Origin of the sequence: Chryseobacterium gambrini, from assembly GCF_027920505.1 — a bacterium.
GTDB classification, from domain to species: Bacteria; Bacteroidota; Bacteroidia; order Flavobacteriales; family Weeksellaceae; genus Chryseobacterium; species Chryseobacterium gambrini.
Map to the genome: position 1 here is coordinate 1672471 of NZ_CP115857.1, position 922746 is coordinate 2595216.

Genomic DNA, 922746 nt, shown 5'->3' on the forward strand with positions numbered 1-922746 from the left:
GATGGTATTTTTTCTGCACCGGACAAAACAACAGGAAGAGAACAGGTGGATATTACCGGATTAATCGGACAATATGCACAGGGAAATGAACCGAGCCACCACATCGCTTATCTTTATAATTATGTAGGAAAGCCTGAGAAAACAGATGCAAAAATTAAATTCATCCTTGATAATTATTACAAAAACACACCGGACGGACTGATTGGAAATGAAGACTGCGGACAGATGAGCGCATGGTATATTCTGAGCGCGATGGGAATTTACTCTGTAACTCCCGGATTACCGGAATGGCAGACGACGAAGCCTTATTTTGATGAGGTTAAAATTCATCTGGAGGATGGAACAACGAGAATTATTACTCCCAATACAAACAGAGAAGAGCTTAAAAAACTTGGTTTTGAAAATGCAAAATCATTTAAAGATTTTAAATATGATGAATTAACGGCATCTCCTGTTATTTCTGCTGCAAGAATTTTTGATTTAAATACAAAGGTTGAGATTACTGCGCTAAATCCTGATGACAAAATTTACTATATGACGCTGGATGAGGGTGATGCAAACGTAAGAAAAATGTTTACCGCTTATAAAGGTCCTTTCAACATTACTAAAACCACTCAGGTTGCGGCTTATGCGGAAAGAAACGGCGAAAAGAGCTCAATTGTAAGAGCCAATTTCAACAGAAGACCGAATAACTGGGATATTACGGTAAATTCCACTCCTACTCCACAATATACAGCAAGCGGAAAATTATCATTAATCGACGGAATCAACGGTGACGCCAACTGGAGAAAGGGAGAATGGCTTGGTTATCAGGGACAGACTTTTGAAGCGATTATCGACATGAAATCACCTCAACAGTTCACTCAGTTATCTTCAACCTATCTTCAGGACAGCCGTGCATGGATTTTAATGCCTAAAAAAGTGGAATATTACGTTTCCAACAACGGAAAAGATTTTATTTTGCTGAAAACAGTTGAAAATATTTTAGATCCGAAAGATGAAACGGTTCAGGTAAAAGATTTTTCGACAGAAGTTCTTCCTACACAGGCACGATACGTAAAGATAAAAGCTTATCATTTCGGGAAACTTCCGGAGTGGCATCAGGGAGCCGGCGGAGATGCTTATATTTTTGTGGATGAGATTTCTGTGAAATAAAAAATTACAATGATGAAAAAATTATTCTTACTATTATTTTTTGCAATTGGTTTGATAAAAGTATCTGCTTGTAAGTGCGTTACTAAAACTTTAGCCGAAAATTATTTAGCTGCCGATGTTGTGGGTGTTATAAAAATCATAAAAGTCTATGATGAAAACCATGAGCAAAGAACTCACAAAGCTGATATTGAATTTGAAAAAATCTATAAAGGCGAAATATTTAAAACTTTAAATATAAGAGGTCTTATAGGAAATCCTTCATCAGGAGCCTGTGAAACAAATGTTAAAGTTGGAGAAGAATACCTGATACTATTAAATAAATACAAAAACAGTTATGGTATTTCTTCATGTTCACCCAAATACCATATTGATACAAAAAAAGAAAAGAAAAATCTAAAAGCATTGGGAAAAACCTTTGCTTATATAGATAAAAATAAGTTCAGATTCATAGGATTAGAATTTACAACGGGCTACGACAAATTGCAAACAGGAGATAAATCGGCGTTTTCCAATATTAAAAATTTTTCTCCAAAACAACCCTTTGCTATTTATAAAATCACGATTAATGATGAGCAAAAAGTGGAAAAAATTTCACCAATAACCATTTTCGGAAATAAAGATGAAGAAATTGAGAAAATAATGAAGAACAATATGGAGATCGATGTTCCATTATTTACAAAAAGCTCAACAAACGAATATCTCGTATTACTTCTATATCTTAAAGATAATATGAATACGAAATACGGAGAAGTAATTAATAGTGAATGGTAAAAATCAAATCCCCTTTGAAATGTTTCGGAGGGGATTGTTTTTATATTTTAATAAACTTTATGCTAAATTGGCTTCATTCTTTCCGACCAGTTCAGTTCTGCGGGCAATTCCATATCAGAAAATTCAATGTGGATCACTCTTCTTTTTTTGCCGTTCGTAGTCCGGTTGGAACCGTGAAGAAGTAAAGGTTTCATGATCATAACTCCGCCTTTTTCTACATTGCAGATAGTTTCAGTTTCTAGGTTCCAGTCGATGGTTTCCGGTCTGTAAATTCCTTTGGCGTGGGATTTTGGAACAATTTTTAAGGCTCCATTGTTTTCATCCGTATCATCCAGATGAATTCTTATGGTGAAAATATTTTCAAGAATATCTAAAGGAGGCTGAACCGCAAACTGATTCTGTTTCGTTGTCCATGGTCCGAAATTTTCCAATTCCAGCTTTTTATCCACTGAAATCGTTAAATCCTGATGATACGCAACATACCAGTTTGATTTTTCAGGCTTATCGAAATAAATACTCTTCACCACAAAGTATTTTTCGCCGAAAATTTTTTTGATGATTGTTTTTAAATTTTCATTAAAGATCAAATCTTTTACTTCCGGAATTTCCTTTAAAAAATGTCGGATGGCAAAAAGATCTTCCGACTTTCTGAAAGTTTCTTTAGAAGTATCTATATTTTGAATAACCTCAATGATCTTTTCAATTTCTTCATCGGAAAAAATATTGTTGATGACGGTAAAACCGTTTTCTGTAATTAAGTTTTTATGACGTTGTAAATTCATTTTAGTTAAATTTTATTGAATAGGATCTGTCATTCTGATCGAAGTGCAGCGGAGTGAAGAATCTATTTCTTAAAACAAAGATCGCAAAGATTGTATTTAAATTAATTGAAAATATTTTTAGTGCGCTAAGGCGTTTCACTCAGCAAATGATAGCAAAATAAATGATCACTTCTTCTTCAATTAAATTTCTATAATCCTATATATTCATTTTAGTTAAATTTCATTGAATAGGATCTGTCATTCTGATCGAAGCGCAGCGGAGTCAAGAATCTATTTCTTAAAACAAAGATCGCAAAGATTGTATTTAAATTAATTGAAAATATTTTTAGTGCGCCATGGCATTTCACTCAGCAAATGATAGCAAAATAAATGATCACTTCTTCTTTAATTAAATTTCTATAATGCGGCATATTCATTTTACATAAATTTCATTAAATAGAATCTGTCATTCTGATCGAAGCGCAGCGGAGTCAAGAATCTATTTCTTAAAACAAAGATCGCAAAGATTTTATTTAAATTAATTGAAAATATTTTTAGTGCGCCATGGCATTTCACTCAGCAAATGATAGCAAAATAAATGATCTCTTCTTCTTTAATTAAATTTCTATAATGCAGTATACTCATTTTACTTAAATTTCATTAAATAGAATCTGTCATTCCGATCGAAGCACAGCGGAGTGAAGAATCTATTTCTTAAAACAAAGATCGCAAAGATTGTATTTAAATTAATTGAAAATATTTTTCGTTCGCTAAGGCGTTTCACTCAGCAAATGATAGCAAGATAACGAATCCTTTTCTGCTTACAAATATCTCAATTTCCTAAAAAATAAATGGTCAATAATGAAAATTAAGAATTCACTATTGACCACTCACAGCCTAAGCTTGATTTTTTATAAGATATGAATTGTCAATGGTGCATTCGCTTTGGTTATGAATATTCACTAATAATGAATAATTCATATTTCACAAACGAAGTGAAATTGACTTTTCACTTATTAATTACATATTCCCGCCATGATTTTCCAACTGTCCTTCCCACTTAGAAACCGCTGAGGTTGCCAAAGCATTTCCGAGAACGTTGGTCATACTTCTTCCCATATCGCAGAAATGGTCGATTGGCAGAATTAAAGCAATTCCTTCCGGCGGAATTCCGAACATGGAACAGGTTGCCACAATAATTACCAAAGAAGCTCTCGGAACGCCCGCAATTCCTTTTGAAGTTAACATCAATACCAGAAGCATCGTAATCTGTTGTCCTACAGTCATTTCAATTCCATAAATCTGAGCAATAAAAATAGAAGCAAACGTCATGTACATCATACTTCCGTCCAGATTGAAAGAGTATCCTAAAGGTAAAATAAACGACACTACTCTGTTATTACAGCCAAATCTTTCCAGTTCTTCCACCAGTTTCGGGAAAACTGCTTCCGAGCTTGTCGTAGAAAAAGCAATCAGCAAAGGTTCTTTTATTCTTCTTAACAATTCGAAAAGACGGTTGCCTAAAATTAAATATCCAACCAGTAAAAGTACGAGCCAGAGTATTCCTAAAGCAAAGAAAAAATCTCTTAAATAAATGGCGTAGACTTTAAAAATCTCAAAACCATTGGTCGCGACTACTGCAGCAATGGCTCCCAAAACTCCAAGCGGCGCAAACCACATGATGTAACCTACCATTTTCAGGATTCCGTGTGCTATAATGTCGAATAATTTAATAACAGGCTGAGAATATTCTTCGCCTAAATTCGCAAGAGCAATTCCGAACATGATGGAAAATACCACGATCTGCAATACTTCATTGGTCGCAAACGCTTCGAAAATACTTTTAGGAATAATATGTTTTACAAAGTCTTCCATGGAAAATCCTTTGCTTGTTTTCAATAATTCTTCTGCGGAAGCTGCATCCTGAATCGGAAGCTTGGTAACGTGTCCCGGTTCAAGCCAATTTACCAGCATAAGTCCAATGAATAATGAAATTAATGACGCAGAAATAAACCACAACATGGCTTTCGTTCCTACTCTTCCGATCATTTTAATATCGCTCATTTTGGCAATTCCCACCACCAGAGTTGTGAAAACCAACGGAGCAATAATCATCTGAACAAGACGGATGAAAACCGTTCCCAGCAGTTTTATATTTTTAGAAAAAGATTCTGCACTTTCCGGAGCCTGTGTATGCACAACTCCGCCGATTCCCACACCGATAACCAGTGCGATAATAATTGCTATAAAAAGTTTATTCTGTCCTTTCATATATATGTTTCAAGATTCGCAAATATAATATTTTTACAATTGGCGGAAAGATTTCATTTTCCCAAGAGATAATATTATGTTAAATTAAACATGATTTAAAATTAATTATCTGATTAATAAAATATTGTATAAAAATTTACAAAAATTTATTTGAATTTTATCCTTTTGGTACAAATTTTATTATTACATTTACTTGTATTAACAACATTAAAAAATATACAACTATGAAAAAAACGATCGCAATGGCTGCATTAGCTATAGCTGTATCTTTCGGAGCTGTTTCTTGTAAAAAGAAAGTTTCTGATGCCGATCTTCAAACGCAGGCTACTACGGTAGTAACAGCAAATCCAGGTGCTTCTGTAGAAGTGAAGGACGGCGTTGCACACCTGAGCGGAACTTTCGAAACTCAGGAGGCAAAAGATGCAATGATTAAGCAACTGAAAGCCATTACCGGTGTTAAAGAAGTAATGGATATGGCGAAAGTAGAGCCTGCAGTAACTGCTGTAGCTCCTGTAGAAACCAAGAGTGCAGTAGATCCTATGGTTCAGCAAAAAGTACAGGATGCTGTAAAAGATATCCCGGGAGTAAAAGTTGAGGTAGTAAACGGAGAACTTACTCTTACAGGAAGCGTATCTTCTGCTGATGCAAGAAAAGTAAAAGAATCTATCGATGCTTTGAAAATTGGTAAGTACAATAATAAACTAACAGTAAAGTAATTAAAGATGAGCACATTACAAGATAAATATTCAAGTGTGGTTTCTGCTGCTCAGTCTGCTGGAATTTCTAACCTTCAGGTTCAGGAACAGGACGGAATTCTTTACGTTTCAGGAAGTGCTTCCAACACAGCAGCAAAAGATGCGGTTTGGAATGCTTTAGGAGCAATTGATTCTACGTATTCTGCTTCAGACATCAATATCGATGTACAGGTTTCAGGTTTGGCGGCAGGTGCGGCTCTTACGGTTGCGACTGAGGAATCTAACCTTAATATCAGACAGGAGCCTTCTACGGATGCAGCTGTTGTAGGTAAAGCGGCAAAAGGTTCTTCCGTAACTTTGGTTGAGCAGACATCAGACGACTGGTGGAAAGTAAAAACTGAAGACGGACAGGAAGGTTATGCTTACTCAAGATATTTGAGAGCTTAATTTTAAAGATTTAACATTATTTAAAATAGGAACATCCCTTTTCGGGGATGTTTTTTTTATATTTTAGCGCGTTTAAAAACATTCAATGAAGAAAATCTTATGGTTGCTGTTCTTTTTGTTGAGCTTTCTTATGCTGAACGGACAAAAATGCGTCATTAAAGGAAAAATTACAGATTTTGAAAAAAAACCTGTGGAAAATGCAACCATTTACCTTTTAAAACAGAAAGATTCTTCGTTAGTCGATTATACAACGTCTAACAGGGAAGGTCAGTTTTCAATAAAAACCAAAGAACTTGATGAACCTACAATTCTACAGATTGATGCTGAAAAATTAATTTCTTACTCCACAAAATTCGATACCATTGAAAAATCTATTGATCTGGGAGACATCCAGTTAGAAAAAAATCAGATTTCGGATATTGAAGAGGTAAAAATTACCGTTTCGCCGATAAAAATAAAAAAAGACACGATTGAATATAAAGCAAATGCCATCAAAGTACGTCCCAACAGCAATATCGAAGAGTTATTAAAAAATATTGACGGTGTGGAGATCGACAACGACGGAAAAATTACCGTCAACGGAAAAGAAGTCGACCAGATCATGGTGAACGGAAAGCCTTTTTTCGATAAAGACGGAAAAATTGCATTAAAAAATCTTCCAGCCGATATCATTAAAAACATCCAGTTTACCACCACCAAAACCAAAGAAGAGGAACTTACGGGAAAAACGCCTAAATCGCAGAACAAAACCATTAATTTTAATATTGATGAGAAGAAAAATAAAGGATGGGTTTCGAGAATTTCGGCTGGTTACGGCTCAGATAAACGGTATGACGAAAAAGGACTGATTAATTATTTTAAAGATAAGACCAAAATAAGTTTGCTGGGTTATGCCAATAATATCAATTCGCAGGGTGTTTCTATGGATGATGACAATGGCAAAAATTCAAAGCTGGGAATTCAGAAGTCTTTGATGATCGGAGTGAATTATAGTGATAAATTGGGCAAAGAAGTCGAAATTGAGGAACTCGGAATCAAACGAAACACAACCAATCTTGAAACGGCTTCAAAAGTTTCCAAAACCACTTTTCTTCCGGATTCTAATTTAAAAACGGACTCTGAAAACCGCGCCGAAAACGAAAGAGAGCAATACACGCTGAATTCTACGCTGAGAATAAAGCCGGATACAATCAGTACCATTTCTTTTTCGCCGTCGTTTTCTTTTACAAAATCAAATAATTTCAGAACGGGAAATTCAGCTACTTTTAAAAATGATGAACTGCTCAATAAAAGTCAGTCTTCTACTGTAACGGATTCCGAAAACAACAGTTTCTCGCCCAATCTTCATTACGCAAGAAAATTCAGAAAGAAAAACAGAAGTTTTTATGCCAGTGTAAATACTTCGATTCAGCAGAATAGAAATAATAACCTCATCAATTCCGGTACTTTATTTTTTGAAAACGGAGTAGAAAATGCTGCCAAAAGAGATGTAAGAAATCAGCTCAGTCAGAGTAAAAATCAGAATAACAATTATTCATTTAATGCAAAATATACGGAACCTGTTTCGGATTCTGCAAGTGTGACGATGAGTCTGGATTATAATTCGAGAAATGCGGTGAATGAAAGAACCGTAAATGATTTTGATGCCACAACAGGAAAATATACGGTGTACAATCTGGCTTTATCCAACCGTTCGGATGAAAAAAACAATCAGCTTTCGCCTGAAATCAGTTTTAATTTAGATAAAAAAATGCTGAAAATGTGGACATCTTTAAGTTTGAATCTTACAGATCTGAACTATCATTCCACTTTCAACGGACAAAATTATGAGCTGCAGAGAAATTTTGCGCTTCCGAGATATAATTTCGGACTGCTTTACAATTTCAGTCAGACTTCTAATGTAAGCATCAATAATTCATCCTATTTCAGTCTTCCCTCTTCCGCCAATCTGATTCCGTATGTGGATGAATCCAATCCTCTGGTAACGTACAAAGGAAATCCGGATCTTAAAAATTCATGGACGAACACCACGAATGTTTATTTCAACAGTTATAATATTCAGAAAAATTTAAACTATTATTTTAATTTTAGTTTCGTTTATAATAACAATAACACAACCAATTATTCGTATTACGATGATTCCGGAAAGCAGTTTGTGACTTACGCGAACATCAGCGGAAATAAAAACGTCAATTTCATCGCAGGTTTAGGAAAAACGTATAAATGGAACGACCATAAACTGAATGTAAGACCAAGATCAGGATTTAGTTACAGTTTTAACAGAGGTTTTATCAACGGACAGCAATTCACAGGTAATTCTTACAATTTCAGTCCGGGAATCAATGTTATGTACGAAAAGAAGGATAAAATTACCATTAAACCATCTTACAGCATCAATTATAATTTTTCAGAATATAAAAATTACAGCATTGAAAGTATCAAAAATACGTCTCAGAATTTCAGGCTGGAACTTACCAATTATTTCTTCCAGACTAATCTTGTTTTCGAAAATGATTTTGAATATAATACGAGTTCGAATATCGCACCCGGTTTCAAGAGAGATTTTTACTTTTTAAATTCAAGTGTGGGATATACTTTTTTCAAAAAACAGCTTACTGCGCGTATAAAAGTGTATGATGTTCTCAACCAAAACCAAAGTGTCACCAGAACAATTTCCGCTTCCGGCGTGGAAGACAGAGAAGATTTGATATTAAAAAGATATGTGATGTTTTCTCTGGTGATGAAACTGAATAAATTTGGAGGGAAGAGCAAATAGTTTTATTTGAATTTCTTTTGCTAAAATTTTTGATTAAGTATTAAACTTAAAAAACTAAAGTGGTTAAATCTTTTGTAGTAAAAAGTTTAAAATAAAAGATCCATAAAATAATATTTAATTTAGATTCTTCCTTCGTCAGAATGACAACCTGTTGTTAAAACTTTGTGCTAAAAACCATTTTATGATTAAATTAGCTGCAAATTTTAAACAATGAAGATTCACTTTTCGATTTTGTTTGTTTTTCTGTTTGTTTTTGGAAATTCTCAGACTAAACAGCAACCCGATACTTTTGTAAAGGATAATTTTATTAAAAAGGAAATGTATATCCCGATGCGTGATGGCGTAAAACTGTTTACTTCGGTGTACATTCCAAAGGATATTTCCAACAAAAACAAATATCCGTTTCTGATGCAGAGAACCTGCTACAGCGTTGCTCCTTATGGTGAAAACGAATATAAAACCAAACTGGGACCGAACCAATATTTAATGAAGGACAAATATATTTTTGTGTTTCAGGACGTTCGCGGAAGATACATGAGTGAAGGAACTTTCACCAATATGACGCCGCAGGTTGAAAGAAAAACAAAGAAAGATGTTGATGAAAGTACAGATACGTACGACACGATCGAGTGGTTATTGAAAAATATCAAAGACAACAACGGAAAAGTAGGACAATACGGAACTTCTTATCCCGGATTTTATACCGCAGTCGGAATTCTGGCACAACATCCTGCTTTGGTAGCTTCTTCTCCACAGGCGCCGATTTCAGATTTCTGGAATGACGATTTTCTTCACAACGGAAGATTTATGATGGGCTATTTCAGAACTTTCCCTGTTTTCGGCGTTCAGAAAACAAAGCCGGAAAATAAAGCGTGGTATTCTGATTCTATGATTAAAGCGACTTCTGAAGACGGTCTGAAATTTTACAGAGACATGGGAACCTTAAAAGACGGTTATGAAAAGTACTACAAGGATAATTTCTTCATGACGGAAATAATGAATCATACGAATTACGATGAATTCTGGCAGAAAAGAAGTCTTCTGCCTCATCTTAAAAATGTAAATCATGCGGTAATGACTGTTGGAGGATGGTTTGATGCGGAAGATCTTTCAGGACCTTTAAATATTTATAAAACCATTGAAAAAACAAGTCCGAAAGCGAAAAACACAATTGTAATGGGACCTTTCTCTCACGGAGCCTGGGCGTATGAACAGGGAAAACATTTCCACAACCAGATTTATTTCGGAGACAGCATTGCAACGTATTACCAGAAGAATGTGGAAACAAAATTCTTCAATCATTATCTGAAAGGAAATACAAAACAGGATGCAGGTTTACCGGAAGCATTAATGTACGACACCGGTGCAAAACAATGGAGAGAGTTTGCAACCTATCCGCCAAAAGAAGCACAGAAAGTGAATTTCTATTTATCGAAAGGAACTTTGAAAAACGCAGCAGGACAAGGTTCTTCAGAATATTACAGTGATCCTAATAATCCGGTTTTAAGCTCTGATAATTTAAGAGATTTCAACGGCTTCACCCCGAAAAATTATATGTCGGAAGACCAGAGATTTGCAGAAGGAAGACCTGATGTTTTAACGTTTACAACGGATGTTCTGACGGATGACATTACGTTTGCGGGAGAAATTATGGCTAAATTAAACATTGCATCCACTTCTACGGATGCAGATTTTGCGGTAAAATTAATTGATGTTTATCCTGAAGATTTTAAACCTGCTGAGAAAAAAGACGGGGTGATCTATGGAAATTATCATCAGATGGTACGAAGCGAAATTATGCTTACAAGATTCAGAAATTCAAGAGAAAAAGCGGAAGCCATGGTTCCGAACCAGAAAACAGCCGTGAATTTCAGATTGCAGGATGTGGTGCATACTTTTAAAAAGGGACATAAAATCCAGATTCAGATTTCTTCGACGTGGTTTCCGCTTTTTGCGATCAACCCACAGAAATTTATGGAAAATCCGAATTTTGCAACGAAGGAAGACTACACGAAAGCGTTTATCAAAGTTTTTGATGACAGTGCGATTGAAGTTGAGGTTTTGAAATAAATTTAAAAGCTGTTCGGTTGGAACAGCTTTTTTTTATTTTTTGGTTCTCGCAGATTATACAGATTGTGCGGATTTTTTCCCCTTAATCATCTGCTAAATTTGCGGGAGATAATTAACCATACAATTTGTCATCCTGAAAGGATCTCAACAATACATTAAAAACTTTGTTTAGATGCTTTCAGGATGACAAACGTACTGTAAATCACCATTCAATTGTTCTGAAAGTTATTTTTATTTTTTGTTTCTCGCTGATTTAGCAGATTGTGCGGATTTTTTCCCACTCAATTATCTGCTCAATCTGCAAAATCTGCGGGATATAATTAACCATCCAATTGTCATCCTGAAAGGATCTAAACGATACATTGAAAACTTTTTTCAGATGCTTTCAGCATGACAAACGTACTGTAAATCACCATTCAATTGTTCTGAAAGTTAAGTTTGAATAGCTTTTATTTTTTGGTTTCTCGCGGATTTAGCAGATTGTGCAGATTTTTTTTAACTTAATCATCTGCTAAATTTGCTTAATCTGCGGGAGATGATAATCATATACAGCTTGTCATTATAAAAGGATCTCAACGATACATTGAAAACTTTGTTTAGATGCTTTCAGCATGACAAACGTAGTGGAAATAAATCATCATTCAATCGTTCTGAAAGTTTTATTTTCTCGCGGATTGTGCAGATTGTGCGGATTTTTCCACTCAATCATCTGCTAAATTTGCAAAATCTGCGGGAGATAATTATCCATCCAATTTGTCATCCTGAAAGGATCTCAACGATACATTGAAAACTTTGTCTAGATGCTTTCAGCATGACAAAAACACCATAAATGAATGTAAATAAATCACTCTGCAATGGTACGGAACGTAAGATTCACTCGCGGTGTTTTTACTTTTGTTGTTGGAGGAAGCCGGTGCAGCCAATTGTCCTGCGTGGTTCCTTTCATCACCAATAAACTTCCGCTTTCCAGAAATATTTCGGCTTTATCTTTTGTTGTTTTATGTTTAAATAAGAACTTTCTTTCCGCTCCGAAAGTCAGGGAAGCAATGGCTCCGTGTTTTTTTAAATCTTTTTCGGCATCACTGTGATACGCCATTCCTTCGCTTCCGTCGTGGTATAAATTCAGAAGGCAGGAATTGTAGGTTTCGCCAGTAATTTCTTCACATTTTTTCTTTAATTCCAATAATTCGGGAGTCCAGAATTTTGCATATTTTGTCCGTTTGGAATAGGTATATTCAAATGGTTTTTCACCGAACCATGCTACTTTTCTTTTGGTTACAATCAGTTTTCCGAAAATAACGGCTTCATCATTTTCCCACGGAATTTCGTTAAGCAGATAATCGAAATAAAAATCAGCCTTTTCTTTGGAGAACACTTTTCCGTAGTAATGAACGGTTCCGTCTTTGGGAAGGATATTTAAAGGATAATCTGATACGTCTTCGAATAAACTCATCATAAAGTTTAATGTTTTGTGATTAATGTTTCAAGTTCTTTGTCATTCCGTAGGAATCTAAGCTAAGTATTTTTAAATTTTAACCTCTAATAAATGATCCCAGATTCCTACAGAATGACAATATTTCGTTGATTTTTTCATTAAAATAAGTTTTAGGCTAAAGCCAATTTGGTCAATTGATTATTTTAAACGGGCTAAAGCCCGTTTCTATTGATGGAATAGTTTTATTTTTAAAATTTCAATCAGAATTATTAGCTATTCGTAAAAAATTAGTGCAATTTGTGTTTGAAATCAAGAGTATATTTTTGAACTTTCCCAGCCGATAATCAGTTGTTTTCTTTCGCTTCCCCACATATAACCGCCGATTTTTCCGGTTGACTGAATTACTCTGTGACACGGAATTAAAAACGCAACAGGATTGCAGCCAATCGCGGTTCCGACGGCTCTTGAAGCATTTGGATTTCCAATTTTATCCGCCAGATTTCCATAGGTTGATAATTTCCCCATGGGAATTGTGAGCAGACTTTCCCAGACTTTCAACTGAAAATCTGTTCCTTTCAGATGGAGTTTTATGGTGTTAAGTTCCGACCAGTCTTTACTGAAAATAGATAACGCATTGCTCTGGAAATCATCTTTTCTTTCAAAAAAAGAAGCATTGGGAAATTTAGCCTGTAAATCTCCCAATGCTTTATGTTGATCGGTTTCAAAAGCCATGTAGCAGATTCCTTTTTCTGTGGAAGCTGCAATTATTTTTCCAAAAGGACTTTCGGAAAAACTGTAATTGATGTTGAGACTTTTTCCTCCGTTTTTATATTCTGCCGGAGACATTCCTTCTATTTTCACAAACAGATCGTGCAGTCTGCTTGTACTCGATAATCCTGTCTCGTAAGCCGTATCAAATAAACTCGCTTTTTCTTCTTTCAACAAACTTTTGGCATGTTCCAAACTGATGAACTGCAAAAATTTCTTCGGACTTGTTCCCGCCCAGTCAGAAAACATCTTCTGAAAATGAGCCGGACTCAAATGAATTTTCTCTGCCACTTCCTCCAAACTTGGCTGAAGCTTAAAATTGCTCCTGATATAGTCTATCGCTTTGGCAATTCTTTCGTAATCTATCTGATTCTGTGTAGACATAACATTGAATTTACCTCACAAATTTCCAAAGAATCTACGGCAGAAAAAATCCGTTTCCTGCGGAATTTAGTTGTTGTTATAGATATGATAGTAAGCAAGCATTTTGTAATATAACTTCGCCGCCAAGAATGCGCTTGGTTTTGCCATCGGAGAATCCATTAATTCTACAATATCAAAAGCGACAACGTTACATTTTTCGAATACTTTTCTTAATAATTCCAAAGTCGGATACCACTGTAAGCCTCCCGGTTCCGGAGTTCCTGTTGACGGACAAAGCGATGGATCGAAAGCATCAAGATCAATCGTGATGTACACATTTCCTGAAACTTTTTCCAAAACGTCGTTTACCCAGTTTTCGTTGTTGGCAATTTCGTGAGCGAAAAATACTCTTCCTTCCGGTAAATATTCCACTTCTTCCACATCCATAGAACGGATTCCCACCTGTACCAGATTATGTTTCTGATTGGCTTCAAAAACCGCACATGCGTGGTTGGAAGTAGAGCCGTGGAATTCCGGACGAAGATCTGTGTGGGCGTCCAACTGAAGAACGGTTAAATTCTCAAACTTCTCTCCTACCGCACGAATCGACCCGATAGAAACAGAGTGTTCTCCCCCGAAAAGGGTGAATAGTTTTCCGTCATTATTCAAAAGCTCTTTTGTTTTCTGGTAAACGGCTTCTGTCATGGCTTCCGGTGAAGAATTTTCAGAAACTTCTCCTGCTAAATATACTCCTTCTAAAAATGGTTCTGTCTGGGTTTCGATGTCATACAGTTCCATGTTTTCGGAAGCATCAAGGAATAATTCAGGACCTTTATCGGCTCCTTTTCCCCATGTTGAAGTTCCGTCGTAAGGAACAGTCACCAACATTACTTTCGAGTTTTCTAACGATGCATTTTCCTCAGGAATTCCTGCGTATGTTTTCATGTTTTATGTAAAAATTAAATGATTTCGGCAAAGATACAAAGAAGTTTGGAGAAGTTGGTGAATGGAGAAAGATTGGAGAATTTATCTTTTGATTTATTTATAAGAATAATTCTCTATTTATGGAAAACCGTAATTATTGATGGATTAGTTTTTTATATATTTGGTATCATAATTTGTATTGGCGTAATGTGTTAATATTTGATTTAGCAGAAATTATAAATCGAATATATCCAAAAAAAATTTAATATGACAGAAAAAGAAAATTTTCTACGCATTGTAAAAAATATTTATGATAATATAAGCCCTATAAATTATTTAGATGATTTTACAAAATTGGAGAAATTAAATGAGCTTAGTCGTTGGATAAAAGATTTTAAAAAACAAACAGATAATGTTGAAACAATGTTAAACACTTTTATTAGTTTAGGAATTTTAAATGAAAGCGACAGAGCCGAATTAATTGAAAAAATTAAAGAAATTAACGAACAATATCTAAAAATTTAAATTATAAAAATGGAAAAAGAAGTGAATGAATATTACATTAGTGACTATATAAAAGGATTAGGAATTCCGACAATAGTATTAAATGGAATTGAGTACCCAGATGAATACAGGTGTCAAACATTTATAATAATTGAAAATCCTAAGACAGGTACTTTTAATACAAATTTTTCAAATATCGTAATACTTAAAAAGGATTTTCTAGAAGAAAGTTATGATTTAAATCAATTTTTGCTCGATTTTGGTTTGGAAAAAACTAAAAATGATTTATATTACAAAGCTCTTGAACTGAACGATTATGAAGATATTTCAGATTTTCAAATTTCAAAACATTCAGAAACTTCTACCTTAATGTTTCTAAAACGTAGATCAAGTCAAATGTTAGATTATATATTTCAAAATACAATTTCAAATAAATTAAGAACTTTAATCATTTTTTACAAGAATTTAAATTTTGAAACTAGAGAGATATAATTTCTGTTAACATAACATTGAATATACGAGTTGAATGAGTAATAGAAAAATTTAGTTTATTTTATAAATATTATCTTCTACTACATTTTTTAAAAAAATTTATACCATTTACTAATGAAAGATATCTTTTTATCCGTTTTTAAAACATCAGAAGAAAGATTAAAAAATCCTTTTATTGGAACCTTCATTCTTTCTTTTATTGCTTTTAATTGGAAAGCAATTTTTGTATTATTTGTTTCAGAAAAAAAAATTGAAGAGAGGATTAATTTAATTAATGATAAATATTCAAGTATTGAAAATATCCTTTTCTATCCTCTACTCATTTCAATATTTTATATTATTGTTTTGCCATATTTAATGTGGCTATTTGAAAATATTACTTTTAAATCCTATAAAGAAAGAAATCAAAATTTATATAAAAATAGACTTATTGATTTAGATGGAAAAAAAAGAATAGCTTTAAGTGAAATAGAATTAGAAAATATCAAAGCTGATTATAAAGAAAAATCAGATTTGAATAACCAAATTATTTCTCTAAAAAAACAAATTGATGATCAATATAATATAATAAAAAGTTCAGAAGAAAGAGTTGAAAATATTATCCAGGAAAATAATGAATTAAAAAATGAATTAATTAAAAAAGATACAACTATTGATGATCTGCATCACTCCATAAATGACAATAAATTAAAATTTAAAAGTTATTATGATGAGTATAAAAATAGTCCGAAAAATACCATCCGTGATTTTGTAAATTTTTGTAACAAGCTAAATTTATCAGATAAAAACGATAAATCGCAATATTTAATGGATAGATTTATTTCGCTTGGACTTATAAAAGTATCTACTGAAAATTTATTAAAACAAGAGCGCTATATAATTACAGAAAAAGGACTTTACTTTATTAAGAGAGCAAATGAAGAAGAAATAATTTAAAACGTTTCATACGTATAAAAATTGTATTTATCAAATTACTATTGCCTATTATAACTAATTTAACTAACCCATTTTATTTTTTGCCGTTTCCATATCATTGGAAAATAATTCGATTTTTCTGCCTGTTTAGACTTTTACATAAATCAATTTTATATTATTCGTTCTTCCAAAATTAAATCAATTTAAAAAATTTTATATCCGTCACTTAAGATTTTTTCAAAAAACAAATTTTCCTGCAAAATTTCTACAAGTATTTTCATCCTTAAAAAATCACAAATCTTCAGTCTAAAATCTATTATAAAACAAAAAACATTTTAATTTTATTAAAATAATTTTTAACTTTATTAAAATAATTTTTATTTTTACAAAAAGTTAAGAACATGAAACTCCCTATAGTTTGCCCAAGCTGTGAATCTGCATTACAGGTAAGCCAGATGAAATGCAACAACTGCGAAACCACCGTCAGTGGAAATTACGAACTACCTTTATACTTACAGCTTACGCGCGAAGAACAGGAATTTATCCTCAGCTTTTTTCTGTCCAGCGGAAGCATTAAAGAAATGGCGAAACAGGCAGGACTTTCCTACCCGACCATGAGAAATAAACTCGACGATCTGATCGGAAAAATTGAAACCCTGAAAAAATAAACCATGAACTGGAAATTGATTTTTAACCCTTTTGGGATTTACAGCGAGAAACAGCTTTTTGTAACCGGAATTCTATTAACGCTGACTGGTGCTTTACTCGGTTCCTTTTTAGATGTTACTTACGACGGTGTTCTGGATATTCATCAGAGTGAAACAGATTTTCTGACCAGTCTAAAAGAAAACGGCATCAATGTCGCCTGTATTTTTGTAACTCTTCTGATCGCCGGAAAAATTATTAACAGGAAAACCCGTGCAATTGATATTTTTAATACTGCCACTATTTCCAGATTCCCGATGTATATTGGTGCGGTTATTACTTCAAGCCCTATTCTTACCAGAATCGGAGATCAGATTTTAAATCAGCGGAATGATATTCAGCATCTTCAGCTGAAACCATTAGATCTGGCTTTGCTCCTTGTCATCAGCTGTGTCCTTTTAATGATTACGGTGTATTACATCACTTTACTGGTTAACGGTTTTAAAACGTCCGTGAATGCTAAAAAATGGCAGCATTTTGCAGGTTTTGCCGTTGCTCTTCTTATCGCAGAAATTATTTCAAAAATTCTTATCAATATTTAATCCCATGAAATTAACAACATTATTTGCCGTATTCTCTTTATTTTTCATCCAACTAATTAACGCACAGAATATTGTCGGATCGTGGAAAGGAGATATTGATGTTCAGGGAATGAAATTGCCTTTTATCCTGAATATCAAAAAAGACGGAAACAGCTACTCTTCCACCGTAGACAGCCCTAAACAGGGAGCAAAAGATATTCCGGTCGACAAAACAGATTTCACAGACGGTGAACTGAGTTTTGAACAACAGGCACTTGTTGCAAGTTATAAAGGAAAATTCAGCAACGGAAAGATTGAAGGAACTTTCAGACAGGGAAATTTCAGTGTCCCTCTTACTTTTGTACCCAATACTGAAAACTTCGTCATCAACCGTCCTCAAACACCAAAACCGCCTTTCAATTATGATACGGAAGACATCAGCTTTCAGAATCCGAAAGACAAAAATACGTTAGCCGGAACGATTTCACAGCCTAAAAATTTTGATAAAAACCAGCCTGTTGTCATTCTGATCACCGGTTCCGGAAGTCAAAACCGTGATGAAGAAATTTTTGAACATAAACCTTTCGCCGTTATTGCAGATTATTTTGCAAAACAGGGCATTGCCACATTAAGAATTGACGACAGAGGAATCGGAGGTTCTTCCCAAGGTTCAGGAAATGATACTACCTATAATTTTTCGACAGATATAAATTCGGCAGTGGATTATTTAATGTCTAAAGGTTATGAAAACATCGGTTTACTGGGACATTCTGAGGGTGGAATGATCGCTCCGATGGTTGCAGCGGGCAATAAAAACGTAAAGTTTACGGTTCTGATGGCGGCTCCGGGAACTTCCATAGACCAGCTTCTGGTACAGCAGAATTATCTTGCCGGAAAATCAATGGGGCAAAGTGAAGCACAGCTTGAAGCCAATAAAAAAATAAATTCCGGCATTTACGGTTTTATTAAAAATTATTCCGGAAACCGTTATGAAAAGGATCTTCATGAGTTTTTAATTAAAAATTTTAAAGATCAGATGAATGAGGAAGCCATCGGAAATATGGAGCAGCAGATTTCTAAAAGCTGGTTTACGTATTTCGTGAAGTTTAATCCGGATGAATATCTTTCAAAATTAAAAATTCCTGTTCTGGCATTGAACGGAAGTCTAGATTTTCAGGTTCCGGCGAAAGAAAATCTGGAAGCCATTAAAAAATCGCTGACGAAAGCAGGAAACAAAAATTTCAGAACGGAGGAAATTCCCGGATTGAATCATTTGTTTCAGGAAGCTACAACCGGAGCATTTTCAGAATATTCGGAAATTGAACAGACAATTTCCCCGAAAGTTTTGGCCGAAATGGCAGACTGGATCGCGAAATTTAAAAAGTAATCGAAAAATATTTGCTTCAATTCTGAAACGTTTATTATTTTAGTAAAAAAATTCAGATATGCCTTTAAAAGCTGTGCTGTTCGATATGGATGGCGTGATTGTGGATACGGAACCTCTGCACAGAAAAGCCTATTTTAAAACTTTTAATGATCTTGGAATCGACGTTTCGGAAGAGTTATACGCTTCCTTTACCGGAGCTTCTACCAAAAGAGTCTGTGATACTTTAATTCAGGAATTTAATCTAAAACAGACGTACGAAGACATTGCAAAAACCAAGAGAGATTATTTTAAGGAATACTTTTATAATGATGAAGAATTTGACCTGATTTCAGGCGTAAGAGAACTGATCCAGCATTATTACGACAACGGGATCAAATTGATTCTCGCTTCTTCCGCAACGATGGCAACCATCAACATGGTTTTTGAAAAATTTGAACTTGAACGCTATTTTGGCGGAAAAATAAGCGGAGCCGACCTGAAGGAATCCAAACCTCATCCTGAAGTTTTTCTTCTTGCCGCAGAAATGGCCAATGAACCTGTAGAAAACTGTATGGTGATTGAAGATTCCACGAACGGGATTTTAGCCTCACATCGGGCAAATATTTTCTGTGCCGCGTACAGAAGTCCGCATTCTAAAAATCAGGATTATACCTTGGCAAATATTGTGGTTTCGGATTATGCCGAACTGGAACTGGATAAGATTTCAAAATATTTTTAAACAGAAAAAGCTCTCAACATCTGAGAGCTTTTGTTTTTATTAAGCACTAATTGCACGAATAGTTTTCACAAACTTCACAATTATTACTTGTGTTTTTAGTGCAAAAATTTGTGCTGTTTGTGTTTAAATATTTATTTGTAACCCAAAAGTTTCAGTACATCTTCCGGCTCCTGTTTTTCACGGAAAATTTCATACTGCAACTCACCGTTTTCGTCTTTCTGAATCAAAACGTGTCTCGGCTGTGGCATTAAGCAGTGATGAACTCCCCCATATCCTCCAATGGTTTCCTGATACGCTCCTGTATGGAAAAATCCGATGTACAGAGGTTTCGTATCACTGAAAACAGGCAGGTAAATCGCGTTGGTATGCTGTTCAGAATTATAATAATCATCCGAATCACAAGTTAATCCACCCAAGAAAACTCTTTCATACGTATCTTCCCATCTGTTCAGCGGAAGCATGATAAAGTGTCTGGAAATCGCCCATGTATCGGGAAGCGTCGTCATGAAAGAAGAATCGATCATATTCCACTTTTCTCTGTCGTTCTGGCGTTTCTGGGAAATGATTTTATAAATATTGGCGCCGCTTTCACCAACGGTAAAACTTCCGAACTCGGTGTAAATATTGGGTTCTTCCACTCCTTCCTCTTCACAGAATTTCTTGATCTGAGAAACGATTTCTTCCACCATGTACTGATAATCGTAATCGAACTGCAAAGATGTTTTGATCGGGAAACCTCCTCCGATATTCAGAGAGTTGACTTCGGGAGCAATTTTCTTCAGACGCGCGTACACACGAAGACATTTATACAATTCGTTCCAGTAATAGGCTGTGTCTTTGATTCCGGTATTGATGAAGAAATGAAGCATTTTCAGTCTTGCATTCGGATGCTCTGCAATTTTCTGGCTGTAGTAAGGAATGATATCTTTATATCCGATTCCTAATCTTGAGGTATAAAATTCGAACTTCGGCTCTTCCTCAGAAGCGATTCTGATCCCGATATCGAAAGTGGTATCAATGCTTTCTGTAAGTTTATCCAATTCGCGGTAATTATCCAGAATCGGCGTAATATTTTCAAAACCACTGTTAATCATCTCCGAAATTTTCGCCAGATAATCGTCTGTTTTGAAGCCGTTGCAGATTACTTCTATATCTTTCGTTACTTTTCCTTCTTTGTAAAGAGATTTTACGATATCCATGTCATAGGCTGAAGAAGTTTCTATGGAAATGTCGTTCTTCAAAGCTTCTTCCAGTACGAATTTAAAATGACTGGATTTTGTACAGTAGCAATATCTATAATTCTTTTTATAATCGGTTTTCTCAAAGGCTTCCCTGAACCAGCTTTTGGCCTTCTGGATATTTTGAGAAATTCTCGGCAGGTAGCTAATCTTTAGCGGAGTGCCAAATTTTTCAACAACATCCATTAAAGGAATGTCGTGAAACAACAAATTGTTCTCAGAAACATTGAATTCCTCGGTAGGGAAATACAACGTCTGATCAATAAGTTCCGAGTACTTTATTTTCATTTCTAAACAAGTGAATTAAGAATGCAAAATTGCTAAAAAAGTTTGGTTTTTTAGCGTTAAAATTATTATAAATTTTAATGGATTTTATTGAAGAAAATAAAGCTAAATTATCAATATGTAAACTTAAGAATATATTCCTGCCTTTTATTTTCAGAAATTTTTAAAACCTCTTGAATATATCGGTCTGTAGAACCGTATTTATTGTTAATTTCATTAAAAGCGGCATCCAGATAAGCGGTTTCTATCCAGCTTAATTTCTCGAGAACTGTAATGTCCATTTTCGGGTAGAGAAAATGCAGGTTATCGGCGAGATGAAGTCTTTTATCAATTAATTTTTTCCTGTAATTATTGGATAAAAGATAATCGTTGTAAATGGTTTCTTTATCGAATTTTAAAATCGTAAGAATGAGAGCGGTTGTAATTCCGGTTCTGTCTTTCCCTGCGGTGCAGTGATATAAAACCGGCTGATCCGATTCTAAAATTTCTGTGATAATTTTTCTTATAATTTCTGGGTTTTCCGTGACGTAGTCTTTATAAAAGTTAAGCATTCTTTTGTCTGCATCTGCACCGTTGACTTTTCCTTTTAAGACCAATTTCTTTGCCTGATCCAACTGATCGCCTTTGTCTTCAAACGCTGAATAATTTTTGTAAACAATTCCTTCCGGAAGATGATCGGGCTTTTGTGCAATTTCCTTTGAATTCCGAAGATCGATAATTTCTCTGATGCCTAAATTTTCAATTTGTTTAAAAGAAGTATTTTTCAGTTTATATAAATTTCCGCTTCTGTACAGTTTTCCTTCTTTCAGGGTTCTTCCTTCAATATTTCTGATGTTTCCAACCGTTCTGAAATTGTTGACTTTTTTAATCTGAATATCTTTTCCTGCTTCTCTTTTTCCAAATTCGGGTGTGGAAAATTGTTGTGTTTTGCAGGATAAAACACAGAGTAATGTGATAGTAAGGAATGATATTTTGATGAGGTTTTTCATTTTTATTTTCTCACATATTTCACGAATCTACACCGATTTTCGTGTTTGATTTTTTATGTTTTGGCTAAAGCCAGTTGATGTTTTTTTATTTGAAAACGGGCTAAAGCCCGTTCCTATTGATGCGGATAACTTTATTATTTATTTTTATTAAAACCAAGCTCGTGCAATTTGTGAAAATACTGGCAATTAGAAAACTGAGCAAAGTCCTTTCCTATTGATTCTATTAGTTCATTATTTATTCTTAATTACAAAAATAAATTTGTGCAATTTGTGAAAATAATTCGTGCAATTAGTGTTTAAACTACAAATAGTTTTTCCCAACAAACAAAAGCAAATCTCCTTTTTCATATTGAATGGAAACTTCATCCTCTACAGCAAAATTTCTCGTTCCGATTCTGGAAGTAATATCTAAATTTCCGTTTGTCAAAGCCCAGTTTAATCCTTTGGTCGTAATATTTTCAACTGCCGGAAACGGATACAAAGAAATCATTTTGTCTTTCACTCCTGTTACAGCAAATTGTTTCGGAATAAAATAATATTCTGAAAATTCATCATAGAATTTGATATCGAGTAGATCTTTAAATCCAAAAGCCACGGTAAGATTTCCGAGAAAATGATCCTGCTCTCCTCCACTTCCACCGAAAACATCTACTTTTTTAAGATCTTTTTCTGCAATAATTTCCAAAGCTTTCTGAAAATCCGTTTTATCCTGATCGGGCGTGTAAATGAATTTGTCTTCGTACATATTTTCATCCGAGCCGGAATGCGAGTCGAAATCACCGGAAATAAAATCCAGCTTATCTAAAGGGAAATTCAGGTTCTTAAGATAATGAAAAGCACCGTCTGTACAGGCAATGAGACTGTATTCTTCAGTGTCGGGAAAAGATTTGGGAGGATCTCCGTTGATGAAAAGCAGTACTTTATCTTTCATTCGGGTTCCAGTATTCTTCCGGTTCGTTGTTGATTTTTGAAATGTATCTTGCCAAAACAAAAAGATAGTCGGAAAGTCTGTTGAGATATTTAATGAGTTCCGGACGCACTTCTTCCGACTCGTTTAAGAAAACCAAAGAACGTTCTGCTCTTCTGCAGATGGTACGTGCTGCATGTAAAAATGTTGCTGCTTTTCCGCCTCCTGGAAGGATAAAATACTGAAGCGGTTCGCATTTTTCGTCAAAAGCATCCATCCAGTTTTCGAGTTCTTCGATTTCGGCATCTGAAATGATTAAAGGAAGTCGCGATTTTCCGTTTGCCAACATGAGTTTATCCACCGGAGTTGCCGCTTCGGAACCTACAGTAAATAAATCGAACTGGATTTTTTTCAGTTGTCTTAACACTTCTTCATCTTCAATATGGCTTTTGGCGATTCCGATGAAGGAATTCAGCTCGTCTATATTTCCGTAACTGTCGACTCTCGCACTTGCTTTTGAAACTCTTGTTCCGCCGTACAAAGCGGTCTGACCTTTATCTCCTGTTTTCGTATAAATTTTCATAGGACTAAATTAGTTTTTTAAAATTAGGTTTACAAATTTTGAGTTTAAGGAACTTTACATTTGTGATTCCGGCTGCGACCTAGCCCAGATTGCAGCATTTGTCTGAGCTCATTTACTAAGTTTCGGCTGCGGCGGCTTTGCCGCCGCAGCCGAAACTTAGTAAATAGCGAGTGCGGAAAGCTGGAAACAGCTTCTAAAAAAATTAAAGATCCTTCGACTGCTTCGCGCTCAGGATGACATCGCTAATGCTAACTGTTCTAATATGTTTTTTAATAAAAAATGACCGATTAAAAACCGGTCACCCTCAAATTATTTATCTACCTAACATTGCTTTAAGTATGATTATCTAACGGAGAAACATTAAAAATTATTTTAAAAAGAAAAAAAATTTTATCCTGAAAATCCTACTGACAAACTGTTGTCATTACCCCGGTTTATCTTTGTATCAACAATAACAAACAACATTAAAACTATGACAACTACAGCAACCATCACAAAACAGTTTATGACTTCGGAACAATTATTAGAACATTGGCAGGGTCACAGAAATTTAACGCGAAGAGTGATCGAGGCGTTTCCTGAAAAGGATTTATTTGAATTTTCGATTGCGGGAATGAGACCGTTCGCAAAGTTAGCGATTGAGTTAATCAGCATTGGCGGACCTGCTTTGAAGGGAATTGTCGACAAGAATATGGAAGCTTACAATGAGGAAGGTTTTGTGCCGAAAACGAAGGAGGAGCTTCTGAAAAAGTGGGACGAAGAAACGGAAACGATCAATCATTATTTTGCGCAGATTTCGGAGGAGCGTTTTCAGGAGACTTTTAATTTATTCGGACAGTATGAATTTCCTGTGTATCAGAATATTCTGTATTTCGTTGATAATGAAATCCATCACCGTGGACAAGGGTATGTTTATTTAAGGGCTTTGGGAATTGAACCGCCTTTTTTTTGGGAGAGATTTTCGGTTCGTTAATGCCTTTGTTCAAGCTGAAATCATTGATTCTCTCACGAAACCGCAGTAAGGAAAAAGAGCGGAGATGCGTCTCATAGATTAAATTTTAACAAACTTTTATGATCTGCAGATCCGCTCTTCTTTAAACATGAAGTTTGTTTAAGCTAATTTTAAATTTAACCGCAAAAGAAGCAAAAGACTTTATAGAATTTATTAAGATATTTCAAAAGGTTTGCAAAAGGAATCTTTGATTTTTGTTAACTTCTGTGTTCTTTTTATATTAATCATTAAACTTAAAATAACTAAAGTGTTAATCTTTTGCTTCTTTTGCGGTAAAAAATAAAAGTTTAAACATTATCATTTTATATTGAATTATTCAGAAACCTCAACAGCAATTGTTGGGGTTTTTATTGATGTTTGTCTGCAATCTTTGACAACAAATTATTGAGTTGTACTTTGAGGGTTTCGGGTTCTAAAATCGTTGCAAAGTCTGCAAAAGTAATCAGCCAGCGCGGAAATCCGTCTTTAATGGATTCTGTTTCGAAGGTGAGTTCTACCATTCCGTTTTCTGCCTCAATTTCTTGGGTTAAACCATAATATTTTTTGGAATTGACCAGAAAAGTCATGATTTTTTTCTCCACCAAAAGTCTTACGCGTGTTTTATTGCCGTTGCTGCTTTTTCTGTAATCATTAATTTGCCCGTATTCTCCTAAAAACGGATTATGGGTTTTCGAAATCTTTAAAATCCGGTCAATACGAAATTGCCGGAAGTCGTTTCTCAAGGTACAGTAAGCCATGATGTACCAATAATTGAATTCAAAGAAAACGCCGACTGCTTCAATGGTTCTTGTAGAAATTTCCTCATCAACGGTTTTATATTCCATGATTAACTGCCGTTTTTCGGCTATACTTTCCAGAATCGTAGGAAGAACGTCTTTAATGGTATCTTCGGTTTCGGCATGATACTGAAAAATATCAATCTGATTTTCAATATTCTGGATTAGATTTCTGTCGGAAAATTTTAAAACGGAACGCACTTTTTCCATCGCGGTCTGATAATGATTTCCCAAACTCTGATGCGAAAATTTCTGCATCAGTTTCTCGGCGGTGATAAAGCTCAGAACTTCTTCTTTGGTAAACATGACAGGTGGCAATTTGTAGCCATCCATCAGAGAATAACCGCTTCCTGCTTCACCGATGATCGGAATTCCGGCATTTTCCAGTGTTTTTACATCGCGGTAAATGGTTCTTACACTCACATCAAATTTTGCAGCAAGATCCTGCGCTCTTACAAGCGGTTTCGACTGTAATTGAGTGAGAATTGCCGTGACGCGGTCGAGTTTTTTGAGGTAATGGTCGTTCATTGGGTATGAAGGTCGGAGTGTTTTAGTGTTTTAGTGTTTTAGTGTTTTAGTGTTTTAGTGTTTTAGCAAAGTTATCTTTTATCTTTTATCTTTTATCATTATAAGTATTAACCAATTTATCCAGATTCAAACTTCTCGCAGAGGCATCAAAAATTTCTCTGTAGGTTCCGTCGATCTGTACCAGTTCATCGTGAGTGCCGCTTTCCACAACCCTGCCTTTTTTCATCACATAAATTTTATCTGAATCTAAAATCTGCGATAAAGAATGGGAAATGATAATCACGGTTCTGCCTTCTTTTATCGCATCCAGAGAATTTTTGATCTGTTCTGTTGCAATGGCATCAAGGCTCGCCGTTGGTTCATCAAGGAAAATAATCGGAGGATTTTTTAAGAATAATCTGGCGATGGCAATTCTCTGCTGTTGTCCTCCCGAAAGTTGCGTAGCATCATGGTTATATTTTTCGGGTAAATCTAAAATTTGTTCATGGAGATAGGCTTTTTTAGCCGCTTCTTCAATTTCTTCGAATGTCGCATTCATATTTCCGTATCGGATGTTGTCTTCGATACTTCCCTGAAAAATGTGGTTTTTCTGAAGTACCAATCCCAGATCATTTCTCAGAAAAGTATTGTCGAAATGATTGAGATCTACCCCATCCAAAAGAATTTCTCCGGAATCGGGAAGGTAAAATTTACATAAAAGATTAATGACTGTTGATTTTCCGGCTCCGCTTAATCCGACCAAAGCTGTTGTTTTTCCGTTTTCAAATTTCATGGAAACATCGTGAAGCGCTTTAGTTCCGTTCGGATACGTAAAATTGATGTTTTTTAATTCAAAATTTCCTTTGATTTCTTTTTCTACAAAATTACCGTTCGGTTCTTTTTCGTCGTCTGCATTTAAAATATCAAAATACCCTTCTGCATAGATCATCGCGTCATTCATGTCATCATAAATTCTGTGCAGTTGTCGAATGGGAGCCGAAACATTATTGAAAAGCATGATGTGAAGCATAATCGCTCCGATGGTCATCTGCTGATCCAGAACTAGGTAAACCGTCAGAAGGATTATCAAAACCACTCCGAACTGTTCGATAAACGTTTTTAAACCATCATAAATAAAATTTGTTTTTCTTGTAAACATCTGACTTTCCATCAACTGCATCTGCAAGTCGTACTGTTTTTTTCCTTCAAATTTTTCACGGACAAAACTTTTAATCACCATAATGGAATTGATTAGATTTAAAAGTCCTGAAGTTTTCTGTTCACGCTGGTTTCTCAAAGTTCTTCGTACTCCGCTTAACTTCTTCGCCTGTAATGAGCTTACATAAAAATAGATGGGAACAATGATGGTGGAAACAATTCCGACGTAGACATTTTGCAGATACATGATGATTAAAGCGATAATTGCATTGGAAAACAAAGGCAGCATATCGATAAAAAAGTTCTGCACCAGTCGTGTTAGACTTTCAATTCCTCTGTCTATTCTGATCTGTAATTTTCCGGATTCGTGGTTTTCATCATTAAAATAGGCAACTCTGTACGTTAAAATTTTATCGATGGCAGATTGTGCGAGAATAGAACTTACATTAATCCTGATCTTTTCGCCATAGAATTTCTGTCCGAAATTGATGAAGATGTTCAGCAGTTCTTTTCCCAATAATATAACGGAGATGATAACGAGAATATGAATTCCTTCCGACATCGGATGCGGAAGATGCGTAAGTTTGGTTACCTCATCCACTGTGTATTTTAAAACCAATGGATTGACCTGCGCCGCCAAAGCTCCTAAAAAGGTAAGAAACAGGGTTCCGTAGATCATTAACCGATACGGTCTGATGAAGGGAACAAGCTGTTTATAGATTCCGAATAAGGTGACAGTTCTGTTGAATGGTTTTGCCATACAATGATTTTAAATAAAAAACGTACCGTTTTACAGAGAAAAAGGTACGTTTTATTCTATTTTTCAGCAAATATTTGCCTTAATTTAATTTTCGAATACGTAAGTCGTGAGATAATGCAGTTCAGGTTTTCCCGCTGCTTTTGAATCTGCTTCTGCCTGTTCCAGAGAATAATTGGAATTGATTTCTTTCTTCTGAAACACAAACGAATTATTGGCATTTTTATCGACCACCTCATTAAAAATATGCTGAATTTCGGAATTTCCCAATGAGGCAAAACTGATGTCTTCAAAGCCATGCATTAATCTGAGATCATCAAACTGAGCAAAATTTTCATCCACAAAATTCTGAAACTGGGTTTTAGAATCGAAATTTCCAGCCCAGATATTGTAAGCATAACTTTTCTTGTTCGGCTTATCAAAAATACTCTGGTAAACGAAGTTTTCTCCTAAATAAGCTTCTCTTACCTGCGGATCGTTTGCCAGTTCTTCCGGAAGTCCTTCTTTCAGTATTCTTCCTTCAAACATGATGTATGTTTTGTTGGTAATTGCCAGAGTCTGCTGTACGTTGTGGTCGGTAATGAGGATTCCGATGTTTTTATCGGTCAGACTTCTTACGATTTTCTGGATATCTTCTACCGCAATCGGGTCTACTCCCGCGAAAGGTTCATCCAGAAGAATAAAACTCGGATCGGTGGCAAGACATCTTGCGATCTCTGTTCTACGTCTTTCCCCACCGGACAAAAGATCTCCACGGTTTTTACGGACGTGCTGTAAGGAAAATTCTTCAATCAGCTCATCACATTTCATCTGCTGTTCGCGTTTTGAAAGCTTGGTCAACTGTAAAACGCCCATGATATTGTCTTCCACGGAAAGTTTACGGAAAACAGACGCTTCCTGAGCCAAATAACCAATACCTTTCTGAGCTCTGCGATACATGGCATCGGTTGTGATTTCCTGTTTGTCGAGGAAAATTTTTCCGGAAGTAGGCTTAACCAAACCGACAATCATATAAAACGAAGTGGTTTTTCCTGCTCCGTTCGGACCAAGCAAACCCACAATTTCTCCCTGCTGAACCTGTACAGAAACGCCTTTTACCACTTTTTTAGGACCGTATTCTTTGATTAAGTTTTCTCCGCGTAAAATCATAAGGGCAAAGATAAAGTTTTTTTGAATTCAAATTTTAGATAAAAAAATGGACTTGAAAGTTTTATGAAATTTTAATACGCAGTTTAAAGATCCTTCGAATAATATTTAACTCAAAATTTTTAAAAAACTTTATTTTATTTCCATAATTTTAAGCTTTCATCAACACTTATTATTACTATGGAAAATAACCAACAGCTTACCGAGCTTTTAGCTTTAGATCTTGGCGTAAACATCATCAACCGAAGACCTTATGCCAAAGAAGTTTTCAAATGGCAGGATATGGATCTGCTTCCGCATTCTTCCACAGATACTTTGCTTTGCGAAATCTACGAATGGAACGGAAGAAACTGGAGAACCACTAATAATAATCTCATAGGCTATTTATTTGGCAGTGATCAGTTAAGTACGGTTAAAAATCAACTGATGAATGTTCAGAAATTTCCGGCTCTGATTCCTGATTTTGAATTTACGAAAGACAGCATGATTGAATTCGGGCTTGCTCTCCCCTCTCTTTTCAATATCGGAATTAAAGGCGACATTAAAAGTGCCAAAGATTTTTCTGTAAAAGTAAACGGCGTTACAAAATCCAGAATCACCAATATTGATTCTCCGGGAATAGAAATCCTCAGAAAATATTCTGAATTTACCCAAAACGAATCCAGATCATACAGGAAGAACATCAAATTTAATTATCTGAGTACTTCTTTATTTTATGCAGAAAGTGTGGAAATTAATCTTGAAAAAGACGCAGGCGTGAATCTTGATGTGAGTTTCCAGACTCAGGATGTTGAAGTGAAAGCCAATGTTGATACAGATACAAAAAAGAATTTCGTTCTGAAATATACAGGAAACCAAGCTCCTTTTGCTGCGAAATTTACAAAAGGGAAAGATTTTAATATTTCCTGATGCTTTTAGGAATGGGTTTTTAGCCAAAGCTTACAATCATCAATCATTTTCTTTGGTTTCAAAATAAGTTTTGGCTAAAGCCTAATTTAGAGTTCATCAATAAAAAACGGGCTAAAGCCCGTTTCTATTGATAAAAACATTTCGGATCGAAATGTTTTTTATTTAAAATATAATGTGAAAAAATTATCTGTTCAAAATCATCGCAGCTTCTTTCGCGAAATAGGTGAAAATCATATCAGCTCCGGCTCTTTTGAAGCAGGTTAAGCTTTCAATAATAGTTTTGTCATTATCCAGCCATCCGTTTTGTGCAGCCGCTTTTACCATTGCATATTCTCCACTCACGTTGTAAACCGCAATCGGAAGATCAATCGCTTCACGTACTTTAGAAACAATATCCAGATACGGAAGTCCCGGTTTAATCATGATAATGTCGGCTCCTTCTTCAATATCCTTAAAAACTTCGTTTAACGCTTCTCTGGAATTGTGAAAATCCATCTGATATGTTTTTTTATCCTTAGGAATTTCCATATTATCTTTCGGTGCGCTGTCTAATGCACTTCTGAAAGGTCCGTAGAACGAACTTGCATATTTTGCAGCATAGCTTAAAATACCCACATCGGTAAATCCGCTGTCTTCCAAAGCTTCGCGAATGACCTGAACTCTGCCATCCATCATATCACTTGGTGCCACAATGTCTGCTCCGGCTTCTGCGTGTGACACCGACATTCTTGCCAAAGCATCGTTTGTAGCATCATTTACAATTTTTCCGTTTTCGATAATTCCGTCGTGACCGTAAATAGAATACGGATCTAAAGCAACATCGGGCATTACCACCATTTCGGGAAGCGCATCTTTTATCGCTCTGATCGTGTTCTGCATCAGTCCGTTTTTATTCCATGCTTCTTTTCCGGTATTGTCTTTCAGGTCTTCTGAAACCTTCATGTAAAGGTTAACCGCTTTTACACCTAAAGAAAATAATTCCTTACATTCTTTCACCGTCAGATCAATACTCCTTCTGAAAATTCCCGGCATCGACGGGATCGGTTCTTCTTTATTTTCGCCCTCCATTACGAAGATCGGCATTACAAAATCGTTGGTTGTAAGAGAACATTCTCTTACCAGACTTCTTACAGATTCGTTTACTCTCAGCCTTCTATTTCTTGAATGTATCATTTTGGAATACTTTTTGAATGAAATTTAATGCAAATTTACTACAACTTATATAAAAAACTATTGCGTAGAATTGCAGAATTAATTATTTTTGTTAAAATATCCCTTAGAAATTATAATTTGATGAGAAAACTTTTACTTTTGTTTATCTTTTTAGGCGCATTTGTTGGATTTTCCAACAATATGAAAGCGCAGATTAAAGAGCCGGCTTCCTTCTCTCAGAAGTCTGATGACGGAGTGCTTGTTGCTTATCCTAATCCGGCAAAGGATTTCCTTATCGTAAAGGCTAAAGATCCTAACCTGAAAATCCGAAGTGTGATTTTCTACTCTATTTTAGGTACTCAGATCGCAAGTTACTCGGTTAACATGAATTCCGGAGAGATTAATATTGAAAAATTAAAGCCGGGTAAATATTTAATCCGATATATTCTGAGTGACAACACAATGAAAGTCACGCAGATTATGAAACAATAATTTAAATCCTGATAATCATCAGGATTTTTTCTTTTAGCTTAATTATTCCGTAACTTTCGGAACATTTTTATCCTAATTATAAAAACAAATTAATGCTAAAAGCTGAACATATTAGAAAGACCTATAACGCAGGTAAAAAGGTAGCTTTGGATGATTTCAGCATCCATGTTCCGAAAGGAAGTGTTTATGGGCTTTTAGGTCCGAACGGAGCCGGAAAAACTTCTTTTATCCGGATCATTAATCAAATTACACAGGCGGATTCCGGAGAAATACAGATCAACGGACAAAAGCTTAATCCGGATCATATTAAAGATATCGGTTATATGCCTGAAGAACGCGGGCTGTATAAAAACATGACGGTTGGAGATCAGCTTCTCTACTTCGGAGAGCTGAAAGGCATGAAAAAGAATGATGCTTTACAGGAAGCCAAAAAGTGGTTTGATAAACTTCACATCGACCAATGGTGGAAGAAAAAGCTGTCTGAACTGTCAAAAGGAATGGCACAGAAAATACAGTTTGTGGTTACCGTTCTTCACCGTCCACATTTATTGATTCTTGATGAACCTTTTTCGGGTTTTGATCCTGTGAATGCCAATTTAATTAAAGACCAGATCATTGATCTTAAAAACAACGGCACCACCATTATCCTTTCTACTCACCGAATGGAAAGTGTTGAGGAAATGTGCGATTATGTGGCTCTGATTAATAACTCAAAAAAAATTATCGACGGAAGGGTTTTCGATGTACGCGAGAAATTCAAGAAAAATATTTTTGGGATCACGGTTTCTGATGTCAATGATTCTCAACTGGAGGCTTTCAGAAATAAATATGAAATTTTCAATATTAGTAATGAAAACAATTTACTTTCTTTTGATCTGAAAAATGAAGCCGACCAGAATCATATTCTTCTGGATCTGATAAAAGTAGGAAAAGTAAGGTCATTCGATGAAAAAATTCCGAGTATGAACGAGGTGTTTATTAATGCGGTAAGCAATAATTCTTAATTATGAATAACATTTTTTTAATTACAAAAAGAGAATTTCTTACGCAGGTTAAGAAAAAATCTTTCATCATATTAACGCTTTTAGCTCCGATTCTTTTACTGGGTTTTGGTGCTGTTATCGGTTTGATGTTTAAGGCAAATGAATCTCACAGCATTATTGAAGTAGTTGACAAAAACGGTCTGTTTAAAAATCAACTGAAATCGAATGATAAACTGAACTATGTTTTTGTTTCTGCGGCAGATGAAAAGTCAAAAATCAATAATCTTAAGAACAATGAATCTTTAGACGGGATTTTGGTTCTGCCTGAACTGAAAGATCAGAATTTTGATGAACTGGAAAAGAATACGAGACTTATCATCAACAATAAAATCGGGTTCGATACGAAGCAGAAGATTGTTTCGGACATTAACGAAGTCATCAAAAAAGAAAAAATAAAGAAACTGGGCATTGCTGAGCTACAGCTTGATAATCTGGATAAAAGTTTCAATTTAAAAACAATTAACGTCTCGGAAAATAACAAAGAAGATTCTGATCTTGCTTTCGGCGTGAAAAGTGTTCTGAGTATGCTTTTAATGTACGTTACTTTTATGTTTATCATTATTTACGGAGTTAGGGTGATGAGAAGCGTACTGGAAGAGAAAAACAACCGTGTTGTGGAAATTATTATTTCTTCGGTAAAACCTTTTGAACTGATGATGGGTAAAATTCTGGGGGTAACAATGGTTGCACTTACTCAATTTATCGTTTGGATCACCATGTCGGTTATCGGAGCTTTGGTGCTGAATACCGGATTTTCTGCTATTCCTAAAAATATTCCCGGAAATGAAGGTGTTGCTGAAAAATTTGATATTTTACAGATGGGAACCCAGATTTCACACAGTTTACTGGAACTGAATTTCCCATTAATTATTTTCGTTTTTATAACATTTTTCCTTTTGGGATATATCTTTTACAGTTCAATTTATGCCGCAATCGGTTCTGCTGTAGATAACGAAACAGAGACACAGCAGTTCACCTTGTTTGCTGTACTGCCTTTAATGCTTGGAATGTATGGAAGTTTTACGTTAATGAATAATCCGGATGGCCCTTTAGGTTTCTGGCTTTCTATTATTCCGTTTACGTCTCCTGTGGCAATGATCGCAAGAATTCCTTACGGAGTTCCGGCGTGGCAGATTGCGCTTTCTATTGGCTTGCTTTTAGGAACGACTCTTTTCATGATATTTTTAGCCGGGAAAATTTACCGTGTAGGAATTCTGATGTACGGAAATAAAGCTACTCTGAAGGAAATCCTGAAATGGATTAAAGGATAATAACTTAAACGAAAAGATTTACCTATCATAAAAAAATCCCGAAACTGAGTGTTTCGGGATTTTTTATGTTTTGATTAGAATCAATTTTTATTTGAAGATGTAGCTTAAGCTTACACTAAGAACCTGCTCAGATTTTCCTTTATCAGTTCCTTTCGGCTCCTGATCAAGACCGGGATATGTATTCGTAATTCCGAAATCATATCTTGCAGTAAGTTCCAGCTGTCTTTTATAGCTATATCCTACTCCTAATCCCACTCCAAAGTTAAATGAACTCGCTTTACCGTTTACATTAGGATAATTCGGATCAATCTGATCTTTCGTGTAGTAGATCTTAGGTGCATTTTTCACATTCTGACTTAATAAGAAATTAAATCTAGGTCCTATCAATCCGAAAAATTCAGATTCAGCTTCGGAAAAATATCCTTTAAAAGAAATAGGTACACTCAGATAGTTATTAGCATATACCGCATCATAACCGGGATAGTTTTTAGCATCCTTATCCTTTCCTGTTTCTCCTGCTCCAAAGTAAACTACTTCAGGCTGTATGAAGAACTGGTTTTCTGAACCTATCGGTATTAAAGCCAATACTCCTGCCTGAACGGTATATCTGGGTCCGGACGGATTGTGAGCATTCTTCACTCGGGAATAGTTTCCTCCGACAGTGACACCAAATCTTGTGCTACTAAAATCGATCTGTGCGAAAGACATCGTAGAAAGTGCCAATGCAGAGGCTAATAAAAATTTTTTCATATCGTTATGTTTTATGTTATCCTAGAATTTTTGCAACAGTAGCACCAATATCAGCAGGAGAGTCTACCACGTTGATCCCGTTTTCTCTCATGATTTCCATCTTAGCCTGAGCTGTATCTTCTGCTCCGCCTACGATTGCACCAGCGTGTCCCATTGTTCTTCCTTTAGGAGCAGTCTGTCCTGCGATGAAACCTACAACCGGCTTTGTAGAACCACTTGCTTTGTACCATCTTGCTGCTTCAGCTTCAAGACCTCCACCGATTTCTCCGATCATTACCACCGCTTCAGTTTCAGGATCGTTGATGAATAATTCCAAAGCTTCTCTTGTAGTTGTTCCGATGATCGGGTCTCCACCGATACCAATTGCTGTAGAAATACCGTAACCCGCTCTTACTACCTGATCTGCAGCTTCGTAAGTAAGAGTACCAGATTTAGAAACGATACCTACTTTACCTTTTTTGAAAACGAAACCTGGCATAATCCCAATTTTAGCTTCTTCAGAAGTAATGATTCCCGGGCAGTTCGGACCGATTAATCTGCAGTCTCTGTCAGCAATGTAAGATTTTACTTTCACCATATCTGCTACAGGAATACCTTCAGTAATACATACAATTACTTTGATTCCTGCTTCAGCAGCTTCCATAATAGCGTCAGCAGCAAATGCAGGCGGTACGAAAATGATACTTACGTTAGCTCCGGCTTTTTCTACAGCATCTGCTACCGTATTGAATACAGGCTTCCCTAAGTGCTCGCTTCCTCCTTTTCCCGGAGTAACACCACCTACTACGTTGGTTCCGTATTCGATCATCTGGCTTGCGTGGAAAGTACCTTCGTTCCCTGTAAATCCTTGTACAATTACTTTAGAATCTTTGTTTACTAAAATTGACATTTTATTATTTATTTAATTTATTTATTACTTTTTAAATGCACACAAATTTAATTAAATTTCTTTGATTAAAGATAAATCTAACCAATTTGTTTATTTGAGATTTCTCAGTTTGACTTCTTTTTTCAGATAGGTTTTGAAATCTTCTGCAAACATCCCGATATAGGTACCTTTTTCGAGGTCTCTGTTTACTCCGGTTTTCCCTAATATGACAGCTCCGCTCTCTATTTTATTTCCTGAAGCAATGCCGACCTGTCCCCATAAAGTAACTTCATCACCAATTACACAGCATCCTGCAATACCGACCTGAGAAGCGATAAGACATTTTTTTCCGATCACGGTGTCGTGCCCGATCTGGATCTGATTATCCAGAACAGATCCTTCTCCTATGATGGTAGAATCTGTAACCCCTCTGTCGATGGTACAACCGTTTCCGATTTCTACATTGTTCTCGATCACTACATTTCCTACCGAAATCAGGCGGTCGAAATTTCCGTTCAGTTTTCTGTAATAAAAAGCGTCGCCTCCTAAAACAGTATTGGACTGAATCACTACATTGTCGCCAATTACGGTTCTGTCGCCAATGACAACATTAGGAAAAATCAGGGTGTTTTTTCCTATTTTCACATTATTTCCGATGACCGCAGAAGCATGAATTTTTGTACCTTCTCCGATTTCAGCATCATGAAGTTCTTCTGTGAAGTTATAAATTCTTGTAAAATGGGTATTGATTTTATTGAAATCTCTGAAAGGATCTTCTGAAACCAACAGTGCTTTTCCTTCCGGACATTCTACTTCTTTATCGATCAAAATAATCGTCGCAGCAGAATTTAATGCTTTATCGTAATATTTCGGATGGTTAACGAAAACGATTTCAGCGGCTTTTACCATGTGAATTTCGTTCGTCCCCAACACTTCGAAGTCTTCTGAACCTACAAATTTTGCCCCGATAAGTTCGGCAATAGTTTTCAGTTTTTGTGGCTGATGAAACGTCATATTTTTTTAAATGATGTTTTAAATTTTCAACGGTGTCTTGAAATCCTGACACGGCTTTGTTTTTCCAACTTTAATCGCAGCCCGACCTGAGTGGAGCTCTCTTTGTTTCGTTTGAAAAAACGAGACAAAAAAGCGGGAACGGAGGGCGGAAATAGCTGCCATAAAAAATGAAAGCTGAAAGTTGTGATACTTCCAGCCTCATATTATTTGTGAATAATTATTCTTTTACTCTTTCAAGGTAAGAACCGTCTTCTGTGCTTACTTTGATCTTGTCTCCCGGTTCAATGAACAGAGGAACCATTACTCTTGCTCCTGTTTCTACGATTGCGTTTTTAAGAGCGTTGGTTGCCGTGTTTCCTTTTACACCCGGATCTGCTTCCACAACTTCCAGATAAACGGACTGCGGTAATTCTGCCGAAAGCGGAGTTTCGTCCACTTCTTTCAAAATGATGGTTACTTCTTCACCCGCTTTCATCAGGTTGGAGTTTTCGATCATTTCTTTGTTAAGGTATAACTGAGAGAAATCATCGTTATTCATGAAGTGGAAGCCATTTTCATCATCATAAAGATACTGGTATTTTCTTGTGATTACTTTTACCTCATCAATTTTGTGACCTGCAGAGAAAGTATTGTCGATTACTTTACCGTTGGTTACAGATTTTAATTTTGTTCTAACGAAAGCAGGACCTTTTCCCGGTTTTACGTGAAGGAATTCGATAACTTTATAAATATCGTTGCTGTATTCGATGCAAAGTCCTTTTCTGATATCGTTACTTGTTGCCATTAATTATTATATATTTTTTTATTTTCTTTTGTTAAATTGTATTCCTTCTCCCTGAGTTGGCAGTCTGTTGAAAACATTATTGTTGAATGAATTCACATTATTATTCAGTCTGTTTACATTGGTCTGGATCTCGGAATGATAGGGATTTGCTGTTCCAAAAATTGAACTGCTGCCGGAATTATTCTGTTTCAGAATATCATTCAGATTATGTTTAGCAATGCTGTCATTGGATTTTGAAGGCAGCCTTCTTTCCAAAATAGAAGTCTTTGCTGTTTTTTCCGTTTTTAATCCTTCTGTCTGTTGTCCGGACAAAAAAGATATGGTAAAAAACATTAAAACAAAAATCAGACTTTTCATTGATAACAGTGCTAAATTTTTCTTTATTATTCTCTTTCCTTCCCTGTTCCGTATCCTTTTACGATCCCTCTCGGAGAGTTCTGGATAAACTGAAGGATTTCATCTCTTTCAGCCGTCGGAAGCATTTCTTTTTCGATGTAAAGCAACGCTTGGGAAACATTCATCTTCATCTGGAAAATAGCTCTGTAAATTTTCTGAATTTCAAAGATTTTTTCGTTGGTAAATCCTCTCCTTCTTAAACCTACGGAATTAATTCCTGCATAAGACATCGGCTCTCTCGCTACTTTTACATAAGGCGGAATATCTTTTCTTACCAGAGTACCACCTGAAATCATTACGTGTTTTCCGATTTTTCCGAACTGATGAACAGCAGATAAACCACCCATTACGGTATAATCTCCGATTTCTACGTGGCCTGCAATACCGCACCCGTTTACGATGATCACATGATCTCCGATAACACAGTCATGAGCAATGTGGGAAGTTGCCATAATAAGGCAGTTTTTCCCTATTTTGGTAAAACCTAAGGCTTTTGTCCCTCTGTTTACCGTTACACATTCTCTGATCGTTGTTTCATCGCCGATAATTACCTGCGTATCTTCACCATCAAATTTCAAATCCTGAGGAATCGCAGAAATTACCGTTCCCGGAAAAATTCTGCAATTTTTACCGATTCTTGCACCATCCATGATGGTAACGTTGGGACCAATCCATGTTCCTTCGCCAATTTCCACGTCCCCTGCAATAGTAGTAAAGGGTTCTACGATTACATTTTTGCTGATTTTCGCACGTTTATCTACGGCTGCTAATTGATGAATCATTTAATCAACTTTATTTTTTGCAACTTGGGCCATAAGTTCTGCTTCTACCGCTACTGTATCTCCTACGTAACCATAGCCCTGCATATGAACAATTCCTCTTCTGATAGGCTCTATTAATTCAATTTTGAAAATAAGCGTATCTCCGGGAATTACTTTTCTCTTGAATTTTACTTTATCTATTTTAATAAAATACGTAGAGTAATTTTCGGGATCCGGAACACTTGCCAAAACAAGAATTCCCCCTGTCTGAGCTAAAGCTTCTACCTGTAAAACTCCCGGCATTACGGGTTCTTTTGGAAAATGTCCAACGAAGAAAGGTTCGTTCATTGTAACATTTTTAAGGCCTACAACGTGAGAATCTGAAAGCTCAAGAATTTTATCAATCAATAAGAACGGCGGTCTGTGAGGCATCAGTCTCATGATTCCGTTGATATCGAAAACCGGTTCTTTTGTTAAATCAAAATCAGGAACATTTTTCTTCTTCTGCAATTTCCACTGACGGTTCAGTTTTTTTGCAAATTGTGTGTTTACGTAATGTCCCGGTTTGTTGGCAATTACCTTACCTTTTATTTTCACTCCTGCCAAAGCCAGATCACCGATCACATCGAGTAATTTGTGTCTTGCGGCTTCGTTGGGATAGTTTAAGTTCAGGTTATCAAGAATTCCGTTTGGTCTTATCGATACATTATCTTTACCAAAGGCTTTCTTTAATTTTTCTGTAGTTTCCGGTGTAAGATCTTTATCTACATAAACAATCGCATTGGAAATATCTCCCCCTTTGATCAATCCATGATCCAAAAGCATTTCCAGCTCGTGTAAGAAGCTGAATGTTCTTGCCGATGAAATTTCTTCTTTAAACTCAGAAATATTTTTAAGCGTAGCATTTTGAGTTCCCAAAACTTTGGTTCCAAAGTCTACCATCGTTGTTACTTCGTAGGTATCTGAAGGAATAATGGTGATCTCAGATCCTGTAGCCGGATCGCTGTAAGTAAGCACTTCTTTTACGACAAGATATTCTCTTGCAATATTTTGGTCTACCACTCCTACGCTTTCGATTGCTTCTACAAAGAATTTTGAAGAACCGTCTAAAATCGGCGGCTCAGAAGCATCCATTTCTAAAATAGCGTTGTCGATATCACATCCTACCAAAGCAGCCAGAAGATGCTCACAGGTTGTGATTTTCACGCCCAGTTTTTCTAATGTTGTTCCTCTTTCTGTAGCCACAACGTAGTTAACGTCTGCTTCGACCTGAGGATGCCCTTCCAAATCTGTTCTTACGAATACAAAACCTGTATTTTCTTTTGCAGGTTTCATGGTTAATTTTACTTCTTTACCAGTATGAAGTCCGATTCCGGAAAGTGTCACTTCCTGCTGAAGTGTTTTTTGCATATCACTCATTAGTTTAATCTTTTGAGTTATTCTCGAGATTATTTATTCTTTTAACCACTTCAGGTAAGTTTCTGAAATGTACATAACTTCTAAGATAGTCGTTGTAGCTGATCGCCGGAGAACCGTAAATGGTTTCTCTGTCGTTTACGCTGGAATTTACACCACTCTGAGCCTGTATTTTTACCTGATTTCCTATTTTGATGTGTCCTACAACGCCCACCTGACCTCCGATCTGGTTCCAGTCTCCGATGGTTGTAGATCCTGCAATTCCGGCTTGCGCGGCAATTACGTTATTTTTTCCGATTTTTACGTTGTGTGCAATCTGGATTAGGTTATCAATCTTTGTTCCTTTTCCGATTACGGTAGAACCGATGGTTGCTCTGTCTATACTGCAGTTGGAACCAATTTCCACATCATCTTCAATGATCACATTTCCTAACTGCGGAATTTTTTTGAATCCATCCGGAGTCGGCTGAAATCCGAAACCGTCTCCTCCGATCACTGTGTTGGAATGAATAACACAATTGTCTCCGATGATGCAGTAATCATAAATTCTCGCACCACTGTCGATTTTACAGTTTTTCCCGATTTTTACACCTTTTCCGATGTAAACCTGCGGATAGATCTGGCTTCCTTCTCCTACTTTTGCTTTTTCAGAAACGTAGGTAAAAGCTCCGATATACACATTCTCGCCGATTACAGCGGTTTCATGGATGGAAGAACCGTTTTCGATTCCTGTTCTTCTGCCTTGCATTTCCTGATAAAGATTCATGAGAATCTGGAATGAGAGATAAGCATCCTTTACTGTAATAACGGTAGGATTATAAGAATCTTTTGAGATAAGCTTTTCCGAAACAATGATAACGGAACATTTTGAAGTCTCTAAATAATGCGAAAATCTATCCTGCGCGATGAAAGAAAGATGTCCTGTTTCCCCACTTTCTATGGGCGAAACTCCAGTAATAAGTGCGTTCTCGTCACCTATTATTTTTCCGTCGATAAAACTTGCAATTTGCGAAGCTGTAAATTCCATATTCTGCAAAGATAAGAAATTCTGTAATTCGCAAACATTTTTTAGTTTTCGGAACGTAAATTTTAATATTCTTTAAGAAATAATGTGTGAAATATTCCTTGGAAAAGTAAGAATATACCGGGTGGTTTTGTTTACCATCAAGCCCGATAAAAGCTGGTCTTCCGATTCGTCAAGACGGATTTTTTTACCGTTTTTCTGCAACAGATAAATCGGCTGTTTTTCAGTATCGTACGGAAGCAGTTTTCTCTTGATCTCATGGACGAGTTCTTTACCATTATGAATTCCGAAAAATTCATTCACATTTTTTATTTTTTCTTCAATAAAACTTTGCTCAAAAGGATGTGAAGAAATTATGGTTTTCGGAAGGTTTCTCTGGATCACACATTTACACCAGTAAGACAAAATAATGTCGTCTGCGTGCTGCCAGTTTTTCATTGCCTGAATAATATCATTATCGTCCAACTGCGTGAATCTTTCAATATCTTCATCTGTAGCAGTACTTTTCCCGCGATGAAGAAAATATTTCAGATTTTCCGCTGCCGGTAAATCGATTCCCTGCGACACCAAAAGTTTGGCTCTTTCTAAAATTTTAACGAGAAGAAATTCTGCCAGAGCAGACGTTTTATGGTAGTATACCTGCCAATACATAAACATTCTTGCGGTAAGGAAATTCTCAATAGAATAGACTCCTTTTGCATCAATCACCAATTCGCCTTCATCGCAAACGTTCATCATAGAGATGATTCTCTGTGTATTGATGCTTCCTTCGGAAACTCCCGTAAAAAAGCTATCCCGTTTCAGATAATCGAGTCTGTCCACATCCAGTTGTGAGGAAATAAGCTGGTTAAAAAACTTTCGGTGGTATTTTCCCTGAAACATTTCGATGGCGCAGGATAATTCTCCGTTAAATTCATCATTCAGGCGATTCATGAGTAATAAAGATAATTTTTCGTGATGCCAATCGTCCATCAGCATACTTTCCAATGCGTGAGAAAACGGTCCATGACCAATATCATGCATTAAAATCGCCAACATCGCACCTTTTTCTTCCTCTTCTGAAATTTTCACGCCTTTCTGCTTCAAAGTTTCCAATGCGGTAAACATGAGATGCATGGCTCCTAAAGCATGATGAAATCTTGTATGTGTAGCGCCCGGAAAAATGAGGTTCAAAAGTCCCGTCTGTCCTATCCTTCTTAATCTCTGGAAGTAAGAATGCTCTATGATGTCGAATAAAATTTCATGGGGAATTTTGATGAATCCGTGAACGGGATCGTTGATGATTTTTAGCTTGTTCTGCATTGAAAACGTCTGTATTTGCAAACAAATTTAGGAATTTTATATTTTAGAGGTAATTAATTTTTCATTAAACTGTTTGTTGTTTTAAAAGTAACTTTCTTTGTTGAATTTGTTTTTAACACAAAGTCCGCAAAGATTTTGTTTACAGTTGTGCTGCATATTTTCGTTCGCAAAGGCTGGATAAAATCTTCTTTGAATAAATAGTTGTGCTGTTTGTGTTTAAAAGCTATCTTTGATTGAATAACCTTTTCATGAGAAAATTCTCCCTTTTCATTATCTTATTTTTAAACTTACATTTTTCGGCGCAGACTTTATCGGAAAACCAAAAGCTTGAATCGTTATGCAAAGTATGGGGATTTTTAAAGTATTATCATCCGAATGTATCGAAAGGACAGTTCAACTGGGATCAGCAATTATTTCAGAAAATTGATGAACTTGAAAATATTAACAATAAAGATCAATTGAATGAATTGTATTCTAACTGGATTGAAAGTCTCGGAAAAATTGAAGATTGTAAAAATTGTGTAAATGATAACGATAAAGTTTATTTCTTAAAAAATTTTGATCTCGGATGGATGGATGATCAGCGTATTTTTTCTGAAAATGTACGTGAAAAGCTGAAATTTATTGAGAACAACAGGAATACCGGTGAAAATTATTATTTCGGATTAAACGGAAGAAAGGTTTATTTCAGGAATGAAAATTCTTACGGCTCGAAATTTACTTCAAAACAAATTACTCTTTTAGAATTCTTCAGATACTGGAATTATGCAGAATATTTTTTTGCATACAAATACAAAACCGATCAGAACTGGAATGATGTTTTAAGGGAAATGATTCCAAAATTTCTTGCTGTTGATAATGATGAAAGCTATCATTTAACTTTAGCGGAACTTGTGACCAAAACGGATGATTCGCACGCTTTTTTATTTTCAAGACTGACTAGTTTAAACCAATACGGAAGAAAAAATGTTCCGGTACAGTATTCTTATGCTGAAGGAAAGCTGGTTGTAACGAAAACATATCCGACTATTTTTAATGAAGAAAATCCGCTCAAAATTGGTGATGTGATCTACGATGTTGAAGGATTAACGATTCCGCAGAAGATTAATTCGTTTGGGAAATATCTTCCGGCTTCGAATTCATGGGGAAAGATCAACAAGTCAAAATATCTTTTTCTGTACACCAATAAAGATTCTCTCGGGCTTAAAATTGAAAGGGACGGAATTAATTTAGCCATAAAAGTAAAAACATATTTGCAGAAAGAAATTATTCGCGAAAATCCTACGGTTCCTGAAAAATGGAAGTTTCTCGATGATGAAAAAAAGATAGGTTATGTGAACATGGGATTAATCAAAAGATCGGATCTGAATGATATGTTCGAAAATCTGAAAAATACAGAATCGATTATTTTCGATTCCCGAAATTATCCGAATATGACGATTTTGCCGTTGAGCAGACTGTTGCTTCCTGAAAATAAAATTTATTATGAATTTATTTTTCCAGAAACCAATTATTTAAGCAAATTTTACCGCCGTAAAAACAACATCGGAAGAAATAATCCGGATTATTATAAAGGAAATGTGGTCATTCTGGTGAATGAGGTGACGCAAAGTCAGGCTGAAACCACCGTAATGATGCTTAAGCAGCATCCGAAAGCAAAAGTAATCGGTGGATACACTTCGGGAGCAAACGGTGATGTCATTTCATTTAATATTGCTTATCTTAAAACATGTTTTACAGGTTTGGGAGCGTATTATCCGGACGGAAGAGAAACGCAGAGAATCGGCATTATTCCGGATATTATCGTACGTCCTACAGTGAAAGGAATACAGCAGGGAAAAGACGAAATCATGGAAAGGGCTCTTGAATATTTAAAAAGTGGGCAATAGACAAAACAAAAACACAATTATTACGTTATTTCATTTAACTTATATTTAACTTTACATCTGCGGATTTTGGCAGATTTTAGAATTAATTGGTCAGCAATTTGATACAATAACCATGTAAAAAAATAATTATGTCGGAAAAGATATTATGGATAGATGATGAAATAGATTTACTAAAACCACACATCGTTTTTCTTGAAAAAAAGGGATATCAGGTAACTCCCGTAAACAACGTTAATGAGGCACTTGAACTCATGGACTCGGAAAAGTTTGCACTGACCCTGATTGATGAAAATATGCCCGGAATTTCGGGACTGGAAGCCATTCCGATGATTAAGGATAAAGATAATTCTCTTAAAATAGTAATGGTGACGAAAAGTGAGGAGGAACACATCATGGAAGAAGCAATCGGATCTCAGATTGCGGATTATATCCTGAAACCGGTGAATCCGAACCAGATTTTACTGTCGTTAAAGAAGAATCTTCAGCAGGATAATCTTGTGGAGCAGAAAACGATTTTGCAGTATCAGCAGGAATTCAGAAATCTTTCTATGGAACTTTCTTATCTGAGAACGTATCAGGATTGGGCTGAATATTATAAGAAGATCCTGAACTGGGAAATTAAATTTGATAAAGTAGCAGATAATGAGTTTGCAGATCTTCTTCAGTCGCAAAAAGAGGAGGCCAATATCCAGTTCGCAAAATTTATTGAAAATAATTATGAAGACTGGCTTCATGGTTCAGACAAACCTATTATGAGCCACACGCTTTTTAAAGATAAGATAAAACCTGAGGTAGAAAAGGATAAAGTTTTATTACTGATGGTGGATAATCTCCGTTATGACCAATGGAAAATGATTGAACCTTTGTTCACAAAATTCTATAATAAGGTTTCTGAAGATTATTATTACAGTATTCTTCCTACTGCAACTCAGTATGCGAGAAATTCTTTTTTTGCGGGTTTAATGCCTTCTGAAATTGAAAAGCGTTTTCCTGATAAATGGTTCAACGATAACGAGGAAGGAAATAAAAATGAATTTGAGCGCGATTTTCTGGAAGATCAGATGAAAAGAATCGGTTTAAGCTCCAAATCCATGAAGTATCTGAAAGTGCTGAATGCTGATTTTGAGAGAAAGATTTATGACGATTTTAATCAGCATAAAAACAATGACCTGTTGGTAATTGTTTATAATTTTATTGATATTCTTTCTCATGCAAAAACGGATAATCATATTGTAGATCAGCTGATTCGTGATGATAAAACGTTCAGATCTTTAACATTAAACTGGTTTGAAAATTCTTCTTTACTGAAAATTATTAAAGTAGCCGCTGAAAGTGGTTTCAAATTAGTAATTACCACGGATCATGGAACGGTTTATGTGAAAAAGCCGAGCAAAGTTGTAGGAGACAGAGAAACTTCTACGAATATCCGTTATAAAACCGGAAAAAGTTTAACGTATGACGACAGCGATGTTTGGGCAATTACGAATCCTGAAAAGCTGTTTTTACCGAAAGGAAATTTAAGCTCTAAATATATTTTTGCGAAGAATAATATTTTCCTTGCTTATCCAAAGAATTACAATCACTTTGTGAATTACTATAAAGAAACGTATCAACATGGAGGAATCTCTCTGGAAGAGTGTATCATTCCATTCAGTATTTTAGAACCCAAGTAGTTTTCATAGTTTGACTTCGGGTGACGAGAGGGGCGGAAAAAATCAAAGATTTTTTCCGCTTCTTTTTTATTAATATTTTTGAATCATGAAATTAATCACTTATAACGTCAACGGAATCCGTGCTGCATTTACCAAAGATTTTTTAGGCTGGCTGAAAACAGCAGATCCGGACATCATCTGCATTCAGGAAAGTAAGGCAGGAAACGACCAGATCGATATTGAAAGCCTCGAAAAACTGGGATATCACAGTTACTGGCATTCCGCTGTGAGAAAAGGCTACAGCGGCGTCGGAATTGCGTCTAAAACAAAGCCCAGTCATGTAGAATATGGCTGCGGTATTGAAAGTTATGATAACGAAGGAAGAATCATCCGTGCAGATTTTGATGAATTCTCTGCTATTTCTGTATATGTTCCCTCTGCCTCGAATATTGAGCGCCTGGAATTCAAAATGCAGTTCTGCCATGATTTTTTAGAGTATATTAAAAATTTAAAGAAGGAAATTCCGAATCTGATTATTTCCGGCGATTTTAATATCTGTCATGAAGCCATAGACATTCATAACCCGACAGGTTTGAAAAATGTTTCCGGCTTTTTACCGATGGAAAGAGAATGGATGACGAATTTTATCAACGAATGCGAACTGATCGACAGTTTCAGATTTTTTAATAATGAACCCGACCATTATACATGGTGGAGTTACAGACAAAATTCACGGGAAAGAAATAAAGGGTGGAGACTGGATTATAATTTCACTTCCTACAGTTTGAAAGATAAGCTCACAAGAGCCGTTATTTTGAAAGAAGCCGTCCATTCTGATCATTGTCCTGCCTTAGTAGAATTAAGCCTTTAAAAGAAAGCAAAAAGCCAACTGAATCAGTTGGCTTTTTAAAATTTAAAATCATAAATTTTAGTCGACAATTTCATATTCCACCGGAATTGTACCTCTGTCGGTATCTCCGATTTCATCGAACGCTGCTTTAGACATATCTAAAGCTCTTGATGAATGGTAAGGTCCTCTATCATTTACTTTCACTATTACCTCTTTACCATTGTTAAGGTTCGTTACCTTAATGTTTGTTCCAAATGGAAGCGTTCTGTTGGCTGCGGTGAACTTTGCATTATCAAAGATTTCTCCGCTTGCAGTTTTTCTACCGTTAAACTTATCGTGGTAGTACGATGCATAACTTGTTTTTTTCGCATCTATGGCATTCATTTTGAAAGAATAAATACCAAAGGTTGAAATCATCATTATGATTACGAGAATGAATCTTTTCATCATTTTGAAATTTTATTGGTTTTGACAGGGGCAAATCTATAAGGAATCTTTTAAAAGACCTATTTTATTTGTTAACAAGTGTTAATGAAAATAAAATTTTATGTTAATATTTTTCTTAACTTCCTATGGATAGGGTATTTAAGAGCTATTGTTAAAAAGTGTTAAAAAACAAAGGTAAAAGTTAATAATTTTAACTAAATTATTGAGATTAAGATATTTTTAACACAATTATTCCTCTACCAATCAATAAGTTAATGAATTTTAAGATTTTATTTTTTACGAAAAAATTTATTGCAGATTTAGTTTACGAACAATTTTATTAAAATTGCTGTATAAAGCTAAACGGCAATTTATAGCATTAAAATAGGATACATAAGGAGATCAAATAAGATAAAATTATCTAACCAAATTAACCTATAAACGCACTTTATATAAACTAAAAAACCAATGAGGAATCTCATTGGTTTTTAAATATTGTCTATTTGTTATTCAAATATTATTTGAAATATTCTAATACATAGTCATAAGTATCTTGCGGATATACTACAGACATACTTTGAGAACCGGTAATTGCAGCACCTGTAGTAACATCATAAGAATATAGTTCTTTAGAATAAACTACTTTATTTCCAGTTCCTGATTTCTTATAGATTGTAATTCCATATAAAGAAGTCATTCCAGCAGGAGCAGGAATTGTAACTGAAGTAGAAGTACCTGTAGTCGTAAACTGACCTTTAATACCGTAAACCTGAGCTCCATCTACCTGCGTATTGGTAACAGTCTCTGTAGTTGCAAAGTTAACTCTTGGATTTTGTCCTAATGGCAACCATTGCCCCGTAGATGTTGCGTAAGCGTTTCCTGATCCACCTGTGGGATTAGAAAAATAATAGTAACCAGGTGTTACAGACTGGTTTCCTATCCCTGATCCAGTTGCAGGAGTGGTACCAGTTGCGGAGTTATAAACAATCATACCGTCATAAGCAGTAGGAAAGTTTAAAGCTCCTGTTGTCTGTGTAACAAAGGTAAATGTTGTAAGATTAGTTCTAGGAAAAGTAAGACCTTTTCCAATATTTGTAGTTGTTGTAAATCCGTTAGCAGATGCATCTAAGAAAACAGATTGCGTACCAATTGTTGAACTGATTGGGTTATTGGAACGAATTTGGGCAAACGCAGTACTAGTAAAAGCAGCGAATGCCAATATAATTGTTGTAAATTTTAGTTTCATTATGATATGTCTTTAAATTATTTTTAAATACTATTTTTAGAATCCACTATAGCTATACCAGTTAGTACCGTCACAAATATACACTAATGATCCTCCAGACTGAATAGGAGATACGGTAGCAGTGGAATGCGCACCGCTTATACCAAAACCTGCACCATTAGTAGCATCGATAAAAGTAATCATTTTACCATTAGTTTTAGTTAAAGTGGCTAAATTAAAATTAGTATTAGAAGTTACTAGAATTGCATTACCTAAGTCTGCATCAGAAATTGTAGAACCTGTTTGAGCTCTTACAGTCATTGCAGCAGAAGCAGCACTTACAAACGGTTTCCATTCAGGAACACTGTTATCAAAATAATAGAAACCTGCTCCGGTAACTTTGGTTGTTCTAGTTGTTGAACCTGTACCAGAGGTAACATACACAATTGCACCATCCTGAGGCGCTGCATAATTGTTAACAGTGTTGTCTTTAGCTACCAATTGCGCAGCTGTCATACGAGGAACTAATAAAGCATCTGCTTTAGCTGGGTCAGCTGGCGCACCCACAACATCTAAAGTCGCAGCGGGAGTAGTTGTATTAATCCCCACTCTTCCTTGCTGAGCCTGAGCGATCGCCACAAATCCGACTAACATAGTCGCTGTTAATAAAAATTTTTTCATAAGTTTTTAAAGATTTTAAATTACATTTTAACCAGTGAATGTATAAAAGTGTACCATACCCCATTTGTGCATTCACTAATAAAAATAAAATATTTTTAATTATATATAATTTCAAAAATTATTTTCACATCTCACAAGAGTCTAATTTTTAGCTCAATAGTTATGTAAAATCTCTTTATTCTGCAAAGTTAATATTTTTAAAATAATTTTCATAATAATACATCAAAAAGTTTTAAAATTTTAATTTCCAAAAACAAAACAGTCTTGAAAATCAACAAATTAAACTTTATGTTATCACTGCTTTGTGAATGTTAATTTTTATTAATCATTGGATAACATTGTATTAATGAAAACAATATACGATTTTTTTTATTAAAAAATCAAACAATTGGGAATAATTTTAAATTAATTCACCATAAAGATCAAACTCCTCAGCTGAAGTAATCCTTACCTCCGCGAAATCACCGATGGAAATGTATGTATTTTCAGCAGAAACCAACACGGTATTGTCAACGTCCGGAGAATCATATTCAGTTCTTCCGATGAAATAATTTCCCTCTTTTCTGTCGAAAATACATTTATATGTGTTGCCAATTTTCTCCTGATTTTTCTCCCATGAAATCTGAGACTGAATCTCCATAATTTCTTCCACTCTTGCTTCTTTCACTTCCTGCGGAACATCATCTTCCAATACATAAGCTCCAGTATTTTCCTCATGAGAATACGTAAAACAACCCAGTCTGTCGAATCTCTGTTCTCTTACCCAGTCTTTAAGTTCATTGAAAATTTCCTGAGTTTCTCCGGGATAACCAACGATAAGCGTTGTTCTGATTGCCATATCCGGAACTTTTTCTCTGAATTTTCCAAGAAGGGCATCTGTTTTTTCGTGAGTTGTTCCTCTTTTCATCGATTTTAGTAAATCTGAATTAATATGCTGAAGAGGAATATCTATATAGTTGCAAACTTTCGGTTCTTCTCTGATAATATCCAGAACATCTTCAGGAAATCCGCTCGGAAATGCATAGTGAAGTCTTATCCATTCAATTCCTTCTACTTTTACCAATTCTTTTAGAAGATCTCCAAGAGCACGTTTTTTATAAATATCCAGACCATAATAGGTAAGATCCTGAGCAATTAAAATCAGTTCCTTTGTTCCTTTTTTCGCTAATTTCTGGGCTTCTGTAACCAGTTTTTCAATCGGAGTTGAAATGTGTCCTCCTCTCATCAAAGGAATCGCACAGAATGAACAAGGTCTGTCGCATCCTTCAGAAATCTTTAAATAAGCATAATGTTTCGGAGTTGTGGTTAATCTCTCGCCCACAAGTTCGTGCTTATAATCTGCCCCTAAATGCTTTAATAAAACCGGAAGATCTCTCGTCCCGAAATATTGATCTACATCCGGAATTTCTCTTACCAGATCCGGTTTGTATCTTTCAGAAAGACATCCTGTCACAAAAACTTTTTCAACTTCACCTCTGTTTTTTGCTTCCACATAGTCGAGAATGGTATTGATGGATTCTTCTTTGGCATTGTCTATAAATCCGCAGGTATTAATTACAACGATGTCTCCTTTGTCTTCATGCACCACTTCTTTACCATTGGCTTTAAGCTGACTCATTAAAACTTCGGAATCATATACATTTTTGGAACAACCCAACGTTACTACATTTATTTTTTTCTTCCCTACAGATTTTGTACGCATCTTTTTGATTTTGAGTTTGCAAAGATACAAAATATTGAAGAGTCTGTATTAAAAAATAAAAACCACTTCAATAAGTGGTTTTCATAATATTTAAAAATTCTTTTCTTTAAAACTTGCTGCATTTTCATCTTTTTCTGAAAGAACAGCTTCACTGTCGGAAATTTTCCAGTCGATATTCAGATCCGGATCATTGTATTTTACACTTCCTTCTGATTCTTTGTTATAAAAGTTATCGCATTTATAAGAAAAAACTGCCGTCTCACTTAAAACAGAAAATCCGTGTCCAAAACCTCTTGGAATATAAAGCTGTGTTTTGTTCTCCGCTGTAAGCTCAATCCCAAACCATTTTCCAAATGTAGGTGAATCTTCTCTCAGGTCTACAGCAACATCCCAGACTTTTCCTTCCAGACAGGATACCAGTTTTGCCTGTGCGTGTTCTCCTTTCTGTAAATGAAGCCCTCTCAAAACACCATAAGAAGATTTAGAAATGTTATCCTGCACGAAATGTCCATTCATTCCGGTAAGTTCCTCAAATTTCTTTTCATTGAATTTTTCGAAAAAATAACCTCTGTCGTCTTCGAAAATTGTAGGCTCTATAATGTAACAGTCCTTTAAAGGGGTTTCTTTTATTTTCATAACTTATATTTCTTGAATCAGTTATTATTATAATTTATATTGTTTTTTAAGGCTCCATTTTAATGCGAGATAAATACTGCCTATCGGAATGAAAATCACAGGAATAATAATCCAGATTGCCCAGTGTGAATGTATTAAAAATAAATTTATAATTACCTGTACTATAGCATAAACAAAACTTATCAGCAGATGCGAAACTTTTTTTTCATTGGCAAAAAGCTGATACAAATGTCTTCTGTGCGCCTCAAATATATTTTCTTTAAGCAGCAGTCTTTCTATTATCGTTAGGACAACTTCCATCCCATATACAGAGAGAAGAAATATGTATTTATAGTCCTGAGTTTTCATAATCAATAAGGTAATAAGACCGATTACCCAAAAAGCGATAGCCATACTTCCTACATCACCCGCAAAACATTTTGCTTTTTTCCTGAAATTAAAGAAAAGAAAAACGATGCAGGCTAAAACAGGATAAAGGATAAAATTTTCATCGGTGAATGAAATTACCTTTTCATTAATGTACAATAATGATGATAAGCCGACTAAACTGTATAAACCCGTCATTCCGTTGATGCCGTCCATAAAGTTATAGGCATTCAAGGTTCCTATAATCAGAATAAACAATATGGGCCAAACCCAGATTGGCATTACATTAAAGGCTCCTGTAAAATACAGCAGTAAAACCACAGAAATAAAATGAACGGACAGTCTAATTTTATTTGAAAGGGTTACAATATCATCTATAAAACTGATCGTACTTATTGCCAGTAATCCTAAACCAAATGACCAGTAGTTTTCTATGACTTCATTAAAATTAAATGCAGAAAAGATAATGAAAGCAACAGGAAAAATAATTCCTCCTCCTCTCAATGTGATCTGTGTATGTGCACTTCTGTGATTGGGCTTATCTATAATATTGTATTTATCTGCTATTCTAAAATAGATGAGCATAGATATAAAAAGCAGAATTGTTACGATTGAAAATTCCATAGTTTACAGTTGAAATTTTTCTATTACGTTTGAAGGATTAAAATTTAATTCTCTTTTTATTTTATCATTAGAAAACGTAAGAGAATCTGTTATTTTTCTTAATTTCAAAGAGTTAATTGGAGCTTTATTTCCCAATAAGTCACCCACTAAAGCCATTGATTTAGCCAGAAAATAAGGAATACTTTTCGGAGATTTCTTGTTTAATTTGGCTGAGATTTTTTCAGAGATTTCTTTAAAATCAGGATTTACATCATCACAAACATTATAAATTCCACCCTCTTTTCCCAACATATTAACGGTAATCTCAGCAAAATCTTCCACCCAGAATACACTTTTTCTCGCCGTTCCTCCTGCAATATTAAAATATTTCCCGGATTTAATCGCATTAATCATATCTCCCAGATTACCCGGAGGATTGGGTCCTGCAATTAAAGAAGGTCTGAGAATAAATAATTTTACATTCTTTTCTTTGCTCCATTTAGTAAGAAATTCCTCTGCCATCAATTTGCTTTTAGCGTAAGGTGTGTATCCTTCCAATGGCGTATCTTCAGTTATATTTTCACCGAAATCTTTTCCATACACTGCTACTGTGCTTATAAAAACAAAATATTCCGGCAGATTTTCTTCCAAAGCGTTACAAAGGTTTTTTGTTCCTTCAAAATTTACTTTGTAAAATACACTTTCTTCTTCCTGAGTTTTAGGAACAGAATGAGCCTTACCTGCGGCATGAAAAATAATATCAAATTTTTCTTTAAAAGGATTGATGGTATTTGTAATATTAAATATATAATCTGCATTGGAAGTTCCAAAGGTCTTTACTTCAAAATTTTTCTTCTGAAGCAAAGGAATTACATTTTTTCCCAAAAAACCGTTGGCTCCTGTAAATAGCACTTTCATTTAAATAATATTATAAAATTTATCCAGTATAATCTCTTCTGAAAACTTTTCCTCTGCTACTTTTCTTGCTTTTTGTTTCATCAATTCTAATTCTTTAACAAACGTTTCATCGAAAGAATTAAAAAAATCAAGAATTTTCTGTTCTTCGAAATGCTGAAATGAATACCCTATATTTTCTTCTCTTAAAAGTAAATCTATTTCGCTGTTTTTTTCGCCAACATATAAAACCGGTTTTCCGGCAGCTAAAATATTGTACGTTTTTGAAGGAACTCCCAATCCGAACATTTTAGGCGCTAAACTTACAAAAGATACATCTGCCTTATTTAATACCTGAAGCTGATCTTCTCTTGAATAAGCCCCATCAAAGAAAACATTGGTCAGTTGATTTTCTTTTACATATTCTATCATGGTGTCTTTAACAGCACCTTCTCCTACAAAATGAAAAGCCAATCGGTCGTTTTTCACTTTTTTTATAATATGCAATAATTCAATTAATCCCTGAACTCTTCCTAAATTTCCGGCATACTGAAAAATGATCCTGTCTTTTAAAGATAAATCCTCATTAAATACATCTTCTTTCAAAAGCGGATAAATACCTTCTGTATCGCCCCAGTTTTCAATGATCTCAATTTTCGAACGGCGGTTATATTTTCTGATTTTAGCTTCAATAACTTTCTGCATATCTCTGCCTAATGTAATCAGCAGATCAGCTTTTGAATAAGCTTTATCAAAAATACTTCTGAGAACTCTGTATAATACTGACTTTTCAGATTTAATGATTCCGGCAGGAATGGTATTTTCGGGAAAAACATCATGAACCAGAATAATTAATTCAATTTTTTTTAATCTTTTAAGGATTGAAACAAGCAGAATTAAAGGCGCCGGATTCGTAACCATAAAAACCTTTTCTCCCTTTTTAACGTTTTTCCAAAGATAGAAAAAGATAGAAAGAGACAGAAAAACAAATCTTAGAGATCTGCTCAACAGACTATTTTTGTTTCCGCCCCATCCTTTTATTCTGTGAACATTTACACGGGAATCCAGACTAAAATGACTGCTTTTCTTTTGCTTGTCATACACAGGATCTCCGCAAACAACTTTTACATGATACTTTTCCGAAAGTCTGTTTGCTATTTTTGTAAGAATAAAAGAAGTTGAAGTTTCTTCAGGATAAAAAAGTTCGGTTGCGATCCAGAGATTTTTCATTATTTTTTGCTCCAAACAACTCTGTTAACGTAATCCGTATAACTCAGAATAATTCTTACCATTTTCTCTGAAACATTCGGCATTGAATAATCTGAAACCGGTCTGTAATTTCTTTCTGTTCCTACTTTCTGCTGCTGAAGCTGCGTTAATCCCTGTAAAATTCTTTCCGGAGATAAACCGACCATCATTACGGATGCTTCTTCCATTGCTTCCGGTCTTTCGTGTGCATCTCTGATATTCAAAGCGCGGAAATTTAAGATGGAAGATTCCTCTGAAATAGTTCCTGAATCCGAAAGAACGGCATAACTTCTCATCTGTAACGCATTATAATCATGGAATCCAAGTGGTTTTAAGAACTGAATTTCCGGTCTTACCTCAACCTGCTTTTTATCGATCATATTTCTGGTTCTCGGATGTGTAGAAACAATGATCGGATAGCCAAATTTTTCTGCAATGGCATTTAAACTTTCTATTAATCCGTTGAAATTTTTCTCAGAATTAATATTTTCCTCTCTGTGGGATGAGACCACAAAATATTTTCCTTCTTCTAAATTCAGACGGCTTAAAACATCCGAACTTTCAATCTGAGGAAGATAATGATTCAACACTTCAAACATAGGAGAACCCGTTTTGATGATTCTGTCTGCAGGAAGACCTTCTCTTAAAAGATACTCTCTTGCGATGTCTGAATACGTTAAATTAATATCTGCAGTGTGATCTACAATTTTCCTGTTGGTTTCCTCCGGAACCCGCTGATCGAAACATCTGTTTCCTGCTTCCATGTGGAAAATCGGAATCTGTCTTTTCTTGGCAGGAATGGCACAAAGACATGAATTGGTATCTCCTAAAACCAAAAATGCTTCAGGCTGCAATTCTTCCAGCAAAGGATCTATTTTAATTAAAATATTCCCAACCGTTTCTGTTGCTGTTTTACCTGCTGCTTCCAGAAAATAATCCGGTTTACGAAGTCCCAAATCTTCAAAAAAGATCTGGTTCAGCTCGTAATCGTAGTTTTGACCTGTATGGACGATAATATGTTCAACGGCTTCGGAAGCATCCAAAGCTGATAATACTCTTGATAGTCTAATGATTTCCGGTCGTGTTCCTACAACCGTCATTACTTTTAGTTTTTTCATTGTATTTTTTTTGCCTTTGCAAAGATAAATTTTTAATGTCTGTTTATTGGAGAAGCCCGTGAAGTTTATAATTAAATATTATTAAACTTCTACAAAATAGGTATCTGAATCTTCCGGATTAAAGGGTTCATTGATCCAGAAAATAGTGTACAGTTCTTCTTCTCCGATGTTTTTAATATTGTGGGTATACCAAATCGGCATATCTACATAAGCGGGCTCGTTTCCGTCTAAATAAAAATCCAGAACCTCATCGCTGTCTATTTTTCTTAATTGAATAAGGGCTTTGCCTTTAATTACCGCAAATCTTTCGATTTTTCTTGTATGAAAATGGTTTCCTCTGGTAATTCCCGGAACGGTAGTGGAAAAAGAGCACTGTCCGCCGATTCCCAAACGAATTACTTCCACAAAAGCTCCTCTCGGATCGGTGTGCTGTGTAAATTTTACGGGATAATGATCTTTAATATCAAAATAACAGCGGAATGTATTGAAAAGATTGAGATCGAATTTCGTTTCCAACACCGGAATTTCTCCGCTATCAAAATAAAGTTTTTTGTAATTTTCAAGTTTAGCTAAAACTTCAGAAACTTTATTTACGGATGTGTGAGGAACTTCGTATAATTCGTTGGTTTTTGCAACTTCAATCTGATTGATGATTTCCTGAACAAGTTCTCCGACATAGATCAGTTTTACTTCTCCGTCATTATCAACCACAGGATTTTCGCCGTGGGTAAGTTTATGACAGAATGTTGCGATGAAAGAATTGTAATTCGGTTTTCCAAAAGGTCCGAAAACGTTCGGAATAATCATTCCCGTAAATTTGCCTCCGTTATTTTTTGCCCAGTCTGCGAATAGTTCTCTGCCTTCTTTTTTAGATTTACCGTACAGATTATCCTTTTCTTCCTGAGAAGATGAAGAGAAAAGAACGTGTGCTTTTGATCCTGTTCTCTGTAAAGAGTCTGTCAGTTTTTTAACAAGCTCTACATTATTATTGAAGATTACTTCCGGATCGGGATGACGATTCATGGCTGCAAGATGTACAATGACATCACATTGCTTCACAAAGTCGTCCAGTTTTTCAGGAGAGTCGAAAAAATCTCTTTCGAAAGAAATTCTTTCAAATTTTTCAGGCTGTAAGCCCAAAGTGTTATATAAATGCGAACCAACGAATCCGTTTTGTCCGGTAATTCCTACTTTTTTCATTGTTATAAATTTTTAAAATGATCAATAGAAAACCGATAATCATCTTCTATTTCTCCCAAAGCATAATCTGCCATTACCAATAATTTTGATCCTTCTACTTTGGATTGAATAGCACTTGCATATCCTTGTGGAATATGAAGAATATCCAACTGATCTGCATGAAGTTCAAATTCTAAAATTTCTGAATCTTTTGAGGGCGCTTCCCAATGATCAATTTTTATTAATCGTATGATAAAGATTCCCTGTAATGCCGAAAACCATCGCTGTTCAGTTTTGTGACCTGTCCAGCCTCTTATAAAATCTGTATCTTTATTTTCGATACAATATATTCTTTTAATTGCCGAAACATCAAATTTATTGTTAAAAAACAAACTGCCTCTTTCGTCAGAATATTTTCCTCCTTTTATAATTGCAGGAATCACCATAATAAAAAATTAATCGGGATATTGCATTATATCTTCTCCTAAAACCTCTTTTCTGATTAAAGGAAGTTTTAATAACAGCTTTTTCATTCCTTCAACATCTTCCTGTTTTGTATTATGAGAATGGTAGTCTTCTATTTTGGAAATATCTTCCACTCCTTCTGAAAAATACTGTGCATAGTTGAGATCTCTGTTATCGGCAGGAATTCTGTAAAAATCGCCCATATCTTCTGCTTTGAGCATTTCCTCACGCGTACAAAGAGTTTCGTATAGTTTTTCACCGTGTCTCGTCCCGATTACTTTTACCGGATTATCGACCTTAAACATTTCTTTTAAAGCCTGAGCAAGGTCTCCAATGGTTCCAGCAGGAGCTTTATTAACAAAAAGGTCTCCGGAATTTCCATGTTCGAAAGCAAAAAGAACCAAATCTACGGCTTCCTCCAATGACATTAAGAATCTTGTCATACTCGGATCTGTAATGGTGATGGATTCACCATTTTTAATCTGTTTTACAAATAACGGAATTACCGATCCTCTGGAAGCCATTACGTTTCCATATCTTGTAAGGCAAACTGTTGTATTTTCCAGATTACGTGATGCGGCAACTGCTACTTTTTCCATCATTGCTTTGGAAATTCCCATTGCATTGATAGGATATGCTGCTTTGTCTGTACTTAGACAGATTACTTTTTTTACATTATTTTTTGCAGCGGCATCGATTACGTTTTGAGTTCCTTCAACATTGGTTTTTACAGCCTGCATCGGAAAAAATTCGCAGGAAGGCACCTGCTTTAAAGCTGCGGCATGAAATACATAGTCTACTCCTCTCATTGCAGGTTCTACACTTCTGTAATCTCTTACATCCCCGATATAGAATTTCAGTTTATCGCTTCTAAACTGGTTTCTCATATCATCCTGCTTTTTCTCGTCACGCGAAAAAATACGGATTTCTCTGAAGTGGTCTGTATTGATGAATTTTCTTAAAACAGCGGTTCCGAATGAACCTGTTCCACCTGTGATAAGAAGGACTTTATTCTGTATTTCCATAATTTATATTTTTAATGAAGTAAAGAAATTAATGTATTGATTTCATTCTTTACTTTAGACTCTGAGTTTATTGTATTTTTTTGCAAAGATAGTGATAATGCTTCAGTAATAGAATCTACTTCCAAAGGATTAAAAACCAGACTTGGCTTGCAGACTGCATAGGTGTAAGGTAAATCTGCACCAATAATCTTACAGCCGTTTTCTATAGCTTCCACTAAGCCTAAACCAAAGCTTTCTGCAAATGAAGGAAAAATAAGGTACTCATGAGACTCATAGATCTTTTTTAGATCATCACGTTTGATAAATCCTAAATTTTTAATTGGATACCCTAAGTTCTGTTTATCTTTTACAAAATTAAGTACTTCGTTAAATTCCTCAGAAACCGTAACTGTAAGACTACCCTTTTTATAAGTATCGTAAAAAAGACAAAAAGCATCAATTAATTTTACATGATTCTTATGAATGGATGCATTACTTACATAGATATATGTATTTTCTTCTCTTTCAACTGCTTCATTATTATTGGTAAATGGCGGATAAAAGGGCATTAAAAGAACTTTTTCACCATCTATCTTATACTTATTCTTAAAGCCAGACTGAATCAGTTCAGATTGAACAAGCCAGAAATCTGTATTCTTTTTAATTGAATTTAAAATTTTAGTTTTAATCCAGAATTTTATACGGTCTTTCAGAGGCATATTCTTGGGGAGCTCTAAGAATAAAGGCTGATGAAAATAAGTATAGACGGTAGCATTTTTTATTTTTATGTTTGGAGGTAGATTTCCAAAACAAAGGATTTTTGAAAATTTATCTTTATTTTCTAAATAAAATTGTTTTCTTTTGGTAAAACTTGATTCTAAAAAACACTTTTGGCTTTTGGGGTTAACAGGATAATATGTATTCTCAATTCTTTTATCAAACAGATAAAAGATTTCAATATCCAGTTTATTTAACTCTTGGATTAAGTAATCCAAAAGCACTTTTCCTCCGCCATTATTTATATATAATGCATCTATAAGTATCATGAAATTACCTGTAATAAATTAGCGATTGATGTGTCGTGCGTTATAGAATTACCCAAAGTTCTGCTATTGTAAGAAAAATTGAGAAGTTCTTCATCTGTTTTACTGATGAGCTTTTCTATAGCATTTTTTAATAAAGCTGTATCAGGTTTTACCTTATACCCATTAAAATTATTAATTACGAAATGAGGAGATGCACCGCAAACATCCGTACAAATGATAGGTAAACCCGCTGAAGCTGCTTCGTGTATGACTAATGCCCACGGTTCAAAAGTAGATGGTAAAATAAAAGCTCCGGAATTTTGCATTTCAAGCAATAAATTTTCCTGGCTCATATAATCTTTTACTATGATATCATTATGCTTGCTAATTTCGTCTTTCATATCTCCTCTGCCTACAAGAACTAAGTTCCATTGTTTTTTATCCTGAATATCTTTCCAGGCGTTTAACAATTCTTTTATTCCTTTTTCTTCTGAGAATCTACCGATAAACAGTAAATTTTTAGGATAACTCTTCTTTTTTTCTTCAATATTGACTCTATTGAAAAGTTCGACATCGGCACTTAATGAATTGAGAAGTATTTTGTTATTATCGAAGCCTAACTTTCGTGCATATTCGTATTGATAATAATAAGCAACCCATAAATGAGTGAAAGCTTTTGAAAGGTGAAACGGACTGATCGCACTATTAATCTTTTGAGTAATTTTTCCATACCATGGTGTATCTGATTGTGCAACTACAGGTATTTTTCCTTCTTTTGTAATCTGTTTACAGATCCAAATAAATTCCTTAATCATCCAACCGGCGGTAACAATAAAATCCGGTTGAAAGTCTTTTATTTTTTTTAAAATGTCTTCTTTGGTAAACTGATTATACTGATGGGTTTCAAAATTTTTTATTTCAGGAATAGTTTTATCAAAAAGAGCAACGTGAAATGCTAAAACTTCACCGTCTGTTTTTTCAACTAATTTTTTTATTGTATTTTCCTGATGAGGAACATAGTCAATAATTAAGAAAACTGCTTTCATTTTACTGCAATTTTGTTTAAAGGTTTTCATTACTTAAAATTACTTAACGTGTTTGATAAATTTCGCAGGTATTCCTGCATAAACAGAATTCTCTAATAAATCTTTATTAACCAATGCTTTAGCAGCAACAATTGTTTTAGAACCTACCTTAACACCGGGTAAGATAGTAGAATCTGCACATATCCAACATCCATTTTCTATAATAATATCATAACTTATTCCTTCTCCAGCTATATTTTCAGAATTAATATCTATAATATGAGTACCGGTTCCTATGTATACTCTTGGAGCAATATCTATATTACTTCCAATTGTAATTTTCGCGTTTGGATTTTGCCTTGATTTTGAACTGACAATTAATGTACTAATCCCGATCCATACATTATCTCCAATTTCAAGATCGCCATCTCCTAAAATTTTTACCGAAGAGCAAATTCTTACATTATTTCCAATTTTTGCACCAGCTAATCTAAGTATTTTATTTTTAAGACTAAACAAACTTGTTTCAGGTAAAAAAAGTCTTAATATATTATATATATATAAAATTTTAGTGTTCATTTTCTATTTTTAAGCTTGTTGATCTTGCATAGATAAGAGAAAGACTATTTTTGATCTAGGATCATTTTATAGTAATTGATGTATTGTTCTGCTATTACTTCGGGATGGTATTTAACAACATTTTGTTGTCCTAATTCTAACAATTTATTTTTTAATTCCGAATCGGAAATTATATTGTTAATGGCTTTTCTTATTTCTTCCACTGAGTTTGGATTTACAAGTATAGCACCGTCTCCGGCAACTTCTTTCATCGGACTAATATTGGATGTAATTACACAGCACTTCATCTCCTGTGCTTCTAATATAGGCAATCCAAAACCTTCATACAATGAAGGGAAACATAAGATATCTGAATCTTTATAAGCTTGAATTAGTTCCTCTTCACTCGCTCTTTCAAAGTTAACATAATCAATATTATTTTCCTGTAAAAATTTGATTCTTTCGGGAGATAGCAAACCAATAATAATTATTTTAACATCAATACCGATAATAGCCTGTAAAATTCTGTCAAGATTTTTTTTAGGATAATATCCGACTGCCAGAATTACTGGTTTGGAATTAACCGGTTTTTCGAAATCCTGATAGGGTATGGTAAGACAATTGGGTATTACCGTTATTTTACTTTCTGCCCAGGGAAACAATGCTACTAATTCTTTTTTGGTTTTTTCAGAAATTACCGTTACATATTTTAATTTTTTCAATGGTAAATAAAACCATAGAATCTTAAAAAAATATTTCTTTATTCCTCTCAGTTCCGAAATATTTCCGGCATCGTGTATGGTAAGAACTGTATTCTTTCTTTTCAGTAAAAAAACAGACCAGTGTATAGCTCCCGTAATATGATTTATTTCACTTTGATTTTTTTTAAAAAAAAGATTGGTTTTTATAAATCCCAACAATGAAAAATTAGGATTTACTTCATAAATATTTTTTGTATCAATCCCTCTTTTTATCATCTCAATATTAAGTATGGAAAATAGTTTTTCTATACTTAAGAATTTTGGGTTGGGGAATCTTTGAAAAAAAGTGACTTTCATATGATTTTAAAAAGAAAAGAATAAAGTTTTGAACGGAATAAAAGGAGTTGGATCAGAAAAAACATATTTGATAAATTCTAAACCTGCAAACAAAAGTAAAAAAATTAAATAAAGATTTTTCTTCCCCATTTTATTCATAGCCGGAATAAGCCAAACATATAAAATAACTTCTAAAATTATAAAATATACCGAAACTCTGGAACTCATGTATTCTAACTTTCCAAAAAAGAATACATAGGCGGCCAATGAAAAAAATAGAGTATTTAATAATAATTGATAATAAGATTTATGTTGTAAAAAATTTTTATACCGAATCATAAGAAATATCGGTAAACCTCTTCTTATAATTCCAAGTACAAACATATAATAATTTGATTGCATTTTTGCAAAGCCCATATTATATCCTTTAATAATATGTGATATTTTTTCAGGAGCAAAATTACTAATTACAAAATTAAAAATTGTAAAATTAAGACCAGTAATATTTAATAATAATAAAGCAAATAGTGTAACAATCCAAATTTTATCATTTATCCTTCTATCTAAAAAAAGCAAAAAAACATAGATAAATGCAGAATAGTGAAAAAAAGTAGCAATTAAAATAAAACCCAGATATGATATTTTCTTTTCCTTTAAAAAATAGATATATGCAAAAAAGCCAATTGCAATTGCTAAAAGCTGTCGGTTACTCCCAAAAAGTCCAACTGTACAGGCAAATACAAGTAATAATCCAGTTATTGGGTATTTAGTAATTTTATTTAAAGAAAAATAATATAAGCTATAAATGACAGAATAATAAAAAAACAAAAAAAACGGATAGCTGAAATTCAGAATATTTCTGAAAAAATATACTAAATATTTGTACAAAAATTCATAACGATATCTTGTATCATTTAATTTAAAAAACTGGTAATGATTATAGGTATTCCAAAAGTCCATTCCGGAATCGAACTTGATAGATTCCAATAAGACAATAAAAAAAAGAGAGAATATGAATAATGCCTGATGAAAATTATTTTTTCTCTGGTGCTCGATTATTGTAAATAATAAGATCAATAAAAATAAAATAATTATCATCATCGTTTTTAAGATAATTATTTACTGATAACTTTTTTGAAAAAGATTTTTGAAAAGAAATAGTATACAAAAATCATTTGAAATAAGGTAGCAATAAAGAAATACACATCCTGCTCTATGATAATACTTTTTATCAAAACCTGAGAGTAAAATATGAAATAAAACATACTGCCCTTAAATGGAAGAAACTGTATGATGTTTAATACAATAGAAAGAATAGCAACATGTAAAAAAACAAAAATTACCCCACCTTCCAGATATGCCCATCCATATACGGTTGGTGTAGGCGAATTTCTAACTCCCCTTACGATCATTTGTTGAAGATGTGCTCCATTTTCTTCGGCAGGCTTTGAAGGTATAAGAATTCTGGGAACCATACTTACAGGCAAATAAACAAAACGCTCCATATTTTTATAAAAATTCCAATCCGGCTCCTTTTCAACTGAAAATAATAAATAAGAAAACATGGATATCCTGTCTGAGTAACTGTTTGTATTTTCATTTAAGCTGCCTGAAAAATCAATATTTATTGTTTTTACCGCCGCAATCTGCATCGCTGTTACCTTAGAATTAGTGTTTGTCAAAGCTTCACGATAATTACTATTAAAAGGATATAAAATAATTAAAAATAAAGCTAACGGTATAATTACCTTAAGAGGAATACCTCTTCCTGATGCTAAAAATGGTATTAAAAATAATACTATCCCGAAAATTAATATCCCTTTCATCCCTGCAACCAAACCAAAAATTATATAAAGTATATTATACAACTTAAAGCTATTCGAAAATAATTTTGAATTATTGCCCGACATGAATTTTATAATAACATACGTAAAATAAAAAAGAGGAGAAAAATAATTGATGATCTGAATTAAGAATGAATAAGAACCAGATGCTGCCTCTCCGTCGGCTCCATACCCAATCAAACCCGTTAACAATAAAAAATAGGATAAAACCATAGAAATGATAGACAAATAAATGAATATTTTCTCATTTCTTAGTACATAGGTACTATCCAACTTCAAACTTGCTGTATTCTTTACATTTTTAAAATTAATAACTAAAAAAACTAAATCAATAATATTTATTGTGAGCAGCCCGACAAATATGACAACCAAAGTATCGTATATGTAGGAGATATTAACGTAAACTTCTCCATAAATCCCTACATCCTTCAAGTAAAATTTATCCGAAACGAGATAATAATTTAAGATCAGGTATAAGAAAGTTGAGAATTTAACCCAGTCCGTAAGTCTCGGTCTTCCAAACTTATACCATGATAAAGTAAATGGAACCAGTGAAAGGATGCTACTTAAAAAAGCAATAATTAATTCAAAAAAAACCTCTCTATTTTTTACTACGTCATAGAGATATATAGATCTGACTATGATGATCAGAAAAATAAATATATTTAACAGTATAAAATTTGTTTTGCTTAATTTGAATTTTATCACTTTAGAATTGTAAAAATTTATTAATATTTACTATTGGCAGCACGCTTATTAGAAAAATAAGATTTTATATTTTCTTTTATAAAGATCATATTTTCATGCCTGGTATAATTTGAATTAAATAATCTTAGCAAATTAAAAAACATATCTACAATGACATACAGAATATAGCTGCTGAAATTCCTTCTAAAATACAAATTTTTGCTTCTTTGTACTATAACTCTTTTTGAATTGGCAATTACCTTATTAAAACTAGCACCTTCTAAATGTATGATCGAACTATTATTGTAAATATAATTTTTATATTTAAGTTTTGAAATTCTTTTTTGCATATCCGTCTCTTCGAAATACATAAAAAAGAGAGGACTAAAGCCGGAAACCGAGTCAAAAAGAGTCTTTCTTAGCAACATATCGGCTCCTGTAACTTTTTCAATCATCTGATATTCTTTGTTCTCATCAATAATAAATTCAGCATTTTTAAATTTGAAATATGAAGAAAACATTAAAAGATATTCGCTGAAAGGTGTCGGAAAATATCCACCAGAATGTGCGACTTCGTGTTTTGCATCAATCAATTTACAGCCTAAGACTCCGATGTTTAATTTATTCTCATTTTTGTAAAAGAAATCACACATTTTTTTAATGGAATTTTCAATTAAGATAGTATCTGAATTTAATAAAAAAAGAAGTTCTCCTTTAGCTTTTTCTGCTCCCAGATTATTGGCTCTACCAAATCCCAAATTCTCATTAGAATAGATATAATGAATTCCATTCCTCTTTTCAAAATATTCTTTTGAGCCATCTGAAGATGCATTATCTACTAAGATAATTTCATATTCTACGTCCTTTGCTTGAGATATAATGGATGCTATACAATTCTCCGTTATATCTTTCGTATTATAATTTACAATGATTATAGAGACTTGCATATCAATTTTTACTCTTTATTTTTTCTAAAACTTCTTGGTCTATTTTTTTATAAAAAGTATCCATATTCTGTTTAATAAAATCTATATTAAAGTCTATTAAGTTGACATTCATTCTAGACTCTATTAGTTCTTCAGGAATTCTCCATTTAATAAATTTTGCAGGATTTCCACCTACAATTGAAAAAGGTGAAACATTTTTAGTGACAACACTTCCCGCAGCAACTATTGCTCCTTTTCCGATTGTAACTCCAGACATTACAATTACATTTGTGCCGATCCAAACTTCATCTTCTACCACTATTTCGCCTCTGGTAGTGGCATCCTGCAAAGGGCTTAATTTTTCAAAAAAAGTTTTCAACGGAAAGGTAGTAAATGTATCTATCTGATGATTTCCTCCTAGAATGAAACATACATTGGAAGCAATACTCACGAAATTGCCTATTGATAATTTCTCATTAGGATTCTCAAAAGATTGAAAATTGATTTTACCATAGGTGTATTTTCCAACCTTTATTTTATTAATATCTTTAATATTATTACCAAGTGCGGTGTAATTATGTTTATTATTCAGCCGCCAACGAACAGAAGCTATTTTTAATGAAATCCAGTTAAAGAATTCAATTCGCAATGCATTTATTAACTTGAGAAATACTATCATACAATTTGTTTATAGATATTCATAAGTTCATCCATATGCTCTGATGCCGTTTTTGTACCTTTAATATTATTAATAACTCTGTTATATAAATTATATACATCGTCAGAATTCATTAGCTGTAAAGCAGAGTTAATTCCATCCTCATTGGGCTCAAAAAGAAAACCATTATTGTTGGTAACAAAATCAGGAATACCTCCCATCTTGGTACCAACTATAGGAATACCTGCATTCAAAAATTCAAATACAACCTGAGGGGCATTATCTTCCCAGATGGATAATACTAAACCTACATCAATTTTCTTTAAAATATCTACTAAATCACTGTGCTGATATCTGCCGTGATAAAATACATGAGGCATAGTTTGTATTTTTTCTAATACATAATCCTCTATTCCACCATAAATATGAAATTCATGATTGCTATTTTCTGCTAACTTTAAAAACAGATCGGCTCCTTTATGAAAGTGTAAATTACCAATAAAACCAAATTTAATTTTTTGGTTTTTTTCTTTTTTCTCTCTTGTTGTAAAATTTTTTCTGAAACTTTCATCAGCAGTATAATTACCTATGTGGTTTACTACAAATAAATCATTTTCATATCCATTTTCCTGATAAATTTCTTTAACTCTGTGGGAAACAGCAATCAGTGCATCAACATTTTTGAATAATTTTCTACCTTCCAAAAACCTTTCATGATGACCACTGGAATTAGCTATTTTTTTTACTTTAAGCAGTTTCAGGCCTTTTCTTATACCCCCTCCAATATATTTCTGATCAAGTGTTTCTTCGTATGAAATACAAGAATTACATTTTAAATTTTCTTTACTATTTGTACACAATTTTCCATCTTTATCCAGCAGGATAATTCTATTGCACACATAAGAATAATCATGAAGAGAAATAATAACCTTTGCATATTTTTTTAAAACTTCCAAAACCTTTAACGGAAGATCAATCATCATATGAACATGAATAATATCCGGAGAAAGATCTTTAACAACTTTTTCCACAACATCTACATCTTCATTAGTAATAACACTGCTTAGATGAAAAGGTCTTAATTTTGGATCAATACTAAGAGTTTTAAAGTTATAGTTTTTTTCTTCTTTATTATCTTCCGAATACAATACTGTTACATCAAGACCGTTATCTGCCATTGTACCGGAAATATTTCTTACATAGTTTGTTATCCCTCCATTAAAAGAAATATCAAAACCTGTACAAATTTGAAGAACTTTCATTATTTTAAATTTTTTATTAAATCTAAAGCTTCACCTATTACATGATGCATATCCATATATCTATAGGTCGCTAATCTTCCCACAAAATAAATTTTATCCATTTTTTTAACCTCTTCTTCGTACAATGCAAGTTTTTCCATATCCTCCGTTAATCTTTTCGGATAGTAAGGAATATCTGCTTCTTCAGTTTCTTTACTGAATTCTTTAAAGTAAGTTGTTTTTTCATGTTCTTCCCAAGGAGTAAAATGCTTATGCTCGTGTACTCTGGTAAATGGAACTTCAGGATCTGCATAATTTATTACAGGATTACCCTGATAATCTCCTTCAGCTACAGCTCTTTCAAAGTATACCGTTCTGTACGATAGTCTTCCGTATTTATAATCAAAAAAAGCATCTATAGGTCCGGAATAGAAAACTTTTTCATATTCTGAAAGATCCCATGAAGAATCAAACTTCGTATTAAGCTTAACTTCGATATTGTCAGCAGAAAGCATCTTCTCGAAAATTGCCGTATATCCATCTCTGGGAATACCCTGATAAGGATTTGCATAATAATTATCATTATAATTAAATCTTACAGGTAATCTTTTCAGAATACTTGCCGGTAATTCTGTAGGTTCACATCCCCACTGCTTTTTTGTATAACCATAAAAGAAAGCTTTATAAAGATCTTCCCCGATAAACTTCATGGCTTGCTCTTCGAAATTTTGGGGTTCTTCAATATCTTTTTTTGCAATAGATTCTATAAATACTTTTGCCTCATCCGGACGCATTGTTTTATTAAAAAACTGGTTTATGGTATGCAGATTAATAGGCATAGAATATACGTTCCCTTTATAAATTGATTTTACACGATTTACAAACGGAACCATTTCACAAAAATTTTGGATGTAATCCCAAACTTCTTTATTGTCTGTATTAAAAATATGCGGACCGTATTTGTGTACCATTACATTGGTTTCCGAATCTCTCTCTGTATAGCAGTTTCCTCCTATATGATCACGCTCATCTATTACAGTGATATGATTTTCAGGATTCTTACTCAGTTGTTCTGCAATAACAGCTCCGGAAAATCCAGATCCAATGATTAGATATTTTTTCATTTTATTATTCGTTTCTATTTTTTAATGTCAAGAAAATTTGTTTTGGGCTGAAATAATCCGCTTTAAAAATACCTATTTTTTCTTTTTTCAATGCAAGATACATTAAAAAGGTTACTAGGCACTCTATAATTACACAATTCCAGGCTGTTCCTATGTATCCCCAATATTTACTCATAAATATATTCAGTATAAGACCTGCAATACTCGCTATGAAAGTTGTTCTGAAAAACATTTTATCCAAACCTAAATTTAACATAAGCTGTATGCCGAAAATATTTGAAAGACCAACGATAAATGGTATAAAAGAGATAATTTTTAAAACATTAATAGAATTATCAAATTGATGCCCATAAATAAGCCTGACCAAAAATGGCGCAAATAAAAGAAGTGCAACAGATGCAAAAAAAGTAAGATAAAAAACTATTGGAACAATTTTTTTTATCAGAGTTATTCCATGATCTCTTGATATAGAGAATGCTTTTCCAATAAAAGGATAAAGTGCTGTAGAAATTGGAATCATAAGCATTGAATTAACTATATTAAGGAAATTCTGGCTTGTTGTATAGTAACCAACTTCTTTAATATCAGCAAAAAAACCTAAAACTACAGTATTGGTAGAAGTATATAGACTAATCACAATGGTGGAAAAGAAGATCATTCTTTCATCAAAAATAAGTTTGAATGATTTTCTGAAAGATACCAATCTATACTTAATTTGAAATTTTCTGATAGCGTACAGAAAAAGAAATACATTCGTCGATATCAAAAAAATTGTTGAGAGCAGAGGAATCCAGTAATAATCTGAACTATGCTTAATCAAAATAAAAACTAATGCTGTATTTATAAGTCCCTTAACAAAATTAAGCTTAGCGAAAATTTCCAGTTCCTGTAATCCCTGAAAGATATATTGAGGAGAAATTACTGTAGATATACAGCCTATAAATAGTATTACCGCAACTGAAAGATCTTTCTGTATAGGGGTAAAAAAATAAAGAGAAATGGCAAATAAAATGCAGGATACTGCATATAAAATTATTCTTGATGTAAATACTTCAGAGACAATTTCGTTAATATATTCTTTATTATTAGAATTCTGTGATATCCTTCTGGTAGCAGTTAAATCAAAACCATAAGCAATAAGAAGCGTGAAATATCCAATAAATGCCATCGCATAGTTGATAATTCCATATCCGTCCGGACCAATTATCCTGGATACATATGGTACAGTGATCAATGGAAATATATAATTAACTATCTGAATAATTCCCAAAGAAGCTATATTTCTTACTAACTTTTTTTTTTCAAGCATCATTATCTTTTTTAGATATTCTAATTCAATCCCTACAGCTTTTATATAGTGATTCTTATCCGGATATTCAAAATATTTTTACAGTCGTGCATCTGCTATATCTCTATCTAAAAATGCTTTCACATCAAATACCACAGAATTATCAGCTTTTAATGTAGCGATATCGAGCGTTTTAAATTCGTTATGTGAAACTGCTAAAACAACAACCTCATATTTCTTATCTTTAATAATATTTTCAAGAGTTTCAATATTATATTCAGATTTCACTTCTTCTTTATCCGCCCAAGGATCATAAATATCTACATTGAGACCATATTGTTTAAGCTCGGAATAGATGTTTACAACTTTCGTATTTCTGATATCCGGACAATTTTCTTTGAAGGTAATTCCTAAAATTAATGCATTTGCATTTTTAATCTGAATCCCTTTCCGGATCATCAGTTTTACAACTTTTCCGGCAATAAATTCAGGCATCATATCGTTTACTCTTCTGCCGCTTAAAATTACCTGTGGATGATAGCCAAGCTGTCCTGCTTTATGAGCCAAATAATAGGGATCTACTGAAATACAGTGTCCTCCTACTAACCCGGGACGATATTTTAAAAAATTAAATTTTGTACCGGCAGCTTCTAAAACATCATGAGTATCTATACCAATTCTGTCGAATATTAATGCTAACTCGTTTACAAAGGAAATATTTACATCCCGCTGAGCATTTTCAATTGCTTTTGAAGCTTCAGCGACCTTAATACTTGGCGCTTTATGGGTTCCTGCTTTAATTATTAGTTGATACAAATTATCTATATCTTCAGCAATTTCCGGCGTAGAACCTGAGGTAACTTTTTTAATCGTTACTAAAGTATTTATCTTATCTCCGGGAACAATTCTTTCAGGTGAGTAACCTACAAAAAAATCATCATTTAGTTTTAATCCAGATTCTTTTTCTAATACCGGAATGCATTCTTCTTCCGTACATCCGGGATATACAGTAGATTCATAAATCACGATATCATCTTTCTTAAGGATTCTTCCTAACATTTCACTTGCTTTTATCAAAAAGGTAAGGTCGGGAGAATTAAATCGATCTATCGGTGTAGGAACAGTTACGATATACACATTTGCCTCTGAGATTTCATCAAGAGAATATGATGGAACATATCCTTTTTTAAAATTGGTTTCAGAAGCTGTTTGCAAAAGTTCTTTAATTTCCTGAGAATCGGCTTCTAACGTATGGTCTTCACCATTTTTCAGTTCTTCAATTCTAAGCTTATTAATATCAAATCCATAAACAGGTAAGTGTTTTGAAAATTCTAAAGCTAATGGAAGCCCGACATAACCCTGACCGATTACGGCAATTTTATAATTTTTATTTGTTTTCATCATTTTTAGTAAAAATACTTTTTACCTTATCAAAAAAGCTTCTGTCATCTGTTGCCGTATATCCGTATCCATATTTATTTCCATAAGCAAAGTACTCTTTGTTTACATCATTTAATATAAAAGCAACATTTTTTATTTTGTGTCCTTCTATCTGTTTGTTAGCAAAATCGATTAGAGATTTTTCAGTATGTCTTGATCTTGTTACATATAGTGTTACATCTGCCATATTTGCAATTAACAATGTATCTGTAACGAGCATTAACGGAGCCGTATCAATAATAATATAATCATAAGTTCCCTGAAGGTCTGCAAGAAGGTCTTCATATCTGCCATTAGACAATAATTCTGTCGGGTTTGGAGGAATACTTCCCGAGAAGATTACATCCAGATAAGGATTAAAAGCACTCTGGTGTACAATATCTTCTACAGAAACCTGATCATCATATAAAAACTCGGTAAGTCCTGCTAAACCTTTTCTTGCTGTATTATATCTTTGTAACTGAGGATTTCTTATATCTGAACCGATGATAATGATCTTCTTTTTAGGAGTTGCCATCGTTAAAGCAAGATTTACAGAAACGTGTGTTTTTCCTTCTCCTTTAACCGTAGAAGTTACAAATACAGTTCTCCCTTTTTTGATATTTTTAGGAAACATGAAGTTCATATTGGTAATTAAGATTCTGAAAGACTCTGCCATAGGAGACAGATCATTCATCTTAACCAATTCTTCCTGACCTCTTTCCATACTAGGAATTTCTCCAATGATTGGTTTTCTGTTCGTTAATTTTTCAAGATCATGTTTCGTTTTTACCTTATCATTGAATAACTGTTGAAGATAAATAATAGCAATTGGAATCAAAAAGCCTATTAAAAATCCGGAAAGTAAAATTACCATTCCTCTAGGCGCAACTTTCATTCCTACAAAAGCTTTATCAACAACTCTTGCTTTAGGGGCAGTAACTGCCATGGATATAGCAGTTTCTTCTCTTTTTTGTAATAAAAGAAGGTATAGTGATTCTTTTATCTGCTGTTGCCTTTCAATGCTTCTGAAAAGTTTCTCCTGAACCGGAACTTTAGAAATTTTACCAGAAATACTATTTTGTTCGGATGACAAACCATTTTTAGCTAACTGAAGACCTGTCTTATTTTTCTGTAAACTCTGAATAACAGAAGTTCTGATATTATTGATCTGCTTTGTAATATCAACAACAAGCGGGTTTTCCGGTGTAGCACTTTGGAGAAGTTTGTTTCTTTCTAAAACTAACTGATTATACGAAGAAATATTTGTCGTTGCACTAGGATTGTTTAATCCTAAATTACTTGGTAACGTCTGATAAGAATTCTGGTTACCCACGTATCCCAACAAAGCATCGGTCAGTTCAAGCTGTGCATTAATTTCCAACTCTTTACTTTTAGCTTCCGCATTTGTCTGCAGCCCTAATTTCACTTCAGTTTCTAAGTCAGATATCTGATTACTTTGCTTGAATCTTTCTTTCTGATTTTCTACATCACCTAGATCCTTCCCGATTTGCTCTATCCTTTCAGCAATAAATTTAGCGGTATTTCTAAACTCTGTATTTTTATCTTCAATTGCATCCTGATTATACACCTGAACCAATTTATTGATAATTGTTTTGGCTTTATCCACCTCTGCATAATTCATAGCAAGTTTAATAACTGTTGCATCTTTATTTACCAATGCCACATTTAAAGCTGCCTGATAAGCATCAGTTCTGTCATCAATCGTAGAAATATCTAATATAACATCATTTAATTTTTTATCAGATTTATAATTCTCATTTTTTAAAATCATTATATTAGCATAAGGCAAACTAATAACTTTGTTGAAGGTGGTATTAATTGCAGGTATGCCTTCCGAAGAAAGTTTTAACTGATTTCCATTTATCTTTAAATTTACTACTCTTGAAATTTTACTTTTTACATCTTTTTCCTGTACAATTCTAACTCTTACAGGAGATGTCTCTCCATAAATTTCATGTTTTAAATCTCCATTATAAATATTTGTTTCAAGACCTAAAGTCTTTACCACTTCACGTACAAGTTTTTTAGACTTGAAAATTTCCATTTCATTTTCAACTCCATTACTCCCTATTTTACCGATACCAGAAATATCTCTTAAGGCAGCAAAATCCTGTGTTCCAACATTATTTGATTTAGAATCTTTAATAAGTACTGTAGAGGCAACTTCAAAAATAGGAACTTGTCTTTTGAGATATAGATATGCAAGAGTTACCGATACTATAACACTACCAATAAGCCACATCCAACGTTTCAAATAAGGCTGAATTATATCTCTTACATTCAGTTCAGTTTCAATTTCTGTTGAGTGAATATTTTGTTGTTCCATCATTTTTATTTCTTAAATAGACCTACCACAACTGCGATAGCTGTTACACCGATAGAAATTGCAGATAAAATGAGAGGTGTATTTGGATTTTGTTTGGAGATTACATCTTTTGTGTTGTTAGCAGATACAATGATAGCATCCCCTTGCTTGAGATTATAGTAAGGAGAATTAATAAGATTAGCATCCTGCACATTTACTCTTCCATGAGTAATTTGTCCATTTTCTGTTCTTATTATCAGGATATCATCTCTTCTTCCATAGGTAGTGAGATCTCCAGCCATTGCTAAGGCATTTAGAATAGTTGCCTGTCCGTTAGTCACAATATAATCGCCCTGTCTGTTTACTTCTCCTAAGATTGAAATTTTAAAGTTGGTAAGTCTTACAGAAATTGTAGGATCAATAACAAATTCTTTCATTCTGTTTCTTAGTTCGTCCTTTAACTGAACTAAAGTTTTATTCGTAGTACTGAGCTTTCCTAAAATTGGAAAATCTATTTCTCCATTTGAATCAACAATATAAGTGGGGCCCGTAACATTTGCTGATCCTTGTCCCGGTGTATTTCCACCTGCAAATGTATTATTCTGAACAAATTCTGAGGATGAGAAATTTTGATTAAATGGTTTAACAACATCTAAATCTTTAGCCGTAATAAGAATAACAAGCTGATCTCCCGGTTGAATTGTATTTTGAGAATTTTTAGCAGAAGCTTCTATTGCAACATTTTCTATATTCTGCATATAATTCAGATCGTTGTGTGCGTTGGGATTGGTTTTGCACGAAACTAATGTAACTGCCAGTAATACAGCCAGTATTTTACCTTTCATCATATTTTAAAATTGTACAAATATACATTTATTATTTTTTCTATTTATCCAGTATTTCGTAAATAGAATTGTTACTTCTAAATTCAGGAACAATGGTTTTCAAAATTCTTACAACCTCTACTTTATCTCTTTTGACAGCAGCTCTTGTAACCAGATTTATCATGGATTCAATTTCTGAAAATTCCATGCTCGGATCTTTTGAGATCATAATCTTTTCATTGTGTGTAGGCAAGGTTTTTGCATCATCACTCAAAAGTTCTTCATATAATTTTTCTCCGGGTCTTAAACCTGTATAAATAATTTTAATATCTATATTAGGCTCAAATCCGGATAATTTTATCATTCTTCTTGCAAGATCCAAAATTTTCACAGGCTCTCCCATGTCAAAAACGAAAATTTCACCGCCATGTCCCATTGTTCCGGCCTGAAGAACAAGCTCACAAGCCTCAGGAATCGTCATAAAATATCTTACAATGTCAGGATGCGTAATCGTAACAGGACCGCCTGCTTCAATCTGCTTTTTAAAATAAGGGATTACCGATCCGTTAGATCCTAAAACATTTCCGAACCTTGTTGTAATAAATTTGGTTTTGTTTCCTTCCACATTCTGCAAAGACTGAACAAATAATTCCGCAGCTCTTTTAGAAGCACCCATCACATTCGTAGGATTTACAGCTTTATCTGTTGATACCATTACGAACCTGTTCACGTTATACTTACTGGAAAGTGTTGCAATGATCCTTGAACCTAATACATTCACTATAATTCCTTCGTGTGGATTTTCCTCAACCAATGGCACATGTTTATACGCCGCAGCATGGTAAACCATAGAAAAATTATAGGTTTGAAACAATGGTTCTATTCTATGCTTATTGGAAACATCAGCCAATACAAATTTAAAAGTGATATGAGGAAATTTCTCTCTCATTTCAAGCTCAATATCATACAGAGGTGTTTCAGCCTGATCTAATACAACGATAAGAGAAGGATTAAATTGTGCAACCTGTCTAACAATTTCACTACCGATAGAACCTGCACCGCCGGTTACTAAAATTGTCTTGTTAAAATGTCTGCTTCTTACATCTTCACTTTCAATTTTAATAGGTTTTCTGTTTAATAAATCTTCAATCTGAAGATTTCTGATAGAACCGCCAAGATCACTGTCTCTAAGTTTCTGAACAGAAGGAGCTTTAAAGATGTTAAAATCTTTTTCCAGAAATAAATTTACCCAGGAATTCATTTCATCTTTAGACATCATTTCTTTTATAATGATCACTCCATCAACTAAAAGCTCTTCTTTCGAATGTTTTTCAATTTTTTCTTTTGAAAGAATTGGTTTTCCTAATAACGATGCTCTTTTAGAATCTGTTCTCTGGGTTAAAAAGCCCACGACATGATAAGGAAGACTCGGATTATCCAGAATAGCTCTCGCGATGGCAATAGACTGCTCATCGATTCCTAAAACAAGAATTCTCTTCTTAAGTGTACTTCTTCTATATTCTCTTACGATATGAAAAAATTCTTTCACATATAATCTGAAAAGAAACAATCCCATAAACGAGATGATGAAATACAATATCAGATAGGGTGTTAAAATAAATTTTCCGCCGGTGAACCAGAAATAAAAGATATTGATTGTAGCTACCGTAACCATTGTACAGAAGCATGAAGTCAAAAGTTTAAACAGATCCGTGAAAGTAGAATGCCTTATAATTCCTGCATATGTTTTAAAAACATACATAAATAAAGCATTTATAACAATGATCGATAAAAATACAAGACTCTTATCATCATAGATAAATTCACGCTGGGTAATTTTTTCTATAATATAGGTAGATAAAAATAACGATACTACCAGAATAATAATATCAATTATTAATATTATCCATCTGGGCAAATATCTTACATCAGAGAGACTGACAACATTATCTCCTCCAAAAATTTTCTTTCTAAGAGAATCGTACATTGTCTATACTTGTGTTCATATAATTTAAAATTAAAGTTGGGTAAAAAAGCAACCCCATTTATCTTCGCGTAAAATTACAATAAAATTTCATCGATTTTTGAATTGATAGCAAATTTAATTTCTATAATTATATAATGTTCTGGTAATTCTTTCTTTACACTTTTCTGTTATGTTACTTCCAGAAGGAAGGCAAAGACCTCTATCAAAAAAAGCGCCAGAAATATTATTTCCAAAAAAAATATAATCTTTGTATAACGACTGTAAATGCATTGGCTTCCACAAATATCTGGTTTCTATGTTATTCTCAGAAAATATATTCCGTAAATTTTCTTTATTCCAATGTAAACCATCAATTAAAATCACATTTAACCAATAATTTGAATAAAATTTTTCAGAAGGCTCAGAAAATAAATTCAGATCATCAAAACGATTAAATAATTCTTGATAGAAAATATGATTTTTTCTTCTTGACTTAATCCTATCTTCAAGAACCTCCATCTGTCCTCTCCCTATTCCTGCATGTATATTGCTGATCCGATAATTATAACCTACTTCAGAATGACTGTAAAAATCCTTATTTTCCTTTGCCTGTGTTGCAAGATAAAGAGCTCTGTCTTTAGCAGATTTATTCTTTGAAATAAGAATGCCTCCTCCAGAAGTCGTAATAATTTTATTTCCATTGAAACTTATAATAGATAGGTCACCAAAAGTTCCACATGCCTGATTGTTATATTTACTCCCTAAAGCTTCTGCACTATCTTCAATGAGGGGAATATCATATTTTTTTGAAATTTCCAGAACTTCATCCACCATAAAGGGCATTCCATAAAGACTTACTGCAACAATTGCCTTGGGCTTTTTTCCTTTCTGCAAACAATATTTTACAGCATCTTCCAATGCATTAGGGCAAATATTCAATGTGGAAGGTTCACTATCTACAAGAACGGGGATCGCTTTTAAATACAAAACAGGATTTACCGATGCCACAAAAGTAAAGGACTGGCAGATTACAAAATCTCCCTGCTCTACATTTAACAGTCGTAAAGCTAAATGAATGGCAGCAGTTCCGGATGAGAGAGCGGTTACAAAAGAATTTTCACCTAAATATTCTTCGAGATTCTTCTCAAAAACATCGATATTATTTCCAAACTGAGAAATCCAGTTGGTATCGAATGCTTCATGTATATACTTCAGCTCCGTCCCTCCCATATGCGGTGGTGAAAGCCAGATTTGTTCTTCTTTCAAAATAAAACAATTTTATCATTTATGCATTTCCAAAATTATCAATTATTTTCTCATATTCAAAGCCTCTGCTTATTAAATATTTGATTGTTTTTGCTTTTCTTTGATATTCTTTCAATCCACTTTGTTTATCGTAATAATCCTGATAAATTTTACGGATCGTTTTTTCATAATCATCCTCATGAATTTCATCAAAACATATACTGATTAATTTATCGGAAATCTGTTTTTGTTTCAGATGAATTTTAATCTTCGTCTTCCCCCAATGTTTGATGTAAAACTTACCCCTGATGTAGCTTCGCGTAAACCGTTCTTCATTCAGATAATTTTCTTTCATCAGATAAAGCATAATTTCTTCCTTCGCTTCATCAATTAAAAGAAATTCTCTCATTTTCTGCTCAACTTCTGCATGACAGCGATCCTGATACACACAATAGTTAACCAGTTTCAGTTTAATCTCTTCAAAAGTAAAAGACTTTTTCTCCATATATTTTTTACACAAAAAAGAATGAGCAAAAGCCCATTCTTTATTATTTATTTCTTTGAAAATTAATAGTTGAATAAAGCTTTACCTTCCATTAATTCATTTACTTTTTTTCTTACCGAAGAAATTACTTCTTCATTTTTGATATTGTCTACCACATCCGAAATCAATCCTGCAATGGTATCCATATCATTCTCCTTCAGACCTCTTGTCGTAATAGCAGCCGTTCCTAATCTGATTCCTGAAGTGGTGAATGGTGATTTATCATCAAAAGGAACCATATTTTTGTTACAGGTAATGTCTGCAAGAACCAAAGCTTTCTCTGTTTCCTTACCGTTTACATTTTTATTTCTAAGATCTACCAACATTAAGTGGTTGTCTGTTCCACCGCTTACAATATCAAATCCTCTGTCGATCATTGCTTTTGCCAAAGCCTGTGCATTAGCCTGAACCTGCTTCGCGTATGTTAAGAACTGATCGTCCAAAGCTTCTCCGAAAGCAACTGCTTTACCCGCAATAACGTGTTCCAGCGGACCTCCCTGAATTCCCGGGAAAACAGCTCCGTCCAGAACCTGACTCATCATCTTAGTTTCTCCTTTTGGCGTTTTATGACCATACGTATTTTCAAAATCTTTCCCCATCATGATCATCCCTCCTCTTGGTCCTCTCAACGTTTTGTGAGTGGTTGTGGTTACTACATGACAGTGTTCAAAAGGATTATTTAAAAGACCTTTTGCCACCAAACCGGCAGGATGAGCAATATCTGCCCAAAGTGTAGCTCCGATTTCGTCTGCAACTTCTCTGAATTTTGCATAATCCAGATCTCTTGAATATGCAGAGAAACCGGCAATAAGCATTTTAGGTTTTTCTCTTAAAGCCACTTCTCTCATCTGATCGTAATCGATAAGACCTGTTTCTTTCTGAACTCCGTAAGAAACCACATCATACTGAATTCCTGAGAAATTAACCGAAGAACCGTGCGTAAGGTGACCTCCCATGGAAAGATCCATCCCCATTATTTTATCTCCGGGTTTCAAAACTGCCAAGTAAACTGCCGCATTCGCCTGAGATCCGGAATGTGGCTGAACATTTGCATACTCTACACCGAAAAGCTCTTTAGCTCTATTGATCGCCAGAGTTTCAACCTCGTCTACGACTTCACAACCTCCGTAATATCTTTTTCCGGGATATCCTTCAGCATATTTATTAGTCAATACGCTTCCCATAGCTTTCATTACATTATCAGAAACAAAGTTTTCCGATGCAATCATCTCAATGCCATGAGTTTGTCTTTGTCTTTCTTTTTCAATCAGGTCGAAAATAATGTCCATTTTACTTTTAGTTTTAGAAATTTTTCATGCCAAAAGTACGAAATTTTCACCGAGATTTCAGCATCCGGAATAATGATTTTAAAACTGATTTTCAACTACAGATTACTCTGTTTATGTTTTAAATATAAACTTGCCTTCACCAGAAGAATAAGAACCGGAACTTCTACCAAAGGACCGATAACTCCTACAAAAGCCTGTGCAGAATGAATTCCGAAAACAGCAATACTTACTGCGATAGCCAGTTCGAAATTATTTCCGGTAGCTGTAAAAGCAATTGCAACATTCTTATCATAAGGAACTTTCATCATTTTATTCATCAGAAAACTGATAAAAAACATAATAATAAAGTAAAAAATCAGCGGAACCGCCACTTTCACCACATCCATCGGAAGCTCCAGAATCTGATCCCCTTTAAGACTGAACATCAGCACAATCGTAAATAACAAAGCATACAAAGTAATCGGAGAAATTGCCGGAATAAATTTCCTGTTGTACCAGTCCTTTCCTTTAAATGTTATAAGAAGATAGCGAGATAAAAATCCGGCCAGAAACGGAATTCCAAGATAGATCAGTACACTTTCCGTGACCTCTCGCATCGGCACGGAAATACTGAAATTTCCAAGACCTAATCTCTGAGGAAGCACATTAATGAAAAGCCATGCAAAAAAACTGTAGGAAAAAATCTGAAAAACACTGTTCAATGCTACCAAAAGAGCAGCATATTCGCGATTTCCTCTTGCGAGATCGTTCCAGACAATTACCATGGCGATGCATCTTGCCAAACCAATCAGGATAAGACCGATCATGTAATCCGGTTCGTTTTTAAGAAAAATTACTGCCAGAACAAACATTAAAACAGGTCCCACAATCCAGTTTAAAAACAGAGAAACTGAGATTACTTTTTTATCTTTAAAAGCCTGTGGAAGGAGACTGTAATCTACTTTTGCCAAAGGAGGATACATCATGAGAACTAATCCGACAGCCAAAGGAATATTTGTAGTTCCCGAAGAAACAGATTGTGTAACCCGGGAAATTTCAGGAAAAAAGTAACCCAAAGAAACGCCGACAATCATTGCCAGAAAGATCCAGAGCGTTAAATATCTGTCTAAAAACTTTAATTTAGGATTCATCTACAATCTATTTGAGAAAATACATAAAACATTTCTGAAGCAATCTCCAAACTTCTTTTTTCATAAACCTCAGTTTGTTGGGGAGTGTTATCCGAAACTTTAGGATCTTCGAAAGTAAGCGGAACTCTTTTTTCGGCTCCGGGAATAAACGGACACCCTTCGTCGGCAGAAGAACAGGTCATTATAGCGGCAAAACTACATTCAGGATTAAACGGATCATCGTATTTTTTGGAAAAACCAATCAAAGGCAATGTATTTTCATCAAATTTTATGGCATATACAGGATTTTTAGTTTCACTTAATTTCCAGACCTCAAAACCTGCATCAGATAAAGTTTCTGCAATTTTCGGAAACAGTTCGGTAACTTCCGTTCCTCCCGAATAACATTGTACATTCGGGATTTCATAATAATGTGCTGCAACCTGTGCCCAAATCTGTGACAAATGGCTTCTGCGCGAATTGTGAGTACAGATAAAATTGAGGCGCACTTCTTTATTCTCTCCCGTTTTTTGCTGAATATAGTCAGTGAGACTTTTTAAAACCACTTTTCGCTCTTCGCTGATTTTTTGCTGAAGAACTTTTTCTAGGTAAACAGATAATTTCGGATTCATACAGTTACTTTAAATTAACAGCATCCCGAGTTCGGAGCGCATTGAGATGTTTTATGACCAAGCTCTTTCAGACTTAATTTTTCCTTTTCCTGCGGAATTCCACATGAATCCTGCGCAAGACAGGCAGTCTTTTTATTTTTAAGGATAAAATGTTTTCCATTAAATTCAAGGTCATACTTACCAATCGTTGTATCCTGATATTCCACTTCAATCTCTGAATTTCTAATTCCCAGTTTCTCTTCCGAAAGCTGAATAATATGAAGAAGTTTCCTCGGCTTAAGACGATGCTCATCATCTTCTGCATTCCAAAGCTGAAAATTAACTTTTTCTTCTTTTCTGATGGTTCCACCACAATCGATAAAATTTTTGCTTACCATCCCTATTTCTGTTACATGAAAATGTTCCGGTACAAAAGTTCCGTTTTCCAACTGAAATTCAACATTATCCAACGTTGGAAGGATATTTTTGATCTGTTCAAGGGTCATATTTTTCTTTTTAATTGTTTAAAAAATTATAATTAATCATATATTACAATATCGCAATATTACGATAATTGAAGACAAAAAAATTTAACAGCACTTTTGCTTTTTAACAGTAGAAATTACTTTTGAAAAAAATAAATTCAGTACCTCAAATGCATTCTCATCAATACAGTAACAGATAGAATTTCCTTCTATATTTCCTTTGATGAGTCCGGCATTTTTTAATTCCTTCAGATGTTGGGAAACTGTAGGCTGTGCCAAAGGAAGCTCATTGACTATATCTCCGCAGATGCACTCATTTACCTTCAGCAAATATTCAATGATAGCGATTCTCGCAGGATGCCCTAAAGCTTTTGCAATGGTAGCAATTCTGTTTTGTTCATCTGTAAAAAAATCTGTTTTTGTAGCTCCCATATTTAAACTATATCGCAATATTACGATAAATAATTTTCATTGACAATATTTTAAAAAAAAATTCTAAAAATCTGAGAAGAATTATTAATTATATGAGACTTATTTGATATTCTGAAAGTCATAAGGCTTTGTAATGAAATCAACGAACAGCAAATCCATAACGAAGAATTTCATCTTGTACTCGAATTATTTTTTGAGACCAATAAATGACTCTTTCCATCTTATCAGAAAAATCCTTTTCAGATGAATTCTGATAAACACTTTGATAATTCTTATACATTTCCAACCTATCCATTAAATATTCTTTATAATCTTTCAGATTTTGCGGAATATAACCTGGCCCTTCACAACCACAAGAATGAAAAACTTTCCCGATTCTGTAAAGACTTTCAACAATTTTCCATTCTTTAGCAGCGCTTTTCTTTGGTGCTTTAAAATCCAGTCCTAAATCTGCCATCAAACTTGAACATTCAGGACATTTTATCTCGCGATTTTCTATTTCTGAAATTACTTTTTCTAACTGATCATGCTCTTTTTTTACAAAAATTCGTGAGACATTTCGAATATTGACTCCTCTAATTTTATTAAAATATTTATCTTTTCTGACCCTTTCTAAAATATCAGAAGAATGAGTCTGCTTAAAAGATTTTCTACATCTGAAACATACAAAATGAGATTTATATGTTTTTCCTGCGTATCTGCACATATACACTGGTTTAATTCTAATTCAAATATATTGCTAGTTAGCCAAATCAACAAGTAACACCATATAAAAATATATACGCTTTATAACAATTTGTTTTCTCAAACCCAGATCATATTTTCAGGAGCTTTATCCCGCTATCCACTCTTACTCCTCGCGCCCTGCTTCCCGGGTTAGTGCCCTCACTTTTCCTGTTCCCGCTGCGGGGTAACCGTTTCTATCGCGGCTAGGAATGGCAAACAATATTGATGATTGATGAATGATGAATGATTACATTCTCCGGCTTCTTTACTTTTCTCTTGTTACTTCTTACTTCTTACTTTTTACTTTTTACTTTTTACTTTGTTCTATTTCCTTTTCTCCTGGTTCTTTTTACTTTTCCCTTGTTTCTTTTTACTTTTCCCTTGCTTCTTTCCTTTGATAAGGGATAGATTAAGATGAGAGATGGAGAGTTGTAGCCAAAAAAAAAGTCTCATAGAATTTAATCTATGAGACTTTTAAATAAAAACTGGCGGCGACCTACTCTCCCGCTTTCGCAGTACCATCGGCGCTGGTGGGCTTAACTTCTGTGTTCGGAATGGGAACAGGTGAGCCCCACCGCTAAAACCACCCTAAAGGTTGTATATAGCTGTTGGCTATTGGCTTATTGCCATTGGCCATTAGCTTTTTATCGGTAAATTTCATCACAAAGGCAAAACCAGTGTTGCACTTATAAATACTTAAGCTAAGTTATGATAAGCATGATTGCTCATTACCTATTACTCATTACTTATGAATAGGCTATAAATCTACGGGTAATTAGTACTACTCGGCTATGCTGTTACCAACTTTACACCTGTAGCCTATCAACGTGGTCATCTCCCACGACCCTTAAAAGATGTCTCATCTTGAGGCGAGTTTCGCACTTATATGCTTTCAGTGCTTATCTCTTCCAAACATAGCTACTCAGCGGTGCACCTGGCGGTACAACTGATACACCAGAGGTTTGTTCAATTCGGTCCTCTCGTACTAGAATCAAGCCCTCTCAAACATCTAACGCCCGCAATAGATAGAGACCGAACTGTCTCACGACGTTCTGAACCCAGCTCGCGTGCCACTTTAATGGGCGAACAGCCCAACCCTTGGGACCTTCTCCAGCCCCAGGATGTGACGAGCCGACATCGAGGTGCCGAACCTCCCCGTCGATGTGAGCTCTTGGGGGAGACTAGCCTGTTATCCCCGGAGTACCTTTTATCCTATGAGCGATGGCCCTTCCATACGGAACCACCGGATCACTATGTCCTGCTTTCGCACCTGATCGACTTGTTGGTCTCACAGTCAAGCACCCTTATGCCATTACACTCTACGCACGGTTACCAAGCGTGCTGAGGGTACCTTTGAAAGCCTCCGTTACTCTTTTGGAGGCGACCACCCCAGTCAAACTACCCACCACGCAATGTCCTTCTGAAAGAAGTTAGGCTCCAAGTAAGTAAAGGGTGGTATTTCAACGTTGACTCCACAAACACTAGCGTGCCTGCTTCAAAGTCTCCCACCTATCCTACACATTACTTACTCAAAGTCAATACGAAGTTATAGTAAAGGTTCACAGGGTCTTTTCGTCCCATTGCGGGTAATCGGCATCTTCACCGATACTACAATTTCACCGAGCTCGTGGCTGAGACAGTGCCCAGATCGTTACACCATTCGTGCAGGTCGGAACTTACCCGACAAGGAATTTCGCTACCTTAGGACCGTTATAGTTACGGCCGCCGTTTACTGGGGCTTCAGTCAAACGCTTCGCTTACGCTAACGCCCTTCCTTAACCTTCCAGCACCGGGCAGGTGTCAGACCCTATACAGCATCTTTCGATTTAGCAGAGTCCTGTGTTTTTGATAAACAGTCGCCTGGGCCTCTTCACTGCGGCCAACATTGCTGTTGGCGTCTCTTCTTCCGAAGTTACGAGACTATTTTGCCTAGTTCCTTAGCCACGACTCACTCGAGCACCTTAGGATTCTCTCCTCGACCACCTGTGTCGGTTTTGGTACGGGTTGCTTCACTTCGGCTTTTCTTGGATCCGATTTCACTATAACAGCTTCGCCCGAAGGCTAGGCCTTGACACTTCCGTCCGTCTTCAATAGCTACGTCGAACCGTCCCCTTTTTAGTGTGAGCAAGTATGGGAATATTAACCCATTGTCCATCCACTACCCCTTTCGGGTTCGCGTTAGGTCCCGACTAACCCTCAGCTGATTAGCATGGCTGAGGAAACCTTAGTCTTTCGGTGAGGGGGTTTCTCGCCCCCTTTATCGTTACTTATGCCTACATTTTCTTTTCTATAAGCTCCACAATACCTCACGATACTGCTTCTGCGCCGATAGAATGCTCTCCTACCAGATATAATTAATTATAAATCCATAGCTTCGGTATTCTGTTTATGCCCGATTATTATCCATGCCGGACCGCTCGACTAGTGAGCTGTTACGCACTCTTTAAATGAATGGCTGCTTCCAAGCCAACATCCTAGCTGTCAATGCAGTCCAACCGCGTTGCTTCAACTTAACAGAAATTTGGGGACCTTAGCTGTTGGTCTGGGTTCTTTCCCTCTCGGACATGGACCTTAGCACCCATGCCCTCACTGCCGTAGAACATTTATTAGCATTCGGAGTTTGTCAGGAATTGGTAGGCGGTGAAACCCCCGCATCCAATCAGTAGCTCTACCTCTAATAAACTTATATACGACGCTGCACCTAAATGCATTTCGGAGAGTACGAGCTATCTCCCAGTTTGATTGGCCTTTCACCCCTACCCACAGGTCATCCGAAGACTTTTCAACGTCAATAGGTTCGGTCCTCCACTTTGTGTTACCAAAGCTTCAACCTGCCCATGGGTAGATCACAAGGTTTCGCGTCTAATCCTACTAACTATGCGCCCTATTCAGACTCGCTTTCGCTCCGGCTCCGGACCTGAAGTCCTTAACCTCGCTAGTAAAATTAACTCGTAGGCTCATTATGCAAAAGGCACGCCGTCACAGAATTAATCTGCTCCGACCGCTTGTAGGCGTACGGTTTCAGGTTCTATTTCACCCTTCTATTCGAAGTGCTTTTCACCTTTCCTTCACAGTACTTGTTCACTATCGGTCTTTCAGGAGTATTTAGCCTTGGAGGATGGTCCCCCCATATTCAGACAGGATTTCACGTGTCCCGCCCTACTCATTTATCATCTATGTATGCCTTTCAAATACGGGGCTATCACCCTCTATGGCTGTTCTTTCCAGAACATTCTTTTAAACATATAAAGACTTTTGGGCTAATCCGCTTTCGCTCGCCACTACTTACGGAATCTCTTCGATTTCTTTTCCTCAGGGTACTTAGATGTTTCAGTTCTCCTGGTTTGCTCCCATTGCTGGGTGACATGTCTTCAACATGCCGGGTTGCCCCATTCGGACATCTGCGGATCAATTCGTGTGTGCCAATCCCCGCAGCTTTTCGCAGCTTACCACGTCCTTCTTCGCCTCTGAAAGCCTAGGCATCCGCCATACGCCCTTAACGATTTCTTTCCTATTTTTAGGTTACTCAAGCACTTATAAGTGCTCGGTTTTCTCTTTGTGATGTCTTTACCGTTAATGTCAATGATCTTAATTTCTTCTCTTCTGTCTGATGAACAATTGTTGTTTTTGGCTCCAATCGTAACTTTTAAATCAAACTTCCAAAACTGTGGAGAATAAGGGAGTCGAACCCTTGACCTCCTGCGTGCAAGGCAGGCGCTCTAGCCAGCTGAGCTAATTCCCCCTCTAGGTGCTGTTGGCTTCTTGCTAATTGCTTCTGGATTTTTTGCCATAAGCCATAAGCGATTTGCCAGCCGCCTTAATTAGTAGTCTCGGGCAGGCTCGAACTGCCGACCTCTACATTATCAGTGTAGCGCTCTAACCAGCTGAGCTACGAGACTTTGTATGAGTAATGGGTGATGAGTAATAAGTAATATACCTTTCCCCTTCTTCATTTCTCAATCTCTTTCCCTTTTACTAATTTCTAGTGGGTTTTGTATTTATATATATTTATAAGTAATAAGTAATCGGTAATGAGTAATTTTTATCTCCCTCGCTTTTACACTTGGATCTTTTTACTTTTAACTTTTTACTTTACTTATAAACCAACCAAATAAAAAACTAAAGCTTTACTTTAAGTAAGTGCTTTGTGTATTGCTACACTAATTTTGTTTAACGTTCTTCAACGCTCTAAAATGAGATGTTCCAGCCGCACCTTCCGGTACGGCTACCTTGTTACGACTTAGCCCTAGTTACCTGTTTTACCCTAGGCAGCTCCTGTTACGGTCACCGACTTCAGGTACCCCAGACTTCCATGGCTTGACGGGCGGTGTGTACAAGGCCCGGGAACGTATTCACCGCGCCATGGCTGATGCGCGATTACTAGCGATTCCAGCTTCATAGAGTCGAGTTGCAGACTCCAATCCGAACTGAGACCTTTCGAGATTTGCATCACATCGCTGTGTAGCTGCCCTCTGTACCTACCATTGTATTACGTGTGTGGCCCAAGACGTAAGGGCCGTGATGATTTGACGTCATCCCCACCTTCCTCTCTACTTGCGTAGGCAGTCTCACTAGAGTCCCCAACTGAATGATGGCAACTAGTGACAGGGGTTGCGCTCGTTGCAGGACTTAACCTAACACCTCACGGCACGAGCTGACGACAACCATGCAGCACCTTGAAAATTGCCCGAAGGAGGATCTATTTCTAAATCTGTCAATTCCCATTTAAGTCTTGGTAAGGTTCCTCGCGTATCATCGAATTAAACCACATAATCCACCGCTTGTGCGGGCCCCCGTCAATTCCTTTGAGTTTCAAACTTGCGTTCGTACTCCCCAGGTGGCTAACTTATCACTTTCGCTTAGTCTCTGATTCCGAAAAACCAAAAACGAGTTAGCATCGTTTACGGCGTGGACTACCAGGGTATCTAATCCTGTTCGCTCCCCACGCTTTCGTCCATCAGCGTCAGTTAAGACATAGTAACCTGCCTTCGCAATTGGTGTTCTAAGTAATATCTATGCATTTCACCGCTACACTACTTATTCCAGCTACTTCTACCTTACTCAAGACCCGCAGTATCAATGGCAGTTTCATAGTTAAGCTATGAGATTTCACCACTGACTTACGGATCCGCCTACGGACCCTTTAAACCCAATAAATCCGGATAACGCTTGCACCCTCCGTATTACCGCGGCTGCTGGCACGGAGTTAGTAGTGCTTATTCGTACAGTACCTTCAGCTATTTACACGTAAATAGGTTTATCCCTGTACAAAAGAAGTTTACAACCCATAGGGCCGTCGTCCTTCACGCGGGATGGCTGGATCAGGCTCTCACCCATTGTCCAATATTCCTCACTGCTGCCTCCCGTAGGAGTCTGGTCCGTGTCTCAGTACCAGTGTGGGGGATCACCCTCTCAGGCCCCCTAAAGATCATTGACTTGGTGAGCCGTTACCTCACCAACTATCTAATCTTGCGCGTGCCCATCTCTATCCACCGGAGTTTTCAATAATAAGTGATGCCACTCAGTATATTATGGGGTATTAATCTCCCTTTCGAAAGGCTATCCCCCAGATAAAGGCAGGTTGCACACGTGTTCCGCACCCGTGCGCCGCTCTCAAGATTCCGAAGAATCTCTACCGCTCGGCTTGCATGTGTTAGGCCTCCCGCTAGCGTTCATCCTGAGCCAGGATCAAACTCTCCATTGTATGTTTGTCTGACTCACTCAAAGTTTTTAACGCTTTAGTTTTTCCTTACTTGGTTGTTATATTGTATGTCAATGATCTTCAAATCTTACGCTTCCTACAAAACTAATTCTCTGTCGTTTTCGTTTCGTATTTGCGAGTGCAAAAGTAATACTTTATTTTATTCTGACCAAATGTTTTTGAAGAAAATTTTAAAGTTTTTTTTACTAACCTTAACCCCTCTCTGCCATTCAATCTCTAACTCCTGCGATTCCCCGTTTAGGGACTGCAAAGATACAAATCTTTTTATTCTGAGCAAGTTTTATTTTAAGTTTTTTCTAAATTAATTTAAAATAAAAATATCCCCGATCCGTATCCTTTTAATACCTTATAAAAGTATTATCCAGGCGTTTTTATTAAAGTATATCGCTTATCTAAAAGCTCGTCTCCGCTTACTGATCCTATTTCGTTTTTCAGTGCCGCAAAGATAGAAACTTTAAACATTACAAAACAAGTTTTGTTAACTTTAATTTCATCTTGCATTCATATTTGGCCATAAAACGCTGACCTGATGAGAGAATAATTTTATACTTTTTTAAACTAATGTTTGTTTTTTTGATGTGGAAGTGTTGTTAAAGGAAAGGTTGATAGGGATTTTTTGGGATAGTATTGAATAATTGAGGAGGAAAAAATGAGTTCACGGTAAAAAATTTAATCTTCATTAATTCAGTTTTGATCTTTTAGGGTGTTAAATGATTTAAATAAAAAAATAATTGAAGGTGTTTTTATTTTTAAAATACCGGAATATTTTAAGAGTAATTAAATTAATTGACTTATTCCTTTATTAATAAAGGCTTTGGACAGGCTTAGCTGACAATATTCAAATATTACGGTCAATTCGAGAGTCTCCCTGAGCTTGCCGGAGACTCTCCGTTAGAAAACCGTTTACTAATCGTAGTTCACAATGAGTTTGCTTAAACTTTTTATAATAAAAATATTCTTGTTGGAAAACGTAAAGGACGCAAGATTTTATTAGTTTCAAATCTTTAAGGTGCAGGAAAATCAAAGGATTGATGCTTATTTTATCGTAAATAAAATCTTTGTACCTTAAGATAAGGCTATATTTAATGAATATTTTGCATCTTTTCGATGGTTATAGCTATTAAGTTTAATATTAATTAAAGGATAAGTCAATAAATTAATTTGTTAGATTCTAAAAATAACGGGATGAATAAAATTAAGAACTGAGTATTTATTAGATCTGTTATTCATTAACATCTTAAAGGTTTTGAAGATGTTTAAGATTTGTTGGGGCAAAATAATTACTGATACTCTTATTAAAAAGAGAGTTTCTGTTTGCCTGGGTATTCTATACATTTTTGATGTATGAAGTAATTTTGCTTCTAGATTAATATTTAACCAGGATATTTTGAGATCGATCCAAGATTCCATTGTTTTGCAATGACAGAAAATAATTTTTTGTTTACTGCTATTGATGGGTAATGAGTAATGAGTAATGAGTAATGGGTAATGAAGATAATTGATAAATGATTATATCCTCCGGCTCCTTTACTTTTCTCCCGGTTCTTTTTACTTCTTACTTTTTACATTGTTCTATTTCCTTTTCTCCTGGTTCTTTTTACTTTTCCCTTGTTTCTTTCCTTTGATAAGGGATAGATTAAGATGAGAGAGGGAGAGTTGTAGCCAAAAAAAAGTCTCATAGAATTTAATCTATGAGACTTTTAAATAAAAACTGGCGGCGACCTACTCTCCCGCTTTCGCAGTACCATCGGCGCTGGTGGGCTTAACTTCTGTGTTCGGAATGGGAACAGGTGAGCCCCACCGCTAAAACCACCCTAAAGGTTGTATATAGCTGTTGGCTATTGGCTTATTGCCATTGGCCATTAGCTTTTTATCGGTAAATTTCATCACAAAGGCAAAACCAGTGTTGCACTTATAAATACTTAAGCTAAGTTATGATAAGCATGATTGCTCATTACCTATTACTCATTACTTATGAATAGGCTATAAATCTACGGGTAATTAGTACTACTCGGCTATGCTGTTACCAACTTTACACCTGTAGCCTATCAACGTGGTCATCTCCCACGACCCTTAAAAGATGTCTCATCTTGAGGCGAGTTTCGCACTTATATGCTTTCAGTGCTTATCTCTTCCAAACATAGCTACTCAGCGGTGCACCTGGCGGTACAACTGATACACCAGAGGTTTGTTCAATTCGGTCCTCTCGTACTAGAATCAAGCCCTCTCAAACATCTAACGCCCGCAATAGATAGAGACCGAACTGTCTCACGACGTTCTGAACCCAGCTCGCGTGCCACTTTAATGGGCGAACAGCCCAACCCTTGGGACCTTCTCCAGCCCCAGGATGTGACGAGCCGACATCGAGGTGCCGAACCTCCCCGTCGATGTGAGCTCTTGGGGGAGACTAGCCTGTTATCCCCGGAGTACCTTTTATCCTATGAGCGATGGCCCTTCCATACGGAACCACCGGATCACTATGTCCTGCTTTCGCACCTGATCGACTTGTTGGTCTCACAGTCAAGCACCCTTATGCCATTACACTCTACGCACGGTTACCAAGCGTGCTGAGGGTACCTTTGAAAGCCTCCGTTACTCTTTTGGAGGCGACCACCCCAGTCAAACTACCCACCACGCAATGTCCTTCTGAAAGAAGTTAGGCTCCAAGTAAGTAAAGGGTGGTATTTCAACGTTGACTCCACAAACACTAGCGTGCCTGCTTCAAAGTCTCCCACCTATCCTACACATTACTTACTCAAAGTCAATACGAAGTTATAGTAAAGGTTCACAGGGTCTTTTCGTCCCATTGCGGGTAATCGGCATCTTCACCGATACTACAATTTCACCGAGCTCGTGGCTGAGACAGTGCCCAGATCGTTACACCATTCGTGCAGGTCGGAACTTACCCGACAAGGAATTTCGCTACCTTAGGACCGTTATAGTTACGGCCGCCGTTTACTGGGGCTTCAGTCAAACGCTTCGCTTACGCTAACGCCCTTCCTTAACCTTCCAGCACCGGGCAGGTGTCAGACCCTATACAGCATCTTTCGATTTAGCAGAGTCCTGTGTTTTTGATAAACAGTCGCCTGGGCCTCTTCACTGCGGCCAACATTGCTGTTGGCGTCTCTTCTTCCGAAGTTACGAGACTATTTTGCCTAGTTCCTTAGCCACGACTCACTCGAGCACCTTAGGATTCTCTCCTCGACCACCTGTGTCGGTTTTGGTACGGGTTGCTTCACTTCGGCTTTTCTTGGATCCGATTTCACTATAACAGCTTCGCCCGAAGGCTAGGCCTTGACACTTCCGTCCGTCTTCAATAGCTACGTCGAACCGTCCCCTTTTTAGTGTGAGCAAGTATGGGAATATTAACCCATTGTCCATCCACTACCCCTTTCGGGTTCGCGTTAGGTCCCGACTAACCCTCAGCTGATTAGCATGGCTGAGGAAACCTTAGTCTTTCGGTGAGGGGGTTTCTCGCCCCCTTTATCGTTACTTATGCCTACATTTTCTTTTCTATAAGCTCCACAATACCTCACGATACTGCTTCTGCGCCGATAGAATGCTCTCCTACCAGATATAATTAATTATAAATCCATAGCTTCGGTATTCTGTTTATGCCCGATTATTATCCATGCCGGACCGCTCGACTAGTGAGCTGTTACGCACTCTTTAAATGAATGGCTGCTTCCAAGCCAACATCCTAGCTGTCAATGCAGTCCAACCGCGTTGCTTCAACTTAACAGAAATTTGGGGACCTTAGCTGTTGGTCTGGGTTCTTTCCCTCTCGGACATGGACCTTAGCACCCATGCCCTCACTGCCGTAGAACATTTATTAGCATTCGGAGTTTGTCAGGAATTGGTAGGCGGTGAAACCCCCGCATCCAATCAGTAGCTCTACCTCTAATAAACTTATATACGACGCTGCACCTAAATGCATTTCGGAGAGTACGAGCTATCTCCCAGTTTGATTGGCCTTTCACCCCTACCCACAGGTCATCCGAAGACTTTTCAACGTCAATAGGTTCGGTCCTCCACTTTGTGTTACCAAAGCTTCAACCTGCCCATGGGTAGATCACAAGGTTTCGCGTCTAATCCTACTAACTATGCGCCCTATTCAGACTCGCTTTCGCTCCGGCTCCGGACCTGAAGTCCTTAACCTCGCTAGTAAAATTAACTCGTAGGCTCATTATGCAAAAGGCACGCCGTCACAGAATTAATCTGCTCCGACCGCTTGTAGGCGTACGGTTTCAGGTTCTATTTCACCCTTCTATTCGAAGTGCTTTTCACCTTTCCTTCACAGTACTTGTTCACTATCGGTCTTTCAGGAGTATTTAGCCTTGGAGGATGGTCCCCCCATATTCAGACAGGATTTCACGTGTCCCGCCCTACTCATTTATCATCTATGTATGCCTTTCAAATACGGGGCTATCACCCTCTATGGCTGTTCTTTCCAGAACATTCTTTTAAACATATAAAGACTTTTGGGCTAATCCGCTTTCGCTCGCCACTACTTACGGAATCTCTTCGATTTCTTTTCCTCAGGGTACTTAGATGTTTCAGTTCTCCTGGTTTGCTCCCATTGCTGGGTGACATGTCTTCAACATGCCGGGTTGCCCCATTCGGACATCTGCGGATCAATTCGTGTGTGCCAATCCCCGCAGCTTTTCGCAGCTTACCACGTCCTTCTTCGCCTCTGAAAGCCTAGGCATCCGCCATACGCCCTTAACGATTTCTTTCCTATTTTTAGGTTACTCAAGCACTTATAAGTGCTCGGTTTTCTCTTTGTGATGTCTTTACCGTTAATGTCAATGATCTTAATTTCTTCTCTTCTGTCTGATGAACAATTGTTGTTTTTGGCTCCAATCGTAACTTTTAAATCAAACTTCCAAAACTGTGGAGAATAAGGGAGTCGAACCCTTGACCTCCTGCGTGCAAGGCAGGCGCTCTAGCCAGCTGAGCTAATTCCCCCTCTAGGTGCTGTTGGCTTCTTGCTAATTGCTTCTGGATTTTTTGCCATAAGCCATAAGCGATTTGCCAGCCGCCTTAATTAGTAGTCTCGGGCAGGCTCGAACTGCCGACCTCTACATTATCAGTGTAGCGCTCTAACCAGCTGAGCTACGAGACTTTGTTATGAGTGATGATTGATCAGTAATAATTGATATTATTCATACCGCATTACAATCTTTCATTTCTCAATCTCTTATCCCTTATACTAATTTCTAGTGGGTTTTTTTATTTATAATTGATAACCGATGTCTGATCAGTGATGGGTAGCATCATCTATCTTTTATCGCTTATCATTTATATATATCAACCAAATAAAAAACTAAAGCTTTACTTTAAGTAAGTACTTTGTGTATTGCTACACTAATTTTGTTTAACGTTCTTCAACGCTCTAAAATGAGATGTTCCAGCCGCACCTTCCGGTACGGCTACCTTGTTACGACTTAGCCCTAGTTACCTGTTTTACCCTAGGCAGCTCCTGTTACGGTCACCGACTTCAGGTACCCCAGACTTCCATGGCTTGACGGGCGGTGTGTACAAGGCCCGGGAACGTATTCACCGCGCCATGGCTGATGCGCGATTACTAGCGATTCCAGCTTCATAGAGTCGAGTTGCAGACTCCAATCCGAACTGAGACCGGCTTTCGAGATTTGCATCACATCGCTGTGTAGCTGCCCTCTGTACCTACCATTGTATTACGTGTGTGGCCCAAGACGTAAGGGCCGTGATGATTTGACGTCATCCCCACCTTCCTCTCTACTTGCGTAGGCAGTCTCACTAGAGTCCCCAACTGAATGATGGCAACTAGTGACAGGGGTTGCGCTCGTTGCAGGACTTAACCTAACACCTCACGGCACGAGCTGACGACAACCATGCAGCACCTTGAAAATTGCCCGAAGGAGGATCTATTTCTAAATCTGTCAATTCCCATTTAAGTCTTGGTAAGGTTCCTCGCGTATCATCGAATTAAACCACATAATCCACCGCTTGTGCGGGCCCCCGTCAATTCCTTTGAGTTTCAAACTTGCGTTCGTACTCCCCAGGTGGCTAACTTATCACTTTCGCTTAGTCTCTGATTCCGAAAAACCAAAAACGAGTTAGCATCGTTTACGGCGTGGACTACCAGGGTATCTAATCCTGTTCGCTCCCCACGCTTTCGTCCATCAGCGTCAGTTAAGACATAGTAACCTGCCTTCGCAATTGGTGTTCTAAGTAATATCTATGCATTTCACCGCTACACTACTTATTCCAGCTACTTCTACCTTACTCAAGACCCGCAGTATCAATGGCAGTTTCATAGTTAAGCTATGAGATTTCACCACTGACTTACGGATCCGCCTACGGACCCTTTAAACCCAATAAATCCGGATAACGCTTGCACCCTCCGTATTACCGCGGCTGCTGGCACGGAGTTAGTAGTGCTTATTCGTACAGTACCTTCAGCTATTTACACGTAAATAGGTTTATCCCTGTACAAAAGAAGTTTACAACCCATAGGGCCGTCGTCCTTCACGCGGGATGGCTGGATCAGGCTCTCACCCATTGTCCAATATTCCTCACTGCTGCCTCCCGTAGGAGTCTGGTCCGTGTCTCAGTACCAGTGTGGGGGATCACCCTCTCAGGCCCCCTAAAGATCATTGACTTGGTGAGCCGTTACCTCACCAACTATCTAATCTTGCGCGTGCCCATCTCTATCCACCGGAGTTTTCAATAATAAGTGATGCCACTCAGTATATTATGGGGTATTAATCTCCCTTTCGAAAGGCTATCCCCCAGATAAAGGCAGGTTGCACACGTGTTCCGCACCCGTGCGCCGCTCTCAAGATTCCGAAGAATCTCTACCGCTCGGCTTGCATGTGTTAGGCCTCCCGCTAGCGTTCATCCTGAGCCAGGATCAAACTCTCCATTGTATGTTTGTCTGACTCACTCAAAGTTTTTAACGCTTTAGTTTTTCCTTACTTGGTTGTTATATTGTATGTCAATGATCTTCCATTCTTTCGCGTCATACAAAACTAATTCTCTGTCGTTTTCGTTTCGTATTTGCGAGTGCAAAAGTAATACTTTATTTTATTCTGACCAAATGTTTTTGAAGAAAATTTTAAAGTTTTTTTACTAACCTTAACTCCTCTCTGCCATTCAATCTCTAACTCCTGCGCTTCCCCGTTTAGGGACTGCAAAGATACAAATCTTTTTATTCTGAGCAAGTTTTATTTTAAGTTTTTTCTAAATTAATTTAAAATAAAAATATCCCCGATCCGTATCCTTTTAATACCTTATAAAAAGTATTATCCAGGCATTTTATTAAAGTATATCGCTTATCTAAAAGCTCGTCTCCGCTTACTGATCCTCTTTCGTTTTTCAGTGCCGCAAAGATAGAGACTTTAAACATTACAAAACAAGTTTTGTTAACTTTAATTTCATCTTGCATTCATATTTGGGCATAACACGCTGACCTGATGAGAGAATAATTTTATACTTTTTTAAACTAATGTTTAAAATTTTAACCTAAGGCATTCTCATAAAGTGTAAAATGGAGAAAAATACGTATTATATATACATTACATCAGACTGCGTTTAGCTATGCTTAAAATTTATAGATGATAGTGACTCGATCCTTTTATATATAATAGTAATAATAAAAAATCCCGAGAAAGTTTCCCAGGATTTACAGTTTAAAAAATTTATAGTGTCAGTTTACTATTTTTTTGCTTTTTCTTTTAGTTCTTCTTTGTCTTTATCGGAAGGATTCCAAACTTTTACGTCTGCATTTTTATCAATTCCGGATAATATCTGAACATTGATTCCGTCACTTGCTCCCAACTTCACATACGCTTTCTTGAATTTACCGTCTTTCTGCTTTACCTCAACGAAAGGAAGATCTTTTCCATTTTTCTTTTCGTACTGTACTAAAGATTCATCCAAAAGCAAAGCGTTTTTCTGAGAGTTCAGAACAATTTCTCCGTTGGCAGAAAACCCAGCTCTGATGTATTCATTATTGGGATTGAAAACATCTCCTTCAACAGGAAATTTAATCGTACCGCTGTTATCTTTTCCTTTAGGTGCAATCATGGTTAATCTTCCCGGAAATGTTTTGTTCTGAAGTGCACCGATCACGATATTCATATCCATCCCCTGTTTTAATTTTCCAGCCTGAGCTTCATCAATTTCTCCCTGAAAGATCAAAGAGTTCAGATCTGCAATGGAACAGATGGTTGTTCCGGCGTTGAATGAGTTGGCTTCGATAACCTGACTTCCCATTTTCACGGGTACTTCAAGAACGGTTCCTGAAGCTTTTGAACGGATCTGGGTTGTTGCCAAACCTTGTAATTCTGGGGTAGATCCTGTTTTTGCGATCTGCAAAGCTTTCTGAGCGGTCACTAATTGCTGTTGTGCGTTTCTTAAAGCCTGTTGTGTAGAATACAACTGCTGCTGTGCATTCAGAAATTCCTGCTTGGAAGCGACTCCCTGCTTGTAAAGTCTTTCCTGCATTTCAAACTGTTTGCGCATATTATCCACATTCAGTTTTGCATTGCTGATCTGAAGCTGTTGATTATTAACATTTTGCTGTGCATTATTAACCTCAGAAAGATTCGGAACGATTCTTACGGTTGCAATTAGCTGCCCCACTTCCACTTTATCTCCTTCGTCTACCAAAATTTTATCTATAATTCCGGCAATATTGGGTTTGATTTCAATTTCTTCTTTAGGAACGATTTTTCCTGTTGCCATCACTTTATCTTCCATATTCTGAACAGAAGGTTTTCTGGTAAGGAAAGCCTCACTCTCTTTAGAATTGGACTTTACAAGATACCCGATCCCCGAGAACAGCGCCACTGCAAACAAAAGCCCCAAAATGATATAAATGGCTTTTTTCCAAGTGAATTTCTTTTTCATATATAGTTTATTTTTTATTTAAATTATTTTATTCAGTTCTTAAAGCTTCAATTGGTCTGATTTTAACAGCTCTCTGCGCGGGAATCATTCCGATAATTAATCCTAAAACCACCATCACTGCCATCGCGGCAAATACGTTTCCGTAGTTAACTGTAGGATTGTAGAACGGGAAGGAATCCTGTCCTTTTGTGGCAATATCGAGAATCATCAGAACAAAAATCCCGAAAATAAAGCCGAGCAATCCGGAAGAGAGTGTAATGACCACGCTTTCCAGAAGAATCTGGTTTCTTACTTCTGAAGGTTTTGCTCCTAAAGCTCTTCGGATCCCGATTTCCTTGGTTCTTTCTTTTACCGTAATTAAAAGAATGTTGGAAATTGCAATAACTCCGGCAAGAATGGTTAAAGTTCCCACAATAATGGTTAACAACTGCATTCCGGATAAGAAACCCGTCAGTTTTTTAAATTCTTTACCTAAATTAAAACTTCCGAAGGCATTGGTATCATCGGGCGAAACTTTATTTTTGGCTTTCAGCTCTAATTTTACTTTTTCTTCTACAGAGTTTACATCTACATTCGGTTTGCTTACAATCGCGAACATATCAATGTTATCTGCTGCGTTGTACATTTTTGTGTAAGTGGAAAGCGGAATAAAAACCGACTGATCGTTTTCAAAACCTCCGTTTTTCTTGATTCTGAATACTCCGATCACATTAAAGAAAATACCTTTTATATTAATGGATTTCCCCAAAGGATTTTCATTCTTTTTGGAATCGAAAAAGTTTTTGTAAATCTCTTCTCCTATTACCGCTACATTTTTATTTCCGGAAATATCGGCATCGTTGAGATATCTTCCGAAGATCAGTTTTTTTTCTGAAATTTTATTTCCTACCGGATAATCTCCCGTTAAAGAATACGTTCCGCTTTTTCCGTTTCTGGACATTAATTCTCCGGGTGTTCCGGTAAAGCTTCCTCTTGAGTTCTGAGGCGATATATAATCAATGTCGGTGATTTTTCTTTTTAAAATGTCGATATCCGAAAGTTTAAGATGCATCTGTCTTCCTTTCGGGAAACCGTCATAAGGAATGGAGGTATTCTGCGCCCAGAGGAAAATAGAATTGGTGGCAAAACCTGAAAACAGCTTATCGAAACCATTTTCCATTCCTTTTGCAGCACCCAGCAAACTTACATACAAAAACATACCCCAACCTACTCCAATCATGGTAAGGAAGGTACGAAGCTTATTATTTCTCAAGGAATAATAAATTTCCTGCCAAGTATCTTTTTTAAATATAATGTTCATTTGTTAATGTCTGTTTCTTTTAATAATGTCAATAGCTAAATTCACTTGCTAAACAAAATTCACCATTTACTTTTTTTCATCATTCCGTTCTCAATGCTTCAATAGGTTTGATTTTTGAGGCTCTGTACGCGGGAACAAATCCTGCAATCAGTCCTGAAAACACCAGTGCAATGAATGCGGCTATGATGTGTCCCCATCCTACACTCGGATTTTTAATGAAGTATTCTTCCAGATTATCTCCGATTAAATATAAAGCCAGAACGCCGAGTCCCACTCCTATTAATCCTGAAATTACGGTAATCACCACACTTTCCTGAACGATAAGCGCAACGATGCTTTTTGGTTTTGCACCAATTGCTTTACGGACTCCTATTTCTTTGGTTCTTTCTTTTACGATGTACACCATAATGTTGCTGATCCCGATAATTCCTGCCGCGAGAGTTCCCAATCCGATGAAACCTACAATTCCTGTAAGTACTGCCATGAAAGCAAAAGTGTCGTTCATATTCTGGGCGTTGTTCCAGACTCTGATTCCGTTTTCGTCATCAGGCGCTACATTTTTTCGGGCTTTCAGTCTTGATTTTAATTCATCACCATATTTAATTGCCTGTTCCGGAGTTAATTTATCGCTATACGCAATATAATTGATGCTTACGGTGTCTGAGCCTTTTTTCATTTGCTGCAAAGTAGTAATCGGCACGGTAATGTGTCTTTCGTCCCAGTCTCCGCCGTCGTCTGAGAAAACTCCGACCACTTTAAACATGGTTCCGTTGATATTTAGCTCTTTCCCAACCGGGCTTCCGTTTTTTATAAGGTCACGCTGCACCATTCTTCCGATTACGGCAACGTTCTGCTTTCTTTCCAGATCGGTCGGGGTAAGATAACGACCTTCCAGCATTTTTCGGTTTTCGATGATCTGCTCTTCGGGTTTTGCCCCGTTAATCTGATAATTCCCGCTTTCTTTGCCATATTTTACCAGCAAATTCGAGGTATATCTCGGCGTAGAGCTTCCTACTTTTTCTTTATCAACATTCACCAGAAAATCGTAGTCATCATTATTCATTGTAACGAGACGATCGGATTGCAGACCGTTGTAAGCAATCGTTGTTTTTCCTGTTACAATGGAAATAAGGTTCTGGGCATCTCTCGCAAAACCTTGTGTAAAAGCATTTTGCAGCCCTGTTCCGATTCCGAAAAGAACAATGAAAATAAATAATCCCAAAGCCACAGTAAAACCGGAAAGTACCGTTCGCAATACATTACTGCGAATGGAACTGAATATTTCCTGCCAACGATCTAAATCGAACATATTCTTAGGTTTGAAGCGGGAAGCGGGATGATTGAGGTTCTTCCGCCTTTCCGCTGATTTATTCTATTAATTAAACTTCTTTCTTCCAGCCTCCTGCCTCACAGCACCAACTGCTTAATAAACTCATCACTTTCAATAATTCCGTCGCGAAGAATAACATTTCTTTTTGTCTGCGCTGCTACATCGGGTTCGTGGGTAACTACGATGATGGTTCTTCCTTCATTGTTGATATCCTGAAGCAGTTTCATAATGTCATGCGTGGTTTTGGAATCCAATGCTCCGGTCGGTTCATCGGCAAGCACCACTTTCGGATCGGTAATTAAAGCTCTTGCGATGGCAACTCTCTGTTTCTGTCCTCCGGAAAGCTCGTTCGGTAAATGATTTGCCCACTGAGCCAATCCTACTTTTTCCAGATATTCCATGGCTTTCTGATTTCGCTCTTTTCGCGGAACATTCTGATAATACAGCGGAAGCGCGACATTATCCAAAGCTGTTTTGTAGCCGATAAGATTGAAAGACTGAAAAATAAATCCCAGAAACTTACTTCTGTACTCGGCAGCTTTTACTTCAGACAGATGTTCAATAGGAACTCCGTCCAGCTCATACGTTCCGGAATCTTTTTCATCGAGAATACCAATAATATTAAGAAGTGTGGATTTCCCTGAACCCGAACTTCCCATGATGGATACAAATTCGCCTTCGGAAATCGTAAGATTAATTCCCTTGAGAACGTGCAGCTTACTTTTTCCGGTATCGTATGATTTATGTAAATCCTGAATTACTAACATTAAGCGGTGTATGTTTTTTATACCCAATAAGTAGACAGAATTTTTAATTTGTTACGAATATTGAAAAAATCTTTATTTAATTAATTGTTTAACAGATAAACTCTTTATTCAAAGCACTTTTTATTTTTTTGTTTAATTAAATTCTGCCTATAATCACGTTTTTGTTAACATAATACTTTGTAAGTCAATATTTAAGGGGCTTTCATGTAAATGTGGAAAACTTTTAAGGCTAAAACTCAACGAATTAGTGTTTCGCCCTTTTTATTACAGTTCTTTTTTTCGAACTTTGTACTTGCACAGATCAAAAAATAAATCGCTTCCGTGGTTAATAACTTTCACACATAAGTTACACCAAATCAGAATATTGATTATTTTTTGAACGTTATCCACATTGATCTATTTATTTTAATTTTTTAAGACATTTTTAATATGGGAATTTTTGATAAGAGAGTAAGTTACAAGCCATTTGAATACCCTGAGGTTCTTCAATTTGTAGAGGCAATCAACAAATCGTTCTGGGTGCATTCCGAAGTGGACTTTACTGCAGATGTTCAGGATTTTCATTCGCAGTTGGAGCCGCACGAAAAACACGCTGTAAAAAATGCACTTTTAGCCATTGCACAGATTGAGGTGTCTGTAAAGACATTCTGGGGAAATCTGTACACTCACCTTCCAAAGCCTGAGCTGAATGGTTTGGGAGCGACTTTTGCAGAATGCGAATTCCGTCACTCGGAAGCATATTCCCGATTATTGGAAGTTTTGGGATATAACGATGAGTTCCTTAACGTAGTTGAAATTCCTGCCGTAAAAAGCAGAATTGAATTTTTAGGAAATGCCTTAAGACACGCGAATTCTGCAACACCGAAAGAATATGTTTCTGCATTATTACTTTTCAGTATTCTGGTAGAAAACGTTTCTCTTTTCTCTCAATTTGCCATTATCCTTTCTTTCACAAGATTTAAAGGGTTTATGAAAAATGTTTCCAACATCATCGCATGGACTTCCGTAGATGAGCAGATCCATGCCAATGCAGGAATTTTCTTAATCAACAAAATCAGAGAAGAACAGCCAGATCTTTTAACAGACAGCGATATCGAAGATATTTATACTTTGGTTGATGAATCGATCGAAAGAGAAGGAGATATTTTAAGCTGGATCTTTGAACTGGGTGAAATCGACAATGTTTCTAAAGAAGATCTTTTAAACTTCATGAAATACCGCGTAGACGACAGTTTAAAGAAGATCAACATGAAAACAAGATACAACGTAACTCCGGAACAGTACAGACCGATGGTTTGGTTTGAAGAGGAAGTTTTTGCTAATTCTATGGATGATTTCTTTGCAAAAAGACCGGTAGATTATACAAAGCACGATAAGAGTATTACTGCGAACGATTTGTTTTAAATTTTAAATTAAAAAAATGGCAAGATGTACAGCACCAATTCATGGTCATCGCTCAGCAAGTGCAGCAGAAAACTGTCCTGCGTGTAGTAGTCGCTATAGTCGTAGTTATTACTCTCCTTCTTATTATTCACCTTCATCCTCAACTTCTTCAGGTGGTTCAGGTAGTAGTGGTTCTAATAGTAGTGGAAATAAATCAAGAAGTAAAAAAGCTAGTTGGTCTCCAATCAGTTCAACTATATTATATACACCAGAAGAGATAAAAACTCTTACACCTGTACGTGAAAATGTTGAAAAACGTTCTAATTTACCAGACTTATGTGATATTTTCCTTTGCCATGCTTGGGATGATCGTAAAGAGTCTGCTAAAGAATTATATGATCTATTAGAGTCAAAAGGTGTTTCTGTCTGGTTTAGTGAAAAAGATGTTTTGTTAGGTTCACCTTTATTACGTGAAATTGATAAAGGATTAGCAAAATCTAAAGTGGGTATAGTGTTAGTTACGCCTTCATTTCTTAATCGCATTAAGAATGGAGGAATTGCAGATAAAGAGCTATCTGCTTTATTGGCTCGTGATTTACTTATTCCAATTGTTCACAATACGACTTACGAGCATTTACGTAACGTGAGTCCATTGCTTGGTTCAAGAAGCGGTTTAAGTACTGCTGAAGAGACAATGACAGAAATTGCTGCTAAGTTAGCTGAATTAGTAACTCAAGAGGATACATTAATTGAAGCGTAAAAACAAAAGATTGCTTCGTTCCTCGCAATGACAAATAATTAAATAAAACAAAATTCCTGAGCCTTCAAACCGCTCGGGAATTCGAAAATATACAACAACAATGGAAGAACAAAACAACAACATATGGTGGCTCAATGAAGAGTCTGAGCAAATGCTGAACAGAGGCTATTTGCTGAAGGGTGAAACTGTAGACGGAGCCATCGACAGGATTACCACTGCTGCTGCCAAAAGATTATACAAGCCGGAACTTCAGCCTGCTTTCAAGGAAATGATCACGAAAGGATGGATAAGTTTCTCATCGCCGGTTTGGGCAAATATGGGAACACAGAGAGGTCTTCCTATTTCGTGTTTCAATGTTCACATTCCGGACAGCATTGAGGGAATTACCCACAAAATGGGCGAAGTCATCATGCAGACCAAAATCGGGGGCGGAACTTCAGGATATTTCGGGGAACTTCGTAACAGAGGAACTGCGGTTACCGACAACGGAAAATCTTCGGGAGCGGTTTCTTTCATGAAACTGTTTGATACGGCAATGGACGTTGTTTCTCAGGGTGGCGTAAGAAGAGGGGCTTTTGCAGCTTATTTAGACATCGACCACGGAGATATTGAAGAATTTTTATCCATCAAAGACATCGGAAGTCCGATCCAGAATTTATTTACAGGAGTTTGCGTTCCGGATTACTGGATGCAGGATATGATCGATGGCGATATGGAAAAGCGTAAAGTCTGGGCAAGAGTACTGGAAAGCCGCCAGCAAAAAGGGCTTCCTTACATTTTCTTTACGGATAACGTTAACAGAAATAAACCACAGGTTTACAAAGACTTAGGACTTACTGTAAATGCAAGTAACCTTTGTTCTGAAATCATGCTTCCTTCAACAAGAGAAGAGTCTTTCATCTGCTGTTTATCTTCCATGAACTTGGAATTGTATGATGAATGGAAAGATACGGATGCTGTGAAATTAGCAATCTATTTCTTAGATGCTGTTTTATCTGAGTTTATTGATAAAACGGAAGGAAACTATTATCTTCAGGGAGCAAGAAACTTCGCAATGCGTCACAGAGCGCTTGGTTTAGGAGTTTTAGGATATCATTCTTACCTTCAGAAAAATATGATTCCTTTTGAAAGTTTTGAGGCTACACAATTCAATGCAAGAGCGTTCAGAAGAATCAAAGAACAGGCGGAACAGGCTTCAAGAGAGCTTGCCAATATTTACGGAGAGCCAGAATTGCTGAAAGGTTACGGATTGAGAAATACGACAACCATGGCTATTGCTCCTACAACGTCAAGTTCAGCGATTTTAGGACAGACTTCTCCGGGAATTGAGCCGTTTGCTTCGAATTATTATAAAGCAGGTCTTGCGAAAGGAAACTTCATGCGTAAGAATAAATATCTTGCAAAATTACTGGAGGAAAAAGGGCTTGATAACGAAGAAACGTGGAGAACGATCATGTTGAATCACGGTTCGGTACAACATTTGAAAGAGTTAACGGATGAAGAGAAAGCAGTGTTTAAAACATTCAAGGAAATTTCTCCGATGGAGATTATTTCTCAGGCAGCCCAAAGACAACAATACATTGATCAGGCGCAGTCTCTGAATCTGCAGATCCCTTCTACAATGCCGGTAAAAGATGTGAACTATCTTTATATCGAAGCATGGAAAAAAGGCGTAAAAACCCTTTATTATCAAAGAAGTTCTTCTGTTTCTAAAGAAATGATGGTAAATTTTGTTACCTGCACCGCTTGTGAAGCATAAGATTCTCAAATAATAAACATTACATATTCACCCGCACGCTTTTTTAAGCGTGCTTTTTTATGTTAAGAAAAAATTAATATTGTATTAATTTCATAATCTGTTATAAAATATGCTGTATAATCTGCCATGAATAAAGGAAATATGTAAAGACTATTCTTTATAGATAAATATTCCTGATTACAGCGTTGATTTTCAATTGACAGTAAAATATATTTTTTCATACATTTGCAAAAAATAACACAAAAATTATTTCAAACAAATGCTATGAGGAAATATTTTAAAGCGAATGGGATTATTGTATTAATTCTATTCACTTCTTTTCAGTCTAATGCTCAGGTAAAAATTTCAAATTCCTCCGGAACAGTTAATTCTGAAAGTATTTTACAACTTGAAAATTCATCCAACAACAAAGGTTTCCTGCTTACCAGAATTGCTCTTCAGTCCACCACATTAGCGGCTCCGATGAGTGCTCATGTTTCGGGAATGATTGTGTACAACACCGCAACGGCAGGAACTTCTCCTAACAACGTTACTCCCGGATTATATTACAATACAGGAACAGGCTGGGTAAAATTATCCACAAAAACACCCAAAGTAGGAGACATTAAAAACGGATTTCAAACCGCTGATCATAAGGGATGGTATCTTCTTAACGGAAGAGCGATAAGTACTTTATCTGCCAATCCCAGAGCAAGAGCAACTGCTTTAGGCTTTACTGTCAATCTGCCTGATGCTACGGACCGTTTTCTTAAAAACACAAGCGGAACAGACAATCTTGCAGCGGCATCCGGAAGCGATACTTTTACTTTAACGCAGGCTAATTTACCCAATGTGAATTTCACAGGAGTAACCAATACTACAGGAAATCATACGCATACGTATACAGACAATCCTTTAAATTCTACAACAAACGGTGTCGTATCAGGAACCAACAATCCGATTTCTGATAATTCCAGTGTAAATGATACCACGACCACAGATGGGAATCATACCCACACATTAAGTTTTACATTGGGAAGCAGCCAGCCTGTAGCTTTACAGCCAAACAACATCGTTACTAATGTATTTATTTATCTAGGAAGTTAATATGAAAGCTAAATTTTTATACCCTTATATCGCATTATTTTTTTTTACTGCCCACAAAGCACAAGTTGGAATAGGAATAAATAATCCTTCCAGCTCTGCTGTTTTAGAGCTGAGCAGTACCAATAAAGGTCTTCTTATGAATAGCGTAGCCTTAACATCAACAATCTCTGCTACCCCTTTTGGAAGCAATGTAGAAGGAATGTGGGTTTACAATACAGCAACTGCCGGAACAGCTCCCAATAATGTAATTCCCGGATTATATTACAACGACGGAACAAAGTGGGTACTGATGTCTATCAACAATGATCTTCCTAAAGTAGGAGATATAAAATCCAGCATGGCAAATACAGATCATGACGGATGGTATCTGCTGAACGGACGTACTGTTTCTACTTTACCGGCAGTAAGCCAGACCAATGCGGTCGCTTTAGGCTTCAGCACTACCCTCCCTAGTTCAAATGACCGAATTTTAAAAGGCAAAAATACATCCGAAGCCATCGCTGCAACAGGAGGAAGCAATTCTTATTCCATTGCACAGGCTAATCTTCCCAATGTAAATATTACAGGAACTACGGCATCTTCAGGAGCGCATACTCACAACTATACCAATCGAGGAGTCAACTACTGGAACTACAATGCGGGAAGCATCAATACTACAAGAACAATTGATACGGAAACAAGGACTACCGCAGCCGCAGGAGATCACAGTCATACTATTTCTGTTGCGAGTGGTGGAACGAATACGGCAATCACGCAATATCCAAAACATTTGGTTGTACAGTATTTTATTTATCTCGGAAAATAACACAAATAATTTTAAACAATGAAAAAATTAATTTTCGCTGTTATACTGATTTCTGTCGCTTCTTCTTCTGATGCCCAGGTTTTAATTACCAACGGAACCTCCGGCAATCCAACCCCGAATCCCAATGCACAGCTTGAACTTTACTCTCAAAATAACAATAAAGGTCTTTTGATGCCGAAAGTCTCACTGGTAACAACAGACAATCCGAGTCCGTTACCGAGTCATATTGCAGGAATGACGGTTTATAACACCAATACTTCCACAGCAACCACTCTTACAAGTGTAACCCCGGGAATTTATTACAATGACGGAACGTCATGGAATAAAATGGAAGTACAGACTCCTACTGTAGGTGATATAAAATACAGCAGTGTGGCAACCGATCATGACGGATGGTATCTTCTGGACGGAAGAGCAATTTCTACCTTATCTGTTTCTGCGCAATCTGCTGCATCATTATTAGGTTTTTCATCATCACTTCCCAACAGTGCAGACAGATATCTGAAAGCAAAATCAGCTTCTGAGACCTTAGGAGCTGCGGGTGGAAACACTTCAGTTGTACTTACACAGGCAAACCTTCCGAATGTTACTTATAATGCAACAACTTCAAGCACCGGAGCTCATAACCACACTTATAACGACAGAGCCAGCGGAACGGTAAACAGTGTTGAGGCAGGAAGTACCAAAACGGTTGTGGATAATGATTCTACTACTTCTACCACCTCATCGGCAGGAGCACATACCCATACATTCTCGGTTTTTACAGGAGGATCCGGCACACCGCTTAATCTTCAGCCAAAATATTTATCTGCCTATATTTTTGTTTATTTAGGACAGTAGATTACGCAACATTTTAGCTTAGAAAATAATAAGGCTAAAGAAGAAATAAATCCATTTTTGCATAAGCTGTAAAATGAACTTTTTAAACCTGTAAAAATTTTAATATAATTTTAACATTCGAGTGTAAAAATATGTATCCCATCGTAATCATCTGTAAATATTGAAAATAATTCACTTTCAATCCCCGATTAGTGAATCAAATTACTGTATCTCTGTACTTTGATTATTTTTTAAAATAAAATTTTAGTATCTTTGCGAATATTTTTAATGATCAGTCATAAAGTTTCTATTATTAAAAATATAACATTGGAGAGTAAACTTCTATTTTAAATCATAAGATAAATATTATTTTATAAATAAAAAAACACAACACTCTATTCATAATTTTAACACCAAAATGAAAAATTATAACTGTAAATAAGTACAAATGAATTTGTTTACAAAATAAAAAAACACACAGAAACCTTAATCAAATAATAGCTATTGGTAAAAAGTTTATCAATGGTATGAACACAAAAAAATTATTTCTAAAATGCACAAAATTATCACTCTAATTTTGGTAATTCTTTCTTACAGTATTACCGCACAAGTTGGCATCAATACATCTTTACCGGATCCAAGTTCTTCTTTAGACATTTCGAGTAATTCAAAAGGACTTTTACTCCCGAGAATCAGTAATCTTTCATTGGTTACTAATCCTGCAACAGGATTGGTTATTTTTGATACCAATAAAAAATGTATCAGCCAGAATGTCGGAACTCCGGCAGCTCCCGACTGGGTGTGCCTTTCTCCGTATTCGGCAAGATTTTTCTATATGCCAAGTGTTGTTTTTGATACGACGACCATTGCAGCAGGACAAACGAAAGATTTATACACATTGTATAAAAATCAGTTTTCGAATATTCCTTCCAATGCGAGAAGTGCTTCCGCTCCGGCAACGATTCCTTTCTTTCCTAACGCAACAGATCTTCACTATTATGTAACAGGATACGATTCTACTGTGTTCAGGATTAACAGCATCAGCAATACAGGGGTTTTAAACTATGATGTACTGGCAAACGCCACACCTGCTTCTTTTATTAACATTGTTTTTGTCGTAAAATAAGTAAACCATCATGAAAAAGAATTTCAGAGGGCTATCGGTGATGAGCCTTATATTTACTTTGCTTACAACTTTCCTGTACGCACAGACAGACAGTACTGAAGTTGCCAGTATTTACGGATTTTATTCCTATTCAAGCTCTTTAATGAATGCTTCTTCGGCATCCGAGCTTACCATACAGGGAAATGCTTCCCATACTGCCACAGGAGTACAGCTTACCCCTGCAAGCTCAGGTCAGTTCGGAGGATTATTTATCAACGGCAGAACTTTTACTTCGGTAAACGGTTTACACGTAGAATTTGAATACGATATGAAATCCGGTGCTCCATTCAGTGGTTCGTATGGTGACGGTTTATCTTTTTTCCTGTACGACGGTTCTGTAACCAATCCTACAATCGGATCTTCCGGTGCAGGTTTGGGATATGCTTATAACAGAGCAAAAAATGATTTTGCATCATTCAGAAAACCTGGTTTATCAGGAGCATATCTTGGGATTGCGCTGGATGAGTTCGGAAATTTTAAATCAAAACGTTTTCAGGGCGAATCCAGAGTTAACGGTATTACAGGAGTAACATGGAGCCAGGGATCAAGCCACGTAACATTGAGAGGAGCAAAAGGAGCCGCCATCAATACCAATGGCTTAGGAGATGGCTACACAGGATATCCGGTTCTGGTAAGCCGATCTACATTAAGCAATACAGGAACCGTAGGAAGAATATTACAGGCGGACAGATCGTATGCTTCCACCACCAATACATTGGCTTCTACTTTTGATCTGAGAAACGGAAGCGGAGAATTCAGAAAAGTATACCTGGATCTGATTCCTCACTTTGTAACGGCAACCACCACAGACGGATTTGATATAAAAGTGGATATTCAAACCACACAAAACGGAACCCCTATTAATATTATTGATTATTATCATTACAAAACCTCTGTTCCGTACAGCGAAAATGCAAATCCTGCCGTAACAGATTTTAACAGCTCTGATGCTGAAGGCGCGGCTACAAACCAGACTTTAAATGCTGCAGTACCTGCGGTTTTAAAACTTGGTTTTGCGGCATCAACCGGAGCAGCGTATCAACAGCATATTATCCGAAATGTGAAGTTAACATTGCCTTATTCCGCTGTTACGAATGATGATGTGGCAACAACCTGTAAACTTCAGCCAGTTTCGATCCCGGTTTTGGATAACGATATTGCCTACAAAGGTCCCATCAGTATTACAACTCCGCCTACAGGGAATAAAAACAATATTGATAAAACTACATTCAGTTTTACGAAAACGGGAGATACCGATCTTACTTTATACCGCAGAAAAGTAACCCCACAGGGAACATGGAGCTATAATAAGAATACAGGAATTGTAACATTCTATCCTTCAAGCGGATTTACCGGAACGGCAACAATGACGTATACCGTAAAAGGCAGAACTTTAAAAGATTCTAACGGTAATATTGTTGAGCCATATGGTGACACGGCATACAGATCGGTTCCTGCAACCATTACGGTTACATTAAAGTCAACCGGCTGTGTTTATTCGGTAGTTTCTAATAAAATGGTAACGCAGGGCATAAAGTAAACCTTAACTAAATTATATAACCAGACAAACCACAGAAAATTTCTGTGGTTTTGTTTTATATTTGTTATACATTTTAATTCTAAAAATATTCAGATATGAAATTCGGACAAGTTGAAGATCCTTCAAAGATAGATTTTACATTACCCAAAGATCATCCCAGAACCAAGGAAATTTTAAACCAAAATAAAAAAGGACTGGAAAATATCTCCATCGGATGCGCAAAATGGAACAAAACAGATCTTAAAGGATTTTATCCTAAAGGAACAAAGGATGAACTTACATACTATGCAACGCAGTTTAATTCTATTGAGCTGAATGCCACCTTTTACGGTATGCCGACTCCGGAACAGGTACAGACGTGGAAAGAAAAAACTCCCGCTGATTTTAAATTTTTCCCAAAAATAACAAATACGGTTTCCCATTTCAGAAGACTGCTAAATATAGACGATGTGGTAACCCAGTTCGCAACTGCGGTTTTAAATTTTGATGAAAAACTGGGAATGGTGTTCCTTCAGCTTCACGATAATTTCAAGCCGAAAGATTATGAAAGACTGGAAAAATTCGTAAAAAACTGGCCAAAAGAAGTTCCTCTTGCAATCGAGCTGAGAAATACAGACTGGTTTACCGATGAAGAGATTCTTAATAAGACCTGCGATCTGTTTGAAGAAAACAACATCACCAACATTATTGTAGATACTGCAGGAAGAAGAGATATGCTTCATATGCGTCTCACCACACCGAATGCATTTATCCGTTACGTTGGAGCCAACGCGGAGAGCGACTACGAAAGACTGGATGACTGGATGAAACATCTTACCCAATGGAAAAACGAAGGATTGCAGAATCTGTATTTTTTTGTGCATCAGAATATTGAAAAAGCTTCTCCCCTGCTTTCCGCTTATTTCATCAAAAAAGTGAATGAAGAGTGGAAAAAAGACATTCACATCCCAGAAATGGCAAAAGAAAGTACAGGAAGTTTATTTTAAGATTTAACAAATTTTAATTTTATTCACTAATAAGTGGGATAATTAATAACAAAAAGTGCATTTTTAATATAAATAATTCACTTTTTTGTCTGTAAAAAAAATTACTGTAAAACCTTTATTCATATTGTTATAATTAGTAAATTAGAAAGAAGAGATTCTACATTAATCAAAGCACAATAAAAACCAATAACAGTATGGAAAAGGAAATTTGTACAATAAGTATTACCAGCAACTGGCTCGGTGACGAGTATACTTTTTATGAGAACGAAAAAATAAAAAGAACATACGACAACAACAGCTTAAGTTCCGATGTTACGGAATGGCTGGAACCGAAACAAATCAGTAAACACAATAAAGATAAGCTGATTAAGAACTGTCCGGAAGAGCATAAAGAACGAATCATGATTATTCTTGATTATCCTTAATCTTTTAACCCAATAAAAAATCCCAACCTTCAGCAAAGATTGGGATTTTTTTATTTTCTTTTTCTCAGAAGCAGCATAATATTGAGAAACAGAAGCAGAAAATCTAAAGTAATCCAGATTCCCAGTTTTACGTTCTCATGATTATAAGCATCAATCTGTTTTTTTGCCAGATCCGAGAGTTTTGAACTCTGATTAATATAATTCTGAACTTCAATAATCTGGTCGATATTTTTATTCGGGACCGAATTCTGAGAGAAGTATACAAGATTTTTTTTGCCTAAATATCCTACCACCCAATATTCATCAGACTTATCCATTTTCAGATATTCTATTCTGTAATATTCCGGACGGATGGTTCCCAGATGTTTCGTATCGACTACTTTACCAGTTTCAGCATCATTCAGCGTAAGTACATAAAAATCCAGAGGCTGCGGAAGTTTATTGATAACCTGAAGCGCAACGGAATTTTCTACAATGCCTATCGTGCTTTTCTTGATAAACCAATACGTGAAGATAGAGAATGAAAAAATAATCGTAACAATGCGGAATAATTTTGTCCATTCTGCCCCCTTGGAAAGCAGGAGAGAAAAAACAGAAGCCCAGAAGATGACCAGAACAATAAATACCATACTGCAAAGATACTTATTTAAAGGGTTTCAAAAGAATACTATTCAACATTCCATTCTTTGTAGAACTGATCGAGGAATTTCAGCATAAAATCGTGTCTTTCCCCAGCAATTTCCTTTCCTTTTTCTGTATTCATCATATCTTTCAGCAGCAAAAGTTTTTCGTAGAAATGGTTGATGGTGGTTCCATTGGATTTTTTATATTCTTCCTTAGACATATTGAGTTTAGGCTCTACATTGGGATCATACATCGGATTATTTTTAAAGCCTCCGAAGTTGAACGTTCTTCCGATTCCGATGGCTCCGATGGCATCAATCCGGTCTGCATCCTGCACAATTTTCAGTTCAACAGGAAGATTCTGGGGAACTTCTCCCCTGTTTTTAAAGGAAATATTTTTAATAATGAACAAAACCTGCTCAATTAATTCTTCTTCGGCATTCTGGCTTTCGAGAAACTCACGGGAAACTTTCAAAGCAAGGGTTTCATCGCCGTTATGAAATTTGGGATCGGCAATATCGTGAAGCAAAGCCGCCAGTTCTACAACTTCCTGATTGCAGCTTTCTGTTTCTGCAATTTTTTTGGATAATTTCCATACTCTTTCGATGTGAAACCAGTCGTGTCCCGCTTCTGCACCTTCCAGTTTTTCTTTTACAAATTCTACCGTGTTTTGGATCAGATTCTTCATTACTATCAATTCATTTAAATGTTTGGCGACCAACTTGTCAAAAAGAAAAAATGATTTATCCGGGAATTTCGTTCAAAATAATATTCCACAGTTTCTTATTGTAACTTCTGAAAAAATTAATGTGCCCGATTTCACCTTTTTCCGATTCTGAAATTTTCACCAGTCTGTATGTTGGCTGAAGATTCGGATAGGTATCGTTCATCAGACTTTTTACGCCTTTTTCAGTAAGCCACGCATCATCTTCCGCGCAAATCACAAATACTTTCTGATTTAAATTTTTAGAATAATCCTCAATTTTCTCCAGTAATCTGTTGGTCGATTTTCTGTTTAAAATTAAGGTTCTCCAGTCATATGCGCAATTTTTCGGAAGACTTTCTCCAAGTCCGAACCAATTTCCCGGGAAATAACCTAGTAATGCGGTGGTTAAAGGCTGGGCAATTCCGAAACCGAGATAAGCTTCAATTTTTGTTTTGAATTTCAGATGCCCCACAAAAGCATTCTGGGTTCCCACGAAGAAAAACTCTTCGAAGATTTCCGCATCTTTATTCATTCCTAAAATTAATGCACCTACCGAATGTCCTAAACAGTACTTATGATAATCGTTAAAATTTTTCTGAATATAATCTGTAACGGCTTTAAAATCTTCGCAACCCCAGATTCTCATGGAAGCATTAAAGCCTCTCATATTTTCAGGTTTTGAAAGCCCGATTCCGCGATAATCATAGGTAATGACCGTAAATCCTTTTTCGGAAAAAAACTGCGCAAAGGAAAAGTAAACCTGCTGTTTTACTCCGGTTGCAGAGTTTATAAGCAACAATTTACGATTGCTTTTTTCCGGCAAAAACAAATGGGCAATTATTGAAACGTGATCAGATGTAGTAAGTTTAAGCTCTTTCATGGGTAAAAGAAAAAATCCACTATAAAAGTGGAAATTTTACTTTATATTTTATGTTTAGTTTAAAAGTTTCGATATGTACCAAATAGCTTATGACGTGAAATCTGAAACTCTGGGAAGACCACATTGGGAACCTTTTTCTGCGGAAACTCTTGCCGAAACTTCATTCCCGAATTTCACACACTCTTCTATGGAATTTTTGTGGCATAACGCAATAGAAAATCCTACCGTGAAACCATCTCCCATTCCCATTTTAAAAGCAGTCTTATCGTTATCGTTTCTGCAGTACTTCATTTCCGTACCGTCAAAATAAATAGTAGAATTAATATCGTCTCTTACAAAAACTTTATTGAAATATTTTTTAAGAATTTCTTCTCTCTGATCTTCTCCGAAAACAATATGCAGTTCATTGCTTTTTACGACAATAAAATCTATATTATTTAAAACTTCATCGCTCAATCGTTGCGCAGGCGAAGCATACAGACCTACTTTTTTACCATATTTCTTGGCTTTTTTTACTGTATACTCTATCACCTTCATAGAAACTTCAAGCTGAAGAAGCACAAGATCTGCCGTATGAAAATATTTATCTGCCGCCTCTACATGTTCTACACTAAGATAGTTATTGGCAGCCGGAACTACTACAATTGCTGCACTGCCGTCTGAAGTGGTTACATAAGCTGTACCGGTAGATTCACGATCTGTTTCGAAGACAAAGCCTACGTTTACATTTTCGTTCACCATATTCCTCATGATCTGCTGACCAAGCGGATCCATTCCCACACAGCCTACAAAATACACGCTTGCTCCCAAACGTGCTGCGCCAACTGCCTGATTGGCTCCTTTCCCTCCAAAGTAACTTTCGGATTTTCGGGCAATAACCGTCTCGTTCTCACAGGGAACTTTTTCGGTTTCTAAAACAAGATCTATCGAAGAGCTGCCTACAACGATAATCTTTGGCTGTTCTGAGGAAAAATTCATTAGTGTTTCTTATGGGGTTTAATATTTCGTGATTCTAACAAATTTATGATATGAAATTATAATTTCAAAAACAATTAACTAAAATTAACTAATTTCAATAAATTCTGTTACTATTTTTACAGGATTATTATTTTTATCAAATGCAATATAACTTGCATAAAAGCCTTCTCCATATCCTGTCTCAAAGGCGAAAATAGTTCCCGGATGATTTTCTGAGGGCTTTAAAAAGGCAAACTGATCGATCGCTCCTTTTTCGTCAAAGAAATATTCATGGAAAAACTCTTCATAAATTCCCATAAAATCCACTCCTTTGCTATGATACAATCTTTGCTCCAGTTCGTTAAGACTATTTTGTGTATCCACATCCATAAAGCACCCCATCCCGCTTTCCACAGGATATCCGAAAACTTCTCCTTCTGCAAGATCTTTTACGTTCTGCCCTTCTGTTGTCGCCAGTTTCCAGTCTGTAATTTCTGACTGGCTGAAAATGATTTCGGCATACGCCACACAATTGCTTTCTCTTTCCTTATGCAGCAGAACAGAAAAATCTCCTTTCGGAAAATCTGTTGAAAATGGCTTCATATCATTTGTAATAAGAGGATCACAGGCAATGAGCTTTCCGCTGGAAAGATAAATTTTCCCAACTTCGAAGCTTTCCAGCAAGGGACTTTCTACGAAGTTTTTGGAGAACAGTTTTTTAATGTTTTCTATATGTGTCATTTTTAATTTTCTGCTAAGATTAATTAAGGCTGAGTAAAACCCAACCTTAATCTTAAAAACCTTTAAATTATAAACTTTTCAGCTTCTCTTCCAAAATTGCTATTTTGTCGAGAGCGTCTTTTTGTTTTTTCCGTTCAGTCTCAACAATTTCCGGTTTTGCATTGGCAACAAATTTTTCGTTGGAAAGCTTTTTATCTACAGAGATCAGGAATCCTTTCAGATACTTTAATTCTTCTTCTGTTTTCGTTTTCTCTTCTCCCAAATCTAAGTTTTCACTTAAAGGAATTGAAATTTCTGTTGCGCCCACCAAAAATGTAAAGCTCGGCTTCTCTGTTTTTGTTCCGAAATGAATTTCAGAAACATTAGCCAATTTCTTAATCACAGATTCGTTAGGAAATTCTGAAGCATTGGTATAAATTTCGGCTGCTTCTCTTGGAGAAATCCCTTTTGTCTGACGGTAATTTCTAACGCCGGAAATAATTTCTGAAGCAGATTCGAAGTTTTTAATAATATCTTCATTAAAACTTTCTGCCTTTTTTTGCTGCGCAATAATTAAAGCATCCTCAACTTTTCTTTCTGAAATTGTTTGCCATAATTCTTCTGTCAGGAAAGGCATGAATGGGTGAAGCAATTTTATTAACTCCTCAAAAAGAGCAACGGTTTTATTGTAAACTTCCTTAGAAATTCCTTCTCCATAGTTTGGTTTGATTGCTTCTAAATACCAAGAACAGAAATCATCCCAAATCAATTTATAAATCAAATGCAAAGCATCAGAAATTCTGAATTTCTCAAACTGATCGTTGATCTCAGCAATTGTTTTATTTAATTTATTTTCAAACCATTCAATTGCCTGAAGTTCTGTTGAATTGGCAGGCTTATCTTCATGGTTCCACAAATTGATCAATCGGAATGCACTCCAGATCTTTGACATAAAGTTTCTTCCCTGAAGCATTAGATCTTCATCAAAAAGAAGGTCGTTTCCTGCTGCAGAACTTAATAAAATTCCTACACGAACTCCATCTGCTCCATATTTATCCATTAATTCTAACGGATCCGGTGAGTTTCCTAAAGATTTAGACATTTTTCTTCTCTGTTTATCTCTTACAATTCCTGTGAAATAAACATTTTTAAACGGAACTTCTTTTCTGTATTCCAACCCTGCCATAATCATTCTTGCTACCCAGAAGAAAATAATATCCGGACCTGTTACCAAATCTGAAGTCGGGTAATAATAATTGATGTCTTTGTTTTCAGGATCAAGCAGTCCATCAAAAACAGACATTGGCCACAACCATGAAGAGAACCATGTATCTAAAGCATCTTCGTCCTGTTTTAAATTCTCTTTTGTCAGTTGATCGTTGTTGGTTTTTTGCTTTGCAAGTTCTAATGCTTCTTCGATATTTTCGGCTACAACGAAATCATTTTCTCCTTCACCATAATAGAACGCAGGAATTTGCTGTCCCCACCAAAGCTGTCGGGAAATATTCCAGTCGCGGATGTTTTCCATCCAGTGCTTGTAGGTATTTTTAAACTTTTCAGGATAAAATTTAACCTCATCATCCATTACAACATCCAAAGCTGGTTTTGCAATTTCAGACATTTTCAGGAACCACTGTACAGAAACTTTAGGCTCAATTACCGCGCCTGTTCTTTCTGAAGTTCCTACTTTATTTACGTAATCTTCTGCTTTCAGCAAAAGATCTTTTTCTTCCAGTTCTTTCGCAATCTGCTTTCTTACCTCGAATCTGTTTTTTCCGGCGTAATGCAACCCGTGATCGTTCAGATTTCCGTCATCATCCAAAGCATCAATCATCTGAAGATTGTGTTTTTGTCCGATTTCGTAATCATTGATGTCGTGAGCAGGCGTAATTTTCAAAGCCCCTGTTCCGAATTCGATATCTACATATTCGTCCTCTATAATCGGAATTACTCTATTAACGATTGGTACGATTACTTTTTTACCTTTTAAATGAGCGTATCTCTCATCATTAGGATTGATACACACTGCAGTATCCCCGAAAATAGTTTCCGGACGCGTTGTCGCTACTGATAGAAATTCTTCTGAGCCTTCAATGGCATATTTCAGGAAGTATAATTTCCCATTCTGTTCCTTAAAGATTACTTCTTCGTCGGAAATATTGGTTTTTGCTTCGGGATCCCAGTTTACCATTCTGTACCCACGGTAAATGAGTCCTTTGTTGTAAAGATCAACAAAAGATTTAATCACCTGCTGAGAAAGTTTTGGCTCCATGGTGAAACGGGTTCTGTCCCAATCGCATGAACATCCTAATTTTTTAAGCTGCTCAAGAATTGTTCCTCCGTATTTATCGGTCCATTCCCAGGCGTGTTTTAAAAACTCTTCTCTTGTAATATCAGATTTATTGACTCCTTCAGACTTCAGTTTAGCAACCACTTTCGCTTCCGTAGCAATGGAAGCGTGATCTGTTCCCGGAACCCAGCAAGCATTAAAGCCCTGCATTCTTGCACGACGGACCAGCACATCCTGAATGGTATTGTTAAGCATATGCCCCATGTGCAAAATCCCCGTAACGTTTGGCGGAGGAATTACAACAGTATAAGGCGGCTTGTCATTGGGCTCTGAATGGAAGTATTTATTTTCCAACCAGTAATTGTACCACTTTTGTTCTGTTTCCTGTGGATTGTACTTTTCTGAAATCTGCATAAATTCTTTTACTTTAATTTACAATTTGCAAAAATAGTCTAAAGAAAAATATTTTAAGTATGAATTAAAATAATTTTTAACTTTGTTTCTCAAAATTTATCTAACAACATATTTAATATTCAAGAATATGAAAAAATTAATCGCAGGAATTGCATTATTCGGAACATTCGCTATTGCATCTGCACAAACGATTACGTTTGACAAAACTACTTTCGATTACGGAAATGTAAAGCCAAGTTCAGACGGTATCAGATTCTTTACGGTAACCAATACAGGAGATAAGCCTCTTATTTTATCGAATGTAAAAGCATCTTGCGGATGTACAACTCCGGAATTCAGCCAAGATCCTATTCTACCCGGAAAATCAGCTAAAATCAAGGTAGGATACAATACTGCAATCAACGGTGGTTTCAACAAAATGATCGAAGTATTTTCTAATGACCCTGTAAACAGCAGAAGTGTAATCTACATCAAAGGAAACGTAGATCCTAATGCTCCGGATCCAAAGCCATTGACTCCAGAGGAATTGAAGGCTAAAGCTAAAGAAGAGAAAGCGGCTGCGAAAGCTGCGAAAAAAGAAGCAAAAAAAGCGGCTAAAGCTGCTGCTAAAACTGCTGCATAATGGTAAAATCTCTACTAAAATAAACGAAACCGTCTCATGGAGGCGGTTTTTTTATTACATTTATATTAGGTTAGTTGATGGTTAACGGTTTTTAGCTGATAAATTATGACCAAAATTAATCTTTAATCTTTTTAATAATTAAAATAAACATGGACACTAACTTTTCAGACGATTTTTTGGTAAAAGGTAAATTTTCCATTAAAAAAGCTTCAACAGAATACAAAGGAAAACTTACTAAAGAAGAAGGGGAACAATTATTATTAAACGAAAAAGAAAAGCTTCGTGAGCTTCAGGAGAAATTGTATTCGGATGGAAGCCAGTCTCTCTTGGTGGTACTTCAGGCGATGGATGCCGCGGGAAAAGACAGCATGATCGAGCACGTTTTCGGGGGAGTAAATCCGCAAGGCTGTAATGTAACGAGCTTCAAAACTCCCACTTCGAAAGAATACACCCATGATTTTTTATGGAGACATTATTTAGCACTACCCCAAAAAGGGATGATCGGAATTTTTAACCGATCTCATTACGAAAGTGTATTGGTCTGCAAAGTTCATCCTGAATATAATTTAAGCGAAAAAACATGGAAATCCGTTAAAGATTTTGACGATAAATTCTGGGAAAACCGCTATGAAAGCATCAGAAATTTTGAAAAACATCTTGCTCAAAACGGAACGACCGTTGTAAAAATATTCCTGAATGTTTCTAAAGACGAACAAAAGAAAAGACTTCTCGACAGAATTAACGAACAGGAGAAAAACTGGAAATTTTCCGCCGCAGATCTTCCGGAGAGAGCTTTATTCGAAAAATATATGGAATGCTACGAAACGGCAATCAATGAGACTTCAAAAGATTACGCGCCTTGGTATGTTCTTCCGGCTGACAATAAATGGTTTGCAAGAGTTGCCGCGATACAGATTATTATTGATGCTTTAGAAAAAATGAATCTACAGTACCCTAAATTATCGGAAGAGGACCGTGAAGATTTAGCGAAAGCAAAAAAACAACTGGAAAGCGAGTAAAAAGATATGACAATTTGGAAAGCAATACTGTTATCACTAATATTAGCACTTTTTGGTTCGCTAATTTATTCTTTGTTAGATATCCTAAAATTGTTTATGAATTTGAGTCATTACCATTATAAATTTTATCAGATATTCATAAACATAATAGCACAGACATTTTCTTTTCTTATCATAAAAAAGATATTTTTTTCTAAAGAGGAACTTTCTAAACAGAAGGTTCCTGTTAATTATTACATTTTTATCATATTATTCTTATTTGTTTTCGGAGATATTATTTTTCAATATGGTTTTAATAATATTTATGATATTATCTTTAAAACAAATGTTATGGGAGATAATGGTGGAGGAAATATACCCTTTTCATATTTTATATTAAGATTGATAAAAGGATGTTTGGTTGCTCCAGTAGTCGAAGAATTATTTTTCAGAAAACTTATTCAGGAAAAACTAGCTAAAAGATATTCTAATACATTTGCACTAATTAGCGCTAGTATTTTATTTTCTCTATACCATAGAGATTTAGCCTCTATTTTCCAAGTTTTTATTTTTGGAATAGGTCTGGGAATTGTTTTTCTGGAAACCAGAAGAATTGAATATTCAATTATTTTTCATTCTGTTTCAAACTTTATCATATATTCGTTCAACTATTACTACAAAGATGAAAGTATTCAAAATAGTTCTAATAATTTGATTTATACGATCTTAGGTTTAGCAACTATAATAGCAGCAATATGGATTTTAAAAAGAAAAATTAGTTTACATAAAAAACCACGAGAAAATCTATAAGCCGGATTTTGTTCTTCCGAAGAAGTGCCTGTTATTTATCTGCGTCTTACATTGCTGCAAAACTTTAGCTGATTACCCCTCGGCTTTCAGAGCGAGCAACTCCTATTTTCATTGCTGAAAAGAACCGATATACTTATCATTGCACCACAAAGAGTTTACCTGGTTTCACTACAGCCGAACTGTACATACTTTCTGTTGCACTTGTCCTACCCTCTCGGGTGACGGATGTTATCCGCTTTGCTGCTCTACGGTGTCCGGACTTTCCTACCTCCCGTGAAACGGGAAATCAACAAGCCGATTTTCTCGTGGCTGCAAAGATAGATAATTTGAAAATTTGGCAATGTGATAATTTGAAAATTTTCAATTTAAAAGCAGAATTATTATATTGGGTTTGCCCTATCCATTCATTTTCAAATTACTTAATTTTCAAATTCTCAAATTATATCATATCTTCGTGCTACAAAATTAAACATCCCAATTGGCTTCAAAGGAAAAGGAATTTGCGCAGCTTATTAAGGATAATCAGGGATTGATTATCAAGGTTTCGCGTCTTTATACCAATTCTTTGGAGGATGAGGAAGATCTTTTTCAGGAAATTGTGTTACAATTGTGGAGAAGTTATGACTCATTTAAAGGAAATTCCAAAATTTCCACGTGGATGTACCGTGTTGCCTTAAATACAGCCATTACTCTTTTCAGAAAAAAAAGCAAAAGCCTGCAGACGAATGAATTAGACATCAACCATGCAGATTTTATTGAAGATGATGATGAAAAACAGCAACAGGTATCACTTTTGTATACAGTAATCAAGACGCTTCCCAATGTGGAAAGAGCAATCGTGATGATGTATCTGGATGATTTGCCTTATAAGGATATTGCAGAAAACCTAGGAATCACCGAAGTAAATGCGCGTGTGAAAATGAACAGATTAAAGAAAACCCTTAAAGAACAGATGGAAAAATATGCCTGAATTTGATTTGGACAGTTTTAAGAAAACATGGCAGGAACAGCCTGTTCAGGAAAAATATGATTACAATGAGATCCTTCAGATGCTCAACAAAAAATCGCGCAATTACGTAAAGTATATTTTCTGGATCAGTGTTATCGAATTTTTATTCTTTACATTAATAGGATTATTCTACATCATTCAGGGAAAGGAATCCAACTCTTTCATTAATATTCTTACAAAACTTGGTGTACAGAGAACTTCGGAATTAGAAAATACATTCGACAATATTTATCTGGTCTTAAAAGTTCTAAGTTTAGCCATTACTGCTTATTTTGTATTTAAATTTTATCAAAATTATAAGGTTATAAAAATTGAGGAAAATCTTAAAAGATTTATCCTTAAGATCATTAAATTTAAGAAGACAGTGAATGCTTTTATTTTAATTAATATTGCGTTACTGATTACTTTTACATCTATTTTTACAATTTTTGTTTTTTATATTTTAAATACTCAGAACGTAGAGATTACCAATTCTACGCTTATAGGATTTATAGCAGGTATCATTATAAGCACTGCTTTTACAGTAATAATGGTATGGCTGTATTACAGAGTTGTTTATGGAATTATCATCAAAAAGCTTGATAAGAATTTAACTCAGCTGAAAGAAATTGATTCACAGGAAATTTAAACTGAAAAAAGCAGGAATTTAAGATATTATTGTTAATTTTATTTAACCAAATCTTTCATTCTATGCAAATATCTTATGTTCACGGTGCTTCCGGCATTCCATTATTAGGAGAAACCATCGGAAGCAATCTTAAACATACCGTTGAAAAATTCCCCAATCAGGAAGCTTTAATCTGCGTACATCAAAATTACCGCGCCACTTATCAGGAATTTTATAATCAGACAACAGCCGTTGCAAAAGCACTGATCTTTCTGGGAGCAAAATCCGGAGACCGCATCGGAATATGGTCTACAAACCGTTACGAATGGGTTCTTTTACAATATGCAACCGCAAGAATCGGGGTTATTTTGGTGAACATAAATCCCGCTTACAGAACCAGTGAGCTGATCTTTGTGATTAACCAGTCTGAAATGTCCCACATTTTTTCATCTCTGGCTTTTAAATCCAGCGATTATAAACAGATGATTGCCGATGCAAGAGAGTTCTGCTCGACTTTAAAATCTGAAATTTTCTTTGATGATAACTGGGAAGAGTTTTTAAATAACGGACAGGAAATTTCGGATGATACATTGCATAGTTTTGAAGAACATGTACAGTTTGACGATCCGGTGAACATTCAGTACACTTCAGGAACGACAGGTTTTCCTAAAGGCGTCACTCTTTCTCATCATAATATTTTAAACAACGGATATTTTATCGGAATTCGATTAAAGTATACCGAAAAAGACAGAGTCTGCATTCCTGTTCCCTTTTATCACTGTTTCGGAATGGTGATCGGAAATATTTGCTGTACCGCTCACGGAGCCTGTATGGTGATTCCGAATGACAGTTTTGATCCTGAAATTACTTTAAAAGTTGTTTCCGATGAAAAATGTACTTCGCTTTACGGAGTTCCGACCATGTTTATTGCCGAATTAGCGGTAAAAAATTTCGAAACTTTTGATTTTTCAAGTTTAAGAACGGGGGTCATGGCTGGTTCCGTTTGTCCGCCAGAAATTATGAAAAAAGTGGAAAGTCTTATGAATATTAAAGAAATGAGCATCTGTTACGGAATGACGGAAACCTCTCCTGTCTCTACCCAGACTTTAATCGGAACTCCATTTGAAAAGCAGGTGAATACGGTAGGAACTGTTCAGGATCATCTGGAAATAAAAATCATTGGCGAAAACGGAAAAGTTGTCGCGCGTGGCGAACATGGGGAACTGTGTACAAGAGGTTATTCTGTGATGCTGAAATACTGGAACGATCCTGAAAACACCAAAAAGGTTCTGGATGAAGGAAGATGGATGCATACCGGAGATATGGCAGTAATGGATGATGAAGGCTACATTACAATTTCGGGCAGGATAAAAGATCTGATTATTCGCGGCGGTGAAAATATTTCTCCGAAAGAAATTGAAGATTTTTTATACACTTATCCCAACATTCTGGATGTTCAGATCATCGGAGTTCCAAGCGAAAAATTTGGCGAAGAAGTAATGGCGTGGGTGAAAGTAAGAAAAGGTTTTCAGGTAACAGAAGAAGAACTTTTAAACTACTGCAAAGGCAGAATCGCCCATTATAAAGTTCCGAAATACTGGAAGTTTGTGGATGAATTCCCGATGACGATCTCCGGAAAAGTACGAAAAGTGGAAATGCGGGAAGTTTCTGTAAAAGAATTGGGACTGGAAAAAATAAACAATTAAATACAGCGTAATCCGAAAAGCTTATAGAGTAGGAAAATCAAATAAATTAAATTACTATGAAAAATTTAAAAAAACTAAACAGAAAAGAGTTGAAAAGTGTGAAAGGCAGCGGAAGATGCTTTTGTCTTGTAAGTCCGGATCCTTGTTATGATTTAAATGTGAATAACCAGGGAGTTCCTTATGTTTTCAACTGCTGCACTTCAACATGTGTACAACAGACCCCTTTTTAATCAGATAAACAGAAAAGCATTTCAGTTTGAAATGCTTTTCTGTTATTTTAGAGTTCTTTTCTTAATCTTGCTACCGGAATATTAAGCTGTTCACGATACTTTGCAATCGTTCTTCTGGCAATATTGTACCCCTGTTCTTTTAAGATCACCACCAAAGCATCATCCGTTAATGGTTTTCTCTTATTTTCTTTGCTGATAACTTCCTGAAGGTGCATCTTGATCTCTTTTGTAGAAACCTCTTCCCCATCATCATTTGTTAAGCTATCCGAGAACAGATCCTTCAGATAAATAATTCCGTTTGGAGTATCGGCGTATTTGCTTTTTACCACTCTTGAAATCGTTGAAATATCGAAGCCTGTAATATCGGCAATATCTTTAAGAATCATGGGTCTCAAAGATTTTTCATCTCCGGTAAGGAAATAGTCTTTCTGAAATTTCACAATCGCAGTAATGGTTTGCAATAATGTATTCTGACGCTGATTAATTGCATCAATATACCATTTTGCAGCATCTAATTTCTGCTTGATGAACAATGCTGCCTGTTTGTGTTCTGCAGAATTCTTATCATGCGAATAAGTAGATAAAATATCTTTGTATTCTTCTGAAACTCTTAAAGTAGGTGCATTTTTGCTGTTCAGCATCGGAATAACCTGTCCGTCTTTCACCTGAATTACAAAATCCGGAATAATTTCCTGATTGATCGTAATCGTCTGAGTATCGAAATTTCCGCCAACTTTTGGAGATAATTTTGAAATTTCATCTAAAGCATCTTTCAAATCTTCTTCCTCAATATCGTATTTCTGGATGATTTTGTTGTAGTGCTTGTTCGTTAAAGCATCAAACTGATGTCTCAGAATATTGGCAGCCAGAGAAACGGCTTTATCTGAACTTACTTTTTTCTCAATCTGCAGCAACAGGCATTCCTGAAGACCTCTCGCTCCTACTCCGGGAGGATCCAGTTTCTGCACATAATTTTCAAGGATATCTTCTACATTTTCTTTGGTGGTATAAATCCCCTGAGAAAAGGCAAGATCATCCACAATAGATTTGATCTCTCTTCTTAAATATCCGTCTGTATCGAGATTCCCGATAAGATATTCTGCGATCTTCAAATCTTCTTTATTGATGTTGGCAAGATGGATCTGCTCCAAAAGATAATCGTATAATGACTGTCCTTCCGTTAAAAGGCTTTCATTATCAAATTCTTCATCATCGGAAGAATAGTTACTGGAAGACGTTTTATAGCTCGGTTCATCATCGTAAAGATACTGGTCTACATCAAAATCTGTTTCAATGCTTTCTGTACCTTCTGTTTCATATGAATCTTCCAGAGAAGAATAATCGTCCTCTTTAGATTCTTCTTTTGCGATCTCTAATGCCGGGTTTTCTTCTAACTCCCTCTCAAGTTCCTCTTCAAACTCCAATGTGTGAAGCTGGATCAACTTCATCAATTGGATTTGCTGGGGAGCCAGCTTTTGTCCTAATTTGAGTTGTAAGTGTTGTTTTAGCATATTACTAGTTGGTGTTTTAACATAACATATTCTACGAATTTAGTACTTTTTTTTGACAAAACTAAATTTTAGCACGATTTTTGTATTCAACAGTGTATAATAAGCTATTTAAAATAAACAACAAAAGCCCTGAAGCATGATTTTCAGGGCTTTTTTATTTTTATATATCCAGATTTTCGGGATCTCTTCTGTTATCCCAAAACGCAAGAATTTCAATAACCTCTTTATTGATTCTATAGTACAGTGAAAAATTTTTATCAATTAAAACATATTTCACACGATCAATTTCAGAAGGAGAACCTATATTCGGATTTTCAGCAATAAGTTTTTCCCTTTTTTCAACTTCTGCCATTAATTTTGAAGAATATTTTATCGATTTATTATGTCTGATCCAATATTGAAGCGTATCCAGATAATCTGATTCTGCCTGATGAGACCAGATTACCCTAAACATTTTCTTGCTTTTTCAGCTACAGATTCGCTTGATGAGAATTTTCCTTCAGAAATATCTGAAATTCCTTTTTGAATTTTCTCTTTCTGCCAATCCGTAAGATTTTCTTCTTTATTAATTTCAAAATTAATTTTCAGCTCTTTCAAAAGAGCTTTCAGAAGATTGATCTGATTTTCGTTTTCTGTATGTATGGTAATTGTACTCATCATCATTATTTTAGGTAAAGTTAATAAAAAAATCCTTCCGATAAGATCAGAAGGATTTTTCTATATGGTTTTTATTAAAAATTAAAACTCAGCGTTTTTCGGCGTTCTCGGGAAAGGAATTACATCTCTGATGTTCGTCATTCCTGTTACGAAAAGAACTAATCTTTCCAATCCCAAACCAAATCCTGCATGCGGTACAGAACCGAATTTTCTGGTATCTAAATACCACCACAGTTCGTGCTCATCAACATGCATTTCTGCCATTTTCTGTTTTAAAACATCCAATCTTGCTTCTCTTTCAGAACCTCCGATAATTTCTCCGATTCCGGGGAAAAGTACATCCATTGCAGCAACGGTTTTACCGTCTTCATTCAGTTTCATGTAGAACGCTTTGATCTCTTTTGGATAATCAAACAGAACTACCGGACTTTCGAAATGTTTTTCTACCAGATATCTCTCGTGTTCAGACTGAAGATCGGTTCCCCAGTTTTCCACAGGATACTGGAATTTACCTTTCTTATTTTCTTTCGAGTTCATTAAGATCTCAATCGCTTCTGTATAAGAAACTCTCTTGAAACGTTTAGCAATAACATTCTCAAGCTTTTCGATAAGACCTTCTTTTGCTCTGTCCTTTTCGGGCTTGGATTTTTGTTCTTCTTCAAAACGTTTATCTAAGAATTCCAGATCGTCTTTGCAGTGATCCAATACATATTTAATTACATATTTTAAGAAATCTTCCGCCAGATCAATGTTGTCTTCCAGATTATTGAAAGCTACTTCCGGCTCAATCATCCAGAACTCAGCCAAGTGACGGGTTGTGTTAGAATTTTCTGCACGGAAAGTAGGTCCGAAAGTATAAATCCTCCCCAATCCCATCGCTGCAGTTTCTCCTTCAAGCTGTCCGGAAACCGTTAAATTTGTTTTTCTTCCGAAGAAATCCTGAGCAAAATCGATGTCTCCCTGCTCGTCTCTCGGAATATTGTTCAGATCAAAATTCGTTACTCCGAACATTTCTCCGGCTCCTTCTGCATCAGCTCCTGTAATAACCGGTGTGTTGATGTAGAAAAACTGGTTTTGGTTAAAGAAAGAATGTACCGCAAAACTTACCGCATGACGCACTCTGAAAACGGCTCCGAATAAATTGGTTCTGAATCTCAAATGTGCCTGATCTCTCAAAGTTTCCAGTGAGTGTTTTTTAGGCTGAAGAATGGTTTTGTCTCTTTCTTCAGTAAAATTGTCTCCTAAAATGGTAATTTTTTTCGCTAAAATCTCAACAGCCTGTCCTGCTCCCTGACTTTCTACTACTTCTCCTACAATCTTAAGGGAAGAAGCTGTACTGATCTTGCTGATAATCTCTTCGTCGAAATTTTCAAAATCAACAACAATCTGCAAATTATTAATCGTAGAACCATCATTAAGCGCAATGAAGCGATTTGCACGGAACGTTCTTACCCAACCGTAAACCGTAATGTCATGATGTAATACTTTCTTGTAATCCTGTAGGATTTCCTTAATTGTCTGCTTTTTCATTTGTTGATTAAAATTTTTCTGTAAAAATTAATGTCTGCAAAGTTACAAAAAAACAGCACAATTTGAAGATTACGCTGTTTTTTTAAAAATGAACTTATTTCGGCGCTTTTTTGAGCTGACATTCTATTTTTTCATTTTGAAATAATGCTTTTAAGATTCCGCTTCATTCAAACGCATCAATATTTAAGATAATAATATTTATATTTGAAATAAATATGGATACTTCCCTTCGGCAAATAATAAAAAAAACGATTTCAATTTCGGACAGTGATCTTGATTTTATGGTTTCTCTTTTCAATCCTTTATCATTGAAAAAGGGCGACTATTTTCTGGAAATTGGTAAACGTTGTGACCAAGTGGCTTTCATAAAAACAGGAATGCTACGAATATTTTACCCTAACGCCAAAGGAGAAGAAACAACCTGCTATTTTTCTTTACCTGATGAATTTGTAACCTCTTTTTCAAGTTTTACAACACAAAATTTGTCTACAGAAAACATACAGGCTATTCTGCCTAGTGAGTTGTTTACGATCAGGAAGCAGGACTTGGAAACACTCTATCAAAAAATTCCGGCTGCTCAGGAATTTGGAAGATTGGCTGCAGAAAATCTGGCTATAATTATGGAAAAGCGAATTTCTCTTTTCCTGAATAATTCTGCGGATGAACGGTACCAGTTTTTACTGAAAAATAATTCTATTTTAATTCAGACTGTTCCTTTGCAATATCTAGCTTCTTATCTCGGGATGTCTCCGCAACATTTGAGCAGACTGCGAAGAGGTGTTTAATATACTTCATTTCTTAGCAAATGTTCAGTAGAATACAAATAGCATGAACGAGCTTTGTACTGTCTAACAATTTAAACAACAGGTACAATGCAGATTTCAATAAAAAAAATTTTCGCAGGAGCAGCAGCTTTCCTCCTCACTCAGATTTCCTTTGCACAAGAAAAAAAAGACCTTTTATACTCAAACCGGGTTAGTGTTTTGGCAGGTCTGATTCAGCCCATCTTGCTGAAAGGCGGCAATATTGAAATAACCTACTTTTCAAAAAGAATGAGTTTTGATTATTCTCACGGGTTTTTATTAAATATGTCGGGAGGAACCATTACAGGCGATGCTAAAACTCAACATTTAGCTTATCATTTGCCGTATTCAACAGGTTTTGGAATCGGATATCGTTTCAGTTCATATTTCGATGTAAGAATTGAATCAAAAATCCATAGCTGGGAAGTATATTATGATGGAGAAACCCAAAACAAATCTAATTTGATAAAAGCCTATAAAACGTATTCTTTGGGACTTGGTGCCTATTACCGCTATATGCCGTTTCATAAAAAGGATAACTGGCTGCAAGGCATTACAACAAGTACAAGTCTGCGTTGGTGGCCTAATATTGCGAGTAGCCTTACAGATAATAAATTCACCTATTATAATAAGTTCACAAACAAAGAGGAAACATTAAAAGCCTCAAATATTGGAATAGCAGGTTCGCAATTTCTGATGAATGTAAGTGTAGGCTATACATTTGGAGGAAAAAAAGAATCTGTAAAAGAGGAGTAATTATACGATTGATATTGTAATTATAGAAAAAAAAATGAAAAAGATAGTTAACCTGTTTATCATTGTAACAGTTATTGCAATGACTTTATATACATTTTACTCGTATATTTATTTGTCTCCCGGTACAACTGTTTCGCCGCAACAAAAGACGGAATATGCCCAACATAGTTTTTCGATTGCTGTTCATGCAGGATTTGGAGCTGTAGCGTTATTCGCAGGTATGTTCCAACTAATGAAAAGGGTTCGGGATAAATTTCCGGCTTCAAATATCATTTTACGAAAAGTATATTATTTTTCAGTATTAATAAGTGCCGTAACTGGTCTCTATGTAGCTACTTATGCTCAAGGTGGCTTGGTAAATAAAATAGGTTTTTTCACCCTTGATGTTATCTGGATTTTATCCCTAATTCAGTCGTTTATTGCTGATAAGAAAGATAATATGCCTGCCTTTAGGATATGGATAGTCCGCAATTATGCGTTGACATTTGCTTCGGTAACGTTGCGTTTATGGCTTGTATTTATCTGGAACATATATGGTTTTGAGCTTTCTCATTTTTCTGAAGTATATCAGACATTAGGTTTTCTTTGCTGGGTTCCAAATCTGGTTTTTATTGAGTGGTTCTATCTGAACAAGGCAAAGCTCCTGCAAAGGTAAAATCCCACTTTATAAATCCGGCAGTCTATTTCAGGTCTCTTTTATGAAGAATTCTCTCGACTGTCCTTTCATTTACTGATAATACATCTTGTGAAAATTTATGTCCGAGAAACTAAAAAGACAGCGGAACTTGGTGATTCCGCTATCTTTTTTACAAAATCATTTATCAATTATTTAATGAAAACTTTAAAATAACTAATTGAAAAATATCGTTTTTTTCCTCTGCTTTCCTTTTCTTATTTTCCATGCATGATAAGAACTCGGAACATCATACTGCCATTTCGGAAGAATTAAAATGATTAAAATAACATCAATATGAGCAATAAATCCCAATACAACGGTGAGATAAAAAGCCCATCCTGCATGTTGAAAACCAATCAGATACGTAAAAGCAATCAGCAGACTTAAGCCCCACATTTTTGATAAAAAAGCGTGAGTACAGGTTTCTTTCCCGAATTTTAGCCAACTTATTACATAGCAAAGTGCTTCCATTGCGAAAATTAAAGCAACTCCTTTCCATTCGTTTTTTATTAATTCAGAATTTAGAAAATAAGCTGCAAATCCTAAGGAAAGCCAGAATATCAAATCGGTCTGACTGTCTAATCTCCTCAGTTTTTCTGAGGAAACTCCTGCTTTCCGGGCAATAATTCCGTCGAAAATATCGGTTAATAAACCAAAATACATTAAGCTTAAAATTAAAAACCGGGATTCTTCTCCTTTAAAATAAGCTGATAAAAGAATGACCGGAGCCAAACAAAATCTTGTGGCGATTAATAGATATGGTATTGTTTTCATGACGGCACTGTTTTTAAAATCCTATTTTTAGCCTTCCGTAGACATTCTCTTTGTTAGTCAATCTAAAGGTAATTCCCGCTGTGAATCCTTGTATTTGCACATTGCTGTTATTAAAAGACTTAGAATATCCTATTCCGATATCGCAGGTATTAAGCATTGAAATTCCTGCTAAAGAATAGGCATGATAAAGAGAAGATCCTGCTTTAATAAACAAAACCGTTCCCAGATTATAACTTAAATGCAGATCCGGAATTCCATGCAACTTTCCATTATAATTAACGATTCCATAACCTGTTCCTAAAAAAAGTTTGTTTTGATGGTTGTCATTCATCACAATAAATTCAAAACCTCCACGCAAAAGATGCCTGTCTGCATAAGAATAGTCTATATAATAAATCGGCTGCCATTTTTGTGCATTGCAAAAACTACAAAAGAACAATACTATGCACAGTGTAATATTTTTCATGATTTATTGTTTTTCAAATGTTAAATTATAATGAAGTGTTTTCCAGTCGCTCATCAAAACGGCAAACCCGTTACAATAAAAGTAATTGCTTTGAATCCTCAAATTATTATTTTCATCAACTCCCAGTCTGGATTTTTGGATATTCCATCCTCCCAATACCAAAGGAATTCCGTCAAGCATAAATCTTTTTTCCTTTAAGTATAAATACCCGTCTTCCTTCAATTCTACACGCAAATTTTTATTGAAAACAATCTTTTCATTCTTTAAAAAAATAACATTTAATTTATTTTTTTCAATCATTTGTAGTTTAACTCTTGTGTTTTTTGGATCATATTTATCTTTCCAGTTAAACATATTCGTATTCCGGTCAAAAACATCTGTAAGCATTCTAACATAAAAACCATTCCCCGAAGAAGCAAAATTTTCGTAGGTGCCATTAATATTTTCAATATTATTCTTTTCGATAACAGATTCCGGCAATTCTATGTTTTTGAAACCCGCACAATTTAATGTGAAAAGCAATAGGCATAAATAAGAGATTATTTTTTTCATTATTCTTTATTTTGAAAATTATACCCCAAAGCTAATTTTGAAATTCATTTTCATGAATGTGAAAAAAAATTAAAATAAAAATCTAAATTTGTGAAAATCGCAAAATAATGTATCAGGAACGTTTGCTTAAAGAAATCCGAAAGAAAATTGGTGACAGATCGTTAAATGACGAAATTGCCAATATTCTTAACATCAGCTACGATGCGGCACACCGAAGAACTTCCCTGAAAGCAAAATTCAGTTTTGAGGAAGCTTTGGAACTGGCAAAGTATTTTCAGATTTCTCTGGATCAGTTCCAGACTTCTGACCGCCAGATTTTAGTAAGAAAAACAAGTGCCGTTACGGAAACTGAAGATTTAAAATCATTTTTCCAGAACAACCTCAATGTGTTTGAAAGTCTTCCGCTTTCAAAAGGAATGACTATTTATTATTCGGCGAAAGATATTCCGTTCTTCTATACGCTTTCGGATTCGATGCTTTCCCGTTTTAAAGTATATGTGTGGATGAATCTGCTTAATTCCAAACAGGTTTTCATTCCTTTTCTGGAGTTTTCGCCTCCTGATTTCAAGCTCGACACAAAAGAACTCAGAAAGAAATATGAGGAACAGAATGTTATTGAATTATGGAATAACAGTACCATTTCGAGTATCTTACAGCAAATTTTGTTTTATTTTGAAACGGGGCATCTGAAACAGAAGGAAGCACAGATCATTCTTCAGGAGTTAACGGAACTTATCCGGTACATAGAAGAAAAAATAGAAAACAATCCGAAATTCCAGCTGTACGAAAATGAACTGATGCATCTTTCCAATGACATCTTTTTTCATCATCCGAAACAGTCACTTTTTGCCATTCCGACCAATATGTTTGGTTATATTCTGATTAATGATGAAAAAACGTGTAACGAAACACTGAATTATTTTGACCATCAGATTAAAAATTCAAAATCGCTGAACACTTCGGGAAACCGTGACAGAAAAATATTTTTCAATAAAATGTATGCCCAAATTGAGGATTTGAAAAAGAAAGTGTAAAGAAATAATAAAATGAAAGTATTAAAAAATTATTGGTTATTACTGTTTATCTTGTTAACAGTTATTTGGATGTTAAAAATGTATTTTGGGTTTTATTTTCCCGAAAATATATACAATTCTTTTGTTATGCTTAAAGATTTTCAGCTAACATTTTTTTTAGGAGTCTTAACTTATAAGCTGTATACCAATAAAAAGAGAAAAGAAATTCTCAATCAAGAAATTAAAATTCAAAAAATAAGAAAATTGGAATTAGAAAAAAATCATAGTGGAAGAGATTACGTATTAGAGCAAAGAGAAAATGAAGAGACTCTCAATATTAACGAAAATAAATTGATGATGTTATAAAATAAAAGCATTGTTTTCGACAACTTTATATTAATGTTAACGGCAACTGCTTGTTCATTACAAATTTTATGCTTTTTAGGGCAAAAAATATAGTTTTTATTCGTCTTTCTTGGAAGGAACCAGAAAAACATCGATAAGACCTTCAGGAAGCTGCATTTTGATGAATCTTTCATCTCTGTTTACTTCTATGATCCAGTCTTTAATAATAGGGATTACCACTTCTTTTCCGTCGAGATTGGTAATAAAGTAAACCTGCGCTGTCTGATCGTTTACAGAGCGGATCACACCACAGTCGTTATCATTTTCATCATGGATATTGTATCCTATGATTTCGTGATAATAAAATTGTTTTCCGGTAAGTTTTGGCAATGTAGACAACGGTAAATACACATCTTTTCCCAAAGACTGGTCTACCAAGGCTTCCGAAGAGTTTTTAAAAGCAATGTTAAGCGCATCATTTTTGCTCCATGCTGACTTTGCAATAAAAAAAGGAACCAATAATCCGTTGATTTCAACGAATATTGATTCCAGTTTATTGTAAAGCTCGGGCTGATCGGTATCCAGTTTAAGGATAACGTTTCCCGCAAGTCCGTGTCTGCGTGTGATTTTTCCTAGTAAATAGCAATCTTCTTTACGCATACCGGATTTTTCTTAAGCTTCAGTATTTTCTTCTGTAGATTCAGCAGCAGCTTCTCCTTCTGTAGTTTCTTCAGCAGGTGCGTTTGCAGCTTCTTCAGCAGCTTTAGCATCCGCTTCAGCCTGTGCAGCAGCAGCGATTCTAGCTTCGTTTACTTTAGCTTCAGCTTCTAAAGCAGCTTTTTTAGCATCTACTTTAGATTGAGTTAAACCGTCTACTTTACCTTGTACTTTTGCTTCTTTAGCCTCTACCCAAGCATTGAATCTTTTTTCAGCTTCAGCTTCATCAAAAGCTCCTTTAGCAACACCACCTTGTAAGTGTTTTTTGTAAAGTGCCCCTTTGTAAGAAAGAATAGCTCTTGCAGTATCAGTTGGCTGAGCACCGTTGTTTAACCACTTCACAGCAGAATCAACGTTCAAATCGATAGTTGCAGGGTTTGTAATTGGGTTGTATGTTCCTAGTTTTTCGATGAATTTACCATCTCTTCTTGCTTTAGAATCTGCAACCACGATGTGGAAAAAAGGTCTTCCTTTAGATCCGTGTCTTTGTAATCTGATTTTTACTGACATAATGTTTGAATTTTACGGGAACTCGTCCCAGTTAAATATTTAAGAGTGCAAAGATAATATTTTTTTTCAAATATTCCACCTAATAATTTTCAATTCTTAAAACTGTTTATATATTTGTGATTAAAGTCTTCGAAATGAATGTCTGTAAAAACATTTATATTTATTTTTTCATCGCCTTTCTTTTCTTTTTCCAGGTTTTTTGTTCCCCATTAAACGTTTATGATGAAGGAATTGTTTTGGTTAATGCCAAAAGATTACTTCAGGGAGAAAGGTATTTAAAAGATTTCTGGACTATTTATCCGAAAGGTCAATACTGGATTTTCGAATCCTGGATGAAAATTTTTGGCGGAAATCTGCTTTCGGTAAGGTGTCTGGAATTTTTAATCGGAATATCATTTGGAAGTTTCTTCTATTTTATTGTCAGAAACCTTATTAAATCTTCGAAAACAGCAGCTTTTTCTTCTCTGATATTTTGCTATTATCTTAATTCCAAATCTGATTTCCTTTTTTTCCCTCCTATCTATACCGCATTAATCTGTATCAGTATATCATACTTGTTATTTTTCAGCTATTTAGATAAAAGAAAATCTCACATCCTGTTTCTGTCTTTTTTAGCTCTTCAGGTTACGGCACTATTCAGAATAGATTTTTTCGTATATTCCTTTATTTCTTATATTCTAATTCTTGCTGTATCCATATTTTTTGATAAAGAATTATTCCGGAAAATTTTATTATTCGCCGGAGTTAGCTTATTATTAGCGGCTTGTGCATATTATGCAATATTTACTTCCCAGGAAATCAGTCTATATTTTCAGACTCTCATTGCTGAGCCCGGCTCTCTGATTAAACAATACAGAGTAATTCCAATAAAATCAACATATTACTTATATCCTTTATTATTCGTATTTGCTTTGTTTACTGAATATCGAAAGATAACGGGATCCGAGAAGCAAAAGCCCAATTACAAACTGCTGGTCGTAATTTTTAGTGGATTTTTATTTTTAAATCAGCTATTTAACAGAGCCGATACGATACATTCTTTGCCTGTATTATTTTTTGCATGTATCATAGGAATTTACTATATCCGTTCATTCTTTAAAAATTTACGTTTTACTCTACCAGAATGGATAAAATATATAACAGCTGTAATCCTTCTTTTTGTTTCTGTTAAAAAAATATATCGGCATAATACAAGGGATTATAATACCGTAAATCTTTTTACAATGCCTTATTTAAAAAGTGATAAAGATTTAACGGATGTTATCTTTTTTATTCAGAACAATGTAAAAAAGCAAGATTACCTTTATATTGGTGTTGACAATCATGATCAGTTTTTGATTAATCACCTGATTTTATACTACTTTTCTCCAGGAAAAATTGCAACAAAATACAGTGAACTGCACCCCGGAATTGCCAATACTAAAACAGGGCAGCAAACAATAGTTGACGAACTTACCAAGAATAAACCTAAGTTCATCATTACAAGTGACGAAAAATCTACAGAGCCAAACAAAAGCAGTAAAGATATGGGACTTAATATTATAGACCGTTATATCGGGGAAAATTACCGCTCATATCCTTATCATAAATCTCATTATAAGATTTTCATTATCAAATAAAATTAGATCACTCCCATATACAGAAACCCTAAACACTTCTGGTTTTCTTCAATGGTTAAAGATTCTTTCAGATGGTCTACAATTTTCGGAGAACTCCAGTAACATCCGATATTATTTGCAGTACAGGTAAGATACATATTCTGAACCGCCATGGAAACCGCTGCGATTTCTTCCCATTCCGGAACCATTCCGCTGAAATTGACAACAATGGAAACTACGATATCTGCTTTATTGATTTTAAAACCGATATCGTTGTATTTTTTTTCTAAAAAAAGTGTTTCGGGTTGGGTAGATTTGTAAATCGACTGCATTTCTAAAGCCAGTTTTGCTTTTTCTTCCCCTCTGAATATTTTGAAACGCCAAGGTTTTGTACGTTTATGATTGGGAGCTAAAGTTGCCGAATGTAAAATTTCGTCAAGAATTTCCTGTAAAATTTCTGTATCCGAATAATCTTTTGGAAATATACTTCTTCTTTGCTCTATGATTTCTTTTAAAACTTCTGCTTTATTCATGAGCGCAAAATTACGAAAAAGTTGATGGTTGGCTATTGATGGCTGATAGTTTTTCCCTCTTTACATCAATAGATTTCCTGAACTCAGTTTTACTATTTTGCTAAAAAATCTCAACAATAAAGATAAATTCTTCTCACTTGGCTGCATTAAGAATGAAAACGTAGTTTAACTAAAAAATTCATCATTCATCATTCATCATTCATCATTCATCATTCATCATTCATCATTATTAAATGACCTCAATAATTTTCTGATGAATTTTATTCAGTGTAAATTCATCGCCGGGTTTCATGCCCATCATTTTTTTTGCCATCGGACTTTCGGAAGAAATGGCATAGAACCGGTCGCCTTCAAAAAAGAATTCTCCCAAGGAAACCGAAATATAAAACCTTGCTTTATTCGTAATGACCAAAGATCCCAACTGAACTTTTTCGGTGGAATTATTCAGGACTTTAGCCATATTTCTTTTTAAATCGTTTAACGCCCCCAACTGACGCTGCATCTGGTAGATTTCTTCCTGCATCTCTTCTCTCATGCTGTCATATTTCGGAGTCTTTTTGATGTCGCGACTTGCTTCTAATGTAAATTCTATGAAGTTTTTTAATTTTTCGATCTTTTCGGCAATCACGTTTTTTACATAATTTCTTATGTTGTTTTTCTCAAATACGGTCTTCTCCATACATCAAATCTTTATATAAAGATAATATTTTTTCAATAATTCTTATTCGGCTTAACATAAAATAACAATTCCAAATATGGTGCTGAAATTTTAAAATAATTTCTACATTTGTTTTTTTAACGAATAAAAACTAAAAATACCATGTTTAAAGCACCATTTTCTTTCGAGGGAAGAATCAGAAGAACAGAGTATGGACTATCCTATCTTATCTATTTAGTATTTTCTGTTCCCTTCAATCTTTATTTTAATATGAATAATAATGAAGAACCTTCAGGAGTTGTTCTTATTATCTTTTTACTATTGCTTATTCCTCTAGTGTGGTTTATGTTAGCACAAGGAGCAAAAAGATGTCACGACAGAGGAAATTCAGGATGGTTCCAAATCATTCCCTTTTATTCCCTTTGGATGTTATTTGGAAACAGCGACCATGGTCCGAATGAATACGGTCCCAACCCGAAAGGTGAAGGAAATTACAATTCAATTAATGAAATAGGTCAAAAAGAATATTAAATAAATAAGCCTTGCGAGTAATTTCACAAGGCTTTCTTTTTATTTTTCTACTAATTTCTTCAGATTATTCAGTCCTTCTTCGTAGGATTTTCCCATTTGGTAATCCATCATCGGCCGCATTATTTTCATCATCGGATCCTGCTCTGTATCCATCGTCCAGGTTACTTTTGTTCCGTTTCCTTCTGGAGACAACGTGATTTCTGAGGTTGCCTGTCCTGCAAACGGTCTTTCAAAAATCATTTCTGTTTTCTGCTTTTGGTCTGTAACCAACTCTTTCATTTCCTGACAACCTGCTCCTGCATCATCATTTTTGCTGTCCCAGCAATACTTATCTCCAACCTGACCTTCGTTTCCGGAATACACAATTTTCATATTCGGATCCAGCTTCATCCACGGATTCCACTGATTAAAGGCTTTCATGGAACTGATCTGTTTCCAGACTTTCTCTTTAGGAGCATTCATCACCATCGATTTTTCGTAATGATAGTTTTTGCCGAATGCCACCATTGCGATTAAAGCATAAACAACAATTAATAGTAAAATGATACCAAGAATTTTTAAAATTTTTTTCATCGTTATTAAAATTTAGGGTTATAATTTTTATGATAAGGACACTTCAATTTGCTGTCAAAATTAATCAATCCGGCTTCATCTTAACTTTCCATATGACAAGATTATACAATAGCGTCAAATTTTGTCACAACTTCCTTTCAGGCATCATTTTTGAGCTTTTTCGCTGTCGGTTCCGGAGAATCATTAAATTTACAACAATTAAAAATCAGAATATGAATATTTTAACAGAAAAATTTACCACACCATATCATTCAGCTCCATTTAATAAGATCAGAAACGAAGATTACCTTTCAGCTTTTAAAGATTTAATTCAGAAATCTGAAGAAGAAATTAACGCTATCGTTGATAATCAGGACGCCCCGACTTTCGAAAATGTAATTGAAGCATTGGCTTATTCCGGCGAACAGCTAGATGTGGTTTCCAATATATTTTTCAATTTAAATTCGGCAGAAACCAGCGATGAAATCCAAAAGATCGCACAGGAAGTTTCTCCGATTTTAACAGAATATTCTTCAAAAATTTCTCAAAACGAAGCCCTTTTCAGTAAAATTAAAAAAGTGTACGATGAAAAAGAGAAATATAACCTCAACGAAGAGCAGGAAATGCTTCTGAATGAAACGTACAAAGGTTTTGTGAGAAGCGGTGCTTTATTAAATGAAGAAGACAAAGAGAAATTAAAGAAAATCAGCATGGATTTGTCTTTAAAATCACTTCAGTTCGGGCAAAATGTGTTGGCTTCGACGAATAATTATTTTAAACATATCACCAATAAAGAAGATCTTGAGGGAATTCCGGAAGCTATTCTGGAACAATATGCAGAAGAAGCCAAAGAAAGAAATCTGGAAGGATGGGTGGTAACGTTACAATATCCAAGTTACATTCCGTTCATGACGTATGCAGAAAACCGCGAATTGAGAAAGGAAATTGCTTTGGCAAACGGTAAAAAGTCTTTCGACGGTGGTGAATTTGATAATCAGAATTTAATTAAAGAGCTTCTTTCTTTAAAACAGCAAAAAGCTGAATTGTTAGGCTATAAAAACTACGCAGATTATGTTCTGGAGGAAAGAATGGCAAAATCTCCGACAAAAGTCATTGATTTTCTGAACGAACTTTTAACCAAAGCAAAACCTTATGCCGATAAAGAAATTGAAGAGTTAAAATCTTTGGCAAAAGCAGACGGAATTGAAGAAATGCAAGGCTATGACCACGCTTTTTATGCTGAAAAACTCCGTAAAGCAAAATATGATCTTAATGATGAAGAATTAAAGCCTTATTTTCCTTTAAATCAGGTTCAGGATGCGGTTTTCGGATTGGCAGAACAACTTTTCGGATTAACTTTTGAGGAAAGAAACGATATTCCGAAATATCATGAAGAGGTAAAGGTTTATGAGGTATTTGAAACAGGGAGTGGGAAGATGGAAGATGGAAGCAACCATTCTGAAAAAACTTTCAAAGCGCTGCTTTATGTAGATTATTTCCCTCGAAAAGGCAAAAGAGCGGGAGCCTGGATGACGAGCTATAAAAATCAATACAAAAAAGACGGCGAAAATTCCCGTCCGCATATTTCTATCGTTTGCAATTTCAGCAAACCGACGAAGGATACTCCAAGTTTACTCACGTTTCAGGAAGTAACAACTTTGTTCCATGAATTTGGTCACGCCCTTCACGGAATGCTTGCCGATACGCAATACCCTACTCTTTCGGGAACTTCCGTAAAATGGGATTTTGTGGAGCTGCCTTCTCAGTTTCTGGAAAATTTCTGCTACGAACCGGAATTCTTAAAAACATTCGCAAAACATTACAAAACAGGAGAAGTTTTGCCGGATGAAAAAATTGAGAAAATAGCACAGTCAAAAAACTTTATGGAAGGTTACCAGACATTGAGACAGCTTGGTTTCGGATTACTGGATATGAATTACCATACGAAAGTCGGAGAGTTGGAGAATAAGAGTGTGAAGGAGTTTGAGGATGAATATACAAAAGCAACACAGTTATATCCTTCAAATCCTGAAACCGCTATGAGTCCGAGTTTTTCACATATTTTTCAGGGTGGATATTCTGCGGGATATTATTCTTATAAATGGGCGGAAGTTCTGGATGCAGACGCGTTTCAATATTTCAAGGAAAACGGAATTTTCAATCCTGAAATTGCTGGAAAATATAAAGTTCTTCTTTCTTCCGGCGGTACAAAAGATCCAATGGAACTGTACAAGAATTTCAGAGGAAGCGAACCGAAAGTGGAGAGTTTGCTGAAGAGGGCGTTTGGATAAAAACATTTATAAAACCATTAAGTTATTGAGCTTAATGGTTTTATTTTAAAAATCTGTGATGAAATTTTCAGCTATTCTTTAATTATAATCTGAAACGCAAAGCTTTATATTCAGAGCTAAATATTTAAGTAAAGCAAAGTGAGGCAGATTTCATCTGCTATGAAGCGCACGTTTCATCATCCGCACATAACGGAAATATACTTGTTCTCTTTCATCCTAAAAATTGTTTTTACTTTGCGTAGAATTAAAATTTATATTTGAGAATCCGCTTTAAACCAATTCGAAATTAAAACCATGGAATTAATTAATGATATTGTCTGTCAGGTTTATTTTGACGGCAAATCAACCGAAAAAATTTTTGAACTGTTAAATCTTTATCTACCTAAATACGAACCATTGAATTTAGATTATACTTCCAGAATAGATAGCGAAGAAGGCTTTAGCAGCAATAAAGAAATGATCGATTATTTTGTAAGTACAGATCATATTGACCAGACATTTTACTGGAATCAATACACTGACAATCCTGATAGAATTTTGTTTGGGGTTAATATAACTGATGATAATAAAACTGTCTTCAGTTTAACTATTGACGGAACCATTACCTTAGCTGAAATTTATTTAAATGATTTGAAACAAAGGCTGAATTCTGATATCGGAGTTATTACTTTTTTTAATCCTGCAGAGTATAAAAATGGACTTGATTTTAAAATGAAGTATGGATAAAGAGTTTTCAAAATTAAATCTGAATTTGGTTTCGAAGTACAAGGTTTAATTCCTGATGAAAATAATTCATTATACAAAAATTTTGTAACCATAAAGCCTGATTGAAAAATTTAGCATATGAGCTGATAAAATTATTATATTCATTGAAAAAATAAAACGTATCTCAAACTATAATAAAAACACTTATGCATAGATTAAAAGTTCAACAGAATCTAATTATCCTTTTATTAATCTTCACCATCAATCAAACTTTTGCACAAAAGAAGGAATTTCGGGATACAGAAGTTGATACTGTTACTTTTTTGAACAACAGAAAAATATTAAACAGCTTAAATACAGATAAATTTCAAAAGAAAATATTTGAAGATCATGAGGTTAAAATTCCGTATAGATTTTTAACTCCTAAAAATAATAGCAAAAACAAAAAATTTCCCTTGGTTATTACATTTCACAATTCTACAAGGATTGGAAATGATAATGAAAATCAACTTGAGCCATTTGCCAAAATATGGTTACAGGAAGAGATTTATGAAAAATTTCCATGTTATGTTGTGGCTCCACAGTTTAACAAACGATCGACAAACTATGAAACCAATGCAGAAGGTATTCAAATTTCAAAGCCTTCCAACGAAGTTTCTGCTTTATTGAATTTGATTAAAAAGCTTAAAAAAGAATTTCCGAATATTGATAAAAACAGAATCTATCTGATTGGCTATTCAATGGGAGGTTCAACTGCTCAAAATCTTATGAATCTAAAACCCAATACATTCGCAGCGGTTGTTTCTGTGGCTTCTGTTCCGGATTTTTCTAATCTTAATAAAATCAAAGAAAAAAATATCTGGCTAATTCATGGTAAAAATGATGATGAAAACCCTTACATTGGCAGCGTTGAGTTATACAATAAACTTTCCTCTGAAAAAAATTTGATTTTTACAACTTTTACAAATCTTCATCATAATAATATTGTGATTCCATTTCTAATTACAGATGAAATTCCAAAATGGCTATTTGAAAAACATAAATAAACATTTACAATTTCATAATTTTACGCCATGAATAAAACAATCCACAGACTAGAAAACGTAAAAAAACTCCAGGCAAAAAGATGGGAAAATGAAGATCATTGGGATGCAATTAACGATCTTTTAATCAAAGAACTGGATGAAATTTTAGCGCTTGAACCGGAAAATACTTCCGCTTTAATTAATATCGGTGCAATCTATTCTGATATGGGAGAAGACGAGCAGGCTTTAAAATATCTTTATCAAGCGTTGAATCTTGGTTCGGCGGATAAGAATCTTTTTATTAATCTTGCAATTGTGATGACTTATATGGGAAAGCATCCTGAAGAATATCATGAATTTTTAGAAATTGCGGAAGATAAAAAAGAAGATCCTCTTACTTTTAAAGCTCATTTTGATCCTCAGTCTCGTTGAGAATTTTATTTAAAAAAATGATTCTGTTTACTAATCAATTCCCAATTTTTCTGTAATTTCAGCATTTTTAAAAAACATAAATAATAACCACCTCCTATGAAGAAAACAATTATTTCAGCATTTTTTATTATCATTTTTTCAGCCCTTAAAGCACAGATTCCTACTGTAAAACCTTCGACTGTAGGTCTGGAGAAAAATTATCAAAACTTCAGCTCAAAAAAAGAAACGGTTGTTCAAAAAGAAATCATAAAGCTTGGTGATTTTAAAGACCTTCATTTTCAGAAAATTGTTCTTAAAGATTTGTCGGATGATTCTTCGCTGAGCGTTTTAGGCATCATGACACTTTCCGAAACTTTCGACAACATTTCCAGAAAGACTATTACTCTGGAAAAAGATGAAGTCGAAAAACTCATCAATGCGCTTGAAAAAATTCAGCAGAACTCATCTTTCAAACCTGAAAACGATACCAAATACAAATACACCACCAAAAGCAATATCGAAACAGGAAGCAACTACCATGCAGATGTAAAAACATGGGAATATTATCTGAAATTGCCTGCTACATTCTACAGCCAGAATGAAATACAGCTTTCCCAAAACGGACTTACCGAATTGATACAATTCCTTAAAACGGCATATCAGAAACTTTAAAAACAAAAACAAGATAACTATGTTTACTTTCCTTAGAAGAAAAAAGCCTGAAGTTACCATCAATTCTATTTCTATCCCAACTTTCGGCTGGGAAATCGTTGAACAAAATGACGCTCAGATCGTCTGGGTAAATCCCGAACAAAGCGCCTTGATTTCTCTGTACTTTTTCAACATTCCGCCAGATTTACCGACTGTTAAAAATATTGATGAATTAAGAAACTTTCACAGGCACTCAGTTTCTGCTTCCGGTGGAGGCATTGTTGAGGTATCAATATTTAACCTTCATAATATTCCGAGTGTAAAGACTATTTTTAAAATCCCTCAACCTGAACAAGGGATGAGCTATCTTGCATCCGTTACTATTCCTTTTGAAAACTGCAGTTTTGTAATTAAAACCCAAGCTGTTGAAGTCGGAACAACAGGGATGAGAGATAATCTGGTACTAAACAGATTTCTCCAAAACGGCGAAGTTACATTCGATGATAATGGACTGAAAAACTGGTTTGAAGATCCCTACGATCCTTCCTTTAAAGAGGGCGCTCTTATGAATAAATCCGAAACAGAGGAGTATGACAATGATTTTCCCCATCATCCGCTTTCCATAGTTCGCAGCATGATTAAAAAAGCCATCGAAGAAGTGATTTTAAAGGATGAACTAAAACGGCTGACTGCTTTCAGTAAATAATAAATCATCGGCAGAGTGTATGAAATAATACCACTCTGCTTTTTTTATGTAAAATTTTTCACTACCTTAGTTATGAAATTTGCTGAAAAATAAAGCAATACATAAGATTATGGCAGAAAAACTTTATTTCATCAAAACAAATCCTGTTGCCGCAAAGATCAATCTGTACAACAAACTCTGCCGCGAAGAAGACACTGCGCTTCAGTTTTTAAAAAAAGATCAGAAAACAAGTTTTGAGCTTATAAAAAAGAAAATTCAGGAGAATGCAGAAAGTCTCGGTAAAGAAGAAGTGGAAGATATTTTCAATTGGTTTGCATCAAAATACAGCTCCGATCCGGAAGAGATGAAGACTCAGCTTTTCATTCATGGCTTAGATATTTTTTATGAAATAACAGATTCTTTACAAGTTGAAAAGTTTAACCAAATTCTTTCAGATTATGAAAAATATTCAATGCAACATTTAGGGTACAAATGCAAAGCGGAAGATTTCAACCGTTTTCTGATCTATGGAATATTTTTTACAGGATTAGTACATCAGAAAAATGAAAATTACCTGTCGGATTATTTACAATTAAATCATAAAGATCTGTATTCTTTTGCTGAACAGGAATTTCAGGTAAAAAATAAAGATTTTTCCCACGAAAACAACTTTCCTGACTTTGAAAAACTATATGACTGCACCAAGTTTTATAAAGGTTTTATCATGAAGCTTTAAAAACTCTTAATAATTTGAATGAGAAATAACCAAAAAATAATCCAATCGGATGAATTGGATATGCTTTTAATCCTTCTTCCTTCCGGATGGAGTGAATTTCTGCTTTACATTCATGGAAGAAGTTTTAATTATGTAATTACTCATGTTTTTAACAATCCTTATTCAGAAATCATGTATGCCGTTCTGGATCTGATACAAGACAAATGGGAAACTGAATTTATCTGGTACAACGAACCGGGAGGATGTAAATTTGAAATAAAACGAATAAAGGATAAACAGCATAAAGCCATTATTTCTATATATTATTTTGAAGAATCTTACGGAGGACAGTTGAATTTTAAACTGGAAACTCAGTTCGAAGTTAAAATAAAACAATTTGTTTTGCTTTGTTACCTTCAACTGAAAAAGACTTATTTACTGCTTAATGATAAAGAATTTTCAGAAAAAAGAAGCGGTGCCTTTCTTGTACAGAATTTCCATGACTTTGAAAGAAAAGTCGAAGATTTTCTGAAGAAAAAACAAATAATTTTTTAATAAAATTCTATATTTGCACTCATGAAGCACTTAAATAACCTATTGCGTCTTCCTTTTTTCAGCAATTATTATTACCCGGATAATCGTTCGGGAAGACTTCTATAACCATATTCAGTAGAAATTTAATCTAAAAATATCATAGAACCCGGACAGTTTTGTTCGGGTTTTTTCATGCTTAAAAATTAAAAAAAATGATCAGGAAATTAAAAGAAAACGCAGAAATCATTTTGCCGGAAAACGGACTGGAAGAAAAAATTCAGCAGGCAGAAAAAGAAAACAGAAAATTAATCATCAAACTTGGGTTTGATCCCACTGCTCCGGATCTGCATCTGGGACATGCAGTTGTTTTGAAAAAACTGAGACAGTTTCAGGATCTGGGACACCAGATTGTAATCATTGTCGGAAGTTTTACCGCAAGAATTGGCGATCCTACAGGAAAAAACAAAGCGAGAAAACCTTTAACCGCTGAAGAAGTTCAGCACAATGCGGAAACGTACATCAGTCAGCTCTCCAAAGTGATTGATGTGGAAAAAACAAAAATTGTCTTTAATTCGGAATGGCTGGATGCGCTGAATTTTTCGGAAGTGATCCAACTGATGTCGAAAGTGACGGTTGCGCAACTGATGCACAGAAATGATTTCAATAAAAGGTTTTCAGAAAATACACCTATTGCAATGCATGAACTGGTGTACCCTGTTTTGCAGGGATTTGATTCTGTACAAATTGAATGTGACATTGAAATGGGCGGAACCGACCAGCTTTTTAACTGTACGATGGGACGACAATTACAGGAAAGTCACGGAAAATCTCCGCAAATCGTGATGTGCATGCCTTTGCTAAAAGGTTTGGACGGAAAAGAAAAAATGAGCAAATCCCTGAATAACATCATCGGATTAACCGACGAGCCGAATGAAATGTTCGGGAAAACAATGTCGATTCCGGATTCTTTAATTAATGAATTTATTGAGCTTACCACTGATTTTTCTCCCGAAGAGAAGAAAAGTTTAATGCAAAATATCTTAAACGGTGAAAATCCAATGAATATTAAAAAGCTGATCGCTAAAAATATCATCACACAATATCATGATGCAGAATCGGCTGAAAATGCAGAGTTATTTTTCATGAATCAGTTTCAGAGTAAAAATTTTAAAGAAAAAGTTTTTGAACCGGTCTTCATGGATTCGCTCCATCATATTCAGCATAAAATGACTTTAACAGAATTATGCCATCAACTGAAAAGTAACGAAAGTAAATCTTTCATCCGAAGACTGATTGAAAACGGTGGAATTCAGATCAACAATATAAAAATAACTGATCCGAATGAAGAAATTAAATTAGAGAAAGGAATAAAAATTAAGATCGGAAAAAGAAGTTTTTTTGAACTTTTGTAGATATTTAATTTCCGAAGGCAATTTTCTATATATTCGTTTCTTTAAAATTTAAAATACAATTGCATGAGCTACATTATGGTCGATATAGAATCGGACGGACCGATTCCGGGCGATTTTTCAATGGTCTGTTTTGGAGCCGTTTTGGTGGATGAAAATCTGGAAACTACCTTTTACGGAAAACTGAAACCTATTTCAGAGAAATTCAATCCGGATGCATTGGCAGTTTCCGGTTTCACGCGGGAAGAAACAATGAATTTTGATGATCCCGAAGAAGTGATGCTGAAATTTGAAGAATGGATTAAAGAAAATTCTAAAGGAAGACCTGTTTTCATTAGTGATAACAACGGCTTCGACTGGATGTTTATCTGTTGGTATTTTCACCATTTCATCGGGAGAAATCCATTCGGTTTTTCCTCCAGAAGACTTGCGGATCTGTATTGCGGACTGGAAAAAGACACTTTTGCCCAGTGGAAACATTTACGAAAAACAGAACACACCCATCATCCGGTTGATGATGCACGAGGAAATGCAGAAGTTTTACTGTATATGAAAAAGGAAATGGGACTGAAAATCGGGTTGAAATAAAAAAGTATGCATTTTCAGCATACTTTTTTACTTATAGGTGTAAGGAACAAGAACCTCAATAAAATTATCCGTCCGGTGCGGTTCTCCGATGGCGCGGAATTTCCAGTCGCCGTTGTGGCGGTAAACTTCTGCAAAAACCATAGAACACATTCCGTTCATATCTGCATCGCCGGAAAGACTGAATTTTGTAATTTCTCTTCCTCTTGCATCTACCGCGCGGATAAATGCATTTTCTATCATTCCGAAATGCTGCCTGTTAAACAATCCCTGATAAATTGAAACCACGAAAACGATTTTCTGATAACGTTCATCCAACTGATCCAGCAACACAATAATCTGTTCGTCGTCGCCATCTCCGGCTCCTGTTCTGTTATCTCCGGTGAGCCATATTTTTCCGCTCGGATGCCGCATCGCATTAAAGTAGATAACATCACTTTTATACAAAGCGATCTCTCTTCCGTTTCTTCCGGGAACCGTCATTCCGAGATCCGCCACTTTTCCGTTTTTATCCAAAAGAAAAGCGATGGCATCAAGATCATATTCTGGACCGTCGCTGATCCCGAACAGACGGTAGAAAAAATTTCCGGATCTTCGAACATCCCAACCCAGACCTATGGTTACAGAGGAAAGATCATACGCATCTTCTCCATGTTCATTTTTGCGGAGGTTAATCGTCTGACCTTTTTGTAAGTTGATTGCCATATCTATTTAATGATTTGTCCTTTGTAATATTTTTCAAGGAAAAAGCCCAGATCTGCTCTGTAGCCGATTCCTGAAGCTTCAAACTTCCAGCTTCCGCCACGTTTGTACAGTCTCCCGAATTCTATTCCGGTTTCGATGGAGAAGTCTTCGTCCAGTTCATATTTGGCAATTTCCATATTCGTGTTATTGTCTACAATTCTGATGTACGAATTTCTCACCTGTCCGAAATTCTGCTTTCTCCTTTCAAAATCTTCGATGGTAACGACAAAAAGAATTTCCTGAACTCTTTCATCTACTTTTTCAAGATCAATAATGATGGATTCATCATCATCTCCGTCGCTGTTTTTTCCGCTCGGGTCATCACCTGTATGCGTGAGTGCGCCATCGGGCGAACTCAGGTTATTATAAAAAACAAAATATTCTTCACTCACCAGTTTTCGTTCCGCATCGATCATAATTGCGGAGGCATCAAGGTCAAAATCATATCCCATTCCTTCATTCGGATCCCATCCAAGACCGATGGTCATTTTTGTAAATCCAAGATCAATTCTTTGCCCTTTCTGTAAATTAATTGCCATAATAATGCTATGTGTTTTATGTATTGTTTATCGAAGTTATGGCGGTTTTAGTAAATTTCCAAAATATTTTGTGACAAAAAATTATGTAAATTGCAAAACATAAAATTTTGAAATTCAGTAAAATTAAGAGCTGAAAAAATCCGATCGCCATGACCGGATTTTATATTTTCAAAAGATTTAATTAAAAGATAAATTATTCTGTAAATTCTTTTTCTGCAACAATATTATTTCTTGCTTTTGCCAGCATCGGAATTGAGATTAATCCCATGACCAGCATGATGCAGATCTGCAAAGGCAATGAAATGAAAGAATACGTTAAACCAACCTCTCCTCCAAGCTCACCGCTTTTCCCCATGGATATAAATAAAGCCATAAAACCGTACTTCATTGCAAGATTAAAAGCTCCGATTCCTCCACTTGCGGGGATAATCATTCCGAAGGTTCCCACTACAAGAATTAGAAATCCGTCATCAAAAGTGAAGTCGGAAGTTTCCGGCAGCGCAAAACATACCAAATAGGCGGCAAAATAATAGGAAACCCAGATTCCTATAGTATAAAGAATGAATTTTCCTTTTTGCTTTAATTTGAATACAGATGTTAAACCGTCGAGTATTCCGTCTATAAATTTGATAATCTTATCTAAAACAGGAACATTGGCGAGTCTTTTTTTGAACATAAAAAATAAAACCGCACCGAGCAATAAAACTCCTATGATGAAAAAGATTTTATTCGGATTGAAATCGGCTCCCGAACTTTCATAAACCGATGAAATTACATCTCCTTTAAAGATCAAAGTCAACCCTAAAAAGCAAAGCATACAGACTAAGTCTACTACTCTTTCCAGAATAATGGTCCCGAAAGACTGGTCTACCGGAATTTTTTCCACTCCGTACAAAGCAGTTGCTCTTGCTACTTCTCCACTTCTTGGAATTGTTAGGTTCATAAGATATCCAAAAGAAATCGACCAGAGAGAATTGGAGTTTGAAATATGGTGTCCCATCGGTTCCAGCATCAGATTCCAACGGATTGCTCTGAACCAGTATGCTGCAATCCCAAAACAGGCAGCAAATAAAACCCACCAGTAATTTGCTTTTGCTAAAGATTTTTGGATCACTTTAAAATCTAAACCTTTTAGGGCAAACCATAAAAAAAAGCCTGCAAAAGCAAGCGAGATCACTATTGTAAGAATGGATTTCAGAGGATTTTTTGATTTTTTCTCCATCCGGTTACGTCAAAAGGTTTGTTTTTTCGTCGGGGAAAACAATTTTCGGCTGGAAAGACTGCGCTTCTTCCGGAGTCATCTGTGCATAAGCAATGATAATAATGATATCATCTCTCTGTACTTTTCTTGCAGCAGGACCATTAAGGCAAACCTCTCCCGATTTTCTTTTTCCTTTGATCACGTAAGTGTCGAAACGCTCTCCGTTATTCACATTCACGATATAAACCCTTTCTCCCACTACCAAACCAGCCGCTTCAATAAGGTCTTCATCTATCGTAATACTTCCAATATAATTAAGGTCAGAAGCCGTAACTCTCACCCTGTGAATCTTAGACTTAAAAACTTCTATTAACATGGTGCAAATTTATTAATAATAATTTACAAAACCGCCTTTTAAAATGAATTTAAAACTCGCAGAAACCCAGAGCTTTAATTTTATTAAACATAATTTTTGAAGATTTTATTTACAGAATCTACAAACATATCATGAAAACTATCAATAGTTACTATAAAATTTAGGATTTAATAAATGTAAAAAATAATATTACAATTTCATTAAAGTCAATACACATAAGCATTTGGCATGATTTTAGTAACGTACAACGTAGATTTTTCGTGAAAAGCTGAATTATGATATTTTAACCATTTTCACTTAAAATCAAAAATATTAATTATTTTTTTGCAAAAAAATTGCACATTTAGAAAATAGTATTATATTTGCTATTATTACGAACTAACTTTAATATTAAAAATTATGAACAAGTCTGAATTAATCGACGCAATCGCAAAAGATGCCGGCATCACTAAAGTTGCAGCTAAAGCTGCTTTAGAATCATTTATCTCTAACGTTACTACTACTTTAAAGAAGAAAGACGGGAAAGTTTCTTTAGTAGGGTTTGGAACATTTTCAGTAGCTGAAAGAGCTGCAAGACAAGGTATCAACCCTGCGACTAAAAAGCCAATCAACATCGAAGCTAAAACTGTTGCTAAATTCAAAGCTGGTGCAGATCTTTCTGCTGCTGTTGCTTCAGCTAACGCTCCTGCTCCAAGTAAAAAGAAAAAATAATCATTCAGATTAAAGAAAAAATAAGACCTCATCGTTTGATGAGGTTTTTTTATTGATCTGTTTTGAGATTTAAGGAGCCAATCTTGCAATTTTCCAATCGAGACCATCAACCAATTCATATACAATTCTATCGTGAAGCCGGTTAGGTCTTCCCTGCCAGAATTCTATCTCATAAGGTTTGGCGATATATCCACCCCAGTTTTCAGGCCTTGGAACTTCTGTATTTTCGTATTTTTCTTCCAGCTCTTTAAGTTTCTTTTCCAAAAATTCGCGGTTCGGAATTTCGTGACTTTGCGGAGAAACCACAGCTCCCAACTGACTTCCCTTCGGTCTGGAATGAAAATATCCGTCACTCAGGTTTTCTGCAATACGTTCCAGATCAGCTTTAATAATGATCTGCCTTTCCAGATTTGGCCAGAAAAAATGGAGACAGGCTTTGTGCGTTCTTTCTATAGATTTTCCTTTTCTGCTGTCGTAATTGGTATAAAAAATAAATCCTTCGTAGGTATACGCTTTTAAGAGTACCATTCTTGTACGCGGACAATCATCTTCTTCCACGGTAGAAACCGCCATAGCATTGGCTTCAGAGATGTTCGGATTTTCACTGGCATCCAGAAACCAGTCGCGAAACTGCTCAATGGGATTTTGTTTTATCTCACTTTCAATAAGTTGGGATTTCTCGTACACTTTTCTTTTATCGTGCAGGTTTTCCATAAATATTTTTTATTAAATTTGAGTATGAATTACTCTTACAAAGGTAAAATATTAATTTCCACACCCGACATTTCCGGCGATATTTTTTCCAGATCTGTTGTTTTGATTATTGAACATAATGAGAACGGTGCATTTGGTTTAATATTAAATAAAAAAAACAGCCAGATGAGTAGTAAATTCAAAGATTTTTTTGATTTTAAGATCGAAGTTTACGACGGTGGTCCTGTGGAAAACGACAAGGTTTTCTTCATCGTAAAAGGAAAAAAAGTAACCGAAATTTATTCCGAAATTACCCCCGAATTTTATCTTACCGAAGATATTGAAAACATCATCAGTTCTGTTCTGAACGGTGAACTGGACATCAATAAAGTGAAAATATTTTCCGGCTATTCCGGATGGACGGCTTTGCAGCTGGATGGCGAAATCCAGAGAAAACTTTGGACGGTGGTAGATGTTTATAACCTTGATTATACTTTGCCCAACGATCAGACGCTTTGGAAATCGATCATGCAGAATCTGGGCGGAGAATATCTTTTATGGGCAAATTCCCCTGAAGACATTTCTTTGAATTAACGGAAAAGGATTTATTAACATTGCGTTAATATTTAACAAACTTTAAGAAAACGTTAAGCAATTTTAAGCAAAGAAATTCCGTTATTTGTTAAAACAAAAACCTCTGTGATATGAAAGGAACAAAACTACTTGTAATATTCGTTTTTTCCACTGCATTTCTATCTTTCACTCCCGTTGATAAAAAACTGATCATTGTTGATGCAGGACACGGCGGAAATGATATGGGAGCCAACAGATACGGAATTTATGAAAAGGATATTGTTCTGAACATCGGAAAAGAGATTCAAAAATTCAATAATTCTCAGGATCAATACGAGGTAATTTTAACGAGAGATAACGATACGTACAGTCAGTTATCAGACAGAACAGTTCTTATCAATAAGCTGAACCCCGAAATGGTTATTTCACTTCACGTAAACAGCAGTCCGAAGCCTGAATCTACTGAAGAGGGAGCTGAACTCTACACGCAGAATACCGAGGGTTCAAAAAAGCTTGCTGACCGAATTTCAAAGAAATTCAACACGTTAAAAATTGAAGAGAAAAATCTTCATATTTTAAGAGAATCTAAAGCTCCGACCGTTTTAATGGAACTCGGATATATCAATAATACCAAAGACAGGGAATATCTGACCAGCGAGAAAGGTCAGAAAGAAATTGCTCAGAAATTTTCTGAAATTTTCAGAGAATACTAAATAAAGATACAAATTCTGATTCATTCAGAATAAAACCCGGTAAAGGACTTTCGGAACTTTGTTGTTTACCGGGTTTGTCAATTTTCATATTAAAAACTTTCTTTCCAGCTTTTAATCAGTTCAGAAAAATTCTGATTTCCGAAAGTTTTATTTCTTATTTTCCCCACAGAAAATATCCCTTTTTCATCTGAAATCAGTAAAATTTCTTCGGCTTTCTGAGACTCAAACGCGATGATCTCGTGTTCCTGTATGTCTGCAAGGTTATTTTTATGCAAAAACGTTACAAAATTTTCCATAAGCGGCGAAATGTAAGCTCCTTCCGTCTGTTTCGGAATTTTGATAACATCGCCTTCCAAAAACAAAAGATTCCCGAAAGTTGTACGCGCAATTCTTTTATTCGGGTTTAAAAGGATAACGTCATCAAGGTCATTTTCCTGTGCGTAAATCCCTCCGTAAATATTTTCCGGACTGTGAACCCTTATGTTGCTTAAAAGGTTGTTATTAACGTTTATTTCCTTAATCAGATCCAGTTCAAGATTTCTTTCGTGCAGCGATAGTACATCTTCAGTCTCGGTAATCTCATAAAAATAGGAAACTGAGGATTTAGACAAAGTAATTCCGTCTGAATTTCTGAAAACCTGAAAATTTATGATTGCATTCTGAATGCTTTTCTCTTCAATAACTTCTTTCTGAAATAATGTCTGAAAAAATTCAAGTGTGTAGGTTAATGGAATATTCAGCCTCATTTTTCTCATGGAAGCCATCAGGAAGAAATAGCATTCTTCATCCATGATTAATTTTCCGTTTCTGATAAAAAAAGAAACCTTCACTGCATCGCCCAAAAGAAAGGCCCTGTTCTTCACGTTGATTTCGTCTGATGTAAAATATTGATTTTCCAATGTAATCTGATTTGTTTATAAAAAAATAATGAACGATAAATCGTTCATCAGTTTTATTATTCGGCATTGCCTACATTTATTTAGGCAGCTCCTAATTTAATTCTAAGATTTTCGATAAGATTTTCCCAATACATTGCATTTTCTTCCTCATCGCCTTCTTCGCAGAAATCTGTAATATTAAGAGACAGGTCTTCTGTAATATCATCAATGGTGATCGTCATTTCAAAGAAATTTTTGGTTCCTTCGTCTTCCTCCCATCTGAAACGCACAAAACCTTCAGGCTTATATCTGATTAAAGTAGCCTTCTCAGAAGGACCTCCACCCCAACTGAAAAAGAAATCATCACCTTTCTCTGTTACCTCATCTGCAAACCATTCAGACAACCCCTCTGCAGTTGCCAGATATTCGTACAATATCTCTGATAAACAATGCATTGGAAATTCGTAATGGACTTTATGTTTAGCCATATAATCTTTGTTTTAATCGTCCCGCAATATATAAATTAATTTTTTTATTACACAAAAATGTGTTTATTTTTTTACATAATCTTCATGATATTTGTCAGAGATTTTTAAATACGTGTTTAATTATTCTTTTAACATAATACTTCTGTTTTGTGGTATCAAAAAAACTCTTCGGATGAAGAGCTGTATTATTTTAAAAATGAAAATTGAGTTCTACAAAACCTATCCTTCCGAATCCTGTTTCTGACCATGATGTTTTATTATCTTTCTGAAAACTTGAACGGTCTACTACATAAATATATTTGTAATACAACATGGGCTCTGTAGAGATGGAGAAATGAGGGGAAAGAAAATACTGAACTCCTAAAAACACTCCTAAACCATTATCATACTGAGGTTTATTGATATTTTTATAATTGGAGTATCTGAAGAAATAATCTGCTCCGTAATAAAAATTCCATCTTCTGTATCTTTTCAGATTTCTGTCGATCCCAAGTTTAAAAGCGAATTGAGAGTATCCGCCTTCACTGTCATCATTCTTAAAATCAAATCCTGTTCTGTAAGACCATTTGTTTTTCCCTGAATACCGATAGTTAATAATCATTGCGTTATCATCGGATGCAAATACAGATTTAATAAACTTATTGAGACTAATTCCGACCTGATTTCTCGGAATAGCAAATAAACTATCATTTTGAGCCTGTGCGAAAACTGAAGCAGAAAGCACCAGCAAAAAAATTGAAATAATTCGTTTCATAATAAAAAACATCTCAAAGATCTGATGAAACCTTTGAGATGTATGTTTTTTGTATTAAATATTAAAGATAATTAGCAAAAATAGCTTTAACTTTTTGCTCGAAATCACCGATGTAAATATCTGTATTTTCCGTTGATCCATCGAAATATACGATAAAGAACTCTCCTTCCCCATTTACCGTTTTGTAAACAAGATCTCCGATTTTTTGCCCTAAATAAAATACTTCTCCTTTTGTATTATTATTAATCTGCGCATCGGTAGGATCTGCAAGCGGAGCAAGAGCTTCAACATTCATGGTTGCAACAATCTTAAGATCTCCTTCTTTAATAGAACCTGAGATGGTTTTAAAGTCGTCTTTTGAAGAAATATTAGCGTAATCAGAATGTTTTAAGATTACATTAGCAATTACTTCACTTGAAGATCCCTGAGGAATTGTATTGTTATACTTAAACTGGAAATCTTTAGCACTGTTTCTTGTCCATACAATATTCTGCGTCATAGGTGAAGCAAAAATCTGAATATTTGCACTAATCGGCATACTGAAATTCGTACTGTTATCAAATGTTACATTGGATAAATCCATGCTAAACACTGTATTTCCGCTTCTTTTCAATACAAGATTAAAGGTTTTAGGCAACCAAACTACTTCAGAATTGTAACTTGTCTGAATATCTGTGTACGACGAAAGAGTTAATTCACTGTCGATTACAGAAGAATTTGCTACGGACGGAAATTTCAACACAACATTAGAAGAATTGGCAATTTTTGTCCAGGTCCCGTTTGCATTGTTATAAGTATAAGTTCCTAATCTGTTGGCAAACTGAAGCTTGTTATTGATAAGCGCTTCTCCGAACTGATTTTCCCAGCCTTCTACCACATTATTCAGATAACTGTCGTCAAATTCCTGAGCCGTATTGTTAAACATTGAATATAAAATGAATTTTGAAAGATCTCCATCATCCATTGTATTCAGTTTGCTGTAAAAACCGTCGATTGTTTTTTTAATGTTAGCTTTATCTTCTGTAACGGTAGTTGTGTGGATAGAATCATCCGTAGAAGAACTGCAAGACTGAGTTCCCAAAATCGTTGCAAAGCCTAATCCCGCAACGAGAATAATTTTTTTCATTAGTTATTATTTTTTTAAAACGGTGCGAAAATAAAAATAATTTTTGTTTCCTACAAATCATTTAATACGTCAAGAATAACTTTGCATCCTTCTTCTATTTCTTCCTTTGAAATGGTAAGCGGCGGAGAGATTCTCAGATATTCATTTCTGTAAAGCTGCCAGAAAACAATGAGGCCTTTTTCCATACATCTTTTGGCTACATTTAAAGTATATTCGGGAGATCCGAGATTTACAGCCAGCATGAGACCTTTTCCGTTAATGTTCTTTATTTTGGGATGAACCAGAAGGCTTCTGTATAATTTCTCTTTTTCTTCCACTTCATTCATCAGACCGCTTTCCAGAACTTCTTTTAAAGTTACATAACTGGAAGCTGCGATAAGCGGATTTCCTCCAAAGGTCGTAATATGACCTAATTTCGGAGAATGAGACAGTGTTTCCATAATTTCGCGCGAACTCATAAAAGCACCAACAGGAACTCCTCCTCCCATTCCTTTTCCCATCACAAGAATATCCGGAACAATGCCGAAATGCTCAAAAGAAAAAAGTTTTCCTGTTCTTCCGAATCCCGGCTGAATTTCATCCAGAATTAATAACGCGCCAACTTCTTCACATCTCTTTTTTAGTTTAATTAAATAATCATCATTAGGAACTAAAAATCCGGCTGCTCCCTGAATGGTTTCTAAAATAACGCAGGCCGTTTTCTCGGTAATTTTATCGAAATCTTTTTCGTTGTTAAATTCAATGAAGGAAACCATTGGCAATAACGGACGAAATTCTCTCTTATGAAATTCGTTTCCTGATACACTTAGCGCACCGTGTGTATTTCCGTGGTAAGAGTTTTTAAAAGAGACAATCTCTTCTCTTCCGGTATATCTTTTTGCCAGTTTCAGACTTCCGTCGATCGCTTCTGCGCCGCTGTTTACGAGATAAGTAATTTCTAACGGATCAGGAGTAGCTTCCGCCAATAATTTACATAAAGCGACTGGTTTTTCCTGGGCATATTCTCCATAAACCATCACGTGAAGGTATTTTTCTGCCTGCTCTTTTATTGCATCTACCACTTTTGGATGAGAATGTCCTAAAGTATTGGCAGAAACTCCTGCTACAAAATCCAGATATTTTCTTCCGTCTTTACCATAAATATAACTTCCTTCCGCCTTCTCTACTTCAAAACCTGCGGCAAACTTTGTCGTCTGAGCCTGATATATAAAAAAATCCTTTTGCATTTCCATTTTCCGAAATTTTAGCAAAACTATAAAAGATTCGGCAAACTCCGAAATGAAACGGACAGAATAAAAAAATTGCCCGCAGAAAACTGCGGGCAATACCACCAAATCACAAAATATTAATATAGTTTCATATATTCTTAGGTAAATATATAGAAAAAAATGAATTGAAATACACATTCTTTAAAAAATATTTACATTTAATACCAACATAATAACTCAATTCAACATATAATGACAATTCAACAATTGACAAACCGAATAACAGTAAGGTTTTCAGCTTCACAGATTTTTGAATAAAATACGCCTGAAAATTTGAAAAAAAATTAAAAAATTATCAGGCAGCTACTATTTTCAGGGCGATTTTGTAAAAATAAATCACCATTTCCTATTTAGAAAATGGTGAATATTTTATAATTAAAAAAAATTCTGTTAAAAAAATGCGAATTTATCGCCTTACACGTTTCGGCTTTTTAGCTTCTTCTTTGGCTTTTTCTTTTTCTACTGCTTCCTGTGCTTTATTATAAAGTGTATTGTCGGCTTCGTATTTTACTTCTTCATAATTAGGGGTATCCACGAGAATATCCTGCCATTTCAGAATCCTGTCTTTTGTATTCCAGTTAAAATCCGGAAATTTCCGCCTTTCGGGTTCTATCATACTCATAGGATAGGTATCTGATGCCGCTCCGATATTACAGGCAACAACATACAACATTTTTTCCTCAAAAACAGCATCAATAATACCGCAGGAAGTAAGAGAAATCCCGATTCTTTCCTTTTCCTTCGTTTGCTCGTTTTCATCATCGGAATAGGTAATTGCCTGAGCATTTCCGATTACTTTTGCTTCTTTGATATTGTTATCTTCTCCGTAATAAACCGTCATGAGTTTACCTTTCACCTGATTGAATTCATCTTTCATATTCAGGGAATCTACTTTGCTGATGGCAAAAGCATTTCCGAGAACTTTCAGAGAATCTATGTTTTCTTTTTGGGTATTGAAGTAGGCTTCAACTTTATCTCCGGTTACCTGTTTTCCGTTGCTCCAAAGGATTGGATTGGTATACATGTGAAGAACGCCGTCTGTTTCATTAAAAGCAATAGAGTCTGCTCTTCCCTGCGCATTGGATTTATAAAAACGTCCTTTTTTGTATGCTCTCAGAAAACTTTTCTTCACCTTAATATCTTCAGGATCCGGTTTTTGAAAAGAAATAATTTTTTCTGCCGCAAAGTACATCGAATCTTTTTCCAGAGCTTTTACTGCATACGGATTTTTGGTCATCATGGCAGAATCTTTCTTTTCGTAAATTTCTCCGTAACCGCCTTTTATAAATCTTCTTTCGTTCGGATCATCCAGTGTTACATTTCCTGTCGCCTTTCCGAATCCGGATAACTGGTTATAGTACATTTCATCTCCGGTAAGAATCTTATCATTATAATACACTCTGGAGTTTTTGTATAAAAAAGCTTCTTTCGTATTTGTATTGTAATTTCCTTTATCGGTAACGATTCGGTTTTTAGGATTTTTCTTGTTGATGATCGTCGTCGGTCCGTTGATGTTTACGATGTTTGTATTCTGGTTCTGAACCACATTATCTCCTTCCAGAATGTACTGAGCATCTTCTATTTTCACTCTTCCGGAAAGATCGATCGTTCTGGTTGTCAGAAAATACGTTGCTGTTTTGGAATACGTTGTACTTTTTCCGTCGTTAATTGTTCCTCCGGTGTTGTAATATGCCTGATTGGAAAGCCTGTCGTAATACATGGTTTCCGTTTTTATCACAGTTCCTTTCGGATCGGTAAGAACTACATTTTTTCGGGCAATTCCTTTTTGTGTATTTCCGTCATACTCCATTTCATCGGCTGTAATTACTGAACCATCGGCGTTCTGCAGTTTTACATTCCCGATGGCTTTGATGAAATTCTGTTCTTCATATACAATCACAAGATCCGCATTTAGCAAAGAACCCTGATGCGAAAACTGTACATTTCCCACGAAGTAATTATTCCCGTCGTATTTATCATCCTTTCTTAATTCATCGGAATGGATGTGCTTCACCTTTTCAGCAGGCGGAGCATTCTTTTTGGGAGTGGTATTGGTAAAATAAGGATCTTTTTGCAGAGGTTTCGGCTGATCCTGTGCAAATAGAAATGTTGAAACAGAAACTAAAAGTAAAACAAATAGCCTCATGAATTGATTAATCATTCTTCGTGCCATAAAAATACAGCGAATGGGAATCAATTTTTACGCCAAATGCCTGCTCAATTGCTTCTTTAATCCCTTGAATTCTCGGATCACAAAACTCGATGATCTCTTCAATTTCCTTATCTGAATCTTTTTTGTACACGACTAAATGATCGTGCTGTTTATCAAAATAAGATTTTTCGTAAGAGGAAGAAGTGAGTGTTTTTTCTCCGAACTGATGCTTACGGATGAGTCCTGCATCAAGGAAAATTTCAATTGTATTGTAAATTGTTGCTTTGGAAACGTGGTATTTTTTCTGCAACATTAAAAGGTACAGATCATCCACATTGAAGTGGTGATCCATACCGTATATTTCTTCGAGTATTGTATATCGTTCAGGAGTGTTTCGGAAACCTTTTTCCAATAAATAGTTTCTTAAAACATCCTTTATCAGCGCAATATTTTTTTCTTTTTGTATCGTATCCATCAAAAAATTTATCTACAAATTTATTGATTTTTATTTAAATACAAATTGTCCTAGTGTGTTAAAGAATTTAACCTTTGTGGCGGATAAATTCGCACTGCTCGATTTTGGATTTTCCGACGCAGTCTTCCGTCATAGGCGCAGATTCTACCACAACGTTGTGAGAGGTGATTCCCCATGCTTTAAAGTCGTCGCTTCCGATATATTTAACGAAATTATAAATATTAAGAATGATTTTTTCTTTAACTGTAAGAAGAATATCGTTGATATAGGTATTGTCTATAATCACATATTTCAGATCCGGCGGAATATTATGAGCTCTTAAAGACGGATGGCTGCTTCTTGAAGGAATTGTTCCGTCTGCCATTAAATCTCTGAGAACCATATCGAAATAATCGTTAATTCTTCGGTCTATCTTAAATCCTAACATGAAGTTGATCTTATAAATCGTTCCCGGAAGAACTTCATCTACCGCATATTTGAAGGTATACGGATCTTCCTGATTGGTAATGCTTAAGATAAAATAATGATCGGCTCTTTTCGGCTGTTTTTTGATGATTGAATAAATAATCTTCGATTCGATCTCATCATTTCTCTTCGCACGGCTTAAATACGCTAAGTTAGTTGCATATTTAGGAATCGTTTCATCAAGCTTCATGTCTTTAATGATCGGAATATAGGTCTCAAGCTTAATAAATTTGATGAATTTTGTTTTAATAGATCTTCCGTTGTACCAAGCATACATACAGATTCCTATAGATCCAGCCAATACGACCGTAATCCATCCTCCTTCCATGAATTTGATTACGTTTGCACTAAAGAAACCTAATTCGATTGCCATATAAACAAACGCAAAAACAAGGATTAAAACTTTGTTTACTCTGTGTTTCAACAGCCAGTATACCAAAAGAATCGTAGTCATCAACATGGTTACCGTGATGGATAAACCGTAAGCCGCTTCCATTTTTCCTGATTCTCTGAAGTGAAGAACCACCACAATACAGAACAATAAAAGCCCCCAGTTAATTCTTGGGATGTACATTTGTCCTTTAACCCCAGAAGGATAATCAATTTTCTGGTTAGGCCATAAATTTAAGGACATTGCCTCTGAGAAAATAGTAAATGATCCTGTTATCAAAGCCTGACTGGCAATAATTGCAGCCGCTGTAGCCAGAATAACTCCCGGAACCACCATCCATTCTTCCATGATACCGAAGAAAGGATTCACTACCGAAAAGCCGGGTTTACCGTTATTAGTTAAAAGCCACGCTCCCTGTCCCAAATAATTTAAGATCAGCATTACTTTTACAAATGCCCAGCTTACACGGATATTTTTGGCACCGCAGTGTCCTAAGTCGGAATAAAGCGCTTCCGCTCCGGTTGTACAAAGGAAAACAGCTCCCAAAATTACAATCGCGCTCGGAGAGTTGGCAATAAGCTTGTACGCATAGTAAGGATTGAAAGATCTTAAAATTTCAAGATTTTCGCTTAAATGAGACAATCCTAAACCTCCCAAAACCAGGAACCAGATCACCATTACCGGTCCGAAGAACTTCCCGATAAAGCTTGTCCCAAACTGCTGAACTACGAAAATAACAATCAGAATCGCGATCGTGATAGGAACAACAGGAGTATCCGGATTATAAATTTCAAGACCTTCGATCGCAGACATTACCGTAAGCGAAGGAGTAATTACCCCATCTGCAATAAGCGCAGCCGCTCCTACAATAGCAATAAGATACAGCCAGCCTTTTTTAAGATTTTTTACCAGAGAAAAAAGTGCTAAAATACCCCCTTCTCCTTTGTTGTCTGCTCTAAGAGCAATGATTACATATTTAATTGTCGTCTGAAGAGTAAGCGTCCAGATAATACAGGACAACGCCCCTTCGATGTACTCATTGAAAGGCATCGTACTTCCTTTTCCTCTTGCGTTAACAATCGCTTTCATTACATAAAGCGGTGAAGTACCGATATCTCCGAAAACAATTCCGAGAGACACTAAAATTCCAATGAAAGAAAGCTTTTTTATGTCAAAATGATGACCGCCTTCTGTAACTTCTGCCATACCAGCTAATTTAATTTTTAAACGCGCAAATTTAATCCAAATTTACATCCCCATGAATTTTTCTTCATGAATATAATAAATGAAAAAACTTCCTTTCGGAAGTTTTTCTCTATAATCGTGTAATTACTTAACGTACATTGCTTTTTTGATCTCTTCTTTCACTTTTTCAAGTTTCGGGAACCACTCTGCAAATAAAGCCGCAGAGTAAGGAGCAGGAGCATCAGGAGTTGTAATTCTCTTGATTGGAGCATCCAGATAATCGAATGCTTTCTGCTGAACCATATAGGTAATTTCAGACGCTACAGAACCAAATGGCCACGCTTCTTCCAAAACAACCAGTCTGTTTGTCTTTTTAACGGATGCCAAAACAGTATCATAATCCAAAGGACGAACGGTTCTAAGATCGATAACTTCTACAGAAATACCTTCTTTAGCCAAATCTTCAGCAGCCTGAATAGCCAGCTTCATGATTTTTCCGAAAGAAACCAACGTTACATCAGAACCTTCTCTTTTGATATCTGCTTTCCCGATAGGTAAATAGTATTCTTCTTCAGGAATTTCCATTTTGTCTCCATACATCTGCTCAGATTCCATGAAAATTACCGGATCATTATCCTGAATCGCAGTTTTCAGCAATCCTTTCGCATCATAAGGGTTTGAAGGAACCACCACTTTTAATCCCGGACAGTTGGCATACCAGCTTTCGAAAGCCTGAGAGTGTGTTGCTCCCAACTGACCTGCAGAAGCTGTAGGACCACGGAAAACGATCGGGCAGTTCCACTGTCCTCCACTCATCTGACGGATTTTTGCAGCATTATTGATAATCTGATCAATCCCCACCAAAGAGAAATTGAAGGTCATAAATTCTACAATCGGTCTGTTACCATTCATTGCAGCTCCCACAGAAATCCCTGCGAAACCAAGCTCAGCAATTGGTGTATCGATTACTCTTTTAGCACCAAATTCATCCAGCATTCCTTTTGAAGCCTTATATGCACCGTTATATTCTGCAACTTCCTCCCCCATTAAATAGATGGATTCGTCTTTACGCATTTCCTCGCTCATTGCCTGTGCAATTACCTCACGAAAAGTATATTCTGCCATATTTATTTGAAAAATTTAGAGTACAAAAGTAGTGTTTTTTTATTATTTACATAACAAAAACGACATTTCATTTAATGAAATGCCGCTTATTAATTTTTATTTAATCCGGTTAATTAACTTTCTGCCAAGTCTGTGATCTTCCGATGAAAGATAAACCAATATATCCTCTCACATTCAGGTTATCGCCGCTTCTTGTGATCGTACACTTGTACGTTTTTCCTGTTTTAGGATCTGTAATGGTACCTCCTGTAAATTCATCACCGTCTTTTTTAAGACCTCTGATAATTTCCATTCCCTGAATAGGCTTGTTTTTTCTGTCGTCTTTACATGCCGTACAGTTCGGGTTAGCCGGTTTTATCAGTAACTGAGTGATCTTCCCGAAGTACTGATCTCCTTTTTTATAGATCTCAACAATAGATTTTGCCTGTTTTGTTTCATCATCTATGGTTTTCCATTTCCCTTCAATCTGTGCAAAAGACATTACTCCAACCAATGAAAGCGCGAAGGTTAATAATAATTTTCTCATATTTCTTATAGTTTTAATTTCAATAAAATAATTTCGTTGTCTATCTATTGTTAAAAGTATAAATTTATTTTAAAACAACAAAAAATTTTATTATCCTACACATAGATTGCAATAGATATACCAAACAACAGAAATAAAAATTATTAAAAATAAAATTAAAAATCAGCTTAATGATTTAATTCTGAAAGCTTTACTATTTCAAAATTACAACTGCTTTTTTACTGCATTTTTCTGTTAATTACCCTGTCCATATAATCCTGATACCACGCTTTTGCGATCTGTTTTCCTTTTTGTACTTCCGGATTGGATTTCAACTGATCCATCATATTTTTTTCTAATCCTAGATCTGACTGATTAAAAATTCCTACAATTTCTTTTCCATCAAAACGGTAAATATAATTTCCGATGATAAACTGCTCCACTGTTCCGTCTGAATTGGCAATAATCGGCGAATACTGTCTGTCGCTCACAAGACTTCTCCCCCAACTTCTGATTTTTTTATGGTAACCGATTAAATCTGCAAGCGTAGGATAAATATCAATCTGCTGTGCCAGTTCAGGATTTACGCCTTTTAAATTGTAAGCAGGATTTGGGGAATAAAAGATTAAGGGCACTGCGAAACGATTCATTGTTTTATCGTATTCAGGATAATAAATTTCGTTGGTATGATCTCCTGTAAAAACAAAGATGGTATTATTGAACCACGCTTGTCTTTTAGCCGTTTCGAAATACTTTTTGATGGCATAATCGGTATATTGAATTGGTTCATGCATCTGAATTTTTCCTTTTTTAAACTTTCCGTTGTATTTTTCAGGAATTTTAAACGGATGATGTGAAGATGCCGTGAATACAGTTGCCATGAAAGGCTGCTTTTTTCCTACATTTTTCGCAAAATACTGTAAAAAAGGTTCATCCCAAATTGCCCAGATTCCGTCGAAATCGTTATCGTTATTATATTCCGTCTTTCCAAAATAGTGTTTGAAGCCTAAGATGTTTCCAAAGCCCAAAAATCCCATGGAACCATTCGGAGCGCCGTGATAGAAAGAAGTATCGTATCCCATTTCGTTGCAGACAGAAACAATGGACTGGATTTTCTGGTTGGAATAGGGCGAACTTGTAAAAGCGTCGGTTAAACTCGGAATTCCGGCAAGAACGGAACTCATCCCGTGAATCGACTGTCTTCCGTTGGCAAAAGTATTCGGAAAAATAAGACTCTCTCCCGCCAAACTGTCGATAAACGGAGTGTAAGAAACGTAATCTTTGATATTTTTGTCTTTATTGAATGCTCCTGAATATTCTCTCCCGAAAGATTCTACAATAAAAATAACGATATTTGGTTTTTCTGCAACTTCTCTGTTATATTCTTTATAAGGATGGATATTCTGATCGATAAATTTTTCATCTACAAAATGAACTTCTTTAAAATTATTCGTATTTAAAGTTCGGAAAAAGGAAAACGTACTGTTCAAAACGACATTTCCCTGTGCCGGAATTTTCACGAAACGATTGGCATCCACCAGATTGATCGGTCTTGTGCTGTGCTTAAAGTCTCCGCGAATTCCACCGACAGCCAAAACAGCCGTTATACAAAGCGTTATCACAGACCACACAAAATACGGAACCAGTTTTTCTGGCTTGTTTTCCTGAATTGTTACTTTTTTATAAAGAAAAATCCAGAGGATCATCAAACCTATAAATCCGATCAGAACAAAAGGATTCTGAGCAACAGAAGTTGTAAAAACCTTAAAAATATTGCTTTCGTGCTGCGCAACCTGCAACGCGGCAGAAGTAAGCCTCATCTGCGAAAATCTGAAATAGACCATATCTCCGAAATTCATTGCATAAGCAATTCCGTTGGTGATAAAATACAGCCAGAAAAGAAATTTCTGGTAACTTTTTTTAGTATTGATGATGACAGGAATGATGCTCAGAAGAATAAAAAGGGCATTTACATATAAAATCGCCGTTGTATCGAACGCAATCCCATGAAAAGACAGACTGAAATAATCTGAAACAGAATCGATCTTTATTAAGTCTTTATTAAAGTACCAGAATAAAAATCTTGCGATCTGATAGAAAAAATAGGCTAAAAAAATTCTGTACAAAAGCACCAGAACTTCCTGTTTTCTAAATTCTTTAAACAATTTCATGCTGCAAATTTACATTAAATTCGAATTAATTTAATAATATCTCCCTGCAACGGCTTATCAATCCACAATAATTGATGCGCCGTTTAATTAACGCTTTGTTACTTTAATTTATTAATTTTGTGCCTATGAATTTTATTAAAAATAATCTTGCCAATGCCATTACCTTAGGAAACCTGCTTTCCGGATGTATCGGCGCTATTCATCTTATTTCAGGAGATTATGAGACGACTGCCATCTGTATCGTGCTTTCTCTGATCCTGGATTTCTTTGATGGTTTTACGGCAAGAGCGTTAAAGGCGAATTCCAATCTTGGAACCCAACTGGATTCTTTGGCAGATATGGTGAGCTTCGGACTGGTTCCGGGACTGACGATGTTTAAAATGCTTGAACCCTTTGGAACGGATCTTTTTGGGATGACCTTACCGTTTGAGATTCAATATTTCGGATTGCTGATTACATTATTTTCCTGTTTAAGACTTGCCATTTTCAATCTGGATGAAGATCAGAAATATTATTTTAAAGGATTGAATACGCCGAGTAATACGATTCTGATTTTTGGACTGTTTTACGCTTTTAAAGAAAATCAAAGCTTTGAATTTCTCCTGAATAATGAATTTGTATTGATTATTTTAACCGTAATTTCTTCCTGGCTTTTGATCTCATCGATAAAAATGATCGCCATGAAATTCAAATCGATGAAACTGCAGGATAATTATCCTAAAATAGCGTTATTGGTCGGTTCTGTTATTGTTTTAGCTATCTTTAAAACTATCGGAATTCCGCTAGTAATTATTTATTATATTTTAATCTCAATTATATTTCAAAAACAACTAAAATAAATTTATGTGTTGAATAATGGACGTTTAAATCCATTCTCAAATTAACACATTCTCGAATTTTCAAATTATAAAAAATGAATTTAAAACTACATAAACCGCTCTGCATTTTTGATCTGGAAACAACAGGAACGAACATCGGGAAAGACCGTATTGTTGAAATCTGTATTTTAAAAGTAAATCCGGATGCGTCGAGAGAGAGCAAAACATGGAGGGTAAATCCCGAAATGCCGATCCCAAAAGAATGCAGCGAAATCCACGGTATTTATGATGAAGATGTAAAAGATGCGCCCACCTTTAAAGAAATTGCTCCAAAAGTGATGGAAATGATTACGGGTGCGGATTTAGGAGGTTTCAATTCCAACAGATTCGATGTTCCACTGTTAGCGGAAGAGCTGCTTCGTGCCGATTTTGATTTTGATTTGAATAAATTCAAACTGGTTGATGCACAGACCATTTTCTTTAAAAAAGAACCCCGAAATTTAGGTGCTGCCTATCAGTTTTATTGCGGAAAAACACTGGAAAACGCCCATTCTGCTGAAGCTGATGTTATGGCAACTTTTGAAGTACTTGATGCGCAGGTCGGAAAATACGATGATGTACCGAACGAAATCGCAGAATTAAGCAATTTTTCGTCTCAGAATAAATTTGCAGATCTTGCCGGAATGATTCATTTCAACGAAAACGGACAGGAAATTTTTGCTTTCGGAAAATATAAGGGACAAACGGTAAAGTCTGTTTTCCAGAAAGACCTTGGTTATTATGGATGGCTTCAAAACGCTGATTTTCCATTGTACACCAAAAAGGTTTTCACGAAAATCCAATTATCAAGTAAGTTTTAAATGATGAGTGAGCTGGTTAAAAAGATGCTTTAATGAGCGACTAATAATGGCTGTTCTATTCCTAAAGAAGTAATTTTGGAAGATAAACGGAACTCGAACAAATTCGATTGATACAGCAACTGGAAGAGGACAGACAAGCAAACCATTTTCCGGCTCGTGGAAAAAATACTTACCCATAAAAAGTTTAAAGATTTTTTTGCCAAAAACGCAGCTACGCTATAAAACAGGTTTAATAGTCAAAAATAGTTGGTAAAATTCTTTGCATTGTCGATTGTTACTGATGATACATAAAGTTTATTGAACTTTGTTTCAATAAACTTTTTTTATGGCTGGAAATTCAAAAAAAATCGTTGTTGGAGTTGCAAAAGTCTGGATGTGATTTCTTGGGGAAAGCAAAACGGAAAGCGTCGTTTTAAATGTAAAAACTGTGGCATTCATTTTACTTCGGAGAATAAATCTGTGGGCCTAAAAAACAAAGAAATTTGGTTCAAAAAATGGATTGTTGGGAAACAGACTTATGAGCAGATTTCAGCAGAATCTGGATATTCGGTAAGTACTCTTCAACGGTATTTTAACGTGATGCTTAGTAAAGCTCCAAAACTCAGTTACAACCAGAACAAGGAGGTTTATTTACTGATTGACGGCACTTATTTCTCCAATGAAATCTGTTTGGTGGTTTACAGAGATAATGTTTTTAAGCAAACCCAGCTTTACAGAATTACTGACGGTGAGCATTATGAAGAACTCAAAGAGGATTTGGAAAACATCTTGAATTTAGGAATAAAAATTGGCGGGATAACCTGTGATGGCGATAAATCTCTACTGAAAGCCATCCGAAAAGTTTGTCCTAAAGTTCCTGTTCAGAGATGTCTGGTTCATATTCAAAGGATGTGCAAAATATGGCTTTCCGCCTATCCGAAATCTGTAGCAGGTTTTGAGTTGCGTGAAATTGTCTGTAAAATTCATTTTATTGACAACGAAGTTAAAAAGCAGTATTGGATCAAAGAGTTTTTGGATTGGTCTGAAAAGCATAAAGAATTTTTGAATGAAAAATCATACAGCCAGGAAACCGGAAGATATTGGTACACGCACAAAATGGTGAGAAGATGTTTTTCGGTTATCAAAAAAGCTTTGCCAAATATGTTTTCGTTCCTGCAGGATCCTAAAATCCCGAAAACAACCAATGGAATAGAATCTTTTTTTGGTCATTTAAAAGGTCATCTAAATATTCATCGGGGGCTTACAAAAAGTCGGAGGAAAAAGTTTATCCAGTGGTATCTTTTTTATAGAAATCTAAAACCATAAAGGTTTTTTTAGCCATAGAGCTGTTCCAATAATTTACAAAAAAAGGATGGTAAAAACCATCCTCTAAACTATTGTTTACAGCGTTGATTGTATTGCTGGTAAGTTGCTCCTCAGCATTGCTCACTTCCTCTTCCAATCAACCGCAAAATATTACGAATTATTTCTGACAAAAACACCAACTATTTTTGACCACATTACCATAAAACACAAAACCCACCGCTTTGCGGTGGGTTCTTTATTGTTGCTCACGGATTACAAATCCGCGTCATTGGGATATTATTCCTTTCCCAAATAATACATTATTAATCCTATCACAATTGATATTGGTATCAAAAGAAGTCCTGCTAAATTATTCTTTATTCCTTCTTGTGTAGTATTAGAATTGTAAGATTCTGCCATTTTTTTTGAATTACATTTATATATAAAAATCCATCTAATAAATGTTCCAACTAAACCAAACAATAAATCTATCATTTTTTATCTTTTTTAGGACCTAATTGATATATTCCTTTTTTTAAAGCAGTTTTAACAGCTGTATTTGCTCCCCAATTGCCAACCGCATTTCCTACAGTACCCAACTTAGTAAATGGATTAAAACCAAAGGCTACACCTGCAGTCATAGCCTCAACACCTGGTTTAGCAAATGCTTCGAATTGCTCCGCTTCAGTCATCGGATCGCCATCTTTGTAGGTTACGTGTTTAAGGCTACCATTCTTAAATTTAAGAACATTTACATCCATTTCTACATGTAGACCATAAATCTTTTCCTTTTCAATAGCCTGTTGTGGAAAAGCAACAAAACTACCATAAAGAATATGTCCGATAACTGAAACACCTTCCATTGGAGGGGAAATTAAATTATCTGCAACAAAATTCCAAGTCTGTCTACCGACTGAAGGTTTATGAGTCATTGTAACTTCTGCAATATCATGCATTTTTCCATTTTCAATAGGTTTTCCTCCTCCAGCTACAGAATCATCATATATATATCCATCTGCTGCATAATTCATATTCCCCATCGTGTAATAATCATTAGCATCCACAATTTCAAGATCACCTGCGCTGTTTTTTCCAAAACTTACCCTTGTATTTCCCAAGTGATCTTTATACTGGTAAATATATTGATTATTTCTGCAAAATTTATTAACATAAAAAATAATACTCACTACTAAAATTTAAAGACTTTTTTAATAAAAATGTAGCTTTATTATAACACAAAACCCACCGCAATTGCAGTGGGTTCTTTATTGTTGCTCACGGATTACAAATCCGCGAGAGCGGGGTGATCAGGTTACAAATCCGCTTGATAAGATTTAGTAAATAATTTTTCTTTCCTCAATGAGAGTTTGAACTTTATTATCAATCTTGTATACTTGTACTAAATTTCCTTTTGAATCAAATTTTTTAATTTTTTTGTCAAAATTAAAACTTGCATCTTCCTGAGTATTATTAATAAAAAGATTTCCTTTAAAAGACTCTATATCACCGTATTTATTAATCTCATATCGTCCAATTACTTTTTGCTTTGGATATGAAAATTGTAATTTTTCATAATCATAAGCTGTTCCATCAGAATTCCATTTAAATTTTTCAATTTCTGAAATTAATATATCATTAGGCATATAAAAAGATAAAATGGATTCTACTTTCTTCATTTTATTGTCTAATAAAATAATCTCTTTAGAGATGATTTCATTTTTACTATTATAAGAAGTTATTTGTATATTATCCTTATCAATTAAAACTTTTTTCTTTAATTCATATTGCTTAATTATAAATTTATCTCCTTCTAATACATTTCCTTTAAATATATCTCTTAATTCAGTTATGTTTCCATTTGCATCTATTTTAACATTTGTCTGAAGAAAATTTTCTTTTTTATTAGCACTATAATCATAGATAATGATTTCGTTATTAATTTTTTCGTATATATATTTTTTGTCTAAAACTAAACTGCCATTTTTAGAAACTATAATTTCCATTGACTTAAAGTTTGTAGCAATCAATCTTTTTATACAATCATTAAATTGAATAATATCATTTGTCTGAGAAAATGACAGTATTGAAAAAAAAATGGCTATAAAGGTTATAATATTTTTCATTTTCTATTTCTTATATAAATTATAAACTCCTCCACTGTAAACACCCATTTTAGGAATGGGAATTGTATCATTTTGACCAGAATTTATATCAGCAGGTGAAGGAATCGGATTAATTCCTTCGTTAGGATGTGAATGGTAAAATTCACTTTTCATCAAACTAATTCCAGATGTAGTTTTTAACATATTTGAATAATAGCCTAAGCTAACAGTGGGTAGAAATGCTCCAAAAGTTCCATCCTTTTCAAATCTAGGTAGAAAACTAAACTGTAATGTCCTTCCTACCATTCCTTTGTCTTGACCATTTTGAGTATACTGTAATAAATCAAATTCATTTCCTGCGTTCGAGTTTTTTTCTAAAAACTCGAAAAATGATTTTGCATTATTCTGGTTTTCAAAAGAAAAAATTTCAAAAGGAATTTCTTTAGTTGTTTCAATACGCTTACCATCTACTCTAGGAGTGTAAATTACAGAATCTGAAGAAGTTATTCTCTCTTCTATTTGTTCATCCCTTTCCATTGTAAACTTCACCTGATTACCTGCAGAATCTGTTTTCCTATTTCCTTTATTATCTACTATGTATAGTTCATCTACTTTGTCATTCTCTTCAATTTTAGTAAGATTACCATTATCAGAATTTAATTCCCATACATCTGCATTCCTTCCATCAGGATCAATAAACATAATCGGATTATTGACAGCATAATTATAAGGTGCAAATCTTCTGTTCATTTCCGCGAGTGGATCAACGACTCCCCATCTCCCGATATCAGCCATATAAAACCTTGCTCCGTAATCATACATGCCGGACTCCGTCTGTAATTCCTTGCCATTGTATTTATACTGGTAACTGCTTCCAAAACTGAAAGAAGTATTGTATCCTTCATGCTTCATCCCAAAAGGATAATAGTTATTTTCTTCAAGAACTTCTGCGCCACTTCCATTGTTGAAATAACTTAAACGGATATTTCCCAAATGATCTGTGTAGTTGTAAATATACTTATTTTTTACAAAATCAAAATACCCTTCTGAAGTTGGAACAAATTTTAACTGAAAATCATTCGTAGGTATTCCGGATAATGGTGTCCAGTCATATTCATATTGAAACCCATCCAAGTAATCGGTGGTTCTGGTTCCCAAAGCATAAGCATAGGAAGGATCTTTATAATTATGTACTTTTCTCATCTTTACGCCATCTGCTCTGTAAAGATAATTCGTATTTACATATACTTTATTGCTCCTGTCGTAACTTGCAAAATCACTGAACTTAATGTATTTCGGAAGATTTAAAAAATTATAATCAATCTGAAGAATACCTTTATCCTTATGATCTTTCATGTTTCCGTTCAGGTCGTAGGAAATGGTGTTTCCTGAAGTATCGGGATAACCTCTGTAATCTGTTGAGGAATCGGTAACGGAAGTCAGCCTGTTTCCGGTATAAATATAGCCAAGATCATCAATATTAAATGCAGAAGCACCTTGCTGAGATTGTGCCGATCTTTTCAGATTGGAGATATTTCCGTTAAGATCATATTCCATCTTTTCGAAATATTCCTTTGCAGAAGGATTGGTATCTTTCTGGTAAAATCCTGCCAGTAATCTGTTCACTCCATCATAAACATAGCCGTATCTTCTCAGGTTGTCTCCTGTGGTTGTTCCTGTTCTCCAGTCTACCTCCGCAATGTTGCCATTGTATTTCGGTTTTACTTTCAGAGTAGAAAAGTCTGTATTGGGAGTTTCAAGCCCTTCCATTTCACTGTATTTTACTTTGTATCCAAACAGTTTTCCGTTAAGGTTTGCCGGATCATTGATCTTGGTCATCCATCCGCGGATGTTGTAGGTGTAATCGATGCTTTGAAGATTATTTCCTACTTTCTTGTTCACAAGCTGAGACAGGTCGTTGTAGGTATTTTCAGCAAGCAGTTCCTGCGGGTTATTATCCACCTGATGGTAATGCTTTTTCAGCCTGTTTTGAGAATCGTATTCAAAAGTTTCGGTAATCACTTTTTCAGTATCTGTACTTAATCTTTTATGGTACGTTTTAGAAAGCTTGGGAACCCCCGCAAAATCCAGTTCAGTTTCGGTGTTGGTATACCCTCCGAGATGGTTGGTGCTTTTGGTAGCAATGGCTCTTCCCATCGAATCATAATAGCTGTAGGTTTTCGTCCAGTTGTTGTCTTCGATGTTTTTAACGTAGGCAGCGGTTAAAATCCCCATCGTGGAAGCATCTTCACTGCTTTCCAGCGTCTGTTTCATCGTATGCTGCCCGAGAACCGTTGCCGGAACTGCCGGAGCTTCGGGAGGGTAGGTGTCGTAATAATTAACCGAAAGCAGGGTCATGCTTCCCGTAGGAAATGCCTGTTTGTCGTAGTACACCTCCAGTCCCTGCAGATTAAAGGAGGTGGAGGATCTTCTTTCGGTATTGTAGGCATTGGCAGTCATGCTGTTCAGGGCATTCTGCATCACCTGTCTCGATGCGGTGTTGGAGAAGAAACCGGTATACGCCACCCTTCCGAACTCATCATATTTGGTGAAAAGCCAGCCTTTGCTTCCGAAGGTATTGTTTACTGTTCTCAGGATCGCATCCTGCGTGAGCACCACACGGTCCTGTTTGTCGTACACCATCAGTTCCCATTCTTTTCCGGGCAGTCTTTTTTCAACCAGACGGTCTCTTCCGTCGTAGGTACTGGTAGCAGAGCTCGTTTAAAATAGCATCCGTAATCAGGTTACTGTTATCTGAAATCTGTTTTACCGCTTTCGGGGAAATGACGAAAGCCAGCTGGCTGTACTCGTTGTACACGTAATACGTGTCCACATTCTGTGCCCCGTCATTTCTGCGCACCAGAATCGTCTGTCCCTGTCCGTTTTTAAATTCCGTTACAGGATTTCCGTCCTCATCGGTTACGGTGTTTTTGTACAGTGTTGCGGCAGAATAATATCCTGAATTATCTGAAGAAACCGAAAGCGTGGAAACCGTGGTGGAAACATTGTTCACGGTACTGGTGGTTGTACTGGTAATAAATTTCTTCACCTCTGTTCCCAGGTTGGTTTCGTACTTCAGCTTCTGGGTGTGTCCCGAGCTCATCTTCCATGGCTCTCCCGGGCTTGCCTGCTGCAATACCCTGTCCAGCGGGGAGTTTTCCATTTCCTTTTCAGAATATGCGTTGGAAACCCCGTAATAGGAGTTGGCAGCCGTTTCATCGGTAATTCCGGTATGGATGGAGGAGTTCTGGGTGGCGGCGGGAACGGGAAGGATGTTTTTCACCTGTCTTCCGAAGCCGTCATAGGTAATGGGCGTTACCAGGTCTTTTCCGCCGGGTGCCGCTTTTACACTGATGATCTGCTTGGGTCTTCCCAGACCGTCAAAGTAAGTGATGGTCTCGGATTTACGGCTGCAGTCGTCATTCAGACAGCTCTGGGACTGTATGTAGTTCTCGTTCTGGGATTGTGCGAAGGACATCGCGGCAAAAACCAGCCCCAACAGGGAGAATGCTTTGGTTGTACTGTATTTTCTCATGTTTGTGTTATGGTTTGTAGTTGTACTTGTTTTCAGACACTTTTTTGTTGATATAGCTTCCTGCGCCGTTTTTCCCTCTTACTCCTGTTTCTTTCAGCCTGTTTGCCGAATCGTAAGTGTAGGTCTGTCTTACACCGGACGGAGGGGTGATGCTGGTTACCCCGATCAGCGGATCGTAGGTGTAGGTGGAGATCAGCTTTCCTGAAAGCGCCGACTGTTTTCGGAAGCTATTCAGGGCATCCAGAAGAAGGCTTTCCTGTGCAGGATCTGCGGCATCATTGTCGGAAGCCGTTACAATCCCTGAAACCGGAACTGAGGATGTCAGCTGATCGTAAGTGATTCCCTCCACCTTGGCAATGGGCTGGGTTTTGTTATATCCCCAGACAAGGGCTACCGGAATTCCGTCCTTGGTGGTGTACTGAAGGATGTTTCCTTTTTCATCGTATCTGTCGTAGGTAACATCAGTGGATGAAGTACCGCTGAGTTTATCATACGATTTCTGGGATAACGGAAGCACGAGATTTCCTGCCTGAGGCGTAGGAAGGGAAGCCGGATAAACCGTTTCTGTTTTGCCCAGTGTTTTGGTAACACCGCCAACGGTTTGCGTAACGGTGGTTTCCAATGGAATGCCGATCATGTTTTTAGAGATCAATAACTGGTTGTTTTTTTCGTGGGCGTAGGAGTAAGTGGTTTGCTGAATGGTATTGTCAGACATCACCGTTTTTTGAGAAGTAAGCTGATAATGAGAATTACTGTCATATACATACTCCGTAGTGGTCATCAGCTTTTTGTATGAAGAATCATCTTGCGTATGTACAGGTACATACTCATAATATTCGGTATTTTTTGTACTGGAAAGCAATGAATAATAGCTTTCCTTAGGCAATGAAACCATGCTGTAGTTTGATAGAATTGATTCCAGCGGTAAATTTTGATGTGAAGACAACAGAGTATAGACTTCTTTTGCCCGTAAATCATATGCCGTTTTCAGAGTCTTCAGGTCATAGGTATTTGAAGTTCTTTTCACAAGAGAGAGCTGCCCTGAAGATAATCTTGAAAAAACTCTGTTCTCAAGTATTTTTCCATTAAAATCATCATAAGAAAAGCTTTTATCCAGTACATTAATTGAGTTTGAAGTCAGACTTCCAAGATACCCCATATCACCAAAAAAGTTTTGGTAACTTCCATCACCAAATACAGGCATTAAAGGTGTTCTCACAACGAACTGATCCTGATGGTAATTATCAGCAAATTTTTTTTGCTCTCCACCTTTTTCAAAATTATCTCCTCCATAACTAATGGTAACGTCAGGGTAGGTGGGGTTAAAAAAATAATCAGAAAGAGAACCTGCAGGTTCTGAGGATTCAAATTCATGATAATAAGCTAATGGAACAAAAGACATTCCTCCACTGCAACTCTCTGCGGTGTATTGTGATGTGATATAGCTATTTGGATAAAGGGTTGTGGGCAAAATATTTATATTGCCTATATCCTGAAAGGAAGAGTAATATATTCTTTTAATATTCGTAACAGTATTGTTTTCATCAACATCATATGTCCTTTTTAATCTTAAACCGGTTACATTCTGGCTTGCATATCCATCACTGTATGAAACCGTAAACTCGCCCCGATAGTTAACATTCGGTTTGGGAACCAAAGATAATTTCAAAATGTAGTTCTTACCTGGATCTGTTTGAAAACTAAAATTTCTACTTTTTGTTCTGTAATTATTGTCTATATCCTCTTGGGTAGTCTTGGGTAATGAAATGATTTCATTCTTTAGCACAGCCCCTGTACTCTCTTCTATAATTTTGAAACTCACCTCAAGATAACCGGTTAAAGAATAAATTTCATTTTGTGTTATCGTAAGATCTACCGTAATATTATTATTCATTATATTATTTCCATTCAATGTTGCAGTGTACTCCGTTAAGGGAGTACTGTAGGGAGTACTTTCGACTTCACCGTATTTATACTGCAAAACAGGATATTTTTGAGGTCTGGCTTCATACTCAAAAAAAGTGGCTCCTTTTGTCGGATAGATAATGGATGTAAGAGTTCCCTTTTTTGCTGATGTAAAATCGGAAGTTCGATCTGCGTAACTAAAAAGATCCGTAGTTGGATAAGAAAAGGAGGTATTCCCCAATAATCTTAAGTCCGGAATTAATGTAGAGTTGAACTTACTGTTAAAATATCCGAAAACGTCAACACTTTTGCTGTATTTATCCGGAAGACCTGTCGGGTCATCATACGTGAAAGAATATTCATTGTCAAATACAGGATTATCACCTTGAAAATTATACTGTTTTACTTTTGTTAAAAAAAAACGTTCGAGTAATGAAGGATTTGCTGTTGAATATTGATCAAGATATTCAAAACTTATACGTTTAGATTTTTTATCAGAAAAATTATCAACAATATCGATTGAAGAGATTTTATTATAAAAAGAACCGTTTAAATTATTGTAATTGAAAAGAATCGTTTTTTCTTTTCCTTTTATTTTCACCAACACTTTTGCACCATTGATTCTTAGAATATTATTTTCGTTGACATAGCTTGGTACAGCACCGGATCCAGATCCCTGACAAACAGTACCATTTAGTTCCAGAGAGCGCAGTATTTTCTTCTCTATCGTTGAGTTTAAAAACGATTTTCCACCTATATTCTGATATTCAAAAGTAATTTCATTATTTTCAGGATTATTAATTTTCGTAAGGTAAAAGCTTGTGTATCCTGAAAATGCAGGAGCTTCGCGTATCCATGTTTTCTCTATTGCATTCTCTCCTCCAAAATAGTATTTTATTCCATCATTGGTTGTCAGCACAAACTGATGGGTTACTTTAAAATCTCCAATAGTCTCTAATTTAAATTGATGGCTGTCTGTAGTTAATACGGGATTTAAATTTTTATCCAGATAGAATTTTCCGGATAATCCATTAACCGATATACTGAAAATGTCTATTTCATTATCATAAGAATCGTCTGTAAAATATGATTTGATCAAAGAGGAATTGGATGACCCGTCCGGAATATTCACTAAATTCTCAATTTGGGATGACGTACTAAATATCAATCTGTTTGAAGCGGGCTGCATTTCGTCAGGAAGATCATTAATCGTTCTGCTAATTACCCCTCCTGCATCGAGCAACCAGCTTACTCCAACATTATTTGATAGATCATTCACCTTCACTCCTAATTTTGAATATCTTAATTCAATGGTATTAAATATACTTTTTTCTTTTATTTCAGCTAATGGAATATTAATCTGTGCCATCCCTTTATATTCATTTAGCGGCTGATTTCCATAGCGTGTCATTTCATCAGCTTGTGGAGTGGGTGGAACTACATTTGTGCTCTTGTTTATATTTGTAGGGTTTGTGAGTAAATTATTTTGTTGTGCATTAACAAATAAAATCGCAGAACAAAATAGTAATGTGAAAGTTTTATTGTTCTTCATCATTGGTTTATTTTTTAATCATTTTAGCATTCGCCGTTTTGTCATTAGTCTTCACTACTACCAAATATGCCCCCTGAATCAAAGGCTGGGTATTGATCTTGGTGATCTTGTTTTTTGTTTTTACCGTTTCAAGCTTTCTTCCGCCCATATCATATATCGCAATTTCAGCCTCAAACGCTCCTTCTCTCAAGCCCTCAAACCCAAGCTCCACATACACATAATCCGTTACAGGGTTCGGGTAGATCCTGATATCCTGCTTTTCGATCAGCTGGTCAACCTGTTTGTCGCCCAGCTTCACGATCTTCCAGTTCTCTTTTCCCAGTTCCTCTGCGCTGGTTCCTGCGAGTACAATTGATCCGTCACGGTTCAGCTTAATATCAGATAACCGTTCCTCTTTTTTTCGGGATTCTCCCTTTACGTGCTTTCTCCACTGCTCATTTCCGTTCTGGTCGAGATACAGCATCCAGAAAGTCTCGTCATCATTTTCAATCCTTCCTTCCGCCTGTGTGTAACCACCCAGCAGAATCCCTTTAGACTTCCCGCCTCCATCTTCCTGCTTCCCGGCAATGACACTCATCCCCATCAGAACATCCCTATTTTTAAAGCTATAGGATTTCTGCCACTGCTCATTTCCGTTCAAATCAATAGCTACCAACCATAAATCGGTTCCGTCTTCAATACCGACTGATTTATTTCCCGATCTTTCCGATCTGGATTCTCCACCGATCAGGTAGCCGGTTGAAGTCAGCGCCAGTGTTCTTACATGATCATCGCCTTTACCTCCGAAATTCTTTTCCCATTCCAATTTTCCGTCTTTCGAAAGCTTAACGATCCAGTAATCGCCTTCACCAAAATTGTTGCTTGTTTTTGGTTGATAGTTGATGGTTTTACTACTTCCAGCCTCTGTCTTCCCGCTTCCTGCCAAAGCTGCGCTTCTGGAATAAATCCCTAACAAAGCTCCACCGTCTTTGGTGGGAATCATCTTTTCCATTTCATCAAGACCTTTCCCGCCTAATACCAATTGGGATAGTTCTTTCCCGTTTTTATCCAGCCGTACCACCAAAACATCTTTGGAGCCGTAGCCCTTCATTTTCGGATCCTGAGCCTGTTTACCCTGAGCGGAGTCGAAGGGAAGGGTTGTATTCCCCGCAACAAAAAATCCAAAATCCGTCGTCTGAATCACCGCTCTTGCTTCTTCGTCCGCAGTACTGCCAATCGTTTTCTGCCATAATTCATCGCCAAATTCGTTGATTCTGATAAGCCAGAAATCACTGCCTCCTTTGGAATCGTCTTTTTTATCCAGCCCTTTTCCTGAATAACTGGAACCCGCCAGAAGAAACCCTCCTTCCTGAGTGTTAACCGTTGCCGATAAAAAATCATGGTTTTTCCCTGAGAAATATTTTTCCCAAACCTCTTCGCCCTGCTGGTTGAGCTTAACCAGATGGAAATCGTAACCGTTATTCTGCTGAGAGGTGGCAGAAGGCAGACCGTAGGTTGCAGGAGAGCTGCTGCCTGTGATCTTTTGGCTGTTACCCCGAATGCTGCTTCCGGTAATTAAATACTGCTGATCGATGGTCGTGGTGACCTGTGAAAGAAAGTCCTGCGTAGAAGACCGGATGTCTTTCTGCCAGACCACTTCTTGGGCATACACCCCCAGAATGCTGCACAGAGTGAACACACTCATGCCGAGTTTTTTCATACTTAGTGTAATTTTAACGTTATTGTAAAGGTGAAATTAAGAAAGGGAATGCTTAGAAAAATAAGGAAACCCGCATTCTTAAAGTATTGATCCTGAATTTGACAGAACCTGTCCGAAATTTATTTGTTTTAATCATGGCTTTTTAGTTTTTTTATGAGCTTTTAACAGCTTGTCTTTTTTACTTTTCTGCAAAATTACAAAGCATTAACGACAAAACATGTCGCTTTATTTTAAAGGATGCAATTTTTTTCAAAAAGGTTGGAAATCATGATGAAATTTTTTAAAGTGTATGTTTTAATGTACGCTTCGGCTCCGCTCAGCGTACTGCGTGGGGTTGCATTACAATAATTTGTTTAAATGAAATTGTAGTGCGCTTCGGCTCCGCTCAGCGCACGGTGGTGGTTTGGTTTACAATGGTCTGTTTAAAATGGAGTCGCATTGAGGTACGCTGAGCGGAGCCGAAGCGTAAAAATATCTGCATTAAAATTTTATCGGAGATAAAATCTTTGCGCCTTAAATAGATAGAGTAAGTTAAAAAATATTGCGTCTTTGCGGGTTTAAACAATTTTGGGATGGTTATTCAGGTTGATGTGCGCTTTGGCTTCGCTCAGCCCACGGTGGCGGATGTTGATACAATAATCTGTTTAAAATGAAATTGTAGTGCGCTTTGGCTCCGCTCAGCCCACGGTGGATAGTTTGGTTTACAATGATTTATTTAAAATGGAGTTGCACTGAAGTACGCTGAGCGGAGCCGAAGCGTACGGTTACCTTAGAAATATCTTCATTAAAATTTTATCGGAGATAAAATCTTTGCGCCTTAAACAAATAGAGCGTGTTAAAAAATATTGCGTCCTTTGCGGGTTTAAACAACTTTAGGAATAATTATTTACGATGATGTGCGCTTCGGCTTCGCTCAGCACCCGATGGCGGGTTTGTGTTATAATGATCTGTTTAAAATGGGATGGCAATGATGTGAGCTTCGACTCCGCTCAGCCCACGGTGGTGGTTGGGTTTACAATGATTTGTTTAAAATTTTATAAGAAAATAAATTTGAATCTGTTGCGCTTACATTACATTGCGTAAGTTCATTCACTTAAAAAAATAAAAATAACTATATTTATAAAAAAACATGGAAAAAGTAAAAAGACGATGAGTGAGCTTGTTAAATTCAAATTTTACGAAACGGCGCTTCAGGCGAACCGGGACAAACAGATTCTTGCGGAAAGCGGCATCAACAGTTTTATTGCGAACGAACAACTGATCCAGTCGGACTGGTTGCTTTCTCAGGCAGTTGGCGGAATTCAGCTTCAGGTTTTTGAAGAGGATCTTGAAAAAGCCAATCAGGCATTGAAAGATTACAGGGAAAACGAAGAATTTTCTCTGGAAGTGGAACACACCATTGCAGATCCTGAATTTGATTTCGTTTGTCCGAAATGTGGATCTAACCATATTTACAGAGACGACAGTGCGACAAGTTTTTTCGGAATTTCGATTTTAACGAGTCATAAATTTGTCTGTTATTATTGCGGAAATGAGTTTACGCATTAATGGTTTTAGAAAGTGACGTAATGTTTTTTTAACGCAATGATCGCAATATTTTTTTGAAGGTATTGTGGATATTTTCCGTTCGCAAGGGCGCTTCACTCAGCTAATGAGCTGTATATTTGTATTCCTTATTTATATAACAAAGAGGATATTGAAAGAAAACAGTACAATTCCCCTCCTCTGGAGGGGTGGCGAAAATTCAAATGAATTTTTGACGGGGTGGTCTTTTAATATGAGTGATAAGTGATGAATGATAAAATACGGTTTACGCATTAATACCTAGACAATTAGAAAGTGAAATGTTTTTTTAACGCAATGATCGCAATGTCTTTTTGAAAGTATTGCGGATATTTTCCGTTCGCAAGGGCGCTTCACTCAGCTAATGAGCTGTATATTTGTATTCCTTATTTATATAACAAAAGAGGATATTGAAAGAAAACAGTACAATTCCCCTCCTCCGGAGGGGTGGCGAAAATTCAAATGAATTTTTGATGGGGTGGTCTTTTAATATGATTGATAAATGATGAATGATGAATGATGATTTATAAAATACGGTTTACGCATTAAATTTAGAAAGTGAAATTGATATTCTTTTTAACGCAATGGTCGCAATGTCTTTTTTGAAGGTATTGTGAATATTTCAGTTCGCAAGGGCGCTTCACTCAGCAAATGAGCTGTATATTTGTATTCCTTATTTATATAACAAAGAGGATATTGAAAAAAATCAGCAACAATTCCCCTCCTCCGGAGGGATGGCGAAAATTCAAATGAATTTTTGACGGGGTGGTCTTTTAATATGATTGATAAGTGATGATTGATAAATGATGATTTATAATCGATGAGTGATGAATTTTCATTATCAAGTAAATGCTGTACAGAGAAAAATCACAATCACCATTTAGAAATTGATTATCCCTCTCTCATAGCCACGATTGCAGCGGCATCCTTTTGTGAAGCGAAGCGGAACAAAAGATACAGCGGAAAGCGGGAAAAAGCTCCTAAAAAAGAAAGGAAGATTGAGGATGGAAGTTTACGATCGTTGAAAATAAAAATTTATTAAATAATGGGAGACTGAGATTGCTTTATCGCATTCGCTTCTCGCAAAGACAAAATAAAAGAGTATGAAAATAATCTGTATTGGAAGAAATTACAGCGAACACGCAAAAGAACTGGGCAACGAAATCCCGGAAAGACCCGTCATTTTTATGAAGCCGGACACAGCGGTTTTGAAGGGAAATGATTTTTACATTCCCGAATTTTCAGATGATGTGCATTACGAACTGGAAGTTGTTGTTAAGATTTCGAAAGGCGGAAAATACATCCAGAAAGAAACGGCACAAAAACATTATGAGGAAATCGGGCTGGGAATTGATTTTACCGCGAGAGATCTTCAGAGTGAATTAAAATCCAAAGGATTGCCCTGGGAACTGGCGAAAGGTTTTGACGGTTCTGCAGTGGTGGGAAATTTCTTTAAAAAGGAAAATTTTAATCTTGAATCGCTGAATTTTTCTTTACTGAAGAACAAGGAAAAGGTACAGGAAGGAAATACGAAGGACATGATGTTCACCATTGATGACATTATTGCTTTTGTGTCGCAGTATTTTACATTGAGAGTGGGAGATCTTATCTTTACAGGAACCCCGAAAGGCGTAGGAAAAGTGGAAGAAAATGATATTCTGGAAGCTTATCTTGAAGATGAAAAGGTTCTTGACATCCGAATATTATAAGTAATTTAACATAACTTTTGGCATAATTTTCCTATCTTTAGTAGACAAAATTAAAGGTTATGGTAAATATTGTATTACCCGTAGATTTTGGGGACAAGACAGAACAGCTTTTGGAAGGAGCTGTAAAATTCGCTAAGCAGGTAAACGGCAGAATTTATTTAATTCATGTGGCACCTTCGGATATCGGCTTTGCGATCGGAGATATGGGATTTCAGTATTTTCCGGAAGTAGAGGAAAACGAGATCCGGGAAGAACTTGTTCAGCTGAACAAAATTCAGCAGAGAATTCTGGCGCATGAGGTAGAATGCGAACATATTCTGAAACAGGGAATTGCAAAAGATATTATTCTGGAACACGCAGAAGATAAAAAAGCTGATTTCATCGTGATGGGATCTCACGGAAGAAGCGGAATTTATGATGTATTCGTGGGAAGTTTAACAAAAGGGATCACGAAGGATTCTAAAGTTCCTGTTCTGGTGCTTCCGATACATGACTAAAAAGTGAAAATTTTAATCGTTAATAAAAAAGCCGACCAAATAAAAATTTGATCGGCTTTTTACTATATAACCAATTAATTAACCTTCATTTTTGTAGATTTTCGGATCGTAGTAAGGGTTCTTACCTTCCGTTGGAGAATAGTAGTCTTTATCTTTATCACCTCCTAAAGTAACTACCAAAACGTAGCACCAATAAGTGAATAGTACGCAACAAACGATAAACAGAATCCAGTTCAAAACATTACCGAAAGTATCAAAGAAACCGAAAGACCATTTGAAAACTTTGCTTAAGAATAGAAAGAAAGACGTCATTATTTTCCTTTTTTAAATTAACTTTGTACAAATTTATAAAAAATGTTTAAATTACTTTCAAAAGAAAGCAATATTTTTTCAATTCCTGTTTATATTGGTTTTCTTCTTTTAATAGTAATAACTTTTAATTTATTGAATTTCAACACTTATGAGGGGATTATTGCCGGGATTACTTTCCTGGGAATTGCTCTGGGATATTTCTGTTTTCACAGTATTGCACTCAATTATCAGACGCATCTCCCATTATTCTTATATACATTTTTTGTTTTCGGGCTGTATCCCGGAAATTTAGACATCGGAATTGCTGTCGCGCTGCTTACCAATTCTTTTCTTTTGCTGCTTTTGACAAGTACCAATGAGGACATCCGAAAAAAATCTTATGTTCTGGTAGGCTCCATTGTTGCCCTCAATTTTATTTTTCTTCCGACAACCTGGCCGATGGCGGTTTTTGTGATTATCCACGTAATTGCCACTTCCGAAAGAATCGGGCTGAATATTTTCAGGTTTTTACTGGGGATTATTTTAATTGTTTTCAGTTATTTTTCAGTGATGTTTTTTATTGATTTTAAAAGCTGGAATATTGATTATTTTCCGTTCGGAAAGATGAAACCGGTGACAGATTATACAGAACTTCTGCCTTTGATCCCTGTAATTGGTATGCTGATCTATGCTGTGTACGACCATTTCAGAAATTACAATAAAAAAAGCCCGATAAGCAGGTACAAATATACTTTCCTGCTTGTTTTTTCGATGGCGCAGCTGATTACGATTATTCTTTACATGAATAAAAACTACGAATATTTACTTCTTCTTGCTTTTCCCTCTACTATTATCATCAGCAGAATGCTCAGATTTCTGCCAAAATACTGGATGCAGGAAGTTGGTTTATGGCTGCTTATTTTCAGTTTAATCGGTTTTAAAGCCGGAACTTATTTTAATTTATTTTAAAGATTATGATTCAGATAGACGATAAATTGATCTCCGAGGATATTTTTTCTGAAGAGTTTGTGTGTAACCTTTCTAAATGTAAAGGTGCGTGTTGTGTGGAAGGAGATGTAGGTGCTCCTTTGGATAAGGACGAACTGGAAATTTTAGATTCTATTTTTGAGAAAGTGAAGCCTTATCTTACCGAAGAAGGCATTAAATCCATCGAAAAGATCGGAACATGGACAACCGATCCGATGGACGGAATGTACGTAACACCAATGGTAGAAAACCGCGAATGTGCATACGTAACTTTTGATGAAAAAGGAATTACGAAATGTGGTATTGAAAAGGCATATGAAGACGGCGCAGTAGAGTGGCAGAAGCCGATCTCATGCCATCTCTACCCAATCCGTATTAAAGAATATTCTACTTTCAAAGCACTAAACTATGATGTTTGGAAGATCTGCAGCGATGCCTGTACTTTAGGCAAAGAATTGCAGGTTCCCGTGTATAAATTCCTGAAAACACCTTTGATCCGAAAATATGGTGAAGAATTTTATGACGTTCTGAGCGAAGTGGCTGAAGAATGGAAGAAGGAGTACGGATCTTAATTTTGAGTAAAAGGATTAAAGAGTGATAGGATTTGAGAGTCTGAGGGTTTAGAGTTGTAAGGTTTTTAGGTTTTAATATTTTTTCCAACTTTAACTGAATTGCATTCAGCCTTATCAGTAAAGATGGACTTGATAGAAGAACAAGATGATTATGTCAACAGGAATTGGCTTTAGTCAAAACTAATCATCAATTTTGTATTAAGCTGATTTTGATTTGCAGATTTTACATCGGACAAAGCTTCGGTAATTAACAAAATGCAATAATTTGATGATCTAAATTATCTAAATCAATCTCACATCAATAAAGCAAAACCGTTCTGTAAAATCTACAGAACGGTTTTTAATTGAACTTTATTATATCGAAAATTATTTTGCTGCTCCGGCTTTTATAACTGCTGTTTCAGCTTTAGCTTCCTCTTTTTTGGCTTTTTCCCAGCCGTCTTCCGGCATCAGAGTTGCCACGATTCTGCCTTTTGTAAGATATTTCTTAGCTACATCCTGAAGGTCTTTTACGGTTAAAGCTTTTACTTTTTCCTGATAGTTAAGGATTTCATATTTATCGCTTCCGTCAAGCTGATTTTTGGTAAGCGCGTTCATCCAATACATATTGTCTTTCATATTGGTTTTATCATCATTGTATTCCCCTTCCTTGTATTTATCAAGATCCTTTTGCTCTGGTCCTTTATCAATTAACTTCTGAAGCTCTGTAATCGCACTTTTCGTTAATTTCTCAGCATTTTCCGGTCCGCAAGGGAAATTGATGCTGAAACTGTAATTACTGAACGGTACTTTGTACATTCCACCTCTTGCTCCGCCACCGTAAATTCCGCTTTCATCTTCTCTCAGTTTTTCAATTACCTTAATGGTTGCCACTTCTCCAAGAGCCTCTAAAGCCAGTGCTTCTTTTTCGTTGTAAGGCGCTTCTCCGCTGTACGCGATGGTAACCATACTTTTAGGATCTTTTCCTTTTTTGTAGACCTTAGAATAATCTCCGGTTATCTGTCTGTATCCTGTATCTTTAAAAGTAGACGTTTTTCCGCTTGAAGGAAGACTTGCAATGTACTGTAACACTTCATTTTTAAATGTTGCCTCATCAATATTTCCTACAAAATAAAACTGGAAGTTTCCGGCATTTGAGAATTTCTCTTTATAAATATCGTACGCTTTTTTATAATCTGTATTTGCCCAGTCTTTCTCCATCGGGATAATTCCTACAAATCTCGGATTTTTCTGATTCATGAATTTCGCATGCTCACTGGAGAAATAAAACTGAGGATTGGACAGCAGGTTATCCATCATCGCAGACTGCTTTGTTTTGTAAGCATTAAATGCATCAGGATTGTAATTCAAACCTGTAAAATAAGCATACATCAGCTCCATTGCTGTTCCCAGATCTTTTCTGGTCGTTCTTCCGGAAACTCCTTCCGTTACATTTCCGATTGACGGATTTACGTTTACCTGCTTTCCTGCAAGATAATTGGTAAGGTCTGCTTTGGAGAAACCATTAACTCCGGCTTCCGATAAGGCAGGAAAAGCAAACTGGGTCTTAACAAAATCGGCATCATTAATTACTGAGCTTCCTCCCAGACTTCTCGCTGCAAAAACAATTTCATCGTCTTTAAAATCTGTCTTTTTAAAGGTTACTTTTGCGCCATTGCTCAGCGTCCATGTTGTGGTTCCTAATTTGGCATCGGTTTCCGTTTTAGCAATTGCACCTTCAGATTTAAAAGGTTTTACTAAATTTTTAATGGTAGCTTTTTCCTGATACGGTTTAAGATCTGCCATCTTCACTCCTTCAAAAGTATTCAGTACCATGGCTTCAGTCGGCATCTGAACGTTGTCTTTTTTAGGACCGGTGATTACCACTACCCTGCTGTCGTCTTTTACCAGTTTTTTAAAAACTTCATTGGTCTGAGCCAGCGTTACAGAAGGTAAGAATTTTTTGGTGTCTTCATATTCCCATGCAATTCCCGGCATTGGTTCCTGCTCAAGGAAATTTCTTACATATTCGTCTACAAGAACATCACTTTCCGTTTTATCTCTGTTGTTGTAGGTTCTTTCAATATTAGACATTACCTGAGATTTTGCCCTGTCTAATTCTGTTTGTGTAAACCCGAATCTTTTCGCTCTTTCCGTTTCTTCCAGAAGAACTTTTAAAGCATTAAGCTGGTTTCCGTCTTTCACCATTGCCATTCCCTGAAAAGCTTCCTTGCTCCTTGCATACGTACCACCATGATAAACATAACCGTACGTAAAAGGAGGATTATTTGAGTTTACCAACTCTCCCAGTCTGTTATTCAGCATGGTTGAAGCAATCTGTTCTACAAGACTCTGGTTGTACTGTTCTACTGTAACATCCGGCTGGTAAGATTCAGAATCTTTCATGATGAACTGTACCATAGATCTTGTAGCATCCGGATCTGTTTCGATAGCCACCAAAGTTTCCTTATGGTTCGGAAGATCGAAGCTCTTTCTTTCTCTTGGTTTGGAAGGATTTTTATATTTGCTGAAATTATCTTTAATTTTCTTTTCAACTTCATCCACATTAATATCTCCCACTACTACAATTGCCATCAGATCCGGTCTGTACCAGTCTTTATGAAACTGTCTGATAACATCCGGCTTGAAGTTTTCCAGAACATCTTTCTTTCCAATCGGAAGTCTGTTGGCGTACTGAGAGTTGTACAGTAATTTCGGAAGGTATTTATCCGACATTCTTTTGTCTGCTCCCAAACCAAGTCTTAATTCTTCAAGAACAACACCTCTTTCTTTATTGATCTGCTCATCAGAAAGTGTAGCGTTGAATGCCCAGTCTTCCATTACTTTAAGACCTGCATCCAGATTTCCGGGCTTGTCTAAAGGAACAGGAAGCATGTAAACCGTTTCGTCAAAGCTGGTGTAAGCGTTTAAATGCTGTCCGAATTTCACCCCGATAGACTGAAGAAAGTCGACAAGTTTATTATCCGGGAAATTTTTTGTTCCGTTGAAGTTCATGTGCTCCATGAAGTGAGCCAGACCTCTCTGGTTTTCATCCTCAAGGATAGATCCTGCATTAATTGCCAGTCTGAAATCTACTTTCTTCTCGGGTAACATATTTTTTCTGATATAGTACTTCATCCCGTTCGGAAGAGTACCGGTCTTTACAGAAGGATCCATAGGAATATTCTGTGCAAATGCATTGGCAGACATCAGAACGACTACTGCAAGCGACGAAAACATTTTTTTCATAGTTGTTTCGATTATTAATTTTTATGGTTCAAAAATATAATTTATTCACTTAACGAGGAAATGTTCAAATTATTATTTAAAGTTAAATTTGAGTTAATTATCGTTAATATTTTTAAGAAAAAAGATTTGAATTTCAGAAAATGAGAACAGCTTTAAAAGGGAAAATCCCAAGCCAAAGTAATGCAATCTTTTCTCATCAGTATGTTTTTGTGTTATAATGAGCAAAATTAAAAATTCAGAATATAAAGAATCTATTTTTTTAGTTAAACTTTAGTTAAAAATATCATTTCAGCAAAAAAGTCGGGCAAAACCCGACTTTATTATGTTAAATAGCAATTATTTTACTTAAAATCCGCATCCGTAACTCCTGAATTAACTGTTACTTTTGTCGTTTTAATAGTCATGGTCTGTCCGCCACCCTGCGCTTCAATTAAGGAAGGGAATTTAATTCCGTCTACCGTTAAATAATCTTTTGTAAGCGCTGTTCCCTCTTTTGCATCCGCTTTATATAAAAGACCTGTAGAAGCATCGAAATAGAATTTTCCTTTATCGGAAGTTAATACATTATAATCTTTTCCGTCGATTTTTTCTGTGGTAACATCCTTGAATTTTGTATAATCGTATCCTAAAGCATCAATGATTTTTCCTTTCTTTAAATCTCCCAGTTTATCTGCCGGAATTTCGCTTTTGTTGCCCATCTGCTCCATATATCCCTTTTCACCGTCAAAATACTGAGAAGCCGCTTTCTGTCCCATAAAAAACTGTTCAGACTTGAATTTGTTGCCCAGTTTTTTTGTGGTCATCGTAATTTCTCCCGGTAGCGCAGCTCCCGAAATCGTATTTTCTATTACAATTGAATTTACAGCTTCAAGTTTATCTTTTCCTCCAAGTGCCGTAAGATATTTATCGATAACTTCTTTTGGAGTAAGTTTAGATTTTACAGCTTCCGTTTTAGCGGGAGCAGCAGTAGTTTTTTGTGCAGCTACCGAAGTAGAAAAAAGCACAGCGCAAAAAAACGGAATGATGATCTTTTTCATAAATAAAGTTTAGTGTCGTAAATATAGGAATATTAAACAAATAAATGCAGATGTTTACTCAATAAAAAAACCACTGCAAAAACAGTGGTTTTCAAATATTTACAGTAAAATAAATTACTTTTTAAGCTCTTCCAAAAACTCGTCGTGAGAAATTACAGTTTCTTTTTTCGTTGCTTTTTCAAGGATTACATCCTTAAGCTTCGTCATCGCAACTTCAGAAGAAATTTGTCTTACCTGCTCCTGGTCTTTCAACATTTCAACCGCATATTTCTGGATCTCCTCATCTCCTAAGTGGTGGATTCCGTAGATAGCTAATTGATTTCTTACCAACTGTTCAGCCTGTCCTAAAACATCAGCATAGTCTAATTTAATGTCGTTATCCGTCATTAATTTACCTTCGATGATCTGATATTTCAACTGGTTTTTCTCAGATTCAAGGATTTCTTTTGCCTGCTCTTCAGACTGGATGTTCTGGTTAGAGAACAGTAACCATTTTACAAGGAATTCTTCAGGAAGTTTTACTTCTTCTTTTTCAGAAACCTGCTCCAATACTTTATTCACAAAGTGAACGTCAGCATTTTGCTGGAAGTATTCGTCTAATTCAGATTTTACTTTTTCTTTCAGTTCTTCTTCAGACTTAATGTTTCCTTCTCCGTATACTTTATCGAATAATTCCTGATTAAGTTCAGCCAAGTTAAGACCGTAGAAATCTTTTACTTTTACTTCCACTTCGTTGTGGTGTAAATGCTCAACTTCTTCTTTAGAGAATCCTAATTCTTTAGCCAGTTCTTCGTTTTCAGCAAGCGTTTCTTTAGAAACTTTTACAGAACCGTCCATTTTCAAAGATTTTACCAGTTTGAAAGCTTCTTTGTTTTCAGCAGTAATGGTAACGTTCTTTGGATGGTGGTGGTGCTCTCCTTCTGCATCTTCTTCCACAACCTGAGAAATTTCTAAAGCGATGTAAGAATCTTTATTGATTTTTTCTTGAGGTGCCTGCTCTGCAAAACGCTTCTGCATGTTCTCAATACTTTTGTTGATTTCTTTTTCAGAAGCCTCTACTTTGTAGTGAGGAGCTTCATATTTAGCCAGGTCAATAGTGAATTCAGGCTCAAATCCTACTTCAAAAGCAACTTCAAGCTGATCCGCATTGTAATCGAATTCGTTTACTGGCTGTGGAACCGGCTGACCAACTAATCTTAGTTTGTTTTCGTTTACGTAGTTGTTTAAAGCATCAGAAACCTGCTTGTTGATTTCTTCAAAAGCAATACCTGCTTCATATTGTTTTCTAACCATACTCAAAGGCACTTTCCCTTTTCTGAAACCCGGAACTTGCGCATTTTTAGCATAATTAATCAATTGCTTATCAACTTTTTCTTTATAGTCAGATTTTTCCAATGTCACTGTAAGCAATGCACTTACATCATCATGGTTTTTTGCAGTAACCTTCATTATTGATTAAAATTTTAGGTTGCAAAAATATGAAAATTTTATGAAAAAATATCAATTAAAATTAACTTAAAAAGCCAAATAGTGTTAAATAGAAAAACCACCGGAAAAATTCCGGTGGTTTTAGTAACAAGATTAAAGATATTAAAAGGTTATTTTAATTCGTGATGGTATAGTTTGCCTGTGCATCCGTTTCACCTCCTACCTGCGTTCCGTAGATCACTCCGTTTCCGCTTACAGTAGCAGCTTCAGTTACGCTTGCTTACTCATGGAATAGGGTAAGAATTAATTGACTTGCCGATGAAGCATTATTTACTGCTTTATTAACAACCCATTTGGTTTTTAAACCTACATGTATACCGTTGTATGTAGATGAAGAATCATCTGTACGGGTTAATGTAATATCAGAGTTCGGAAAATTATATACAAGGAAATGTTCTTCTTTTGCATCTTTTATTTCCTGAGTAGCATCTTCATTTCCGTTTTTAAATTGCACCTCGACATTGTAAGTCTTTCCGTCCTGCACCTGAATGGTAGGATTTCCTCCTGCTCCCATACTATAATTATAAGTTTTAGTTACTGCATTGGGTACATCTTCAGTCACCAATAAAATAATGTTGGTAAGATCTTCCTGAGGCAGGTCGTCTTCTGCCGCAGATCCGTCTCTCTGACAGGAAACTACGGTGATGGCGATGAATAAAACAGCTAATAATTTGATGATATTTTTAGTATTGAATAATTTCATTTTTTTAAATTTTAAAGTTGATATTTTATCTGATGGTTTTAAAAATCTTTAGAATTTGTATCTAAAGTTGAGAATAAAGTTTCTTCCTGCCTCATCCGAGAAAAATCGCATCCTGTTCAGATAATCTCTGTACGAAACATTGAAAAGATTGTTCACGATAAGTCCCGCAGAAAGATTTTTGCTGATGTTGATTCCTGTCTGGATGTTCCAGAGAGAATAACCGTTTGGCGGAGTACTCAGATCCACCGTTTTTTCCACTTCATCTCCGTCTATATATATTGGTATGGTTGCATTGTACACCGGAAATCTGTTCTGCTTAAGAAAAGTCTGGTTTTCTAAGGTAAAATAGAACTGCTTCCAGTTTTCCTTTTTAAACTGTAATGCATTGGAAAAATTCGGAGGCATCATTAAAATCAACGGAACATTGTTTGTGTCGTCCTGTCCGTAAACATAACTTCCCTTTCCTACATAAGTAAGATGATCCGTAAGTTTAAGATTAACATCCAGATCTACCCCATACATTTTGGCATCGATCTGCTGATAAGACCACACCGGAAATACTCCTCTGATCGTATTCTGAACTTCTGTAGGAACTTCGTTGATAAAATTCTTGGTGATAAAAAAGTACGGATTTACAGAAACATTCAATCCTTTTAAAACATTGAATTTTGAATCAACGGTAAGATTAAACTGATGTCCCTGTTCATTTTTCAGTCCCATATCACCAATTTCGATCACAGAAGCAGAATGATGCAGTCCGTCCGAAAACAGTTCCGCAATATTCGGTGTTCTGCCCACTTTAGCATAATTGAATTTCAGATCAAAAGATGAATTCGGGCGATATTCAAGACCAGCATTCAACGAGACATTGTTATAATTCAGTTGAGGACGCGTAAGAATCCTGTTCTGATCTGTTTTTACATAAAACTGAGGATAAGAATCTGCATATCTCCTCTCCCAATCGCTTTTATCATACCATTTCGTAACATCGTAACGCGTAAAATCGTATCGCGCTCCTGCCTCCACATTGAAATTGCCGGAGATTTTATATTTAAAAATGGAATAAAAACCTGCTGCATATTTATCATAGTTCGGAATCAGACGTCTTGCTTTTGTCGCCGGATCCGAATAATTGTTCTGAAAACTTGCATCAATCCCAGTTTCCAGAGAAAACTTCCCTCTTTCCAGCAAATCATTAAGATTAAACTGATGCGTCATCAGTTCCAGATCCAGAGAAGGCGTATCTTTCAACTCCCCTCTTCTGATGTCATATTCCTGTCTGTGGTTGTACTGATAACTGTACGTCGCAGAAACTTTTCCGATGTTTTCAAATCTTTTGAAAGCCGAAACTTTCGCAATATGATGCTCGATCACCTGTCTCGGATTATCGATATCATAACTGAAAGTTCCTGTATAAATCGGAATTTTTGTGGTGGTTGCGTTGTAAAAATCTTCATTGTTTCCCACATGAGAACCTCTGTAGATACCAATATTCTGGTTCGTTAAATAATAATCGAAAGAAATTCCCCTTTCATACGTATTATTCTGAACGGTAAAATTAAAGGAAGAAAAATCCATTCCCGTATTCATCAGGTTATAATCCGGAGCGTTCTGATCTCCCAATTTTTTGATGCTTCCTCCGGTTTTTACCGCCCATCCGTTTTTCCAGATTTTCGCAACATCCGCATCCAGAGCCATTCCTCTTCCATTGGAAATTCCGGTAAGACCTACTGATCCTTTTAAAGTATCTTTTTTAGGGAAAACTTCCGGCTCCATAATGACCACTCCGCCAATCGCATCACTTCCGTACTTCAATGCAGAAGCTCCTTTGATGACGTCGATATGCTGGAAATTATTAATATCCACATTCGGAGCGTGTTCTACTCCCCACTCCTGTTCAGCAAGTCTTACTCCATTGTTTAAGATAGAGATTCTGCTTCCGTAAAGCCCGTGAATAATAGGTTTTGAGATATTATTTCCTGTTTTCAAAGCACTGACTCCCGAAATCTTCGTCAGTAAATTCCCTAAATTATCTGTGGAATTTCTTTGAATTTCAGATTTATCAAGCGTTTTGACAACCAGAGATCCGTTGTTTTTATGATTTCCGTGAATGGTAACCGTTTCGATATCCTGAACGTGATGTTCAAGCGTAATTGTTAAATGCAAATCCTGTGTAACTCCTACATTTTCAGTATAATCATTACAATCAGGATGTTTAGCAATGAGTATATATTTTCCCGCAGGAATTTTATTGATTGAAAACTTACCGTTTTTATCGGTTTTTGCAGAAAAATCTCCAATTTTCACGGATGCATTTTCCAGCATGGTTTTGTCGTGAAAATCCTGAACTGTTCCTTCTACCGTGTAAGTCTGCTGTGCGTTTGTAAATGCAAATCCGCAAAGGATCAGCATAAAACTATAGATCAATTTCATTGTTAAATAGATTGATTGTGTACTTTTCAGGGTACTTTTTCGTTAAAATTTGAATTGGATTTTTTTAGCTTCAGACGATGAATCTCGATGCTCAATTTTGAACCGTTAAGATTTGTTTTAAGAATTTTAGTGTAATTAAGTTTAACCTTGCTTTTAAGGCACACAAAAAATCTATATGATTTTTCTTAATAAAACTTAATTCCTAAATTCATCTTAATGGTTTAAAAAAATAGATTAGTTTAATTAAATACATTATGTATCTAAAAATTATTTAGCAAAAATCCGAAAAAAATCTATGAATTATGAAATTGCGGGCGGACCGCGAAGCTGAAAGGTAAATTTAGTCTGAGACCATATTTTTTCCTGAACAGTAATAATCTGTTTTACTTCGTGCGTGTAATGCGCAAAAGAAAAACTGAATTCTTCAGGAACTAAAGTATGTCCCGTAGCTAAGAAATGACAGGCAAGACAGTCTGCTGCTTTTTCCTTCGCTATATTTTTAGTAAGTGTATTTTCTGATTTTTTGAAGCTGAAATTTTTAAAAACTTCTTCAGAACTGTGACTGTGAAAATTTTGGGAAAACAGCGCAAGAAAATAGATTCCAAACAATAATTTGGAAATAAAATTCTTCAGATTTCTGTTTTCTTTAAAAATCATTCCTCAAAATTATAAAAATAATTTAAAAATTAAGATTAAAGTTTTCTTAAAATATGTTGATTGATAAGTAGCGGAATTGAAATTTTGTTACAAACTCCTCTTTAATTGATTGAGATCCTTCGACTTCGCTCAGGATAACATCGCTATAAACTGACTGTTAATAAAACAGTTAGCATTAGGGAAATGTCATGCTGAGCGAAGTCGAAGCATCTCAATATTATCTTTTTAATTCAAAAAATTAATCCAACTGAGTGCCCAAATATTCCCATTCCTGCAAAGCAAGATCCAGTTCTTCTTTGGTACTGTTGTATTTTTCCAGTGTTTCTTCAGAAGGATTTTCTTTGGTGAAAGAAGCTTCAAATTCCTCAACTTTTGCTTCCAGTTCGGTAATTTTTTCTTCTACTTTTTTCAGTTTATTCTGAATATTTTTCTGCTCTTTGCTTACAATGGTTGATTGTTGAGTTTCTGTTGCAGGCTTGTCCTCTTTCTTTGTCTTTACCTCAACCTTAGTCTCTTCTCCATGAAGTTTTGCTTTTTCAGCAGAGATTTCGCGAATTGATTCTTTCTGTCTGAATTCCAGATATTCGTTAATGTCTCCTAAGAATTCTTTCATTTTACCATCACGGAATTCGTAGATCTTGTCACAAAGTCCCTGTAAGAATTCCCTGTCGTGCGAAATCACAATTAACGTTCCTTCAAATTTTTGAAGCGCCAGCTTGATGATTTCCTTAGACTGAATATCCAGGTGATTGGTAGGTTCGTCCATAATCAGCGTGTTGAAAGGGCGAAGCAATAATTTACAAAGTGCCAGACGGTTTCTTTCCCCTCCGGAAAGTACTTTTGTTTTTTTGTTCACCGCTTCCCCCTGGAAAAGGAAAGATCCTAACAAATCGCGGACTCTTGGTCTCGTTTCTTCAGTTGCAGCGTCTTCCGCTTCTTCCTGAACGGTTTTATTCGGGGTTAAAACTTCCTCCTGATTCTGTGCGAAATACCCGATGTTTACGTTATGTCCGAGATTCCATGTTCCTGAATAATCTTTGATGTCTCCCGCAAGAATTTTTGCCAACGTTGTTTTTCCCTGTCCGTTTTGTCCAAGAAGCGCAATTCTGTCTCCTCGCTGAACGATGAAATCCACATCATCAAAAATCTGTTTTTCACCATAAGCTTTACCTAAATTTTCAGCTTCGAAGATAATTTTCCCGGGAACCTGCGACTGCACGAAACGGATATTGAATTTAGAAACGTCTTCATTATCTACTTCAATACGTTCGATTTTGTCTAATTTTTTAATCAAAGACTGTGCAAAGGATGCTTTTGTAGCACTTGCACGGAACTTATTGATGTTATCTTCCATCTGCTTGATCTCCGCATCCTGATTCTTTTTAGCCTGAATCAGTTTTTCGCGGCGGTCTTCGCGCATCACAAGATATTTGGAATAATTTGCTTTATAATCGTCAACTTTTTTGTTGTTGATATCGAAAGTACGGTTACAAACCGCGGTCATGAACTGCTTATCGTGACTTACCAGAACAATTGCTCCGGGATAATCTTTCAAAAAGTTTTCCAGCCACATGATGGATTCCATATCCAGGTGGTTCGTAGGCTCATCGAGAAGCATGATGTCGTTCTTTTGCAGCAACAGTTTTGCCAGTTCGATTCTCATTCTCCAGCCTCCGGAAAATTCATCGGTAATTTTCTGGAAATCATCCGCTTTGAAACCAAGTCCGAACAATACTTTTTCCATATCGCCTTCCAAATTGTAAGCGTCGTGGTTCATCAAAAGGTCGTTCAGTTCCGTCATTTTATTAATCAGATCTGTGTAAGAATCGCTTTCATAGTCGGTTCTTGTCGCCATCTGATGATTCACTTCTTCAAGCTCATTTTTCCATGCGTTGATCTGTTCGAAAGCCTGCATGGTTTCTGCCCAGACTGTTCTTCCTTTTACGAAATCAAGATCCTGTTTCAGGAAACCTATGGTGATATTTCCTTCCGGAACCACGTTTCCTTCGTAGAAATTAATTTCTCCGGAAAGCATTTTCAATAAAGTGGATTTCCCCGCTCCATTTTTACCGACCAAACCAATTTTATCATCCTTTTTAATCGTGAAATTCACGTTTTGAAACAGATATGTTCCTGAATGATGTAATCCTAAACCTTGAACCGAAAGCATGTGTTAAATAATGATTAATAGTGAATAATGAATTTTCGGGTGCAAAAATACGGAAAATAAAGCAATTGTAAACTTGTTAAAACTTTAATAGAGATGAACATTAATTTTAATTTTTAAATTTGAAGGAAATTACACTCACATTTCAGCACAGAAATTGCTGAATGAAACAAAACACAAACTTCATTAATGACTAATACTCAATTTCTTTGGATAAAAGCAGGCTATGAAACTTTTGCCACCTATGGTGAAAATGCACTGAAAATAGAGCAGCTTGCGAGAGAAACCGGAAAAAGTAAATCTTCATTTTATCATCATTTTGCAGATACAGAAGGATTTATGGAAGAATTATTAAGTTTTCATTTAAATAGATCTGAAATTATTGCAGAAAAAGAAAAGAATGCCCAAAATATACATCCTGAACTTATTGAAATCTTGGCTGAACATAAAATCGACCTTCTTTTTAACCGTCAACTACGGTTTCAGCAGCAGAAGCAAAATTTCAAAACAACTTTGGAAAAATCTAACCAGATTGTCGGAAACGAGTTTGTAAAAATCTGGGCTAAAGATCTTCAGCTTAAACTTTCTCAGCGGCAGTTGGAAAGTCTTTTTGAATTGGCTCTGGAAAACTTTTTTCTCCAGATTAATCCTGAAAATATAACTAAAGAATGGCTTACTGCCTATTTTGAAAATTTAAAAAGAATTGCAAAAAACTTTGAATAAAAAATCCTTCGCACATACTTTTTATAAATCCTTATATATTGTACGGAAACGTCTAACATTAACATTGTTTCCTGAGTAATTTTGCAAAAAAAATTATTCGTTCCATGACGCAAAAATTTCATCATTTCTATTTAAAAATAACTGCCATTGTCATAGGTTCTTTTGGTCCTGTTTTTTTCTTAGGAACAATGTTACCTACTTCCGAACCTGCAAGATGGTCTTTGGATCTTCTGAGTCTTCCTTTGGACGGATTACAGACTTTTCATGATCCTACCACACGATTTTTGAGTGCTTTAACAGGAGGTTTTCTATTCGGTTGGGGAATTTGTATATGGTTTCTGCAAAAATGGGTTTATCCAAAAGCTCCCGATGAAGTCCGAAGATCTGTTTTAGCCGGACTTTTAGCATGGTTTTTTCTAGACAGCGCAGGTTCTATAGCATCCGGAAATTCAAGCAATGCTTTTATCAATATTATTGTTTTACTCATTGCTGCAGGACCTCTGTGGAAAAAAGCTAAAAATTAAAATTTTTACCCATTTCTATCAAAAAATTCATCAATGAAAAATTCAAATTTTCTTAAAATTCTTTTAATTGTTCAATCTTTAACACTGTTTGTGTACACAATATTCTGTTTTCAAAAGGAAGGCGCAGATTTGCTAAGTGTTTTCGTTAATAACATTGCGGCTATTGGCTGGAGCGGACAATTTAATCTGGATTTTTCCTGTTATCTTATGCTTTCAGGATTATGGATCATGTGGCGAAACAATTTTACTTTGAAATCTATTTTCATTGCTATTACAGCAAGTATTGTGGGAATTATGGTTTTTGCTCCTTATTTTTTATTTCTGTTGATAAAAGAAAAAGGAGATCTGAAAAGAACATTAACAGGAAATCATTAAAAAAGAGCAAATACAAATGATAAAAAAACTGAGCTGCCTAACCAAGACAGCTCAACACCTAAATTTAAAACTGAAAATGTACTAACATTTATTATAAAAATTTTCTTTGATCAAAATGGTACGGCTCCAATTATCGTTATTGGGAATATTGGTTCCGTAGGCATAATCCACGACAGAATCTTCAATATGATGGATCTCAGACTGTAATCGTGATTGGTTTTTATTGAACTGATCATCCGAATGGCTCGGAACATTCAGTCCGTTATTGATGAATTCTGTATTGGCTCCTGATTTCAAATCCATCGGCAAAGCCGGATGATATAAGCCGAAATTTGCCGAAATATGGGTATAATCTGCCAGTTTTTCATAACTGTAATCCGGCTTAAGGTCTAAGGAAAGATTTTTAATATAATTTTTAAGAGCCTCCGATAATTCCGTTAAATAAGAATGTTTTTCAGGATGAATTTCAAAGGTAGTTTCATCAAAATCCGTATTAAAGACTGCTTGTTCAGCATTGGTTTCCATCAGCATCAGTTTTCCGTAAATTTTTGAAAGCTCACTGTATACCAGATCTCTTGCCACGTAAGCCTGAGAAAAAACATCGCCTTTATCTATTTTATAATCTTTTAAAACAGAACTCCAGATTTTATTTTTTTCTGAATCCAAAGCTGTTCCTTTGATGTTTTCTATATAGTAATACAGTTCCGTATTTTTAATAAAATTCGGTGAGATGTAAACCGATTGGGAACCTTCCAAATATCCTCCTCCGACATCTGCATGCGCTCCGGGAACAAAAATTTCTTTCCAGACCGAGTTTCCGCTCTCCCATTTTGCATCTGTTCTTTCTTTTGACTCTTCGAAAATGCCTGTTAAAGGAAAAAAATACCTGCATTCATTAATTGCGCAAATATGCAGAACCCTTTCCGTTTCGGGCAAAACCGCCAGATCATAATCACTGAAAGCAGCAGATTCTACGGTATCAAAAACTCCCAGAAATTTAATTTTAACTGTTTTTTCTGAAAATTCTGAAGTACGGTGTATTACTTTATTACAAAAATTCCTTGCGAGCATTGCTCCACGGCTGAAACCATAGACATACAAATGATATTCTTTGGTATCGTCTTCAATTGTTGTTTTAATGAAAGAAAAAGCCTCTTCCAGTTTATCATCTGAAGAATACCCGTGATATCCCGCAGGATTTTTACACGTAGCCATCGCAAAATCACTGTCTTCGTTTCCCGTAACAGTTCCGATACCTCCTACATATTTTTTCTCATCACTTTTAAACAGCTTAAATAATTTATAGATATTGGTAACATTACCGTAATAGCTTTCGTTATTCCTAAGTGGTTTTTTATGAGAAGTGGCATTCATCCCGTTGTTTCCTGTTCCATCGAAGAAAATTCCGACAGAGATGATGTTGTTTTCCATTACACTTCGTGGTTTTATCTGGTCTTCATTCCTAAAAATGAAGCACTTATTATATGAACACTCCAAAGTAACGATGAAAAAAACCGGGATAATAGAGTAGAAAGTACCAAATAAAAAATTCCGTATTTCTACGGAATCAGATTCTTTCTAAGGGATGGATATTGTTGATAATGGCATAAATTACAATTCCCACTGTATTTTTAGCTCCTATTTTTTCGACGATTCGCTGTCTGTGACTTTCTACGGTTCTGGGGCTGATAAATAATTTTTCGGCGATTTCGTTATTGGTGCATTCCTGACAGATGAGTCTTACCACATCTTTTTCACGATCGGAAAGTTCATCGTCCATTTCAAAAAGTGTTCTTTTCTTGGTCGGGCTATTCATGTACGAAAAAATCATCTGATGATCTTCCGGAGTGAAGAAAATTCCGTTTTTATACACCATCGTAATGGCTTCGATAAAAGCATTTCTGTTTGAATTTTTCGGCAAAAATGCAGAAACACCCAGCTTCACCATATATCCCAGAATGGTTGTTTTGTAATGGGAAGAAAGGATAATGATTTTAAGATTGGGGTATTTTTCTTTTAGAATTTCCACCAGCTCAAATCCGTTCATCGGCTGCATCTGTACATCTACCAGTGCGATATCGGGAAAATCTTCTTCGGAGGTTTTTTCTAAAGTTTCTAAAAAATCCGGTCCGTTGGTAGAGGTAGATCCTACCGAGATGTTCGGTTCCGAAGACAATAACATTTTTACGCCTTCGAGAATCAGTTGTTCATCATCAATTAATGCTATTTTGATCTGGGAGTTCATGGTATGGAATTTTTATAATTAATCGGCTGCCTTTACCTAAAGTATTTTTCCATTTGTGCGCCGCGTTCATGGATTTTATTCTGGATTCGATATTTTTGATACCCATTCCTTTTTTCACCTCGTCATATTCAAAGCTTTGTCCGTTATCGGAAATGATAACGGCAAGATTTGTTTTATTATCCTTAATATAGATCCAGACTCTGGATGCTTCCGAATGTTTAAGAACATTGGTGGTAAATTCCTGAATAATCCTGTATAACTGAACTTCCACGAAGATTTCTTTTTTCTGAAACTTCGGACTCACGTTCAGTGAAATGTTTATTCTTCCCGATAAATTGGCAATCAGCTCTTCAATATAAAGAACGAGACCTACGGATTCCAGATTCACGGGATATAATGAATGAGAAATGCTTCTGGCTGAATCTATGAGAGAAGACATTTGTGTGGTTATATTTTTTTTGATGAGTTCATCGCCTTTCGTATCTAAGTTATTCAGCCATAAAGAAAGGATATTCAGACGGTTTCCGATGTCGTCGTGGATCATTACGGCAATCCTTTTCCGTTCCGATTCCTGCGCTTTTATATTTTCCAGGGCAAGATTTTTCTGGTGCTGAACTTCTGCTTCGTACTGTGCATTTTTCTCTTTAATGATTCTCTGGATGAAACTTCTGTAAGCCAGCAAAATAAATGTCATGATGATCACCAGAACGGCAATCAACGCGACAAAAAAAGTGATATTTAAGGTTATTTCTTTAATCTTAAAAAGGTATAGATGATTGATATATATAAAAAGCTGCAGAGAACATTATTGATACTCCAGATCATCCCTGCCTGTTTTACTCCAAAATCCGCAAGCTGACGAAGAAGGAAGAATAAAAAGACCGACAATCCATAATACAGAAAAATAAGACTGTCTACCGCCATGAAACGGTCATTTACCTTGGTGTTTTTAATTTCCATAAGCAGTGCATAGTAAGCAAAGCAGATCACAATAATATTTGAAACCACCTTCTTTACCTCATTGGTTACAATTCCGAAATCCAGCCAAAAGCAAAGCGCCAGTAGTCCTACCGGAATATAACAATACCACGGCAATGCTAATTTTTTCACGAAAAGAATTCCTAAGATGAGAAATTCTCCTGCCACGTAATACGGAAACAGGAAATTAAGATCCTTTACATGAAAAAAACTGATAGAAACTCTTCCTATCGCCTCTATCAAAAAAAGAAAAATGATATAATATACATACCATTTTTCTGTGTTTCTAAGAATTTTGTACTTTAAAATTCCGATTATAGCACAAATAACAAGTAAACTGTTATTAAGATAAAGTATTACCTGGTAAATATCCACAATATATTTTAGTTAAAAATTACGTAAGCTGGCAGACAGGCGGACAGGCATTTGACCAATCGTATGTATTGGAGATTTTTTCAACGCTTACACCGTTTTCACTGCCTTCCAGATCTGTATAAAAAGAAATGAAAATAAGTGTAGGCAAAACTCTCTGATACACCTGAGAAAACTTCAGTCCGAATGAGCAAACCATATGGGAAAGCCCAGCTTTCGGCGGATTAAGATTTTCTGCAGGTACATAAAACTGTCTGAAAATTCTTGCTCCCTGAAATTCTGTACATTCTCTGTAGAACCACATCATCGCATCGTTTCTCCACGACTCGATTGCCTCAATTGCTTTATCCTGCTCCATCATCGGCTTGTTTGCAATAGGCCAGAACATATCCGAACTGTTATCGACTGTTTTAAGATCTTTGGAAAGAACCGCATTTTTTACAAGCGTATATTCTTCCGTTTCCACCAGATTAAGGTCTTCCTTCAGTTCAGCTAAAAAGCTGTAAGGATAGTCCTGTACTTCTTTTTTATGTCCTCCTTCATCCATCGGGCAAAGAACAGCAACCATTTTATTCTCATAAATACCGATCTGAGCACAAAACTCAGTACATTTATTTTCGGTCTTCATCCAGTTGATCTGTTCAGCATCAAAATCAAAAACATAATTGGTAGGAATCAGATCTTTAATGGCATTGTAATTTCCACGGCAGTTATCCCACTCTGCAAATGCTATCTCGCATTGTTCTCTGTTGAATGTATTCATATTTTCACGGTTTTTCTAAGGCATAAAATTATAGAAACTAAATTATCTATGCAAGTATCTCACGCATAATTGAAAATTAGTTAATAATTCTTTACCGTAATATGATAACAGCTCTGTTGTTTTTCTTTGATGTAATAGATCCTTCCCAGATCAAAATAATACTTCAGAACCTTCTCTAAAGCAGCTTCCATCTTAGGATTATGCTTCAGAACACCGTTAAAGCGGACATAGGAAATATCAAAAGAATTTCCGTAATTATGAGAGCTTATTCCCAGTGCCGCGTTAGAATTCACCCTTCTCAGTCTGCACTGGTCTTCCAGTGTTCTGGTAATGGAAGAAACCGTAAAAACATTTCCTTTCGTTTCTTTACTGAAACGCGCCCCTATTTTCTCCAGCATCGATTTCCCTTTGGAAACCATATAGGCTCTGCTGTAATCAAGCTTTTCAACACGATATCCGGTTCCCGTTTTTTTTATTTTGTGAAATTTTCCTTTATTGATGTAATTCTGAACAGTCTTTGAGTCCTTCAAAAGCTTTACCCCAAAACTTTTTGAGGCATCCAGATGCGGCTTATAAATAAAAGTGGGTTCTACTCTTAAAACTTCTGTAAGATCATAGCATGGTAATGTTTTTTGAGCCGCCTGTGAAGAAAATATGCCATGAAGAAGAAAAGCAAAGATCACACACAAAAACTTTTTCATGAAAGAAATTTTAAAAATTATAACTAAAATAATCATTTATGAAATAAATATAAACTCTAATAAACATATATGTGAAAATAATTAACTATTATTTTTATTTTAAATTATTAAATCAACAATAAAATTAAAATTTAATTTACAATAAGTTTAAAATTATACTTTTTAATTCAATATATTAATGATAAATTTGAAATACTTTTTAAAAATAAACAATATGATAAAAAAACTTTTTGCTGAATTTTTCGGCACATTCTGGCTTGTTTTCGGAGGTTGCGGAAGTGCAATTTTCGCCTCGCAGATTGCATCGGCATCTAATGGACAATTAGGGATTCTTCTTCTTGGAGTTTCTTTAGCTTTCGGGCTTACCGTTCTTACGATGGCGTATGCTGTAGGACATATTTCCGGAGGACATTTCAATCCGGCTGTTTCTGTAGGACTTCTTGCAGGAGGAAGATTTTCTGCTAAAGATCTTGTTCCTTACGTAGCCGCACAGTGTGCTGGAGCGATTGCAGCCGCAGGAGCATTGTATACAATTCTGAGCGGTTCCGGAACTCCGGATTTTTCTGGACCGGGAGCTTTTGCCACCAATTTCTACGGTGAAGCGGTCTATTTCGGGAAAAGCTACTCGATGAGCGCTGCATTTTTAACGGAATTTTTATTGACGGCTTTCTTCCTGATCATCATTCTTGGTGCGACAGATAAATTTGCCAACGGAAAATTTGCAGGTATTGCGATTGGTTTGGGATTAACGTTAATCCATTTAATTTCCATCCCGATTACGAATACTTCCGTGAATCCTGCGAGATCACTTTCTCAGGCAGTGTTTGTAGGCGGAAACGCAATGTCTCAGCTTTGGCTGTTCTGGGTTGCTCCGATTTTGGGAGGAATTGCGGGAGGATTGATTTACAGATTCCTGCTGCAGCGAAACGGCGCGGAAGAATTAGATAGTTAACCACAAAATCCTGTCAGCCGACAGGATTTTTTTATGTTTAATATTTAAAGTAAATTATTTCAACTTTTTGAGATCAAAAGGATTTTTGAAGATAAGTTCTTCATGCTTTCCTTTGATCTCCATTTTCTTATATAATAGATTTAAAGCCATTTTCCGGATGAAAAGATCTTTATCATTCAGTTTCCAGTAAGAGTCTTCGTGTACTTTTCTGGGTTTTCTTACGATATAAAATTCAGTTTCCCAAGAGTCTACGTTGTGGTAAAATTCGATAATTCCGCAATGTTCGGGAATGATTTCATTATCTACCATTCCCATCGGAAGCAGAAAGCTGAACGCATTGCAAATATAATCTCCGCAGGAAATCTTATCATGTTTCAAAAATTTTTCGCCGGTATTGGAGTTGGTGTAAGATTTTTTAAAATCATTTTTAAAGTCGCTTTTCGAGAGCTTGATTTCAATCTCATGACTGTATCCTTCTGAATCAACAATCAGAATATCGGCTTCCCAGTCTGCTTGAAAATGATTGGTCAAAACAATTTCCTTCTCAAAATTGCATTGAGAGTGAATAAATGCATGAACCAATTCTTCTATTTTTAACACTTTTTGTTTTTTATTTTTAACGCGGAGATCGCAAACATTTTATTTATTATTTGTTCTCCATAGTTCGTTCGCAAAGGCGTTTCACTAAGCTAATGATAGCAGAATTTTTAAATTTAAACAAAAATCCTGTTTTGATAAAACTCTTTGTTTTTAACGCGGAGATCGCAAAGATTTTATTTATTATTTGCTCTCCATAGTTCGTTCGCAAAGGCGTTTTCACTAAGCTAATGATAGCAGAATTTTAAATTTAAACAAAAATCCTGTTTTGATAAAACTCTTTGTTTTTAACGCGGAGATCGCAAAGATTTTATTTATTATTTGTTCTCCATAGTTCGTTCGCAAAGGCGTTTTCACTAAGCAAATGATAGCAGAAGTTTTAAATTTAAACAAAAATCCTGTTTTGATAAAACTCTTTGTTTTTAACGCGGAAGTCGCAAAGGTTTTATTTATTATTTGTTCTGCATATTTTCGTTCGCAAAGGCGTTTCACTAAGCTAATGATAGCAGAATTTTTAAATTTAAACAAAAATCCTGTTTTGATAAAACTCTTTGTTTTTAACGCGGAGATCGCAAGGAATTTATTTATTATTTGCTCTCCATAATTCGTTCGCAAAGGCGTTTTCACTAAGCTAATGATAGCAGAATTTTTAAATTTTGAGCCTGAAAATTCTACAATATTAAAACACTTCAACTACAAAATCAATCAACTTACAAGCAAACTACATCCACGAATATCTGAATGATCGATTCTGCCTAAAACCTGAAATTTATTCCCGATACTTTTACCCAAATCCTGCGTGGCAATGAATGCACAGGAATGTACATTTGCCAAGTCGATGATATTAATCGCTCCCGTTCTTCCCTCCTTTTCATAATTAAAGGGATCTTCTGCATTTCTGATCATGATGCGCATCCAGTTCGGACACTGATATTCGTTATTTCCTAAAGAATATGCCTGTGAAAGAAGCTCCGTCATCGAATATTCTGAATAAATTTTATCAGTTTTAAAACCTTCCTGCAAAATGTTCAACAGCTCATCTTTGGTCATTTCTTCTTTTCTGCCTTTCATTCCTCCGGTTTCGATTACGGTTAATGAATCGGAGAATTGAAGCGTTTTTGAGTTGCTGTCACAGAAGTCTAAAAAATCCAGCAAAGCAAAAGAAACACCGAACAGAATAACTTTTTTATTTTGTAATTCATTTAAAAGTGTAAATAAATCTTCATGATTGTACAGGAAATATCCGTTTTCAGGTTTTCCGGATTTTTTCATCAGGTAATCTACCATATAAATCAGCGAAGAGTTTTGCCTTTCCAGATAACTTGGCAAAAGTCCGAGAAAAATGAAATCTTCCGGTTTTCCGATAAACTGTTCAAAGCTTTTATAAATGCTTTCTTCGTACAGTTGAGGATTGGCAATGAAATGTTTCGATAAATTCATCTGTGTGGTTCCGGAGCTTTGAAAAAAAAGATCCGCAGTTACATTTTTATCCAAAACCTGATGGTTTTTAAACATTTCAATGGGCAGAAAAGGAATTTTTATCAGTTCATCCACATGATCTGGGTTGATATTGAGATAGTCTACAAAACGTCTGTAAACTTCAATATTTTCATACTGATAACGGAAGGTTTCCAGTGATGCAGCCAAAAAATCCTGCTCTGTCTGTATGCCGAATATATTTTTCACTTCTAAAAATATTTTTATTCTTTCAACCTCATTTATAATTACTTATCATAAAAAAGATTGTTTTTTAATCATTTTTAATCTTAAAATTAAAAAATTGGTCAGGTTATTGCAATGAGTAATGCGGAATATGGATTAAAACATGAATGAATTTCGGTTCATTCTTAAATTACCTCAGTTTTTGGGGTAATTTTTTTGTACTGTCTCCAAAGGTTTTCAGTTCAAAATCATGCTCAAAAACACCATAGGTAAAATAAGAAATCCAGTCTCCCAGATTGATGTATTTTGCTTTTCCTTCAAGATCCAGAATCATCGGAAGATGACGGTGTCCGTAAATAAAATAATCGATTGGCTGAGTTTTAAGCTTTTCTTTTGAATAAATGATCAGAAATTCCTTATCCTCTCCCAGAAATTCTTTATCCTCATCTCCCGAAATCATTTTATTTTTCTGAGACATATACAATGCAATCTTCATCGCAATATCGGGATGCAGCCATTTGAAGAACCATTGCGCAACAGGATTGGTAAAGACTTTTTTCATTCTTTTATATCCTTTATCTCCCGGTCCCAAACCATCGCCATGAGCCAGCAAAAACTGCTTTCCGCCCATCTCAAAATACTGCTTTTTATAGAAAACCGTGCATCCGATTTCTTCTTCAAGATAATCTTTCATCCAAAGGTCATGGTTTCCAACAAAAAAATAAATATGGATTCCACGGTCTTTCAGTTCGGCAATTTTTCCCAAAACCCGAACATATCCCTTTGGAATTACGTGCTTCCACTCGTGCCAGAAATCAAACAGATCTCCCATTAAAAAAAGAACCTGTGCATCCTGCTTTATTTCGTCCATCCAACGGATAAAACGCTCTTCGCGCAGTTTACTTTCCTTTGGATTCGGTGCGCCAAAATGCTGGTCTGAAGCGAAATATACTTTTTTTCCGGGTTCTAAATTAATGGTTGTTTTTAACACCGTTCTGAGTTTTTCTGAATAAAAAATTACTGATTATCTTCTGCAAACCATTCTCCGTAAGAGTTTTCGGTTTCATGAAGTTTAAGGTAAGCCAAAGAAATTCCTTCCGGAAGTTTCGATTTTATTTTCGCTGCGATGGCATACAGCATATTCTCGCAGGTCGGCTGAAATGTACAGTAGATCACTTTATGCCCTTTTTCTTCAAGGTCTTCCCCAAGTTCTCTGTGCGGCGAAAGTCCGTTGATGAGAACGGCATGATCCCAAACATCTACAATTTCAGACTTTACGATACTTTTAATATCACCAAAATCCACCACCATCCCATTCTTAGGGTTTTCCAAATCATTAACAGGCTTTCCTTTCACTGTTACAAACAGCTTGTAGGAATGTCCGTGCATATTTTTACATTTCCCGTCGTAATTATATAAAACGTGAGCGGTTTCGAATGTAAAAATTTTTGTAATACGTATCATCCTGCAAAGATAAGGAATTTGGTTTGAGTTTGAATATTGATAAAATGTTGAAGAAAATTAATTAACTTTGATGATATAAATGTGAAAAATGGAAAGTACTGTTGATATAAAAAAAAGAATTCACGACTTTATAGACCATGCAGATGAGAGAATTCTTAGAATTATTAATGCCATTATTTCTACTGAAGAAAATGAGGAAGCATTAAGTTCCAAGCACCAAAAAATTCTGGATCAGAGACTTGAAGAGCATCAAAAAAATCCCAATTCAGGAAAATCATGGTCTGAAGTAAAAAATTCCCTTAAGGAAAAGCATGGCTTATATCAATAACAAACTATGCAAAACTCTTTATTTTAGCTTTTCCAGCCAGTCACTTTCCAGTCTTTTGATTTTCTGCGTTTCGGCATCTACCAAAACCCACAATGTAGTAGAATCCACAACGAGTTGCCCGTTACAGTAAAACTCCACTTTTCTGGGCTGACGAATTCCTTCAGGAGCTTTCGGATAGGTTTTTACAGTAATGATGTCATTAAGATACACCTGCTTTTTGTATTGAATATGATGATCCAGAAGCATCCAGATATCTTTCGGATATTCGGTTTTATGTTTTACAAAATCCCAGTGCGCTGCTGCAATTTCTTCCACCCAATGCACATACTGAACGTTATTTACATGATTATTTCCATCAATATGCTGCTCTGTAACCTGTATCTGTTTTTCAAAAATCAAACTCATCTCCTTCAAATATAAATTCAAAATTAGCACATAAAAAACAAAACCTTCCCAAAATTGAGAAGGTTCTAACAATTAAATTTAATTAAAACGAAACTTTTTAGTGAAATTGTGCGGTCTCGGTAGAATCTTTCATGGCAACCGTTGCAGAAGAGCCGTTGGTAACAATATTCTGTACCTCATCAAAATACCCTGTTCCTACAAACGACTGATGTTTCACTGCTCTGAAACCTTTTTGCTGCAACGCAAACTCACGCTCCTGTAATTCAGAATATCCTGCCATTCCTTTTTCTTTGTAAGCTAAAGCCAGCTCGAACATCGCCGTATTTAACGCATGGAAACCTGCCAAAGTAATAAACTGGAATTTGTACCCTAATTTTGCCAGTTCTTCACGGAAATTCTGCATTTCTTCCACAGAAAGCCTTGCTGCCCAGTTGAAGGATGGAGAACAGTTGTACGCCAACATTTTATCAGGAAATTTCGCATGAATCCCTTCTGCAAATCTTCTTGCCTGTTCCAGATCCGGATTAGACGTTTCCATCCAGATCAGGTCTGCGTAAGGAGCGTAAGATAAACCTCTGTCAATTCCCTGCTCTACTCCGTTTTTTACGACATAAAAACCTTCGGAAGTTCTTTCGCCAGTTACAAATTTTTTATCTCTGTCGTCAATATCAGAAGTCAGCAAATCTGCTGCATCTGCATCTGTTCTTGCAATAATTAAACTTGGAACTCCCAAAACATCCGCCGCCAAACGTGCAGAAATTAATTTATTGATGGCTTCCTGCGTAGGAACCAAAACTTTACCTCCCAAATGACCGCATTTTTTTGCAGAAGAAAGCTGGTCTTCAAAATGCACTGCAGCAGCTCCGGCTTCAATCATCTGTTTCATCAGTTCATACGCATTTAAATTTCCGCCAAAACCTGCTTCTGCATCGGCAATAATCGGAACCAGATATTCTTTTTCTCCGCCTCCGTTCACAGACTGGATCTGATCTGCTCTCAATAAAGCATTGTTAATTTTCTTTACCACAGAAGGAACTGAATTGGCGGGGTATAATGACTGATCCGGATACATTTCACCCGATAAATTGGCATCTGCTGCAACCTGCCATCCGGAAAGATAAATTGCCTGCAAACCTGCGTCCACTTCCTGAACCGCCTGATTTCCGGTTAACGCGCCAAGTCCTGCAACGAAATCCTGAGTGTTCAGTAAATTCCAGAATTTTTTAGACATTTCCGTTGCAATAGTGTAATCCAGTTTGTAAGAACCGCGAAGTTTTAAAACATCTTCCGCTGTGTAAGGACGTTTAACACCGTTCCAGCGTGGGTTTTCCAGCCAGTCTTTTTCGATCTCCTGAATTTGTTCTTGTTTTGTTTTCATACTATTTTTTTGTTTAGTTAATTGTTATTTGTTGACGGTTGATAGATAATTGATAATTGATAGTTGATGATTTATAATTGCAATCACATTAAAAGCTCAATCACTAAAACTCTCCCACTATCATTACTCTCTCACTTAAATAAAAGGATACGCTTTCAGAGTTAAAAATTCATCAAATTTATCACTGAAAATCAGTTCATTAAAAAGTTCTTTGGCAAGATTGAATTTCCCTTTACGGAAACGTTCTTCACCAACATACTTTTCAATTCTTTCCAGTTCTTCAAATTCCCACTGAAGAATCATTTCTCTGGTTAAAGTGCGGTCATCACTTAAAACGGCATCATTTTTCAGCCATTGCCAGATCTGGGTTCTGGATATTTCTGCGGTTGCCGCATCTTCCATTAAATGATAAATGGCTGCAGCTCCCGTTCCCATTAACCACGATTCGATGTAAAGAATTCCGACATTGATGTTTTTTCGGACCCCTTTTTCGGTGATTTCACCTTTCGGAACTTCCAGTAAATCTTTTTCGGTGATATGGTATTGAAATTTTTTATCGATCTGATTTTTGGAAGGCATATATTTATCAAAAATATCTTTAGCCACAGAAACCAACGCAGGATGAGCCACCCATGTTCCGTCGTGTCCGTTTTTTACTTCCCGTTCTTTATCGCTTCTTACTTTTCCGAAAGCAATGCTGTTCGCTTCATAATCATTTTTAACAGGAATCTGTGCCGCCATTCCTCCAATTGCATGAACATTTCTTTTGTGACAGATTTCAATAACACGTTTAGAATACGCACTCATAAAAGGAGAAGTCATGGTTACCTGATCTCTGTCGGGAACAATAAACCGGGGAAGGTTTCTGAATTTTTTAATGAAAGAAAAAATATAATCCCATCTTCCGCAGTTGAGTCCGGAACTGTGGTCTTTTAATTCAAATAAAATTTCATCAATCTGAAAAGAAGCGGTAATTGTTTCTATTAAAACCGTTGCTTTAATGGTTCCCTGCGGAATTTCTAAGTAATTCTGTGCAAAAACAAACACTTCGTTCCACCATCTTGCTTCCTGATAATGCTCTAATTTCGGGAGATAAAAATACGGACCGCTTCCATTTTCAAGTAGTTGTTTAGCATTTCTGAAAAAATAAATTCCGAAATCGATTAATGACGCCGAAGCCTGTTCCCCATTAATTTCAATATGTTTTTCATTTAAATGTAATCCTCGCGGACGAACCAATAAAACAGCCGTTTTTTCATTTAGCTGATAAGATTTTCCCTGTTCAGTCGTAAAATCTATTCTCCGGTTCACCGCATAAGAAAGGTTTAACTGACCTTCTATGCAGTTCTTCCAGGTCGGAGAATTGCTGTCCTCAAAATCTGCCATAAAAGTGGAAGCTCCGGAATTTAATGCATTGATGATCATTTTCCGGTCTACCGGTCCTGTAATTTCCACTCTCCGATCCAGTAAATCTTTCGGAAGCGGAGCGCAGATCCAGTTTCCGTTTCTTATTTCCTTGGTTTCTTCTAAAAATTCCGGAAGAATTCCTTTATCAAATTCATTTTGCCTGATTTCTCTTTCTTCTAAAAGTTTTATTCTTTTCGGATTAAAATTCTGATGAAGCTCAACCAAAAAATCGATTAAATCATTGGTAAAAACTTCTTCAAAATTTTGTTGTTCCTTGATTTTCAACTGAATCTTGGTTTCCATATTGTTTTAATTTTGTAATTGAACATTGCAAACATAAATAAAAATTTTCACAAATAGCGAACGTTCGCTAAATTATTTTAAAAATTATTATGCGAATAATCGCTTCTAAATATTATATTTGAATTATGAATTCGGACAGTGACTTTATTAAAACGGTTTTCGGGCTGAAACTGAAACAGCAGAGACAGAAGAAAAACTGGTCTTTACAGGATCTTGCGGTAAAGACCGGTTTATCGAAATCCTACCTTAACGAAATTGAAAACGGAAAAAAATATCCGAAGCATGATAAGATCATTCAGCTTTCAGAAGCGCTGAACTGTACTTTTGACGATCTGGTTTCCACAAAACTGGATAAGAGCCTCACTCCTTTTAATGAAATTCTTCAGTCAGATTTTTTTAAAGAGATTCCTCTGGATCTTTTCGGGATCAATAAAAATAATCTGATAAGCATTATAAGTGATGCACCTAAAAAAGTAACCGCTTTTATCAATGCCCTGATCGAAATTTCACAAAACTATAATTTAGGAAAGGAAAGATTTTACTTTGCCGTTTTACGTTCTTTTCAGGAGCTTTATGATAATTATTTTCCCGAAGTTGAAGAAAAAGTCCAGCTCTTTGCTGAGGAAAACGGATTGCAGATCGACAAAAATTTACAGTCTGATGTTCTGGAGACTATTCTGAATGAAAAATTTAATTACCATATTCAGTCGGAAGATTTTGAGAAGTACGGGACTTTGGATAATTTACGCTCATTGTTTGTCCCTGAAAAAAAGCTGTTGCTTTTAAACCGGAAATTGGAAAAAGACCAGAAAACCTTTATTCTTGCGAAAGAGATCGGATTTAATGTTCTGGAGCTGAAAAACCGACCGAATACGTATTCGTGGCTGGATTTCGGAAGTTTTGAAGAAATTTTAAATAATTTTTATGCTTCGTATTTTGCGGGAGCTTTGTTAATTTCAAAACAGAAAACAATTGAAAAAACTTCAGATTTTTTTCTGCAAAACGAATGGAATCCTCAGAATTTTGAAAATTTAATTGAAAACTTCACCAATTCTCCCGAAACATTTTACTATCGCCTGACGAATCTTCTTTCTTCTGAACTGGGAATAAAAGATTTGTTTTATTTATGTTTAGTCAAAAAGAAAAATTCAGATAAAATACAGATTTTAAAAGAGTTACACCTCAATCATCAACAAGCTCCCCATGCGAATGCAACCAACGAGCATTATTGCAGAAGATGGATTGCCGTGAAAAATCTTCATCATTTAAAAGAAAATGAAACATTAACGGAAGCCCAGATTTCTCATTATAAAGATCAGGGAATCAGCTATCTTGTGATTTCCACCTCACAGAAAAATCCTTTCTCAGATGGAAGCAACAGAAGTTATTGTTTGGGAATTTTATTGAATTCTCAGACGATTAAGAAAATCAATTTTATTAAGTCTCCCACCCTGAAAACGATTAATGTAGGCGTAACCTGCGAATCGTGCAGCATTGCGGACTGTGAAGTAAGACAATCGCCGCCAATCCGTCTGGAGAAGGAATATTTTAATTCGGGCATGAAAAACGCAATTGAAAAGATCAGGAAAGATATTTTGTAAATTTTTCCATTTTTTTTTTATTATTCACCTCATTTTCGGGTGAAATGATTATTTTTACACCAGTTAGGGATATAAAAAACAATTTAATTATTCTAGGTTATTTAGTCCGTCGAATAAGAGATCTGTCTATCCCTGCAACAAAAAAAATTAATAATCATTTTAGTTATTCATCCGCAAATGATGCTCGATATTTTATTTCCGAATCGCTGTATTCGGTGCAACCGGATAATTGATGCCGATTTTCCGGTCTGTAATCTTTGCTTTGACCAGATTCACTTTACCCACAACGATTATTCTGAACATAATTTTGTTAAAGAAAAATGCAGTCTTCTTTTTCCTATCGAAAATGCTTTTGCACTCATGCAGTTTGAAAAAGAAAATGTGAGCCGAAAATTAATTCATGAACTGAAGTACCGGAATCGGGAGAAGATCGGGAAAATTTTAGCTGAATGGGCGACGGAAAGACTGGATTTTCAAAATCGGAAGCCAGATCTTTTGGTGACGGTTCCACTTCATCCGAGAAAATTAAAAGAAAGAGGATATAACCAACTGCATTGGTTCGCCGAAACGCTTTCAGAATTTTATGCTATTCCTTTTGATCATGATGTGATGAAAAGAAATCATTATTCCAAAGCTCAGGCTTTGAAGGATAAACAGAACCGGCTGAAAACTGAAAATACATTTTCAATGACTAAAAATATTTCAGGTAAGCATATTTTGTTAATTGATGATGTTTTTACAACGGGAAATACGCTGGCTTCAATTGCATGGGAGATTCTGAAATCGGGAGATAATAAAGTGAGTGTTTTGGTTATGGCAATTGATGAATAAAAAAGCTGCTCCACAAAGAACAGCTTTAAGAAATTGTAATTATTTAAAAGGATTACTCCATTTTTTATTGGTATACACATCGGTTCCGGAAAGTGTTTTCAGAAATGCGATTACTGCATTCACTTCCGTTGATGTAAGGTTTAGCTTTTGTCCGTTTCCGTTAGGCGCCAAACGAGGATCAAGATTGGTATTTCCCGGTGCAATATTGATATTTCCGTAATGACCAATCACCTGCTGAAGTGTTGTAAAATTTCCGGTGTGCATAAACTGTCCGTTTTCTATTCCGCTGCTGTTGGTAACGTTTCTTAAACTTGGAGCTTTGGTGTTAAAAACATCGATTCCGGTTCCGCTGATTTTAGCGATAATTCCGTTGTTTTTGGAATTCGGATCAATATCAAATTCAGGAGCGGCATGGCAGGCTGCACAACCCAATCCGCCACCGGTTCGGTTTCCTGCCGCGTCGAAAACAGGAGGAGCTAAAAATAGATTTTTTCCCTGATTTTCCTGTGCCGTAAAATTTGCAAACGGCTGCTGATCATTTGCGCTTGCGGCTCTTCCTGCATCATATTTGGAATCAAAAGACTGAATACTTCTGATAAACTGAGCCAATGCATTCTGAATTCTTGTTTGATTAACGGTAGCATCTCCGTAAACAAATTTGAACATTTCCTGATAGTATTTAATGTTCTGAAGTTTTGCAATCAAATCCTGAAGTGTTCCGTCACCGTTTGTTCCGCTGAAGCCCATTTCGTTATGATCCTGAATCGGGAACGTAGTCTGTGCTTCCAGATTAGCCGCTCTTTCGTCCCAGAAAAATTTCATTTCATTTCCGAATCTTGCATTGACCAGTCTCATGGAATGTCTGCCTGTTGTTCCGTTCACTCCTGTACTCGCAACTGCATTGTCTCCAAAAGCAAGTTCCTGTTTGTGACAGCTTGAACATGAAATGGTGTTGTTTTTCGAAAGATTTTTGTCGTAAAATAACATTCTCCCCAATGTTGCGCCCTTATCCGTAATAGGATTTCCGGCGGTATTATCTCTTGTAATATAGGCCGGTTTAGGCTGATTTGCGTAATTTTCAAGACTGCTGAGATTGATATTGGCACCAAAAGCAGCCAGAATTCCGGGATATTCTTCCTGTGTAACCGGAGTTGCTTCATAGGTATCGCTGCCCGAACAGGAATATAAGGCTACTGCTGTGAAGAATGCAGGAACAAGCCATGATGTAAGTTTTTTCATAAGAGGTTTTTAGAATGTTTAGTTTAAAAGTTTTTACCAAGATATTTTGGATTAAATATCTGTGAGGTTGTTTTTTGTGAAGATTTTTTAATGTTTTACAACTACTTTCTTTGAGATTGTATTTTTACCATTGGAAATTTTAACCATATAGTTTCCGTTGTATAAAGTCTGCGTATCGAAATAAGCAATTGTACTTCCTTTGATCATCTGGGTTTTCATAAGCAGCTTTCCGGACATATCATACAAATCAATATCAAGATCATATTTTAGTAAATGGTCCACCTGAATCAGCAGTAAATCGCTTACCGGATTGGGATATAAAACCGTACCGATATTTTTAAATTCAGCTTCAGATACCGCAAGATTTGAAGTGTAGGTTGTGGTGGTTTCCGTTACCGAGGTCACTTTTCTGTTTGCATAAACACCGTAGTAGGTTGGTCCTATCAAATAAGGATAAGCCGAATTGTGATTGGCATCTACCGTTGCAAAATAGCAATACGTTCCGTTGGGATATTCTGGAGTTTTACAGAATCTTCCGTTATGTTCATCCAGATAATCGCCCTGTCCTGTGTGAGCTACCCATTCGTAATCCTGAATGCACGATCCCAATGGATATGTAGAGTTTACCGGAGGTCCCGCTGTAACAGAAACGCCGTTAATCGTATTTCTTGTTGTGATATTTCTTAGCTGATAACCGGATTTCATTCGGGTAATTCCTCCTGTTCCGTCTGCGTTTTTGTAGGCATAAGCTCCATAGATCGGAAATCCGTCATACGCAAAACCGATAAGCGGAGAATGCTGTGAAGTATTAATGGTGTATAATCCGTTCGCATCATACGGATTACATACCGTGGAAATTACATTCAGATCATATTTAAAAGCAGATGGATTCTGATGATGATGATAATTTGTTCCTGCAGGATGTCCTTTGGAGCAGTCGAACCCTAATTTTTCATAAACAATTGCATCGCGCTGCCAGACTCCGTCGCCGGTTCCACCTGTGGGACCTCCTGCCCAAGCATTGGTGGAAGATTTCCAGGAAACACCGTCTTTAGGATCGAAACCTGCGACCCCATTGATAAAAACAGCAATATTTCCAAGTGCAGTCGCCGTTGGTGTTCCTGTATTCTGAACCGGAGTCAAAGGAAATTTAAATATGGCATTCTGATTTCCTGCCTGATTGGGATTTCCATCCTGAAAAGGACCTGTAGGATAAGCCGGAATTCCTTTGGTAGAAATATAGACATTGCTTGCAGAATATTGTACCGCCTGACAATTTACGAGAATGCTGTTCCCCTGTGGAGTAGAGTTTCCGTTCGGGTAGTAAGTTCCTGTTGCCGTTGTATTTTGCAGCCATGAAGTTACTGCGGGACCCTGAGCATTAGCTAAAGTTCCCAATAAAGATAAAAATAAGTAGGTAATTTTTTTTCTCATGCCGATATTTTTAGGTTTTCACTTTAAAATATTAAAGTCTCATTACTTTCTTAGACGACAATAGATTTATTTTCCTTCGGAGGGCAGTAAAATTTCTTTCGGAAACTGAAAATTCTGGTTTTTCACAAATTCTCTATCGTTAAGTGTAAGCAAAAATGCGATGAGATCAACTTTTTCATGATCTGTAAGGATGATTTTTTTTCTGAGTTCTTTTGAAACTTTTGAATTCTGCTGTATTCCGTTGGTGTAATGGTTAACTACCTGACTTAATCTGTTAAATCTTCCATCATGCATATAAGGATAAGAATAGCTTAGATTTCTTAAAGAAGGGATTTTAAACATCAGACTGTCTTTCTTTTGTCGGGTAACTCCCATTCTTCCAACATCTTTCAGATATGAATCCATCGGCAATCCGTTAGCTGCAAATTGATAGGATGAAAAAAGAGGTTCCTGATGACAGGAATGGCAGTTCCGTTTAAAAATCTCATAGCCTTTCTGTTCCTGCTCCGTGAAGCTCTCTTTTCCTTTTTTTACCTGATCGTATTTGGAATCTGTGGAAATTAAGGTAAGCTGAAATTGGGCAATAGCCTTCAAAAGATGCTGTCCTGTAACGGTGCTGTCTGAAAAAGCTTTGTAAAAAAGGGTTCTGTACAATTTTTTAGCCTGAAGTTTTTTAACCACATTTTCAATAGATTCTGCCATTTCCTTTTTATCGCTTATCGGAGCTAAAGCCTGAACTTCAATATGATTAACTGCACCATCCCACATAAAATCTTTCTGCCACGCCAGATTAAACAGCGCAGGAGCATTTCTTTTTCCGATAGAATCTCCGATTCCATGACTTAAGGCGTGATCTGTATGCGCAAAAGCATTGTATGAAGTATGGCAGGAAGCACAGGAAACCGTTCCGTCTTTTGATAAAACAGGGTCATAAAACAAGGCTCTTCCCAACTCTACTTTTTCTTTGGTTAACGGTTCTTTTTTAAAATCGGAAACAGGTTTCGGAAAATATTCGGGGATGTAAAGCGTGTAGAGATCTTTGAAGGTAAAAGCCAATAACGGAATCAGAAATAAAAAGACAAGAATGTATTTCTGCATTCCTCTCATAAGATGAAATTTACCTTTATCATTATTCATAACAATATTTTTATCGGAACATCATTTAGAATCTGTAGAAAATATTTTCTGAAACTGACGGGCAAGAACGACTGCTTTTTCTCCCGTTGACATTACGGAATGAGTTTTACTTAAATCAATTTCTGATAAAAACCGTAAAATATCTACAAAAATTACATTTTGGTTTCTTTTCAAGGGCAAAATAACTGTTTGTAATGTTTCAAAAGGTTTTAAATATCCTCCAACATGAAACTGAAAATCTTTATGAACAGCACCGGAATTTTCTGAATTTCCTTCTATCTTAAAGTTTATATATCCGCTTTGCCACGACCAGTACATTCCGTTCACCGGATCAAGATCTCCACCCATTGCTCCGGAAACATTGGTAAGACTGTCAATTCCGATGTTAAACTGAATTTCGTCGAAATCTTCTGTGATATTTTTATCAAAATCTATTTTCAATCTGTTTTCAGAATCAATTAAATAAGATTTTTCCGGTGTTTTAAAAACTGTTTTTCCTGATTTTTTAAAACAGATATCCGAAACGTAAAATTTTAATTTAGATATAGAAACAACATCATCTTTTAATGTATATTTTTTTTCTATTTCCAGTTTTTCAGAAGCCCAAACCGGACTGAACTGTATTCCGGTAACGACATTCTGCGAAAAAAGAAAATTCACCGAAGCCAGGAAAATAAAAACGAAATATTTTTTTTTCATCGCTCGTGTGGAGGTTTCGGTCCGGGAGCAAAAAGAGATTCAAATTCATCAATAAGATGATCGAAATCCTGCAACTGGTCGGGACGGCAAATTTTTCTGATGTCCTGAAAGTGCTTAAAGTTGATCTTTTCAGTTTCCATACTTATCTTTCCGATTTGCTGTACCAAAGAATCTCCGTTTTTCCGATCTTTATTTTTTAATAATGAATAATACTGCGTTTTCGCATCCATCATTTCGTGTTCTTTTTCTCTGATCTCCATTCTGTGCTGCTGAATCAGCACGTCATATTGCTGTATCTGTTTTTCATCCAAATGCAGCCGTTCAATAATGAGATTTCTCGGCCCTGAATGATGCGGAGGTTTTCGCGTGAGCATGAAGATCACCAATAAGAGATTGGAAATCAGCAGACCAACGATAATAAAAATGTAAAATCTGTTTTTAGTCATACGAAAAAGTATTTTGTGATTTCATCATAAATAAGGTATCAAAATCCGATCTGGAAGAATCTTTTGTGTTTTGAATAACTTTTACGTTCAAACTGATCAGAATAGCAATCACAGCTGCCGCGGCGAAAATCCATTTTGGGGAAACAATATCTTTCTTCTGATTCTCAATTTTATTGAGAATCTTTCCGTACAATTCTGAAGGAGCATCCACACTCTGAATTTTTTCTAATATCTGCAACTGATCTTCCATTACATACTTAGACGATTTATTTTTCATATTCCTTCTGTTGATTTAGTTTTTGGATAAGATTTTTTTTGGCACGTTGAAAAAGTGATTCCACCGCTTTCTGACTGATATTCATGATCTCAGCGGTTTCCTGTTGAGAATTACCCTCGATTTTCAGTAAAATAACGACTGTTTTCTGATCATTCGGAAGCATATTGATAAAGCTGAAAATTTTCATGACTTCTTCTTTCTGCTCAAGAACCACACCGGGATGATTGAAATCTACCGGTTCATTCTGTCTGTTTTCAGCATCCGAATCTCTGAAAAGACCGAAAAAGAATCTTTTCTTGGAATTTTTATGTTTAAGAAAATCTAAAGAGGTATTAATCGCAATGCGGTAAATCCATGTCTTTAAGGATGACTCATTTTTAAAGCCATCCATCTTTTGTGATATTTTTACAAAAACATCCTGAGTTATTTCTTCTGCATCTTCGGTATTCTGGGTATACTGCAAGGCAAGATTATATACCATCTTCTGATGCTGATAGAAAATAAACTCGAAATTCATATTCCGGTTTTCATTACGGTCACTTTTTATATTAGACGAGAAAAAATATTTTTTCCTTCGGTTTTTTCAGTTTCCGTAAAAATAAAAGAAATTCAGATGTAAAAATGATTTCGAAAAAAATTGCTCAGAGAAATTTTATCGCTGTAGTTTTTCGCCATAGCTTAAGTCTCCCGCATCACCCAGTCCCGGAGTAATGTAGCCTTTTGAGGTAAGGTTTTCATCAATGGCTCCTACCCAGATTTTGGCATCGGGATACGCTTTTTCTATGGTTTCTACTCCCTGTCTTGAAGCAATTGCTGCAACAATATGAAGTTCTGTAGGCTTTCCGTTTGTTAATAAATCTTTGATGGCTTCGATAAGAGAAGCTCCGGTTGCCAACATAGGATCGGCAACAATTAAAGGTCTGCCTTCGATGTTCGGACACGTTAAATAGTCCTGTTTAATAGAAAAATAATCGTTGGCATCATGTTTTCTGTAAGCGGCAACAAATCCGCAGTCTGCTTTATCAAGATAATTCAAAATTCCTTCAAACAAAGGAACTCCGGCTCTCAAAATGGTCGTAATAACAGGCTGAACAGCAATTTCCTTCACTTTAATCGTATCCAGAGGAGTCTGAATTTCAATTTCTTTCTGCTCCAGTGTTTTGCTGATCTCGAAAGCAGCAATTTCGCCGATTCTTTCCATATTTCTGCGGAATCTCATACGGTCGTGTTGGATTTCAACATTTCGAAGCTCATTGATCCATGAATTAACTAAAGAAAATTGTTCTGATAAAACTATTGTGTTCATTATTTTGAAAAGCTTTTATCTAAAAATATATATTTAATGAAGAATAAAATCCCTCTCAGAAAAATCTGAAAGGGATTACAATTTATTTTTGTCTGAAATACACTTCGATAGGAACTCCGGTAAACCCGAATTCTTTTCTTAGTTGGTTTTCAGTAAATCTTTTATATGGTTCTTTTACGTATTGCGGTAAGTTACAGAAGAATACAAATTGTGGTGACGGCGTCGGAAGCTGTACACAGTATTTGATTTTAATGTATTTTCCTTTGTTTGCAGGAGGCGGTGTCTGTTCAAAAATAGGAAGCATCACTTCATTAAGTTTTGAAGTTTTGATCTTTTTCTTACGGTCTTCATACACCTGCATTGCCATGTCTACCGCTTTCAGGATTCTCTGTTTCGTTAATGCAGAAACGAATAAAATAGGAATATCCTGAAACTGCCCGATCTTGTCTTTAATCTGTTTTTCGAAATCACGCATGGTGTTGGTTTCCTTACCTTCAATCAAATCCCATTTATTAACAAGAATCACAATTCCTTTTCTGTTTTTCTGAGCCAGACCAAAGATGTTCATATCCTGAGATTCCCATCCCTGAGTAGCATCCACCATGATAATCACGACATCAGAGTATTCGATGGAACGGATAGAACGCATTACGGAATAGAATTCCAAGTCTTCGCTTACTTTAGATTTCCTTCTCATTCCGGCTGTATCTACCAATACAAACTCGTGTCCGAATTTGTTATAAAGGGTCTGGATACTGTCTCTTGTTGTTCCTGCCACATCTGTTACGATATTTCTGTCGGCATCAAGCAAAGCATTCGTCATTGTAGATTTTCCTACGTTCGGACGACCTGCGATGGTAATTTTCGGTAATCCTTCGAAAGGATCTTTGTATTCGGTTGTCGGAAAATCTTTTACCACATCGTCCAGTAAATCTCCTGTTCCTGAACCTGTTGCAGAGGACAAAGTGTAATATTTTTCAATTCCCAACTGATAAAATTCTGTAGCTGCCAATTCTTCTTTGGAAGAATCTACTTTATTGATAACTATATATACCGGCTTGTTGGATCTTCTCAACATTTCGTGGATTTCGTAATCCGTATCTGTAAGTCCTTCTTCTACATTCAACATAAAAATGATAGAAGTTGCCTCATCAATCGCCAACTGAACCTGCTTTGAAATTTCTCCCTGGAAAACATCGTCATTATTTACATCGTACCCTCCTGTATCAATTACCGTGAAATCTACTCCGTTCCAGTCTGACTTTCCGTAGTGACGGTCTCTGGTAACACCGGCGGTAGAGTCTACGATAGCCTCTCTTCTTTCCAGTAAACGATTAAAAAGCGTTGATTTTCCTACGTTGGGACGCCCAACGATTGCGACAATATTCGACATAAAAATGTTTAATAAATAATTATTAATGGGTTTCTCCAACTTTTGGAGCCCAATTTTTTGCAAAGGTAAGCTTTTTATTTTATTTAAAATTCTTCATATTTAAAGCCTATTAAACAGATCAAAAAATCAGAATATTAGCTGCCGAAACATATTTTAAGAATTAAAACGCAGTATCGGATTTAAATTTCAATAAAAAGCAGAAAATAAATCTTTGTAAATCAATTAATAATCGAGAAACACGCATTTTTTCTTTCAATATGATTTTTATTTTTAAAATAATTTATATAATTTCGCGTCATAGAAATACAGACCCATGGTGTAGCGGTAACACTACTGATTTTGGTTCAGTCATCTGGGGTTCGAATCCCTGTGGGTCTACGAAAACCGTTAATTATCAAATTAACGGTTTTTTTGTATCTAAAAATATTTTGTGCTATTGATATTAATTATGACTGCTTTTCATCAAAAAGGTATTGATCTTTAAAGAATTTTAATTTATATAAATTAGCTGCCCAACTCCAGCTGGTTTTTTACCAGATTATAGTAATCTGCTTTATTATCAACCAATGTCTGATGATTTCCATGCTCTACAATTCTTCCATTTTTTAAAACAATGATTTGATCTGCATTTTTCACTGTACTTAAGCGGTGTGCGATTATTAAAACTGTTTTTCCTTTGAAAAACTGTTGTAAATTGTCATGGATTATTTTTTCATTTTCTGCATCAAGTGCAGAAGTAGCTTCATCAAAAAAAATGTAATGAGGGTTTTTATAAACAGCTCTTGCAATAAGTATTCTTTGTTTTTGCCCACCAGAAATACCATTTCCCGATGCTCCGATTTTGGTATTATATCCTAAAGGAAGTTCTTCTATAAACTCTTCTATATTTGCAATTTTTACTGCGTTTTGAAGTTTTTCTCTGTTTACCTCCTCATCACCAGTGGCAATATTTCTTTCAATAGTATCTGAAAATATAAAGCCGTCCTGCATTACGACACCACAATTTTCCCGTAAACTTTTTGGGGAAATTCTTGATATATTTTCAGAATTATAGAAAAGTTCACCTCTTGTTGGTTCGTAAAATCTCAGAAGCAGTTTCATTAAAGTGGTTTTTCCACTACCGCTTGCGCCGACAATTGCCGTTATTTTTCCTTCCGGAATTTTAAAACTAATATCTTTAAGAACAAATGGAGATTTAGGACCTTCATATTGAAATGAAACATCATTAATATTGATCCCTTGATTATTTAATAAAGATGTTTTTGGAAGAGGGATTAAATTTTCATTTTCTTCATCTTCATGATACTGAACTTCAGAGAGTCTTTCCAAACTAAGTTTGGCATCCTGTAGAGAATAAAAAAATGTTGTAATACTGTTAAGAGGAGAGATCATTTGTCCCAATATAAAAGAAATTGCCATAAGCTCACCTAATGACATTTCTCCTTTTATCACACAAACAGCTGATATATAGGTTACAATAATGTTTTTAATTTGGTTGATTATTTCAAAACCGCCGATCTGAAATTGAGTTAACCTCAGAACTCTTGAATTTATTTGTAATAATTTATCCTGAATTTTCTGCCATTCTTTATTCTTAAAATCCTGAAACTGATTTAGCTTCATCTCTGTTACACCATTTATAATCTCATAGATGGCATTTTGATTTTCACTTTTTAATTTAAATTTATAAAAATCGAGTATGCTTCTTTTCTTCAGAAAATATGCAGACCAACAAACAGCTAAAACAGTAAGAAGCAAATAAATGAACAGAATTGTGTAGTTGTAATATCCCAAAATCACAAAAAATACACAAAATGAAATAATGGAAAAAATAGTGATTAAACTCTGTGAAGTTAAAAAATTTTCGATTCTTTCATTATCCTGAATTCTTTGAGTGAAATCGCCCATCATTTTAGTATCAAAGAATTTTATTTTTAACTGTAATAATTTTCTTAGAAAGTCTGAAATAATTGTTATGCTGATTTTTGTTCCTACTTTTAAAACCAGCCAGTTTCTAATGATTTCAACAGTCATAGCTCCAAGAAACAAGCTGATCTGCGCAAAAAGTATCAATTGAACAATTGACAAATTTTTGTCCGTAATTCCTTTGTCTATAAGATTTTGCGTTAAAAACGGGAAAGCGATGTTTACTAAATTGCCTAAAAGCAAGGATAATAACATCCACAAAAACTGTTTTTTATGCTGAAATAAAATTCCTGCTAAATATTTGATATTTATTTTATTTTCCGCAGGTGGAGAATATTCATAGAAAGCATCTGTAGGATTGAGAAATAATGCAACACCTTTGTTGTCGCTGCTAATCCAATGCTTTAAAAATTCAGTTTCCTTAAGGTATAATATACCATAGGAAGGATCAACAATTTTAAACAATAAGCCTCTTTTAAAAAAAGACTTATTGCCTTTTTTGGATCCTTTTATTTTTTCTAAAACTATAAAATGGTTTTGATCCCAATGTAATATACAGGGTGTAGGTAAATCTAAAAGCTGGTCTAAATTTATTCTGGTTGTTACTGTTTCAAATCCTATGCTTTGCGCCGCTTCGCTGATTCCTAATAAAGATACTCCATCTCTTGTAAGAAATGATTTTTCTCTTAAATATTTCAGAGTATACTTTTTTCCATACTCATTGGCAATCATAGCCAGACAAGCCGGACCACAGTCCATGATATTATACTGAGGAATAAATTTCATTTATTTGTTGGTTGATTCAATAAAATCAGATATTTTTTTCAGTTTTTTCAATATAAGGGGATTCAATAAATCGTTTTTACTTTGATAATTTAATTCAATTTCATTACCTTCTAGTTTAACAAACGTTTTGTCATTTTTAGTTTCAAGATCACTAATCTTTGACCATACTAACTTCTGGTTCGTTGTTTTATACTCTTTGCCTAGCTCTTTTTTTAAATAGTTCAGTATCGACTCTTTTTGCTTTGCATCAAAAGAAGTCGAATAACTATAGCTTTCGGAAGACTTTGTACTACTGGTAGTTTTTGTCTGGGCTGTTCCTAAATTTGATAATGCAGTCATAAGTATTAAAAGTATTATTTTTTTCATTTTTTATTTTGTTATTCGATGATATTAATTGCTCTTTTATCATAAAGTAATGATAAAAAGTATAAGCCGGCTTCTACAGGCCAATCTTGCGTTAAAGTACTTAATAAATCCGTTACTTTCTCCTCTTTATTTCTATTTAATTTATCAATGATACCAGATAATTCATCATGATATTTAATTTTTACTTTATAACCTCGCACAAACATGACCAGCTCATCTCCAATTTTTTCATAATATGTTTTAAATGGATAAGGAGTAATTATTTTTTTATTCTCAAGTACTTCATAATTATCTACATCATATTTTATTTTATCATTTAAGGTTATTGGGATATTTGCCCATCCGCCATTACTTAAAATTGCTAATTTGAATTCTTTGTGTAAGTACTTCATCAAATCCATGAAAGACAGGTGTCTAAGATTTTCATCTAAATTAATTACTGATTCAATGGCATTAAATGAATCTTCAACTTCTTCATTTTTATCCGGACTTAATATTTGTTTGTTATCATTCAAATATTGCTGAGAAATAGAATTTAAAATTGCAGATGTAAAACCTTTTCTTGTAGGATTGTTAAATCCAACTATAAATCCGATAGACAATTCATCAGAAAATCCTATATGATACTTATTCCATGGCATAAAATAAAAATCTCCCGTTTCGAAAGGATATGCATCCGAATAAGGCAGAAGTGGTTCTATATCTGTATTATTTTCTTTTTTGCCAGTTAGCTCCTTATATGTATCTTCTTCCCAATTATACATTATTTTTGGACCGGGTCCAAGATGAAAATGCATTATATTCTCGCCCTTAATATCAATATGAATTCCCAAAGGTGTCCATCCGTAATTTCCTACAAACAGAGTCATTTCAAGTCCTGTTAAAGGTATTCCTACTTTATCCAGTAAAGGCTGTAATTTTAATAAAATATTCTGTGAAACTTTCTCTGAAAATTTTTCAGTTCTATTAATAATCATTCCGAATTTTTGTTTTTCAAAAACTCTTTCGGCATAACTTTCCAAAGTTTCTTTTTCAGTTGGTGGAGCATCAAAAAGTTTGGATATATAGTTTATATCCTGTTCTTCACCTTTTATGTACACTCTAAACCCATACTGATTAGTTCTATGAGTATAAATCTCCTGTAAAATCTTTACTGCTTCGTTCTTTAATATATCAATATCATCATTAGATATTACATTTTTGTATACTTTTGTTTTAGTAAAATTCCCACTATCTTCTAAAAAATGATCCCACCACTCCGCAGAAAAAGATTCTACTTTTTCGATAATTGCCTGTTCCATCTTATTTCAACTGATTAGTTTCAACAATATTAATAGCTCTCTTGTCATAAAGGAGCGATAAAAAGTATAAACCTGCTTCTACAGGCCAATCAACTATCAAATTACTGAGTAAATCCGTTACCAGTTCTTCTTTATTCTGGTTTAACTTATCAATTATATTTATTAACTCATCATGATATCTAATTTTCACCTTATATCCTCTTGCAAAAATCACCAATTCATCATCTATTTTTTCGTAAAATGTTTTAAAGGGATATGGCGTGATAATTTTCTTATTATCCAATATTTCATAATTATCAATCTCATATTTGATTTTATCACTTAAGGTTACAGGAATACTCGCCCATCCCCCGTTGCTTAAAATCGCTAATTTATACTCTTTGTGGAGATACTTTAATAAATCAATAAAAGTCAGTCCTCTTAGATTTTCATTGAGATTTAGTACGGATTTAATATTTTCAAACGTTAAATCAATATCTTTGTCCTTATTTGGGCTTAAAATTTCGTCATCCTCATTAAGATGCTGCAAATGAAGGGCATCAAGAATTGCGGTAGTAAAACTTCTCTTTGTAGGATTGTTAAACCAAATGGTAAGTCCTACAGAAAATTGGTCAGAGAATCCTATATGGTATTTATTCCAAGGCATATAATAGAGATCTCCTGTTTCAAAGGGATAACTTTCTGCGTATGGTAAAAGTGGTTCAACATCTTTATTATTATCTTTTTTACCGGTCAGTTCCTTATAATCTTCCTCGTTCCAGTTGTACATAATTTTAGGACCGGGGCCCAAATGAAAATGAATAACATTTTCGCCTCTGGTATCCTGATGAATCCCTAAAGGAGTCCATCCGTAGTTTCCAATTAGTATGTGAGCACTTAATCCTGTTAGGGGAATACCTACTTTATCTAATAAAGGTTGTATTTTTAGTAAAATATTATGAGCTAAATCTTCAGAAAACTTTTCTGTGTGATTAATAATCATTCCAAACTTTTTATCTGAAAATACCCGATCAAAATATTCTGTAATGTTTTCATTTTCAAAAGGAATATGTTTTTCAAACAAATTGGTCATGAAGTCATTATTTTGCAATTTCCCATCTAAATAGACTCTAAAACCATATTTGTTTGTCTTTAGAGCATATAATTCCTGAATAATCTTTATAATTTCCTTATTAAGAAAAACAATATCTTCAGAAGTTATTACATTTTTAAAAACTTTAGTTGTTGTGAAATTCTCGTTCTCCTGTAAAAAAGTGTCCCACCACTCTGATGAAAAAGATTTTATCTGTGTTTCTGTAATTGTATCCATGTATATTAGCTTTATTATTTATTAAAAAGGCGGTGTATTTTCCACCGCCTCAGTACTTAAAGATGTAACCTATGATGTTACAGTTACAGTTACTTTCTTTACTGTTACTTCTGTAACTGTAGTTTTAATAGTGTCAGCCATACCTCCTTTGATCTCTGCAGATTCAAGCGGTGATAAAGTGCTAACATTCAAAAAATCTTTGGCATTGAATTTTTTCTTTTCCATGTTATTAATTTTTTAATGGGTTAAACAATCGGCAAACTTTTAAAGACACCAGAACTTTAACGTTCTGTTTTATACCCTCGTTGGTCTTTGTTTATGCGTTTATTTTTTAAGTCTGTTTTTTTCTTCTTCGTTACTTCCTTCTATCTGAGTACTTTTGATATCTTTATTACCAAATTTGTAAACTAATGACAGCCTTAAAAACCTTATATCCTCATAGTTTTTGTATATAATCTGATAATTATTGGTTATTGAAGTCTGGGTTATGATACTGCTTTTTAAAATGTCATTTCCAATAATTGCAAGACTCAGATTTTTATTTAAAAACAAAAATTTTAATGATACATCAAGCTGGCTGTATGCGGAAATTCTGTCTACTCCCGAAACTCCCTTAAAATTGTAAGAATAATTCAGTCCGAATAAAACGGTCTTTTCCTTATTAAGACTAAAAGTATTATTGGTAGTCAGGTTATAATTAAATCCGTCCACATTAGAGTTTATATATGGCACTGTTGATTTTGAATTAGAATAATACACATCAAAACTGTTATAACTTTGAAACCATTTTTTTAAGTTTAATGTATACGATTCTGAAAGACCTATGATTTGTGAGTTCAAATAATTTAAAATTATATTTGCCTGTAAATTATTATTCACTGGATCTATCAAAATAATACCGCCTGAACCATCTGTTATTTTAGAGTAGTAAAGCTTACTTGTCCAGTTATTTTTAAGAGTATAACTCAACTCCATGTTATGACTGTAACTTGGCTGAAGAAAGGGATTACCTTCAGAATACTGGTATTTGTTATTGTATATTCTAAATGGATTTAAATCCTCAAAATTGGGTCTGTTTAATCTTCTGCTGTAGTTAATTGAGAAAATATTATTTTCATCAGGAGTATATGTCAGATAAAATGTTGGAAATAATTTCGAGTAATTATTCTTATTTATTCTATCTAAAGAAATTGAATTCCCCTCAGTTTGTGTAGTTTCAAATCTTAGACCCAGCTGGGTTTCCCATTTCTCGGATAATTTTTTGCTGGCAGAAAAATACAGTGCTTCTGTATTTTCTTTATAAACAAACCGATTACTCTGTGCAGCATCATATATTGAACTTCCTGAACTAAGATTGTACAAAGCCAGATCTGTTTTATTCTTTGTAAAAGAAACTTTCCCACCAAAAGTAAAATCTGCGAACTTAGTCGGAAAATCCACATCAACATTTGCCGAATAATTTTCAATATCCTGTTTTGAAATATTATTGGCAGAATAATATGAATTGGGAATTACCATATTGTTTGCCAACAAATTATTTGAGCTAAAAATCCTGTCTTGTGTATCTTTAAATTTCAAATAGTTAAAATTTGCTGAAATTTTTCTACCCAGAGTATCTAATTTATAAACGGAATAAAAATCTACAGTATTAAATCTATTTCTTATTCTATTTTCAGCTTTATTAACGATTAAGGAGTCAATAGAATTACTAATATTATCTGTTATGGTTGAATAATCATTTTCTAAATTTCTTTTCTTGTTATTACTGGACATATACTGTACGCCAATATTAAACTTGTCAGAAAATCTGTAATTTACGCCCAATTTTCCACGAACCAAATCGTAATAGTTTCTGTTTGTATTTACTTCTCTCCATATCTGATTGGGATAAAAGAAAGTTGTATTATAGCTGGGAGCAATCGATCCGTTTGTATACCCCAAATCAGATTCAATAGAAATTTTATCTTTATTATAATTAAAACTTCCTCCTATAGTTCCCGCAGGATAAGTGGTTTGTGTATAAGTACTTCTCACTGAACTGTTCCAACTATTTTGTTTTACTTTATTAAGCTTTATATTAATGATCCCGCTATTTCCTTGTGCTTCATATTTGGACGGTGGCACTGTAATTACTTCAATACTTTTAATACTGTCTGATGGTATTGTTTTTAAAAAACCGATAAGATCATCTCCTGAGAGTTTTATTACTTTATCATCCACCATCACAATCATTCCGCTTTTACCTATCATCGAAATTTTGTCATTGAGCACGCGTATTCCGGGTGTTACTTTTAAGGCATCAAGTGCATCTCCCCCCGTTGCAGAAATTGAATTTTCAACATTAAATACCAATCTGTCGATTTTTCTTTCAATCAATTTTTTCTTTGTAACAATTTCTATTTGCTCTATTTGCTTTTCTACAATCTTATTGATCGAGTCCTGAGCAAAAGAAAAGACAGATATTAATAAAAAAAGTAATGTATATTTTTTCATTCTATTTTTCAGCGGAACCTACACTTTGAGTTTTCCAGTGAGTTCCTTTTATTGGAGGATCCTTTTGGTTTTCACTAGAGTCTTTTTCTTTTTTACTATCCTTTTGTAGAGTAATATTATCTGAAACAGTATTTGGATAATTTAGATCTTCAGTTTCCCTGCAAGAATTTACCAACACACAAAAAAGCCCAAGTAAGATTATAGTGATTTTGAATTTCATACTTTTTCAATATTTTTTTGGTTGATAATTTCCGGCCGAAAGTCATCGATTATTTTTAGCAATATTAAAAGAGTACACCCTGTTTCACAAATAGTTGTGGGTAAGATTATAAAAATTATTACGTAAAAATTTTTATAATTTTTACATTTCCCCTGTTTATTACTCTAATCATCAGTGATTTATTCTCATCAGTAAAAAACATTTTTATATCTATCTAAACTTTTATTATATTAAAATAATTACATTTGAAGTGAAAAAGAATTCCATGAAAAACAAATTAAAAAGGAATGAATAAAACTATTTTCAGCTTTTTTGTTTTTTTTACAATCTGCCAACTGTCAGCACAGGATTATTATTCTGCGTTAAGAAATAAATATTGGATATATGAAGAGAATGATCAAAAAGCTTTTCATTATCTCAACATCTACATATCTAAAGCAAAAAAAGAAAAAAATTATGCAGAATTGTTTCAGGCTTATGATGATGCTATAAGATATTCACCAAACAAAAAAAAAGAATATGCAGACAGTGCTATTTCTGCTGCAAAATTATCTGGAAATTCTGATCTTATTGGCAGTTCATATATAAGTAAAGGAGCGGTATATTATTTTACCTACAGAAAATTTCAACCAGCTCTGAATGAATATTTAAAGGCATATGAGTATACAAAAAATACAGATGATGAATTTCTAAAATACCAAAATCTATACCATATTGGTGTTGTAAAAAGCTATCTGGGGTATTATGAAGAAGCATTACAATTATTTAAGTCATGTAATGTCTATTTTAAATCAAAAATAAAAGCAAATATACACCCTAATCTTATCAAGAATCATCAAAAAGGCTATCTCAATTGCTTACACCAAATGATTGTCTGTTACCAGCAACTGGGAAATTATACTGAATCTGAAAAACTTATAAAAGAAGGGTTAGATGCTCTTCCAAAAGATCCTTTTTTCAATCTCGAAAAAAGTTATTTCTATAAAAGTGAAGCCATTACAGAATTTAATAAAAAATCTTATCAAAATTCTATTCAAATATTTAACAATGCATTGCCTGAATTCATAAAAATTAATGATTACACCTTTGCATCTGTCATTTACTACTATCGGGGATCTGCTTATGATGAACTAAAAAATACTGAAAAAGCTCTTTCTGATTATAAGAAAGTAGATTCTATCTTCAATAAATACCAATTTATTCTTCCTGAATTAAGAAACAATTACGAAAAACTTATTACATTTTACAGAAATAAAAACCAACCAAAAGAAGAATTATATTATACCAAGCAACTGCTAAAAGCAGACAGCATCATCTCCACTGATTTTAAATATCTTTCCAATCGTATACACCGGGACTACGATACAAAATCTTTACTTGAAGCTCAATCAAATCTTGAAAAAACCAATTCTTTCGGAAAGTTTTTACTCATATTCAGCTTCGTCGTAATTTTAGTTCTTATATTATTTTTAGCATATTGGCTGAGAAAGAAAAAAGAAATTCAGATTAAATATGAGGAGCTGTTAGAAAAAATCAGTTCAAAGAATACAAAAATAAAAGAAAATGCAGATCTTAATAAACTTACCGAAAAGAACTCAAAGATAGAAATAAAAACAGTTCAGCTTCTTAAAAGTAAATTCTCTGATTTTGAAAAAAATAATGGCTTTCTTGAAAAAGGAATTACTGCTGGAAAACTTGCAATAGAGTTTGGTACCAATGCAACTTATATTTCACAATTTATGAATGAATATCAGGGCTGTAATTTCAATACTTATATCAATAAATTAAGAATAGATTACGCAACAGAAAAAATATACAATAACAAACTTTGGCAAAAATACTCTGTAGAAGATATAGCACTTGCCTGTGGTTTTAGCAATCGGCAAAGTTTTTCAAATTTATTTTATGAACAAAATGGCATTCGACCTGCTGATTTTCTCAAAAAACGAAAAGAGGAAATAAGACTAAAAAGAGTATCGTAAATATTTTAAGATTAAGTTGTAACGACTAAAGCTTATCCAATATAAGGTTTTTAAAAATTTTTCAGTAATCATAAAAATAAAGCCGGAAAATTAAACCGGCTTTTTTCACAGACAAAATAAAGATACTAATATCTTGAAGTAATTACCCAAGCCGATCCCGTACTCTGCACTACAATTCCTCTTCCCAGATTGCTGTTATTTAATCCATAGTTAGAAAAATTGCCTCCGTTGATCCTGAATAAACCATTTACCGTTACATTTCCTGCAGTATCGTTGATGAGTTGATAGACCTTTCCTCTGTTCGACGAAGTTGCAGATGGTAAAGTAACATCTCCCGATATTAAAACGGTATAATCGTCGTCTGCAACAGTTCCGGTTGATAATGTCCTGATTTTTTGTGAAGCTGCAGCAGAGATCAGCTTGATCCATTTCCCAGAATTTCCGTCAAAATAGTAATATCCGGAAGCCGTAACATCTATGGTCTGTCCTGCAGGAGCTGTATCTTCCTGTGTAACGAAAACAATTGCTCCGTTTTGTGATGCAGTATAATTTTTTGTTCTCAATTGATCTCCTGTAATTCTCGGGGCAATAATCCCGTCAAATTTGAATGGATCTCCCGGATTGCCAATAACATCCAATGTGGCATTTGGATTTACACCGTTGATGCCGATTTGAGCGTAACTAAAAGAACCTACCAATAGTAAGGCAGGAAATAATTTTCTTATCATGTTAGAATTTGTTTTTTTAACAAAAATATATTTTTATTACACAAATCCTAATTTTAAACCAATAAAATTACATTTAAAACACAAAAAGACAACCATATCGGTTGTCTTTTTAAATATTATGTTAAATAATTAAATCATTTTAAATCAAACCGATCAAGATTCATCACTTTTACCCATGCTGAAACAAAATCTTTCACAAATTTTTCTTTAGCATCAGAACTTGCGTATACTTCTGAAATAGCTCTCAGTTCGGAATTCGATCCAAAAACAAGATCCGCTCTCGTGGCTGTCCATTTTTTATCTCCTGTTTTTCGGTCTGTTCCTTCGTAAAGTTCATTATCTTCCGAAGCCGACTTCCACTGGGTACTCATATCCAATAAATTAACAAAGAAATCATTAGAAAGCACTCCCGGATTCTGTGTAAAAATACCGTGAGAAGATCCGTCGAAATTCGCATTAAGAGATCTCATTCCTCCGATCAGTACGGTAAGTTCAGGAGCTGTAAGATTTAATAATTGTGCTTTATCAATCAGTAATGATTCTGTGGAAACCGAGAATTTTTTCTTTAAATAATTTCTGAATCCATCTGCTGCAGGCTCAAGATATCCCATAGATTCTACATCCGTCTGTTCCTGTGAAGCATCCATTCTTCCCGGCGCAAAAGGAACGATTACCGGATAACCTCCGTCTTTTGCCGCTTTTTCAACAGCAGCACTTCCTGCAAGAACAATAAGGTCTGCTAAAGAAACTTTTTTACCACCTGTCTGATTTTCGTTAAATTCTTTCTGAATATTTTCAAGAGTACTTAAAACTTTCTGAAGCTGTGCCGGATTATTTACTTCCCAGTCTTTTTGTGGAGCCAGACGAATTCTCGCCCCGTTTGCACCTCCTCTTTTATCACTTCCTCTGAATGTAGAAGCCGATGCCCAGGCTGTAGAAACCAATTCGGAAACACTTAAACCTGAATCTAAAATTTTTGATTTTAAAGCTTCAACATCTGAATTATTGATTAACGCGTGATCCACTTCCGGAATCGGATCCTGCCATATTAATTCTTCCGCAGGAACATCCGATCCTAAATAACGGGCTTTTGGTCCCATATCTCTGTGTGTCAGTTTATACCATGCTCTTGCAAATGCGTCTGCAAAAGCATCCGGATTTTCATAAAATCTTCTTGAAATTTTTTCGTAAACAGGATCAAACCTCAACGAAAGATCCGTTGTAAGCATTGTCGGTCTGTGTTTTTTATCAGGATCAAAAGCATCCGGAATAATTTCTTCACCGTTCTTGGCAACCCACTGATGCGCTCCTGCAGGACTTTTGGTAAGTTCCCATTCGTTTTCGAAAAGATTTTTAAAGAAATAATTGCTCCATTCCGTCGGAGTTTCCGTCCAGGTTACTTCCAGTCCGCTGGAAATAGCATCCGGTCCTTTTCCGGATTTATAGGTACTGTTCCACCCGAATCCCTGCGCTTCAATTCCTGCCGCTTCCGGCTCTTCTCCTACATGATCTGCTGGTCCTGCTCCGTGCGTCTTACCAAATGTGTGACCTCCCGCAATTAAAGCAACAGTTTCTTCATCATTCATTGCCATTCTTCCAAACGTATCGCGAATATCTTTTGCTGCTGCAATAGGATCAGGATTTCCGTCCGGACCTTCAGGATTTACATAAATAAGTCCCATCTGTACCGCAGCCAAAGGTTTTTCTAAATTTCTTGTATGGATATCTCCGTCTGCATTATCATCAGTAGGAAGAACTCCTCTGTTTTCTACCACTCCGTCTGAGCCATGTGCATAGCGAAGATCTCCGCCCAACCATGTTTTCTCTGTTCCCCAGTACACATCCTGATCCGGTTCCCAAACATCTTCACGACCTCCCGCAAATCCGAACGTTTTGAATCCCATAGATTCTAAGGCAATATTCCCGGTAAGGATCATTAAATCTGCCCAGGAAATTTTCTTCCCGTATTTTTGTTTAATGGGCCAAAGAAGTCTTCTCGCTTTATCCAGACTTACGTTGTCCGGCCAACTGTTCAAAGGGGCAAAACGCTGCTGTCCGGCTCCTGCTCCGCCTCGCCCGTCACCTACACGATACGTTCCTGCGCTGTGCCAAGCCATACGGATAAACAAAGGTCCGTAATGTCCGAAATCTGCAGGCCACCAATCCTGAGAATCCGTCATTAGGGCATGAAGATCTTTTTTTACTTCTTCCAGATCCAGACTTTTAAAAGCTTCTGCATAATTGAAATCTTTCTCCATCGGATTAGACAGATCAGAATGCTGACGAAGAATATCTACTCTTAACTGATCCGGCCACCAATCTATATTTTTAGTACCACCTCCTGCTACATTTTCTTTTTTCATCGCTCCGTTGTGAAAAGGGCATTTGCTGATGTCTCCTGAAGTATTTTCCATATTGTTTAAATTTTTATGTTGTTTTACGTTTTACTGAATGAACAATGCAAACTTACCATTGTTATTATATAAATACAATCTATTGAAAATATTTTTACGATAGTTAAAAACAATAATTTAAATCAAAATACTGTTTTGCAACTATTTACAATTCCAAAAAATTAATCATTCAATTAAGTTAAGCATTTTTTACTTTAATTTAAATAATCTTCAGCCGTTAAAAATCATATTTAGAACAATTCAAGACAGTAGTAAGGTTTCCTGAATTTTATCCTTTTTATTTACCTGAAATTTAAGTACCTTTATCTATTCAGAAAACATAAAATTTTAGCAATGAAAAAAATATTGGTTGTCATTCTTGTCGCTTTTATCATCATCCAGTTTTTCCCAATTGATAAAACCAATCCGGCTCCGACTCCCGGAATGGATTTTTTAAAGATCAAAAACACACAGCCCGAAGTGGCACAACTGATTAATAATTCCTGCTACGACTGCCATTCCAACGAATCCAGATATCCATGGTATTCTAATATTGCTCCTGCTTCATGGATTCTGAAAAACCATATTGATGAAGGAAGAAAAGAGCTTAATTTCTCTACTTTTGCGACTTATCTTCCCAAACAGCAGGTTCATAAGCTTGATGAATGCATAGAGATGGTTGAAAAGAAAGAAATGCCTCTGGAATCGTATTATATCGGACATCAGGATGCGAAACTTACCGATGCGCAAAGAAAAATATTAGTAGATTACTTCAAAAAAGAAAAAGCGGAAACCGAAAGGAAAATGGCTCTTTAAAACCAAAAATCATGGAGGAAAAATGGGTGGGGAAACATATTGTATTTTTTGACGGCGATTGCGGAGTCTGCAATTTCTGGGTACAGTGGATTCTTAAAAGAGATCACAACAACAGATTTCTTTTTGCTTCGCTGCAATCGGATTTCGGACAGACATTTTTATCCGAAAGAAAACTAAATACGAAAGTCTTCAACACTCTTTATTTATGGAAACCAAATCATTATTATCTTGAAAAATCCAACGCGGTTCTGCAAATTGCCAATATTTTAGGCGGAATTTATAAACTTTCAGCCATCGGAAAAATAATTCCCCGATTTTTCAGTGATACAATTTATGATCTGATTTCAAAAAACAGAATGAAACTGGCAAATCAGAAATGTTATCTGCCGACTCCGGATGAAAGGAAAAAATTTATAGAGGTTTGATTTTATTTAAATTACGTTTCTCAAGAATAAACAAAGACTGCCTTTTAAAAAAGCAGTCTTTTTCATTTTAAATTGTCGAATCCTACTGGTTCAAAGACCAGACAGAATAAGACTTCGGAGCGCATTGAATTTTCACCCATTTGTCGCCCTGCGTTGTAGGATACCAGCCTGAACTTCCTGTAAAATCTTTAATCTGCTGACTTGCCCAGTTGGTCTGAATCCATCTTTCCTGCCACGTTGAAGAGTTATTGATGTAAACTACCAATCCCGGATTTCCGTTGTAGCCGTTTCTTCTTGCGATGTATTCGTCGTTATCCGTATATAAAATAGAAGTTGTTCCGGTAGCTTTGTTATTGTGAATCCAGATCAGATTGTTTAATCTTTCTTTGTTCAGCCATTCTTCATAATCTCTGTAGAAAATCGTAGGATATCCTTCGTGCGTTAAAATATAAGCATATGCCAACATTTTATTGTAAATGATGTCTGTATCGTGATTGGCAACAAAAGTCACTGCTTTAAAAGGATTTCTTTTCCACATCATATCATCATTCAAAGCATTCAAATTATTGTTATCAAATGCTTCATCCATTTTATAATAGGCTGCAAAATCAAAAACCGAACTGTTGGCATTATTTGCCCACCATTCCAGCGTATTTACATTAGAATCCCATAATTCTCCCACAGAAAATCCACCTACGTTCGCATTCCATTTATTAACCACCCATGGTCCGAAACCTTTTACATAATCGAATCTCCATCCGTCAAACTTCATGACGTTTTTGTAATACTTAGCAACAGAATCATCTCTTTCCCAAAGCCAGCTCTGCACATAAGGATTGGCGTGGCAAAGATCCGGAAAACCACCAAAAGCACCTTCATCATTATTGCCGTAAGAATTTTTGTAAAAATCGTTGTAATTTCTTGGAAATTTTCCCGATGCTACCCCAGAAAAATTGGTCCAGGTACTGGTTCCTGTGTAAGGATTCGCTTCCGACTGACCACCACTGCTGTGATTGATGACAATATCGGCGTACACCTGCATATTTTCGTCATGAGCTTTTGTAATCAGAGCTTCCAGTTCCGCTCTTGATCCGAAACGTGTTTCCACACTTCCGTTCTGGTTAAAATTTCCGAAATCGTAGTAATCCGTCGGATCGTACCCCATAGAATAGGCTCCGTTCTGGGCTTTTGAAGCCGGAGGAAGCCATATCGCTCCAATTCCTGCATTCGACCAGTCGGTTACTTTGGTTTTTACGGTATTCCACCAGTTTCCGCCATCGGGAACATCCCAGTAAAATCCCTGCATAAGGACACTTCCACCCGGTCCGGCAACAAATTTTGAGGTGGAAGAAACTCCTGCTCCCGTACTGAAAGGGCGCCCGTCATGATTGGTGACATTTACAATTTTATCATGAATCTCTAACTGTTTAGAGTTTTCAGTGACGATCTCATCATTGTTCTGGCAAGAACTCAGAATACCTAAAGCCAGCAATGAGAGTAAAATGTGTGTTTTTTTCATGTTAAAAATTTTAAATTATTAAAGTATCAACTAAAATACAATTTTATTGAAATAAATTCTAAACCAAGTGAAATAATTTTAATTTTATCCAACAAATCCCTTCAAATCGTTATTCGGAAGATTCATTAAAAAATCATAAACTTTTAAGATTTTCGGTACAATTTTTCCATTATTCCATATATTTGCAGACTATGGAATACAATACCCAAAAAACTCAGCTTCATTTGCCGGAATATGGCAGAATTATACAACAGTTGGTTGAACGTTGTAAAGAGCTTCCTACAAAAGAAGAGAGAAGTGAAATGGCAATGGCGATCATTGATTTTATGGGTCAGAGAAACCCGCAGCTGCGAGACGAAGAAAATTATAAACATAAACTTTGGGATCATCTCTATATTTTAGCCAATCATGAATTGGATGTAGATTCTCCCTACCCTTTTCCTACGAAAGAAGAACTTGAAGAAAAACCGAAGAGAATGGAATATCCAAAACTTCAGGGTGATTTTAAATTTTACGGGAAAAGTATTCTTCAATTAATTGAAAAAGCCATCGAACTTGAACAGGGCGACGAAAAAGAAGCTTTGATCGAGGTGATTGCCAACAATATGAAGAAATCTTACAATGTCTATAATAAAGAACACGTAACGGACGATGTAATCTTCCGTCACCTAAAAGAACTTTCGGAAAACAGGCTGGATCTTACCGGAATAGATTCTCTTGAGAAGAGCAAAATCTATTACACGACCAATAATAATAACCGAAATAATAACAATAACAACAGGAATAACAACCGAAACAACCAGAACAACAAAAGAAGGCACAACAACAATAACAACAACAATCATAATAAAAGAAAGTAGACATGAGTGGAACATTTCAAATAAGAGGAGGAAAAAGACTGCAAGGTGAAATTACTCCACAGGGAGCTAAGAACGAAGCTCTTCAGATTCTTTGTGCTGTTTTGTTGACAGATGAGGAAGTCAGAATTAAAAATATTCCCGATATCCACGACGTTAATCGATTAATTGAGATTCTGGGCGACTTTGGTGTACAGGTTACCAAAAACGGACACGGCGATTATACTTTCAAAGCTGATAAAGTAAATTTTGATTATATAAAATCAAACGAATTTAAAAAAGACGGCGCAAAACTGAGAGGTTCGATCATGTTGATGGGACCAATGTTGGCGAGATACGGTGAAGCGTATATGCCGACTCCGGGAGGCGATAAAATAGGAAGAAGAAGATTAGACACTCACTTTCAGGGACTTGTAGAACTGGGTGCCGAATTTCATTATGATGAGGAAGAATTCTTTTATTCATTAAAAGCGAAAGAACTCAACGGTAAGTTTATCCTGCTTGAAGAGGCTTCTGTAACAGGAACAGCCAACATCGTCATGGCTGCAGCTTTGGCAAAAGGAAAAACAAGAATTTATAACGCGGCGTGCGAACCATATCTTCAGCAGCTTTGCAAAATGCTGAACAGAATGGGAGCCAATATTTCAGGAATCGGTTCCAACCTGTTAACGATTGAAGGGGTTTCGCATCTACACGGAACGGAGCATACGATGCTTCCGGATATGGTGGAAATCGGTTCATGGATTGGTCTTGCTGCAATGACAAAATCTGAAATTACCATTAAAAACGTAAACTGGAATCAGCTTGGTGTTATTCCGAATACGTTCAGAAAACTGGGCATTCAGCTTGAGCAGAGCAATGACGATATTTTTATTCCAGCTCAGGAAAATTATAAAATTCAAAAATTTATCGACGGATCTATTTTAACGATTTCCGATGCGCCTTGGCCAGGATTTACTCCGGATTTGTTATCGATTATTCTGGTGGTGGCAACTCAGGCAAAAGGAAGTCTGCTGGTTCATCAGAAAATGTTTGAATCCAGATTGTTCTTCGTGGATAAACTGATCGATATGGGAGCGCAGATCATTCTTTGCGACCCGCACAGAGCAACGGTAATCGGGCTAAATCAGGAAACTCCGCTGAGAGGAACGACGATGGTTTCTCCTGACATCAGAGCAGGAAATGCACTGTTAATTGCTGCGCTTTCCGCAGAAGGAAAATCTATTATCCACAATATCGAACAGATCGACAGAGGTTATGAAAATATCGACGGAAGACTGAAAGCAATCGGAGCGGATATTGAAAGAATTTAATTTTTATTTTAAAATACAGAGACCACTTTTTGAGTGGTCTTTTTTTAGCTTTAGAAACTGTTTAAATTTGATTAAATATTCAAAAATCATCATTCCTTTTTTAACGAAGATTATATTTACATTACTTGTTATAAAGTAAGCAAAGAGTAATCAAAAAGTTGATTTGGTCAAACAGCGTTTTCAGGTTTCATGAAGCAAATTTTATTTGCCTTTGCTTTCTGAAAATAAGATGTAAAAAAATGAATTAAACCCTGCGCCAAAAAAATAATTATAAAAATTTAAAAAGGTTCTTAATTTTCAATAAAAAATAAAAACGTCACAAAAAAGTAACGGTCGTTTGTTGTAATTAAAACTATATGAATCTCTTAAGTATATTTTCTACAGGTATATTCTACCGTGGTACTCAAAAGCTTATTTTTTTCCAGATAAAATTCTAATTGCTTAAAATCTTCTGAGCTTACATTAATATAAAGCTGAACTGCGCCGAAACTTCTTCCGTCTACATATTCTACATTAGCCGATAACACTTTATGACAAATCCCGAACTGATGGTAAATGGTATTCATCAAATGTTCAAATTTCATTTTACCATTCAGCTCTATTTCCAGTATCCATTCTTTTTTGGGCAGGTTTAATTGATTTTGTAAAACCTGTAGTCCCGGATTTGGTGTTACCATAACTCAACATTTTAGGGTTAAACTTTCAGAGAAAACTTTTTTCAGATTTAATATTCTGTTGCTCTGTGCTAATTGTCTGACAAAAATATAAAAAAATATTAGTCTACCAAATTAGTAGGGTAATATTTTTTTAATTTTAAGCAAATTTTTTCTGTGATGTTTATTTTTCGGTTAAAACCATTTGATTTTTCCAATAACAAAACTGGCTAAAGTTCTTTTAATTTTAAACATCGCAAAGGCGCAAAATATCATTAAATACTACATCGTCTTAAGGTGCAAAGATTTTATCTGCGATAAAATGAAGCATCAATCCTTATTGAAAATCTTTGATTTTCATGCGCCTTAAAGATTTGAGACTAATAAAAATCTCGCGCATTTGCGTTTTCTGATAAGAATATTTTTATTTACAAAAAAGTTTAAACAAAATTTGGATTTAAATGGATTCAAATGCTTCATTTTCAAAATAGATCTATAGCAGAAAACAAAGAAAATAGTAATTTGAAATACTATTAAGCCAGACAATGCTAATTCGCTTGTCTAACTAACACAAAAGTTTTCATATAAGGTTTTGCTTCTTATATCCTTATATCAACTTTAATATAATTTATGTTTTATTTAAGTTCCATCACTCTTTCCAGTTTTTGAGAAGCAGCCAGACCATTCGGATTGCAGCCTAATTCACCTTCGGGAACTTTCAAGTTTTTCTTTTGATAAAATTCTTCCCAAAAAGCATTTGTTTTTCCTGTTTTCGGATCGATGAAGGTCATTGGTTCCAGCTTAAAAATATGATCTTCCCGAAAAGCTCTTTCTATAAAATCTGAACAGTAATACGAGTTTCCATCCAGAATATAATTGAAGTTATATGGTTTCCCTAACATGGAATTTGCCTTTTCAAGCGCGGAAGGAATCGATTTTTGGTATTCGGATTTCAAACGGTATACTATAACCCGCTGTCCTTCTTCCGATTGGTCTTTCAGAAAACCCTTCATTTCCTGCTTCTTCGAACCGCCTTTTGGAGCGGCGTGAAGTACGAAAATTCCGTCTTTGCCTTTTTCCACAATACCGATGTGGTCGAAAGAAGCATTTTCCTGCTTTTGGGTAACATTATTGATTGCCCCGGAAAGTCCCGTTTGTTTTGCGGTCACAAAAAGCAAATCTCCATTCTTCAAACCCGAAATCTGTGAGTTTTTACAGGCAATAATCAGGACAAAAAGGAAAAAAGCCGCAAAAAATTTCAGTAAAAAATTATTTCTTTTTAAAATTGGTTTCATAAATATCAATCCATTCTTCAACAGTCATTTTCCGACTCATTTCTGCCAACAATTCCATCGGAATATCTTCCATTTTTTTGAAGCGCACACAGGATTTCCCCATATCCAGCTTTTTTTTGGAATGTTTCGGAAATTCTTCTACAAACCAGTTCAGCAGTTCGGGCTTTGCATACATTCCCATGTGATACAATGCGACGAAATTTTTCTGGGAAGCAATGCTGATGAAAGGCAAAGGCGATCCCGGTGTACAGTGATAACCGTCGGGATACGTTTCCAGAGGAACTGCCCAACCGATCATTCCGTAGCTTGAACCCTGCGTAAAACCTTCGGGTAAATTATCATTAATTGTCTGATACATTTTTCTGAATATTTCCTGTCTTTCTTCGGGAATCTGGGAAATATAATCATCAACGGAAACGGATGGAATCTGCATATTTTTCAGTTTTAATAATTCTCCAAATTAACAAAAATTTAGCGGAACAGGATTTTAAATGAATAAGTTTGTTTTAACTTTTTTTGATTCGAAGGTTTTAATCATGATGCTTAATTGAACACAAAGCTCACGAAGGATTTTTTAATTGTGAAACGTTTTTAGGTTCACAAAGCCGTTACACTTAACAAAGAATAAGAGGAAAGTTTGTTTTAACTTTTTTTGATTCGAAGGTTTTAATCTTGATGCTTAATTGAACACAAAGCTCACAAAGGATTTTTTAATTATGGAACGTTTTTAGGTTCACAAAGCCGTTACACTTAACAAAGAATAAGGGAAAGTTTGTTTTAACTTTTGACTCGAAGATTTTAATCTTGATGCTTAATTGAATATAAAGCGCACGAAGGATTTTTAGTTATGAAATCTGTTTACACTTTTTATTTAACCACAAGAGTCACAAAAGATGAACTAAATGTTTATTTAAAGTTGATCATTATAAATGAAAAAGATCACAATAGTTTTTAAAAATCTTTGATTTTTATTCTTTTGAGCACTTTGATTATTCCGGAAATTCGCTTTATCATTATCTTTTGCGGTTAATTCCGAAATTAATTTAAAGAAGTTCCTAAAATATGCTCACTCTGGCATTTTAGCTTCGGAGGTTTCCGAAATCATATTCCTTTTGGCGAGATGATTTCGGGAGTTCCCGATAGTATGTAACCTTGGGCGGAATACCCTCGGAGAGTTCCGAAAATTTGCTCCTCCTGGCGAGATGGTTTCGGCAGTTCCCGAAGACTTCCTCCTTTCGGCGGTGGCTCTGGAAAGGCGATTGCAGGGTTTTAGAATTTTACTCTTTTTACTTTTCCACGAGAATCTGGAAAATATAATCATCTTCGGAAACGGATTGAATTTACTTATTTTTCAGTTTTTCAATGATGCTTAATTGAACACAAAGTTCACGAAGGTTTTTTAATTATGAAATGTTTTTAGGTTCACAAAGCCGTTACACTTAACAAAGAATAAGGAAAAGTTTGTTTTAACTTTTGACTCGAAGATTTTAATCTTGTTGCTTAATTGAACACAAAGCTCATGAAATGTTTTTAGGGTCACAAAGCCGTTACATTTAACAAAGAATAAGGGAACGTTTGTTTTAATTTTTTTGATTCGCAGTTTTAATCGTGATGCTTAATTGAATACAAAGTTCACGAAGGTTTTTTAATTATGAAATGTTTTTAGGTTCACAAAGCCGTTACACTTAACAAAGAATAAGAGGAAAGTTTGTTTTAACTTTTGACTCGAAGATTTTAATCTTGATGCTTAATTGAACACAAAGCTCACGAAGGTTTTTTAATTATGAAATGTTTTTAGGTTCACAAAGCCGTTACACTTAACAATGAATAAGGGAATTTTTTTTAACTTTTGACTCGAAGGTTTTAATCATGTTGCTTAATTGAATATAAAGCGCACGAAGGATTTTTTAATTATGAAATCTGTTTACACTTTTTATTTAACCGCAAAAGGTTCAAAAGATGAACTAAATGTTTATTTAAAGCTGGTGATTATAAATAAGAAGATCACAATAGTTTTTAAAAATCTTTGATTTTTATTCTTTTGAGTGCTTTGATTATTCTGGAAATTCGCTTTATCATTATCTTTTGCATCTTTTGCGGTTAATTCTAAAATTAGTGTAAACAAGTTTTATTAAACCTTTTTAGGGTTACAAAGCCGTTATTCTTAACAAAGAATAACGGTTTTAAGAATATTCAACTTTATGTTTTGCAATGATCTCTATTGATCAAATTTGAAACTATTTTAAATCAAAAAAAATCAGCCCTAAAAATTTAAGGCTGATTCTTTCAATATTATTTTGATTAAATTATTTTACAAAATTGTAAACGCTGAACATCTGAACGTCTTTCCCGTTTTTGTCCAGAAACAACAATTTATTGTTTGCAGGAACAAACTGTACTAAGTTTCCGTCTGTAAAACCATAATTCTGGAAGAAGTTTCTTCCTTTATAATCGAGTGTAAGTTCTTTCGGAGCCAGAGTGCCAAAATCGAAAGATTTCATGGAGAAACCTGTATTTCCGAATGCTCCTTTCGGATAGAATGCAGAAACATACAGATTGTCTCCGGATTCAATCACCTGAACTCTTCTTCCCGAAGGATTGCTTCCAAGCGGTACAAACTGCTTTACTTCTCCTTCTTTATTGAATTTCATTAAAACACCCACATCAAGCGTATACACAGGATCGGGAAAACGGTTCATCGCAGTCGGCATCGGTCTTGAGATCTTTTCCTGCTGAACCGCCATTAAAACTTCATCGCCTTTCACAATGGTTTTAATTACTTTCACATCGTTCATATCTTTCGCTCCCGCAAGATTGGTATTGCTGATTACGGCTTTTCCGGATTTGATGTCGTAGAACATCACTGTTCCGAATGTACTTCCGCCCATCGTAACTGCCTGATTTTTTCTTCCGAAAGTTACCAGATAATCGCTGTCGTTTTTGCTGATCGCGTATAATTTTTCAGGAATGTATTTATCATCAAAAGGCAGATCTTTATCTTCCGTGTTGGAAACCATCTCTATTTTATAAGATTCTTTCCAGCCTGCAGCTTTACGAAGCAACACAATTTTTCCGGAGTTGGTTAAGGTTAATGATTTTTCCACATAATCGCTGCTTAAAGAAATTTCTTTGTTCCAAAGCGGCGTTAATGTTCTTAAATCGAGAACCAGAGCATCATTGATGTTATCCGTTTTTTTCGTGGCATATCGGTCGTTGAAAACGGCTGCATATTTTCCGTTCTCAGAAAAAACTACGTAGGTCGTTCCCGATTTGTTGGTAGATTCAATCGTATATTTTGCGATACTTTTTGTGGTAAATGTTCCCGATTTTTTGCTGAAGACGTGCTGAAAAACCTCTTTTCTGTTTTCTTTTCCGAAATATTCTTCCGTAAATGCCACAAAACGGTCTTCATCTATCTGCTGAGAACCCAGATAATTGTGAAGAACACCGTTGGTTTTATTCGCGTAATCCTGAATGTAAGTATCTACAAGACTTCCGTTCTGATCGAGTTTTCTCATCAGCAGTTTTTTGTGCGGAAATACGTTTCTCATCAATCCGTCGATATTAATCGCGCTGAACATATAAGAATTGTAATCGTCTGCCAAAACCAGTTTTTCGTCGGTTTCAAGATTGGCATCGGTTGTAAATTTTGTTCCCTCCACCACTTTTACCTGAGCAAATGCGCATACAGAAGCGGTAATCATTACAGAGGCAATAATCTGTTTAATCATATTATTTTCTTTAGTTATTATAAATTTTTTCTTCTAATCTTTTTAATTCGAGATTCGCATCGTAAGACAGTTTGATGTCTACCAAATGTTCCTGAAGTTCGTTTAAATATTTTTCCGCTTCTGTGTAATTTCCCAAAGCAAGATTCAGCCTTATTAAATTGAAATACAGATACTCTCCTATTTTTTGGTTGTACAGTGCTTTTTTATCGTTGTAATTAACTTTTCCAAGCGCAGCTTTCCACATCTCGACTCCCTTCTGCATATTTTCCATGGCAACTTTATTGGGCGCGTAATCGGATTTTGCCTGAAGTTTTTTAAGATTCGTCGTTACATAGATATATGCTTTTTCCAGATCGTCGTAATCCCCTTTATTTTTTACCGTTTCTAAAGTAACCGATGAATTGATGGTCTGATATCCGAACTGATCGTTGATGATATTTCTTGTACGATCCATTGTTCTCTGCAGATATCTTTTTTCGTGGACATTGAGGTTGATTTCATTTGTAGGTACACTTGCAATTTCGGCAAAGTCTGAAAAATAGGTTTTGTCTAATTTCACCTCTCCGTTCTGTTTTCCGACAATTCTCATAAGCTGATTGGCAAATGTTTTCCCCTGATTGTCCTGAAAATTCGTTCTTTCCATTTCAACAAGCACATCAAGATGATTCCCTCCTTTTGAAAATCCGGCAACATCCATCTGAGAAGCGAGAATTTTATTGTCTACAATGAGAGCCTCTTTAAGATCGGGCTGTCTGTAAATAAGCATCGGCGGAATATTGAGGACAGGTCTTGAAGGCAGTCTTAAAATTGGCGCTCCGTTTACAGCGGCAATTTTTTCGACAGCAGATAATTTATTGTACTCAGCAGATTCAAGCTTGAATTTTTCCTGAAGCTTTTTTACTTCCGCTTCATAATCTTTCAGCCTTTCCTGATGTTCGATCTTCGCTGTTTCTACATTGGTCTGATAATTATTTACCTGATTCTGATACTCTTCTTTAGACATCCTTAAAACATCATCTTTTGTAATATTATAAGGGGATTTTACCGTGATGGTGTAATTTCTGTTGGCAAGATCTGTTGTAAAAACAGGCTCTTTCAGCAACTGAAAACTGATGGTTTCTTTATCAATTCTCTGCCCGAAAACAGACTGAACCGAAAACAAAACAACAGGAAAAAGTAAATTTAATTTCTTCATATATCTATTTAAGTTCCGCGCAAAAGTAAAATAAATTATTAATAAAACACTTTCTGTATCTATTACTAAGGAAATATTCACTTTAAAGGGGTTCTTAAAGCAAAACATTCAACTCAATCTGTTAAAATTCTTTCTTTACAAGCTTTATTTTATTATTGAGAAATTATATCTTATTTTTGCCATACAAATTTTTTGAACAATGCCGAATATTTCAAACAGAGCACTCCACATGCCGCCATCGCCGGTAAGAAAATTGGTTCCTTTCGCCCTAAAAGCGAAGCAGAAAGGGACAAAAGTTTATCATCTTAATATCGGGCAACCGGATATTGAAACTCCGGAAACGGCACTTAATGCTTTAAAAAATATTGATTTAAAAGTATTGGAATATGCTCTTTCTGAAGGAAATATCGACTACAGAAAAGCACTTACAGAATATTATCATTCATTGGATTTCACAGATCTTACACCAGATAATTTCATTGTAACCAACGGAGGATCAGAAGCTTTAAATTTCGCCATCTCTACTTTGTGTGATGATGGTGATGAAGTTATAATTCCTGAACCTTATTATGCCAATTATAACGGATTTACAAGTACTTTCAATGTAAATGTAGTAGCAATTCCTTCTACCATTGATACTGGTTTTGCGCTTCCTCCGGTTGAAGAATTTGAGAAAAAAATCACTGAAAAAACAAGAGCTATTGTCATCTGCAACCCCGGAAATCCTACCGGTTATCTTTACACCCGTGAAGAACTTCAGAAATTAGCAGAGATTGCTTTAAAATATGACATCGTTGTTATTTCAGACGAAGTATACAGAGAATATGTTTACGACGGAAAACAGCAGGTTTCTATGCTGGCTTTTCCTGAACTGGCAGAAAACTGCATCATTATCGATTCAGAATCCAAACGTTATTCAATGTGTGGCGTAAGAATCGGATGTATGATTACCCGTTCTAAAAAAATCCACGATGCGGCTATGCTTTTCGCACAGGCAAGATTAAGTCCTGTTTTACTGGGACAGATCGCGGCAACGGCGGCTCACCAAAATGACGGAGCTTACATCAGAGCGGTAAGAGAAGAATACACCCACAGAAGAAATGTTCTGGTAGATTTACTGAATGCCATTCCGGGAGTAATCTGCCCAAAACCGAAAGGCGCATTCTACTGCGTTGCGGAACTTCCGGTAGACGATACTGAAAAGTTTGCGCAATGGCTTCTGGAAAGCTATTCCCACAATAACGAAACCATTATGGTGGCTCCTGCAGGAGGATTCTACAGCAATCCGGAACTGGGGAAAAAGCAGGTAAGAATTGCTTACGTTCTGAAAGAGGAAGATTTAAGAAGAAGCGCAGCAATCCTTAAAGATGCTCTTGAAAAGTACAAATCAGAATTCAGTCTTTAATTTAAACTAACATAATATGTCAGCAATAAAATATCATAGTTTGAAATTGTTCTCACTATTTATTTTATTGCTGATATTTTTTTCATGTAACCGCAAAAAGGAAGAAAATTATTCAGGAAACGCCAACGAAATTATTTCAATAAGCTATTCGGATATCGGTGGAGATCTCGGAAATTACAAAATCGTAAAAATTAACAAGGATTCTGTTTTTGCAGAACAGGGAGTTTCAGCAAAGAAAATCCACAAAGAATGGAAATCTGCAATAACCCCGCAAATCTGGAAAAGAGTAACGGCGTCTCTTAATGTAAAAACATTAGACAAAATCGAAAGCTCTCCCAGCAAACAGCCGGTTGACGGTTTTGATGAAACTTTCCAGATCAGAACACCGAAGAAATACCACGTTTATGTAAATTCGTATTCAGATACCATTTATTATCAACAGCTTCAGAAATTAAAAGACCAGATTAACGCCCTCCTTCCAACAGAATATAACTAAAATAATGCACGAAAATTATTCACTAAAGCCATACAATACTTTCGGGGTAGATGTAAAAGCAAGATATTTCACCGAAATACATACCGTTGAAGAACTGAAAGAAGCCATTAGTTTCTCCAATTCTCATTCGCTTACTACTTTATTTTTAGGAGGCGGAAGCAATGTTTTATTTACAAAAGATTTTGACGGATTGGTGATTAAATTAAACCTAAAAGGAATTTCCGTGCTGCCTGTAAATGAGAACGAAGTTTTGGTTACCGCAAAAGCAGGCGAAAACTGGCACGAATTCGTGATGTTCTGTCTGGATAAGAATTTTGGCGGACTGGAAAATCTTTCTTTAATTCCGGGGAACGTAGGAACTTCGCCGATGCAGAATATCGGAGCTTACGGAACTGAAATTAAAGATGTTTTTTATGACTGTAAGGTTTTAAATCTTGAAACACTGGAAATTGAAACTTTTGATCTTGAAAAATGCAGATTCGGGTACAGAGACTCAATTTTTAAGCAGGAAGGAAAAGATAAATATGTGATTTTAGAAGTTTCGTTCAGACTTACCTTCCGAAATCATAAAATCAAAACTGAATATGGAGCAATACAATCCGAACTTGAAAGTTCAGGTATTGAAAATCCTACGATTCAGGATGTTTCCAGAGCGGTTATCAATATCCGGCAAAGCAAATTGCCTGATCCGAAAGAAACAGGAAATGCGGGAAGTTTCTTTAAAAACCCCACGATTCCTTTGGCTCAGTTTGAAGCATTACAGCAGAAATTTGAAAATATTCCGGGATATCCGAACGGAAATTCTGTAAAAGTTCCTGCAGGATGGCTGATCGAACAATCCGGCTGGAAAGGAAAACAAATAGGAAATGTTGCCTCTCACAAATTACAGGCTCTGGTCATCGTTAACGCAACCGGAAACGCAACCGGAAAGGAAATTTTTGATTTTTCAACAGAAATTATTAATTCCGTGAAAGAAAAATTCGGGATTGAACTGGAAAGGGAGGTGAATATTATTTAAAAATATTTCTAAAATGACCTTTTAATTTGCCATAAGAAATTAATCACAAAAACTATTTAAAATCCAACCTTTTGTGATTTTCGTGATTTTAAACAATTTTACTAACTTTAGAACTAATTATCAGAATAATAAAAACACACAAATATGAAAATAGCAATTCTCGGAGCCGGAAATATGGGCTTATCCTTTTCAAAATCTTTTTTGAAATACGAACTGATAAAGCCTGAAAACCTTCATTTAATTACAAGAAACCAGTCTAAATTTTCTAAAATCTCGGAAGAATTTCCAAAGTCTAAGATCTCTACTTTCGATGAAGTGAAAGATTTAGACGCAGATTTAATTATCATCGCCGTAAAACCTCAGGATTTTCAGCATGTAGCGGAAAATTTCCGGTTTCAGTTAAAAGAAAACCAGATGGTTTTATCGATTATGGCAGGAATTAAAATCGAGAAAATTCAGAAATTATTAAATCATCCTTTGGTTGTAAGAGCCATGCCCAACTCTCCTACTCTTCTCGGAATGGGAATTACAGGCTACACTTCTGCGGAAGGAATTTCTTTCAGCCAGTTAATTAATATCGAACGGTTATTAAATTCTACCGGAAGATCTGTTTATTTGGAAAATGAAGAACTGTTGGACAGTGTTACGGCGCTTTCGGGAAGCGGACCTGCTTATTTTTACTACATTATTGATGCGATGATAAAAGCAGGGGTAGAAATGGGAATCGAGGAAAATCTTTCCCAGCTTTTTGTGAAACAGACGATGTTGGGAGCGTATCATTTAATCAACAATTCGGATAAAAGTCTGGAAGAGCTCATAAAAGATGTGGCTTCCAAAGGCGGAACAACCGAAGCTGCCCTGAAATCATTCAATGAAAATAATTTAAAAGAAATTCTAAAAAGCGGTATTCTAAGTGCAGAAAAACGCGCGAAAGAACTGAATGGATAATCAGACTTTTTCAGAGGATAAATAAAAATCGACTTTAGTCAGAATTTATGCTACGTTTTGGCTAAAGCCGATTTTCTTTCTTATTATTAAATTGGGCTAAAACTATTTCCAGTGATGTATTCTTAAATATTTCAAATCATCCAGTTTGGAAATCGTTTTTCGATAAAATTCTTCATTAAAAAGCCTAGAAATACACCAAAAGTATTCAGTATAATATCATCCACCTCAAAAATCCCCATTCTGGAAAAGTACTGAATCGCTTCCACAATGGTAATTGCCGAAATAAACGTAAAAAGGAGATTCTGTAAATCCTGAAGTCTGGGAAAAATCCAGCCGAGAAATCCGAAGGGAATAAACATCACCACATTTCCTGCAACAATAGTCACTATTTCTTTCCATGAAATACATCCTTTAATGAAATTGATGGTAGAAAATATCGGCTCTATGGTTAACAGATTATCTTCCATCTGCGTTCTGCCCATCCCGAAAAACATGAGGTACAGCAAAAACAGCGTATAAGGAACGATAATGATTTTATAAGATTTCTTTAACATCGTTTGCAAATTTATTCATTTCAAAAACATTAAATTTGTATGTTAAATCAATTTAATGAAATACGTTTTACTTACGCTCATTTCAGCGATGCTTTTGTCCGTTTCGTGGCCTACTTACGGCGTTCCGTTTTTTATATTTTTTGCGCTTGTTCCGCTTTTGATGATGGAACACGGCGTCTCCAAATTTTCAGATTACAACAGAAAAAGCTGGGTGGTTTTCGGACTTTCCTACCTCTGTTTTGTGATCTGGAATGTAGTAACAACAGGATGGCTTTATGGTTCAAAAAATCCGGACGGAAGCCATTCTATGATGGCGGTTGTATTTCCGGTTCTGGTAAATTCTTTCCTGTATTCATTGGTTTTCCAATGCTATCACTGGTACAAAAATGCACAGGGAACATATTGGGGTTTAGGATTTCTGATCGCGATCTGGATGAGCTTTGAAAAGTTCCATTTAGGATGGGAATTAACTTGGCCATGGCTGAATCTCGGAAATGTTTTTTCTGACTATCCTAAACTTATTCAATGGTACGATACTTTAGGAGCAACCGGTGGAAGTTTCTGGATTTTATTAATTAACGTCCTGATTTTCTATACAATCAGAATCTGGGAAGCAGGAAGAAAAAGAAAAGAACTCATTAAAAACACATCCATTGTTGCAGCTTTAATCATTATTCCGATGGTTATTTCTGTGGTGAAATATAATAATTTTGACGAAAAACCAATCGGAAATGTCAATGTACTGATGCTTCAGCCTGATCTGGATCCGTATGCAGAAAAATACACGCAGGACAGCTTAACGATTGAAAACGATCTTCTAAGCCTTGCAGAAAGAAATTCCAAAACAAAAATAGACTATTACATCGCTCCCGAAACCGCGCTTCCGGGAAGAGGTTCTATTTCGGAAACCGCTTTTGAAAAGAGTGTTATTTTAAACAATCTTAAAGGATTTTTAGCCAAACATCCGGGTTCGGTTTTCGCAACAGGAATTTCTTCGCATCGTTTTTTTACAAATGAAAACAATCTGCCAAAAGAAGCGTATCAGATTCACACAGGACTTTGGGTGGAAAGTTTCAATTCGGCGGTGCAGGTTATTCCGAATCAGAAAGTAGAAGTTTACCACAAAGGAAAGCTGGTTCCGGGTGTAGAAATTTTCCCTTACATGAATTATTTGAAGCCACTTCTGGGTGATGCAATGATTAATCTGGGCGGAACGGTTGCTTCTCTGGGAACCGATAAAGAAAGGGTTGCTTTTTCAAATCCTTTCAATAAAGGAAAAATTGCTCCGATCATCTGTTATGAAAGTATTTACGGAGAATTTACGGGAGAGTATGTAAAAAAAGGCGCGAACTTTTTAGCCATCATGACGAACGATTCTTGGTGGGGCGTTACAGAAGGGCATAAACAGCTTCTTTCCTACGCAAAATTAAGAGCCATTGAAACCCGAAGAGAAATTGCAAGAGCTGCAAATAGCGGGATTTCCGCTCATATTAATGCGAAAGGGGAAATCATGGAAGATACTTTTTACGGCGATAAAACCGCTTTATTTTCTAAAATAAACCTGTATGACGGGATGACTTTTTATACAAGATCAGGAGATCTTTTATCCAGATTCTCCGTTTTTGCTTTAGGATTTCTGCTGTTTTATTTTTTAATCCGCTGGTTTCAGAGAAAGACAAAGAAGGCTTAAAAATTATTATTTCGGGAATATGAAATATATCATTCCTGAAGCCAATGCGTACTGTGAGTGATATTAACATGAAATCTGAATGATTAATACATAAGTTATTTATAAATAATTTTGTAAAAGATTTGTCTATCTGAAAAATTCTTCGTTATTTTGCACACTCAAATATTATAGTACAAATAAGAACATCGAGATATGTCAAGAATTTGCCAAATAACAGGAAAGCGTGCAATGGTTGGTAACAACGTTTCTCACGCTAATAACAAAACGAAGCGTCGTTTTGAAATTAACTTATTAGAGAAGAAATTTTACCTTCCGGAGCAGGATAAGCACGTAACACTGAAAGTATCAGCTCATGGATTGAGAGTGATTAACAAAATTGGAATCGAGGAAGCTATTGAAAGAGCGACTAGAAACGGATTGATAAAAAAGAACTAAATCATGGCAAAAAAAGGAAACAGAGTTCAAGTAATCCTTGAATGTACAGAGCACAAAGAGAGCGGTATGCCGGGAATGTCAAGATACATTTCTACTAAAAATAAAAAGAACACTACAGAGAGATTGGAATTGAAAAAATACAATCCTGTTCTTAAGAAAGTTACAGTTCACAAAGAAATCAAGTAATTTATAAAATATAATTTACCATGGCAAAGAAAGTAGTAGCAACCCTACAAACCGGGTCTAAAAAAATGACCAAAGTTGTGAAAATGGTGAAGTCTTCTAAATCAGGAGCTTACGTTTTCGAAGAAAAAGTAATGAATGCAGACGAAGTTGACGGTTATTTGAAAAAATAATCTCCACTTTATTTACAATATAAAAAACTACTCATATTTTGGGTAGTTTTTTTGTTATCTTTGCTTTTAATCTAGCTGGAAGGTCAGAAGCCGGATGCTCGAAGTTCGCCATAAAACTTAAAAACCAGGTTTTAAACTTCAGGTCTCCATCTCCTTACTTCCATCATAAACATTAAATTCCATAATTCATAAGATGAGTTGGTTTAAAAATATTTTTAAAAAAGAAGAAAAAGAAACGTTAGATAAAGGATTGGAAAAATCCAGCCAGGGTTTCTTTGAAAAAATGACAAAAGCCGTAGTCGGCAAAAGCAAAGTAGATGATGAAGTTCTTGATGATCTTGAAGAAATCCTGATTGCTTCCGACGTTGGCGCATCTACCACCATCAAAATTATAGAAAGAATTGAAGAGCGCGTTGCAAGAGACAAATACGTCGGCGTAAACGAACTTGATAAAATCCTCCGTGAAGAAATTTCAGGTCTTCTGCTTGAAAATCCTCACGCCGGAACCGGAAACATCGATGCCTCCAAGAAACCTTACGTTATTATGGTTGTCGGCGTAAACGGGGTAGGAAAAACAACTACCATCGGAAAATTGGCACACCAGTTTACAACGGAAGGAAAGAAAGTGGTTTTAGGCGCTGCAGACACCTTCAGAGCCGCTGCAGTAGATCAGCTGGTGATCTGGAGCCAGAGAGTCGGAGTTCCTATCGTAAAGCAGGAGATGGGCTCAGATCCGGCTTCCGTTGCTTTTGATACGGTACAGAGTGCCGTTGCCCAAAATGCAGACGTGGTTATTATTGATACGGCAGGAAGACTTCACAACAAGATCAATTTAATGAATGAGCTTTCTAAAATCAAGAGAGTAATGCAGAAGGTTATTCCGGATGCGCCTCATGAGATTTTACTGGTTCTTGACGGTTCTACCGGGCAGAATGCTTTTGAACAGGCAAAACAGTTTACAGCCGCTACGGAAGTTAATGCTTTAGCGGTAACAAAATTAGACGGAACAGCGAAAGGAGGAGTTGTTATCGGGATTTCAGACCAGTTCCAGATTCCTGTGAAATATATAGGTGTCGGAGAAAAGATGCAGGACCTGCAGTTGTTTAATGGTACGGAGTTTGTAGATTCATTTTTCAAAAAAAGATAACAGCTCATATTTTTTTATAAATTAGCTGTATCTATTAACACTAATTTTAAAAAAATAATTATTATGTTCACATTTATTCTTTGGATTATTTTCGGACTGGTTGTAGGTGCTTTGGCTAAAATGATAATGCCTGGCAAACAAAATATGGGTTGGCTAATGACCTGTATTTTAGGAATCATCGGAGCTTTTGTCGGCGGGTTTATTGCCAATGCCATATTTGGCGGCGGCGGAGCAAGTGATGAAAGAATGTTTCACTTCTGGCCCATTATTTTTTCAGTGGGAGGCGCTTTAATCGTTCTGTGGATTTACGGAATGATTACAAAGAAAAGCTAAGTTTGATTAGCCATAAAAAATTAAAACGGCGGATTTGAAATTCAAATCCGCCGTTTCTTTGTACAATATATAATTTAGTTAGTTGATTTTAATCTGGTAAGGCATTTCCATTTTCACTTCAGACTGCAGCTTTCTTTCTTCCACGATCTGCTCTAAAAGTTCATAATTTGCTTTTCCGATTTTATTCTTCACCACTCTTGCAGAGATATCCTCTTCATTAAGATCTTTAAAAATCTGCTCGAAAGGCGTCATGCTTTTAGGATAAGAAGAAACTGCGTAAGACTTTAATCCGGCTTTCTGAGCGGCAAATTTCACGGCATCATTCAATGTTCCCAATTCATCTACAAGACCGATCTGTTTGGCTCTGGTTCCGCTCCATACTCTTCCTCCACCTACACTGTCGATCTGTTCGAAAGTCTGTTTTCTGTTCTGCGTTACAAAATGCACGAATCTTTTATAAGTTCCTTCCACACTTCTGGTAATTAAGCTTACTCCGTAAGGCGTAACTCCGTTTAAAGAAGAATAATATTGAGAATTCGCATTCGTAGAAACAATATCGGAACGGATTCCGTTTTTATTCGCAATATCTTTGAAGTAAGGAATTACTCCGAAAACTCCGATAGATCCTGTAAGTGTATTAGGTTCCGAATAAATTTTATCTGCCGCCATTGCAATGTAATATCCTCCTGAAGCGGCATAGTCACCAAAAGATACAATTAATGGTTTTTTCTTTTTCAACTGCTGAAGTTCAAATAAAATCTCATCCGAAGCATTTGCGCTTCCTCCCGGAGAATTAATTCTGAAAACAACCGCCTTTACTTTATCGTTATCCTGAAGTTCCTTGATGTATTTAATGTATTTTTCCGAATGGATATCATTATAATCGTCTCCACCGTTAATGGAACCTGAAGCATACAAAACCGCTACTCTGTCTCCCGATTTTTCATCGTCTGAATAAGAAGCAATGTATTTTCCTAAAGAAATTTTATTCAGCTTATCTTCTCCTGCTAAATTTAATTTCGATTTAATTAATTGATCGTATTCTGTTTTCTGAATTAATTTGTCCGCCAGTTTATATTTTAAACTTAAATCAGGAATCATTCCATACAAACTGTCGACCACCGTTCTGAACTGTGCCGTATCTATTTTTCTTGAAACCGCCATTCTTGAAGAAGTGTTTTTCCAGATATCATTTAAAAGTGTGCTTAATTGCTCTTTATTTTCCGGAGAAATATCATTTCTTAAAAAAGGTTCAACCGCAGATTTAAATTTTCCGTGACGGATAACTTCAATCCCGATTCCGTATTTGTCGGCAAAATCTTTATAAAAAGCGACTTCCGTTGCCAGACCTTTAAGCTCGATCATTCCCGAAGGATTAAGATAATACTGATCTGCAACCGATCCTAAATAATAAGCTGCCTGAGAAACCGTATTTCCATAAGCATAAACAAATTTTCCGCTCTTTTTAAAATCCTGAATAGCATTTCTGAGATCGTCAATCTGGGTAATTCCTGCATTTAAATAATCGGCTTCAATACTTATTCCTTTAATATTATCATCCGTTTTTGCTTTTTCGATGGCTTCGATGGCATCATAAATCAAAACATTTTTAGTCTGATCGCTAATATTAAAAAGCCCTTTCTGTTCCTCTGTAGGACTGTCTATTATATTGGTTTTTAAATTAATCGTAAGGACAGAATTTTTCTTTACAACCACAGATTTCTCACTTCCCATCGCGCTGAACACCAGCATGATGATGAAAAAGAAGAAAAACACAGCGCCTAAAATGACAATAGCCACTATATTTGCCAGTACATTTTTAAAAAAACTTTTCATAAATCAATCATTTTACGATATGTCGCAACATAAAGTCGTTTTGTTACTCGGAAGTAATCTTGGAGATCAAAAAAAAAATCTGGAAACAGCCATAGAAAAACTGCAAACCGGTGAAAATGAAATATTACAATTAAGTGAATTTTTAATATCTGACCCCGTAGAATTTGCCAGTTCTAATATTTTTTGTAATATTGCACTGATAATGTTTACTCGTCTTTCGCCGATTCAACTGCTTGATTTTGTTAAAAGTATTGAAAAAGAAATGGGAAGAGCTAACGATTCTAAAGCTTCAGGAGGATATTCTGATAGAGTAATAGACATAGATATCGTTACGTACAATGAATTAAAATTTGTCTCAGAAAGATTGGAAATCCCTCACAAAAAGCATCTTTTTGAAAGAGAATTTTCAAAAATATTATTAAGCAATTTTATCAAATAAAACATAAAACATATTGTATGAAATTAGGTTTATTATTATTGGCTACGTTGCCTATTGCTGCTTACGCACAAGATAGTATAGCTGTTACTTCAAATGATAGGTATCCCAATACATTTTCTTCTGGTTCTGCCAATGTTCAACCTTTCGACACAAAAGCTAAAAGATTCAACGACTGGTCTGTATCAGTAGGTGGAGGTGCAGCCTTTATGGTGCATTCTGATCTGAAGTCTATTACAGATAAAAAAATCAACTGGGGATACAATTCATATGTAAGTTTAGACAAACAGATTACCCATGTTGTAGGAATCAGCCTTATCTATCAGAGAGGGGAAACCAATCAGAGAGGACAGCTTGAAGGAGCTGCAGGTGTAGCTGCCGGAGTTGCAGAAGCAAAAACGAAATATAACCAGATTGCTTTAATGGGAGATGTAAACTTTTCTAACCTTTTAAGAAGAGTAGACAATCATTCTCCTTACAGATGGGCACTACATGGTTATGCAGGTGTTGGTTTAATGAATTTCAATACTTCTTTGTATGATAATAATGAATTCAGATGGAGCACTACTCCCGCAAGAATTCCTTTATTCATCAATCAAAAGTTAGACATCAACTCAATCTATTATCAGATTGGTGCAGGTTTGAAATATAAAGTTTCAAAACTTATCGACATTGAAGCCAGAACAATGTACATCATCAGTGGAGACGACGAATTCGACGGTGGTGGTAATGCAGGTCCTGCAGATTACGATGTTACTTCAAAAGTTTCAAAGTATAATATGCTTGATAAAAGAAGATCTGATAACGCATGGACGGTGAATCTGGGAGTTTCTTTCAAATTGGGAAAACACAATTCTCACCTTGCTTGGCATGATCCTTTACAGGAAGCATATTACAGAACCTATGTTTTGGAAAATAAAAGCACAGAACTTGTAGTATGTGAAAAAGGTGATCTTGATAACGACGGTGTTTGCGACGATTGGGACAGACAGCTTGATACTCCTGCAGGAGCAAGAGTAGACGGAGCCGGAGTTGCTTTAGATATGGATCTGGATGGCGTAATCGATTTATACGATAAGTGTGTAACGGTTCCGGGACCGGTAGAAAACCAAGGTTGTCCTACTACAGCCAAATAATTATAACTAAATCATTTAATTAACTAAATAAAAAATACACTATGAAATTAAGTTTAGCAATTGTTGCATTAGCACTTACTGTTCCTACAGTTGCCTTTGCACAGGACTCAACTGCAGTAGTTTCAAACGGACAATATCCAAATACGTTTTCTTCGGGCTCTGCAAATGTTTCCCCGTTTACCAATAAATCTAAAAGATTTAACGATTGGGCAATCTCTTTCGGTGCTGGTGTACCATTAGTTCAATCTGCAGACTTAACATCTATAAAAAGCGGAAACGGTAAAAACCTTTTTGGTTATTCTGCATATGTAAGTATTGATAAAGCCATTACTCATGCTTTCGGTCTTAATTTACAATACGACAGAGGAGAAACAAGACAGGGATGGTTTAATACAAAAGATTCTGCGCCTTCTGACGCTTCAGCGTATCAACGTGTAGCTGCAAGAACGCAATATGATGCAATCTCATTATTAGGAGACATTAACTTCTCAAACCTATTCAGAAGAGTGGATAACCATTCTCCTTACAGATGGGCTTTACATGGATATGCAGGTATTGGAACTTTAGCCTACAGAGCTTATCAGAAAGATGATAAAGGACAAAGATTGGCAACGGAAATCAAGCCGTTCCAACTTGGATCTATGTTTGCTCAGGCAGGTGCCGGTGTGAAATTTAAAGTAAACAGAAGAATCGATATCGAAGGTAGAGTAATGTATGCCGTTACCGGTGATGATGAATTTGACGGTGGAGGAGACAAATACAGCACGATCAACCAGCGTGAAGAGCAGGTTTCTGATAACTTCTTCAACGCTACTTTAGGGGTTTCTTTAAAACTTGGAAAACACGAATCTCATTTAATGTGGCACGATCCGCTTCAGGAGATCTATTATAAATTAGATGTTTTGGCTAATAAAAACCAGGATATTGAAGTTTGTAAAAAAGGAGATCTTGATAACGACGGTGTTTGCGACGATTGGGACAGACAGCTTGATACTCCTGCAGGTGCAAGAGTGGACGGTGCGGGTGTAGCTCTTGATACTGATCTTGACGGTGTAATCGATCTATATGATAAGTGTGTAACCGTTCCGGGACCAGTTGAAAACCAAGGCTGTCCTACAACAGCTCCTACTCCGGTTGGACCTGTAACTGATTCTACAAGAACTCTGGAAGGAATTGAATTTGATCTGAATTCAGACAGAATTTTACCTTCTAACACTCCAATTCTTAACAACGCAGTAAATTACATTAATTCTTCCAGTGGATCTTACACGGTAGTTGGAGCAACAGATACGAGAGCTTCTGATGCATACAACCAAAAACTTTCTGAAAGAAGAGCGAACAACGTAAAAGATTATTTAATTAAAAACGGAGTTCAGTCCGGTAAACTTAACGCAGTAGGTAGAGGTGAAAAAGACCTTAAATATCCTGAATGCGACCCTGCTACTAAATGTCCTGAATGGAAAAACAGAGCAAACAGAAGAGTTTACTTCGAAGCTAAATAATAAAAATTTATTATTAAATATATAAAAGCCATGCATTGCGTGGCTTTTTTTGTCAGAATACTTTTATTACTTTTATCCTATGATTTCTCAGCAAGATTTTCAAGAGTTAAAATTTAAAACCCTGAAACATTTTTGGGGATATGATCGTTTTCGCGATTCTCAGGAAGCGATTATCGATTCTGTTATTAATGAAAAAGATACTCTTGTCCTGTTGCCAACCGGAGCCGGAAAATCTCTTTGTTATCAGCTTCCCGCCTTATTAAAAGAAGGAACCTGTCTGGTCATTTCTCCTTTATTGGCACTGATGAAAGATCAGGTAAACCAATTGAAATCAAGAGGAATTGAAGCAGAATATCTTTCTTCGGAACTGGATGAGTATGATGCAGAAAATATCTATGACCGATGCAAAGAAGGACTAACAAAAATGCTGTATGTCTCTCCTGAAAGAATCACCAACAAGCAGTTTCTCCAAAATATTGAAGAAATCGAACTGTCTTTCATCGCAGTTGATGAGGCGCACTGTATCTCAGAATGGGGACAGGATTTCCGCCCGAGTTATCAGAATATCAAAGAATTCAGAAAAAAAAACCCTAAAATTCCTTGTCTGGCTTTAACGGCAACTGCTACGCCAAAAGTTTTGGAGGAAATAAAATTAAAACTGGAACTAAAAAATCCGCAGGTTTTTCAGAAAAGTTTTAAAAGAGATAACATTAAAATTTTCATGGAAGAAGTTTCGGATAAATTTCAGAAAGTATATGATATTTTAAAATTCTCGAATGAAGCAGGAATTGTTTATGTGAGAACAAGAAAAGAAGCCGAACTCCTCAGTGAATTTCTGAAAAAAAATCAGCTTAAAAATGTAGATTATTTTCACGCAGGTTTATCCACGAAAGAAAAAAACACGAAACAGGAAGTATGGAACAGAAGCAATAATCATGTCTTAATTTCCACCAATGCATTCGGGATGGGAATTGATAAAGATAATGTCCGTTTTGTACTGCACTACTCTCCTGCTCCTTCCATTGAAAATTATTATCAGGAAATCGGGCGTTCCGGAAGAGACGGAAAAGAAAGTTTCGCATTTCTGCTTTGGAATAAGCAGGAACTTTTAAATTTTGATCAGATTTTAAAAAACCAGATTCCCAATAAAGCTGAATTTCTAAAAATCGTTACCTACCTCTACTCTATTTTTCAGGTTGCCGAATTTGAGCTTCCGGAAAAAGTTTTTCAACTAAATATCAACGGAATTTATAATTTCACGAAACTTTCCAATGCGAAGATCAGAAATGTTCTCAATTTTCTTCACAATCAGGAAATAATTTATTTCAACGAACATAAAAGTCTTTCATCGCTTCAGCTATTAATGGAAGCCCATGAAATTGATCAGTTGCCCAGAAAAGATGCCTATTTTTTAGAACTGATGCTTCGTACCATTTCCGGAATTACTACACATAAAGTGATGTTCAGCGAACATCAGGTAAGTGGAAAAATCGGATCCAGTGTGGAATTGATCAAAGAAAGATTAAAAGAACTTCAACAAAAAGGCTATGTGGAATATATTGACGGTGCTTTATCGAGCATTAAATTTTTAAAACCAAGAGACGAAAGATTAAACGGATCCATTTACTGGAAACTTTTTGAACATATTCAGAAAAATAAAATCCAGAAGTGGGAAGAGATGAAATTTTACATCGAAGATGATAAATACTGTAAAATGAAGCTCATTTTGAACTATTTTGGTGAAAAAAATGCTAAAAACTGCGGACAATGTTCGGTATGTGAACGAAACAAACAGTCGATTTTCGGGAAAAACATTTCCCAGCAGATCCTCAATTTGCTGAGTAAAAGACCGGCAACGATTGAAGAACTCTCTATTCAGCTCAGCTATCATTCCAAAGAGAATATTCTGGAAAATTTAATTTTTCTTCTGGATACCGGAAAAGTAAAAATGCTGAATTTCAGAACGTATGCTTTGGCGTAAGATCTTTTCTCATCTCTTAAAAATAACGGAATTGGCATTTTAACTGAGATACTTCGTTGAGTTCAGTATGACATTTTTCTGATACCAACTCTCAATTTTAAAACCAAATCTTTCAATCCTTCATCAAAGACCTTATCTTTGCACTATGAAATCATTGAAAGTTGTATTTTTAGGAACTCCGGAGTTTGCCAAAGCTTCTCTGGAAGCGATTCATCATTCTCATCACGAAGTTGTAGGCGTTGTAACGGTTGCGGATAAAGCGAGCGGACGCGGACAGAAAATCAATCAGTCTCCGGTAAAAGTTTTTGCCGTAGAAAATAATCTTCCTGTTTTTCAGCCTGAAAAACTGAGAAATCCCGAATTTTTAGAGGAATTAAGAAAACTGGAAGCCGATGTTTTTGTGGTGGTCGCTTTCAGAATGATGCCGAAAGTTTTATTTGAAATGCCTAAAATGGGAACATTCAATCTTCATGCTTCCTTACTTCCCGATTACAGAGGTGCAGCACCCATCAATTACGCAATTATCAACGGAGAAGAAAAATCCGGAGCTACAACGTTTTTTATCAACGAAAAAATTGATGAGGGAAATATTCTGCTTCAGGAAGAACTCCCTATTTTACCGGATGAAAATGCGGGAAGTCTTCACGACAGACTCATGGAAATGGGCTCTGAACTTGTGGTAAGAACATTAGACGGATTGGCAGAAAATTCAATTACCGAAAAACCGCAGCCGGAAGTTGAGCATCCGAAAAATGCGTTTAAAATTTTTAAAGAAGATACAAGAATCGACTGGACGAAAAATTCGAAAGAAATTCATCAGTTTATTTTGGGTATGTCTCCTTATCCTGCGGCATTCACCACTTTAAAAATAGGCGAAGAAGAAAAAGGACTTAAAATTTTCGGTGGAAAATTTGAAATTTCAGATCATGGAAAAAAAGCCGGAAGTCTGGAAATTTCTAAAAATGAATTTAAGATCTACACCCAAGACGGAGAATATTTTCCATCAGAATTACAGCTTGAAGGAAAAAAGAGAATGAACATCAAAGATTTTCTGAACGGTTTCAGGAATTTCGACGAAATAAAAATGGCTTGATTTCTCAAGCCATTTTTATTTCGTCGAAGTGAATTGTCAACAGTGAATTCATTTCATTATCAATTTTAACATTGTAAAAATTCACTTGCAGAGCAAAATTGACCATTCACAATTCGCATTTTATAGTTGCACCATTTCCGTTACCTCAACGTCATATCCGCCAACCTGCGGTTTTACATTAGGATTCTGAGTGATTACTTTAAATTTATTAATTCCGAGATTTTTCAGTATCTGTGTTCCGATTCCGTAATCTCTGTAGTTGAATGCCAAAGTCGGATGTTGCTGTTGTCCGTCCTGATAATTAAGGAATTGCTGAAGCTTTCTTAATGTATTTTCAGAGCTTGAAACATTATTAATGAAAACAATGGCTCCTTTTCCAGCTTCATTCACCATTGAGGTTACTTTTTCCAACTGAGGTTTTTCGCCGTTATTTAATCTCGTTAACACATCAAAATAAGAATCTGATGACTGAACTCTTACCAAAACAGGCTCATCAACAGTCCAGGAACCCTTCGTTAAAGCAAAATGGATCTGATCGTTGGAAGTTTCTCTGAAAGCAAAGAAATCGTAATCTCCGTAAGCCGTTTTTACTTTTCTTTCTTCAATTCTCTCAATAAGATTTCCTTTTTTAAGCTGATAATGAATTAGATCTTCAATGGAAACAATTTTCATATCGTGTTTCTGTGCAAAAGCATAAAGCTCCGGCAAACGCGACATAGAACCGTCTTCATTCATGATTTCACAGATTACGCCTCCTTCTTTTAAACCGGCAAGACAAGTTAAATCAATTGCAGCTTCTGTGTGTCCTGCTCTTTTCAGAACACCTCCTTTTTTTGCTCTCAATGGGAAAATATGACCGGGACGCATGAAATCTGTCGGTTTAGATTTTTCATCCATCAAAGCCAGAATGGTTTTCGCTCTGTCGCTTGCAGAAATTCCTGTGGAAGTTCCGTTTCCTAAAAGGTCTACAGAAACGGTGAAAGCTGTTTCTTTCGGATCGCTGCTTCGGCTTACCATTACTTCAAGACCAAGCTCATCACATCTTTTTTCGGGAAGCGGCATACAGATAAGCCCTCTTCCGTGAAGCGCCATAAAGTTGATAATTTCCGGTGTTGTAAGTTCTGCTGCACAAAGAAAATCGCCTTCGTTTTCTCTGTCTTCATCATCCACTACTATGATTATTTTACCATTTTTAAGGTCTTCTATCGCCTCTGGAATAGTATTTAACTTAATATCAGACATTTTTACTTTTTAAATTTGTGCAAAGATACTCATAAAAATAAGCATCGCCAATAATATAAACTCTTTATTATCTGCCGAACACAGAGTTGTAAATATTTCCGGATTTAAGTTTAAAAAACACATTATTTATTTTCGGAGTTCAAACGCTTTAAAATAACTGATCGTAAATGCTCTTCATTCTTGTCTCCCCAATTTCCCAATGCAGAAATTACAGGAATCAGCGTTTTTCCCAGTTCAGTAAGGCTGTATTCTACTTTGGGCGGTACAACAGGATAAATTTTTCTGATAATTAATTCGTGCTCTTCGAGTTCTTTTAACTGAATATTCAACACCCGTCTTGTTGCATCGGGTATTTTGCGCTGCAGTTCACTGGGACGCAAATAACCTTCATTAATGAACCACAGTAAACGGATTTTCCATTTTCCGTACAATACTTCGCCAATAAGATCCAAACCACAATTCAGATTGGGTAAAACTTTTCTCTCATACATTACACAAAGTTAAACCTATGTTCCAAAATGTACAATAGGGGAAAAATTTATCCCTATATGAATCGTATTTCCGTACTTGTAAGGACTGTACATAAGTCTGAACTTTGTCCTAAAGATTTTAGCAATGAAACAGGATTTTAATTTCAATAACGAATTATCAGGTAAAACAGCCTTGGTAACAGGAGGAACAAAAGGAGCCGGAAAAGCGATTGCAGAACGGCTTTCAAACGCAGGTGCAAAAGTAATTATCACAGCAAGAAACCCACCGGAAATCTCTGATGACAACCACTATTTCATTTCAGCAGATTTAAGTACGGCAACAGGAACCGAAAAAGTGGTGGAAGAAGTTCTAGCAACATTTGGAAGGCTGGATATTCTGGTTAATAATCTGGGGGTTCCGAAACAAAAGTATGGTTTTGCGGTTCTGAACGATGAAGACTGGGAACTGTCTATTCAAACCAATTTATTGGCTCCCGTCCGTTTAGACAGAGGATTTCTACCGAAAATGCTTGAGCAAAAAAGTGGTGTGATTATTCATATTGCTTCCATACAGGGCAGATTGCCGCTTTACGATTCTACTTTGCCTTATGCGGCGGCAAAAGCAGGATTAATTAATTACAGCAAAAGTTTATCCAATGAAGTTGCGGCAAAAGGAGTAAGGGTTCTGACCGTTTCACCGGGCTGGATCATGACAAGTGCTTCCGAAAAAATGATGGATCGTATTGCAGAAAGCTCAAACATTACAAAAGAACAGGCAACACAAAGTGTAATGGACGCATTGGGCGGAATACCTTTTGGCAGACCTGCACAACCCGAAGAAATTGCCGAACTGGTTGGGTTCTTAGTTTCACCAAGAGCAGCCTATCTTACAGGAACTGAATTCGTAATTGATGGCGGAACCATTCCTACTATTTAATATAATCATCATAAAAAATAAAAAAAAATGAATTTACCAAAAGTAATCACCGATTTAGTAAAAGCACAGGACAATTTTGACAGTACAGCTTATACCAACTGCTTTACCGAAGCAGCCGTCGTTTTTGACGAAGGAAAAACATATCACGGGAAAATAGAAATCGAAAACTGGATAGATAAAGCCAACAAAGAATTTCAAGCAACTATGAAACCTTTAGACTATTCAGAAACCAAACAGGAACTGAAAGCCGAAGTCTCGGGCAATTTTCCGGGAAGTCCGATTGTTTTGACTTATCATTACGAGTTTGAGAACGGATTGATTCAATCGCTGAAAATCGTATAAAAGCTACAATAATAAGCTCTTACATGAAACCAAGAAATTGAAAGCGTTTGTTTAAAGATCATCCGTAAGGAATTCAAGAAAAACGATAAAAAAGTCTGTTCTCATACATTCTGAGACGGACTCTTTTTTATTTTCTGTTAACCTATTGAAGAAGTTTTTATGCTAGTTCGCTTCGACCAATAGGGAATTTTTAGCTTTTCTGAAAATACTGTATGATTCCAGTCTTTTCTGATGATCGTAAATGTGGGAATTAATCATCAGTTCATCCACATTGAATTTTTCCTGAAAACTTTTCAGCTTTTCTTCGATTTCACTCTGATTTCCGATAAAAGTATATCTCAGTTTTTGCAACACCATAGATTTTTCCATGGGCGACCAGATGTCGTCCATATCATCAATAAGCGGCGCAAAAGGCTTTCTATCGTTTCGGATAATATTAATAAAAGCCTGAAACAATGTTGTGGACATTTTATGAGCTTCTTCCGAAGTTTCTGCTGCAACTCCGTTTACACAGGCAATGATGTAAGGTTTGTCTAAGTATTTTGACGGTTCAAAATGTTCTCTGTAAATATTGAAAGCCATTTCCATCTGCTCCGGCGCAAAATGCCCCGCAAAAGCATACGGAAGTCCCAATTCTGCTGCCAAAAAAGCACTGTCTGTACTGGAACCTAAAATATACATCGGAATATCCAGTCCCTCTCCCGGAATTGCACGAACCAAGGCATCACGGTTTTCTTCGGAAAAATATTTCTGTAATTCTAAAATCTGTCTTGGAAACTGCTGATTGATCATTGCAGGATTTCTTCCCAAAGCCTGAGCGGTTAAACCATCTGTTCCGGGAGCTCTTCCCAAACCAAGATCAATTCTTCCGGGAAATAGGGATTCAAGGGTTCCGAACTGCTCGGCAATGACTAATGAACTGTGGTTCGGAAGCATAATTCCTCCGGAACCGACTCTTATTTTTTTTGTTCCGTTGGCGATAAAACCAATCAGAACGGAGGTTGCAGAACTGGCAATGCTTTCCATATTGTGGTGCTCGGCAAGCCAGAATCTTTTATAATCTAAATGTTCAGCATGATTGGCTAAAGATAAGCTGTCCTGAAAGGTATCATGAACAGTTTTTCCCTGCTTTACAGGGGCAAGATCCAATACTGATATTTCAAAATTTTTCATATCGGGATATTTTGTTAGACAAAAGCATTTCATAAAACTTTTGTCGGTTTCATTATTTTAAATTTTTACGCAGCAAAGATAAGACTAATAAACTGCATTAGTTACTTTTTGTAATCGATAGGATTAATGGTGAGGTTCAGGGAAAAACTATGAATAACTAAAACTTATTAAATTTTAAATTCTCTATAGCTTTAGGTTTAAAATTATTTATATTTACTAAAAAACTACAATGCCAATTGAAATACCCACAACTAAAACTGCTCCAGTATATTTTCCTTCAGATAATTATAAAATGGTAAGATATTTAGATTTAGTCAAGTTTCTTTCACTAATTCAAACAAATAGACTATACTTTTCTCGACTAGATAAATTTGAAGATAACTATGAAGGAACAGTTCCTGAACTTACAAGCTAAAGATTATAAAGAATGGTATACATATTTTACTAAAAATCATTTATTAGATATTATTAGCACTAGTGTTGAAGAGCATGTAGAACAAACAATATCTGAAGAAAAAGAAGCCAAAGAGAAATATAAAAAATTAGTTTGTGTTTCTTGTTGGAATAAATACAATTCAGAATCATATGCATTGTGGAAAATTTATTCAGATTTATCCAAAGGAGTTATGATAAAAACTAGTATTGAGAGATTAAAAACTGCTTTTCGAGACACTGATGAACAAATACAGTTAAGTGAAATTAAATATCTTGATTATAAAAAAGATAAAATGCAATTAGGAAATATGAATTATCCTATAATTCATAAGAGTATTCATTATGATTACGAAAAAGAAATAAGATTGATTTATAAAGTACCTTTTGAATCTGGACTAGAGTATGATTGGTCAAAAGAAGAAAATCAATTTGGAAAATATTTAGATGTTGATGTTAACACTCTAATTGAAGAAATTATAGTAAGTCCAAAAGCTCCGCAGTGGTTTTTCGATATAATTTCAGATTTACTTCAAAAATACAATCTAAAAAAAGAAATTAAATACTCTGATTTAAAATAAATCTCAAAAGCCATGAAATCAAAAATAAGATATATCGAAAACAAATCTTCCGGTCATCACGGATTCGCATGGATTGGTGTGGTTGAATTTTCAAAATCCGGACAAACGGTATATTTCAATAATAAGGCTCTTAAAAAACTTAAAATTCCCGGCATTTCAGGAAATCATTTTGATATTGAAACGGGCGAAGAATATTGGGTTTCCGGAGTGAAGAAAAATGGACAGGACAGACATCAACTTGGCGGCGGAAAGATTATGATCGACAGGAAATCTGTTCCTGAATATTTAAAACTTGTTGATTTCACCATTTTAGATGAAAACACATTTACGGTAATTGATTTTGTAAAAACTGATAAGCAAAGATTTAATGAAATAGAAAATGAAGAAATATTCTTCAAAGATACAAGTCTTCATGCAAGTTATTATGACAACAATCAACGGAAATTAATTTTAAACAGAGATTATTGAAAATTGCAACCCTCAACATCGATTGGGCAAGAAAAAAGAAATCTTCAGGAACCGCAGAATTTCTCAATCAGTTTGATTTCGATTTCCTTATTCTTACTGAAGCCATTGATCTTGATCTTCAAAATTTCCCGTATAAATATCTCTGTTTGCCAATTCCTGAAAACACTGTTTATGAAAATCTCAATTATTCAGAATATTTAAAAGGAGAAAAAGCTTTCCGGACAGTTTTATACTCTAAAATTCCATATTCGAAAAAATATGATGTGACGGATGATAAAACCAATCTCGCTTTGGAATTTGAAACAGAATTGGGAAAGATCGTATTCTACTGTACCATTATCGGAACTTGGTTTAACCGAAAACCTTTTGTGGATATAGAATTGCAGAATACCATTCGCGATTGCCGAAAAATTGAAGCTGAGAACAAAAATATTTTTATCGTTGGCGATTTTAATACATCCTTCCGAAAAGAAGAAGAACGATTTTCAATCAGTTCCAGCACAACGGAAACTTTAAAAAGTCTATTTAAAGAATTAAACTTAATCAATTCTACCTCAGAAATTGAAGAAAATATTGATCACATTATCATTCCCAAAGGTTTTTCAGACGATACAGAGTACGGAATTTTTGTGGATAAAAATGTGATGAGTGATCATAAAGGTGTTTCTATTTCGGTGAAAAAAATTTAAATTCTCTACTATTTAATATATGCCATTTATGTTATATCTTTATTATTCTAAAAACTAAACGGTGAAAAAGAAAAGTGTAATCTTACTGCTTTTATTCATTATAAGCTGTGAAAAAACAAAATTGTAAAAGAGACAACTGAAAACAAAGATTCACTGACTGCAAACACGAATATTTTTTCAAAGATTGCTGAAGATAAACAGAAAAAATATGAAAGTCAAAAAATAAAAAATTTAAATTCAAAACATTATACAACACTCGATACTGTAGTGATACGTAATGAAAATGATTTTTCATTAAAACTGAGCAGACAAGATTTCAACAAAATAGTCGATAATCACCCTGAATTTTTCGATGAATTAATCCAAAGTCCAGATATTACTTACCGAAATTTCGATTCAGATTTCAGCAGTGAAGCCGGACAAGATCAGTATTATAATCTGTACGCTTATTTTTTGGCACAAAAGAACGGAGTAGAAAAGAATGCCCGACATCGCAAAAAATTAATAAGAATTTACTCTGCTATCAATTCGATATTTGCTTATCTCGCGAATGGCGGAACTTTTTTCGGGCATCAGCAATCCCGCCTTGTTGCAGATGCTGAATATGCTGTCTATCTTCATTCTGAATCAGATAACAGTCAATCCAAAGATGAATATGATATTTCAAAACAAAAGAAGCTTTACATACAGTCTCTGAGACAAATGATCGACGACGAAGTTAAAATTGACAAAGAATCCACAGAGCAGGAAAAAACGGAGCGGATTCAGAAGTTAAATGAATTTGTTAACGAAGCTGACCTCTTAATTACGAATCTATTTTATCTTCGATGTGCACAGCATTTTCAATATCATTACTATTAAATTTTCAAAAAAATTAAACATAAGAAAATCACATATAACGATTAAAAAAAATAATTTAACATGAAAAGTATTTATCTACTTCTTTTATCCTTTCTATTACTAAGCTGTAACTTCAACCAGTTTTACAAAGACCGGGAATCCGACAAAGCCGATGGTGAAAAAGTGCCGCAGAAGTTTTATTGGGAAATCCGATACGGTGGAAATCAGGACGACATTTATAAGCTGTTTGGAGAAAAATTTTTCAGCGTAACGAGTAAAGAAAAACTTATAGAACTTTTAAATGTAACAGGGCAAATAGGTCCGGTTGAGGAATATAATCTTTCTCACTGGGAAACACTGGTTGTAAAAGGCAGCAATCCCAAAAGTGAATATCTTTTCGTTTACGATGTGAAAAGAGGTGCTGAAAAAACACAGGAGACCTTCACTCTGGAAAAAGATGAAAACGGCGATATCAAAATTGTAGGCTATCGTGTAAATCAGGATATGCTGAATAAATAAAAAACGGTCAGTAATTTTATCAATTGCTGACCGTTTTTAGTTCTTCTCAGAAAACTTTTATTTTTCTTCGGTATACCGTTTAAATACCTGTTTTTCTTTACCTTCCATTTTATTCTGAATCACCAAAACATCTTTAGTCAGTTCCTGAATTTCAAATGTTTTTTCTTTTCCCAGTAACGTAATTTTCAGATTTCCTTTGGTTTTTTCAATTTTATAAGGACCGGTCATTCCGCCAATCATTCCGTTGGAAGCCTGATCGATCATTTCAAGACTTGCCGTACTGTCTTTTTTAAAGGTGAATATTCCGGTAGAATTGCTGTTCGCAATGGATTTCTGCGACCATGAACCAATGAGCAGATCGTAATTGAATTTGGAATCGTGATCTGCATTCAGCAAGAATGCAAACAAAAAAGTAAATAGATATTTCATTGTGATGAGGATTTAACACCTAAAAATACAAAAATTCATCAGGAATTTATTCTTCCAAAAAAAAATTATGATAAAAAAACCTAACAGGTTTTAAAAACCTGTTAGGTTTGTGATTTATACATCAGCAATATTTATTGATTCTTCTCCTTCAGATAATTAAAATGATTGATCAGAATCCTGATTTCATTAAATTCAAAATCACTTGGGAGAACATTTTTCCACTCCGTTAAAGTTTCTTTGGGATCTTTGTAGAAAATATCTTCAAAGGCTTTTATTTTATCTGAAGTGACCACTCTTGAAATATCGAGCAATCCCTGTTCGGCAAATTTCGCGAGATGACCGATCACGGTTTCTTTCACCAAACCTCTTTCCAGAGCGATTTCCCCGATGGTTTTTCCCTGCTCAAACAACTGGAACGTGAGAACCTGAGACGGAACTTTTGCGACTTTCATAGTCACTTCCTTGTTGTTGATCTCATCCAGAAGCTTGGTTTCCAGCAAGTGAATTTCCTTTAAACTGTTTAAATATTCTTCAATATCTTCCAGCCATACGCGGAAATCTTCGTTATACTGTTTCAGACCTTTTGTGCCTTTAATTTCAGCATAAAAATCTTTCAGCGGACTGAAAACCTTATCTCTGATTTCAGTAAAAAAGAAGTTCACCGCACCTTTGGTTTTGCTTTCAATTTCAGACCATTCTTCTTTCTGCTCAATGAAATTATTCACCTTTTGGGAAATAACCCTTTCCAGTTTTTCGAATATCTTGCCGAGATTAACGATTTCAGGTTTTAACTGATTATATAATTGCTTCGTTTTAAGATGATCCAGACTTTTCGTTACGATTGAAAGATTATTCCAGTCTTCAATTTCTTTTAAAAGCCATTGAGAATCGACCGCACGAAGTACTTTCCTGATGCTGTAATCGTATTTTTCGTTATTTAAAATCTTATCAACCTGATCATTCGCAACTGTATCGGAATGAAAATGAAGGATTCTGTTGTCTTTAAAGATAACTTCGGGTGTAATTTTAGATTTCAGAACAATCCCTTCCAGAGTACGGCAACGCGATAAAGCAACATACACCTGTCCTGCGGTAAAACTCTTTCCGGCATCGATAATCACGCGGTCAAAGGTTAAACCCTGACTTTTATGAATGGTAACTGCCCAGGCAAGTTTTATCGGGAACTGTTCAAAGCTTCCCAAAACTTCCTCCTTGATGTTCTTATCGGTATCCAGAAAATATTTTTTCTGTTCCCAGACTTCACGCTTTACGGTAATTTCCCTTTCGCTTCCATCCAGAATTACTTTAATTTCGTTTTCGTCCAAAGCAGAAATTTCGCCCAGTTTTCCGTTGAAATATCTTTTTTCTCCTGAAATATCATTTCGGATAAACATGATCTGCGCTCCGATTTTCAGGTCTAAAAACTGTTCGTTCGGGAACTGGTTCTCTTTAAATTCACCAAAAAGTTTCGCTTCGTAGGTTTTGGACGTTACTTTTATTTCGTCGAGCTTTTCCTGATTGATATCATCTGCCATTTTATTGTGCGAACACAGGTAAACATAAGGTTCATCTCCGGAATTAAAATCCGGATCATATCTTTCATTTAGTCTTTCAAAATCTATATTCGCAGTATCTCCGTCTCGGATCGCATTAAGAATGGCAAGAAAATCTTCATCCGACTGACGGTAAACTTTGGTTAACTCTATCGTAATCAACGGAATTTCCTTAATCGCATGGCTATCAAAAAAGAAAGGCGAATTGTAGTACATTTTAAGAATATGCTCATCCCTCACAATAAGCGGAAGCTGATACAAATCCCCGATGAACAACATCTGAACACCTCCAAAACGCTGATTATTTCTACGGATAAACCTCAGAGAAAAATCCATCATATCCAGGACATCGGATCGAAGCATGGAAACCTCATCAATGATAATCACTTCTACTTCACGCAGAAGTTTAAGCTTATCTTTTCTGTATTTGAAATGAGGCATCAGGTCTGCAATATTATTTGCCAGACTGGTATCGATTCTTTCCGTGGTCGGTAAAAACGTTCTCAGCGGCAGTCCAAACATAGAATGAATGGTTACGCCACCTGCATTAATGGCTGCAATTCCTGTAGGAGCAACAACGATGTGTTTTTTTCTGGTACGTTTTACAAAATCGTTGAGGAAAGTCGTCTTTCCTGTTCCTGCTTTTCCCGTTAAAAATACGCTTCGGTTGGTATGTTCTATTAAGTCAAAAAAATGATTGTTCATCGTCGTCAAAATTACGGAAATGAAACTTAAAATCCTTATCTTGGCATAAGTTTTGAAAATTTTGAAACAGAAAAAAGTTATTATGCTAAAACCTCTTTCTTATATTTCTGCTGTCTTATTCAGTGTTTCGGTAGTATTTGTTTCCTGCGGAACCGCAAAAGAAGCAAATGCAAATCTTCCTCAGGATATCGCAGAAAGACCTGCCGATGAAAGCAGCCAGAAATACGATCAGGCACAGCTCGACAGAATTCGGGTTTCCATTGAATCTGAAGTTACGAAAGAAAAATGTACGGATGCAACTGAATGGGCTTTCGCTCCGATGGGTGCAAAATCCTGCGGCGGACCTCAACTGTACATTGCCTATCCTAAAAAAATGGAGAAAAGTATTCTAAGCAGAATTGATGATTATACTGAAAAAGTAAAAGCATTTAACCAGAAATACGGAATTATGTCGGACTGCATGATGGTAAATCCTCCAACGGCAATTAAATGTATAAAAGGCAAAGCCGAACTGATTTATTAAAAAACTATTATAAAATTCTATCAGGAATTTCACTAAGGACAAAAAAGCATTACTGGATTTTCAGCAATGCTTTTTATTTTTATGAATTTAAATTTACTGTGAAAAATTTACTTGCGAAGCAAAATTCACCATTCACCATCAAATTAAAGTTTATCCTTCAACGTTTTTCACGTTTTCTTTATACCATGAAGAATATTTCACGTAATTATCTGCAATTCTGTTCACTTCTCCTTCCAGAAGCTGCGAATTGATATCTTTAATTTTTCTTGCCGGAACACCGCCCCAAACTTCTCCTGATTTCACATGGGTTCCCTGCGTTACCACAGAACCGGCACCGATAATCGAGTTTTCTTCCACAAGACAGTCGTCCATTACAATTGCTCCCATTCCGATAAGCACATTGTCTTTAATGGTACATCCGTGAACAATAGCATTATGACCGATAGATACGTTATTTCCGATATTCAAAGGATGTTTCTGGTACGTACAGTGTAACATTGCATTGTCCTGAACATTTACTTTATTCCCCATTTTGATGTAATGAACATCTCCTCTAATCACCGCGTTATACCAAATGCTGCAGTCTTTTCCCATGGTAACATCACCAATGATTGTTGCTGTTTCTGCTAAAAATGTATTTTCTCCTATTTGTGGGGCTTTCCCTAAAAGTTCTTTTATAAGTGCCATATTTTTTATTTTGAAAATTTTATAATGCGCCAAGTTGAAAATGATCGATTGAAATCATAGATTGTAAATTACAGTGATAGCAAAAATCTAACTCCCAACTTCCGGCTTCTTATTTCTAATTGCGTATTTTTGTATCTCAAATTTAAAGAAAAAATGCGTACGATACTTATAGAGCCAACCGAAAACCCGAAAGTGATGAAATTTGTAGCAGATTACAACCTCATTCCGGGATCTTTGGAGTTGGACAGAGATTCAGATATTTCAGAAATTCCGATTGCTCAGGAGCTTTTCAATTATCCGTTTGTGGAAAGAATTTTCATCACGGCAAATTTTGTAGCAGTTGCAAAACAGGATACGGTAGAATGGGAACACGTGGCAGAAAGCCTTAAAAATGTAATTGAGGACGAATTGCTTGCAAACCCTAGAATTTATCTTCAGAAGAAAAAAGAAATGTACCAGATCTATGCGGAAATGACTCCGAACCCGAATGTAATGAAATTTGTTTCGAACAAATTACTGCTTGAAGGTTTTGTGGAAGTAAAATCAAGAGATGAAGCAGAAGGCGTTCCTTTAGCTCAGGCAATTTTCAATGAATTTGATTTTGCGAAGGAAGTCTTTATATCCGATAATTTTGTGGCAGTTACGAGAGATAATTCTGTAGAATGGCATCAGGTAATGATGACGGTTCGTGCATTAATTGCAGAATACCTGCAAAACGGAGGCGAAATTTCAAATATTGAAGCCCAGAAGCATGAAAATCCGGTTGAAAAAATCATCAACAGAGAATATACAGACGACGAACAGAAAATTTCAGACATTTTAAATGAATACGTGGCTCCTGCAGTAGAAAACGACGGCGGAAAAATTTCTTTAATGGAATATGACAAAGAAAACAAAACCGCAAAAATGCTTTTACAGGGTGCCTGTTCAGGATGTCCAAGCTCAACAGCTACGCTAAAAGGCGGAATTGAAAATATTTTAAAACAGTTTGTTCCGGATTTAGTAGAAAAAGTGGAAGCTGTAAACGGATAAAAAACATAAGCAATCAGTAATATTTTAATTATTCGTTACCCATTGCTCATTATTTATATTTTATGAAAGGAATTTTATTAGTAAATCTTGGTTCGCCGAAATCTACGGCAGTAAATGATGTAAGAGAATATCTGGATGAATTCCTGATGGATGAAAAAGTGATCGATTACCGCTGGTTTTTCCGTGCGCTTCTGGTACAGGGAATTATCCTGAACACAAGACCTAAAAAATCTGCGGAAGCATATAAAACGGTTTGGACGGACGAAGGTTCGCCGCTTATCGTGATCACAGAAAAAATTCAGAAGAAACTTCAGAAAGTGGTGGATGTTCCTGTGGAAATCGGGATGAGATATGCACAGCCGAGTATTGAAGCAGGAATTCAGAAGCTGGTAGATCAGGGAGTTTCCGAGATTGTACTTTTCCCGCTGTATCCTCAGTATGCGATGAGCACGACAGAAACGGTGGTGGAAAAAGCAGAAGACGTAAGAAAACAGAAGTTTCCGAAGGTAAAGATCAATTATATCCAGCCTTTTTACGATCGCGATATTTACATCAACTGTTTAGCGGAAAGCATCAGAGAAAAACTTCCTGAAAATTTCGACGCTTTGCAGTTTTCTTATCATGGTGTTCCGGAAAGACATATTTATAAAACCGATCCTACGAAAACATGTAATCTGAACGACTGCTGTTCCAGAGAAAGCAATCCGAGTCATACGTTTTGCTACCGTCACCAATGTTTTAAAACAACCAATCTGGTAATTGAAAAACTGAATCTTCCGAAGGAAAAAACCATTGTTTCTTTCCAGTCGAGATTAGGAAAAGACAAATGGATCGAACCTTATACCGATGAAACGCTTGAAACCATTCCTAAAAAAGGGGTAAAAAACCTAGCCATTGTCTGTCCGGCTTTCGTTTCAGATTGTCTGGAAACACTGGAAGAAATTTCCGTAGAAGGAAAAGAGCAGTTTTTACACGGCGGTGGAGAAGGTTTCCATTACATTCCGTGTCTTAATGATGAAGACCGATGGATTGAAGTGGTAAAAACACTTTGCGAGGAAAAACTTCATGAGTTTTATCTGGTATAGTCCCTTTTAAATCTCAAGAACAATAAAGAAGACCACAGAAAAATTTCTGTGGTCTTGCTTTTAAAAATATTATGGTATACTATTATTTTTTAATTAAGTTCCCTGCTTTTTGTCCGTTTACGGTTACTACATAAATACCCGGAAGCATATTACCCGGAAGCTGAATTTCCACTCTGTTTGCTCCGTCTGTTAATTTCACTTTCTCGGAAATTTCTCTTTTGCCTGTTAAGCTCATCAGTTCTACCACTCCGCTTCCTTCTTTACCTTCAAATGAAACGGTAAATTTATCTGTTGCCGGATTTGGACTGATGGTGTATAACAATGCATCTGAAACCGCTGTTTTTCCTGCTGCAGAAGTTCCGCCTCCTACACCTACGGCATTCCATGCATTGGTAACCTGAGTAACTTCAGCACTTCCTGCACCGTATAAGTCTGCAGCAGCCTGAAGAGAATATGTTCTTGCATTCAGGAAAGTAGATGAAGAAGATAAATAGGTAGTCAGTGTTCTGTAAGCAATCGCTGCTGCTTTATCCAGACCGATTGCTGTAACGTTGTAAGCAAATCCTTTATCATTAGTTCCGCTTCCTCCGGTTACCAATAAATAATACCAGAAATTAAGAACTCCCGAATTGGTATGAACCCCACAATAGTCATTGGTTTGAGAAGGAGTTACACAACCTGTTGTCGTGGTTGCTTTCCAGTATGTTCCAAGATAGGTATCCGGCTGTCCGTAAGCATTCGGGTTTGCCATATCTCTGATCACGTAGCTGAAATCTTCTCCTAATTTCCAACTATTTTGTGTAGGTCTTGCCCAACGTTCTATTGAATTTCCAAAGATATCGGAGAAACCTTCATTTAATGCTCCGGATTCTCTCTGGTAAGCAAGGTTTGCTGTTTTGGAAGTCATTCCGTGAGCAATCTCATGTCCGCAAACGTCTAACGCTGTAAGAGGTTTTCCTCCATTGGTAGATGAACTTCCATCACCATAGGTCATTCTGCTTCCGTCCCAGAAGGCATTAAAATAATTGGTAGAGTAATGTACATAAGATTTTATTGCAAAATGATTGTTATCAATACTCTTTCTTCCGAATTTAGTATACAGATAATCCAGCGTCATTTCCGCTCCCCAATGTGCATCAGTTGCATATTGATCTTTGTTGGTATTAACGTTATTCCATGTGTTATCCGCATCTGTAAAATCTACCGCTGAAGCATAGCTGGTTCCCTTTTTCAGGTTGAAAGTCTGTACAGCAGTTCCGCCGTTTCTTCCGGTTTCTCTTAATCGGTAGCTTCCGTTGTAAGAATCTGTTACGATGCTTCTGGTTCCGCTGTACCCTGTAACGGCCGTTCCCGGAGCATTTACATCATGGATGATAGCATCAACCCCCAATACTTTTCCGTCTTTTGCATCTACGAAAACATATTGTCTGCTTAAAGGCTTCTCTGCATAGATATCAAATTTGTAGGCTAATTTTAAGTCGTTCATTTTTTCATCTGACGGATCCGAGTAATAAACTACTTCACCTTTAGGAGCAAAAGAAGCATTGGCATCATTAGATTCTTTTTTAATGAATTCTTCTTCTTCTTTATTCTGCCATTTGTAAGATTCAGCCCCTACAAATGCCATTGCATTCTGTAAAGCGATGTTTTCTGAAATTTTTGCGCTTTTCTCTAAATTTTTCGGAGTTTTAACGATCCATTTTCCGGACTCTCCTACAATCTTGCCGTCTTTTGTCTGTACAGCCATCATTCCGTATTCTACAGGAATACCATCAATGGTCTGCTGGAATCTGTGTGTTTCAAATCCCAACTGATCTTTTTCAAATCCCAACTTACGACCTTGAGCCTGAGAAAGTCTCTGCGAAGCTTCATCAAACAAAACGGGACTGCCCTGAAAAGCAGGTCTGTCTTTTTCGAATCTCATAAAATCTGCATGCAATCCGTCTTTCGCCGGAATTAATTTTGAAGGAACATTTTGCCCGAAAACAAAAGAGCATACAGCAACACTTGACACTAGGATAAATTTCATTTTCATAATAAATATTTAATGGTTTTAAATTTAATTAACATAAACTCTACACCAAATTAACGAAATAAATATTAATTATTCAATAGAAAATATATATCACAGAAAAAATCATAATTACGATTTTATAACAATTAACATTATTAATGTAAAATTTTATCTCAAAACAGATTTTATGTTAAAATATTTAATATAAATCATGTATTCTTGAATTAAAATTTTTCACTATGTAGTGCATTATAATTCAAAATTGTTTGAATTATACAAAAAAACTTCACTATTCTACAAAAACAAATAATCGATAAAATAAACAAATACCCCTATAAAAAAATTAAAAATGATAAAAAAATAGTAAATAAATAAAACACACCCCCTAAAAATTAAATAAATTTTTAAAATAAAATAATTTTTCATTACCTTTACCCTATCAAATAAAAAGTTCAATCTCTTAAATAAAGAAATGATGAATGCAACTGTAGAAATTCTAAAAAGTAAAATTGAGAACTTAAATTCTGAAATGCTGGAAGCTTTTGCACAAATGATAGAAAATTTTGAGACAGAAAGAACAGCAGAAATACCACAATTCTACATGGATGAAATTCTATACAGAATTCAGTTTCATAAGGAAAACCCCAAAACCAAACTGGATTTCTATGAAAACATTTCTGAGCTGAAAAAGTTTTGTGCTTAAAATGAATATACTGCTCTCTTCTATCGCCAAAAACGACATAAGACTCCTTATGAGAGTTTTTAATGCCGAAAAACAAAATAAAGGCATTGATTTTTTAGAAGAACTAAAAGAATGTGTAAACGCAATTTCAGAAAAAGAGAAAAAAAGATTTCAGGAAACCCTTGTTGAAACAATGCAGGGCTATCCCGTAAACATTCATTATCTTTTTGAAGATGAAAAAAATATTCTGATTACAGCCGTATTCAAAACATAGATTTATGCAACTTCCAGACTATTATTATATGCAAATCTCACGGATTTATCTGTGAGTTTTTTTAATTAATACATTTACCATTTTTGCTGATTTCCTGCTCGTGTTTCATTTGTGATCTCAGAAATCAACGATTTCAAATCACAAGGATTCATTTCTTTTTCAATTTCTTTTATTAGAGGATCATAAACAGGAGTATAATGAATTTTAAGAGCTTTCAGAACATACGTTTTATTAGCAGGAGGCCAGAATCCTTTATTTATATAGGTATTATTTTGTGCTATATAATTTAGAATTTCCAAAGCTTCTGAATTTTTATAGGCAGCAACAGCTTTTACAAAATAAAGCACATTATTGTCTAAGTTCTTCTTTTCCGAGAGTTTATCTTTAATATTATCTTGAAAATAACTTTTTAATAAAGGAAAAAATACAGCATCCGGAAATATCTCGATACTTTTAAAAATATTCTCCAGACAATAACCATTAATATTTTGTTCAAAAACAGACAGCAAAAGCTTACCATCCTGTTTCTTTCTAAATTTACTCAATGCATAGCATGAAGTTAGCTGATTGCCACAGTCCTTACTTTTAGTTTTTGCCCGTTCTTTAATCAAATGATAATATTTTTCATCAGGATCAATATCCTGAATCATCCAGTTGGAAATATCTAAATAAGAATGCTCTAATAAAACCCTCTCCGTCAATACTTTTTTCTGAATTGGTGATAATCCGTTTTTATCAAAAGCTTTTCTTATCATTACATCTGAAACTGAAAAATAGCTTCCTGCATCTTCATAATACCACCATGCTACTTTAGCGGTATCACTTAGATGGTTGATCAGCAGATCAAAATATTCAGGTTCACTTCTGTTGATAATGGCTCTGTAAGCCACCACTCTTAACAGCGGTTTCTTCGCATCCATCAGTTTTATCAATTCTTCTTTAGATGCATTTCTTTCCAGAAAATTTTTTGCAACTGTATCAGAAAAAGGGATTGCTTTCTCTTTAGAAAGCCTTTCAAGATAAGGTTTTAAATTTCCACTGAAATCATTAACGTCATATTCTTTTCTACATGATAAAGAAAAAACACAAATGGAAAGTGATAGAAATATTCTTTTCATTGAGAAGATTATCTCATAAGCGTTCTGAATTCACCATACCCCATTAATCCGTCATAATTTCTTCCGAAAGGAGCATAATATAAAAATGCCTGATAAAGATTTTCCGTCTGCCAGAAATTCCCGTTCACTTCACCGAAATTCAGCGTTCCGTCAGGATTTTTTGTTGCCAGAATATAGTTGTAAAAACCTTGCTTCAGATATATTTTTGCTACATATTTTTTTGAAGCTTCATCATACTGCATCTGGTTTTCTTTACTTGGCTTAAAATTATTGAAACCTCCCAAAACAAAAATTTCTTTGTCCGTAGGTTCAGAATCAAGATAAAAATGCACCCATGAATAATCTGCCTCTCTTGTGGCATCTCTTTCTCTTCCCAGATCATTTCTTCGGTAATACCAAGCTCCGTTTACGTCCGGCTGATATTGGTAATTCAGCGGAAAAGCCCAGACAGGATGAAGATAAGTCTGGTTGACTCCTTCCAATAGCTCGGTTGCACGAACCATATCTGCTGCCATATTCATATTTTTATTATCGAAATAATAAAACTCGTTATTCCCGGGAAAAACCAATGACAACTGCTGAAAAAGAAGCTGGTTCCCCAATGTGGCACTTGGTTTTAAATTATTTATTGTAACATTAGGATTATTGTTCTGCATTACATTCAGTGTCATGGAATTGACATTCGAGGCTAAATCTCCCCCTTTCGGAACGGCTTTCACTTCTACCCTTTGGTTGGCATCAGGTTTTCTGGCATCAGCAAATCTTGAAATCCCCAAAGCTAAAGTTGCCGCATCCTCCACCACGTAAAATCTTCTTTTAAAAAGAGGCTTCTCGGCAGAATCTTTATAAACGATCAGTTCAAAATTTCCTGAAATTTTTGGCTGCATTTTTTCATTCGGAAAGTTCAGGGTGTAATGGGTGTACGATTGCAGGGTGTTGAAAGAGTACTGAAATTTATCCAGCAAACCATTTAAACTTCCATTGGCAAACTCGGTAAAAAACAGATTATCGTCTTCCCAGTTTCTGTTGTAATGCTTTATGGTGTATCTGTAGATTTCACTTGCGTTGGTAAGATCATCGAAACTTAAAACCAACTGCTGATTAAAATTAATAACCGGTGTTTCGTCATTCGTCTGTGGATTGAACAGTTGAATACTCTGGATATTCTGTCCAAAAACCAGTCCGCCCAAAGAAAGTAAAAGTAGCTGCAATGTTTTCATTATGACGAAGATAACGAAAAATCGTTTTTAAACATACAATCCGGGAATCTTTATCAATTAAAAATTTATTAAAACTTTTAAACAAAAACTTTTGTAGCTACCTTTGTTTTAATAAAAAAATATTCAGAATATGCTTCAGATTCAAGGCTTCGTATTCAATTTTGCAAGCGAAAACACTTATATCCTTTATAACGAAAATAAAAAAGCATGGTTATTTGATCCCGGAAATATGAACGGACAGGAAACCAAAGCGATCGAAAGTTTCATTTCAGAAAATGAACTGAAAATTGAAAAAATTCTTTTAACGCACGCTCATATTGATCATGTTTTAGGCTTACAATGGGCTTTTGACATGTATAAAGTCCCTGTTCTGATGCACAGAGAAGATAAAGAAGTGTTGGACATGTTCCAGATCAGCGGGATGAGATTCGGTTTTGAGCTGGATCATATTCATGTGGAAATCCAATATATTAATGAGGCTGACGAACTGGATTTTGACGGAGAAAAGTTTAAAATCTATCATGTTCCGGGACATTCTCCGGGGAGTGTGGTTTATCATAACGAAAATCAGAAGTTCATTATTTCAGGGGATGTTCTGTTTGAAGGAAGTATTGGAAGAACCGATCTTTATAAAGGAAACTACGAACAATTAATTGACGGAATTAAGACCAAACTTTTCATTTTGGATAACGACACTCAGGTTTTCTCCGGACATGGAAATCCTACGAAAATCGGTTTTGAGAAAGAGTATAATCCGTTTTTTAAGTAAGAGTGTTTGAGTGTGGATGAGCTAAGAGAGTTTAGAAGCAAACAGTTTTGTTTTAAACTACCTCATTTGCATTTGCTTAAAACAAGATTCTTTCATATAAAGTACTGTTCACTCACGATTAAACAGAAATAAAGAATTAATGACAGAAAAATTCCCTACCATAAACAGTACTCTTGATCCCGGACAACTCGGACATCTTATTCAACAAAACTACGGACTGAGCGCTAAAACCGAGTGCCACATCTTTCGGCTTGCCATGAATCATTTGTACATGGTTCATGATGAGGAAAAGAAATTTGTTTTCAGGGTGTATACTCATCATTGGCGGACAAAATCTGAAATTGAGGAAGAACTAAAGCTTCTTCTTCATTTAAAAGACGAAAACCGGCAGGTTGCTTTTCCTATTGCAAACAAATTTGGCGACTATATTCAGGAAATTGAAGCACCGGAAGGAAAAAGATTTGGTGTTTTATTCTCATATGCGAAAGGCATAAAAACGGCAAAATTTTCTTCTGAAACAAGTTTTCTGATCGGACAGGCTTTAGCCAGAGTTCATCAGTCGGCAGAGCATTTTGAACTGAACAGGATTTCTTATGATGCGAAAAATCTGCTTATAAACCCTGTTGAAAAGATAAAAAAATTCTTTAACGATGGCAATTCCGAAGTTATTTTTCTGGAGAAATTATCTGAATTTTTAAGCCTTAAATTCGAAACTTTCGACAGACAGCAAATGAGATACGGAAGCGTACATCTTGATGTCTGGTTTGACAATCTGCATATTGATAATGAAAAGGAAGTTACTTTTTTCGATTTTGATTTCTGCGGAAACGGCTATTTATGTTTTGATATTTCCTACTTCCTGTTTCAGCTTTTGGCAACCAACCTGAACGAGGAAGAATATCGGGTAAAATCAGAAAGTTTTTTACAGGGTTATGAAACGGTAACAGCAATCAGCAACGAAGAAAAAAAGTTCTTATCTTACGCCTGTTTAGCTGTCATGACGTATTACATCAGTGTGCAGTGCGACAGATTTGAATTCTGGACAAATATCTTCCTGAATGAAGATCATCTGAAAAGAATGGTTGGAAATTTAAAACGATGGATGGCTTATCATTCTATTGAAATTGAATAACCTTCATAAAAACAAATAACTAAAAATATGGAACAGGAATTAAACAAATACATTGGCACCGATGGAATTATTGAAGTACAAAGCAGAGAACGGAGTGCCTGCAAATTATTATCCACAGAGTACAAAGATCACTCTGTTATTTTAAATTTTGAAAGTATTTTTCCGGTAAGAGAATTAAATTTTAATGATGTTACCGATTGGAATATTGAGCTTTCCCGAACAGCTTTTGGAAAAAACTTCACTTTCATCGTTGACGGACAGATTGAAGAGCCTGATAACAATACAATAAGATTTACAGAAAACGAAAGAAATTTAACCGTTACCATAGATTTTAATGAAAGTACGGTAAAAGAAACGATGCTAAAATACATTGATGAGCTTATCCCGAAAAAATAAATAAGGTCTCTATGGACAAACTGGAGAAAGAAATTCTGAAAAGGGCTTCTTATATGAACAACTCAAAATGGTTCAGGTTACTGATAGAAATACAGGATGCAGAAATTAACATTCACTCTGCATATATTAAGTTTCTGCTGAACGACAGAAAATACAAATTTCATCTTGGAGGTTTTAATGAGAAAGGTTTTGGAGACGTAAGCGAACTGGGACCATTCAGATTTAAAGAAATTGAATGGATTCTGATTCCTGAAAGACATGAAACAGAACGCTGGAACAGAAATGAAAAACTGACATCAGAATTTTTTTTTCAGCCGATAGAAAAAATTGAACAGATCATAAAGAATATGGGACTGTTGGAATATGAAATAACAGAAGAGGGACTGAGAATTTTTGGATATAAATAAAAGTTACTCATATTCTTTCAAAACAACAATTGTAAATAAACTAATACCTAAAATTTTAAAATAAAATTATTAAACATGAACAAAGAAGAACTGGTAAGAAAACTGGCAGGAGAATCATTTCAAGAATATTTAGAAGCATGTAACGAATTGCCGGATTATGCAAAAAATGGCGGAGAAATGGATCAGGAAATCATAGAACGTGCATTATTTGTCAATCTTTTTCCTTTTTGGGCAAACCATCAGGATTTGAATGATAAATATGACGAAATAACAAGCGAGCTACCCAACCATTCAGACTTACTTCAAACCGACCAGAAGTATGATTTAATGGGAATTACTGTTTTTGTTAACGGACTCATGAATGGAGTTTTCGATGTATCGGGATTTTTATGGGCTAGTAATGGATATATGAGCAGTAAAGTCTCCTGCGATTCTATATCAGAATATTATAAAGAGCAGGGGAAGGATAAGGAGGCTGCTTATTTTCATGATCTTAGTGAATGGTTTTTGAATATCTATTCTGCAACCAGTGCTGTATTCAGAACGATTATGAATATCAAATCATGGAACGAAGAAATGGTAATTGGCCTTACGAATTTTTTAAATAAAAGTTTAAGCCAATATGGCATTTTCGAATGGATCTTAAGCGGATTATACGAAGTTGTAGACGACCCGTTAATTAAAGAAAAAGTATTTGATCATTATATTGAATCCTTCAAAAAAGCCAGAGAAAACCTGAAAAAAGAAAAAAATAAAGAAGGAGCAGATCAGATTACAGAGAAATTAAAAAATTTGAGAAAATTGGCTAAAGGACAAAATGTTTAAAGTTTAGATAGTAATAATATTGTAATGTATTCTTTTAGGAAAAATAAATTTTCATCATTAAGCGAAGCACTTGAAAATCCAAAGAATTGTAAAAAACTAAGTCTACTGTTTATAGAATACAATCTAAAGGACAAAGGTGCCATTTTTTCGCAATTTATCAACTTAAGAACATTAGAAATTCAGGCTGATCCTTCTATTTACAATTTGGATCATTTTGAACTTCCGAAAGAAATTGCTGACTTGAAAAAACTAAAAAAGATTTGGCTTTTAAATCTTCCGTTTAAAACCTTTCCAGAGTGGATCACTCAGATAAAATCATTAACATACTTGATGATTAGAGGAAATGACATTGAGACAATTCCTGATACGATATCGCAACTAGATAAGCTAAAAACGCTGCGTATTGAAAACTGCAGATTAAATAAATTACCTAAAACTCTTAACCAAATGTCAAACCTAAGACATTTAGGATTAAGCGATACAAAGCTTACAGACCTCGATCCTGATCTATTTCCAAAAAATTTAAAAGAAATCAATTTATCCGGTTCAGGAAGATATAAAGATGATGATTTTGAAAATTTGAAAAGAACAATGAAAAGAACTAAGATATAAATAAGTATATAATGATTATGGAAAATCCAATAAAAATAGGTAATCATTATTATAATATAAACAGTGAACATTTCTCATTGAAATGGGAAGAATCTCCAATTAATTTTAATGAATTATCTTATCTGAAACAGTTTCCTAATCTTATATCTGCCAATTTTTACAGTTCAAATCTCAATGATGAAGGATTAGCTCATATCTCAAATTGCAGTAAAATTGAAAATTTAGATTTACAGGACACTGAAATTACGAACGATGGCATAAAATATTTAAAGAATTTAGAATTTCTGCAATATCTTCGGTTAAAAGGCAATACACAACTTACAGATGAATGTATTCCATATTTGACAGAAATAAATAATTTACTAAATCTGCAAATTCAGGAAACATCAATTACTGAAGTTGGTTTGAAAAAATTAACGGTAGTAAAATATATGGAAATGATTACCATTCAGGTTTGGAACAATAATTTTACATTTGATGGTCTTTTAAAAATATCCCGTGAGCTACCGCACTGTGAAATTTTAGCAAAAGGCGACGGATCATTTTGCAATGGTGAATTTGAAGGAAAATGGAGTCATTAGAAAATAGATCAAATTTTTATTCCATGCCTTTGTAAAACGTTCGTAAATAACAAAAAACCGTCAGAAAAATTCCTGACGGTTTTATCAATTATATGAAGAAATAAATTTTAGAAATCCAGCGTAATGGAAGCTCTTACCGCAGCACCCATAATTGGTCTTGCCATAATAATTCCGTCTCCCGATGGAGATCCTGCTCTTGGATCACCTTCTGTAATTCCGATGGTATTAAAGATATTGGTTCCGTCTACCGCAAAACGGATTTTGCCTAACTGATAAGAAGTTCCCGCTCCAAATTCTGAGAAAGAAGGCAGAGTCTGAGCATTTTTCTCATCCTGAAAACGTTTTCCGTAGTAATTCATGCTTACATAAGCTCTCCATTCTTTGGTAAGATTTACCGCAGGAGAAATATTAAAGTAGAATTTCGGCATTCTTCTTACTGTATTTCCGTCATAATTGAATGTGGATCCGTCTGCATTTCTTCCCGTGAAGTCTTTGTATTTCGGACTTTGGATCGTTCCGTTGAAAGTTACTTCAAACACGTTGTTGAATAATCTTGCGTATCCCTCCAGCTCAACTCCTAAGTTCGTGGTATTTGCAAATTTGTTCTCTGAGCTTCCGTCTGAATACACATCGGTAAACGAAAGATTTTTCAATGTAGAATAGAACGGAATTACCGCCACATCAAACGTTCTTGAATAGTACTTATACCCCACTTCCAACTGATTGGTTGTTACCGGCTTTACAACAGATAAATTATTCATATTGTTGTAGTACGCTTCCTCATTCGGCGATCTGAAACCATTAGAGAAACGGGCATACACTGCATTTTCTTTATTGATTTTATAATTCAGCGCCGTTGTGAAAGAAACTTTATTCACATCAAAATTCCAGTACGTATATTTATTGCCTAAAACAGACATATTTTCGTCCGCAGTGGTTGTTGCAAAACTGTGCGTTCCGTCAGTAGTCAATCCGGAATTGTTAAGATTTCCGCTCGTTGTGTTCACCCCGTAACCTTTATAGAAATCTCGGCTATAACGAATTCCTCCGTTAAAACTAAGATCATCGGTAATGTTGTAATCTAAATTCAGGTAAAGATCATTCAGACTTCCCTGAATCTGAGAATCTCTCAACAGGAACGACATATTGGTAACTCCGTTGTACGTTTTAGAATAACCTACACTGTTTGGCGTTAATGAAGTATCCACCAAATTCAGCAATTCCGGTTTGTCTGAAGCGGTAGTCAAAATATTGCTCCAGTTCCAGTATTGATGGGATTTCCAGTTAGATTTGTAGAAGCCAGCCGTTACATTCCCTTTATCAAACTTATAACTGAACTGCAAATCGTTGACAAAATTATTCATCTGCTTATCGATTGCCCAGAATCCTAATTTCTGAACGTAGCCCGGATTTACCACCGCTCCGTTGCTTACCATTGAATATTGGAATGTATTTCCTGCAATTCCTGCCCCTTTAGCAAAATCAGCCGCACTTTGAGGTCCGCCTGCAGGGAAAATTCCCGTATAATTCATATTGATATTGGTATATCTTGTCTTGTTTAAAACAGAGAAATTGCTACCAAGATCATATTTGAATTCCGCTCCCAGAACATCAACTTTCGGATGAATTCCATCCTCTAAATTTCTGCTGAAAAATCCTCCGCCTACTTGTGGAATATTCAACTGACTGATGTTTCTGTAACTGTACGTTCCGTAATTGGCATCAAAACCGGAAAACTCTTTCAGATCATTTCCGTTCTGTACCAAAGGAATCGGAAGGAAAAATGTATTTCTGTCATCCAGTTTTTTGTAATAGATTTTAGCATAGCCTTTATCGAAGACATATTTCAGATTCATTCTGATCTGTCCGCCCTGATTGGCTTTAAAACCTGTTTTTCTGATTCCGTCATCCGTTCTGTAAAAACCTCCTACATTGAAGAATAATTTATCCTGAACCAAAGCTCCTCCTACATTTACATCAGTACGCATTAATCCATAAGTACTGGTTTCCAGTTTTGCCGTTCCTCGGAAATCGTTTCCGCCTTCTTTGGTAATAAAGTTAATTAAACCTCCCGGAGAATTGTTCGCAAAAATAGAACCTGAACCTCCTCTCAAAGCTTCTAGTCGGCTTACCGAATTGTCTACACGGAAGAAATTATCTGCATTCGCAAACTGTAATGCTCCGTCTTCAAACACCGGAAGACCATCTTCCTGAACCTGTACAAATTCATACGCTCCCGCAGAAGGAATACCTCTTGCGAAAAGGTTGTTTCCTACTTCACCACCGGAAGTTTCTACCGCAAAACCGGGAACACGCTGTAGCAAAGCTGCCGCACTGATCGGGTTTTGTTTCTGGATTTCTTTTGCTGTAAAAGTAGAAATCGCCGTACTCGATTCTATTTTCTTTTTCGGGTTAGAGTTACCCGTAATAACCACCTGTTCGATAGAAGCCGATCTCGTGGAATCTTTAGGAGTTTCCTGAGCGTATGCATTATTGTAATACAAGGTTGCAATACCGGCAAGTAAAAACATCGATCTTTTTTTCATAGCCTTATTTGATTTTTATTTGTTAGTTTTAATTCTTTTTTAATTTGAGATACACTCCGTTTGTCCATCCGAAACCATCCTGATTAGGATATTCTCCGCCTCCTGCAACGGTTTCGATGTCTAAAGCATTGTATTTTTCCATCAGTTTTCCGGTGTTTTTGTACACTCTTTCCACATTGCTGCACCAGTTGTTTTTAATTTTTTCAGCCAGATCATCAAAACCGTAGTTTTTCATCGACTGATAACCCAACCACTGATACGGCGCCCAAGCGTTTGGAAAATCCCATTGCTGACCTGTGTTTTGAGTCGTTGTTACCAAACCTCCCTGATACAGAAATTTTTCTTCAATATTTTTCGCAACTGCCTTTGCCTGATCTTCACTCGCGATTTTCAGGAATAAAGGATAAAGAGCAGCAATATGTTCAGACGGTGTGTTTGTGTTTTTTTGAATGTGATAATCCTTGTACGTTCCGGAAGTTTCGTCCCAGAAATACTGATCTATTATTTGTCTTCGCTTTGCTGCTCTTTCAGAATAATCAATTTCTTTTTCATTTAATTTTTGAAGCGATGAAGATTTTGCGAGTGTTTTTTCCAAATGCCATAAAAGGCAGTTCAGATCAACTTCAGCAAGATTCAACGTTTCAATAGTCTGTATATGCTCTCCGTCTGCAAACCATCTGCTGGAAAAATCCCAACCTGATTCGCAGGCGCTTCTGATGTTTCTGTAAAACTCTTCTCCTGCATTTTCACTGTCTTCAATATCAATTAAATAACTTTCAGGACGCGGTATGTTTTCAGCATCATAATATCTGTTCAATACATCTCCGTGAATTGTTTTCACTACTCTGTTTACCGCCGAACCATTTTCCAGTTTTTGCGTTCCGTTCATCCAGAAAGCATATTCCTTTTCTAAAGTGTCATAGTATCTGATGTAGATATTTTCGTCTTTAGTTGTTTCGAAAAGCAGATCCAGCATCAACGAGAAATAGGGCGGCTGAGAACGGCTTAAGAAATGAGTGCGGCTTGCATTCGGTACAAATCCTACATTCTGAATGAGATAAGAACAGTTTTCAATAATATTTTCCATCATTTCCACCCTTCCTGAAACCTGAAGCCCCAACATAATGTAATAACTGTCCCAATAGAAAAATTCGTTAAAACGACCTCCCGGAACCACATACGGTTTTGGAAGTTTCAGCAACGTTCCTTTTTCCTCATAGGCTGTTCTTGTCAGTTCATCCCATAATTTTTCGATGTGTTCCTCAATCGGAAGATGATTTTCTCTCTGAATCGAAATTTTAGCTCCTAAAAAATCGAAATTTGACAGGACAAATTCTTTCAGATTAAAATTCTCTGATTGTTTTTCTACTTCATATTTTGCATTAATTTCTTCGACCGGAAACAAAGGAACCGCATCCGTCATCATCTTCTGATCTTCAAAAACCTCTGATCTCTGTACATCATCAAAAAGAGCCTGAATTTCATGTATATATAATTGCTTGTTCATTTTATTTTTTAGGATTTATTTTTAATTTGTTCATAATAACTGCTGAAACAATCAACAGGGAAAGCGGTATTAATGAAAGGTAAAATGCCTGCTGTCCGCTGAATTCCTGAAACACAAAACCTGTAATAATCGATCCGATAGTTCCTCCGATTGCAGAGAAAACCACAATTAAACCCGACATTGCGCTGTGTAAATATTTGGGAATAGATGCTAAAATCACCGAGTTGATACTTGGATAAATCGGAGCCAATAAACCGCCCATCAAAGGAAATAAGTAAACAACCAAAGGAGCATTTAACCAGGTCGTTCCCGCATCAATACTAATATTGTGAGTTAAAGGCAGAACCAATAAAATACTTATGGCAAAACCTACCACACAAAAAGAAACCACGTAAATCCAACTGAATTTTTTAGAGAAAAAACCCGAAAGAAATCTCCCCAGTGCGAAAGCTCCCGCCAAAACAGCTCCCGCCTGAATACTCATGGAAGTCGGAACTTTTAAAATTTCCTTGTAAAAAGTCGGCGTCCAAGTCTGGAAACTCTGCTCTACCAAAACAAAAAGGAAAGCACACAGTAAAAAGAACAGGACTTTTTTATAGCTGAATAAACTCACACTGTTTTTCAGATCTCCCAACAAATCTGTTTTTTCACTTTTCGCTTCGTTTTCATTTAATCTGGTAAAAAACAGGAACAGAAAAGACAGAGCCGAAAGTCCTCCTAAAACCCAATATACATTCAGCCAATGGGTCGATCTCGGATTGTGGTCGTCTATGAATAAGCTAAATAAAACATTTCCCATTAATACGCCGATCATAAAAAAACCTTCCAGATAACCCATAAAACTTGAATGTTCTTTATCTGAATCCGTTACCAAACCAATGGAAGTGAAAACGGAAATTTTAATTAACGCAAAAGAAACCCCGACGATGGTAAACAGCAATTTGAAAAACCAGAATTCGTTGGCAAAAGGCATTACAAAACACATACAGCTTACCAAAAGCAAAGCGATCAGCATCGATCTTTTAATTCCTATTTTGGGTAAGAACGAAGCCAGAATGAATGAGCAGATCGCAATCGGCAGATCTTTAAAACCCTCCAGAACACTTGCTGAAGATTTGGAGATCCCGAAATTTTGCTGCATCTGTAAAATTACTGTTCCCACGGAATTCAGAAGAATCGCGAAAACAAAATAATTTAAAAATAAAACTGCCTTAATATTGAAATTTTTCATTCATATAATTTCTTGTGGGCTAAGATATATTCATTTGCCTTAACATTAATTTAACATCATAAATGAATATTTGAACTATATTAATATAATTATTATTTTAGGCTTCAAAATATGATTAACTAAATGAAAGTCACTTTTGAACGTGTTGTCCCCGATGAAAAGAGCTCTTTTCGCACCATTCACAACAATTCTCCCATCTCGGAATTTAAATGGGAATACCATTATCATCCCGAAATTGAGCTCGTCTGTATAGTTTCCGGGAGCGGAACAAGGCATGTCGGTTATCATAAAAGCAATTATACGAACGGAGATCTTGTGTTAATTGGTTCCAATATCCCCCACTCCGGTTTTGGACTGAATTCTATCGATCCGCATGAAGAAATTGTTTTACAGTTTAAAGAGGAGATCCTGCAGTTTCCACAGCAGGAAGTTGAAGCCAGATCAATCAAAAATCTTCTGGAACTGTCAAAATACGGAATTCATTTTCATGATGAGGTTCACATCAATATGCTTCCGAAACTAAAGCTGATGTTGAAATCTGAAGGCTACAAAAGATATCTTTTATTGCTGGAAATTCTTTTTGAGCTTTCAAAATGTGATGATTACGAACTTCTGAATAAGGAAATTATGCCTTACACGATTATTTCCAAAAACAAAACAAGACTGGAAAATATTTTCACCTACGTGGAACATCATTATGATAAAGAAATTGACATTGAGGACGTCGCCAAACTTGCCAATCTTACTTTACCTGCATTTTGTAATTTTTTCAAAAAAGCAACCCAGATCACTTTCACCGAATTTGTGAACCGGTACCGCATCAATAAAGCCTGTTTACTGATGGCACAGGATAAAAGTATTTCAGAATGCAGTTATAGCTGTGGCTTTAATAACGTAACGTATTTCAACAGAATGTTTAAAAAATATACCGGAAAAACGCCTTCCGAATTCATGAAAAATTTTCCACAGAACAGAGTGAATGTAGATTTAAAGGTAGAAGAAGAAGTAGAAATAAAAGCCGGTTTTTAGTAAAATAAATTGTGGATAACTCTGTGGATAAAATTGTGGATAACTTTTTTATCTGAATTTAAATAATTCATTTTCAAATCATTAAAATACAAAAAAGCTGTTCAAAAAGAACAGCTTTATATATTTGAATTGCAAAGCCATCAACTGACAGCTCGACATTATCAACCAAAAATTACTTCCACTTGATATTGCATCCCATGCTCGGTTTCTGAATTTTTTCCTGTGGTTCCCCCAACAAAAGATTTTCGAAAGCAATAATCAGATCTTCTCCTGTTACTTCTTTGTGATTTCCCGGTCTGGAATCGTCCATCTGTCCTCTGTAAATTAAATCCAGCTTTTCATCGAAGAAAAAGAAATCCGGTGTGCAGGCTGCATCATACGCTTTTGCGATCGCCTGACTTTCGTCGTATAAATAAGGGAAATCAAACTTTCTTTCAATCTGGAATTCGATCATCTTTTCAGGAGAATCTGCGGGATATTTTTCCACATCATTCGAATTGATGGCGATAAATTCAATTCCTCTTTCGTTGTAATCTTCATACAGTTCGGTTAATTTATCAATTACATGAAGAACAAACGGACAGTGGTTGCACATAAAGATCACCAAAGTTCCTTTTTCGCCTTTCAGATCGTCCAAAGACTGAATTTCGTTACTTTTTGACGGGTTCGGAAGCTCAAAAAAAGGAGCTTTTGTACCCAGTTCGATCATATTTGAGGGAGTATTCATAACTTTTTTATTTGGTTACAAAGATATAGAATTTCTTGATTATTATAGTATCGAGGATAGATGCGAGAAGATGGAAGTCTCAGAAATTACCATCGATTGAATGGGACTATAAACTATATTAATTTTTACAATAATTAAAATATCAACACATTAAAAATACTTCCAGCTCCCATCCTTCAAGCATCCAGCCAAATTAAAAACATCTTCAAAACCTTACTTTAAAAGTTAAAGCGTAAAATTTGTTTGGAAGATATCCTCAAAAGTTTGTAGTTTTGCTAACACTGTTAGTAATTAAAAATCATGGGTCTGCACGAACGTCGGCAAAGAGAAAAAGAAAATATACGCGCCAGTATTCTGGATGCGGCTTTTTCTTTGGCTAAAACCGAAGGATGGGCATCCCTTTCCATGAGAAAAATTGCTGATGCCATAGAATACAGCGCACCGGTGGTTTATGATTATTTTGAAAACAAAGAAGCGATTTTGTATGAAATTTCGCTGAATGGTTTCAACTGTTTACACATAGAATTACTGAAAGCCCAGAGAGAATATGAAGCTCCTGACGAACAACTGAAAGCTATTGTGGATGCTTACTGGAAGTTCGCATTTAAAAACAAAGAGTATTATCAGCTAATGTTCGGATTGGGAATGCAGTGCAGCGGAAAAGGAATGATGAAGGAAGAATTTTCTTCTTTCCAGAATATGCTTTACGAGTGTACGTACGAGATTATTAAGAAAAACGGATCCAATCCTGATAACGCCTGTCATATGTCACACGCCTTATTTTCAGCAGTTCATGGCTTGATTTCAATTATGATGATGCGTAATGACGATATTCCTTCTACCATGAACAAAACGACTTTAGATGAAACAGTTTCTGCTTTCATTAAGTCTTTGTAAATTTTTTTGAACTAAAAATTAACACCGTTAGGAATATTAACATCCATTAATGTAAATTATTCATTTAAACCGAATTAAAAATAAAAAAAACAATCATGCAGAATGTAAACAATTAATTATTGATCTTTTTTTACTTTAATAATTAACACCGTTAGCAAAAGTAACACACTTCATATAAATCATATTTAACCAACATTAAAAAGTTCTTCTCATGAAAACAACGATCTGAAAGTCGACATTAAGAATTCTATAATTTTTTTTGAACTAAAAATTAACACCGTTAGAAAAAATAACAGAATTCAACTTAAAAACATCACTACTTAATCTAACACTTCATTAAAAATTAAACTCAAAATGAAAATATTTGGAAAAATAAGATTCATTGTACTTCTCTCAGGAATTATCCTTTTACAAAACTGTACAAAGGCTGCAGAAGGAGCCAACGCTGCTCCACCCGCTCCAGAACTGCCCGTTTTTACCGTCATTACATCTCCGGCAACAACCTATCAGGAATTTCCTGCCGCTTTGGAAGGAAAAAACAACGTGGAAATCCGGTCTCAGGTCGACGGATATTTAGATAAAATCTATGTGGAAGAAGGCGCATACGTAAGAGCCGGACAGCCATTATTTAAAATAGATTCAAGAGCTTACGGAGAGCAGATGAATATGGCAAATGCCAATTTACAGGTTGCCAATGCCAATATCCAGAAAGCTAAAGTGGAAGTTGACAGGCTGGAACCTCTGGTTGCTGCAAAAGTCGTTTCTGAAGTACAATTGAGAACTGCAAAAGCAAATTACGCCGCCGCAGTTGCCGCCGCTTCACAGGCGAAAGCTTCCGTTGGAGGAGCAAAAATCAATATCGGATTTACAACCATCACGGCTCCGGTAAGCGGATACATCGGAAGAATTCCTCACAAAAAAGGAAGTCTGATCTCCAGAACAGATGCGAATCCGCTGACTTTACTATCAGACATCAGCGAGATTTACGCCTACTTTTCTTTAAGTGAGCTAGATTTTATCGCTTTTCAGAATAAATATGAGGGCGCAAGTCTGGAAGAAAAACTGAAAAATATGCCGATGGTAGATTTGGTAATTGCAGACAACAGCATTTATCCACAAAAAGGAAAAATGAGCATCGTAGACGGACAGTTCGACAAATCTACAGGAGCAATCAGCGTTCGTGCCGTTTTCCCCAATACCAACGGAACATTGAGAACAGGAAATACAGGCAGAGTTCGTATGCCTCAATTGATATCGAATGCAGTAGTTATTCCTCAGGAATCTACGTTTGAAATTCAGGATAAAACCTATGTTTATGTGGTTGGTAAAGACCAGAAAGTAACCGGTAAACCTGTAAAAATCTCAGGAAAAACTGAAAACTATTATTTTATTTCCGAAGGAATACAGCCGGGAGAAAAAATCGTATTCACCGGAATCGGAATGTTAAAAGATGGTGCTTCGATTAAGCCAAAAGCGATTTCATCCGACAGCTTACTGAAAGCAAAACCATTATAACCGTTTAAACTTCTTTAACCACAAAAGTCATATAAGATTTTAAACACTTAAGTTATTGTAAGTTAAAAAGCAATCGCTCAATAAGTACACATAAGGTTTTGAAAATCATTGATTTTCAGCTAAAGTGAACTGCATGCAAAGTTTTTAATTAAACTAAAAGCTAATTAAGTGTTTAAAAATTTAAGGCTAAAAAGTTTAAACCACATTAAAAAATAAACTTCTTATGTTAAAACAATTTATAGAAAGACCGGTACTCTCTACCGTGATCTCCATAATACTTTTATTATTGGGGGCGCTCTCCCTCTTTAATTTACCCATTGCCCTCTTTCCGGATATTGCTCCGCCGAGTGTTCAGGTAACGGCATTTTATCCGGGCGCAAATTCGGAGGTTGTTGCACGTTCTGTAGCTACGCCTATCGAAGAAGCAGTGAATGGGGTTGAAAACATGACGTACATGACTTCCAACTCCAGTAACGACGGTACGATGACGCTGAATGTTTTCTTCAAGCAGGGGTCTGATGCAGATAACGCAGCAGTAAACGTACAGAACCGAGTATCGAAAGCAATGAGCCAGCTTCCGCAGGAAGTAGTTCAGGCAGGAGTTTCTACGCAGAAAGTACAAAACAGTATGATCATGTTTATGGGGTTATCCAGTAACGATCCTAAACAATATGACGAACTTTTTTTACAGAATTATCTGAAAATTAATATCATTCCGCAGATTCAGCGTATTCCGGGTGTTGCTCAGGCGCAGGTTTTCGGAACGAGAGATTATTCCATGAGACTCTGGCTGAAACCGGACAGATTAGCAGCAAACGGACTTTCGCCACAGGAAGTTCTGAACGCGGTAAAAGATCACAATTTAGAAGCCGCTCCGGGTCGTTTGGGACAGGGAAGCAAGGAAACTTATGAATATATTTTAAAGTATAAAGGGAAATTAAACAAGAACGAAGACTACGAAAACATTGCTATTAAAACCAATACAGACGGTTCATTTTTAAGATTAAAAGATGTGGCAAGAGTAGAATTCGGATCTTATACCTATACAGCAGCTAACAGAGTGGACGGGAAACCGGTAGCCGGATTTGCGATTATGCAGACTGCCGGTTCCAACGCCAACGAGATCTTAACGGAAATTGAAAAACAGGTAGACCAGTTCAAAACAACGCTTCCAAAGGGAGTGGAACCAATCATCATGTACAATTCTAAAGATTTCCTAGACGCGTCTATTCATCAGGTTGTTGAAACTTTAGTGATTGCATTTATACTGGTATTTATTGTAGTGTATATTTTCCTTCAGGATTTCAGATCTACTTTAATTCCTGCGATTGCCGTTCCGGTTGCGATTATCGGTACCTTCTTCTTCTTACAGTTATTTGGTTTCAGTATCAATATGCTGACTTTGTTTGCCTTGGTACTCGCCATTGGTATTGTGGTGGATGATGCAATTGTGGTGGTAGAAGCCATTCACTCCAAAATGGAACATACCGGAATGCCTGTGGAACAAGCCACAACAAGTTCGATGAGTGAAATTTCCGGAGCCATTATTTCCATTACTCTGGTGATGTGTGCCGTATTTATTCCGGTTGGTTTCATGCAGGGACCTGCAGGAGTTTTCTACAGACAGTTTGCCTTTACACTGGCAATTGCCATTATGATTTCTGCGGTGAATGCATTAACATTAAGTCCAGCTCTTTGTGCTTTATTATTAAATGATCCTCAGGGAGAACACGGTGAACATGGTAAGAAAACAGGTTTCGGAGCGAGATTTTTCAATGCTTTCAATACAAGCTTTAATAATTTAACAAAGAAATATATTTACAGTCTTAAATTTTTAATTAAAAACAAATGGGTTGCCGTTGGAGGATTGGTTTTACTAACTGCTGCAAGTGTTTTCTTAATTAAAAAAGCACCTTCAGGATTTATTCCTACCGAAGATCAGGGTTTCATTTTGTATGCCGTGAATACTCCTCCGGGAAGTTCATTAGACAGAACACATAACGCAACAGAACAGATCGATAAAATCATCAACGGTGAAAAATCGAAAAAAAATCTCTGGGTTGCAGACGGTCTGAATTTCATCAGTAATGCCAATGCTTCTCCGTATTCCGCAGGTTTCATTAAATTAAAAGACCATGATCAGCGAGGTGAAATCAGCGATCCCGATCAGATTGCAGCAGGATTAACAGGGAAAGTTTCGCAGGTGAAAGATGCCAATGCATTCTTCTTCAACTTCCCTACCGTTCAGGGATTTGGTAACGTTTCCGGTTTTGAATTTATGCTTCAGGACAGAACGAACGGCTCTTTGGAACAATTAGGAACCAACACTCAGGCTTTCATCGGAGAATTGATGAAACGTCCGGAAATTGCCTTCGCGTTTACAACCTATGCAGCAGGAAATCCGCAATTCACGATTGAAGTTGATAATGATAAAGCCAATCAGTTAGGTGTTTCAATTACAGAATTAATGCAGACGATGCAGATTTATTACGGAAGCAGCTTTGTTTCAGATTTCAACCGATTCGGAAAATACTACAGAGTAATGGCTCAGGCAGATATTCCTTACCGTACGGATGCGAATTCTCTGGAAGGAATTTATGTTAAAAATAAATCAGGCGAAATGGTTCCTGTAAAAACATTGGTGACTTTAAAAAGAAGCTTCGGACCTGAAACAGTGACAAGAAACAACCTGTTCAACGCAGTAACGATCAATGGAACACCGAAGCCTGGTTACAGTACCGGAGATGCGATTAAAGCAGTGGAAGAAGTAGCACAGAAATCACTTCCGAGAGGTTATGGGTACGAATGGACAGGAATCACCCGTGAAGAGATTAAAACAAGCGGACAGACTACTTTTATCTTTATGTTAAGTATTTTGTTTGTGTATTTCTTACTGGCAGCTCAGTACGAAAGTTACATTCTTCCGTTTGCCGTTATTTTAACGATTCCTACAGGTATTTTCGGAGTATTTGCCTTCACGGGACTGGCTGGAATTGATAACAACATTTACGTTCAGGTCGGATTGATCATGCTGGTCGGATTATTAGCGAAAAACGCAATTCTGATCGTAGAATTCGCCGTCCAAAGAAGAAATGCAGGAAGATCATTACTGGAATCTGCACTTCAGGCTTCGAGACTACGTTTGAGACCGATCTTAATGACCTCGTTTGCCTTCATCATTGGGATGCTGCCATTGGTTTGGACTCAGGGAGCTTCCGCAAAAGGAAATCATTCCATCGGGATGAGTACTGTGGGTGGAATGTTAACAGGGGTTGTATTCGGAGTATTCATTATTCCTGTGATGTTTGTGATCTTCCAGTATTTACATGAAAAAATGCCGAGCAGAAAAAAGAAAAGACTTCAAAGACAGAAACTGGAGGAAGAACTTTTAGCAGCAGCTCATTAATATATGATTGACAAAACTTTGAGAATTTAAATATAATTTGAACCATTAAGATTTTGATTAAGGAGTTTAGAATATTAAGTGAGCTGCGCTTTAGCAGAATATTTATTAAAAAATCTATTTGATTTTTCTTAACTAAAACTTAACTCCTTAAATGCTTCTTAATGGTTCAAAGCAAAAAGTAGAGAAGAAACTATTAAACTAAAATCATAAAAAGCAAAGCATTTTCTCCTACTAAAGACTGCTTGGAAATAATTTCTCAAAGTTTTGTAATCCATTAAAAATTTAAACCTTTATGAAAAGAATAAAAAATATCATCATCACTTTTGGACTGGCTTTGGTTTCAGTCTCCTGTGTGTCGAAACTGGCATACAAGGAGCCTGAACTGGAGCTTCCCGAAACATTCAAATATACGGCAACAGCAGATACAGCAAGTGTGGCAAACCTGGAATGGAAACAGTTTTTCAGCGACCCGATGCTGCAAAACTTAATCGAAAAAGGAATTAAAAACAATTACGATTTACAGATTGCTTTAAAACAGGTTGCTTCATCACAGGAAAAACTGAAACAGGCAAAGTATCTTCAATATCCTGATGTTGGTTTCGGAGTTTCCGCACAGATTTCCAAGCCTTCCAAAAACAGCATGAACGGACAAAGTTTGAACTTGTTTTTAGGAAAAAGCTATGTTGAAGATTACAATGCAGCCTTCAACCTTTCATGGGAAGCTGACATTTGGGGGAAAATCAAAAATCAGCAGGAAGTTTCAAAAATGCAGTATCTGCAGACTTATGAAGCAACAAAAGCCATTCAGACACAGGTCGTTGCAGCCATTGCACAGGGATATTACAATCTGTTGATGCTGGACAAACAATTGCAGATTGCCCAATCTAATCTGGAACTCAGCAACCGTACGCTTTCTCTTACAGAAAAATTATGGCAAAGCGGTGATACCACTTCTCTAGGCGTTCAACAGGCAACGGCTCAGAAACAATCGACTGAATTATTGATTACGCAACTGGAGCAAAACATTGCGATTCAGGAAAATGCGTTGAGTATTCTGGTAGGTGAAAATCCAAATAAAATCGACAGAACGATTGAAATGTCTGATACTTCTTTACCACAGGATATTTCGGCAGGACTTCCCGCAGCAATGGTAAGCCGTCGTCCGGATGTCCGTCAACAGGAACTGGTTTTGCTGGAATCCAATTCTATGGTAGGAATTGCTCAGGCAAACATGTATCCATCCTTGAAAATTACGGCAAATGGCGGTGTCAATTCATTTAAAATTGATAACTGGTTTCAGATTCCGGCTTCATTGTTCGGTTCTGTTTTGGGAGGTCTGACTCAGCCGATTTTCCAGAAAAGACAATTGAAAACAGATTTAAATGTAGCTAAAATCCAGAGAGAGAAAAATGTTTTGGCGTTCCGTCAGTCGGTTTTAAATGCAGTGGGAGAAGTTTCTGATGCTTTGGTTTCCAATGAAAGTTTAAAAGTTCAGGAACAAAAAGCAACGGAACAGGTGGCAACCTTAAAAAACGGAATCAAAAGTGCCGAAATGCTGTACAAAGGCGGAATGGCAAATTATTTAGAAGTGATAACAGCTCAGGGAAATTCTTTACAGGCCGAACTTAATCTGGCGTCTGTAAAAAGACAGAGATTGAGCAGTATTGTAGATTTATACCGGGCTTTAGGAGGCGGTTGGAAGTAGTAAATTAAAATTATATTGTTAATGGAATGCGGTCTTTCGGAGCTGCATTTTTTTGTTTAAATTAAATTTTTTAACCGCTCGCATTGTCATTCTGGACGAAATGAAATGGAGTGAAGAATCTATAATATCTTCGTAGAGATTCTTCCTTCGTCAGAATGACAATCTGCGAAAATTTTGAACCATTAAGAACATTTAAGGAGTTAAGTTTAATTAAAAAAATCAAATAGATTTAATAAACATAATATACTAAAAGCGAAGTTCACCTTAATATTCTTCACCTCTTAATTAAAATCTTAATGGTTCAAAAAGATTTATTTTTGAAATTCATCATTAATATACCCAATCAAACCATCAAAATCCTCCTGCGAATATCCCAACTGTAAATAATGAATATCATCCGCTTTCCGATACCAAGTCAATTGTCGTTTTGCGTATCTCCGGCTGTTTTTTTTAATTTCGGAAACCGCAAAATCCAGATCCCATTCTCCATCAAAATATTTGAATAATTCGGAATAGCCAACCGTATTCAAAGCGGTGAGATGTTTAAATTTCTCCAGACTTTTTGCTTCTTCCAATAAACCTTCCTCCATCATCATATCCACTCTCCTGTTAATCCGGTCGTACAAGTCTTCTCTCGGTGCTTCAATTCCGATCCGGAAGGTTTTAAAATCTCTGGAATCCTGCGAAACAGCTATTTGTTCAGAATATTTTTTATTCGTCTGCCAAATCACGTCGATAGCCCGCAAAAGTCTTCTGTGATTGTGAAAATCGACTACCGTAAAATATTCAGGATCGAGTTCTTTCAGGATTTCCTGAAGTTTTTCGATTCCTTCTTTTTCGAAAATTTCCTGTAATTTTTTCTGATTGTTTTCATCTGCTTCAGGCAAATCATTCAACCCTTCAATCACCGCTTTTTCATACATCATGCTTCCGCCCACCAAAATAACAGTTTCATATTTTTCAAAAAGTTCATTGAGCTTTTTTAAAGCATCTTCCTCATATTGCCCGATCGAATAATATTCTTCCACCGAAAGGTTTCCGATAAAATGATGAGGTGCTTCAGCAAGTTCTTCAGCAGACGGTGAAGCCGTTCCGATTTTCATTTCCCTGAAAAACTGTCTCGAATCACACGAAACAATCTCTGTGCTGAAATGTTTTGCCAGATCAATTGCCAGTCTTGTTTTACCAATTCCGGTGGGTCCTACAACAGAAATTAAATTTTTCTTTTTCACCGCGCTAATTTACGAAAATGAGTTTATTTAATTGGCTGGAAGATTGGAAGAACGAAGATGAAAGTTAAAATCGTTATTCAATAATATACACAACATTCTTCCTTCTTCCTTCTTCCTTCTTCCCTCTTCCAGCTTTCAACACTAGCAAAACTATAGACTTAAATGTTTATCTTTGTAGGACAATAAAAAACTATGATTTTATCAATGACCGGCTTTGGTAGAGCCGAAGACGTTTTTGAAGGTAAAAAAATTACCATCGATATTAAATCCCTGAACAGCAAGAGCTTCGATTTAAATATCAAAATTCCTTTGAGATATAAAGAAAAGGAATTTGAGGTAAGAAAAATTCTTAACGACAGAATAATCCGTGGAAAAGTAGACTGCTACATCAATATAGAAAATCTTGAGGAGTCCAACGATGTGAAAATCAATAAAAGTTTAATTGATTCTTACATGAAGGAGCTGAAAAACATCGCTTCAGACGGACCCGATTTCGAATATCTGAAAATGGCAGTGAGGCTTCCTGATGCGATAACTTCAAGACCGGACGAATTATCCGAAGGCGAATGGGAAGCTTTGGCAAAAATTGTGAATGCAGCAGTGGATCGTTTTGAAGAATTCAGAAAAACGGAAGGTAAAATTTTACATGAAGAGCTTGAAAGAAATATTCAGAATATTGATAAATACTTAGGTGAAGTTATTCCGTTCGAAGAAGAAAGAATTTCGGCAGTGAAGGAGCGTTATCAGAAAACTTTAAAAGAGTTTGAGAATGTAGATGAAACGCGTTTCTATCAGGAAATGGCTTATTTTACAGAAAAACTGGATATTTCAGAAGAAAAAGTAAGACTTTCCCAGCATTTGAAATATTACAAAGAAGTAATGGACAATGAAGATTTCAACGGTAAGAAACTTGGATTTATTTCTCAGGAAATCGGTCGAGAAATCAATACGTTAGGCTCTAAAGCCAATCATTCTGAAATTCAGAAACTGGTAGTCATGATGAAGGATGATTTAGAAAAGATTAAAGAACAAACGTTAAATGTGCTTTAAATTCAACGTTTAATGTTTAAAATTCAATTTTAAAAACTTTGGATAAGCATAATAATTTTGAATAATAGATTTTAACTTTAAACCATAAACTAAAAACTTTGAATAATAAAGTTATAATATTTTCAGCGCCTTCTGGAAGCGGAAAAACAACATTGGTAAAGCATTCTCTGGAGGTTTTTAATGAATTGCAGTTCTCGATTTCGTGTACAACGAGACAGCCGAGAGGCAGCGAAGTTCATGCGGTGGATTATCATTTTTTAACGCCCGATGAATTCAGACAGAAAATTGCGGAAGATGCTTTTGTAGAATTTGAAGAAGTGTATACCGACAAATATTACGGAACATTAAAATCTGAAGTAGAAAAGATCTGGAATGAGGGAAAAGTGGTTATTTTTGATGTTGATGTAAAAGGCGGAATTTCCTTAAAGAAGTATTTCGGAGAACAGGCTTTGTCGATTTTCATTGAACCGCCTTCCATTGAAGAATTGGAACGAAGATTGATCTCAAGGAACACAGATGATGCAGAAACCATCAAAACGCGTGTTGCAAAGGCAGAAGAAGAAATGTCTTACGCAAAGGAATTTGATAAAATCGTCATCAACAGCGATCTGAACGAAGCAAAAAAAGAAATAGAAAGTTTAATAAAAAATTTTATTGGAAGTTAAAGACCGGATGATGGAAGCGAGAAGCTTGAGGTTTATTATAAAACGTCAAAATTCTAATTTTTAATTCCTATTTTTTAATTTCTGATTCTAAAACATTGAGGTTGATATGAGTACCGAAACATTAGAAAAAGCTAAATCTGCGATCCCTGTAAGAGGATTTCTGGATATAAAAGATATAGCAATTCCTCAAGGAGAAGAGCTTGTACAGGCAATTCTTAAATTGAAAGAAGAAAAAAACGCCGTTATTCTGGCGCATTATTACCAACCCGGAGACATTCAGGATATTGCAGATTTTCTGGGAGATTCTCTGCAACTGGCAAGACAGGCAAAAGATACGGATGCGGACATGATTGTCTTCTGCGGAGTTCATTTCATGGCGGAAGCGGCTAAGATTCTGAATCCGACTAAAAAGGTGGTTCTTCCTGATACAATGGCTGGCTGTTCATTGGCAGACGGATGCTCCGGAGAAGGTCTGAGAAAAATGCGCGAACAGCATCCAAATGCTTTGGTGGCAACCTACATCAACTGTAACGCAGAAACGAAAGCGGAAAGTGATATTATTGTTACCAGTTCAAACGCTGAAACAGTAATTGAAGCTTTACCGAAAGACCGACCGATAATTTTCGCACCGGATAAAAATTTAGGAAGATATTTATCTCAGAAAACAGGACGCGATATGATCCTTTGGGACGGAAGCTGCATTGTACACGAAGCATTTTCTATGGAAAGAATTGCAAAACAATTGGCAGATAATCCTGATGCAAAATTAATTGCACACCCTGAAAGTGAAGAAGCCGTTTTAAAGCTGGCTCATTTTATAGGTTCCACTTCTGCCCTTCTGAATTATGTTGAAAAGGATGACTGTCAGAAATTCATCATCGCTACAGAAGAAGGAATTCTTCACGAAATGAAAAAACGTGCTCCTCATAAAGAATTAATTCCTGCTCTGGTTTTTGATGAAAGCTGTAACTGCTCGGAATGTTTCTACATGAAGCGTAATACCATGGAAAAATTATATTTATGTATGAAATATGAGCTTCCTGAAATCATCATCGACGAAGATTTAAGATTAAGAGCACTGAAACCTATAGAGGCGATGCTTGATCTTTCAAAAAGCATAAAATAAATAAAAGCACTGTTTTTGGCAGTGCTTTTTTGTTAGTAATAATAAGGATAAGCATTTGTTCATGTTAAATTCAAATAAATAGCTTATTTATTTCAGATTTAAAAAAAATTTGTACATTTGTTCATACAGCAATGAATTTTTCAAAAAACATATCAGATATTTCCACTCCGATTTTCTCTATTTCGGAAGTATCTTTTGTTTCTGTTATTGCTACAACAACTACAACTACCCCATAACGGGGTGCATTTTCACATATCATTATAAGCCTGCGTACTCTTTTTCCTAAAGAGTAAAATTCAATTTTCTATAATTAAAAAACAAATAATGAGAGTTTTAAAATTCGGGGGAACTTCAGTTGCCCATTCACAAAATATAATGTTAGTAGAAAACATTATTAAAAAAGAATCTCGGAACAACAGAATTATCGTTGTCGTTTCAGCACTTCACGGGGTTACAGATCAATTGATAAAAACTGCAGAAGCCGCTTCTCACAACAATGAAAATTATATTCACATCCTTAAAAATCTTGAAGAAAAACATTTAGACCTTGTTAAAGACCTGATTCCTTTTTCAGAACAAAGTTCATGGCTCAGTTTCGTGAAAAAACATTTTAATGATATTGAGGACATCTGTAACAGCATTTTTATCCTGAAAGAGTTTACAGACAGAATCAAAGATAAAATTACGTCATACGGCGAATTTCTTTCTTCAAATATTATTACAGCAAGACTAAAGTCAAATGGTTTGGATGCATTATGGATGGATTCTCACATCGTTACAGACAGCAATTTCACCAATGCAAAAGTAAATTTTGAAGCTACAGAAGAAAATCTGACAAAATTTCTGAATGAAAATAAAAATCAGATTATTATTACTCCGGGATTCATTGCTAAAGATGCAAAAGAAAATGCCACAACATTAGGCAGAGGCGGCTCAGATTATACGGCATCAATCATCGCCTCTATAATCTATGCAGATGAACTTCAAATCTGGACCGATGTAAGCGGAATGATGACTTCAGATCCGCGATTGGTTTCCCATGCAAAACCTATTGCTGAAATTTCATACTCCGAAGCGATGGAACTTTCTCATTTTGGGGCAAAAGTTCTCTATCCTCCAACCATTCAGCCGGTAATGGTGAAAAATATTGACCTGAGAATTAAAAATACTTTCTATCCTGAAGCTCAAGGAACATTAATTTCTCATTATATAAAAAAATCTCATCTAGAAAATGAACAAATTGCTGTTGGTGTATCCAATATGAGCCACATTGCTCTGCTTACTGTAGAAGGAAGCGGGATGATAGGCATTCCCGGAGTTTCTGCAAAACTATTCCAGTGTCTGAGTCAGGAAAAAATTAATGTCATTTTAATTACCCAAAGTTCTTCAGAACACTCTATTACAATTGCAATCAGCGAAAAAGATGTTTTCAATGCAAAAAGCGCCATTGATTCTGCTTTTGAAGATGATTTAAAGCTCAAAAGAATTGATCCCGTAAAAATTGAAACAGATCTTGCCATTGTTGCTTTGGTGGGAGAAAACATGAAAAGCAGAAGCGGCGTGAGTGCCAAAATGTTCGGTTGTTTGGGAAATAACGGCATCAATATCAGAGCAATTGCACAGGGATCATCAGAAAAAAACATCAGCATTGTTATTTCAGAGAAAGACATTACAAAAGCGGTTAATGTTTTACATGAAGAATTTTTTGAGTCCGAAATTAAACAGGTACATCTCTACATCTGCGGAACAGGAAATGTGGGAATGAAGTTAATTCAACAGATCTATAGCCAGAACGACTATCTTAAAGAACACCTTTTAGTTAATTTAAGAATTGTAGGATTATCCAACAGCCGTAAGATGATTTTCTCAGACAAAGGGATTTCAGAAAATGAATTTACTGGCTTCGATCAAAATGGTCAGGAAGCTTCTGCGGAAAAATTTGCGCAGGAAATTATTTCAAGAAATCTAAGAAACTCTGTCTTCGTAGATGTTACAGCGAGTTCCGAAGTTCCGAATATCTATGAGCAACTTCTGAAGAAAAGTGTAAATATTGTTGCGTGTAATAAGATTGCCGCTTCTTCTGATTTTGAAAATTATAAAAATTTAAAAAATACAGCCAGAAACCACAGTTGTCAATTTCTATTTGAAACCAATGTGGGAGCAGGATTGCCGATTATCGGAACAATTAATGATCTTATCCGAAGCGGTGATAAAATTACTTCGATTCAGGCGGTTCTCAGCGGGACTTTAAATTTTGTGTTCAACAATTACGACGGAAGCAGAACATTTTCTGAAATTGTGGCTCAGGCTCAAAAAGAAGGTTACACAGAACCCGATCCCCGACTCGATTTGGCGGGAACTGATGTTGCCAGAAAAATTCTGATTCTTGCCAGAGAAGCCGGTTATTCCATTGAATTTAACAGTATTGAAAATGAAAGTTTTCTTCCTGCAGAATGCATGAAAGGAAGCGTAAACGACTTTTATGATGCACTTTCCAAATATGAAGATCATTTCAGGAATCTTTTGGAGGAAGCAAAAAGTAAAGGCAAAATTTTAAAATATGTTGCTGAATTTAAAGAGGGAAAAGCAAAAGTAGGACTGAAACATATTGCTCCGGAAAGCGATCTTTTTCACCTGTATGGAAAAGATAATATCGTAATTTTCAAAACTTTGAGGTATTATGAACAGCCTCTTGTTGTAAAAGGTGCGGGAGCCGGTGCAGAAGTTACTGCAAGTGGTGTTTTCGCAGATATTCTCCGTTCAGTTTAAAAGTTAGATTATGAAAAAAGTTAAATTAAAAGTTCCTGCTACCATTGCCAATCTGGTTTGCGGATTCGATATTTTAGGAATGGCAATCCATGAACCGTTTGATATAATGGAACTGAAACTGCTGGAAACCTCTGAAATCATCATCAGACACACAGACGATTTCGGACTGCCGGAAGAAACTTCAGAAAATGTTGCCGGAAAAGTTTTGTTAAAAATTCAGGAAGAATTACATCTTAAAAACGGCTTCGAAGTAATTATTCATAAAAAGATAAAACCCGGAAGCGGATTGGGTTCCAGTGCGGCAAGTGCAGCAGGAGCCGCTTTTGGAGCCAACTGGTTGCTGGGAAATATTCTCTCTAAAGAAGAAATGATTTATTTTGCCATGTTTGGTGAAGAATTAGCTTCAGGAGTGAAACATGCAGACAATATTACGCCGTGTATTTTCGGCGGAATTACTTTAATCAAATCTTCAAATCCTGTTGATATTATTCCGTTGAATGCACCGGACTTATTTGTAACGGCTGTTCATCCGCAAGTCGAAGTAAAAACTTCCGATGCAAGACAAATCCTGAAGAAAAATATTCTTCTGAAGGACGCCATAGAGCAATGGGGAAATATCGCAGGGCTGGTTGCCGGAATCCAGAATAATGATTTCGGACTGATCGGAAGAAGTTTAAAGGATGTGATTGTAGAGCCTGTAAGAAGTATTCTGATTCCTAAATTCGATGAAATTAAAGAAAAAAGTCTCGGTTTAGGCGCTTTAGGCGGAGGGATTTCAGGTTCAGGACCTTCCGTTTTTATGCTTTCCGAAAACGAAAAAATTTCATACGAAATAGCAGAAATGATGAAATCTGTTTACCGTACAATTGACATTGAAAGTTTCGCGTATGTCTCTAAAGTAAATCCTAAAGGAATCGAAATTATTGAAGAATAAAAATCAGCCTATGAAGTATTATAATTTAAAAGATAAAGAAGAAGTTGTTGATTTCAAAACAGCTACCATAAAAGGACAGGGAAAGGAAAAAGGACTGTTTTTCCCAGAATACATCCCATTATTTGAAAAAGATTTTATTGAAAATTTAGACCTTTACAGCGATGTAGAAATTGCCTACCGATGCATGAAAGATTTTGTGGGCGACGAAATTCCTTCGGAGATTTTAAAAGAAATCGTTTCGGAAACCATCAATTTTGAAATTCCACTGAAAAAAATCAATGAAAACATCTGTTCTTTAGAGCTTTTTCATGGCCCGACTTTAGCCTTTAAAGATGTGGGAGCCCGATTTATGAGCCGCTGCCTCTCCTACTTTCTGAAAAGTGAAAATAAAAAAGTAACGGTTTTGGTTGCTACATCGGGAGATACAGGAGGAGCCGTTGCGAATGGATTCTATAAAACTGAGAATATTAATGTAGTTATTCTCTACCCAAAAAATCGGGTAAGCGAAGTTCAGGAAAAGCAGTTAACCGCACTTGGCGAAAATATTTCTGCTTTAGAAGTTGATGGCAGCTTTGATGATTGCCAGAATTTAGTAAAACAGGCTTTCTCGGACACAGAAATTAATTCAAAATTATTTTTAACGTCTGCCAATTCCATTAATGTCGCAAGATGGCTTCCTCAGCAAATTTATTATCTGCTCGCGCTGAAGCAATGGAAAAAAACAGAAAATGGAAAACCTGTTATTGCCGTCCCAAGCGGAAATTTCGGCAATCTGTGTGCCGGAATTTTAGCTTATTTCCGAGGACTTCCTGTAGAACATTTTATTGCTGCGTGTAACGAAAACAATGTTATTCCCAACTATTTAAGGACACAAAAATTACAGATAAAAGAAACGGTAGCTACGCTTTCTAATGCAATGGACGTAGGAAATCCGAGTAATTTCGTGAGAATTTTAACGCTTTTCGGGAATAAGTTTCAGGATTTAGCGGATATGATTTCAGGATATTCTGTGGATGATGAAAAAACATTGGCTGTCATTAAAAATGTGTATGAAAATTACAATTACCTACTCGATCCTCATGCCGCGGTTGCCTATACAGCCATGGAGAAGTATTTTAAAAATAATGCTAAAAAAGGCTTCATTCTGGGAACTGCACATCCCGTAAAATTTCCTCAGGCAGTAGAAAAAGTCATTCATATTTCAGCAGATTTGCCCAAATCTTTAGAATTATTGATGAAAAAAGAGAAAAAAAGTATTGAAATTAGTCCCGATTTTGCAGAATTAAAACGATTTTTGCTTACAGAAATTTAAGAGTTATGAGCAGGATTTATTTAGAAAATGTAAAAATATATGCTTACCACGGTGTTCTTCCGGAAGAAAATATTGTTGGTACCTATTATATTGTAAATGCAGAACTTCATACTGACCTCTGGAATGCAGCAGCTTCTGATGATCTGAAAGATACGATCAGTTACGCAGACATCAATGATATTATTCATGATGAGATGAAAATAAAGTCTAAATTGCTGGAACACGTCGCAGGAAGAATCATCTTTAAAATTCATGAGACATTTCCGCAGGTAGATTATATCAAATTAAAAATAACGAAAACAGCTCCACCAATGAAAGGCGAAATGACAGGAGCAAGTATTGAGCTGGAAAAAAGTTTTAAGCCTTAAATTCTGATATTCATTTATAAAAAATCACACAATTGAAAGTTGTAAAAATAATATTTCTTCTGTTTTGTACGGCTGTTTCCGCACAGACCACGATGAGTTCTGAAGTTCCGAACTATAATTTTCCGAAAGTAAAATCCAGTATTACGATGCTTATTGCCATTCCGCTTTCAGAGATTAGCAATCTGATTAATGCATCGGTAAAAGATCTGATTTATCAGGACGATTCTTACACGGATAATGACAATGACCAGTTTAAAGTAAAAGTATGGAAAACCGGTCCTATTCGTCTTGCAGGAGGAACCAATCAAAATATACTGATCGAAGTTCCTTTAAAAGTCTGGGCAGAAAAAGGCATCGGAACGCTGGGAATTTACACGTATCAGAACACCACTTTTGAAACGGTGATGTCCTTTAATTCGGTATTAAATTTTCAGAATAACTGGACGATCACCACCAACACAAAACCTAACGGTTTCCGATGGGTAACCAAACCGGTTCTGGATTACGGGAGAATAAAAATCCCGATCACTTCTCTGGTGGAAAAGAGTCTGGTGAAACAACAGCAAAAGTTCTGTAAAACCATCGACAGCCAAATGGCAACCCAACTCAACTTTCAGCAATACGCCGTAATGGCGTGGAATGTTTTTGCACAGCCTTTTAATATTTCTGAAGAATACAAAACGTGGCTGAAAGTTTCTCCGGTGAAGGTAAACATCACTCCTCTAAAATTTTACGCCAACCAGATTGATACCAACATTGGAATTGATGTATTTTCTGAAACATTTACAGGAAATCAGCCGGGTTCTGCTCCTGCGATAAAATCGGCTCCGGGTTTCACATTTATTCCGACTTTGGGAAATCAGTTTCTGCTTCAGACAACCGCTAATATTCCGTTTACAGAAGCGACCAATATTGCGAGAAATATGTTTTTGAATAAGGAATATGATGTAAGAGGTTCATCCGTAAAAATTAAAGACATTAAAGTATACGGCGTTGATGATAAGGTAATGATAGAAGCGGAAACCGAAGGGTATGTAAACGGAAAAGCTTTCATTTCCGGGATTCCGGTGTATGATGAAGCGAAAAAGAAAATTGTATTGTCTAACACAAAATTCAACCTGAAAACGGCAAATTTCCTTCAAAAAACAGCGACGCTCCTTTTCAAAGGACGAATTGTAAAAATGATCGAGGAAGAATACGGAATTCCTACCCAGGAACTGGAAAACAGTTCGAAAAAGAGTATTGAAGAAGCCTTCAATAAAGAATATTATAAAGGATTAAAAATGAACGGAAAAGTATTCAGCCTCAAACCCAGTAAAATTCTCCTCAATCCTTATGGAATTACTGCCGTTATTGATACCAACGCCACTTTAAAATTAACACTAACAGGAATTTAAAATTTATTAAAAACTAATACACATGAGAAAGTACCTTAAAATTGTGGATATCCACAGAGCAACAAAGTCGCAGAGATTTGCAAATACATTTTTAGATGGAATTTTTGTTCAGTTCGCATATTATGCAATGATTTTTGTTTTTTCACTTATTTATGCCATTATTTACGGAGAATCAATAACTGATGATTTACTGGAAAATGATTCTTCACTTAGTTTTTATTCCATGATTATATATTTTGTGTTCTATTTGGGTTATTTTATTTTAATGGAATATTATTTTGGAAAAACACTCGCCAAATTTATAACAGGAACTTCAGTAATTAGCATTGACGGAAATAAGCCAACAATAGGACAAATTGTAGGTCGTACTTTTTCCAGATTAGTACCTTTTGACGCTTTATCTTTTCTTGGCGAAAACGGGTGGCACGACAGCTGGAGTGATACAAGGGTAATCCATACAAAAAATTATGAGACTGAAAGACAGGCAAAAAGCGAAATAGAGAGCATTGGCACGAAAGAAATTGCTTAAAAATTTTTGTTCGAAAATAAATTTTACTATATTTGCACACCTCAAAAATGGTAAATGGTACTTTGGCCGAGCGGCTAGGCAGTGGTCTGCAACACCATCTACAGCGGTTCGAATCCGCTAGGTACCTCTAAATAAAATCCTAACTCATTTATTTGCAATGTTTTAGGGTTTTTTATTTTTATTATTTTACAACCAATTTACAACGAGTTATTTCTTCTGTTGAGGCTTTCCGTAATAGAAAATTACAAAGATTTTATATATTGCGGAAAATTTTTAACTATGAAAAAAACACTATTCACTTTAACAATATTATTATTGTTTTCTTGCGGAAAAAAGCAAGAATACTCTCCGGAAATTGAAGCTAAAGCAGGTAAAATAGTTGATAGCATTATGGCTTCAAATCAGCAAAAAGCAAATTTAGATACAAAAGAAAGTTTTTTAGATAAAGAGTTAACTAAAAATTCCCCTGTTCAAGTTTTAAAATACAGATTTGTAGAAAAAGAATATTCTACCTATAAAGACGTTGCATTAACATATAAAAACGTCTCTGACAAAACAATTTCAGCAATTCGGTTTGAATGGTACGGAGAAAATTCATTTGGTGAGCCTGCTGATATGGGAGTTTCAACTGGTACAGGTGGAGGCTTTACTGATGACGCACTAAAGCCAGGCAAAACTGATTCTGGACAATGGGATATATTAAGTAGAGATGGAAAAAAGCTTATTGGTGCAAGAGCCTATGAAGTCGTTTTTGAAGATGGGACAAAGTGGAAATTAAATAATAATTAGAAAAAATGAGAAAATTAATAATTTTTGTTTTGTTTTCGAATTTAGCTCTTAGTCAGAATATTATAAAATATAGCTCCTACTCAATGGAAAATCCTAAAAAGAGTTATAATATTATGCTTGACTATGATAATGACCCTATTGTAGAAAATATATTAATTGATGTTGAATCAGATGATCCTATTTTTAAAAAATCATCATTTATATTAACCAGACACGAGTTTTATGTCTTCTTAGACTATCTGAAATATATAGCTGAAAAGAAAAATGAATGGGATAAAATAAATATAGCCAATAAAATCACTTCAGTTGATAAAAAAATTGAATGGTATAATAAGAATTTAAAAGGCAGCTGCGTTTATTTGAATGGTCCAATAATTTCACAAACTCCTTTTTATGCAGATTATTATTATAGAAAAGGAAAAAGTTATATCATTATTAAAAATAACAGAAGTGACGAAGTCGATTATTCATTTATCTTATTCCCTTCGTCAAAACACCTAGAAATGTTAATTGAAAAATTAAATATTGACAAATTTAATCTACTAATAGAAGAAGATATTAAAAAGAAAAATTTATTAAAATAACAAACCTCCAAACAGGACTTTGTTATTGTTTTATTTGTTTACTACAAAAAACAACTAAAAACGTCAAAAAGACACGAAATAAACAGATGATAACTCCATCAAATATTTAAATAGCTTCATAAAAGCATTTAGCATTTTTGTTTACTTTTCCCGACAATTCATTATTTAGACTTTCACAATCGAAAACAAAAAACTTCCCAGAAAAACTGAGAAGTTTCTAAAACTGTTTAAAAACGAATGGAAATTGAAGTTTTAAAGCTACAATAAAACCATTCTTTACTGTATGATCTGAGTCATAATAAAAAACCTCTCACGAATGAGAGGCAAACTTACTGAGATACTAAAACATTTAAATGTTATATATTAAATTTTGTTATAACTATTTCTATATTTTATGACCTAAATCATAGAAATAATTCTATTAAAAAACGAAAATACATATTATTAAATTAATGATAATCAATATTTTATGTATTTATTTTCGAAAAAAACTAAATATTGCATACAAAATTTCTTCATTAGAGTGCTGTTTTTTTCACTTAATAATGATTAAATTTGCATAAACTAAAATCATGACATTTAACGAAGCATTAAAACACAAGAAGAACATTTTAAAAAATTCCAGCGAGTTTACAAAAACGCTGTATGATTACATTATTATTCCAAGTATAGACGAAGAAGGTCTTAAGTACATTGAAGAGTTTAAAAAATCTCCTGATTTGTTTATGGATGAAAGCTGTAAAAGATACAGCAGTAATGACAGGTTTAAAGTGTTCTTATTTGCGAAAAATCAAAATTAAAGCTTCTATTCTTCTTTCTCTCTTGCTATTTTTTCTTTGTACAATAAAAAATCCCCGTATTTCTACGAGGATAAAAACTAATAACCATGAAAACTCAAATTAAACATGAGTGACTGCAAATTTATGAAATGTTAGTTTTAGATACATCTATATGAAATATTAATTTCATCAATTAACAATTTTTATCAAAGATTAAAAAACTGTTAATTTCATTATAACAGGATATATTTTCTTTTTTATACCTGCTAACTTTCTTTTATTGCTGTAATTACCGGCATATGACAAATTAAATATTCTATTATCGTCGAATTTTTTCTATAATTCACATTTTAACATTTATTAAGAAAACAAAAAAAATAAGCCTCCATTTCTGAAGGCTTATTTGGTGTAAATTATTAATTATTTTATTCTTTAATGAACTTTTTCTGTACAGTTCCTTTAGAATCTTCAATATCGATTACATAAACGCCGTTTATTAATGTATGAACATCAATTTTGTTGTTTAAGATAATACCGCTTGATACCACCTGTCCGGCTGAATTATAGATCTTATAATTCCCTCTCGGACTGATGTTCTTAACATTTAATATTGTGCTAACCGGATTCGGATAGATCAATATATCAGACTGATTGATAGAGTTAGGAACCGGAAGCTTAGAAATTCTTACCGTGTAATCTTCTACTTCACCATCTGGGAAGTTGGTACAATTTACCGGAATAATATCTTTGCCCATTGCCACTCTCATCACTACATATTTGTAGTCTACCAGACTGATGAATGCATCTGCAGGGACTGTAAACGTTGTACTTGCTGTAGGATTCGTATTTGGTCCGTCAGCAAGGATTCTTTCGTTGATATCGAAATATCCGTTTCTGTTGAAATCGATCCATACTGCAACACCCGCTTTATTGTTTCCTGCTAATTTTTTATCGATCACGATCTTGTTGTTCGTAGATCCCTGAATCAGGTCGATAAATTTAGTTGTAACTCCTGTATAATCTGTATAGTTAGATCCTACGGAAGTATTCGTCATCTGAGGTTTACCGTTTGGCGTTACCGTTACTTTAGAAATATATTCTGAAGTTATAGCTCCTGTAGATGCCATCTGACAATACACAATAGTTGGAGTTGTGAAGAAATAAGGCAGTGTATACGTTCCCGGAGTTCCGCTACAAACGTTTGCTACCTGCATTTCATATTTAGTCAGCTCCAATAAACCTGTAAGAGTAATCGTATTGGTATTAGACGGTACCATTGTCCAGCTCGGAATTCCTACTTTTCTGTATCTTAAGATATAAGTAGCTCCCGGGAAAGGATCCCATGTTACTTGTGCTGTAGTTGGAGTAATCGCTGTAATGGTAAGTCCCGGAGGAGGTAACTGACAAGTTCTTTCCGTAGTGAATACCTTAGGATTAGACCAAGTGTTAACAGTCGTTTCACCGTTACAGATATTTGCCACCTGTACTTCATATGTAGTATACGGAGTTAATCCGGTAATTGAATATGTATTTAAAGGAGGTGCAGTGATATTCACAGTAGTCCATGTTCCTGTACCTACAATTCTATATCTGATTACATAAGTAGCACTCGCCACAATAGGAGCCCAAGTTACGATTGCAGAGTTTGTAGTAATGTTACTTATGGTTACATTCGGAGGGGTTGGATCACATCTTGTAGTAAACACAGCCGGTGTAGCAGTACCTTCAGTATTGTTACAAACAGCAACTACCATTACATCATATTTTGTAGCAGGATCTAAACCTGTATTGATTGTATACGCTGTTGCCGGCGGCGTTAATACAACTGATGAATTTACCCATGGTGTTGTTCCGTTCTTTCTCCAGTATACTTTGTAACCAAGGTTATCAGGAGAAGGAGTCCAGTGTACGGTCGCTGCATTATGAGCAATTGCATCCACATATACATTCGTAGGTGCTGTTGTAGAACATGGCTTAATGATAAATGTAAAATCTACATAATTACCATAAGGAGCCGGTCCGCAAGGAGTTACCGTACCGATATAAGACGCTGCAAATCTTGCTCTGTAAGAACCCGAAGGACGACCTACAGAACTTATCGGAGCGTTAGCAACAGAATTGATATAACCTCCGGAATAATACACCTGCTCAGTAGCCGGATCAAATACTAAATCATTATTCCAGTCGATCCAGATATAATAGTAATATGTACTTGTTCCTGCATTCATCGAAACGTTAGCAATTCCTCCAGGCAATACAGAGAAACTTGTTGCCGAATTATTTACATATGCACTGTAAGTTGTAGCAGTGTAATTCAGATTCGTAAAACCGTTTGTTGATGTAATCGTTTTTAAATAATTGGTTGTCGATGATGAACCACCTGTAGGAAGACAATAATTGGTGTAAACCGTACGAGGTCCGGACCAATAACTAATATCTGAACTGCTACATCTTGCTCTTACCCAGAAATAGTACGTTGTGCTTGAAGCTAATCCCGATACCAGTTGGCTAGGTCCCGGAACTCCAGTGAACTGAGGAACAGTTGCTGCTGTAGGAGCAACTCCAGTAGTATTGTAATAAACATCATAACCATTTGCCGGTGGTGTCGCCGGAACCGTCCACTGTATTGTTGCACTTGACGTTGTCGCATTTGCAATCACAAGACCAGTCGGAGGAAGACACGTCGGAGGCGCTACCACAGATAAGGTAAAATCTACATAGTTTCCATATGCAGCAGGCCCGCAAGCCGTATTTGCACCAATAAATGATGATGAAGCACGAACCCTGTAGTTCCCTATCGGCTGTCCCGCAGGAATCGCAATATTTGCTGTTGCCGTTGCAGTATAAGTAGTCGTTGCTAAAATAGTTTCTCCCGGATCGTTAAAGTCAAGATCATTATTCCAGTCTACCCATACATAATAAAAATAGGTACTTCCACCGGATGTCGCCAAGTTGGTCGTTACTGTAAATCCTGGAGAGCTTAAAACAACACTAGGAGAATTTACATACGCCTGATACGAAGATGCAGTATAAGCTAAATTGGTCCATCCACCTGTAGTTGTAATATTATTCAGATAATAAGTTGTTGAAGATGAACCTCCCGTAGGAACACAGTAATTTGTGTAAACCGTACGAGGTCCGGACCAATAACTAATATCTGTACTGCTGCATTTCGCTCTTACCCAAACATAATACGTTGTACTTGTAGCCAAACCGGTAATCAACTGGCTAGGTCCCGTTACACCGCTATATTGAGGAACTGTTGCCGCTGTAGGAGCAACTCCTGTAGTATTATAATAAACATCATATCCATTTGCCGGTGGTGTTGCAGGAACTGTCCACTGTATTGTAGCACTTGATGTTGTTGCCGTAGTGATCGTAAGACCAGTAGGAGGCAGACACGTTGGAGGAGCTACAACAGATAAAGTGAAATCCACGAAATTTCCATACGGAGATGGTCCGCACGAAGTATTTGCACCAATAAATGACGATGATGTACGTACTCTGTAGTTTCCTACCGCCTGTCCTGCAGGAATAGCAATATTTGCCGTTGCAGTTCCTGTATAAGTAGTGGTTGCTAAAATAGTTTCTCCCGGATCATTAAAATCAAGATCATTATTCCAGTCTACCCATACATAATAATAATAAGTACTTCCACCTGATGTCGCTAAGTTGGTTGTTACAGTAAATCCCGGAGAGCTTAACACTACTCCCGGAGAGTTTACATAAGCCTGATAAGAAGTAGCTGTATACGCAAGGTTAGTCCATCCACCTGTAGTTGTAATATTATTCAAATAGTAGGTTGTAGAAGACGTACCGCCTGTAGGTGTACAGTATCCTGTATAAACAGTAATAGGTCCTATTAAAGAACTTTGAGCGGTTGAACTACATTTTGACCTGATCCAAACATAATAAGTTGTATTGGCAGCTAAACCAGGAATTGTATAACTTGTAGCCGTTCCCGCAATACCCGTGATTTGAGGTGTAGCAGGAGCCGTAGTCGTTGTACTGTAATATATTTCATACCCGTTCGCCGGAGGTGTTGATGCTGCAGCCCATGTAACAGTAGCACTGTTAGCCGTAACCCCTGAAGAAGCAAAACCTGAAGCGCCAAAACAAGATGGCGGAGTCCATGTATAGATAAGACCATCTGAAGGCATTCCCGGAGTTGCAGCGGTTGTATTGAAAGATTGGGTGCTGCTGTTCGCTGTTGCCAAAGTAGAAGCCGTAAACAAAGCAGTGGTAGCATTCAGCCTGTGATTAAAATCGGCATTCGTAGCCCCTCTTAATCCCGCCTGAATCGTTCCGCTTACAGACGTAGTACCCGCAAGGTAACTTCCTCCCTTATAAACTACGGCAATCGTATTTGTAGTTTCTCTAAGTCTGATCTGAAAAGAAAAAGTATAAACACTCGTTGTAGAAGTAGAATAAGAAGGTCTGAAGTCTGACCATTGTACTACAATCTCTCTGTTAGGCGCTGTTCCTACAACAGCCCAACTGATACTTCCTGTTTTAGAAGCAATATTAAAAACAGAATTTAAATCTCTACCCCATGCAGAAACAGCCCCTGCATAAGTTTCCGTACTGGAAATCGGGCTGTAGGTAGCGGTTCCCGGAGCGGTTGCTCCGAAAGTAATAAATCCGTTTGTTGAAACATTGATGGAAGAATAATTACTTCCGTTAAATGAAACCGGAAAAGGAAGAGTAACCGGATAAACAACATTATCTAATGATGCCGCTCCTGTGTTCCCTGTTGCAGTTGCCAAGACCGTTGCCGTACTTGGCAAAGCTGTATAGCTTCCCGTAGATTGTGAAAAACTATAAGAATTTACCTGTGCACTCAGTATATACGAAAGTGCCAAGAAAAAAAACAATAGATATTTTTTCATATTAATAAATATTAGATCCTCTTAGGATATGAAAGTTATAAATTTTGCTTAAGAAATTATATCTCGAATAAGGATTATCCAAGATATTGAGTTTGTGATAAAATTGAAAAAAAGTAAAATAATTCACCATAGGCTGGAAATTTGTTGTTGCACTGCAAATCTAACTCGTTTTTTGATAATATATAGTATAAATTACAATCTTTTTGCAGAAAATGCATTAAATTTTAACTATATAAATCATTAATGTTGCCAAATTTGTTTTTCTAATAACGTCATCTTTTATGTTTTATTATAAACGATTTTATCAAATTGTAAACTTAGGCATCCCTATTATAAATTCGATCTGTAAAAAAACAACGCGTTATTGCTTTAAATAAAAAAGCCCCCTTACTCAGGAGGCTTAAAAGACAGGCTAATTTGTAAATAAGTTTAAATTATTCTTCCCAGGCAATAGGAACATACACCGTAACATAACCATCTGCATCCAGTTTCGCCTCAGAAACTTCTGCCGTCACAGAACCGTAGCCTACCCATCCTCCCTGTCTCTGTGTGGCAGTGAAGGTATAATTTCCCTCAGGAAGACCATCAAAATACTGGGGCAAAGACTGCATTCCGCTTCCGCCATACGTTTCAAAAGTTTCTCCGGTTACGGTATTTGTTGCTACAAAATTTCCTAGATCATAACTTCCTGAAAGTGTTTTAGAACCATTCTGATTCTGTAATCCAAAACGGATTTGATAGGTTTCTGTCTGAGAAATGTTTTTAGATGGTGAATATTTTTTTTCAGAATCACCTTTAAATGCCGAAAAAGAACTTACGACAGCAATTACGCCTGTAAAAAGCATAATTTTTACAATTGATTTTTTCATAATACTGTAATTTGGTAATCCAAAGATAAAGAATTCATATTAATTAGGTTTTAAGTAAAAATCAACAATTTTTAACACCTTAAAACCATTTATGAATAAAGGATTTACATCATAATTTTAAGATTCATTTAAAAAATTTAACATTGCTTAACTGAATTTTGGCTTCATAATTGGAAACAGAATTAACATCGAAGTTGGATTGACTTAAAATCCTTATAAAAATTTGAGTTATGAAAAGTATAGTATTAACAGGACTGATGTCGGTATTTTTACTGACCGCCTGTAAAAAAGACGATCAGATAGCCCAGCAATCTTTGGAACAGCAGAAAATGGAGTTCCAGATGAGACAGTTGGAAATTGAAAAACAAAAATTAGCCATCGAGAAAGAAAAAATGGCTTATGAAGCACAGAAAAAAGCGGATAGTGTAGCTGAAGTACAAAAAGCGAAAACAGCAGCAGCAAACGCGAGACCGCAAGTGATAAGAGAAACACGTACCGTTTATAGAGACAGACCAAGCCAAAGTTCAGGTTCCAGCAATGGAACTTATGCCAACAATGGAAGTTCTTCGCAGACAACCGCTAAGAAAAAAGGGATGAGTGAAGCGGCTAAAGGTACCATCATCGGTGCTGTAGGTGGAGCGGCTTTAGGAGCTATTGTTAATAAGAAAAGTCCGGGAGCCGGTGCAGCCATTGGGGGGGTAATCGGGGGTGCTACAGGATATACTTTGGGTAGAGCGCAGGACAGAAAAAGCGGTAGAGTGCAGCCAAGATAAAATTATATTTTCACCATAAAAGAGAAAGATTGCTTATTTTTAGGCAATCTTTTTTTATGATTCTACTTTTGCTTTCCACACTTTTGCTCATTCCTGTTTTAATGGGAACAGGGAAAATTGTAGAAAATTTTTCAGGAAAATTAATTGAAGGAATATCCGGAAAAATTCTTTTAGGAATTCTTGGAATAAGCTTGTCGTGGACGATTCTTGCATTTTTTATTCCTTTAAACCATTATGTAGAATTTTCTACTATTGCAATAGGACTGGTTTATTTTTTTAAGGATAAACTTTATAAAGATTTTACAGCCTTTTCAAAAAAAGATTTTTCGCTGATCTGCTTAGTTTCATTAATTATTTTATTCAGCGGATCTTTTTATCCCTATATTTTGGACCATTTTGGATATTATGTTCCTACTATAAAATGGCTGAAAGAATTGGGTTTGGTAAAAGGAATATCCAACCTCGATCTCACGTTAGGACAAATGTCGGTATGGCATATTTTTCAGGCGGGATTTTCCAATTTTTCCGATCCGTTTTTAAGAATCAATTCAGTTGTACTGATTATTATTTATACCTTATATATAATAGAAAAGAAAAGCTGGATTCAGTTGTGTGTTATTCCGGTTTTACTATTGTTCTGTCAGTCACCAAGTCCGGATTTGCCTGTTATTGTTTTTGCACTCATCATTTTAAATGAAATTTTAAAACAAAATAAACAAACCTCTCTCCTGTTCGCTTTTTCAGTTTTTGTTTTTATCATCAAACCTACTATGATCTGGCTGCCGGTTTTGAGTTTTCTCTACTCTGTTTTTATTTTGAAATCCAACTTAAAAAATTTAATCTTCGGAATTTTAATCGGTTTCCTGTTTTTCATTAAAAATATTTACACATTCGGATATCCCGTTTTCCCTGTTTCAATAATAGATTTAGGAGTAAGCTGGAAACCCAATCCTGAAGTTTTAAAAATATCTTCCCAGTTTGCCATTCGGAAAACATACGACATGCAGTATTCGTATGAAGAAATTCAGAAATTTTCTACCATTGATTACATCAGAAACTGGCTTTTTCTCAATGGAATCAAAGCAAAAATAAATCTTCTTTTTATTGTAAGTCTGATCATTTTCGTTGTTTTTACCTTCATCAAAAAAAACAGAATCATTACTTTCATTTGTATCTCGCTGATCGTTAAAAGTGTTTTGGTTCTTCTTTTTTCAGCGCAGTACAGATTTTTTATGGATGTCTTTTTCGTGATCTTCTTTATCCTTTTCAGAGATTATTTTAACCAGAAGAAATCGGTTGCGGTATTTTCTGTTTTAAGTATCCTCTTTATTAGCTTTTTAACTTTCCCGAATATTTTGCAGACCTACTTCCCAAGTTTCAATCCGGGAAGTTTTATGGGAAAATTTAAAAAAAAACAGATGTACAAACCTTCAGTCTATGAAAGTACTAAGTTTGATTCTTTCAGGGTTGGTAATTTAAACTTTCATGTTTCGGCAAATTATCCTTTTAATTACGATTCTAAACTTCCTGCCATTTCTGCAGGCTACGTTTCACAGGATGAAAAACTCGGGATATTTCCTCAATTAATTGATGATAAAAACCTGAAAAAAGGATTCGTCTGGAAAAAATTAAACAATCAGGAAAAAAAACAGGCAAAATCTGTTATTTATACTATCAATCCTCTCGGTAAATAGATCATATTTCGGGAGCCTTTTTATCTGAAGAAAAAGCCTTAAATTTGTAGTATGTTAAATACTTTAGGTAATCTTCTCAGTCTTACAACATTTGGAGAGAGTCACGGTCTGGCTTACGGTGGAATCATTAATAATTTTCCGGCAGGTTTAACGGTAGATTTCGATAAAATTCAGTACGAATTGGATCGCAGAAAACCGGGACAGTCTGCTATCGTAACCCAAAGAAAAGAAAGTGATACGGTGAAATTTCTTTCAGGAATTTTCGAAGGAAAAACAACCGGAACTCCGATTGGCTTCATCATCGAAAACGAAAATCAGAAATCAAAAGATTATGATCATATTGCAGAATCTTATCGTCCGAGCCACGCAGATTTTACTTATGATCAGAAATACGGATTGAGGGATTATCGCGGCGGCGGAAAATCTTCTGCAAGAGAAACCATCAACTGGGTGGTTGCCGGAGCTTTAGCAAAACAGTTTTTATCGGATATCGAGATTAACGCATACGTTTCTTCCGTAGGCGAAATTTTCTGTGAAAAACCTTATCAGGCTTTGGATTTTTCGAAAACCGAAAGCAATGAAGTGCGTTGTCCGGATGCAGAAACGGCAGAAAAAATGATCGAAAGAATCAAAGAAATCAAAAAAGAAGGAAACACAATCGGCGGAACGATTACCTGTGTCATCAAAAATGTTCCTGTAGGAATCGGCGAACCTGTTTTCTCAAAACTTCAGGCGGAATTAGGCAAAGCCATGCTCAACATTAATGCAGCAAAAGGTTTTGAATACGGAAGCGGTTTCTGCGGTGCCAAAATGACGGGGAAAGAACACAACGATCTTTTCAATGAAGATTTTACCACAAAATCCAATCTTTCAGGAGGAATTCAGGGTGGAATTTCCAACGGAATGGATATTTATTTCCGTGTAGCTTTCAAACCTGTTGCAACGATTTTAAGACCTCAGGAAAGTGTGGATAAATACGGAAATCCGGCAATTGTGGAAGGAAAAGGACGTCATGATCCGTGCGTTCTTCCAAGAGCAGTTCCTGTGGTGGAAAGTCTGGCGGCATTTGTTCTGGCAGATTTATTCCTCATCAACAAAACAAGAAACATCAATAATTTTTAAACATCATAATTTTAGCAGTGAAAAATTACTGGGATAAAGGCATCTCTTTCGATGAGTATGTGGAAATCGGAAAACAGAGATTAGAAAACCCTTCCGATCAGCAGGAAGCAGATTATAAACCTTATTACGAACTTGGACTTCAGAGAATCGACAGAACGTTAAAGAAGTATGTGGCAGATGAAGAACAGCTAAAGCAGTTAGAATCTAAAAATTTCGACGGTAAAATTTTAATTATTTCTGAGGTTTGGTGTGGTGATGCAAGTGCAACTGTTCCTGCTTTGGTTAAATTTTTCGAAGGTAAAAATGAGGTTCGTATTTTCCTGAGAGACAGCGATAAAAGTTTAATCAGTCAGTTTTTAACGAACGGAACCGAATCGATTCCGAAAGTGATTATTCTGGATAAAGATTTTAACGTTAAAAATTCATGGGGACCACGTCCGAAATTCGGAACAGAACTTCTGATGAAATACAAAGCTGATCCTGAAGTATATACAAAAGATCATTTCTATAACGATCTTCAGGTGTATTATGCTAAGAACAGAGGGAAAGATGCCGTTCAGGAAATTTTAGAATTGTTGTAATATGTCGAAATTTTTCAGATTTTTTGTTGTAATTCTATGTATTTCGAGTTTTTTGAATGCTCAAAATTCAAAGCTTGAAAATAAAGAACTATTTTTCTCAAAAGAATATGAAAAATTTTCTCAGAATGACGACTACGATGGTAAAGAATCCCAATCTTTACATTTTTCTGCAGAATTCAAGAAATTCATTTCCGAAAATCCTGAAACACTGTTGTATAACTTTAAAAATTTAAATAATAAAGTAAGCATTATTACCTCCGAAGATAAAAAACTCAGATTTTATGTTTGGGATACAGAACTGGGAGGAACAATGAAAAGTTTTGATCAGATTATTCAATACTCCTCAAATGGAAAAGTAAAAACCATTTATAATAAAGAACAGTCTGATACTCCTTATTTTATTTCGGAAATTGTAAAAGTTCCTCTTAATAATCAGATGTATTATCTTGTTATTTCTAACGGGATTTTCTCTACGAAAGATATGGCTCAGGCAATTCAGGCATTTACAATCCGAAAAGATCAGTTAATTGATTCTGATAATATTTTTAAAACAAAAACAACAACTCTCAATAAAATTCAGGTTGATTTTGACTTTTTCAGCGTTGTTGACAGACCGGAACGTCCGCTGAAACTGATTACATTTCAAAAAGACAAATTGTACATTCCAATTGTTAATAAAGACGGTGTCGTTTCAAAAAAATTTCTGGTTTATCAGCTTAATAATAATTACTTTCAATATATTGGGACAAAATAAATAATATAGATTTAATGAAAAAAAATATAATTTACATTGTACTGATCGCAGTTATTGCCGTTATCGCATTTATTCCGGGAGTAAAGGAGAAACTGCAGGAAGCATTTTTTCCCGTAGCCACCATTGAAAACGCGGTACACATCAGCGAAGAAGATTATGATATCGGTCTGAAGGGAATTAATGTTCCGAGTACCAATCTTAAAGCTTTTAAAGGAAAAGCGGTTTTCCTTAATTTCTGGGGAACATGGTGTCCTCCGTGCCGAAAAGAATGGCCTTCGATCCAAAAGCTTTACGATACCCGAAAAGATCATGTAAATTTTGTTTTAATCGCCATGGAAGACAAAGAGGATGCGGTAAGAAAATTTCTGAAAGATAACAATTATAACGTTCCTGTATACATTGCGCAAAGTCCGATCTCGGAGAAAATCCTTCCGAAAGTGTTTCCTACAACCTATCTTCTGGATAAAGACGGACGAATTTTAATAAAGGAAGATGCCTCAAGAGACTGGAACACAGAATCTACCCATCAGTTTATAGATAATATTATTAAATAATTTTAACTAAATTTTGTAAATTATTGGTACAGAATTTGCGAAATTTACAGAGTTAAAAAAAAATTATTTAAACCTAAACACAAAATGAAGTATTCTAAACTGAATCTGGCAAAAGAAGCGATTAACCACAAAGGTTTCGTAAAAAAAATCCCTGATATTTTCAGAATGATAAAAATGTGGAGAAAAGGAGAATATCCTATGAGATCCATCGATATTATTCTGCCGTTGTTAGGATTGTTATACGTGATCTCACCGATAGATCTTCTGCCGGAAGTTGCCGTCCCAGTAATCGGCGTTTTGGATGATCTTGCTGTCTTATCACTTGCAATTCCGAAACTGATAAAAGAGGTAGATAAATTTCTTCTCTGGGAAACCGAGCAAAAATATAATTCAGGCACCACGAAAGTAATTGATGCCGAAATTGTAAAATAATTTGAAGATAATATTTAAAAGCCATTCGTTGTACGAGTGGTTTTTTTATGGAGAAATGTTAAAAGTGAATCGTAAATTTTAATCTCGCAGATTTTATTGATTTCGCAGATTAATTTTGTGTCATTCGTGAAAACATTCGTGTCATTCGTGTTTGAAAAAAAACGAAACAAAATTCACAATTGACATTTAACATCATTTCCTTAAATTTGCAACATCTAATAAAAAATAATGGAAAGTAAAAAAGAATTCTTTTTGGAGTGCTACAAACTGGGCATCATTAAATTCGGAAGATTTACCCTGAAAAGCGGAATCGAAAGCCCTTTTTATGTAGATTTAAGACCTTTGGCTTCAGATCCGAAAATTTTAAAAAATTTAGCCAATTATTTACTGGATATGCTTCCTCTGGATAATTTTGATCTGATCTGCGGAGTTCCTTATGCAGCACTTCCGATGGCTACAGCGATGTCTCTGGAAAGCTATATTCCGTTAATTATTAAAAGAAAGGAAGCGAAAAACTACGGGACTAAAAAACTGATCGAAGGAATTTACCAGAAAGGACAAAACTGTCTTTTGGTGGAAGACGTGATCACCTCAGGAAAATCTTTAATTGAAACCATTGCAGAAGTTGAGCAGGAAGACATCAAAGTTGCAGACATCGTGGTGGTTTTAGACAGAGAGCAGGGCGGAAAAGAGCTTCTGGAAAGCCGTGGCTACAGAGTTCATACGCTGTTCAATATTTCTGAAGTCTGCACCATTCTTCGTGAAAACGGTGAGCTTACGGATGATGAAGTAAAAAGAATTCAGGATTTTTTACAGGGAAACCATATTCAGTTTGAAGAAAAAATAAGACCTTCTTACGAACAGAAATTAGAGACTGCACAGCATTCCGTTTCCAAAAAATTACTGGAAACAGCTTTAGCAAAACAGTCTAATTTAATTGCTTCTGCAGATGTTACCACGACTCAGGAATTATTAGATCTAGCTGAAAAAGTAGGACCACACGTTATTGCTTTAAAAACTCATATCGATATTATTTCGGATTTTGAATACGAAAAAACCATTACTCCATTAAAAGCTCTTGCTGCAAAACACAATTTCCTTTTAATGGAAGACAGAAAATTTGCAGACATTGGAAACACGCAGGAACTTCAGTTTACAAGCGGTGTTTTCAAAATTACAGACTGGGCAGATTTTGTAACGTCACAGGTGATCGGAGGTTTTGAATCTTTAGACTGCTTCAAAAATGTAGGCGTTGTAGCCATCATCGGAATGTCTTCGAAAGGAGCGTTAACAACAAGTGCTTATCGTGAAGAAGCATTAAAAATAGCATCATCGCACCCGAATGTTATCGGAGGAGTATCTCAGAATGCGCTTCCTGAGGAAATGTTATTATTCACGCCGGGTGTAAATTTAGCCGATTCAGGAGACGGAAAAGGACAGCAGTACAATACTCCGGAACACGTTTTCAAAACGCTTCATACAGATTTCATTATTGTAGGAAGAGGAATTTATAAAGCTGAAAATGCAGAACAGGCAGCTCAGACTTATAAAAGCGAAGGCTGGAAAGCATATTTAAATTCTTTAGAAAAAAAAGAAGTTCAGCACTAAAATCTTTGCGAAATCTCTGCAAAATAAGTTATATTTGATACTTTATCAGGAATTTTGAAAAGAATCAGTATTTGTCTTATTTTGTTTTTGGGTGTTGCAGAAGTTTCTGCACAGAAAGATAGTATTTACATCGGGGCTAAATTATCTCAGGATAAAAAGATGCTTGATGTAACCGAAGAAATTGTGTATTTCAACAATTCGGAGAAAGAACTCAACACCATTAAGCTTTTGAATTGGGTCGCCGCATACAACAGGCGCGGAACTTCTCTGGTCTACCGAAAGCTGGAAGACAGAAATACCGATCTTCATTTTGCTAAAAAAAATGAGCTTGGTAAGCTGCTGAATTTACAGGTTAAAAATTCAGGCGAAGAAATTCCTGTAGGAGAAACTTCAGAGGAAAATATTTTTCTTCCTTTGAAAGAAACTCTGAAACCCGGAGAAAAAGTAAAACTTCAGCTTCAATATCAGATTCAGCTTCCTGATAAGAAATTTACCGGATATGGAACTTCTGATACCAACGTAGCGTTAAAATATTTCTTTATTGTTCCGGATCGCTTTGATCCGGACAATATTTCTAAAAGAGATTATGCCGATATCGAAGAAACCGTAAGTTACAATACGTTCTGGAGGGTAAACTTTGATCTTCCGGTTAATTATTTTGCAGAAAGTAACCTTTTACAGACACAGATCAATTCCTTCAACGGTTATCTGGATTCTGATCCTGAGTTTCTGATTTCACAAAACGAATATCCTTCCATTAATATCAATACGAACGATATTCATACGGAAATTAAGTTCGGTTACAATTTAAAGCCTGAAGAAAAAGAAAGTCTGGAATTTTATCTTCCTTTACATTTAAAATTCATCAAAGAAAGAATCGGTTCTGTTCCTGAAAGAATTTTTATTTCAGATAAATTCAGAAATAAGGAAGATTTTTTCGGGAATAATGATATCGCTTTCTGGAAATTCAGATTCCAGCTTTTTACCGATGCCGAAAAAACAGATCTTGACTATTTCGGAATTGTTGCCAAAAAAGTTTTAGATGAAATCACCATTACCGATAAACAGGATCATCACTGGTTCCGAAACGGACTGAAATCTTATCTGGAAATTCAGTACCTCAAAAAATTCTACGCAGATACTAAATTGCTGGGAAATTTACCTGAAACGAAAATTTTCGGGGTAAAACCTTTAAAATTATTTCATGCTTCGGATGTAAAACTGACTGAAAGATACGGTTTGGCGTATCAATACATCATGTCTCAGAATCTGGATCAGAAAATTGATGAAAATTATTCTGACCTGAGTAATTTTAACGATATGGCGATCAGTAATTTTGAAACTGGAACGCTTTTCAATTATTCTGCCGACAAAATGGGCTACGAAAATTTTGAAGCTCTTGTAAAAAATTTTATTGCTAAAAATACCGACAAAGAGATTGATCCTGCTGATTTTTTAAAAGAATTAGCAGAAAAAGATAAAAGAACATCTTACCTTCCTGAATTTCTTGAACATAAAAACAGGGTAAATTTCAGACTGAGAAAATTTAAAAGAGAAGGCGATTCTCTAAATGTAACCATCCAGAAAAATACTGCTGCAAACATTCCGGTGAAGTTGCAGACGACATCAAAAAACGGTGAAACCACAGAATATTGGGTTGAAACGGATGAAAACCAAAAGGAAAAAAAATTCTCAATTCCTGCTTTAGATACCTATAAAATAACACTGAATGACGATTACATTTTCCCGGAAGACAATTACAGAGATAACTTTTTGTATGCAAAAGGTTTCTTTTCCAATATGCGGAAAATAAAGCTTAAACTGATTAAAGATATTCCGAATCCTGAGTTCAATGAAATATACATCAATCCGAGGGTACGTTTCAGCAATACGTACGATAAATTTCTGATCGGATTTAACTTTAAAAATCAGTCGTTTTTCGATCAGAAGTTTCTGTATTCCATTACTCCGACTTACAGTACCGGAACAGGAAAACTGACAGGTTCGGGAGCCATTGCCTATTCTTTCCTTCCTGCTGAAAGTATCATCCGAAGTCTTACTTTCGGAGTTTCAGGATCTTATTTTCATTATGATTATGATCTTGCCTACCGAAAAGCTTCCATTTATTCTAATTTAAATTTCCGAAAAAACCCGAGAAGTACGGTAAGCAGAAGTTTAGGCATTTCTTATAATTATTTTGAAAGAGACCTTAATGCGTTGATGATTGCCAATAACGATTATGATCGCTATAATCTCTGGAGCGTTGGATATGGATATAACGACAGCCAGAGTATTCATGAAAAAAGTCTGGGTGTAAGCACACAGTGGATGGAAGATTTTCATAAAGTAACCGCAGAAGGCTTTTACCGATGGGAATTTGCGCCAAGACAAAAATTGAGTATACGTTTATTTGCAGGATATTTTATTAAAAACAATACAAGAAATAATACCTTCAATTACGGAATTTCCAGAGTTTCAGACTACTCCTTTTCCTATAATTTATTGGGACAGAGTGCAACAGGCGGAATTCTTTCCCAGCAATATGTTTTGGCGGACGGAGGATTTAAATCGTTCATTCCCGGAAGTGTAAATAAATGGATTACTTCAGTAAACATAGATACAAGTGTATGGAAAATTTTCCACGTCTATGCAGATGCAGGAGTTTATGACAACAAAAACCAATCGACGAAATTTATCTGGGACAGTGGCGTAAAAGTAAGAATCATTCCCGATTTTCTTGAAATTTATCTTCCTGTACAATCTTCTTTAGGTTTTGAACCCGGCTTTAAAGATTACGGAAAAAGAATACGATATACTTTAATTCTTAATCTGAGTTCTATTATTAATGCGGCAAGAAGAGGTTGGTATTAAAACTGACAAAAAAAATGACTATAAAAAAACCTCAGATGTGAAATCTGAGGCTTTGATATTTTGTATTAATTCTTTATTAAAGAACCAATTAGTCTTTCAGGATTTTTTGAGAAACCGGCTTATTGTTTACAGTACCTGTTACAATGTAATTTCCTTTTTGTAATTCAGCAACGCTTACAGATTCATTTTCTTTTACAGAAGCTGTTTTAACGATCTGTCCTAGCATGTTGTACACTTTTATATCTTTAGCATCAGCTCCGAAAGTAATCTCATCATTTTTAACAAAAGTATTTTTAACAAAGTTACCTCTTACTGTAGATAAATCAGTAACAGCTAAGGTTCCTGATGTAGAATTTTGTGGAGTTGGTGCACCCGCAGCAAAATCAGTATTATTATTATTCGTATCTCCTGAAATTCTTGCTACAGAGTTTGTATTTGAGGGAGCCGGAGCGGGTCCTGAACCTTCATACTGGCTTGCTGTTGTTCCAAATCCAACAAAATCAAGCACATTACCATCAGTAGGCGAAGTAACCTGTGTTGCATTACTTGCCAAAGCAACTTTTCCTGCCGTTGCTGACATTGCAAAACCAGCAGTAGTATTAGTTCCTGTTCCGAAATTTGTAGGAATAGGAGCAATATAATCGGGAGTTGGAAGGTTTGTTGTTCCTGCGTTACCCAACGCTTCCTGAACAAGATAAGTTTTACCAGGTGCTAAAGTAATATCGGGTAAAGTATGATACTGCGCAATAGCATTAGCAGCCGATCCATACTGTAAAGTTGCACCGCTTAATGTTACAGTTGTTGATCCAATATTCTTTAATTCAATAAAATCATTCTTATAAGTAGAGCCACTATTTCCTCCACCACCGTAGATTTCATTAATTACAATCTGGGCGTTCGCTAAAGCTGTTATCCCAATAATACTCAAAAAAGTAAAGATCTTTTTCATTGTTTTAAAACTTTAATTATTAATATTTTATACGAACAAATTTACAAAAAAACCACCATTTAAATTAAATGGTGGTGAGTATTTAACAAATTATTAAAATTATTTTTTAATAATTTTCTCAGAAACTTTTTTACCGTTTAGTATTCCCGTTACAATATAGGTCCCTTCTTTTAGTTCAGAAACATTTACAGATTGATTCTCTTTTACTGAAACAGACTTTATCATTTGTCCATTCATTGTATAAATTTTCACCTCTTTAGAGTCTGCTCCGAAAACAATTTCATTATTTGTTATTAAAGAGTTTTTAACAAAAGTATCTTTTGCTTTAGATAAATCGTTAGCAGATAATGTTCCTCCCAATTGCGTCCATGAAACATCATCTAAAACAATCTGTCTACTTCCTGTTGATCTAAATTCTATAACAACATCTCCAGGAGTATTTACGGTTACAGATCTTGTATAATTCGTATCCATTGCTGCTAATGAATAATTATCTACCTGAATATTATTAACATACACAGCCATCGTTCTGTTAGCACCAGTTCCTGCAGTAAAATAAGATCTTACAGTATAAGTAATTGTACCCACTCCGTTTGCTCCTGAATTGGCTTTTACATTTCTTGTTCCACTTGAGTCAAACCCAACGGAAGTTCCTGTAACGTTATCTGTAGAGGTAACTTTTCTTGCTCCTGAATATGTCCAAGTAACTCCATTATCTCCAGAATAACTTCCCCCGACATATGAACTTGCTGATGCATTTAAATTTGTAAATGATTCAGACCCTTGTGCAAAAGTTAATCCTGAAAAGCCAATTAAGGCTAAGAAATAAAGTTTTTTCATGACTTAAAAAATTTAATTATTAATAATTTACAGGCCAAAAGTACACCATTTTTTTTTAGTAATGCAATAATTGGGTTAATTTTCTGTTAATAATACTAAAACCCTTTCCATAAAGTATTTTTAAGTATTTTTACGCTTTATTTTTAGAGATTTGCGAAATTTTATTCTGATATTCGTGTTGTTGTTCGTGGGCATATTTTCAGGAAATGCTCAGGTATTTACATGGAAAAATCCCAATCTTCCGCAAGACACTCTTAAGAATGACAGTCTTAAGCAGGACAGTATCCTTGCAGCCAGATTTGAGCAGGATATTTTCGCAAAAGATACCCTCGATTTTGTTAAAACTAACAACCGCATCATTGTAGATGAAGGAGTTTTGGCTAAAAATGATAAAAAAAGATTTTTAGGGGAATTAAATTCCAAAGGATCCATCATTCGCGGGATTACGTTTGGTAACAATCAGGGGCAGTCTGTACAAAGTTCAATGGATTTACAAATTTCCGGAAGACTTTCAAAAGACGTAACCATTCTTGCAAGTATTTCGGATCATAATCTCCCGATTCAGGCAGATGGATATACACAAACGCTTGAGGAATTCGACAAAATTTATATGCAGCTTAATATCAAAGATAAATCGATATTGAGAGCGGGACATCTGGATTTGGTGGAAGCTAAAAATTATTTCGCTAAATATCAGCGAAGAAGCATGGGACTCGAATTTCAGACGGAATTCGGGAAAGAAAATAAAACCTTTGTGGATGTTTCGATGGGGGTTGCACGAAGTGAATTTCACAGAATCCGTTTTCAGGGAGTGGAAGGAAATCAAGGACCTTATCGATTGACAGGAAAAAATGGAGAGCAGTTTATCACTTTAATTTCAGGTTCTGAACAGGTTTTCATCGACGGAATCTTGATGAAGCGTGGTGAAAATCAGGATTATATCATCAATTACAATACCGGAGAAGTTACTTTTACCAGTTTCCGACCAATTTTCCAGCAGAATTTCATCACCATATCTTATAATTATACCAATAGAAATTATTCCAGATATTTATTTACCGGAAAAGTTGAGCATAAAAGGGAAAAACTGAAGCTCGGACTGAACTGGTTTATGGAAAACGACAATAAAAACGCACCGCTTTCTTTAAATCTTTCACAGGAAGATCAGCAGATTCTTGCAGATGCCGGAAACAATCCGAATTTAATGTATGCTCCATCAGGTGTGGTTACAGAATATGATGTCAATAAAATCTTATACAAACTGGTTCAAAGCTCGGGAGGAAATTATTATGAGTTTTCAACCGATGCCACACAAACATTGTACAGCGTTTCTTATACGTATTTCGGGGCTAATTTAGGAGATTACAAAATTACGCAGACAACCAACAACGGGCGTGTTTTCGCTTACGTTGGTCCCAACATGGGAGATTATCGTGCCGTAAGAAAACTTCCTTCACCGGAAAAATCTCAGGTGTATTCTGTAAATTCGGAATATTTATTGAAAGACGGAAAAATAGGAGCCGATATTTCTTTGAGCAATTATGATGTCAATTTATTTTCATCAAAAGATTCTCAGCAAAATATAGGATATGCATGGAGAATTTTCGGAAACAAAACCTTCACCAAAAACAACTGGAAAGGAACTCCGAATTTCGAATATCAATACATAGACAAGCAGTTTCATATTTTAGACCGAATTAATGATGTGGAATTCTCAAGAGATTTCAATCTGGCGCAGGAATTCAGCGGAAGAACGCAGAACAGATTTATTTTCAGCTTTTTGAACAAATGGAACAATAAATCAACATTAAATTACCGAATCAACTATCTTGATGAGCAGGAAACATATAAAGGAATTAAAAATGATCTTGATTTTGGATGGATCAGCGGTAAATTTTTCACAAAAGGAAATTTATCCTATCTGAATACCAATGCTGTACTTCAGGACACCAAATTCATCAGAGGCGGGGTTTCCACTGAGTTTACCGGTAAAAAAGGAAGCTGGGCAATTGGCGGAAGCATGGAACACAACGAAAAGAAGTACAACGATACTCAGCTTATGGATGTTACCAGTTTTAGCTGGAAAGAAATTTTTGTTCAGAAAAAAATCGGAGACAGTACAAGAACCAAACTTTTGGCAAAGGTTTATATGCGAGATAATGATTCTGTGCGGGACAACCGACTTCAGAATATGAATAATATTTTGGGAATTATGGCAGAAAGCCAGATCATCAAAACAGAAAAAACAACGCTGAATGCCCTACTCCACTACAGAAAGTTCTTTTATCAGAATCAGGATGTTGATCTTTCGAGAAACAATGACTTCGTTGTCGGAAATATTCTTTATAATCAGCAGCTTTTCAAGAACGGAATGCGTTTGCAGGCTTTCTATGAACTTGGGAACGGACAGGAAGCACAAAGAGAGTTTCAGTATATTAAAGTGACGGACGGACAGGGAATTTACAAATGGACGGATTACAACGGAGACGGTGTTCAGCAGCTTGATGAATTTGAAATTGCCGAATATTCCGATTTGGCGCAGTACATCAGAATTTACACGAATTCTGTCCGATATATTCCTTCCAACAAAAATAAAATTCAGCTCGCCTTATTTGTGAATCCATCGATTGTTTTTAATTCTGAAAATAAATTTTTAAAACGCTGGAATTTCAATATTTCATTAAACTCACAAAATTCATTCTTCAAAAAAGACAAAGTTCTGGTTTTGAATCCTTTTGAGAAGAGTGATGACATGATTCTTAAAAATCAGAATATTCTGGCTTCCGCACAGTTCAGTCCGACTGACAAATCCGGCTGGAACGGAAATTACCGTTTCATCTCCAATGATAACCTCATCAATGCGAATTTCAGTAATGAGGAGCGCGAACAGGTTTCGCATTTCCTGAATATCGGCTATTGGTTTAATAAAGAATTCCGTATCGACTGGGAAAATTCGGTTCATGATATTCAAAATTCTTCACAGTTATTTTCTACAAGAGATTACCGTCTGAATAATTTTGAAACAAAACCAAAGGCAACCTATAAGTTTACCGATGCCATTCAGGCAGAACTTTCTTCGGCATTCCGCCAAAAACAGAGAGTGGATGGAGAAGAATTCCTCAAAGCTTTCGACGTTACGGGAACCATTCAGTGGGAACGCAGAAAAACTTCCATCAGAGGAAATTTCTCGTTCATTAATAATACTTTCAACGGTAACAATTTCAGTATTGTCGGAAACCAGATGTTGGATGGTTTAAAACCGGGGAAAAATCAGGTGTGGAGTGTTTTCATTCAGCAGGCGATTAATTCTTTCCTTCAGCTAAATTTAAATTACGAAGGCAGAAACTCCGGAGACCGCACAATTCATATCGGAAGTATGCAGGTGAAGGCGAGTTTTTAGAGTCGGAGGATTTTGAGTTGGAGAGTTTGAGTGTTGGAGAGTTTTTGAATCGGAGAGTTTGAGGGTTTGAGTGTTTTAAATTTCTTGCTTAGTATTATAATTTACCTGAGATTTTCGTTTTTTACACTGCTTATTTTACAGCAATTACATTAATAGAAATTATCAAATTCTGAAATGCTCAGAAATTCGTAAATTTGCACCATGATAAAAATTGGCAATATAGAACTGCCGGAATTTCCGCTTTTGCTTGCACCGATGGAAGATGTGAGTGATCCGCCGTTCAGAAGACTTTGCAAAATGCACGGAGCAGATTTAATGTATTCGGAGTTTATCTCTTCGGAAGGGTTAATTCGTGATGCTATCAAGAGCCGTAAAAAGCTTGATATTTTCGATTACGAAAGACCTGTCGGAATTCAGATTTTTGGAGGTGACGAAGAAGCAATGGCAATGTCTGCAAGAATTGTGGAAACGGTAAATCCGGATCTGGTTGATATCAATTTCGGATGTCCTGTAAAAAAAGTGGTCTGTAAAGGAGCAGGAGCAGGAGTTTTGAAGGATATTGATCTGATGGTTCGTCTTACCAAAGCCGTAGTGCGTTCTACAAGTCTTCCTGTAACGGTAAAAACGCGTTTGGGTTGGGACAGTACTTCCATTAATATTGATGAAGTGGCAGAACGTCTTCAGGAAACAGGCATCAAAGCATTAACCATTCACGCGAGAACCCGTGCGCAGATGTACAAAGGGGAAGCTGACTGGGAACATATTTCAAGAATTAAACAAAATCCTAATATAGAGATTCCTATTTTTGGGAACGGTGATATCGATTCTCCAGAAAAAGCATTGGAGTACAAACAAAAATATGCGTGCGACGGTATTATGATCGGTCGTGCAGCGATTGGTTATCCCTGGATTTTTAACGAAATCAAGCATTTCTTTAAAACCGGAGAACATTTGCTTACTCCTACAATCGAAGACCGATTACTGGCTGTTCGTCAACACGCAGAATGGAGCGCAGAATGGAAAGGCGAAAGATTAGGACTGGTGGAAATGAGACAGCATTACAGCAATTATTTCCGTGGAGTTCCTCACTTCAAAGATTTCAGAAAGAAATTTTTAGAAGTGTTTACTTTAGCAGAAATGGATGCGCTGATTAAAGAAACGCAGGAGTTTTATACTGAATATTTAGCGCAACAGGCATAAAAAAATAAACCATCAACAGTAAGTTGATGGTTTTTTATTTTCACTGTTAGTTTTTTCCTTTCCTTTAGTATCCTTCCGAAGCTGATTGATTTTTAATTAACGCCAATGCAGATGAAGTTCCTATTCTTTTTACACCAAGACTGATCATTTTTTCGGCATCTTCCGGAGTTCTTACTCCTCCTGCTGCTTTTACAGGAAGTTTTCCGGCGTTTTCCAGCATGATTTTAATTCCTTCAAAGGTTGCTCCGTTGGGTTTTCCTCCTTCTGTCTCATAGAAACCTGTGGAAGACTTTACGAAAATTTTAGACAAATCGTTTTCAGAAAAGTTTTCTTCTGCCCAACCTGAAATGTTTTTGGTAAGATCAGCAATTTGCTCATCGTTTAAAGCGGCAATTTCGATGATCCATTTTGCAATTTTATGATGTTCCAGACAAAACTTAGTACATTGTAAAAACTCCTCTTTTACGAGTTCAAGATCACCTTGCAGATAAGCACTGTAATTGATCACAAAATCCAGTTCATCTGCTCCGTCAGCAACTGCTTTTTCAGCCTCTGCAAGTTTTTCGCCTACAGAACAGGTTCCTTCATGAAACCCGATCACCGTTCCTACCACAACATCTGCATTCTTTTCCTGAATATATTTTTTAATTTCAGAAACATAATCGGGACGGATCATTACGGCAAAAATACCATGATCTATCGCTTCCTGCGTGAGTTCTATATCTTTCTGTAAAGTTTCTTCTTGTGACAGCCCAGACTGTGCAGGTGTTTTCAAATATGTTGAATCCAGATATTTTGCAATATTCATAATTTATTATACTTTCAGTTGTCTGTAAATACCCTGTTCCAAAGATATGAAAGTTTCTGTTCTTATCACCCCTTTTAGTTGCTGAAGCTTACTCAGAATCTGCATAAGATGGTCGTTATCTTTACAAAGAACTTTCAGGAAAATGGTATAATTCCCTGTTGTGTAATGTGCTTCCACCACCTCATTAATATCCTTAAGCGATTTTACCATGTCCGGATAATGACTTGGCTGATCCAGAAATACCCCGATGTAGGAAATCACTTTATATCCTATCTTTTTAGGATTAAGAAAGGAAATAGAATTTTCGATTACTCCCGCCTGTTCCAGTTTTTTAATTCTCTGGTGAACTGCCGTTGTGGAGATCCCTACATTTTTAGAAATATGAGCTAAAGAGGATTTGGCATTATCCATCAACATATAGATAATTTCCTTATCGATTGAATCTAACTGATAACTCGTGTTGTTTGAATTTTTCATTCTTTCTACTTTATTTATGTTTTTTACGTCTGTTACAAATTCCTGAATTTTATAAAAACCGGAAAATGGTCGCTGTAGCCTCCCAGATACCTCGTTCCTGCGTAGGTTCTGTAGGGTCTGCCTGCAAATTTTCTGTCACGGCTGCTGAGTTTTTCAGAATTGAATATTTTTGCCTCCTGAAATTTCAGACCACGGTCATCATTAAAGAAAGACTTCGATAAAATGATCTGGTCATACAGCAATCCCGATTTATAATGAAAAGTAGAATAATTTCTCGTGGAAAACAGACGCTGGAAAGGATTTTCCAATACTTTTATTCCTGCATCATCAAAAAGAATTTTTACTAAATTTTCATCATCTGGGTTTTCATTAAAATCACCGCACAGTAATACGTTTTCTTTATCATTATGTACAAGCTTCAGAATTCTTTCCCGAATTTCAGAAAGGATAAAGTCTCTTTTGGGCTTATTAACATCTTTTTCGCGTTTAGAGGGAAGATGCGCGATAAAAACATTAATAATTTCGTCTTTATATCTTACTTTCGAGTAAAGAATATCTCTTGTTGTATCGTAATTTCCTGTGCTTCTGTTTATAATTTCAAAGAAGAAGGTAATGGTTTCTGAATCTATTACTTCCACTTTGTTTTTATCATATAATAAGGCTACATCTACCCTTCTTTCGTCCATAGAATTGTAGTGTACAATTCCGTATTGCGAATTGAAAGGTTCCATCTCCACAAGATCTTCCAGAACTTTCCTTCCGGAAACTTCAGAAAGGCCGATCATAAAAGGCAGAACACCGTCCTCCTCCTTCATCAGTCTGAAAACATGTGCAATTTTGGAAAGCTTATTCCGGTATCTTCCTTCATCCCAATTTCTGAGTCCTGATATCGTAGGATCTAATTTATGCTTTGGTTTCGGATCCGGTAAAAATAGATTTTCAACGTTGTAAAAACTAAACAGCTCCATTACCACACTTTTCTGATTTCAAACAATTCCTTTTTTTTAATTGATTATGTAAATTTATTATTTTATTTAATATATCGTCAATAATTTTAACAAATTTCGATAATTAATTTTATCACTCAAATATAGATAATTAAAAGAATATTTTAAATCAAATAGATAAATTTAATTAAAAATATTATGCATTATACAATATTCACCTTTAAGCTCAAATAAAATCAGTTTTTTAAATTTAGATTTTTGTTAGAAAAAATTCTATGAACAGTTAGGTAATAGGAATTTTTTCAACCATTTTTACAACAACAGCTATGATTTGCTATTGTCAAAATTTCAATAAAATTTGCCGATTATTTACAACTCTGATTGTTTTTATCTATTTTAAAGCAAGTCCGGACGCTTTTCTGTGGTTATCCTTACAGCTTCATCATGTCTCCATTCTTCAATTTTGGCAAAATTTCCGCTCAGCAAGACTTTAGGAACTTCTAAACCTTTGTAAACTTCCGGTCTTGTATAGATCGGAGGAGATAAAAGATCGTCCTGAAAACTGTCCGTCAAAGCACTTTGTTCGTCATTCAGAACACCCGGAAGCAGACGGATGACAGAGTCTGCAAGAACGCAGGCTGCCAATTCTCCGCCGGTAAGAACATAATCTCCAATCGAAATTTCTCTGGTAATATGCAGATCTCTCACACGCTGGTCGATTCCTTTATAATGACCGCATAGGAAAATGAGATTATTTTTAATAGAAAGTGTATTGGCAATTTTCTGGTTTAACGTAACTCCATCCGGCGTAAGATAAATCACCTCATCATACTCTCTCTGGGATTTTAATTCTGAAATGCAGTTATCCAGCGGTTCTACCATCATTACCATTCCTGCGCCGCCGCCGTAAGGTTCATCATCAATCTGTTTTTTTTTGTTGATTCCCCAATCTCTCAAATGATGGAAATGCACTTCTGCCAAACCTTTATCAATTGCTCTTCTTAAAATAGAAGTTTTAAACGGACTTTCCATCAGTTCCGGAAGTACGCTTATTATATCAATTCTCATTGTACTGTTTCGTTTTTCTTATTTGGCAAAATTATCAATCTTAAAGAAGAATCTTTATTAAAATAGCTCCACATCCAGTTAAAGAACACGGCAAGCTTGTTTCTTACACTCAAAATAAGCATTAAATGTAAAAACATCCAGAAATACCACGCCAGAAATCCCTGAAATTTAACAAATGGTAAATCTACGACCGCTCTGTGTTTTCCGATGGTAGCCAAAGAACCTTTGTCGTCGTACTCATACTCCACCCATTCACCCGCATTCTTCTTTAAGAGATTCCTTCCCAAATTTTTTGCCTGATTAATTGCTACGTTTGCCACCTGCGGATGACCCTGCGGATATTTCGGAGTTTCCATATATGCAATATCTCCGATTGCAAAGACATTATCATAGCCTTTTATTTTATTGTATCGGTCTGTAATGTATCTGTTTTTTATTAATTTTTCGGCAGGAAAACCATCTAAAACATTTCCCGTAACGCTTACTGCCCAGATTACATTATTGGACGGAATGGTTTTTCCGCTTTTCATATACACTTTATCGCCGTCATAATCTGTAACGTATTCCTGGCTTAAAAATGTAACGCCTAAATCTTTTAAATATTCTTCAGATTTTTGCTGAGCTTCCGCACTCATTACCGCCAAGGGTTTCTCTGTAGAACTTACCAGAATAATCTTCAGATGATCGAAATTCATGTATGGATAATCGCGCGGAAGAATTTCTTTTTTCATTTCAGAGAAAGCTCCGGCTAATTCTACTCCGGTCGGTCCGCTTCCTACGATTACGATATTCCAGTTTCCGTCGTCGCTTCGGCTCTTTTCTAGAATCAGCTTTTCGAAAGTCATTAAAACATGATTCCGGATACTGATTGCTTCCTGAGTATTTTTCATTCCGAAAGCTTTTCCTGCAAGATCATTATTGCCAAAAAAATTGGTTTTACATCCTGTTGCGATGATGAGTTTATCGTAGGTAAATTCCGCTTCGTCGGTGATGACTTTATTATTTGCGGTATCGATTTCCTTAACCTCCGTTAAACGAAACTGGGTATTTCTGGAACGCTGAAAAATTTTTCTGAAAGGAAAAGAAATATTGGAAGGTTCTATCCTTCCGCATGCGACCTGATAGAAAAGCGGCTGAAACATATGATGGTTTACCCGATCCAGAACAATAACCTTTTTGTTCTTGTTATTCAACGTTTTCGCAAGCTGCAGCCCCGCAAAACCTCCTCCAATGATGATGATCTTTTCGCGTGTTTCCATAGTACACAAATTTACTGATTTTATTTAGCATTTAGAAGTGAAAAAAGTTAGTTTTGTAAATCTTTATTCACAAACGATGTACAGCAAAAAAACCGCCAAAAAGATCCATCAGAACCGCCGGAAAAAATATCTTTTCCGCAGAAAAATTGTGCTGGGAATTTTAATTATTGCTCTTATCGGAACAGGATTGTATTTAAGGCAGTCCATAAGCTATTATTACGCTTTATATTTCAATAAATTTACTCACAGAAAGCTTCACAACAATGAAACGGAAACGCTGAGAATTCAAAAAATCCTTTCCAATAATTTAGATAAAACTTACGGGTTTGATATTTCGCATTATCAGAATAAAGAAGACATCAAATGGGACAGCCTTACTATCGGAAACAAAACCATTCCGTTGGAGTTTGTGGTGATGCGTGCAACGATGGGAAACCGAAATGCCGACAAACATTTTTCTGATTTCTGGGAACAGGCAAAAAAACAGAATTTAATCCGCGGAGCCTATCATTTTTACAGAGCAGATGAAGACCCTGTGATTCAGGCGAATAATTTCCTGGAAAATGTAAAGCTCGAAAGCGGTGATCTTCCGCCGATTTTGGATATTGAGAAAATCCCGAAACGCAAAACGAATAAAAAACTGGTTGAAGACCTTAAAGTGTGGTGCAAAATTGTAGAGGAAACTTACGGAGAAAAACCCATTATTTATACGTATTATCATTATTACAAAGATTTTCTGAAGGGCGAATTTGATGATTATCCGCTCTGGCTAGCTAATTACAATGATGTTCCGGCTCCCTCACCCGATGCAGACTGGGATTTCTGGCAGTTTACAGAAAACGGAATCGTGCACGGAATTAATACAAAAGTAGATCTGGATATTTACAACGGAAGTTCGTGGTCTTTGAAGAGGCTGACTTTGAATTGATTTTCTTTCCTGTGATTTTGCAAATTTTAAACATCTGAAACTTTGGCTGAAGCCAATCGAAAAACATTATATTGTTAATGGGCTGAAGCCCGTTTTTATTGATGAAAATATCAAACTAAAACCTGTGTGAATTCTATATAAAACTATTTAAACGGCTTTCTTTGAATCCATTCTGTTTTGGGAGAAATAGAAGGAAAAATAGTTTTCAGGAAAGGATTAATCATGAAATTATTATGCTTAATTAAACCAAAAATTTCAGTCGGCTCTGCTCCGATCGTTGATTTGATCTCTAAAGCTGTTCTTCCGAAAATAATTCTTTCAAAACGATGATGAATTCCAAATTCCACCATATCGAAAAGCATATTGAGATAGATCTGCTTTTGTTTCTGACAGTCTTTTTCGTAGCCTAAAAAGTAGGTATCGATATCTTTGTTATTGAGGATCATGGTATAAAAACCAATTAGTTTTTCATTCGAAAAATATCCGAAAAGCCTGAAATTGTCTCCAAGATTTTCTTTCATGCTTTCAAAATGATTTTCTCTGAGAAAAAAGGTATTGAAAGGGGCATTTTCTGCCACATTCTGATAAAGAACATTCATTTCAGACTGATATTTTCTGATCATGTCTAATTGGAGTTCTTTTTTAATGATTCCTTCCAGTTTCTTTTTGGCAGTTTTGGCTCTTGCCCTGTATTTCTTCGAAAAATCATTGATATAATCATCAAAATTATTCCAGTTTTCTCTTATCCGAAGAATCATGTTCGGCTGAACGGAAAATCTGAAATATTTCCGATGTTTTTCTCCTTCAAAGTATTTCACAAAATTCGACTGGTAATCTTTATATATAATTAAGGATGTTTTTCTTATTTCCTTCTGCATTTTATAAACGGCTTCTTCCAGAAGCGGAATCACTTCTTCGGAAGTAATTTTTGAAACATCAAAATAAAATCCGTTCTGTCCTGTAAGCATATTATTTCCCAAAATCATCACATCTCTACTGAACTTTTTTGCAACAAAGTTTCTGATGCTGCAGAATATTGCATTGTTCTGAAAGGTCTTATGCTGCAGAAAACTGAGATACTGAAACAAAGCACCGCCAATCAGTTCATTTTCTTTGAAAAAACCGACAAAGAAGCATTCCATGTTTTGCGGTCTGGAATTTTCTAATGCACGAAAATATTCTCCGGAAAGCAGAATATTGTGATTTCCGATCACAACATTCCAGTCTTCCGGCAAATCGGCAACTGACTGAAAAATTCTTAAAGTATATGACATAAAAAAGGCTACGCAAAAGTAGCCTTAACTTTTTAAAACATAACATTTATTTTTGTGTTGCCCAGTGAAAACCGTCCGGAGCATACCAACCGCAGATAATTCCGCCCATAATGGTAATGCAGACCGTCCAAAAAGCAGCGTTAATTAATGTATATTTCCACGATTTTCTTTCGAACATTGCATTGATGGCAATCATGGGAAGCACGAATAAAAATCCCGTCATGGAAGAATGCAGTGCGCCGTGACCAAAGGATCTGTAAGCCATTCCGTAGTCTTTCATGAAGGCATGATAAGACGGATTGGCGTTCATTTCATCTCCGCCGACCATTCCGAGCGCGCCAAACTGATGAATCGTTACAAATTGTAAGAACAAAGCCATTAAAGCTGATAACATGATGGAAAAAATAAAAACTCCGATCATAGAACCCTTCATTTTCTCTTCGGTTAAACCGACTTCTTTCATCCATGCTTTTCCGAAAACTTTAGGATGATACCAGATAAATCCCATTATTAATGGGACAAGTGCGGCTGCAAAAACAGCCCAGTAGTTGATTTGCATCATAGTTTTAATTTTAATAATGTTAGGAATATAAATCTACATCAAAAATCTATTAAATAATACATTAAATTTAATAAATATTTAATTTTAACTAAAATTTTATAATTAAATAAAACCAAAGACAAATACAATTCAATACATAAGACAATTCATTATTGTTTTAATATTGAGAAAAACTTGTGTAAGGCTTCGGGATTGTATTTCTGCTTTTCTGATACATTTTCGTACTTTTGCGGCTCAGTTTAAGTTTCAAAATCTAACCATCAAACTATAATGAATTACGTTTCTGCCGAAAATCTTACCAAATCCTACGGAATAAAAGTTTTATTTGAAAATATTACTTTTCATGTAAACGAAGGAGATAAAATTGCCATTGTTGCCAAAAACGGAAGCGGAAAATCTACCCTTCTGAAAATCCTGATGGGAAAAGAAATTGCAGACAGCGGAACGGTAATCATCAATAAAGACATTCAGGTGGTTCTGTTTGATCAGGAAATAGATTTTGACCCGACCATTACGATTGATGAGTTTATGATGACTCTGGATTCGGCTCCGATTATGGCTCTGAAAAATTATCATCAGTCTCTGCATTCCACAGACAATGATTTTATTGAAAAAGCTCTTCTTGAAATGGAAGCGCATAAAGCATGGGACCTGGAAAACGAAATGAAGCAGATTCTTTCGCAGCTAAAAATCACCGATCTGGAAGCTAAAATGGGAACACTTTCCGGTGGACAGATCAAACGTGTTGCTTTGGCAAAATTGTTAACAGAAACAAGAGCTGAACACCGCCATACTTTATTAATTATGGATGAGCCGACCAACCACCTCGACGTTGAAATGGTGGAATGGCTGGAAAGTTATCTGAGTAAGGCAAAAATTACTTTATTACTGGTAACGCACGACCGGTATTTCCTCGACAGTGTATGCGATACGATCTGGGAAATGGAAGACAGGAATCTTTATGTTCATAACGGTTCTTACGCCACATATCTTGAAAATAAGATGATTCGCGAGGACAACACGAATGCTACGATTGATAAAGCCAACAACCTTTACCGAAAGGAACTGGAATGGATGAGAAGGCAGCCGAAAGCAAGAACTACAAAATCCAAATCCAGAATTGATGCATTTTATGAAACAGAAAAAGTCGCCAAAACAGACACAAGAAAACAAGGTTTAGAGCTTGATTTTGAAATGAAAAGGCTTGGAAATAAAATTCTTGAGCTTAAAAATATTGACAAAAGTTTTGGAAGTAAATTGTTGCTGAAAGATTTCAGTTATTCTTTCCAGAGAGGTGAAAAAGTAGGAATTGTTGGAAAAAACGGAGCGGGAAAATCTACTTTATTAAATATTATTCAGGGGTTTGAAAAAGCGGATAAAGGAGAGATTGAAACCGGAGAAACCATCCATTTCGGATATTTCTCTCAAAAGGGTCTTACTTATAAAGAAGATGAAAGAGTAATCGACTTCATTAAAGAAGTTGCTGAATTTTACCCTTTAGCCAACGGAAAAAGTCTTTCTGCCTCCCAGTTTTTAAGATTGTTTTTATTTGACGATCAGACGCAGTACTCCCCTATTTCCAAGCTTTCGGGTGGTGAAAAAAGAAGACTTCATCTGATGTATATTTTATACCAGAATCCGAACTTTTTAATTTTTGATGAGCCTACCAATGATCTTGATCTTCCGACTTTAACGGTTCTTGAAAACTTTTTACAGCAGTTTCAGGGTTCATTAATCATTGTGTCGCACGACAGGTATTTTATGGACAGAATCGTAGATCATATTCTTGCTTTTGAAGGAGAAGGGAAAATTCGTGATTTTACGGGTAATTTCTCTGAATACCGCGAAGCGAAAAGCAAGGAGGATGCTTTGGAAAAGTCTGTTTCCGTAAAATCTGAGACTGTAAAAGAACCAATTCCGACTGTAAACAATACAAACACTAAGAAGAAAAGACTTTCCTTTAAAGAACAGCGTGAACTCGAAACCATTGAGAAAGAAATGCCGGAATTAGAGGAAAAAAGAGCGAAAATATTAGACCAGCTTAATAATGAAGCGGATTACGAGAAAATATCCAAACTTTCTGCCGATCTGGAATCTATCTCTGAAACTTTGGAAAACCATGAAATGAGATGGCTTGAACTTCAGGAGATCTTGGGTGAAGCGTAGTTGAGTTTGAGGGTGTGAGAGTTTGAGTGTATTAGGGTGAGAAAGTCTGAGAGTTTTAGAGTGTGGAGCGTTATATTTTAATTGATATTAAATTTTCTTACTCTAAAAATCCTGCTTTAAGATTCATAACTCTAAACCGCAATAAAACTCCCAAACCCTAAAACTCTCAGACTCTAAAACTCTCACACCCTACAACTCCAAGACTCTACAAGTAAATCACTTTCTCCTGTTTGGAACTTTCCGCAGCCGCATCGATGATTTTCATATTTTTGATGATTTCTTCCGCAGGTGAAGGCAATGCGTATCCGAAAACGATAAATTCATAAATCTGCTGATAGTAATTCATGTAATTTCCCGGTTCGCTTGAAGTGAGAATTCTTTCAGTTTCTTTATTTTCATTTAGATAATTCAGAATCCCGTCGGTTTCTGTTAAAGGCTTTGTCCATTCTTCGCCATATTCCGGAACAGCTCCTGCAACGAGTTCATTTTCCTGGTTATCGGTTCTTTCCTGCAAAAAGCTTCCTTTTTCTCCGTGAACAGCATAAGCAAAATGCGCTTCTTTGGTGAATACCGAAGATTTCAGCCTTACTCTTAAATCATTTGGATAAAACAAAATAATTTCAAAATAATCGTTGGCAAATTCTTTTCCTTTCATGGAAAAAACATCAGCAAACAGTTTTTCGGGAAAACCAAAATACTGAACTGCCTGATCCACCAGATGCGATCCTAAATCATGCAGCGAACCCGAACCTACCGCTTCAGGATTTTCTTTATGTGCTTTCCCACTCGGCTCAGTTCTGAACCTATCGAAACGGATTTCCACCTCCTTGATATTTCCGAGTTTTCCTTCGTTGATGATTTTCTGCACCTGAAGATAATCGCGGTCGAATCTTCTGTTCTGATAAACGCTTATAAATAATTTTTTCTCTTCCGCAAGTTTTGCCAGTTCTTCTGCTTCTGCAACATTTACGGTGAAAGGTTTTTCAACCACTACATTTTTTCCCGCTTCCAGTGCCATTTTTGCATATTCAAAATGTGTCTGTACCGGAGTATTCACAACCACGAGTTCGATATCGGCATTTTCCAGCATTTCTTCTACGGAACGGTAAATTTCTGCTTCAGGATATTTTTCTTTAGATTCTTCCTTATTTCTTTCCACAATAGCGGAAATAAAAAATCCCGGATGTTCTTTCAAAAACGGGGCATGAAAAACTTTTCCGCTCATTCCGAACGCACAAAGTCCAACTTTTACTAACTGCATAGATTTGTTTTTTAACAAAGATATTTAATCTAAAGTTCTCATCCCTACTAAAATAAGGGAAAACACAATTTCTAAATTAAAGATTAATGATAAAAATCAGTTTATAATTTTTATTAATTCTAAATAATAATATACATTTGCACTTTATTTAAAACCACTCTAAATAACAATAGACTATCATGAAAAAGCAGCTAGCCACAATAGGATTAGTATTCGCAGCCCTTTCTTTGGACGCGCAGATGAAATACGTTGAAGCTGATACCATTAGAATCCAGACTATTGAAGACGTTAATCTTCATAAAACCGGAAATCCCAACAAGGCAAGACCATTATCTACCAAGTCTAATCTTACGATGATGGAAACTCCTCAGCCGATTGCCATCGTTACTCACGAAATTATAGAGCAGCAACAGGCAAAACAACTGAGTGATGTTCTGCAGAACGTTAACGGAATCTATGTAACTTCTTCCAGAGGAAATTCTCAGGACAGTTTCGGAGGACGTGGTTTCATTCTGGGAAATGATAATATTTTCAAGAACGGTTCCAGAGTTAACAGCGGAGTTTTCCCGGAAGTTAGCGGACTGGAAAGAGTGGAAGTTCTTAAAGGTGCGAATGCGATGCTGTACGGAAATACGGCTGCAGGTGGTGTTGTTAATATGATTACTAAAAAGCCTAAATTCAACTTTGGCGGAAGCGTGGGAATGAATGCGGGAAGCTGGAATTCTTATAAACCGACAGTAGATCTTTATGGTCCGCTTTCAAAAAATATTGCTTTCCGTGTGAACGGAGCGTATGAATATGCAGAAAGTTTCAGAGATGTGGTACAATCTGAAAAGTATTATTTCAATCCTTCATTTTTATTTAATTTAAGCGATAGATCACAGATCATCGTTGAGGCAGATTATCTTAAAAATGATTTTACTCCGGATTTCGGAATCGGATCTATCACGCAGCGTGACGGATATACTTACCAGATGAATAATCTTCTTCCGAGAAATGCTTTTTTAGGAACAGACTGGCAATATCAGAATATAGAGCAGGTTACTACCAATGTTACCTTCAATCATCAGTTCAATGAAAGATGGTCTTTAAATGCTACTGCTTCTTATCAGAATTATACAAGGGATTATTTTTCTACGGAAAGAGTTCAGTGGGGATACGAAAAATCAACCGACAGACTTTTCTGGAAACGTCCTTTGAACAGAACATACAACGAACAGAACTATACTTCTGCACAGATTAATTTAAATGGTGAATTCAATACAGGAAAAATAAGCCATAAAGTGTTATTCGGAGCGGATGCCGATTATGGAGTTGCAGATGCTTATACTTACTATAATCCGACCAACAGACTGGCTTACGGAAACAGCTATTTGTATGGAACTAACGGAAACAGCAATGGTCTTCTTTATCTGGACAATCCTGATTCGTGGGCAAGCGGAACTATTCCGGCTGCGGAAATGTTGGAGAAAAACAGAATTAATACAAGAAGAATCGGAGTGTATGCTCAGGATTTCATAAGTCTTACAAAAGAATTCAAAGTTATTGCAGGGTTGCGTTGGTCTTACATTGAAAATATGCCTACGATCAACACAAAATTTAAAACGGTTACAAGCGGTTTGGTGAATCTGAATTCTACCACAGGAAAATCACTGGTTAATAATTCATCATCATCCGATCAGGCAATATCTCCGAAATTAGGTTTTGTTTATATGCCAAACGATAATTTTTCAGCATTTGCAACCTATACAAACTCTTTTGTTGCCAACGTAGGAAGATTAAGAGACGGAGAGGCTTTAACGCCTACGAATATCGATCAGTATGAAGTGGGTGCGAAAAAGAATTTCTGGAACAATGCTTTGGCTGTTAATGTAACGGTTTACCAGATTCTGTACAGAAATTATTATCAGAATGCATTAGATGATAAAGGCAACCAGATAGATCCTGCAGGGCTTACCAAAGATTTTGCTGGAAAAATGAGAAGCCGTGGTGTTGAACTTGATATCACAGGAAATCCAACAGAAAATTTATCCATTATCGGAGGTTTTTCTTATAACAATTCTGTGTATCTGGATACTCCGGAAGCTTTTGGATATGTAGAAAACCAAAGATTGGTAAGAACTCCTGCAACAACAGCAAATGCATCGGTATTTTATAAATTTACAAAATTGGTTCCGGGCTTAAAGGTAGGAGCCGGAGTATATTACATCGGAGACAGACTTGCCGGATGGAATGATACCAAAACAGGAGCCAACAGTTTGCAGCAGAGAAATGGGGTAAGCAGAATTTTCGAATTAAAAGATTATACTACGGTTTCTTTATCAGCAGGATATGACTGGAAGAAATTCTCGATTCAAGGGAAAGTCGGAAACCTGTTTGATGTAGAGAATTACACTGTTCATGAAAATTATTCCGTGAACCCGATTACGCCGAGAAACTACTATGTTACATTAACGTATAAGCTGTAAAAAAAGAATCACAATAATTTCTTCATGTAAAGTGGGAATTGCAATTTTGCAGTTTCCACTTTTGAAATTTTAAAAACAAAAACAATATATATGGATAAGATTAAAGACACAAGAAGTTTTATGAGAATCACGCACCGTTATCTGGGCTATTTCCTTGCCGGAATAATGGCTGTTTATGCAGTAAGTGGTGTTTTGCTAATTTACAGAGACACCGATTTTCTGAAAAAAGAAAAAAAGTACGATAAAGTTGTAGAAAAAAATCTTGATGAGAAAGCATTGGGAAAAGAACTGAGAATTAAAGGTCTTGAAGTGGAAAAAACAGAAGGAACTGTTCTTACCTTTAAACAGGGAACTTACGATGCAGCAACGGGACAGGCAAAATACACAAAAAAAGAACTGCCATTTGTGCTGGATAAAATGACAAAACTTCACAAAGCACAGTCTAAAGACAGACTTTCTCCGTTAAATGCCTTTTTCGGGATTTCTTTGTTCTTTTTTGTAATCTCAAGTTTCTGGATGTTCAATCCTAAAACCAAGGCTTTCAAAAGAGGAATGGTTTTCACAATTGCAGGTCTTGTAGTGTCGGTTATTTTGCTTTTATTATAATCTGAACCTGAAAAAAAATCCTTCCCATCGGCATTTCATAAGAATTATACATACCTTACTATTATCATGATTTCACCACGTGTTGATTAGAATGGCACATTTATTGATTTTCTGAAATCACAAATGATATAACATTAAAATATTAAAATAATAAATTATGAAAAAGCTAATTTTTACAGGAATAATGGCAGTAGCTGGTTTGGCTGGAACAATGAATGCACAAATCCAGAAAGGAAACTGGTTAGTTGGTAGTAGTTTAATATCAAGTAATTTCGGTTTAAATACTGGTGGTGGTTATAACATTGCTATTCAGCCTAAAGGAGCATACTTCATTGAAGACAACGTAGCTGTCGGTGGTTATGTAGATTTAGGATTCAATAAGGTAACTAATGGTTCTCCTACAGAATTTACGTATGGAGTGGGTGCTTTAGGACGTTATTTTCTTTCTCCGGGAGAAAAAGGAGTAGATAACTTACTAAACCATGGACGTTGGTTCTTAGAAGGAAATGCAGGGATCGGAGGAAGATCTGTAGAAAATGCAGACTCTACAACAGGTTTCGATTTCGGAGTAGGTCCTGGTTATTCTTACTTCATTACCCCAAACATTGGTCTTGAAGGTTTAGTAAAATACAGAGGAAGAGCAGGATTTGGTAGCGAAGGTTTAAATTCGAATATTACATTCAATTTAGGTTTCAGCATCTACCTTCCTACATCTAAAGCAAAACAAATCGCAAATGATGTAAAGTAAGATTACGATCCAATCACTTCACATTCACATATACACTACAATTGAAATCGCCTCGAAGTTTTTCGAGGCGATTTTCGTACAAATTAAAACTAAACTATAAAAAATCAAATAAATCATGTATTCGGTTGTGGCGTATATCTCAGATACGGCTTTATTTCTGTTACTCCTTTCGGGAAAATTTTTCTGGCATCTTCCGTAGAGATTGAAGGCGGAACAATTACGTCATCTCCGTCTTTCCAGTTAACAGGAGTCGCTATTTTATGAGAATCTACCAGTTGAAGAGAATCCAGAACCCTCAGGATTTCATTAAAATTCCTTCCTGTGGAAGCAGGATAAGTAATAATAAGCCTTACTTTCTTTTCCGGATCGATAATCAGTAAAGAACGAACGGTTGCCGTTGCAGAAGCGTTCGGATGAATAAAATCATACAATTCAGAAATTTTTCTGTCCTTGTCTGCGATAATCGGAAACTGAACTTCCGTATTCTGTGTTTCATTAATATCTTTAATCCAGTTCTGATGGTCTTCTACTCCATCCACACTCAGGGCAATTACTTTGGTTCCTCTTTTATCAAATTCTTCTTTCAGTTTTGAAGTATACCCAAGTTCTGTGGTGCAAACCGGAGTATAATCTGCGGGATGCGAAAACAAAATTCCCCAGGAATTTCCTAAATATTCGTAAAAATTAATATCCCCTGCAGAAGTTTCTGCCTGAAAATCGGGTGCGGTGTCTCCTAGTTTAATTGACATAATATTTTGCTCTTATTAGTCTACAAATTTAGTAGAGTTTTTGGAACTGGCAAAATTTTTGTTGAAAAATTATATCTTTAATCAAAAAAATTTTTATTCATGGAGAAAAGTGGTTTAGGCTATATTGATGTTGTATATAATGTAATACAGAACTGGTATGTAAAATTTGCAGAAATTACTCCAAAACTTATTGTAGGGATTCTGGTATTTTCTTTCTTTCTGTTTACCAGTAAATATTTAAGTCAGGGTGCCGTAAAACTTTTTCATAAATTCTTTCCAAAAAGCAAAAAAGAAAGTTCACTGGTTACGTTAATCAGCGTTTTCAGGTTTTTGATCATGGTGATGGGAACGTTTATTGCGCTGGAAATTATGGGCTTCAGCAGTTTCCTTTGGAAATTCATCGGGAGTTTGGGAGTTGCAGGGGTTATTGCAGGGGTTGCCCTGAAAGATCTGGTTTCCAGTATATTCTCAGGAATGCTGATCGGAATTGATAAAGCCTTTAAAGTCGGAGATTATATTACGATAGGAACACACTCCGGAACGGTACAGGAAATTGGTTTTTTAACAACGAAAATCATTACGGACGACGGTAAGAAAGCTTATATCCCGAATCAGGTGGTTTTTAATGCTCCGTTTTACAATATTACCGCATCCCCTCAGCGAAGAATTATTTTGAATTTCGAAATTCCTGCCGATGAAGATATTTCAAAAGCACAGAAAGGTATGCTCGACATCATCAAAAATCTCGAAAATGTAGATAAACTCGATACTGCAGAAGTTATTTTTACAGATTTGAAACAGGGCGTTTTCAATATTCAGGCTAAATTCTGGATGAAAGTGGGTGCGAATATGGTTCAGCTTAAAAGTGAGGCTTATTTGAGGATTAAACAACGGCTTGACAAGGACGGTGTTCAGCTTGTAACGCCTACAAGCATCAATATTACGAACGGAGATCATTTAATCAACGAAAATCAGGACTAAATAAAAAAGCAACCAATGAATGGTTGCTTTTCTGTTTTTATGAATCAGTAATTTATTTTTTGATGATTAATTTTTCTGTGATCTTTTCTCCATTTTCCAAAGCCAGAGAGATCAGATAATTTCCATTCATCAGATCATTAACTTTTACCTGAGTTTCACCTTTGAAACTGCCTTCTTTAATTAATCTTCCTGATGCATCATACAAAGTATAATCTGCTTTCTGAGAAGAATTTTTAAGCCTGATATTTACAACATCATGAGAAGGATTCGGATAAATCGAGAAGTTTTTCACATTGGCTTCTGCCGTTGCGAGAACAACCTGAGTAATTGAGAAACTTGTTGTATTAAGTGCATAGTAAATATTTCCTACCGCTTTCACCATAATTCTTGCAGACGAAACATTTTCATTAGGCAGCGTAACATTGGCTGAACCATTGTTCGGAACACTTGCTGCCAACACAGTAGGGAACGTTAATCCTCCGTCTTTAGACAGCAAAATAGATACATTCTGAGTGTTGATGGTTCCTGTATTGGTTCCTGCAACATTCCATGTTACCAGAACGGAGGTATTTCCGTTATAGTTTGTTCCTGTTGTTGCCTGTGAAGTTACCGTGAAAGGTCCGTCGTTGGTAACCGTTACCACCATTGCATCTCTTGCTGCCTGATTTCCGGTTGCTTTATTATCATTTACCAAAAGAGAAAAATTCAAAGTTCTGGCAACACTTGGGGTAACTTCCCATTTCGGAATAAGATTATTCGCCACAACGGAACTCAGCACCGGAAAATATCTGGACGGAGAAACCGTTGGAGTTAAAGAACGGTAAATCGGCCCCGCTGTTCCGGTAGAAACCGGAGGCTGTGTATTGCTTGTATTATCATATTGTTCCCAAAGATATGTTAAAGCATCTCCATTCGGATCTGTTCCCGTTCCCGTTAAAACAAAAGCGGTACTTTTCGGAATATTGTAATCGGCTCCTGCATCTGCGGTAGGAACTCCGTTATTGTTGTTAATTTTGGCAGCACAATCTGTCCCTCTCTGCAAAACAGCATACATTTCAATTACACTTGCTGCATGAAAGTAGGGATCACTGTTATTCTGCACATTATTGGTTGCTCCGCAAATTCCCGCATAAGCCATAATCGTAGATCCGCTTCCCGGTTCGTAAGCTGTTGCGTTATTGAAGTTACCGGCACATGAAGAGGTTGCCGCTCTGAAGGTATGATTTGCTCCAAACTGATGTCCTATTTCGTGCGCAACATAATCAATGTCAAAAGGATCTCCCACCGGAGCTCCGGAACCTGTAACACCTCTTGCTTTACTGCCTGAAACACACACCACTCCTAATCCTGCCAAACCGCCGCTGTTTGTTCCGAAAACATGGCCAATATCGTAGTTCGCAGTTCCGATGACCGCCGTTGTATTGGTCTGGTTTTCACTAATCATGCTGTTTGGGGTGCCATTGGTAAATGGATCTGTTGAGGCATTGGTATAAACCAACAGATTATTGTTTGCGATCATCACCATGGTTGTGGAAATTGTTTTTTCATAAATTCCGTTTACTCTGGTCATCGTTGTCGCCATTGCTGCCATTGCCAAAGAAAGTGTTCCGCCATGAAAAGCGGTATATTCTCCTGTCGCAGAAAGAGCCAGTCTGTAGGTTCGGAACTGTCCGTCCGAAACCAAAGGGGCTTTATTCGTCGTACCGTTATTTTTTAAGTTATCCAGTTCGCTTTCGACATGGCATTCAAAAAGTCGGTCGTTTTTCGGGAGGTCTTTTCTTTTGTATAAGATAAATGCCGAGTTGTCTTTTGTATAACTGTCGAGATAGCTGACTTCCCAGTTATCAAAATACATCACACTGATTCCGGTAGAAGGAGTCACACTGAAACGGATTGAATTTTCCGGATGACTTTTCTGCCAACCGATGTAGGAACGGATTTCAGGGAATTTTGCCTGTAATTGCGGCTCCATTACAGAAGCTTCCTGAACGATATAATCTCTTATTTTCCCATCAGAATCCGGAAATTTAACAACAAGGCTTTCATCTCCCGAAAAACGTTGTGGTGCCTTTTTAAGATCAGCTTTAATTTTTTCCAGATCAGCCTGATATAAAGAAAAATTATTGGGAGTCGTCCATCTCGGGTTCAGGTTTTCCCGTTCTATCTTTGTTTCTTTCAGTTTCGACCAGTAATTCTGCTGACCAAAAACCTGTGCTGCAATCAACAGGCACGAGACGATAAAGGTTTTAGCTTTCATGACAGTAATTTTATATATTAGTATTGAATGTTGACTTTTTTAACAGATAAATTTTCGTTGAGTTTTAATAAAATATCGGGCGGAATTCTGATTTTCTCATTAAAATCCGGATTGTTGAATTCTTTGACTTTTATATAAAGTGTATTTTTATCGAAAGTAATCGCCTCAATTGAAACATCATTAGAGTTTTTCAGGCGGGGTTTTACAACAATATACGTTTCATCTTCAGTGATGGAAGGAATTGGCGAAAATCTGTTTCCCACATTTTTCCGGTGAATAATCGTAAAAATCTCATCCATCTTTTGCTGGGAATTGATAAGGAGAAAATCTTTCTGAGTTAACGGGAAAGGATAATGATTTTTATCTTCGAACTGAATTTCTTTTCTTTGAGACACCGCGTTATTGCTGGCAATTTGAGATTGACAATGAAGAGATAAAAAGAGAAAAAAAGAATAAACACAATCTCATTTTAAACCTTTCTTGTAAAGATAACAATTTTATAGTGAATAACTTATTCAATCAGAACACTTTATTTATTTTGAATGATTTATTTTTTTGATTTATTTTTCGTTACTACACTGTCTTTTTTTGAAATTTTTACACAGGAATCGCTTTTATCTATTTTAGCCTCACCCATGACATAATTTTTATTTTCAGGAATAGAATCTTCTTCCATCATCACAAGACCTGTCGTTGCGAAAGATTCTTCTTTTTGTTTTGAGCAACTCGTTAAAAATAAAATAACGGAAAGAACGGTTAATACAATTCTGCTATTTTGAAAATGAGCAGGAATATATTTAAAGAATTTTGCTTTTAACTTTTCAGATAGATTACCAGTATTCAACTGATGATTGTAAAATCTTCCGCAGATTTCTTCATCGTTTTTCTCATCAATCATCTGCTGAATTTCGCTGGGTTGTTTCTGTGTAAAATCAATTACACATTTATTGCAGACGGAACAGAATCGTCCTTTTTCCTGCGGAGACATCATTTCCCATTTTTCTGAACATGGGTTCGGAATGTGTACATTTTTCATGGTTATTGTTTAAATCTTTTCAGCTACAAATTACAAAAGATATTTAATTTGATGAAAAAAGAAAAACCGTTCCAAAAAATGAAACGGTTTTTATGTATTTTAAAAATTTCAGTCTTATGCTAAAACTTCTTTTACTTTGTTTGCAGCTTCTTCCAAAGTAATTGCAGAGTGAACCGGAAGACCAGACTCGTCAATTAATTTTTTAGCTTCAACAGCGTTAGTTCCCTGTAATCTTACGATCAATGGAACCGGAAGGCTGCCCATTGCTTTGTAAGCGTCTACAACTCCCTGAGCAACTCTGTCGCATCTTACGATACCTCCAAAGATGTTAATTAAGATTGCTTTTACATTTGGATCTCTTAAGATGATTCCGAAAGCCGTCTGTACTCTTTGTGCATCTGCAGTACCACCTACGTCAAGGAAGTTTGCAGGGTTACCACCTGATAATTTGATGATATCCATTGTTGCCATTGCAAGACCTGCTCCGTTTACCATACAAGCAACGTTACCGTCTAATTTTACGAAGTTAAGACCAGCTTCACCAGCTTCTACATCCATTGGATCTTCTTCTCTTGTATCTCTAAGCTCAGCTAAATCTTTGTGACGGAACAATGAATTGTCATCTAAAGTTACTTTAGCATCTACTGCGATAATTTTGTTATCAGAAGTTTTCAACACAGGGTTGATTTCGAAAAGAGATGCATCAATTCCTGTATACGCATTGTATAGAGAACCGATGAATTTTACGAATTCTTTGAAAGCATTCCCTTCAAGACCTAAGTTGAAAGCAATTTTTCTAGCCTGGAATCCCTGAAGTCCTAAAGCAGGATCAATGATTTCTTTGTGGATCAAATGAGGTGTTACTTCAGCAACGTGCTCAATATCCATCCCACCTTCAGTAGAATATACGATTGTATTTTTACCTTCAGCTCTGTCTAAAAGAATAGAAACATAAAATTCTTTAGTTTCTGTTTCTCCCGGATAATATACATCCTCTGCAACCAAAACAGAATTTACTTTTTTACCTTCAGCAGAAGTTTGTGGAGTTACCAACTGCATTCCGATGATGTTCTGAGCGTTTTCTTTAAGTTTATCCATGTTTGGAGAGAACTTTACACCACCCCCTTTACCACGGCCACCTGCGTGGATCTGAGCTTTTACAACCCATCCCTGTGCGCCTGTTTCAGCAGTTAGTTTTTCAGCAGCAGCTACAGCTTCATCTACGTTGTTTGCTACGAAACCACGTTGGATAGCTACTCCATACTTTGATAAAATCTCTTTTGATTGATACTCGTGAAGATTCATATTATTTTTATTATTTTATTTTAATAGTTAAAGGTTGACAAATTTAATAAAAACAGATGAATTATCAACTTTTATTTTAAAGAAAGCAATGTCTGTAAGGATGCTTTTTATCAGTTTAATAAAATCTAAATTACCCCAAAATTATATTGTAAATTTGCCCTTCCGAAAATGTTGTAACCAAAGGTAACTGTACTTATTTTCCGAAAATATTTTTAAAAATTTTACCGAAAAAAACTTCCTTCTTTGTTGTGGCATTCTTAACAGGTTCTTTTTCATCAGGCGAAAAATCAATTTTTATTTCATTAAAAATCTGCGCTCTGTAACTCACTCTGGCAACACTTTGAAACTTTTCTCTGGAAATACTGGAAATCGAATCTTTCTCTCCGTTTTCAAAATTATCTATTTCTATATAATACTCCAATCCCTGCAATGCTTCGTTTAAAAGGTTTTTTACTTCATTAATCGTTTCTGCCCTGTTATCGAATAATCTTCCCAATACTTTAATTCTTTCTCTTCCCAGATTCATCAGATAAATTTCAAACTTATCTTTAAGAAGAATCTGCATTTCATTTTCTGCCGCGTTAAACTCAAAGTCTGGGTTGTGTTCTACTTCCATATTAAAAGCCATCAGAACCGCCAGAAAAGTAAAATTCAGGATTTCACCGTTGATGCCGCCTTTATCAGTAAAAAAAGTTCTGGTGAAAGGATAAAAATGCCACGAATCATATTGAGGATCAATCGCATGAAGCAGTTTCATGTGTGCGGAATGAAAAACATCTTCATTTTTGGTTTTCACACCGTTCTGTATCACAAAACCATTTGAAGCACATCTTCCTCCGAAACAGTCTACTTCCACATACACCACTTCCAGATCTCCGTTCTTCTTAGAAAATTCAACCGCATGATTTTCAGATTCAGAATAATAATCTTCAACCTCATCCTGATTCCTGAAAAACTGATCCGGAAACTGTTCAAAAGAATATTCCTTAAATTTGTTATTCGCCTGACAGACAATCCCTCTAAAAGGTGTAAAAAATTCCCTGATATTGTAAAACTTAAAATTTTCGGTCAACCTATTTTTCAGATCTTCTGTCTCAGTTTCCTCGTTAATTTTGATAATAATATTGTATGTTCTGTAACTCATGTGTTATTAATTTCATTTAAATCTCAAAGATGCATTGATTTTATTAACAATCAAAATCCAGAAATACTGATTATTGAAAAACGCTGCTCATTTAAAATTTCCCAGTTTAAAGAATCATTTTTAACTTTTACTGAATATTTTTATTTAGCAAGAAGAAACTCCAAAGGCTTCGAAAGTCTTTTTGCCCATGCTTCCTCGCTGTGATTTTCGCCGGGAAAGTATAAGGTTTTCCAGTTCTTTTCAGAATATCCATGTTTTCTGATAATTGCATCTGCCTTTTTCTGAATTTCAGGATACAGCGCATCCAGAGTCTGATCCCCGCAGTCAAAATAGATTTTGTGAGTTTTCCGATCTGGTAAATTTTTATCTAAATAGCGTAAGGCAGACTCCGGAAAAGGATTGTTTTCATTGGTAAAAGTTCCCGTCCAGTGCGTGGAAAGACAGGCTGCTCCGCCAAAAACCTGAGGATATTCGCAGATGGCATACATGGAGATCAGTCCGCCCATGCTGCTTCCTGCAATAAAAGTATGAGATCTGTCTTTAAAGGTTGAATATTTTTTATCAATCAAAGGCTTCAGTTCCTTCACCAAAAACTTTAAATAATTGTCTGAATTGGGAGAAAACTTTTCATTCGCTCTTCCTGCTTTTTTCAATTGATGATTAACGGTATCTTTTTCCACTGTGGATAAACTTTCAAAAGGTTTTTGCGGAAAATAATCAAAATGCCTCATCTTGGAATCGTTCCACACTCCTACAACAATGGTATTCTGAATTTTTTTGGATTTCATCAGTTCAGAAACATTTTCATCCACATTCCAGGATTGTTTGTTCCACGTAAGATCAGGATCGTAAAGCATTTGTCCGTCCTGCATATACAGAACAACATATTTCTTAGATGTAGAATAATTTTCAGGAAGCCATACATCGATGTTTCTCGGTGTTACAAACTGAGATTTAAAATCCGATATTCTTTCAATCTTTCCGCTGCTCACTTTCGGAATCTGCGCCTGAATCATTGGAAATAATGCAACCGCCACAATTAGCAAAAATCTGTACATCGTTTATAATTTATCACAAAGATAATTATTGTAAGAGATGATTATTTTTTATCTTCATTCTGATATAAGGCGTTTTGTTTTTAAAATCTTAAAAGTGTTCCATACTGAGAATTAAGTCTGTCAATATCACTTGGCACAAACAAGTTATCATTGAGATAGATATTTTTAAGGTTCTTCATTTTACTTTTGGGAAGATTAAAATCCTTCAGTTGATTATCGTTCAGATAAACTGATTCTAAATAATTCAGTTTCCAAAAATTAGCCGGAAGTTTCTTTAATCCGTCGTTTTCTATATGCAATACTTTCAGATTTTTCATATTGCTGATCAGATCAATATTTTTAGAGAGATCAATATTTTTTTCGTCATTCAGAAACAATTCTTCAAGATTTTTAAGCTGAATAAAATTGGAAGGCAGCACCCTGAAATCATTTCCACTCACATCCAAAACCTTTAATTTAGATAAAAAGCCGATCTCATCCGGAATTTTTTTAAGGTGGAGATCTTTCAGACTTAGATATTCCAGATTCTTAAATTTTTTCCAGTCGACATTTTCTATATTTTCTTTTGCCAGATTAAGATTAAGCCTCAATACTTTCTCGGGATTTTCATTGGCTTCTTTAATATTTTTGAACTCATATCTCTCCTGAGAATTAATCATTATTCCTATGAGCAGGAAAACAAATGACAGTTTTTTTAGAATCTTCATTTTGATAAGTTTTAGTTAAACAAATGCGGGCTGTAGATAAAAGTAAAAGTATATGAATCAAAATTAAATATGAAAAAAAAGATCCAGCCCGCATAAAATGTTTTCAGTTATTTATTTTTTAGCTTTGGGAAGATTTACAAGCGTTTCCGGTAAAAACTCTACTTTTCCTGTATGGATATCATATACAGCTCCCACAATTAGTATTTCTCCATCTACATACTTTTTGTGCAGAATAGGATCTAAATCTCGTAATGAATTTACCTGATCTATTACATTCTGGCGGACTGCATTATTTACCGGATCACCATGCATATGAGAACTTTTAACTGCTGCAGGTTTTATATCATTGATTAAAGTAACAATATGTCCCGGAACATTTTCCGGTCTTTCCACCGCGGCTGCAACAGCACCACATTCTGTGTGTCCCAATACGACGATTAATTTGGTTTTTAGCTTCAACACCGCAAACTCCATACTTCCGTAAGATGCCGCAGCAGAAACCTGACCTGCCGTCCTGATGATAAATAAATCCCCTAAACCTTGATCGAAGATCATTTCATTGGGTACTCTGCTATCTGAACAGCCTACAATTATAGCAAAGGGAGCCTGACCATTTTCCAACTTTTTAATAGTCTCATAGTTTTGTCTGGGTTTTATACTTTTTCCTTCAACAAATCTCTTGTTTCCACCTTGCAGTTTTTTAAGACCCAGTCTTGGATCTGCATAAGCAGAATCACGATTAACAATATAATGTTCTGCACGCCACTTCACAGAATCCACAACTTTAGCCGTTGTTTTCTTATTTTTCTGCGGTTTTGTTACCTGTGCGAATGAAAAGGTTGGGAGTGCAAAAAAAGCGAAGAGTAATAAAAAAATTCGTCTCATTTTTTCAATTATTTAATTGCCTACTTTTTAATACGGTGTTCGGCTTTTCCGTCTTTCATGTTTTTCACAAATACAACAAAAACTATACCATACAATAGTATTACTATCACTAATAATAACGAAAATATTTATGGTATGGGTTTTGCTTCAAAAAACAATAGTTGTAAATTTGTAATACTAAAAATGAAAAATGGAATTTCAGGTAAAATTTAAAGTCAACGAATACTTATATCTTAAAGATCCCGAAAACAGCGAGATCGGACGTGCCATTGTAAAAAATTCAATTGAACTGATCTACGAGACTGGTTTTGAAAGTTTTACCTTCAAAAAATTAGCCCAAAAGATCAACTCAACAGAAGCAACGGTTTACCGGTATTTTTCTTCAAAACATAAACTTCTTACCTATATTCTCAACTGGTATTGGTCTTATATTGAATTCATTTCCAAACTGAGGCTTCAGGAAATTAAAGAACCTCAGCAAAAAATGGAAAAAATCCTCGAAATCATTACGCATAATGATGAAACCGATGATAAAATAGAAGATTACGATCTTACAAAACTTCACAACATCGTCATTGCAGAAAGCAGCAAAGCTTATCTGGTAAAAGAAGTGGACGAAATCAATAAGGAAATGGTTTTCAGCCCGTTAAAAAGTCTCTGTGCATTTATCGGAGACATCATTGCAGAAGCAAAACCGGATTTTCCTTACCCAAAATCATTTGCAAGCACTTTACTGGAAACCGCTCACGATCAGCAGTTTTTCAGCGAACATCTTCCGAAACTTACCGACAATCATATCAATAAAATAGATCACAAAAAGTATGTTTTGGATTATCTGTGTTTTATCACCTTCAACCTTATAAAATAATAAGACTCAAATGGAAACTTCTCCTAAACAGCACGGTTACAATCTTTTCAAATACGTCACCAAGGAAAAGAAAGATGTCACCAACATTTATTTTTACGCCATCCTGAATGGTCTTGTTCAGCTGAGTGTTCCGTTGGGAATACAGTCTATCGTCAGTTTTGTAATGGGAGCTACGATGGCAACTTCTATTTATATTCTGATCGCTTTTGTGGTTTTGGGAACCTGGCTTGTAGGCTATTTCAGGCTGAAAGTAATGCAGATCATTGAAAAGATTCAGCAGAAAATTTTTGTCGAATTTTCCCTTGCTTTTGCTGAAAAACTTCCAAAAGTGAATCTTTCTGCGACACGAAAATATTATCTTCCCGAACTGGTTAATCGTTTTTTCGATACCCAGAATCTCCAGAAAGGAATTTCTAAAATTTTACTTGAAATTCCGACCGCACTCATCCAGATTTTATTCGGAATCCTGCTTCTTTCATTTTACCATCCGTGGTTTTTGGTATTCGGAGCTTTGGTGGTGATCTGCGTAATCATTATTTTCAGATTTACCATGGAAAGCGGAATTAAATCCAGCATCGAAGAAAGCGACAAAAAATACGAAGTAGCTTCCTGGATTGAAGATATTGCGGCTTCCATTAAGACCTTTAAGCTGAATTCCAAAACAGAAGCACATCTTTCAGGAACCGATGAAAGAGTGGTAAAATACCTCGACGACCGAACTTCGCACTTCCGTGTTCTGGTTTTCCAGTACAAAACCATTATCGCATTTAAAGTCATCATTACTTTGGTGATGCTTGTGATCGGAACCTATCTTTTGGTAAATCAGCAGCTTAACATCGGAGCATTTATCGCTACGGAAATCGTTGTTCTGAGCATTATGGCGGCCGTGGAAAAACTCATCATCAGTCTTGAAAGCTATTACGACGTTATTGCAGCTTTGGCAAAACTGAATAAAGTAACCACGCTTCAGGAAGAAAAATTCGGGGAAATTACTTTCGATCAGAATAATGACGGTTTTGAAGTTGAATTTAAAGACGTAAGTTTTGCATTCAACGATCATCACAGGATTCTGGAAAATATCAATTTTAAAATTCCGGAAAATAGTTTAACCATCATTTCAGGGCAGCTCGGCGCAGGAAAATCTTTATTGCTGAATATGATGACCGGATTTTATGATCCGACTTCCGGAAGTATCCTGTTCGATAAAATTCCATTAAAAAACATTGATAAAATATCGCTCAGAAGCCAGATCGGGATGTATCTTGAAGATATGACGATCATTAAAGGAACGGTTTACGAAAACATTATTCTCGGGCAGCATGAAACCTCAGCAGAACAGATTCTGGAAATTGCCGAAGAAATAGGCATCGAAGATTTCTCCAGCCAGTTCAGCAACGGATTCTTTACGAACATCAGCGAAACCGACACGGAAATTTCGTTCAGCTCCAAAAAGAAAATCCTTCTCCTGAGAGCTTTGGTAGGGGAAAGAAGATTATTGATCCTTGAAGATCCGTTAGACGGAATGAATGATGAATTTAAAGCAAAAATGATGGAATATCTTTTAAAACTAAAAGCTAAAACCACCATTATTATTGTTTCAGAAGACAAAAATCTTATTCTGGAAGCCGATCAGCATCTTCAGGTGGAAGACGGAAATGTGAAAAAATTATTTAACAAAAACTAAAAGAGATGGAACTGCAGTCAGTCAATAAAATATACCACATCCATAAAAAATCAAGGGTTAAAAGATGGTTTCTTTTCATCCTTATTGGCGGAATTATCACTCTGTTTTTACCGTGGACACAGAATATCAAGGTAATGGGAAATGTGAGTACGCTTTATCAGGAACAGCGTCCGCAACAACTCAATTCTCCGATTCCCGGAAGAATCATCAAATGGTATGTGAAAAATGGGGATTATGTAAAAAAAGGCGATACGCTTCTTCAGCTTTCCGAAGTAAAAGAAGATTATCTGGATCCGCTTTTGGTGAAAAGAACCGAAATGCAGGTAGAAGCCAAAAAAGGCGTTAGAGATTATTACGAAGCCAAAGTTGGAACTACAAACAGTCAGATTCAGGCTTTAAATTCCGCAAGAGATTTAAAACTAAATCAGCTTAAAGTAAAAATCAGCCAGCTCAACAATAAACTGGCAGGAGAAGAAGCCGAACTGGAAGCTGCAAAAAACGAGCTGAGAATGACTTCCGACCAGTACGAAAGACAGAAGAAAATGTACGATGAAGGCTTGGTTTCGCTTACCCAATTTCAGCAGAGAAGTGTATCTTATCAAAATGCTTTAGCCAAAAAAACGGCAACCGAAAATAAACTGGCGCAAACCCGACAGGAAATTGTGAATGTAAGTATCGAACAAAACGCTACCATTCAGGATTACAATGAGAAACTGAGCAAAACGGAAGGTGACCGTTTCCAGAGTATGGGACAAATTGAAGGAAGTGACGGCGATATTGCCAAACTCGAAAATCAGGTTGCCAATTACAAAGCTAGACAGGGTTTGTATTTCGTGATCGCTTCTCAGGACGGACAGGTTGTGCAGATCAACAAAGCCGGAATCGGGGAAATACTGAAAGATGGTGAAAGCATCGGAATTATTGTTCCTGAAAAAGTAGATTATGCTGTTGAAATTTACATTAAACCCGTCGATTTGCCTCTGGTAAAAGAAGGACAGCGCGTGATGTGTATTTTTGATGGTTTTCCGGCAATTGTCTTTTCAGGTTGGCCGAATTCCAGCTACGGAACTTTTGCAGGAAAGGTAATTGCGGTAGAAAACAACATCAGCGCAAACGGAATGTTCAAAGCCTTGGTAATTCAGGATAAAAATGAAAAACAATGGCCTCCGAAAATTAAAATGGGAACCGGAGTTCAGGGAATTGCGATTCTTAATGACGTTCCGATCTGGTACGAATTATGGCGAAACATCAACGGATTCCCGCCGGATTATTATGAAGTAAAAACCGAAAAATCTGCAAAAGATGAAAAGTCTAAAAAATAATCTGACTTATCGTTACAGGCAATATTCAGAAATTAATAAATGGAGTTTATTTTTTATCAATAGCGTCGGGCTTTAGCCCGATATCAACAGGGGCGTTTTACACAGGCTTTAGCCGAAATTTAAAACAGGCTTTGGCTAAAGCCAACTAAATCGTTCTATTTGTGAATGGGCTAAAGCCCAATCCTATTGATAATTTCAAATTTTACTAATTTGTATAAACTCTAACAGGCAGTTTAGTTTATAGATCCTTCGACAAGCTCAGGATGACATTTCTAATACTAACTGATTTATTTAAATACTGTCAGGCTGAGCTTAGTTTATCCTGAGCCTGACGAAGGAAAGCCTTTTTTATTAAAAATAAAATTAAAAAACAACGCAAAACTCATAATAAAACTTTGTTTATGAATTACTTACAATTTATTTTTGAGTATTTTTCCCACAATACTGGTGCAGCCCGACCTGAGTGGAGCTCTTTTGTGAGGAGGAACGACGAGCAAAAAGCGGGAACGGAGGGCGGAATAGCTGCCCAAATAAATAGAAATATGAATGTTGCTTATACTAAAAAAATAGTTACCACACTTCTCATTCTGTTGTGCGTTCAGTTTTCTTTTGCACAGGATTCTCTGAAACTTTCCCATCAGGAATTTCTGAATATTGTAAAAAATTATCATCCTTTAGCTTTTAAATATCAGCTTCAGAATAAAATTGCCAATGCTGAAATTACCAAAGCGAGAGGAAATTTTGATCCTGTACTTGCAGGAAAACTGGGTGAGAAAAATATTGATGGTACAAAATATTACGAACAGAGAAATGTAGAACTCGGCATTCCAACCTGGTACGGAATCGATATTACCGGAAGCTACAATTATCTGGATGGCGAAAAACTGAACAGCAGCGAAACAAAAGGAGGATTATATCAGTTTGGAATTACAATTCCTTTGGCAAAAAATCTTCTGTATGATAAAAGACGAGCAATGCTGGATCAGGCAAAATTCGGATTGAAAATGACAGAAGCCGAACAGACTATTCTTACCAACGAGCTTCTTCTGGATGCTGAAAATACGTACTGGGAATGGGTGAAAAATTATGAGATCTACAAATTGCAGAAATCTGCGGTAGAAATTAACCGAAAAAGGCTTAATCTTACCAAAAAAACGTATGAATTCGGGGAAAGACCGGCAATTGATACAGTAGAAGCCTCTTCGCAATTGCAGAGTTTTGAGCTTCAGGAAAGAGACGCTTATTTAAGTTTTGTGAAAAGTACGCAGGAACTTCAGATGTACCTCTGGAAAGAAAATCAGGAGTTTTATGAAATTTCAAAGCTTATTTTTCCTTCTTCGGGTCTTGATGAACATTCCGGATATAGCGATTATGAGTTTCTGGTGCAAAATTTAGAATCGAAACAGCTTCAGAATCACGCTTCACTGGAATATTATTTTCAGAAGCAGAATATCCTTGAAAGTGAAAAAAGACTGAAATGGCAAAGCTTCCTTCCGAAACTGGATTTTACGTATAATTTTTTCAATAAAGAAAATTACCGTGCCGATTTTCTTCCTTTGTTTGATAATAATTTTCAGTACGGACTGAAACTGGAGATTCCCATATTTCAGAGACAGGCAAGAGCAGATTATGAAATTGCCAAACTGAAGATTTCTCAAAACCAGCAGGATTCTCAGCTTAAAACCCGTGAACTGAGTACGAAAATTGAAACCTATAAAAATGAAGTGAATAATTATTTCACCCAGATTGATATTTCCACAAAAAATCTGAATAATTACCAAAGACTTCTGAATGCGGAGGAAACGAGGTTCAGCAATGGGGAAAGTTCATTATTCCTGATCAATTCCAGAGAAAATAAATTATTGGATGCACGGGAAAAAAATATTGAGCTGAAAGCCAAATTCCTGAAAAGCTACAATAAGCTGAAATGGCTGAATGAAAATTTTTTGAGGTAATAAAAAAGGAATTCTGCGGTCAGAATTCCTTTTTTATTTTGATTAACCTTTCATCTTTACGAAGTAGAAAATCAACAGAGTCCAGCTCAGGATCATCAATAATCCTCCAAGCGGAGTAATTGGTCCGAGAAATTTCAGATTCATCCCGAAATAATCCTGCATGCTCAATCCGTAAATACTGAATGAGAAAAGCATCGTTCCGAAAATCATAAACCACGAAATCCAGTTCTCTGTTTTGGTTTCAAATTTTAAAATATAGCCTGCAATTAAAAGAAAAAATGCAGCATACATTTGATATCTCACTCCCGTTTCAAAACTTTCAAGTCTTTCCACAGACAATATTTTCTTCAAAGCGTGCGCTCCGAAAGCTCCCAGAATAACGGAAAGCATCCCGTAAACAGCACCAAAAATTAATGTTATTGTTTTCATTTATAATTTAAAATCTTGAATATTAATGATACGAGTCCGATTCCGATAAAAATCCATGCGAATTTTTTATTCTAAGCGAACCCCGGATTCTTGGTCAGTTTCAGAAAAATTCCAAAACCCAACATAAAAGCAGCTACAATAATTCCAAACATTATTGTCCTCTCATTCGGTTAAACTCATTGATCACTTCGTGATGACTCACCGTTTTATCTTTGAAATACGCCACAAAATGTTGTTTTTCTTCTTCTGTTGCGCCCAATTGGTTCAAAATATTCAGCAAATGCATTTTCATATGCCCTTTCTGAATTCCAGTCGTCACCAAAGATCGTAACGCTCCAAAATTCTGAGCCAGTCCGGAAACCGCCAAAATACTCATCAGTTCCTGAGCAGAAGGTTTTCCAAGAAGCGCTAAAGAGAATTTTACCAAAGGATGAAGATTCGTTAAACCACCAACAACCCCTACAGAAATAGGAAGATCGATCCAGAATCTGAAAATTCCGTTGTCTGTTGTACAATGTGTGAGAGAAGAATATCTTCCGTTTCTCGCTGCGTAGGCGTGAGCACAGGCTTCTGTTGCACGGAAATCGTTTCCGGTAGCAATTACAACCGCATCTACTCCATTCATAATTCCTTTATTGTGAGTGGTCGCACGGAAAGGCTCAATTTCAGCAATCGTTACCGCCTGTTTGAATTTCCATGCAAATTCTTCGTTGGAAATTCCACTGTCGTCTTTCAGATCTTCGATTTTACAGGAAACTTCAGCTCTTACGATACAATCCGGAGTAAAATTGGACAGAATATTCATTACGATCTGTAAAGAATTCTTTTCTTCCTGAGAAAAATCCTCGCTTGTAGCCACCTCCTGCTTCAATGTTTTTCCGAACTGTTCCAGACAGGAATTGATAAAGTTGGCTCCCATCGAATCTACGGTGTCGAAACTCGCTTTCAATTGATAATAATTCGCCATTTCAGACGTTTTATCAACCAATTTGATGTCTAAAATTCCACCACCGCGTTTTCTCATATTCGCCGTGATGTCTTCTGTAGCTTCAAGTAATTTCTTCTTCAGTTTAAAATTAAAAAAATGAAGCAGCTTATGAGATTCAACATTAAAAATAAAGTGGGTATGCCCTAGTTTTTCGTTGTTGATGATCGTTGTTTTAAAACCACCTTTATCGATCCAGAATTTTGCTGCCTTTGAAGCTGCTGCCACTACAGAACTTTCTTCCACTGCCATCGGAAGCGCAAACAGTTTTCCGTCGATGAGGAAATTCGGAGCAATTCCGTAAGGCATATAGAAATTGGAAATGGTATTTTCAGAAAATTCGTCGTGAAGCTTCTGCAAATCAGCATTTTCGTTCCAGTATTGGTTTAATATATTTTGATATTCTTCGTTTCCTTCAAGATACTCGTTTACGAGCCAGTCGATTTTCCCCTGTTTTGTTAATTTGGAAAAACCTTCAACGGGTTTATGATTCATAACATAAATTTAATGAGCGTAAATATACTAAATTTGTCACTTTAAACTGTTGATAACTTCTATCAAAAAAGATTGACATTTATCAATTTTGGAATTAAATTTGAACAAAAAATATAAAATTTTAAACTTAATTAAAATTGATTTTTTAACCCATAAGTTATATTAGAATTAAATAATTCAAAAAATAAGAACACTTTAGTTTTTAAAATCTTTGATTTTCTTTCTTATGAGATCTAAATATTTTCAAAGTATTTTGTTGGAAGCTGATGTAACTTATGTGTTAATAAAAAATTGGTAAAAAAGAATAAAAATGAATTTTGACCGCCTGAAAGAAAAACTTGAAATCCTTGCCGATGCAGCAAAATATGATGTTTCCTGCTCATCAAGCGGAGGTTCGAGAAAGAACAAAAAAGGGGCTTTAGGAGACAGTTCCGCAAGCGGAATCTGCCATACCTATACAGAAGACGGACGATGTGTTTCTCTTCTCAAAATTCTATTGACCAATCACTGCATTTACGATTGCGCTTACTGTGTTTCCAGAAGTTCAAATGATATTAAAAGAGCTGCTTTTACCGTTGAGGAAGTAGTAGATTTAACGATCAATTTTTACCGCAGAAACTATATTGAAGGCTTGTTTTTAAGCTCAGGAATTTTTAAAAATGCAGATACGACCATGGAACGTCTGGTTCGTGTCGCAAAAAAATTACGTCTGGAAGAAAATTTCAACGGTTACATTCATTTAAAATCCATTCCGGGAGCAAGTGATGAACTGATGCAGGAAGCGGCTTTGTACGCCGACCGTTTATCCGTCAATCTTGAAATCCCAACAGAAAGCGGACTGAAATTGCTGGCTCCTGAAAAAAACAGGCAGGATATGCTTAATCCGATGAAATATATCCAGAACGGGATTGCACAATATAAAGATGAGAAAAAACTTTTCCGGAAAACGCCCAAATTTGCTCCTGCAGGACAATCTACGCAAATGATTGTAGGTGCTACGAATGAAAATGATTTACAGATCATTAAAGTTGCCGATCATTTTTATAAAAATTTCAGTCTAAAAAGAGTGTATTATTCCGGATATGTTCCGGTTTTGGAAGATAAAAGACTGCCCGCTCTTACCACTGAAGTTCCGATGCTTCGTGAAAACCGTTTGTATCAGTCGGATTGGCTGATGCGTTTTTATGGTTTTAAAGCTGAAGAAATACTGGATCCGAATATGCCATTTTTAGATCTTGAAGTCGATCCCAAATTAAGCTGGGCTTTGCGGCATTTAGATCAGTTTCCCGTTAATCTTCAAACTGCGGATTATCAGATGATTTTGAGAATTCCGGGAATTGGAGTAAAAACAGCACAGAAAATTGTGAGCGCAAGACGTTTTCAGGTCTTGAATATGGATCATCTTAAAAAGTTGGGAGCGGCAGTAAACCGCGCCAAATATTTCATTGATTTTAACGCAGGAAACGCCTTTTTAAAATATCTGACGAATCAAAATCTTAAGAAATTACTGATTGGCGGAAGTTCTTCGAAGTTTCATAATCAGTTTTCGCAACAGTTGACGTTGTTTTAAATTCAATCCTTTGATCTTATCTTAAATTTCACATTGAGCGGAGAAAATAATTTCTAATATCCATATTTGCTAAATTTGGATATAATTTATAACTTCGAAGAAAGAATTTATTATGAATGTCAGTTTCACAAAAAAGCAGGAAGAATATATTTCAAAGCAAATAGAATCCGGTGATTTTCAGAATGCCAGTGAAGTTGTACGTGATGCATTGCGGCTTCATGAAGTTTATCGGCACCGTGTGATTCAGGATTTAAAAGCTGAAATAGAAAAAGGTTGGAATGATGTTGAAAGCTCTCGTTCTGTAAAGGATATTATTCAGGCTAAAAAGAATACAATCAGTAATGTCTAAGAAAACCTATATCTTATCGGAAATTGCGGATAAAGATCTGGAAGATATTTTTGATTATACTTTGAATGAATTTGGATTTAATCAAGCAGAAACATATCTTTTGGAAATTGAAGAAATTTTTCAAAATTTATTTTTAAATCCACACTTAGGCAAAAAGCGAGATGAAATAAAAAAAGGTTTATATAGCTTTCCGAAAGACAATCACGTTATTTTTTACAGGATTTTAGATCATCATATCAGAATTGTGAGAGTTTTGCACGGAAGCAGAGATATTCCGAAATTTTTCCTGTAGCGGATGATGATAAAAGACTGTGATAACTTCAGCACAACAACACGAAAATCATTAATTTTCAACCCGCAAACCATCTGACTTAAATGACCACCCTACTCTATGACGGCAGTTTCGACGGACTTTTAACCGCTGTATTCGAAGTTTTCGAGTATAAATATAAGGATGTGGAAATTGTAAGCAGGGAAAGATTTCATCAGGAAAATATCTTTGCGGAAATTCATGAGGTTATTACTCAAAATGATAAATCTGAAAGGGTTTTAAACAAATTAGAACAGAATATTGAAAAAGCAGGAATTCACGAACTTCTGAAGGTTTATTTATCCGAAGATCCGGAACTGGAACAGCTTATTTTGTCTGCCGTAAAGCAATCTGTAAAACATCCTGATGAAAATATTCTGAAAAATTACGCAGACAATGACATTCTGAAGATTTCTAAAATCTGTAAATCCGTCAGTCGGGAAAGACACAGAATGACGGCTTTTGTACGATTCGAAAAAATGCAGGACGGTGTTTTCTTCGCTAAAATAGATCCGGATTTTAATGTACTGCCTTTAATCCGGAAACATTTTAAAGACCGTTATCAGGATCAGAAATGGATGATTTATGATTTGAGAAGAAATTACGGAATTCTGTACGACTTGGAAACCTGCGATTTTTTCTATCCCGATGAAAAAATAGATCTGAACCGCTATCAGCAAAAGTTTCATGATGAAGAAAAAAATTATCAGACGCTTTGGCAAAGGTATTTCACGAAAACCAATATCGTGGAGAGAAAAAATATGAGGCTTCATATTCAGCACGTTCCGAGAAGATACTGGAAATATCTTACTGAAAAGCATTAAATTAATTTTCATCTCGATAATTTTCATTCAAAAACATTGATATTTTTTTGTAAACCGATAAATTTTATTCAGGTTTAATCATTTATATGCAAAACTCTTCTTAAGTTACTACGATTATCTGAACTTGTTTTTGTAAATTTGTGTTCGAAATTTTTTACTAGATGAAAGAGAGTGCTGTAAAAAAAATTGCAGTTCTTACTTCAGGAGGAGATTCTCCGGGTATGAATGCAGCATTAAGGGCGGTAGTAAGAACCGCAAATTATTATAAAATAGAATGTTACGGAGTAAGAGAAGGTTATAATGGCTTGATCAACGATGATTTCCTTAAAATGGGACCTCGTTCCGTAAAAAATATAATCAACCAGGGCGGAACTATTCTGAAATCTGCCAGATCCCAGGAATTTAGAACCAAAGAAGGTCGTCAAAAAGCCTATGACAATTGTGTAAAATATGGCATTGACGGTTTGGTTTGTATTGGTGGAGACGGAACTTTCACAGGAGCGAAAATCTTCAACGAAGAATTCGGCATCCGTGTAATTGGTGTTCCAGGAACGATTGATAATGATATTTTCGGGACGGATAACACCATTGGTTATGACACGGCTTTGAATACTGCAATGGAAGCGATTGATAAAATCCGTGATACGGCAACTTCCCACAACAGGGTTTTCTTTGTGGAAGTAATGGGTCGTGATGCAGGTTTTATCGCTTTGAACAGTGGACTGGCAACCGGTGCTCTGGATATTTTGATTCCCGAGAAAAAAGACAGCATCGATGAACTTTTTGCCAATTTCAGAAGTGCAGAAAAAACAGGAAAAGCTTCAAGCATAGTTGTTGTAGCAGAAGGCGAAAAATTAGCCAACGTATATGAACTTGCAGAAAAAACAAAGAAGGAATTCCCGGACTATGATATTCGTGTCGCAATATTAGGACACATGCAAAGAGGAGGTTCTCCAAGCTGTGCAGACAGAGTGTTAGCAAGCAGACTGGGCTTTGGAGCCGTAACAGGATTAATGGAAGGGCAAACCAACGTAATGGCAGGAATGCGTTCCAATGATTTGGTATACACTCCGATTGAAGAAGCCATTAAAAAACACAACGAAATCAATAAAGATCTTTTACTGATTTCAGAAATTTTAGCAATCTAATATTTTAATATAATTTAAAACAAACTATTATGTCAACAATTAAAGTAGGTATCAACGGGTTTGGTAGAATTGGACGTCTTGTTTTCAGAGCAATGACTGAAAGAGATAACATCGAAGTAGTAGGAATTAACGACCTTATCGATGCTACATACATGGCTTATATGCTTAAATACGATTCTGTACACGGAATTTTTCCGGGTGAGGTTTCTGTAGAAGGTAATGACCTTGTAGTAAACGGAAAAAGAATCAGAGTAACTGCTGAGAAAGATCCAAGCAATTTGAAATGGAACGAAGTAGGTGCAGATTACGTTGTAGAATCTACAGGTTTATTTTTAGATAAAGACAGTGCTGCAAAACATATTGCTGCAGGTGCAAAAAAAGTAATTCTTTCTGCTCCTTCTAAAGATGATACGCCAATGTTTGTAATGGGTGTAAACCACACAGAACTTACAGACGATATCAAAATCTTATCAAACGCTTCTTGTACAACCAATTGTCTGGCTCCATTAGCAAAAGTGATCCACGATAACTTCGGAATCGTAGAAGGTTTAATGACTACGGTACACGCTACAACGGCTACTCAGAAAACTGTTGACGGTCCTTCAATGAAAGACTGGAGAGGTGGTAGAGCTGCTTTAAACAACATCATCCCTTCTTCTACAGGTGCTGCAAAAGCGGTAGGAAAAGTAATCCCTTCTTTGAACGGAAAATTAACAGGGATGTCTTTCAGAGTACCAACTGTTGACGTTTCTGTAGTAGATTTAACCGTAAGATTAGAAAAAGCAACTTCTTACGATGAGATCTGTGCTGCCATTAAAGCTGCTTCTGAAGGTGAATTGAAAGGTATTCTTGGATACACTGAAGATGCTGTAGTTTCTCAGGATTTCGTAGGAGATAAGAGAACTTCAATCTTCGATAAAGATGCAGGAATTATGCTTTCTCCAAACTTCGTAAAACTTGTTTCTTGGTATGACAACGAAATGGGATATTCTAACAAGTTAGTAGATATGCTGATCCACGCTGCTTCTTTATCTAACTAATAAAGTATCAGCTTAAAATATGAAAACCTTCCGGATCGGAAGGTTTTTTTGTTTAAATTAACCGCTTAAAATTAGTAAACATGCTGGATGAACTTATTGAAAGATATTCTAAATATTCCGATTCTGAGCTTATGAATGTCTATCTGAATTCAAACGGATATACCGAAGACGCGAAAAAAGCGCTTGAAATAGTGGTAGAAGAAAGAGGCGGCTTCAGCTCTCTGAAGGAAAGATATTATAAACTGGTTGAAAAAGAAGAAGAAAAGCAACGAGTTTATGATAAAATAAATCAGCTCTATAAAAAAGGAAATACTAAAAATGATATTAATTCAATCATACATTCTGAAATACTGTCCACAGAAGAAATTCAGGAAATTACAGACCTTGTGAGCAGCAGAATAGAAGCTGAGAAAAAAGACGTAGAAATAAAAACAAGTACATACATCGGAAGTATTCTCGGGGGATTTATTGGCGGAACTATTGGTGGTATTCTATGGGGGTTACAACTTATCTATTCAGGGCATATATTCTATCTTTTTGCAGTCGGATTGGGAATAATATCGTATGGATTTATTAAATTTTTCACCAAACAAAGCAAAAATAACATTGTTGTTCTTATTCTTACAGTTGCTTCAGTATTTTACGCCCTTATTTTGGGGTTTTATATTTATGAATTGTTCGGTTATCGCGGACCGGACAGATAAACTCCGGTAATTAAATTTTCTCTGAGAAAATCTTTACACTAAAATAATGAATCCTCTGCAAAATTACAGAGGATTCCAGTTTATCATTTTCAAACAGCTAACAGAAAATTCTAAACTATTTCTGACATATTAGTGATATTGTATAAAGTTTTGTCATGAAGAAATAGGAAAAAAAAAGTCCGAAAAGCGGAACATTTTTAGAATGAGTTTTCATGATTAATGGTATGCGCAAATTTTCAAATTTTATTGATATAAAAAAATCCCCCTTTTGAGGTATTTTAAAGAAAACTTTAACTATTTTTAGTTACAAATCTTTTTTATGGATCATTCGGAGAAAAAACATCCTTTGGTAGAGGTTTGGAACTCTTATTCGGGGGTAGGAAGAAAAGAGAAGCACATCTCTAATATTCCTCCTATAGAACGCATCATCGGCGAAATGTTTGCCATCGGGGAATTTTATTATTATGTGTTAAACCTCACCAACAGTGCCATTTCTAACCATCATCCTGATATCCTGAAGATTCATGGTTTAAAGGAATATCCGCAGAATTTAAAAGACGTAATTGATCTGGTTCATCCCGATGATATTGAGTTTATTACCAAAGCGGAACAGAAAGTCGTGGAAATTTTAATAAAAATCGGAAAAGAACATCAGCTTTTTCTTAAACCCAGCTACTGTTTCAGAATGAAAACCGCTTCAGGAAATTACGAGCTTTTTCATCATCAGGCGGTTCTTACGTGGGAAGATGAGGATAAAAATCTGGTTCAGTCTATTAATATCCATACCAATATCCATCATATTACAAAACAGAATCCGCATACTGTTCTTATTACGGGAATTGGTCACCGGAACGATTTCATTCAGATTAAAATTGAAAATCCTGCCTTAAAAAATGACTCAGAAATTAATTTAACCAAAAGAGAAACCGAAATTCTTTCGCTTATCGCTAAAGGATATTCCGGACCGGAAATTTCGAAAATGCTGATTTTATCGGAGCATACGGTTCGTACTCACCGGAAGAATATTTTAGCCAAAACAAGCTCCAGAAACAGTAAAGAACTGTTAAAAAAGGCTTTTGAATGGGGATTGATATAATGTCAAAAGTGAATGATGAATGGTGAATTGTAAATTATGAATTGTATTTCCCTGATAAATCTCACTCTGGAATTGCGGCGCAAAACTTGTACCTTTAGCCTTCAATGGATAGAGTAATGTTACAGCCACGCTTTAAAGATTCGCAGCATTTTAAAGATTTCTGGACGAAAGGCAACGGAAAGCAGCTTCTTGATTTTTCTGGAGCAGAAGTCGGTTTTAAAGATTTTGAAAAATTTTCATCTTATTTTTATGATGTGGATGAAGTCGGCGATCAGGTTGTAAAAGATGTTTATCTCACTCAAAAATTTCATGAAGCTTCGAGAGAAATTGAAGGCTACATCCGGAATGGCGTTTCGGAGAACGATGATGTGCCGGAAAGTGTAAAGCGATTGTTCCTGCAGACTCAGAAAATTCCTGACTGGCTGGATTATGATCTGATTAAAAGCGGTGCAGAACTCTGCATGAGAAGCAATGTGGATTCTCTGATCTCTCTTCGCGATTACTGCCTGATCGGAGGTTATGATTATGCTTACCTCAACAAACCCCTTATTGCAACGGAAGCCTTAAAGAAAGGCGCTGTAAAAAGACTTTCTGAAACGCTTGATTTCTGGGTAAATGTTACCCGATATGATGCTCTGGAAGTTCATAAAAAAGGATATGAGTTTGCCATAAAAACCCGGCTGATCCATTCTTACGCAAGAGTTTCCATTAAAAAATATTATAAAGAATGGGACACGGAAAACTGGGGAGAACCCATTAATTCGTGGGATATGATGGCAACGTATATTGGTTTCAGTCTTGTTTTTATGCACAGTCTGCACAAACTGGGAAACACGTTCTCTGAAGAGGAAGAAAAAGGGCTTTTCCACCTTTGGAAATATGTTGGCTATCTTTTAGGAATTCCTGAGGATCTTTTACCGAATGATAAAGTACAGGCAACACAATATTTTTATCTGTGGACTTCGGTTCAGCCTTCTGCGGATGAAGATTCTGTTTTGCTGGCTCATTCTCTTCTGAACGAATCGCTGGAAAACCCGATCCTGAAATACAGTTTCCAGAGAAAAAATCTCCGTTATCTCCACATCTGCTGTACATGGTTTTTGCTGGATGATGAAGTGTGCAAAAGACTGAAGATTCCGGAAGTTTCCAACAGAAAGGCTTTTCCGGTGACGAAAAGAATGATTACCAAAATTGTTGACCGACTCGTAAGCCGTAAAGCCAGAATAAAAAAAGGTAACAAAGATCAGATGAAAGTCTTGAGCGATTATCTCAGCATCACCCAAAATTCTAATTTCCATTAAAAATCTACTGCAAAGACTGCAATTTATTTGATGGCTTCTACCCTAGCCGCGATTGCAGCGGAAATCCTTTTTTGAAAAAAAAGATTGCAGCGGAAAGCGCGAAAAAGCTCCTGAAAAAGGATAAAACAAAAGTTTTAAAGATTCCGTTTTTCTTTTTGATACGCATCTGAATTTTATGTTTTTTTAACTATAAAAACAACTTTTAGTGGTATAAAAGATTAGTTTTTGAGCGTAAATTTTTGTATTTTTGATAAATTATTTAAACATCAGATGAGTAACATAGACGATAAGAAAAAAGCACTGGCTCTGGTGCTGGACAAACTAGATAAAACATACGGAAAAGGAACTGTGATGACGTTGGGAGACAGTTCTGTAGACAACACGATTGAGGTGATTCCTTCAGGATCTTTGGGATTGGATATCGCTCTTGGAGTGGGTGGTTATCCGAGAGGAAGAATCATTGAGATCTACGGTCCCGAATCTTCCGGTAAAACAACTTTAACGCTTCACGCGATTGCAGAAGCTCAGAAAGCCGGAGGTATTGCTGCATTTATTGATGCTGAGCACGCTTTCGACAGAGGTTATGCAGGAAAATTAGGAATTGATCTTGAAAACCTTATTATTTCTCAGCCGGACAACGGAGAACAGGCATTGGAAATTGCTGATAACCTGATCCGTTCGGGAGCGATTGACATTGTGGTGATCGACTCGGTTGCCGCTCTTACGCCAAAAGCGGAGATCGAAGGAGAAATGGGAGATTCTAAAATGGGGCTTCATGCAAGATTGATGTCTCAGGCTTTAAGAAAGTTAACAGCAACCATTTCAAGAACAAAATGTACGGTTATTTTCATCAACCAGTTGAGAGAGAAAATCGGAGTAATGTTCGGAAATCCTGAAACGACAACGGGTGGTAATGCACTGAAATTCTATGCTTCGGTAAGAGTGGACATCAGAAAGGCAAGTGCGCCAATCAAGCAGGGAGATGAAGCGATCGGAAGCCGTGTGAAAGTGAAAATTGTTAAGAACAAAGTTGCTCCGCCTTTCAAACAGGCAGAATTCGACATCATGTACGGTGAAGGGGTTTCCAAAACAGGAGAAATTTTGGATCAGGCTGTAGAACAGGGAATTGTAAAGAAAAGCGGTTCATGGTTCAGCTACGAAGAAACGAAGCTTGGACAAGGTCGTGATGCAGTAAAGGATGTTTTAAAAGACAATCCTGAACTTGCGGAAGAACTGGAAAACAAAATTAAAGAGGAACTTAAGAATAAATAAGTTTTTTGATAACGCGATAAAACGAATCGGCGGAGCTGAAAGCTCCGCCGATTCGTTGTTTATACACTAAGGCTTTTCATCGGTTAATTCAAATCCCCAGTCTTTTCCTTTCTGGGTTGCAGGAATTCCTTTCGTCATCCAGACCGGCGCTTTTGCATCTTTAAGATAATAATCGAAAAACTGCTGTTCGCGGATCTGAATATCTTTTCGGTTCTGGCGTTTTATAAGATTATGGTCGTCACCATTATAATTCAACAACCAAGCTTGTTTTCCTAAACGGCGCAATGCGGTAAACATCTCAATTCCCTGATACCACGGAACGGCTCCGTCTCTGTCGTTACTCATAATCACCACCGGAGTTTTCACTTGATCGATGGTAAAAAGCGGTGAATTTTTAATATACAGTTCAGGAGCTTCCCAAAGATTTTTCCCTAATCTGCTTTGCGATTTTTCGTACTGAAACTGTCGGTTCATTCCTGAAGACCATCTTATTCCCCCGTATGCAGAAGTCATGTTCACGACAGGAGCACCACTCCATGCTGCGGCGTACATATTTGTGTGGGCAATGAGATACGCAACCTGATAACCACCCCAGCTTTGTCCCTGAATTCCTATTTTTGAGCCATTCACCCATGAATTTTCTTTCAGTTTTTCAACACCGGAATTGATATATTCCATTGCCGATTCTCCCGGAAAACCATCGACATACGAAATATCGGGTGTGAAAACGAGATATCCGTTGCTTACAAAATAAGAGATATTTAATCTTGAAGGAGTCGGAGACGGTGCTACGTAACGGTTCAGATTATCCGATAGTTTTTCGTAGAAATAAACAATCATTGGATATTTTTTGTTCGGATCGAAATTTTCAGGTTTGTAGAGAACGCCTGTTGACGAATTTCCCTTCGGAGTCTTCCAATTGACAAGCTCACTGGTTCCCCAATTGTAAAGACTTTGCTGAGGATTGGTGCTGCTTAATTTTTCCTGATTTTTAAAATCGGAAGTGGTGAAAATATTCGGAGAATCGATGTAGGATTCTTTTACTAAAATATAATCTTCTGCATTTTTTGCTTTCTGAATACTGCGATATCCCCAGACATTTTCCATCTGAATTTTTACAGGATCAGAATCTGAGTGAATGATCGTTTTAAAAATCCCATTGGCTTTGGAGACATTATCAAATGCTGATAAATAAATAGAATTCTTCCGGTTTACACTTCTAATGTCTTTGTCTAAATCATATGTATCAAAAGTAATTTTGTTTTTTCGCCCGAATCCGTTGGTGATGTTTCTGGGCTTTTTAGAGCCTTCCGGAAAAAATTCCCAAAGATCGTATCGGTCTTTGATGATGACGGATTCATCATTGTCTGTCCATGATGCAATTCCGTATGCGTTTGGAAAATCCGGCATGTCGAATTCTTCATCCACAAAAGAAACGGACAAATCTTTATTGAGCGGTACTGTCTGTTTTGTTTTTACATTATAACTCAGCCACTGTCCTTTTTCCCTGTCGAAAATCACGACAAATTTTCCCAAAGGAGAAACGGCAACTGAGCCATTCAGGTTTCTTATCATTTCTGTTCTTTCGCCTGTTTTATTGTCAATAATAAAATACGTTTTCTTTGAAGAGCCTTCCCATTGTGAAGAGATGCGGTTATTTACACTGGTAATTCCCAATACAAACTCTGCATTTCCTTCATTCACCAGTCGTAAAGTGTCGAGATCTTCTCCGTCGATATTGGTGAAAAATTCCGGTTTGTCGGTCTGCACTACTGCAGCGTAAGATTTTTTCAGATCATTTTTCAATTCTTTTAACTGAACCGTTTGCAGATAATCATCTTTATAATTCCAGATATCGAGCACGGCATGATCGTTTGCAATCAATGTAGTGTCTTTTGCAACAGGTTTCGGAGCCACCCCGAAATACAACTGTTTTCCGTTTTTACTGAATATCGGTAAACGGTTTTCAGAAATTACCCAGTTTTTCTTCATCTGAGAATGATCGTTGGTAATGGTTTTATTTTTATTTCCTTTAAAATTAAAATAATACAACTGATACAGTTTTACGAGATCATTCTGTGCGGAAGAAGTTCCAACAAAAGCTAACTGATTGCCTTCTTCATCAAATGCAAGCTGTGAGAAATCCCCTTCCATTTCTGAGATTTTATTGACGTTTCCGGTTTTAAGATCAACAACCTGAACTGTCTGAAGCGTATATTTCTTAGGTTTGGATTTATCCGTATCTTTTTTAGCCAGAGATTTATCTTCCAATGAATCTTTTTTCTCTTCCTTCCCTTTTTTAGGTTTTTCCTCCGGTTTTTTTGTAACGAAAACAAGCTGCTTCCCATTTTTGCTAAACTGATAACGAACCACATTGTCATAGGTTATACTTTTTCCGCCCAAAAGATCTCTGATAACCAACTGTAATGGTTTTGCCTTTGTATCATCATCTTTGTTTTCGTCGTCATCATCTTTATCTGAAGGACTGTCGGAAGATTTATCTTTCATATTTTCTAACAGATAAGCTACGAATGAACCTCCCTTTTCCGGAATTTTGAATCCTTTTACATTAGGAATTTTCTCTGTCGTTCCTTTAGTGAAATCAAAAACAGCGAGGGTATCTTTGGTCAGTTTATTCTGTTTTAATTTCTTATCTTTTACCGCTTTTATGTCTTTGTAAAAAGGACGGATCTGGAAAACGGCAAATCTGGAATCGCTGGTAAATTCCATTTTTGTAGCTCTCGGAAATTTCTTTGTGTTTTTATTTTTCACCGAATGCAAATACAGATCGGGATTTCCTTCCTGCACATCTACCGAATATCCTACCCATTTTCCGTCATTGGATATTTTTCTGGCTCCGATATTCTGCCAATTATCATAAACCGAATGATCCAACGGTTTTTTCTGCCCATAGACATACGAAGCCATTAGAAGCAGAAGCAAAACTGCACTTTTCAAATTCATTATTAAATATTTTAAAAACTAAAAATAAGGCTTTTTGCGGATAAATCTTCATTGCAGAGGTATTTTCAGGATAAACTATTTAACCACAAAATAGCAAAAGATTCTATCTGTTCTGCTTAAAAGTCTAAATATTCCAATAAATGCTTTACAATTGTCTTTATGATTTTTGTAGTTGAATTTAAATTCACTTAAAAGAAATTCTGAAAAAAATGTCAAAATGTCACTTTCCTGGAAACGGTATTTTTTTTGAGAAAGTATAGAAAATTAAAAAACCAAAATTATTATGACTAAAGGAAATATTAATGTATCTGTGGAAAATATTTTCCCGCTTATTAAAAAATTTCTTTACAGTGACCACGAAATATTCTTAAGAGAGTTAATTTCCAACGCAACGGATGCTACGTTAAAGCTAAAACATTTAATAAGCATCGGTGAAGCAAAAGTGGAATACGGAAATCCGAAGATTGAAGTAAAAGTAGATAAAGAAAACAAAAAACTTCACATCATCGATCAGGGAATCGGGATGACGGGTGAAGAAGTTGAAAAATACATCAATCAGGTTGCTTTTTCAGGTGCTGAAGAATTTCTGGAAAAATACAAAGACACTGCAAAAGATTCAGGAATTATCGGACATTTCGGACTTGGATTTTACTCTGCCTTTATGGTTGCAGAAAAAGTAGAAATTCTTACAAAATCTTACAAAGATGAACCTGCTGTTCGTTGGATCTGCGACGGAAGCCCTGAATTTACTTTAGAGGAAACTACGGATAAAACAGACAGAGGAACTGAAATTATTCTTCACATTGCAGAAGATTCTACAGAGTTTCTGGAAGAAGGAAAAATCCGTGAATTGTTGTTGAAGTACAACAAATTTATGCCTGTTCCTATTAAATTCGGAACAAAAACACATACGCTTCCTTTACCGGAAGATGCTCCTGAAGATGCAGTTGCAGAAACGGAAGAAGTTGACAATATTATCAACAATCCGACTCCGGCATGGACTATTGCACCGAGCGAACTGACGAATGAAGATTATATGAAGTTCTACCACGAATTGTATCCGATGCAGTTTGAGGAACCTTTGTTTAATATTCACCTGAATGTAGATTATCCTTTCAATTTAACGGGGATTTTATTTTTCCCGAAACTGAACAATAATTTAAATATTGAAAAAGATAAGATTCAGTTATACCAGAATCAGGTTTTTGTAACCGATGAAGTGAAAGGAATTGTACCGGATTTCTTAATGCTTCTGCGCGGTGTGATTGATTCTCCGGATATTCCACTGAACGTTTCCCGTTCTTATCTTCAGGCAGACGGAGCCGTAAAGAAAATTTCATCATACATCACGAAAAAAGTTGCCGACAAAATGGCATCTTTAATTAACGAAAACCGTGAAGATTACGAGAAAAAATGGAACGACATTAAAGTAGTGATCGAATACGGAATCGTTACCGAAGAAAAATTTGCAGAAAAATCTGATAAATTCACTCTTTATCCAACGACTGACGGAAAATATTTCCTTTGGAATGAACTGGAAGAAAAGATTAAGCCTACTCAGACCGATAAAGACGGAAAACTGGTCGTTCTTTATGCTTCTAATGCAGATGAACAGCACTCTTACATCCAGTCTGCAAAAGATAAAGGATACGAAGTTCTTCTTTTAGATTCTCCGATTATTCCTCACGTTATCCAAAAACTGGAAACATCCAAATATAAAATTTCTTTTGCAAGAGTAGATGCAGATCATATCAACAATCTGATTAAAAAAGATGAACCTGTTATTTCAAAATTAACGGAGACTGAAAAGGAATCGTTAAAGAAAAACGTTGAAGAATCTATTAATGATACTAAATTTACCGTTCAGCTTGAAGATTTAGACAGCAGCGATGCGCCTTTTACCATCACTCAGCCTGAATTTATGAGAAGAATGAAAGATATGCAGGCAACCGGAGGCGGCGGAATGTTCGGAATGGGAGGATTCCCGGAAATGTATAATCTGGTGGTAAACTCCAACAGTGAACTGGCAGGTCAGATTTTAAAAACGGAAAGTACAGAAGCAAAATCAGATTTGATTAAATATGCTCTGGATCTTGCTAAACTTTCGCAGAATTTATTGAAAGGAAAAGAGCTTACGGACTTCATCCAGAGAAGTTATAAGCAACTGGAAAAGTAAATTGACTATTTTTATATGGAATCCGGCGGAGCAAAGCTCCGCCGGATTTTTTGTTTGGTTTCGGTTTCGGCGGCTTCGCCGCCGAAACCGAAACCTCTTATTTATTCAGCATCTTATCAATACCTGAAACAATTTTCCCAGCCTGTGTATTCATTGCTTCCAGATGTTTTCCGGAATATTCCAAAAACTCTTTCGGCAAAGAAGCCTTGGCATAATTCTCAGATCCTTCTTCGTAAGGAACATCCTTATCATCTTTACTGTGGATAAAAAGTTTAGGAAGACCTTCCGTATCCTGTAAATCCTCTTTAGCAGAATAAGGAGAAATAACGTATCGGGAAATGACATCCTTGAGTTCAGGTCTGTAATACATCGCAATATCCGTGAAAGAAGAAAGGCTTCCGTCCATTACCAGTCCTGCAATTTTATTTTTATTATTTTTTGCTAAATGAGCCGCAATCTGAGATCCCATAGAAGCTCCGTACAGAATAATTTTGGTATCGGCAATTTCAGATCTTTGCATCATTTTATCAAAGAAAATCTGTCCGTCTGAGGCGATGTTAAGGTGAGTTGGTTTTCCTGTTGACTTTCCATAACCTCGAAAATCGATCATTACTACCTGAAAATTATTTTCAACCAAAGGTTTCGTCATGAAGAGATAAGAAGTTACATTTCCTCCTGCTCCGTGAAAAAAAAGAACTGTTCCTTTGGCTTTTCCCGATTTTGGCTTTAAAATAATTCCTGTAATAGTATCTTTTTCCACCGGAATGGAAAAATCTTCATAAACCAGATTTTCTACAGGACGAAGTGTCTTGCCTGGCTTATAGAAATTATCATCCATCTGTGCTTTAAAAAAGCAGACTGTCATTAAAAAAAGTGCGGAGAATAGAAGTTTTGTTTTCATAGCGTATTATTTATGAAGCAAAACTAGCCTTTCAGAAGATCTTTCGCCAAAAAAACAGACTCAGCCGTAATTTTTCTCTTCTGAATGGTAAATAATCTCTTCTTACAGTTCTTCCAGTGGATTCCAGAACAGGTTTTTGAAATTTTTAATCCTGAAATGTTCAACAGTAATTCCTTCCGTTTCCAGTTTTTCCTGAAATTCCGGAACCGATAAAGTTCCTGAACTTGAAATCACACGATGCGCAGGAACATCTTTAGGACAACCTCCCATGGCTTTTCCAACGTGGCGGGAATGATTGGGATAGCCCACTGCTTTGGCAATTGCTCCGTAACTCGTTACTCTGCCTTTCGGAATTAACTTAGTGATTTCCCAAACCTGCTTTTTAAATATTTCGTCCATTTTTATTTTGCATTATTTTTGAATTGACCATTGAAATTCAATCTGTAAAATATAAAGTTATGAAAAAATCGTTTTTCCGTTTTTTGAATACAATAAATAAGGCAATTTTACCCAAATTAAGTGATAAAGATCCGAACAAACTGACAAAAATTCAGAGAGGAATTCTCGCCTACCGTTATTTTGTACTGATAAATTCGATGGACTAGACTGAGAAAAATTTTATTTAATTTTAGCAATTAATTTTCTGCATTTTTCATAGAGAGGTTTTTCGATGAGCAGATAAATAATGATCGAACAAATCCACAACAGGACAAAATTTTTGTCGGGAAGATAAACGAAAGATTTAAGTTTCATATTGAAATAACTCAGATGAATCAGGTAAAAAACAAATGAGGCATTTCCCAAAAGAATCAATAGTTTTGAAGAAAGAACTTTTGAAACCCATGTCTTTTCAGACATCAGTCCCCAAAAGAAAATGATAATCGCGACCGGAAGCAAAAATTCGTGAATCAGTCTTCCTTCCCATCGCTCTACTCCATGCACAAAGTTATTTCGGGCAAAAAATGCAATGGCAATGATTAACAGAATAATTGAAACACCGCCCATTAAAGTAGACCGTTTTAATTTTTTTAAAAACTGAATACCTTTCTCTTTCTTCATTAAATAAGCCAATCCCATTCCGAAGAAAAACTCAGAACTTCTTCCGAAAAACGTGCTTCCTGTCATGAATTTCAGAGGATATAAAAAGCCTTCCGGATTTCCGTTATATTCATGCAGACCATAACCGATTCCCCAACCTACAAGAAAAAATCCGGCTAAAAAAAGAATACAGTAGCTCCAGTTTTTTTTAAGCAAAAGAAATAAAAACGGAGCGAGAAGATAAAAGAAAAATTCTACCGTAAGCGACCAAGCCTGAACGATTCCTGAGACAGAGTACTTTTCAAATAAAGAGTAAAAAAGCGAATACTGTAAGAAATATGTATCTACATCTTTGGAATATTTTACATCCAGAAAAAAAGCGCTCAGTAAAATCCAGTACAGCGGAAAAATTCTGGCGATCCGCAGTAAAATGTATTTTAAATAAGATTTTTTGGACTCCAGAGGTTTTTCTTCGTATCGGTAAGCGAGTAAAAAACCGCTCAGGACAAAAAACACAGTCACTCCAATATGCCATTCGCTGATGAAACGCATGATTTCAAACGGAAGATCATTACGCCAGTATTTACGGTTATGATATACAAATACCATAATCGCCGCAACAGCGCGCATTCCTGTTAAAGCATCGAATTTATTTTTTTGAAAAGCTTCCAATTAGAATAAAAATATTTTAGTGTATCGATTTTCTGAACACGAAGTTCACAGAGTTTTTATTTTTATCTATAACTATTTTTGTTTCACAAAGCCGCTTCGCTTATAAAAAGATGAAAAGATCTTAAACCAAAACTCTTTGATCTTAATAGAAGAGTGTTTCTGTGAATTTTAAAAATGTATTTCTAAAAAAATTATGAGTTATGTTTACTTAAAAAAATAAAAGGCTTACAAAATAAGCCTTTTATGTAAATTTATATTATTCTGATTAAGAATTTTCTAAAATATAAGAGAACATTAATGGTGCACAAATGGTTGCATCACTTTCAACGATAAATTTCGGTGTAGTAATATCCAGTTTACCCCAGGTAATTTTCTCGTTCGGAACTGCTCCGGAATAAGAACCGTAAGAAGTCGTAGAATCTGAAATCTGACAGAAATAAGACCAGAACGGAATGTCATGCATTTCCATATCCTGATACAGCATCGGAACCACACAGATCGGGAAATCTCCGGCAATACCTCCTCCAATCTGGAAGAATCCTACTCCTTTTCCTGCGGAATTTTTAGTGTACCAGTCTGCTAAATAAGCCATATACTCGATTCCTGATTTCATCGTTGAGAATTTAAGCTCTCCTTTGATGCAGTAAGAAGCAAAAATATTACCCATTGTAGAATCTTCCCATCCCGGAACTACAATCGGCAAATTTTTCTCCGCCGCTGCGATCATCCATGAGTTTTCTCTCGGAATTTCATAATACTGTTCCAAAACTCCGGAAAGGATCATTTTGTACATATATTCGTGCGGGAAATATCTTTCTCCTTTATTATCTGCATCTTTCCAGATTTCATAGATATGTTTCTGTAATCTTCTGAAAGCTTCTTCTTCAGGAATACACGTATCTGTAACCCTGTTCAGACCTCTTTCCAGAAGATCCCACTCTTCCTGTGGCGTAAGATCTCTGTAGTGAGGAACTCTTTCATAGTGAGAATGCGCTACAAGATTCATTAAATCTTCTTCAAGGTTTGCCCCTGTACAAGAAATGAAATCTACTTTATCCTGACGGATCATCTCTGCAAGAATTTTCCCCAACTCCGCAGTAGACATTGCTCCGGCAAGAGTAATCATCATTTTTCCGCCATCCTTAAGATGTGCAACATATCCCTTAGAAGCATCCACCAATGCAGCTGCGTTGAAGTGCAGGTAGTACTTTTCTATGAACTCAGTTATCGGTTTGCTCATTTTTTATAATTTTTGCAAAGATAAAACTTAAAAACGGAATGTAGCGGCTGCGCTTAAAGAAAGTCTCGTTAAACCTTCTTTTTGGTCTTCTCCGAATTCTACCGACTGTCCGTTAAAGCTCATTTTACTAAGGGTTCCTCCCGAAAGTCCGATTTTCGGACCGATTAAAAAGTTCTTGCTTACTTCATATTGATAGGCAAGATCCAGTTCCGCCCCGAATGTTGTTCCTTTTCCTTTTACCGTTCCTGTTTTTGTAGTATAGGTCATTGCTCCTAAAGCGACATCCATAAACAGTTTGTGCTTTGTTTCGTGAGCATCATTGGTTAGGGTAAGTTCAGGACCATAAAAATTAATCTGGTCTTTTGTACTTACATTTGCCGAAACAATATTTCCCATATTGTCTGCCACACTTAATCTTCCGCTTGTAGAAGCACTGTAGTTGGAATATTTGAAACCGATAAGAAGTCCTCTTTTCACTTCGTAGCGCAATGCAACGTCGAAATTAAGACCACTTTTGATTCCTTTAATGTATTCTTTCTGATCTCTTGGAATATTATCCGGAGTTTTTGCCAGTCGCCACGCATAACCTACCGATGGAGAAATAGAAACTTTTTGTGCAAAAGAGAATACTGATATTGAGAATAATCCCAATGCGAATAGTTTTTTGATCATTAGTTTAAAAAATTATTTAATATTTAAGAATTGGAAATCTCTAAATTACTTTCTGAAAATTTGCCGCAATATATAAAGAAAACCACAAACCTAAAAGGTTATAAAATGAAATATCTTTCTTTTTAATTCTATGCATTGAATATTAAAAATTTGCAAAAAAACCAATGCCACTGTACTATTACAAGAATTATAAATATCTCTACAATAATTGAAAAAACAAAATAAATTATCTATTATAAAAAATTATTTAACAATTTTTCAATAAAATAATCATTATTATCAATTTTTTAACTTAATTTTGAACGGTTCAATTAACAACGAACTAAAATAATTTAATACCGTTATCCGTTACCATTTGAAATTTTGTATAAAATTTTAAAAACTAATAAGAATGAAAAAAAACATACTTTCAGGATGTGTTGCCTTGTTTTTTTCTTTGCCGTTATATGCGCAAGTAGGCATCAATACAAAAAACCCTGCAGCCACACTGCATATAGAAGCTTCTTCTTCAGCAAGTCCTACAGGCAAAGACGGAATTATAGTACCCAAAGTACAAAATCTTCCTTCCGTAAATCCTTCAAGACTGGGACAATTTATTTTTTTAGAAAACAATGCTACACTTGCCGACGGATTTTATTACTGGGATGGCTCCAGTTGGGTTTCATTTCCCGAATCCATCGACAGAAACGCAGACAATACCATATATTCTTTTGACGGACAAGGCTATACAGGAACGGCATTATCAAGAAATATTAATTTTTCGAGGTATATAAAAGCCACTACAGACGGGTTTACATTAAACAACAATACGATTACAGTGGGAAAAGCGGGATTGTATCTTATTTCTTTTACAGGAAACAGTAAGAAACCTTCCGGAGCGGAAGAGCATGCCAATTTTACTTTTTCAGTTCTGGTAAACGGAGTTCAGGCGTCTTCTGTTCAGACTTCGATGGCTGCAGAATCCACAGCTTCCGTAAGTACTGCTTTTTCATTTTTAAGAAGATTAAATGTGGGGGATAATTTAACAGCCACCGTAACAAAGTCGAACGAAGGCCCCAATAATTATCAGGCATTCGGAATTAATAATCTGACTTTATTTTTTATACAAAACTAAGAATCATGAAAAAAATACTGCTTCAATCTCTTTTTCTTTTTGCCGGAATATTTATAAAATCGCAGATAGGAATCAATAACACCAATCCTAAAGCCAGTTTACATCTTGATGCTAAAAATAAAATACTACCTGAGTCTACAGTTGGTTTGGGAGTTCCGATAGTAGATAAGTTTCCCACGGCATCGCCTTCCTCCAACCAGGACGGAATGTTAATCTATCTTCGAAATACAACAGATTCTAATTTGGAGGGATTTTATTATTGGGATCATGCGAAAAGCAATTGGGAATATATCATGGATCTTAAAGCTGCCGGACTGGATGTTTCCAAAACTATTGCTTCCGGAAGTTCTTTTTCTCCAAATAATATAAGCGGAAACGGTGTGCAGTCCAGAACAATTCCTCTGACCACAATCAACAGTCTGGATCCCAGTTTCAGTCTTAGCAACGGAGGTCTGAAAATCGGGAAAACAGCAAGTTATTATATTTTTCTTACAGGAGGCGTTTATAAAGATGCCGTAAATAATGTGAATGAATACATCACAGAGATTTTAATTAACGGAGTTTCCAATACGCAGCTTACCTCAACCAATACAGCTCCGGGAGGAGATACCGTTGGAAGATCTTCTACTTTTTATATTGCAACCATTTTTTCTTTAAATAAGGATGATGTTTTAACTGTAAAAACAACAAGAACTACAACTGCCGCCAATACTGTAAGTGTTGATACTCCATATACTTTAACCATCATTAATTTAAACTAAGCAACACCATGAATAAGCTCTCCATATTTTTTCTTGCCCTTGCATTTTTATGTACAGGTAAAGTAACGGCTCAGATAGGAATCAATAATCCGGCTCCCAAATCCACACTGGATGTTAAGCCCGACAATCAGGCAAATCCTTCGGGTATTTCCGGTGTTATTATCCCGAGAGTAAATGCCTTAAATACAACGGATGTTAAAGAAAAAGGTCTTATGGTTTTTCTGAATTCTGCCGACACTGCCCAAAAAGGATTTTACTGGTGGAACGGAACAGAATGGAAACGATTTTTGTCTTTAAGCAGGGTTTCCAGCAACAAATCTATTTTGTATGCCACAACAAAAAATACCTTCAAAGAAGGAAATATGAACGAGTTGGGTTCTTCCAACGACAGAACTTTAGATTTTGAAGATTTCACCACCAATGATGCTTCTAATTTTGAGATCAACACTTCCGGAGAACTTGTGGTAAAAAAAGCAGGATATTATCATATACAGGCAGCTTCGTTCATCAAAAAAAACAATGGAAACGATCTTAAAAGAGAACAGCTTGATATGAAAATCTATGTAAACGGAGTAACTGCATCCGCCAATAATCCCGTAAATTTTGATCTTGAAGGAACAAAAAGTTTTCCGATTGGCTTATATTCCATTGCGATAAATGCTACCGGTATTTTGAAACTGAATGCGAACGACCGTTTATCAATGAAAATCATCAGAACGTACAGAGACACCGATCAGACAGGGAATCTGGTGATCATCCCGGATCAAAATACGAAATCCAATGTTACTTTACGATATATGGGAAATTTTTAGAACTGAATTAATATTTAAACTTTCTGTTCTCTTTTTTATCTGATAATTTCTTTTTCGTGTCTAATCTTTTTTGCTTCTGCGCTTTTGAAGGTTTTGTTGCCAAACGTTTTTTGGGTATAACCAGAGCTTTATTTACGATTTCCAGAATTTTATCTGTTGCTTTGTTTTTATTGGCAAGCTGAGTTCTGCTTTCTGAAACGGTTAAAAATAAAAATCCTTCTGCGTTAATTCTGTTTTTCAGTTTTTCCTGAATAAGATTTTTCTGAAATTCATTAAAAAATCCGGATTCCTGAACATTCCAAAGAACCGTTACGGAAGTTTCCACCTTATTCACATTCTGTCCTCCTGCTCCACTGCTGCGGGAAGTCTTATAGCTTAGTTCTTTGGTAAAATCTTTCATTTTCTAAATGGTGTTGTTTAAAAGTTTTTTCAGTTCAATTCTATTAATTTTTCCATTGGGCGTTCTCGGAATTTTTTCAACAAAAACAATTTCTTTCGGCTTGTGAAAACTTTTTTCAAACTGAATTTCTCTTATTTTTTTAATTAAATCGTCCGATTTTTCGCCTTCAAGTACTGCAATCAATTTTTGACTGAGACTTACATCATCAATTCCTAAGAAAACCACTTCATTCGGAATTTCTTTTTTTACCAGAGCTTCCAGTTGTTCAGGAAATATTTTAGCACCGCCTGAATTTATCACATTGTCAATTCTCCCAAGAAATTTAAACTGTTTTTTATTTTTAATTTCAACTAAATCATTCGTTTGAAGGATGTCGGGATTTAATTTTGGAGCATAAATTGTCAGGCAGTTTCTTGCGTCCAAAGATATTTCTACATTTTCAAAAACCGTAAAATATTCTTCAGGTTCAGGTAAAATTTGTTTTAGCCCAATATGAGAAAGTGTTTCAGACATTCCGTAGGTTTCGAAAATATAGGTTTCAGAGTCTGAAGTTTTAAGAGCTTCCTTCATTTTCTTTTTCAGATCTTCAGAAACGGCAGCTCCGCCAATGATGAGATTTTTAATCAGATTCAATTGATCTAAAGAATTTTCCACCTGAAGCGGAGTCATGGCACAGAAATCGATTTTCCGGTCTAACGTTTCTACAGGTTTTACAGAAGGATCAGCAACAATTAATTTTAATTTCCTCATTATCGAACGAACGACCATCATTTTCCCTGAAATATATTCGACTGGAAGACAGATTAACGCCGTATCTCCTTCTTGTAATCCCAAAAAATCGCAGGTCATCTCTGCGGAATTCATCATTCTGCTTTTTTCAATATCAAAAACTTTGGGAGTTCCCGTAGAACCGGAAGTCTGTACTTTTACCGTATCAGAATCCGAAAACCATTCGTTCAGAAAATTCTTCACCCTGATTTCGAATTCCGTTTCAAAGGATAATTGATTAATATTGAGATTCTTGAAGTCTATCAGCATAATTTCCGTGAATAAAATATACAGTAAATTTAAAAAAAAGTTTAAAATTTTCTTGTATGTAATAAAAAAAGCTGTAAATTTGCACCACTAAAACAAACAGAGACTCATGGTGTAGCGGTAACACTACTGATTTTGGTTCAGTCATCTGGGGTTCGAATCCCTGTGAGTCTACAAAAACCATCCTTTTTAAGGGTGGTTTTTTGTTTCTTTTTTTTCAGAATTTCAGCTTCGTTATTTTTAATAAATTTTTATTTTCTCCGTTTTTAATTTATTTTAAAAATAAAAGACTGCCTCAAAAAAAGCAGCCTTTCCGATTTTATATCTAACAATATTTATAAATATTCTTTAGGAACTTCAATACCGTTCTTTTTCATATATTCTACCAGATCATTATACTTATCCTCAAAACCATTACCGCATTTATCTGAAATACTGCAAATATCAGAAGGTTTAATTTCTAAAATATCAGAAATTTTGGTAAGGATTTCCAGATTAATCTTCACTTTGGAATTTTCGATATCAGAATAGGCTTTCTGAGAAATTCCCATCTCAAAAGCCATATATTCCTGAGTAAAATCTTTACTTCGTCTTATTTTCCTGATATTTTGTCCGCATATTTTCATCTCTCTTGTTTTTAGTAGTTTTCGGTATATTTTAGAAGTATATCTATTAGACTTACACAAAGTTAGTAAATACCTTTGTCAAAACATTATTACACTACATGATATTTAAATATTACCTTAAAATTTGTTTGTAGAATTAGGCTTTAATAGAAAAATATCAACTTCAGTACAACACAATAGGAATTATGGAGACGCAAAAATTTAATTATGACAATAATATTGTCAGAGCATTCCTCTATGCTACAATCGCATTCGGTTTGGTGGTTTTTTTACTCGGGCTTACTGCTGCGCTGATGCTTTTTTATCCTGAGCTTCCGGAATTTTTATTCGGAACCGATGATACAACGATTAAAAGTTTAGTATCTGGAAATATTCAGGGACTTATTAATACTCAGGGAGCTTTAGGTTTCGGGAGAATCAGAATGCTGCATACGAGTGCTGTAATTTTCGCTTTCGTCTGTAATTCCTTTTTCTGCGGTGCATATTACAGTATGCAGAGACTTCTTAAAACAAGAATGTACAGCGACACTTTATCATGGATTCATTTCTGGACATGGCAGATCATGATTGTTTCTGTGGTTATTACTTTCCTTATGGGAATCAATACCTCAAAAGAATATGCAGAACACGAATGGCCGATTGATATTTTAATTACCATTTCATGGGTTATTTTCGGGATCAATATGTTCGGAACCATTGCCAAAAGAAGAGTGCGACACCTTTATGTAGCCATCTGGTTTTATATGGGAACGTGGCTTGCTGTAGCGATGCTTCACATCTTCAATAATCTTGAAGTTCCGTTGTCTTTCACTACATGGAAATCTTATTCTATCTACGCAGGAGCTAAAGACGCTTTGGTTCAGTGGTGGTACGGTCATAATGCGGTGGCGTTCGTACTGACAACTCCGGTTTTGGGTTTAATGTATTATTTCTTACCAAAAGCGGCAGACCGACCTGTATTTTCATACAAATTATCAATCATTCACTTCTGGTCTCTGATCTTCGTTTACCTTTGGGCAGGACCACACCATTTACAATATACTGCGCTTCCGGCTTGGGCACAGGCGGTGGGAACAGGTTTCTCCATCATGCTGATCGCTCCGTCTTGGGGAGGAATGCTGAACGGATTGCTGACTTTGAGAGGAGCTTGGGACAAAGTAAGAGAAAATCCTATCTTAAAATTCTTCGTTGTTGCGGTAACCTGCTACGGTATGGCAACCTTTGAAGGTCCACTTTTAGCAACAAAATCTTTAAATAAAATAGGTCACTATACAGACTGGGTAATCGGTCACGTACACATCGGAGCATTAGGATGGAATGGTTTCATGGCTTTCGGTATCGTTTATTATCTGATTCCGGTGATGTGGAGAATACAGCTTTGGTCCAGAAAACTAGCCAACTGGCATTTCTGGCTGGGAACTTTAGGAATTATTTTCTACGCGGTTCCAATGTATATTTCAGGATTTACACAGGGATTAATGTGGAAACAGTTCAATCCGGACGGAACTTTAGTTTGGAAAAACTGGCTGGATACCGTAACTGCAATTATTCCTTACTATAAAATGAGATTCTTAGGAGGTCTGTTCTATATTTCAGGAGCCATTTTAATGGTGGTGAATGTTATCAAAACCGTCAGAGCAGGATCTTTCCAGAAAAACGTTCCGGCAGAAGCTCCGGCACTGGCAAATATCGGATCTGCAAGAAAAGAAGGCGAAGGAATCCACTTATGGATCGAAAGAACCCCGAGAGTTATGGCAATATTGGCTTTCATTACCGTAGCCATAGGAGGTTTGGTAGAAATTATTCCGACATTAACCTTAAAACAGAGTGTTCCTACCATTACCGCAGTAAAACCTTACTCACCGTTGGAACTGGAAGGAAGAGATTTATACATCCGCGAAGGCTGTAACGCCTGTCACTCTCAGATGATCCGCCCTTTCCGTGATGAGATTGTAAGATTTGAAGGCAAAAACGGACAGTATTCCAAAGCAGGAGAATTTGTTTACGACAGACCATTCCTTTGGGGATCTAAAAGAACAGGACCGGATCTGCAGAGAGAAGGTGGAAGAAACCCGGATTCATGGCATTTCAAACACATGTATAATCCAAGAATTACCTCAGCGGGTTCTATTATGCCGCGTTTCCCTTGGCTGATAAGCAATACACTGGATAGAACAAAGACGGTAGACAAGATGAAATTAATGAAAAATTACTTTGACGTTCCTTATTCAAAAGCTGAAATAGATTCCGCCGATCAGTGGGCAGACAATCAGGCAAATGGTATTGTGAAAAGAATTTATTCTGAAGCGAAAGATGTAAAAGATCAGGTGGAAAAAGACCGTGCTGCAAAAGGCGCATCCTTTGTTCCACTGGAAAAAAGAGAAATCGTAGCCATGATTGCTTATCTGCAAAGATTGGGAACAGACATCAAAACCACTCAGATTCAAACTGCAAGTGCAGAATAATTTAAATTAAATTGACATGAAAACAAGAACCCCGATTTCAATCTACATTCTCGTAACAGTAGGTTTAACGATTATGGCGTTCGAAATGTTCGCGCACGATTCAGGATATTTTTCTTCACCTTTTTTCTGGGGATTAATGCTTATTGCCATTATTCTTCTTCTCATCATGAATTCCATCGGAGATTTAATTGAAGGTGAAAATTTTAAGAAATTATCTGACGAAGAAAAAGCAGCCTATATTAAAGATAAAAATACACCTTACTTTCAGAAACTCTGGAATTCGGCATTCAAAAAGCAGTCTGCAACAGAGGAAAAAGATATTCTTATCGATCACGGATTCGACGGAATTACGGAGCTAGACAATTCTCTTCCAAAATGGTGGATCGGTTTATTCTACTTCGGGTGTATTTTCTGTGCGGTATATCTAATTGCTTTTACCTTCACAGATTATGCGCATCCGGATGCAGAACTGAATGCAGAAACCAAAACAATGCTTGCTTCTATTGCCGAGTTTGAAAAAACCGCACCGCAGGTAACACTGGAAACTGCAAAATACAGCGCAGACAATATTGCGGAAGGTCAGGAATTATTTAAAACAAACTGCGTAACCTGCCACGGAGAAAACGGAAAAGGCGGAATTGGCCCTAACCTTACAGACACACACTGGATTAATGTACAACAGAAAAGCCTGTTTAAAAACGTAATCTGGATGCTGGAAAACGGTTCACCTAATAATCCTACGATGAGACCTCTGATTAAAGAAGGAACCATTACCGGAAGAGATGCCGAAAAAATTGCAGCCTATATTTATCATATCAATCAGGAAACCCCTCCTATTACTCCGGCTCAGGGCGGTGCTGCCCCACAAGGCGAACAGGTAAAATGGGAGAACGGAAACGAATAAAAAATAATTATCTCAACACTTAAACCATGCCAAGCCCCCTATCCATACACTAACTAAACATTTTGAATTTTCATTTTTGCTAAACCTTTTCAACAGAAAAAATGATTAAGAAGGGGGCTTTTTAAACAATTCAAACTCGAGCCTTGACTGCCATTTTCAACTATTCACTTGACAATAAACTAAACTAAATTCCATAATTGGCAGTCGAGGCAGGGTTTTTGTATTAAGAAAAAGTGTACCACAACATAGTAACAGTACGGTAAGTATTGTTATATTTGTTATAAACCCGATCACTTTTGAAACTGAAAATCAATAAAAGAAAACTCTTAAAGCGTTTTGCAATTACCATTATATCCATACTGGTATTTTTTTCGTTATTAGTCCTTAGCTTAAGACTTCCTGTTGTTCAGAACTTTATCAAAGACAAACTGGTGGTTTATCTGGAGAAAAAGATCAAAACAAAAGTTAGTCTCGAAAGAGTCTACGTCGGCTTTCCCAACAGTCTTGTGATGGAAAACCTTTATCTGAAAGGTCAGGATATCGACACCCTTTTGGCGGTAAAAAAACTGGATGTGGGTTTAAATATGCTTAAACTCATCAACTCCACCGCAGATATTACCTCTGTGGATCTGGAAGGAGCAAGAGCCAATGTAGTGAGAAAACCCGACGGAAAATTTAACTTCGATTATATTCTGGATGCTTTTGCAACAAGCGATAAGGAAGAAAGTGCCTCCAAACCGTTCATTATTTCTTTAGATAAAATCAATCTGAAAGACATCGGTGTTACCTTCAACGATCAGCAATCCAGAAATGATATTCAGCTTTACTTTAAATCTTTTGATACAAGGGTAAAAACATTTGATCTTCAAAAGAATTCTTACGCCGTAAACGACATCAATTTAGACGGCTTGAAACTGAAACTGAAACTGAAACAGGATCTTGTAGAAGAAGTTTCCAAAAAAGTAGAGAAAAAAGTCGATTCTCTTAATAACAAAAAGCCGATGCAGATTGGTTTAAGAGGAATTAAACTCACCAATTTCAACATCGATTACGGAGATGACAATACCAAAACTTTCGCTAAAGTTTTATTTAAAGAACTAAGCACGAAAGTGAATAAACTCGATCTGGAAAACAACACTTACAATGTGGATAATGTGTTTCTTTCCGGAGCCGATATTAACGCCAATTTATATCTTCCTGCGAAAAATGCCAATCCGAAAACGGAGCCGGAAGTTTCAAAACCTTCGGAAAAAGAAAAAGCAATCAGTCTTCTTCTCGGAAAATTGGTTTTAAATGATGTAAAAGTCGCCTACAACAATACCGCGATTGCTCCTACAAAACAGGGAATGGATTTCAACCATCTGAATTTTTCCAAACTCAATCTTGAAGTCAGAAGTTTCAAAATGCAGAACAATACTTTTGCAGGAAACGTAAATTCAGCAGAAATTCAGGAAGCAAGAGGACTGGATATTCAGAAATTCAATACAGATTTTGTGTATAATGATAAACAGGCTTATTTAAAAGATCTTTATTTGCAGACTCCGAAAACTATTCTTCGCGATGAGGTGGTTTTAAATTACAATTCAATCGAAGAGTTGAGTTCTAATTTAGGAGCCGTACAGATTTCAGCCAACATCAAAGATTCCAGAATCGGGTTTTCGGATATTCTGAATATTGTTCCGACCTTAAGAAATACCACGCCTTTCAACAAATATCCCAATGCGGTTTTAAATCTTAATGCCAATATAAAAGGAAGCGTCAATGATTTATTGATTAATAATCTGAAAATTTCAGGTCTCGATCAGCTACGCGTTGCCGCATCCGGAAGAGTGAAAAATGCAATGAATCCGGATCAGTTGTATTACGATCTGAAAATTGCAGAATTATCTTCATCCGCAAAAACCATCTACAATCTGGTTCCCAAAAATACAATTCCGAAAAATATTTCACTGCCTTCCAATTTTAGCATCAAAGGAATCGCAAAAGGAACAACGAAAGTGGTTACAACAGACCTTAACCTCTACTCTACACTTGGAAATGCTTCCGTTAAGGCAAATGTGGATATGCGCAGAAAAAACAGGGAACTGTATGATGTAAAAGCCAATCTTCAGGGACTTCAGTTGGGGAAAATCATCCAGAATAAAGAGATCGGAGCCATTTCTGCACAAATTTACGCGAAAGGAGAAAGTTTCGATTTTAAAAATGCCAATGCAGATCTTAAAGGTCATGTTGCTTCGGCTGTTTACAAAGGATACCGTTATCAGAACATGAACCTTACCGGAAAAATCCGCCGCGGAGTGTATAACGTTGTTTTAAATTCAAAAGATCCGAATGCGAACCTGATGTTAACCGCTTCCGGAGTGTACAACGAAAAAAATCCGACGGTAAAAGTAAACGGAGAAGTGATAAAATTAGACCTCAACAAACTGGGATTCTATAAAGATCCGATGATTCTTGCCGGAAAAATCGACGGAGATTTTTCTAATCTCAATCCCGACAATCTGAACGGTTATCTGAATTTAAAAGACTTTGCCTTTTCGGATACTAAAGAAGTGTACCCGATTCAGGAAGTGAATTTAAAAGCGTCTTCAACTGCGGATTCCACCCATATTATTTTCAATTCCCAGATTGCAGATGTAGAATTAAAAGGAAAATATAAGCTGACACAGATTTTCGGAGCTTTATCGAATACAATTAACCAATATTATCAGTTTCAAAAACCCGGAAAAGCACAGAAAATTCAGGCAGGACAGTTTTTCACCTTCAATGCAAAAATTAAAAATGATGATCTGATCAGAAAATTTGTCCCGGAACTGAAAAGTTTTGAAACCATTAATTTAAATGGAAATTACGACGCAGATTCTCAGAAAATTGAGATCGACGGACAGATTCCGCAGGTTCTTTACGGTGAAAATTCCATTGAAGATGCCACCATAAAAGTAACGAACGAAAATAATGCTTTGCAATATAATCTTTATGTTGCAGGGCTGAAAAGTTCCAGCTTCGCGCTGAATAAAGTAGGAATTACAGGAGATGTTGCTAATAATATCATCAATTATAACATCACCACGAAAGACCAGAAAGAGGTTACCCAGTTCCTGATTGCCGGAAATGCAAAATCGCTGAACGACATCACGGAGATTTCTTTAAATCCGAATGGTTTAAAATTAAATTATTCTGACTGGACGGTTTCTGAAGGAAATAAAATACAGATCGGCAAAAACGGAATTCTCGCAGATAATTTCAGACTTTCCAACGCAGGAAGCGAAATTGCCTTACAATCTGAAAGCCAGACTCCGAATGCTCCGCTGAATGTTTCTCTGAAGGATTTTAAGATTGAAACCATCACCGAATTAATTAAAAAAGATACAGTTTTGGCAAGAGGAACGATCAACGGAACGGCTCAGCTTAAAAATATTACGAAAAATATGACCTTCACTTCGGATCTTAATGTATCTGATCTGATTGTCTACGGAAATCCGGTAGGAAATCTTGCCATAAAAGTCAATAATAATGCTCCGAATCTTCTGAATGCGGATATTGCACTCTCCGGAAATAATAACGATGTGAAAATTCTGGGAGATTACAATACTTCTTCCAGCACATTCGATATGAATATGGCGATCAATCAGCTTCAAATGAAATCTGTACAGGGATTCTCGATGAATGCGATAAACAATACAGAAGGGTATCTTTCCGGAAACCTGAAGATTACAGGAACAGCATCCAAACCGAATATTTTAGGTAAAGTAAAATTCAATGATGTAGGACTGGAAATTGCCAAAACAGGAAGTGATTTCAGAAAACTGAATGACGAAATAAACTTTACCAACCGCGGAATTGAGTTTGATAATTTTAAAATTAAAGATAAAGACGGAAACGCGCTTAGAGTGGACGGACAGGTTCTTACACAGACATACAGAGATTTTGCCTTTAATCTTGATGTAGATGCACAGAATTTCAAAGTAGTGAATTCTGAAAAATCCAACGATGCCATAATGTACGGCGTTCTCTCTATTGATGCAGGATTACACATCCGCGGAAATTTAGATTTGCCGAAGGTGGACGGAAGACTGGCTGTTGCAGATAACACCGACTTTACTTTTGTGCTTCCGCAGTCTTCTCCTACGCTTCAGGAAAGAGACGGAATTGTAGAATTTATAGATCAGGATCAGGTTGTTTTAAACAAAACCGTGAAGGCAGATTCTTTAAATTCCCAGAGCAAAATTAAGGGAATGGACGTAAGTGTGAACATCGAAATCAGTAAGAAAGCAAAAATGTCTTTGCTGATTGATAAAGCCAACGGAGATTTTGTAAAACTTCAGGGGGAAGCGGAATTAACGGGCGGTGTCGATCCATCGGGAAAAACCACGCTTGTCGGAGTTTATGAAGTGGAATCCGGAAGTTATGAAATGACGGTAAGTGTTCTGAAACGTAAATTTGATATTCAGAAAGGAAGTACGATTACATGGACCGGAGAACCGACAACGGCAAATCTGGATATTACCGCTGTTTATAAAACCGAAGCCGCCCCAATTGATCTTGTGGAACAGCAGATCAGCGGAGAACAGGCTTCTACACTCAATCAGTTTAAGCAAAGAATTCCTTTCAGCACGTTACTGAAAATGAAAGGCGAACTGCTGAAACCTGTAATTACTTTTGATATTACGACAGACGAAAAAAATAACGCGGTTTCTTCCACGGTTACAGATATTGTGGATCAGAAGCTTGCCCAGTTGAGAACTCAGGAATCTGAAATGAACAAACAGGTTTTTGCCCTTCTTCTTCTCAACAGATTTATCGGGGAAAACCCTTTTGAATCCGGAGCGGGACTGTCGGGAGAAATGCTGGCAAGACAGAGTGTGAGTAAAATTCTTTCCCAACAGTTAAATAATCTTGCCTCGAATCTTATTAAAGGAGTGGATCTTAATTTTGATCTTGAATCTTCTGAAGATTATTCTACAGGATCTAAAAATACGAGAACGGACCTGAATGTAGGGCTAAGTAAAAAATTACTGAACGACCGTCTGAAAGTTTCTGTAGGAAGTAATTTTGCACTGGAAGGAGAAGCGCGGCAAAATGAAAACATGACGAATATTGCAGGGGACGTAACGGTGGATTACAGCCTTTCCAGAGACGGAAGATACATGCTTCGCGCATACCGCAAGAACGAATATCAGGTTGCGCTTCAGGGGCAGATCGTGGAAACAGGCGTAGGATTTATCATCACTTTGGATTATGACAAGTTCCGCGATATTTTCCAGAAATCTAAAAACAGAAAGCAGAAGGAATCCAGAAAAAACCAACAAAACAAAGTTGTAGAATTTAAGTAAATGAAAAAAAGTTATCAGACCTATTTTAAATTTTTAATCACCTGCGGAATGGCTTCTGCAACCCTTTCCTGCAGCAATACAAGATTTCTGAAGGAAGGACAGATGCTTTACACGGGTGCGGAAGTGAAGATTGAAAACGACACTTTGCCGAAAAAGGAAAAGAAAGATCTTCAAAGCGCGCTTCAGGATAAGCTGACTCCCAAACCGAACTCTTCATTTTTAGGATTAAGACCTAAACTGTATTTTTATAATATTGCCAAAGAGCCGAAAAAAGAAAAAGGCTTCAATTACTGGCTGAAATATAAAGTGGGAGAAAAACCTGTTTTGCTGGGTGATGTAGACCGCGAATTCAATAAAGACATCATTGTTAATTATTCTGAAAACAAAGGATATTTCAATGCAAGAGCTACCTATGATACGGTTGCCAAAAATAAAAAAGCCAAGGTAATTTACACTTTGAAACCGGGAGCAAGATACCTGATCAGCAATGTAAAATTCCAGAAAGATTCTTCACTGGTGAATCAGGAAATCCAGAATCTGAAAGACAACACGCTTTTGAAGCAGGGAAATCCTTTCGATCTGGATGTAATAAAATCTGAAAGAGAGAGAATAGATAACCGACTGAAAGAAAGAGGGTTTTATTATTTCCATCCGGACAATCTTATTGTTCAGGCAGACAGTACAGTAAGCAAAAATCACAAGGTGGAACTGAATGTGAAGCTGAAGGATAATACTCCGGATCTGTCTACGCAACAATTCAGCATTGATAAAGTAATTGTCTTCCCGAATTATAGTATTCAGGATGTAAAACAGGGAAAATATTCGATCCCGATGAACACAGATTCGCTTCAGAAATATGAACACGGCGACATTTATGTTATTGATCCTCAGAATAAATTTAAACCGAAAATTTTCGACAGGGCATTATATTTTAAAAAAGGAGATCTGTACAACAGAACGAATCATAATCTTACGCTAAACAGACTCATCAGTCTTGGTGTCTTCAAATTTGTGAAAAATGAATTCATTGTTTCAGACTCGTTGCAGCATAAATTTGATACATATTATCTTCTGACTCCGAGAGAACTGCAGTCGCTTCGTCTGGAAGCTTTGGGTAGAACCAATTCTGCAAACTACGCCGGAAGTGAAGTGAATCTTAACTGGACTCACCGTAATTTTTTCCGCGGCGCCGAACAGTTTAAAGCTTCTGTTTACGGTGCTTTTGATTTCCAGATCGGAGGTCCTGAAAATGCGAAAAATATTTTCAGAACGGGAGCCAATGCGCAGCTTTCAATTCCGAGGATTGTTGCGCCTTTCAGATTTAATTCTTCAAGCGCATTTGTTCCGAGAACCAATATTTCGGTAGGCTACGAATTCCAGAACAGAACAGAAGATTATTCCCTCAATACTTTTACGGGATCTTTCGGGTACAATTGGAAAGAAAACGCACGAAAAGAACATGATCTGAAGATTTTTGACATCACGTATGTTTCTCCGGCAAATATTACAGATGCTTATCGAGAGATTTCTCAAAATAACGATGCTTTAGCCAGAGTGGTAAAACCTCAGTTGATATTCGGACCGATTTATTCCTATACGTATACCAACACGATGCTCCAGAAGCCAAATACTTTTTATTATAAAGGAACTTTGGATCTTGCAGGAAATTTAACCGGTTTGATTACAGGAGCAAATGTTGAAAAAGATAAAGAAAGAAAAATTTTCGGTGTTCCGTTCAGTCAGTTTGCCAAAATTGAGAATGATTTCAGGTTCTATCATAAATTCAATGAAAAAACTTCTTTGGCGACAAGAGCCATTGCGGGAGTTGCTTATCCTTACGGAAATTCGGAATATATTCCTTTTTCCAGACAGTTTTTCTCCGGAGGAAGCAACAGTGTGAGAGCCTTCCGTGCAAGAACTTTAGGACCGGGAAGTTTTGATCCGAGAACCATTAAACCCGGCTATTATTTTGATCAGTCGGGGGATGTAAAGCTGGAACTGAATGCGGAATACAGAGCCAATCTCTATAAATTTTTAAATGTTGCCTTGTTTGCCGATGCCGGAAATGTATGGCTGATTAATGAAGATTCCCAAAGACCGGGAGCGAAATTTTCCAAAGAATTTTTAAGCGAAATAGCTGTAGGCGCAGGTTTTGGTCTGAGACTTGATTTCTCTATCCTGATCCTGAGACTGGATCTTGCCATGCCATTGCGCGTTCCTTATTATGAAAGGGGTGAAAGATGGACATTTGATAAAATTAATTTCGGAGATTCGAGCTGGAGAAAAGATAATCTTATTCTGAATATCGCCATCGGATATCCTTTCTAAACCAAACCATCAATGATCGAACAATTAAAATTTTTCTGGGATACATTAAAAGAATCATTCAGACAATGGAATAATTCGTCGGCTTCAAGTGATGCCGCAAGTCTTGCCTATTACGCTATTTTTTCAATTCCCGGGCTTTTAATTATCATCATCTGGATTGCAGGATATTTTTTTGGTGAGGAAGCTATTCGCGGAGAAATCACGAATCAGATCAGCGGAATCATGGGACAGGATGTTGCAAAAAGTATTCAGGACATGATTGCAGGAGCTTTAATTGACAGAGAAAATATTTTTATGAAAGCTGTGGGAGTCGGTTCCTTGGTTTTCGGTTCCACTACTCTTTTCTTTCAGCTTCAGCACTCGCTTAATAATTTGTGGGATGTTCAGGCAACTCCTCAGAAAGCATTCGTGAAATTTTTACTGGACAGAGCCAACTCTTTGGGAATGATCCTGATTATCGGTTTTTTACTGATGATCACAATGGTGCTTTCTTCAATGATCAGTATTCTGAATAACTGGATTACGAATTATTTTGGGATGGAAACCTATCTGATTGTTCAGTTGGTGAATTTTGTGATCGGCTTTGCCATTGTCATGTTGCTTTTTGCATTGATGTTTAAAATTCTTCCTGATGTAAGAATGCGTTGGAAACCGGTGTGGAACGGAGCTTTTCTTACCGCGATATTATTTACTCTGGGTAAATTTTTACTGAGTCTTTATTTCGGAACTACAAAACCTACTTCCGCTTTCGGAGCTGCCGGAACCGTGATTCTGATCATGATGTGGATTAATTATTCCTGTATGCTGATTTTCTTTGGTGCGGAATACACGAAAGTTTACGCCTATAAAAAAGGATATACCATTTTACCATCGAAACACGCAAAATGGAGTGATGCCAAATTATATGAAGACAGTGTAAAAGAGAAAATGAATGCTGAAAAAACTTAAAATAAAAAACCTTCAGAGCGTTCTGAAGGTTTTATTTTTACATTCTGTTTACGGTTTTTATTCCGAGTAAACCTAATGATTTTTTTATGGTTTTTGCTGTGAGATCTGATAAATTCAATCGGAACTGTTTCAGATTTTCGTCTTCCTGACTGATAATCGGATTGCTCTGATAGAATGAATTGTAAGCTTTTACCAAATCATACACATAATTGGCTAAGAATGCCGGACTTAATAATTCTGCTGCTTTCTCTACTGTACCTTTGTAATTGGACAAAAGCATAATAAGTTCTTTTTCATATTCATTCAAAGCCAGATCTGAAGTCGTTTTAAATTCAAAATTAGCTTTAGATAATACCGATTGAATACGTGCATAAGTATATAAAACGAAAGGACCTGTATTTCCTGCAAATTCTACACTTTCATCCGGATTGAACAGCATTTTTTTCTTAGGATCAACTTTCAGCATGAAATATTTTAATGCAGCCTGCCCGATAATTTCGTAAGAAGCTTCTTTTTCTTCATCGGTAAGACCTTCCAGTTTTCCTAGTTCAGTGGTAATTGCTTTAGCTTCCTTGTACATTTCCTGCATCAAATCATCTGCATCCACTACGGTTCCTTCACGCGATTTCATTTTTCCGTTCGGAAGTTCCACCATTCCGTAAGACAAATGATACAACTGGTCTGCCCAAGAATATCCTAATTTTCCTAAAATTTTAAATAAAACCTGGAAATGATAATCCTGCTCGTTTCCGACGGTGTAAATCAGTTTCTGAATATCATTCTGCTTAAAACGTTCTACCGCAGTTCCCAAATCCTGTGTCATGTACACGGAAGTTCCATCCGAACGAAGCAGTAATTTCTGATCCAGACCTTCATCGGTAAGATCGCACCATACAGAGCCGTCTTCCTTCTGATACAGCACTCCTTTATCCAAACCTTCCTGAATAAGGTCTTTTCCTAAAATATAGGTATTGCTTTCATACTGAACCTGATCGAAATCTACGCCCAATCTGTTGTATGTTTCGTTGAATCCTTTGTAAACCCAAGAGTTCATCTCGTTCCAGAGACTTCTTACTTTTTCGTCTCCGTTCTCCCAATCCAGAAGCATTTGTTGCGCTTCTTTCATGATTTCGGTTACCGGTTTACAGATCTCTTTCAGATTGGACTTTTCAGCTTCGAGCTTGCCTTCAGCTTCCAATACTTCTTTAAAAATACTCTGAAAAACTTTAGTCTGAGATTTAATGGTTTCCAGTTCTTTTTCGTCAGAAATATTTTCTTCCTTATTCTTTTTGGAAATGATTTCCTCAACTTTTTTAGGAACAGCAGAAATTAAAGAATCTTTATTTAAAGCTTCTTTGAACTGTTCTTCGAACTCTTCATGCAATGCAGAAAATTCAGAAATATCTACTGTCTGAAGCAATTCTTTTTTCTTAGCTTCAAGCGTATTTATTTTTTCATTTAATGTTTTAACTTCCTCTTTTTTAGGAGTGTCAAACTGATCAAATTTATTTATTCTGAAATCATTGAAGATCGTATTGGTCTGATTTTTCAATTCCTTATCAAACTCCACATAATATTTTCCGACGAAATGATCTCCTTTTGTACTGGTAGATTCCGGAGTTTCGTTTTTTCCGAACTTTTCCCAAGCCAACATGGATTTACAGATATGAATCCCTCTGTCGTTGATGATCTGCGTTTTAATGACATCATATCCCGCTTCTTTCAAGATCTGAGCAACGGAAAAACCTAATAAGTTATTTCTTACGTGTCCTAAGTGAAGGGGCTTATTGGTATTTGGAGAAGAATATTCTACCATAACCGTAGCATTTTTCTTTTCTATAGTATCGAAACCATTATAAACAGATGTAAAATTGTCTACGAAAAACTGATTTCTGATTTTAATATTAAGGAAGCCTTTTACCACATTAAAACTTTCCAGTAAATCGGTCTGCTCTGTTAAAGCTTCTCCCAATTCTACGCCGATACTTTCCGGATTTTTCTTCAATTGCTTTACCAAAGGGAAAGTAACAATCGTAAAATCTCCTTCAAATTCTGTTTTATTTTCCTGAACTTCCAGAGTAATGTCTTTCAACTGAAACACATTTAAAATAACCTCCGAAAGTTTTTCTTCTATTATATTTTTAATATTCATTGTCTGTTATTTAAAAAACGAATAAGTCTTTTTTTCTGCTCTGCAAATATACGGAAATAAAAAAACCGCCCGAAGGCGGAATAAATATGAAGAAAATTAAAATTATTGTTTTAATTATCCCACCAGACAGGAGCATATAAATCTCCTACAACTGTAGCGTTAGTGTTTAAAGTCCGCTCAGATTTTGGAGTAATTAATCTAAGAGGAATTTTCTTTGACTGACTATTTTGATTAGGTGTCAAAGCAGGAAAGCCTGTTCTTCTCCAATCGTTATATGGCTCTATAGTCGTAAACAATGCAATATACTTCTGAGTAATGATATTTTGTAAAGTGACAGCTGCTGATGCTGTATTTGCAAATGTTGGATTATCTGATCCTGTAACGTCTACTAAAGAAGCGCTTACAGCAGCTTTCAATGCCGCCTGAGCTGACGTTGCATTTCCTAATCTGAACTGAGCTTCTGCTTCAATAAATTTAATCTCACTGTAACTAAAAATTATATTAGATGTACTTGCACTTCCTGCAAAAAAACTTCCAAACGGAGAAGCATCAGTATCAGCATCTTCTGGAGCAGAACCTGAATAACCTGAAGGATTATGACTATCTAATCCTACAAAATATGTAAGTCTCGGATCATTGTTATTTTTAAGAATATCTACAAAATATTTTCCCATCGACATATACCCTGATCTTTGATTACTAAATCCATACCAGAGATTCTGATTATTCCCTCCATCAAAAGTTGCAACTAAATTATCGCTGCTAGAAGTAAATGAATTTTGAAGATAGTTTAATGCTTTCTGAGCAGCAGCAGCGCTTCCATCTCTTTGTGTTAATCTTAAAGCATATCTCGCTTTTAATGCATATGCAAGCTTTCTCCATTTACTTATATCTCCTCCATAAAAAATATCATTGGAAGAAGGTATATTCTTATTAGCGCTTACAGGTTTTGAAAAATCTGTAATTGCCGTATCTAAATATGTCTGAATTTGAGAAATTACCTGCTCTTGGCTATCGTATTTGGGACTTAGACCGTTGATCCCCTGAAAAGCCTGGGAAAAAGGAACATCTCCCCAAACATCTGTAGCATAACCAATATTAATCGCCATTAAAACTCTTGCAATTCCATCATAATAAGGATCTTGAGTTCCGAACTGCTTAATGATTTGATTTAGATTTACCCCTGCTTGGTAAATATTTGCCCAATCTGTTTCAACATCTGTTTCTGTTAGAAAATAATTGGTATAATCCAATGACTGAAACTGATTTCCATTTGTATGTTGGGTAAATAAGCTTAAGGTTCTGGGAAGATTACCTGTGGAATTCATTATAGTTCCTATTTCGCCTCCTGTTAATAAGGTTGTAGGAGTTGAGACCTCAGTAGGGCTATTAGGATTCTCATTAAAAGTATCCAATTCGTGCTGACAGGAAGTAAGACCGAGTAGAATCGTGGATACAAAACTTACTATATATAAATGCTTTCTCATAATTAAAATCCGAATTTAAATGTTAAATAATAACTTCTGGTATTTGGGTTGTTGAAATAATCAAACCCTTGTGTATTAGATGATGAACCTGCAAATGAGTTTTCTGGATCTATTCCTTTATAGTTTGTAATTAGAAATAAATTTCTTGCACTTAAGCTCAACTCTGCATTTTTAACAAATGATAATCCCATTGACTGGGAAATTACTTTACTAAAATTGTAACTAAGAGTTACATCTCTTAATCTCAACCAGTTAATATCTTTTTCAATAGCTGTTTCGTTTGCACTTCCTGAGCCATCACCCAGATAGCTGACATAGTAAGTTTTATTTGATATTGCAATATTGTTGGGAGAACCATCTTCCAGTACACCAGGAATTACATATGTTCCGCTCCTATTCTCGGCAGAAGCCTGCGTCATTCCTAATCTGTTTAATCGAGCCAACGTTCCATTCCAAATATCTCCGCCTTTTCTAAAATCTAATAAGAAGCTTAACGATAAGTTCTTATATCTTAAATTATTTCTGAAACCTCCGGTCCAGTCTGGATTAGGATTTCCAATTAATTGAGATTCAGAACTTAAAATAGGGAGACCGTCTGAACCAATAATCAAATTTCCTGAATTATCCCTTCTGTAGGCAGAACCATAAAAAACACCTAATGGTTGTCCTAGAGATATTGTAGGAGTAAGATTACCACTAAAATAATCACTACCCATCGCAGAATTGTCGGGCACACCGTTTAAATCTACCACTTTATTTCTATTCATTGCCCAATTAAGAGTAAAATCCCAGCTAAAATTTTCCTTTTTGAAAATATCATATCCTAAACTTACTTCTAATCCTTTGTTTTCTACTGAAGGTCCGTTTGTATAATATGTGCTATAGCCAGAAGATGGTGCAATAGGAAGTGTTATCAACAAATCGTAATTTGTTGATTTGTAAGCACTCGCATTAAGATGAAGACGTTTAAACATTTCCAGTTCCAGTCCAATTTCAAATTCTTTATTATGTTCTGGTTTTAAATTTGAATTTCTTAATATTGTGGAGAAACCGTAAGCACCAACACTATTGTATGGAGATGTTAGTTGTGGACCAAATGAATCCGTAAAAAGAGGCGTTATATATGGTGTAATTACATTATAAGAAAGTGGTGCAGCATATGTACTTGCATACGACGCTCTAATTTTTCCTAAATTTACCCAACTTGGTAAACCTAATGTTTTATTGAACAACCACGATGCAGAAATAGATGGATAGAAATAAGAATTATTTTGCTTAGGTAATGCAGAATTCCAATCATTTCTTCCCGTAAGTGTAAGATAAACCTGATCATAGAAACCAAACTCTAATGATCCAAAAATCCCTCTCCTGATTTGTTTATAATCTGCGTTCTGAGCTTTGTAGTTCGAAAAATTACTTAAATTATATTGGTTTATCTCCAACATTGTAGATCCTACACTATACTGATCATTAAAAAAAGTGGAATTAATCTGCCCTCCAATATTATAATTTAGATTGATATTATCCGTGATATCAAAAATACCATTAAAAATTAAATCTAAGTTGTAAAGACTTTTTGTAAAAGTATCCAATATGACCTGACCTGTACCATCTGCTGTTGAATTACCGTTACTTGAGAATGAATAATTTTGCTGTGCATGAGTAGTATAAGTATCTACTCCTGCTCTAACGATTGCATTTAAGGATTTACTGTAATTATAATTAATATGCCCATTAAAAATTACGCGATTAGTTTCATCGGTATATGGGTTATTGTAAACTGTGTAAAAAGGATTATCATAGGCAGAAAAATAATTCTTATTATATCCCTGTGCAGTTTGATAATCTCTTACATCATAAGTTGAAGGCATACGTAATAACGAAAGCATAATTCCTGAAACATTACTTCCCTTTTGTGCTCTTATTCCTGTTGTATTACTATACAAGAAATCACCCCCAACTTTTAATTGCTCAGTAAATTTATATTCGCTATTAATATTAAAGGATGTCTTTTTTAGACTTGTATTAGGAACAATACCTGTTTGATTTAGATGACCGAAAGAAGCTCTAAAATTACCATTTTCTCCTCCTCCAGAAAGTGCTAAGTTATAATTATTTGTAACACCTGTTTGATAAAAATTCTTAACATTATCATAGGCTTTTAATCCTGATACACTGGAAATCAAAGGTCCCCAGGATTGGTTTGTTCCTCCAGTAAGAGGGAAACCATCTGAACCATATTGTGCGGGATCAATATAAGCGACACCATTAGTTCCTGCTGCATAGGTCTTTTGCAAATTAATCATATTGCTTAGCATATCATAACCTACAGTAGTAGAAAAATCAATACCTATCCCTTTTCTCTTACGTCCTTTTTTAGAAACGTATATAATTACGCCATTTCTTGCACCCTCGCCATATAAAGCTGCTGCAGCACCTCCTTTTAATACATTCACACTCTCAATATCATCAGGATTAATATCAACTGCTCTGTTAGAATCATCAACACCTCCAATATTAGTTCCGGATCCAGCATTATTATTGTATGAGTTATCTATAATCTGCCCATCCAGCACAATTAGAGGCTGACTGCTAAGTTCTATTGATTTCTGCCCTCTGATAACAATTTTACTTGATGCACCAGGAGTGCCTGCCGTTCCGGTTACCTGTACACCTGCAACTTTTCCTGCTAAACCTTGAATTACATTTGTTTCACCAGATTTTTGCAAATCTCCACCTCCAACTTGAGAGGTTGCATATCCTAAAGCTTTTTTTTCTCTTTTAATACCAAGCGCAGTAACAACAACACCCTCAATTTCTTGTGTTCTTACTGTATCATTTTTCTTTTGCTGAGCATTAGCAATAGCTAGGGATGAGGACAATACCAGTATAAGTATTCCCGTTGTTAATTTCTTCATATAAATTATATTTGCTATCACAAATATGTGAAATTTTATATTTAGCACAAAATAAAATCGGCTAAATTTAACATTTAGTCAAATAATCTTATCAATAAATCAAAATACTTTAATAAAAAAAGTTAAAACAAATCAAATTAACAAATATTACCAACAATAATTACATCAAATTTTATTATTTACTAAAAAAAGAAGTGACATTAAGTAAATAAAAAAACTATACGAACAAATATCTTTAATTACTGATAGTGAATTATTTAGAGTCTTAATTAAAAAATTATCTATCAAAACAAAATGAAGATATAATGCATGACATATATTTTGTTTTTTAGAAAAATAAATTTTAACACTTGGAAATAAAAAAAACCGCCCGAAGGCGGTTTTTAGATATTATTTTCAATAGATTAGTTTCTATTCCAGAAAGGAGTAAATTGATTTTTAACAAATACATCTGCCTGGTTTACCACCGGTACATTTGCACTATTTGTATTGTATTCTCTTGAAGGATAAACTAATCTCCACGGCTTGTTAGGCTGAGTAGCCGTAAGAGCTAAAGGAGTAACAGGATAACCTGTTTTCAAATAGTTGATATAAGTTTCTTGAGGCTTAATGAAGTGTAAAGCAACCATTCTTTGATATTGAATTGCTGCAATATGTCCATCAGATCCATTCCATCCATAAGGTTTTGTACTTAAGCTTGCTAAATAAGCACCTGCAGGATCTGGATTAGTAGTAGTAGGTGGTACAGCAAAAAACGTAAATGAAGCTCGCACAGCTTTTTCATAATGACCATATGCATTAGTGAAAATTGCCGGATATAATTCTGCGGCTTCAGCTTGCAATAGTTCAGCCTCTGAAGCACTCATTACTACTCCATCAATATTAGAATTATCGACAAATGCATTACCTTGAGCGTTAATCTGACGAAACTTCCAACCTAATCTTGAAAAAGAAGCTTCAGTTGCTCCGGGAGTCTGACCGTCTCCTTGAGTAATACCTCTAATTGTACCTCCAGCAGCTCTATACATAAAACCACGACGAGTATCAGTCGTTCCGGTAGTTTTAGCATTAGCTCCATTTAATAGACCAGCAAAATGACTAGAAATATCAATTAATCTGTATCCTTGAATATTCTCAGTTTGCTGATCAAAGTTTAAATAAGCATAATTTCTGATTAATGGATTTTGCTGTGCAGCAGTACCACTACCATAACCTGGATTAATTTTCACATCTCCATCAGTATCAGATAAGAACTGTGCTCCTTGTAAAGACTGAAGTTGAGCCGTTACAAAAGCTTTTATAGTAGCATCAGTAACTTTTGACTGTCTAAGTAATAATCTCAGTTTAATTGTATTAGCCAATTTTAACCATTTAGTCATATCACCTGCAAAAATTTCATCTTCTGTACCTACTGCAAATTGAGGATTACCAGTATTAATGCTAGTGATCGCATCGTTGATCATCAATACTAAATTCTTGTAAATATCCTCACCCTTATCATATTTTGGAGTAAGATTCGCATCACGCTTGAATGCATCAGAGAATGGAGCATCTCCAAAGAAATCTACAATATACTGCATTTCATTTGCCATCAAAATCTTCGCAATCGCAGCGTGATTAGAATATTGAGCAGCTTGAGGATTATTATAAATACTTGCATATCTACTCATTGCCAGATAACTGTTATTCCAAAAGTTATTTCCTCTGGTAAATGCTGAAGTTACCTGTAACTGATATTCAGCACTATAAGGAGAGGCAAAATAATAAATATTTCCAGCCCAGTTGTTCATCCAGACATTGGATAATTCAAAAATATCTCCTACCTGTACATTATAGTTAGAAGTTTGAGCTGCACTTAAATATAAATTTGGAGTTACAGCCTCAACGCTAGGGTCGTTTGGCGAAATGTTATCATCAAGCTTACAAGAAGCAACTGATAATGCTGCTAACGCTATAAAAATATATTTTTTCATTGTAATAAAATTAATTAGTGAGTGAATTAGAAAGTGATACTGATATTACCTCCATAAGTTCTTAGATTAGGATACTGTGTAGCTGCATTTCCAATAAAACCAGCATAAGCCCCATTTCCATCAAATCCTGTTTCAGGATCATCATAATTTCTGTTTTCTTTTGCAAATTTAATGAATGGATTTCTAGCCTGGAATCCAATAGTAAGCTCATTAATTTTAGAATTCCCTAATATTTTTTTATCAAATGTATAAGAAATAGCAATTTCACGAACTTTAAACGCTGTAGCATCCATTACAAAATTTTCACCTACAGAATTATATGTAGCTCCTCCATAATGTTCTGATAAAGCCAATGTAGGATTATAATTAGCATTATTAGGATTATTAAAAGTAGTTGCAAAAATAGGAACACTTGTGTTCGCAACGTAAGCACCATTCTGTAAGTATACCGAGTTAGGTATTACATAAGGTTTTGTTCTATCAAAATTTGCAGATTCTTCAAGCTGTCCAGAGAATGCCATCGAGTTTTTAGTACCAGAATAGAATACATGTCCTGTACGGTAATCAGCTGTTGCAGATAATGTAAAGCCCTTTACTTTTAATGACGTTGTAAGACCTAAAATATATTTAGGTGTATTTCTTCCCAAAACGCTAAGCTGAGAATTAACCTGAGGTAAACCTGTAGCAGCATTTACAACGATTCTTCCTTGATCATCTCTAACGTAAGTTGTTCCTTTAATTACTCCGAATTTCTCACCTTCAACAGCAAAGATACCTACGGAAGAAGAAGAAAGCAGAGCAATCTCTTTTGCACCATCAGCCAATTTAGTAACTTTACTATAGCCACTTGTAAAGTTAGCTCCGATATCCCAACGAATATTTTTATTTTTGATTGGAACAAAATTAATATTCATCTCAATACCTCTTCCTTCCATATCTCCAACATTTCTCCACTGTCCAGTTAAACCTGTTGCACTAGATGTTGTTTGAAGAGTAATTAAGTCATCTGTTTTACTTTTATACACAGCTCCATCAAACGTAATTCTATCATTGAATAGACCAAATGATAAACCTACTTCGGCTCTAGTAGTAAATTCAGGATTTAATGATCGATCTGTTACAGTTGTTTGTGGTTGGTAGCTTATATATCCACTACCAGCATATGGATATCCACCACCTACAATAGCCACTGGATATAACTGATAATTCCCAATAGCTGAAATACCTCCTGTTCTTTCTAATGCAGCATTAACCTTCAAATAATTCAACACTTTGCCTCCAAAATCAAATGCTTTTGTCGGAATAAATGAAAGTGAAGCCGATGGGAAGAAATAAGAGAAATCATTACTTACAGATAATTGTTTTAAACTTGAATTCATCTCATATCTTCCTGCTGCATTGAAGAATAGATATTTTTTATATGATAAATCGATATTTCCTAAAAATGCATGAACATTAGTGTGGAATTTTCTATTATTTAAAGTACTTGGCTGTGCCGGATTAGATAAATTTGGAATAGTATATAATCCCGGAATCAATAAACCTGTACCTCCAGCTTGGCTGTTTGTAGTTCTTCTATCCTGATAGTTATGACCTACTGTAACATCTAAATTTAAATCCGTTGCAATATCATAATTTAAATTTAAAGTTAAATCTCCATAATAGTTCTGTTGATTTACATTTGATTGAAAATAACTCGACTGAACATTAGGGAAAATTCCATCGTAAATTGGAGCTACTACATAACCATCATTATAATTACTGCTTTCAGCATTATTAAAGCTCATGTTACCACGATATGACAAATTAATATGATCGTCAAACTTATAAGCAGCTGCACCAATTAGATTAAAATAGTTCTGAATGGAATTAGATCTTACGTGTTTTTGTCTAAAATACGGGCTGGTGTAATAAATATTCCAACCATATGCATTGTCTGAATAATCTTTAAACTTCTCAATTGGAATATCTGAAGCACTCTGAAGCAAATCGTGATAAATAGTTGCATCAGCCTGAGAAGTTTTCGTTCTGATATAATTAATCTGACCGTCAAAAGACCATTTATTGATCTTTGTACCTCCTTTCATTAAAACTGAGTATCTGCTTAATTTATCATCAGCTACGATAAATTCTTTCTCTAAACTTCCAAGAGTTAATCCGAAATATCCATTGCTATTACCAGTAGATACTGATAAAGTATTTTGGAAAATTGTACCTGTCTGGAAAAAATCTTTAACATTATCTTTCCCATAAGGAGCAAAAGTTGACATAATTGAAGCTCCTTCATCCCCGGTAGGAGCATTATCATTTGGATTAACAGTAATAAAACCATCTCCATCAAAATCATATAAAGGAACACCATATGGCTGCATTGTTCCAGCATATGCAGGATCATTGAATGCTGGTCCCCATGCTCCATTTTCTACGTTAACTTTTTTACCATACCATCCTTGTCCATAGTTTCTTTGTCTTTTTGGTAAGAAAGCGACTGTTTCGAAATCTACAGAAGAGTTATAATTAATTCTTAATCCTCCGCTCGCAGTACCTCTTTTCGTAGTTACTACTACTACCCCGTTAATACCTTGAGAACCATATATTGCTGCTCCTCCGGCACCTTTTATGATATTGACTGATTCTATCAAATCAGGAGGTAATTGAGCCAAAATGTTAGCACTGGAAATAACATTATCGATAACAACTAAAGCTTCTTGGTTACCAGTAATCGTTGTAGGAGTTCTGATGACAATACTTTGAGATGAATTTACACTACTGTTTGTCTGATTAATTCTTACACCAGAAGCCTTACCTGCAATAGCACTTATTGCATTAGGGTTATTAGCCGCTTTTAACTGCTGATTGCTAATAATTTGCTGAGCTGTAGTAACTTCATCCTTTACTTTCAATCTTCCAGTTACTGGCTGAACGAAAACAACTTCTTCAATGGTTGTCGTTCTAGGAATTGTATCATTTCCTTTCTTTTGAGCGTTGACAACCGCAAAAGAGGATGATAAAACTACCAGTAGAACACTTGCTGTTAATTTCTTCATATTTAAATTGATTATTTTTTATTATTTGCAAATATGTAAAACTTTCTTAAAGTAACCAAATATTTTGTTAAAAATCTTTAATATTGCATGATTTTACCTTGGTGAAATAGCGGAAATTATGGATTTAATAAAAAAATGGTCGATTTTTTATGTTGAAGCAGGTTGTGATGAAGTGGGTCGAGGCTGTTTATCCGGACCTGTGGTAGCTGCTGCAGTAATTTTAGATGAGAATTTTAACCAAAATTTGGTTAACGATTCCAAAAAGTTAAATTTTAAGACAAGAATGGATCTTGACAGCTACATCAAAGATAATGTTAAAGATTACGCAGTTGCAGAACTTTCTCCCGCATTTATAGATCAGCATAATATACTGAATGCAAGCATCCATGCCATGCATCAGGCTTTGGATAAATTAATAATAAGACCTGAATTGATTTTAGTGGACGGAAACAGATTTCACCCTTACAATTTTATTCCACACGAATGTATTATTAAAGGAGATTCTAAAGTCTTGTCTATTGCTGCGGCTTCTATTTTAGCAAAAAATTACAGAGACAAATTAATGATCGAACTTCATGAAGAGCATCCCGAATACGGATGGAACACAAATTTTGGCTATGCTACTAAAAAACATCAGGAAGCGCTGATAAAATTCGGACCGACTAAATATCACAGACAGTCTTTCAGACTGAAATATGACTAATATTGAATATTTGAAGTAAAAAAGAGAGGCAAAATTAAATTTACCTCTCTTTTTTTGTATTATAGAAAATGTTATTTTTTCTTTCTCTGTTGCTGTTGCACGTTTTGCTGCTCCTGAGCTTTCTCCATCATCTCTCTCATACGCTTCTGGAATTTTCCTTCCATTTTAGGCTTTTCTTTATTTGCCTGAATCTGCGCATGGATTTTCTTCTCATCCAGAATTACATATTTAATAACAAGGATTATTAAGATGTTAATGGCATTTGATACGAAATAATACCAGGAAAGACCCGATGCAGACGTATTTAAAAAGAATAAAAAGGTAACCGGGAAGATGTACATTAAGACCTTCATATTTGGCATACCTTCCTGTTGTGGCTGCTGCATATTTCCTGAAGTCATTACGGTATAAATTAAGATCACCACGGTACAAGCCAAAGCGAAAACACTTAGATGGTCTCCAAGGAAAGGAACTTTAAAAGGCAATTTTATCAAATCATCATAAGCCGTTAAATCTTTTGCAAACCAGAATCCTTTACCTCTAAGATCAATAAAGTTCGGAAAGAAACGGAATAACGCATAGAAAATAGGAATCTGCACCAACGCCGGCAAACATCCCGCCATCTGATTAACTCCCGCTTTTCGATAAACCTCCATCGTAGCCTGCTGCTTTTTCATCGGATCTGCATCCTTGAATTTGGCATTTACCTCATCAATTTCTGGACGGATTACTCTCATCATCGCGCTTAATTTGTGCTGTTTGTACATAATTGGCGATAAGATTAGTTTCACAATAATTGTCATTAAGAAAATTACCCAACCTGCAGATAATCCCCAACCAGCAATTACACTGTAAAGCCACATAAAGAAATAACGGTTCATCCATCCGATGAAAGACCATCCTAAAGGAAGAATTTCATCAAAGTTTTTATCATACGTTTTTAATAATGGTAAATCCAAAGGCATAAAGTACCATGTGAAATCCTGATTCAGTTCACTTCCGTTCATCTGAACAAAACCTTCATAGTTTAATTTTTTCAGATACTCCCCTTCTTCAATCGCTTCCTGATTTCCTTTGCTTTGGGTAAATCCTGTTTTAGATTCAATTACAGAAGCGAAGAACTGCTGTTTAACCCCGATCCAGTTAAGCGTTTCTTTGTCTTCTTCCATCGTTGTTCTTCCATCGTACTCATAATCTTTATAATTATTGAAAGCATATGAGAATTCTGAGTGAGACTGTTCCTGCGCTCTACCCTTTTCAAGGTTTCTTACACTGTAATCCCAGATAAAATCTGCTTTATTATCAGACGTAATTTTTGCCAGTCCCTGTGTTCTTACTTTGAAATCTAAAGCATACTGATCTTTCAGTTCTGCTTTTGGATTATTGTTTAATGAATATACAAACTGAATGGTTGCACCATTATAATTTGCTGTTAGCGTAGCAACATTTCCATTGACAACAGGAGCAAAAACTAAATCTTTAGTATTGATAATTTTTCCCGTTTTATCTTTAAACTGAAAACCGTAGTTGGAGTTATTTTTCGTGATCAGGTAAAGCGGAAGATCTGCATTATCTGTTTTATGATCGTATGCTTTGTATTTTGCAAGTTCCACTTTAGAAACCTGCCCTCCTAAACTGTTGAATTCAATTTTCAATTCATTATTCGCCAGAGTTGCCGTCTGAATTGAGCCGGGAGTTACATTTGGATTGATATTGGTTGCCTGAGTCTGTTTTACGGCATTTTTAGCTTGTTCAGTTTTCTGCTGCTGAGCTTTTACTGCATCTTCTTTCGATTGTTTGTTTTGGAAATAAAACATGAAACCGAAAAGAACTAAGCATAAAACCGCAAAACTAATAATCTGACTTTTATCGAGTCCGTTGTTCTGTTGCATTTTATCTTTAATTAAAATTTTTACCTATTAAATAATATATAGTAAACGCTATACATTTTCGAGTCGACAAAAATACTGTTTTTTTATCAAAACTCTATTCTTTAATGCATTACTATATAATAAACTCAGGCTGAGAATAATCAGTCTGAGTTTATTTATGACGTTTGTAATTTTTAAATTACTTTATTTTGAAGTACAAGCTTTAATAAAAGCTCTGAATAAAGGATGCGGCGTTGCAACCGTACTTTTGTATTCAGGGTGATACTGAACTCCTACATAAAACGGATGATCCGGCATTTCCAACGCTTCCACCAATCCTGTTTCAGGGTTTGTTCCCGTTGCTAAGAAACCGTTTTTCTCGAATTCTCCAATGTAATCGCTGTTGAATTCATATCTGTGACGGTGTCTTTCCGTAATATTTTTTGCTCCGTAGATTTCGTTTAATTTAGAACCGTTTTTCAGGGAACACTTCCATGCCCCAAGACGCATTGTTCCCCCTTTGTCTACTACATTTTTCTGTTCTTCCATTAAAGAAATTACAGGATGCTCCGTAGAAGTATCGAATTCCATAGAATTTGCTTTAGTGTATCCTAAAACATTTCTAGCGAATTCAATCGTCATAATCTGCATTCCCAAACAAATTCCCAACATCGGAATTTTATTTTCTCTTGCATATTGAGCTGTAAGAACCTTTCCTTCAATTCCTCTGTCTCCGAATCCCGGTGCAACCAAAATCCCACTCACTCCGGATAAAGTTTCTTTAATATTTTCAGCCGTTAAATCTCCACTGTACACCCATCTGATCTTCACTTCCGTTTCAAGATCTGCTCCGGCATGTTTGAAAGCCTCAGCAATGGAAATATATGAATCCTGAAGAGAAACGTATTTTCCAACCAACGCAATTTCAACAGATTTTTTAGGATTCTGGAATTTCTTTAAGAACGATTTCCAGTCTTTAAGATCCGCTTCTTTATCACTTTTCAGATCTAATTCTTTAAGAACCACATCATCAAAATTCTGTTTCTGAAGATACATCGGAACTTCATAGATCGTTTCCAGATCTTTACATTCGATCACGTTATCCAAAGGAACATTACAGAACTGAGCCAGTTTGGCTCTCTGATCTTTCGGGATCTTATGTTCTGTACGGCAAACCAAAACATCCGCCATAATTCCGCTCTCCATCAACTGACGAACGGAATGCTGAGAAGGTTTTGTTTTTAATTCTCCGCTGGAAGCCAGATAAGGCAATAAAGTAAGGTGAATTACCATAGAATTTTTCTCACCCAGTTCCCATTTCAACTGACGAACTGTTTCAATGTAAGGTAAAGATTCAATATCCCCTACCGTTCCCCCGATCTCTGTAATAATGATATCGTAGTTCTGTTTGGATAAGATTTTAATTCTGCGTTTAATTTCGTTCGTAATATGAGGAATTACCTGAACAGTTTTTCCAAGGAAATCTCCTTTTCTTTCCTTTTCGATTACCGTCTGGTAGATTTTTCCTGTCGTAACGTTATTGTTTTGGGAAGTAGGAGCATCAAGGTAACGCTCGTAGTGACCTAAATCCAGATCCGTCTCCGCACCATCTTCGGTTACATAGCATTCTCCGTGTTCGTAAGGATTCAAAGTTCCCGGATCGATATTGATATAAGGATCAAGCTTTTGAATAGTTACATTGAAGCCACGCGATTTTAGTAGAAGTCCAAGAGAAGCTGAAACGATTCCCTTTCCCAAAGATGAAGTTACACCTCCTGTCACAAAGATGTACTTAGTATTCTTTTTACTCATTAGATTAGGTTTGTGCAAAGTTAGGGGAAAAAGAAATACAAAGCAATTTTGTATTCAAATTTGATTATGTATTTTAGAACTTCGAAAATTATAACAATGAAAATTCTTAACCAATTAGTCTACTTAAAAAAGGTTGAGCTCTTACCTGAAAATGGACTACTCCTGAAGTTTGACAACTTACCAATCTGGAAAAACAACAGGTTTAATATATACTTTACAGATCGCCACCATGATTATTACGAAGGCATTTTTATTTACTTCAAAAAGAATATTTTAAATTACCATTTGCTATTGCAGAGTCATATTGGAGAACAACTGTACATCGAAATTTCAAATCAAAATTTAAATGTTTGGTACGCAGAGTATTTTGACCATATTGAAGACCGAAACACTGTAGATCACTTAGAAGAAATAGAAATTTTAAATTATAATTTTGAAAAGCTGGAAAAAACATCTCAAGACTGGAAAGAAGAATACCAAGAATTAGAAAAAACCTATCTTGATTTGCTGTCAAAAAAATAATCAAAAATAAAAAAAGGCTCTCAACATCTGAAAACCTTTCTTAATCAATATTACTGTGTAAAAACTATATTTTGGTCATTTCAAAATACAGATTAACATCTACTTCTTTAGCAACTCCAGTTCCTGTAGGATCATATTTAATATCATAATCCAAACGGTTTATGGTAAAACTCGTCTGGAAACCCATCACTTCTTTTCCCTGTTGATTTTTCGCTATTCCACCGAAAGTTACCGGAACAGAGATATCTCTGGTTACGTCTTTTATGGTTAATTTACCTTTTAGAGTGTAGGTATTATTTTTATCCTTTTTCATAGACGTCGTTACGAAACTCATCGTCGGATATTTTTCTGCACTGAAAAAGTCTTCGCTTTTCAAATGCTTATCCCTCATTTCAACTCCTGTATTAATGGTGTTTACCTCAACCGTAAAATTCAGGTCTGCATTTTCTAAAGTATTGCCCTTTGTGGAAGCCTTCCCGTCAAACTTATCAAATCTTCCCTGCACAAAGCTGATTCCCATATGTTTGATGTTGAAATTAACAGAAGAATGCATCGGATCTACCGCCCAGTCTGTCTGCGCAAAACTGAAAACACTTAGTAATGTAAATACAAAAGTTAAAAGTAATTTTTTCATTGTATAATATTTTGAATTAATTGTTGTACAAAGGTAAGTTACTTATAACAACGAACTATTGATCTACGTTATTTTTTGATTTTGCTAAATTTATTTTTGAATATAGTCTATCTATTAAAAACATCATCAGTAAAACAAAAAAAGAATTCAGATACAATAAAAAATCTAAAAACAGAATTTCTTCACCCCCCGTAAAATAAGCGAAAGGATTTGCTCCGCTAATAATTAATGTAAATAGATAAATAATTTCAAATAAAAATGCATTCTTCAGAATCGTATTGTAAGTTTTATTGAAAATCAAAACCGTTAAAAATCCTATCGCAGAAACCATTAAACCACTTAATAAGACCGCAATCGGAGCCATTGCGATTCCGCCTGATTTTCCATCTGTAAAAACTAAAGACCAATCTGTAAACTGAGCATTCAGAAGACTCATCACCACAAAAACCATCAAACTCAGGAAAATATTTTTCATGGTTGAAAATTAATTAAAATTCGAAAGAAAAATTCAAAAAAAATTTTGAACTTCGCAGTATGGCAAAACTCAAAACAGCATATTTCTGTCAGAACTGCGGAACCCAGTATTCCCAATGGATGGGACAGTGCAAAAACTGCGGACAGTGGAATACCTTGGTGGAAGAAGTGGTGGAAAAAACTACTTCACACAAGACTCCGCCTTTTTCAAAAACAAAACAGCACGTCATCAATATCGTAGAAGTTGAAACCAATGAAGAACCGAGAATAAAAACACCTTCTGAAGAGCTCAACAGGGTTTTGGGAGGCGGAATTGTCTTAGGATCTGTCACCCTGATCGGCGGAGAACCGGGAATCGGTAAGTCTACCCTGCTCCTTCAATTGGCTCTGAAAATGAAGAAAAAAGTTTTCTATGTTTCGGGGGAAGAAAGTGCTTCTCAAATTAAAATGAGAGCCGACCGTCTGACTGATATCCAAAATCCCAACTGCTTTTTGTTTACAGAAACCAATCTGGAAAAAATTCTTCATGAAGCTAAAAAACTGGAGCCCGACTTTGTGATTATCGATTCCATTCAGACATTGCAGTCACAACTGATTGAAAGTTCGCCGGGAACGGTTTCCCAGATCCGCGAATGTTCCAATGAAATTATTAAATACGCCAAAGAAAACAACGTTCCTGTATTTTTGGTAGGTCACATCACCAAAGACGGACAAATTGCAGGACCGAAAGTTCTAGAACACATGGTGGATGTGGTTTTGAATTTCGACGGCGACAGAAATCATCTTTTCAGATTATTGAGAGCCAACAAAAACCGTTTCGGATCGACTTCCGAGATCGGGATTTATGAAATGATTTCTCAGGGTTTAAAGGAAATTAAAAATCCATCTGAAATTTTAATCACCAAAAAATTTGAAGAACTTTCCGGAAATTCTGTAGCCGTGACTCTGGAAGGAAACCGTCCGATGCTTTTAGAAATTCAGGCTTTGGTAAGTACCGCTGTTTACGGAACACCACAGAGAAGTTCCACAGGTTTTGATGCCAAAAGATTAAATATGCTTCTTGCGGTTCTGGAAAAAAGAGCAGGTTTTCAACTCGGAGCAAAAGACGTTTTCTTAAATATTACCGGAGGCATAAAAACCGATGATCCGGCTCTGGATTTGGCAGTCGTAGCTTCCATTCTTTCATCCAATGAAGATATTGCGATTTCCGAACATTATTGTTTTGCGGGAGAAATTGGTTTAAGTGGCGAAATCCGTCCGATCGCACAGGCGGAACAGAGAATTACCGAAGCGGAGAAATTGGGCTACGAAAAGATTTTCATTTCTAATCTGAACAAATTACCGAAGAAAAAATTCGGGATTAAAATAGAAGAAGTAAGCAAAATCGAGGATTTTCACGAAAGATTATTTTAATTAAAAACACAAAATATTAAATGATGAAAACCAGCATCCTCAATTACTATAACCATCTTGCAAAAACCTATGACGAAAACCGTTTCGGGAATTCCTACGGAAAATACATCGATGAACAGGAAAGAGCTTTTTTAAATTCCTTTTTTAGAAATAAAAGCTACGTAAAAGTTCTGGATTTGGGATGCGGAACAGGTCGTCTGCTGAATTTTGCCACTCACGGCGCAGATTTCAGTGAAGAAATGCTGAATATTGCCCGAAAAAAATATCCTGAAAAAATTTTAACGAAAGGAGAAATTTCAAAAATCCCTTTTGTGGATGAATTTGACTGTATTTTCTGTTTCCACGTCATCATGCATCAAAACAGAAAGGAAACGGAAGCTTTTTTAGATGAATGCTTTTCGAAATTAACCAAAAACGGAACTTTAATTTTCGATTACCCCACGAAAAACAGGCGAAAAGTTGTTTCTCCTCAAGAAGATTGGCACGCTGGAAACAGTTTTACCCCGGAAGAAATTTTTAAGCTGTCTCAAAAGCAATGGAAGATTAAAAATACAGCAGGAGTTTTACTGTTCCCCATTCACAGGATTCCGAAAAAACTGAGAAGATATTTTCTGTCTCTGGATATTTTTCTGTGTAAAACCGTTCTGAAAAACTGGGCTTCCTATCAAATTGCTGTTTTAGAAAAACGATGAAACAACAGATAAAAAAATGGATTCCCCATCATTGGAAATTGCAGTTGAAATTATTGCAGCGGTATTTCGGTGAGCGAAAAACAAAATATGTTTATTCAAAAGACTACAGTTCCGAAAACATCGGAGAATATAAAATTGAGCTTCGGCAGGTCATAAAAAAAGGAGAATTTTACGAGAACAAACTTCATAATCTGAAGATTGTCGGAGAAAAAATCAACCATCTGATTATTTATCCCAACGAAGTTTTTTCTTTCTGGAAACTGACCGGAAAGCCTAGTAAAAGTAATGGCTTTAAAGAAGGACGAAATTTAATTAAAGATCATATTTCGAGTGATTTTGGAGGCGGAATTTGTCAGTTTTCTTCAATTTTATACTTTTTAGCATTACAGTCAGGTTTAAAAATCATTGAAAGATATCCGCATTCCATTGATATTTATAAGGATCATGAACGTTTTACACCTTTAGGTTCAGACTGTACCGTAGTTTATGGTTACAAAGATCTGCAGCTTCAAAATCCGTTTTCCTTTCCTGTTCAGTTACAATGTTCCGTCGGTGATGGCGAACTTTTGGTAAGCCTTTTTTCCCAAGAAAAAATTATTATCCATCCCATCGATTTCACCTATTCTGAAACTGAAAAAGGAGTTTGGGCAGAAACACACCGCAACGGTGAAATTCTGGCTAAAAATTTCTATATTCGTTTATGAATTATTTGGCGCACTCCTTCCTTACCTTTACAGACGGACAGATTGTCGGTCAGTTTCTGGAAGATTTTATCCGAAACAGAGACCGTTATTCTTTTCCGAAAGATATTCAGGATGGCATTACTTTACACCGCGCCATAGATACGTTTACAGATTCGCATCCCGCCATTCATGAAGCCAAAAAAGTTTTTGCCCCATTGGTGAGATTATACGCAGGAGCTTTTGTGGATGTTGCGATGGATTATTTTGTAGCGAATGATTTAAGTCTGAACTCTTTGGAAGGCTGGAAAAATCATTCCCAAAAAGTATATCGTGTTCTGAATGAAAATTATGAATTTCTTCCCGAAAATTTCAGAATGATGCTTGAAAAAATGGAAGAAGGCGATTGGCTTTACAACTACCGTTTCGAGAAAAATATCGGTTACAGCATGAGAAACGTTCTGAACAAAGCAAAATATTTAAACATTGATATTCCCGTTCACGAAGCTTTTTTAAAAAATAAAGATTTTCTTCAGGAATGTTATGATGATTTTTTTCCTGATTTATCAGAACACGCCAAAGGAATCAATGCGCTTTTACAGCTCGAAAATTAATTTTTAAAACTGCTGAAACAAATAACGGTTCGGATAAGTTAATTTTTCACTTTTTCGGTTTCCGTTAACAATGATGTGGACGATATTGATCTGATCGTCAAACAAATTATACAGGAAACTTACCGCTGCTTCTACTTTTTTAGGATTGTCTATTTTTTCAGATTCGAGATAAACATTAACGGATTCGTGATCTTCTTCGTAGCCTACATAATTAACGTTCAGAAATTTATTATTGCCTTTTAACTTAAAATATTCTGCGGAATAATTTTTAAGAGATTCGTTGAGCTGTGCTTTGAATTTCGGATCGTTGAAATGAAGAGTTTTTCCGTATTTGTTGTTTAATCCGTTTTCCAGATCATCCAGAAAAAAACGTCCTGTAATTTCAAACGTTTTGGATTTCTGATTGTAATTAATTTCTACAGAACCTACATGATAAGGATGTTTTGCCTTTGTAAAAGAGAAAAATATAATTAAGACGGTAAAGAAGAAAAACAGTTTTTTCATTGTAATAAATCAAGGATTTTTTGTGGGTCTTGTCGCATATCGAAGAACAGTAGAACTTTAATTTTAGTCTCGCTTTCTTTTCGGAAGAACATTCTTACGTGTTTTTTGCCGATTAAAACACTTTTCGTCTTGTGAAAGGAACTTTGAAACTGAGAATATTTTCCATTTTCAAGATCATTTGTTATTCTTTTCACATCTTCTAAGAAAATAACAACTTCACGATTGGTCCAGACTCTCTTAAGAAATTCGATATTTTCGGCTAAAGTTTTTTTTGCTATTTCTGAGAATTCAATCTGCATATTTCTTCATCAATAAACTTAAAGAAATCCTTTTTCGAGATCATGTCTTCATCTTTCAGAGATTCCCCATATTTTTCAATCTCTTCAAAAATATGAGAAGGCAGACCTTCAACCGTTTCATAATTATTTTCTACAATTCTTACTCCTTTCAGTCTTTCTAAAAGCTGCTTAACGAAAAAATAATCTTCTTTATTATCTATTTCTATGGTAAGGTTCATTGTATTGATTTTACACAAAGTTAAAATAAATTTTGTATCATCGCGTTTCAAAAATAATATTGGAAAAATGCAGGATTTTTTATTCTATCTGAACCTCGGCTGGGAACACATTATTTCTTTGGATGCACTCGATCATCAGCTTTTTGTTCTGGCTTTAATTGCGGTATATTCTTTTAACGACTTAAAGAAAGTTTTAATTCTTGTCACCGCTTTCACCATCGGACATTCCATTACTTTGGCATTAAGCACTTTTGATATCATAAGAATCAATTCAGACTGGGTAGAATTTCTCATTCCGTTGACGATTGTATTAACTTCGCTGAATAATATCCTTATCCGAAATAAAAAACAGTCTCAGAATAACGCCAATTATTATTTAGCCTTAATTTTTGGATTGATCCACGGAATGGGCTTTGCGAATACCGCAAGAGTGATGATTGCTAAAAGCCAGAGTATTGCCATTCCTCTTTTAGGCTTCAATATCGGTTTGGAATTGGGACAGATTGCGATTGTTTTCGGGATTTTAATGCTGCTCTTTATTTTGCTTAAACTATTCAAAGTAAACCAGAAAGACTGGATTCTTTTTGTCTCTTCCGGCGTATTTGCTTTATCCTTAAAAATGACATTAGAAAGAATTCCTTTTTAACGCTGAAACATTTTCAAATTTTCAGCTACTTATTATTATATTTGAAAATCTTTAAAACAATTTCGGTTATGAAACTAAAAGTTGCCATACTTTCTCTTTCTGTATTTGCGTATACAGGTTTCACCGCACAGAATATTCAGAATAATCCGGGAAGCAACCACGGAAATAAATTCGAACAGTTAGGAACCATTCTTCCTACGCCTAATATCTACAGAACCGCTTCCGGAGCTCCCGGTCATGGCTATTGGCAAAACAGAGCCGATTACGAGATCAATGCTTACCTTGATGAAGACAAAAGAAATTTAAAAGGTTCTGAAACCATTACGTATTACAATAATTCTCCGGATGATCTGGATTATATCTGGCTTCAGCTTGATGAGAATCAACAGTCAACGGTAAAGAAAGCCGACTTTCCGTTCTCTTCTACCCTTCCGAAAGCAGCAACAGACCAACAGTTGAAAGCTTCTGAAGTTCCGGCAATTGATAATGGTTATGGAGTAAATCTTGAAAAAGTAACGGATGCTTCAGGAAATCCTTTGAAATATACCGTCAATAAAACCATGATGCGTATTGATCTTCCTAAAGTTCTGAAAAAAGGAGAAAAACTGGTTTTCAAAGTAGACTGGAATTACAATATCCCGAACCGAATGAAAATGGGTGGTCGTGGCGGTTACGAAAACTTCCCTGAAGAAGGAAACGATCTTTACACCATGACGCAATGGTATCCGAGAATGTGTGTATACAGCGATTTCCACGGATGGCAGAATCATCAGTTTACAGGAAGAGGAGAATTTGCTCTGGTTTTCGGAAATTTTAAAGTTTCGATGAATGTTCCCGCAGATCATGTTGTGGGTGGAACCGGAGAATGTAAAAACTACGATCAGGTTTTAACATCTGAGCAATTGGCAAGATATAACAAGTCTAAAACTTCTACGGAACCTGTAGAAATCGTGACTCTGGATGAAGCTAAAAAAGCAGAGAAAAATCATTCAAAGCAGAGAAAAACATGGACTTTTGAAGCGAATGACGTGAGAGATTTCGCATGGACTTCTTCCAGAAAATTTGTGTGGGACGGAATGGGCGTTACGATTCCTGAAAACAACAATAAAGTAATGGCAATGAGCTTTTATCCTAAAGAAGCTTATGGATTATACAGAAAATATTCAACCAAAGCAGTTGCGCATACCATTAAAACCTATTCAGAATTCACGATTCCGTATCCATATCCTGTTGCACAGTCTGTAGAAGCGGCAAACGGAATGGAATATCCGATGATTTGCTTCAATTACGGAAGAACGGAAAAAGACGGAACCTATTCAGAAGGAATTAAAAACGGAATGTTGGGCGTTGTGATTCACGAGGTGGGACATAATTTCTTCCCAATGATCATTAATTCAGACGAAAGACAATGGAGCTGGATGGACGAAGGATTAAACACTTTCGTGGAATACCTTACAGAAGAAAAATGGGATAATAAATTCCCTTCAAAAAGAGGTCCGGCGTGGACAATTGTGGATTACATGAAACTTCCGAAAGATCAACTGGAGCCGATTATGAGCAATTCTGAAAACATTATTCAGTTTGGTCCGAATGCGTATTCCAAACCGGCAACCGGATTGAATATTCTTCGTGAAACAATCATGGGAAGAGAGCTTTTTGATAAAGCTTTTAAAACCTATGCGAAAAGATGGGCTTTCAGACATCCTGAACCTGCAGATTTTTTCAGAACGATGGAAGACGCAAGCGGTGAAGATCTGGACTGGTTCTGGAGAGGCTGGTTCTACGGAACAGATCCTGTAGATATTGCGATTGATAAAGTGACGATTGCAACTCCGGATCTGAATACTGCTCCAAGAGAGGCCAAAGAAAATAAATATAAAGTTGATAAACCTGCCCTGAACGAATTTGAAGACATTTCAAAAATCAGAAACAGAGAAGATAAAAACATTACTTTCTACGTAGATAAAGACAAGGAAGCACAGGATTTCTATTACAGATACGACAGAGGTCAGGAAAAAGTGGATAACAACAAAGAATACACTTCTAAATTCGACGGAACCGAACCTTTAACGCAGAAAGAAAAAGATAAATTTAAAAATCTTACCGCTTATCAAATTGATTTCGTGAACAAAGGAGGTTTGGTAATGCCGATTATTTTAGAATTTACTTTTGAAGACGGAACAAAACTTACCGACAAATCTTCTGCACAGATCTGGAGAATGAACGAGCAGAAAGTTTCTAAAACGTATTATTTTGAAAAGAAATTGAAATCTGTTCAGCTTGATCCGATGAGAGAAACTGCCGATATTGATACTTCCAACAATTTCTGGAGCAATGACGGCGGAACAGCACAGATTTCCAAATTCGATCTCTTTAAGCAGAAAGAAGCAGGAAATGCAAGAGGCGCTTCCAACGGAAAAGTAAACCCGATGCAGGCTGCAGGGAAAAAATAAGCCGAAAAGTACTGTAACTTTTACATAAAGGGCACTACTTATTATTAAAAAATCATGAGATTATTTCTGATCCTTTTAATAATAAGCAGTGCCCAATTTTTTGCTCAGAAAACCATTGTTTCAAGTAATGTAAAACTGGAATCGCAATACATTAAAGATGAAATTTCCGATGCAGTATGGTACGCTGAAAAAGGTGACCAGAAAATGGAAATCGGGAAAATAACGTCCGAGGTAAAAAAGTTAGACAAAAACAGACTTCTTCTTAAAACTACGGTAAAGATGAATCAGGCTCCGGATAAACCATGGACGGATTCTACGGTGGTAAGAATTTCAGATTTTCAGCCGATGTATCATTCTTCCTACAATATGATGAGAGACATGGTGATTAAGTTTGAAAAAAATAAAGCAACAGGATATTATTTCGATAAAAAAGCACAGAAAAAAGACATTATCGACGAAAAAATTTCTACTGAATATTTCGACAGCAATGTCTATCCCGCAATCATAAGATTTATGCCTCTAAAAGAAAATCTATCTGTGGAAATTCCAATTTTCGATTATAATCCGGCTGCTAATAAAGGCGTTATAAAAGCCTATGTGGAAAATATAACCAAAGGAGATCTTAACGGCAAAAAAGTATGGATCGTAAAAACCACGGATGATATTCAGGACAGAAAGTCCGTCGTTACTTACTACATTGATACTTCAACAAGAAAGGTTTTAAAACAGGAAATAGATTCCGACGGAAGAAAAATGGTTATGGAATCTGTGAAATAATTCATTAAAAGTTTGTCTAACGGCAAGCTTTTTTTTCTGCCAAAATTTCCGCTCGGCAAAAATTAGTCTGCCAAAATTTTCTTTTGTCTCTGTTGGCATACAATTAGAGAATTTGAAGACAGAAATAATTAAAAAAATTAAATATATTATGTCAGTAAACTTTAAACCATTAGCAGACAGAGTTTTGATCGAGCCGATCGCTGCAGAAACTAAAACAGCTTCAGGTATTATTATTCCGGACACCGCAAAAGAAAAACCTCAGGAAGGTACTGTTGTGGCAGTTGGCCCGGGCAAAAAAGATGAGCCTACAACTGTAAAAGTGGGTGACAAAGTTCTTTACGGGAAATATTCAGGTTCTGAATTGAAATTGGAAGGAAAGGATTATTTAATTGTAAAAGAGGGAGATTTACTAGGAATAATTGGCTAATAGCTTTTTGCTTCTGGCAGATGGCTTTCCAGCATTGAAAATAGTAAATGAGAGATTTCAAAAAATTTGAAGTTTGGCAATTAAGCCATCAACTGACTTTAAAAATTTATACCTCAACCAAAAATTTTCCAAAGGAAGAAATGTTTGGTTTGACCTCTCAAGTCAGGAGATCATTTGCTTCTATCGGATATAATATTTCGGAAGGAAGCGGAAGAAATTCAGATAAAGAGTTTGCTAATTTCATCAATATTGCGCTGGGATCATCCAATGAAGCAGAAAACCAATTAATTCTTGCTAAAGATTTAGATTACATTAATGAAAATGAATACCAAAATCTTTCAGAAGAATTAACCCTGCTAAAAAAGAAGCTTGTCACGCTTTGGAACAGGCTTAACGGAAATTAAAATCAAATTATAAAAAATAAACCGCGAATTGCTAAAGCCAAAAGCTAAAAGCAAATCGCCAAAAGCTTAAAACAATGGCAAAAGAAATAAAATTCGATATCGAATCAAGAGACGCTTTAAAAAGAGGTGTTGATGCATTGGCTAATGCAGTAAAAGTAACTTTAGGACCAAAAGGTAGAAACGTGGTAATCGAAAAATCTTTCGGTGCACCTCACGTTACCAAAGACGGGGTTTCAGTTGCAAAAGAAATCGAACTTGAAGACAGAGTAGAAAACATGGGAGCGCAAATGGTAAAAGAAGTGGCTTCCAAAACCAATGATATCGCAGGAGACGGTACTACTACCGCTACTGTTTTGGCACAGGCTATCGTAAGAGAAGGTCTTAAAAACGTAGCTGCAGGTGCAAACCCAATGGATTTGAAAAGAGGGATCGACAAAGCGGTTGCAACAGTTGTTGAAAACTTAAAAGCTCAGTCTCAGGAAGTGGGCGATTCTACAGATAAAGTAAAGCAGGTAGCTTCTGTTTCTGCTAACAACGACGAAACTATCGGTGCTTTAATCGCTGAAGCGTTCGGAAAAGTAGGTAAAGAAGGAGTTATTACTGTAGAAGAAGCTAAAGGAATCGATACAACGGTAGACGTTGTAGAAGGAATGCAATTCGACAGAGGGTATCAGTCGCCGTATTTCGTGACGAATCCTGAAAAAATGTTGGCTGAACTTGAAAATCCATACATCCTTTTGGTTGAGAAAAAAATCTCTTCCATGAAAGAATTGCTTCCTGTTCTTGAACCAATTGCTCAGGGAGGAAAATCTTTATTAATTATCTCTGAAGAAGTTGAAGGAGAAGCTTTGGCAACTTTAGTGGTAAACAAATTAAGAGGTTCTCTTAAAATTGCTGCGGTAAAAGCGCCTGGATTCGGAGACAGAAGAAAAGCGATGTTGGAAGATATCGCGATCTTAACCGGAGGACAGGTAATTTCTGAAGAGCAAGGTTTCACAATGGAAAACATCTCTTTAGATATGTTGGGAACTGCTGAAAAAGTTTCTATCGACAAAGACAACACTACGATCGTAAACGGTGGTGGTGACGACAGCAAAATCAAAGGAAGAGTTGCACAGATCAAAGCTCAGATGGAAACGACTACTTCTGACTACGACAGAGAGAAACTTCAGGAAAGACTGGCTAAACTAGCCGGAGGTGTTGCTGTACTTTACGTAGGTGCTGCTTCTGAAGTGGAAATGAAGGAGAAAAAAGACAGAGTGGACGATGCGCTTCACGCTACAAGAGCTGCTGTAGAAGAAGGTATTGTTGCAGGTGGTGGTGTTGCTTTGGTAAGAGCAATCGCTTCTCTTGAAAGCCTTTCCGGTGCAAATGCAGACGAAAATACAGGTATTAAGATCGTGAAAAGAGCGATCGAAGAGCCATTGAGACAAATCGTTGCCAACGCAGGAGGTGAAGGTTCTGTAATCGTTGCTAAAGTAGCAGAAGGAAGCGGAGATTTCGGGTACAATGCGAAAACAGACGAGTATGTAAACATGCTTGAAGCAGGGATCATCGATCCTACAAAAGTAACAAGAGTTGCCCTTGAAAACGCAGCTTCTGTTTCAGGAATGCTTTTAACAACAGAATGTGTAATCACAGAAGTTAAAAAAGACGAACCAGCAATGCCAATGGGTGGCGGAATGCCGGGAATGATGTAATGCGGTCTGCGATCGAGGCAATTTAATATACTAACCGTTCTGATTTCCAGAGCGGTTTTTTGTTTGAATTATGGTTTTCCGTAAGGAAATATTATTTCAATCTTTTAATTTTACAAAAAAAGTTTCATTAAAACCTAAAAAACAATTATTATGAGTGGAAAAATTAGGCAAGGAAGTTCTTCCATGGGAACAGTTTTATTTAACTGGGACAATAAAAATCTGAGACAAGGCAGCTCCTCAATGGGAACAGCTATTTTAAATTTTGACGGAACAAATATAAGAAATGGAAGCTCTTCTATGGGAACTGTTTTATATAATTGGGATGGGAAAAATATTCGTCAAGGAAGTTCTTCTATTGGAACAACTTTATTTAATATAGATGGGAAAAATATTCGCCAAGGAAGCTCTTCCATCGGAACAGTTCTTTTTAACTTTGATGGAAAGAATATAAGACAAGGCAGTTCTTCAATGGGCAAAGTTATCTATAATATTGAAGGTAGCGTCCCTCTCCCATTGTGTGCATTAATTGCAACAAGAAGTATTTAAAAGTTATAATTAAAAAATTCTTTATTATAATTTGCAATCACCGAATTTAAGACCATCGACCTATGACAATAGGTAGTGGAATTCTAAAATGAAATAGTGTAACAGTAAGCGAACGAGTAAATTAATATATAAACCATTCTGATTTTCAGAGCGGTTTTTGTTTGTATTATTCTTTTTAAGTATATTTGAATAAACTAATTAAACCGTGAAAGAACTGAAATTAACTTCTCATTTTACATTCCAAAAGATTTTAAATTAATAACAATCTTAAAATCTCCTATTTTAAGAAATTTAAAATCATTTAATATCAAGCTTTAATTACTCTGCTTCGGCATTATATTTTAGCAAATTCCTTAATTAAATGACACATGTTATGAATTTGATTCAATGTATAAATTGAAATGGATTTGGCAACAAAAACAGAATGATTATTGATAGCACATTTGTACTTCCAAGCCCTACCTTCGCCAAGCCTCAAAGTCACCTACAATCGAATCACCAAATCAGAAATATGATGCAACAGATGTTAAAAATTTTGACAAATTTTAGACAATTTTTTTAAAAAAACTGTAATTAAATTATAAACAAGATATAACTATTTTAAACAAAAATTTTATAAAAATGAAAAGAATCACTATCTATTTATTTGCTGCAATTTTCACTTTATCAAGCTGTAATAACGTCATTGATAAAAAAGTCTCTCTTGAAACTGCTAAAGATGACATCAAAGAAATTAAAGAAAAGTACAAAGATGAATACACTGAAGCAGATTTTGAAGCTCTGTCCAACAAATTAGCAGGGAATGTTTTTGGTACATTTTTATCAAAAGGAGAAGATGCTGCGAAAGGAATTAAGTTTGAAAAAACTTACAAAGAATATTTGGAAGAAGCAAAAAAAGAAAGATTAGAAAAAGAAAAACTAGCAGCCGAGGCTAAAAAAAAGGAAGCAGAAAAAAAAGCGAAAATGAATGCTGCCGCAGTTGTTACCATTTACGGATATAATTTTCATGAAGCGGATTCTAATAATTATGAGTTTCAAGATTATCATATTTTTAAATATGCAGTAAAAAACAAATCCTCAAAGGAAATTAAAGCTATAAAATTTCATTTTAATATTTATAATTCTTTAGGTGACGAGTTGGGAAAAGGTTTTGAAATGAGTTTGACAAATGATAGAATTCAACCTAATTCAACTTTTCAAAATAGTATGATGTTTGATGCTAATTCATATAATTCAGATGACAACAGAATAGCTTCTTCAAATTTTGAAGATTTGAAATTTGAACTTGTAGTAGATAAAATTGTCTTTTCTGATGGATCAATATTAGAATAAACAAAAACTAAACAACCGATAGCGCGGACTTGCAATCCGTCCTAGATGTCGCGGATTTAAAACCAGATATCGCGGATTTACAATCCGTGACATTTCCCTACCAAAGAACTTCGTTCGTGAAAATTTTCAATCTATGCTTTTACAATATGAAAATTAAAGTCACGGATTGCAAATCCGCGACATCGAGTTTAATTTAAACAATTTTAGGATAATATATCGAAATTGAAGAAATTAGTAAAATCTTTAATGGATTATCAAGATGTCTTTTAAACATAAAAATAGAAAATGAAAAAAAGAATAATTATAGTTGCTGTTCTTTCTCTGATTTTAATAAGTTGTGGGAAACAGGCAAATAAAAGTAAGCCTGACCAGACAGAAAAAATTGAACAAGAAAGTCCAAAAGATGAAAAACTATCAAAATTAGAAATAGAAGCTTCAAGATTAAGAGCAGGTGGCTCCGTAAAAACAGTTGAGCTTGAAGGTAAAAGTGCAAAAATCATCTATGTAAAAAACTATGAAGAATATAAAGAACTTAATCCACAATCAGGACTGACCGAATCTGATTTGGAAGGATATTGGGAAAGTGGAGATGCTATTGAAAAAGCACTTGTTGATGGTTCTGTGAGAATTATGAAAAAACTTGAATACATTGATACCGTATCAATTATTTTACCATACAAAGGAACAACCTATACTATATCAGTAAACAAAACTGATCTTGAAAAATTTGTAGGGGCAGATTTACCAACAATTCAGAATAAATGGGACGAGACTTTTTCAAATCCATATGTGTATGATAAAAATGGTAGAAAATCCTTTTTTAACAAGTTTGGGAAGAAAGAATAAAAACGACATACAACATTGCATTGGCAAAAGTGGACTTGGATTCTAAATTTTAGTGTTAGTAATTTTGAGTGATTTGTGCTTGATAAAATTGAGCATTTTCTAAATCAGATATCGTAAACTCCCAATCCATGGCTTTAATTTCAATATCCATATTGTGAAAGCACGTTGACAACTTTAATTGAAAAAGTGTAAATAGAGCACATATACACTTATCCCGATGTCGCGGATTTACAATCAGTGACATTTCCCTAACAAAGAACTTCGTTCATGAAAATTTCCAATCAACGCTTATACAATATAAAAATTTAAATCACGGATTGCAAATCTGCGATATCGAGGTTTACTCATCAATTTTATACTTTTTTATATCAAAGTCAAAATCAAATAATTCTTTTGGATGAATTTGTAATGCTACGGCAAACTTTATCATAGTTTTTAAGGTTAGATTCCTTTTTCCTTTTTCATATTTACTAACTTCTGCCGAATCAATACCTGTTAAAAATTCCAAATCTTGTTGAGTTTGGTTATTTTTCATTCTAATTTCAGAAATGCGCTTTCCTATCAAAATTTGCAGGTCTTTGTGAAAATCCATTAATACTATGTTTTCAACTAAATTGCATTTATAAAAAATAAATATTATTGGGATATATGCCAGTATTGTGATTTTTTGTTATATTTGTCGAATAAAAGCATTTAATATAAAATCAATTGCTTATTTAGAGATTAAAAACACAATTTATCATATACCCTTGGTTTGTATAGGCAGGAAGTTCATAAATTTTTACAACTTCTTCCTGTACAGCCAGAAAAATTTAAAAACAAATAACCAAAACCAAATTTATCATTTAACAACACATCATGATGAATTCAAGAAAACTTAAAATTTATTCAAGATTTCAGAAAAGCAGCAACAAACTCATCATCGTTCCGGAAATCCGCCTCAGAGGAAAATGGCTTGATGAAATAGGCTTCGGAGAAGGAAAAATGGTGAATATTCAGCAGAAGAAAAACAAAATTATCATTACGGTGGATGAATTGTAAACAAAATTCAATTTGAAAAAATAATCTTTATGCTTCTTGGAACTAGATTTTGCTTTTTGAAAATTAAAATTCTTATATTCGGCTCCTTATATTTAAAAACTAAATACGAATGAAAATCGAATTAGAAACCCTACTTTCATTTGAACATGAAAAATTTCCCAAAATTCTTGATATAGATATTGATGAAAATTGCTATCAATTCCCAAAGACTGCTGAAAAGAATTAGGTTCTCAATTGATAATTTTTCATAAAGAAAATTTTGCCTCCACAATATTAAAAAAAACTAATAAAATTACAAAACCATGAGTTTTTATTTCAATATCCAATCAGAAAAAGAAATCACGTACAGACAATTAATCAACGAGCTGCCTCTCGAAAATATAGAATTTGGTCACTTAGAAGACATTGATGATTATATTGGGGAAAATAATTACAAAGCTTTTATTAAAAATAAATCTACACGCGGCGTAAATTTAAGCTATCGCGAACAAAACTATTCCGTAAGCCTGAATGTAATTGCCAGTGAAGCTGATTTTGAAATTGCATTACATATTGTTGAAGCCCTCTCCAAACTTACAGAGACTGAAATATTACCGGAAGACATAGAAAATCCTATTGACATAGTTACCTTTAGAAACAATTATGACAAGAACTGGATAGAAGAAGAAAAATATCTGGGAGTAAGTATTTTCTTAGACAAAATAGGTAATGAAGGAGATACTTTAGAAATAGTATGCTGTTATATGAGTTATCTGGTCGGTCCCAATATTCATAAAAAGCTGGATGCAAGTTCCGAGAAATCTTATTACGAAGGATTAGTAGGCTATATCAGCAGCACACAATTTTGGGACAGAGAAAAATACCATATTCCAAGTGTTATAAGATTTACAGATAAAGATACGGATGAAGATAAGGAGCTTGTTCTTTTATACCAAAATGGAAATCAGTTTCTAAGCAAAGCAGATGAAGTAGTTTTATCAGACGGAGAATCCAGAATTAAAATTCCGTATGATAAAATAAAATTACTGGCAACTGAAAAATTTCATTTAGTAGATGAGAAACAATATGTAGTGGATGAATTAACAGATGAAGAGTATAAAAATATTTATCTGAAGGCAGTGGAAATTTCTTCTGTAAATAAGTCTGAAAATATAACAAAGCCAAAATCTGAAATCAGAATCCAAAAGAAATGGTGGGAATTTTGGAAGTAATAACGGGTTGAAATGATACATTTGTGAAAATTGCTTTATATTTTTAGTAAAACAAAAAAAACAAGACTATGAATTTCAGACAAATTTTATCAAAACCAGAAAAGAAAATGAAAGTAATTTTAACTTATAGGATTGACGAATCTGATATAAGAAATTCTGAATTTGCTAATTTTAAAATTGTGGATTTTTCTGACGTTCTTCAAAAAAACAATTATGATCCTTCAAAAGATTCAGAGCTGAATAAACTTGAATACCTTTCTAAAGTGATCATTAGTTCGGAAGATAATATTGTAATTTACAACACAGGATCGAATCTGGAAAATTTTGATACCCTGTCTGAAATGTTAAAGCCGTACAAATTAATCATCGACAATATTTTGGTACCCAACGAATCCAAAAGAAAACAACAACTTATTGATGGACAAAAAGCGTATAGAGAGCATAATCGCTGGCTGAATTTTTACCCCGGAGAAATTGAAGAGAATCATAAGTACTTTGAACAGAGAATTAACACTTTAAAAGAAAAGTATCGAAATACTGAAACAAAAATATCAGAGATATAAAAATCTGAATCCTGATAATCTACTTTAGACATTCCTGAATGTTTAGAGAAAAGAAAATCCGATAGCCAATTTGCAATCTATGCTTATACAATATAAAAATTAAAATCACGGATTGCAAATCCGCTATATCGAGGAATGAAAAGTTACAATCTCTACTATATCATTATAAATCCACCAGTTCTGAAAGAGAAATTTCCAAAGCAATAGCCAATTCCAGTAAAGTATAAAGAGTAGGATTTACTTTTCCGTTTTCCAATTTTTCAATTGCCTGTCGGTCTTTATTACAGGCACGGGCAAAATCCGACTGTCTCCACCCTTTCTGTTTGCGAAGCCTAATAATTCTTTTACCCAATTCTGTCTTTAGCTGTTCTCTGGTCATAATCCGCGACATCATGTTTTATAGTAAAGAACCTTACATTTAGTTATTTATCCAATTCAGAATAATACTCTTCAAAATCAAAAATAATATCAAATAATTCTTTTGGATGTATTCTTAATCCGGTAGCAATTTCAATGAAAGTACTGAGTTGACAATCGATTTTGTTATTGGCAACATCACTAATTCTTGCCGCTGTAACATTGCACTTTTCAGAAATCTTAGAATAAGGAACCTCCCCTTTTATTTCTTTTATTTTTTCTGAAACCAGTTTTTTGATTTCATCGGTCTTAAATTCATTCATAACTGCACTCTTTTGTGCAAATTGAAATTATTAGTATAAATTATCATTACCGAATTCGGTAATATAAAAATATTTTTACTACATTTGTCGAGCAATTAATTAGAATAAGTTTATTACGTTTGATGAAATATAAAATCATTAAATGCCGTAATAAATTGCTTATTTAGAGATAAAACACAATTTATCATATACCCTTGGTTTGTATAGGCGGGAAGTTCAGGTATTTTTATAACTTCCTCCTGTACAGCCAGAAAATGTAAAACAAATAACCAAAAACAAATTTATCAGATAACAAAACACCATGATGAATTCAAGAAAACTTAAAATTTATTCAAGATTTCAGAAAAGCAGCAATCAACTCATCATCGTTCCGGAAATAAGGCTCAGAGGAAAATGGCTTGATGAACTCGGTTTCGGAAAAGGAAAAACCGTACACATCCAGCAAAAGAAAAAGAAGCTTACCATTACTGTTGCGAAATAGTACAATCCAAAAATGCATTTCGTTTCCGGCAGGTTGCGCGAAACTTTCGGCGTTTGCAGGAAGCGTAAAACAACTTTGTTTGTAATCTCCTGCAACTGCATTTGCTTTCCCGCAGATTGCGCAAAACCTCCGTAGTACTCCGGAAGTATAAAACAACCTTGTTTGTAATCTCCTGCAACTGCATTTGCTTTCCCGCAGATTGCGCAAAACTTCCGTAGTACTCCGGAAGTGTAAAACAACCTTGTTTGGAACTAACGGAGAATACGATAGCGCAGATTTGCAAGCAAATTAAAGTCACGGATTGCAAATCCGCGACATCGGTATTTGACGCAATACGTAAATTTAGACGTTGGTTGTAATTTTACCGAAACACTGTTCCAAACCTCACAGAAAAACAATTTGAACTTTACAGAAAAACAATATCATTGAAGCTGTTTTAATTTTGTTAAATAATTTTAAAATAGAATAAAATGGCAAAGACAGTAATTATCACAGGTGGAACAACAGGTATTGGCAAAGCAACAGCTTTACATTTTGCAAAAAATGGATACAATGTTGTTATTACAAGTAGAAATGCGAACAAAGAAACGGAAGTTTTGGAAGAATTTAAAAAAGAAGGTACAGAGGTAACTTTCTTTCCTTTAGACGTAACGCAGGAAGAACAAGTTAAAAACGTAATCGATAAAACGGTAGAAAAATTTGGAAAATTAGATTCTATCGTGAATAATTCAGGAGTTTCTTTAGGAAATGCTTTATTGGCTGATACAGAATCGGACGAACTGAAACAAATGCTGGAAACTAATGTAATGGGTGTTTATTACGGAATGAAACACGCCATTAATGCAATGTTGAAAACAGGTGGCGGAACTATTGTAAACCTTGCTTCCATAGCAGGTTTGAACGGATTAGTAAGCACGGCTCAATACAACGCTTCTAAACACGCCGTTGTGGGTTTAACCAAAGGCGGTGCATTGGATTACGCTACCAAAAATATTCGTATAAATGCAGTTGCACCGGGAGCAATTAAAACCGATATTTTGAAAAATGCAATTGCTTCGGGAACTTATGATGTTTCGGGAATTGAAGCATTGCACCCGATGAAACGTTTAGGGGAACCGGAAGATATTGCAAAAGGTATTTTCTTTTTGGCTTCAGACGAAAATCCTTTTATGACAGGAACTGTATTGAGTATTGACGGTGGTTATAATGCAAAATAATCAAAATAAATAAAGTCCTAAATTGGCTGTCTGAAAAGAGACAGCCGTTTCTATTTAAAAAATAATAAAAATGGATATAATGCAAAACACGATAAATTGGTATAACGGAGAAATATTTGAGGGAAAATTTATCCTCGCATTTGGATTATTCTTAATCTTAACGGCTTCACTATTTTACTTTTTAGGGAATACTCCAGCCGCAAAAGCATTGCTGATTCCAATGTTGATTATAGGTATATTTTTTTCTATAACAGGTGCAAATATGATTCGTTCCAACGGAAAACAAAAGCAAGAAGCTGCGAAAAAATATAAGCAAAACCCAAAAGAATTTATAAATGCCGAAATTAAACGGGTAGATGATTTTCAATATTTATACCCAATGTCTATCGCTATTAGTTTGGCTTGTTTTCTCATAGCCATTGTCTTGCTTTACTTTACACAAAATGTAAATTTAAAAGCAATCGCTATTTCGTTAATCTTATTTGGGATGGCTTTTGCCGTAATCGATTATTTTTCAAAAGAAAGAGCGACAATTTATTATGAACAATTAAAATCATAATTCTGAAATAATGATTGAAGATAGAACCAGAATTAATATTTTATTTTCTTGCACATCGCAAGAGAAAAAAAATTTTGAACCTTTTGTTCAAGACCACGCTTTGGTCTGTATTTTAAATGGAAAAATGATAATTAACGACGGAATAGAAATCTTTCAGTATAACAAAGGTGATATTGGTTTTGTATCAAAAAATCAATTAGTGAAAACCCAAAAAATCCCTCAAGACAATAAGCCCTTTATGAGTATCAGCATTTTTTTACCCAAAGAAACGTTGTATAATTATTCAAAAGAGCACCATATTTTACCAAAAGGAAATTATTTAGGAAAACCTAATTTTATATTTCAACCCGACCCATTTTTAAAAGGGTTTTTCGATTCTATGCTTCCTTATTTTGAAAATCAAGAGGCACTCACCAATAATTTAGCGACTATTAAAACCTTTGAGATTATTGAACTTTTGCTTCGGTATACCACAATTCAAAATTTACTTTTCAATTTTGAAGACGATTTTAAAATTGAGTTGGAAGCGTATATGAACAAAAATTATATGCACAATATTCCGTTGGCGCAATTTGCAAAACTCACTGGCAGGAGTATTTCAACATTTAAAAGAGATTTCCAGGAAATTTTCAACCAGACCCCTAACAAATGGCTTATCAAAAAACGATTAGATTTAGCCCATTTTTTAATATCAAAACAAGGCAAAAAGCCCAACGAAATTTATGACGATGTTGGCTTCGTAAATTTTTCACATTTTTCAAGAAGTTTCAAAGCAGAATTTGGAATAAATCCTTCAGAAATAGAAAAAGACCACAGCTAAAAAGAGCCCCAATAGCGCGGATTTGCAATCCGTGACATCGGTAAAGGAAAAAAAGTCAATATTCAGCAGAAGAAAAAGAAACTGATTATTACCGTTCATGAATTGTGAATAATCGCGAAACACAGAACTCAGCTATTGTTTTAATCAGTGAGAATTATACTGCTTTTGTGAACCGTTTTTACAAATAATCTAAAGGACTTTTGACTTTACTTTTGGAAATATCTGTAATATGGTTGTAAATTTCTGTGGTTTTAATATCATTATGCCCTAAAAGTTCTTTAATTATTCTGATATCTGTACCGTTTTCTAAAAGATGTGTTGCGTAAGAGTGGCGCAATGTATGAACGGTTGCGGGAGAACTAATGTTTGCCTTTTTTAAAGAGTTTTTAAATACCTGCTGCACACTTCTTTTTGAGTATTGTTCTGTATTTTGACCTTCAAACAAATACGTTTTCGGCTGATACATTTTAAAATACACTCTCAATAATTCCAGCAATTTGGGAGAGAGGTTTACAAATCTGTCCTTCTTCCCTTTTCCCTGTCTGATTAAAAGAACAGATTCCTGAGATTTTATATCCGATATTTTCAGTTCCAGAACTTCACTTAATCTTAGACCACATGAATAAATTGTAGTAAGGAGAGCTTTATGCTTTATATTTTCGGTACATTCAAGAATCTTTTTTACTTCTTTGCGGGTAAGAAACTTAGGCAGCTTTGTTTCTCTTCTTTTAGGATACAGATGTTTAAGATTGATATCCTTACCAAATAATAATTTGTAAAATTTAGCAATACTCGAAAGAATAATACTTTGATGCGATGCAGAAATATGATGTTTATTAATTTTCCAAAAGATAAATTTTTCAACATCTTCTAAAGAAATATCAAGCGGATCTGTATACTTTTGAGAAGCCATACTCAAAAAATTCTGAAGAGCACTTGAATAGTTTTTTACAGATGATGAACTGTATCTTTGAATAATTAATTTCTCTTTGTAAGAATCTACAAGCGAAATAATTTCCATGGTTAAGTTTTCATCAAATATATAAAACTTCACCCATACAAAAAAAAAAAACCTCAAAAAACAAACTTTAAAAGCTTTAAATCAGCGATTTAATCAATATTATTGAGTTCATTATAAAATGAATGGACGCATGTTATAAATCTTGTATTTGCGCAATGTGTAAATTAGAGATTTTGGGCAAATTATATAAACAGACATGAACCAAGAATATCAACTTTACAGAATTTCACAATTACTTTCTCGATTTAGAGAACAAGTAAAAATATTGAATTCAAATGGGGAGTTTAGCATCAATATCCACGCTGAAAACATTTTAATAAATGTATTAAATGAAATTTATGACTGTAATCTGGAAAACGTCAATTATGTTGAAGGTAAAATCTATCCAAGTATAGACCTAAGAGATAAAGCTAATAGAATTTCATTTCAAGTTACATCTTCTGCTAACTTAGAAAAAGTTAAACATACATTAAGTAAATTTATTGAAAACGACCTTTACAAGGAATTTGATAACGTTTATGTTTTTATAATAACTGAGAAGCAAAAAAAATATGACCAAATAAAAATTGATAAAATATTAGATGGTAAAATCACATTTAATGTGAAAAACATAATAGATAGAACTGATTTATATACAGAATTAAATAAACAAAACGACCTTGATAAAATCAATTCTGTTTGCGAATTATTGGAAAAACAATTTTCCGACAATAGACCGGAACTAGATAAATGGAATTTATATTGTAAAGGATTAAACGAATATGATTCATTCATTCATAATTATTACAAATTTTTAGATATCAAAGGATTTTCACCTAAAATCAACAACACTCTCGTAAAAATTAATCTAGAAAATATTTATGTCCCTTTAGAGTTAAAAATCGAAAGTGAAATCGGAAAGACAAATGATGAACTACAAAATGAAAAAAAGGAAATAATATTTACCTTAGAAAATGCACTTAGTGATTTTAATAAATTAGTTGTCTTAGGAGATCCTGGTTCTGGAAAATCAACAATATTAAAACATTTAGCCTATAATATTTGTACCAATAGACCTTCTGAAAGTCAATTTAGCGACCTAGTTCCTGTTTTAATTAAAGGAAGTGAATTTGCAAAATACGTTTCAACTACAGCAAAAAACCTCTCGGAATACATCATTGATCACATTGATAAAAAGTATGAGTTTTTGTTTACTCAAAAACTTGAATGCAATCAACTGCTTGTCTTAGTTGATGGAATAGATGAGATAAACATAACAAACCTTCGCCATACAGTAGTAAATCGAATAAATGCTTTTATTGCTCAATACCCAGAAACAAAAATTATTGTATCCTCAAGAATTGTAGGATATAAAGAAACTAGATTAAACGGTTACTTCAATCATCTTGAAGTAATGAAATTTGGAGAAAAACAAATTAAACAATTTATCACTAATTGGTATTTATCGGTAGTATCAAATTCTGATAATGATTTAGAAAAAGCAAAAATAAACGCAAAAGAACTTTTTGATTCAATAAGACAAAATAAATCAGTCTTGAATATGGCAAGTAACCCGTTACTTGTTACAATTATTACACTTATACATTACCAAGGTGGAACATTACCTGAAAGGAGAGCCTCTCTTTACGATATAGCTACATCAACTTTTTTAGAAAATTGGGTTCGTCAAAGGGAGTCACAAAGAAACTCAAATTTTGACAAAGAAACACTTATTGCCATACTTGCTCCGATTTCATATTATATACACCAGAATTTTACTACAGGTCTAATTACGGAAAGTAAGTTAAAAGCACTTTTCCAAAAAGAGTATAGAAACATATATCCTTACCAAAAACCAAGGGAAGAAGCTCAAGATTTAAAGGACATTATTGACTTTCTGAGGGAAGATGCTGGTTTTCTATTTGAAAAGGGTTTAAACGAAAATGGAGAATCCATGTTTGGATTTGTTCATCAAACATTCCAAGAATACTTTACAGCACTTGAATTTAAAACACGATGGAAAGAAGAATGTTATAAGTCCAATTTTGAAGAGTATGTTTTTAATTCGGCTTGGAGCGAAGTTATTAAATTAACCGCTTCATTATTTAAGTATAGTGAACAAAGTCGTTTGGGAAGGCAGTACGCAACTAATTTTGTAAAGGATATTATAGCAGTTAATGATATAATTCCTGAAATGTATCGACCTCTCAAAATAGTTCTTCAAATACTTAAAGATGATACAGAAATTGAGTTTCCATTTTTCATAGAAATAATTGATAAAATATTCAATGAAATATTGACTCATAAGGAACAAAGTCATTCCGAAAAAAATGATCATAATAGAGAAGTATTTATATTCAAGCACTTTATTGAGACCCTAATTGAAACTAAAACTTATCAGAATTATATTATTGAACGGATAATTAAAGAAATTAATAACGAAACCGTATCAACTACTTTGAGAATCAACTTAATGCAAATATTAATGCATAAAGCAGAAGCCGCTATTGTGTATGAGGAATTGATTAAGATACTTAAATCTGATAATACTAAGTTAAAAGAACTACTATTCAATTACAACGTAGTAATGCCAGTTTCGGAAATTGTATTTTCTTCTGAGTTTCGAGATGAGATTGTAAAATATATAAACTCAGTTCAGTATTTAAAGGAGTATAATGGACATCTTCCAACTCAATACCATTGTGCTTTTGAATCAATAAAAAGAGGTGATTTTGAGTCTTACATCAAGAACAGAACCGCAGCTGATTACTTTAAAAAAATAAAAGAGGAAAAACTTCTTTCAATTAGACAAATTCAAAATGAAAAAATGCGAATAGATTTTATAAACTTTAACGTTTTTTCAATTGGCATGAGTGATATTGATGACTTGAAAGAATTTGTCAAAGTTTTAAAGCAAGAATATAAAGGCTTAGAATTACCTAAAATAGAAAATCGAATAAAAGAACTTGAGGAATTTAAATCTTATGATTTAAGTGAATATGAAATATGCAACTTTAAAGGAACAAAAATATATTTAAAGAAAAATGACACCTCAAAAATCGCACTAATCAAAGATAATAAAGTTAATTTCATCACTTTTCCATTGAATAAAAAGGAATTAAGTACATATTTTTTGGACGAAACTGAATCTTATCTTAAGTTTCTTGATTTACTGATGTCTATAATATTGAAATCAAAAACTGAATTTGTGATTGATAATTATGAGACACTATTAAATATTATTAAGTATCAAAATACTTTACACTGGTCTACAAATATAGACTTAGGTAATGTGTTAAACTTTGCATTGAAAATTCTATTTAATACTCCAACTGTAGATTCTAAAAAACTCCTTCAATGGATAAAAAATCAAAGAGAAGTACGTCATAAAAAATTTGAATTAGAAGAGGATTTTGATAAACAAAAATTCATTTCAGAAGTTACAGCCTCAAAATTAGACTTATTCGAAAAGCTATACTTAATATACCTTGTTGGAGAAAAATCAGATTATGATAATCTAATAATACCGACAATTGAAAGTATAAAAAAGGAAAAATCTGAAAATAAAAAAAATAAAATTAGAGAGATTTTGTATGAAGTTTTATAAAATAACTTCCGCGGTTTAATAGTCAAAAATAGTTGGTAAAATTCTTTGCATTGTCGATTGTTACTGATGATACATAAAGTTTATTGAACTTTGTTTCAATAAACTTTTTTTATGGCTGGAAATTCAAAAAAAATCGTTGTTGGAGTTGCAAAAGTCTGGATGTGATTTCTTGGGGAAAGCAAAACGGAAAGCGTCGTTTTAAATGTAAAAACTGTGGCATTCATTTTACTTCGGAGAATAAATCTGTGGGCCTAAAAAACAAAGAAATTTGGTTCAAAAAATGGATTGTTGGGAAACAGACTTATGAGCAGATTTCAGCAGAATCTGGATATTCGGTAAGTACTCTTCAACGGTATTTTAACGTGATGCTTAGTAAAGCTCCAAAACTCAGTTACAACCAGAACAAGGAGGTTTATTTACTGATTGACGGCACTTATTTCTCCAATGAAATCTGTTTGGTGGTTTACAGAGATAATGTTTTTAAGCAAACCCAGCTTTACAGAATTACTGACGGTGAGCATTATGAAGAACTCAAAGAGGATTTGGAAAACATCTTGAATTTAGGAATAAAAATTGGCGGGATAACCTGTGATGGCGATAAATCTCTACTGAAAGCCATCCGAAAAGTTTGTCCTAAAGTTCCTGTTCAGAGATGTCTGGTTCATATTCAAAGGATGTGCAAAATATGGCTTTCCGCCTATCCGAAATCTGTAGCAGGTTTTGAGTTGCGTGAAATTGTCTGTAAAATTCATTTTATTGACAACGAAGTTAAAAAGCAGTATTGGATCAAAGAGTTTTTGGATTGGTCTGAAAAGCATAAAGAATTTTTGAATGAAAAATCATACAGCCAGGAAACCGGAAGATATTGGTACACGCACAAAATGGTGAGAAGATGTTTTTCGGTTATCAAAAAAGCTTTGCCAAATATGTTTTCGTTCCTGCAGGATCCTAAAATCCCGAAAACAACCAATGGAATAGAATCTTTTTTTGGTCATTTAAAAGGTCATCTAAATATTCATCGGGGGCTTACAAAAAGTCGGAGGAAAAAGTTTATCCAGTGGTATCTTTTTTATAGAAATCTAAAACCATAAAGGTTTTTTTAGCCATAGAGCTGTTCCAATAATTTACAAAAAAAGGATGGTAAAAACCATCCTCTAAACTATTGTTTACAGCGTTGATTGTATTGCTGGTAAGTTGCTCCTCAGCATTGCTCACTTCCTCTTCCAATCAACCGCAAAATATTACGAATTATTTCTGACAAAAACACCAACTATTTTTGACCACATTACCACTTCCGCTAACAAGCAATTTGTCACAATAGTTAATAACATGATTAATCAAGTATTGTGCATTTATTAAACCATTAACATTTACTTGCCTGAAAGCGAAGTGCTATGAAATTCGAGACTACGCAAGCTCCAAAACTTTATTCTATTAGCCAATAAATTAAAAAAAATACCTCTTCCTCCCCTCAAAACTTCTACCCCACTTCAAAATCAAACAATTCTTGCGGATGTACTTCTAACCTTTCGCTAATTCCTGTATGGTAGAAATTCTAACATCAACTTCTCCTTTTTCAATTTTGCTGATATTACTATGGTCGACATCACATTTTTGAGCTAATTCCCGATAGCTTAATCCCAATTCCTTTCTAAATTTTTCAATTCTTTTCCCAAAAGCTATTCGAAATTCAATTCTATCCATTGTAAATGTTGACGTAGTTATTCAGAAAATTTCTAACTTTTTTAATCAAAATTAATATTCAACAAATCTTTAGGTGGCACATTTAGACCTTTAGCAAGATCAATTAATGTAGTAAATGCAAAATTTCTTTTTCCATTTTCTATATCACTTATTGTAGCTTTAGTAATTTTGGAGCTGTTAAGAACAACATCATCTTGCGTAAGTCCGGATTTAAGTCTTAAATCTTTAACGTGTTCTCCAAATTTTTTTAGTATTTCATCTTGTAAAACGTCCATTTGTAAGCAGTTTACACAAAGGGCGTAATTTTTTTTATAAATTTTGTTACAAGAACTTATAACAAACGGTAAATTTCGTATATTTGAAAAAGAATATTATTCAGAATACTAAAAAGATTCTGATATAGAATTGTCAAAATTTAATAAACAATCAATTGCTTATTTAGAGATCAACAAAACACAATTTATCATATACCCTTGGTTTGTATAGGCAGGAAGTTCAGGTATTTTTATAACTTCCTCCTGTACAGCCAGAAAAATGTAAAAACAAATAACCAAAACCAAATTTATCATTTAACAACACATCATGATGAATTCAAGAAAACTTAAAATCCATTCAAGATTTCAGAAAAGCAGCAACCGACTCATCATCGTTCCGGAAATAAGGCTCAGAGGAAAATGGCTTGATGAACTGGGTTTCGGAAAAGGAAAAATGGTGAATATTCAGCAGAAGAAAAACAAACTGATTATTACCGTTGATGACTTATAAATACAGTACGATGTATTTGTTATTCGCAACATTTAATGATGAAATTCAATTATAAAAAACTCAAATTTTGCACTCTTTTTGGTAAAATACTTTCCGTACCTTTGATTACATCTGAAAATCATCAATAATAAACATCACAGAATGAAAATACTCATCATTGGCGGTAACGGAACCATCGGAAAAACAGTAGCAGCACATTTTAAAGAGAACAACGAAGTTGTAATTGCCGGAAGAAACTCAGGAGATGTAACGGTGGATATTGCAGACAGCCATTCCATTAAAGAAATGTTCGAAAAAATCGGAAAACTGGATGCCATCATCTGTATTGCTTATGAAGCAAAATGGGCAGATTTCAAAGACCTTACCGAAGAAGATTATTATATCGGACTGAAAAGCAAACTGATGGGGCAGGTTAATCTCGTCCGTATCGGAAAAGATTATCTAAATTCCAATGGTTCTATTACTTTATCTACAGGAATTTTAGCGGACGACCCTGTTGTACAGACCGCAAGTGCTGCAATGGTGAACGGCGGAATCCACAGTTTTGTACAGGCGGCAGCGCTGGAACTGGAAAACGGAATCAGACTCAACGTGGTATCTTCCGGAATGGTGGAAGACGCTTACGAAAAATACAGAGATTATTTTCCGGGACACAACCCTATTCCCATGAAAAAAGTAATCAACGGTTATATAAGAAGCGTGAACGGAAAAGGAAACGGCGAAGTTATCAGAATTTATAACTAAAAAATAAAAGATTTAATGATGAATAAACTGCCGAAATATTTAAATAATCTCGAAGAAAAAATCTCAAAGCATACTATTTCCAATCCTGAAATTTCGAAATCCAATGTAGGATGGCAAATCGAACATATCTTGCTTACAATTAATGCCATCATCGAAAATATAGAAAAATCTGATCCCAAAAATTATAAATGGAGCTTCAAACTTTCGAAAATTATGGTTTTTGCGTTGAATAAAATTCCGCGAGGCCGTGCAAAATCGCCAAAAGTAGTCACTCCGGGACATTATGATGAGCAGACTTTGGAGCAGCATTTGCAATTCACCAAAACGAAAATCAGGCAACTGGAAAATATTGATCCCAATAAATATTTCAACCATCCTTTTTTCGGAGATTTAAAACTGAAAAAGGCAATTAAATTTCTGGAAATACATACCAATCATCATGTGGAAATCATCAATGATATTCTGAAGAGTAAATGACGAATAACAATCAACTCTTCCACATCATCTGGACAACCTATAACGAATATCCTGTCTGGGATAAAAATGGGCGTTGGAAAAAACTTACTGATACTTACTCGAAATTACGCCTGCAAAATATAAGCTACACTTTGTCTCATGAGTTATCCGATGAATATGTAAATAAAAATCCACAAAACAACAGGATTCTTTTACAGGAAAAATCTATAAACCAATTGAGAATTGATATTCATGAATTTTGCAGGGAGAACAGCGACAGGATAATTGACGGACTTGAAATTAAAGCGCTTCATATTAACGAATCAAAAGTTGAAATACTCGTGCTTTCTAATATAAAAGTACTGAATCAGAAAATTTCAAGACTGAAAAGCAAAACCTCTTCTGCCTTATTACGTTCAAAATATACCGAAGAATTTTCCGGAATAAGAATCTGGGGAAAAGGATTTTGGTACTCAACGATTTTAAATAAAGAAGAACTGGTGATTTCAATAATTCAGGATGGTTTTTCTAAAGAATTTTGAGGAATAATAAAGATCAGTCGCCCACCATTTAGAACAAAAGCAAGATGCAGAAGCCAGATAAAATAATCGACTTAATTTTCAACAACAGAGCATACAAAGTTGAAATTACAGGAAACGTAGATAAATCGGACGGATTTATTTATTACACGTTTAAATTTGATGAAGAAAATTTCATTGTCATTTCAAAATTTGATGGCGACCAATGGAAAATCGCAAATATGACCGATGATTCTATTGCTGAAAAACTGGGCAAGTGGATTGAAGCGTTGGATTGAGAATCTGAAAATCTGTAGTTCGGTTAAGTTTATTTCCTACCAATATTGCCTACAATTTAATAAATTCTATATTATATGATTTCATAAGTTTTATTATTTTCAAAATAAAACTTTCTTATAAACTTTTAATTATATTTGCACTCAATTTTCTGTAATTCAGTACACATACCACATAAATTACAGGGAATAAAATGAGTACAATTAAAAACTAATAATCTTACATTTTGAAGAAACAACTTCTTATTATATCTTTTTTGAGTTCACTGCTTTGTAATGCTCAAACACTTAGCTTCCAAAATCTTGCAGATATGTCATACGCCAGAGGAGCAATTGCAAGCGCTATTGTTAATGATAACATCTATGTAAGCAATGGCTATACAACTAACGGCGATTCTAACATTATTGAAAAATATAACATCACCAATAATACGTGGAATATTCTCAACACAACTCTTGCCGCAAAAAGGTTTGCCAGTTCAGAAATGTATAATAACAAAATTTACGTTTTTAACGGTTGGGGAAACAGTGGATTGGAAATTATAGATCTTACAACAAACACGGTAACTAATGGCGCTGTAAATCCTTTTTATACAGGAAATGCAGGTTCTGCCATCTACAGTGGAAAAATATACACCTTTGGAGGAAGCGGTTTAAATGGAAGTTCTACATATTCTTACTCAAGTAAATTTCAATACTATGATATCGCATCAAACACATGGAATTCTTTACCGGATATGCCCGTTGCCAAAGAGACGAAAGGAAAGATTGTAGACAATAAACTCTATGTAATTGGTGGTTTCAATGGAACCAATTCTAATCTCATTAACGTTTATGATTTTACTTTAAATGCGTGGACTGACCAATATACTATGCCTGTAGGTGTTTCCGGTCATTCGGTCGCGGTATCAAACAATAAGATTTTCATTGTCGGAGATTATGATAACCAGACTTTTTTAGCTTATTTCGATACAACTACCAATCAGCTTCATCAATTATCTTCCAATATGATTGGGCGAAGACATTCTGCAGCACAAGTCTATAACAATAAGCTTTATATAATGGGTGGGAATACTACTGCTTTTATAAATTCATCCATTGCAAGTGCACAAGTTGCAGATATTAGCGAAGGAATACTTTCTGCGAATGAAGATGCAGCCTATGTTTTTCAGATAAAAGCATATCCAAATCCTTTCAGGGATCATATTGTCGTCAGTAACAAAAAAGATGATGCATTCGATTATATTATTTTCTCTACAGAAGGAAAACAAATTTCAAAAGGCTCTTCAAATTTCAATAAAAACATAGATCTATCAAGTCTGGAAAAGGGAGTTTATATTTTCAGCTTCAAAAACGACAAAGGGATTTTACAGCAAATTAAAATTATTAAAAACTAAATATTAAAATTAGAATCATGAAAATAACCCGTTTATTTTTATTCTTATCATTATTGTTCTTCAGTTTTGGTAAGGCGCAGCTTTCTGCATTTATCAATGGAAAAGAAGTTAAATCAGGAGCAACCATTTCAAAAAACGATCTGGAAACACTAGAGGTAAGCTTTAAAAAACCGAAAAATGTAACCATTTATTCTGGTTACAGCAAATTATATGTAGAGTTTTCAGATAATACCAAAACCTATATCAACCATTGGGGTATTCAAAAAGAGGGCTATACTGCTATGGAAGATTTTATTAAAAACACACCTGCTACAAAGAAATTCAGTGTTTGGGGAGGCAATGATTTCGAAACCAGAGGAAATAATCTTGAATGGATTTTAAATGGTGCAAATGGAGTAGAAAGCAGAAAAGTATAAGAGTAGAAATAGGATTTTGGGTTAGAGAAGAAACAGGATATAAAGAATATGGACCAACAGTTAAATTATTAGAACCTATCTTTTTTAATGTTCCTATTTGGGAACCAAAAAATCTATATTTACCTTATCTTGATGTAACTATAGATAAAACTAATATAAAGGAGGATATTAATACCAGCCAGACAGGAAGCACAGACAGGAGTGATACAGAAATAGGTTACCAAATAAACAAAAATCAAGAAACTTATAAAATTTATGCCTTCGAAAAATCTGCACACCCAGGTTTGACGGTTGATGAATTAGCTAATGATTTCATTCATAGAGTTACTTATCATTCAAATAACGATAAAGTAAAAAAAATCCATGAATATGATTTCCAAAAATATAATTTACCTTGGTATAATATCTGTGTACTTTTTCGAGATGAACAAATACAAAATGTAGATTATTTTATAAACAGTAGATTATTTTATAAACAAAGATGTGAAATCAAAAGATTTAATGAGTTTATATGAAAAAGTGGAATTCGGAAATATGAAAGGTTATTTATTTCACTCGGGCTTATATAATATTGGCAGACAAGATGGAAAAGTCCATAAAGACGTAGGTCAGTTTGAAATCTATATTCTAAACCACCCTACAAATACAGACTTAGTATTAATGATATGTAATGAGATTGGAAGAGGTACAGAAACTGCACAAGCTATTGATACTTATATGCAAACTTTTATAAAAAGTATAAAACAATAATTACAGAATCCCGGACTTCAGATCCGGGATTTTTATTTCTGTATACTTAACGTTTTTCCTTTAATTGTTTTCGATATATTTGTTTTTCAGATTAGCTTTCTGAAAGGCTAAAACTGATACCCGAAAATAAAATAACCAAACTCAAATATGAAAATTGCTCTCTTTTCAGACATTCACGGTAAAATCCTGCTACCTTTCAAACTTGTTGATCTTTATCAGAAAGAAACAGGCAGCAAAATTGATTTCATCTTGCAGTGTGGAGATTTGGGAGCCTACCCTATTATTGAAAATCTTGATAAAGCAACGATAAAACACGCACAATACGACAGAGACGAGCTCGGTTTTCATGATGATTTCACGAAAGAAAACCCCGAGATTCAATCATTTTTGAATGAGCTGAATATTAATATGATCTGCGTCCGCGGAAATCATGAAGACCACGATTTTTTAGACCGTCTGGAAAAAGAAAATCCGGATGAAAGTATTTTTCCTATTGATATCTATGAAAGAGTTTTCGTCTGCAAATCGGGTTTAGAACAAACATTGGAAACGGAAGATGAGGTTTTACATTTTGTAGGAATCGGCAGAATCGGAGACCGGAAAGGCAGATCCGAAAAGCGTTTTATTCAGGATTACGAAAGATTTGAAATTAAAAAACTGCTGAAAACAAACAATACTTTTGATGTCCTGATTACTCACGATAAAGACGACAGCCAAAGCGGTTACGGAATGACTGAGATAAGAGAAGTATTGGACAATGTAATTTTTCAATATCACTTTTACGGACATACCGGAGAACCGTTTAGAGAAGAAACGGATGTTAACGGCATTACACAATCTATAAAAGTAAGAGAGCTGGAATTCAATGAAAACGGAATGTTGGAAAAAGGCTGCATGATTATTCTCACAAAAGAAAACGGTGAACTGAACATTGAAATTGTCGACGAGAATTTCACGAATAAAATGACAAAATTTAACTGGAAAACTCAGTAACCAGACTAAAATACTATACGAAATGGAAGAAAAGCTTACCCATCTTATCATCAACTGGATTGAGGTAGATTATCACATGATTTTGGTTGGAGCAACCGACAATATACACTGGAACCTGGAAAAAGAATTTGGAGGTTCCGGAGCAGATGCAAAATCTTCTGTCTGGGTAACTTTAGAGGAAAATGGGAAAGGCAGGAGTTTTTCTGAAGAAGCTCATTTTTTCTGTTTTCCCGGAGATCCTGCCCGATCTCTCGCAATGTCTCACGTATTCGATTTGTTTGAAACTGCGTGGAGTATTAAAAATGCAAATATGAATCTCGATGAAGCCAGAGAAAAGTTCTTCGGAAAAATTATTGAGGCAGTTGCTTAAATAAAAACCTTATTAAAATGAAAAACATACAACTAATTGATCTGGATAAACACAGTAATTCTAAATATGAAATAGCTGAAAATAAAATCTATAAAAATACAGAAGAGGACATCTATGTTTTTGCAGTAAATTTTGATCTGGAAGAAGAGGAAGATTCTCAATACCCGCTTGAAGATGTATTGGATAAATTCTACCTGCACGTTTCTGATTTTATTGATGAAGATGCTTTTTACAGCTCAAAAAACATCAGTCTCGAATTGGCAGGAGCATTAGCAGACGTTCAGAACGCCATTCAATCAATTATCGGAAAGAGAGTTTATAATTCCGAGTATATCGGAGAAGATGGAATTACTTATGTGAAACTGGTGATAGAATAAAATTTAATTTGAAAAATTGAGTCTTATCACCACAAAATCTATTAATTATCATAATCTGTAAATAAAAAATGATCCCAAAAATTTTAGAAAAATATAAATCCGAATTAGAAAGTCATAGAAGAGATTCAATTATCATTAGTGAAAATGAGCTCAATCTTTTAAGTCCAGATCCTTTAGATTTTAAAACCAGTAAATATCTGGGTTATCCTTTTATTCCTTTAACGATGGAATATCCTAAAGATAAAAACGGGAACATCTTAATCCCTACAGTTCAGATTAATTTTGCTGAAATACCAAAATCTGATCTTTTTCCGGAAAAAGGAATTTTGCAGATTTTTCTTAATCAGCACTTCAATTTTGGAAAGGAAGACTGCTTTGTACAATATATTACAGAAGAACAACTTGAATTACCCTGCATTGAAGATTTTTCTTTCTTAAAAGATGAGTTTTATTCAAATAATCCGTTTAAAAATATTTATACATTAAATTTTGGAAAAAGCTTTTCGTGGGCAAGTGCTACGGACAGCCAGTATCAATTTCAATGCGAAGAGTTTGATGATCTGTCTATTGAAGAATATATGTGGGAATTACTAGATGAAGATGAGGATTCTTATGATGAATTCAGTGAGTTTTTCACCGGAGAAAGTATGGGCAGTAAACTCGGCGGATATGGATATTTTATACACGGAGATTTTAGAAAAATTGAAAATCGTATAAAAGATTATATTTTGCTTTTACAAATTGACGGAAGCGATGAAGCTGTCTATAACGGAGAACAATACGTTTACTTACATCTGTTTATTTCAAAAGAAGATTTAAGTAATTTAGATTTTAGCAACGTTTATGTGGATTGGGAAGTAAGTGATAATTGATAGAAAACATTGAGCAAAAAAAGAACATTTATTATTTCAAACTTAAATCACAAAAAATGAACAACAATTTTACAATAGACGATTTACAGGACATATGGCAGAAAGTAAGCATTCTGCACAACGGACAAACGTACGGCGGACAAAACAAAAACCAAAAAATAGAATACATCAACCACATCGGAAGCGTGGTATTTGAAATCATCAATGCTTCTAAAAATACTCCTGATTTTAATTTTGATCTCGCCATCAAATGTGCGTTTTTGCACGATACCATAGAAGATACAGATTACCCAATTGAAGATCTCGAAAAAGAATATGGTAAAGACGTGAAAGAAGGTGTTCTTGCCCTCACAAAAAATACAGAGCTTGAAAAGGAACACCAAATGAAGGATAGCTTACACCGAATAAAGCAACAGCCCAAAGAAGTCTGGGCCGTTAAAATGGCAGACAGAATCTGCAATTTATATGCTTCACCCTATTTTTGGAAAGAAGCGAAGAAAGAAAAATATCTTGAGGAAGCAAAAATTATTTACGAACATTTAAAAGATGGTAATGATTATTTAGCCAAAAGATTATCCGAAAAAATTGAAGCTTATAAAAACAAATGATCAAGATTGAAATACATACTCTCGCAGGACAAATTGATATTGAAATCAAAAAAAACGAAGATTTTTATATCCTTTTAGTTATTTTATCCAAATCGCAATATTTCCAAGAAGATGGCAGAGTTTGGAGTGGAAAAATTGAGGAAACAGAAAAGCTTTTTGAAATCGTAAACCTTATAAAAGAGTGTTACAGAAAACCATCTGTACCCACAAGAATAACGATTAATGATGGAAGATTAATAAAAATCAATCTAAAAGATGACGAATCGCAAATTGCATTGCGACTGGTAGATATCGATAAAAATACCAACGAATCTGAACTGATACAAAAAATTAAAGAATTCACAATTGAGATAACAGGCAATGATGCTATTCTACAGGATTATTTAGATATTTTTATGTATTAGCCTGCTTTTATTAAAAATACATTTTATTAAATATGACGTATAATGAATTTTACAATTGCATCAATCGCAACAACAATATAGAAAAAAGAGATTTAGAAACATATCTTCTAGCTTTACTGGAGCTTGTGGAACAGATAAGACAAAAGCCTTTAACTTCCGATTTACTATCGAAAATTCTAAAGGATGCCTATACTTCGGAGCCAACAAAATTTGATAATGAATGGCTGAAAATTGTAAAAGCACCTGACCCAAAAGCAATTTACAGCATCTTTGAAGGTAAAGCAAAATATGCTTCAGAAGATCTTGGAATTTATTATACCCTTGCCGTCATAAAGTTTCAGATTGCAGAGCTGCACAAAATGAAAGGAAAACAGTTGGAAGATGAATGGCGTTATTTTGGAATCGATTCTGAAACAGGCAACCGATGGTACAATTTTGATCCGGATTCTATTTTGGAATGTGGTATGAGATGTTACTTAGATCATGGCGATGACGAAAGTAATAATGAAGAGTTTGAAGTAAGTTGGCGAACTTTGGGCGACTTATTAGAAATGGGCAGAATTTACGAGTAATTAAATTGAACAAAAACATAATAACCATCAATATCTATGGGACTTTTCAGCAGAAAAAAAGCATTTAAAATAAGAGATGTAGAATTTTATTCCGACAGCGAATGTCATTATTCCAAAGGACTAAAACCATACTTACATAAAGAGATCAAGATCGTAAAACAGGATCTTTCCTTAGAAAATCTGGGGCATATCCTTCAATATCTTGTGGAATTCATCCAGGATGAAAAACCCGATATTAAAAGTGGAGATAAAGTCACCTGTTTCACCTGGAACATTATGTTTCAGGAAGTTTCTTCAGGCTTTTTTGAGATTTTTGAACTTATTCCTGAAAAACTTGGATTCGAGCCGGGACTGATTCGTACTCTTTTCGTACTTAATCAACAGCTTTTAGTATGCGACCAGCTAAAAGCAGAACCGGATTTCCCGGATATTAATCAGATTGTTTTAGCAGATCCTCTAACCAAAACAGGATTGCCCATCCATTTATTTCGCTGGAAAAGGGAATATCCGGATTCAGGATGGATGGTGATAACGGATGGTTTTGATGAAGAAGCAAACGAATTTGAAGAAATGGCACTTGGGCAGTTCATGATGTCAAGACCGGAAATTGTGAAGTTTATGGCACTTCCGGCAGGATTCAAAATTATTTGGAAGGATAATGATGCCAATATTGCATTTGATAATTATCTTGTGGAAAATTAAATAATCATTTTTACATGAAAAGTGAAAACAGTCCACAATCACTTAATAAATTTATTGAAACACAAATGTAACAGACATGGGAGAATTGCATGGAGTAACACAGCTAAAACCAAGAGTAATTATAGGTGGTGCTATTTTGAAGGTAAAAAAAGAAAAAGAGCAGGAATTTTTAGAAAAATATTCTAATGAACAGACTCATACCGGAAAATGGGGAATTTTCAACCAGACATATGTAAAAATTTCTGACAATGGCTTTGTCGAAAGACGTGCACTATATTATGAACAAAAAATAATTGATTTTAAAATATCGGGAATATACATACAGATAGAGGGTTTAAGCAAACATGGTCCCGATAGTTACAACTATGTAGATTTCATGAATAATTTGTCTTATTTTTTAGAAAACGCTCTTTTCTATGTTGACTATTTTGATAGTATTGATCGGTATGAAATTATAGATGGTATTTTGCAGTTCCAAAAAAGAGATGAAATCAATAATTTTGAAGATTACTTTATTTTAAATTATAATTCATCTCCTCAAACTATTGCCAGATATTATGCTGAAAAAGTTGATGAAATGAAAAGATCCAATGAAGATATGATAAAAATGAATAGTGATCCAAAAGAAATATATGATCCCGAAGATTATGAAGAACTTCTGGAAAAGTTGAATAACTATAAAGATTTTCTGCCAACAGATGAAGCAGAAGAATGTGTATCTTGGTTAAAAGAACAAATAGCAAGCTATCAATAAAAAAACAATGAGTGAATTTTCGGGGTACGAAAAAATGCCCAACAACTTAAAAAAATTAGGTCTTAGCGAAAGCGATTTTTCCAAGATGGAAAAACTGAAATGGGTGGTTACGGAAAAAGTACACGGCGCTAATTTCAGCTTTGTCTATGAAAACGGCAGTCTGAAATTTGCCAAAAGAAAAGAATACCTCAACTGGACCGACGATTTTTTCGGCTTTCAGCTCGTGGTCAGTACACTGGAAAATAATATTCTCCGTCTTTTTGAAAAACTTAGCAGCGACATTGCCGCCGAAAAATACATCATCTACGGAGAGCTTTTCGGAGGAAAATATCCACATCCGGAAGTTGCCCCTGTAAAAGATATTCATGCCGTACAAACAGGAGTATATTATACGCCCGATATCGAATTTTGTGCTTTTGATATTGCTATTGAAACCGATGGTACTGCTTCTAAACATTATCTGGATTATGAAAGTGCTGTTGCTTATTTTGATGAATTTAAAATATTTTATGCAAAACCTTTGCTGATAGGAAAATTTAATGAAGCGATGAATTTCAATATCAGGATCAATTCTGCTGTTCCCAAAGAATTTAATCTTCCGGAACTGAACGATAATTTAATTGAAGGCGTCGTGATAAAGCCTTTTAATCAATTGGATAACAATGAATTTCAAAGACCTATTATCAAATTGAAAAACTCGGAATTCGATGAAGAGGAAAAGTTTCATGAAGCTGAAAAATGGTCGTTCATCCCGAATGTCTCTTCCAAAACGGAGGAACTCTCCTTTATTGTAGACGAACTGAGAAACTACGTTACCCAAAACAGACTGAAAAGTGCTGTTTCTAAAATCGGGACTTTAGATTTAAACAATCATTCTAGAGTTTCCGAAATTAAAAAGGAATTTCTGGAAGATGTGATCACCGATTTTAATGAAAACAACGACAACCTTTTAAACGATTTATCTCCCGAAGATAAAACGTGGATTGCGGAGAGAATTAATGCCGAGATTAATAAAATGATTACGGCAATATGATCGACCTGAATTTTGCTCAACAAATCATTGAAAAGGAAATAAGCCCCGATTTTAAAATTGCCGAATACTTTGATACGGAAGAAATGATCATATTTTTCTGGACACATAAAATATATGATCCGGATGATGAAAGAGGGCACATTATCGGTCCCGGTCCTTTAGTGTATGATAAAACTACAAAGGAATATCGAGTTATGGGTTCAGGAGAATGGTTCAGCGAGGAAATCTGCAAACTTTTTGAAACGGAGGAAAGAAAAGAAAGAACACATGATCATGATTACATAATGAAGTTATTTGAAAATCTACCGGAAGATACAGCGTACACCAATTCACTGATTGAAAAAATCAAATCAAATATTCTTCGTAGGAATTACGTTAATTCTGATGATGTCGATCTCCTTTCAATTTTAACAGGAGCCAGAAGAATAGACAAAGAATATGATCTTATTTTCAGACGTGAATGGAAACATGAAGAACACATCATAGTAGTTTCAGATGACAGTAAAGCGAAAGAAAAATTAATTGCCATTTGGAAGGAAATTGGGTATGAATACAAAATATTATCGGACAATGAATTATTGCTGTTTCGTTTAACATCTCTCACTCAGTATTAAATTTAAAATAAAGTTTGTGATAACTTCTTATATAAAAAGATGGCTGTCATTACAACAGCCTTTCTCATTACGATTACTTATAATAAACATTTGTGTTACACTATTACAACCTGCAGCGAAATCCATCGGGTTCCGTCACTTATGATTTTCCACTGCGAATTATTTTGCCCCGTTGAAATTTCATAGTTGCTTAAAGCACTTCTGGAGCTAAAACTGTTTGTATCAGTAAGTGCAGAATGCATTGCATAATTGGTATAAACATTTTCAGCCGTTGAAGAACCTACTTTATCACTGTCATTAATAAAATGCAAAACTCTTCCCGGACAGGTTGTAGGATCCGGAAGCTGCAAATTCGCAGCATTGTTAAGATATGGACTTGTAGTGCTTACGTTTGCAGAAGTATTTCCTCCGGTAGAAGCGGTGCTGTATCTTAAAATCAAAATATAATCGTCCGGTTGTACTACATAAGGTGTGGTAGGAGAGTAAGTTCCTGTAATAATTTTAAAACCTTCCACCACTCCGGAAGATGAATTTCGGATATTATACCATCTGCTGGTAGGAGCATCATAAAAATACAATCCTACGGAAGTAACGTTAGACACTTTGTTTATTGCAGATCCGTCCAGAGTCGTGACAAAAACAAGAGTTCCATTCTGATTGTTTCCGTAAGATGCATCTTTTGCTGAAAGCTGTGCTCTCGTTAATCTCGGAGGTGTAAATCCGTCGGGAACTGCAGAAGAAGCCGCCTGTCCTTCGATCTGTACTGTAACTTTAGGATCATTTGTGCCTATTCCTACTCTTCCTGCATCAGTTGCAACAAAATCTGTATTGCTGCTTCTCGCAGAGCCGTCAGACTTTGTCCCGATTTTTATCATCGTTCCCGCAGAATCATTGGTCCATGCATCATTAGTAGCATCCAGAGCTGTCCAGGCAGTTCCGTTCCAGTAATGAAATCCTTTTAAAAAACCATAAGCATCCGCAATAAGATAAACCAATTGTCCGTTTACCGATCCGTTTACAGAAAGAGCATTAACTCTAGGTACTAATACTCCATCTCCCGATGTTACGGCTCCCGGAGAAGATCCTGAATGGTTTTTTGCACGAATATCAAGGCTTGCATCCGGAGAAGTGGTATTAATACCAACTTGCCCATGTAAAACTGAGGTGAACACATAAGCTGTAAAAAAAGCTGTAAATAATTTTTTCATTTTGTTTATTATTAATTGTTGTTTGTTGAAATTATTTGAGAATAAATCTGTAAGAATACGATTTGAATACTTTTACCCCGAAATTCAGATTTCAGGAAATAATTTCTTCCACTTCGCTATCGAATTTCTGCTTATCTTAAAATGATTTGAAATATCTGTATTGGTCATCTTGTTCTTTTTCTGATAGGTCAGAATCTGCAAAATTGATTCACCATCGTATGCCCGAAATTTTCCGTTCTCTTTTTCATCAGGAACACCATTGGTTTCAAAAATTATTTTTTCAAGTTCGAAAATATCCATCACCGAGAGTTTTGCCTTACTAAGCACAGTTTCACATTTTCTTCTTTTATCCACATATTTCATTTCAATCATATCGGTATAAATTTTCCTGTAATCCGGAGCATTTATTCTGAATTTCGACTGTTGTATTTTTCTATCCATTTGTAAAGTGTTGTCTTAGGAATTTTATATTCTTCTGTGATCTCTGTTTTGGTTTTTAGCCCGCTATTGAGGAGTTCCAGAACAAAATTTATAATTTCTTTGGTATACACATTCTTTCTGTAAGAAGGCAGTTTCTGTGTTTCCTGTGCTTCAGTTTTACTTTTTTCAGAGGGAGAAAAAAGAATAATGTGCTGCACATAAATTCTGAAAAAATCATATTTAAGCAGTTTACTCCATCTTAAGAGAATTTCGGTATCAATGCTTGGTTTTTGGTACATAGAAAAAATTTCTTCTTCACTGCATTTCAAAAACTTCTCTATCCGGTACATATCGATTCCTTTTTCATTTACTTTCTGATGGATAAGTTTTCCGATATGGATTTTTTTTACATTGTAAGACATAACTCATAATTTTTTTATCTTATTTTTTGTGTTATTGATTATTATATTTTTTCCGTAATCCATATTTCATATCCCAACTTGACATCAACATTATCGTATCTACAGACATTTCAAATGCTTTTTGATGATACAAATATAGATTCCCAGGTAAACTGATTGATAAAAATTTTAACGTTTTAAGATCTGGTTTAAATAATCTCAAATATTTAATAATCAATATATTAAATAAACTATTTTAGAAATTAACTTATTAGAATTATTGTATTCTATTAATTATTATCTTAGTACTGAAATTTTCAAACTTTGTAAAGTAAAAAAGGAACGGTTTCAGACAAACACAATTAACTCATGAAAACTAATTTTTACCAGAATACAAAACCGGACGGAACTCCTGGAGAACATCTGATTAAAATGTTCTTTTTCCATTACAATTTGATGCTGATGGTTATTTTATTTATTCATACCCTCATTTTCTATTTTGAAGGGAATGAAAATATTGTAGTTTTCTTTTTTGCAACGGTTTTGCTTTTAGGATTGGTAACAACCGTTAATTACCGGTTGGAATACCAAATCCTGAAATACTTTCTTGATTATTACCTTGTTGCAAAAATCACATTGCTTTTTGTATTACTTTTTATGTTCTGGAAAATCGCTCCCGAAACTATTTTATTTTTTGCCCTTCTTCCTTTAGGACTATACAATCTTTACAGTTTCAGAACCGTGCTATTGGTGACATCTCTTATCACACTGCTTCTTGTTATTATGGTAAATCTTCCATTATCCTACTTTCCCGATATTATCGTCAACAAAAACGCTCATCTAAGCAAAGTAAAAGTTTTATTAACATTTCTGCCAATCTCTTTATTTCTGATATTTTACAACATAAAGATTTTTGAAAAAAAACATCAGTACAAAGATTCAAAAGCTACCCCCGAAAACGAAGACACTGCATCTGAAAAAAGCAAAGCAAAAGAAAGTGATGAAGAAAATCTTCAGATGTATACCGAAATTTATCACCGTATTAAAGAATATCTGGAATCTGAAACTCCATGGAAAAATCCGGAATTTGGCATTCAGGATCTTGCATACGAATTCGGGATCAATACCACCTATCTCTCTAAAGCGATCAGCCAGAATTCTGATACTAATTTTAAAAACCTCATCAATACCTATCGTATTAATTATATCAAGGATGAAATGAAAGTAAATTATCCAAAATATACTTTAATGCATATCTATATTTCTGCAGGCTTTAAGCATCAGTCTACATTTAACAGAGCCTTTAAACAGATTGAAAATAAAACACCTTCAGAATATATGAGATCAATTGGTATAGATGCATATGCAATTTCTGAGTGATAAAATTTATTTTTTTTGCTTTTGTATAAGCTTACACAAAAGGGTAATTGCCATAAAAACTTACATAAACTAATTTTGATATGAACTTTTAGCTGATATTAATATTGGTATAATAAAAGTTTAAAAAAAATTACTGTTATGTTTGATCTTGATCTGTTTAGCTATTTATCTACATTATGTATTGGCACTTTTTGCCTTTTTGCCCTTATATTTATAGTGTATTTAAGTTATCGATTTTTTGATATTAGAAAATTAAATTCTGAAGCCTTTGTTAATTATCTTACAACCCTTCTGAGGAATGAACTAAAACAAACAGGATATACAATATTTGCATTGATATGCGTATTTACCTTGGGAGTTCTTACACAAGATTTCACAGATCATTTAGCAGATAGTGAAATCAGTAGAAATCCTCTTGTAAAATTTTTTAAGGATAAAAATGTTTTTTGTACAGAGGGAGAAATAAGAATGGAATCTCTAGTTAAAAATGAAAAAGAGCTTTCTGGATTAGGAAAACAGATTTTCAAAAATAAGCAACTCAGTGGTGATATGATAAGAAATTCCAATAACACTTTTTTCAAAGATGATAATGTTGAAGATTTCTGGAAAAACAACGGAACTGCTATATTGAATCATAAAATGAAGAAAAAAGCATTCATCAGTTATGTAAACGGAATTTATTATACATGTAAAAATTGGTGTTATCTCAAATCCGACCCTATAAGAAAAGAATTGAATGAAATTCAGATAAGAATAGATTTAGCAAGATCATTGGCAATTATTTCTTTACTAACACTTTTTTGCGTTTTAACTTTATATATAGTTTATATCTTCGTAGAGTTCTCAAAAGGAAAACATAAATTTAAAATTCTGGAAACGGTTAATAAAGGTAAAGAGAAAAAAACCGTCGTAAAAAGGAAAATATTCTTTCCATTAAAATCAATAATTATTTTGACATTAATTTTTTACGTAAGCCGACTCTGCTATCATGTTGCTGAAAATAATTTTAATGAAAGAGCATTTGGCTATTATGCTGATCATTTAAAATATGAAAATTAATAAGTGCTTTTTAAAATTAATTTTCACTCTAAAACTTAAATTTAGTTTAGCATTTCCCATTACAAAACTTTTCGAAAATTATAATTTGTGTATTGAAGCTGTTTTAAAATAAAAAAGATAAAACTCTATGGAGTTTTATCTGTCTAGAAATCATATTTACAAGATGTTCGGCGTTCCGAGGAACGCTATCTTTAGAATATTTATCGTATTATAGATATCAATCCTACGGATTGATTGATGGGTTTATTCTTATTTCTACACAGATTCTGCTCCTAAAGGAACAAAATTATTTTTTATTTTAAACATTCTTATTTAATACACAGATCAGCTATTCTTTTTTGAGCGGCTTTTTTTATATTTTTTTATCCTAATAGAGAATTTTATTTACCCAAAATCTCATTTTGCCTATAAAAAATTTATTCTTTAAGATTTATTGAAAATTTTAAAATAAAAAACACATTCTGAACGTAACTTTTTGATTATCTTTAGTAAAAAATCGAAAATGAAAAAAATTTTACTATTGATGTTGTCATTTTATGGAGTGTGCAACGCGCAGACTACCGTTACCAAAACCTTTAACGATCCTGTTTCCGGAGATAATCCCAATTATCTTCTTGCCACCGGAACTCCCAACAATTCCGGGACGGGAGCGAATATCACGTTTAACAATTCTTCATTGGTATTAAGCGGTTCCGCACCCGCAGCCTACTCCACTCCTTCTGCGTCTGAAATTTCAACCTTCCCCGGTTCTACTCTGAAGCTCACCGGAAGTTCAAATACAGTGTATTACAAACAGTCGGCTTCAAAACTCGAAATTACGGGGCTTGTAACCACGGATGCCACGCTTAATTTATCATCCAACAACGGAACATTTATCTCCTATCCCGCTGCTTACGGATACAGCGAGACAGATCAGGCACAGGGAACATTCACGTCTACTACTGCAAACGGTCTTTGCAAAGGCACAATTACCCTTACCGCCGATGCGTGGGGAAATCTGCTTTTGGCTTCTTCTACCTTTACAAATGTTTTAAGGGTAAAATCTGTTCAGAATTTCAATCTTTACCTTCCTAACGATACCTCTTTTTTATTTCCCATAGGAACTATCGTAAACACTTCTTATTCCTATTACGGAAGCTTATATAAATTTCCGCTCCTCACCACCAATGAAACCGTGGTAAATATTCCGGTAGCAGGAATTAATAACCAGACAACGAACTCGGCACAGGCTTTAAATACGACAGTATTGGCAGCCGGAGATTGGTCTGCTCAAAAACAGAGATTGGAAATATACCCGAATCCGGCTTACGATTTTATTAATTTTAAAGGAGACACCCAAAATTACACTCAGGCAAAAATTTACAGTCTGGATGGAAAACTAATCAAAACATCAGATTTAAAATCCGGAAAAATACAGGTTTCCGAACTTCCTCCTGCATCTTACTTCATCGAGATTTCAGGAAAAGACAATAAACAGGAAACTGCAAAATTCATTAAGAAATAAAAATTTGAACATAAAAAATAAAATCTGTCCGGAAAATTTTCCGGACAGATTTTTAACGATTAAACACTGAAAATCAAACCATTGCCAAAACTTATCTCTCACTGATCAGCTTTACATCCATTATCATTCAAACAATCATAGAGAAGTCTTCTGCAAAAAAAGGAATTTCATCCGTTATTATTTACCATGCAACTCATATATTTTTTACAGATAAAGGTCTGAAAATATAGTATTATTTATTTTTAATCTGCTACCTTTAGAGTTAGAAATTCATTCTAGCAAATAATTATATTATCACTTTTAAATGAAGTTTTTTATTGAGGAAAAAAATTCGTAAAAAACAGGCATCTGTCAGAACAGCAAAATTGAATATTTCATTATTTAAGTTTACAGAAAAGATAAAAAAAGTATTAAATATTTTGTTTATAGATTACAAATAAAATTTTTCAGATGACAGGTAAAATCATTGGAATCGGTAACTGTATACCTTCCGAAACAGTTGATAATTTATTTTTTAACAATCATATCTTTTTAGATGATAAAGGAGTTGTCTTAAAAGATGACAATTTCTCACTTACCGAAAAATTAAAAAAAATTACCGGTATCGAGGAGAGAAGATATGCATCCAGAGATCAGGTTACCTCTGATCTTGGGTTAATTGCTGCGCAGGCTGCGATAGAAGATTCCGGTATAGATCCTGAAACGTTAGATTATATTATTTTTGCCCATAATTTTGGCGATGTCCGCTACGGAACAGTGCAGTCGGATATGGTTCCGAGTCTTGCAGCACGAGTAAAACATCTTCTGAAAATTGAAAATAATTTCTGTGTGGCTTATGATATTCTGTTTGGATGTCCGGGATGGATAGAGGGTGTCATTCAGGCAAATGCTTTCATCAGATCCGGCATAGCAAAAAGATGTCTGATCATCGGAGCAGAAACACTGTCCAGAGTAGTTGATATCCACGACAGAGACAGCATGATCTATGCAGACGGAGCAGGAGCCGTTGTGCTGGAATATAATGATCAGGACAATTCCGGTATACAGTCTCATCTTTCGGCTTCTTACACACTTAAGGAAAAAGATTATCTATTCTTTGGTAAATCCTACAACAACGAAGCCTGTCAGGACACAAAATATATAAAAATGGAGGGCAGAAAAATCTATGAATTTGCTCTCGTACACGTTCCTGATGCTATGAAAAAGTGCCTTGACAACAGTGAATACACCATTGATCAGGTAAATAAGATCATTATTCATCAGGCGAATGAAAAAATGGACGAAGCCATTGTAGAAAGATTTTACAAATTGTACGGACTAAAAATGCCCGCAGATATCATGCCTATGGTAATCCAGAAACTCGGAAACAGCAGCGTTGCAACCATCCCATCTTTGCTTACCATGATTTTAAAAGGAGAACTGGAAAATCATAATATCCGGAAAGGTGATGTTGTTCTGTTTGCCTCAGTTGGCGCAGGAATGAATGTTAATGCGATTGTTTATAAGTTTTAAAAGAAACCTCGTTAATTATTCTGGCGGTCGTGCTTTTTCAGCTCCCTTTCAATTTCATTAACTTCTGTAAGAGGAAGCTGATACGTGTTCTCGATATAGCTGATAAGATTTTGATGGGGTTGAGAGCCCATTTTTCTGATGAAAAGATGATTTCCCGCTTTAAGAGATTCAATAAACTGATGAGTATAAACATCTCTGCTGAAGAATGTTTTCTCAAGAACTGCCCTTTTATCGTCATTTACAATAATATCAGAAAAATCAGTGTTCATTAATACGGTCTGAAAGAAAGATTCTGCCGGAAGAAGGGTATGAAGATAATAATCTTCAAAATCCATCACACTCTTGTTATTTGTTAAAAACACACAGGTCTCTCTGGTAAACATAAACCATTTTCCACCGATGTAAGGCACCACTCCTTTCATAAATTCTCTTCTGTAAACATAGGATGAAATTTTGTGGGTAAGCTCTGTAAAATGATTTTGTATCCGCTGAAGCGTATCTGGTCTGTAAAATTTCTGGTCGTAGTAAAAAATATAATTCCTTCCTTTATTCACGGTAAGAAACTGCCGGATAATCTGCTGCGATTTCAAAGGAGAATCTTCACCGCTTAAATTGATGAAATAATCCCACTCAACACTTGCATTCAGAAGATATTCCATCGCATTCAGTTCCGTCTGGATCATACTGAATCCTCCGGAAACGATATTTACACTTTCTAAAATATACACATTGGGAAACCGTACAAGATAATTCTGTATTTCCTCTGTTAGCTCCGCCTTCGCTTTACGGTCTATATGAATAAGATAAAACTGATCTCTGGTATAAATTTTTTCAAACAGTTCTTTAAATACAGCCGGTTTGTGATGAATCATAATGAAATAAGCGATCCTTACCTGTCTTAAAGACCCGGAAACAGATTCCTTGGGTTGCGCGAGAATGGCGCCTGAGTGCTCTTGCATACGTATTGGATTAAAATTATCCGCATGATGCAAACAATTCTGTTGTGTGCGGAAGGTAAGAATAAAATTTTGATAATCAACTAATTAAATCAAAAAATATTCATTTATTTTATTGTATATTTGCCAAAGCATTAATAAAACAGGTTTCTGCCTTCGCTATTCTGTATTAGTTTAAGATCACAATTTTTCTTTCAGTTTGCCTTTTCAGCCACCCGATTATCAGAGCGATTTCAAGTAGAATTCAGACATTTTTTTTATTTGAAAGATGATATGTCATTGTGTGCTGTTCACATTATTTCACGAAAATAATATCAACGCAATACAATAGAATGTTGAGATAACAGAAGTACAAACTGTTGTTTCTCAGCCATAACCTATTCAAATTCTTAAAATGAATTTGCTTACCATAACGGGAAACCGAAATTATTATGATCAGTTTTAAAAATTTAAATTTAATTAATCCTATTGTAAGAGCTGTTACAGAGGCGGGATATTCTAAACCAACCGAAATACAGGCTTCTGCAATCCCTCATATTTTAGCCGGAAATGATATTTTAGGCTGCGCACAGACGGGAACAGGAAAAACAGCCGCATTTGCGATGCCTATTCTTCAGCTATTAAAAAAATATACTCCGGAACATAACTCAATCAGAGCATTAATCCTTACTCCAACAAGAGAACTTGCGATACAGATAGAAGAAAACTTCAAAATATACAGTAAATATTTACCCCTTTCGCAACTCTCCATTTACGGAGGAGTGTCTGCCGGAGCACAGCTTTCAGCCCTCAGAAAAAGAGTGGACATTCTGGTTGCAACTCCCGGAAGATTGCTTGATCTTGTGAACCAACGGTATATTGATCTTTCCAAAATTGAAATATTTGTTTTAGATGAAGCAGACCGTATGCTTGATATGGGATTTGTAAATGATGTGAAAAAAGTTATTCAGATGCTTCCTAAAAAAAGACAGACTTTGTTCTTTTCTGCAACCATGCCGGAAAGCATCAAAAATCTTTCGGAAACGATACTGAATAATCCTGAAAAAATAACAGTAAATCCGGTATCTTCTACAGCAAAAAGCGTTCAGCAGTCTGTATATTTCGTAGAGAAAAAAGATAAAACAGGGTTACTCATCAATATTCTGCAAGACAAAGGAAAAGAACGCTCACTGGTTTTTACAAAAACCAAACACATCGCCAACAGACTTGTGGAGCAGCTGGAAAGTGCAGGAATTTTTGCGATGGCAATCCACGGAAACAAATCTCAGACTGCAAGACAAACGGCACTCAACGATTTTAAGAACAGCAAGATAAATGTTCTGATTGCTACCGATATTGCAGCAAGAGGAATAGATATTGATGAACTTCCTAACGTGATTAACTATGAACTTCCCAATGTCCCTGAAACCTATGTACACCGGATCGGAAGAACCGGAAGAGCGGGAGCTGAAGGAACAGCGGTTTCATTTTGTGACGATCAGGAACGTACCGATTTAAAAAACATTCAGAAACTGATAGGATTTACAATGCCTGTCGTTTCGTTTCAAAAATAAAATCTGTGAAGTCGACAGATTTATAATACCATAATTTTAATACCAATTACCATGCAACAAGGCACAGTAAAATTTTTTAACGAAGCAAAAGGCTTCGGATTTATTTCTCCTGCAGACGGGAGCAAAGACATTTTTGTACATTCTTCAGGACTAAGCACAAGAGAAATCCGTGAAAACGATAAAGTGAGTTTTGAAGTACAAAAAAGCGAGAAAGGATTAAACGCAGTTAACGTTAAGTTAGTTTAATTCAGATTACCTGATGAAAAAAAATCTCTAACATAATTTTACAAGATAATCTGTAAATTCATATAATGTTTGACCATATTAAGATTTACTTTTTATTTTTTTTATGTTCATCGACCTCTTGTGAAAACAAGAGGTTTTATTTGTGATATACTTTTGCATGGAGATTCACAGAATTGAAATCACGCATATTCAATATATGATTACCATAAATCTTTTCAAATCTGAAATTATCATCAAAAAGACTTAAACCATCAACAAATCTTTAATTTTTCACACGAAAGTGTATTTTTTCATTTTTTTGCCCGTTTTTTGCTCTCTGAAAATTATCACCTACTAAATATAAGATCATGAAAAAATACTTCTTCCTTCTTTCCTCTTTTATCTTTTCAGGATTTTCTGCACAGGAAACTACTGCTCCTGAAACTCCTGCTAAAAAGGATATCATTAAAATGACAGCACCTGAAAACCCGGATAAAATGAACATTATCAAGACAAATGTTACGGCTTATGTTTTCAGAAACATCAATCTCTCTTACGAAAGAGCTTTCAACCAGTGGTTTTCTTTAAATATGGGATTCGGAACCATGCCTGAAGGGAAAGTTCCTTTCATCAATTCATTTCTGAGCGATGAAGACGAAAAAAGATTTCAGAATCTCGAAGTAAAATCGTTCAACTTTACCATCGAACCGCGGTTTTATCTCGGAGCCGGTTACGGAAAAGGATTTTATGTAGCCCCTTATTACAGATATTCCAAAATTACTTCCAACACATTCGATTTTTATTATGATTATACCTTCAGCGGAACGACCTATCAGATTCCTCTGAAAGGAAACGGAAGCGCACACGGAAACAGCGGCGGCGTAATGGTGGGCGTTCAGTTTTTCCTTACGCCAAGCAAAAATTTAGTTCTGGATTTCTGGATCGCAGGAGCGCATTACGGAAAAGGACAGGGCGATTTTACCATGACGAGTGATGTGATCCTGACTCCCGATATGCAGGCTCAGCTGAAAAAAGAAATTGAAGATCTGGATATTCCTTATGTGAATTACACCGTAGAAACCAATGCAAACGGAGCCAGAGTAAATGTAGACGGACCATGGCTTGGCTTCAGAAGCGGATTGTCTCTGGGATATCGATTTTAAAAATTTTTACTGCCTACTTAAAACCGTTCTTTCTGGAGAACGGTTTTATTTTTATATTGGTCTGAAATAAACACGCATGTATTCATCTCACGTTTCCGTTCACTATGCTATTCAGTTTGTTTTAGGTTACAGGTATTTCATTAAATATGATAAATTATCTGAAAGTTCTTTAAACTGTAGTGAAACGGAAGATTTTTACAGACAGTTCAAACAAAAAGGGGCATTAAACTTAGCATTGATTCCAGAAAATAAAATAGCCGAGAACTTTATTGTCCGAAAATTTTCCCGCTTCGATCATAAACCATTAGTTGAGGTCATTTATTCCGGATATTCGGAATACTTTTATATTTCGCCCGAAAGAATTGTCCCGATAAAAAATTACAGAAAACAATTTATCCTGAAAACTGAAAATCATCTATACGAGAAAATTTACAACATCATTAAATATTATTATGAAAGTTCTTTAATAGAAACTAATGATCCCATGTATCAGCATTTTTATGCAAGTGCATTCTCTCATCTTACCGGCAAAACTGAGGATGATATACCTGAAATTTATCGACTGATGGATGAAAAAAACTATCATTTGATGATGGCAATGTTTAGCATCAAAGGTGTTGGAAATATGGAAATGCATAATGGATTGCAGGGAATGGAGTTTTTAGCCAAAGACGAAAATTTAAGGACATATATGCTTCCTGAATGGGGAAGTCAGTTTTTGTATACAATTTTCAGATAAATTATATCTAAAATACTTTTCACAATTAAAGAAAAGAAATATCTTTCCTGCATGAATTCATCACAAATCACCACCACCCAAAGAATCAAAGCAATTGTAGGCGGATCGATCGGAAATCTGGTAGAATGGTACGACTGGTATGCTTACGCTGCCTTTGCCATTTATTTTTCAAATGCTTTTTTTCCGGATTCGGATATGACGGCACAGCTTTTAAACACAGCCGGAATTTTTGCAGTCGGTTTTCTGATGCGTCCCGTAGGAGGATGGCTTTTCGGAAGTATTGCCGACAGAGTCGGAAGAAAAAAAGCAATGACGCTTTCCGTTTTGCTGATGTCTTTCGGGTCTTTACTCATTGCTTTAACGCCCACTTATAAAACCATTGGTGTCTTGGCTCCTCTTCTGTTATTAATCGCAAGGTTATTGCAGGGACTGAGTGTTGGCGGAGAATATGGCGTTTCGGCAACCTACCTCAGCGAAATGGCAACTTCAGACCGGAGAGGATTTTATTCCAGCTTTCAGTATGTGACTTTAATTGGCGGACAGTTAATTGCTTTGGGAATTCAGCTTATTTTACAGAAATTGCTTTTAACGGAAGTCCAACTCGAAGATTGGGGATGGAGAATTCCTTTTGTGATCGGAGCCTTGCTTTCTGTCATCGCTTTATATTTAAGGGCCAATCTTCATGAAACTGAAGCTTTTGAAAACAAAAAAGATCTGGGTGAAAAGAAAAAAGGGACTTTAAAAGAACTGCTTAAACATCCGAAAGCATTAATTACCGTTGTAGGATTAACATTGGGCGGAACGTTAGCTTTCTACACCTACACTACGTATATGCAGAAATTTCTGGTGAATACCGTTCATCTTACCAAAGAAGAATCTACCCTGATCTCTTTTATTTCTCTGTTTATTTTCGCTTGCTTACAGCCTGTTTTCGGAGCGCTGTCGGATAAGATCGGAAGAAGACCTTTATTATTGGCATTCGGAATTCTGGGAACCCTCTTCACCTATCCCCTGCTAAATGCTTTAAGCCACACCACATCCATGTGGGGGGCGTTTTTCCTGATTATGTCGGCTTTAATTATCGTGAGCGGCTACACCTCTATCAATGCCGTAGTAAAAGCCGAACTTTTTCCGTCTGAAGTAAGAGCTTTGGGAGTCGGGCTACCTTACGCTTTAACGGTTGCCGTTTTCGGAGGAACGGCAGAGTATATTGCACTTTGGTTTAAACAGGCAAATGTGGAACATTATTTCTACTGGTACATTACAGCCTGTATTTTCTTTTCCTTCGTGATATATATCAGAATGAAGGACACCAGAAAAACCTCTACACTGGATAAGGATTAATTGATGATAAAAAATTCGCGGCTCAGGTTCCCTGAGCCGCGATTTCTATTTAATGATAAGCCTGCTTAAATTTCTCTAAAATATTGTCCAGATTATGCCTCTGAACATAAACGCTCTTCACATCTTCATACCTTGGCGATTTATAAAAAACTTCGTGGAAATCCATACTGCCGTTCCCTACTTTCACCACTTTCTGTACTTCGATATTCAACTTTCTTAATTCGTCTTTAAAAACCTGAAATTCATCTTGTATATTCTTCATCTATATTTTTGGATTTAATTAAAATTACCTCTTTACATCAAACACCCTACCAAAATAAAGGGGTCGTGTTTAAATTCTGAATAAAGTTAATAAAATATTCCTTATAAACATAAGATTCAGGCAATATTTTACTAAAATATTTACGACAATCGAATTTATTTTACAAAATGTATACATTTTTAACAGATTTAACGTTTAAATAAATAATTCAAAAACTTTATACCCACGACGCTCAAAACAGCTTTTACAGCATTCCTTTTATCACTGTTTAATTTTTTTCAGGCACAGAAATCTGAATTTAAAACTCCCGATTATGCTTCAATTCAGTAAAATCTTCAAGATGAAAAAATCCTGATTTTATTATCCAAAAACTTCTGAAAAAATGTGAATGCTGGTAAATTTCACAAAAAATGAACTTTCATTAACGTTAAAATTTTAATTTCGTGCTTTAAAAATTACTTCGTGAATTATTTACAAAGATTGAAACGTGATACCAAAGATCTTTTACAGTTTATAAAAAAGCCAGATGACGTTCAGATTGAATTTTCTTCAAAAAGAAAATTTCACTTCATTTCCAATCTGCTGATTATTGAGATTATTTTCTTTTTGGTTTTAGTGCTTCCTTTAAACTATCTCGCGGAAAAATTTATCACTTTAAAACCATCCGATGCTTTTGAAAATCTAACATGGTTTCAGGCGGTCTTTTTAATGGTAATTTTTGCTCCGCTTTCTGAAGAATTTATTTTCAGATACGTTCTTCGTTACAAAAAGCTTTTTTCAAACTTTATCAGCAGGGAAAAATGGAACAGAATTTTTCCGTTTTTAGTCTATATTTCTTCAATCATTTTCGGATTTGTACATCTAGACAATTATGTAAACGACTCGTGGAAATTCTACGCCCTTTCTCCTTTCATTGTGGCTTCTCAGTTATCGGGAGGGCTTATTTTAAGCTACATTCGTGTAAGGCTGAATATTTTTTACAGCATGCTTTATCATGCGTTATGGAATCTTCTGTTCGGAATTTCTATTCCTTGCATCATGTTGCTTTTTATGTCTCCTTTTGCTGAAAAAACACAGGATTACGATATAAGAATTGAGCAGAAAGCTTTTATAAATGACAACGAACCTGTATTATCTGAAACGAAAATAGTTGATGACAGAATATACAGCATTGAAACCAGACAATATTCACTTCAGAGTTTATTGGATCATCTTTACAGAAAAGATCAGTTTACTACAGACGAAGGCTTGATGAATATTCATTTCAAATCCGAAAAAGGAATCTCCAAGGATGAATTTTTGAAAATTTTACAGAAAGAATACGAAATCAAATAAAAAAAGGTTAAAACCAATCGATTTTAACCTTCTTGTATCTACAACAAATTACTTCTTAGTTTCTTCTTCCAGTTCCACTTCAGGTCTCAACTGAGCTTTATAAAGCGTGGAGTAATAACCGTTTTTGTCCAGAAGTTCAAGATGTTTGCCTTCTTCAACAATTTTTCCATGCTCCATGACGATAATTTTATCGGCTTTTTCAATGGTTGAAAGTCGGTGTGCAATAATGATCGACGTTCTGTTTTTCGTAATTTTTTCCGTGGCTCTCTGAATTAATTTTTCACTTTCGTGGTCGATGGAAGAGGTAGCTTCATCTAAAATCAGAATTTTCGGATCAGACAGATAGGCTCTTAAGAAAGACAGCAATTGTCTCTGTCCCAGAGAAATGGACGAACCTCTTTCACTTACCACATAATCATATCCTCCCGGAAGCTGTTCAATAAATTCATCAACTTCAATTTCTTTTGCACCTGCTTTTATTTTATCCAGCGTAATGCTTTCATCCCCAAACGAAAGATTTTCAAAAATACTTCCGTGGAACAGGAAAACATCCTGCAGAACGACTCCGATGTGGCTTCTTAAATTATAAAGCTCATAATCTTTCAGATCCACATCATCTATTAAAATATTTCCGGAATTAATATCATACAATCTTGTAATTAAACTGATGATCGTAGATTTTCCGGCTCCGGTTGCGCCAACGATTGCAACAGTTTCACCCGGATTTACTTTAAAATCAATTCCCTTTAATACTTCCTGCTTTTCATCGTACGCAAAATGTACATTTTTAAACTCTATTTTTCCGTCAAAATGATCTTTCCTTACTTTTCCGTTGTTCGACATCGCATTGTCTTCATCCATTAACCCTAAAACTCTTTCTGCACCTACAATTCCTCGCTGAATATTGTTGAAACGGTCGGCAATCTGTCGTAAAGGACGGATCAGCATCGAAATATACTGGATAAACGCAATCACAACTCCCGCACTGATCGTAATATATCCTCCGTAAAAAAGGATAAACCCGATGAAAAGAGACGAAATTAATTCCACCACAGGAAAAAACAGAGAGAAGATAAAAACCGTTCTCAGCAACGCACTTTTTAAAGTAATATTAATATCATCAAACTTTTTAAATTCAGCTTCCTGCCTGTTAAAAACCTGAATGATCGGCATTCCCGCCAGTCTTTCCTGAACGAAAGAGTTTTGGTTCGAAGTCCAGTTTCTTTCATCTCCGAATGCTTTTTTCAGCCTTTTCTGGAAAAATCTTGTAATGACGACCATTAAAGGTAAAATAGCCAATGTAATATAACTGAGATGAACATTGGTACTGAACATCATTACCAGTACAAAAATAATTCTCAGTACATCTCCGAAAACCATCAAAAAACCATCCGTATACACCGTTGCAATGGTTTCTACATCGCCAACCGCTCTTGTCACCAATTGCCCGATCGGAGTTTTATCGAAGAAAGATGTTTTAAAATAAATCAGCTTATTATACAACCTCTCTCTTATGTCTCTGATTACATTCTGAGAAATAAAATTGGAGAAATAAACCAGAAAAAAGTTTAAAATGGTCTCTGTGAAAACCAGACCGATTAGAAGATAAATATGCTTTAGCATCAGCGCTTTATCTTTCAGTTTGGTAATATCATTATCCACCACTTCCATGGTAAGATAAGGACGGTAAGTAGAAACTATTGCCAGAAAAATGGAAATCACTAAAGTAAGGATGAACCAAGAACGGAACTTCATTCCGATAAAGAACAGCCTCTTTACAATTCCCCAGGTATCTTGTTTTTTCATTGTACGAATTGAAGAAAAGAATTATATAAAATTCTATGCAAAAATAAGACTTTCAAATTTGTCAGCCTTTACAAGTTGTGAAATACCAATGAAAAATTCAGATTGATGTTATTTATGGTATAGATGAATCTCTCATCAGTTGATTCTAATTTCAGGAGGTTGTCATGCTGAAAGCATCTCAATACAGCATTACAAATTCGATTCCTTCCTGAAAAAATTTTTACCTCATCAAAACAACGTAGAATTGTTTCACATAAGATCAAAGATTACATTTTACCTTGTAAGGGAAAACATAAGCCTCAAAAATCTTTTATTTTTTTTTCATTTAAACACAAATTACACCCATATTTTTCACAAATGACTCAAATCTAATAAAGAAAATCTAAAATTATTTGTGAATATTCGTGGAATTATTTGTGGAATTTGTGTTTAAATATTACTCCGTTCATGATTTTCGTTTTTTTGTTTTCTTTTAAACACAAATTACACTAATATTTTTTCACAAATGACTCAAATCTAATAAAGAAAATCTAAAATTATTTGTGGAATTTGTGTTTAAATATTACTCAAAATCATATCCAACATCCACGAGATACAATCCGTGAGCCGGTGCAGAAGTTCCCGCAGAGTTTCGGTGTTTGTCTTCAATGACTTTTCTTACGTCTTCAGGCTGTAATTTTCCTGAACCTACCTCAACCATAGTTCCCACAATAGCTCTCACCATATTTCTCAGAAAGCGGTTCGCAGAAACTGTAAATTTCAGTTCACTTCCATTCTGTTCCCATTCTGCTTTGTACATTTTGCAGAAGTTGGTTTTATTGTCGGTATGTAATTTTGCAAAGCTGGTAAAATCCTCATATTCAAATAAAATTTTACAGGCTTCATTCATTTTATCAATATCTAAAGGTTTCCTCCAGTGCTGCCACGCCGATTCTTCCGTGAACGGATTTTTTTCAAGCGAAATATAATATTCGTACGTTCGGTAAGTAGCGTCAAAACGCGCATGGAAATCATCTTTTACAGGAAATATTCTCTTAACGGAAATATCCGCCGGAAGAAAACTGTTCAGCCTTCTCACCAGTTCCTGATCCAAAATTTTCTCCGTATCAAAATGAGCAAAAATTTTCTTCGCATGAACACCCGTATCCGTTCTCCCCGCTCCCGTTGTCTTAATTTCTTCTCGTAAAATCGTGGAAAGTGCTTTCTCCAGTTCTTCCTGTACAGAAATAGCATTCGGCTGAATCTGGTAACCGAAATAATTCTTGCCGTTGTAGGAAAATTCTATAAAATATCTCAAGGTAAATAAAAATAACTCTACAAAAATACTTTAATTTGATGATAATCAATAACAGATTTTTTAAATAAATATCGAAAAGTAGCTCCCATATTCATCCAAATCCCTGCGAAATTTCCTATTTTTGCAAACGTATGAAAAGATGGTACCTCTATCCTTTTTCCCTCGGCTATCACATGGTAACGGGTATCCGAAACACAATGTATGATCTGGGAATTTTTAAATCTGTGAAATTCAAAACGCCGATAATCTGTGTCGGAAACCTTTCTGTGGGCGGAAGCGGAAAATCGCCGATGGTGATGTATCTTGCTCATTTCCTGTCCAAACATTACAGAACCGGCGTGCTTTCCAGAGGATACGGAAGACTTACGAAAGGATACGCTGTTACGAATTATGAAAGTAATTACAAAACTGTGGGCGATGAAGCCATGCAGTTGTTTGAACGCTTTAAAAACCGTTTCGTAATCGCAGTTTCCGAAGAAAGAGTTCCCGGAGCCAAAAAAGTAATCAGCGATATGGATCTTGATGTTCTGGTTCTGGATGATGCAATGCAGCACAGAGCGATAAAAGCAGGATTCAATATTATGATGACCGATTTTAATGATCCTTACTTCAAAGATCATCTTTTACCTGCGGGAGATTTGAGAGAATCAAGAGCAGGATCCAAAAGAGCGGATATCATCATGGTGAGCAAATGCCCAGATGAACTTACCGAGGAAACCAAACAGTATTACATTTCCAGAATAAGACCGAACCGTACGCAGAAAGTATTCTTTTCATCCATCGGATACGACGAAAATGTATACGGAAGAGAAAAAATGCTTCCCGACAACAACCTGAATTATTATGATATTCTTTTAATTACAGGAATTGCCAATCCGAAACCTCTCCTTACCCATCTTGCGAAATTTTCGCAAAGGGTAAAACACTTAAAATTCAGAGATCATCATAATTTCACGGAAGCAGACATCAAAAATATAGTAGCGGAATATAAAAAACTAGGGGAATATAAATTGATTTTAACCACTGAAAAAGACTACGTGCGCCTGAAAAGTTTTGATTATCTTAGAGATATTGTGTACTACTGGCCGATCAATGTAATTATTGATAAAAAGGAAGAATTCAATCAAATCATCTTAGATTATGTTAGAAAAAATTAAGCAGACCGCAGATTTCGTTAAAAACATCATTAAAGAAACTCCCGATTTTGCCATTGTTTTAGGCTCCGGCTTAGGCAAACTGCAGGATGAAGTGGAAGCTATTCATACTTTAGAATACACTGAAATCCCCAACTTTCCGCAGACTACCGTTGCAGGACACGGCGGAAAACTGATCTATGGAGTTCTGGAAGGGAAAAAAGTTCTGATGATGAGCGGTCGTTTTCATTACTACGAAGGGCATTCAATAGAAACGGTGGTCTTTCCGATCCGTGTTTTTTATCTGTTGGGAATTAAAAATCTCATTCTTTCCAATGCTTCAGGCGGAATTAATCCAGACTATAAGATCGGAGATATTGCAATCATCCGGGATCACATCAATATGATGCCTGAACATCCGCTTCGCGGCAGAAACATCGATTCTTTCGGTCCCCGATTTGTGGATATGAGCGAACCGTACAACAGAAAAATGATCTCCGTTGCACAAAATGTTGCTTCTGAACAGAATATTACCGTCCACCAAAGTGTTTATTTAGCTTTACAGGGACCCACTTTCGAAACTCCCGCAGAATACGGAATGATTAAAGCCATTGGCGGAGATCTTGTGGGAATGAGTACCGTTCCGGAAGTGATCGTTGCTAAACATATGGGAATGGATGTTTTCGGTATTTCCGTCGTGACCGATTTAGGCGGTCCCGATATTGCCCACTCCGTTTCTCACGAAGAAGTTCTGAATGCAGCCAATAAAGCCATGCCGAATGTAATTGCTGTGGTAAAAGGTTTGGTGAAAAATTATTAGTAAACCTAAGATTATTAACAATAAACTTGTTTAAACTAATTTCAGAATTAACCGCAAAAGCGACAAAAGATAATGTTAAAGCGAATTTCCAGAATAATCAAAGCGCTCAAAAGAATAAAAATCAAAGATTTTTAAAAACTATTGTTTTCTTTTTCATTTATAACAATCAACTTTAAATAAAAAATTTAGTAGATCTTTTGTGACTTTTGCGGTTAAATAAAGTTTAAACAGACTTAATATTTGTCGATGTTTTCAGAACGATAAAATTTGTGAATTTTTTAATTGTAAATTCAATAGAAATCTTCAATCCCATCAATTCTTATAAAGTCATCAAAAAATCAGTACAGATTGCACGGCATTGTCTAGATTTGCATACATAATTTTTTTGAACATGAAAAAACTGTTGTTACTATTAATGATGGGAATTTTCGGATTAGGCTGTTCTCAGCAGACCCCGAAAGTCCTGAAAAAAAGTTTCTCCAAACAAGCTTTGGCGCAGAAACTGGAAGATGAAGACGGAAAAACGGTTACCATTCAGCAGATTCTGGATCAGCATAAAGGTAAAGTTCTGGTTATTGATTTTTGGGCAGGATGGTGCAGAGACTGTTTAAATGCGCTTCCGAAAGCCAAAGAACTGGAAGAAAACAATAAGAATATAGATTTTGTATTTCTATCTTTAGACCGTTCCAAAGAAGGCTTTGAAAGAAGTCTGGAAAAATTTGAGATGAAAGACAAAGAAAACTATTGGTTCTCATCCGGCTGGAAAAATGATTTCAACAATTACGTTGATCTGAACTGGATTCCGCGTTATATGGTGATCGATCAGAAATCTGCCATTGCAAAATACTACGCTATTACTCCTGAAGATCCGGAAATTCAAGCGACCATTGATCAGCTTTTGAAATAATTAAGATTGAGGCTAAAGGATCATTGAACATGAGACATAAAACCTTAAACTTATAAATCATACAATAAAAAATACAGGAATCCATATCTTTGCGGTATGGATTCTTCTTTTCCCATGCGCAAAATAATTCACGTCGATATGGATGCATTTTATGCTTCTGTGGAACAGCATGACAATCCTGCATTGAAAGGAAAAGCACTTGCCGTTGGTGGTGGACATCGCGGTGTGGTTTCGGCGGCAAGTTACGAAGCCAGAAAATTCGGAGTCCGGTCTGCAATGCCCAGCAAAACGGCAAAAGAAAAATGTCCGCACCTTATTTTTGTACCTCCGCGTTTTGCGCGTTACAAGGAAATATCAAAAAAAATCCGTGAAATCTTTTACGAATACACCGATCTGGTAGAACCGCTTTCTTTGGATGAAGCCTATCTCGATGTTACAGAAAATAAAAAAGGAATGGAATCTGCCAATCAGATCGCCAAAGAGATCCGTCAGAAAATTTTTGAACAGACCGGACTTACTGCTTCCGCCGGAATATCCGTAAATAAATTTTTAGCCAAAGTCGCTTCAGATATCAACAAACCGAACGGACAAAAAACCATTCATCCCGACAAAATCGAAGGTTTTCTGGAAGAACTTCCGGTAGAAAAATTTTATGGAGTAGGAAAAGTAACGGCTAATAAAATGTTCAGTCTGGGCATTTACAAAGGGAAAGATTTAAAGAAAAGATCCATTGAAGATTTAACCAGACTGTTCGGAAAATCCGGAGCTTATTATTACAAAGTGGTTCGCGGAATTCATCATTCGGAAGTAAAACCGCACCGCATCCAGAAAAGTGTGGCAGTAGAAAGAACTTTTTTTGAAGACCTTTTTGATGAACAGCAGGTTGACGAAAAATTACAGAGCCTGAGCGAAGAACTGCAAAACAGATTGCAGAAAAATAATATTCTGGGAAGATCTTTAACTTTAAAAATTAAATACAAAGATTTCTCACTGTATACTCGAAGCATCACCAAAGAAGAATATTTTTCCTCTGCCGAACAATATTTCAATACCGGAAAAAAACTTTGGGAACTGAGACCTTTCGATAAGCCGGTGAGACTGTTGGGATTATCTCTTTCCCAGCTCAACACTGAAGAAAAAAAACAGGTTTCCATTCAACTAAAAATCCCGTTTAAGGAATTCGAAGATCAATAATTCGTTTTTTTTCACTAAATTGTAGTAACCAAATTTTACAATTTATGAATGAAACGATGATTCAGTATTTCCACTGGTATACAGAAGGAGACAGCAAACTGTGGAAAGAAGCAGAACAAAACGCAAAATATTTAGCCGGACTCGGCATTACCTCAGTCTGGTTTCCGCCCGCTTACAAAGGCGCAACAGGAGGTCATTCTATTGGCTACGATGCTTACGACCTCTATGACCTCGGAGAATTTGATCAGAAAGGAACAATTCCCACCAAATACGGCACGAAAGAAGATTACCTGAAAGCGATAAAGGCGCTTAAAGAAAACAATATTAAAGTAATTGTAGATATTGTACTTGGACATAAAGGCGGAGGCGATGAACTGGAAACCTTTAAAGCATTAAAAGTAGACGAAGAAAACAGAGAAAAAATTATCTCGGATGAAATAGAAATACAGTCTTATACCAAATTCAACTTTCCCGGAAGAAATAAAAAATATTCTGAATTTGAATGGAACTTCACCTGCTTTAGCGGTGTGGATTATGCAGAAGGAATGGATTCGCAGATTTTTAAAATTAAAAATGAATACGGAACCGACTGGGAAGAAATGATCGACGATGAGAAAGGAAATTACGATTACCTGATGTACAATGATGTAGAACACAGAAATCCTTTCGTGCGCGAGGAACTGAACAACTGGGCAAAATGGTATTTTGATGAAACCGATTTCGACGGCGTGAGACTGGATGCCTTAAAGCATATTTCATTTGATTTTTATAAAGAATGGCTTACTTTGCTTCGTTCCAATACCGGAAAAAATATTTTTGCGGTCGGCGAATATTGGGCTCCCGGATATCTGAATCTCTTGCAGAAATACATCGATGTTACCGAAGGATGCATGAGTCTGTTCGACAGTTCGCTACAGAATAATTTTCACACCGCTTCCAACGAAGGAAATTCTTACGATTTGCGGAGAATCTTTGACGAAAGTCTTACTCAGGCAGATCCGCTTCACTCGGTAAGTCTTGTGGATAATCATGACACGCAGCCTTTACAGGATCTTGAAGCTCCAGTTGAAGAATGGTTCAAACCTTTGGCGTATGCATTGATTCTGCTGAGAAAAGACGGTTATCCGTGTGTGTTTTATCCGGATCTCTACGGAGCGCATTATGTGGATAAAGATAAGGAAGGCAATGATCAGGAAATATTTTTAAATAAAGTGGATGGCATTGAAGAACTTCTGAAAGCCCGAAAAAACAATGCTTACGGTGAACAGAGAGATTATTTTGAGGATGCCAATTGTCTTGGATGGGTTCGTGAAGGCGATGAGGAACATTCCGGATGTGCGGTAGTTTTAAGCAATAAAGATGCTTACGAAAAACCTATGGAAATGGGCGAAAGATATATCGGACAAACGTTCTATGATGCTTTGGGAAGATTTGAAGATAAAATTACCATCGATGAAAACGGTTGGGGAAATTTCCCGGTTCCGGCGGGAAATGTGAGTGTCTGGCTTGCTGAATAATTTGAACACAAATATCACAAAAGGCTTTCACAAATGACATGAATACTTTTGCAAATAGCATAATTTTAAATGAAGCTATCTAAAATTCAATTGTATTATTCATGAAAATATTTTTGACACTTGTGTTTAAAAAATGTAGAAAATTCGTGGTATTCGTGTTTAAAAATAAAACTAAACTTTTCGGAGTTCAAGAATTTCCGGTCGCTCAGAGTGATCGGAAATTTTTCCTGTTCTTGCAAATTCCGCCCACAATGCGCGAAGTTTTTTTCCGTTTTCCTGAATGTGTTTCCACGGAACATCTTTTAAAAGTTCTGCCGATTTCCATGCTTCCTGATTTTCGAAAATCAAAGGAAGATCTGCACAGTGAGAAGCTCCGATATAATTATTTTTCAGAACAGAATTAATTTTAAACTGATAAATATTTCCACCACCCGAAGCATAATTTTCAGCAAAAATCTTTGCCGGTTTTTCATAAATGGATTCTGTTGTTTTACGAACAATTTTGTTGAGAATCTTTTCGTGGAGATAAGTGTAAAATCCTTCCTGAGCCGTTTTTACATAAAAAGCTGTTTCGTCATGATTGGAACCGATCAATACATCATATTTCTTCGCATTCGCTTTCCATTCTGGTAAACTTTCCTCTTCTGTGCATAAGGGGGCAAAACCATATTGCGTACAGAAAGGCATGGACGTTTTTAAACCATATTTTCTGAATGACGGTAAAAATTTTACGTATTCATCCACCATTTTCAGGGGATCTTTTTCATGTTTCAGAAAATTGGTCTTATTGAAAAATTCTAAAGACATTTTGCTTCTTTTCATCCTGAAACCAAGCGGTGCGCTGTGGATAATGGCTCTTTTAAACAATCCATCAATTCCTTCGGAAATCATCAGATGCGCAATCGCATCGCCTCCGGAAGACTGCCCGAAAAGGGTAATATTTTCCGGATTTCCGCCAAAACTGTGGATATTTTTCTGAATCCACTTCAGAGATTCCATGATATCAAACAAACCTAAATTGGCAGGTCTTTCTTCGTTTCCTCCCAAAAATCCAAAAAGTCCGAGACGATATGTAATGGAAACAACGATAAGATTCTGTTCTTTTACCCAAACCGAAGGATCGGAAGTGGGCAGATCTCCACAGCCAATTTCATAGGAACCTCCGTGAATCCACACTACCACCGGAAGGTTCTCATTCGCCACAAAATTTTCCGGACGGGTAATTGTTAAAAACTGAGGAGATTCATCGGGTTCGAAATGCTCCACATTCGTTTTCTGGATCAATCTTTCCAGCAGCGGGCTGATGTGTTGAGGACAGACCGGTGTTTTATCCGGAATTTCGTGAGTCTGAATATCTTCTACAGGAACGGGCTTTTTATATCTTTCTGATCTCGCGTAACGGATGCTTTTCGCTTTGATCACCCCGTGTGTTTTTATTGCAGAGATTTTACCGATAGAAGTATGAAAAGTATGAATTCCTGTATTTTGCTGTAGCGTCATGATGAAACAAAATTTTTCTGCTTTTTAAATGTAGTAATTTTCTCAATTTAATGAAACATCAATGTCCCTGTTTTAGACAATTTTTCACAAATAAATTCTTAAAATCACTTAAGTAAGCAATGAAATATTGTTCTGGTTTTTGCTTCAACCAATCAGTTTAAAGATTTATATTCACTTGGGGAAACGCCTACTTTGCTTTTAAAAAGCCTTGTAAAATGCTGCGGATATTTGAACCCCAGATTGTACGAAATTTCACTGATGGATTTGGCGGAATCGAAAATCTGGTCTTTTGCCACATCAATCAGTTTATTGTGGATGAATTCCTGAGCGGAAACCCCCAGTTCTTTTTTAATTAAATCTCCAAAATAATTCGCTGAAAGATTAAGCTGTTCTGCAAAATAATGAACCATCGGAAAACCTATATTCTTAGGCTTTTCAGAGGTAAGATAATCGTTCAGCAGACTTTCAAATTTTCCGATGACTCCCTGATTGATGTGATCTCTGGTGATAAACTGACGGTCGTAAAACCGCATGCAGTAATTCAGGAAAAGTTCAATATTATTTACAATTAAAGATTTACTGTGTTTATCAATTGTCTGTTCCAGTTCATGCTTTATATTTTTAAAACATTCGAGAATAATTTCTCTTTCTTTTTCTGAAAGATGCAGTGCTTCATGAACTTCGTAGGAGAAAAAATTATAGTCTTTGATATTTTTTCCGAGGTTGGTTCCTTTTAATAAATCAGGATGAAAAATAAGAGCAAAACCGGCTGGCTGAATGTAGGTACCTGCATTAGAAATTCCGTACGTCTGTCCGGGAGCAATAAAAACCAGTGTTCCTTCCTGATAATCGTAGCTGTGTTTTCCGTACTGCATATCGCCACACATCACATCTTTTAAAAAGACCGTGTAAAAACCAAACTGTCTCAAATGCTGACAAATGGGATCGGATTTGGAAAAATCGATTACACTTACCAAAGGATGTAACGTCTCGTGATTCAGCATTTTATTGTATTCTGAAACCGTATTGTAGATTTCAACCTCCTGATTTTCCATGAAGTAAATTTTAATTGCTATTCAAAATTACCACTTTTAATCCTACGTTTTATTTCGTCTGTAAAATTGGTACATCTTTCCGTAATTTATATAAGATGATTTGTTCTAAAAGGTTCGAATTTTGCAGCTAAGAAAATAACGAATTCCCTATTCTGAATCAAAGAATAAACTAATCAAAATAATTAATACTAAACAAAATGAGTACATTCACAGTAAAAGCTTACGGAGCAGAATCCAACACTGCCGATTTACAGGAATTAAATATTGCAAGAAGAGAAGTAACCGCAAAAGACGTAGAAATTGAAATTCTATACTGCGGCGTTTGCCACTCCGATCTTCACACCGCAAGAAACGACTGGGGCGGATCGATGTATCCTGTAGTTCCGGGACATGAAATTGTAGGGAGAATTACAAATGTAGGAAATGAAGTTTCTAAATTTAAAGTCGGAGATCTTGCGGCAGTCGGCTGTATGGTAGATTCTTGCGGCGAGTGCGAAAGCTGCAAACACGATCTTGAGCAATATTGCCAGAATGGTTTCACAGGAACTTACAACGGAGCCGACAAACATTTAGGAGGTCATACTTTCGGCGGATATTCTCAGAAAGTAGTTGTAGATGAACATTTCGTATTAAGCGTTCCTGAAAACTTAGATTTAGCGGCTGTTGCTCCCCTTCTTTGCGCAGGAATTACAACATGGTCTCCGTTAAGACACTGGAATGTAGGTCCTGATTCTAAAGTTGCTGTTGTAGGTTTGGGAGGTTTGGGACACATGGCGATTAAACTGGCAAAAGGTTTGGGTGCTGAAGTAACATTATTCTCGCGAACTCCGGGAAAAACGGAAGATGCTAAAAAACTGGGAGCAGATCATGTGGTGATTTCTACGGAGCAGGATCAGATGGATGCTGTAAAAGGGAAATTTGATGTGATTATTGATACTGTTCCTTATGAACACGACATTAATCCTTATATGCAGACTGTTGCTTTAAACGGAACTCTGGTTATGGTAGGATTTGTAGGGGAATTCGAAAATGAAGCTCCAAGTACAAGACCGCTTATTTTCCAGCGCCGTTCTGTTGCCGGATCTTTAATCGGAGGAATTGCCGAAACTCAGGAACTTCTGGATTTCTGCGGAAAACATAATATTGTATCTGATATTGAATTAATCAAAATGCAGGACATTAATGAAGCGTATGACAGAATGCTGAAAAGCGACGTGAAATACCGTTTCGTGATTGATATGCAATCTTTGTAATTCTTTGTATATTGTTAACTAAGGCTCTCTTCGGAGGGCTTTTTTTGTTTACTGTTTATGGTTTGGTTTATGGTTTATGAAAATTAAGTTTTCTGATGGTTAATTTTTACAATGTTACATTTCTTAAATGATCATATTTTCCCTCCATGTGTTTAAATGCCCATTCTGCCATGGAACTGATAACCGGAATTAAACCTTTTCCTGCCTCACTCAGTTCATAAGTAACATGGGGCGGAACAACAGGCTTTGCAGTTCTGATGATCAGTCCGTCATTTTCTAATTGCTTTAAATGCTGAATCAGCATCTTTTCGGTTACCGCAGGAATGGCGCGTTTCAGTTCGCTGTACCTTTTGTCTCCGTTGGAAAGATGATATAAAATAATAGGTTTCCAGAATCCGCCGATTTTTTCCATGACATACGTTACGGGACAGGAATCCAGTGCGTATTTTTTATTCTGCTGAATGGTGGATGTTTCTTTTATGGCTGTCATAATGAATACATACTTTAGGGTAAGTACTTGTATAAAAGTAAGTACAAATATACCTTTGTATCAGGAAATAAAAAAATAATTATCAACAAAAAAATAAAAATTATGAAAATCATCATCACCGGTTCATTGGGAAATGTAGCAAAACCTCTTGCAGAGCAATTAATTGCAGAAGGACATGATATTACCGTTATCAGCAGCAGCGAATCTAAAAAAAGTGAAATTGAAAATCTGGGAGCCAAAGCCGCTATAGGTTCTATTACAGACCTGAACTTTTTGGTTGACACTTTTAAAGGAAATGATGCCGCGTTTCTGATGACTCCACCCAATATGGGATTTGAAAATCTTGTTGAAAATACGACGAACGCAGGAAAAAATTATGCTGAAGCCGTTCAACAAACCGGAATCAGAAGGATTGTGATGCTAAGCAGCATCGGAGCAGAATCTCCTGTGGAAAACGGACCGATAAAAGGTCTTCATGCTATTGAGAAATTCTATAATGAACTGGAAAATACATCCGTCACTTTTTTAAGAGCAGGATATTTCTACATCAATTTCTTTAATGATATTCCGCTGATTAAAAACGCCGGAATTCTTGGCGCGAATTATCCGGATCACACGGAAGTTCCATTGGTTCATCCCAAAGATATTGCAAAAGCTGCTGCTGAAGAACTGATAAAAAGTGCTGAAGGCAAACATGTAAAATATATTGTAAGCGATGTTCGCAAAGCTCAGGATTTTGCAAATATTTTCGGAGGTGCCATCGGAAAGCCGGAACTTCCTTGGATAGAATTTAAGGATGAAGATTCTTTACACGGAATGCTTCAGGCAGGAGTTCCGCAGGAAATGGCAGAATTGTATACGGAAATGGGAAGAGGAATCCGTACCGGAATTGTTCAGAAGGATTTTATTGAACATGGTTCTGTAGTGGAGGGAGAAATTAAACTTGAAGATTTTGCAAAGGAATTTGCGGGTAAATTTAATGCTTAATGTTATTTTATAACTTTTCTTTTGTCTTGAAACAAAAGAAACAAAAATTCAAGACTCGGAAACTTCCGCTAAAAATTAAAATTTAATCCTAAAATCCCCAAAACTTGCGCGAATTAAAGATTTGCCTTTTGATTTAATATTTGTCTCGCGCTTCAAACAGTGGGAATTTCTTAACGGACTAAATTTAAATTTTCTTAACGCTCCATTTTCCTATGTCATTTAATCATTACATTCAAATCAGTTTCGGCGAGCCTTTGGCTCGCCGAAACTGTTATCAATAGATTATTTAAATTTAATCTTTACCTCAACCTTGGTTTATTCCTTTTCTTTCAAAATTCCCTTCAAAACCTTCAATTTCCCGTCAATAGGCTGATCGATTTTCAACCCTAAAATATCTGCAACCAAAGGATAAACGTTAATGTTCTGAAATTCATCAATCACCAAATTATTTTTGAATTCCGGTCCCCATGCAAAGAATGTGGCTTTCATTTCAGGAACTATCTGCGGATTATAGCCGTGCTTTCCAACCGATGATTTTTTTCCTTTTTCCAAAAATATTTTGGGAGCATTCGGAATTAATAAAATCTGTCCGATTCTTTTATACCGGTCATCTTTTGTTGAAAAATGAAGATATTTGGGGAGCTTTTTATCCAGATAAACTTCATAATCTTCTGTTTTGTTAGCTTTTAATTCCTTATAAACCCTTTTAACCTCATCTGGATTTTTAACGTAAACCCTCAATAAAGTCTGCGGATTGTAAAAATCAAATCTTTCTTTATTAAAAAGCATTGCGGGAATTTCTAACGGACTTCCTCCATCCACTTTTATCATTCCGTGATCCGAAACAAAGACAAAGTTTACATTTTGTAATCCTAAATCATGAACTTTCTGAACCAGTTCGCCAATAGCTCCATCCACCAGATGAACAGCATCTTCGGTTTCTCTGGAATCCGGACCGAAATGATGTCCGCTTGCATCAACTTCAGGAAAATACAATGAAATGAAATGTGGTCTTTTTTCCATTGGCAGCTTTAGCCATTCGATTACTTTGTCCACTTTTTCAGATGGTGAGAATTTTTCGTGGTAATGATAATAATAAGTAGGTCTGTTTCCTCCTGCATTGCTTGCAGAACCTACCCACATTAACGAAGCGGAAAGCATTCCCTGTTTTTCAGCGAGTCCCCAAAGCGGCGTTCCGCCGTACCAGCTTCCGTCTTCGGCATTTTTCTTATCGCTCATGGCGTAGCTTTCCTTCTTTTCATAATCGTAGAAATAATTATCGATCAGTCCGTGATGAGAGGGATACAATCCGGTAATCAATGTCCAGTGATTGGGAAAAGTAATGCTTGGATAACTGGGAATCATCGCTTTCGCCTGAATTCCTTCATTGGAATATTTTAAAAGATTTTCTGCGTTGTATTTTTTAGCATAATCATAACGAAACCCATCTGTAGAAATCATGATGACATAAGGTTTCGTCTGAGCTTCAGCCGTATTGTAACGATCAGGAACTACAACTTCTTCTGTATCAACATTATCTTTTTGGGCAAAAACTGTCAGTGAAAAAATTAACAGTAAGAATTGAAGGCTTTTCTTCATGATTTATATTTTCTGCAAAATTAGGATCTAGAATCCTGAAAGAAAAGATTCTCCGGTTAAAAAAAGATTAAAAGCATTTTTTAGAATGAGTGTAAATAAAGAATATTTATATTTGGTTAAAATATCAAATATTGGAATTTTTGCTGGATATTTTAGGAAATTTTGTTCGCTGGATATTTATTTACCACTGCGATTCTGAAAGAATGAACGAGAAATACAGTTCCTATCCTAAATCTGAGGGATTAAAAAATACTTTAGCAGGAATTATATTAATCGTTTCTGTCACAATTATCATTTTATATTTTTCATAAAAAAAGACCACCTTTCAGTGGTCTCCGTTTATTCTTTGATTAACTGTTCAAAAGATGTTGAACCGTCTTTTAACGTAATTTCCAGATAATAATTTCCGGATTTCAAGTCGGAAATATTCACTTCTTTTCCATCAGCTTTTATGGTTTTTACCTTTCTTCCGGTAGATTCGAAAACATCAATATTTTTTATTTTATCGGCATCTTTGAAATTAATGGTTTCTTTTGCAGGATTTGGATAAAGAACTACTTTTTTACTTTGTGCAGCGACTTCTCCGGTTGCTAAAACAGCTCCCATCGTAAGAGAAGCGTAGCCCCTGTTTGAAGAATGGTAAGATATTCCCGTTCCTCCTGCAGTTCTTGCATAGAAAATATTAATGGTTCCTGCAGAATTAGGAATGGCAAAGTCTCCAGTTCCTCCGGCAAGGGATCTTGTAGCCACTACTGTTCTTGTACTTCCCGAAACGGTGTTTGAAACCTGAGTCCAATCCTGCGTAGCATCTGCAGAAGGTGAGGAAAATCCTACAAATGTATAATCTCTGTTTGAAGATGAATTGTAAATAAATCCATCTGATCCGTTTGCCATTCCGCTTGATCCGAAACCGATTCCGAGCATTGAATTGCTGTCTCCAGTTAAAGTAAGCGTAGCGGTAGTTGCATTCGTATCTAATTTCACCGTCATTGCAGCAGCCGATAAATTTACTGTACCCGACGAAAACTGCGCTCCTACAGAAATCGCAAGAGCCATTGATAATGTGAGTAAAACTTTTTTCATATTTTAATTTTTAAGTAGATTAATTATTTCTTTATTGTTTGTCTGTAAAGCATACTCGAAGGGAGTCATTCCCTGCGCGTCTTTCAGGGTTTTGTCGGCTTTGTATTTCAGCAGTAATTCCGTCAATTCTTTATTTCCGAATTTTACTGCCCAAAATAGCGGGGTCGATCCTGTAGCATCCGCAATATTAGGATCTGCTTTTTTCTCTAAAATATAGGTTACCAGATCTTTGTTATATTTTACGGAAAGTCCCGACAATGCAGTTCCTTCACGGCTTTTATAATTTACATCTTTCACATTGTCCATCAAAAATTTTGCAACGTCTACATTTCCTCTGTAGCAAGCCAGAATTAAAGGAGAAAAACCGCTTTCATTAGTTTGGTTAATGATGTCTGGATTCTGTTTCATCATGTCCTTCACTTCAGCAACTGTACCGCTTCTTGCCACATCAAAAATAGATTTTGCTTTTTCCTGAGCGGTTGCCAAAGTAAAACTGAGAAACATTCCTAACAATAAAATTAATTTTCTCATTGTTTTGTAAGAACATAATTGTATTGAACATTCACGTTTTCAGCAATCTTTTTAGATACCATTTTCGGAATGGTTACTTTATGATCTGCGGTCTTGGCAACAAATCCTCCCGACATATAAATTTTCCCGTCTTTGGCATAAATGGTTGCCGCAGAATTGTACGCCTTATCTACTCCATGAAAATTTAATTTTCCCTGAACGGTATATTTTTGTGGCGTTGCGGATAATTTGGATTTATCAAAATTCAGAATTTTTCCGGTGAAGGTTGCTTTTGGATATTTTGCGGTTTCGGCATAGCTTTCATTGAAGTGCTCTTCCATTAATTTTGTTTTGAAATGGAAGTTTTTAACGACAGAAACTGATGCAAAATCTCCTGTATCAGCATTGATTACCGCGACATTATTGTCATCCTGTGCAAAAACATCTTCAAATAGAGGTACAGACGCTTCAAACGTTACTTTCCCTGTTTTAGCCATATACTTTTGCGCAAAAGCAAAATTGGTAAAGAATAACGCTGTAATAAGTAAAACTAGCTTTTTCATTTTAAATTTTTAGTTTTCGAGAAGCCCGTCGGCTTTCCATTTCGTGATGATAGTAATTTGTGAAGGCGATAAACTTCCTCCTTGAGGCATTTTCAGAGGGTCTCCATTGGCTCGGCTTATTCTGTTGATGACATTATCGATATTTGCTTTCACCTGAGAATAATTTGAAAGAGCCTGAACTCCCGGTGAATGACAACTGACACAATTGGCATCAATAATGGGCTTTACGTCTTTATTGTAAGTTACCACTTCCGCAATCGGAGTATTATCTGAGATTTCCTCATATGTTCTGCTTTCACAAGCCGTTAATACCACTGCTGATGAAATGATGTACATAAACTTTTTCATACTTTAAAATACTCTGTAAAGATTAAACCCAAAGAAAATCTGCCCTTTCTCCCATTTTCCGGCTGCATTGGTTAAATAACCGATGTCCGAATTCAGCTGGGAATTGGTGAACAAAAGCTGGAACACGTGTCCCCCGGTTTCTATATCCATTCCTAAAGAAAGCGGATTTTTATAGAAACTGTGATTGTCGAAATTCACAAAATATTCTGCATTAATGGAAACTCTTTTGGAGATTTTATAACGTCCTCCCAAACCTGCAAGAAACTGATTTTTATCTTCAATAGTAGGTTCGTAGAGATTTTTGTGAACGTAAGATGGTGTTAACTGAAGAGAAAATTTATCGCTGAATCTTCTGGAAATTAAAGCTTGTGTAAGGTAAGAAAGTCTGTCCCCAAACTGAAGATGCGGATAATTATCTTTACTGAGATCTGTATTTACAGCCAGAACATTGTAGCCTACAACGTCTACGGGAGAGTTTTCGCTCTGTTTTACGAGCTTGTATTTTATTCCGCCTTCGAAAGTTTTAAGGTTGGTTTCTCTGGAAAGGCTTACTGAGATTCCGTCTGTAACGCCATAGATTACACCGAGTTTTGTAGAAGCGTCATCCAGTCCGAAGAAGTCTTTAAATCCTTTGCTTACATCGCCGAAACGGTGTGCCACAACAATATACCATTCATTCTTTGCGGGAAGTTTGGTAGATTGCCCGGTCACAATTTGTAATGCTTTAAAAGCGGGCTGGGAAACGTCGGTGTTTTTGGTCTGAATGGTATCAATATCTTTCAGCAGATCTTCCTGTGCAAAGGAAAAAACTGAAGCAAACATTGACAAAAATAAGAGAGTTTTTGTCATACACATTTATTTAAATTAGTATAACAAACTTATCGACTTATCGACTTACAATTGTGTGATAAAAGTCACCGACTGAATTGTTTTTATCAATGAAAATGTTAAAATAATTAAATATCATTTATTAGCCTTGACTAACATTTTCATTTACAGGTATTTTTATGCCTTCTTTGGTCTGAACAATTTCGCCTTCGTTTTCAATTTTTTTAAGGACACGGCTTACCACTTCTCTTGAAGTTCCCAAACTGTTTGCAATTTCTCTGTGGGTAAGTTTGATGGGATTGTTTCCGGTTGCTGAAATCTGCTGTTTTACATAGTTTAAAACTCTTTTATCCAATCTGTGAAAAACCGCATCATTTACCATATTCATGACGTCTATAAATCTTTTATCATATTCAGAATAGAAAAGTCTGTTGATTTCAGGGAATTTAATGAGCCACTCATGGACAACGGATACAGGGAACAGCAATACTTCGGAATCTTCTTCCGTAACGGCATAAATGCGGCTTGTATAATCTGTAAAAATTGAAGAAAATGTCATGAGACAGCTGTCATTAGAACGGATATAATAATAAATCAGCTCGCGACCGTCATTCAGGCTGAAAACCCTGATGGAACCTTTAATAAGAAACGGGACAAATTTATTTTTCTGTCCTTCTCTTACGATCTCGGTTTTTGCTTTAATTTCAGTAACAACAGCATGCTTATCCAGCTCTTTTAAAAAATCATTTCCTAAAAAGCCAAATTTGTTAATAATAAACTGATTATTGATCATATTCTTTATATCCTTTCTAAAAACAAATTTAAAAAAATATCAATACAATAATGAAGATAATTATTGAATTATTATGTCTTCCTCATTTATAAAAAAAGCTGCTCCACATTTGTGAAACAGCTTTCTTTATTTTTTAGAGTAAATCTTAAGCGTTTACGTTGTTTCCTCCTAATACGAAAGGTTCAACTTCTTTGATTTCTCCGAATTGCTGCTCGTAGTTAGCAATGTTTTGCTGAAGAGCAGAAAGTACTCTTTTTGCGTGAAGTGGAGCAAGAATAACTCTTGATCTTACTTTTGCTTGCTGTACTCCCGGCATTAACTGGATGAAATCTACTACAAACTCAGATGGAGAGTGGTTTACCAAAGCTAAATTAGCATAGATCCCAGCTGCTACCATTTCGTTTAATTCGATGTTGATGTTTCCGTCTTGTGGATTTTGATTGTTGTCCATTGTTATAAAATATTTTTTTATTCGAAATTTTGAGGTTGTGAAAATATAAAAATAAATTCAAACCTCAAATTTCCGAATCATTATTTTTAGTTAAGATCTTCGAATTCTTTTTTAGAACCTACGATCACATTTTGGTATTCTTTAAGACCTGTACCTGCAGGAATTCTGTGTCCTACAATTACATTTTCTTTAAGACCGTTAAGATCATCTACTTTACCTGCAACTGCTGCTTCGTTAAGAACCTTAGTTGTTTCCTGGAATGATGCTGCAGACATGAAGGATTTCGTCTGAAGAGCTGCTCTTGTAATACCCTGCAATACAGGCGTTGCCGTAGCCGGTAAAGCTTCTCTTACCTGAACTAAAGCCTGATCTTCACGCTTCAGTTTAGAATTCTCATCTCTTAATTCTCTTGCAGTAATCATCTGACCCGGCTGGAACACTTTAGAATCTCCGGCATCTACTACTACTTTAAGACCGAATACTCTGTTGTTTTCTTCCAAGAAGTCATATTTATGCTCAAGAGCTCCTTCAAGGAACTGAGTATCACCTCCATCAACGATAGATACTTTTGTCATCATCTGTCTTACGATGATTTCGAAGTGCTTGTCGTCGATTTTTACCCCCTGTAGACGGTAAACTTCCTGAATTTCATTTACTAAATATTCCTGAACCGCAGTTGGACCTTTGATTCTTAAGATATCGTCCGGAGTAATGGAACCGTCAGAAAGTGGCGAACCAGCTCTTACGAAGTCATTCTCCTGTACCAAAATCTGGTTGGATAATTTAACCAAATAAATTTTTCTTTCTCCAGTTTTAGCTTCAACGATCAATTCTCGGTTACCTCTCTTGATTTTTCCGTAAGAAACTACCCCATCGATTTCTGTAACCACCGCCGGGTTTGAAGGGTTTCTTGCTTCGAATAATTCGGTAACTCTCGGAAGACCTCCGGTGATATCCCCTGCTTTTGCAGATTTTCTCGGGATTTTGATTAAGACTTTACCAGCCTTAATTTTTTCACCATCATTTACCATTAAGTGGGCTCCTACCGGTAAGTTGTATGCTTTCTGCTCAACTCCTTTAGAATCTACCACCTTCAATGTAGGTACGGCTTTCTTATTTCTGGATTCGGAAATTACTTTCTCTTCAAATCCTGTCTGTTCGTCAATCTCCAGTTGGAATGAAACCCCTTGGATGATGTCTTCATATTCTACCTTACCGGCAGTTTCTGCAATGATAACCGCGTTATACGGATCCCACTTACAGATTACATCGCCTTTCTTCACTTTATCACCTGGTTTTACAGATAATATGGAACCGTAAGGTACGTTAGCTACCATTAACGGAGTTCTGGACTCGTTATCAGCAACTAATCTGAATTCTGTTGAACGGGAAACTACAACTTCAGCAGTGTTACCGTTTTCATCTTCAGAAGTAATTGTTCTTACCTCATCCATTTCAACGATACCGTCTCTTCTTGCAACGATTGATGGGTTTTCTGATACGTTTCCTGCAGTACCCCCTTGGTGGAAGGTTCTCAACGTAAGCTGAGTTCCCGGTTCCCCGATGGATTGCGCTGCAATTACACCTACTGCTTCACCCATGTGGATCATCTTCCCTGTTGCTAAGTTTCTACCGTAGCATTTTGCACAGATTCCTTTTTTAGCTTCACAAGTAAGTGGCGAACGAACTTCAACTGCTTCTAATCCTGCTTCTTCGATTCTCTTCGCTAACGCCTCACTGATTACCTGATCTGCTTCAGCAATTAATTCATCACTTTCAGGATCATAAATATTATGTAAAGAAACTCTTCCTAAGATTCTTTCAGAGATTCTTTCAACGATCTCATCATTTTTCTTAAGTGCAGTAACTTCTGTTCCTCTTAAAGTTCCACAGTCGTCTTCTGTAACGATAACGTCCTGTGCAACGTCTACCAATCTTCTCGTTAAGTAACCTGCATCGGCAGTCTTAAGAGCGGTATCCGCAAGACCTTTACGGGCACCGTGGGTAGAGATAAAGTATTCTAGGATGGAAAGACCTTCTTTAAAGTTAGCAAGAATCGGGTTTTCGATGATCTCCGCTCCGGTAGAACCGGCTTTCTGCGGTTTTGCCATCAAACCTCTCATCCCTGATAACTGACGGATCTGTTCCTTAGAACCCCTTGCTCCGGAGTCAAGCATCATATATACAGAGTTGAAACCTCCCTGATCGGTTTTCATTCTGCCCATAATCATCTCCGTAAGGTTTGCGTTGGTTGTAGTCCAAACGTCGATTACCTGGTTATAACGTTCTGTATCTGTAATAAGACCCATGTTATAGTTGGCTCTAATTTCATCTACTGTTCCGATAGAATCTGCAATCATCTGCTTTTTCTCAACAGGAACCACAATATCTCCTAATGAGAAGGAAAGACCTCCTTTGAATGCGTTTGAATATCCTAAGTCTTTCATTGCATCCAGGAACTTCACAGTTGTAGGGAAATCTGTATCTGCAAGAATTTTACCGATAACGTTTCTCAATGATTTCTTCGTTAAAAGCTCATTGATATATCCTACCTGCTTTGGTACAATCTGGTTGAATAAGATTCTACCTACCGTAGTTTCGATTAATCTTGTTACGATTTCTCCGTTTTCTTTAACCGGAAGTCTACATCTTACTTTAGCATTTAAAGATACTCTTCCTTCCGCATAAGCGATTTCCGCTTCTTCAGGAGAATAGAATGCCAAACCTTCACCTTTTACTTTCATATCTTCTGTAGAACTCAATTCTTTGGTCATGAAATAAAGACCAAGAACCATGTCCTGAGAAGGTACTGTAATTGGAGAACCGTTTGCAGGGTTTAAGATATTTTGAGAACCTAACATCAATAACTGAGCTTCAAGGATCGCTTCAGGACCTAACGGTAAGTGTACCGCCATCTGGTCACCATCGAAATCGGCGTTGAATGCTGTTGTTACCAAGGGGTGAAGCTGGATTGCCTTACCTTCGATCATCTTAGGCTGGAAAGCCTGAATACCCAGTCTGTGAAGTGTAGGTGCTCTGTTCAGTAGAACAGGGTGACCTTTCATCACGTTTTCAAGGATATCATACACTACCGGCTCTTTTCTGTCGATGATTCTCTTTGCAGATTTTACTGTTTTTACAATTCCTCTTTCAATCAGTTTTCTGATGATGAACGGTTTGTACAATTCCGCAGCCATATCTTTAGGAATACCACACTCGTGAAGCTGCAAGTTCGGGCCTACAACAATTACGGAACGCGCAGAGTAATCTACCCTTTTTCCTAATAAGTTCTGACGGAAACGACCCTGCTTCCCTTTCAATGAATCTGAAAGTGATTTCAATGGTCTGTTTGATTCAGATTTTACGGCTGAAGATTTTCTTGTATTATCGAATAGTGAATCTACAGATTCCTGAAGCATACGCTTCTCGTTTCTCAAGATTACTTCAGGAGCTTTGATCTCCAATAATCTCTTCAAACGGTTGTTTCTGATGATTACTCTTCTGTAAAGGTCATTTAAATCGGAAGTCGCGAAACGTCCACCATCCAACGGAACCAATGGTCTTAGTTCTGGCGGGATAACCGGAAGTACACGCATGATCATCCACTCAGGCTTATTGATCATTCTTGTATTGGCTCCTCTTAATGCTTCTACAACGTTCAATCTTTTTAAAGCCTCAGTTCTTCTTTGTTTTGAACCTTCGTTGTGTGCTTTGTGTCTCAGGTCGAAAGACAATGCATCAAGATCGATTCTTTTTAATAATTCCTCAACCGCTTCCGCTCCCATCTTAGCGATGAATTTGTTCGGATCGGAATCATCAAGATACTGGTTCTCGATCGGAAGAGTTTCCATGATATCAAGGTACTCTTCTTCAGTTAAGAACTCCATGTTTTCGAAATCAGAACCGTCTAATTTTTTAGCAATACCCTGCTGAATCACTACATATCTTTCGTAGTAGATGATCATATCCAATTTCTTGGAAGGAATTCCTAAAAGGTAACCGATTTTGTTCGGTAAAGAACGGAAATACCAGATGTGAGCAATTGGAACTACCAGATTGATATGTCCGATTCTCTCTCTACGTACTTTTTTCTCTGTAACTTCTACTCCACAACGGTCACAAACGATCCCTTTGTAACGAATTCTCTTGTATTTACCACAAGCACATTCGTAATCCTTTACAGGACCAAAGATTTTTTCACAGAACAAACCGTCTCTTTCAGGTTTATGCGTTCTGTAGTTAATAGTTTCCGGTTTAAGAACCTCTCCTCTCGATTCCTGAAGAATCGATTCCGGTGAAGCTAAACCGATGGTTATTTTATTAAATCTACTTGATTTATTTTTATTTGACATTTGTTAGATTTTAAATTTTAGATTTTAGATTTTAGATTAATTTCCGAATGTTTACATTCAGCATTTATAATTTAAAATTTAAAATTATTCCTCTAGTCTTACGTCTAATCCAAGACCTTGTAACTCGTGAAGTAGTACATTGAAGGATTCCGGAATACCTGGTTCAGGCATCGATTCACCTTTTGCAATGGCTTCGTAAGTTTTCGCTCTACCAATTACGTCATCCGACTTCACAGTAAGGATCTCTCTCAAGATATTTGATGCTCCGAATGCTTCAAGAGCCCAAACCTCCATCTCTCCGAATCTCTGACCTCCGAACTGAGCTTTACCTCCTAACGGCTGCTGAGTAATCAATGAGTAAGGACCGATAGAACGTGCGTGCATTTTATCATCAACCATGTGACCTAGTTTCAACATATAGATTACCCCCACTGTTGCAGCCTGAGTAAATCTTTCCCCGGTACCACCATCGTAAAGGTGAGTGTGACCGAATTTAGGAAGCCCCGCTTTCTCAGTGTATTCAGTAATCTGGTCTAAGCTAGCTCCGTCGAAGATAGGCGTCGCGAACTTCAATCCTAATTTCTGACCAGCCCATCCAAGAACTGTTTCATAGATCTGACCGATGTTCATACGCGAAGGTACCCCAAGTGGATTCAATACGATATCTACCGGTGTTCCGTCTTCAAGGAATGGCATATCTTCTTCACGAACGATTCTCGAAACGATACCTTTGTTACCGTGACGACCCGCCATTTTATCTCCTACGTTCAGTTTACGTTTCTTAGCGATGTACACTTTAGCCAACTTCATGATACCTGCAGGTAATTCGTCTCCGATTGAAATTGCAAATTTCTCACGGTTTTTAACCCCTTGAATATCGTTGTACTTGATTTTGTAATTGTGAATTAACTGTTTGATTAATTCGTTTTTATCGTTATCAACCGTCCAGTCTGAACCGCTAACGTTTACATAATCTTCAACTGAAGTTAATAATTTATGAGTGAACTTCACGCCTTTACCGATGATTTCCTCATCAAGGTCGTTTTTAACTCCCTGAGAAGTTTTACCGCTTACAAGCGTGTTTAATTTTTCAATTAAAGTGTTTCTCAAATCATCAAACTTAGCCTTGTAAGTGTTTTCAATTTCTTCAAGCTTAAGTTTTTCTTCAGTTCTTTTCTTTTTATCTTTAATGTTTCTAGAGAACAATTTCTTGTCGATCACAACACCTCTTAATGAAGAATCTGCTTTTAATGAAGCATCTTTTACATCACCAGCTTTGTCACCGAAGATTGCTCTAAGAAGTTTTTCTTCAGGAGTCGGGTCAGATTCACCTTTTGGAGTAATTTTACCAATCATGATATCTCCAGGCTTCACTTCAGCACCGATTCTAATCATACCGTTCTCGTCAAGATCTTTAGTAGCTTCTTCAGAAACGTTCGGAATATCTGCTGTCAATTCTTCCATACCTAATTTGGTATCACGAACTTCCAAAGAATATTCATCTACGTGGATTGAAGTAAACCAGTCTTCACGAACTACTTTTTCGTTGATTACGATCGCATCCTCGAAGTTGTATCCTTTCCAAGGCATGAACGCAACCACTAAGTTTCTACCAAGAGCCAATTCTCCTTTTTCAGTAGCATAACCGTCGCAAAGTACCTGTCCTTTTTCCACTACATCACCTACTCTTACGTTTGGTCTTAGGGTAATGGTAGTACTCTGGTTGGTTTTTCTGAACTTAGTTAAGTTATATGTTTTAGTAGCAGATTCGAATTGTACTAAATCTTCGTCTTCGCTTCTTTCATATTTAATAACGATTCTGTCGGCATCTACATACTCTACAGTACCTGTACCTTCAGCGTTAATTAAGATTCTTGAATCTCTTGCAACCTGCTGCTCAAGCCCTGTACCTACGATTGGAGCTTGTGGCTTCAATAGAGGAACTGCCTGACGCATCATGTTCGATCCCATCAACGCACGGTTCGCATCATCATGCTCCAAGAAAGGAATTAATGAAGCGGAGATACCAGAGATCTGGTTTGGTGCAACGTCGATAAGGTCTACCTGAGATGGCTCAACTACAGGATAGTCACCATCTAATCTTGCAATAATTCTGTCTGTTTCGAATTCACCGTTGTCGCTTAATTCAACGTTTGCCTGAGCAATTACTTTAGATTCTTCGTCTTCTGCATTCAAGTAAATAGGATCTGCATTAAGATCAATCTTGCTGTCTGCTACTTTTCTGTACGGAGTTTCGATGAAACCTAATCTGTTGATTTTCGCATAAATACCTAAAGATGAAATCAAACCGATGTTTGGTCCTTCCGGAGTTTCAATCGGACAAATTCTTCCGTAGTGGGTATGGTGAACGTCTCGAACCTCGAAACCTGCTCTTTCTCTTGATAAACCTCCAGGTCCCAGTGCAGAAAGTCTACGCTTATGCGTGATTTCTGATAGCGGGTTGGTTTGGTCCATGAACTGAGAAAGCTGGTTGGTCCCAAAGAACGAGTTAATTACTGATGTTAATGTTTTTGCGTTAACAAGATCAAGCGGAGTAAAGATTTCGTTATCTCTAACGTTCATTCTTTCCTTGATTGTTCTTGCAATTCTTGAAAGACCTACCCCGAACTGTCCTGCTAATTGCTCACCAACCGTTTTAATTCTTCTGTTGGATAAGTGGTCGATATCATCAACCTCAGCTTTAGAGTTTACAAGCTCGATTAAGTGTCTTACGATCGCGATAATATCTTCTTTTGTAAGAACCTCAGTTGTCGTAGGAATGTTCAGCCCTAATTTTTTGTTTAGTCTGTAACGTCCCACTTCACCAAGTGAGTATCTTTGCTCAGAGAAGAATAATTTTTCAATGATTCCTCTTGCGGTTTCCTCATCTGGCGGATCTGCATTTCTTAACTGACGATAGATGTACTCTACTGCTTCTTTTTCAGAGTTAGTAGGGTCTTTCTGTAATGTATTCTGGATGATAGAGAACTCGTTGCTGTTTTCTTTGTGAATCAAAATAGATTTCACACCCGCATCAAGAATAAGATCCAAGTGTTCTTTTTCAAGAATTGTTTCTCTGTCTAAGATGATTTCGTTTCTTTCAATAGAAACAACTTCACCTGTATCTTCGTCTACGAAATCCTCGAACCAAGTGTTCAATACTCTCGCAGCCAATGTTCTTCCTTCTACTTTTTTAAGGGCAGCTTTAGAAACTTTCACTTCTTCAGCAAGGTCGAAGATCTGAAGGATGTCCTTATCAGACTCATAACCGATCGCTCTTAATAAAGTGGTTAATGGTAATTTTTTCTTACGGTCGATATACGCGTACATTACGCTGTTGATATCTGTCGTAAATTCCATCCAAGATCCTTTGAAAGGGATAATTCTTGAATAGTACAGTTTGGTTCCGTTTGCGTGGTACGTCTGTCCGAAGAATACACCCGGTGAACGGTGTAACTGGGTAACGATAACTCTTTCAGCACCATTGATGATGAAAGATCCACTAGGCGTCATATAAGGAACCGGACCTAAGTATACATCCTGAACCACAGTCTGGAAATCCTCGTGTTCAGGGTCTGTACAATACAATTTAAGTCTTGCTTTAAGAGGAACGGAATACGTTAAACCTCTTTCCACACACTCATCGATTGAATAACGTGGAGAATCTACCAGATAATCCAAAAATTCCAATACGAATTGGTTTCTAGAATCGGTAATCGGGAAATTTTCCTGAAAAGTCTTGTAAAGACCTTCATTTTTTCTGTCTTCAGGAAGCGTATCAAGCTGAAAAAACTCACTGAAAGACTCGATCTGGATATCCAGGAAGTCCGGAGTGATGATTTTTCCTTTCGCTGAAGAGAAATTTACTCTCTGATTTCCCCTAGTTGTAGGTGTTGTTTTACTCATAAAACTTTTAAGAAAGGTTAAAAAATATTTTGATTCATTAAAAAATATCAGAAAGAAGAATTTGAGAGGAGAAAGCTGTAAAAGACCTTATAATGTTGGCGCTATTAGAAACAGTCTTATATTTTTTTCTCTTGATTCTCAGAATCTTATTCCTAACTGCAACACTGGTATATCTTTTCACAGCGTAATGCAAAATATTTTTATTACTTTTGAGGCAGATACCGCCGTAATATCTATACACACGAAATCCCTTTCATCATAATGAAAGAGGTGATATTCAATATTTTATAGATTTACAAACAATTATTCGCGCCAAAATAGACTGCAAATTTACAACATTTTATTTTTATATACAAATAAAACAACTTCATTCTGAATATGTTAATTATTTTATTCTGCATCCGGAAAATCATATTCATTCCATAAGATTTTTCTTTTTATAGACTTTTCAAACAAAAAGGTCATCCAAAAATATGGATGACCCGCCCTTAATAAAAAAACTCAATCTTAAAATTAATTACAATAACCTAAGATTTAGCTGTATTTTGATGCTGAACAGATATCATTGAAATTGACTTTAAAGCCTATAAAATTCAAAAATACTGTTATAATCTATATTTACTGATAGAAACCGAAAATAATCTGATGTTTTTAACTGCAATACTTATTATATAAAGTTAGTTAAAAAATATCAATAAAACATTTATTTTCAAATATTTAAAAACATAAGTCATTCTTGCGAATGACTTATGTGCAGAAACGATTTATTTATTGAAATTACCTCACAATAACTTTGTATGATTTTACAGTTGTTTTTGTTTCTACTTTTATGATATACATTCCCGCAGGTAAAGAAGAAGTACCGATTTCGGCATTTCCTGAAAATTTACCTGAGCTGATTAATTGTCCCTGAGCTGAAAACAATGTGTATGTACCTTCTTCATCTGACTTCACATTTAAATTTTCACCCTCCTTTACAGGATTAGGATATACTTTTACATCATTGGCAACCGTTTTTACTTCTCCTGCCGAAGCTTTAGCTGTTATACCACTGTTTTTAGCGAAAGAAGAATATGGTGAAAGAGGAGAATTAGGCGAACCTTTCGCAACAAGATCCGTATCCACAACCGCCTGAATTCCATCTGCATCCGCATCATTTATTCTCGAAATAAATCCTTCTCCAAGATCATCCAGATTATCTTTTCCGATGGTATAAAGATCGAAGTCTACATTATTGGATTTAAGATCTACAAAATCCGGCTTATCGTCTCCATCTGTATTTTTTAAAGGATATTTCATGATTCCTGAATCCGGAGATGTTTCCAGAATATCTGCAATTCCGTTATTTCCTGCTGCAACACCGCTGTCGATAATTCCGTTGTGATCTGCATCGATCTGATCAATCACCGAAGTTGGAATTCCAGATTCAAATAAATCTAAAATACCGTCGTTATCAGAATCAAGATCAAGGTAACTAGAAATTCCGTCTCCCAGTTCAGCAATTACCAGTTTGTTTCCGTCTACGTCATCATCTTCAAATTTTCCGTTTGCGTTAAGATCTTCCCATGCATCAGGAATACCGTCATTGTCAGAATCATTATCGCAAGCATCTGCAACACCATCTCCATCGCTGTCTATAGCAGAAGATTTATCATTTACCACAGAACATCCTTCTGCACAATCTGGAATACCGTTTCCGTTGTTATCAATACTGTCGTTTCCGTTCGAACATTTATCGTTACAGTTCGGAACACCATCCTGATCATCATCAAGCTGAACAAATGCATTATAAATGTAGTATTGCTGCGCCAGAGTGATTCCTATTCCCGGATTGATCTCAATTTTCATCCTGTCAAACGCTTTTGTTGCCGTAAAACCAACATAAAACTGATTGGAAGCCGAAGTAATAAACTGTCCACTGAATAATCCACCCGAAGTTCTGGATTCTGTTACTGTTGTCCCTTTATAGAAAGTAATGGTGATATAATCTAATGCATTTATCGTGAATAAATTGGCACTTTTCGTTAAGGTAAAACCTCCGAAAGTTCCGGCAGGATATTCTCCTGTATTGCTTTTAACCGTTAACCTAACTGTGGGAATTAGTAAATTGATCGGAGATAAATTTACCGTTGCAAAGTTATTGGTGTTGTTATCTACTACGTTTCCTGTGTTGGTAATATTGGTTAATCCTAAGATTGTTCCCGAAGCGCCCGTCCATGAAGCTCCCTGTACAATTTCTCCCAGTCTTGAAGTTCCTGAAGTCTGGATATATTCATTACAATCGCAGCCTTGAGGCTCTTCAAAGGCATAAAACACTTTTAAAGCTCCGAAATTCACTCCTACAGTCTGAGTGATTTTTAGTCTTACTTCATTAAAAGGCTTGGTTGTATTGAGGGAAATTTTCTGTTTATTGGAACCGAATCTTAATACTTTGATATTAATCAGTCCGCCTCCATCAAATAAGTTTTTAGAATCCTGCAACTGCCCGAATAAATAGGTCTCAATTGTTATATTTTTCAAGAATTCAGCGCTTAGCAATTTACCCTGATCATCCGGTTCAATAACGAACCCTGCTTTATTTCCTGCTGGATAAACCTGGTTTTTATCTAAAACCCCTACAGAGTATGAACCTAACAAACCAGCCGGTAAAACGATGGAGCCGTAAGAACTTTTATCTCCGTCGCCAATCTTTGCTCTGTCATTTACATAAGAAAGCGGTGCTAAAAAGCTGCTGCTTCCGGAAACATTTCCGTCTACACCGTTTCCTGCAATAATATCATCACAGATTCCATTATTATCTACAGGAACTTTAGTCGGATCAAAAGCAAATGCATAATAAATATTCAGGGCACTGAATAGAGAAAGAGCATTAACCTGATACAGTCTTACTTCATCAAAATTTTTAGTAGTTTTAAAATGAAGGAAAATTCTTGTTTTTGTTCCTCCGAATGCCGGAACAGACAATAAAGTAGTATTATTTGAAGATTCCTGAAGAACTCCTGCTTTATAGGTACTGATTCTCAAATTGCTTAAAAGACTTGCCGTAAAAACGCTGGTTCCCAAATCTACATTAAAACCTGTAATGTATCCTGCAGGATAGGTTGTATTTGTATTTTTAACAGAAACTCCGTTTCCGCTTACCAAAGTGGTAAAACTTCCCATACTGACGCTGTTATCCAAATTGGCATCAATAAGAGGATTTATGCTTCCGCTGTAACAAGCAAGACATATTCCGTTTGCATTCAGCGGTTTTGCTTCCACTCCCATTCCCCGAATCGGGGTGTAACCCTGTCCGAAAATCTTCACAGACAGCAGAAACAGCATGAGAAAAGCTGTAATTTTCGCAAATAATTTTTTTGTCATTTTTAATTGATTTTAAGTTTGTGTATTTTTTTTAAAATTGTTGCCATGCATAAACTCCTGCGGAAATTCTGCATCCGTAAAAGTTTCCTGTATTTCCTGATTTGCCGTAAACAATGGTTCCTTCATTACTTGCATTACAGTCTGAAGTTACAGGAACACCGGTTGCTTTAATTAAAATTCCTTTACTGATTTCAAGATCAGGAATATTGGTTCCGTTTGGAGTCATATTCACTCCGACGTCTGTAATTGCGGTTCCAATCGAGCCCTGTCCGGAAAAAGCATGGCTAGTATTTGCATAAACGGTCTGGTTGGCTATGGTTGCACTGGCACTATTCCCGAAGGCAATTGCACTTACTGCTCCACTTGCAACATTGGCATTTCCAAATGCGTAATTATTGCTCGTTACATTATTTCCTGTCCCAAAAGCAAAACCTCCGGAATTCACATTGGAATTCCCAATATTAATTCCACTGACATTAGTTCCTGATGTTCCGTTATTATTTCCCAAAACAATGGCATTGGCTCCTGTTGCAAAATTGTTGTTTCCTATTATTTTTGCTCCACTTAACGCACTGTTCGTAGCTCCGATTGCCACTCCCGGAAAATTAGCAGCCTGTGCAGCAACGGTATTTTCTCTTCCTAAAGCGATGTTTGATGATGTATTGTTTGATAAGGTATTGTTTGATCCCCATGAAACCGAGGCATAAGGCGAGGAAGCATTAGAATTTCCGCCTCTTAGATTTCCATTAACATCGAGAATTGCTTTTACCGTATTGTTTGTTGCTAAAACTAAGCTCTGACTATCTGTTGTTCCTAAAAAGTTACCGGAAGAGACTGCAGTTCCCAAACTTGCCGCAGTAGCTGTTGTTCCTGAATTTCCGGTAATTTTCCAGCCGGAAGGCTGTGGCTGATTTACCTGAATCCAGACAGATCCATCAAAATAATAATATCCTGCATTAACCACATTAACCGTCTGAGACGCCGGAGCAGTATCGGCAGCGGTCACATAGACCAAAGCACCTGTCTGAGCCGCCGTATAACTTTTCGAACGAAGCTGATCTCCTGTAAGCCTTGGCGCAATAATTCCATCAAGCTTACTTGAAACCGAAGGCGAACCGACTACATCCAGAGTTGCCTGTCCCAGATTAGTATTAATGCCTACCTGCGCGTTTACCATGCATCCAAAAATTGCCAGTGCTGACAATCCGAATAATTTGTTTTTCATTTTAGAATATTTGTAGTTTTTTTTAAGAATAAATGAAATGAATCTTCAGGTACAAAGATGAACCTGACAATATAATAGCTAATCAATAATGTATTGGCTAATTTATTGTTTGTTTTTTTCTGAAAAATTTAGAATTGTAAAAAGGAGCCGGACTTAAAGATAAAAACTTAGCTTTTTTATTAATCCGAATGAGTATAATGCCGTAAAGCATAATCGGGACGTAAATCCCTAAAAGAAAATAATTTGTATCCAAAGTTGTGTGTGTTTTTGAGATTACAAATATACTACATTTTCAATTAAAAAATTATTTATCGTTAAATAATTTAAATAAAATTACAATTTAACAAATAATATTTATTTAAAGCATCTTAAAATTACAAATTAATCAACAATATAAATTTATAAATAAATAAATTGATCACATAATTGATTATGAATAATAATAAGCAAAGCAGATAAACAATAAAAAAGCCTGAACAAAATGTTCAGGCTTGATATTTTTAAAGTAAACTGGAATTATTTCAATTCTACTTCAGCACCAGCTTCTTCTAATTGCTTCTTAAGAGCTTCAGCTTCGTCTTTAGACACACCTTGCTTCAATGGAGCCGGAGCACCGTCTACGATGTCTTTAGCTTCTTTAAGACCAGCACCAGTTAAATCTTTTACTAATTTAACGATCGCTAATTTAGAAGCACCTGCAGACTTAAGAATTACGTCGAATTCAGTCTTTTCTTCAGCAGCTTCACCTGCACCACCTGCAGCAACTACTACTGCAGCAGCAGCTGGCTCAATTCCGTACTCATCCTTAAGGATAGCAGCTAATTCGTTTACGTCTTTTACTGTTAAGTTTACTAGCGTTTCAGCTAAATTTTTTAAATCTGACATTGTTGTAATGTTTTTGTTGATTATTGATTATTTTTTGAGTGTAAATTATTCAGCAGCTGGAGCTTCTCCTTCAGCAGCTGGAGTTTCCGGAGTTTCAGCAGCCGGAGCTTCTTCTACTGCAGGTGCAGCTTCTTCAGCTTTAGCTTCTACTGTCTCAGGTTTGTTTTGAAGAGCAGAAACAACTCTCTGGATTGGAGACTGAAGTAATCCGATGATTTCACCGATCATTTCTTCTCTAGACTTGATGTTAGCCAACATTTCTAGGTTATTGTCACCAAGATAGAAAGTTTCCTGAACGAAAGCAGACTTTAACGCCGGCTTCTCTTCTTTCTTTCTGAAATCTCTGATTAATTTTGCAGGAGCACTTGCAGTCTCAGAAATCATAATTGCTGAATTTCCTTTGAAAGACTGGAACATCTCGGAGTAATCTACTCCTTCGATTTGCTCCATTGCTTTTTGTAAAAGTGTATTTTTAACTACTTTTACTTTGATATTTTGCTTGAAAGCCTGTCTTCTGAAGTCAGAAGATTTACCTGCGTTCAAACCTTGTAGATCTGCAACGTAAACTACTTTAGCATCCTGAAGCAAATCTTTGATCTCTTGTATTGCTACAACTTTTTGGTCTTTTGTCATTGTCTTAGGATTTATAATTAGTTAACAGATTTAGTATCGATTGCAATACCAGGACTCATTGTAGAAGAAAGATAGATCGACTTCACATAAGTACCTTTCGCAGCAGTTGGCTTCATTTTGATCAAAGTAGAGATCAATTCCTGAGCATTTTCCTTGATTTTAGCAGCATCGAAAGATACTTTACCAATACCAGCGTGGATAATACCGTATTTATCAACTTTGAAATCAATTTTACCAGCTTTCACTTCAGTTACTGCTTTACCAATTTCCATAGTTACAGTACCTGATTTAGGATTTGGCATTAAACCTCTTGGTCCTAATACTCTACCCAATGGTCCTAATTTACCCATTACAGTAAGCATTGTTACGATAACGTCAACATCAGTCCAACCATCTTTGATTTTTTGTAGATATTCATCAAGACCTACATAGTCAGCACCCGCTTCTTTAGCCTCTGCTTCTTTATCTGGAGTTACTAAAGCCAAAACTTTAACATCTTTACCAGTTCCGTGAGGAAGAGATACAACACCTCTTACCATTTGGTTTGCTTTTCTTGGATCTACCCCTAATCTTACAGCGATGTCTACAGAAGCATCAAACTTTGCAGTGTTTACTTCTTTTACAAGAGCTGAACCTTCTTCAAGGTTATAGATTCTTCCTTTTTCTACTTTGCTTAAAGCTTCTTTTTGCTTCTTAGTTAATTTTGCCATTTCTTTAAGTTTTAAGCGTTAAAAGTTGGTTTAGTTCCTGTTACTCTTAATCCCATAGATCTTGCAGTACCTGCAACCATAGAAACAGCTGAATCCATTGTAAAGCAGTTAAGGTCTGCCATTTTATCTTCAGCAATCTTTTGAACCTGAGCCCAAGTTACAGCACCTACTTTGTTTCTGTTCGGTTCTCCGGAACCACCCTTGATCTTAGCCGCATCCATTAACTGGATTGCTGCAGGAGGAGTTTTAATAACGAATTCAAAAGATTTGTCTTCGTATACTGTAATTACTACAGGTAAAACTTGTCCTGGCTTATCTTGAGTTCTTCCGTTAAATTGCTTACAAAACTCCATGATGTTCACACCTGCAGAACCCAATGCTGGACCTACTGGTGGAGAAGGGTTAGCTGCGCCACCTTTCACCTGAAGTTTTACCATTTTAAAGACTTTTTTAGCCATTGTTTGTTTTTTAAATTTGAATAATTAATGAGTTTGGAAGCATTATTATTCAGTAGGTTACCCATTCTCACCTTAGATAATCCTACTTTTCGGACTGCAAAATTATGAAATATTTTTGAAATAGCAAACGGAATTTGTTGATTTTTAGAAAGATTTAATAAATTATTTTTCACATCACAATTTAACTCTACCGCAAAATATAAGGAGTATAGGATAACCCATACTCCTTATAGTAAAAAATTTTAACTTTAATTGAATTAATAATCATTATACATTGCATGCGCCTGAAAAGAAGTTCCGGAAAAATTACCTCCCTGAACGCAGTTAGCCGCTGCTGCAAAGTCAAAGCATGTACCCAAAATCTCAATACTGTGTGTTCCCGCACCCAGTAAAGTTATATAACTTCCGGTATTATAAAAAATTCCGGTGAGGTTAGTCCCAGTAGATGTACTATTGGTATATGCATTGGAAGATCTAACAACATTGGTTCCATCAACGTTCAGATGTGTTCTTAATAATTTCATTCTGCCGTCTGAAGCAGCAGCTGATAACGTAACAGGTACAGAATAATTGATGATTACAAATGCCGGTTTAGTTAACGTAACAGATTGGTTACTGATACTTACAGGACTAACTGCACCACTGCCCCCAACATTAACACTGGGTAAAGTAGTTAGGCTGAAAATTGTGTCATCTGCTGATTAAGAAGATTCTTTTTTACATAGTCTACGTTTCCATTCGCATCGGAAATCATCACATTATCATAAGAACTATTTGAAGACTGATCGGTTTGGGTTCTTACTCTTAAGGTACCGTTAACATCTAAGGTTCTGGAAGGAGATGTTGTATTAACCCCTACTTGTGCATTTGCAAAAAAACTGCAAAGTGAAAAAATAATGATGTTTCTCATATATTTGTTTTAAACCAAAGTTAACACAATATTTAACAAAAAACAAAGCAAAAATGACCAAAATCAAATAAATATTCAATTTTTAATTAAAATATTAATGAAATACACAATGCAAAATCTTTTATATTAAAAAATACTCAATATTAAAAATATACATTAAAATTATACTGTAAAAACAATTAATCCCTAAAAAAAGATATAGATTAAATTTTACTGATCAGAATCAGCTTATGGTAGTAGAACGAAAAAAGACCGCTTGAAGCGGTCTTAATTTTTATATTTTTAAGTAAATATTATACTTTTTCTACCTGCATGTAGCTAAGCTCCATTGGAGTTTTTCTACCAAAGATTAAAACAGAAACCTCAATTTTCTTTTTATCTTCCAGGATTTTTTCTACGGTTCCGTTGAATCCGTTGAATGGTCCGTCTATCACTTTAACGTTTTCGCCCACTACATAAGGAATTTCAACATCGCTTGCAAATTCGGAAAGCTCATCCATTCTTCCAAGCATTCTGTTTACCTCCGCTTTTCTCATCGGAACAGGATCTCCTCCTTTTGTTAAACTCAGGAATGAAATAACTCCCGGAATATTTTTAATAACGTGAGGAATCTCTCCCATCAAATCAGCTTCAATCATTAAGTATCCAGGATAGTAAGGTCTTTCTTTAGGAACTTTTTTACCGTTTCTGATCTGAATAACCTTTTCCATAGGAATAACTACCTGAGTAACGTACTGCTCAAACCCTAAACGTTTGATTTCCGTCTCAATGTAGTTTTTCACTTTATTTTCCTGTCCGCTGATCGCTTTCAGCACATACCATTTCAATTCGCTCATTATTGGGAAAATACTTTTATTATTAATTGAACAAGTTGATTAGCATTCCAATGATGTTGCTGATTGCTTTAGAAAACAATTCATCAACTCCAAAAGTAAATAACGCCAAGATTACTGTTGCAACAGTTACTACAATTGTAGAAGATTGCAGATCAGACCACTTCGGCCATTCAACTTTATGTCTGAATTCGTTATAAGAACCTTTTAAAAAATCGACAAATGAACTCATAATTGTTATTTGCACGGGCACAAGGATTCGAACCCTGATCAACGGTTTTGGAGACCGGTATCCTACCATTGGACGATGCCCGTAGTTAAAAAAAAAGCTTCCGTAAAGAAGTTCCCTGCGGAAGCTTTTATATTGTGTTAGATGATTAGTCTAAGATTTCAGTTACCTGACCTGAACCAACTGTTCTACCACCTTCTCTGATCGCGAATCTAAGACCCTCGTTAAGAGCGATTGGCTGTAACAACTCTACAGTGATCTCTAAGTTATCACCAGGCATTACCATTTCTACACCTTCTGGTAAGAAGATCTCACCTGTAACGTCAGTAGTTCTTACGTAGAACTGAGGACGGTATTTGTTGTGGAATGGAGTGTGACGTCCACCTTCTTCTTTAGAAAGGATATAAACAGATGCTTTGAATTTTTTGTGTGGCTTCACAGAGTCTTTCTTAGCGATAACCATACCTCTCTTGATGTCAGTTTTTTCAATACCTCTCAACAATAGACCTACGTTATCTCCAGCTTCACCTCTGTCTAGGATTTTTCTGAACATCTCAACCCCTGTAATTGTAGAAGTTAATTTTTCATCACCCATACCTACGATATCTACAGGATCACCAGTGTTGATGATACCAGCCTCGATTCTACCAGTTGCTACAGTACCTCTACCTGTAATAGAGAATACGTCTTCGATTGGCATCAAGAATGGCTTATCTGTATCTCTTGTTGGCTCTTCGATCCACTCGTCAACAGCATCCATCAATTGCTCTACAGACTTAAACCACTTGTCATCAGAATTACCTTCTGTAGCAGCAGTAAGTGCACCAAGAGCAGAACCTTGGATTACTGGAGAGTTATCTCCGTCGAATTCATAAGTAGATAATAAGTCTCTAAGCTCCATTTCAACAAGCTCTAATAACTCAGCATCATCTACCATGTCAACTTTATTCATGAAAACAACGATTCTTGGTACGTTTACCTGACGGCAAAGTAGAATGTGTTCTCTTGTTTGAGGCATTGGTCCGTCAGTCGCAGCACATACCACTATAGCTCCGTCCATCTGAGCAGCACCTGTTACCATGTTCTTTACGTAATCCGCGTGACCTGGACAGTCAACGTGAGCATAGTGTCTTTTTTCAGTTTCGTATTCGATGTGAGCTGTATTGATAGTAATACCTCTTTCTTTTTCTTCTGGAGCAGAGTCAATTGCAGAGAAGTCTTTTTTCTCAGCAAGACCTTTGCTAGCTAATACAGCAGAAATAGCAGCTGTAAGAGTAGTTTTACCATGGTCAACGTGACCAATAGTACCAATGTTCAAGTGTGGTTTGTTACGATTAAACGTTTCCTTTGCCATGATTTAAAATTATTTATTTATTGTTTTTCAAATTTTCGGTGTGCAAATATAATGAATTTTTAAATACCAAAACCTTTTTATTAAAAAAAGTTTCAATATTCAAATCCAATGAAGTACAAACCTTATATTTCAATGTATTGAGATTGCAAATTTACACATTTTTCTCAATTTAGAAAATCAGCGGTACACCTTTTGACCAAATTATAAACTATCTCTTTAATTATGAATACAATAAAATTGACTAAAGAATAATATTCAGAAAAAATTACAGTACGCCAAAACCATAATTTATCTTTTATCGTAGATAGAATTACGAACCATTAAAAATAATATATTATGAGAAAATTATTACATTTATGTACCGTACTGTTTAGCATTACCATCCTTTTTTCATGCGATGATTCCGACGATATGATGTCGATGGACATGAATATGCCGGTACAGGGACCCGATCTTATGGCGTACGGACTTACGGCGAACAATGAGCTTGTGGCTTTCAACGCCAACAATCCTAAAATGTTCAGCTCTAAAACGGCAGTTTCAGGAGTTGTTTCCGGAGAAAAACTGATGAGCATCGATTTCAGACCTGCTACAGGAGAGCTTTATGCGTTATCCAATGCAAGCAAACTGTACATCATCAACACATCCAATGCTTCAGCAAGAGCGGTAAGTACATCGGCATTTTCACCGGCTGTTTCAGGAACGATTGCTTCGATTGATTTTAATCCCACTGTGGATAGAATCCGTTTGGTGAGCAACACGGGACAGAATTTAAGACTTCATCCGGAAACGGGAGCGGTTGCGGCAACCGATATGAACATTAACGGAGGCGGAACTCCTTCTGTAGCGGGAGTTGCTTATACGAACAGCAAATCCGGAGCTTCAAGCACAGTTCTGTATGATATTGATATCACTTCAGGAAAGTTATTTAAGCAGGATCCGCCTAACAACGGAACACTGGTAGAAGTCGGAAGTCTGGGAACTACTTTTACAGGACAGGCTGCTTTTGATATTAAATATGATAACAGCGTTGCTTTATTAGCTTTAAATAATAATCTGCATTTATTGGATCTGAGTAGCGGCAAGGCTACTAATATAGGAATGCTTCAGCAACAGATCATTGATCTTGCGATTCCTACAGAACCGGTTGCTTATGCGGTGGATAATTCAAACAATCTTCAGATTTTCAATCCGAACAGTCCGATGCCGGTTTCAAAGGGAATTACGGGACTTCAGAGTGGTGAAAGTATTTTAGGAATAGATTTCAGACCGTTAAACGGACAGCTTTATGCTTTGGGAAGTTCAAGCAGACTCTATACTATTAACTTAGGAACTGGAGCTGCAACTGCAGTGGGAACTTCTCCTTTTGCAACGTTACTTGCCGGAACAGATTTCGGATTTGATTTTAATCCGACGGTTGATAAGATCAGAGTTGTGAGCAACACGGGACAAAATCTTCGTCTTGATCCTGTAACAGGCGGAATAACGGCAGCAGACGGAATGCTGAATCCGGGAACTCCGATGATCGGAGCGGCTGCTTATACCAATAATTTTGCAGGAGCTACTTCAACGACTTTGTTCGTTATCGATCATAATACAGACAAATTGTATCAACAAAATCCTCCGAATAACGGAACTTTGGTAGAAACAGGTTCTTTAGGAATCAATATTACCAGTACAAACGGTTTTGATATCGGAAGCATGAGCCAAAAAGCTTATTTACTGGCAACAGTGGGAACGGCAACAAAAGTATACAGTATTAATACTTCAACAGGAGCCGCCACTGCGGTTTCAGATTTTCCAAATACAGTAAGAGGTTTTGCTGTGGGATTAGGATTCTAAACTCATAATAATTATTTCAATAGCGAGAATCGCGGAAAACTTTGTTTTCCGCGATTCTTTTTTAACCGAATGTTTATTAGCCGCAAAGGCAAAAGATTTCGAAAATATATTGATAGTTTATTATTAAGGTGAAGACAAGAAAACATAAACTCTTTCTTTAAAGTTTTAGTTATCTTATTTAAATATCTTTTGCCACCTGTGGTTAAATAAAAGGCTAAAGTAAAACTTGTCTAAATTTTTTTACCGCAAAAGATGCAAAAGATTGTAACACTTTAGTTATTAAGTTTACTTCTTAAATGGAAAAAAGAGCACATAAGTTAAAAAAAGATCAAAGATTTTTTCTCTTTGCAGACTTTTGAAATACTTTAAATAAATCCAATAAAGTCTTTTGTCTTTTTTGCGGTTAAATTTAAAATGAGTTTAAAATATAATTGAAAGAAATGATCAGATCTGTTGAGATTTTTTAGTTCGGTTGAAAATCCAGAAAATAATCGGGAAAATCAGCAGGGTTAAAACAGTTGCCGTTATTAATCCTCCGATAATGACGATTGCCAAAGGTTTTTGGGATTCTGATCCGATTCCTGTGGATAAAGCAGCAGGCATTAATCCGATGGACGCCATTAAAGCCGTCATAATTACAGGACGCGTTCTGGATTTCACCCCATTCAGCAGTGAGCTGTCCAGATCCATTCCGTTTTTAACATTCTGATGAAATTCTGTGATGAGGATGACTCCGTTCTGAATACAGATTCCCAAAAGGGCAATCATTCCGACTCCGGCTGAAATTCCAAAATTAATTCCGGTAATGTGCAATGCGATAATTCCGCCAATTAAAGCAAAAGGTACGTTTGCCAAAACCAGTAAAGAATCTTTTATGTTTCCGAAAAGAATAAATAAAAGAAAGAAAATTCCTAAAATACTGATCGGAACAACCTGCGTCAATCGTTTTGAAGCTCTCTGCTGATTTTCAAACTGACCGGTCCATCCTACAGAATATCCGTCCGAAAGATCAATTTTAGAAACAGCTTTCTGCGCATCGGCAATCGTACTTCCCAAATCACGGTCGCGGATGGAAAATTTAATCCCGATGTATCTTTTAATATCATCTCTGTAAATAAATGCAGCTCCGTTGTCTTTTTCAATCGTGCTGATTTCTTTTAACGGAATTTTAGCACCGTCCTGTGTAGGAACCATTAAGGCAGCAATATCATTTTCATCCTTCCTGTACTCCTGCGAATAACGGAGACGGATCGGAAATTTCCTTTCGCCATCAAACATTTCCGAAGCGGTTTTACCTCCGAAAGCCATCTCCAGAACAGACTGCGCATCATCGGGCATTACTCCGTAAGCCGCCATTTTATCTCTGTCGAGCACTACACTTACTTCCGGCTGACCGATATTTTTAATAATTCCGGCATCTTTTACGCCTTTAATATCCTTTACCTCCTTTAAAACTTTTTCGGCAAGTATATCCAAAGTCTGAAGATTATCTCCGTAAATTTTAATTCCGTTTTCTGCCTTGAAACCGGCAACTGCTTCAGCCACATTGTCTGAAATCGGCTGAGAATAATTGAATGTAATTCCCTGATAGTTTCTTAATTTTTTATCAATTTCTTCAATCAGTTCTTCATAGGTGATGTTCCGTTTCCATTCTTCTTTGGGTTTAAGATTCACGGCAAACTGTACGAACCCAAAACCATTCGGGTCGGTTCCGTCATTACTTCTTCCCGTCTGCGCGAGAACATCTGTAACTTCCGGAAAACTCATAATGTCTTTCTTGAGAAGATCGGCTGTATTTAAAGATTCTTTTAATAATGAACTCATCGGCATTTCGGCAGTAATCCACAATGAACCTTCATTTAACTGAGGTAAAAATTCGGTTCCTAAAAATTTCCCTGAAAATAAAGTCACGGCTAAAAATGAAAGAGAAACAATTAAGCTGAGTTTTTTATGTTTAAAGGTAAAATTGAATCCTTTTAAAACAATTCTGTCCCAGAAATTCACGAACGGATTATTCTTTTCCTTTACATTTTTATTTAAAAGGATGTGCGAAAGCACCGGAACGAGCGTTAAAGTGAAAATTAAAGCGCCCATTAAAGCAAAACCTAACGTAAAAGCCAATGGCGAAAACATTTTTCCTTCCACTTTCTGGAATGAGAAAATCGGGATCAGGGAAGTAATGATGATTAATTTTGAAAAGAAGATTGCTTTTCCAAGACCTGTTCCCGTCTGCTTGATCCAGCCTGCTTTTGCCAGTTTATTGAACTTTTCATCACCGTATTTGTGGGCTTTATGGTCGAGCATCACAAAAAGTCCTTCTACCATGACGACGGCTCCGTCGATGATAATTCCGAAATCTACCGCGCCGAGTGAAAGTAAATTTGCGCTCATTCCCGCCAGTTTTAAACATAAAAATGCAAATAATAAGGATAAAGGAATGATGATGGAAACGATAAGCGTTGTTCTCCAGTCTGCCATGAAAATCAAAACAATCACAGTAACCAGAACAATTCCTTCAATAAGGTTGTGCATTACGGTGTGCGTGGTGAAATCCATCAGATTATCACGATCGTAAAAAGTGACCATTTTTACATCTTTCGGCAGCACTTTTTCGTTGAGTTCTTTAATTTTTGCTTTTACACCGATCAAAACTTCACGCGGATTTTCTCCTTTCCGCATCACGACAATTCCTTCAACAGTATCTTCCTGATGATTAAGTCCCGCCTGTCCTACTCTCGGCATCGAGCTTTCGTGTACTTCTGCAACATTTTTAACAAGCACAGGGTTTCCGCTGTCGTTCTGGATGGTAATATTTCCGATATCGGCAACAGATTTCACCAGACCGATTCCACGCACCACATAAGCCTGTCCGTTTTTCTCTATAACATCACCGCCGACATTCAAATTACTTTTTGTGACGGCATCATATACCTGAAGCGGCGTTAAATTGTATTTATCTAATGCTCTCGGATCGATGCTTAATTCGAACACTTTGTCCTGACCTCCGAAAACATTGATGTCTGCAACACCGGGAACTCCTCTCAAAGCACGGTCGATTACCCAGTTTTGTAAGGTTAACAGTTCTCTGGAATCTTTGGTTTTGCTCTGTAAAGTATATCTGAAAATTTCCCCGGTCGGTCCGTAAGGCGGCTGAACTTCGGGATCCACTTCATCAGGAAGACTCACGGTCCGAAGCTGATTATTGACCTGATTTCTGGCAAAAATATCGTCTACTCCATCGTCAAACAGAATCTTAACAATGGAAAGTCCGAACATTGTGGTACTTCTTACACTGGTTTTCTTCTGAACCGGACTCATTGCGAGTTCAATGGGTGTGGTAACGAAACGTTCTACTTCTTCGGCACTTCGCCCGTTCCATTGGGTGATGATGACAATCTGGGTATTGGTAACATCGGGAAAGGCTTCAATGGGCATGTTTTTGAAACTTATGAATCCCGAAACCGCCAGAATCGCTACCCAAATAAAGGTGAATGCTTTATTTTTTAACGAAAAAGCAATGATATTTTTAATGAATTTGTTCATGATGGATTTTTTTTGACCTAAAAAAGTCGTTGAATTTGTTTTCTTTTGTTTTTAACGCAAGGAGCGCAAAGCTTTTTTGACAAACCATATATTTTTTAAGTTTGCAACGGTGCTTCGACAAGCTCAGCATAAACTATTCACTCAGCGAAGATCTTTTGATTTTAACCATTAAGGATATGTAAGGAGTTAAGAATTATTAAGCGACTTGTAAACGATTTTAAAAACCGATGTATAAAAAATCTTCAGATATTTTCTTAATTCGACTTAACTTCTTAATAAAATCTTAATGGTTTAAATAAAATCAGCTATTCAAAGAGCGATAAATCAACAACTGATTGTTTGTGATTACCTGTTCTCCTTCGGATAACCCTTCGGAAACATAGGTAATGTCTCCTACCTGTTTCAGAACTTTTATTTCTTTCACTTTTACGTCGGTTCTGGATTTATAGATCACCACAAAACTTCTGTTGTCATCAAAAATAACGGCTTTGGAAGGAACTGTAAGTGCTGTTTTATTCTCAGAACTTGTTACTTTTATTGTTGCTTTGCTTTCCGGAATCAGCAATCCATTTTGGTTATCAAGCACTACTCTCGCCTGCATCGCATTGGTTTGTGGATCGATGATTTTGAAAATTTTATCAATTTTTCCGTCAAAAACTTTATCCGGATACGATAATGTGGAAACCTGGGCTTTCATTCCGAGACTGATTTTATCAATATCAGATTCATTCACGTTCATGATTGCCCAAACGTTGGTGGTATTGGCAACATCAAAAATATTATCACTTCGGTCACTTCTCAACTGCATATCCTTATTGATGTTTTTCTGAACAATATATCCGCTGATTGGCGCAACCACACTGTAAATATTTCCTTTTTTTACATTATATACCGTACTCACTGCACTTGCCCGCTGCAACTGATCCTGTGCTTTCTGAAGCTGGCTTTTGGCTTCCAGAACGTCTCTTTCGGTATTCAGTTTTCCTTCATACATTTCTTTTGCAACGCGAAGATTGTTCTGGGCAACAACCAAATCTGTTTTTGCATCGCTCACATCTTTCTGTACTTCTGCCAATTCTGTACTTCGTATGGTGGCGAGAACCTGCCCTTTCGTTACATGATCGCCCAGTTCAACATTAACGCTTAAAACATTTCCGCCGACCAAAGGATAGACATCGATGTAGCTGTTTTTGTCTGCTGAAATCTTTCCGTAGAAATTGTAATCGTCTTCTATATATTTTTTTTCAACTTTTGCTAAATCGATTGAATTCAGCATGGTGTTGCTCAGTTCAAAACCTTTTTTTGCCTGCGGTTTTGCTTCTTCCTCTTTTTTGGAGCAAGATAAAACAGACAGGGCAATCATTACCGGAATTATATAATTTTTCATGTTTAATAGAAGATTTTCGTTTGTACTAGTTGATTCAATTGTTCTGCAGACTGCATGATCCCGTTTTTCATATCGTAAATCTGAAGCGCCGTTTCGCGGTAACTGTCCATAAAGTCTGTAAATTCAATAAGACTGATGTTGCCTTTTCTGAAATTATTCAGCATCCCGTTGTAGACCAGTTCCATATTATTAAGATCGGTAGATTTAATCTGGCTGAGCTGATCGTATTGTGTTTTCCATATTTTGTAAGCCGACAGTACTTTTGTTTCGAGATTCAGCTTTTGAAATTCTGCATTTTTCTGATTCTGCTGAATGGCAAAATTGGCCTTATCCACATTTCCTTTATTGGATTTCCAAAGCGGAAGAGGAATTCCGATCATCAGATTGACTTCATTTTTGAAGGTTCCGCCATTCTGGTCCCACCCTGCTCCGAGATTAAGATCGGGAACGTTTAAAGATTTCTGCCATTGCGCATATAATTTACTGTTGTCGATTAATTTTAAATTATATTGATAATCGGCATTGTTTTCGAGTGCTTTTTTCTGAAGTTCCGCTTCATCGCCAAAAGGCTGAGCGGCAAGAATTTCTTTCGCTTCAGAATCGGAAAGCTGTGGTTCTATATCTTCGGTGATTCCAGTAAGAAGTTTCAGAGTCTGTTCAAATTCAAGAATATTTTTATTGATTCCTACTTTATCGTTATTCAACTGAATGACAATGCTTTGCAGTCTAACTTCGTCTTTCAGCGAAACATTTCCTTTGGCAGACTGTATTTTGTAGGCAGCCAGAAGATCGTTCATGTAACCCAATTGCTTATTGGTATTGTCGAGTTTTAGTTTTTCGTAGTAAAGTTCAAAGTAAGTGGAACGAAGCTGGGATTTGAGATCTACCAAAAGCTGGGCAAACTGAAGTTGCGCCAGTTCCTTATTGGATTTTGCGAAGGCAATTTCATTCTTTTTTTTGCCTCCCATGTAAATTAATTGGGTTACCTGCGCTCCTTTTGCGTGTCCCGCATCGAAAACTTTTCTATCTTCGGGGTTGTAAGCATTGATTTGTCCGCTTAGCTGCGGAAGTTCCCAGATTTTAGCCTGCAAAATATCTGCATCAGCCATGTTGATGTTGTACTGTTCGGCGAGCAGTTGTAAATTGTTCTTCTGGAAAGCTTCTTCGCAATCCCGAAGCGACATTTGCTGTTGTGCCGTCATGAATGAGGAAATGACGATGAACAGCCCTGCAAATTTGTTCATTTTATTGATTTTATGATACAAAAATGCCTTTCTGCTATTAAAATGCTCTTAAAGAATGCTTAAAAAAAAATTAAATTTGTTAAGCAACAATCCATAATTCTCTCATTTAAATTAAGTTATGAGTTCATTATAGTATTAATTCAACTCATGTAAACGCTAAGTTTGCAAAGATTTATTTAAAATTTTGGGGAATATTTTCGTTCGCAAGAGCCGAACTACGTAAATGTTTTTAGATTAATTTAAAAAATTATTTCACAAAAATCACACTGAACTTATTGAGAAGATCTGCCGGAGAAGTATAGATAATTTGTGCGCCGTGATATTCGAGAATCCGTTTAACGATTCTTAAACCCAATCCGGAACCTGAAATATTCTGAGAATTTTTTCCTCTTTTAAAGGCTTCAAAAAGTTTTGTCTGTTCTTCTTTCGGAATGGTGTTTCCATGGGAAATGACGTCAACAATCAGATGTTCGTCATTTTCTTTAATCAGTACATCCACTTCCACATCATCGGAATAGATGGCTGCATTTTTAAATAAGTTGATGAAAACAATATCGAGTAAAGACTGAATTCCTTTAATGGTTAAAAGTGCATCTTCAGAAGTATCTTCGGAAATAAGAAAATCCAGTTTTAATTTCGGATAGCTTTTTTCAACCGCTTCAAAGGATTCGAAAATGACTTCATCAATTCTCACTTCTTCGTAAATACTCTGGATGTTTTCCCTGTCGAATTTGGTAAGCAGCAAAAGTGAATTGGTAAGATCCGAAAGCTGATACACATCCCTTTGAATCTGCTGTAAAGATGATAAAGTTTCAGAAGAATGTTCTCCGAATTTTATTAAATTTTCAAGCTGAAAAGCCATTCTGGTGATGGGTGTCCGTATTTCGTGGGAAGCACTTGCGGTAAAATCTTTCTGCGACTGGAAAACGTCGTCCAGCCTCCCAATCATTGTGTTAAAAGATTTTGCCAGAACATCAATCTCATCATTAGAATTACGAACCGGAATCTGTGTTGTTAATTTATGTGCCGTAACTTCAGAAATTTCCTGATTAAGATCTTCCAGAGGTTTTAAAAACTGCCCCATGAAATAATAACTGAAAAAACCGATGAGAAGCGCACTCATCACATAAGCTGTTATTAAAAGATATTTAAGATACGCCAGTTTTGATTTTCCGTTGGTGTCGAAAGCACTTGTTAAAATATAATAGTTTTCTCCGTTGATGGTTCTTAATGCCGCATAAATTTCAGGAACCGTCTTTTCGGAATAGATTACTTTTTTTTCGTCGAGTTCTTTCAGAAGTTCATTATCCCAGGTTACATTGCGGTCTTTAATGGTGCTGTAGATCAATTCTTTTTGCCCATTAAAAATTAATATGGTTTCATTTAAAAGAATGTTATCTGAATTTTCATTAAAAAAGACAGGTGCTTCCTCTTCAAAATCTTTAGATTTGGCAATGAAATGGGAAGTGAACTCCAGTCTCTGCCTGAATCTTTCTTTGAATTCTTCTCTGCGAAAATCATTAAAAGACATATAAATAACTACCATTACAATAGCAAAAAGCAATGAAAAGGCAATACTGAGATTGAGCGCGATCTTTCTTTTTAAAGACATTCTATAACGGGCTTAGATAATATCCGAAACCGGAACGGGTGTGGATAAGTTTTACTTTAAAATCTTTATCGATCTTCTTTCGTAAAAAATTGATGTAGACTTCCACGGTATTGGTGTTCGTATTAAAATTATGTTCCCAAACGTGTTCCGTGATCTGCTGCTTGGAAACCGTTCTTCCCTGCGCTTCGGCAAGGTAAACCAGCAACTGAAATTCTTTCAGGGTAAGATTGATTTCATTTCCGCCACGATAGACTTTCTGTTCGGTTTTATTTACTATCAGATCATCGATTCTTATAATTTCCTGATCCATATTCTCAGAAGGCGCTTTTCTTCTCAGCAAAGAATTGATGCGCAATAATAATTCTTCAAACTGAAAAGGTTTTACCAGATAATCATCCGCCAAACGTGTAAAGGCATCTTTTTTATCGGAAAGATCTCCGTAAGCCGAAATAATGATGATGGGCGTATTTTTATCGAAAGAACGGATGGTCTGACAAACGTCCAGTCCGTTAATTTTCGGAACATTGATGTCCAGAAGATATAAATCGTAGGAACTGTTCCTGATCTGGCGAAGAAATGTTTCCCCATCATAAATCTTGTCGCATGTAAAGTTATTTGACTCCAGAAATTTGCAAAGTTCCGCTGAAAGAATTAAATCGTCTTCCAATAAAAGAATGTTCATCGAAAATTATTTTATACGAATGTAACGAAATTTTTGATGATGGTAAAGGAATTCCACACTGCAGGAATTACTTTTAATTGAATTTTAAGATTTGTACTGAATGCTTCTGAAAATTTTAATCCTGAAAAATAAAATAAATTCGAATTGCTTTTTATGCCAAGTGTTTAACAGAATCTATAAGGTAAGTGTCACTATTTTTAATTTTCCCGAAAGTTTTTAAAATTTCAGACGAAATTCTGGCAAAAAAATATCCCGAATAAATCGGGATATGATGAGAGCCAACTACGGGACTTGAACCCGTGACCTCTTCCTTACCAAGGAAGCACTCTACCGCTGAGCTAAGTCGGCCTAAACTAAAAAATCACACCAAAAAGCGTGATTTTTATTGAGCGGAAGACGGGGGTCGAACCCGCGACATTCAGCTTGGAAGGCTGACGCTCTACCAACTGAGCTACTTCCGCAATTTTGTTTCCAAAATTATTGGTAACGCTGTGCAAACTTAAGGAAAATCCTTTATTTATGCAACTTTTTTCTAATATAAAATGTGGGGAGAGCAGGATTCGAACCTACGAAGCCGAAGCAACTGAGTTACAGTCAGTCCCATTTAGCCACTCTGGAATCTCCCCAGATATTTTATATTAAATTGAGCTTCCAGAGGGATTCGAACCCACGACCCCGAGATTACAAATCACGTGCTCTGGCCAACTGAGCTATGGAAGCATTTTAATAAATGGACTGAACGCTGTGAGAAACTCTACTCTACATCATTTCAGTAGTAAAAAAAATCACGCTTTTTACGAGTGTGATATTTGAGCGGAAGACGGGGGTCGAACCCGCGACATTCAGCTTGGAAGGCTGACGCTCTACCAACTGAGCTACTTCCGCAATTTTGTTTCCAAAATTATTGGTAACGCTGTGCAAACTTAAGGAAAATCCTTTATTTATGCAACTTTTTTCTAATATAAAATGTGGGGAGAGCAGGATTCGAACCTACGAAGCCGAAGCAACTGAGTTACAGTCAGTCCCATTTAGCCACTCTGGAATCTCCCCAGATATTTTATATTAAATTGAGCTTCCAGAGGGATTCGAACCCACGACCCCGAGATTACAAATCACGTGCTCTGGCCAACTGAGCTATGGAAGCATTATTAAAAAAGAATTCAAAAGATCGCTGTTCCCTTTTTGCGAGTGCAAATATAGAACGGATTTTTTGAATTCTCAAATTTTTTAATAACTTTTTTTAACTTTTTTTTCTAAGCCATTTCTTTTTTCTTGATTAATAGCTTTTTAGCAGTATCAACACATAGGTCTAAACTTTCTTCAAAACTTGCAGAGGTCTTCTTTACCACGATATCGTCTCCCGGAACCGCCAGAATTATCTCGGCCGTTTTGTTTGCTTTATCCGAGTTGTTCTCTACTTTTAAGAATATTTTACACTCCTGAATTTTGTCATAAAAAGTATCCAGTTTGCTTACTTTTTTTTCAATGTGTGATTCTAGTGGTTCGTGTGGAGTTAAACCAATTGATTGTACTGTGATCTTCATAATTCGTCATTTTTTGAGGCTCTTGGATGAGCCCGATTAAACACTTTTTTCAATTGTTCTATATTAGCATTCGTGTAGACTTGTGTACTTGCAAGGCTGGAATGTCCTAATATTTTTTTTACTTTAGAGATCTCTGCCCCATTATCCAAAACGTGTGTAGCAAAGCTGTGACGAAGGATGTGAGGACTTCTTTTTTCTTTTGTTGTTACAAGACTAAGGTACTTATTAACGACCACATAAACAAATTTTTCAGTGAGTTTTTTGCCTTTGGTATTGACAAAAAAATATAAATCATGTTCAGGCAGTGGTTTCCTTATTTTCAAATAACTTTTAAGCAGATCCGAAAGTTCTCCGGAGATGGGGATGTATCTTTCTTTGTTTCCCTTTCCTATTATTTTCAGTTCGTTTCCGCTAAGGTTTACATTTTCAAAAGTCATACCACAAAGCTCTGCTTTCCGGATTCCCGTCTGATAAAGCACTTCAACGATACATTTATCCAGAATATCGTTAATTTCTTCAAAAACCTGATCATTAAGTGTTTGCATTTCTTCTTTTGATATAGGAATTTGTTTTTCGGGATAAAATTTTAATGAAGAAATACTTTCTGTGGGAGAAATTTTTATTTCACCAATCTTTAAAAGAAAAAGGTAAAAGCTGCGAAGCGAAGACAATTTTCTGTTGATACTCCGTTTGGAAATATCATTTTCGCTCAGCTCTACGATAAAATTTCTGATAATTTTTTTGTCGGCTTTGGAAATATCTTCCGAAGCTTCTGTCTTCAGAAAGAAATGGGAAAAATCTTCAAGGTCTTTTCGGTAGCTTGTAATGGTGTGAGGAGAATATCTCTTCTCGAACTGTAAATATTCCAGGAATTTGTCCAGCATCATTTAGTATATAAAAACAAAAATTCACTCTTCAAATATAAACATTTAAAGAGTGAATTTAGTATGTGTGTAAGAAAATTCTTAAGCCTGTTCTTCTTTGCTAAGATTTCTTTGCTTGTGAGCAGCCTTTAATCTAGCTTGTCTTAAAGTTACAGAAGGCTTGATAAACTGTTGTCTAGCTCTTAACTGACGAACTGTACCCGTTTTATCAAATTTTCTTTTATATTTTTTTAATGCTCTGTCGATAGACTCTCCGTCTTTTACTGGAATTATTAACATATATTACATCTCATTTTGGATTGCAAAAGTAAACATTATTTATGAAACCGCAAAACTTTATTCAATAAAAATCTTTAAAATCATACAACTTAAATTTTCAAAATAACTTATTAATAAAAGCATTTAACATTTTATTCGTAATAATTTAAGTGTATTTATAAAAAATTATTCAACAAATTATATGGTTTTGCATTCTTTATTTATTTAGATTTGCAGATTATATTAAACTGCTTAAAACCAAACAGCTATGATCCTATCCCATTACTCCTTTTTTATAAGGACTTTTCTGTTTTCACAGCCTATAGAATCTAAGTTTTGATTTATTTCGAGTAAAACCATATTCCCTTCAACATGCTTAAAAAATTACTCTTTTCTATCGTAATGCTCTTTTCTGTTTTTGTGTTTTCACAGGAAGATTGCGTTTCCGCCATTACTGTCTGCGGAAATTCGGGCATTAATTATACTCCTGTAGGAATCGGCAACACCAATGAAACTCTGGGAGGATGCCTTTCTTACGAGAACCACTCAGTTTGGTATAAATTTACGATTGCCACTAGCGGAACACTTACTTTTGACCTCGCTCCTACCGGACCGGTAGATTATGACTGGGCGATTTACGGACCGAATGTAACCTGCTCCAACAGAGGAACTCCGGTAAGATGTAACGCTTCCGGATATTATACCAATACAGGGATGAACATGACGAATACCAATACCTCATCCGGCGCAGGAAATACAGATCCTTACTGTAAATATATGGATGTTGTTGCGGGTCAGACGTACTATTTATACATAGATAATTGGTCTACAACAGTTTACACCTTTAATTTAACATGGGGAGGAACGGCAACTTTTGTATCTCCTTTTACCAATTCCACGATTGCTCCCAATCCTTTTGTGCCGCCGGGAAATCCGGGACCAACCGCAAGTTCTCCGAGAGAAATAAATATTTGCGGAAGTTCTACTACATTTAATTTCAGTGCCTTATCGCCGGGAATATTAAATGGAAATCCTAATTTTTATGTTTCCTATTACAGTACAGCGAACAACGCTGCTACGGGAACGAATCCGATTACCACACCTATTACAGTAAATACAGGAACTACTTACTACTATAATATAAGTTATCAGGATCCTAACAATCCCAATAATTCTATTAATTCCTGTAAACAAACGAATGCTATCGTTTTTAAAGACAAAAGTATAACGGCATCTATAACTGCATCCTCCACAAAGTTATGTCCTAACGGAAATGTTACTTTAACATCGAACAATGCGACAGGAAACACGTGGTCTACAGGAGCGACAACCCAGTCTATCACTGTAACTATACCCGGAACTTATACTTTAACGAGCAGCAACGGAATCTGTACGAGTCCACAAGCTTCCGTTACCATCACCCAGGACACAGATCCAAATGCGCAGATCAGCGGAAATCTGACATTGTGTGAAAATACTTCCACGATCCTTACTGCAACTTCAACGGGAACAGGAAACACCTATTCATGGTCTACCGGAGCTACAACTCCTTCAATTATCGTAACTTCTCCCGGAACGTATACCGTAACTGTAAAAACTCCGGCGAACTGTCAATACATAAAATCCGTAACGGTTGTACAGGGTGCGGTTCCTGTTGCACAAAATGCGACTTTAACCAATTGTTCCAGTACAAGCACCGCAATTTTTAATTTAACAACAGCACAACCCAACATAAGCACGACTTCTGGAGTTACTTTTGATTATTATGTGAATCAGGCAGATGCCATTGCCGGAAATACAAATACCATTGCAACGCCGACCGCTTATACATCGGGAAACGCAACTATTTATGTAAGAGTAAAAACAGCAACGTGCTCAAAGGTAGTTTCGCTTCAACTCAATGTAACCCAGCTTGCCTCTACAACGATTACAAGTTCATCTTTGACGATCTGTTTTGGCGGAAATGTAACGCTTACTTCAAGTGTTCCGACCGGAAATACATGGTCTACCGGAGCAACAACACAATCCATCACGGTTACATCCGGAGGAACTTATTCTTTAACCAACACCAACGGAATATGTACAAGTGCGCCGGTTTCAGTAACATTAACGACAGAAAGCGATCCGAATCCTCAGATTACGGGAAATTTAATTGTCTGCGGGTCTCCGACAACCTTAACAGCAACGTCTAACGGAACAGGAAATACATATTCATGGTCTACAGGTGCCATAGGAAATTCAATTTCAGTTTCAACGCCGGGAACTTATATGGTGACTGTAAATACTCCTGCCAACTGCCAGTACACAAAATCTGTGACAGTAGTTCAGGGAGCAGTGCCTGTTGTACAAAATTCATCTTTAAGCGTCTGTTCAAATAACAATACCGGAACATTTAATTTAACATCAGCGCAACCTAATATCAGTACAACGACAGGAGTAACATTCAGCTATTATCTGAATCAGGCAGATGCATTAGCCGGAAACAGCAATACGATTGCAAATCCTTCGGCTTATATTTCAGGAAATGCTACGATTTATGTTTTGGTAAAATCAGGCTCGTGTTCGAAAATTGCTGAATTACAATTAATTGTTAATGTAAAACCAATTCCGACAATTACTGCTTCATCGAATGTAATCTGTAACAACAATCCTGTTACCCTTACTTCGGGTTCAGCAACAGGAAACATATGGTCAAACGGCGCAACGACACAGTCGATCAGCGTATCTGCTCCGGGAACTTATACTTTAACCTATAATAACGGAACCTGCACAAGCGATCCCGTTTCCGTTACGATCACTCAGGGAACAGATCCGAATGTTCAGATTTCCGGAAATTTAAATTTTTGCGAAGGTGCTTCAACAGTTTTAACAGCTAGTGCAAACGGAACTGGAAATACTTTTTCATGGTCAAACGGAGCCACAACTGCCACAACCACAGTAAATGCTTCCGGAATTTATACGGTAACGGTAACTACGCCGGACGGTTGTCAATATACAAGATCTGCAACCGTGACAATGGATCCGGCCATCGTCATTAATATTAATCCTCCGGCAGAAATTAACTGTACAAATGCTCAGGTTACTTTAAACGCAACGACTTCTGTTTATCAACCCGGATCTACTTTCTTATGGACCGCTACAGGAGGAGGAAATATTGTTTCAGGCGCTACTACATTAACGCCAATCGTAAATAATGCAGGAACCTATACTTTAACGATTACGAGCCCTACTTCCTACGGATGCGTAAAACAAGGTTCTGTAACGGTTATTAAAAATATCACACCGCCGATCATCAGTGTTTCGGCACCAAAAATATCAATCTGTAAAGGGGAATCTATTGCTCTTACAGCAATGGGCGCAGCAACGTACACATGGACGGGATTAACAGGAAACGGCAACACACAGATTGTTTCCCCGACAATCACTACAACATATACGGTAACAGGAATCGGAACAAACGGCTGTTCTGCAACGACTCCTGCTACAATTACCATCACGGTTGTTCCGGAAATTGTTTCTACGCTAAAAAATATTGAAATCTGTAAGGGGGACAAAGGTATTCTGGATGCAGGAAGCGGTCCGAATTACTCTTATTCATGGAATACCGGAGCAACTTCTCAAACCATCAATGTAGACACCGCGGGAACCTATTCGGTAACCATCAGTAACGGAGTCTGTTCTAAAACGTTTACTGCAACGGTTGGATATATTGTAACCCCTCAAATTAAAGAAATCACTTACAAAGATCCATTCTTAACGATTATTGTACAAAATAACGGAAATGTACCTATAGAGTACTCCATAGACGGAGGCGTAACGTGGCAGGCTTCCAACACTTTCCAGGTACTAAAAAACACGAAATATTCGATAAGGGTAAGAAACAGAGGAGCAACCTGCGATACCACGGCCGATTATTATACGTTCTTTATGGCAAACGTTATTACTCCGAACAGTGACGGAAGCAATGATGTGATTGATTTCAGCGAGATCAGCAAATACGGAAATTTTGAAGGGGGTATTTTCGACCGATACGGAAAAGAAGTTTTCCGACCGACCACCAAAACACCGATCTGGGACGGAAAATACATCGGAAGACCTCTTCCAACCGGAACCTATTGGTATAAATTACAATGGGAAGATAAAATCATTAAAAAGCCTGTTCAGCTTTCGGGATGGATTTTACTGAAGAACAGGGATTGATGAGGTTGAAGTTAAGACTGAGATTGAGGTTGAGATTAAGATTGAGGAAAGGATTTAGATGAATTATAGAAGTGTCGGGTTTTTTCCGGCACTTTTTGTTTTTGAGGGTTATTTTTTTGCTGTTCAGGCTTTTGTTCTTTGCTTAAAAGTTTTTTTGTCTATCATTTATACTTACCCACTTCCACCTTAGCCCTGATTGTAGAGAAAATCCCGGAATGGAGCGGCGGAGCGAAGCGGAGCCGCGTAATGAGGAATTGCAACGGAAAGCAGGATAAAGCTTCAAATAAAATACATGAAATCCCATTATTAAAATGACTGAAAGAATATGAACTGAATTTGAATAAAAGTGTTATCTTTGCATTCACTTTATTCATGGGGTTGACTGGTTTCGACAGCAAGGTCAATGGGTAAGTAAGCATGCAGAGAACCGTAGCGCGATCTCTATAATCCCTTGCTACAAAATTTTAACTGGCAACGAAGAGTTCGCTCTTGCAGCTTAATATCGAAGTATAGTAGATCAAGCGTTTTCCCGAAGATGTTAGTAGGGAAGCAAGATATTCCACAAATGCTCTGTTCTGCGGCGTTTGATTCTGGGATATAGGAATGCGGAAATAAGGCTTTAGACGCTTCGGCTAAAGCTCGAAAACCTCAGAAGATAAGCCGGAAGTTGGGTGTCTGCTCTCTGCTTCCCGTCGAAAACCAATAGCAGAATAAGCATGTAGAAAGCTTATGTATTGCTTGTTTGGACGAGGGTTCGAATCCCTCCAACTCCACCGGAATGAAAGGTAATGAAACCTTTTAACAACTAAAAACCCTTTATATTAATGATATAGAGGGTTTTTTTAATGATCCTTTTTGTTACATAATATCTCATTAGATATTATGTTGGTGGTAACAATGGTTGTAACAAGAATAAATCTTATATTATGTCATAAATATTTTCCTCATTATTATCCATTTTATGTATTATATGTATATTTGATAAAACAAATAACCTTTAAATTAGTTATGCCGATTCCTGATTTTGATCACAATCACGTCATACCACCACACTTAGGAGATCCCTCAAAGAGAGGTGATACTTCTCCTTTTGAGTGTACAACATTGGAGTTATGTCAAAAATTCAGCACATCAAAAGAAAGAATTGAGATTCTACAAAAATTTTTAGATTTTAGAAAAAGAACTATTAATAGTGGTGTAAAGGTTGGTTTTCAATGGTTAGACGGTAGTTTTTTAGAAAACATTGAGAAATCTGAAGGCAGAAATCCAAACGATATAGACGTAGTTACTTTTTATGGTGGATTATCATTGACCGATCAATTTATGGCACATAAGTTTTTTCCAGAGTTCTTTAGTCCTAAACTGGCAAGAGATAAATTTTTAGTTGATCACTTCGCTGTTGATTATAGTCACGATCCAGATTTTACAATAGATCAAGTAAGATATTGGTCTCAATTGTTCACTCACAAAAGGAATGGAATTTGGAAGGGAATGTTGAAAATTCCTTTAAATACCCTGAAGGATGATGAAAATGCATTAAACTACCTAAAGTCACTCTGATGAGTTTACATAATAAAATTCAATATTTAAATACGCAACTAATAGATTTAAATCGACTGTTAGAAAAAGTTGGTGATCATCCATTAATGGCAGAAGGACTTAAAGAAAGAATTGAGATGATAGAGGATGAACTTAAATCGATTCCCTTAGAATCATTTGAACCATCTCTTCAACTTCTCTTCAGTGGTGATGCTGTTTTAGGTTCAAAAGGTATAAAATCAACTTTTTTAAGTAAGATAATGCCTCCACTCGAAGCTTTAGTAAAAACCCAATTAGCATTTAACAAATATGGAAAAGTTGGAAGGCGTGGGAGAGCAAGAAAAAGTTCTAATGCCGAATTATTCCTAACTGCCCTACCAAAAGGATCTTTCGGGATTGAACTATCACGATTAGATTTTGATGAGGAAGACTTGTATGATATAGTTGACACTTCTGATGCAATGAAAGATGTTATTACCCTGATTGCAAATACTACCGAGAGTGACCAATTATTTGAGAGTACAATCGAAACAACTCCAAAAAGAAACCTAAATAATCTGAAAAGGTTTTTACAGGAGGTTTCAAATGAAAGATCTATTTTAAAAATGGATAGTGGTAATTTACATATTGAATTATCAAAGGAAAAAATAGATAAGGCAGCTAGTAGAGTATCATTTGCACTAAAAGAAGATAATGAAATTTTTATTACCGGTATTTTTCGCGGAGTGCTATTAGATTCAAATAGATTCGATATTCTTGATGATGAGGGACAACAAATTTCAGGATCAATAAGTCATGATCTTGATGAAGAACAATTGATCGAATATGACAAAAAATTTTTGAATCAATATTGTAAAATTCATTTGATAGTTTATAAGACAAAATTTAAAACATTGAGTGAACGTACAGACTATGAACTATTAGAAATCACAGAGATTTAGATCAATCCGAGAATATTTGAGTTAATCTTTTTTATTATATGTTGGATATTCAAATGAACATCACGATATTTGCAGACTGTTCTTCTGGAAATTTCATACCCTCTTTTATTCAAAGTTTCACACAATTTAATACCTGTGTAGCGATTTAATATCTGTGTAGCGATGTTTTGAATCTTCATTAATTATTAAATCAAGCATTATACTCGAAATTTCGAATGCTGAATTACCGTCTACACCACCGGAATGAACAGTGATTTTAAATTTTTTAAATATTAAAGAGTTTTAGTTTTATTGCCCACCACCTTCTTCCTCCTGCTCTTTCGGTATTCCCAAGGCGAAACCGCATTCTTATCCATCCACAAACCAAGCTTTTTTGCTTTGGCGGTATCCTGTAATTTTTGCAGGTCAATATTCTTAGAGGCTTTAAAATACCACCATCCGAAACCTGCCTTTATGATTTCTTCGGAAAGATATTTATTATGATCGTAAAAAATTTTGGCAACGGTTCTTTTGTATCGGTCTTTTCCCATCCTGTAGAATGTTACCGTTTTTCCAAATACAGCTTCACAGGTAAATTGCTTGGCATTTTTTCCAAACGCCTGACCTTTTTCAGGACAATCGACTTCCGCAAGCCTTAATGTTTCCTGAATATTGTCCGATAATAAAACAACAACAGTATCACCATCTTTCACCTTAATTACTTTTCCTTCCGTCTGTGAAAAAATAAATACTGAAAATAAAAGAAACTGGATAAAAAGGATTTTTCTCATGAAAACAAAGAATATATAAAATAAAAAGAAGCTGCAAAAGTATAAATAATAAAGCTCTGATATAAAAAATACCATTTAAAATGCTCAATCAGACGGATTCTGTATTCAGGATAAAAAATGATGAATGATAAAGTTAAATAAGACAATGAAACGTTAAAATATAAACCCCTGAAAACTAAAACACTAAACCCATAATTTACAAAATACTCTCATGCAAACCACAAAAAAGACTAAAAAAATGTTTTATCGTAAAGAATTTTATATATTTGCACCATCTAACAATTAAAAAAAAATTTACTATGTCAGACATTGCATCAAGAGTAAAAGCTATCATCGCTGATAAGCTTGACGTTGAAGAAACAGAAGTAACTCCAGAAGCTAGCTTCACTAACGATTTAGGAGCTGATTCTTTGGATACAGTTGAACTTATCATGGAATTTGAAAAAGAATTCAATATTCAGATCCCTGATGATCAAGCAGAAAAAATTACTACTGTAGGACACGCTATCGCTTATATCGAAGAAGTAGTAAATAAATAATATTCTTCAACAAATAAGAAAATTAAACAAAGTTTATGGAATTAAAAAGAGTAGTTGTAACCGGTTTTGGAGCAATAACACCAATTGGAAATAATGCAAAAGAATACTGGGAAAATCTTGTGAAAGGTGAGAGCGGTGCTGCTCCTATTACTCTTTTTGATGCCACAAACTTTAAAACTAAGTTCGCTTGCGAAGTTAAAAATTTCAATCCATTAGACCATTTCGACAAGAAAGAGGCTAAAAAAATGGATAGAAATACACAGCTTGGGCTTGTTGCTGCAAGAGAAGCAGTAACCCACTCAAGAATTATTGAAGATAACGTAGACAAAAACAGAGTCGGCGTAATCTGGGGTTCAGGTATAGGAGGTTTAGAGACTTTTGAAACTGAAGTTTTAGGATGGGCAAACACGGAAATACCGAGATTCAACCCGTTCTTCATCCCTAAAATGATTGCAGACATCACACCGGGACATATTTCTATTGAATATGGATTCCATGGTCCGAATTATACTACTGTTTCTGCATGTGCATCTTCAGCAAATGCATTAATTGATTCCAAAATGCTGATCCAGCTTGGAAAAGCAGACGTTATTGTGTGTGGAGGCTCAGAAGCAGCCGTTACAGCAAGTGGTGTCGGTGGTTTCAATGCAATGATGGCACTTTCTACAAGAAATGATGATCCTAAAACCGCTTCAAGACCTTTCGACAAAGACAGAGATGGATTTGTTCTTGGGGAAGGAGCAGGATGTATTATCCTTGAAGAATATGAGCACGCCATAAAACGTGGTGCTACAATTTACGCAGAATTAAAAGGCGGAGGTCTGAGTGCAGATGCACATCACATGACAGCACCTCACCCTGAAGGTTTAGGCGCTTATCTCGTAATGAAGAACTGTCTAGAAGATGCAGGATTAACTGCTGATGAAGTAGATCACATCAATATGCATGGTACATCTACTCCATTAGGAGACATTGCAGAATCTAATGCCATTTCAAAATTATTGGGAGAACACGCTTTCGATATTCAGATTAATTCTACAAAATCAATGACCGGCCACCTTTTGGGTGCAGCAGGAGTTATTGAAGCTATTGCTGCGTTGGGAACTATTATTCATGGTATTGTTCCTCCTACCATCAACCATTTTACTGATGATGAAAATATCGATAGCAGACTGAATTTCACATTCAACGAAGCTGCTAAGAAAGATGTAAAAGTAGCCATGAGTAATACTTTTGGGTTTGGTGGGCACAATGCCTGCGTTCTATTTAAGAAAATCTAAATCTACTGAATGGAGTTACAGAAATACTTTTCTAAATTCCTTCTCAAAAAAAGAAAAAGACAACTAACGGAGAGAGATTATTTTCTCATTACTGAACTCAGCAAAATGCTTGGAACTGAGGTACAAAATGTTGCCCTCTACCGCGAAGCTTTTTCTTTAAAAAATTCTTCTAAAAATAAAGACAGCAATTACGAAAGGCTGGAATTTTTAGGAGATTCTGTTTTGGGTACAATTATTTCTTGTCATTTGTTTCATACCTATCCTCAAGCCAATGAAGGATATCTGACGCAGATGAAATCTAAGATTGTTAATAGGAAAAATCTTAATAAATTAGGAGAAGACTTAAAACTTACCAATCTTCTGCAGAAACAAAATTCTGTGGTGGCTTTAGGTGAAAACATCTCCGGAAATTTATTTGAAGCTTTAATTGGTGCTGTTTATTTAGATTTCCAGTATGAAACCTGTAAAAAGATCATTCTGGAAAGATTACTTACGCCTACAGAAATTAACAAACTAGAAAATAAAATTGTAAGCTACAAAGGTCTTCTGCTGGAATGGAGCCAGAAGAAGAAACTGAATATAAAGTACGAAACTTGCGAAGAAATTCAGGTAAATAAATCGATTGTTTTCCGATGTCATGTTTGGCTGGGAGAAGAAAAAATCGCGAATGCCACAGAAACTTCCAAGAAGAAAGCCGAAGAAAAGGCAGCACAAAGAGCATTTTATATTTTAAACAAAAAAGAAAATATACTTGGAAATCCAAAAACTTTATGATATAGATGATATTGAATTTGAAGATATTACCATCGGATTGGTAAGATTAGCAAAGAATATACCCGATCATGAGTTTTTCTACAAAGTAAATCAAAACAACGATCTTACATTCAAGAGGATTGAAGATGTTATTCTTCACGGATCTTATTATGATTACTTTTTTCCAAGATTTGAGGCTTACCACAAATTTACAAAGACTTGTTTTACCTTCATTTCGAACAGATCTGCAGAAAGTAAACAAAAAAAATTACAGACTGAACTCTTCTCGGAAGAAGAAAACATTAAATTTTTATTAAATAATCAGGTAGAAGTGCAATATATTTTGCACAGTTCGGAACAGTTTCCTGATTTTTCCGTAATTTTGCTCCCTGAAAATCTTGTGTTTCCGATTCAAGATTATACATTAGGTTCTGAGGAAGAACTTTATCAAATTATCCAGTATTATGAATAAGTATTTAAAGAAGACAAAAATTATTGCAACGCTTGGTCCGGCTTCATCGTCGAAGGAAGTAATGTTAGGGTTAATGAAAGCAGGTGTTGATATTTTCAGAATCAATTTTTCACACGCTGATTACGACTTAGTTCGTTCAAATATCGAGATCATCAGAGAACTTAATAAAGAATATGGCTTCTCGGTTGGTATTTTAGGAGATTTACAGGGTCCTAAACTAAGAGTAGGAGTTGTAAAAGAAGGTTCTTACCTTAATCCGGGAGACATCCTTACTTTTACCAACGAAAAAATTGAAGGAGATTCTACAAAAGTGTACATGACGTACCAACAGTTTCCACAGGATGTGAAGGTTGGAGAAAGAATCCTTATTGATGATGGTAAACTCGTTTTGGAAGTTACTGAAACCAATGAATTAGATACTGTAAAAGCGAAAACCATTCAGGGAGGACCATTGAGTTCTAAAAAAGGGGTAAACCTTCCCAATACGAATGTTTCTCTTCCTGCTTTAACGGAAAAGGACATTCAGGATGCCAATTTCATGCTGGATCAGGAAGTAGACTGGATCGCTCTTTCATTCGTTCGTCATGCACAGGACATTATTGATCTTAAAGAATTAATTTCAAAACATCCGAACGGAAAATTCAAAACGCCGATCATCGCGAAAATTGAAAAACCGGAAGGGGTAAAAAATATCGACGAAATCTTATTGGAATGCGACGGTTTGATGGTTGCACGTGGAGATTTGGGAGTTGAAGTTCCGATGGAAGAAGTTCCTGCTATCCAGAAGACTCTGGTAGAAAAAGCAAGATTCTATTCCAAGCCGGTAATTATCGCTACGCAAATGATGGAAACAATGATTAACAGTTTAACGCCAACAAGAGCGGAAGTAAATGACGTTGCAAACTCTGTATTGGACGGAGCAGATGCCGTAATGCTTTCAGGAGAAACTTCTGTAGGAAGATATCCGGTTCAGGTAGTGGAAAATATGGCGAAAATTGTGAAAAACATTGAAACTACTCATTTTTACCAGCACAAAAACGAGCCTATCGAAAAAGATTTCAACTGTATTGATGATCGATTTATCACCAACAGAGTTTGTCTTGCAGCCGTAAGAATTGCGAAAACCACTAATGTTTCTGCGATTGTTACTTTAACGAGTTCAGGATATACAGCATTCCAGCTTTCTGCACACAGACCCAATTCCCACATCATCGTATACAGCGGAAACAAAAGAGTTATTACCATGCTGAACCTTCTTTGGGGAGTTCACGCCTATTATTACGATATGAAGAAATCTACTGATGAAACGATTATCCAGGTAAATATGCTGACACATAACTACGGTTATATCGAGGCTGGAGACTTTGTAATCAATATCAATGCAACTCCATCTTACGAAGGCGGAAAAACAAATACCTTAAGATTAACGACAGTTTAATTTAAACAAAGTCATTATAAACAAAAAACTCACGAAAGATCTTTCGTGAGTTTTTATTTTTTTTGAGCTAAAAGCGGAAAGAATAAATATTGAAAGCGCATTAAGCAACACTTTTATAAACTTCCATCTCCCCTCTTCCAACTTCCTTATTTACTCATAATTTCCTACAACAGTTCTTGCCGTTACAAATTCGCGTAAAGCCAATAAAGACAGCTCTGTCCCATATCCTGAAGCTTTTGATCCACCGAATGGAAAACGCGGATCAGAACTTGTCATTCTGTTGATATTAACGGTTCCCGATTCAAGATTTTCTATGAAGAATAGTTGTCGTGACTGATCTTTTGTCCATACGGAATTTGAAAGTCCAAAAGGAATATCATTCGCCATTTTTAAAGCTTCTTCGTCATTTTTAGCAATCATCACCATTCCCAAAGGTCCGAAAAGCTCTTCCTGTAGAATAGGATTTCCTTCCTGCACACGAATTAAACCGGGTCTGAATTCATTTTCAGAAATTCTTTCCAGAGGAAGAATGATTTCAGCACCATGTTCCAGTGCTTTCTGAAACTGTTTTTCCAGTTCATCTGCCAGATCCGGTCTTGCCATTCCGGCAATTTTGGTTTCTTTATCCATCGGATCTCCAACCTCATATTTTTTATATTCTTCAATAAATATAGGAAGAAAGGCATCTTCAATTTTTTCATCAATGATGAATCTTTTCGCCGCGGTACAGGTTTGTCCGCAATTCTGAAGTCTTGATTTTACCCCTGCTTTTGCCGCTTCATCCAGATCTCCGTCGTCCAATACAATAAATGCATCACTTCCGCCAAGTTCAAGCAATGATTTTTTGATATTTAGTCCTGCAATAGAAGCAACTTCTCCTCCGGCTTTTCCGCTTCCTGTAAGACTGACTCCTTTTACCGCATCATGTTCGAGAATTCCTTTTACTTCTTTATGGCTTACCTCAAGATTCTGGAAAATTCCTTCCGGAAATCCGACTTCCAAAAGTACTTCTTCGATAGCATTTCCGCTTCCGAAACAAATTGAAGCATGTTTTAGCACAACGGTATTTCCGGCTAAAATGGCAGGAACGGCAAATCTCAAGACCTGCCAAAAAGGAAAATTCCATGGCATTACTCCTAAAATTACCCCTTTTGGAACATAATGAACTTCAGAATAAGAGAATTCGGACTCGATTTTCTCTGGTTTTAAAATATTTTCAGCATCTGCATAATAATTCATCATTGAAGCACACTTTTCCACCTCAGCAATAGATTCTGAAATAGGTTTGTTCATTTCCTGAGTAATGATCGTTCCAAATTTTTCAGAATTGTTTTTTAAGATTTCCGCTGCTTTAGCAATGAGTTTCTGTTTGTCTTCGAATGGTACTTTTTTCCATTCTGAAAATGCCTTATCTGCTTTGATAAGTTTATTTTCAATTAATTGTTCCATACTATAATTTCTGTTTTTAAACTCAGACTGTGCCGAATTTAATTAATGCTTTTCTTCAAGCATCTTGGAAGCAACAAATCCTGTTCCTTCGGGTTATATAAAATAATGATTTTTTCTATCGGAATATTGTTAAATTTTATGTTAAATCATAAACCACTCATTCATAAGTGTTGCGGCTAATCTTGCAGTTCTTTCCTGTATGTCAAACTGAGGATTTACCTCCGCGACATCGAGTGCCATAAGTTTTTCACTTTTCAGAATATGTCTGTAAAAATGCATGAATGCGGCATCAGCAAAAATTCCGTTATAAGCGGAAGCGGAAACTCCGGGAGCAATGGAAGCGTTGAAAACATCCATACAAATCGTAAGATACAGATAATCTACACTGTCGAGCAGATCATTAATTCTTTGGTAAACGGAAGGTAAATTTTCAAAGAAAAGTTCATCGGTAAGAATATATTTCATTCCGTACTGATGAGCGGTATCAAATAATTTCAAAGTATTTGAATTTCTCTGAATTCCGATATGCAGCGAATGAATTTCGCCTTCCTGAGCAATTTGCCAGAATCCGGTTCCGGAACTCGCTCCTACTCCATTTTCAGGCTGTCTGTTATCAAAATGAGCATCAATATTAATGATTCCTATCTTCTGTTCGGGATAAGCTGTTTTTAAGCCTAAATAATGTGCATAAGTCACTTCATGACCTCCGCCTAAAACTACAGATCTCCCTCCTTTCAGCAACACTTTGGAAACATTTTTGGCAAGACTGTTTTGCGTATTCTCTAAATTCCCGTCTTCACAGGTAATATTTCCAAAATCCAGCAAAGAAAAATCAGGACGGATTACAGGAAAATTCGACATATTTTTACGGATAATATCCGGAGCATCTTTTGCGCCCTGTCTTCCCTTATTCCGTCTAACGCCTTCATCTACAGCAAATCCATGTAAAACGAAATCTTTAGGTGAAACAAGATCATAATTATTTTCTTCTTTCACCCTCTGAAATATTCTGTGGAAAAGAAGCTCTTCTCCGTCTAATCTTCCCTGCCAAATATTATTCATACTAATTTATGTTTTGTGATTTTGTTATTCTTTATACCTATAAATACTTATGAGGAATTTAATGATAAAATATATTATTAAAATAAATACAATTAACCAAATTATTAAAATCGCTACATTTAAAATATTATTGGGATTGCTTTCTATTTTCTCAGTAAAAATTGCAAAGACGCCAACAAAAGATAGAAAAATAAATAATATTATTGATACTAAAATCAATAGGAAATTAATGATTATCTTTTTCATCTAACCTTAATTTTTAGCTTTATAATTTAATTATTTAATCCTGCCAACTAAATTTATGAATGCACTTTTTATTATTTGGAAAATACATCTTATTAAGAAATAAAAAGATATTAATAAAAGAAAACTTACAAAAACAAACCCTGAATATATAAGATTCAAAAACTGTCCTACGGTTTTTATATTTCCAATATTAACCCAAAGAGCTTGCAAGATAGAAAGTACGTTTAATGATATTATAAGAAGTACGAAATAAATTAGCAGATTTTTAATTCCCTTCAGCATGGCAAAGTTTTTATAATAATTTACCATCAATATAGACATTCTCCGCTTCTAAGCTTCCCTGATTATAAAGAACATTCTGGAAATTATTGGTTTTAAAAGTCACAAAATCCGCTTTTTGTCCTTCTGTTAATCTTCCTCTATCTTCCAGACCAAGCGCAAAAGCTGATCGGAAAGTCATTCCTGCTAAAACTTCTGCTGTCGTCAACTTTTCAAATGTTGCCAGAATGGAAGCCTGAGTAATTAAATTTCCCATAGGCGCAGAACCGGGATTCCAGTCACTTGCGATCGCTACAATCGCTCCTGCGTTCAATAATTTTCTAGTAAGCATAAATTTTTCTCCCAATCCTAAACTTGCACCGGGTAAAGCAGTGGCTACCGTATCTGATTTTGCTATAAATTCAATATCGTCATCAATGGTGGCTTCCAGATGATCGGCAGATTTTGCCCCCACTTCAACTGCAATTCTTGAACTTCCCGGAGTAAACTGATCTGCATGTACGGTAATTTCAAAACCCAATTCTTTAGCTTTTAACAAAAAGTTTTTGCTTTCTTCGGGCTGAAATGCCGATTTTTCAATGAAAATATCAACCCGCTTTGCCAAATCCTCTTCTTTTACTTTCGGTAAAATTTCCGTTACAATATAGTGCAAGTACTCTTCATTTCTTCCTTCAAAATCTCTTGGTTTTAGATGTGCGGAAAGACAGGTCGGAACCAGAGTTGCTTTCGTCTGTTCCTGCGCTTTTTTAATGATGCGAAGCATTTTCAGTTCGTTTTCTGCGTCTAAACCATAACCGCTTTTTACTTCAATGGTTGTAATTCCAAGAGAAATTAAAAAATCAATTCTTTCCAGCAAAGTTTTTAACAATTCTTCCTCCGATGCATTTCTTGTATGCTGCACCGAGCTCCAGATTCCTCCCCCGCTTTCGGCAATTTCGAGGTACGTTTTTCCTGCGTTACGCATGGCAAAATCATTCGCACGGTTTCCGCCAAAGCAAATATGCGTGTGGGAATCTACGAAAGCAGGAAGAACAATCTGCTCTCCTTCTACCGTTTCAATTTCTATATTCTGGTTTTCGGATTTTACAATCTCAAAGTTTCCAACCTTTTTGATTTTATTATTATCGATTAAAATTCCTCCATCGGGAATGATTTCAAGCTGTTCGTCTGAAAGTTTTCCTCTTAAAGGAAGGTTTGCAAGTGTTACAACCTGCTTGAAAGGACCAATTAGTTTCATTTATTTAGTTTAAAGCTAAAGTTTAGATCAATAGTTTGATTACTTTACTTAGATGCTTTCAGCATGACAAAAAATCTGCATAAAGTTTGTCATTCCGTAGGAATCTCAGCTTAGAATAGTTAAAAAAAATTTTAACTTGTTTTTTCTCTCTCAAAAATACTTAAAATATCTGTTGTTCTCAAATCTTAATTTTTAATGAAATCAACCTTACTCTTAATCTCAATTTTCCTATCTTTACGGTAAATGAAATTGAATTAATGCCCGATTTTTTACATCCCGATAAAGAAAATTATTCCCGCGAAGAACTTGCGCAGGAAGAGCAGATTCGTCCCCAGAGTTTTAAAGATTTTGCCGGACAGAGAAAAACATTGGAAAATCTTGAAGTTTTCGTGACGGCTGCAAAAAGGCGTGGCGGAGCGCTGGATCATGTTCTTTTACACGGTCCTCCCGGTTTGGGAAAGACCACTTTGGCCAATATCATCGCGAATGAACTTGGGGTAAACTGCAAGATAACTTCAGGACCTGTTTTGGATAAACCCGGAAGTTTAGCCGGTTTATTAACCAATCTGGAAGAAAATGATGTGCTTTTCATTGATGAAATCCACCGTCTTTCTCCTGTTGTGGAAGAATATCTGTATTCTGCAATGGAAGATTATAAAATTGATATCATGCTGGAAACCGGTCCGAATGCGAGAAGTGTACAGATCGGGCTGAATCCTTTTACTCTGGTGGGAGCAACAACCCGAAGCGGAATGCTGACCAAACCGATGTTGGCAAGATTTGGAATCCAAAGCAGACTTGAATATTATACGATTGAACTTTTGTCGATGATTATTATCCGAAGTGCAAGAGTTCTGGGCGTAAAAATTTATGAAGATGCCGCAATTGAAATTGCCAGAAGAAGCCGTGGAACACCGAGAATTGCCAATGCTCTTTTGAGAAGAGTAAGGGATTTTGCAGAAATAAAAGGCAATGGCGAAATTGAAATTAATATTACAAAATATGCTTTAAATTCATTAAACGTTGATGAATTTGGTCTGGATGAGATGGATAACAAAATCATGCGTGTCATGATTGAAAATTTTAAAGGAAAACCTGTGGGAATTTCGGCTTTGGCAACATCTATTGCAGAAAACCCTGAAACTCTGGAAGAAGTTTATGAACCTTTTTTAATTCAGGAAGGATTTATCATCAGAACTCCAAGAGGAAGAGAGGTTACCGAAAAAGCATACAAACATCTGAATATTGCGGTACCGAGAAATCCGGGTGAATTGTTTTAAGTTTAACTTGATTTCGAAGTAAAATTTAGATTTTCATTCAAATAAAAAATAAACAACATTATAAAAAACTCAATATTATATGAAGCTATATCCAATACAATGCGGAAAATTTAAGCTCGACGGCGGAGCGATGTTCGGAGTCGTCCCAAAGAGTCTGTGGGAAAAAACCAATCCTGCAGACGAAAGAAACCTGATTGAACTGGGAACCCGTTCTCTTCTTGTGGAAGACGGAAAAAAATTAATCTTAATTGACTGTGGTCTTGGAAATAAGCAGGACGACAAATTTTTCGGTCATTATTCGCTTTGGGGAGACGATAATTTAGACAAAAACTTAAAGAAATATGGTTTTGTAAGAGAGGATATCACCGATGTTTTCCTTACTCACCTTCACTTTGATCACTGCGGTGGCGCGATTGAATGGAATGATGATAAAACAGGTTACAGACCTGCTTTCAAAAATGCACAGTTCTGGACGAATGAAAATCACTGGAAATGGGCAACGGAACCTAATGCAAGAGAAAAAGCGAGTTTTCTGAAGGAGAACATTATTCCGATTCAGGAAAGCGGACAATTAAACTTTTTACCCCTTCCTGCAACCGGAAATTATGGTTTTGCACCGGATTTAAAAATGGATGTGATTTTTGTTGACGGTCATACGGAAAAGCAAATGCTTCCTGTGATTCAATATCAGGAAAAAACAATTGTTTTCGCGGCAGATTTAATTCCGACTGCGGGACATATTCCTCAGGTTTATGTGATGGGTTACGATACGCGTCCTCTTTTAACTTTAGAAGAAAAGGGTAAATTTCTTAAGCAGTGTGTGGATAATGAATATTTGCTATTCTTTGAGCATGATGCACACCACGAACTGGCAAGTCTGAAAATGACTGAAAAAGGGGTAAGATTAGACGAGACGTTTAGTTTTAATGATGTTTTTGGATATTAATTTTTGATTATGGAGGAATTACATTCAGAAACTCAGAAAGCAGAACCTGATCCCTTATCTGCACCCAAAATTATTGGCTTAACAGGCGGAATTGGCTCGGGAAAAACTACGGTTGCCAAATTCATTGAAGAGTTCGGATTTCCGGTTTATTATTCGGATGACAGGGCGAAAGATATCGTAAACGACAACGATGATTTAAAGCTGAAAATCAGGGAACTTTTAGGAGATGAAGCCTATGACGAAAACGGATTTTATAATCGGAAATTTGTTGCTGAAAAGGTTTTTAATGATAAAGATCTTCTTCAGAGCTTAAATGAAATTATTCATCCTGCTGTAAGAACAGATTTTGAAGAGTGGGTGAAAAAACAGACAAAGTATCTGGTTTTTAAAGAAACAGCTTTATTGTTTGAATTAAAATTAAACCAGCAATGTTATAAGTCTTTACTTGTTACCGCTGAAGATAATATCAGAATAAAAAGAGTAATGGACCGGGACGGAAAAACCTACCGCGAAGTTCAGGCAGTGATGGAAAAACAGATGCCGGAAAAAGACAAAATAAAACTTGCAGACTGCATTATTTATAACAATACCAATCTTGAAGATCTCAAGGAACAAACCGAAAAGATCGTCTTCGATATCGAATAAAATTAAGCTCGTTGGATTATTTCTAACGAGTTTTTTATGCTTCTGTTCTTCAGGTAAAAAAACAGGCTCTCAGAAATGAGAGCCTGCTTAAGTTGATTAATGATTAAATATATTATTCTTTAATAAATTTCTTCTGAACAGAAATGGTGTCTCCATCCAAGATGTCTATTACATAAAGTCCATTTATCAGGTTATGAACGTCAATCTTGTTGTTTAAGATAATACCGCTTGACAATAATTGTCCTGCTGAATTATAGATCTTATAATTCGCTTTTTTGCTGATATTTTTAACATACAACACTGAGCTCACCGGGTTCGGATAAATCATAACATCTGTCTGATTGATCGAATTAGCAACCGGAAGTTTAGAAATTCTTACCGTGTAATCTTCTACTTCTCCATCAGGGAAGCTGTTACAATTTACCGGAATGATATCTTTGCCCATTGCCACTCTCATCACTACATATTTGTAGTCTACCAGACTGATGAACGCATCTGCAGGTACTGTAAACGTCGTACTTGCTGTAGGATTGCTGTTTGGTCCGTCAGCAAGGATTCTTTCGTTGATATCGAAATATCCGTTTCTGTTGAAATCGATCCAGACTGCAACTCCTGCTTTATTGTTTCCTGCTAATTTTTTATCGATCACGATCTTGTTGTCCGTAGATCCCTGGATCAATTCAATAAATTTAGCCGGAACACCTGTATAATCTGAATAATTAGATCCTACAGAAATATTCGTCATCTGAGGTTTACCGTTTGGCGTTACTGTAACTTTAGAAATATATTCTGAAGTTATAGCCCCTGTAGATGCCATCTGACAATACACAATAGTTGGCGTTGTAAAGTAATAAGGCAGTGTATACGTTCCCGGAGTTCCGCTACAAACGTTTGCCACCTGCATTTCATACTGTGTCAATTCAGATAAACCTGTAAGGGTGATCGTATTGGTATTAGACGGCACCATTGTCCAGCTCGGAATTCCTACTTTTCTGTATCTCAAGATATAAGTAGCACCCGGGAAAGGATCCCAAGTTACCTGAGCTGTTGTCGGTGTAATCGCTGTAATAGTAAGTCCCGGAGGAGGCAACTGACAAGTTCTTTCCGTAGTAAATACCTTAGGATTAGACCAAGGATTAACAGTTGTTTCTCCGTTACAGATATTTGCCACCTGTACTTCATAAGTTGTATAAGGGCTTAAACCTGTAAGAGTATACGTATTTAATGGTGCTGCAGTAACGTTCACTGTCGTCCATGTTCCTGTACCTACGACTCTGTATCTGATTACATAAGTAGCACTTGGTACAACTGGAGCCCATGTTACTACTGCTGAATTTGTGGTAACCGTTCCGATTGTTACATTCGGAGGGGTTGGATCACATCTTGTTGTGAATGTCTGAGTTGGTGTAAATGTTCCAGGAGTTGTTCCACAGCTTCCAGCTATCTGTACTTCATACGTTGTAGTAAGCGTTAAACCTGTTAAAGCCAATGGAGGATTACCTGTTAATGTTGATACAACCACCTGAGTCCAAGTAGTAGTTCCCGCTACTCTGTATCTTACGATAAATGTAAGACCACCTGTAGGTACTGTCCATGTAACATTCGCAGAAGTATGAGTAATGGTATTGAAGGCTAAGTTAGTTGGTGTTGTAGTAGAACAAGGTCTCAATTTCACCGCATAATCTTCTACTTCTCCATTTACTGCATTCTGACACATAACAGGAGCACTTGTACGTTTAAGAACAACTCTCATTGTCGTTGTTAAAGGTCCGTTATATGCTGTTGCAGGAACGTTGAACAATGCTGTAACAGGAGTTGTTGTACTTGCTGCAGAAGCCATAATTTGCTCTGTGGTTTCAAATACGCCATTTCTGTTAAAGTCGATCCAAGCCGAAACAGCATCATTTTGTGCTCCGCCTTTAGCTACTGAAATCTGGTTCCCTGTAGAACCTATTTCTAAGTTCACCAATGTAGCCGGAGTGGTATAACTGATATAATTTGTCTGTACAGAAGTATTACTCATTGGAGGAATACCCGGATTCACTGAAGTTATTGTAACGTTTGAAATAAAGTCGGTAGTTCCTGTACCCGTCATATTACAATAAGTAATTGGCGTAGTCGTAAACAGTACAGAACTAGACCAAGGTCCCTGAACTCCACCGCAAATTGTAGCTACCTGTACTTCATAAGCAGTCTGTTCAGTAAGTCCTGTAATATTATACGTATTTCCTGTAACGACCAGAGAAGTATTCCAAGTTCCAACCGGGTTAGTAGTTCTCCATCTTACTAAATAAGTTGCCCCTGTAGAAGAGATCCAGGATACAGTAGCAGTAGTCGCACCAATGTTAGTCATTGTAATACCTGTAGGAGCAGCCGTAGTACAAGGCTGAATATCTACAAATTTAACCTGATAGTCTTCTACCTCACCATTACTTGTAAGTGGTGAACAAGCATCTGTAGGGGTTAAATAATAAACAATCACACGCATTTTCACTTTATTCGTACCAGAGTAAGCTCCGGCAGGAACAGGGAAAGTAGCGGTAACCGGCGTAGTGGTGGAATACCCTAAGTTCATGATTCTTTCTCCACCTGCAACAGTTGTCGGGTTATTATTAAATATTCCGTCACCGTTAAAATCTATCCATGCATAGGTAGAATATGTATTTGTTGATAACATCGTTCTACCCACGGAAAGTACATTGCCTGTAGAATTACGAGCTAATGTAATAATCTTCGTTACATCATTAGAATAATCTGTATAGGTACTCGCTCCGGAGTTGTTAGACATCATCGGTGTATTAGTACCTGTAACCGTAATATTATTGATGTATCCGTCAGTTACAGTTGCAGTACCTGAATTACAATACGAAATTGCAGGGGTTGTAAAGTTGGTAGACGCAGACCAAGCTCCTGTAACACCACCACAAATAGTTGCAACCTGTACTTCATAAGTAGTAGCTGCGTTTAAGTTTATAATACTATATGGATTGGTTACCGGTGCAGCAATTACCGTCCAAGCACCAGTACCTGTTCTGTATCTTAATGTATAAGTTGCCCCTGTTGCATTGATCCAAGAAACCAAAGCCGTAGAAGCAGTAACGTTTGAAACAACAACAGGAGTTGGAGGAGCTGTAGTACAAGCTGCAAGATCAATGATCTTAACTGCATAATCCTCAATTTCTCCGTTTGCAACCGTTGCACAAGGATCTGTAATTGTAGAAGTAGAGAAAATAACTCTCATTCTAAGTGTTAACGGACCATTATAAGCAGTTGTAGGAACTATAAATGTAGCAGTAATTGGAGTCGTTGTACTCGCTGTAGTATTAATTACTCTTTCTCCTGTTTCAAAAATACCGTTTCTGTTAAAGTCAATCCACGCACCAACAGCTAATGAAGATGTTGTGGTTGTTAGCCAAGATTTAGAAACAGAAATTGTGTTATTCGTAGAGTTACGAACCAATGTTACCAATTTGGTAGGATCCGGAGAATAGTTCGTATATGAATTGGCTCCTGAATTATTACTCATTACGTAAGAATTCGTTGGAGCAACTGTCACGTTAGAAATATAACCGTTCGTATTATTTGTAGAAGTAATATTACAATAGGTTACCGCCGGCGTTGTAAACTGATAAGGAGCAGTAAACGTACCTGTAGTTCCGGAACAAACATACGCTACCTGAACTTCATATTGAGTTTGCTCAACAAGGTTGTTTATGGTGTAAGCATTCGTAGTTAAAGGAACTGTAATCCAGGTTGAAGAACCTACCTGTCTGTATTGTAATATATATGTTGCTCCTATCGCAGGATCCCACATTACATAAGCTGAAGTTGCTGTAATATTTGTTACAGATAAATTTAGCGGCGCATTACTTGTACAAGGAATTGGCTGAATTAATTTAACTGCATAGTCCTCAACCTCTCCATCACCAAAACTTTGACACATTACAGGAGATGTGATATATCTCATAGCCACTCTCATCCTTGTAGTTGCAGGTCCATTATAAGCTGTTGCAGGAACGTTGAAAGTTGCTGAAACTGGAGTTGTAGTGCTTGAAGGTGAATTCATTACCTGCTCAGTCGCTTCAAAAACTCCGTTTCTGTTGAAGTCTATCCATACACCTACTGCTTCGCTCCATACTGTACCAGGGAAGAATTTTGTAACAGAAACAGTATTTCCTGTAGAACCGATTACTAAGTTTACCAAAGCACTTGGAGTAGCAGAATAATCAGTATAAGTAGATCCCGCAGAGTTATTACTCATTACAGCAGCACCTACAGGAGTTACCGTTACATTAGAGATATACTCTGAAGCAAAGTTACTGGATGTCATTGTACAGTAGGTAAGACCTAAAGTCGTAAAGTTTGTAGAAGCAGAGAATGGTCCCTGTACTCCATTACAAACTGTAGAAACCTGAACTTCATATTGAATACCATCAGTAAGACCTGTAAGGTTTACTGAGTTTGTTGCAGCATTCACTGTGATCCAAGTTGTACTTCCTACCGGACGGTAGCGAACTACATACGTGGAGTTCGTCGTAGCTGCCCATGTAACTGTAGCTGTAGTCTGGGTAATCGCAGAAACAACAATACCTGTAGGAGCTGCTCCGGTACAAGTAAGTAAAGAAGTTACTGTTGCACTTCCGATGGCATAGAATACATTTCCAATAGCACTTACTCTGATCTTAACTGTTCCTCCCGCAGTAAGTCCCGTTAAGTTAAGAGACTCACTTCCATCGTTAGGTGTAGAAGCAGAAGCTACTGTCCAGGTTACTCCGTTATCTGTTGTGTAATCAATTTTTACATTCGCCGCATTATATGGAGCAGCGGTAGTATTAACTACGTCCCAAGTTACGTTTGTTGCACCATTATTATAAGCATTGGTTGTCGTTACTTTAAACGGACCGTCATTTCCAACAATAATCTGCTGATTGGCAAACTCGGTTTGCTGTTGAGTAGGAACCGGATTATTATCTCTTACCGTTACTCTGAAATTCGTTGTTCTTGCAATAGTGGAAACAGATTCCCATCCATTGTTAGAGTTATTTAAAACTCCAGCCAATACAGAAGATAATTTAGGGAAATATCTTGTTGGACTTGTCGTTGGATTAAATGATCTGAACGTAGCACCACTTGCAGTAGTTCCTAAGTTATTCTTATTAATTGTTACACTGGCATTATCTACTTGTTCCCAACAATATGTCATCGGATCATTTTCAGCATCTGTAGCAGAAGCTGTTAAAACAAACGCCGTTCCTTTAGGAATATTATAAGTAGGCAGTGGTGCAATTACAGGAGGGTTGTTTGTAATTGGAGTTTCAACATCACACGTTCTGCTGATTAATCTGTTCTGTACCTGAGTAATGCTTACTGCATGGAAGTAAGGATCAGAGTGAGCCTGAACATCAGTATTTGCTCCTGTGATTCCTGCATATCCCATAATTGTTGAACCGGATCCCGGCTCAACGTTTACTCCGGCTGTTTCCAAACCATGGGAGAATGTATGATTTGCACCCAATTGATGACCTATCTCGTGGGCTACATAATCTATATCAAAATTATCTCCCTGAGGAATGCCATCCGCAGGAGAAGTATATCCTGATCCTTTCTGTTGAGAAGTGGGACCTGTAGGATCTACACAAATACATCCTATACATCCTGCATTACCTCCACCACCGGAAGCACCGAATAAGTGACCGATATCATAGTTGGCATTCCCGACGTTAGCAGTAAGTGTTTGCTGAAGTTCCAAATTCCAGTTATTCATCTGGGCTGCAGGCGAATAAGGATCTGTTGCAGCATTGGTATAAATTACATTTGGAAAATTCTGTAAATTAAGATGTAATGCAAAATCTTTTTCAAATACCCCATTTACTCTAGTTAGTGTTGCATTGATTGCTGTTAAAGCATTAGCAACGGTACCGCCGAAGTACTGCGTGTATTCACCTGTTACAGACATTGCCAGTCTCATCGTTCTGTACTTTTTGTCAGATGACTTGGCAAAGTTTGTTGTCTGATTGGCAAATGATTTTCCTGCTGAATAAAGATTTGCTATCTCTTGCTTGGACAGCCTGTCTTCGTTCATAGAACAAAGGAACCCTTCGTTACTTTTATCAGTTTTTGGATGCACACCATAAACTGTCTTGTCTTTATCAGCAGGTTCTATAAATTCATATTTACCATCCTTGATGATCATCGACTGAAAATCATCCGGCGCTAAACTGAATCTCAGATATTTGCCGGGGTCATCTACCCCAACTCCTACATAAGAGCCTAGTTGATACTGATCTGCCAGTTCTTTCACTACCACAGGGAAGCTGTAAACGGCAAATTTTTCAATTTTCCCATCTAAAGTTGGCAAAGAAATCGTGACGGGTTTTGCATTTTTTCCCGTTTCCTGAGCTTTCGCCAATTGAGACTTTAGCAGAGAAATGTCCAAAGAGTAATAGTTCTTAATATCAGAACTAGCTCTGGCTTTTTCCCCTCGAAATGTCGTGGGACTCCATTGTGCACTGGTAATCGCAAACAAAAAGAGGAAAAAGAAAGAAGTAAAATTTTTCTTCATAACTTTCTCAATATATTAATTATACAAATCTAAACAAATTTAATTATTAAATTAAAAATATTTCTATTTTTTCCATACAAACTTTTCAACAATTCAATTCAAAGCATTGGGAATAACCAACCAAACTAGTAATATATATGAAATTGAAAAACTGAAGTTATCTTATCTTTACCATATTTATACTATACATAATACAACTGAAACCCTACAATTTATTAAAAATCAATTACAAAAAAATCCCCAGGCAAACCTGAGGATTTTATTTATTGAAAGTTACTTTAATTATTTTTTGATGAATTTAGAATTGAAAGATTCTTTTCCTTTTTCTTCAATAGTAATTACGTATCCCCCTTTAATTAATTCAGAAACATTAATCTGTCCGTTATTGATATTTCCCTGTTTTACCAATTGTCCAGTTGCTCCATAAATTTTATAAGTCGCTTTATCTGAAACTTTGGTAATATTTAAAATATCTGATACCGGGTTTGGATAAATCTGAATATCACTTTTAGGGTTTGCTACATCATTAGTTGCTAACTGAACCTCAGAAACAACAACATTATAATCTTCATATTCCCCATACGTATTAATAGTTCCACAAGAAGAATTATGAACATATCCAGAAGTACCATAATACAGTAATCCGATTCTCATTCTTAATCCTAAACCAGATACTGCAGAAGCAGGAACTGTGAATGATGAAGTTACAGGATTAGCTGTTACTGTATTTGCACTTTGCATAATTCTTTCAGAATCTTCGAATGTACCATTTCTGTTGAAATCAATCCATGCAGTAATCATTTCCGGAACCGCAGAACTTGTCCAACCTTTTGTTACAGATAAAGTGTAAGTATTGCCTTTAATAAGATTTACCTGAAGAGCTGGATTTGACACATAACTTGTATACGTACTTGGTCCTGAAGTATTGGTCATCGTTCCTAAAGAAACCCCTGCAATATGATCATCTGTAGCATTGTTAGTAGCTACCGCACAATAAGTCCCCATCGTAATGGTAGTAAAATTCACAGAAGCAGAGTATGGACTCGGCGTGCCAGAACAAACAGCAGCAATCTGAACTTCATAAGCAGTTCCGTCTGGCAAGTTTGATAAAGTAACACTTAAAGCACTTGTATTAATTATAGTCCAGGTTGTTTCTGAAACCTTCTTATATCTTACAATATAAGTAGCCCCTGAAATAGGAGCCCAGCTTATATCCGCCGAACTTACCGTAACATTATTTGCAGTAATAGAAGTCGGAGCATTACCGTTACAAGGCGCAAAAGCAGTTACAGAAACCGATTTTACAGCATAGAATACATTTCCAATAGCAGATACTCTTACTTTTATTGTCTGCCCATTAAGAGAAGATGGTAAACTTACGTTTTCAGAACCATCATTTGGAGTTGAAGCTAAAAGTACAGTCCAAGACGCTCCATTGTTTGTTGTATAATCAATTTTAACATTTGCTACATTGTAAGGAGCCGCATTTGTATTTACAACATCCCAAGTAATTGGTGAAGGAGCGGCACTGTTTGCAAACTGAGAATTTATTTTAAATGGTCCGTTATTTCCAACAATTATCTGTTGTGTTTTCGTACTTGTTTGCTGTTGATCTGCAAATGGGCTATTGTCTCTTACGGTAACCGCAAAATTTGTTGTTCTTGAAACTTGAGAAACAGCCTCCCAAGTATTATTGCTATTATCCAAGTATCCGTTAAGTACCGATTCTAATTTAGGGAAGTAACGAGTTGGATTAGATGTTGGGCTTACAGATCTAAATGTAGCTCCCGTAGTAGTTGTTCCTAAATTTGTTTTATTAATCACTACATTGGTATTATCAACTTCTTCCCAAGTATACGTCATTGGATTATTTTCAGGATCTGTTGCAGAAGCTGTTAATACAAACGCAGTACCTTTAGGAATGTTATAAGTTGGTAAATCATCAATCACCGGTGGAAAATTATTAGTAGAAGTTTCTACATCACAGGTTTTTGTAATTAAGTTAGCCTGAACCTGATCGATACTTCCTTTAAAGAAATAAGGATCTGAGTGCGGCTGAACATCTGTGGTTGTACCTGTAATACCTGCGTATCCCATAATCGTAGACCCTGAACCCGGTTCCATTTGCACAGGACTTCCCTGCATTGTATGAGCAAAAGTATGATTGGCTCCCAATTGATGGCCAATCTCGTGAGCTACATAATCAATATCGAAATTATCACCAGAAGGAGGGTTTGCTGCAGATGGCAAAGTGCTTCCTGTAGCAGGAGAAGTAATACCTGATCCTTTACCATATCCTACAACAGAGTCATACCCTGTACCAACAGGACTCATACAAACACATCCGATACACCCTGCGTTACCACCACCTCCGGAAGCACCAAATAAATGTCCGATATCGTAATTAGCCTGTCCTACATTATTTGCTAAAACATCTCTAAGAGAAGTATTCCATGTAGCAGGTGGAGATGAGGCACTTGTAACAGCATCATAAGGATCGGTAGCCGGATCTGGATAAATTAATGCAGGATAACTTAATAGATTTAAATGAACAGCAAAGTCTTTTTCAAATACTGCATTTACTCTTGTTATGGTAGCATTTATCTGAGCTAATGCTCCTGCAACACCTCCGAAAAACTGAGTATATTCTCCAGTAGTAGACATTACTAATCTTAATGTTCTGTACTTTTTATCAGAATTTTTAGAGAAATCTGTTGGCTGATTAGCAAATGAATGTCCCGCTTTTAGCATTTGATTTATTTGCTGTTGCGCAGCCGGGCCTTCTTCTGTAGAACATACAAAACCATTTTCATTCTTTTTAGATTTCGGATGAATAGCATAAATGGTCTTATCCGCTTTTGTAGGCTCAATAAATTCATATTGTCCGTTATTGATGACCATAGATTGGAAATCACCAGGAGCTACTGAAAATCTAAGATATTTAGCCGGATCGTCTATTCCAACTCCAGCATAGGAGCCAAGCTGATACTGTTCAGCAAGATCTTTTGCCATAACAGGAAAACTGTATACGGCAAATTTTTCGATTTTTCCGCTTAACGTAGGCAAAGAAATAATTACAGGTTTTGCACTAGGACCCATTTCCTGAGCTCCTCTAAGTTGGGTTCTGATCTGATCGATATCCAGCTTATAATAATTCCGTTCAAGAGATAATTCCATTTTAGAACTTCTCTTTGGCGTAGTGGGAGACCACTGAGCCATAGCCGAACCGCCTATTAAACCGAGTAATAAAGCAGTAAAAAGTTTCTTCATAGCTTTTTAAATTAAATTTACCCGCCAAATATAGCTATTTTCAGATCATAAATATTGTATTGACACGCTTTTTAACCTAAAAAATATTTTTTAGCATCGTAATTTGATAAAAAATAAATAATCTCCAGAAATATCTGGAGATTATTTTATCATTAATAATTAGATTAATTTCTTATTATTTTTTAATGAATTTTGACGTAAATAATTCTTTACCTCTTTCTTCAACGGAAATTACATACCCACCTTTAATTAATTCAGAAACAAAAATTTGTCCATTTTTAATATTTCCTTGTTTTATCAACTGTCCGGTAGCTCCATAAATTTTGTAACTAGCCTTATCTGAAACTTTAGTTACGTTTAAAACATCTGATGCTGGGTTTGGATATATTTGAATATTACTTTCCGGATTACTAATATCGCTTGTTGATAAAATAGTAGATGTAACGAATACATTATAGTCTTCAACTTCACCAAATGTATAAGATGTACATGCTTCTGGTGATGTATTATAACGTAATGCAACTCTCATTTTAAGCATTTTATTTTGAACTGCTGTGGACGGCACTGTAAACGTAGCACTTACTGTTGGAGTTGAATTTGCTGCTGCATTCATTACCAGTTCACTTGTATCAAATGTTCCATCTCTATTAAAATCAATCCATACTCTTACTGCCTCAGAATATATATCAATAAGCCAAGTTTTGGTTACGGAAACTGTATTATTATTAGATCCGCTTAGCAGATTTATAATTTTTGTAGGGTCAGTTCCGTAATCCGTATAGGTACTTGCTCCTGAAGTGTTATTAAGATTTGCCAATGTAACATTAGAAATGTACTCCTCTGATGGATCAGCTGATGATATTGCACAATATGAAACTGATGATTGAGTAACGAATTGATTATTCGCAGAGAATGTACCTAAAGTTCCTGAGCAAACTGCTGCAACTTGTACATCATATTTAACTCCTTCTTCCAGACTATTTAAAGTAACAGTATTGGTAGAGGAAGTTGTTTGCTGCCATGCTGTTTCAGTAACTTTTTTATATCTTATCTGGTAAGTAGCATTTAAAATTGAGTTCCAACTTATCACAGCAGAAGAAGTTGTAACATTAGAAATTGCAATACCAGTAGGTGCACTTCCATTACATGTTGCAGCACTTGTTACCAACATTTGTTTAACTGCATAGAAAACATTTCCTATTGAAGAAATTCTCAATTTAATATTCTGTCCGTTTAATGCAACTGGAAAAGTATAAGTTTCCGATCCGTCATTAGGTGTAGAAGCAGAAAGAACAGTCCAAGTTGTTCCGTTATTTGTTGTATAATCAATTTTTACGTTTGCAGAATTATACGGAGCAGCAGCAGTATTTGCTACATCCCATGAAACAATTGATGGAGCATTGTGATAAACCTGAGTAGTGTTGATTTTAAATGGTCCGTCATTACTTACCGTAACCGTTAAAATATCACTTTGTGTTTGCTGAGATGTTGTGGTTGGGTTATTATCTCTTACTGTTAATACAAAATTGGTAGGTCTTGCAACATTCGAAACAGTTTCCCAGTCTGCAGGAACTGTAAGGTTTCCGGCTAATACTGAAGATAATTTTGGGAAATATCTTGTATTTCCTGAAGCCGTTGGAGACAAAGATCTAAACAATGCTCCTGTTGTATTATTTCCTGTTACACTTGTTACCGGAATATCTGTATCATCAAATTGTTCCCAAGTATAAGTCATTGGATCATTTTCAGGATCTGTAGCTGTTCCCGTAAGAACAAATGCAGTTCCTTTCGGAATTGTATAATCTGAAAGGGCCCCTATTACCGGAGGATTATTTGTAACAGAAGTTTCAATATCACAGGTGGTGGTGGTAAGATTATCTTCAACCTGTAAAATACTTGCAACATGGAAGTAAGGATCTGAGTGCGCCTGTACATCTGTAGCCCCAGTAATACCTGCATATCCCATAATAGTAGAACCTGATCCTGGTTCCATATTAACCCCTGTTCCTTCTACATCCATAGAAAATGTGTGATTAGCTCCTAATTGATGCCCCATCTCGTGAGCTACATAATCTATATCAAAATTGTCTCCCTGAGGAATTCCGTTTGCAGGAGAGGTGAATCCGGATCCTTTACCTTCTGGTTCAGCAGTAGTAGGATCTGTACATACACAACCAATACATCCTGCATTTCCCCCACCTCCGGAAGCACCGAATAAATGACCAATGTCATAGTTCGCATTTCCTACATTTGCTGTTAAGGTATTTTGTAATTCAAGATTCCAAGCACCTCCTGCATAAGCAGACGCAGCAGAATATGGATCTGTGGCAGCATTAGTGTAAATAACTCCCGGGAAATTCTGTAGAATTAAGTGCAATGCAAAATCTTTTTCAAAAACACCATTTACCCTAGTCATTGTGGCATTAATCGCAGTAAGAGCTCCAGCTACCGTTCCACCAAAAAACTGCGTATACTCACCTGTTACAGACATTGCTAATCTCATGGTTCTGTATTTCTGATCAGAAGATTTAGCAAAGTTAGTAGGGTTTTTATCAAATGTTTTTCCTCTTGAATATAAAGCGTCTATTTGCTTTTTCGATAATACACTTTCATTCATACTACAAAAAAAACCTCCTTGAGCCTTATTAGTTTTAGGATGTACTCCGTAAATTGTTTTATCAGCATTTTGAGGTTCAATAAATTCGTAAACTCCATCTTTAATAACCATTGACTGGAAATCATTTGGAGCGACGGAAAATCTCAAATATTTAGAAGGATCATCAATTCCTACACCAACATATGATCCCAATTGATACTGATCTGCTAATTCTTTTACTACGACCGGAAAGCTATACACTGAAAATCTTTCGATCTTACCATCCATCGTTGGCAATGAAATTTCTACGGGTTTAGCATTTTTTCCTGATTCTTGTGCATCTTTAAGTTGGCTTCTTATTTTTACAAGATCTAACTTATAGTAACTTCTAACATTAGAAGATTTTTCCGATCTACCTGCGAATGTAGTTGGAGTCCATTGCGCAATAGCTGTACCTCCAATTAAACTACATAAAAAAGTAGTAATGAGTTTTTTCATATTAAGAACATTTTTAATATTTCAAAAATACTCATAGATTACTTAAAAATCAAAGAAAAAATATCAAAAAAATCAACTTTAATTAAAAAAACAACATAAAAATCATATTTATATATTAATTTTAACAATTAACATGTAATAGATTAAAAATTTTATTTAAAATATAACCCTTTAAAAATTCAAAAGGATTACTTTGCTTAATGTGCTGATTTAAAATTTATACGCCAGATTCCACGCGAAGCCCATTCCGAATTTAGAAGAGCTTCTTCCGAATCCCGGAACGATCATGGGCTGGATTTCGTCCTGTTTTGTGGTATACACCAGATATCGCGGCTGAAGATTGACATCAATGTAGAAATTAGTTTCAAAAAGCTGTACTCTTCCTCCCAATGTTCCTTCCAGCCAATAGGATGACTGTGTAGAAGAAGGAAAGGATATTGCAGAGCTGCTTCCGCCGTAACCACGAACCGGAACTGCCATATATTCCTGCTTATAAAATGAACCGGCTACTTTTCCACCCGCATAGAAACCATTGAATTCATTTTCAAGGTCTTTTGCCAGCATATAAAAGGCTCCGATCTTCACGAAAGGACCGTTTGCTTTTCCGTCATAACCGTTTTTCTGGTAAAAATTAGATTCAAAACCGGCTTCTGCTATGGCATGAAGATTATCTTTCAGCTTTGAAGATACAAAACCCTGATACAGCTTTCTGTCTGAAAAGAAAGAAACTCCCGTATTCAGAACATCAAAACCGATCATGAAATTGGGTTCATATTTCCATTTTTCCTTTGCAGTTTCCTTATCTTTCTTCTCCTGAGCAAAACCCAGAAGACTGATTGCACTAAAAAAGAAGGAAAAGATTAGTCTTGTCTTCATTCTCTATAAAATTTTGTCCGGCCTGGATTTCCTTTACCGGAGTCGTTGTGTTTGGATCTAATACTGAATTTAAATTTTCGTAGGTAAGCTTTATTCCGCAACCCGGAGAAACATAAGCAGATTTTGTGGTATAATTTATCCTTACTTTAGATTCAGAACCTTTGTTGGTAATTCTGAAATAAACATCCGTATAAGTTGAATTGTCCACTCTTAAAGGAATAACCCTTGAAGTAATTTTAGCCTGTCCTCCCAACTGTACTTTTCCGGAACCGTAATCTACCGCTACATACAGAGAATCCAGCGTTCTTTCCTTATCGGTTGCCTGTGTTTTGAAAGAAACTCTCATTCTCGGAGTTCCTTCCCCGCTTTCACAGATATCATTATCGCCGCCACATGAAAAAAGCAGACTGATAAAAGAAATGGCGATTAAAAATTTAAAATATTTCATCTGAACATTTTGTTTTACTTTACCGGACAAATCCGGCATTTCATCTTAAGATTTGATTCCTTCAAAAGTAATTAAATTATTTCTTAATCAGCAAAGCAATATTTTCTACGTGATGCGTCTGCGGGAACATATCCACCGGTAAAATCTTTACCACATCATACTGTTCTTTCATTAAGGCTAAATCTCTTGCCTGTGTAGCAGAATTACAGCTTACATAAACCACTTTTTCAGGAGACAGTTTTAAAATCTGCTCAACCACTTTCTGGTGCATTCCGTCTCTTGGAGGATCTGTGATCAGGACATCTGCTTTCGGATGATTCGCCAGAAAGTCGTCATTGAAAATGTCTTTCATATCTCCGCAATAAAACGTTGTATTCGTAAGACCGTTCAGTTCTGCGTGTTCAATGGCTGCATCTATGGCTTCCTGTACAGATTCTATTCCGATGACCTGCTTTGCATTTCTTGCGACATACTGAGCAATTGTTCCTGTACCTGTATAAAGATCATACACAACTTCATCTCCTTTTAAATCTGCAAATTCAAGCGTTTTTCTGTATAATTCCAGCGCCTGTTTGTAGTTGGTCTGAAAGAATGATTTTGGACCGATTTTAAACTTTAAACCATCCATTTCTTCCATTAAATAACCTTCCCCGAAATACACATTGATATCCAGATCATAAATAGAATCGTTGGCTTTCGGATTAATCGCGTAGACCAAAGTCTTGATCTGCGGGAATTTTTCAAGCAGGAAGCCGAATAGTTTTTCTCTGTTTTCTTTTTCTTCTCTGAAAAGCTGAAAAAGAACCATCCATTCGCCTTTCGAGTTTTGTCTCATCATTAGAGTTCTCAAAAAGCCTTCGTGATTGCGAACATCAAAGAAGTCTAAGCCTTCATTTACAGCATACTGTTTCACTGCCAATCGGATCGCGTTTGAAGGATCTTCCTGAAGAAAACATTCTTTAAGATCTAGAATTTTGCTCCACATCCCCGGAATATGAAACCCTAAAGCATCTCTGCTTCCGAAATTTTCTTCGGAACTGATCTCGTATTGGGTAAGCCAACGGGAATTGGAGAAAGAAAACTCCATTTTATTTCGGTAAAAATACTGCTCTTCCGAACCTAAAATCGGAACGGTCTCAAAATTTTCAATCCCTCCGATTCGTTTAATATTATTGTACACTTCTTCCTGTTTGAAAGAAAGCTGCTTTTCATAGCTCATGTTCTGCCATTTGCAGCCTCCGCAAACTCCGAAGTGAACACATTTCGGTTCTACTCTGTAAGGCGATTTTTCCAGAACTTCCAAAGCTTCCCCTTCAAAGTATTTGGACTTTGCTTTTTTCACTCTTACATTCACCACATCTCCCGGAATTGCTCCGGAAACCATAACCGTTTTCCCTTCTTCCGTTCTTCCTATTGCCACTCCTTTAGCTCCTGCATTTAAGAGTTTTATATTTTCAAGAATTAAATTTTTCTTATTCTTTCTGCTCATTATACAATTTTCTATTTTCCTAATGAAACTTTTACGTTTCAGTCTGCAAAAATACAATAAAAAAAACCTTATCCGAAGATAAGGTTTATATCTGTACTCAATTTAAATTATTTTGTCTGAGCCGGCTGAGGATTTGCCTGTTGCTGAGGAGCCTGTTGTGCTGCTGCCTGCTGCTGAGCGGCTACCACTGCAGGATCCATTCCTAATCCCGGTTGTAACTGAACGTTAGGATTTACTTTTGGAGCGGAAAGACCTGTTTGCTTGTCTAAAACCGTTACCAATTCCGGATCTCCTAAGTTGAAGAACGGCTTGCTTGCAATTTTACCGTCTTTATCTACCACGATAAAGCAAGGTAATTTAAATCCGTAAACTCCGTATTTTTTAGCAATATCAGAATTTAATCCGTTTTCACCGTAAACGTTAGTTCCGGTAATTCCTTTTAGTAAAGAGCTGCTTGTTTTCACAAACTGGTCTTTTGTATCGTCAACATTTACAAAAACAAAATTCATTTTAGATTTGTAAAAATTTACTACTTCTTTCAATACAGGAATGGTAGCCTCTCCGATATAAGGATTCCAAGAAGCATAAAAAGATAACAAATATGGTTTTCCTTTATTTTCAGAAAGATTGTAAGATTTTCCGTCTGCTTTTACCAAAGAAGCTTCAGGAGCCTGTTCTCCAATTTTGAATCCGTTGATGGCAAACTGAATTTTCTTTAGATCTTCTTTAATGGTAGCATCTTTAATATCTTCGTCGATAATTTTTTTGATCTTCTCAACTGTTTTTTCAGGTGAACCCGGATGAATATCCGACTGCGCCATTACAAATGCCAATAAATAGTCTTTAGCTGTCTGTGAAAGATCTTTCTGATTTTTCTTTAGATATTCTGTAAATAATTCTGAAGTGGTAACATCCGTTTTCCCTGCAGTTTTTGCCTGAGCATATTTCTGAAAATCAGGGCTCATTTTTGTTAAAAGATATTCTCTGTATAAAGGATGTTCTTTTACCAATACATCTTTGTTCTCTTCCAGTTTATTAGTGAAATCTGTAAAAGCTTTCGTTACTTTAAATGAAGGATTGCCCATTTGCTTGTGCCCCATTTCGTACTGGTTCAGGATGGTAAGCAAAGTTGTTGAAAGATCGTTTTTCTTCCACGTAACCACTTCATTATCCGGACTAAACTTCTTAACATTTTCATCGATGTTTTTATTAACATCTGCCTGAACTTTTTCTATTCCTTTAAGGAAGGTTTTTTCATCTTTCGTCATCAGCTCATTCATATTAACTGTCTGAGCATACGTTGCAAGATATTTCTGGGTAGCCATGAAGAAATCGTTATTGTTCTTCGCATCTCCCGTGATCACATATTCAGTCGGGAAAGTCATTGCATTACCTGAAATTTCAAGTTTCTGACCGCCTTTAAGGTAGATTAAATTTCTTTTTCCCCCGTAAGAAAGCAGATACATTCCGCTTTTCGGAGCATCGAAATTTCCTGTGAAAGTTCCGTCTTTATTTACCCCGATATTCATTAATGGTAAAGTTGCTACTCCCGAAGCTTCTATTAATTCGATTCTCTCCAATGGAGAACCTCCCGTGATTTTTCCTTTTACTTCTACTTTTTTAGAGCAAGACATCGCAAAAACCGCGATGATAAACAATAAAAGATATTTTTTCATTTTGAATTTTATAATTACGCAAAAATAGTTTTTTCATTAAACTAAAAGCAATTAAATATTACTTTTATGAAAGATTTAACTAAAAAAAATCGCCATCCGGTGAGGAGACGATTTTTTATGTTATCTCGATAGATTTTATCCTCTGTCAGCAAAAGCTGTGATAAATTCTCTGTTCATTCGGGCAATGTTTTCAAGAGAAATTCCTTTCGGACATTCTACTTCACAAGCTCCTGTGTTTGAACAGTTTCCGAATCCTTCTTCGTCCATGGCTTTTACCATGTTCAGCACTCTTCTCTTTGCTTCTACTCTACCTTGCGGTAAAAGTGCGTACTGAGAAACTTTAGCTCCTACGAAAAGCATTGCAGATCCGTTTTTACAGGTAGCCACACAAGCTCCGCATCCGATACAGGCAGCAGCGTCCATTGCTTTGTCTGCATCTTCTTTAGGAACAGGAATTGCATTGGCATCCAAAGTATTTCCTGAAGTGTTCACCGAAATGAAACCACCTGCAGCCATTACTCTGTCGAATGCGCTTCTGTCTACCATTAAGTCTTTAATAACAGGGAAAGCCGCACTTCTCCAAGGTTCGATAACGATGGTTTCACCGTCTTTGAACATTCTCATGTGAAGCTGACAGGTTGTAATTCCTGTATCCGGACCGTGTGCTCTACCGTTGATGTAAAGGGAACACATTCCGCAGATTCCTTCACGACAGTCGTGATCGAAAGCTACCGGCTCTTTTCCTTCGTTAATTAAACTCTCATTAAGGATGTCCAACATCTCCAGAAATGAAGAGTCTGTAGAAACATCCGATATTTTATAAGTCTCAAACTGACCTTTAGATTTATTATTTTTTTGTCTCCAAATTTTCAGCGTAAGATGTAAGCCTTTTTTTGCACTCATAATTGTATATTTAAAAGATTGGAGATTATTTGTAACTTCTTGTTTTAACTTCGATGTTGTCGTAGATAAGTTCTTCTTTATGCAACACTTCCGCGTTGATATCGCTTCCCTGATATTCCCAAGCTCCTACATATTTGTAATTTTCGTCATCTCTTTCTGCCTCTCCGTCCGGAGTTGAGTGATCTTCACGGAAATGTCCTCCACAAGATTCGTTTCTGTGCAATGCATCGATAGCCATTAACTGTCCAAGCTCTAAGAAATCGGCAACTCTGAACGCTTTTTCAAGCTCAGTATTCATTCCGTCGTTATCTCCCGGAACTTTTACGTCTTTCCAGAAATTGTTTCTTACTTCTTCAATTTCTCTGATGGCTTCTCTTAAACCTTCAGGCGTTCTTCCCATTCCTACCTTATTCCACATAATGTTTCCTAACTGCTTGTGGAAATAATCTACCGAATGGGTTCCATTATTATTTAAGAAGAAATCAATTTTTTCTTTAATTCCTTTTTCAGCTTCGTCAAATGCGGAAGAAGCCGTAGGAATGGCTCCCGTTCTGATATCTGCAGAAAGATAATCTGCAATCGTGTAAGGAAGTACGAAGTATCCGTCTGCAAGTCCCTGCATCAAAGCAGAAGCTCCCAATCTGTTTGCTCCGTGATCTGAGAAGTTCGCTTCCCCGATAACAAAACATCCCGGAATAGTAGACTGTAAGTTGTAATCTACCCAAACTCCACCCATAGTATAGTGAACCGCAGGATAAATCTTCATCGGAGTTTTGTAAGGATCGTCTGCTGTAATTTTTTCGTACATTACGAAAAGGTTACCATATTTCTCCTCAACCCACTTTTTACCCAAATCATAAATCTGCTGATCTGTAGGATTGCTGATGTGTTTCTCAATAGCTGCTTCTCTACCTTTTTTCATGATCTCTGTAGAGAAATCAAGGTAAACACCTTCCTGAGTATCGTTATTTTCGATTCCGTATCCGGCGTCACATCTTTCCTTAGCCGCTCTTGAAGCAACGTCTCTAGGAACAAGGTTACCGAATGCAGGATATCTTCTTTCCAGATAATAATCTCTGTCTTCTTCTTTAATATTTTCAGGTCTTAATTTTCCTGCTCTGATTGCTTCTGCATCTTCAATCTTTTTAGGAACCCAGATTCTTCCGGAGTTTCTTAAAGATTCAGACATCAAAGTAAGTTTAGACTGCTGTGTTCCGTGAACCGGAATACACGTCGGGTGAATCTGTACATAGCAAGGATTTGCGAAATACGCTCCTTTTTTGTGAATCTTCCATGCTGCAGAAACGTTAGAACCCATTGCGTTTGTAGAAAGGAAATATACGTTTCCGTACCCTCCCGAAGCAATAACCACTGCGTGTGCAGAGTGTCTTTCGATTTCACCTGTCACAAGATTTCTTGCGATGATTCCTCTTGCTTTTCCGTCTACGATCACAAGATCCATCATTTCATGACGGTTGTACATTTTAATTCTGCCTTTACCGATCTGACGGCTCATTGCAGAATAAGCACCTAATAATAACTGCTGACCTGTCTGTCCTTTTGCGTAGAAGGTTCTTTTTACCTGAACCCCACCAAATGAACGGTTATCTAACTGACCTCCGTACTCACGCCCGAAAGGAACTCCCTGAGCAACGCACTGGTCGATAATATTTGCAGAAACTTCAGCCAATCTGTAAACGTTTGCCTCTCTTGCTCTGTAGTCTCCCCCTTTAATGGTATCATAGAACAATCTGTACGTAGAGTCACCGTCTCCCTGATAGTTTTTAGCTGCGTTGATACCTCCCTGAGCTGCAATAGAGTGCGCTCTTCTTGGAGAATCCTGATAGCAGAATGCTTTTACGTTATATCCCTGCTCAGCTAAAGTAGCTGCCGCTGAACCACCTGCCAAACCTGTACCTACAACAATAATATCAATCTTGTCTCTGTTGTTTGGTGCAACAAGGTTCATATGGTCTTTATGATTTTTCCATTTATCCTTAAGAGGACCCGCTGGAATTTTTGAATCTAATTTACTCATATTAGTATATTGATATTATTGAGTTACAAAGTGAAAAATTGCGATAATGATAAAACCTGCAGGAATAAGGATAGAATACCATTTTCCGAAAGCCTTAATTACCGGCGTATATTTTGGATGTCTTGCCCCGATTGACTGGAATGAAGACTGGAAACCGTGAGCTAAATGTAATCCTAACAAAACGAAAGAAATTACATACAAAGCCACTCTCCAGATATCTGCGAACTTCTCATGAAGTTCCGGCCAGAAACGTTCAGAATCCGGAGTAATTTGCTCAACATACTTGTAGTTGATCTCATGCCACCAGAAATCATAGAAGTGAAGCGCCAGGAAAGCCAACACTACAGATCCGGAAATAATCATATTTCTGGACATCCATGAAGAATTTGCAGAAGCATTGTTTGCTGCATACTTCACAGGACGTGCTTTGTTATTCTTAATTTCAAGAACAAATCCCATAATGAAATGGAAAAGAACTGCAAAACCAAGAATAGGCTGCATTAAGAACTGCACAAAAGGATTATAGCCCATGAAATCTGATGCGGTATTGAATGCATCACGGTTTAGGACTGATAACAAATTGGTCGTCAAATGCAGTATAAGAAAAATCAGCAAAAACAGAGCTGATAATGCCATAGCATATTTTCTACCTATCGTAGAACTCGTTAAACCTGCCATATAAGTTTAAATTTGATTTTCCACAAAATTAAGAAATGTTAACAACATCAAAAAGTGAGAAATCTCACAAAAACCCAGTTTGTAATCTTTCTAAATAAGAGTTAAAATATTATAAATAAAGGAAAAACAGAAAATGTAATGATTAATTAAAGTTATAAATTTTGCCATTATAAACTACTTTTCATACCTCTTTCCTGCAAAGCTGAATTTAAAATTTCATCATCCTATTCAGAAAAATATTTAAATCAACTGTAGTACACTAAAAACATGCAGTACTCGAATAAAAATATAGTGAGTAATAACAAAAATGTAGTGAGCAATGACAAAAACACAGTGAGCAATGGCAAAAATATACTGCACTAAAATAAAAATACACTGTACTAAAGTAAAAATACTGAGAGCTATTGTTAAAACATAGCGGAGTAGAATAAAAATTAAAAGAAGTATAATAAAACGCCATTGAGCATTCTAAAAAAACATCTGTTGTAAGAAAAAAATAAAGTATTACAAATCATTAACACAGTGTATTTTAACGGAAGTAAAGAGATATGCGAAAAAAAATCTTTTTCGCAAAAATTGTCTGAAAAAATGAAGGAAAAATTATTACAAAATAATATATTTATCGCTTAAATTTTTAATAAAAAAGCACTATGGGAATACAAAAGGAAGAGTATGTACCGATCGCGGACACATTACTAAGAAGTTTAGCAAGGGATATAGAAAATTTTGAATCTGCCAATCATTTATTCGATTCAGCCTACCTTACAGCAATGTAAAATAAAACAGATCAGGTGAGGGCAAAAGAGACCGGAGATGCATTGCTTGTACAGCAGAAAAAGGCAACACAGGATCTGTATGTATTGGGAAATGAACTTAACAAACCCATAAAACTTCTGGATCTGGTTGTAAAAAAAGCCAATGTAAAAACAACCCTGCCCAGTGATGTCCTGAAAAAAATAAAGAACAGAAATTTTGAAGGAGCTCTACTGGCTTTAAAAGCGCTGAAAGATGTGGTTACTTCTCAGTCTGATGTATTGATTTCAAACGGAATGAAAGCAGACACCGTAACGGTTTTAGAAAATGCATTTTCCGCAATAACGGCTAAAAGCAATGAACAGACGAGCTTTCAGCAGCAAAGAAAAGCATTTACTTCGGAAAATAAAGGACTTTATAAAGAACTGTATACCTATATCAGCGAAGTGGCAAAACTGGGGAAAATTATATTCCAGGGAGAGCAGAAAGCTTCGGAATACACCCTCGAAAATCTTATCGCAATGGTACATTCTTCAAAAGGAAACAGCGGAGGGAATCCAGCTCAGGAGAAAAAACCTTCGTAAACAAAAAAAATATCTTATATTTTTAAGATCTGCATGATATAGTAAATAACCATTATAATTTTTCTATATTTTTCGTAATATAATTTTTAACGAAACAAGCGTAAGGCTATCAATTTGGAACAAAGAAAACCGCTAATCTTCTAAAAGACCAAATTTTGATAGACTTACGTAATGTAAGCGTAACAGATTCAAATTTATTTTTCTGATAAAATTTTAAACAAATCATTGTAAATAAAACTCGCACCGTACGCTTCGGCTCCGCTCAGCGTACTTCAATACGACTTCATTTTAAACAGATCATTGTAAGCCAAACCATCACCGTGCGCTGAGCGGAGCCGAAGCGTACATTAAAACATACACTTTAAAAAATATCACCATGATTTCCAACCTTTTTCAAAAAAAAAGCATCCTTTAAAATAAAGCGACATGTTTTGTCGTTAATGGATTGTAATTTTGCACAAAAGTAAAAAGAGGAGGATTTTCTTTTTACCATTCTGAACAAAAAATTAATAAAAACAAGCTGTTAAAAGCTCATAAAAAAACTAAAAAGCCATGATTAAAACAAATAAATTTCGGACAGGTTCTGTCAAATTCAGTATCTATTCTTTAAGAATGCGGGTTTCCTTATTTTTCTAAGCATTCCCTTTCTTAATTTCACCTTTACAATAACGTTAAAATTACACTAAGTATGAAAAAACTCGGCATGAGTATGCTCACTCTGTGCAGTATTCTGAGCGTTTCCGCTCAGGAAGTGGTCTGGCAGAAAGACATCCGGTCTTCTACGCAGGACTTTCTTTCACAGGTCACCACGACCATCGATCAGCAGTATTTAATTACCGGAAGCAGCATTCGGGGTAACAGCCAAAAGATCACAGGCAGCAGCTTTCCTGCAACCTCCGGTCTGCCTTCTGCCACCTCGCAGCAGAACAACGGCTACGATTTCCATCTGGTTAAGCTGAACCAGCAGGGCGAAGAGATCTGGGAAAAATATTTCTCAGGAAAAAATCATGATTTTCTTTCAGCAACGGTCAATACGCAGGAAGGCGGATTTCTTCTGGCGGGTTCCAGCTATTCAGGGAAAGGGCTGGATAAAAAAGACGATTCCAAAGGCGGATCGGATTTCTGGCTGATCAGAATCAACGAATTTGGCGATGAATTATGGCAGAAAACCATAGGCAGTACTGCGGATGAAGAAGCGCGGGCGGTGATTCAGACGACGGATATGGGGTTCTTTGTCGCGGGAAATACAACCCTTCCCTTCGACTCCGCTCAGGGTAAACAAGCTCAGGATCCGAAAATGAAGGGCTATGGCTCCAAAGATGTTCTGGTAGTACGGCTGGATAAAAACGGGAAGGAATTATCCCAATTGGTATTAGGCGGAAAAGGATTGGATGAAGTGGAAAAAATGATTCCCACCAAAGACGGCGGAGCTTTGTTAGGGATCTATTCAAGAAGCGCAGCTTTGGCAGAAAGCGGAAAGACGCAGGCCGGAAGTAGTAAAACCATCAACTGTCAGCCAAAAACAAGCAACAATTATGGCGAAGGCGATTACTGGATCGTGAAACTTTCGAAAGACGGAAAAGTGGAATGGGAAAAGAATTTCGGAGGAAAAGGCGATGATCATGTAAGAACACTGGCGCTGACTTCAACCGGCTACCTGATCGGTGGGGAGTCCAGATCGGAAAGATCGGGAAATAAATCAGTCGGTATTGAAGAGGGAACGGACCTCTGGTTACTCTCCATTGATGAAAGGGGCGAAGAGCTCTGGCAGAAATCCTACAATTTCAAGAACCGCGACGTTTTGATGGGGATGAGTGTGATTGCCGGGAAGCAGGAAGACGGAAGCGGGAAGTCCAAAGGGATTCTGCTGGGCGGTTACACACAGGCGGAAGGCAGGATTGAAAATGATGATGAGACTTTCTGGATGCTGTATCTGGACCAGAACGGAAATGAGCAGTGGAGAAAGCACGTGAAGGGAGAATCCCGAAAGAAAGAAGAGAGATTATCTGATATTAAGCTGAACCGTGACGGATCGATTGTACTCGCAGGAACCAGCGCAGAGGAACTGGGAAAAGAAAACTGGAAGATCGTGAAGCTTGGGGATAAACAGGTTGACCAGCTGATCGAAAAGCAGGATATTAAGATCTACCCGAACCCGGTAACGGATTATGTGTATGTGGAGCTTGGGTTTGAGGGCTTGAGAGAGGGAGCGTTTGAAGCTGAAATCGCGGTGTACGACATGGGCGGAAGAAAGCTTGAAACCGTGAAAACGAAAAATAAGATCACCAAAATCAATACCCAGCCTTTGATTCAGGGGGCGTATCTGGTGGTGGTGAAAACCAATGACAAAACGGCGAATGCCAAAATGATTAAAAAATAAGACAAATGAAGAAAATAAAACTAACTGTTTTTTCCCTGTCTCTGCTTTATGGAGTGGCAGCGGCACAAAACACTGCAGTGGCAGAGCCTACCACCGGATCATTATCCAATTACATCAATACGGCAGTATCTCCTGCAACGGGAGTTCCCAATATCGGTTTCCCTATTTATCAGCTGGAAAGCATCCATAAAGATCTTCCGGTAAATATTGCTTTATCCTATCACGTTTACAATGCCAAAGCCCACATCCCTGCCAGTGAGGTAGGACAAGGCTGGTCGATGTTCGCTTCAGGGATGATAACGCGGCAGATTGTCTCCGAGCTGGACGAAATTACCGACGCTTCTTTCATAAATGAAGAACAGGCAGATATCTTCTTTTACAATATCCCGGGGCATTCCGGCAAATTTAAAATACTGAAAGATGCGGCTACCGGAAATTTTATGGTCAGCAATCTTACAGGTGAAAAAATCCGGATAGATTATGAAAGAAATACCTCAAGCAGCAAATTCATCATCAATAATTTTACCATTACCGATGATCTGGGATATCAGTATCTATTTCAGGATTATAATGTAGGGGTTATTAAAGATATCAGCTATAAGAATTACAAAACCTCATTCTTTCTTACAAAAGTAAAAGATCCTAACGGCACAGAGTTCATTAATTACAGCTACGATAAGAAGATCAAGTACATGGGTACGTCTTCCATCATGAAGTACCAGTACTGTAAGATCAATACCATTTCTACGGCAAAAGGCAAACTGAAGTTCAGTTATCTTTATGACCAGATGAATGACGGAGAGATCGTGACTACCGATCCCTATACCCTTACTGCAGTAAGCCTCACCGATCCTGCAGACAGGCTGATCTCCAAATACCAGTTTACCTACGGAACCTCGTATGTTCTGGAAGACAACCTGCAGGGTTCCCCTTCGTGGAAAATCAGCGGAAGAAAGGCGCTGACCGGAATACAGAAGCTGGATAAAAACCTCGCACCAACGGAAGAAACACTTTTTGAATATGATGCAGACGGCTCTGACAGACAATACGGATACTACAGCGATACACGCTACGGGAACTTTCTGTGCGAAGGAACGCAGCCTGTAAATCCAAAAAAATACACCGTAGGACTCCTGAAAAAGATCACCTTTCCTACGAAAGGATCTGTAGTGTATAATTTTGAAGCAAATATGGTATATGTTGATAAAACAGCTCCGGATTATGCACAAAGTACAGATGACCTGGAAATCAATTACTACGATACCACGAACGTTATTCCTTTTGATACCAATACCTCAAGCCATTATTCCTTTACGGTAACAGGAGGCTATCAATACCTGATCCCGGGAGTGATGGAGGTGTACAACCTTACCAATCCCCATGGAGATATTATCCCTTTCACTTATACGGTGAGAAATGCCGCAAACCAGACCTTAACAAAAGACAGCTCCTGCAGTACCGTTCCTATCTTTACCCTGTTCCCCGGAACCTATACGGTAAGCATGACCGGAGGAGGCAATGGTTTTCTCAGCCTCTACAAAAAGAAAACAATGCCCGCACCCTACAGGAACGAACATCCTGTAAATGCAGGGGCAAGGGTAGAAAAGATCCAGTCTTTTGACGAAAACGGGGTGCTGGTGAAAACAAAAATATTTGATTACCAGTTGTTTTCAGATGCTTCGAGTTCAGGTGGGACTTTTTTCCAGAATGAGCTTGGAGATCTCAACGGCTTTCTGCTGTATAAGAATGTAAAGGAAACGGAAATAGCAGGAACCGAAAACAACGGCTACATCAAATATTACTTCAAAACACCCAATGATTATATATTGCCTACCAATACTGGATATGCCCCATATTACAATTTAACATCTCAAGGTATTCTTGAAAAAAAGGAAGTATATAATAAACTGAATCAGAAAACCGAATCTTCACTGTACGAATATACATTTCAGGAGATTCCGGGAGCGCCTGAAAGCTTTATTGAATTAGGAAGTACAAAACCCGCATGGCTGCAGTACAGCAAACAGACGGAGATTGTCTATCCGGATAATAACTCCTCTTACGCTACCATTAAAGAAAGTACCTTCCATCCGGGCAATTTTCAGGAAATGCTTGTTAAAACGACAGCTCAGGACGGCACCGTGAGTGAAGCTTCTACAAAGTATGCCGCAGATTTGGGGAATACCCGTCTGGTAAATAAAAATATGCTTTCCGTCCCTTTGCAGACCGAAGTGAAAGCAGACGGCACCGTGATGACCAGAATTACCACGAAATATGACAGCAGCAGCCATTTTTATCCTAGCTCTATCGAAACAACAGACCTGAATCAGACGGCGGAAACTTCCGTGACCTTCGATCTCTACGACAGCAACGGAAACCTCGTGCAGACCACCGACAAAGCAGGAAATTCCGTAACCACAATATGGGGATACCAGAACAGTCTTCCCATTGCACAGATTGCCGGAGCGAAATACAGTGATATTTCTTCCCTTTCTGTGATCTCTGCCGCCATATCGGCATCCAATGCCGATGCGGCAGACCCTGCCAATGAAGGAGCTTTGCTTACTGCGCTCAATGTCCTGCGCACAGATTCCCAGCTTCAGCAGTATTCCATCACGGTGTACACCTATGATCCGCTGGTTGGGGTTACCAACTCTGTATCGCCTAACGGCATCAGAAACACCTTCCAGTATGATGATTCCGGAAGATTGCTGCGGGTGAAAAACAGCGAAGGACAGGTGATTAAAGAAAATCAGTACAACTATAAACATTAATGAGCATGAAAAATGAGGAATTAAAAATGAAAAGTTCGGGAAAGAATTTTCTAAAGGATAAAAGTTTTATTTTCAGTATTGATATCATAAACCTTTATAAAAAGCTGGTGCAGAATAAAGAATTTGTGCTGTCTAAACAGATGCTTCGCAGCGGAACTGCAACGGGAGCGCTGATACGGGAAGCTGAATTTGCCCAAAGCAAACCTGACTTTATCAGCAAACTCTCCATCTCACTGAAAGAAGCAAACGAAACCCGATACTGGCTGGAACTTTTGCATCATACAGACTATATTGGTAAGGACGATTTCGATAAATATGTGACGCAAAATGATGCGCTTATCGGTATGCTGGTTGCCAGTATCAAAACTTCAAAATCTACACTCAACAAATGATCATCATGAAAGAAAAAATAATCAATAAGATTGAAAAAGGAAAAAATAAAAGTGAAAAACAAGGGAAGAAAAAATACCTTTCACTTTTCACACTTCTTTTTTCATTCACCCTATATGCACAAACCACGGGGCTTTCCACAGACCAGAACTTCATCTATACCAAAAACTGTCTGAATGAAGACTGCAGCCGGAAAACCGAAGCCGTACAGTATTCCGACGGGCTGGGAAGGGCGAAGCAGGTCATCAGCATCAAGGCATCCCCTAACGGTAAAGACATCGTGATTCCTTCGGAATACGACAGCTTTGGAAGACAGCTAAGATCTTACCTTCCTGTTCCGCAGACGGGAACCCAGAACGGGGCAATCTATACAGATCCGAAAGCAAATGCTGCTCAGGCTTATGGCTCAGATCCGTATTTCTACAGCGAGTCGGTACAGGAGAACGCTCCCGGCGGTAAGCTCCTTTCCCAGAGAAAACCGGGATCGGATTATCTGGGGCATTCCGTACAGTATGGCTATGGGGTAAATGCCGCAGACGAAGTAAAAAAATATACCGTAACGACCTCATGGCTGAACGGAGCAACCAGCAATGCGGTTTCTCCTGCCGGAACCTATGGCGCAGGAGAGCTGATGAAAACTTCCGTTACGGATGAAGACGGACACCAGACCACCGAATATAAGAACGGAAAAGGACAGACCGTACTGGTAAAAAAACAGAATACGGAAACCTACTACCTCTACAACAAATACGGGCAGCTGGCTTATGTAATTCCTCCGCTGGCTGTCTCTCAGCCGTTAACGGGAACAGTGCTGGATGAGCTTTGCTACCAGTACCGCTACGACAGCAGAAGCAGGCAGGTAGAAAAGAAACTCCCGGGAAAAGGATGGGAATACATCGTGTATGATACGCAGGATCGTGTGCTCATGACCCAGGATGCCAATATGGGAGCTTCCCGACAGTGGCTTTTTACCAAGTACGACAGGTTCGGAAGAACGGTATACACCGGAATATTCACCAGTGCACAGAACTATGGCAGCGAAGGAAGACAGGCAGAGCAGAATACTGCCAATGCTGCCGCCGTCTCTCAAAACGAGAGCAGAAACCCCGGAGGATTCAGCGCCAACGGCGTAACGGCTTATTACACCAACAGCGCATACCCCACCGCGTTTACCAAGATCCTGAGTATTAACTATTTTGATACCTATCCTGCGGAAACACCTGCAAGACCTTCCCAGGTATTTGGCAAAAACACTATTGGCGATAACCTTGCCATGGCGGTGAATACCAAAAACCTTCCTACGGCTTCTTATGTGAAGAATATAGAAGACGATAACTGGACGAAAAGCTACATCTGGTACGATGAAAAAGCAAGGGCGGTAGGAACCTATGCCGTTAACCATCTCGGGGGATATACCAAAACAGAATCTCTTCCGGATTTTGCAGGAGTGGTACAGCAGACCAGGCTTACCCATGCGAGACTGGCTTCGGATCCCCCGAAAGTGATTACCCAGACCTTTGAATACGACAGCCAGAACAGGCTGAAAAAACAGTGGCATCAGGTAGACAGCAATCCTCAGGAGCTTTTGTCTGAAAATATATACAATGATCTCTCGAGGCTGATCCAGAAAAAGGTTGGCAACAGTCTGCAGAGCATAGACTACACCTACAATATGAGAGGAGCCACCACCAGGGTAAACGATCCTGCCAACCCGGGAAACGACCTTTTTGCCTATGCTCTGTCCTTTTTTGATCCCTCAGACAATATCACAGGGAAATACAGCGGCAACATAAAGGAAGTAAGCTGGAAATCTGCGCAGGACAATATCCTGAGAAAATACGCATACCGCTATGACGATCTCAACAGGATGACACAGGGGATTTACTCTGAGCCCGATGCTTCTCTTCCGCAGAACAATTTCTTTAATGAAACCGCAGCGTATGATCTTGGCGGGAACATTACTTCCCTGCAGAGAAATGCTAAAGGACAGTTTTCTGCTACAGCAGAACTTATTGATAACCTTACCTATACCTATACAGGAAACAGGCTGAGTAGCGTTACCGATAACTCCACCAATTACAGAGGGTATCCTGATACTTCCGGAAATAGAATCTCTTATGATGTCAACGGAAATATGATCTCCCACAGAGACAAAGGAATTCTGCAGATTGATTATAACATCCTGGATCTTCCGAAGTATATCAAATTTAACGAGGCTGTGCCAAGCAGAGGCGGAGCAAGATATGTAAATACAACCTACCTATACAGTGCTTCAGGCAGTAAAGTAAGAAAGATATACCAGTATAAAGACGGTACCAATGCTTATCTTGCATCTAAAACTACAGATTATCTGGATGGTTTCCAATATGAATCTGATGCTACTCTGGCAAATCCTGCCGCTCCTTTTATTTTGAAATTTGTACCAACTTCGGAAGGATATTATAATTTCGAAAATAATAAGTATATTTACAGCTATACAGACCATTTGGGGAACATTAGAGTAAGTTACTTTAAAAACACAAATGGCAGCGCAGAAGTTCTTGAAGAAAACAATTTCTATCCTTTTGGGATGAAGCATGAAGGGTATAACCAGACGACAGGAAATCCTTCTTACAACTACCAATACAGCGGAAAAGAGCTGCAGAAGGAAACAGGCTGGAGCGATTTTGGAGCAAGAATGTACATGAGCGACATCGCAAGATGGGGCGTTATTGATCCTTTAGCTGAAACAACAACCAGAGTAAATCCGTATAATTATGCACTGAATAATCCTGTGATGTTTATTGATCCGGATGGGCGAAAAGCTTTTGCTCCCGAACCGGTTGAAGATAACATACCAAGAGGAGGACTTGTTGATTTTTATTCAAGGGGAGGAAATGGATCTTATAATGAGTTCTTAGGAAAAGATATGCTTCTTTTCTACAAAGGAGCCAATGGTGCTTATGGTGGTGGAGGAAGTAGCACTCCGAAAACTTTTGGAGAAACCCAGTTGTACAAAGACATCATGACGTATCTTTCTGAACCAGAACCTGAATATTTTAAAAATATTGATTTTTCTAGATTTGGTTTGGATGACGGTGGAGGTAGTGAATGTCCTAAATGTCCTAAAAAAGCTAAATATGGTGATTCGTATTATGATGGTAAAAAGGTCTATTTATATTTAGGAGGTTGGAATGAAATGAAGGTTATAGGTGGTGCTGGACCTTTAGAATATATCAGTGGTGCTGGAGAGTTAAAATATTTGCTGGCTAGTAAAGATGCTTTGCAAACCTTTAAATCAACAGAAATATTAGCTCAAAGTTCAGAAAAAGTACAAAAAATAGCTAAATTAATGCGTGAAGGAGATTTAGGAATATATAGTGAAAAAATAGTTGTTTACTTTAAAGATGGAGAAAGATATATTCTAGATGGGCATCATAGAATACAAGCTGCAATACAAGAAAGTAAGACTTTAGAAGTTATTGAAGTTTCTGGAAAAAAGGCTTTAGAAATGTTCAAAGATAAAGTACAACAAATTAATGCTGGATTATTTAAATAAAAAGTATGGATACAAGAAAAAAATTAACAGAGTATATAGATTTCATACAAAAATTTGAGGAAACAGTAAGAAAAGAGGATAGTATTCCAGATAATGTAAATATATGGAGTTATATGATAAGTAATTCTAAGGTAAGGGGAACTGTTGCTTCATATAAATATATTTTGCATGGTTCTGGATTTATAGTTGAGAAAGATACTTTTATTTGTGAATATGATAAAGCTCCTTTAAATGAATTTGATATCAAATTTTCCTTTTGGAAATTTAAAAGCTTTATTGAAAGTAATTATAAAGGAATAATTATAGATGATGATATGTTAAAAAAAGATCTTTCATATATGATTAACAAAAATGTTTTAGCATGGCTAATTATAGATGGAATTAACTGGAATATTTATCAAACGAATTTTACGAACCCCGCTCTCGCGGATTTGTAATCCGTGAGCAACAATAAAGAACCCACCGCAAAACGGTGGGTTTTGTGTTATAATGCAGCAATATAAAACATGAGTCACCGTTAGGACTTAGATCAGCGGGGAAGAATGCAATAACCTCACCTGACTTTGCAGGTTTATTAATAGACATATGAAAAAATATTTAAGCAAATGGGTCATGAACAGATTGATCATAAATTGAAAAACAAAAAAAGTAATGATTAATTAAAGTTATAAATTTTGCCATTATAAACTACTTTTGTTACTTCTTTCGGGAAGGTTTTAATCTGATAATTGCTAATGCGTCTTGAAGAACAGTAAGGATTGATAACAAACTGAATAATTTTGCTTTGATCTGAATTTTCTTCAATCCAAAAACAAGCGTTGCTTCCCTTTTTTACAGACATCATTCTCGCTTTGGAAAAATCATGAAACAGAACTTCCTCACGCTCGTTTTCGTAAGAATTAAACCCAATTCTTAAAATATAAAAAGCAAAAACTGCTGTCATTACGATTGTAAAATTTTTCAATTTCGGTTTCAGAATAAAAAATCTCAGAAAATAAACGATTAGAAATAAAGCAAAAACTTCAACAACATTCATCGCTATATTTTCATGGAACAATAGATCGAAATCTGCAAACCAATGAATAACTTTTAATAATAGTTGAATGATGAAATTATACGCAACATTCATCAAATTAAAATCAAGATTTAAAGCAATGAAAATGGTCATTAAAAATGAAAAAATAATGATTGCTTCAGAAAAGGGAACAATAAAAAAGTTCGCAGCAATTGAAATAAATGAAAACTGATGGAAATAGTACAGAACCAGAGGAAGCGTTGCCAATTGGGCAGAAACAGAAATCGAAATTGTATTAAAGATCAGTTTTTTAAACCTATTATCCTGTATCGGAAAATAATTTAAAACCTATTGATTCAGCCAGTAAATTCCGAGAACCGCACAAAAGCTCAACTGAAAACCGACATCAAAAAGCTGTTGAGTATCAAATATTAAAATCACAAAAGCAGACAGGGAAAGCGAATGCAGCAGATCGGGTTTTCTCTGAAGCAAAACATATACAAAGTAGATACTCAACATAAGACCTGAACGTACAACAGAGCTTCCGAATCCTATAAAAAAGGTAAAAAGCCAGATAAAAATTAAACTGAAAATAACCGCATATTTTCTAAAACTTAAAGGTAAAATTTTAATCAGCAAAAAATAGAACAATCCGAAGATGACGACAATATGTGTTCCCGAAATCGCAAGAAAATGTACCAATCCGGAACGGTTAAAATCCTGAACCGTCTGCGCATCCATTTCCGTTCGGTCGGCAAGAATAATTCCTTTTAAAAATTCTTTTGACTTTGAAGACATTCCGGTTTCATCAATTCTTTGCAAAACTTCCAGTCTTTTCTGGGAAAACTTCTCTGTGAAGCTTAGATCTTTCCTTTCTGCTTCCTTAATTTCATTATTGATATAACACTGGTATTCAATATTTTTCCTTAAAAGATATTTCGAATAATCAAACTGAAAATCATATTGTGGCGGCTTCGGCTTTAAAATGTAAGCCTGAGCTTGATAATAGTGCACGAAATCAAGTTCCTTTTCGCTTTTCGGAATATAAACAACAGCATTGAAAGTTTGCTTTCCGGCTTGTATCACACCTTCACACTTCATATACTTCTCACTGAAATTCAGTTTTTTAGCTATTTTAAAAACAATGGTTTCATTTTTATAAATCGAAACATTTCCGGATGCAAAAGAATTGAAAAAATGCAGGATAATTCCGACCCCGAAAAACATAAAGCCGAGTAAATAAGGTTTCGCTTTATGGAGGTAGTAATTTTTAAGAAAAGTAATGGCTAAAATGAAAGCACAAATGATGATAATGATGTAAACAAAATTTTCATCCAAAGAAAAAAAATCCTGAACAAAAATCCCCAAAATAAATGAGATGGCAAGAATTAAAATCGGCTGTTTATTCAATTTCAAAATTTGTGCATCTCAAAAATATTTAATTGAATAACAATCGGCAAATCAAAATTTTAAAATCTTAAATTTTGACTTAAATTCATGATATAAAAGAAAAATCGCAGAAAAATTTTCTACGATTTTTTATAGTTTATTTGATTTTTTAAACCTTTAAAATGACATCCGCCGCATTTTCACTGGCTCCTTTTCCGCCTAATTTTTCTCTCAACAAATCGTAATCTCTTAAAAGCGGTGTTCTTTTCTCGGTTTCTAAAATCTTTTTCAGTTCTTCCACCAGATTATTTGTGTTAAGATCATTCTGAATCAGTTCTTTAACGACTTCACGATCCATAATTAAATTCACCAGAGAAATATATTTGATGTTTTTAACGAGCCTTTTCGCAATTGCATAAGAAATTTTGCTTCCACGGTAGCAAACCACTTCCGGAACATTCAGTAAAGCAGTCTCTAACGTGGCAGTTCCCGATGTTACCAAAGCTGCTTTCGAACATCTCAGCAAATCATACGTTTTATTGGAAACAAAATGTACATTTTCGTCTACATAATTCTGATAAAATTCTTTCGGCAAACTCGGCGCTCCTGCGATAACGAACTGATATTCTTTAAAGTAAGGCCTTACGGAAAGCATCATTTCCAGCATTTTTTCTACTTCCTGTTTTCTGGAACCCGGCAAAAGCGCAATAATTTCTTTTCCGTTTAAATTATTTTCCTTTTTAAATACTTCAACATCAATATTTTGCAGCGTTGAAATCGCATCCAACAACGGATGACCTACAAAATGCGAATGTACCCCATGTTTTGTGTAGAAATCTTCCTCAAACGGAAGAATCACCATCATTTCATCCACATATTTTTTAATGATCTCTACTCTACCCTCTTTCCATGCCCAAAGCTGCGGCGAAATATAGTAAACGACTTTAATGCCTAATTCTTTGGCAAATTTTGCAATCCTTAAATTGAATCCGGGATAATCTACCAAAATTAAAACATCCGGTCTGTTGTTTTTAATATCTTCTTTGCAGAATTTAATATTATTCAGAATGGTCCGCAGATTCATGGCTACTTCCAGAAATCCCATGAAAGCAAGATCGCGGTAATGTTTCACCAAAGTTCCGCCCTGTTGCTCCATTAAATCGCCACCCCAGAATCTGAATTCGGCAGTGGAATCTTTCTGCTTCAAAGCTTTCATTAAATTGCTTCCGTGCAAATCTCCGGAAGCCTCTCCTGCAATAATGTAATATTTCATTTCTATAATCAGAATAGAGAACAAATAAGACGTTGTACGATCTTAATTTGTAAATTTGTTCAAAGATAATGATAAAAAATGTCAGAAGAATTTGAAATACGGAATAAAGTTGCGGAAAGCGGTTTAATCAATTTTGATCTTACGGATCTTGTTCCGAAGGGAGCCAGAAAGGGAATTGATCTTAAAGATTTTCTTTTCATGGAAATGGTCTTAAAGGAAAAAGATTTCCGCGAAAAAGTGGCAGCCATTGATGTTGAAGAGTATCGTGATGCGTATGTGTACGTCTACAATTCTGCGGATGCGATTGTTCCGCTTTGGGCATATTTCCTGATTACAGCAAGACTTACCGAAGTAACCAAAAAAATAGTTTTCGGAAACCGTGAAGATCTGGAAGTTATTTTAATGCACAACGCCATTCAAAGCCATGATTTTGATGAAATGCGCGGAAAAAGAGTCTTGGTAAAAGGCTGCTCAGACAAAGAGATTCCTGAAAACGCGTACATCGAACTGGTTGAACAGCTTCAGCCGATCGTGAAATCGCTGATGTTTGGTGAAGCATGTTCCAATGTTCCGATCTTAAAAAATTAATTATTGATAATCAATAACTTATAGGTAATTTCAAAAATAAATCTCAATTTTTGATTAAAAAAAATCTTTGGGGAATATTTTTTGATAACTTTGGTTGACTTAACAATAAAATAAACACAAACTATGAGTTTAATCGACCTACTTACAGGGAACATAAGCAACCAGGTTGCTGAACAGGCTGAAAACAAATTTGGGATCAGCAAAACGCAGGTAATTGCTTTACTGGCAGTTGCGGCACCGCTTATCATTTCTTACCTTAGAAACAAATCTCAGGACGCGAATGAAGCTGAAGCTTTAAATAACGCTTTGGATAAAGATCACGACGGAAGTATTCTGGACGACGTTTCTCAGGCAGATGCGAGACAGGCTGAAGGAGGTTCTATATTAAGCCATATTTTTGGTGGAGATAAATCGAATGTAGAAAATCAGCTTTCACAAAATACAGGAATTTCCATTGATAAAGTGGGACCTATTTTAGCCATGCTGGCTCCGGTAATTATGGGCTACATCGGAAAAGAAAAGCAACAGAACAATGTAGGAGCAGGAGGTTTAGGCGATCTTTTGGGAGGAATTCTTGGGAATGCATCCAATCAGGCTCAGCAACAGCAGTCTAACCCTTTAAATGATATTTTAGGAAGCGTTTTGGGCGGCGGAAATTCTCAGTCCGGAAATCCTTTGAATGACATTCTGGGAAGCGTTCTTGGAGGAGGCAATCAGCAGAAGCAGCAAGGCGGAGGCGGATTGGGAGATATCCTTGGCGGATTTTTTGGAAAATAATTTAATTTTGTTACATAAAAAAGACCGGAGAAAAAATAATCTCCGGTCTTTTTATTTTAATTTTTAGTTTTTTCTTCTGAAGCAGCAACTGTTTTCGAAGCTTTTCTCGGTCTTCTTTTTCCATAGCTCCCATTGTTGATCTTACCTCTTCTAGATTTTTTGTCTCCTTTTCCCATAGAAATAAATTTTAGTTGATTGACTACGAAATTAAAAAATACCCTGTAAAAATCAAAGATTGAAGCTGTTAAAATTTTTATAATTCTGTAGCCGGAGTTGGAAGACAGGGTTGGAATTTTTTTAAGTAGATTTAATGATTATCCGTTATTAATCATTCTGCTTTTTAACGCTAAGATCGCTAAGATTTTTTATATACGAACTGTTTTTAAGTTCGCAAAGGTGCTTCAACAAGCTCAGCATAAACTATTCATTCAGCAAAGAGCTCAAAAGTATATTTCAATTATGACAAATTACGGAAAATCATTTAGATTCATGCCTCATTTTTAAACTTCCATCATCCATACTTTTTACACTTTTACCGTTTTCCATTTTCCTTTTTTAAACAAAATAAAAGCAACAATAGTAATTAAAGTTTCGGTTACGGGAATCGATATAAAGACCCCTTTCGGTCCCATTCCGAAATATTTGGACAAAAAATACGCTAAAGGAATCTGGAACAGCCAGAATCCACATAAATTTACCCAAGTCGGAGTCCATGTATCTCCTGCGCCATTAAAAGCATTAATCATCACCATTCCTATTCCGTAGAAAATAAATCCTACCGCCATAATATGCAAAGCATTGGTAGCAATAGTTTTAATTTCAGGTTCGTTGGTGAAAAATCCGACTAAAAAATCTCCCATAAAAAAGAAAATAACACTTACGGTTACCATAAAGATCACATTATACTTTATAGTTTTCATAACGGACTGTTCTGCTCTCAACATTTCGTTGGCTCCCATATTTTGTCCGACTAACGTTGATGCGGCGTTGCTTAATCCCCAAGCCGGAAGCAAAAAGAACATCATTAAACGCAGAGCCGTCTGATATCCTGCAGAAGCATTTTCACCGCCCGTTGTTGCGACCAGTTGAGCCAGAAAAATCCAACTGCAGGAAGCAATTACAAACTGAAAAATTCCGGGAGTTGCAATTTTGATAACCGATTTAATGATTTCAAAGTCGGGTTTAAAATATTTTGACTGAATTCTGATCTGCGTATCTGCAATCAAAAGATGATATAATTGATAGATCACTCCAATACTTCTTCCGATGGTGGTTGCCAAAGCTGCTCCCGTTAATCCCATTGCGGGAACCGGACCGAAACCTTTGATTAAAACCGGACATAAAATTATATTCGCAATATTGGCGATCCAAAGAGATTTCATCGCTATCGCGGCATTTCCTGCTCCTCGAAAAATTCCGTTGATTAAGAATAAAAGCATAATGATGACACTGCTTCCCATCATAATTCTCGTGAATTCTTTTCCGTACGCTGCTGCTTCGGGCTTTGAACCCATCAGAATTAAAATTTCCTCAGCGTAAATTACTCCCAACAGACTCAATAGAAAAGTGATGACAAAGGAAACCAATACAACCTGCGCTGCGCTTCTGGAAGCCTGTTCCGGATTCTTTTCCCCTACTCTTCTTGCCACCACTGCTGTTGCAGCCATACTCATCCCGATTGCGATGGAATACATCACAGAAAGTACAGATTCTGTTAATCCCACTGTCTGTATTGCAAATCCGCTTTCTTTAAGATGTCCTACGAAGTAGAGATCCACCAATGCAAATACAGATTCCATTGCCATTTCCAGCATCATAGGAATGGCGAGAAGAAGAACCGCACTTTGTATCTTTGCTTTGGTATAGTCGACTTCTTCACCGCTTAGCGCTTTTTTAAGAAAATTGAAATATTTTGACATGGATTCGGTTTTATATTCCGCAAAAATATAGATTCAAAAATGATTATAACTTGGCTTATGGAAAGTTTATGAAAAAGATTCTGAACAGATCAGTCGAAGCGCATTTATCAACTCAGAAAAATAAAAAATAAAAATTTCAATAATTTTTTATCGTAAAACAATAAATAATTATATATTTGCAATAATAAAATAACAAACTCATGAAAATTATCGGGAAGAATTCTGTTTCACAATACATCAGTTATCTGCTTTTATTTCTGGCAGTTTTTTTTGCTCTTCAGCTTATTTACATTACCATTGGTTTTGCTGTTTCTTTTTATAATTTCAAGACAGCAAATAATATTCTTTCAGACTTTTTTATCATTGGAACAGATGTAGGCTGGTCTAAGAATGAATGGACACAACCGATGGAATATATGATGAAATTTAAGTTCTTTATTCCTTTCACCGAGCAGAATCTTCTTACTGGACTTTTTAATCCGGGAAGTGTGCTGAGTCATATTTTCAACGAAATTTTTATAACCCTTCTTTTTTTCATCAGTTATAAATTTTTACGAGAAATCAGCAAAGAAAATGTGTTCAATGCTAATGCTTTACTTTGGCTGAAAAGATTCGGCTGGCTTAATATTATTTATACAGCCATTACACTGGCTATCGTTCCTTTTACGGTAAAAAGTTTCTTTGCGGTAACATATTCTGTCGTAATATTCTTATTTTTCGGAGCCTTAATATTATTCATCGTCGAATTCTTCAAAAAAGGACTGGAACTCCAGGAACAAGTAGATTTAACAATTTAAAACTTCAACAAAATATGAAAATAATAGGCACAAATTCTCTTTTATACTGGCTTAGAATACCATTTGCCATATACGTTATTGGCTTTATCATGAGTTCTCTATGGATGACAGGTTTAATTGGATTCTATATTTTTTCAGGAAGTGAAAATCGTTTCATATGGAAAAGCAATTGGGAGGTTCCAAATAATAATGAAACTATTGCTTCAGAAATTATTCAGTTTAAGTATCCATTCTCCAAAATGTGTCTGGCTACAGAAAACTCAACCGAAGGAATTCTTTTGGCTTTAACAGGCATAATTTCTTTCAGCTATATTCTTTTTTATGCACTTCGCATAACTCTCAAGCTTTCTAAGGATAATTTTTTCACAGCTGATATTGTAAAAGATTTGAAATTTGCAGGATTTGGATTAATTATATTCGGTTTTGCAATCTTATTGATAGATGTTACGAATGGTTTTAGTAAATACTATAATTCTTATGATTTAACTCCACCTTTCTTCTATCTTCTTTTTGGTCTGATTTTAATTTTTATTAAAGAAATTTTTCAAAAGGCTAAAAACATTCAGGAAGAAAACGAACTTACCATCTAAATTATGCCAATTATTATTAACGTAGACGTAATGCTCGCCAAACGCAAAATGCAGTCTCAGGAACTTGCCGAAAAAATTGGCATCACACAGGCTAATCTTTCTATTTTAAAAACAGGGAAGGCTAAAGCTATAAAACTTTCAACTTTGGAAGCCATCTGTAAAGTTCTGGATTGCCAACCGGGAGACTTAATTGAATATAAACCTTGAAAACATGCTATCATGAAGAAATTATTTTCCGCTTCATTTATTTTATTGTTACTTGCTACAATATCTGCACAGGAGATTACTTCGGAAATCAAAATGATGTTTAAAAATGATGACATTACAAATTTTAAAAAAATTATTAGTCCTGAGATGATTAATAAATGTTATTCTATTGAAAATTCTTCATATTCATTATTGGCTCTTTCCATTAAAATGGACAGACCTAAAATTTTCAATAAATTAATAGAGGAAAAAGCTAATCTTCATTTAATTTGTGATGATAAATCACCGTTGATGTATGCCGCTAAATATGGAAATGCAGATTTTACACAAAAACTTTTAGAAAAAGGTGTTGACAAAAATCAAAAATCGGCAAAAGGAAATACGGCTCTTTACTATGCCAATAAGTACAGCCATTCGGAAATAATAAAAATGTTACAGTAATCTGAACATCATATTTATAAAAAAAATATCGATACCCATTCTTTATAAATCTTATCAAGATAAAAATTAATATTCTTTAAGATTTTAAAACTAAAAAATTCGTTAAAAATATTCCCAAACCTCACAAACTTCCTTAAAACCATTATTCACAAACAATAATATCAGATCTGTCTTTTTAGATTTGACAAAAAAATTTAATCACTATGAAAAAATATTTCATCGTCCCATTTCTTCTATGGGGAATGACTTCTTTTGCCCAGCAAAAAATTGAAAATCTCGATTTTGAAACCTCGGAAAACAATTCTCCTGCCTTATGGAAATTAATGGGAAATAATTCTGCAAAAGTATTTTCAGATTTTAATGAAAAACAGCAGGGAAAGGCATCTGCCGTGATAGAATCTGAAGGCACAGAAGGCTTCAGAGCAATCATGTACACACTTCCCAATAATTATGCAGGAAGAAAAATTACGCTTTCCGGATATCTCAAAACAGAAAATGTAACGGATGGATTTGCGGGATTATGGATGAGAATTGATCCTGAAGTTGCTTTTAACAATATGCAAAACGTTGGTCTGAAAGGTACAAACGACTGGAAAAAATATGAGGTTACCCTCAATATGTCTCCGGAAAACACGCAACAGATCGTTATCGGAGCATTGCTCTCAGGAAAAGGAAAAATCTGGGTAGACGACTTAAAAGTTTCCATTGACGGAAAGGACATTGAAAATGCTAAAATTTTCGAAAAAAAATTAACGAAAGTTGAGCTTGATAAAGAATTTGATAAAGGCTCTAAAATATCCAACATCAACCTCGATCAGAATAATATTGAAAACCTTAAAAAACTGGGATTAATCTGGGGGTATCTGAAATATTATCATCCAGGCGTAGCCGAAGGAAATTACAACTGGGATTACGAACTTTTCAGAATTTATCCTAAGATCGAAAATGCTTCTTCTGAACAGAGAGATCAGATTTTAACAGACTGGATCAAAGGTTTAGGTAAATTTCAGACAGCAAAAAATTCTGAGCCTAAAAATGTGAAGATGAAACCGGATCTCGACTGGATTACCAATTCCGGCTTCTCGAAAGAACTTACAGAGCTGCTTTTACAACTGAAAGATGCCAAAAGACCAAAAGTCAATTATTACGTCGATTTCTTTCCGAATGTAGACAACCCTGATTTCCGGCATGAAAATCCTTACAGAGAGATGAAGTATCCCGATGAAGGTTTCAGACTGCTTTCTCTTTACAGATACTGGAACATGATTCAGTATTATTTTCCTTACAAAAACCTCATCGAGGAAGACTGGAAGGGCGTACTCAAAGAATTTATCCCAAAATTCATCAACGCAAAAGACGAAACGGAATACAATCTCGCTTCTCTGGAACTGATCGGAAGAATTCACGACACTCATGCCAACATTTGGGGAAACAGCAAATCGCTTGAAAAATATTTTGGCGAAAGATATTCTCCGGTAAAATTAACTTTTGCAGAAAATAAACCTGTGGTTGAAGGCTTTTATGACGAAAATTTAGGAACACAGACCGGATTGAAAAAAGGAGATGTTATCACGGAAATTAATGGTGAAAATATGGACAACATCATTAAAAATATGCTGAAATATCTTCCTGCTTCCAATTACCCTACTCAACTTCGGGACATTTCGAGAAAATTGTTGCGAAGCAATGCAGAAACCATCAATCTTACCATTTTAAGAGACGGAAAAACGGAAGAAAAAGCCATCAAAACCTATGCTTATTCAGACATTAAAATAAAAAAAGAGCCGAAAGAGTTTTTTAAAATGCTCGATGGCAACATTGCTTATGTTTATATGGGAAGTGTAAATGCCGATTTTCTTCCTGAAGTTTTTGAAAAAATTAAAAACACAAAAGGTTTGGTTATCGATTTCAGAAGCTATCCTTCAGATTTTGTGGTTTTTAAAATGGGAAAACTGTTAAAATCAGAATCCTCGGATTTCGTAAAATTCACGAATACAAGCAACAGTCAGCCGGGACTTTTCACTTTTACACCAAGCTTAAAAACTCAGGGAACGGGAAAAAAATCTTATCAAGGTAAAATTGCCATCTTAATTAATGAAACCACGCAAAGCAGTGCGGAATATCACACCATGGCTTTCAGAACCGCACCAAATGCAAAAGTTTTCGGTTCTACAACGGCAGGAGCCGATGGAAATGTTTCTGATATAAAACTTCCGGGTAATATTTCCACCATGATCAGCGGAATCGGCATCTATTATCCCGACGGAAAAGAAACCCAGAGAATAGGAATTGTTCCCGATGTAGAAGTAAAACCTACAATAGACGGAATAAAAAACAATAAGGACGAAGTTTTGGAAAAAGCAACAAAATGGATTAATAATTAGCAACATTGATCGAAAAATTTTATTTAGCTTTGTATATTCTTTAGATAAATCAAGTTTTATGAAAAAAATAATTACAGCAACTTTGCTATTCGGACTTTCTGTTTTTGCCAACGGATTATTTGCACAGGAGTTATCAGCAGAACAATTGAATACGTTCCGTACCGATAATCTGGAAAGTTTTCAGAAAGCTTTCAGCCAGGAAGATTTTTCAAAATGCTATACGGTAAATGGTACAAAAACAGATTTACTTTCTTTGAGTGTAAAAGAAAACAAAAAAAATGTGTTCAATTATCTGGTGAGTAAAACTGACGTAAACAAATCATGCAGCGATGTTACTCCTTTGATGAACGCAGCAGCTTCCGGAAATATGGATGCCGCAAAAATGCTGATGAAATTCGGGGCTAAAAAAGAGGCAAAAGACAGCAAAGGCAAAACGGCAAAAGACTACGCTGTTAAAAATAAACAGTCTGCAATGGCAATGGTTCTTTAATTTTTTTAGAGATAAATAATTTAAAACTTCCTTCGGGAAGTTTTTTTGTTTTTAAAACCTGCAAAAATCTTATCTTTGCCAACGGAAAATTCAAGGTTCGGATCTGAGCCTTATACATTGAACTTTAAACAAATAATTATGTTTCGATCGCACACAAACGGAGAATTATCTCTTAAAAATCTTAATGAAGAAGTTACACTTTCAGGATGGGTACAGACTATCCGTGATAAAGGATTTATGATTTGGATAGATCTTCGGGATCGTTACGGAATTACGCAGCTTGTTTTCGACCAGGACCGTTCTACGGCAGAACTGATGGAAAATGCAAAAAAACTGGGACGTGAATTTGTGATTCAGGTTACCGGAAAAGTTATCGAAAGAGTAAGCAAAAACCCCAATATTCCGACAGGAGAAATTGAGATTTTAGTAGAAAAACTAACGGTTCTTAATGAATCTCAGCTTCCGCCTTTCACCATTGAAGACGAAACGGACGGTGGCGAAGAATTGAGAATGAAATACCGTTATCTGGATATCAGAAGAAATCCTGTAAAAGATAAATTGATTTTCCGTCATAAAATGGCACAGAAAGTGAGAAATTATCTTTCAGACAACGGATTTATCGAGGTTGAAACTCCGGTTTTAATTAAATCCACTCCGGAAGGTGCGAGAGATTTCGTGGTTCCGAGCAGAATGAATCCGGGACAGTTTTATGCTTTACCACAGTCTCCGCAGACTTTCAAGCAATTATTGATGGTTGGCGGAATGGATAAGTATTTCCAGATCGTAAAATGTTTCCGTGACGAGGATTTAAGAGCCGACAGACAGCCGGAATTTACACAAATCGACTGCGAAATGGCTTTTGTAGAGCAGGAAGATGTGATGAATGTTTTTGAAGGAATGACGAAAACTTTATTGAAAGATATCACTGGTCAGGAATTCGGAGATTTCCCAAGAATGACTTTCGCTGATGCGATGCAGAAATATGGAAACGACAAACCGGACATCCGTTTCGGAATGGAATTCGTGGAACTGAATGAATTAGTAAAAGGAAAAGATTTCAAAATATTTGACGACGCAGAATTGGTTGTCGGAATCAATGTTGAAGGTTGTGCAGATTATACAAGAAAACAGATCGACGAGCTTGTTGACTGGGTAAAAAGACCACAGATCGGAGCTTCGGGAATGGTTTGGGTGAAATTCCAGAATGACGGGGTAAAAACGTCTTCGGTAAATAAATTCTACAGCGAGGAAGATTTAGCAAAAATTATTGAGAAATTCGGAGCTAAAGAAGGAGACTTAATGTTGATTCTTTCCGGAAACGAAAATAAAGTAAGAACGCAGCTTTCAGCTTTAAGAATGGAACTTGGAAACCGTTTGGGATTAAGAAAAGGAAACGAATTCGCGCCACTTTGGGTAGTTGATTTCCCTCTTTTGGAATTTGATGAAGAAAGCGGACGTTATCACGCGATGCACCACCCTTTCACGTCTCCAAAACCGGAAGATATTCATTTGCTGGAAACAGATCCGGGAAAAGCCAGAGCAAACGCTTACGATATGGTGTTGAACGGAAATGAAATCGGCGGAGGTTCCATCAGAATTTTCGATAAAGATCTTCAGTCTAAAATGTTCGATCTTTTAGGATTCTCCAAAGAAGAAGCAGAAGCACAGTTTGGTTTCTTAATGAACGCCTTCAAATACGGAGCGCCGCCTCACGGTGGACTGGCTTTCGGGTTTGACCGTTTGGTAGCAATTCTGGACGGAAACGAAGTGATCAGAGATTATATTGCTTTCCCTAAAAATAACTCAGGACGTGATGTGATGATCGATGCGCCTTCTTCGATTGCTGATGAACAGCTCGATGAACTGGAACTGAAATTAAATTTAAAAGCATAAATTAGAAGCGGGGATTTTTTCTCCGCTTTTTTTATGAAAACACTAATTTCTCTAATAGCCACTTTAGGATATATTTCTGCAATAGCCTGTGCAGTTTATTTCATAATCATATTTATAAAGAAAATACTTTATTACCCTCCAAACGTAAAAGAAAAAGTTTATGAAGAAATAATGAAGCTCTCTTACATTTCAGGATTATTGCTTGTATTTAGCTCAACCTGCTTTTGGGTAGCTAAAGAAATTGTAGAATATGATTTTAAAAGTACGTTGAGAAAACACACTATTGTTTCAGCAGAAATTGAAAACATATTTTTCAGTCAGGAAGATATGAGAGGTATTTTTGATCATTTCGAAAATGATGAAGGACGTTACAGGTGCGAAAGCTTTAGCGGAATTATTAATCTGGATAACAACGAATCGATTTCTGTTGAAATTATAAAGCATTGCTATGAAAAGAACAGATATATTATTGTTTCTAAACAATACAGCGTAGAATCTACCATTGGAGACATCAACACGGATAAGTTTGATTATTTAAAAAAGAATATTGATAGTATTCAATAATTTTTAAACATACATCTCGTTAATAAAAGAACCATTTCTTTTTGTCATGAAAAAACTAATACCACTATTCTTTTTATTTTTTATCCATTTATTCAATTGTCAATATGCAGAAGGACAATATTATGAAAGTGAAATTTATAAACTAAAATTAAGAATTGAGAAAGGTGACAAAAAAGCTCTCTATGAACTAACGCCTTATTTTGACAGCTCTAAAAAACTGGCAGAATATCTTGGGCATCATTATCATGAAACTGAAGAATTCTATCTTGCAAAAAGAGTTATTGAAGAAAATTTCATTTTTCCTGAGCAGGCAATTAATCTTGAAGAAATAAAAAATTCTGAAACTTATTCTGATTTCTTTAAAAAGAACGAACACAAAATTAAGTATTCTCCAGAATTAAAAACATTTTATATTACCCCTCTCAAAGACAGAAAAGATTTCATAGAATTTCGGGAGCTTCCGATTGCAAAACTACAGAAACTTATTAAAAGACGCTCTGAAATCATCACTAAAGATTGGATAAAAGCAAGAGGAATTGATGTTTTAATACGCCAGAACAATCCCGAATCTCTTGTAAAAATTTGTGAAGAATTTTATCGTTTAAGAGATAAATTTAACTTTTTCAATCGGGATCAGGAAGATTTTCCGGAGCTTTTAAAATTGCTGATTCATAAAGATATTGGTTCTGTCGGAAGAAATGATTACAGAGTATGGGAGACTGATGATCCTAATTTTGATAACAATGCAATCCTTAATTTGCTTATTTATTTCTCAAAAAATTACAAAAATTTTGTTTGGGACAATTCATCCCATTGTTTTATCAACAAATCTTTACAGTCTAAAAATACAGATGAGATCGCGAATCTTTTTGAAGAACTCTACAATGATAATGACTCCATAGCTTTAAATACATTCATTAAGCTTTCGCAAAGCGACACTAAAAGAGTAAACGAAATTAGTGCAGAAAAAGGAAGAAACTTTCTAAGCAGTACTAATCCTATTATTCCAATGTTTCCCTATAGATTTCTTAGCCAGCTATCCCTTCTTACATTGTATTATAGACAAAACAATATCGATTTTCAGGGAACAAAAGACCTTCATACGCACATTGAAAAATTAAGTTCGAAGATTTCTTTTAAAGAAAGAAAGGAGTACGAAAACTATTTAATAGACCATCTTAATTTACAGGATATCCCTCCATTAGAATATTGGTCCTTGATTTATGAAAAAAGACCCAAATTATCAGAATCTGTTTCACGAATTTTAGACATTTATTATACTAAAAACTGGGATACAATTCTCAATGATGAAAAACAGTTAGAATTGTATCTAAAAAAATCTTTATTATACGGAAGAATTGGCATTAACGGAAATATTAATTATTATCTTTTCAAATTCACAGGAAACGGAAATGATGTAATAAAACTTTTAGATAAAATTAAATCAGAAGATCCTGATATTGTTTTTCAAATAGAAAATGCGAAAAAAATGTGTCTGAAAAGTTTTGACTATACCATTTCACCTCAAAAAGTATCCGGTGGAAACTTTAACAGTGAAAAAGTTGATCTGAAAGATGAGACTGAAAAAATAAAAGTTACAGCAAAAGACAATGATGATTTTGAATATAAAATCTTAAAACTTTTTTCAAAAGTGGGGTATTCACAGATTCCTGAAGCACTACAGATTTTAGAAAAATTAAATTTCAAAGAAAATAGCTACAATAACAAATATTCAATGTTTGAAAGAGATTTCGGCTTTTTTGTAATTGAAAACTGGAAAGATAAAAAAGTAAGAGACCAATTTTTATCCGTCTATCAATCACATACGGAAAAAGAGCTTTATAAATATTATCTTGATCTTGCAGGAATTGATTATAAAAACCAGGATGAAAGTTTAGATTACGATAAAATTTATGAAATTCTGAAATTCGATATTGTGACACCTTTCACAGGCAGTCAGGAACTTGAAAATGAAGTTGGCGCTATTGTTAAACTTTTAGAATTAGATCAAAATACAACATTAGGTTATCCGGATAAAATTTGTAATTCTGCAGGAATGTACATTTGTCCACCTTCCGACCGGGCTTGGGAATGGAGAAAATATTTAATAGATAAAAAATTACTTAGAAAAGAACACTCCAAGATCGTTTCATTCAATTATGGCTACTACATCGATAAAATTCTTGTTTACAGAGAAATAAACTCAAAATAAACCATCAAATATTCATCAAACAGCACAACCCTTATATAACTAAATCAATATAAAAAGGAACACTTTAGATCCTTGAATATTTCATTAATCTATAAAAATAAAAAGGTCTGAATTTCTTCTGACCTCTATTCGTTTTTTCTCAGCTCATTTATGAGGATGATTATTATGTTGATGTAATGGGTGTATTTTAAACAGTGATAAGAAAGCTTTTGCAAAAACTGAAAATCTTTTTATAGAGAATAAAAAGATTTGTCAGTCTTTGTGAAGAAATGAATTTTTAATTGATAAAAGAAAATTTATTTACAAACATATTACCGATAAGCGGTAGTGGAGTTTCTTTTTCATTTGCGGCATTTATTATTCCTAAAATCATTAAAATAAAGAATAAATAGCCAATGTAACTTAAAAAGTGCAATGACGGAACAATAGCAGCAACTATCGTCAGCGCAATATTAAATAACGTGGAAACAATTGCCAATCCCAAACTCTGGCTGAGATGAAAATTAACCAGCCTGTCTTTTTGCGATTTGTCTCTTAAAAAAAATGCGATAAGCCATCCGACAAGCGTGATATACGAAATAATTGCTAAAACTTTGTTGTTCATGTTTTGAGTTTTTAAATTTCTGAATAAAATTATTTTCAACCCGGCAAAGATATTATCGGCAAATCAGCAACAGCAATTTTGAATGTCTATAAAGTGTCTATGAGGAAATTAAAAACGTCTACAAAGCGTCTACAATAAAATTAACACGCTTATTTTAAACTAATTACAACTAAGAAAGATGCTGTATAAACTGATCCAGATCTTCGTGTTTCCCCAGATTAAGCTTCTGCTTTATTCTGTAACGCGCCATTCTTATACTTTTGGGCTCAACATTCATCTGGGATGCAATTTCTTTGGTGGAAAGTTTCATCAAAATAAAACCACAATATTTTAAATCCAGTTGAGTAAGATTCTGGTTGGCTTTTTCCAATAATTTATTGAAAAATTCAGGATAAATGGTATTGAAATTAGATCTGAACTTTTCAAAATCATCATCTACCAAAATCCCTTCGTCTATCGCTTTAAAAATCTGATGATCTATGACAGAAGGCGCGGCAGATTTTTTTTCCATCAGTTTTTCTTTAAGATTATTCAAAATTTCATTTTTCTTTTCAAGATGAAGCACACTGCCGATCAATTCTTTACGAACCTGATTTTTCTCAATCTCTAATTGCTTATTTTTCTCCGAAATAAGATGCATTTTCAGCTTATTATTCTTCTGATACTGAAACCAGATGATCAGCATTAATACCATCACAACAATCATGATCAGGATGTAGATTCTCTGGTTGAAATTTTTAGAAGTCAGAGTTTCTATTTTTTCTTCCTTCTCTTTCATTTCATATTTTATAATGCTGTTTTGTATCGCTTTGTTTACATTTTCATCGTTTGCTTTCTTACTTGCAGCCTGAAAAAGCTGGTCGATCCTGTAGAATTCTTCCCAATCTTTTTGCGTCGCTGCGATTTTCTTCAGATCATCATAAAATAAAAGCTCTGTAACAACATCCGGATAAGGCATTTCCTGTGCTTCCTTCAATCCCCGATAAAAAAAAGCTTTAGCTTCATCTATTCTATTCTTTTCCAGAAGAATATCTCCTTTTGCGCCGTAATAATTCCTATATATGGACAGATAGTTATACTTTTTAGCAAGCTTTAATGCTTTATTGAGATAAACATCGCCTTCCGGATTTTTCTTATAAAAAAGCAAATTATATCCGTAATTAAAATATAATGATGCTAAAGCAAATTTTTGAGTGGTTTCATTTTCATTCTGTATCAGATCTGCCGTTTCCTGTAGATATTTTAAAAGCTGATCCGAATTGTATTTTGAAGCCCGGTTAGTATTAAAATCATTCTTCATATAATTGGCAAATCCGCATCTGGCATTAATAATTGCTCCCACATCTTTGCTTCGATCCGCCAGTTCAAGAGATTCGTTCAAAATTTTCACATCCTTATAATTGGAAATATAGAAAACAGAGATTCCTGCATCACTTGCCATTGCAAAATTTTCATTCAGCTTAAAAAGCCTGAAACTCTTTAAAAAATAATTAATTGACTTGTCATTAATCTCAAGGATCATGTACAGCTTTCCTGTTGCAAAATTGTAATAGGCTTCTCCTGAAGAATGCCCATTTGTATTAGAAAATTTTTCAGCTTCGGTAATATACTTTTTCGCAGATTCGTAATCTTTTTTGGTAATGTAGGTTAATGCCAGTAAAGAATTCAGAAGCAGTTGGCTTTCATTAGCTTTCGCAGATTTCTTTAATACAGATAAATCTTTTACTGCTTTGTTTAAATCTTCGTTTCTGTTGTTAAAAATATCAATAGCTTTTTCGTTCTGTGCTAAAAGCAAAGTCTGAAATAAGAATAAAAAAAATACTGTGATTAGTTTAAATTTCATGGAATTTTACAGATATATCTTACTGTGATTAAATAAATGTTACAGTAAAGGTAATATTATACTTCCGGATTCTAACGGAGTATTTCTTACATAACCTGCTCCTAAAAAAACATAAATAACTCAATTGTAATTATTTAAAATATCAAACGACAGTTACACGGCACAATCATTGTACGTTTTACCGAAAATAAAGTACAATGAAAGCAATCTGGAACGGCGCCATTGGCTTTGGATTAGTCAATATTCCTGTAAAAATATATTCTGCTACCGAAACCACCAAACTGGATTTGGATATGCTTGATAAGTCTGATTTTTCGAATATCAGATTTAAAAGAGTGAACGAAAATACAGGCAAGGAAGTGAAATGGGAAAATATTGTAAAAGGATATCTCATGGACGACAAATACATTATTCTGGATGAAGAAGATTATGAAGCTGCAAGTCCTGAAAAATCCAAAATCCTTTCTATTGATCAGTTTGTAAAAGAAAGTGAAGTAGATTCTGTTTATTTTGAAAATCCGTACTATCTCGAACCTCAGAAAAATGGTGAAAATGCTTATCGCCTTTTGCTGAAAGCTCTGGCAAAAACAGAAATGGTGGGAGTAGGAACATTTGTTCTGCGCGAAAGTGAAGCCATCGGAATGATCCGCCCATATAACAATGAAGTGTTGGTTTTAAACCGATTGAGATTCGCACAGGAAATCAGGGATTACGGAGATCTTAAAATTCCGGCGGCGAAAGCTCCGAAACCTGCTGAATTAAAAATGGCAGTAAACCTCATCGAACAGCTTTCACAGGAATTTGATCCTGAAATGTACAAAGACACGTATTCTGAAGCTTTAATGAAGATCATCAAACAGAAAGCGAAAGGTAAGAACATCAAAACGAAAAAAGCCGAACCTGCAAAAGAAGGAAAAGTAATTGATCTGATGGCGCAGCTAAAAGCCAGTTTACAGAATACCAAATCTAAAAACGCATCATAATGGCTCTAAAAGATTACAACCAAAAGCGGAAATTCGATGAAACCAGCGAACCGAAAGGAAAAACAAAAAAGAGCAAAGATCAGCTTATTTTTGTGATTCAGCGGCACGCTGCATCACGACTGCATTATGATTTCCGTCTTGAAATGGATGGCGTTCTGAAAAGCTGGGCAGTTCCGAAAGGTCCTTCACTGGATCCTAAAGACAAACGTCTTGCCATGATGGTGGAAGATCATCCCTACGATTATAAAGACTTTGAAGGAAATATTCCGGAAGGAAATTACGGAGCCGGACAGGTGGAAATCTGGGACAGCGGAACGTATGAACCTCTTGACAACAATTCCAAACTTTCTGACGAAAAAGAGCTGCTAAAAGAGCTTCACGCCGGATCTTTGAAATTTATTCTTCACGGAAAAAAGCTGAAAGGCGAATTTGCTTTGGTAAAAATGAAAAATACAGAAGAAAATTCATGGCTCTTAATCAAACATAAAGACGATTTTGCAGAAAGTGATTATGATGCAGAGGAAAATACCGCGAAAAATTCTCAGGTCACAAAATTTTTAGAGGAAAAAAAAAGCCTCAAAAGCAGCAAAAAAAAGTCATAACCTCAGAAATAAAGCCCAAATTCAAACGGTACAATTCTTTAGTTGACGAAAAGAAAATTGAAAACTTTATCAAACCCATGTTGGCAAAACCGCATGAAGGGGCTTTTGATGATGAAGATTGGCTATTTGAAATCAAGTGGGACGGCTATCGTGCCGTTGCCGATTTAAGCACCGATCAACCTCTCTTCTACTCCCGAAATGGGATCTCTTTCTTTTCAAAATTTGAAAAAATATCACGGGATTTTGAAAATCAGATCCATCATATGATTCTTGACGGTGAAATTGTTGCCTATGACGAAAACGGAAAACCTAATTTCCAATGGCTTCAGCAGATCGGGGACAATCCGGATCTGGCTCTCACCTATCAGGTTTTTGATATTTTATGGCTTAATGGTCACTCTACCGAAGAACTTCCTTTGATTCAGCGGAAAGAACTTTTAAAAGAAGCTTTAGTGGAAACCGATGTCATCAGATATTGTGATCATGTTTCGGAAAAAGGGACTGCATTTTTCAGTCAGATGAAAAAGATGAAGCTTGAAGGGATGATTGCCAAAAAAGCCAACAGCATTTATGTAGAAAATCACCGAAGTTCCGACTGGCTGAAAATAAAATTTACCAATACTGAAGAAGCCATTATTTGCGGTTTTACAGAACCACGGGGTTCGAGAGAAGGTTTCGGAGCTTTGATTTTAGGAAAATATATTGATGGAAAGCTTACCTACAGCGGACATACCGGAACAGGATTTAACCGTGAACTGATTCAGGAAATTCTTCGGAAATTAGAAAAAATTACTGTCTCAAAATCACCTTTCGAGATGAAACCCAAAACCAATATGCCGGTAACATGGACAAAACCTGAACTGGTGTGCGAAATCAAATATTCTGAAATTACCAAAGACGGAATTTTCAGACATCCTGTTTTTATCGCGCTCAGAGAAGACAAAAATCCTGAAGATGTTGAAAATACTTCCGAAGAAACAGAAACTATTTCCCAACCCAAAATGACTAAAATGACAACTTCAAAAAAGATAAAATCGTCTGAAAACGAGCAAGAAATTACCCTAAACCGACATAAGGTAAAACTGACCAATCAGGACAAAATATATTTTCCGAAAGATAGTATTACAAAAGGTGATGTCATCGAATATTACCAGTCGGTTGCAGAGTATATTTTACCTCATCTTAAAAACCGTCCGCTTTCGCTAAACCGTTTCCCGAACGGAATCGAAGTGCAGAATTTTTATCAGAAAGACGCAGGTGACAGTATTCCGGACTGGATAAAAACAACGAAGGTTTACTCGGAATCGAACGATAAAGACATCGATTATATTTATTGTAACGACAAAGCTACTTTGGCTTATTTAAACAATTTAGGCTGTATTGATATGAATCCGTGGAATTCTTCACTTCCCGATCTCGATCACCCTGACTTTTTGGTTTTAGACCTTGATCCTTCGAAAAAGAATACGTTTGATGAGGTTATTGAAACCGCTTTGCAGGTAAATGAAGTTTTAGAATCTGTAAAAATCGACGGATACTGCAAAACTTCCGGAAGCACGGGAATTCATATCTACATTCCGATGGGTGGAAAATACGAATTTGATCAGGTAAAAGATTTTGCGCACCTTTTAATGAAACAAGTCAATGAAAAATTGCCGAAACTCACGACACTGGAAAGAAGCTTACAAAAGCGTGACAACAAGAAAATCTACCTTGATTATCTTCAAAACAGAACCGGACAGACTTTAGCAAGTGCTTACAGTTTGCGTCCAAAAGAAGGAGCTTCCGTTTCGATGCCTCTGGAATGGAAAGAACTGAAAAAAGGCTTAAAACCGACAGATTTCAACATTCACAATGCTTTAGACAGAATTAAAGAAAAGGGAGATTTGTTTAAACCTGTTCTGGGAAAGGGAATTGATATGATGAAGGCGTTGGAATTGTTGCAGGATGCTGAATGAAATTAATGCTTTAAATTTTCAATCAATTTTAAGCAAAAATCGATGCTATTTTCATCTCTTAAATGATTGATGAGTAGGTATAAATTGTTAACAATATCATCAACAGATAAAATTAAATCATCGTTAAAAAATTTTCTCCGCATTAAGTACATTTCCAAATTAATATAAATATATCTCAGATACTCAACATTATTAATTTTTGAAAAACACTCGCAGAAAACGTAGGATGATTCATATTTTCCTTTTAATATAAATTGTGTAAAATATAAAAAAACTGCAAAAAAATATAATTGATGATCTTCCCATTTAAAAATTTCTTCTATAAAATCATCATGCTGTTTTGCTGTAAAACGATCTAAAATATTTTCAAGGTACGGAAAATGATCATATTCAAAACTTTCCGAACTGTCATAAGAGCTTATATTGTCAATATAAGTTTTAATTTCTAAAAACTGATCATTCATAGTATGAGTTAAGGAAGTTTCGCCACCAGAATTTCAGGCAGCATTTTCAAAATCAGATAAATGATTTTCCATTTGAAATTCGGAACAATAGTGAAAGAATTTCCTGCGTTTACGATATATTTTGCTACATAATCAGGTTCCATCATTAAAGATTCATTCAACTGTAAGCCTTCATTGATTTTTGTACGGATGTAGCCAATCACCAAAGCATTGACTTTTATATTTCTTGAAGCCAGTTCCTGCCTTAAACCAGCTAAATACGTGGTAAAAGCAGCTTTTGTACTGCCGTAAACAAAATTGCTTTTTCTCCCGCGAACTCCCGAAAGCGAAGATAATCCGATAATTCTTTCCAGATTTTTATTGTTCTTATCCGTCGCAATAATATTCAGAATAGAAACGGCTCCCATATAATTGACCAGCATCATTTGCTGAGCTCCTTTGAAGTCTATCAAAGCGGTTTCATTATCCACTAAAAAACCTGCGGCATACACCACAATATGAGGTTTTGCAGGAAGTTCAGCATAAAATTTCTGATGAGAATCAAAATCAACAGCATCGAAAGATAAAATCTTCACTTTGGAATTCAGATTGTGTTCTGAAACAAATTGTTCTAAAGATTTTGTATTTCGGGAAGCGGCAATAACGGAAAATCCTTTTTCAACGTATTGTTTCGCTGCTTGTTTTGCAACATCGGAATTGGCGCCTAAAATGAGAACGGTTTTGTTTGTGTTTTGATTCATGGGGCAAAGATAGTTTAAACCACAAATAACACAAAGATTTTCACTAATGGCACAAAGATTTACCGCCATTTTTGTAATTTCGACGAAGGAGAAATCTATTTTTTACCATTAAGATTTTAGTTGAGAAGTTAAGATTATTAAGGTAGAAGCTTCGCTTTTGATTTCCCGGAGATTTTTTAAACACTAATTGCACAAATGGTTTTCACGAATAAACACAATTGCTAAATGCTCTCCTGGCATTTCGACGAAGGAGAAATCTATTCTTTTAACCGTTAAGATTTTAGTTGAGAAGTTAAGATTATTAAGGTAGATTCTTCTCTCCGCTTCGCTGCGGTCAGAATGACAATCCTACGTTAAAAATAATTGCAGCTTAGATTCCTACGAATGATAAATTTTCCAGATATTAAAATAGAAAAATATTCATATAAAAAAGTTTCGGCGGGGTGAGCTTTGCTCACCCCGCCGAAACGAAATATTTTAAAAACTTAAAAATTATTTTTTCTCAGTTTCGATTTCTTTTTTGTCTTCCGCTTTATCAGAAGTTTTGGATTTATCTCCAAAACGCGCTTCCGTAAATTCTCTTGAAACCGCAGCTTTTTCGAATTTCAGCTTTCCTGATAATGTTTCAATGACGAAACCATCGTCCTGAACCTGAGCAATTCTTCCGTGAAGTCCGGAAGTAAGAACCACCCTTGTTCCCACTTTCAGAGTTTCCTGAAAGTTTTTCTCCTGCTTCTGCTTTCTCATCTGAGGTCTGATCATCAGGAAGTAGAAACCTACCACCATCACCCCCATCATGATCATCATCATTCCTCCGCCACCTTGTGGCTGTGCCTGTAAAAATATGGATAATAAATTCATGATCTTATGGGTGAATATTAGCAGTGAAATTGATTCGGATCGGAGCTTTTTCTACGTTTGCGAAAACATCAGCAAATTTGTTAACATTTCCGTCGAAGTTTGTAGAATCGAAATGCAAAGTAATCTTTCCTTTTTTACCCGGCATAATCGGGTCTTTTGTAAAATCAGGAGCTGTACATCCGCATCCGGGCTTTACTTCAGAGATTATCAATGGATTTGTTCCGGTATTGGTAATTTCGTAAACGTGCTCTACTTTATCGCCTTTTTTAATTTTTCCGAAATCGAAATTGCTTTCAGAAAGGGCAACCGTAGTGAGTGGCTGATTGGAAGCCGGAGCAGCAGTTGTTTCTCCCGAAACCGGAGCTACAGCAGCAGAGTCTCCCGTTGTTGCAGGCATTGAAGCTACAGTAGAATCTGTTGCAGCAGTTTCTGTTCCTGTAACCTCTTTATTTTCTTTTTTGCAGGAAACGAATCCAAAGCCTATGACAGACAAAGCAATGATGGATAATGTCTTTTTCATATGAAGATAATTTATATTCTGTTTAAATCTTTACAATATTTATCTAAAATTCCATTAATGAAAATGTTTGAACGGTCGGTAGCAAAAACTTTTGCGATCTCGATATATTCATTAATGATGACTCTTGAAGGGGTGAAAGGAAAATTGTCCAGTTCCGCCATTGCCGTCGATAAAATGACTTTATCCATGAGAGAAACTCTTTCAAGATCCCAGTTTTCCAGTCTTTCTTCCAGTTTCTTTTCATTGTTTTCCCAACTGTCCAACGTGTTTCTAAGAAGTTTCATCGCGAAAGTTTTATCGTCTTCGTCTTTAATCATTTTAATTAAAGTACGGCTTTCTTCATCTTCTTTCAGGAAACCGATGGTTTTCTGCACCATTGAGTTCGCAATGTGAATATCATCATACCATGAAAGTTCTTTATCGCTCAGATAATCATGGAAATCGTCGTTTTCAGCAATGTATCTTAAAAATAATTTCCCGATAAACTTCTGATCTTCTTCAAAAGAATATCCTTCTTCTTTCATAAAATCCTGATAACGCTTTCCGGCAGACATTCTCTGGAAAGTTTTTACCAAAAGATCATCATGCAGGTCCCATTTCAATTGCTTGTGCTGTCCTGTGAAAAATAATCTCTCAGGATTTTCTTCCAATTTAATTAAAACTTGATTGTTGATGAATTTTTGGTTAGGATTAATCTCAGCATCGGTTTTGATGTATTTGTTTTTACCGATTTCAATCTGGTTTTCCGCCAGTTCTTTCAGTGCAACCAAAAAGTTCAACTGGTAGATGTAGAGATGATAGATTTTCTCTATTCCGGCGAACATATTTTTCTCTAATACATCAAACTTTACAGGATTCTGGTAATAAGAATACACAGTCTGTACTACTTTTTCACGGATTTGTCGTCTTCCTAACATTCAAAGAGCTTTTTTATGGGTGCAAAGATACAAAATTTAAAATTTATGAAATTCGTAGTCTGAGGTGATTTTTGTAATTTTGTGAAACTTTATGAAAGCGCTAAAAACATTAAACCCCTATTTCTGGAAGCACAAAATATTGTTGTTCTGGGGAGTATTATTCATCATTGCAAGTAATTTTTTCAATATATATAAGGTACAGTATGTAGGAAAATCTGTAGACGAGCTTACGAAAAACGGGAATTTAGGCTTCAACAGACAGGTTTTAGTCTATGTTGCCATTATTGTCGGCTGTTCTTTACTCACCGGATTTTTCACTTTCATGATGCGACAGACGATTATTGTGGCTTCAAGAAGAATAGAATATGAACTTAAAAATAAAATCTACAGACATTATCAGGATTTATCTTTAACGGATTACAAACAAACCACGATCGGAGATTTAATGAACCGTTTGAGTGAAGATGTGGTTGCAGTAAGGATGTATCTTGGTCCGGGCGTGATGTATGTTGCCAATCTGATCGTTCTTGTGGTGATTACCGCAATTTATATGCTTACCACGGATGTCTCGATGACGCTCTGGACTTTGCTTCCCCTTCCGATTTTATCCTTTGCTATTTATAAAGTAAGCTCAATAATCAATCAGAAATCAAAGATCATGCAGAAAAGCCAGTCGGCGATTTCTACTTTTGTACAGGACAGTTTTTCGGGAATCCGCGTGGTGAAATTTTTTGCAAGGGAAAATTATATCAAAAAAAATTATGGTACGAAGGTAACCGACTATCAGAACAAAGCTTTGGATCTGGCAAAAACTGAAGCTTATTTCTTTACGATTATTTTATTCGTTATCGGTTTGCTGAATGTTGCCATTATCTGGATCGGCGGACAGAAATACATTGCCGGAGAATTAAGCATCGGTAAAATTGCCGACTTTTTCATGTATATCAATACGCTTATTTTTCCTTTCTCAATGGTTGGTTGGGTTACATCTGTGAATCAGAGAGCAGAAGCTTCCATGCAGAGAATTAACGAATTCATGGATAAAAAATCTGAAATCGTTAATAAAAACTTCGACAAATATGAAATTAAAGGCGATATTGAGTTCCGAAATGTTTCTTATGTCTATCCGAATACGGGAATCAGAGCTCTGGATAATCTAAGTTTTACTCTGAAAGCCGGAGAATCTTTAGCGATCATGGGAAAAACCGGAAGCGGAAAATCTACGATTGCATTGCTTCTCTGCCGTTTGATTGATCCTACTGAAGGTGAAATTTTAATTGACGGTAAAAATTTAAAAGAACATAATTTAGAAAACTACAGAAATTTCATCGGATATATTCCTCAGGAAAGTTATCTGTTCTCAGATTCCATTGAAAATAACATCGGTTTTGCCATCGACAGACCCTCTCATGAAAAAGTGGTGGAATATGCCAAAATTGCTGATGTCGACAAAAATATTGTTGAGTTCAAGGAACAGTACAAAACTATGGTTGGAGAGCGTGGTGTAATGCTTTCCGGAGGTCAGAAACAGCGAATCTGTATTGCCAGGGCTCTGATTAAAGATCCTAATATCATTATTTTTGATGATTCCCTGTCTGCTTTGGATACTGAAACAGAACAGAACATTCTTGAAAATATAGACCGTAAAATCCGTAATGCAACCTCTATAATCATCACACACAGAGAGTCTAGCGCACAGCGTGCTGATAAGATCCTTAACTTAACCGAAATTAACAATTCCGTAACCGCATAGCAGAATCGTTCACAAATGTTAAATAAATCATAAAAAAAATTTTGTGATTAAAAGAAAACTTTTATATTTGTTCTTAACAAGATTAAAAAATATCTAACAATGAGTGAATACAAGGAACGCCATGAAAATGAAATTTTCACGAAGGTGTTAAAAGCAGGGAGAAGAACTTATTTCTTTGATGTGCGCGAGACGAAAGCAGGAGATTATTATCTTACGATTACAGAAAGTAAGAAGAATTTCGGAGAGAATGGAGAAGCTACATTCGAGAAGCATAAAATTTACCTTTATAAGGAAGATTTTAAGAGTTTTCAGGAGATGTTTAATGAGTCCACAGATTTCATCATTAACGAGAAGGGTGAGGATGTAATATCAGAAAAACACGACAAAGACTTCAAAAGCAGATCTTACACCATCGATTCTGACGACGAAGTTTAAAAAAGAATAATTCTAAAAACACAAGCATCTGAAAAAGGGTGCTTTTTTTGTGCCTGCATTTTATCTGAGCAGAGCATATTTTTCTTTTTCCTGAAGAAAATAAATTATCCCAAAATCTAAAATCCGCCACACAAATAATTGTGAGACGGATTCTTATATTACAGGCACGAATTATCAATTTGTGCTATCGGTTTTTTTGATTATTAGAGCTTATATTTATGGCTAATAATACTATCTTTTTTATGGATGCTAAAAACCAACTCGCCTTTCTTCTTCACAATAGTATCACCAACTTCTATTTCATTTTTATATGAACTCCACCATCTATTATAGTGATTACACTCGCAGGGTTTCTTAGTTATCGGGTTGTAGCCTTTAGTTTTAAACATTTCAGAGGTATATGATGAAGGTGGTGTTTCTACTACTAAAATACATTGTTCCTCTGCAAGTCTCTTTGCATTACTCTGATGATCTATACGATTTGTTAAAAGAAAAAAAATCAGTACAATTATTAAACAGATAATTAAGCCTATTTTTCGTTTCATAATTTAATTAAATTGAAGAGGAGATTTAATATTTTTCTAAAGCCATTTACCAATCGATGATGGAGCATCATTAAATTGTTTTTTATATAAATAGTATATGTTCTTGAAACTCCTACATCATATCTGGTAACTAAATTAAAACCTGTAGTTAGAGTTCTATAAGGGACTTACATGACACTTTTTTAATCGGATGTCGCGGTTCTATTACAGGCACGGATTACAAATCCGCGCTATGGGATGATTTATCTTATAAGAACCTATTTCATCAGATTTTTGACATAAAGCTACAACCCTTGCAAATTAATATCCTTTGATCTGATAAGCTCTGATAACATTCTTAGAAATTTCTTTTTATTAAGAGAAACAACCCCAATTTCATCATAAGAGACATCATCTGATATTAAAACATTATCCGCTACAATTTCAAAAGTAAATCTATTAAAGTTAATAATATCATTACTATTTATTTTAGCATATAATTGTTCCAATAGTACTTGATCATAGCTCAACAAGTCATGAAAAAATTCTTCAAAAAAATCTTTATTCATTATTTAATTATTATTTAGGATATGCTGACCTAACATTAAAACTAGCATCTAAGTGAATTTTTGCATTTCCATGCATATCTGTCCCAATTGTCTTCTCGGATGTCGCGGATTTGTAACTGAGACTATATCTCATAAAATCTACTTCAATATACTATCTAAATCTGCAAAATTTCTTGCTGAGTTAAAATAATAATTCTCCGGCATTATCCCTATTTTTCTTTGATGTATATTTCTTGAAATCTCTCATTATTTCGCTCATCCTATATTTACATTTGCTCTAAAAGTTAATGTAATAACTATGCAAAAATAGTAAGTCTTTTTATGCCTGATAATATTTTAGAGATTCTATAATTGCATTTTTTGTGAAAGCCTTGTAAAAATATCTATTTAAAACAAAAACTTTGCAAATTGCAAAGTTTTTGTTGCTATTACTGACACGGATTACAAATCCGCGCTATGGGGTACCTATCGGGAACCCATTATTTTTTAACCAATGAAGACTCTTTGATTACTTTAGTATCAAATAACGAATTATTATATTCTATTCTCAACAAATAATTATCTCTAATAACTGTTCTTGTCAAATGAGAATCGTTATTATATCCTATCTCGTGCACTTTATTATTCATTAAAAACGCTATTCTATCGAATCTACCAGATATAAAATTAATTATTTTACAATCTTCTTTAAAAACAATATTTTCCTTAGAATTAATAATTATTATGTTTAATGGAATTTTAATTGCAAAAGTAAAAAATAAAGAAAAGAATATTATAGCAAACAAATTAACCCAAAAATTCATTTTTCCTTTCTTTCTTTTTTCATAATAAAAATTTATAATGAATAAAATAATTACAATAAAAACAAATATCATGTAATTTAAAATTTTGGAAAAATCAATAATAATTTGAGTTTGTCTACTATATATTATAATTATCAAAACAATTAAAATATATGTTAACTTGTTTTTTAATAAATCTTCTATAAGTAGCATTACTTTTGTTTTTGAATTATTTTTCTTATTTGATTAGACGTTTTAGATAAAGTATCAGATGTCGCGGATTTGTAATTATGACTATATCTATCCTATAAAAACGACTTCAATAACCAATGCACTATCTAAAAATTTCTTGCTGAGTTAAAATAATAATTCTCCGGCATTATCCCTATTTTTCTTTGATGTATATTTCTTGAAATCGCTCATTATTTCGCTCATACTATATTTACATCTGCTCTAAAAGTTAATGTAATAACTATGCAAAAATAGTAAGTCTTTTTATGCCTGATAACATTTTAGGGATTTTATAATTGCATTTTTTTGAAAGCCCTCTTAAAAACCAAAACTTTGCAGATTGCAAAGTTTTGGTTGCTATTACAGGCACGGATTACAAATCCGCGCTATCGAGTTCCCCCGAAGGACAGCCTTTATTTATTAAGATCCAGAATAGGCAATCATAATGTGTCTATCATTTATGAAAATTATCTTTTGATCACTTTCACTGTTTTCACATTCTTGTCATAAGCATCTATTTTCACCGTGTAAACTCCCGATAATAAGCCAGAAACATCAATGGCTGTGTTTTTATCATTGATTACTTTGGTTATTATTAATTGTCCTGATGCATTGAAAACTGTTATCAAGATTATTTTTTGATCAGAAGAGATATTCAATATATCATTTACCGGATTTGGATAGACAGTTGTAATAAGATCTCTTTTTTCGAAATTAACTGCATCTAAATTTTGGCAAGCAATAAATATAGGACTTGCGGTACTATTTATAGTCCCATTTCCTAATTCTCCAAATTCATTATCTCCCCAAGCCCACAAATTCCCGTTATATTTTAATGCAACTGCATGATAACCATTAGTAGAAATTTGTTCCCAATCATTTGCTGTTCCCACTTGTGTAGGATTAATAGTAGTTGTATAATTACCAAGTCCTAACTGACCATAAGCATTATATCCCCATGACCAAATTGTACCATCTGTTTTTATAGCTGAGCTATATTTCGGTCCAGCTTCAACGCTTTTCCAATTGTTAGCTGTACCTATTTGTATAGGATAAAATACTGTTGAATAACTACCATTTCCTAATTGTCCGAAATCATTGCCTCCCCAAGCCCAAAGAGTTCCGTCGGTTTTTATGGCAAGTGTATGATTATCTCCGCAGTTTACACTTTTCCAATTGTTAGCAGATCCCACCTGAATTGGAAGATATTGAGACACACCACTAAAGCCTAATTGTCCTGAAAGATTATATCCCCAAGCCCATAATGTACCATCAGATTTTATAGCTACAGTATGATAGGATCCTGTTGAAACCGTTTCCCAATTGTTTGCTGTTCCGATTTGAACAGGCACATATCTATTTATTGTAGTTCCATCACCTAATTGTCCAAAACCGTTATATCCCCAAGCCCACAAAGTACCGTCTTCTTTTATCGCAACTGAATGACTGCCATAATTTGAAATAATCTTCCAGTTAGCTGCTACACCAATTTGTGTTGGCATAAGCTTTTTTACTGTCGTGCCGTCGCCTAAGCCTCCATATTCATTTATACCCCAACCCCATAATGTTCCATCTGTTTTTATAGCAAATGATACGCTGTATCCAGCTGTAATATATTTCCAATTAGCAGCATTCCCGATTTGAGTTGGTATGATTTTATCAATTGTTGTACCATCACCCAAAGCACCGTTAGCATTATGCCCCCAAGTCCATAGTGTCCCATTGCTTTTTATGGCAAGGTTATGATATGCTCCACCAGCTATTTTTTGATAACAACCTGAAACAGTGGCTGACTGAACATTAATTACATTTTTAAAAACAGGTCCCCAAACTCCAGAATTATCTTTAACACGAATATTAAAAACATGTAATCCCGCAGATGGTAAGCTGATTCCTGTTTTGGTTAGTTGTTCATAAGTACTGTCAAAATTCCCATCAGTTGCTAAAACAGGAGTTCCATTTCCTGTTCCGGGATCTGTATCCCAGAAGTATTCGGCTTGTGAAACAGCCATTATTGTGGATGTATTATTTTGCTGAACACTAATAATATTAGTGAAAACAGGTCCCCAGACTCCAGTATTATCTTTAACACGGAGACAGAATTTATGTAATCCATTTCCAGGCGTTGAAATGCCTGTTTTTGTTAAATATTCAAAGGCACTATTGAGATTCCCGTCTGTTGCCAAAACCGGAGTACCATTTCCTGTTCCCGGATCATTATCCCAAAAATATTCTGCCTGACTTACATATAATTGCGCAGAGCACAATGTTACCATAAGCAAAGCAATGATACTGTAAATATATTTTCTCATACTTTATATATTTAAGAATTATCTGGAAAATGCTGATCCACTAATATTTAAAGTACCACTAGAAACAGATCTAGGAGTTAAAAGATAATTAACCTGTGGTTTGCCGGCATTATCTATCGGCCAATAATTAGACCAACTGTTTGAACCTCCATAGTGTCCAATATCATTTCTTGTTAAATCTAAATCAGTATACTCTAAATCGGGATTTCCTGCATTTACATTCATTCCTGTTACAGTATAATTAACATTACTAAAATTCATGTTAGCAGATCCTGTATTATTACTTTGTGTTACATTACCATCTGTTAAAAATGCATTAGTAAACATATTATATGTTGCCGTTACTATTGCGTTATTGTTATTATAAATACAGGCATTTGTCACACTAGACACGAAGGAAGATGCATTATTCATGATGGCAATATTTCCTGTATTTCCATTATTTAAATTGATGTAGAATGGAGCCACATCAGTTCCATTAGGATTATAAACGGTATTATTGATAATCTCGTTAGAACTACCCGTTTTAATTGCAAGCACCGTTATTGCGCTTAAAAAATTATTGTAGAATTTAAAATTATAATTAGATTGTGAATGTGTAATACCAAAACTTGATATATTGCCATAAACTTCTACATCTGAAGTGGCGAGATTTGTATCTGAGGCTGTAGAGTTTATATTAATATTTTGTGCTTTGTTTGCTGTACATCTTCCGTGCGAAAACGCAATTGCCCCAGAAACGGTACATCCAGAAATATTTGTAGTCGTATTAGCTTGGTTAGTATTCACATTATTCAGGTAACAGTTAAGAAGATTGATTGTCGTTCTGCCTCCTGTTGTTGCTCCACCTGCAACTATATTATAAATAGTAAAGTTACCAGAGCTTAAACTGCTTATGGTTACAACTCTTCCTGCAGCAGGACTAATAGTAATTGTTCCCTGTATAAAATATCTATTATAGGCGGTTTCGGAAACAAATGTTAAAGATTTGTTTATTGTAAGATTTTCAACATAAGCAGAACCGTTTGTTTTCGGCTGAATAATGATACGATCTCCTTCTGCAGCCGCATTAATAGCAGCTGTTACAGTAGAATAAGCTCCTCCTGCTCCTCCATTCCTAACATACAAATCTGCAGCAAAAGCTTTTGTGGTGAATAGACTCATCAATACAACAATAAATAATTGTTTTGTCATAATTGTATAAAAATTAATAGTTAAAATATTTAAAGTAAAAGTGTTTATTAAAGAATTATTGATTTATATTAAAAATTAGAGATCTGGCAGTTTATTCCAGCTCAAACTCGTTAAAATTTGTACAATCTCATAAATATAAATACATTATCAATGCAGTAATGTAATCTTACATTATTTAAATTAGGAAGTATTAAGAAATTTATATTGACCTTTTAGAAAATATTAGACAAGAAATTGACTAAGTTGCATTCTTTGCCAACTTTAAGAAAGTTATTGTAATTAACAATTTTCATGTTTATAAGTTTCTGCAAATATAATTAATATAAAATAATTTTTTGTTAGAAAATTATCAACGTTCATTTTTTAACATAGAAGTTGTTTAAACTAATTTTAAATTTAACCTTAAAGGATACAAAAGACTTTATTGGATTTATTTAAAATATTTCAATAGTCTGCAAAGAGAAAAAATCTTTGATTTTTTAAAACTTAGTTGCACTTTTTTTCCATTTAACTATTAAACTAAACTTAAGAAACTAAAGTGTTTAAATTTTTTGCTCCTTTTGCGGTAAAAAAGTTTAAACAAGTTTATAATTACCTTTTTAATGTAATTTTCTTTTATAAAATAAAGTCTAATCTTTAAAATTTTCTACACAGCTTACCATTATAAAAAAATAATAAGAACAGTAAATTGATTATAAAAATATTATTCTATCCTAAAAGATTCATCTGATTAAAAAATGATAGGTTTTTCTTCTTTTTGGTATTCTGCTTCTATACCTTTTAATAAAAATGAATTTTTCAACATCACAGTATTGTCTTCAATTGCCTGTAGGCAAGCGTATGTAATCGCAGAAATAATTTGAGCGCCGGTTAAATCATAATTTGTGGCAATTTTATGTAAAATATCAGAATCTTCTAAAGTAACATTCAGGGGAATCATTTTTTGCCAAAGCAATAATCTTTCTTCAGCATTGGGTTTATTATAACTTATTAAACAATTAAATCTGCGTAAAAAAGCATCATCTATATTATTTTTAAAGTTGGTAGTGAGTATAACCAATCCGTTAAAATTCTCTACTCTCTGCAATAAATAGCTCACTTCCTGATTAGCATACCGGTCATTTGAAGATTTTGTCTGAGTACGTTTTCCAAACAAAGCATCTGCTTCATCGAAAATCAAAATCCAGTTTTTATTTTCTGCCTGAGTAAAAATTTTTTCAAGATTTTTTTCTGTTTCTCCGATATATTTCGAAACGATTTGCGATAAATCTACCCGATATACTTCCCTGCCAAATTCTTTACCCAATAAGGTAGCTGTTAATGTTTTTCCTGTTCCGGAAGGTCCGTAAAATAATGCCCTGTAGCCCGGAAGAAGATGCTTTCCCATTCCCCAGTTTTCCCGTAAAGTACGGTGATGCTTTATCCAAAGTCTCATTTGATGAATCTGATTTTGAATAGTGGGACTTACCACCAAATCTTCCCATTGTAACTGAGTGGAAACTTCTTTTGCAGGAAAGTCTTGGCTAAATTTAGGTTTCAATTTTTCTCCGTATAACAATAAATGTATGATTTCAGGCTTTAAAATAAGCCTTCCGCTCATTGAAGGCTCACCTTCTTTTACAGCATCTAGGGTAATAATCTGGTCTTTAAAAAACCAATGAGTGCTATCAAAAAGCTGTTGAATTTTCAGACGATTTTCAATATTTTCTTTTGCTAAAATATATTGTGCTGTTTCACCTGTTGGCAACATTCCTCTGTGGTTTTCTAGTCTTACACCGCCTAATTCTGGAAATTCGCCTCCTTCAGGATGTACTTCTTTAATAATGTCATCAAAAAAATGCGGCAAAACATGAGGGACTAATGCCAATAATAAAATCACAGCTTCATCGTGAGTGGTTTCTCTCCTCAAAATATCCGAAAAAGTATTTTGAAAATTATAATTTTCGAACATTTCTCCTTCTGTTTGAGAAGTGAAAGTATTAATTATGAAAGATTTTAAATTTTGAAAGAGCATAATAGCATTGTTTATTCAATTTTGTATGCTAAAGATTACCACTAAGTCAATCTGGAAACAATTTCTTCAACATAGTTTCTCATTTGTCCAGTTATTCTCGGTTCATCCTTTATATCGTTCCAATCATAATCTCGAGAAGAAGCCGTAGATAAAAAACTGTTCGCAGCGTCTCTTACTCTCCTAAAACCACCATTATAACTTGCAAACACCATTTTCTTTAGTTCATCGCCCGAAGGTTTATTACTTGGCAACGCAGCAAATAATAAATCTGTTGTTCTCCCAATATAAGCAGCAGTTAACAAAATTGACGTTGCTGGTGTTCTTCTAGGGTCTGGAGTTGCAGCTATTGTAACACCATTTGCATTTGCCCAATCAATAGCCTCGTCTCTTGCACTTGTTGAGTGTTGACCAAGACCAACAAAACCATGTCCATTACGTCTATTGGAGCGAATTCCTGATTTTGTCGAAGAAATACCATGAACGGCTGTATTAGTAAGATCTCCCGTTTCTTGACTTATTAGAGCTTTTACGTCAGCCCTAGTAAATCTCGCAACAGATATTGCCGAAAGCAGTGTTCCTACTTGTGGATCATTAAAAAGAGTATCAAACCGAGCATATTCAATTCTTTCATCTGCAACGGTTTCTCTGTTATTTAAAAAAGTAGTAAGACTGCTAATAAATTCAAGTATAGCAGCACGTAAAATTCTGTTTGACTGTCCAGTTAATGCACTTCTGTCACTTCTTTCGTCGGCAACTGCATTATCAATAATAGACTGAACTGGTAATCTTACTGTAGCAGAGTTGGTAGCTGGCGCAGATAATAATGTGCGAAATGTTCCCCATCTACTTTGCATATTTAATAATAAGGTCTCCTCTGCAGAACCAGAAGCGACGAGACTTAATCTTTGAGTAATTAAACGATCTCTCTGACTAAGTTTTGCCCTTAAATTATTCCAACTATTGGGAATTCTTACAGATTCAAATTGTTCAATTTCAAGACTATCTACTGAAGCTGCCGTAGTATGTGCAAATCTTTGCACTTTCCGCCCAACTCCACCTGTTTGCTGCACCGTATGCGTCAACTCATGCGCCAACAAATGTTTTCCCGAATCTGAAGTTGGGTTGTATTTTCCTTCATTAAAATAAATATCATTTCCTACAGCAAAAGCTTGTGCGTTCAGTTCTCTGCTCATTTGTACTGCTTCGCTTCCTGTATGGATTTTCACATTGGAAAAATCTGTTCCGAAACGGCTTTCCATAAAGTTTTTTGTTTCATGATCCATTACGCTTCCTCCTCCTCTGCTGGAATTGATTTGGTTTTCTACGTGACTTGGTGCAACTCCGCCAATTTCTGATGACGAGCGTTGGATAAGTGGCGAAATACTTTCTGCTAAAGGTTTCATCTGGAGTTTTTCTTCTTCTTCACAGGCTGCGCATTTTCTTTGAAGCAATGCTCCAGTATGGATAGTTTGTGGGGAAGGTTCACTCATTTTCATTACTTTATCTGCAACCTGATCGGCTTCTACTTCGTAGGAATCGTTTGCAGAACCTACACTCAGTTTTTTTTGAATAGCAGGTTTGAAAAATGTTGAGTTATTCTTTTTTGATGTTTGTTTTTGTTCTCTTTGAAGGTTTACTGCTTCCATGATCTTATTGTTTTTAGTTCCAATAGCAATGTAAAAAATGGTCCATCCAAGGTGTCTGTATCATGCCAATTCCCCATGGTAAGCTGGATAACAAAACATCTACTCCTTTTTCTTCCACCCACAGTTCTGAAGAATGGACTTCGGACACGGATAATTTTCCCGCTCTTTGTAAAAAAGTTTCTCTAAGTGCTTCTACCGATGTGTTTTTCATCACAGACCAATATTCTATGACGACTAACAACAAATCATTGCAAATTTCTTTTTCTTCTTTGCTGAGCTTTTGTCTGGTATCGATTACATTTTCAACAGGAAAGCCACACATCAGTTTATTTAAAATCAATTCATTTTCAAAGAAAATTTCCTGACCTGTAATTAAATATTGTGTTAATAAAACAGCTTTGTGCTGACTTTCTTTGTCTGTCCAAATCACTCCTTTACATAAATACAGTTTCTGGAAAAGGTTTAAAAGAAAAGGATGCAGAATAACAAGACCTGCATTGTCTATGTAAAGAGATGAAATCTGTAATTCTGAAGTATCTTTTCTTATATTTTCACGAATATCTTGTTGATCTTTTTTCGGGTTTTGATAGTTGTTTTCATTAAAGTTAGCACTATTTTCCTTATCACTTTCAGGGATTTCACCCTTATTCAGAGAAAGTTTTTCGTTACCAACTTCATTTGAACTCTTTTCCTTATTTATTATCTCTTCATTATCAGATTTAATTGTCCCTTCTCTGTTTTTTTTAATTTCATTAAAATCGTATTGCTCTTTATCTTTATTTTCAGAGAGATTTTGCTGATTATGAAGCCGCTTTTCCAGCTCTTCAACGGTAGAAAATTGAATTCTAGAGTTAAAAAAATCTTTTAGAACATGAGAAAGCAGTTGTTTTGCGTTCGAAAGCTTTAAAATTTCAAAATTCACTTTTTCTTTAAAAGATTCTTTAGTATTAAAATAAAATCTGATTAATGCAGTTTTGCTTTGATCAAAAATATTGATGATTTTTTCACAAAACTGTTCTGTAATTTCTATTGCTTCAACAATTTCATCTATATTTTTCGAGTAAGAATTTTCTGCAATAATTCCTGTTTTCAAATATTCAAAAAATAATTTCTCGGAAAATTTCGCATGTGATTCAAATCCGAAATTCCTTAATTTTTCTTCGGTTTTATCTAATTCTAAAACAGGAAAATGATTTTTCAGATATTCTTCAATTTTAAGTAAAGTTTGGTAAACAAGCTCTTTTCGCCATTCTTTTTGAGAAATATTGGGTAACTCAATCGTCAGATTTTCAATTTCCCATTCGTAATTTTCTACTGAATATTGGTCTAAAATGACTTCCAGTTTAGGATAAAAATCTTTCTCCAATACATCGGATAATGTATTTTGTATCTCTTTTCCAAAAACTTGAGAAGAGCATTGAATATCGACAATATGTTGTAGGAGAAGATGCATCTGTAATCGATTTTAAATTAATCTTTACCTTTTAGAAAACTAAATAGAGGACAATGGAAAGAGACCGAAGAAAAAGCATTTCCTTTTGCTATCTCTATTTCAGATTTTCTCTCGCTTGCTATAACATTATTAAAATCAAAAATGATATTATTCTCCTGAAAATAGATACTTGTGCTAAGTGGGTAATCTATTCTCTGTTCATTAATAAGAGTTGTATACGGAACAATAAATCGTACATTTTTTTTATTAAGAGGCATAATATTTTTTAGATATTCTAACACTTTTATATCTTTTTCATTTAAAGGGAAAGAAAATATATTATTTGAAAGTCCCTCTGAGGATTCATTATTATTAATCTGTATACGAAAAGTAATATTTACCCACTGATCTTTTATTCCTTTTATCGAATACCACAAAACGTTTTTTAGGTTATCTATAACAGGATTATCTTCTGTCCAAAAGTGAAAAAACTCTACATTTTGAGTCGGAGGAAATGATATATTCTCTGTATAATTTAATAAATCTGTAAGTACAGCACGTACTTCTGCTGCGGTATTATTTCCGCCATCATTGATGGTTTCTATTTTGTCTTCTACTTGCTTTCTTGTTGTCATGATATTTCGTTTTTATGGTTATTATTTTTGCGTATCAAAGTCATTTTCATCAAAATCAGGATTGTTAAAATCTCCGATTTTTACGATGATTTGTTGTGTATTTGAGCAGATTTCGCCTAATTGTTTGATATTTACAGTAAAGATTTTCACTTTTTCGTTGAATGGAAAAATATGTATTACAGATTTTTTATCGGTGGTCATTCTATCAGATTTATCACCAAAATCGATCTCATATTCGTGCTTATCTTCCTGATTAGAATTAATGAATTCAAAAGACGTAATATCTCTGGAATTCCTTACAGCGCTCCAGTTGGCAATTTCTTTTGGTTCGGAAATCTCAACTTCTAAGCTGTTGCTCAATTCGCCTTCAAATTCATACTGTAAAGTGTATTTTCTTGCTTTTTTAACGGATGTATGATTTGGTTTTAAGAAATATTTATCACTTTTCTGAACAATTGCATCTTTTGCCGTTCCCGAAAAAATTCCGCCGGATTTTCCTTTTATCACAACTTCATACTCTTTATCATCTGTATTGCAATATTTTAGCGTTTTCATTGAAATAGACAAAGGTTCAGATTTTTCTATTTTAATTTCAATCGTATTTCCTTCACCACAACATAGATAAGGAAGAAAAAAATCTGCGATCACCAGTTGCTGATTAGGAATATCGGTCGCTGTATTCACCTGAAACTGCATTGCATGAGAGAGATTTCCCAATAAATAAGATCTCATTTCTCTTGTATACGTCGGAGACATATTAAAATCTGCCAGTTTCAGAATATTTGCTTTAATATTTTCGGTTTCCTGTTTGCATTTATCAAGTTCTTCGATTGGCGGATTAATGATTTGTGTGGTGTAATCTTTAAAATTGATACTTGCTTCAATATCCTGTTTTACACTTACCGGAACCTGAGTAAAATTATTCTGATAATTCTTGAGTAAAGTCAAGATCTGCGTGTAAGGCAAAAGTGGTTTTACAGCTTTGAAAATCGTAGAATCTACATATACTAAAATGAAAGTTCCGCCTTTTGTAACACCCGCTTTATGTTCTATTCCGGGATGTTTCTGAATAAAAGTCGAAAAGAAAATATCTTTATAAATCTTCTGCCAACGAATTTGAGATTCTTCATAAATTACAGCAAACGGATCTTCCAGAAAGAGTTCATTAATATCATCAAATCGGTCTATAAGATCTTCTGCTGTGATTGACAATTGAGATCTTGTAGACTGAATACACCATCTGTGAATAAGGAAAGTCTGATTTAACTGTTTGAAAACCTGATTGAAATTAACAAAATTGGGAAGAAAATCTTTCAAATCATTCGGCAGCAAGTTTTTGATCTGAATTAAAACATTTTTTAAATTATCAATACTTTCTGCTGCCAGTAAATTTTGTTTAACGATTTTTGTTTTATTATTTGTAATCCAGTTGACTACAAATTCTGTGATGTTGTATAATCTTTTTCTTGCTAAATCATAATCGGTTTCCAAATCGTCCCATCTTCCCTGAAATTTCGAGATATCCAATACTTTTCCTACAAAATCAGTTGCATTCAAAGCCGTGATTTTAAACGGCAGATTGTAGCTGTTTTTCATAATACTCAGCTCTTCCACTACATCAGTATATTTTTTCCCAATATGCCCTTCAATCCTAAAGAAATTATACGGTTCAATGTCATACAGCAAAGGTTTTTTTACACAATCCAAAGTGGTGTAATAAGCAACTTCAGAATGGTAAGAAAGGATTTCGTTATTTTTATTTTTTCCGGTTTTCTTAGGACTCCATTTTTTATTTAGTTCTAAAATATAGTCATAATAAAAAGGGATTGATTTTTTAGAAAGCGGGAAATCTCCGTAAAAAGAAGGCGTAACCTTTATTACATGATCTTCCGTAATCCAAAATTTTATGAGATGAACTAATCTTTCAAATAATAAAGACAGCTCTTTTCTTTTCTGTTTGTTTTTTAACGAGCTGTTTTGAGTGGAAAAAAACGGAGTTCGGTAATTAATATTATCATCATCTGCTTTTCCTAAAACAACATGGAAAGGAAACATGGTTTCATCTACACAGTATAAAGAAGGGTTTCTCTCATTAAATTCTATAATTTCGTTGTAAGCGGAAGAAATATCCGACATCCAATCCCATAAATACTGTACATGAATGCTGTCTTTATTGGCGTTAATTACCGTTTCCAAAGCGGTTTTAGGATTATTCAATACATTGAAATCAACGGTATTACTGATGATTGATTTGTAACTTTTGTAAACCAGACTTATTTTCTCTGAAACATTACTGATTACGGAATCTGCCAAATTCTTTTTAAATTCATTCAAAACATCCGAACCTGTTATCAGTTGATTATGAGGAACATTATATCTCGGTAATGAAATTTTTTCAAAGTTCATCACTTTCGGATATTCGGGAAATAAATAAGGATTTAACTGATTAATGGAAATTAATAACGGTCTTATTTTAAACTCAATTCTCTTACCTTTATCGTCGCAATTGGTTGTTACACAGTTTTTTTCGTCAATCAGTGAAGTTTCCAGCAGCAGAATGACAATTTTATCTTTGAAAAAATTATTCGGGATCGTAATTCGGTCAACTTCCAGCGTATTGGTCGGTAAAAGTTCTATCGAATTTTTTAACGGCTCATATTTTTTGGCAAGAGGTAACGTAAGTTCCAGATATTCACCATCGATAAATTTCGGAGCGAGAAAGTCAGCAGATAATTCGATCGAATGATAATAACTGAACGTTTTTTCTTCCCAATTGATCTGGTATCCCAATGAAGTAATGGCTGTACCGCAGCTTATGGTAATCTGGTTCGGTTGTGGATGCGAAATTTCCAGACCACAGATAATACCAACTCCGATGCCTCCGACACGGGTAAGCCGGTCTTGTTCTTCAAGGTAACTGATGGCGCGGTTCAGATGTTTCTGGCTTAAAACCTGATCGGCTTCAAAAACAGGATATTTAGATGGGTTTTGAGTTTTCATGATGGTAAAATTTTTAAAGAGTTCCTAATGAGGTGTTGCCTAATACAATCGGATTGGTGGTTTCGCTGAGCTTACAATCGTATAAATTTCCTTCAGGGTAAATCGTGTTGAGTTCTTTCAGTTTTTCAATCAATACTTTATGATACTGATAAAAAGTTGTACAATCTTTTTTAGTTAAAGTCTTGCTGCAATATTTAAGTCTGAAATGTCTGTAGTTTTCCAGCCAGTTTTTATACGCTTTCTGAAAATTCAGCATATCTTCATATCCTACCCAGCAAATTTTCAGTAAAACATGAGCCGGAGCTTCCTGACGGAAAATCTGCTCTGCATATCTTCTGAAAGTAATATTTTTAAATCTCGATAAATATCCCGGCAAAACAATGGTTGCTTTAAAGGAATAAGGATCGTTATTCGCTTCGTCTTTACAGTCATCTTTGAGACAAACTGTTAAAAGATCTTCTTTATCATTATTAAAATAAGGAAATGGTCTTACTAAAATATGTTCCAGACAGTAGAAATTTTCATACGCTTCGTTGAGTAACTGAATCAGCTGATACAAAAATTCCGAGGCTTCTTCATAGCTTTTAAAAGTCTTATCTATGGCTGCTGTTTTCTTAGGATTTTCGCCTAAATAAATGCAAAATCCGCTGCCTTTTTTATGGATAAAATACACTTCCGTATCGAGCAGGTTTCGCTGTGTCCATTTCCATTTTATTTCCAGATCTGTTGCAGGCTGCACAATTTTGCAGATAACAGACTGATGATTAATTTTTAAAGGTAACATCCATTCTGCCCGAACCTCATCTTCTGTTACAATATCTTTTAAACCGACGTTATTGATTCCCAATAATTTTGCAGTTCTTTTTTCATAACCTCCTCTGTGATCTGTTTCCCAGAAATCCTGAAAACCGAACTTATCCTTGGTAATTTTTGCATTGAGATAATCTATTCCCAAACCTCTTTCGGAACTGATCTCGGCGTAATTTTTTAAAAATTCTTCTTTATCGTGAACCAGATCCTGCGGCTGAAAAGTCATTTCTCCCAAACCTCCGGAATCCTGACTTACTTTGTACATCATAAAGACATAATCGTTAAAACTTTCGCTGAAACGAGCCATCAGATGATCTAAAGCACGGTTTCTTCTGTCATTGAAAACAGATTTCGATTCTTCCAGAGAAACATCAAATTCTGATTCGCCGTGTAATAATGCATTTTTAAATTGATTGCTGTAAATTTCTTTTGCATAAAAATCTTTTCCTGTTTTCGGATTTTTATCCAGATAATTAGGAAAATACGTGTTTTTTACAGGTTCAATATCCAGAATATTTTTAGCATGATACAACTGACTGAAAAAATCTGCCAGTACTTGATCGTAAAAATGCAGATACGCTTTCAGTTGTTTTACCTGAGCTTTTCTTTTTTCTGGCGCTTGATCAGAAATTTTGTTGGCTCCCAATCCGTAATTCACCGGAAATTCTTCCTGAACGCTGTAATATTCATCCAATTGATAAAATTTTCCTTCCGGAACAGGGAGATCGCTTTGAACTGAATATAATTTATAATTTTTGATCTGAGCTTTAAGCTGCTGAACTTTCTGACCGACCAACATACGGCTGTTTTCAGATAAAAGGAAAGGAATGTTTTTCTGAAACAGCAATATTTTTGATTTCTCAGCAGAAAACAAAGGTTTTTCTTCGCCTGATAAATGCAGACACCATTTTTGGTTCATACTTCCTGTAATCGGTTGTCCCAAAGAATTATAAGCTGTCATCAAAAGGTTTTCAACAGACACAATTCCTTTAATTTCCATTATGGCGGCAATAATATCTGAAGCATGAATACTGGTCGGAAGCTGAGCTTTCTGCAGTTCTTCGTCATTGAGAAAACCGTGTTTTAGTTTTGGTCCTAAAAATATTTCGGTGGAATTTAAACCTTGTTCCATTAATTGCGAAAGGGTATAAAACCGAACCGGAGGATTGAGAATTTTTTCAATCGCCATCTGAATCTGCGCCATTGCTTCTACAGAATCGGTTTCCTGAGCTAATTCTACATCTACACAAAAACTTATTTCTACATTCTGAACGGTTTCCACACAAAGAAAATCTTCGGTAAGGTTTCTGTTTTGCTGCAGCTTTTGCTGAATGGTTCTGAAAATCTGTTCAATTCTTATTTTTTTATTCTTTTCTTCTGTACTTCTATCTTTTAATAATCCAATAATATCACAAATTGGTTTTTCTGTGCTAAAATGATCTTTTACCTGTTGAAGTTCGTTCTTATCAAAAGGTTCGATGATAAATTTTAAAGTATCATTGATCTCTGTGGTTCTTTCAACAACAATAACCACTGTATTATCTTTTATCTCTACTTTTTTGTTTTTTATTTTGGAAGGTTTATCCATTTTATTCAGAAGAGGGACTTTAGGATTATTCCATGAAGAAAATTCAGGAGTAATTTTCACCTTTACCCATTTTCCGAGAGTGGAGAATAAAAAGTCCAGTTCTGTTGTAGAATCTTCAACAAGATCTTCATCCAGCTCAATGAGAATTTTGTTTAATCCTCTTACGGAAAGCTGTTCTAATGATGTATTGTTTTTATCTTTAGCATCAAAACTCAATTTATCTTCTAAAACATTGATGTATAACTTTTGTTCTGCGGGATGGGGTGTATTGTAACCAATTTTGGCGGATGCTTTTTGGGTTGCTAAACACCATGCATTTGTAACACCCTCAATATCAATTAAAATCTTTCTGTAATCCAGTTCGGTCAATGCAGAATTGGTCATTATTTCTCTTGCAGGGAAAAACGAACCGTTCAGGATTTTTCCGTTTTTGTTGGTCAAAAGATCTTTAGTCTCAAAATCTGTTCTGTATCCCAATTCCGTTATCACATAAGAAAGTGCTTCCAAAATGGTAATTCCCGGATCGTGTACATTATAATCTGTCCAGAAAGTGTTTCCCAGTTTCTCAATATATTTTAAACCTTCTTTTCGCAAAAAATTATAGTCCTGCGAAGGCTTCAGTATTCTTTCTGACGGTATGTAATATTCGGGATTCATGGTTAACAGTTGTTTTTGAGTTCTTTAATTTCATGGGTATCATTCGGAATAAACAAAGTGTAATCTGTCTGCGGAACAATTTCCTTTACATCTGCCATTGTTTTGATGACTGTATTTTCTTCATCATCCAGAATGAGGTGATTGACTTTAAAATCAATAATATAATCTACAAAAGACTGATTGTCGATCAACTGAATCAGTGAGGATAATTCTATTTTTTTTCCAAAGTCAATGTCGATATCACTGTAAGCCCAAGGACTGATGTAGCGGTTAATTGTTTCTGCAAGCATTTTAGCATATAAACGGATATCTGCTCCGGGAATATCCTTATATTTTACTTTGCAGCCAATCTGGATTTTTTCTAAAACAGGAGGTTTTATACACAAACGAACGTGCGGAGAACACAATCCCATGATTCTGTTTTTGATACGTTGTAAAGTACTTAAACTTAACAATGGTTTCCATTCCCAAACAGTGGATGAATTAAGCGATTTTGCAACCGGAATCAACGTTACATAACCCGCAGAAACATTGGAAACATTTTCTGAATCATACCGGTAATGGTTTAAGCATTTCACTCTGTACACTTCCGGAAATTCCTGTAAAATGAGTCTTTCATAATCCCATGAAGTGATCGCTCTTTGTTTGTGTCTCAGTCTTTCGCTGCTGCGTTGGTACAATTGCGTATCTTCTTCATGCTTTTTCCCTCCGAAAGAAGGATATGGCTGTTTTACTTTTTTAACAAAAGGATTGGGTTGATATAGTTTTGAAACCGTCTCTTTTGGTGTAACCTCCAGAAAACCGCTCCCGTTATTTTCAAAATCAAATAAAACGGCTTTTAAAGCCTGTTCGTGAATGCCTACAAAATGACAGATTCTGTCGAATTCATTCACTGAAATTTTTAACCAAAACAGGTTTTTAGGTAAAACAACAGTTTGCGAATTATCGAAATGAGGAACGGTAATGTTAATGATTCCGGATTGCAGTAGACCGAGTGTTTCGTCTCCAATATCGTATGAGTCTATTGGTTTCCACTGATTGTCTGACAAATATTCCCAAGAGATTTTGGCGGGTTCTTTTCTCGGATTGGCTGTTCCTTCTGCCATTTGAACAAGAATGCTTAATCCGTTTCCGGGTTGTGCATTTTCAAATCCGATATAGATTTCTCCTTTTTGTGGCAAATCCGGAATTAATGACAACGAAGAGTTAGGACGTAATTTTTCATATCCAAAAGGTAAAAGATGATAAAATTCTAATGTATTAAGAGCATCATCTGAAGCATTAAAATTATATTTTTGAGTGAGAGAATAATTCATCACCAAAGACTGAATAACAGGAACTTCTGGCAAAGTTATTTTTTCCTGAGCCGCTTTTATATAATTTTCTAAGAATTTTTCTTTCTCGTATTTACTATCATTTAGCTGAATTCTGATGTATCCGGAAATCGTTTCCTTGTTAGGAATTTCGTCTTCCAAATATTCTTTTACAGGATTGTTGTTGGTATAAACAGAATTGAAAGTTTTATTTCCTTCATTACTAAATTTCCCATCCTTCATTTCAAATAATAAAGAATTGTCAACAAGACGACGATGAGAAATATTGGCTCTATGAATCGTCAGGTTTTGAAATAACAAAGCTGTATTTGTTGCTGTTACTGATTGAATTGCCGAAACTTTATTAGAAACCTGAGCGTTGTTTGATGTTATATTTGAATTTACCAAGTTAGAATTTACCGTCCCTGCTAACAAATTAGACGACAACGCATCGCTCTCGATTGAAAATTTTGCGGTTGCACCTTTCTTCATGAAAAATTCGTTGCATCCGATAATAAATCCGTTCCCGTTTTTAGGGAAGTCTCCAAAAGGTTTGAAGGGTTTATTAATATCTACAACTCCTGTGTCGGTCGCAACAATCAGGTTTTTTAATCCGTTTACAGCGATTCCTATTTCAAGGGTTTTGCAATCAATCTTTTCGGTGTTGTTTTTAGGAATTATTTTAAGAATCGGATGTATGGTTTCAATTGCTTCTCCTTCATGAATTTCTTTATTAAACGGAACAATCGCTTTTTCGGAAGCAGGAATGGTAAGTTTAATATATTTATCCTGCGTTAATTCTTTATTTTCCTGAGTAATTTCTACCCATTTTTTTTCTCCGGTCATCCAAAAATCAAATGAATTCGGATCTAAAATATGAGGATCAAATTTCAAAGTAATAGTTCTTGCTCCGCCTTTCATGTAAAATAACGGACTTGCCAAAAGCAAACCTGTTTCTGTATTTTCTGAAGACTGAAAAGCAGAAAAAGGAGTATTCTTAGCGTTTAAGGGAAATAAATCTGTTTTTTTCCAGATATTCTGATCAAAATGATGGCTTAGAAATGATTTAATTTTTACAGAATTAATCGTATGATCTGAAGTGGAAGCGTAAAATTTATTTTTTCCCAACGAATTTTTTCCTGCCGAGAAAATGGTGTTTTTCGGTAATAGAAAAGCGTTTTTGTTGGCAGCAGGTTCTATCAATACATGAACAAAATCCGGTTGTGCTTTCTGCGGAAGCAATTGTAAAATGTCTTTGTAATAAAAATCCAGATGTCTTTTTGTAAAGTCATTCAGGTGATTTTTTGCAATGCCCAAAAGTTTTAAAAAAGCCAGAAACAAAGCATAATGCGGAGTGTGGGAAGGATAGCTTTCTAATTGTTGATTGAATGCTTTTTCAGTGCTGTTTTTCCAATACAAAAGCAATCCGAAAAGATTCTGAATATTTTTATTAAACTGATAATTCTGTAATAAAGTGATGATTGATTTTTCGTCTGAAATCTTTGAAAGTACAGTGCTTAATTGTTTTTCAATCTCTTTTTTGGAGCTTAATAAAAATTCTTTTACTGAAATCTGATGATCTAAAGTGTCGATTTTGTTTGTAAGGCTGGTAAAATCTTTCTGAATTTTTTCAAAAATTTCTCTGATCCGTTTTTTCTGCACTTCATTATCATTAATTAATGCAATAGATTTTCTAACATTTTCGTATTTTTTCTCATAATCTTCAATATTCCATTTAAAGATCCGGGCTAAAATTGCGGTAGATTCATAAGCAAAAAATGATGACCAGTCGCTTTGTGCAATATTAGAATCAGATTCATTAAAATAGTTTAGGTATTGAGCCATTTTCTGAGCCAATACAACATAATCTATCTCTTCTCTTTCTTCCAGAAGAAAATATGAGGGTTGTAAGGCTGATAAAAACCTTGCATTTTGGGTTGTTCCCGTTCCCTGATGGATTGATATTTTTGAAGAACAATTTTCCATGATGTCAGATTTTAATATGAGTTCCTTCTTCTAGATAGTATGGGAATACATAGTTCAGCCTTGAGTTGGTTGCACGAATGGTGTATTCAATCTCAATCCTGATAATCCCTTTTGTATCATTGGTTTCTGAACCAAAATAAATATCATTTATATCTATTCTTGGTTCATACGTTAAAATGGCGTTTTCAATAATGCCTTTAATTTTTGTGAGGAGCGTTACCGTAATGTTTTCAAACAGAAGCGGGGTGAGATCACAGCCAAAGTCTGAACGCATGATTCTTTCTGTAAGCTGCGTACTCAGTAAAATCTGTAGACTTTCCTGTATATCTTTCTCGCCGGAAACGGTTTCAACTGTTCTGGTAACAGTATTGAAAGCAGGAGGAAATCCCCATCCTTTTCCTAAAAAGTCATCTGTTTTCATAGTTTTTAATTTTTTAATCTCCTATAATCACTGTGGGACAACCTAAAACAATCGTTCCTCCGTGTGCTGTAGAATCTCCCATTCTTGCGGCAGGAACTCCGCCAATAAGCACCGTTGCTGATCCTTTTACAATCGTATCGGGCGGTCCTGTGCAAACGCAACTGTCTCCTACTACCGAAGTAAGCATTCCGCCAATTAATACGGTAGAATTTCCTCCCGGTAAAACAGGACCTCCAACATGTGGTACTGTTCCTGTAACCATAGGGCAAACGTGCATGTCGCCGGTTCTTGCTGCTGCAGGCATAATTTAATTGAGTTTTATGATTGATCCTTTTACATCCATTGTTGCAGACGCCGAAAGCGCTGCTTTTGCCGAATCCATTTTGAAATCCATTCTGGCTTTAAGAATAAGATCTTTGCTGCTGTCTAATGTAATTCCGTCTGCATTCATCAATATTTTGTTTCCATTTTCGTCTTCCAGTACAAAGCCTTTTTCATCATCGCTTATCAAAAGCTTATTGCCTTTTTTTGTACTGAGCTCAATAGATTTTTTCTCGTCGTCTAACTGTATTTTTGTACCTTCTTTGGTTACAAATGCTTTCGTATAATTTACTTTTTCAATCGGAAACGGCATCGCATTTTGAGAACTGTAAAGACTTCCTAAAATAATGGGTGTATCGGGATTATTTCCCAGACATCCTACAATCACCTCATCATTCACGTTAGGGATAAAAAAGCTTCCCATTTCGTTCCCTGAAAATACATTGGCTAATCTCGCCCAGACTCCTTCTCCGCTTTCAGAAAGTGTGGGTATTCTTACTTTTATTCTGAATTGATTATCCGGATCTTCTTCGATCTGAGTAACTACGCCGATCTGTAATCCGCTCACCGAATTGGTTTGTCCGGTTTGCGCCTGTTGAGCAGGAACGGATGGCGAATTGATTTCAGTAAAAGACTGTTCTGATTCTACCCCAAAAGTGTATTCGGTTTTCCAACTGGCATTTTCGAAGGTGTGGTATTCTTTACGGATTAATAATTTCTTTTTATCAATTTCTTTATTGACTTTATTACAAATCAAAAAATCTCCTGCTTTGGCTGCCAGATTTCCGAAGGTTGAAAGTTCTCCCTGAATGACAGCGTGATTGCTTCTTTTAAGAAATGTATTTGCCATTCTTGTCATTGTAGAAGTTAAAAAACGGCTTTCATTAAGAGTAAGTGTTTTTATATTTTTTTCAGCTTCCTGTTCTGCTTCTATTTTTTCCATTGACTGGGAAGACGAATCCCAATATTCAATCGAAGCTTTGCTTAATTTTTTTGATTCGTCTTCTCTTCCTGAAAACATGAATACATTGATTCCGTTTTCTGCTGCATATTTTTCTTCTGGAACGGCTTCTAAAATATCCAAAGTACTGAATTCTCCGTTTCTTACATTCACCATCATCCCGATTGAGTCTAAAAATCCTACCAGATAATCCCACGGGATTGTATGAGGATTGCGGGTGATGTATTCTTCTTCCCAGCTTTGTCCCTTTGATTCAATTTTATTTGTAATATTAGCCTGAGAGAAAAATCTATCTAATTTTGCTTTGAAAGTTTCAGTACTGTCATCAGATTCATTAGATGGTTTCGTTAATTGATAAGCCTGATCTTTACATTCTATTTTTACCGTAGTAGAGCTTTCGCTGATGCTATTTTCAATAGACTTAATAAATCCTCTGAACAAAGTCTGAGGTTTTTTGTTTACCGTTACTTTTAGTTCTATTTTCTGTCCTTTTTTAAGTAAATCTGTCGGTAGATCTGCTGTCGTATCTACATCGGGATTTGAGGCGATAAAAGTAAATTTTGCAAAAGGTATTTTATTCAGTTCAAAGGTAACCTGTGCTTCTTTAAGTAAAGCGTCGAGCCCATTATCTCTTCCCTCTGTTAAAAATTCCAGCTTTAGAAGATCATCCGTCGGTATATAAGGTTGAACTGGCATATCATTTTATTTAATGGGCGGAAACGAAATGTTTTGCCCGGTTTCTGTTTTTCTGAAGCTTAATAATTGATTGGCTTGAGCTACATCTATATAATAAGAAGGATTTCCGTAGATGTTTTCTGCCAACAAAGCCAGCTTGTCATTCATCGTAACGGTTCTGAGATGTGTAAGATCCGGAGAGGTTTTGTTCTGCTGTGCAACCATGATCTGATGAGTTGTGGTTGCTTTAAAAACACATTTAACTTTAGCTCTTACAGGTCTTCCGTCTTTTCTGAAAAGTGTGTATTCTATGTCCATACTTTTCAGACGGCACTGCAACTTGAATCCTCCCCAAAGAATCTGCAAATAAGATGTTTGATGAGTATCGCCGTTGTAGCCAATGGTAAGATTCTTAAATGCTTCAACGTCTTCTTCCACAGATTTTACTTCTGCAAAAGGATTGACAATGGCGGGTGAAAGTGCACCAAGGACATCTCCTGCTTTATCCAGCAAAGACATTTCTCCTTTTCCGTCTTTTATTTTTCCCGGCGGTACTACCCCCGAGCTGTCAAAAACAAAATCAAACGTTACTTCCTCCCCTTCTATTTTATTGAATCCCAAGTTGCCTGAAGATGCTCCTATCGGTTGGTCTTCAGAAAATACGACATTGTTCCGGCGGGTATATTTCTCTGGATTAAGCTGTACGAAAATGGTTTTTTTAGGGGTCTTTTTATAGTCGCTCGTTTCATATACTTCTATCCTCATTTTGTCTATAATTCCTAATGCTGCCTGTATCATCTTTCTTTTCTTTCTTTAAGTTTTTCCAATACTTCACGGGTACACTCTTTAATGAGCTGCGATTTTAGTTCCTGTATTTTTAAAGGATCTGTTTGCTGAGAACGGGCAGAATTTACCGGCTCTTCTTCAATCTTTACTTTGATGTGTAATTCTTTAATCTGAATAGCCATTTTTTAATCATTATTAAAAATTAGGAACCGGAAGTTCTTTGAAAAAGTTATACTTCAACGTAATGGTCTCAATGACAATTTTATTCTGTTCGGCATCGAAATCACTGAATTCATAACTTAACGGAATGGCGTGTGATACATACCAGACTTTCAGAGGATTTCCTTTTTCGTTTAATAAAGAAATAATGAGATTGGCAGGATAGAAAACAAAATCTTCCAACGCCTGACTGCACCACATCGATAAACCAGACATATCCGAGGTAAGTCCTCTTTTAAGAACCAAATCCTGATATCCGGAACGTAAGGGTAAATGATGCTTGAATTTATTCTGTCCGCCTTCCGTGTAAGGTTCAGTTTCCATAGTAACTTTCAGTCCGTTAACACTTTGAAATTTTGTATCCACACTAAATTGCGGCAATAATTCAAAGATTACAGAAAAGTAAAAACCGGGAATAGGATTGCTCTCAGACATGATGTTTAGATTTATACGTGTTCTATGGTAAATCCGTGATTGGCTATTTCTACAGTATCTATGGCTGCTTCATTGGCATCAGATTTCATATCGGTGCATTTTAAAGAAACTATAAAACAGTCTTTTACTTTCCAGACTACTTTGGGTTCGTGGTTTTCGTCCAATAAAGAGATCGTGATATTGCGGCGTTCTACGGTATTTAATGCAACTGTATTGTACCAGTCGTAAAATTCATTATCTCCTGCAAAAACTCCTCTTTTAAGTGTAATATTGCTAAGTTTAAGCAATCCAGGCATTTTTTTCTTAAAAAATTCCGGGCTTGAGCCGACGCGATGTTCAATAACATCCATTTCTTTGTTTAATCCGGAAACTTCTGTAAAAGCTATTTTGCTACCGCCCCATTCTACACTGAAGTGAAACTTAGGTAGCGGAAAATCTGTATTTGGCATGATGTATAGTTTTAGAGTTAATAATTAAGATTTTTGTTGCATTTGTTTGAATTCCAAAATGATAAATTCTGCTGGTCTTGAAGGAGCGTATCCTATTTTCACAATCATTTTGCCATCCAGAATATCCTGTGCAGACATGGTTTGGTTTAGTCCGACTGCCACAAAAAATGCGTGTTCTGGTTTTGCTCCTGCCAAAGCACCGTCGTTCCAAAGGGTTGTTAAATAATTTTCGATCATTCCTTTCACATTGATCCATGTTTGTGCTACGTTGGGTTCAAATACAAACTGCATACAGGCTTTTTTGGTGGCTTCTTCAATCATATTCGCTAAACGTCTTACATTAATATATCGCCAGTCGTTGCTGTTTCCGTCCAATGTTCTCGCTCCCCAGACAAGGGTTCCTCTTCCTGTAAATTTCCGGATGGCATTGATGGATTTTCCTGTTTCGTGGATGTTCATTTCCTGTTGATCTTTATCGTTGAGATCATCTGTTAAACCTAAAATTCCGTTTATACTTACATTAGCAGGAGCTTTCCAAACGCCTCTTGTAGCATCTGTTTGAGCATAAATTCCTGCAATGGCTCCCGAAGGTGGAACGGTGTTCAGTTTTTGGGAAAGTTTGGAAATAATTGTAGAGTATAATGGTATTTGTAAAATTAAATTGCGTTCATTTATTAACTCAAAGTCCTCAATTGAAACAAATGCCTGATTTATGGAATTCATAATTTGAATATGAAGCTTATTAAGTACAACCTGAATTTTAGTAAAATCAGGAATGTCATGTTTCGGAACAATGGGATCAGGTGCTACGGTCGCCTGTATAGTATTACTTAGTGCTCCGTCATATCTATTAATTGGAGCAGATTCTGTGATGGTTGAGATAGTTCCCCAATTACCTTTATAATCAGCATCCGTAATTACGAGAGCCAATGCAGCAACTGGAGAATCATCAGCTACTGATTTTGATAATTTTTGATATGCTTTTCTAAAATCGACTAAATCCTGTGTGTAAGACAATAATTTAAGAGTTATTACTTCCTCATTTATATATTGTTTTAGTTTGTCGGTTAAAGCTGTTGGATTTCCAAAAACTTTTAATAAATTCCAACATTTCCCAAGATTTGAATTTAATTCGGCTGCATTTAAAGTAACCCAATCCAATTTTTTGTTAGCGGCTAAAATAGTAGTCCAACTTGATTTAAGGGTTATAATGTCTGTATATAAATTTTTAAACAAATCAATTTTATCTTTTAAATCGGCATTGTTGGGATACAATGTTTTAAATCCATTTGGGATTGCTTCATTAATGTCTTTAAATCTAAATGTACTTGGAAAATTAGCCTGTAAATAAGGATAATAAGCCGCTCCGTATTTCAGGAACTGATTTCCGACTCTTGTTCGGAATTCACCGCTATCACTATCAAGGTTTCCGGCATTATTCTGAACTTTAGTTTGTTTTACATCCATAATGGTAAACCTATCCATAAGATTACTACACTGCGTTAATGCTTTAACTTGAACAGTTCCTAAATCTGCTGCAGATAAACTTACTGCGTCTGGAAATAGTAATAAAGTAGGTTCGTCTTTTTTTTCTAACGCATCTAAACCTGCAGTAAATAATTTAGGATCGGTAAAATTTAGATTATCCTTATATAATCCGATAGAAACAATATAGCAAATCCCACCACCATTGGCGTAGAAAAGCCGTAAACTGTTGTAGAGTTTATAATCGCTTTCTGTAACCTTACATTCATCGGTAGGCTGGTTGTTTGCATCTAAAACTACCGTTACATTTTTGGGTTCTGGTGCACCTCCAAAAATTTGTTCGTACTCCAGCATAGAGGTTATCTTGACGGGTTCATTTTGTTGAGGAGCCTTTTCTGTAAATCCTACAAAAGCAGGTATGGCGGTTGCCACATTGGCAATGGAAGGAGGAAATGCATCTTTCTCGTCGATGTACACTCCTGGTGTTTTAATTGAGCTAATATTCATGATACAGTATTTATTGGTTTATATTTATTTTTTTTCTACGGGAACTATTTTCCAATCTTCTTTGGGTAATTTTTCGTCTTCTATTTTATATTCTCCGCTTTCTGATAATCCCGCCAAATCTTCTTTGTCATTTTCCCACAATTGGACTTCAGAGCTTTTAATAACTTTTTTATTCTTAAGACTTTCTTCCTTCTGGATAGGGATCATCCTCACCTGATACAAAACTGAAGGCATATATTTTGATCCGAGATAAGACCACATCTGATTCAGTTGATCGATTTTTAGGCTTACGATTTCAAAAATTAACTTTTCATGATCGCCTTTTGGTTCGTCTATCAATAAATTATTATTGGGAGGCTGCCAATAAAAAACCCGGTTGTTTTGAAGGTATCTAATTACCACTTCTAATTTTTCTATTCCTGTAGCGTAATCGGATTGTTTTATGTTATAAGAGGTGAACAGAAGTGATAAAATTAAATTCTGTGCAGGATTTCTGTATTTCGCTATGGTACTGCTTTCCGGAATATAATTTTTATATAAAGTCTGATTTTTTAATATCTTATCTTCTTCTATATTTACAATCGACAAAATAATGGAAGATTTGGAAGAAAGAAATTCATCTCCTTCATTAAGCGTAGCAATGTTTGCCAGTTCAACGATTGGTGTTCCTGCTATTTCTGCATTGATTGCATCAACAATTTTTGAAAGGAACTCTATGATTTTCATTACATTAGTTTATAATAACGAATTTATAAATCATAATAATATTATACCGTAGGGAAAACACTGATTATACAATGGGGAAAACACCATTTTTTTTATTAAAGTCCTTGATTTTCAATATAAAAAAAACGTAAAAAACGGTTAAAATGGCTCTTCAAAAATCTTCGCAATTAAATCTTGATATGCAGAGTTGGCACCTATAATTTGTCATTGATCTTGCTTGTAATTGTCCTGCTGAGTTTAGCCTGCAAGATTCTTTAAATTATACCTCATCAGATTTCACAGCGTAAAATTAGTATTCGAAAAAGTTTAATGTACCGCAAAAATTTTAGTATTGGAATATTGCTTCAGCTTGGGGATATGACATTAAAACCGTATTTCCATGTATCGTAATTCCTGCTATTGTTGGCGTGTTTGATTGGATATTACAGCCAAATGAAAGTAAAAAAAGAAAATTTAAAAAACGATCACCCCAATAGCTTAATAAGTCTGAAAGAAACTGTCTCATTCTCATTTAGAAAGCTTTTTCTTACTGACTTAGATTTTTATTGTTCAGCGCAGGTTTTTAAAACGCAAGTTGCATTTTAAAAACCCTATTTGTTGGAGGAACTCTGAACATTTTTTTACCTGATCCCAACACTTTCATGTAATTTTTTCCACTTAGAAACAGTATTCTTGCTCATTTTAAAGTGGCTTGCAAGCTGATGATTATTAAGATTATTCTTTTTTTGATATTCTAAAATCTCCATTATGCTTTCTTTGTTATAAGACCGAAATTTTTGGTTGACACTATTGTTATTATTCCCAAATATTAAATTGTTCAGTTTAATAACATCCATGAAAGATAGTTCATCCTTTAAAAGCAAACTTTCGCATAGTTGTTTTTTTTGCGGATATTTTTCCATTAATAAGTCATTATAAATTTGTTTGTAGTTTGGCTTTCTAAAGTGTTTCATTTATTGTTTTTTTGTTTGTAAAATATTTGTTAATTAAAAATCATTATATAACTTATTATAAATCAATTATATAAATTCAAAAAGTTATTTATTGAATCGTTATAATATTTTTATACTTCCTAAATGAAGAGACCATGTATTATATAGTCTTCTTCAGTCATTTTTATCATATTTAGAAATCCATTTATAAAGTGTTGTTTTAGGGATATTATATTTATCCATAATCTCTTGTTTAGACATATCGCCCTTTTTCAGTTTTTCGAGAATAAACTCAATAATTTCTTTTGTGTAAATACTCTTTCTGAAAGCAGGCATTTGGGATAAGTCATTCTGAACGAAAGCCAGATTATTAATACTCCGTGGTGGAGAATACAATATAAGATGCTGAGTATAAATTCTAAAAAAATCATACTCCAGTAATTTTGACCATTTCAGCAGATCATTGCACCGTAAATCTTCACTATTAAATTGCTTGACAATATCATCTTCATGACATTTAAAAAAATTGCACGCTCTGTTCATGTCTACATTACATTCCTGCATACGCATCTTTATAAAATTTCCTATATGAATATGTTTATATATCATAATACTATTTGTTTTTTTACGAAAAATGAAAAAGTGAAAGGTGAAAAAACATCATCTCTGATAAGAAATGATTTAGTTCATTATGAACTCAACCCCGTATGGTTTTAGTTATTGAAGTGAAGTATTTTCTATGAGGATGCAAATCTATTTTAAAAAACATATTTAATAGAAACATACATTCCATTAATTATAATTTTGTTGAAGATTATAAAATTCATCTGATCATTTTACCCTTGAAATGGGATAATAAACAAAAGCGCTCATAATCATCACAAAACCCTTTAAATCAGTATTTTAAAATCATTTTTCCACTATACAAAATCATAATTTGTTGATCCATTTGTTTATTTCAGACTTTCTTAAACTGTAATTTTGCCGACGTTTTAAGCACTTAATGTATCCCCTGTTCATTTGCTGTCTGCATCTGAAAATCGTCAAAATCAAGAAATCATAAAAAAATAAAAACATGAATAGAAAAAATGTATTACTAATCGCATTATCTGTGACGGGAGTTTTAGCTCATGCGCAAACTTCTCTGGGAAAAGTAGGGATTAATACTTCTTCACCCAATGCAACCCTTGATATTACAGCTAGTCCTAATGATAATAACACCGCCGATGGATTACTGGCGCCGAGACTTACCGGCAACGAATTAAAAGCCAAAGATTCTCTTTATGGTACTGACCAAACAGGCACTTTAGTGTACGCCACAGCAGCAGTTACAACTTCTTCTCCCAAAACAGCAAACATAACAGCAGCAGGATATTACTATTTCGATGGCTCTGTCTGGCAAAAAGTGAATACAGGAGCAGGAAACTTCTGGGGACTTACCGGAAATTCGGGAACCACAGGAAGCAACTTTGTGGGTACTACTGATGCACAAAATCTTGTATTTAAAGTAAATAATATAGAATCTGGTTACATTCAGCATTCCGTATCCTCAACAGGCAGCTTTGATTATAAGACTTCTTTTGGCTACAATACTTTGTCTGCAGTTACAACAGGCGATCACAACACCGCATTTGGTCATGGTTCCGGTGCGGTAATTACTACAGGATCAGACAATACTTTAATAGGTTCAGAATCCGGTAAAGCGATTACCGGAGATGATACTTCTACCCCAAGTATAAAAGAAGCTGCTAGAAATACGGCTGTAGGTTCTCGTACGCTATTTAGTGCAACTACAGGATATGATAATACGGCAATAGGAGCTTACGCTTTAGCGTCTAACACCACAGGAGTTAGAAATTTAGCAGTAGGTTCTAATGCTTTAGTAGATAACACAACCGGTGATAATAACGTAGCTGTGGGTGACACTTCATTAAATGCCAACACCACAGGCAGTCAGAATACGGCTTTAGGGCAAAGAGCATTAGCTTCAATGACTTCCGGAACAGGCAATACGGGTATTGGTGCTGCAACAGTCATAAGCAATGGTTTAACCAATGCTACAGCAGTAGGCTTCCAGGCTAATGCAACCCAAAGTAATAGTTTAATTCTGGGAAACAATGCCGATGTAGGTATAGGTACATCCACTCCTTCTAATAAATTACATGTTTCAGCCTCCGCTAATCCTGTCCGTTTTGAAGGCTTACAAACTACCGCTGTAACGACAGGTGAGGAACTTTTATTGGTAAATTCCAGTGGGGTTGTAAAAAAGGTAACCTTAGGTTCCGGACTGGGTATATCCGGAGGAGCTCTTATCGCTAATCCCAAATCAGGTGTGACGGCTTTAAATTCCAGTGCATCGGATCAGGTTGTTACCCAAGCTGCCGGATTTACACAATTGACTTTAAATGCGGAGCAAGCGGACGCGATCAGTAATTTTGATCCTACTACGGGAATTTTCACGGCAAGCTATACCGGTGCACATCTCATTACATTACCCTACAGAGTTACCAGTGGCGGAAACAGCATTTCGTTCGAGCTGTTTAATTCAACAGACAGTACTTCTCAAGGGACAATTACGATTACCAATGCAAGTAATACCAATTCCAATACCTATAGTACTGTAGTTAATCTAATAACAGGAAAAAATTATTTCATCAGAGTCAGAGCCAATACTGCTGCAAGTGTTACAATAGACAGAGCTAATACTTACTTTTCTATGATTCAGTTATAAGCAAGTATTAAAGTGGATAAAAAATGAGTATAAATCTTTATTAAACTTATCATCAATTCGCTTTTATGTTTTCATTACCGTTATCAAACTCGTAACACAACAAACATAATTTTAAAATCAAAATATATATTCGATGAACAAAAGCCATGTCATGGTGCTTTTATTATCTTCTTCCTTAGTCTTTGCCCAGCAGGAATTAAGGACAGAGAATTATGAAAAGTATCCTACCACGCAATCCGTGCGTGGAAAAAAGCAACAAAGCCGCAAAGACGGTTTGCTTGTTGCGGAAGGTATAATGTCGTATCCGGGCTATGGAACGACTACTAAACATTTTGTAATAGGACAATCGGGAATCGCTCAATGTATTTCTACCAAGGTTTCAAAAGAAGAGGGTACATTATTGGTTTCTTTTATGGTAAATTTTTCCAATGTAGATGCATCAAAAGAGCTTACTCTATTGGATCTGAAAGTCCCAACCTCTGCTTACAAAGGCAACAGCTTTGCAAAATTGGCAGTAAAAAATCAGGGAAGTCAGTTTGCAATGAGTTTAATAGACAGCAAAAATCCTGAAAACAGAGCCAACCCTGTAAATGGTTTTACTTACAACGAAGACCATTTAGTGGTATTGCGTGTAAGCAATTTCAACACTGCAAAAGCGACCTGTGAGCTATTTGTAGATGAAGCGATTAATAATCTCAAGGGAAGTATTGCTAAATTGCAGGGCTTACAATTACCTTTAAAAAAGCAACACGAAGCAACCGGAGAAATTCTGTTTACTTCTGTGCTGCACCAAGACAAAAAAGGAACTACTACAGACGGAAAAGCAGGACTTCTGAAAATAAGCAGAGGTACGGAAAAAAGCATCAACGATTTGGTAAATGCAGAATCTACCAAACTGGTAGCGACGAATGCCAGACAAGGAGTTTTGCAATTATTTACGAACAATACCTATCAAAACGCAGAGATTATTATTTACGGTATAGCAGGGAATGTCGTACAACGACTATCTAATGTAACCATCAACAGAAACACACAGGAATTGCGGATTAATCAGTTACAGCAAGGCGTGTATATGTTCAGCATACAAGATTCTAAAAACCAATATCAAACAAAATTTATTGCTAAATAAAATTCCATTTTAAAAAATTAATTAAATAAAAAAAGATGAAAAAATCATTATTCATTATAAGTGCTTTTGCACTTTTATCGGTATCTAATATAAAAGCACAATCTACTTTAATTGCGGATAATTTATCTGCGGGTTCACAATTTACTTCCACTTTCAATCCGGATTTAACCAAAATAGCATCATTTCAGGATGAGCCCGCTACCAGCAATGGAGTATTTATCCATCATAGTGGTTCTACAACGATGGGTAATAAAAACACAGAAAACAGTAAAGCTCTTTTAGAGCTGTCTTCCAACAACAAAGGTTTTTTACCCACCAGACTCACTACTGCTCAAATTGAGGCATTGGGTGCAGCAACATCCGAAACAGGTATGGTAGTATACGATACTACAAAAAAATGCCTTTCCATATTCGATGGCACAAAATGGAACTGCGCAGGAGGTGCAGGAGGTGCTGTTGTTCTCAATCATAAAATAGTGGGTACCGGAGAAACTTATAATGCGAATAATAATCAACAGGGTTATGCGCCTTATACAGTACAGGCAGATGATCATATCATAGAATGGCAGGCTAAATCTACCAATGCTCTTGCTTACAATCATTCTAATGGTAATCTTACACCTTACACTTATCCTTTAGGAGTAAATGCGGCTGCTAATTTTATATTACCAGATCCTACGACTTGCAAAGGAAGAGAACTAAAGATCTATAATGCTTCCTATGAAGCAAATTATCCATCTGCAACATATGCACATATTTTCACCAATTATCCTATCTACAATACCGTAAACAGCAGCCAGGTTCCTTATGGAAAACCAGCTATTGGGAACTACTTTATCTCATGGGCTGCCGGTGTAAATAAAGTTACTATTACAAGTAATGGTACATATTGGGTATCTGAAAATTATTCCAATTAATAAATTATTGAAGAAGTACCCGGTTACAATATAACAGTTGAACACATAAACACCTCAATTTTTTTGAGGTGTTTATATTATGATGATTCAAAATATTAAACAATCAGTTTAATACCACGATTTCTTTAAAGATGTAATATAAAATAACGACTTAAAATATATCGATTGTTGTTATTTACATTTTTTTTAATGATAAATTTAATTTCATTTTCTTTTTTCTCCTGTTTTTTGCACTGGATAATAAAGAATTCATTTCTTTGATTTATATTTACTTACACGCCCCAGATTACTCTTTCTGTTTATCATTCGATATATTAATTTTTTATTGAATATTTAAACTCTTATCCTATATACAGTTTTATATAAAATCATTAATTGAAAAAATATAGTATGCATTGTTAATGAACCAATTACTCATAAAAGATAATTTTTTAAAAAATTAATTCTGTACCCTATAAAAACAATTTATAAGTTTTTAAAACCATGTTTTACAATTACTTAAATTATACCTGCTCAAATAAACGTATCATCATAGTATTGTTTTTTTTCTGTTTTCACATCCTGTTTTCACAAAAAGGAATACTGCCAAAACAAAATAAAAATGATTCTCTGAAAAAGTATTCTGTAGGTGATCTCATCAGAAAATCTTATTCTGAAAAAAATCCTAAAATCTATTGTGATGAGATGGCAAAAAGAAATTTGTCTGACAAAGATAAAATGAAATATTATAGAATCTGTGGAGAGATTTATTATCTGGAGATATTAAATAACTTCGATAAATCAGTACAGTTTATAAAAGTTTCTAATTTTTATGCTCAAAAAGAGAGAGATTTTACAATGTATGCCAACAATTTGAATATGATAGCATTAATATATGCTCTTCAAAATAAAAATGATTTGGCATTGTCCTGCCTGAAAAAAAAGAGGATGTATGAATCCAGAGACAAGTCTAATATTCAAGAATTGATTTTTGGAGGTGATGAAGGTTTGGTTTATGGCGTGATTGGTGATTTTGACAAGAAAATAATAGGCTACATAAAAGCAATAAAAGATTTAGATGATTATTTGGCTAATCAGAAAAAAATCGCACCGGAAATTATTCTAGAAATAAATCGTGCTAAGCGGGAAAAATATAACAGTATTGTTGATGCCTATCTGCTACAGAAAAAATTAGATTCTGCTGCTCTTTATTTAAAAAAAATTAAAAGTCTGCCTTTATCCTTAAACGATTTAGATAGCGAAGGAATACGTGATAGTGAGATTCATTACGATATTTTATCCGGAAATCTGGATGGTGCTATTGAAAAGGCAAATAAAGATTTGAATCAGTTTAGAGATGACAAAATAACAGTTTTTTATGATTCGTACTATTTAGCGCAAGCATATATTCTCAAAAAAAAATATAAAATCTCATTAGCGTATTGCGAACAGGCACTTAAATCCAAACAAATAAGTTTTGGATTCATCAACCACGAACTGGAACTTTATAAAATCGCAATGCAGGCAACTGATAAAATGGAAGATGAAAAAGCCTACCTTAAATATTCCCGGTTTTACGAGAAAGCAAATCAAAAGTTTGATTACAATTCAAAGGCAGATTTCATTGCCAAACTCTATAATTTAGACCAAATACAACCCCTTAAATATGAATTGAATAACTCTAAAAATTTCATGACTTATCTATGGCTGATTATACTATTCCTATTACTATTCACAGCATATCTCATCAACCGTTTCTTTACATTAAGAAAGTATAAAAAAAGATTTATAGAAATTAATGCCCGGTTAGAAAAGAAAGAAAAAGAAGTAGCTTTATCTCCCAAAAAGGCTGAAGAACTAATTAAAACAGATAAGAACATCTTATCCCTGAAAAAAGAAAATGAAATTTTAGATAAGCTAAATAAGTTTGAAAAAAAGCAACAGTTTTTATCATCCACCCTATCACTGAGTTCTTTGGCTTCCAGCATGAATGTTAATTATAATTATCTTACCCTTACAATTAAAAAGTATAAAAAAAATAATTTTAATGGCTATATCAACCAATTAAGAATCGACTACATTATTTTGAAGCTGAAACAAAACCCCGAATACCTTAATTACAAAATAAGTTATCTTGCCGAAGAATGCGGTTTTTCTTCTCATACTGTTTTTACCAGAATATTCATAGAAAAAACAGGCATTCCTCCTTCTAAATTTATTGAATATGTAAAAAAAGAAAATACGAAAGTAAATATTTAGAACGCCACTCTGGATTACTCCTGACCTTCGCACTTTTTTTCAAAAACTGAAAAAAAGTGCGGAAGTCAGGAAAAAATACCCGTGAAATTCCCAACTTTGAGGTCTGACTCCAGTTTTTTATACTGATCCACAAACTTTTATAGCAAAAAATAATGAAAATATGAACTTAGATTTGGTATAAAATAAAAAAGTACACTTTTGAAAAGTGTACTTTTATTGGGTGAATGATGGGTCTCGAACCCACGACCTTCGGAACCACAATCCGACGCTCTAACCAACTGAGCTACAATCACCGTTTTGTGAGTGCAAATATAGGAAAGATTTTTTAATTACCAAACAATTCCGTCAAAATTTTTCAAAGCAATTAACTTTTCAGACGTAAATCCCTCTGCATAAGCTACTCCCGATAATCTGCCCAAATCCATTGCGCGATAAGTTAAGCTGTCTAAAAAGTTTTTTGAAGTAATCGGGGTTTCGGGTTCCTTAGAATCCGGATCATAAAACTGAGTTTTAAATGCTTTGCATGCCGCAATTTTTGCATCCAAAAATTCAGAAATATCAATAACGAATTCAGGCTCTACATTTTTCCATTGCATATAGTTAAAAATATGCTTTGGTCTCCACGCTTCCTGAATCTCCCCTTCCAAAACCGTTTCAATTTTTCTTAATCCAGACAAAAAGCACGCATCCGATACTAATTTCGCTCCTTTTGCATGATCTGGATGTCTATCATCAATTGTATTGGCAAAGACGATTTCCGGCCTGTATTTGCGAACCATTTTTACGATCCTCATCTGATAGTCCTCGGAATTTTCTAAAAACCCGTCTCTCATCTCGAGATTTTCTCTTATAGAAACACCTAAAATTCTTGCAGCATCATTGGCTTCCGCCTTTCTGGTTTCTTCTGTTCCTCTCGTTCCGAGTTCTCCTCTCGTAAGATCAACGATAACGCAGGTCTTCCCTTCTGAAACCAATTTGGCTATCGTTCCTCCGCATCCCAATTCTACGTCATCAGGATGCGCTCCAAAAGCTAATATATCTGTTTTCATACAATCAAAGATAGGATTAAAATAAAAACTTCCCAAACATTACGAATGGGAAGTTTCATTAATTATAATTTAAAGTTTAAATTATTTGTTGATTTCTGCATTCAACTTTACTGCATCCTGATAGGTTGGATCCAACTGTACAGATTTTGCCACATAGTCTTTTGCTTTCGCTACATCAGAATCCTTAGACATATACGCTACAGCAAAGTAAGCATAAGCTAAAGTCTGTTTATTAGCTTCCTGCTCTGCAGGTTTTACCGTACTGATGAATTTCTCATATGCCATTTTAGCCGCATCATTATTTCCAGCCTGCTGATAAGAATATCCTAAGCTGTAGTAACCCGGAGCCCAATCTGGTAAAAGGGCATTCATTTTCTGCCATGTAGCTATAGCACCATTCCAGTTCTTTGCATCCTGATAAGCTGTTGCAAGTTTGAATAAAGAATCTGAGTCCTGAGCATTTGCAGCTACTTTCTGCTTTAATCCTTCAATCGTAGGGTTTGTAGGTCCTGCATCAATATCTGCCTGAGAAGCTCCTCCTCCTGCGATTTTCACCAATTCCATATCCCACTTCAAGGTTTCATCTTTAGCCGCTTTTGCGATGGCAATTTTCTGCTGTGCTTCAGTAGTTAAAGCTGTTTTTTTAGCAGCATCCGTTTCAGTTTTAGCTAAACCTGCTGCAATTAACCCCTGTAAACCTTGGTCTGCAGGCTGTACTCTTGATTTATCCGCCTGAGAAACAAAGCTATCCATATTTTGTTTTGCTTCAGCATATTTTCCGTCAGCATACAATTGGTAAGCTCTCAGCTTAAATTTAATAGGATCATTAATCTTATCAAAAATCTTATCTAAAACCTGCTTGGAATTCGCATAATCTTCATTGGTAAAATAAAGCTTAGCAATTTCTAATTGAGTATATGGATCTTCATCGGCATATTTTGTATAATTGATCAAATCCTGAGTCGCTTTCGCATTTTGCTGATATCTGATATCATAAGCTGCAAGAGCTTTATACGCTGGAGCATAAGATGGATCTGTGGCAATTGCCTTATCTATACTTGTTTTAGCCTGTTGCCACTGTTGTGCAGCCATCCATAAAGTCCCGATTCTTGTATAAACCGATGCTTTATTTTTAGCTAAAGGAAGCGCTTTGTCATAAGCAGACATTGCATCTCCGGGCATTCTTTTTAGTCTGTAAGCATCCCCTAAAGTATAATAGTAATGAGCCGGAACACCTTTTTTCTCTGCTCTTTCAATCGCTTTATTCAAATACTGAATAGCCAAATCCGGAGAGTTATTTTTCTCAAATAAAGTTAAAGCTTCTGCCGCTCTGAAAAGAACTTCTGCATCTTTTTCTTTTGAATCGGTAACGATTTTCTGAATTTCCGCAATAGCCCCCTTATCTCCTTTACCCAGTTTTACAGTTGCCAAACCTAATTTATTTAAATAGCTTTTGCCATCTGCTGCAAGACCTTTGTTAAAACTATCAGTTGCTGCCGCATAATCTGGCTCTCCCTGCTTAAGATATGTATTTCCTAAATAGAAATAGTTTTCTGCAGTAGGCGCCGAAGCGATCATGTTCGTAAAATTAGTTTTTGCCTGAGCATATTTATCACTGTCTATACTGTTGATACCATCCTGTACAGTTTGTGCAACGGCAAAGTTGGTAAAAAACACTACAGCCGCTCCAAAGGCAAGCTTCTTTACATTCATATTCATTATATCTTTCATTTTATATTTTCTAATCTAAATTTCGATTTAAGTAATACACAATTTTCAGACCAAAATAATACATTTATTTTGGTTAAAGGATTAATTTAATACTTTTTAACGCATTTGAACTTCTCTTCTGTAAAGATTGTATGGTTGCAATCCTTCTTTTTGAACGATCATCTGCCCAAGCTGAGTGCACGAATACCTTATAAAACCATTGGCAATATTGAAGTTTCCTTCGTTTGTTAAAAAATACAAAACTCTTGTAAAGGGATAATTCATTTTGCGGAGGTTTTCAAAATCTGTAGTGTAAAGTTTTCCTTTGTCTTCCACAGGAAGAATTTTTACCATATTTCTTAACTGTTCAGACTCTTTATCATAAGGACGGCTGAATGTATTAAGACCGATAACCCCTATTTTATCCGGGTATTTATTGAGTTCTTCAATAATATTCTTGCTTCCCGGAATAACCGAAAACTTTAAATCTTTCGGCTGTTTTTTAAGTCTCTGAGCCACAAAATTCAGATTGCTGGAATTGGCTCCGTCGAAAATAAATTCTTTATTATCCGACTGCAATCCTTTCTGAATTTCCTCCATGGTAATACTTTCTTTTGGAGAATCTTTCGGAACAATAAAAATAACAGCATCTGCAGCGAATTTTGCAGGTAAAAACTTCAGTTCGATCTGTTCTTCGTATGTCTTAATTTCTTCCGGCATAAGATCTCTGGACATTACCACGATTCTTGTCTTATTGTTTAATAAATCAATGAATCCGAGATCTTCTTTTTTGGTAGCGACTTTGATCTTTGTTTCGGGATAATTAATCATATATCCTTCTGCTAAAGCTTCCGTAACACTTTTAAAAGATTCATCCGTAAGAATCGTCATTTCTCCTTTATGGTAAGATGGAGATTTTTCTTCTTTTTTACAACCAACTGCTATTATGCTAATGAAAAACAGCATTAGAAGCTTAACACTATTCTTCATTTCCTGAATTTTTAATTTTTGTAACCGCTCTGTAAATTCTGAAAATTCCATACAAAATAAGAAGTCCGCCTAATGCATAAGCAACTCCGGGTTCCAGAACTGTAAAGAAAAACCTGTAGTACATTACTACGATTCCCAGAACGATATAAAATAATCCCGTAACGAGGGATAACCAATTGAACATCATATAACAAAAATACCAAAAAAAATAAAAAGAGAAGCAAATGCTTCTCTTTTTTAATTATTATTTAAAGATAAATCTTATCCTTCAAAATTCATTGTTAAAGGTAATCTGAATCTATAACGTACAGATTGTCCGTTAATTTTAGCAGGAGTCCATTTATTTTTAATAGACTTGATGGTTCTGATTGCTTCAGCATTGAAGTCAGAGTTTCCACCGCTTGCTTTAACGTCCGTAATACTTCCGTCTCTTTCTACAACGAAAGTGATTTCAGTTTTTACTGTACCTTCATCTCCGTTCATCGCTGAACCATCGAAGTTACTGGATACTTTATTTCTGAAAGCATTAATACCTCCAGGGAATTCAGCAGTCTGCTCAACTTCTGTATAAACCTGAGTATCACTTACCTGAGGTTTTACTTCTGCTGTAGACGCCTTTGTACCTGTTGATGGTGGCGGTGGCGGCGGAGTGTAAGCCGGAGCTTTTACCCCTTCCTGATTTACCAGACCGGTTGTTGTTTCTAACTGCTTAGAAATTGGCGGTGGTGGTGTTTCAATTTTCGGAGCTTTTACAGGCTCAGGAACCACGTTCTGGATAATTTCAATTTTCTCTTCCTCTTTTGGTGGAGGTGGTGGAGGTGGTTCTTCTTCTTTTGGCTGCTCAATAACTTTATCTTCCTGAAGAATTTCTACCAAATCTGCTTTAACTTCTTGTTTTTCAGGTTCAGTAAGTCTCTTAATGGTAAGATAGATAAATGGAGACAAAGCCGCAATAAGGAATAATGCTGTTCCAACGATGAAAGATTTTGTCAGAAGTTTTGGGTACTGATGTCTTAAATCGTATGCACCATATTCCTTGTTTCTATTTTCAAATACAATCTCATCTAAGGTAAGATTAGGATCGTATACATTTTCGTTTGCCATAGATTTACAATTTTATGGTTTAAATTACTTAGTAGCCGGAGCTGCAGCAGCACCAGAATTACCCACTTTTCTATCGTAAATAGCTTTTTCCCAAGGTTTAAGATCAGTAACACCGTACTGCTCACTCTTAGTAATTGCCATTTCGTCCAGGATATCTACGAAGTTTTTATATACAGCATCGTCAGTTGGCTTAATAATAACTGTAAATTTAGTTTTATCAGCCGCATTTGCTTTTGCCTGCTCAATTACTTTTCGGATTCCCTCTCTATCGAAAGTAGTTTCATTAAGATTCTGATCCGTTAAAGACGTATTGTCCTGCTGATGCCAGAAGATCTTATTGTTTTTACCTAATAATAAAGATATAGAGTTCGAAAGTTTAATTTCTGTTGGAGGTGGTTTTTTTGTTTCATCCTTCGGTTTTGCCGGAAGACCCAAATCCATTACATTCGGTTTAGAGAATGTGGTTGTGAACATAAAGAAGGTAATCAATAGAAAACCCAAGTCCACCATCGGAGTCATATCGACTCTGGTACTCTGTTTCTTGGAACGTACCTTGCCGCCTTTGGCGCCCTTTTCCTGTACTTGTACTTCTGCCATTTCTAAATGATATTATTCATTAGGTTTACCTTCTTGTGATGTAATCAACCAAAATTTAAGAAAATCGATATCTCTTAAACCCTCGAATAAGCTTTTAACTTTCGGATATTCTGTTGTAACGTCTCCTTTGATTGCTAATTTGTAATCAGGATTTACGTTCAAACTTTCTTTTACCCAGTCTACTAACTGCTTATTCGTACTATCCATAGGAATCCCTGTAGGACTCTTGAAATTCTTCTGCTCGTCATCTGGCAAATCAAGATAGCTTTTAAGCTGGTTCATCGGAACCCCAATTGCTTGTACTTTCTGGAATGCAGCTTTTTCATTATTGTCAAAAGTAACGCCGTACTTTTTTCCCATATTGTCTAAAAGCTGTAGTCTCTCTGATGCATTTTCTACAGGCTGGAAATAAAATTTTCCGTCCGGAGTAGCGTTGATGGTCATCAAACTTGCATCAGGAAGTAACTTCTCTGATATTGAAGATGGCGGTTTAATCTGCTCCACATCAGGTTTTTTAAACTGAGTGGTCAAGATAAAGAATGTAAGCAGTAGGAACGCAACGTCACACATTGCCGTCATATCCGTCACTACTCCATGTCTTTTTGGTTTGACTCTCGCCATTATTATTAATGATTTTTAATTAAACTTCTTTTTACTTACTGCAAATTCCTTGCTACAATTCTTAGTTGAATTCAGCGAAAGACTGTTGGATGCTCATTGCGATCTCGTCGATCTTATAAGTTAATCCGTCGATTTTAGAAGTAAAGAAGTTATAAAGGATGATAGCGATTGCTGAAGTACCAATACCTAAAGCTGTGTTAATCAAGGCTTCAGAGATACCTGTAGAAAGTGCAGCAGCATCCGGAGTACCCCCTCCTGAACCTAATGCGAAGAACGCCTTGATCATCCCGATTACCGTACCTAAAAGTGCTACTAACGTTGCAACAGTACCTAAAGTAGAAAGGATCATCATGTTTTTCTCAAGCATTGGCATTTCAAGAGTAGTTGCTTCTTCGATTGCTTTGTTAAGCGCTACCATTTTTTGCTCTTTGTTAAGCGTTGTATCGTGAGATAAAGCTTTGTAAGTAGTAAGACCTTCTTTTACTACGTTACCAACAGAACCTTGCTGTCTGTCGCACTCTTCTAAAGCTTCATCAATTTTGTTTTGGTTTAGTAAGCTTCTTACCTGTACAACGAAGTTGTCTAAGTTTCCTTTTCCGGCAGCTTTGCTAAGAACGAAATATCTTTCAAAAGAGAAAACGATTACCGTGATCATGAAAGTAATCAAGATTGGTACAATTACCCCTCCTTTGTAGATAATACCTAAGAACGATTCTGGGTGAATGTCTTTCCCCTCCTTGTCAGCAAAAGCAACAGATGCTCCTCCTAATTCATTAGCATCTTTAAAGTTTCCTGGGTTACCTAGAACGAATAAATAAATACAAACTCCTATTGCAAAGATAATAGGAATAATTACAGCTGGGTTTAAACCTCCCGACTTTCTAGCAATTACTTGCTCATCATTTTTTGAAACATTCATTTCCATATTTAACTAAATTATATTGTTTTAAAATTTTACAAGGTGTAAATTAAAGGCAAAAATAATTAAAATGCAAGAGTCTTAAATAAACATTTGCCATTTTTTTGATAAAGAAATTTTAATACACTTTCGATATTACAATTATTTTCTCTTTTTTTGGTAATATTTTTCAATTTTAACATTTACGTTAAAAAATCAAAAAATTTAGGCCTTCATTTTTTTTAATTTGCCAATGTTAATTTTTTTTTAAATTACTATATTCACAATTCTGTGAGGCACTACAATGATTTTCGTCGGAGTCTTCCCTTCCAGAATCTGCAGCATTTTTTCGTCTTTAAGTACCACTTCCTCCACTTCTTTAGGTGAAAGCTGTGCGGAAAGTGAAATTTTAAACTTCATTCTTCCGTTTACACTTACCGGATACAAAATCTCATCTTCCACTAAGTAATCCTCGTTCAATACAGGGAATTTTTCAAATTCTATAGAATCCTGATGCCCCAATAAACTCCAAAGCTCTTCACAGATGTGAGGTGCATACGGAGAAATGATAACGGCTAAAGGTTCTAAAATATTGCGTTTGTTGCATTTTATTTTTTGCAGTTCGTTTACAGCGATCATAAATGAAGAGACAGACGTATTGAAAGAGAAGTTTTCAATATCGTAAACCACCTTCTTTATTAAGGTATGTAAAACTTTGTATTCCGCTTTGGTTGGCTCTTCATCGGAAACCGAGAACGTATCTCCGTCAAAATATAAATTCCAGAACTTTTTAAGAAAACCGTAAACTCCACTCAGACCTTGCGTGTTCCAAGGCTTTGATTGTTCCAACGGACCTAAGAACATTTCATACAATCGTAAACCGTCTGCTCCGTATTCTTCGCAAATATCGTCAGGATTTACCACATTGTATTTTGACTTGGACATTTTTTCTACTTCACGACCTGTGATGTATTTTCCGTCTTCCAAAATAAATTCCGCATCTGCGTAATCCGGTCTCCAAGCTTTGAAAGCTTCAGTATCCAGTTCATCAGAAGTTCCTTTTAATAAAGATACATCAACGTGGATTGCCTGAGTTGTATAATCTTTTGCTAAATTTTTAGAAACATATTGATTAGTTCCGTCAACTCTATAAACAAAAGCACTCATCCCCAAAATCATCCCTTGGTTAATCAACTTTTGGAACGGCTCATCCTGATTAATATATCCTCTATCTTTTAAGAACATATTCCAAAAACGAGAATATAACAAGTGACCGGTTGCGTGTTCGCTACCTCCAATATATAAATCCACCTGTCCCCAATAATCAGCCAGTTCTTTTTTAACAAAAACCTCATCATCATTAGGATCCATATATCTAAGGAAATACCAAGAACTTCCTGCCCAACCCGGCATTGTAGATAATTCTAACGGGAAAACTGTTTTTTCATCAATTAAATTGGTATCGACTACTTTTTGGTTGGCTTCATCCCACGCGAATGTTTTCGCATTTCCTAATGGTGGATCTCCGTCTTCAGTCGGCAGATATTTTTCAACTTCCGGAAGTTCCAAAGGCAAAGCGGAAGTCGGCAATGTATAAGGCATTCCATCCTTATAATAGATAGGAACCGGTTCTCCCCAATATCTTTGTCTTGAGAAAATCGCATCACGCTGTCTGTAGTTCGTTGTTCCGTGTCCGATTCCTTTTTTCTCAATAGCAGAAATAATCAATGCTTTTGCATCGTTATAATTTAATCCATTTAAGAAATCAGAATTTACACAAACTGAATCTTTAGAATCGAAAGAAGCTTCCTGAACATCTTCGTCCGTTTCCACTACTTTTTTAATTTCTAAATTAAATTTCTTTGCAAATCTGTGATCGCGCTCGTCATGTGCAGGAACTGCCATTACAGCACCAGTTCCGTAACCCATCAAAACATAATCTGAAATATAGATCGGCATTCTTTCTCCACTGAAAGGGTTTAAAGCATAACTTCCCGTGAAAGCGCCTGAAACATTTTTCACGTCCGCCATTCTGTCACGTTCCGTTTTTTTGGAAGTTTCTTCAATATAAGAATCTACCTCAGCTTTTTGCTCTGCAGTTGTGATGGTTTCCACCAAAGGATTTTCCGGAGCCAGCACCATAAAAGTCGCTCCGAAAATCGTATCCGGTCTTGTAGTAAAGACTTCAACGATCTCGTCATGTCCTTCCACATTGAATCTCACCTGCGCTCCCTGAGATTTTCCGATCCAGTATTCCTGAGAATCTTTCAAAGGTTGTGGCCAGTCCAGAGTTTTTAATCCCTGCAATAATCTTTCAGAGTACGCAGAAATCCTCATGCTCCACTGCATCATTTTCTTTTGGAAAACAGGAAAACCTCCTCTTTCGGATTTTCCGTCTTTTACCTCATCATTTGCCAGAACGGTTCCTAAAGCAGGACACCAGTTGACGGTGGTTTCCGCTCTGTAAGCCAAACGGTAATTTAATAAAATGTCTTCTTTATCAATTTCTGAAGCTTCTTTCCATTCTTCCGCCGTGAAATTTAATTCATCGTTCTGATTGGCATTTAATCCTTCCGTACCTTTTTCTTCAAAACGTTTAACCAAAGATGAAATAGGCTCCGCTTTATCAGTATCTTTATTATACCACGAATGGAACAGCTCAATAAAAATCCACTGTGTCCATTTATAATAAGAAGCATCGGAAGTTCTTACTTCTCTGCTCCAGTCGAAAGAAAAGCCAATTTTTCTTAACTGCTCTTCGTATCTTGTAATGTTTTGCTCTGTCGTAATCGCAGGATGCTGCCCTGTCTGAATCGCGTACTGTTCAGCAGGAAGCCCGAAGCTGTCGTAACCAACAGGGTGGAGAACATTAAAACCCTGATGTCTTTTGTACCTCGCGTAAATATCGGATGCGATATATCCAAGCGGATGACCTACGTGAAGTCCTGCTCCGGATGGATACGGAAACATATCGAGAACATAAAATTTAGGTTTGTCTGTGTTATCGGAAGTTTTATACGTTTGATTATCTTCCCAGTACTTCTGCCACTTTTTTTCTATCTGCTGATGATCGTAAAACACTTTTTTATAGATATTAGATGTTAAGATATTAGATGCTGGATTCTTTTAAATTCCTTTTCTAATTTTCACAAAAATAATGATTTTAAAAGAAATGGAAATTTAAATTTGACGAAATAATGCATAAAAAAATCTCATCCGCAGATGAGATTTGTATTTTATATTGATAATTCAGACTATTACTGAGGTATTCTCTTAAATGTATAGGTTTCAGAATGGAATTCGGTAGGATCTGATTTGTCTTCAAACATGATGTTTAAAGCAGTATCGCTGATGCTGATGATTCTTCCCTGATCCGGCTGTACAATTCCCTGATATTTTATCTGAATAGCTTTGCTGTCTTTATCATAAGTATAAGTAAATGTTCTGTCGAAAGTAGGTGTACAGGTTCCCGGCGTTGCGCTGTCTCCCATATCTTTTCTTGTTCCTGCATTTCCGGAAGCGAACGTCCATCTTGAAGTCTGCTGACAAGTGGTATCAAAAGAAATACCGTCCGAAACAGGAACTTCTCCTATTGCAACTACGGTTACTACTTTTTTCACGGGCTGCCAAACTCCCACTAACGGAGCTTCCTGTACCACTTCGTCGTCGTTATTACATCCTGTTGCTACAAATAATGATAAACCTGCAAATAATAATGCTAATTTCTTCATATATCAATTTTTTCAAGCGCTAAAATTATGATTTATTTATATTATTATACAATTTTTTTAAAAAAATATTGTTAAAATTTATTATTTTCTGTGTATCGGCATTTCAAAAGCGTTGTTTTTCCTTTATTCAGCAAACATTCATTACCGGAAATATGATCTTTCTGCGAAAAAAACTATTTTTGTAACAAACAAATGCAAATGCAAGACCTTACGAAAAATAATTTTGATTTTATCCGTGTTCTCCTCGCTTTCATCGTTTTTTTAGGGCATCTTGGAGCTTTAAGCGTTTCTCCGGAGCTGAAATTTCTGGAACACAGCCCTATCGAAATTGCCGTTTTCGGATTTTTTGTGGTGAGCGGATTTCTCATCGCCAGAAGCTATGAGCGTTCTTCCAGCCTTAAAAGCTATATTAGCAAAAGAATCAGGAGAATTGTTCCCGCTTATTTATTGGTTGTTTTTCTCTGTGCCATTTTACTCAGTCTTGTAAGCACTTATTCATTCAGGGAATATTTTAGTAATACGCAGGTCTACAAATATCTTTTCTGGAATTCCATTTTTTTAAATTTCAAAGCACCGTGGCTTCCCGGAGTTTTCGGAAATCAGGCAGTCAACGGAGCGCTTTGGACACTAAAGATAGAAATGTGCTATTATTTTGCTGTTCCGCTGATGTTTCTACTGTTCGGAAAAAACAACAAGTATAGGAACATCAGTTTAATGATCCTGTATTTTCTGTCGCTTGTTTATCTTAATTATTTTGAACATCAGGGAAAAATTTCAATGGCGAAACAGCTTCCGGGAACGCTGTCTTATTTCATACCGGGAATGCTGATTTATTTTAATTTTGATCAGTTCATTAAATATAAAAACACCCTTTTTATCATTGCCATAGCCACAGTGTGGATCGATTTATTTACAAAGATTCAGCTTTTTTCTCCGATGATGATCGGGATTATCGTCCTGTACATTGCATATTCCTTTAAGTTTTTAAATAATTTCGGAAAATATGGAGATTTTACCTACGGAATTTATATCTTCCACTTCCCGATCATCAGAACTTTTACCACACTGGGATTATTTAAAGATTACAATCCTTACGTGATGGCTTTTGCATGCATGATGGTGGTTATTGCCGTTGGGGTAAGCTCATGGCATTTTTATGAGAAAAAATTTTTATAAAACACAAGATGAAAGAATTAGTTTCGATAATCACCCCCTCCTACAATTCGGCGGAATTTATAGAGGAAACCATACAGTCTGTACTCAGCCAGACGTATGAAAACTGGGAATGGCTGATCTCGGATGATCGTTCTAAAGACGACACGGTTGATCTGATCCGAAAGTACAATGATCCCAGAATAAAATTACACGTTCTTGAAAAAAACGGCGGCGCAGGAAATGCCCGAAATAAAAGTCTCGAAAGAGCGGAAGGTCGTTATATTGCCTTTCTGGATTCCGACGATTTCTGGTATCCGGAATATCTTGAAGAGATGATCCGGTTTATGGATAAAAACAATGCAGAATTGGTGTACTGTAATTATTCCAGATGTGATGAACATACGATGGAGCCGGTTCTAAAAGATTTTGAAGCCGATACAATCGTCACCTTTTCCAACCTGCTTAAAACCTGCAGACTGGCTCCGGTTTCTACGATGTACGATACCAAAAGAGTGGGAAAATTCTTCTTCCCCGTGAAAAGCAAGCGCGAAGATCATGTGATGTGGCTGAATCTTCTGAAAAAAATCCCGAAAGGCTATCCGCTGAATAAAACACTTGCTAAATACAGGATGCGCGAAAACAGTGTTTCCAGAAAGAAAAAAAACATCATCAGAGATCAATATCTGGTGTATAAAGATTTCATGGGATTTTCTACGGTTAAATCTTTATACTATACCGCAAACTGGGCATTCAACGGATTTTTGAAATATTCGAAAATTTTTAATTAATTTTATTGAATGGAATATTCAAAAGAGTTCAAAACTGCTCTGAGCAATTTTTCTTCTGTAGAAAAAGACCGCCTGATTTTCAGATTATTAAAAAAAGATAAACTTTTATCTAAAAAACTATACTTCGAACTTATTGATCCTGAAACCACAGACAATAAAAGAGATGCGATGGAGGAAATTGTTTCCGAAAAAGTTTTACTGGCATCAAAATACATCAGCAATCAGAAATATTTCCTTGGAATTATCCGCAAAATAAGCAGTGAAATTACCGAACACGTAAAAGTAACGACCGATAAATTCGGAGAAGTTTCTCTTAATTTATTGTTGATTAATAAGATTTTAGAATATAACGAAGATCTGAGCCGACAAAGATTCGATAATGTTTATAAACTGTATCTCTACATCATTAATAAAGTGGTGAAAGCTTTGCTTTTAACCAAAAAACTGGATGTCGATTACTGGATGGAAATTGATGAGCATCTGGATAATTTAAAAGATAAAATCCTTGAGAATACATATTTATCCAAACTTTTCATTAACAACGGGATCGATTTTAACTGGCTGACCTGCGATAAGATTCCGGAAAATTTTGATCAAATCATCAAAGACATTAAAAATCAGGGATTTTTACGATAAGATTTTCTGTAAGATCAGTTCCGTAGAATTGGGTTTTTCAGAGACAAATTTTTCAGCATTTTCAGACATTGCCTGAAGGGAATCTTCATTATTAATTAAAAACAGAACAAAATCTGCAGCAAGACCTGCATTTTCAAAAGATCTTCCTCCATCCGCCGAAATAAGACCGTCTGCTTCAGGATTTTTTCTGTACTGATTTCCGAAAATTACCGGAACACCAAAGGTTGCCGCTTCCAGAATATTGTGAAGCCCCGCATCATGAAAACCTCCTCCTACCACCGCAACATCGGCGTAAGAATACAATTTTGAAAGCAAACCGATGCTGTCGATAATTAAAATATTTGAGTTAAAATCATCAACAGAATTTTTAATTTCACTGTATAAAATTGCTTCCGGAAAAAGCTGTTTCAAATGAGAAACCCTCTTCAGCTCATGCGGAGCAATAATCAGTTTTGCGTACGGACTTCCCTGCGAAACTTCCAGCGCAATTTTTTCTTCCGCCTGCCAAGAACTTCCGAAAACCACCGTTTTATCTTCGCCAATAAAATCTTTAATCCAATCTACGCAGTTGTCTCGATATCTCAACTGTTTTACACGGTCAAATCTCGTATCTCCCGTTACCGAAGATTTCGTTAATCCAATGCTTTTAGCCAGAGCAAAGGACATTTGGGTCTGATGAAAAAACCAGTCGATATTTTTCTGAAGCTGCTGTACAAACCATTTTCCATACGATGTAAAAAACGACTGACGATCATAGAACAAAGCTGAAATCACATACGTTTTTGCGCCTTTATTTTTAAGCTCATCAAGAAGATGATACCAGTAATCATACTTCACCGTAAAAAATAGTTGAACATCAAACTGGTCTGTAAATTCTTTTACAGCAGATTTTTTATCAAAAGGAAGATAACAGATCACATCGGCAATATTTTTCTTTTTCACCACGTTTTCATAACCGGATGGAGAAAAGAAGGTGACTAAAATTTTATGATCCGTAAATCTTTCTTTCAACTGTTCCAAAACAGGCAGTCCCTGTTCATATTCTCCAAGACTTGAAGCGTGCATCCAGATCACTTTATCAGATTTTTTAAAGCCGGATTTCACCTTTTCCAGAGATTCTTTTCTGCCTTCAACGCCTTTTTTAGTTTTATCATTGAATAACGCAAAAACCTTCATCCCGAAGATGAGCAGATGGATAAATATGTTGTATAGAGTTTTCAATTCTTTTAAATTTATAAAATCTTGGTCTTTATTATTTCTATTACTTTAGCATAATAGTCTTTAACAAAAAAATTAACTTCTACAGAAATGCTATTATTCCAAATACATATAACTTCACATAGAGGATCTAACTGAACAGCAAACTCTATGTTGTCTAATTTATAATATGCTATTAAGTCTTCAGGTTGATTTATCGGCTGGTAAAATTGGAAGTTATTCAGATTTAAAGATAATTCGGATTTAAAAAACTCAAAAATTTCACAGCCAAAACCAGAACACCTGAGTTTAGCTTCCATATAACTTTCAGCTTTTAAATTCCAACTATTTAAAATATTCGCAGTCATAATATCTTTTAATTTCCATTTAAAGCACAATTCTATCATCATCAGTCGAAGGACTGGAAATGACTAAAAAATTCCAGATCTTCGTCAGATTCATTAGCAATATAATGTTTAGATTTTGGGAGAATGATAATGCTTTCGCCGTTTTTTACAGACCACCTTTCGCCATCAATAAAAAAGACAGCTTTCCCTTTTAAAATATAAAAAAACTGTTCTGCGAGATGATGAAAATGCAGTTTTTCTGAAGTTCCGGAAGGCATAACTTCCTGCTTGACGGATAATTGGGCATCATTTTTCAGAATCCAGCTATCGCAGTTGTCTCCCCAAATATAATGTTCGGAATTACTTTTAGACTGTATCATTTAAATTGAGAGCTAATCATTAGAACCGTTATCACACTTCCCAGAACAGAAAGAATTGCTGTTGTTATTTTAATTTTCGGCTTTGCGTTCTCATCAAAAGAATATCTGAACATATAGTCCTGACTGTTCAGAAAAATCATCATGATTAAAACATACAGCCACCGGATGAAAATTTTCATGATGAGAAACTGGGCATATTCATTTTCCGGAGTAATTTTCACCGGAAAATTTGAAGATCCCGGATCGCGAACCGTATAGGCGAACAAAATGTAAAAAACCAAAGCAAAAACAGGTAACAGAAAAGCAAATTTCTTACTCCCGAAATTATCTGCCTTCCCGTCTAAATCAAAATGAATGGGAATGATATGAGGCAGCGATTTATAATGTTTCACCGTAAACCACCACAGAAAAACCAGTAATCCAAAATTAAAAATATCAAAAACAGTAAAGAGAATATTTTCCATTTCAGACAGATTTTAAGTTAAAGCAAACTTTTAATTACTCTTAGCTTATGGGTATGTTTATTCATTTCTTTGTTAAAAATTCCTGTAGAATCCAGCGTGTCGATTCGCACTTTTCCGGAAGCGTGAATAATTCTCTGGTTATCCAGCATGATTCCGACGTGGATGATTTTTCCTTCCGGATTTTCAAAAAACGCCAGATCTCCCGGCTGACTTTCTTCAACAAAGCTTAATGATTCTCCCACCTCAACCTGCTGTGAAGCGTCTCTCGGTAATTTTATGTCGTGAATTTTGTAAACCAACTGTGTAAAACCTGAGCAGTCTACCGCAAAAAAGCTTTTACCGCCCCATAAATACGGCACATTCAGGAATTCTTTTGCCGTTAAAGCAATACTTTCTCGCACGTCGTGACTTCTTCTCGACGCAACCGCAGGAAATTCAACTTCCGAACCCATGGAAAGAAGTGTTTTTCCGTCATTCATCAAGACAGAAGAAAAGTCTTCGGTTACAACGGTTACTTTCCGTTTAGCCAGATATTCGTCTGTTACAGGTTTAAGCTGTTTCGTATCCATCCATCCTTCATAGCCGTCATAATGCATTTTTATTCTGGTCCAGTTCTTATTCACTTCCAGAATATCTGCACTTTCCCCAAACAATATTTCCGTAACAATTTCTGCTCTGTCCGAACCTTCTGCACGAACAGGAGCTACTGTAACAACACAAATTCCTTTATCCATTTATTTTTCTAATTAAAAGGTTAAGACTTCGGTTCAGGTTGAGAAAATACGCTGTAAATCTTAACCTTAAACTCAACCTCAAATTACTTTCTGCGTAAAAAATTCAGCCCGTCACGCAAAGGTAAAATAAGATTTTCAAAATCATCATCTTTTGCGATCAAATCATTCAGTTCCTTAATGACCTGCGTAGATTTCTGTTTCGGATTTTCTTCCAGAACTTTTCCGTACCAGAGAACATTATCAAACATTACTACCGAACCGGATTTTGTTCTTGGCTTTATTAATCTGAAATATTCTGCATAATTTTCTTTGTCGGCATCAATGAAAACCAGATCAAAAACCTCATCGGTTTCTCTTAGAAATTCCTTCGCATCCTGAAGCCTGAAATGAATCTGAGAAGCGTATTCGCTTTCCGCGAAATACTTTTTAGGAAGGTACGCCAAATCTTCATTCACATCCAAAGTGGTAATTTTTCCGTCTTTTGCCATTCCTGTTGCCAGACAAAGTGTTGCATAGCCTGTAAAAGTCCCTATTTCCAGAATATTTTTCGGCTGCATCATCTGCGAAATGATGGTTAACAATCTTCCCTGCTGATAACCGGAGATCATGTGTGGCTGTGTGGTCTTCTGATACGTTTCTCTTCTCAGTTTTCTCAGAATTTCAGGCTCCAATGAAGCGTGTGTTTCAAGATACCTGTCCATTTCCGGAAGTTTTTCTTCAAAAAAGCTCATGCTGCAAATTTTATTTCGGTCAAATTTACTTAAATATAACAAAAAAGCGGGAACAATCCTAAAGATTCCGGAAAGATGGGAAAATCCCCCAGTTTAATTACCGTAAAAATACGGATGGTCTCGTCTGCGAATAAGCCTAACTTTGCATTGAAGGGTAAAAACACACGACATAATGCTTGCGGGAAAAAAACAAATTAACCAGAGAAATCAGAAGACTACAGTGCGTAAAAGCACTGTGGATTCTTTTTCTAAAAAAACTAAACCGGAACTATCCAATTCATTTTTTCAAAAAATTATTTCTTTGCTGAAAAAAGAAGAACTAATTTGATTAATCACAAACAACAAATCCCGAATTGCTTCGGGATTTGTTTTGTATTGACTGAATGTTGATTGTAAATTATTTCTTTGGCGCGATATCCATCAGTTTCATAAACTCATCCAGTTTAGGCATGATGATGATCTCTGTCCTCCTGTTTTCCGCTCTTCCTGAAACACTCATATTGGTTGCTTTAGGATTATATTCTGAACGTCCTCCTGCTGTAATTCTTGCAGGATCTACTCCAAACTGAGTCTGAAGAACTTTAGCAACCGCTGTTCCTCTTAAAGCAGAAAGATCCCAGTTGTCTTTTGGTAAATTCGGAGAGCTTAAAGGAGCGTTATCTGTATTTCCTTCGATAAGGACAGAATATTTATCGTAATCGTTAATTACTTTAGCTACTTTTCCTAACACTTCCTGAGCGGCAGGTAATACGTTGTAATCTCCTGTTTTGTACAACATTTTATCTGAAAGAGAGATCATTACCACTCCTTTCAGCACTTTTACCTGAACATCGCTGTCTGCTACGTTATCCAACGATCTTTTCAGTTTGTTTGATAATGCTAAATTCAAGCTGTCGTTTTTCGCATTGCTTGATATAAGCTGTTTGATATAAGAGTTTGAAGAATTGATTTCTCCAACCAGCTTGTCGATATTGGCAGAGCTTTTCCCTGAATTCGAAAGACACGCATCCAATGAAGATTTCAAAGCATCATGCTGACTTTTCAATAAATTATTTTCACTTGTTAAAGCTGAATTCTGAGACTTCAGTTCCTGAATTTCTCTCTGTCTTTCACCTACGTTTTCAATACATTGCTTGTAATTTGAGCTCAATGCATCATACTGCTTTTTGCTGATACAAGATGTCATTCCCAACACCATTGCAGATACTGCTAAAATTTTAAAAATTTTCATAAATAATCATTTTTAGACGAACCAAAGGTAACGAAATTCATTTTAATTATATGAATTATCTTTGCATAAAAGAAATTCCGGACATCCATGCTGAACGTAGACAACTTCCAAAATCAGCTTAAAAACATTGTTGATTCCCCCGAAAACCGAAGCTATCTTCTTGCGGTGAGCGGAGGTGCAGATTCTATGGTTTTAGCACACTGTTTTAAGGACTTAGGCATTCATTTTCAGATTGCCCACATCAATTATAAACTTCGTGGAGAAGATTCGGATCTGGATCAGAAAACGGTGGCGGATTTTTGTGAGAAAAACCATATTAAATTTCATTTATACAAAGTTTCAGAAAAACACCAGAAGCCGGAACATTCTATCCAGCTTTGGGCAAGAAAACTGCGGTATGAATTTTTCAGAAATATTCAAAGAGAAGAAAATCTGGAATTTTTAGTCACCGCGCATCATCTGAACGATCAACTGGAAACTTTCATCATCAATCTTTCAAAAGCAGCCGGAATTAACGGATTGAGCGGAATTCCGGCAAACGACAATCACATTTTAAGACCTCTTTTAAATTTTACAAAAGAAGAAATCTACAAATTCGCAGAAGAAAATAATATTGAATACCGTGAAGATCTGTCTAATAAGAAAAGTGATTATTTAAGAAATAAAATTAGAAACGAAATTGTTCCGAAACTTCTGGAAACCAACGATTATTTTCTGGAAAATTTCAAAAAAAGCTCTTCTTATTTAAACCAGACCAAAGATTTTGTCCAGCAGCAGATTCAGGAAATAGAAAACAGGATTTCGGTTTTCAACAGAGAATATACAGTTTTATCCAAAAGTAAGCTGAATGAAGAAAGTGATTTTGTGAAATTTGAGATCCTTAAAAAGTATGGTTTTAATCAGGAAGAAGAAATTCCGAAAATTTTTAAAGGTCAAAACGGAAGTTCTTTTTTCTCAAAAGATTATCTGCTGATCGTCAATTATGATGAACTGATTTTAAGCAAAAAGACGGAAGATGGAAAATGGAAGTTTGAAAAGCGCAGTGATGATGAAATTCTTCTGATGGAAAATTTTGACTTTTCTGAAAACCAGATTACCATTAATCTCGAAAATATCATTGAAATTGAGCAAATCAATAACCGTTTGAACTGGGCATTTGATGCAGAAAAACTTTGTTTCCCACTGCGTTTAAGAAGGCAGAAAGACGGTGACGAATTTTTTCCGGCAGGATTTTCGGGGAAAAAGAAAGTTTCTAAGTTTTTTAGGGACGAAAAAATATCTATTTTAGCAAGGCAGGAAATCTGGCTCCTTACCGACGGTGAAGATTCGGTTTTGGGAATTATTCCTTTCAGGCAGGACCGAAGATGTATGGCAACGAAAAACACAGAGAAAGTTCTGAAGATTACATGAACAAAAGAACAACAAACACTTTAGCAATAGAAGATTTCCAGAAGGACAACAATGTTGCCTTTGGTATTCTGTACAGGAAATATTTCGGCTACACCAAAAAATTTGTTCTTTCCAACAAAGGAAATTCTGAAGATGCAGAAGATGTTTTTCAGGACGCTTTAATTATTCTGTACGAAAAATTATATGATGACGATTTCAAAGCCTACACTTGTCTTGCGAACTACGTTACCGGAATTTCCAAAAACCTTTGGCTGAAAAAATTGCGCAACCGAAACTTTTTTGTGGAAATGCACGAAAGCTATTATTTTGAAAACAAAGAAGAGATCAACCAGGCAATAGAAAACGAAAGGAATTATTATGATAAACTTAATGATTACATCAATAAAATTTCTTCGCACTGCCAAAACCTCATCCACGATATTTTTATGAAGAATAAAAATATGGAAGAAATACAGGAAAAATACAAGTATTCCACCAAGCACAATGCGCAAAATCAAAAGCATAAATGTGTGGAACAAATCCGAAAAATAAAAAAAGATGATAATTTTTAAAACTGATTATCAGTACTTTAAATAAAATAATTAAAAAAATCACCTTTTCGCCGGGTGATTTTTTCTGCTTTTGGGAACTTCATAATAAATACTTTATCTTATGTTCACCAAAATAATTTATACGTTCTTTTTCTTGGTTGCCATTTCGTTCAATGCACAAAGCAAAACCGGAATTCAATTTCAGGCTAAAAATTTAGAAGAAGCCAAAAAACTGGCACAACAGGAAAACAAACTCATCTTCATCGATCTGTACACGACTTGGTGTGGTCCCTGTAAACTAATGAAAAAGAATACGTTCCCGAATCCTGAACTGGGAGAATTTTTCAATAAAAATTTCATCAGTCTTTATATTGATGCCGAAAAAGAAGGAACAGAACTTGCCAAAAAATTTAAAATCGTTAATTATCCTTCCTTTCTTTTCTTAGACCAGAACGGCGAACTGGTGCAGTACGAATATGGATATTACAACGCTGCACAATTTTTAAATATAGGACAATCGGTTATAGAGAAAAGAAATTCAGACAAAAAAACACCGACAATCAGCGAAGTGAAGGGCAAAATGGTGGGTGAAACGATTCCCAACTTTACAGCAAAAGATCAGTTTGAAAAAACATTTTCTCTGTCTCAGGAAAAAAAGAAAACCGTGGTGGTTTTCATTCGTGGACAATGGTGTCCGTATTGTAATAAATATGTTGAAAGCCTACAAAATCTTGCGCCTGAATTAGAATCCAAAAACACAAAACTGGTCATCATTTCTCCCGAAAAACCTGAGTTTATCGCAAAAACCATCAGCAAAACCAAAACCGCGTATTCCGTTTTGTATGATGAAAACTACAGAATAGCAGAACTTTTTGATGTGCTTTATACACCAGAAAAGAAAACGACTGATTTCTACGAAAAACATCTTGGAGACGATTTCAAGAAAAGTCGTTCCGATGATTCCGGAAGACTGCCCGTTTCTGCGACCTATATTTTAGATGAAAATCAAAAAATCATCTGGAGACACTTCAATCCCGATTACAAAGAAAGAGCTTCGCTGGAGGATATTGTAAAACAGCTTTAATTAAAAATTTTCACCGCAAAAGTGGCAAAAGAAATGACTAATAAAAAGAAACATAAAAGAAAACAAAAACGCATATTTTGAAAACTTTTGAAAATCTAAAATCCAATGCAAACTTTTGATTCTTTTGCGGTTAAAACATTTTATCTAAACAACTTTAATTAAAAAATTATGAAAAATACAATCACGCTCATTCTCGTATTTCTGCTTCCTTTTTTGGCATTTTCCCAAAAAGCAGAACATAGAAATTTAGAAAACAAACTGGCAATTCAGGGTTATGATCCCGTTTCCTACATTGAACAGAAAAAAGCGGTAAAAGGGAAAAAAGAATTTGCGGTCAATGTAAACGGAGCCATTTATTATACTTCTTCGGAAAAAAATAAAGAACTCCTGAAAAAAGATCCCGCAAAATACGAACCTGTTTACGGCGGTTGGTGCGCTTTTGCAATGGGAGATGATGGGGAGAAAGTAGAAATCAATCCCACCACTTTTAAAATCATTGACGGAAAAACACACCTGTTCTACAATAAATTTTTCAACAATACCCTGACTTCGTGGAACAAGAACGAGGCAAAACTGAAAAAAAGTGCAGACCAAAACTGGAAAAAACTGACCAATTAATCCTCACAAAAAAAAATAAATATCTACATATGAAAACCTTTAAAATTTTCCTGGGAACTGCATTTTTACTGCTTTTGCAAAGCAATCATCTAGTTGCACAGGGATGCAGTGACGCCGGATTCTGTACGGTTAACAGTTTTCAGCCAAATAACAATGACAGCATCAAAACTTACCATAATCAGATTAAAACCGGAATTTTCTTTGGAAAAGCAGATAATTCGATTTCTGTTTTTGGAAATTACGTAGAATATAACAGACAAATCAATGACAGATTTGGCTTTGATGCAAAATTGACTACTTTGGCACAAAGTGGCAACGATGTTTCCACCTTCGGACTTTCGGATATTTTCCTGAATGCAAATTATCAGGCAAATAAAAACCTGAAGTTTACTTTAGGTGCAAAAGTTCCTCTTTCAGACGCGGGAAACTCCAAAAACAATCTGCCGTTGCCAATGGATTATCAGTCCAGCTTAGGAACGCTGGATTTAATTGTGGGAGTGGGTTACGAAATCAAAAAAATCCAGTTAGTTGCCGCTCTACAACAGCCTCTAACGCAGAATGAGAATCAGTTTTTGGCATCACAGTATCCCGCAAGTTCAGCACTGAGAGGATTTTTATCCACCAATAAATTCCAGAGAAGCGGCGATGTTTTGCTGAGGGTTTCTTATCCTTTAATGATTCATCCAAAAATAAGACTTACGCCAAGTATTTTGCCTATTTATCACCTGAAGAACGACCGTTTTACCAACCAAAACAATGTAGAACTGGAAATTAACAATTCGAAAGGACTTACACTGAACGGAAATGTCTATCTGGATTACGAAATCAACCGGAGAAATGGACTTCAACTTAATGTGGGTGTTCCTTTTGTCGTGAGAACATCCAGACCCGATGGACTGACGAGAAGCTTCATTGCCAATGTTGAATACAGAGTTAAATTTTAAATTCTTTAATCAGAAAATTTACAATCAAATAAAAACATCAGAAATTATGAAAACAATGATCACCTTTATTTTCGCGTCCTTTCTCTTGGTTTCCTGCGTCAGAGAAAGCACTGCAACAGAAGATTTAATGGAAATGGCTCCTGAAAATTCGGTCTTAAAATATTCCGGAGATTTTATGCAGGGACCTTACGGAAATAACGTTAACGGAAAAGCGGAAATCTATGAAAAAAACGGAGTCTTCACATTGGTTTTAAATGAAAACTTCACCATCAGCAACGGTCCGGATCTTTACGTGTATGTAAGCAAAGAACAGCAGCCATCGCAATTTGTTTCTTTAGGTAAATTGAAATCTGTGAACGGCGGACAAACCTATACTTTTACGGGTTCCGTAAACTTCGATGAGTACAAATACGCAGTTGTTCATTGTCAACAATACAATCATCTGTTTTCTTACGCTTTACTTGAGAAAAAATAACATTACAAATATGAAAAACTATATCAATTGGGCATTACGATTAATTCCCGCCCTAATTTTACTGCAGACTTTATTCTTCAAATTTACGGCTCATCCGGATTCTGTCGCCATTTTTTCTAAGCTTCACGCAGAACCTTTCGGAAGGATTTTTTCAGGAGTATTGGAACTCATTACGGCAGTTTTAATTCTGAATCCGAAAACGACTTTTTGGGGAGCCGTTCTGGGACTTGTAACGATGATTGGAGCAATTGCCTCACACATTTTCATTCTGGGAATCGATACCAATAAAGATGGCGGAAAATTGTTTTACCTTGCGCTTACCGTTTTTGTTTTCTGTGTGATTCTTTTAATTAAATTTAAAAAAGGAAAGTATGAATAAAGACCAATCGGTTTATGAGATCTTACACGAGATCCTTACCGAACAACAGAATTTACTGAGAAAAGTTTCGGCAAAAATGTACACTCAGAGTATTCCTTCTCTGGACGGTTCTACCATTGGCGGTCACACAAGACATATTATTGAGTTTCTGGAAATTTTACGGAACTCTTACCATACGAATCAGATTAACTATGACGAAAGACAGAGAAATCCGGAACTGGAACAGAATCCTGAAAAGGCGATAGAAATTATTTCCGAAATACTTTTCAGCATTAATTTACCCAACAAAAATTTGACAATGCATCAAACGGTGGGAACTATTTCTTTGGAAATTCCGACCAATTTCTTTCGGGAACTTTTATACAATATTGAGCATTGCATCCATCATCAGGCGTTGATAAAAGTAGCTTTTAACGAAATTAAAATGAGTCATTTACTCAACAAAAATTTCGGAATTGCCCCTTCAACGATTCAATACAGAGAAACTCAAAATTTAAACTAAATGTGTACTGTAACGTATTTTCCGCTTAAAAATAAAATTGTTCTGACTTCCAACCGGGACGAGAAACCCAATCGTTCTGCACAGGAAATTCATCGTGAAAAAGGTATCTTTTATCCGAAAGATGCTACCAAAAACGGAACGTGGTTTGCGGTTTCAGAAAACGGAAATGCCCTTATTTTATTAAACGGTGCTTTTGAAAATCATCCGGTAAAAACAAATTACCGGAAAAGCCGTGGACTGATTGTTTTGGATCTGATAGCGGAAGAAGATATTTTCAAGTCAATAGAATTAATTGATTTGGAAAACATTGAACCTTTTACGCTGGTGATTTTTCAGGAAAAACAATTGGCGGAATTTCGCTGGGACGGAACAGAAAAACATTTTAAGAGATTAGACGCTCATCTTCCGTACATCTGGTCTTCCGTAACTTTGTACGATGCAAAAGCACAGGAAAAGAGAAAGGAAATTTTCAAAGAATTTCTGCAAATCGAGCCGATTTCCGAAGCAGATATTTTAGATTTCCACCATCAGAAAACCGATGATCTGGAAAACGGAATTACCATCAAAAGACAAAATACGATACAAACCATCAGTACGACACAGCTCGTTATTTCCGATGAAATGACACTGAAACATTACGACCGACTGAACCCAGATTCTAAACCCGAAAAAATTTCCCTCAAAAATGAAACTCAAACATCGCCTTCATAAAATTGCACATTGGGAATACTGGTCTACTTTTTCCATTTACCTGCCGCTTTTTCCGGTTTGGCTGTACTGTGCATATAAAGCAAGAACGCTTTTGTTCTTCCACGGAGCGAATCCTTCTATAAAATACGGAGGAATGGCAATGGAAAGCAAAAAAGAAATCTACGATCTGATTCCCGAAAACTGGATTCCGAAAACGGTTTTTGCGTCTTCAGAAATTTCATTTAACGAAATTTTATCTGAATTAAAATCACAAACCATCAATTTCCCCGTTATTGTAAAACCCAATATCGGATTGAAAGGTTTGGGCGTTGTTCAGGTTGAAAATGTAAACGAACTGGAAAATTATCAAAAAAATAATGACTGTGATTTTTTAATTCAGGAAAAAATAAATTATCAGCATGAAGTCGGGATTTTTTACCACCGTTTTCCGGACGAAAAAAAAGGAAAGATCACAGGAATGGTGAAAAAAGAATTTCTTTCCGTAAAAGGAAATGGCAGAAAAACGTTGAGAGAACTGGTGATGGAAAATCCCAGAAGTGCGTTCCAGATCAAAGCCATAGAACAGAAAATGGGAAGCGAAATGCAGAAAACAGTTCCTGAAAACGAAGAAATTATTCTCATTCCGTTCGGAAGCCATACGAGAGGCGCAAAATTTATTGATATTTCAAGTGAAGTTACAGAAAAGTTAGAACAAAAAATAGATGAAATCTGTACCAAAGTGAATGGCTTTTATTTCGGAAGACTGGATGTCATGTTTGAAAATTTGGAACTTCTAAAAGAGGGAAAGAATTTAAAAATCATCGAAATAAACGGTGCTAAAAGCGAACCAACGCATATGTACGATCCGAAACACTCCTTATTTTTTGCATGGAAAGAAATTGCAAAACACTGGAACATCATGGCAGAAATCAGCAGAAAAAACCACGAAACAGGATTTCCTTATCTGGATATCAAAGAGGGATTTTCTGCGCTGAAAAACAATCTTGCCATAGAAAAAAGGCTGAGGAAGATTTCTTCGGTTGATTAATCTGCAAAAAACAGTTACTTTTGTAGTAAAGTATTTACATAAAATTACAATATGAAATTCTCTTCGATTTATAAAATCCCGTTGCTGCTTTTCTTTTTTATTACCCTTGCAGTTTCGGGACAAATCAAAAATCCTGTAAAATTTAAATTTACCATCAACGAACTAGGCGACAATCAATATGAAGCCGTCCTGAATGCCACGATGGAAAGCGGTTGGCATATTTACTCCAAAGATATTCCGGAAGATACGGGAATTCCTACCGACTATAAAGTTTCAGGGAAAAACATAGAACTGATCGGGAAATTTACCGAAGTGGGTAAAAAGCATGAAGAATTTTCTGAGGCTTTCGGCGGAAAAATTATTTTCTACTCCAATACCGCAGGTTTCAAGCAGAAATTTAAGCTGAAAGACGGAACAAAACCGGGAGATGTTATTGCTGAAATTACGTATCAGACTTGTGACGACAGAGTCTGTCTTGCTCCCAATACGCTGGAATTCAACAAACAGGTTACGCCAAAAGGTGCGGCTGAAGAAGTAAAAACCGATGAAAAAACAGCGGCAAAAGATTCTTTGCAGCCTGTTGTGGATACGTTGGGTAATGTTGTTCAACCTGCTATTCCAACTGCAGAAACCCAAAAACTTGATCCTAAAAATTTAAAAATAGAATCCATTAATTTCCAGAAACCATTAACGGACTGCGGAACAGGATCATCAAAAATCAGCGAAAACTACTGGACGTATCTTTTATTAGGATTTATCGGAGGTTTAATTGCTTTATTAACGCCATGCGTTTTCCCGATGATTCCTTTAACGGTTTCGTTCTTTACCAAAGGAAATAAAAATCCGGCAAAAGGAAAAAGAGATGCTTTGATCTATGGATTTTTCATTCTTTTAATCTTTGTTTTACTGAGTGTTCCTTTCCATTTAATTGATGGAATTGCAGGAAATATTTTCAACGAAATTTCAACCAATGTCTGGCTGAATATTGCGTTCTTCATCATCTTTATTTTCTTCGCGGGAAGTTTCTTCGGCTATTATGATATTACTTTGCCAAGTTCTATTGCCAATAAATCTTCAAAAGCGGAAGAAGCGGGAGGAATTATCGGAATTTTCTTCATGGCTTTAACGCTCGTTATCGTTTCTTTCTCCTGTACGGGTCCTATTTTGGGAAGTTTATTGGGAAGCGCGATTACGGGTTCTGCTAATGTTCCGATGCTGCTAACTTTTGCTTTGGCAGGATTCGGATTGGCTTGGGCGATCGTTTTTGGCTTGCTGGCTTTATTTCCGCAGGCGCTGCAAAGTCTTCCGAAATCAGGAGGCTGGATGAATACGGTGAAAGTTGTTTTAGGATTCGTGGAACTGGCTCTTGCTTTAAAATTCTTATCCAAAGCAGATCTGGTTTCTAAAACATTCTTCATTAAAAGAGAACTTTTCATCGGAATATGGATCGTTGTAGCGATTGGTTTAGCCATTTATTTGTTCGGATTGATCAAATTTCCGCATGACGACAAGAAACCGAAAATTTCTGTTACCAGAAAAATTTTAGGGGTTTTAGGAATTGGTTTTGTGGTGTATCTGGTTCAGGGACTAATTCCTTCCGATCGTCCAAAACTGCAACTGTTAAGCGGAATTTTACCTCCGTTAAATGTTAGCTATTTCCATGATGAAAAAGACGGAATTCTGGGAATGCATCCTGAACACGATTTCTTTACCGCCATTGAATTAGCGAAAAAAGAAGGCAAACCGATCTTAATTGATTTCACTGGTTACGGATGTGAAAACTGTAGAAAAATGGAAGAATTTGTGTGGAGCGAACCGGATATTTTACCGATCCTTCAAAACGATGTGGTTCTTGCTTCTCTTTATGTGGATGATAAAGAAGAACTTCCTGAAGATCAGAAAACAAAGATTGATCTTGGTGACGGACAGGTGAAAAAAGTAAAAACCATCGGTGACCGATGGAGTCTTTTCCAACAGGTTAATTTTAATAATAATTCCCAGCCGCATTACGTTTTATTAACGCCGGACGGAAAAGTAATCAACACGCCGGTTTCGGGATATATGGAGAAAGAAAAATTCAAAAAATTCCTTGAATGTGGTGTAAATTATTATAAACAGAATAAATAATATATTCAATTCTCATAAACAGCCTTATCAGTTTTTCTGGTAAGGTTTTTTTAATACTTTTTTTTAAAATAATCTAATTTGGTGAATTTCATTTAAACGCAACGATCACAAGATTTAATATAACTATGCTTTTTTATTTTTGGTTCGCAAGGGCACTTCGTTCAGAAAATGATAACATAAAGCCATGGCTGAGTGAAACGCCCTTGCGAACGGAAAAGTATTTTCACGTTATTCAAAAACTTTCCGAGCATTGCGTTTAAATGAAAGTTGCCTGATTAAAAAATCAGGGAGATTTAATATAACTATGCTTTTTATTTTTGGTTCGCAAGGTACTTCGTTCAGCTAATGATAGCATAAAGCCATCGCTGAGTGAAACGCCCTTGCGGACGGAAAAGTATTTTTCAAGTTATTCAAAAACTTTCCGAGCATTGCGTTTAAATGAAACTCATCCTGATTAAAAAATCAGATAATCACAAATAAAATATTCATAACAAAAAAAACGATTGATATAGATAATTATTAAACGCAACGATCACAAGATTTAACATAACTATATTTTTATTTTTGGTTCGCAAGGGCACTTCGTTCAGCAAATGATAGCATAAAGCCATCGCTGAGTGAAACGCCCTTGCGAACGGAAAAGTATTTTCACGTTATTCAAAAACTTTCCGAGCATTGCGTTTAAATGAAAGTTGCCCTTATTAAAAAATCTGGTAATCAAAAATTTATCACAAACATACAAGATTTCAAAAAAATAAGATTGATATAGATAATTATTAAACGCAACGACCACAAGATTTAATACAACTATGTTTTTATTTTTGGTTCGCAAGGGCACTTCGTTCAGCAAATGATAGCATAAAGCCATTGCTGAGTAAAACGCCCTTGCGAACGGAAAAGTATTTTCAAGTTATTCAAAAACTTTCCGAGCATTGCGTTTAAATGAAAGTTATCCTTATTAAATCAGGTAGTCATAAATCAAATACTTATTACAAAACCCCTTATCAGTGTTTTCTGCTGACAAAACCTTTTTAATTCATTGATTTTAAACACATTTAAATTTAAACACCAATTAAAATGTTAAATTAATACCATTTTTAAAATTTAGGTATAAACTTTGTATTGATTCCAAAACAAAAACAAAGATACAACACCCTTTATTGAAAATTGTTTAACATTTTAAAAACTATTAATTATGGCTGAAGTTATTGCACAAGAGAAGCAGGGAGGAAGCAAACAAAGAAAAAAACTGATCCGTGTTGACATGACTCCAATGGTAGACTTGGGATTTTTACTCATCACCTTTTTTATGTTTACCACGAATTTCACTAAACCCAATGTGATGGATTTAGGATTGCCTGTGAAGGATCCACATCCACCAACAATTAGTGATGTTGTAATTGACCAGAAAAATCAAATCACCTTTATTTTAGGAAAAGATAATCGAGTTTTCTATCATCAAAGTTATAAGGAAGAATTAAATAAAAACAATCTAAAAGAAACAAATTTTAGCGGAATTAATATCACTAAAATTATTTCTGAAGCCTACAATAAAGCTCCAAACAAGGGAAAATTCACCATTATCGTTGAACCTACAGACGACGCAAATTATAAAAACTTTGTAGATGTTCTGGATAACATTGCCATTTCGAAGAAAGAAAGATACGGAGTTACCGACATTAAACCTTGGGAAAAGAAAGTTTACGAAGAATTAATCAAATAAAATAAGAAGGGCATTTTTAAAATGCTCTTTTTTTTATTTACTTTTGAGTATAATTTATTCATTAATGAAAAACTTTTTAACCGCAGTTATTTTAGCAGCTTTTATTGTTTCATGCTCCAAAAAGGAAGCAACTTCTACTTCCGATAAGACCGACAGTACAAAAATCATCGATTCGATTAACGCGGCGAGAACAAAAATCAACGACAGCATAAAATCTAAAAATCATTTTAAAGATTTCAGCGGGTCTCATAAATTCACCCATAATTCAATTAAAAATTCAGGTTCTGTAAATTTCAAAAAAATTGATGGTGAAAGAGACCATTACGACGTTTCAGGAAATATCAGCTCCGGAAAAAACACTGTAGAAATAAAAGGATTTATGGCGGTTGTTTCAGACAAACACATGAATTTTACAGGAGAAATTACAGAAAGTATTTCAGCAAACGACAACGGAAAACCTTATACCAGAAAAGGAACAAAAACCTTCCTGTCTAAAGACGGCGGAAAAACATACCGACTTCAGGATATGGTAAATGGTTCAGGATTTGTTGAATATATTGATATCCACTTTTAATTACTGAAATATGTTAAACTTCGAGAGAAAAGGAAACGGAAAAGAAACGTTGGTTCTGCTTCACGGCTTCATGGAAAATCTTTCTATCTGGAGCGATATGGAACCTCATCTTTCCGACAATTTTTCATTGTTAAAAATAGATCTTCCCGGTCATGGACAATCTGAAATCATTGCTGAAGTTCAGACGATGGAAATGATGGCGGAAGAGGTAAAAAAAGTTTTGGATCATGAAAATATAACCAAAATTCACTTACTCGGACATTCGATGGGAGGGTACGTTTCTCTGGCTTTTGCAGAAAAACATCCTGAATATCTGAAAAGTTTAACTTTATTTTTCTCCACGTATTTTCCGGATGATGATGAAAAAAAAGAACAGCGCATCAAAAGTTACCGCATCATCAAAGACGCTTTCGCGCATTACGCAAGAGCGGGAGTTCCGAATCTGTTCAATCCCAATGAAAAAGATATTCTGGAAGGAAAAATAGAAACCGCACTGGAAATTGCCCTTTCTACGAATAATCTCGGAGCATTGGCTTCCATAAAAGGAATGGTGGAACGAACAGACAAAAAGCATATTATGGAAAATCTTGAGGCAAAAATTCTGGTTCTTGCCGGAAAACATGACAACGCGGTGAAAACCGAAACCATGATTAAGCATCTTCCCGACCGCACCAACATTAAATCCTACATTCTCGATTGCGGACACAACGGACATTGGGAAAAGCCTGCAATCTGCGCAGAGATCATCAATACGGAGCTTCTTCACAATATGCCGAAACATTTGGTTTTTTAGTATGTTGGATTTTTTCTCTTTCAAAAAAAAGAAACCCGTCATCGGTCTGACTCTTTCAGGCGGAGGAATGCGCGGAATTGCTCACATTGCGGTTTTAAAGGCTTTGGAAGAGTATGATCTGAAACCGGATATTATTTCAGGAACCAGTGCAGGATCTATTGTAGGAGCGTTTTATTCTTTCGGGAAATCTCCGGATGAAATGATGGAAATTGTAAAACAGACTACTTTTTTTTCGAGATCTTACCTTAAACTTTCCAAAAACGGAATTTTCAGTTCTAAATTTATTCTAAAACTCTTCACCGATCATTTTCAGGAAGATGATTTTAACATTTTAAAAATTCCTCTGTATGTTGCCGCCACTGAAATGACGCACGGAATTGTAGATTTTTTCTCGGAAGGTGAACTTTTTGTTCCGTTATTGGCTTCTTCGAGCGTTCCTTTTGTTTTGCCTCCGGTAAAAATTGGCGAAAAAATTTATGTAGACGGCGGTGTTTTAGACAATCTTCCGATTGAACCAATTGTAGACAAATGCGATTTTCTGATTGCTTCTCACGTGAATTCTATCAGTTATGACAGTCTTGAAAGAATGAGCTTAATGAAAGAATTTGACCGTATTTTACACTTGGCGATCGCAAAATCTGTATATTCCAAAGCCAAGACCTGTGATATTTTTCTTGATCCTCCGAAAATGACGAAATTCAGCCTTTTCAACAAAAAATTCTTAGATATTATGTTTCAGGAAGTTTATGAATACACCTGTAAAGAGCTTGAGGAAAAGGGATATTCGAGGGGTTAGAGTTAAGGGTTTGAGGGTTTTAGGGTCTTAGAGTTTTAGTGTTGAGAGTTTTTAGAATGTGAGTGAGTCTTATTGTGAACAGACTGAAGGTCTGCGAACGTAGTTCGAACGAAGAAGCCATCTCTTCAAAAGAAGATTTAAATTCTGCGTTGATTATTTTTCAGGAATTTAAAGATGATAAAATAAATAAATTCACATTCAGATTCTTCACTTCACTTTATTCCGTTCTGAATGAAAATTATACGCAGCTTTCTAAGCCTTAAACTCAATCTTAAACTGAACCTCAATCTTAGCCTCAACTTACAAACTCTCCTCCCCTTCTATTTTCACTTTGAATGTTTCAATGGTTCCCTGCAAAGATTCGTAAGATTTTCCTCCGGCTGCATTGATGTGACCTCCTCCATTGAAATATTTTCTTGAAAATTGATTCACATCCATATCATCCTTACTTCTGAAAGAAATTTTAATAAAATCTTCATACAGATCTTCCATAAAGAATGCTGCCATTTTTACGCCTAAAATACTCAGACCGTAATTAACGAAACCTTCTGTATCACCTTTTTGGAAACCATATTCTTTCAGTTCTTCCCTTGTTAAATAAAGAACAGCTATTTTTCCGTCTTTTACCACTTCTATTCTTCCCAAAATCAGGGCTAATAAATGAAGACGGGAAACGGTATTGGTATCCCATGTATTGGAAGTAATCATTGCAGGATCTGCTCCGTGTTCGATAAGATTGGCAATAATCCTGTGCGTGGTTGCACTTGTAGAACGAAATCTGAAACCTCCTGTATCCGTCATAATTCCGGTATAAAGACATTCTGCAATATCATTATTCACAAGATTTTCATCATTCATCGCTTCTATGAAATGATAAACCATCTGACAGGTCGCAGGAATTACGGTATCGGAATAAACAAAGTCAAATTTCTCAGGCTGCTGATGATGGTCGATAAGAATTTTTTTCGCTCTGGAATTGGTAAGCCAGTCTCCCAAAATCCCTATTCTGGAAGGCGCATTGAAATCCAGACAGAAAATAACATCTGCATCATAGATAAGATCAGAAGCTACTTTTCTTTTGTAGTCTGCAATCAGAACCTTTTTTGCTTCCGGCATCCATTTCAGAAATTTAGGAAAATCGTTGGGAACAATTACCTCTGCATGAATTCCTTTTACTTTAAGATAATGTTTTAAACCAAGGCTGGAACCAATAGCATCGCCATCCGGATTATAATGGGTAAGAATTACAATTTTATGTTCCGGAGTAAGTAACTTGTTGATTTCTAAAAGTTCTGCTGGTGTAAACATCATGATGTTTATTTTTTCTTTAAATTTGAGTTTCCAAAGATAGAGCTTTTAAACAAATCATTGTGCATTATTTTTGAATATCTGGAAAGTACGCATCCCATCGGCATTTGCAAAGAATGCATGAAAAAACAGTGTAAATTTTTTAAAAAAAGATTTGTAAAGTTTGCAACTTTTAAAAAATTCCATATCTTTGCAACCTGAAAATTAATAGATAATTACGATTTAAACATATAGTAATGAGTAAAAGAACATTCCAGCCATCAGAAAGAAAAAGAAGAAACAAACACGGTTTCAGAGAAAGAATGTCTACGCCAAATGGAAGAAGAGTTTTGGCTGCGAGAAGAGCTAAAGGCAGAAAGAGTTTAACTGTAAGTGCTTCACGCGCTAAGAGATAATCTTTTTATTATCATATACAAATCATGCTTGAAAAGTAGTTTTTCAGGCATTTTTTGTTGTTAAATTTTCCCAAAATTTAGGTTATTTATTCTTCTTTTTCCTATTTTTAAAATCTGAAAAAATTTTAAGAAAAAGTACTTTAAAACTGAATTATGCCACATACAAATATCGCCGGAGACAATATCATCAGCCTACAGCACGCGAAGATTGCCCAAAAAAACTTCACGGTTCTTTCTGATGTGAATCTGAACATCAAAAAAGGAAGATTCTGCTATCTTATCGGGAAAACAGGTTCCGGAAAAAGTTCCCTGCTGAAAACTTTGTACGGGCATATTCCTTTAGCTTCCGGACACGGTGCAGTGGTAGGTTTCGACCTTGCCAAACTGAGAGCTTCCGATGTTCCAAACCTGAGAAGAAAATTAGGAATTGTTTTTCAGGATTTCCAATTACTTTCTGACAGAACGGTTGAAAAAAACCTGAAATTCGTACTGGAAGCAACAGGATGGAGCGATAAGACAAAAATGGAAGACCGCATTAACGAAGTTCTTGGCAGTGTAAACATGAAAAGCAAGAAGCACAAAATGCCGCATGAACTTTCAGGAGGAGAACAACAGCGTGTTGCTATAGCAAGAGCGCTTCTTAATCATCCGGATCTCATCCTTGCGGATGAGCCTACAGGAAACCTAGACCCTGAAACTTCCAATGAAATCATGACTTTACTAAAGCAGGTTGCCCTTGAAAACGGAGCGGCAGTAGTAATGGCAACACACGATTATCATATGATCCAGAATTTCCCGGGTGAAGCCATAAGATGTGAAGACGGAAAAGTTTCTGTGCTTGATACAGCGGAATTATTTGAATAAAATTTAACCATTAAAAATAATTTAAGAAGTTAAGTTTCTTTAAGAAATCGATTAAATTTAAATTATTGATTTCAAAATAAAGATCACTTAACACCCTTAACTCGTTAACAACCAGCCCAATGGTTAAAAATAGGTTTTATTTTCTAAAAACATGAAACTCTTTGGTGAGTTCAAGATATTGGTCCGAGTATTGTCTCGGACTTTTTTCTATGGTAAACTCTAGTTCTTCGTACGATTGCTCGTTTAAAGAAAATTCAAGAATCAATCTTTTTGTTTTTGAGTTTTCAATGCCTTTAATATTGATTTTTTTAACTAAAAACAACTGATTTTCACTTGCAATCTGAATAAAATCGTTTCCGGCTTCAACAGGAATAATGACTGAAAATATTCCTTTTTCCGTTAGTAAAGAAGATGATTTTGAAATGAGCTGTCGGAAATTTAATTCCACGGTCTGCCTTGCGATTTTATCTTTTTCAGAGCCGGAAGCTTCAAAATATGGCGGATTGGAAACGATCAGACCAAATTTTTCTTCGGATTCGAAATATTTAAAGTCCTGATGAATATTTTTTAATCGTGAAGCAAAAGGTGAATTTTCAAAATTAAGTTTGGTGAGATGTGCCGCTTCTTCATTGATGTCTATTCCCAAAAATTGCGCCTTCTGATTTTTTTGCGCTAACATCATCGAAATTAATCCGGTTCCTGTTCCGACTTCCAGTACTTTAGAAGCGTTATAAACACAAGCTAAAGCACCCAGCAAAACACCGTCCGTTCCTACGCGAAAGACGTTTTTAGACTGCTGAATTTCAAATTGTCTGAATGTAAAAGACTTCACTATAAATTTGTCGGTAATGTGATGGTAAAAGTCGATCCTTTTCCGACTTCAGATTTCACGGTGATTTCTCCTTTGTAATCTTCCACCATTTTTCTTACCATGGAAAGACCAAGTCCCATTCCGCTGTTTTTTGAAGTGAAATTTGGTTCAAAAATCCTTTCATAAATATTTTCCGGGATTCCGATTCCATTGTCCTGTATGGAAATCATCACACGTCTCTGATGCTGCTCCAGATCTACATTGATGATTAATTTTCTTTCATCACTTTCCGCCTGTCTTGCATTCGTTACAAGATTGGTAATGATTCTGGACAGATAAATCCTGTCCATATTGATCATGATATTGTTTTTATTGGAATGCATGAAAATACCGTCATCATTAAAAACACGAAGAATATCTTCCACTTCAGTGTTCAGATTGATGATTTCATTGTTTTTTTCAGGAAGTTTGGCAAATTCCGAGAATGCAGAAGCTACGGTAGCAATTAAATCGATCTGATCGACCATGGTTTTGCTCATCTGCTTTACTCTTTCTCTGATATTCGGATCTTCGGGATCAAATTTTCTTTCAAAATTCTGGATGGTCAGTTTCATCGGCGTTAAAGGATTTTTCACCTCATGCGCAACCTGTTTTGCCATTTCTCTCCACGCTTCTTCCGAAGCTTTAAAACGAAGCCTTTCCTTCTGATCCTGAATCTGGAGAATCATTCTGTTATAGGCTCTTGCCAAAGCATTCAGTTCGTCATTTTTATAGTAACGGATCGGTCGCATTTCATTTTCAAACAATGTAATGCGCGTAATCATATCCGAGAATTTCGTAATATTTTTTGCCAGATTATTGGACATCACCCAGCTAAACCACACACTGAACAAAATCAATAGAACATCTACAAGAACAATATACTTTACATAAACATTTAAGACATCAAAATATGCAGCTTCATCGTGATAAAGCGGAATGTATACGATCCCTATAGGTTCTAAATCATTATTTTTCAACAATAAATATGAGGACGTAAGAACTGCATCCTTGGCGGAATCATACCCTTTGATATCAACCCTTGCTTTGGTTGCTAAAATACGGTTAAGAATATTTAAAGGAACAGGTTTTTTATACTCCGAATTTCCTTCCACACTGGAAAGAAGATAATTTCCCTTTAAATCATAAACAACAACAGGATGTTTGTTAATATCGGCTATCTCATATATTTTATTATCCAGAAGCTCAGGAAGATCGCTCGTTTTTACACGTGTCCTGCTCAGTTCATAATCCAGATAGCTCATTACAGTACCCGTCTTATTCTGCATATCAATCTCACTCTGTTTTTCGTAATTTTCTTTCAAAACAAAGTATGGAACCAGCGAAGAAGCGACAACACTTAAAAGGCAAACCAATAAGAAACCGAAGAACACACGGTTCCTTAAGCTATATCCTTTATACATATTAATTGACATCCGCTATTTTTTAATTAACCTAGCAATATACTTACCAATTATATCAAATTCCAGATTAACTTTATCTCCAATTTTTAAATATTTCATATTTGTGAATTCCCATGTATATGGAATGATTGCTACAGAAAACTGCGTATCCTCACTTTTCGCCACCGTTAAACTGATCCCATTCACCGTAATTGAACCTTGTGGAACGGTTACAAAATTTCCGTTATCTTCATATTTCATGGTAATAAAATAACTTCCGTCTTTATTTTCGATATTTACCACTTCACCTGTTTTATCAATATGCCCCTGAACAATATGTCCGTCGAGCCTCCCATCCATTTTCATGCAACGCTCAAGATTCACCACGGTTCCCTCCTGCCATTTTCCAAGATTTGTTTTTTCTAAAGTTTCATTGATGGCGGTTACCACATAACGGTCTCCTTCGATTTTCACAACCGTAAGACAACATCCGTTATGCGCAAGGCTCTGGTCGATTTTCAATTCATTGGTAAACGGGCATGTTAAGGTAAAATCTATATTGCTTCCGTTTTCTTCGATCTTCTCAATTACTCCAACTGCTTCAATAATTCCTGTGAACATATTATTTTTTGCTAAATTTGTAAAATTATAATGTTCAAAGATAATCAAAATGAGCCCAAAAAACCATAAAGTACGAGTAGGAATTTCAATTGGAGATTTCAACGGCATCGGTCCCGAAATCATCATGAAATCTCTTGCAGACAAAACCATTACGGATTTTTTCACACCTGTAATTTTTGGTTCGGGAAAATTATTTACCTATCAGAAAAATATTTTTAAGTTAAATTTAAATTTTAACTACATCACCGAAGCTTCGCAGGCTCAGGCAGCAAAACTGAACATGGTGAATCTGGTGAAGGAAAATTCGATGGTAGAACTGGGAACACCTACTGAAGAATCCACCAAAATGGCGATCGATTCTCTGGAAGCGGCTACCGAAGCTTTACTAAAAGGGGAAATCGATGTTTTGGTTACGGCACCGATTAACAAAGATGAAATGGTGAAAATGGGCTTTAAACACGCTGGTCACACAGGATATTTTGAAGAGAAATTCAATAAAAAAGGATTGATGTTTTTAGTGACAGAAGATCTGAAGGTGGCAGTTTCAACGCATCATATTCCGATTGCACAGGTTGCTGAGAATATTTCCAAGGAAAAGATAAAAAAACAAATCCGGGTTTTAAACCAGACGCTGATTGAAGATTTTAATATTACCCGACCTAAAATTGCTGTTCTGGGCTTAAATCCTCACGCAGGAGACGGCGGAGTAATCGGAAAAGAAGAAATTGAAGTTATTGCTCCGGCAATCAAAGAACTTTCCGATAATGGAGTTCTGGCTTTCGGGCCTTTTCCGGCAGACAGTTTTTTCCAGCCCGGAAAATACAAGAGCTTCGATGCAGTTTTAGCCATGTATCACGATCAGGGACTGGCTCCGTTCAAAACTCTGGCGTATGAAGAAGGCGTAAATTATACGGCAGGACTTCCATTCATCAGAACATCTCCGGATCACGGAACAGCTTATGACATTGCCGGAAAAAATGTTGCCGATCCACAGAGTTTTACAGAAGCTATTTTCACTGCTATCAAAATTTTCAGGAACAGAACGGAATACAACGATCTGATGAGCAATCGTCTGCAGCCAAGAAAAATGGCAGTAGATAACGGAATAGACGAAGATCTGCCGGATGAAACTGAAGGATAAATCTTTAATAAAGATTTTAAATTAATTTGTTAGAAATTTTATTTGTTATTATAAAAAAATTGCATATTTTTGCACACTCATTTTATGGACAAGTTAAGAAACTATGACGTAAGCTTTTCCGGGTTAAAAACCGGCAAGCACGAGTTCAGGTTTGAGATAGATAAAGAGTTCTTTCAATTATTTGACACTGAACAGGAATTTACAAATCCTAAAATTGCGGTGGATGTCTTATTAGATAAGCATTCTACCTTTTTAGAATTTGAGATCAAAGTAAACGGAACAGTAGAACTGGTTTGTGATATTTCGAATGAAAATTTCGATCATCCTATTGAAAACCAGATCAAAGTTTTGGTAAAATTCGGGGAAGAGTATGATGACAGCGAAGAAGATGTAATCACGATCCCGACTTCAGATCATGCGTTTAATATCGCTCAGCTGATTTACGAAAACGTAGCACTTTCCATTCCGATGAAAAAGATTTCCCCGAATGTAAGTGATGATGATCTTGCTATTCTGGAAAAGTTCAGCCCGAAAGAAATTCAGGAAGAAGAGGAGGAAGAACATGAAAGCGACCCGAGATGGGACGCACTAAAAAATTTGAAGAATAAAAATTAAATAGTTTAATGATGAGATGATGAATCTCATCGCTCATCAATTAAAAAAGTTATTACAAAATGGCACATCCAAAGAGAAGACAATCGTCTACAAGAAGAGATAAGAGAAGAACTCACTACAAAGCTGTAGTTCCTCAATTAGCTAAAGATGCAACAACAGGAGAGCTTCACCTATACCACAGAGCTCACTGGCATGAAGGAAAACTTTACTACAGAGGTAAAGTAGTATTGGAAAAAGAAGTAGCATCTACTGAAGAAAACTAAGAGTCGATTTTCCTCGAAAAACACTCATTTTAATACAAAAACCGCCCAATTTTGATAAAATTTGGCGGTTTTTTGTTGTTTTTTATGTTTTTTTGGTATCTTTGGAACAAAATCAAATATCAATTTTATGGACATTAAAGACATACAAAATCTTATTAAGTTTGTATCTAAGGCAGAAGTTTCTGAAGTAAAGTACAAAACTAAAGATTTCGAAATCACTATTAAAACTCCATTGGCTGGAAGTGAAGTTGCTTACGCTCAACCTGCGGTTTACCACACTGCTCCACAACAGGTAGCTGCTGCTCCTGCACCGGCTGCAACTCCGGCTGCTGCACCTGCTGCAAGTACAGAATCTGCTTCTGACGACAGCAAATACGTGACCATTAAGTCTCCAATGATCGGAACTTTCTACAGAAAGCCATCTCCAGACAAAGACGTGTTCGTAAATGTTGGTGATGAGGTTTCTAACGGAAAAGTAGTTTGCGTTATCGAGGCAATGAAGTTATTCAACCAGATCGAATCTGAGGTAAGCGGAAAAATCGTTAAAATTTTAGTAGACGATGCAACACCTGTAGAATACGACCAACCTTTATTCTTAGTAGATCCATCTTAAGGAATTTTAGATTAAAGATTATAAATTTTAGATGAAGCTTTTCATTTAAAATAATTTAAAATTCAAAATTTATAATTTAAAATTTCGGAGAGATGTTCAAAAAAATATTAATAGCCAATCGTGGCGAAATTGCAATGCGTATTTTACGTACTTGTAAAGAAATGGGAATTAAGACCGTTGCGGTATATTCTACTGCAGATAAAGACAGTCTTCACGTAAGATTTGCTGATGAAGCTGTTTGTATCGGTCCGGCAATGAGCAAAGATTCCTATCTAAAAATTCCTAATATTATTGCTGCTGCGGAAATTACCAATGCAGACGCTATTCACCCGGGTTACGGTTTCTTATCTGAAAACGCTAACTTCTCCAGAATCTGTCAAAAGAACGGTATTAAATTCATCGGTGCGACTCCTGAGCAAATTGAAAAAATGGGAGACAAAGCAAATGCTAAGGCAACCATGAAAGCGGCGGGTGTACCTTGCGTACCGGGTTCAGACGGTTTGATCGAGTCTTATGAAATCGCTGCAACAACTGCTGAGGAAATTGGTTATCCGGTGATGATCAAAGCAACTGCAGGAGGTGGCGGAAAAGGGATGAGAGCCGTTTGGAAAGCCGAAGACCTTAAAGACCACTGGGAATCTGCAATTCAGGAAGCTGTAGCGGCATTCGGAAACGGAGGAATGTACATGGAAAAACTGATCGAAGAGCCAAGACATATCGAAATTCAGGTTGCGGGAGATCAGTTTGGTAAAGCTTGTCACCTTTCTGAAAGAGACTGTTCGGTTCAGAGAAGAAACCAGAAACTTACGGAAGAAACTCCTTCTCCTTTCATGACGGACGAACTTCGTGAAAAAATGGGAGAAGCGGCTGTAAAAGCTGCAGAATTTATTGGATATGAAGGGGTGGGAACTATCGAATTCCTTGTGGACAAGCACAGAAATTTCTATTTCATGGAAATGAATACAAGAATTCAGGTAGAGCACCCTATCACCGAGCAGGTTATTGATTATGACCTGATCAGAGAGCAGATCCTTCTGGCTGCAGGAACTCCGATTTCAGGAATCAATTATTATCCGAAATTGCATTCAATTGAGTGCAGAATTAATGCGGAAGATCCTTACATGGATTTCAGACCTTCTCCGGGGAAAATCACAGGATTAAATATTCCTGGAGGACACGGAGTGAGAGTGGATACACACGTTTATTCAGGATATACAATTCCTTCTAACTACGATTCTATGATTGCAAAACTAATCACAACGGCTCAGACTCGTGAAGAAGCGATTGCAAAAATGAGAAGAGCATTGGAGGAGTTCTACATTGAAGGTGTAAAAACAACAATTCCTTTCCACAGACAACTGATGGATAATGAGGATTACCTTTCAGGAAACTACACTACAAAATTCATGGAGGATTTTGTAATGGACAGAAAATATGATAATCACTAAGATTGATTATCTAAAATATTTGAACCGCCTCATTTTTTGGGGCGGTTTTTTATTAAAAATCAAAACGAAAAGATATTTAAACTGTAATTGATAAGTGATTGGAATAATAATTTCTAAAACATTCTGTTCTATCATTAAATTGTACTTTTCCCACGAAATTTTTCAGTAGAAGATTTCTGTTTATTCATATCAATTATAATGTTTAAATTTGTACAAAACCTAAATTTATGTCAACAGTAGAAACAGTAAAAGACTCACAATATTTCATTGATCTTGAAGACCGACACGGAGCCCACAACTACCACCCTCTTCCGGTTGTTTTAGATAAAGGAGAAGGTGTTTTTGTCTGGGATGTGGAAGGAAAGAAATACTACGATTTCCTTTCTGCGTATTCTGCTGTGAACCAAGGTCATTCTCATCCGAAAATTGTAGGAGCATTATTTGAGCAGGCTCAGAAACTTGCTTTAACGTCAAGAGCTTTTTACAATTCGAAATTGGGGGAATACGAAAAAAAGATCACTACCCTATTTGGTTTTGATAAAGTTTTACCGATGAATTCCGGTGCTGAAGCAGTGGAAACGGCGGTAAAATTAGCAAGAAAATGGAGCTACGAAGTAAAAGGAATTTCTGAAAATGATGCAAAAATCGTAGTTTGTGAAAATAATTTCCACGGAAGAACCACAACAATTGTTTCGTTCTCCAATGACCCTGATGCGAACCAGAATTATGGTCCGTTTACGCCCGGATTTATTAAAATTCCTTACAACGACCTTGAAGCTTTAGAAGAAGTTTTAAATAGAGAAGCAGAAAGTATTGCGGCATTTCTGGTAGAGCCTATTCAGGGTGAAGCCGGAGTATATGTTCCGAATGACGGATTTTTAAAAAATGCTTCTGAATTGTGTAAAAAGCATAATGTTCTTTTTATTGCCGATGAAGTTCAGACAGGAATTGCAAGAACAGGGAGATTAATCGCCTGTCATCACGAAGATGTACAACCTGATATTTTAATTTTAGGAAAAGCCCTTTCCGGAGGAATGTACCCCGTTTCAGCAGTTTTGGCGGATAATGAGATCATGAATGTGATTAAACCGGGACAACATGGTTCTACGTTCGGAGGAAATCCAATTGCGTGTGCAGTAGCTGTTGCAGCTTTAGATGTTGTAGAAGAAGAAAAACTTTCTGAAAGAGCGGAAGAACTGGGAAAATTATTCCGTTCTGAAGTTGAAAAAATTATTGAAAAAACAGACCTTATCACAAAAGTTAGAGGAAAAGGTTTGCTGAATGCTATTTTAATTAACGACACTCCTGAAAGTTCCACCGCATGGAATCTTTGTCTGAAGTTAAAAGAAAACGGACTGCTTGCAAAACCTACCCACGGAAATATCATCCGATTGGCTCCGCCTTTGGTGATTACAGAAGAGCAATTGCTGGATTGCGTGAAAATTATTGAGAAAACTATTTTAGAATAGACCTGTTTTGGTAGAAATTATTATTCCGATATACAAAAAAACACCTGATGCAGATGATCTGATTTCGATAAATCAGGCATTCCATGTTTTAAAAAATCACAAAATTACGTTTATTCATCCCAAAAGTTTGGATGTGAGCAACTATGAAAAGTTCACATCCAGATTTTTGGCTTTTGATGATGTTTACTTTAAAAATATCCACGGCTACAACTGTCTTATGCTGAGTGTAGATTTCTACAACAGCTTTTCGGAAAAATATTTACTGATTTATCAGACCGACTGTTTCGTGTTTAAAGACGAGCTTCTGGATTGGTGTAATAAAGATTTTGATTATATTGGCGCTCCCTGGATCAGAAGTTCTGAGAAGATATCTTTGGTCAAACTGATTTCAGACCGAGGTTTGGCAAAATTAAAAGCTTTAATCAACTTCAAAGGCAACGGAAAATCGCAGAAAGACAAATCTTTACTTTATAATGCAGTCGGAAACGGAGGTTTATCTTTAAGAAAGCGCGAAAAATTTATCGAAGTATTAAAAAATCTTTCAGATGTTAAAGATGTTTATCTGAAGAAAGAAAATATAAGTGAATTTTATGCTGAAGATGTATTTTTCAGCATAGAGCCGGAAAGAAATGGAATTAATTTTTCTAAACCAGACTATAAAGAAGCGTGCGGATTTTCTATTGAAAACAAGCAACAGAAAGCACTGGAGATCAATAACGGCAGGCTTCCTTTTGGCTGCCATAGATGGAATAAAGAGAGAGAATTCTGGAAACCCTACTTTTCTAAAGCAGGATATTCTATATAAAGCATGAATAACTTCAAAGATAAAAGCATCATATTAGCAGTTCCGGATCATTTCGGACTTCCTCAGGTTTTTAAAGAAAATCTTGAGTTTTTGGGCTTTACAGTCTATCTGGTGAAGCACGATAATTCCAAGATCAAACTTAATACAAAAGATTCTCTCATTCATCTTTATAAAAAAACATTTACCAACAATAAAACGCACAAAGCAAGAATCACGGCACTTGACAAAGAGCATCCACAGATCTCTTTTCTTGACGGAATTGAATCCGCAGATTATGCTTTGGTGGTAAGACCTGATCTTTTCAGTGAAAATGTGCTTCAAAAAATCAAATCAAAAAGCAATCATACCGTTGGTTATCAATGGGATGGAATGAAGCGATTTCCGTTGGCTGAAAATATGATTCCTTATTTTAATCGTTTTTTTGTTTTTGACAGTAACGATGTAAAAAAGTATCCTAATGTACAACCTATTAATAATTTTTACTTCGATTACCTGCATCCGAAAAAAGAAATTAAACAGGATATCTTTTTTGTAGGAACTTTTATGAAAGACCGTATTAATGAATTACTGCAGCTATCTTTAATTTTTAAAAAGATTGGTCTTAAAAGCAGCATTAATATCATATGCAGCAAATCAAAGTATTATAAAAAGTATAGTGACTTTCCTGTCCATTTCACAAAATCAGGGATGGATTTTAAAGACAGTATCCTTAATACGCAACAATCCAACGTGATATTAGATTTTCAGAATTCAATGCACAACGGAGTCTCCTTCAGGGTTTTTGAAGCGGTCGGATATCAGAAAAAACTGATTACCAACAATCCTTTGGTGAAAAATTATGATTTTTATAATCCTAATAATATCTTTGTATTCTCGAATGAAAACATTCATGAGGCAGAACATTTTTTAAAACAGGATTTCGTGGAACTTCCCAATGAAATCAGAGAAAAATATTCTTTTACCCATTGGATAAAACAGATTCTGAATAGTAATTAAAAAAGATTTATTTGAAAACTTCTGTAGCGGTTTGTACCTATAACGGCGAAAAATTTTTACAAAAACAAATTGATTCAATCCTGAATCAGACTCATCCTGTTGATGAAATCATCGTATGCGATGACGGATCGACTGATGCTACAGTAGAAATACTAAATTCTTACAAAGAAAAATATCCTGAAATATTTCAGATTTACATCAATGAAAAAAATTTAAGAAGTGTAAAAAACTTTGAAAAGGCAATTTCTTTGTGTACTCATGAAATTATCTTTCTCAGCGATCAGGACGATATCTGGGTTGAAAATAAAGTCGAAAAATATCTAGATTATTTTGAAAATCATCCTGAAACAGAAGTTATTGCTTCTAATGGTTTTGGGATTGATGATGATGGAAAGCTTTTGGACGTAATCACCATTTGGGATGTTATAGGTTTCATGAAGGCAAAAAATATTAAGATTGACTTTTTTGAGATTATAAGTTTTTCGGGAAATATCGCAACCGGGGCAACAATGGCAATTAAAAAAGATTTTGTAAAAAAAACAATTCCTTTTCCTATTGTTCCGGAGTTTCACCATGATGAATGGATTGCATTAATAGCAGCTTCTGAAAATAGATTTGATTTCATTGATGATAAAATGTTTTACTACAGACAGCATCAAAGTCAACAGGTAGGAGGTGTATTTTTTGATAATAACGAAAGGAAGAAAAATACGTTATTACGATTTTTCAGCCTGGATTTTAATGTACAGACCTTTTCAAACTATAAACATCTGTTAAAAAGAATTGCCAACTCGTATCAAAAACATAAACATATTTTGGAAGAATCTCAGGTTCATCATGATATTTTCAGTAAAAATCTGGATCTTTTCAAAAGCCTTTACTACAAATATAAAGAGGAAATGAAAAAGAAATATCCTGTTCGTTTTTTCATTTTAAATATTGTCGACAAAATCAAAAACAAAAGACAACTGGAAAAGTAATAATAAAAAGGCTACAGCAATCTGTAACCTTTTTATTCTTAATTCCTGTCATATTCATCCTCGAGTCTCACAATATCGTCCTCTCCGAAATACGTTCCGGTCTGTACTTCAATAAAAACGACCGGCTTATCCGAAAGATTCATTATTCTGTGTTTCGCACCAAGAGGTATAAAAATACTTTCACCGTAAGATAAACTGATCTCCTTATCATCCAGAACGATGGTCGCATTACCTTCAATAATCGTCCACTGTTCCTGTCTTTTATGATGATACTGGTAAGATAATTTCTGCCCCGGATTTACTTCTATTCTTTTCAGCTTATAATGTGGTTCATCCGCTAAAACATAATATTTTCCCCAAGGTCTTTCTCCGATTTCTAGCATATCTGTCTAATAATTTTTAGCGAATGTAGTCAAAATATTTTTTCAATACCAAAAGTGATATTAAATTTTCAACATTTTTATCATTAAACTGCGCTCTGTATTCTTTGGCATTTCTGATTATTTCCAGAGCTTCATTTTCATGATCGATGTAATACTGAAGCTTTTCCTCAAGATTTTCATAATTCTCATCAATCCCGATAAAATGTACATCTGGCTTTAAAGTTCCTTCCATATACCATGTTTCCATCTTTAAAGGCGGCGAAACGGCAATAGAATTAGAAGACATGATCCATTTTAAATTCGTGGCAACATCATTTCCTTCAAGGCTTAAAATAAATTTACTTTTTAAATGCTCCCCGATAGAAATCTTAGGTTTTATCCATTCCTGATTTCCGTTTTTGTTTACCTGTCCCAGATCACAAAGCGGATTGTTAAAATATTTTTCATAAAATCTTTTTCGGTGTTCCTGATGAACTGCCGCTCTGCCGATCATGATATTTTTCTTTTCAGAAAAATTCAGACTGTCTTTTACAGATACGAAATGCCTCGCCTTATCCAGATTCAGTAAAATATTGTTTTCATTATTTCCGTGAATAGGACGGCTTTTCGTTATTTTGGGAAAATCAAGGATGGTATTAACATCACCAAATGCAAAATCAATCTTTAAATCTTTCGGAAAATATCTTGCATACTCATAAGTATCAAAATAGTAGGCTTTCGGAGTTTTAGGCTTCAAAAGATCTGCGATTGTAGTTCCGGAATGATTTACTTGGGTTTCCGATGAAATTTTGTTGTAGTAGTCTACTCTTCTTTCAACTGTTGTAAGCTGTTCTTTGGAAACGGTTTTATAGAGATCATCAATCTTTTTTTCGAAAGATTTTACTGGAAATAATCCTCTTGCAAATCCCTGAATATAAAAAGACAACTTATTCTGTTTTTTAACTTGTGCCATGGTGAATTTAAAACTCCACAAAAATACAGCATTATATCTGTTATTTTTCGAAAAGGAAATTATTTTGAATGATTTTTATTATCCGAAAATTAAATCATTCAAATACATTATTAAATATGGTTATCCGAAATTGCCATCATTGAAAAACTTTTGAGTTCTTTGCTGAGTGAAACGCCTTTGCGAACTTAAAAAAGTTAGTAGTAAAAGAAAACTTCGCGGACTTTGCGTTAAAATTAAGTATTCTGATGAATTAAGGATAAGCAATTAAATTACTTTATCGCAAATAAATGTACCTTTTTATATTAGTTTAAGTAAATTTGCAAAAATTTTTATTTAAAATGGACAAAGTAAGAGTACGTTTTGCTCCAAGTCCTACGGGACCTTTACATTTAGGAGGCGTAAGAACCGCATTATACGATTATCTTTTTGCTAAAAACCAGGGAGGTGAATTTGTATTGAGAATTGAAGATACAGATACCGCAAGATACGTTGAAGGAGCAGAAGAATACATTGAAGAAGCCCTTGAATGGTGCGGAATTATTGCCGATGAAAGCCCGAAAAAAGGAGGAAAATTCGCTCCGTACAGACAATCTGAAAGAAGAGATATTTACTATAAATATACAGAGCAGATCTTAAAAACAGATTATGCTTACATTGCTTTTGATACCGCTGAAGAACTGGACGCGATCCGTGCAGAATATGAGGCAAGAGGAGACGTTTTTTCTTATGACAATAAATCAAGAAACCGTTTGAGAAACAGTATTGCACTTTCTGAAGAGGAAGTTCAGAAATTGCTGGATGAAAAAACGCCGTATGTCGTGAGATTCAAAATGCCGATCGACAGAACATTAAATCTTGTGGACATCATCAGAGGGAATTCATCTGTGAACACCAATACTTTAGATGACAAAGTTCTGGTAAAAAACGACGGGATGCCGACTTATCATTTCGCCAACATCATCGATGACCACGAAATGGAAATTTCTCACGTTATTCGTGGTGAAGAATGGCTGCCTTCTTTAGGACTACACACTTTATTATATGAAGCAATGGGTTGGGAAGCGCCTCAGTTTGCCCATCTTTCTTTGATTTTAAAACCTGATGTTTCAACTTTAATTAATAAAGAAAATATCGATGAAATTACTAAATCTTTCACAGAAGAGTTTGTAGCAAAAAACAATCAGTTTTCTTTTGATGAATCTGCAACAATTATTAAATCTTTCTTTTCAGAAGTAAAAAGTCCAAGATTTAAATCAATGTTAAGCGAAAATGATAAGGACAATGAAATATTAGCTTCTGTAAAACAATTTCTTAAAAAAGGAATTTCCGGAAAACTAAGCAAAAGAGATGGCGATAAATTCGGGTTCCCTGTATTTCCTTTAAATTTTACAGATCCTGCAACAGGAAATGTTTCCAAAGGATACAGAGAAAGCGGATATCTGCCTGAAGCATTCATCAATATGGTTGCGCTTTTGGGATGGTCTCCTGCAGACGATAAAGAAATTTTATCTCTGGATGAAATGGCAAAAGAATTTGATCTGAACAAAGTTCATAAAGCCGGAGCAAGATTCAGCAAGGAAAAAGCAGAATGGTTCAATCATCAGTACATCCAGAAAACTTCGGATGATGAATTATTGAATATTCTTAAAAATTCAGATTTAAATTTAACATTGTCAGACGACAAACTGTTAAAAGTGATTAAGCTGATGAAGGAAAGAGCTACTTTCCCAAAAGATATCTATGAAAACGGAAAGTTTTTCTTCGAAGCCCCCACTTCTTATGATGAAAAAGCATCTAAAAAAGCCTGGAATGATGAAACTTCGGCAATTTTAGGGGAATTGGCTTCAAATCTTGAAGGGGCTGATTTTAATGCTGAAAATCTTAAGCAAATGGTTCATGATTTCGCGGAAAATAAAGGTCTGGGGATGGGTAAAGTGATGATGCCGTTGCGATTATCTTTAGTAGGAGAACTGAAAGGACCAGATGTTCCGGACATCATGGAACTTCTTGGAAAAGAGGAGACTATCTCCAGAATAAACAATGCAGTAAATAATTTTAAATAGATTTTGATAATTTTTCATAAATTTGAAAGATTTAATTTACTTCAAGAATGGAATATTTAAGTTTCGAACTTCCTATAAAAGAATTAATGGACCAATACCAAACCTGTTCTTTAGTAGGAGAAGAAAGTGGTGTTGATGTAAAATTAGCATGTAGCCAGATCGAGGATAAAATCATAGAAAAGAAAAAAGAAATCTATGGAAATCTTACCCCTTGGCAAAGAGTACAACTTTCCCGTCATCCGGATCGTCCTTATACACTGGACTACATCCACGGAATGGTGGATAAAGGCAGTTTCTTAGAACTTCACGGAGACAGAAATTTCGCAGATGATCCTGCCATGATCGGTGGTTTAGCAACCTTGGACGGTCAGAAAGTAATGATCATCGGAACTCAGAAAGGAAGAACGACAAAAGAAAGACAGCACAGAAGATTCGGAATGCCGAATCCTGAAGGATACAGAAAAGCTTTAAGACTGATGAAGCTTGCAGAAAAATTCAGAATTCCTGTAATTACTTTGGTAGATACACCGGGAGCTTATCCTGGTCTTGAAGCGGAAGAAAGAGGACAGGGAGAAGCAATTGCAAGAAACATTTTTGAAATGACGATGCTTAAGACTCCTATTTTCACCTATATCATTGGTGAAGGAGCGAGTGGCGGAGCTTTAGGCATTGGTGTAGGAAACAAAGTATATATGTTGGAAAACACTTGGTATACGGTAATTGCACCGGAAAGCTGCTCATCCATCCTTTGGAGAAACTGGGATCATAAAGAAGATGCGGCAAACGCTCTGAACCTGACTCCGAAAGATGCTTTAAGAGAAAAATTCATCGACGGAATTGTGGAAGAACCTCTTGGAGGAGCGCATTACGATCCGGAAACAACGTATCTGAACTTAAAAAATTCAATATTGCAGAACATCAAAGCATTTTCAAAATTCACTGGAAAAGAACTTGAAACCCAGAGACAGGAGAAATTCATCGCGATGGGGCAATTTAAAGGATAAAAAAAATTAAACCGGTTAAGAAAAATCTTCTTAATTTTTTTAGCTCTTTTCTCTATTCAATTATTCACTCAGATTCAATTCGATCTCAATATCTTTATTAATCTTTTTCAGGGACGAATATTTGGCATCACAAACCATTGTGGTTAAAATATATTCTCCTTTTTCTACCAATAAAAAATTCTGTCCGTTTGCCGGAACATCCAGATTGTAGTATTTTTTCCCGTTGATTTTTACAATCAAATTACATTTAGACCTGTTTTTAATATTGATATACGCTTCCTTATCCATCGGATCATTATTAAAAAGATGCGTTAGCATGGCTGCTGTCTTTTTGTTCTGTTCGCTTGCTCCGGAAGATTTTTTATTCGATCCGGCAACACTCGCGTAGTTTACGGTTCTTTCCGCTTTAGAAGCATTGGCTGCAATGGTTTTAGAATTATTCAGGCTATTGTTATCCAAAACCATCTGCTTTATTTTATCTTCACTCAACGCTTTAATGGTTGGCTTGGCTTCAGGAGAATTTCCTGCCGTAATGATGGCAATCAGTTTTCTTTTGAAATAATCTGTTTTGGCATGTCCGGGATTTTGTTTCAGAAATCCTGCAATCACTCTTGCTTCCGCAGTGGTTTCCGCATCATTTTCTGTATAAATGATGGCGGTTTCCTTTTCCACGATGCCTTTGGATTTCGTTTTTTTCTTTTTTTGCGAAAATCCAAGAGTGAAAATGCATAAAAATATGAGGAGAAATATTTTTTTCATTAAGTAAGCATTTAAAAATTTATTAAATATACAAATAACGCAAAAAGTCATTTTTTAGTTTATCATTAAAATCATTATCTTTGCATCGCTTTAAAATTAAGCTAAAAATTAATACTAATCTTAAATAAAAAAAATAATAGATATTATGTCTTATACACCAGCTGCTGCAGACGTAGCAAAATTGAGAAACCAAACAGGTGCAGGTATGATGGACTGCAAAAAAGCTTTAGTTGAAGCTGAAGGAGATTTCGAAAAAGCGGTAGATATCCTTAGAAAAAAAGGACAGAAAGTTGCTGCTAACAGAGCTGACAGAGAGTCTACTGAAGGGGCAGTAATCGCTAGAGTAAACGAAGATAACACGTTAGGTGCTATTATCTCTTTAAACTGTGAGACTGACTTCGTAGGTAAAAACGAAGCTTTCATCGAGCTAGCTTATGAATTGGCTGAAATGGCAATTTTTGCTGCTTCTAAAGAAGAATTATTGGCTACAGATTTCCACGGAATCACTGTTGCTGAAAAATTAATCGAGCAAACAGGTGTTATCGGTGAAAAAATCGAGATCGGTGCATTCGAAAGAATTACAGGTCCTTATTTAGGAGCATACATCCACGCTGGAAATAAAATTGCTGCCATCACTTCTCTTTCTGCAAAAGTAGACGGAGCAGACGAAGTTGCAAAATCTGTTTCTATGCAGGCTGCTGCGATGAATCCAATTGCTCTAGACGAAACTTCTGTTTCTCAGGAAACGATTGATAAAGAATTGGAAATCGAAAGACACAAACTTGTAGAAGAAGGTAAACCTGCAAACATTATCGATAATATCCTTAAAGGTAAAATGCAGAGATTCTACAAAGACAATACTTTGGTACACCAGGATTTCATTAAAGACAGCAGCATGTCTGTTGCTGATTATGTGAAGTCTGTAAACGGAGATCTTAAAGTTACAGGATTTGTAAGAGTAAGCTTATAATCTTTTTCAGGATTAAAAATACAGTCCCGGTGATTTTTCATCGGGATTTTTTTATGTTAAAAAAACAGCAAACCGTCTAAATATTAACGCATTATTAAATATTTAAAATTTACATTAAATGGAGTTATTTGGATAAAAATCATCATAAAAAATTGATTATTAATGCTTAGATTTGCAGCCCTTATTATTAGACATGAAAAAATTTCTACTAATCTTTTGCTCTTTTTTTTATTTTATTCTTAATGCCCAATTGGATACAGAACACTGGTTTGCTCCAATGTCGGCAAGTTCACTTCAGGGTACTCCGGAATGCTACCTGTATTTATCCACCAATGAAACAACTCCGTTTTCGGTTCAGATTTACAATAACAATACGGTGTTTTCTACCGTTCAGGTGAGTAAAAACAATCCGGTACAGGTTACAGTTCCGAACAATTATATGATTGCCTCTACTCCATCCAATCTTTTTACACAAAGATCAATGGGATTACAGGTGAAAGGTTCTAAAAAATTCTTCGCCAATTTCAGATTTGCAGTTCCCAATCAGGCAGAAATCATCACTTCCAAAGGTTTGGCAGGAATCGGGAAAAACTTTTTCGTAGGCGTTGCCCCGAATACAACCGCAAAACCTTACGTTAATTCAACCATTGGATTTATTGCGACGGAAGACAATACAACCGTAACATTATCCGGCTACAATCCGAACGTTATTTTCTCCGACGGTACTTCATCGCCCACAAGAACATTTACCATCAATAAAGGGAAATCATATATCATTGAAGCGCAGAGTGATTTGTCCTCAAGTAATTTAACAGGATTAGTAGGCGCAAAAATTACGGCGAATAAACCTATTTCGGTAACCAACGGTAATTTCAACAGTATTTATACCACCCAAAATAACAGCAATGTAGATATTCTGATGGATCAGGCTGTTCCTGTGGAAAGATTAGGAAAAACATTTGCCTTGGTAAAAGGAAACGGACCTGCCAATTCCGGAATGGAAGCTGCTTTAGTAATCGCCACGGAAAACAACACCAAACTTACAGTAAACGGAAACCTTTTAGGAAGTGTTACACTGAATGCAGGACAATATTACATTGTTCAGGGAACCAGCTATATCAATCAGGGGAACGGACATTACAACATGAGTATTTCTGCCAATAATAATGTCTATGTTTACCAGCTTCTTGCAGGAACTTCAGGAAGTACGGTATATGCAACAGGCGGAATGAATTTTATCCCTCCTTTAAGCTGTTTTTTACCAAAAGAAATTAACGAAATCGGCTTTATCAATAAAATAGGAAGCAATTCTTTTGATACCAAACTTAATATCATTACCCAGACAGGAGCCAATGTAACGTTTAACGGAAGTGCCATCGGCGCGATCAGCGGACCTTATCCTGTAACGGGTAATCCGGGTTGGGTAACCTATTCTCTTCAGGGAGTTAACGGAAATATTACAGTAAATTCCACGCTTCCTGTCACGGCAGGAATTGCAGCAGGAAACGGCGCGGTAGGTTACGGTGGATATTTTGCAGGATTTTCATCTGTTCCCGCCATTACAAAAACCGGCGACTGCTACGCAGGAATTCTTTTGCAGGTTGATAACAATTACGACACTTATCAATGGTTTTTAAACGGAAATCCAATTTCGGGAGCCACTTCTTTCTCAATCAATCCAGAATTATACGGAGCCGGAGATTACACCTGTTTAATTACAAAAAACAACTGTGAAACAAGATTAACCGGAGTTTACAGCTATACTTTATGTCCTCCGATTTCCACTACAACCTACAATATCGGGTCTTGTAACACAAAAGTGATTACTCCTGCGTTTACGAACTCTACACAGACTATCGTTCCATCGCTTACCAGTATCATTTCACCGCCAACATCGGGAACTGCTACGCTAAATCCAACAACAGGACAAATTACTTATACCCCCAATCCTTCTGCAACGAACACTACCGATAATTTCATTTATTACGTTCAGGGGAATGGAAATTCTTTTGATTTTGAATATTTTAAAATCATTGTTAATACAAATGTTTTACAGGTAAACAACGGTTCTCTGGCTTCCTGTGCAGGAACCAACGGAAACGGAACTTATAATTTAACAACAGCCAATGTTTCTTCTGATCCGGGAACTACGGTAACCTATTTTACCAACTCAAATTTAACCGGACAGATTACTAATCCTGCGACGTATTCCGGACCGGCAGGAACTGTTTATGCCAATGTGACTTCACAGTACGGCTGTTCAAAAACCGCTCAGATTACATTAACTTTAAATGCTTTACCGAATGTTAATAATGTTTCTCTGGCTTCATGTACGGGAACAGGTGGAAACGGAATATTCAATTTAACTTCTGCCAACGTTTCTTCTGATCCGGGAATTACGGTAACGTATTTTACGAATTCTAATCTGACAGGACAAATAACTAATCCTGCAACCTATTCAGGTCCTTCAGGAATTATTTATGCGAATGTGACTTCCGCAAACGGATGTTCGAAAACCGCTCAGATCACTTTAACGGTAAATTCTTTACCCAATACGAATAATGCGACTTTAGCATCTTGCGCAGGAACCAATGGAAACGGAACGTTTAATTTAACTTCAGCCAGCGTTTCTTCTGATCCGGGAATTACGGTAACTTATTTTACCAATTCAAATTTAACCGGACAGATTACCAATCCTGCGAATTATTCGGGGACTTCAGGAATTATTTATGCAAATGTAACTTCTGCAGCAGGCTGTTCAAAAGCAGCTCAGATTACTCTAACGGTAAATCCTTTGCCTAATGTTACGAATGCCACTTTATCGTCGTGCGCAGGAACCAACGGAAACGGAACTTATAATTTAACAACAGCCAATGTTTCTTCTGATCCGGGAACTACGGTAACGTATTTTACCAACTCAAATTTAACCGGACAGATTACTAATCCTGCGACGTATTCCGGACCGGCAGGAATTATTTATGCAAATATCACTTCTGCGAATGGATGTTCCAGACAGGCACAGATTACATTAGCTTTAAATGCTTCTCCGAATGTCAATAATGTTTCTCTGGCTTCATGTGCAGGAACAGGCGGAAACGGAACGTTCAATTTAACGGCAGCAAATGTTTCTTCTGATCCGGGAATTACGGTAACGTATTTTACCAATTCTAATCTAACAGGACAAATTACCAATCCTGCAACCTATTCAGGTCCTTCAGGAATTATCTATGCGAATGTGACTTCTGCAAACGGATGTTCTAAAACTGCTCAGATTACTTTAACGGTAAATTCTTTACCCAGTACGAATAACGCGACTTTAACATCTTGTGCAGGAACTAATGGAAACGGACCTTTCAATTTAACTTCTGTCAACGTTTCTTCTGATCCGGGAGTGACAGTAACTTATTTTATCAATTCTAATTTAACAGGACAGATTACCAATCCTGCGAATTATTTGGGAACTTCAGGAATTATTTATGCAAATGTAACTTCTGCAGCAGGTTGTTCAAAAGCAGCTCAGATTACTTTAACGGTAAATCCTTTGCCTAATGTTACGAATGCCTCTTTATTTTCGTGTGCAGGAACCAACGGAAACGGAACTTATAATTTAACCACAGCCAACGTTTCTTCTGATCCGGGAGTTACGGTAACCTATTTTACCAACTCAAATTTAACCGGACAGATTACTAATCCTGCGACGTATTCCGGACCGGCAGGAATTATTTATGCAAATATCACTTCTGCGAATGGATGTTCCAGACAGGCACAGATTACTTTAACAACCACTCCTTCTCCAAATATCAATACGGCTAATTATAACGCCAGTCTTTGTGATGATAATTTTGACGGTATCGTTAACGTGAATTTTTCAACCGTAACCCCTCAGATTGTTACCAATGCTGCGAATTTTACGGTAAGATATTATTTGAATCAGGCAGATGCAAATGCCGGAAATGGCAACACTCTGCCTGTAAACTGGACGTATACAGCAAATACAACCGTTTATGTAAGAGTAGATACAGCGGGAGGAAGTTGTCCTCCGGCTTTCGGACAGATTAATTTTAAAATCGGAAATAAAATTACGTTGCTTACCAACGTCGTGAATATGGATGTTTGCGATAATGATCTTAACGGTTCTGAAAATGCAAATCTTAATGACTATAAAAATTTATTTACCACTAATCCTGCCATTACTTTAACTTTTCATGCCACTTTAGCAGATGCTCAGAATGGTATCAATACAATTCCTGCAAACCAAACCATTACTTCGCCAAAAACGTTCTATGTAAGATTTGTGAGCGGAACTGAATGTCCGAATACAGGAATTATTAATGTAACGCTTAGATCGCCTAAAAAATCCAGTCAGCTTAATGACAAAGTGGTTTGTTCCACAGAAAAAGTGGTATTGGATCCGGGTGCGGAATTCAATTCATATACATGGAGTACGGGAGCAACTACTCAGACAATTCTTGCCGGTGCGGGAACGTATTATGTAGATTTAGGTTTTAACGGATGCGTTTATCGTCAGTTTGTTAATGTAACGACTTCGCAGGCTCCGACAATCACCAGCATCAACGTAACGGCTTCTAATGCAACAGTAAATGTTACAGGCGGAACTCCTCCTTATCAATACTCATTAAACGGAATAGACTATCAGACTTCCAATACATTTATGGGTCTTGCAAGAGGAATTCATACCGTTTATGTTTTAGGAAAAGACGGTTGTTTACCTGTGGTTAAGGAGTTTTTAATTGTAAATATTATCAATGCAATTACTCCGAACGGAGATGGCATCAATGATGTTCTCAATTATTCTGATCTGAAAATAAAACAAAACGTGTCGATTGAAATTTCAGACAGATATGGAGCTGCTGTTTATAAATCCACAGATAAAAGTTATACCTGGGACGGAAAATCAGGAGGGCGACCTCTTCCGACCGGAACTTACTGGTATATTTTAAAATGGATTGAACCCGATACAAAACTTCCTGTTTCCTATTCCGGATGGATTTTGATAAAAAACAGAGAATAACTTTTTACTTTACCCAATACTATTGATCCTGATGAATTAAATCATCAGGATTTTTTTATTGAAATTATAATATATTTCCAATTATTAAAAAAATATTAAATATTCAACAATATTCATAATTATAGAAATTACTAATTAAATTTTATGTAAAAAATTGACTTTTAATACTTACATTTGCATCCCTTATTGAGAAATATGAAAAAACTTTTACTAACCATTTGTACATTTCTTTGTTTATTATTCAATGCACAGCTTGATACCGATCATTGGTTTGCTCCAATGGCTTCAAAGTCTGGTACAGGGAATCTTCAGGGATATTTATATTTATCCACCAATGAAACCACTCCCTTCAGTGTGCAAATTTATAATAGCAATGCTCTTTATACCACAGTACAGGTGAGTAAAGGAAATCCCGCTCAGGTAAGTATTCCAAATAGTTTTTTAATCACTACTAATCCATCGGATTTATTTAGTCCGAATTCAATGGGAGTTTACCTGAAAGGAACAAAAAAATTCTTCGCCAATTATAGATTTTCTGTCCCAAGCCATGCTGAAATTATTACCTCTAAAGGTTTAGCAGGATTAGGAAAAACGTTCTACGTAGGAATGGCACCTATTACCGGTGCTGCAACTTATGTCAACTCTACTATAGGAGTTACTGCTACAGAAGACAATACTAATGTTGTGATATCAGGATATAATCCCAATGTTGTTTTCTCAGATGGCTCCTCAAGCCCCACAAAAACATTTACCTTAAATAAAGGAGAATCCTATATCGTAGATGCTTTAAGTACAGATTCTGCAGTGAATCTTGATGGGTTAATCGGGGCGAAAATACAATCTTCGAAACCGATTTCTGTTACCAACGGAAATTTTAACGGAATTTATACCAATTTAAACTTCACCAACAACGATATCCTTATGGATCAGGCAGCTCCTGTAGAAAGACTGGGAAAAGAGTTTGTTGTGGTGAAGGGAAACGGAACCATACTTTCCGAAATGGAAACCGCGCTGATTGTGGCAACACAAAACAACACCCAGATTACAATTAACGGGATTGCTACAGGAATCACTTTAAACGAAGGACAATATTACATGGTTCCAAGTAATAATTATATACAGCACGGAACCGGAGATAATTATAACATGAGCATTTCTGCCAATAACAACATTTATGTTTATCAGCTATTAGCAGGAGTTTCTTCTACAACCGGAGGCAATGAATACGCTACAGGAGGGATGAACTTTATTCCTCCGTTGAGTTGCTTTATGCCCAACAAAGTAGATGAAATAGGATTTATCAATCAAATCGGGAATCAGACATTTAACACCCGCCTCAATATTATCACCCAAACCGGGGCAACCGTAACTTTAAACGGAAATCCGATTGCTACAGCTAACGGACCTTATCCTGTAAACGGAAATCCTAACTGGGTAACCTATACTGTTCCTAATATTACCGGCACCATTACCGTTAACTCTACAAAATCCGTAACCGCAGGAATTGCAGCAGGAAGCGGCGCAGTAGGTTATGGAGGCTATTTTGCAGGATTTTCTTCTGTACCCGTAATTTCAAAAACTGGAGATTGCTATCTCGGAATTTTGCTTCAGGTAGATAACACGTACGATAATTATCAATGGTATCTTAATGGAAATCCTATTTCGGGAGCCACTTCATATTCCATCAATCCTGAATTATACGGCGCAGGAAACTATACCTGTATGGTTTCTAAAAACAACTGCGGTTCTTTGCTTACTGATGCTTATTCCTATACATTGTGTCCTCCGATCACGACTACAACATACAACATCGGATCATGCAACACAAAGGTAATTTCTCCTGCATTTACAAATTCTACACAAACCATTGTTCCGGCGAATACAAATATTATTTTAGCTCCTACTTCCGGAACAGCAACCGTTAATTCAGCAACGGGGCAAATTACCTATACTCCCAATGCAGGACTTACAGCAGATACAACAGATAGTTTCATTTACTATATAGAAGGAAACGGAAGTCCTGCAAGCTTTGAATATTTTAAAATTATCATCAATACAGATGTTTTGCAGACAACAAACGCATCATTAACTTCATGTGCAGACACGAACGGAAATGGAACGTTTAACTTAACCTCGGCTAATGTAACGCCAGATTCAGGAACTACAGTGCAGTATTATACCAATGCGGCGTTATCGGGAACTCCCATTGCAGCACCCGGAAATTATTCAGGACCGGCTGGAACGATTTATGCAAACGTAACATCTTCTTACGGGTGTAAAAAAGTAGCACAGATTACTTTAACAACAACTCCTTCTCCAAACATCAACACAGGCAATTATAACGCAACGCTTTGCGATGATAATTTTGATGGCATCGTGAATGTAAATTTCCCAAGCATCACTCCTGTTATTGTGACCAATTCTGCAAACTTTAATGTAAGATATTATTTACTTCAGGCTGATGCCAATGCAGGTAATAACAATACGCTTCCTGCAAACTGGACTTACACAGCCAATACCACTGTTTATGTGAGGGTGGATGCACTTACCGGAAGCTGTCCTGCTGTTTTTGGTCAGATTAACTTTACCATAGGAAACAAAATTACCTTAATTACAGGAAATGCAGCAACAGATATCTGTGACAGTGATATCAGTGGCTCTGAAGCGGTAAATTTAAATGATTATAAAAATCTTTTTACGGCGAATGCAGGAGTAAGTCTTACGTTCTACTCTACATTGGCTAATGCACAGGCGGCAACCAATGCTATTTCACCGAACCAGAATATTTCCGCCATAAGTACCTTCTACATCAGATTTACTTCCGCTACAGAATGTCCAATTACGGGAGTTTTAACAATCAATTTAAAAACACCGAAAAAATCTACCAGACTTGCCGATAAAGTGGTATGCCTTAATGACACAACAACACTAGATGCAGGTGCAGGATTTACATCTTATTCCTGGAGTACCGGAGCAACTACACAATCCATTATTGCCGGAGCAGGAAATTATTATGTAGACCTTGGATTCAACGGATGCGTGTACAGACAGTATGTGAAGATCACAACAGCTGAATCTCCTGTTATTTCTAAAATTGAAGTTTCCGGATATAATGCTACTGTTACCGTTACCGGAGGAACTCCTCCATATCAATACTCACTAAACGGAATAGATTATCAGACTTCTAATATTTTTACAGGTCTTTCCAGAGGAATGCATACTGTTTATGTTTTAAGTAAAGACGGATGCTCTCCGGTTGTTAAAGAATTTTTAGTATTAAATCTTATCAATGCGATTACTCCGAATGGAGATGGACTTAACGACATACTGGATTATTCCGACCTAAGAATTAAACAAAATGTTTCAATCGAAGTCGTAGACCGTTACGGAGCTCCGGTATACAGATCGTCAGATAAAAATTACACCTGGGACGGAAAAATTAACGGTAGACCCCTGTCTACAGGAACATATTGGTATTTATTAAAATGGAATGAACCCGATACTAAATTACCGGTTTCATACTCCGGATGGCTATTGATTAAGAATCGTTAATATTTTTTAAACTTTCTTTTATTTTTCGTTAACATTTATTAAATATTATTTTAAATTTGTAGAAATCATAATTAATTGTATATGAGAAGATTTCTACTGTCTTTCGTATTGATATTTTGTACGATTAACACGCTTTTTGCCCAAAGAGACACCGATCACTGGATTGCTCCGTTTTATACATCGGTTACAGGATATAACAATGCTGTATATCTTTCTACGGACTCAACCACTCCGTTTGACGTAAGAATATACAATAACAATAACCTGATTCAGACAGTTTCCGTTGCAAAAGGAGCACCCGTTTCGTATGCTATTGCCGTCAATCTTATCAATGGAACTAGTGCCGCAGATGCCTTTACGGTTGGAACAAAAGGATTATACCTCAAAGGAGATAAACCGTTTTACTGTACCTTAAGATCCGCTCAGACGGCACATGGAGAAATTATCACGTCAAAAGGTAAAGCAGGAATCGGAAAAAAATTCTATGTAGCAGCAACTCCAAGTACAGCGAGCAGCTCCACTAACAATTTTACGGCAGGGATTTTGGCTACGGAAGACAATACATCAGTTACCGTATCCTGGAATACTGCAGGTTTAGTTTTTATCGGAGGTACACCCGGAGGAAATTCACAGACATTTACTTTAAATAAAGGACAGTCTTATATCTTAGCAGGAAATCATTTAACATCAGCTAATTTAAACGGCTTCATCGGTGCCAAAGTCGTTTCAGACAAACCCGTAACCCTTACCAATGGAAATGCTAACGGAAACTTTGCGACAAATACTTCCGATGGTTCAGATTTAATTATGGACCAGTCGGTTCCGGTGGAAAGACTGGGGAACACATTTGCCATGGTAAAAACCAAAGCAACCAATCCTACCTTGAATATGGAAGGTGGAATTGTTATTGCCACAGAAGACAATACCCAGATTTTTATTAATGGAGCCACAACACCTGTTGCCACAATTAATGAAGGGGAATGGTACAGAATTAACGAAACAAGTTATGTAGAACAAACCGCGGGAAGCGGACATTTCAATATGTTCATTTCCACTTCTAAAAATGTTTACTTGTATCAGTTTATAGGGATTCAGGGATTCTCATACAATGGAGGTTACAATTATATTCCACCATTGAACTGCTTTCTTCCGAGAAAAATTGACGAGATCGGAAAGATCAACGAAATGCCGGGTGTTTCCGGAGTTACTCTGAAATTAAACATCTTAACTGAAGCAGGTGCTGCCGTTACGTACAGCATCGACGGCGGAGCTGCTACCACTCCAACCGCTGCTCAGGGACCTTATCCGTTAACCGGAAATACCAACTGGGTAACCTATGCCATCGATAATCCTACAGGAAATGTAGTGGTAACTTCCACCAAAGCGGTAACAGCAGGAGTGAACGGTGGATACAGCACTGCAGGGTACGGAGGATATTTCGCGGGATTCTCTTCCATTCCGATTATTGCGAAAAAAACAGGCGAATGTGTCCCGGGAATTATTCTTGAGGTTGACGACAGCTATGAAAGCTACCAGTGGTATCTGAACGGAAACCCGATCACCGGAGCAACACAAAACGTTTATACTCCTACCGTAGCAGGAAACTATACCGTGAAAGTAACCATGGGAACCTGTCCGCCCGTTACCACTCCCATCTATAAAGTTTTTTCATGTGTAAGAAATACAACAGCAGCTCTTAATGCCTGTGCAACGAAAGTCATTACGCCCGCTTTCTCGTTCACTACAACACAGACGCCTGTTGCAAGTACGGTAACCATCCTTACCTATCCGACAAACGGTACAGCAACGGTAAACGGCGCAGGACAGATTACCTATATTCCGAATCCGGGATACTTAGGTCCAGATACTATTGTTTACCAGTTCTGCGGAAATGCTCCCGAATTTATTGACTGTGAAAAGGTAACTTTAAATCTTACGGTAGTTCCGTTTATTTTAACGGACACCACCATCAAAGCATGTCAGTACAACGGAAAAGGATTCTTTGATCTTACCGCAGCCAATGTAACGACATATTCACCGGTGGTGAAGAAATTCTATCCTACCCTTGCTGATCTGAACGCAGCAACCAACGAAATTACAACTCCTGCCAATTATCTTTCCGCAGCAGGAATTGTCTATGTAAAAGTGACGACCAACGAAGGGTGTACAGGAAATGCAAAAATTACTTTAGCTTACCTGCCTACTCCCGTCGTAACAGAAGCTACCATCAGCGAATGTTATCTTGAAAACAATGAAACAAAAGCAGCTTTCAACCTTTCGCTTGCCAATGTTTCCACAGAAACGCCGATTACAAAAAAATACTACCCTACTTTTGTTGATGCAAGCAACGGAACCAATGAAATTTTAAATCCTTTAGCATACATTTCAGGGAACGCAGCGGTTTACATCCGAGTATACAATTCAAACGGATGTTATGCAATTGCCAAAGCCAACTTAGTGGTGATTCCTCCGAAAAGATCTCCGATCCTTGTGGATAAGATTATCTGTATCGACGCAAGAACGAATCTTGATGCAGGACCGGGATATCAGTCTTACCTGTGGAGCACAGGAGCAACCACTCAGGTATTATCAGGAGTTCCGGTAGGAGATTACTGGGTTATTCTTAAAGACAACGGATGTTCCGTAAAACAGTTTGTAAGCGTGAAAAAAGCAGTGGATCCTGTTATTTCGGAAATTGAAATTTCAAACAATACGGCAACGGTAAAGGTAACCGGAGGAAAAGCACCTTATAAATACGCCGTGGATTCGCCTACCAACTGGCAGGATTCCAATGTATTTACAGGACTTTCAAGAGGACAGCATATTTTCTATGTGAAAGACGCCTACAACTGTACCCCGATCTTTGTTGAGGTAACGGTTCCGAATTTGTTAAACGCCATCACGCCGAATGAGGATAATAAAAATGACTTCATCGATTACAGCGAATTGGCGTACAAGGAAAATTTAAGCTTCGTGATCTACGACCGATACGGAAATAAAATTTTCACAGGGAATAAATTCAACAACTACAAATGGGACGGTAAACATTTCGACAAGAAAATACTTACAGGAACCTATTGGTACCACATCAACTGGAATGAACCCAACAAGGAAAAAACACCGATTAAATATTCAGGATGGATCCTTGTTAAAAATATTGACTAAGCAAACAAAAAAGCTGAATCCTAAAGCCATGATTTTTTATCGTGGCTTTTTTACGTATTTACAACCATTTTTTTGGAAATATTATTAAGAACATATTAAATATTCTGTTATTTTTGCAAGAATCCTAATTCTATAATTATGAATAAAATTCTACTGTCTTTTGTACTGATGCTTTTCAGCATAAGTACTCTTTTTGCACAGAGGGATACAGAGCACTGGATTGCACCTTACTATGCATCCGCAACAGGATATACCAATGCGTTATATCTTTCAACAGACTCTACCACTCCTTTTGATGTAAAAATTTATAACAATAATACTTTGCTAACGACCGTTACCATCAGCAAAGGAAATCCTCAATCGTATACCGTTCCTCTCGCTAATATAACAGCTACAGCTTCAGCCGATGCTTTTACGGTAGGTACAAAAGGTTTATATCTTAAAGGAGACAAACCGTTTTACTGTACATTGAGATCTGCACAAAGTGTACACGGAGAAATTATTACATCCAAAGGTAAAGCAGGAATCGGGAAATTATTCTTTTCAGCTAATGCACCCAATACAACCGCAGGAACCGGATCGGGTAATAATTTCACAGCAGGGATTTTGGCTACGGAAGACAATACATCAGTTACCGTAACCTGGACAACATCAGGAATTCAGTTTATCGGTGCTCCCGCCACTTTTACAGGAAATACTCAAACCTTTACTTTAAATAAAGGACAGTCTTATATTTTAGCCGGGAACAATAGTACTCCGGCAAATCTTACCGGATTTATCGGAGCCAAAATAGTTTCCGATAAGCCCATCAGTTTAACCAATGGAAGCGCCAACGGAAACTTTGGAGCAGGAAGTTCGGGCGGTTCAGATTTAATTATGGACCAGTCGGTTCCGGTGGAAAGACTGGGGAATACTTTTGCCATGGTAAAAACAAGATCTACCGCTCCTGCCGAAAATATGGAGGGAGGAATTGTTATTGCAACAGAAGACAATACTCAGATATTTGTCAATGGCGGAACGACTCCATTAGCAACAATCAATGCCGGAGAATGGTACAGAATTAACGAAACTAATTATGTACAGCAAGGTACAAGCGGACATTTTAATATGTTGGTATCCACTTCTAAAAATGTATACCTTTATCAATTAGTGGGAGTAGGTACTTCAAACAATACAGGAGGCTACAATTATATTCCACCATTGAACTGCTTCCTTCCGAGAAAAATTGATGAGATCGGAAAGATTAACGAAATGCCGGGAATTTCCGGAATTACTTTAAAGTTAAATATCTTAACTGAAACAGGAGCTGCTGTTACGTACAGCATCGACGGCGGAGCGGCTACCACTCCAACCGCTGCTCAGGGACCTTATCCATTAACCGGAAACACCAACTGGGTAACCTATGCCATCGATAATCCTACAGGAAATGTGACAGTAACCTCCACCAAAGCGGTAACAGCAGGAGTTAACGGTGGATACAGTTCCGCAGGGTACGGTGGATATTTCGCAGGATTCTCTTCCATCCCGGTAATTGCAAAACAGACAGGAGACTGTATTCCGGGGATTATTCTTGAGGTTGATGACAGCTATGAAAGCTACCAGTGGTATCTGAACGGAAACCCGATCACCGGGGCAACACAAAACGTTTATACGCCTACCGTAGCTGGAAACTATACCGTGAAAGTAACCATGGGAACCTGTCCGCCCGTTACCACTCCCATCTATAAAGTTTTTTCATGTGTAAGAAATACAACAGCAGCTCTTAATGCCTGTGCAACGAAAGTCATTACGCCCGCTTTCTCGTTCACTACAACACAGACGCCTGTTGCAAGTACGGTAACCATTCTTACCTATCCGACAAACGGTACTGCAACGGTAAACGGTGCAGGACAGATTACCTACATTCCGAATCCGGGATACTTAGGTCCAGATACTATTGTTTACCAGTTCTGCGGAAATGCTCCCGAATTTATTGACTGTGAAAAGGTAACTTTAAATCTTACAGTGGTACCGTTTATTTTAACGGACACCACCATCAAAGCCTGTCAGTACAACGGAAAAGGGTTCTTTGATCTTACTGCTGCCAATGTAACGACTTACACTCCGGTGGTCAAGAAATTCTATCCTACCCTTGCTGACCTGAACGCAGCAACCAACGAAATTACAACTCCCGCCAATTATCTTTCTGCAGCAGGAATTGTCTATGTAAAAGTGACGACCAACGAAGGATGTACAGGAAATGCCAAAATAACTCTGGCTTATCTTCCGACTCCGGTGGTAACAGAAGCTACCATCAGCGAATGTTATCTTGAAAATAATGAAACAAAAGCAGCGTTTAATCTTTCGCTTGCCAATGTTTCCACAGAATCGCCGATTACCAAAAAGTATTATCCGACTTTTGTTGATGCAAGCAACGGAACCAATGAAATCCTGAATCCGTTAGCATACATTTCAGGGAATGCTTCGGTTTACATCCGAGTATACAACTCAAACGGATGTTATGCAATTGCCAAAGTAAACTTAGTGGTAATTCCTCCGAAAAGATCTCCGGTTCTTGTGGATAAGATCATCTGTATCGACGCAAGAACGAATCTTGATGCAGGACCGGGATATCAGTCTTACCTGTGGAGCACAGGAGCAACCACTCAGGTATTATCAGGAGTTCCGGTAGGAGATTACTGGGTTATTCTTAAAGACAACGGATGTTCCGTAAAACAGTTTGTAAGCGTGAAAAAAGCAGTGGATCCTGTTATTTCAGAAATTGAAATTTCAAACAATACGGCGACGGTAAAGGTAACCGGAGGAAAAGCGCCTTATAAATATGCCGTGGATTCTCCTACCAACTGGCAGGATTCCAATGTATTTACAGGACTTTCAAGAGGACAGCATATTTTCTACGTGAAAGATGCCTATAACTGTACCCCGATCTTTGTAGAGGTAACGGTTCCGAATTTGTTAAACGCCATCACGCCGAATGGAGATAATAAAAATGACTTCATCGATTACAGCGAACTTGCGTACAAGGAAAATTTAAGCTTCGTGATCTACGACCGATACGGAAATAAAATTTTCACAGGGAATAAATTCAACAACTACAAATGGGACGGTAAACATTTCGACAAGAAAATACTTACAGGAACCTATTGGTACCACATCAACTGGAATGAACCCAACAAGGAAAAAACGCCGATTAAATATTCAGGATGGATCCTTGTTAAAAATATTGACTAAGCAAACAAAAAAGCTGAATCTTAAAGCCACGATTTTTTATCGTGGCTTTTTTACGCTAATATGTTATTATATTTAAAACATAATTTGAATATGTATTAGAAAATTCCATTATTTTTGCATGAATCCTAATTCAACAACTTATGAATAAAATTCTACTGTCTTTTGTACTGATGCTTTTCGGCATGAGTACTCTTTTTGCACAGAGGGATACAGAGCACTGGATCGCGCCTTATTATGCATCCACCACAGGATATACCAATGCGTTATATCTTTCAACAGACTCTACCACTCCTTTTGATGTAAAAATTTATAATAATAATACTTTGCTTACCACCGTTACCATCAGCAAAGGAAATCCTCAATCGTATACCGTTTCTGCCAATCTTATTAGCGCAACCACCACTTCGGAGGCGTTACAGATTATTACAAAAGGTCTTTACCTGAAGGGAGACAAGCCTTTTTACTGCACATTGAGATCTGCACAACCTTCGCACGGTGAGATCATCACATCCAAAGGTAAAGCAGGAATCGGGAAATTATTCTTCGTAGCCAATCCGCCCAATACCAATGCAGGAACGGGAACTTCCAATAATTTTACAGCAGGGATTTTGGCTACGGAAGACAATACACAGGTTACGGTTACATGGAATACGTCAGGATTGGTCTTTTTAGGAGGAACTCCTTCCGGTACCAATACCCACACTTTTACCCTGAATAAAGGAAAGTCTTACATTATGGCCGGAAATAATGGCACCGCAGCAAACCTTACAGGATTTATCGGAGCCAAAATTGTTTCTGATAAGCCCATCACATTAACCAACGGAAGTTCCAACGGTAACTTCGGTGCTTTAAGTTCAAGTGGTTCAGATTTAATTATGGATCAGTCGGTTCCGGCGGAAAGACTGGGGAATACATTTGCCATGGTAAAAACAAGATCTACCGCTCCTGCCGAAAATATGGAAGGTGGAATTGTTATTGCCACAGAAGACAATACCCAGATTTTCATCAACGGCGCCACCGCTCCCATTGCAACGATTAATGCAGGGGAATGGTATAGAATTAATGAAACCAATTATATTCAGCAGGGAGGAGCAAGCGGACATTTCAATATGTTTATTTCAACCTCTAAAAATGTATATTTATATCAGTTAGTAGGAGTAGGAACAGAAAATAATACCGGAGGATACAACTATATTCCGCCTTTGAACTGTTTCCTTCCAAGAAAAATCGATGAGATCGGAAAGATCAACGAAATGCCAAGTGTTTCGGGGGTAACCCTAAAGCTTAATATTCTGACAGAAGCAGGAGCAGCAGTTACCGTAAACGGAGCAACTCCTACTGCCGCTCAGGGACCTTATCCTTTAACCGGAAATACCAACTGGGTAACTTATGCCATTACAGGAATTACAGGAAACGTAACGGTAACCTCCACCAAAGCGGTAACAGCAGGAGTGAATGGAGGATACAGCACGGCAGGTTATGGAGGATATTTTGCAGGATTCTCTTCCATTCCTTTAATTACAAAACAAACCGGAGACTGTATTCCGGGAATTGTTCTTGAGGTTGACGACAGCTATGAAACGTATCAGTGGTATCTGAACGGAAACCCTATTCCGGGAGCCAATTCAAACAGTTATACTCCGACAGTAGCAGGAAATTATACGGTAAGAATTACAGTAGGATCTTGTGTTCCTGCAATAACTCCTGTTTATAAAGTCTACACCTGCCTTCAGCAGTCTACAAAAGCGCTTACGGTTTGTGAAGGTTTTCAGGCTGTGGTTCCGTCTTTTACAAATTCTACCCAGACCTATGTTCCGAGTACAGTAACGATTGTTACACCTCCTGCAAACGGTTCTGCAGTTATTGATCCGAACGGCGTAATCATTTATACTCCAAATTTCGGTTTTACAGGTACAGATACTATGGTTTATAAATTCTGTGGAAACGATCCTGATTTTACGGATTGTGAGCAGGTAACTTTAACGTTTACCGTTTCTGCAAGTCCTACAGTAACAGACGCAACACTGAGATCATGTTTTATTCCGGCTAATCCTGCTACGGCATTATTTGACCTTACAACGGCTCTTGTATCTACCACTACAGGAATTACAAAAAAATATTATCCTTCTTTAACGGATGCACAGCTCGGAACCAATGAAATCATCAATCCGGTAAACTATATAGCACCAAACGGAGTGGTTTTCGTGAAAGTAAGCAATGCAAACGGATGTTTCAGAATAGCAAAAGTTACTTTAATTGTTCTTCCACCGGTGTATTCGAGTGTTTTACAGGAGAAGATTATCTGTATTGAAAATAAAACAACTTTAGATGCCGGTCCAGGATTTACAGCGTATTTATGGAGTACAGGTGCAACAACACAGTCGATCAGTAACGTTACTACAGGAACTTACTGGGTAGATCTGAAAACTGGAAATTGTGTAACAAGACAGACAGTAAAAGTCTATGCTTCAGAACAGCCTGTTATTTCAAATATTGATATTTCAAACAATACCGTTACGGTACATGTATTGGGAGGAACAGCTCCTTATCAATACTCCATTGATAATATTCACTGGCAGGATTCTAATGTATTTACCAATGTTCCGAGAGGAAATAATACATTCTATGTAAAAGATTCTTACAACTGTAATCCAATGCAGGTAGAAGTTACCGTACCGAATCTTATTAACGTAATTACTCCGAACGGAGATGGCGTAAATGATGTAATTGATTATTCTGCGTTAGGAAACAAGAAAAATCTTGTATTCAATATTTACGACAGATACGGCACAAAAATGCATGAGGGAAATAAAGAAAACGGATACAAATGGGACGGCGCAGTCGGCGGCAAAAAAGTACCTACAGGAAACTACTGGTATGATGTAAGCTGGAATGAGCCAAACGGTAAACAGACCCCTATTAAATATTCCGGATGGATCTTAGTGAAAAACAGAAATTAATTTTAAATATCTCTTTAAATAATACTCTGAAAACCATGATTTTGATATCATGGTTTTTTTTATTTTTTTAAGCTTAGAATGCTTTTTATTATTAAATTTGTGTTAAAGGCAATATCTGAATGAAGAAAATTCTATCTTTTCTGTTTTTACTTCTGTTTTTCACCTCTACTTTTGCACAATTGGATAGAGAACACTGGTTTGCGCCGATGGTAGACCGTACAGGAAATTCAAATCCCAATCAGAAACTGTATCTTTCTACTAACCGTACTTCGCCTTTTCCGGTAGAAATTTATAACAACAACACTTTAATTGCTACGGTAACGATCAGCAAAGGAAATCCTCAAAAAGTTGATATCTTAAGAGATTATATTATTACGTCACTGCAGACAGATCTTTTTACGACGACAACTAAAGGACTTTATGTAAAAGCAGAATTTCCCTTTTACGCCAACTTAAGATTTTCAGTGTTTAATCACGCTGAAATTATTACATCTAAAGGAATTCCTTCCACCGGAAAAACTTTTTACGCAGCCAATGCTCCCCTCTCTGTAAGTAATTCTATCCTGAATTTTATGACGAGTGTTCTGGCAACTGAAGACAATACCACCGTTACCATAACAGGATATAAACCCACTGTACAGTTTTCCAACGGAACAACGGGAGCAACCAATCCTACCATTACGTTTAATTTAAATAAAGGGCAATCCTACATCATCGACGGAATCGGAAATAATGCGGGAAATTTTGACGGATTTATCGGAGCCAAAATTACAGCCAACAAAAACATCAATGTTACGAACGGAAATTTCAACGGGCAATATGCAGGCAATTTTCCTTCAAGTTCGGATATTTTAATGGATCAGGCGGTTCCGGTGGACAGATTAGGAAATGAATTTGCTTTGGTAAAAGGCAACGGAAGCATCGGTTCGAATATGGAAGGTGCTTTGGTAATTGCCACCGAAGACAATACGGAAATCCGTGTAAATAATGAAGTCGTTCCTGTTGCCACTTTAAATACGGGGCAGTATTTCATGATTCCGGACTCCAAATATCAGCTTCAGGGAAGCGGACATTATAATCTATACATCAAAACAACCAAAAACGTCTATATTTATCAGGTTCTTGCAGGTGCAAGTACCGCAGGGAACGAAGTGGCAACCGGTGGATTCAATTTTATTCCTGCATTGAACTGTTACTTACCGAAACAGATTAACGAACTTGGATTAATTGATGAAAACTTTGTGTATTCCAACGGGAATCCCAATGGTATTTTAAATGTTCCCACGAAATTAAATCTCATCACAGAAAGAGGCGCAGTAGTTACCGTAAACGGAATTACCCCTCCTATTTCAACAGGTCCTTTCAATATGACGGGAACTCTTAACTGGGTAACTTACGGAATTCCGAATACTGCAGGAACGGTAACCGTTGTTTCATCTAAAGCGATAACAGCGGGAATCAACGCAGGAAGTGACGCAGTAGGATATGGCGGTTTTTTCGCAGGATTTCCTACACAGCCTGTAATTTTAAAATCCGGTGGAGACTGCGCTCCGGGAATAATACTTACGGTAGATCCTGTAATTTATGACACCTATCAATGGTACGTCGGCGGAGTTTTAATTCCGGGAGCTACAGGAGCTTCTTACTCACCGACTCAGTCCGGTTATTACACCTGCTCAGTAACAATGGGAAGCTGTGCTCCTTTAATCACGGCACAGTACAAGGTACAGAACTGTACAAAACTGTCTACCGCGACCTATGATGTCTGTACCACAAAAACAATTACTCCTGCATTTACCAGTTCTATCCAGACTCCGGTTCCTTCTACAGTCGCAGTGCTTACGGCTCCGACTTTGGGAACGGCAACCGTAAATGCAACGACAGGAGTCATTACTTACACCGTTACGAATCCCGGAACTGCAGGAACAGACACTTTCACGTATACATTCTGCGGAAACAACCCGGATTTTCCTGACTGCGAAACTGTAACCGTTACCATTAATATTCAGGTTTTAACGGTGAATAATGCAACATTAAAAGTCTGTGATAACGGATCGGGACAGGGAATATTTAATTTAACAACAGCCAATGTTACCACTAATTCTCCGGTAACCATTACCTATTATACGAATCTGTTGGATGCCCAGAACGAAACTCCGGGAACCGCAATTACCAATACGACTTCTTATACCGCAACAAACGGAACCATTGTGTATGCCGTGGTAAAAAATACACTTGGATGTAAAGCCATTGCCCAGATTACGCTTAATCTTTATCCTTTTGCCAACGTTCTTAATAATTATACCGGAACTTTTTGTGATGATAATCTGGACGGCGTGGTGAATGTAATTCTGCCTAACATCACCCCTCTTGTTTTAAACAATCCGACTTATTTTACGAATGTAAGATATTACGCTAACTTAGCAGATGCCAATGCCGGAAACGCAAATACTTTACCGAATAACTGGTCTTACACAACCACCACTACAATTTATATAAGAGTAGATTCTCCGGACGGTTGTCCTCCTATTGTAAAGCCGCTTGTTTTTGTTATCGGAAATAAAATTTCTTTAATTAAAACCACACACGCCATCACCATGTGTGATGATAATCTGGACGGTACAAAAGTGATTGATCTGATGCCTTATATCAGTCAGTTTACAACAGATCCTTCTGTTACCGTGACTTTTCACCCTACGCTTCTGGATGCACAGAACAACACGGCGCAGATTGCAAACCCAATGAATTTATCGGGAACCCAAACGGTTTTTATAAGATTTGAGAAATCCGGAGTCTGTCCTAATATTGCTTCAATTACTGTTACGATAAAAACTCCGAAATCGTCACTTATTCTGAAAGATAAAGTAGTTTGCCCTAAAACACTGACGACTTTAGATGCAGGACCGGGATTCGACAGTTATCTATGGAGTACCGGAGCAACCACCTCTTCAATCGGAAATGTTGCCCCCGGAAATTATTGGGTAGATCTTACCGCAGAAGGCTGTACCTACAGACAAAATGTAACCGTTACAGAATCTTCTCTTCCGGTTATCACGATGATTGAAATAAACGGAAGTACAGTAACGATCGGAGCAAGCGGTGGCACTCCGCCTTACGAATATTCTCTGGATGGCGTAAACTGGCAGAGTTCAAATGTTTTCATGAATGTTCCGAGGGGAAATCATATTATCCACATTCGGGACACTAATCAGTGCGAGGAAGTGACCAGACCATTTGTTATTATTAATCTTATCAATACAATTACGCCTAATCTTGATGGCTATAATGATGCTATAAATTATTCTGAATTAATGAATAATGACAACATTGTTTTCAGAATTTTTGACCGATATGGAGCGGAAGTATTTCAAGGAGCGCCTTCCAACAGATTTACCTGGGACGGAAGAGTCGGAGGAAGACTCGTAAATACAGCAACGTACTGGTATTTCATCAGCTGGACGGAGTTCGGTGGCACAACTACTGTAAAATATACGAGTTGGCTTTTGGTAAAGAATTATTAATCGGGATGAAAAATCATTAAAAATTTTCACACATTTTATATTTAAATGCATCCTTATAACATTCATTAACAATTCCGAATCAAAGTTTAATATAACTTTAACCTGTTTTCACTACTAAAATAGGTATAGTTTGTTGGTTTTCTGCGTAATTTTGCGGTATTATATGAAGAAGCTATTTACTCTGCTGCTGTTGGTTTTTCTGGCAAAAATTAACGCACAAACATACTCCGGAGAAGTTTTTCTAAAAGATAATTCTGTTTTGTATCTGAACCAGATGTATGTTACGAATCTTAATACCCTGAAAACTGTTTTAAGTGATTATAATGGTGATTTTTCTATCTCTGCCAATCCGGGAGATGTGATCCGTTTCACGTCGATTATTACAGAGCGAAAAGATATTAAGCTGACGCCCCAGATGATGGATCAGAAAAATCTGGTTGAGCTGAAAGTGGCGTATCACGATATTCAGGAAGTCATCATCAGCAGGTTTAAGCCTACCGGAAACTTACGTTATGATGTAAATTCAATCAGAAAAGAAGATAAGGCTTTAGCCATTAAAAAAGTAATCGGCCTTCCGGAACCTAAAGGAGACGGAACTCCGCCGCAGCTTCCTGTTGCAGGTCTTCGCGATGGCGGACTTACCTTCAGCCTCGAAAGTATTTATGATATTTTATCCGGAGAAAGAAAGAAAAAGCAGCGCTATGTAGCCTACGAAAAAATGAATAATTCTGTAACGCAGATTAAAAATTATTTGGGAAAAGATTATTTTACAAGATTCAAAATTCCTGAAAACTTAATTGATAACTTCCTGCAGTTTGTCTATACTTCAGAAAATATCGAACCTTATGTTCTCGCCGGAAACTTTGAAGCTGTAAAAATCCCTATAGAAAAATATCTTCCGATTTACCAGAGAAGATTAAGGAATTCTCACCTTCAGGATGTTCTGAAATAAAATTTCTCATTATACAAATAAAAAAAATGTACATTTCCAACTGGGATGTACATTTTTTTGTTTTACTTAAAATAATTTTTAAATTTAGAAAAAATTGATTGTTCATTACAGTTGGTGTAATTTTCGCTGCAATTTTGGATACTAATGCCTTAAAAATAAATCAATTAAACGAGAAAATATTTTACTTTTACACTTTAATACCAGTGAATGAAAAAGTTATTTATATTTTTTAGTATGATTCTGTGCATCACTCTTTCCGCTCAGTCGAAAGGGAAAGATTACAGTGAAATTTTAAAAAGTAAAAATATTTACGAAATTAATGCTTTCCTGAGAGATGCTCATCCCGATGATCCGCGAAGATCTGTGCTTAAACCCCGCGTAATGGAAATGATGAAGGAATACATAAAAAATGCCCAACCCGGTGACCAGAAAGTAAAACAGATGCAGGACTGGCTTGCTATGCTGAAGCGAAGACCTTCTACCAAAATATCTTTTGACGAGATGAATGCCCTCATCAAGCAGAAACAGATTGCAAAATATCAGAAAGAACTGCAGGTGGGGCAATCTGCGGTAGTGTACACACCAAGCAATCCTAAAAACGCATACATTGCTCCTGCTACTCCTGCTGCTGCTTCAGCAACATCTGCAAACACTAAACCTGTTGCTGCCATTCCTGATGCAGAAGCTTCTGAATTTAATATGCTGATGGCGGAAAATCCGACGGAACATAAAAACAAAACGGTAAAAATCCTTAACTCTCTTTTCGATAACGACCCCAATGCGAAAGAATGTATTGTGATGATCGAAAATAAATCGGACTGTAATATTATTGTACGAATAGAAGGAATCGGAACTACGAAGTACAGGCTTCCTGTTCCTTCGCACGGCGACAATTCGATTGTGGTACAGAAAGGTGATTATCTTTTTACGAGTATTGTCTGCGGAGCTCAGTACGCCTCACAGAAAACCATCCAGAAACCCATCATGGTTGCATTGGGAAGTTCTATGAGAAAATAACGCAGTTAGCTGTTATTTTCAGGTTTAAAAATGAAGCATTTGCTTAAAATTAGTTATTTTTGCAGGATTTTATAAATGTCACATGGGTAAAAATAAATTAGCAAGATTCGCAGAAAACAAGATATTACCAAACGTTATTCAGCCAACGCGGGAAGATGCTTTAAATGGTTTCGATCTTAAAGGAAAATGGAGAACAGATTTCTTTAAAAACGACAATCCTATTGTTTTAGAATTAGGCTGCGGAAAGGGAGAATATTCGGTAGGTCTTGCAAAAACATTCCCTGAGAAAAATTTTATCGGAATTGATATTAAAGGGGCAAGATTCTGGTTCGGAGCCAAGGAAGCTGTAGAAAACGACATGAAGAATGTGGCTTTTCTGAGAACCCAGATTGAACTCGTTGATTATTTTTTCGGAGAAAATGAAGTGGATGAAATCTGGATTACATTTCCGGATCCGCAAATTAAATACAAGCGTACAAAACACCGATTAACGCATCCTGACTTTTTAGAAAGATATAAGAAATTCTTAAAACCCGGAGGAATTATTCACCTGAAAACAGATTCTGAATTTCTTCACGGCTATACTTTAGGATTTTTGCAAGGGGCAGGTTATGAAATCATTACCGCACACCACGATATTTACGGAGCTTTAGAATATGATCCGAATACTCCGCATTTAAGGGATATTAAAACGTACTATGAGGAGCTTTTTTCTGCTAAAGGAAAAACAATAACGTATATTAAATTCAGAATTAACTAAACAACAAAACACATCATGAAAAAAAATTCAGTATTTCCAGACTCTTTACAAATTTAACTTATCGGTAGTTTTTTAAGTGATAAAATTCACATAAACAATTAAAGGCTGTAATATTCTACACCCTTGCATTTTCACGTACAAACACAAAATTATAAAGATAAGTTATGAAAAAATTAATGTTGATTATTTCGACGGAAATTCTTGTATGCTGTAACACGGCTCAGGTACAAAATAAATCCCAGAATATTTTAGAAAGCAAAAATATCAGTGAAATAGAAGAATTCCTGAAAACAGCGCATCCGGATGATCCGAAAAGAAGCGTATTAAAATCCAAGGTGATCGCCTTAAAGAACTCGGAGTGGACAAAAGGAAAAAAGGATGCTAAACCGATGGAAGCAAGACCTGTTATTTCCGAAATTTCTTCCAACCTAATGAAGAATTCTAATGCCTCGGAAACGGAGGAATTTAAACGCCTGATTGCTTCTACACCCGCTGAACATAAAGACAAAACAGTAAAACTGCTTAATGCGATGTTTAATGAAGATATCAGCAGCAAAGAAGTTATTCTTTTGTTTAAAAATAATTCTGACTGTAATATCGTTTTAAGAATTCAGGGAAAAGATTTCTATAATCTTGCAGTACCGGCGAAAGGAGAAAATTCTATCGTAATTAATAAAGGAAGTTATACTTTAACGAGCCACGTCTGTGATGTTTTATATTCCTCACAGAAAGAAATTAAGAAAAGTATTTTTTTAACCATTAATAATCCTGTTCAGACTGGAAAATAAATTACGACGGGCGAGTAAGTAAAAGTTTTAAATTTACACCAAGAAAATTTTGTTATGAAAAAGCTTTTTCCTTTTGCTGTTATGATCATCATTGTCTTAAACAGTTGTGAGACTACTCATTACAGGACAACCAGCGGTTCTGTAAAAAATCTTAAGACAAATTCAAACGCAGGTAACAGAACCTTTACTGCCAATCAAACAGAATTAGAATATCAGACTTTACTAAAAACGTACAAATCTGAAACGGCGGCAGTTTTAACGGATCTTTTAAACGGCTCTGAAGACAGCCCGAATACATCAATTACTGTTGAGAATAATTCCCGCTGCAATATGGTTCTTACGATTAGCGGAAATAATTATTTTAAGAAAATCCCTATTGGTGCCAATAAAATTGGCTCGGCAATGGTTCCGAAAAATCAGAATTATAATATTTCGGGAATGGTTTGCAATTCGGTATACCAGAAAACAAAGTTTATCAGTTCGTCTTATAATGTAACGCTTTCCAACTAAGAAAAAATATTTTATCAAAAATAAGTGATATATTAAGTAATTTATTACATTTGAATAAAATCATTGCGGAATCCGAAAAGCATACAGAGTAGGAAAATTACAAATTAAAAAACTATGAAAAATTTGAAAAAAGTTTCAAGAAAAGAATTGAGAACAATTAAAGGTGGTTACAGAAAATGTAGTGACGGTTGTAATGAAGAAACTGAAATATGCTGTTCTGGTGTTTGCAGAATAGGTGTAGATAATCCAAATTTTCCAGGAATGCTTGTTTGCCCTTAATAAGATATAAACAAAAAATCGCCGAATCTTTGATTCGGCGATTTTTCTATAGTAAAGAAAATCTTTAATTATTCAGCATCAAAGTCAGCATCTTTATCAGCAGATACTACTTCTCCTTCTTCTTTAGATTTTTCTTTATCAGCTTTTCTCTGAGACTGACCTTCTTTGATAGATTCAGAAACTACGCTAAGAATCATATCGATAGATTTAGAAGCATCATCGTTTCCTGGGATAACGAAGTCTACTTTTCTTGGGTCAGAGTTGGTATCAACAATACCGAAAACCGGAATACCTAATTTCTTAGCTTCAGTTACCGCGATGTGTTCTCTCATGATATCTACTACGAATACAGCAGATGGAAGTCTCACCATGTCAGCGATAGAACCTAAGTTCTTCTCAAGGTTAGCTCTTTGTCTGTCTACCTGTAATCTTTCTTTTTTAGATAAAGTTTCGAACGTTCCATCTTTTTTCATTTTGTCGATAGAGTTCATTTTCTTAACAGCCTTTCTGATAGTAACAAAGTTTGTTAACATACCACCCGGCCATCTTTCTGTAATATAAGGCATATTAAGTTCAGAAGCGTGTTTTGCAACCACTTCTTTCGCCTGCTTCTTAGTAGCTACGAAAAGAACTTTTTTACCTGCAGAAGTTAATTTTTCTAAAGCGTTACAAGCTTCATCCAATTTAACAGCTGTTTTATGTAAGTCTACAATGTGAATACCATTTTTCTCCATAAAAATGTATGGAGCCATATTTGGATTCCACTTTCTAGTCATGTGACCGAAGTGTACACCAGCCTCTAGAAGGTCTTTTACATTTGCTTTTGCCATGTTTTTTGTTTTTGTTAGTTTACTTTCCGTCTTTTAAACAATCAACAACTTCTTTAGATGGGAGAAGCGTTTGGATGCTAAACGTAACGGGCAATTGGCGTTTTGCTTTTTGCTTGTGGCAATTGGCTTTTCGCCGAGATTAAGTTTAAATAAAAATTAATACATTTCTGTAGCAAACAACCATAAGCCATTCGCCAACAGCAAATCTTAACGTTTTGAGAATTGGAATCTCTTTCTTGCTTTTTTCTGACCTGGCTTCTTTCTTTCCACCATTCTTGCGTCTCTTGTAAGTAAACCAGCAGGCTTCAATGCTAATCTGAACTCAGCGTTGATTTCGCATAAAGCTCTTGAAATACCTAATCTGATAGCTTCTGCCTGACCTGTATTTCCACCACCGAATACGTTTACGGTAACGTCATACTGACCAACAGTTTCAGAAAGGATAAATGGTTGGTTTAATTTGTAAACCATTACATCTGTAGAGAAGTATTCTTTAGCGTCTTTACCGTTTACTGTAATGTTACCAGTTCCTGGCTTTACATAAACTCTTGCTACAGAAGTTTTTCTTCTTCCGATTTTGTGAACTGTAGACATATTAATTATTTAAATTCGTTAACATTAATTGTTTTAGGCTGTTGAGCTTCATGTTTGTGCTCAGTTCCTTCATATAAGTAAAGATTCTTAAGGATCGCAGCTCCAAGTCTGTTTTTAGGCAACATCCCTTTTACTGATTTTTCCAATACTTTTAAAGAATCTTTCTTTTGAAGTTCAGCCGCAGTCATAGACTTCTGTCCTCCAGGATAACCTGTATGCCAGATATAAGTCTTGTCGTTCCACTTGTTTCCGGAAAGAGTTACTTTCCCAGCGTTCAAAACGATTACGTTATCACCACAATCTACGTGAGGTGTGTAGTTCGTTTTGTGCTTACCTCTCAAAATCTTTGCAACCGTAGAAGCTAGTCTTCCCAACGGTTGTCCTTCAGCGTCTACCACAACCCATTCTTTATTAGCAGTAGCTTTGTTCGCTGAAACAGTTTTGTAACTTAATGTATTCACACGTTTTAGTTAAAGATTAAACATAATTTTCCCCTAAAAGGGTGTGCAAAGGTACAAATTATTTTTAGAATGCAAAAACATATTTCGTTTAATCTGTTGATTATGTGTTTAAGCCTAAGTATCTGAAAGACTTAATCGTACAGAAACCAATCAAAAAACAAGGAAATAACCATTTAAAAAATTCATGTATAAATTCGAAAACCATTTAAAAATCGAATAAATTTTAAGGGTAATTATTAATTAAATTTAATATTATCCTCAAAAACATATCAATATGATTATTTAATTTCTTTAAATAATTATATTTGCTGAAATCCATATCTATATCATGAGCCACGGAAAAATTAGAGAAGATAAAACGTGTCTTAACTGCGGACACCTTGTTGAAGAAAGATTCTGCCCTCATTGCGGACAGGAAAACACGGAGCCCAAACAGCCGTTCCATTATCTTTTCACTCATTTCATTGAAGATTTCACGCATTATGACGGACAATTCTGGAAAACAATAAAATATTTACTCATTCGTCCCGGGAGATTAACTAAGGAATATCTTGCCGGAAAGAGACAAATGTATGTGGCTCCTGTAAAACTGTATATTTTTATCAGTTTTATTACTTTTTTCCTCCCTACTTTATTTTCAAGTTCGGAAGAGGAACTTTCAGACCATGAAAAGAAAGAACAGATTTTAAAAGAAAAAGAACAGGACGAAAAGATTGCAAGATTCACAGACAGTCTGAAACATTCACTCCAAAAAGATCAACTGATAAAAGAAAATATATCTCATCCTGAAACGGAAAAAGAGATGAAAACTGTTGCCCCGAAGGACAGAAACGATCCTGAAGTGGGTACTTTTGGAGAAACAGCAGACGGAAAAATGAGCATTTTGGGAGCTACTACCCTAAAACAGTATGATTCTTTAAGCCTAAAAAGCAAGGATAAAAAAGCTACATTCGCATTTTTAAAACCTTATGCAGAAAAAATATTTCATTTTCAGGAACAGGGGCTGAAAAAAGACCAGATTTTTGAAAAATTTGCTGATAATATTGTTCACACTCTTCCGAAAGCACTATTTATTTACCTGCCGATTTTCGCCTTTCTACTTTGGCTTTTCCACAATAAGAAGAAATGGTGGTATTTTGATCACGGAATTTTTACGCTTCACTATTTTTCCTTTCTGCTTTTAGGAATCCTGATCATCATAACGGTCTCAGAACTCACTTCACTGCTTCCGGATAATACGATCTTCAACACCTTCAGTTTTTCGCTTTATTCTGCGGCAATCATTTATATGCTTGTGTATTTCTTCGTTGCGCATCACAGAGTTTACGAAAACGCACGGAGCATAAGCGTGGTAAAAGGAATCCTTTTATTTATTGTGAATTTATTCGGACTTGTCTGCATGTTCCTTATATTAATGTATGTAAGTTTTATGACGATGCATTAATTGCGCAATGTTTTGTTTGTTCTGAAGCTTGCAATTAAATAATACGCCACAAAAACCGTCGAAAATTTCAGAACGGAAGGGATAGCCAGTTCCAGATTAAAAATTAAAGTTCCCGCAAGAACTAAGATTCCCATGGCAACAAAAGATAATCCTAATTTCTGAGGCAGAGTAAAATCCGGGGTATCTAAATAATAAGCAATTCCCCATGCGAAGCCAAAAGCAAAAGCATAATAAATATCGAGTCCGATGTTTTCCGAACTGTAAAACAAATAATTGATTAAAAAACTCAGAACAGTTCCGAGCATGAAGTATAACATTGCTTTTTTCATAATTTTTTTTAAAATTCTAATTCTTTATTACGATTTTTCATATAATAAGAAGGTCCGATTCCTGTAATTTGTTTAAACGAATTAGAGAACGCTCCCAATGACGAATATCCCAAATAATCTGCAATATATGTAAGTTTAAATTTACGAAATTCACTTTCACTGTCTAATTTTTGAATGAAATGCCTGACACGCAGATCGTTAATATACCAATTGAAATTCATATTTTTTTCAGCTTTTATAAAATCAGAAATCGTTCGGGAACTGATATCGAGCAGAGAAGCAAGTTTTGCTGAAGTAAAGTTTTTTTCAAGAAACAAAGTTCCGCTTTCAAAATCCTGCAAAGCGAGGCGCAAGCGTTCGGTTGTTTTTTCTGAAACCATGAGTCCGCTTTTAACAGCAGTTTCCGGAGAAATTTCTTTCCCTGAAGCACTTGCAGATGTTTCCTGAAGAGAATCCTTTAGGTTTGAAGACTTATTATCTGTGTTTCCTATACTTATTTTCTTTCTCAGTTCCTCATACTTCTTTTGATTTTCTTTCGATCTGTAAAGATAAAAAACGGTAAGCAATATCATGATGATGATTAAAGAAATAAGCAATCCTGAATACACGGAAACTTCTGTATTCTGATCCTCAATTGTTTTGTTCTTTTCCTGAAGTGATTTTTCCAGACTATGAAAGTTTTTTTTATTTGAAACTGCCGAAAGTTTTTTAAGCTCTTGGGAGTATTTAATAAAATTTGACTGATCTCCGTTTTCAGAATAGGTTTGAGAAAGGTTTTTTAGAATTTCTATCTTTTTATTTACAAAATCATTATTATCCGGCAGAATAGCCAACGCTTTTTTAAAATACATAATGGCTTTCTGATAATCTTTGGCTCCCATATGCAGATAGCCAATATCATGATTAATGGCAGCCTGAAGATAAAAATTATCCGGCTTTACAAGACTCAGTGCCCGTTGAAAATAGACATTTGCCGAATCCGGATTTTTCAGATCAGCATAATTGTATCCGATATTAGTATATGCCGAAACCAGTTGGTTATTACGAAGCTCCGGATCTTCAATATGTCGGAATTCTTCTACAACTTGCAACGAAACAGCAAGTTTCTCTTTTGTAAGCTGCGGTTCCTTACCATCTCCCAAAACAATCAGTTTTGAATTAAGAATCAATCCTCTTACCTCATAAGACTCCTGAGACCTCAATTTTTTTAAAATATTCAGCCCGTGTTCAAAGTTCTGCATCGCAAGATCAGAAGCCTCCATTTTTGCATACTGAGTTCCTAACATTCTGTAGGCGAGAGCCTGCCCTTCTTTATAGTTTATGCTCTCTGCAAGTTCCAGAGATTCTTGTGCATTCTCAAAACAGCTTTCCGGATCTCCATTCAGCAGATAAGCAAAACTTTTAAGGTATAACCCTTTTACAACAAACTTTTGCTCTCCTGAATTCCGGGCGTTAAGAATTAATTGGCCGGTCTGTTTTAAAGCAGAATGAATATCACTCTGAGCCAACTGTTTCAAACGATTGTACTCATCTTCAAAATGGATTTGTTTTTGAGCTTTCCCATAATGGAAACCCATAAAAACTAAACACCAAATACACTTTATGACAAAAGCTATTTGTTTTTTGGACTTTTTCATACGTGTTTTTGTTTGTAAAATTCTGTATCCTACAAGTAAGATGCAAATTATACTTTTGCAAAATTCCGCAATTTGCAAATATGCCGTAAGTTACATTAATGCAAACCATTATCCTAATAATAACTTTGCAAAAAACATAAGATAATAGAATGAAAAAATGTAAGTTTCTTTTAATAACAATACTGTTATTTTTTCAGCTGTGTAATTCTCAGGTAGGTATTAATACCAGTAATCCTCAAAAAAAATTTCACGTAGACGGAAACAGGGACAATCCTGCAACAGGAATTCCTAACAATATCCAGACTGCAAATGACTTCACGATAGATTCAAAAGGAAATGTAGGAGCCGGAACAATTACTCCGCTCGTAAAATTGGATCTGCGTTCTGCAGGAAGCAACAATTCTTTAGCCATAGGAAATACCACACAAACAGCAACACAAGTCTCCGCTTATGCTGTACGCTATGCCCCTGTAAACGGAGGGGTAATTCAATATTCCGACGGAACGGCATGGTTTCAGCTAAAAACGCCTGATATCGAAAAAACAAATGTGGTAGCGAGAATCCGTGCAGCTGCCTTTCAGGCACAATATCAGTTTCCTTACAATACGGAGAAAAAGGTTACCCAATTTGAAGAATTTACAGATAACAAAAATGCATTCGATCCGTCATCCGGAGAGTTTACGGCACCCCGTAACGGAATATACCTTTTGACATTCACTTACGATATGGTGAGATATTGGGTATTGAAAGGAGGTGTCATAGAAGTTGATTTTGTAAAAATCACAGAAACCGGAGCTACCTCTGTCGAAAAAAGATGTGTCCGCAGTTTAGCCTCTTACGGTGATAATTCCGGTGTTACTTATGCCCGTCAGTCGCAGATAGGAGGATCCTGTGTAGGCGCAATACCTCTTACTACCAACGAAAAAGTTTATGCAACCATAAGACAGACTACTTATAACGGAAATCTAAGCATGAGACTTCCCTCCTCCACCGCAGTAAACGATCTCTCCAATCCAGAGCAGGGTTTTAACCATTTAACGATAACCGAACAATAATGATGAAATATATTATACTGATAGGATTTTTACTATTTGGCAAGATCTCCGCACAAAATGTAGGAATAGGTACGTCAAATCCCGAAAATGTTTTACACGTAGATGCCAAAAAAAATAATCCTCAAATTCCGTCAGCTGATGCAAGTTATTATTATGATGATGTAGTAATTAACGAAAACGGATTTCTGGGAATAGGAACCAAAAACCCTGTAACGCGGGTTGATGTACGCTCAAAAGGAGACAATAATGCCATTGCTGTCGGAAACACTTCCCAAACCGCCGCAAATGCGGGCTCAGGCGCAGTTCGATACAACGGAACCAATCTAGAATATTCTGATGGAACAACATGGATTGTATTGCCCGTAGTAACCCCCAATGCATTTGTCCTTGCGGGTAAGGTTTCCAGCCAGTCTGTTAATGACAATACTACTTCAACCGTGGTAAACTGGTCTGAGAACAAAGATTTAACGGAGAGTTTTAATCCCGCCACAGGCATCTTTTCAGCAAATAAAGACGGGCGATATCTGGTTACTTTCAATTTCGAATTTCAGACAGCGACTTTAGGAACCAATGCATACGTAGAAGCTATCATTACCAGCAACAGAACCAATAATAATATACAGACTTTTAAATGTGTTTCTTCTTATCCTGGAAGTTCCAACAGCAATATTTCTGCTTCAGGAGCGTGTACCGCCATTTTTAACCTGAAACAAAACGACACAGTAAATGTGCAGGTAAAAAATGTTACCGGCGGAAACAAAATTATTGCTTCCGACCCGGCAAAAACAACATTAACGATTTTCGGAATTTAAAAAAAAATGAAAAATGAAAAAAAAATATCTCTTACTCCTCATTATTTTTGCATTTCAAGATATCTCCGCTCAGTTGGGTATTGACACTTCTGTACCTGTAGGAATATTTCATGTTGATGCTTCAAAAAATAATCTCAACGCAGCTCCTACAAGCACCACTGTTGTGGACGACTTTATCATATCAAATTCAGCAGGTACAGAAGGCTACATCGGTATAGGAAACAGTTCGCCAAAAGTAAAACTGGATGTAAGGACTACAGCAGGAAACAACAGCGCCATAGGCATCGGCAATACTACTCTTACCGCAGACGCAGCCAAAGAAGGCGCTTTGCGGTACAACGGAACTATACTGCAATACAGCAACGGCTTAGAGTGGGTAAACATAGAAAGTACCACAAACTCTAACAAATCTGTAGTTATTGCAAATAAAACAGATACACCGAATATTCCTCACAGAACGTCTTATTATTTCGGATGGAATAAAATTTATGATTCTAATAATAATTTTACAGCAGGATCAAACGGCGCCGGGGAAACAAATCCTACGGGAGGATATTTTACTGCACCTCGGACAGGAAATTATCTGGCAACTTTTACTTTTGCAGCCAATACATTGGTTCAGGCTTTTCAAAATACAACATTTGACGATCCTAACCAAATTGAAGCTATATGGGAAGTAAGAAGTGATGCGACAACTATCCTAAACCGCCTGAAATGTGCCAACAATTTTCCTGCAAACAGCCGCAATTCAAGTGGAACTGTTATTTCTACGCTTGTCGGCAGCAACTGTACCGTTACTGTACATTTAACAGCTGGACAAAGACTTTATCCTTTGGCTTGGGTAGACTTGAACCCCGGAATCGGAGTTAATCTGATTAATGATTCTTCATATAACACTCTTACAATCGTTGAGCAATAAATGTAGTGCAAAATTGATGACACAAAAATATAAATATCAACGAATTTCACTGAAAACCGGAACTATGACTCAATAAGTGGATAATTTTAACAATTTAAAAGCGATTATTCTTATTTTAAAAGAACACAGATACTATATACTATTAAAAAAATCAGCAAGAGGGAGGGAGTATATTTCCTCCTTTTTAATGTAAAGTACCTTGATACGAAGTTTAAAAACGCCTATCTTCTCTTTATCATTTTACTGCGATCAAATAAATCTGCATTTATGTGAGCTCCTCTGATCAATTTTTTTATCTTTGAAAAATTCAGAAATTTTCTAAATCTTTTATGGAAACCCAAAAATATACTCCAAAAAATAAAGTCAGAATCGTGACGGCTGCGTCGCTATTCGACGGTCATGATGCTGCAATTAATATTATGCGCCGTGTGATTCAGGGAACAGGATGCGAAGTTATCCACCTTGGACACGACAAATCGGCAGAAGAAGTAGTAAATACTGCGATTCAGGAAGATGCAAATGCCATTGCATTAACCTCTTATCAGGGTGGTCACAACGAATATTTCAAATATATCTATGACCTTTTAAGAGAGAAAAACTCTCCGCAGATCAAAATTTTCGGTGGCGGAGGCGGTGTTATTCTGCCCGAAGAAATCGAAGATATCATGTCTTACGGAATTGATAGAATTTATTCTCCGGATGATGGCCGTGAACTTGGTTTGCAGGGAATGATCGACGATTTGGTTCAGAAATCAGATTTCGCAACAGGAAAAGATATTGATGTAAAAGATCTGGATTCAATCAGTTTTGAAAATTCTACAAGCATTGCTAAAATCATTTCTGCCGTTGAAAACTTCTCGGAAGAAAAACCGGAATTAGTAAAAGCCATTGACGAAAAATCAAAAGACTTACATATTCCGATTATCGGGATCACAGGAACCGGAGGAGCCGGAAAATCATCCTTAACAGACGAATTGGTAAGACGTTTCCTACGTTCCAATACTGATAAAAAAATTGCGATCATTTCGATCGACCCTTCTAAAAAGAAAACGGGAGGTGCACTTTTGGGAGACAGAATCCGTATGAACGCGATCAATGATCCAAGAGTGTATATGCGCTCAATGGCAACCAGAGAAAACAACGTTTCAGTTTCTCCATTCATTCATTCTGCATTAAATGTGCTGAAACTGGCTCATCCCGATGTTATCATTCTGGAAACTTCAGGTATCGGACAATCCGGCTCGGAAGTATCTGATTTTGCAGATGTTTCAATGTATGTAATGACTCCGGAATACGGAGCTTCCACACAGTTGGAGAAAATCGATATGCTGGATTACGCAGATTTGGTTGCTTTAAATAAATCTGACAAACGTGGCGCTCTTGATGCCCTTCAAGCCGTAAGAAAACAGTTCCAGAGAAACCATTTGCTGTGGGAACAGCCATTGGATGAAATGCTTATGTATGCGACAAAAGCATCTCAGTTCAATGATCATGGAACAACAGAATTATACAACAGACTGGTTGCAAAAGTCAATGAAAAATTTACTGATTTAAATTTACAATCGTTTGTTGAACAGGAAATTACAGACGAAGTAACCATTATTCCTCCTAAAAGAGTACGTTATCTCTCTGAAATTGTTGAAAACAACAGACAGTACGATGCGAATGTTGAAAAACAGGCTGAACTGGCAAGAAAAATGTATCATATTGAAGGGGTTAAAAATTTCCTTTCCAATGAAACTTTAGATGCTGAATATCAGAAAGCTGAAAAAGAACTTCAACAGGAAAACATCGACTTCCTTAAAACATGGGATGATACGAAAGAGGCTTTCAAAGCTGAATTTTATTCCTATTTCGTAAGAGGAAAAGAAATTAAAGTGGAAACCTCAACAGAATCTTTATCCCACCTAAGAATTCCGAAAATTTCTTTACCGAAATACAACGACTGGGGCGATCTGATTAAATGGAAAGGACAGGAAAATCTTCCGGGAAGTTTCCCTTATACTGCGGGAATTTATCCTTTTAAAAGAACCGGGGAAGATCCTACAAGAATGTTTGCCGGAGAAGGAGGTCCTGAAAGAACCAACAGAAGATTCCACTACGTTTCTGCGGAAATGCCTGCAAAACGTTTATCTACGGCTTTCGACTCGGTAACTCTTTACGGACAGGACCCTGCTTTACCGCCGGATATTTATGGTAAAATCGGAAATGCGGGCGTTTCTATTGCCACTTTGGACGATGCTAAAAAACTATATTCAGGATTTGATCTGGTAAATGCATTAACTTCGGTTTCAATGACAATTAACGGACCTGCACCGATGTTGTTGGCTTTCTTTATGAATGCAGCCATCGATCAGAATGTGGAGAAATATATTATTGAGCATAAGCTTGAGGCAAAAGTTGAGGAAGTTTTAAAAGCAAAATTCGACGATAAAGGTTTAGAAAGACCAAAATACAACGGAGAATTGCCTCCTTCCAATAACGGTTTAGGTTTAAAACTACTGGGAATTACAGGAGACGAGGTCATTCCGGCTGATGTGTATGCTGAAATTAAAGCTAAAACAATCGCAACCGTTCGTGGAACTGTTCAGGCAGATATTTTAAAGGAAGATCAGGCGCAGAATACGTGTATTTTCTCTACTGAATTTGCTTTGAGATTAATGGGCGATGTTCAGGAATATTTCATCAAAGAAAAAGTAAGAAACTTCTACTCTGTTTCCATTTCAGGATATCACATTGCGGAAGCAGGAGCCAATCCGGTTTCTCAGTTGGCATTTACATTGGCAAATGGTTTCACCTATGTTGAATATTATCTTTCAAGAGGAATGGACATCAACGATTTTGCACCGAACTTATCGTTCTTCTTCTCCAACGGAATTGACCCTGAATATTCAGTAATCGGACGTGTGGCAAGAAGAATCTGGGCAAAAGCGATGAAACTAAAATATGGAGCCGACGAAAGAAGCCAGATGTTGAAATACCACATCCAGACTTCGGGACGTTCGCTTCACGCTCAGGAAATTGATTTCAACGATATCAGAACCACTTTACAGGCGTTGTATGCAATTTACGACAACTGTAATTCATTGCACACCAATGCTTATGACGAGGCAATTACAACTCCTACTGAGCAATCGGTAAGAAGAGCGATGGCAATTCAGTTGATTATCAATAAAGAGTTAGGATTGGCGAAAAATGAAAATCCGCTTCAAGGTTCATTTATTATTGAAGAATTGACGGATTTGGTGGAAGAAGCCGTTTACGCGGAATTCGACAGAATCACGGAAAGAGGTGGCGTTTTGGGTGCAATGGAAACGATGTACCAACGTTCAAAAATTCAGGAAGAATCGATGCATTACGAATGGCTGAAGCATACCGGAGAATATCCGATTATCGGAGTGAACACGTTCTTAGGTAAAGACGGTTCGCCAACGGTTCGTCCGGGAGAAGTTATCCGTTCAACAGAGGAAGAAAAGCAATTCCAGATTGAAATGCTTCACAACTTCCAGAAATCCAATGAAGACAAATCGGAAGCCGCTTTGAAAACCCTGCAACACGCCGCAATCAATCAGCAAAACTTATTCGAAGTGATGATGGATGCTGTGAAATACTGCTCTCTTGGACAGATTACCAATGCTTTGTTTGAAGTGGGTGGAAAGTACAGAAGAAATATGTAGCTTCGACTTTGATCAGCTACCTTTTTATCATTTATAAATCAAACCTCAGGGAATTTTCTTTGAGGTTTTTGTACTTCTATAGACTAATCATCCATTTAAACCGTTAGTAAAATAAAATAACAACCATCATGAAAATATTTTTAAGAAAAAATGTACTATTTGTATTCCTATGTTTATCTGCCATTTTATTCGCACAGAAGCGAACGGAAGATTTTACGATTACCCCGCCTTTTCAAAAAGCAGAGAAAAGCTATTATAAAACCATTACAATTATTGATGCCAGAATTGATACAACAGCCGTTGGAATTGTGCAGCAGGGCGCATTGAATGCAAAAGCCAGAGTGGTTCCTACATCTCCCCTTTCTGATCAGTTTCAAAATGTTCTAAACAGCATAAACGGAGAAAATGCAGAAAACGGAAGTCTGGTTTTATATCTTAAACAATTGTATTTTGCTGAAGTCTCAAAAGCATTTACAGAATTTGGGTATTGTTATTTCCAGGGCTTTCTTTTTGCTAAAAATGATGACGGAACCTACTCTTTGCTCGAAAAAACAGATACCGTAACAGAGCATAAATCAGCCGATGTAACGAAAGAAATTTTAAGAAAAGGCAGTGAAATGCTGGGAGAATTTATTGCTAAAAATGCATCCAGAAAACCTAATACAACAGAGCATTACACATGGGAACAGCTTAAAAATTTTGATGATGCCTATAAACAATCAATCAGTCTCTTTAATTCTTCTGAATTGAAAGACGGACTGTACAAAGATTATACTTCTCTGAAAAACCAGCAGCCTCAACAGGAAATCAGCAGCGTTAAATTTTACGGAAACCAACCCAAAATTCACAGAATATTTGAAACAGCAGACGGAAAAGAAAAAGAAATAAAGAAAGATGATGTGTATGCCCTTGTTTACAAAGGAGAATTGTATGTTTATCTTCCTATCGAAAATCTTTTCACGAAGGCAGAAAAAAGAGACAACGATTATTATTTCGTCGGAAAATTAAGATCCGGAAGTCCCAATATCGGAAATTTGAGCATCGGAATGTTTTTCGGCGTTGTGGGAGTCTTAATGACATCAAATCCGGCTTATCCTTTTGAACAGAAAATAGATTATATTAACGGAGCATTTATTCCCGTTAAAGAAATTCAGTCGAAAAAATATTAACAGTAAATAAATTCAGGTAAAATTCTAATCTTAAATCTATATGAAATATTATCCTTCAAAATCTTGGAGGATTTTTTATATTTGATGCCAATTAAATAAAAACATTCCATGAAAAAAATTCTTTTGCTGTTCGTTTTTTGGCAATCCTTTATTTTTGCTCAAAAGAACAATGAATTATTGGTTTTAAGTGCAGTCGTTAAAGACAAAGTTATTCCCAATGCACAAATTATCTTCCAGAAAAACGGAGAAACTTCAGAAACGGTCAATACGGATGCTTCAGGAAAAGCCGTTATTCCTCCACAGTTTGTTGATGCCAACAATGAGATCACTTTAATCATCAAAAAAGAAGGCTATTCCACACTGGTTACAAAAGGTCCTTTTGGCGGTTTGACGTATGCTTTAAGCCCTGTTATGGAAGATCTGGACGGAATGAGAATTGTTTTAAGCTGGGGAAAATCTCCTTCTGATCTGGATTCGCATCTTTCCTATCCGAACAATCATATTTGCTATTATCACAAAGAAGGAACCAACGCCAATCTTGATGTAGACGATACAGACAGTTTTGGTCCTGAAACTATTACGATTGAAAAAAGAGCTCAAAACCAGAAATATATTTATGCGGTTCATGATTACTCCGATAAAAACAGAGTGGATAATGATAACCTTTCCAATATAAGCAATGCAAAAGTTTATGTTTATATAGGAAATACCCTCATTAAAAGTTATGATGTGCCAAAATATAAAAAAGGGACAGTTTGGGTTGTTTTTATGATTGATGAATCCGGAAACATTATTGATATCAATAATTTTGAAAATTCTGCTTCATGGGAAGGCGTGAGAAGCTTATTAAGCAACTACCGGTCTTCTTCAACACCAAGTAATTCTATCACCGAAAACTACAGACAGACAGCGCTCGACATCAATAAACAGGGCGAAAATTTTTATCATTCCGGCAGAATAGAACAGGCGGTTAATTATTATCAACAAGCGTTGGAATATAATCCTTTTGACGGGCAGATCTACAGTAATCTCGGACTTGCATTCAGCAAAATCGGAAGAAACGCAGAAGCGATCTGGGCAAATCGTGAAGCCATTAAATTTGCAACCGACAATACGATTAAAGCAAATTCTTATTATAATATTGCGAAAATTTACGAAAACAGCGGACAATTTTCTGAAGCCCTTTATTATTATGGCTTAGCGAAAGAAAATAAGGAAAATCCGGTCTACGATAAAGCTATTCTGAGAGTAAAATCAAAAATGAGATAATGAAAAAATTACTTTTATTGTTCATACTGATTTCAGATTTTATCTTCTCACAAGGTCCATCCAGCATTGCGACAGCCAATCGTGATCTTTGGAAATTACCCATGAAAAGCAGTAAAGATTTTGATATTGCCTCTAAAATGGAAATGTTGGTATTTCTACAGACATTCAATGAAATTAATTCTGTCGGTGAGACAGAGTTATTTAAAACTTTGGGGGTGAAAGACGGAACTTCTGAAGGGATAAAAATATGGAAAAAGCAGACTGAGGATCGGCTGGTTGCTAATTTTAAAAATCTTGAAACAAATGCTCTTTCCGAAGTAATTTCCGTGAAAGTAAATCCTACTTATCCTGAATTGGTTTTAGCAACAAAAAAGCTTTCAGACGAATTACCTGAAAATCTAAAAAACTGGTATCGGAATTCTAAAAATTTTTATAAAACATACATTTTAGAATGTCTTCGTCTGGCTGCAAAATCCAATAAAAGAACTAGTGAAATCAATACATTAGATCCCACTGAGAAAAATGGTTTTGAATTAAACGACAAAAATTATCTTCTCACGTTTGATGATGGCCCGACTCCGAAAAATGGTCATACAGATCAATTGATTAACATCTTAAAAGAACAAAACCTAACAGGCATTTTCTTTTTATCGGGAGATAAATTACAACAGAGAATTGCTGCAAACGGCAAAAGCAGTGTTTCATCAATGTATGGAGAAAACTGGATCGGCTCTCACAGTATGGTTCATAAATCGCATCAGTATCTTCCCGACTGGAAATTACAGATTGACGAAAGCAACGGTATGATTAAAGATGTTTTTGATTTTAATCATAAGACGTTTTATTTTCGTCCGCCTTATGGACAAAGAAGCAAGGAGATGATACAATATCTATTAAAAAACAAGCAGCCTGTTCTTTTGTGGAATATCGATTCGCAGGACTGGAGTGAAAAAATTTCTTCTCAGGAAGTCTCTTCAAGGGTTATTACTTTAATGCTTTTGTGGAGAAAGGGAATTATCTTATTTCACGACGTTCATCCAAAAGCATCGGCAGCACTTCCTGCAATTAACGAATACTTTAAGGATTGCCAGATCAAATGGCTCAAACCCGAAAAAATATAAAAATTAAACCCCTCAGAGAAATTCTCTAAGGGGTTTAGTTTATTTAAAACCATCTTAATTTTGGCTTAGCAAAACAATATTCAGCGAAGCATCCGAAATATTAGCTGCTGCTCCGTCAGAATATATATAAAGTCTTAGCTGATCGTTTTTATTAAAATAAGCAATTCTTGTATAAAGCATTGTCCATCGGTTTCCGGGATTCGTGTCCCAGATTCCTTCAGGAATATCCGAGTTAGATGTATTTACTGCCTGAAATACATTCCTACTTGCGCTTCCGTCTATCAGTCTTATACTCGATTTGATGAGATACGTTCCTGAATTAGGCACGGTATACGTGTTGGTTGCGGGAGTCCAGATTCCTCCGCCTACATTTTTACTGACGGTTGAAAGCGGAACTGTTGTAAATGCTCCGGAATTAATTGTAGCCGCCGTAGCAGAACCGTCTCCGTTTCCTAAAGAAGCAATAAAAACCGCGGTCCCTGTTTTGGCAACTACCGACTGCCATGCAGTACCGTCAAAATAATAATATCCAACCGTCGTAATCTGTGCTGTAGCAGCTACGGTAGAACCACCTGCAACACTGGTAATATAAAGCAAAGCTCCTACATGATTGGAATTATACCCTGTTTTTGCGTTCAGTTGGGCCAATGTTATTCTGGGAGCTCTCATTCCGTCGGCTTTAGCTACGGTAGAAGCCACTCCGTTTACATCCAGAGTCATTTGCGGGGTAACGGAATTAATCCCCACATTCTGAGCATTCATCTCGCTCAAAAATAAAATAGAAAGAATAAAAAAAATCTTTTTCACGGTCACAAAAATTAGCAGGTGCAAATATATAACATTATTACCCACCATAAATCCTTATAACTGACTAAAATAAAATTATATATGAACTTTTATTAACATTTAATTAAAATAATCTAATACAATGCAAACAACCATAATTTCAATAAATATGTACAATTGTCAACTGACTTTTGAATCAATCTGATTATTTTTGAAAAACATTACCTAAACAATGAAACCGAAAGCCATTTTCAACTGGAGCAGCGGAAAAGATTCCGCTTTAGCTTTATATAAAATTTTAAAGGAAGAAAAATTTGAAGTCACGTCTCTGCTTACAAGCATTAATAAAGAATTTCAGAGAATCTCCATGCATGGCGTTCATGTTTCGCTGTTGGAAAAACAGGCAGAAAGCTTAGGCTTTCCTCTCATTAAAATGGAACTTCCGAAAGAACCTACAATGGAAGAATACCGTGAGCTGATGAGCAAAATGATGAATGATCTGAAATCTCGGGGCATTACCCATTCTATTTTCGGGGATATTTTTTTGGAAGATTTAAAGAAATACCGCGAAGACCAGTTACGCTCCATTGGAATGGAAGGAGTCTTTCCGTTATGGAAAATCAATACAACCGACCTCATCCGTAAATTTTTAGATCTTGGCTTTAAAACCATTGTTACCTGCGTGAACGAAACCTATCTCGATAAAAGTTTTGCCGGAAGAATTATTGATGAAGACTTCATTAAAGATTTACCTGAAAATGTAGATCTATGCGGAGAAAATGGCGAATTTCATACTTTTACTTTTAACGGACCTCTTTTTAAAAATCCCGTTGAGTTTGAAATCGGAGAAATTGTAAAAAAAACATATCCGAAACCGAAATCTGATGAAAACAGCGAAGATGACGAATATGTTTTCTGGTTCTGCGATCTGATTGTAAAATAATTCCGCTCTTTCTCCGTTCTCGTTTAAACTAAACCAATGAGACCTTATCTTAGAATTGAAAAGCCTTGTGAAGAATCTCTGGAAAACATGCGCGATATTCCGGAAGGAAAATTTTGCGGTCTCTGTTCCAAAAAAGTGTATGATCTTACCAAGCTTAGCCACTCGGAAATTTCAGATATTGCAGAACGAAATCATGGGGAAAAATTCTGCGGAATACTTGTGAACAAAAAGCCTGAACAAAAATGGGAAGAGATCATTTCAATTCCTGAAAATATTTCCCACAGAAAAAATACTTTTACAAAAGTTGCTGCAGGAATTGCATTAACAGCGAGTTTGGCGAATACGCTTCCTGCGCAGACCAAAGATGTTTCAAAAACTCAGGTTGTCCTTTCCGGAAAAAATTCATCCACAGAGAAAACTCAAAGAAAAAACACGGACGGAAGTGAAAAATTAACCGCCTTCGGAAGAGTTATAACCAACGAAGAAGGAAAACCGGTTAAAGCGTATGTCAGTTTAATTACCATCAACAAGATATATTCTACAGAAACGGACGAAGATGGTTTTTATTCACTGAAAATTCCTCAGGAATTAATTCAGGAAGAGAATTATCTGTTAGAATTCAGCCCTTTTTCTTATAGCTTCGATCAAAAGCTGAAAGTATTCAGCAGAAATGAACTCAGACAGAATACAGTGATCAAACTTCCAGATAATGGAACTTATAAAGAGTTGGGAGAAGTCAGTTTCGGTCCGCCGTATGCAGAAGAAAATTCAATTGTTTTTCTACACGGTAAGAGACTGGATTACAAACTGTACAACAAAAGTTATTCTTTGTACAGCAGCAAATACGATATTCATTACATCCCGAAACCTTATACTAAATTTTTCACCGAAAGTGATCTTGTAAAAGACATTTTTATTGTTTTTTTAAAATAAGAATCCTTCAATAAAAATTTATTTTAATTAAATATTTCTCATTCACCGACACATTTTTACTGTTTACCTCAAATTATTTTTTCAATGTTAACTAAAAATTAATTTTGGAATTTAAATTAATTTGACAATGAAAATAGCAAAACCTTTCAGTAAAATGATGTGTTTGCTTTTATTTGTGTTTGCTACAGTTTCCTTTGCACAGACAACAATAAAAGTTACCTATTACACGGGTTCCACACAGAACTACACGATTGAAAACAGCGGAAAACTTTACTTTTCAGGCAGCAATTTGTTGGTAAAAACCGCGAGTTCCGCTTCCGATATTTCTATCCCGACCGGTATTATCCGGAAAATTACTTTTTCGTCAGCTATTTTAGCCACTCAGGAAATCGGGATAAATAAAGACCAGATCAGGTTATACCCGAATCCTTCCGCAGAATTCATCAGAATAACATCAGACAAAAAAGAATCTTTAAAAGTGAAAATCTATTCTGCTGAAGGAAGGCTTGTTCTGTCGGGAACTTATCAACCCAATGAAGACATCAATATCAGCAGCTTCAGAGAAGGCTTTTATCTGGTGCAGGTTAACAACACAACTTTAAAACTGATCAAAAAATGAGAAAGTATTTATATATAGTAATTGCGTTTATTTTGTCTTTTGGATTAAAAGCCCAAAGCAATATTGTGGCGCATAATTCGGGAAACAATATGTACGCTTCCCCTACTCCGGTTGTCGACAGCATTAAATTTGACTCAAATTATACAAAATTTCACATTAGCGGAGCTGCAACAAGTTTAGACTTACCGAAAAGCATCGTTGACAGTTTAACCTTCTCCCCTACTGCGGTTAGCTTAACCAAAATTTATATCATTTACAAAGGTTCGGAAAACGCAACCATTATCAATCCTTATTCTAATCAGGGGGTTAATATTACGGCAACAGGCGGAACGGTGAATGTTGTTTCAACAGCAACCATCAGTAATTTAGAATATAATTTACTGGGAACAAGCACAACAGGAAGTCTCACGATGAGCTCTTCTCTTCCCGCAAGTTTTGTAATGAATAATTTAAATCTTACCAACGCTTCCGGATCTGCCATTAATATTACGGGCGGACAAACTCATACATTTGCAATTCAGGCAGGGACAACAAATTCGTTAACAGACGGTTCTTCAAGCACAAAAAACGGGACATTACAAACCGACGGAAAAATAATTTTTACAGGAACAGGAACTTTAAGCATTAAAGGAATTAAAAAACACGGCGTTTCCACTTCGGCAGGAATTGAAGTTCAGAACGGAAATATTACAGTAACTTCCGCCGCATCAGACGGTTTTCATTCGGAAGGTTATGTCATGAGCAGCGGAACGGTAAACATCACAGCAACCGGAGACGCAATTGATGCAGGAGATACAGCGATCTCTATTTCGGGAGGAAATGTAACCGCAACTTTGGCTTCAGCCGATGTAAAAGCGATTAAAACAGGGACTTCAACCATCGGAATTTCGGGAGGCACATTTAATTTAACTTTAACAGGCGCACAATCGAAAGCCATCAGTGCAAAAGGAAATATTACTTTCGACGGTGGAAATATTACTGCTTCACTTTCGGGAGCAGCCGTTCTTACCGCTTCAGGAAGCGGCTACGATCCTTCGTATTCCACAGCCATAAAAACTGATGCAAGCGTTATTGTAAACGGAGGAACCTTCAATCTTTCTTTAGCTTCTACGGCAAACGGAGGAAAAGGAATTTCAGCCGCTCAGAATATCACAGTCAATAATGGAAATTTAACGATTACAACGGCAGGAAACGGAGCTACTTACACCAATACAACGGGCGTTTTGGATTCCTATTCTTCTTCCGCCATTACCGCAGACGGAAATCTTCTGATTAATGCCGGTTCGGTGACGACAACAAGTTCGGGAACAGGAGGAAAAGGCTTAAAAGCAGATGGAACGATAACGATAGGAAGTTCAACGGGGAATCCTGTTTTACTGATTAAAACGACAGGAGCCAGATTTTTAGTATCCGGAACAGATTACAGTCACCCGAAAACTTTGGTCGCAACCGGAGCCGTTACAATCAACAATGGAAACAACACCTTTAATTCTACAGATGACGGGATTCATTCGGATGCATCGGTTACCATAAATGGAGGAACAAATACGGTTTCTGCAATTTCTTCCACTTCGGGAGTCGGTGAAGGTGTAGAAGCGCCGATCATTACTTTAGCAGGCGGAGTAAACAATATTGCGGCTTCCAATGACGGAATTAACGCAACCTACGGAACGGTTGCCGGAGGAACGGAATCTAATGACAACAGCCATCTGTACATTACCGGAGGAATTAATATCGTAGCAGGAAGCGACGCGATCGACAGTAACGGAAATATCACCATTACAGGCGGAACAACTATTGTAAACGGACCGACAAGTCAGCCGGAAGAAGGAATTGATTACAACGGAACTTTTTTAATGAACGGAGGTTTTCTGATTTCTGCGGGATCAAATGCAAGTATGACTAAAGCAATGGGAGCTGCTTCCACACAGATAAGTATGTTTCTGAAATCCAGCGCACAGCTTGCAGCCACTTCTATGCTGCACATTGAAAATGCTTCGGGAACGGAAATGGTAACCTTCAAGCCTAAAAACGGAGTGTATTATTTCCATTTTTCCAGTCCGAATCTCGCAAACAGTACTACTTATAAAGTTTATTTTGGCGGAAGTTATACCGGCGGAAGCTATGTAGGAGGAACTTCAGGATGGGGATTGTATACAGGAGGAACTTATTCTACTTCCGGAGGAACGCTTAAAAGTACCTTTACCACTTTAGCAACCAATACCGTAAATACAGTATCATTCTAATTACCATTTTAATAATTTACAACCAGCCTCTTAATGAAAATTAGGAGGCTTTTTCGTAACAGGGGCATAAAAATTGCTTCCTGAAAGAAAAACAATAAATGATTAAAAAATTACTTTTCTCTGCTCTTTGTGCTTCTATTTCTGTCAGTTTAATTTCCTGTCAAAAAGAGATTCCATTTATTCCGTCCGAAAAAAAAGTGGACAAACAGGCAATTGCAGACAGTACGATCATTGCTTTTGAAAAAAGTCTTCTGAAAAACCAGATCGATTCTGTTTTCAAAAAATATCAGTTTAACGGAAGTGTGGCGGTTTTCAAAGATTCGGTTGAGCTGTACAGAAAAAATCAGGGCTTTGCAGATTTTAAAGATCAGTTAAAAATGAATGACAGTACTGTTTTTGCCATCGGTTCTGTAAGCAAACAATTTACCGCTGTTTTAATTCTGCTTCAGATGGAACAGGGAAAACTGAATGTAGACGATAAAGTTTCAACGTATTTAAAGGAGTTTCAAAATAAAAATTACGAAAACGTTACCATTCATCAGCTTCTGAATCATACTTCGGGACTGAATACTTTAGGCGGAAAGCTCCAGTTTAAAAGCGGAACAGATTTCTTTTATTCCAACGACGGTTTTAATACATTGGGAAAAATTGTGGAAAAAGTTTCGGGTAAATCGTATGACGAAAATGTTTTGGATTTATTTAAAACAGCCGGAATGAATCATTCTTCAACTGCAACTTCTTTTGAGGGAGAAAACTTTGCCGGAGCTTATTTAGGCAACAGAAAAAAATTCGAAAAGATCCAGAATATGCCGAAAAGACTCGCCAGTAAAGATATCGGAGTTCCTGCAGGCGGAATTTTATCCACCATTAACGATCTTCATGTCTGGAATACTGCTTTATACAGCGGAAAAATCCTCCGTCCTGAAACACTGAAAAAGTTTGAATCTAAAAGCGCCGAAAGACATCATGCGATTTTCGGGAAAATGGGTTACGGCTACGGAATTATGAGCAACATCGGAAAACCGTGGGCTTTTTTCCACAGCGGTTACGTTAAAGGCTCACCTTCATTAAATATCTTTTATCCGGAAACAAAAACTTCGGTTATTATTCTTTCTAATATCGCCGATGAGGAACAGGGAAAAGGATTTACTTTTAAACCTCACGTTGAGATCAAAAAAATTACAGATGCTTTGGAAAGTACTATTTCGGAGATGAATTCTACAAAAGGAAATGCAATGAAGATGTAAATTATTCAGCAGAAAGATTCAGGAACTCTTTCATTTTTTCTAATGATTTTTTATGTTCAAAAAAATTAATCATCACGAAAATAATCATCACCTGAACAATAAAAGGAAGGATTAAGGTGATCAGAACATAAACAATTTCATCGTGGTTATGTTCTCTGAAATACAGATACGGATAATTTCCTTCTTTAGAAACGATCTGTCCCATAATTCCGATCATGGAAATAGTGACTGCCGCATTCTGCTGATACATGGTATAATATAATTTACCTTTGTATTTGTAATCAGACTTAATGTATTTAAGCATTTTGTAATGCAGAGCCCAGATCGCGACAGGAAACAGAATAAACAGCCCGTTCTGTATTTGGAAAAATAAAGAATAGGTTTCGGCATCCTTCATCAGAAAAACAGATGCAAAATTCACCGCAGCTGAAACCAACCCCAACAACAACGATTTTTTGAAAATACTGAAATACCTTTCTTTTACGATTTTCTTCACAATTACAGGAATCTCTTCTGAAAAAAATGCGGAATACGTTGTACGTTTAAACTCACTTTCCCACAATTTCTGGGTTTTATGAAAAGCATTCTGAAAATTTAAATTTTCTTCCGTCTGAATATCTGCAACCTGAGAAATCATGTGATCTTTTACCTCCAGCAAAATATCCAGAGGAAGCTTATGAAGCATAAGATAATCTGTAATTTCCTGTTCCTGTTCTTTTGAAAACATCTTATTTTATTTTAAATCTTCAACTGATTAAATCGTTAAAAAATTATTCATCTTCGTCATTGTCTTTTTATGTTCAAAAAAATTAATCAGCACGAAGATCACAGTGGTATGCAGTATATAAGGTATAATTAGGGCAATCAGCAACGAAAATACCGATACAGGATCATCTGTTCTGAAAAACCGGAAAACATATTTATCCTCCCGTAGAATAAGCTGAAAAGAGATATTAAGCGTCAAAACAAAAAGCCCCAGATTCTGCTGATAGATCGTAAAGAAAGATTTTCCCTGATATTTAAAATCTTTTTTTACATATTTTCTCAAATTTTTATTAAAAAGCCATAATAAAAAAGGAACCATTACAAAAAGTGAATTATACAGCCTGAAAAGATCACTGTAAGTTTCCTGATCGGTTGAAAAATAGATCAAAAGGAGATTTAGTGTAAAAGAAGCCAGCCCGAAAATCAACGATTTTTTAAAAATGCTGCGATACTTTACCTTCGCAATTCTCTTTACAATAACAGGAATCTGTTCTTTGTAAAAAATAGAGTAACGCGTCATTTTAAATTCACTTCCCCATAACTTTTTCGTTTTAAGGAAAGCTTCATCGAAACCCACATTTTCCTCCATCTGAATATCGGCAATCTGAGAGATCATATGATCTTTCACCTCAACTAAAATGTCCAGAGGAAGCCTGTGAAAAATAAGATAATCCGTAATTTCCTGTTCGTGTTCTTTTGAAAACATCATTTTAAATTTTAAACTAAAACATTAATTTTCTTTGAATTGAAATACAATAACTGAAGCTGAACCGCCAAAGAATATACCGACAGAAATTTTGAAACATTCATATCCATGATTTTCCAGTTTTCTGCTGTTATAAAAGATCCAAAAGCAAAGATCAGCAATCCGAAAAGAAGATTTCTAAGCAGTAAAGGATGAAAGCTCATGGCGATATAATTGGAAAATTTCATCTTTTTAGCAATGAAACTGTATGCTAAAAGAATTGCTAAGCTTCCCAACAATACAATCTGAACTGTAAAAAAAACATCCGTATTTAAAAACATTATGAATGTTGCTGCTGTTGCAAGAATGAAAGAAAAAATACCAATCTTTCTAAACCTCTGCTGTAAAATAACTCTTTCGATTCTTGCTACTTTTTTGAACGAAAGAAAATCTGCGTTTACCATTTCCAGCTCATTCTTCCAACTGATTTTAGTTTTCAGAAAAGCCTCGGGAAAACTTAAATTTTCAGACAGCATCAGATGACTGATCTGGGAAATAAAATGATCTTTCACTTCAGCTAAAATCTGAGCAGTCAGTTTTTTTGAATTCAGATATAATTCTATTTGATGTTCCTGTTCTTTGGTTATCATATATTAAAAATCGTATTGAGGTTAAATAAATAATTTTTCATTTCTGCTTCCTGTTCTGCCTGCTGCTTTTTCCCTTTTTCGGTCAGAAGATAATATTTCCGGTCTCTTCCGTTGATCTTCTGGATTTCAGACAAAATCATTCCTTCCGCTTCCAGCTTATGCAAAAGCGGATACAGCGCACCTTCCGTCATTTCCAGTTCGCCCTGCGTAAGTTCTTTGGCGCGCTGCGTGATCTGGTATCCATACATCTTTACTTCCTTGGCAAGAAGCTTCAGGATGATGTTTTGGAGGGTTCCTTTATACAGACTGTTCTTTTTCAATATCTCATCTTTTATACCTAGCAAATCTATACATAATTTTCTTATGCATCATAATTAATTTTAAAATTCTTAATTTCAATCAATGAAAAAGATGTATTTCATCGCCATTTATCCGCCACAAAAAATTATTGAAGAAATAAAAATATTCAAACAGGACTTTGTATTAAATTTTGACAATTCCAAAGCTCTGAAAAATGAAGCGCACATTACTTTGTTTCCGCCGTTTTCCAGAGAGGTTACTTTAGAAAATGACATTCTGGAAGCTTTCCAGAAGATTGATACCGCTGTTTCTCCTTTTGAAATTGAACTGAATGGTTTCGGAAGTTTTGCCCATCCTAAAAATCCCGTAGTCTTTGTGAAACCTGAAAACAACGAACAACTCAATGAACTTTATCTTCGGGTGAAGGAAATATTCAACTTTATGAATTATTCTTTCCATCCTCATGTAACGGTGGGTTTTCGAAATCTGACGTGGGAAAACTATCTGAAAGCATGGGAGAAATATCAAGAAAAAGAATATAAAACTAAATTCTTAGTTGATAAAATCACTTTGCTTCGACATGATGAAAACTGGATTCCTATTGCAGAAAAGAAACTGGGACTGCTGTAAAATATGATTCAAAAAAATACATTCTTAAAAGGCTGAAAGTTCATATCTTTGAAGCAATGATTGCAGAGAAGATTATTTTAGGAATCGACCCGGGAACAACCGTGATGGGTTTTGGAATTATTTCCATAAAAAAAGGAAAAATGGAAATGATTTCCATCCACGAATTATTGCTGAAAAAGTATCCGAACCACGAAACCAAGCTTAAATATATTTTTGATAAAACTTTGGCGCTGATTGACGAATTTCATCCTGATGAGGTTGCTCTCGAAGCTCCTTTCTACGGAAAAAACGTTCAGAGTATGCTGAAATTAGGTCGCGCACAAGGGGTTGCGATGGCGGCAAGTCTTCACAGAAATATCCCGATTACAGAATATTCTCCGAAAAAAATAAAAATGGCGATCACCGGAAACGGAAATGCCAGTAAAGAACAGGTTGCAGGAATGCTCCAAAGTCTTTTAAATCTGAAAGAATTTCCCACAAAATATCTCGATGCCTCCGATGGATTGGCAGTTGCGGTATGTCATCATTTCAATTCTGGAACGATTGCAGATACAAAATCTTATACCGGCTGGGAAAGCTTTTTAAAACAAAATCCGGATCGGCTGAAATAAAAATCACTCACAGATAAATATTTTGTGAGTGATTGATTGGTTTACTTTGTTTTGTATTCTTCGGGGGTAATTTTAAAATCGGCGGTCGGTTTTCCGTTTTTATCATAGTAACTATATACCATGGTAACATCATTATCCCTGAATTCTTTAATCTCCGGCGAAGTTTTAATAACTCTTAAAGCTCCTTCTTTTGCATTGTTTTTAAAAACTTGAATTTCTTCAGGACTTACACTTTCTTTTACATCGTCGGTTAGGGTATAATTATATTTAAAAATTTTCCCCGGCTGTACGGAAACGCTGTCGAGACGCACTCCGTCGGCAAGATTCTGTGGTGTCGTTTTGTTGATGTTTGCGGCAACTTCTTTCAGATCATCATCTATCGATTTTTCTTTGGTACAGGAAGTAAGCGCGAACGAAGCCATTGCCAGAGAAAGGCAGATTACATTTTTCATATTCTGATATTTAGTGATTATACATAAAGATAAGAATATTTTATTTAATAAATTTAATTGATTGATTTACAGTAAAATAATAAAACAAACCTATATACTTGGTAAAACATAATACTATCTTTTACATTGGTATGATTTTTAGTAGTACATTTGTATAAATTTTTCTATCATGAAAAACAACCAACAAACTATAAATCAGGTGAATCATAAAATAAACTGGTTCCAAAAGTTTCTGATGGTCTGTTCCGGAGGAAACATTCATATTTTGAGAAAAACTCCGAGCGAATGGAATAAATTCGCGGGAATCGGAGGAATTGTACTTTTTACCGCTGTATTTGCAACACTTTCCGCAGGTTACGCGATGTATACGGTTTTCGATGATATCTGGACAGCAATTGGCTTCGGTGTTTTATGGGGTTTAATGATTTTTAATCTGGACCGATACATCGTTTCTTCCATCAAAAAGACAGGAACATGGTGGAATCAGATTCTAATGGCAATTCCCAGATTAATTCTGGCGACTTTTTTAGGAATTATTATTTCGAAACCTCTTGAGCTTAAAATTTTTGAAAAGGAAGTAAACAAACAACTGAATACAATCATTCAGAGAAATAAAAAACAGCTTCAAGGCGAGATGAACGGAAGAATTCTTCAGCAAAGCGGACCTTTTGAGACTGAAAAGAAACAAATCTCCGATAAAATCGCCAACTATCAAAAATCTTATGATTCCGCTTCTGTAGAGCTTGAAAAAGAAATTTTAGGAAAGCAATCCGGATTAACAAGCGGGAAAGAAGGTTTTGGTCCCAATGCAAAACGAAAGCAGGAACTGAAGGAGCAGAGAAGACTCGATCTGGAAAATTACCAGAAACAGGTTTCTCCCAGACTGGAATATTTAGATAAAGAAATTTCTAAAGTATATACCAATTTAGAAACGGAGAGAAAATCTACCGAGACTTTTGAAGATAAATTCAATGGTTTTGCAGCAAGATTACAGGCTTTGGATGAACTGGGAAAAAATTCAGCCATTATCGGTTTAGCTGCCGCTTTTATTATGGGACTTTTTATCTGTCTTGAAATTTCTCCGGTTTTGGTAAAACTAATTTCCCACGTCGGACCTTACGATTATCTTTTAGAAAAAACAGAAAATGATTTCAGATTATATTCAAAAGAAAAAGTGGAAAAAGGCAATGCCCTGACAGATTTCAGGATCGATGATTTTAAAAATAATTTAAATAAATAATTAAATATCAATTAAAATATTTCAACCTTTCAGCCAAGTCTGAAAGGTTTTGTTATTTATAATTAAAATATACAGAATAATAGTTAACTTTACAACACCTAATTAAAACTAATTTATTCGTCATGAAAAAACTTGTATTCGGATGTACTCTGCTATTGAGCATTGCATCTACTTCTGTTTTAAAAGCACAAGCTTCAGAGCCTTTCCTAGGACAAATCGCATTCGTACCTTACAATTTCGTTCCAAAAAACTGGGCTGCCTGTAACGGACAACTTTTACCAATTGCGCAAAATCAGGCTCTTTTTGCACTGTTAGGAACCACTTATGGTGGTAACGGAACTACAACATTCGCTTTACCAGATATGAGGGGAAGAGTTCTGGTACACGAAGGACAAGCTCCGGGAGGACCTACCAACTACACGATGGGACAAATCGGGGGAACAGAATCTGTAACACTTCAGGTAACACAAATGCCGCCTCACTCGCATACAGTAAATGCTGTAACCGCTGAAGGAAATCAAAATTCGCCTACGGGTAATCTTCCTGCAGATACAAAAGGATTAGATAAAGAATATTCTGATGCTGCTGCAAATACAACCATGAAATCGACTATGGTAAACCAGACAGGAGGAGGACAGCCACACGAAAACAGACCTCCTTTCGTAACTTTGAAATGTATTATTTCCTTACAAGGTATTTTCCCGACACAATTTTAAAATATTATGAAAAAACTTTACCTGTTATGTCTGGCTTTAGGCAGTTCTGCCTTTGCACAGACGATCACCTTTAACGGTTGTCATAATATATTTGATAATCAGAATTTTGTTTTTACAAAAACGGGAGTAGACGCCTTTAATAAAGGGATATATATTACAACACCTTTAGACGGACAACCTTGTGGCGGCTTAGGAACCTGCGAATTTAAAATTCAGTGGAATAATACATTAAGCAGATGGGAATTCCTTGCTGATGAAGGATACGGAACTTTTTCAAGCCCAAACTTAATCTACTATAATTCTACGGGTAACAATAATTTCGTACAAAATCCACCATCAATTACTTTTGGAACCTGGGTTGAGAATACATCATTTACTTCACAAGCCGGAGGTTGCGGAGGAAATCTTACGACTTCCAATGCGACCATGACGGGAGATTTGCACAGTACATCTCTTGCAGCTTCAGATGTCAGAAACAATGATTCTAAAATTCAGATCTTCCCCAATCCGGTTGCTGAGATCATTAAAATTTCAGGGATAAAAGACGGAAAATCTGTACAGATCTACAATATGACTGGACAAATTGTAAAATCTGAAGAATTTAATGAAAAAGTAAACGTTTCTGAACTAAGCGCAGGAATCTATCTGTTGAAAATTAATACTAAAAATTTCCAGACTCACGAATTTAAGTTTGTGAAGAAATAAAAATTTTATTATATGTGATGAGCCTTCGCCAAAAGCGGAGGTTTTTTATTGAAAATTAAATAATTCACAACTTTAAGATTTTTTAAAAATGAGAAAATATTTTTTATATATTTGATATGATACAAATCAAAATTAATCTATTATGAAAAATCTTAAAAAAATTTCAAGACAAAGCTTAAAAAGCATTAAAGGAGGATTCAAAATGTGTGATGCAAACCAGGAAAACTTCGGATGCGGAGATTCATCTATTTTTTGTTGCGGACCTGGAGGATGCAGAAGAATTCAGGATCTTCCGCCAGGATCTTGTATCGTTTCTCCGTTTTAATAAGATTAGAAGCCATTGCTGTTGCAGTGGCTTTTTATTTTCAATAAAAATTATCCGATTATCTGTTATTCATCACAATTCTTAATTTTAAACCCAAGAATCACAAGTTCTTTAATTATCAACTGTTTATTAAATTCACAAGGATATTCTACCCGGTAATGAATTAGAGGATTTTCTAAATTATGACAAATTACAGATATCTACAAAATTATAATCAGGACAAAAACCAAATAAAAAAGCTACCTCAACAGTGCTGAGATAGCTTTTAAAATATATTTAATTTATTATTATAAAGAGTAATTCGGAGCTTCCTGCGTGATGATGACATCGTGCGGGTGAGATTCTTTCAATCCGCTTCCTGTGATCATTACCATCTTGGTATCGTTTTGTAACGCTTCAATATCTTTAGCACCGCAATATCCCATTCCTGCTCTCAGACCTCCTGTTAACTGGAAAATTACTTCTTCCAGAGATCCTTTGCTTGGAACTCTTCCTTCGATTCCTTCCGGAACGAATTTCTTAGCCTCACTCTGGAAATATCTCTCTTTTCCTCCTCTCTTCATCGCAGAAAGACTTCCCATTCCCTGATAAGTCTTGAATTTTCTACCCTGAAAAATGATTTCTTCACCCGGAGCTTCATCAGTTCCTGCCAAAAGCGAACCTAACATTACGGCTCCTGCTCCACTGGCAATCGCTTTTACGATATCTCCGGAAAGCTTGATTCCACCGTCTGCAATTACAGCTACGTTCTTTGTTTTAGCATATTCGTAAACATTGTAAATTGCGGATAACTGAGGAACTCCAACTCCTGCAACCACTCTCGTTGTACAGATTGAACCGGGACCTACTCCTACTTTCAGAACATTTGCTCCGGCTTCGATCAGATCTTTAGCCGCTTCAGCCGTTACGATATTTCCTCCAACGATATCCAGATCAGGATAAGCCTGTCGGATTTCTTTAATTTTATTTAAGACTCCGATGGAATGTCCGTGAGCAGAATCGATTCCAATGATATCAACGCCTGCTTTTACAAGCGCCTCGATTCTTTCCAGTGTATCTTCTCCTACTCCAACTCCCGCTCCAACGATTAATCTTCCGCTCTGATCTTTGTTCGCGTTTGGATATTCTAACTGATTGTCGATATCTTTTATGGTAATTAATCCTACCAGTTTATTTTCAGCATCTACGATCGGAAGCTTTTCCACTCTGTTTTTAAGAAGGATCTCTTTCGCTTTCTCCAGATTGGTATTTTTATCAGAAGTAATCAGCTTTTCTTTCGTCATGATCTCTTCCACCTTCATTTCAAGATTTTCCTGATATTTTACATCTCTGTTGGTAATGATCCCGATTAAAGTATTTTCGGCATCTACTACAGGAAGTCCTGAAATTTTATATTTCGCCATTGTTTCTTTAGCCTGAGCCAAAGTATGATCTTTTGAAAGCGTAACAGGATCTGAAATCATTCCGTTTTCCGAACGCTTTACACGATTAACCTGTGCAGCCTGTTCAGCGATCGTCATGTTTTTATGAATAAATCCTAAACCGCCGACTCTTGCCAGTGCAATTGCCAGTTCAGCTTCTGTAACGGTATCCATTGCAGCGGAAACAATCGGAACATTAAGCGTAATTTTGTCGGTAAGTCTTGATTTTAAAGAAACCTGATTAGGTAAAACTTCTGAATAAGAAGGGACTAGAAGCACGTCATCGAAAGTGATGGCTGTCTCTACAATTTTGTTATGAATAGACATCTTTACTTTCTTGCAAAATTAAGGTATTTTACCGAAATACGAAAATCGATTTTCATAGTTTAAATAAAACTTAATAATCAATAACTTAAATCAAAAAACCGCTCCTTTTTGCGGAACGGTAGTTTGTATAAAAAAACAATTTAGTGATATGATTTGAATATGAAGCGCTATTTATCGGATGCTGATGAAATCATTTTTGAAATATCATTGGCTGTAAAATTTCCTCGAACATCCACAAAAACCAACTCTTTATCTGAATTTACCGTAATCAGCATATTTTTAATAACATCATCTTTCTGTTTCACCCGGATATTTACATTTTCTCCGTCATGTTTTATGGTTGCCCATTCTTCATAATTATTGTTATTTAAATACTTCGCAAAATCATTCAGCATCGATTTATCTCCGTTTTCTACAGTTAAAACTTTAATTTTTGAAACTTTCCGGATCAGCCGGATCACCTCTTCATTATCTTCACCGTCTTCTCTTAATGCTTTTTTAATAACAGGCTTTGCTAAAAACATCGGAACATTGATGGTGGTAAATTTTGCCCCTTTAAAATCGTTCCCGGAATCTGAAAAGTAAGCCATTTTACCGGCTCCCGAAGAAACTATACAGGATTGTAACATGAACATCGCACAGGCGATAAGAAAAAGATGTTTTAATATTTTCATGGCAATTTGGATTTAAATTAAATCTTTAGTTGATGGGTTTTAAACTTCCGCCTGACATTTTGCTGATGTCTGAAGTAATTTCCGGATTTCCTCTGTATCGGATGGTTCCGCCTGATGAAGCCTTCGCTTTTAATTTATCTACCGCATTTACAGAAAGGTTAGATCCTGAAGTAGATTCCGCTTCCACCTGATTTGCCTGAAATGCTTCGCCTTTACAAACCGCACCGCTGCTTACATCAAAAGCTGCTGTTTCTGCCTCACCTTGAATACTTGCATCTGAACCGCTTGATCCTTTAAATACTAAGCTTTTGGAATTTACCTCAACTTTCACGCTTGTTCCTGAAGACGCTTCCAATAAAGCATTATTCGAAATATTGAATTTCCCTTTCACTACAGAACCTGAAGATGCATCAATGGTAAGGTTATTTTCTTTTACAGAATTAATCGTGGTGAAAGTTGCTCCCGAAGACGCTTTAATGTTATCCATTCTTGGCGAAGAAACGTTGACACTGATGTTTTTAAATTTTAAATTTTTCTGTCCTTTGTTATCAACATACACTTTCAGAACCCCGTTGTCAACTTTTGTAACAATGTACTGAAGCTTATCGGCATCGGCAATTACCTTTACATTGGTAGGACTTTCCTGCTTGAACACCAGATTAACACCTGTACTCACCTGAATTCCTGAGAATTCGCCTACATTTCTGGATTCGCCATTCAGATAAGAAGAGGTATTTTCCGAAGTGAGGTTATTTCTGGTATTGGTAACCGGATTTGTTTTTGTTTCTGTAGAATTGATGATTTTATTGATATCATTCATCGAAAGTTTTCCGTCCAGTTTTACAAGGATATTTTCCTCTCCTCCGCTATCGATGCTCAATAACAGATCATCCAAAATTCCGTTTTTCTCTTCTGCTGAAAGAAATTTTATTTTAGCTCCGTTACTGTTCATTGTCATGATTTCACTGTACTTAAGATTGCTTAAATAAGAAGAAATGTCTTTGTTGATTTGCGACAGTTTCTGTCCTTTCGCAGAACTTCCGTCCTGTGGTTTTTCGGCAATGAAAACTTTCAGTCCGTTAATTTTGGATAATAACGGTTTTATCTGATCCAGTTCAGCATCTCCCAAATCCAGATTGCTCAGCATTCCGAACATCGGTTTGGCAATTTTAATGGATGTTACTCCTTCCACTTCCTGATATTTATCAAAAAGCTGATCTAACTTATCTTTTTCCTGCGCGTAAATATTAAAGAAATGGGAAAAAGCGAGTGCGAATATTATGAATACTTTTTTCATGAGTCAATTTTTTATTTTGGACTATTAGTGCCTGATCAGGTGCATAATCTTTTAAGGTTAATTAATAATCGTCATCCACGACGGTTGGTTTTGCTAATTTTTCACTAACGTTATTTGCAAATATTTGAAATGAATACTTAGTCACATTAATCGCTTCTTCTACATTTTCGATTCTTTTTCCGTTGACGATAACATAAGAATCTTTATATCCTGTAGAATCTGAAGCTTTAGAGGAGTTATATACATACTTCGGCTTTCTTTCTTTCTTCAGCCTTCCTCTTTTCGGTAAAATTTCATCCAGATAATCTTTCTCGGCAACCGGAGTTTCATGAAAAACCGAATCTTTTTTCGCTCCGGAAACTGAATCATTCGGCAGGTTTACCGCTACCTGTTCCGTATGTTCACTGTTTTCTTCGATGAAATTATCTTTTTGCTTCTTTATCTGGTTTTCAACCAGCTGAGCCTGATTTTCCACATTTGAATTGTGAGTATAATTAAAAATCAGACCAACACTCAACAGCAAAACTACGCTTGCAGCCATCCAGAACCATTTCGGGAACGATGGTTTTGTTTTCGTATCGATAGGGACGATCGGTGTTATATTTTCCTGAACCTCATCATTTTTTTCTTCCGTTTTTTTCAGAAAATCATTAAAATCCCAGTTCATTTTTTCTTCCTTTAAATTCTGGAAGATTTCGTCGTATTTATCTTGAAATTTGTCGTTGCTCATAACTCATCAATTGTGAAATTTGTTCTTTTACCTTTTGTCTTGCCCGCATCAGATTCACTCTTACTGCGTTTTCCTCCATTTCCAGCATTTCGCCGATTTCCGAGACTTCATATTCTTCTACATCCTTCAAATGGATTACCATTTTTTGTTTTTCCGGAAGCTGATTAATGAAACCAATGATGTGTTCCTTTAAATTATTGACTTCCATACTGTAAAGTTCAGAACGGTGAAGCTGCATATCTGCAAATCCCAGCTTTACATCGTGATGCTTCAGTCTGTTCAGGCACTCGTTCCGGACCGACTTCAGAGCATAGGATTTTAAATTCCCAAACTGCTCCAGTTCTTCTTTCTTCTGCCAGAATTTAATCATAAGATCCTGCACCACGTCTTCTGCTTCATCACTGCTCATGACAAACCTTTTCGCAAAGCGATACATCTCATCTTTGAGAATGAATACCGTACTTCTGAAAGTTTCTTGGGTCATAAGTTTTGTTTCTATAAGTAAGACAACCGGATTTTACATTTTATTACATTAAAAATAAAAAAACTTCAAAATAATTTGAAGTTTCCTTTATTGATCGCATTAATACGCATCAAAAATATGTTTAAAAATAGCCTTATCTTCATCCGTTAAAGGCACTTTCCTTCTTGCCATTGCCCGTTCTGCAACTTCGTAGGCTTTGTCTAATTTAAATTTCTCATCTCCTTTAAAACCGCCCCACGAAAAACTTTCCACCAGATTCGGCGGAAAACCTTCTTTGAAAATATTGGAAGCAACACCTACAACTGTTCCTGTATTTAATTGCGTGTTGATGGCTGTTTTAGAATGGTCGCCCATAATTAAACCGGCAAACTGCAATCCTGTATCTTCAAAAGATTTGGTTCTGTAGTTCCACAATTTTACAGGAGCGTAATTATTTTTAAGATTGGAAGAATTGGTATCTGCTCCCAGATTACACCATTCTCCGATCACCGAATTTCCTACAAAACCGTCATGACCTTTATTAGAATAGCCAAAAATGATGATATTATTCACTTCTCCGCCCACTTTGCAATGAGGACCAATTGTTGTTGCCCCGTAAATCTTCGCGCCTAAATTAAATTTAGACTCTTCGCAAAGCGCAATCGGACCACGAAGATTACAACCTTCCATTACCTCAGCATTTTTCCCGATATAGATTTTGCCTGTTTTTGTATTGATGGTCGAAAATTCAATTTGTGCTCCTTCTTCTATAAATAGATCTTCTTTATTTCCCAAAAATCCATTGGTCGAGGAAAGTTCCTGAGAAACCCTGTTTTTTGTAAGCAATGCAAAATCGAAATCAATAGCTTCTTTATTATAGGTAAAAAGATCCGTCGGTTTTTTAAAGAAAATAAGCTCTTCTTTAATGTCCGTCATTTTCTCGATCTGATGCAGAGAAAAACCATCCATATTGATTTTTGCAGCGACTAATTCATCTTCATACACCAATGCTTCTCCCTGTTTCAGGTCTTTGATCTGCTGAATAACATTTTCTGTCGGTAAAAAATTCGTCACCAGAAAAAGACTCTCTTTTTTTGCAGGCTCAGGAAATTTTCCCTGCAGATACATTTCCGTGAAGAAAGAAATCTCGGTGTTTTCTAAAATTTTCTGCCATCTTTCGGAGAAAGTGAGGATTCCGCATCGCATTTCTGCAACGGGACGCGTAAAAGTAAGCGGAAGAAAATCTTCCCAGTATTGTGCATCTGAAAATACTAATTGCATCGTTCAGTTTTTAGTTTAAGATTCAAAGTTTAACGTCTAAACAAAAATACAACAAAAAAGTCCTCCGGAAACCGAAAGACTTTTAAATATTATGATCACAAAAAATTACTTAGCGAATTTTTTGTATTTGTTCATGAACTTATCAACTCTACCTGCAGTGTCAACTAACTTCACTTTACCAGTGTAGAAAGGGTGAGAAGTTGAAGAGATTTCCATTTTAATCAATGGGTATTCTTGTCCTTCGTACTCGATAGTATCTTTTGTTTCTGCAGTAGACTTGCAAAGAAACACCTCGTCGTTACTCATATCTTTGAAAACAACAAGTCTATAATTTTCTGGGTGGATTCCGTTTTTCATAATACAATTTTTAAAAAATTAAAGTTTGCTTTCGAAATAGTAATGGATATTTCTCTGCTAATTTTAGGGTGCAAAAATACAATAATTTTTTAAAATTACAAATAGACGATCAATATTTTTTTCTTCATAAGAAATTCAAAGTATTTTCGTTAAATTTGAAATCTATTTAAACTTTAATTTCGATGAAATTCAAATTATTACTGGCTTTTTCTTTCTGGATGCTTGTTATGGCTGTATCTTGTAATAAGGACGACATCAGTTTCGATGCTCCTTCGCAGGAATTAAGCTTTTCCAAAGACACGGTTTTCTGCGATACGGTTTATCATCAGGTTCGTTCAGAAACGTATGCGGTAAAAGTATATAATAATGAAGACAAAGACATTCTGATCCCTCGAATTCACCTGCAAAAAGGTGCAACCTCTTTGTATAAGATCAATGTGGATGGCAAACCGGGATATGATTTTAAAGATGTACCGTTAAGAAAAAAAGACAGCCTGTATATTTTCGTTGAAATTGCACCGGAAGCAACCGGTCCTGAAGCGATTGCCGAAGATAAAATATTATTCCAGAGCCCAATCGGACAACAACAGGTTGTATTGTTCTCCGTGGTTCAGGATGCGGAATTTTTTATAAAAACACCTACAAATCCGAATATCATTACTTCAGATGCAACATGGAATAACAATAAGGCTAAAATTATCTATGGAGATTTAACGATTGACCAGAATGTTATCCTTAATATTCAGCAGGGTACAAAAGTGTATTTCCACAAAAACAGCGGAATGAAAGTGCTTTCTGGAGCCACACTGAACATCAACGGTACTTTAGCCAACAATGTTACGCTTCGCGGAGACAGAAATGATCCTGCATACGATACGATTCCTAAAAACTGGAATTCTATTAAAATGGAAGCCGGTTCTACCCTTAATATGAATTATGCAAGATTATTCGGAGGAACAAAAGGTCTTGACATGAAACAGACCAATGCCAATATCAGCAATTCTTTTATCCACACCTTTCAGGAATATGGGATTTATGCCGTTGCATCTACCATTACTGCAAAAAATCTTGTGATGAATAATTGCGGAGAATCTGCGGTAGGAATTTTCAAAGGAGGAACGCATAATTTTACCCACTGTACGATTGCCAATTATTCGGATCTTCTGCATTCTTATAACCGAAACGGAATTTTAGCCGCCAACGAATGGACGAATGCATCCGGAGTAAAAGAATACGGAGCACTGATCTTTAATTTAAGAAACAGCATCGTGTATTCCGACCGTGACAATTCTGTTAATTTTGAGCAGACTCCGCCAAACTTATTTAATTTTACCATTCAGAACTGTCTCATTAAATATTCCGGAACTTCGGAAGCCGGTTTTGATTTCAATACAAGTCCGGGAGTTATTCAGTCTCTTAAAAATTTGGATCCGCTGTTTGTTAATTATTTTGCAGCCCAGATGAATCTGAGAGTAAAACAGAATTCTCCGGCAATAGGAAAAGGAAGTACAACTGTTGCGGCAACCGTTCCAACGGATATCGCAAATGTATCGAGAACTTCAAATCCTACAGTGGGAGCTTATCAATATTTTTAAAAAATGGATTTTGATATGGTAAACATCGGGGCTTTTGCTGTTTTGATTATTGTGTATGTCACGGTAAGAAAACTTCTGAAAAGATTTGCAGACTTTACCGAGAACATCGGCAATTCCGCCTATCATGAAGAAGAAATAAAAACACTGGAAGCGAAAATAATTGTATCAGAGGAAAAGATCAATAACAAACCATAAATGGAAATTACACATCTGCAGCAGCAAGTTGACGAATGGATTAAGACCATTGGCGTTCGTTATTTCAATGAACTGACCAATATGGCAATGTTGACGGAAGAAGTAGGCGAAGTGGCGAGAATCATCGCCAGAAGATATGGAGAACAAAGCGAGAAGGAAAGCGACAAAAGTAAAGATTTAGGCGAGGAATTGGCAGATGTTCTGTTTGTAACGTTATGTTTGGCCAATCAGACCGGAGTTAATCTGCAGGAAGCTTTTGACAGAAAAATGAAGATCAAGACGGATCGCGATAAAGACCGCCATCAGAATAATGAAAAATTAAAATAGCTGGATGCCGGAAGTTGGAAGCCGAAAGTTTTTAAACTAAACTTTTCACCTCCATCTTCCAGCTTCGAGCTTCCAACTTAGACGAACAATGAAGAAGCTAGAAAAATCAAAATTACAGGAAAACAAAACCATACAGATCAGCGGTTCGAAAAGTATTTCGAATCGTTTGTTGATTTTAGAAAGTCTGTTTAAAAATATAGAAATCGGGAATTTATCGAATTCTCAGGACACACAGCTCCTGAAAAAAGCCCTATCCGAAGATTCGGAGATCGTGGATATTCATCACGCGGGAACGGCGATGCGTTTTCTTACGTCCTATTATTCTATTCAGGATGGAAAGACAACAATTCTTACAGGTTCCAAGAGAATGAAAGAAAGACCAATTAAAAATCTGGTTACCGCTCTGCAAAATCTGGGTGTCGAAATCGAATATCTGGAAAATGAGGGATTTCCGCCTCTTAAAATTCACGGGAGAAAAATTACGGAGACCACAGTAGATGTTCCGGCGGATATTTCCAGCCAGTTTATCACCTCTCTTCTTCTGATTGCCGGAAAACTGGAAAACGGACTCGAAATAAATTTAGTCGGCAAAGTGACTTCACGGTCTTATATTGAAATGACGCTCAATATTTTAACCCGATTCGGAATTAAAAGCAGCTTCATCGAAAATACCATAAAAGTTGAAAAATTTGATGTGAATAGTCAATCGTCAATTATCAATTATGAAGTGGAAAGTGACTGGAGTTCGGCATCTTACTTCTACTCTTTTGCTGCGTTGGGAAGAAAAACCATTCGCCTGAAAAGTTTTTATCAGGAATCTACACAGGGAGATTCGGCAATTGTAAAAATTTATGAAGAATTTTTCGGAATTAAAACGACTTTCACGGAACAGGAACATAAACTAAAGCTTGAGCCGATGGAAGGATTTGAATTTCCCGAAAAGATCGTTCTGGATATGAATAATTGTCCGGACATCGCCCAAACACTTTGCGTAACCGCAGCAGCCTTGAAAATCCCTTTTGAAATTTCAGGATTGGAAACTTTGCGTGTAAAAGAAACCGATCGTCTTTTAGCTTTACATAATGAACTAAAAAAGCTGGGTACGGAAACAGAATTTACAGATCTTACGATTAAATCCACTAGTTTCAACGAACCTCAGGAAAATATTTCCATTGCAACGTATCAGGATCACAGAATGGCGATGAGTTTTGCACCATTTTGTTTAATAAAGGAACTGACTATTGAAGAGGAAAATGTAGTGGAGAAATCGTATCCGATGTTTTGGGAGGATTTGGAAAATTTATTAACTAAAGAATAATATTTACACATAATATCAATTTATAGTTGTCATTTCGACGAAGGAGAAATCTAAAAACAGATTCTTCATTCCACTGAGTTTCATTCAGAATGACAACAGAGTTTAAATTTACATACAATCAGATGTCACAACATAAAACCATCATCATCACCGGAACTTCCTCAGGAATTGGTTTCGTGTTAGCAGAATATTTCGGGAAGAAAGGTCATAAAGTTTATGGCTTAAGCAGAAAACACACCGAAAGTCAGTATTTCAAATCGATTCCGACGGACGTTACAGATAATGAAGCCGTTCAAAATGCGATTGCTGAAGTTTTAAAAACAGAAAACAGAATCGACGTTCTGATCAACAATGCCGGAATGGGAATGGTAGGAGCTGTGGAAGATTCTTCAAAAGAAGATATTTTGAAACTGTTTAACCTGAATTTGGTCGGAGCTGTACAAATGATGACTGCCGTAATGCCGAAAATGCGCGAAAATAAATTCGGACAAATCATTAATGTTTCCAGTATCGGAAGTGAAATGGGACTGCCTTTCCGAGGATTTTATTCGGCTTCAAAATCGGCTTTGGATAAAGTAACCGAAGCGATGAGATATGAAGTTTATCCCTGGAACATTCACGTTTGTTCGCTTCATTTGGGTGATATTAAAACAAATATCGCAGAAAACAGGGTGAGAACAAAGGTTTCAGAACCTTACAAAAGTGTTTTCGATAAAGTATATGCTTTAATGAATTCTCACGTGGGCGACGGAACAGAACCTCTGGAAGTTGCAGCATATGTAGATCAGCTTTTAAGCAAAAATAAATGGAAAGCACATTATTATTTTGGTAAATTCGGACAGAAAATCGGAGTTCCGCTGAAATGGATTCTTCCGCAGGGAACTTATGAAAATCTGATGAAGAAATACAATAAACTGGCTTAGTTTCAGTTATTTTAAAAAAAATTAATCTAATGAATATTTAAAAAGTTGTTTGATTATCCGTCATTGATCATAATGCTTAATTTTAACGCAAAGATCGCTAAGATTCTTTTTATATACCAACTGTTTTAAGTTCGCAAAGGCGTTTCACTCAGCAAAGAATTCAAAGGTTTTTCAATGATAACAAATTACGGACAATCATTAAAAGTTAAGATCATTCCTAAGAAAACTTATTCTGTTATCCTAAATGTGTAAAATTTAAGTTTAGCTTACTATTCTTAACTTCTTAAATAAAATCTTAATGGTTTAAAAATGTAACATTGAAATTAATTCTAAAAATATTTTTTATGCTGTTTTGCGTTTTTGTACAGGCGCAGAAGAAGCATTATTTCCTGATCGATTCTGAAACCAAGGTGAAGAAAAAGGTAAAAGATTCTGCTTCAGCAGTGAAGTTTCTGGATTCTCTGGCTCAGACCAATTACTTTTTCACCCAACTGAAAGAAGTCAGAAAAAAAGGTGACAGCACAGAAATATTTTATGATAAAGGGAAGAATTTCAACCAGACTTACGTCAATCTTTCAGATTCAATTTCAAATAAAACGAAGATTCAGAAAGAATTTTTCACTAAAAATTTAGATTCAACAAAAAGAAGCATCAACAAAAAGTACATTGATGAAGGCTTTGCATTCAGCAGAATAAAATCGAAATACAAAGGACAGAAAAACGGTTATCCTATTGTAGAACTCGACATCAACAAGAACGATAAAAGAACCATCGATAACTTCGTGGTAAAAGGCTACACCAGTGTTCCGAAAAGATTCATTAAAAATCTTGAAAAGGAATTTAAGGGAAAAACCTATGATGATAAAAACCTGATTGCCATTAATAAGTCTTTCCAGAGCCATCAGTTTGTTGCTTTGGAGCGTCCTCCGCAAACGTTATTCACCAAAGATTCCACGAGCATTTATCTTTTCATGGAAAAGAAAAAAACCAACAGTTTTGACGGGGTCATTGGTTTCGGAAACGATAAAACGGATAAATTTACCCTGAACGGAACTTTGAATGTAAATTTCAGAAATATTTTCAACAGTTTTGAGCTCATCAATCTTTACTGGCAGAGAAATCCGGATAAAGGACAGACTTTTGATCTTCAGACCGATATTCCTTACCTTTTTAAATCCAATGTAGGTCTTAATATGAAGGTGAATATTTTCCGTCAGGATTCTACTTTTGCCAATGTGAAGGCTCTTCCCGCATTTTATTACCATCTGAACTCCCGAAACAAACTGGGACTGAGAGGAACTTTCGAAAGCTCCAGCATCATCGATACGTTGTATGTTCAGGGTAAAGATTACAACAAAAAAGGAATCGGAATCTGGTTTGAAATGGTAGAACCGACCGATATTGATCTTTTCCTTTATAAAACAAAAATTAATGCGGGATACGATTATTTAACGACCACTTATACCAAAGACAATATAAAATCTCCGCAGAATCAGTTTTACTTCTTTGGAGAGCACAATTATCATATCAACGGAAATCATTTCCTCAACATCAAAGCGGAGGGAGCGATGATGGATTCTAAAATAGACTTTTCTGCCAATGAATTGTACCGTTTCGGGGGCTGGAATTCCATGCGGGGTTTCAATGAAAACTCTCTCGCCGCCGATTTTTATTATTACGGAAGTTTAGAGTACCGTTATCTCATCGGAAGTCAGGCATTTTTTGATGTTTTCGGGCAATACGGACAGCTCAACAACAAATCTCTGAATGTAAAACCCAAACTCTACAGTGTCGGGCTCGGTTTCAATTTCTTTATCCCGATCGGATTGATGAGTTTCCAGCTTTCCAACGGTAACGAGTTTGGAAATCCTTTTAAATTCAACGATATTAAAATCCATTGGGGAATTTTAAGCAGGTTCTAACCTTAACTTTTCAACAGAGTATTTTCAGTTCATTTTAAATAAAATGGATGAAGCCTCATGCAAAATCAGTTATGACTTTTTCTTTTATACTGAGGCAAATCATAAAATTTCACACTCAAAATAATTAAACTAAATAAAACATTTAAATTATAAATTATTGATAACGAATTAATAATGATAAAAATTTATTATTAAAAACTTTTCATATTACATTTTAATTTATTAACTTCACTCAACAAAATATATCACCATGAAAAGATTTAAATTCAGTTTAACTTTGTCTTTAGTCGCCCTTGCTGCATCTGCGCATTTGAGCGCCCAAGACACCAATACCGACAATCACACCATTACGATTTCCGTTCCGGAAGTAGCCTTGGTAGATATTGAACCTGCCGCCAGCAAAAACATTACTTTGGGCTTCACCGCTCCTACAGAAGCCGGAAACCCGATTGTCGCAAACGCAGCCAATACCACTTTATGGCTTAATTATTCTTCTATAAAATCTGTAGCAGATCCTACCCGCAATGTTTCCGTAAAACTAAATACCGTTATTCCGGGAGTTGATATCAACGTAACCGCTGCAGCGGCAACAGGATCGGGAGGCGGAACTTTAGGAACTCCTTCTGCACAGCTTACCTTAAGCGCCGCAGACCAAACCATTATTTCTGGAATCGGAAGCGCATATACCGGAAACGGAGCGAATAACGGACACAATCTTACCTATGCTTTAGCTCCCGGAAGTGGTCCCGGCGGAGTTGCTGTCTACGCAGATCTCACAGCGGCGGCTACTACGGTTGCAACCGTTACTTACACGATCTCGGACAATTAAGAAATACATTTTCCGATATACAGGCAGGAAGAAGTTGCAAAAATTTCTTCTTGGTCTTGTATAGCCTTTTATCAAACTTAAAACTTTACATAGATTATGATAAAGCAGATCTTGCTATTTTCTTTTTTGATGCTTCAGTTTGTATTTCTGAAAGCAGGAATTGTAGTACTGAACGGACTTTCCCATACCTATAAAGTGGAAAACGGAAAAATCTATAAAGGCAAAATTGCTCTTGAAAATACAGGGAGCCGATCCCAAAGTGTAAAATTGTTTCTTCAGGATTTCAGTTATCAGTCCGATGGAACGATTCAGTATTCTGCTCCTCATACCAACGTTAAAACCAATACAGACTGGATTAAAATGAACACCAATCTGGTTACGCTTAAATCCAAGGAAAAAACAGAAATCTATTATGAAATTACCGTTCCTGATCAACTTTCTGAACCCGGAAGTTACTGGAGCGTTATTATTGTAGAACCTGTGGAAGAAATAAACCCTGATGAGAATAAGCAGGGAGTGAGCATAACTTCGATCATCCGTTATGCCATTCAGGTGATTACTGATCTTGATGCAGAGCAAGCAAAACCAGATCTTAAATTCGAAGGAATAAAGATTGAAAAAGAAAACGGAAAACAGATTTTAAAAGTTGCCATTGCCAATAAAGGAAACCTGTATTGCAAACCGACATTGGTAATGGAAATGTATGATAAAAAGAGCGGACAGAAAACAGGAAGTTTTTCCAGTCAGGCAATGGGATTGCTGCCACAAACCTCAAAATCCTTTCATATTGATCTGGAAAAAACGCCTCCTTCCCTTTATAAGGCTGTTCTCATCGCAACCGATGAAGATGAAAATGCTTTTGCCCTCAATGTGGAATTAGAAGTAAAAAATGATTAAAAACTGTGCATCATATATTTTCATTTTATTTCCGGCAGTAATTTTTTCTCAGACAAAAAGTTTTGCTGAAAAAAAAGACAGTCTGATGCCGGGAATCACCACTTCTATTCCATTTACCATAGAAAATAATTTTTCTGAAAATAAAATTTACAAGCTCTCTGTTGAAACTTCTAACCAGAACATCGTTCCCATTTTAGCAAAAGGAGAAATCGAAATCTCATCAGGAGAAAAAAGTGTCTACCTTGTTCCGGTAAAAATTGCATCCGAAACTCCTCAGGGAACATATAAAATTACTCTTTACGGAACGGAAAAGAAAACAGGCGATCAGTTTTCAAATGATTTTGAATTTGTTATTTCCGGAAACCGAAAACTTTTACTCACTGCTTTAAATGCTCCTGAATTTGTAAGAGCGGGAGAAACTATCATTTCCACTTTTCTATTAAAAAACAGCGGAAACTTTAAAGAAAATCTGATTCTGGAAAGTAAAAATGCAGTGATTGATCAAAATATCTCATTGATGTTATCTCCCGGCGAACAAAAAATCATTACTATTTCAAAAACAACCAGTCCGGATTTAGGTAAAAATGAATCTCAAAACATCATACTTTCCGTTTACTCGCAAGAACATCCGAAAGAAAATCAATCTGCTTATGCAAGTGTGAAGATTATTTCAGTAAAACCATCAGAAGAAGATGTCTTTCACAGGCTTCCTGTTTTTGCCTCTCTTGCTTTTACAGGAATGGAAAACCGAGGCGATTACCAAAATGGATTTCAGGGAGAAATTTACGGCAAAGGCAGTCTGGATAAAGAAATTAAAAATCTCATCGAATTTCATGCGGTAACGAAAAATCCTGTCGAATTTAACTCTTTCACGAAGTATGAAGAATATTTTGTGAATTACAAGAGGGAAAACGTATTTATTCATCTCGGAGATAAAAATTATTCCTCTTCATTTTTAACGGAATATGCCCGATACGGCCGCGGTGCAGAAGTTCGTATTGACATCAAGAAAATAAGTTTCGGAGGTTTTTATAATCACCCCAGATTTTTCAGAGAGATTCAGGATGAATTTAATGTGTATTCCAAATTTAAAATTGCAAAAGAGTCTGAAATTACAGCCGGATATTTATATAAAATTCCCCGTAAAGACAATACCGTTTTAAGTTTCACCAATTTCAGGCTGGATTCTGATGCAAAGCTTCCTTATGTAACAGGAAAATTTAAATTAAATAAAAATATTGAAGTTTCCGGAGAGATCTCTTACAGCAAAACTCAAAAGACAGAGGGAAACGCTTTCATGATGCAGACGGTTGCGAATTTTAATAAAATCAGCGGAAATGTCATGTATATGCGTACAAGTCCGCAATATGCAGGATATTTTAACAATACCAGTACTTTCAACGGAACTCTTCAGTACAGGATTTCAAAAAAAGTAGATCTTCTCGCCAATTTTGTTCAGGATGCAAAAAACTTTCAGCGGGATACCCTGTTTCTTGCCGCACCTTACAGAAAATACCTTCAGTATGGAATTCTATACAGATATGCAAAAAAAGGATCTTTCTCCGTGTTCAATGGATTTCAGCGATACGAAGACCGCCTTATTCCAAAGGAGTTTGATTATAAAGAAAAGTTTTTCAGGATCAGCATCGATCAGCAGTTCGGCATTTTTCAATTCAATGCAGAAGGACAATTCGGAAAAACAAAAAATTACCTGTTGAACTTTTCAGGCAATTCAAGTTTTTATACGGCAAACATCGGCTTTGAAAAATTCAGAACTTCATTCAATATCTATGGAAGTTATGCCGTTACTTCAAGATACCAGATGCAAAATCAGAAGCAGGTTTATTACGGAGCGAGAATTCTGAGCAGGATTTCACAAAAGACAAGTTTTAGTTTATTTTATCAGAACAATTATATGCCTGAAGAATATTTTGCCGACAGAAATTTATTTGAAGTATTGTTTCATCAGGAAATTTTCCGGGGACATGAGTTCGATCTTTCCGGAAGATACACATTACAGCGCGGAGAATTGGGGAATAAAGATTTTATCTTCTCCCTTCGATATACCGCCAGACTGAATATACCCACACAAAAAACAGCGGATTATACTTCTCTTTCCGGAACAATTTCCAATTTAGGCGTAAAAAAAGTGCAAGGAATCAGAGTGTTACTGGGGCATTACTTATCTGTAACGGATAAAAATGGAAATTTTGTTTTTAAAAATGTGATTCCCGGAGATTATATTCTGGAAATCGATCGCTCTACAACGGATATTAATGATATTTCAGACATTAATCTTCCTGCTTCTTTGCAGTTAACCAATAAGGAAAATGTTTTCAATTTCGGATTAACAGGTGCCGCAGGAATTCAGGGAAAAATTGAATATTCGGAAAATATGCAATCCAACTTTATCGGATTATCCAACAAAAAAGACCGTAAGAAAAAAGAAAATATCATCATCGAAGCCTCAAACGGAAATCAGATTTATCGCAAAATAGTGATGATCGGAGAGAATTTTGATTTCACCTATTTGCGACCCGGAGAATGGAAAGTAAAAGTTTACAGAAACGGATTGGATAAAAAGTATAAAATTCCCGTAGAAAGTTTTGATTTAACGTTAAATCCTTCAGAAATAAAAAAAGTAATCATTAACGTCATAAAGCAGCAATCGGAAATCAAATATCAGCAGGAATCCATCAAAGTAACTTACAACGAAATAAAAAAATGAATTATTCAAAATCTATATTTTCAATCTTACTGATGATATCCTTTCAACTATTTTCTCAAACGACAGGAAGCCGAAATGTTGCTGTTGCCCTACCTGTCGTAACACTTATGGATATTGAACCTTCCGGAACGATCAGTTTAAATTATACTGCCCCAACAGAGGCCGGAAATGCCATAACAGCGCCCATTGCAAATACATCAAAATGGATTAACTATACTTCAGCCATTGCCCCTTCCGGATTATCACGCAGAATCACGGCATCCGTTAACCAGATCATTCCGGGAATCGATATTAAAATTCAGGCAGCAACAGCATCAGGTTCAGGAGGAGGAATATTAGGAGTACCGTCTGCACAGATTACCCTTACAACGGTAGCTCAGACTGTAATCAGCGGAATTGGAGGAGCTTTTACAGGAAATGGATCCAATAATGGACATCAGCTAACAGTAACTCTTGTAACCAACAACTATTCCAGTCTAAATGCAAGATCGAACACGCCGGTTATCATTACCTATACCATAACAGAATAAAAGGAAAAAATGATTGATCTAAAGAAATTTATTGCTAAAAATATATTTATTGCCATTCTGGTTGTATTTTCTCAGTTACAGTCACAACGCACATTAACAGTTGGCGGAACAAACTGGACAGTTACAATTCCATCTATAACCGAAGCAGGAAATAATTACACCGGAACCTACGAAAGCTCTACCAACCAAATTATTCTGGCAGCAAGCGTTCCGTTATTACTAACCAGTGGTAAAGTAAGTATGCATTATGTTGCTAATCCTACCTGGAATTCTAATCTTATTTTAAGCGCCAGACGAACCGGAGACGGAACCACAACATGCGTTGGATGTTCAATCTCAGGAGGTACAACATATACCGTTATCCCACCAACTACAGATATAGAATTTTTTAGAATTACAGCAGTACTCGCTTTAGCATCCTATTCGAACATCCCTGTACAATTACAGCTTTCCGGAGTATCGGTTACCCTTCCTGCCACAAGCTATAACAGCCAGATTATATTTACAATAAGTGCTTTATAACAATTTGTTCTCTTAAACGCAGATCATCTTTTCAGGAGCTTTATCCCGCTATCCACTCTTACTCCTCGCGCCCTGCTTCCCGGGTTAGTGCCCTCACTTTTCCCAATCCCGCTGCGGGGTAACCGTTTCTATCGCGGCTAGGAATGGCAAACAATATTGATGAGTAATGGGTAATGGGTAATGGGTAATGAAGATAATTGATAATTGATAATTGATGAATGATGATTGATTACATTCTCCGGCTTCTTTACTTGTTACTTTTCTCTTTTTACTTTTTACTCTGTTCTATTTCCTTTTCTCCTGGTTCTTTTTACTTTTCCTTTGCTTCTTTCCTTTGATAAGGGAATAGATTAAGATGAGAGAGGGAGAGTGTTGTGGGCAAAAAAAAAAAGTCTCATAGAATTTAATCTATGAGACTTTTAAATAAAAACTGGCGGCGACCTACTCTCCCGCTTTCGCAGTACCATCGGCGCTGGTGGGCTTAACTTCTGTGTTCGGAATGGGAACAGGTGAGCCCCACCGCTAAAACCACCCTAAAGGTTGTATATAGCTGTTGGCTATTGGCTTATTGCCATTGGCCATTAGCTTTTTATCGGTAAATTTCATCACAAAGGCAAAACCAGTGTTGCACTTATAAATACTTAAGCTAAGTTATGATAAGCATGATTGCTCATTACCTATTACTCATTACTTATGAATAGGCTATAAATCTACGGGTAATTAGTACTACTCGGCTATGCTGTTACCAACTTTACACCTGTAGCCTATCAACGTGGTCATCTCCCACGACCCTTAAAAGATGTCTCATCTTGAGGCGAGTTTCGCACTTATATGCTTTCAGTGCTTATCTCTTCCAAACATAGCTACTCAGCGGTGCACCTGGCGGTACAACTGATACACCAGAGGTTTGTTCAATTCGGTCCTCTCGTACTAGAATCAAGCCCTCTCAAACATCTAACGCCCGCAATAGATAGAGACCGAACTGTCTCACGACGTTCTGAACCCAGCTCGCGTGCCACTTTAATGGGCGAACAGCCCAACCCTTGGGACCTTCTCCAGCCCCAGGATGTGACGAGCCGACATCGAGGTGCCGAACCTCCCCGTCGATGTGAGCTCTTGGGGGAGACTAGCCTGTTATCCCCGGAGTACCTTTTATCCTATGAGCGATGGCCCTTCCATACGGAACCACCGGATCACTATGTCCTGCTTTCGCACCTGATCGACTTGTTGGTCTCACAGTCAAGCACCCTTATGCCATTACACTCTACGCACGGTTACCAAGCGTGCTGAGGGTACCTTTGAAAGCCTCCGTTACTCTTTTGGAGGCGACCACCCCAGTCAAACTACCCACCACGCAATGTCCTTCTGAAAGAAGTTAGGCTCCAAGTAAGTAAAGGGTGGTATTTCAACGACGGCTCCACAAACACTAGCGTGCCTGCTTCAAAGCCTCCCACCTATCCTACACATTACTTACTCAAAGTCAATACGAAGTTATAGTAAAGGTTCACAGGGTCTTTTCGTCCCATTGCGGGTAATCGGCATCTTCACCGATACTACAATTTCACCGAGCTCGTGGCTGAGACAGTGCCCAGATCGTTACACCATTCGTGCAGGTCGGAACTTACCCGACAAGGAATTTCGCTACCTTAGGACCGTTATAGTTACGGCCGCCGTTTACTGGGGCTTCAGTCAAACGCTTCGCTTACGCTAACGCCCTTCCTTAACCTTCCAGCACCGGGCAGGTGTCAGACCCTATACAGCATCTTTCGATTTAGCAGAGTCCTGTGTTTTTGATAAACAGTCGCCTGGGCCTCTTCACTGCGGCCAACATTGCTGTTGGCGTCTCTTCTTCCGAAGTTACGAGACTATTTTGCCTAGTTCCTTAGCCACGACTCACTCGAGCACCTTAGGATTCTCTCCTCGACCACCTGTGTCGGTTTTGGTACGGGTTGCTTCACTTCGGCTTTTCTTGGATCCGATTTCACTATAACAGCTTCGCCCGAAGGCTAGGCCTTGACACTTCCGTCCGTCTTCAATAGCTACGTCGAACCGTCCCCTTTTTAGTGTGAGCAAGTATGGGAATATTAACCCATTGTCCATCCACTACCCCTTTCGGGTTCGCGTTAGGTCCCGACTAACCCTCAGCTGATTAGCATGGCTGAGGAAACCTTAGTCTTTCGGTGAGGGGGTTTCTCGCCCCCTTTATCGTTACTTATGCCTACATTTTCTTTTCTATAAGCTCCACAATACCTCACGATACTGCTTCTGCGCCGATAGAATGCTCTCCTACCAGATATAATTAATTATAAATCCATAGCTTCGGTATTCTGTTTATGCCCGATTATTATCCATGCCGGACCGCTCGACTAGTGAGCTGTTACGCACTCTTTAAATGAATGGCTGCTTCCAAGCCAACATCCTAGCTGTCAATGCAGTCCAACCGCGTTGCTTCAACTTAACAGAAATTTGGGGACCTTAGCTGTTGGTCTGGGTTCTTTCCCTCTCGGACATGGACCTTAGCACCCATGCCCTCACTGCCGTAGAACATTTATTAGCATTCGGAGTTTGTCAGGAATTGGTAGGCGGTGAAACCCCCGCATCCAATCAGTAGCTCTACCTCTAATAAACTTATATACGACGCTGCACCTAAATGCATTTCGGAGAGTACGAGCTATCTCCCAGTTTGATTGGCCTTTCACCCCTACCCACAGGTCATCCGAAGACTTTTCAACGTCAATAGGTTCGGTCCTCCACTTTGTGTTACCAAAGCTTCAACCTGCCCATGGGTAGATCACAAGGTTTCGCGTCTAATCCTACTAACTATGCGCCCTATTCAGACTCGCTTTCGCTCCGGCTCCGGACCTGAAGTCCTTAACCTCGCTAGTAAAATTAACTCGTAGGCTCATTATGCAAAAGGCACGCCGTCACAGAATTAATCTGCTCCGACCGCTTGTAGGCGTACGGTTTCAGGTTCTATTTCACCCTTCTATTCGAAGTGCTTTTCACCTTTCCTTCACAGTACTTGTTCACTATCGGTCTTTCAGGAGTATTTAGCCTTGGAGGATGGTCCCCCCATATTCAGACAGGATTTCACGTGTCCCGCCCTACTCATTTATCATCTATGTATGCCTTTCAAATACGGGGCTATCACCCTCTATGGCTGTTCTTTCCAGAACATTCTTTTAAACATATAAAGACTTTTGGGCTAATCCGCTTTCGCTCGCCACTACTTACGGAATCTCTTCGATTTCTTTTCCTCAGGGTACTTAGATGTTTCAGTTCTCCTGGTTTGCTCCCATTGCTGGGTGACATGTCTTCAACATGCCGGGTTGCCCCATTCGGACATCTGCGGATCAATTCGTGTGTGCCAATCCCCGCAGCTTTTCGCAGCTTACCACGTCCTTCTTCGCCTCTGAAAGCCTAGGCATCCGCCATACGCCCTTAACGATTTCTTTCCTATTTTTAGGTTACTCAAGCACTTATAAGTGCTCGGTTTTCTCTTTGTGATGTCTTTACCGTTAATGTCAATGATCTTAATTTCTTCTCTTCTGTCTGATGAACAATTGTTGTTTTTGGCTCCAATCGTAACTTTTAAATCAAACTTCCAAAACTGTGGAGAATAAGGGAGTCGAACCCTTGACCTCCTGCGTGCAAGGCAGGCGCTCTAGCCAGCTGAGCTAATTCCCCCTCTAGGTGCTGTTGGCTTCTTGCTAATTGCTTCTGGATTTTTTGCCATAAGCCATAAGCGATTTGCCAGCCGCCTTAATTAGTAGTCTCGGGCAGGCTCGAACTGCCGACCTCTACATTATCAGTGTAGCGCTCTAACCAGCTGAGCTACGAGACTTTGTATGAGTAATGAGTGATCAGTAATAAGTAATATACTTTTCCCCTTCTTCATTTCTCAATCTCTTTCCCTTTTACTAATTTCTAGTGGGTTTTGTATTTATATATATTTATAAGTAATAAGTAATCGGTAATAAGTAATTTTTATATTCCTCACTTTTACACTTGGATCTTTTTACTTTTAACTTTTTACTTTCCTTATAAACCAACCAAATAAAAAACTAAAGCTTTACTTTAAGTAAGTACTTTGTGTATTGCTACACTAATTTTGTTTAACGTTCTTCAACGCTCTAAAATGAGATGTTCCAGCCGCACCTTCCGGTACGGCTACCTTGTTACGACTTAGCCCTAGTTACCTGTTTTACCCTAGGCAGCTCCTGTTACGGTCACCGACTTCAGGTACCCCAGACTTCCATGGCTTGACGGGCGGTGTGTACAAGGCCCGGGAACGTATTCACCGCGCCATGGCTGATGCGCGATTACTAGCGATTCCAGCTTCATAGAGTCGAGTTGCAGACTCCAATCCGAACTGAGACCGGCTTTCGAGATTTGCATCACATCGCTGTGTAGCTGCCCTCTGTACCTACCATTGTATTACGTGTGTGGCCCAAGACGTAAGGGCCGTGATGATTTGACGTCATCCCCACCTTCCTCTCTACTTGCGTAGGCAGTCTCACTAGAGTCCCCAACTGAATGATGGCAACTAGTGACAGGGGTTGCGCTCGTTGCAGGACTTAACCTAACACCTCACGGCACGAGCTGACGACAACCATGCAGCACCTTGAAAATTGCCCGAAGGAGGATCTATTTCTAAATCTGTCAATTCCCATTTAAGTCTTGGTAAGGTTCCTCGCGTATCATCGAATTAAACCACATAATCCACCGCTTGTGCGGGCCCCCGTCAATTCCTTTGAGTTTCAAACTTGCGTTCGTACTCCCCAGGTGGCTAACTTATCACTTTCGCTTAGTCTCTGATTCCGAAAAACCAAAAACGAGTTAGCATCGTTTACGGCGTGGACTACCAGGGTATCTAATCCTGTTCGCTCCCCACGCTTTCGTCCATCAGCGTCAGTTAAGACATAGTAACCTGCCTTCGCAATTGGTGTTCTAAGTAATATCTATGCATTTCACCGCTACACTACTTATTCCAGCTACTTCTACCTTACTCAAGACCCGCAGTATCAATGGCAGTTTCATAGTTAAGCTATGAGATTTCACCACTGACTTACGGATCCGCCTACGGACCCTTTAAACCCAATAAATCCGGATAACGCTTGCACCCTCCGTATTACCGCGGCTGCTGGCACGGAGTTAGCTTATGCTTATTCGTACAGTACCTTCAGCTATTTACACGTAAATAGGTTTATCCCTGTACAAAAGAAGTTTACAACCCATAGGGCCGTCGTCCTTCACGCGGGATGGCTGGATCAGGCTCTCACCCATTGTCCAATATTCCTCACTGCTGCCTCCCGTAGGAGTCTGGTCCGTGTCTCAGTACCAGTGTGGGGGATCACCCTCTCAGGCCCCCTAAAGATCATTGACTTGGTGAGCCGTTACCTCACCAACTATCTAATCTTGCGCGTGCCCATCTCTATCCACCGGAGTTTTCAATAATAAGTGATGCCACTCAGTATATTATGGGGTATTAATCTCCCTTTCGAAAGGCTATCCCCCAGATAAAGGCAGGTTGCACACGTGTTCCGCACCCGTGCGCCGCTCTCAAGATTCCGAAGAATCTCTACCGCTCGGCTTGCATGTGTTAGGCCTCCCGCTAGCGTTCATCCTGAGCCAGGATCAAACTCTCCATTGTATGTTTGTCTGACTCACTCAAAGTTTTTAACGCTTTAGTTTTTCCTTACTTGGTTGTTATATTGTATGTCAATGATCTTCAAATCTTTCGCTTCCTACAAAACTAATTCTCTGTCGTTTTCGTTTCGTATTTGCGAGTGCAAAAGTAATACTTTATTTTATTCTGACCAAATGTTTTTGAAGAAAATTTTAAAGTTTTTTTTTACTAACCTTAACCCCTCTCTGCCATTCAATCTCTAACTCCTGCGCTTCCCCGTTTAGGGACTGCAAAGATACAAATCTTTTTATTCTGAGCAAGTTTTATTTTAAGTTTTTTCTAAATTAATTTAAAATAAAATATCCCCCTGATCCGTATCCTTTTAATACCTTATAAAAGTATTACCCAGGCATTTTATTAAAGTATGTCGCTTATCTAAAAGCTCGTCTCCGCTTACTGATCCTATTTCGTTTTTCAGTGCCGCAAAGATAGAGACTTTAAGCATTACAAAACAAGTTTTGTTAACTTTAATTTCATCTTGTATTCATATTTGGACATAAAACGCTGATATGATGAGAGAATAATTTTATACTTTTTTAAACTAATGTTTGTTTTTTTGATGTGGAAGTGTTGTTAAAGGAAAGGTTGATAGGGATTTTTTGCAATAGTATTGAATAATTGAGGAGGAAAAAATGAGTTCACGGTAAAAAATTTAATCTTCATTAATTCAGTTTTGATCTTTTAGGGTATTAAATGATTTAAATAAAAAAATAATTGAAGGTGTTTTCATTTTTAAAATACCGGAATATGATCTTTTTTAAGAATAATTAAATTAATTGACTTATTCTTTATTAATAAAGGCTTCGGACAGGCTTAGCCTGACAATGTTTAAATATTACGGTCAATTCGAGAGTCTCCCTGAGATTGCCGAAGGGTCTCCGTTAGAAAACCGTTTACTAATCGTAGTTCACAATGAGTTTGCTTAAACTTTTTATAATAAAAATATTCTTGTTGGAAAACGTAAAGATGCAAGATTTTTATTCGTCTCAAATCTTTAAGGCGCAAGAAAATCAAAGGATTGATGCTTATTTTATCGTAAATAAAATCTTTGTACCTTAAGATAAGGCTATATTTAATGAATATTTTGCACCTTTTCGATGGTTATAGCCAGAATATTTTAAGATCGATCCATGATTCCATTGTTTTGCAATGACAGAAAATAATTTTCTGTTTACTGCTATTGATGGGTAATGAGTAATAGGTAATGAAGATAATTGATGAATGATTACATCCTCGGGCTCCTTTACTTTTCTCTTTTTACTTGTTACTTTTTACTTGTTACTTTTCTCCTGGTTCTTTTTACTTTTACCTTGATTCTTTTTACTTTTCCCTTGCTTCTTTCCTTTGATAAGGGATAGATTAAGATGAGAGATGGAGAGTTATGAGCAAAAAAAAAGTCTCATAGAATTTAATCTATGAGACTTTTAAATAAAAACTGGCGGCGACCTACTCTCCCGCTTGCGCAGTACCATCGGCGCTGGTGGGCTTAACTTCTGTGTTCGGAATGGGAACAGGTGAGCCCCACCGCTAAAACCACCCTAAAGGTTGTATATAGGTTTAAGGTTTATTGTTTATTGTTCAAAGTTTTGAACCATGAATCTTAAACATTCAACCATGAACCGTTTTTATCGGTAAATTTCATCACAAAGGCAAAACCAGTGTTGCACTTATAAATACTTAAGCTAAGTTATGATAAGCATGATTGCTCATTACCTATTACTCATTACTTATGAATAGGCTATAAATCTACGGGTAATTAGTACTACTCGGCTATGCTGTTACCAACTTTACACCTGTAGCCTATCAACGTGGTCATCTCCCACGACCCTTAAAAGATGTCTCATCTTGAGGCGAGTTTCGCACTTATATGCTTTCAGTGCTTATCTCTTCCAAACATAGCTACTCAGCGGTGCACCTGGCGGTACAACTGATACACCAGAGGTTTGTTCAATTCGGTCCTCTCGTACTAGAATCAAGCCCTCTCAAACATCTAACGCCCGCAATAGATAGAGACCGAACTGTCTCACGACGTTCTGAACCCAGCTCGCGTGCCACTTTAATGGGCGAACAGCCCAACCCTTGGGACCTTCTCCAGCCCCAGGATGTGACGAGCCGACATCGAGGTGCCGAACCTCCCCGTCGATGTGAGCTCTTGGGGGAGACTAGCCTGTTATCCCCGGAGTACCTTTTATCCTATGAGCGATGGCCCTTCCATACGGAACCACCGGATCACTATGTCCTGCTTTCGCACCTGATCGACTTGTTGGTCTCACAGTCAAGCACCCTTATGCCATTACACTCTACGCACGGTTACCAAGCGTGCTGAGGGTACCTTTGAAAGCCTCCGTTACTCTTTTGGAGGCGACCACCCCAGTCAAACTACCCACCACGCAATGTCCTTCTGAAAGAAGTTAGGCTCCAAGTAAGTAAAGGGTGGTATTTCAACGACGGCTCCACAAACACTAGCGTGCCTGCTTCAAAGCCTCCCACCTATCCTACACATTACTTACTCAAAGTCAATACGAAGTTATAGTAAAGGTTCACAGGGTCTTTTCGTCCCATTGCGGGTAATCGGCATCTTCACCGATACTACAATTTCACCGAGCTCGTGGCTGAGACAGTGCCCAGATCGTTACACCATTCGTGCAGGTCGGAACTTACCCGACAAGGAATTTCGCTACCTTAGGACCGTTATAGTTACGGCCGCCGTTTACTGGGGCTTCAGTCAAACGCTTCGCTTACGCTAACGCCCTTCCTTAACCTTCCAGCACCGGGCAGGTGTCAGACCCTATACAGCATCTTTCGATTTAGCAGAGTCCTGTGTTTTTGATAAACAGTCGCCTGGGCCTCTTCACTGCGGCCAACATTGCTGTTGGCGTCTCTTCTTCCGAAGTTACGAGACTATTTTGCCTAGTTCCTTAGCCACGACTCACTCGAGCACCTTAGGATTCTCTCCTCGACCACCTGTGTCGGTTTTGGTACGGGTTGCTTCACTTCGGCTTTTCTTGGATCCGATTTCACTATAACAGCTTCGCCCGAAGGCTAGGCCTTGACACTTCCGTCCGTCTTCAATAGCTACGTCGAACCGTCCCCTTTTTAGTGTGAGCAAGTATGGGAATATTAACCCATTGTCCATCCACTACCCCTTTCGGGTTCGCGTTAGGTCCCGACTAACCCTCAGCTGATTAGCATGGCTGAGGAAACCTTAGTCTTTCGGTGAGGGGGTTTCTCGCCCCCTTTATCGTTACTTATGCCTACATTTTCTTTTCTATAAGCTCCACAATACCTCACGATACTGCTTCTGCGCCGATAGAATGCTCTCCTACCAGATATAATTAATTATAAATCCATAGCTTCGGTATTCTGTTTATGCCCGATTATTATCCATGCCGGACCGCTCGACTAGTGAGCTGTTACGCACTCTTTAAATGAATGGCTGCTTCCAAGCCAACATCCTAGCTGTCAATGCAGTCCAACCGCGTTGCTTCAACTTAACAGAAATTTGGGGACCTTAGCTGTTGGTCTGGGTTCTTTCCCTCTCGGACATGGACCTTAGCACCCATGCCCTCACTGCCGTAGAACATTTATTAGCATTCGGAGTTTGTCAGGAATTGGTAGGCGGTGAAACCCCCGCATCCAATCAGTAGCTCTACCTCTAATAAACTTATATACGACGCTGCACCTAAATGCATTTCGGAGAGTACGAGCTATCTCCCAGTTTGATTGGCCTTTCACCCCTACCCACAGGTCATCCGAAGACTTTTCAACGTCAATAGGTTCGGTCCTCCACTTTGTGTTACCAAAGCTTCAACCTGCCCATGGGTAGATCACAAGGTTTCGCGTCTAATCCTACTAACTATGCGCCCTATTCAGACTCGCTTTCGCTCCGGCTCCGGACCTGAAGTCCTTAACCTCGCTAGTAAAATTAACTCGTAGGCTCATTATGCAAAAGGCACGCCGTCACAGAATTAATCTGCTCCGACCGCTTGTAGGCGTACGGTTTCAGGTTCTATTTCACCCTTCTATTCGAAGTGCTTTTCACCTTTCCTTCACAGTACTTGTTCACTATCGGTCTTTCAGGAGTATTTAGCCTTGGAGGATGGTCCCCCCATATTCAGACAGGATTTCACGTGTCCCGCCCTACTCATTTATCATCTATGTATGCCTTTCAAATACGGGGCTATCACCCTCTATGGCTGTTCTTTCCAGAACATTCTTTTAAACATATAAAGACTTTTGGGCTAATCCGCTTTCGCTCGCCACTACTTACGGAATCTCTTCGATTTCTTTTCCTCAGGGTACTTAGATGTTTCAGTTCTCCTGGTTTGCTCCCATTGCTGGGTGACATGTCTTCAACATGCCGGGTTGCCCCATTCGGACATCTGCGGATCAATTCGTGTGTGCCAATCCCCGCAGCTTTTCGCAGCTTACCACGTCCTTCTTCGCCTCTGAAAGCCTAGGCATCCGCCATACGCCCTTAACGATTTCTTTCCTATTTTTAGGTTACTCAAGCACTTATAAGTGCTCGGTTTTCTCTTTGTGATGTCTTTACCGTTAATGTCAATGATCTTAATTTCTTCTCTTCTGTCTGATGAACAATTGTTGTTTTTGGCTCCAATCGTAACTTTTAAATCAAACTTCCAAAACTGTGGAGAATAAGGGAGTCGAACCCTTGACCTCCTGCGTGCAAGGCAGGCGCTCTAGCCAGCTGAGCTAATTCCCCCTCTAGGTGCTGTTGGCTTCTTGCTAATTGCTTCTGGATTTTTTGCCATAAGCCATAAGCGATTTGCCAGCCGCCTTAATTAGTAGTCTCGGGCAGGCTCGAACTGCCGACCTCTACATTATCAGTGTAGCGCTCTAACCAGCTGAGCTACGAGACTTTGTATGAGTAATGAGTGATCAGTAATAAGTAATATACTTTTCCCCTTCTTCATTTCTCAATCTCTTTCCCTTTTACTAATTTCTAGTGGGTTTTGTATTTATATATATTTATAAGTAATAAGTAATCGGTAATAAGTAATTTTTATATTCCTCACTTTTACACTTGGATCTTTTTACTTTTAACTTTTTACTTTCCTTATAAACCAACCAAATAAAAAACTAAAGCTTTACTTTAAGTAAGTACTTTGTGTATTGCTACACTAATTTTGTTTAACGTTCTTCAACGCTCTAAAATGAGATGTTCCAGCCGCACCTTCCGGTACGGCTACCTTGTTACGACTTAGCCCTAGTTACCTGTTTTACCCTAGGCAGCTCCTGTTACGGTCACCGACTTCAGGTACCCCAGACTTCCATGGCTTGACGGGCGGTGTGTACAAGGCCCGGGAACGTATTCACCGCGCCATGGCTGATGCGCGATTACTAGCGATTCCAGCTTCATAGAGTCGAGTTGCAGACTCCAATCCGAACTGAGACCGGCTTTCGAGATTTGCATCACATCGCTGTGTAGCTGCCCTCTGTACCTACCATTGTATTACGTGTGTGGCCCAAGACGTAAGGGCCGTGATGATTTGACGTCATCCCCACCTTCCTCTCTACTTGCGTAGGCAGTCTCACTAGAGTCCCCAACTGAATGATGGCAACTAGTGACAGGGGTTGCGCTCGTTGCAGGACTTAACCTAACACCTCACGGCACGAGCTGACGACAACCATGCAGCACCTTGAAAATTGCCCGAAGGAGGATCTATTTCTAAATCTGTCAATTCCCATTTAAGTCTTGGTAAGGTTCCTCGCGTATCATCGAATTAAACCACATAATCCACCGCTTGTGCGGGCCCCCGTCAATTCCTTTGAGTTTCAAACTTGCGTTCGTACTCCCCAGGTGGCTAACTTATCACTTTCGCTTAGTCTCTGATTCCGAAAAACCAAAAACGAGTTAGCATCGTTTACGGCGTGGACTACCAGGGTATCTAATCCTGTTCGCTCCCCACGCTTTCGTCCATCAGCGTCAGTTAAGACATAGTAACCTGCCTTCGCAATTGGTGTTCTAAGTAATATCTATGCATTTCACCGCTACACTACTTATTCCAGCTACTTCTACCTTACTCAAGACCCGCAGTATCAATGGCAGTTTCATAGTTAAGCTATGAGATTTCACCACTGACTTACGGATCCGCCTACGGACCCTTTAAACCCAATAAATCCGGATAACGCTTGCACCCTCCGTATTACCGCGGCTGCTGGCACGGAGTTAGCTTAATGCTTATTCGTACAGTACCTTCAGCTATTTACACGTAAATAGGTTTATCCCTGTACAAAAGAAGTTTACAACCCATAGGGCCGTCGTCCTTCACGCGGGATGGCTGGATCAGGCTCTCACCCATTGTCCAATATTCCTCACTGCTGCCTCCCGTAGGAGTCTGGTCCGTGTCTCAGTACCAGTGTGGGGGATCACCCTCTCAGGCCCCCTAAAGATCATTGACTTGGTGAGCCGTTACCTCACCAACTATCTAATCTTGCGCGTGCCCATCTCTATCCACCGGAGTTTTCAATAATAAGTGATGCCACTCAGTATATTATGGGGTATTAATCTCCCTTTCGAAAGGCTATCCCCCAGATAAAGGCAGGTTGCACACGTGTTCCGCACCCGTGCGCCGCTCTCAAGATTCCGAAGAATCTCTACCGCTCGGCTTGCATGTGTTAGGCCTCCCGCTAGCGTTCATCCTGAGCCAGGATCAAACTCTCCATTGTATGTTTGTCTGACTCACTCAAAGTTTTTAACGCTTTAGTTTTTCCTTACTTGGTTGTTATATTGTATGTCAATGATCTTCAAATCTTTCGCTTCCTACAAAACTAATTCTCTGTCGTTTTCGTTTCGTATTTGCGAGTGCAAAAGTAATACTTTATTTTATTCTGACCAAATGTTTTTGAAGAAAATTTTAAAGTTTTTTTTTACTAACCTTAACCCCTCTCTGCCATTCAATCTCTAACTCCTGCGCTTCCCCGTTTAGGGACTGCAAAGATACAAATCTTTTTATTCTGAGCAAGTTTTATTTTAAGTTTTTTTCTAAATTAATTTAAAATAAAATATCCCCGATCCGTATCATCTTAATACTTTATAAAAGTATTATCCAGGCGTTTATTAAAGTATATCGCTTATCTAAAAGCTCGTCTCCGCTTACTGAGTCTCTTTCGTTTTTCAATGCCGCAAAGATAGAAACTTTAAACCCGCTCTTCCAAATATATTTAACATAATATTTACACTAAAGCAGTAATTGTGGGTAACTTTGAATCCTAAAACACTGGTTTATTTGAGTTTAAATGGTTATCCATAGTTTTCCACATTACTCGATTAAAGTTTTTTGCTCCATGAAAACGTTGGATAAGGAGTGGAAGATTGGATTTTGAACCAAAGTTTCGTGGATTTGAGGGAAAAATAGATGGGTTTGAGGGGAAGTGTTGGAGAGGAGAGAGTTTGTGGTGCAAAGAAAAGAAGATTATTTATAAATGAAAAAGCAGAGTTTAATTACTCTGCTTTTCTTTATTATATATGGTGCTTAAAAATTCTCCGTAGGATTTTTCTAGACCGATGATATCGCCACTTTTTAGATTAAGTCCGCCTACTCCACTTTCGTCTGATTTTATTTTTGTAGCCGAAATCTGGAAATACTGATTAGAACTATTGTCTTTAGGCTGGATTTTGATGGTTGAGCCTAATAACTTTTTAGTTGAAATTGTATAGACTTCACCGGGAACCGTTTTCAGTTTCAGGTATGATCTTGGTGAAAGTACATAATCGGTCTTATTGATCGCTATTTTCTGATCTTTTTCTGAAGAAGCGAAAATATACATATACCCTGTCTGATCTTTGAATTGATCTTTTGGAAGAAAATAAAGATTTAATCTGTAATTGGAAGGGTTGAAATTCTGAGGAGTTCCATCAATATTTTCAAAAGGTTTCCATGAAAATGCATTGGCCCCGATTTCTTTTGCCTTCTTATACATTAATGAAAAAACTTCATCGTCGTATTTCCAGAATCCCTGGACTTCGACTTCACCCAAATATTCAGCATCTTTTATTTCTTCATTAATTTTGTACAGGAATTTATCGGTATTCTCTTTCGTTTTTTGAACTTTCGTAAGGTACACATTTTGTGCGCTGCAAAGCTGAGTAAGAAAAGCGAAAGCAACAATGATGAGATTTTTCATTCTATATATATTATTGTGTAAGAATGGTAACGCATTCTTCGAGACTATTTTCCCAATATTTGGGTTCTATTTTATAAACTTCTTCAATTTTATCGAGAGACATCGTGCTTCTTTTCGGTCTTTTTGCCGGAGTAGGATATTGCTCGGTAGTTAAAGGATTTAATTTAACTGAAGATTTAGAAAATTCAGCTATTTTTCCAGCAAATTCAAACCAAGTTGTTTCGGGATAGTTTGAGAAGTGGAAAACGCCATATTTTTTTTCTTTTGCTTCAATGATGTTCATAATGGCCTCAGCCAAATCGTTTGCATTGGTAGGTTGCCCGAACTGATCTGCCACAATTCCCAATTCGTCTTTCTGAGAAAAAAGATTGAGCATTGTTTTCACAAAATTTTTATTGAACTCAGAATACAGCCATGAAGTTCTTAAGATGATTGTTTTCGGATTAATCTCCAATGCAAGCTCTTCACCTTTCAATTTGGATTCGCCGTACACTCCGATCGGACTTGTAAAATCGTCTTCGGAATAGCTTAAATTGGTTTCTCCATCAAAGACATAATCTGTAGAAACGTGGATAAAAGTCGTTTTAGAGTCTTTACACGCCTGCGCAAGGGAAGCCACTCCTTCTGCATTTACAGCAAAAGCCTTTTCTTTTTCAGTTTCGGCAAGATCTACCGCTGTATAAGCTGAAGCGTTGATACAGTAATCCGGTTTGTTTTCCGTAAAAACAGTATTGATCTGATCTTCGTTGGTGATGTCTAAAGTCTGTGAATCTGTAAAAATGAATTCATAATCCAGCTCAAAATCCGGAGCAATTTTTCTGATGCAGTTTCCTAACTGCCCGTTTCCTCCTATTACTAAAATTTTTTTCATCATGAGTTTCTCGCGTTTTGTGATCTTAAATATTTAACTCTCGACTGGAAATCTTTCTGTTCCAAATCTACATAAAACTTATTGAATGTTTCTTTAATTTCTTCGGGATGTACTTCCGATTTTCTTGTTTTAACATTAAAGTAGATTACCGTAACCCACAATACGGCATGAATTGTTTTCTCGTCTAAACTTTTCATCAGGATTTCCACTTTTGCCGTTCTGTCTGCCACTTCAATGGTTTTGCTGCTGATAACAACCGAGGTATTGTATCTTACTTCTTTTAAATAGGCTATTTCATTCTGAATCGCAATCCAGGTGCATCCCGTCATTTTAGTGTATTCTTCATACGTGAAACCATAAAATGTTTCTACGTGATCTTCTCTGGCGTTGAACATGTAGTCCAGATATTTCACGTTGTTTAAATGACCAATGGGATCGCAGTCGCTGAATCTGACCTTTACCGTGGTTGATACTTCTTTTTCCATTCCGCAAAAATAAAAAAACCACCTCGAAGTGAGATGGTTCATTTTTATAAATATTTATTAATTTCTAAAAAATTACTGAATATTCAATTCTTTTTTCACCGCAGCTGTAGCATCTGGTCCTCCTTTGAATACGAATGCTGAAGAATTTGCATCCATAATGTAATCATAACCGTTAGCTTTTGCTACTTTAGAAACCGCCTCGTTCAGTTTTTTCTCGATTGGTTCGTAAGCAACATCCTGCTTAGCCACGAAGTCTTTCTGAGCTTTATCGTTCATCTGCTGGATTTCTTCCTGCATTTTTGCCAATTCTGCTTCTCTTGCTTTGTTTTCTTCAGCTGTTTTCTTTGGAGCTTCTTCAGAATACTGCTTTAATTTAGCCTGTCCTGCGTCTGCTTTTTTCTTGATTTCTGCCTGTTTAGTATCTAAGAAAGTTTTAAGATCCGCATCTGCTTTTTTCTTTTCAGGCATTGCGTTAAGAATTCCTATAACATCTAAAGTTGCAATTTTTTGAGCTTTTGCCATACCTACCGATACAACCATCATTACCGCTGCAAATAATACACTTAATTTTTTCATAATTGGTAAATAAATAATTTAATTTGTTTTTAGATTTGTAAATGTAATAAAAGTTAAACTTTTATTTTTTTGTTTTGCCTTTTTCTTTCGGTTCGGCATCTTTTAACAAGATTGCCAAAACTTTATCCGAATAATCGGATCTTTTCTGAAGAAAAATAACATTATTGCTTGTTTTATCTAAAACTATCGCCAAACCGTTCTTTTCAGACATGGTTTTGATAGCTTCCCAGATCTGATCCTGAAAAGGCTGAACCAGATTTGTTCTCAGTTTCTTTATTTCTCCGGTGGCACCAAAACGTAAACTCGTTGTTGTTTTGATGTTTTTTTCCAGATCCATTACTTCTTTTTCTCTCAATTTAAGCTGATCTCCGATTAAAAGAACTTTTTCACTTTCAAAAGCAGATCTTTTTCTTTCGTATTCAGACTGCAGGTTCTGAAGTTCGGACTGCCATGTATCAATCTGTGCATTCAGTCTTGCTTCAGCTTCTTTATATTGAGGCATTTTATTCAGAATATATTCCGTGTCTACAACGCCCACTTTCTGTGCATTGCTTAGACCGAAAAGCAGGAATAAAACAAATGATAAAACAATTCTAAAATTTTTCATATCGTGGATTATAATGATTGGTTCATCAAGAAGTGCGTCTTCCATCCTGAAGGCTCAGTTCCTGAAACTGTTTTGTCGAATCCGTAAGCGAAATCAAATCCAATTAAACCAAATGCTCCCATATAAACTCTCACCCCAATACCCACTGATCTTTTCAATTGGAAAGGATTATAATTTCCCCAAGAATTCCACACGTTACCTCCTTCCGCGAACGTTAATGCATAAATCTTTGCAGTTTGGTTCAATGAAATCGGGTATCTTAATTCTAACGTAAATCTGTTGTAAATAGTACCTCCTCCTGTTGGAGTAATATCTTCGGAAGTTCCTCCGTACGTAGAAGCATTTTCATAACCTCTTAACGGAATTAATTCTCTACCGTCATATCTACCTCCGAATAATCCGGTACCACCTACATAGAATCTTTCAAACGGCGGAGCTCCTAATTTAGAGTTATATCCATCCATGAATCCCATTTCAGCTGAAGATCTCAAAACCAGTTTTCCAATAATTTCATTGTATACATCTGCTTTGAACTTCACTTTATAGAATTCCATCCACTTGTATTTCTCTGTAGGACTTAAAGTAGAATAATCTTTATTGTTGAATGCAGAATATGGCAATGTAAATTTCACCGAAAGGTCTATGTTTGAACCTACTGTCGGGAATATAGGATCAATACCTGCAGAGTTTCTGCTTAATCCTAAGTTGATACTTAAGTTGTTGGCAGAACCATAATATTCTGTAGCATCACCAAACTGGAAAGGATAGTTCTTAAAGTCATACTTTTGGTACTGAAGACCTGTATACAGTGAGAAATAATCATCCGGCCATCTCAAATATCTATTCAAACCTACTGAAGCTGAGAAAATATTCAGTTTCTGTGCATTCCCGTAAACATCCGAATATTTTACTCTTGAGTTATTTAAACTTACAGAAAGTGCAGTCGGTCTTGTTCCGAACAACCATGGTTCTGTAAATGAAATTCCGTAATTCTGGAAATATTGTCCTGCCTGTGCCTGAAGCGATAACGTTTGCCCATCACCTTGAGGAACCGGCTTAAAGTCTTTGAATTTAAGGAAATTCTTTAACGAGAAGTTATTGAATGTTAATCCTAAAGTTCCGATGAAACTGTTACCTCCGTAACCTGCCTGTAACTGAACCTGAGAAGAACCTTTCTCCACCAGTTTCCAGTTGATATCTACCGTATTATCCTGCTGATTTGGCTGGATATCCTGCCCAACTTGTTGAGGATCAAAAAACTGCATTCCGGCTAAATCGAAATATGTTCTTTTGATATCACTTTTAGCGAATAAATTTCCCGGCTTTGTTCTTAAAGCTCTAAGAATAACGTGGTCATGAGTGGTTGTGTTTCCTTCCCATGTTACTTTATTCCATGTAGCTTTTTCACCTTCGTTGATACGGATTTCAAGATTGATTTTATCCCCATCTACAGATTTTTCAATAAGCGTAACGTTTGAGAAAAGGTAACCGTTGTTCATATAACTGGATTTGATATCAGAATCGTCTTCTTTACCTCCGTCTTCACCTACTTTTTTGTTAAAACCTACTGCATCGTAGATATCTCCTCTTTTATATCCTAAAAGTCTTTGTAAATAGTCTGTAGAATAAACGGTATTTCCGGTAAATGTAATATCTCCGATGTAATACTGTATTCCTTCTTTAAGCTTTACATTGATCTCATAATTGTTTCGCTTGTTTCTCCAAACAGAATCTGAAACAATGGCAGCATCTCTGTATCCTAAAGAGTTATAATAGCTGATCAGGTTTTGCTTGTCTTCCTGATATTTATCTTCAATGAATTTTGAAGATTTCAGGATTCCGCCAATACCGAATCTTTTTTGTTTTGTTTCTTTAAAGGCTTTTTTTCTAAGTTTTCTGTCTGATACATACTGATTTCCTTCGAATTCGATATGATCGATTTTGATTCTTTTGCCTTTATCTACATTAATCGTCCAGTCTACTAAATTAGGATCTCCCGCATTTACTTTTTCCTGAATGGAAATTTTAGCATCGGCATATCCTTTTTTAATGAAATCTTTCGGAACATTTGTTTTAAGACTTGAAACTAAGTTCTGTGTAATTTTTGTTCCCGGCTTCAGATTGTTGTCTTTGGCCATTTTTTCATTTTTGGACTTCCCGATTCCTTTACCTGTAAATTTTACTTCTCCAAGATCTTTCAGATCCTGCAGGTAAAACTTCAGAATAACCGTTTCGCCTTCAATACTTTGTACGTAAACCTCCACTTCAGAAAAAGATTGAGTGTCCCAAAGTTTTTTTACAGCATTGCTGATTTTTTGCCCCGGGATATCCACAGATTCTCCCTTTACCAAACCTGTAAATCTCAGGATCTGAGTAAGCGTATATTTTTTAACCCCATCTACAACGATGTCTTTTAAGGTGTATGTCCCTGCTTGGTTTTCTGCGTGTACAGAATTGCTCACCTGTGTGCTGTCCTGTGGAGTTACCTGTCCATAAAAATGTGCAGAAGCAACAAACATAATGATGGGTAATAGTCTAAACTTCATTTTATCGTAGTCTTTCTTTTCTTAAATTTTACTGAATTTTTATCTGTTCTCCGGTCATTCCGAATCTTCTTTCTTTGTTTTGATAATCTACAATACACTGAAAGAAAATATCTTTTGAAAAATCCGGCCACAGAACGTTTAAAAACTGCAGCTCTGCATAGGCGATCTGCCAAAGGAGAAAATTACTGATTCTGATTTCCCCACTGGTTCTTATTAAAAGATCCATAAGCGGAAAATCTTTTGTGTACAGGTGACTTTCGAATAATTTTTCATCAATATCTTCAATATCTACCTTTCCTTCCTTTACGTCTTCGCTGATGCTTTTAACGGCATTTAGTATTTCATGCTGCGAACCATAACTGATTGCCAGTACCAAATTGCCTTTTGTGTTTTCTTTTGTAAGTTCCACCACGCGTAAAAGCTGATCTTTTACAAGTGAGGGAAGTTTTTCGAGATTTCCAATAACGTGCATTCTTAATCCTTTGCTGAAAATTTCTTCCGCTTCAAGCAATAAGGTCTCTACAAGTAAATTCATTAAAGTATTTACTTCCTCTGCGGGACGGTTCCAGTTTTCCGAAGAAAAGGTATAAAGAGTTAAATACGGTATGTGTATCTCATTACACGCATTTATGGCATTTCTTACCGCATCAATGGCATTCTTGTGACCGAAAGTTCTTTCTTCGCCACGAGATTTTGCCCATCTTCCGTTACCATCCATGATGATAGCCACATGCTGTGGTAAATTCTCAGGATCTATTTTATCTTTTATCAACGACATATTAATCACAATAACATGGAGGTCTTCCGAACGAATAAGTAAGTCCAAGACTCACGGTATTCATCCAGTCTTTAGACTTAAAGTCTCCAACGTTCCTTTCTCCTATAATCGCAGCTTCTCTTTCTTTAGACACTACATAATAAGCATCTGTCTGCAAAAGAGATCCGCCTGTAACGGGGCTCAGAATATCTCCGTTATATGTAGCAACTACATCCTTGCTCTGAATTCTGCTGTAATCCAGCTGATCCGTAAGCGTATATCTGAATGTAGCTTCTGCAAAAATCGCCCAGTTATAATTAAATTTATATTTTAAACCTACTCCAAAAGGAATTTGCATTGTAGTTTTGGTTCCTGTAGAATACACCGGAGTTGTTGTAAAATCCAGTTCATTAATAGGAGCCTGAGCCACACCATCCGCATCTCTTCTGAAATCATTAATCACCGTAGCTTTAGGAGCATCGAACATTAAAGCTCCTACCCCACCGAAAATATACGGACTCACCATACTTTTCTGCTCATTGTTTACCGGGAAGAAGTTGTATTCAAAGATCAAACTTGCTTCATATACATTATTTTTCCCGAATGAGTTTCTGTTCTTTCTATATTCTTCTTTCGCCACCTTGTCATTAAACTGGATCTGATTATATCCTAGATCCAATCTTACAGTCTGGTGAGGATTAAAATTAAATCTGTATAAAATTCCACCATAAAAAGGAACACCCCAATCTGACGCTTTACTTAAATCCAATGGCTTTTGTAAAATATAATTCGTTCTCCCTATATCCCCAACTAGGTTACTCATACCTAGACGAACTCCAAGTTCGTTTCTTTGTGCTTTAACACTTACCACAGTTCCTAGAGCGGCAAGGAAGCTAAACAATAATTTTCTATTCATAAAAGAATATGGATTTATGGTTATTTTAAAATTTAATTTTTGCAAATATAAAACTTTTTTATATTAATGATAATCTTAATGTTTAGTTAAAAATAAACAAAAAAACATAATTTGTTATAAAGTAAACGACAAACTAGCAAAATTATTCTTTTTTTAATAGAATCAAAATTATCATGATATAATAAACCCCCATTAAATGAGGGCTTAAATGTATTATTTTTTATTGAATATTGACTGTACTTTATTTCTAATTCTTATCAGCAATGGTTCTTTGTAATTTTTGTCTTCATCAAAATAGCCGTATCCATAGCCATAACCGTATCCATAGCCGTAACCATAACCATAGCCCTGCTTCGTATTATAGTCGTTATACACAAGACCTAAGTGCCCAATTTCTCCGCCATGATACTTTTCCGTGATCATTTTCAGCATATATTTCTCCGTATACTCGTGTCGAACTACATAAATATTGGCATCTGAGTGTTTCATCAGCTCGTAAGAATCTGCAACAAGACCTACCGGAGGAGAATCGATGATGATAAAATCATATATCTTTTTAAGGTCTTCAATGAACTTGATATTTTTATCACTCATTAATAACTCGGACGGATTCGGAGGAATAGGTCCCGAAGTCGCCACATCAAGGTTCGGAATTCTTGTTTTGTTGATAATCTGGCTCATTTCCACTTCTCCTGTAAGGTAATTTGAGATTCCAAATTTATTGTCAATCTTAAAGTCTCCGAAAATCTTCGGCTTTCTTAAGTCCATTCCCAAAAGGATTGTTTTCTTATCACTTAACCCGAGAACAGAAGCCAGATTGATAGAAACATAGGTTTTTCCTTCACCCCCAACGGAGGAAGTTACCAAAATTACTTTGCTGCCTCCACCTTCTCCGGATAAGAATCTTACATTGGCTCTAACCCCTCTGAATGCTTCCGAAACGGAAGATTTTGGCTGATCCAGAACGGTAAGCATATTCTCATGATTATTGTTTCCGATAACCCCAAGAAGCGGAATTTTAGTTGCATTAAGCAATTCTTTAATGTTTCTGATTTTGCTGTCCAGTATTTCTCCAAGGAGAATAAACAGTAACGGTAAAGCCAGAAGACCTCCGATAATCCCCGCTTTTGCTGCCTTCACATTAGGTCCGATCGGTGGCTGTCCTACATTTTTTGCAGGGTCAATCACACTGATGTCCGATTGGTTTGCCGCCATTCTCAGCTGCGTATCATTCTGCCTTGTCAGCAAGCTGTTGTAGGTAGCTTCAATCATGTTGTAGCCTCTCTCTGCATCTAAATATTTTCTCTGTTTTTCAGGATATGTTGCCAGTTCGGAATTTGCATCCCCAACTTTTTGGTTAATTTTATTAATTTCTGTGTAATACGCTGTATAATAATTTCTTAAAGCCCCATTTGAACTGACCTTTGCTTCATCAATCAGTCTGTTGATTTCTCTCATCGGTTCAGAATTTGGCTTGTAGATTAAAGCCATTTCTCTTCTTTTAAGATATAAAGCTTTTAGCTCTGCTACAGAAGCACTGAAAAGTCCATCCTGAAAACCTGCAGCATTGGTACTGATCATTTTTTCAAAATTCTGGCTTTCCAAGCTGTTTTTAATCTGATTCAGAGAGCTTATTTTGCTTTCAATATCAGCTTTCTTTGCTTCAAGATCTTTAATTTCTGTTAAAGATTTTTCATCCCGGTCTTTTATGTCGTACAACTTTTCAGTTGTTTTCATATAATTAAGAACATTGGCACTCGAGTCTAATTTTTTTCTGATATTATCCAGGTTTTCCTTTAAATACACACTGGTATTCTGATCTATCACAACTTTATCCGCCTGTCTTTTCTTCTGAAGCTGTTTTACGGACATATTAAGGAAGTTCACTGTACTGTTAAGATTATAACCGGTCTTGCTGATAATCATAATCGTATTAATCTCCTTATCAAATTCCACATTTATGGTAGAAACAATATCATTAACGGTCTGGTTAACAGTATTTAAATTAACAATAATATTGGTTAATTTAATTTTCGGTTTTACAGGATTTTTTAACAGCCTGAATCTCAGATTAGGAGAAGTATACCAATCTCCGACACGAATAATTTTATTGGCAGGTCTTTCAAACGGATTAATGGTTGTATAACTTTCAGATTCAAAGCTATACAGGTTGGGCGATTGCCCTTCTTCCGGCAATACCACTTCATAAGAATCTCCGCCTTTAGGAACCAATGTGATTGGATAATTTACCTGTTGCCCATGTTTTCTGTCGATCTGTAAAAATACAGGAGAATCGTCCTTATCCAGATAGGTTGATTTAATGACTCCTTTTGTAGAGTAATTTACAAACAAATCAAGCTCTTTAATCAGAAATTCATTGTGGGTTCTGGATAAAAGCATTTTTTTAAGGTAAACTCCGTCCTGATTTCCACCTTGTCCCCAAATGAAGTTAATAGACTGGCTTGGGGTAAAGTAGCTTGAAGTATTATTGGAAATACTTAAAGATAAATTGGATGCATAAATATTCTGAGCATAATATTTACTGTACATCCACGAAATTCCGTAGCCTACAAAAAACATTAATACAAACCAGTACCAGTTTCTCAGCACTCTGCGTAAAAAGTGTTCAATATCGAACAAAGCAAAACTTCCATGTTTCTCTTTCTGCGACTCTGCTTTTTCTACCTTTGTTTCTTTTCCTGGAATCATAATATTAAAGGTTTTTTAGAAGTAGATAGATCGACAATGCTGTTGTAATCACCGAAACTCCGGTTGTTAAAGTCTGGATAGGGTCTTTGCCCAATCCGTTGAGACTTTTTGCTCTTGTATTCAGATAGATTTCATCTCCGTTCTGCACGTAATAGTAAGGAGAATTCATAACGTCTTCACGGGTAAGATCGATGATCGCTTTTTTAATTCCTTCCGGTAATTTCCTGTGAATTACGATATTTTTACGATCTACTGTTCTGTTTAATCCACCACTGATTGCTAAAGCTTCCGTAATGGTAAGTGTATTTTTATGAACTACTTTTTCATAAGTAACTCCCGTTGTTTCCACATCTCCTAAAACATAAAATGTAATTCCGTTGGTGTTTAAACGTACTTCAGATTTACCCTCCTGAAAATTTTCATTAACTTTATCCTGAATTTCACTGCTGATTTCCGCAATGGTTCTTCCTTCGGCTTTTATAAATCCTATTCCGAAAACATTAATATCTCCGTTGGCATCTACTTTTAAACCGTTAAAATAAAAAACCACATTTCCTCCTGTATTTCCTCCACCGGAAGACATCATACCTCCACCAGTGGCAATACTGTTCGTAGAAGGGGCTGTAGCAGAGCCAGAAGTGTTCATGGAAGAATAAAACTGTGCCGCATCTCCTTTAGGAGTGGTCACAATATTAAGATTCAAAATATCGTTTTTTGTAATTCTGTAAACCGGAATATTATAAGGGATCAAACCTTCTTCATTAATGACAAGGCTTTCACTGGGCTGCATATATCGTACATCTTTTGTGGTAATACAAGATGTAGTGATTAAAAGAGGCAGAGCCAGAAGTAATAAATGCTTACAATTCTTCATCATATTTTTCAAGTTGTTTGCAAAAGTAAAGATTTAATTGATAGTCTTTTTATTATTCTTCAAAAGATAAATAAAATCCGGAATATAAGCTCCCAAAAAACCAAGGAAAAGTATAATCAATAATAAAAGATTTACATTTATATGTCTGAAATAATAAGCTATTGTAATAATAAAGAGATAATATACAACAATATAGAAGCTTGATCTTCTATGGGTAAGGTTAAGCTTTAAAAGCTTATGATGTATATGATTTTTATCCGCATCAAAAGGCGATTTCTTGTTAATTAACCTTACGATGATAACATTCAGGGTGTCTACAATGGGTAAAATTAATATGGCTACCGCCACTACAGGAGCAGACTGAAGATGATATCTCGGAACTCCGGGAAGTTTTTTGTCGATAAAAATATCGATAAAACAAATAGAAGTAAAGGCAAGAAGAAATCCTAAAAGCATAGAACCCGTATCGCCCATAAATATTTTATTGGTTCTGTAATTCGATAAATTATAATACAGAAATGCCAGAACGGCGCCGATGATAATGGCAGATAAAACAACCAGAGGATAATTATATTCTCCCAATCTGTAATAACTGATTCCGAAAAGGGCACTGCATATTACAGAATATCCTCCCGCGAGACCATCAATTCCGTCGATGAGATTAAATGCGTTGATCAGGATGATGAAAGTAACAATACTAAACATAACGCTTATAAAATAGCTCATCTCGTAGATCCCGAAAATCCCGAAAAGACTTCTGATCCTTATATCTGAACCGATTACTATAAACGCCGAAACCACAATCTGTGCGACCAGTTTTTTATAGGCTCTCATTACCACAATATCATCCATCACTCCGATGTACAGGAGAATAACGAGAGAAGCAAATAAAAATTTATAGAGATCGAAAAGTTCGTAAGCGAAAATAGAAGCACAGATTCCGATAGAATAAAAAATGGCAATCCCTCCAAGATTAGGAATTTTTCGGAGGTGGGAACTTCTTATCCCCGGTTCGTCCATTAAATTTTTCCTTCGGGAAATTTTAATGATGGTGGGAACGGAAAAATAAGTGATTAAAAAAGAGAACAAAAAACCAAAGCCTACTTTTACGTAAAAAATAGGAATCCCCGACTGGTTTAAGAACAATTCAAAATTCTTCATTTTTTTCTATTCAAGTACTTAAAAGGTTTGGCGACTAAAAACCTTTTGTCCGGCTTATGAGCAACGCAACACAGTACTTCCATTTGTGTTTACACTAATTTTCTTATCAGCTTTTTCTGCCCTGCAAAAAACAACAGATAAAATATCTTTTTTTTCAGTGGCAAAGATAGCAGATAATTTTTATCAAAACGACTATAATTCAATATATCTTTCAATTTCAGCCCTCTATCTTTGATAAATAACTCCAATTCTTCCGACATACTGTTAAAAATCTCCCTGTCTTTTACAAAAGCGAGGTAAGCGAGAAAAGAATAAACCCCTTCAAAAATCTGAAAATTTTTAAGTTCTTCCTTTCTGTCCGCATATTTGGATTCCGCAAACACCCTTTCCACATCCATTACGGCTTTCAGAATATCAAGCCCTTTTTCCGTGTGGGTTTTGGTAATAGAATCGGTACGTTCCAGATACTGATAATGGAAATTCTGGGTCTGTGAAATCGTATCACACTCCAGCAAAAGCTGCGGAATAAGCTGGATATCTTCGAAATGAACTCCTTTTTTAAATCTCTTTTCCCGGAAAAGTTCTTTTTTAAACAATTTATTGCACGCAAAATAGCTGAGATCGGAAAAAACAGAAAGGTTATTTTCGAGATCAATTTTTTCGGGCATATTGGGAATCTGGGTGAGCTTTTGTGTAATATTTCCGTTTTGATCAACCTTCTGGATGTTGCAGATCACCATTTTCGACTGGTGTTTCTCCGCAAGATAAGCCATTTCTTCAAACATGGAAGGCGCAACATAATCGTCACTGTCTACAAATCCAAGGTAATCTCCCGTTGCACGGTCGATCCCGAAATTCCGGGCATCACTCAGTCCGCCGTTTTCTTTAGTAAATGGCCTGATTTTTTCGGGATATTTCTGAGCATACTCCTGAATAATCTTTTCCGAATCGTCTTTGCTGCCGTCGTTGATGACCAGAATTTCGATATTCTGATGGGTTTGATTAACTAATGAATCCAGACATTTTGCCAGATAATTTTCAACGTTGTAGACGGGAACAATAATAGAAATTTTTGAGGGAACAATTTTCATACATTATATTTTCGTCAGTCGTGCATTCAGCCAGCCTTTTTTGGCATCATCAAAATCTTTTCGGGAGCAGGGAACGCAGTTTTCTATATTTTCATCCTCCCCGAAATACCAAAGATTACTGAAGGTATCGCGCTTGAAGGCATATTGCCGGTCGTCTACCAAAACATAGAACACTTCATAATGTCTTTCTTTCGGGTGTGACCGCTGAATATTGATTCCTTCGATGAGATACCAGATCATTTGTGCTAAAAGCTGATGATTAAGCTGGTTTTCGGAATAAATATTATAATTAAAAATTCCTACCGATTTTAAATTTTCACTTAAGCCGATTTCCTTCATATACGCACAGACTTCTCTCCGGTTCAGTCCGTTTACCTGCGGATTTATGGAAAAAGGTTCGCCGAAACTTTCAATGGCATCACAGTTTACCGTCACCAGATCCGCTTTTCTGAAGAAGGGTTCTGTTTTTTCGGTAGAATTCATCATTTCAGCAAGACGGATGATATCAAACTCAACTTCTTTGATTAATCTTACCGAATCTGCTTCATTCAGATGTTTCTGATAGCCTAAATGATGATAATTTTTTATGGAAAAAGTTTTCGCTCCGAAAATCTTGCTTAAAAAGGTATGCTCATTGATCATTTCGCCCTGTTTGAGCGAAATAATATTGCTGACCTGGGTATAATTGATGCTTTTGGTATGGAAGTTAAGCGCCGAAAAAAGCGAAAAGGCAAAATCATTGGAACCGCCCACAATTACCGGAATGGCTCTTTTGTAATGACAAGCCGACAATACTTCCTGCAGAATATAGTGAGAATCCTGAACAGATTTTCCTGAAACAAGGTCTCCAAGATCCACAATCGGAATTTCAAAATCCAGTTGCGACAGTTTGTAAAACTCGTTCCTGATTCCTGAAAAATCCTGAACTTCCGCATCACCGTTCGCGCCTCTGTAATCCGAAACGAAAAGAAGCACAATACTGTCTTCCCTTATTTCCTTCGTGATTCCTGCCCCGATTTGCCAGTTTTCTGTCCTGAAATTTCTTGGGGATATGATAAAATCTTCAAAATTCATAAATTACAATATGGTAATTTTTTATATTAAATTATTTTACTTCTATATATTTGGGTTCTGCTTTCCATATTCGATATTCAATATTCATTTTTTTAGGAATATAAAATACATAAGGAATTTCGGGTCTATATTCCTCAAGTAATGGATAATTATACACTTTCTTATCCATTTTTTCGCCGCAATTACCGTTCGTCATCACTACAGTTTCAAAATTCTGGTTCTTTACTTCATAATAAACATATCTGTTACCTGAAAGCAGATATTGTCTTTCTAACCTAACTGATGAACTAGAGGTATCACATTTTGTAGCTTTTGTCATAAAAGTTACAAAAACTTCCACCTTGTAATCTCCATAATTATCTTTTTTTGGCAATTTAAATTCAACTTTCTTAAAGCCTTCTTTAGCATCAGGATATTCCACTTTTTGCGAATAACAAAGAATAGTATAAAATAACAAGGTAAAAAAGCAGATTCTTTTCATCAAATATGTTTTCACAAACTTACAAAAATATTAGAACTCTTATTTATCTCATTTTAAATGCTAAACCACATCAAAAAAAACAAAATGGTCTATTCTTTCAAACTGATAAAAATTTTAATCTTAAATTTCAGATTCTAAATTAACCGTTAAAACCAAAATACATGAGCAATACGAAAAGAGACGAATTAAAAAAACTTTTAGCACCCATCAATAAAGAATTAAGAACACACGGCGGAAATGAAAATAAAATTAAACTCACCGGATTAAAAGAAGGACACATTGATTTTCTGTTAGAATTAATTAATGTTCATTTAGAAAAATACAAGGATTTTGCAAGAGCTGATCTTGAAGATTTCCATGCAGAGGATATCAAAGGACTGGTGAATTACAAAATGCCTGTTAACATTCATAAAATTGATCTCCCGGAGCGTTTCAGCGATCCTGTATCCTGGGAAATAGCAATTGGAAGGCTTAGATTTGGTTCCACACAAGTGATCTTAGAGATAAACAACTGGGAAATTACCGACAGCACACTGGTTGGCTGATTGATTTTGAAATCCGTTCCGCATGAATGAAATGTATAAAGACAAATTTGAAATATTGCAGCAGCGCATCCCGATCGGAGACAGACAGGGTTTTACCTTACTGGAAAAAACCGAAGGAGATACAGATGAAGCTGAAAAGTATTTTACAGAAGAACGCATCTCGATCATTGTGAATAAGACCGGAATACCATCTGAAATTACTCTTCATCATCTCCGGGAAAATAATTTTGATATTAAGCAGACCATTAAAATAATTGAAAATAAATATTTTACCGCAACAGAACTTATTCTAAAAAAAGACAATGATAAAGAGGAAGTTTTGGATAAAATCTTTTCAGCAATTGTAAAAAAATATGATTGGAAAAGCAGTTTTCTTAATGATCCCAACGAAATAAAAGACATTCCTCATGAATTATACAGCTTTATGACTGTAATGGAATGGCTCTATTTTGAAAACTGGGAAAATTATGAGAGTGCTTTATTTTATCATCTCGACATGGTAACGGAACAAATGAGAACCAAGCTGAATCTACCTCAACTTGCAGATTATCTGGAAAAAGCCAGATCCATTGCCAATTCTTTTTACGAGAAATACGAAACGTCTAAAGATCATAATAATTACACAAAAGCCACCAACGAGCTGCGCAACAATAAAGAATTTATAAAAACTGAAGAGAAATTTAACCACCTGAAACCGCTCCTTGAATAACGTCTTTATGAATTTGTAAAAAATAATATAGAGAAGTTTCCTTAGAGGATTCTAACAACAAACAGCATTAAAATGACAGAACTAATTTCGGCAATTGATGAAATTATCAAATACGGAATGGAATCCAATGTTAAAAATGAAAATAAAGAAAAATCGTTGGAACGCAATCTGGTAAAGATATATCTTCATTATTTTGAAATTGCAGATCCGTTTAACAGTAATGATTATCCAAAATTTGACAAATCCAAACTTCCGGATATAAGAAAAAATATAATACGCAATTTTAGCAGCTTTGGTTTCTACAAAACAGCGTGTAACATAAGAGCTATTGATAGCACAGAAGATCTTACCATTGAAGATGCTGTAGATGATTTAAACGATATTATTCTTGATCTTACTGAAACTAAATGGAGAATTGAAAACAACAGTCTGCCGGATGGTCTCTGGTTTTTCAAATTCATTTTTGAAAGCCATACACAGCAACACATTCTAAATCTGTTAAATTACATGAAGCAGAATTCGTAACATAAAAAAATTAAACTAAAAATTTAAAGCATGGGATTTCAGTCAATAGTACATGGCAGGATTGTCATTGAAAATAAGCATGAAGAAGCACGAGAAATCATAATAAACTTAGGAAACGAAGACTGGATGTTCAGGACTGAAATGTTTGGTTTGGGAATTTCCGAGTATTCATACTATGAAGATCCTGTTATAACATTTGGAGCGACTTATAAACAAATTGAGTATCATTGGAAAGAATTTATCATAACCTTTGAAAGCATCTTAAAACAACTGCATTTTGATACTGCAAAAATTCAGCTGGAAACGGAGATTCTTGGCACTTATAACTTCTTTTGGAAATCAAAAAGAAACAGTACGGTTAAAGAAAATTTTGATGAAAAAGATAAAATGATTGAGACTGAATTATGGTTTTTCGGATTTGGGAACCGGGATCGATGGGGACTTCTGGAAAGTGAACTATTGCCCTCCGAAATCTTTAAAATAGATCATTTTAAATATCCGGTGGAAGACTAAAAGTAATTTTTAATTTTGAAAAAAGCACAGACCCAAATCTGTGCTTCTTTATTATTTTTCGGTAGACTTTAATTCTATTTTAAATTCATCTTGAAAAAAGCCTCAATTTTATCAAATGGAATTTTATCCATCTTATCATACAAATCAACATGATTAGCATTGGGAACAATATACAATTCCTTTGGTTCGGAAGCTGATGTATAGACATCTTCAGAATAGTAACGGGAATGTGCTTTTTCTCCTGCAATCAACAAAATCGGACGCGGTGAAATCATTTTTATATTGGCTGCCATAGGAAAATTGAAGAAGGCAACCGGCGTTGTAGCCGTCCATGCTGTTGTAGAATTAACAGATCTCGGATGAAATCCTCTCGGCGTTTTATAATAATCGTAAAATGCCGCTAAAACAGGATTAGAATCGGGAGGAAGCTGATCCGGCAATCCGCTTTTTATAATGATTAAGTTTCCTTTATCATCAAACGGAATTTCATGCAAAGCCACATCATATTTACCGTTTTTCGCGTCTGTCCAGCGTTGCTCACTCAGATAATCGATAATTTTGTGACGCTGTTCATCTGTATAAGAATCGGCATATCCCTTTGAAATGCTTCGGGACATATCGTACATGGAAGCCGTTGCTACAGCTTTTATCCGGCTGTCGCTTGTCGCAGCAGTTAACGCCATTCCGCTTAATCCGCAGATTGCCATAACCCCAATTTTTTCACGGTCTACATTCGGCAATAATCCTAAATAATCTACTCCCGCCGAAAAATCTTCAGTAAAAATATCGGGGGAAGCGACATTGCGGACTTCACCACCGCTTTCTCCTGTGAAAGAATTATCAAAAGCTAAGGTGATAAAACCACGGGAAGCCAGCTCGTTCGCATATAATCCTGATGACTGTTCTTTCACGGCTCCGAAAGGTCCGCTTACCACCAATGCAGGAAGCGCTTTGCTGTCTGTATTTTTTGGAATATACAGATCTCCCACAAGGGTAATTCCGTAACGGTTTTTGAAGCTTACTTTTTTGCGTAATACATTTTCGTGCAACCGGAAAGTATATTGGTCTGCCTGTTCCATTGTGTTTAATTTTTTAGTTTTTGACTGCTGAGCCTGGCTGAAGGAAATTCCTAAAGCGAATAAGGTCATGATAAATATTTTGACTCTATTTTTCATTATAAACGGTTTCATATGGTGAGTCTGATTCAAATTTTACGAGTACATTGTCTGAGCCTAAAGCATCCGCCAAATCATCTGCATGATCTACATTTCCAATTTTGGTATAGGCGTAAGAAGTGGAGAACGTTTTATAAAACAACACTACAACATTGCTTCCATAAAGCATGAGATCTCCATTCTGAATGTTCCCGGGATCGGATGCTTTAACAGGCAAGGATTCAGCCAATTCCGCATACTTTTCATTGCTGTTAAGCTCCTTCATATCAAGCGTAAGAGGCAATAATTCCTTAAAGGCTTTAGCAGTGGCGTTATCCTGTAGATTAACCTTAAATACTTTGCTGTTTATTGTGATCTTAAGATTCATTTTTTCTGTATTTGATTTTTGATCTTTGTGCTTATCCTATTTTAAATGAATAGTTTGCCTGCAGAAACGTTCAGAACAAAAAACTCGTTTTAGTAAAAATAGAAAGTCAGCAATACTACTGGCTTTCTATTGCGTAAGGCTTAAAAAGATTGTTCTGTTTCTGTATAGATAATTTCCTGAAAGTGAGGAAACATCGGGAAAGACTCCATTACTTTTTGGGCTTCTTCTGCATTTACATTTGCTAAAACCAATACGGCTCCCATATGATCATCCTTTATAAACAGATGTTTTAAAGTTCCCTGTTCTACCAGTTCTGTTGCTCTTGCCATTTCTTTAGGCATTAATTCGTCCAGATTTGGAATTTTAGCTAAATCGTTAATTACGTTTGCGATTACTGTTTTCATTTTTTTATCATTTTAAATTGTTATCAACTGTTTTAATACTGCAAATTTAGGCTGCGTATCGGCTTCTTACCCTTAATCTATCTTAAGAAATACGTTTATATTTTACAGGGTAAGCAAAAAACTACACCATAGATTCTTCCCACGAACCTTTGGTATCTACACCTGCTTTTGCGGCGAGTGTTTCGAGGGTATCCATTTCATCCTGAGACAATTCTATAACGGACGCCTTTACCATTTCCTCTACCTGATCGATTTTAGTAACTCCGATAATCGGCAAAGTTCTTTTTGCGATCGCCCACGCGACAGCAATTTGTGCAACTGAAGCATTTTTACGCTCTCCGATGGTACGCATTGCATTCGTCAATTCTTCCAACTGAGGAAGTATCTTATTGTATGTATTGCCTCTTCCGCTTCCTTCAGGCAAAGGATTCTGCGTATTGTATTTTCCAGACAAAGCTCCCTGTTCAAGAACCATGTACGCGAAAAACGTGATATCGTTGCGGTTGCAGTAATCTAAAATTCCGGCATCTTCCGAAGAACGGTACAATAAACTGTAATGATTCTGAACGGCAGAAATTTTAAAGCCTTCTTTTGCCAGAATATCATTCGCCTGTTGTATTTGCTCCAGATTATGATTGGAAACTCCCACATTCTTCACCTTTCCGCTTTTCAGCAAAGGAATAAGACCGGAAACCCATTTGGGCGCTCCTACGGGATTGTGAATCCAATAAAAATCGACATACTCTGTCCCTAAGTTTTCAAAGCTCTGATGAAGCATTTCTTCCACAGGATTCGCCGATTCTTTTGCAAACTGAGGGGTAAACTTGGTAGATATAAACAGATCTTCACGCGGATAATCCTTTATAAATTCGCCCACCACTTTTTCGGAAGATCCCATCCCGTAAACCAGTGCAGTGTCCCACAAGTTCAGTCCGGATTTCACGGCGGCATCAAATACCGGTTTTAACTCACCGGTGGTTAAGTGGTTTCCGAAAACCTGATCACTTCCGGCAAAACCTGCTCCCCAAGACCATGTTCCCAATGCTATTTTTGGTAAATTTTTCATTGTTGAATTTTATTTGTTGCTATTCGTAAGCTGTTTTGCCAGCTCTTCTCCTACCCCTCCCGCGGAAGCCGGATTTTGTCCTGTAATAAGACGTCCATCTGCAATTACGTTTTTTGCCCAGTTGGATGCCGCGTGATGCAATGCTCCATGATCTGCCAAAGCGGTTTCCAGAAGAAAAGGAACAATATCCGTAGCCTGAACTTCCGCTTCTTCGTCATTGGTAAAAGCAGCTAATTTTTTACCGTCTACCAGATAAGTATTGTCGCTTAATGTAACATTCACTAATGCTGCAGGACCGTGGCAAACCGCAGAAACAACGCCTCCGTTTTCATAAATTTCTTTCGTAACTCTCTGTATGCCTTCGCTGTCTGCAAAATCCCACATGGTACCATGACCGCCTGCAAAAAATATTGCGGAATATCTGGAAGCATCTGCATCATCGATCTTAATGGTATTCTTTAATTTCTGCTGAAATTTTTCATCGTTAAAATAATGCTCATTTACAGCATCAGACATATCCAGGCTGTCTTTATCAATGGGAGGTTCTCCCCCTTTTACAGAAGCCAGCTCATACTGTAAACCCGTTTTTTCAAGCTGGTCTAAAACGTGCGTTAATTCGCTTAACCAAAATCCTGTCGGAATACCTGTGGATCCTTTTACATCGTTGCTTGTAACAACGCAAAGAACGGGTTTTAATAATGTATTCATCTTTTTGTTTTGTTTGAATTTATTTTTCAGTTTGTTATATCAATGTAATTTCTATGAATGAAATCTGTTTTTTAGTCTTTCTTAATCAGTAACCCCTCACTCACTACGGTAGCTAATCTGTTGGCATGGTCTTTTGCTTTCGCTTTTACCATTTCTAAAGTTTCGATCGGGTAAACACCGGGGATATACTGCATTCCCGTAGAATAAACAGGCTCCTGAATTTCCATCTGGCAAAGTTTGGCAGTCTGAATAAGCGGAGGCAGAAAATCATCAACCGGATAATTCATCGCTTTGCCATAATCATACAGATCTTCGGAAGCACCTGTCGTAAATGAAAGGATCAGTTTTTTGCCTTTCAGCTGATCTCCGCCTGCACCATGTGCAAAACCAAAAGTATATACATCATCAATATACTTTTTCATCAGAGCCGGAAAAGAATACCAGTGAAGCGGAAACTGCCAGATAATGAGATCCGCATTAACCAGTTTTTCCTGCTCGGATTTTACATCGATATGAAAATCGGGATAAAGAAGATCTAACCGACTGATTTCCGCATCCGAAAAGAGTTTTAAAATATTTTCTAAAACGGCTTTATTCGCATGAGATGTTTCTAAGTTGGGGTGTCCTGAGACAATTACTATATTCTGCATTTTCATTTATTTAATTGATAATGCAAATGTAGAACGGCACGGTGCCTCTTACCCTTAATGTATCTTAAGAAATAAAATGTCTGGGTTTGGTAATATCTTTGCGTATTTTACTTAAATGCTCCGGAGTAATGCCCAAATAAGCCGCAATCTGGGTTTGCGGAAGCCTGTTGGCAAACTGGGCATACGTTTTCAGGAAAGCCAGATATCTTTCTTCACCGGTAGAACTCATGTATTGCAGAAGCCTTCTTTGAATGGTCGTTAAATGTTTTTCCAGCAGCTCACGAATAATATAATTGAATATCGGAGCTTTTTCATATAACAACTTTAAGTTTTCCGGAGTAATGTACAGAACTTCGGAAGCTTCCAGTGTATCAATACTGAGGTTTGAAGCAGTGCGCTCTCTGAAGCTCAATGCATCAACAATAATCCAGTTCTCAGCAGCGAACTGAAGAATATGAGTGGTTCCTTTTTCATCCACCATATACATCCGCATACAGCCTTTTAAAATAAAACAGAACTTGCTGCATATTTCTCCTTCACGCAGCAGCAATTCTTTTCTTTTATAGCTTTTATGGACAAACAGGTCTTTAAGAAGATCTTTTTCGGTTTCATTTAAAGCGGCAACGCGTTCAAAATAATTTATAATCTGCTGATACATACTTTGTGTTTTTTTATGTACTTGTTTTATCAAATTTATGAAATCATTTGATAAATAAACCTGCATCCGATTAAAAGAGAAAGAATTCTGGTTTTAATTTAAAAATGAATTCATATGAAAGCAAAAAGCACAGACCCAAATCTGTGCTTTTCTATTTTTTACAATCATCTACTTTTTTGCGGCAGGCTTTTTCGTTGTAGTTGCCTTTTTTGTAGTGGTGGTCTTTTTAGCGGTTGTAGCTTTCTTTGCCGCAGGTTTCTTTTTCTCTGCAAAAGCTTTCGGATCCTGATCGGTAATCCATTTTTTAACCTCATCAAGAGAAATTTCTTTTAACTCCTCTCCTTCATATTTGGTATCATCCGCTTTTTTCGGAATCTTGAACATCGCTTTTCCAAATTTAATGAAAGGTCCCCATCTTCCGTTTTCAATGGAGATCTTTTCTTTTTCCCATTGCTGGATGTATCGGTTCGCTTCTTTTTCGAGTTTGGCATCAATTAATTCATTGATGTCGCTTTGAGAAAGGTTTTCAAAATCGTATCGCTTCGGAACGTTCACAAAAATATCTTTGTACTTGATGAATGGTCCGAATCTTCCGCTTCCTTTCGTTACCGGTTCACCTTTGTAAGTGGCAATCGGCGCATCTGCGATTTTCTTTTCGTTGATGATCTCTTCTGCACGTTTCTGATCTACAGAAAGCGGATCTTCTCCTTTAGGAATGCTGATGAACGTCTCGCCCCACTTCACATAAGGTCCGAATCTTCCTACTCCCACAGAAACGGGCTGTCCGTCTACTTCACTTAAATCAAATGGAAGCTTGAACAGTTCCAGTGCTTCTTCAAAAGTAATGGTTGCGATATTCTGTCCTGCCATTAACGAAGCGAAAACCGGCTTTTCTTCATCGTCTGTTTCCCCGATCTGGATCATTGCCCCGAATCTTCCGATTCTTGCGTGAACATTTTTCCCTGTTTTCGGATCTACTCCCAGAAGTCGGTCTCCGGTTGCACGGTCTGCATTTTCTTCCACATCTTCAATTCTCGGATGGAATTTCGAGTAGAAATCCGTCATCATCTCTTTCCATTTCTGGTCACCGTTTGCAATTTCGTCGAAACTTTCTTCTACTCTTGCCGTAAAGCCGTAATCTAAGATTTCTTTAAAGTTATCCGTCAAGAAATTACTTACCACTTCACCTGTATCGGTTGGAACGAATTTATTTTTATCTCCTCCGAATTTTTCGTCGAGGACTTCTTTTTTAATGGTATCATTTGCCAAAGAAATTTTCACCACCTCTCTTGTTTGCGGTTCAATCTCTCTTTTATCCACATATTCACGGTTCTGGATGGTCTGAATGGTCGGTGCATACGTCGATGGACGACCGATTCCCAATTCTTCCAGTTTTTTTACCAGACCTGCTTCGGTATATCTTGCGCTCGGTCTTGTGGATTTTTCGGTTGCGGTTATTTTTTTATAGTCTAAAATTTCTCCTACGGTTACTTTCGGAAGCAATTTTTCGTTGTTTTCTTCGTCATCCTCCTCTGCTTTTACAATTCCGTAAGCCTTCAGGAAACCGTCGAAAATAATGACTTCACCCTGTGCTTCGAAATGCTGCGGAAGTTTTGCGTTCCCGATTTCAATTACCGTTTTCTCAATTTTAGCATTTGCCATCTGAGAAGCAAGTGTTCTCCTGTAGATTAACTGGTATAATCTGTTCAACTGGGCATCTCCCACTGTTTTCACAGCGAAATCTGTAGGACGGATCGCCTCGTGAGCTTCCTGTGCAGAAGCCGATTTTGTGGTATAATTTCTCGGTGCAGAATATTCCGCTCCGTATTCTGAGATAATTTGTTTTTTTGCGCCTTCAATCGCTTCCTGAGAAAGGTTTACCGAGTCGGTTCTCATATAGGTAATGTATCCTTCTTCGTATAGTCTCTGTGCAAGACGCATGGTGTTGGTTACATTATATCCTAATCTTGAAGAAGCTTCCTGCTGTAATGTAGAAGTGGTAAAAGGTGCAGAAGCAGAACGTGTTCCGGGTTTTGTTTCAACATTTAAAACTTTAAACTCGGTGGTTTTTGCCTGTTCAAGGAATTTTTCAGCCTCTTCTTCTTTATCAAAATCTTTTTTCAGCTTCGCAGAAATTTCCTGCTTTGTTTTATTTAAAAAGATTCCGTCCAGTTTGAAACTTGCTTTCGGCACAAACTCACGGATTTCTTTTTCTCTTTCTACAATTAATCTTACGGCAACGGACTGTACTCTTCCCGCAGATAATCCCGGTTTTACTTTTTTCCAGAGAACCGGAGACATTTCAAAACCTACGATCCTGTCGAGAACTCTTCTTGCCTGTTGAGCGTTTACGAGATTCTGATCAATATCTCTGGGATTTTCAATAGATTTCAGAATAGCATTTTTAGTAATCTCATGGAAAACAATTCTTTTTCTGTTTTCGGGCTTCAGTTTCAGTTCTTCTGCCAAATGCCATGCGATTGCTTCTCCTTCACGGTCTTCATCGGAAGCCAGCCAAACCATTTCGGCTTTTTTCACGGCAGCTTTAAGTTCGGTTACCAATTTCTTTTTGTCGGCAGAAACTTCGTAATCCGGACTGAAGGTCGACAGATCAATCCCCATTCCTTTTTTAGGCAAATCCCGGATGTGTCCGAAGCTTGATTTTACCTCGAAATCCTTACCTAAATACTTTTGAATAGTTTTTGCTTTTGCCGGTGACTCAACGATTACTAAATTTTTCGACATTCCAGAAATTTTTGCAAAAGTAAAGTTTTTTTATTAGATAGTTTTTTTGAATTACATTTTATTTAATAATTCAAGCGGCGCAACGAAGACTCTGTAGATAATTCCTTCGAAAGTAAAGCCCTTTCCGGACATCTCTACTCTATATAATAATGAGAAAATAATAATGAAAAGCGTGATGTAAAATTTACGGCTGATCACAATGGGTTCGAATGCGTAAATGCTGCGTTCTTTCCTTAACAGCAAAGCGAAAAGGACAATGATCAACATCATGTGAATATACATCCATCTTCCCCAATCGATGGCGAGATAAAACAGGGGAAATGAAAACAAAAAGGCTCCGATTAATAATATAGATAAAATCTTTCGGTTGTTTAGAAATTTTAAATAATAACCGATATGAAAAATACTTATCGCTAAACTTAAAAAATAGAGAATATATTCACTGCTGTGCTGTCTGATGTAATCTCTTTCATTAATGTTCCAGTAAAAAATTCCGTAGGTGGGATGAACTCCTCTTTCACAAAGAATCTGAAGAGATCTTCCTTCGTTTACATTTTTACCAAAAGCCAGGATTAAAAGTGTGGGAATTCCAACGGAGAGAAAATATTTGAGATATCTTTTAAATTCAAATTTTCCTGTTTTCAGATATAAAGCGATCGCAAAGTACGGGACGTAAAACAAAACAACTTCGTGCAGAAAGGTCGTTACGAAAAGTGCAATACAGAAAAAATATTCTTTGTTCTTCGATAGTTTGCCGTTGTCTAGCAAATAGGCAAACCATGTAAATAAAAGAAAAACGATAAATTCTTTTTTTCCGACATAGGTTACCGTATTTAAAAGTCCCACAAAACCAATGGAAGACAGTAAAAGTGAAAAATAAAGCAAATCGGTGGCTTTATACCGGATGAGTTTGGTATACAGCCAGAAAAATCCGGAAATAATTAAAAACTGTACGAAATAGACCAGATAATTTAACCGCAATCCAGTAAGATCCTGCAAAAGAAAGAAAAAGCTTCCGGACAATCCTCTTCTTTTAAAACCTCCATCCTGATAATTGATGAGCCAGTCTCCAAGAATATATCCGTCGTCCTTAAGATTGTAATAGTAGGTGAATACAAGCGTATAAACAGCCGTAACGGCAATTAAAAAATAGATACCAATTTTAATATTGAAATTCGATACGACTTTTTCTAGCCTCATAATGTGTTTTGAAAAATTTGGAACAAAAAAAAGAGAAACAAAACAGCTTTCAGTTTGTTTTCATTATTTAAGACTCAAAAATAATGATTTTAACTTAATTACGGTTTTATTTCTCTTAAGGTTGCTATTTTATATCAATTATTCCTTAATGATTTTTACAATTTCTTTTGAATTGTTGATTCTCAGCAAATAGGTTCCGGTAATCAATGACGAGAGATTGGTTTTCCCGTTTTCAAATTTTCCGGATTTTACCAGTTGTCCGGACATATTGTAAATCTGATAATAATATCCTTCTCGGTTATCCGGTGTTTTGATGTACAGTTCCTCTTTTACAGGATTCGGAAAGAGTGAAATTTTATCTTCCTTGATTGCCTGAACATCATTCTTACTTAAAAGAGCAGAAGGCTTTGAAGCCGGTAAAGAAGTGATCTGAAGCTTAGGAATTACCCCTTCTTCATTTCCTTCGGCATCATACTTAATTTTTACACAACGGCAGCTCATCCCGAAATACGGATCGTTGTTATCATGAAAAGCAATCATCCGGTTGGCGGTAGAAGCGGCATCAAATAAAATATTAACCGGTCTTCCGATATAATTTGAATTCAGAGCAGCAGTCCACACTCCGGGATACTGATAATTGATGAAATTATAAGTTCCTGCTGCCGTTTGGTTTGCCGTTACACTTCTGAAACCACGCGATCCGGAATTAGGATAATTCCCGGTTTTGTAAGACGAATCGTTAAACATATATCCGATGGTATAACTCGCGGAAGCACTTCTTCGTACTCTCTGTCCCAGATAATCTGTAATGATGCTGTATGAAGTGGCTGCATTCTTATCTTTTTTATACCAAGGCGTAAACCCGAAATCCTGCCCTGTTGATATCATGACTCCGGTAAGATCAGGAATTCTCCATCCTTCCGGACAAGGATCAAACGGTGATTTTTTGCCTCCTCTTCCCCATCGTTCAGGTGCAAGATTCGGCTCATTGGCAAGCCAGTCGGTTCCGTTGGTGTACAAAGGATTTGATGAATTATACGGCGCAAACGCACTCGGAATCATATAAACCAATGGGTTTTTAACAGAATACGACAATACTTTTGATACTTTATCTGAAATTTTATCCGCAGCCGAAACATTAGCATTTGCCGGATTGGTGTAGGTGTTGTAAGGTACAATGTAATTTCCGGCGAGATCGTTGTAGGAAGCCGCTGAAAGTGTTGTGTAGGTTAAAACTCCGTTTGAGGTATTTCCAAGATAAACAGGATGAGACGTTCTGTCGTCTGCATACTGGAAGATCGGCAACGGATCTTTTCTTCCCCACTGATAATGCAGTCCTGTGGAAGCTTTAATTTTTGCCAGTTCTGCTGCAGTTGGCGTTAACGGATTCGCTACAACAGGAAAGGCATCGGTCGCGCCAAGATTTCTGTCCATGAATTCCGTCTGAAATACGTTATCTGCTTTCGGAACATAATTTACGTAGTTCGTCACTGAAGTTACAGGCAGTTCGGTTGTATAATTATAAGAACCTACCGCCGTGTCTGTTACCCAAATGTGCCATGACCAGTATACCGGATTTGTGATGCTTCCGTTATGTAAAGTAACGACCGCATTTCCGCTTTGGTTAGGATTAATGGTAACTGCAATTTTGGAGGAAGAAATTGCTCCCAGAGAAACAGGTGAAGGATTAACAACGGAGACACTGTTCACCAAACCTGTGTTGGTGGTCCAAAGAATATTGGCTTTAAGGTTATTAAAATTAACTGAATTTAAAATCTCTTTATTGTTCAGAAGCTGACTTTGTACAGAAAATGCCTTGCTTACAGGAATCTCCACGGTAAAAGCTGAAGTATTTTTTACGACCTGATACGTATTCGGATTGTTGATTCCTTCCCGATATTCAGTTTCAGGAACGATATATTCTGTAGGGAAATCATATTCGTTTACGACATATAAAGGATCTTTTATACATCTGCAACCTGCGGCATCCGTTGTAGAATTTCCGGCAAGCGGAAAATACCAGTATCTCCCCTTCACATCAGGATAACCGGAATCCGGAATATCCGGCTGCATTTTATCCGGAATTAAAAATAACGTTCTCGCTCCAACAGACGGCGTTGTATCAAAATGTCTTGCCATAGTTGCCGTCCATAAGGTGGTCTGATGCTGATCTGTAAACTGTCCTTGGTGCGCATTCAGAACAATAGCTCCTGTACCGGGAAAAATTCCCATATTTAAACCTCCTGCATTCGAAAGATCAAAACCGAAATTAGGATACAGCTTAAAATTGGTCATAAAACTTGGCGTTCCCGAATCCGTAGGCTTTATTTTATGGTAATTATTACTTTCAAAAACATTTTTAGGCATATTCGTTCTTACGCCAAACGGAGAAAAATCCACCCGAATATCATCAACATAAGTAGGAGAAGCCAGATTGGCAACTAATGCTGATGGTACTCGCCATCCATTCGGACAAGGATCATAGGAAGATTTGTTTCGGTAAGGCTGTGCTGCTGCTTCTGCATTATATCCTGAAGTAACTTTTCCCTGAGAGTTATCCGACCAGAGATTGAGCTCCGGGAGCTGACTGTCATTCAACCCCGGCATTTTACCAAACCAGTTAACCATCAGATTCGCATTGTTGTTATAGTATGCAATCCCTGTGTTATCGTCTTTATTTACATAGATTAAACTTAAAGGATTTTTTACCGAAAGCTTCAGATTATTGGAGACCGTAGCATTAGACAGCAGGACAAATTTTCTTAAATTATCAAAATTTGCTGCTCCGGAGAAGTTTTTTGCGCCGCGGTGTCTTATCCTTCCTATTGATCCTGAAACTTCATAGAAATCATTCCCCCTGTAAACCAATGGCGGAATGGGATCTTTTCTTCCCCACTGATACAGCAGTCCTCCGTTTCTGTTCCAGTCGTTTGCCGTTATAGAACTGCTTACTGCACCGAGATTTCTATCCATCCAGCCCCATTCTTCATCGGGAATGGTTTCGATGGTTCCGTCTGCTTTTTGTCTTTTCACATTGGGATAACTTTTGTAGGCAGATCCGTTCGAAGGATCATCTGTAACCCAAACGTGCCACGACCAGTAGATTTCTCCGTCTACCCTGAAAGCAATTACCGCATTTCCTTTTTTAGATTTATTTACCGGAACTTTAATTTTGGCATTTTCACCGGAATCTATTATTTCGAGCCTGTAGGCAGGATCTGATTTTATTAACCCATGAACATCTTCCCAAAGAACATCGGCTGTTATCTTACCGGAAGGAATTGGTTTTCCGCCCAGTAATTTATCCTCTCCCCACATTGCATAGGCTTTTTTTACCGGGATATAAATACCGTTGCTGTTTTGGCTGGGATCAAAAATATAACTGTTGGGCGCTTTCTTCCAGTCCGGAACAAATAGCTTTCCGTTATTGTTAATAAGAAGATCATCTTTATGCAAAGATTTCACTAATGAATCTGAATATGTGGAATATGCTTTTTCTGATATTGTCCAATCATCAGATTTATTTATCTTAAAGCTTTGTCTGGCATCGATTTCATGCGCAAGCAGGCAACCTAAAAGTGCCGCGAGATTTGTAAATGATTTTTTCATATCCTTTGACTTTATGCTGTTGCAAACACAATACAACATTTAAACCCTTGTTAAAAAAAATCAATTTATTTTATAAATAACCCCACAATAAAAGGAATTAATATAAGAATAATCTACAATTCGGAATTATAGATGCTAATATCTCATTTTCAAACTCAGGTTCTGCGAAAATACATTTTTTTCTCTAATTTTTTCATAATAAATTGTAAGTTGAATTAATTTTTAACATTCTGATAATTTGACAGATAATTGAAATAAAAAAGACAACGCTTTTCAGCATTGCCCCAGTATATTGATAGCATTTTTAAGCTTTTCTACGGTAAAATATGATTCTTATACAAATCCCATGTAAATCTTCCGTTTACGATATTTTTAAAGCTAGAGAATACAACAAAGTTGAAAACAGTAAGGGCGATGATAAAAGAATAGATCATCTTTTTTGTGCCTCCTGAAACCACATACATTGAATTGGGAATAATAATGTAGGCAAACCCAATGAATACCCCTGCAAGACGCGAAGAGAAGATAGGATTATCCCTGAAAATGAAATAAAAACAAACCCCGATTACAACGTAAGCACGATGGTATTCGTAATAAGGAAATTTTTCTTTCATCTTTTCATCAAAAACAAAAAGGAAAAAGGTAAGAATCGCCATCATCACTTCAGGAATACCGATCGCTCCGTTAAGCCTTTCCACCGTTTCATCTACATAACCGTTAAAACCTATGGAAACGGTACTGTCTGAAGCAATACTCGTCATAAAATCCCCAAAGACACGATACACTTCAAACGGAGACAGGAAAACAGAGGTAATAATCATAAACAGCATTACAAATCTGTTCAGCGGTATTCTTACCAACCAGTACATCGGTATTAGGATATAACAAACCGTATGTACTCCCGCTGCAAGATAAATACAAAGAAGATAAGCAATCAGCTTCCTTTCTTTAATATATCTCATTCCGAAATAAGCGATAAACGAAGCCAGATTCTGCCTGATCTGTCCGCTTTCCCCGATAAAAAACCCGGGAATAAACATAAAAAGCATAAAAGTAAAAGGATAAAATGTATTATCCTCTGTATATTCTACTTTGAAATAAATTGCGAGAATGGCTATAACCAAGGTGAGAATATAAAACGGCGCGTTAAAAATATTCAGTAAAATTTTATTGATGAGTACATACAGCCACTCTACTTCGATCGGTTGAGGTCCCTTCATCCCCAAACCTTTCATAATGAGCGAGATGTAATCTTTGGTATCGGAATACACGTAAATTCCACGGTAACTTCCGTAATCCGGACCGACCTGATCCCGAAGTCCTGCAATAATCATGAGATAGATCCCCAAGAACCAAAGCCATTTTTTTTCAACTTTACCATGAAAAACTTCCTGATAACTGAAAATCAGCATATAGACAATTGCAATGATGTAATATGGATGCAGTAAACTCATCTTTCCGGTAAACTATTTTTAAACTGATAAGAAGCCGTCACGATTCCCGTAATCAGCAAAGGCATAAACAATCTGGCTTCCCAGAAAAGCCCCACTAAAGTAATCATTAAAAGATACGGCAGCGCAAAAAACAAATATTTTTTCATCATCATCTTTCCGGTCTCATCAGAAAAACCATAACTGAAATAAACGCCTAAAATTCCGAACAAAAGTCCTGCAAGATTATAAGGACTTGTAAAATTTTTAATTAAATAAATTCCCTCCACAAAAGAAGCTTTCTGCGGAATAACCAGCCTCAAAGCAATATAAGGAAGAATAAACGCAATCACCAGCAAAGAAGTTTCTTTTACGAAAGCGAACTTTCTGTTCTTCAGATTTTCAGGATCAATAAAAACCGCTGCAAAGAAAGCGATATTAAGACAGGCGGTTTCCCGCACAAAAGTCGAAATAAATATAACGATGCTTAATCCCAATAAATCCGTAGGTTTTTTATGCTGTAAATATTTTAGTGTTAAAAACATCCCTAAAACATAGAAAAACAAAGCAATACAGTCGCAATTGGTGGGAACATACTGAAGAATGACGATAAAAAACACCGCAATAAGATGAACCATTCTCCTTACTTTTTCGTTGGAAAGAATTTCTACCGGTTTCAGTTCTAAAATTTTATGCAGAACAAGTGAAGTGAGCAGAAAAAAGAAAACGTTGATTAAAAAAGTACTGTGATAAAACAGCGAACCCTGCTTCAAAAGAAAACTTTTTGCAAAAGGAAGATAGTTATTCACCACAAAAGTCATTATCTCCGTTACATGAACACTCAGGTAATTCGGGATTACTCGATATGCATAGACCGACGAAAACATAAAATCCGGCGCTTTTTCCCAGGATTTAATTCCTACAACGTAAGAAGTCTCAAATCCATAATAGGACATGAAGAAGAGGAGGAAAGGAAAGATTATAATAAATAAAAATCCGTTTATTTTTTCATCAAATAGTTTAAACATATCAAAACCTAAGTTTAAGACTTAGTCAATTTTTGTTTTAAAACAAGCTTCATCAATTGGGAACTTTTGCAAAAGTATATTTTTTTTTCATTTTGTGTAAATATTTTATTGATTTTCAGATAAAACTTATTGATAAAACATTTTGAACTCCCTCTGAAAAATTTAAATTTGCAAACCCGATTTTTATAATGTAATGCATCGTTTTTTCATATTTTTATACTATCTGATCTCTAAAAACAAACTTTTGTCCGTATTTTTTGCGGTCGGAATCGCCGTTTTGTGTCTGTTTTTCGCTTCAAGAATCAATTTTGAGGAAGACATTAATCAGATCATTCCAAAAAACGAAAAATCCGATCTTACCGCAAAAGTTCTGAAACAGCTTAATTTTTCAGACAAGATCATCGTGATTATCGAAAACAGATCCAAAGAAGAAAATTTTCAGCTTTCGGAGACTGCAGATTCTTTTTTACATGAAATTGAGCCTCTGCAAAAATTCATCGGTTCGGTTCAGGGGAAAGTAAATGATAATGAAATTTCGGAAACCTTTGATTTCGTCAATCAGAATCTCCCTTTATTCCTCAATGAAAACGATTACAAAGAAATTGAGAGAAAACTCCAGAAAGACAGCATTGCCAAACAGGTTGAAAACAACTACGTTTCTCTGGTTTCGCCCACGAGCCTCGTTACCAAAGAATTCATTAAAAAAGATCCGCTCGGAATTACTTTTCTGGGAATTAAAAAACTCAACGCTTTAAACATCAGCAAAGATTTTAAGCTGGAAGACAATTACATCGTTACCAAAGACGGGAAAAACCTGCTGCTTTTCATTGATCCCAAAAACAAAAGCAACGACACCAAAAACAACGAAGCATTTGTTAATCAGTTAAATACCATCAAAGAAAACCTCAACACAAAATTTAAAGGAAAAACAGAAATCAGCTATTTTGGTTCGCCTGTCATTGCGGTTGCGAATGCACAACAGATCAAAAAAGATATTCAGAATACGGTTATTATTTCAATGACTGTGCTTCTTCTGATTCTTATCTATTATTTCAGGAATGTTTTTACGCCGATTATTGTATTTCTTCCCACGGTTTTCTCGGTTTTACTCGCTCTTTTGATTTTATACTTCGTTAAAGATAAAATTTCAGCAATTTCTCTGAGCGTGGGAGCCATATTGATAGGAATCACCATTGATTACGCCCTTCATATTCTGACGCATTACAAACACAACAACAATATTGAAGAGCTTTACAAAGAAATTACGCAGCCTATTATTTTAAGCAGCGCAACAACGGCGGTTTCTTTTTTATGCCTTGTTTTTGTACGTTCGGAAGCGTTGAAAGATCTGGGACTTTTCGCCGCAATAACGGTTATTTTATCTTCCGTTACGGCTTTAATTATCATTCCGCAACTGTATCATCCGAAGAAAAAAGAAAAAGCAGTCAATACAAACTTTATCGATAAAATCGGTTCGTATCCGTATGAGAAAAACAAACCTTTAATTATTATCTGTTCGGTTATTATTATTGCGTGTCTTTTCGGATTCAGGAAAGTAGGTTTTAATGAAGACATCGGCGATCTGAATTATATTCCGAAAGATTTAAAAATAAGCGAAGCAAAACTTCAGAAGTTATCCGATATTACGTCAAAATCCATCTACACGATTTCTTACGGCGATTCCGAAGAACAGGCTTTAACCAGAAATTCTGAGCTGAGCCAGTTTTTAGAAAAAGAAAAAAAAGAAGGAAAAATTTTAAGCTACAATTCTCTCGGGAATGTGGTTCTTTCTGAAAAAGATCAGCAGCAAAGAATTGAAAACTGGAAAAAATTCTGGGACGAAAATAAAAAAAATCAGACAGTTTCTGAATTAATTAAAAACGGAAATCAATTCGGATTTAACAGTTCTGCTTTCGATCAGTTCAATGAAAATTTAAATAAAAGCTACTCTACGTTAACTTTAAAAGACTACGAAAAGGTAAAAGCACTCCAGATTTCTGAATTTCTGAGCCAGGAAAACGGATTTTACACAGTTTCCAATGTTGTAAAAGTAGATGAAAAGAAAAGAGATGCATTCATTAAAGACGTTGAAAAAAAGCATGATGCTTTGGCAATCGACCGTCAACAGATGAACGAAAACTTTTTGGGCTTGCTGAAAAATGATTTTAACACGTTAATCAATTATTCCCTTTTAGCGATTATTTTAACCATCATTGTGTTCTTCCGTAATTTTGAATTAACGGTTCTCACGATGTTTCCGATTGTTTTAACGGGAGTGGTTACAGCGGGAATTCTTTACTTTTTAGGTCTGGAACTGAACATTTTCAGCACCGTTGTCTGTACTTTGGTTTTCGGAGTCGGAGACGATTTCAGCATTTTCCTTACACAGGCAATGCAGAAAGAGCACACTACCGGAAAAAACGAGCTTCCTACCTACAGAACATCCATTATTCTGGCGGTTTTCACGACCATTTTATCCATCGGTTCATTAATTTTCGCCAAACATCCTGCTCTACATTCATTAGCTTTGGTGGCTTTAATCGGGATGTTCTCCGTAATCATCATCACCTCAACCTTATATCCGTTCTGGTTCCGTTTGCTGATTACGAACAGGGCTAAAAAAGGACTTTCTCCGGTTACCTTCAGGTTATTTTTCAATGCAGTATTGTCTTTTCTGTATTACGGATTAGGCGGATTGCTTTTTTCTGCCATCGGAAGCATCTTTGTAAAGCGATCAAAAGGCAAAACATTAAACTTTATTAAATTAATTTTAGCGAAGTTTTTAACTTCTGTCCTCTACACGAATCCATTTGTAAAGAAAAAGCTCATTAAAAACCCGAATGAAGATTTCAGCAGACCCGCAGTCATTATAGCCAATCATACTTCGTTTCTGGATACTCTGGCTTTGGCAATGACGACGCATAAGATTATTTATCTGGTAAACGACTGGGTGTACAATTCTCCTGTTTTCGGAAAGATTGTGAGAGCATTAGGATTTTATCCCGTTTCTCAGGGTATTGAAAACGGAATGGAAAAGCTGAGAGAAAAAGTAGATCAGGGTTATTCTCTGGTTGTTTTTCCGGAAGCAGAACGGTCTTATACCAACGATATCAAAAGATTTCACAAAGGAGCTTTTTATATCGCAGAAGAATTCGGACTGGATGTGGTTCCGGTTTACATTCACGGAAATTCTGAAGTACAGCCGAAAGGAGACTTTATTATCTATGACGGTTCAATTACCGTAAAAGTGGGCGACAGAATTGATAAAAATGATGAACGCTTCGGGAAAAACTATTCCGAAAGAACGAAAAAGATCAATGCTTTTTTCAGGGAACAGTTTGCGAAGTTTCGAAGTGAGCTGGAGGATGAAAATTATTTTAAGAAAAAACTCTTCCTGAGCTATCTGTATAAAGATAACGAAGTTGTACAGGAAGTAAAAGAAGATTTTAACAAAAACAAATCGGTTTATTTTGAGCTGAATAAACATATTCCTAAAGATGCCAATATTCTGCACATTGCAGATGATTTCGGGCAGAAAGATGTTTTACTCACGCTTCAGCAGGCGAGCCGAAGAATCTTCAGCTTAATGAAAAATGAAGAAAAAAGACAAATCGCCGAACAGATTTATTTGGTAAAAAGAAGGAAAATTAAATACCTAAAAAACAGTACGGAAATTGATAAAAAGATAGACGTTCTTCTGGTTTCGGATAAAAACTTCAAAGCAGACCGAATGGAAAATCTTCCTGAAACCATCATTTTTATGAATGTGGAAAATACGTTACCGGAAAATAATAATTATACACTGAAATTCAGTTCAGAAGCTTTAAAAGTATTTCGTTCTGAAAAATAAATATGAAAAGCATATTTTTGTAAATGAATAAGGAGAACCCATGCAAAAAGATATACTCGTTATATATTATTCACAAACCGGACAGCTTACCGATATTGTAAAAAATATTGCCCGCCCTTTTGAAGCCAAAAAGGAAGAGTACCGTGTAACGTATTACAACATTACGCTGAAAAAAGACTTCCCTTTTCCGTGGCCGAATGATGTATTCTTCAATACCTTTCCGGAATCTTATCTTCAGATCCCGAGTGAAATTCTGCCGCCGCCGGAAGAAGTGGTTAACAAAAAGTTTGATTTGATTATCTTTGGTTATCAGGTTTGGTATTTAACACCCTCCATCCCGATCATTTCATTCCTGAAAAGTGGTTTTGCGGAAAACATCCTGAAAGACACTCCGGTTGTTACCGTTTCGGCGACAAGAAATATGTGGATGTATTCTCAGGAAAAACTGAAGGTATATTTAAAGAACTTAAACGCCAAATTGGTAGGAAATATCGCCTTGGTAGACCGACACGACAATTACACCAGTGTTCTTACGATTCTTCGCTGGCTGACTACCGGAAAAAAAGAAAAATCGGGAATTCTTCCTGCCGCCGGAGTTTCGGAGGAAGAAATAAAAGGCTCTGTAAAATACGGGGAAATTATTGAAAAACATTTCAGCAATAATGATCTTGATACTTTACAGCCTGATCTGGTGAGAAACGGAGCGGTGGAAATCCGCGCTTTTCTGGTAAGGGTAGAGAAAGTGGGAAACAAAATTTTCACCATCTGGTCAAACCTCATCATGAAGAAAAAAGAAAAACGACCATTGCTTATTAAATTCTTTAAGGTATATTTGATGGCTGCGATATGGATCATTTCACCTATCGTATTGGTTTTACACTTATTAACAACACCTGTTTTCTGGTTTAAAAGAAAGAAACAAAGAGAATATTTACAAGGAATTAATTTAAAATAGAATGTACGACGTATTTATAACAAAAGCATCAAAATACCTACCCAATGAGCCGGTTTCTAATGATGAAATGGAAACGTATCTTGGTTATATAAACGGTGCAAAATCTAAAGCGAAAGCTCTTATTTTAAGAAATAACAAAATTACGACAAGATACTACGCGTTAGATAAAGAAGGAAATCCTACACATACCAATGCCCAGATTACGGCAAAAGCCATTGAAGGACTTTTTGATGAAAACTTCAAAAAAGAAGACATGAAACTATTGTCTGTGGGAACTACTTCTCCGGATCAGATCCAGCCTTCTCACGCATCCATGGTGCACGGTGAACTGAACATTGGGAAATCTATTGAAATAAATACCGCAACAGGACTTTGTAACTCGGGAATGAATGCCCTGAATTACGGATTTCTTTCTGTAAAAGCAGGAGTTCAGGATCAGGCAGTCTGCGCCGGTTCCGAGAGAATGTCTGCATGGATGACGGCGGATAAATTCAACCACGAAGCAGAAAATCTGGTTTTGCTGGAAGAAAGACCCATCATTGCTTTCAAAAGAGAATTTTTAAGATGGATGCTTTCCGACGGAGCAGGCGCTTTTTTACTTGAAAACAAACCAAGAGAAAATGCTACGAATCTTAAAGTAGAATGGATTGATTTCTATTCTTACGCACACGAGATCGAAGCCTGTATGTACGCAGGATGCGAAAAGCAGGAAGACGGAAGCCTGAAATCATGGGCAGATTATCCGTCTGACGAATGGCTGAAACAGTCTATTTTTGCATTAAAACAGGACACAAAAATTTTAGATAAATATATTCTGGTAAAAGGTGCCGAAAGCTTAAGATCATCTTTCGACAAACATCAGCTTGATCCGGAAACCGTTGATCATGTTTTGGCACATATTTCTTCAGGATACTTCAAAGAAGGTCTTAAAGAAGAATTTGCCAACGTAGGTTTGGATTTCCCTTGGGAAAAATGGTTCTACAACCTTTCAGATATCGGAAACATCGGTGCAGGTTCTATTTTTGTAGCTTTGGAAGAAATAATGAATTCCGGAAAGCTGAAAAAAGGAGAAAAAGTACTTCTTTGTGTTCCTGAAAGCGGAAGATTTGCTTATTCCTGTGCTTTGTTAACGGTTTGCTAATGGAAAACAGACTACCGACATCCGATCAGAACTTTGTAGAAAGCTTAATTCCTCAGCGATTTCCTTTCGTCATGGTGAACAGCATTTCAGAATATTCCGAAAGCCACCTGATTTCAGGTTTTGAAATTAAAGAAGACAATATTTTTGTTCAGAACGGAATTTTTCAGGCTTCGGGAATGATCGAGCATCAGGCGCAAAGTGTTGCTTTGCACACAGGCTATCAATTTTATCTGCTGGGAAAAGAAGCTCCGACAGGTTATATTGGTGCCATTAAAACCTTTGAAGCTACAGCATTACCAAAATTGGGCGATACATTAACTTCAAAAGTTTCTATCATCAATGAAATGATGGGCGTAACTTTAGTAGATATCGTAACGAAACTGAACGGTGAGGTTATTGCAAAATCTCAGATGAAAACTGTTGTCATGTAAATTATTAAATATTTGAATTAAAATTTGCGCTTTTTGCGATAAAAAATAAATTCAGAAACAAATAGATAATATAATGGAAATCAAGGAAGAAAACATCATCAATATCCACAACTTTCTCCCGCATCGCGAACCGATGTTAATGACGGACTATATTTTGGAATTGACTAAAGAAAAAGTAATTACTTCCTTCGAAATAAAAGAAGACAACATTTTTGTTCACCATAACGAATTCGTTGAAGCAGGACTAATTGAAAATGCAGCACAAACCTGCTCCTCAATTTTAGGACAGAGCTTTTTTGAAAATCCGGAAGCAGAAACAAAAGTTATAGGCTTCATTACCAACATCAAGAAAATTGAGATATTTACCTTGCCCAAAGTCGGCGACAAAATTATCTCAAAAGCCTCATTGATTTCGCAGTTTGAAAACATCTGTCATATTTTTTGTGAGACTTTTCATAACGAAGAACTGCTCATAAGAAGTGAAATTAATTTATTCATTCAGGAAGTGAAATCATAAATAAACAAAGAAGCTGTTCCAAAAGATCAGCTTCTTTGTTTTAATCCCTCTTTTCATTAATCAATTCTGATGATATCCAGTTTAGATTTCATAAAATTTCTGGTTCTCCGCAATACACCATAGCCGTTTTCACTTCCGTCTGCATTAGTATTTCCTTCAATGGTTTCAAAAACATCTCCGCTGCTTTCAATAACAATCCCTGTATGAGTCCAGTCTCGGCTGTTTGCACTGCTCTGCAAAAGAAAAATATCGCCCGGCTGAACATGGTATTCATGACTCCTCACCAAAGTATAGCCAATAAAATTGCCTCTGCGCTGTGCTTCTCCAGCCACCGTATCGCAACTGAAGCTTCTTTTTACAATATTGGTAAAATTGCCTCCTATCTGACTTATTGCCTGATCTAGAACGGTCTGCACAAATCCCATACACCAAAGCTGATCTCTTCCTTCACTGCCATCCATATAAGCTCTCACCCATGGTCCTCTGTTTCCTTCCCCTTTTATGGTAAGCTCTCTTGCTCCGGCAATCAGGTGCTGTTTTGCGGCATTCACCATCAATTCCCTTAATCCCGTTCCCGCAACACGCTGGGTAAAAGCTTTAATCATAGGATCTGCCATTCTCCGGAAAAGCTCTTGGGTTACAATACCATCTTCAGGAAGTCCGTTTGCTTTTTGGTAATTCCTCACCGCTTTTTCTGTAGCCGGTCCGAAGTCACCATCAATCCCGGTTGAAGTTCCCTTTGAAGAATTTAAAAAAGCATAAAGGTTAAGCCAGCTTTGTATTTTTGATACTTCTTTGGAGGAATTCGCAGCTCCTCTTGACTGTGTTCCTGAAATCTCGATTTCTCTTTGGAAATAATTTTTAATCATGATCAAAAGAATTTATGGTTATTAATTTTATTTAAAGATCATAACAAATGTAAATTCAAAAACAACACTCGGAAATAACCATTTTGGGTACTATTTTTCAAAAGAAAAAACCTGACATCCTTCTTAAAAACATCCGAAAACACAATAATACGATGTTGCACATTTTTATTATCTTAGCGAACTCATTCAAACCATCTTTCAATATTAATTTCAGATGAAAAAACAAGACCTTCCACAAGACGAAAGCAACTTAAAGTCAGCGAATATGACTGAGGTTTTGTATGTTACAGATGAAAACAACAACTACACGACCGCAAACAGCACTTACTGGGAAGCCAAAAAAGCAGCTTTGGACGAATCTTTGGCTTTAATTAATGAAAGAATTGAAGAAGCAAGACAAAATGTTGCCAACAATACAGCAAGCCCGATTGTCTATTTCATGGAGCTGAATAAAATGGATCTGCAGGTTCTCGCAGCGTATGTAGGAATGTGGCAGTGGCGCGTGAAAAGACACGGAAAACCAAAAATATTTAAAACACTAAGCGATTCTGTACTGAAAAAATATGCCGATGCTTTCGGTATTTCGGTGGATGAACTAAAAAACTTCAAGGGTTAAATAATTCGTTTTAAGTAGAGAGCTACTCAGCTTGTCATTCTGATAAAGGAAGAATCTCTACAGTATGAAACATACATTATTTCCCGCGATAAAAAGAGAAGAGACGAATGGAACTTAATTTTGAACATCACCAGACTGCACATTGCGAAAACGGTGTTGCCTCCAATTTATTATTGAATAAAGGACTGAAGCTCAGCGAGCCTATGATCTTCGGAATCGGTTCCGGATTATTTTTTGTGTATTTACCTTTCCTGAAAGTTAATTTTGCACCGGGTTTCAGCTATCGTCCGATGCCGGGAGCCATTTTCAGCAAAGCCGCAAAAAGACTGGGAATTAAAATTAAAAGAGAAAAATTTTCCAATCCTGCAGAAGCTCAAAAAGCTTTAGAAAGAAATCTGGAAAATAATGTTCCGACTGGTTTACAGGTTGGTGTTTTCAATTTAACCTATTTTCCTGAAGAATATAAATTCCATTTCAATGCCCACAATTTGGTGGTTTACGGAAAAGAAGATGGGAAATTTCTGATCAGTGATCCCGTAATGGATTATACAACAACTCTTACCGAAGCCGAACTGGAAAAAGTAAGATATGCAAAAGGCGCACTTCCGCCGAAAGGTCACATGTACTACCCTACCTATATCCCTGAACACGTAAATCTGGAAGAAGCCATCAAAAAAGGAATTAAAGATACCTGTAAAAATATGTTGGCTCCCGTTCCGATCATTGGGGTAAAAGCAATGAGATGGGTAGCAAAAAGCATCCCGAAATGGGCAGCCAAAAAAGGAACAAAAACCACCAATCATTATCTGGGACAACTGATCAGAATGCAGGAAGAAATCGGAACCGGTGGTGGCGGATTCAGATTTATTTATGGTGCATTTTTGCAGGAAGCCTCTGTTATTCTTAAAAATGACGAATTACGAGAACTTTCCAAAGAAATCACGGCGATCGGTGATCTTTGGAGAGATTTTGCGGTGGATATTGCAAGAGTGTACAAAAACAGGAACTCCAAAAGCGATATTTATAACCAATTATCAAAATCAATGCTTCACATTGCCGATCTGGAAGAAGCTTTTTATAAAAAACTGAGAAAAGCAATATAACGTGGAACATTTCATAGAAATAAAAAATCTCTACAAAAAATATAAAAATGCAGAAGACTTTTCTGTAAATGATATTTCGCTGAGTATTGCCAAAAACGAAATCTACGGAATTCTCGGACCTAACGGTGCCGGAAAGACAACTTTGATTTCCATGCTTTCCGGATTGATAAAACCGACTTCCGGACATTTTACAATTGACGGACTTTCGCCTCAGAAGAACGGTTTCAGACTGAGACAAATCATTGGAATTGTTCCGCAGGAATATGCTTTATATCCAACTTTAACAGCAAGAGAAAATTTAATGTTTTTCGGAAGCCTTTACGGGTTGAGTCACAAAAATTTAAAGAATTCGATCACTGAATCTTTGGAAATCATGGGTTTGTCGAAATTTGCAGACAAAAAAGTGGAACAGTTTTCCGGAGGAATGAAGCGCCGCTGTAATCTGATTGCAGGAACCCTTCACAACCCGAAAGTTTTATTTCTGGATGAACCTACTGTTGGTGTGGATGTTCAGTCTAAAAAAGCGATTATCGATTATCTTTTGGATTTAAATAAAAAAGGAACGTGCATTATCTACACTTCCCATCACCTTTCGGAAGCGGAAGAATTCTGTACCAAAATCGCCATCATCGATCATGGGAAAATCCATGCTGTCGGAACACCTGAAGAATTAATCAGTAAGGTTTCCAATGCAGAAAATTTAGAAGACGTTTTTATATCATTAACCGGAAAAGAATTACGAGATGTTGTTGTATAAATTGTGGCGGAGTTTCATCAAGGAGATTCTTTTGCTGAAAAGAGATATCGGAGGAATTGTCATCATTTTTGTGATGCCTTTGCTGCTGATTATCACCATTACTTTAATTCAGGATTCTACCTTTAAAAATCTGGAAGGCACAAAAATTCCGATTATTTTTATTGATAACGACAAATCTGAGATTTCACAAAACATCAAAAAAGAGTTCGAAAATGGTAAAACCTTCGAGCTTCTTACGAATTTCACCGAAGAATCTGCCGAAAAAGCAGTTTTCGGAGGAGATTATCAGATGGCGATTGTTATTCCGAAAAATTTAACGAAGAACATCAATTCCAATGTAGAATCTAAAGTTCAGGCAATCGTCAGTTCATTTGGACTTGAAAATGACTCGACATCTGTGAAGGAAAGTCCCGTTAAATCTGATGATATTCATCTATATTTTGATCCGGCAACCAATATCGGGTTCAAAAACAACGTGATGACTGCCGTCAACAAAATGGTTTTTGAGATTGAGAACAAAAAAATCTACAAAGCCTTTCAGGATCAGTTGGGAACTACGGAAGATCTCGGAAAAACTAAAAATTTAATCAGCTTTAAAGAAATCACTCCGAAAAAAGGCAAAACAGACATCATGCCGAATTCCGTTCAGCATAACGTTCCGGCTTGGGCGCTGTTTGCGATATTTTTCATTGTCGTTCCTTTGTCTATTAACCTTGTGAAAGAAAAAAGTCAGGGAACAAGCGTAAGAGCAAGAATCAGCCCGACTCCGTATTTCGTTCATATTTTAGGAAAAACATTTACGTATCTCATCATCTGTGTCATCCAGTTTTTACTGATGGTTGCTGTGGGAATTTATCTTTTCCCTTACATGGATCTTCCACAATTTGATGTTACCGGAAAAATGTTTCCGCTTATTGTCGTGACCATTTTTGCAGGTTTGGCAGCCATCGGATTTGGCGTACTTCTGGGAACGGTTGCCAATACGCAGGAACAGTCGGCTCCGTTTGGTGCGACTTCGGTGGTGGTTTTAGCAGCAGTCGGCGGAATCTGGGTTCCCGTATTTTTAATGCCTGAATTTATGCAGACCATCGCCAAATTCTCTCCGATGAACTGGGGATTAAATGCTTATTATGATATTATTTTAAGAAACAGCGGAATTGTAGGAATTGCGAAAGAAATCATTTTCCTTTTTCTATTTTATATAGCCATGGTCGCTATTTCATTATTTTATGAAAGAAAACAAACTGCTGTTTAAGGTTAACCACTAAGAGCACAAAGTTTTTCACAAAGAGCTCAAGCATTTATTTTATGTCCCTTGTGGAACCTATTGTGACCTTTGTGGTAAAAATAATTATAAAACACAAAATGAAATGAATGAAAATGAAGTTTCAAAAGTTATCTTTGATGCAGGATTAAAAGTTCATCGCCAACTTGGAGCCGGACTTTTAGAAAGCGCATACGAAGAATGTCTGTACTATGAGTTACAGAAATCCGGATTACTGATAGAAAAACAGAAACCAATGCCATTAATTTATGATGACATAAAACTTGACATTGGCTATAGGATTGATTTATTGGTTGAGAGAAAAGTTGTTGTTGAAATAAAATCCGTAGAATCATTAAATGAAATTCATATTGCTCAAGTTTTAACGTATTTAAAATTAAGCAATTGTAAATTGGGTTTATTGATTAATTTTAACTCAGTTTTATTTAAAAATGGGGTTAAAAGATTAATCAACGGAACGATATAAAATTTAGAATATTTATTGTGAACATTGTGTATAACTTTGTGAACTTAGGGGTTTATTCACCACGAAAAACACAAGTTTTTTAACACAGAAAAAGAAAATGTGAAAAATTTATTTTGTGAACCTTGTGAAAACCTTTGTGCCCTTTGTGGTAAAAAAAGAAAACAAAATGCAGTCTAAAGAAAATTTAACTTGTACGGAACAAGTCCGCGTAAGATTCAACGAAACAGATCCGTTGGGAATTGTGTGGCACGGACATTATATCGTTTATTTTGAAGACGGAAGAGAAGCTTTTGGAAGACAGCATGGTTTGACGTATCTTGATATTCAGAAAGCGGGATTTGTAACGCCGATTGTAAAAAGCACCTGCGAACATTTTCTGCCTTTAAAATATGGCGAAACCTTCAGAATTGTCACAACGTTCGTCAATTCAAATTCTGCGAAATTGATTTATAAATACGAGCTTTTCAACGAAGAAAATAAATTGGTCTGTTCAGGTGAAACCATTCAGGTTTTTCTGGATTCCGACAACAATTTATGCCTGTATAATCCTGAGTTTTTTCAGGCATGGAAAGATAAAATGGGACTCTGATGAAGAAAGAAGTTTACATTACAGACTATAACTGTATCACGCCTTTAGGTTTTGATGTTTCTTCAAACTGGAATGCTCTTGTAGAAGGAAAATCCGGCGTAGGTTTACACAAAATCATCGAAAATCAGGAGCCTTTTTATGCTTCGATGATTGATTCTGAAAAATTAGATGAAGAATTTAACAGATTCTTAAACTCCGCACAGAAATCGGAGATTCAGCGTTTAGCCAATGACAACGTGAGCTTCACAAGACTTGAAAAAATGCTTTTGCTGAGTTTAATACCTTTGGTTGAAAAACACTCGATTTCAGAAGAAACCGCTTTTATTTTATCTACTACAAAAGGAAACATCAGCTTATTAAAAAATCAGGAAACATTACTCGAAAGCGTTTTTCTTTCTAATTTAGCACAAAAAATAACTGATTTTTTCGGGTTTCAAACAAAGCCCATTGTTGTTTCTAACGCCTGTGTTTCGGGAGTGATGGCAATTGGTATCGCTAAAAATATAATTTTGGCAGGAAAATATAAAGATGCTTTTGTTGTTGCCGGAGACGAAATTTCAGAATTTGTGATTTCAGGTTTCAATTCTTTTCAGGCAATCGGAACCGAGATTTGCAAACCTTACGATAAAAACCGTGACGGAATTAATATCGGCGAAGCGGCAGCGGCAGTATACATTACTTCAAAACGAGACAAAAACGAAAACTTTAGTTTTAAAATTCTGGGAGACTCTGCAATTAACGATGCAAACCATATTTCCGGACCTTCGAGAACGGGAGACGGATTGTTTGCAAGCATCAACAATGCCATGACAGAAGCTCAGCTTTCAGCAGAAAAAATAGACTTCATCTCCGCACACGGTACGGCAACCATTTATAATGACGAAATGGAAGCGATCGCTTTTAACAGAATGAATTTACAAAATATCCCTCTAAATAGTTTAAAAGCGTATTACGGGCACTGTTTGGGCGCATCGGGATTGCTGGAAAGTATCATTTCCATGGAAAGTGCATTGCACAAAATGTTAATCCCATCCAAAAATTTTGAAGAAACCGGAACCTCCCAATCTTTGAATATTATCAGAGAAAACCAATCCGCAGAAATTAAATATATTCTGAAAACAGCTTCCGGTTTTGGAGGATGCAATGCCGCGATTGTTTTGGAAAAATGCTGAAAATAATTTTGTAATTTTATAAAATTAAAGTTTTAGGAAATGGAATCCACCGTAGACATCAGAAAAAAAATTCACGATTTCATCGATATTGCCGATGAAAGAATTTTACGCATTTTCAAAGGAATTATTGATGCTGAAGAGGGAGATCAAGAATTAGAATCTTCAGATTATCCACAAGTTCCTGATTATATTTATGATCGAATTGAGGAAGAACGCGAAAAGTATTTAAGTGGCGAACTTAAAACTTCTTCATGGGAGGAAGTGAAGGAAAGACTGATGAAAAAATTATGATTTACCACTTTTCTTTATCTCCAAAAGCTGAAGCCGATTTACTGGAAGCTGCATTATGGTATGAAAGTCAGCAAACCGGACTTGGTGAAAAATTTATAAAAAAAGTTGAATCTTATTTTTTAAGAATTCAAAATCATCCATTTCACTTTCCCTTAAAAAAAGGAGACTTGCGTGAGGCTTACATTCAGAAGTTTCCTTATGTTATCATTTATCAAATTATCGGGGATAATATTATTGTTTTTGCTGTTTTCAACACCCATCAAAATCCAACAAAAAAGCCTTAAACTTTATTCATGAAGAAAACAGACATCTGCACCATAGAAAATTCAAAAATAGTACTTAATAATGACATTATTTTTGAAACCCCTACTGAAAATTTTTCAGACTTTGCGAAAGAAGCCTACAAAAGTTTAGCATTGAATTATCCTAAATTTCATAAAATGGATCATTTAAGCAAACTCGCTTTTCTCGCTTCTGAAATGATCTTAAAAGATGAAGATCACAGCAGAACCGCATTGGTTTTCGCGAACAGATCATCAAGTTTAGACACGGATTTTAAATATCAGGAAAGCATCAATTCTCAGGAAAATTACTTTCCGAGTCCCGCGGTTTTTGTGTATACTTTACCGAATATCTGCGTGGGTGAAATCAGCATCAGACACAAAATGCAGACCGAAAATGCTTTTTTTGTTTTGGATGAATTTAATGAAGAATTTTTAAACAATTATTCAGCACAGCTTTTACAGTCCGGAAAGGCAGATAAAGTATTGTGCGGCTGGGTAGAACTATATCAGGAAAGTTACAAAGCTTTTGTATATTTGCTGACATTATAAATTTGATAATTTGAAAATGCGCTGATTTGAAAATGTAAAATCATATCAATAAGGCATAACATTTAATACATTTTCAAATTGTCTCATTAACATATTTTCAAATTAATTTTATGGAAAACTTAAGAGAAGAATTAAAACACAAAATCATCGAAGTTCTTAATTTAGAAGACGTTGCAGTAGAAGAAATTAAAGACACAGATCCTTTATTTGGAGGAGGTCTTGGTTTGGATTCTATTGATGCTCTGGAGCTTATCGTTCTTTTGGATAAAGAATACGGAATAAAATTAGCCGATCCGAAAAAAGGAAAGGAGATTTTTACGTCCATCGAAACCATGGCAAAATTCATCGAAGAAAACAGAACAAAATAATTCAATCTAACAATGTATCAATTTAGCAATGTACCAATATTGTTATGCTGTTAAACTGATACATTGGTACATTATTAAAAGATGGGTCAAAAAATTGCCATAACAGGAATGGGCATCATTTCCGCCATTGGAAACAATGTGGAGGAAAATCTGAGTTCGCTGACTTCCGGAAAGCACGGGATTTCGGACATTACTTTGTTTGAAACACGTCATAAAGGAAACATCAAAACAGGCGAAATCAAATTGTCTAATGAGGAACTTGCCGCAAAACTTCAGCTCAAAGAAGATCATCATGCAACAAGAACCGCTCTGTTAGGAATGATGGCGGCAAAAGAAGCTGTGGAAAGTGCCGGAATTTCGGATATCAATGAATATAAAACGGGACTGATTTCTTCGACCAGCGTTGGCGGAATGGATGTTACCGAAAAATATTTCTATTCCTACGAAGACTTTCCTGAAAAGCAAAAATATATTGACTCTCACGACGCGGGAAATTCGTCTTTGTTAATCGCTGATTATCTCGGATTAAAAGGTATGGTTTCCACCATCAGTACCGCGTGTTCATCGGCGGCAAACGCCATTATGATGGGCGCAAAACTCATTAAAAACGGTGTTTTAGACCGTGTAATTGTCGGCGGAACAGATTCTCTTTCAAAATTTACTTTGAACGGTTTCAATACGTTGATGATTCTTACGGATTCTTACAACACGCCTTTCGATAACGACAGAAAAGGTCTGAATCTGGGTGAAGCTGCCGCTTTCATCGTTTTAGAATCTGATGAAGTCGTAAAAAAAGAAAATAAAAAAGTTCTGGGTTATCTTTCAGGATACGGAAATGCCAATGATGCGCATCACCAAACTGCTTCTTCGGAAAACGGACAGGGAGCTTATTTAGCGATGGAAAAAGCATTAAAAGTTTCGGGCTTAGATAAAGAAAAAATCGATTACATCAACGTTCACGGAACGGCAACGCCCAATAATGATCTTTCGGAAGGAATTGCAATGATCCGGATTTTTGGGGAAAACAATGTTCCGGAATTCAGTTCTACAAAAGCGTTTACCGGTCATACGCTGGCGGCGGCGGCGGGAATTGAAGCCGTGTATTCTCTTTTGGCGATTCAAAATAATATCATTTTCCCGAATCTGAATTTTAAAACAAAAATGGCAGAATTTGATTTAACGCCGGTAACGGAACTTAAAGAGAAAAACATCAACCACGTTCTTTCCAATTCGTTTGGTTTTGGAGGAAATTGTTCAACTTTAATTTTCTCAAAATCATGAGTGCCGTTTACATCAACAGTGCAGCCTGTATTTCAGCTCAGGACACTTTAAATGAAGATTTTTTCCGGAATCTCAAGCCTGAAAATTCAGTTCAGGTTTTAAAAGCTATTGAACCTGTTTACAAAGAATTCATTCCTCCGGCAATGATCCGAAGAATGTCTAAAACGGTAAAAATGAGTTCCGTAGCTTCTCAATACGCTTTAAAAGAAGCAGGAATTGAAAATCCAGATGCGATCATCACAGGAACAGGAATGGGCTGTTCTCAGGATTCTGAAAAGTTTCTGAAAAATGTTCTGGATAATCATGAAGAGTTTCTGACTCCGACCTATTTTATTCAGTCTACTCACAATACGGTTGCAGGACAAATCGCTTTAGGTTTGCAATGTCACGCGTACAATTTCACGTATGTAAACACTTCGTCGTCTCTGGAATTTTCTTTTTTAGATGGAAAATTACAGATCAATGACGGTGAAGCTGAAAACGTTCTGGTCGGTTCCACAGACGAACAGACCGAAAGAGTGATGGAACTGTACCAATTAAACAAAACCATTAAAAAAGAAGAAAATCTTCCCGTTGATTTTCTGAATTCTAAAACAGAAGGCGTCATTTGGGGAGAAGGCGCAAGTTTTTTTGTCTTAGGAAAAGATAAAACAGAAAGCTCTTACGCCCAATTAACGGATATTCAGATCACAAACAAATTAGATTTGGAAGAAACTCAGCAGTTTATTGAAGATTTTTTAGCTAAAAATAATTTGACGAATAAAGATATCGATGCGGTTATTTTAGGTTTTAGTGGAGATGTAAAATCGGATGTTTATTATAAAAATGCAATGGGTCTGTTTGAACATTCGGCTTTGCTGTATTATAAACATTTGAGTGGTGAATTTAATACGGCGAGTGGTTTTTCGACGTTTATGGCTTGTCATATTCTTAAAAATCAGGAGATTCCGGAAGTGATGCTAATTAACGATCTTAAAAAAGAAGAAATTAAAAATGTTCTGCTTTACAATCATTTAGGAGGAAATGATCACAGTCTGGTTTTGTTGGGGAAGGCTTAAAAATTAAAACCTCACAGGTTTTTGAAACCTGTTAGGTTTGGAATATAAAAAAAGTAAAAACATCTTGTTTTACAATTATTTAAGAGAAAACGATCACACTACTGTTTTGTTGGGGAAAGCTTAAAAGTAAAACCTAACAGGTTTTTGAAACCTGTTAGGTTTGATTGAAAATAGGCTCCGTTCGCAGGATTAGTATTCTATTTAGCAAAGAAAAACAGCATAATTGTCATTTCGACGAAGGAGAAATCTCTTAATAATCTTAATTTCTAAACTAACACTTAATGGTTTATTTTAGCGTAAACATTAAGAATATTAATTTGAGACTCTTCATTCCGCTTAGCTCCATTAAGAATGACACCATGGATACAGATTCTGAATATTTTAAACCCAATATTTAAAAACAATAAAGATGAAGCATTATCTATTTATCCTATTTTATCTTTTCTGCAACGTTTTCATTTACGCGTTTCACGGAAGTTTTTGGGTGTATCTGTTCTGTTTTTTGCTGTTTTCTGCGCTTGTAATCTGGGGTTCTTTCGATATTGAACTGGGATATTTTGTCAACAGCATTACCCATAAAAAAACGAAAATCAGAGAAGTAGCGCTGACTTTTGATGACGGTCCGACTGAATTCACCCCCAAATTTTTAGATCTTTTAAAAGAAAACAACGTAAAAGCAACCTTTTTCTGCATCGGAAAACAGATTGAAAAATATCCTGAAACTTTTCAACGAATCATTGCGGAAGGTCATACCGTTGGAAATCATACTTTATCGCACTCCAACAACACCGGTTTTTTATCGACATCAAAAATGACGGAAGAAATTGAAAAATGTGATGAAGTCATGCTGAACACCGGAAATATAAAGACGAATTTGTACAGACCGCCTTTCGGAGTGACCAATCCGAATATTGCCAAAGCCATCAAAAAAACCGGCAAAAAAAGCATCGGATGGAACGTCCGCTCTCTTGATACGATGACAGAAGATGAAAAAAAAATCTACCAGAAAGTAACGAAAAATTTAAAAAAAGGAAGCATTGTCCTTCTTCATGATACTTCACAAAAAACGTACAATGTTTTGGAGGATTTATTAGTATTTTTGAAGCAGAAAAATTATTCAACTTTTACAATTGATAAATTTGAAAACCACTAAGTCCAAAAGGATTTCCAAGAATTATTAATAAATATTCTTTAATCGTGTCCTTTGTGAAACCCTTTTCATCCTTGTGGTTAAATTTAAAGACGTTAAACAATGATTAAAAATATAGCTTTAAGCACTCTTTTATTAATTTCGACTTTTGTCTTTGCTCAAAACACGGCAATGTCGGGAGCGGAAGCGAAAGCTTTTGTAGCTAAAGTTTCTTCGGAAACCAAAGAAATAAAAACGTTACAGGCAGATTTCATGCAAACAAAAAAAATGGATTTTTTGGATAAAAACATTGTCACCTACGGAAGAATGTCTCTGAAAACACCGAATATGCTGAGTTGGAAGTACACAAAACCCTATCAATACAGTATTGTTTTTAAAGACAACAAAATATTGATTAATGATCAGGGTAAAAAATCTTCGGTGGATGCAAAAAGCAAAACATTTGAAAAAATCAACAAACTTATTATAGGAAGCTCTAACGGACAGATGTTCAATGATCCTGAATTCTCTGTTTCTTACCTAAAGAACGCGACTTCGAATATCGCCAAATTTACTCCGAAATCTGCTCAGCTTTTAAAATACATCAAGCAGATCGAGCTGCATTTTCCTAAAAATCAATCTACGGTTTCTCAGGTTAATATGACGGAAGCTTCCGGAGACACCACGAATATTGTTTTCAAAAACACCAAGATCAATGCGCCTGTTGCAGCTTCGGAATTTAGCTTATAGCCTGATTTTCATTCTGTTTACATCGTGTAAAACGTATACGCTAACTGATGTAAAACCGATTCCGTCTTCTGAAAAAGCGGTGGAAAATTTATATTTTTCATCCAAAGAAGATTATGTGTATAAATGTCAGATGGATATTTATAAAAATCATGTGAGCGGAATTTTAATTATCAAAAAAATCAGCGAAACGACCCATCGTGTGGTTCTGACTTCTGATTTTGGGAATAAACTGATTGATTTTGAGATTTCTGAGGATGATTTTAAGCTTAATTATGTTCTTCCTGATCTGGATAAAAAGATTGTGATTAATTTTTTGAGGAATGATTTTCAGCAGCTTCTGAAGCAGAAATATCCGGTAACAGAAAGTTTTGAAAACGAAAATTCAAAAATTTATCTTTCTAAAATAGATAAAAAAGGGTATTATTTATTCTTTAACAAAGAAAATAATCTGTTAAAACAAATCGTTTACACGAAAAACAAGAAGGAAAAGATCGATTTTACATTTGATGCAAAGAAAAATACGTTTGCAGACAGTCTTAATTTACAGCATAAAGATTTTAAAATCAATATAAAACTATTCCAGATCACCGAAAACCAATAACCTTACATGAAAACAAAGATTTTTGCCTTGCTGATTCTGATCTCCGGATTTTTATCAGCTCAGGTTACTTTCAATCCCGGAATAAGAGCGGGAGTAAATTTTGCCAATCTTACCAACCGAAGTAATGAAACCTTTTATCTCCATGAAGATGAAAACCCGGAAAAAGTAACTCATACAAGCCTGAAAACAGTAACCGATTTCTACTTTGGATTACAGGGAAACATTAGATTTACAGAACGTTATGCTTTGCAACCGGAAGTCAACTATTCCAGACAGGGAACCAATTTACAGTACACTACAGAAAACGGAGTTCTTCCGGAAAAAAGACTGCATTACAATTTTATCGGAGTACAGCTTACAAACAAAATTTATATCAAAAATTTCAGTGTTTTTGCTGGTCCATTTCTGGATCTTGCTGTCGGCGAAAACAATTCCGGACTCGATCTGGGTTTTTCGGGGGGTCTTGGTTATGATATTTTTAAAAATCTGGGGGTTGAAGTAAGAATTAAAAAAGGTTTTGCATCAATGCTGGATCACGAAAATTCCTCCTTCCTGTTTTCCAATTCAAATATGGTTTTTCAGATTGGCGGTTATTACACGTTCCATTTTAAGAAATAGAATTGATGTTGATGACCAAAACAATTTTCTTTTCCTTTCAAAAAAACATATCTTCGCGAAGGTTTAAATATTAAATTTTTTGAAATTTTGAAATTTTAAAATTCAGAAAAAGATTTCAAATAACTGAAACAGAATACATCATGCAGACAATACTTACAGACTTTTATACGTTACAATCCTACGAAAAAACGGAAAGCGGAAGTTTCACCGCCCAGATTTCCCTGAATAAAGATCACGATATTTTTAAGGGACATTTTCCGGGAAATCCTGTAACACCGGGAGTTTGTATGATGCAGATCGTGAAGGAACTTACGGAAGAATTTACCGGATCTTCATTATTTTTAAAAACGGCATCGAATGTAAAGTTCATGGCAATCATCAATCCTTTTGAAACTCCGGATCTTAAAATTCAGCTTGATATTACTGAAAATGAAGGCGATGTAAAGGTAAAGAACACGACTTCTTTTGGCGAGACTATTGCATTAAAAATGTCGGTAAATTATCAAAAATTGACATAATGAAAGTATTATTTTCACTTATCGCCGCTTTTATGCTTTTTTTTCAGTCGGGTCTTGAATCTCTGAGAGAAAGTTATGCCAAAGCAAGCAGCTCTAATGCCAATACAGAAGCATTCATCAGTTTAGCCGAAAAAACATCGGGATCGGATGCGGCAATTCAGGGATATAAAGCGGCGGCGCAGATTATGGAGGCAAAAATTTCCAAAAACAACAGAAAAGCTTTGGTAAAATCGGGAGCAACCAACCTTGAAGCCGTTATTAAAAGCAATCCGAATAATGCTGAATTAAGACTGATCCGCATGAGTGTTCAGGAAAACATTCCGAAAATTGTAGGTTACAGAGGAAGTCTTAAAGATGATAAGGTATTTCTCATCAATAATTACAGCAAACAAAATTCAGCTTTAAAAAGTTATATTAAAAAATTTGCAGCACAGTCTAAAACCATGACGGAGACTGAAAAGGAAAGTTTTAAATAAAACATTATTAATCAGTCATTTACATGAATCTTTCTGAAGTACGAAATGCAATCTCTGAAAAGAAAATTTGTGTTTTAATTCCTACTTATAACAATGAAAAAACTCTGAAAAGGGTAATCGACGGTGTTCTGGATTATACGGAAGACATCATTGCTGTAAATGACGGTTCCACAGATTCTACGAAAGAAATTTTAAGAAGTTATTCGCAGATCGAAGTTATTGATTTACCGGAGAATAAAGGAAAAGGAAATGGTTTAAAAATCGGTTTCAGAAAGGCTAAAGAACTGGGCTACGATTATGCGATCACGATTGATTCCGACGGACAGCATTATCCGGATGATATTCCTGTTTTTGTGGAGGCTTTGCTGAATGAAAAGGAAGATGTTCTGCTCATCGGAAACCGTAATATGTCTCAGGACGGAATTCCCAAGAAAAGCAGTTTCGGAAACCGCTTCTCTAATTTCTGGTTCTGGTTTGAAACGGGAATCAAGCTTGAAGACACCCAATCCGGCTATCGATTATATCCTCTGCATAAAATTCCTAAGAAATATTTTACGCCAAAGTTTGAATTTGAAATTGAAATCATTGTAAGAACAGCTTGGAGACACATTCCGGTTAAAAATATTCCGGTGAAGGTGCTTTACGATCCCGCTGAGAGGGTTTCTCATTTCAGGCCGTTCAAAGATTTTACGAGGATCAGTATTCTGAATACCATTCTGGTAACCATTACTTTGCTTTATATTATTCCGCGAAACTTCGTGAATAATTTCAAAAAAAAAAGCATTAAAAGATTCATAAAAGAAGATGTTCTGGAAAGTGACGGAAGCAACAGAATTAAAGCTTTTTCGATTGCTCTGGGCGTCTTTGTGGGCTTTTCTCCGTTCTGGGGATTTCATACGCTGATTGTTATTTCTCTTTCTGTACTATTCAAGCTGAATAAAGTGCTTGCCTTTTTTGCATCCAATGTAAGTTTACCGCCTTTTATTCCCTTCATTATTGCCGCTTCGCTGTTTTTGGGTTCTCCTTTTGTACATGGAGACAGCAATATTTTCAGTCAGGAACTGAACTTCGATCTGGTGAAAAATAATCTGTTGCAGTACGTTATCGGAAGTTTCATTCTGGCGACTTCTGCCTCTGCGATTTTAGGGGTAGCAACTTTTCTTTTCCTGAATAAAGTAAGCCCTGATAAAAATTAAACCCGCTATTTCAGTTTTCTTTCTGTTTTTCTCAGATATTTCTCCACATTTTCTCTATCCGGAACGGTGGTAATTTCTTTGGTTAAAGCCTTTTTAAATTCTGTTTTTGCTTTTGCATATTCTTTCTGACTATAATAATATTTTCCGGCATGATAATAAACAAGCCAGAAATCCGGATTTAAAGACTGATAACGGGACAGAAAATCGTCAGTGAGCAAAACATCTCCTTCAATTCCTTTTTCTACCTCTTCACTCATCATTTTGTACCGTTCGTAATTTTTAAATTCCGGAGAGTCTAGGAAAGGATCTTTTGCAATATTCAGTTCAGATTTTGCAAACTCACCGCTTTTTAATCTTTTATCCGAAAAAATTTCATTCAGATCATAACAGACAAATTCTCCCAACTGATAAGGATTTGCAGAAACCCAGACCAGTTTTTTCTGTGGTGAAAAAATTACAGCGTGATGCGCAATAAGCTGATTGATTGCTTTTTCGTTTCCAAAACCTATGTTCTCTCCTTTCAAACCGGATTTGTCTCTTAAAATCGCAGACATTTTTTCGGGATTGAGCTTTTTATTTTCCGCTAAAAGTTCCTGCAGCTTTTCATAACGGTATTCTGAATGGCTTTCCGCAATATGTTTCTGATTTCTTTTATCATTTTTATAAGCCTCCGACTGGAAATGATTGGTACAGAAAATACGGCTTGTATTTTTCACTTCATACACTCCGAAATTATCCGGAGAAACTTCAATAATCACCGCATTTTTATCATTCGCACTTCCGACCAGAATAGATTCCGAGACGAAGACTTTTCTCTTTTTCGCAATGGCAATTGCTTCATCAATGGTTCTGGCATATTGTAAAATTTCTCTTGTCACCAGAGAAATCGGTGTTTTTGCGGTCAATGGAATTTTAGATTTTCCGGCATTAATGGTAACGGTAATTCCTTCTTTGTTCATGCCCGAAACTACACCGATCATTCCTGCCCAGGTTACAGAAAGATAAGGGATTCCGTCATCAGGATGAACGAATTCAATGATTTTATTTTTAGCAAAATCGTCTCCCACGTAAAAGTCGAAATTTCTTCCAATAAGCAGATCTCCGTCTTCTGTATTTTCATTCCAGACCGCAAGAGAAGTGCAACCCACCATCATTAAATCCTGCATGGCATGACCAATGTCGTGCGCACCGTGGAGATACATACTTCGCAGAAACTTTGGCGCGATGAAATTGTATTGATCCGAAGAATATTGAGACATTCCATAGATTTCTGCCTGAAAATCCTCCCTTACGTTAAGATACATTTTCCGGTTGTACCATTTCAGGAAACCTCTCAGTAAGTTTTGCTTAAACTTCGACGGGACAAATCCTTCAATTTTGGAAAAGAAAATTTCTTCCTGTTTCTGCATCAGATTTTGGGTTAAAGCTCCATTATTATAACCTAATTGCAGAGGATTTCCCTGAATATACAATTCCCAGATCTGCTGCTTATTTTTTGTTAAATAATTCTGATTGAAACTGAAAGTTGAATCGTTTATTTTATTAACCTTCGGAATATCAAGCGAATATTGTTTTACATCGGGAATATATTTGATGGATTTTCTTATTCCGCAAGAGTTGAGGAAAAGGATAAGGTTTAGACTGAGAAAAATTAAGATTAGTGATCCGCTATTTCGAAAACATTGAATCTTGTCATTCTGACGAAGGAAGAATCTCAAAAAAAACAATTTAGATTCTTCACTCCATTTAATTTCGTTCTGAATGACAACAAACGGCATATCATTTTCGCTATTTTTCACCTTTATTTTTATTAATCAATTGTGTTAATCTTTCAGCAATCAGCTCTTTTCCGAGAATTTCTGCGCAAGTGTTGAATGCGCCAATTGTACAGCCCAAAATTCCGTGCATATTGACAGACTGTCCCGTAAGAAAAAGATTGTCGATTTTCGTGCGTGGAGAAACCATGGTTTTCAGAGGATTTTCGGAACTTTTCATGTAACCGTACATATTTCCGTTAAAACTTCCGATATAATCTCGATAAGACAACGGTGAAGAGGTATAAAAACGCTTAATCGATTTTCTTAGATCGGGGAATTTTTTTTCTAAAGCGTCGATCATTTTTTCAGCTTTTTCAAGCTTGAATTTTTCATACAATGCTCCTCTTTCATATTTGTCTGCAACGGTATTGACGGTTCCCTTCCACTCTTCCACTTCCTGAAAATCCATGTAGGAAATGGCGGTGAGACTTTCTGCAAAACCGGGATTGTGTTTGGATTCTGTGGAAGAAAGCATATACGTTTCGGGCCATTTTTCTTTTTGATAACGGTGGGCATTCCAGACCATTTTCTCATTGGCAAAATGGTAAATATTATAATTAAAATTCTGAAAAGATTGCGGTTTCATTACCAGATAAACGCTGAAACATGATGGAACTGGTTCCCAGCTTACAATTCTGTTGACAAATGATTTTTTAAGCCTTTCTTCCCCAAGAAGTCTCAGGGTTGTACGAATTTCGATGTTTGAGATGAATTTTTTCGCAAAATATTCTTTTCCTATTGAAGTTTTTACTCCGGATAAAATATTGTAATCATCAAAAATAAATTCGGAAACTTCAGCATGTTTGTGTACTTCTGCTCCATACTCACGAAGCCTGCGAATCAGCAGTTTTGAAATCTGGCTTCCTCCTTTGATGCATTTGTAAGCACTTTGAATATAAGAATTTACGGTGAGCGCATGAACGTAAAACGGAACGTTTTCAGAATCTCCGGCATACAGAAAATTGGATCCTAATAAAACAGACTGCAGCTTTTTATTCGAGGTTAAAGATTCAATAAATCTTTTGGTATTTAAGTGAAGAATTTCCTCGTTATAATTGTCTTTTCCCACAAGATTATATCTGGGAAACTGACTGCAAACTCTCTGAATTTCTTCGCAATAGTCTTCTAAATTATCTTTTTCTTCGGGAAAGTATTTTGATAGCTGTTCAACAAAATTTCTGTAGCCTTGTGCGTGAGGATATTCGGTTTCATCGTCTCCGAAAGTGATTTTATCGTAGCCGTTTTCGTCCATCTTATGAAGCTGAAGTTCATCCATAATTCCCAGATAGGAAAAATACTGATGAAGATTCTGCCCTTTGGAAAGTCCTCCTAAATAGTGAACTCCGGTATCGAAGATGAGCTTGTCGCGGGAAAAGGTCTGTAAATTTCCGCCGTACTGATTGTTTTTCTCCAGAACGCATACCTTTAAACCTTCCTTCGCCAGAACAAGCGCAGAAACAAGACCGCCCAATCCGCTGCCGATTACGAGTATGTCGAACGTTTTTTTCAAGGAGGAAAGTGTCTTTAATGATTTTGAATTTTAAAACGCAAAGTCCACGAAGATTTTTTTTTAATCACTTCCTGTTTTTAAGTTCGCAAAACGAAGTTTCGCCGAATCCAATGAATCAATCATAAAATTGAGGCAAAGGCGTTAACACTCAGCAAAGATAAAAGGAAACTCAGGACTTTATTTTAAATCTCTAAATCATTTAATGTTTGAGTTAAATATTAGTTTTCTGAAGGTAAAAGTAGGAAATTTAATTAATATCGTCCCAAAAATCAAAATAATTGAACCATTGGAGCGGATATTTTCGGATCATGGATTCGAGATTTTGGGTATAGGAATTCAAAAGTCCCTGTGCATCGCGTTTTTTGACGTTTTCGGCAACTCTTGCGTATAAGTGGTAATGCAGATTTTTTTCTTTCATCACATACACATACACGACTGGAACGCCTAATCTGGAAGCAATGAGAAAAGGTCCTGCAGGAAACTTCGCTGTTTTACCCAGCAATTCGCCCTCTAAAAACTTGGATCCTTCAAAATAACGGTCTCCGGTAAAGCAAATGAGCTCATTTTTAGACAAGGCTTCATTGATGTCGAAAATATGGGACATATCGTCTTTCACGTAAATAAATTTAATGCTACTCGCTTTTACAGAAACACTTTCAAGATATTCTTTAATAATTGTAACTTCCTGATCTGTTGTTACTAAGTTGATCTGACAGTCGAAATCGATATCCGCAAAGAAATGTTCGGCAATTTCAAAATTCCCGATGTGCGCACTGATGAGAACGCCGCCTTTTTTTTCGGCTAAAAGATTTCTGAGGTTTTCAATTCCATCGAATTCGTAGGTATATTTGTTGCGCAATCCTGCTGAAATGGCAGTTTTATCAATAAGAACGGTTCCGAAAGTGAAATAGCTTTTAAACAGAGAAAGTTTTGTTTTCCAGAAGCCATACTTCAGTCTTTCTGAAAAATAATAACGGTAGTATCTGTTGCTGTTTTTTTCGAACAAAAAGTAATAGAACGCAACAAAGTAAAGCACTACATATGAACTTCTGATCCCGATATTTCTAATGCACCAGACGAAAATTTTGTAGCCCAGAATCGTCCCTTTAGATTTACCTTTCCACTTGTTCATATTTTTTGTTCTTAACGCAAAGTTCGCAAGAAATTTTTAACTACTACCTTTTTTTTAAGTTCGCAAGAGCGTTTTACTCAGCAAAGAAGCTAAATCAGTTATACGCTTTTTTCAGTAATCTTGTTTTCGATCACGGTATAGAAATCGTCAAAAGTCACGATGTTTTTGAAGTCTGCTTCTCCTAATTTCACTCCGAAATTAGATTCGATAACCACTACAAGATCAATATAATCTAAGCTGTCTAAACCCAGCGTTTTTTTAAAGTTTGCATCATTGCTGATTTCATCGCCGTCTACTTCAAATTCGTTGACTAAAAAGTCATTGGCAATCGCAATAATCTTTTCCCTTTCCATGTTTTTAATTAAATTTTTTAACAATTAATGCAGAGTTGGTTCCCCCAAATCCGAAAGAATTCGACAAAAATACATCAATTTTTTGACTTTTTGTTTCAGCAACCAAATTTATCCTTTTCGCCTCATCATCAGGGTTTTCCAGATTAATATTCGGGGCTACAAAATCGTTCTGCATCATCAGAATAGAGTAAATAACTTCGCTCGCACCTGCCATCCAGCATTCGTGACCGGTCATTGATTTTGTTGAACTTACCGGAACTTCGCTTCCGAAAATTTCGTAAATGGCTTTCGCTTCATTGGCGTCACCAATTGGCGTTGACGTCGCATGAGCATTAATATAATCGATATCTTTTACCTGTAAACCAGACTGTTGCAAAGCCCTGTTCATGGCTAAAGCCGGTCCGTCTACATTGGGTGTGGAAATATGTCCTCCGTTGGAAGAAAATCCATACCCGACAATTTCCGCGATGATATTGGCTCCTCTTTTTTGGGCAGATTCTAAACTTTCAACAATTAAAGTTGCTGCTCCTCCACTCGGAATTAATCCGTCTCTGTCTTTATCAAAAGGTCTTGATGCTTTTGTGGGCTCATTTTCGCGTACTGAAAAAACACCCAATCCATCAAAGCTCGCCATCGAATATTTATTGGTTTCCTGTGCTCCTCCGCAAATAATCATCTCCTGAAAACCGTTTTTAATCATCATGTAAGCCAGTCCCAAAGAGTGAGATCCGCTTGCACAGGCTGCACTGATGGTTAAATTGATTCCTCTCAGTTTAAAAATGGTCGAAAGGTTCATGGTAACCGTAGAGTTCATGGATTTAAAAATAGCTCCTGAACCCATTAACGTTGTATCTTTTTTCTCTCTCGCTATATCGATAGATTCTACCACTGCCTTGGAAACACTGTCGTTTCCGTATAAAATTCCGACTTCGTTGTGGTCTAAAAAATCTTGGTCGATATTCGCCTGTTTTAAAGCATCTAGTGTTGCGATGTATGCATATTCGCTTTCTTCGCCCATGCTTACGCGCTGTCTGCGGCTGAGAAGATTTTTGAGATCCGGCTTCGGAACCACGCCCGTTAATCCCGATCTGAAACCAAATTCTTTTCTTTCGTCTACTAAATGAATTCCGGATTTTCCCTGAAATAAAGATTCTTTTACTTCTTCCAAAGAAGTTCCGATGCAGGAATAAATTCCCATTCCGGTAATAACAACCCTATTTTCCATGTAATGTTCAAGGTTTTAGGTTTTAGGTTTTGGGCTGCAGCTCACAACTGCTCCCTTTTATCTGCCACCTGATTTTATGAGTAGATTCCTCCGTTAATATTGATGACTTCGCCTGTAATGTACGATGACTTTTTAGACGCTAAAAATGCGACTAAATCTGCCACTTCTTCCGCTTCCCCGAATCGGTTTGCAGGGATCATTGCTTTCAATTCGTCTTCATTGAATTCCTGCGTCATGTCTGTTTTTATGAATCCCGGTGCAACCGCGTTTACGGTGATGTTTCTTTTCGCCACTTCCTGAGCCAGCGCTTTTGTAGCTCCTACCAAAGCACCTTTCGCCGCAGAATAATTGGTTTGTCCTGCTGTTCCCTTTACTCCGGAAACAGAAACCATATTGATGATTCTGCCGTATTTATTGCGTAACAGTTTCTGGATAAAGAAATTCGTCACGTTGAAAAACCCATTTAAACTGGTGTTAATCACCGCATTCCAGTCTTCACTCGGCATCCACATGAACAATCCGTCTCTTGTAATTCCGGCATTGTTTACGATCACCTCAACAACGGATTTCGGATTATTTTCCTGCCATTCTGTTAAAACTTTTTGAGTTTCTTTGGCATTTCCTACGTCAAATTTCAAAATTTCTCCGGTAGATCCCAGTTCTTCCACTTTAGCTAACGTTTCTTTAGCTGCCGCTTCGTTTGAAGTGTAGTTGATTAAGATATGATAGTTTTTTTCTTCAGCCAGTTTTATACAGATAGCTCTTCCAATTCCTCTTGAGCCTCCTGTGACGATTGCACATTTCATGTGTTGCTTATGTAGTTTTAGTTTTTTGTGTATATTTTCCTTTCCTTAAGTATGACAATTAATTTCCTTAAAAAATTACATTGCCTTTAAATATTTCTTCACTTCTTCCAGATAAGGATACATTACCATATCATCTGAAAATGCAGGAATTATTTTTCTTATTTCATCGTACAATTCTTTGGTTGCCGATGAAATTTTATCCTGAAAACCAAGATATTCTATTGCCTGAACAATGGTAATGGCCTCAATCGTCAACACCTCGAATGCATTTTCGATTACTTTTCTGCAAATAACCGCTGCATTGGTTCCCATACTTACAATATCCTGATTATCATTGTTGTTAGGAATACTGTGAACATACATCGGGTTTGATAACATCTGGCTTTCTGCCGTTGTAGAAGTTGCTGTAAACTGAACACCCTGCATTCCGAAATTGAATCCTAATTTACCTAAATTAACAAACGGAGGCAAAATTTCGTTGATTTTAGAATTCAGTAAATAATTCAGTTGCCTTTCTGCCAACATTGTTAATTTGGTGACCACAATTTTCAGCTTGTCCATTTCAAGGGAAATGTAATCGCCGTGGAAATTTCCACCGTGGTAAACGTGCTGATCTTCCACATTGATGATCGGATTATCATTTGCTGAATTGATCTCGTTTTCCAATACTTTTTCCGTATATTCCAACGTATCCAAAACAGGTCCCAAAATCTGAGGAACACATCTCAACGAGTAATATTCCTGAACTTTTTCCTTGAAAACTTTTTCCTGCTCTTCAAAGTGAGTATATAAATGATCGGCTCTTTTTCTGATTAATTGACTGTCAGACAAATGAGCACGCATTTTTTCTGCAATTTTCTGCTGTCCTTCGTGAAGTTTGGTTCCGTTCAGCACTTCAGATAAATGATCGTCATACGCCTGAACAATTTCATTAATTGCGCAGGATAATTTGATTGAAATATCGGTTAACTGATTCGCTTTATGCGCATTAACGACTCCAATTCCGGACATCACGGATGTTCCGTTCATCAAAGCCAGTCCTTCACGGATTTCTACCTGAATCGGCTGTAAATTTTCAATTTCAAAAACGTTCTTTGTTGATTGTCTTTCTCCTTTATAGAAAACTTCTCCTTCCCCGATCAATACCAACGCAAGATGCGCCAACTGGACCAGATCTCCACTTGCTCCAACGCCTCCGTGTTCAAAAATAAGCGGCGTAATATCTCTGTTTATTAATTCTTTAAGTAAATTTACTACAGAATGATGAACGCCCGATTTTCCTAATGATAAGGTATTCAGTCTTGCCAACATACAGGCTTTTGCTTCGTCTGCCGGAAGCGGATTCCCGATCCCCGAAGAATGACTTCTGATTAAGTTATACTGAAGCTGATGGGTATCTTCATCGCTGATTTTGAACTGTGCCATGGGTCCGAAACCTGTGTTCACCCCATAAATTACTTTATTTTTTGAAAATTCTTTTAAAAACTGAAAACTTTCATCCACTCTGGCAAGAAGTGTTTCATCCAGTTCTATTTTCTCATTGTTGATGATGACTTTCTTAAAGTCGCTCAGTTCTAAAAAGTTATTTATTTTCATCAATTAAAAAGTAATAAGATAATTTTGTAATTATTAATTAATTGTCATTAATTTTGCGGCAAAGATAGAAGTTATTATTAAAATAAAAAATCAAAGATGAGTAAAGAATTTGTTGACGTTCTTGTAATCGGCGCCGGACCGTCCGGCTGCGTATCTTCTTCATATTTAAAGAAGAACAACGTCAACGTGAAAGTTGTTGAAAAAACGAAATTTCCAAGACTGGTGGTCGGCGAAAGCCTGATTCCGCGTGTGATGGATCATTTTGATGAAGCCGGACTGTTTCCTGCTCTGGATAAAATAGGCTTTGAGAAGAAATTGGGAGCACGTTTTTTAAGAGGCAACGAGGTCTGCATTTTTGATTTCAGTAATAAATTCGGGGAAGGATGGGACTGGACTTGGCAGGTTCCGAGAGCGGATTTTGATAATGTTTTAGCCCAGGAAGTCATTAATAAAGGAATTGATCTTGAATTCGAAACGGAAGTGATCGGCATTGAATTCAACGGAACAGATTCTGTAACGATTGTAAAAAATAAGAACGGCGAAATAAAAGAAATTCATGCCAAATTTGTGATCGATTCCAGCGGTTACGGTAGGGTTTTACCGAGACTTTTAGATTTGGAAAAACCTTCAAAGCTTTCTCCTCATTCTGCGATTTTCTCTCACGTAAAAGACATTAACCGGGAAGAAGGAACGGAAGGAACTCTGATTTCTTTTGATATTATCGAAACGGAAGTCTGGCTTTGGGTAATTCCTTTCTCCAACGGAAACACGAGCGTAGGAATTGTAGGACCAACTGATTTTATTGATAAACTCTCTGAAAACGGCGATACAACGGAAGCTCTGAGAAAAGCAATTTCCCTTTCGGATTATTATGTAAAACGTTTCGGGGATGTAGATTTTCTTTTTGAACCTCAACATCTGAAAGATTATTCGTGCTCGGTAAAAAAATTGTATGGTGACGGTTTTGCGCTTACAGGAAATGCTTCGGAATTCTTAGATCCTGTTTTCTCTTCAGGAATGGCTTTTGCCACAGAAGGCGGAATGACCGCTGCAAAATTAGCCTTACGACAACTGAACGGCGAACAAGTAGACTGGCAAAAGGAATTTGCCGATTATATTCTGTACGGCGTTGATGTTTTCACAACGTATGTAAAAGAATGGTACACCGGAAATCTTCAGGAATTATTTTTTCACCAGCCGGAAAATCCTGATGTGAAGAGAAAAATCTGTGCAGTTTTGGCGGGTTATGTCTGGAACAAGAAGAATACTTTTGTGAGAATTCATGATACGGCGATTAAAAATCTGGCAGAATTTATTAAAACAGAAAAGCAACAAGCATAAAAACGGTCTGAGATTTTCAGACCATTTTTGTTTATTTGGATAATTGATTTCTAAATCAGTTTTCACTCATGATTCTTTCTTTTTCCTTTTGAAATTCTTCTTCGGAAAGAACTCCTGAATCTTTCAGCTCTTTAATTTTTTTAAGTTTATCGTATTTTGATTCTTTTATAATTTCCTGAATCTGATTTTTTGTTTTAGGTAAAAATTCTTCGGGAACAAGAATTTCACCCGATTTAATTGCATTTTCAACATCCATTTCATAGTTAATTAAACTTTGACCGATTTTCACATAATATACATATCCGTTCTTCTTATTTCCTCTGGTCATTATTTTTTTAACTTTAAAAGTAAGACCTGAATTGCTTCTTCGAAATGAATTCGCCTGATTTGCCAATCCCTGATATCCCGTTGTTGAATAATAATTAAAAAGTGACGATGCGTTTGTCCTGATAAACTTAAAATCCCCGTCACTCATTGAGCCTGTTCCTATTTTTATACTAAGTCCTTCATACACTTTAAATCCTGTTGAAGTCGTTAAAGTATCATTTTCGAACTTTGGTTCATGTTGAGCATGACAGATCAATGTAAAAAGAAAAATTAAAATTGAGATTATTTTTTTCATGTTTAAAATTTTTCTCAAATTTAATTTCTAAGAAAACGATAACCTTACGCCATTCCGTAATCTCCTTTATTTTTTAGTTTCGTAAATCTAAAAAGACAATAGGCTTCCTGCTGTTCGGGTTAAATACCGTTTTAGATAAAACATCAAAATCGACCAGTTCAATTTTCGGACTCACTCTTAATTTTGCCCTGAAATGATCTCTTACTTCATTTACAAAACCCTCGGAATCGCTGTCTGTGCTTACTTTAATGATGATTTCATCCAACCCGATTTCGTTTGACTGAATAACAATCTGATAACAGAGAATATTATTGAAATCGTTCAGGATGTCATTCATTGCAGGCGGATACAATGTGGTGCCTTTGTATTTGATCATCTGCTGTTTTCTTCCGATGACAGGACCCAACCTCATCGTATTTCTTCCGCATTTACACGGCTCATAATGTGCTTTTACAATATCTCCTGTTTTAAATCTCAATAATGGAATTGCTTCAACACCCAAAGTAGTGATCGTTAATTCTCCGCTTTCGCCTTCTTTCGCGGGATTTCCTTCATCATCAAGAATTTCGGTGATAATTAATTCCGGATGGTGATGTCCGCCAATTTGTTCTTCACACTCTGTAAAAGCGGTGCTCATTTCCGTAGAAGCGTAGGTTGAAAAAAGTTTAATATTCCACTTTTCTTTAATTTTCTGGGAAAGAATATTATCTGTAAAATCCTGATTTTTGATGCTCTCTCCGATACAAACTGCTCCATAAACACTGGAATTTTTATAATCTATCCTATGTTTTTCGGCATAATCGATCATTTTTAGCAAAAAAGACGGAACGGTGATTAAATATTTCGGTTTGTATCTGAAAATGGAATCCCATTGAAGTTCCGGAATTCCCGGTCCCATTCTTACCACACTGGCTCCCATTTTTCTGAGTCCTAAAAAGTAAGCAAGTCCCGCCATAAATCTTTTATCGATCGTGGTAATCATCTGTACCACATCTCCTTTTTTTATTCCGGCACACGCAAAAGAAATGGCTTCGTTGTAGGCTAATCTTTCAAGATCGTTATCTGATAATCCGAATGTTACAGGATCTCCCAGTGTTCCGGATGTCGTGCTGTAATCCACAATTTTATCGGGTGTCACACAGAAAAAATCATCGTTATGCTGCTGAATATCGTTCTTCGTGGTGGTCGGAATTTTTTTCAGGTCTTCCAAAGTCTGAATTTCAGCAATATGGATATGGTTTTCTTTGAATAATTTTTGATAAAAAGGTGAATGAGTTTCAAGATACGTTAAAAGTTCCTGAAGCTTCTGCTCCTGAAACTTTTTTATTTCCTGAATGTCTGATCTTTCGATGGATGGATAAAAGTCCAATGGTTTTTATTTTTAAAGGACAAATTTATTAGTTTATTTTAATTTGTAGCAGGTTTTGCTGTTTATGCAGATTTATTTTCCTGCGGATTTCGATGATGACTTGTTTTTGTTATTATTCGTGAAAAGCGTTTTGCGATAATTGTTAACGCAAAGTTCCTGTTCTGCATTCTTTTACTTTAGGAGGTAAAGGCAAATAATTTGCTTTGCGAAGCCTGAAAATATCGCTTATTAAATAAATTTTGCGTTTAAATTTATAAACGAAAATGTAAGTTTCGGTTAAAACCAATCTAAAATATTACTATTGAAGCGGGCTAAAGCCCGCCCCTATCGATACACATCCATGAGAAATCCGCGGTATTTGTAAAAACATTGTGCTATTTAGGTTTAAAAAACTCTTCAAAAGTTTATAATCAACCCCTGATTGTTCACAAAAAATTAATCTTTTCATTTATTTTTCTGAAACAGAAGTTTTTAATAGGAAATATCAAAATAAAACATATATTATAAACCGACAAATTTTAGTAAATTTGCCAACTTAATTAATCAACGATATTGATATATTACAATGAGCCAATTTAAAGAGTACAAAAACCTCAACCTTATTGACGTAGCCGAGAACATCGCAGAATTCTGGAAGCAGAATAAAACTTTCAATAAGAGTGTTGAGATTCGTGAGGGGCAACCTGAGTTTGTGTTTTATGAAGGTCCGCCTTCAGCAAACGGTATGCCCGGAATTCACCACGTAATGGCCAGAGCGTTGAAGGATATTTTCTGTCGTTATCAAACCCAAAACGGAAAGCAGGTTTTCCGTAAAGCGGGTTGGGATACGCACGGACTTCCGGTAGAGCTTGGTGTGGAAAAAGAATTAGGAATCACTAAAGAAGATATTGGCAGAAAAATTTCGATTGAGGATTACAACAAAGCGTGTCGTGAAGCGGTAATGCGTTATACAGACGTATGGAATAACCTTACCGAGAAAATCGGATATTGGGTAGATCTTGATGATCCGTACATCACGTACAAATCAAAATACATGGAAACGGTTTGGTGGCTTCTGAAACAATTGTACAACAAAGATCTGCTGTATAAAGGTTACACGATTCAGCCATATTCGCCAAAAGCAGGAACAGGACTTTCTTCTGCGGAGCTGAATATGCCGGGAACGTATCATGACGTTTCGGACACTACGATTGTGGCGCAGTTTAAAGTAAAGAAAGGATCTACCGATCTGTTTAATGATGTTGAAGGAGATGTAAACATTCTTGCATGGACGACAACACCTTGGACTTTGCCTTCCAATACGGCTTTGGCTGTAGGAAGAGATATTGAATATGTTGTGGTTAAAACTTTTAACCAGTATACTTTCCAGCCGGTAACTGTTGTTCTGGCAAAAGTTCTTCTGAATAAAAATTTCGGAAAAAAATATGCGGAAGGAACAGATGAAGATTTCGCGAACTACACTTCAGAAAGCAAGACCATTCCTTACCAGATTTTAAAAGAATTTACGGGAGAAAAATTAACAGGAACTCAATACGAGCAGTTGGTTCCGTGGTTTACTCCAAACGACACTCCTGAAAAAGCTTTCAGAGTGATCTTGGGAGATTTTGTAACCACTGAAGACGGAACAGGTATTGTTCACATTGCGCCTACTTTTGGTGCGGATGATGCGAAAGCGGCAAAAGAAGCCGGAGTTCCGCCCATGCTGGTAAAAGATGAAAATGATAATCTTGTTCCTTTGGTAGATTTACAGGGAAGATTTATTCAGGGCGAAAATGTTCCTGAATTATTCTCAGGAAAATACATCAAGAACGAATATTACGACGAAGGAACTGCACCCGAAAAATCATGGGATGTAGAACTGGCAATTTTGCTGAAAACTGAAAATAAAGCCTTCAAAGTAGAAAAATATGTTCACAGCTACCCTCATTGCTGGAGAACAGACAAGCCTGTATTGTATTATCCGCTGGATTCATGGTTTGTGAAAATGACGGCTGTAAAAGACCGTTTGGTAGATTTAAACAAAGAAATCAACTGGAAGCCGAAATCTACAGGAGAAGGACGTTTTGCGAACTGGATTGAAAATGTAAACGACTGGAATCTTTCCCGTTCAAGATATTGGGGAATTCCTTTGCCAATCTGGAGAACAGAAGATCTGAAGGAGGAAAAGATCATCGGATCTGTAGAAGAATTATACAACGAGATTGAAAAATCTGTAGAAGCAGGATTGATGACTGAAAATCCGTTTAAGGATTTCATCATCGGAGATATGTCTGAGAATAATTATGCGTCTGTGGATCTGCATAAAAATATTGTAGACAAAATCGTTTTGGTTTCAGATTCAGGAAAAGCGATGAAGCGTGAGAGCGACCTGATCGACGTTTGGTTCGATTCCGGTTCAATGCCTTATGCGCAATTGCATTATCCTTTTGAAAATAAAGAATTAATTGATAATAATAAAGCGTTCCCTGCAGATTTCATTGCGGAAGGTGTTGACCAGACTCGTGGTTGGTTCTATACGCTTCATGCGATCGGAACAGCGGTTTTTGATTCTGTTGCTTATAAAAATGTAATGAGTAACGGGCTTGTTTTGGACAAAAACGGGCTGAAAATGTCAAAATCCAAAGGTAATGCAGTAGATCCGTTTGAAACTTTAGCGGTTTACGGTCCGGATGCAACACGTTGGTATATGATTTCCAATGCGAATCCTTGGGAAAACCTGAAATTCGACATCGAAGGAATTGATGAAGTGAGAAGAAAATTCTTCGGAACACTGTACAATACGTATTCATTCTTTGCGTTGTATGCGAATGTGGACGGATTTAATTATTCTGAAAAAGAAGTTGAGAACAGACCGGAAATCGACCGATGGATTCTTTCTGAGCTGAATTTGTTAATTAAGGAAGTTAAAGCGTTCTACGAAGATTACGAACCGACAAGAGTAGCGAGAGCGATCAATACTTTTGTGAATGACAATTTATCCAACTGGTACGTAAGACTTTGCAGAAGACGTTTCTGGAAAGGAGATTATTCTGAAGATAAAATCTCAGCTTACCAGACTTTATATACTTGTCTTGAAACGGTTGCTAAATTATCTGCGCCAATCGCTCCGTTCTTTATGGATCAGTTGTATCAGGATTTAAATAAAGTAACCGGAAAAGAAACTGCGGAATCGATCCACTTAACGGATTTCCCTGTTGCTGATGAAAGTTTAATTGATGCAGATTTGGTTGAAAAAACACATTTAGCACAGACGATAACAAGTTTAGTTCTTTCCATCAGACGTGCAGAAAGTTTGAAAGTAAGACAACCTCTTCAAAGAGTGTTGATTCCTGTTTTGGATAAGAAAACGGAAGAACAGATTTCCGCGGTTGCAGATTTAATTAAGCAGGAAGTAAACGTTAAAGAATTACAGTTAATTAATGCTGAAGAAGCGTCTCACCTAATTGTAAAACAGATCAAACCGAACTTCAAAGCTTTAGGTCCAAAATTAGGAAAAGACATGAAAACGGTGGGTGGAGAAATTACCAATTTCACCGCAGAACAGATCTCCACTTTGGAAAAAGAAGGAAAAATTGATGTGCAGGGTTACGAAATCACACCGGAAGATGTGGAAATTTCCACAAAAGACATTCCGGGATGGACGGTAACTTCCGACGGAAAAACCACTGTGGCATTAGATTTGACGCTAACAGATGAATTAAAATCTGAAGGTATCGCAAGAGAATTCATCAACAGAGTTCAGAACCTGCGAAAAGAGAAGGATTTCGATTTGACGGACAGAATTACGATCTCTTTGGAAGAAAACGCTCCTTTCATTGATGACATCAAGAAAAATGAAGAATATATTTCATCCGAAGTCTTGTCAAATAAAATAGAAATTGTATCTTCACTTTCAAATTTTAACGAAATCGAAATAGATGAGGTTAATTTTAAGATAAATGTTGAAAAAAATTAACTTATAGTTATTGTTTTTCAAATTCCATTTCATAATTTTATTAAAAAAGAGAAACGAACATGTCAGACGAAAGAGTAAGATACAGTGATGCTGATTTACAAGAGTTTAAAGCAATCATTAAGGAAAAAATAGAAAAGGCTGAAAAGGATTTACAACTGATCAGAGAAAGTTTTATCAACGACCAAAATAACGGTACGGATGACACTTCCCCTACTTTCAAAGCATTTGAGGAAGGTGCTGAAACGTTGAGTAAAGAACAGAATTCTATTTTGGCCGGAAGACAGGAGAAATTCGTACGTGACCTGAAGAACGCTTTGATAAGAATTGAAAACAAAACTTACGGTGTGTGCAGAGTAACGGGTAAACTTATTCCGAAGGAAAGACTGTTGGCGGTTCCTCATGCTACGCTGAGCATCGAAGCGAAAAATATGCAGAAATAACCACAAGGTTAGCTACAATAAATTTGGGTTTATATCGTATTTCGAGGAATACTTTATAAACCTAATTTTTAATATCTACCCATGAGCGAATTATTAATTTTAGGAATTATCGTTGCCGTCGTATTGGCATTTTTCAACAGAGACCGGATTAAAAACAGGTTCTTTCCGGATGAAAAGCGTAATTATACGATTGACGATCAGTTTAATTCTGATAAACGGGAAAGGGAAAAAGAGATCGACCGTCTTCTGAGCAAGATGGGAAAAAACGGAGTGAATGATCTGTCGGCAAAAGACAGAAAAAGACTTGACGAATTGTCTAAAAAGTAAAATTTAAATTAAAAAAAATGGAATCCATAATAGTCCACACCAAAAACGCAATGGAGCTTACTGCCCTGAAAAGTGTTTTGAAAGAAATGAACATTAAGTTCGAAAAATTCCATACCAAGAATACTCATCACAACGAGAAAACGGTAAAGAAAATCGTTGACAAAAGAAACGAAAAGATAGGAAAACCTTACAAACCAAAAGGATTATAATGAAGAAGATAGCATTTGTAACCTTGCTTATTTTATTGATAGATCAGGCTTCGAAAATTTATGTAAAAACGCACTTTAATCTTGATGACAGTATTTCTGTACTTCCGGGGTTTAAATTAACGTTTGTAGAAAACCCGGGAATGGCTTACGGACTACATTTCGGAGGCATTATCGGTAAATATTTTCTGGTTCTGGTAAGAATTATCCTGATCGGCGGAATGATCTATTTATTTAAAAAATGGTTACAGCGGGGAGAATCCAATTATCTTCTGATTCCGATGGCAATGATTTTTGCCGGAGCAATAGGAAATCTGATTGACGGAATGTTTTACGGACTTATTTTTGACAGCGGAACAGTTTATGATGAGAGCATCAACAGATGGATCGGGTATGGAGGGATTTCGAAATTCACCAGTTTCGGGGAAGGATATTCTACTTTCATGAAAGGCTGTGTAGTTGATATGCTGCATTTTCCGCTGGTAGACTGGAACGTTCCTGAAAGCTGGCCTTTAATCGGAGGAAAACATATAGAATTTTTTAAATATATTTTCAACGTAGCCGATTCGGCAATTACAGTGGGGGCGGCTTTATTATTGATTTTCAGAAAAAAAGCATTTCCAAATGGTCTGGAATTTTAAAAGAAGATACTATTGATGAAAAAATTAATTAAAAACATTTTTAAAATTTTCCTGCTTCTTTTTGTGGCAGGAATTATTTTTATTGCCTGGGCGAATTACAGCATTAAAAAAGACAGCGAAGCCTATATATCATACAATATCTCAGAAGTTCCTAAAATGAAAACGGCACTACTTCTGGGAACAGGAAAAACACTGAGCAACGGAAAACCGAATGCCTATTTTTATAACCGAATTCAGGCTGCAGCCGATTTGTATAAAAGCGGAAAGGCGAAATACATTATTGTAAGCGGAGACAACAGCCAGAAAAACTATAATGAACCTGAAGATATGCAAATGGCTTTGATAGAATACGGAGTTCCAAAGGATAATATTTTTCTGGATTTTGCCGGTTTCAGAACACTGGATTCTGTTGTACGTGCAAAGGATATTTTCGGGCAAAATCAAATAATCATTGTTTCGCAGAAATTCCATAATGAAAGGGCAGTATTTTTAGCCCAACAAAACGGAATGGAAGCTTTCGGCTACAATGCTCCCGATGTGAGTAAATATGCCGGTCTGAAGACGAATCTGAGAGAATATCTGGCTAAAGCAAAAGCGTATCTGGATTTAATTTTAGGCGTAGAACCAAAGTTTGGAGGAGATAAGGTTTTGATTCCTTAAATACATGAAGATTCTATGGTTTTTCATATTGTTACTCATTATTTCCTGCCAAAAGGAGAATGTTTACTATTATTCTGATAACCGCCCAATAAAAGACAGTACGGTCATTCGTTTTGTTGAAAGGGAAATGCAAACGCTGAAAATCGACTCGAAAGAAAAGAACTTAAAAATTTTTACAACTTTAGATTCTATTTCCTATAAAAATAATCTGGATTCTATCAGAGCTAAAATTTTAGAAAAAGCATTGTCTTACAATTTAAAACAGGAAGATAAAAAAGCATTTAATGATTGGTTTAGAGAAAAAATTATTGTTGTTGATAATAAAACAAGAAAAACAATCCACTTTTACAGCTCGTTTAAAAATGCAAAATTTGACCGCTATGATGCAAATATCGGCAGTTTAAGAAAGTTTATCAGATTAGGAACTTTTCTTGCTGAAAACTCAGCTTCGGAAATTCCGCAAAATTATTTATTTAATTATGGTTATCAGACAGTTTCCTCAAACAGCCTTACAATAAACGAAAAGGAAGCAAAGTTTTTATCTCAGTTCAATCTCAAAAATTTAAAGAAGGAAGGTTACTTTTATAATAATATTTCCTTTTTAAAAGCTGCTGAAATTTTTCAAACACTCAATAGCGGCACTTTGAGAGAGCCTTTCGTTATCAATAAAATTTTAGATAAGAACAAACCAGTTTATGTTCAGCATTCAGGATCAAGAAAAATTTTCAGCGAAGAATCGGCAGAAAAAATTAAAAAGCACTTACAATATTACAAAGAACATTCTTTCGGAATTTTTAAAAATGAATTAAAAGATACTCAAAGTCTTATCCTTTTTGGAACCAATCTGGATCAATGTTTAATTCTCGATGATGGAAAATTTACGTATCTTATCTATAATTTTCGGGGAATTGTTACAGATATTCAAAAAAAGAAAGTAAAAGAAATTCCTTTTCAGTGGGTGAAAAAAAGTGGAATTCTGTACTATAATGCGATCAGAAAGTAATTTTGCTTAAATTTGCAGTTCATTAATTTTTAAATATAAATTTTAAACAATGTCAAGAATTCTTACCGGCATTCAAGCCACCGGAACACCACACTTGGGAAACCTCTTGGGTGCAATTATTCCTGCGATAGAATTATCGAAACAGGAAGGAAACGAATCATTTTTATTCATCGCGAATCTACATTCTTTAACGCAGATTAAAGACGCGAAAGAACTGAAACAGAATACCTACGAGATTGCTGCGGCTTGGCTTGCTTGTGGATTAGATACCGAAAAAACATTTTTTTACAGACAGAGCGACATCCCTGAAACCTGTGAACTTTCTTGGCATTTATCATGTTTTTTTCCTTATCAGAGATTAACTTTGGCGCATTCATTTAAGGATAAAGCAGACCGTTTGCAGGATGTGAATGCCGGTTTGTTTACGTACCCTATTTTAATGGCTGCAGATATTTTATTATACGATGCGGAGATTGTTCCGGTAGGAAAAGACCAACTTCAGCATTTGGAAATTGCGCGTGATGTAGCTTCCAGATTTAATAATCAGATGGGAGAAGTTTTTGTTTTGCCTCAATCTGAACTTCAGGAAAACACAAAGTACGTTCCCGGAGTTGACGGACACAAAATGTCTAAATCGCGAGGAAACATCATCAATATTTTCCTGCCTGAAAAGGAACTGAAAAAGCAGGTAATGAGCATTGAATCGGATTCTAAAACTTTAGAAGAGCCTAAAGATCCGGAAACGGATAAAACTTTTGCCATCTATCAGTTAATTTCCACTCCGGAACAGACTGAGGAACTGAGAGCGAAATATTTAGCAGGAAACTTTGGTTACGGTCATGCGAAAAAAGAACTTCTGGATCTTATTTTAACAAGATTTGAAAAAGAAAGAGAACTTTTTTCTTATTATATGAACAATCTTGATGAACTTGAAGCAAAACTTCAGGAAGGTGCAGCAAAAACGCGAGTGATTGCTACGCAAACGATGAAAAGAGTGAGAGAAAGTCTGGGAATTTAATTCTAACTTTTAAATATAAAGCAAAAGCCTTTCGATTTGAAAGGCTTTCTTATTTCTCAAGCTATACCGATAGAAATTATTTTATCATATTAAAATTTTATGCATTTTTACTATAAGTAAATTTTTAATGAAATTATAATTTCTAAATTCTTTTATAAAGTAAATTATAATTTAAATAGAAACCATTTCATAACAAATCTTAAAAAAGCTAACAACCAAATCAATTTCAGTCATTTAACATAATAAAATTTTTCATACCTAATCAAAGTAACTTGAAATTTAATTTTATATTTGTCATCTAATTTTAAATTCATAACTATGAAAAAAATGTTATTTACAGCAGTTTTACTTGCTGGAACAACTTTAGGATTTGCTAAAGATAATGTAAAAAAGAACGGAACTGATGTTACTTTAACTGAAAACAAAACTGTAACAGTAGTTACTGAAAATAATCAGAATGAAAAAGGTGAAGATGTTTTCAATTGCACCATGTCATTTATCGAACGAGAATATAACAACTGTGGTGAATATCAAGGTTCATATGTAGAGAGTATTGAATTACCAAGCGCTTTATGTGGTGACATGGATAATGGAATTATTATGCATGTAAGTAATATAAATAACGGTTTTGGCGATTGTTGGAATGGTTAACAAATAAAAAATATGAAAAAGCAATTATGCTTAATTTTATTATTCTGTCTTGTGCTTTTAAAAGCACAAGACAATTTTATTCTATATAATAAAATTATAGACGATACGGGGCAAACTAAAGTTTCTGAAAACTTTTTATTATCTTATAAAAACAATACATCTATTTTCTGTTTTTATAAAAAAGATATTGCAAATAGTCTAAAAGATTTCCTAAATGAAAACATTCCTATAAGAAGTAGTGAGATTATTCGAAATACAGGAAATAATTTTGAAATTAGAAGTATTAGTTTTACAAAGGAGCCTCTATATTCAATAGATAATTATCAGAATTTTAATTGGATAATTTCTAAGAAAGATGTTAAAGATATTATGGGATATAAATGTTTTAAAGCAACAGGTAAATTTAGAGGAAGAACATATATTGCCTGGTTCACTCCAGATTTACCAAATGATGTAGGTCCATGGAAATTTAGAGGTTTACCTGGGATAATATTATCAATATCTGATTCTGATAATATTTTTACTTTTCAGGCTATAGAAATACACTTAAATGCAACCAATAAGTATACTATTTCTGAAAGGATAAATTTTGATAAAAATCAAAATTATATATCATACAAAGATTTCATAGACAAAGAAAATTCTCACATTAATAGTGTACGCAAAAGAATTGAAGCAAATAGATCAACAGGAACGGTTGTAGTTTCACGATCTAATAATAGGGATTTTAAAATAGAAAAATCTTTTGAATGGGAAAATGTTAAATAACAATATACAAAAGATAATTTTTTTATTTTTTATATTTCTACTCACTAATCTTTATTCACAATCCACAGTCATAGTAGGCTCTGTTTTTTTTAATTCAGAGCCTATTTCTCATGCAAATATTCTTTTTTTAGACGACAAAAGCCAAATTGATTCATTTATTTTTAGCGATAATGATGGTAAGTTTTCGTTAACCACCCATTTTAAAGGAACAGGAAAAATAAAGATTACAGCTTTTGGATTTGTAACTTTTGAAAAAGAACTTGTAATAAATCAAGAAAATTTGAATATCGGAAGAATATCTTTAAAAGAAGCCATTAAAGATATACCGGAAGTTATTATAAAAAATAAAAAGCCAATTACTCTAAAAAAGGACACTATTGAATATAAAGCTGCATCTTTTGCCAATGGTACAGAAAATAATTTAGAAGATTTACTGAAAAAATTACCTGGCATCGACATTGATAAGGATGGTAAAATTAAAATTGGACAAAAATCAATAGAAAAGGTTTTGGTTGAAAATGACGATCTATTTGAGAAAGGGTATCAGATTTTAACGCAAAATATGCCTTCAGCACCGATTGAAAAGATACAGGTAATAAGTAAATATTCTAAAAATAAACTTCTTAAAAACATTGAGAATAGTGAAGCAATGGTATTGAATATTACTTTAAAAGATAAATCTTCTAATCGTTGGATGGGAAGTTATCTTTTAGCATCAACTAGCTATGTTGAAAAACTTAGACAGGTGAAAATTAATCTAATGAGTTTCTCTAAAAAGAAAAAAATATATCTTCTTTTTAATACAAATAATATTGGAATTAACGAAATGAAAGGTGTTGAATATTTTATAAAAAATTCAACAGAAAATTCGGTTGAAAATATTGGAAATATAGAAAATTCAACTAAAATTATTAATCTCCATGTATATAACAGTTTATTTGAAGAGAAAAGAACAAACTTTAATAACGATTACTTAGGCGCATTTAATTACATAAAAAATTACGGAAGTGGATATTATTTAAAAATCGCAGGAATCTACAATAAAATTGGAAATGAAAATCAAATTAACAGTGTTTATAATTTTGATTATGATGGTTTAAAATTCAGCAATAAAGAAGAGAAAATTTGGAAGCTTAAACAACAAAATATTGTAACAAAACTAGAATTAACTAAAGATTTCAAGAATAATTCTTCTGTCAATTTTTATAATAAATTGAGTTGGATTGATAACAATAATGATAACAATTTTATATTTAATAATGAGTATAATCCGCAATATGGATTAAATAAAATATTTTCCAATGAAAATAAATTAGTTTACACAAAAAAAATTGACAGTTCCACAGCTATTGTAGGAGTGGGGAGATTTATGCTACAGGACAGACCTTATTCCCTTACTGAGAAGAATAATCTTGTTCAAAAAATTTTTAATCATCCAGCATCTGAATTTTTACAGCAAGATATAGACTCAAAATATTCTTATAGTGGATTTAAAATCTCTTATATTAAATCATTTGAAAAGCATAATATTGAATTACCAATCGGTGGAGAAAATCAGATAGATAAATTATTATCTAAAATACGCCTATTAGATAATAATAAAAATGAAGTTTGGGCTAATAAAGACCTAAATTTTGATAATAATTTAGAAATAATAAAAACCAATTTTTTCATAAATCCAACTTATCAATACAAAGCTGAAAAATGGAAACTTAAAGTAAGTGGAAATAGCAGCTTTCTAAATGTAAAATCAGATAATAAAAATACGTTTAATGATTTTTTGTTTTCTCCTACTTTTACAATTCGTTACGAGAACAAATCTACAGGGAATTTTGCATTAGAGTATATTAAAACTTTTTCAAACACCGAAATTACAGATATATACAATGGGTATATATATATGGGAAATAGAATTTTTGCAAAGAGCAATACTGATTTCAATATATTACCAAATTATAATATCAATTTTGATTACCAATTAGGGAATGTTTTAAAAGAAAGCATGAGTTTTAATATTAATTATTTACACAATAATGACTATATGTCAAGCAACTTTATTGTTAATTCGGATTATACTTTTAATCAGAAAATTATACTTAAAAACAACTATTATTTAAATGTAAATTTGGAACTTAAAAAATTTATTAATCTAATTAATTCAAGATTTAGTTTAATTAATAAACTCTCAAAATCTTCTTATGAAAATAGTGTTAATGATAGTAGGATTCAAAAAACCAGGTCTACTAATTACACATTAGGCTTTGAACTAAAATCAGGTTGGCTGAAATCTATTAATTATGAATTAGGTTATAATTGGGTATTTAACTATTTGACGTTTACAAATAATAAAAGAGATTATATAAATCAAAACGGTTATTTTAATTTATACTATAATCTTTCAAGCAAGTTATTTATAGATTCAAATATAGAGTACTATTTATTTGGACAGTCTAATCAAAAACACAGCACTTTTGTTGATTTAAAAGCTTCATATAAACTAATTGATAGTAAAATGAATATATTTATTCAAGGAAGAAATTTGTTAAATACTAAATATATTAGTGGATATAGTATAAATAATATTAGTGAAAGTTTTTATACCCAAAAATTACTACCTTTAAGTATTTTAATTGGATTTAATAAAAATTTTTAGAACTCTAAGGACTCAAAATTTTCTAATAATAGTTTTTTCATTACATGGTTAGCGAGACACTATCCTAAATACTCTTTAATCTGCAAAAGATGCGTAATTACTTTCAAGCCTTCTTCAGATTTGTTTTCCTTTAAAACATCAAAGAAAATAACATCCATACCAAAATTCTGAGCACCGACAACATCTGCAACCCAGTCATCGCCAATTAAAATACTGTTTTCTTTTGTGGCTTCTGAAAGATTCAGAGAATATTCAAAAATTTCGGGACGTGGCTTTCTTACTCCGACTGTATCTGCGCTTGTGATAGTCTGAAAATATTTATCAATGCCGGATAAAATACACTTTCTCTCCGTCACTTCTTTGAAACCATTTGAAATAATATGCAGGGTATAATTTTTTGCTTTAAGATATTCCAAAATATATTCTGTCCCTTCTACCAGCTCATTATGATTGAGAATTTTATCTAAAAAATGTTCTTCAAAATACATCGACAATTCCGGATCATCTACTCCAAAACGGTTAAAGGTATCGTAAAAACGGTGTTTCCTGAGATATTCTTTATCGATAATTCCATCGCGGATATCTTCCCAGAGTTTTTCATTAATTTCATGATAAACAGAATGGAATTCTTCAAAATTGATGTTGTACTTTAACCCGATTTCTTCCTTCTCAAAAAGATCTTTTATCGTTAAATATGCATTGCGGCGGTGATCCCAAAGTGTATTATCGAGATCAAAAAAAATGTGCTGAATTTTCATACAGCACAAAATTAATAATTTTAATTCTTGGATACCGGATAATTTTTGCCTTTGGCTTTCACTACCTCGACGCTCTTTGAAAAGTTGAGTAAAAACTCAATGGTTTGTTTCTTAGGTTTCAAAGCTTTCACTTTTAAGGGATCATTTTTTCTCATAGGCGAAAATGTTTTCCTTAAAAACGAGAATTTTCCGAAATTATTATCTAGCGTGTTAAGATAATATTATTTTCTTCCATGATTTTTCTCAGGTTAATTAAAGCATAGCGTACTCTTCCCAGTGTAGTGTTAATACTCATGTCGGTATGATCTGCAATTTCTTTAAAGCTTAACCCGTCAAAAAATCTTAATTTAATGACTTCCTGCTGATTTTCAGGCAGAAACTGAAGCATTCTTAAAAGATCTTCCTGAATCTGATTGGTAACCAACTGATCTTCGATATTTTCGGAAGGCTCTCTCAAAAGATCAAAAACAGAATATTCGTCCGTTTCAAAAGTAGTTTCTGAAACTTTCATATTTTTAGATTTCAATCTGAAATGATCGATAATAAGATTGTGAGCAATTCTTTTTGCCCAAAGAATGAATTTTCCTTCCTCGTTATAGCGTCCTTCCTTCAGCATAATGATAATTTTCATGAAGGTATCCTGAAATACGTCATTTGCTAAATCTTCATCATTAATTTTGTAAAAAATGAATGTAAACAATTCTCTTTGATGGCGATGTATAAGGGTAGACAACGCCTCTTCGTCTCCTTTTTGGTAAAGGGAAATTAGTAAACTATCCGATTTTGATTTCATAACTTCTTCTCAATAAATAATGCTGACTATAATTTTTCCAGATATTTTATCTGGCTTCAGCTGTAAATACAAAACAATTCTTCAGAGTAAAGTCGAATCAATAGGCGGATACAATTTTTCTATGGTGTAAATATAATAAATTTTTAATAACTGTTAACCATTTATTAATTTTTTACGAGAAAAATTTAAAAAAACCTATTTAAACATGTCATGAATGAATACAGTAGGGATATTTAGTGTAAAATTAACATTCACCCCTTTCAGTTCTTTACCATTGATTCCGCTGTTTCCGATCGGAAAAGCATAACCTCCGGTAAGATCCAGAATCCCGAAAAGCGTAACGCCTACTTTTGGAGCAAAATATTTATTGGTTCCTTCTGCTCCCATCAGAAAATAATAGGAATGGTTGAAGTCTACATTTTTTTCAAAATTCAGTAAAACATCCGCGGAAATTTTGGGCATAATCGCAAATTGGGAATGCGCAGAACCCATCAAAGCAGAACCTCCCAAACGGTAAATAACATCATCATTTTTTAAGAAAAGCAGCTTCCCTCCTATTTCCCCGAAACTTTGGTTTTGGTAAGTATATCCTACACTTATCATTTTGTGTACCGTTAACTGTGCTTTAGCAAATGTACTCAGGAAAAATACGGAAAGGATTGCGATTGCAGATCTGGCGTTTATCATCTTCAAATTTTATTTAATGTAAAAATAAAAAAAACTGCCTTATCAAAAAGATAAAGCAGCCATTTATATTGTATCTGTTTAAAATTAAATTCCGAAAGAAGCTTTAATCTCTTCTACTTTGTCTAATTTTTCCCATGTAAAGAACTCAAGATTTTCCAGAGTAAGCTCATTTTTATGACCTTTATTGAAAGTTTTGCTGGCAATATAATGCTCTTTTCCCATGTGTCCGTAAGAAGCCGTTTCCTGATAGATCGGGTTTCTCAGCTTTAAGTTCTGCTCAATGGCGTAAGGTCTCAAATCGAAGATGGTAGACACTTTTTTAGCAATTTCTCCATCGTTAAGATCTACTTTTGCCGTTCCGTAAGTATTGATATACAATCCACAAGGTTCTGCAACCCCGATTGCGTAAGAAACCTGTACCAAAACTTCATCGGCAACTCCTGCAGCTACCAAATTTTTAGCAATGTGTCTTGTTGCATAAGCAGCACTTCTGTCTACTTTTGAAGGATCTTTTCCTGAGAATGCACCACCACCGTGAGCTCCTTTTCCTCCGTACGTATCTACGATAATCTTTCTTCCTGTAAGACCTGTATCTCCGTGAGGGCCTCCAATTACGAATTTACCTGTCGGATTGATATGATATTTGATCTGATCGTTGAATAACGCTTTAATTTCTTCTGTCTGTAAAGCAACTACTCTAGGAATCAGAATATTTTTAATGTCTTCTCTGATTTTGTTCAGCATTTCTTCTTCAGATCCGAAATCGTCATGCTGTGTAGAAACTACGATAGAATCGATTCTGATTGGTTTGTGATCGTCAGAATACTCAATCGTAACCTGAGATTTTGCATCAGGACGAAGATATTTAATTTCTGAATTTTCTCTTCTGATCGCAGAAAGTTCCTTAAGAATAGTATGTGCAAGATCCAGAGCCAAAGGCATATAATTTGCCGTTTCGTTGGTTGCATATCCGAACATCATTCCCTGATCTCCTGCTCCCTGTGCGTTTGCTTTAGCTTCGAAAGACTCATCATTTACCGCTCTGTCTACCCCCTGATTGATATCCGGAGACTGCTCATGAATTGCAGAAATAACCCCGCAAGAATCTCCGTTGAACATATATTCTCCTTTTGTATATCCGATTCCGTTGATAACTTCTCTGGCAATTGTCTGAACATCAAGATAAGCATCCGATTTTACTTCACCTGCCAAAACCACCTGTCCGGTTGTTACAAGAGTTTCGCAAGCTACCTTTGAATTTTTATCGTATGCTAAAAAGTGATCGATTAATGCGTCGGAAATCTGATCGGCAATTTTGTCCGGATGTCCTTCTGAAACGGATTCAGATGTAAATAAATAAGACATATTATTCTGTTTGTTTTTTAGATTAAAAAATATACGAAGAAAAATAAGAATAAATTGTCTAATGAAGGTCTAAAAAAGAATACTGTTTTAGCATATTTTTATAGAGGTTGCAATCAGGTCAAATTTTTCCTCGTTCGTAAACGTTGGCAAATTTAAGTACTATTTTTTAATACTCAAAATTTTTGTCTACTTATTATCTCTTCTTTAAATTAATGATTTGATGATATTTAACATAAAACACTATTGCGGTTTTATGCTTACAAATTCTTTCGGATTTTCGTGATAATTCAGTTTTTTCTCTAAAGAATTTCTGATAGAATGCGATAATTCATCAATAATTTTCTGCTTAAAGGTCGGTTTGTAGTAAATAATGCTGATTTCTCTGTACGGGAAAGGCTTCTTAAATCTGAAAACATTCTCCTTCTGTACATCAGAAAGCTGATTAAGAGCCAGCTCCGGCAAAATACTGATTCCTCCTACTTTATCCACCATGTGAACCAAAGTCTGGATATTAGAAGCGAGAAAATCTAAGTTTTTAGGCTTTAATGTATTTTCTTTTAAATGACAGATATTTTCGAATTGGTTTCTCAGACAGTTTCCTTCTTCAAGCAGCCACACTTTTTCTACATTCAGTTCTTCAGGAACCACATAAGAGTTTTTCTTGTTGGCTTCTTTCTCAGAACTGTAAATCATCAATTCTTCATTAAATAAGAAATCCTGATAAAATTCATCTGCCGCATCATAAGGTGTGGAAATAATTCCGGCATCCAACTCTCCTGCTTTCAAAGCTTTGATGATGTTGTCTGTCGTCATTTCCTTTACATTCATCTGAATTTTCGGGTTTTCTTCCAAAAATTTGAAGATTTCTGTAGGCAGGATGAAAGAAGAAACGGTAGGAATAATTCCGATGTTGATGGTTCCTCCTAAAATATTGTTTAAAAGATTGGCTTTATTTTTAAGTTCATTGACAGATTCTATAATCACCTTCGCCTGATCGATGATCTGAAGCCCAACATCTGTGGTACGGATCGGGTGCGTTGTTCTGTCGAAAACCTTCACATCCAGTTCATCCTCAAATTTCTGTATCATTGCACTTAATGTAGGCTGCGTAATGAAGCATGCTTGAGCCGCTTTCCCAAAATGTTTGTACTTATCAACCGCGATAAGATACTCGAGTTGCTGAATGTTCATCTGATTAATATTATCTATTACAAAGATAAAATGTTTTTGCCATTTGCAATTAAAAATTCAAGTAAATTTGATATTTAGTACCTTTACATAAACAAATACAGTTAAAAAATCATTCACAAAAATCATAAATCTATGGATTCTAAAAAATTAACCTTAAGTAACGGCGCTCCCTATTACGAACATCAGGATTCACAAACAGTCGGTCCGAGAGGTCCGGTATTGCTGCAGGATTTTATTTTACAAGAAAATCTTGCTCATTTTGTAAGAGAAAGAATCCCGGAAAGAATTGTTCATGCAAAAGGAACGGGAGCTTACGGAACGTTTACGGTTACCCACGATATTACCCAGTATACAAAAGCAAAATTATTTTCTAAAGTTGGCAATTCATGCAGAATGTTTGCCCGTTTTTCCACGGTAGGCGGAGAAAAAGGAAGCGCAGATACGGCAAGAGATCCAAGAGGTTTTGCCCTGAAATTTTATACAGAAGACGGGAACTGGGATCTGGTTGGAAATAACACGCCGGTATTTTTCATTAAGGATGCGAAAAAATTCCCGGATTTCATCCATACCCAAAAAAGAGTTCCGAAAACGAATCTGAAAAGCGCAACCATGATGTGGGATTTCTGGAGTCTGAATCCTGAATCTCTTCATCAGGTTCTGATCTTAATGTCGGACAGAGGAACACCTTACGGACACAGACACATGCACGGTTTCGGTTCTCACACGTTCTCTATGATCAATGCTCAGAATGAAAGAGTCTGGGTGAAGTTTCATCTGAAATCCAAACAGGGAATTAAAAATTTCACCAATGATGAAGCGGTAAAAATGGCAGGAGAAAATCCTGATTTTGCGCAGGAAGATCTTTGCAACGCAATTGAGGAAGGAAATTTCCCGAAATGGACAATGTATATTCAGGTAATGACGGAAGATCAGGCAAGAGATTTCAGATGGAATCCTTTTGATATTACCAAAGTATGGTTCCAGAGCGACTTCCCGTTAATTGAAGTCGGAGAAATGGAATTGAATGAAGTTCCGGTTAATTATTTTGCGCACGTAGAACAATCTGTTTTCTCGCCGAGTAATTTAATCGACGGAATCAGCTTTTCACCCGATAAAATGCTTCAGGGAAGACTATTCTCTTATCCGGATGCGCACCGATACAGAGTGGGCGTAAATGCTCACCTGCTGGAAGTTAACCGATGTCCTTTTGCGGTTAACAACTATCAGAGAGACGGATTTATGGCAGATTCAAGCCATTATCAGGATAAGCCAAACTATCATCCGAACAGCTTTGATGATATTAAGCCGGATCCTGCCTACAAAAGTTTCGAATATGAACTGGACAGTGCTCATGTAGCAAGTTACAACAGAAATGAAAATGATGACGATCATTACACCCAACCCGGATTATTGTATACTAAAGCAATGAATACGGAAGACAGGCAAAACCTTGTAAATAACATTGTTGGAAGCATGAAAGGAATCACGGGACCGAAAAAAGATGAGATCATTAACAGACAGTTATGTCATTTTTTCAGAGCTAATATTGAGCTTGGAATGAAAGTGGCATCTCAACTGAATGTGGTTATTGATGCAAATATGATGAACCACACGAAATAAGTATCTTAAACAATAATTTCAATCAGAAGGAAAAAAAATCAATATTTCTTGCTTTTTTTTATAAAAAATTCATAATTTGCACAGAATAATATTTTAAAGTGGAAAATGGGTTACGAAAATATATTATTAAATAAGGAAGATAAAATATCTATTATTACAATAAACCGACCTGAGAGTTTAAATGCGCTTAACGCTAAAACAATCAGCGAATTAAGTTCAGCTTTGGACGAATTAGATTCAGACCAATCCTGCAGGGTCATTATTCTTACAGGAAGCGGTGAAAAATCTTTCGTTGCAGGAGCAGATATTAAAGAATTTAGTGATTTTGGACAGGAAAAGGCAGAAGAACTTGCCAAAAACGGACACAATACTTTATTCAACAAAATTGAAAATATGACCAAGCCAGTAATTGCAGCCGTAAACGGTTTTGCATTAGGCGGAGGTCTTGAGCTTGCCATGGCTTGCCACATCAGATACGCATCGGAAAATGCAAAACTGGGACTTCCGGAAGTAACTTTAGGATTAATTCCCGGTTACGGAGGAACCCAGAGATTACCGAAGCTTGTAGGAAAAGGCATTGCCAATGAAATGATCTTCTCTGCCAAGATGATTCCTGCTGCAAAAGCAAAAGAAATCGGACTGGTAAATGAAGTATATCCAATAGAAGAATTATTAAACAAAACAAAAGAATTAGCCAACGTTATTGCCCACAATTCACCAATGGCAATTTACAAAGCAATTCAAGCTGTAAACTTATCGGACACGGATAAAGGTTTTGAAACTGAGATTAAATATTTCGGAGAGCTTTTTGAAATGGACGACAAAAAAGAAGGAGTTTCTGCTTTTCTTGAAAAAAGAAAGCCGGGCTTCTAGCCTTTTTTACCCTTAATACAAATTATTTCGAAACAAACAAATGCGGCGGTATGAATAAGTTTGACAAAGCTTATCTAAAAATGGCTCAAGAATGGGCAAAACTTTCCTACTGTAAACGAAAACAAGTAGGAGCTCTTATCGTAAAAGATAGGATGATTATTTCAGATGGTTATAATGGTACTCCTTCAGGATTTGAAAACTGCTGTGAGGACAATGACGGGAAAACATACTGGTACGTACTTCATGCAGAAGCCAATGCTATTTTAAAACTGGCAGCTTCCACGCAGTCTGCAAAAGGCGCAACACTGTATTTAACGCTCTCACCCTGTAAAGAATGCAGTAAGCTCATTCTTCAGGCGGGAATCACCAGACTTGTCTACATCAATGAATATTCGGATGACGACGGGATATCATTTTTAAAAAACCACGATATTGAAATAGAACAAATTTCGGAAAGTGAACTAAAAAAATAACACAACATGACTTGGGATGAAAAAATTAAGGATTTTGAGATCTTTCTTCGATTCGAGAGAAACTTTTCAGAAAACACTCTCGACGCCTATATTCGAGACATCAAAAAACTAAAAGAATACGCAGAAGAAGATCTGGACAACGTCGGACCGGATACTATAGGCTACGAAAATCTGCAGGAATACATCTTCAATCTTTCCAAACAAAAATTCAGCGAAAGATCTCAGGCAAGATGGATCTCTTCCATTAAAGCATTCTTCAAATTTTTACTGGAGGATGAATACCGTGAAGACAATCCCGCTTCTTTGCTTGAAGGTCCTAAACTGGGTCTTTACTTACCGGATACCTTAAGTCTGCCCGATATCAATAAGATTATCAGCGCGATTGAGGTAAATTCCGACCTTGGAAAGAGAAACCAGTGTATAATCGAAGTTCTGTACGGATGCGGACTCCGTGTTTCGGAACTTATTGATCTGAAAATTTCCAATATCAATTTTAAAGAGCAGTATATTAAGGTAAACGGAAAGGGAAACAAAACACGTTTCGTTCCTTTAGCGGATTATACGGCAGATCTTTTGGAAAATTATATTCAGGAAGTACGTTCTAAAAGTAAAATTAATAAGAAATACGAAGACACTTTATTCCTGAACAGTCGCGGAACGTCGATGTCCAGAGTAATCGTATTTTTAATTATAAAAGAATTAACAGACAAAGCGGGCGTAAGCAAAAAGATATCACCGCATACATTCAGACATTCTTTTGCAACCCATTTGCTTCAGAATGGTGCAGATCTTCGTTATATTCAGGAAATGCTCGGTCATTCCAGTATTACGACGACAGAGATCTACACCCACCTGAAAACAGAAGAGCTGCGTGATGTGATCTTGTCTTATCACCCGAGAAATATTAATGTAACTCAATGAAAATATTGAAATATTGCCCCAACTGCGGCAAAGAATCTTTACAGTGGGATGGAGAAAGAAAATGGAGCTGCCAAAACTGTGGTTTCACATTATACAACAACGTTGCCGGAGCGGTAGCGGTGGTAATAAGATATAATGATGAAATTTATCTTACAAGAAGAAACAGAGATCCTAAAAAGGGAAAACTCGATCTTGCAGGAGGTTTTGTAGATCCGAAGGAAAGTGCAGAAGAAACCTGTAAAAGAGAACTTTTTGAAGAGCTGCAGCTGGATGTTGATATTTCAAATTTAAAGTACTTAACGAGCCTTCCAAACGTCTATCAGTACAAAGAGATTGATTATAATACCATTGATCTTTTTTATGAATACCGCGTTCCGGAAAAATTTGAAGTGGATCTTGAACTGTCTGAAATTTCAGAAGCAGTCTGGATTCCTTTAAAAGAACTGAATCTCGAGGATATTGCTTTTGATTCTCAGAAAAAGTTTTTTGAAGAGTATCTGAAGAATATTTAATATTCCTGAAATATATTCTCCCCCAGATTTTACAGACATCTACTGAATATGTGAAATTTGCGGGAGATTTTTTATGCTCTTGTATTGCATGATCGACCTAAACCAACTACTCTTATAGTTGACTTTCAAATCTGATTATTTTATCGCAGAGGAAAACGGAGAAGTATTATATTCTATGAAATGCTTTTAAGAAATGATTGACTGCTGAATAGAATAAGCAGAATGAAAATCAAACAGTTAAACCATTCATCTTTTTAAATTCTTATACCGATTAAGTATGATTAATAGGTTTTGGATTTCAGCATCTGATCAAAATACTGAATCAGTAAAGCTCTTTCTGCTTCGGAGAGATTAGCTTCCTTATGATAAACAATATAACCCGGCATCGGCATCGTTTTATTCTGAATGGTCTGGATCGACTTACTCAGCATACTCTGCTTTAAATCTTTATTATATGTTTCCCAAATTGAAAAATTAAGATGTTCCCGTCCTTCATTGATATGGCTTTTCACAGACCATGAAATCGGAGCAATGTAGGCATATTTAGGATAGACGGTTTCGTTGGAATGGCAATCGTAGCACGCTCCTTTCAACAATTCCTGAATTTTTGCAGGTGTTTTTTTAGCGTCAACAAAATTCACTTTGTGATCAACCGGAGGATTTACTTTATCTGTTGAAATAAACTGAATTAAAGCAAATCCCAACAAAGTCCAGAAAAATATTTTCTTAAATGTTTTCATATTTATCTTGAAGGCGTTACCAAAGCATCATTTCCTTTCAGATCAAGCTTATTAGCATCTTTCGGCTGAGATTTCGGCTCTGCTTTCGGTGTGCTGATTTTTGAAGGATCCAGAACTCTTGTATCTTTCAGATCCCAGTTTTCGTTGCTGTCCCAAAGCGGTCTTACGATGGCTGTTTTGTAGTAAATGTAGGAATCTTCCGCGAAAGTTTCGTTCTGGAAATCTGCTTCATCCCAGAAGCCGTTTTCGTTATTATCTGCCAAAATCCTTACGATGTATTCTCCGGGTTTAAGAATATCAAATTTCACCTCGCTTCCTTTGGTATATTTCTGGAACAATACTTTATCTGAATTATCCAATAACTGAAGCCAGTAGCTTGATTTCGGAGCATTCTGAAGGATGAATTTTAAACTTCCGAAATTCTCAACTTTATCCACTTCAAAATCGAAACGTTTCGACTGATAATTTTTAGCAAAGAATGATGAAACGGTTTCTTTCGGAATGGTAAGCTGATATTTTTTACCTGAAATAAAATCCGCTTTCACCAAAATCTGATACGGATTTTTCTCTGAGATTTTTGCGGTAAAAGGAACAGTGTTCAATGAGTCTCCTGCAACTCTGAAAATCCATTTATCGGTATTTATTTTATCCACATAATAATTGGAAAGGATTTTAAAATCTTCTTTCGGAGGAAGCATGGCACCGCCGTTATCACTGTTGATATCCATTGCGTTTTTCGCATTGTATCTGTAAAACAACGAAGCGTTGTAAAGGCTGTCTTTTTTTCCGACACCGGCATTGTACCCGAACTTTAAATTCTCGTTTGTAGTCTGTCCTACATCACTCTTCACGGCATCAAACCAGATTCTTACGGAATCGGACTTCGGAGCGTGGGTTACCTTGTAATCCTTTATTTTTTCGTTTAAAGGTTTTACGGTTACTTCATTAGGTTTTCCTTCGAAAGTCATGAGAACTCCTCCCGGAGCTTCTTTCATTTCAAGATATTTCACCGGTTTTTTAGAAGGATATAATTTCAGATTTAATCCTGAAACCGATTTTTCTACGACAACAGGATCTTTCTGGAAACCTACTTTTTCTTTTCCCGGATCGTAGATGGAATTTCCGTTTTCATCTTCAAAAGCAATGATTTTATATTTTCCGGCAGCAAGATAATTCAGTTCAAAATAGCCATCATCATCAACTTTTGTTATATAATACGGCTTTTGTTTGTAATTGATGGTATCTTTTACCTGATACAATCCGACAACAAATTTATTTTCACTGGCTTTTTTAATAGATAAAGCATCTCTTACATCCCCGCTTACATAAAGATCATCAAGCTTATCTCCCGTCGAAAAAGCAAAATTGTAATATCTCAGAATATTGGCTTCATTATTATCTGCAATTGAATTTCCGAAATTAAAATTGTACGTTGTATTCGCCTGTAAAGTGTCTTTCCACTGGATCAGGATAAACTTATTAGCAATATTGGAAGGAACAATTCTGGTGATATTTTTAATCGGCGGAGAAATATTTAGGTTTTTGTTGATGTCTTTTAACGTAATGTATTCGTCAAAATCTATTCGCAACTGCTTTATATCTCTCGGAACATTTACTCTTGAAGAATCTATATTTGAGCTTAAAAATTTCGGAGCCAAGGAATCTTTTGCGCCCCCGATAGGAGAACCTACTCTTGCACAAGACTGCAAAAGAAAAGCGAAAACCAATAAAAAAAGAATTCTTTTCATGAAGATATTTACGCAAAAATAAACATTATTCTCCATAAACTTCACCATGACCTTTCAATGTATCGCGATCATCGCTCATTACGCTGTGAAGTTTATCTTTCTGAGGCGGAAAATCTTCAAATAATCCCGATAAAGCCAAAGCGGTATACACTCTGTTGGAATATTTATTTCCGATAGCAATAATGGTAACTTTAGATTTCAGAAGATGCGCAAAAACAGAATTGGTTCCGTGCCACCAACCGTTGTGATACGTGAGTTTTTCTCCGTTATCAAAAATTTTCATTCTGAAGCCGAAACCGTAATTGTTCATGCCGAATTTTTCATTGCTGTAAGGTGTGAAAACCTGCTCCATCAATTCAGGCTTTAAAAAATCCTTCGAAAACATTGCTTTTGAAAAACTGTATAAATCTCTCGGTGTGGTATATACATTTTTGTCTCCGTAAATTAAATCCAGCCTGTCTAAAGGATACAGTTTATTTCCTCCGTAATAAAAAGACTGTGATGCCGTAGGAATATCTTTTTCCTGAAAAATATAGGAGTTTTTCATTTTCAGAGGATCAAAAACCATTTCTTTCATCGCCTGAGGAAAAGGAACTTTCGTTACTTTTTCAATAATTAAAGCCAACATGGCAAAATTCGTGTTACAGTACATAAATCCGGTGTCTGTTTCTCTTGCCAGATCCGGTTTATATTTAATGATCATATTCAAAATATCCTCATTGGTAAGGAACGTTTTTGAAAGTTCTGCGGGAGCCGGCTGAATTTTCGTAATGAAGTATTCGTATTTCGGAAGACCGCTTCTCTGGTCTAGTAACGTTTTAACGGTGACATTCGGATAAGGGAAACCCGGAAAATATTGGGTAAGATGATCGGATAAATTCACTTTTCCTGCCTCAACGAGCTTCAGCATCGCCATTGCGGTTAATGTTTTTGAAACGGAAGCCACATGAAGCGGTGTATTTTCACCGATCGGGTCCTGATTTCCTTCTCTGGCAAAGCCTCTGTAATTTTCGTAAATAATATTATCTCCTTTCGCGACTAAAATTCCCCCGCTCAGATCGCCGATTTCCCAAACTTTCTGATAATAGCTGTTGATATAATTTGCCAGTGAAGCCTTATTGGCAACCTGATTTTCGGCAGGTGTAAAAACGTTGGCTAAGTCTACATTTCCGTAATTGGGAAGATTGGTCGTGCTTTCAGTGACACTGTCCTGATTTTCAGATTTTTTTTTGCAGGAAAAAAGAAATAAAAAGGCAGATAATACAAGGATAAAATTACGCTTCGTCATGAGTTTCGAAAATGAGCGGCAATTTAATAAAACTCGAAATAATTCGTATCTCCTGAATAGAAATTATGAATTATTTAACATAAATAAAAATGAAAAATAATTCATAAAATAGTATTGTGAAAATTTGTTATTAATCTTACTGAATTTCAAGGCTAAGCAAACTGTTCCACAATTTTATCTACAATCACCTGCGCCAGTTTTTCCTTGCTCTGAACCGTCCATCCTGCAATATGCGGAGTAACAATTACTTTCTCGGATTCCAGAAGGTATTGAAGGTCTTCATTTTCTGTTTCCAGATTTTCGAAAGAGGATTTTTCGTATTCCAGAACATCAAGACAGGCACCTTTTACTTTACCTGCTTTTAACGCCTCAACTAAACTTTTCGTTTCAACATTCTTTCCTCTTGCTGTATTTACAAAATAGAAATTGTTTTTCATCTCAGAGATAAACGAACCGTCCACCAGATAATACGTCTGTTCCGTTAAAGGAATGTGTAAGCTTACAACTTCAGCTCTTTCCTTTAATTCTTCCAAAGAAACCTGTGTTGCAAATTCATCCGAAAGATCCGGCAGAATATCATGGAAAATCACGGTACAGCCAAACCCTGAAAGTCTTTTTGCTGTGGCTTTTCCCATGTTTCCGTAACCGATAAGTCCCACTGTTTTTCCCAACAGTTCGTCGCCTCTGTTTTCTTCACGAAGCCAGATGCCGTTTTTCACTTCCTGAGAAGCGATAAAAAGCCGGTTCATTAAAATCAGCAACATCCCGACAACGTGTTCCGCAACAGAATCCCTGTTTCCTTCCGGAGAATTGATCAGTTGAATTCCCAGTTTCTCAGCAAACGGAATGTCTATATTTTCCATTCCCGCTCCTACTCTTGCAATGAATTTCAGATTTTTAGCTTTTTCTAAAAAATTCTTATCCAAAGGAATTCTGCTTCGGATGATAATTCCGTCGTACTTTTCAATTTTAGCGCAAACCTCATCATAAGAAGAGCTGAAATCTTCTTCCAGAATAAAGTTTTTAGCTAAAAGCTGTTCGGTAATTAAGGGATGGTTTTTATCGAGGAGTAAAATTCTCATGGAAGACATAATTCTTTATATTTGCTGATGCAAAGGTAAGATTCAAAGTTTTAGAAACCGCTTTTGTGAAATAGAATTTTTCAATTTTTCCATCAAAATGAAATTATATAAAGTCATTTTCAGTTTCTCCATTTTGCTGTTTTTGGGTTACCTAATTTTTTTAGCGGTAAAATTTTCTTCAATTCATGAAACGATTCCAATTCACTATTCTTCTGAAGGTGCAGATGGTTTTGGGGATAAGATTTTTCTGTGGTTTGAAGCAGCAATTAATGCCATCATTTTAATTTTTATTGGTTTAATCTTACTCTTTCCTGAAAAAATGTTCAGAAAAACGGATGAATATTTAGAATCATCATTGGAAGCAGCAATAAAAAACCGACAAATATTTCTGTCGGTTCTATCTGTATTGGTAACTATAGTATTCTGCGGATTGTCTTTGAAAGAAATTATGCCTTAGTATCTTCTTGGAAAAGCTTTTTAAGCTCAATAGATTCAGAAGGTTTCATTCTTCCGGAAAGAATCAGGGAAAGTTCTTTTCTTCTTAATGCCGCTGCATATCGTTCTTTTTCAAGATCTGTTTCAGGTTCCATATCTGGAATTGGGATCGGTCTGTTGAACTCATCTACCGCAACGAAGGTATAAATTCCTTTGTTGGTCTGAATTTTTTTATGATTGATCGGATCATCCAGCCAAACATCTACATAGATTTCCATTGAGGTGGAAAAAGCTCTGGAAACTTTGGATTCCATCACAACAATTCCTCCTTCCGGAATCGGATGATCGAATGAAACGTGATTTACGGATGCTGTTACCACTCTCCTTTCGCAATGTCTTGTTGCGGAAATCGAAGCACATCGGTCCATTCTTGCCAATAGTTCTCCTCCGAAAAGGTTTCTCAACTGGTTGGTATCATTCGGAAGTACAATATTCGTCATCACCGTCAGAGATTCTGACGCCTTTTTTATTTTTGCCATTTCGTTGTCTTAGTGTTGTTTTGAGTTGCCGGAACTTTTGCCGCATTTTTCACTGCGGGCTGAACCGCTTTTGGAACCACAGAATCTTTCTTTAAAGAATCCGTAACCGGAGCAGGATTCATTTTTGGCTGCGCTTTTACAGTGTCCTGAATTCTGTGTGTTTTTGTCTGTACAGAGATATTGGCTTTGTCAAAAGATTTCTCTCCGAAAAGAAGTTCCTGCTGCGTGTAAGCTACGTATACGATTCCTAAAATCGGGATGATAATCAGAAAAGCCCAAAGAATAGATTTATTAAACTGATAATCTTTTTCGGTATTCAAAGAAGTTTCTGACTGAGTGTTTTTATCGCTGATATCGGAAATCTTAATTTCTTCAAGACCATAAAAATCCGGATGATCCGACTGCAGTCTGTTTCCTTTGAAGTGCGTTTTGCCGTCTTCTACAAAAAGGACTCCTAAACCCTGAATTTCAAGGGTCTGATCTGCCTGTAATTTTTTCTTCCAAAAATCGGTCTGAATCTGAAGATCTGTTTTTGAAGCTTCCAAAGTCATCTGTTTCTGCCCCGCAATAAAAGATGCCAAATCATCAGATTTCGCCTCATAATCGGAACTGTAAACGATTTTGCTTGCAGGAGGAAGAATGCTCCCATTTTCGGAATTGATAATGGCTTTGGAATTTTCCAAAGAAAAAACGCCAAAATCCGGAACAATAACGGTCCCGAATTGTTTCAAATATTCTAAAATGTAAGCTGAAATATTCATTTGGCAGCAAATTTATGACTTTTTCACGACTTTTTGAGAGATTTATTGATTATGAATTTGTGTTTAGAATTATGAATTATATTTTTGGATGAAACAAATTTTACAGAATTTAATTTTGAAAACACGCTAAATCCCGCACCTATTGATTTTGAAAACTGAAATACAATAAAAAGACTGCCGAAGCAGTCTTAAATCTAACTTTACATTCTATAATTAATCTTAAATATAGCCTGAATGTTTACTGAATTTTCCAGCTGATCCCAAACATAAAATTCGTTCCTGCCTGAGAAAAATAATACGGAGAACCGTCATAAACAGCTCCGTTGTTCACATACTTTTTATTGAATAAATTATTAACCAAAAGCTTCAGGGCAATCTCATTATTTTTAATTTTAAACTGATACTGTGCATTAAAATCGGTTAAAAAATAATCTTTAAGCTGTAAATTTTCATCTTCCGAATTATCCAGATATTGTTTTCCGACATACTGATTCATCAATGCAAACTGGAAATTCTGCGTTGGATTGAATTTCAAACCTAAATTGGCAATCACATCCGGAGAAAAAGAAATCTGCGTATTTCCGAGATCTTTAACACCAGCTTCTGTTTCCACTTTAAAATCTAAATTTCTGTTGTTGCTGAAACTCACATTTCCAGAAAGCTCCCACTGTTTAGAAAGCTTTGCCAAAGCTCCAAGCTCGATTCCGCTTCGGTAGCTTTTCCCCGAATTTGTTCTGATGAAAGCCCCCACATTATTCAGTTCGCCATTTAAAACCAACTGATTTACATAGTACATATAATACAAGTTCGCAGTAAAAGATACTTTTCCGAACTGCTTTTCTACTCCGGCTTCAAAATCGTGCAGCTTTTCAGCCTTTACTTCATTGTTTGCCAACAGATCATCTCTGTTTGGTTCGCGGTGCGCATGAGCATAAGAAACGAAAATTTTTCCTGCTGAAATTTTATAATTGATTCCCGCTTTTGGATTAAAGAACAGCCAGTTTTTATTTAAATCAGCGCCTTCTCCATCTCCTGCCGTGATGATTTTTGTATCATAATCTACATTTCTCAATTGCAGGTCTCCGAAAAATTCAAAATCATTCATTCTTACCAATGCTTTGGCAAAACCTGAAACTTCATTTTTCACAGAGCGGTTTCTGTAATATTCATGCTCGTCAATCTGGGGAAGAAAAACGCCGGTTACATTTCCGAAATGTCTTCCGTAATATTGATTGGCAACGGCTCCGAAGTTCACGTCAACTGTACCCAATTTTCCGTAAAGCGTGGAAACAACTCCGTAAAAATCGTTATTCAGCCATTTCTTTCTGATGAAATCCGTTCTCGTCAAGGTTTGAGAACCGTTGATGAAGTTAGGAAGATTATATTTCGAAAATTTGGCGTCCTGTTTATAGTTTTCATAATATCCTTTTCCTTTGGTGTAATGTACCGTTGTTTCTAAATTCCATTGAGCATTAAATTTCTGCTCCCAAAGCAACTGATAATGGTTCTGTCGGTAATTATCCGTTTCATTATCGTAAAATCCGACAATATTTTCCCAGTTTGAGTCGTAAATCGCTCCTGAATAATTAAATTTAGGATCGGTTTCCCATGTTTTTCGGTCGATTCCGTTCCACGCCTGATACGTTTTTTCTTTTCCTCCGAAAGCCATCAGACGAATTCTTGTATTTCCTTCCTCATACAAAGCGGTCAGATTGTAAGAATTTAATTTTGAAAAAGCGCGGTCTATATATCCGTCAGAATTGATGTGGGTATATCTTCCCATTACAGAAAGACGGTTTCCCCAGAATTTCCCGGAACCTATTTCCGCAGAATATTTATAGGTGTTGAATGATCCGTAACTGTCGTCTGTTTTAAAATAAAACTTCTCTTCAGGATCTTTGGAAAGCACATTAATACTTGCTCCAAAAGCCGCAGAACCATTATTGGAAGTTCCCACCCCTCTCTGAATTAAAATCTGTGATGCCGAACTTGTAAGATCCGGAACATTCACGAAAAATGTCCCCTGACTTTCGGAATCGTTGTACGGAACACCGTTCATCATGACATTGATGGCACTTCCCGCAACACCACGAATCCGGAATCCTGTATACCCCACTCCGTTTCCGGCATCTGAAGTTGAAATGATGGAAGTCTGATTCTTCAGTAAAATCGGGAGATCCTGTCCTAAATTCCTGCTGTCCAAATCTTTCTGAACATTGATGATTTCTTTGGCAACAGGAAGTCTTTTGGTAAAATTAACGGCTTCAATTTCCCTTACTTTCAGGGAATCGGAATTCTGCGCCTGTAAAAAAGCGAAAGAGCCAACGGTGAGCCCTAAAAAAAATAATCCTTTCATTCTATAAATCTTTAAAATTTAATGAATAAAAGGGGCGGATTATGATGAGTAATTAGTAATCGGTAATATGATGAAGATTACTCATCGCTCATTACCTATTGCTCATTTTTAATTTCCCTAAACGGCATTACCCGTTCCAGGTTCATTGGGTATAATCTCAGCTTGCTACAGCACCCCTTTATTTCAGCCGCGAAATTACGAAAAATTTACCAACTGTAGGAAATTACGTTTTTCAACCTATTTTTTCACCAAGATCATTTTGATTAAAGGTTTGTGCTATTTGTAAAAGATTCGTGCAATTCGTGTTTAAATCTAATAGGTCTTATTCTTCGAATCTACATAATAATAATTCTTACTGTCTTTTGAAACCTCGAACATTTTACCAAGCTTCCAGCTAAAATTTCGTTTAATATCAGAATATTCAAACGGAATAACCACCTTACCATTCACATCCACGACTCCGAAAATATTATTTTTTGAAGCAATAATCATCGGATTAGCAACATCATCACCTTCTAAAATAAAAAGGTAATCGTATTGAGGATAAATTTTAAACTGTTTGTAATCATACGGATTTTCAAACGTTGCTTTTTCGATGATTCCGAAAAAACCATTCATCGTATATACCTGAAAAAGCTGTTGAACGTATTCTTTGTGAGGACATTTTGCCAAATCAGACTGTTTGTACTGATATACTCTTTTTCCTGTTCTGTCTACCCGGTAAGAAATTTCATCTTTTTCTACTGTCGCATAATCCGCAGTCCCGAATTTTCTGAGTTTTACATTAGGAGAATTTAAAAGATTACAGTCTTCGTAGAAAAATACGGCAATATGATATTCCGGCTGAATGATAAATTTTCCTTTTTGGTTCACATATCCGAATTTGCCGTCCTGTTTTTTCGGAATTAAAAGCGGAAGCTCTTCATTGATGATGGGAAAATTGCTATTCAGCTTTGTATTTTCTGGTAATTTTTTAACCACAGTTTCAGAACCCGTCTTCGAAGGCAATTTCTTCACTGTTTTAGCCTGAGAAAAAACAAAAACCGAAATAAAAAGGAATAAAACCGAAGCTGCATTTTTCATAATCATCAATTGTTTGCAAAAATATCGCCAAAAATAGAAAATATAAAATACATATTTATAAAGAATCTAAATAATTTAAACTTGAAAAAATTGTAAAATTCCGTAAATTTGGGCACGTTTTCAGGCATTTATTATGACAGATGTCTTAAAGAAGTCATTTTTAATACACTATCTAAAAATTTCAGCTTCTTGTTTAGATCAAATAAACAAAAAAATAATAATTCTGCCGGAAAACACACGATGATAATCTTCTCGTGAATAATGTTGATTATCATTCGATTAAGATTGAAAAGATTTCTATTATTATGAATATTTATCAGGATTACATCCAAGAGATTGAAGAAAGAAAAACTCAGGGGCTTCATCCAAAGCCGATTGACAGTGCAGAATTATTAAGCGAGATCATCGCACAGATTAAAGATACAGCAAACGAATACAGGGCTGATTCTCTTAAATTTTTTATTTACAACACCTTACCCGGAACCACGAGTGCAGCTTATGTAAAAGCTAAATTTTTAAAAGAAATTATTCTTGGTGAATCTGTAGTAGAAGAAATCTCTCCGATTTTTGCTTTCGAACTGTTATCCCACATGAAAGGTGGAAAATCTATCGAAGTATTGCTGGATCTGGCTTTAGGAAACGATGAAAACATTGCAAAACAGGCTGCAGAAGTACTGAAAACACAGGTTTTCCTTTATGAAGCAGATACAACCCGCCTGAAAGAAGCCTTCAATACCGGAAACGAAATTGCAAAAGAAATTTTGGAAAGCTATGCAAAGGCAGAATTCTTCACAAAACTTCCTGAAGTTGCTGAAGAAATTAAAGTGGTTACTTTCATCGCAGGGGAAGGAGATATTTCTACCGATTTACTTTCTCCGGGAAATCAGGCACACTCAAGATCAGACCGCGAATTACACGGTAAATGTATGATCACGCCTCAGGCGCAGGAAGAAATTAAAGCCTTACAGGCAAAACATCCGGATGCAAGTGTAATGCTTATCGCTGAAAAAGGAACAATGGGAGTTGGTTCTTCGCGTATGTCCGGTGTAAACAACGTTGCACTCTGGACAGGAAAACAGGCAAGTCCTTATATTCCTTTCGTAAATATTGCTCCTATCGTTGGAGGAACTAACGGAATTTCACCAATTTTCCTTACAACAGTAGACGTAACAGGCGGAATTGGAATCGATCTTAAAAACTGGGTAAAGAAAGTAGACGAAAACGGAAAAGCTGTTCTTAACGAAGAAGGCGAACCTATTCTTGAGCAGACTTATTCTGTTGCAACGGGAACGGTTTTAACCATCAATACCAAAGAGAAAAAATTATACAACGGAGATCAGGAACTTATCGATCTTACAAAATCTTTCACTCCGCAGAAAATGGAATTCATTAAAGCGGGTGGATCTTACGCTATCGTTTTCGGTAAAAAATTACAGACATTCGCTGCTGAAGTTTTAGGCATCGAAGCTCCGGTTGTTTTTGCACCTTCTAAAGAAATTTCTCACGAAGGACAGGGGCTTACTGCGGTTGAAAAAATCTTCAACAGAAATGCAGTAGGGAAAACTCCGGGTAAAATCTTACACGCAGGATCTGATGTACGTGTGAAAGTAAACATCGTAGGTTCTCAGGATACTACAGGTTTAATGACGGCTCAGGAACTGGAATCTATGGCTGCAACGGTAATTTCTCCGGTAGTAGACGGAGCTTACCAGTCCGGATGTCACACCGCTTCAGTTTGGGATAAAAAAGCACAGGCTAATATTCCTAAATTAATGAAATTCATGAACGAATTCGGTTTAATCACAGCACGTGATCCGAAAGGAGAATATCACGCAATGACAGACGTTATTCACAAAGTTCTTAACGATATTACCGTAGACGAATGGGCAATCATCATCGGAGGAGATTCTCACACGAGAATGTCTAAAGGAGTTGCTTTCGGAGCAGATTCAGGAACTGTTGCTCTTGCTTTGGCGACAGGAGAAGCATCAATGCCAATCCCGGAATCTGTAAAAGTTACATTCAAAGGAACCATGAAAGAACATATGGATTTCCGTGATGTGGTTCATGCAACTCAGGCTCAGATGCTGAAACAGTTCGGAGGAGAGAACGTATTCCAGGGAAGAATTATTGAGGTTCACATCGGAACACTTCCTGCCGATCAGGCGTTTACCTTCACAGACTGGACGGCTGAAATGAAAGCAAAAGCTTCCATCAATATTTCTGAAGATGCTACTTTAATCGAGTCTCTGGAAATTGCAAAAAGCAGAATCCAGATCATGATCGATAAAGGAATGGATAACCACAATCAGGTTCTTCAGGGATTAATTGACAAGGCTAATAAAAGAATTGAGGAAATCAGATCCGGTGAAAAACCTGCTCTGACTCCGGATTCCAATGCTAAATATTACGCTGAAGTTGTTGTAGATCTTGATGCCATCGTAGAACCGATGATCGCCGATCCGGATGTAAACAACGAAGATGTTTCTAAAAGATATACGCACGATACCATCAGAGATTTAACGTATTATGGTGGTGAGAAAAAAGTAGATCTTGGTTTCGTCGGATCTTGTATGGTTCACAAAGGAGATTTAAAGATTGTTTCTCAGATGCTTAAAAACATTGAAAAACAAAATGGTACGGTAGAATTTAAAGCACCGCTTGTGGTTGCTGCTCCTACCTATAACATCATTGATGAATTAAAAGCTGAAGGCGACTGGGAATTTTTAGAAAAATATTCAGGTTTTGAGTTTGACGATAATGCTCCTAAAGGCGAAGCTCGTGTTGAATACAAAAACATGATGTATTTAGAAAGACCGGGATGTAACCTTTGTATGGGGAATCAGGAAAAAGCAGCAAAAGGAGATACGGTTTTAGCCACTTCTACACGTCTTTTCCAGGGAAGAGTGGTTGAAGATTCTGAACGTAAAAAAGGAGAATCTTTATTAGCTTCAACTCCGGTAGTTGTACTTTCTGCGATTATGGGAAGAATTCCTAGCATCGATGAATATAAAACAGCGGTTGAAGGGATCGACCTTACTACTTTTGTTCCTTCTATTAAAGAACTTACAAGTACAAGCGCTTACTAAAAAGCTTACAAATAAGCCGTAAAGGCTGTTTTAACAATTTATAGAATTGAAAGATTTTACTCGTAAAGATGTAGAATCTTTCAATTTTTTATTTAGAATCTTTCCATTTAAAGATTTGCAAAAATTATTTTAACTTAGATCAATCACAAAAATTTTATTTTTTCTTAACTTGAAGGTTGGAAATTTCAGAATTATTTATCATTTTTTATCCTTTTTAAAAGCATACAGGAATAGAATTTGATAATTTAATGATGTTAATTTATTTAATAGCAAAGAGCAAATAATTAAAACAGAAGAAAAATAAATTCAGATATGACTTTTGATATTGATATGATCAAAAAAGTGTACGAGCGTTACCCGGAAAGAATTGCTGCGGCAAGAAAAGTAGTGGGAAAACCTCTTACCCTTTCAGAAAAAATCCTTTATACCCACCTTTGGGAAGGAAACGCAACACAGGCACACGAAAGAGGAAATTCTTATGTAGATTTCGCACCGGACAGAGTAGCGATGCAGGATGCAACGGCACAAATGGCGCTGCTTCAGTTTATGCAGGCAGGAAAAGCAAAAGTGGCTGTACCTTCAACCGCTCACGCCGATCACCTTATTCAGGCAAGAGTAGGTGCAGAAGCAGATTTACAGGAAGGTATCAACAAAAACTCGGAAGTTTTCAATTTCCTGAGTTCGGTTTGTGATAAGTACGGAATTGGTTTCTGGAAACCCGGAGCCGGAATTATCCATCAGGTTGTACTGGAAAACTATGCTTTCCCGGGAGGAATGATGATCGGAACGGACTCTCATACTGTAAACGCAGGAGGTTTAGGAATGGTTGCCATCGGAGTTGGTGGTGCAGATGCTGTAGATGTAATGGCGGGAATGGCTTGGGAACTTAAAATGCCGAAATTAATCGGGGTAAAACTAACCGGTAAAATGTCCGGCTGGACTTCCGCAAAAGACGTGATCTTAAAAGTAGCAGGAATTCTTACCGTAAAAGGAGGAACTGGCTGCATCGTAGAATACTTTGGAGAAGGAGCTGAATCTCTTTCTGCAACAGGTAAAGGAACCATATGTAACATGGGAGCGGAAATCGGAGCAACGACTTCCACTTTCGGATATGATGATTCCATGAGAAGATACCTTTCGTCTACCGGAAGACAGGATGTTGTAGATGCGGCAGATCAGATTGCAGAACATTTAACAGGAGATCCTGAAGTGTATGCAAATCCTGAACAATATTTTGATCAGCTAATTGAAATTAATCTTTCTGAACTGACTCCTCACTTAAACGGACCTTTCACTCCGGATCTGGCAACGCCTGTTTCTGAATTCAGAGCAAAAGCAGAAGCCAACGGATGGCCTTTAGAAGTAGAATGGGCACTGATTGGTTCTTGTACCAATTCGTCCTACGAAGATTTATCAAGAGCAGCTTCTATCGTGGAAGACGCAGTAGCAAAAGGAGTAAAACCAAAAGCTATTTTAGGAATTAATCCGGGTTCTGAGCAGGTGAAATTTACCGCAGAAAGAGACGGTTTCCTGAATTCATTCAGAAAGTTTGAGAATGCAAGAATCTTTACAAACGCCTGCGGACCTTGTATCGGACAATGGGACAGAGAAGGTGCTGAAAAAGGTGAAAAGAATTCGATCATTCACTCTTTCAACAGAAACTTTGCAAAAAGAGCAGACGGAAATCCAAATACCCATGCTTTCGTAGCTTCTCCGGAAATGGTAGCTGCTGTGGCAATTTCGGGCAGACTGGATTTTAATCCGATTACCGATACTTTAACCAACGAAGCCGGAGAGCAGATTAAATTAGACGAGCCTAAAGGTTTTGAATTACCGGAAAAAGGATTCGCTGTGGATGACAATGGTTATCAGGCGCCTTCTGAAGACGGATCTTCTGTTCAGGTAAATGTAAGCCCAACTTCAGACAGACTTCAGTTACTGGAAGAATTTCCGGCTTGGGACGGCAAAAATATTACAGGAGCAAGACTTTTAATAAAGGCCTTTGGAAAATGTACAACCGACCACATTTCTATGGCAGGACCATGGCTGAAATACAGAGGTCACCTTGATAATATTTCAAATAATATGTTGATCGGCGCAGTTAATGCGTTCAACATGGAAACGAATAAAGTTAAAAATCAGCTTACAGGAGAATACGGAGAAGTTCCTGCTGTACAGAGAGATTATAAAGCCGCAGGAATTCCATCCATCGTTGTGGGAGACCAAAACTACGGGGAAGGTTCTTCAAGAGAACACGCAGCAATGGAACCGAGACATTTGGGCGTAAAAGCTGTTTTGGTAAAATCGTTTGCGAGAATTCATGAAACCAACCTTAAAAAACAGGGAATGTTGGGAATTACTTTTGCCAATGAAGCAGATTATGATAAAATTCTGGAAGATGATGTGATCAATTTCCTGGATCTTGATCAGTTTGCTCCGGGAAAACAACTGACTTTAGAATTCATCCATTCAGATGGAACGAAAGACATTGTGATGGCAAACCACACTTACAATGATCAGCAAATTGACTGGTTTAAGGCAGGTTCTGCTTTGAATCTGATCAAACAACAGGAGAAAAATTAATTGTTAGATTTAATTAATCATAAAAAAGCAACTTCAGATTGAAGTTGCTTTTTGTTTTATATTGATTTAGCTTATTTTTAGGCTTTAAAAACTAAGAGTAAAACTGAACTATGAAAAAACTTTTACTGCTTTTATCGTTTCTTCCTCTACTCTCTTTCGCGCAGGAAAACAACGAAGTAAAAATTAATGCCTTTGGAATATTTAAATCAAGAATTGATATTGGATATGAGCGAATTATCAACTACAATGCCGGAATAGGAAGTTACTTTATATACCAATGGAAAGAAAAATATACGGTTATGCCATATTATAGATTTTATACGGATAATGATGGCATTGCAAAAGATTTTTTTATTGAAGCATTAGCTATTTACAACAGAAACAAATATTCTCCGCTTGACGATAATGGTCAGACTTTAAATAATGAAAAATGGGGATCATCTTTAGGAATCGGAGCCGGAGTTGGAGAAAAATATGTATTTCTATCAAATCTCTTTGTGGAAGCTGGTCTGGAAGCCGGAATTGTTAAAAATTTATCTGCTTCAGACAGAGATCAGTACGGCGGATTATTCCGCCTCTTTATTTCAGCAGGGTATAGATTTTAAATTTAAGTGAATAAAAATGTAACAAAAGTACTTTTTTCATTGTCTAATAGAATATCAGAAAGACATTATGAAAAAAGCAATTATTGCGTTATCACTTTTGGGCAGCATCTTTTCTTTTGCCCAGGAAAAAACGAATAACCAGGCAACCAAAGAAAAACAAATTGAAGGAGTAACCATTACCAAAACTAAAAAAGCCGTTGAACAAAAAGCCGACCGTACGATTTTCGATTTTTCGGAACAGCCGCAGCTTAATAACGGAAACGTTCTGGAAGGCATCAAAAAACTTCCCGGATTGGTTTCTACCGATATCGCAGGAATGATGTATCAGGGAAAAGTTCTGGATGTTTATTTAAACGGAAGACCTTTGAACATTACTTCCAATGAGCTTAATTCTTTTCTTGAAGGAATGCCCGCCAATTCTGTAGACCGAATTGAAGTGATCACACAGCCCGGTGCGGAATTTCCTGCCACTTCCGGAGGCGCGATCATGAATATTATTACGAATAAGAATGCGAATAAATATTTAACGGTAACGTATTCCGGAAATTATTCGTTTACGAATTATGATAAATTCAGAAGCAGAACAAGCAACTCTCTGAATCTGAATGCGAGAAATAAAATTTTCGGATGGCAACTGAATGTCGGGCAGAATTACCGTGAAAGTATGCTGAACAGCAATCAGGACAATCTGATGTTAAGCAATACGGACAGAGTGGGAAGAGGATATTTTGCAAAATCCGGGCTTACTTTTGATCTCGGACAGGACAGATTGCTTTTAAATTATGATATTTACCATAACAACAATGATAATTATACAGCCAGCAACGGACTTGCAGATCTTCCGTATTATCTGAATCCAAATATTATCAGAGAAGGAAATTTTTCATCCTTTGATGCAGCTCACACCGATAATTTGAGACAGGAAGCTGTGGTAACCTATCAGAAACGTTTTACAGAAAAATCCCAAAAGCTGGATTTCCAGTTTGGTTTTACAAAATCCGACAGTAAATTTATTCAGGATAACATTTTTACAGATGTCGTTTATACAAACCCTGTTGAAAATAGTCCCAGAATTCCTTTTTCTAATAAACTGAACAACAAATCGGATATGGAAATCGCCAATTTTAAGGTAGATTATTCTCAGCCCTTAAAGATTTTGGACGGCGGAAAAGTAAGTTTAGGAGGATTGTATGAGCATCAGAATTTTGATACGGAAAGCAAAGGAATTACGAATTTAGAATACACCAGACAAACAACGGCAACTTATCTGGAGTTTCAGGCTAAGCTGAAAAAGTTTGATTTTATTTTGGGAACGCGTGCTGAAAATTATGATATTTCCGGTGTTACAAGATATTACAACAACAAAAATCTTATTGAGGCAGATCTTCTTCCTTTTAACAAGTTTAAATTGTTCCCAAATGCAAGTGTTCAGTACAATCTGATGAATCAGGTATACGTAGCAGCGAATTATAATAAAAAGATCAATTTGCCGAGTATTTCTGCCTTAAACCCAAACAACACCACATTTCAGGGACCGAATACGCAGGTAACGGGAAACCCGAATCTTCAGCCAACGATTTTTGATAATTATGAAATAAAAATTTCAGCTTTCGATTATGCATTTATCGGATACAGTGTAAGTTCAGCGAAAAATCAGGTAGCGCAGATCATCAGAAAAGACGGAAAAAATCTGTTCAACGAGCAGATTAATATTTCTGAAATGAAAATCCATAATTTCAATGTCGGATTACCGGTTCCTTTCATGATTTTCAGCAAACCGCTGAGCGAAATTATGAAGTTTAATTTCAATCCGGATAAGATCAACTTCATGTATATTTACGCAGGTTATCAGAAGCATGATATTGACAATCTGAACAATAAAGGATTCTGGATTCTGAATCTGATGACGCAGATCATTTTACCGAAAGAGATCAAATTAACCGCAAATTACAGTTATCTCACCCCAAAAGCAGGGTATTTTTATTTCACCGCAGAAAAACCATTCAACAATTCTGTGGATCTTACGCTTACGAAGAAATTTATGGACAATCGTTTGACGGTTTCTGTTTTTGCCAATGATATTTTCAACGGACAATTGATGCAGGTTCGCTCGAATCCGCCTTCCGGAGAAACAGTTATGCTGAGAACGAAATACGACTCAAGAAATTTCGGATTATCAGTTAATTACAAAATCCCGACGAAGAATAAATTGGCAAAAGAAGATGCAAACATTCTGAATCAGACGAAGAAAGATGAAAATGGCGGTGTGATGCAGCAGGGACAGTAGTTTTTTGTTTAAAAACAAATTGCACGAATAATTTTGATTTATAATGATTAAGCAAAATTGAAACTAATAAGTATTTATTTTATCAATAGGAGCGGACTTTAGTCCGCTTTTTTTTACGCCCCAAAGAAAGGCTTTAGCCAAAACTTAGAACATTTGTACGATTTGTGCAAAAACATTTGTGTCATCAGTGTTTAATCGATACGAGCGGACTTTAGTCCGCTTTTTTATGTCCAAAGAAAGGCTTTAGCCAAAACTTATAACATTTGTACGATTTGTGCAAAAACATTCGTGCAATTTGTGTTCAAGTTAAAAATCAACAGTCTGAAAACGCCAGTTCAACGTATCAATCAATGTTAACTGATTCAACTGCAATGGTAAATCTGTAATGATTTTCAAAGCTAAATTCGCCATCATGCTTCCTACAATTCCCGGTAATGCTCCTAAAACTCCCAAACTGTCACAATCCGGAAGTTGTTCATCAAAAGGCGGTTCCGGAAAAATGTCTCTTAAATTTTTACTGCCATTATAATTAAAAATCGCAACCTGCCCTGAAAAACCAAGAATGCTTCCATAAACCAAAGGCTTTTTGAATTGTACACAGGTATCATTAACTAAATATCTCGTTTTAAAATTATCAGAACCATCAATAATGACATCAAATCCGGAAATCAATTCTTCGGCGTTTGATTCATCTATTTTTTGTTCAATTCCGATGAATTTAATTTGATGATTTAAGTTTCTGACAAATATTCCGGCGCTTTTTACTTTAGAAATTCCAACCGTTTTTTCATTGTGAATAATTTGTCGGTTTAAATTATGGAGTTCCACCTCATCAAAATCCACGACACCCAAAGTTCCTACTCCCGCTGCAGCCAAATATTGGATAACGGGGCTTCCCAAACCTCCGGCTCCGATTACCAAAACTTTAGAATTCATTATTTTTCTTTGACCTTCCAGACCGATTTCTTCAATGAAGATCTGTCGGCTGTATCTTGCGAAGATGTCTTCTTTTTTCATTGATTATTTTTATTTGAACCATTAAGATTTTATTAAGGAGTTTAGAAAGATTAAGTATTTGCAAGCAAATAAAAATAAGCTGAATTACTAAAAAAATATTTTTAAATATTTTCTTAATTAAACTTAACTCCTTAATAAAATCTTAATGGTTCAAATTTCTAATTTAAATTCCGCTATAAACCACATCCCAATCTTTCATTACCGGATCGTAGCCTGCTTTTTTAATGATATTTTTGATTTCCTCCACGCTTCTTTCATCACTGGTTTCGAACTGCTCCAGCGACTCTTTATCCACCGCATAACCTCCCGGATTGGTTTTAGAAGCAGCACTCATTGCTGTTGCGCCCAATGAAATAATGTTATTTCTGAATTTTTCATTTTCCCTTGTGGAAATAGAAATCTCCAAATCTTCATTCCAGATCCGGTAAGCGCAGATGAGCTGTAATAAATCTCTGTCGGACATGATGAAATTCGGTTCAATAATTCCTTCCGCCGGTCTGAGACGCGGAAATGAAACTGAATATCGGCTTTTCCAGTATTGCTTCTGAAGATAATCGATGTGTAATGCGTTGAAAAAACTGTCTATGCGCCAATCTTCAAGTCCCAATAAAACGCCGAGTCCTATTTTATGAATTCCGGCTTTTCCAATTCTGTCGGGCGTTTCCAGACGAAATTCGAAATTCGACTTTTTTCCTTTCGGATGATATTCTTTGTAAACTTCCTGATGATAGGTTTCCTGATAAACCAAAACTGCATGTACTCCTGATTCATGAACCCGTCGGTATTCTTCTTCCGATAAAGGCTGTACTTCAATCGAAATATTGGCAAAATGAGGCTTTAAAAACTTTATGGCATTCAGAAAATAATCGATTCCGACGGTTTTATTGGCTTCACCGCTTACCAGCAAAACATGATTCACACCCATTGATTTTAAAACGGAGGCTTCAATAAGAATTTCGGTGTCAGAAAGTGTTTTCCTTTTAATGGAATTATCCAGACTGAAACCACAGTAAGTACAGATATTCTGACATTCATTACTCAAATACAGCGGCGCATACAACTGAATGGTTTTTCCGAAACGTTTTTGAGTAAGCTGTTGAGTCATTTTTGCCATCACTTCCAGTTTTTGAGCCGCAACTGGCGATAGAAAATTCAAAAAATCCTCGATGGTTTTATTCTTTTTCTGAAGGCTTTTTTCAACATCGGTTAACGTTACTTTTTCAAGTTTCGTTTTTACCTCATCCCATTGGTATTTTTCAAAAAAATCTTTAAAACTCTTCATTATATTTAATTTTAATCAAATAAAAAGGCAGTCAGCGGACTTGAAGCTTCTGCGTGATGTGATATTGCGCCCAAACCGGATTCAAAAGCTCTTCTTCCGGCAATCACACCCTCTTTAAATGCCAATGCCATATTTACCGGATTCTGCGCCACCGCAATTGCTGTGTTTACCAAAACCGCATCGGCGCCCATTTCCATTGCTTTTGCCGCATCGGAAGGCGCACCAATTCCCGCATCCACCACAACCGGAACATTACTTTGGGCGATAATGATTTCTAAAAAATCCAATGTTTTTAGTCCTTTATTGGTTCCGATTGGCGCTCCTAAAGGCATGACAACGGCTGTTCCGGCATCTTCCAAACGTTTGCACAGAACAGGATCTGCATGAATGTAAGGCATCACGACAAATCCTAATTTTGCCAGTTCCTCTGTTGCGTACAATGTTTCAATAGGATCGGGTAACAGATATTTCGGATCGGGATGGATTTCCAGTTTCACCCAGTTGGTTTCCAGTGCTTCTCTTGCCAACTGCGCCGCCAAAACGGCTTCTTTTGCTGTCCTCGCTCCAGAAGTATTGGGTAAAAGGTGGGATTTTGTCGGTTTTAATGCACTTAAAATATCATCTTCCGAAGAATGAGCATCAATTCTTTTCAAAGCCATGGTTACCAATTCGCTTTCAGAAGCGATAATGGAATCCGTCATTTCCGACAGGCTTCCGAATTTTCCTGTTCCCAAGAATAATCTCGATTCAAAGATTCTGTCGGCTATTTTTAAAGGTTGATTTTTCATATTTACTTTTTAATTTAGATGTTTGTAATCGTTAATTGGATTCTAAAATGTTTCTGAATTCTCTAATTACAGAAGGCTGACTGGTAATCTGCCCGGAAACAGCAACACCATAAATTCCGATTTCCTGTAACTGTCTGATATCCTCCAAAACCACTCCACCAATGGCAAAAATTTTTGGAATCTCAATAGATTTTTCTTTTAAGTTGTTGATGATTTCACCATAACCTTCAAATCCTAATATCGGACTTAATTGTTCTTTGGTGGAAGTAAATCTCAACGGACCTAATCCGATGTAATCGCAGCGTTCGACCATTCTCTGAAGAATATCTGAAAAAGTATTGGCTGTTCCTCCGATGATTTTATTTTCTCCCAAAATGTATCTCGCCTTTTCTACTGACATATCTTTCAATCCCAGATGAACTCCTTCCGCATCAACGTCTTTCGCGATCTGAACATGATCGTTAATGATACAAACAGCCTGATGATCCAAACATAATTTTTTTGAAATTTCACAGAGTCTGATGAAATCTTTTTCGGATGCATTTTTCCAGCGAACCTGAATCCATTTTGCGCCAGAATCGAGAGCTTTTCGGATGTTTATCTCCTGATCTTCTAATTTTGAACCTTGAGAGATGTATTGTAATTTTTCCATTTTTTAATTTTGATTTTAACACTAAGAGCGCTAAGATTTTTTTAACTACTAAATATTTTTTTAAGTTCGCAAAGGCGTTTCACTTAGCAAAGACCACAAAGTTTTAATATTAATTTTCAGGAGTGAAATCCTAACAACATCTGATTGCTCGCTAAAAATTTTTCAATGTATTGTTTTCCTTTTCGGCAGGCATTTTCTAAGTTTTCTCCTTTTGCTAAATGACTTGCAATTGCGGAAGAAAGTACGCAGCCTGAACCGTGTTTCGGGTAAAATACTGAGGTTGTATTTTTAGGTTCGATTGAAATTTCTTTTCCATTTTCCCATAAAATATCTGTCCCGATTTCATCTTCCCGATGTCCGCCTTTTATTAATACGGAACATCCATTTTCTGATGGTTCAAAAAGATGATGTTCTTTCAAAACGCTGTACTCATAATAGTTGGGTGTGATTAAATCAATCTTGTCTAAAACATTTTTTAAATCTGAAATGGTATTCAAATCAAAAAAGGAAAATTCCGATGTGCTTTTTAAAACCGGATCCCAGACAATTTTTACTTCAGGATTAATCGATTTAAGCTTTTCTACAATCTGAGCTAAAAATTTGGCATCTTTTACCACTCCGATTTTCACCGCTTCAACTTTATATTTTTTCATCAAAACATCGGTAGCTGATAAAATTTCATCTATCGGCTGCCATTGAAGCGTATAAAATTCGGACTCGGTTTGTAAAGTCATTGCTGTACAGACAGCCAATCCCTGAACTTTTAACTGTTCAAATGTTTTAATATCCGCCAATACACCCGCTCCGCCACTTGGATCGAAACCGGCAATGCTCATAACGAAGGGACGCTCTTTCTGCATTTTCTGAAAATATCTAAAGGATTATTACTTTCCCAAATTGCTCCCAACAAAGCCACTCCGTCTACTCTGCTGTTGAAAACTCCACTAACATTGTTTTCATGAATCCCTCCTAAAGCAATCAGTTTTACGTTTGGATGATTCCGTTTTTGAATCTCATTCGAAATATTCGAATTTTCTCCGTATCCTTTTTTTGAAATACTCGGAAAAACCGGACTGATAAAAGCATATTCCCAATCGTCACTTAACTCATTAAAAGTCTCAATATCATGAACAGAAGTTGAAATCCTTTTATCTGCGAAAGATTTAAACAAATCATTCCGTCTGTCGGTTTCTCTGAAATGAAATCTTGAAATATTAAAACGTTCAGCTAAATCGTGATGACTGTGCAAAACCAATTGATGATGAAATTCAGAATGTATGTTTTGGATAAAATCTGTCATTTCTTCTGAATGGATAAAAGGTTTTCTGATATGAAGCAAATCCAGCCCTTCCTGAAATAATGCATTGATAATTTCAGTTTCATTCTGAACCAATTCTTCAGGAGTGATAACGATGATCATATATAGATTTCCTTTCCTTTTTCGATGAATTCCTGCGATTTATCCAACATTCCCTGTTCGGCAGATTCACGGATTTCCTGGGTAATTTTCATGGAACAGAATTTAGGTCCGCACATCGAACAGAAATGGGCTACTTTTGCTCCGTCTGCCGGAAGCGTTTCATCATGGTACGATCTCGCGGTTTCGGGATCCAAAGAAAGATTGAACTGATCTTCCCACCGGAATTCGAATCTGGCTTTGCTCAACGCATTGTCTCTGTATTGTGCTCCGGGATGTCCTTTTGCCAAATCTGCAGCATGAGCCGCCAATTTATACGTAATCACTCCCACTTTTACATCTTCTTTGTTCGGAAGTCCCAAATGTTCTTTCGGCGTAACGTAACACAACATGGCACAACCAAACCAACCAATCATTGCCGCCCCGATTCCTGAAGTGATGTGGTCGTAACCCGGTGCAATATCTGTTGTTAAAGGTCCCAAAGTGTAAAACGGAGCTTCAGCACAAACTTCCAACTGCTTCTCCATATTTTCTTTAATCATATGCATCGGGACGTGACCGGGACCTTCGATCATCACCTGAACATTGTGTTTCCATGCGATTTTCGTTAATTCGCCTAAAGTTTCAAGCTCTGCAAACTGCGCTTCGTCATTGGCATCGGCAATTGAACCGGGACGAAGACCATCACCCAAAGAAAAGGCAACGTCATATTTTTTCATGATTTCGCAGATTTCCTCGAAGTGTGTATATAAGAAGTTTTCTTTGTGATGAAATAAGCACCATTTTGCCATAATTGAACCCCCTCTGGAAACAATTCCTGTCACCCGTTTTGCTGTTAAATGGATATATCTCAGTAAAACTCCTGCGTGGATTGTGAAGTAAGAAACGCCCTGTTCTGCCTGTTCGATCAAGGTATCTTTAAAAATCTCCCACGTTAAATCTTCTGCAACGCCTTTTACTTTTTCCAAAGCCTGATAAATGGGAACGGTACCAATGGGAACCGGACTGTTTCTAATGATCCACTCTCTGGTTTCGTGGATGTTTTTTCCGGTTGATAAGTCCATAATGGTGTCTGCGCCCCATCGACAAGCCCAGACTGCTTTTTCCACTTCTTCTTCAATGCTTGATGAAACGGCACTGTTTCCGATGTTGGCATTAATTTTAACTAAAAAATTCCGCCCGATAATCATGGGTTCGCTTTCGGGGTGATTAATGTTGTTGGGAATAATGGCTCTTCCCGCTGCGATTTCGTCTCTTACAAATTCAGGAGTAATTTTATTCTTTGGCGTTTTGGCACCAAAACTGTTTCCCGGATGTTGGAAAGCCATGTCTTTTGAAACGGAATCCAACTGCTCAATTCTCTGGTTTTCCCTGATGGCAATATATTCCATTTCGGGAGTGATGATACCCTGTTTTGCGTAATACAACTGGGTGACTTCTTTTCCTTCTTTGGCTACTTTAGGTTTATGATTATATGAAAAGCGCAGTTGATCTAATTTTGAATCTGCAAGGCGGGCTTTTCCGTACTCTGACGTAATTCCGTCGAGAATTTCTACGTCATTCCTGTTTAAAATCCATTGCTCGCGGATTCTTGGGAGTCCTTTTTCGATATTGATTTCAAAATTTTCGTCGGTGTAAGGTCCTGATGTATCATAAATGGTAACAGGAGGATTTCCATCCATTTTTCCGTTGCTGAGTTTTGTCGGACTAAGCTGTATTTCGCGCATCGCTACATGGATCGGGTGAATTTCCCCTTCAACATAGATTTTCTTTGAGTTCGGAAACGGTGAACGTGTGATGTTATGAGCCATAAAAATATTTTTTTAACCACCCTGAGTGGCTATGATAATTAAAACTGAATCTTTGTCGTTGAGGAATGTTTCCGCCCAGAATGACTGCGGAATGATACGGTTGTTGAGTGCTACAGCAATTCCTTTTTTCTTTTCAGGTAATTCCATAGCAAGAAGCGCTTCCAGATTTTCGGGAAGTTTTTCGAACTTTTTTGTCGTGTGATTGATTGTGAGCTCCATTCCTAAATTTTTTAAAACACTTTAGGAATGTCCATGATTGTACAGTAGAATGTACAGCAAAGTCATCTCACTTTTCCCTACGCTAGTATGATCTAGAAATCAGGTTCAAAGGGTAAATTCTCAGCCCATCTGTTCAACGGACACCCCTAAAGTATGGGACGAAGTTAGACATTTTTTTGAAATGGGCAAAATTTTGTGAGGTAAGGAAGTTGGAAGTTTTTGATTTTGCTGATGATAAAAGATTTTTGATTTCAACGCAAAGAGTTCTTATTTAGGATTCTTAATTTAGTAAGCAAAGGCAAATAAATTTGCTGTGCGAAGCGTGAAAATATGAATTGATGAATTGATTTTTAATTTTATATCTCGCTGATTTTGCGGATGATACAGATGTTTTGATTTTAACGCAAAGAATTCCTATTTAGGTTTCTTAGTTTAGTAAGCAAAGGCAAATAAATTTGCGGCGCGAAGCATGAAGATATTCTTTTATATCTCGCAGATTTTGTGGATTGTGCGGATGTTTTTTGATTTAATTCAAATACTGAAAACAAACGACCGCAATCTAGCCTCGATTGAGCGGCGTGTCTGAGCTCTTTTCTGGATTTCGGCGGCGGCTTCGCCGCCGCCGAAACCCAGAAAAAGCGAGTAGCGAAAGCGGGAAATAGCTCCTAAAAATAAAAAAGACCATCTCCGGATCAAGATAGTCTTTGGTGTTTAAGACAATATATTATAAAGAAAATTAACAGCCACACATTCCTTTTTTAGAATAGAAATAGGCTTTTTTTCTGTAAATGATTTTTATTGAATAGATTTTATTTTCAATACAGGATTCTCCGTCTTTTACTGATTTCGTTTCGCGGATGTAAATTTTATAGGTTTTGTTTCCGAACGCTTCAGGATATTCTTTTGTTCCTTTGATGGAAGGAAAAATTTCATCTTTTCCGTTAAAATTGAATAATGCTCCTTCATCTTCAGATAAGTTGGCAACCGGATTATTCTTCCCATCGATATAACAGCCTGCATGCATTTTGGGATCTTTCAGATCATGAAGAACAGGTTTTTGGGCAGAGAAGTTATTGATCAAAAGAAAAATGACTAAGAATAATAGATTTTTCATGGCAATTGTTTTAATTAAAGGAAATAACTTAACCCAGCTTTATAACGGTTCAGTCTGTCGGGCAAGCCGTTGTACCCTCCGTTAATGGCTTTTGTGATTTTTTTGAAAACAACCAGATTATTTCCGGTATCAATACTTTTGGTAATGTCAATCTGATCTGCCAAAGCATTTAATTTTCTGCTATTCCAGAACCAACCCGCACTTTCTGCTGCGTTTTTGAGTTGGACAGCATTACATTTCGTAACATTTTTACCTCCTAAAAATGTAGGATTTGTTACAAAATCAGTTCCTAAAGCCAATGAAACGGCTTTATAATTGGCTCTTCCGGTAATCTGAATGAGCCCTCTTCCTTTAAATTTTACCCCATCTCCTTTCTGGGTATTTCCTAAATCTGCTCTCCCTTCATAAGCGCTTCCACTCGCGAGTTCTTCGGTGTAAAATAATCCACCGCTTTCGTGACCGACCTGTGCAAGAAAGTTAAGCATTCGTGAAGGCGTGTTGATGGAAAACTTATCACATGTTGCTGTAACGTACGGTAAGAATTGCGAAGCATATGCAGTTTTTGAGCAGGTAGCTTCTTTAAGTTGTCCCAATGTAAGCATGATTATTGTTCTTTAGATTGATAGTGTAAAACTATTTCTAAAAAACAATAATCATTACAGTAAAATCCCTGTTTTTGGGTAAGTGTTTTTACGGAAATTTATTCTTCGCAGGCTCTCCAAATGACATCATTTTGCGGAACAGGAGCCGTAATTTCTATTTTTTCCTTTGTAACAGGATGAATGAACTCGAGTTTTCTGGCGTGAAGGTTAATTCCACCATCTGGATTGGAACGCGGCGAACCGTATTTCAGATCGCCTTTAATGGGAACTCCTGTTTTTGACAACTGCGCCCTGATCTGGTGATGTCTTCCGGTTTCAAGATCAATTTCAAGAAGAAGATAATTGTCTAACGTTTTAATTACATTGTACGTAAGAATAGCTTCTTTTGCTCCTTCGGTTGCTTTTGGAAAAACAATGGCTTTGTTATTTTTTTCGTTTTTCTTTAAATAGTGAACCAGTCTCTGCGTTTTGGGAATCATCTCTTTTGCGACAACTGCCCAATATGTTTTTTTCACTTCACGGTTTTTCACCATCTGCGTGAGACGGGAAAGTGCTTTGGAAGTTTTAGCATAAATAACAAGACCTGAAGTCGGTCTGTCAATACGATGAACCAAACCGAGAAACACATTTCCCGGTTTGTCATCTCTTTTTTTTATAAAATCTTTGATTAATTCCAGTAAAGAATCATCGCCGGTTTTGTCTCCCTGTACAAGCTGTCCGACTTTTTTATTGATTACAAGAAGATGGTTGTCTTCATAAACAATCTGTTCTTCCATGTTCTACTGACGGTAATTGGATCTGTTGGCAAAAGAAATAATTACCCCTGCCAAAAGACCGATGGTTTTCATTCCTGTAAGATTCGATTCGTAAGGTAAAAATGCGCCAATAATGCACAGTGCTGCAGCGGCATACATCGGATAAACAAATTTCCTGTTCAGCAATAAAGGAGCCTGTAAAATGAAGCTCACTCCTACGATGATGTAAAATATTCTCTTTGAAAGAAGTTCGTTAATATCGGGAGAAAAAAGATTAAACCATCCCACCGCAAGACAAATTACGGCTAAAATGGAAATAACCCCCTGAATAGTCTGAAGTTTTTGGCGATCCATTAATAGCTTTCGTTTTGGTTAGGAAATTCCTGAGTTTTCACATCTTTCACGTATTGCGCAACTGCTCCGGTGATTTCTGTATACAAATCCAGATATCTTCTTAAAAATTTTGGGCTGAAGCCTTTGTTCATTCCCACCATATCATGGTACACCAAAACCTGTCCGTCGCAATGCGCACCCGCACCGATTCCGATGGTTGGAATAGAAATAGATTCGGTTACTTTTTTAGCTAAATCTGCCGGTATTTTTTCTAAAACCACCGCAAAACATCCTAATTCTTCCAAAAGTTGTGCATCTGCAATTAATTTTTCAGCTTCTGCCTCTTCTTTGGCTCTTACTTTATATGTTCCGAATTTGTAGATTGATTGCGGTGTTAATCCCAAATGTCCCATTACAGGAATTCCTGCGTTGATAATTTTTTTGATTGATTTTGAAATTTCTTTCCCGCCTTCAATTTTCACTGCATGAGCTCCGCCTTCTTTCATCATTCTTACAGCAGATTCCAAAGCTTTTTCGGGATTACTCTGATACGTTCCGAAAGGTAAATCGGCAACCACCAAAGCTCTGTCGGTTCCTCTGACTACACTTTGAGAATGGTAAATCATCTGATCCAAAGTAATTGGCAATGTAGTTTCAAAACCCGCCATTACATTTGCCGCAGAATCTCCGATCAAAACCGCATCAATTCCTCCCGCATCCACCATTTTCGCAGTGGTATAATCGTATGCCGTAAGCATCGTTATTTTTTCCTTGTCGAATTTCATTTTACGCAAGGTTTCAGTTGTAACTTTTTTAATTTCAGAATGAACAGACATAATGTATCTATTTTTAAAAGTTAAAAGTCGGCATTTAGCCGACTTCAAGTTTGTATGATTTATAAAACTACGTGACCTAGTTTCATTAATTTGTCGTGGTTGAGAATTTTGATGTTTCTTCCGTCTACTTCGATGAGATGGTCTCCTTTGAATTCGGAGATCAGACGAATTGCACTTTCGGTTGCGGTTCCGATGATATTGGCGATTTCTTCTCTTGTTAAAGAAATTTTGATAAATCCTTCCGGATCAACTCCTAATTTCTGTTCTAATAAGAGTAGTATTTCCGCGAGTCTTTCTCTTACGGTTTTCTGTGCAAGGAAAGTAATGGTATTGGAAGATTCTCCCAGTTCATAAGCTATTTTCTGAAGCATCACAAAGGAAAGCTGGGAATCTACCTCCAACAGATACATAAAAATATCCGCCGGTAAAAAAGTAGCTTCAATATCCGTCATGGCTTCTGCTTTCGCCTGAAAATTTTCTCCGCAAAGCAAAGAACGATAACCGATGATGTCGCCTTCTTTAATGAATCTCAGAATCTGATCTTTCCCGAAAGCTCCCGATTTTGATAACTTCGCTGCTCCTTTTTCCAGAACGAACACACCTTTCGGCGTTTCCCCGTCTTCGAAAATGGTTTCGTGTTTTTGAAAACTTAGTTTCTTTTTAGCGTTAATGTATTTTTCAAAATCAGCACTGGAAAGCCTTTCCTTGAATGATTTATCATTAAAAACTCTTGCGAACCTCTCCTCGATTGCAATTTGTTGTTCCTGCGACATTTTATATGACATTTATCACAAAAATAGAACTTTTTAACTCGATAAACAAAAAAAATTGTTATAATTTTGTAGTTCAATAATTTATGAAGGTGAGCGAGAACTGTTTTCATTGTGGTCAAGGGATCGAAAAAGAAAGAATTTTGTTTGATGAAAAGACTTTCTGCTGCAACGGTTGCAAATCTGTTTATGAAATTCTGAATACGAACAACTTAAGTAATTTTTATGAATTAAATAAACGTGCAGGAATCCGTCCGGACGAAAGTTCTTCACAGTTTGAATATCTCGACACTCCTGAAATTTTTGAAAAGGTAACGGATTTTTCTGAAGGAAGCACAAGTTTAGTCACTTTTAAAATTCCTGTAATCCACTGTTCTTCCTGTATATGGCTTTTGGAAAGTCTTCATACATTAAACAAAAACATCAAATATTCTCAGGTTAACTTCACCAGAAAAACCTTACAGATCTCTTTTAATCATAACGATTTAAAATTAAGCGAATTAGCTAATTTTTTAACAAATTTAGGCTACAAACCGGTCATCAGTCTGGAAACCGCCGATAAAAACGTTGAAAATTTAGACAAATCATTACTTGTAAAATTTGCCATTGCGGCTTTTGCTTTCGGAAACGGGATGTTCCTTGCTTTTCCGGAATATGTAGGCGGAGAAGATTACTGGATGGAGCATTATAAAGGTCTTTTCAGAGCTTTGATGTGCCTTTTGGCAATTCCTGTCGTGGTATATTCTGCTTCAGATTATTACAAATCGGCTTGGTACGGTCTGAAAAATAAAATCGTGAATATTGATGTTCCGATTGTTTTGGGAATTATTGTACTTTTCGGACGAAGTTTATATGAAGTTGCCACGAATTACGGTCCCGGATATTTTGATACTTTGTGCGGACTTTTGTTCTTCATGCTTTTGGGTAAAATCTTTCAGAAAAGAACTTACAACGCGCTTTCATACGACAGAGATTACAAATCTTTCTATCCGATTGCCGTTACAAAAGTTGATTTTGAAGGAAAACAGGAAAATATTCTGCTTTCTGAGGTTAAAGTGGGCGACCGGATTTTGGTAAGAAATCAGGAGATTATTCCGGTAGATGCTATTCTGATTAATGGTGAAGGAAATATCGACAACAGTTTCATTACCGGAGAAAGCGAGAGCATCAGCAAACAGCCGGGAGATAAAATTTTTGCCGGAGGAAAACAGATCGGATCTTCATTGGAACTTGAAGTTATTAAGAATGTTGACCAAAGTTATCTTACCCAGCTTTGGAATAAAGAAGCCTTTAAGAAACATGAAACCGGACTTGATACGTTAACGAATAATATCAGTAAATATTTCACTTTCATTATTTTAGGAATTGCACTGCTTTCAGCAATCTATTGGTATACCGTAGATCTGGAGAAAATGTTTCAGGTAATTTCTGCGATTCTTATCATTGCGTGTCCTTGTGCACTTGCGTTGTCTGCTCCGTTTACATTCGGGCACATTATGAGAATTCTGGGCAGAAATAAATTTTACGTAAAAGACACTTTAACAATTGAGAAAATTGCCAAATTAGACACGATTGTTTTTGATAAAACCGGAACCATTACACACAGAAAAAAATCAAATATCAAATTTGAAGGCGCTGAAATAAAAGAGTTTGACTTATTGAATATCAAAGCATTACTAAAAAACTCCAATCACCCGCTTTCAAAATCGCTGTACGAATTCATTGAGGTAAAAGATGAATATTTCCCGGTTGAAAATTTTCAGGAAATTTCAGGAAAGGGTTATGAAGCAAACGTAAGGGGAAATGTTTATAAAATCGGTTCTGCGAGATATAACAATCAGGAATCAAAAAATCTTGAAACCGCAGTTTACATCAGTAAAAACAATGAATTTTTAGGGAAATTCATCTTTAAAAATGAATACCGCGAGAATTTAAAAGATTTGTTTAAAAAACTTACCCATTACAAAGTTTTCATTCTGAGTGGCGACAATTCTTCAGAGGAAAATCAATTAAAGGAATTGATTCCGAATTACAAAGGAATGGCTTTCAACCAAAATCCCGAAGACAAGCTGAACTATATCCAAAACCTTCAGAATCAGAACATGAAAGTTGCGATGCTTGGTGACGGACTGAACGATGCCGGAGCTTTAAAACAAAGCAATGTAGGAATTGCGATTGCAGATGATTCCAACAGTTTTACTCCTTCTTCCGATGTTATCATGAATGGAGAGAAAGTGGTAAGCTTAGATAAATACCTGAATGTCTGCAAAGGATCTATCACGATTGTGAAAATCACATTTATAATCAGTTTTCTTTACAACATTGTTGGTTTAAGTTACGCAGTTACAGGACACATGCATCCTCTTTTCGCTGCTTTAATTATGCCTGCAAGTTCTATTACAGTGGTTTCATTCACTACACTTTCGACCTGGATTCTGGGAAGAAAATACTTCAAAAAAGGGGCTTAGAAAGACTTATTTAGATTCGTTTTAAATTAGCCAAAAGCCGTATTTCGTGATGAAAGTCATTATTTTTCACTAAATTTGAAACCCGAAAATACGTTAATTTTGTTGTCTAATGGATATTCTATATTTAATGATCCTATGCAGTGTTTCTTTGGCTGCAGTTTTCCTGGTCGTGTTTATAGTGTATGCCAGAAAAGGACAGTTTGAAGATGATGAATCTCCGGCTGTACGAATACTCTTCGACTCCGATGAGATAAAGGAAAAAGAAGAATCTGGCAACAAAGAGGGCGATGATGAAAAAGGAGAAAATAAAAAAATTGAAGAAAAAAGTGAATAGTTGATATGGAAACACAAAAGTTTAGTTATGACAACAGTATTGTTCGGGCATTCCTCTATGCGACCGTTGCTTTCGGGATCATAGGATTTCTGTTCGGACTTACGGCGGCATTAATGCTTTTCTATCCTGAGCTTCCGGAATTCTTTTTTGGAACAGACGATACAACCATTAATAGTTTAGGTGGAAGTATCCAGGGATTGATTAATACTCATGGAGCGTTCGGGTTCGGAAGAATCAGAATGTTGCACACAACCACTGTAATCTTTGCGTTCGTAATGAATATCGTTTATGTGGGAGTTTATTACTCTTTACAGCGATTACTGAAAACTAGAATGTACAGTGATACATTGTCCTGGATCCACTTCTGGACATGGCAGATTATGATTCTTGTAACGTACGTTACGTTCTTTATGGGAATCAACACTTCTAAGGAATACGCGGAACACGAATGGCCGATTGATATCTTGATCGCATTCTCATGGATCATTTTCGGAGCCAATATGTTCTTAACGATTGCTAGAAGAAGAGTAAGACACCTTTATGTAGCCATCTGGTTCTACATCGGTACATGGATCGCAGTTGCAATGCTGCACATCTTCAATAACCTTGAGGTACCATTATCTTTCACAGGATGGAAATCTTATTCGGCTTATGCAGGGGTAAAAGATGCCATCGTACAATGGTGGTATGGTCACAATGCGGTAGCATTCGTATTGACGACTCCGGTTCTTGGTTTGATGTATTACTTCTTACCAAAAGCTGCAGACAGACCGGTTTTCTCGTATAAACTGTCTATCATTCACTTCTGGTCATTAATTTTCGTTTATATCTGGGCTGGTCCTCACCACCTTCAGTATACGGCTTTACCAGCTTGGGCACAGGCGGTGGGAACAGGTTTCTCTATCATGCTTATTGCTCCGTCTTGGGGAGGTATGCTTAACGGTCTTCTTACCTTAAGAGGAGCTTGGGATAAAGTAAGAGAAAATCCTATTCTTAAGTTCTTTGTTGTGGCAGTAACATGCTATGGTATGGCAACTTTTGAAGGTCCGCTTTTGGCGACAAAAAACATTAACAAAATCGGTCACTTTACAGACTGGGTTATCGGTCACGTACACTTAGGTGCATTAGGATGGAATGGTTTCATGGCATTCGGTGTAATCTATTACCTGATCCCAATCTTATGGAGAACGAAATTATATTCTACAAAATTAGCTAACTGGCATTTCTGGTTAGGAACATTAGGTATCATTTTCTATGCGGTGCCAATGTATATTTCAGGTTTCACTCAGGGGTTAATGTGGAAACAGTTCAACCCGGACGGAACTTTGGTTTGGAAAAACTGGTTAGATACTGTAACAGCGGTTATTCCTTACTTCAAAATGAGATTCGTAGGAGGATTATTCTATCTTTCAGGAGCAATCTTAATGGTGGTAAACTTAGTGGCTACTGTAAGAAAAGGATCATTCCAGAAAGATGTACCTGCTGAAGCACCTGCATTGGCAAACATCAGCGGAAAACGTAAAGAAGGAGAAGGAACTCACCTTTGGTTAGAAAGAACTCCTGTATTATTAGGTATTTTATCTTTATTAACGATTTCAATCGGTAGTATGGTAGAAATTATCCCTACCCTGTCTCTTAAGAAAAGTGTACCTACTATTTCAGCAGTAAAACCATATTCTCCATTAGAATTAGAAGGTAGAGATATCTATATCAGAGAAGGATGTAACGCTTGTCACTCGCAAATGGTAAGACCATTCAGAGATGAGATCGTAAGATTTAACGGTAAAAACGGACAGTACTCTAAAGCAGGGGAATTCGTATACGACAGACCGTTCCTTTGGGGATCTAAGAGAACTGGACCGGATTTGCACAGAGAGGGTGGTAAAAACCCAAGTTCTTGGCACTACAAACACATGTATAATCCAAGATCTACATCTGCAGGTTCTATCATGCCTCGTTACCCTTGGTTAATTGCAACTGATTTAGACAGATCTAAAATGGTTGACAAAATGAAATTGATGAAGAGTGCTTTCGAAGTACCTTACACAAAAGCTGAAATAGATTCTGCCAACTCTTGGGCAAACAATCAGGCTTCAAAAATCGTAAGAGATATTATGTCTGAAGCACCGGATTTGAAGGAAGCTTATGCGAAGAGACCTAAAGGAGAATTAGAGAAAAAAGAAGTTGTAGCGCTTATCTCTTATCTTCAAAGATTAGGAACAGATATTAAGACAACTGAAATCAAAACAGCAAGTAATAACTAACATATTAAAAGGTTCACATCATGATACCTCAGAATTTTAAAGACATCTTATCCAATACCGAAAATGCTGGTTTTTACCAGACTTTGGCTCTGATTTTCTTTATGCTGTTCTTCATCGCTCTGGTAATCTATGTTTTTAGCAAGCCTAAAAAGTATTATAAAGAGGAAGAGGAAGCACCTCTGCAGGATGACAATGATGACGATTTTAATTTAAAAAATTAAACTACTTATTATGAAACAAAGAACACTTATTGTTATAAACATTTTAATAATAATTGGACTTTTAATAGTTTTTTATTATCTGTTTGTACAAAGCTATGATTTCCTATCTTCTCCTTATTTCTGGGGAACTGTAGTAATCGGAGGTATTTTAGCGTATATCCACAGTGCAATCGGAGATTTAATTGAGAACAATAAATTCAAAAAATTATCTCCTGAAGAAAAGGCGGCTTATTTAGCTGAAAAGAAAGTACCTTACTTTACAAGATTATATAATGCAGCATTCAAAAAGCAATCTGCAGCAGAAGAAAAAGACATCCTTATCGACCACGGATTCGACGGAATCATGGAGCTGGATAACCAATTGCCAAAATGGTGGGTAGGTTTATTCTATTTTGGGACTGCTTTTTGTATTGTGTATGTAGCAGCATTCTCTTTTACAGATTTCGCACATCCGTTGAGCGAATATGAAAAGGAATACAAAGAACAGTTGGCAGCAATTGAGAAATACAACAGTGAGCAGCCTCCGGTAACGATTGAGACCGCTAAATATTCTGCTGACAATATTGCTGAAGGAAAAGAATTGTTCAAAACAAACTGTGCATCTTGTCACAAAGAAGACGGTAGTGGAGGTATTGGTCCAAACCTTACGGATAACTACTGGATCAACCAGCCGGAGAAAACGTTATTCAAAAACGTATTCAATATGGATTGGAATGGTTCTCCTAACAATCCTGCGATGAGAGCATTTGGTAAGAACGGAGAAGTTTCGGGTGCTGAAATTGAAAAGATTGCAGCATATGTATATCACATCAACCAGGAATTACCTCCGGTAACACAGGCTCAAGGTGGTGCAGCTCCTCAGGGAACAGAGGCACATTGGGAAAAAGAATAATTTAACTTAAATAAATTAAAGCATATGAAAAACATAGTTTGTTATTAAATAAAAAATAGTAACGAATTATGTTTTTCTTTTTTTAAAAACTATCACAAATGTCAGATATAGAAGAAACAGAAGTACGCGGCGGACAGGGACAAGTTCTGGACCCTGAAACTTATAGAGATTCTATCGGGACAATGGAACAATCCGGTAAGAGGAAGTGGGTTTTTCCCAGAAAACCAAAAGGGAAATACACCAACTATAGAAACATTGTAAGCTATGTTTTACTGCTGATTTATTTTGCAGTGCCATTCATCAAGATTAATGGCAATCCTCTTATTTTATTTAACGTAATTGACAGGGAGTTCTTCATCTTTGGACAGCCTTTTTATCCACAGGACTTTTTCATCCTTACGCTCGGAGCAATTACCTCTTTAATATTCATCATCATTTTTACGATGGCTTTCGGAAGAATTTTCTGCGGATGGATCTGTCCTCAGACAATTTTTTTAGAATTTATCTTCCGTAAAATAGATTATCTTATTGAGGGAGACCGAAACAAGCAGATGAAGCTTGACCGACAGGAGTGGAACAGCGAAAAGATCTGGAAAAGAAGTCTTAAATGGACGATCTTCATGGTAATTTCATTAATTATTACCCACTTCATGTTTATGTATATTGTGGGATATGAAGAAGTGTTCAGAATAGTTTCTGAAGGACCGTTTGCCAATCCTACCAACTTTATTGTGATGATTCTTCTGACGGCAGCATTTTACTTTGTCTTTGCATGGTTCAGAGAACAGGTTTGTACGCTGGTTTGTCCTTACGGAAGATTGCAGGGAGTTTTAATTGATAAAGATACCATTAATGTTTTCTACGATTTTAAAAGAGGTGAAAACAGAGCGAAATGGAGAAAAGGAGAAGACAGAAAAGCCGCCGGAAAAGGCGACTGTATAGACTGCCATCAATGTGTGGTGGTTTGTCCTACAGGGATTGACATCAGAGACGGACAACAGCTGGAATGTGTAAACTGTACAGCCTGTATTGATGCCTGTGATGAAGTTATGGAAAAAGTAGGTCTTCCTAAAGGACTGATAAGATATGCCACTGAAAATGAAATAGAAAAAGAGACCGAGTTTAAATTTACCGGTAGAATGAAGGGCTTTGCGGTGGTTCTTTTACTGCTTACAGGATTTTTAGGGTATCTTCTGACGAGCAGAGCCGAATTGGAAGCCAAATTCATTAAGCCCGCGGGAAGTACTTTCTTCGTGAGAGACGGAAAAATTACCAATACTTACAATTATACCTTTTTAAATAAAACCAACGAGAAAAAGATTGTAACCATCAAAGTTATTGAGCCGAAACATGGAGAGGTGATCTACAGCGCATCTAGCAAGATTCCGGTAGACAGAGATAAAATTACCAAAGGAACCATCAATATCAGTTTTCCTGAGAATGAAATGACGCTGTCCAAGCAGAATATTACGATCGGGGTTTATGATATGAAGGGCAATCTGGTAGATTCATACAAAACATATTTTGAAGGACCATTCAAATTACAATTTTAATTTTTAGAAATGAAAAACTTTAATTGGGGACACGGTGTAATTATCGCTTTAGCGTCATTTATGATCTTTATTTTATCCATGATGTTTCTTTTTCCGAACGGACAGAAGAATTCTGAAATGGTAACCGATAATTACTATGAAGAAGAACTGAAATATCAGGACGTGATTGATGCTAAAAAACGGGCAGATGAATTAAAGGAAAAACCTGCTTACAGCCAAAATCCATCAGGGATCAGAATCACTTTTCCGAAAGATTACAATAATTCTAATACCAAAGTGAAATTTGTGCTGAACAGAACCGACGATCAGAATCTGGATGTTCACAAAACAGTTCAGCTCGATGCCAATCAGTCTTTTTTAATTCCTGCACAGGTTCTGAAATTGGGGAACTATACCCTTCGTTTGAACTGGACAAAAGATAAAACGGACTACAGAATGGATTATGATGTGATATGGAAATAGCACTTGTAATATCGGCAATCGGACTGGGTTTTGCATCAGGATTCCACTGTATCGGAATGTGCGGACCTATTGCATTGTCGATGGGATTAACAAAAAAACAGGCAACCAACTTTTATCTTCAGAATCTTACTTACCAGTTCGGGAGAATTTTTACCTATTCCCTTTTGGGAGCAATTCTGGGAATTATCGGGGAAGGTTTTGAGATGGCAGGTTTCCAGAAATATCTTACGATTGCTGTGGGAATTCTGCTAATTATAATGGCTATTTTTTCATTTGGGGGAAAAGATTTTGCTTCAAAAATTCCGTTTTTCTCGAAATTTTTATTCAAAGTAAAATCCAATCTGGGAAGACTGCTTCAAAAGGCAGATTACCGCTCAAGATTCACCACAGGTCTTCTGAATGGATTTTTACCCTGCGGAATGGTGTATATGTCTTTAACGGCAAGTTTAGCAAGCGGAGGAATATGGCAGGGCGCTTTATATATGGCTTTATTTGGTTTGGGAACACTTCCGTTTATGTTTGCAGTTGTTTTGGTCGGAAATCTCATGAATCAGGCTTTTAGGGTAAAAGTTTTAAAAGTGATTCCGATTGTGATGATTATTCTGGGCGGACTTTTTATTGTGAGAGGTATGGAACTGGGAATTCCTTACATTTCTCCAAGAGCGGAAGCCATGACCATTTCAAAAGATAATCAGGGAGACTGTCATTTGCCGGGAGATCACAGTACTCACAATCACGATAATACGAATTGTCATTAGTAGTAAATAATGCCTAAATTTAAAAGATTAAACCCTCTGGATAGACTCCGGAGGGTTTTAATTATAGCTCTGAAAGAATCAACCTGAAGATTAACATTATACAAATCACATACATAACAATTTATTAAGATAAAAATTGTATTAAATATTTAATACAATTACTAATATTATTTTTTAAATACGATTTTATTATACAATCAATTTCGTATCTTTATTGTAACTAAAAATTTAATATATGTATATAAAGCTACATTTTCCCACATTTCAGAAAATTCAAAAACATCAAACACTAGGCTACCTTCGTAAAATGGCATGTCATGCGTTTACGGTTGGTACTATTTTATTTTTTTCAGCAACGAAAGCCCAAACTTCAGTAACTGTTCCTAATTTGACTTCAACAGGAGCCTTTACAGGGCCGTTTGCCAATTCTACCAGAACTTATCAACTGATTATTGATGACTCTCAGCTTACTGCTTTATCTGGAAAGTATCTTACTTCAATATCACTTAGAATTCCTACAAGTGCAGCCTCTGCATGGCCTGCCTCAAATACAACCTATCCGGATTATCAGATTTACCTTAGTGACGGCGTAGAGCTTACTAACAGACAGCTTAATTTTGCAGCCAACGTAGTAGGAGCACAGACACAGGTTCGTTCGGGAAGTCTTTTAATACCATCAGGTGCCGTTACGAACAATGGAAGTTTCAGTTTTGATATAAATTTCAATACTCCTTATTTATACACAGGTACTAATCTTGTAATAGAAATACGTCATACCGGAAGCAACGGAACAACAACTTCTGTTGATGCAGTAGGAACAGGTGTTTCGGGATATGGTACACTTTTTACCGCTTGCTGGTCAAGCTCAACCTCTGTACTGCAAGGAAACTTTTCTTATGTGAAAATTAATTCCGGAAGTGTGCTGGGTGTGAAGTCTGTTGAAATAGATGGAGGCTCCTCTGTTTATCCTAATCCTGTAAAAGATCAGTTATATGTAAAATCAGCTAACGATATAGTGGAATTAAATATTTTCAATATGGCTGGCCAAAAAATTTATTCGCAAAAAAATTCAGTTAAAAATCCACAGCTGAATGCATCAGGTTTAGCCAAAGGAAATTATATTTTACAAATGATTGATAAAAACGGAAACTCAACGTCAACACGATTCATTAAAGATTAATAATGAATTGATTTCAAATGAAATCGTTTAGATAAACCAAATAAAAAAAACCACTGAACAACAGTGGTTTTTATTGTATATAGACAAAAATTTTCTTTAGCTGATCAAATCAAACTTCGCATATTCAGCGACTTTCTTCGGAAGTTTAATTCCTTCCTCTGTCTGATTATTTTCCAGCAAAGCTGCCATAATTCTTGGCAATGCCATTGCGGAACCGTTCAGTGTGTGTACCAACTGAGATTTTCCGTCTGCTTTATAACGGCATTTTAGCCTGTTTGCCTGAAAGGTTTCAAAATTGGAAACAGAGCTTACCTCAAGCCATTTTTCCTGAGCTGCACTCCACACTTCGAAATCATACGTCATGGCAGAAGCAAAACCAGTGTCTCCTCCACAAAGTCTTAAAACTCTATATGGCAATTCAAGGTCGCTTAAGATTTCTTTGATGTGTTCTACCATTTCTTCTAAAACTTCATAAGAATTTTCCGGTTTTTCAATTCTTACGATCTCTACTTTTTCAAACTGGTGAAGACGGTTCAAACCTCTTACATGCGCTCCGTAACTTCCCGCTTCTCTTCTGTAGCATTGAGAGAATGCTGTATTTTTTACCGGCAGATCTTTTTCCTCAAATAATACATCGCGGTACAAATTCGTTACCGGAACTTCTGCGGTAGGAATCAGATATAAATCATCTAATCCGATATGATACATCTGTCCTTCTTTATCCGGCAACTGTCCTGTTCCGTATCCAGAAGCTTCATTTACAACGTGGGGAGGATTCACTTCCATGTATCCTTTTTCAACATTTTTATCAAGGAAATACTGAACCAAAGCTCTCTGCAATCTTGCGCCTTTTCCTAAATACACCGGAAAACCTGCTCCGGCAATTTTTACGCCCAATTCAAAATCGATAAGATTATATTTTTTTGCCAGTTCCCAGTGAGGAATTGCTCCTTCGCCAAGACCTTCCACATCGTGAGACTGATAAATGATTTCATTGTCATCCGCAGAAGCACCATTTTTTACTTTTTCATGAGGAATGTTCGGCAATTGATACAAAATATCCAGTAATGCTTTTTCTTTTACATCTAACTGAGCTTTCAATTCCGACGTCGACTCTTTGTACTGTGCTGTTTTAGATTTTGCGGATTCTGCTTCTTCTTTTTTTCCTTCTTTCATTAAAAGCCCGATTTCTTTGGAGATTTTATTGATTTCGGAAAGTTGGGAATCCAATTCAAACTGAATTTTCTTTCTTTCTTCGTCGGTAGCAATAGCCTCGTCTACCAACTCAAGATTCTTGAATTGTCTTTTTTTAAGACCTTCTAAAACGCGCTCTTTATTGTCGCGCAAAAAATTGACTTGTAACATTTTATTTAGATGTTAGTTATTAGAATGTTGAACATCAGAATGTCAACAGTTTTGCAAATGTATAAAATTATTTTACGATAGTAACAACATTCGGGGAACCCGGTGTTTTTGTAAACCTTAAAGTATCGTTGTAATAGACTTTCGAGACCTCGAAAACCGAAGGCGTCATATGATACTGGATTTTCAGGGTTTCGTTAATGGTATCCAAAATGGTATTATTAAGTCTTTTCACCAGTGAAACCGTGATCACCGACTGATAGGTCTTGTTATTCGGATCTAATGTATCCAGCCCTACTCTTTTGGCGCCTGCAATATATTCAATAAAAAGAGTGGAATCTGCCGTTGCCCGCAAAGTACTGCTTACCGGAGAAACATCTTTAGATCCGTTAACATCGTTCAGAGAGTACGTAAAATAGGTCTGATCTTTTTTCGCATGAAACAGATCTCGTCCTGCTCCGTTCTTCATATAAACATTCAAAATCTGATCGATTTTCTGCAAATCTTCATCATCCGTTCTGCAGCTCAGAAAGGCACAAAAAATGACCAGAAATCCAAAAACAATATTTCTCATGTTACAAAGATAATTCATTTCAATGTTCTAAGATAAACGAAGAACGAAAACATCATTAAAAAACCAATAACAGTTAATGTTGCCGCTAAAGAAACCGCCATTCCTATAACTCCGTTTTCTGGAACTAAAAAAAAGGAAAATCCTGCCAAAAGCAGCAAAGACAAAATGGAATAAAAGGTATTCCTTTTCATGAGACCTACTGCAGAAAGCATATTTCCGTAAAGGTTCCTTAAAAGCATGCTTCCGCAAAATGCTCCTAATAAAAGACAGAAAGCAAATGAATTGTCTACATATTTTATTCCGAAAAATAATTTAATTAAAAAAGTACTGAAAAAACATCCGAGCGTAAATATTAAGATAGAAACAGGAATAAAAACTTTATAGTAATTAATAACATAACTGATTAAAAAAGATCTGTTATAAGAGTTTTTTGCTAAGACAGGATAATCGCTCTGCATAAAAGAAAGCGCTAAAAAAGTAATATTGGATGGAAGAAGCAGAACGACTTTATAATTAGCAACTACACTTTCATCTTTAAAAAAGTTGAGGAGTAAAATATCTGCCGAAAAAAAGGCATCTGACAACAAAGCTGTTACAGAAGCATGAAAAGCAAAATTCCAGATCTCTTTCTTTTGAAATTTTATCGTGGGAGCCGCAATCTTCCACAACGGCTCTTTATACCAGAAAAGAGAAAGAAATGGAGCGATTAAATTAGCAAGCAAATATCCGTAGAGTCCCCCAAAAAAAGAAAAAGCAATCATCATGACCAATCCTCCAATATTCACGATATTATTAAGCATGGCATATTCGCTGTTCTTCATATGTATGCGAAGCTCAACCTGTTTGTGACTAAGAAAATACACCCCGATGAGCCGTACAGCAAAGAAAAAAAATATATAAAATATGTAGTAGTAATGATTTACATAAAGAATCGCAATTAAAAAAAATACGATGCTGAGAAAAAGCTGATACAGAAACCCTTTTTTAAAAAGATAAACAGAAAGGTCTTTTTTTTCATTTTCAGTTGGGCATAAAGAACCATAACGTATCAAACTCTGAAAACTGCCAAAACCGCTGAAAGGTACAAAGATGGCAAAAACAGACGCCACAATGCTTAGTATTCCGAATTCTTTTTCAGGCAAAAGCCTGATCATCATTACAGATCCTGAAAATGCACATATTTTCGCTATCAAAAGAGACAGAAATACATACTGTCCTTTGTTGGCAAAAAATGCTTTAATAAAATCCTTTAAGCTATTCATATTAGTTTTGTGGCTGGAAATTTATGCTTTTTAAATTAAAAATCATTTAAACCACTTTCCTGTAAATCTCATCGAATTTTTCCGCTATTTTCAACATAGAAAAATTGTCTACAATGTACTGGTGAAGTTCCGTCGGGGAATCCGGTTTATAGGTCTCATTTAAAACACTCTTCATTGCAGCATATAATTCTTCTTCAGTCTTTCCAATGATGATTCCGCAGTTATTTTTCACAATCTCAGGTACACCTCCTACGCGGGTTGATATTACCTGTATGCCGGAAGAAATAGACTCAAGAAGTACACAGGGTAAATTTTCATATTCGCTGAACAATACAAAACAATCGCTGTTCTTCATTTGTTGGGCAACTTCATCATGGGTAAGTTCTCCAAATGTTGTTATGAAATCCTCCGCTTTATTTTCCTTAATGATTTTGTTTAATCTTTCTATGTTTCCGTCACCTCCAATGCTGAGTTGAAAGTTTTTAAACTCTTTTCTCAGCTGAATTGCAGTTTTTATAATAATATCCGGATTTTTTAAAGCGATCAGATTGGAGATATGAAGAAATCTGAAAATATCCGAATGATGTTTTGCAGGAGTAAAACGATTTGTATCTACAACATTTCCAACAACTTTAAATTTCTCACCAATTTTCAGCTCTTTTAAGTTATTCATTAAATTCTCACTTACCGGAAAAATAAATGATGCTCTTTTTGCTATAAATCGGGCAACAGATAACGTTGCAAATGAGAGTCTATTTCTGTTGATTTCAAGAAATAAAGACCAGTGTTCTGTTACAACAAAAGGAATTTGATATTTTTTTTTTAAATAAACCGCAAACAGCATAGATTTATCCAAAATATTCACATGCAACAAATCTGGTTTCCGGAGTTGTGAAAAACCCAACTTATAAGCCCGAAGTCTTCTTACAAAATTTAATGCCGGATTTTTAGATTTTTTATAGTAAACTATAATCGTTTTTATTCCATTACTATGATTTTCCTCGAAAATATAGCTTTCATTCTGTTCAGAATCCCCTATTGCATGTAAAATTTCAACATCGTGCAATAAAGAAACGGCTTCCGCATGTCTCTGTACGAAATTTCCGTTGGTAGGCTCTAATTTGTTAGGAAACCAAGACGAAATAAAAAGGACCTGCATGAATTATTACTTTATAGAAGCCGCCCAACTTCTATCGAATGGCAAAAGAAAATTCCCTATAAATTCGAGATAGGTATTTTTAGAAAAATCAAAAACCTGAATGTCTTTAGCAATTTCTCCGTTTCTTACTTTTGACTTAAAGTCATTCAGCTTCAAGGTTTTTACTTCTCCATTTTCTATGAAGCTGGCTTTCATTCTGTCGAATAATCCCAATTGATATTCTTCATCAATTTCTCTCATTACTTTCCCAAGTGCATCAATACTGCATCCGGAAGCCATTTCCTTCTCTTCATCCACACAGATGATAATAAACTGATTTTTCTCAATTTTAAAAGACGATGAAAGCGGTTTTCCGTGTGCTGCCCAAGTTGCCAGAAAATCAAAAAGTTTCTCTGTTATCTGTTTGGCTTCTTTTGTTTCAAAAGGTCTTGATGCAGGATATATTATTACTCTGTAGTCGTTTGCTTCTACGATATTAGATTCTTCAATCTTCATTTTAATCAATTTAAAAGGTAAAATTACAATTTTTTCTTCACACATTAATCCGACACTACAGAATTATCATAAAACAAAAAACTCAGGAAAAATCCTGAGTCTTATACTTTTGAGCTATTTTTTTATAAATCTTCAGCTTCCGCTAAAAGTTCTACAATATCTTTCACGGCAACTTCATCATTTTTATTAAAATGTTTTACACCGTCCGTCATCATCGTATTACAGAAAGGACATCCTGTTGCGATTACTTTAGGCTCGAAAGACAGAGCTTCTTCAGTTCTTTCGATATTGATGTCTTTTTTTCCTTTTTCAGGTTCTTTAAACATTTGTGCTCCTCCTGCTCCACAGCAAAGACCATTGGTCTTGCAACGCTTCATTTCTACCAGTTCGGCATCCAGTTTTTCCAGTAAAAGTCTCGGCGCTTCATATTCTTCATTGGCTCTTCCCAGATAACAAGGATCATGGAAGGTAATCTTTTTACCGCTGAATGCGCCACCTTCAATTTTCAAGCGCCCTTCTTCCATTAATTTTTTAAGGAACTGAGTGTGATGCATTACTTCATAGTTCCCTCCTAAATTCGGATATTCATTTTTAAGCGTATTAAAGCAGTGTGGACAAGCCGTAACGATTCTTTTTACTTCGTAAGCGTTCAGAATTTCGATATTGGTTAAAGCCATCATCTGGAAAACGAACTCATTTCCGGCACGTTTTGCGGGATCTCCTGTACAGCTTTCTTCCTGACCAAGTACCGCGAATTCAACGCCTATTTTATTTAAAATTTTGCAAAATGCTTTCGTGATTTTTTTAGCGCGGTCGTCGAAACTTCCGGCACAACCTACCCAAAATAAAACTTCAGGCGATTTTCCTTCGGCAGCATATTCTGCCATTGTTTTTATATTGAAATCCATTTTATATCAGTTTATCAATATCACAATGTAACAGTTTTCAATGAAAAGATTGCTACATCGTTACATTTTAGATTGTTACATTAATTAGTCTTTTGCCCAGTTCAGACGGTCTGCCTGATTGTATTGCCACGGTGCAGCGTTGTTTTCTACATTCGTCATCATAAGATTCAGTTCTTGTGGTGCAGCAGATTGCTCCATAACAAGGAATCTTCTCATTTCGAAAATGATAGAAAGAGGATCTAACAATACAGGACAAGCTTCTGTACATGCGTTACAGGTGGTACAGGCCCATAATTCTTCTTTGGTGATGTAGTCGTTCAACAGTTTTTTTCCGTCGTCTACAAACTTTCCGTTTTTATCAATGTTTTTGCCGACTTCTTCAAGACGGTCTCTTGTCTTCATTAAAATGGCTCTCGGAGACAATTTTTTGCCGGTAATATTTGCCGGACAAACTGCAGTACAACGACCGCATTCTGTACATGAATAGGCATTTAACAACTGAACCTGATTAAGATCGAAAATATCTTCTGCTCCGAATTTTGCAGGCGTTTCCGCCTCTCCTTCTGCCGGAGCTGCGTAAGGATCTGCATTCGGATCCATCATCAGTTTAATTTCTTTCGTTACAGATTCAAGATTATTGAATTTTCCTTTTTCTTCAAGGTTTGCATACCAAGTGCTCGGAAAAGCAAGAATGATGTGTAAATGTTTTGAATAATAAAGATAATTCATGAAGAATAATATCCCTACAAAATGGAACCACCAAGCTGCTCTTTCAACCCCGAATAAGAATCCGTTATCAAAACTGAAAACTTCAAGAAACGGAACGAACGTCATTTCGCTGATCGGGAAAGATCCTACTTTTACAAAATGACCGTAACCATTTGACTGGAGAATAAAGTCTGAAGCGTTCATGGTAAAGAAAGCCATCATCAAAGCAAATTCGATAATCAGAATCCAGTTTGCATCTTCTTTTGGCCATCCTAAAAGTTCTTTCATCGTTAATCTTTTTACTCCGTAAAAATTTCTACGGATAAAAAATACAACGACGCCAATTACCACTAAAAGTGCCAAAACTTCTAAAGTAGCGGTAAAGAAACCATAAACGGTATTTCCTAAAATGGTTGATAAAAATCTGTGTGTTCCGAAGATTCCATCAACCACAATTTCGATAAGCTCGATATTGATGATGATGAAGCCTACATACACAAAAAGGTGTAAAATTCCGGCTACAGGACGTTTTGTCATCTTACTCTGCCCCATTGCAACAGTTGCCATTGTTGCCCATCTTTCTCCTCTTCTGTCGCTGCGATTGATCTCACGTCCTAATCTGATGTTTCTATATATCTTCTGCAGACTTTTTACAAAAAGTCCAAAACCTGCAATTAATAAAATCAGAAAAATAATATTAGGGATATAATGCATGGTTTAAAAAATTAGTCTTTATTATTTTTTCCGAAAACGGAGAAGTTAACATATTTTTTTGGGTGCGCTTTCAAATCTTCGATCAAAGAATTAAGATTGTTTGAAGCGGCATTCAGATTGTTGTAAAGCTGATCGTCTTTCATAATTTTCCCTAAACTTCCTTCCCCTCTGTCGATTCCTGAAACCACATTATTTAACTGTCCTACTGTAGCATCTAAATTAGCGATGGTAGCATTCAGCTTTTTAGTATCAATGCTTTCTGCTAGATTTCCGTACTTATCCAAAGTAACTTTTCCGCTCTGCATGGTAATACTTGCATCATCCAATACTTTCTGAAGCTTAGGATCGTTGTGACCCACTAAGGAATTTACGCTTCCTGCCGTAGTCTGTAAAGCGGCAACCGTTTTGTTAAGATTAGCCAGTAATAATTTAATTTCCTGTCTGTTTTGCGCATCAACAAGCTGATTGGCATTCGTCATCAGAGAGTCTACTCTGTGTAAAACAACCTGTAATTGATCTTTTACAGGACCTACCTGTGAAGAAAGGCTTCCTAAAGTTCCCAATTTAAATGCTCCTTTTAAAGTATCTCCGTCTTTTGCCGTTGGACCTCCGTACATCAGGTTAATTCTCATTTCTTTTCCTCCCATTAAACTCGGTTCAAAAATTTCCAATGTTGAATTTTTTGAGAATTCAAAATTATTATCAACCGTAATTTTTACAAGAAAATCGATTTTACCGTCCTTAGATGTATGAGGAATAATTTTATCGACCTGTCCTACCTTTAATCCGTTAATGGAAACAGGGGAAGATTGTGCCAATCCCTCGACGTTATCATATTGTGCGTAAAATATATTATCGGTAGTAAAAAGGCTTCTGCCTTTCATAAATTGAAAAAGCACCACAAAGCCGACAATGGCCAATAGTGCGATCACACCAGCTTTTAATTCTTTACTGAACTTCACTTGCTAAATTTTTTCTAATGAGCAAATATACTACATTTAAATGAATGTTTTTCTCTATTGCTCTGCGTTACACACAAAAAAAGCGGCAAAAACTTTGCCGCTTTTTATCTATCTGAAAAATTATTTTTATTGTTGCTGAGAACCTAGCTTGTTCCAGATCTCAATTCTGTAATCTTCGATATCCGAATTGTCCTGTAAGCTCTTTAACCAAGCCTGCCCGAACATTCCGCCGTTTCTCTGGGTAACAGATTCTGTAAACTGTTTAAGATCTCCGGGCTGTTTGTTTGTGATCTCATTCTTTTTAATAAGAACATAAACTCCCGTTCCTCCTTCAACCGGCTTAGAAAGCTGTCCTTTCTTCACTCCGAATGCAGCTCCGGCAACTTTTGGCTCCATAGAACCTGCTACTGAAGGATTTAATAAGTTAACCTGTGCAGATTGTTTTGTAGTTCCGAACTGCTTAGCAATCTGATCTAAATTTCCTGCTTTCGCGATTTTCTCTGAAATCTGTTTTGCAGCCAGTTTATTTTTAACCACTACTTCAATCTGATCTCTTACAGATTCAGGATCTGCAGTTCCTTTTTCCTGCTTCCCGTTTAAGTAAACTACAATTTTATCTCCTGTTCCGTCTACTGTAAACAATTCAGTATCTCCTTTTTCTCTTTTCTTGTCAAAAGCCCATGCAAGGATTTCCGGATCTTTGTCTGTTCCTAATCCCTGAAGCTGTCCGTCGAATCTCTTCGCCTGTTTAGGATTAGAGAACTGATAGTTTGCTTTTTTAGCAATATTCACGAAATCGTTGAAAGATTTCCCCTGAACCTGCTGAACGAATCTGCTTGCTTTTTTGTTTACTTCTGCTTCCGTAGCATCAGAAGGTTTAACCGCTTTTACCAAGTTTGCCACTTTATAAGCCATTGCTCCCGGTTTTTTATCTTCAATGTTGATGATATGATACCCGAACTGTGTTTCTACAACACCTGTCGCACCTTTAGGGTTTTCAGACAGATATTTTAAAAACTCAGGAACGAAAGGTGTTTCAGGAGTTGTCCATCCTAAGCTACCACCTTGTGCAGCAGAATTTGGATCGTTTGATAATTTAAGGAATTCTGTAAATTTCCCCGGATTAGCTTTTACAATTGCTCCGATAGAATCTGCCAGTTTCTTAGCCTGTTCTTTGGATCTTGTAACTCCTTCTCCCGCAGGACTTCCTTTGAAAGCGATTAGAATATGTCTTGATAATGTAGAATCTGAAGTCTTTTTATCTAAAAGTTTAGAAACTACATAAAAATTCTGCTCTTTGTAAGGACCAAAAGTCTGACCGATCGCTGCTGTCGGAAGCTGCGCCTGAATCGTCTGAGGCAATTGGTTTGGCTTCAGATACTGTGGATTGAAAGGCATATCAGAATTCGCCATGATGAACATAGAGTCGTTCTTTGTATTCTGGAAGTTTTCAGAACCTCCGCTTGCATCGCTTCCTACAGAGAATAATTTATTGATTTCTTTCTGAGCCGCCGCATCATCTGCAGGACTTGGCTGAGAAGGGAAATAAACGATTCCTATATTTCTGCTTTCTTCCGCTTTGAACATTATCGGATGCTGCTTGATATAATTTGCTAAATCTTCAGTGGTAACTTTAATGTTGTTTTTTTGAAGATAAGCTGCATAATCTACTTTTACGAAATCGATATCAGCTAACTGATCTCTTTCTCTCATCAACTCTTCAGCTTCTTTTTTACCTGTAGTGATTCCTGTAGAAACATTAGCAAATACCTGTCTCGCCATCAATCTGTACTCGATTGATTTTCTGGTTTTCAACCATTGGTTGTACCCTTCCGGCGAAGCCGCTTTCATATCTTCTATCTGTTTTTTAAGCTCCTGGGTTTTGAAATTACCTTTCTCATCAAAAAACTGCTTCTGCTGTGCAAACATCTGATCGTACTGGATCTGGTTCCAGAAGTAATCGTCCGTCATTTCGAAGCCCATTTTCTCGAATTGCTGTTTGATCAGCTTCGATTGCACAAGCAATTGCCAAGCCTGCTCTTCAAGACCATTTTTTGGTTGACCTTGCTGTTCAGCCTGTTGTTGCAGTACGAAAAGTTGATCGTTAAACTCTTCACGGGTAATTTTCTCACCATTCACTTTTCCTAAAACATCAGGATTTTTACCAAAAACCTTATCAATACTGTCGGGGTTTACAAGGAACGCCAAAAGCGCCAGTGCAATTACTCCCATCAAAAGCCAAGGTCTACTCCTAATTTGTCCTAAAATTGCCATTATATAAATTATAGTTTTTTATCAGTTTGCGAAAATACACATTTTTAAGAAATTACGGAAATACAAGACCTTTATTTTAATTTTTAAAATTTAATTTTTATAAAAAAGGAAATTTTGACCGTATTTTTTAGTAAAAAACAAATGGCATAAGTCTTGTGCATTTTAAGCACACATAATATGGATTGCCTTTTCAAAACATATTATGAAATTTCACGTTAACGAATTAAAACGATAATGACAATTTGTCATTCGATTTACTATGACAGAATTTGAAGATATTAGTTTAGAAGAAATGATAAGCGACGGATTTGATATTGTAGCTCAGGAAATCAACATTGATGATCTTGCGGAAACAGAAAAAAATTCGGAGCAAAAGATATTCCCGATCCTTCCTGTAAGAAATATGGTGATGTTCCCCAATGTTGTGATCCCGATTACTGCCGGAAGAAAAGCATCTATCCAACTGTTGGAAGAAGCCCAGAAAAATGGCGATTTCATCGGAATCGTAAGCC

At 36.0% G+C, this 922746-nt stretch carries 817 protein-coding genes, 20 tRNA genes, 12 rRNA genes, 2 other RNA genes, 3 pseudogenes and 1 riboswitch (2 of these 855 cut by a window edge); of the genes and pseudogenes, 410 read left to right on the top strand and 444 right to left on the bottom strand.

All coding sequences use genetic code 11. From position 1 onward, the window contains the following. Together PFY09_RS07455 and PFY09_RS07460 are read left to right on the top strand one after the other, a co-directional pair. A protein-coding gene (locus PFY09_RS07455) for a GH92 family glycosyl hydrolase (protein ID WP_271162000.1) crosses the window boundary here: on the top strand, positions 1 to 1155 show its 3' portion. Its footprint begins 1674 nt before the window's first position; only the last 1155 of its 2829 coding nucleotides appear in the window; its start codon lies beyond the left edge, outside the window; the stop codon is at positions 1153 to 1155. Between the two features lie 12 nt (positions 1156 to 1167). Next, the gene (locus PFY09_RS07460) at positions 1168 to 1926 is read left to right on the top strand and encodes a hypothetical protein (protein WP_271162001.1); all 759 of its coding nucleotides are present in this window, start codon (positions 1168 to 1170) and stop codon (positions 1924 to 1926) included. Between the two features lie 62 nt (positions 1927 to 1988). Here the strand turns inward: PFY09_RS07460 and PFY09_RS07465 are convergent, their stop codons facing one another. Continuing rightward, positions 1989 to 2708, bottom strand: coding sequence for a phytanoyl-CoA dioxygenase family protein (locus PFY09_RS07465; protein WP_271162002.1), 720 nt, complete (start codon positions 2706 to 2708; stop codon positions 1989 to 1991). A 999-nt stretch (positions 2709 to 3707) separates the two neighbouring features. Then, positions 3708 to 4958 carry a dicarboxylate/amino acid:cation symporter gene (locus PFY09_RS07470; RefSeq protein ID WP_116096070.1) on the bottom strand — a complete coding sequence of 417 codons (1251 nt, stop codon included), beginning with the start codon at positions 4956 to 4958 and terminating at the stop codon, positions 3708 to 3710. A gap of 224 nt (positions 4959 to 5182) precedes the next feature. Here PFY09_RS07470 and PFY09_RS07475 point away from each other — a divergent pair, with 224 nt between their 5' ends. From PFY09_RS07475 to PFY09_RS07490, 4 genes are all read left to right on the top strand, one after another. Then, positions 5183 to 5674, top strand: a complete 492-nt coding sequence (locus PFY09_RS07475) for a BON domain-containing protein (RefSeq protein ID WP_271162003.1) — start codon at positions 5183 to 5185, stop codon at positions 5672 to 5674. Positions 5675 to 5680: 6 nt separating this feature from the next. Beyond that, positions 5681 to 6100: an SH3 domain-containing protein gene (locus PFY09_RS07480; protein WP_256038340.1), complete on the top strand. Its 420-nt coding sequence runs from the start codon at positions 5681 to 5683 to the stop codon at positions 6098 to 6100. An 85-nt stretch (positions 6101 to 6185) separates the two neighbouring features. Further along, positions 6186 to 8876: a TonB-dependent receptor gene (locus PFY09_RS07485; RefSeq protein ID WP_271162004.1), complete on the top strand. Its 2691-nt coding sequence runs from the start codon at positions 6186 to 6188 to the stop codon at positions 8874 to 8876. A gap of 210 nt (positions 8877 to 9086) precedes the next feature. Beyond that, on the top strand, positions 9087 to 10946 hold the full coding sequence (locus tag PFY09_RS07490; protein WP_271162005.1) for a CocE/NonD family hydrolase: 1860 nt from the start codon (positions 9087 to 9089) through the stop codon (positions 10944 to 10946). Positions 10947 to 11790: 844 nt separating this feature from the next. Here the strand turns inward: PFY09_RS07490 and PFY09_RS07495 are convergent. The 3 genes from PFY09_RS07495 to speB all read right to left on the bottom strand — a co-directional run bounded on the left by PFY09_RS07495 (position 11791) and on the right by speB (position 14457). Next, the gene (locus PFY09_RS07495; protein WP_271162336.1) at positions 11791 to 12399 is read right to left on the bottom strand and encodes an alpha-ketoglutarate-dependent dioxygenase AlkB family protein; all 609 of its coding nucleotides are present in this window, start codon (positions 12397 to 12399) and stop codon (positions 11791 to 11793) included. A gap of 291 nt (positions 12400 to 12690) precedes the next feature. Next, positions 12691 to 13533, bottom strand: coding sequence for a bifunctional helix-turn-helix domain-containing protein/methylated-DNA--[protein]-cysteine S-methyltransferase (locus PFY09_RS07500; RefSeq protein ID WP_271162006.1), 843 nt, complete (start codon positions 13531 to 13533; stop codon positions 12691 to 12693). 66 nt (positions 13534 to 13599) lie between these two features. Beyond that, complete coding sequence (speB, locus tag PFY09_RS07505) at positions 13600 to 14457, bottom strand: agmatinase (protein ID WP_271162007.1); 858 nt, start codon at positions 14455 to 14457, stop codon at positions 13600 to 13602. Positions 14458 to 14703: 246 nt separating this feature from the next. On the opposite strand from speB, the gene PFY09_RS07510 reads away from it, so the two are divergent. From PFY09_RS07510 to PFY09_RS07540, 7 genes are all read left to right on the top strand, one after another. Beyond that, entirely contained in the window at positions 14704 to 14961 is a 258-nt protein-coding gene (locus tag PFY09_RS07510) for a hypothetical protein (protein ID WP_271162008.1), read from the top strand. Positions 14962 to 14970: 9 nt separating this feature from the next. Further along, entirely contained in the window at positions 14971 to 15432 is a 462-nt protein-coding gene (locus tag PFY09_RS07515) for a hypothetical protein (RefSeq protein WP_271162009.1), read from the top strand. A gap of 114 nt (positions 15433 to 15546) precedes the next feature. After that, positions 15547 to 16368: a hypothetical protein gene (locus PFY09_RS07520; RefSeq protein ID WP_271162010.1), complete on the top strand. Its 822-nt coding sequence runs from the start codon at positions 15547 to 15549 to the stop codon at positions 16366 to 16368. Positions 16369 to 16748: 380 nt separating this feature from the next. After that, positions 16749 to 17015 carry a DUF2089 family protein gene (locus PFY09_RS07525; RefSeq protein ID WP_268054868.1) on the top strand — a complete coding sequence of 89 codons (267 nt, stop codon included), beginning with the start codon at positions 16749 to 16751 and terminating at the stop codon, positions 17013 to 17015. 3 nt (positions 17016 to 17018) lie between these two features. Continuing rightward, positions 17019 to 17594, top strand: a complete 576-nt coding sequence (locus tag PFY09_RS07530; protein WP_271162011.1) for a hypothetical protein — start codon at positions 17019 to 17021, stop codon at positions 17592 to 17594. A 4-nt stretch (positions 17595 to 17598) separates the two neighbouring features. Further along, on the top strand, positions 17599 to 18960 hold the full coding sequence (locus tag PFY09_RS07535; RefSeq protein ID WP_271162012.1) for an alpha/beta hydrolase family protein: 1362 nt from the start codon (positions 17599 to 17601) through the stop codon (positions 18958 to 18960). Positions 18961 to 19018: 58 nt separating this feature from the next. Then, the gene (locus tag PFY09_RS07540) at positions 19019 to 19678 is read left to right on the top strand and encodes an HAD family hydrolase (RefSeq protein WP_271162013.1); all 660 of its coding nucleotides are present in this window, start codon (positions 19019 to 19021) and stop codon (positions 19676 to 19678) included. Between the two features lie 131 nt (positions 19679 to 19809). Here PFY09_RS07540 and PFY09_RS07545 read toward each other — a convergent pair whose 3' ends face one another. From PFY09_RS07545 to PFY09_RS07560, 4 genes are all read right to left on the bottom strand, one after another. Continuing rightward, positions 19810 to 21204 carry a type III PLP-dependent enzyme domain-containing protein gene (locus PFY09_RS07545; protein ID WP_256038329.1) on the bottom strand — a complete coding sequence of 465 codons (1395 nt, stop codon included), beginning with the start codon at positions 21202 to 21204 and terminating at the stop codon, positions 19810 to 19812. Positions 21205 to 21314: 110 nt separating this feature from the next. Beyond that, positions 21315 to 22190, bottom strand: a complete 876-nt coding sequence (locus PFY09_RS07550; RefSeq protein ID WP_271162014.1) for a tyrosine-protein phosphatase — start codon at positions 22188 to 22190, stop codon at positions 21315 to 21317. Between the two features lie 301 nt (positions 22191 to 22491). After that, positions 22492 to 23121, bottom strand: a complete 630-nt coding sequence (locus tag PFY09_RS07555; RefSeq protein ID WP_271162015.1) for a thiamine diphosphokinase — start codon at positions 23119 to 23121, stop codon at positions 22492 to 22494. Then, positions 23111 to 23680, bottom strand: coding sequence for a cob(I)yrinic acid a,c-diamide adenosyltransferase (locus PFY09_RS07560; protein ID WP_116096043.1), 570 nt, complete (start codon positions 23678 to 23680; stop codon positions 23111 to 23113). The genes PFY09_RS07555 and PFY09_RS07560 overlap by 11 nt, the downstream gene beginning before the upstream one ends. A 472-nt stretch (positions 23681 to 24152) precedes the next feature. Between PFY09_RS07560 and PFY09_RS07565 the strand changes: the two genes are divergently transcribed. Continuing rightward, positions 24153 to 24653: a DinB family protein gene (locus PFY09_RS07565; protein ID WP_271162016.1), complete on the top strand. Its 501-nt coding sequence runs from the start codon at positions 24153 to 24155 to the stop codon at positions 24651 to 24653. Between the two features lie 386 nt (positions 24654 to 25039). Here the strand turns inward: PFY09_RS07565 and PFY09_RS07570 are convergent, their stop codons facing one another. From PFY09_RS07570 to lptB, 3 genes and pseudogenes are all read right to left on the bottom strand, one after another. Further along, complete coding sequence (locus PFY09_RS07570) at positions 25040 to 25996, bottom strand: helix-turn-helix transcriptional regulator (RefSeq protein ID WP_271162017.1); 957 nt, start codon at positions 25994 to 25996, stop codon at positions 25040 to 25042. Between the two features lie 85 nt (positions 25997 to 26081). Next, the gene (locus tag PFY09_RS07575) at positions 26082 to 27812 is read right to left on the bottom strand and encodes an ABC transporter ATP-binding protein (RefSeq protein ID WP_271162337.1); all 1731 of its coding nucleotides are present in this window, start codon (positions 27810 to 27812) and stop codon (positions 26082 to 26084) included. 501 nt (positions 27813 to 28313) lie between these two features. After that, positions 28314 to 29039 (bottom strand): annotated as a pseudogene (gene lptB / locus PFY09_RS07580) (LPS export ABC transporter ATP-binding protein); the annotation flags it as partial. 177 nt (positions 29040 to 29216) lie between these two features. Here lptB and PFY09_RS07585 point away from each other — a divergent pair. Beyond that, on the top strand, positions 29217 to 29945 hold the full coding sequence (locus PFY09_RS07585; RefSeq protein WP_087709283.1) for a hypothetical protein: 729 nt from the start codon (positions 29217 to 29219) through the stop codon (positions 29943 to 29945). 183 nt (positions 29946 to 30128) lie between these two features. Here PFY09_RS07585 and hemB read toward each other — a convergent pair whose 3' ends face one another. Beyond that, positions 30129 to 31118: a porphobilinogen synthase gene (gene hemB / locus PFY09_RS07590; RefSeq protein ID WP_076395578.1), complete on the bottom strand. Its 990-nt coding sequence runs from the start codon at positions 31116 to 31118 to the stop codon at positions 30129 to 30131. Positions 31119 to 31238: 120 nt separating this feature from the next. Between hemB and PFY09_RS07595 the strand changes: the two genes are divergently transcribed. The 3 genes from PFY09_RS07595 to PFY09_RS07605 all read left to right on the top strand — a co-directional run bounded on the left by PFY09_RS07595 (position 31239) and on the right by PFY09_RS07605 (position 33903). After that, complete coding sequence (locus tag PFY09_RS07595; protein ID WP_108408557.1) at positions 31239 to 31589, top strand: T9SS type A sorting domain-containing protein; 351 nt, start codon at positions 31239 to 31241, stop codon at positions 31587 to 31589. Between the two features lie 92 nt (positions 31590 to 31681). Then, complete coding sequence (locus PFY09_RS07600; RefSeq protein WP_271162018.1) at positions 31682 to 32593, top strand: ABC transporter ATP-binding protein; 912 nt, start codon at positions 31682 to 31684, stop codon at positions 32591 to 32593. Positions 32594 to 32595: 2 nt separating this feature from the next. After that, positions 32596 to 33903 carry an ABC transporter permease gene (locus PFY09_RS07605; RefSeq protein WP_271162019.1) on the top strand — a complete coding sequence of 436 codons (1308 nt, stop codon included), beginning with the start codon at positions 32596 to 32598 and terminating at the stop codon, positions 33901 to 33903. An 87-nt stretch (positions 33904 to 33990) separates the two neighbouring features. On the opposite strand, the gene PFY09_RS07610 is transcribed toward PFY09_RS07605, so the two are convergent. The 9 genes from PFY09_RS07610 to PFY09_RS07650 form a co-directional block, all read right to left on the bottom strand. Next, positions 33991 to 34653, bottom strand: coding sequence for a porin family protein (locus PFY09_RS07610; protein WP_271162020.1), 663 nt, complete (start codon positions 34651 to 34653; stop codon positions 33991 to 33993). 16 nt (positions 34654 to 34669) lie between these two features. Then, a complete protein-coding gene (gene sucD / locus PFY09_RS07615; protein WP_047488432.1) occupies positions 34670 to 35542 on the bottom strand; it encodes a succinate--CoA ligase subunit alpha in 873 nt (290 codons plus the stop codon). A gap of 90 nt (positions 35543 to 35632) precedes the next feature. After that, positions 35633 to 36535 carry a UDP-3-O-(3-hydroxymyristoyl)glucosamine N-acyltransferase gene (locus PFY09_RS07620; RefSeq protein WP_271162021.1) on the bottom strand — a complete coding sequence of 301 codons (903 nt, stop codon included), beginning with the start codon at positions 36533 to 36535 and terminating at the stop codon, positions 35633 to 35635. 217 nt (positions 36536 to 36752) lie between these two features. Further along, the gene (gene efp / locus PFY09_RS07625) at positions 36753 to 37319 is read right to left on the bottom strand and encodes an elongation factor P (RefSeq protein WP_076395590.1); all 567 of its coding nucleotides are present in this window, start codon (positions 37317 to 37319) and stop codon (positions 36753 to 36755) included. Positions 37320 to 37337: 18 nt separating this feature from the next. Continuing rightward, positions 37338 to 37676 (bottom strand): hypothetical protein, encoded by a 339-nt coding sequence (locus PFY09_RS07630; protein WP_228408133.1) that lies wholly within the window; start codon positions 37674 to 37676, stop codon positions 37338 to 37340. Between the two features lie 26 nt (positions 37677 to 37702). After that, a complete protein-coding gene (gene lpxA, locus PFY09_RS07635; RefSeq protein WP_076395592.1) occupies positions 37703 to 38497 on the bottom strand; it encodes an acyl-ACP--UDP-N-acetylglucosamine O-acyltransferase in 795 nt (264 codons plus the stop codon). Further along, positions 38498 to 39895 (bottom strand): bifunctional UDP-3-O-[3-hydroxymyristoyl] N-acetylglucosamine deacetylase/3-hydroxyacyl-ACP dehydratase, encoded by a 1398-nt coding sequence (locus PFY09_RS07640; protein WP_271162022.1) that lies wholly within the window; start codon positions 39893 to 39895, stop codon positions 38498 to 38500. A 4-nt stretch (positions 39896 to 39899) separates the two neighbouring features. Next, on the bottom strand, positions 39900 to 40919 hold the full coding sequence (gene lpxD, locus PFY09_RS07645) for a UDP-3-O-(3-hydroxymyristoyl)glucosamine N-acyltransferase (RefSeq protein WP_076395596.1): 1020 nt from the start codon (positions 40917 to 40919) through the stop codon (positions 39900 to 39902). A gap of 72 nt (positions 40920 to 40991) precedes the next feature. Next, complete coding sequence (locus tag PFY09_RS07650; protein WP_271162023.1) at positions 40992 to 42218, bottom strand: HD domain-containing protein; 1227 nt, start codon at positions 42216 to 42218, stop codon at positions 40992 to 40994. A gap of 248 nt (positions 42219 to 42466) precedes the next feature. Between PFY09_RS07650 and PFY09_RS07655 the strand changes: the two genes are divergently transcribed. The 3 genes from PFY09_RS07655 (at position 42467) to PFY09_RS07665 (ending at position 46630) form a co-directional block, all read left to right on the top strand. After that, complete coding sequence (locus tag PFY09_RS07655) at positions 42467 to 44107, top strand: S41 family peptidase (protein WP_271162024.1); 1641 nt, start codon at positions 42467 to 42469, stop codon at positions 44105 to 44107. A gap of 128 nt (positions 44108 to 44235) precedes the next feature. After that, on the top strand, positions 44236 to 45780 hold the full coding sequence (gene porX / locus PFY09_RS07660) for a T9SS response regulator signal transducer PorX (RefSeq protein ID WP_076395602.1): 1545 nt from the start codon (positions 44236 to 44238) through the stop codon (positions 45778 to 45780). 85 nt (positions 45781 to 45865) lie between these two features. Then, positions 45866 to 46630 (top strand): exodeoxyribonuclease III, encoded by a 765-nt coding sequence (locus PFY09_RS07665; RefSeq protein ID WP_271162025.1) that lies wholly within the window; start codon positions 45866 to 45868, stop codon positions 46628 to 46630. Between the two features lie 57 nt (positions 46631 to 46687). Here PFY09_RS07665 and PFY09_RS07670 read toward each other — a convergent pair whose 3' ends face one another. From PFY09_RS07670 to PFY09_RS07910, 49 genes are all read right to left on the bottom strand, one after another. Next, positions 46688 to 47059 carry a septal ring lytic transglycosylase RlpA family protein gene (locus PFY09_RS07670; RefSeq protein ID WP_076395606.1) on the bottom strand — a complete coding sequence of 124 codons (372 nt, stop codon included), beginning with the start codon at positions 47057 to 47059 and terminating at the stop codon, positions 46688 to 46690. Positions 47060 to 47552: 493 nt separating this feature from the next. Then, positions 47553 to 48026 carry a hypothetical protein gene (locus tag PFY09_RS07675; RefSeq protein ID WP_228427569.1) on the bottom strand — a complete coding sequence of 158 codons (474 nt, stop codon included), beginning with the start codon at positions 48024 to 48026 and terminating at the stop codon, positions 47553 to 47555. 291 nt (positions 48027 to 48317) lie between these two features. Further along, complete coding sequence (locus tag PFY09_RS07680) at positions 48318 to 48941, bottom strand: hypothetical protein (RefSeq protein WP_076395610.1); 624 nt, start codon at positions 48939 to 48941, stop codon at positions 48318 to 48320. 400 nt (positions 48942 to 49341) lie between these two features. After that, complete coding sequence (gene rimO / locus PFY09_RS07685; protein WP_271162026.1) at positions 49342 to 50643, bottom strand: 30S ribosomal protein S12 methylthiotransferase RimO; 1302 nt, start codon at positions 50641 to 50643, stop codon at positions 49342 to 49344. A 90-nt stretch (positions 50644 to 50733) separates the two neighbouring features. Next, positions 50734 to 51279 carry a dTDP-4-dehydrorhamnose 3,5-epimerase gene (rfbC, locus tag PFY09_RS07690; RefSeq protein WP_076395614.1) on the bottom strand — a complete coding sequence of 182 codons (546 nt, stop codon included), beginning with the start codon at positions 51277 to 51279 and terminating at the stop codon, positions 50734 to 50736. A gap of 27 nt (positions 51280 to 51306) precedes the next feature. Then, entirely contained in the window at positions 51307 to 52269 is a 963-nt protein-coding gene (locus PFY09_RS07695; protein ID WP_271162027.1) for an MraY family glycosyltransferase, read from the bottom strand. A 3-nt stretch (positions 52270 to 52272) separates the two neighbouring features. Continuing rightward, positions 52273 to 53166 carry an NAD-dependent epimerase/dehydratase family protein gene (locus PFY09_RS07700; RefSeq protein WP_271162028.1) on the bottom strand — a complete coding sequence of 298 codons (894 nt, stop codon included), beginning with the start codon at positions 53164 to 53166 and terminating at the stop codon, positions 52273 to 52275. Beyond that, positions 53167 to 54372 (bottom strand): glycosyltransferase family 4 protein, encoded by a 1206-nt coding sequence (locus PFY09_RS07705; RefSeq protein ID WP_271162029.1) that lies wholly within the window; start codon positions 54370 to 54372, stop codon positions 53167 to 53169. It abuts the gene before it with no gap. Next, the gene (gene wecB / locus PFY09_RS07710; protein WP_076395622.1) at positions 54372 to 55508 is read right to left on the bottom strand and encodes a non-hydrolyzing UDP-N-acetylglucosamine 2-epimerase; all 1137 of its coding nucleotides are present in this window, start codon (positions 55506 to 55508) and stop codon (positions 54372 to 54374) included. Before wecB ends, PFY09_RS07705 begins: the two co-directional genes overlap by 1 nt. Before the next feature lie 81 nt (positions 55509 to 55589). After that, the gene (locus PFY09_RS07715) at positions 55590 to 56708 is read right to left on the bottom strand and encodes a polysaccharide biosynthesis C-terminal domain-containing protein (protein WP_271162030.1); all 1119 of its coding nucleotides are present in this window, start codon (positions 56706 to 56708) and stop codon (positions 55590 to 55592) included. Between the two features lie 2 nt (positions 56709 to 56710). Further along, a complete protein-coding gene (locus tag PFY09_RS07720; RefSeq protein ID WP_271162031.1) occupies positions 56711 to 57133 on the bottom strand; it encodes a WxcM-like domain-containing protein in 423 nt (140 codons plus the stop codon). 9 nt (positions 57134 to 57142) lie between these two features. Beyond that, positions 57143 to 58177: a polysaccharide biosynthesis protein gene (locus PFY09_RS07725; RefSeq protein ID WP_271162032.1), complete on the bottom strand. Its 1035-nt coding sequence runs from the start codon at positions 58175 to 58177 to the stop codon at positions 57143 to 57145. Between the two features lie 11 nt (positions 58178 to 58188). Next, positions 58189 to 59202 (bottom strand): glycosyltransferase, encoded by a 1014-nt coding sequence (locus PFY09_RS07730; RefSeq protein ID WP_271162033.1) that lies wholly within the window; start codon positions 59200 to 59202, stop codon positions 58189 to 58191. Beyond that, positions 59199 to 60257 (bottom strand): glycosyltransferase, encoded by a 1059-nt coding sequence (locus PFY09_RS07735; protein WP_271162034.1) that lies wholly within the window; start codon positions 60255 to 60257, stop codon positions 59199 to 59201. The genes PFY09_RS07730 and PFY09_RS07735 overlap by 4 nt, the downstream gene beginning before the upstream one ends. A gap of 9 nt (positions 60258 to 60266) precedes the next feature. Continuing rightward, entirely contained in the window at positions 60267 to 60785 is a 519-nt protein-coding gene (locus PFY09_RS07740; protein WP_076395632.1) for an acyltransferase, read from the bottom strand. A gap of 44 nt (positions 60786 to 60829) precedes the next feature. After that, positions 60830 to 61822 carry a glycosyltransferase family 4 protein gene (locus PFY09_RS07745; protein ID WP_271162035.1) on the bottom strand — a complete coding sequence of 331 codons (993 nt, stop codon included), beginning with the start codon at positions 61820 to 61822 and terminating at the stop codon, positions 60830 to 60832. Between the two features lie 6 nt (positions 61823 to 61828). Then, complete coding sequence (locus PFY09_RS07750) at positions 61829 to 62761, bottom strand: EpsG family protein (protein WP_271162036.1); 933 nt, start codon at positions 62759 to 62761, stop codon at positions 61829 to 61831. A gap of 155 nt (positions 62762 to 62916) precedes the next feature. After that, entirely contained in the window at positions 62917 to 64077 is a 1161-nt protein-coding gene (locus tag PFY09_RS07755) for a thioredoxin domain-containing protein (RefSeq protein ID WP_123906817.1), read from the bottom strand. A 296-nt stretch (positions 64078 to 64373) separates the two neighbouring features. Continuing rightward, positions 64374 to 65279: a glycosyltransferase family 2 protein gene (locus PFY09_RS07760; RefSeq protein ID WP_271162037.1), complete on the bottom strand. Its 906-nt coding sequence runs from the start codon at positions 65277 to 65279 to the stop codon at positions 64374 to 64376. Between the two features lies 1 nt (position 65280). Further along, positions 65281 to 65937, bottom strand: coding sequence for a CatB-related O-acetyltransferase (locus PFY09_RS07765; protein ID WP_271162038.1), 657 nt, complete (start codon positions 65935 to 65937; stop codon positions 65281 to 65283). Continuing rightward, positions 65934 to 67178, bottom strand: coding sequence for a glycosyltransferase (locus PFY09_RS07770; RefSeq protein WP_271162039.1), 1245 nt, complete (start codon positions 67176 to 67178; stop codon positions 65934 to 65936). The genes PFY09_RS07765 and PFY09_RS07770 overlap by 4 nt, the downstream gene beginning before the upstream one ends. Further along, on the bottom strand, positions 67178 to 68281 hold the full coding sequence (gene glf / locus PFY09_RS07775; protein ID WP_116099031.1) for a UDP-galactopyranose mutase: 1104 nt from the start codon (positions 68279 to 68281) through the stop codon (positions 67178 to 67180). Before glf ends, PFY09_RS07770 begins: the two co-directional genes overlap by 1 nt. 4 nt (positions 68282 to 68285) lie before the next feature. After that, positions 68286 to 69590, bottom strand: coding sequence for a flippase (locus tag PFY09_RS07780; RefSeq protein WP_165814841.1), 1305 nt, complete (start codon positions 69588 to 69590; stop codon positions 68286 to 68288). A 78-nt stretch (positions 69591 to 69668) separates the two neighbouring features. Continuing rightward, a complete protein-coding gene (locus PFY09_RS07785) occupies positions 69669 to 70970 on the bottom strand; it encodes a nucleotide sugar dehydrogenase (protein WP_271162040.1) in 1302 nt (433 codons plus the stop codon). Continuing rightward, positions 70957 to 73341 carry a GumC family protein gene (locus PFY09_RS07790; RefSeq protein ID WP_076395644.1) on the bottom strand — a complete coding sequence of 795 codons (2385 nt, stop codon included), beginning with the start codon at positions 73339 to 73341 and terminating at the stop codon, positions 70957 to 70959. The genes PFY09_RS07785 and PFY09_RS07790 overlap by 14 nt, the downstream gene beginning before the upstream one ends. 2 nt (positions 73342 to 73343) lie before the next feature. Then, positions 73344 to 74165: a polysaccharide biosynthesis/export family protein gene (locus PFY09_RS07795; RefSeq protein WP_228408134.1), complete on the bottom strand. Its 822-nt coding sequence runs from the start codon at positions 74163 to 74165 to the stop codon at positions 73344 to 73346. A gap of 37 nt (positions 74166 to 74202) precedes the next feature. Next, positions 74203 to 76128 (bottom strand): polysaccharide biosynthesis protein, encoded by a 1926-nt coding sequence (locus PFY09_RS07800; RefSeq protein WP_271162041.1) that lies wholly within the window; start codon positions 76126 to 76128, stop codon positions 74203 to 74205. Positions 76129 to 76242: 114 nt separating this feature from the next. Beyond that, complete coding sequence (locus PFY09_RS07805; RefSeq protein WP_271162042.1) at positions 76243 to 77373, bottom strand: DegT/DnrJ/EryC1/StrS family aminotransferase; 1131 nt, start codon at positions 77371 to 77373, stop codon at positions 76243 to 76245. 19 nt (positions 77374 to 77392) lie between these two features. Next, positions 77393 to 77857 (bottom strand): regulatory protein RecX, encoded by a 465-nt coding sequence (locus PFY09_RS07810; protein ID WP_271162043.1) that lies wholly within the window; start codon positions 77855 to 77857, stop codon positions 77393 to 77395. Between the two features lie 62 nt (positions 77858 to 77919). Continuing rightward, positions 77920 to 79185, bottom strand: coding sequence for a serine hydroxymethyltransferase (gene glyA, locus PFY09_RS07815; protein ID WP_087709358.1), 1266 nt, complete (start codon positions 79183 to 79185; stop codon positions 77920 to 77922). 95 nt (positions 79186 to 79280) lie between these two features. Further along, positions 79281 to 80315: an ACR3 family arsenite efflux transporter gene (gene arsB, locus PFY09_RS07820; RefSeq protein WP_271162044.1), complete on the bottom strand. Its 1035-nt coding sequence runs from the start codon at positions 80313 to 80315 to the stop codon at positions 79281 to 79283. Continuing rightward, the gene (locus tag PFY09_RS07825; RefSeq protein WP_271162045.1) at positions 80312 to 80926 is read right to left on the bottom strand and encodes an arsenate-mycothiol transferase ArsC; all 615 of its coding nucleotides are present in this window, start codon (positions 80924 to 80926) and stop codon (positions 80312 to 80314) included. The genes arsB and PFY09_RS07825 overlap by 4 nt, the downstream gene beginning before the upstream one ends. Positions 80927 to 80940: 14 nt before the next feature. Beyond that, positions 80941 to 81411: a DUF6428 family protein gene (locus tag PFY09_RS07830; RefSeq protein ID WP_271162046.1), complete on the bottom strand. Its 471-nt coding sequence runs from the start codon at positions 81409 to 81411 to the stop codon at positions 80941 to 80943. 84 nt (positions 81412 to 81495) lie between these two features. Continuing rightward, positions 81496 to 81822, bottom strand: coding sequence for an ArsR/SmtB family transcription factor (locus PFY09_RS07835; protein WP_271162047.1), 327 nt, complete (start codon positions 81820 to 81822; stop codon positions 81496 to 81498). A 139-nt stretch (positions 81823 to 81961) separates the two neighbouring features. Continuing rightward, positions 81962 to 82528, bottom strand: a complete 567-nt coding sequence (locus PFY09_RS07840; RefSeq protein ID WP_271162048.1) for a hypothetical protein — start codon at positions 82526 to 82528, stop codon at positions 81962 to 81964. A 503-nt stretch (positions 82529 to 83031) separates the two neighbouring features. Further along, positions 83032 to 83139 (bottom strand): 5S ribosomal RNA (rrf, locus tag PFY09_RS07845). Between the two features lie 164 nt (positions 83140 to 83303). Next, positions 83304 to 86058: ribosomal RNA gene (locus PFY09_RS07850) — 23S ribosomal RNA — on the bottom strand. 158 nt (positions 86059 to 86216) lie between these two features. Further along, positions 86217 to 86290, bottom strand: a tRNA-Ala gene (locus PFY09_RS07855). An 83-nt stretch (positions 86291 to 86373) separates the two neighbouring features. Then, positions 86374 to 86447, bottom strand: a tRNA-Ile gene (locus tag PFY09_RS07860). A gap of 292 nt (positions 86448 to 86739) precedes the next feature. Next, a 16S ribosomal RNA gene (locus tag PFY09_RS07865) occupies positions 86740 to 88252 on the bottom strand. 1727 nt (positions 88253 to 89979) lie between these two features. Then, positions 89980 to 90087: ribosomal RNA gene (gene rrf / locus PFY09_RS07870) — 5S ribosomal RNA — on the bottom strand. Between the two features lie 164 nt (positions 90088 to 90251). Beyond that, positions 90252 to 93006: ribosomal RNA gene (locus PFY09_RS07875) — 23S ribosomal RNA — on the bottom strand. 158 nt (positions 93007 to 93164) lie between these two features. Further along, positions 93165 to 93238, bottom strand: a tRNA-Ala gene (locus PFY09_RS07880). 83 nt (positions 93239 to 93321) lie between these two features. Then, positions 93322 to 93395, bottom strand: a tRNA-Ile gene (locus tag PFY09_RS07885). A gap of 273 nt (positions 93396 to 93668) precedes the next feature. Then, positions 93669 to 95184 (bottom strand): 16S ribosomal RNA (locus PFY09_RS07890). The 16S, 23S and 5S rRNA genes sit together here with 4 tRNA genes alongside, the layout of an rRNA operon. 787 nt (positions 95185 to 95971) lie before the next feature. Continuing rightward, positions 95972 to 97168, bottom strand: a complete 1197-nt coding sequence (locus PFY09_RS07895; RefSeq protein WP_076395962.1) for an efflux RND transporter periplasmic adaptor subunit — start codon at positions 97166 to 97168, stop codon at positions 95972 to 95974. Between the two features lie 28 nt (positions 97169 to 97196). Continuing rightward, the gene (locus PFY09_RS07900; protein ID WP_185209156.1) at positions 97197 to 98468 is read right to left on the bottom strand and encodes an ABC transporter permease; all 1272 of its coding nucleotides are present in this window, start codon (positions 98466 to 98468) and stop codon (positions 97197 to 97199) included. A gap of 79 nt (positions 98469 to 98547) precedes the next feature. Next, positions 98548 to 99777: an ABC transporter permease gene (locus PFY09_RS07905; protein ID WP_108411578.1), complete on the bottom strand. Its 1230-nt coding sequence runs from the start codon at positions 99775 to 99777 to the stop codon at positions 98548 to 98550. A gap of 98 nt (positions 99778 to 99875) precedes the next feature. Beyond that, positions 99876 to 100565, bottom strand: a complete 690-nt coding sequence (locus PFY09_RS07910) for an ABC transporter ATP-binding protein (protein WP_271162049.1) — start codon at positions 100563 to 100565, stop codon at positions 99876 to 99878. Between the two features lie 429 nt (positions 100566 to 100994). On the opposite strand from PFY09_RS07910, the gene PFY09_RS07915 reads away from it, so the two are divergent. From PFY09_RS07915 to PFY09_RS07960, 10 genes are all read left to right on the top strand, one after another. Continuing rightward, positions 100995 to 101969: a ribonucleotide-diphosphate reductase subunit beta gene (locus tag PFY09_RS07915; protein ID WP_076395970.1), complete on the top strand. Its 975-nt coding sequence runs from the start codon at positions 100995 to 100997 to the stop codon at positions 101967 to 101969. A 16-nt stretch (positions 101970 to 101985) separates the two neighbouring features. After that, positions 101986 to 102708, top strand: a complete 723-nt coding sequence (locus PFY09_RS07920) for a toll/interleukin-1 receptor domain-containing protein (protein ID WP_271162050.1) — start codon at positions 101986 to 101988, stop codon at positions 102706 to 102708. Between the two features lie 100 nt (positions 102709 to 102808). After that, positions 102809 to 104467 carry a ribonucleoside-diphosphate reductase subunit alpha gene (locus PFY09_RS07925; RefSeq protein WP_076395972.1) on the top strand — a complete coding sequence of 553 codons (1659 nt, stop codon included), beginning with the start codon at positions 102809 to 102811 and terminating at the stop codon, positions 104465 to 104467. 264 nt (positions 104468 to 104731) lie between these two features. Next, entirely contained in the window at positions 104732 to 105553 is an 822-nt protein-coding gene (locus tag PFY09_RS07930; RefSeq protein ID WP_108410354.1) for a hypothetical protein, read from the top strand. Position 105554: 1 nt separating this feature from the next. Continuing rightward, positions 105555 to 106358 (top strand): hypothetical protein, encoded by an 804-nt coding sequence (locus tag PFY09_RS07935; protein WP_271162051.1) that lies wholly within the window; start codon positions 105555 to 105557, stop codon positions 106356 to 106358. Positions 106359 to 106376: 18 nt separating this feature from the next. Beyond that, positions 106377 to 107198: a hypothetical protein gene (locus PFY09_RS07940; RefSeq protein WP_271162052.1), complete on the top strand. Its 822-nt coding sequence runs from the start codon at positions 106377 to 106379 to the stop codon at positions 107196 to 107198. A gap of 532 nt (positions 107199 to 107730) precedes the next feature. Beyond that, the gene (locus PFY09_RS07945; RefSeq protein ID WP_076395980.1) at positions 107731 to 108303 is read left to right on the top strand and encodes a hypothetical protein; all 573 of its coding nucleotides are present in this window, start codon (positions 107731 to 107733) and stop codon (positions 108301 to 108303) included. 10 nt (positions 108304 to 108313) lie between these two features. Beyond that, positions 108314 to 109882, top strand: coding sequence for a hypothetical protein (locus tag PFY09_RS07950; protein WP_271162053.1), 1569 nt, complete (start codon positions 108314 to 108316; stop codon positions 109880 to 109882). 95 nt (positions 109883 to 109977) lie between these two features. Further along, positions 109978 to 110868 carry a DUF72 domain-containing protein gene (locus tag PFY09_RS07955; protein ID WP_271162054.1) on the top strand — a complete coding sequence of 297 codons (891 nt, stop codon included), beginning with the start codon at positions 109978 to 109980 and terminating at the stop codon, positions 110866 to 110868. A gap of 194 nt (positions 110869 to 111062) precedes the next feature. Next, positions 111063 to 111293 (top strand): hypothetical protein, encoded by a 231-nt coding sequence (locus tag PFY09_RS07960; RefSeq protein ID WP_076395986.1) that lies wholly within the window; start codon positions 111063 to 111065, stop codon positions 111291 to 111293. A 50-nt stretch (positions 111294 to 111343) separates the two neighbouring features. On the opposite strand, the gene PFY09_RS07965 is transcribed toward PFY09_RS07960, so the two are convergent. From PFY09_RS07965 to PFY09_RS07990, 6 genes are all read right to left on the bottom strand, one after another. Then, complete coding sequence (locus PFY09_RS07965; protein WP_271162055.1) at positions 111344 to 111922, bottom strand: hypothetical protein; 579 nt, start codon at positions 111920 to 111922, stop codon at positions 111344 to 111346. Between the two features lie 38 nt (positions 111923 to 111960). Further along, positions 111961 to 112605 (bottom strand): HD domain-containing protein, encoded by a 645-nt coding sequence (locus PFY09_RS07970; protein WP_271162056.1) that lies wholly within the window; start codon positions 112603 to 112605, stop codon positions 111961 to 111963. A 55-nt stretch (positions 112606 to 112660) separates the two neighbouring features. Continuing rightward, positions 112661 to 113503, bottom strand: coding sequence for an alpha/beta hydrolase family protein (locus tag PFY09_RS07975; RefSeq protein ID WP_271162057.1), 843 nt, complete (start codon positions 113501 to 113503; stop codon positions 112661 to 112663). Between the two features lie 87 nt (positions 113504 to 113590). Beyond that, positions 113591 to 114481, bottom strand: coding sequence for a PfkB family carbohydrate kinase (locus tag PFY09_RS07980; protein WP_271162058.1), 891 nt, complete (start codon positions 114479 to 114481; stop codon positions 113591 to 113593). 84 nt (positions 114482 to 114565) lie between these two features. Beyond that, on the bottom strand, positions 114566 to 115201 hold the full coding sequence (locus tag PFY09_RS07985) for a DUF4241 domain-containing protein (protein WP_271162059.1): 636 nt from the start codon (positions 115199 to 115201) through the stop codon (positions 114566 to 114568). 67 nt (positions 115202 to 115268) lie between these two features. Then, the gene (locus tag PFY09_RS07990) at positions 115269 to 117884 is read right to left on the bottom strand and encodes a valine--tRNA ligase (RefSeq protein WP_271162060.1); all 2616 of its coding nucleotides are present in this window, start codon (positions 117882 to 117884) and stop codon (positions 115269 to 115271) included. Positions 117885 to 118011: 127 nt separating this feature from the next. On the opposite strand from PFY09_RS07990, the gene PFY09_RS07995 reads away from it, so the two are divergent. The 3 genes and pseudogenes from PFY09_RS07995 to PFY09_RS20845 form a co-directional block, all read left to right on the top strand. Beyond that, positions 118012 to 118506 (top strand): DUF1573 domain-containing protein, encoded by a 495-nt coding sequence (locus PFY09_RS07995; protein WP_108410364.1) that lies wholly within the window; start codon positions 118012 to 118014, stop codon positions 118504 to 118506. Between the two features lie 149 nt (positions 118507 to 118655). Then, complete coding sequence (locus PFY09_RS08000; protein ID WP_076395999.1) at positions 118656 to 119525, top strand: polyphosphate kinase 2 family protein; 870 nt, start codon at positions 118656 to 118658, stop codon at positions 119523 to 119525. A 330-nt stretch (positions 119526 to 119855) separates the two neighbouring features. After that, positions 119856 to 120098, top strand: a pseudogene (locus PFY09_RS20845) (CPBP family intramembrane glutamic endopeptidase); the annotation flags it as partial. Positions 120099 to 120295: 197 nt separating this feature from the next. Here the strand turns inward: PFY09_RS20845 and rnpB are convergent. Then, positions 120296 to 120620, bottom strand: an RNA gene (rnpB, locus tag PFY09_RS08005) — RNase P RNA component class A. 172 nt (positions 120621 to 120792) lie between these two features. On the opposite strand from rnpB, the gene PFY09_RS08010 reads away from it, so the two are divergent. The 4 genes from PFY09_RS08010 to PFY09_RS08025 all read left to right on the top strand — a co-directional run bounded on the left by PFY09_RS08010 (position 120793) and on the right by PFY09_RS08025 (position 123866). After that, positions 120793 to 121284 (top strand): RNA polymerase sigma factor, encoded by a 492-nt coding sequence (locus tag PFY09_RS08010; protein ID WP_047399667.1) that lies wholly within the window; start codon positions 120793 to 120795, stop codon positions 121282 to 121284. Then, a complete protein-coding gene (locus PFY09_RS08015) occupies positions 121277 to 121951 on the top strand; it encodes a beta-carotene 15,15'-monooxygenase (protein WP_116547664.1) in 675 nt (224 codons plus the stop codon). The genes PFY09_RS08010 and PFY09_RS08015 overlap by 8 nt, the downstream gene beginning before the upstream one ends. 62 nt (positions 121952 to 122013) lie before the next feature. Continuing rightward, on the top strand, positions 122014 to 123636 hold the full coding sequence (locus tag PFY09_RS08020) for an AMP-binding protein (RefSeq protein WP_271162061.1): 1623 nt from the start codon (positions 122014 to 122016) through the stop codon (positions 123634 to 123636). 56 nt (positions 123637 to 123692) lie between these two features. Further along, positions 123693 to 123866 carry a bacteriocin-like protein gene (locus PFY09_RS08025; RefSeq protein ID WP_256037939.1) on the top strand — a complete coding sequence of 58 codons (174 nt, stop codon included), beginning with the start codon at positions 123693 to 123695 and terminating at the stop codon, positions 123864 to 123866. Between the two features lie 47 nt (positions 123867 to 123913). On the opposite strand, the gene rpoN is transcribed toward PFY09_RS08025, so the two are convergent. From rpoN to asnS, 4 genes are all read right to left on the bottom strand, one after another. Next, positions 123914 to 125377, bottom strand: coding sequence for an RNA polymerase factor sigma-54 (rpoN, locus tag PFY09_RS08030; protein ID WP_076396007.1), 1464 nt, complete (start codon positions 125375 to 125377; stop codon positions 123914 to 123916). 160 nt (positions 125378 to 125537) lie between these two features. Beyond that, on the bottom strand, positions 125538 to 125831 hold the full coding sequence (locus tag PFY09_RS08035) for a type II toxin-antitoxin system RelE/ParE family toxin (RefSeq protein ID WP_271162062.1): 294 nt from the start codon (positions 125829 to 125831) through the stop codon (positions 125538 to 125540). Then, on the bottom strand, positions 125819 to 126034 hold the full coding sequence (locus PFY09_RS08040; protein WP_271162063.1) for a DUF2683 family protein: 216 nt from the start codon (positions 126032 to 126034) through the stop codon (positions 125819 to 125821). Before PFY09_RS08040 ends, PFY09_RS08035 begins: the two co-directional genes overlap by 13 nt. 81 nt (positions 126035 to 126115) lie before the next feature. Beyond that, positions 126116 to 127564 (bottom strand): asparagine--tRNA ligase, encoded by a 1449-nt coding sequence (asnS, locus tag PFY09_RS08045; protein ID WP_076396013.1) that lies wholly within the window; start codon positions 127562 to 127564, stop codon positions 126116 to 126118. Between the two features lie 281 nt (positions 127565 to 127845). On the opposite strand from asnS, the gene PFY09_RS08050 reads away from it, so the two are divergent. The 3 genes from PFY09_RS08050 (at position 127846) to PFY09_RS08060 (ending at position 129778) form a co-directional block, all read left to right on the top strand. Continuing rightward, positions 127846 to 128349 carry a Crp/Fnr family transcriptional regulator gene (locus PFY09_RS08050; RefSeq protein ID WP_271162338.1) on the top strand — a complete coding sequence of 168 codons (504 nt, stop codon included), beginning with the start codon at positions 127846 to 127848 and terminating at the stop codon, positions 128347 to 128349. An 87-nt stretch (positions 128350 to 128436) separates the two neighbouring features. Next, positions 128437 to 129123, top strand: coding sequence for a hypothetical protein (locus PFY09_RS08055; RefSeq protein ID WP_271162064.1), 687 nt, complete (start codon positions 128437 to 128439; stop codon positions 129121 to 129123). Between the two features lie 34 nt (positions 129124 to 129157). Then, complete coding sequence (locus tag PFY09_RS08060; RefSeq protein WP_271162065.1) at positions 129158 to 129778, top strand: DUF2306 domain-containing protein; 621 nt, start codon at positions 129158 to 129160, stop codon at positions 129776 to 129778. Between the two features lie 195 nt (positions 129779 to 129973). Here the strand turns inward: PFY09_RS08060 and PFY09_RS08065 are convergent, their stop codons facing one another. Genes PFY09_RS08065 through PFY09_RS08075 form a run of 3 tightly spaced genes read right to left on the bottom strand, consistent with a single transcriptional unit; the run spans position 129974 to position 131591 of the window. Further along, positions 129974 to 130573: a CDP-alcohol phosphatidyltransferase family protein gene (locus PFY09_RS08065; protein ID WP_271162066.1), complete on the bottom strand. Its 600-nt coding sequence runs from the start codon at positions 130571 to 130573 to the stop codon at positions 129974 to 129976. A gap of 13 nt (positions 130574 to 130586) precedes the next feature. After that, positions 130587 to 131039, bottom strand: a complete 453-nt coding sequence (locus PFY09_RS08070) for a hypothetical protein (protein WP_139326219.1) — start codon at positions 131037 to 131039, stop codon at positions 130587 to 130589. Positions 131040 to 131042: 3 nt separating this feature from the next. Beyond that, positions 131043 to 131591 carry a hypothetical protein gene (locus tag PFY09_RS08075; protein WP_271162067.1) on the bottom strand — a complete coding sequence of 183 codons (549 nt, stop codon included), beginning with the start codon at positions 131589 to 131591 and terminating at the stop codon, positions 131043 to 131045. A 107-nt stretch (positions 131592 to 131698) separates the two neighbouring features. On the opposite strand from PFY09_RS08075, the gene PFY09_RS08080 reads away from it, so the two are divergent. After that, positions 131699 to 132625, top strand: a complete 927-nt coding sequence (locus PFY09_RS08080) for a helix-turn-helix domain-containing protein (protein ID WP_271162068.1) — start codon at positions 131699 to 131701, stop codon at positions 132623 to 132625. 12 nt (positions 132626 to 132637) lie between these two features. After that, positions 132638 to 132970, top strand: coding sequence for a hypothetical protein (locus PFY09_RS08085; protein WP_271162069.1), 333 nt, complete (start codon positions 132638 to 132640; stop codon positions 132968 to 132970). A 96-nt stretch (positions 132971 to 133066) separates the two neighbouring features. On the opposite strand, the gene rimM is transcribed toward PFY09_RS08085, so the two are convergent. After that, the gene (gene rimM, locus PFY09_RS08090) at positions 133067 to 133609 is read right to left on the bottom strand and encodes a ribosome maturation factor RimM (RefSeq protein WP_076396033.1); all 543 of its coding nucleotides are present in this window, start codon (positions 133607 to 133609) and stop codon (positions 133067 to 133069) included. Positions 133610 to 133621: 12 nt separating this feature from the next. Then, positions 133622 to 134176 (bottom strand): 30S ribosomal protein S16, encoded by a 555-nt coding sequence (locus PFY09_RS08095; RefSeq protein WP_271162070.1) that lies wholly within the window; start codon positions 134174 to 134176, stop codon positions 133622 to 133624. Positions 134177 to 135399: 1223 nt separating this feature from the next. On the opposite strand from PFY09_RS08095, the gene PFY09_RS08100 reads away from it, so the two are divergent. Beyond that, complete coding sequence (locus tag PFY09_RS08100) at positions 135400 to 135795, top strand: hypothetical protein (protein WP_271162071.1); 396 nt, start codon at positions 135400 to 135402, stop codon at positions 135793 to 135795. A 2-nt stretch (positions 135796 to 135797) separates the two neighbouring features. Here the strand turns inward: PFY09_RS08100 and PFY09_RS08105 are convergent, their stop codons facing one another. After that, on the bottom strand, positions 135798 to 136307 hold the full coding sequence (locus PFY09_RS08105) for a nitroreductase family protein (protein WP_271162072.1): 510 nt from the start codon (positions 136305 to 136307) through the stop codon (positions 135798 to 135800). A 229-nt stretch (positions 136308 to 136536) separates the two neighbouring features. Next, complete coding sequence (locus PFY09_RS08110) at positions 136537 to 136986, bottom strand: GreA/GreB family elongation factor (RefSeq protein ID WP_076396041.1); 450 nt, start codon at positions 136984 to 136986, stop codon at positions 136537 to 136539. A 141-nt stretch (positions 136987 to 137127) separates the two neighbouring features. On the opposite strand from PFY09_RS08110, the gene PFY09_RS08115 reads away from it, so the two are divergent. Next, on the top strand, positions 137128 to 137496 hold the full coding sequence (locus PFY09_RS08115) for a DUF805 domain-containing protein (protein ID WP_185117433.1): 369 nt from the start codon (positions 137128 to 137130) through the stop codon (positions 137494 to 137496). A gap of 39 nt (positions 137497 to 137535) precedes the next feature. Here the strand turns inward: PFY09_RS08115 and PFY09_RS08120 are convergent, their stop codons facing one another. Then, a complete protein-coding gene (locus PFY09_RS08120; protein WP_271162073.1) occupies positions 137536 to 138069 on the bottom strand; it encodes an SRPBCC family protein in 534 nt (177 codons plus the stop codon). A gap of 212 nt (positions 138070 to 138281) precedes the next feature. Between PFY09_RS08120 and PFY09_RS08125 the strand changes: the two genes are divergently transcribed. The 10 genes from PFY09_RS08125 (at position 138282) to PFY09_RS08170 (ending at position 147062) form a co-directional block, all read left to right on the top strand. Then, a complete protein-coding gene (locus PFY09_RS08125; protein WP_271162074.1) occupies positions 138282 to 140339 on the top strand; it encodes a M3 family metallopeptidase in 2058 nt (685 codons plus the stop codon). A gap of 294 nt (positions 140340 to 140633) precedes the next feature. Then, positions 140634 to 141065, top strand: a complete 432-nt coding sequence (locus tag PFY09_RS08130) for a hypothetical protein (RefSeq protein ID WP_271162075.1) — start codon at positions 140634 to 140636, stop codon at positions 141063 to 141065. A 185-nt stretch (positions 141066 to 141250) separates the two neighbouring features. Then, positions 141251 to 142090, top strand: coding sequence for a carboxylesterase family protein (locus PFY09_RS08135; protein ID WP_271162076.1), 840 nt, complete (start codon positions 141251 to 141253; stop codon positions 142088 to 142090). Between the two features lie 27 nt (positions 142091 to 142117). Next, entirely contained in the window at positions 142118 to 142501 is a 384-nt protein-coding gene (locus PFY09_RS08140; protein ID WP_271162077.1) for a hypothetical protein, read from the top strand. A 96-nt stretch (positions 142502 to 142597) separates the two neighbouring features. After that, positions 142598 to 143152, top strand: a complete 555-nt coding sequence (locus PFY09_RS08145) for a hypothetical protein (RefSeq protein ID WP_271162078.1) — start codon at positions 142598 to 142600, stop codon at positions 143150 to 143152. 19 nt (positions 143153 to 143171) lie between these two features. Continuing rightward, entirely contained in the window at positions 143172 to 143837 is a 666-nt protein-coding gene (locus PFY09_RS08150; protein ID WP_256037960.1) for a hypothetical protein, read from the top strand. 109 nt (positions 143838 to 143946) lie between these two features. Next, entirely contained in the window at positions 143947 to 144552 is a 606-nt protein-coding gene (locus PFY09_RS08155; RefSeq protein ID WP_271162079.1) for a hypothetical protein, read from the top strand. Positions 144553 to 144570: 18 nt separating this feature from the next. Continuing rightward, the gene (locus tag PFY09_RS08160; protein WP_271162080.1) at positions 144571 to 145086 is read left to right on the top strand and encodes a hypothetical protein; all 516 of its coding nucleotides are present in this window, start codon (positions 144571 to 144573) and stop codon (positions 145084 to 145086) included. 191 nt (positions 145087 to 145277) lie between these two features. Beyond that, positions 145278 to 146477: a tyrosine--tRNA ligase gene (tyrS, locus tag PFY09_RS08165; protein ID WP_271162081.1), complete on the top strand. Its 1200-nt coding sequence runs from the start codon at positions 145278 to 145280 to the stop codon at positions 146475 to 146477. Positions 146478 to 146540: 63 nt separating this feature from the next. Continuing rightward, the gene (locus PFY09_RS08170; protein WP_268054950.1) at positions 146541 to 147062 is read left to right on the top strand and encodes a 3'-5' exonuclease; all 522 of its coding nucleotides are present in this window, start codon (positions 146541 to 146543) and stop codon (positions 147060 to 147062) included. Positions 147063 to 147089: 27 nt separating this feature from the next. On the opposite strand, the gene PFY09_RS08175 is transcribed toward PFY09_RS08170, so the two are convergent. The 4 genes from PFY09_RS08175 to panD all read right to left on the bottom strand — a co-directional run bounded on the left by PFY09_RS08175 (position 147090) and on the right by panD (position 149919). After that, on the bottom strand, positions 147090 to 147764 hold the full coding sequence (locus tag PFY09_RS08175; protein ID WP_271162082.1) for a TerD family protein: 675 nt from the start codon (positions 147762 to 147764) through the stop codon (positions 147090 to 147092). A 2-nt stretch (positions 147765 to 147766) separates the two neighbouring features. After that, the gene (locus PFY09_RS08180; protein WP_076396075.1) at positions 147767 to 148342 is read right to left on the bottom strand and encodes a TerD family protein; all 576 of its coding nucleotides are present in this window, start codon (positions 148340 to 148342) and stop codon (positions 147767 to 147769) included. Between the two features lie 193 nt (positions 148343 to 148535). Next, the gene (locus PFY09_RS08185) at positions 148536 to 149564 is read right to left on the bottom strand and encodes a lysylphosphatidylglycerol synthase transmembrane domain-containing protein (RefSeq protein ID WP_271162083.1); all 1029 of its coding nucleotides are present in this window, start codon (positions 149562 to 149564) and stop codon (positions 148536 to 148538) included. Between the two features lie 4 nt (positions 149565 to 149568). After that, a complete protein-coding gene (gene panD / locus PFY09_RS08190; protein WP_047399636.1) occupies positions 149569 to 149919 on the bottom strand; it encodes an aspartate 1-decarboxylase in 351 nt (116 codons plus the stop codon). 399 nt (positions 149920 to 150318) lie between these two features. On the opposite strand from panD, the gene PFY09_RS08195 reads away from it, so the two are divergent. Continuing rightward, entirely contained in the window at positions 150319 to 150630 is a 312-nt protein-coding gene (locus PFY09_RS08195) for an HU family DNA-binding protein (protein ID WP_076396079.1), read from the top strand. A gap of 69 nt (positions 150631 to 150699) precedes the next feature. On the opposite strand, the gene pdxH is transcribed toward PFY09_RS08195, so the two are convergent. Then, positions 150700 to 151344, bottom strand: coding sequence for a pyridoxamine 5'-phosphate oxidase (gene pdxH / locus PFY09_RS08200; protein ID WP_271162084.1), 645 nt, complete (start codon positions 151342 to 151344; stop codon positions 150700 to 150702). Positions 151345 to 151368: 24 nt separating this feature from the next. Here pdxH and PFY09_RS08205 point away from each other — a divergent pair, with 24 nt between their 5' ends. After that, positions 151369 to 151917 (top strand): YqgE/AlgH family protein, encoded by a 549-nt coding sequence (locus tag PFY09_RS08205; protein WP_271162085.1) that lies wholly within the window; start codon positions 151369 to 151371, stop codon positions 151915 to 151917. Between the two features lie 110 nt (positions 151918 to 152027). Continuing rightward, the gene (locus tag PFY09_RS08210) at positions 152028 to 152609 is read left to right on the top strand and encodes an N-acetylmuramoyl-L-alanine amidase family protein (RefSeq protein WP_271162086.1); all 582 of its coding nucleotides are present in this window, start codon (positions 152028 to 152030) and stop codon (positions 152607 to 152609) included. A gap of 89 nt (positions 152610 to 152698) precedes the next feature. On the opposite strand, the gene PFY09_RS08215 is transcribed toward PFY09_RS08210, so the two are convergent. The 11 genes from PFY09_RS08215 to PFY09_RS08265 all read right to left on the bottom strand — a co-directional run bounded on the left by PFY09_RS08215 (position 152699) and on the right by PFY09_RS08265 (position 165592). After that, positions 152699 to 153508 (bottom strand): aminotransferase class IV, encoded by an 810-nt coding sequence (locus tag PFY09_RS08215; protein ID WP_271162087.1) that lies wholly within the window; start codon positions 153506 to 153508, stop codon positions 152699 to 152701. 80 nt (positions 153509 to 153588) lie between these two features. Further along, positions 153589 to 153975: an START-like domain-containing protein gene (locus tag PFY09_RS08220; protein WP_076396089.1), complete on the bottom strand. Its 387-nt coding sequence runs from the start codon at positions 153973 to 153975 to the stop codon at positions 153589 to 153591. A 190-nt stretch (positions 153976 to 154165) separates the two neighbouring features. Continuing rightward, entirely contained in the window at positions 154166 to 154729 is a 564-nt protein-coding gene (locus PFY09_RS08225; RefSeq protein WP_076396091.1) for an outer membrane beta-barrel protein, read from the bottom strand. Between the two features lie 61 nt (positions 154730 to 154790). After that, complete coding sequence (locus PFY09_RS08230) at positions 154791 to 155855, bottom strand: hypothetical protein (protein ID WP_271162088.1); 1065 nt, start codon at positions 155853 to 155855, stop codon at positions 154791 to 154793. A 50-nt stretch (positions 155856 to 155905) separates the two neighbouring features. Continuing rightward, positions 155906 to 157081 (bottom strand): aspartate aminotransferase family protein, encoded by a 1176-nt coding sequence (locus tag PFY09_RS08235; RefSeq protein WP_271162339.1) that lies wholly within the window; start codon positions 157079 to 157081, stop codon positions 155906 to 155908. 448 nt (positions 157082 to 157529) lie between these two features. Then, positions 157530 to 159269, bottom strand: a complete 1740-nt coding sequence (locus PFY09_RS08240) for an OstA-like protein (RefSeq protein ID WP_271162089.1) — start codon at positions 159267 to 159269, stop codon at positions 157530 to 157532. A 7-nt stretch (positions 159270 to 159276) separates the two neighbouring features. Next, the gene (locus tag PFY09_RS08245; protein WP_076396095.1) at positions 159277 to 159750 is read right to left on the bottom strand and encodes a Fur family transcriptional regulator; all 474 of its coding nucleotides are present in this window, start codon (positions 159748 to 159750) and stop codon (positions 159277 to 159279) included. A 67-nt stretch (positions 159751 to 159817) separates the two neighbouring features. Beyond that, positions 159818 to 161812, bottom strand: coding sequence for a KUP/HAK/KT family potassium transporter (locus PFY09_RS08250; RefSeq protein ID WP_076396097.1), 1995 nt, complete (start codon positions 161810 to 161812; stop codon positions 159818 to 159820). A gap of 123 nt (positions 161813 to 161935) precedes the next feature. Continuing rightward, entirely contained in the window at positions 161936 to 162916 is a 981-nt protein-coding gene (locus PFY09_RS08255) for a pyruvate dehydrogenase complex E1 component subunit beta (RefSeq protein WP_076396100.1), read from the bottom strand. Between the two features lie 109 nt (positions 162917 to 163025). Further along, complete coding sequence (locus PFY09_RS08260) at positions 163026 to 163442, bottom strand: DUF2147 domain-containing protein (RefSeq protein ID WP_076396102.1); 417 nt, start codon at positions 163440 to 163442, stop codon at positions 163026 to 163028. Positions 163443 to 163660: 218 nt separating this feature from the next. Beyond that, complete coding sequence (locus tag PFY09_RS08265; RefSeq protein WP_076396104.1) at positions 163661 to 165592, bottom strand: LTA synthase family protein; 1932 nt, start codon at positions 165590 to 165592, stop codon at positions 163661 to 163663. Positions 165593 to 165717: 125 nt separating this feature from the next. Here PFY09_RS08265 and PFY09_RS08270 point away from each other — a divergent pair, with 125 nt between their 5' ends. The 3 genes from PFY09_RS08270 (at position 165718) to PFY09_RS08280 (ending at position 168575) form a co-directional block, all read left to right on the top strand. Then, on the top strand, positions 165718 to 166431 hold the full coding sequence (locus PFY09_RS08270; protein WP_271162090.1) for a CDP-alcohol phosphatidyltransferase family protein: 714 nt from the start codon (positions 165718 to 165720) through the stop codon (positions 166429 to 166431). Between the two features lie 74 nt (positions 166432 to 166505). After that, positions 166506 to 167270: a 3'-5' exonuclease gene (locus PFY09_RS08275; protein ID WP_108409994.1), complete on the top strand. Its 765-nt coding sequence runs from the start codon at positions 166506 to 166508 to the stop codon at positions 167268 to 167270. Positions 167271 to 167645: 375 nt separating this feature from the next. Further along, on the top strand, positions 167646 to 168575 hold the full coding sequence (locus PFY09_RS08280) for an IS256 family transposase, variant Zn-binding type (protein WP_271160456.1): 930 nt from the start codon (positions 167646 to 167648) through the stop codon (positions 168573 to 168575). Between the two features lie 276 nt (positions 168576 to 168851). Here the strand turns inward: PFY09_RS08280 and PFY09_RS08285 are convergent, their stop codons facing one another. The 7 genes from PFY09_RS08285 to PFY09_RS20890 form a co-directional block, all read right to left on the bottom strand. Continuing rightward, on the bottom strand, positions 168852 to 169049 hold the full coding sequence (locus PFY09_RS08285) for a hypothetical protein (RefSeq protein ID WP_271162091.1): 198 nt from the start codon (positions 169047 to 169049) through the stop codon (positions 168852 to 168854). After that, on the bottom strand, positions 169046 to 169741 hold the full coding sequence (locus PFY09_RS08290) for a hypothetical protein (protein WP_271162092.1): 696 nt from the start codon (positions 169739 to 169741) through the stop codon (positions 169046 to 169048). Before PFY09_RS08290 ends, PFY09_RS08285 begins: the two co-directional genes overlap by 4 nt. A 147-nt stretch (positions 169742 to 169888) precedes the next feature. Beyond that, complete coding sequence (locus PFY09_RS08295; protein ID WP_116100062.1) at positions 169889 to 170677, bottom strand: hypothetical protein; 789 nt, start codon at positions 170675 to 170677, stop codon at positions 169889 to 169891. Between the two features lie 3 nt (positions 170678 to 170680). Then, a complete protein-coding gene (locus tag PFY09_RS08300; protein ID WP_271162093.1) occupies positions 170681 to 173299 on the bottom strand; it encodes an RHS repeat domain-containing protein in 2619 nt (872 codons plus the stop codon). A gap of 31 nt (positions 173300 to 173330) precedes the next feature. Continuing rightward, entirely contained in the window at positions 173331 to 174191 is an 861-nt protein-coding gene (locus PFY09_RS08305; RefSeq protein WP_271162094.1) for a DUF6443 domain-containing protein, read from the bottom strand. 7 nt (positions 174192 to 174198) lie between these two features. Next, complete coding sequence (locus PFY09_RS08310; RefSeq protein WP_271162095.1) at positions 174199 to 177651, bottom strand: RHS repeat domain-containing protein; 3453 nt, start codon at positions 177649 to 177651, stop codon at positions 174199 to 174201. A 4-nt stretch (positions 177652 to 177655) separates the two neighbouring features. After that, complete coding sequence (locus tag PFY09_RS20890; RefSeq protein WP_271162096.1) at positions 177656 to 179347, bottom strand: T9SS type A sorting domain-containing protein; 1692 nt, start codon at positions 179345 to 179347, stop codon at positions 177656 to 177658. A gap of 1149 nt (positions 179348 to 180496) precedes the next feature. Between PFY09_RS20890 and PFY09_RS08320 the strand changes: the two genes are divergently transcribed. From PFY09_RS08320 to PFY09_RS08330, 3 genes are all read left to right on the top strand, one after another. Continuing rightward, positions 180497 to 180895, top strand: coding sequence for a putative signal transducing protein (locus tag PFY09_RS08320; RefSeq protein ID WP_108409993.1), 399 nt, complete (start codon positions 180497 to 180499; stop codon positions 180893 to 180895). A gap of 1118 nt (positions 180896 to 182013) precedes the next feature. After that, positions 182014 to 182619, top strand: coding sequence for a fumarylacetoacetate hydrolase family protein (locus PFY09_RS08325; RefSeq protein WP_271162097.1), 606 nt, complete (start codon positions 182014 to 182016; stop codon positions 182617 to 182619). A gap of 59 nt (positions 182620 to 182678) precedes the next feature. Further along, positions 182679 to 183116, top strand: a complete 438-nt coding sequence (locus tag PFY09_RS08330; RefSeq protein WP_108409991.1) for a universal stress protein — start codon at positions 182679 to 182681, stop codon at positions 183114 to 183116. A gap of 78 nt (positions 183117 to 183194) precedes the next feature. Here the strand turns inward: PFY09_RS08330 and PFY09_RS08335 are convergent, their stop codons facing one another. Continuing rightward, positions 183195 to 183428, bottom strand: coding sequence for a DUF6341 family protein (locus PFY09_RS08335; RefSeq protein ID WP_076390982.1), 234 nt, complete (start codon positions 183426 to 183428; stop codon positions 183195 to 183197). Between the two features lie 42 nt (positions 183429 to 183470). Here PFY09_RS08335 and PFY09_RS08340 point away from each other — a divergent pair, with 42 nt between their 5' ends. Together PFY09_RS08340 and PFY09_RS08345 are read left to right on the top strand one after the other, a co-directional pair. Beyond that, the gene (locus tag PFY09_RS08340) at positions 183471 to 184376 is read left to right on the top strand and encodes a DUF6427 family protein (protein WP_271162098.1); all 906 of its coding nucleotides are present in this window, start codon (positions 183471 to 183473) and stop codon (positions 184374 to 184376) included. Between the two features lie 5 nt (positions 184377 to 184381). Continuing rightward, positions 184382 to 184966, top strand: coding sequence for a DUF3109 family protein (locus tag PFY09_RS08345; protein WP_271162099.1), 585 nt, complete (start codon positions 184382 to 184384; stop codon positions 184964 to 184966). 366 nt (positions 184967 to 185332) lie between these two features. On the opposite strand, the gene PFY09_RS08350 is transcribed toward PFY09_RS08345, so the two are convergent. The 7 genes from PFY09_RS08350 to PFY09_RS08380 all read right to left on the bottom strand — a co-directional run bounded on the left by PFY09_RS08350 (position 185333) and on the right by PFY09_RS08380 (position 196682). Beyond that, complete coding sequence (locus tag PFY09_RS08350) at positions 185333 to 188194, bottom strand: M16 family metallopeptidase (protein ID WP_271162100.1); 2862 nt, start codon at positions 188192 to 188194, stop codon at positions 185333 to 185335. Positions 188195 to 188535: 341 nt separating this feature from the next. Then, positions 188536 to 189231, bottom strand: a complete 696-nt coding sequence (locus tag PFY09_RS08355) for a hypothetical protein (RefSeq protein WP_256037980.1) — start codon at positions 189229 to 189231, stop codon at positions 188536 to 188538. Positions 189232 to 189345: 114 nt separating this feature from the next. Then, entirely contained in the window at positions 189346 to 190680 is a 1335-nt protein-coding gene (locus PFY09_RS08360; RefSeq protein WP_271162101.1) for a trigger factor, read from the bottom strand. A 259-nt stretch (positions 190681 to 190939) separates the two neighbouring features. Next, complete coding sequence (locus tag PFY09_RS08365; RefSeq protein WP_271162102.1) at positions 190940 to 191422, bottom strand: hypothetical protein; 483 nt, start codon at positions 191420 to 191422, stop codon at positions 190940 to 190942. A gap of 48 nt (positions 191423 to 191470) precedes the next feature. Next, a complete protein-coding gene (locus tag PFY09_RS08370) occupies positions 191471 to 193855 on the bottom strand; it encodes a TonB-dependent receptor (protein WP_271162103.1) in 2385 nt (794 codons plus the stop codon). 300 nt (positions 193856 to 194155) lie between these two features. After that, complete coding sequence (locus PFY09_RS08375) at positions 194156 to 194512, bottom strand: hypothetical protein (protein ID WP_271162104.1); 357 nt, start codon at positions 194510 to 194512, stop codon at positions 194156 to 194158. Positions 194513 to 194750: 238 nt separating this feature from the next. Further along, a complete protein-coding gene (locus tag PFY09_RS08380; protein WP_271162105.1) occupies positions 194751 to 196682 on the bottom strand; it encodes an ABC-F family ATP-binding cassette domain-containing protein in 1932 nt (643 codons plus the stop codon). Positions 196683 to 196868: 186 nt separating this feature from the next. Between PFY09_RS08380 and PFY09_RS08385 the strand changes: the two genes are divergently transcribed. The 3 genes from PFY09_RS08385 to PFY09_RS08395 all read left to right on the top strand — a co-directional run bounded on the left by PFY09_RS08385 (position 196869) and on the right by PFY09_RS08395 (position 198301). Beyond that, positions 196869 to 197402, top strand: a complete 534-nt coding sequence (locus PFY09_RS08385) for a TetR/AcrR family transcriptional regulator (protein ID WP_271162106.1) — start codon at positions 196869 to 196871, stop codon at positions 197400 to 197402. 104 nt (positions 197403 to 197506) lie between these two features. Continuing rightward, positions 197507 to 197926 carry a hypothetical protein gene (locus PFY09_RS08390; RefSeq protein ID WP_271162107.1) on the top strand — a complete coding sequence of 140 codons (420 nt, stop codon included), beginning with the start codon at positions 197507 to 197509 and terminating at the stop codon, positions 197924 to 197926. Positions 197927 to 197959: 33 nt separating this feature from the next. Beyond that, the gene (locus PFY09_RS08395; RefSeq protein WP_076390970.1) at positions 197960 to 198301 is read left to right on the top strand and encodes a hypothetical protein; all 342 of its coding nucleotides are present in this window, start codon (positions 197960 to 197962) and stop codon (positions 198299 to 198301) included. Positions 198302 to 198382: 81 nt separating this feature from the next. On the opposite strand, the gene PFY09_RS08400 is transcribed toward PFY09_RS08395, so the two are convergent. The 6 genes from PFY09_RS08400 to PFY09_RS08425 form a co-directional block, all read right to left on the bottom strand. Further along, complete coding sequence (locus PFY09_RS08400) at positions 198383 to 199732, bottom strand: T6SS phospholipase effector Tle1-like catalytic domain-containing protein (RefSeq protein ID WP_271162108.1); 1350 nt, start codon at positions 199730 to 199732, stop codon at positions 198383 to 198385. Positions 199733 to 199868: 136 nt separating this feature from the next. Continuing rightward, complete coding sequence (locus PFY09_RS08405) at positions 199869 to 200546, bottom strand: response regulator transcription factor (protein ID WP_108410044.1); 678 nt, start codon at positions 200544 to 200546, stop codon at positions 199869 to 199871. Then, entirely contained in the window at positions 200515 to 201240 is a 726-nt protein-coding gene (locus tag PFY09_RS08410; protein WP_271162109.1) for a sensor histidine kinase, read from the bottom strand. Before PFY09_RS08410 ends, PFY09_RS08405 begins: the two co-directional genes overlap by 32 nt. A 50-nt stretch (positions 201241 to 201290) precedes the next feature. Continuing rightward, a complete protein-coding gene (locus PFY09_RS08415; RefSeq protein WP_271162110.1) occupies positions 201291 to 201767 on the bottom strand; it encodes a hypothetical protein in 477 nt (158 codons plus the stop codon). A 151-nt stretch (positions 201768 to 201918) separates the two neighbouring features. Beyond that, a complete protein-coding gene (locus PFY09_RS08420) occupies positions 201919 to 202659 on the bottom strand; it encodes a hypothetical protein (protein WP_076390965.1) in 741 nt (246 codons plus the stop codon). An 80-nt stretch (positions 202660 to 202739) separates the two neighbouring features. Further along, positions 202740 to 203360 (bottom strand): DUF5715 family protein, encoded by a 621-nt coding sequence (locus PFY09_RS08425; protein ID WP_256037990.1) that lies wholly within the window; start codon positions 203358 to 203360, stop codon positions 202740 to 202742. Between the two features lie 217 nt (positions 203361 to 203577). Between PFY09_RS08425 and aqpZ the strand changes: the two genes are divergently transcribed. After that, complete coding sequence (gene aqpZ / locus PFY09_RS08430; protein ID WP_271162340.1) at positions 203578 to 204312, top strand: aquaporin Z; 735 nt, start codon at positions 203578 to 203580, stop codon at positions 204310 to 204312. A gap of 54 nt (positions 204313 to 204366) precedes the next feature. On the opposite strand, the gene PFY09_RS08435 is transcribed toward aqpZ, so the two are convergent. From PFY09_RS08435 to PFY09_RS08450, 4 genes are all read right to left on the bottom strand, one after another. Continuing rightward, positions 204367 to 204912, bottom strand: coding sequence for a hypothetical protein (locus tag PFY09_RS08435; protein ID WP_271162111.1), 546 nt, complete (start codon positions 204910 to 204912; stop codon positions 204367 to 204369). Positions 204913 to 205614: 702 nt separating this feature from the next. After that, positions 205615 to 206595, bottom strand: coding sequence for a LuxE/PaaK family acyltransferase (locus PFY09_RS08440; RefSeq protein ID WP_271162112.1), 981 nt, complete (start codon positions 206593 to 206595; stop codon positions 205615 to 205617). Between the two features lie 166 nt (positions 206596 to 206761). Then, entirely contained in the window at positions 206762 to 207562 is an 801-nt protein-coding gene (locus PFY09_RS08445; RefSeq protein WP_271162113.1) for a UDP-2,3-diacylglucosamine diphosphatase, read from the bottom strand. Positions 207563 to 207588: 26 nt separating this feature from the next. Further along, positions 207589 to 208035: a 6-pyruvoyl trahydropterin synthase family protein gene (locus PFY09_RS08450; RefSeq protein ID WP_087706037.1), complete on the bottom strand. Its 447-nt coding sequence runs from the start codon at positions 208033 to 208035 to the stop codon at positions 207589 to 207591. Between the two features lie 88 nt (positions 208036 to 208123). Between PFY09_RS08450 and PFY09_RS08455 the strand changes: the two genes are divergently transcribed. After that, positions 208124 to 208363, top strand: coding sequence for an addiction module protein (locus tag PFY09_RS08455; RefSeq protein WP_271162114.1), 240 nt, complete (start codon positions 208124 to 208126; stop codon positions 208361 to 208363). Between the two features lie 18 nt (positions 208364 to 208381). Here the strand turns inward: PFY09_RS08455 and PFY09_RS08460 are convergent, their stop codons facing one another. From PFY09_RS08460 to aceB, 3 genes are all read right to left on the bottom strand, one after another. Next, positions 208382 to 208768 (bottom strand): acyl-CoA thioesterase, encoded by a 387-nt coding sequence (locus PFY09_RS08460; protein ID WP_271162115.1) that lies wholly within the window; start codon positions 208766 to 208768, stop codon positions 208382 to 208384. Between the two features lie 97 nt (positions 208769 to 208865). Beyond that, positions 208866 to 210146 carry an isocitrate lyase gene (aceA, locus tag PFY09_RS08465; RefSeq protein WP_214590747.1) on the bottom strand — a complete coding sequence of 427 codons (1281 nt, stop codon included), beginning with the start codon at positions 210144 to 210146 and terminating at the stop codon, positions 208866 to 208868. Positions 210147 to 210281: 135 nt separating this feature from the next. Continuing rightward, positions 210282 to 211856 (bottom strand): malate synthase A, encoded by a 1575-nt coding sequence (gene aceB, locus PFY09_RS08470; protein WP_271162116.1) that lies wholly within the window; start codon positions 211854 to 211856, stop codon positions 210282 to 210284. 125 nt (positions 211857 to 211981) lie between these two features. Here aceB and PFY09_RS08475 point away from each other — a divergent pair, with 125 nt between their 5' ends. Both PFY09_RS08475 and PFY09_RS08480 read left to right on the top strand, forming a co-directional pair. After that, on the top strand, positions 211982 to 213457 hold the full coding sequence (locus tag PFY09_RS08475) for a helix-turn-helix domain-containing protein (RefSeq protein WP_271162117.1): 1476 nt from the start codon (positions 211982 to 211984) through the stop codon (positions 213455 to 213457). Positions 213458 to 213634: 177 nt separating this feature from the next. Then, positions 213635 to 214288, top strand: coding sequence for a ComF family protein (locus tag PFY09_RS08480; protein ID WP_271162118.1), 654 nt, complete (start codon positions 213635 to 213637; stop codon positions 214286 to 214288). A gap of 39 nt (positions 214289 to 214327) precedes the next feature. On the opposite strand, the gene PFY09_RS08485 is transcribed toward PFY09_RS08480, so the two are convergent. From PFY09_RS08485 to der, 9 genes are all read right to left on the bottom strand, one after another. Then, on the bottom strand, positions 214328 to 215527 hold the full coding sequence (locus tag PFY09_RS08485) for a cytochrome-c peroxidase (protein WP_271162119.1): 1200 nt from the start codon (positions 215525 to 215527) through the stop codon (positions 214328 to 214330). An 87-nt stretch (positions 215528 to 215614) separates the two neighbouring features. Beyond that, positions 215615 to 216961 carry a YHYH protein gene (locus PFY09_RS08490; RefSeq protein WP_271162120.1) on the bottom strand — a complete coding sequence of 449 codons (1347 nt, stop codon included), beginning with the start codon at positions 216959 to 216961 and terminating at the stop codon, positions 215615 to 215617. Positions 216962 to 217027: 66 nt separating this feature from the next. Continuing rightward, complete coding sequence (locus tag PFY09_RS08495; protein ID WP_271162121.1) at positions 217028 to 218098, bottom strand: cytochrome-c peroxidase; 1071 nt, start codon at positions 218096 to 218098, stop codon at positions 217028 to 217030. Between the two features lie 21 nt (positions 218099 to 218119). Next, the gene (locus PFY09_RS08500; RefSeq protein ID WP_271162122.1) at positions 218120 to 218797 is read right to left on the bottom strand and encodes an MbnP family protein; all 678 of its coding nucleotides are present in this window, start codon (positions 218795 to 218797) and stop codon (positions 218120 to 218122) included. Next, positions 218794 to 219243: a Spy/CpxP family protein refolding chaperone gene (locus PFY09_RS08505; protein WP_271162123.1), complete on the bottom strand. Its 450-nt coding sequence runs from the start codon at positions 219241 to 219243 to the stop codon at positions 218794 to 218796. Before PFY09_RS08505 ends, PFY09_RS08500 begins: the two co-directional genes overlap by 4 nt. Beyond that, entirely contained in the window at positions 219236 to 219520 is a 285-nt protein-coding gene (locus PFY09_RS08510) for a hypothetical protein (RefSeq protein ID WP_271162124.1), read from the bottom strand. Before PFY09_RS08510 ends, PFY09_RS08505 begins: the two co-directional genes overlap by 8 nt. After that, positions 219510 to 220037, bottom strand: a complete 528-nt coding sequence (locus tag PFY09_RS08515; RefSeq protein WP_271162125.1) for an RNA polymerase sigma factor — start codon at positions 220035 to 220037, stop codon at positions 219510 to 219512. The genes PFY09_RS08510 and PFY09_RS08515 overlap by 11 nt, the downstream gene beginning before the upstream one ends. Before the next feature lie 135 nt (positions 220038 to 220172). After that, positions 220173 to 220826, bottom strand: a complete 654-nt coding sequence (gene upp / locus PFY09_RS08520) for a uracil phosphoribosyltransferase (RefSeq protein ID WP_271162126.1) — start codon at positions 220824 to 220826, stop codon at positions 220173 to 220175. 82 nt (positions 220827 to 220908) lie between these two features. Next, positions 220909 to 222219, bottom strand: a complete 1311-nt coding sequence (gene der / locus PFY09_RS08525) for a ribosome biogenesis GTPase Der (protein ID WP_116097518.1) — start codon at positions 222217 to 222219, stop codon at positions 220909 to 220911. A gap of 307 nt (positions 222220 to 222526) precedes the next feature. Between der and PFY09_RS08530 the strand changes: the two genes are divergently transcribed. After that, positions 222527 to 222597, top strand: a tRNA-Gln gene (locus PFY09_RS08530). A 126-nt stretch (positions 222598 to 222723) separates the two neighbouring features. On the opposite strand, the gene PFY09_RS08535 is transcribed toward PFY09_RS08530, so the two are convergent. From PFY09_RS08535 to PFY09_RS08565, 7 genes are all read right to left on the bottom strand, one after another. After that, entirely contained in the window at positions 222724 to 224931 is a 2208-nt protein-coding gene (locus PFY09_RS08535; RefSeq protein WP_271162127.1) for a peptidase domain-containing ABC transporter, read from the bottom strand. Then, a complete protein-coding gene (locus PFY09_RS08540; protein ID WP_076390947.1) occupies positions 224932 to 225297 on the bottom strand; it encodes a hypothetical protein in 366 nt (121 codons plus the stop codon). It lies immediately after the preceding gene. 11 nt (positions 225298 to 225308) lie between these two features. Further along, on the bottom strand, positions 225309 to 226598 hold the full coding sequence (locus PFY09_RS08545) for a hypothetical protein (RefSeq protein ID WP_271162128.1): 1290 nt from the start codon (positions 226596 to 226598) through the stop codon (positions 225309 to 225311). Between the two features lies 1 nt (position 226599). After that, positions 226600 to 227907: a hypothetical protein gene (locus PFY09_RS08550; protein WP_271162129.1), complete on the bottom strand. Its 1308-nt coding sequence runs from the start codon at positions 227905 to 227907 to the stop codon at positions 226600 to 226602. A 69-nt stretch (positions 227908 to 227976) separates the two neighbouring features. After that, positions 227977 to 228132, bottom strand: coding sequence for a hypothetical protein (locus PFY09_RS08555; RefSeq protein WP_271162130.1), 156 nt, complete (start codon positions 228130 to 228132; stop codon positions 227977 to 227979). Between the two features lie 99 nt (positions 228133 to 228231). After that, complete coding sequence (locus PFY09_RS08560; RefSeq protein WP_271162131.1) at positions 228232 to 230400, bottom strand: outer membrane beta-barrel family protein; 2169 nt, start codon at positions 230398 to 230400, stop codon at positions 228232 to 228234. 1 nt (position 230401) lies between these two features. Further along, positions 230402 to 230620, bottom strand: a complete 219-nt coding sequence (locus PFY09_RS08565) for a hypothetical protein (RefSeq protein ID WP_256038010.1) — start codon at positions 230618 to 230620, stop codon at positions 230402 to 230404. A gap of 287 nt (positions 230621 to 230907) precedes the next feature. On the opposite strand from PFY09_RS08565, the gene PFY09_RS08570 reads away from it, so the two are divergent. Next, positions 230908 to 232602: a helix-turn-helix domain-containing protein gene (locus PFY09_RS08570; protein ID WP_271162132.1), complete on the top strand. Its 1695-nt coding sequence runs from the start codon at positions 230908 to 230910 to the stop codon at positions 232600 to 232602. 125 nt (positions 232603 to 232727) lie between these two features. Here the strand turns inward: PFY09_RS08570 and PFY09_RS08575 are convergent, their stop codons facing one another. Beyond that, positions 232728 to 233330 (bottom strand): hypothetical protein, encoded by a 603-nt coding sequence (locus PFY09_RS08575; protein ID WP_271162133.1) that lies wholly within the window; start codon positions 233328 to 233330, stop codon positions 232728 to 232730. A 134-nt stretch (positions 233331 to 233464) separates the two neighbouring features. After that, positions 233465 to 235744, bottom strand: a complete 2280-nt coding sequence (gene katG, locus PFY09_RS08580; protein WP_271162134.1) for a catalase/peroxidase HPI — start codon at positions 235742 to 235744, stop codon at positions 233465 to 233467. 333 nt (positions 235745 to 236077) lie between these two features. On the opposite strand from katG, the gene PFY09_RS08585 reads away from it, so the two are divergent. Both PFY09_RS08585 and PFY09_RS08590 read left to right on the top strand, forming a co-directional pair. Further along, entirely contained in the window at positions 236078 to 236539 is a 462-nt protein-coding gene (locus tag PFY09_RS08585) for a heme-binding domain-containing protein (protein ID WP_087712380.1), read from the top strand. A gap of 11 nt (positions 236540 to 236550) precedes the next feature. Beyond that, positions 236551 to 236964, top strand: a complete 414-nt coding sequence (locus PFY09_RS08590) for a thiol-disulfide oxidoreductase DCC family protein (RefSeq protein WP_271162135.1) — start codon at positions 236551 to 236553, stop codon at positions 236962 to 236964. An 82-nt stretch (positions 236965 to 237046) separates the two neighbouring features. Here PFY09_RS08590 and PFY09_RS08595 read toward each other — a convergent pair whose 3' ends face one another. Further along, positions 237047 to 238483, bottom strand: coding sequence for an alpha-amylase (locus PFY09_RS08595; protein WP_271162136.1), 1437 nt, complete (start codon positions 238481 to 238483; stop codon positions 237047 to 237049). Between the two features lie 191 nt (positions 238484 to 238674). On the opposite strand from PFY09_RS08595, the gene PFY09_RS08600 reads away from it, so the two are divergent. Next, positions 238675 to 239343: a DUF4290 domain-containing protein gene (locus PFY09_RS08600; protein ID WP_076390937.1), complete on the top strand. Its 669-nt coding sequence runs from the start codon at positions 238675 to 238677 to the stop codon at positions 239341 to 239343. Between the two features lie 2 nt (positions 239344 to 239345). Further along, positions 239346 to 240653, top strand: a complete 1308-nt coding sequence (gene murA / locus PFY09_RS08605) for a UDP-N-acetylglucosamine 1-carboxyvinyltransferase (protein WP_076390936.1) — start codon at positions 239346 to 239348, stop codon at positions 240651 to 240653. A gap of 365 nt (positions 240654 to 241018) precedes the next feature. On the opposite strand, the gene PFY09_RS08610 is transcribed toward murA, so the two are convergent. From PFY09_RS08610 to PFY09_RS08630, 5 genes are all read right to left on the bottom strand, one after another. Continuing rightward, positions 241019 to 241330: an NIL domain-containing protein gene (locus PFY09_RS08610; protein ID WP_076390935.1), complete on the bottom strand. Its 312-nt coding sequence runs from the start codon at positions 241328 to 241330 to the stop codon at positions 241019 to 241021. 611 nt (positions 241331 to 241941) lie between these two features. Next, the gene (locus PFY09_RS08615; protein WP_271162137.1) at positions 241942 to 242601 is read right to left on the bottom strand and encodes a YiiX/YebB-like N1pC/P60 family cysteine hydrolase; all 660 of its coding nucleotides are present in this window, start codon (positions 242599 to 242601) and stop codon (positions 241942 to 241944) included. Then, entirely contained in the window at positions 242576 to 243034 is a 459-nt protein-coding gene (locus tag PFY09_RS08620; RefSeq protein ID WP_185208445.1) for a DUF1801 domain-containing protein, read from the bottom strand. Before PFY09_RS08620 ends, PFY09_RS08615 begins: the two co-directional genes overlap by 26 nt. A gap of 1873 nt (positions 243035 to 244907) precedes the next feature. Further along, entirely contained in the window at positions 244908 to 246332 is a 1425-nt protein-coding gene (locus tag PFY09_RS08625) for a hypothetical protein (RefSeq protein ID WP_108411517.1), read from the bottom strand. A gap of 10 nt (positions 246333 to 246342) precedes the next feature. Beyond that, positions 246343 to 247527, bottom strand: coding sequence for a hypothetical protein (locus PFY09_RS08630; RefSeq protein ID WP_271162138.1), 1185 nt, complete (start codon positions 247525 to 247527; stop codon positions 246343 to 246345). 199 nt (positions 247528 to 247726) lie between these two features. On the opposite strand from PFY09_RS08630, the gene PFY09_RS08635 reads away from it, so the two are divergent. The 4 genes from PFY09_RS08635 to proC all read left to right on the top strand — a co-directional run bounded on the left by PFY09_RS08635 (position 247727) and on the right by proC (position 251394). Further along, entirely contained in the window at positions 247727 to 248932 is a 1206-nt protein-coding gene (locus PFY09_RS08635) for a pyridoxal phosphate-dependent aminotransferase (protein ID WP_076390929.1), read from the top strand. 16 nt (positions 248933 to 248948) lie between these two features. Next, positions 248949 to 249428, top strand: coding sequence for a hypothetical protein (locus PFY09_RS08640; protein WP_271162139.1), 480 nt, complete (start codon positions 248949 to 248951; stop codon positions 249426 to 249428). A 4-nt stretch (positions 249429 to 249432) separates the two neighbouring features. Continuing rightward, positions 249433 to 250446 carry a UDP-N-acetylmuramate dehydrogenase gene (gene murB, locus PFY09_RS08645; RefSeq protein WP_271162140.1) on the top strand — a complete coding sequence of 338 codons (1014 nt, stop codon included), beginning with the start codon at positions 249433 to 249435 and terminating at the stop codon, positions 250444 to 250446. 144 nt (positions 250447 to 250590) lie between these two features. Continuing rightward, on the top strand, positions 250591 to 251394 hold the full coding sequence (proC, locus tag PFY09_RS08650) for a pyrroline-5-carboxylate reductase (protein ID WP_271162141.1): 804 nt from the start codon (positions 250591 to 250593) through the stop codon (positions 251392 to 251394). 131 nt (positions 251395 to 251525) lie between these two features. Here proC and PFY09_RS08655 read toward each other — a convergent pair whose 3' ends face one another. Beyond that, positions 251526 to 251948, bottom strand: a complete 423-nt coding sequence (locus PFY09_RS08655; RefSeq protein WP_076390926.1) for a VanZ family protein — start codon at positions 251946 to 251948, stop codon at positions 251526 to 251528. A gap of 55 nt (positions 251949 to 252003) precedes the next feature. On the opposite strand from PFY09_RS08655, the gene lnt reads away from it, so the two are divergent. From lnt to PFY09_RS08685, 6 genes are all read left to right on the top strand, one after another. Next, a complete protein-coding gene (gene lnt / locus PFY09_RS08660; RefSeq protein WP_271162142.1) occupies positions 252004 to 253638 on the top strand; it encodes an apolipoprotein N-acyltransferase in 1635 nt (544 codons plus the stop codon). A 192-nt stretch (positions 253639 to 253830) separates the two neighbouring features. Beyond that, positions 253831 to 254073, top strand: a complete 243-nt coding sequence (rpmB, locus tag PFY09_RS08665) for a 50S ribosomal protein L28 (protein WP_002976757.1) — start codon at positions 253831 to 253833, stop codon at positions 254071 to 254073. A gap of 3 nt (positions 254074 to 254076) precedes the next feature. Beyond that, a complete protein-coding gene (gene rpmG, locus PFY09_RS08670) occupies positions 254077 to 254259 on the top strand; it encodes a 50S ribosomal protein L33 (protein WP_027379950.1) in 183 nt (60 codons plus the stop codon). Between the two features lie 20 nt (positions 254260 to 254279). Then, entirely contained in the window at positions 254280 to 254429 is a 150-nt protein-coding gene (locus PFY09_RS08675; RefSeq protein ID WP_065722020.1) for a DUF4295 family protein, read from the top strand. A 193-nt stretch (positions 254430 to 254622) separates the two neighbouring features. Next, positions 254623 to 255576, top strand: a complete 954-nt coding sequence (ftsY, locus tag PFY09_RS08680) for a signal recognition particle-docking protein FtsY (protein ID WP_076390924.1) — start codon at positions 254623 to 254625, stop codon at positions 255574 to 255576. Between the two features lie 63 nt (positions 255577 to 255639). Then, positions 255640 to 255909 (top strand): GlsB/YeaQ/YmgE family stress response membrane protein, encoded by a 270-nt coding sequence (locus PFY09_RS08685; RefSeq protein WP_268055026.1) that lies wholly within the window; start codon positions 255640 to 255642, stop codon positions 255907 to 255909. Positions 255910 to 255987: 78 nt separating this feature from the next. Here the strand turns inward: PFY09_RS08685 and sppA are convergent, their stop codons facing one another. Then, on the bottom strand, positions 255988 to 257745 hold the full coding sequence (sppA, locus tag PFY09_RS08690) for a signal peptide peptidase SppA (protein WP_271162143.1): 1758 nt from the start codon (positions 257743 to 257745) through the stop codon (positions 255988 to 255990). Between the two features lie 19 nt (positions 257746 to 257764). On the opposite strand from sppA, the gene folK reads away from it, so the two are divergent. From folK to fmt, 5 genes are all read left to right on the top strand, one after another. Beyond that, positions 257765 to 258184: a 2-amino-4-hydroxy-6-hydroxymethyldihydropteridine diphosphokinase gene (folK, locus tag PFY09_RS08695; RefSeq protein ID WP_076390921.1), complete on the top strand. Its 420-nt coding sequence runs from the start codon at positions 257765 to 257767 to the stop codon at positions 258182 to 258184. 17 nt (positions 258185 to 258201) lie between these two features. After that, on the top strand, positions 258202 to 259317 hold the full coding sequence (locus tag PFY09_RS08700; RefSeq protein WP_271162144.1) for an OmpA family protein: 1116 nt from the start codon (positions 258202 to 258204) through the stop codon (positions 259315 to 259317). Positions 259318 to 259358: 41 nt separating this feature from the next. Further along, complete coding sequence (locus tag PFY09_RS08705; RefSeq protein ID WP_271162145.1) at positions 259359 to 260819, top strand: OmpA family protein; 1461 nt, start codon at positions 259359 to 259361, stop codon at positions 260817 to 260819. Between the two features lie 79 nt (positions 260820 to 260898). Beyond that, the gene (locus tag PFY09_RS08710) at positions 260899 to 262800 is read left to right on the top strand and encodes a RecQ family ATP-dependent DNA helicase (protein WP_271162146.1); all 1902 of its coding nucleotides are present in this window, start codon (positions 260899 to 260901) and stop codon (positions 262798 to 262800) included. 145 nt (positions 262801 to 262945) lie between these two features. Then, complete coding sequence (fmt, locus tag PFY09_RS08715; RefSeq protein WP_271162147.1) at positions 262946 to 263893, top strand: methionyl-tRNA formyltransferase; 948 nt, start codon at positions 262946 to 262948, stop codon at positions 263891 to 263893. 120 nt (positions 263894 to 264013) lie between these two features. On the opposite strand, the gene ribB is transcribed toward fmt, so the two are convergent. After that, a complete protein-coding gene (ribB, locus tag PFY09_RS08720; protein ID WP_076390916.1) occupies positions 264014 to 265135 on the bottom strand; it encodes a 3,4-dihydroxy-2-butanone-4-phosphate synthase in 1122 nt (373 codons plus the stop codon). A 122-nt stretch (positions 265136 to 265257) separates the two neighbouring features. Next, entirely contained in the window at positions 265258 to 265626 is a 369-nt protein-coding gene (locus PFY09_RS08725) for a winged helix-turn-helix transcriptional regulator (RefSeq protein WP_271162148.1), read from the bottom strand. 124 nt (positions 265627 to 265750) lie between these two features. Between PFY09_RS08725 and PFY09_RS08730 the strand changes: the two genes are divergently transcribed. Both PFY09_RS08730 and PFY09_RS08735 read left to right on the top strand, forming a co-directional pair. Then, a complete protein-coding gene (locus PFY09_RS08730; RefSeq protein WP_271162149.1) occupies positions 265751 to 266542 on the top strand; it encodes an SDR family oxidoreductase in 792 nt (263 codons plus the stop codon). Positions 266543 to 266569: 27 nt separating this feature from the next. Further along, positions 266570 to 266884, top strand: coding sequence for a hypothetical protein (locus PFY09_RS08735; protein ID WP_108409002.1), 315 nt, complete (start codon positions 266570 to 266572; stop codon positions 266882 to 266884). Positions 266885 to 267046: 162 nt separating this feature from the next. Here PFY09_RS08735 and PFY09_RS08740 read toward each other — a convergent pair whose 3' ends face one another. Continuing rightward, on the bottom strand, positions 267047 to 268057 hold the full coding sequence (locus PFY09_RS08740; RefSeq protein ID WP_271162150.1) for an LLM class flavin-dependent oxidoreductase: 1011 nt from the start codon (positions 268055 to 268057) through the stop codon (positions 267047 to 267049). A 383-nt stretch (positions 268058 to 268440) separates the two neighbouring features. Between PFY09_RS08740 and PFY09_RS08745 the strand changes: the two genes are divergently transcribed. The 5 genes from PFY09_RS08745 to PFY09_RS08765 all read left to right on the top strand — a co-directional run bounded on the left by PFY09_RS08745 (position 268441) and on the right by PFY09_RS08765 (position 271586). Beyond that, positions 268441 to 269070 (top strand): DUF2971 domain-containing protein, encoded by a 630-nt coding sequence (locus PFY09_RS08745; protein ID WP_271162151.1) that lies wholly within the window; start codon positions 268441 to 268443, stop codon positions 269068 to 269070. A gap of 12 nt (positions 269071 to 269082) precedes the next feature. Continuing rightward, positions 269083 to 269538 (top strand): hypothetical protein, encoded by a 456-nt coding sequence (locus PFY09_RS08750; protein ID WP_271162152.1) that lies wholly within the window; start codon positions 269083 to 269085, stop codon positions 269536 to 269538. Next, positions 269535 to 270227 carry an endonuclease/exonuclease/phosphatase family protein gene (locus tag PFY09_RS08755; protein WP_271162153.1) on the top strand — a complete coding sequence of 231 codons (693 nt, stop codon included), beginning with the start codon at positions 269535 to 269537 and terminating at the stop codon, positions 270225 to 270227. The genes PFY09_RS08750 and PFY09_RS08755 overlap by 4 nt, the downstream gene beginning before the upstream one ends. Before the next feature lie 267 nt (positions 270228 to 270494). Next, on the top strand, positions 270495 to 271088 hold the full coding sequence (locus PFY09_RS08760; RefSeq protein WP_271162154.1) for a hypothetical protein: 594 nt from the start codon (positions 270495 to 270497) through the stop codon (positions 271086 to 271088). 60 nt (positions 271089 to 271148) lie between these two features. Further along, entirely contained in the window at positions 271149 to 271586 is a 438-nt protein-coding gene (locus PFY09_RS08765; RefSeq protein WP_271162155.1) for a hypothetical protein, read from the top strand. Positions 271587 to 271643: 57 nt separating this feature from the next. Here the strand turns inward: PFY09_RS08765 and PFY09_RS08770 are convergent, their stop codons facing one another. After that, positions 271644 to 272015, bottom strand: coding sequence for a hypothetical protein (locus PFY09_RS08770; RefSeq protein WP_271162156.1), 372 nt, complete (start codon positions 272013 to 272015; stop codon positions 271644 to 271646). 131 nt (positions 272016 to 272146) lie between these two features. Then, positions 272147 to 274273: a helix-turn-helix domain-containing protein gene (locus PFY09_RS08775; RefSeq protein WP_271162157.1), complete on the bottom strand. Its 2127-nt coding sequence runs from the start codon at positions 274271 to 274273 to the stop codon at positions 272147 to 272149. A gap of 82 nt (positions 274274 to 274355) precedes the next feature. Here PFY09_RS08775 and PFY09_RS08780 point away from each other — a divergent pair, with 82 nt between their 5' ends. Next, positions 274356 to 274796 carry a hypothetical protein gene (locus tag PFY09_RS08780; protein ID WP_076390904.1) on the top strand — a complete coding sequence of 147 codons (441 nt, stop codon included), beginning with the start codon at positions 274356 to 274358 and terminating at the stop codon, positions 274794 to 274796. 150 nt (positions 274797 to 274946) lie between these two features. Here PFY09_RS08780 and PFY09_RS08785 read toward each other — a convergent pair whose 3' ends face one another. Then, on the bottom strand, positions 274947 to 275483 hold the full coding sequence (locus tag PFY09_RS08785; RefSeq protein WP_076391009.1) for a gamma carbonic anhydrase family protein: 537 nt from the start codon (positions 275481 to 275483) through the stop codon (positions 274947 to 274949). Positions 275484 to 275636: 153 nt separating this feature from the next. Here PFY09_RS08785 and PFY09_RS08790 point away from each other — a divergent pair, with 153 nt between their 5' ends. Together PFY09_RS08790 and hemH are read left to right on the top strand one after the other, a co-directional pair. After that, positions 275637 to 276515 (top strand): NifU family protein, encoded by an 879-nt coding sequence (locus tag PFY09_RS08790; RefSeq protein WP_108411520.1) that lies wholly within the window; start codon positions 275637 to 275639, stop codon positions 276513 to 276515. Positions 276516 to 276577: 62 nt separating this feature from the next. Beyond that, positions 276578 to 277600: a ferrochelatase gene (gene hemH / locus PFY09_RS08795; RefSeq protein ID WP_271162158.1), complete on the top strand. Its 1023-nt coding sequence runs from the start codon at positions 276578 to 276580 to the stop codon at positions 277598 to 277600. Between the two features lie 82 nt (positions 277601 to 277682). On the opposite strand, the gene PFY09_RS08800 is transcribed toward hemH, so the two are convergent. After that, positions 277683 to 279629 carry a M4 family metallopeptidase gene (locus tag PFY09_RS08800; RefSeq protein WP_175608792.1) on the bottom strand — a complete coding sequence of 649 codons (1947 nt, stop codon included), beginning with the start codon at positions 279627 to 279629 and terminating at the stop codon, positions 277683 to 277685. 460 nt (positions 279630 to 280089) lie between these two features. Between PFY09_RS08800 and PFY09_RS08805 the strand changes: the two genes are divergently transcribed. Next, positions 280090 to 280317: a hypothetical protein gene (locus PFY09_RS08805; RefSeq protein WP_271162159.1), complete on the top strand. Its 228-nt coding sequence runs from the start codon at positions 280090 to 280092 to the stop codon at positions 280315 to 280317. Between the two features lies 1 nt (position 280318). Further along, positions 280319 to 280570 (top strand): hypothetical protein, encoded by a 252-nt coding sequence (locus PFY09_RS08810; protein WP_076390899.1) that lies wholly within the window; start codon positions 280319 to 280321, stop codon positions 280568 to 280570. 74 nt (positions 280571 to 280644) lie between these two features. Here PFY09_RS08810 and PFY09_RS08815 read toward each other — a convergent pair whose 3' ends face one another. Then, on the bottom strand, positions 280645 to 281688 hold the full coding sequence (locus PFY09_RS08815; protein ID WP_271162160.1) for a hypothetical protein: 1044 nt from the start codon (positions 281686 to 281688) through the stop codon (positions 280645 to 280647). A gap of 8 nt (positions 281689 to 281696) precedes the next feature. After that, entirely contained in the window at positions 281697 to 282908 is a 1212-nt protein-coding gene (locus PFY09_RS08820; RefSeq protein ID WP_271162161.1) for a type IX secretion system plug protein, read from the bottom strand. A gap of 130 nt (positions 282909 to 283038) precedes the next feature. Between PFY09_RS08820 and PFY09_RS08825 the strand changes: the two genes are divergently transcribed. From PFY09_RS08825 to PFY09_RS08855, 7 genes are all read left to right on the top strand, one after another. Further along, positions 283039 to 283677: an MBL fold metallo-hydrolase gene (locus PFY09_RS08825; RefSeq protein ID WP_271162162.1), complete on the top strand. Its 639-nt coding sequence runs from the start codon at positions 283039 to 283041 to the stop codon at positions 283675 to 283677. Between the two features lie 139 nt (positions 283678 to 283816). After that, complete coding sequence (locus PFY09_RS08830; RefSeq protein ID WP_271162163.1) at positions 283817 to 284809, top strand: phosphotransferase; 993 nt, start codon at positions 283817 to 283819, stop codon at positions 284807 to 284809. Positions 284810 to 284836: 27 nt separating this feature from the next. After that, complete coding sequence (locus PFY09_RS08835; protein WP_271162164.1) at positions 284837 to 285205, top strand: hypothetical protein; 369 nt, start codon at positions 284837 to 284839, stop codon at positions 285203 to 285205. 11 nt (positions 285206 to 285216) lie between these two features. Then, positions 285217 to 285612: a DUF6678 family protein gene (locus PFY09_RS08840; protein WP_268906815.1), complete on the top strand. Its 396-nt coding sequence runs from the start codon at positions 285217 to 285219 to the stop codon at positions 285610 to 285612. Between the two features lie 75 nt (positions 285613 to 285687). After that, positions 285688 to 286437 (top strand): hypothetical protein, encoded by a 750-nt coding sequence (locus tag PFY09_RS08845; protein ID WP_271162165.1) that lies wholly within the window; start codon positions 285688 to 285690, stop codon positions 286435 to 286437. Positions 286438 to 286461: 24 nt separating this feature from the next. Then, positions 286462 to 287049 (top strand): leucine-rich repeat domain-containing protein, encoded by a 588-nt coding sequence (locus tag PFY09_RS08850; protein ID WP_271162166.1) that lies wholly within the window; start codon positions 286462 to 286464, stop codon positions 287047 to 287049. Between the two features lie 17 nt (positions 287050 to 287066). Next, complete coding sequence (locus tag PFY09_RS08855) at positions 287067 to 287630, top strand: leucine-rich repeat domain-containing protein (protein WP_271162167.1); 564 nt, start codon at positions 287067 to 287069, stop codon at positions 287628 to 287630. Positions 287631 to 287737: 107 nt separating this feature from the next. Here the strand turns inward: PFY09_RS08855 and PFY09_RS08860 are convergent, their stop codons facing one another. The 3 genes from PFY09_RS08860 to PFY09_RS08870 are packed head-to-tail and all read right to left on the bottom strand — an operon-like array spanning position 287738 to position 292914. Continuing rightward, on the bottom strand, positions 287738 to 290176 hold the full coding sequence (locus tag PFY09_RS08860) for a TonB-dependent receptor (protein ID WP_256038054.1): 2439 nt from the start codon (positions 290174 to 290176) through the stop codon (positions 287738 to 287740). Positions 290177 to 290204: 28 nt separating this feature from the next. Further along, entirely contained in the window at positions 290205 to 291683 is a 1479-nt protein-coding gene (locus tag PFY09_RS08865; RefSeq protein WP_271162168.1) for a trehalase family glycosidase, read from the bottom strand. 1 nt (position 291684) lies between these two features. Next, entirely contained in the window at positions 291685 to 292914 is a 1230-nt protein-coding gene (locus tag PFY09_RS08870; RefSeq protein ID WP_268055052.1) for an MFS transporter, read from the bottom strand. Positions 292915 to 293037: 123 nt separating this feature from the next. Between PFY09_RS08870 and PFY09_RS08875 the strand changes: the two genes are divergently transcribed. Beyond that, positions 293038 to 293943: an AraC family transcriptional regulator gene (locus tag PFY09_RS08875; protein WP_271162169.1), complete on the top strand. Its 906-nt coding sequence runs from the start codon at positions 293038 to 293040 to the stop codon at positions 293941 to 293943. Between the two features lie 172 nt (positions 293944 to 294115). Here the strand turns inward: PFY09_RS08875 and PFY09_RS08880 are convergent, their stop codons facing one another. Beyond that, positions 294116 to 294670, bottom strand: coding sequence for a thioredoxin family protein (locus PFY09_RS08880; RefSeq protein ID WP_271162170.1), 555 nt, complete (start codon positions 294668 to 294670; stop codon positions 294116 to 294118). 300 nt (positions 294671 to 294970) lie between these two features. On the opposite strand from PFY09_RS08880, the gene PFY09_RS08885 reads away from it, so the two are divergent. From PFY09_RS08885 to PFY09_RS08900, 4 genes are all read left to right on the top strand, one after another. Beyond that, the gene (locus tag PFY09_RS08885) at positions 294971 to 295567 is read left to right on the top strand and encodes a TetR/AcrR family transcriptional regulator (RefSeq protein WP_076390885.1); all 597 of its coding nucleotides are present in this window, start codon (positions 294971 to 294973) and stop codon (positions 295565 to 295567) included. 354 nt (positions 295568 to 295921) lie between these two features. After that, positions 295922 to 297082 carry an efflux RND transporter periplasmic adaptor subunit gene (locus PFY09_RS08890; protein ID WP_271162171.1) on the top strand — a complete coding sequence of 387 codons (1161 nt, stop codon included), beginning with the start codon at positions 295922 to 295924 and terminating at the stop codon, positions 297080 to 297082. A gap of 223 nt (positions 297083 to 297305) precedes the next feature. Beyond that, positions 297306 to 300488, top strand: coding sequence for an efflux RND transporter permease subunit (locus PFY09_RS08895; RefSeq protein WP_271162172.1), 3183 nt, complete (start codon positions 297306 to 297308; stop codon positions 300486 to 300488). A gap of 292 nt (positions 300489 to 300780) precedes the next feature. Next, positions 300781 to 302193, top strand: coding sequence for an efflux transporter outer membrane subunit (locus PFY09_RS08900; protein WP_268055055.1), 1413 nt, complete (start codon positions 300781 to 300783; stop codon positions 302191 to 302193). Between the two features lie 311 nt (positions 302194 to 302504). Here PFY09_RS08900 and miaA read toward each other — a convergent pair whose 3' ends face one another. Continuing rightward, entirely contained in the window at positions 302505 to 303425 is a 921-nt protein-coding gene (gene miaA, locus PFY09_RS08905; RefSeq protein ID WP_271162173.1) for a tRNA (adenosine(37)-N6)-dimethylallyltransferase MiaA, read from the bottom strand. Positions 303426 to 303617: 192 nt separating this feature from the next. On the opposite strand from miaA, the gene PFY09_RS08910 reads away from it, so the two are divergent. The 13 genes from PFY09_RS08910 to PFY09_RS08970 all read left to right on the top strand — a co-directional run bounded on the left by PFY09_RS08910 (position 303618) and on the right by PFY09_RS08970 (position 315748). Next, a complete protein-coding gene (locus tag PFY09_RS08910; RefSeq protein ID WP_271162174.1) occupies positions 303618 to 304475 on the top strand; it encodes a YicC family protein in 858 nt (285 codons plus the stop codon). A gap of 98 nt (positions 304476 to 304573) precedes the next feature. Further along, a complete protein-coding gene (gmk, locus tag PFY09_RS08915) occupies positions 304574 to 305140 on the top strand; it encodes a guanylate kinase (protein ID WP_271162175.1) in 567 nt (188 codons plus the stop codon). Between the two features lie 106 nt (positions 305141 to 305246). Then, positions 305247 to 306266, top strand: coding sequence for a quinolinate synthase NadA (gene nadA, locus PFY09_RS08920; protein WP_087712302.1), 1020 nt, complete (start codon positions 305247 to 305249; stop codon positions 306264 to 306266). Positions 306267 to 306590: 324 nt separating this feature from the next. After that, on the top strand, positions 306591 to 309035 hold the full coding sequence (gene thrA, locus PFY09_RS08925; protein WP_271162176.1) for a bifunctional aspartate kinase/homoserine dehydrogenase I: 2445 nt from the start codon (positions 306591 to 306593) through the stop codon (positions 309033 to 309035). A gap of 10 nt (positions 309036 to 309045) precedes the next feature. Then, on the top strand, positions 309046 to 309969 hold the full coding sequence (locus tag PFY09_RS08930; protein ID WP_271162177.1) for a homoserine kinase: 924 nt from the start codon (positions 309046 to 309048) through the stop codon (positions 309967 to 309969). Between the two features lie 10 nt (positions 309970 to 309979). Beyond that, complete coding sequence (gene thrC, locus PFY09_RS08935; protein ID WP_271162178.1) at positions 309980 to 311281, top strand: threonine synthase; 1302 nt, start codon at positions 309980 to 309982, stop codon at positions 311279 to 311281. A 5-nt stretch (positions 311282 to 311286) separates the two neighbouring features. Beyond that, entirely contained in the window at positions 311287 to 311649 is a 363-nt protein-coding gene (folB, locus tag PFY09_RS08940) for a dihydroneopterin aldolase (RefSeq protein ID WP_076390875.1), read from the top strand. A 32-nt stretch (positions 311650 to 311681) separates the two neighbouring features. Further along, positions 311682 to 313046, top strand: a complete 1365-nt coding sequence (locus PFY09_RS08945) for a DUF4403 family protein (protein WP_271162179.1) — start codon at positions 311682 to 311684, stop codon at positions 313044 to 313046. Between the two features lie 22 nt (positions 313047 to 313068). Next, a complete protein-coding gene (locus tag PFY09_RS08950) occupies positions 313069 to 313575 on the top strand; it encodes an RDD family protein (RefSeq protein ID WP_271162180.1) in 507 nt (168 codons plus the stop codon). A 56-nt stretch (positions 313576 to 313631) separates the two neighbouring features. After that, positions 313632 to 313702: transfer RNA gene (locus PFY09_RS08955), tRNA-Cys, on the top strand. 152 nt (positions 313703 to 313854) lie between these two features. Then, positions 313855 to 314364 carry a hypothetical protein gene (locus PFY09_RS08960; protein WP_268055065.1) on the top strand — a complete coding sequence of 170 codons (510 nt, stop codon included), beginning with the start codon at positions 313855 to 313857 and terminating at the stop codon, positions 314362 to 314364. A gap of 83 nt (positions 314365 to 314447) precedes the next feature. After that, positions 314448 to 314948, top strand: coding sequence for a hypothetical protein (locus PFY09_RS08965; protein ID WP_271162181.1), 501 nt, complete (start codon positions 314448 to 314450; stop codon positions 314946 to 314948). A gap of 572 nt (positions 314949 to 315520) precedes the next feature. Next, on the top strand, positions 315521 to 315748 hold the full coding sequence (locus PFY09_RS08970; protein WP_076390870.1) for a hypothetical protein: 228 nt from the start codon (positions 315521 to 315523) through the stop codon (positions 315746 to 315748). 404 nt (positions 315749 to 316152) lie between these two features. Here PFY09_RS08970 and PFY09_RS08975 read toward each other — a convergent pair whose 3' ends face one another. Next, entirely contained in the window at positions 316153 to 320616 is a 4464-nt protein-coding gene (locus PFY09_RS08975) for a fibronectin type III domain-containing protein (RefSeq protein WP_271162182.1), read from the bottom strand. Positions 320617 to 321050: 434 nt separating this feature from the next. Further along, on the bottom strand, positions 321051 to 321485 hold the full coding sequence (locus PFY09_RS08980) for a hypothetical protein (RefSeq protein WP_271162183.1): 435 nt from the start codon (positions 321483 to 321485) through the stop codon (positions 321051 to 321053). A gap of 230 nt (positions 321486 to 321715) precedes the next feature. Here PFY09_RS08980 and PFY09_RS08985 point away from each other — a divergent pair, with 230 nt between their 5' ends. From PFY09_RS08985 to PFY09_RS09025, 9 genes are all read left to right on the top strand, one after another. Beyond that, positions 321716 to 322258 carry a YMGG-like glycine zipper-containing protein gene (locus PFY09_RS08985; protein ID WP_076390867.1) on the top strand — a complete coding sequence of 181 codons (543 nt, stop codon included), beginning with the start codon at positions 321716 to 321718 and terminating at the stop codon, positions 322256 to 322258. 56 nt (positions 322259 to 322314) lie between these two features. Beyond that, positions 322315 to 323952 carry an LIC_10190 family membrane protein gene (locus PFY09_RS08990; RefSeq protein WP_271162184.1) on the top strand — a complete coding sequence of 546 codons (1638 nt, stop codon included), beginning with the start codon at positions 322315 to 322317 and terminating at the stop codon, positions 323950 to 323952. A 51-nt stretch (positions 323953 to 324003) separates the two neighbouring features. Further along, entirely contained in the window at positions 324004 to 325074 is a 1071-nt protein-coding gene (gene aroC / locus PFY09_RS08995) for a chorismate synthase (protein ID WP_076390865.1), read from the top strand. Between the two features lie 17 nt (positions 325075 to 325091). Beyond that, a complete protein-coding gene (locus tag PFY09_RS09000) occupies positions 325092 to 325655 on the top strand; it encodes a thioredoxin family protein (RefSeq protein WP_271162185.1) in 564 nt (187 codons plus the stop codon). Position 325656: 1 nt separating this feature from the next. Continuing rightward, entirely contained in the window at positions 325657 to 326409 is a 753-nt protein-coding gene (locus tag PFY09_RS09005; protein WP_271162186.1) for a hypothetical protein, read from the top strand. A gap of 14 nt (positions 326410 to 326423) precedes the next feature. Then, complete coding sequence (locus PFY09_RS09010; RefSeq protein ID WP_271162187.1) at positions 326424 to 326963, top strand: TlpA family protein disulfide reductase; 540 nt, start codon at positions 326424 to 326426, stop codon at positions 326961 to 326963. Positions 326964 to 327047: 84 nt separating this feature from the next. Next, positions 327048 to 327395, top strand: a complete 348-nt coding sequence (locus PFY09_RS09015) for a YkvA family protein (protein ID WP_076390861.1) — start codon at positions 327048 to 327050, stop codon at positions 327393 to 327395. A gap of 228 nt (positions 327396 to 327623) precedes the next feature. After that, positions 327624 to 329003 (top strand): orotidine-5'-phosphate decarboxylase, encoded by a 1380-nt coding sequence (gene pyrF, locus PFY09_RS09020; protein ID WP_271162188.1) that lies wholly within the window; start codon positions 327624 to 327626, stop codon positions 329001 to 329003. Between the two features lie 54 nt (positions 329004 to 329057). Then, positions 329058 to 331874 carry a gluzincin family metallopeptidase gene (locus PFY09_RS09025; RefSeq protein WP_271162189.1) on the top strand — a complete coding sequence of 939 codons (2817 nt, stop codon included), beginning with the start codon at positions 329058 to 329060 and terminating at the stop codon, positions 331872 to 331874. Positions 331875 to 331962: 88 nt separating this feature from the next. Here PFY09_RS09025 and PFY09_RS09030 read toward each other — a convergent pair whose 3' ends face one another. Continuing rightward, the gene (locus PFY09_RS09030) at positions 331963 to 332823 is read right to left on the bottom strand and encodes a lamin tail domain-containing protein (protein ID WP_271162190.1); all 861 of its coding nucleotides are present in this window, start codon (positions 332821 to 332823) and stop codon (positions 331963 to 331965) included. 99 nt (positions 332824 to 332922) lie between these two features. Continuing rightward, positions 332923 to 333663, bottom strand: coding sequence for a T9SS type A sorting domain-containing protein (locus PFY09_RS09035; RefSeq protein WP_271162191.1), 741 nt, complete (start codon positions 333661 to 333663; stop codon positions 332923 to 332925). Positions 333664 to 333850: 187 nt separating this feature from the next. Here PFY09_RS09035 and PFY09_RS09040 point away from each other — a divergent pair, with 187 nt between their 5' ends. After that, positions 333851 to 337063, top strand: coding sequence for a hypothetical protein (locus PFY09_RS09040; protein ID WP_268055079.1), 3213 nt, complete (start codon positions 333851 to 333853; stop codon positions 337061 to 337063). Positions 337064 to 337264: 201 nt separating this feature from the next. Continuing rightward, positions 337265 to 338263 (top strand): tRNA dihydrouridine synthase DusB, encoded by a 999-nt coding sequence (gene dusB, locus PFY09_RS09045; RefSeq protein WP_271162192.1) that lies wholly within the window; start codon positions 337265 to 337267, stop codon positions 338261 to 338263. 64 nt (positions 338264 to 338327) lie between these two features. Here the strand turns inward: dusB and deoC are convergent, their stop codons facing one another. The 5 genes from deoC to PFY09_RS09070 form a co-directional block, all read right to left on the bottom strand. Next, positions 338328 to 339071: a deoxyribose-phosphate aldolase gene (deoC, locus tag PFY09_RS09050; protein ID WP_408640185.1), complete on the bottom strand. Its 744-nt coding sequence runs from the start codon at positions 339069 to 339071 to the stop codon at positions 338328 to 338330. Between the two features lie 6 nt (positions 339072 to 339077). Continuing rightward, positions 339078 to 339548, bottom strand: a complete 471-nt coding sequence (locus PFY09_RS09055) for an Lrp/AsnC ligand binding domain-containing protein (RefSeq protein WP_076390855.1) — start codon at positions 339546 to 339548, stop codon at positions 339078 to 339080. Between the two features lie 32 nt (positions 339549 to 339580). Next, the gene (locus PFY09_RS09060) at positions 339581 to 340516 is read right to left on the bottom strand and encodes an endonuclease/exonuclease/phosphatase family protein (RefSeq protein WP_271162193.1); all 936 of its coding nucleotides are present in this window, start codon (positions 340514 to 340516) and stop codon (positions 339581 to 339583) included. Between the two features lie 375 nt (positions 340517 to 340891). Continuing rightward, the gene (trmD, locus tag PFY09_RS09065) at positions 340892 to 341563 is read right to left on the bottom strand and encodes a tRNA (guanosine(37)-N1)-methyltransferase TrmD (protein ID WP_076390853.1); all 672 of its coding nucleotides are present in this window, start codon (positions 341561 to 341563) and stop codon (positions 340892 to 340894) included. Next, positions 341560 to 342822 carry an NAD(P)/FAD-dependent oxidoreductase gene (locus PFY09_RS09070; RefSeq protein WP_271162194.1) on the bottom strand — a complete coding sequence of 421 codons (1263 nt, stop codon included), beginning with the start codon at positions 342820 to 342822 and terminating at the stop codon, positions 341560 to 341562. The genes trmD and PFY09_RS09070 overlap by 4 nt, the downstream gene beginning before the upstream one ends. 76 nt (positions 342823 to 342898) lie before the next feature. Between PFY09_RS09070 and PFY09_RS09075 the strand changes: the two genes are divergently transcribed. Next, entirely contained in the window at positions 342899 to 343750 is an 852-nt protein-coding gene (locus PFY09_RS09075; RefSeq protein WP_271162195.1) for a glycoside hydrolase family 25 protein, read from the top strand. 143 nt (positions 343751 to 343893) lie between these two features. On the opposite strand, the gene PFY09_RS09080 is transcribed toward PFY09_RS09075, so the two are convergent. Together PFY09_RS09080 and PFY09_RS09085 are read right to left on the bottom strand one after the other, a co-directional pair. Further along, on the bottom strand, positions 343894 to 345024 hold the full coding sequence (locus PFY09_RS09080; protein ID WP_271162196.1) for a peptidogalycan biosysnthesis protein: 1131 nt from the start codon (positions 345022 to 345024) through the stop codon (positions 343894 to 343896). Between the two features lie 46 nt (positions 345025 to 345070). Further along, positions 345071 to 345586 (bottom strand): DUF1761 domain-containing protein, encoded by a 516-nt coding sequence (locus tag PFY09_RS09085; protein WP_308006759.1) that lies wholly within the window; start codon positions 345584 to 345586, stop codon positions 345071 to 345073. A gap of 270 nt (positions 345587 to 345856) precedes the next feature. Here PFY09_RS09085 and PFY09_RS09090 point away from each other — a divergent pair, with 270 nt between their 5' ends. Continuing rightward, positions 345857 to 347752, top strand: a complete 1896-nt coding sequence (locus PFY09_RS09090) for an ABC-F family ATP-binding cassette domain-containing protein (protein ID WP_271162197.1) — start codon at positions 345857 to 345859, stop codon at positions 347750 to 347752. A gap of 205 nt (positions 347753 to 347957) precedes the next feature. On the opposite strand, the gene PFY09_RS09095 is transcribed toward PFY09_RS09090, so the two are convergent. Beyond that, complete coding sequence (locus tag PFY09_RS09095; protein WP_271162198.1) at positions 347958 to 349013, bottom strand: Gfo/Idh/MocA family oxidoreductase; 1056 nt, start codon at positions 349011 to 349013, stop codon at positions 347958 to 347960. Between the two features lie 179 nt (positions 349014 to 349192). On the opposite strand from PFY09_RS09095, the gene PFY09_RS09100 reads away from it, so the two are divergent. The 3 genes from PFY09_RS09100 (at position 349193) to PFY09_RS09110 (ending at position 352835) form a co-directional block, all read left to right on the top strand. After that, positions 349193 to 351481, top strand: coding sequence for a TonB-dependent siderophore receptor (locus PFY09_RS09100; RefSeq protein ID WP_271162199.1), 2289 nt, complete (start codon positions 349193 to 349195; stop codon positions 351479 to 351481). 90 nt (positions 351482 to 351571) lie between these two features. Continuing rightward, on the top strand, positions 351572 to 352087 hold the full coding sequence (locus PFY09_RS09105) for a hypothetical protein (protein ID WP_076390846.1): 516 nt from the start codon (positions 351572 to 351574) through the stop codon (positions 352085 to 352087). A gap of 157 nt (positions 352088 to 352244) precedes the next feature. After that, positions 352245 to 352835, top strand: a complete 591-nt coding sequence (locus tag PFY09_RS09110) for a hypothetical protein (protein WP_087712244.1) — start codon at positions 352245 to 352247, stop codon at positions 352833 to 352835. 113 nt (positions 352836 to 352948) lie between these two features. Here the strand turns inward: PFY09_RS09110 and PFY09_RS09115 are convergent, their stop codons facing one another. Beyond that, positions 352949 to 353584 (bottom strand): peroxiredoxin, encoded by a 636-nt coding sequence (locus PFY09_RS09115; protein WP_076390844.1) that lies wholly within the window; start codon positions 353582 to 353584, stop codon positions 352949 to 352951. 99 nt (positions 353585 to 353683) lie between these two features. Between PFY09_RS09115 and PFY09_RS09120 the strand changes: the two genes are divergently transcribed. After that, positions 353684 to 354565 (top strand): mechanosensitive ion channel family protein, encoded by an 882-nt coding sequence (locus tag PFY09_RS09120; RefSeq protein WP_271162200.1) that lies wholly within the window; start codon positions 353684 to 353686, stop codon positions 354563 to 354565. 52 nt (positions 354566 to 354617) lie between these two features. On the opposite strand, the gene PFY09_RS09125 is transcribed toward PFY09_RS09120, so the two are convergent. From PFY09_RS09125 to PFY09_RS09160, 8 genes are all read right to left on the bottom strand, one after another. Then, on the bottom strand, positions 354618 to 356822 hold the full coding sequence (locus tag PFY09_RS09125; protein WP_271162201.1) for a reprolysin-like metallopeptidase: 2205 nt from the start codon (positions 356820 to 356822) through the stop codon (positions 354618 to 354620). A gap of 17 nt (positions 356823 to 356839) precedes the next feature. After that, positions 356840 to 357217, bottom strand: a complete 378-nt coding sequence (locus PFY09_RS09130) for a hypothetical protein (protein WP_271162202.1) — start codon at positions 357215 to 357217, stop codon at positions 356840 to 356842. A 152-nt stretch (positions 357218 to 357369) separates the two neighbouring features. After that, positions 357370 to 357858 (bottom strand): hypothetical protein, encoded by a 489-nt coding sequence (locus PFY09_RS09135; protein ID WP_271162203.1) that lies wholly within the window; start codon positions 357856 to 357858, stop codon positions 357370 to 357372. Between the two features lie 114 nt (positions 357859 to 357972). After that, the gene (gene sucC / locus PFY09_RS09140) at positions 357973 to 359163 is read right to left on the bottom strand and encodes an ADP-forming succinate--CoA ligase subunit beta (protein WP_076390839.1); all 1191 of its coding nucleotides are present in this window, start codon (positions 359161 to 359163) and stop codon (positions 357973 to 357975) included. Positions 359164 to 359356: 193 nt separating this feature from the next. Beyond that, positions 359357 to 360307 carry a hypothetical protein gene (locus tag PFY09_RS09145; protein ID WP_271162204.1) on the bottom strand — a complete coding sequence of 317 codons (951 nt, stop codon included), beginning with the start codon at positions 360305 to 360307 and terminating at the stop codon, positions 359357 to 359359. Between the two features lie 140 nt (positions 360308 to 360447). Further along, a complete protein-coding gene (locus PFY09_RS09150) occupies positions 360448 to 361365 on the bottom strand; it encodes an alpha/beta hydrolase (RefSeq protein ID WP_271162205.1) in 918 nt (305 codons plus the stop codon). Between the two features lie 80 nt (positions 361366 to 361445). Continuing rightward, positions 361446 to 362072, bottom strand: coding sequence for a leucine-rich repeat domain-containing protein (locus tag PFY09_RS09155; RefSeq protein ID WP_268055094.1), 627 nt, complete (start codon positions 362070 to 362072; stop codon positions 361446 to 361448). Positions 362073 to 362183: 111 nt separating this feature from the next. Next, positions 362184 to 362957 (bottom strand): carbonic anhydrase, encoded by a 774-nt coding sequence (locus PFY09_RS09160; protein WP_268055095.1) that lies wholly within the window; start codon positions 362955 to 362957, stop codon positions 362184 to 362186. Between the two features lie 190 nt (positions 362958 to 363147). On the opposite strand from PFY09_RS09160, the gene PFY09_RS09165 reads away from it, so the two are divergent. The 4 genes from PFY09_RS09165 (at position 363148) to PFY09_RS09180 (ending at position 368786) form a co-directional block, all read left to right on the top strand. Then, entirely contained in the window at positions 363148 to 363825 is a 678-nt protein-coding gene (locus tag PFY09_RS09165; RefSeq protein ID WP_271162206.1) for a TetR/AcrR family transcriptional regulator, read from the top strand. A 10-nt stretch (positions 363826 to 363835) separates the two neighbouring features. Then, on the top strand, positions 363836 to 365509 hold the full coding sequence (locus PFY09_RS09170) for a peptidase domain-containing ABC transporter (RefSeq protein WP_256040144.1): 1674 nt from the start codon (positions 363836 to 363838) through the stop codon (positions 365507 to 365509). 5 nt (positions 365510 to 365514) lie between these two features. Continuing rightward, entirely contained in the window at positions 365515 to 366831 is a 1317-nt protein-coding gene (locus tag PFY09_RS09175; RefSeq protein ID WP_076390834.1) for an HlyD family secretion protein, read from the top strand. Between the two features lie 401 nt (positions 366832 to 367232). Beyond that, positions 367233 to 368786 (top strand): TolC family protein, encoded by a 1554-nt coding sequence (locus PFY09_RS09180; protein WP_271162207.1) that lies wholly within the window; start codon positions 367233 to 367235, stop codon positions 368784 to 368786. 42 nt (positions 368787 to 368828) lie between these two features. Here the strand turns inward: PFY09_RS09180 and PFY09_RS09185 are convergent, their stop codons facing one another. Together PFY09_RS09185 and PFY09_RS09190 are read right to left on the bottom strand one after the other, a co-directional pair. Beyond that, positions 368829 to 369215, bottom strand: coding sequence for a DUF423 domain-containing protein (locus tag PFY09_RS09185; protein ID WP_116097149.1), 387 nt, complete (start codon positions 369213 to 369215; stop codon positions 368829 to 368831). Positions 369216 to 369366: 151 nt separating this feature from the next. Further along, a complete protein-coding gene (locus PFY09_RS09190; RefSeq protein WP_271162208.1) occupies positions 369367 to 370695 on the bottom strand; it encodes a hydroxymethylglutaryl-CoA reductase, degradative in 1329 nt (442 codons plus the stop codon). A gap of 310 nt (positions 370696 to 371005) precedes the next feature. Between PFY09_RS09190 and PFY09_RS09195 the strand changes: the two genes are divergently transcribed. The 10 genes from PFY09_RS09195 (at position 371006) to recA (ending at position 380309) form a co-directional block, all read left to right on the top strand. Further along, on the top strand, positions 371006 to 372265 hold the full coding sequence (locus PFY09_RS09195; RefSeq protein WP_108408965.1) for a putative DNA modification/repair radical SAM protein: 1260 nt from the start codon (positions 371006 to 371008) through the stop codon (positions 372263 to 372265). 112 nt (positions 372266 to 372377) lie between these two features. Next, positions 372378 to 372614, top strand: a complete 237-nt coding sequence (locus tag PFY09_RS09200; RefSeq protein ID WP_076390829.1) for a type II toxin-antitoxin system ParD family antitoxin — start codon at positions 372378 to 372380, stop codon at positions 372612 to 372614. Beyond that, positions 372607 to 372906, top strand: coding sequence for a type II toxin-antitoxin system RelE/ParE family toxin (locus tag PFY09_RS09205; RefSeq protein ID WP_108408967.1), 300 nt, complete (start codon positions 372607 to 372609; stop codon positions 372904 to 372906). Before PFY09_RS09200 ends, PFY09_RS09205 begins: the two co-directional genes overlap by 8 nt. 83 nt (positions 372907 to 372989) lie before the next feature. After that, a complete protein-coding gene (locus PFY09_RS09210) occupies positions 372990 to 373748 on the top strand; it encodes a TIGR03915 family putative DNA repair protein (protein ID WP_271162209.1) in 759 nt (252 codons plus the stop codon). Positions 373749 to 373909: 161 nt separating this feature from the next. After that, on the top strand, positions 373910 to 374896 hold the full coding sequence (gene pfkA, locus PFY09_RS09215; RefSeq protein WP_076390826.1) for a 6-phosphofructokinase: 987 nt from the start codon (positions 373910 to 373912) through the stop codon (positions 374894 to 374896). 29 nt (positions 374897 to 374925) lie between these two features. After that, the gene (gene gap / locus PFY09_RS09220; RefSeq protein WP_108411166.1) at positions 374926 to 375936 is read left to right on the top strand and encodes a type I glyceraldehyde-3-phosphate dehydrogenase; all 1011 of its coding nucleotides are present in this window, start codon (positions 374926 to 374928) and stop codon (positions 375934 to 375936) included. An 80-nt stretch (positions 375937 to 376016) separates the two neighbouring features. Further along, complete coding sequence (locus tag PFY09_RS09225; protein ID WP_271162210.1) at positions 376017 to 376640, top strand: hypothetical protein; 624 nt, start codon at positions 376017 to 376019, stop codon at positions 376638 to 376640. Positions 376641 to 376959: 319 nt separating this feature from the next. Beyond that, positions 376960 to 377736, top strand: a complete 777-nt coding sequence (locus PFY09_RS09230) for a response regulator transcription factor (protein ID WP_271162211.1) — start codon at positions 376960 to 376962, stop codon at positions 377734 to 377736. 116 nt (positions 377737 to 377852) lie between these two features. Next, positions 377853 to 379037 carry an oxygenase MpaB family protein gene (locus tag PFY09_RS09235; RefSeq protein ID WP_271162212.1) on the top strand — a complete coding sequence of 395 codons (1185 nt, stop codon included), beginning with the start codon at positions 377853 to 377855 and terminating at the stop codon, positions 379035 to 379037. A gap of 270 nt (positions 379038 to 379307) precedes the next feature. Continuing rightward, complete coding sequence (recA, locus tag PFY09_RS09240; RefSeq protein ID WP_076390821.1) at positions 379308 to 380309, top strand: recombinase RecA; 1002 nt, start codon at positions 379308 to 379310, stop codon at positions 380307 to 380309. 66 nt (positions 380310 to 380375) lie between these two features. Here recA and PFY09_RS09245 read toward each other — a convergent pair whose 3' ends face one another. Further along, complete coding sequence (locus tag PFY09_RS09245; RefSeq protein WP_271162213.1) at positions 380376 to 383273, bottom strand: S9 family peptidase; 2898 nt, start codon at positions 383271 to 383273, stop codon at positions 380376 to 380378. Between the two features lie 283 nt (positions 383274 to 383556). On the opposite strand from PFY09_RS09245, the gene htpG reads away from it, so the two are divergent. Further along, the gene (gene htpG, locus PFY09_RS09250) at positions 383557 to 385449 is read left to right on the top strand and encodes a molecular chaperone HtpG (RefSeq protein ID WP_271162214.1); all 1893 of its coding nucleotides are present in this window, start codon (positions 383557 to 383559) and stop codon (positions 385447 to 385449) included. A 97-nt stretch (positions 385450 to 385546) separates the two neighbouring features. Here the strand turns inward: htpG and PFY09_RS09255 are convergent, their stop codons facing one another. Together PFY09_RS09255 and PFY09_RS09260 are read right to left on the bottom strand one after the other, a co-directional pair. Then, complete coding sequence (locus tag PFY09_RS09255) at positions 385547 to 386350, bottom strand: alpha/beta hydrolase (protein WP_271162215.1); 804 nt, start codon at positions 386348 to 386350, stop codon at positions 385547 to 385549. 102 nt (positions 386351 to 386452) lie between these two features. Next, positions 386453 to 386749 (bottom strand): MGMT family protein, encoded by a 297-nt coding sequence (locus tag PFY09_RS09260; protein WP_271162216.1) that lies wholly within the window; start codon positions 386747 to 386749, stop codon positions 386453 to 386455. 59 nt (positions 386750 to 386808) lie between these two features. Between PFY09_RS09260 and PFY09_RS09265 the strand changes: the two genes are divergently transcribed. Beyond that, positions 386809 to 386955 carry a hypothetical protein gene (locus PFY09_RS09265; RefSeq protein ID WP_165763033.1) on the top strand — a complete coding sequence of 49 codons (147 nt, stop codon included), beginning with the start codon at positions 386809 to 386811 and terminating at the stop codon, positions 386953 to 386955. A 13-nt stretch (positions 386956 to 386968) separates the two neighbouring features. Here PFY09_RS09265 and PFY09_RS09270 read toward each other — a convergent pair whose 3' ends face one another. The 3 genes from PFY09_RS09270 to PFY09_RS09280 form a co-directional block, all read right to left on the bottom strand. Further along, a complete protein-coding gene (locus PFY09_RS09270; RefSeq protein ID WP_271162217.1) occupies positions 386969 to 388060 on the bottom strand; it encodes an acyltransferase family protein in 1092 nt (363 codons plus the stop codon). A 265-nt stretch (positions 388061 to 388325) separates the two neighbouring features. After that, positions 388326 to 389300 carry a deoxyhypusine synthase family protein gene (locus PFY09_RS09275; RefSeq protein ID WP_256040131.1) on the bottom strand — a complete coding sequence of 325 codons (975 nt, stop codon included), beginning with the start codon at positions 389298 to 389300 and terminating at the stop codon, positions 388326 to 388328. Between the two features lie 27 nt (positions 389301 to 389327). After that, positions 389328 to 389972 (bottom strand): hypothetical protein, encoded by a 645-nt coding sequence (locus PFY09_RS09280; RefSeq protein ID WP_268055107.1) that lies wholly within the window; start codon positions 389970 to 389972, stop codon positions 389328 to 389330. A 391-nt stretch (positions 389973 to 390363) separates the two neighbouring features. Between PFY09_RS09280 and PFY09_RS09285 the strand changes: the two genes are divergently transcribed. From PFY09_RS09285 to PFY09_RS09295, 3 genes are read left to right on the top strand one after another with little or no spacing between them, the layout of a single operon-like run. Next, a complete protein-coding gene (locus PFY09_RS09285; RefSeq protein ID WP_271162218.1) occupies positions 390364 to 391086 on the top strand; it encodes a hypothetical protein in 723 nt (240 codons plus the stop codon). A gap of 5 nt (positions 391087 to 391091) precedes the next feature. Continuing rightward, the gene (locus PFY09_RS09290) at positions 391092 to 391847 is read left to right on the top strand and encodes a hypothetical protein (protein ID WP_271162219.1); all 756 of its coding nucleotides are present in this window, start codon (positions 391092 to 391094) and stop codon (positions 391845 to 391847) included. 8 nt (positions 391848 to 391855) lie between these two features. Next, complete coding sequence (locus PFY09_RS09295; RefSeq protein ID WP_271162220.1) at positions 391856 to 392659, top strand: hypothetical protein; 804 nt, start codon at positions 391856 to 391858, stop codon at positions 392657 to 392659. A gap of 7 nt (positions 392660 to 392666) precedes the next feature. On the opposite strand, the gene arfB is transcribed toward PFY09_RS09295, so the two are convergent. Further along, positions 392667 to 393059, bottom strand: coding sequence for an alternative ribosome rescue aminoacyl-tRNA hydrolase ArfB (arfB, locus tag PFY09_RS09300; RefSeq protein ID WP_271162221.1), 393 nt, complete (start codon positions 393057 to 393059; stop codon positions 392667 to 392669). Between the two features lie 3 nt (positions 393060 to 393062). Then, positions 393063 to 394097: an AMP-binding protein gene (locus tag PFY09_RS09305; protein ID WP_271162222.1), complete on the bottom strand. Its 1035-nt coding sequence runs from the start codon at positions 394095 to 394097 to the stop codon at positions 393063 to 393065. A 100-nt stretch (positions 394098 to 394197) separates the two neighbouring features. Here PFY09_RS09305 and PFY09_RS09310 point away from each other — a divergent pair. Continuing rightward, positions 394198 to 394268: transfer RNA gene (locus PFY09_RS09310), tRNA-Gln, on the top strand. A gap of 161 nt (positions 394269 to 394429) precedes the next feature. Here PFY09_RS09310 and PFY09_RS09315 read toward each other — a convergent pair. After that, a complete protein-coding gene (locus tag PFY09_RS09315; RefSeq protein ID WP_076390807.1) occupies positions 394430 to 394720 on the bottom strand; it encodes a helix-turn-helix domain-containing protein in 291 nt (96 codons plus the stop codon). A 185-nt stretch (positions 394721 to 394905) separates the two neighbouring features. On the opposite strand from PFY09_RS09315, the gene ccoN (PFY09_RS09320) reads away from it, so the two are divergent. From ccoN (PFY09_RS09320) to PFY09_RS09340, 5 genes are all read left to right on the top strand, one after another. Further along, a complete protein-coding gene (gene ccoN / locus PFY09_RS09320) occupies positions 394906 to 397185 on the top strand; it encodes a cytochrome-c oxidase, cbb3-type subunit I (RefSeq protein ID WP_271162223.1) in 2280 nt (759 codons plus the stop codon). Between the two features lie 16 nt (positions 397186 to 397201). Then, a complete protein-coding gene (locus tag PFY09_RS09325; protein WP_076390805.1) occupies positions 397202 to 398089 on the top strand; it encodes a cbb3-type cytochrome c oxidase N-terminal domain-containing protein in 888 nt (295 codons plus the stop codon). A 296-nt stretch (positions 398090 to 398385) separates the two neighbouring features. Beyond that, a complete protein-coding gene (locus PFY09_RS09330; RefSeq protein WP_271162224.1) occupies positions 398386 to 403422 on the top strand; it encodes a translocation/assembly module TamB domain-containing protein in 5037 nt (1678 codons plus the stop codon). Continuing rightward, entirely contained in the window at positions 403423 to 405750 is a 2328-nt protein-coding gene (gene tamL / locus PFY09_RS09335) for a translocation and assembly module lipoprotein TamL (RefSeq protein ID WP_271162225.1), read from the top strand. It abuts the gene before it with no gap. A 12-nt stretch (positions 405751 to 405762) separates the two neighbouring features. Beyond that, positions 405763 to 406698: a YihY/virulence factor BrkB family protein gene (locus tag PFY09_RS09340; protein WP_271162226.1), complete on the top strand. Its 936-nt coding sequence runs from the start codon at positions 405763 to 405765 to the stop codon at positions 406696 to 406698. A gap of 37 nt (positions 406699 to 406735) precedes the next feature. Here PFY09_RS09340 and argS read toward each other — a convergent pair whose 3' ends face one another. From argS to PFY09_RS09365, 5 genes are all read right to left on the bottom strand, one after another. After that, positions 406736 to 408850 carry an arginine--tRNA ligase gene (gene argS / locus PFY09_RS09345; protein WP_271162227.1) on the bottom strand — a complete coding sequence of 705 codons (2115 nt, stop codon included), beginning with the start codon at positions 408848 to 408850 and terminating at the stop codon, positions 406736 to 406738. A gap of 110 nt (positions 408851 to 408960) precedes the next feature. After that, positions 408961 to 410337 carry a SusD/RagB family nutrient-binding outer membrane lipoprotein gene (locus PFY09_RS09350; protein ID WP_271162228.1) on the bottom strand — a complete coding sequence of 459 codons (1377 nt, stop codon included), beginning with the start codon at positions 410335 to 410337 and terminating at the stop codon, positions 408961 to 408963. A 2-nt stretch (positions 410338 to 410339) separates the two neighbouring features. Beyond that, complete coding sequence (locus tag PFY09_RS09355) at positions 410340 to 413255, bottom strand: SusC/RagA family TonB-linked outer membrane protein (protein WP_271162229.1); 2916 nt, start codon at positions 413253 to 413255, stop codon at positions 410340 to 410342. A gap of 404 nt (positions 413256 to 413659) precedes the next feature. Beyond that, positions 413660 to 415228, bottom strand: coding sequence for a SusD/RagB family nutrient-binding outer membrane lipoprotein (locus PFY09_RS09360; protein WP_271162230.1), 1569 nt, complete (start codon positions 415226 to 415228; stop codon positions 413660 to 413662). A gap of 26 nt (positions 415229 to 415254) precedes the next feature. After that, on the bottom strand, positions 415255 to 418275 hold the full coding sequence (locus PFY09_RS09365) for a SusC/RagA family TonB-linked outer membrane protein (RefSeq protein ID WP_271162231.1): 3021 nt from the start codon (positions 418273 to 418275) through the stop codon (positions 415255 to 415257). Between the two features lie 118 nt (positions 418276 to 418393). On the opposite strand from PFY09_RS09365, the gene PFY09_RS09370 reads away from it, so the two are divergent. Next, the gene (locus tag PFY09_RS09370; RefSeq protein ID WP_076390797.1) at positions 418394 to 418978 is read left to right on the top strand and encodes a ribonuclease HII; all 585 of its coding nucleotides are present in this window, start codon (positions 418394 to 418396) and stop codon (positions 418976 to 418978) included. A 71-nt stretch (positions 418979 to 419049) separates the two neighbouring features. On the opposite strand, the gene yidC is transcribed toward PFY09_RS09370, so the two are convergent. Together yidC and PFY09_RS09380 are read right to left on the bottom strand one after the other, a co-directional pair. Continuing rightward, the gene (yidC, locus tag PFY09_RS09375; protein ID WP_271162232.1) at positions 419050 to 420870 is read right to left on the bottom strand and encodes a membrane protein insertase YidC; all 1821 of its coding nucleotides are present in this window, start codon (positions 420868 to 420870) and stop codon (positions 419050 to 419052) included. 183 nt (positions 420871 to 421053) lie between these two features. Then, positions 421054 to 422661 carry a CTP synthase gene (locus PFY09_RS09380; RefSeq protein WP_268055128.1) on the bottom strand — a complete coding sequence of 536 codons (1608 nt, stop codon included), beginning with the start codon at positions 422659 to 422661 and terminating at the stop codon, positions 421054 to 421056. A 96-nt stretch (positions 422662 to 422757) separates the two neighbouring features. Here PFY09_RS09380 and PFY09_RS09385 point away from each other — a divergent pair, with 96 nt between their 5' ends. Then, positions 422758 to 423183, top strand: a complete 426-nt coding sequence (locus PFY09_RS09385) for a hypothetical protein (protein WP_256040118.1) — start codon at positions 422758 to 422760, stop codon at positions 423181 to 423183. Positions 423184 to 423247: 64 nt separating this feature from the next. Here the strand turns inward: PFY09_RS09385 and PFY09_RS09390 are convergent, their stop codons facing one another. Both PFY09_RS09390 and PFY09_RS09395 read right to left on the bottom strand, forming a co-directional pair. Then, on the bottom strand, positions 423248 to 423817 hold the full coding sequence (locus PFY09_RS09390) for a YceI family protein (protein WP_256040117.1): 570 nt from the start codon (positions 423815 to 423817) through the stop codon (positions 423248 to 423250). 55 nt (positions 423818 to 423872) lie between these two features. Next, positions 423873 to 424292: a hypothetical protein gene (locus tag PFY09_RS09395; RefSeq protein WP_271162233.1), complete on the bottom strand. Its 420-nt coding sequence runs from the start codon at positions 424290 to 424292 to the stop codon at positions 423873 to 423875. A gap of 59 nt (positions 424293 to 424351) precedes the next feature. Here PFY09_RS09395 and radA point away from each other — a divergent pair, with 59 nt between their 5' ends. The 4 genes from radA to PFY09_RS09415 are packed head-to-tail and all read left to right on the top strand — an operon-like array spanning position 424352 to position 427690. Continuing rightward, positions 424352 to 425704, top strand: coding sequence for a DNA repair protein RadA (gene radA, locus PFY09_RS09400; RefSeq protein ID WP_076390791.1), 1353 nt, complete (start codon positions 424352 to 424354; stop codon positions 425702 to 425704). A 23-nt stretch (positions 425705 to 425727) separates the two neighbouring features. Beyond that, a complete protein-coding gene (locus PFY09_RS09405; RefSeq protein ID WP_271162234.1) occupies positions 425728 to 426396 on the top strand; it encodes a class I SAM-dependent methyltransferase in 669 nt (222 codons plus the stop codon). Continuing rightward, positions 426393 to 427100, top strand: a complete 708-nt coding sequence (locus tag PFY09_RS09410; RefSeq protein WP_271162235.1) for a VanW family protein — start codon at positions 426393 to 426395, stop codon at positions 427098 to 427100. The genes PFY09_RS09405 and PFY09_RS09410 overlap by 4 nt, the downstream gene beginning before the upstream one ends. Further along, on the top strand, positions 427097 to 427690 hold the full coding sequence (locus tag PFY09_RS09415; protein WP_271162236.1) for an acyl carrier protein phosphodiesterase: 594 nt from the start codon (positions 427097 to 427099) through the stop codon (positions 427688 to 427690). The genes PFY09_RS09410 and PFY09_RS09415 overlap by 4 nt, the downstream gene beginning before the upstream one ends. A 3-nt stretch (positions 427691 to 427693) precedes the next feature. Here PFY09_RS09415 and PFY09_RS09420 read toward each other — a convergent pair whose 3' ends face one another. The 3 genes from PFY09_RS09420 to PFY09_RS09430 are packed head-to-tail and all read right to left on the bottom strand — an operon-like array spanning position 427694 to position 428711. Continuing rightward, positions 427694 to 428194, bottom strand: a complete 501-nt coding sequence (locus PFY09_RS09420) for a DUF6702 family protein (protein ID WP_271162237.1) — start codon at positions 428192 to 428194, stop codon at positions 427694 to 427696. Beyond that, complete coding sequence (locus tag PFY09_RS09425) at positions 428191 to 428493, bottom strand: hypothetical protein (protein ID WP_108409193.1); 303 nt, start codon at positions 428491 to 428493, stop codon at positions 428191 to 428193. Before PFY09_RS09425 ends, PFY09_RS09420 begins: the two co-directional genes overlap by 4 nt. Then, entirely contained in the window at positions 428469 to 428711 is a 243-nt protein-coding gene (locus tag PFY09_RS09430; protein ID WP_256040111.1) for a hypothetical protein, read from the bottom strand. The genes PFY09_RS09425 and PFY09_RS09430 overlap by 25 nt, the downstream gene beginning before the upstream one ends. A gap of 67 nt (positions 428712 to 428778) precedes the next feature. Between PFY09_RS09430 and PFY09_RS09435 the strand changes: the two genes are divergently transcribed. The 9 genes from PFY09_RS09435 to PFY09_RS09475 all read left to right on the top strand — a co-directional run bounded on the left by PFY09_RS09435 (position 428779) and on the right by PFY09_RS09475 (position 437842). Next, positions 428779 to 429357 (top strand): HupE/UreJ family protein, encoded by a 579-nt coding sequence (locus tag PFY09_RS09435; RefSeq protein WP_271162238.1) that lies wholly within the window; start codon positions 428779 to 428781, stop codon positions 429355 to 429357. 68 nt (positions 429358 to 429425) lie between these two features. Further along, positions 429426 to 431810 carry a M1 family metallopeptidase gene (locus tag PFY09_RS09440; RefSeq protein ID WP_271162239.1) on the top strand — a complete coding sequence of 795 codons (2385 nt, stop codon included), beginning with the start codon at positions 429426 to 429428 and terminating at the stop codon, positions 431808 to 431810. 54 nt (positions 431811 to 431864) lie between these two features. Then, entirely contained in the window at positions 431865 to 432587 is a 723-nt protein-coding gene (locus PFY09_RS09445) for a DUF3108 domain-containing protein (RefSeq protein ID WP_271162240.1), read from the top strand. Positions 432588 to 432735: 148 nt separating this feature from the next. Then, positions 432736 to 433014 (top strand): co-chaperone GroES, encoded by a 279-nt coding sequence (locus PFY09_RS09450; protein WP_029295711.1) that lies wholly within the window; start codon positions 432736 to 432738, stop codon positions 433012 to 433014. A gap of 47 nt (positions 433015 to 433061) precedes the next feature. Further along, the gene (locus PFY09_RS09455; RefSeq protein WP_268055142.1) at positions 433062 to 433418 is read left to right on the top strand and encodes a four helix bundle protein; all 357 of its coding nucleotides are present in this window, start codon (positions 433062 to 433064) and stop codon (positions 433416 to 433418) included. Between the two features lie 74 nt (positions 433419 to 433492). Continuing rightward, positions 433493 to 435118 (top strand): chaperonin GroEL, encoded by a 1626-nt coding sequence (gene groL, locus PFY09_RS09460; RefSeq protein ID WP_076390782.1) that lies wholly within the window; start codon positions 433493 to 433495, stop codon positions 435116 to 435118. Positions 435119 to 435268: 150 nt separating this feature from the next. Next, positions 435269 to 435664 (top strand): hypothetical protein, encoded by a 396-nt coding sequence (locus tag PFY09_RS09465; protein WP_271162241.1) that lies wholly within the window; start codon positions 435269 to 435271, stop codon positions 435662 to 435664. A gap of 621 nt (positions 435665 to 436285) precedes the next feature. Continuing rightward, positions 436286 to 436996, top strand: coding sequence for a hypothetical protein (locus PFY09_RS09470; RefSeq protein WP_256040105.1), 711 nt, complete (start codon positions 436286 to 436288; stop codon positions 436994 to 436996). Between the two features lie 285 nt (positions 436997 to 437281). Next, positions 437282 to 437842: a hypothetical protein gene (locus tag PFY09_RS09475; protein ID WP_256040104.1), complete on the top strand. Its 561-nt coding sequence runs from the start codon at positions 437282 to 437284 to the stop codon at positions 437840 to 437842. 340 nt (positions 437843 to 438182) lie between these two features. Here the strand turns inward: PFY09_RS09475 and PFY09_RS09480 are convergent, their stop codons facing one another. Continuing rightward, positions 438183 to 438434 carry a helix-turn-helix domain-containing protein gene (locus tag PFY09_RS09480; RefSeq protein ID WP_256040103.1) on the bottom strand — a complete coding sequence of 84 codons (252 nt, stop codon included), beginning with the start codon at positions 438432 to 438434 and terminating at the stop codon, positions 438183 to 438185. Positions 438435 to 438703: 269 nt separating this feature from the next. Between PFY09_RS09480 and PFY09_RS09485 the strand changes: the two genes are divergently transcribed. The 3 genes from PFY09_RS09485 to PFY09_RS09495 all read left to right on the top strand — a co-directional run bounded on the left by PFY09_RS09485 (position 438704) and on the right by PFY09_RS09495 (position 440657). After that, complete coding sequence (locus PFY09_RS09485) at positions 438704 to 438883, top strand: SymE family type I addiction module toxin (protein WP_268055146.1); 180 nt, start codon at positions 438704 to 438706, stop codon at positions 438881 to 438883. 302 nt (positions 438884 to 439185) lie between these two features. Next, positions 439186 to 440094 carry a hypothetical protein gene (locus PFY09_RS09490; protein ID WP_271162242.1) on the top strand — a complete coding sequence of 303 codons (909 nt, stop codon included), beginning with the start codon at positions 439186 to 439188 and terminating at the stop codon, positions 440092 to 440094. 68 nt (positions 440095 to 440162) lie between these two features. Continuing rightward, on the top strand, positions 440163 to 440657 hold the full coding sequence (locus tag PFY09_RS09495; protein ID WP_271162243.1) for a hypothetical protein: 495 nt from the start codon (positions 440163 to 440165) through the stop codon (positions 440655 to 440657). Positions 440658 to 440820: 163 nt separating this feature from the next. On the opposite strand, the gene PFY09_RS09500 is transcribed toward PFY09_RS09495, so the two are convergent. Together PFY09_RS09500 and PFY09_RS09505 are read right to left on the bottom strand one after the other, a co-directional pair. Continuing rightward, a complete protein-coding gene (locus PFY09_RS09500) occupies positions 440821 to 441036 on the bottom strand; it encodes a helix-turn-helix domain-containing protein (protein WP_271162244.1) in 216 nt (71 codons plus the stop codon). Between the two features lie 43 nt (positions 441037 to 441079). Beyond that, positions 441080 to 441337 carry a hypothetical protein gene (locus tag PFY09_RS09505; protein WP_116097037.1) on the bottom strand — a complete coding sequence of 86 codons (258 nt, stop codon included), beginning with the start codon at positions 441335 to 441337 and terminating at the stop codon, positions 441080 to 441082. Between the two features lie 304 nt (positions 441338 to 441641). Between PFY09_RS09505 and PFY09_RS09510 the strand changes: the two genes are divergently transcribed. From PFY09_RS09510 to PFY09_RS09525, 4 genes are all read left to right on the top strand, one after another. Next, positions 441642 to 441818 carry a SymE family type I addiction module toxin gene (locus PFY09_RS09510; protein WP_271162245.1) on the top strand — a complete coding sequence of 59 codons (177 nt, stop codon included), beginning with the start codon at positions 441642 to 441644 and terminating at the stop codon, positions 441816 to 441818. A gap of 470 nt (positions 441819 to 442288) precedes the next feature. After that, complete coding sequence (locus PFY09_RS09515) at positions 442289 to 443035, top strand: SDR family NAD(P)-dependent oxidoreductase (protein ID WP_271162246.1); 747 nt, start codon at positions 442289 to 442291, stop codon at positions 443033 to 443035. A 79-nt stretch (positions 443036 to 443114) separates the two neighbouring features. Then, positions 443115 to 443594: a manganese efflux pump gene (locus tag PFY09_RS09520; protein ID WP_271162247.1), complete on the top strand. Its 480-nt coding sequence runs from the start codon at positions 443115 to 443117 to the stop codon at positions 443592 to 443594. Between the two features lie 10 nt (positions 443595 to 443604). Then, a complete protein-coding gene (locus PFY09_RS09525) occupies positions 443605 to 444414 on the top strand; it encodes a helix-turn-helix domain-containing protein (protein ID WP_271162248.1) in 810 nt (269 codons plus the stop codon). Between the two features lie 178 nt (positions 444415 to 444592). Here PFY09_RS09525 and PFY09_RS09530 read toward each other — a convergent pair whose 3' ends face one another. Further along, positions 444593 to 445435 carry a tyrosine-type recombinase/integrase gene (locus tag PFY09_RS09530; protein ID WP_271162249.1) on the bottom strand — a complete coding sequence of 281 codons (843 nt, stop codon included), beginning with the start codon at positions 445433 to 445435 and terminating at the stop codon, positions 444593 to 444595. A gap of 196 nt (positions 445436 to 445631) precedes the next feature. Here PFY09_RS09530 and PFY09_RS09535 point away from each other — a divergent pair, with 196 nt between their 5' ends. Beyond that, positions 445632 to 449021, top strand: coding sequence for an SMEK domain-containing protein (locus PFY09_RS09535; protein ID WP_271162250.1), 3390 nt, complete (start codon positions 445632 to 445634; stop codon positions 449019 to 449021). A gap of 161 nt (positions 449022 to 449182) precedes the next feature. Beyond that, complete coding sequence (locus PFY09_RS09540) at positions 449183 to 450112, top strand: IS256 family transposase, variant Zn-binding type (RefSeq protein ID WP_271160456.1); 930 nt, start codon at positions 449183 to 449185, stop codon at positions 450110 to 450112. 430 nt (positions 450113 to 450542) lie between these two features. On the opposite strand, the gene PFY09_RS09545 is transcribed toward PFY09_RS09540, so the two are convergent. Both PFY09_RS09545 and PFY09_RS09550 read right to left on the bottom strand, forming a co-directional pair. Further along, positions 450543 to 450725, bottom strand: coding sequence for a helix-turn-helix domain-containing protein (locus PFY09_RS09545; protein ID WP_271162251.1), 183 nt, complete (start codon positions 450723 to 450725; stop codon positions 450543 to 450545). A 41-nt stretch (positions 450726 to 450766) separates the two neighbouring features. Beyond that, positions 450767 to 451000, bottom strand: coding sequence for a helix-turn-helix domain-containing protein (locus PFY09_RS09550; RefSeq protein ID WP_271162252.1), 234 nt, complete (start codon positions 450998 to 451000; stop codon positions 450767 to 450769). A 310-nt stretch (positions 451001 to 451310) separates the two neighbouring features. Here PFY09_RS09550 and PFY09_RS09555 point away from each other — a divergent pair, with 310 nt between their 5' ends. The 20 genes from PFY09_RS09555 to PFY09_RS09650 all read left to right on the top strand — a co-directional run bounded on the left by PFY09_RS09555 (position 451311) and on the right by PFY09_RS09650 (position 463366). Continuing rightward, positions 451311 to 451490 carry a SymE family type I addiction module toxin gene (locus tag PFY09_RS09555; RefSeq protein ID WP_271162253.1) on the top strand — a complete coding sequence of 60 codons (180 nt, stop codon included), beginning with the start codon at positions 451311 to 451313 and terminating at the stop codon, positions 451488 to 451490. Positions 451491 to 451631: 141 nt separating this feature from the next. After that, positions 451632 to 452234, top strand: coding sequence for a short chain dehydrogenase (locus PFY09_RS09560; RefSeq protein ID WP_271162254.1), 603 nt, complete (start codon positions 451632 to 451634; stop codon positions 452232 to 452234). Positions 452235 to 452249: 15 nt separating this feature from the next. Next, positions 452250 to 452711: a DUF1569 domain-containing protein gene (locus tag PFY09_RS09565; RefSeq protein ID WP_271162255.1), complete on the top strand. Its 462-nt coding sequence runs from the start codon at positions 452250 to 452252 to the stop codon at positions 452709 to 452711. Beyond that, positions 452708 to 453232 carry a hypothetical protein gene (locus PFY09_RS09570; RefSeq protein ID WP_271162256.1) on the top strand — a complete coding sequence of 175 codons (525 nt, stop codon included), beginning with the start codon at positions 452708 to 452710 and terminating at the stop codon, positions 453230 to 453232. The genes PFY09_RS09565 and PFY09_RS09570 overlap by 4 nt, the downstream gene beginning before the upstream one ends. A gap of 44 nt (positions 453233 to 453276) precedes the next feature. Then, positions 453277 to 453507, top strand: coding sequence for a hypothetical protein (locus tag PFY09_RS09575; protein ID WP_271162257.1), 231 nt, complete (start codon positions 453277 to 453279; stop codon positions 453505 to 453507). Positions 453508 to 453815: 308 nt separating this feature from the next. Further along, positions 453816 to 454901 (top strand): Kelch repeat-containing protein, encoded by a 1086-nt coding sequence (locus tag PFY09_RS09580; protein ID WP_271162258.1) that lies wholly within the window; start codon positions 453816 to 453818, stop codon positions 454899 to 454901. Positions 454902 to 454918: 17 nt separating this feature from the next. Further along, a complete protein-coding gene (locus tag PFY09_RS09585) occupies positions 454919 to 455317 on the top strand; it encodes a hypothetical protein (RefSeq protein WP_271162259.1) in 399 nt (132 codons plus the stop codon). Beyond that, a complete protein-coding gene (locus tag PFY09_RS09590) occupies positions 455272 to 455832 on the top strand; it encodes a hypothetical protein (RefSeq protein WP_271162260.1) in 561 nt (186 codons plus the stop codon). The genes PFY09_RS09585 and PFY09_RS09590 overlap by 46 nt, the downstream gene beginning before the upstream one ends. Next, positions 455819 to 456067: a hypothetical protein gene (locus tag PFY09_RS09595; RefSeq protein WP_271162261.1), complete on the top strand. Its 249-nt coding sequence runs from the start codon at positions 455819 to 455821 to the stop codon at positions 456065 to 456067. Before PFY09_RS09590 ends, PFY09_RS09595 begins: the two co-directional genes overlap by 14 nt. A gap of 147 nt (positions 456068 to 456214) precedes the next feature. Beyond that, positions 456215 to 457060 (top strand): metallophosphoesterase family protein, encoded by an 846-nt coding sequence (locus PFY09_RS09600; RefSeq protein ID WP_271162262.1) that lies wholly within the window; start codon positions 456215 to 456217, stop codon positions 457058 to 457060. Positions 457061 to 457082: 22 nt separating this feature from the next. Beyond that, entirely contained in the window at positions 457083 to 457430 is a 348-nt protein-coding gene (locus PFY09_RS09605) for a hypothetical protein (protein ID WP_271162263.1), read from the top strand. Positions 457431 to 457447: 17 nt separating this feature from the next. Next, complete coding sequence (locus PFY09_RS09610; RefSeq protein WP_256040081.1) at positions 457448 to 457807, top strand: hypothetical protein; 360 nt, start codon at positions 457448 to 457450, stop codon at positions 457805 to 457807. A 68-nt stretch (positions 457808 to 457875) separates the two neighbouring features. Further along, the gene (locus tag PFY09_RS09615) at positions 457876 to 458679 is read left to right on the top strand and encodes a DUF1963 domain-containing protein (RefSeq protein ID WP_271162264.1); all 804 of its coding nucleotides are present in this window, start codon (positions 457876 to 457878) and stop codon (positions 458677 to 458679) included. Between the two features lie 56 nt (positions 458680 to 458735). Then, positions 458736 to 459287: a bifunctional (p)ppGpp synthetase/guanosine-3',5'-bis(diphosphate) 3'-pyrophosphohydrolase gene (locus tag PFY09_RS09620; protein WP_271162265.1), complete on the top strand. Its 552-nt coding sequence runs from the start codon at positions 458736 to 458738 to the stop codon at positions 459285 to 459287. Then, positions 459284 to 459691 carry a hypothetical protein gene (locus PFY09_RS09625; protein WP_271162266.1) on the top strand — a complete coding sequence of 136 codons (408 nt, stop codon included), beginning with the start codon at positions 459284 to 459286 and terminating at the stop codon, positions 459689 to 459691. The genes PFY09_RS09620 and PFY09_RS09625 overlap by 4 nt, the downstream gene beginning before the upstream one ends. A gap of 32 nt (positions 459692 to 459723) precedes the next feature. After that, positions 459724 to 460263, top strand: coding sequence for a hypothetical protein (locus tag PFY09_RS09630; RefSeq protein WP_271162267.1), 540 nt, complete (start codon positions 459724 to 459726; stop codon positions 460261 to 460263). A gap of 36 nt (positions 460264 to 460299) precedes the next feature. After that, positions 460300 to 460965 carry an immunity protein Imm33 domain-containing protein gene (locus PFY09_RS09635; RefSeq protein ID WP_271162268.1) on the top strand — a complete coding sequence of 222 codons (666 nt, stop codon included), beginning with the start codon at positions 460300 to 460302 and terminating at the stop codon, positions 460963 to 460965. 76 nt (positions 460966 to 461041) lie between these two features. After that, positions 461042 to 461719: a hypothetical protein gene (locus PFY09_RS09640; protein ID WP_271162269.1), complete on the top strand. Its 678-nt coding sequence runs from the start codon at positions 461042 to 461044 to the stop codon at positions 461717 to 461719. Between the two features lie 7 nt (positions 461720 to 461726). After that, positions 461727 to 462752: an RNA ligase family protein gene (locus tag PFY09_RS09645; protein WP_271162270.1), complete on the top strand. Its 1026-nt coding sequence runs from the start codon at positions 461727 to 461729 to the stop codon at positions 462750 to 462752. Next, positions 462749 to 463366 (top strand): hypothetical protein, encoded by a 618-nt coding sequence (locus tag PFY09_RS09650; RefSeq protein ID WP_271162271.1) that lies wholly within the window; start codon positions 462749 to 462751, stop codon positions 463364 to 463366. The genes PFY09_RS09645 and PFY09_RS09650 overlap by 4 nt, the downstream gene beginning before the upstream one ends. Before the next feature lie 95 nt (positions 463367 to 463461). On the opposite strand, the gene PFY09_RS09655 is transcribed toward PFY09_RS09650, so the two are convergent. The 3 genes from PFY09_RS09655 to PFY09_RS09665 form a co-directional block, all read right to left on the bottom strand. Next, on the bottom strand, positions 463462 to 464574 hold the full coding sequence (locus tag PFY09_RS09655) for a hypothetical protein (RefSeq protein ID WP_271162272.1): 1113 nt from the start codon (positions 464572 to 464574) through the stop codon (positions 463462 to 463464). Positions 464575 to 464658: 84 nt separating this feature from the next. After that, the gene (locus PFY09_RS09660; RefSeq protein ID WP_271162273.1) at positions 464659 to 465015 is read right to left on the bottom strand and encodes a helix-turn-helix domain-containing protein; all 357 of its coding nucleotides are present in this window, start codon (positions 465013 to 465015) and stop codon (positions 464659 to 464661) included. Beyond that, positions 464979 to 465416: a recombinase family protein gene (locus tag PFY09_RS09665; RefSeq protein ID WP_076390743.1), complete on the bottom strand. Its 438-nt coding sequence runs from the start codon at positions 465414 to 465416 to the stop codon at positions 464979 to 464981. Before PFY09_RS09665 ends, PFY09_RS09660 begins: the two co-directional genes overlap by 37 nt. Positions 465417 to 465764: 348 nt before the next feature. On the opposite strand from PFY09_RS09665, the gene PFY09_RS09670 reads away from it, so the two are divergent. The 4 genes from PFY09_RS09670 (at position 465765) to PFY09_RS09685 (ending at position 470850) form a co-directional block, all read left to right on the top strand. Further along, positions 465765 to 466775: a helix-turn-helix domain-containing protein gene (locus tag PFY09_RS09670; RefSeq protein ID WP_271162274.1), complete on the top strand. Its 1011-nt coding sequence runs from the start codon at positions 465765 to 465767 to the stop codon at positions 466773 to 466775. 138 nt (positions 466776 to 466913) lie between these two features. Further along, the gene (locus PFY09_RS09675; protein WP_271162275.1) at positions 466914 to 467834 is read left to right on the top strand and encodes a hypothetical protein; all 921 of its coding nucleotides are present in this window, start codon (positions 466914 to 466916) and stop codon (positions 467832 to 467834) included. Positions 467835 to 468336: 502 nt separating this feature from the next. Then, entirely contained in the window at positions 468337 to 469338 is a 1002-nt protein-coding gene (locus PFY09_RS09680) for a T9SS type A sorting domain-containing protein (RefSeq protein WP_271162276.1), read from the top strand. A gap of 450 nt (positions 469339 to 469788) precedes the next feature. Beyond that, positions 469789 to 470850, top strand: coding sequence for a 3-oxoacyl-ACP synthase III family protein (locus PFY09_RS09685; RefSeq protein WP_256040072.1), 1062 nt, complete (start codon positions 469789 to 469791; stop codon positions 470848 to 470850). A gap of 11 nt (positions 470851 to 470861) precedes the next feature. On the opposite strand, the gene PFY09_RS09690 is transcribed toward PFY09_RS09685, so the two are convergent. Continuing rightward, entirely contained in the window at positions 470862 to 471809 is a 948-nt protein-coding gene (locus tag PFY09_RS09690; protein ID WP_271162277.1) for a beta-1,6-N-acetylglucosaminyltransferase, read from the bottom strand. A gap of 431 nt (positions 471810 to 472240) precedes the next feature. On the opposite strand from PFY09_RS09690, the gene PFY09_RS09695 reads away from it, so the two are divergent. The 5 genes from PFY09_RS09695 to PFY09_RS09715 all read left to right on the top strand — a co-directional run bounded on the left by PFY09_RS09695 (position 472241) and on the right by PFY09_RS09715 (position 476830). Continuing rightward, a complete protein-coding gene (locus PFY09_RS09695; RefSeq protein ID WP_271162342.1) occupies positions 472241 to 473359 on the top strand; it encodes a DEAD/DEAH box helicase in 1119 nt (372 codons plus the stop codon). A 51-nt stretch (positions 473360 to 473410) separates the two neighbouring features. Beyond that, complete coding sequence (locus PFY09_RS09700) at positions 473411 to 473605, top strand: cold-shock protein (RefSeq protein ID WP_076390738.1); 195 nt, start codon at positions 473411 to 473413, stop codon at positions 473603 to 473605. A 347-nt stretch (positions 473606 to 473952) separates the two neighbouring features. Beyond that, complete coding sequence (locus tag PFY09_RS09705; protein ID WP_256039871.1) at positions 473953 to 474747, top strand: DUF3575 domain-containing protein; 795 nt, start codon at positions 473953 to 473955, stop codon at positions 474745 to 474747. A gap of 76 nt (positions 474748 to 474823) precedes the next feature. Beyond that, positions 474824 to 475486 carry a hypothetical protein gene (locus tag PFY09_RS09710; RefSeq protein WP_271162278.1) on the top strand — a complete coding sequence of 221 codons (663 nt, stop codon included), beginning with the start codon at positions 474824 to 474826 and terminating at the stop codon, positions 475484 to 475486. 51 nt (positions 475487 to 475537) lie between these two features. Next, positions 475538 to 476830 carry an MFS transporter gene (locus PFY09_RS09715; protein WP_271162279.1) on the top strand — a complete coding sequence of 431 codons (1293 nt, stop codon included), beginning with the start codon at positions 475538 to 475540 and terminating at the stop codon, positions 476828 to 476830. Positions 476831 to 476879: 49 nt separating this feature from the next. Here the strand turns inward: PFY09_RS09715 and PFY09_RS09720 are convergent, their stop codons facing one another. Beyond that, entirely contained in the window at positions 476880 to 477092 is a 213-nt protein-coding gene (locus PFY09_RS09720) for a hypothetical protein (protein WP_029295611.1), read from the bottom strand. 462 nt (positions 477093 to 477554) lie between these two features. On the opposite strand from PFY09_RS09720, the gene PFY09_RS09725 reads away from it, so the two are divergent. Next, positions 477555 to 478427, top strand: a complete 873-nt coding sequence (locus PFY09_RS09725) for a CPBP family intramembrane glutamic endopeptidase (RefSeq protein WP_271162280.1) — start codon at positions 477555 to 477557, stop codon at positions 478425 to 478427. Positions 478428 to 478475: 48 nt separating this feature from the next. Here PFY09_RS09725 and PFY09_RS09730 read toward each other — a convergent pair whose 3' ends face one another. Continuing rightward, positions 478476 to 480233, bottom strand: coding sequence for an ABC transporter ATP-binding protein (locus PFY09_RS09730; protein ID WP_271162281.1), 1758 nt, complete (start codon positions 480231 to 480233; stop codon positions 478476 to 478478). Between the two features lie 562 nt (positions 480234 to 480795). Next, entirely contained in the window at positions 480796 to 481530 is a 735-nt protein-coding gene (gene truA, locus PFY09_RS09735) for a tRNA pseudouridine(38-40) synthase TruA (protein WP_271162282.1), read from the bottom strand. Positions 481531 to 481661: 131 nt separating this feature from the next. Here truA and lpxK point away from each other — a divergent pair, with 131 nt between their 5' ends. The 5 genes from lpxK (at position 481662) to PFY09_RS09760 (ending at position 487101) form a co-directional block, all read left to right on the top strand. After that, on the top strand, positions 481662 to 482687 hold the full coding sequence (lpxK, locus tag PFY09_RS09740) for a tetraacyldisaccharide 4'-kinase (protein ID WP_271162283.1): 1026 nt from the start codon (positions 481662 to 481664) through the stop codon (positions 482685 to 482687). After that, positions 482671 to 483483 carry a purine-nucleoside phosphorylase gene (locus tag PFY09_RS09745; RefSeq protein ID WP_271162284.1) on the top strand — a complete coding sequence of 271 codons (813 nt, stop codon included), beginning with the start codon at positions 482671 to 482673 and terminating at the stop codon, positions 483481 to 483483. Before lpxK ends, PFY09_RS09745 begins: the two co-directional genes overlap by 17 nt. Positions 483484 to 483874: 391 nt before the next feature. After that, the gene (locus PFY09_RS09750) at positions 483875 to 484390 is read left to right on the top strand and encodes a TlpA family protein disulfide reductase (RefSeq protein WP_268055191.1); all 516 of its coding nucleotides are present in this window, start codon (positions 483875 to 483877) and stop codon (positions 484388 to 484390) included. A 96-nt stretch (positions 484391 to 484486) separates the two neighbouring features. Beyond that, a complete protein-coding gene (dinB, locus tag PFY09_RS09755; RefSeq protein ID WP_271162285.1) occupies positions 484487 to 485584 on the top strand; it encodes a DNA polymerase IV in 1098 nt (365 codons plus the stop codon). Between the two features lie 44 nt (positions 485585 to 485628). Then, a complete protein-coding gene (locus PFY09_RS09760) occupies positions 485629 to 487101 on the top strand; it encodes an alpha-amylase (RefSeq protein ID WP_271162286.1) in 1473 nt (490 codons plus the stop codon). Between the two features lie 171 nt (positions 487102 to 487272). Here the strand turns inward: PFY09_RS09760 and PFY09_RS09765 are convergent, their stop codons facing one another. Beyond that, positions 487273 to 488601, bottom strand: a complete 1329-nt coding sequence (locus tag PFY09_RS09765; protein ID WP_271162287.1) for a carboxylesterase family protein — start codon at positions 488599 to 488601, stop codon at positions 487273 to 487275. Between the two features lie 152 nt (positions 488602 to 488753). Then, positions 488754 to 489656 carry a helix-turn-helix domain-containing protein gene (locus PFY09_RS09770; RefSeq protein WP_271162288.1) on the bottom strand — a complete coding sequence of 301 codons (903 nt, stop codon included), beginning with the start codon at positions 489654 to 489656 and terminating at the stop codon, positions 488754 to 488756. A gap of 197 nt (positions 489657 to 489853) precedes the next feature. On the opposite strand from PFY09_RS09770, the gene PFY09_RS09775 reads away from it, so the two are divergent. Continuing rightward, the gene (locus PFY09_RS09775; protein WP_271162289.1) at positions 489854 to 490909 is read left to right on the top strand and encodes an NAD(P)-dependent alcohol dehydrogenase; all 1056 of its coding nucleotides are present in this window, start codon (positions 489854 to 489856) and stop codon (positions 490907 to 490909) included. Positions 490910 to 491015: 106 nt separating this feature from the next. Here the strand turns inward: PFY09_RS09775 and PFY09_RS09780 are convergent, their stop codons facing one another. Continuing rightward, positions 491016 to 491399, bottom strand: a complete 384-nt coding sequence (locus PFY09_RS09780) for a winged helix-turn-helix transcriptional regulator (RefSeq protein WP_076390723.1) — start codon at positions 491397 to 491399, stop codon at positions 491016 to 491018. A 102-nt stretch (positions 491400 to 491501) separates the two neighbouring features. Here PFY09_RS09780 and PFY09_RS09785 point away from each other — a divergent pair, with 102 nt between their 5' ends. Further along, positions 491502 to 492386, top strand: a complete 885-nt coding sequence (locus tag PFY09_RS09785; RefSeq protein ID WP_271162290.1) for an NAD(P)H-binding protein — start codon at positions 491502 to 491504, stop codon at positions 492384 to 492386. 315 nt (positions 492387 to 492701) lie between these two features. On the opposite strand, the gene PFY09_RS09790 is transcribed toward PFY09_RS09785, so the two are convergent. The 22 genes from PFY09_RS09790 to tuf all read right to left on the bottom strand — a co-directional run bounded on the left by PFY09_RS09790 (position 492702) and on the right by tuf (position 517419). Further along, complete coding sequence (locus tag PFY09_RS09790; protein ID WP_271162291.1) at positions 492702 to 493985, bottom strand: alkaline phosphatase family protein; 1284 nt, start codon at positions 493983 to 493985, stop codon at positions 492702 to 492704. A 339-nt stretch (positions 493986 to 494324) separates the two neighbouring features. Continuing rightward, complete coding sequence (locus PFY09_RS09795) at positions 494325 to 495068, bottom strand: T9SS type A sorting domain-containing protein (RefSeq protein WP_087707463.1); 744 nt, start codon at positions 495066 to 495068, stop codon at positions 494325 to 494327. Between the two features lie 3 nt (positions 495069 to 495071). Beyond that, positions 495072 to 495599 carry an ankyrin repeat domain-containing protein gene (locus tag PFY09_RS09800; protein ID WP_108411160.1) on the bottom strand — a complete coding sequence of 176 codons (528 nt, stop codon included), beginning with the start codon at positions 495597 to 495599 and terminating at the stop codon, positions 495072 to 495074. After that, positions 495596 to 496141, bottom strand: a complete 546-nt coding sequence (locus tag PFY09_RS09805) for a YceI family protein (RefSeq protein ID WP_076390718.1) — start codon at positions 496139 to 496141, stop codon at positions 495596 to 495598. Before PFY09_RS09805 ends, PFY09_RS09800 begins: the two co-directional genes overlap by 4 nt. Positions 496142 to 496150: 9 nt before the next feature. Continuing rightward, positions 496151 to 496489 (bottom strand): cytochrome c, encoded by a 339-nt coding sequence (locus tag PFY09_RS09810; protein WP_076390717.1) that lies wholly within the window; start codon positions 496487 to 496489, stop codon positions 496151 to 496153. A gap of 3 nt (positions 496490 to 496492) precedes the next feature. Continuing rightward, on the bottom strand, positions 496493 to 497338 hold the full coding sequence (locus PFY09_RS09815) for a DUF5777 family beta-barrel protein (protein ID WP_271162292.1): 846 nt from the start codon (positions 497336 to 497338) through the stop codon (positions 496493 to 496495). A gap of 121 nt (positions 497339 to 497459) precedes the next feature. Continuing rightward, positions 497460 to 498110, bottom strand: coding sequence for a Crp/Fnr family transcriptional regulator (locus tag PFY09_RS09820; RefSeq protein ID WP_271162293.1), 651 nt, complete (start codon positions 498108 to 498110; stop codon positions 497460 to 497462). Positions 498111 to 498255: 145 nt separating this feature from the next. Beyond that, entirely contained in the window at positions 498256 to 498561 is a 306-nt protein-coding gene (locus tag PFY09_RS09825; RefSeq protein WP_029295596.1) for a DUF3467 domain-containing protein, read from the bottom strand. Between the two features lie 86 nt (positions 498562 to 498647). Further along, positions 498648 to 502913, bottom strand: coding sequence for a DNA-directed RNA polymerase subunit beta' (gene rpoC, locus PFY09_RS09830; RefSeq protein WP_076390714.1), 4266 nt, complete (start codon positions 502911 to 502913; stop codon positions 498648 to 498650). An 84-nt stretch (positions 502914 to 502997) separates the two neighbouring features. Continuing rightward, positions 502998 to 506819: a DNA-directed RNA polymerase subunit beta gene (gene rpoB, locus PFY09_RS09835; RefSeq protein WP_116547782.1), complete on the bottom strand. Its 3822-nt coding sequence runs from the start codon at positions 506817 to 506819 to the stop codon at positions 502998 to 503000. A 777-nt stretch (positions 506820 to 507596) separates the two neighbouring features. Beyond that, complete coding sequence (locus PFY09_RS09840) at positions 507597 to 510182, bottom strand: T9SS type A sorting domain-containing protein (protein WP_271162294.1); 2586 nt, start codon at positions 510180 to 510182, stop codon at positions 507597 to 507599. Positions 510183 to 510213: 31 nt separating this feature from the next. Next, positions 510214 to 511407, bottom strand: coding sequence for a hypothetical protein (locus PFY09_RS09845; RefSeq protein ID WP_271162295.1), 1194 nt, complete (start codon positions 511405 to 511407; stop codon positions 510214 to 510216). Positions 511408 to 511923: 516 nt separating this feature from the next. Further along, positions 511924 to 512292 (bottom strand): 50S ribosomal protein L7/L12, encoded by a 369-nt coding sequence (gene rplL / locus PFY09_RS09850; protein ID WP_076390710.1) that lies wholly within the window; start codon positions 512290 to 512292, stop codon positions 511924 to 511926. A 45-nt stretch (positions 512293 to 512337) separates the two neighbouring features. Continuing rightward, entirely contained in the window at positions 512338 to 512925 is a 588-nt protein-coding gene (rplJ, locus tag PFY09_RS09855) for a 50S ribosomal protein L10 (RefSeq protein ID WP_108409026.1), read from the bottom strand. A 17-nt stretch (positions 512926 to 512942) separates the two neighbouring features. After that, positions 512943 to 513635 carry a 50S ribosomal protein L1 gene (gene rplA / locus PFY09_RS09860; RefSeq protein WP_271162296.1) on the bottom strand — a complete coding sequence of 231 codons (693 nt, stop codon included), beginning with the start codon at positions 513633 to 513635 and terminating at the stop codon, positions 512943 to 512945. 11 nt (positions 513636 to 513646) lie between these two features. Next, positions 513647 to 514093, bottom strand: coding sequence for a 50S ribosomal protein L11 (gene rplK / locus PFY09_RS09865; protein WP_076390708.1), 447 nt, complete (start codon positions 514091 to 514093; stop codon positions 513647 to 513649). A 257-nt stretch (positions 514094 to 514350) separates the two neighbouring features. Next, a complete protein-coding gene (locus PFY09_RS09870) occupies positions 514351 to 514617 on the bottom strand; it encodes a hypothetical protein (protein ID WP_271162297.1) in 267 nt (88 codons plus the stop codon). Between the two features lie 149 nt (positions 514618 to 514766). Then, entirely contained in the window at positions 514767 to 515003 is a 237-nt protein-coding gene (locus PFY09_RS09875) for a hypothetical protein (protein ID WP_271162298.1), read from the bottom strand. Positions 515004 to 515296: 293 nt separating this feature from the next. Beyond that, a complete protein-coding gene (gene nusG, locus PFY09_RS09880; protein ID WP_271162299.1) occupies positions 515297 to 515839 on the bottom strand; it encodes a transcription termination/antitermination protein NusG in 543 nt (180 codons plus the stop codon). A gap of 22 nt (positions 515840 to 515861) precedes the next feature. Further along, a complete protein-coding gene (gene secE, locus PFY09_RS09885) occupies positions 515862 to 516068 on the bottom strand; it encodes a preprotein translocase subunit SecE (RefSeq protein ID WP_076390705.1) in 207 nt (68 codons plus the stop codon). A gap of 12 nt (positions 516069 to 516080) precedes the next feature. Next, positions 516081 to 516151, bottom strand: a tRNA-Trp gene (locus PFY09_RS09890). 62 nt (positions 516152 to 516213) lie between these two features. After that, positions 516214 to 517419 (bottom strand): elongation factor Tu, encoded by a 1206-nt coding sequence (gene tuf, locus PFY09_RS09895; protein WP_076390704.1) that lies wholly within the window; start codon positions 517417 to 517419, stop codon positions 516214 to 516216. A 336-nt stretch (positions 517420 to 517755) separates the two neighbouring features. Between tuf and PFY09_RS09900 the strand changes: the two genes are divergently transcribed. Continuing rightward, positions 517756 to 519261, top strand: coding sequence for a DUF4394 domain-containing protein (locus PFY09_RS09900; protein WP_271162300.1), 1506 nt, complete (start codon positions 517756 to 517758; stop codon positions 519259 to 519261). Positions 519262 to 519705: 444 nt separating this feature from the next. On the opposite strand, the gene PFY09_RS09905 is transcribed toward PFY09_RS09900, so the two are convergent. The 15 genes from PFY09_RS09905 to rpsU form a co-directional block, all read right to left on the bottom strand. Continuing rightward, on the bottom strand, positions 519706 to 522804 hold the full coding sequence (locus tag PFY09_RS09905; protein WP_271162301.1) for an efflux RND transporter permease subunit: 3099 nt from the start codon (positions 522802 to 522804) through the stop codon (positions 519706 to 519708). Between the two features lie 301 nt (positions 522805 to 523105). Continuing rightward, positions 523106 to 524191: an efflux RND transporter periplasmic adaptor subunit gene (locus PFY09_RS09910; RefSeq protein WP_087709678.1), complete on the bottom strand. Its 1086-nt coding sequence runs from the start codon at positions 524189 to 524191 to the stop codon at positions 523106 to 523108. A gap of 2 nt (positions 524192 to 524193) precedes the next feature. Further along, the gene (locus PFY09_RS09915; RefSeq protein ID WP_271162302.1) at positions 524194 to 525435 is read right to left on the bottom strand and encodes a TolC family protein; all 1242 of its coding nucleotides are present in this window, start codon (positions 525433 to 525435) and stop codon (positions 524194 to 524196) included. Positions 525436 to 525682: 247 nt separating this feature from the next. Beyond that, positions 525683 to 527047, bottom strand: coding sequence for an ATP-binding protein (locus tag PFY09_RS09920; RefSeq protein ID WP_271162303.1), 1365 nt, complete (start codon positions 527045 to 527047; stop codon positions 525683 to 525685). 1 nt (position 527048) lies between these two features. Then, positions 527049 to 527729 (bottom strand): response regulator transcription factor, encoded by a 681-nt coding sequence (locus tag PFY09_RS09925; protein WP_076390699.1) that lies wholly within the window; start codon positions 527727 to 527729, stop codon positions 527049 to 527051. A 276-nt stretch (positions 527730 to 528005) separates the two neighbouring features. After that, positions 528006 to 528077 (bottom strand) — tRNA-Thr (locus PFY09_RS09930). A gap of 40 nt (positions 528078 to 528117) precedes the next feature. After that, a tRNA-Gly gene (locus PFY09_RS09935) sits at positions 528118 to 528190 on the bottom strand. Positions 528191 to 528274: 84 nt separating this feature from the next. Further along, a tRNA-Tyr gene (locus PFY09_RS09940) sits at positions 528275 to 528355 on the bottom strand. A gap of 20 nt (positions 528356 to 528375) precedes the next feature. Further along, positions 528376 to 528449, bottom strand: a tRNA-Thr gene (locus PFY09_RS09945). Positions 528450 to 528541: 92 nt separating this feature from the next. After that, a tRNA-Gly gene (locus PFY09_RS09950) sits at positions 528542 to 528614 on the bottom strand. 84 nt (positions 528615 to 528698) lie between these two features. Continuing rightward, positions 528699 to 528779: transfer RNA gene (locus PFY09_RS09955), tRNA-Tyr, on the bottom strand. 20 nt (positions 528780 to 528799) lie between these two features. Continuing rightward, a tRNA-Thr gene (locus PFY09_RS09960) sits at positions 528800 to 528873 on the bottom strand. A gap of 109 nt (positions 528874 to 528982) precedes the next feature. Next, a complete protein-coding gene (locus tag PFY09_RS09965; protein WP_076390695.1) occupies positions 528983 to 529273 on the bottom strand; it encodes an HPF/RaiA family ribosome-associated protein in 291 nt (96 codons plus the stop codon). After that, positions 529270 to 530157 (bottom strand): tyrosine-type recombinase/integrase, encoded by an 888-nt coding sequence (locus PFY09_RS09970; protein ID WP_116097744.1) that lies wholly within the window; start codon positions 530155 to 530157, stop codon positions 529270 to 529272. Before PFY09_RS09970 ends, PFY09_RS09965 begins: the two co-directional genes overlap by 4 nt. An 81-nt stretch (positions 530158 to 530238) precedes the next feature. Beyond that, positions 530239 to 530436 carry a 30S ribosomal protein S21 gene (gene rpsU, locus PFY09_RS09975; protein ID WP_062697349.1) on the bottom strand — a complete coding sequence of 66 codons (198 nt, stop codon included), beginning with the start codon at positions 530434 to 530436 and terminating at the stop codon, positions 530239 to 530241. A 351-nt stretch (positions 530437 to 530787) separates the two neighbouring features. Here rpsU and PFY09_RS09980 point away from each other — a divergent pair, with 351 nt between their 5' ends. The 4 genes from PFY09_RS09980 to PFY09_RS09995 all read left to right on the top strand — a co-directional run bounded on the left by PFY09_RS09980 (position 530788) and on the right by PFY09_RS09995 (position 537095). Next, positions 530788 to 534615, top strand: a complete 3828-nt coding sequence (locus PFY09_RS09980) for a T9SS type B sorting domain-containing protein (protein ID WP_271162304.1) — start codon at positions 530788 to 530790, stop codon at positions 534613 to 534615. A gap of 374 nt (positions 534616 to 534989) precedes the next feature. Continuing rightward, positions 534990 to 535391, top strand: a transfer-messenger RNA (tmRNA) gene (gene ssrA / locus PFY09_RS09985). A 232-nt stretch (positions 535392 to 535623) separates the two neighbouring features. Further along, positions 535624 to 536175, top strand: a complete 552-nt coding sequence (locus PFY09_RS09990; RefSeq protein WP_271162305.1) for a DUF6932 family protein — start codon at positions 535624 to 535626, stop codon at positions 536173 to 536175. After that, complete coding sequence (locus tag PFY09_RS09995) at positions 536175 to 537095, top strand: hypothetical protein (RefSeq protein WP_271162306.1); 921 nt, start codon at positions 536175 to 536177, stop codon at positions 537093 to 537095. Before PFY09_RS09990 ends, PFY09_RS09995 begins: the two co-directional genes overlap by 1 nt. 272 nt (positions 537096 to 537367) lie before the next feature. On the opposite strand, the gene PFY09_RS10000 is transcribed toward PFY09_RS09995, so the two are convergent. Beyond that, entirely contained in the window at positions 537368 to 537865 is a 498-nt protein-coding gene (locus tag PFY09_RS10000) for a thermonuclease family protein (protein WP_271162307.1), read from the bottom strand. Between the two features lie 299 nt (positions 537866 to 538164). Between PFY09_RS10000 and PFY09_RS10005 the strand changes: the two genes are divergently transcribed. The 5 genes from PFY09_RS10005 to pyk are packed head-to-tail and all read left to right on the top strand — an operon-like array spanning position 538165 to position 542347. Then, the gene (locus PFY09_RS10005) at positions 538165 to 538404 is read left to right on the top strand and encodes an acyl carrier protein (RefSeq protein WP_002976354.1); all 240 of its coding nucleotides are present in this window, start codon (positions 538165 to 538167) and stop codon (positions 538402 to 538404) included. A gap of 35 nt (positions 538405 to 538439) precedes the next feature. Next, positions 538440 to 539684 carry a beta-ketoacyl-ACP synthase II gene (gene fabF, locus PFY09_RS10010; RefSeq protein ID WP_271162308.1) on the top strand — a complete coding sequence of 415 codons (1245 nt, stop codon included), beginning with the start codon at positions 538440 to 538442 and terminating at the stop codon, positions 539682 to 539684. A gap of 9 nt (positions 539685 to 539693) precedes the next feature. After that, on the top strand, positions 539694 to 540458 hold the full coding sequence (gene rnc, locus PFY09_RS10015; protein ID WP_076390691.1) for a ribonuclease III: 765 nt from the start codon (positions 539694 to 539696) through the stop codon (positions 540456 to 540458). Beyond that, entirely contained in the window at positions 540436 to 540909 is a 474-nt protein-coding gene (locus PFY09_RS10020) for an IPExxxVDY family protein (RefSeq protein WP_108409443.1), read from the top strand. Before rnc ends, PFY09_RS10020 begins: the two co-directional genes overlap by 23 nt. After that, on the top strand, positions 540902 to 542347 hold the full coding sequence (pyk, locus tag PFY09_RS10025) for a pyruvate kinase (RefSeq protein ID WP_076390689.1): 1446 nt from the start codon (positions 540902 to 540904) through the stop codon (positions 542345 to 542347). The genes PFY09_RS10020 and pyk overlap by 8 nt, the downstream gene beginning before the upstream one ends. Positions 542348 to 542497: 150 nt before the next feature. Here pyk and PFY09_RS10030 read toward each other — a convergent pair whose 3' ends face one another. The 3 genes from PFY09_RS10030 to hutI all read right to left on the bottom strand — a co-directional run bounded on the left by PFY09_RS10030 (position 542498) and on the right by hutI (position 546620). Further along, positions 542498 to 543796, bottom strand: a complete 1299-nt coding sequence (locus PFY09_RS10030) for an aldehyde dehydrogenase family protein (RefSeq protein WP_271162309.1) — start codon at positions 543794 to 543796, stop codon at positions 542498 to 542500. Positions 543797 to 543937: 141 nt separating this feature from the next. Further along, positions 543938 to 544858 carry a formimidoylglutamase gene (gene hutG / locus PFY09_RS10035; RefSeq protein ID WP_271162310.1) on the bottom strand — a complete coding sequence of 307 codons (921 nt, stop codon included), beginning with the start codon at positions 544856 to 544858 and terminating at the stop codon, positions 543938 to 543940. 538 nt (positions 544859 to 545396) lie between these two features. After that, positions 545397 to 546620: an imidazolonepropionase gene (gene hutI, locus PFY09_RS10040; RefSeq protein WP_271162311.1), complete on the bottom strand. Its 1224-nt coding sequence runs from the start codon at positions 546618 to 546620 to the stop codon at positions 545397 to 545399. A 257-nt stretch (positions 546621 to 546877) separates the two neighbouring features. Here hutI and ruvB point away from each other — a divergent pair, with 257 nt between their 5' ends. The 3 genes from ruvB to coaE all read left to right on the top strand — a co-directional run bounded on the left by ruvB (position 546878) and on the right by coaE (position 549491). After that, entirely contained in the window at positions 546878 to 547900 is a 1023-nt protein-coding gene (gene ruvB, locus PFY09_RS10045; RefSeq protein WP_108410725.1) for a Holliday junction branch migration DNA helicase RuvB, read from the top strand. Between the two features lie 79 nt (positions 547901 to 547979). Then, on the top strand, positions 547980 to 548846 hold the full coding sequence (locus PFY09_RS10050; RefSeq protein WP_271162312.1) for an MBL fold metallo-hydrolase: 867 nt from the start codon (positions 547980 to 547982) through the stop codon (positions 548844 to 548846). Between the two features lie 9 nt (positions 548847 to 548855). Beyond that, positions 548856 to 549491, top strand: coding sequence for a dephospho-CoA kinase (coaE, locus tag PFY09_RS10055; protein WP_271162313.1), 636 nt, complete (start codon positions 548856 to 548858; stop codon positions 549489 to 549491). Positions 549492 to 549603: 112 nt separating this feature from the next. On the opposite strand, the gene PFY09_RS10060 is transcribed toward coaE, so the two are convergent. The 10 genes from PFY09_RS10060 to PFY09_RS10105 all read right to left on the bottom strand — a co-directional run bounded on the left by PFY09_RS10060 (position 549604) and on the right by PFY09_RS10105 (position 570525). Further along, the gene (locus tag PFY09_RS10060; protein ID WP_271162314.1) at positions 549604 to 556053 is read right to left on the bottom strand and encodes a GEVED domain-containing protein; all 6450 of its coding nucleotides are present in this window, start codon (positions 556051 to 556053) and stop codon (positions 549604 to 549606) included. A gap of 282 nt (positions 556054 to 556335) precedes the next feature. Beyond that, on the bottom strand, positions 556336 to 559323 hold the full coding sequence (locus PFY09_RS10065) for a reprolysin-like metallopeptidase (protein ID WP_271162315.1): 2988 nt from the start codon (positions 559321 to 559323) through the stop codon (positions 556336 to 556338). Positions 559324 to 559498: 175 nt separating this feature from the next. Next, positions 559499 to 562207, bottom strand: a complete 2709-nt coding sequence (locus PFY09_RS10070; RefSeq protein WP_271162316.1) for a reprolysin-like metallopeptidase — start codon at positions 562205 to 562207, stop codon at positions 559499 to 559501. 420 nt (positions 562208 to 562627) lie between these two features. Further along, positions 562628 to 563293: a DUF6048 family protein gene (locus PFY09_RS10075; protein ID WP_271162317.1), complete on the bottom strand. Its 666-nt coding sequence runs from the start codon at positions 563291 to 563293 to the stop codon at positions 562628 to 562630. After that, the gene (locus PFY09_RS10080) at positions 563259 to 563741 is read right to left on the bottom strand and encodes a DUF6452 family protein (protein WP_076390994.1); all 483 of its coding nucleotides are present in this window, start codon (positions 563739 to 563741) and stop codon (positions 563259 to 563261) included. The genes PFY09_RS10075 and PFY09_RS10080 overlap by 35 nt, the downstream gene beginning before the upstream one ends. Positions 563742 to 563817: 76 nt before the next feature. Next, positions 563818 to 565230: a 23S rRNA (uracil(1939)-C(5))-methyltransferase RlmD gene (gene rlmD / locus PFY09_RS10085; RefSeq protein ID WP_271162318.1), complete on the bottom strand. Its 1413-nt coding sequence runs from the start codon at positions 565228 to 565230 to the stop codon at positions 563818 to 563820. A 107-nt stretch (positions 565231 to 565337) separates the two neighbouring features. Continuing rightward, positions 565338 to 566906 (bottom strand): TlpA family protein disulfide reductase, encoded by a 1569-nt coding sequence (locus tag PFY09_RS10090; protein WP_271162319.1) that lies wholly within the window; start codon positions 566904 to 566906, stop codon positions 565338 to 565340. Between the two features lie 135 nt (positions 566907 to 567041). Beyond that, a complete protein-coding gene (locus tag PFY09_RS10095) occupies positions 567042 to 567809 on the bottom strand; it encodes a succinate dehydrogenase/fumarate reductase iron-sulfur subunit (protein ID WP_076390676.1) in 768 nt (255 codons plus the stop codon). A 25-nt stretch (positions 567810 to 567834) separates the two neighbouring features. Next, a complete protein-coding gene (locus tag PFY09_RS10100; protein WP_271162320.1) occupies positions 567835 to 569847 on the bottom strand; it encodes a fumarate reductase/succinate dehydrogenase flavoprotein subunit in 2013 nt (670 codons plus the stop codon). A gap of 15 nt (positions 569848 to 569862) precedes the next feature. Continuing rightward, entirely contained in the window at positions 569863 to 570525 is a 663-nt protein-coding gene (locus PFY09_RS10105; RefSeq protein WP_268055231.1) for a succinate dehydrogenase cytochrome b subunit, read from the bottom strand. Between the two features lie 650 nt (positions 570526 to 571175). Here PFY09_RS10105 and PFY09_RS10110 point away from each other — a divergent pair. The 7 genes from PFY09_RS10110 (at position 571176) to PFY09_RS10140 (ending at position 581381) form a co-directional block, all read left to right on the top strand. Next, positions 571176 to 571301, top strand: coding sequence for a hypothetical protein (locus tag PFY09_RS10110; protein WP_271162321.1), 126 nt, complete (start codon positions 571176 to 571178; stop codon positions 571299 to 571301). Positions 571302 to 571316: 15 nt separating this feature from the next. After that, positions 571317 to 571862: a hypothetical protein gene (locus tag PFY09_RS10115; RefSeq protein ID WP_271162322.1), complete on the top strand. Its 546-nt coding sequence runs from the start codon at positions 571317 to 571319 to the stop codon at positions 571860 to 571862. A 688-nt stretch (positions 571863 to 572550) separates the two neighbouring features. Then, positions 572551 to 574242, top strand: a complete 1692-nt coding sequence (locus tag PFY09_RS10120; protein WP_271162323.1) for a T9SS type A sorting domain-containing protein — start codon at positions 572551 to 572553, stop codon at positions 574240 to 574242. 5 nt (positions 574243 to 574247) lie between these two features. Next, on the top strand, positions 574248 to 577016 hold the full coding sequence (locus PFY09_RS10125; RefSeq protein ID WP_271162324.1) for a hypothetical protein: 2769 nt from the start codon (positions 574248 to 574250) through the stop codon (positions 577014 to 577016). 5 nt (positions 577017 to 577021) lie between these two features. Continuing rightward, positions 577022 to 577408, top strand: a complete 387-nt coding sequence (locus PFY09_RS10130; protein WP_271162325.1) for a four helix bundle protein — start codon at positions 577022 to 577024, stop codon at positions 577406 to 577408. Between the two features lie 5 nt (positions 577409 to 577413). After that, positions 577414 to 580944 (top strand): DUF6443 domain-containing protein, encoded by a 3531-nt coding sequence (locus PFY09_RS10135; RefSeq protein WP_271162326.1) that lies wholly within the window; start codon positions 577414 to 577416, stop codon positions 580942 to 580944. A 5-nt stretch (positions 580945 to 580949) separates the two neighbouring features. Further along, positions 580950 to 581381, top strand: a complete 432-nt coding sequence (locus PFY09_RS10140; protein ID WP_271162327.1) for a DUF6896 domain-containing protein — start codon at positions 580950 to 580952, stop codon at positions 581379 to 581381. A 218-nt stretch (positions 581382 to 581599) separates the two neighbouring features. Here PFY09_RS10140 and PFY09_RS10145 read toward each other — a convergent pair. Both PFY09_RS10145 and lpxB read right to left on the bottom strand, forming a co-directional pair. After that, positions 581600 to 583186 (bottom strand): annotated as a pseudogene (locus tag PFY09_RS10145) (ComEC/Rec2 family competence protein). Between the two features lie 331 nt (positions 583187 to 583517). Then, the gene (gene lpxB / locus PFY09_RS10150; RefSeq protein WP_271159622.1) at positions 583518 to 584621 is read right to left on the bottom strand and encodes a lipid-A-disaccharide synthase; all 1104 of its coding nucleotides are present in this window, start codon (positions 584619 to 584621) and stop codon (positions 583518 to 583520) included. Between the two features lie 78 nt (positions 584622 to 584699). On the opposite strand from lpxB, the gene PFY09_RS10155 reads away from it, so the two are divergent. Beyond that, on the top strand, positions 584700 to 585209 hold the full coding sequence (locus tag PFY09_RS10155) for a DUF2480 family protein (protein WP_108411315.1): 510 nt from the start codon (positions 584700 to 584702) through the stop codon (positions 585207 to 585209). A gap of 123 nt (positions 585210 to 585332) precedes the next feature. After that, on the top strand, positions 585333 to 585986 hold the full coding sequence (locus PFY09_RS10160) for a DUF937 domain-containing protein (RefSeq protein ID WP_271159623.1): 654 nt from the start codon (positions 585333 to 585335) through the stop codon (positions 585984 to 585986). 56 nt (positions 585987 to 586042) lie between these two features. Here PFY09_RS10160 and PFY09_RS10165 read toward each other — a convergent pair whose 3' ends face one another. Both PFY09_RS10165 and PFY09_RS10170 read right to left on the bottom strand, forming a co-directional pair. Then, positions 586043 to 586162 carry a 30S ribosomal protein THX gene (locus PFY09_RS10165; RefSeq protein WP_076390669.1) on the bottom strand — a complete coding sequence of 40 codons (120 nt, stop codon included), beginning with the start codon at positions 586160 to 586162 and terminating at the stop codon, positions 586043 to 586045. 348 nt (positions 586163 to 586510) lie between these two features. After that, positions 586511 to 587905: an MATE family efflux transporter gene (locus tag PFY09_RS10170; protein ID WP_271159624.1), complete on the bottom strand. Its 1395-nt coding sequence runs from the start codon at positions 587903 to 587905 to the stop codon at positions 586511 to 586513. Positions 587906 to 588105: 200 nt separating this feature from the next. Here PFY09_RS10170 and PFY09_RS10175 point away from each other — a divergent pair, with 200 nt between their 5' ends. From PFY09_RS10175 to PFY09_RS10215, 9 genes are all read left to right on the top strand, one after another. Next, positions 588106 to 588702: a DUF2975 domain-containing protein gene (locus tag PFY09_RS10175; RefSeq protein WP_271159625.1), complete on the top strand. Its 597-nt coding sequence runs from the start codon at positions 588106 to 588108 to the stop codon at positions 588700 to 588702. Between the two features lie 14 nt (positions 588703 to 588716). Further along, positions 588717 to 589292 (top strand): DUF2975 domain-containing protein, encoded by a 576-nt coding sequence (locus PFY09_RS10180; RefSeq protein WP_271159626.1) that lies wholly within the window; start codon positions 588717 to 588719, stop codon positions 589290 to 589292. Between the two features lie 3 nt (positions 589293 to 589295). Then, a complete protein-coding gene (locus PFY09_RS10185; RefSeq protein WP_185208862.1) occupies positions 589296 to 589499 on the top strand; it encodes a helix-turn-helix domain-containing protein in 204 nt (67 codons plus the stop codon). 12 nt (positions 589500 to 589511) lie between these two features. Continuing rightward, complete coding sequence (locus PFY09_RS10190; protein WP_185208860.1) at positions 589512 to 589940, top strand: ankyrin repeat domain-containing protein; 429 nt, start codon at positions 589512 to 589514, stop codon at positions 589938 to 589940. 203 nt (positions 589941 to 590143) lie between these two features. Further along, a complete protein-coding gene (locus tag PFY09_RS10195; protein ID WP_271159627.1) occupies positions 590144 to 592324 on the top strand; it encodes a S41 family peptidase in 2181 nt (726 codons plus the stop codon). Positions 592325 to 592382: 58 nt separating this feature from the next. Further along, positions 592383 to 592814 carry an ankyrin repeat domain-containing protein gene (locus PFY09_RS10200; protein ID WP_116099782.1) on the top strand — a complete coding sequence of 144 codons (432 nt, stop codon included), beginning with the start codon at positions 592383 to 592385 and terminating at the stop codon, positions 592812 to 592814. Between the two features lie 138 nt (positions 592815 to 592952). Next, positions 592953 to 594707, top strand: a complete 1755-nt coding sequence (gene aspS, locus PFY09_RS10205; RefSeq protein WP_271159628.1) for an aspartate--tRNA ligase — start codon at positions 592953 to 592955, stop codon at positions 594705 to 594707. A gap of 33 nt (positions 594708 to 594740) precedes the next feature. Further along, entirely contained in the window at positions 594741 to 595271 is a 531-nt protein-coding gene (locus PFY09_RS10210) for a hypothetical protein (protein WP_271159629.1), read from the top strand. 46 nt (positions 595272 to 595317) lie between these two features. Further along, the gene (locus tag PFY09_RS10215; protein ID WP_271159630.1) at positions 595318 to 597483 is read left to right on the top strand and encodes a hypothetical protein; all 2166 of its coding nucleotides are present in this window, start codon (positions 595318 to 595320) and stop codon (positions 597481 to 597483) included. Positions 597484 to 597760: 277 nt separating this feature from the next. Here PFY09_RS10215 and PFY09_RS10220 read toward each other — a convergent pair whose 3' ends face one another. Together PFY09_RS10220 and PFY09_RS10225 are read right to left on the bottom strand one after the other, a co-directional pair. After that, positions 597761 to 598087: a DUF4870 domain-containing protein gene (locus PFY09_RS10220; protein ID WP_271159631.1), complete on the bottom strand. Its 327-nt coding sequence runs from the start codon at positions 598085 to 598087 to the stop codon at positions 597761 to 597763. Between the two features lie 169 nt (positions 598088 to 598256). Beyond that, complete coding sequence (locus PFY09_RS10225) at positions 598257 to 599930, bottom strand: helix-turn-helix transcriptional regulator (RefSeq protein ID WP_271159632.1); 1674 nt, start codon at positions 599928 to 599930, stop codon at positions 598257 to 598259. A gap of 197 nt (positions 599931 to 600127) precedes the next feature. Between PFY09_RS10225 and ku the strand changes: the two genes are divergently transcribed. From ku to ligD, 3 genes are all read left to right on the top strand, one after another. Beyond that, positions 600128 to 600913, top strand: a complete 786-nt coding sequence (gene ku / locus PFY09_RS10230; RefSeq protein ID WP_185208849.1) for a non-homologous end joining protein Ku — start codon at positions 600128 to 600130, stop codon at positions 600911 to 600913. Continuing rightward, positions 600913 to 601515: a DNA polymerase ligase N-terminal domain-containing protein gene (locus tag PFY09_RS10235; protein ID WP_271159633.1), complete on the top strand. Its 603-nt coding sequence runs from the start codon at positions 600913 to 600915 to the stop codon at positions 601513 to 601515. Before ku ends, PFY09_RS10235 begins: the two co-directional genes overlap by 1 nt. A gap of 77 nt (positions 601516 to 601592) precedes the next feature. Next, a complete protein-coding gene (ligD, locus tag PFY09_RS10240; protein ID WP_271159634.1) occupies positions 601593 to 603473 on the top strand; it encodes a DNA ligase D in 1881 nt (626 codons plus the stop codon). 2 nt (positions 603474 to 603475) lie between these two features. Here ligD and PFY09_RS10245 read toward each other — a convergent pair whose 3' ends face one another. The 5 genes from PFY09_RS10245 to PFY09_RS10265 all read right to left on the bottom strand — a co-directional run bounded on the left by PFY09_RS10245 (position 603476) and on the right by PFY09_RS10265 (position 606975). Beyond that, a complete protein-coding gene (locus PFY09_RS10245) occupies positions 603476 to 603937 on the bottom strand; it encodes a hypothetical protein (protein WP_271159635.1) in 462 nt (153 codons plus the stop codon). Between the two features lie 8 nt (positions 603938 to 603945). Further along, positions 603946 to 604677, bottom strand: a complete 732-nt coding sequence (locus PFY09_RS10250; protein ID WP_271159636.1) for an SDR family NAD(P)-dependent oxidoreductase — start codon at positions 604675 to 604677, stop codon at positions 603946 to 603948. A 492-nt stretch (positions 604678 to 605169) separates the two neighbouring features. Beyond that, positions 605170 to 605538 carry a preprotein translocase subunit YajC gene (yajC, locus tag PFY09_RS10255; protein ID WP_256040897.1) on the bottom strand — a complete coding sequence of 123 codons (369 nt, stop codon included), beginning with the start codon at positions 605536 to 605538 and terminating at the stop codon, positions 605170 to 605172. 4 nt (positions 605539 to 605542) lie between these two features. Further along, entirely contained in the window at positions 605543 to 606058 is a 516-nt protein-coding gene (locus tag PFY09_RS10260; protein ID WP_271159637.1) for a DUF1573 domain-containing protein, read from the bottom strand. An 11-nt stretch (positions 606059 to 606069) separates the two neighbouring features. After that, on the bottom strand, positions 606070 to 606975 hold the full coding sequence (locus PFY09_RS10265; RefSeq protein ID WP_076390651.1) for a transcription antitermination protein NusB: 906 nt from the start codon (positions 606973 to 606975) through the stop codon (positions 606070 to 606072). A gap of 91 nt (positions 606976 to 607066) precedes the next feature. Between PFY09_RS10265 and PFY09_RS10270 the strand changes: the two genes are divergently transcribed. Beyond that, positions 607067 to 608728 (top strand): ABC transporter ATP-binding protein, encoded by a 1662-nt coding sequence (locus PFY09_RS10270; protein ID WP_076390650.1) that lies wholly within the window; start codon positions 607067 to 607069, stop codon positions 608726 to 608728. Positions 608729 to 608827: 99 nt separating this feature from the next. Beyond that, positions 608828 to 609163, top strand: coding sequence for a DUF3276 family protein (locus PFY09_RS10275; RefSeq protein ID WP_002976288.1), 336 nt, complete (start codon positions 608828 to 608830; stop codon positions 609161 to 609163). A 203-nt stretch (positions 609164 to 609366) separates the two neighbouring features. Here the strand turns inward: PFY09_RS10275 and PFY09_RS10280 are convergent, their stop codons facing one another. The 23 genes from PFY09_RS10280 to PFY09_RS10390 all read right to left on the bottom strand — a co-directional run bounded on the left by PFY09_RS10280 (position 609367) and on the right by PFY09_RS10390 (position 638382). Continuing rightward, positions 609367 to 609708 carry a hypothetical protein gene (locus tag PFY09_RS10280; RefSeq protein ID WP_271159638.1) on the bottom strand — a complete coding sequence of 114 codons (342 nt, stop codon included), beginning with the start codon at positions 609706 to 609708 and terminating at the stop codon, positions 609367 to 609369. 284 nt (positions 609709 to 609992) lie between these two features. Continuing rightward, a complete protein-coding gene (locus PFY09_RS10285) occupies positions 609993 to 610256 on the bottom strand; it encodes a hypothetical protein (RefSeq protein WP_271159639.1) in 264 nt (87 codons plus the stop codon). A 479-nt stretch (positions 610257 to 610735) separates the two neighbouring features. Next, on the bottom strand, positions 610736 to 611251 hold the full coding sequence (locus PFY09_RS10290; RefSeq protein WP_271159640.1) for a hypothetical protein: 516 nt from the start codon (positions 611249 to 611251) through the stop codon (positions 610736 to 610738). 485 nt (positions 611252 to 611736) lie between these two features. Beyond that, the gene (locus PFY09_RS10295) at positions 611737 to 613581 is read right to left on the bottom strand and encodes a T9SS type A sorting domain-containing protein (RefSeq protein WP_271159641.1); all 1845 of its coding nucleotides are present in this window, start codon (positions 613579 to 613581) and stop codon (positions 611737 to 611739) included. An 18-nt stretch (positions 613582 to 613599) separates the two neighbouring features. Next, on the bottom strand, positions 613600 to 614775 hold the full coding sequence (locus PFY09_RS10300) for an autotransporter outer membrane beta-barrel domain-containing protein (RefSeq protein ID WP_271159642.1): 1176 nt from the start codon (positions 614773 to 614775) through the stop codon (positions 613600 to 613602). Positions 614776 to 615505: 730 nt separating this feature from the next. Beyond that, on the bottom strand, positions 615506 to 616726 hold the full coding sequence (locus PFY09_RS10305) for an ATP-binding protein (RefSeq protein WP_271159643.1): 1221 nt from the start codon (positions 616724 to 616726) through the stop codon (positions 615506 to 615508). Between the two features lie 104 nt (positions 616727 to 616830). Then, the gene (locus PFY09_RS10310; protein WP_271159644.1) at positions 616831 to 618435 is read right to left on the bottom strand and encodes an eCIS core domain-containing protein; all 1605 of its coding nucleotides are present in this window, start codon (positions 618433 to 618435) and stop codon (positions 616831 to 616833) included. A gap of 13 nt (positions 618436 to 618448) precedes the next feature. Further along, positions 618449 to 619888, bottom strand: a complete 1440-nt coding sequence (locus PFY09_RS10315) for a contractile injection system tape measure protein (protein WP_271159645.1) — start codon at positions 619886 to 619888, stop codon at positions 618449 to 618451. 17 nt (positions 619889 to 619905) lie between these two features. Next, positions 619906 to 620502 (bottom strand): hypothetical protein, encoded by a 597-nt coding sequence (locus tag PFY09_RS10320; RefSeq protein ID WP_271159646.1) that lies wholly within the window; start codon positions 620500 to 620502, stop codon positions 619906 to 619908. A 21-nt stretch (positions 620503 to 620523) separates the two neighbouring features. After that, positions 620524 to 623502 carry a hypothetical protein gene (locus PFY09_RS10325; RefSeq protein ID WP_271159647.1) on the bottom strand — a complete coding sequence of 993 codons (2979 nt, stop codon included), beginning with the start codon at positions 623500 to 623502 and terminating at the stop codon, positions 620524 to 620526. A gap of 13 nt (positions 623503 to 623515) precedes the next feature. Further along, positions 623516 to 626557: a hypothetical protein gene (locus tag PFY09_RS10330; protein WP_271159648.1), complete on the bottom strand. Its 3042-nt coding sequence runs from the start codon at positions 626555 to 626557 to the stop codon at positions 623516 to 623518. A 2-nt stretch (positions 626558 to 626559) separates the two neighbouring features. Beyond that, the gene (locus PFY09_RS10335) at positions 626560 to 629856 is read right to left on the bottom strand and encodes a hypothetical protein (protein ID WP_271159649.1); all 3297 of its coding nucleotides are present in this window, start codon (positions 629854 to 629856) and stop codon (positions 626560 to 626562) included. 4 nt (positions 629857 to 629860) lie between these two features. Further along, positions 629861 to 630277, bottom strand: coding sequence for a GPW/gp25 family protein (locus PFY09_RS10340; protein ID WP_271159650.1), 417 nt, complete (start codon positions 630275 to 630277; stop codon positions 629861 to 629863). Positions 630278 to 630290: 13 nt separating this feature from the next. Next, positions 630291 to 630581 carry a PAAR domain-containing protein gene (locus PFY09_RS10345; RefSeq protein WP_271159651.1) on the bottom strand — a complete coding sequence of 97 codons (291 nt, stop codon included), beginning with the start codon at positions 630579 to 630581 and terminating at the stop codon, positions 630291 to 630293. Between the two features lie 3 nt (positions 630582 to 630584). Further along, positions 630585 to 632255 carry a phage baseplate assembly protein V gene (locus tag PFY09_RS10350; RefSeq protein WP_271159652.1) on the bottom strand — a complete coding sequence of 557 codons (1671 nt, stop codon included), beginning with the start codon at positions 632253 to 632255 and terminating at the stop codon, positions 630585 to 630587. A gap of 6 nt (positions 632256 to 632261) precedes the next feature. Next, entirely contained in the window at positions 632262 to 633032 is a 771-nt protein-coding gene (locus PFY09_RS10355; RefSeq protein ID WP_076390629.1) for a CIS tube protein, read from the bottom strand. Then, complete coding sequence (locus PFY09_RS10360; RefSeq protein WP_156099202.1) at positions 633029 to 633202, bottom strand: DUF5908 family protein; 174 nt, start codon at positions 633200 to 633202, stop codon at positions 633029 to 633031. The genes PFY09_RS10355 and PFY09_RS10360 overlap by 4 nt, the downstream gene beginning before the upstream one ends. Before the next feature lie 13 nt (positions 633203 to 633215). Continuing rightward, positions 633216 to 633674 (bottom strand): phage tail protein, encoded by a 459-nt coding sequence (locus PFY09_RS10365; RefSeq protein ID WP_076390628.1) that lies wholly within the window; start codon positions 633672 to 633674, stop codon positions 633216 to 633218. Between the two features lie 11 nt (positions 633675 to 633685). Further along, positions 633686 to 634123 carry a phage tail protein gene (locus tag PFY09_RS10370; RefSeq protein ID WP_076390627.1) on the bottom strand — a complete coding sequence of 146 codons (438 nt, stop codon included), beginning with the start codon at positions 634121 to 634123 and terminating at the stop codon, positions 633686 to 633688. Between the two features lie 24 nt (positions 634124 to 634147). Then, positions 634148 to 636115 (bottom strand): phage tail sheath C-terminal domain-containing protein, encoded by a 1968-nt coding sequence (locus tag PFY09_RS10375; RefSeq protein WP_271159653.1) that lies wholly within the window; start codon positions 636113 to 636115, stop codon positions 634148 to 634150. A gap of 24 nt (positions 636116 to 636139) precedes the next feature. After that, entirely contained in the window at positions 636140 to 636841 is a 702-nt protein-coding gene (locus PFY09_RS10380) for a DUF4255 domain-containing protein (RefSeq protein WP_271159654.1), read from the bottom strand. Positions 636842 to 637461: 620 nt separating this feature from the next. Then, positions 637462 to 637794 (bottom strand): transposase, encoded by a 333-nt coding sequence (locus PFY09_RS10385; protein WP_076390624.1) that lies wholly within the window; start codon positions 637792 to 637794, stop codon positions 637462 to 637464. A gap of 153 nt (positions 637795 to 637947) precedes the next feature. Beyond that, positions 637948 to 638382 (bottom strand): transposase, encoded by a 435-nt coding sequence (locus PFY09_RS10390; protein WP_271159655.1) that lies wholly within the window; start codon positions 638380 to 638382, stop codon positions 637948 to 637950. Positions 638383 to 638848: 466 nt separating this feature from the next. Between PFY09_RS10390 and PFY09_RS10395 the strand changes: the two genes are divergently transcribed. The 4 genes from PFY09_RS10395 to PFY09_RS10410 all read left to right on the top strand — a co-directional run bounded on the left by PFY09_RS10395 (position 638849) and on the right by PFY09_RS10410 (position 644788). Further along, a complete protein-coding gene (locus PFY09_RS10395; RefSeq protein ID WP_271159656.1) occupies positions 638849 to 640504 on the top strand; it encodes a beta strand repeat-containing protein in 1656 nt (551 codons plus the stop codon). A 133-nt stretch (positions 640505 to 640637) separates the two neighbouring features. Beyond that, entirely contained in the window at positions 640638 to 641633 is a 996-nt protein-coding gene (locus PFY09_RS10400) for a T9SS type A sorting domain-containing protein (protein ID WP_271159657.1), read from the top strand. Between the two features lie 35 nt (positions 641634 to 641668). Beyond that, entirely contained in the window at positions 641669 to 642550 is an 882-nt protein-coding gene (locus PFY09_RS10405) for a hypothetical protein (RefSeq protein WP_108409732.1), read from the top strand. Positions 642551 to 643033: 483 nt separating this feature from the next. Next, the gene (locus tag PFY09_RS10410) at positions 643034 to 644788 is read left to right on the top strand and encodes a helix-turn-helix domain-containing protein (RefSeq protein ID WP_271159658.1); all 1755 of its coding nucleotides are present in this window, start codon (positions 643034 to 643036) and stop codon (positions 644786 to 644788) included. Between the two features lie 218 nt (positions 644789 to 645006). Here PFY09_RS10410 and PFY09_RS10415 read toward each other — a convergent pair. The 11 genes from PFY09_RS10415 to PFY09_RS10465 all read right to left on the bottom strand — a co-directional run bounded on the left by PFY09_RS10415 (position 645007) and on the right by PFY09_RS10465 (position 655488). Then, positions 645007 to 645082, bottom strand: a tRNA-His gene (locus PFY09_RS10415). 35 nt (positions 645083 to 645117) lie between these two features. Continuing rightward, complete coding sequence (bshB1, locus tag PFY09_RS10420) at positions 645118 to 645837, bottom strand: bacillithiol biosynthesis deacetylase BshB1 (RefSeq protein WP_076390618.1); 720 nt, start codon at positions 645835 to 645837, stop codon at positions 645118 to 645120. Positions 645838 to 645918: 81 nt separating this feature from the next. Then, complete coding sequence (locus PFY09_RS10425) at positions 645919 to 647568, bottom strand: tetratricopeptide repeat protein (RefSeq protein WP_256038864.1); 1650 nt, start codon at positions 647566 to 647568, stop codon at positions 645919 to 645921. 96 nt (positions 647569 to 647664) lie between these two features. Then, positions 647665 to 648537 carry a PstS family phosphate ABC transporter substrate-binding protein gene (locus PFY09_RS10430; protein WP_271159659.1) on the bottom strand — a complete coding sequence of 291 codons (873 nt, stop codon included), beginning with the start codon at positions 648535 to 648537 and terminating at the stop codon, positions 647665 to 647667. Then, a complete protein-coding gene (locus tag PFY09_RS10435) occupies positions 648527 to 648724 on the bottom strand; it encodes a C4-dicarboxylate ABC transporter (RefSeq protein ID WP_175608782.1) in 198 nt (65 codons plus the stop codon). Before PFY09_RS10435 ends, PFY09_RS10430 begins: the two co-directional genes overlap by 11 nt. 74 nt (positions 648725 to 648798) lie before the next feature. Then, a complete protein-coding gene (locus PFY09_RS10440; protein WP_076390615.1) occupies positions 648799 to 649641 on the bottom strand; it encodes an energy transducer TonB in 843 nt (280 codons plus the stop codon). Positions 649642 to 649665: 24 nt separating this feature from the next. Next, a complete protein-coding gene (locus PFY09_RS10445; RefSeq protein ID WP_076390614.1) occupies positions 649666 to 650238 on the bottom strand; it encodes an ExbD/TolR family protein in 573 nt (190 codons plus the stop codon). Between the two features lie 12 nt (positions 650239 to 650250). Then, on the bottom strand, positions 650251 to 650859 hold the full coding sequence (locus PFY09_RS10450; RefSeq protein ID WP_076390613.1) for an ExbD/TolR family protein: 609 nt from the start codon (positions 650857 to 650859) through the stop codon (positions 650251 to 650253). Positions 650860 to 650920: 61 nt separating this feature from the next. Further along, positions 650921 to 651784, bottom strand: coding sequence for a MotA/TolQ/ExbB proton channel family protein (locus PFY09_RS10455; protein ID WP_076390612.1), 864 nt, complete (start codon positions 651782 to 651784; stop codon positions 650921 to 650923). A 240-nt stretch (positions 651785 to 652024) separates the two neighbouring features. Next, positions 652025 to 654838 (bottom strand): leucine--tRNA ligase, encoded by a 2814-nt coding sequence (leuS, locus tag PFY09_RS10460; RefSeq protein WP_271159660.1) that lies wholly within the window; start codon positions 654836 to 654838, stop codon positions 652025 to 652027. Between the two features lie 176 nt (positions 654839 to 655014). Then, positions 655015 to 655488, bottom strand: a complete 474-nt coding sequence (locus PFY09_RS10465) for a lipocalin-like domain-containing protein (RefSeq protein ID WP_076390610.1) — start codon at positions 655486 to 655488, stop codon at positions 655015 to 655017. A 198-nt stretch (positions 655489 to 655686) separates the two neighbouring features. On the opposite strand from PFY09_RS10465, the gene PFY09_RS10470 reads away from it, so the two are divergent. The 3 genes from PFY09_RS10470 to PFY09_RS10480 are packed head-to-tail and all read left to right on the top strand — an operon-like array spanning position 655687 to position 658067. Beyond that, positions 655687 to 656664: an acyltransferase family protein gene (locus PFY09_RS10470; RefSeq protein ID WP_271159661.1), complete on the top strand. Its 978-nt coding sequence runs from the start codon at positions 655687 to 655689 to the stop codon at positions 656662 to 656664. Positions 656665 to 656672: 8 nt separating this feature from the next. Next, on the top strand, positions 656673 to 657431 hold the full coding sequence (locus PFY09_RS10475) for a glycosyltransferase family 2 protein (protein WP_271159662.1): 759 nt from the start codon (positions 656673 to 656675) through the stop codon (positions 657429 to 657431). 9 nt (positions 657432 to 657440) lie between these two features. Next, the gene (locus PFY09_RS10480) at positions 657441 to 658067 is read left to right on the top strand and encodes a deoxyuridine 5'-triphosphate nucleotidohydrolase (protein ID WP_108409486.1); all 627 of its coding nucleotides are present in this window, start codon (positions 657441 to 657443) and stop codon (positions 658065 to 658067) included. Here PFY09_RS10480 and PFY09_RS10485 read toward each other — a convergent pair. From PFY09_RS10485 to PFY09_RS10515, 7 genes are all read right to left on the bottom strand, one after another. Beyond that, positions 658059 to 659288: a 3-deoxy-D-manno-octulosonic acid transferase gene (locus PFY09_RS10485; RefSeq protein ID WP_271159663.1), complete on the bottom strand. Its 1230-nt coding sequence runs from the start codon at positions 659286 to 659288 to the stop codon at positions 658059 to 658061. The two genes, PFY09_RS10480 and PFY09_RS10485, sit on opposite strands and share 9 nt — an antisense overlap. A gap of 11 nt (positions 659289 to 659299) precedes the next feature. Beyond that, positions 659300 to 659674, bottom strand: a complete 375-nt coding sequence (locus PFY09_RS10490; RefSeq protein ID WP_271159664.1) for a hypothetical protein — start codon at positions 659672 to 659674, stop codon at positions 659300 to 659302. Then, positions 659674 to 659991, bottom strand: coding sequence for a cupin domain-containing protein (locus tag PFY09_RS10495; RefSeq protein WP_271159665.1), 318 nt, complete (start codon positions 659989 to 659991; stop codon positions 659674 to 659676). Before PFY09_RS10495 ends, PFY09_RS10490 begins: the two co-directional genes overlap by 1 nt. Then, positions 659988 to 660455, bottom strand: a complete 468-nt coding sequence (locus PFY09_RS10500; protein WP_271159666.1) for a DUF1648 domain-containing protein — start codon at positions 660453 to 660455, stop codon at positions 659988 to 659990. The genes PFY09_RS10495 and PFY09_RS10500 overlap by 4 nt, the downstream gene beginning before the upstream one ends. Before the next feature lie 17 nt (positions 660456 to 660472). Further along, positions 660473 to 661189, bottom strand: coding sequence for a C40 family peptidase (locus tag PFY09_RS10505; RefSeq protein WP_076390603.1), 717 nt, complete (start codon positions 661187 to 661189; stop codon positions 660473 to 660475). Positions 661190 to 661272: 83 nt separating this feature from the next. Beyond that, positions 661273 to 661920, bottom strand: coding sequence for an O-methyltransferase (locus PFY09_RS10510; RefSeq protein WP_271159667.1), 648 nt, complete (start codon positions 661918 to 661920; stop codon positions 661273 to 661275). A 397-nt stretch (positions 661921 to 662317) separates the two neighbouring features. Beyond that, entirely contained in the window at positions 662318 to 663151 is an 834-nt protein-coding gene (locus tag PFY09_RS10515) for an OmpA family protein (protein ID WP_076390601.1), read from the bottom strand. Positions 663152 to 663238: 87 nt separating this feature from the next. Here PFY09_RS10515 and tilS point away from each other — a divergent pair, with 87 nt between their 5' ends. The 16 genes from tilS to PFY09_RS10595 all read left to right on the top strand — a co-directional run bounded on the left by tilS (position 663239) and on the right by PFY09_RS10595 (position 677107). Continuing rightward, a complete protein-coding gene (tilS, locus tag PFY09_RS10520; protein WP_271159668.1) occupies positions 663239 to 664561 on the top strand; it encodes a tRNA lysidine(34) synthetase TilS in 1323 nt (440 codons plus the stop codon). Beyond that, a complete protein-coding gene (locus PFY09_RS10525) occupies positions 664558 to 665112 on the top strand; it encodes an RNA polymerase sigma factor (protein ID WP_050377505.1) in 555 nt (184 codons plus the stop codon). Before tilS ends, PFY09_RS10525 begins: the two co-directional genes overlap by 4 nt. Before the next feature lie 100 nt (positions 665113 to 665212). Then, complete coding sequence (locus tag PFY09_RS10530; protein ID WP_271159669.1) at positions 665213 to 666175, top strand: redoxin domain-containing protein; 963 nt, start codon at positions 665213 to 665215, stop codon at positions 666173 to 666175. A gap of 168 nt (positions 666176 to 666343) precedes the next feature. Further along, entirely contained in the window at positions 666344 to 666793 is a 450-nt protein-coding gene (locus PFY09_RS10535; protein WP_271159670.1) for a YHS domain-containing (seleno)protein, read from the top strand. 29 nt (positions 666794 to 666822) lie between these two features. Then, positions 666823 to 667737, top strand: a complete 915-nt coding sequence (locus PFY09_RS10540; protein ID WP_271159671.1) for a hypothetical protein — start codon at positions 666823 to 666825, stop codon at positions 667735 to 667737. Positions 667738 to 667783: 46 nt separating this feature from the next. Next, complete coding sequence (locus tag PFY09_RS10545; RefSeq protein ID WP_076390597.1) at positions 667784 to 668212, top strand: DM13 domain-containing protein; 429 nt, start codon at positions 667784 to 667786, stop codon at positions 668210 to 668212. A 10-nt stretch (positions 668213 to 668222) separates the two neighbouring features. Beyond that, a complete protein-coding gene (locus PFY09_RS10550; RefSeq protein ID WP_271159672.1) occupies positions 668223 to 668591 on the top strand; it encodes a DoxX family protein in 369 nt (122 codons plus the stop codon). Then, positions 668584 to 669093, top strand: coding sequence for a DinB family protein (locus PFY09_RS10555; protein ID WP_235131738.1), 510 nt, complete (start codon positions 668584 to 668586; stop codon positions 669091 to 669093). The genes PFY09_RS10550 and PFY09_RS10555 overlap by 8 nt, the downstream gene beginning before the upstream one ends. Beyond that, positions 669094 to 669804, top strand: coding sequence for an NRDE family protein (locus tag PFY09_RS10560; protein ID WP_271159673.1), 711 nt, complete (start codon positions 669094 to 669096; stop codon positions 669802 to 669804). Next, positions 669779 to 670831, top strand: a complete 1053-nt coding sequence (locus PFY09_RS10565) for an ATP-grasp domain-containing protein (RefSeq protein ID WP_271159674.1) — start codon at positions 669779 to 669781, stop codon at positions 670829 to 670831. The genes PFY09_RS10560 and PFY09_RS10565 overlap by 26 nt, the downstream gene beginning before the upstream one ends. Before the next feature lie 51 nt (positions 670832 to 670882). Further along, positions 670883 to 672958 (top strand): protein-disulfide reductase DsbD family protein, encoded by a 2076-nt coding sequence (locus PFY09_RS10570; protein ID WP_271159675.1) that lies wholly within the window; start codon positions 670883 to 670885, stop codon positions 672956 to 672958. A 1195-nt stretch (positions 672959 to 674153) separates the two neighbouring features. After that, positions 674154 to 674681: a biopolymer transporter ExbD gene (locus PFY09_RS10575; RefSeq protein ID WP_271159676.1), complete on the top strand. Its 528-nt coding sequence runs from the start codon at positions 674154 to 674156 to the stop codon at positions 674679 to 674681. Between the two features lie 64 nt (positions 674682 to 674745). Next, positions 674746 to 675255, top strand: coding sequence for a hypothetical protein (locus PFY09_RS10580; protein WP_087705738.1), 510 nt, complete (start codon positions 674746 to 674748; stop codon positions 675253 to 675255). Between the two features lie 10 nt (positions 675256 to 675265). Continuing rightward, the gene (locus PFY09_RS10585) at positions 675266 to 676048 is read left to right on the top strand and encodes an alpha/beta fold hydrolase (protein ID WP_271159677.1); all 783 of its coding nucleotides are present in this window, start codon (positions 675266 to 675268) and stop codon (positions 676046 to 676048) included. A 1-nt stretch (position 676049) separates the two neighbouring features. Next, positions 676050 to 676844 carry a patatin-like phospholipase family protein gene (locus tag PFY09_RS10590; protein ID WP_271159678.1) on the top strand — a complete coding sequence of 265 codons (795 nt, stop codon included), beginning with the start codon at positions 676050 to 676052 and terminating at the stop codon, positions 676842 to 676844. 62 nt (positions 676845 to 676906) lie between these two features. Then, a complete protein-coding gene (locus PFY09_RS10595) occupies positions 676907 to 677107 on the top strand; it encodes a hypothetical protein (protein ID WP_271159679.1) in 201 nt (66 codons plus the stop codon). Positions 677108 to 677144: 37 nt separating this feature from the next. Here PFY09_RS10595 and PFY09_RS10600 read toward each other — a convergent pair whose 3' ends face one another. Beyond that, positions 677145 to 678152, bottom strand: coding sequence for a DHH family phosphoesterase (locus PFY09_RS10600; protein WP_271162343.1), 1008 nt, complete (start codon positions 678150 to 678152; stop codon positions 677145 to 677147). Between the two features lie 236 nt (positions 678153 to 678388). Here PFY09_RS10600 and rpmH point away from each other — a divergent pair, with 236 nt between their 5' ends. Beyond that, entirely contained in the window at positions 678389 to 678547 is a 159-nt protein-coding gene (rpmH, locus tag PFY09_RS10605; protein WP_007843334.1) for a 50S ribosomal protein L34, read from the top strand. Positions 678548 to 678700: 153 nt separating this feature from the next. Continuing rightward, on the top strand, positions 678701 to 679411 hold the full coding sequence (locus tag PFY09_RS10610) for a cell division ATP-binding protein FtsE (RefSeq protein ID WP_076390587.1): 711 nt from the start codon (positions 678701 to 678703) through the stop codon (positions 679409 to 679411). A gap of 136 nt (positions 679412 to 679547) precedes the next feature. On the opposite strand, the gene PFY09_RS10615 is transcribed toward PFY09_RS10610, so the two are convergent. The 3 genes from PFY09_RS10615 to PFY09_RS10625 are packed head-to-tail and all read right to left on the bottom strand — an operon-like array spanning position 679548 to position 682285. Further along, a complete protein-coding gene (locus PFY09_RS10615) occupies positions 679548 to 680243 on the bottom strand; it encodes a tRNA1(Val) (adenine(37)-N6)-methyltransferase (protein WP_271159680.1) in 696 nt (231 codons plus the stop codon). Continuing rightward, positions 680243 to 681697, bottom strand: a complete 1455-nt coding sequence (locus PFY09_RS10620; RefSeq protein WP_271159681.1) for a sensor histidine kinase — start codon at positions 681695 to 681697, stop codon at positions 680243 to 680245. The genes PFY09_RS10615 and PFY09_RS10620 overlap by 1 nt, the downstream gene beginning before the upstream one ends. 3 nt (positions 681698 to 681700) lie before the next feature. Continuing rightward, on the bottom strand, positions 681701 to 682285 hold the full coding sequence (locus tag PFY09_RS10625) for a riboflavin synthase (RefSeq protein ID WP_271159682.1): 585 nt from the start codon (positions 682283 to 682285) through the stop codon (positions 681701 to 681703). A 49-nt stretch (positions 682286 to 682334) separates the two neighbouring features. Between PFY09_RS10625 and pdxA the strand changes: the two genes are divergently transcribed. The 9 genes from pdxA (at position 682335) to PFY09_RS10670 (ending at position 690615) form a co-directional block, all read left to right on the top strand. Continuing rightward, a complete protein-coding gene (gene pdxA / locus PFY09_RS10630; RefSeq protein WP_076390583.1) occupies positions 682335 to 683426 on the top strand; it encodes a 4-hydroxythreonine-4-phosphate dehydrogenase PdxA in 1092 nt (363 codons plus the stop codon). An 84-nt stretch (positions 683427 to 683510) separates the two neighbouring features. Then, the gene (locus tag PFY09_RS10635) at positions 683511 to 684041 is read left to right on the top strand and encodes a YceD family protein (protein WP_076390582.1); all 531 of its coding nucleotides are present in this window, start codon (positions 683511 to 683513) and stop codon (positions 684039 to 684041) included. Positions 684042 to 684100: 59 nt separating this feature from the next. Beyond that, entirely contained in the window at positions 684101 to 684304 is a 204-nt protein-coding gene (gene rpmF, locus PFY09_RS10640; protein ID WP_076390581.1) for a 50S ribosomal protein L32, read from the top strand. Positions 684305 to 684431: 127 nt separating this feature from the next. After that, on the top strand, positions 684432 to 684917 hold the full coding sequence (gene accB, locus PFY09_RS10645; RefSeq protein ID WP_087705753.1) for an acetyl-CoA carboxylase biotin carboxyl carrier protein: 486 nt from the start codon (positions 684432 to 684434) through the stop codon (positions 684915 to 684917). 92 nt (positions 684918 to 685009) lie between these two features. Next, positions 685010 to 686365, top strand: coding sequence for an acetyl-CoA carboxylase biotin carboxylase subunit (gene accC, locus PFY09_RS10650; RefSeq protein WP_076390579.1), 1356 nt, complete (start codon positions 685010 to 685012; stop codon positions 686363 to 686365). A gap of 227 nt (positions 686366 to 686592) precedes the next feature. After that, positions 686593 to 687834 (top strand): ornithine--oxo-acid transaminase, encoded by a 1242-nt coding sequence (gene rocD / locus PFY09_RS10655; RefSeq protein WP_271159683.1) that lies wholly within the window; start codon positions 686593 to 686595, stop codon positions 687832 to 687834. A gap of 7 nt (positions 687835 to 687841) precedes the next feature. After that, positions 687842 to 688639 carry a DUF5672 family protein gene (locus tag PFY09_RS10660; protein ID WP_268055300.1) on the top strand — a complete coding sequence of 266 codons (798 nt, stop codon included), beginning with the start codon at positions 687842 to 687844 and terminating at the stop codon, positions 688637 to 688639. 3 nt (positions 688640 to 688642) lie between these two features. Continuing rightward, complete coding sequence (locus tag PFY09_RS10665) at positions 688643 to 689635, top strand: CgeB family protein (RefSeq protein ID WP_271159684.1); 993 nt, start codon at positions 688643 to 688645, stop codon at positions 689633 to 689635. An 11-nt stretch (positions 689636 to 689646) separates the two neighbouring features. Further along, on the top strand, positions 689647 to 690615 hold the full coding sequence (locus PFY09_RS10670) for a glycosyltransferase family 2 protein (RefSeq protein WP_271159685.1): 969 nt from the start codon (positions 689647 to 689649) through the stop codon (positions 690613 to 690615). Between the two features lie 38 nt (positions 690616 to 690653). Here the strand turns inward: PFY09_RS10670 and PFY09_RS10675 are convergent, their stop codons facing one another. Both PFY09_RS10675 and PFY09_RS10680 read right to left on the bottom strand, forming a co-directional pair. Further along, positions 690654 to 690998 (bottom strand): phosphomannose isomerase type II C-terminal cupin domain, encoded by a 345-nt coding sequence (locus tag PFY09_RS10675; protein ID WP_076390574.1) that lies wholly within the window; start codon positions 690996 to 690998, stop codon positions 690654 to 690656. A 16-nt stretch (positions 690999 to 691014) separates the two neighbouring features. After that, positions 691015 to 691950 (bottom strand): glycosyl transferase family 90, encoded by a 936-nt coding sequence (locus tag PFY09_RS10680; RefSeq protein WP_076390573.1) that lies wholly within the window; start codon positions 691948 to 691950, stop codon positions 691015 to 691017. Positions 691951 to 692288: 338 nt separating this feature from the next. On the opposite strand from PFY09_RS10680, the gene gltX reads away from it, so the two are divergent. Both gltX and PFY09_RS10690 read left to right on the top strand, forming a co-directional pair. After that, positions 692289 to 694013, top strand: a complete 1725-nt coding sequence (gltX, locus tag PFY09_RS10685; RefSeq protein ID WP_271159686.1) for a glutamate--tRNA ligase — start codon at positions 692289 to 692291, stop codon at positions 694011 to 694013. A gap of 47 nt (positions 694014 to 694060) precedes the next feature. Further along, positions 694061 to 695017, top strand: a complete 957-nt coding sequence (locus tag PFY09_RS10690; protein WP_076390571.1) for an acetyl-CoA carboxylase carboxyltransferase subunit alpha — start codon at positions 694061 to 694063, stop codon at positions 695015 to 695017. A 60-nt stretch (positions 695018 to 695077) separates the two neighbouring features. Here PFY09_RS10690 and PFY09_RS10695 read toward each other — a convergent pair whose 3' ends face one another. Next, on the bottom strand, positions 695078 to 695776 hold the full coding sequence (locus tag PFY09_RS10695) for a DUF6759 domain-containing protein (RefSeq protein ID WP_108411379.1): 699 nt from the start codon (positions 695774 to 695776) through the stop codon (positions 695078 to 695080). Between the two features lie 145 nt (positions 695777 to 695921). On the opposite strand from PFY09_RS10695, the gene tsf reads away from it, so the two are divergent. The 13 genes from tsf (at position 695922) to PFY09_RS10760 (ending at position 722513) form a co-directional block, all read left to right on the top strand. Continuing rightward, complete coding sequence (tsf, locus tag PFY09_RS10700) at positions 695922 to 696746, top strand: translation elongation factor Ts (protein WP_108411380.1); 825 nt, start codon at positions 695922 to 695924, stop codon at positions 696744 to 696746. 250 nt (positions 696747 to 696996) lie between these two features. Beyond that, positions 696997 to 701778: a T9SS type B sorting domain-containing protein gene (locus tag PFY09_RS10705; protein WP_271159687.1), complete on the top strand. Its 4782-nt coding sequence runs from the start codon at positions 696997 to 696999 to the stop codon at positions 701776 to 701778. A gap of 195 nt (positions 701779 to 701973) precedes the next feature. Then, positions 701974 to 705330 carry a T9SS type B sorting domain-containing protein gene (locus tag PFY09_RS10710; RefSeq protein ID WP_271159688.1) on the top strand — a complete coding sequence of 1119 codons (3357 nt, stop codon included), beginning with the start codon at positions 701974 to 701976 and terminating at the stop codon, positions 705328 to 705330. Positions 705331 to 705411: 81 nt separating this feature from the next. Next, entirely contained in the window at positions 705412 to 708495 is a 3084-nt protein-coding gene (locus tag PFY09_RS10715) for a T9SS type B sorting domain-containing protein (RefSeq protein ID WP_271159689.1), read from the top strand. A gap of 138 nt (positions 708496 to 708633) precedes the next feature. Next, complete coding sequence (locus PFY09_RS10720) at positions 708634 to 711726, top strand: T9SS type B sorting domain-containing protein (protein WP_271159690.1); 3093 nt, start codon at positions 708634 to 708636, stop codon at positions 711724 to 711726. A 140-nt stretch (positions 711727 to 711866) separates the two neighbouring features. Continuing rightward, complete coding sequence (locus tag PFY09_RS10725) at positions 711867 to 714686, top strand: T9SS type B sorting domain-containing protein (RefSeq protein WP_271159691.1); 2820 nt, start codon at positions 711867 to 711869, stop codon at positions 714684 to 714686. A 119-nt stretch (positions 714687 to 714805) separates the two neighbouring features. After that, positions 714806 to 718207, top strand: coding sequence for a T9SS type B sorting domain-containing protein (locus PFY09_RS10730; RefSeq protein WP_271159692.1), 3402 nt, complete (start codon positions 714806 to 714808; stop codon positions 718205 to 718207). A gap of 163 nt (positions 718208 to 718370) precedes the next feature. Next, positions 718371 to 719159: a hypothetical protein gene (locus PFY09_RS10735; protein WP_271159693.1), complete on the top strand. Its 789-nt coding sequence runs from the start codon at positions 718371 to 718373 to the stop codon at positions 719157 to 719159. Positions 719160 to 719366: 207 nt separating this feature from the next. After that, entirely contained in the window at positions 719367 to 720176 is an 810-nt protein-coding gene (locus tag PFY09_RS10740; protein ID WP_271159694.1) for a DUF6759 domain-containing protein, read from the top strand. Between the two features lie 82 nt (positions 720177 to 720258). Further along, positions 720259 to 720936 carry a tRNA (guanosine(46)-N7)-methyltransferase TrmB gene (trmB, locus tag PFY09_RS10745; RefSeq protein ID WP_076396342.1) on the top strand — a complete coding sequence of 226 codons (678 nt, stop codon included), beginning with the start codon at positions 720259 to 720261 and terminating at the stop codon, positions 720934 to 720936. A gap of 164 nt (positions 720937 to 721100) precedes the next feature. Next, on the top strand, positions 721101 to 721724 hold the full coding sequence (locus PFY09_RS10750; protein ID WP_271159695.1) for a DUF6759 domain-containing protein: 624 nt from the start codon (positions 721101 to 721103) through the stop codon (positions 721722 to 721724). A gap of 54 nt (positions 721725 to 721778) precedes the next feature. Beyond that, positions 721779 to 722234, top strand: coding sequence for a DUF6759 domain-containing protein (locus tag PFY09_RS10755; protein WP_271159696.1), 456 nt, complete (start codon positions 721779 to 721781; stop codon positions 722232 to 722234). 114 nt (positions 722235 to 722348) lie between these two features. Beyond that, positions 722349 to 722513, top strand: coding sequence for a bacteriocin-like protein (locus tag PFY09_RS10760; protein ID WP_165762947.1), 165 nt, complete (start codon positions 722349 to 722351; stop codon positions 722511 to 722513). 68 nt (positions 722514 to 722581) lie between these two features. Here PFY09_RS10760 and rpsB read toward each other — a convergent pair whose 3' ends face one another. The 3 genes from rpsB to rplM form a co-directional block, all read right to left on the bottom strand. Next, positions 722582 to 723343, bottom strand: a complete 762-nt coding sequence (rpsB, locus tag PFY09_RS10765) for a 30S ribosomal protein S2 (RefSeq protein WP_076396348.1) — start codon at positions 723341 to 723343, stop codon at positions 722582 to 722584. A 207-nt stretch (positions 723344 to 723550) separates the two neighbouring features. After that, on the bottom strand, positions 723551 to 723937 hold the full coding sequence (gene rpsI, locus PFY09_RS10770) for a 30S ribosomal protein S9 (protein WP_072883409.1): 387 nt from the start codon (positions 723935 to 723937) through the stop codon (positions 723551 to 723553). 5 nt (positions 723938 to 723942) lie between these two features. Continuing rightward, entirely contained in the window at positions 723943 to 724398 is a 456-nt protein-coding gene (gene rplM, locus PFY09_RS10775; RefSeq protein ID WP_027381190.1) for a 50S ribosomal protein L13, read from the bottom strand. A 328-nt stretch (positions 724399 to 724726) separates the two neighbouring features. Between rplM and PFY09_RS10780 the strand changes: the two genes are divergently transcribed. After that, on the top strand, positions 724727 to 725842 hold the full coding sequence (locus tag PFY09_RS10780) for a DUF3667 domain-containing protein (RefSeq protein ID WP_271159697.1): 1116 nt from the start codon (positions 724727 to 724729) through the stop codon (positions 725840 to 725842). Here the strand turns inward: PFY09_RS10780 and PFY09_RS10785 are convergent. Together PFY09_RS10785 and PFY09_RS10790 are read right to left on the bottom strand one after the other, a co-directional pair. Next, entirely contained in the window at positions 725839 to 726171 is a 333-nt protein-coding gene (locus tag PFY09_RS10785; protein WP_271159698.1) for a hypothetical protein, read from the bottom strand. The two genes, PFY09_RS10780 and PFY09_RS10785, sit on opposite strands and share 4 nt — an antisense overlap. A gap of 8 nt (positions 726172 to 726179) precedes the next feature. After that, the gene (locus PFY09_RS10790; protein ID WP_271159699.1) at positions 726180 to 727808 is read right to left on the bottom strand and encodes a helix-turn-helix domain-containing protein; all 1629 of its coding nucleotides are present in this window, start codon (positions 727806 to 727808) and stop codon (positions 726180 to 726182) included. Between the two features lie 149 nt (positions 727809 to 727957). On the opposite strand from PFY09_RS10790, the gene PFY09_RS10795 reads away from it, so the two are divergent. From PFY09_RS10795 to PFY09_RS10825, 7 genes are all read left to right on the top strand, one after another. Next, the gene (locus PFY09_RS10795) at positions 727958 to 728863 is read left to right on the top strand and encodes a C1q-like domain-containing protein (RefSeq protein ID WP_271159700.1); all 906 of its coding nucleotides are present in this window, start codon (positions 727958 to 727960) and stop codon (positions 728861 to 728863) included. Beyond that, the gene (locus PFY09_RS10800) at positions 728863 to 729675 is read left to right on the top strand and encodes a hypothetical protein (protein ID WP_271159701.1); all 813 of its coding nucleotides are present in this window, start codon (positions 728863 to 728865) and stop codon (positions 729673 to 729675) included. Before PFY09_RS10795 ends, PFY09_RS10800 begins: the two co-directional genes overlap by 1 nt. Before the next feature lie 13 nt (positions 729676 to 729688). Continuing rightward, the gene (locus tag PFY09_RS10805) at positions 729689 to 730594 is read left to right on the top strand and encodes a hypothetical protein (protein WP_271159702.1); all 906 of its coding nucleotides are present in this window, start codon (positions 729689 to 729691) and stop codon (positions 730592 to 730594) included. Positions 730595 to 730923: 329 nt separating this feature from the next. Further along, positions 730924 to 734271, top strand: coding sequence for a methylmalonyl-CoA mutase family protein (locus tag PFY09_RS10810; protein ID WP_271159703.1), 3348 nt, complete (start codon positions 730924 to 730926; stop codon positions 734269 to 734271). Positions 734272 to 734399: 128 nt separating this feature from the next. Beyond that, positions 734400 to 735440 carry a hypothetical protein gene (locus PFY09_RS10815; protein WP_271159704.1) on the top strand — a complete coding sequence of 347 codons (1041 nt, stop codon included), beginning with the start codon at positions 734400 to 734402 and terminating at the stop codon, positions 735438 to 735440. Between the two features lie 108 nt (positions 735441 to 735548). Next, on the top strand, positions 735549 to 736709 hold the full coding sequence (locus tag PFY09_RS10820) for a tetratricopeptide repeat protein (protein ID WP_271159705.1): 1161 nt from the start codon (positions 735549 to 735551) through the stop codon (positions 736707 to 736709). Then, on the top strand, positions 736709 to 737830 hold the full coding sequence (locus PFY09_RS10825) for a polysaccharide deacetylase family protein (protein WP_271159706.1): 1122 nt from the start codon (positions 736709 to 736711) through the stop codon (positions 737828 to 737830). The genes PFY09_RS10820 and PFY09_RS10825 overlap by 1 nt, the downstream gene beginning before the upstream one ends. Before the next feature lie 54 nt (positions 737831 to 737884). Here the strand turns inward: PFY09_RS10825 and PFY09_RS10830 are convergent, their stop codons facing one another. Continuing rightward, positions 737885 to 738637 (bottom strand): hypothetical protein, encoded by a 753-nt coding sequence (locus PFY09_RS10830; protein WP_116548209.1) that lies wholly within the window; start codon positions 738635 to 738637, stop codon positions 737885 to 737887. 211 nt (positions 738638 to 738848) lie between these two features. On the opposite strand from PFY09_RS10830, the gene PFY09_RS10835 reads away from it, so the two are divergent. The 5 genes from PFY09_RS10835 (at position 738849) to PFY09_RS10855 (ending at position 744604) form a co-directional block, all read left to right on the top strand. Then, positions 738849 to 739559, top strand: a complete 711-nt coding sequence (locus PFY09_RS10835) for a Dph6-related ATP pyrophosphatase (protein ID WP_271159707.1) — start codon at positions 738849 to 738851, stop codon at positions 739557 to 739559. A 36-nt stretch (positions 739560 to 739595) separates the two neighbouring features. After that, entirely contained in the window at positions 739596 to 740492 is an 897-nt protein-coding gene (locus tag PFY09_RS10840) for a peptidase associated/transthyretin-like domain-containing protein (RefSeq protein WP_271159708.1), read from the top strand. Positions 740493 to 740619: 127 nt separating this feature from the next. After that, entirely contained in the window at positions 740620 to 741111 is a 492-nt protein-coding gene (locus tag PFY09_RS10845; protein WP_271159709.1) for a T9SS type A sorting domain-containing protein, read from the top strand. Further along, positions 741108 to 743357 (top strand): carbohydrate-binding domain-containing protein, encoded by a 2250-nt coding sequence (locus PFY09_RS10850; protein WP_271159710.1) that lies wholly within the window; start codon positions 741108 to 741110, stop codon positions 743355 to 743357. The genes PFY09_RS10845 and PFY09_RS10850 overlap by 4 nt, the downstream gene beginning before the upstream one ends. A gap of 98 nt (positions 743358 to 743455) precedes the next feature. Then, positions 743456 to 744604: a serine hydrolase domain-containing protein gene (locus PFY09_RS10855; RefSeq protein ID WP_271159711.1), complete on the top strand. Its 1149-nt coding sequence runs from the start codon at positions 743456 to 743458 to the stop codon at positions 744602 to 744604. A gap of 1 nt (position 744605) precedes the next feature. Here the strand turns inward: PFY09_RS10855 and PFY09_RS10860 are convergent, their stop codons facing one another. From PFY09_RS10860 to PFY09_RS10875, 4 genes are read right to left on the bottom strand one after another with little or no spacing between them, the layout of a single operon-like run. Then, entirely contained in the window at positions 744606 to 745331 is a 726-nt protein-coding gene (locus PFY09_RS10860; RefSeq protein ID WP_271159712.1) for a hypothetical protein, read from the bottom strand. Positions 745332 to 745358: 27 nt separating this feature from the next. Continuing rightward, the gene (locus PFY09_RS10865) at positions 745359 to 746075 is read right to left on the bottom strand and encodes a hypothetical protein (RefSeq protein WP_271159713.1); all 717 of its coding nucleotides are present in this window, start codon (positions 746073 to 746075) and stop codon (positions 745359 to 745361) included. Between the two features lie 11 nt (positions 746076 to 746086). Continuing rightward, positions 746087 to 746704, bottom strand: a complete 618-nt coding sequence (locus PFY09_RS10870) for a hypothetical protein (protein WP_271159714.1) — start codon at positions 746702 to 746704, stop codon at positions 746087 to 746089. Next, entirely contained in the window at positions 746701 to 747024 is a 324-nt protein-coding gene (locus tag PFY09_RS10875) for a PadR family transcriptional regulator (protein WP_076396392.1), read from the bottom strand. The genes PFY09_RS10870 and PFY09_RS10875 overlap by 4 nt, the downstream gene beginning before the upstream one ends. Before the next feature lie 82 nt (positions 747025 to 747106). Here PFY09_RS10875 and PFY09_RS10880 point away from each other — a divergent pair, with 82 nt between their 5' ends. Both PFY09_RS10880 and ruvC read left to right on the top strand, forming a co-directional pair. Further along, on the top strand, positions 747107 to 747634 hold the full coding sequence (locus PFY09_RS10880) for a 2'-5' RNA ligase family protein (RefSeq protein WP_271159715.1): 528 nt from the start codon (positions 747107 to 747109) through the stop codon (positions 747632 to 747634). A gap of 56 nt (positions 747635 to 747690) precedes the next feature. After that, positions 747691 to 748245 carry a crossover junction endodeoxyribonuclease RuvC gene (ruvC, locus tag PFY09_RS10885; RefSeq protein WP_076396396.1) on the top strand — a complete coding sequence of 185 codons (555 nt, stop codon included), beginning with the start codon at positions 747691 to 747693 and terminating at the stop codon, positions 748243 to 748245. 41 nt (positions 748246 to 748286) lie between these two features. Here the strand turns inward: ruvC and PFY09_RS10890 are convergent, their stop codons facing one another. After that, a complete protein-coding gene (locus PFY09_RS10890) occupies positions 748287 to 748697 on the bottom strand; it encodes a hypothetical protein (protein ID WP_116099400.1) in 411 nt (136 codons plus the stop codon). 169 nt (positions 748698 to 748866) lie between these two features. Here PFY09_RS10890 and PFY09_RS10895 point away from each other — a divergent pair, with 169 nt between their 5' ends. The 4 genes from PFY09_RS10895 to PFY09_RS10910 all read left to right on the top strand — a co-directional run bounded on the left by PFY09_RS10895 (position 748867) and on the right by PFY09_RS10910 (position 751683). After that, positions 748867 to 749937 (top strand): DUF4407 domain-containing protein, encoded by a 1071-nt coding sequence (locus PFY09_RS10895; RefSeq protein WP_271159716.1) that lies wholly within the window; start codon positions 748867 to 748869, stop codon positions 749935 to 749937. A 122-nt stretch (positions 749938 to 750059) separates the two neighbouring features. Then, on the top strand, positions 750060 to 750653 hold the full coding sequence (locus tag PFY09_RS10900; RefSeq protein ID WP_076396402.1) for a phage tail protein: 594 nt from the start codon (positions 750060 to 750062) through the stop codon (positions 750651 to 750653). 6 nt (positions 750654 to 750659) lie between these two features. Next, entirely contained in the window at positions 750660 to 751358 is a 699-nt protein-coding gene (locus PFY09_RS10905; protein ID WP_256040744.1) for a T9SS type A sorting domain-containing protein, read from the top strand. Between the two features lie 142 nt (positions 751359 to 751500). Then, a complete protein-coding gene (locus tag PFY09_RS10910) occupies positions 751501 to 751683 on the top strand; it encodes a bacteriocin-like protein (protein WP_087707109.1) in 183 nt (60 codons plus the stop codon). Positions 751684 to 751970: 287 nt separating this feature from the next. On the opposite strand, the gene guaB is transcribed toward PFY09_RS10910, so the two are convergent. From guaB to PFY09_RS10945, 7 genes are all read right to left on the bottom strand, one after another. Beyond that, positions 751971 to 753431 (bottom strand): IMP dehydrogenase, encoded by a 1461-nt coding sequence (gene guaB, locus PFY09_RS10915; RefSeq protein WP_076396406.1) that lies wholly within the window; start codon positions 753429 to 753431, stop codon positions 751971 to 751973. A gap of 167 nt (positions 753432 to 753598) precedes the next feature. Then, positions 753599 to 754105 carry a DUF4252 domain-containing protein gene (locus tag PFY09_RS10920; protein WP_076396408.1) on the bottom strand — a complete coding sequence of 169 codons (507 nt, stop codon included), beginning with the start codon at positions 754103 to 754105 and terminating at the stop codon, positions 753599 to 753601. 25 nt (positions 754106 to 754130) lie between these two features. Continuing rightward, positions 754131 to 755402, bottom strand: a complete 1272-nt coding sequence (locus PFY09_RS10925; protein WP_271159717.1) for a DUF4252 domain-containing protein — start codon at positions 755400 to 755402, stop codon at positions 754131 to 754133. A gap of 61 nt (positions 755403 to 755463) precedes the next feature. Further along, a complete protein-coding gene (locus PFY09_RS10930) occupies positions 755464 to 756132 on the bottom strand; it encodes a hypothetical protein (protein WP_271159718.1) in 669 nt (222 codons plus the stop codon). Then, entirely contained in the window at positions 756107 to 756616 is a 510-nt protein-coding gene (locus PFY09_RS10935) for an RNA polymerase sigma factor (protein ID WP_076396412.1), read from the bottom strand. Before PFY09_RS10935 ends, PFY09_RS10930 begins: the two co-directional genes overlap by 26 nt. Positions 756617 to 756715: 99 nt before the next feature. Further along, the gene (locus PFY09_RS10940) at positions 756716 to 757876 is read right to left on the bottom strand and encodes a GlmU family protein (RefSeq protein ID WP_268055346.1); all 1161 of its coding nucleotides are present in this window, start codon (positions 757874 to 757876) and stop codon (positions 756716 to 756718) included. Positions 757877 to 757981: 105 nt separating this feature from the next. Beyond that, positions 757982 to 758233: a type B 50S ribosomal protein L31 gene (locus tag PFY09_RS10945; protein WP_002976190.1), complete on the bottom strand. Its 252-nt coding sequence runs from the start codon at positions 758231 to 758233 to the stop codon at positions 757982 to 757984. 182 nt (positions 758234 to 758415) lie between these two features. On the opposite strand from PFY09_RS10945, the gene PFY09_RS10950 reads away from it, so the two are divergent. The 11 genes from PFY09_RS10950 (at position 758416) to PFY09_RS11000 (ending at position 770019) form a co-directional block, all read left to right on the top strand. After that, a complete protein-coding gene (locus PFY09_RS10950) occupies positions 758416 to 759828 on the top strand; it encodes a hypothetical protein (protein WP_271159719.1) in 1413 nt (470 codons plus the stop codon). A 3-nt stretch (positions 759829 to 759831) separates the two neighbouring features. Further along, complete coding sequence (locus PFY09_RS10955; RefSeq protein WP_271159720.1) at positions 759832 to 760023, top strand: hypothetical protein; 192 nt, start codon at positions 759832 to 759834, stop codon at positions 760021 to 760023. After that, complete coding sequence (locus tag PFY09_RS10960; RefSeq protein ID WP_076396420.1) at positions 760024 to 760350, top strand: nucleotide pyrophosphohydrolase; 327 nt, start codon at positions 760024 to 760026, stop codon at positions 760348 to 760350. Between the two features lie 88 nt (positions 760351 to 760438). Then, the gene (locus PFY09_RS10965) at positions 760439 to 761668 is read left to right on the top strand and encodes a 3-phosphoshikimate 1-carboxyvinyltransferase (protein WP_271159721.1); all 1230 of its coding nucleotides are present in this window, start codon (positions 760439 to 760441) and stop codon (positions 761666 to 761668) included. Positions 761669 to 761790: 122 nt separating this feature from the next. Continuing rightward, positions 761791 to 762591 carry an SDR family oxidoreductase gene (locus tag PFY09_RS10970; protein ID WP_271159722.1) on the top strand — a complete coding sequence of 267 codons (801 nt, stop codon included), beginning with the start codon at positions 761791 to 761793 and terminating at the stop codon, positions 762589 to 762591. Positions 762592 to 762935: 344 nt separating this feature from the next. Beyond that, the gene (locus PFY09_RS10975; RefSeq protein WP_271159723.1) at positions 762936 to 764513 is read left to right on the top strand and encodes a BamA/TamA family outer membrane protein; all 1578 of its coding nucleotides are present in this window, start codon (positions 762936 to 762938) and stop codon (positions 764511 to 764513) included. A gap of 250 nt (positions 764514 to 764763) precedes the next feature. Further along, the gene (locus PFY09_RS10980) at positions 764764 to 765342 is read left to right on the top strand and encodes a hypothetical protein (RefSeq protein ID WP_271159724.1); all 579 of its coding nucleotides are present in this window, start codon (positions 764764 to 764766) and stop codon (positions 765340 to 765342) included. 96 nt (positions 765343 to 765438) lie between these two features. Then, the gene (locus tag PFY09_RS10985; protein WP_271159725.1) at positions 765439 to 766239 is read left to right on the top strand and encodes a WxL protein host-binding domain-containing protein; all 801 of its coding nucleotides are present in this window, start codon (positions 765439 to 765441) and stop codon (positions 766237 to 766239) included. Further along, positions 766232 to 768967, top strand: a complete 2736-nt coding sequence (locus PFY09_RS10990) for a COG1470 family protein (RefSeq protein WP_271159726.1) — start codon at positions 766232 to 766234, stop codon at positions 768965 to 768967. The genes PFY09_RS10985 and PFY09_RS10990 overlap by 8 nt, the downstream gene beginning before the upstream one ends. Continuing rightward, on the top strand, positions 768964 to 769497 hold the full coding sequence (locus tag PFY09_RS10995; protein ID WP_271159727.1) for a hypothetical protein: 534 nt from the start codon (positions 768964 to 768966) through the stop codon (positions 769495 to 769497). The genes PFY09_RS10990 and PFY09_RS10995 overlap by 4 nt, the downstream gene beginning before the upstream one ends. A 9-nt stretch (positions 769498 to 769506) precedes the next feature. After that, entirely contained in the window at positions 769507 to 770019 is a 513-nt protein-coding gene (locus tag PFY09_RS11000) for a hypothetical protein (RefSeq protein ID WP_271159728.1), read from the top strand. Between the two features lie 428 nt (positions 770020 to 770447). On the opposite strand, the gene rrf (PFY09_RS11005) is transcribed toward PFY09_RS11000, so the two are convergent. The 24 genes from rrf (PFY09_RS11005) to PFY09_RS11120 form a co-directional block, all read right to left on the bottom strand. Then, positions 770448 to 770555 (bottom strand): 5S ribosomal RNA (gene rrf / locus PFY09_RS11005). Positions 770556 to 770719: 164 nt separating this feature from the next. Next, a 23S ribosomal RNA gene (locus PFY09_RS11010) occupies positions 770720 to 773474 on the bottom strand. 158 nt (positions 773475 to 773632) lie between these two features. Beyond that, positions 773633 to 773706, bottom strand: a tRNA-Ala gene (locus PFY09_RS11015). Between the two features lie 83 nt (positions 773707 to 773789). After that, positions 773790 to 773863, bottom strand: a tRNA-Ile gene (locus PFY09_RS11020). Between the two features lie 292 nt (positions 773864 to 774155). Then, positions 774156 to 775672 (bottom strand): 16S ribosomal RNA (locus PFY09_RS11025). A 1469-nt stretch (positions 775673 to 777141) separates the two neighbouring features. Further along, positions 777142 to 777249: ribosomal RNA gene (gene rrf / locus PFY09_RS11030) — 5S ribosomal RNA — on the bottom strand. A 195-nt stretch (positions 777250 to 777444) separates the two neighbouring features. Continuing rightward, positions 777445 to 780199: ribosomal RNA gene (locus PFY09_RS11035) — 23S ribosomal RNA — on the bottom strand. Positions 780200 to 780357: 158 nt separating this feature from the next. Continuing rightward, positions 780358 to 780431, bottom strand: a tRNA-Ala gene (locus tag PFY09_RS11040). An 83-nt stretch (positions 780432 to 780514) separates the two neighbouring features. After that, positions 780515 to 780588 (bottom strand) — tRNA-Ile (locus PFY09_RS11045). A 292-nt stretch (positions 780589 to 780880) separates the two neighbouring features. Next, positions 780881 to 782398 (bottom strand): 16S ribosomal RNA (locus PFY09_RS11050). Between the two features lie 771 nt (positions 782399 to 783169). Then, a complete protein-coding gene (locus tag PFY09_RS11055; RefSeq protein ID WP_271159729.1) occupies positions 783170 to 783856 on the bottom strand; it encodes a hypothetical protein in 687 nt (228 codons plus the stop codon). Between the two features lie 10 nt (positions 783857 to 783866). Then, positions 783867 to 784727, bottom strand: coding sequence for a dTDP-4-dehydrorhamnose reductase (rfbD, locus tag PFY09_RS11060; RefSeq protein ID WP_271159730.1), 861 nt, complete (start codon positions 784725 to 784727; stop codon positions 783867 to 783869). Beyond that, entirely contained in the window at positions 784727 to 785212 is a 486-nt protein-coding gene (locus tag PFY09_RS11065; RefSeq protein WP_087708421.1) for an acyl-CoA thioesterase, read from the bottom strand. Before PFY09_RS11065 ends, rfbD begins: the two co-directional genes overlap by 1 nt. 72 nt (positions 785213 to 785284) lie before the next feature. Then, complete coding sequence (locus PFY09_RS11070; protein WP_076396645.1) at positions 785285 to 785788, bottom strand: OmpH family outer membrane protein; 504 nt, start codon at positions 785786 to 785788, stop codon at positions 785285 to 785287. A 61-nt stretch (positions 785789 to 785849) separates the two neighbouring features. Beyond that, positions 785850 to 786395: an OmpH family outer membrane protein gene (locus PFY09_RS11075; protein ID WP_087708479.1), complete on the bottom strand. Its 546-nt coding sequence runs from the start codon at positions 786393 to 786395 to the stop codon at positions 785850 to 785852. Between the two features lie 8 nt (positions 786396 to 786403). Beyond that, on the bottom strand, positions 786404 to 788941 hold the full coding sequence (locus tag PFY09_RS11080) for a BamA/OMP85 family outer membrane protein (RefSeq protein WP_271159731.1): 2538 nt from the start codon (positions 788939 to 788941) through the stop codon (positions 786404 to 786406). Positions 788942 to 788969: 28 nt separating this feature from the next. Then, positions 788970 to 789719, bottom strand: coding sequence for an isoprenyl transferase (locus PFY09_RS11085; RefSeq protein WP_271162344.1), 750 nt, complete (start codon positions 789717 to 789719; stop codon positions 788970 to 788972). Position 789720: 1 nt separating this feature from the next. Continuing rightward, complete coding sequence (gene porG / locus PFY09_RS11090; protein ID WP_076396639.1) at positions 789721 to 790614, bottom strand: type IX secretion system protein PorG; 894 nt, start codon at positions 790612 to 790614, stop codon at positions 789721 to 789723. Between the two features lie 213 nt (positions 790615 to 790827). After that, positions 790828 to 793323 carry an exopolysaccharide transport family protein gene (locus PFY09_RS11095; protein WP_271159732.1) on the bottom strand — a complete coding sequence of 832 codons (2496 nt, stop codon included), beginning with the start codon at positions 793321 to 793323 and terminating at the stop codon, positions 790828 to 790830. Positions 793324 to 793327: 4 nt separating this feature from the next. Continuing rightward, the gene (locus tag PFY09_RS11100; protein WP_271162345.1) at positions 793328 to 794197 is read right to left on the bottom strand and encodes a polysaccharide biosynthesis/export family protein; all 870 of its coding nucleotides are present in this window, start codon (positions 794195 to 794197) and stop codon (positions 793328 to 793330) included. Positions 794198 to 794230: 33 nt separating this feature from the next. Continuing rightward, the gene (locus PFY09_RS11105) at positions 794231 to 795358 is read right to left on the bottom strand and encodes a glycosyltransferase family 4 protein (protein WP_076396635.1); all 1128 of its coding nucleotides are present in this window, start codon (positions 795356 to 795358) and stop codon (positions 794231 to 794233) included. An 89-nt stretch (positions 795359 to 795447) separates the two neighbouring features. Next, the gene (locus tag PFY09_RS11110) at positions 795448 to 796449 is read right to left on the bottom strand and encodes a glycosyltransferase family 2 protein (RefSeq protein WP_271159733.1); all 1002 of its coding nucleotides are present in this window, start codon (positions 796447 to 796449) and stop codon (positions 795448 to 795450) included. A 3-nt stretch (positions 796450 to 796452) separates the two neighbouring features. Beyond that, the gene (locus PFY09_RS11115; protein ID WP_271159734.1) at positions 796453 to 797523 is read right to left on the bottom strand and encodes a formimidoylglutamase; all 1071 of its coding nucleotides are present in this window, start codon (positions 797521 to 797523) and stop codon (positions 796453 to 796455) included. A 31-nt stretch (positions 797524 to 797554) separates the two neighbouring features. Next, positions 797555 to 798004 (bottom strand): ecotin family protein, encoded by a 450-nt coding sequence (locus PFY09_RS11120; RefSeq protein ID WP_271159735.1) that lies wholly within the window; start codon positions 798002 to 798004, stop codon positions 797555 to 797557. Positions 798005 to 798165: 161 nt separating this feature from the next. Here PFY09_RS11120 and PFY09_RS11125 point away from each other — a divergent pair, with 161 nt between their 5' ends. The 4 genes from PFY09_RS11125 to PFY09_RS11140 all read left to right on the top strand — a co-directional run bounded on the left by PFY09_RS11125 (position 798166) and on the right by PFY09_RS11140 (position 800296). Continuing rightward, positions 798166 to 798549, top strand: a complete 384-nt coding sequence (locus tag PFY09_RS11125) for a hypothetical protein (RefSeq protein ID WP_271159736.1) — start codon at positions 798166 to 798168, stop codon at positions 798547 to 798549. Positions 798550 to 798571: 22 nt separating this feature from the next. Continuing rightward, entirely contained in the window at positions 798572 to 799258 is a 687-nt protein-coding gene (locus PFY09_RS11130; protein ID WP_271159737.1) for a hypothetical protein, read from the top strand. Positions 799259 to 799330: 72 nt separating this feature from the next. Continuing rightward, the gene (locus tag PFY09_RS11135; protein ID WP_271159738.1) at positions 799331 to 799783 is read left to right on the top strand and encodes a DUF5063 domain-containing protein; all 453 of its coding nucleotides are present in this window, start codon (positions 799331 to 799333) and stop codon (positions 799781 to 799783) included. 30 nt (positions 799784 to 799813) lie between these two features. After that, positions 799814 to 800296: a hypothetical protein gene (locus tag PFY09_RS11140; RefSeq protein ID WP_271159739.1), complete on the top strand. Its 483-nt coding sequence runs from the start codon at positions 799814 to 799816 to the stop codon at positions 800294 to 800296. 74 nt (positions 800297 to 800370) lie between these two features. Here PFY09_RS11140 and PFY09_RS11145 read toward each other — a convergent pair whose 3' ends face one another. The 12 genes from PFY09_RS11145 to PFY09_RS11200 form a co-directional block, all read right to left on the bottom strand. Further along, a complete protein-coding gene (locus PFY09_RS11145; RefSeq protein WP_271159740.1) occupies positions 800371 to 801471 on the bottom strand; it encodes an alpha/beta hydrolase in 1101 nt (366 codons plus the stop codon). After that, the gene (locus PFY09_RS11150) at positions 801461 to 801838 is read right to left on the bottom strand and encodes a cyclophilin-like fold protein (RefSeq protein ID WP_271159741.1); all 378 of its coding nucleotides are present in this window, start codon (positions 801836 to 801838) and stop codon (positions 801461 to 801463) included. Before PFY09_RS11150 ends, PFY09_RS11145 begins: the two co-directional genes overlap by 11 nt. 140 nt (positions 801839 to 801978) lie before the next feature. After that, on the bottom strand, positions 801979 to 802242 hold the full coding sequence (locus PFY09_RS11155; protein WP_271159742.1) for a muconolactone Delta-isomerase family protein: 264 nt from the start codon (positions 802240 to 802242) through the stop codon (positions 801979 to 801981). A gap of 121 nt (positions 802243 to 802363) precedes the next feature. Continuing rightward, the gene (locus PFY09_RS11160) at positions 802364 to 803308 is read right to left on the bottom strand and encodes an aldo/keto reductase (protein WP_076396617.1); all 945 of its coding nucleotides are present in this window, start codon (positions 803306 to 803308) and stop codon (positions 802364 to 802366) included. A gap of 9 nt (positions 803309 to 803317) precedes the next feature. Next, on the bottom strand, positions 803318 to 804016 hold the full coding sequence (locus PFY09_RS11165; RefSeq protein ID WP_271159743.1) for a type 1 glutamine amidotransferase domain-containing protein: 699 nt from the start codon (positions 804014 to 804016) through the stop codon (positions 803318 to 803320). 71 nt (positions 804017 to 804087) lie between these two features. Then, the gene (locus tag PFY09_RS11170) at positions 804088 to 804666 is read right to left on the bottom strand and encodes an NAD(P)H-dependent oxidoreductase (protein WP_271159744.1); all 579 of its coding nucleotides are present in this window, start codon (positions 804664 to 804666) and stop codon (positions 804088 to 804090) included. A gap of 64 nt (positions 804667 to 804730) precedes the next feature. After that, positions 804731 to 805324, bottom strand: a complete 594-nt coding sequence (locus tag PFY09_RS11175; RefSeq protein WP_271159745.1) for a Crp/Fnr family transcriptional regulator — start codon at positions 805322 to 805324, stop codon at positions 804731 to 804733. A 168-nt stretch (positions 805325 to 805492) separates the two neighbouring features. Continuing rightward, positions 805493 to 808069, bottom strand: coding sequence for a type I DNA topoisomerase (gene topA / locus PFY09_RS11180; protein WP_271159746.1), 2577 nt, complete (start codon positions 808067 to 808069; stop codon positions 805493 to 805495). A gap of 51 nt (positions 808070 to 808120) precedes the next feature. Beyond that, positions 808121 to 809269: a hypothetical protein gene (locus tag PFY09_RS11185; protein ID WP_271159747.1), complete on the bottom strand. Its 1149-nt coding sequence runs from the start codon at positions 809267 to 809269 to the stop codon at positions 808121 to 808123. A gap of 138 nt (positions 809270 to 809407) precedes the next feature. Beyond that, the gene (locus PFY09_RS11190) at positions 809408 to 812878 is read right to left on the bottom strand and encodes a T9SS type A sorting domain-containing protein (protein WP_271159748.1); all 3471 of its coding nucleotides are present in this window, start codon (positions 812876 to 812878) and stop codon (positions 809408 to 809410) included. A gap of 314 nt (positions 812879 to 813192) precedes the next feature. After that, positions 813193 to 814332: an EpsG family protein gene (locus tag PFY09_RS11195; protein WP_271159749.1), complete on the bottom strand. Its 1140-nt coding sequence runs from the start codon at positions 814330 to 814332 to the stop codon at positions 813193 to 813195. After that, positions 814329 to 815336 (bottom strand): hypothetical protein, encoded by a 1008-nt coding sequence (locus PFY09_RS11200; RefSeq protein WP_271159750.1) that lies wholly within the window; start codon positions 815334 to 815336, stop codon positions 814329 to 814331. The genes PFY09_RS11195 and PFY09_RS11200 overlap by 4 nt, the downstream gene beginning before the upstream one ends. A gap of 244 nt (positions 815337 to 815580) precedes the next feature. Between PFY09_RS11200 and PFY09_RS11205 the strand changes: the two genes are divergently transcribed. The 5 genes from PFY09_RS11205 to PFY09_RS11225 all read left to right on the top strand — a co-directional run bounded on the left by PFY09_RS11205 (position 815581) and on the right by PFY09_RS11225 (position 822230). After that, entirely contained in the window at positions 815581 to 819186 is a 3606-nt protein-coding gene (locus tag PFY09_RS11205; RefSeq protein WP_271159751.1) for an MMPL family transporter, read from the top strand. Positions 819187 to 819226: 40 nt separating this feature from the next. Further along, positions 819227 to 820141 (top strand): dialkylrecorsinol condensing enzyme DarA, encoded by a 915-nt coding sequence (locus PFY09_RS11210; protein WP_271159752.1) that lies wholly within the window; start codon positions 819227 to 819229, stop codon positions 820139 to 820141. A gap of 1 nt (position 820142) precedes the next feature. Then, on the top strand, positions 820143 to 821282 hold the full coding sequence (locus tag PFY09_RS11215; RefSeq protein WP_076396318.1) for a beta-ketoacyl-ACP synthase III: 1140 nt from the start codon (positions 820143 to 820145) through the stop codon (positions 821280 to 821282). Continuing rightward, on the top strand, positions 821282 to 821713 hold the full coding sequence (locus tag PFY09_RS11220; RefSeq protein ID WP_256040190.1) for a hypothetical protein: 432 nt from the start codon (positions 821282 to 821284) through the stop codon (positions 821711 to 821713). The genes PFY09_RS11215 and PFY09_RS11220 overlap by 1 nt, the downstream gene beginning before the upstream one ends. A 73-nt stretch (positions 821714 to 821786) precedes the next feature. Beyond that, entirely contained in the window at positions 821787 to 822230 is a 444-nt protein-coding gene (locus PFY09_RS11225) for an ABC transporter permease (RefSeq protein WP_268055377.1), read from the top strand. Between the two features lie 56 nt (positions 822231 to 822286). Here the strand turns inward: PFY09_RS11225 and PFY09_RS11230 are convergent, their stop codons facing one another. After that, positions 822287 to 823099, bottom strand: a complete 813-nt coding sequence (locus tag PFY09_RS11230; protein WP_271159753.1) for a peptidoglycan-binding protein — start codon at positions 823097 to 823099, stop codon at positions 822287 to 822289. 214 nt (positions 823100 to 823313) lie between these two features. Between PFY09_RS11230 and PFY09_RS11235 the strand changes: the two genes are divergently transcribed. From PFY09_RS11235 to PFY09_RS11330, 20 genes are all read left to right on the top strand, one after another. Then, on the top strand, positions 823314 to 823715 hold the full coding sequence (locus PFY09_RS11235; RefSeq protein ID WP_271159754.1) for a hypothetical protein: 402 nt from the start codon (positions 823314 to 823316) through the stop codon (positions 823713 to 823715). 107 nt (positions 823716 to 823822) lie between these two features. After that, the gene (locus PFY09_RS11240; protein ID WP_271159755.1) at positions 823823 to 824818 is read left to right on the top strand and encodes a BtrH N-terminal domain-containing protein; all 996 of its coding nucleotides are present in this window, start codon (positions 823823 to 823825) and stop codon (positions 824816 to 824818) included. Position 824819: 1 nt separating this feature from the next. Beyond that, on the top strand, positions 824820 to 825575 hold the full coding sequence (locus tag PFY09_RS11245; RefSeq protein ID WP_076396306.1) for an ABC transporter ATP-binding protein: 756 nt from the start codon (positions 824820 to 824822) through the stop codon (positions 825573 to 825575). Next, complete coding sequence (locus PFY09_RS11250) at positions 825562 to 826830, top strand: ABC transporter permease (RefSeq protein ID WP_271159756.1); 1269 nt, start codon at positions 825562 to 825564, stop codon at positions 826828 to 826830. The genes PFY09_RS11245 and PFY09_RS11250 overlap by 14 nt, the downstream gene beginning before the upstream one ends. Positions 826831 to 826945: 115 nt before the next feature. Further along, on the top strand, positions 826946 to 827326 hold the full coding sequence (locus PFY09_RS11255) for a GxxExxY protein (protein ID WP_066437789.1): 381 nt from the start codon (positions 826946 to 826948) through the stop codon (positions 827324 to 827326). Between the two features lie 166 nt (positions 827327 to 827492). Further along, a complete protein-coding gene (locus PFY09_RS11260; protein ID WP_271159757.1) occupies positions 827493 to 827915 on the top strand; it encodes an acyl-CoA thioesterase in 423 nt (140 codons plus the stop codon). Next, positions 827915 to 829087 carry a beta-ketoacyl synthase N-terminal-like domain-containing protein gene (locus PFY09_RS11265; protein WP_271159758.1) on the top strand — a complete coding sequence of 391 codons (1173 nt, stop codon included), beginning with the start codon at positions 827915 to 827917 and terminating at the stop codon, positions 829085 to 829087. The genes PFY09_RS11260 and PFY09_RS11265 overlap by 1 nt, the downstream gene beginning before the upstream one ends. Before the next feature lie 39 nt (positions 829088 to 829126). Further along, the gene (locus PFY09_RS11270; protein WP_271159759.1) at positions 829127 to 829378 is read left to right on the top strand and encodes a hypothetical protein; all 252 of its coding nucleotides are present in this window, start codon (positions 829127 to 829129) and stop codon (positions 829376 to 829378) included. Then, on the top strand, positions 829339 to 829662 hold the full coding sequence (locus tag PFY09_RS11275) for a type II toxin-antitoxin system RelE/ParE family toxin (RefSeq protein WP_271159760.1): 324 nt from the start codon (positions 829339 to 829341) through the stop codon (positions 829660 to 829662). Before PFY09_RS11270 ends, PFY09_RS11275 begins: the two co-directional genes overlap by 40 nt. Before the next feature lie 9 nt (positions 829663 to 829671). Further along, entirely contained in the window at positions 829672 to 830211 is a 540-nt protein-coding gene (locus tag PFY09_RS11280) for a 3-oxoacyl-ACP synthase (RefSeq protein ID WP_271159761.1), read from the top strand. Positions 830212 to 830321: 110 nt separating this feature from the next. Then, positions 830322 to 830579 carry a phosphopantetheine-binding protein gene (locus PFY09_RS11285; RefSeq protein ID WP_076396292.1) on the top strand — a complete coding sequence of 86 codons (258 nt, stop codon included), beginning with the start codon at positions 830322 to 830324 and terminating at the stop codon, positions 830577 to 830579. Between the two features lie 81 nt (positions 830580 to 830660). Further along, the gene (locus PFY09_RS11290; protein ID WP_271159762.1) at positions 830661 to 831860 is read left to right on the top strand and encodes a beta-ketoacyl-[acyl-carrier-protein] synthase family protein; all 1200 of its coding nucleotides are present in this window, start codon (positions 830661 to 830663) and stop codon (positions 831858 to 831860) included. After that, entirely contained in the window at positions 831857 to 832918 is a 1062-nt protein-coding gene (locus PFY09_RS11295) for a beta-ketoacyl synthase N-terminal-like domain-containing protein (protein ID WP_271159763.1), read from the top strand. The genes PFY09_RS11290 and PFY09_RS11295 overlap by 4 nt, the downstream gene beginning before the upstream one ends. Before the next feature lie 409 nt (positions 832919 to 833327). Then, positions 833328 to 834071 carry a polysaccharide deacetylase family protein gene (locus tag PFY09_RS11300; protein WP_271159764.1) on the top strand — a complete coding sequence of 248 codons (744 nt, stop codon included), beginning with the start codon at positions 833328 to 833330 and terminating at the stop codon, positions 834069 to 834071. 99 nt (positions 834072 to 834170) lie between these two features. Next, a complete protein-coding gene (locus tag PFY09_RS11305; protein WP_271159765.1) occupies positions 834171 to 834797 on the top strand; it encodes a LolA family protein in 627 nt (208 codons plus the stop codon). Continuing rightward, positions 834763 to 835398 (top strand): hypothetical protein, encoded by a 636-nt coding sequence (locus tag PFY09_RS11310; protein WP_271159766.1) that lies wholly within the window; start codon positions 834763 to 834765, stop codon positions 835396 to 835398. The genes PFY09_RS11305 and PFY09_RS11310 overlap by 35 nt, the downstream gene beginning before the upstream one ends. 6 nt (positions 835399 to 835404) lie before the next feature. Continuing rightward, positions 835405 to 836016, top strand: coding sequence for a porin family protein (locus PFY09_RS11315; protein ID WP_256040176.1), 612 nt, complete (start codon positions 835405 to 835407; stop codon positions 836014 to 836016). A gap of 140 nt (positions 836017 to 836156) precedes the next feature. Further along, on the top strand, positions 836157 to 836534 hold the full coding sequence (locus PFY09_RS11320; RefSeq protein ID WP_087708343.1) for a hotdog family protein: 378 nt from the start codon (positions 836157 to 836159) through the stop codon (positions 836532 to 836534). Then, on the top strand, positions 836534 to 837010 hold the full coding sequence (locus PFY09_RS11325) for a hypothetical protein (RefSeq protein ID WP_271159767.1): 477 nt from the start codon (positions 836534 to 836536) through the stop codon (positions 837008 to 837010). Before PFY09_RS11320 ends, PFY09_RS11325 begins: the two co-directional genes overlap by 1 nt. A gap of 23 nt (positions 837011 to 837033) precedes the next feature. Further along, entirely contained in the window at positions 837034 to 838206 is a 1173-nt protein-coding gene (locus tag PFY09_RS11330) for a DUF2062 domain-containing protein (RefSeq protein WP_271159768.1), read from the top strand. A gap of 5 nt (positions 838207 to 838211) precedes the next feature. On the opposite strand, the gene PFY09_RS11335 is transcribed toward PFY09_RS11330, so the two are convergent. The 7 genes from PFY09_RS11335 to PFY09_RS11365 all read right to left on the bottom strand — a co-directional run bounded on the left by PFY09_RS11335 (position 838212) and on the right by PFY09_RS11365 (position 846645). After that, positions 838212 to 840005: a C45 family autoproteolytic acyltransferase/hydolase gene (locus PFY09_RS11335; RefSeq protein WP_271159769.1), complete on the bottom strand. Its 1794-nt coding sequence runs from the start codon at positions 840003 to 840005 to the stop codon at positions 838212 to 838214. Beyond that, the gene (locus PFY09_RS11340) at positions 839995 to 841533 is read right to left on the bottom strand and encodes a phytoene desaturase family protein (protein ID WP_271159770.1); all 1539 of its coding nucleotides are present in this window, start codon (positions 841531 to 841533) and stop codon (positions 839995 to 839997) included. The genes PFY09_RS11335 and PFY09_RS11340 overlap by 11 nt, the downstream gene beginning before the upstream one ends. Before the next feature lie 247 nt (positions 841534 to 841780). Beyond that, positions 841781 to 842665 carry an LpxL/LpxP family acyltransferase gene (locus PFY09_RS11345; protein ID WP_271159771.1) on the bottom strand — a complete coding sequence of 295 codons (885 nt, stop codon included), beginning with the start codon at positions 842663 to 842665 and terminating at the stop codon, positions 841781 to 841783. A 98-nt stretch (positions 842666 to 842763) separates the two neighbouring features. Further along, positions 842764 to 843018, bottom strand: coding sequence for an acyl carrier protein (locus PFY09_RS11350; RefSeq protein WP_108410540.1), 255 nt, complete (start codon positions 843016 to 843018; stop codon positions 842764 to 842766). 4 nt (positions 843019 to 843022) lie between these two features. Further along, positions 843023 to 844243 carry a beta-ketoacyl-[acyl-carrier-protein] synthase family protein gene (locus PFY09_RS11355; RefSeq protein WP_271159772.1) on the bottom strand — a complete coding sequence of 407 codons (1221 nt, stop codon included), beginning with the start codon at positions 844241 to 844243 and terminating at the stop codon, positions 843023 to 843025. A gap of 74 nt (positions 844244 to 844317) precedes the next feature. Further along, complete coding sequence (fabG, locus tag PFY09_RS11360; protein WP_271159773.1) at positions 844318 to 845049, bottom strand: 3-oxoacyl-ACP reductase FabG; 732 nt, start codon at positions 845047 to 845049, stop codon at positions 844318 to 844320. A 75-nt stretch (positions 845050 to 845124) separates the two neighbouring features. Then, positions 845125 to 846645, bottom strand: coding sequence for an HAL/PAL/TAL family ammonia-lyase (locus tag PFY09_RS11365; protein WP_268055399.1), 1521 nt, complete (start codon positions 846643 to 846645; stop codon positions 845125 to 845127). 96 nt (positions 846646 to 846741) lie between these two features. Between PFY09_RS11365 and PFY09_RS11370 the strand changes: the two genes are divergently transcribed. Continuing rightward, entirely contained in the window at positions 846742 to 847986 is a 1245-nt protein-coding gene (locus PFY09_RS11370; RefSeq protein ID WP_271159774.1) for an NAD(P)/FAD-dependent oxidoreductase, read from the top strand. Between the two features lie 55 nt (positions 847987 to 848041). On the opposite strand, the gene PFY09_RS11375 is transcribed toward PFY09_RS11370, so the two are convergent. Together PFY09_RS11375 and PFY09_RS11380 are read right to left on the bottom strand one after the other, a co-directional pair. After that, positions 848042 to 848608, bottom strand: a complete 567-nt coding sequence (locus tag PFY09_RS11375) for an SHOCT domain-containing protein (RefSeq protein ID WP_271159775.1) — start codon at positions 848606 to 848608, stop codon at positions 848042 to 848044. A gap of 73 nt (positions 848609 to 848681) precedes the next feature. Continuing rightward, positions 848682 to 849977 carry a phenylacetate--CoA ligase family protein gene (locus PFY09_RS11380; protein WP_271159776.1) on the bottom strand — a complete coding sequence of 432 codons (1296 nt, stop codon included), beginning with the start codon at positions 849975 to 849977 and terminating at the stop codon, positions 848682 to 848684. Positions 849978 to 850542: 565 nt separating this feature from the next. Between PFY09_RS11380 and ileS the strand changes: the two genes are divergently transcribed. The 11 genes from ileS to PFY09_RS11435 all read left to right on the top strand — a co-directional run bounded on the left by ileS (position 850543) and on the right by PFY09_RS11435 (position 862299). Then, positions 850543 to 853932: an isoleucine--tRNA ligase gene (gene ileS / locus PFY09_RS11385; RefSeq protein WP_271159777.1), complete on the top strand. Its 3390-nt coding sequence runs from the start codon at positions 850543 to 850545 to the stop codon at positions 853930 to 853932. A 59-nt stretch (positions 853933 to 853991) separates the two neighbouring features. Continuing rightward, a complete protein-coding gene (locus PFY09_RS11390; RefSeq protein WP_002983772.1) occupies positions 853992 to 854372 on the top strand; it encodes a TraR/DksA family transcriptional regulator in 381 nt (126 codons plus the stop codon). A gap of 81 nt (positions 854373 to 854453) precedes the next feature. Further along, complete coding sequence (locus PFY09_RS11395; RefSeq protein WP_087708319.1) at positions 854454 to 854699, top strand: DUF6576 domain-containing protein; 246 nt, start codon at positions 854454 to 854456, stop codon at positions 854697 to 854699. Positions 854700 to 854716: 17 nt separating this feature from the next. Next, positions 854717 to 854908: a DUF2683 family protein gene (locus PFY09_RS11400; protein ID WP_076396253.1), complete on the top strand. Its 192-nt coding sequence runs from the start codon at positions 854717 to 854719 to the stop codon at positions 854906 to 854908. Then, positions 854908 to 855546 (top strand): lipoprotein signal peptidase, encoded by a 639-nt coding sequence (locus PFY09_RS11405; protein WP_087708317.1) that lies wholly within the window; start codon positions 854908 to 854910, stop codon positions 855544 to 855546. The genes PFY09_RS11400 and PFY09_RS11405 overlap by 1 nt, the downstream gene beginning before the upstream one ends. 15 nt (positions 855547 to 855561) lie before the next feature. After that, positions 855562 to 856206, top strand: coding sequence for a SanA/YdcF family protein (locus tag PFY09_RS11410; protein ID WP_271159778.1), 645 nt, complete (start codon positions 855562 to 855564; stop codon positions 856204 to 856206). Positions 856207 to 856210: 4 nt separating this feature from the next. Next, entirely contained in the window at positions 856211 to 857209 is a 999-nt protein-coding gene (locus PFY09_RS11415) for a hypothetical protein (RefSeq protein ID WP_271159779.1), read from the top strand. A 49-nt stretch (positions 857210 to 857258) separates the two neighbouring features. Then, positions 857259 to 858227: a tryptophan--tRNA ligase gene (gene trpS / locus PFY09_RS11420; protein ID WP_271159780.1), complete on the top strand. Its 969-nt coding sequence runs from the start codon at positions 857259 to 857261 to the stop codon at positions 858225 to 858227. Positions 858228 to 858545: 318 nt separating this feature from the next. Further along, positions 858546 to 858878: a hypothetical protein gene (locus PFY09_RS11425; RefSeq protein WP_271159781.1), complete on the top strand. Its 333-nt coding sequence runs from the start codon at positions 858546 to 858548 to the stop codon at positions 858876 to 858878. Between the two features lie 12 nt (positions 858879 to 858890). Beyond that, complete coding sequence (locus PFY09_RS11430) at positions 858891 to 859646, top strand: GLPGLI family protein (RefSeq protein ID WP_271159782.1); 756 nt, start codon at positions 858891 to 858893, stop codon at positions 859644 to 859646. Then, entirely contained in the window at positions 859636 to 862299 is a 2664-nt protein-coding gene (locus PFY09_RS11435; protein WP_271159783.1) for a peptidase associated/transthyretin-like domain-containing protein, read from the top strand. Before PFY09_RS11430 ends, PFY09_RS11435 begins: the two co-directional genes overlap by 11 nt. Positions 862300 to 862358: 59 nt before the next feature. Here PFY09_RS11435 and PFY09_RS11440 read toward each other — a convergent pair whose 3' ends face one another. The 5 genes from PFY09_RS11440 to PFY09_RS11460 all read right to left on the bottom strand — a co-directional run bounded on the left by PFY09_RS11440 (position 862359) and on the right by PFY09_RS11460 (position 867093). Next, complete coding sequence (locus PFY09_RS11440) at positions 862359 to 863057, bottom strand: YjjG family noncanonical pyrimidine nucleotidase (protein WP_271159784.1); 699 nt, start codon at positions 863055 to 863057, stop codon at positions 862359 to 862361. Positions 863058 to 863259: 202 nt separating this feature from the next. Further along, positions 863260 to 863850 (bottom strand): RNA polymerase sigma factor, encoded by a 591-nt coding sequence (locus tag PFY09_RS11445; RefSeq protein ID WP_087708309.1) that lies wholly within the window; start codon positions 863848 to 863850, stop codon positions 863260 to 863262. Between the two features lie 195 nt (positions 863851 to 864045). Continuing rightward, complete coding sequence (locus PFY09_RS11450) at positions 864046 to 864537, bottom strand: hypothetical protein (RefSeq protein ID WP_087708305.1); 492 nt, start codon at positions 864535 to 864537, stop codon at positions 864046 to 864048. Positions 864538 to 864621: 84 nt separating this feature from the next. Then, positions 864622 to 865902, bottom strand: a complete 1281-nt coding sequence (metK, locus tag PFY09_RS11455; protein ID WP_108408705.1) for a methionine adenosyltransferase — start codon at positions 865900 to 865902, stop codon at positions 864622 to 864624. 240 nt (positions 865903 to 866142) lie between these two features. After that, entirely contained in the window at positions 866143 to 867093 is a 951-nt protein-coding gene (locus PFY09_RS11460; RefSeq protein WP_076396233.1) for a LysR substrate-binding domain-containing protein, read from the bottom strand. Between the two features lie 132 nt (positions 867094 to 867225). Between PFY09_RS11460 and PFY09_RS11465 the strand changes: the two genes are divergently transcribed. The 5 genes from PFY09_RS11465 to PFY09_RS11485 all read left to right on the top strand — a co-directional run bounded on the left by PFY09_RS11465 (position 867226) and on the right by PFY09_RS11485 (position 871492). Next, a complete protein-coding gene (locus tag PFY09_RS11465) occupies positions 867226 to 868713 on the top strand; it encodes a catalase (RefSeq protein ID WP_108410956.1) in 1488 nt (495 codons plus the stop codon). Positions 868714 to 868818: 105 nt separating this feature from the next. Further along, positions 868819 to 869586 (top strand): enoyl-CoA hydratase/isomerase family protein, encoded by a 768-nt coding sequence (locus tag PFY09_RS11470; RefSeq protein WP_271159785.1) that lies wholly within the window; start codon positions 868819 to 868821, stop codon positions 869584 to 869586. A gap of 50 nt (positions 869587 to 869636) precedes the next feature. Then, positions 869637 to 870059 (top strand): deoxycytidylate deaminase, encoded by a 423-nt coding sequence (locus PFY09_RS11475; protein ID WP_271159786.1) that lies wholly within the window; start codon positions 869637 to 869639, stop codon positions 870057 to 870059. Positions 870060 to 870065: 6 nt separating this feature from the next. Then, on the top strand, positions 870066 to 870980 hold the full coding sequence (xerD, locus tag PFY09_RS11480; protein ID WP_076396226.1) for a site-specific tyrosine recombinase XerD: 915 nt from the start codon (positions 870066 to 870068) through the stop codon (positions 870978 to 870980). Next, the gene (locus PFY09_RS11485; RefSeq protein ID WP_271159787.1) at positions 870977 to 871492 is read left to right on the top strand and encodes an NUDIX hydrolase; all 516 of its coding nucleotides are present in this window, start codon (positions 870977 to 870979) and stop codon (positions 871490 to 871492) included. Before xerD ends, PFY09_RS11485 begins: the two co-directional genes overlap by 4 nt. Before the next feature lie 281 nt (positions 871493 to 871773). Here PFY09_RS11485 and PFY09_RS11490 read toward each other — a convergent pair whose 3' ends face one another. The 4 genes from PFY09_RS11490 to PFY09_RS11505 all read right to left on the bottom strand — a co-directional run bounded on the left by PFY09_RS11490 (position 871774) and on the right by PFY09_RS11505 (position 876350). Beyond that, a complete protein-coding gene (locus PFY09_RS11490) occupies positions 871774 to 872232 on the bottom strand; it encodes a heme-binding domain-containing protein (protein ID WP_271159788.1) in 459 nt (152 codons plus the stop codon). A 2-nt stretch (positions 872233 to 872234) separates the two neighbouring features. Beyond that, complete coding sequence (locus PFY09_RS11495) at positions 872235 to 873980, bottom strand: Ig-like domain-containing protein (protein WP_271159789.1); 1746 nt, start codon at positions 873978 to 873980, stop codon at positions 872235 to 872237. Between the two features lie 25 nt (positions 873981 to 874005). After that, on the bottom strand, positions 874006 to 875268 hold the full coding sequence (locus PFY09_RS11500) for a serine hydrolase domain-containing protein (RefSeq protein ID WP_271159790.1): 1263 nt from the start codon (positions 875266 to 875268) through the stop codon (positions 874006 to 874008). 152 nt (positions 875269 to 875420) lie between these two features. Further along, entirely contained in the window at positions 875421 to 876350 is a 930-nt protein-coding gene (locus PFY09_RS11505; RefSeq protein ID WP_271159791.1) for a 2-hydroxyacid dehydrogenase, read from the bottom strand. A 97-nt stretch (positions 876351 to 876447) separates the two neighbouring features. On the opposite strand from PFY09_RS11505, the gene PFY09_RS11510 reads away from it, so the two are divergent. Next, a complete protein-coding gene (locus PFY09_RS11510) occupies positions 876448 to 876807 on the top strand; it encodes a hypothetical protein (protein ID WP_271159792.1) in 360 nt (119 codons plus the stop codon). On the opposite strand, the gene PFY09_RS11515 is transcribed toward PFY09_RS11510, so the two are convergent. The 4 genes from PFY09_RS11515 to PFY09_RS11530 form a co-directional block, all read right to left on the bottom strand. Beyond that, a complete protein-coding gene (locus PFY09_RS11515) occupies positions 876797 to 877324 on the bottom strand; it encodes an acyl-CoA thioesterase (RefSeq protein ID WP_271159793.1) in 528 nt (175 codons plus the stop codon). The two genes, PFY09_RS11510 and PFY09_RS11515, sit on opposite strands and share 11 nt — an antisense overlap. Next, on the bottom strand, positions 877312 to 878085 hold the full coding sequence (locus PFY09_RS11520; RefSeq protein WP_271159794.1) for an HU domain-containing protein: 774 nt from the start codon (positions 878083 to 878085) through the stop codon (positions 877312 to 877314). Before PFY09_RS11520 ends, PFY09_RS11515 begins: the two co-directional genes overlap by 13 nt. Before the next feature lie 238 nt (positions 878086 to 878323). Continuing rightward, positions 878324 to 880441, bottom strand: coding sequence for a TonB-dependent receptor (locus PFY09_RS11525; RefSeq protein WP_271159795.1), 2118 nt, complete (start codon positions 880439 to 880441; stop codon positions 878324 to 878326). Positions 880442 to 880753: 312 nt separating this feature from the next. Then, on the bottom strand, positions 880754 to 881524 hold the full coding sequence (locus tag PFY09_RS11530; protein ID WP_271159796.1) for a WG repeat-containing protein: 771 nt from the start codon (positions 881522 to 881524) through the stop codon (positions 880754 to 880756). Between the two features lie 305 nt (positions 881525 to 881829). On the opposite strand from PFY09_RS11530, the gene PFY09_RS11535 reads away from it, so the two are divergent. The 4 genes from PFY09_RS11535 (at position 881830) to PFY09_RS11550 (ending at position 890088) form a co-directional block, all read left to right on the top strand. Continuing rightward, positions 881830 to 884613, top strand: a complete 2784-nt coding sequence (locus tag PFY09_RS11535; protein ID WP_271159797.1) for a bifunctional aconitate hydratase 2/2-methylisocitrate dehydratase — start codon at positions 881830 to 881832, stop codon at positions 884611 to 884613. Between the two features lie 312 nt (positions 884614 to 884925). After that, on the top strand, positions 884926 to 887196 hold the full coding sequence (locus tag PFY09_RS11540) for an aconitate hydratase (RefSeq protein ID WP_271159798.1): 2271 nt from the start codon (positions 884926 to 884928) through the stop codon (positions 887194 to 887196). A gap of 110 nt (positions 887197 to 887306) precedes the next feature. Further along, positions 887307 to 887801: a hypothetical protein gene (locus PFY09_RS11545; RefSeq protein WP_271159799.1), complete on the top strand. Its 495-nt coding sequence runs from the start codon at positions 887307 to 887309 to the stop codon at positions 887799 to 887801. Positions 887802 to 887868: 67 nt separating this feature from the next. Beyond that, positions 887869 to 890088, top strand: coding sequence for an outer membrane beta-barrel protein (locus PFY09_RS11550; RefSeq protein WP_271159800.1), 2220 nt, complete (start codon positions 887869 to 887871; stop codon positions 890086 to 890088). A gap of 306 nt (positions 890089 to 890394) precedes the next feature. Here PFY09_RS11550 and PFY09_RS11555 read toward each other — a convergent pair whose 3' ends face one another. From PFY09_RS11555 to PFY09_RS11620, 14 genes are all read right to left on the bottom strand, one after another. Then, positions 890395 to 891105, bottom strand: a complete 711-nt coding sequence (locus PFY09_RS11555; RefSeq protein ID WP_271159801.1) for a HesA/MoeB/ThiF family protein — start codon at positions 891103 to 891105, stop codon at positions 890395 to 890397. 163 nt (positions 891106 to 891268) lie between these two features. After that, on the bottom strand, positions 891269 to 892387 hold the full coding sequence (gene thiH / locus PFY09_RS11560) for a 2-iminoacetate synthase ThiH (RefSeq protein WP_271159802.1): 1119 nt from the start codon (positions 892385 to 892387) through the stop codon (positions 891269 to 891271). Between the two features lie 11 nt (positions 892388 to 892398). Further along, on the bottom strand, positions 892399 to 893175 hold the full coding sequence (locus PFY09_RS11565; protein WP_271159803.1) for a thiazole synthase: 777 nt from the start codon (positions 893173 to 893175) through the stop codon (positions 892399 to 892401). A gap of 31 nt (positions 893176 to 893206) precedes the next feature. Continuing rightward, a complete protein-coding gene (locus PFY09_RS11570; RefSeq protein WP_271159804.1) occupies positions 893207 to 893827 on the bottom strand; it encodes a thiamine phosphate synthase in 621 nt (206 codons plus the stop codon). 116 nt (positions 893828 to 893943) lie between these two features. After that, positions 893944 to 894687, bottom strand: coding sequence for a hydroxymethylpyrimidine/phosphomethylpyrimidine kinase (locus tag PFY09_RS11575; RefSeq protein WP_271159805.1), 744 nt, complete (start codon positions 894685 to 894687; stop codon positions 893944 to 893946). Next, a complete protein-coding gene (locus PFY09_RS11580; RefSeq protein ID WP_271159806.1) occupies positions 894660 to 895247 on the bottom strand; it encodes a thiamine phosphate synthase in 588 nt (195 codons plus the stop codon). The genes PFY09_RS11575 and PFY09_RS11580 overlap by 28 nt, the downstream gene beginning before the upstream one ends. After that, complete coding sequence (gene thiC / locus PFY09_RS11585) at positions 895244 to 897055, bottom strand: phosphomethylpyrimidine synthase ThiC (RefSeq protein WP_271159807.1); 1812 nt, start codon at positions 897053 to 897055, stop codon at positions 895244 to 895246. The genes PFY09_RS11580 and thiC overlap by 4 nt, the downstream gene beginning before the upstream one ends. Before the next feature lie 12 nt (positions 897056 to 897067). Beyond that, positions 897068 to 897274, bottom strand: a complete 207-nt coding sequence (gene thiS, locus PFY09_RS11590; protein ID WP_271159808.1) for a sulfur carrier protein ThiS — start codon at positions 897272 to 897274, stop codon at positions 897068 to 897070. Positions 897275 to 897331: 57 nt separating this feature from the next. Beyond that, a riboswitch (TPP riboswitch) is annotated at positions 897332 to 897432 on the bottom strand. 578 nt (positions 897433 to 898010) lie between these two features. Continuing rightward, a complete protein-coding gene (locus PFY09_RS11595; protein ID WP_271159809.1) occupies positions 898011 to 898388 on the bottom strand; it encodes a hypothetical protein in 378 nt (125 codons plus the stop codon). 14 nt (positions 898389 to 898402) lie between these two features. Further along, on the bottom strand, positions 898403 to 898990 hold the full coding sequence (locus PFY09_RS11600; RefSeq protein WP_271159810.1) for a glycoside hydrolase family 19 protein: 588 nt from the start codon (positions 898988 to 898990) through the stop codon (positions 898403 to 898405). Between the two features lie 98 nt (positions 898991 to 899088). Beyond that, positions 899089 to 899766, bottom strand: a complete 678-nt coding sequence (locus PFY09_RS11605; protein WP_271159811.1) for an RluA family pseudouridine synthase — start codon at positions 899764 to 899766, stop codon at positions 899089 to 899091. Between the two features lie 3 nt (positions 899767 to 899769). Beyond that, positions 899770 to 900099, bottom strand: a complete 330-nt coding sequence (locus tag PFY09_RS11610) for a hypothetical protein (RefSeq protein WP_087708249.1) — start codon at positions 900097 to 900099, stop codon at positions 899770 to 899772. Continuing rightward, positions 900099 to 900914: a 3-methyl-2-oxobutanoate hydroxymethyltransferase gene (gene panB / locus PFY09_RS11615; RefSeq protein ID WP_076393737.1), complete on the bottom strand. Its 816-nt coding sequence runs from the start codon at positions 900912 to 900914 to the stop codon at positions 900099 to 900101. Before panB ends, PFY09_RS11610 begins: the two co-directional genes overlap by 1 nt. Positions 900915 to 900973: 59 nt before the next feature. Further along, complete coding sequence (locus PFY09_RS11620) at positions 900974 to 901687, bottom strand: Crp/Fnr family transcriptional regulator (protein ID WP_076393740.1); 714 nt, start codon at positions 901685 to 901687, stop codon at positions 900974 to 900976. An 89-nt stretch (positions 901688 to 901776) separates the two neighbouring features. Between PFY09_RS11620 and PFY09_RS11625 the strand changes: the two genes are divergently transcribed. The 9 genes from PFY09_RS11625 to PFY09_RS11665 all read left to right on the top strand — a co-directional run bounded on the left by PFY09_RS11625 (position 901777) and on the right by PFY09_RS11665 (position 911816). Further along, positions 901777 to 904152, top strand: a complete 2376-nt coding sequence (locus PFY09_RS11625) for a heavy metal translocating P-type ATPase (protein ID WP_271159812.1) — start codon at positions 901777 to 901779, stop codon at positions 904150 to 904152. Positions 904153 to 904261: 109 nt separating this feature from the next. Then, a complete protein-coding gene (gene ccoS / locus PFY09_RS11630) occupies positions 904262 to 904486 on the top strand; it encodes a cbb3-type cytochrome oxidase assembly protein CcoS (protein ID WP_076393744.1) in 225 nt (74 codons plus the stop codon). 5 nt (positions 904487 to 904491) lie between these two features. Continuing rightward, positions 904492 to 906750: a cytochrome-c oxidase, cbb3-type subunit I gene (gene ccoN / locus PFY09_RS11635; RefSeq protein WP_108409331.1), complete on the top strand. Its 2259-nt coding sequence runs from the start codon at positions 904492 to 904494 to the stop codon at positions 906748 to 906750. A gap of 20 nt (positions 906751 to 906770) precedes the next feature. Further along, complete coding sequence (locus PFY09_RS11640; protein WP_076393748.1) at positions 906771 to 906971, top strand: cbb3-type cytochrome oxidase subunit 3; 201 nt, start codon at positions 906771 to 906773, stop codon at positions 906969 to 906971. A gap of 10 nt (positions 906972 to 906981) precedes the next feature. Then, positions 906982 to 907863 (top strand): cbb3-type cytochrome c oxidase N-terminal domain-containing protein, encoded by an 882-nt coding sequence (locus PFY09_RS11645; protein ID WP_271159813.1) that lies wholly within the window; start codon positions 906982 to 906984, stop codon positions 907861 to 907863. A 98-nt stretch (positions 907864 to 907961) separates the two neighbouring features. After that, on the top strand, positions 907962 to 909416 hold the full coding sequence (ccoG, locus tag PFY09_RS11650) for a cytochrome c oxidase accessory protein CcoG (RefSeq protein WP_268055431.1): 1455 nt from the start codon (positions 907962 to 907964) through the stop codon (positions 909414 to 909416). Between the two features lie 9 nt (positions 909417 to 909425). Continuing rightward, a complete protein-coding gene (locus PFY09_RS11655) occupies positions 909426 to 909878 on the top strand; it encodes a FixH family protein (RefSeq protein WP_076393756.1) in 453 nt (150 codons plus the stop codon). After that, positions 909869 to 910636, top strand: a complete 768-nt coding sequence (locus tag PFY09_RS11660; RefSeq protein ID WP_271159814.1) for a sulfite exporter TauE/SafE family protein — start codon at positions 909869 to 909871, stop codon at positions 910634 to 910636. Before PFY09_RS11655 ends, PFY09_RS11660 begins: the two co-directional genes overlap by 10 nt. A 235-nt stretch (positions 910637 to 910871) precedes the next feature. Further along, positions 910872 to 911816, top strand: coding sequence for a T9SS type A sorting domain-containing protein (locus PFY09_RS11665; protein WP_271159815.1), 945 nt, complete (start codon positions 910872 to 910874; stop codon positions 911814 to 911816). Positions 911817 to 911912: 96 nt separating this feature from the next. On the opposite strand, the gene serS is transcribed toward PFY09_RS11665, so the two are convergent. The 9 genes from serS to PFY09_RS11710 form a co-directional block, all read right to left on the bottom strand. Then, positions 911913 to 913181: a serine--tRNA ligase gene (serS, locus tag PFY09_RS11670; protein ID WP_271159816.1), complete on the bottom strand. Its 1269-nt coding sequence runs from the start codon at positions 913179 to 913181 to the stop codon at positions 911913 to 911915. Positions 913182 to 913248: 67 nt separating this feature from the next. Continuing rightward, positions 913249 to 913752: a hypothetical protein gene (locus PFY09_RS11675; protein WP_076393764.1), complete on the bottom strand. Its 504-nt coding sequence runs from the start codon at positions 913750 to 913752 to the stop codon at positions 913249 to 913251. Positions 913753 to 913766: 14 nt separating this feature from the next. Continuing rightward, positions 913767 to 915014 carry an oligosaccharide flippase family protein gene (locus tag PFY09_RS11680; RefSeq protein ID WP_271159817.1) on the bottom strand — a complete coding sequence of 416 codons (1248 nt, stop codon included), beginning with the start codon at positions 915012 to 915014 and terminating at the stop codon, positions 913767 to 913769. A gap of 46 nt (positions 915015 to 915060) precedes the next feature. Then, a complete protein-coding gene (locus tag PFY09_RS11685; RefSeq protein ID WP_271159818.1) occupies positions 915061 to 916173 on the bottom strand; it encodes a glycosyltransferase in 1113 nt (370 codons plus the stop codon). 6 nt (positions 916174 to 916179) lie between these two features. Next, positions 916180 to 916668 (bottom strand): hypothetical protein, encoded by a 489-nt coding sequence (locus PFY09_RS11690; protein WP_076394112.1) that lies wholly within the window; start codon positions 916666 to 916668, stop codon positions 916180 to 916182. 122 nt (positions 916669 to 916790) lie between these two features. Next, on the bottom strand, positions 916791 to 917576 hold the full coding sequence (locus PFY09_RS11695; RefSeq protein WP_087708232.1) for a (Fe-S)-binding protein: 786 nt from the start codon (positions 917574 to 917576) through the stop codon (positions 916791 to 916793). An 84-nt stretch (positions 917577 to 917660) separates the two neighbouring features. Continuing rightward, on the bottom strand, positions 917661 to 918998 hold the full coding sequence (locus tag PFY09_RS11700) for a 4Fe-4S dicluster domain-containing protein (RefSeq protein WP_076393773.1): 1338 nt from the start codon (positions 918996 to 918998) through the stop codon (positions 917661 to 917663). An 11-nt stretch (positions 918999 to 919009) separates the two neighbouring features. Next, positions 919010 to 919960, bottom strand: a complete 951-nt coding sequence (locus tag PFY09_RS11705) for an MlaD family protein (RefSeq protein WP_271159819.1) — start codon at positions 919958 to 919960, stop codon at positions 919010 to 919012. 126 nt (positions 919961 to 920086) lie between these two features. Further along, a complete protein-coding gene (locus PFY09_RS11710; protein ID WP_271159820.1) occupies positions 920087 to 922234 on the bottom strand; it encodes a peptidylprolyl isomerase in 2148 nt (715 codons plus the stop codon). Between the two features lie 259 nt (positions 922235 to 922493). On the opposite strand from PFY09_RS11710, the gene lon reads away from it, so the two are divergent. After that, positions 922494 to 922746, top strand: the 5' end (the start) of a protein-coding gene (lon, locus tag PFY09_RS11715) for an endopeptidase La (RefSeq protein WP_271159821.1). It continues 2153 nt past the right edge of the window; the window shows 253 of its 2406 coding nt (coding positions 1–253); its start codon is at positions 922494 to 922496; its stop codon lies beyond the right edge, outside the window.

Bases quoted from the DNA above. Each gene is read 5' to 3' on its own strand.
- PFY09_RS08600 (WP_076390937.1), top strand. From the start codon at position 238,675: ATGGAATACAATACCCAAAAAACTCAGCTTCATTTGCCGGAATATGGC.
- PFY09_RS08095 (WP_271162070.1), bottom strand. From the start codon at position 134,176: ATGTCAGTAAAAATCAGATTACAAAGACACGGATCTAAAGGAAGACCT.
- PFY09_RS08585 (WP_087712380.1), top strand. From the start codon at position 236,078: ATGAAAAAAATATTGGTTGTCATTCTTGTCGCTTTTATCATCATCCAG.
- PFY09_RS08855 (WP_271162167.1), top strand. From the start codon at position 287,067: ATGGAAAATCCAATAAAAATAGGTAATCATTATTATAATATAAACAGT.
- PFY09_RS09525 (WP_271162248.1), top strand. From the start codon at position 443,605: ATGATTGAAGATAGAACCAGAATTAATATTTTATTTTCTTGCACATCG.
- rpoN (WP_076396007.1), bottom strand. From the start codon at position 125,377: ATGCTAAAACAACACTTACAACTCAAATTAGGACAAAAGCTGGCTCCC.
- PFY09_RS09280 (WP_268055107.1), bottom strand. From the start codon at position 389,972: ATGATCAAAAAACTATTCGCATTGGGATTATTCTCAATATCAGTATTC.
- PFY09_RS07670 (WP_076395606.1), bottom strand. From the start codon at position 47,059: ATGATGAAAAGATTCATTCTCGTAATCATAATGATGATTTCAACCTTT.
- PFY09_RS10475 (WP_271159662.1), top strand. From the start codon at position 656,673: ATGAAAGAATTAGTTTCGATAATCACCCCCTCCTACAATTCGGCGGAA.
- PFY09_RS11070 (WP_076396645.1), bottom strand. From the start codon at position 785,788: ATGAAAAAATTAAGTGTATTATTTGCAGCGGTAATGATGGTTGTATCG.
- PFY09_RS10445 (WP_076390614.1), bottom strand. From the start codon at position 650,238: ATGGCAGAAGTACAAGTACAGGAAAAGGGCGCCAAAGGCGGCAAGGTA.
- PFY09_RS08000 (WP_076395999.1), top strand. From the start codon at position 118,656: ATGGACACTAACTTTTCAGACGATTTTTTGGTAAAAGGTAAATTTTCC.
- PFY09_RS09350 (WP_271162228.1), bottom strand. From the start codon at position 410,337: ATGAGAAAGCATTTATATATAGTAAGTTTTGTATCCACGATTCTACTC.
- PFY09_RS10805 (WP_271159702.1), top strand. From the start codon at position 729,689: ATGAAAAAAAAATATCTCTTACTCCTCATTATTTTTGCATTTCAAGAT.
- thiS (WP_271159808.1), bottom strand. From the start codon at position 897,274: ATGGAGCTCACAATCAATCACACGACAAAAAAGTTCGAAAAACTTCCC.
- hemB (WP_076395578.1), bottom strand. From the start codon at position 31,118: ATGATACATTCAAGAAATAGAAGGCTGAGAGTAAACGAATCTGTAAGA.
- PFY09_RS09610 (WP_256040081.1), top strand. From the start codon at position 457,448: ATGAAAAACATACAACTAATTGATCTGGATAAACACAGTAATTCTAAA.
- PFY09_RS08235 (WP_271162339.1), bottom strand. From the start codon at position 157,081: ATGCAAAAGGATTTTTTTATATATCAGGCTCAGACGACAAAGTTTGCC.
- PFY09_RS10455 (WP_076390612.1), bottom strand. From the start codon at position 651,784: ATGGAAATGAATGTTTCAAAAAATGATGAGCAAGTAATTGCTAGAAAG.
- katG (WP_271162134.1), bottom strand. From the start codon at position 235,744: ATGGAAAATACTTCAGGAGACATCAGCAAATGCCCTTTTCACAACGGA.
- PFY09_RS10210 (WP_271159629.1), top strand. From the start codon at position 594,741: ATGAAAACACTAATTTCTCTAATAGCCACTTTAGGATATATTTCTGCA.
- PFY09_RS07490 (WP_271162005.1), top strand. From the start codon at position 9,087: ATGAAGATTCACTTTTCGATTTTGTTTGTTTTTCTGTTTGTTTTTGGA.
- PFY09_RS11350 (WP_108410540.1), bottom strand. From the start codon at position 843,018: ATGGAAAGGGAAAAGATTATTGCGATTGCCAATGACTTTTTAGTCAAC.
- PFY09_RS08455 (WP_271162114.1), top strand. From the start codon at position 208,124: ATGGAAAGTACTGTTGATATAAAAAAAAGAATTCACGACTTTATAGAC.
- PFY09_RS08055 (WP_271162064.1), top strand. From the start codon at position 128,437: ATGCAGATTTCAATAAAAAAAATTTTCGCAGGAGCAGCAGCTTTCCTC.
- PFY09_RS10090 (WP_271162319.1), bottom strand. From the start codon at position 566,906: ATGAAAAAATATCTTTTATTGTTTATCATCGCGGTTTTTGCGATGTCT.
- PFY09_RS09580 (WP_271162258.1), top strand. From the start codon at position 453,816: ATGTCATACGCCAGAGGAGCAATTGCAAGCGCTATTGTTAATGATAAC.
- PFY09_RS09490 (WP_271162242.1), top strand. From the start codon at position 439,186: ATGAGTTTTTATTTCAATATCCAATCAGAAAAAGAAATCACGTACAGA.
- PFY09_RS09635 (WP_271162268.1), top strand. From the start codon at position 460,300: ATGGGACTTTTCAGCAGAAAAAAAGCATTTAAAATAAGAGATGTAGAA.
- PFY09_RS08625 (WP_108411517.1), bottom strand. From the start codon at position 246,332: ATGATTAAACAGATTATTGCCTCTGTAATGATTACCGCTTCTGTATGC.
- PFY09_RS11290 (WP_271159762.1), top strand. From the start codon at position 830,661: ATGGGTCAAAAAATTGCCATAACAGGAATGGGCATCATTTCCGCCATT.
- PFY09_RS09900 (WP_271162300.1), top strand. From the start codon at position 517,756: ATGAGAAAATTATTACATTTATGTACCGTACTGTTTAGCATTACCATC.
- PFY09_RS08865 (WP_271162168.1), bottom strand. From the start codon at position 291,683: ATGAACAAGCAATTATATATACATGAAATTCAGGCTCTTTTTGATGAT.
- PFY09_RS08860 (WP_256038054.1), bottom strand. From the start codon at position 290,176: ATGAAAAAAAGATCGATGTTTTTACTTGCCGGTATTGCAACCTTGTAT.
- PFY09_RS09590 (WP_271162260.1), top strand. From the start codon at position 455,272: ATGGATTTTAAATGGTGCAAATGGAGTAGAAAGCAGAAAAGTATAAGA.
- PFY09_RS07965 (WP_271162055.1), bottom strand. From the start codon at position 111,922: ATGGTATTTATTGTTCTGGTCATCTTCTGGGCTTCTGTTTTTTCTCTC.
- PFY09_RS08065 (WP_271162066.1), bottom strand. From the start codon at position 130,573: ATGAAAACAATACCATATCTATTAATCGCCACAAGATTTTGTTTGGCT.
- PFY09_RS10080 (WP_076390994.1), bottom strand. From the start codon at position 563,741: ATGAAATATTTTAAATTTTTAATCGCCATTTCTTTTATCAGTCTGCTT.
- PFY09_RS11580 (WP_271159806.1), bottom strand. From the start codon at position 895,247: ATGATCATCGTTATCACTCCTGAAGAATTGGTTCAGAATGAAACTGAA.
- PFY09_RS08195 (WP_076396079.1), top strand. From the start codon at position 150,319: ATGAACAAGTCTGAATTAATCGACGCAATCGCAAAAGATGCCGGCATC.
- PFY09_RS07905 (WP_108411578.1), bottom strand. From the start codon at position 99,777: ATGTTCGATTTAGATCGTTGGCAGGAAATATTCAGTTCCATTCGCAGT.
- PFY09_RS08330 (WP_108409991.1), top strand. From the start codon at position 182,679: ATGGTAAATATTGTATTACCCGTAGATTTTGGGGACAAGACAGAACAG.
- rpsB (WP_076396348.1), bottom strand. From the start codon at position 723,343: ATGGCAAAAGCAAATGTAAAAGACCTTCTAGAGGCTGGTGTACACTTC.
- PFY09_RS10550 (WP_271159672.1), top strand. From the start codon at position 668,223: ATGAAAAACTATATCAATTGGGCATTACGATTAATTCCCGCCCTAATT.
- PFY09_RS08500 (WP_271162122.1), bottom strand. From the start codon at position 218,797: ATGAAAAAAAAATATTTCGTTTTTATTTTCCTGGCTTCGGTGAATTTT.
- PFY09_RS09235 (WP_271162212.1), top strand. From the start codon at position 377,853: ATGTTACAGCCACGCTTTAAAGATTCGCAGCATTTTAAAGATTTCTGG.
- PFY09_RS10955 (WP_271159720.1), top strand. From the start codon at position 759,832: ATGGATTTTGATATGGTAAACATCGGGGCTTTTGCTGTTTTGATTATT.
- rnc (WP_076390691.1), top strand. From the start codon at position 539,694: ATGGAGTTACAGAAATACTTTTCTAAATTCCTTCTCAAAAAAAGAAAA.
- PFY09_RS08885 (WP_076390885.1), top strand. From the start codon at position 294,971: ATGGGTCTGCACGAACGTCGGCAAAGAGAAAAAGAAAATATACGCGCC.
- PFY09_RS09715 (WP_271162279.1), top strand. From the start codon at position 475,538: ATGAATTCATCACAAATCACCACCACCCAAAGAATCAAAGCAATTGTA.
- PFY09_RS09275 (WP_256040131.1), bottom strand. From the start codon at position 389,300: ATGAGCAAACCGATAACTGAGTTCATAGAAAAGTACTACCTGCACTTC.
- PFY09_RS09685 (WP_256040072.1), top strand. From the start codon at position 469,789: ATGACAGGTAAAATCATTGGAATCGGTAACTGTATACCTTCCGAAACA.
- PFY09_RS09135 (WP_271162203.1), bottom strand. From the start codon at position 357,858: ATGAAAAATGTACACATTCCGAACCCATGTTCAGAAAAATGGGAAATG.
- trmB (WP_076396342.1), top strand. From the start codon at position 720,259: ATGGGTAAAAATAAATTAGCAAGATTCGCAGAAAACAAGATATTACCA.
- PFY09_RS08510 (WP_271162124.1), bottom strand. From the start codon at position 219,520: ATGAAAAATAAATCGTCTAAGTATGTAATGGAAGATCAGTTGCAGATA.
- PFY09_RS09630 (WP_271162267.1), top strand. From the start codon at position 459,724: ATGACGTATAATGAATTTTACAATTGCATCAATCGCAACAACAATATA.
- PFY09_RS10195 (WP_271159627.1), top strand. From the start codon at position 590,144: ATGAAAAAATATTTCATCGTCCCATTTCTTCTATGGGGAATGACTTCT.
- hutI (WP_271162311.1), bottom strand. From the start codon at position 546,620: ATGAAACTAATTGGTCCTTTCAAGCAGGTTGTAACACTTGCAAACCTT.
- PFY09_RS07480 (WP_256038340.1), top strand. From the start codon at position 5,681: ATGAGCACATTACAAGATAAATATTCAAGTGTGGTTTCTGCTGCTCAG.
- PFY09_RS08825 (WP_271162162.1), top strand. From the start codon at position 283,039: ATGCTTCAGATTCAAGGCTTCGTATTCAATTTTGCAAGCGAAAACACT.
- PFY09_RS10280 (WP_271159638.1), bottom strand. From the start codon at position 609,708: ATGAAACGAAAAATAGGCTTAATTATCTGTTTAATAATTGTACTGATT.
- PFY09_RS08745 (WP_271162151.1), top strand. From the start codon at position 268,441: ATGAAGGAACAGTTCCTGAACTTACAAGCTAAAGATTATAAAGAATGG.
- PFY09_RS10755 (WP_271159696.1), top strand. From the start codon at position 721,779: ATGAAAAAGCTTTTTCCTTTTGCTGTTATGATCATCATTGTCTTAAAC.
- PFY09_RS10845 (WP_271159709.1), top strand. From the start codon at position 740,620: ATGAAAATAGCAAAACCTTTCAGTAAAATGATGTGTTTGCTTTTATTT.
- PFY09_RS10960 (WP_076396420.1), top strand. From the start codon at position 760,024: ATGGAAATTACACATCTGCAGCAGCAAGTTGACGAATGGATTAAGACC.
- PFY09_RS08485 (WP_271162119.1), bottom strand. From the start codon at position 215,527: ATGAAAAAACTTACATCATGGCTTGTTCCTGCATTCTTCACAGCAGTA.
- PFY09_RS10300 (WP_271159642.1), bottom strand. From the start codon at position 614,775: ATGACAAAACAATTATTTATTGTTGTATTGATGAGTCTATTCACCACA.
- PFY09_RS11240 (WP_271159755.1), top strand. From the start codon at position 823,823: ATGGAACTTAATTTTGAACATCACCAGACTGCACATTGCGAAAACGGT.
- PFY09_RS08725 (WP_271162148.1), bottom strand. From the start codon at position 265,626: ATGTATGAGAGAAAAGTTTTACCCAATCTGAATTGTGGTTTGGATCTT.
- PFY09_RS09770 (WP_271162288.1), bottom strand. From the start codon at position 489,656: ATGGAAAATCAGGAGGTTGAAATCTACAATACGGTTTCAGAATACAAT.
- PFY09_RS09295 (WP_271162220.1), top strand. From the start codon at position 391,856: ATGAATAAGCTCTCCATATTTTTTCTTGCCCTTGCATTTTTATGTACA.
- PFY09_RS09145 (WP_271162204.1), bottom strand. From the start codon at position 360,307: ATGAGTTACAGAACATACAATATTATTATCAAAATTAACGAGGAAACT.
- PFY09_RS10740 (WP_271159694.1), top strand. From the start codon at position 719,367: ATGAAAAAGTTATTTATATTTTTTAGTATGATTCTGTGCATCACTCTT.
- PFY09_RS08205 (WP_271162085.1), top strand. From the start codon at position 151,369: ATGAATTACTCTTACAAAGGTAAAATATTAATTTCCACACCCGACATT.
- PFY09_RS09765 (WP_271162287.1), bottom strand. From the start codon at position 488,601: ATGACGCTACAGCAAAATACAGGAATTCATACTTTTCATACTTCTATC.
- PFY09_RS08140 (WP_271162077.1), top strand. From the start codon at position 142,118: ATGAATAAAACAATCCACAGACTAGAAAACGTAAAAAAACTCCAGGCA.
- PFY09_RS10950 (WP_271159719.1), top strand. From the start codon at position 758,416: ATGAAATTCAAATTATTACTGGCTTTTTCTTTCTGGATGCTTGTTATG.
- PFY09_RS08565 (WP_256038010.1), bottom strand. From the start codon at position 230,620: ATGAAATTCAAAATCACTATAATCTTACTTGGGCTTTTTTGTGTGTTG.
- PFY09_RS09160 (WP_268055095.1), bottom strand. From the start codon at position 362,957: ATGAGACGAATTTTTTTATTACTCTTCGCTTTTTTTGCACTCCCAACC.
- PFY09_RS09625 (WP_271162266.1), top strand. From the start codon at position 459,284: ATGATCAAGATTGAAATACATACTCTCGCAGGACAAATTGATATTGAA.
- PFY09_RS09435 (WP_271162238.1), top strand. From the start codon at position 428,779: ATGCAGGATTTTTTATTCTATCTGAACCTCGGCTGGGAACACATTATT.
- PFY09_RS11680 (WP_271159817.1), bottom strand. From the start codon at position 915,014: ATGAATAGCTTAAAGGATTTTATTAAAGCATTTTTTGCCAACAAAGGA.
- PFY09_RS09585 (WP_271162259.1), top strand. From the start codon at position 454,919: ATGAAAATAACCCGTTTATTTTTATTCTTATCATTATTGTTCTTCAGT.
- PFY09_RS10680 (WP_076390573.1), bottom strand. From the start codon at position 691,950: ATGGCACAAGTTAAAAAACAGAATAAGTTGTCTTTTTATATTCAGGGA.
- trmD (WP_076390853.1), bottom strand. From the start codon at position 341,563: ATGAGAATTGATATAATAAGCGTACTTCCGGAACTGATGGAAAGTCCG.
- PFY09_RS08990 (WP_271162184.1), top strand. From the start codon at position 322,315: ATGATTCTACTTTTGCTTTCCACACTTTTGCTCATTCCTGTTTTAATG.
- PFY09_RS10905 (WP_256040744.1), top strand. From the start codon at position 750,660: ATGAAAAAACTTTACCTGTTATGTCTGGCTTTAGGCAGTTCTGCCTTT.
- PFY09_RS09555 (WP_271162253.1), top strand. From the start codon at position 451,311: ATGAATTCAAGAAAACTTAAAATCCATTCAAGATTTCAGAAAAGCAGC.
- PFY09_RS11120 (WP_271159735.1), bottom strand. From the start codon at position 798,004: ATGAAAAGAATCTGCTTTTTTACCTTGTTATTTTATACTATTCTTTGT.
- PFY09_RS08170 (WP_268054950.1), top strand. From the start codon at position 146,541: ATGAGCTACATTATGGTCGATATAGAATCGGACGGACCGATTCCGGGC.
- PFY09_RS09430 (WP_256040111.1), bottom strand. From the start codon at position 428,711: ATGAACCTTACCATAGAAATAGATAATAAAGAAGATTATTTTTTCGTT.
- ftsY (WP_076390924.1), top strand. From the start codon at position 254,623: ATGAGTTGGTTTAAAAATATTTTTAAAAAAGAAGAAAAAGAAACGTTA.
- PFY09_RS10540 (WP_271159671.1), top strand. From the start codon at position 666,823: ATGAAAACCTTTAAAATTTTCCTGGGAACTGCATTTTTACTGCTTTTG.
- PFY09_RS07985 (WP_271162059.1), bottom strand. From the start codon at position 115,201: ATGACACATATAGAAAACATTAAAAAACTGTTCTCCAAAAACTTCGTA.
- PFY09_RS07535 (WP_271162012.1), top strand. From the start codon at position 17,599: ATGAAATTAACAACATTATTTGCCGTATTCTCTTTATTTTTCATCCAA.
- tsf (WP_108411380.1), top strand. From the start codon at position 695,922: ATGTCTTATACACCAGCTGCTGCAGACGTAGCAAAATTGAGAAACCAA.
- PFY09_RS10490 (WP_271159664.1), bottom strand. From the start codon at position 659,674: ATGATGATAGAATTGTGCTTTAAATGGAAATTAAAAGATATTATGACT.
- PFY09_RS09820 (WP_271162293.1), bottom strand. From the start codon at position 498,110: ATGATCAATAATCAGTTTATTATTAACAAATTTGGCTTTTTAGGAAAT.
- PFY09_RS11555 (WP_271159801.1), bottom strand. From the start codon at position 891,105: ATGAAAAAAGAAGACATCTTCGCAAGATACAGCCGACAGATCTTCATT.
- PFY09_RS11080 (WP_271159731.1), bottom strand. From the start codon at position 788,941: ATGAAGTTTAGACTATTACCCATCATTATGTTTGTTGCTTCTGCACAT.
- PFY09_RS08570 (WP_271162132.1), top strand. From the start codon at position 230,908: ATGAATAAAACTATTTTCAGCTTTTTTGTTTTTTTTACAATCTGCCAA.
- PFY09_RS10130 (WP_271162325.1), top strand. From the start codon at position 577,022: ATGAAAAATGAGGAATTAAAAATGAAAAGTTCGGGAAAGAATTTTCTA.
- PFY09_RS07560 (WP_116096043.1), bottom strand. From the start codon at position 23,680: ATGAAAATTTATACGAAAACAGGAGATAAAGGTCAGACCGCTTTGTAC.
- PFY09_RS10465 (WP_076390610.1), bottom strand. From the start codon at position 655,488: ATGAAGAAATTAGCATTATTATTTGCAGGTTTATCATTATTTGTAGCA.
- PFY09_RS08675 (WP_065722020.1), top strand. From the start codon at position 254,280: ATGGCAAAGAAAGTAGTAGCAACCCTACAAACCGGGTCTAAAAAAATG.
- PFY09_RS10910 (WP_087707109.1), top strand. From the start codon at position 751,501: ATGAAAAATCTTAAAAAAATTTCAAGACAAAGCTTAAAAAGCATTAAA.
- PFY09_RS08365 (WP_271162102.1), bottom strand. From the start codon at position 191,422: ATGAAATTATTCAATACTAAAAATATCATCAAATTATTAGCTGTTTTA.
- PFY09_RS08420 (WP_076390965.1), bottom strand. From the start codon at position 202,659: ATGAATACATTCAACAGAGAACAATGCGAGATAGCATTTGCAGAGTGG.
- PFY09_RS09615 (WP_271162264.1), top strand. From the start codon at position 457,876: ATGATCCCAAAAATTTTAGAAAAATATAAATCCGAATTAGAAAGTCAT.
- PFY09_RS09465 (WP_271162241.1), top strand. From the start codon at position 435,269: ATGAGTGGAAAAATTAGGCAAGGAAGTTCTTCCATGGGAACAGTTTTA.
- PFY09_RS10545 (WP_076390597.1), top strand. From the start codon at position 667,784: ATGAAAACAATGATCACCTTTATTTTCGCGTCCTTTCTCTTGGTTTCC.
- PFY09_RS08385 (WP_271162106.1), top strand. From the start codon at position 196,869: ATGACTAATACTCAATTTCTTTGGATAAAAGCAGGCTATGAAACTTTT.
- PFY09_RS08845 (WP_271162165.1), top strand. From the start codon at position 285,688: ATGAACAAAGAAGAACTGGTAAGAAAACTGGCAGGAGAATCATTTCAA.
- yajC (WP_256040897.1), bottom strand. From the start codon at position 605,538: ATGAATTTATTATCCATATTTTTACAGGCACAGCCACAAGGTGGCGGA.
- PFY09_RS10155 (WP_108411315.1), top strand. From the start codon at position 584,700: ATGTCAGAAGAATTTGAAATACGGAATAAAGTTGCGGAAAGCGGTTTA.
- PFY09_RS08355 (WP_256037980.1), bottom strand. From the start codon at position 189,231: ATGAAAAAGATCATCATTCCGTTTTTTTGCGCTGTGCTTTTTTCTACT.
- PFY09_RS08020 (WP_271162061.1), top strand. From the start codon at position 122,014: ATGCAAATATCTTATGTTCACGGTGCTTCCGGCATTCCATTATTAGGA.
- PFY09_RS09260 (WP_271162216.1), bottom strand. From the start codon at position 386,749: ATGGACGAAATATTTAAAAAGCAGGTTTGGGAAATCACTAAGTTAATT.
- PFY09_RS09370 (WP_076390797.1), top strand. From the start codon at position 418,394: ATGGATTTAATAAAAAAATGGTCGATTTTTTATGTTGAAGCAGGTTGT.
- PFY09_RS11675 (WP_076393764.1), bottom strand. From the start codon at position 913,752: ATGAGAAATATTGTTTTTGGATTTCTGGTCATTTTTTGTGCCTTTCTG.
- PFY09_RS08835 (WP_271162164.1), top strand. From the start codon at position 284,837: ATGGAACAGGAATTAAACAAATACATTGGCACCGATGGAATTATTGAA.
- PFY09_RS11685 (WP_271159818.1), bottom strand. From the start codon at position 916,173: ATGCAGGTCCTTTTTATTTCGTCTTGGTTTCCTAACAAATTAGAGCCT.
- htpG (WP_271162214.1), top strand. From the start codon at position 383,557: ATGACTAAAGGAAATATTAATGTATCTGTGGAAAATATTTTCCCGCTT.
- ccoN (WP_271162223.1), top strand. From the start codon at position 394,906: ATGGAGACGCAAAAATTTAATTATGACAATAATATTGTCAGAGCATTC.
- PFY09_RS08740 (WP_271162150.1), bottom strand. From the start codon at position 268,057: ATGAAAAATTTTGAAATATCAGTATTGGATCTTGCCCCTGTAAAGCAG.
- PFY09_RS08240 (WP_271162089.1), bottom strand. From the start codon at position 159,269: ATGAGGCTATTTGTTTTACTTTTAGTTTCTGTTTCAACATTTCTATTT.
- PFY09_RS11640 (WP_076393748.1), top strand. From the start codon at position 906,771: ATGATACCTCAGAATTTTAAAGACATCTTATCCAATACCGAAAATGCT.
- PFY09_RS10355 (WP_076390629.1), bottom strand. From the start codon at position 633,032: ATGATACAGGCAGCATTAGGAATTATAGACAAAATGAGGATAGAAGTA.
- PFY09_RS09325 (WP_076390805.1), top strand. From the start codon at position 397,202: ATGAAAACAAGAACCCCGATTTCAATCTACATTCTCGTAACAGTAGGT.
- PFY09_RS07930 (WP_108410354.1), top strand. From the start codon at position 104,732: ATGAGGAAATATTTTAAAGCGAATGGGATTATTGTATTAATTCTATTC.
- efp (WP_076395590.1), bottom strand. From the start codon at position 37,319: ATGGCAACAAGTAACGATATCAGAAAAGGACTTTGCATCGAATACAGC.
- PFY09_RS10535 (WP_271159670.1), top strand. From the start codon at position 666,344: ATGAAAAATACAATCACGCTCATTCTCGTATTTCTGCTTCCTTTTTTG.
- PFY09_RS09660 (WP_271162273.1), bottom strand. From the start codon at position 465,015: ATGGATAGAAAAATACAACAGTCGAAATTCAGAATAAATGCTCCGGAT.
- rpsI (WP_072883409.1), bottom strand. From the start codon at position 723,937: ATGTCTACAGTTCACAAAATCGGAAGAAGAAAAACTTCTGTAGCAAGA.
- pyrF (WP_271162188.1), top strand. From the start codon at position 327,624: ATGGAAAGTAAAAAAGAATTCTTTTTGGAGTGCTACAAACTGGGCATC.
- PFY09_RS10820 (WP_271159705.1), top strand. From the start codon at position 735,549: ATGAAAAAAATTCTTTTGCTGTTCGTTTTTTGGCAATCCTTTATTTTT.
- PFY09_RS10525 (WP_050377505.1), top strand. From the start codon at position 664,558: ATGAACAAAAGAACAACAAACACTTTAGCAATAGAAGATTTCCAGAAG.
- PFY09_RS11475 (WP_271159786.1), top strand. From the start codon at position 869,637: ATGAATAAGTTTGACAAAGCTTATCTAAAAATGGCTCAAGAATGGGCA.
- PFY09_RS11330 (WP_271159768.1), top strand. From the start codon at position 837,034: ATGAATCTTTCTGAAGTACGAAATGCAATCTCTGAAAAGAAAATTTGT.
- PFY09_RS08475 (WP_271162117.1), top strand. From the start codon at position 211,982: ATGAATTCGGACAGTGACTTTATTAAAACGGTTTTCGGGCTGAAACTG.
- PFY09_RS08635 (WP_076390929.1), top strand. From the start codon at position 247,727: ATGCCGAATATTTCAAACAGAGCACTCCACATGCCGCCATCGCCGGTA.
- lpxA (WP_076395592.1), bottom strand. From the start codon at position 38,497: ATGATTCATCAATTAGCAGCCGTAGATAAACGTGCGAAAATCAGCAAA.
- PFY09_RS09440 (WP_271162239.1), top strand. From the start codon at position 429,426: ATGAAACTAAAAGTTGCCATACTTTCTCTTTCTGTATTTGCGTATACA.
- PFY09_RS09415 (WP_271162236.1), top strand. From the start codon at position 427,097: ATGAATTATTTGGCGCACTCCTTCCTTACCTTTACAGACGGACAGATT.
- PFY09_RS08185 (WP_271162083.1), bottom strand. From the start codon at position 149,564: ATGGAGAAAAAATCAAAAAATCCTCTGAAATCCATTCTTACAATAGTG.
- PFY09_RS10895 (WP_271159716.1), top strand. From the start codon at position 748,867: ATGAAAAACAACCAACAAACTATAAATCAGGTGAATCATAAAATAAAC.
- PFY09_RS10620 (WP_271159681.1), bottom strand. From the start codon at position 681,697: ATGTCAATTAATATGTATAAAGGATATAGCTTAAGGAACCGTGTGTTC.
- PFY09_RS07700 (WP_271162028.1), bottom strand. From the start codon at position 53,166: ATGAAAGTGCTATTTACAGGAGCCAACGGTTTTTTGGGAAAAAATGTA.
- PFY09_RS08960 (WP_268055065.1), top strand. From the start codon at position 313,855: ATGAAAAAAACACTATTCACTTTAACAATATTATTATTGTTTTCTTGC.
- PFY09_RS07990 (WP_271162060.1), bottom strand. From the start codon at position 117,884: ATGCAGATTTCAGAAAAGTACAATCCACAGGAAACAGAACAAAAGTGG.
- PFY09_RS11570 (WP_271159804.1), bottom strand. From the start codon at position 893,827: ATGGAAAAATTACAATACATCTCTCAAGGTTCAAAATTAGAAGATCAG.
- PFY09_RS11540 (WP_271159798.1), top strand. From the start codon at position 884,926: ATGACTTTTGATATTGATATGATCAAAAAAGTGTACGAGCGTTACCCG.
- yidC (WP_271162232.1), bottom strand. From the start codon at position 420,870: ATGCAACAGAACAACGGACTCGATAAAAGTCAGATTATTAGTTTTGCG.
- fabF (WP_271162308.1), top strand. From the start codon at position 538,440: ATGGAATTAAAAAGAGTAGTTGTAACCGGTTTTGGAGCAATAACACCA.
- accC (WP_076390579.1), top strand. From the start codon at position 685,010: ATGTTCAAAAAAATATTAATAGCCAATCGTGGCGAAATTGCAATGCGT.
- PFY09_RS11075 (WP_087708479.1), bottom strand. From the start codon at position 786,395: ATGAAAAATTTTAGAATTGTTTTATCATTTGTTTTATTCCTGCTTTTC.
- PFY09_RS08375 (WP_271162104.1), bottom strand. From the start codon at position 194,512: ATGATTTTTAAAGAAAACAGAAATCTGAAGAATTTTATTTCCAAATTA.
- PFY09_RS07665 (WP_271162025.1), top strand. From the start codon at position 45,866: ATGAAATTAATCACTTATAACGTCAACGGAATCCGTGCTGCATTTACC.
- PFY09_RS10590 (WP_271159678.1), top strand. From the start codon at position 676,050: ATGTTGGATTTTTTCTCTTTCAAAAAAAAGAAACCCGTCATCGGTCTG.
- PFY09_RS09380 (WP_268055128.1), bottom strand. From the start codon at position 422,661: ATGAGTAAAAAGAATACTAAGTACATCTTTGTGACAGGAGGTGTAACT.
- PFY09_RS09285 (WP_271162218.1), top strand. From the start codon at position 390,364: ATGAAAAAAAACATACTTTCAGGATGTGTTGCCTTGTTTTTTTCTTTG.
- PFY09_RS09155 (WP_268055094.1), bottom strand. From the start codon at position 362,072: ATGAAGATTCTAAAAAAACTGTCATTTGTTTTCCTGCTCATAGGAATA.
- PFY09_RS08460 (WP_271162115.1), bottom strand. From the start codon at position 208,768: ATGAGTTTGATTTTTGAAAAACAGATACAGGTTACAGAGCAGCATATT.
- PFY09_RS10075 (WP_271162317.1), bottom strand. From the start codon at position 563,293: ATGAAGACAAGACTAATCTTTTCCTTCTTTTTTAGTGCAATCAGTCTT.
- PFY09_RS10610 (WP_076390587.1), top strand. From the start codon at position 678,701: ATGCCACATACAAATATCGCCGGAGACAATATCATCAGCCTACAGCAC.
- PFY09_RS09970 (WP_116097744.1), bottom strand. From the start codon at position 530,157: ATGCTGGACAAATTCCTGGAATATTTACAGTTCGAGAAGAGATATTCT.
- rlmD (WP_271162318.1), bottom strand. From the start codon at position 565,230: ATGAGCAGAAAGAATAAGAAAAATTTAATTCTTGAAAATATAAAACTC.
- PFY09_RS10945 (WP_002976190.1), bottom strand. From the start codon at position 758,233: ATGAAAAACGGAATCCACCCAGAAAATTATAGACTTGTTGTTTTCAAA.
- PFY09_RS10405 (WP_108409732.1), top strand. From the start codon at position 641,669: ATGAAAAAATCATTATTCATTATAAGTGCTTTTGCACTTTTATCGGTA.
- PFY09_RS10985 (WP_271159725.1), top strand. From the start codon at position 765,439: ATGATAAAGCAGATCTTGCTATTTTCTTTTTTGATGCTTCAGTTTGTA.
- PFY09_RS10860 (WP_271159712.1), bottom strand. From the start codon at position 745,331: ATGTTTTCAAAAGAACAGGAACAGGAAATTACAGATTATCTTATGCTT.
- ligD (WP_271159634.1), top strand. From the start codon at position 601,593: ATGTTGGCAAAACCGCATGAAGGGGCTTTTGATGATGAAGATTGGCTA.
- PFY09_RS11250 (WP_271159756.1), top strand. From the start codon at position 825,562: ATGTTGTTGTATAAATTGTGGCGGAGTTTCATCAAGGAGATTCTTTTG.
- PFY09_RS09560 (WP_271162254.1), top strand. From the start codon at position 451,632: ATGAAAATACTCATCATTGGCGGTAACGGAACCATCGGAAAAACAGTA.
- PFY09_RS20890 (WP_271162096.1), bottom strand. From the start codon at position 179,347: ATGAAAAAACTCGGCATGAGTGTGTTCACTCTGTGCAGCATTCTGGGG.
- PFY09_RS11230 (WP_271159753.1), bottom strand. From the start codon at position 823,099: ATGATTAAAAATTATTTCCAAAGAGAAATCGAGATTTCAGGAACACAG.
- PFY09_RS10515 (WP_076390601.1), bottom strand. From the start codon at position 663,151: ATGAAAATTTTTAAAATTTTAGCAGTATCTGCAATGGTGTTGGGAATG.
- rplA (WP_271162296.1), bottom strand. From the start codon at position 513,635: ATGGCAAAATTAACTAAGAAGCAAAAAGAAGCTTTAAGCAAAGTAGAA.
- PFY09_RS07550 (WP_271162014.1), bottom strand. From the start codon at position 22,190: ATGAAAAACCTCATCAAAATATCATTCCTTACTATCACATTACTCTGT.
- PFY09_RS09265 (WP_165763033.1), top strand. From the start codon at position 386,809: ATGAAAAAATCGTTTTTCCGTTTTTTGAATACAATAAATAAGGCAATT.
- rpmF (WP_076390581.1), top strand. From the start codon at position 684,101: ATGGCACATCCAAAGAGAAGACAATCGTCTACAAGAAGAGATAAGAGA.
- PFY09_RS11430 (WP_271159782.1), top strand. From the start codon at position 858,891: ATGAAAAAGCAATTATGCTTAATTTTATTATTCTGTCTTGTGCTTTTA.
- PFY09_RS10800 (WP_271159701.1), top strand. From the start codon at position 728,863: ATGATGAAATATATTATACTGATAGGATTTTTACTATTTGGCAAGATC.
- PFY09_RS09475 (WP_256040104.1), top strand. From the start codon at position 437,282: ATGAAAAAAAGAATAATTATAGTTGCTGTTCTTTCTCTGATTTTAATA.
- PFY09_RS07975 (WP_271162057.1), bottom strand. From the start codon at position 113,503: ATGAAAGAGCTTAAACTTACTACATCTGATCACGTTTCAATAATTGCC.
- PFY09_RS08050 (WP_271162338.1), top strand. From the start codon at position 127,846: ATGGTTTCTCTTTTCAATCCTTTATCATTGAAAAAGGGCGACTATTTT.
- PFY09_RS11470 (WP_271159785.1), top strand. From the start codon at position 868,819: ATGGGTTACGAAAATATATTATTAAATAAGGAAGATAAAATATCTATT.
- PFY09_RS09640 (WP_271162269.1), top strand. From the start codon at position 461,042: ATGGGAGAATTGCATGGAGTAACACAGCTAAAACCAAGAGTAATTATA.
- PFY09_RS11135 (WP_271159738.1), top strand. From the start codon at position 799,331: ATGACAGAACTAATTTCGGCAATTGATGAAATTATCAAATACGGAATG.
- PFY09_RS10100 (WP_271162320.1), bottom strand. From the start codon at position 569,847: ATGAGTAAATTAGATTCAAAAATTCCAGCGGGTCCTCTTAAGGATAAA.
- PFY09_RS10720 (WP_271159690.1), top strand. From the start codon at position 708,634: ATGAATAAAATTCTACTGTCTTTTGTACTGATGCTTTTCAGCATAAGT.
- PFY09_RS11375 (WP_271159775.1), bottom strand. From the start codon at position 848,608: ATGAAAAAAATAATCTCAATTTTAATTTTTCTTTTTACATTGATCTGT.
- PFY09_RS11510 (WP_271159792.1), top strand. From the start codon at position 876,448: ATGAAATTATATAAAGTCATTTTCAGTTTCTCCATTTTGCTGTTTTTG.
- PFY09_RS10380 (WP_271159654.1), bottom strand. From the start codon at position 636,841: ATGAAAATCATAGAGTTCCTTTCAAAAATTGTTGATGCAATCAATGCA.
- PFY09_RS10980 (WP_271159724.1), top strand. From the start codon at position 764,764: ATGAAAAGATTTAAATTCAGTTTAACTTTGTCTTTAGTCGCCCTTGCT.
- PFY09_RS08495 (WP_271162121.1), bottom strand. From the start codon at position 218,098: ATGAATAATGATAAAGGTAAATTTCATCTTATGAGAGGAATGCAGAAA.
- ileS (WP_271159777.1), top strand. From the start codon at position 850,543: ATGAGCCAATTTAAAGAGTACAAAAACCTCAACCTTATTGACGTAGCC.
- PFY09_RS10190 (WP_185208860.1), top strand. From the start codon at position 589,512: ATGAAGAAATTATTTTCCGCTTCATTTATTTTATTGTTACTTGCTACA.
- PFY09_RS07530 (WP_271162011.1), top strand. From the start codon at position 17,019: ATGAACTGGAAATTGATTTTTAACCCTTTTGGGATTTACAGCGAGAAA.
- sucC (WP_076390839.1), bottom strand. From the start codon at position 359,163: ATGAATCTTCACGAGTATCAATCAAAAGAGATTTTATCAAAGTATGGA.
- PFY09_RS10530 (WP_271159669.1), top strand. From the start codon at position 665,213: ATGTTCACCAAAATAATTTATACGTTCTTTTTCTTGGTTGCCATTTCG.
- PFY09_RS09230 (WP_271162211.1), top strand. From the start codon at position 376,960: ATGGATCATTCGGAGAAAAAACATCCTTTGGTAGAGGTTTGGAACTCT.
- PFY09_RS10160 (WP_271159623.1), top strand. From the start codon at position 585,333: ATGAGTTTAATCGACCTACTTACAGGGAACATAAGCAACCAGGTTGCT.
- PFY09_RS08325 (WP_271162097.1), top strand. From the start codon at position 182,014: ATGAAAATAATCTGTATTGGAAGAAATTACAGCGAACACGCAAAAGAA.
- thrC (WP_271162178.1), top strand. From the start codon at position 309,980: ATGAAGTATTATAATTTAAAAGATAAAGAAGAAGTTGTTGATTTCAAA.
- PFY09_RS10990 (WP_271159726.1), top strand. From the start codon at position 766,232: ATGATTAAAAACTGTGCATCATATATTTTCATTTTATTTCCGGCAGTA.
- PFY09_RS10335 (WP_271159649.1), bottom strand. From the start codon at position 629,856: ATGGAAAATTGTTCTTCAAAAATATCAATCCATCAGGGAACGGGAACA.
- PFY09_RS08815 (WP_271162160.1), bottom strand. From the start codon at position 281,688: ATGAAAAGAATATTTCTATCACTTTCCATTTGTGTTTTTTCTTTATCA.
- PFY09_RS08655 (WP_076390926.1), bottom strand. From the start codon at position 251,948: ATGTTAAAGAAATCTTATAAAATCATTATCGTTCCTTATACGCTGTTT.
- PFY09_RS10050 (WP_271162312.1), top strand. From the start codon at position 547,980: ATGAAGCTATATCCAATACAATGCGGAAAATTTAAGCTCGACGGCGGA.
- PFY09_RS07735 (WP_271162034.1), bottom strand. From the start codon at position 60,257: ATGAAAACCTTTAAACAAAATTGCAGTAAAATGAAAGCAGTTTTCTTA.
- PFY09_RS11265 (WP_271159758.1), top strand. From the start codon at position 827,915: ATGAAGAAAGAAGTTTACATTACAGACTATAACTGTATCACGCCTTTA.
- PFY09_RS09730 (WP_271162281.1), bottom strand. From the start codon at position 480,233: ATGAAAAAACAAGATACCTGGGGAATTGTAAAGAGGCTGTTCTTTATC.
- PFY09_RS09360 (WP_271162230.1), bottom strand. From the start codon at position 415,228: ATGAAAAAATATATTTTTATAGCGTTAGCAGCATTATCAGTTGCTTCT.
- PFY09_RS11700 (WP_076393773.1), bottom strand. From the start codon at position 918,998: ATGCATTATATCCCTAATATTATTTTTCTGATTTTATTAATTGCAGGT.
- PFY09_RS10410 (WP_271159658.1), top strand. From the start codon at position 643,034: ATGTTTTACAATTACTTAAATTATACCTGCTCAAATAAACGTATCATC.
- PFY09_RS11190 (WP_271159748.1), bottom strand. From the start codon at position 812,878: ATGAAAAAATCATTTACAAATCTCGCGGCACTTTTAGGTTGCCTGCTT.
- PFY09_RS10690 (WP_076390571.1), top strand. From the start codon at position 694,061: ATGGAATATTTAAGTTTCGAACTTCCTATAAAAGAATTAATGGACCAA.
- PFY09_RS08265 (WP_076396104.1), bottom strand. From the start codon at position 165,592: ATGAAATTGTTTAAAGAATTTAGAAAACAGGAAGTTCTGGTGCTTTTG.
- PFY09_RS10290 (WP_271159640.1), bottom strand. From the start codon at position 611,251: ATGCTACTTATAGAAGATTTATTAAAAAACAAGTTAACATATATTTTA.
- PFY09_RS10585 (WP_271159677.1), top strand. From the start codon at position 675,266: ATGTTAAACTTCGAGAGAAAAGGAAACGGAAAAGAAACGTTGGTTCTG.
- PFY09_RS10920 (WP_076396408.1), bottom strand. From the start codon at position 754,105: ATGAAAATATTAAAACATCTTTTTCTTATCGCCTGTGCGATGTTCATG.
- PFY09_RS09920 (WP_271162303.1), bottom strand. From the start codon at position 527,047: ATGTCTTTAAAAAGAAAGATCGCGCTCAATCTCAGTATTGCCTTTTCA.
- PFY09_RS11275 (WP_271159760.1), top strand. From the start codon at position 829,339: ATGGGAGGAAGTGAAGGAAAGACTGATGAAAAAATTATGATTTACCAC.
- PFY09_RS07725 (WP_271162032.1), bottom strand. From the start codon at position 58,177: ATGGAAATACAGAATAAAGTCCTTCTTATCACAGGTGGAACAGGTTCA.
- PFY09_RS08620 (WP_185208445.1), bottom strand. From the start codon at position 243,034: ATGCAGATTCCATCCGTTTCCGTTGATGATTATATTTCCCAGATTCCC.
- PFY09_RS08085 (WP_271162069.1), top strand. From the start codon at position 132,638: ATGAAAGTATTAAAAAATTATTGGTTATTACTGTTTATCTTGTTAACA.
- PFY09_RS11235 (WP_271159754.1), top strand. From the start codon at position 823,314: ATGAAAAAACAAGACCTTCCACAAGACGAAAGCAACTTAAAGTCAGCG.
- PFY09_RS07465 (WP_271162002.1), bottom strand. From the start codon at position 2,708: ATGAATTTACAACGTCATAAAAACTTAATTACAGAAAACGGTTTTACC.
- PFY09_RS08535 (WP_271162127.1), bottom strand. From the start codon at position 224,931: ATGAAATTTATTCCTCAGTATAATATCATGGACTGTGGTCCGGCTTGT.
- PFY09_RS09790 (WP_271162291.1), bottom strand. From the start codon at position 493,985: ATGAAGAAAAGCCTTCAATTCTTACTGTTAATTTTTTCACTGACAGTT.
- PFY09_RS07840 (WP_271162048.1), bottom strand. From the start codon at position 82,528: ATGTGCAGATACGCAGGAAAAACATATAAATCTCATTTTGTATGTTTC.
- PFY09_RS10965 (WP_271159721.1), top strand. From the start codon at position 760,439: ATGAAGAAGCTAGAAAAATCAAAATTACAGGAAAACAAAACCATACAG.
- PFY09_RS11610 (WP_087708249.1), bottom strand. From the start codon at position 900,099: ATGGATCGCCAAAAACTTCAGACTATTCAGGGGGTTATTTCCATTTTA.
- PFY09_RS08615 (WP_271162137.1), bottom strand. From the start codon at position 242,601: ATGAAACCAATTTTAAAAAGAAATAATTTTTTACTGAAATTTTTTGCG.
- PFY09_RS10060 (WP_271162314.1), bottom strand. From the start codon at position 556,053: ATGAAGAAAAATTTTACTTCTTTCTTTTTCCTCTTTTTGTTTGCGATT.
- PFY09_RS07935 (WP_271162051.1), top strand. From the start codon at position 105,555: ATGAAAGCTAAATTTTTATACCCTTATATCGCATTATTTTTTTTTACT.
- asnS (WP_076396013.1), bottom strand. From the start codon at position 127,564: ATGAAAAAGCAGACAATTAAGGAAATCCTACAGGATTACAAGAAAGTA.
- PFY09_RS08115 (WP_185117433.1), top strand. From the start codon at position 137,128: ATGTTTAAAGCACCATTTTCTTTCGAGGGAAGAATCAGAAGAACAGAG.
- PFY09_RS10795 (WP_271159700.1), top strand. From the start codon at position 727,958: ATGAAAAAATGTAAGTTTCTTTTAATAACAATACTGTTATTTTTTCAG.
- PFY09_RS10575 (WP_271159676.1), top strand. From the start codon at position 674,154: ATGGCTGAAGTTATTGCACAAGAGAAGCAGGGAGGAAGCAAACAAAGA.
- PFY09_RS09085 (WP_308006759.1), bottom strand. From the start codon at position 345,586: ATGATGCAAATCAACTACTGGGCTGTTTTTGCAGCCGCACTTGTCCCA.
- PFY09_RS08135 (WP_271162076.1), top strand. From the start codon at position 141,251: ATGCATAGATTAAAAGTTCAACAGAATCTAATTATCCTTTTATTAATC.
- PFY09_RS09905 (WP_271162301.1), bottom strand. From the start codon at position 522,804: ATGAACAAATTCATTAAAAATATCATTGCTTTTTCGTTAAAAAATAAA.
- PFY09_RS11315 (WP_256040176.1), top strand. From the start codon at position 835,405: ATGAAAACAAAGATTTTTGCCTTGCTGATTCTGATCTCCGGATTTTTA.
- PFY09_RS10430 (WP_271159659.1), bottom strand. From the start codon at position 648,537: ATGAAGAATAGTGTTAAGCTTCTAATGCTGTTTTTCATTAGCATAATA.
- PFY09_RS08560 (WP_271162131.1), bottom strand. From the start codon at position 230,400: ATGAAAAAATATACATTACTTTTTTTATTAATATCTGTCTTTTCTTTT.
- rfbC (WP_076395614.1), bottom strand. From the start codon at position 51,279: ATGAAAATAAAAGAAACCCCTTTAAAGGACTGTTACATTATAGAGCCT.
- PFY09_RS09445 (WP_271162240.1), top strand. From the start codon at position 431,865: ATGAGATTATTTCTGATCCTTTTAATAATAAGCAGTGCCCAATTTTTT.
- PFY09_RS09550 (WP_271162252.1), bottom strand. From the start codon at position 451,000: ATGGACGTTTTACAAGATGAAATACTAAAAAAATTTGGAGAACACGTT.
- PFY09_RS08450 (WP_087706037.1), bottom strand. From the start codon at position 208,035: ATGATACGTATTACAAAAATTTTTACATTCGAAACCGCTCACGTTTTA.
- PFY09_RS08805 (WP_271162159.1), top strand. From the start codon at position 280,090: ATGAATGCAACTGTAGAAATTCTAAAAAGTAAAATTGAGAACTTAAAT.
- PFY09_RS10750 (WP_271159695.1), top strand. From the start codon at position 721,101: ATGAAAAAATTAATGTTGATTATTTCGACGGAAATTCTTGTATGCTGT.
- PFY09_RS10625 (WP_271159682.1), bottom strand. From the start codon at position 682,285: ATGTTCACAGGAATTATTGAAGCAGTTGGAGTAATTGAGAAGATCGAA.
- PFY09_RS08360 (WP_271162101.1), bottom strand. From the start codon at position 190,680: ATGAAGGTTACTGCAAAAAACCATGATGATGTAAGTGCATTGCTTACA.
- aceA (WP_214590747.1), bottom strand. From the start codon at position 210,146: ATGAAAACAAAACAAGAACAAATTCAGGAGATCGAAAAAGACTGGCTG.
- PFY09_RS08515 (WP_271162125.1), bottom strand. From the start codon at position 220,037: ATGAATTTCGAGTTTATTTTCTATCAGCATCAGAAGATGGTATATAAT.
- PFY09_RS09035 (WP_271162191.1), bottom strand. From the start codon at position 333,663: ATGAAAAAACTTTATTTCTTAGCCTTAATTGGCTTTTCAGGATTAACT.
- PFY09_RS10450 (WP_076390613.1), bottom strand. From the start codon at position 650,859: ATGGCGAGAGTCAAACCAAAAAGACATGGAGTAGTGACGGATATGACG.
- panB (WP_076393737.1), bottom strand. From the start codon at position 900,914: ATGTCTGTTCATTCTGAAATTAAAAAAGTTACAACTGAAACCTTGCGT.
- PFY09_RS08320 (WP_108409993.1), top strand. From the start codon at position 180,497: ATGAGTGAGCTTGTTAAATTCAAATTTTACGAAACGGCGCTTCAGGCG.
- PFY09_RS08970 (WP_076390870.1), top strand. From the start codon at position 315,521: ATGACATTTAACGAAGCATTAAAACACAAGAAGAACATTTTAAAAAAT.
- PFY09_RS09170 (WP_256040144.1), top strand. From the start codon at position 363,836: ATGGAAACTTCTCCTAAACAGCACGGTTACAATCTTTTCAAATACGTC.
- PFY09_RS08060 (WP_271162065.1), top strand. From the start codon at position 129,158: ATGAAAAAGATAGTTAACCTGTTTATCATTGTAACAGTTATTGCAATG.
- PFY09_RS07650 (WP_271162023.1), bottom strand. From the start codon at position 42,218: ATGCAGAACAAGCTAAAAATCATCAACGATCCCGTTCACGGATTCATC.
- tilS (WP_271159668.1), top strand. From the start codon at position 663,239: ATGCTGAACGTAGACAACTTCCAAAATCAGCTTAAAAACATTGTTGAT.
- PFY09_RS07605 (WP_271162019.1), top strand. From the start codon at position 32,596: ATGAATAACATTTTTTTAATTACAAAAAGAGAATTTCTTACGCAGGTT.
- PFY09_RS11115 (WP_271159734.1), bottom strand. From the start codon at position 797,523: ATGAATTTTGAAGATTTTATCATATCCCCAAGAAATTTCAGGACAGAA.
- PFY09_RS10220 (WP_271159631.1), bottom strand. From the start codon at position 598,087: ATGAACAACAAAGTTTTAGCAATTATTTCGTATATCACGCTTGTCGGA.
- PFY09_RS10235 (WP_271159633.1), top strand. From the start codon at position 600,913: ATGGCTCTAAAAGATTACAACCAAAAGCGGAAATTCGATGAAACCAGC.
- PFY09_RS08640 (WP_271162139.1), top strand. From the start codon at position 248,949: ATGTCAGCAATAAAATATCATAGTTTGAAATTGTTCTCACTATTTATT.
- PFY09_RS08210 (WP_271162086.1), top strand. From the start codon at position 152,028: ATGAAAGGAACAAAACTACTTGTAATATTCGTTTTTTCCACTGCATTT.
- PFY09_RS10065 (WP_271162315.1), bottom strand. From the start codon at position 559,323: ATGAAGAAACTTTTTACTGCTTTATTACTCGGTTTAATAGGCGGTTCG.
- PFY09_RS09500 (WP_271162244.1), bottom strand. From the start codon at position 441,036: ATGACCAGAGAACAGCTAAAGACAGAATTGGGTAAAAGAATTATTAGG.
- PFY09_RS11595 (WP_271159809.1), bottom strand. From the start codon at position 898,388: ATGAAAAATCTATTATTCTTAGTCATTTTTCTTTTGATCAATAACTTC.
- PFY09_RS07705 (WP_271162029.1), bottom strand. From the start codon at position 54,372: ATGAAAAATCTCTGGATCGCAACCGAACTTTTTTATCCTGAAGAAACT.
- PFY09_RS07730 (WP_271162033.1), bottom strand. From the start codon at position 59,202: ATGATACTTATAGATGCATTATATATAAATAATGGCGGAGGAAAAGTG.
- PFY09_RS10760 (WP_165762947.1), top strand. From the start codon at position 722,349: ATGAAAAATTTGAAAAAAGTTTCAAGAAAAGAATTGAGAACAATTAAA.
- PFY09_RS07515 (WP_271162009.1), top strand. From the start codon at position 14,971: ATGGAAAAAGAAGTGAATGAATATTACATTAGTGACTATATAAAAGGA.
- xerD (WP_076396226.1), top strand. From the start codon at position 870,066: ATGACTTGGGATGAAAAAATTAAGGATTTTGAGATCTTTCTTCGATTC.
- PFY09_RS08790 (WP_108411520.1), top strand. From the start codon at position 275,637: ATGCGTACGATACTTATAGAGCCAACCGAAAACCCGAAAGTGATGAAA.
- metK (WP_108408705.1), bottom strand. From the start codon at position 865,902: ATGTCTTATTTATTTACATCTGAATCCGTTTCAGAAGGACATCCGGAC.
- PFY09_RS09205 (WP_108408967.1), top strand. From the start codon at position 372,607: ATGTCTAAGAAAACCTATATCTTATCGGAAATTGCGGATAAAGATCTG.
- PFY09_RS10930 (WP_271159718.1), bottom strand. From the start codon at position 756,132: ATGAGCAACGACAAATTTCAAGATAAATACGACGAAATCTTCCAGAAT.
- PFY09_RS11370 (WP_271159774.1), top strand. From the start codon at position 846,742: ATGAGTAAAGAATTTGTTGACGTTCTTGTAATCGGCGCCGGACCGTCC.
- PFY09_RS08505 (WP_271162123.1), bottom strand. From the start codon at position 219,243: ATGACTAAAAACAGATTTTACATTTTTATTATCGTTGGTCTGCTGATT.
- PFY09_RS11260 (WP_271159757.1), top strand. From the start codon at position 827,493: ATGCAGTCTAAAGAAAATTTAACTTGTACGGAACAAGTCCGCGTAAGA.
- PFY09_RS08705 (WP_271162145.1), top strand. From the start codon at position 259,359: ATGAAATTAAGTTTAGCAATTGTTGCATTAGCACTTACTGTTCCTACA.
- PFY09_RS08250 (WP_076396097.1), bottom strand. From the start codon at position 161,812: ATGGCAGAAGTTACAGAAGGCGGTCATCATTTTGACATAAAAAAGCTT.
- PFY09_RS08490 (WP_271162120.1), bottom strand. From the start codon at position 216,961: ATGAGAAAAAAAATTACCTACTTATTTTTATCTTTATTGGGAACTTTA.
- PFY09_RS07510 (WP_271162008.1), top strand. From the start codon at position 14,704: ATGACAGAAAAAGAAAATTTTCTACGCATTGTAAAAAATATTTATGAT.
- PFY09_RS08875 (WP_271162169.1), top strand. From the start codon at position 293,038: ATGAAAGTCACTTTTGAACGTGTTGTCCCCGATGAAAAGAGCTCTTTT.
- PFY09_RS09620 (WP_271162265.1), top strand. From the start codon at position 458,736: ATGAACAACAATTTTACAATAGACGATTTACAGGACATATGGCAGAAA.
- PFY09_RS10580 (WP_087705738.1), top strand. From the start codon at position 674,746: ATGAAAAACTTTTTAACCGCAGTTATTTTAGCAGCTTTTATTGTTTCA.
- PFY09_RS11210 (WP_271159752.1), top strand. From the start codon at position 819,227: ATGCAAAAAGATATACTCGTTATATATTATTCACAAACCGGACAGCTT.
- panD (WP_047399636.1), bottom strand. From the start codon at position 149,919: ATGTTAATAGAAGTTTTTAAGTCTAAGATTCACAGGGTGAGAGTTACG.
- PFY09_RS09450 (WP_029295711.1), top strand. From the start codon at position 432,736: ATGTCAGTAAACTTTAAACCATTAGCAGACAGAGTTTTGATCGAGCCG.
- PFY09_RS09480 (WP_256040103.1), bottom strand. From the start codon at position 438,434: ATGGATTTTCACAAAGACCTGCAAATTTTGATAGGAAAGCGCATTTCT.
- PFY09_RS10935 (WP_076396412.1), bottom strand. From the start codon at position 756,616: ATGACCCAAGAAACTTTCAGAAGTACGGTATTCATTCTCAAAGATGAG.
- PFY09_RS11400 (WP_076396253.1), top strand. From the start codon at position 854,717: ATGGAATCCATAATAGTCCACACCAAAAACGCAATGGAGCTTACTGCC.
- PFY09_RS11160 (WP_076396617.1), bottom strand. From the start codon at position 803,308: ATGAAAAATTTACCAAAAATAGCATTGGGAACATGGTCTTGGGGAGCA.
- rimO (WP_271162026.1), bottom strand. From the start codon at position 50,643: ATGCGTACAAAATCTGTAGGGAAGAAAAAAATAAATGTAGTAACGTTG.
- murA (WP_076390936.1), top strand. From the start codon at position 239,346: ATGAGTGGAACATTTCAAATAAGAGGAGGAAAAAGACTGCAAGGTGAA.
- PFY09_RS10425 (WP_256038864.1), bottom strand. From the start codon at position 647,568: ATGAAAGATATAATGAATATGAATGTAAAGAAGCTTGCCTTTGGAGCG.
- PFY09_RS07950 (WP_271162053.1), top strand. From the start codon at position 108,314: ATGAAAAAGAATTTCAGAGGGCTATCGGTGATGAGCCTTATATTTACT.
- PFY09_RS08985 (WP_076390867.1), top strand. From the start codon at position 321,716: ATGAAAAGTATAGTATTAACAGGACTGATGTCGGTATTTTTACTGACC.
- PFY09_RS10870 (WP_271159714.1), bottom strand. From the start codon at position 746,704: ATGATAACCAAAGAACAGGAACATCAAATAGAATTATATCTGAATTCA.
- gltX (WP_271159686.1), top strand. From the start codon at position 692,289: ATGGACAAAGTAAGAGTACGTTTTGCTCCAAGTCCTACGGGACCTTTA.
- PFY09_RS08255 (WP_076396100.1), bottom strand. From the start codon at position 162,916: ATGGCAGAATATACTTTTCGTGAGGTAATTGCACAGGCAATGAGCGAG.
- PFY09_RS09305 (WP_271162222.1), bottom strand. From the start codon at position 394,097: ATGCTGATAGACTTCAAGAATCTCAATATTAATCAATTATCCTTTGAA.
- PFY09_RS10185 (WP_185208862.1), top strand. From the start codon at position 589,296: ATGCCAATTATTATTAACGTAGACGTAATGCTCGCCAAACGCAAAATG.
- PFY09_RS10165 (WP_076390669.1), bottom strand. From the start codon at position 586,162: ATGGGAAAAGGAGACAAAAAATCTAGAAGAGGTAAGATCAACAATGGG.
- tyrS (WP_271162081.1), top strand. From the start codon at position 145,278: ATGATCAGGAAATTAAAAGAAAACGCAGAAATCATTTTGCCGGAAAAC.
- tuf (WP_076390704.1), bottom strand. From the start codon at position 517,419: ATGGCAAAGGAAACGTTTAATCGTAACAAACCACACTTGAACATTGGT.
- hemH (WP_271162158.1), top strand. From the start codon at position 276,578: ATGAAAGGAATTTTATTAGTAAATCTTGGTTCGCCGAAATCTACGGCA.
- PFY09_RS09565 (WP_271162255.1), top strand. From the start codon at position 452,250: ATGATGAATAAACTGCCGAAATATTTAAATAATCTCGAAGAAAAAATC.
- PFY09_RS11390 (WP_002983772.1), top strand. From the start codon at position 853,992: ATGTCAGACGAAAGAGTAAGATACAGTGATGCTGATTTACAAGAGTTT.
- PFY09_RS11215 (WP_076396318.1), top strand. From the start codon at position 820,143: ATGTACGACGTATTTATAACAAAAGCATCAAAATACCTACCCAATGAG.
- PFY09_RS10360 (WP_156099202.1), bottom strand. From the start codon at position 633,202: ATGGCTATTCAGATTAAAGAATTACACATCAAAGTAAAGATTGAAGAA.
- PFY09_RS10215 (WP_271159630.1), top strand. From the start codon at position 595,318: ATGAAAAAACTAATACCACTATTCTTTTTATTTTTTATCCATTTATTC.
- porG (WP_076396639.1), bottom strand. From the start codon at position 790,614: ATGAATAGAAAATTATTGTTTAGCTTCCTTGCCGCTCTAGGAACTGTG.
- PFY09_RS09110 (WP_087712244.1), top strand. From the start codon at position 352,245: ATGAAAAAGCTAATTTTTACAGGAATAATGGCAGTAGCTGGTTTGGCT.
- PFY09_RS11660 (WP_271159814.1), top strand. From the start codon at position 909,869: ATGGAAATAGCACTTGTAATATCGGCAATCGGACTGGGTTTTGCATCA.
- PFY09_RS08110 (WP_076396041.1), bottom strand. From the start codon at position 136,986: ATGGAGAAGACCGTATTTGAGAAAAACAACATAAGAAATTATGTAAAA.
- PFY09_RS09485 (WP_268055146.1), top strand. From the start codon at position 438,704: ATGAATTCAAGAAAACTTAAAATTTATTCAAGATTTCAGAAAAGCAGC.
- PFY09_RS07540 (WP_271162013.1), top strand. From the start codon at position 19,019: ATGCCTTTAAAAGCTGTGCTGTTCGATATGGATGGCGTGATTGTGGAT.
- PFY09_RS09390 (WP_256040117.1), bottom strand. From the start codon at position 423,817: ATGAAAAAATTACTTTTAACTTTTGTATTTACATTACTAAGTGTTTTC.
- PFY09_RS08930 (WP_271162177.1), top strand. From the start codon at position 309,046: ATGAAAAAAGTTAAATTAAAAGTTCCTGCTACCATTGCCAATCTGGTT.
- PFY09_RS07680 (WP_076395610.1), bottom strand. From the start codon at position 48,941: ATGAAAAAATTTTTATTAACAGCGACTATGTTAGTCGGATTTGTGGCG.
- PFY09_RS08840 (WP_268906815.1), top strand. From the start codon at position 285,217: ATGGACAAACTGGAGAAAGAAATTCTGAAAAGGGCTTCTTATATGAAC.
- lnt (WP_271162142.1), top strand. From the start codon at position 252,004: ATGAAATACGTTTTACTTACGCTCATTTCAGCGATGCTTTTGTCCGTT.
- PFY09_RS08830 (WP_271162163.1), top strand. From the start codon at position 283,817: ATGACAGAAAAATTCCCTACCATAAACAGTACTCTTGATCCCGGACAA.
- PFY09_RS10780 (WP_271159697.1), top strand. From the start codon at position 724,727: ATGAGCCACGGAAAAATTAGAGAAGATAAAACGTGTCTTAACTGCGGA.
- PFY09_RS08895 (WP_271162172.1), top strand. From the start codon at position 297,306: ATGTTAAAACAATTTATAGAAAGACCGGTACTCTCTACCGTGATCTCC.
- PFY09_RS08350 (WP_271162100.1), bottom strand. From the start codon at position 188,194: ATGAAAAAAATGTTTTCGTCGCTTGCAGTAGTCGTTCTGATGTCTGCC.
- PFY09_RS09060 (WP_271162193.1), bottom strand. From the start codon at position 340,516: ATGGAGCTGTTTAGTTTTTACAACGTTGAAAATCTATTTTTACCGGAT.
- PFY09_RS08950 (WP_271162180.1), top strand. From the start codon at position 313,069: ATGAGAAAGTACCTTAAAATTGTGGATATCCACAGAGCAACAAAGTCG.
- PFY09_RS08480 (WP_271162118.1), top strand. From the start codon at position 213,635: ATGATGCTCGATATTTTATTTCCGAATCGCTGTATTCGGTGCAACCGG.
- aceB (WP_271162116.1), bottom strand. From the start codon at position 211,856: ATGGAAACCAAGATTCAGTTGAAAATCAAGGAACAACAAAATTTTGAA.
- PFY09_RS10385 (WP_076390624.1), bottom strand. From the start codon at position 637,794: ATGAAACACTTTAGAAAGCCAAACTACAAACAAATTTATAATGACTTA.
- PFY09_RS07595 (WP_108408557.1), top strand. From the start codon at position 31,239: ATGAGAAAACTTTTACTTTTGTTTATCTTTTTAGGCGCATTTGTTGGA.
- PFY09_RS08545 (WP_271162128.1), bottom strand. From the start codon at position 226,598: ATGGAACAGGCAATTATCGAAAAAGTAGAATCTTTTTCTGCGGAGTGG.
- PFY09_RS09340 (WP_271162226.1), top strand. From the start codon at position 405,763: ATGATCGAACAATTAAAATTTTTCTGGGATACATTAAAAGAATCATTC.
- wecB (WP_076395622.1), bottom strand. From the start codon at position 55,508: ATGAAAAAACTAAAAGTAATGACGGTTGTAGGAACACGACCGGAAATC.
- PFY09_RS10135 (WP_271162326.1), top strand. From the start codon at position 577,414: ATGAAAGAAAAAATAATCAATAAGATTGAAAAAGGAAAAAATAAAAGT.
- PFY09_RS11185 (WP_271159747.1), bottom strand. From the start codon at position 809,269: ATGAGGCTAGAAAAAGTCGTATCGAATTTCAATATTAAAATTGGTATC.
- PFY09_RS10200 (WP_116099782.1), top strand. From the start codon at position 592,383: ATGAAAAAAATAATTACAGCAACTTTGCTATTCGGACTTTCTGTTTTT.
- PFY09_RS11100 (WP_271162345.1), bottom strand. From the start codon at position 794,197: ATGAAGAATTGTAAGCATTTATTACTTCTGGCTCTGCCTCTTTTAATC.
- PFY09_RS11410 (WP_271159778.1), top strand. From the start codon at position 855,562: ATGAAAAAATTAATTAAAAACATTTTTAAAATTTTCCTGCTTCTTTTT.
- PFY09_RS11695 (WP_087708232.1), bottom strand. From the start codon at position 917,576: ATGGATTTCAATATAAAAACAATGGCAGAATATGCTGCCGAAGGAAAA.
- PFY09_RS11365 (WP_268055399.1), bottom strand. From the start codon at position 846,645: ATGAAAATAAATAACTTTTTAGAACTGAGCGACTTTAAGAAAGTCATC.
- PFY09_RS11305 (WP_271159765.1), top strand. From the start codon at position 834,171: ATGATTAAAAATATAGCTTTAAGCACTCTTTTATTAATTTCGACTTTT.
- PFY09_RS07500 (WP_271162006.1), bottom strand. From the start codon at position 13,533: ATGTCTACACAGAATCAGATAGATTACGAAAGAATTGCCAAAGCGATA.
- PFY09_RS09150 (WP_271162205.1), bottom strand. From the start codon at position 361,365: ATGTACAGATTTTTGCTAATTGTGGCGGTTGCATTATTTCCAATGATT.
- PFY09_RS10440 (WP_076390615.1), bottom strand. From the start codon at position 649,641: ATGGCAAACGAAAATGTATACGATCCTAATCTTACCTTAGATGAGATT.
- PFY09_RS11690 (WP_076394112.1), bottom strand. From the start codon at position 916,668: ATGAAGATTGAAGAATCTAATATCGTAGAAGCAAACGACTACAGAGTA.
- PFY09_RS08070 (WP_139326219.1), bottom strand. From the start codon at position 131,039: ATGAAAAATATTACACTGTGCATAGTATTGTTCTTTTGTAGTTTTTGC.
- PFY09_RS09910 (WP_087709678.1), bottom strand. From the start codon at position 524,191: ATGAAAAATTATATAATTCCGGTAATGATTGCCCTGTCTGTTTTATCT.
- PFY09_RS10815 (WP_271159704.1), top strand. From the start codon at position 734,400: ATGAAAATATTTTTAAGAAAAAATGTACTATTTGTATTCCTATGTTTA.
- PFY09_RS10850 (WP_271159710.1), top strand. From the start codon at position 741,108: ATGAGAAAGTATTTATATATAGTAATTGCGTTTATTTTGTCTTTTGGA.
- PFY09_RS09825 (WP_029295596.1), bottom strand. From the start codon at position 498,561: ATGGACAACAATCAAAATCCACAAGACGGAAACATCAACATCGAATTA.
- PFY09_RS10105 (WP_268055231.1), bottom strand. From the start codon at position 570,525: ATGGCAGGTTTAACGAGTTCTACGATAGGTAGAAAATATGCTATGGCA.
- PFY09_RS07555 (WP_271162015.1), bottom strand. From the start codon at position 23,121: ATGAAAGATAAAGTACTGCTTTTCATCAACGGAGATCCTCCCAAATCT.
- PFY09_RS10880 (WP_271159715.1), top strand. From the start codon at position 747,107: ATGAAAAAGATGTATTTCATCGCCATTTATCCGCCACAAAAAATTATT.
- PFY09_RS08550 (WP_271162129.1), bottom strand. From the start codon at position 227,907: ATGGATACAATTACAGAAACACAGATAAAATCTTTTTCATCAGAGTGG.
- PFY09_RS10675 (WP_076390574.1), bottom strand. From the start codon at position 690,998: ATGCTAGAAATCGGAGAAAGACCTTGGGGAAAATATTATGTTTTAGCG.
- PFY09_RS11055 (WP_271159729.1), bottom strand. From the start codon at position 783,856: ATGAAAAATCTCATCATTGTTGCTTTCGCTTTTCTTACTCAGCTTTGC.
- PFY09_RS10030 (WP_271162309.1), bottom strand. From the start codon at position 543,796: ATGGAACAATTAATTGAAAATAAACTTATCAAAGCAGATAAGGCATTT.
- PFY09_RS07770 (WP_271162039.1), bottom strand. From the start codon at position 67,178: ATGAAAGTTCTTCAAATTTGTACAGGTTTTGATATTTCTTTTAATGGA.
- aroC (WP_076390865.1), top strand. From the start codon at position 324,004: ATGTTAAATACTTTAGGTAATCTTCTCAGTCTTACAACATTTGGAGAG.
- PFY09_RS10825 (WP_271159706.1), top strand. From the start codon at position 736,709: ATGAAAAAATTACTTTTATTGTTCATACTGATTTCAGATTTTATCTTC.
- PFY09_RS09165 (WP_271162206.1), top strand. From the start codon at position 363,148: ATGGAATTTCAGGTAAAATTTAAAGTCAACGAATACTTATATCTTAAA.
- PFY09_RS11065 (WP_087708421.1), bottom strand. From the start codon at position 785,212: ATGGAAAAAGAAGTATCAACCACGGTAAAGGTCAGATTCAGCGACTGC.
- PFY09_RS09915 (WP_271162302.1), bottom strand. From the start codon at position 525,435: ATGAACAAATTTGCAGGGCTGTTCATCGTCATTTCCTCATTCATGACG.
- PFY09_RS10855 (WP_271159711.1), top strand. From the start codon at position 743,456: ATGATTAAAAAATTACTTTTCTCTGCTCTTTGTGCTTCTATTTCTGTC.
- PFY09_RS09840 (WP_271162294.1), bottom strand. From the start codon at position 510,182: ATGACAAAAAAATTATTTGCGAAAATTACAGCTTTTCTCATGCTGTTT.
- PFY09_RS11545 (WP_271159799.1), top strand. From the start codon at position 887,307: ATGAAAAAACTTTTACTGCTTTTATCGTTTCTTCCTCTACTCTCTTTC.
- PFY09_RS08785 (WP_076391009.1), bottom strand. From the start codon at position 275,483: ATGGCACTTATAAAAGAACTTTTAGGGAAAGCCCCACAAATAGGAGAA.
- PFY09_RS07765 (WP_271162038.1), bottom strand. From the start codon at position 65,937: ATGATAGTATTTCTCAAGTTAATAAATGCATTGCGAATTGAATTCTTT.
- PFY09_RS11525 (WP_271159795.1), bottom strand. From the start codon at position 880,441: ATGAAAGGATTATTTTTTTTAGGGCTCACCGTTGGCTCTTTCGCTTTT.
- PFY09_RS09405 (WP_271162234.1), top strand. From the start codon at position 425,728: ATGAAAACCAGCATCCTCAATTACTATAACCATCTTGCAAAAACCTAT.
- PFY09_RS11620 (WP_076393740.1), bottom strand. From the start codon at position 901,687: ATGTCGCAGGAACAACAAATTGCAATCGAGGAGAGGTTCGCAAGAGTT.
- PFY09_RS11550 (WP_271159800.1), top strand. From the start codon at position 887,869: ATGAAAAAAGCAATTATTGCGTTATCACTTTTGGGCAGCATCTTTTCT.
- fmt (WP_271162147.1), top strand. From the start codon at position 262,946: ATGAAATCATTGAAAGTTGTATTTTTAGGAACTCCGGAGTTTGCCAAA.
- PFY09_RS09115 (WP_076390844.1), bottom strand. From the start codon at position 353,584: ATGTCAATTAAACTAGGAGACACCGCACCCGATTTTCAGGCAGAAACT.
- sppA (WP_271162143.1), bottom strand. From the start codon at position 257,745: ATGAAAAGTTTTTTTAAAAATGTACTGGCAAATATAGTGGCTATTGTC.
- PFY09_RS08180 (WP_076396075.1), bottom strand. From the start codon at position 148,342: ATGGCAATTAATTTACAGAAAGGGCAAAGAATTGATCTTGGATTTACA.
- PFY09_RS07980 (WP_271162058.1), bottom strand. From the start codon at position 114,481: ATGAATTTTTCCTCAGAACAGCCAAAGATTATCGTTGTAGGCAGCTCT.
- PFY09_RS09365 (WP_271162231.1), bottom strand. From the start codon at position 418,275: ATGAAGAAATTAACAGCAAGTGTTCTACTGGTAGTTTTATCATCCTCT.
- pdxH (WP_271162084.1), bottom strand. From the start codon at position 151,344: ATGGAAAACCTGCACGATAAAAGAAAAGTGTACGAGAAATCCCAACTT.
- PFY09_RS11605 (WP_271159811.1), bottom strand. From the start codon at position 899,766: ATGGAAGAACAGATTGTTTATGAAGACAACCATCTTCTTGTAATCAAT.
- PFY09_RS10480 (WP_108409486.1), top strand. From the start codon at position 657,441: ATGGAATATTCAAAAGAGTTCAAAACTGCTCTGAGCAATTTTTCTTCT.
- PFY09_RS10890 (WP_116099400.1), bottom strand. From the start codon at position 748,697: ATGAAAAATGTAATCTGCCTTTCTCTGGCAATGGCTTCGTTCGCGCTT.
- thiH (WP_271159802.1), bottom strand. From the start codon at position 892,387: ATGAAGAGTTTTAAAGATTTTTTTGAAAAATACCAATGGGATGAGGTA.
- PFY09_RS08270 (WP_271162090.1), top strand. From the start codon at position 165,718: ATGAATTTTATTAAAAATAATCTTGCCAATGCCATTACCTTAGGAAAC.
- PFY09_RS08155 (WP_271162079.1), top strand. From the start codon at position 143,947: ATGGCAGAAAAACTTTATTTCATCAAAACAAATCCTGTTGCCGCAAAG.
- PFY09_RS11285 (WP_076396292.1), top strand. From the start codon at position 830,322: ATGGAAAACTTAAGAGAAGAATTAAAACACAAAATCATCGAAGTTCTT.
- PFY09_RS08300 (WP_271162093.1), bottom strand. From the start codon at position 173,299: ATGGTGTACGACAAACAGGACCGTGTGGTGCTCACGCAGGATGCGATC.
- PFY09_RS10940 (WP_268055346.1), bottom strand. From the start codon at position 757,876: ATGCAATTAGTATTTTCAGATGCACAATACTGGGAAGATTTTCTTCCG.
- PFY09_RS09750 (WP_268055191.1), top strand. From the start codon at position 483,875: ATGAAAAAACTGTTGTTACTATTAATGATGGGAATTTTCGGATTAGGC.
- PFY09_RS09225 (WP_271162210.1), top strand. From the start codon at position 376,017: ATGCTGGATGAACTTATTGAAAGATATTCTAAATATTCCGATTCTGAG.
- PFY09_RS09095 (WP_271162198.1), bottom strand. From the start codon at position 349,013: ATGCAGTTAGTAAAAGTTGGACTTTGTGCGTTCGGAATGAGCGGAAAA.
- serS (WP_271159816.1), bottom strand. From the start codon at position 913,181: ATGTTACAAGTCAATTTTTTGCGCGACAATAAAGAGCGCGTTTTAGAA.
- der (WP_116097518.1), bottom strand. From the start codon at position 222,219: ATGTCGAATATTGTCGCAATCGTTGGGCGTCCCAACGTAGGAAAATCA.
- PFY09_RS07910 (WP_271162049.1), bottom strand. From the start codon at position 100,565: ATGTTAGTAATTCAGGATTTACATAAATCATACGATACCGGAAAAAGT.
- PFY09_RS10570 (WP_271159675.1), top strand. From the start codon at position 670,883: ATGAAATTCTCTTCGATTTATAAAATCCCGTTGCTGCTTTTCTTTTTT.
- ku (WP_185208849.1), top strand. From the start codon at position 600,128: ATGAAAGCAATCTGGAACGGCGCCATTGGCTTTGGATTAGTCAATATT.
- PFY09_RS10555 (WP_235131738.1), top strand. From the start codon at position 668,584: ATGAATAAAGACCAATCGGTTTATGAGATCTTACACGAGATCCTTACC.
- PFY09_RS08390 (WP_271162107.1), top strand. From the start codon at position 197,507: ATGACGCAAAAATTTCATCATTTCTATTTAAAAATAACTGCCATTGTC.
- PFY09_RS09175 (WP_076390834.1), top strand. From the start codon at position 365,515: ATGGAACTGCAGTCAGTCAATAAAATATACCACATCCATAAAAAATCA.
- PFY09_RS10390 (WP_271159655.1), bottom strand. From the start codon at position 638,382: ATGATATATAAACATATTCATATAGGAAATTTTATAAAGATGCGTATG.
- PFY09_RS11425 (WP_271159781.1), top strand. From the start codon at position 858,546: ATGAAAAAAATGTTATTTACAGCAGTTTTACTTGCTGGAACAACTTTA.
- pyk (WP_076390689.1), top strand. From the start codon at position 540,902: ATGAATAAGTATTTAAAGAAGACAAAAATTATTGCAACGCTTGGTCCG.
- PFY09_RS11450 (WP_087708305.1), bottom strand. From the start codon at position 864,537: ATGATAAACGCCAGATCTGCAATCGCAATCCTTTCCGTATTTTTCCTG.
- PFY09_RS11405 (WP_087708317.1), top strand. From the start codon at position 854,908: ATGAAGAAGATAGCATTTGTAACCTTGCTTATTTTATTGATAGATCAG.
- PFY09_RS09535 (WP_271162250.1), top strand. From the start codon at position 445,632: ATGAACCAAGAATATCAACTTTACAGAATTTCACAATTACTTTCTCGA.
- PFY09_RS10270 (WP_076390650.1), top strand. From the start codon at position 607,067: ATGAAAGCGCTAAAAACATTAAACCCCTATTTCTGGAAGCACAAAATA.
- PFY09_RS08965 (WP_271162181.1), top strand. From the start codon at position 314,448: ATGGAAAATCCTAAAAAGAGTTATAATATTATGCTTGACTATGATAAT.
- upp (WP_271162126.1), bottom strand. From the start codon at position 220,826: ATGAACACAATAGTTTTATCAGAACAATTTTCTTTAGTTAATTCATGG.
- PFY09_RS11505 (WP_271159791.1), bottom strand. From the start codon at position 876,350: ATGAGAATTTTACTCCTCGATAAAAACCATCCCTTAATTACCGAACAG.
- PFY09_RS08890 (WP_271162171.1), top strand. From the start codon at position 295,922: ATGAAAATATTTGGAAAAATAAGATTCATTGTACTTCTCTCAGGAATT.
- PFY09_RS09670 (WP_271162274.1), top strand. From the start codon at position 465,765: ATGAAAACTAATTTTTACCAGAATACAAAACCGGACGGAACTCCTGGA.
- PFY09_RS10315 (WP_271159645.1), bottom strand. From the start codon at position 619,888: ATGCATCTTCTCCTACAACATATTGTCGATATTCAATGCTCTTCTCAA.
- PFY09_RS09785 (WP_271162290.1), top strand. From the start codon at position 491,502: ATGAAAATCATCATCACCGGTTCATTGGGAAATGTAGCAAAACCTCTT.
- gap (WP_108411166.1), top strand. From the start codon at position 374,926: ATGTCAACAATTAAAGTAGGTATCAACGGGTTTGGTAGAATTGGACGT.
- rpmB (WP_002976757.1), top strand. From the start codon at position 253,831: ATGTCAAGAATTTGCCAAATAACAGGAAAGCGTGCAATGGTTGGTAAC.
- PFY09_RS11320 (WP_087708343.1), top strand. From the start codon at position 836,157: ATGCAGACAATACTTACAGACTTTTATACGTTACAATCCTACGAAAAA.
- PFY09_RS09745 (WP_271162284.1), top strand. From the start codon at position 482,671: ATGTTAGAAAAAATTAAGCAGACCGCAGATTTCGTTAAAAACATCATT.
- ruvB (WP_108410725.1), top strand. From the start codon at position 546,878: ATGCCCGATTTTTTACATCCCGATAAAGAAAATTATTCCCGCGAAGAA.
- PFY09_RS07655 (WP_271162024.1), top strand. From the start codon at position 42,467: ATGAGAAAATTCTCCCTTTTCATTATCTTATTTTTAAACTTACATTTT.
- PFY09_RS08775 (WP_271162157.1), bottom strand. From the start codon at position 274,273: ATGAACAATCATTTTTTTGACTTAATAGAACATACCAACCGAAGCGTA.
- PFY09_RS10285 (WP_271159639.1), bottom strand. From the start codon at position 610,256: ATGAATAAAGATTTTTTTGAAGAATTTTTTCATGACTTGTTGAGCTAT.
- PFY09_RS09120 (WP_271162200.1), top strand. From the start codon at position 353,684: ATGGAGAAAAGTGGTTTAGGCTATATTGATGTTGTATATAATGTAATA.
- PFY09_RS10400 (WP_271159657.1), top strand. From the start codon at position 640,638: ATGAACAAAAGCCATGTCATGGTGCTTTTATTATCTTCTTCCTTAGTC.
- PFY09_RS07745 (WP_271162035.1), bottom strand. From the start codon at position 61,822: ATGAAAGTCACTTTTTTTCAAAGATTCCCCAACCCAAAATTCTTAAGT.
- coaE (WP_271162313.1), top strand. From the start codon at position 548,856: ATGGAGGAATTACATTCAGAAACTCAGAAAGCAGAACCTGATCCCTTA.
- PFY09_RS10260 (WP_271159637.1), bottom strand. From the start codon at position 606,058: ATGAAAAAGACATTATCCATCATTGCTTTGTCTGTCATAGGCTTTGGA.
- speB (WP_271162007.1), bottom strand. From the start codon at position 14,457: ATGAAAACATACGCAGGAATTCCTGAGGAAAATGCATCGTTAGAAAAC.
- PFY09_RS10070 (WP_271162316.1), bottom strand. From the start codon at position 562,207: ATGGATGGTAAGATCGAAAGATTTTCAGTGTATAGCTTTCCGGTCGTA.
- trpS (WP_271159780.1), top strand. From the start codon at position 857,259: ATGTCAAGAATTCTTACCGGCATTCAAGCCACCGGAACACCACACTTG.
- PFY09_RS08015 (WP_116547664.1), top strand. From the start codon at position 121,277: ATGCCTGAATTTGATTTGGACAGTTTTAAGAAAACATGGCAGGAACAG.
- PFY09_RS09680 (WP_271162276.1), top strand. From the start codon at position 468,337: ATGAAAAAAATTTTACTATTGATGTTGTCATTTTATGGAGTGTGCAAC.
- PFY09_RS09875 (WP_271162298.1), bottom strand. From the start codon at position 515,003: ATGAGAAACATCATTATTTTTTCACTTTGCAGTTTTTTTGCAAATGCA.
- PFY09_RS08230 (WP_271162088.1), bottom strand. From the start codon at position 155,855: ATGAAAAAAATTATTCTCGTTGCGGGATTAGGCTTTGCAACGATTTTG.
- lpxD (WP_076395596.1), bottom strand. From the start codon at position 40,919: ATGGAATTTACAGCTTCGCAAATTGCAAGTTTTATCGACGGAAAAATA.
- PFY09_RS07630 (WP_228408133.1), bottom strand. From the start codon at position 37,676: ATGAAAAGTCTGATTTTTGTTTTAATGTTTTTTACCATATCTTTTTTG.
- PFY09_RS10495 (WP_271159665.1), bottom strand. From the start codon at position 659,991: ATGATACAGTCTAAAAGTAATTCCGAACATTATATTTGGGGAGACAAC.
- PFY09_RS10710 (WP_271159688.1), top strand. From the start codon at position 701,974: ATGAAAAAACTTTTACTAACCATTTGTACATTTCTTTGTTTATTATTC.
- PFY09_RS09070 (WP_271162194.1), bottom strand. From the start codon at position 342,822: ATGGAAACACGCGAAAAGATCATCATCATTGGAGGAGGTTTTGCGGGG.
- PFY09_RS10790 (WP_271159699.1), bottom strand. From the start codon at position 727,808: ATGAAAAAGTCCAAAAAACAAATAGCTTTTGTCATAAAGTGTATTTGG.
- PFY09_RS08080 (WP_271162068.1), top strand. From the start codon at position 131,699: ATGTATCAGGAACGTTTGCTTAAAGAAATCCGAAAGAAAATTGGTGAC.
- PFY09_RS08870 (WP_268055052.1), bottom strand. From the start codon at position 292,914: ATGAAAAATTTCAATATTAAGGCAGTTTTATTTTTAAATTATTTTGTT.
- ruvC (WP_076396396.1), top strand. From the start codon at position 747,691: ATGATTGCAGAGAAGATTATTTTAGGAATCGACCCGGGAACAACCGTG.
- PFY09_RS09805 (WP_076390718.1), bottom strand. From the start codon at position 496,141: ATGAAAAAGCTAGTTTTACTTATTACAGCGTTATTCTTTACCAATTTT.
- tamL (WP_271162225.1), top strand. From the start codon at position 403,423: ATGAAAAAAAGTTATCAGACCTATTTTAAATTTTTAATCACCTGCGGA.
- PFY09_RS10180 (WP_271159626.1), top strand. From the start codon at position 588,717: ATGAAAATAATAGGCACAAATTCTCTTTTATACTGGCTTAGAATACCA.
- PFY09_RS09385 (WP_256040118.1), top strand. From the start codon at position 422,758: ATGAAAATTCTTAACCAATTAGTCTACTTAAAAAAGGTTGAGCTCTTA.
- rpoC (WP_076390714.1), bottom strand. From the start codon at position 502,913: ATGTCAAATAAAAATAAATCAAGTAGATTTAATAAAATAACCATCGGT.
- rpsU (WP_062697349.1), bottom strand. From the start codon at position 530,436: ATGTTAATAATTCCAGTAAAAGACGGAGAGTCTATCGACAGAGCATTA.
- rpoB (WP_116547782.1), bottom strand. From the start codon at position 506,819: ATGAGTAAAACAACACCTACAACTAGGGGAAATCAGAGAGTAAATTTC.
- PFY09_RS11575 (WP_271159805.1), bottom strand. From the start codon at position 894,687: ATGCAGAAAGAGCGTCCCTTCGTTATGAGCATTGCCGGTTTCGATCCA.
- PFY09_RS11710 (WP_271159820.1), bottom strand. From the start codon at position 922,234: ATGGCAATTTTAGGACAAATTAGGAGTAGACCTTGGCTTTTGATGGGA.
- PFY09_RS09090 (WP_271162197.1), top strand. From the start codon at position 345,857: ATGAATTACGTTTCTGCCGAAAATCTTACCAAATCCTACGGAATAAAA.
- PFY09_RS11195 (WP_271159749.1), bottom strand. From the start codon at position 814,332: ATGAGTTTACTGCATCCATATTACATCATTGCAATTGTCTATATGCTG.
- PFY09_RS08275 (WP_108409994.1), top strand. From the start codon at position 166,506: ATGAATTTAAAACTACATAAACCGCTCTGCATTTTTGATCTGGAAACA.
- PFY09_RS09845 (WP_271162295.1), bottom strand. From the start codon at position 511,407: ATGAAAAACAAATTATTCGGATTGTCAGCACTGGCAATTTTTGGATGC.
- PFY09_RS07895 (WP_076395962.1), bottom strand. From the start codon at position 97,168: ATGAAAAAGAAATTCACTTGGAAAAAAGCCATTTATATCATTTTGGGG.
- PFY09_RS11395 (WP_087708319.1), top strand. From the start codon at position 854,454: ATGAGCGAATTATTAATTTTAGGAATTATCGTTGCCGTCGTATTGGCA.
- PFY09_RS09655 (WP_271162272.1), bottom strand. From the start codon at position 464,574: ATGAAAAAATTATTTACAGCTTTTTTTACAGCTTATGTGTTCACCTCA.
- PFY09_RS08780 (WP_076390904.1), top strand. From the start codon at position 274,356: ATGCTAAAACCTCTTTCTTATATTTCTGCTGTCTTATTCAGTGTTTCG.
- PFY09_RS09925 (WP_076390699.1), bottom strand. From the start codon at position 527,729: ATGAACATTCTTTTATTGGAAGACGATTTAATTCTTTCAGCGGAACTT.
- PFY09_RS11095 (WP_271159732.1), bottom strand. From the start codon at position 793,323: ATGATTCCAGGAAAAGAAACAAAGGTAGAAAAAGCAGAGTCGCAGAAA.
- PFY09_RS08595 (WP_271162136.1), bottom strand. From the start codon at position 238,483: ATGAAAAAAACACACATTTTACTCTCATTGCTGGCTTTAGGTATTCTG.
- topA (WP_271159746.1), bottom strand. From the start codon at position 808,069: ATGTCGAAAAATTTAGTAATCGTTGAGTCACCGGCAAAAGCAAAAACT.
- porX (WP_076395602.1), top strand. From the start codon at position 44,236: ATGTCGGAAAAGATATTATGGATAGATGATGAAATAGATTTACTAAAA.
- PFY09_RS11460 (WP_076396233.1), bottom strand. From the start codon at position 867,093: ATGAACATTCAGCAACTCGAGTATCTTATCGCGGTTGATAAGTACAAA.
- PFY09_RS08075 (WP_271162067.1), bottom strand. From the start codon at position 131,591: ATGAAAAAAATAATCTCTTATTTATGCCTATTGCTTTTCACATTAAAT.
- PFY09_RS09200 (WP_076390829.1), top strand. From the start codon at position 372,378: ATGAATGTCAGTTTCACAAAAAAGCAGGAAGAATATATTTCAAAGCAA.
- rplL (WP_076390710.1), bottom strand. From the start codon at position 512,292: ATGTCAGATTTAAAAAATTTAGCTGAAACGCTAGTAAACTTAACAGTA.
- PFY09_RS08820 (WP_271162161.1), bottom strand. From the start codon at position 282,908: ATGAAAACATTGCAGCTACTTTTACTTTCTTTGGGCGGACTGGTTTTT.
- PFY09_RS08295 (WP_116100062.1), bottom strand. From the start codon at position 170,677: ATGAAAAATATTATAACCTTTATAGCCATTTTTTTTTCAATACTGTCA.
- PFY09_RS10995 (WP_271159727.1), top strand. From the start codon at position 768,964: ATGAATTATTCAAAATCTATATTTTCAATCTTACTGATGATATCCTTT.
- PFY09_RS09675 (WP_271162275.1), top strand. From the start codon at position 466,914: ATGTTTGATCTTGATCTGTTTAGCTATTTATCTACATTATGTATTGGC.
- PFY09_RS10370 (WP_076390627.1), bottom strand. From the start codon at position 634,123: ATGCCAAATACAGATTTTCCGCTACCTAAGTTTCACTTCAGTGTAGAA.
- PFY09_RS10125 (WP_271162324.1), top strand. From the start codon at position 574,248: ATGAAGAAAATAAAACTAACTGTTTTTTCCCTGTCTCTGCTTTATGGA.
- PFY09_RS07800 (WP_271162041.1), bottom strand. From the start codon at position 76,128: ATGTACGATTCTCTTAGAAAGAAAATTTTTGGAGGAGATAATGTTGTC.
- PFY09_RS08380 (WP_271162105.1), bottom strand. From the start codon at position 196,682: ATGCTTTCGGTTCAAGGTTTAGGATTACATCATTCAGGAACATATCTG.
- PFY09_RS09075 (WP_271162195.1), top strand. From the start codon at position 342,899: ATGTACAGCAAAAAAACCGCCAAAAAGATCCATCAGAACCGCCGGAAA.
- PFY09_RS07640 (WP_271162022.1), bottom strand. From the start codon at position 39,895: ATGAGTGATATGCAAAAAACACTTCAGCAGGAAGTGACACTTTCCGGA.
- PFY09_RS07750 (WP_271162036.1), bottom strand. From the start codon at position 62,761: ATGGACTTTTGGAATACCTATAATCATTACCAGTTTTTTAAATTAAAT.
- PFY09_RS08590 (WP_271162135.1), top strand. From the start codon at position 236,551: ATGGAGGAAAAATGGGTGGGGAAACATATTGTATTTTTTGACGGCGAT.
- PFY09_RS07545 (WP_256038329.1), bottom strand. From the start codon at position 21,204: ATGAAAATAAAGTACTCGGAACTTATTGATCAGACGTTGTATTTCCCT.
- PFY09_RS10340 (WP_271159650.1), bottom strand. From the start codon at position 630,277: ATGAAAACAGATGACTTTTTAGGAAAAGGATGGGGATTTCCTCCTGCT.
- PFY09_RS10835 (WP_271159707.1), top strand. From the start codon at position 738,849: ATGAAACCGAAAGCCATTTTCAACTGGAGCAGCGGAAAAGATTCCGCT.
- PFY09_RS08130 (WP_271162075.1), top strand. From the start codon at position 140,634: ATGGAATTAATTAATGATATTGTCTGTCAGGTTTATTTTGACGGCAAA.
- PFY09_RS08260 (WP_076396102.1), bottom strand. From the start codon at position 163,442: ATGAGAAAATTATTATTAACCTTCGCGCTTTCATTGGTTGGAGTAATG.
- PFY09_RS09575 (WP_271162257.1), top strand. From the start codon at position 453,277: ATGCAGAAGCCAGATAAAATAATCGACTTAATTTTCAACAACAGAGCA.
- nadA (WP_087712302.1), top strand. From the start codon at position 305,247: ATGAGTACCGAAACATTAGAAAAAGCTAAATCTGCGATCCCTGTAAGA.
- PFY09_RS07600 (WP_271162018.1), top strand. From the start codon at position 31,682: ATGCTAAAAGCTGAACATATTAGAAAGACCTATAACGCAGGTAAAAAG.
- PFY09_RS07955 (WP_271162054.1), top strand. From the start codon at position 109,978: ATGAAATTCGGACAAGTTGAAGATCCTTCAAAGATAGATTTTACATTA.
- PFY09_RS08035 (WP_271162062.1), bottom strand. From the start codon at position 125,831: ATGTTTAGGGTAATCTGGTCTCATCAGGCAGAATCAGATTATCTGGAT.
- PFY09_RS08285 (WP_271162091.1), bottom strand. From the start codon at position 169,049: ATGATAGATTTATTGTTTGGTTTAGTTGGAACATTTATTAGATGGATT.
- PFY09_RS10665 (WP_271159684.1), top strand. From the start codon at position 688,643: ATGAATAACTTCAAAGATAAAAGCATCATATTAGCAGTTCCGGATCAT.
- rpmG (WP_027379950.1), top strand. From the start codon at position 254,077: ATGGCAAAAAAAGGAAACAGAGTTCAAGTAATCCTTGAATGTACAGAG.
- PFY09_RS09470 (WP_256040105.1), top strand. From the start codon at position 436,286: ATGAAAAGAATCACTATCTATTTATTTGCTGCAATTTTCACTTTATCA.
- PFY09_RS08555 (WP_271162130.1), bottom strand. From the start codon at position 228,132: ATGGAAAAGAAAAAATTCAATGCCAAAGATTTTTTGAATGTTAGCACT.
- proC (WP_271162141.1), top strand. From the start codon at position 250,591: ATGAAAATAGCAATTCTCGGAGCCGGAAATATGGGCTTATCCTTTTCA.
- PFY09_RS10560 (WP_271159673.1), top strand. From the start codon at position 669,094: ATGTGTACTGTAACGTATTTTCCGCTTAAAAATAAAATTGTTCTGACT.
- PFY09_RS09990 (WP_271162305.1), top strand. From the start codon at position 535,624: ATGCCGATTCCTGATTTTGATCACAATCACGTCATACCACCACACTTA.
- PFY09_RS08175 (WP_271162082.1), bottom strand. From the start codon at position 147,764: ATGGCAATCAACTTACAAAAAGGTCAGACGATTAACCTCCGCAAAAAT.
- PFY09_RS07460 (WP_271162001.1), top strand. From the start codon at position 1,168: ATGAAAAAATTATTCTTACTATTATTTTTTGCAATTGGTTTGATAAAA.
- PFY09_RS10970 (WP_271159722.1), top strand. From the start codon at position 761,791: ATGTCACAACATAAAACCATCATCATCACCGGAACTTCCTCAGGAATT.
- PFY09_RS07825 (WP_271162045.1), bottom strand. From the start codon at position 80,926: ATGAATCCGAAATTATCTGTTTACCTAGAAAAAGTTCTTCAGCAAAAA.
- PFY09_RS10725 (WP_271159691.1), top strand. From the start codon at position 711,867: ATGAATAAAATTCTACTGTCTTTTGTACTGATGCTTTTCGGCATGAGT.
- groL (WP_076390782.1), top strand. From the start codon at position 433,493: ATGGCAAAAGAAATAAAATTCGATATCGAATCAAGAGACGCTTTAAAA.
- dusB (WP_271162192.1), top strand. From the start codon at position 337,265: ATGATAAAAATTGGCAATATAGAACTGCCGGAATTTCCGCTTTTGCTT.
- PFY09_RS08425 (WP_256037990.1), bottom strand. From the start codon at position 203,360: ATGAAAAAGTTTTTGTGTGTGATCTTTGCTTTTCTTCTTCATGGCATA.
- PFY09_RS10175 (WP_271159625.1), top strand. From the start codon at position 588,106: ATGAAAATTATCGGGAAGAATTCTGTTTCACAATACATCAGTTATCTG.
- hutG (WP_271162310.1), bottom strand. From the start codon at position 544,858: ATGAATAATATTTGGCAGGGAAGATTAGACGGAGAAGAGCTTCTTTTC.
- PFY09_RS07945 (WP_076395980.1), top strand. From the start codon at position 107,731: ATGCACAAAATTATCACTCTAATTTTGGTAATTCTTTCTTACAGTATT.
- PFY09_RS08685 (WP_268055026.1), top strand. From the start codon at position 255,640: ATGTTCACATTTATTCTTTGGATTATTTTCGGACTGGTTGTAGGTGCT.
- PFY09_RS09600 (WP_271162262.1), top strand. From the start codon at position 456,215: ATGAAAATTGCTCTCTTTTCAGACATTCACGGTAAAATCCTGCTACCT.
- PFY09_RS09510 (WP_271162245.1), top strand. From the start codon at position 441,642: ATGAATTCAAGAAAACTTAAAATTTATTCAAGATTTCAGAAAAGCAGC.
- rimM (WP_076396033.1), bottom strand. From the start codon at position 133,609: ATGCGTAAAGAAGATTGCTATTTACTAGGAAAAATCACACGCAGACAC.
- PFY09_RS09705 (WP_256039871.1), top strand. From the start codon at position 473,953: ATGAAAAAATACTTCTTCCTTCTTTCCTCTTTTATCTTTTCAGGATTT.
- PFY09_RS08610 (WP_076390935.1), bottom strand. From the start codon at position 241,330: ATGGTAACACCAAATCCGGGACTACAGGTTTTACAAAATCAATTAAAC.
- PFY09_RS08730 (WP_271162149.1), top strand. From the start codon at position 265,751: ATGAAACAGGATTTTAATTTCAATAACGAATTATCAGGTAAAACAGCC.
- PFY09_RS11125 (WP_271159736.1), top strand. From the start codon at position 798,166: ATGAGCAATACGAAAAGAGACGAATTAAAAAAACTTTTAGCACCCATC.
- PFY09_RS11200 (WP_271159750.1), bottom strand. From the start codon at position 815,336: ATGTTTAAACTATTTGATGAAAAAATAAACGGATTTTTATTTATTATA.
- PFY09_RS09290 (WP_271162219.1), top strand. From the start codon at position 391,092: ATGAAAAAAATACTGCTTCAATCTCTTTTTCTTTTTGCCGGAATATTT.
- PFY09_RS08575 (WP_271162133.1), bottom strand. From the start codon at position 233,330: ATGATAAGAAAATTATTTCCTGCCTTACTATTGGTAGGTTCTTTTAGT.
- PFY09_RS08395 (WP_076390970.1), top strand. From the start codon at position 197,960: ATGAAAAATTCAAATTTTCTTAAAATTCTTTTAATTGTTCAATCTTTA.
- PFY09_RS09650 (WP_271162271.1), top strand. From the start codon at position 462,749: ATGATCGACCTGAATTTTGCTCAACAAATCATTGAAAAGGAAATAAGC.
- PFY09_RS07525 (WP_268054868.1), top strand. From the start codon at position 16,749: ATGAAACTCCCTATAGTTTGCCCAAGCTGTGAATCTGCATTACAGGTA.
- fabG (WP_271159773.1), bottom strand. From the start codon at position 845,049: ATGAAATGTGCAATCGTCACAGGAGGCTCAAGAGGAATTGGAAGAGCT.
- PFY09_RS08335 (WP_076390982.1), bottom strand. From the start codon at position 183,428: ATGACGTCTTTCTTTCTATTCTTAAGCAAAGTTTTCAAATGGTCTTTC.
- PFY09_RS09505 (WP_116097037.1), bottom strand. From the start codon at position 441,337: ATGAATGAATTTAAGACCGATGAAATCAAAAAACTGGTTTCAGAAAAA.
- PFY09_RS07995 (WP_108410364.1), top strand. From the start codon at position 118,012: ATGAAAAAATTAATCGCAGGAATTGCATTATTCGGAACATTCGCTATT.
- PFY09_RS08400 (WP_271162108.1), bottom strand. From the start codon at position 199,732: ATGGAAAACAACATCATCTCTGTCGGAATTTTCTTCGATGGAACAGGA.
- PFY09_RS11655 (WP_076393756.1), top strand. From the start codon at position 909,426: ATGAAAAACTTTAATTGGGGACACGGTGTAATTATCGCTTTAGCGTCA.
- PFY09_RS10275 (WP_002976288.1), top strand. From the start codon at position 608,828: ATGAGTGAATACAAGGAACGCCATGAAAATGAAATTTTCACGAAGGTG.
- PFY09_RS08340 (WP_271162098.1), top strand. From the start codon at position 183,471: ATGTTTAAATTACTTTCAAAAGAAAGCAATATTTTTTCAATTCCTGTT.
- PFY09_RS10225 (WP_271159632.1), bottom strand. From the start codon at position 599,930: ATGAAATTTAAACTAATCACAGTATTTTTTTTATTCTTATTTCAGACT.
- PFY09_RS10730 (WP_271159692.1), top strand. From the start codon at position 714,806: ATGAAGAAAATTCTATCTTTTCTGTTTTTACTTCTGTTTTTCACCTCT.
- thiC (WP_271159807.1), bottom strand. From the start codon at position 897,055: ATGGCTCATAACATCACACGTTCACCGTTTCCGAACTCAAAGAAAATC.
- rfbD (WP_271159730.1), bottom strand. From the start codon at position 784,727: ATGAAAAAAATTTTAGTAATAGGAGGAAACGGGCAGTTAGGAAACTGC.
- PFY09_RS11170 (WP_271159744.1), bottom strand. From the start codon at position 804,666: ATGCAGAATATAGTAATTGTCTCAGGACACCCCAACTTAGAAACATCT.
- PFY09_RS10470 (WP_271159661.1), top strand. From the start codon at position 655,687: ATGCAAGACCTTACGAAAAATAATTTTGATTTTATCCGTGTTCTCCTC.
- radA (WP_076390791.1), top strand. From the start codon at position 424,352: ATGGCAAAACTCAAAACAGCATATTTCTGTCAGAACTGCGGAACCCAG.
- PFY09_RS11440 (WP_271159784.1), bottom strand. From the start codon at position 863,057: ATGAAAATTCAGCACATTTTTTTTGATCTCGATAATACACTTTGGGAT.
- PFY09_RS07900 (WP_185209156.1), bottom strand. From the start codon at position 98,468: ATGAACATTATATTTAAAAAAGATACTTGGCAGGAAATTTATTATTCC.
- PFY09_RS08630 (WP_271162138.1), bottom strand. From the start codon at position 247,527: ATGAAGAAATTAAATTTACTTTTTCCTGTTGTTTTGTTTTCGGTTCAG.
- PFY09_RS08765 (WP_271162155.1), top strand. From the start codon at position 271,149: ATGAAAAGTATTTATCTACTTCTTTTATCCTTTCTATTACTAAGCTGT.
- murB (WP_271162140.1), top strand. From the start codon at position 249,433: ATGCACGAAAATTATTCACTAAAGCCATACAATACTTTCGGGGTAGAT.
- PFY09_RS09595 (WP_271162261.1), top strand. From the start codon at position 455,819: ATGAGTTTATATGAAAAAGTGGAATTCGGAAATATGAAAGGTTATTTA.
- PFY09_RS11270 (WP_271159759.1), top strand. From the start codon at position 829,127: ATGGAATCCACCGTAGACATCAGAAAAAAAATTCACGATTTCATCGAT.
- PFY09_RS07470 (WP_116096070.1), bottom strand. From the start codon at position 4,958: ATGAAAGGACAGAATAAACTTTTTATAGCAATTATTATCGCACTGGTT.
- PFY09_RS09810 (WP_076390717.1), bottom strand. From the start codon at position 496,489: ATGAAAAAGTTTATGTACATCATTTCATCAGCAGTGGTATTAACGGCT.
- guaB (WP_076396406.1), bottom strand. From the start codon at position 753,431: ATGTCTATTCATAACAAAATTGTAGAGACAGCCATCACTTTCGATGAC.
- PFY09_RS10600 (WP_271162343.1), bottom strand. From the start codon at position 678,152: ATGTTTACACCAGCAGAACTTTTAGAAATCAACAAGTTACTTACTCCG.
- PFY09_RS09605 (WP_271162263.1), top strand. From the start codon at position 457,083: ATGGAAGAAAAGCTTACCCATCTTATCATCAACTGGATTGAGGTAGAT.
- arsB (WP_271162044.1), bottom strand. From the start codon at position 80,315: ATGAATCCTAAATTAAAGTTTTTAGACAGATATTTAACGCTCTGGATC.
- PFY09_RS07760 (WP_271162037.1), bottom strand. From the start codon at position 65,279: ATGCAAGTCTCTATAATCATTGTAAATTATAATACGAAAGATATAACG.
- ccoN (WP_108409331.1), top strand. From the start codon at position 904,492: ATGGAAACACAAAAGTTTAGTTATGACAACAGTATTGTTCGGGCATTC.
- ccoS (WP_076393744.1), top strand. From the start codon at position 904,262: ATGGATATTCTATATTTAATGATCCTATGCAGTGTTTCTTTGGCTGCA.
- PFY09_RS09410 (WP_271162235.1), top strand. From the start codon at position 426,393: ATGAAACAACAGATAAAAAAATGGATTCCCCATCATTGGAAATTGCAG.
- PFY09_RS11130 (WP_271159737.1), top strand. From the start codon at position 798,572: ATGAATGAAATGTATAAAGACAAATTTGAAATATTGCAGCAGCGCATC.
- nusG (WP_271162299.1), bottom strand. From the start codon at position 515,839: ATGAGCGAATTGAAATGGTATGTGCTGAAAGCGATCAGCGGACAGGAA.
- rplK (WP_076390708.1), bottom strand. From the start codon at position 514,093: ATGGCTAAAAAAGTCTTTAAAATGGTAAAACTTCAGGTGAAAGGTGGC.
- PFY09_RS10925 (WP_271159717.1), bottom strand. From the start codon at position 755,402: ATGAAAAAAGTATTCATAATATTCGCACTCGCTTTTTCCCATTTCTTT.
- PFY09_RS09780 (WP_076390723.1), bottom strand. From the start codon at position 491,399: ATGACAGCCATAAAAGAAACATCCACCATTCAGCAGAATAAAAAATAC.
- PFY09_RS09245 (WP_271162213.1), bottom strand. From the start codon at position 383,273: ATGAATTTGAAAAGTGCAGTTTTGCTTCTGCTTCTAATGGCTTCGTAT.
- argS (WP_271162227.1), bottom strand. From the start codon at position 408,850: ATGAATATTAAAAATATAATAGAAGAAAAACTTTCGGAGGTTATTTTA.
- PFY09_RS08345 (WP_271162099.1), top strand. From the start codon at position 184,382: ATGATTCAGATAGACGATAAATTGATCTCCGAGGATATTTTTTCTGAA.
- PFY09_RS11310 (WP_271159766.1), top strand. From the start codon at position 834,763: ATGCGCCTGTTGCAGCTTCGGAATTTAGCTTATAGCCTGATTTTCATT.
- PFY09_RS11145 (WP_271159740.1), bottom strand. From the start codon at position 801,471: ATGAAAAATAGAGTCAAAATATTTATCATGACCTTATTCGCTTTAGGA.
- PFY09_RS09100 (WP_271162199.1), top strand. From the start codon at position 349,193: ATGAAAAAGCAGCTAGCCACAATAGGATTAGTATTCGCAGCCCTTTCT.
- PFY09_RS08040 (WP_271162063.1), bottom strand. From the start codon at position 126,034: ATGAGTACAATTACCATACATACAGAAAACGAAAATCAGATCAATCTT.
- PFY09_RS08540 (WP_076390947.1), bottom strand. From the start codon at position 225,297: ATGAAAAAAATAATACTTTTAATACTTATGACTGCATTATCAAATTTA.
- PFY09_RS07810 (WP_271162043.1), bottom strand. From the start codon at position 77,857: ATGGAGAAAAAGTCTTTTACTTTTGAAGAGATTAAACTGAAACTGGTT.
- PFY09_RS07475 (WP_271162003.1), top strand. From the start codon at position 5,183: ATGAAAAAAACGATCGCAATGGCTGCATTAGCTATAGCTGTATCTTTC.
- sucD (WP_047488432.1), bottom strand. From the start codon at position 35,542: ATGTCAATTTTAGTAAACAAAGATTCTAAAGTAATTGTACAAGGATTT.
- PFY09_RS07520 (WP_271162010.1), top strand. From the start codon at position 15,547: ATGAAAGATATCTTTTTATCCGTTTTTAAAACATCAGAAGAAAGATTA.
- PFY09_RS07565 (WP_271162016.1), top strand. From the start codon at position 24,153: ATGACAACTACAGCAACCATCACAAAACAGTTTATGACTTCGGAACAA.
- PFY09_RS11155 (WP_271159742.1), bottom strand. From the start codon at position 802,242: ATGAAAACAGTAATCGCAAACGTAATTAACGATTTAGCTAAAATTCCA.
- PFY09_RS09665 (WP_076390743.1), bottom strand. From the start codon at position 465,416: ATGTCTTACAATGTAAAAAAAATCCATATCGGAAAACTTATCCATCAG.
- PFY09_RS10305 (WP_271159643.1), bottom strand. From the start codon at position 616,726: ATGTTCGAAAATTATAATTTTCAAAATACTTTTTCGGATATTTTGAGG.
- PFY09_RS10330 (WP_271159648.1), bottom strand. From the start codon at position 626,557: ATGAATCCCGAATATTACATACCGTCAGAAAGAATACTGAAGCCTTCG.
- PFY09_RS10345 (WP_271159651.1), bottom strand. From the start codon at position 630,581: ATGCCTGCAGCAGCAAGAACCGGCGACATGCACGTTTGCCCTATGGTT.
- arfB (WP_271162221.1), bottom strand. From the start codon at position 393,059: ATGAAAGATTTTACCAAAGAACTAAGCTATAAGACTTCCCGCAGCAGT.
- PFY09_RS09195 (WP_108408965.1), top strand. From the start codon at position 371,006: ATGAATTTTGACCGCCTGAAAGAAAAACTTGAAATCCTTGCCGATGCA.
- PFY09_RS10325 (WP_271159647.1), bottom strand. From the start codon at position 623,502: ATGAAAACTCAAAACCCATCTAAATATCCTGTTTTTGAAGCCGATCAG.
- PFY09_RS11435 (WP_271159783.1), top strand. From the start codon at position 859,636: ATGTTAAATAACAATATACAAAAGATAATTTTTTTATTTTTTATATTT.
- PFY09_RS11465 (WP_108410956.1), top strand. From the start codon at position 867,226: ATGGATTCTAAAAAATTAACCTTAAGTAACGGCGCTCCCTATTACGAA.
- PFY09_RS07785 (WP_271162040.1), bottom strand. From the start codon at position 70,970: ATGAAAACAAATAAAAATTATAAAATTGCCGTAATCGGTCAGGGTTAT.
- PFY09_RS11565 (WP_271159803.1), bottom strand. From the start codon at position 893,175: ATGAAAAATCAACCTTTAAAAATAGCCGACAGAATCTTTGAATCGAGA.
- PFY09_RS10785 (WP_271159698.1), bottom strand. From the start codon at position 726,171: ATGAAAAAAGCAATGTTATACTTCATGCTCGGAACTGTTCTGAGTTTT.
- pfkA (WP_076390826.1), top strand. From the start codon at position 373,910: ATGAAAGAGAGTGCTGTAAAAAAAATTGCAGTTCTTACTTCAGGAGGA.
- PFY09_RS09185 (WP_116097149.1), bottom strand. From the start codon at position 369,215: ATGAAAACAATAACATTAATTTTTGGTGCTGTTTACGGGATGCTTTCC.
- PFY09_RS11665 (WP_271159815.1), top strand. From the start codon at position 910,872: ATGTATATAAAGCTACATTTTCCCACATTTCAGAAAATTCAAAAACAT.
- PFY09_RS10250 (WP_271159636.1), bottom strand. From the start codon at position 604,677: ATGAATCAAAACACAAACAAAACCGTTCTCATTTTAGGCGCCAATTCC.
- PFY09_RS11150 (WP_271159741.1), bottom strand. From the start codon at position 801,838: ATGAATCTTAAGATCACAATAAACAGCAAAGTATTTAAGGTTAATCTA.
- PFY09_RS11105 (WP_076396635.1), bottom strand. From the start codon at position 795,358: ATGAAGAATTTTGAATTGTTCTTAAACCAGTCGGGGATTCCTATTTTT.
- PFY09_RS10000 (WP_271162307.1), bottom strand. From the start codon at position 537,865: ATGAGAAAAATCCTTTTTATCCAGTTTCTTTTATTTTCAGTATTTATT.
- PFY09_RS10865 (WP_271159713.1), bottom strand. From the start codon at position 746,075: ATGTTTTCAAAAGAACACGAACAGGAAATTACGGATTATCTTATTTTT.
- aspS (WP_271159628.1), top strand. From the start codon at position 592,953: ATGTTTCGATCGCACACAAACGGAGAATTATCTCTTAAAAATCTTAAT.
- PFY09_RS10695 (WP_108411379.1), bottom strand. From the start codon at position 695,776: ATGAAAAAAATATTTCTCCTCATATTTTTATGCATTTTCACTCTTGGA.
- PFY09_RS08980 (WP_271162183.1), bottom strand. From the start codon at position 321,485: ATGAAAAAATCAATTGTAAAAATTATGCTTTTTACAGGCGTAATTGCT.
- PFY09_RS09355 (WP_271162229.1), bottom strand. From the start codon at position 413,255: ATGAAGAAATTAACAACGGGAATACTTATACTGGTATTGTCCTCATCC.
- PFY09_RS09980 (WP_271162304.1), top strand. From the start codon at position 530,788: ATGCTTAAAAAATTACTCTTTTCTATCGTAATGCTCTTTTCTGTTTTT.
- PFY09_RS10735 (WP_271159693.1), top strand. From the start codon at position 718,371: ATGAAGAAGCTATTTACTCTGCTGCTGTTGGTTTTTCTGGCAAAAATT.
- PFY09_RS09530 (WP_271162249.1), bottom strand. From the start codon at position 445,435: ATGGAAATTATTTCGCTTGTAGATTCTTACAAAGAGAAATTAATTATT.
- PFY09_RS07835 (WP_271162047.1), bottom strand. From the start codon at position 81,822: ATGGGAGCTACAAAAACAGATTTTTTTACAGATGAACAAAACAGAATT.
- PFY09_RS10505 (WP_076390603.1), bottom strand. From the start codon at position 661,189: ATGGATAAAGGAATTTGTGTTGTTACAGTAGCTCCTGTTCGTGCAGAA.
- PFY09_RS09495 (WP_271162243.1), top strand. From the start codon at position 440,163: ATGAATTTCAGACAAATTTTATCAAAACCAGAAAAGAAAATGAAAGTA.
- PFY09_RS09720 (WP_029295611.1), bottom strand. From the start codon at position 477,092: ATGAAGAATATACAAGATGAATTTCAGGTTTTTAAAGACGAATTAAGA.
- PFY09_RS10350 (WP_271159652.1), bottom strand. From the start codon at position 632,255: ATGCCAGTTCAACCTTATATACCGACGGATGATCTTCTAAAGCTGGAA.
- PFY09_RS10810 (WP_271159703.1), top strand. From the start codon at position 730,924: ATGGAAACCCAAAAATATACTCCAAAAAATAAAGTCAGAATCGTGACG.
- PFY09_RS08225 (WP_076396091.1), bottom strand. From the start codon at position 154,729: ATGAAACGAATTATTTCAATTTTTTTGCTGGTGCTTTCTGCTTCAGTT.
- PFY09_RS07610 (WP_271162020.1), bottom strand. From the start codon at position 34,653: ATGAAAAAATTTTTATTAGCCTCTGCATTGGCACTTTCTACGATGTCT.
- PFY09_RS09645 (WP_271162270.1), top strand. From the start codon at position 461,727: ATGAGTGAATTTTCGGGGTACGAAAAAATGCCCAACAACTTAAAAAAA.
- PFY09_RS07920 (WP_271162050.1), top strand. From the start codon at position 101,986: ATGGCAAGATGTACAGCACCAATTCATGGTCATCGCTCAGCAAGTGCA.
- ribB (WP_076390916.1), bottom strand. From the start codon at position 265,135: ATGTCTGATATTAAGTTAAATACTATTCCAGAGGCGATAGAAGACCTT.
- PFY09_RS10365 (WP_076390628.1), bottom strand. From the start codon at position 633,674: ATGTCTGAGAGCAATCCTATTCCCGGTTTTTACTTTTCTGTAATCTTT.
- PFY09_RS07740 (WP_076395632.1), bottom strand. From the start codon at position 60,785: ATGAACACTAAAATTTTATATATATATAATATATTAAGACTTTTTTTA.
- PFY09_RS10375 (WP_271159653.1), bottom strand. From the start codon at position 636,115: ATGAATATTAGCTCAATTAAAACACCAGGAGTGTACATCGACGAGAAA.
- PFY09_RS10120 (WP_271162323.1), top strand. From the start codon at position 572,551: ATGAAAAAACTCGGCATGAGTATGCTCACTCTGTGCAGTATTCTGAGC.
- PFY09_RS11110 (WP_271159733.1), bottom strand. From the start codon at position 796,449: ATGAAAATTGTTCCCTCAAAAATTTCTATTATTGTTCCCGTCTACAAC.
- PFY09_RS09520 (WP_271162247.1), top strand. From the start codon at position 443,115: ATGCAAAACACGATAAATTGGTATAACGGAGAAATATTTGAGGGAAAA.
- PFY09_RS10295 (WP_271159641.1), bottom strand. From the start codon at position 613,581: ATGAGAAAATATATTTACAGTATCATTGCTTTGCTTATGGTAACATTG.
- PFY09_RS11485 (WP_271159787.1), top strand. From the start codon at position 870,977: ATGAAAATATTGAAATATTGCCCCAACTGCGGCAAAGAATCTTTACAG.
- PFY09_RS08145 (WP_271162078.1), top strand. From the start codon at position 142,598: ATGAAGAAAACAATTATTTCAGCATTTTTTATTATCATTTTTTCAGCC.
- PFY09_RS11140 (WP_271159739.1), top strand. From the start codon at position 799,814: ATGGGATTTCAGTCAATAGTACATGGCAGGATTGTCATTGAAAATAAG.
- PFY09_RS07915 (WP_076395970.1), top strand. From the start codon at position 100,995: ATGGGAATTTTTGATAAGAGAGTAAGTTACAAGCCATTTGAATACCCT.
- PFY09_RS11355 (WP_271159772.1), bottom strand. From the start codon at position 844,243: ATGGAAAATAGGGTTGTTATTACCGGAATGGGAATTTATTCCTGCATC.
- PFY09_RS07715 (WP_271162030.1), bottom strand. From the start codon at position 56,708: ATGAAAAAAGTAGGAATTACCGGACAAAACGGATTCGTTGGTTCGCAT.
- PFY09_RS09800 (WP_108411160.1), bottom strand. From the start codon at position 495,599: ATGAGAAAATTAATTTTATTGTTAGGAATGTTTCTCAGTTTTACTTTG.
- PFY09_RS11000 (WP_271159728.1), top strand. From the start codon at position 769,507: ATGATTGATCTAAAGAAATTTATTGCTAAAAATATATTTATTGCCATT.
- PFY09_RS09995 (WP_271162306.1), top strand. From the start codon at position 536,175: ATGAGTTTACATAATAAAATTCAATATTTAAATACGCAACTAATAGAT.
- folB (WP_076390875.1), top strand. From the start codon at position 311,287: ATGAGCAGGATTTATTTAGAAAATGTAAAAATATATGCTTACCACGGT.
- PFY09_RS09125 (WP_271162201.1), bottom strand. From the start codon at position 356,822: ATGAAAGCTAAAACCTTTATCGTCTCGTGCCTGTTGATTGCAGCACAG.
- PFY09_RS07780 (WP_165814841.1), bottom strand. From the start codon at position 69,590: ATGCTTGAAAAAAAAAAGTTAGTAAGAAATATAGCTTCTTTGGGAATT.
- secE (WP_076390705.1), bottom strand. From the start codon at position 516,068: ATGAGTTCATTTGTCGATTTTTTAAAAGGTTCTTATAACGAATTCAGA.
- PFY09_RS11515 (WP_271159793.1), bottom strand. From the start codon at position 877,324: ATGGCAAAAATAAAAAAGGCGTCAGAATCTCTGACGGTGATGACGAAT.
- lpxB (WP_271159622.1), bottom strand. From the start codon at position 584,621: ATGAAATATTACATTATTGCAGGAGAGGCTTCCGGAGATTTGCACGGA.
- PFY09_RS07925 (WP_076395972.1), top strand. From the start codon at position 102,809: ATGGAAGAACAAAACAACAACATATGGTGGCTCAATGAAGAGTCTGAG.
- PFY09_RS09760 (WP_271162286.1), top strand. From the start codon at position 485,629: ATGAATGAAACGATGATTCAGTATTTCCACTGGTATACAGAAGGAGAC.
- PFY09_RS11255 (WP_066437789.1), top strand. From the start codon at position 826,946: ATGAATGAAAATGAAGTTTCAAAAGTTATCTTTGATGCAGGATTAAAA.
- PFY09_RS10975 (WP_271159723.1), top strand. From the start codon at position 762,936: ATGCTGTTTTGCGTTTTTGTACAGGCGCAGAAGAAGCATTATTTCCTG.
- glf (WP_116099031.1), bottom strand. From the start codon at position 68,281: ATGAAAAAATATCTAATCATTGGATCTGGATTTTCCGGAGCTGTTATT.
- PFY09_RS09255 (WP_271162215.1), bottom strand. From the start codon at position 386,350: ATGAAAACAAAACTTCTATTCTCCGCACTTTTTTTAATGACAGTCTGC.
- PFY09_RS09030 (WP_271162190.1), bottom strand. From the start codon at position 332,823: ATGAAAAAGATCTTTACTTTTTTGAGTATTATTGGGATAACAGCTTTA.
- PFY09_RS11325 (WP_271159767.1), top strand. From the start codon at position 836,534: ATGAAAGTATTATTTTCACTTATCGCCGCTTTTATGCTTTTTTTTCAG.
- PFY09_RS08910 (WP_271162174.1), top strand. From the start codon at position 303,618: ATGATTTTATCAATGACCGGCTTTGGTAGAGCCGAAGACGTTTTTGAA.
- PFY09_RS09010 (WP_271162187.1), top strand. From the start codon at position 326,424: ATGAAAAAAAATATAATTTACATTGTACTGATCGCAGTTATTGCCGTT.
- PFY09_RS07795 (WP_228408134.1), bottom strand. From the start codon at position 74,165: ATGATGAAAGGTAAAATACTGGCTGTATTACTGGCAGTTACATTAGTT.
- PFY09_RS08245 (WP_076396095.1), bottom strand. From the start codon at position 159,750: ATGGATACGATACAAAAAGAAAAAAATATTGCGCTGATAAAGGATGTT.
- PFY09_RS08310 (WP_271162095.1), bottom strand. From the start codon at position 177,651: ATGATGAAGAACAATAAAACTTTCACATTACTATTTTGTTCTGCGATT.
- PFY09_RS11520 (WP_271159794.1), bottom strand. From the start codon at position 878,085: ATGAATATTTCAGCTTACATTTTAGAATATTTGAAACAATTCGGGACC.
- folK (WP_076390921.1), top strand. From the start codon at position 257,765: ATGTCGCAACATAAAGTCGTTTTGTTACTCGGAAGTAATCTTGGAGAT.
- recA (WP_076390821.1), top strand. From the start codon at position 379,308: ATGAGTAACATAGACGATAAGAAAAAAGCACTGGCTCTGGTGCTGGAC.
- PFY09_RS10265 (WP_076390651.1), bottom strand. From the start codon at position 606,975: ATGTTAGGAAGACGACAAATCCGTGAAAAAGTAGTACAGACTGTGTAT.
- PFY09_RS09690 (WP_271162277.1), bottom strand. From the start codon at position 471,809: ATGCAAGAGCACTCAGGCGCCATTCTCGCGCAACCCAAGGAATCTGTT.
- PFY09_RS08160 (WP_271162080.1), top strand. From the start codon at position 144,571: ATGAGAAATAACCAAAAAATAATCCAATCGGATGAATTGGATATGCTT.
- PFY09_RS11345 (WP_271159771.1), bottom strand. From the start codon at position 842,665: ATGAACAAGTGGAAAGGTAAATCTAAAGGGACGATTCTGGGCTACAAA.
- PFY09_RS09005 (WP_271162186.1), top strand. From the start codon at position 325,657: ATGTCGAAATTTTTCAGATTTTTTGTTGTAATTCTATGTATTTCGAGT.
- rplJ (WP_108409026.1), bottom strand. From the start codon at position 512,925: ATGACAAAAGACCAAAAAGTTGTAGCAATACAAGAGATCAAAGATTTG.
- PFY09_RS11600 (WP_271159810.1), bottom strand. From the start codon at position 898,990: ATGCTTACATTGGGACAACTTAAAGAAGCTACCTGCTCAAAAACTGCA.
- PFY09_RS11645 (WP_271159813.1), top strand. From the start codon at position 906,982: ATGAAACAAAGAACACTTATTGTTATAAACATTTTAATAATAATTGGA.
- PFY09_RS08700 (WP_271162144.1), top strand. From the start codon at position 258,202: ATGAAATTAGGTTTATTATTATTGGCTACGTTGCCTATTGCTGCTTAC.
- accB (WP_087705753.1), top strand. From the start codon at position 684,432: ATGGACATTAAAGACATACAAAATCTTATTAAGTTTGTATCTAAGGCA.
- PFY09_RS09795 (WP_087707463.1), bottom strand. From the start codon at position 495,068: ATGAAAAAAGTTTTACTCACATTATCAATGGCTCTTGCGATTTCTGTA.
- PFY09_RS10565 (WP_271159674.1), top strand. From the start codon at position 669,779: ATGAAACTCAAACATCGCCTTCATAAAATTGCACATTGGGAATACTGG.
- PFY09_RS11220 (WP_256040190.1), top strand. From the start codon at position 821,282: ATGGAAAACAGACTACCGACATCCGATCAGAACTTTGTAGAAAGCTTA.
- PFY09_RS08405 (WP_108410044.1), bottom strand. From the start codon at position 200,546: ATGAACTCCCAGATCAAAATAGCATTAATTGATGATGAACAACTGATT.
- PFY09_RS10635 (WP_076390582.1), top strand. From the start codon at position 683,511: ATGGACAAGTTAAGAAACTATGACGTAAGCTTTTCCGGGTTAAAAACC.
- PFY09_RS08025 (WP_256037939.1), top strand. From the start codon at position 123,693: ATGAAAAATTTAAAAAAACTAAACAGAAAAGAGTTGAAAAGTGTGAAA.
- PFY09_RS08850 (WP_271162166.1), top strand. From the start codon at position 286,462: ATGTATTCTTTTAGGAAAAATAAATTTTCATCATTAAGCGAAGCACTT.
- PFY09_RS09870 (WP_271162297.1), bottom strand. From the start codon at position 514,617: ATGAAATTATTAAGAACACATCTGAACGTTGATGGAACCAATGTTGTT.
- PFY09_RS07485 (WP_271162004.1), top strand. From the start codon at position 6,186: ATGAAGAAAATCTTATGGTTGCTGTTCTTTTTGTTGAGCTTTCTTATG.
- PFY09_RS11495 (WP_271159789.1), bottom strand. From the start codon at position 873,980: ATGAAAAGAATTCTTTTTTTATTGGTTTTCGCTTTTCTTTTGCAGTCT.
- deoC (WP_408640185.1), bottom strand. From the start codon at position 339,071: ATGAATATTGCAAAATATCTGGATTCAACATATTTGAAAACACCTGCA.
- PFY09_RS11490 (WP_271159788.1), bottom strand. From the start codon at position 872,232: ATGAAAACATTTAAGAAAATATTTTTCTGGACTTTGTTGGGATTTGCT.
- PFY09_RS10140 (WP_271162327.1), top strand. From the start codon at position 580,950: ATGGATACAAGAAAAAAATTAACAGAGTATATAGATTTCATACAAAAA.
- PFY09_RS09015 (WP_076390861.1), top strand. From the start codon at position 327,048: ATGAAGTATTCTAAACTGAATCTGGCAAAAGAAGCGATTAACCACAAA.
- PFY09_RS08410 (WP_271162109.1), bottom strand. From the start codon at position 201,240: ATGACATTTATTTTGCTGGCTTACAGAAGTTTCATCCAGAGAATCATT.
- PFY09_RS07620 (WP_271162021.1), bottom strand. From the start codon at position 36,535: ATGACGTTTCATCAGCCACAAAAACTGAAAACTATTGCCGAACTTATC.
- PFY09_RS09190 (WP_271162208.1), bottom strand. From the start codon at position 370,695: ATGAATCATAAACCCGTTGAAGGTTTTTCCAAATTAACAAAACAGGGG.
- PFY09_RS10900 (WP_076396402.1), top strand. From the start codon at position 750,060: ATGAAAAAACTTGTATTCGGATGTACTCTGCTATTGAGCATTGCATCT.
- thrA (WP_271162176.1), top strand. From the start codon at position 306,591: ATGAGAGTTTTAAAATTCGGGGGAACTTCAGTTGCCCATTCACAAAAT.
- PFY09_RS08150 (WP_256037960.1), top strand. From the start codon at position 143,172: ATGTTTACTTTCCTTAGAAGAAAAAAGCCTGAAGTTACCATCAATTCT.
- rpmH (WP_007843334.1), top strand. From the start codon at position 678,389: ATGAGTAAAAGAACATTCCAGCCATCAGAAAGAAAAAGAAGAAACAAA.
- PFY09_RS10170 (WP_271159624.1), bottom strand. From the start codon at position 587,905: ATGTCAAAATATTTCAATTTTCTTAAAAAAGCGCTAAGCGGTGAAGAA.
- PFY09_RS11175 (WP_271159745.1), bottom strand. From the start codon at position 805,324: ATGTATCAGCAGATTATAAATTATTTTGAACGCGTTGCCGCTTTAAAT.
- PFY09_RS08880 (WP_271162170.1), bottom strand. From the start codon at position 294,670: ATGAATACTCCCTCAAATATGATCGAACTGGGTACAAAAGCTCCTTTT.
- PFY09_RS11085 (WP_271162344.1), bottom strand. From the start codon at position 789,719: ATGTCGTTGATAAAAGATAAAATAGATCCTGAGAATTTACCACAGCAT.
- PFY09_RS10095 (WP_076390676.1), bottom strand. From the start codon at position 567,809: ATGAGTGCAAAAAAAGGCTTACATCTTACGCTGAAAATTTGGAGACAA.
- PFY09_RS09775 (WP_271162289.1), top strand. From the start codon at position 489,854: ATGAGTACATTCACAGTAAAAGCTTACGGAGCAGAATCCAACACTGCC.
- glyA (WP_087709358.1), bottom strand. From the start codon at position 79,185: ATGGACATTATTTTCGACCTGATTGAAAAAGAAAGACAAAGACAAACT.
- PFY09_RS07570 (WP_271162017.1), bottom strand. From the start codon at position 25,996: ATGAACGACCATTACCTCAAAAAACTCGACCGCGTCACGGCAATTCTC.
- PFY09_RS09105 (WP_076390846.1), top strand. From the start codon at position 351,572: ATGGATAAGATTAAAGACACAAGAAGTTTTATGAGAATCACGCACCGT.
- ccoG (WP_268055431.1), top strand. From the start codon at position 907,962: ATGTCAGATATAGAAGAAACAGAAGTACGCGGCGGACAGGGACAAGTT.
- PFY09_RS11225 (WP_268055377.1), top strand. From the start codon at position 821,787: ATGGAAATCAAGGAAGAAAACATCATCAATATCCACAACTTTCTCCCG.
- PFY09_RS08975 (WP_271162182.1), bottom strand. From the start codon at position 320,616: ATGAAAAAATATCTATTGTTTTTTTTCTTGGCACTTTCGTATATACTG.
- PFY09_RS08800 (WP_175608792.1), bottom strand. From the start codon at position 279,629: ATGAAATTTATCCTAGTGTCAAGTGTTGCTGTATGCTCTTTTGTTTTC.
- PFY09_RS09425 (WP_108409193.1), bottom strand. From the start codon at position 428,493: ATGCAGATTGAATTCTCAGAAATAGCAAAAAAAACTTTAGCCGAAAAT.
- PFY09_RS10715 (WP_271159689.1), top strand. From the start codon at position 705,412: ATGAGAAGATTTCTACTGTCTTTCGTATTGATATTTTGTACGATTAAC.
- rocD (WP_271159683.1), top strand. From the start codon at position 686,593: ATGTCAACAGTAGAAACAGTAAAAGACTCACAATATTTCATTGATCTT.
- PFY09_RS09420 (WP_271162237.1), bottom strand. From the start codon at position 428,194: ATGAAAAAACTGTTTTTCTTCTTTACCGTCTTAATTATATTTTTCTCT.
- PFY09_RS08100 (WP_271162071.1), top strand. From the start codon at position 135,400: ATGCCTTATTTAAAAAGTGATAAAGATTTAACGGATGTTATCTTTTTT.
- PFY09_RS10110 (WP_271162321.1), top strand. From the start codon at position 571,176: ATGGGAATACAAAAGGAAGAGTATGTACCGATCGCGGACACATTACTA.
- PFY09_RS10005 (WP_002976354.1), top strand. From the start codon at position 538,165: ATGTCAGACATTGCATCAAGAGTAAAAGCTATCATCGCTGATAAGCTT.
- PFY09_RS07575 (WP_271162337.1), bottom strand. From the start codon at position 27,812: ATGATCTACGGAACCCTGTTTCTTACCTTTTTAGGAGCTTTGGCGGCG.
- PFY09_RS09315 (WP_076390807.1), bottom strand. From the start codon at position 394,720: ATGAAAATATGCGGACAAAATATCAGGAAAATAAGACGAAGTAAAGAT.
- PFY09_RS11500 (WP_271159790.1), bottom strand. From the start codon at position 875,268: ATGACGAAGCGTAATTTTATCCTTGTATTATCTGCCTTTTTATTTCTT.
- PFY09_RS09515 (WP_271162246.1), top strand. From the start codon at position 442,289: ATGGCAAAGACAGTAATTATCACAGGTGGAACAACAGGTATTGGCAAA.
- PFY09_RS07960 (WP_076395986.1), top strand. From the start codon at position 111,063: ATGGAAAAGGAAATTTGTACAATAAGTATTACCAGCAACTGGCTCGGT.
- lpxK (WP_271162283.1), top strand. From the start codon at position 481,662: ATGAAAAGATGGTACCTCTATCCTTTTTCCCTCGGCTATCACATGGTA.
- PFY09_RS10245 (WP_271159635.1), bottom strand. From the start codon at position 603,937: ATGAATGATCAGTTTTTAGAAATTAAAACTTATATTGACAATATAAGC.
- PFY09_RS08750 (WP_271162152.1), top strand. From the start codon at position 269,083: ATGAAATCAAAAATAAGATATATCGAAAACAAATCTTCCGGTCATCAC.
- PFY09_RS09570 (WP_271162256.1), top strand. From the start codon at position 452,708: ATGACGAATAACAATCAACTCTTCCACATCATCTGGACAACCTATAAC.
- PFY09_RS07830 (WP_271162046.1), bottom strand. From the start codon at position 81,411: ATGACCCTTGAACAGATCAAAAATATCCTTCCAACGTTGGATAATGTT.
- PFY09_RS09210 (WP_271162209.1), top strand. From the start codon at position 372,990: ATGACCACCCTACTCTATGACGGCAGTTTCGACGGACTTTTAACCGCT.
- PFY09_RS10320 (WP_271159646.1), bottom strand. From the start codon at position 620,502: ATGACAACAAGAAAGCAAGTAGAAGACAAAATAGAAACCATCAATGAT.
- PFY09_RS09080 (WP_271162196.1), bottom strand. From the start codon at position 345,024: ATGTCATATACTTTAAGAATTTTTCAGTCAGTTGCCGATTTGCCGGAA.
- PFY09_RS09700 (WP_076390738.1), top strand. From the start codon at position 473,411: ATGCAACAAGGCACAGTAAAATTTTTTAACGAAGCAAAAGGCTTCGGA.
- PFY09_RS07675 (WP_228427569.1), bottom strand. From the start codon at position 48,026: ATGATTGTTTATAACTCCGCAACTGGTACCACTCCTGCAACTGGATCA.
- bshB1 (WP_076390618.1), bottom strand. From the start codon at position 645,837: ATGAAAACAGATATATTAGCTTTTGGAGCGCATCCTGATGACGTAGAA.
- PFY09_RS09180 (WP_271162207.1), top strand. From the start codon at position 367,233: ATGAATTACTTACAATTTATTTTTGAGTATTTTTCCCACAATACTGGT.
- PFY09_RS10310 (WP_271159644.1), bottom strand. From the start codon at position 618,435: ATGGAAGCAGTAAACCTTCAAAGAGAACAAAAACAAACATCAAAAAAG.
- PFY09_RS07695 (WP_271162027.1), bottom strand. From the start codon at position 52,269: ATGGAATTTTCAATCGTAACAATTCTGCTTTTTATATCTATGCTCATC.
- PFY09_RS08105 (WP_271162072.1), bottom strand. From the start codon at position 136,307: ATGAATAAAGCAGAAGTTTTAAAAGAAATCATAGAGCAAAGAAGAAGT.
- PFY09_RS11530 (WP_271159796.1), bottom strand. From the start codon at position 881,524: ATGAAAAATGCAGCTTCGGTTTTATTCCTTTTTATTTCGGTTTTTGTT.
- PFY09_RS08220 (WP_076396089.1), bottom strand. From the start codon at position 153,975: ATGGCTAAACATAAAGTCCATTACGAATTTCCAATGCATTGTTTATCA.
- PFY09_RS10395 (WP_271159656.1), top strand. From the start codon at position 638,849: ATGAATAGAAAAAATGTATTACTAATCGCATTATCTGTGACGGGAGTT.
- PFY09_RS11415 (WP_271159779.1), top strand. From the start codon at position 856,211: ATGAAGATTCTATGGTTTTTCATATTGTTACTCATTATTTCCTGCCAA.
- PFY09_RS08810 (WP_076390899.1), top strand. From the start codon at position 280,319: ATGAATATACTGCTCTCTTCTATCGCCAAAAACGACATAAGACTCCTT.
- PFY09_RS08900 (WP_268055055.1), top strand. From the start codon at position 300,781: ATGAAAAGAATAAAAAATATCATCATCACTTTTGGACTGGCTTTGGTT.
- PFY09_RS10510 (WP_271159667.1), bottom strand. From the start codon at position 661,920: ATGAGCTTTTTTGAAGAAAAACTTCCGGAAATGGACAGGTATCTTGAA.
- PFY09_RS08710 (WP_271162146.1), top strand. From the start codon at position 260,899: ATGATTTCTCAGCAAGATTTTCAAGAGTTAAAATTTAAAACCCTGAAA.
- PFY09_RS11295 (WP_271159763.1), top strand. From the start codon at position 831,857: ATGAGTGCCGTTTACATCAACAGTGCAGCCTGTATTTCAGCTCAGGAC.
- PFY09_RS08125 (WP_271162074.1), top strand. From the start codon at position 138,282: ATGAATATTTTAACAGAAAAATTTACCACACCATATCATTCAGCTCCA.
- PFY09_RS07585 (WP_087709283.1), top strand. From the start codon at position 29,217: ATGGAAAATAACCAACAGCTTACCGAGCTTTTAGCTTTAGATCTTGGC.
- PFY09_RS09710 (WP_271162278.1), top strand. From the start codon at position 474,824: ATGTATTCATCTCACGTTTCCGTTCACTATGCTATTCAGTTTGTTTTA.
- PFY09_RS10435 (WP_175608782.1), bottom strand. From the start codon at position 648,724: ATGATGTTCAATTGGTTATCCCTCGTTACGGGATTATTTTATATCGTT.
- PFY09_RS10500 (WP_271159666.1), bottom strand. From the start codon at position 660,455: ATGGAAAATATTCTCTTTACTGTTTTTGATATTTTTAATTTTGGATTA.
- PFY09_RS08770 (WP_271162156.1), bottom strand. From the start codon at position 272,015: ATGAAATATCTATTTACTTTTTTGTTTGCATTCTTGCTGAATGCAGAT.
- PFY09_RS07970 (WP_271162056.1), bottom strand. From the start codon at position 112,605: ATGAAGAATCTGATCCAAAACACGGTAGAATTTGTAAAAGAAAAACTG.
- PFY09_RS11280 (WP_271159761.1), top strand. From the start codon at position 829,672: ATGAAGAAAACAGACATCTGCACCATAGAAAATTCAAAAATAGTACTT.
- PFY09_RS07720 (WP_271162031.1), bottom strand. From the start codon at position 57,133: ATGGTGATTCCTGCAATTATAAAAGGAGGAAAATATTCTGACGAAAGA.
- PFY09_RS11300 (WP_271159764.1), top strand. From the start codon at position 833,328: ATGAAGCATTATCTATTTATCCTATTTTATCTTTTCTGCAACGTTTTC.
- PFY09_RS09055 (WP_076390855.1), bottom strand. From the start codon at position 339,548: ATGAAAAATTCAAACAACACGAGTTATCAGTTAGATTCAATCGATAAG.
- PFY09_RS09545 (WP_271162251.1), bottom strand. From the start codon at position 450,725: ATGGATAGAATTGAATTTCGAATAGCTTTTGGGAAAAGAATTGAAAAA.
- PFY09_RS09455 (WP_268055142.1), top strand. From the start codon at position 433,062: ATGAGAGATTTCAAAAAATTTGAAGTTTGGCAATTAAGCCATCAACTG.
- PFY09_RS08370 (WP_271162103.1), bottom strand. From the start codon at position 193,855: ATGAAATTGATCTATAGTTTTATGCTGATCCTTTGCGGATTTGCATTT.
- PFY09_RS07495 (WP_271162336.1), bottom strand. From the start codon at position 12,399: ATGAGTTTATTCGAAGACGTATCAGATTATCCTTTAAATATCCTTCCC.
- PFY09_RS11445 (WP_087708309.1), bottom strand. From the start codon at position 863,850: ATGAAATCAAAATCGGATAGTTTACTAATTTCCCTTTACCAAAAAGGA.
- PFY09_RS08305 (WP_271162094.1), bottom strand. From the start codon at position 174,191: ATGAGAAAATACAGTACAACCAAAGCATTCTCCCTGTTGGGGCTGGTT.
- PFY09_RS11165 (WP_271159743.1), bottom strand. From the start codon at position 804,016: ATGAATACATTATTAAAACCCGTTCTTTGCGTTGTTACAAGCAACGAT.
- PFY09_RS11535 (WP_271159797.1), top strand. From the start codon at position 881,830: ATGAATATTTATCAGGATTACATCCAAGAGATTGAAGAAAGAAAAACT.
- PFY09_RS08735 (WP_108409002.1), top strand. From the start codon at position 266,570: ATGAATTTACCAAAAGTAATCACCGATTTAGTAAAAGCACAGGACAAT.
- dinB (WP_271162285.1), top strand. From the start codon at position 484,487: ATGGATTCTTCTTTTCCCATGCGCAAAATAATTCACGTCGATATGGAT.
- PFY09_RS08120 (WP_271162073.1), bottom strand. From the start codon at position 138,069: ATGAAAAAAATTTTAAAAATTCTTGGTATCATTTTACTATTAATTGTT.
- PFY09_RS10840 (WP_271159708.1), top strand. From the start codon at position 739,596: ATGAGACCTTATCTTAGAATTGAAAAGCCTTGTGAAGAATCTCTGGAA.
- PFY09_RS09395 (WP_271162233.1), bottom strand. From the start codon at position 424,292: ATGAAAAATATTTTCCTGAGTTTGATGGTTTTTGTGGTGATGAGTCTT.
- PFY09_RS07790 (WP_076395644.1), bottom strand. From the start codon at position 73,341: ATGATGGAACAACAAAATATTCACTCAACAGAAATTGAAACTGAACTG.
- PFY09_RS09965 (WP_076390695.1), bottom strand. From the start codon at position 529,273: ATGAAGATCACAGTACAATCAATTGGTTTAACTCCACACGAACCACTA.
- pdxA (WP_076390583.1), top strand. From the start codon at position 682,335: ATGAGCCCAAAAAACCATAAAGTACGAGTAGGAATTTCAATTGGAGAT.
- PFY09_RS09815 (WP_271162292.1), bottom strand. From the start codon at position 497,338: ATGACAAAAACTCTCTTATTTTTGTCAATGTTTGCTTCAGTTTTTTCC.
- PFY09_RS07940 (WP_271162052.1), top strand. From the start codon at position 106,377: ATGAAAAAATTAATTTTCGCTGTTATACTGATTTCTGTCGCTTCTTCT.